Source organism: Cocleimonas flava (assembly GCF_004339015.1).
Taxonomy (GTDB): domain Bacteria; phylum Pseudomonadota; class Gammaproteobacteria; order Thiotrichales; family Thiotrichaceae; genus Cocleimonas; species Cocleimonas flava.
Genome location: NZ_SMFQ01000005.1, coordinates 57,672 through 794,999, shown reverse-complemented (window position 1 = coordinate 794,999; position 737,328 = coordinate 57,672). Strand labels below are relative to the sequence as shown.

669 protein-coding genes and 5 tRNA genes (1 of these 674 cut by a window edge) are annotated in these 737,328 nt (G+C 40.8%); 391 read left to right on the top strand and 283 right to left on the bottom strand.

Annotated features, from left to right (window positions below; translation table 11 throughout):
* Positions 1-386: 386 nt before the first annotated feature.
* The 4 genes from EV695_RS20050 (at position 387) to EV695_RS20035 (ending at position 5,291) form a co-directional block, all read left to right on the top strand.
* Positions 387-1,235, top strand: coding sequence for a hypothetical protein (locus EV695_RS20050; protein WP_131907783.1), 849 nt, complete (start codon positions 387-389; stop codon positions 1,233-1,235).
* A 122-nt stretch (positions 1,236-1,357) separates the two neighbouring features.
* Positions 1,358-2,788, top strand: a complete 1,431-nt coding sequence (gene mltB / locus EV695_RS20045) for a lytic murein transglycosylase B (RefSeq protein ID WP_131907782.1) — start codon at positions 1,358-1,360, stop codon at positions 2,786-2,788.
* A gap of 141 nt (positions 2,789-2,929) precedes the next feature.
* Positions 2,930-4,522, top strand: coding sequence for an ABC-F family ATPase (locus EV695_RS20040; RefSeq protein ID WP_131907781.1), 1,593 nt, complete (start codon positions 2,930-2,932; stop codon positions 4,520-4,522).
* A 19-nt stretch (positions 4,523-4,541) separates the two neighbouring features.
* On the top strand, positions 4,542-5,291 hold the full coding sequence (locus EV695_RS20035) for a 5'-methylthioadenosine/adenosylhomocysteine nucleosidase (protein ID WP_131907780.1): 750 nt from the start codon (positions 4,542-4,544) through the stop codon (positions 5,289-5,291).
* Between the two features lie 69 nt (positions 5,292-5,360).
* Here EV695_RS20035 and EV695_RS20030 read toward each other — a convergent pair whose 3' ends face one another.
* The 4 genes from EV695_RS20030 to mutS form a co-directional block, all read right to left on the bottom strand.
* Positions 5,361-6,158 (bottom strand): undecaprenyl-diphosphate phosphatase, encoded by a 798-nt coding sequence (locus tag EV695_RS20030; RefSeq protein ID WP_131907779.1) that lies wholly within the window; start codon positions 6,156-6,158, stop codon positions 5,361-5,363.
* Between the two features lie 136 nt (positions 6,159-6,294).
* Entirely contained in the window at positions 6,295-7,899 is a 1,605-nt protein-coding gene (gene pckA / locus EV695_RS20025; protein ID WP_131907778.1) for a phosphoenolpyruvate carboxykinase (ATP), read from the bottom strand.
* A gap of 145 nt (positions 7,900-8,044) precedes the next feature.
* Positions 8,045-8,121, bottom strand: a tRNA-Arg gene (locus tag EV695_RS20020).
* Between the two features lie 206 nt (positions 8,122-8,327).
* Positions 8,328-10,961: a DNA mismatch repair protein MutS gene (gene mutS / locus EV695_RS20015; RefSeq protein ID WP_243651731.1), complete on the bottom strand. Its 2,634-nt coding sequence runs from the start codon at positions 10,959-10,961 to the stop codon at positions 8,328-8,330.
* A 191-nt stretch (positions 10,962-11,152) separates the two neighbouring features.
* On the opposite strand from mutS, the gene EV695_RS20010 reads away from it, so the two are divergent.
* Positions 11,153-12,307: a hypothetical protein gene (locus tag EV695_RS20010; RefSeq protein WP_131907777.1), complete on the top strand. Its 1,155-nt coding sequence runs from the start codon at positions 11,153-11,155 to the stop codon at positions 12,305-12,307.
* Positions 12,308-12,457: 150 nt separating this feature from the next.
* On the opposite strand, the gene mscL is transcribed toward EV695_RS20010, so the two are convergent.
* Both mscL and EV695_RS20000 read right to left on the bottom strand, forming a co-directional pair.
* Complete coding sequence (gene mscL, locus EV695_RS20005) at positions 12,458-12,850, bottom strand: large-conductance mechanosensitive channel protein MscL (protein WP_131907776.1); 393 nt, start codon at positions 12,848-12,850, stop codon at positions 12,458-12,460.
* Between the two features lie 384 nt (positions 12,851-13,234).
* Entirely contained in the window at positions 13,235-14,080 is an 846-nt protein-coding gene (locus EV695_RS20000; RefSeq protein WP_131907775.1) for an esterase/lipase family protein, read from the bottom strand.
* Between EV695_RS20000 and EV695_RS19995 the strand changes: the two genes are divergently transcribed.
* The 3 genes from EV695_RS19995 (at position 14,079) to EV695_RS19985 (ending at position 18,563) form a co-directional block, all read left to right on the top strand.
* Positions 14,079-14,762 (top strand): HAD family hydrolase, encoded by a 684-nt coding sequence (locus tag EV695_RS19995; protein WP_131907774.1) that lies wholly within the window; start codon positions 14,079-14,081, stop codon positions 14,760-14,762. The genes EV695_RS20000 and EV695_RS19995 overlap by 2 nt on opposite strands.
* A gap of 123 nt (positions 14,763-14,885) precedes the next feature.
* Entirely contained in the window at positions 14,886-17,039 is a 2,154-nt protein-coding gene (locus EV695_RS19990) for a RelA/SpoT family protein (RefSeq protein ID WP_131907773.1), read from the top strand.
* Positions 17,040-17,279: 240 nt separating this feature from the next.
* A complete protein-coding gene (locus EV695_RS19985; RefSeq protein WP_131907772.1) occupies positions 17,280-18,563 on the top strand; it encodes an MFS transporter in 1,284 nt (427 codons plus the stop codon).
* Between the two features lie 99 nt (positions 18,564-18,662).
* Here EV695_RS19985 and EV695_RS19980 read toward each other — a convergent pair whose 3' ends face one another.
* The 5 genes from EV695_RS19980 to EV695_RS19960 all read right to left on the bottom strand — a co-directional run bounded on the left by EV695_RS19980 (position 18,663) and on the right by EV695_RS19960 (position 22,692).
* On the bottom strand, positions 18,663-19,889 hold the full coding sequence (locus tag EV695_RS19980; protein ID WP_131907771.1) for a malic enzyme-like NAD(P)-binding protein: 1,227 nt from the start codon (positions 19,887-19,889) through the stop codon (positions 18,663-18,665).
* Positions 19,890-19,974: 85 nt separating this feature from the next.
* Positions 19,975-20,985 carry a M48 family metalloprotease gene (locus EV695_RS19975; RefSeq protein ID WP_165874770.1) on the bottom strand — a complete coding sequence of 337 codons (1,011 nt, stop codon included), beginning with the start codon at positions 20,983-20,985 and terminating at the stop codon, positions 19,975-19,977.
* Positions 20,985-21,812, bottom strand: coding sequence for a thermonuclease family protein (locus EV695_RS19970; RefSeq protein ID WP_165874769.1), 828 nt, complete (start codon positions 21,810-21,812; stop codon positions 20,985-20,987). Before EV695_RS19970 ends, EV695_RS19975 begins: the two co-directional genes overlap by 1 nt.
* 100 nt (positions 21,813-21,912) lie before the next feature.
* The gene (locus tag EV695_RS19965) at positions 21,913-22,158 is read right to left on the bottom strand and encodes a type B 50S ribosomal protein L31 (protein ID WP_131907768.1); all 246 of its coding nucleotides are present in this window, start codon (positions 22,156-22,158) and stop codon (positions 21,913-21,915) included.
* 87 nt (positions 22,159-22,245) lie between these two features.
* The gene (locus tag EV695_RS19960; RefSeq protein ID WP_131907767.1) at positions 22,246-22,692 is read right to left on the bottom strand and encodes a DUF1801 domain-containing protein; all 447 of its coding nucleotides are present in this window, start codon (positions 22,690-22,692) and stop codon (positions 22,246-22,248) included.
* Positions 22,693-22,905: 213 nt separating this feature from the next.
* Here EV695_RS19960 and EV695_RS19955 point away from each other — a divergent pair, with 213 nt between their 5' ends.
* From EV695_RS19955 to EV695_RS19945, 3 genes are read left to right on the top strand one after another with little or no spacing between them, the layout of a single operon-like run.
* Entirely contained in the window at positions 22,906-23,517 is a 612-nt protein-coding gene (locus EV695_RS19955) for a LemA family protein (RefSeq protein ID WP_131907766.1), read from the top strand.
* Between the two features lie 20 nt (positions 23,518-23,537).
* A complete protein-coding gene (locus tag EV695_RS19950) occupies positions 23,538-24,437 on the top strand; it encodes a TPM domain-containing protein (RefSeq protein WP_207907170.1) in 900 nt (299 codons plus the stop codon).
* 2 nt (positions 24,438-24,439) lie between these two features.
* Positions 24,440-24,937, top strand: coding sequence for a TPM domain-containing protein (locus EV695_RS19945; RefSeq protein WP_131907765.1), 498 nt, complete (start codon positions 24,440-24,442; stop codon positions 24,935-24,937).
* A gap of 52 nt (positions 24,938-24,989) precedes the next feature.
* Here EV695_RS19945 and xerC read toward each other — a convergent pair whose 3' ends face one another.
* The 3 genes from xerC to dapF all read right to left on the bottom strand — a co-directional run bounded on the left by xerC (position 24,990) and on the right by dapF (position 27,601).
* Entirely contained in the window at positions 24,990-25,886 is an 897-nt protein-coding gene (xerC, locus tag EV695_RS19940; protein ID WP_279388072.1) for a tyrosine recombinase XerC, read from the bottom strand.
* 13 nt (positions 25,887-25,899) lie between these two features.
* A complete protein-coding gene (locus tag EV695_RS19935) occupies positions 25,900-26,646 on the bottom strand; it encodes a DUF484 family protein (RefSeq protein WP_131907763.1) in 747 nt (248 codons plus the stop codon).
* Between the two features lie 97 nt (positions 26,647-26,743).
* Positions 26,744-27,601 (bottom strand): diaminopimelate epimerase, encoded by an 858-nt coding sequence (gene dapF / locus EV695_RS19930; protein WP_131907762.1) that lies wholly within the window; start codon positions 27,599-27,601, stop codon positions 26,744-26,746.
* A 155-nt stretch (positions 27,602-27,756) separates the two neighbouring features.
* Here dapF and EV695_RS19925 point away from each other — a divergent pair, with 155 nt between their 5' ends.
* The 5 genes from EV695_RS19925 to dacB (EV695_RS19905) all read left to right on the top strand — a co-directional run bounded on the left by EV695_RS19925 (position 27,757) and on the right by dacB (EV695_RS19905) (position 34,841).
* Positions 27,757-27,990, top strand: a complete 234-nt coding sequence (locus EV695_RS19925; RefSeq protein WP_131907761.1) for a sulfurtransferase TusA family protein — start codon at positions 27,757-27,759, stop codon at positions 27,988-27,990.
* 88 nt (positions 27,991-28,078) lie between these two features.
* Positions 28,079-29,275 (top strand): 8-amino-7-oxononanoate synthase, encoded by a 1,197-nt coding sequence (gene bioF, locus EV695_RS19920; RefSeq protein WP_131907760.1) that lies wholly within the window; start codon positions 28,079-28,081, stop codon positions 29,273-29,275.
* A gap of 21 nt (positions 29,276-29,296) precedes the next feature.
* A complete protein-coding gene (locus EV695_RS19915) occupies positions 29,297-31,129 on the top strand; it encodes a mechanosensitive ion channel family protein (protein ID WP_131907759.1) in 1,833 nt (610 codons plus the stop codon).
* Positions 31,130-31,200: 71 nt separating this feature from the next.
* Entirely contained in the window at positions 31,201-32,667 is a 1,467-nt protein-coding gene (ubiD, locus tag EV695_RS19910; protein ID WP_131907758.1) for a 4-hydroxy-3-polyprenylbenzoate decarboxylase, read from the top strand.
* A gap of 176 nt (positions 32,668-32,843) precedes the next feature.
* Positions 32,844-34,841: a D-alanyl-D-alanine carboxypeptidase/D-alanyl-D-alanine endopeptidase gene (gene dacB, locus EV695_RS19905; RefSeq protein WP_131907757.1), complete on the top strand. Its 1,998-nt coding sequence runs from the start codon at positions 32,844-32,846 to the stop codon at positions 34,839-34,841.
* A 113-nt stretch (positions 34,842-34,954) separates the two neighbouring features.
* On the opposite strand, the gene ppk2 (EV695_RS19900) is transcribed toward dacB (EV695_RS19905), so the two are convergent.
* Positions 34,955-35,947 (bottom strand): polyphosphate kinase 2, encoded by a 993-nt coding sequence (gene ppk2 / locus EV695_RS19900; RefSeq protein WP_131907756.1) that lies wholly within the window; start codon positions 35,945-35,947, stop codon positions 34,955-34,957.
* A gap of 86 nt (positions 35,948-36,033) precedes the next feature.
* Between ppk2 (EV695_RS19900) and EV695_RS19895 the strand changes: the two genes are divergently transcribed.
* On the top strand, positions 36,034-36,936 hold the full coding sequence (locus EV695_RS19895) for a DNA ligase (RefSeq protein WP_131907755.1): 903 nt from the start codon (positions 36,034-36,036) through the stop codon (positions 36,934-36,936).
* 64 nt (positions 36,937-37,000) lie between these two features.
* Complete coding sequence (locus tag EV695_RS19890) at positions 37,001-37,750, top strand: hypothetical protein (RefSeq protein WP_131907754.1); 750 nt, start codon at positions 37,001-37,003, stop codon at positions 37,748-37,750.
* A gap of 86 nt (positions 37,751-37,836) precedes the next feature.
* Here the strand turns inward: EV695_RS19890 and EV695_RS19885 are convergent, their stop codons facing one another.
* Both EV695_RS19885 and EV695_RS19880 read right to left on the bottom strand, forming a co-directional pair.
* Positions 37,837-38,295: a hypothetical protein gene (locus EV695_RS19885; protein ID WP_131907753.1), complete on the bottom strand. Its 459-nt coding sequence runs from the start codon at positions 38,293-38,295 to the stop codon at positions 37,837-37,839.
* Between the two features lie 236 nt (positions 38,296-38,531).
* Complete coding sequence (locus EV695_RS19880; protein ID WP_131907752.1) at positions 38,532-39,218, bottom strand: DUF533 domain-containing protein; 687 nt, start codon at positions 39,216-39,218, stop codon at positions 38,532-38,534.
* Between the two features lie 309 nt (positions 39,219-39,527).
* Here EV695_RS19880 and EV695_RS19875 point away from each other — a divergent pair, with 309 nt between their 5' ends.
* The 3 genes from EV695_RS19875 (at position 39,528) to bufA2 (ending at position 41,756) form a co-directional block, all read left to right on the top strand.
* Positions 39,528-40,253, top strand: coding sequence for a 2OG-Fe dioxygenase family protein (locus tag EV695_RS19875; protein WP_131907751.1), 726 nt, complete (start codon positions 39,528-39,530; stop codon positions 40,251-40,253).
* A 184-nt stretch (positions 40,254-40,437) separates the two neighbouring features.
* Entirely contained in the window at positions 40,438-41,241 is an 804-nt protein-coding gene (locus EV695_RS19870; RefSeq protein WP_131907750.1) for a hypothetical protein, read from the top strand.
* Between the two features lie 248 nt (positions 41,242-41,489).
* Positions 41,490-41,756 (top strand): BufA2 family periplasmic bufferin-type metallophore, encoded by a 267-nt coding sequence (gene bufA2 / locus EV695_RS19865; RefSeq protein ID WP_131907749.1) that lies wholly within the window; start codon positions 41,490-41,492, stop codon positions 41,754-41,756.
* Between the two features lie 118 nt (positions 41,757-41,874).
* Here the strand turns inward: bufA2 and EV695_RS19860 are convergent, their stop codons facing one another.
* From EV695_RS19860 to ppa, 11 genes are all read right to left on the bottom strand, one after another.
* Positions 41,875-43,053, bottom strand: coding sequence for a hypothetical protein (locus tag EV695_RS19860; protein ID WP_131907748.1), 1,179 nt, complete (start codon positions 43,051-43,053; stop codon positions 41,875-41,877).
* A 90-nt stretch (positions 43,054-43,143) separates the two neighbouring features.
* A complete protein-coding gene (locus EV695_RS19855; protein ID WP_131907747.1) occupies positions 43,144-43,566 on the bottom strand; it encodes a GlcG/HbpS family heme-binding protein in 423 nt (140 codons plus the stop codon).
* Between the two features lie 213 nt (positions 43,567-43,779).
* Entirely contained in the window at positions 43,780-46,245 is a 2,466-nt protein-coding gene (gene plsB, locus EV695_RS19850; protein ID WP_131907746.1) for a glycerol-3-phosphate 1-O-acyltransferase PlsB, read from the bottom strand.
* A 104-nt stretch (positions 46,246-46,349) separates the two neighbouring features.
* Entirely contained in the window at positions 46,350-47,000 is a 651-nt protein-coding gene (gene lipB, locus EV695_RS19845) for a lipoyl(octanoyl) transferase LipB (RefSeq protein WP_131907745.1), read from the bottom strand.
* Complete coding sequence (locus EV695_RS19840) at positions 46,988-47,260, bottom strand: HP0495 family protein (RefSeq protein ID WP_131907744.1); 273 nt, start codon at positions 47,258-47,260, stop codon at positions 46,988-46,990. The genes lipB and EV695_RS19840 overlap by 13 nt, the downstream gene beginning before the upstream one ends.
* A gap of 80 nt (positions 47,261-47,340) precedes the next feature.
* Complete coding sequence (locus EV695_RS19835; RefSeq protein ID WP_131907743.1) at positions 47,341-48,468, bottom strand: D-alanyl-D-alanine carboxypeptidase family protein; 1,128 nt, start codon at positions 48,466-48,468, stop codon at positions 47,341-47,343.
* Between the two features lie 108 nt (positions 48,469-48,576).
* Entirely contained in the window at positions 48,577-49,092 is a 516-nt protein-coding gene (locus EV695_RS19830; protein WP_131907742.1) for an SPOR domain-containing protein, read from the bottom strand.
* Positions 49,093-49,167: 75 nt separating this feature from the next.
* Positions 49,168-50,190 (bottom strand): lytic murein transglycosylase B, encoded by a 1,023-nt coding sequence (gene mltB / locus EV695_RS19825; RefSeq protein WP_131907741.1) that lies wholly within the window; start codon positions 50,188-50,190, stop codon positions 49,168-49,170.
* Positions 50,191-51,306 (bottom strand): rod shape-determining protein RodA, encoded by a 1,116-nt coding sequence (rodA, locus tag EV695_RS19820; RefSeq protein WP_131907740.1) that lies wholly within the window; start codon positions 51,304-51,306, stop codon positions 50,191-50,193. It lies immediately after the preceding gene.
* A gap of 1 nt (position 51,307) precedes the next feature.
* Positions 51,308-53,311, bottom strand: coding sequence for a penicillin-binding protein 2 (mrdA, locus tag EV695_RS19815; RefSeq protein ID WP_131907739.1), 2,004 nt, complete (start codon positions 53,309-53,311; stop codon positions 51,308-51,310).
* 256 nt (positions 53,312-53,567) lie between these two features.
* Complete coding sequence (ppa, locus tag EV695_RS19810) at positions 53,568-54,104, bottom strand: inorganic diphosphatase (RefSeq protein ID WP_131907738.1); 537 nt, start codon at positions 54,102-54,104, stop codon at positions 53,568-53,570.
* A 129-nt stretch (positions 54,105-54,233) separates the two neighbouring features.
* On the opposite strand from ppa, the gene EV695_RS19805 reads away from it, so the two are divergent.
* From EV695_RS19805 to EV695_RS19770, 8 genes are all read left to right on the top strand, one after another.
* Positions 54,234-54,854 (top strand): DUF2058 family protein, encoded by a 621-nt coding sequence (locus EV695_RS19805; protein ID WP_131907737.1) that lies wholly within the window; start codon positions 54,234-54,236, stop codon positions 54,852-54,854.
* A 162-nt stretch (positions 54,855-55,016) separates the two neighbouring features.
* Positions 55,017-55,898 (top strand): energy transducer TonB, encoded by an 882-nt coding sequence (locus EV695_RS19800; RefSeq protein ID WP_131907736.1) that lies wholly within the window; start codon positions 55,017-55,019, stop codon positions 55,896-55,898.
* An 18-nt stretch (positions 55,899-55,916) separates the two neighbouring features.
* Complete coding sequence (locus EV695_RS19795; RefSeq protein WP_131907735.1) at positions 55,917-56,531, top strand: YqgE/AlgH family protein; 615 nt, start codon at positions 55,917-55,919, stop codon at positions 56,529-56,531.
* Positions 56,532-56,543: 12 nt separating this feature from the next.
* Positions 56,544-56,972 carry a Holliday junction resolvase RuvX gene (gene ruvX, locus EV695_RS19790; RefSeq protein WP_131907734.1) on the top strand — a complete coding sequence of 143 codons (429 nt, stop codon included), beginning with the start codon at positions 56,544-56,546 and terminating at the stop codon, positions 56,970-56,972.
* Between the two features lie 35 nt (positions 56,973-57,007).
* On the top strand, positions 57,008-57,535 hold the full coding sequence (gene pyrR, locus EV695_RS19785) for a bifunctional pyr operon transcriptional regulator/uracil phosphoribosyltransferase PyrR (protein ID WP_131907733.1): 528 nt from the start codon (positions 57,008-57,010) through the stop codon (positions 57,533-57,535).
* A gap of 106 nt (positions 57,536-57,641) precedes the next feature.
* Positions 57,642-58,601 (top strand): aspartate carbamoyltransferase catalytic subunit, encoded by a 960-nt coding sequence (locus EV695_RS19780; protein WP_131907732.1) that lies wholly within the window; start codon positions 57,642-57,644, stop codon positions 58,599-58,601.
* Between the two features lie 2 nt (positions 58,602-58,603).
* Positions 58,604-59,887, top strand: coding sequence for a dihydroorotase (locus EV695_RS19775; RefSeq protein ID WP_131907731.1), 1,284 nt, complete (start codon positions 58,604-58,606; stop codon positions 59,885-59,887).
* Positions 59,884-60,978 (top strand): phosphatidate phosphatase App1 family protein, encoded by a 1,095-nt coding sequence (locus EV695_RS19770; protein WP_131907730.1) that lies wholly within the window; start codon positions 59,884-59,886, stop codon positions 60,976-60,978. The genes EV695_RS19775 and EV695_RS19770 overlap by 4 nt, the downstream gene beginning before the upstream one ends.
* Here the strand turns inward: EV695_RS19770 and EV695_RS19765 are convergent.
* The 3 genes from EV695_RS19765 to EV695_RS19755 form a co-directional block, all read right to left on the bottom strand.
* Positions 60,975-61,244: a hypothetical protein gene (locus EV695_RS19765; RefSeq protein WP_131907729.1), complete on the bottom strand. Its 270-nt coding sequence runs from the start codon at positions 61,242-61,244 to the stop codon at positions 60,975-60,977. The genes EV695_RS19770 and EV695_RS19765 overlap by 4 nt on opposite strands.
* 270 nt (positions 61,245-61,514) lie before the next feature.
* Positions 61,515-62,225 carry a hypothetical protein gene (locus EV695_RS19760; RefSeq protein WP_131907728.1) on the bottom strand — a complete coding sequence of 237 codons (711 nt, stop codon included), beginning with the start codon at positions 62,223-62,225 and terminating at the stop codon, positions 61,515-61,517.
* A gap of 154 nt (positions 62,226-62,379) precedes the next feature.
* Positions 62,380-62,907, bottom strand: a complete 528-nt coding sequence (locus EV695_RS19755) for an anti-sigma factor (RefSeq protein ID WP_131907727.1) — start codon at positions 62,905-62,907, stop codon at positions 62,380-62,382.
* 158 nt (positions 62,908-63,065) lie between these two features.
* On the opposite strand from EV695_RS19755, the gene ycaO reads away from it, so the two are divergent.
* The 4 genes from ycaO (at position 63,066) to EV695_RS19735 (ending at position 67,572) form a co-directional block, all read left to right on the top strand.
* On the top strand, positions 63,066-64,751 hold the full coding sequence (ycaO, locus tag EV695_RS19750) for a 30S ribosomal protein S12 methylthiotransferase accessory factor YcaO (RefSeq protein WP_131907726.1): 1,686 nt from the start codon (positions 63,066-63,068) through the stop codon (positions 64,749-64,751).
* A 274-nt stretch (positions 64,752-65,025) separates the two neighbouring features.
* On the top strand, positions 65,026-65,679 hold the full coding sequence (locus EV695_RS19745) for a glutathione S-transferase (protein ID WP_165874768.1): 654 nt from the start codon (positions 65,026-65,028) through the stop codon (positions 65,677-65,679).
* Between the two features lie 70 nt (positions 65,680-65,749).
* On the top strand, positions 65,750-66,700 hold the full coding sequence (gcvA, locus tag EV695_RS19740) for a transcriptional regulator GcvA (protein WP_131907724.1): 951 nt from the start codon (positions 65,750-65,752) through the stop codon (positions 66,698-66,700).
* Positions 66,701-67,290: 590 nt separating this feature from the next.
* Positions 67,291-67,572 carry a DUF1127 domain-containing protein gene (locus tag EV695_RS19735; protein ID WP_131907723.1) on the top strand — a complete coding sequence of 94 codons (282 nt, stop codon included), beginning with the start codon at positions 67,291-67,293 and terminating at the stop codon, positions 67,570-67,572.
* Between the two features lie 136 nt (positions 67,573-67,708).
* On the opposite strand, the gene EV695_RS20300 is transcribed toward EV695_RS19735, so the two are convergent.
* Positions 67,709-68,728, bottom strand: a complete 1,020-nt coding sequence (locus tag EV695_RS20300) for a peptidoglycan-binding domain-containing protein (RefSeq protein WP_207907169.1) — start codon at positions 68,726-68,728, stop codon at positions 67,709-67,711.
* A gap of 184 nt (positions 68,729-68,912) precedes the next feature.
* Between EV695_RS20300 and EV695_RS19725 the strand changes: the two genes are divergently transcribed.
* Entirely contained in the window at positions 68,913-69,938 is a 1,026-nt protein-coding gene (locus EV695_RS19725) for a D-cysteine desulfhydrase family protein (RefSeq protein WP_131907722.1), read from the top strand.
* Positions 69,939-69,984: 46 nt separating this feature from the next.
* Here the strand turns inward: EV695_RS19725 and pyrC are convergent, their stop codons facing one another.
* Positions 69,985-71,007, bottom strand: a complete 1,023-nt coding sequence (gene pyrC, locus EV695_RS19720) for a dihydroorotase (protein WP_207907168.1) — start codon at positions 71,005-71,007, stop codon at positions 69,985-69,987.
* Between the two features lie 226 nt (positions 71,008-71,233).
* Positions 71,234-72,973 carry a gamma-glutamyltransferase gene (gene ggt / locus EV695_RS19715; protein WP_131907720.1) on the bottom strand — a complete coding sequence of 580 codons (1,740 nt, stop codon included), beginning with the start codon at positions 72,971-72,973 and terminating at the stop codon, positions 71,234-71,236.
* A 149-nt stretch (positions 72,974-73,122) separates the two neighbouring features.
* Here ggt and EV695_RS19710 point away from each other — a divergent pair, with 149 nt between their 5' ends.
* Positions 73,123-73,677: a rhomboid family intramembrane serine protease gene (locus EV695_RS19710; RefSeq protein ID WP_165874767.1), complete on the top strand. Its 555-nt coding sequence runs from the start codon at positions 73,123-73,125 to the stop codon at positions 73,675-73,677.
* 3 nt (positions 73,678-73,680) lie between these two features.
* Here EV695_RS19710 and EV695_RS19705 read toward each other — a convergent pair whose 3' ends face one another.
* Both EV695_RS19705 and EV695_RS19700 read right to left on the bottom strand, forming a co-directional pair.
* Positions 73,681-74,190, bottom strand: coding sequence for a DUF2799 domain-containing protein (locus EV695_RS19705; protein WP_131907718.1), 510 nt, complete (start codon positions 74,188-74,190; stop codon positions 73,681-73,683).
* Positions 74,191-74,214: 24 nt separating this feature from the next.
* Entirely contained in the window at positions 74,215-74,484 is a 270-nt protein-coding gene (locus tag EV695_RS19700) for a hypothetical protein (protein ID WP_131907717.1), read from the bottom strand.
* Positions 74,485-74,889: 405 nt separating this feature from the next.
* Here EV695_RS19700 and EV695_RS19695 point away from each other — a divergent pair, with 405 nt between their 5' ends.
* The 4 genes from EV695_RS19695 (at position 74,890) to EV695_RS19685 (ending at position 76,703) form a co-directional block, all read left to right on the top strand.
* Positions 74,890-75,204: a hypothetical protein gene (locus EV695_RS19695; RefSeq protein WP_131907716.1), complete on the top strand. Its 315-nt coding sequence runs from the start codon at positions 74,890-74,892 to the stop codon at positions 75,202-75,204.
* A 140-nt stretch (positions 75,205-75,344) separates the two neighbouring features.
* The gene (locus EV695_RS19690) at positions 75,345-75,716 is read left to right on the top strand and encodes a TusE/DsrC/DsvC family sulfur relay protein (protein WP_131907715.1); all 372 of its coding nucleotides are present in this window, start codon (positions 75,345-75,347) and stop codon (positions 75,714-75,716) included.
* A gap of 37 nt (positions 75,717-75,753) precedes the next feature.
* A complete protein-coding gene (locus tag EV695_RS20530) occupies positions 75,754-75,879 on the top strand; it encodes a hypothetical protein (RefSeq protein ID WP_279388070.1) in 126 nt (41 codons plus the stop codon).
* Positions 75,880-76,010: 131 nt separating this feature from the next.
* Positions 76,011-76,703: a DUF4124 domain-containing protein gene (locus tag EV695_RS19685; RefSeq protein ID WP_131907714.1), complete on the top strand. Its 693-nt coding sequence runs from the start codon at positions 76,011-76,013 to the stop codon at positions 76,701-76,703.
* 14 nt (positions 76,704-76,717) lie between these two features.
* Here EV695_RS19685 and EV695_RS19680 read toward each other — a convergent pair whose 3' ends face one another.
* Positions 76,718-77,431 carry a DUF4124 domain-containing protein gene (locus EV695_RS19680; RefSeq protein ID WP_243651729.1) on the bottom strand — a complete coding sequence of 238 codons (714 nt, stop codon included), beginning with the start codon at positions 77,429-77,431 and terminating at the stop codon, positions 76,718-76,720.
* Between the two features lie 185 nt (positions 77,432-77,616).
* Between EV695_RS19680 and EV695_RS19675 the strand changes: the two genes are divergently transcribed.
* Entirely contained in the window at positions 77,617-78,444 is an 828-nt protein-coding gene (locus EV695_RS19675) for a hypothetical protein (protein WP_131907713.1), read from the top strand.
* 113 nt (positions 78,445-78,557) lie between these two features.
* On the opposite strand, the gene EV695_RS19670 is transcribed toward EV695_RS19675, so the two are convergent.
* Both EV695_RS19670 and EV695_RS19665 read right to left on the bottom strand, forming a co-directional pair.
* Complete coding sequence (locus EV695_RS19670; RefSeq protein ID WP_131907712.1) at positions 78,558-79,748, bottom strand: cystathionine gamma-synthase family protein; 1,191 nt, start codon at positions 79,746-79,748, stop codon at positions 78,558-78,560.
* A gap of 524 nt (positions 79,749-80,272) precedes the next feature.
* Entirely contained in the window at positions 80,273-81,274 is a 1,002-nt protein-coding gene (locus EV695_RS19665) for an ankyrin repeat domain-containing protein (RefSeq protein WP_131907711.1), read from the bottom strand.
* A 309-nt stretch (positions 81,275-81,583) separates the two neighbouring features.
* Here EV695_RS19665 and EV695_RS19660 point away from each other — a divergent pair, with 309 nt between their 5' ends.
* The gene (locus tag EV695_RS19660) at positions 81,584-82,600 is read left to right on the top strand and encodes an asparaginase (protein WP_131907710.1); all 1,017 of its coding nucleotides are present in this window, start codon (positions 81,584-81,586) and stop codon (positions 82,598-82,600) included.
* Between the two features lie 103 nt (positions 82,601-82,703).
* On the opposite strand, the gene EV695_RS19655 is transcribed toward EV695_RS19660, so the two are convergent.
* The 7 genes from EV695_RS19655 to EV695_RS19625 form a co-directional block, all read right to left on the bottom strand.
* Positions 82,704-84,317, bottom strand: coding sequence for a glutamate synthase-related protein (locus EV695_RS19655; protein ID WP_131907709.1), 1,614 nt, complete (start codon positions 84,315-84,317; stop codon positions 82,704-82,706).
* A 189-nt stretch (positions 84,318-84,506) separates the two neighbouring features.
* A complete protein-coding gene (locus EV695_RS19650) occupies positions 84,507-84,866 on the bottom strand; it encodes a VOC family protein (protein WP_131907708.1) in 360 nt (119 codons plus the stop codon).
* Positions 84,867-84,878: 12 nt separating this feature from the next.
* Complete coding sequence (doeB, locus tag EV695_RS19645; RefSeq protein WP_131907707.1) at positions 84,879-85,874, bottom strand: N(2)-acetyl-L-2,4-diaminobutanoate deacetylase DoeB; 996 nt, start codon at positions 85,872-85,874, stop codon at positions 84,879-84,881.
* 18 nt (positions 85,875-85,892) lie between these two features.
* A complete protein-coding gene (locus tag EV695_RS19640) occupies positions 85,893-87,074 on the bottom strand; it encodes a M24 family metallopeptidase (protein ID WP_131907706.1) in 1,182 nt (393 codons plus the stop codon).
* Between the two features lie 131 nt (positions 87,075-87,205).
* On the bottom strand, positions 87,206-88,285 hold the full coding sequence (locus EV695_RS19635; protein WP_131907705.1) for a threonine aldolase family protein: 1,080 nt from the start codon (positions 88,283-88,285) through the stop codon (positions 87,206-87,208).
* A 224-nt stretch (positions 88,286-88,509) separates the two neighbouring features.
* Positions 88,510-88,887: a hypothetical protein gene (locus EV695_RS19630; RefSeq protein ID WP_131907704.1), complete on the bottom strand. Its 378-nt coding sequence runs from the start codon at positions 88,885-88,887 to the stop codon at positions 88,510-88,512.
* A gap of 77 nt (positions 88,888-88,964) precedes the next feature.
* The gene (locus tag EV695_RS19625) at positions 88,965-89,480 is read right to left on the bottom strand and encodes a GNAT family N-acetyltransferase (protein WP_131907703.1); all 516 of its coding nucleotides are present in this window, start codon (positions 89,478-89,480) and stop codon (positions 88,965-88,967) included.
* 193 nt (positions 89,481-89,673) lie between these two features.
* Between EV695_RS19625 and adhP the strand changes: the two genes are divergently transcribed.
* The gene (adhP, locus tag EV695_RS19620) at positions 89,674-90,690 is read left to right on the top strand and encodes an alcohol dehydrogenase AdhP (protein WP_131907702.1); all 1,017 of its coding nucleotides are present in this window, start codon (positions 89,674-89,676) and stop codon (positions 90,688-90,690) included.
* A gap of 133 nt (positions 90,691-90,823) precedes the next feature.
* Here the strand turns inward: adhP and EV695_RS19615 are convergent, their stop codons facing one another.
* From EV695_RS19615 to kefC, 3 genes are all read right to left on the bottom strand, one after another.
* Positions 90,824-92,008 (bottom strand): hypothetical protein, encoded by a 1,185-nt coding sequence (locus tag EV695_RS19615; RefSeq protein WP_207907167.1) that lies wholly within the window; start codon positions 92,006-92,008, stop codon positions 90,824-90,826.
* 3 nt (positions 92,009-92,011) lie between these two features.
* Positions 92,012-92,677, bottom strand: coding sequence for an SOS response-associated peptidase (locus EV695_RS19610; protein ID WP_131907700.1), 666 nt, complete (start codon positions 92,675-92,677; stop codon positions 92,012-92,014).
* Between the two features lie 100 nt (positions 92,678-92,777).
* Positions 92,778-94,643 carry a glutathione-regulated potassium-efflux system protein KefC gene (gene kefC / locus EV695_RS19605; protein WP_131907699.1) on the bottom strand — a complete coding sequence of 622 codons (1,866 nt, stop codon included), beginning with the start codon at positions 94,641-94,643 and terminating at the stop codon, positions 92,778-92,780.
* Positions 94,644-94,807: 164 nt separating this feature from the next.
* On the opposite strand from kefC, the gene EV695_RS19600 reads away from it, so the two are divergent.
* From EV695_RS19600 to EV695_RS19555, 10 genes are all read left to right on the top strand, one after another.
* On the top strand, positions 94,808-95,206 hold the full coding sequence (locus EV695_RS19600) for a hypothetical protein (RefSeq protein WP_131907698.1): 399 nt from the start codon (positions 94,808-94,810) through the stop codon (positions 95,204-95,206).
* Between the two features lie 308 nt (positions 95,207-95,514).
* Entirely contained in the window at positions 95,515-96,240 is a 726-nt protein-coding gene (locus EV695_RS19595) for a hypothetical protein (RefSeq protein WP_131907697.1), read from the top strand.
* A gap of 67 nt (positions 96,241-96,307) precedes the next feature.
* Complete coding sequence (locus EV695_RS19590) at positions 96,308-96,751, top strand: YtoQ family protein (protein WP_131907696.1); 444 nt, start codon at positions 96,308-96,310, stop codon at positions 96,749-96,751.
* A gap of 217 nt (positions 96,752-96,968) precedes the next feature.
* Positions 96,969-97,352: a hypothetical protein gene (locus EV695_RS19585; protein ID WP_131907695.1), complete on the top strand. Its 384-nt coding sequence runs from the start codon at positions 96,969-96,971 to the stop codon at positions 97,350-97,352.
* Positions 97,353-97,512: 160 nt separating this feature from the next.
* Positions 97,513-99,408: an efflux RND transporter periplasmic adaptor subunit gene (locus EV695_RS19580; protein WP_131907694.1), complete on the top strand. Its 1,896-nt coding sequence runs from the start codon at positions 97,513-97,515 to the stop codon at positions 99,406-99,408.
* A gap of 3 nt (positions 99,409-99,411) precedes the next feature.
* Positions 99,412-102,606, top strand: coding sequence for an efflux RND transporter permease subunit (locus EV695_RS19575; protein ID WP_131907693.1), 3,195 nt, complete (start codon positions 99,412-99,414; stop codon positions 102,604-102,606).
* A complete protein-coding gene (locus EV695_RS19570; protein ID WP_131907692.1) occupies positions 102,603-103,895 on the top strand; it encodes a TolC family protein in 1,293 nt (430 codons plus the stop codon). Before EV695_RS19575 ends, EV695_RS19570 begins: the two co-directional genes overlap by 4 nt.
* Entirely contained in the window at positions 103,892-105,391 is a 1,500-nt protein-coding gene (locus EV695_RS19565; RefSeq protein WP_131907691.1) for a TolC family protein, read from the top strand. The genes EV695_RS19570 and EV695_RS19565 overlap by 4 nt, the downstream gene beginning before the upstream one ends.
* Positions 105,392-105,501: 110 nt before the next feature.
* Entirely contained in the window at positions 105,502-105,720 is a 219-nt protein-coding gene (locus EV695_RS19560) for a GDCCVxC domain-containing (seleno)protein (protein ID WP_131907690.1), read from the top strand.
* Positions 105,721-105,732: 12 nt separating this feature from the next.
* A complete protein-coding gene (locus EV695_RS19555) occupies positions 105,733-105,990 on the top strand; it encodes a glutaredoxin domain-containing protein (protein WP_131907689.1) in 258 nt (85 codons plus the stop codon).
* A 278-nt stretch (positions 105,991-106,268) separates the two neighbouring features.
* On the opposite strand, the gene EV695_RS19550 is transcribed toward EV695_RS19555, so the two are convergent.
* A complete protein-coding gene (locus EV695_RS19550; RefSeq protein ID WP_207907166.1) occupies positions 106,269-107,156 on the bottom strand; it encodes a LysR family transcriptional regulator in 888 nt (295 codons plus the stop codon).
* A 159-nt stretch (positions 107,157-107,315) separates the two neighbouring features.
* Here EV695_RS19550 and EV695_RS19545 point away from each other — a divergent pair, with 159 nt between their 5' ends.
* On the top strand, positions 107,316-108,293 hold the full coding sequence (locus tag EV695_RS19545) for an NAD(P)-dependent alcohol dehydrogenase (RefSeq protein ID WP_131907687.1): 978 nt from the start codon (positions 107,316-107,318) through the stop codon (positions 108,291-108,293).
* Between the two features lie 61 nt (positions 108,294-108,354).
* Here EV695_RS19545 and EV695_RS19540 read toward each other — a convergent pair whose 3' ends face one another.
* The 5 genes from EV695_RS19540 to EV695_RS19520 form a co-directional block, all read right to left on the bottom strand.
* The gene (locus EV695_RS19540; protein WP_131907686.1) at positions 108,355-109,161 is read right to left on the bottom strand and encodes an amino acid ABC transporter ATP-binding protein; all 807 of its coding nucleotides are present in this window, start codon (positions 109,159-109,161) and stop codon (positions 108,355-108,357) included.
* Between the two features lie 13 nt (positions 109,162-109,174).
* Positions 109,175-110,272, bottom strand: a complete 1,098-nt coding sequence (locus EV695_RS19535; protein WP_131907685.1) for an amino acid ABC transporter permease — start codon at positions 110,270-110,272, stop codon at positions 109,175-109,177.
* Positions 110,273-110,277: 5 nt separating this feature from the next.
* Positions 110,278-111,450 (bottom strand): amino acid ABC transporter permease, encoded by a 1,173-nt coding sequence (locus EV695_RS19530; RefSeq protein ID WP_207907165.1) that lies wholly within the window; start codon positions 111,448-111,450, stop codon positions 110,278-110,280.
* A gap of 200 nt (positions 111,451-111,650) precedes the next feature.
* On the bottom strand, positions 111,651-112,673 hold the full coding sequence (locus EV695_RS19525) for an amino acid ABC transporter substrate-binding protein (protein WP_131907684.1): 1,023 nt from the start codon (positions 112,671-112,673) through the stop codon (positions 111,651-111,653).
* A gap of 506 nt (positions 112,674-113,179) precedes the next feature.
* Positions 113,180-113,458 (bottom strand): peptidylprolyl isomerase, encoded by a 279-nt coding sequence (locus EV695_RS19520; protein ID WP_131907683.1) that lies wholly within the window; start codon positions 113,456-113,458, stop codon positions 113,180-113,182.
* A 174-nt stretch (positions 113,459-113,632) separates the two neighbouring features.
* Here EV695_RS19520 and EV695_RS19515 point away from each other — a divergent pair, with 174 nt between their 5' ends.
* From EV695_RS19515 to pgi, 7 genes are all read left to right on the top strand, one after another.
* Entirely contained in the window at positions 113,633-114,202 is a 570-nt protein-coding gene (locus EV695_RS19515; RefSeq protein ID WP_131907682.1) for a cysteine dioxygenase family protein, read from the top strand.
* A gap of 12 nt (positions 114,203-114,214) precedes the next feature.
* On the top strand, positions 114,215-115,804 hold the full coding sequence (locus EV695_RS19510; RefSeq protein ID WP_131907681.1) for a rhodanese-like domain-containing protein: 1,590 nt from the start codon (positions 114,215-114,217) through the stop codon (positions 115,802-115,804).
* A gap of 488 nt (positions 115,805-116,292) precedes the next feature.
* Positions 116,293-117,771: a glucose-6-phosphate dehydrogenase gene (zwf, locus tag EV695_RS19505; RefSeq protein ID WP_131907680.1), complete on the top strand. Its 1,479-nt coding sequence runs from the start codon at positions 116,293-116,295 to the stop codon at positions 117,769-117,771.
* A gap of 69 nt (positions 117,772-117,840) precedes the next feature.
* On the top strand, positions 117,841-119,682 hold the full coding sequence (edd, locus tag EV695_RS19500) for a phosphogluconate dehydratase (RefSeq protein ID WP_131907679.1): 1,842 nt from the start codon (positions 117,841-117,843) through the stop codon (positions 119,680-119,682).
* A gap of 191 nt (positions 119,683-119,873) precedes the next feature.
* Positions 119,874-120,512: a bifunctional 4-hydroxy-2-oxoglutarate aldolase/2-dehydro-3-deoxy-phosphogluconate aldolase gene (locus tag EV695_RS19495; RefSeq protein WP_131907678.1), complete on the top strand. Its 639-nt coding sequence runs from the start codon at positions 119,874-119,876 to the stop codon at positions 120,510-120,512.
* 7 nt (positions 120,513-120,519) lie between these two features.
* Positions 120,520-121,212, top strand: coding sequence for a 6-phosphogluconolactonase (gene pgl / locus EV695_RS19490; RefSeq protein ID WP_131907677.1), 693 nt, complete (start codon positions 120,520-120,522; stop codon positions 121,210-121,212).
* A gap of 93 nt (positions 121,213-121,305) precedes the next feature.
* Positions 121,306-122,979 carry a glucose-6-phosphate isomerase gene (gene pgi / locus EV695_RS19485; RefSeq protein WP_131907676.1) on the top strand — a complete coding sequence of 558 codons (1,674 nt, stop codon included), beginning with the start codon at positions 121,306-121,308 and terminating at the stop codon, positions 122,977-122,979.
* Positions 122,980-123,072: 93 nt separating this feature from the next.
* Here the strand turns inward: pgi and EV695_RS19480 are convergent, their stop codons facing one another.
* From EV695_RS19480 to EV695_RS19465, 4 genes are all read right to left on the bottom strand, one after another.
* Positions 123,073-123,990, bottom strand: a complete 918-nt coding sequence (locus EV695_RS19480; RefSeq protein WP_131907675.1) for an AraC family transcriptional regulator — start codon at positions 123,988-123,990, stop codon at positions 123,073-123,075.
* Positions 123,991-124,040: 50 nt separating this feature from the next.
* A complete protein-coding gene (locus tag EV695_RS19475; RefSeq protein WP_131907674.1) occupies positions 124,041-124,811 on the bottom strand; it encodes an ATP-binding cassette domain-containing protein in 771 nt (256 codons plus the stop codon).
* Positions 124,808-125,869 carry an ABC transporter permease gene (locus EV695_RS19470; protein WP_131907673.1) on the bottom strand — a complete coding sequence of 354 codons (1,062 nt, stop codon included), beginning with the start codon at positions 125,867-125,869 and terminating at the stop codon, positions 124,808-124,810. Before EV695_RS19470 ends, EV695_RS19475 begins: the two co-directional genes overlap by 4 nt.
* Before the next feature lie 108 nt (positions 125,870-125,977).
* Positions 125,978-127,003, bottom strand: a complete 1,026-nt coding sequence (locus EV695_RS19465) for a sugar ABC transporter substrate-binding protein (RefSeq protein WP_131907672.1) — start codon at positions 127,001-127,003, stop codon at positions 125,978-125,980.
* Between the two features lie 255 nt (positions 127,004-127,258).
* Between EV695_RS19465 and EV695_RS19460 the strand changes: the two genes are divergently transcribed.
* Complete coding sequence (locus EV695_RS19460) at positions 127,259-128,482, top strand: ROK family transcriptional regulator (protein ID WP_207907164.1); 1,224 nt, start codon at positions 127,259-127,261, stop codon at positions 128,480-128,482.
* Between the two features lie 126 nt (positions 128,483-128,608).
* Entirely contained in the window at positions 128,609-129,295 is a 687-nt protein-coding gene (locus EV695_RS19455; protein ID WP_131907670.1) for a D-lyxose/D-mannose family sugar isomerase, read from the top strand.
* Between the two features lie 399 nt (positions 129,296-129,694).
* On the opposite strand, the gene EV695_RS19450 is transcribed toward EV695_RS19455, so the two are convergent.
* The 10 genes from EV695_RS19450 to EV695_RS19405 all read right to left on the bottom strand — a co-directional run bounded on the left by EV695_RS19450 (position 129,695) and on the right by EV695_RS19405 (position 140,564).
* Entirely contained in the window at positions 129,695-129,874 is a 180-nt protein-coding gene (locus EV695_RS19450) for a hypothetical protein (RefSeq protein ID WP_131907669.1), read from the bottom strand.
* 38 nt (positions 129,875-129,912) lie between these two features.
* Positions 129,913-130,830, bottom strand: coding sequence for an AraC family transcriptional regulator (locus tag EV695_RS19445; RefSeq protein WP_131907668.1), 918 nt, complete (start codon positions 130,828-130,830; stop codon positions 129,913-129,915).
* 183 nt (positions 130,831-131,013) lie between these two features.
* Positions 131,014-132,420 (bottom strand): D-arabinitol 4-dehydrogenase, encoded by a 1,407-nt coding sequence (gene dalD / locus EV695_RS19440; protein WP_131907667.1) that lies wholly within the window; start codon positions 132,418-132,420, stop codon positions 131,014-131,016.
* 12 nt (positions 132,421-132,432) lie between these two features.
* Positions 132,433-133,449 (bottom strand): ABC transporter ATP-binding protein, encoded by a 1,017-nt coding sequence (locus EV695_RS19435; protein ID WP_131907666.1) that lies wholly within the window; start codon positions 133,447-133,449, stop codon positions 132,433-132,435.
* 65 nt (positions 133,450-133,514) lie between these two features.
* Entirely contained in the window at positions 133,515-134,348 is an 834-nt protein-coding gene (locus tag EV695_RS19430) for a carbohydrate ABC transporter permease (protein WP_131907665.1), read from the bottom strand.
* A gap of 12 nt (positions 134,349-134,360) precedes the next feature.
* Positions 134,361-135,239 carry a carbohydrate ABC transporter permease gene (locus EV695_RS19425; protein WP_131907664.1) on the bottom strand — a complete coding sequence of 293 codons (879 nt, stop codon included), beginning with the start codon at positions 135,237-135,239 and terminating at the stop codon, positions 134,361-134,363.
* A gap of 211 nt (positions 135,240-135,450) precedes the next feature.
* The gene (locus EV695_RS19420) at positions 135,451-136,764 is read right to left on the bottom strand and encodes an ABC transporter substrate-binding protein (RefSeq protein ID WP_131907663.1); all 1,314 of its coding nucleotides are present in this window, start codon (positions 136,762-136,764) and stop codon (positions 135,451-135,453) included.
* A 457-nt stretch (positions 136,765-137,221) separates the two neighbouring features.
* Positions 137,222-138,559, bottom strand: coding sequence for an NAD(P)/FAD-dependent oxidoreductase (locus tag EV695_RS19415; protein ID WP_131907662.1), 1,338 nt, complete (start codon positions 138,557-138,559; stop codon positions 137,222-137,224).
* Positions 138,560-138,770: 211 nt separating this feature from the next.
* Positions 138,771-139,550 carry an L-iditol 2-dehydrogenase gene (locus tag EV695_RS19410; RefSeq protein ID WP_131907661.1) on the bottom strand — a complete coding sequence of 260 codons (780 nt, stop codon included), beginning with the start codon at positions 139,548-139,550 and terminating at the stop codon, positions 138,771-138,773.
* Between the two features lie 66 nt (positions 139,551-139,616).
* On the bottom strand, positions 139,617-140,564 hold the full coding sequence (locus EV695_RS19405) for a carbohydrate kinase family protein (RefSeq protein WP_131907660.1): 948 nt from the start codon (positions 140,562-140,564) through the stop codon (positions 139,617-139,619).
* Positions 140,565-141,122: 558 nt separating this feature from the next.
* Here EV695_RS19405 and EV695_RS19400 point away from each other — a divergent pair.
* Entirely contained in the window at positions 141,123-142,115 is a 993-nt protein-coding gene (locus tag EV695_RS19400) for a carbohydrate porin (protein WP_131907659.1), read from the top strand.
* Positions 142,116-142,881: 766 nt separating this feature from the next.
* Here EV695_RS19400 and EV695_RS19395 read toward each other — a convergent pair.
* Positions 142,882-143,358, bottom strand: coding sequence for an Lrp/AsnC ligand binding domain-containing protein (locus EV695_RS19395; RefSeq protein ID WP_131907658.1), 477 nt, complete (start codon positions 143,356-143,358; stop codon positions 142,882-142,884).
* 158 nt (positions 143,359-143,516) lie between these two features.
* On the opposite strand from EV695_RS19395, the gene putA reads away from it, so the two are divergent.
* The gene (gene putA, locus EV695_RS19390; RefSeq protein ID WP_131907657.1) at positions 143,517-147,182 is read left to right on the top strand and encodes a bifunctional proline dehydrogenase/L-glutamate gamma-semialdehyde dehydrogenase PutA; all 3,666 of its coding nucleotides are present in this window, start codon (positions 143,517-143,519) and stop codon (positions 147,180-147,182) included.
* 170 nt (positions 147,183-147,352) lie between these two features.
* Here putA and EV695_RS19385 read toward each other — a convergent pair whose 3' ends face one another.
* The 17 genes from EV695_RS19385 to EV695_RS19305 all read right to left on the bottom strand — a co-directional run bounded on the left by EV695_RS19385 (position 147,353) and on the right by EV695_RS19305 (position 165,411).
* Positions 147,353-147,613, bottom strand: a complete 261-nt coding sequence (locus tag EV695_RS19385; protein WP_131907656.1) for a hypothetical protein — start codon at positions 147,611-147,613, stop codon at positions 147,353-147,355.
* Positions 147,614-147,945: 332 nt separating this feature from the next.
* The gene (locus EV695_RS19380) at positions 147,946-148,452 is read right to left on the bottom strand and encodes an FKBP-type peptidyl-prolyl cis-trans isomerase (RefSeq protein WP_131907655.1); all 507 of its coding nucleotides are present in this window, start codon (positions 148,450-148,452) and stop codon (positions 147,946-147,948) included.
* Between the two features lie 93 nt (positions 148,453-148,545).
* Positions 148,546-148,896, bottom strand: coding sequence for a hypothetical protein (locus EV695_RS19375; protein WP_131907654.1), 351 nt, complete (start codon positions 148,894-148,896; stop codon positions 148,546-148,548).
* A gap of 183 nt (positions 148,897-149,079) precedes the next feature.
* Entirely contained in the window at positions 149,080-150,990 is a 1,911-nt protein-coding gene (aprA, locus tag EV695_RS19370; protein WP_131907653.1) for an adenylyl-sulfate reductase subunit alpha, read from the bottom strand.
* Positions 150,990-151,472: an adenylyl-sulfate reductase subunit beta gene (gene aprB, locus EV695_RS19365; protein ID WP_131907652.1), complete on the bottom strand. Its 483-nt coding sequence runs from the start codon at positions 151,470-151,472 to the stop codon at positions 150,990-150,992. The genes aprA and aprB overlap by 1 nt, the downstream gene beginning before the upstream one ends.
* A 66-nt stretch (positions 151,473-151,538) precedes the next feature.
* Entirely contained in the window at positions 151,539-152,390 is an 852-nt protein-coding gene (locus EV695_RS19360; protein WP_207907163.1) for a hypothetical protein, read from the bottom strand.
* 419 nt (positions 152,391-152,809) lie between these two features.
* Positions 152,810-156,010, bottom strand: coding sequence for a hypothetical protein (locus EV695_RS19355; protein ID WP_131907651.1), 3,201 nt, complete (start codon positions 156,008-156,010; stop codon positions 152,810-152,812).
* A gap of 161 nt (positions 156,011-156,171) precedes the next feature.
* Complete coding sequence (locus tag EV695_RS19350; RefSeq protein WP_165874764.1) at positions 156,172-156,678, bottom strand: cupin domain-containing protein; 507 nt, start codon at positions 156,676-156,678, stop codon at positions 156,172-156,174.
* Complete coding sequence (locus tag EV695_RS19345; RefSeq protein ID WP_165874763.1) at positions 156,665-157,312, bottom strand: sigma-70 family RNA polymerase sigma factor; 648 nt, start codon at positions 157,310-157,312, stop codon at positions 156,665-156,667. The genes EV695_RS19350 and EV695_RS19345 overlap by 14 nt, the downstream gene beginning before the upstream one ends.
* Positions 157,313-157,617: 305 nt before the next feature.
* Positions 157,618-158,496 (bottom strand): D-hexose-6-phosphate mutarotase, encoded by an 879-nt coding sequence (locus tag EV695_RS19340; RefSeq protein WP_131907648.1) that lies wholly within the window; start codon positions 158,494-158,496, stop codon positions 157,618-157,620.
* A 258-nt stretch (positions 158,497-158,754) separates the two neighbouring features.
* On the bottom strand, positions 158,755-159,633 hold the full coding sequence (locus EV695_RS19335; protein ID WP_131907647.1) for an LbtU family siderophore porin: 879 nt from the start codon (positions 159,631-159,633) through the stop codon (positions 158,755-158,757).
* A 44-nt stretch (positions 159,634-159,677) separates the two neighbouring features.
* Positions 159,678-160,850: a DUF1513 domain-containing protein gene (locus tag EV695_RS19330; protein WP_131907646.1), complete on the bottom strand. Its 1,173-nt coding sequence runs from the start codon at positions 160,848-160,850 to the stop codon at positions 159,678-159,680.
* A 27-nt stretch (positions 160,851-160,877) separates the two neighbouring features.
* A complete protein-coding gene (locus EV695_RS19325) occupies positions 160,878-161,954 on the bottom strand; it encodes an imelysin family protein (protein ID WP_165874762.1) in 1,077 nt (358 codons plus the stop codon).
* A 102-nt stretch (positions 161,955-162,056) separates the two neighbouring features.
* A complete protein-coding gene (locus tag EV695_RS19320; RefSeq protein ID WP_131907644.1) occupies positions 162,057-163,466 on the bottom strand; it encodes a di-heme oxidoreductase family protein in 1,410 nt (469 codons plus the stop codon).
* Between the two features lie 134 nt (positions 163,467-163,600).
* A complete protein-coding gene (locus EV695_RS19315) occupies positions 163,601-164,839 on the bottom strand; it encodes an imelysin family protein (protein ID WP_131907643.1) in 1,239 nt (412 codons plus the stop codon).
* Between the two features lie 111 nt (positions 164,840-164,950).
* Positions 164,951-165,142 carry a hemin uptake protein HemP gene (hemP, locus tag EV695_RS20565; RefSeq protein ID WP_131907642.1) on the bottom strand — a complete coding sequence of 64 codons (192 nt, stop codon included), beginning with the start codon at positions 165,140-165,142 and terminating at the stop codon, positions 164,951-164,953.
* Between the two features lie 29 nt (positions 165,143-165,171).
* The gene (locus EV695_RS19305) at positions 165,172-165,411 is read right to left on the bottom strand and encodes a (2Fe-2S)-binding protein (protein WP_131907641.1); all 240 of its coding nucleotides are present in this window, start codon (positions 165,409-165,411) and stop codon (positions 165,172-165,174) included.
* A gap of 139 nt (positions 165,412-165,550) precedes the next feature.
* Between EV695_RS19305 and bfr (EV695_RS19300) the strand changes: the two genes are divergently transcribed.
* The 3 genes from bfr (EV695_RS19300) (at position 165,551) to EV695_RS19290 (ending at position 178,087) form a co-directional block, all read left to right on the top strand.
* Entirely contained in the window at positions 165,551-166,027 is a 477-nt protein-coding gene (gene bfr, locus EV695_RS19300; protein ID WP_131907640.1) for a bacterioferritin, read from the top strand.
* Positions 166,024-166,491: a bacterioferritin gene (bfr, locus tag EV695_RS19295; protein ID WP_131907639.1), complete on the top strand. Its 468-nt coding sequence runs from the start codon at positions 166,024-166,026 to the stop codon at positions 166,489-166,491. Before bfr (EV695_RS19300) ends, bfr (EV695_RS19295) begins: the two co-directional genes overlap by 4 nt.
* A gap of 535 nt (positions 166,492-167,026) precedes the next feature.
* On the top strand, positions 167,027-178,087 hold the full coding sequence (locus EV695_RS19290; RefSeq protein ID WP_131907638.1) for an isopeptide-forming domain-containing fimbrial protein: 11,061 nt from the start codon (positions 167,027-167,029) through the stop codon (positions 178,085-178,087).
* Positions 178,088-178,260: 173 nt separating this feature from the next.
* On the opposite strand, the gene EV695_RS19285 is transcribed toward EV695_RS19290, so the two are convergent.
* The 6 genes from EV695_RS19285 to EV695_RS19260 form a co-directional block, all read right to left on the bottom strand.
* A complete protein-coding gene (locus tag EV695_RS19285; RefSeq protein ID WP_131907637.1) occupies positions 178,261-178,752 on the bottom strand; it encodes a glutathione peroxidase in 492 nt (163 codons plus the stop codon).
* A 51-nt stretch (positions 178,753-178,803) separates the two neighbouring features.
* Positions 178,804-179,622 carry an SHOCT domain-containing protein gene (locus EV695_RS19280; RefSeq protein ID WP_131907636.1) on the bottom strand — a complete coding sequence of 273 codons (819 nt, stop codon included), beginning with the start codon at positions 179,620-179,622 and terminating at the stop codon, positions 178,804-178,806.
* Positions 179,623-179,892: 270 nt separating this feature from the next.
* The gene (locus tag EV695_RS19275) at positions 179,893-180,423 is read right to left on the bottom strand and encodes a phospholipase D-like domain-containing protein (protein WP_131907635.1); all 531 of its coding nucleotides are present in this window, start codon (positions 180,421-180,423) and stop codon (positions 179,893-179,895) included.
* A 94-nt stretch (positions 180,424-180,517) separates the two neighbouring features.
* Complete coding sequence (locus tag EV695_RS19270; protein WP_131907634.1) at positions 180,518-181,795, bottom strand: glycerophosphodiester phosphodiesterase family protein; 1,278 nt, start codon at positions 181,793-181,795, stop codon at positions 180,518-180,520.
* 242 nt (positions 181,796-182,037) lie between these two features.
* Complete coding sequence (locus EV695_RS19265) at positions 182,038-182,679, bottom strand: bifunctional 4-hydroxy-2-oxoglutarate aldolase/2-dehydro-3-deoxy-phosphogluconate aldolase (protein WP_131907633.1); 642 nt, start codon at positions 182,677-182,679, stop codon at positions 182,038-182,040.
* A 179-nt stretch (positions 182,680-182,858) separates the two neighbouring features.
* On the bottom strand, positions 182,859-183,605 hold the full coding sequence (locus tag EV695_RS19260; protein WP_131907632.1) for an SDR family NAD(P)-dependent oxidoreductase: 747 nt from the start codon (positions 183,603-183,605) through the stop codon (positions 182,859-182,861).
* A 349-nt stretch (positions 183,606-183,954) separates the two neighbouring features.
* Here EV695_RS19260 and EV695_RS19255 point away from each other — a divergent pair, with 349 nt between their 5' ends.
* Positions 183,955-184,857, top strand: coding sequence for an SMP-30/gluconolactonase/LRE family protein (locus tag EV695_RS19255; RefSeq protein WP_207907162.1), 903 nt, complete (start codon positions 183,955-183,957; stop codon positions 184,855-184,857).
* A 43-nt stretch (positions 184,858-184,900) separates the two neighbouring features.
* Here the strand turns inward: EV695_RS19255 and uxuA are convergent, their stop codons facing one another.
* The 3 genes from uxuA to EV695_RS19240 are packed head-to-tail and all read right to left on the bottom strand — an operon-like array spanning position 184,901 to position 187,821.
* Positions 184,901-186,070, bottom strand: coding sequence for a mannonate dehydratase (uxuA, locus tag EV695_RS19250; RefSeq protein WP_131907631.1), 1,170 nt, complete (start codon positions 186,068-186,070; stop codon positions 184,901-184,903).
* Positions 186,071-186,129: 59 nt separating this feature from the next.
* Entirely contained in the window at positions 186,130-187,044 is a 915-nt protein-coding gene (locus EV695_RS19245; protein WP_131907630.1) for a sugar kinase, read from the bottom strand.
* Between the two features lie 42 nt (positions 187,045-187,086).
* Entirely contained in the window at positions 187,087-187,821 is a 735-nt protein-coding gene (locus EV695_RS19240; RefSeq protein WP_131907629.1) for a FadR/GntR family transcriptional regulator, read from the bottom strand.
* 382 nt (positions 187,822-188,203) lie between these two features.
* On the opposite strand from EV695_RS19240, the gene EV695_RS19235 reads away from it, so the two are divergent.
* The 5 genes from EV695_RS19235 to EV695_RS19215 all read left to right on the top strand — a co-directional run bounded on the left by EV695_RS19235 (position 188,204) and on the right by EV695_RS19215 (position 193,495).
* Positions 188,204-189,202: a TRAP transporter substrate-binding protein gene (locus tag EV695_RS19235; protein ID WP_131907628.1), complete on the top strand. Its 999-nt coding sequence runs from the start codon at positions 188,204-188,206 to the stop codon at positions 189,200-189,202.
* Between the two features lie 124 nt (positions 189,203-189,326).
* Positions 189,327-189,821, top strand: a complete 495-nt coding sequence (locus EV695_RS19230) for a TRAP transporter small permease (RefSeq protein ID WP_131907627.1) — start codon at positions 189,327-189,329, stop codon at positions 189,819-189,821.
* Positions 189,818-191,128, top strand: coding sequence for a TRAP transporter large permease (locus EV695_RS19225; protein WP_131907626.1), 1,311 nt, complete (start codon positions 189,818-189,820; stop codon positions 191,126-191,128). Before EV695_RS19230 ends, EV695_RS19225 begins: the two co-directional genes overlap by 4 nt.
* A gap of 538 nt (positions 191,129-191,666) precedes the next feature.
* Positions 191,667-192,584 carry an NAD(P)-dependent oxidoreductase gene (locus EV695_RS19220; RefSeq protein ID WP_279388077.1) on the top strand — a complete coding sequence of 306 codons (918 nt, stop codon included), beginning with the start codon at positions 191,667-191,669 and terminating at the stop codon, positions 192,582-192,584.
* The gene (locus tag EV695_RS19215; protein WP_131907624.1) at positions 192,584-193,495 is read left to right on the top strand and encodes a DMT family transporter; all 912 of its coding nucleotides are present in this window, start codon (positions 192,584-192,586) and stop codon (positions 193,493-193,495) included. Before EV695_RS19220 ends, EV695_RS19215 begins: the two co-directional genes overlap by 1 nt.
* Before the next feature lie 44 nt (positions 193,496-193,539).
* Here EV695_RS19215 and EV695_RS19210 read toward each other — a convergent pair whose 3' ends face one another.
* The gene (locus EV695_RS19210; RefSeq protein WP_131907623.1) at positions 193,540-194,304 is read right to left on the bottom strand and encodes an SDR family oxidoreductase; all 765 of its coding nucleotides are present in this window, start codon (positions 194,302-194,304) and stop codon (positions 193,540-193,542) included.
* A gap of 204 nt (positions 194,305-194,508) precedes the next feature.
* Between EV695_RS19210 and EV695_RS19205 the strand changes: the two genes are divergently transcribed.
* The 3 genes from EV695_RS19205 to EV695_RS19195 all read left to right on the top strand — a co-directional run bounded on the left by EV695_RS19205 (position 194,509) and on the right by EV695_RS19195 (position 197,595).
* Positions 194,509-195,495 (top strand): Bug family tripartite tricarboxylate transporter substrate binding protein, encoded by a 987-nt coding sequence (locus EV695_RS19205; protein WP_131907622.1) that lies wholly within the window; start codon positions 194,509-194,511, stop codon positions 195,493-195,495.
* Between the two features lie 92 nt (positions 195,496-195,587).
* Positions 195,588-196,085 carry a tripartite tricarboxylate transporter TctB family protein gene (locus tag EV695_RS19200; protein ID WP_131907621.1) on the top strand — a complete coding sequence of 166 codons (498 nt, stop codon included), beginning with the start codon at positions 195,588-195,590 and terminating at the stop codon, positions 196,083-196,085.
* 10 nt (positions 196,086-196,095) lie between these two features.
* Complete coding sequence (locus tag EV695_RS19195; protein WP_131907620.1) at positions 196,096-197,595, top strand: tripartite tricarboxylate transporter permease; 1,500 nt, start codon at positions 196,096-196,098, stop codon at positions 197,593-197,595.
* Positions 197,596-197,721: 126 nt separating this feature from the next.
* On the opposite strand, the gene pyk is transcribed toward EV695_RS19195, so the two are convergent.
* The 8 genes from pyk to xylB form a co-directional block, all read right to left on the bottom strand.
* The gene (pyk, locus tag EV695_RS19190) at positions 197,722-199,173 is read right to left on the bottom strand and encodes a pyruvate kinase (protein ID WP_131907619.1); all 1,452 of its coding nucleotides are present in this window, start codon (positions 199,171-199,173) and stop codon (positions 197,722-197,724) included.
* A gap of 453 nt (positions 199,174-199,626) precedes the next feature.
* Positions 199,627-200,589: a substrate-binding domain-containing protein gene (locus tag EV695_RS19185; protein WP_131907618.1), complete on the bottom strand. Its 963-nt coding sequence runs from the start codon at positions 200,587-200,589 to the stop codon at positions 199,627-199,629.
* A 127-nt stretch (positions 200,590-200,716) separates the two neighbouring features.
* Positions 200,717-201,655, bottom strand: coding sequence for an ABC transporter permease (locus tag EV695_RS19180; protein WP_207907161.1), 939 nt, complete (start codon positions 201,653-201,655; stop codon positions 200,717-200,719).
* Positions 201,656-201,744: 89 nt separating this feature from the next.
* Entirely contained in the window at positions 201,745-203,241 is a 1,497-nt protein-coding gene (locus EV695_RS19175) for a sugar ABC transporter ATP-binding protein (protein WP_131907617.1), read from the bottom strand.
* A 24-nt stretch (positions 203,242-203,265) separates the two neighbouring features.
* Positions 203,266-204,417 carry a Gfo/Idh/MocA family protein gene (locus EV695_RS19170; RefSeq protein WP_207907160.1) on the bottom strand — a complete coding sequence of 384 codons (1,152 nt, stop codon included), beginning with the start codon at positions 204,415-204,417 and terminating at the stop codon, positions 203,266-203,268.
* A 13-nt stretch (positions 204,418-204,430) separates the two neighbouring features.
* Complete coding sequence (locus EV695_RS19165; RefSeq protein ID WP_131907616.1) at positions 204,431-205,486, bottom strand: sugar phosphate isomerase/epimerase family protein; 1,056 nt, start codon at positions 205,484-205,486, stop codon at positions 204,431-204,433.
* Between the two features lie 48 nt (positions 205,487-205,534).
* Positions 205,535-206,848, bottom strand: a complete 1,314-nt coding sequence (gene xylA / locus EV695_RS19160) for a xylose isomerase (protein WP_131907615.1) — start codon at positions 206,846-206,848, stop codon at positions 205,535-205,537.
* Positions 206,849-206,853: 5 nt separating this feature from the next.
* On the bottom strand, positions 206,854-208,320 hold the full coding sequence (gene xylB, locus EV695_RS19155; protein WP_131907614.1) for a xylulokinase: 1,467 nt from the start codon (positions 208,318-208,320) through the stop codon (positions 206,854-206,856).
* Between the two features lie 203 nt (positions 208,321-208,523).
* Here xylB and EV695_RS19150 point away from each other — a divergent pair, with 203 nt between their 5' ends.
* The gene (locus tag EV695_RS19150; protein WP_207907159.1) at positions 208,524-209,552 is read left to right on the top strand and encodes a LacI family DNA-binding transcriptional regulator; all 1,029 of its coding nucleotides are present in this window, start codon (positions 208,524-208,526) and stop codon (positions 209,550-209,552) included.
* Between the two features lie 430 nt (positions 209,553-209,982).
* Here EV695_RS19150 and comE read toward each other — a convergent pair whose 3' ends face one another.
* Together comE and comD are read right to left on the bottom strand one after the other, a co-directional pair.
* Positions 209,983-210,546 (bottom strand): sulfopyruvate decarboxylase subunit beta, encoded by a 564-nt coding sequence (gene comE, locus EV695_RS19145; RefSeq protein ID WP_131907612.1) that lies wholly within the window; start codon positions 210,544-210,546, stop codon positions 209,983-209,985.
* 2 nt (positions 210,547-210,548) lie between these two features.
* Positions 210,549-211,052, bottom strand: a complete 504-nt coding sequence (comD, locus tag EV695_RS19140) for a sulfopyruvate decarboxylase subunit alpha (RefSeq protein ID WP_131907611.1) — start codon at positions 211,050-211,052, stop codon at positions 210,549-210,551.
* 166 nt (positions 211,053-211,218) lie between these two features.
* Between comD and EV695_RS19135 the strand changes: the two genes are divergently transcribed.
* The 14 genes from EV695_RS19135 to EV695_RS19070 all read left to right on the top strand — a co-directional run bounded on the left by EV695_RS19135 (position 211,219) and on the right by EV695_RS19070 (position 224,527).
* Complete coding sequence (locus EV695_RS19135; RefSeq protein ID WP_131907610.1) at positions 211,219-212,097, top strand: LysR family transcriptional regulator; 879 nt, start codon at positions 211,219-211,221, stop codon at positions 212,095-212,097.
* 351 nt (positions 212,098-212,448) lie between these two features.
* Positions 212,449-213,459, top strand: coding sequence for a Bug family tripartite tricarboxylate transporter substrate binding protein (locus tag EV695_RS19130; RefSeq protein WP_207907158.1), 1,011 nt, complete (start codon positions 212,449-212,451; stop codon positions 213,457-213,459).
* 76 nt (positions 213,460-213,535) lie between these two features.
* A complete protein-coding gene (locus EV695_RS19125) occupies positions 213,536-214,015 on the top strand; it encodes a tripartite tricarboxylate transporter TctB family protein (RefSeq protein ID WP_131907609.1) in 480 nt (159 codons plus the stop codon).
* Positions 214,012-215,523, top strand: a complete 1,512-nt coding sequence (locus EV695_RS19120) for a tripartite tricarboxylate transporter permease (RefSeq protein ID WP_131907608.1) — start codon at positions 214,012-214,014, stop codon at positions 215,521-215,523. Before EV695_RS19125 ends, EV695_RS19120 begins: the two co-directional genes overlap by 4 nt.
* A gap of 55 nt (positions 215,524-215,578) precedes the next feature.
* Positions 215,579-217,204 (top strand): thiamine pyrophosphate-binding protein, encoded by a 1,626-nt coding sequence (locus EV695_RS19115; protein ID WP_131907607.1) that lies wholly within the window; start codon positions 215,579-215,581, stop codon positions 217,202-217,204.
* Between the two features lie 122 nt (positions 217,205-217,326).
* Complete coding sequence (locus EV695_RS19110) at positions 217,327-218,247, top strand: LysR family transcriptional regulator (RefSeq protein ID WP_131907606.1); 921 nt, start codon at positions 217,327-217,329, stop codon at positions 218,245-218,247.
* A 260-nt stretch (positions 218,248-218,507) separates the two neighbouring features.
* Positions 218,508-219,236, top strand: a complete 729-nt coding sequence (locus tag EV695_RS19105) for a succinate dehydrogenase/fumarate reductase iron-sulfur subunit (protein ID WP_131907605.1) — start codon at positions 218,508-218,510, stop codon at positions 219,234-219,236.
* Positions 219,237-219,238: 2 nt separating this feature from the next.
* Positions 219,239-219,571: a succinate dehydrogenase gene (locus EV695_RS19100; protein WP_131907604.1), complete on the top strand. Its 333-nt coding sequence runs from the start codon at positions 219,239-219,241 to the stop codon at positions 219,569-219,571.
* Complete coding sequence (gene sdhC, locus EV695_RS19095; RefSeq protein ID WP_131907603.1) at positions 219,568-219,909, top strand: succinate dehydrogenase, cytochrome b556 subunit; 342 nt, start codon at positions 219,568-219,570, stop codon at positions 219,907-219,909. The genes EV695_RS19100 and sdhC overlap by 4 nt, the downstream gene beginning before the upstream one ends.
* Positions 219,910-219,911: 2 nt before the next feature.
* Positions 219,912-221,663: an L-aspartate oxidase gene (locus tag EV695_RS19090; RefSeq protein WP_131907602.1), complete on the top strand. Its 1,752-nt coding sequence runs from the start codon at positions 219,912-219,914 to the stop codon at positions 221,661-221,663.
* Positions 221,664-221,703: 40 nt separating this feature from the next.
* Positions 221,704-222,639: a fumarate hydratase gene (locus EV695_RS19085; protein ID WP_131907601.1), complete on the top strand. Its 936-nt coding sequence runs from the start codon at positions 221,704-221,706 to the stop codon at positions 222,637-222,639.
* Between the two features lie 2 nt (positions 222,640-222,641).
* Positions 222,642-223,322: a fumarate hydratase C-terminal domain-containing protein gene (locus tag EV695_RS19080; protein WP_131907600.1), complete on the top strand. Its 681-nt coding sequence runs from the start codon at positions 222,642-222,644 to the stop codon at positions 223,320-223,322.
* A 52-nt stretch (positions 223,323-223,374) separates the two neighbouring features.
* The gene (locus EV695_RS19075; RefSeq protein WP_131907599.1) at positions 223,375-223,710 is read left to right on the top strand and encodes an NIPSNAP family protein; all 336 of its coding nucleotides are present in this window, start codon (positions 223,375-223,377) and stop codon (positions 223,708-223,710) included.
* A gap of 43 nt (positions 223,711-223,753) precedes the next feature.
* Entirely contained in the window at positions 223,754-224,527 is a 774-nt protein-coding gene (locus EV695_RS19070) for a sulfite exporter TauE/SafE family protein (protein ID WP_131907598.1), read from the top strand.
* 91 nt (positions 224,528-224,618) lie between these two features.
* On the opposite strand, the gene lhgO is transcribed toward EV695_RS19070, so the two are convergent.
* Together lhgO and glaH are read right to left on the bottom strand one after the other, a co-directional pair.
* Complete coding sequence (gene lhgO, locus EV695_RS19065; RefSeq protein ID WP_131907597.1) at positions 224,619-225,833, bottom strand: L-2-hydroxyglutarate oxidase; 1,215 nt, start codon at positions 225,831-225,833, stop codon at positions 224,619-224,621.
* 80 nt (positions 225,834-225,913) lie between these two features.
* Positions 225,914-226,879 (bottom strand): glutarate dioxygenase GlaH, encoded by a 966-nt coding sequence (gene glaH / locus EV695_RS19060; RefSeq protein WP_131907596.1) that lies wholly within the window; start codon positions 226,877-226,879, stop codon positions 225,914-225,916.
* Positions 226,880-227,044: 165 nt separating this feature from the next.
* Here glaH and csiR point away from each other — a divergent pair, with 165 nt between their 5' ends.
* Positions 227,045-227,770 carry a DNA-binding transcriptional regulator CsiR gene (gene csiR / locus EV695_RS19055; protein WP_131907595.1) on the top strand — a complete coding sequence of 242 codons (726 nt, stop codon included), beginning with the start codon at positions 227,045-227,047 and terminating at the stop codon, positions 227,768-227,770.
* A 119-nt stretch (positions 227,771-227,889) separates the two neighbouring features.
* Here the strand turns inward: csiR and EV695_RS19050 are convergent, their stop codons facing one another.
* Together EV695_RS19050 and EV695_RS19045 are read right to left on the bottom strand one after the other, a co-directional pair.
* The gene (locus EV695_RS19050; protein ID WP_131907594.1) at positions 227,890-228,837 is read right to left on the bottom strand and encodes a 2-hydroxyacid dehydrogenase; all 948 of its coding nucleotides are present in this window, start codon (positions 228,835-228,837) and stop codon (positions 227,890-227,892) included.
* Positions 228,838-228,917: 80 nt separating this feature from the next.
* Positions 228,918-230,069, bottom strand: coding sequence for a mandelate racemase/muconate lactonizing enzyme family protein (locus EV695_RS19045; protein ID WP_131907593.1), 1,152 nt, complete (start codon positions 230,067-230,069; stop codon positions 228,918-228,920).
* Positions 230,070-230,483: 414 nt separating this feature from the next.
* Here EV695_RS19045 and EV695_RS19040 point away from each other — a divergent pair, with 414 nt between their 5' ends.
* From EV695_RS19040 to EV695_RS18990, 11 genes are all read left to right on the top strand, one after another.
* Positions 230,484-231,758 carry a hypothetical protein gene (locus EV695_RS19040; protein WP_131907592.1) on the top strand — a complete coding sequence of 425 codons (1,275 nt, stop codon included), beginning with the start codon at positions 230,484-230,486 and terminating at the stop codon, positions 231,756-231,758.
* A gap of 238 nt (positions 231,759-231,996) precedes the next feature.
* Positions 231,997-233,628, top strand: a complete 1,632-nt coding sequence (locus EV695_RS19035; protein WP_131907591.1) for an ATP-binding protein — start codon at positions 231,997-231,999, stop codon at positions 233,626-233,628.
* On the top strand, positions 233,621-234,949 hold the full coding sequence (locus tag EV695_RS19030) for a sigma-54-dependent transcriptional regulator (protein ID WP_131907590.1): 1,329 nt from the start codon (positions 233,621-233,623) through the stop codon (positions 234,947-234,949). Before EV695_RS19035 ends, EV695_RS19030 begins: the two co-directional genes overlap by 8 nt.
* Position 234,950: 1 nt before the next feature.
* The gene (locus EV695_RS19025) at positions 234,951-236,180 is read left to right on the top strand and encodes an ABC transporter substrate-binding protein (RefSeq protein ID WP_131907589.1); all 1,230 of its coding nucleotides are present in this window, start codon (positions 234,951-234,953) and stop codon (positions 236,178-236,180) included.
* Between the two features lie 429 nt (positions 236,181-236,609).
* Complete coding sequence (locus EV695_RS19020; RefSeq protein WP_131907588.1) at positions 236,610-237,911, top strand: ABC transporter substrate-binding protein; 1,302 nt, start codon at positions 236,610-236,612, stop codon at positions 237,909-237,911.
* Between the two features lie 108 nt (positions 237,912-238,019).
* Positions 238,020-238,916, top strand: coding sequence for a branched-chain amino acid ABC transporter permease (locus EV695_RS19015; RefSeq protein ID WP_131907587.1), 897 nt, complete (start codon positions 238,020-238,022; stop codon positions 238,914-238,916).
* Positions 238,916-239,875 (top strand): branched-chain amino acid ABC transporter permease, encoded by a 960-nt coding sequence (locus tag EV695_RS19010; RefSeq protein WP_207907157.1) that lies wholly within the window; start codon positions 238,916-238,918, stop codon positions 239,873-239,875. The genes EV695_RS19015 and EV695_RS19010 overlap by 1 nt, the downstream gene beginning before the upstream one ends.
* Positions 239,872-240,660 (top strand): ABC transporter ATP-binding protein, encoded by a 789-nt coding sequence (locus EV695_RS19005; RefSeq protein ID WP_131907586.1) that lies wholly within the window; start codon positions 239,872-239,874, stop codon positions 240,658-240,660. The genes EV695_RS19010 and EV695_RS19005 overlap by 4 nt, the downstream gene beginning before the upstream one ends.
* Positions 240,660-241,319 carry an ABC transporter ATP-binding protein gene (locus EV695_RS19000; protein ID WP_131907585.1) on the top strand — a complete coding sequence of 220 codons (660 nt, stop codon included), beginning with the start codon at positions 240,660-240,662 and terminating at the stop codon, positions 241,317-241,319. Before EV695_RS19005 ends, EV695_RS19000 begins: the two co-directional genes overlap by 1 nt.
* Positions 241,312-242,484, top strand: a complete 1,173-nt coding sequence (locus EV695_RS18995; protein WP_131907584.1) for an iron-containing alcohol dehydrogenase — start codon at positions 241,312-241,314, stop codon at positions 242,482-242,484. The genes EV695_RS19000 and EV695_RS18995 overlap by 8 nt, the downstream gene beginning before the upstream one ends.
* 45 nt (positions 242,485-242,529) lie before the next feature.
* Positions 242,530-244,002: an NAD-dependent succinate-semialdehyde dehydrogenase gene (locus EV695_RS18990; RefSeq protein WP_131907583.1), complete on the top strand. Its 1,473-nt coding sequence runs from the start codon at positions 242,530-242,532 to the stop codon at positions 244,000-244,002.
* A gap of 157 nt (positions 244,003-244,159) precedes the next feature.
* Here EV695_RS18990 and EV695_RS18985 read toward each other — a convergent pair whose 3' ends face one another.
* Both EV695_RS18985 and EV695_RS18980 read right to left on the bottom strand, forming a co-directional pair.
* Entirely contained in the window at positions 244,160-245,776 is a 1,617-nt protein-coding gene (locus EV695_RS18985; protein WP_131907582.1) for a GMC family oxidoreductase, read from the bottom strand.
* Positions 245,777-245,795: 19 nt separating this feature from the next.
* The gene (locus EV695_RS18980) at positions 245,796-246,668 is read right to left on the bottom strand and encodes a MurR/RpiR family transcriptional regulator (protein ID WP_131907581.1); all 873 of its coding nucleotides are present in this window, start codon (positions 246,666-246,668) and stop codon (positions 245,796-245,798) included.
* A gap of 97 nt (positions 246,669-246,765) precedes the next feature.
* Between EV695_RS18980 and EV695_RS18975 the strand changes: the two genes are divergently transcribed.
* The 8 genes from EV695_RS18975 to EV695_RS18940 all read left to right on the top strand — a co-directional run bounded on the left by EV695_RS18975 (position 246,766) and on the right by EV695_RS18940 (position 256,599).
* A complete protein-coding gene (locus EV695_RS18975; RefSeq protein ID WP_131907580.1) occupies positions 246,766-247,560 on the top strand; it encodes an N-formylglutamate amidohydrolase in 795 nt (264 codons plus the stop codon).
* Positions 247,561-247,611: 51 nt separating this feature from the next.
* Positions 247,612-248,982, top strand: a complete 1,371-nt coding sequence (locus EV695_RS18970; protein WP_131907579.1) for a glutamine synthetase family protein — start codon at positions 247,612-247,614, stop codon at positions 248,980-248,982.
* A 5-nt stretch (positions 248,983-248,987) separates the two neighbouring features.
* Positions 248,988-250,367 carry an aldehyde dehydrogenase family protein gene (locus EV695_RS18965; protein ID WP_131907578.1) on the top strand — a complete coding sequence of 460 codons (1,380 nt, stop codon included), beginning with the start codon at positions 248,988-248,990 and terminating at the stop codon, positions 250,365-250,367.
* Positions 250,368-250,409: 42 nt separating this feature from the next.
* Positions 250,410-250,928, top strand: a complete 519-nt coding sequence (locus EV695_RS18960; RefSeq protein WP_131907577.1) for a TRAP transporter small permease subunit — start codon at positions 250,410-250,412, stop codon at positions 250,926-250,928.
* Positions 250,918-252,243: a TRAP transporter large permease gene (locus EV695_RS18955; RefSeq protein ID WP_131907576.1), complete on the top strand. Its 1,326-nt coding sequence runs from the start codon at positions 250,918-250,920 to the stop codon at positions 252,241-252,243. The genes EV695_RS18960 and EV695_RS18955 overlap by 11 nt, the downstream gene beginning before the upstream one ends.
* A gap of 117 nt (positions 252,244-252,360) precedes the next feature.
* On the top strand, positions 252,361-253,401 hold the full coding sequence (gene dctP / locus EV695_RS18950; RefSeq protein WP_131907575.1) for a TRAP transporter substrate-binding protein DctP: 1,041 nt from the start codon (positions 252,361-252,363) through the stop codon (positions 253,399-253,401).
* Positions 253,402-253,832: 431 nt separating this feature from the next.
* The gene (locus EV695_RS18945) at positions 253,833-255,032 is read left to right on the top strand and encodes a DegT/DnrJ/EryC1/StrS family aminotransferase (protein WP_131907574.1); all 1,200 of its coding nucleotides are present in this window, start codon (positions 253,833-253,835) and stop codon (positions 255,030-255,032) included.
* Positions 255,033-255,324: 292 nt separating this feature from the next.
* A complete protein-coding gene (locus EV695_RS18940; protein WP_131907573.1) occupies positions 255,325-256,599 on the top strand; it encodes an NRAMP family divalent metal transporter in 1,275 nt (424 codons plus the stop codon).
* A gap of 161 nt (positions 256,600-256,760) precedes the next feature.
* Here EV695_RS18940 and EV695_RS18935 read toward each other — a convergent pair whose 3' ends face one another.
* Positions 256,761-258,611: a monovalent cation:proton antiporter-2 (CPA2) family protein gene (locus tag EV695_RS18935; protein WP_131907572.1), complete on the bottom strand. Its 1,851-nt coding sequence runs from the start codon at positions 258,609-258,611 to the stop codon at positions 256,761-256,763.
* Positions 258,611-259,222: an NAD(P)H-dependent oxidoreductase gene (locus EV695_RS18930; protein ID WP_131907571.1), complete on the bottom strand. Its 612-nt coding sequence runs from the start codon at positions 259,220-259,222 to the stop codon at positions 258,611-258,613. The genes EV695_RS18935 and EV695_RS18930 overlap by 1 nt, the downstream gene beginning before the upstream one ends.
* Before the next feature lie 343 nt (positions 259,223-259,565).
* Here EV695_RS18930 and EV695_RS18925 point away from each other — a divergent pair, with 343 nt between their 5' ends.
* The 11 genes from EV695_RS18925 to EV695_RS18875 all read left to right on the top strand — a co-directional run bounded on the left by EV695_RS18925 (position 259,566) and on the right by EV695_RS18875 (position 270,142).
* Entirely contained in the window at positions 259,566-260,552 is a 987-nt protein-coding gene (locus EV695_RS18925; RefSeq protein ID WP_131907570.1) for a thiamine pyrophosphate-dependent dehydrogenase E1 component subunit alpha, read from the top strand.
* 41 nt (positions 260,553-260,593) lie between these two features.
* Positions 260,594-261,610, top strand: coding sequence for an alpha-ketoacid dehydrogenase subunit beta (locus EV695_RS18920; RefSeq protein ID WP_131907569.1), 1,017 nt, complete (start codon positions 260,594-260,596; stop codon positions 261,608-261,610).
* 53 nt (positions 261,611-261,663) lie between these two features.
* Complete coding sequence (locus tag EV695_RS18915; protein WP_131907568.1) at positions 261,664-261,900, top strand: biotin/lipoyl-containing protein; 237 nt, start codon at positions 261,664-261,666, stop codon at positions 261,898-261,900.
* 31 nt (positions 261,901-261,931) lie between these two features.
* Complete coding sequence (locus EV695_RS18910; protein ID WP_131907567.1) at positions 261,932-262,606, top strand: 2-oxo acid dehydrogenase subunit E2; 675 nt, start codon at positions 261,932-261,934, stop codon at positions 262,604-262,606.
* Positions 262,606-263,328 carry a lipoate--protein ligase family protein gene (locus EV695_RS18905; RefSeq protein ID WP_131907566.1) on the top strand — a complete coding sequence of 241 codons (723 nt, stop codon included), beginning with the start codon at positions 262,606-262,608 and terminating at the stop codon, positions 263,326-263,328. The genes EV695_RS18910 and EV695_RS18905 overlap by 1 nt, the downstream gene beginning before the upstream one ends.
* Before the next feature lie 87 nt (positions 263,329-263,415).
* Positions 263,416-265,278 (top strand): sigma-54-dependent Fis family transcriptional regulator, encoded by a 1,863-nt coding sequence (locus EV695_RS18900; protein WP_165874759.1) that lies wholly within the window; start codon positions 263,416-263,418, stop codon positions 265,276-265,278.
* A gap of 269 nt (positions 265,279-265,547) precedes the next feature.
* Positions 265,548-265,901, top strand: coding sequence for a putative quinol monooxygenase (locus EV695_RS18895; RefSeq protein ID WP_131907564.1), 354 nt, complete (start codon positions 265,548-265,550; stop codon positions 265,899-265,901).
* Positions 265,902-265,992: 91 nt separating this feature from the next.
* Positions 265,993-266,757: an alpha/beta fold hydrolase gene (locus tag EV695_RS18890; RefSeq protein WP_131907563.1), complete on the top strand. Its 765-nt coding sequence runs from the start codon at positions 265,993-265,995 to the stop codon at positions 266,755-266,757.
* 450 nt (positions 266,758-267,207) lie between these two features.
* Positions 267,208-267,786: a hypothetical protein gene (locus EV695_RS18885; protein WP_207907156.1), complete on the top strand. Its 579-nt coding sequence runs from the start codon at positions 267,208-267,210 to the stop codon at positions 267,784-267,786.
* 9 nt (positions 267,787-267,795) lie between these two features.
* A complete protein-coding gene (locus EV695_RS18880) occupies positions 267,796-269,370 on the top strand; it encodes a GMC family oxidoreductase (RefSeq protein ID WP_131907562.1) in 1,575 nt (524 codons plus the stop codon).
* A 190-nt stretch (positions 269,371-269,560) separates the two neighbouring features.
* Positions 269,561-270,142: a VOC family protein gene (locus EV695_RS18875; RefSeq protein ID WP_131907561.1), complete on the top strand. Its 582-nt coding sequence runs from the start codon at positions 269,561-269,563 to the stop codon at positions 270,140-270,142.
* A 19-nt stretch (positions 270,143-270,161) separates the two neighbouring features.
* Here the strand turns inward: EV695_RS18875 and EV695_RS20525 are convergent, their stop codons facing one another.
* Positions 270,162-270,287, bottom strand: a complete 126-nt coding sequence (locus EV695_RS20525; protein WP_279388069.1) for a hypothetical protein — start codon at positions 270,285-270,287, stop codon at positions 270,162-270,164.
* Here EV695_RS20525 and EV695_RS18870 point away from each other — a divergent pair.
* On the top strand, positions 270,286-271,482 hold the full coding sequence (locus EV695_RS18870; protein ID WP_131907560.1) for a HupE/UreJ family protein: 1,197 nt from the start codon (positions 270,286-270,288) through the stop codon (positions 271,480-271,482). The genes EV695_RS20525 and EV695_RS18870 overlap by 2 nt on opposite strands.
* Positions 271,483-271,607: 125 nt before the next feature.
* On the opposite strand, the gene EV695_RS18865 is transcribed toward EV695_RS18870, so the two are convergent.
* Together EV695_RS18865 and EV695_RS18860 are read right to left on the bottom strand one after the other, a co-directional pair.
* Positions 271,608-272,387, bottom strand: coding sequence for a CmcJ/NvfI family oxidoreductase (locus tag EV695_RS18865; protein WP_131907559.1), 780 nt, complete (start codon positions 272,385-272,387; stop codon positions 271,608-271,610).
* A gap of 231 nt (positions 272,388-272,618) precedes the next feature.
* Positions 272,619-273,464: an enoyl-CoA hydratase/isomerase family protein gene (locus EV695_RS18860; RefSeq protein ID WP_131907558.1), complete on the bottom strand. Its 846-nt coding sequence runs from the start codon at positions 273,462-273,464 to the stop codon at positions 272,619-272,621.
* Between the two features lie 302 nt (positions 273,465-273,766).
* Between EV695_RS18860 and EV695_RS18855 the strand changes: the two genes are divergently transcribed.
* The 7 genes from EV695_RS18855 to EV695_RS18825 all read left to right on the top strand — a co-directional run bounded on the left by EV695_RS18855 (position 273,767) and on the right by EV695_RS18825 (position 279,533).
* Positions 273,767-274,687 (top strand): LysR family transcriptional regulator, encoded by a 921-nt coding sequence (locus tag EV695_RS18855; protein ID WP_131907557.1) that lies wholly within the window; start codon positions 273,767-273,769, stop codon positions 274,685-274,687.
* Positions 274,688-274,924: 237 nt separating this feature from the next.
* Positions 274,925-275,920, top strand: a complete 996-nt coding sequence (locus tag EV695_RS18850; RefSeq protein WP_243651726.1) for a zinc-dependent alcohol dehydrogenase family protein — start codon at positions 274,925-274,927, stop codon at positions 275,918-275,920.
* Positions 275,921-276,008: 88 nt separating this feature from the next.
* Positions 276,009-276,248 carry an HP1242/YdcH family protein gene (locus EV695_RS18845; RefSeq protein WP_131907556.1) on the top strand — a complete coding sequence of 80 codons (240 nt, stop codon included), beginning with the start codon at positions 276,009-276,011 and terminating at the stop codon, positions 276,246-276,248.
* A 540-nt stretch (positions 276,249-276,788) separates the two neighbouring features.
* Positions 276,789-277,658 carry an MYG1 family protein gene (locus EV695_RS18840; protein ID WP_131907555.1) on the top strand — a complete coding sequence of 290 codons (870 nt, stop codon included), beginning with the start codon at positions 276,789-276,791 and terminating at the stop codon, positions 277,656-277,658.
* A 55-nt stretch (positions 277,659-277,713) separates the two neighbouring features.
* The gene (locus tag EV695_RS18835; protein ID WP_207907155.1) at positions 277,714-277,971 is read left to right on the top strand and encodes an RND transporter; all 258 of its coding nucleotides are present in this window, start codon (positions 277,714-277,716) and stop codon (positions 277,969-277,971) included.
* A 94-nt stretch (positions 277,972-278,065) separates the two neighbouring features.
* Positions 278,066-278,530: a DUF1499 domain-containing protein gene (locus EV695_RS18830; protein WP_131907554.1), complete on the top strand. Its 465-nt coding sequence runs from the start codon at positions 278,066-278,068 to the stop codon at positions 278,528-278,530.
* 193 nt (positions 278,531-278,723) lie between these two features.
* Entirely contained in the window at positions 278,724-279,533 is an 810-nt protein-coding gene (locus tag EV695_RS18825) for an FG-GAP repeat domain-containing protein (RefSeq protein WP_131907553.1), read from the top strand.
* Positions 279,534-279,677: 144 nt separating this feature from the next.
* Here EV695_RS18825 and msrA read toward each other — a convergent pair whose 3' ends face one another.
* The 8 genes from msrA to EV695_RS18785 form a co-directional block, all read right to left on the bottom strand.
* Positions 279,678-280,304: a peptide-methionine (S)-S-oxide reductase MsrA gene (gene msrA / locus EV695_RS18820; RefSeq protein ID WP_131907552.1), complete on the bottom strand. Its 627-nt coding sequence runs from the start codon at positions 280,302-280,304 to the stop codon at positions 279,678-279,680.
* A 283-nt stretch (positions 280,305-280,587) separates the two neighbouring features.
* Positions 280,588-281,991: an NAD(P)/FAD-dependent oxidoreductase gene (locus EV695_RS18815; protein WP_131907551.1), complete on the bottom strand. Its 1,404-nt coding sequence runs from the start codon at positions 281,989-281,991 to the stop codon at positions 280,588-280,590.
* 84 nt (positions 281,992-282,075) lie between these two features.
* The gene (locus tag EV695_RS18810; RefSeq protein WP_131907550.1) at positions 282,076-283,530 is read right to left on the bottom strand and encodes an aldehyde dehydrogenase family protein; all 1,455 of its coding nucleotides are present in this window, start codon (positions 283,528-283,530) and stop codon (positions 282,076-282,078) included.
* 60 nt (positions 283,531-283,590) lie between these two features.
* Positions 283,591-284,538: an agmatinase gene (speB, locus tag EV695_RS18805; protein ID WP_131907549.1), complete on the bottom strand. Its 948-nt coding sequence runs from the start codon at positions 284,536-284,538 to the stop codon at positions 283,591-283,593.
* Between the two features lie 40 nt (positions 284,539-284,578).
* Positions 284,579-285,376: an ABC transporter permease subunit gene (locus EV695_RS18800; RefSeq protein ID WP_131907548.1), complete on the bottom strand. Its 798-nt coding sequence runs from the start codon at positions 285,374-285,376 to the stop codon at positions 284,579-284,581.
* Between the two features lie 2 nt (positions 285,377-285,378).
* Complete coding sequence (locus EV695_RS18795) at positions 285,379-286,290, bottom strand: ABC transporter permease subunit (protein ID WP_131907547.1); 912 nt, start codon at positions 286,288-286,290, stop codon at positions 285,379-285,381.
* 9 nt (positions 286,291-286,299) lie between these two features.
* Entirely contained in the window at positions 286,300-287,418 is a 1,119-nt protein-coding gene (locus EV695_RS18790) for an ABC transporter ATP-binding protein (protein WP_207907154.1), read from the bottom strand.
* 78 nt (positions 287,419-287,496) lie between these two features.
* Positions 287,497-288,585, bottom strand: coding sequence for a polyamine ABC transporter substrate-binding protein (locus EV695_RS18785; protein WP_131907545.1), 1,089 nt, complete (start codon positions 288,583-288,585; stop codon positions 287,497-287,499).
* 363 nt (positions 288,586-288,948) lie between these two features.
* On the opposite strand from EV695_RS18785, the gene EV695_RS18780 reads away from it, so the two are divergent.
* Positions 288,949-289,872: a LysR family transcriptional regulator gene (locus tag EV695_RS18780; RefSeq protein ID WP_131907544.1), complete on the top strand. Its 924-nt coding sequence runs from the start codon at positions 288,949-288,951 to the stop codon at positions 289,870-289,872.
* 34 nt (positions 289,873-289,906) lie between these two features.
* Here the strand turns inward: EV695_RS18780 and EV695_RS18775 are convergent, their stop codons facing one another.
* Complete coding sequence (locus EV695_RS18775) at positions 289,907-290,788, bottom strand: LysR substrate-binding domain-containing protein (RefSeq protein WP_131907543.1); 882 nt, start codon at positions 290,786-290,788, stop codon at positions 289,907-289,909.
* 184 nt (positions 290,789-290,972) lie between these two features.
* Between EV695_RS18775 and EV695_RS18770 the strand changes: the two genes are divergently transcribed.
* From EV695_RS18770 to modC, 20 genes are all read left to right on the top strand, one after another.
* Complete coding sequence (locus EV695_RS18770) at positions 290,973-292,436, top strand: NAD-dependent succinate-semialdehyde dehydrogenase (protein WP_131907542.1); 1,464 nt, start codon at positions 290,973-290,975, stop codon at positions 292,434-292,436.
* Between the two features lie 51 nt (positions 292,437-292,487).
* Positions 292,488-293,786, top strand: a complete 1,299-nt coding sequence (gabT, locus tag EV695_RS18765; RefSeq protein ID WP_131907541.1) for a 4-aminobutyrate--2-oxoglutarate transaminase — start codon at positions 292,488-292,490, stop codon at positions 293,784-293,786.
* A 253-nt stretch (positions 293,787-294,039) separates the two neighbouring features.
* A complete protein-coding gene (locus tag EV695_RS18760; RefSeq protein WP_243651724.1) occupies positions 294,040-296,463 on the top strand; it encodes a Tex family protein in 2,424 nt (807 codons plus the stop codon).
* 332 nt (positions 296,464-296,795) lie between these two features.
* A complete protein-coding gene (locus EV695_RS18755) occupies positions 296,796-297,491 on the top strand; it encodes a putative 2OG-Fe(II) oxygenase (protein ID WP_131907540.1) in 696 nt (231 codons plus the stop codon).
* A gap of 361 nt (positions 297,492-297,852) precedes the next feature.
* Entirely contained in the window at positions 297,853-298,575 is a 723-nt protein-coding gene (locus tag EV695_RS18750) for a LytTR family DNA-binding domain-containing protein (RefSeq protein WP_131907539.1), read from the top strand.
* A gap of 377 nt (positions 298,576-298,952) precedes the next feature.
* Complete coding sequence (locus EV695_RS18745; protein ID WP_131907538.1) at positions 298,953-299,822, top strand: FAD binding domain-containing protein; 870 nt, start codon at positions 298,953-298,955, stop codon at positions 299,820-299,822.
* Entirely contained in the window at positions 299,819-300,304 is a 486-nt protein-coding gene (locus tag EV695_RS18740) for a (2Fe-2S)-binding protein (RefSeq protein WP_131907537.1), read from the top strand. The genes EV695_RS18745 and EV695_RS18740 overlap by 4 nt, the downstream gene beginning before the upstream one ends.
* Positions 300,305-300,306: 2 nt before the next feature.
* A complete protein-coding gene (locus EV695_RS18735; protein WP_131907536.1) occupies positions 300,307-302,712 on the top strand; it encodes an aerobic carbon-monoxide dehydrogenase large subunit in 2,406 nt (801 codons plus the stop codon).
* Between the two features lie 61 nt (positions 302,713-302,773).
* Entirely contained in the window at positions 302,774-303,352 is a 579-nt protein-coding gene (locus EV695_RS18730; RefSeq protein WP_131907535.1) for an SRPBCC family protein, read from the top strand.
* A 48-nt stretch (positions 303,353-303,400) separates the two neighbouring features.
* Positions 303,401-304,288, top strand: coding sequence for an AAA family ATPase (locus tag EV695_RS18725; protein WP_131907534.1), 888 nt, complete (start codon positions 303,401-303,403; stop codon positions 304,286-304,288).
* Positions 304,285-305,472 carry a vWA domain-containing protein gene (locus EV695_RS18720; protein WP_131907533.1) on the top strand — a complete coding sequence of 396 codons (1,188 nt, stop codon included), beginning with the start codon at positions 304,285-304,287 and terminating at the stop codon, positions 305,470-305,472. Before EV695_RS18725 ends, EV695_RS18720 begins: the two co-directional genes overlap by 4 nt.
* A gap of 15 nt (positions 305,473-305,487) precedes the next feature.
* Positions 305,488-306,405 carry an XdhC family protein gene (locus tag EV695_RS18715; RefSeq protein ID WP_131907532.1) on the top strand — a complete coding sequence of 306 codons (918 nt, stop codon included), beginning with the start codon at positions 305,488-305,490 and terminating at the stop codon, positions 306,403-306,405.
* Entirely contained in the window at positions 306,402-307,037 is a 636-nt protein-coding gene (locus EV695_RS18710; protein WP_131907531.1) for a nucleotidyltransferase family protein, read from the top strand. The genes EV695_RS18715 and EV695_RS18710 overlap by 4 nt, the downstream gene beginning before the upstream one ends.
* Positions 307,038-307,062: 25 nt before the next feature.
* Positions 307,063-307,881 (top strand): XdhC family protein, encoded by an 819-nt coding sequence (locus EV695_RS18705; protein WP_131907530.1) that lies wholly within the window; start codon positions 307,063-307,065, stop codon positions 307,879-307,881.
* Positions 307,882-307,884: 3 nt separating this feature from the next.
* Positions 307,885-309,153: an aminotransferase class V-fold PLP-dependent enzyme gene (locus EV695_RS18700; RefSeq protein WP_131907529.1), complete on the top strand. Its 1,269-nt coding sequence runs from the start codon at positions 307,885-307,887 to the stop codon at positions 309,151-309,153.
* Positions 309,154-309,163: 10 nt separating this feature from the next.
* Complete coding sequence (gene sufU / locus EV695_RS18695) at positions 309,164-309,586, top strand: Fe-S cluster assembly sulfur transfer protein SufU (RefSeq protein ID WP_165874758.1); 423 nt, start codon at positions 309,164-309,166, stop codon at positions 309,584-309,586.
* A gap of 6 nt (positions 309,587-309,592) precedes the next feature.
* Positions 309,593-310,261 (top strand): hypothetical protein, encoded by a 669-nt coding sequence (locus EV695_RS18690; RefSeq protein ID WP_131907527.1) that lies wholly within the window; start codon positions 309,593-309,595, stop codon positions 310,259-310,261.
* Between the two features lie 18 nt (positions 310,262-310,279).
* On the top strand, positions 310,280-311,062 hold the full coding sequence (modA, locus tag EV695_RS18685; RefSeq protein ID WP_243651721.1) for a molybdate ABC transporter substrate-binding protein: 783 nt from the start codon (positions 310,280-310,282) through the stop codon (positions 311,060-311,062).
* Entirely contained in the window at positions 311,059-311,742 is a 684-nt protein-coding gene (modB, locus tag EV695_RS18680) for a molybdate ABC transporter permease subunit (RefSeq protein WP_131907526.1), read from the top strand. Before modA ends, modB begins: the two co-directional genes overlap by 4 nt.
* A gap of 16 nt (positions 311,743-311,758) precedes the next feature.
* Complete coding sequence (gene modC / locus EV695_RS18675; protein ID WP_131907525.1) at positions 311,759-312,826, top strand: molybdenum ABC transporter ATP-binding protein; 1,068 nt, start codon at positions 311,759-311,761, stop codon at positions 312,824-312,826.
* A gap of 227 nt (positions 312,827-313,053) precedes the next feature.
* Here the strand turns inward: modC and EV695_RS18670 are convergent, their stop codons facing one another.
* On the bottom strand, positions 313,054-314,052 hold the full coding sequence (locus tag EV695_RS18670) for a LacI family DNA-binding transcriptional regulator (RefSeq protein ID WP_279388068.1): 999 nt from the start codon (positions 314,050-314,052) through the stop codon (positions 313,054-313,056).
* Between the two features lie 130 nt (positions 314,053-314,182).
* Between EV695_RS18670 and EV695_RS18665 the strand changes: the two genes are divergently transcribed.
* Together EV695_RS18665 and eno are read left to right on the top strand one after the other, a co-directional pair.
* A complete protein-coding gene (locus tag EV695_RS18665) occupies positions 314,183-315,190 on the top strand; it encodes a phosphotransferase family protein (protein WP_131907524.1) in 1,008 nt (335 codons plus the stop codon).
* Positions 315,187-316,482: a phosphopyruvate hydratase gene (eno, locus tag EV695_RS18660; RefSeq protein WP_131907523.1), complete on the top strand. Its 1,296-nt coding sequence runs from the start codon at positions 315,187-315,189 to the stop codon at positions 316,480-316,482. The genes EV695_RS18665 and eno overlap by 4 nt, the downstream gene beginning before the upstream one ends.
* A 134-nt stretch (positions 316,483-316,616) precedes the next feature.
* Here eno and EV695_RS18655 read toward each other — a convergent pair whose 3' ends face one another.
* Positions 316,617-317,501: a DMT family transporter gene (locus EV695_RS18655; RefSeq protein WP_131907522.1), complete on the bottom strand. Its 885-nt coding sequence runs from the start codon at positions 317,499-317,501 to the stop codon at positions 316,617-316,619.
* 286 nt (positions 317,502-317,787) lie between these two features.
* Here EV695_RS18655 and EV695_RS18650 point away from each other — a divergent pair, with 286 nt between their 5' ends.
* Complete coding sequence (locus EV695_RS18650) at positions 317,788-318,273, top strand: Rrf2 family transcriptional regulator (protein ID WP_131907521.1); 486 nt, start codon at positions 317,788-317,790, stop codon at positions 318,271-318,273.
* A gap of 403 nt (positions 318,274-318,676) precedes the next feature.
* On the opposite strand, the gene EV695_RS18645 is transcribed toward EV695_RS18650, so the two are convergent.
* From EV695_RS18645 to EV695_RS18620, 6 genes are all read right to left on the bottom strand, one after another.
* Positions 318,677-319,975: a DASH family cryptochrome gene (locus EV695_RS18645; RefSeq protein ID WP_131907520.1), complete on the bottom strand. Its 1,299-nt coding sequence runs from the start codon at positions 319,973-319,975 to the stop codon at positions 318,677-318,679.
* 102 nt (positions 319,976-320,077) lie between these two features.
* Complete coding sequence (locus EV695_RS18640; protein WP_131907519.1) at positions 320,078-320,698, bottom strand: SGNH/GDSL hydrolase family protein; 621 nt, start codon at positions 320,696-320,698, stop codon at positions 320,078-320,080.
* Positions 320,699-320,875: 177 nt separating this feature from the next.
* Positions 320,876-323,722: a PKD domain-containing protein gene (locus EV695_RS18635; RefSeq protein WP_131907518.1), complete on the bottom strand. Its 2,847-nt coding sequence runs from the start codon at positions 323,720-323,722 to the stop codon at positions 320,876-320,878.
* Positions 323,719-324,651 carry a hypothetical protein gene (locus EV695_RS18630; protein WP_131907517.1) on the bottom strand — a complete coding sequence of 311 codons (933 nt, stop codon included), beginning with the start codon at positions 324,649-324,651 and terminating at the stop codon, positions 323,719-323,721. The genes EV695_RS18635 and EV695_RS18630 overlap by 4 nt, the downstream gene beginning before the upstream one ends.
* A gap of 155 nt (positions 324,652-324,806) precedes the next feature.
* A complete protein-coding gene (locus EV695_RS18625) occupies positions 324,807-325,421 on the bottom strand; it encodes a nuclease-related domain-containing protein (RefSeq protein ID WP_131907516.1) in 615 nt (204 codons plus the stop codon).
* Positions 325,422-326,178: 757 nt separating this feature from the next.
* Positions 326,179-326,892, bottom strand: coding sequence for a GntR family transcriptional regulator (locus tag EV695_RS18620; protein ID WP_131907515.1), 714 nt, complete (start codon positions 326,890-326,892; stop codon positions 326,179-326,181).
* Positions 326,893-327,078: 186 nt separating this feature from the next.
* On the opposite strand from EV695_RS18620, the gene EV695_RS18615 reads away from it, so the two are divergent.
* From EV695_RS18615 to EV695_RS18590, 6 genes are all read left to right on the top strand, one after another.
* The gene (locus tag EV695_RS18615; protein ID WP_131907514.1) at positions 327,079-328,047 is read left to right on the top strand and encodes an ABC transporter substrate-binding protein; all 969 of its coding nucleotides are present in this window, start codon (positions 327,079-327,081) and stop codon (positions 328,045-328,047) included.
* Between the two features lie 111 nt (positions 328,048-328,158).
* Entirely contained in the window at positions 328,159-329,238 is a 1,080-nt protein-coding gene (locus EV695_RS18610) for a quaternary amine ABC transporter ATP-binding protein (RefSeq protein ID WP_207907153.1), read from the top strand.
* On the top strand, positions 329,238-330,752 hold the full coding sequence (locus EV695_RS18605; RefSeq protein ID WP_207907152.1) for an ABC transporter permease: 1,515 nt from the start codon (positions 329,238-329,240) through the stop codon (positions 330,750-330,752). Before EV695_RS18610 ends, EV695_RS18605 begins: the two co-directional genes overlap by 1 nt.
* Before the next feature lie 3 nt (positions 330,753-330,755).
* Positions 330,756-331,112, top strand: coding sequence for a GYD domain-containing protein (locus EV695_RS18600; protein WP_131907513.1), 357 nt, complete (start codon positions 330,756-330,758; stop codon positions 331,110-331,112).
* Positions 331,109-332,731, top strand: a complete 1,623-nt coding sequence (locus EV695_RS18595) for an amidohydrolase (RefSeq protein WP_131907512.1) — start codon at positions 331,109-331,111, stop codon at positions 332,729-332,731. Before EV695_RS18600 ends, EV695_RS18595 begins: the two co-directional genes overlap by 4 nt.
* A complete protein-coding gene (locus EV695_RS18590; RefSeq protein WP_131907511.1) occupies positions 332,724-333,674 on the top strand; it encodes a CobW family GTP-binding protein in 951 nt (316 codons plus the stop codon). Before EV695_RS18595 ends, EV695_RS18590 begins: the two co-directional genes overlap by 8 nt.
* 277 nt (positions 333,675-333,951) lie before the next feature.
* Here EV695_RS18590 and EV695_RS18585 read toward each other — a convergent pair whose 3' ends face one another.
* Positions 333,952-335,265, bottom strand: coding sequence for a ribonucleotide-diphosphate reductase subunit beta (locus tag EV695_RS18585; RefSeq protein WP_243651719.1), 1,314 nt, complete (start codon positions 335,263-335,265; stop codon positions 333,952-333,954).
* Between the two features lie 514 nt (positions 335,266-335,779).
* Entirely contained in the window at positions 335,780-338,698 is a 2,919-nt protein-coding gene (locus EV695_RS18580; protein ID WP_131907510.1) for a ribonucleoside-diphosphate reductase subunit alpha, read from the bottom strand.
* Positions 338,699-339,436: 738 nt separating this feature from the next.
* Here EV695_RS18580 and EV695_RS18575 point away from each other — a divergent pair.
* Positions 339,437-340,459, top strand: a complete 1,023-nt coding sequence (locus EV695_RS18575; RefSeq protein ID WP_131907509.1) for a CDP-6-deoxy-delta-3,4-glucoseen reductase — start codon at positions 339,437-339,439, stop codon at positions 340,457-340,459.
* A gap of 211 nt (positions 340,460-340,670) precedes the next feature.
* Here the strand turns inward: EV695_RS18575 and EV695_RS18570 are convergent, their stop codons facing one another.
* Positions 340,671-341,573 carry a phosphoribulokinase gene (locus tag EV695_RS18570; protein ID WP_131907508.1) on the bottom strand — a complete coding sequence of 301 codons (903 nt, stop codon included), beginning with the start codon at positions 341,571-341,573 and terminating at the stop codon, positions 340,671-340,673.
* Between the two features lie 1,034 nt (positions 341,574-342,607).
* On the opposite strand from EV695_RS18570, the gene rimO reads away from it, so the two are divergent.
* Positions 342,608-343,954 (top strand): 30S ribosomal protein S12 methylthiotransferase RimO, encoded by a 1,347-nt coding sequence (gene rimO, locus EV695_RS18565; RefSeq protein WP_131907507.1) that lies wholly within the window; start codon positions 342,608-342,610, stop codon positions 343,952-343,954.
* A 163-nt stretch (positions 343,955-344,117) separates the two neighbouring features.
* On the opposite strand, the gene sat is transcribed toward rimO, so the two are convergent.
* A complete protein-coding gene (gene sat / locus EV695_RS18560) occupies positions 344,118-345,311 on the bottom strand; it encodes a sulfate adenylyltransferase (RefSeq protein ID WP_131907506.1) in 1,194 nt (397 codons plus the stop codon).
* 259 nt (positions 345,312-345,570) lie between these two features.
* Here sat and EV695_RS18555 point away from each other — a divergent pair, with 259 nt between their 5' ends.
* The 4 genes from EV695_RS18555 to EV695_RS18540 all read left to right on the top strand — a co-directional run bounded on the left by EV695_RS18555 (position 345,571) and on the right by EV695_RS18540 (position 351,329).
* Positions 345,571-346,083, top strand: coding sequence for a metallophosphoesterase family protein (locus EV695_RS18555; RefSeq protein WP_131907505.1), 513 nt, complete (start codon positions 345,571-345,573; stop codon positions 346,081-346,083).
* A 342-nt stretch (positions 346,084-346,425) separates the two neighbouring features.
* A complete protein-coding gene (locus EV695_RS18550) occupies positions 346,426-349,344 on the top strand; it encodes a molybdopterin oxidoreductase family protein (protein ID WP_131907504.1) in 2,919 nt (972 codons plus the stop codon).
* Entirely contained in the window at positions 349,344-350,078 is a 735-nt protein-coding gene (locus EV695_RS18545; protein WP_131907503.1) for a 4Fe-4S dicluster domain-containing protein, read from the top strand. Before EV695_RS18550 ends, EV695_RS18545 begins: the two co-directional genes overlap by 1 nt.
* A gap of 270 nt (positions 350,079-350,348) precedes the next feature.
* Positions 350,349-351,329, top strand: coding sequence for a dimethyl sulfoxide reductase anchor subunit family protein (locus EV695_RS18540; RefSeq protein ID WP_131907502.1), 981 nt, complete (start codon positions 350,349-350,351; stop codon positions 351,327-351,329).
* Positions 351,330-351,410: 81 nt separating this feature from the next.
* On the opposite strand, the gene pabB is transcribed toward EV695_RS18540, so the two are convergent.
* The 9 genes from pabB to EV695_RS18495 form a co-directional block, all read right to left on the bottom strand.
* Positions 351,411-353,612: an aminodeoxychorismate synthase component I gene (gene pabB / locus EV695_RS18535; RefSeq protein WP_131907501.1), complete on the bottom strand. Its 2,202-nt coding sequence runs from the start codon at positions 353,610-353,612 to the stop codon at positions 351,411-351,413.
* A gap of 48 nt (positions 353,613-353,660) precedes the next feature.
* On the bottom strand, positions 353,661-356,072 hold the full coding sequence (locus tag EV695_RS18530) for a sugar-binding protein (protein ID WP_165874757.1): 2,412 nt from the start codon (positions 356,070-356,072) through the stop codon (positions 353,661-353,663).
* 260 nt (positions 356,073-356,332) lie between these two features.
* Entirely contained in the window at positions 356,333-356,977 is a 645-nt protein-coding gene (gene pdxH, locus EV695_RS18525; protein WP_131907500.1) for a pyridoxamine 5'-phosphate oxidase, read from the bottom strand.
* Positions 356,978-357,024: 47 nt separating this feature from the next.
* A complete protein-coding gene (gene uup / locus EV695_RS18520) occupies positions 357,025-358,932 on the bottom strand; it encodes an ATP-binding cassette ATPase Uup (RefSeq protein ID WP_131907499.1) in 1,908 nt (635 codons plus the stop codon).
* Positions 358,933-359,023: 91 nt separating this feature from the next.
* Positions 359,024-359,572: an L-threonylcarbamoyladenylate synthase type 1 TsaC gene (gene tsaC / locus EV695_RS18515; protein ID WP_131907498.1), complete on the bottom strand. Its 549-nt coding sequence runs from the start codon at positions 359,570-359,572 to the stop codon at positions 359,024-359,026.
* A 78-nt stretch (positions 359,573-359,650) separates the two neighbouring features.
* Positions 359,651-362,365 (bottom strand): type I DNA topoisomerase, encoded by a 2,715-nt coding sequence (gene topA, locus EV695_RS18510; protein WP_131907497.1) that lies wholly within the window; start codon positions 362,363-362,365, stop codon positions 359,651-359,653.
* Between the two features lie 405 nt (positions 362,366-362,770).
* Entirely contained in the window at positions 362,771-363,397 is a 627-nt protein-coding gene (locus EV695_RS18505; RefSeq protein ID WP_131907496.1) for a Smg family protein, read from the bottom strand.
* Positions 363,398-363,458: 61 nt separating this feature from the next.
* Positions 363,459-364,670, bottom strand: a complete 1,212-nt coding sequence (gene dprA, locus EV695_RS18500; RefSeq protein WP_131907495.1) for a DNA-processing protein DprA — start codon at positions 364,668-364,670, stop codon at positions 363,459-363,461.
* Between the two features lie 97 nt (positions 364,671-364,767).
* Positions 364,768-365,991 (bottom strand): LysM peptidoglycan-binding domain-containing protein, encoded by a 1,224-nt coding sequence (locus EV695_RS18495; protein WP_131907494.1) that lies wholly within the window; start codon positions 365,989-365,991, stop codon positions 364,768-364,770.
* Positions 365,992-366,138: 147 nt separating this feature from the next.
* Here EV695_RS18495 and def point away from each other — a divergent pair, with 147 nt between their 5' ends.
* The 10 genes from def to EV695_RS18445 all read left to right on the top strand — a co-directional run bounded on the left by def (position 366,139) and on the right by EV695_RS18445 (position 378,136).
* Positions 366,139-366,648: a peptide deformylase gene (gene def / locus EV695_RS18490; RefSeq protein WP_131907493.1), complete on the top strand. Its 510-nt coding sequence runs from the start codon at positions 366,139-366,141 to the stop codon at positions 366,646-366,648.
* Positions 366,649-366,684: 36 nt separating this feature from the next.
* Positions 366,685-367,614 (top strand): methionyl-tRNA formyltransferase, encoded by a 930-nt coding sequence (gene fmt / locus EV695_RS18485; RefSeq protein ID WP_131907492.1) that lies wholly within the window; start codon positions 366,685-366,687, stop codon positions 367,612-367,614.
* Positions 367,615-367,780: 166 nt separating this feature from the next.
* Positions 367,781-369,079: a 16S rRNA (cytosine(967)-C(5))-methyltransferase RsmB gene (gene rsmB / locus EV695_RS18480; protein WP_131907491.1), complete on the top strand. Its 1,299-nt coding sequence runs from the start codon at positions 367,781-367,783 to the stop codon at positions 369,077-369,079.
* 370 nt (positions 369,080-369,449) lie between these two features.
* A complete protein-coding gene (locus EV695_RS18475; protein ID WP_131907490.1) occupies positions 369,450-370,343 on the top strand; it encodes a hypothetical protein in 894 nt (297 codons plus the stop codon).
* 197 nt (positions 370,344-370,540) lie between these two features.
* The gene (locus tag EV695_RS18470) at positions 370,541-371,113 is read left to right on the top strand and encodes a DUF4390 domain-containing protein (protein ID WP_131907489.1); all 573 of its coding nucleotides are present in this window, start codon (positions 370,541-370,543) and stop codon (positions 371,111-371,113) included.
* A complete protein-coding gene (locus tag EV695_RS18465) occupies positions 371,098-373,299 on the top strand; it encodes a sensor histidine kinase (RefSeq protein WP_131907488.1) in 2,202 nt (733 codons plus the stop codon). The genes EV695_RS18470 and EV695_RS18465 overlap by 16 nt, the downstream gene beginning before the upstream one ends.
* Positions 373,299-374,675 carry a sigma-54-dependent transcriptional regulator gene (locus EV695_RS18460; protein WP_131907487.1) on the top strand — a complete coding sequence of 459 codons (1,377 nt, stop codon included), beginning with the start codon at positions 373,299-373,301 and terminating at the stop codon, positions 374,673-374,675. Before EV695_RS18465 ends, EV695_RS18460 begins: the two co-directional genes overlap by 1 nt.
* A 42-nt stretch (positions 374,676-374,717) precedes the next feature.
* Entirely contained in the window at positions 374,718-376,094 is a 1,377-nt protein-coding gene (trkA, locus tag EV695_RS18455) for a Trk system potassium transporter TrkA (RefSeq protein WP_131907486.1), read from the top strand.
* Positions 376,095-376,105: 11 nt separating this feature from the next.
* The gene (locus EV695_RS18450) at positions 376,106-377,557 is read left to right on the top strand and encodes a TrkH family potassium uptake protein (RefSeq protein WP_131907485.1); all 1,452 of its coding nucleotides are present in this window, start codon (positions 376,106-376,108) and stop codon (positions 377,555-377,557) included.
* Positions 377,558-378,136, top strand: a complete 579-nt coding sequence (locus tag EV695_RS18445; RefSeq protein ID WP_131907484.1) for a methyltransferase domain-containing protein — start codon at positions 377,558-377,560, stop codon at positions 378,134-378,136.
* 74 nt (positions 378,137-378,210) lie between these two features.
* Here the strand turns inward: EV695_RS18445 and EV695_RS18440 are convergent, their stop codons facing one another.
* On the bottom strand, positions 378,211-378,822 hold the full coding sequence (locus tag EV695_RS18440) for an NADPH-dependent FMN reductase (RefSeq protein ID WP_131907483.1): 612 nt from the start codon (positions 378,820-378,822) through the stop codon (positions 378,211-378,213).
* Between the two features lie 106 nt (positions 378,823-378,928).
* Here EV695_RS18440 and EV695_RS18435 point away from each other — a divergent pair, with 106 nt between their 5' ends.
* Genes EV695_RS18435 through EV695_RS18420 form a run of 4 tightly spaced genes read left to right on the top strand, consistent with a single transcriptional unit; the run spans position 378,929 to position 383,116 of the window.
* Entirely contained in the window at positions 378,929-380,200 is a 1,272-nt protein-coding gene (locus EV695_RS18435) for a nucleotide sugar dehydrogenase (protein WP_131907482.1), read from the top strand.
* A 39-nt stretch (positions 380,201-380,239) separates the two neighbouring features.
* Positions 380,240-381,160: a mitochondrial fission ELM1 family protein gene (locus EV695_RS18430; protein WP_131907481.1), complete on the top strand. Its 921-nt coding sequence runs from the start codon at positions 380,240-380,242 to the stop codon at positions 381,158-381,160.
* The gene (locus EV695_RS18425) at positions 381,161-382,285 is read left to right on the top strand and encodes a glycosyltransferase family 4 protein (RefSeq protein ID WP_131907480.1); all 1,125 of its coding nucleotides are present in this window, start codon (positions 381,161-381,163) and stop codon (positions 382,283-382,285) included.
* A 3-nt stretch (positions 382,286-382,288) separates the two neighbouring features.
* Complete coding sequence (locus EV695_RS18420; RefSeq protein WP_131907479.1) at positions 382,289-383,116, top strand: polysaccharide deacetylase family protein; 828 nt, start codon at positions 382,289-382,291, stop codon at positions 383,114-383,116.
* An 84-nt stretch (positions 383,117-383,200) separates the two neighbouring features.
* On the opposite strand, the gene EV695_RS18415 is transcribed toward EV695_RS18420, so the two are convergent.
* The 11 genes from EV695_RS18415 to apaG form a co-directional block, all read right to left on the bottom strand.
* Positions 383,201-384,028: a phosphotransferase gene (locus tag EV695_RS18415; RefSeq protein WP_131907478.1), complete on the bottom strand. Its 828-nt coding sequence runs from the start codon at positions 384,026-384,028 to the stop codon at positions 383,201-383,203.
* Between the two features lie 21 nt (positions 384,029-384,049).
* The gene (locus EV695_RS18410; protein WP_131907477.1) at positions 384,050-384,823 is read right to left on the bottom strand and encodes a class I SAM-dependent methyltransferase; all 774 of its coding nucleotides are present in this window, start codon (positions 384,821-384,823) and stop codon (positions 384,050-384,052) included.
* Positions 384,824-384,887: 64 nt separating this feature from the next.
* On the bottom strand, positions 384,888-385,589 hold the full coding sequence (locus EV695_RS18405) for a YrbL family protein (RefSeq protein ID WP_131907476.1): 702 nt from the start codon (positions 385,587-385,589) through the stop codon (positions 384,888-384,890).
* A 93-nt stretch (positions 385,590-385,682) separates the two neighbouring features.
* On the bottom strand, positions 385,683-386,951 hold the full coding sequence (locus tag EV695_RS18400) for a nucleoside/nucleotide kinase family protein (protein WP_131907475.1): 1,269 nt from the start codon (positions 386,949-386,951) through the stop codon (positions 385,683-385,685).
* 162 nt (positions 386,952-387,113) lie between these two features.
* A complete protein-coding gene (gene lptG, locus EV695_RS18395; RefSeq protein ID WP_131907474.1) occupies positions 387,114-388,178 on the bottom strand; it encodes an LPS export ABC transporter permease LptG in 1,065 nt (354 codons plus the stop codon).
* Positions 388,175-389,311: an LPS export ABC transporter permease LptF gene (gene lptF / locus EV695_RS18390; protein ID WP_131907473.1), complete on the bottom strand. Its 1,137-nt coding sequence runs from the start codon at positions 389,309-389,311 to the stop codon at positions 388,175-388,177. The genes lptG and lptF overlap by 4 nt, the downstream gene beginning before the upstream one ends.
* Positions 389,308-390,255 carry an LpxL/LpxP family Kdo(2)-lipid IV(A) lauroyl/palmitoleoyl acyltransferase gene (lpxL, locus tag EV695_RS18385; RefSeq protein ID WP_131907472.1) on the bottom strand — a complete coding sequence of 316 codons (948 nt, stop codon included), beginning with the start codon at positions 390,253-390,255 and terminating at the stop codon, positions 389,308-389,310. The genes lptF and lpxL overlap by 4 nt, the downstream gene beginning before the upstream one ends.
* Before the next feature lie 15 nt (positions 390,256-390,270).
* The gene (locus tag EV695_RS18380; protein WP_131907471.1) at positions 390,271-390,489 is read right to left on the bottom strand and encodes a zinc-finger domain-containing protein; all 219 of its coding nucleotides are present in this window, start codon (positions 390,487-390,489) and stop codon (positions 390,271-390,273) included.
* 27 nt (positions 390,490-390,516) lie between these two features.
* Positions 390,517-391,437: a branched-chain amino acid transaminase gene (locus EV695_RS18375; RefSeq protein ID WP_131907470.1), complete on the bottom strand. Its 921-nt coding sequence runs from the start codon at positions 391,435-391,437 to the stop codon at positions 390,517-390,519.
* Positions 391,438-391,654: 217 nt separating this feature from the next.
* A complete protein-coding gene (locus EV695_RS18370; protein WP_207907151.1) occupies positions 391,655-392,476 on the bottom strand; it encodes a lytic transglycosylase domain-containing protein in 822 nt (273 codons plus the stop codon).
* A 141-nt stretch (positions 392,477-392,617) separates the two neighbouring features.
* Positions 392,618-393,022 (bottom strand): Co2+/Mg2+ efflux protein ApaG, encoded by a 405-nt coding sequence (gene apaG, locus EV695_RS18365; RefSeq protein WP_131907469.1) that lies wholly within the window; start codon positions 393,020-393,022, stop codon positions 392,618-392,620.
* A 182-nt stretch (positions 393,023-393,204) separates the two neighbouring features.
* On the opposite strand from apaG, the gene tsaA reads away from it, so the two are divergent.
* From tsaA to EV695_RS18335, 6 genes are all read left to right on the top strand, one after another.
* Positions 393,205-393,912 carry a tRNA (N6-threonylcarbamoyladenosine(37)-N6)-methyltransferase TrmO gene (gene tsaA, locus EV695_RS18360; protein ID WP_131907468.1) on the top strand — a complete coding sequence of 236 codons (708 nt, stop codon included), beginning with the start codon at positions 393,205-393,207 and terminating at the stop codon, positions 393,910-393,912.
* Between the two features lie 83 nt (positions 393,913-393,995).
* Complete coding sequence (gene dacB / locus EV695_RS18355) at positions 393,996-395,573, top strand: D-alanyl-D-alanine carboxypeptidase/D-alanyl-D-alanine endopeptidase (RefSeq protein WP_131907467.1); 1,578 nt, start codon at positions 393,996-393,998, stop codon at positions 395,571-395,573.
* Positions 395,574-397,418, top strand: coding sequence for an autotransporter assembly complex protein TamA (locus EV695_RS18350; protein WP_131907466.1), 1,845 nt, complete (start codon positions 395,574-395,576; stop codon positions 397,416-397,418).
* Positions 397,415-401,581: a translocation/assembly module TamB domain-containing protein gene (locus EV695_RS18345; protein WP_131907465.1), complete on the top strand. Its 4,167-nt coding sequence runs from the start codon at positions 397,415-397,417 to the stop codon at positions 401,579-401,581. The genes EV695_RS18350 and EV695_RS18345 overlap by 4 nt, the downstream gene beginning before the upstream one ends.
* 1 nt (position 401,582) lies before the next feature.
* A complete protein-coding gene (locus tag EV695_RS18340) occupies positions 401,583-401,963 on the top strand; it encodes a hypothetical protein (protein WP_131907464.1) in 381 nt (126 codons plus the stop codon).
* A gap of 19 nt (positions 401,964-401,982) precedes the next feature.
* Positions 401,983-402,456, top strand: a complete 474-nt coding sequence (locus EV695_RS18335; RefSeq protein ID WP_131907463.1) for a GNAT family N-acetyltransferase — start codon at positions 401,983-401,985, stop codon at positions 402,454-402,456.
* A 24-nt stretch (positions 402,457-402,480) separates the two neighbouring features.
* Here EV695_RS18335 and argS read toward each other — a convergent pair whose 3' ends face one another.
* The 3 genes from argS to EV695_RS18320 all read right to left on the bottom strand — a co-directional run bounded on the left by argS (position 402,481) and on the right by EV695_RS18320 (position 407,070).
* Entirely contained in the window at positions 402,481-404,208 is a 1,728-nt protein-coding gene (gene argS / locus EV695_RS18330) for an arginine--tRNA ligase (RefSeq protein WP_131907462.1), read from the bottom strand.
* Positions 404,209-404,379: 171 nt separating this feature from the next.
* Complete coding sequence (locus EV695_RS18325) at positions 404,380-405,726, bottom strand: S41 family peptidase (RefSeq protein ID WP_131907461.1); 1,347 nt, start codon at positions 405,724-405,726, stop codon at positions 404,380-404,382.
* Between the two features lie 99 nt (positions 405,727-405,825).
* Positions 405,826-407,070: a murein hydrolase activator EnvC family protein gene (locus EV695_RS18320; protein ID WP_165874756.1), complete on the bottom strand. Its 1,245-nt coding sequence runs from the start codon at positions 407,068-407,070 to the stop codon at positions 405,826-405,828.
* Between the two features lie 196 nt (positions 407,071-407,266).
* On the opposite strand from EV695_RS18320, the gene EV695_RS18315 reads away from it, so the two are divergent.
* From EV695_RS18315 to EV695_RS18280, 8 genes are all read left to right on the top strand, one after another.
* Positions 407,267-407,617, top strand: coding sequence for an ArsR/SmtB family transcription factor (locus EV695_RS18315; RefSeq protein WP_131907459.1), 351 nt, complete (start codon positions 407,267-407,269; stop codon positions 407,615-407,617).
* A 155-nt stretch (positions 407,618-407,772) separates the two neighbouring features.
* The gene (locus EV695_RS18310) at positions 407,773-408,198 is read left to right on the top strand and encodes a rhodanese-like domain-containing protein (protein WP_131907458.1); all 426 of its coding nucleotides are present in this window, start codon (positions 407,773-407,775) and stop codon (positions 408,196-408,198) included.
* Between the two features lie 10 nt (positions 408,199-408,208).
* Positions 408,209-408,478, top strand: a complete 270-nt coding sequence (gene grxC, locus EV695_RS18305; protein WP_131907457.1) for a glutaredoxin 3 — start codon at positions 408,209-408,211, stop codon at positions 408,476-408,478.
* Positions 408,471-409,007 carry a protein-export chaperone SecB gene (secB, locus tag EV695_RS18300; protein ID WP_131907456.1) on the top strand — a complete coding sequence of 179 codons (537 nt, stop codon included), beginning with the start codon at positions 408,471-408,473 and terminating at the stop codon, positions 409,005-409,007. The genes grxC and secB overlap by 8 nt, the downstream gene beginning before the upstream one ends.
* 73 nt (positions 409,008-409,080) lie before the next feature.
* Positions 409,081-410,094: an NAD(P)H-dependent glycerol-3-phosphate dehydrogenase gene (locus tag EV695_RS18295; RefSeq protein ID WP_131907455.1), complete on the top strand. Its 1,014-nt coding sequence runs from the start codon at positions 409,081-409,083 to the stop codon at positions 410,092-410,094.
* 171 nt (positions 410,095-410,265) lie between these two features.
* Entirely contained in the window at positions 410,266-411,240 is a 975-nt protein-coding gene (gene lhpI, locus EV695_RS18290) for a bifunctional Delta(1)-pyrroline-2-carboxylate/Delta(1)-piperideine-2-carboxylate reductase (RefSeq protein ID WP_131907454.1), read from the top strand.
* A 1-nt stretch (position 411,241) separates the two neighbouring features.
* Positions 411,242-412,519: an NAD(P)/FAD-dependent oxidoreductase gene (locus EV695_RS18285; protein WP_131907453.1), complete on the top strand. Its 1,278-nt coding sequence runs from the start codon at positions 411,242-411,244 to the stop codon at positions 412,517-412,519.
* Between the two features lie 198 nt (positions 412,520-412,717).
* Positions 412,718-413,338 carry a hypothetical protein gene (locus EV695_RS18280; protein ID WP_131907452.1) on the top strand — a complete coding sequence of 207 codons (621 nt, stop codon included), beginning with the start codon at positions 412,718-412,720 and terminating at the stop codon, positions 413,336-413,338.
* Between the two features lie 101 nt (positions 413,339-413,439).
* Here EV695_RS18280 and ilvD read toward each other — a convergent pair whose 3' ends face one another.
* Both ilvD and EV695_RS18270 read right to left on the bottom strand, forming a co-directional pair.
* A complete protein-coding gene (ilvD, locus tag EV695_RS18275; RefSeq protein WP_131907451.1) occupies positions 413,440-415,290 on the bottom strand; it encodes a dihydroxy-acid dehydratase in 1,851 nt (616 codons plus the stop codon).
* A gap of 407 nt (positions 415,291-415,697) precedes the next feature.
* A complete protein-coding gene (locus tag EV695_RS18270; RefSeq protein ID WP_131907450.1) occupies positions 415,698-417,113 on the bottom strand; it encodes a patatin-like phospholipase family protein in 1,416 nt (471 codons plus the stop codon).
* 55 nt (positions 417,114-417,168) lie between these two features.
* Here EV695_RS18270 and EV695_RS18265 point away from each other — a divergent pair, with 55 nt between their 5' ends.
* The 4 genes from EV695_RS18265 (at position 417,169) to EV695_RS18250 (ending at position 420,017) form a co-directional block, all read left to right on the top strand.
* The gene (locus EV695_RS18265; RefSeq protein ID WP_131907449.1) at positions 417,169-417,714 is read left to right on the top strand and encodes a pseudouridine synthase; all 546 of its coding nucleotides are present in this window, start codon (positions 417,169-417,171) and stop codon (positions 417,712-417,714) included.
* 229 nt (positions 417,715-417,943) lie between these two features.
* Positions 417,944-418,711, top strand: coding sequence for a substrate-binding periplasmic protein (locus EV695_RS18260; protein ID WP_165874754.1), 768 nt, complete (start codon positions 417,944-417,946; stop codon positions 418,709-418,711).
* A gap of 88 nt (positions 418,712-418,799) precedes the next feature.
* A complete protein-coding gene (locus tag EV695_RS18255; protein ID WP_131907447.1) occupies positions 418,800-419,534 on the top strand; it encodes a spermine/spermidine synthase domain-containing protein in 735 nt (244 codons plus the stop codon).
* A gap of 48 nt (positions 419,535-419,582) precedes the next feature.
* Positions 419,583-420,017 (top strand): (4Fe-4S)-binding protein, encoded by a 435-nt coding sequence (locus EV695_RS18250; RefSeq protein WP_131907446.1) that lies wholly within the window; start codon positions 419,583-419,585, stop codon positions 420,015-420,017.
* A gap of 142 nt (positions 420,018-420,159) precedes the next feature.
* Here EV695_RS18250 and gloB read toward each other — a convergent pair whose 3' ends face one another.
* Complete coding sequence (gloB, locus tag EV695_RS18245; RefSeq protein ID WP_131907445.1) at positions 420,160-420,975, bottom strand: hydroxyacylglutathione hydrolase; 816 nt, start codon at positions 420,973-420,975, stop codon at positions 420,160-420,162.
* Positions 420,976-420,999: 24 nt separating this feature from the next.
* Here gloB and gmk point away from each other — a divergent pair, with 24 nt between their 5' ends.
* The gene (gmk, locus tag EV695_RS18240) at positions 421,000-421,617 is read left to right on the top strand and encodes a guanylate kinase (protein ID WP_131907444.1); all 618 of its coding nucleotides are present in this window, start codon (positions 421,000-421,002) and stop codon (positions 421,615-421,617) included.
* Positions 421,618-421,686: 69 nt separating this feature from the next.
* Positions 421,687-422,700: a hypothetical protein gene (locus EV695_RS18235; RefSeq protein WP_131907443.1), complete on the top strand. Its 1,014-nt coding sequence runs from the start codon at positions 421,687-421,689 to the stop codon at positions 422,698-422,700.
* 32 nt (positions 422,701-422,732) lie between these two features.
* Here the strand turns inward: EV695_RS18235 and EV695_RS18230 are convergent, their stop codons facing one another.
* Together EV695_RS18230 and EV695_RS18225 are read right to left on the bottom strand one after the other, a co-directional pair.
* Positions 422,733-423,083 (bottom strand): nucleotide pyrophosphohydrolase, encoded by a 351-nt coding sequence (locus EV695_RS18230; RefSeq protein ID WP_131907442.1) that lies wholly within the window; start codon positions 423,081-423,083, stop codon positions 422,733-422,735.
* 123 nt (positions 423,084-423,206) lie between these two features.
* Entirely contained in the window at positions 423,207-423,548 is a 342-nt protein-coding gene (locus tag EV695_RS18225) for a TusE/DsrC/DsvC family sulfur relay protein (protein ID WP_131907441.1), read from the bottom strand.
* A gap of 119 nt (positions 423,549-423,667) precedes the next feature.
* Between EV695_RS18225 and EV695_RS18220 the strand changes: the two genes are divergently transcribed.
* Entirely contained in the window at positions 423,668-424,525 is an 858-nt protein-coding gene (locus tag EV695_RS18220) for a CPBP family intramembrane glutamic endopeptidase (RefSeq protein ID WP_207907150.1), read from the top strand.
* On the opposite strand, the gene EV695_RS18215 is transcribed toward EV695_RS18220, so the two are convergent.
* Genes EV695_RS18215 through EV695_RS18205 form a run of 3 tightly spaced genes read right to left on the bottom strand, consistent with a single transcriptional unit; the run spans position 424,522 to position 427,104 of the window.
* A complete protein-coding gene (locus EV695_RS18215; RefSeq protein ID WP_131907440.1) occupies positions 424,522-425,184 on the bottom strand; it encodes an ABC transporter ATP-binding protein in 663 nt (220 codons plus the stop codon). The genes EV695_RS18220 and EV695_RS18215 overlap by 4 nt on opposite strands.
* Positions 425,181-425,960 carry an ABC transporter permease gene (locus EV695_RS18210; RefSeq protein WP_165874753.1) on the bottom strand — a complete coding sequence of 260 codons (780 nt, stop codon included), beginning with the start codon at positions 425,958-425,960 and terminating at the stop codon, positions 425,181-425,183. The genes EV695_RS18215 and EV695_RS18210 overlap by 4 nt, the downstream gene beginning before the upstream one ends.
* Positions 425,961-426,000: 40 nt before the next feature.
* Complete coding sequence (locus tag EV695_RS18205; protein ID WP_131907438.1) at positions 426,001-427,104, bottom strand: KpsE/RkpR family capsule polysaccharide export protein; 1,104 nt, start codon at positions 427,102-427,104, stop codon at positions 426,001-426,003.
* 291 nt (positions 427,105-427,395) lie between these two features.
* On the opposite strand from EV695_RS18205, the gene EV695_RS18200 reads away from it, so the two are divergent.
* Positions 427,396-428,292 (top strand): methylated-DNA--[protein]-cysteine S-methyltransferase, encoded by an 897-nt coding sequence (locus EV695_RS18200; RefSeq protein WP_131907437.1) that lies wholly within the window; start codon positions 427,396-427,398, stop codon positions 428,290-428,292.
* Positions 428,293-428,294: 2 nt separating this feature from the next.
* Positions 428,295-428,894 carry an alpha-ketoglutarate-dependent dioxygenase AlkB family protein gene (locus tag EV695_RS18195; protein WP_131907436.1) on the top strand — a complete coding sequence of 200 codons (600 nt, stop codon included), beginning with the start codon at positions 428,295-428,297 and terminating at the stop codon, positions 428,892-428,894.
* Here EV695_RS18195 and EV695_RS18190 read toward each other — a convergent pair.
* From EV695_RS18190 to EV695_RS18180, 3 genes are all read right to left on the bottom strand, one after another.
* Positions 428,889-429,248 (bottom strand): GFA family protein, encoded by a 360-nt coding sequence (locus tag EV695_RS18190; protein WP_131907435.1) that lies wholly within the window; start codon positions 429,246-429,248, stop codon positions 428,889-428,891. The two genes, EV695_RS18195 and EV695_RS18190, sit on opposite strands and share 6 nt — an antisense overlap.
* Before the next feature lie 9 nt (positions 429,249-429,257).
* Positions 429,258-430,145, bottom strand: coding sequence for an NAD(P)-dependent oxidoreductase (locus EV695_RS18185; protein ID WP_131907434.1), 888 nt, complete (start codon positions 430,143-430,145; stop codon positions 429,258-429,260).
* A gap of 110 nt (positions 430,146-430,255) precedes the next feature.
* Positions 430,256-431,179, bottom strand: coding sequence for a LysR family transcriptional regulator (locus EV695_RS18180; RefSeq protein ID WP_131907433.1), 924 nt, complete (start codon positions 431,177-431,179; stop codon positions 430,256-430,258).
* A gap of 295 nt (positions 431,180-431,474) precedes the next feature.
* Between EV695_RS18180 and EV695_RS18175 the strand changes: the two genes are divergently transcribed.
* Together EV695_RS18175 and EV695_RS18170 are read left to right on the top strand one after the other, a co-directional pair.
* Positions 431,475-431,705 (top strand): DUF1127 domain-containing protein, encoded by a 231-nt coding sequence (locus tag EV695_RS18175; protein WP_131907432.1) that lies wholly within the window; start codon positions 431,475-431,477, stop codon positions 431,703-431,705.
* Positions 431,706-431,826: 121 nt separating this feature from the next.
* A complete protein-coding gene (locus EV695_RS18170) occupies positions 431,827-432,486 on the top strand; it encodes a DoxX family protein (protein ID WP_131907431.1) in 660 nt (219 codons plus the stop codon).
* Between the two features lie 153 nt (positions 432,487-432,639).
* Here the strand turns inward: EV695_RS18170 and EV695_RS18165 are convergent, their stop codons facing one another.
* Positions 432,640-433,269, bottom strand: coding sequence for a Smr/MutS family protein (locus tag EV695_RS18165; RefSeq protein WP_131907430.1), 630 nt, complete (start codon positions 433,267-433,269; stop codon positions 432,640-432,642).
* Positions 433,270-433,345: 76 nt separating this feature from the next.
* Between EV695_RS18165 and surE the strand changes: the two genes are divergently transcribed.
* From surE to EV695_RS18145, 4 genes are all read left to right on the top strand, one after another.
* Positions 433,346-434,128: a 5'/3'-nucleotidase SurE gene (surE, locus tag EV695_RS18160; protein WP_131907429.1), complete on the top strand. Its 783-nt coding sequence runs from the start codon at positions 433,346-433,348 to the stop codon at positions 434,126-434,128.
* Entirely contained in the window at positions 434,089-434,778 is a 690-nt protein-coding gene (locus EV695_RS18155; RefSeq protein WP_131907428.1) for a protein-L-isoaspartate(D-aspartate) O-methyltransferase, read from the top strand. Before surE ends, EV695_RS18155 begins: the two co-directional genes overlap by 40 nt.
* Positions 434,779-435,003: 225 nt before the next feature.
* Positions 435,004-435,450, top strand: a complete 447-nt coding sequence (locus EV695_RS18150; protein WP_243651715.1) for a YqaA family protein — start codon at positions 435,004-435,006, stop codon at positions 435,448-435,450.
* A 19-nt stretch (positions 435,451-435,469) separates the two neighbouring features.
* The gene (locus tag EV695_RS18145) at positions 435,470-436,300 is read left to right on the top strand and encodes a LysM peptidoglycan-binding domain-containing protein (protein ID WP_131907426.1); all 831 of its coding nucleotides are present in this window, start codon (positions 435,470-435,472) and stop codon (positions 436,298-436,300) included.
* A gap of 95 nt (positions 436,301-436,395) precedes the next feature.
* On the opposite strand, the gene EV695_RS18140 is transcribed toward EV695_RS18145, so the two are convergent.
* Positions 436,396-436,932 (bottom strand): TlpA disulfide reductase family protein, encoded by a 537-nt coding sequence (locus tag EV695_RS18140; protein WP_131907425.1) that lies wholly within the window; start codon positions 436,930-436,932, stop codon positions 436,396-436,398.
* Positions 436,933-437,186: 254 nt separating this feature from the next.
* Between EV695_RS18140 and arsC the strand changes: the two genes are divergently transcribed.
* From arsC to EV695_RS18125, 3 genes are all read left to right on the top strand, one after another.
* Positions 437,187-437,540, top strand: coding sequence for an arsenate reductase (glutaredoxin) (gene arsC, locus EV695_RS18135; protein WP_131907424.1), 354 nt, complete (start codon positions 437,187-437,189; stop codon positions 437,538-437,540).
* Between the two features lie 66 nt (positions 437,541-437,606).
* Positions 437,607-438,194 carry an NAD(P)H:quinone oxidoreductase gene (wrbA, locus tag EV695_RS18130; RefSeq protein ID WP_131907423.1) on the top strand — a complete coding sequence of 196 codons (588 nt, stop codon included), beginning with the start codon at positions 437,607-437,609 and terminating at the stop codon, positions 438,192-438,194.
* Between the two features lie 41 nt (positions 438,195-438,235).
* Positions 438,236-438,601 (top strand): DUF2069 domain-containing protein, encoded by a 366-nt coding sequence (locus EV695_RS18125; RefSeq protein ID WP_131907422.1) that lies wholly within the window; start codon positions 438,236-438,238, stop codon positions 438,599-438,601.
* Between the two features lie 79 nt (positions 438,602-438,680).
* Here EV695_RS18125 and rluB read toward each other — a convergent pair whose 3' ends face one another.
* On the bottom strand, positions 438,681-439,508 hold the full coding sequence (gene rluB / locus EV695_RS18120) for a 23S rRNA pseudouridine(2605) synthase RluB (RefSeq protein ID WP_131907421.1): 828 nt from the start codon (positions 439,506-439,508) through the stop codon (positions 438,681-438,683).
* Positions 439,509-439,820: 312 nt separating this feature from the next.
* Between rluB and ppk2 (EV695_RS18115) the strand changes: the two genes are divergently transcribed.
* The 3 genes from ppk2 (EV695_RS18115) to lpxC all read left to right on the top strand — a co-directional run bounded on the left by ppk2 (EV695_RS18115) (position 439,821) and on the right by lpxC (position 443,533).
* The gene (gene ppk2 / locus EV695_RS18115; RefSeq protein ID WP_243651742.1) at positions 439,821-440,576 is read left to right on the top strand and encodes a polyphosphate kinase 2; all 756 of its coding nucleotides are present in this window, start codon (positions 439,821-439,823) and stop codon (positions 440,574-440,576) included.
* Between the two features lie 212 nt (positions 440,577-440,788).
* On the top strand, positions 440,789-442,594 hold the full coding sequence (locus EV695_RS18110; protein WP_131907420.1) for an ABCB family ABC transporter ATP-binding protein/permease: 1,806 nt from the start codon (positions 440,789-440,791) through the stop codon (positions 442,592-442,594).
* Between the two features lie 6 nt (positions 442,595-442,600).
* Positions 442,601-443,533, top strand: a complete 933-nt coding sequence (gene lpxC, locus EV695_RS18105) for a UDP-3-O-acyl-N-acetylglucosamine deacetylase (protein WP_131907419.1) — start codon at positions 442,601-442,603, stop codon at positions 443,531-443,533.
* 258 nt (positions 443,534-443,791) lie between these two features.
* Here the strand turns inward: lpxC and EV695_RS18100 are convergent, their stop codons facing one another.
* The 3 genes from EV695_RS18100 to EV695_RS18090 form a co-directional block, all read right to left on the bottom strand.
* Complete coding sequence (locus tag EV695_RS18100; RefSeq protein WP_131907418.1) at positions 443,792-445,240, bottom strand: hypothetical protein; 1,449 nt, start codon at positions 445,238-445,240, stop codon at positions 443,792-443,794.
* Positions 445,241-445,402: 162 nt separating this feature from the next.
* A complete protein-coding gene (locus EV695_RS18095; RefSeq protein WP_131907417.1) occupies positions 445,403-446,191 on the bottom strand; it encodes a TerC family protein in 789 nt (262 codons plus the stop codon).
* A gap of 30 nt (positions 446,192-446,221) precedes the next feature.
* Complete coding sequence (locus EV695_RS18090) at positions 446,222-446,899, bottom strand: arginine N-succinyltransferase (RefSeq protein ID WP_131907416.1); 678 nt, start codon at positions 446,897-446,899, stop codon at positions 446,222-446,224.
* A 132-nt stretch (positions 446,900-447,031) separates the two neighbouring features.
* Between EV695_RS18090 and ccmA the strand changes: the two genes are divergently transcribed.
* The 9 genes from ccmA to ccmI all read left to right on the top strand — a co-directional run bounded on the left by ccmA (position 447,032) and on the right by ccmI (position 454,404).
* The gene (ccmA, locus tag EV695_RS18085) at positions 447,032-447,670 is read left to right on the top strand and encodes a cytochrome c biogenesis heme-transporting ATPase CcmA (protein ID WP_131907415.1); all 639 of its coding nucleotides are present in this window, start codon (positions 447,032-447,034) and stop codon (positions 447,668-447,670) included.
* Positions 447,663-448,334, top strand: a complete 672-nt coding sequence (gene ccmB / locus EV695_RS18080) for a heme exporter protein CcmB (RefSeq protein ID WP_131907414.1) — start codon at positions 447,663-447,665, stop codon at positions 448,332-448,334. The genes ccmA and ccmB overlap by 8 nt, the downstream gene beginning before the upstream one ends.
* 275 nt (positions 448,335-448,609) lie before the next feature.
* On the top strand, positions 448,610-449,353 hold the full coding sequence (gene ccsA / locus EV695_RS18075; RefSeq protein ID WP_131907413.1) for a cytochrome c biogenesis protein CcsA: 744 nt from the start codon (positions 448,610-448,612) through the stop codon (positions 449,351-449,353).
* A 52-nt stretch (positions 449,354-449,405) separates the two neighbouring features.
* Complete coding sequence (ccmD, locus tag EV695_RS18070; protein WP_131907412.1) at positions 449,406-449,585, top strand: heme exporter protein CcmD; 180 nt, start codon at positions 449,406-449,408, stop codon at positions 449,583-449,585.
* Positions 449,586-449,593: 8 nt separating this feature from the next.
* Complete coding sequence (locus EV695_RS18065; protein ID WP_131907411.1) at positions 449,594-450,046, top strand: cytochrome c maturation protein CcmE; 453 nt, start codon at positions 449,594-449,596, stop codon at positions 450,044-450,046.
* A complete protein-coding gene (locus tag EV695_RS18060) occupies positions 450,046-452,043 on the top strand; it encodes a heme lyase CcmF/NrfE family subunit (RefSeq protein ID WP_131907410.1) in 1,998 nt (665 codons plus the stop codon). Before EV695_RS18065 ends, EV695_RS18060 begins: the two co-directional genes overlap by 1 nt.
* Positions 452,040-452,591: a DsbE family thiol:disulfide interchange protein gene (locus EV695_RS18055; protein ID WP_131907409.1), complete on the top strand. Its 552-nt coding sequence runs from the start codon at positions 452,040-452,042 to the stop codon at positions 452,589-452,591. The genes EV695_RS18060 and EV695_RS18055 overlap by 4 nt, the downstream gene beginning before the upstream one ends.
* Entirely contained in the window at positions 452,588-453,070 is a 483-nt protein-coding gene (locus EV695_RS18050) for a cytochrome c-type biogenesis protein (RefSeq protein ID WP_131907408.1), read from the top strand. The genes EV695_RS18055 and EV695_RS18050 overlap by 4 nt, the downstream gene beginning before the upstream one ends.
* A 26-nt stretch (positions 453,071-453,096) precedes the next feature.
* Positions 453,097-454,404: a c-type cytochrome biogenesis protein CcmI gene (gene ccmI, locus EV695_RS18045; RefSeq protein WP_131907407.1), complete on the top strand. Its 1,308-nt coding sequence runs from the start codon at positions 453,097-453,099 to the stop codon at positions 454,402-454,404.
* Positions 454,405-454,414: 10 nt separating this feature from the next.
* Here ccmI and EV695_RS18040 read toward each other — a convergent pair whose 3' ends face one another.
* From EV695_RS18040 to EV695_RS18010, 7 genes are all read right to left on the bottom strand, one after another.
* The gene (locus EV695_RS18040; RefSeq protein ID WP_131907406.1) at positions 454,415-455,674 is read right to left on the bottom strand and encodes a hypothetical protein; all 1,260 of its coding nucleotides are present in this window, start codon (positions 455,672-455,674) and stop codon (positions 454,415-454,417) included.
* 1 nt (position 455,675) lies between these two features.
* On the bottom strand, positions 455,676-456,311 hold the full coding sequence (locus EV695_RS18035) for a rhodanese-like domain-containing protein (protein WP_131907405.1): 636 nt from the start codon (positions 456,309-456,311) through the stop codon (positions 455,676-455,678).
* A 101-nt stretch (positions 456,312-456,412) separates the two neighbouring features.
* Positions 456,413-458,242: a hypothetical protein gene (locus tag EV695_RS18030; protein ID WP_131907404.1), complete on the bottom strand. Its 1,830-nt coding sequence runs from the start codon at positions 458,240-458,242 to the stop codon at positions 456,413-456,415.
* Between the two features lie 113 nt (positions 458,243-458,355).
* A complete protein-coding gene (locus tag EV695_RS18025; protein WP_207907149.1) occupies positions 458,356-459,960 on the bottom strand; it encodes a hypothetical protein in 1,605 nt (534 codons plus the stop codon).
* Position 459,961: 1 nt separating this feature from the next.
* The gene (locus EV695_RS18020) at positions 459,962-460,591 is read right to left on the bottom strand and encodes a hypothetical protein (RefSeq protein WP_131907402.1); all 630 of its coding nucleotides are present in this window, start codon (positions 460,589-460,591) and stop codon (positions 459,962-459,964) included.
* Between the two features lie 21 nt (positions 460,592-460,612).
* Positions 460,613-461,227 carry a hypothetical protein gene (locus EV695_RS18015; protein WP_131907401.1) on the bottom strand — a complete coding sequence of 205 codons (615 nt, stop codon included), beginning with the start codon at positions 461,225-461,227 and terminating at the stop codon, positions 460,613-460,615.
* 64 nt (positions 461,228-461,291) lie between these two features.
* Positions 461,292-462,305, bottom strand: coding sequence for a MotA/TolQ/ExbB proton channel family protein (locus EV695_RS18010; protein ID WP_131907400.1), 1,014 nt, complete (start codon positions 462,303-462,305; stop codon positions 461,292-461,294).
* A gap of 339 nt (positions 462,306-462,644) precedes the next feature.
* Here EV695_RS18010 and EV695_RS18005 point away from each other — a divergent pair, with 339 nt between their 5' ends.
* The 3 genes from EV695_RS18005 to lspA all read left to right on the top strand — a co-directional run bounded on the left by EV695_RS18005 (position 462,645) and on the right by lspA (position 467,152).
* Entirely contained in the window at positions 462,645-463,652 is a 1,008-nt protein-coding gene (locus tag EV695_RS18005; protein ID WP_131907399.1) for a phytanoyl-CoA dioxygenase family protein, read from the top strand.
* A gap of 154 nt (positions 463,653-463,806) precedes the next feature.
* Positions 463,807-466,596: an isoleucine--tRNA ligase gene (gene ileS / locus EV695_RS18000; RefSeq protein WP_243651740.1), complete on the top strand. Its 2,790-nt coding sequence runs from the start codon at positions 463,807-463,809 to the stop codon at positions 466,594-466,596.
* On the top strand, positions 466,589-467,152 hold the full coding sequence (gene lspA / locus EV695_RS17995) for a signal peptidase II (RefSeq protein WP_131907397.1): 564 nt from the start codon (positions 466,589-466,591) through the stop codon (positions 467,150-467,152). The genes ileS and lspA overlap by 8 nt, the downstream gene beginning before the upstream one ends.
* Before the next feature lie 99 nt (positions 467,153-467,251).
* Here lspA and EV695_RS17990 read toward each other — a convergent pair whose 3' ends face one another.
* Positions 467,252-469,894 (bottom strand): penicillin-binding protein 1A, encoded by a 2,643-nt coding sequence (locus EV695_RS17990; protein WP_131907396.1) that lies wholly within the window; start codon positions 469,892-469,894, stop codon positions 467,252-467,254.
* Between the two features lie 248 nt (positions 469,895-470,142).
* On the opposite strand from EV695_RS17990, the gene EV695_RS17985 reads away from it, so the two are divergent.
* The 9 genes from EV695_RS17985 (at position 470,143) to EV695_RS17945 (ending at position 480,086) form a co-directional block, all read left to right on the top strand.
* A complete protein-coding gene (locus EV695_RS17985) occupies positions 470,143-471,195 on the top strand; it encodes a pilus assembly protein PilM (protein ID WP_131907395.1) in 1,053 nt (350 codons plus the stop codon).
* Entirely contained in the window at positions 471,195-471,773 is a 579-nt protein-coding gene (locus tag EV695_RS17980) for a PilN domain-containing protein (protein ID WP_131907394.1), read from the top strand. The genes EV695_RS17985 and EV695_RS17980 overlap by 1 nt, the downstream gene beginning before the upstream one ends.
* The gene (locus EV695_RS17975) at positions 471,763-472,413 is read left to right on the top strand and encodes a type IV pilus inner membrane component PilO (protein ID WP_243651714.1); all 651 of its coding nucleotides are present in this window, start codon (positions 471,763-471,765) and stop codon (positions 472,411-472,413) included. Before EV695_RS17980 ends, EV695_RS17975 begins: the two co-directional genes overlap by 11 nt.
* A 4-nt stretch (positions 472,414-472,417) precedes the next feature.
* Positions 472,418-472,978 carry a pilus assembly protein PilP gene (locus EV695_RS17970; protein WP_131907393.1) on the top strand — a complete coding sequence of 187 codons (561 nt, stop codon included), beginning with the start codon at positions 472,418-472,420 and terminating at the stop codon, positions 472,976-472,978.
* Positions 472,979-473,037: 59 nt separating this feature from the next.
* A complete protein-coding gene (locus EV695_RS17965) occupies positions 473,038-475,338 on the top strand; it encodes a type IV pilus secretin PilQ (protein ID WP_131907392.1) in 2,301 nt (766 codons plus the stop codon).
* Between the two features lie 119 nt (positions 475,339-475,457).
* The gene (gene aroK / locus EV695_RS17960) at positions 475,458-475,979 is read left to right on the top strand and encodes a shikimate kinase AroK (RefSeq protein ID WP_131907391.1); all 522 of its coding nucleotides are present in this window, start codon (positions 475,458-475,460) and stop codon (positions 475,977-475,979) included.
* A complete protein-coding gene (gene aroB / locus EV695_RS17955) occupies positions 475,976-477,046 on the top strand; it encodes a 3-dehydroquinate synthase (protein WP_131907390.1) in 1,071 nt (356 codons plus the stop codon). The genes aroK and aroB overlap by 4 nt, the downstream gene beginning before the upstream one ends.
* Positions 477,047-477,061: 15 nt before the next feature.
* Positions 477,062-478,210, top strand: coding sequence for a deoxyguanosinetriphosphate triphosphohydrolase (locus tag EV695_RS17950; protein WP_131907389.1), 1,149 nt, complete (start codon positions 477,062-477,064; stop codon positions 478,208-478,210).
* Between the two features lie 247 nt (positions 478,211-478,457).
* Entirely contained in the window at positions 478,458-480,086 is a 1,629-nt protein-coding gene (locus tag EV695_RS17945; protein ID WP_131907388.1) for a hypothetical protein, read from the top strand.
* On the opposite strand, the gene recN is transcribed toward EV695_RS17945, so the two are convergent.
* The 3 genes from recN to EV695_RS17930 all read right to left on the bottom strand — a co-directional run bounded on the left by recN (position 480,052) and on the right by EV695_RS17930 (position 483,564).
* A complete protein-coding gene (gene recN, locus EV695_RS17940) occupies positions 480,052-481,725 on the bottom strand; it encodes a DNA repair protein RecN (RefSeq protein ID WP_131907387.1) in 1,674 nt (557 codons plus the stop codon). The two genes, EV695_RS17945 and recN, sit on opposite strands and share 35 nt — an antisense overlap.
* A 171-nt stretch (positions 481,726-481,896) precedes the next feature.
* A complete protein-coding gene (locus EV695_RS17935) occupies positions 481,897-483,267 on the bottom strand; it encodes an AMP-binding protein (protein ID WP_131907386.1) in 1,371 nt (456 codons plus the stop codon).
* 30 nt (positions 483,268-483,297) lie between these two features.
* Positions 483,298-483,564 carry a phosphopantetheine-binding protein gene (locus tag EV695_RS17930; protein WP_131907385.1) on the bottom strand — a complete coding sequence of 89 codons (267 nt, stop codon included), beginning with the start codon at positions 483,562-483,564 and terminating at the stop codon, positions 483,298-483,300.
* A gap of 254 nt (positions 483,565-483,818) precedes the next feature.
* Between EV695_RS17930 and EV695_RS17925 the strand changes: the two genes are divergently transcribed.
* The 9 genes from EV695_RS17925 (at position 483,819) to EV695_RS17885 (ending at position 492,700) form a co-directional block, all read left to right on the top strand.
* Complete coding sequence (locus EV695_RS17925) at positions 483,819-484,769, top strand: chorismate transformation FkbO/Hyg5 family protein (protein WP_131907384.1); 951 nt, start codon at positions 483,819-483,821, stop codon at positions 484,767-484,769.
* Between the two features lie 43 nt (positions 484,770-484,812).
* Positions 484,813-485,622 (top strand): lysophospholipid acyltransferase family protein, encoded by an 810-nt coding sequence (locus tag EV695_RS17920; protein WP_131907383.1) that lies wholly within the window; start codon positions 484,813-484,815, stop codon positions 485,620-485,622.
* A 147-nt stretch (positions 485,623-485,769) separates the two neighbouring features.
* Positions 485,770-486,021 (top strand): acyl carrier protein, encoded by a 252-nt coding sequence (locus tag EV695_RS17915; protein WP_131907382.1) that lies wholly within the window; start codon positions 485,770-485,772, stop codon positions 486,019-486,021.
* Between the two features lie 16 nt (positions 486,022-486,037).
* Positions 486,038-486,517, top strand: coding sequence for an acyl-CoA thioesterase (locus EV695_RS17910; protein WP_131907381.1), 480 nt, complete (start codon positions 486,038-486,040; stop codon positions 486,515-486,517).
* Entirely contained in the window at positions 486,514-487,218 is a 705-nt protein-coding gene (locus EV695_RS17905) for an outer membrane lipoprotein carrier protein LolA (protein WP_131907380.1), read from the top strand. The genes EV695_RS17910 and EV695_RS17905 overlap by 4 nt, the downstream gene beginning before the upstream one ends.
* A gap of 10 nt (positions 487,219-487,228) precedes the next feature.
* Entirely contained in the window at positions 487,229-489,658 is a 2,430-nt protein-coding gene (locus EV695_RS17900; protein ID WP_131907379.1) for an MMPL family transporter, read from the top strand.
* Positions 489,659-489,695: 37 nt separating this feature from the next.
* Positions 489,696-490,439, top strand: a complete 744-nt coding sequence (fabG, locus tag EV695_RS17895; protein WP_131907378.1) for a 3-oxoacyl-ACP reductase FabG — start codon at positions 489,696-489,698, stop codon at positions 490,437-490,439.
* Between the two features lie 70 nt (positions 490,440-490,509).
* Positions 490,510-491,823, top strand: a complete 1,314-nt coding sequence (locus EV695_RS17890; RefSeq protein ID WP_131907377.1) for an NAD(P)/FAD-dependent oxidoreductase — start codon at positions 490,510-490,512, stop codon at positions 491,821-491,823.
* A gap of 1 nt (position 491,824) precedes the next feature.
* Complete coding sequence (locus EV695_RS17885) at positions 491,825-492,700, top strand: cupin-like domain-containing protein (RefSeq protein ID WP_131907376.1); 876 nt, start codon at positions 491,825-491,827, stop codon at positions 492,698-492,700.
* A gap of 42 nt (positions 492,701-492,742) precedes the next feature.
* Here the strand turns inward: EV695_RS17885 and EV695_RS17880 are convergent, their stop codons facing one another.
* The 9 genes from EV695_RS17880 to EV695_RS17840 form a co-directional block, all read right to left on the bottom strand.
* Positions 492,743-493,990 (bottom strand): beta-ketoacyl-ACP synthase, encoded by a 1,248-nt coding sequence (locus tag EV695_RS17880; RefSeq protein ID WP_131907375.1) that lies wholly within the window; start codon positions 493,988-493,990, stop codon positions 492,743-492,745.
* A 2-nt stretch (positions 493,991-493,992) separates the two neighbouring features.
* A complete protein-coding gene (locus EV695_RS17875) occupies positions 493,993-494,466 on the bottom strand; it encodes a hotdog family protein (protein WP_131907374.1) in 474 nt (157 codons plus the stop codon).
* Positions 494,463-495,494, bottom strand: a complete 1,032-nt coding sequence (locus EV695_RS17870; protein ID WP_131907373.1) for an LpxL/LpxP family acyltransferase — start codon at positions 495,492-495,494, stop codon at positions 494,463-494,465. Before EV695_RS17870 ends, EV695_RS17875 begins: the two co-directional genes overlap by 4 nt.
* 2 nt (positions 495,495-495,496) lie before the next feature.
* A complete protein-coding gene (locus EV695_RS17865; protein WP_131907372.1) occupies positions 495,497-496,228 on the bottom strand; it encodes a glycosyltransferase family 2 protein in 732 nt (243 codons plus the stop codon).
* Positions 496,229-496,236: 8 nt separating this feature from the next.
* Positions 496,237-496,680 (bottom strand): ApeI family dehydratase, encoded by a 444-nt coding sequence (locus EV695_RS17860; RefSeq protein WP_165874751.1) that lies wholly within the window; start codon positions 496,678-496,680, stop codon positions 496,237-496,239.
* A gap of 5 nt (positions 496,681-496,685) precedes the next feature.
* Positions 496,686-497,213, bottom strand: a complete 528-nt coding sequence (locus EV695_RS17855; RefSeq protein WP_165874750.1) for a COG4648 family protein — start codon at positions 497,211-497,213, stop codon at positions 496,686-496,688.
* Between the two features lie 109 nt (positions 497,214-497,322).
* Positions 497,323-498,900, bottom strand: a complete 1,578-nt coding sequence (locus EV695_RS17850; protein ID WP_131907369.1) for an NAD(P)/FAD-dependent oxidoreductase — start codon at positions 498,898-498,900, stop codon at positions 497,323-497,325.
* 1 nt (position 498,901) lies between these two features.
* Positions 498,902-499,729, bottom strand: a complete 828-nt coding sequence (locus tag EV695_RS17845; RefSeq protein ID WP_131907368.1) for a beta-ketoacyl synthase chain length factor — start codon at positions 499,727-499,729, stop codon at positions 498,902-498,904.
* The gene (locus tag EV695_RS17840) at positions 499,729-500,931 is read right to left on the bottom strand and encodes a beta-ketoacyl-ACP synthase (RefSeq protein WP_131907367.1); all 1,203 of its coding nucleotides are present in this window, start codon (positions 500,929-500,931) and stop codon (positions 499,729-499,731) included. Before EV695_RS17840 ends, EV695_RS17845 begins: the two co-directional genes overlap by 1 nt.
* 196 nt (positions 500,932-501,127) lie before the next feature.
* Between EV695_RS17840 and EV695_RS17835 the strand changes: the two genes are divergently transcribed.
* From EV695_RS17835 to EV695_RS17825, 3 genes are all read left to right on the top strand, one after another.
* Positions 501,128-501,979 carry a MipA/OmpV family protein gene (locus tag EV695_RS17835; RefSeq protein ID WP_131907366.1) on the top strand — a complete coding sequence of 284 codons (852 nt, stop codon included), beginning with the start codon at positions 501,128-501,130 and terminating at the stop codon, positions 501,977-501,979.
* A 106-nt stretch (positions 501,980-502,085) separates the two neighbouring features.
* Positions 502,086-502,394, top strand: coding sequence for a DUF1244 domain-containing protein (locus EV695_RS17830; RefSeq protein ID WP_131907365.1), 309 nt, complete (start codon positions 502,086-502,088; stop codon positions 502,392-502,394).
* Positions 502,395-502,554: 160 nt separating this feature from the next.
* Complete coding sequence (locus tag EV695_RS17825) at positions 502,555-503,097, top strand: redoxin family protein (protein WP_131907364.1); 543 nt, start codon at positions 502,555-502,557, stop codon at positions 503,095-503,097.
* Positions 503,098-503,165: 68 nt separating this feature from the next.
* Here EV695_RS17825 and EV695_RS17820 read toward each other — a convergent pair whose 3' ends face one another.
* The gene (locus tag EV695_RS17820; RefSeq protein ID WP_131907363.1) at positions 503,166-504,041 is read right to left on the bottom strand and encodes an NAD(+) kinase; all 876 of its coding nucleotides are present in this window, start codon (positions 504,039-504,041) and stop codon (positions 503,166-503,168) included.
* 148 nt (positions 504,042-504,189) lie between these two features.
* Between EV695_RS17820 and EV695_RS17815 the strand changes: the two genes are divergently transcribed.
* Positions 504,190-505,110 carry a DMT family transporter gene (locus tag EV695_RS17815; RefSeq protein ID WP_131907362.1) on the top strand — a complete coding sequence of 307 codons (921 nt, stop codon included), beginning with the start codon at positions 504,190-504,192 and terminating at the stop codon, positions 505,108-505,110.
* Positions 505,111-505,182: 72 nt separating this feature from the next.
* On the opposite strand, the gene EV695_RS17810 is transcribed toward EV695_RS17815, so the two are convergent.
* Both EV695_RS17810 and EV695_RS17805 read right to left on the bottom strand, forming a co-directional pair.
* Positions 505,183-506,376 carry a glucosamine inositolphosphorylceramide transferase family protein gene (locus EV695_RS17810; protein ID WP_131907361.1) on the bottom strand — a complete coding sequence of 398 codons (1,194 nt, stop codon included), beginning with the start codon at positions 506,374-506,376 and terminating at the stop codon, positions 505,183-505,185.
* Between the two features lie 21 nt (positions 506,377-506,397).
* A complete protein-coding gene (locus tag EV695_RS17805; protein ID WP_131907360.1) occupies positions 506,398-507,606 on the bottom strand; it encodes a glycosyltransferase in 1,209 nt (402 codons plus the stop codon).
* 200 nt (positions 507,607-507,806) lie between these two features.
* Here EV695_RS17805 and hrcA point away from each other — a divergent pair, with 200 nt between their 5' ends.
* The 7 genes from hrcA to hda all read left to right on the top strand — a co-directional run bounded on the left by hrcA (position 507,807) and on the right by hda (position 516,064).
* Positions 507,807-508,850: a heat-inducible transcriptional repressor HrcA gene (gene hrcA, locus EV695_RS17800; RefSeq protein WP_131907359.1), complete on the top strand. Its 1,044-nt coding sequence runs from the start codon at positions 507,807-507,809 to the stop codon at positions 508,848-508,850.
* 149 nt (positions 508,851-508,999) lie between these two features.
* Complete coding sequence (gene grpE, locus EV695_RS17795) at positions 509,000-509,599, top strand: nucleotide exchange factor GrpE (protein ID WP_131907358.1); 600 nt, start codon at positions 509,000-509,002, stop codon at positions 509,597-509,599.
* Between the two features lie 223 nt (positions 509,600-509,822).
* Entirely contained in the window at positions 509,823-511,751 is a 1,929-nt protein-coding gene (gene dnaK / locus EV695_RS17790) for a molecular chaperone DnaK (protein WP_131907357.1), read from the top strand.
* Positions 511,752-511,952: 201 nt separating this feature from the next.
* Complete coding sequence (dnaJ, locus tag EV695_RS17785) at positions 511,953-513,110, top strand: molecular chaperone DnaJ (RefSeq protein WP_131907356.1); 1,158 nt, start codon at positions 511,953-511,955, stop codon at positions 513,108-513,110.
* A gap of 111 nt (positions 513,111-513,221) precedes the next feature.
* Positions 513,222-514,022, top strand: coding sequence for a 4-hydroxy-tetrahydrodipicolinate reductase (gene dapB / locus EV695_RS17780; protein ID WP_131907355.1), 801 nt, complete (start codon positions 513,222-513,224; stop codon positions 514,020-514,022).
* Positions 514,023-514,229: 207 nt separating this feature from the next.
* A complete protein-coding gene (locus tag EV695_RS17775; RefSeq protein ID WP_131907354.1) occupies positions 514,230-515,336 on the top strand; it encodes an AI-2E family transporter in 1,107 nt (368 codons plus the stop codon).
* A gap of 23 nt (positions 515,337-515,359) precedes the next feature.
* The gene (hda, locus tag EV695_RS17770) at positions 515,360-516,064 is read left to right on the top strand and encodes a DnaA regulatory inactivator Hda (protein WP_131907353.1); all 705 of its coding nucleotides are present in this window, start codon (positions 515,360-515,362) and stop codon (positions 516,062-516,064) included.
* Positions 516,065-516,090: 26 nt separating this feature from the next.
* Here the strand turns inward: hda and EV695_RS17765 are convergent, their stop codons facing one another.
* Positions 516,091-516,603 carry a hypothetical protein gene (locus EV695_RS17765; protein ID WP_131907352.1) on the bottom strand — a complete coding sequence of 171 codons (513 nt, stop codon included), beginning with the start codon at positions 516,601-516,603 and terminating at the stop codon, positions 516,091-516,093.
* Between the two features lie 302 nt (positions 516,604-516,905).
* On the opposite strand from EV695_RS17765, the gene EV695_RS17760 reads away from it, so the two are divergent.
* Positions 516,906-517,112 carry a cold-shock protein gene (locus EV695_RS17760; protein WP_131907351.1) on the top strand — a complete coding sequence of 69 codons (207 nt, stop codon included), beginning with the start codon at positions 516,906-516,908 and terminating at the stop codon, positions 517,110-517,112.
* Between the two features lie 220 nt (positions 517,113-517,332).
* Positions 517,333-518,076 carry a tellurite resistance TerB family protein gene (locus tag EV695_RS17755; RefSeq protein WP_131907350.1) on the top strand — a complete coding sequence of 248 codons (744 nt, stop codon included), beginning with the start codon at positions 517,333-517,335 and terminating at the stop codon, positions 518,074-518,076.
* Positions 518,077-518,208: 132 nt separating this feature from the next.
* Here the strand turns inward: EV695_RS17755 and EV695_RS17750 are convergent, their stop codons facing one another.
* The 3 genes from EV695_RS17750 to soxR form a co-directional block, all read right to left on the bottom strand.
* Positions 518,209-518,673, bottom strand: a complete 465-nt coding sequence (locus tag EV695_RS17750) for an outer membrane lipoprotein (RefSeq protein WP_131907349.1) — start codon at positions 518,671-518,673, stop codon at positions 518,209-518,211.
* 119 nt (positions 518,674-518,792) lie between these two features.
* On the bottom strand, positions 518,793-519,395 hold the full coding sequence (locus EV695_RS17745; protein ID WP_131907348.1) for a carboxymuconolactone decarboxylase family protein: 603 nt from the start codon (positions 519,393-519,395) through the stop codon (positions 518,793-518,795).
* Between the two features lie 251 nt (positions 519,396-519,646).
* Positions 519,647-520,123 (bottom strand): redox-sensitive transcriptional activator SoxR, encoded by a 477-nt coding sequence (gene soxR / locus EV695_RS17740; RefSeq protein ID WP_207907148.1) that lies wholly within the window; start codon positions 520,121-520,123, stop codon positions 519,647-519,649.
* A 122-nt stretch (positions 520,124-520,245) separates the two neighbouring features.
* Between soxR and EV695_RS17735 the strand changes: the two genes are divergently transcribed.
* The gene (locus EV695_RS17735; protein ID WP_131907347.1) at positions 520,246-520,626 is read left to right on the top strand and encodes a VOC family protein; all 381 of its coding nucleotides are present in this window, start codon (positions 520,246-520,248) and stop codon (positions 520,624-520,626) included.
* A gap of 455 nt (positions 520,627-521,081) precedes the next feature.
* Here EV695_RS17735 and uvrD read toward each other — a convergent pair whose 3' ends face one another.
* Entirely contained in the window at positions 521,082-523,274 is a 2,193-nt protein-coding gene (gene uvrD / locus EV695_RS17730) for a DNA helicase II (RefSeq protein ID WP_131907346.1), read from the bottom strand.
* Between the two features lie 144 nt (positions 523,275-523,418).
* Between uvrD and EV695_RS17725 the strand changes: the two genes are divergently transcribed.
* The 14 genes from EV695_RS17725 (at position 523,419) to glmS (ending at position 536,671) form a co-directional block, all read left to right on the top strand.
* Positions 523,419-523,823 carry a VanZ family protein gene (locus EV695_RS17725; protein WP_131907345.1) on the top strand — a complete coding sequence of 135 codons (405 nt, stop codon included), beginning with the start codon at positions 523,419-523,421 and terminating at the stop codon, positions 523,821-523,823.
* Positions 523,824-524,004: 181 nt separating this feature from the next.
* Positions 524,005-524,415, top strand: a complete 411-nt coding sequence (locus EV695_RS17720) for an ATP synthase subunit I (RefSeq protein WP_131907344.1) — start codon at positions 524,005-524,007, stop codon at positions 524,413-524,415.
* 33 nt (positions 524,416-524,448) lie between these two features.
* Complete coding sequence (gene atpB / locus EV695_RS17715) at positions 524,449-525,318, top strand: F0F1 ATP synthase subunit A (RefSeq protein WP_131907343.1); 870 nt, start codon at positions 524,449-524,451, stop codon at positions 525,316-525,318.
* Between the two features lie 71 nt (positions 525,319-525,389).
* A complete protein-coding gene (atpE, locus tag EV695_RS17710; protein ID WP_131907342.1) occupies positions 525,390-525,674 on the top strand; it encodes a F0F1 ATP synthase subunit C in 285 nt (94 codons plus the stop codon).
* 51 nt (positions 525,675-525,725) lie between these two features.
* Complete coding sequence (locus tag EV695_RS17705) at positions 525,726-526,196, top strand: F0F1 ATP synthase subunit B (protein WP_131907341.1); 471 nt, start codon at positions 525,726-525,728, stop codon at positions 526,194-526,196.
* A gap of 11 nt (positions 526,197-526,207) precedes the next feature.
* Entirely contained in the window at positions 526,208-526,744 is a 537-nt protein-coding gene (locus tag EV695_RS17700) for a F0F1 ATP synthase subunit delta (protein ID WP_131907340.1), read from the top strand.
* A gap of 30 nt (positions 526,745-526,774) precedes the next feature.
* The gene (gene atpA, locus EV695_RS17695; protein ID WP_131907339.1) at positions 526,775-528,316 is read left to right on the top strand and encodes a F0F1 ATP synthase subunit alpha; all 1,542 of its coding nucleotides are present in this window, start codon (positions 526,775-526,777) and stop codon (positions 528,314-528,316) included.
* Between the two features lie 45 nt (positions 528,317-528,361).
* Entirely contained in the window at positions 528,362-529,222 is an 861-nt protein-coding gene (gene atpG, locus EV695_RS17690) for a F0F1 ATP synthase subunit gamma (RefSeq protein ID WP_131907338.1), read from the top strand.
* A gap of 73 nt (positions 529,223-529,295) precedes the next feature.
* Positions 529,296-530,678 carry a F0F1 ATP synthase subunit beta gene (gene atpD / locus EV695_RS17685; protein WP_131907337.1) on the top strand — a complete coding sequence of 461 codons (1,383 nt, stop codon included), beginning with the start codon at positions 529,296-529,298 and terminating at the stop codon, positions 530,676-530,678.
* A gap of 47 nt (positions 530,679-530,725) precedes the next feature.
* Positions 530,726-531,148 (top strand): F0F1 ATP synthase subunit epsilon, encoded by a 423-nt coding sequence (locus EV695_RS17680; RefSeq protein WP_131907336.1) that lies wholly within the window; start codon positions 530,726-530,728, stop codon positions 531,146-531,148.
* 243 nt (positions 531,149-531,391) lie between these two features.
* On the top strand, positions 531,392-531,901 hold the full coding sequence (locus tag EV695_RS20295) for a peptidoglycan-binding domain-containing protein (protein WP_207907147.1): 510 nt from the start codon (positions 531,392-531,394) through the stop codon (positions 531,899-531,901).
* Positions 531,902-532,090: 189 nt separating this feature from the next.
* Positions 532,091-533,332, top strand: coding sequence for a hypothetical protein (locus EV695_RS17670; RefSeq protein WP_243651710.1), 1,242 nt, complete (start codon positions 532,091-532,093; stop codon positions 533,330-533,332).
* A gap of 131 nt (positions 533,333-533,463) precedes the next feature.
* Positions 533,464-534,828: a bifunctional UDP-N-acetylglucosamine diphosphorylase/glucosamine-1-phosphate N-acetyltransferase GlmU gene (glmU, locus tag EV695_RS17665; RefSeq protein ID WP_131907335.1), complete on the top strand. Its 1,365-nt coding sequence runs from the start codon at positions 533,464-533,466 to the stop codon at positions 534,826-534,828.
* A gap of 10 nt (positions 534,829-534,838) precedes the next feature.
* The gene (gene glmS, locus EV695_RS17660) at positions 534,839-536,671 is read left to right on the top strand and encodes a glutamine--fructose-6-phosphate transaminase (isomerizing) (RefSeq protein ID WP_131907334.1); all 1,833 of its coding nucleotides are present in this window, start codon (positions 534,839-534,841) and stop codon (positions 536,669-536,671) included.
* A gap of 144 nt (positions 536,672-536,815) precedes the next feature.
* Here glmS and nhaB read toward each other — a convergent pair whose 3' ends face one another.
* Positions 536,816-538,288, bottom strand: a complete 1,473-nt coding sequence (gene nhaB, locus EV695_RS17655) for a sodium/proton antiporter NhaB (protein WP_207907146.1) — start codon at positions 538,286-538,288, stop codon at positions 536,816-536,818.
* Between the two features lie 404 nt (positions 538,289-538,692).
* On the opposite strand from nhaB, the gene EV695_RS17650 reads away from it, so the two are divergent.
* The 3 genes from EV695_RS17650 (at position 538,693) to EV695_RS17640 (ending at position 541,221) form a co-directional block, all read left to right on the top strand.
* Positions 538,693-540,450 carry a SulP family inorganic anion transporter gene (locus EV695_RS17650; protein ID WP_131907333.1) on the top strand — a complete coding sequence of 586 codons (1,758 nt, stop codon included), beginning with the start codon at positions 538,693-538,695 and terminating at the stop codon, positions 540,448-540,450.
* A 74-nt stretch (positions 540,451-540,524) separates the two neighbouring features.
* Positions 540,525-540,773, top strand: a complete 249-nt coding sequence (gene moaD / locus EV695_RS17645; RefSeq protein WP_131907332.1) for a molybdopterin converting factor subunit 1 — start codon at positions 540,525-540,527, stop codon at positions 540,771-540,773.
* The gene (locus EV695_RS17640; RefSeq protein ID WP_243651708.1) at positions 540,766-541,221 is read left to right on the top strand and encodes a molybdenum cofactor biosynthesis protein MoaE; all 456 of its coding nucleotides are present in this window, start codon (positions 540,766-540,768) and stop codon (positions 541,219-541,221) included. Before moaD ends, EV695_RS17640 begins: the two co-directional genes overlap by 8 nt.
* A 110-nt stretch (positions 541,222-541,331) precedes the next feature.
* Here EV695_RS17640 and moaC read toward each other — a convergent pair whose 3' ends face one another.
* A complete protein-coding gene (gene moaC, locus EV695_RS17635; protein WP_131907331.1) occupies positions 541,332-541,835 on the bottom strand; it encodes a cyclic pyranopterin monophosphate synthase MoaC in 504 nt (167 codons plus the stop codon).
* A 177-nt stretch (positions 541,836-542,012) separates the two neighbouring features.
* Between moaC and EV695_RS17630 the strand changes: the two genes are divergently transcribed.
* Entirely contained in the window at positions 542,013-542,714 is a 702-nt protein-coding gene (locus EV695_RS17630) for a ComF family protein (RefSeq protein ID WP_279388075.1), read from the top strand.
* 34 nt (positions 542,715-542,748) lie between these two features.
* Complete coding sequence (locus EV695_RS17625) at positions 542,749-543,618, top strand: YicC/YloC family endoribonuclease (protein WP_131907329.1); 870 nt, start codon at positions 542,749-542,751, stop codon at positions 543,616-543,618.
* Between the two features lie 9 nt (positions 543,619-543,627).
* On the opposite strand, the gene EV695_RS17620 is transcribed toward EV695_RS17625, so the two are convergent.
* Positions 543,628-544,011 (bottom strand): DUF423 domain-containing protein, encoded by a 384-nt coding sequence (locus tag EV695_RS17620; RefSeq protein ID WP_131907328.1) that lies wholly within the window; start codon positions 544,009-544,011, stop codon positions 543,628-543,630.
* An 81-nt stretch (positions 544,012-544,092) separates the two neighbouring features.
* Here EV695_RS17620 and EV695_RS17615 point away from each other — a divergent pair, with 81 nt between their 5' ends.
* Positions 544,093-544,989: a DnaJ C-terminal domain-containing protein gene (locus EV695_RS17615; RefSeq protein WP_131907327.1), complete on the top strand. Its 897-nt coding sequence runs from the start codon at positions 544,093-544,095 to the stop codon at positions 544,987-544,989.
* Positions 544,990-545,043: 54 nt separating this feature from the next.
* A complete protein-coding gene (locus tag EV695_RS17610) occupies positions 545,044-546,219 on the top strand; it encodes a trypsin-like peptidase domain-containing protein (protein ID WP_207907145.1) in 1,176 nt (391 codons plus the stop codon).
* Positions 546,220-546,584: 365 nt separating this feature from the next.
* Here EV695_RS17610 and yihA read toward each other — a convergent pair whose 3' ends face one another.
* Positions 546,585-547,196: a ribosome biogenesis GTP-binding protein YihA/YsxC gene (yihA, locus tag EV695_RS17605; protein ID WP_131907325.1), complete on the bottom strand. Its 612-nt coding sequence runs from the start codon at positions 547,194-547,196 to the stop codon at positions 546,585-546,587.
* A gap of 106 nt (positions 547,197-547,302) precedes the next feature.
* Between yihA and EV695_RS17600 the strand changes: the two genes are divergently transcribed.
* From EV695_RS17600 to coq7, 3 genes are all read left to right on the top strand, one after another.
* Entirely contained in the window at positions 547,303-547,929 is a 627-nt protein-coding gene (locus EV695_RS17600; RefSeq protein ID WP_131907324.1) for a c-type cytochrome, read from the top strand.
* A gap of 178 nt (positions 547,930-548,107) precedes the next feature.
* On the top strand, positions 548,108-548,839 hold the full coding sequence (locus EV695_RS17595) for a thiol:disulfide interchange protein DsbA/DsbL (protein ID WP_131907323.1): 732 nt from the start codon (positions 548,108-548,110) through the stop codon (positions 548,837-548,839).
* Between the two features lie 50 nt (positions 548,840-548,889).
* Complete coding sequence (gene coq7 / locus EV695_RS17590; protein WP_131907322.1) at positions 548,890-549,534, top strand: 2-polyprenyl-3-methyl-6-methoxy-1,4-benzoquinone monooxygenase; 645 nt, start codon at positions 548,890-548,892, stop codon at positions 549,532-549,534.
* Positions 549,535-549,887: 353 nt separating this feature from the next.
* Here coq7 and EV695_RS17585 read toward each other — a convergent pair whose 3' ends face one another.
* The 10 genes from EV695_RS17585 to EV695_RS17540 all read right to left on the bottom strand — a co-directional run bounded on the left by EV695_RS17585 (position 549,888) and on the right by EV695_RS17540 (position 559,999).
* A complete protein-coding gene (locus EV695_RS17585) occupies positions 549,888-551,267 on the bottom strand; it encodes an SEL1-like repeat protein (RefSeq protein WP_131907321.1) in 1,380 nt (459 codons plus the stop codon).
* Positions 551,264-551,536, bottom strand: coding sequence for a ubiquinone biosynthesis accessory factor UbiK (ubiK, locus tag EV695_RS17580; RefSeq protein ID WP_131907320.1), 273 nt, complete (start codon positions 551,534-551,536; stop codon positions 551,264-551,266). Before ubiK ends, EV695_RS17585 begins: the two co-directional genes overlap by 4 nt.
* A gap of 43 nt (positions 551,537-551,579) precedes the next feature.
* Entirely contained in the window at positions 551,580-552,326 is a 747-nt protein-coding gene (locus tag EV695_RS17575; protein ID WP_131907319.1) for a type II secretion system protein N, read from the bottom strand.
* Entirely contained in the window at positions 552,323-552,820 is a 498-nt protein-coding gene (gspM, locus tag EV695_RS17570; RefSeq protein WP_131907318.1) for a type II secretion system protein GspM, read from the bottom strand. Before gspM ends, EV695_RS17575 begins: the two co-directional genes overlap by 4 nt.
* Entirely contained in the window at positions 552,817-554,058 is a 1,242-nt protein-coding gene (gspL, locus tag EV695_RS17565; protein ID WP_131907317.1) for a type II secretion system protein GspL, read from the bottom strand. Before gspL ends, gspM begins: the two co-directional genes overlap by 4 nt.
* Positions 554,059-555,243 carry a type II secretion system minor pseudopilin GspK gene (gene gspK / locus EV695_RS17560; RefSeq protein WP_131907316.1) on the bottom strand — a complete coding sequence of 395 codons (1,185 nt, stop codon included), beginning with the start codon at positions 555,241-555,243 and terminating at the stop codon, positions 554,059-554,061.
* Positions 555,243-557,165, bottom strand: coding sequence for a transglycosylase SLT domain-containing protein (locus tag EV695_RS17555; RefSeq protein ID WP_131907315.1), 1,923 nt, complete (start codon positions 557,163-557,165; stop codon positions 555,243-555,245). Before EV695_RS17555 ends, gspK begins: the two co-directional genes overlap by 1 nt.
* Positions 557,166-557,468: 303 nt before the next feature.
* Positions 557,469-558,383, bottom strand: coding sequence for a ribosome small subunit-dependent GTPase A (gene rsgA / locus EV695_RS17550; RefSeq protein WP_243651707.1), 915 nt, complete (start codon positions 558,381-558,383; stop codon positions 557,469-557,471).
* Positions 558,384-558,399: 16 nt separating this feature from the next.
* The gene (locus tag EV695_RS17545) at positions 558,400-558,720 is read right to left on the bottom strand and encodes a hypothetical protein (RefSeq protein ID WP_131907313.1); all 321 of its coding nucleotides are present in this window, start codon (positions 558,718-558,720) and stop codon (positions 558,400-558,402) included.
* Positions 558,721-558,757: 37 nt separating this feature from the next.
* Positions 558,758-559,999, bottom strand: coding sequence for a M48 family metallopeptidase (locus EV695_RS17540; RefSeq protein WP_131907312.1), 1,242 nt, complete (start codon positions 559,997-559,999; stop codon positions 558,758-558,760).
* Between the two features lie 113 nt (positions 560,000-560,112).
* On the opposite strand from EV695_RS17540, the gene orn reads away from it, so the two are divergent.
* Entirely contained in the window at positions 560,113-560,658 is a 546-nt protein-coding gene (orn, locus tag EV695_RS17535; protein ID WP_131907311.1) for an oligoribonuclease, read from the top strand.
* 56 nt (positions 560,659-560,714) lie between these two features.
* On the opposite strand, the gene EV695_RS17530 is transcribed toward orn, so the two are convergent.
* Positions 560,715-561,449 (bottom strand): LrgB family protein, encoded by a 735-nt coding sequence (locus EV695_RS17530; RefSeq protein WP_131907310.1) that lies wholly within the window; start codon positions 561,447-561,449, stop codon positions 560,715-560,717.
* Between the two features lie 67 nt (positions 561,450-561,516).
* Complete coding sequence (locus tag EV695_RS17525) at positions 561,517-561,921, bottom strand: CidA/LrgA family protein (protein WP_243651705.1); 405 nt, start codon at positions 561,919-561,921, stop codon at positions 561,517-561,519.
* Positions 561,922-562,096: 175 nt separating this feature from the next.
* Here EV695_RS17525 and EV695_RS17520 point away from each other — a divergent pair, with 175 nt between their 5' ends.
* The gene (locus EV695_RS17520; RefSeq protein ID WP_131907309.1) at positions 562,097-564,052 is read left to right on the top strand and encodes an ATP-binding cassette domain-containing protein; all 1,956 of its coding nucleotides are present in this window, start codon (positions 562,097-562,099) and stop codon (positions 564,050-564,052) included.
* A 224-nt stretch (positions 564,053-564,276) separates the two neighbouring features.
* A complete protein-coding gene (locus EV695_RS17515; RefSeq protein WP_131907308.1) occupies positions 564,277-564,990 on the top strand; it encodes a Bax inhibitor-1/YccA family protein in 714 nt (237 codons plus the stop codon).
* Between the two features lie 109 nt (positions 564,991-565,099).
* Here the strand turns inward: EV695_RS17515 and fabA are convergent, their stop codons facing one another.
* The 3 genes from fabA to EV695_RS17500 form a co-directional block, all read right to left on the bottom strand.
* Positions 565,100-565,621, bottom strand: a complete 522-nt coding sequence (fabA, locus tag EV695_RS17510) for a 3-hydroxyacyl-[acyl-carrier-protein] dehydratase FabA (protein ID WP_131907307.1) — start codon at positions 565,619-565,621, stop codon at positions 565,100-565,102.
* Between the two features lie 161 nt (positions 565,622-565,782).
* Positions 565,783-566,640 (bottom strand): 4-hydroxybenzoate octaprenyltransferase, encoded by an 858-nt coding sequence (gene ubiA / locus EV695_RS17505; RefSeq protein ID WP_131907306.1) that lies wholly within the window; start codon positions 566,638-566,640, stop codon positions 565,783-565,785.
* A 57-nt stretch (positions 566,641-566,697) separates the two neighbouring features.
* Positions 566,698-567,024, bottom strand: coding sequence for a (2Fe-2S) ferredoxin domain-containing protein (locus tag EV695_RS17500; protein ID WP_131907305.1), 327 nt, complete (start codon positions 567,022-567,024; stop codon positions 566,698-566,700).
* 107 nt (positions 567,025-567,131) lie between these two features.
* On the opposite strand from EV695_RS17500, the gene EV695_RS17495 reads away from it, so the two are divergent.
* Positions 567,132-568,196 (top strand): DUF3549 family protein, encoded by a 1,065-nt coding sequence (locus EV695_RS17495; protein WP_131907304.1) that lies wholly within the window; start codon positions 567,132-567,134, stop codon positions 568,194-568,196.
* Positions 568,197-568,321: 125 nt separating this feature from the next.
* A complete protein-coding gene (trmB, locus tag EV695_RS17490; RefSeq protein WP_243651703.1) occupies positions 568,322-569,005 on the top strand; it encodes a tRNA (guanosine(46)-N7)-methyltransferase TrmB in 684 nt (227 codons plus the stop codon).
* Between the two features lie 136 nt (positions 569,006-569,141).
* On the opposite strand, the gene EV695_RS17485 is transcribed toward trmB, so the two are convergent.
* Positions 569,142-570,467 (bottom strand): UDP-glucose dehydrogenase family protein, encoded by a 1,326-nt coding sequence (locus EV695_RS17485; protein ID WP_131907303.1) that lies wholly within the window; start codon positions 570,465-570,467, stop codon positions 569,142-569,144.
* A gap of 336 nt (positions 570,468-570,803) precedes the next feature.
* On the opposite strand from EV695_RS17485, the gene EV695_RS17480 reads away from it, so the two are divergent.
* From EV695_RS17480 to EV695_RS17240, 49 genes are all read left to right on the top strand, one after another.
* Positions 570,804-570,887: transfer RNA gene (locus EV695_RS17480), tRNA-Tyr, on the top strand.
* A gap of 69 nt (positions 570,888-570,956) precedes the next feature.
* A tRNA-Gly gene (locus EV695_RS17475) sits at positions 570,957-571,030 on the top strand.
* Between the two features lie 66 nt (positions 571,031-571,096).
* Positions 571,097-571,172, top strand: a tRNA-Thr gene (locus EV695_RS17470).
* A gap of 80 nt (positions 571,173-571,252) precedes the next feature.
* Complete coding sequence (gene tuf, locus EV695_RS17465; RefSeq protein WP_131907292.1) at positions 571,253-572,437, top strand: elongation factor Tu; 1,185 nt, start codon at positions 571,253-571,255, stop codon at positions 572,435-572,437.
* A 145-nt stretch (positions 572,438-572,582) separates the two neighbouring features.
* Positions 572,583-572,659 (top strand) — tRNA-Trp (locus EV695_RS17460).
* A gap of 79 nt (positions 572,660-572,738) precedes the next feature.
* Positions 572,739-573,116, top strand: coding sequence for a preprotein translocase subunit SecE (gene secE, locus EV695_RS17455; protein WP_131907302.1), 378 nt, complete (start codon positions 572,739-572,741; stop codon positions 573,114-573,116).
* Between the two features lies 1 nt (position 573,117).
* Positions 573,118-573,651: a transcription termination/antitermination protein NusG gene (nusG, locus tag EV695_RS17450; protein WP_131907301.1), complete on the top strand. Its 534-nt coding sequence runs from the start codon at positions 573,118-573,120 to the stop codon at positions 573,649-573,651.
* An 81-nt stretch (positions 573,652-573,732) separates the two neighbouring features.
* Positions 573,733-574,167 carry a 50S ribosomal protein L11 gene (rplK, locus tag EV695_RS17445; RefSeq protein ID WP_131907300.1) on the top strand — a complete coding sequence of 145 codons (435 nt, stop codon included), beginning with the start codon at positions 573,733-573,735 and terminating at the stop codon, positions 574,165-574,167.
* The gene (gene rplA, locus EV695_RS17440) at positions 574,167-574,862 is read left to right on the top strand and encodes a 50S ribosomal protein L1 (RefSeq protein WP_131907299.1); all 696 of its coding nucleotides are present in this window, start codon (positions 574,167-574,169) and stop codon (positions 574,860-574,862) included. Before rplK ends, rplA begins: the two co-directional genes overlap by 1 nt.
* Positions 574,863-575,143: 281 nt before the next feature.
* On the top strand, positions 575,144-575,668 hold the full coding sequence (gene rplJ / locus EV695_RS17435) for a 50S ribosomal protein L10 (RefSeq protein WP_131907298.1): 525 nt from the start codon (positions 575,144-575,146) through the stop codon (positions 575,666-575,668).
* 89 nt (positions 575,669-575,757) lie between these two features.
* The gene (gene rplL, locus EV695_RS17430) at positions 575,758-576,138 is read left to right on the top strand and encodes a 50S ribosomal protein L7/L12 (RefSeq protein ID WP_131907297.1); all 381 of its coding nucleotides are present in this window, start codon (positions 575,758-575,760) and stop codon (positions 576,136-576,138) included.
* A 259-nt stretch (positions 576,139-576,397) separates the two neighbouring features.
* Positions 576,398-580,576: a DNA-directed RNA polymerase subunit beta gene (rpoB, locus tag EV695_RS17425; RefSeq protein WP_131907296.1), complete on the top strand. Its 4,179-nt coding sequence runs from the start codon at positions 576,398-576,400 to the stop codon at positions 580,574-580,576.
* A gap of 26 nt (positions 580,577-580,602) precedes the next feature.
* Complete coding sequence (gene rpoC, locus EV695_RS17420; RefSeq protein WP_131907791.1) at positions 580,603-584,817, top strand: DNA-directed RNA polymerase subunit beta'; 4,215 nt, start codon at positions 580,603-580,605, stop codon at positions 584,815-584,817.
* 249 nt (positions 584,818-585,066) lie between these two features.
* Positions 585,067-585,441 carry a 30S ribosomal protein S12 gene (gene rpsL, locus EV695_RS17415; protein WP_131907295.1) on the top strand — a complete coding sequence of 125 codons (375 nt, stop codon included), beginning with the start codon at positions 585,067-585,069 and terminating at the stop codon, positions 585,439-585,441.
* 96 nt (positions 585,442-585,537) lie between these two features.
* A complete protein-coding gene (gene rpsG, locus EV695_RS17410; protein WP_131907294.1) occupies positions 585,538-586,008 on the top strand; it encodes a 30S ribosomal protein S7 in 471 nt (156 codons plus the stop codon).
* A gap of 58 nt (positions 586,009-586,066) precedes the next feature.
* A complete protein-coding gene (fusA, locus tag EV695_RS17405) occupies positions 586,067-588,169 on the top strand; it encodes an elongation factor G (protein ID WP_131907293.1) in 2,103 nt (700 codons plus the stop codon).
* Between the two features lie 6 nt (positions 588,170-588,175).
* Positions 588,176-589,360, top strand: a complete 1,185-nt coding sequence (gene tuf / locus EV695_RS17400; RefSeq protein ID WP_131907292.1) for an elongation factor Tu — start codon at positions 588,176-588,178, stop codon at positions 589,358-589,360.
* 21 nt (positions 589,361-589,381) lie between these two features.
* Positions 589,382-589,693, top strand: a complete 312-nt coding sequence (gene rpsJ, locus EV695_RS17395; protein ID WP_131907291.1) for a 30S ribosomal protein S10 — start codon at positions 589,382-589,384, stop codon at positions 589,691-589,693.
* 222 nt (positions 589,694-589,915) lie between these two features.
* Positions 589,916-590,548: a 50S ribosomal protein L3 gene (rplC, locus tag EV695_RS17390; protein ID WP_131907290.1), complete on the top strand. Its 633-nt coding sequence runs from the start codon at positions 589,916-589,918 to the stop codon at positions 590,546-590,548.
* Positions 590,549-590,553: 5 nt separating this feature from the next.
* Positions 590,554-591,159 (top strand): 50S ribosomal protein L4, encoded by a 606-nt coding sequence (rplD, locus tag EV695_RS17385; RefSeq protein ID WP_131907289.1) that lies wholly within the window; start codon positions 590,554-590,556, stop codon positions 591,157-591,159.
* Positions 591,156-591,458: a 50S ribosomal protein L23 gene (rplW, locus tag EV695_RS17380; protein WP_131907288.1), complete on the top strand. Its 303-nt coding sequence runs from the start codon at positions 591,156-591,158 to the stop codon at positions 591,456-591,458. The genes rplD and rplW overlap by 4 nt, the downstream gene beginning before the upstream one ends.
* Positions 591,459-591,461: 3 nt before the next feature.
* Positions 591,462-592,289, top strand: a complete 828-nt coding sequence (gene rplB, locus EV695_RS17375) for a 50S ribosomal protein L2 (protein WP_131907287.1) — start codon at positions 591,462-591,464, stop codon at positions 592,287-592,289.
* 5 nt (positions 592,290-592,294) lie between these two features.
* Positions 592,295-592,567 carry a 30S ribosomal protein S19 gene (rpsS, locus tag EV695_RS17370; protein WP_131907286.1) on the top strand — a complete coding sequence of 91 codons (273 nt, stop codon included), beginning with the start codon at positions 592,295-592,297 and terminating at the stop codon, positions 592,565-592,567.
* 19 nt (positions 592,568-592,586) lie between these two features.
* Positions 592,587-592,928 carry a 50S ribosomal protein L22 gene (gene rplV, locus EV695_RS17365; protein WP_131907285.1) on the top strand — a complete coding sequence of 114 codons (342 nt, stop codon included), beginning with the start codon at positions 592,587-592,589 and terminating at the stop codon, positions 592,926-592,928.
* The gene (gene rpsC / locus EV695_RS17360) at positions 592,928-593,617 is read left to right on the top strand and encodes a 30S ribosomal protein S3 (protein WP_131907284.1); all 690 of its coding nucleotides are present in this window, start codon (positions 592,928-592,930) and stop codon (positions 593,615-593,617) included. The genes rplV and rpsC overlap by 1 nt, the downstream gene beginning before the upstream one ends.
* 9 nt (positions 593,618-593,626) lie before the next feature.
* A complete protein-coding gene (gene rplP / locus EV695_RS17355) occupies positions 593,627-594,040 on the top strand; it encodes a 50S ribosomal protein L16 (RefSeq protein ID WP_131907283.1) in 414 nt (137 codons plus the stop codon).
* Positions 594,040-594,243, top strand: a complete 204-nt coding sequence (rpmC, locus tag EV695_RS17350) for a 50S ribosomal protein L29 (protein WP_131907282.1) — start codon at positions 594,040-594,042, stop codon at positions 594,241-594,243. The genes rplP and rpmC overlap by 1 nt, the downstream gene beginning before the upstream one ends.
* A 1-nt stretch (position 594,244) precedes the next feature.
* Positions 594,245-594,508: a 30S ribosomal protein S17 gene (rpsQ, locus tag EV695_RS17345; RefSeq protein ID WP_131907281.1), complete on the top strand. Its 264-nt coding sequence runs from the start codon at positions 594,245-594,247 to the stop codon at positions 594,506-594,508.
* Between the two features lie 24 nt (positions 594,509-594,532).
* Positions 594,533-594,901 (top strand): 50S ribosomal protein L14, encoded by a 369-nt coding sequence (rplN, locus tag EV695_RS17340; protein ID WP_131907280.1) that lies wholly within the window; start codon positions 594,533-594,535, stop codon positions 594,899-594,901.
* Between the two features lie 10 nt (positions 594,902-594,911).
* Positions 594,912-595,226, top strand: a complete 315-nt coding sequence (rplX, locus tag EV695_RS17335) for a 50S ribosomal protein L24 (protein ID WP_131907279.1) — start codon at positions 594,912-594,914, stop codon at positions 595,224-595,226.
* Between the two features lie 41 nt (positions 595,227-595,267).
* Positions 595,268-595,810: a 50S ribosomal protein L5 gene (rplE, locus tag EV695_RS17330; protein WP_131907278.1), complete on the top strand. Its 543-nt coding sequence runs from the start codon at positions 595,268-595,270 to the stop codon at positions 595,808-595,810.
* A 19-nt stretch (positions 595,811-595,829) separates the two neighbouring features.
* A complete protein-coding gene (gene rpsN / locus EV695_RS17325; protein WP_131907277.1) occupies positions 595,830-596,135 on the top strand; it encodes a 30S ribosomal protein S14 in 306 nt (101 codons plus the stop codon).
* A gap of 12 nt (positions 596,136-596,147) precedes the next feature.
* Complete coding sequence (rpsH, locus tag EV695_RS17320) at positions 596,148-596,543, top strand: 30S ribosomal protein S8 (protein WP_131907276.1); 396 nt, start codon at positions 596,148-596,150, stop codon at positions 596,541-596,543.
* Positions 596,544-596,556: 13 nt separating this feature from the next.
* Positions 596,557-597,093, top strand: coding sequence for a 50S ribosomal protein L6 (gene rplF / locus EV695_RS17315; protein ID WP_131907275.1), 537 nt, complete (start codon positions 596,557-596,559; stop codon positions 597,091-597,093).
* A 12-nt stretch (positions 597,094-597,105) separates the two neighbouring features.
* Complete coding sequence (gene rplR / locus EV695_RS17310) at positions 597,106-597,459, top strand: 50S ribosomal protein L18 (RefSeq protein ID WP_131907274.1); 354 nt, start codon at positions 597,106-597,108, stop codon at positions 597,457-597,459.
* Between the two features lie 11 nt (positions 597,460-597,470).
* The gene (rpsE, locus tag EV695_RS17305; protein WP_131907273.1) at positions 597,471-597,980 is read left to right on the top strand and encodes a 30S ribosomal protein S5; all 510 of its coding nucleotides are present in this window, start codon (positions 597,471-597,473) and stop codon (positions 597,978-597,980) included.
* Position 597,981: 1 nt separating this feature from the next.
* Entirely contained in the window at positions 597,982-598,170 is a 189-nt protein-coding gene (gene rpmD, locus EV695_RS17300; RefSeq protein WP_131907272.1) for a 50S ribosomal protein L30, read from the top strand.
* A complete protein-coding gene (gene rplO / locus EV695_RS17295; RefSeq protein ID WP_131907271.1) occupies positions 598,171-598,605 on the top strand; it encodes a 50S ribosomal protein L15 in 435 nt (144 codons plus the stop codon).
* 38 nt (positions 598,606-598,643) lie between these two features.
* Positions 598,644-599,975, top strand: coding sequence for a preprotein translocase subunit SecY (gene secY, locus EV695_RS17290; RefSeq protein ID WP_131907790.1), 1,332 nt, complete (start codon positions 598,644-598,646; stop codon positions 599,973-599,975).
* Between the two features lie 38 nt (positions 599,976-600,013).
* A complete protein-coding gene (rpmJ, locus tag EV695_RS17285; protein ID WP_131907270.1) occupies positions 600,014-600,127 on the top strand; it encodes a 50S ribosomal protein L36 in 114 nt (37 codons plus the stop codon).
* Positions 600,128-600,202: 75 nt separating this feature from the next.
* Positions 600,203-600,559, top strand: coding sequence for a 30S ribosomal protein S13 (gene rpsM / locus EV695_RS17280; RefSeq protein WP_131907269.1), 357 nt, complete (start codon positions 600,203-600,205; stop codon positions 600,557-600,559).
* Between the two features lie 57 nt (positions 600,560-600,616).
* Positions 600,617-601,003, top strand: coding sequence for a 30S ribosomal protein S11 (gene rpsK / locus EV695_RS17275; protein WP_131907268.1), 387 nt, complete (start codon positions 600,617-600,619; stop codon positions 601,001-601,003).
* A 13-nt stretch (positions 601,004-601,016) separates the two neighbouring features.
* Complete coding sequence (gene rpsD / locus EV695_RS17270) at positions 601,017-601,637, top strand: 30S ribosomal protein S4 (protein WP_131907267.1); 621 nt, start codon at positions 601,017-601,019, stop codon at positions 601,635-601,637.
* A gap of 36 nt (positions 601,638-601,673) precedes the next feature.
* Positions 601,674-602,675: a DNA-directed RNA polymerase subunit alpha gene (locus EV695_RS17265; RefSeq protein WP_131907266.1), complete on the top strand. Its 1,002-nt coding sequence runs from the start codon at positions 601,674-601,676 to the stop codon at positions 602,673-602,675.
* A gap of 54 nt (positions 602,676-602,729) precedes the next feature.
* Complete coding sequence (gene rplQ / locus EV695_RS17260; RefSeq protein ID WP_131907265.1) at positions 602,730-603,101, top strand: 50S ribosomal protein L17; 372 nt, start codon at positions 602,730-602,732, stop codon at positions 603,099-603,101.
* Positions 603,102-603,500: 399 nt separating this feature from the next.
* Positions 603,501-603,911, top strand: coding sequence for a hypothetical protein (locus EV695_RS17255; RefSeq protein WP_131907264.1), 411 nt, complete (start codon positions 603,501-603,503; stop codon positions 603,909-603,911).
* On the top strand, positions 603,911-604,903 hold the full coding sequence (gene bioB / locus EV695_RS17250; protein ID WP_131907789.1) for a biotin synthase BioB: 993 nt from the start codon (positions 603,911-603,913) through the stop codon (positions 604,901-604,903). Before EV695_RS17255 ends, bioB begins: the two co-directional genes overlap by 1 nt.
* A 128-nt stretch (positions 604,904-605,031) precedes the next feature.
* A complete protein-coding gene (rpsT, locus tag EV695_RS17245) occupies positions 605,032-605,292 on the top strand; it encodes a 30S ribosomal protein S20 (RefSeq protein ID WP_131907263.1) in 261 nt (86 codons plus the stop codon).
* A gap of 180 nt (positions 605,293-605,472) precedes the next feature.
* Positions 605,473-606,468, top strand: a complete 996-nt coding sequence (locus EV695_RS17240) for an aldo/keto reductase (protein WP_131907262.1) — start codon at positions 605,473-605,475, stop codon at positions 606,466-606,468.
* A 27-nt stretch (positions 606,469-606,495) separates the two neighbouring features.
* Here EV695_RS17240 and EV695_RS17235 read toward each other — a convergent pair whose 3' ends face one another.
* A complete protein-coding gene (locus EV695_RS17235; RefSeq protein WP_131907261.1) occupies positions 606,496-607,293 on the bottom strand; it encodes a helix-turn-helix domain-containing protein in 798 nt (265 codons plus the stop codon).
* A 144-nt stretch (positions 607,294-607,437) separates the two neighbouring features.
* Here EV695_RS17235 and EV695_RS17230 point away from each other — a divergent pair, with 144 nt between their 5' ends.
* The gene (locus tag EV695_RS17230) at positions 607,438-607,782 is read left to right on the top strand and encodes a hypothetical protein (RefSeq protein ID WP_131907260.1); all 345 of its coding nucleotides are present in this window, start codon (positions 607,438-607,440) and stop codon (positions 607,780-607,782) included.
* A gap of 204 nt (positions 607,783-607,986) precedes the next feature.
* On the opposite strand, the gene EV695_RS17225 is transcribed toward EV695_RS17230, so the two are convergent.
* The 4 genes from EV695_RS17225 to EV695_RS17210 form a co-directional block, all read right to left on the bottom strand.
* Positions 607,987-609,033: an NAD(P)H-dependent flavin oxidoreductase gene (locus EV695_RS17225; RefSeq protein WP_131907259.1), complete on the bottom strand. Its 1,047-nt coding sequence runs from the start codon at positions 609,031-609,033 to the stop codon at positions 607,987-607,989.
* Between the two features lie 849 nt (positions 609,034-609,882).
* Complete coding sequence (locus EV695_RS17220; protein ID WP_131907258.1) at positions 609,883-610,653, bottom strand: sulfite exporter TauE/SafE family protein; 771 nt, start codon at positions 610,651-610,653, stop codon at positions 609,883-609,885.
* Between the two features lie 10 nt (positions 610,654-610,663).
* Complete coding sequence (locus EV695_RS17215) at positions 610,664-611,533, bottom strand: DMT family transporter (protein ID WP_131907257.1); 870 nt, start codon at positions 611,531-611,533, stop codon at positions 610,664-610,666.
* Positions 611,534-611,631: 98 nt separating this feature from the next.
* Positions 611,632-612,489 carry a hypothetical protein gene (locus EV695_RS17210; protein WP_131907256.1) on the bottom strand — a complete coding sequence of 286 codons (858 nt, stop codon included), beginning with the start codon at positions 612,487-612,489 and terminating at the stop codon, positions 611,632-611,634.
* Between the two features lie 184 nt (positions 612,490-612,673).
* Here EV695_RS17210 and EV695_RS17205 point away from each other — a divergent pair, with 184 nt between their 5' ends.
* On the top strand, positions 612,674-614,854 hold the full coding sequence (locus EV695_RS17205) for a YgiQ family radical SAM protein (protein ID WP_424273803.1): 2,181 nt from the start codon (positions 612,674-612,676) through the stop codon (positions 614,852-614,854).
* Positions 614,855-614,923: 69 nt separating this feature from the next.
* Here the strand turns inward: EV695_RS17205 and EV695_RS17200 are convergent, their stop codons facing one another.
* The gene (locus EV695_RS17200) at positions 614,924-615,715 is read right to left on the bottom strand and encodes an Ntn hydrolase family protein (RefSeq protein WP_131907254.1); all 792 of its coding nucleotides are present in this window, start codon (positions 615,713-615,715) and stop codon (positions 614,924-614,926) included.
* Positions 615,716-616,105: 390 nt separating this feature from the next.
* Between EV695_RS17200 and EV695_RS17195 the strand changes: the two genes are divergently transcribed.
* From EV695_RS17195 to EV695_RS17185, 3 genes are read left to right on the top strand one after another with little or no spacing between them, the layout of a single operon-like run.
* A complete protein-coding gene (locus tag EV695_RS17195; protein WP_131907253.1) occupies positions 616,106-617,551 on the top strand; it encodes a circularly permuted type 2 ATP-grasp protein in 1,446 nt (481 codons plus the stop codon).
* A gap of 2 nt (positions 617,552-617,553) precedes the next feature.
* A complete protein-coding gene (locus EV695_RS17190; protein ID WP_131907252.1) occupies positions 617,554-618,579 on the top strand; it encodes an alpha-E domain-containing protein in 1,026 nt (341 codons plus the stop codon).
* Positions 618,580-618,596: 17 nt separating this feature from the next.
* Positions 618,597-622,094: a transglutaminase family protein gene (locus EV695_RS17185; protein ID WP_131907251.1), complete on the top strand. Its 3,498-nt coding sequence runs from the start codon at positions 618,597-618,599 to the stop codon at positions 622,092-622,094.
* Positions 622,095-622,250: 156 nt separating this feature from the next.
* Here the strand turns inward: EV695_RS17185 and EV695_RS17180 are convergent, their stop codons facing one another.
* Positions 622,251-622,748 carry a P-loop nucleotide/nucleoside kinase family protein gene (locus EV695_RS17180; protein ID WP_131907250.1) on the bottom strand — a complete coding sequence of 166 codons (498 nt, stop codon included), beginning with the start codon at positions 622,746-622,748 and terminating at the stop codon, positions 622,251-622,253.
* 290 nt (positions 622,749-623,038) lie between these two features.
* Here EV695_RS17180 and EV695_RS17175 point away from each other — a divergent pair, with 290 nt between their 5' ends.
* Both EV695_RS17175 and EV695_RS17170 read left to right on the top strand, forming a co-directional pair.
* On the top strand, positions 623,039-626,065 hold the full coding sequence (locus tag EV695_RS17175; RefSeq protein WP_131907249.1) for a DUF2339 domain-containing protein: 3,027 nt from the start codon (positions 623,039-623,041) through the stop codon (positions 626,063-626,065).
* Positions 626,062-627,477, top strand: coding sequence for a DUF3999 family protein (locus EV695_RS17170; RefSeq protein ID WP_131907248.1), 1,416 nt, complete (start codon positions 626,062-626,064; stop codon positions 627,475-627,477). The genes EV695_RS17175 and EV695_RS17170 overlap by 4 nt, the downstream gene beginning before the upstream one ends.
* Before the next feature lie 7 nt (positions 627,478-627,484).
* On the opposite strand, the gene EV695_RS17165 is transcribed toward EV695_RS17170, so the two are convergent.
* The 3 genes from EV695_RS17165 to EV695_RS17155 form a co-directional block, all read right to left on the bottom strand.
* Positions 627,485-628,390 (bottom strand): DMT family transporter, encoded by a 906-nt coding sequence (locus EV695_RS17165; RefSeq protein ID WP_131907247.1) that lies wholly within the window; start codon positions 628,388-628,390, stop codon positions 627,485-627,487.
* Between the two features lie 123 nt (positions 628,391-628,513).
* Complete coding sequence (locus EV695_RS17160) at positions 628,514-629,911, bottom strand: DUF1501 domain-containing protein (protein WP_131907246.1); 1,398 nt, start codon at positions 629,909-629,911, stop codon at positions 628,514-628,516.
* 11 nt (positions 629,912-629,922) lie between these two features.
* On the bottom strand, positions 629,923-631,803 hold the full coding sequence (locus tag EV695_RS17155; protein ID WP_131907245.1) for a DUF1800 domain-containing protein: 1,881 nt from the start codon (positions 631,801-631,803) through the stop codon (positions 629,923-629,925).
* A gap of 648 nt (positions 631,804-632,451) precedes the next feature.
* Here EV695_RS17155 and EV695_RS17150 point away from each other — a divergent pair.
* The 3 genes from EV695_RS17150 (at position 632,452) to EV695_RS17140 (ending at position 636,923) form a co-directional block, all read left to right on the top strand.
* Positions 632,452-633,735, top strand: a complete 1,284-nt coding sequence (locus EV695_RS17150) for a glycoside hydrolase family 16 protein (RefSeq protein ID WP_131907244.1) — start codon at positions 632,452-632,454, stop codon at positions 633,733-633,735.
* Between the two features lie 331 nt (positions 633,736-634,066).
* The gene (locus EV695_RS17145; RefSeq protein WP_165874748.1) at positions 634,067-636,313 is read left to right on the top strand and encodes a VIT and vWA domain-containing protein; all 2,247 of its coding nucleotides are present in this window, start codon (positions 634,067-634,069) and stop codon (positions 636,311-636,313) included.
* Positions 636,314-636,485: 172 nt separating this feature from the next.
* Positions 636,486-636,923 carry a hypothetical protein gene (locus EV695_RS17140; protein ID WP_131907243.1) on the top strand — a complete coding sequence of 146 codons (438 nt, stop codon included), beginning with the start codon at positions 636,486-636,488 and terminating at the stop codon, positions 636,921-636,923.
* A 63-nt stretch (positions 636,924-636,986) separates the two neighbouring features.
* Here EV695_RS17140 and EV695_RS17135 read toward each other — a convergent pair whose 3' ends face one another.
* Positions 636,987-638,195 carry a PDDEXK-like family protein gene (locus EV695_RS17135; RefSeq protein WP_131907242.1) on the bottom strand — a complete coding sequence of 403 codons (1,209 nt, stop codon included), beginning with the start codon at positions 638,193-638,195 and terminating at the stop codon, positions 636,987-636,989.
* Positions 638,196-638,977: 782 nt separating this feature from the next.
* Here EV695_RS17135 and EV695_RS17130 point away from each other — a divergent pair.
* The 4 genes from EV695_RS17130 (at position 638,978) to EV695_RS17115 (ending at position 645,490) form a co-directional block, all read left to right on the top strand.
* Entirely contained in the window at positions 638,978-641,446 is a 2,469-nt protein-coding gene (locus EV695_RS17130) for a cation:proton antiporter (RefSeq protein ID WP_131907241.1), read from the top strand.
* A gap of 214 nt (positions 641,447-641,660) precedes the next feature.
* Entirely contained in the window at positions 641,661-642,407 is a 747-nt protein-coding gene (locus EV695_RS17125) for an ABC transporter ATP-binding protein (protein ID WP_131907240.1), read from the top strand.
* On the top strand, positions 642,391-644,955 hold the full coding sequence (locus EV695_RS17120; RefSeq protein ID WP_131907239.1) for an ABC transporter permease: 2,565 nt from the start codon (positions 642,391-642,393) through the stop codon (positions 644,953-644,955). The genes EV695_RS17125 and EV695_RS17120 overlap by 17 nt, the downstream gene beginning before the upstream one ends.
* A gap of 301 nt (positions 644,956-645,256) precedes the next feature.
* The gene (locus tag EV695_RS17115; RefSeq protein ID WP_207907144.1) at positions 645,257-645,490 is read left to right on the top strand and encodes a CsbD family protein; all 234 of its coding nucleotides are present in this window, start codon (positions 645,257-645,259) and stop codon (positions 645,488-645,490) included.
* Positions 645,491-645,854: 364 nt separating this feature from the next.
* On the opposite strand, the gene EV695_RS17110 is transcribed toward EV695_RS17115, so the two are convergent.
* Positions 645,855-646,343, bottom strand: coding sequence for an OsmC family protein (locus EV695_RS17110; RefSeq protein ID WP_207907143.1), 489 nt, complete (start codon positions 646,341-646,343; stop codon positions 645,855-645,857).
* Positions 646,344-646,605: 262 nt separating this feature from the next.
* On the opposite strand from EV695_RS17110, the gene EV695_RS17105 reads away from it, so the two are divergent.
* Together EV695_RS17105 and EV695_RS17100 are read left to right on the top strand one after the other, a co-directional pair.
* Complete coding sequence (locus tag EV695_RS17105; protein ID WP_131907237.1) at positions 646,606-647,313, top strand: winged helix-turn-helix transcriptional regulator; 708 nt, start codon at positions 646,606-646,608, stop codon at positions 647,311-647,313.
* A gap of 581 nt (positions 647,314-647,894) precedes the next feature.
* Entirely contained in the window at positions 647,895-649,259 is a 1,365-nt protein-coding gene (locus EV695_RS17100) for a hypothetical protein (protein ID WP_131907236.1), read from the top strand.
* Positions 649,260-649,387: 128 nt separating this feature from the next.
* On the opposite strand, the gene EV695_RS17095 is transcribed toward EV695_RS17100, so the two are convergent.
* The 12 genes from EV695_RS17095 to EV695_RS17040 form a co-directional block, all read right to left on the bottom strand.
* Positions 649,388-650,257 carry a DUF4010 domain-containing protein gene (locus EV695_RS17095; RefSeq protein WP_131907235.1) on the bottom strand — a complete coding sequence of 290 codons (870 nt, stop codon included), beginning with the start codon at positions 650,255-650,257 and terminating at the stop codon, positions 649,388-649,390.
* Positions 650,258-650,436: 179 nt separating this feature from the next.
* Positions 650,437-650,718, bottom strand: a complete 282-nt coding sequence (locus EV695_RS17090) for a DUF4389 domain-containing protein (protein WP_131907234.1) — start codon at positions 650,716-650,718, stop codon at positions 650,437-650,439.
* 167 nt (positions 650,719-650,885) lie between these two features.
* Positions 650,886-651,434, bottom strand: coding sequence for a peroxiredoxin-like family protein (locus EV695_RS17085; RefSeq protein WP_131907233.1), 549 nt, complete (start codon positions 651,432-651,434; stop codon positions 650,886-650,888).
* Between the two features lie 278 nt (positions 651,435-651,712).
* Entirely contained in the window at positions 651,713-652,738 is a 1,026-nt protein-coding gene (locus EV695_RS17080) for a histone deacetylase family protein (protein WP_131907232.1), read from the bottom strand.
* Between the two features lie 30 nt (positions 652,739-652,768).
* On the bottom strand, positions 652,769-654,025 hold the full coding sequence (locus EV695_RS17075; protein ID WP_131907231.1) for a M20 family metallo-hydrolase: 1,257 nt from the start codon (positions 654,023-654,025) through the stop codon (positions 652,769-652,771).
* Positions 654,026-654,038: 13 nt separating this feature from the next.
* Positions 654,039-654,977, bottom strand: coding sequence for a 2-hydroxyacid dehydrogenase (locus tag EV695_RS17070; protein ID WP_131907230.1), 939 nt, complete (start codon positions 654,975-654,977; stop codon positions 654,039-654,041).
* Positions 654,977-656,629 carry an ABC transporter ATP-binding protein gene (locus tag EV695_RS17065; protein WP_131907229.1) on the bottom strand — a complete coding sequence of 551 codons (1,653 nt, stop codon included), beginning with the start codon at positions 656,627-656,629 and terminating at the stop codon, positions 654,977-654,979. Before EV695_RS17065 ends, EV695_RS17070 begins: the two co-directional genes overlap by 1 nt.
* A gap of 1 nt (position 656,630) precedes the next feature.
* Complete coding sequence (locus EV695_RS17060; protein WP_131907228.1) at positions 656,631-657,470, bottom strand: ABC transporter permease; 840 nt, start codon at positions 657,468-657,470, stop codon at positions 656,631-656,633.
* Positions 657,467-658,450 carry an ABC transporter permease gene (locus EV695_RS17055; protein ID WP_131907227.1) on the bottom strand — a complete coding sequence of 328 codons (984 nt, stop codon included), beginning with the start codon at positions 658,448-658,450 and terminating at the stop codon, positions 657,467-657,469. The genes EV695_RS17060 and EV695_RS17055 overlap by 4 nt, the downstream gene beginning before the upstream one ends.
* 69 nt (positions 658,451-658,519) lie before the next feature.
* Entirely contained in the window at positions 658,520-660,073 is a 1,554-nt protein-coding gene (locus EV695_RS17050; protein WP_131907226.1) for an ABC transporter substrate-binding protein, read from the bottom strand.
* A 65-nt stretch (positions 660,074-660,138) separates the two neighbouring features.
* The gene (locus EV695_RS17045) at positions 660,139-660,930 is read right to left on the bottom strand and encodes a class II aldolase/adducin family protein (protein ID WP_131907225.1); all 792 of its coding nucleotides are present in this window, start codon (positions 660,928-660,930) and stop codon (positions 660,139-660,141) included.
* A gap of 404 nt (positions 660,931-661,334) precedes the next feature.
* Positions 661,335-662,243, bottom strand: coding sequence for a LysR substrate-binding domain-containing protein (locus EV695_RS17040; RefSeq protein ID WP_131907224.1), 909 nt, complete (start codon positions 662,241-662,243; stop codon positions 661,335-661,337).
* Between the two features lie 364 nt (positions 662,244-662,607).
* Between EV695_RS17040 and EV695_RS17035 the strand changes: the two genes are divergently transcribed.
* Positions 662,608-664,746: an acyltransferase family protein gene (locus EV695_RS17035; protein ID WP_131907223.1), complete on the top strand. Its 2,139-nt coding sequence runs from the start codon at positions 662,608-662,610 to the stop codon at positions 664,744-664,746.
* Between the two features lie 76 nt (positions 664,747-664,822).
* Here the strand turns inward: EV695_RS17035 and EV695_RS17030 are convergent, their stop codons facing one another.
* Positions 664,823-666,385 (bottom strand): choice-of-anchor Q domain-containing protein, encoded by a 1,563-nt coding sequence (locus tag EV695_RS17030; protein WP_131907222.1) that lies wholly within the window; start codon positions 666,383-666,385, stop codon positions 664,823-664,825.
* A gap of 690 nt (positions 666,386-667,075) precedes the next feature.
* Between EV695_RS17030 and EV695_RS17025 the strand changes: the two genes are divergently transcribed.
* Genes EV695_RS17025 through EV695_RS17015 form a run of 3 tightly spaced genes read left to right on the top strand, consistent with a single transcriptional unit; the run spans position 667,076 to position 669,163 of the window.
* The gene (locus EV695_RS17025; RefSeq protein WP_131907221.1) at positions 667,076-667,924 is read left to right on the top strand and encodes an MTAP family purine nucleoside phosphorylase; all 849 of its coding nucleotides are present in this window, start codon (positions 667,076-667,078) and stop codon (positions 667,922-667,924) included.
* Positions 667,917-668,531, top strand: coding sequence for a glycosyltransferase family protein (locus EV695_RS17020; RefSeq protein ID WP_131907220.1), 615 nt, complete (start codon positions 667,917-667,919; stop codon positions 668,529-668,531). The genes EV695_RS17025 and EV695_RS17020 overlap by 8 nt, the downstream gene beginning before the upstream one ends.
* A complete protein-coding gene (locus EV695_RS17015; RefSeq protein ID WP_131907219.1) occupies positions 668,528-669,163 on the top strand; it encodes a TIGR04282 family arsenosugar biosynthesis glycosyltransferase in 636 nt (211 codons plus the stop codon). Before EV695_RS17020 ends, EV695_RS17015 begins: the two co-directional genes overlap by 4 nt.
* Positions 669,164-669,231: 68 nt before the next feature.
* Here EV695_RS17015 and EV695_RS17010 read toward each other — a convergent pair whose 3' ends face one another.
* On the bottom strand, positions 669,232-670,158 hold the full coding sequence (locus EV695_RS17010) for a radical SAM protein (protein ID WP_131907218.1): 927 nt from the start codon (positions 670,156-670,158) through the stop codon (positions 669,232-669,234).
* Positions 670,159-670,525: 367 nt separating this feature from the next.
* On the opposite strand from EV695_RS17010, the gene EV695_RS17005 reads away from it, so the two are divergent.
* From EV695_RS17005 to EV695_RS16995, 3 genes are all read left to right on the top strand, one after another.
* Positions 670,526-671,917, top strand: a complete 1,392-nt coding sequence (locus EV695_RS17005; RefSeq protein WP_131907217.1) for an SLC5/6 family protein — start codon at positions 670,526-670,528, stop codon at positions 671,915-671,917.
* Between the two features lie 221 nt (positions 671,918-672,138).
* Positions 672,139-672,696: a YitT family protein gene (locus EV695_RS17000; RefSeq protein ID WP_207907142.1), complete on the top strand. Its 558-nt coding sequence runs from the start codon at positions 672,139-672,141 to the stop codon at positions 672,694-672,696.
* Positions 672,697-672,968: 272 nt separating this feature from the next.
* Positions 672,969-673,295, top strand: coding sequence for a NifB/NifX family molybdenum-iron cluster-binding protein (locus tag EV695_RS16995; protein ID WP_131907215.1), 327 nt, complete (start codon positions 672,969-672,971; stop codon positions 673,293-673,295).
* 135 nt (positions 673,296-673,430) lie between these two features.
* Here EV695_RS16995 and EV695_RS16990 read toward each other — a convergent pair whose 3' ends face one another.
* Positions 673,431-674,609 carry an MFS transporter gene (locus tag EV695_RS16990; RefSeq protein WP_131907214.1) on the bottom strand — a complete coding sequence of 393 codons (1,179 nt, stop codon included), beginning with the start codon at positions 674,607-674,609 and terminating at the stop codon, positions 673,431-673,433.
* A 172-nt stretch (positions 674,610-674,781) separates the two neighbouring features.
* Between EV695_RS16990 and EV695_RS16985 the strand changes: the two genes are divergently transcribed.
* The 3 genes from EV695_RS16985 to EV695_RS16975 all read left to right on the top strand — a co-directional run bounded on the left by EV695_RS16985 (position 674,782) and on the right by EV695_RS16975 (position 678,220).
* Positions 674,782-675,672 (top strand): LysR family transcriptional regulator, encoded by an 891-nt coding sequence (locus EV695_RS16985; protein ID WP_207907141.1) that lies wholly within the window; start codon positions 674,782-674,784, stop codon positions 675,670-675,672.
* Between the two features lie 331 nt (positions 675,673-676,003).
* Positions 676,004-677,113, top strand: coding sequence for an extracellular catalytic domain type 1 short-chain-length polyhydroxyalkanoate depolymerase (locus EV695_RS16980; RefSeq protein ID WP_131907212.1), 1,110 nt, complete (start codon positions 676,004-676,006; stop codon positions 677,111-677,113).
* Positions 677,114-677,326: 213 nt separating this feature from the next.
* Positions 677,327-678,220 carry a sensor domain-containing diguanylate cyclase gene (locus EV695_RS16975; protein WP_131907211.1) on the top strand — a complete coding sequence of 298 codons (894 nt, stop codon included), beginning with the start codon at positions 677,327-677,329 and terminating at the stop codon, positions 678,218-678,220.
* Between the two features lie 73 nt (positions 678,221-678,293).
* On the opposite strand, the gene ygiD is transcribed toward EV695_RS16975, so the two are convergent.
* The 5 genes from ygiD to EV695_RS16950 all read right to left on the bottom strand — a co-directional run bounded on the left by ygiD (position 678,294) and on the right by EV695_RS16950 (position 680,579).
* Positions 678,294-679,097, bottom strand: a complete 804-nt coding sequence (gene ygiD / locus EV695_RS16970; RefSeq protein WP_131907210.1) for a 4,5-DOPA-extradiol-dioxygenase — start codon at positions 679,095-679,097, stop codon at positions 678,294-678,296.
* Between the two features lie 47 nt (positions 679,098-679,144).
* On the bottom strand, positions 679,145-679,522 hold the full coding sequence (locus tag EV695_RS16965) for a DoxX family protein (protein ID WP_131907209.1): 378 nt from the start codon (positions 679,520-679,522) through the stop codon (positions 679,145-679,147).
* 71 nt (positions 679,523-679,593) lie between these two features.
* On the bottom strand, positions 679,594-679,800 hold the full coding sequence (locus EV695_RS16960; protein ID WP_131907208.1) for a hypothetical protein: 207 nt from the start codon (positions 679,798-679,800) through the stop codon (positions 679,594-679,596).
* 293 nt (positions 679,801-680,093) lie between these two features.
* Positions 680,094-680,300, bottom strand: coding sequence for a hypothetical protein (locus EV695_RS16955; RefSeq protein WP_131907207.1), 207 nt, complete (start codon positions 680,298-680,300; stop codon positions 680,094-680,096).
* 75 nt (positions 680,301-680,375) lie between these two features.
* Positions 680,376-680,579, bottom strand: coding sequence for a hypothetical protein (locus EV695_RS16950; protein ID WP_131907206.1), 204 nt, complete (start codon positions 680,577-680,579; stop codon positions 680,376-680,378).
* A gap of 392 nt (positions 680,580-680,971) precedes the next feature.
* Between EV695_RS16950 and aspA the strand changes: the two genes are divergently transcribed.
* Positions 680,972-682,840: an aspartate ammonia-lyase gene (aspA, locus tag EV695_RS16945; protein WP_131907205.1), complete on the top strand. Its 1,869-nt coding sequence runs from the start codon at positions 680,972-680,974 to the stop codon at positions 682,838-682,840.
* Positions 682,841-682,931: 91 nt separating this feature from the next.
* On the opposite strand, the gene glgC is transcribed toward aspA, so the two are convergent.
* Positions 682,932-684,161 carry a glucose-1-phosphate adenylyltransferase gene (gene glgC, locus EV695_RS16940; protein WP_131907204.1) on the bottom strand — a complete coding sequence of 410 codons (1,230 nt, stop codon included), beginning with the start codon at positions 684,159-684,161 and terminating at the stop codon, positions 682,932-682,934.
* A gap of 550 nt (positions 684,162-684,711) precedes the next feature.
* Here glgC and EV695_RS16935 point away from each other — a divergent pair.
* Complete coding sequence (locus EV695_RS16935; protein WP_207907140.1) at positions 684,712-685,776, top strand: hypothetical protein; 1,065 nt, start codon at positions 684,712-684,714, stop codon at positions 685,774-685,776.
* A 15-nt stretch (positions 685,777-685,791) separates the two neighbouring features.
* Here EV695_RS16935 and EV695_RS16930 read toward each other — a convergent pair whose 3' ends face one another.
* On the bottom strand, positions 685,792-687,003 hold the full coding sequence (locus tag EV695_RS16930; protein WP_131907203.1) for an alpha/beta hydrolase: 1,212 nt from the start codon (positions 687,001-687,003) through the stop codon (positions 685,792-685,794).
* Positions 686,987-687,403 carry a hypothetical protein gene (locus EV695_RS16925; RefSeq protein ID WP_131907202.1) on the bottom strand — a complete coding sequence of 139 codons (417 nt, stop codon included), beginning with the start codon at positions 687,401-687,403 and terminating at the stop codon, positions 686,987-686,989. Before EV695_RS16925 ends, EV695_RS16930 begins: the two co-directional genes overlap by 17 nt.
* Positions 687,404-687,652: 249 nt before the next feature.
* Between EV695_RS16925 and EV695_RS16920 the strand changes: the two genes are divergently transcribed.
* The 5 genes from EV695_RS16920 to EV695_RS16900 all read left to right on the top strand — a co-directional run bounded on the left by EV695_RS16920 (position 687,653) and on the right by EV695_RS16900 (position 695,675).
* A complete protein-coding gene (locus EV695_RS16920) occupies positions 687,653-688,861 on the top strand; it encodes a DUF2201 family putative metallopeptidase (protein ID WP_131907201.1) in 1,209 nt (402 codons plus the stop codon).
* A gap of 9 nt (positions 688,862-688,870) precedes the next feature.
* Positions 688,871-689,974 (top strand): AAA family ATPase, encoded by a 1,104-nt coding sequence (locus tag EV695_RS16915; protein ID WP_131907200.1) that lies wholly within the window; start codon positions 688,871-688,873, stop codon positions 689,972-689,974.
* A 10-nt stretch (positions 689,975-689,984) separates the two neighbouring features.
* Entirely contained in the window at positions 689,985-693,167 is a 3,183-nt protein-coding gene (locus EV695_RS16910) for a hypothetical protein (protein WP_131907199.1), read from the top strand.
* Between the two features lie 264 nt (positions 693,168-693,431).
* On the top strand, positions 693,432-695,249 hold the full coding sequence (locus EV695_RS16905; RefSeq protein WP_131907198.1) for an ABC transporter ATP-binding protein: 1,818 nt from the start codon (positions 693,432-693,434) through the stop codon (positions 695,247-695,249).
* Positions 695,250-695,390: 141 nt separating this feature from the next.
* Positions 695,391-695,675: a hypothetical protein gene (locus EV695_RS16900; RefSeq protein ID WP_131907197.1), complete on the top strand. Its 285-nt coding sequence runs from the start codon at positions 695,391-695,393 to the stop codon at positions 695,673-695,675.
* A 179-nt stretch (positions 695,676-695,854) separates the two neighbouring features.
* On the opposite strand, the gene EV695_RS16895 is transcribed toward EV695_RS16900, so the two are convergent.
* The gene (locus EV695_RS16895) at positions 695,855-697,396 is read right to left on the bottom strand and encodes an FG-GAP repeat domain-containing protein (RefSeq protein ID WP_131907196.1); all 1,542 of its coding nucleotides are present in this window, start codon (positions 697,394-697,396) and stop codon (positions 695,855-695,857) included.
* 266 nt (positions 697,397-697,662) lie between these two features.
* Here EV695_RS16895 and EV695_RS16890 point away from each other — a divergent pair, with 266 nt between their 5' ends.
* From EV695_RS16890 to EV695_RS16875, 4 genes are all read left to right on the top strand, one after another.
* Complete coding sequence (locus EV695_RS16890; protein WP_131907195.1) at positions 697,663-699,132, top strand: right-handed parallel beta-helix repeat-containing protein; 1,470 nt, start codon at positions 697,663-697,665, stop codon at positions 699,130-699,132.
* A 302-nt stretch (positions 699,133-699,434) separates the two neighbouring features.
* Positions 699,435-702,281 carry a DUF349 domain-containing protein gene (locus EV695_RS16885; RefSeq protein WP_131907194.1) on the top strand — a complete coding sequence of 949 codons (2,847 nt, stop codon included), beginning with the start codon at positions 699,435-699,437 and terminating at the stop codon, positions 702,279-702,281.
* Between the two features lie 450 nt (positions 702,282-702,731).
* Positions 702,732-703,142, top strand: coding sequence for a MerC domain-containing protein (locus EV695_RS16880; protein ID WP_131907193.1), 411 nt, complete (start codon positions 702,732-702,734; stop codon positions 703,140-703,142).
* A gap of 177 nt (positions 703,143-703,319) precedes the next feature.
* Positions 703,320-704,357: a CobW family GTP-binding protein gene (locus EV695_RS16875; RefSeq protein WP_131907192.1), complete on the top strand. Its 1,038-nt coding sequence runs from the start codon at positions 703,320-703,322 to the stop codon at positions 704,355-704,357.
* 79 nt (positions 704,358-704,436) lie between these two features.
* Here EV695_RS16875 and EV695_RS16870 read toward each other — a convergent pair whose 3' ends face one another.
* Complete coding sequence (locus EV695_RS16870; protein ID WP_131907191.1) at positions 704,437-704,961, bottom strand: 2-thiouracil desulfurase family protein; 525 nt, start codon at positions 704,959-704,961, stop codon at positions 704,437-704,439.
* 206 nt (positions 704,962-705,167) lie between these two features.
* Between EV695_RS16870 and EV695_RS16865 the strand changes: the two genes are divergently transcribed.
* Positions 705,168-705,611 carry a DUF6508 domain-containing protein gene (locus EV695_RS16865; RefSeq protein WP_131907190.1) on the top strand — a complete coding sequence of 148 codons (444 nt, stop codon included), beginning with the start codon at positions 705,168-705,170 and terminating at the stop codon, positions 705,609-705,611.
* Positions 705,612-705,777: 166 nt separating this feature from the next.
* On the opposite strand, the gene EV695_RS16860 is transcribed toward EV695_RS16865, so the two are convergent.
* Positions 705,778-705,990, bottom strand: coding sequence for a hypothetical protein (locus tag EV695_RS16860; protein WP_131907189.1), 213 nt, complete (start codon positions 705,988-705,990; stop codon positions 705,778-705,780).
* A 63-nt stretch (positions 705,991-706,053) separates the two neighbouring features.
* Positions 706,054-706,266 (bottom strand): hypothetical protein, encoded by a 213-nt coding sequence (locus EV695_RS16855; protein ID WP_131907188.1) that lies wholly within the window; start codon positions 706,264-706,266, stop codon positions 706,054-706,056.
* A gap of 152 nt (positions 706,267-706,418) precedes the next feature.
* On the opposite strand from EV695_RS16855, the gene EV695_RS16850 reads away from it, so the two are divergent.
* From EV695_RS16850 to EV695_RS16840, 3 genes are all read left to right on the top strand, one after another.
* Positions 706,419-707,324, top strand: coding sequence for a LysR family transcriptional regulator (locus EV695_RS16850; protein WP_131907187.1), 906 nt, complete (start codon positions 706,419-706,421; stop codon positions 707,322-707,324).
* A 219-nt stretch (positions 707,325-707,543) separates the two neighbouring features.
* Entirely contained in the window at positions 707,544-709,136 is a 1,593-nt protein-coding gene (locus EV695_RS16845; protein WP_131907186.1) for an ABC-F family ATPase, read from the top strand.
* A complete protein-coding gene (locus tag EV695_RS16840; RefSeq protein WP_131907185.1) occupies positions 709,133-709,699 on the top strand; it encodes a VF530 family protein in 567 nt (188 codons plus the stop codon). Before EV695_RS16845 ends, EV695_RS16840 begins: the two co-directional genes overlap by 4 nt.
* Positions 709,700-709,751: 52 nt before the next feature.
* Here the strand turns inward: EV695_RS16840 and EV695_RS16835 are convergent, their stop codons facing one another.
* Together EV695_RS16835 and EV695_RS16830 are read right to left on the bottom strand one after the other, a co-directional pair.
* Positions 709,752-710,660, bottom strand: a complete 909-nt coding sequence (locus tag EV695_RS16835) for a GGDEF domain-containing protein (protein WP_131907184.1) — start codon at positions 710,658-710,660, stop codon at positions 709,752-709,754.
* 319 nt (positions 710,661-710,979) lie between these two features.
* On the bottom strand, positions 710,980-711,402 hold the full coding sequence (locus tag EV695_RS16830; protein ID WP_131907183.1) for a MerR family transcriptional regulator: 423 nt from the start codon (positions 711,400-711,402) through the stop codon (positions 710,980-710,982).
* 72 nt (positions 711,403-711,474) lie between these two features.
* Here EV695_RS16830 and EV695_RS16825 point away from each other — a divergent pair, with 72 nt between their 5' ends.
* Positions 711,475-712,113 (top strand): cation efflux transmembrane domain-containing protein, encoded by a 639-nt coding sequence (locus EV695_RS16825; RefSeq protein WP_131907182.1) that lies wholly within the window; start codon positions 711,475-711,477, stop codon positions 712,111-712,113.
* A 410-nt stretch (positions 712,114-712,523) separates the two neighbouring features.
* Positions 712,524-714,758, top strand: a complete 2,235-nt coding sequence (locus tag EV695_RS16820; RefSeq protein ID WP_131907181.1) for a GGDEF domain-containing phosphodiesterase — start codon at positions 712,524-712,526, stop codon at positions 714,756-714,758.
* Positions 714,759-714,917: 159 nt separating this feature from the next.
* On the opposite strand, the gene EV695_RS16815 is transcribed toward EV695_RS16820, so the two are convergent.
* The 3 genes from EV695_RS16815 to EV695_RS16805 form a co-directional block, all read right to left on the bottom strand.
* Entirely contained in the window at positions 714,918-715,142 is a 225-nt protein-coding gene (locus EV695_RS16815) for a hypothetical protein (protein WP_131907180.1), read from the bottom strand.
* Between the two features lie 14 nt (positions 715,143-715,156).
* The gene (locus EV695_RS16810; RefSeq protein ID WP_131907179.1) at positions 715,157-716,311 is read right to left on the bottom strand and encodes a Na/Pi symporter; all 1,155 of its coding nucleotides are present in this window, start codon (positions 716,309-716,311) and stop codon (positions 715,157-715,159) included.
* A 268-nt stretch (positions 716,312-716,579) separates the two neighbouring features.
* Positions 716,580-717,566, bottom strand: coding sequence for an MBL fold metallo-hydrolase (locus EV695_RS16805; RefSeq protein ID WP_131907178.1), 987 nt, complete (start codon positions 717,564-717,566; stop codon positions 716,580-716,582).
* Between the two features lie 287 nt (positions 717,567-717,853).
* Between EV695_RS16805 and EV695_RS16800 the strand changes: the two genes are divergently transcribed.
* Together EV695_RS16800 and mqo are read left to right on the top strand one after the other, a co-directional pair.
* Positions 717,854-719,314: a hypothetical protein gene (locus EV695_RS16800; RefSeq protein WP_131907177.1), complete on the top strand. Its 1,461-nt coding sequence runs from the start codon at positions 717,854-717,856 to the stop codon at positions 719,312-719,314.
* Positions 719,315-719,429: 115 nt separating this feature from the next.
* Positions 719,430-720,917 (top strand): malate dehydrogenase (quinone), encoded by a 1,488-nt coding sequence (mqo, locus tag EV695_RS16795; protein ID WP_131907176.1) that lies wholly within the window; start codon positions 719,430-719,432, stop codon positions 720,915-720,917.
* 181 nt (positions 720,918-721,098) lie between these two features.
* Here mqo and EV695_RS16790 read toward each other — a convergent pair whose 3' ends face one another.
* Both EV695_RS16790 and EV695_RS16785 read right to left on the bottom strand, forming a co-directional pair.
* Positions 721,099-721,707, bottom strand: coding sequence for a DUF1007 family protein (locus tag EV695_RS16790; protein ID WP_165874747.1), 609 nt, complete (start codon positions 721,705-721,707; stop codon positions 721,099-721,101).
* A gap of 14 nt (positions 721,708-721,721) precedes the next feature.
* Complete coding sequence (locus EV695_RS16785) at positions 721,722-722,279, bottom strand: hypothetical protein (RefSeq protein ID WP_131907174.1); 558 nt, start codon at positions 722,277-722,279, stop codon at positions 721,722-721,724.
* A 152-nt stretch (positions 722,280-722,431) separates the two neighbouring features.
* Between EV695_RS16785 and EV695_RS16780 the strand changes: the two genes are divergently transcribed.
* Positions 722,432-723,034 (top strand): HupE/UreJ family protein, encoded by a 603-nt coding sequence (locus tag EV695_RS16780; RefSeq protein ID WP_131907173.1) that lies wholly within the window; start codon positions 722,432-722,434, stop codon positions 723,032-723,034.
* Between the two features lie 121 nt (positions 723,035-723,155).
* Here the strand turns inward: EV695_RS16780 and EV695_RS16775 are convergent, their stop codons facing one another.
* From EV695_RS16775 to EV695_RS16750, 6 genes are all read right to left on the bottom strand, one after another.
* Positions 723,156-723,521, bottom strand: coding sequence for a SpoIIAA family protein (locus tag EV695_RS16775; RefSeq protein ID WP_131907172.1), 366 nt, complete (start codon positions 723,519-723,521; stop codon positions 723,156-723,158).
* Positions 723,522-723,705: 184 nt separating this feature from the next.
* The gene (locus tag EV695_RS16770; protein WP_131907171.1) at positions 723,706-725,019 is read right to left on the bottom strand and encodes an MFS transporter; all 1,314 of its coding nucleotides are present in this window, start codon (positions 725,017-725,019) and stop codon (positions 723,706-723,708) included.
* A 39-nt stretch (positions 725,020-725,058) separates the two neighbouring features.
* Complete coding sequence (locus tag EV695_RS16765; RefSeq protein WP_131907170.1) at positions 725,059-725,832, bottom strand: ZIP family metal transporter; 774 nt, start codon at positions 725,830-725,832, stop codon at positions 725,059-725,061.
* Between the two features lie 162 nt (positions 725,833-725,994).
* Complete coding sequence (locus EV695_RS16760) at positions 725,995-726,195, bottom strand: hypothetical protein (protein ID WP_131907169.1); 201 nt, start codon at positions 726,193-726,195, stop codon at positions 725,995-725,997.
* A 213-nt stretch (positions 726,196-726,408) separates the two neighbouring features.
* Positions 726,409-727,734 carry an MATE family efflux transporter gene (locus tag EV695_RS16755; RefSeq protein ID WP_131907168.1) on the bottom strand — a complete coding sequence of 442 codons (1,326 nt, stop codon included), beginning with the start codon at positions 727,732-727,734 and terminating at the stop codon, positions 726,409-726,411.
* 328 nt (positions 727,735-728,062) lie between these two features.
* Positions 728,063-728,305, bottom strand: a complete 243-nt coding sequence (locus EV695_RS16750) for a hypothetical protein (protein WP_131907167.1) — start codon at positions 728,303-728,305, stop codon at positions 728,063-728,065.
* Positions 728,306-728,402: 97 nt separating this feature from the next.
* Between EV695_RS16750 and EV695_RS16745 the strand changes: the two genes are divergently transcribed.
* A complete protein-coding gene (locus EV695_RS16745) occupies positions 728,403-729,326 on the top strand; it encodes a LysR substrate-binding domain-containing protein (RefSeq protein WP_131907166.1) in 924 nt (307 codons plus the stop codon).
* A 165-nt stretch (positions 729,327-729,491) separates the two neighbouring features.
* A complete protein-coding gene (locus EV695_RS16740) occupies positions 729,492-729,986 on the top strand; it encodes a TIGR00645 family protein (RefSeq protein ID WP_131907165.1) in 495 nt (164 codons plus the stop codon).
* A gap of 137 nt (positions 729,987-730,123) precedes the next feature.
* On the opposite strand, the gene EV695_RS16735 is transcribed toward EV695_RS16740, so the two are convergent.
* Positions 730,124-731,122, bottom strand: coding sequence for an NADP-dependent oxidoreductase (locus EV695_RS16735; protein WP_131907164.1), 999 nt, complete (start codon positions 731,120-731,122; stop codon positions 730,124-730,126).
* Between the two features lie 152 nt (positions 731,123-731,274).
* On the opposite strand from EV695_RS16735, the gene EV695_RS16730 reads away from it, so the two are divergent.
* From EV695_RS16730 to EV695_RS20560, 3 genes are read left to right on the top strand one after another with little or no spacing between them, the layout of a single operon-like run.
* The gene (locus EV695_RS16730) at positions 731,275-732,195 is read left to right on the top strand and encodes a LysR family transcriptional regulator (protein WP_131907163.1); all 921 of its coding nucleotides are present in this window, start codon (positions 731,275-731,277) and stop codon (positions 732,193-732,195) included.
* Between the two features lie 45 nt (positions 732,196-732,240).
* Entirely contained in the window at positions 732,241-732,441 is a 201-nt protein-coding gene (locus EV695_RS20440) for a hypothetical protein (protein ID WP_243651701.1), read from the top strand.
* A complete protein-coding gene (locus EV695_RS20560; protein ID WP_424273804.1) occupies positions 732,350-732,613 on the top strand; it encodes a DNA glycosylase AlkZ-like family protein in 264 nt (87 codons plus the stop codon). The genes EV695_RS20440 and EV695_RS20560 overlap by 92 nt, the downstream gene beginning before the upstream one ends.
* Here EV695_RS20560 and EV695_RS16720 read toward each other — a convergent pair.
* Positions 732,590-733,903 carry a DEAD/DEAH box helicase gene (locus EV695_RS16720; RefSeq protein WP_131907162.1) on the bottom strand — a complete coding sequence of 438 codons (1,314 nt, stop codon included), beginning with the start codon at positions 733,901-733,903 and terminating at the stop codon, positions 732,590-732,592. The two genes, EV695_RS20560 and EV695_RS16720, sit on opposite strands and share 24 nt — an antisense overlap.
* Positions 733,904-734,132: 229 nt before the next feature.
* On the opposite strand from EV695_RS16720, the gene EV695_RS16715 reads away from it, so the two are divergent.
* From EV695_RS16715 to EV695_RS16705, 3 genes are all read left to right on the top strand, one after another.
* On the top strand, positions 734,133-735,095 hold the full coding sequence (locus EV695_RS16715) for a hypothetical protein (protein WP_131907161.1): 963 nt from the start codon (positions 734,133-734,135) through the stop codon (positions 735,093-735,095).
* A 161-nt stretch (positions 735,096-735,256) separates the two neighbouring features.
* Positions 735,257-736,444 carry a multidrug effflux MFS transporter gene (locus EV695_RS16710; RefSeq protein WP_131907160.1) on the top strand — a complete coding sequence of 396 codons (1,188 nt, stop codon included), beginning with the start codon at positions 735,257-735,259 and terminating at the stop codon, positions 736,442-736,444.
* A gap of 28 nt (positions 736,445-736,472) precedes the next feature.
* Complete coding sequence (locus tag EV695_RS16705) at positions 736,473-736,856, top strand: nuclear transport factor 2 family protein (protein ID WP_131907159.1); 384 nt, start codon at positions 736,473-736,475, stop codon at positions 736,854-736,856.
* Positions 736,857-737,078: 222 nt separating this feature from the next.
* Here EV695_RS16705 and EV695_RS16700 read toward each other — a convergent pair whose 3' ends face one another.
* A protein-coding gene (locus EV695_RS16700) for a hypothetical protein (RefSeq protein WP_131907158.1) crosses the window boundary here: on the bottom strand, positions 737,079-737,328 show its 3' portion. It continues 242 nt past the right edge of the window; only the last 250 of its 492 coding nucleotides appear in the window; the start codon falls outside the window, past its right edge; the stop codon is at positions 737,079-737,081.

Genomic DNA, 737,328 nt, shown 5'->3' with positions numbered 1-737,328 from the left:
TAGTGTGGGGCTTCCCCATGTGAAAGTAGGTCATCACCAAGTTATTATCCTGAAAGCCCGTTCTAACGAACGGGCTTTTTTTATGCCTGCGATTTACATCAAACAGCCCCCTATATTATCTTAAAGCCAGATCGACCAACCTTGATTTGAGATATGTAATGTCTTTGGACTTAATGTAGATACATGCGTTGTTCATAGGCGACAGTACTTTGAGTGGCAGATCACAGATCTACTTGAAAGACGTCTTTATTACATGAAAAGGATAAATATAAAAGTGCCCATAAGTCTGGGGATGCCTATAGACTATAAATAGATGAAATAAATATTAGTATATGCTAATATACTTGCTCGCAATTCTATTTACTAGCTATTTTCTGGGTAAAAATATGATTAATAAGAACATTAAATTATTGTTAGCAGTAAGTATGTGTATATTTACTATTGGTGTATATGCTGAAAATAAGCTGATATATCCGCCAGCTGATAATTCAAAGATATACGAATATCCTCCAGTTAATTATGGAACAACACAGCAAGCTAATACTTTTGTTCCACGTAATCCAATGAACAACCCACCTTTTTATAACCAACCTCAGCAATATGCTGGCTATGAATCAATGGAGAATAATTATTATCAGAGTCAAATGCCTATGCAAAATGGGATGCCAATGAATACAGGTAATCCTTATCAGTATAGTAATGGTTTTCCATTCGCAAATAATATGCCATTTAGTAACGGTTCTAATAATAGCTTTAATCCGTTCTCTGGCGGTAATATCCCCTTTGCTAATACTTCTGGTAATAACTTTAATCCATTTGCTGGGAATAACATGCCGTTTGGTAATAACTCAGGTAATAGCTTCAATCCTTTTTCAAATGGGGCTATGCCATTTGCAAATAATTCGAATTACCCTATGAATAATATGTTCAGCAATAATAATAACGATATGCCATTTTTTGGTAATTCCAATAATTCAAATCGGAAAAAAGCATGGGGAGATAAAAGAAATATCTGGCCTGATTTTTATACTGATTTCACCGATGAAGCTTGGCATACAATGTCTAGCACACCCCGTGATTTAGGACGTATGCCTGGAGGGTGGCGCTTTCCTCATATAAGTACGCCAGATCCGGTGACTGTATCTGATGCTATTACAAATCAGTTTCCTCCAATAGCTGAAGAAGCTGGGAATATGATGGATTTTTCCGATTGGGGTGTCTTCGACGACAAGTAGAACTTTATTATAAAAACAGTAGCTTAAAAAATAATATTGTTTTTCATTCAGCTAGCATTTATTTAGATCATGTAGAATATTACCCACGATAGTCACGGATGAATTATCAAAGGGGATAAGATATGAGCATCGTCAGAATGCTAGCAGGTGTAAGTATTTGTATTGCAGTCGTCAATTTGACTTCATGTAGTAATACAAAAGAAAAAACTCAGCCTGCAGTAAAAGCTAAACCAGTTAAACATCATGTTAAAACTGATGCTAAACAAAAACAAGAATATGCAAAGCTATTAGAGATTTGGGATAAACAGGCATTAGAAAAGTCTAAAATTGCCAAAAAAATTCAACTAGCAAAAAATAAATCTAATACTAGTTATGCAGCTACGGCAGCCAAGAAATTAAGCAATGAAAAGGTGGTGTATGAAAAAAGACGACCGCCTTCTCAAAAACAAATAGTCCGTAAGCGTGCTGCAAAAAAACAAATAGCTAGTAGTTATCGAACTCCATCACATCGTGCGCCAAATAAAAACATTCAGTACGCATCTTTATCGGGAGATTACGTAAGTAATCAACAAACTCGTAGATTTATAGACAAGATGGTAAGTAAGCATGGTTTTGATCGTGGTTATTTAAACTACCTTTTCACTAATACTGAATCGACACCATTCCTTAAGCGTATGGCAGCATCTGATGCCAGAGGCCCTATAAAATCAAATAAGAAATCACGTTCTGGCCGATGGAATAGATATCGCGGTAATTTCCTGACAGAAAAAACTATTAGTAAGGGTGTGCAGTTTTGGCGTGAAAATCGTGTTGCGTTACAACAAGCCGAACAAAAATATGGCGTACCACAAGAATACATCCTTGGCATTATCGGGGTTGAAACTCGATATGGTGGAAATGTAGGTCAAAACAGAGCGATAGATGCCTTATCAGCAATGGGATTTAATAATGCACGACGTGGAAAGTATTTCCAAAGCGAGCTTGAAAGCTACTTATTGATGACGAGAAAAGAAGGTCTGGATCCACTTAAGCCAATGGCTTCATACGCAGGTGCTTTAGGTCTGTGTCAATTCATGCCAAGCAATATCAAACGCTATGCTGTAGATCATGATAGAAATGGCCATATCAATCTTTGGACACCCAAAGATGCAATTGGCAGTGTAGCTAATTACTTTAAAAAACACGGTTGGAAAACAGGTGGCACAGTTGCTGTGCGAGCATCATCTAAGAACAGCAGTTATAAATCATTACGCACTGGCTTCAAATCAAGCCATAGTTTAAATAGCCTTAAAAGTAGAGGTGTGTCTGCTGATTACTTAGGCGATATTTCAGGAAAAGCGAGTTTGATTAAACTGAATACCTATAGTGGTGATGAACTTTGGCTCGGTGGTCATAATTTCTATGTAATCACTCGCTATAATCACAGTAGTCACTATGCAATGGCAGTTCACCAGTTGGCTGAAGCAATTGATGCGAGAATCGGTGGTAAAAGTGTTATTAGACAAGCTTCTATTGATTCTGATCTAGATGCGTATAAGGCGCTACTGGACTAAGGCAGCCTAATAATGCTTGATTAGAGCTAGCATAAACCTATAATGCACAGTCTTCTAGATATTGAAGACTGTGCTTTTTTTTGCCCGTCTTTTTTACAATCAAATATTCAATTTACAACATAACTAATTTAGGTAACCGCTTTGATTTCAGCTTCTAATATCACAATGCAATTTGGCGAAAAGCCATTGTTTGAAAACGTATCAGTCAAGTTTGGTAATGGTAACCGTTATGGTTTAATTGGCGCTAATGGCTGTGGTAAATCTACATTCATGAAAATATTGAGTGGGCAACTTGCTCCAACTGCAGGTAACGTCACGCTAGATCCAGATGTACGTTATTCAGTACTTGGGCAGGATCAGTTCGCATTTGAAGAATTCAGCGTGCTTGATACTGTAATCATGGGTGACAAGAAGCTTTGGGCTGTTAAAGAAGAAAGAGATCGCATTTACTCTTTACCAGAAATGAGTGAAGAAGATGGCATCAAAGTAGCTGATCTTGAAATTGAATTTGGTGAAATGGATGGTTATACCGCTGAATCTCGTGCGGGTGAATTATTACTCGGTCTAGAAATTACTGAAGACCAGCATTGGGGGCCAATGAGCTCAATCGCTCCTGGATGGAAGTTACGAGTACTACTTGCTCAAGCGCTATTTTCTGATCCGGATTTATTATTACTCGATGAGCCAACAAATAACCTGGATATCAATACCATTCGCTGGTTGGAAAAGTTACTGAACAATCGTAAAAGTACTATGGTTATCATTTCTCATGACCGTCACTTCTTAAACAGCGTTTGTACCAATATGGCAGATCTGGATTACGGCGAATTACGCATGTTCCCGGGTAACTATGATGAGTACATGACTGCAGCAACTCAAGCCCGCGAACAGTTACAAAACGAAAATGCCAAGAAAAAAGCAAAGATTGCAGAACTACAGCAATTTGTTAGTCGCTTCTCTGCGAATGCATCAAAAGCAAAACAGGCTACATCACGTCAAAAACAATTAGATAAAATTGAATTAGCACACATAAAACCATCAAGCCGTGTTAATCCGTATATCGTTTTTGAACAGGAAAAGAAGTTATATAAAAACATATTAGAAGTAAAAGGTCTTAGCAAAAGCTACGATGAACCACTTTTCCGTGATATTGATCTGATGGTTGAAGTCGGTGAGCGTATCGCGATTATCGGACCAAACGGTATTGGTAAATCAACACTGTTACGTTGTTTAGAAGGTGCTATTCAACCTGATAGTGGCATGGTGAAATGGTCAGAAAATGCGACACTAGGCGTGTATGCACAGGATCATGCTTACGAATTTGAAAATGGTGAGTCACTATACGACTGGATGAATCAATGGCGTAGTGAAGAAGATGACGAGCAATCAGTACGCTCTGTATTAGGTCGTTTATTATTTTCAAAAGCACAAAGTGAAAAGTCGGTAAAAGTTATATCAGGTGGTGAGCAAGGTCGTATGATCTTCGGTAAATTAATGATGAAGAAAGACAATGTTCTTCTGATGGATGAGCCAACGAATCACCTGGATATGGAATCGATCGAGTCTTTAAACCTGGCGCTCGAAAATTATCCGGGAACTCTGTTCTTCGTCAGTCATGACCGTGAGTTTGTAAACTCTCTAGCGACTCGTATTATCGAGATGACGCCTACAGGTATTAATCAATACTCTGGTACTTATGACGAGTATCTTGCTAGTCAAAGCCTAGAAGGCTAACTGAGGCAGGTTACAAGAAATGATTGGCATAATGGCTGCAATGCATGAGGAGCTCAAACGCATTGTAACCATGTTAGAAGATGTTTCAGAAGAAAAAGTAGGTCATAAGACGGTTTATCTGGGCCTATTAAATCACATACAGGTTGTTGTGGTTTTCTCCGGCTGGGGAAAGGTAGCATCAGCTTCAACGACAACAATGCTTGTCGAAAGGTATCACATTTCAAAGCTTGTTTTCACGGGTGTTGCAGGAGCAATTCCACAGCACTTGGAAATAGGTGATATCGTTGTCGGGAGTTCATTCGTTCAACATGATATGGATTGTGCAGGTGTGTTGGGTATCAAGCGTTTTGAAATTCCTCTTTTATCTCTGACTGAAATTTCAGCGGCTTCTTCTGATGTGATTCTTGCCAAAACAGCTTCCGAAAAATACTTGGCTGATGATCTGACCAGTGATGTTGATGCAACTGAATTATCTAATTTAGGAGTAACAAAGCCTGTTGTATATACGGGTTTAATTGCCAGTGGTGATCAGTTCATCAGTTCGGTAGAGAAACAACGAGAGTTGCTTTCGACGTTACCCGATTTACTTGCAGTAGAAATGGAAGGTGCAGCAGTAGCACAGGTTGCTTATGAGTATTCTTTGCCATTTACTGTAATAAGAATCATATCTGACAAAGCCAATCATGATTCTATGATTGATTTTCCACGATTTATTGAGCAAGTCGCTTCGCATTTCACGGCGGGTATTATTAAACGATTGATTGTTTAACTGCCTGCTCGAAATAATAGTTAAAAAAGTGCCTCAAAGGTGGGGGGTGGCTTAAATTTTTATTCTGTATTAAGCATGAGCAGAAGAACTAATGACTCCTGTGTAAATAAGGTATAGCAATATAACGCCAAAAATAATGCGGTAGATGCCGAAACCGACAAAGGTGAATTTTTCCAGAAAGCGAAGAAATAATTTCATCGTGAAGTACGCGACGATAAAAGAAACCACGAACCCAACGGCTAATGTCATCAAATTAGAGTCACTAAAGTCTTTGTAGTTTTTCAGTAATTCATAGCCACTGGTAGCTGCCATTACTGGAAGCGCTAATAAAAATGAAAACTCAGCGCTGGCCTTACGACTTAGACCTACGAGTAAAGCCCCAACGATTGTAGAACCTGCGCGGCTTGTTCCCGGAACCAGTGCAAAGACTTGTGCAATGCCTATCCATGCCGCTTGTTTGTAACTGATATCTTCAACATCTAATGTTTTGGCTACAGCAGTTTTCTGGAAGTGTTCAATAATTAAAAAGATGATACCGCCGACAATAAACATGATCGCTACTACTTGTACTGAAAACAGCATCTTGATTTGGTCTTTAAAAATAAAGCCAATAATAGCGAGAGGTAAAAACGCAATAAGCAGCTTTACCCATAAATCAAAATGTTTAGGGTGAAACTTGTCTTTGTAATTAGCGATCACGGCAAGAATGGCAGAAAGCTGAATAATGATCTGAAAGGCAGTGTTTTCTTTTGTTTGAGGGAGTCCCATGAGCTCTGTGCCGACGATTAAGTGTCCGGTGGAGGAAATGGGTAAGAACTCTGTAATACCTTCTATAATGCCCAGAATGACGGCATGAATGATTTCCATTCAACTAATCCCAATTAAATATTAAAAAAAGTGGGATTGTACACGAATACAAGATGAAACTAACTATCATCTTGTATTCGTCAATCTAAGATTAATTGCTAATGCTTAGAGGCTTACCTAGAGAGTTAGCAGGTGCTTATTCGCCAAGTTTAGGAGATGCAACCAACAGTGATTTTCCTTCAGGAATATCGGTGTATTTCTCAAAGTTATCGATAAATAATTTTGCTAGATCTTTAGCTTTGGTATTCCACTCTTCAGCATCCGAGTACGTATCACGAGGATCCAGAATTTCTGGGTTTACGTTTTCTAGTTGCACTGGGACTTTTAGATCAAAGAAAGGAATTGTTTTTGTTTCCTGTTCGTCGATGCTGCCATCAAGGATAGCGCTGATTATTGCACGTGTATCTTTGATTGATATACGTTTGCCAGTGCCATTCCAACCAGTATTTACCATGTAAGCTGTCGCGCCAGATTGTTCCATGCGCTTAACTAGCGTAGCCGCATACTTGCTTGGGTGTAACGATAAGAAAGCAGCACCAAAACATGCAGAGAAGGTTGGTGTAGGCTCTGAAATACCACGCTCAGTTCCAGCTAGTTTTGCCGTAAAGCCAGATAAGAAATGATATTGCGTTTGCTCTGGTGTCAAAATCGACACAGGAGGTAAAACACCGAAAGCATCTGCCGATAAGAAAATAACTTTATTTGCAGCGCTACCTTTTGATTGAGGCTTTACGATGTTTTGTATGTGGTAGATTGGGTATGAAACTCGAGTGTTTTCCGTTTTTGATCCGTCATGAAAATCAATCGTATTATCTTCGCGAGTAACTACATTTTCGAGTAATGCGTCACGGCGAATTGCCTGATAAATTTCTGGCTCTTGCTCAGGGTCGAGGCTAATGGTTTTAGCGTAACAACCACCTTCGAAGTTGAAGATGCCGTCATCATCCCAGCCATGTTCATCATCGCCAATTAAAGCGCGTTCTGGATCTGTAGAAAGTGTTGTTTTACCTGTGCCAGATAAGCCAAAGAAGATTGCTGAATTACCATCTTTGCCGATATTTGCAGAGCAATGCATAGAAGCAATGCCTTTCAATGGAAGAAGGTAATTCATAATAGAGAACAAGCCTTTCTTCATTTCTCCGCCGTACCAGGTCCCACCAATTAGCTGAATGTTTTTGGTTAGGTTGAAAGCAACAAAGTTTTCAGAATTTAGTCCCTGTTCTTTCCAGTCAGGATTAGTGACGCTTGCGCCATTCATAACCGTGAAGTCTGGCTCGAATGTTTCTAGTTCTTCGTCAGTTGGACGGATAAACATGTTTTTAACAAAGTGAGCTTGCCATGCAACCATGGTGATAAAGCGTACGCTTAATCGAGAGCTTTCATTTGCGCCACAATATGCATCGACAACAAATAAACGTTTGTTTGATAACTCATCTACAACCAGTGATTCAAAGTGTTCCCAAAGCTCTGGCGTAATTGGGTTGTTATCATTTTTGCCCTGATCAGACCACCAGAAAGTATCTCTGGTGACATCATCACGAACGATGTATTTGTCTTTAGGAGAGCGTCCAGTAAATATACCCGTATCGACTGCGACAGCACCTGTGTCAGTCACAACCCCTTTTTCAAAGCCTACCAGATCGTCACGTGTTTCTTCGTTAAACAGCATCTCATAAGAAGGATTGTAGATAACTTCAGATGGATTTTTAATACCGTAACTACTTAGATCAATGGCTTTCATTCTTATAAGGCTTCCTTAAGTTTCTTGTACTCAGTTGTAATCAGTCGATACTTTAGTTCGGCTGGGGTGGGCGAGTGTATGGATTTAAAAGATTCTGTCAATAAGGATTGAAGATCTAAAGAGTAATTATATTCATGATAGATGATGGCGTCCCGAGGAGGATTCGAACCCCCGGCCTGCCCCTTAGGAGGGGGCCGCTCTATCCTACTGAGCTATCGGGACTAATCAAAACGATTTTGCATGTGTTTCTATTATTTAACGCACGGAATTGTATCGGACTTTCAGTAACCTTTCAGGATATTTATTTCTCACTTTTGGGGTATCTATTTACAGAGTGTTCCGCAGCTTTAGAGGCAAAACAAATTAGTGGGAAATGAAAGACTGATAGCTGATGGAGAATCTAACGAGCTCGAACAAGGACTATCACATTATTCATCCAATAACTTTTTCAGTTGATAAAGTTTTTCCAGAGCTTGTTTCGGTGTTAAATCATCTGGGTCTATATCCATCAGCGTATTCTTTATTTCTGTTGCCAACTCATCCTCAATGGCAAAGCTTTGGTCGTCTAATGGATCTTCATCTGCAAAGCCTAAATTAAGAGAGAGCGTTTGTCCTTGCTGTGGTTTCTGCCTCGCATCTTGTTCTAGTTGATGCAATTTCTTGCGCGCTTGAGCGATGACACCTTTCGGTACACCTGCAAGTTGAGCTACTTGTAGTCCATAACTTTGATTTGCTGGACCATCTTTTACGCTGTGTAAAAATACGATTTTATCGCCGTGCTCCACAGCGTTTATATGTACATTCGCTATCGTTGGTATTTTTTCTGGAAGCGCAGTTAACTCGAAGTAGTGTGTCGCGAATAAGGTAAATGCCTGTTTCTGCTTCGCTAAAAATTCAGCAAAAGACCATGCCAACGACAATCCATCAAAGGTGCTGGTGCCACGTCCAATTTCATCCATTAACACCAGTGAGTTAGCCGTTGCATTATTCAGGATATTGGCTGCTTCGGTCATTTCTACCATAAAGGTCGAACGTCCTGTGCTTAAATCATCATGTGCGCCGATTCTGGTAAATATCCTGTCGATTGGGCCTATTACTGCAGATTCTGCGGGTACAAAGCTGCCGATATGAGCCATTAGAACAATCAAAGTGATTTGGCGCATATAGGTCGATTTACCGCCCATATTAGGGCCGGTAATCATTAGCATTCGACGCTGGTCGTCCATATTCAAATCATTGGGTACAAACGGATCATCTAAGGTGCTTTCAACGACTGGGTGACGCCCTGCAACGATATTGATGCCAGGTGATTCACTGAGTTCTGGTTTAGCATAGTTTAGTAATACTGCGCGTTCTGCGAAGTTACTTAAAACATCGACTTCTGCAATGTTTTGAGCTGTTTCCCTCAGTGATAAGGTATAAATCGCCAGATCTTGTAATAGTTTTTCATAAAGGGCTTTTTCTCTTGATAGAGAGCGTTCTCTGGCTGAAAGTACTTTATCTTCAAACTCTTTCAGTTCTGGCAAAATGAAGCGTTCCGCCATCTTGAGGGTTTGACGACGGATATACTCAGGCGGAATTTCATCCGTATGTGAGCGTGGAATTTCAATGTAAAAACCATGTACGCGGTTATAGGCGACTTTTAAACTAGCGATGCCTGTTCGCGCTTTTTCACGCGTTTCTAAATCTAATAAGTACTGATCTGAATTTTTACTCAGGTTACGTAGCTCATCGAGTTCTTCATCAAAGCCTTCTGCAATAACACCACCATCGCGTATTAATACTGGTGGATTATCAATAATCGCGGAATCGAGAAGGGTGACTAATTCATGATGTTCATCGATGCCCGTTCTAAGTGATACAATCAGCGGGTTATCGAGTTGTTTTAGAATGCTGTTTAACTCTGGGGTAACTTTAAGAGAGTCTCTTAATGTTGATAAATCACGAGGTCTAGCAGTTGCGAGAGCAATTCTTGAAATAATTCGTTCTATATCACCGATGTGTCGCAATACGCCATGCAGCGTTTCATAATGATATTGTTGAATAAAGCTATCGATGGCCTGATGACGGTTTCTCAAGATGTTTTGATCACGTAATGGCTTATTCAACCAGCGACTTAATAAGCGCCCACCCATACTTGTAGCGGTTTTATCCAAAACAGAGATTAGGGTGTTCTTATGGTCGCCCATAAGGCTGTGTTCGAGCTCTAAATTACGGCGACTTGCAGCATCAAGGATAATGCCATCATCGCTGCTCTCAACTTGTAAACTATTAATGTGTGGAAGAGCTGTGCGCTGCGTTTCATTAACGTATTGGAGTAATACGCCTGCAGCGGTAATTGCGGCGGGGATATCATCGCAACCAAAACCCGATAGGTCTTTGGTGCCGAGTTGCTTTTGTATCAGATTACGCGCGTTTTCTTCGTCAAAGTGCCAGGGTGCTCTTTTGGTAATAGAGTACTGATCAGATAGTTTAATCTCAGTATTTTCGTTAACGAGTATTTCAGCTGGACGCATACGTTCAACTTCATTATGTAAAGCTTCGACACTATTGACTTGCTGTACGATGAAACGGCCATTGCTCAAGTCGATGCAGGCTAGCCCATAGTTGCTTTTGTGTTGATTCGTAAACTCTGAAATGGCTAGTAGTAAATTATCACGACGCTCTTCCAGTAAAAAATCATCAGTGACTGTTCCTGGAGTGAGAATACGGACTACTTTTCTTTCAACAGGGCCTTTGGATTTGGCTGGATCACCAATCTGTTCGCAAATGCCGACAGAAATTCCCTGCTTCAATAATCGTGGTAAATATTGTTCAGCGGCATGATAAGGAATCCCCGCCATAGGGATCGGTTCACCATCTGATTTTCCGCGAGCAGTGAGAGTAATGTTTAAAAGTTGTGCCGCTTTTTGTGCATCTTCAAAAAACAATTCGTAAAAATCACCCATCCGATAAAACAAAAGAAGATCTGGATTTTCGGATTTGATGCGTAAAAATTGTTGCATCATCGGTGTGTGTTTCTGCGCGCTTTTTGCTGCAGTTTTAGTAGCGGTTTGAGTCATCCGGCTAATTTAACAAATCAGTCTGACAGTGTCACAATAAACTTGGAATTCTCATCGACGAAATTCATTTCAACGAAACTATTTATCAAGCTTCTGTCTAAACGTTTGATGAGTGTAGTCTGCATTATGTGTAAGAGTTTGATTATGGTAGAATCAGCGCGGCTTTATTATAAAAATTTATGGGGATAAATATGTTAAAGATTAATGGCTTAATTGCATTGACCACGGTTTCATTATTTGGGCTTACAGCCTGTGGTGGCGGAGGAAGTTCTTCTTCTGTTGTTAAAAAGAATGGTGTTTTTAAAGACAGTAACGTGTCTGGTCTCTCTTATGTTTCTGGAGGTCAGGATGGCGTTACAGATGCATCTGGTGGTTTCATTTACGAAGATGGTGAAGATGTTGCCTTCTCAATAGGCGCAGTAGCGCTTGGGTCGGGTACTGGTAAAGCGGTAATGACACCAGTAGATCTTGTTGCTAATGGCACTTTGGCTTCTGCCGAAGTAATCAATAAAGTACGTTTTCTGATGATGCTGGATAAAGATAATACGCCGAGTAATGGCATTGAAATTTCTAAAAAAGTTCAGGCTAAAGCAGAAAGCTGGTCAGTAGTAGATTTTGCAGCGGCTGATTTCCCTACACAAAACGTGAATAACATCGTAACTTCAGCTTCTGTTGCAGATGGGATCGAGCATGAAATACCTGAAGCGACGGTAGCGGCAACTCACTTAAAGACGACCTTGCTTTGTGCAAATGCGGGTGCTTATGTAGGTTCTTACGAAGGTACAGAATCAGGTAATATTGCGTTAGTCGTAAACCCGGTTACGGGTGAAGTAGTAGGTTCTTCATATAATCCGGAGAATGAAGTATCGGTTGAGATTAGCAGTACTACCGCGCTTGATTATGATATGGGATTAGAGTTTGTGAGTGCTGAAGATTCTGCCAAAGAATTTACTGGAAAGCTCAATTCTACTGAAGACCTATCAGGTACCTGGGAAAATAGCGCGAATACATCCTTGAAAGGTACATTCTCTGCAGAGAGATTAGGTGGTGAAAGTGATGCAGTTTATCGTTACACCGTTCCGTTCACTGGGGGAGATCAAGGATTATTTACCTTTGATGTCGACAAGTCGAACAATGTAAAAGGAACCACTTATAGTGTTTCAACGAATGAAGAAAGTGAAATCACAGGTAAGTTAGTAGATAACAAACTGACTGCTAAATCAGCTGATGGTACTGAAATCGATGGTGTTTTAGATGAGGAGACGTTGACCTTGAGTGGAGTATGGTCGAATGTTACAGATCTGGAAGCAGGATCTTATGTTGGTGGTGGTTGCCGTTTAAACTAAGTTAGCTCAACAGATTTAACTCGAAACACCAAGATAGTCAAAAATAAGAGATAAAAAAAGGGGGGTGTATTTAAAAATACACCCCCCTACTTATAAGCACTTTTTTAAGAAGTAATAGTAATCACTATTTCCTAAAATCAGCTTAAAGAATTACTTCTTTTGTAACGCGTCACGAATCTCAGTAAGTAGGTCTTCTTGAGATGGTCCAGCTTCTGGCTCTGGCTCTTTGTTACGTGTAGCAATTTTAATAATAATAAATACAACTGCCATAATGATTAAGAAGTCAATGAAGCTCTGAATGAATGCGCCGTACTTAAGCATGATTGGCTCTAACCCTTTTTCTCCACCACCTGTTTCAGCAAGCTTGATGCCTAAGTCTGTAAAATTTACTCCACCTAGTGCAACTCCGATTGGTGGCATAATTACGTCACTTACAAGTGATGAGATTAATTTGCCAGATGCTACACCGATAATAATACCTGTAGCCATATCGATTAAATTACCGCTAAGAGCGAATTCCTTAAAGTCTTTGATCATTCCCATGTTTATCTTCCTTAATAGTTTGTTAAATTAATATAAAAAAAATTGATTGTTTTGTTGAATCGTACATTTAGTGCGAGCTGCACAAAATTAGTTCGAAAATCTGAATAAATATATTAAAAGGTTTGAAATTAATTTCGCCCATTAAAAACCCCGAGATAGACTCGGGGTTGAATGTGGTTACACCAGGAAATCATGAGATCTCTGGCAGCGTCATCCTCCAAGAAAACACTAAGTAACCATTCTCCTCGGGTGGTATTTGTGGAGAGCGCACAGTTTACTATAAAAAATACTATTGGTGAATTTAATTTCATTCATTAAAGACTGAGAAGTTACTATTAGTTATTTTAAATCAGCGGCTTAGGTTTTTTCTTTTTAAGGTTTTCTCTATTTTTGAGATGAACTTAGAGGAATGTGCTGTAGGATTTGTAGCAGGATTACTCCATCTTTCCCATTTAAAGAGTGATTTTCGGTACTGAGTGCGATGCCAGAACGCTCTCTTAATGCCCAGATATTATTCATGTCCTGACTGAAAGGGGGAACAACAAAGTCGAACCTTTCTGGTTGAGTAATGGAATCATTTTTACGAATAATAGAAGCATAATGAATGTTTGGATGGTGTTGGCGATTCATCCAGTACAGAAAGTTATAGGGAGCTTCCTCTTTTAGGTCAGAAAATAAACCGCGAGAATCTTGCAATTCGCTAATACCAGCCATGCTGGCCATCATCCCAATAGGAGAATTGCCTGCTAAATGAGCGATATTGGCGGCAGGTGTTCCTAGGTGTGGTGATGCAATTGTTATCAAACCATTCACTGCCTGCTCACGCTGAGGGTCGATGACATAAAGTCTGGCAATTAAACCACCTGCCGAATGGCCAACCAGAGTCATTGGTTCGAATCGATAGGCATATAAATGAGAAAGATACTGCATGAGGTAGCTTTCTTGAATTTGTAAGTTAGATTTCGATGGAAGGTTAACCGTATAAAAGACGTCGCCTTTAGTCATTAAATCACGAGGAAAAAGCATTCCTTGGGCGCCGTAACCATAGCCGCCCCCATCTTTCCAGCCAGCTTGTAAGAGCGGTTGGGTAAAGCCTGAGTAGCGCCACGACATGTCATCCGCCATAAAGCCATGCACCAGCACAATGGTTCTTGCCTGTAATGAATTGAAAGGCAGTATGCTTAATAGAAGTAATGCGAATGAAATAATGATGTGTTTAAATAGCTTCATGACAATTAAATGTATCGCTTTTGATTTAGATAATACCCTGTGGGCCGTCAATCCGGTGATTGCTAAGGCAGAGAGCAGCTTCTACGAATGGCTGAAATCATACTACCCAAAGATCACCCAAAAATATAGTGGTGAGGCATTGGTTCAGCATCGTATGGATTACATGTATGCCAAGCCTGAAATGCATCATAACTTAACCGATTTGCGCAAGAGCTGGATGAGAGCTCTGGCAGATGAGATTGGTTATGATCACGACTATGTAGAACCGGGCTTTGATGTATTTTGGTCAGCCAGAAATGACGTGACTTTTTATGATGGCGCTTTGGAAATGCTAGAGAAGCTCTCTAAAAAGTACTCATTAGGTGTTATCACCAATGGCAATGCTGATGTGAATAAAATAGGAGTAGGGCACTTATTCGACTTTTCTTTATCTTCAGAAGCTGCCGGCGTATCTAAACCACATAAAGATATTTTTCATAAAGCGATGGAACTATCAGACCATGATTTCCATCAAACGGTTTATGTTGGTGATGATCCAGAGCGCGATATCATTGGTGCTCAACAAGTTGGTATGAAAGCTATTTGGTACAACCCAACGTTAATGCCTTGGCCAGGCGGTCAAACACCCACGGCGGTGATCCAGCATCATCACCAATTAGAAGACAAAATAGTAAATTTGTGACATGATAAGGCGCAATATAAAATCTGGATTTTATCGCTAGAATAATAAGAATTAATTAAAAAAAGCCCTCAAAGTAGGGGGGTGCACTTCCAGTTCTATACCTACATAGAGGGGTTTGGGGTAATGCAGCATAGTCAGCTAAGAGATACCAGTTCGCGCACTCGCGAAGAATGGATACATCGACTCTCCATCAATGAAAGTGAAGAAGATCAGCAATTGCTAATCGATGCGATTGATCTGATGCTCACGGTTGCAGAGTTTGATGAAGATTCACAAGTCCCCTTAAGCCTGGATGTCGCGGATATTTTACGTAACTTACAAGTTGACCAGGTCACACTTATTGCTGCGGTCTTAAGCGATGTGCGCCTCTGCGACACTTATTCCATAGAAGAAATTGCTGAAAAATTTAGCAGCACAATTGCGTTGCTGGTTAAAAACATGCGGTGGTTGCATAATTTTAAACCCCAAAACGAAAACGAAGCGGTCATTCCCGAGCAAGCAGAACGCCTTAGACGCATGCTGTTAGCGATGGTCGATGATGTACGTGCGGTCTTAATCTATCTTGGCTGGCGCTTACAATATTTGCGTCTGCTCGCCGATGCGGAGCTTTATGATAAGCGCGCAGTCGCTCAAGAGACGATGGATATCTATGCGCCTTTGGCAAATCGTCTGGGTGTTAGCCAACTAAAATGGGAAATGGAAGATCTGGCTTTCCGTTATCTCGATCCCATGGGCTATAAGAAAATAGCCAAATCCTTAGATGCGAAACGCCTAGAGCGCGAAGCCTATGTTGAAGCATTTATCTTCAATCTGCGCCAATTCTTAAGCGATATGGACATAGAAGCCGAAGTTTACGGTCGACCCAAGCATATCTATAGCATCTGGAAAAAGATGCAGCGCAAAGAACTCTCTATCGATCAGCTTTATGATTTACGTGCTGTTCGCGTTATCGTCAGTGATGTTAAAGCCTGTTATACCGCGCTTGGTGTGGTCCATGAAAAATGGAAGCACGTTCCGGCAGAGCTCGATGATTATATCGCCAATAAAAAGCCGAATGGTTATCAGTCATTACATACCGTGGTTATCGGTCCTCAGGGAAGATACGTAGAAATCCAGATTCGGACGCAAGATATGCACGTGTTCGCCGAACTGGGTGTTGCTGCACATTGGCGCTATAAAGAAGGTGGCGCACAAGATGCGGCAATGGAAAGAGTCGTTAGTTCTTTAAGACGATTGCTCGATAGCGATGATACCGATGACGAGCTACTCGAAGACTTCAGGGCGGAAATTTTTCCGGACAGGGTATTTGTGCTTACGCCGCAAGGTGACATTGTCGAGCTTTCCAAAGGTTCTACGCCGTTAGATTTTGCCTATGCTATTCACACAAGTGTGGGTCATCGATGCAATGGCGCAAAAGTTAATGGGGTGATTGTTTCCTTAGATCATAAGCTGAACAATGGTGATCAGGTAGAAATCATCACCAAGAAGGAGGAACAACCCAGTAGAAAGTGGCTCAACCCTACCTTGGGTTATGTTGGGTCAGCAAGCTCTCGGAGCAAAATTAGACATTGGTTCAGACAGCAGGATCATGGGAAAAACTTGCAAGATGGCAAGGATGTGATCGAGCAGGAAAAACATCGTTTAAATCTTAAAAAGATAGATCTTGAGCCTTTAATTCAACGTTTTCGTTTTCAGTCTAAAAAAGAATTTCTGATTGCGCTGGGTCGGGGTGATATCAGTGTCGCTCAGTTAATCGATTCACTGGAAGTACCGAAGAAAGAAGAAGTTAAATTCCGTAAGGTTAATGTTAAAAATGAACATAACGATCGCGGTATTCAAATTCAGGGTGTTAGTAATCTTTTAGTTGAAATAGCAAACTGTTGTAAGCCTGTACCCGGCGACAATATTATTGGTTATATCACTGTCGGAAGAGGTATCACGATTCATCGCGAAGACTGTCCTAATATCGATGAGGACAATCTTGGTCCAGATAAATCATTGCGACTAGCCGAAGCTTCCTGGGGTACAGAAACCACGGCATACACCGTTGATATTCAAGTGACTGGTTTTAATAAGCCTGGTTTGATTAGTGATGTTGCTCAGGTGTTGGCTAAAGAGCAAATTAATGTAGTCAGTATGACAACGAAACGAGGCAATACAGAGCTTATCTCATTGTTGAGTATTTCCATTCAGATAGAAAATACGGGTCAGCTATTTGATGTGCTTGAAAAAATAGGCCAATTACGAAATGTGATGGACGCAAAGCGCCAAAAGTAGATTTATTTCTTTTGGTTCGTTGCAGCTAAGTCGTATAAGGTTTTGTAGTAAGTCAGGGTGAGAACATTAATGTTCTCATTGTTGATAATGCACCCCCCTACTTATAGCCTAAAATTGCTGATATTCTGAAATATAGCGCTGATGCGTTTCCTATTATATTTCTGTTGGTTTAAATCAGTTTCGGTGCGAGAATGCGCCATTTTTTGACCTAACGTTTTATTTCCTTCTGCAGTTCGTCTTATGATTAACAATATTTTAAAAACTACATGGCCTTTGTTTTTAGGTTTGGCATTTTTGATGCTTGGAAACGGCTTGCAGGGGACGCTTGTTAGTTGGCGAGCCAACTTCGAAGGGTTTAGCTCGAGTACCACGGGTTGGATCATGACAGCCTATTATTTAGGTTTTTTGGCGGGGTCGTTACTCACCAATAAACTCATAAGGCAGGTCGGACATATTAGAGTGTTTGCGGCGCTTGCATCCTTGGCCTCAACGGCTGTACTGGTGCAAATCCTGTTAATTGATCCCATTGCCTGGATATTTATGCGGCTGATTACCGGGTTTAGTTTTGCGGGTGTCTACGTGGTTGTAGAAAGCTGGTTAAACGCGCGTGCTGACAATGACAGTCGGGGAAGGATTTTATCGCTATATATGATTGTTTCATACGGTGGTCTAGCCGGCGGGCAATTGCTATTTAAGGTTGCTGATCCGACTACTTTCAATTTATTTTTACTTTCTTCGATTCTTTTATCAGTGGCTTTGATTCCTCTGTTGGTTACCCGGGTGGCAGCACCACTAGAAGAAGAAAGTGAAAGCATGAGTGTCTTAGAGTTGTTTAGAACGGCACATACAGGTGTAGTGAGTATTACATTAACCTCGATAGTTTCAGGTGTGGTTCTCGGTATGGGGGCGGTTTATGCCGCGAATGCGGGGATGAGTATTTCGCAAACCGCGGTCTTTATGAGTGTGTTCATTGCTATGGGTGCAGCGGCACAATGGCCGGTCGGCTGGATATCAGATAAATTTGATCGACGTTTAGTCATTGTTGTTTTGTGTGCGATTTCTGTCGCTTTAATTGCCGTGCTTTATAAAATTGATCCGCAGTCTAACGCTTTTATTGTGATATTCGGTTTGTTTGGCGCTGCCGCTCTGCCTGTGTATTCATTGAGTATTGCGCATACCAATGATCGTTTGAGACCAGAACAGATGACGAGCGCCAGTAGCACCATGGTACTTTTTTCCGGTATTGGTGCAGCTGCGGGCCCAATAACAGTAGGTTACCTAACAGCGGCTTTTGGCAATGTCTGGTTTCTTTTGTATTTAGGGGCTATACATGTGGTGTTAGGCTTGCTTGTTTTGTACTTTATCTTCCAGAGAGAGGCAGTACCAGACGACGAGCAGGTGGATCATCAGCTTATGGCGTCGAGGATTACTCCTGTAGGTTTAGAGGCTGTGGCATTAGATGCTGAGGACTCCGGCAATGATGAAGATAATGATGCGGATAAAACGACTGAAAAAGGAATGTAACTAAATAGCTGTATAACTAGATCATGAATTTTCATTGATTCAAAAACAAAAAAGGATGCCACATGGCATCCTTTTTTTATAGCTTTTTTAAAAACGCTATTATTTGATTTTAGCAACGCCAGAATCAATTGCAGCTTGTGAAATAGCTGCAGGTAAAATATCAGGCAAACGCGGATCTAATGGCGTAGGGATGATGTACTCCGGACCGAATTCCATTGAGTCTTTATTGTAAGCTTTAAGCACTGAATCAGGCACAGGCTCTTTCGCAATTGATGCTAGTGCGTGAACAGCTGCCATTTTCATCTCTGTATTGATGTTAGTTGCGCGAACATCTAAAGCACCACGGAAGATGTACGGGAAGCCCAAGACATTGTTGATCTGGTTAGGGTAATCGCTTCGGCCAGTCGCCATAATGATGTCTGGACGAGCTTCACGAGCTACTTCAGGATCAATTTCTGGATCTGGATTAGAAAGAGCAAAAACAATCGGATGATCAGCCATCGCTTTGAGTGCTTCGACACTTAATAAATTTGGACCAGAAAGACCGATAAATACATCAGCGCCGGTACATGCATCTAGCAATGTTCTGTCTTCAGTTTCTAGTGCCCATTCCTGTTTGTATTTGTTTAAGTCATCACGACCAGAGTGGATAACCCCGCCGCGATCAAGCATATAAAGTTTGTTTTTATCTGCACCCAGTGACGTCAGTACTTTCATTGAAGCTATGCCGGCTGCACCAGCACCTAGACAAACGATTCTAGCGTCTTTGAGCTCTTTGCCTTTTAGCTCAAGAGCGTTAATTAGGCCAGCTGCAATGATGATGGCTGTGCCGTGTTGATCATCGTGAAATACCGGAATATCCAGTTTTTCTTCCAGAATACGCTCAATCTCAAAACATTCAGGCGCTTTAATATCTTCTAAATTAATGCCACCAAAAGTAGGTGCGATATTTTCTACAGTTTTGCAGAAATCTTCAACTGAATCTGAATTTACTTCAATATCAAAAACATCAATGTCTGCAAAGCGTTTGAATAAAACACCTTTTCCTTCCATAACAGGTTTGCTTGCAAGAGCGCCAGTGTTACCTAGACCTAATACAGCTGTTCCATCTGTTATAACGCCAACCAGATTTCCTTTTGCTGTGTATTTATAAGCATTTTCAGGATCTCTTTCGATCTCTTTAACTGGTTCTGCTACACCCGGTGTGTAAGCAAGCGATAAGTCCTTCTGAGTTTCAGTAGGCTTTGTAATCTCAATTGCGATTTTTCCCGGCTTAGGATTTAAGTGGTACTCAAGGGCTTCTTTTTTTAGCGTTTCATTCGACATGAATTATTCCTTATACTATTTCTAAGTAATGTGTAATTAAGCTTAGACTATTACTGGTTGAGTGGTGAAAAATAACAGTGTTTGTTTATTGAATGACTTTTACCAGGCGTCCCGGAACAGGTTGTCCTTTAGGGAACATGCCATTGATAAGACGTAAACGTTGTTCATCTACCTTACTTTTTTGTGCCAAGGTAGCATAGGTCAAACCTGGCGTAGATGCACGGCCTACGACGATTCTTCCATTATTGTTTTTATCAATGCGAAATGGCATTCCATCAATTTGTTTTAAATACTTGTCGTGGCCAGCATCTCTGGTGGTCTGGGTTTTAAACTTATTGGCTTGTCTAATGACTTCTTTGAGACGCGTGTCATTGTCGGGGTGAGAAGAGAAAACGCCATGATAAGCTTGTACTTTACGGCCTTCTTTTTGCGCCTGATACTTTTCAAATTCTTCCTGTGACTTTAAGACGCTAACGACTTCAATCATATTTTCTGGATCGTAGCCAACACGCGCTAAATACTCTGCGCCTAATTTGTCAGCCTGAAGCTCGTGGTCTCTGCCGTAGCCGCTTAAAAGCGCTTGTCCTAGTTGGCCAAATCCCTTGCCCGCAGTTACGCCAGCCTGATCAGCCAAAATACTCTGTAATATGGCACCAACAGCGCCTGCGCTTTGTTGTTTTACACCATGTTTGGCTGTCACGTGACCAATCTCATGTCCCAGTACGCCGGCTAATTCACCTTCAGAATTAAGATAAGCCATGAGGCCTGTTGTTACATAAATGTAACCTCCAGGAAGCGCAAAGGCGTTAACGGTAGGGTCATCTAATACGGTAAAGGTATAACTTATATCACTTCTATGGCTCTGTCTTGCGAGTTGTTGCCCAATATTGTTGACGTAAGCCTGTAGTTGCGGATTGTTGTAGCGTTTTTTCTGCTTCATGATGCTTTTGTGGCCTTCAGCACCGATCGCTAATTCTTGCTTCTGGTTAATCAGGGTAAAGTCGTTTTTACCTGAAACCGGGTTGGTGGAACAGCCGCTAAGTGCTGCGAATAGGGTGGCTGCGATGAAACCGCTAACAGTGTTTTTGATAGTCATTATTTTGAGCTCCATTTAATCATCGATTCTATTTGCTCCTCAGCAAATACCTGAAGTTGTGATGGGTGATTAAGTTGAATAGTCCGTCTTTTTCTTTGGTTTTTGAGCATACCTGAAACGATTATGCTTTTGCCGATTAATTTATCAAAATCTATCGATTTAAAATAAACTAGATTTTTCTTTTTGATGATGATCTTTATCGGTTTCTTGTCAGAACTGCTAAGCGTCAGTGAGAGAGAGTTCTTGTATCTTTTCTTATTATTGATAATGCCTTTTAGGCGAACATAACCTTTGGTTTTTTTGCTAATTGAATGCGCACTATAGATCTGGTTTTTTTTGAGTTTCCAGATGTTAAGTGATTTTAGTTGTGCGCTTCTTTCTGCTTTTTCATAGCAATCAGCGAATGCAATATTAGGTGATATGGCGAGTGTTTTTGCATAGCCTTGCTGTAGTAGCCAGCTGGATATATTGGTGCCATCTTTTAAAAATACATGTGCCAGTACTCTGGAATACTTATCTTTCTTTTCTTTTCCGTAAAGTAGTCTGACTTTGTAATTGTGCTGTTTAAGTTTTTCTCTTAACGCTTCTTTCGCTTTTGCGCCGTAAGCCTGGCCTTTTTGTTTGTGGTGTTTTGTTTCTGGCGTGTTTACACCAATGATTCTGATTTTGCGTTTGTCGGTAAGTAACACCGTATCGCCATCATAGACCCATTTAACGGTTGCACTTTCTAATTGACTATTTTTAGGGGAAGGGCAAATTTCGGCCGCAAAGGTGGGGGGTGCCAAAACGATAAATGTGATTATGACAGACGCAAAAAAGGCACTCATAACTAGTGCCTTTTTTGAGGTATGCTTTAAAAGCATTAACGAATGTAAGTTTGCAGCAAGCCAGATCGAAACCCGGTTTAGCTCAGCAGACAAGGATTCGTTATTTTCTACCGTAACGATTGTTAAACTTGTCAATCGCACCAGCAGTTGTTTTAGTGTTTTGCTTGCCCGTGTAGAAAGGGTGAGATGCACTAGAGATATCCACTTTAATTAGTGGGTATTCATTACCATCTTCCCATTTTGCAGTCTCTTTTGAAGAAAGCGTTGAGCGAGTAAGAATTTTAAAGTCGCTCGCAAGGTCCTGAAAAATTACTTGATTGTAGTCTGGGTGTGTATCGGCCTTCATTAGAAGATCCTCTTAAAATCGTGTTCAAAAATCGAAGAGCGGGGATTCTAACAGATGCCCCCAATGCTTTGCAAGCGGAGTATGCCTTTATAATCCTAAAAGTGGAAGATGTTTTATCTTATGGTAAGTCAAAGAGAGCAATAAGCATTGTTTTAATGCATCTTCAGGAATTGTTTCATCGAGTGAAAAAATAATCGCTCTATTGCCATCATAGCGAAACGTATCTGGATAAATTTCTCTGAATGTCTCCACTAAGCTGGTGCTACAGATAAAGTAAATGGCGTAATTATTGGGTGTCGATGACTTCCACGTTAATCTTACGGTAGATCCAGACTTGGCTTTGTAAGAGGGTTCTCCCCATTTTAAGGTTTCTTCAATGTCACCCACGTTGTCATTTTGTTTAGCGAGATCAAATATCATTCGTCGAATAGTTAGCAGTCTTTTCTGAATCGCTTCGGGATACAAGCCATAGGTATGTTTGACATCTTCGGATTGAATTACGTCTTCTTGTGATTTTAGATCTGGATCAGGCATGGCTGTTAATTCCTTTGATTAATCATCCTTTTTCTTTTTCTATAATACACCCCCCTACTTATAGGCACTTTTTTTGCAGTTTTAACTTAGATGTTAGATGAGATGGCACAAAAGAAGCGAGCAGGCTAGACTAGTGACAAATTCATAAATATATGAATTAATAGGCTATTCAAAAGTGAAGTTCAGTTTACGCAAAACAGAAGGGGAGAGAGAATGTCTAAGTTTGGAATGGTAATTCTTGCAGCAATCACATTATTTATTATTTTTGGTGTGGGTGTTTATAACCGCATTGTAAGTGGTGATGAAGGTGTGACTGCCTCCTGGTCTGAAGTGGTTAACCAATATCAGCGCAGAGCAGACCTTATACCTAATCTGGTAAGCACGGTTAAAGGTTTTGCCGCACAGGAAAAAGACGTATTAACCAGTGTTGTTGAAGCGCGTGCGAAAGCTACGTCCGTTCAAATCACACCGGAAACGCTCAATGATCCTGCGGCATTCAGTCAATTCTCACAAGCGCAAAGTCAATTAACAGGAGCTTTGAGTCGTTTGCTGGTAACGGTTGAGCGCTACCCTGATCTGAAGTCAGATAAGAACTTCCTGGAATTACAGACCCAGTTAGAAGGAACGGAAAACCGCATTACAGTCGCACGTAAACGCTATATCGATGCTGTAAAAGATTACAATTTAACAGTTAGGAAATTCCCTGGCAATATGATCGCTAGCCTTATGGGGTATTCGACCAAGCAGAATTTCACCGTTGAAAATGAAGACGCGATTGCCGCACCACCAAAGGTTGATTTTAATACGGCGCCTGCTACAAATTAAACTAATCTACTAAAACCAGAATGTATACAAAGCACTCATTATCAGGGCTGTTCCTGAGTTTATTCATAGTGATTGGGACTATCAGTGGAATACTGGTCTCAAGTAGTGCGATGGCCGACTTGGTAAAAGTCCCTGAATTAAACAGTAGAGTGACAGACTTAACGGGGACATTATCTTCGGCTGAAATAGCCTCTCTCGAATCCACGCTTGAAAATCTTGAAAAAAACAAAGGTAGCCAGCTGGCTATCTTACTCGTAAACACGACTAGCCCAGAAGCCATTGAAGATTATTCCATGCGTGTTGTGGAGCAGTGGAAATTAGGTCGTAAAGATGTAGATGATGGCATATTACTTTTAATCGCAATGCAAGATCGAAAAATGCGGATTGAAGTAGGCTATGGGCTTGAAGGTGCAATACCCGATATTGCAGCAGGTCGTATTATCCGAGAATACATTTCGCCTGCCTTCCGCAGTGGAAACTATTATTCAGGCATCTCAGCCGGCACGAATAAAATAATTGGGCTTATCAATGGCGAAGTCTTGCCAGAACCATCCTCAAATCAAGGTGATAGTTTTGATGATACCAGCGCATTGTTGGCGATGATGATTATTGGGTCTTCTTTTGTAACCAACCTGCTAGTTCCTTTGTTGGGGCGTTTAGTGACTGTTTCTTTGATTACGGTTGGTGGCACCATAATAATATGGGTGTTATCGCAAAGCGCGGTGTTAACCATTATTGCCGCCTTCTTCCTGGCGGTTTTTACGCTTGGTTTTAGTGGTTCTCGAAGCAGTAGTTACCGCGATGGTGGTGGTTACGGCGGCGGTTTTGGCGGTGGTGGAGGAGGATTCAGCGGCGGAGGCGGCGGCTTTAGTGGCGGCGGTGGTGGATTCGGCGGAGGCGGCGCGTCCGGCGGGTGGTAATTATGAATTTTAAAAGAACAATTAAGCATCTGTTTTATCCCGGTTGGTGGTTGCGTCGTGATTTTCCGCCATCAGAAATGGCGAGAATCGAAGGGGCAATCAAACAATCGGAAAGCAAACATAGTGGCGAGATTCGTTTCGCCATTGAAAGCTCATTGCCGTTCAAAGCGCTCTGGCATGATGAGTCAATGAATGAACGCGCTATTGAGGTGTTCTCGCTCTTAAGAGTCTGGGATACCGAAGACAATAATGGCGTGCTGATCTATTTATTACTGGCTGATCATAAAGTTGAAATTACCGCTGATAGAAATATCAACAAGGTTGTTGGTGAACAAGAGTGGCAACGTATTTGTGGATTGATGCAGACAGAGTTTCGTGCTGGAAATTTTGGTAATGGCGTGGTGTTAGGAATTGATGAGATTGGGGCTTTGTTAGAAAAGCATTTCCCTATTTCTGCTGCTGATACGAATGAATTGTCGAATAAGCCGGTAGTTCTTTAGAAAGTTATTACGAAATAACGTTTTAGGCACCCCCCTACTTATGGGGACTTTTTTACTCGCTCTTTTTTTTCCGCGCTCTAGGGTGCGCCTTATCATACACTTTGGCTAAATGCTGAAAGTCTAAATGAGTGTAAATCTGCGTAGTGCCAATATCAGCATGCCCCAGTAATTCTTGGACCGCCCTCAAATCCCCTGATGATTCTAGAATATGACTGGCAAACGAATGTCTGAGTTTGTGTGGGTGCAGATGTTGTTCCAAACCTTGTTTCTTACGCCAGAAATTTAAACGCTGTTGGATCGAACGCTGACTGATTCGCTTGCCTCTATTGCTCACGAATAGTGCTTGCTCATCAATTTTGGCCAAGATATCTCGCTTACCTAACCACATTCGTATTGCGTCACTCGCTTTGCGCCCAATCGGAAGCACTCTGGTTTTATTGCCTTTACCCAAGGCTCTAAGAGAGTTTTCAGTGAGGTCGATACTGTCTAAATCAAGGTTCGTCAGTTCAGAGAGTCGCAAACCAGATGAATAAAAAAGCTCCATGATCGCTTTGTCACGAATCGCTAAGATGCTATCGGGTGGAATATCCAATAGCTGACTGAGCGAATCAACATCTAATGTATCTGGGAGTGTTCTGGCCGACTTTGGCGCACGAATGTCGACTGCAGGATTGTTTTTGAGTTGATGATTTCTAATCAGAAACTGATAGAAGCTACGCAATGACGATAGCTTCCGTTGTAATGTTTTTCCGCCGATTCCTTGTCGATGTAAACCGGCAACCCAGTTACGCACGTGCAAGCTGTCTGCTTTAACAATGTCATCGCAGTTATTTTTTTTCAGCCAAAGGCTGAATTGCTTGAGGTCTCTTTCGTAAGCGCCAAGCGTATGCGGCGAGTATTGTTTTTGGTATTTTAAGTGTTCAGCGAATTGTTTGGTGGCGTGCGACAAATCAGTAATCAGATTACTGATTTAGTTTCGGTAAATGGTAAGTGATGCTGGTAGAAATTAGCTCACCTAAATGACTGATAAATACAGTGCCCATTCCAGGGTGGAAACGGCTTTCATCTTCACTACCAAGCGCTAATATACCGATGTTTTCCGCGCCGAATAAAGGTACTAGCGCTGCAGAATTAACCTTGTCAGCCTGTTTTTCAAACAAGAAGGCTTGCTGCTCTTCTTTCATGTGACCACAAATAGGCTTTTTAGATTTGAAGAGGTTATCAAAGCTTTTCAGGTTTTCGTTGCTTGATGAGATAAAGTGCATGGTGTCATCACCACCAATGATTTTTAGTGTTACAAAATCGGCATTAAAATCTTCACGAAGAACATCCTGACAGGTACCAATAACATCGTCGATACCGTCGGCGCGCATTAATTCGAGTGTGAAACGTTGTAAGCGCGTAACAATCTGCTCATTACCACGAGCCGTTCTGATCAGACCATTCAGTTGCTCTTCAAGATCACGGCTTTTTTCACGTAGGATGGCAACTTGACGCTCAATAAGAGATGCTGTTCCCGCGCCATGAGGTACTTGAATCTGTGATAACACATCAGTGTGACGCTGGAAGAAATCAGGGTGTGAAGCTAAATACTTGGCAATAACGGACTCATCCATCATTGCATCGGCCATTATCGCGTCAGCGGATGAATTGTCTGTACTTTTTTCATCGTTGTCTTTCGCAGAATTAGATGTTTTGCCGGTACTCATTTGAATAAAGCTCCCTATGATTTCTTTATTAGGTTGTATGTAGATTCTGAATAAAATTCTGAATATGGTATATGGCGATTAACCGTGAGGCCAAAATTTACAGTGAAATCATTCCTTTGAACACTGTCGCTGTTGGTCCGCTCATCATAACTGGATTTGTATCTCCTGCCCAGCTAATTGATAAATTGCCACCGAGCAGATTTACATCAACCTTACTATCTAAAAGCCCCTGAACAATACCTGCAACCACTGCTGCACAAGCGCCTGTGCCACAAGCCTGGGTTTCACCAACGCCACGTTCATACACACGGAGTTTAATATTCTGTCGATCGATAACCTGCATAAAACCTACATTTACCGAGTTAGGGAAGTAACTGCTTTCCTGAATTGCTTTGCCTAATTTTTCAACATCAGCTGATTGAGTGTCATCAACAATAACAACAGCGTGCGGATTGCCCATTGATACAGCACCTATCTCAATATTCTGTTGATTGATTTGAATCGAATAGCTTTTTTGCTGGACGTTTTCTGCTTTATCTTCATTGCCTGCGTTAGCAATAAAAGGGATTTGCGCGGGCTCCAAAATAGGTGCGCCCATATCGACAGTCACGTTACCATTGTCTTCAACATTTAATATTAAGCGGCCATTTTTGGTTATGACTGCAATCTCTTTTTTATCGGTCAGGTTTTCATTACGAACAAAATGTGCAAAACAGCGTGCACCATTTCCACATTGTTCGACTTCACCACCATCGGAATTAAAAATACGATAACGAAAATCAGTGTCTTCAACATCAGACTTTTCAACTAACAGCAGTTGATCAAAACCAATGCCGAACTGACGATCCGACATGAAGCGAATTTGCTCTGGCGTTAAGTTTATCGTCTGGTCAATGCCATTGATAACAACAAAGTCATTTCCGAGACCATGCATTTTAGTAAAGATTATGTTCATTTAGCTATCTGTCTAATTGTGTTGAATAAAATTAATTGATCCCTATATTACATTTATGGTGTCTTGTTGGACATACAAAGTTGATGCAGAAATAGAAATTTAATGATAGAGTACGCGAGCATATCAGCTTTCACTAATATAGATAGGAGAATATCATGAGCGATTTCAACGAAGAATTAGATGCACGTGGACTTAACTGCCCTTTACCAATTTTACGTGCAAAAAAAGCGATTAATGGATTAGAGAATGGCGAAACCTTAAAAATCATTGCGACTGACCCTGGTTCGGTTAAAGATTTTGAAGCATTTTGTAAGCAGACTGGCAACGAATTAGTATCAACTGCTGAAGATGGGAGTGAATTCACTTTCTTCATCAAGAAAGCGAGCTAGTCAAAACTAATTTATATCCCGCTAGAAATGAGTTAGTAGAAAAGCACCTTCGGGTGCTTTTTTTTTATCTTACGTTTACACTAGCTCAATGAAAAATGATTCCAAACTGATACAGGCTTTTTTAAAACAAAAACAACAGCAGTCGTTGTACCGTAAGCCACGTATCAGTGAGTCTGCACAGCAGCCCTTGATGCAAATGGATGGTGGTAAATACTTGTCTTTTTGCAGTAATGATTATCTGGGTTTGGCCAATCATCCCGATTTAGTCAACGCCTTTAAACAAGCCGCAGATAAATATGGTGTAGGCAGTGGTTCCGCGCATTTAATCAGTGGTCATTCGATAGAGCATCAGAAATTAGAAGAAGCATTAGCTGAATTTACCGGTAGAGATCGGGTGCTACTTTTTTCAACCGGCTATATGGCAAATTTGGGAACGGTAAATGCACTATTAGAACGAGGTGATTATTTATTCGCAGATCGATTAAATCATGCCTCTCTGGTGGATGCTGGCCTGCTTTCAAAGGCTAAAATGAAACGCTATCCGCATGGGGATGTTGCTGCTCTTGAGAGGTTTTATAAAAACTTACCCAACTTACTCAATATAAACGACGACAAAGACAGTTTCGTCAATAGCATGATACTTACCGACGGTGTTTTCAGCATGGATGGCGACGAAGCACCATTGCGAGAACTGGTAAAAGTAGCTAAACAAAATCAGGCATGGCTGATGGTAGATGATGCGCATGGCTTTGGTGTCTTGGGTAAAACGGGTGCTGGTCAATTAGAACAAGACAGTCTGTCGCAAGAAGAAGTGCCCGTTCTGATGGCGACATTAGGAAAAGCAGCAGGAACCGCAGGTGCATTTGTCGCAGGTAGCGATGATTTGATAGAATATTTAATACAAACAGCACGTACCTTTATTTATACAACGGCGATGCCACCGAGTATTGCGGCTGCTACACGTGCCAGTTTAAAGGTGATTGCAGAAGAGAGCTGGCGTCGCGATAAACTCAAGGTTTTAATCAATCAATTTAAGCAAGGTGCAGCGCAACTAGGTATTGAGTTAATGCCATCTAACACTGCCATTCAACCTATTTTACTCGGTAGTACAGAACGCGCATCAAAACTGAGCAAAGCCTTATCTGATCAGGGTATACTCATATCAGCCATTAGGCCTCCCACAGTTCCGGAGGGCGAGGCAAGACTAAGGGTTACTTTTTCTGCAAATCACACCGAAGAACAGGTCGATCAACTTTTGAATACATTAGAAAAATCATTTAAATGACAATAACAGGAAAACTCGCGCATGATCGCAACTAGTTTATCTAGAACTAGCTCCGTAACTAGCAGGCAGGCTGGAAACGCAAGTCGTGTGGTTTCTAAGACACTCAGGTTTTTTGTTTGTTTGTTGATGATGTTTTTTGCATGCTTTTTTTCAGTCTCTGTATTCGCCGAAAGTCACACAAAAGCAGGTGAAAGTGTTGGAGAAGGTGCTGATGCAAGTGTTGATGAAAATATAGAGCTTAAAACAGAAGCGCAGTCTATTGAAGCTGGAAAAATCCTGCAAAAGCAAGATCTGACTAAACAAACCTTATCGACGATGCTGGATTTTGTCGAATTGCAGGAGCGTTTAAGAAATGATCTGAGTCTTTTGCAAAAGGACTTAAAAAGGTCCAGCTCTGAGTCTCAGACTGCAGAAATAAAGTTAGAAATAAAAACCATTGAAGAGAAACTAAAAGATACTCAAAGTAATATTGAAAATATAGCTGCGGATACCGATCTGGGCGTTTTGAATGCTACAGAGCAAAAACCATTCGACTTACAAAAAGAAATCTTGGCATTGCTCGAACCAGCCCTGAAGGAAATGAAGTACGCCACGAATGCGGTTAGAAAGAAATCTGAATTACGTGAAAAAATTGACTACTTCAACAAAAGGGAGCCCGTCGTTAAAGAAGCGTTAGCAAATATCGCGGAATTAAATAAAGAAAATAAAAACCCAAAAATTAAAAAAGTGTTAGAAGAAATGAATGACGACTGGTCTAAGCAGTTGGTGTTCATTCAAAGTGAGCTTAAGGCTAAACAACTGCAACTGGTAAAATTAGAATCCGAAGAAACTACGTTTTTAAATAAGTCTGAAAGCTTTTTTAAGAACTTTTTCCAAAGACGTGGCTGGGTACTGATTCAAGCACTGCTCTCTGTCATTGGGGTGCTAATACTTTCACGTCTGATTCATTCGGTACTGACCAAAACAGTGAAAGGGTACCGTGCGCAATATCGAAGTGTTCAGCTACGTGTAGTCGATTTGGCACATCGTATAGGTACTTTACTGTTCATTATTATTGGCCCGATGGTGGTGTTTTATTTAGCTGAAGATTGGGTCCTGTTTAGTTTGGGTGTTCTATTTCTCATCGCTTTTGCGTGGAAGTTAGGGCAAGCCATTCCGCGATACTGGTCTCAACTAGAGTTGTTTTTAAATGTCGGACCTGTACGAGAAGGTGAGCGATTATTATTGTATGAAATCCCCTGGCGAGTAAAAAACATTAATATGTATTCGGTGCTAGAAAACCCTGTCGCCGATCTTACTTTGCGTTTGGATATTAACGATCTGGTTGATTTGCGTTCGAGACAAATCGTACCCGGTGAGCCCTGGTTTCCGTGTAAAACGGGTGATTGGGTGATTTTGAAAGATGGTTTACGAGGAAAAGTTATCGGTATTTCGCTGGAGTTGGTGCAACTTGTACAACGCGGTGGTGCTGTATCTACCTACCAGATGGATAATTTTCTATCGTTATCGCCCTTAAATATGTCGAAGAGTTTTCGTGTTAAAGAAACCTTTGGTGTGTCTTACAAGCATCAAAAAGAAAGCACGACGGATATTGTTCAGAAACTCAAATTCATCATCAACAAGCGTGCAATCGATGAGGGTTACGAAGAGCATATTCAAAGTATCAATGTCGAATTCGAATCAGCCGCCGATTCTTCTTTAAATCTGGTTGTGATTGCTGACTTCAAAGGTGAAGTCGCGGATATATCTAATCGCTTACGCCGTTCTATACAGCGCTGGTGTGTTGATGCAGCTACCGAACACGGCTGGGAAATTCCATTCCCGCAACTTACTGTTCATAGAGAAGATAATTAATAGAGCTGCATTGTCTTATCCATAACTATTTGCAATTATTTACACCCCCCTACTTATAGGCACTTTTTTAAATGAAATATAAAGACCTGCGTGATTTTATTGAGCAACTTGAATCTCAAGGAGAATTAAAAAGAATCACCGCTGAGATTGATCCTAATCTGGAAATGACTGAAATTTGTGATCGTACATTGCGTGCGGGTGGGCCGGCGTTACTGTTTGAAAATCCTAAAGGCTTTGATGTACCAGTGTTAGGTAATCTGTTTGGTACGCCAGAGCGTGTGGCAATGGGGATGGGGGAAGATTCAGTATCGGCATTGCGTGACGTGGGTAAATTATTAGCGAGCCTGAAAGAGCCGTCTCCACCAAAGGGGATCAAAGACGCACTAAGCTCGATTCCCAAATACAAAAAAGTATTGGATATGGCGCCGAAAAAGGTGAAGAAAGCGGCCTGCCAAGCGCATGTAATTGAAGGCGATGATGTCGATTTATCCAAACTGCCGATCCAAACCTGTTGGCCGGGAGATGTAGCTCCGCTTATCACCTGGGGTTTAGTCATCACCAAAGGCCCTAATAAATCTCGTCAGAATTTAGGTATTTATCGACAACAGGTAATTGGTAAAAATCGGGTAATCATGCGTTGGTTATCGCATCGTGGTGGTGCTCTTGATTTTAGAGACTGGTTAGAAAGTCACCCGGGAGAACCTTTCCCGATTACTGTTGCACTAGGCGCTGATCCCGCAACTATTTTAGGTGCGGTGACACCGGTTCCAGATACCTTATCTGAATATGCATTTGCAGGTTTGTTACGAGGCTCTCGAACCGAAGTGACTAAATGTATAGGTAATGATTTACAAGTGCCAGCCTCGGCAGAATACGTGCTAGAAGGCTTTTTATATCCTGATGATATGGCGGACGAAGGTCCCTATGGCGATCACACTGGTTATTACAATGAAGTCGAACGTTTTCCTGTGTTCACCATAGAACGAATCACGCATCGCGAAGACCCTATTTATCACAGTACCTATACGGGTAGACCACCTGATGAGCCAGCTATGTTGGGCGTTGCGCTCAATGAAGTGTTTGTGCCTATCTTACAAAAGCAATTTCCCGAAATTGTTGATTTCTATTTACCGCCAGAAGGCTGTTCTTACCGCATGGCTGTGGTGAGCATGAAGAAACAGTACCCGGGCCATGCCAAGCGTGTGATGATGGGTGTCTGGTCATTCTTAAGACAGTTTATGTACACCAAGTTTGTGATCGTGGTAGATGATGATATCAACACACGTAGCTGGGATGATGTTATCTGGGCGATGACTACCCGCATGGATCCTGTGCGTGATACCACCATGATTGAAAACACACCGATTGATTATCTTGATTTTGCCTCACCGATATCTGGTTTAGGGTCAAAAATGGGCTTTGATGCGACCAATAAATGGCCGGGTGAAACCAGCCGTGAATGGGGTGAGCCTATTGTGATGGATCAGGCGGTAAAGGACAAAGTAGATCAGATTTGGGACGATTTAGGGATAGACTAATCACAAGATAAACTTTCTCCTTAAGCTTCCCTTAAGGCTTAATATGTAATACTCTTCGTAAGGCTTGGAATTCATTAATAATAATTAATTGAAAGCATTTGAAGAATCAAGCCATTTCAAGATAAAAATAATAAATCGAATAAATTTCGTCGGGAAAATAATATTAGGGTGTGAATATGAAATTTGAGAAACTCTTTCTCATTTTGCTTGGGTCTGTTTTTACTATTGTTTTGTCTACGTCTGTGCGTGCAGCAGAAAAGCTAAGTTCGATGGAGGCAGTTTGGAATTCAGTCGGTGTAACGCCAAATGCCGCACAGGTTAACAACAAACCCGTTGCAAAACAACCAGTTGCTAAAACCGCAGCTCAAAAAAAAGCGGATGAAAAATTAGCACGTCAACGTGCGATCTGGCGCGCAAAGTGGGAAGCTCAACAACTCGCTAAAAAGCAAAAAAATGCAGCCGTTGCCAGGGCGCCAGTTGCAAAGCCACAGGTCCAACGTGCTGTAAATGCTACAGCTCAACCTGCCTGGAAAAAACCACCAGTACCACAAGCTAAAGCTCCAGTTAGGCAAATAGCACAGCAACCAAGACAGCAGAATAAACAACAAGCGCCAAAGCCATTAACCCGAGAGCAATACATTTGGCGCTGGAAACAACAGCAGCTAAAAGAAAAACAACTGGCTGGTAATACTCAAGCTCCTGCTAAAAACGCTATTCCAACGTTTACTAATGCGGATATTAAAAGAGCGCCAAACAGAAGCACATTATTAACATCTAATCGCAAAGCGTTCCGTCAAAACAAGCAACCTGCGGCGATACGGTCATTACCGTACACGGTCAAAACGAAATTACAGGCCGCGAAATTAAGCACAAATGGAATGAGTGCCTATGTGCAGGATGTTAATTCTCCAAAGCCATTACTTGGACACCAGGAGACAACTTCACGAGTACCAGCATCAGTAATGAAACTGATTACTTCTTATGCTGCACTAGGAACACTAGGCCCTAAATATCGTTGGCCTTTAGATGTTTACACCAAAGGTCAGATCCGCGGTGGAACATTGCAGGGAGATCTCATTATCAAGGGCTATGGCTCTCCAGAGTTCAAACAAGTAGAATTGCGCAAAGTATTACAGGGTATTCGTAACAAAGGCATCAGAAATGTTTCTGGTCGTGTGGTCTTCGATAATACTTACTTCAATGTACCGAATCAGGGATCGTTTGATGGCAAATCGCAATCTGCCTATAACGCACAACCCGATGCATTGTTATACAACGAACGCCTAAGCAGTTTTCAAGTTCGATCAACGGGTAAACGCGTACATGTGAGTACGTCTACACCAACGCATAATTTGAAGATTGTGAATCGCATGCGTACCACTAAAAGAGGGTGTAGACCTCACATCAAAGTGTCTAAACACGGTGTACAAACCGTTGTAACTTTTAGCGGTCGATTCTCTAGACGTTGTGGTACTAGAAGCTACCATCGAGTAATTAGTCGTCCTGCAGAAATGATCTACGGTGCGATGCAAGCGATGTGGAAGCGTGATGTTGGTGGTAAATTAAATACTCGCTTTGCTATGGGTAAAGCGCCAGCAAACGCTAGACCTTTGCTTAGAACCTACTCTCGTACTTTGGCTGAAATTTTACCTACGATTGATAAAGACAGTAATAACGTAATGGCACGTCAAGTGATGCTAACGATAGGCGCAAAAGCTACAGGGCAGGGCACACAGCGTAATGGTGCAAATGCCATTGGTACGTGGCTGGCTTCTCGCGGATTAAACTTTCCGGAATTACGCATTGAAAATGGTTCTGGTTTAAGTCGCACAGCTCGCATAAGCGCGAAGCATGTGGGGGATTTACTGGTTGATGCATACCGTAGTCCGTATCGAAATATCTTAATGCAGTCGCTAGCCGTAGCGGGTGTTGATGGCACTATGAAAAGACGCCTGAAAGGGACCGGAGTGAGAGGTCGTGGCTTCTTCAAAACCGGCACATTGCGTGATGTACGAAGCATCGCAGGCTATGTCAAAGCAGCAGATGGTAAAACCTATGTGATGGCTATTCTGCATAATGATCCTCGTGCTAAACGAAGAGCTTTAGCGGCGCATGACAAATTAATCGAATGGGTATACTCAGGTGGACGTAGTAATCAGGTGGCAATGCGCTAAGCTACTGTAACGATAATATCTTAAAATATACAAAAAAGGCCTCAAAGTGGGGAGGTGGCTAAATCAATATAGTCACCCCCCACCTTTGAGGCCTTTTTTTATGTCGCATGTTTTTATGCTTTAAATTTACCTTTCTTCAATCTGTCAGCTTCCATTGTCTCAATCTCACGTGCGCCTGAAACAACAATATCCGGATCGGGGATATAATCTAAATCTGGATTAGAACGCTTATAAGGCACGCTGTTTAAAATCACTTTTAAAGTATTTAAGCGGGCTGCATTTTTGTCATTTGAACGCACGATAACCCAGGGAGCAGCCGATGTATGAGAGCGTTTCAGCATTTCATATTTTGCATTGGTAAACTCATCCCAATGTTCCTGCGCCTGAATATCAACTTCTGAAAGTTTCCATTGTCTGAGTGGGTCTGTTTTTCTGCGTTCAAAGCGTTTCGCCTGTTCGTCTTTGGTGACACTGAAATACAGCTTTACCAATATCGTGCCTTGACGGACTAAATCTTTTTCAAAGCCTACGACGCCTTTCATAAAGGTTTTGTGTTCCTCTGGCGTACAAAAGCCTAGTACAGGTTCTACCATTGAACGGTTGTACCAGCTGCGATCAAACAGTACAAGTTCACCACCATGCGGGAATTGTTCGACATAACGATGGAAGTACCATTGCGAACGTTGTTCTTTGGTGGGTTTGCCCAAGGCTACCAGACGATAATGCTTTTCGTTCATGTAACGTGTAACACGTCGGATAGTTCCGCCCTTTCCGGAGGCATCGCGACCTTCAAAAAGAATGATCATGCGTTTGTTGGTGTCTTCAAGGTACTTCTGCAAAGCAATTAACTCGGCCTGAAATGGCTTGAGTGTTTTTTCTATTTTGTATTTCTTTTCAGCTTTGCTGTGATCTTTTGTGAGCTCTTCAATCTGTTGCTGAAGGTCGATAATTTGCTGTTCCAGCTCGTTAGTTGTATCGAGACTATCAATGTCTGCACCTTCCGCGTTTCTATTCTCAATGGTGTTATCGTCGTGGTCATTGGCTTTCATGGAATCTCCCTTGAGGTCGACTATTTTTTCATTGTTAGAATCATTGTTTGTAGACATTATATTCTCCCTATACTCATGCTTTTTAAGGCTTAATGTTTCATTATAGAAGTACCCTAAAAAATAATCATAACGAATATCAAATTATGCTCCAAATTAAGTTTTTATTACTTGTAATCACCCTTTTGATGGGTGTTTCAGCTAATCCTGTATACGCTAAAAGCTCATCTAAGCCCGAATTGATGCTGGCAAACGTATATCACGAAGGGATTAACCTAGATCAGTATTGGGTTAGCGAAAAATATGACGGTGTGCGCGCCTTATGGGATGGTGAAAAGTTTATGTCTCGTGGAGGCAATATTTATCACGCGCCAGAATGGTTTGTTCGTGATTTCCCCAAGCAGGTTCTGGATGGCGAGCTCTGGATAGGCAGGCAACAATTTGAGCTGTTAGTGGGAACGGTCAGAGATCATCAGCCAGATGATGAAGCGTGGGAAAAAGTAACGTTCATGGTTTTTGATATGCCTAAACTATCGACAGACTTTGATTCTCGGCTTATAGAATTAAACTCGGTAATAAAACGCGCCGAGATTAAATGGCTAAAAGTCGTTAAACAATGGAAGGTGGCTAGTCATCAGCAACTTATGCAGGAATTGGCGGTGATTACAGAAGCAGGTGCAGAAGGGTTAATGCTTCACCGAGGATCATCGTTATATAAAGGTAAACGCAGCGGCGACTTATTAAAAGTAAAGCCTTATGAAGATGCTGAAGCGCTGGTGATCGGGCACATTCCGGGAAAAGGGAAATACACTGACAAGATGGGAGCATTGTTGGTAGAAACGTTTGCTACATCGGATTCAAAAAATAATGATGAGAAAGTACGTTTTAAACTGGGTACTGGTTTTACCGATGAAGAGAGAAGTAATCCGCCGAAAATAGGGGACATCGTTACGTTTCAATATAGAGGGAAAACTAAAAACAAGGTTCCACGATTCGCATCCTTTCTAAGAATTAGAGAAGTAGGAAAGAATAAAGAGTTTACAGATTAAGTATATTAGTATAAAGTAATATACTTATTTTATTAATCCCCTTAAAATTCCAGGAAGGTATTCAATGAAAACTCAACTACTTTTAGCTACTGCTTTGATGGCTTTCTCAGCAACGACAACGGTTTCTGCAAATTGGTTTGATGGTTTTAATAATGGTAACGGTAGCACAAATTCGAATGCTCAGGCGACAGGCAATACTAAAGCTGACGGCAAGTTAGAAGGTAATAGTGCGGCTAATGGAAATGGTTGGGGAACGGGTAAAGGCAATGCTGATGCAGAAATAGACTTTGCCATTAATTTTAAGGCCAAAGGCAATACAGATCTCAGCACTCAGGGAAATATACAAGGAGAAGGAAAAGCCAAGGGTAATGCGGATGGTCAACGACAGTTAAATGGAAATGCTGCCGCAAATACTTATTCAACTAGCAATGCAAATACGGCTTCTAACACGGGTGCTTATACAATGCCGTGGAACAATAATAATGGTAACGGATTTACCATGCCTTGGAATAACAACAATAATGGTTTCACGCAACCGTGGAATACTAGTAATGGATACAACGGCAATAATTTTACAATGCCGTGGAATAACAATAATGGCAATGGTTTTACAATGCCATGGGGTAATAACAACGGTAATGGATTCAATATGCCGTGGAACAATAATAATGGTAACGGATTTACTATGCCGTGGAATAACAACAGCAATAATGGTTTCACAATGCCATGGAATAATAACAATGCTAATTATTACTACGCACCACAAGCACAAGGATATAAGTTTTACCCAATACCAGCTGTTTCTGCAAACTAAACAAGCTCAATTTTAAGAGGAGCATCCAAAAAAATAGCCGCTAATGCGGCTATTTTTTTAATTATTCGAAGGCTAGAAGGGTAAGGCTATTCTGAGCTATTTGGTGAAGCGTTCTTTTGTTGTTCCGCAGGTTTTTGTGCGGCGTTCAAAGGCACCGCATCTTCGGGTATGTCTTCTTCGTGTGTTATTTTGAAAAAACGCTTTATTCGGTAAGAGAGTTTTTTCTCTTTTTCCATTTGTAAGACTTTTTCGTAGGCAATTTCGTTAACAGTTTTATCTAGTTCACGGTTATAAACTTTATTAAAGTGATCAAATTCGATATCGACTATTTTCTTATGTCGGTCACTGAATAGACTTTCTATCAGTGGGAGTTCACGTTTGCTTTCTGAAGAAATTCCTTGCGCCTGTCCATTCTCATCAAGAAAGGTCATACCGCAAACTCTTCGACAATCGCCATTTTCATCGACTAAATGAAAAGTCATCTTGCCTGTAGAATCAGAGCACACCTCTTCTTCTATCTTTTCGATCATAAATGTTTTTAACATATCTCTACTCTAAAATTGCGCTACGAATTTTTATTATTAGGCTTGTATTGTTGATTGTAAGTACTTGAGAATGAAATACAAATTTTACTGACGAATGGCGAATCTGATGGGTGAGAGTTAAAAATATCGAAATTTTTATCTAAGTATCAGTTATGAGTAGACAAAAAAATGCTCTGAGAAGTGCGATGACTTACTCAGAGCATAGTCTGTATCTATTTCAAGACACTCAATACAGATTAAGAATAAAGCGCTGGAGCACCTAATTTTTCATGTATTTGATTGCACGTCTGATTAGAGATATTCAAACCTTTTGCCAATTCATCGAGGAATTTCGCTTCGTGGTTTGAGTCCAGGTCAATTGCCAATAAAGCCATGAAATATACTTGCTCTTCCATTCCGCGAGGAACACTCTGGATTAAACCTTGTGTATCTAATGGCGATTCTAGTTCTTGACGAACGAATGCGATTTCTTCAGGTGTTGCGTCGCCGAGGTGCTCGGTGATTTTACGCTTTTCTTCATCATCTAATACGCCATCAGATTTAGCCGCGCTAATCATCGCACGTAACATCACTTCTGCCTGATTATCCTGTTCGCTTGTTGCTTCAGGGTCATTACCATTTAACGCGTTATTCAATAAATCTCCGAGACCACCGCCAGATTGTGAGTTATTGCTTCCGCCTAGAGAATCAAGAATGCCACCTAAACCTCCGCCACTGCCAGAATTTCCTGCAAGACCACCTAGTAAGCCACCAAGGCCGCCGCCGGTATTACCAGAATTAGAGTTGTTACCACCAGTAAGACTGCCAAGTAAACCACCTAAGCCACCACCGCTACTGCCGCTGCTTCCGCCCATCATTTTGCCAACGCCTTTAGCAACGATAACACCCATTGCCACTTTACCTAATGTACCCATTAAACTCATTTGATCATCTCCTTTATAATTATGAATAGTTGTTGTAAACACTACTTTCATTTAGATAGTAGCAGTGAGACTCAAAATGGATTGATATTATTTATTTTTTATTAGATTCAATAAAAAAAGGCCCCAAAGGTGGGGGGTGCCCATTGGATATTATGAGAAATAACATTCTGGATTAAAGGTATAAAAAGAGAATTAACGAGAATTCTCGTTAAAATATAGGTCAGATGGTGTAACAAATAGTCACAACTGTACCTATACTGTATCTGTTTACAGCGTTAAGATTCCTTATTGCTTAACAAGAATCATTCAATGAAACCCATAGACATTCAAAAAGATTTAAAGTCAGAAGGCTTTTGCTTGCTACAAGGCTTGAATATTACCAATTCTCAATGGAGTGATTGGCTAAAAAAACATGATAGCGATCTCACTACCTTCCAACAAAGCTGGAATGACTTGCCAGAAGATAACTTTTTAAGTGATGGTGGACATTACCGTTTTCGACGTTATTCGGTGTTTAACTGGTATGCCAGTGGCCAGTTAGAATTATTGCCCCACGAGCCGCATTACCAAAGTACCTATCGTAATAATATGAATGGTGGAATCTATCGTGAATTTGAACCGTTCAAGGAGGCTACGGTAAAAAGCCCTGTCTTAGAAAAGCTGATTCGATTAGTCACCAAAGAAATTAGTTTTAATAACGAAAAGCAATGGCGTGTTCAGGCTCACCAGTTCCGTATCGTCGCGAGTGCCGAAGAACCTGGTAACCCCACTCCTGAAGGGATTCATCGTGATGGTGCTGATTTTATTCTGATCATGGTGCTCGAACGTCAGAACATAACGGGTGGGGTAAATCACATCTATGATGATGATAAACGTCTGGTATTTGGCAGCGTACTCACCGAAAAAGGTGATGCGGTATTGATCGATGACAGAATGGTCTGGCACGGCGTGAGTGAAGTTTATCCCATCGATGAAACCAAACCCGCATATCGCGATGTATTGGTGCTGACTTTTCACAATCAAGTGAACGGTTGATACTTCTTATTCTGTTGCAAAACATTGATAAAAATCCAGGTACGTTTAAGTTTGTAAGAAAAAAATAAAAGAATACGGTAGACTAAAAATGTACATCGTCATAGTCAGAGCTTGGGAGTGACTATAATTTTTTTATACACTTTAACGGCATGTCATAAAAATATGCCCACAGGAGATTTCAACAATGTTCGGACTTTTTGACAAATTAAAAGAGATGTTTTCAGGCGCTGCAGAGAAGACCATAGATGCAGCTTCCGAAGCTGCAAATTCTGCCATAGATAACGCCGCAGAGGCAGCAAGTAGTGTTACTGACATCGCGAAAGACGCTGTTTCTAATGCAGTAGATACCGCTACTGAAGCCGCGTCCAATGCAACAGATATCGCTAGTGATGCTGCAAGTTCAGCTACAGATGCGGTAAGCAATGTAACCTCTGCCGCAACAGATGCTATGACAAACGTTACTGATAGTGTTGGTGATATGGCAAGTTCAGCGGTAGACGCCGCTACGGATGCAGTAACCGGTGCCGCAAGTGGTGCAGTTGATGCCGCGACTAATGCCGCGTCAGGTGCAATAGATGCAGCGGGAGACATGGCTAGCAGTGTAACGGACATGGCAACAGATGCGGTTAGTAACGCTACGGATTCAGTCACTGATGCTGTAAGTAACGTAACAGGTGCTGCGGAAGATGTTGTATCAAGTGTGACAGATACAGTCGCAGAATCTGTTAATTCTGCGACAAGTGCAGCAGGCGATATGGCATCCGCAGTAACCGATTCGGTCACAGATGCTGGTAAAGCAGCATTAGATTCAGCAGTAGATGCTGCAAGCTCGGTTTCAGAAACAGCTGGTGGCATAGCGGAAAATGTTGCTGAAGCGGGTAAGTCGGCAATGGACTCTGCTACCGATATGGCAAAAGATGCCGTTGATGGGTTAGCTGACACTGATCTGACAGATGCTGATCTGGCAGAGGCTGAGAAAGACGCTTAATCTTTCAGTAAGCTATTGAAATTCTCTGGTTGCAATGAATTTTGCTAGAAAAGAGTGATATTTTTCACTCTTTTTTGAATTTTTTTGTCGTTTATGAATCTATATGATGAGATCTGGCGTATACAGGGGTAGTTAGATGATCTACTTATCATTGCAAAACTTGATAAGGTAGCTTGGATTACCCCGAATAATCTTTTGTTAGACTCAAATAACTTAAATCAATAATTTATCACTAGAGGATCAATCAAATGTCACAAGTAAAGAAACTATCTGGCGTAGCATTAGCATCAGCCGCAGCAGCACTTATTTTAGGTGGTATGAGTACAGCATCAGCTGAGTCTCATGGCAAAACTGCAGAAGTTAAATGTTCTGGTATTAATTCATGTAAAGGAACTAGCGCGTGCGCGACAGCTACTTCTGCTTGTGCAGGCCAAAATAGCTGTAAAGGTCAAGGTTGGGTTAAAGCAACTGCTGAAGAATGCAGCACCAAAGGCGGTAAAGTTGTTGAAGGTTAATTAGCAATAATTAACTAAAAAAAAGCCCCGATAGGCAATACGCTTATCGGGGCTTTTTATTGTCTGAAATTAACTAAGTGTTAATCTCGATTCTCTAGGCTATTGATAATTCATTAGCTTATTGACAAACAGAATCAATATTTTGAACAAGGTACTTCATTGCTCTTTCTTGTTCAGAGCCCTGACTCGCGCCTTCTATATGGTATGAAGAGTAGAACACACAACCTGAGCTGTTATTTTCTCTCCAGCCGACGGTGATAGGATGAATGCCCGAATAAGTGCTACTCAGAGAAGTGATATCACCTTCAACAAACGTTGTAACATCTGGCTCAACAGTATCAATCGCTGACCATACTGAAAGATCAAATTCGATCTCCATGCTGCTTCCGACTACTGATTGTAATCCTGGTGTTGTTACATCCGCTTCTATGGTACCTGTTGACGTTGAATTCCCTGCGAAGTTTATTTTTCCCGGGAAAGCACTTGATAACCAACTGCTCGAAAGGTCAGAGAAATACACATGTCCGCCATCATCGACAAAGTCTTGAACAACCGAGTTTACTCCAGAAACATTGCCGTAATCAGCTGAGCAGTTAATAAAGAGCGAGTCATAATTAAATAAATCATTGGACGAAAAGAAAGCGGATGCTTCTTCTGCAGAATTAATTTCATCATCGAGTACAAGCAGCCCTTTGTTTTCACAATCTGCGCTACCTCTAGCACTTTCAGGTGATCCAGTTGCGTAGTTAAATGGGTTTCCTGAGCCATCCGATAAGGTACAGTCTTTTAATTGTGATAACAAAACCTGTACGCCATCAAAAGCGCCTGGTACGACAACCCATTTATTACTGTTGTCACTTTCTAGTGGCTGGCTACCCGCTTCTGTAACTGAGCCTGGTGAAACCGTTGTGTCTACGGTTGCGTCAACAAAACCAGGAAGACTAATGAGCAGGCTAACAGCTCCACTAACACCTTCAGGGAGTAAACAAACATAGTCTCCTGCAACATCGGTCAAACAAACATCAGGGTCTTCTACGCCTCTGGCAGATGCACCGCTAGGTTTAGCACCGTCATCAAGTAAGGTGACTTCTGCATTTATTAATGGGGTGACACCATCACTGGCTAAGGCTGTTCCACACACCACCGCTTGTGTTGAATTGATTGTGTCGCATTCAGAAAGACCTGATACGTCCCTTGATTCAGGTTCGTCGTTGCTGCTGCTGGAGCCTCCTCCTCCGCAAGCAGATAAACCGAGAGTTATTAAGCTAATTCCAAACAGTTGATTGATGCGTTTCATTTAAACTCCTTTTATATAAATGATTGTGATCGAAGTCATAGTACATTATTAATAGGCACGAATATGAAAAATAATTTAATAATGAAAGGCTTAGCGATTGCTAAGGAAATAATCTATTCCCGCTTGTGCGACTTCCATGTCTTGTTGAGGTGTTCCTGAACTCGCACCGATGCCGCCAACAAACTCCTCATTAACCACGACGGGAATACCTCCGCCGACTGAGCTTATGCGCCCACCACATTCTGTATCGATGCCAAAGGCAAGACTGCCTGGAACATTGGCTGCATTGTAGTCGTGGGTTGCTTTACGTGCGGCACCAGCAGTGAAAGCTTTATCCTGCGCGATACTGATGCTGTGGGTTTTACCACCATTCATTCGTTCGAAAGCAATTAGGTTTCCAGATTCATCGGTGATGGCTATACACATGGGTACGCCGATTTCATTGGCTTTGTTACGAGCCCCTTTGATGAGAAGGTGTGCATCATCAATATCCAGTCGTGTGATACTCAGCATTGTTGTTCTCCTTTAAAAGTTACCGCTATGATTATTTTGTTTTTAGAGGTTTAACTTGTTTTTTATTGTGGAAGTAATTGTTGTAGTGGTGGTTCTCGAAGCTGTTTAAATATTTAATCACACCCCCCTACTTATAGGCGTTTTTTAAAAAAGCCCCTCAAAGTAGGGGGGTGACCTAATTTAATTAGGCGTTATTCAGAGATTACTCGCCTATTATTCGCCAATCATTTGCAGGATGTTCGAACGCATTTGTTTGGGTAATAATAGTCGTATACGCTTATCTGTTTTATGGAAAACTTCGTTGTATTGCAGTTGCTCTGTTTCAAACTCACGTAAATAGTCGATATGAATGAGCGTCTCAATAAAATTAGCAATCAGGTGTTTATCCGAATAGTCGGGCGAGTTGATTTCATGAATCATCGCTACTCGCTGGGACATTAAAATACATTCGTCGACCAGTTTTTGTTTGCTGATCGTTGTGGATTGTTCCTGTTTCGAGTCCCGAGAGAGTAATGCAACGATAAGATAATAAACTTCGAGAACTGGAGAAATGACTTTCGCGAGCAACGTTAGCTGTGTGTATGCTTTGTCATTCGATGATGGTCGAGTATAACTCTGCTTGTCTTTATTCTGAATGAGTAAGCTTGATGCAACAAGCTGGTCAAGCACTTTGGTGATTACTGCTTCAAGTTGCGTCTTATCCCAGCTTAAGAATAATTCTTTCTGAATAAAAGGATACGCAAGTGATACCAGACTTATAATCTCTTCTTTGGTCATGGTGCGCACATTGAAAAAGCAGCAACTGATAATAGAAGGCAACGCCAATAAGTGCAGAATGTTATTGCGATAGTAGGTCATTGAAACGGCTTGTTTATTATTCAAATAGATAATGTCGCCGAGGTCGTGAGCCCGTCTTTTGACCATTTTGAGAGACTCAGCATGTTTGATTTGATCAATGCCGGATCTTGGTGTAACGATTATTTTTTCTGAATATTCAAGCGCGTTAATCAGGATTTTATAGGTTTCGAGTTGATGCTCTAAATCTTTTTCATCCATGCTTTGATTGGGCGCAGCAAGTAATACACTTGCGGTCAGGTTAATTGAATTAACCGTTGCGGCCTGATTTATGCGAGTCATTATCTGCTCGGATAAGTTAACCACAATATCTCTGGTCCAGGCGGGACGAGAATCATCATCATAACTTGTTGAAGCCCAATCAGGTTGTTGGTGATCCAGGATGTTGTTTAGAAAAACAGGTTTACCAAAATTGGTAGAAACCTTGCCGTATTCGCCACGTATCTTGAGGATTGACTTCACTGAATTAATAAAAGTTTCGCTCTTTTTATCTTCACCAGATAACTCTGCCTGATAGGCTTTGCTCTCTAGTAGTTTTTCATAACCAATATAAACAGGAATAAAAGCGACAGGACGTTTGCGGTATTTTAAAAAGCCCCGAACTGTCATCGATAGCATGCCGGGTTTTGCTTGTAGCAATCGACCCGTGCGGCTTCTGCCCCCTTCGACAAAATATTCAATCGCGATACCTTTGGCGATTAACTCAGCCACATATTCAAACATTACTGTGGAATAGAGTTCATTGCCTTTGAAACTGCGTCGAATAAAGAAAGCGCCACCACCGCGCAGTATCGAACCAATTACGGGCATATTCAGATTTTTACCTGCGGCGATATAAGGAATAGCCAAGCCTTCAAAGTAGATCACATAAGACAGTAACAGATAATCAATATGGCTTCGATGACAAGGCACATAGACCAATTCATGACTTAGTGCGAGGCTCTTAAGGTATTCACTATTATTGACTTCGATACCCGAATAAAAGCGGTTCCAGAATGATGATAGCGCGCGTTGCATGACCTGAATGGTGACATTGGTGCAGTTGGCGACAATTTCATTCAGATAACGTCGGGCTTGAAGTGCGGCTTTATATTCGCTGATATTGTCTTCAGTGCTTCTTCTGTTGATTGCTGTCTGTACTGCGGGTTTCATGATCAGGTCACGAACCAGCGTGCGTTTATGGGAGATATCAGGCCCAAGCGTGGCAGTACGAATCTTTTTTAAACGATCAGCTAAGGTGTGCTGTAAAGAATCTATGATTTCATCATCATTGCGTTTTTTCGACGGGTTACTTCGATAGCTGATGATTTCTGAATACTGAATAAAGGTATTGCGACCATGGAAGAGAACTCTGAAAAATGTTCGGGTTCTGCCGGCAAATTCCCAGGAATCAGAAAATAAAACCTGTAGCCAGTGTTTTTGTGTGGCGACTGGTCTTCCCCAGAAAATCTGCACAGGTATAAACTGTATTTCCTGTTCTGGGTAATCGTTGAGTGTTTCAATAATGCCGCGTAGCATTCGAGAGCGCTTAGGTTGATTTTGTAACCAGGCTTTGAATGGTTCGCGAGGAGCAATGGTATACACAGAATGCCACTCGTGTAATTCTGGTATGGCAATATTTGCAAGAGGTGCTTCCAGCCCCAATTGATGACATTGTTCTTCCAGAACGAGCAAATTGGTCCACGATCGCGTTTCTAAAACATAGATCACGGGTAAATCAGGATTGATGTCTAGTTGTTCAATCTTATTAGGGATGACTTCTGTTTTAAGCCAAAGATATAAAACTTTGCGGCCGATGTAATTGAAAGTTGTTCTTAGACTCATAATAGTGAGTATAGATAACCTGGCAACTGTTGTGCTGATTGTTTTAAATGCATCCTATACACCAGTATTAAAGAAAGTGATGAAGCGTGAGTTCTTGGTCGTTATTAATCCGTGGTTTTGGCAGTTTCGGCAGCTTTCATGATTTCTGCATGAATAATCGCAGTCAATTTTTCCGAGAGTACAGGCATTGAATCTGTAATCCCCAGATCTTTACATTGTATAATTTCAAGACCTTCGTATCCGCATGGATTGATGTATCCAAATGGCGTTAGGTCCATATCAACATTGAGGCTTAATCCGTGTGTTGTTCTACCTTTAGATACACGAAGTCCCAGAGCTGCAATCTTTTTCTTATCAACATATACGCCAGGTGCCTTTGCATCGCTGTAGGCGGTGACTTCATAAGCTGATAATAATTCTACGATGCAATTTTCGATTAACGTGACTAGTTGACGAATACCGATTCCTCTACGGTGTAAATCAAGCAGTAGATAAATAACTATTTGCCCAGGCCCGTGGTAAGTGACTTGACCACCACGATCTACTTTAACAATAGGTATAGAGGTCTCTTGAAGAATATGATGTTCTTTACCGTTTCTACCTAGCGTGAAAGTGGGGGGGTGCTCGACGACCCAGATTTCATCGGGTGTATCTTGATCGCGAGATTGGGTGAAGTTTTTCATCGACTCCCAAACGCTTTCGTAATCAGTTAAACCTAATTGTTTGGTGATTAATGTGTCGCCTAGAGTGCCCAAACTACCAGCTCGTGATTGGTAAGGTCTTGATAAAGCGCATCCAGTTGTGGTTTGTCTTTGGCGTGGATGGTTAAGGTTAAACTCACGTATTTACCTGTTTTACTGGTGTTTTGTTTTGTTTGGTCAGGATTGTATTCAGGGTCGTGGGTTTTGACTATTTTATCAACCGCAGAATGGAATTCTGGAATAGCAGCTCCCATAACTTTAACAGGGAATTCACAAGGGAATTCAATGAGTGTTTCTTCATCTTGCACGGTCATGTTTACTACTCGAAATTAAATTGCTCTTGAAGTTACTAACGTTGTTACAAAAGCTTTTTGCTTATATGTTGATCAGAAAATTAGTTAAATAATTTTTTAACGCTATCAGTCACTTTAGACCAGAATCCACCCGGATCTACTGCATCAAGTGCTAGCAGAGGAACTTGGTTAACAATGGTATCACCGTCTTTAATGATGGCTGTCCCAACTACATCGCCACGCTTAATTGGGGCATCAAGTGATCCATCTAATTCCATCAAGCCTTTAAGTTGATTATAGTGACCTTTTTCAACAGTGACGTAGAAGTCTTCCATGATACCAGCAGGAACAGTGCTCTTATTGCCTTTCCATACGCGCGCATCAGCAAGTACCGAACCTTTGTCATAGAGTTTATGTGTTTCGTATAATCTAAATCCAAACTCTAATAATTCCTGACTGTAATCAGCACGCGCTTTCTCATTTTCAGCGCCTAAGATGACAGAAATTAAACGCATATCATTACGCGCAGCTGATGCGACTAAACAATACCCCGCAGATTCTGTATGGCCTGTTTTTACACCATCAACTGTTGGGTCGCGCCACAATAGTTTGTTGCGGTTATATTGTTTGATACCGTTGTAACTGTATTCTTTTAAGGAATGCAGTTTGTATTGCTCAGGATACTCTCTGATGACATGACGGGTTAGGGTAACGATGTCTCTGGCAGTTGTGTAATGGTCTGGGTCTGGCCAACCAGTTGGATTGGAAAAGTGCGTTGAGTTCAATCCCATGTCTTTGGCTGTTTGATTCATCTTTGCAACAAACGCTGTTTCATTGCCTGAAATGTGTTCTGCCAGCGCAATTGCTGCGTCATTTCCAGACTGGACAATAAGGCCTTTAATCATGCGATTTAGCGGTACTTTTTTCCCCGCCTCTACAAACATTCTGGAGCCTTCCATTTTCCATGCTTTCTCACTAATAAGAACTTTGTCTTCGAGTGAGATGCTGCCTTTTTCCAGCTCTTGATAAATTACATAGGCCGTCATCAACTTGGTGATACTGGCTGGTTCTATGCGTTTATCAGGGTTCTTTTCAGCTAGTTGAACGCCGCTATGAAAGTCTACAAGTAGATAACTATCAGCTTTTATGTCAGGAGCGGCAGCAGCTGCCCAGCCCTGATGAGTAAAAGTGATAAAACAGAAAAAAATAACAGATAAAATTCGTTTCATGGTGTGTGATTATGGATTCCGAATATCGAAAGAGTAACTACTCAAGATGGGTAATTACTAAAGTCAGCAATTATAACTGAGTTAGAACTCAGTTATAACTAATGTTACCTAGCTTTCTACAATTTTAAACTGCGATAAACCGGTACTGGTTAAATTATCTTTCGCCTTATCAATATCTTCTTGTTTGGTGTAAGGGCCAAGACGAACCATGTGTAGCAAGTTGCCAGTTTTGGTCTTGCGAGATTCCATTGTTGCGCCTTTTAAACCAATTGATGAAAGACGGGTAAAAGTATCAAGTGCTTCCATTTGATCGGCATAAGTGCCAACGACAATGTAATAGTTCTTGTTTGCCTGATATGTCGCTTTACGCGCGGGCTTAGAAGCAGTAGATCTTTTTGTCGCTGCCTGTTGTGGTGCTACAGTTGTATTACGTGCGCCTGGCTCACGAAGACTTGGTGGAATGACTAATTTATCGTCTGTGCCTGCCGTGCTCTTGTCGCCACCAAACGTTGTCATATTTCTGGCAGACTTTCCAACTTTACTAAAAGTGCTACAGCCCGTTAAGCCAACGAGAGTCGTGATAAGTACTATATGAGTACCAATTTTAAGTGTACGGTTTATCATTATCGTCCCCTTTTTGGATAATGGTTTTTCGTTTAAATATATAAAATTCTATAATTATTACTTTAATTTTTTACGTTATTTAGCCGAGTTTAACTTCCTGCGTTTTATTTCCCAAGCTAGTTGAAATATTGCCATAGCGTATTTAGGGCTATGGTTGTATCTTGTTATTGCGTAGAAATTATCGCCCGTAATCCAGTATTCATAACCTTGCAATCCTTGTAACTGTAACAGTGATACCTTTTCGGAACTAAAGTTTCCAAGTGGTTCAACACCGTGTTGCTGCAATATTTGCATGGTATGTGCTGGTTTAATTGCTTTTGTATTTACAATTTTAGCATATAAATTGCCTAAAATTCGAGCAGGTACTGTAACATTACCATTTGACTTCCAACCGTGGCGCGAAAAATAGTTAGCTACGCTGCCAATAGCGTCTTCCGGATGCCATAAATCTGTGTGTCCATCTTGATTAAAATCGACGGCAAAATTTCGGTAACTACTGGAAATAAACTGGCCTAAGCCCATTGCTCCCGCATAAGAGCCGGTTAAAATATTCGGGTCTCTGATACCTTCTTCTTTCATTAGCTCAAGGTAGTGTTCGAGTTCGCTAGTGTAGAACTTTTCTCGTGGCGGAAAATCCATCGCCAGAGTAGTGAGACTTCTGAGTACTTTGTGTTTACCAGTGTTACGACCGTAAAAGGTTTCTACTCCGATAATCGCAACAATGTATTCAGGATCAACACCGTATTGCTTGCTGGCAGCCGTGATTGCTTTTTCATGGCGCTTCCAGAAATTCACGCCAGAATTAATACGATCTTCTGTAATAAATATTGGACGATATTTGTGCCAGGGTTTGCCTTCAGCTGGCGAGCTGACTAATTCAAGTATGCGTTCGTCACGTTGTACTCTGGAAAAAATCTGATGTAAATAATTACGATCAAAGCCTTTCTGCACCATACGTTCTATCAGCTGCTGCATCGCCGGGTAGCTAGTGTAATTAGCATTTCCTTTAATTTCCGCCGCAAAGTAGGGGGGTGCTAAAAGTGACGGTAATACTAACGCCGCACTAAACATTAAAGATTGCGTAAATTTTTTGAACATTTAGTCATATCCTCGTTTTCGTTTTCTAAGACCCATGAGGAGTCCAAATGCTGCCATCAACGTCACTAAGGAGGTGCCCCCGTAGCTGATGAGTGGTAATGGAACACCAACCACGGGAAGAATTCCGCTAACCATTCCTGTGTTTACCAATAGGTAAATAAAGAAGGTGAGACTAAGGCTTCCACCCAATAGGCGTGCAAAAGTATCGTGTCCTTTCATGGCGAGATATAAGCCGCGCCAGATAATAAACAGATACAGTGTGAATAAAATTAAATTACCGAGTAAGCCGAATTCTTCTCCAAAAACGGCAAAGATAAAATCGGTGTGACGTTCGGGTAAAAAATCTAAACGAGACTGATCGCCATTTAGCCAGCCCTTTCCATAAAAGCCGCCAGAACCAATAGCAATTGTAGATTGATAAATATGATACCCGGAACCTAATCGATCAGCGCTCGGATCAAGTAAGGTTAAAACGCGTTGTCTTTGGTAATCATGCATCCCAAAATAGAATACCAGGGGCGCAGCTATGATCAGTGCAACCACGGTTGCGCCGAGCCATTTCCAGGGGAGTCCTGCAAAGTAGATAACGAAGAATCCGGCGCTACCAACCAGTAACGCAGTTCCTAAATCAGGCTGTTTTATAATTAATAGCATGGGAATTGCTACTAATAACGTTGCTATAAAAATCTCTTTAAATCTGGGTGGGAGACTTTTTTTAGACAGGTAACTCGCTACCATCATTGGCACAGCCAGTTTCATGATTTCGGAAGGCTGGAAACGTAAAGCACCGATTTCTAACCATCTTTGAGCCCCTTTACCCATCGAGCCCTGGATGAGTACCAGTATCAGTACTATGATTCCAAAAATATAAATCCAGAAGGACCAACGCTTGAGCAGGTCGCTGGATAGCTGTGTGGCAACTAGCATCACGATGGTTGCTAGAATCAAATGAATCGTATGATTATTCATCATCCGCGCATTTTCGCCAGAGGCACTAAATAAAATAATGCTTCCTAGTGCAATCAGCAGCGCTAATGAAACGAGCATGACCAAGTCTAGAGAGCTAAGCCAGCGCAGTACGTATGCGCCAAAACCTGAACCGCTTTTTGTGTTCATATTATGTTCTCGGTGCTGTTGTTAGCGGGCTATTGATTTGAATTTCCCGTTTAAGTTTTCTTTCCAGCTCTTTTTTCTTTTTCAATTTGTTTATATTCATCAATGATGGTGATTCATCAGACTCTTTTGGTTTGTTTTGTTCACTTATTTCTTCTTTTTGTTGTGGTGTCAGTAAATAAGTGTCTAACAGTTGTCTGGCAATGGGGGCTGCTACCTTACTACCGCCACCTGCATTTTCTGCAATAACGGCCAATGCAATGCGAGGGTTATTGACCGGTGCAAATGCTACAAATAAAGCATGGTCATGCAGTTTTTTCTTGAGTTTTGCCGCGTCATATTCTTTGTTTTGAGCAATGCCAAAGACTTGTGCTGTACCTGTTTTACCTGCAAATCGGTACTTCGCACCTGCGCCTGATCTTCTTGCGGTGCCGTGTTCCCCGTGCACTACATTTACCATGCCTCGTATGACATCATCCCAGTAACGAAGTTTTGTTACGCCCACCGAAGGTAGTTTTTCAGGTGTGACAATTTTTGGCGGCAGATTTCTTGATACACGCGTTGCCCTTAAAACATGAGGTTTAAATTTACGACCATGCGTTGCCATGGTGGCTGTCGCAAACGCTAATTGTAAAGGCGTTGCCGTAAAATACCCTTGGCCGATACCCGTGTTAACCGTATCTCCCGGGTACCAAAATTTGTCGTAGCGTTTTCTCTTCCATTCAGCAGAAGGCATGATGCCAGTGCCTTCATGAGGTAGATCGATTCCTAATCGACTGCCGAAGCCAAAGCGCTTCATTGCATCAGAATAACGTTTAATGCCCATTCGGAATGCAAGATCGTAGAAGTAAACATCACAGGATTGATAAATAGCGCGATTCAGGCTGATGTTGCCATGTCCTGCTTTTTTCCAACACCTGAACCTGTGTTTATTGCCTGGGATTTGATAGAAGCCTCTGCCGTAAACCGAGCTGGTAGGTGTAACTACGCCTGCACTTAGCCCGACTAAACCTGCCATAGGTTTGATGGTCGAGCCAGGAGGGTAGGAGCCTTGTAGTGCTCGATTGTATAGCGGACGATCAATATCGTCTCTTAAGGCATTATAGTTGGCATAGCTTATCCCATTCACGAATAGGTTGGGATCGAATGCTGGCATACTTGCCATCGCCAATATTTCGCCATTTCTTGGGTCGATCGCGACAGCAGCACCATTGTGCTCAGCTAATAATTCTTCAGCTTTTAATTGCAGCTCAAGGTCGATACTAAGAAACAAATCTTCACCCGTGATCGGGGCTTTCTCATCTAGTTTGAGCTGAGGTTTTCCGTGCGCATCGACTTCTGTTAATTCGTATCCAGCCTTGCCGTGCAATCGATCTTCGTATTGTTTTTCAATGCCGAGCTTGCCAATATGCGTCGTGCCTTTGTAATTTTTCTTGTCTAACTTCTCTAAGTCTTTTTTATCGATGCGACCGACATAGCCAATCAAGTGACCTGCTGTTGAGCCAAGCGGGTAATTACGTCTCATACGAACGCTGACATTAAAACCCTGAAAGCGAAATCTATTTGCCGAAAATATAGCGGTTTCTTTTTCTGTTAAGTTTTTGCGTAACACAACGGGTTGAAAGCGAGAGTTAACACGCAACTTTTGTTTGAATTTTTTTATTTCTTGCGGAGTGATTGGAAGCAACTGCATCAGGCGTTTTAGCTTCCTGTCCATGTCTTTTACATCATCTTCTGCTGCTTCAAGGACATATTCAATATGGTTATCGGCAAGTAATACGCCGTTTCGGTCGTAAATAAGGCCTCTAACTGGGGGGGTGGGTATGCGTTTTTGGTAATTTTCTTTAGAGAGGATTGTGTAGTGTTCGTAACTATTTACTTGCAGGAAGATCAGTCTAATGAAGACTAAACTAAGCCCAATAAAGACCAAAGCTGCCGCTACAATAGCGCGTGAGCGAAAGAGGCGATACTCTTCACGTTCACTTTTGACTGTTACACGCTTTTCCATTAATACTCTTTGAACCCGACAGCAGAGCTGCTTTTATCTATTTTGGTGTGATCTAATCACACCCCCCGGCTTATATGAGTTTTTTCATTATCAAAGCGTTAATTGAAGCAGAACTTATGAAAATCAAAACCCAATAGCAAACGGTGAATCACATAGATGATTCACCGAGCATAATTGCTACGCATGCTTTTTAGTGTATTTATACCCGCGTGTTGGTATTTTATACAAAAAAGCCAAGTATTGTAATTAACCTTTGTTAACCTTTATCGTCGTTGAACATTTTAATGCTGTCCAGGATTGCTTGTTTAGCTGCATCTGCATCATTCCAACCATCAAGCTTAACCCACTTGTCTTTATCCATAACTTTGTAGTACTCAAAGAAATGCTCGATTTGCTCTAGTAATAATGGTGGTAGGTCTGTGTAGCTTTGTAAATGATCTGATGCAGAGTGTAAGCCTCTAGCAGGAACGGCAAGAACTTTAGAGTCTTTACCCGCTTCGTCAGTCATTTCAAGAATTCCAACAGGACGTGCAGCGATAACACAGTTGTGAATTAATGGAGTAGGTGTCACAACAAGTACATCCATAGCATCGCCATCTTCAGCTAATGTATGCGGAATAAATCCGTAATTGGCAGGGTAAAAAATAGGTGCCTGCATGAAACGGTCAACAAATAGTGCGCCACTATCCTTTTCAATTTCGTATTTTACAGGTGAAGATTCTGCAGGTATTTCAATAATTACATTAACTTCTTCAGGGTAGTTACTGCCTATTTCAATATTATCAATGTTCATAGAGGTATTCCGTATCGCGATTTAAATTACGGCGCATTATAACGGCCCCAGAGAGTTTGACAAACAGTATAGGAATTAAATAGAACCTATATTATGATTCTCAATAATATAAAAACCTAAAGATAGATTATGAGTTCACTTAGCGACCAATTATTGAAAGCCGGCCTTGTTACTGAAGATCAAGTAAAGAAGGCAGCAGAAAAGCCGAAACCAAAAAAGAAATTTACTGGAAATAGGAATAATCATAAGGCGAAACAGAAGCCTGTTTCAAATAGAAAGTCTGCATCATCACAAAAGCAGAAGAGAGAAGTGTCTGATTTAGAACAGTTTTATAAAGAGCGTTCAGCGCTTGAAAGAAATGAAAAACAAGCTGCGCTAAAAAAGAAGCAAGAAGCAGAGAGAATCAAAAAAGAAACAAACGGCAAAATCAATAAGCTGATTACTGAGAACCTTAAAAACGATGAAGCAGCAGATATTCGTTACAATTTTGTCGTAGGAACCACAATAAAATATTTGTTTGTCACAGAAAAGCAGCAGCAAGAACTCGCTGATGGTAGCTTGGCTATTACTTTTCTAGGTGGTAAACGCAGTCTAATTCCTATTGAAATAGCAAAAGAGATTACCGCATTAAACCCGAATAAAATTGTGATAGTTGCCACTGACGATGATTCGGCCGATAACGCAGAAACTCAGACTGAGGAAACCAAGACCGTGGAAACTAGAGCTGTGGAAACAAAGCCAGAAGAGTAATGCAGGAAAGTATGAGTCATACACAGAAATGCTCATTAGTCGTTGTATGGTTGTCGGTTAGTTGTCATCGCAATTAAAATTTTTTTATGTTATAGTTATTATTCGGTTTCATACCGTGGGGCAAGTTGTTTAAAATAAATACAATAATAATTACTAATACTTATGTCTTCTATAAAAATTTTTGGTAAAGATCCTCTGCTTTTTACAATACCGGTTTCCTTGTTATTACATGCCGGATTATACGCTATGGGTTTCAAACCTCCGCAGTTTCCAGAGTCTCCACCTTCGCCTACATTTGATGTAACCATGGTTATGCCGCAGGATGTGAAAGCACCTGATAAAGCTGACTTCATGGCGAACAGTAATCAACAAGGTAGCGGTAGTGAGGACGAAAAGAGTCGATTGAAAAGTCCGCTGGCCGCACAAGAGGAAAACCTTGAGAATGGGGATGAGATTGTCACTTCAGAAAAAAATATCGCCGAAGTTACACCCAAGCCTGAGCCGCAAATCCTAACGACCAAGGGTCAGACGAATAAATTTATTCAAAAGCTTCCAGAAGAGCAACCACAAGAAGAACCCGTTAAGACCATTGTTGATAATTCGGAGCAAACACTAGCCATTGCTAAATTGATGGCTGAAATGAGTCAACAGGAAGAACGTTTTGCGAAGCGTCCAAGAATCCACTTTATCGATTCATTAAGTGCCAAAGGAACGGTTGAAGCAGAATATATTTATACCTGGTCTAAAAAGCTGGAACGTATAGGTAATATCAACTTCCCACAAAAAGCACTGGATCTAAGTCTGAGTGGTACCTTGATTTTAAATACCACACTTGATCGTGCTGGCAGAGTGGTAGAAATTCAGATATCCGTTTCTTCTGGCTCAAAAGTCCTTGACGATGCAGCGTTGAAGATTGTGAAACTAGCTGCTCCTTATGAACCGTTGCCGAAAGAAATTCGCAAAAAGTATGATCGATTGAATATAACTAGAACTATCGTTTTTCATAAAAAAGGCGGCAGTAAAGGCGTATTCTCATCTAATTAAATCAGGTATGATTAATTGATGGATGATAACGAGACCAAGGATACAGTCGCTACAAAAGACACTAGCAGCAATCAAAGTGATAGCTTTCTTCAAAGCCAGTTACTTATTGCCATGCCTGCATTGGCTGACCCTTACTTTGAGCATTCAGTCACGCTGATATGCCAGCACAACGATGAAGGCTGTCTTGGGCTAACTATTAATCGGCCCATTGAAATAACCGTTGATGAGCTTTTCGGTCAACTTGATATCTCTACTGAAAACTTTCCTGATAAAAACATGCTGGCACTTCGTGGTGGTCCTGTACAAGTCGAGCAAGGTTTCGTCATTCACGATACTCAGCGTAAGTGGGAAAACACCCTGGAAATCGGTAACGATTTAGCGGTGACCGCTTCCAGAGATATACTTGAAGATATCGCAAAAGGTGATGGCCCTGAAAACTACCTGTTAGCACTGGGTTGCGCAAGCTGGGCTCCCGGGCAAGTAGAAGCTGAAATCAAAGAAAACTCCTGGCTAAATTGCCCCGCCGATAAAAAAATCATCTTCGATATGCCTTATGCAGACCGTTGGCAAGGTGCTGCGGATACACTCGGCTTTGATGTAAATCTCATTAGCGATGTCGCAGGACATGATTAAGGACTATTTCTATTGTCTGTAATACTTGCATTTGATTTTGGTTTGAAAAGAACTGGGGTTGCGGTAGGCAATACACTCACCGGCTCAGCTACGCCAGAATGTACGCTAATCAGCAAAGATGAGCGCCCCGATTGGGAAGGCATTACTCATTTAATTCAAGAATGGAAACCAGAACATTTAGTCGTTGGGCTTCCAATGACGTTAGATGAAACTGAAAATCCTATAAAAAAGCGAATTGAGCGTTTTTGTAATCAACTTCAAGGACGTTATAATCTCAAAGTAGATCAGGAAAATGAGCAATTCACTTCAATTGAAGCAGCAGCGAGATTAAAACAACTTAGACAAAGTGGCAGAAAGAAAAAAGTCACTAAAGACGAGGTTGATAAAATTGCAGCGGCAATAATTTTAGAAAACTGGATGCAGAAAAACGCTTACAGGTAAGCCAATAAAACCACTATTGTAGATAATAAAACACGATGATAGATAAAGATCAGAAGAACTATAACGTTGATGAATTGTTAACAAAGATGTCACAGGAATTGCGTGAAACTGCGTTAAAAAATAGCCCAGAGGCTCCTGTAATGGTAGGCATTCATTCTGCGGGTGTTTGGGTTGCAGAAAAACTTCATGAGTTACTAGAGATTGAAGAACCACTGGGAAAATTAAACATCAGCTTTTATCGTGATGACTTCAGTAGAATTGGTTTGCACCCTCAAATCAAGCCTTCAAAATTACCCTTCAGTTTGGAAAATAAACATATCATTCTAGTGGATGATGTACTATATACAGGTCGAACAATACGAGCTGCAATGAATGAACTCTTCGATTTTGGTCGACCCGCTAGCATTACTTTAGCCGTACTGATTGATAGAGGACATCGAGAATTACCTATTGAAGCTCAAGTTGTCGGTTTTAAACAGGAAATGACGCCAGAAAGTTATTTTAAGCTAAGTAAAGCTGATGATAAATTAGAGCTTAGCGTTATAAATCGAGAAATTAGCTAGTTCGCTTTTAGTTAACATTGTTTGGAGCTAGTAAATATTTTGGTAGTTCCTCTAACTAACATAAGAGAATAGAGATATCATTACCCCCGGTCCATTACCATCATCAATGCAACTCACTGCAGATGGCAAACTTAAACACTTTCTAACTGTAGAAGGGCTTCCTCCTTTATTACTCGAAGAAATTCTAGATCGTGCAGAGCAATTCGTTTCACTACCAGGAAAAAAACAAGTTCAGGCACCCTTGTTAAGGGGCAAAACGGTAATGAATCTTTTCTTTGAAAATTCCACGCGTACCAGAACAACTTTTGAGCTCGCCGCAAAAAGGCTATCTGCAGATCTGATCAATTTAGATATAAGAAACTCTGCTACCGCGAAAGGTGAAAGCTTACTGGATACCATTAGAAATCTTGAAGCAATGAACTGCGATATGTTTGTAGTCAGGCATCAAAGCAGTAGTGCACCACATTTTATAGCTAAATACTGTGCGCCCCATATCGGGGTGATAAATGCCGGTGATGGCAGACATGCTCATCCGACTCAAGCGATGCTTGATATGTTGACCATCAGGCAGCATAAAGGCGAATTTACTCCGCTAAAAGTCGCTATTGTCGGAGACATAAAACATTCCAGAGTCGCTCGTTCACAAATACATGCGCTTACTACCTTATGTGCGGGTGAAATCAGGCTGATCGCTCCTAAAACCTTGATGCCAGATAGGATAGAAGAAATGGGTGTAAGCACCTTCACCAATATCGAAAAAGGTATTAAAGGTGTTGATGTAGTTATCATGTTACGCCTTCAGCATGAACGAATGAATACCGCGCTACTCCCATCGGTCAGAGAATTTTATGCTCGTTATGGCTTGACTGAAGAGCGCTTAAATCTGGCCAAGCCAGATGCGATTGTGATGCATCCCGGACCTGTTAATCGTGGCGTCGAAATCGATTCTCGCGTTGCCGATGGGCCTCAATCGGTGATACTCCAGCAAGTCACTAATGGGGTTGCTGTTCGAATGGCAGTTATGTCGATGGTGCTCGGCTCACGTGCTGAAAGTGGGGGGGTGTAAAAATGAGTAAATTCACGCTTATTAAAAACGGCAGAATTATAGACCCTGCAAACGATATCGATGAGATTGCAGATATAGCAATTTCTAGAGGAAAAATTACCGGCATCGGCACAGATATTGATCAAGATTTCGATGCTGATCATGTGATTGATGCAGAAGGTCAGTGGATATTGCCAGGAATTGTTGATCTAAGTGCTTATTTACGTGAGCCCGGTCAAGAGAATAAAACGCGTATTGCCTTTGAGACTTATAGCGCTGTCAGCGCGGGAATTACTCGCATCTGTTGTATGCCAGAAACGAATTCACCGATTGATAGTGGTGCCACCGTAAAATTAATTAAAAGTAAGGCGAAGCAAGCGGGTTTTGCTCGTGTCAGTGTTATTGGTTCTTTAACACAAGGCTTAAAAGGCGAACAGCTTAGTCACATGGGAAGCCTAAAATATGTTGGCTGTGTCGGTTTGAGTCAAGGTCACCAGCCTATTCAAAACTTGGCAACACTGCGAAAAGCGATGGAATATGCGGCTACCTACGAGTTACCTTTATTCTTACACCCCATTGAACATTCATTAATGATGAATGGCGGCATGCACGAAGGTGCGCTTTCTACACGATTAGGCATTCATCCAATTCCTGTCGCCACCGAAACGGTTGGTATGGCACAGATTCTGATTTTAATTAAACAGACGAATTGCCCCGTACATTTTTGCAGACTTTCAAGTGCAGATAGTATTGAAATGCTTACCAAGGCCAAACAGGATGGTTTGCCTGTAACAGCCGATGTTGCAGCTCACCAGTTATTTTTGACTGAAATGGATGTGGCAGACTACAACCCACTGTGTCATACGATACCGCCTTTAAGATCTGAACGAGATCGTGATGCCTTGCGAGGTGCGGTTTCAGCAGGCGTGATTGATGCAATATGTTCAGACCATCAGCCGCATGAAATTGATGCTAAATTAGCTCCTTTTGAAGAAACCGATCCAGGAATTTCAGCTTTCGAAACATTGTTACCACTAGTGATGCGTCTCGTAGAAGAAAAAGTGTTAACCCTTTCTCAGGCGATCTCTTATATAACGCATAATCCAGCAGAGCTTGCAGGTATTAAGGCAGGAACATTGTCGGCGGGCCAACCTGCTGACCTCAGCATATTCGATCCAGAATATTTCTGGCAATTGGATCCTACGGATATGATAAGTGAAGGTAAGAATTCACCCTTTACTGGCTGGGGTTTTAATGGAAAAACCACACAGACTTTTGTTAAAGGTAAAACTGTCTTCTCTTTATGATAAGTGCAGTTATTAAAAAGGCTATTTCTGGCCTTTTTATTCTGGGTTCAACGGTTGCTAACGGTAGCCCTTTAAAGTCAGATGAAACCGTCATTTTCTTTCCAACGTCTGCGCACCTTAATAGTGATCTGCAGTGGGAAGTGCCGATACATCAATGGGTCTTTGAAAAAGAAGAACAATCGATTCTTCGTAAACTCACGCATAAACTATTGACTGAATTTGCAGAATCCTTAGATATTTCTGAGGAGCAGGCTAATTCAGAGATTTTTAAGAAAAGAGTCATGTGGTTTATTGTTGATAACGAAAGAAACAAGAAACTCGATATTGTTGTTGAAGGCTTGTCCGATAATGATTCACCACAAGACAGCATTCATACTTTAAACACAAGTGCTGCTAATGGGCATGGGAAAACCACGATATATATCCCCAAATCCTCTACTCAGAAAAAGTGGCTCAAGTATAAAGCCTTGTCTGAGCATGAATCGACTCAGGAGTTTATGGGGGTAACTCAGTTAATACCAGAAACTGGCTTAAGTGTTATTTCTGATATAGACGATACTATTAAAATCAGTGAGGTTCTGGATAAGAGGGCGTTGATACGCAATACGTTTTTAGAAGAATATCAAACCACGCCCAATATGCCCGAATTCTATCAAGACTTGGCAAATCAGGGTGCGTACTTCCATTATGTTTCAGCGTCTCCTTGGCAAATATATCCCAGTTTAAAACCCTTTATGGAACAGCATTATCCTTCCGGAAGTTTTTCGCTGAGAGATTTTCGATTAAAAGATTCAAGCATTATAAAATTTTTGCAGTCTTCCAAAGAATACAAACTTGAAAAGATTCGCACTATTCTACAAAAGTACCCAGCACATCAATTTATTTTGATTGGGGATAGTGGTGAGCATGATCCTGAAATATATGCTGAAATCTATAATGAGTTTGAGGGCAATATAAAGCGGATTATGATTAGAGCCGTACCTGGCTCAGACTTAGATGATACTCGTTTTCAAACAACGTTTGCTGAAGTACCAGGAACCATCTGGCGAATAGTGAATGACGAAGAGAGTAACATGCAGGCGCTCAACTAGATTCGGTTTGGTTTCTCATCCAGATCACTGCCAAATAGCATAAAGTGAATGTGTACATATAATGCGTAAGCACGGCGTTGTCTATTCTTGGAATAAGCATGTCGCTCCGCTTTAGTGGCTTCAGCTCTGCGAATTTGATTTTCAACATAACGCTTGGTTTCAGCTAAATAAGCGCTCTCACAGGCTTTATCGTCACAAGCTGAGGCATTAAAAGAAGCGATGAAAAGGGTCAAAACAGATAATATAAGCGCATATTTTTTAAACATAAATTTAACCAAAGTAATTTTTGATTAAATATAATCTTGCACATAAGCTATTCATAGAGAAAGCAGATTTGAGGTATATATCATCTGATAGTGGTTTAGATGCTGATAACTAACGGTAATATATGGCAGATTAGTGATTCTTATTGCTTGGCCAACAAATAACTATCTATAAGTTTCAACGGTTTATAAAAATTTAAAGCCACCCCCCTACTTACCATGAGCTTAGGACTCGTCCGCTTGCAAGGCGATTCTAGATCTTAGCGTGATAGATTAATTAACCGGAAGTTTTGCACGAAGCTCGTCTCTATCAAACCACCAATCCCCAGCAACGATTGCATCAATCACTTGAGCCAGCTTTGGCAAAAACAGATTAGGATCATTCAATTCAAGCTTATCCATCCAGAAGTTTAACTGACCTTGATCCGTGACATTGCTGTGTCTTTCAGCAACCTTGGCAATCATATTGGTGGTTAAAAACATCACACTATCGCGCTTCTCTCCCTCTAGTCGAAGGTCAGCAATATAATGCGCTGTTGCTGCTGCAACTGCCGCGCCATCAGACTTATCAGGCGTATCATCGACCAGATTCTTCATCATCACAATGCTTAGTTCAGGGTCAATGGGGTAGGTGACAGATAGCCACATTGCATGTCCTAAGGCGATAACAGAGCCAGGTAAATCTGTACGATAAAGTGCATCGAGCGCATGGACGGCGTCTTCAAATTGATCGTGTTTCATGTAGATCAAAAAAGATTCTTTTGCCAGACCCCATGCTGCTTCAGGCATTCCGTTACCACCAGAATCTAGCATGATTTCTGCTATTTCATGTTGTAAATGTGCGCGTTCCAATGGATCACAATCAGGCTTTAATTGAAGCAGTTGCGCTTGTTTCTGATCCAGCTGTTGCTTAAGAAAATCGCGGGATTCAGAAGCTTCCGTAAATTCCAGGCCAGAGGTTTTAGATTCGGTGTTATCAGTCATGATTGTGTTTAGTCGTCGACTTCAGAGAATATTCGCAATCAATTATAAAGCTTGTTTCGCCCAAAGGAATATATACAAGGAAATATAGCGTTTACAGGAAAGTGTTTAAAAGTGAAAGAATGGAAAACGTATGGAGAAAGAACTTCAGTAAAAATTAAGGCTGGGCTAGTAGCAAGGGTTGGTTGGTCGTTTCCCCTTCCGTGTGTAACACCAATTCAAATTTATAGGGAGATTTAATCTTAATGGTGTCAAATGACATCAACAACTCTTTGTCATTTGGGCTTTTAAATACCGAGACCAAACTTGCCTGATTGCTCGCCTCTGCCAAGTCATGAACCCATAACTGATAATATTGGTTGTCTTTAATTTTAGGTAAATTGATAAATTCAACGACACCTTGTTGTAACGCGCCACTCCACACAATACTTCCTTCGACATTTTTCATCAAAGGGTTGAGTGTTCTTAACCAGTTGGTATTTACGACATTAGGCTGCAACAGCAGTAATTCTTTTCTGGATTGAATCTGGGATATCTCAGCTTTAACCTCTGGGTCTTTAATCTGCATTTTTTTATAGGCACTAACACCTATCTGGCTAATCGCAAAGATTAGCGCTGCAGTAAGCAATACTAGGAACCATAAGGGCAGACTGGTTCTGTTTGAGGTTTTAATTTGGGTGTTCAACTAAATTTCCTGCTAATTCCTGATGTCTATATTGTAAAATGCATGGTGGGATTATTTGTGATGCATCCCTGTCCTGTATTAATACTGATATTTTCCTGTAATAGATTCATTTATCGACGTGATAATTAATAATAGACCAAAAGTAGACTAAAAAAATTATGCCTTCCCAAACTCATGTTTTAAATAAAGACGCCGCACTAGAAGATTCTATTGTCTTTATGCAAAAAAAATTGGCAGCAATGGATTTTCATATTCAGCAGCAATCCTGGTCAAACCCTATTACTAATGTCTGGTCAGTAAACATTAAAGACCAAGACTGTCCGTTGTTGGTTAGCAATGGAAAGGGCGTATCGAAACAAGCGGCTTTAGCCAGTGCCTTGAAGGAATTCTTCGGACGACTTTCTACACATTACTTTTGGGCAGATTACTATCTTGGGGATGAAATCTCTAATAGCAAACACGTACATTATAAAAATGAACGCTGGTTCGAAACGAACACCAGTGGATCGTGGCCAGAGGGCGTCTTGAATGAAGAACTGCAAGACTTTTACAATGCTAATGGTGAGTTAGATGCGAATAAACTGATTGATGCTAATTCAGCTAATCGCAATAGAGGAATCTGTTGCCTGCCTTTTGTGTGTGAGAAAACGCAAGAGTCGATCTACTTTCCGATTAATATTATCGACAATCTCTATGCCAGCAATGGCATGTCAGTAGGAGATTCGCTTGCTGAAGCGAGAATTCAAGCGTTAACTAAAATTCTCGAAAATTTTGTGAAATTTAAAGTGGTCGCTGAAGGAGTCTCACTGCCCGATATTCCTGGCAGTGTGCTCGACAGATACCCGAATATCCAAACAAGTATCAAAGAGATAGAACACGCAGGTTTTTCTCTTTTGATTCAAGATGCATCGTTAGGAGGAAAATATCCCGTTGTCGCCCTCACTTTGCTAAACCCTGAAAATCAGGGTGTTTGCGCAAGTTTTGGCGCACATCCACAGTTTGGGCGTGCGCTAGAGCAGGCAATATTGCAATTATTGAAAAATCGGGAACTGGATAAATTAAAGAACTTTACCGAAGCCGGTTTCGATCTGGATGAAGTCGCTAGCCCCCAAAACCTTGAAGCGCACTTTACCGATGCGAGTGGCATGATGAGTTGGCAGTTTTTGCAGAATAAAGCAGATTATGAATTTGTGGATTGGGGTAACGATCAAACCGCTGACAAAACATTCGAAGATATCTGCGACCTGATTCATCAGCAAGGTAACGATATCTATGTCGCAGATTATCAAGAGCTGGGAGTGCCTTGCTGTCGAATTCTGGTGCCTGGTATGTCAGAGGTTTACCCCAGAGAAAACCTAGTTTGGGAAAATAATAATGCAGGAATTGATATTCGAAAAGCCATCTTGAAAAAGCACAAAACAGTGGCAGAATGCGAAGCATTGATTGAAGCGATTGAAGATTTAAATCTGGAAGACCAATATCTCGTAGCCACTCTCATTGGCTACCCTGCAGATGCTGATAGTATTTTCGCAGATTTGTGCGTAACCGAATTAATCACCTTGCTGGCACTTAAATGTCAGGACAACGAACGCATTCAAGAAGGCTGTGAGTGGCTGTTGCATTACAAACAGATTAACCCCGCGCGCTTAAAGGTCTACCAGTGTATCGACACTTTATTGCAACTAGATGGCATGGTTAATTATTCAAATTCATTGGCTAAGCTTTACAGCAAAAGCGTATTAAATGATGCATTGGCATTGATTGATGGTGAAGATATCTTTCCCTTAGAAAGTGACTGGGAAATGCATGAGTCATTAGTTGATGCATATCGTAAGGTTCTGTAGCGTTCTCTATATGTAGTTTTAGATGTTGTTGAGCTTATAAACATCAAAAGCCACCCCCCTACTTACAGGGCTTTTTTTGTGATGAGAGGAATGAAGTTTGGAATTAAGGAATTAAAGATGCAATCACCTATTGCGAATACTGCGATCAGAAAGAGTGAATATCCAATAGCACCTGTTATTGATAAAGTAGCTTTCAATGTTTCAAGCAACTAATTACATAACTATTTAAAAAACTATTTAATTAACTGCAGTGCAGTCACAAAAGGAAATGCAAATGAGTAATCTAGAACTAATTATCGGTAATAAAAACTATTCCACGTGGTCGTTGCGTCCATGGTTTTTTCTAAAGAACCTTGATGTGGAGTTTAAGGAAAAATTGGTATTCCTGTTTGAAGACGATACCAACGATATTTTAAGTCCCTATTTTTCCAATGACAAAGTGCCAGTGTTGCTTGATGATGATTTACAAATCTGGGATACCTTGGCGATTATTGAGTATGTCGCAGATAAATTCCCGGAAAAGCAAGGTTGGCCAATAGATGCGAAAGCCAGAGCAATCGCCAGATCAACCGCAGCAGAAATGCACTCGAGTTTCTTTGCGTTAAGAAATGCATTGCCAATGAATCTCAGAAAACACTTTCCCGATTACCCAATCAACGATGATGTTAAAGCCGATATTCAGCGTATTTATGCGTTGTGGGATTATTGTAGGCAAAATGCGACGGTAAAAGGCCCATGGTTAATGGGGGAATTTAGCGGCGTCGACGCCATGTATGCGCCGGTTGTTATGCGCTTGCAGGGTTATGATGTGAAGCTATCGGGCTTTGCCGCAGAGTACGCAGAGCACGTATCAAGCAACAAATTTATGCAGGAATGGGTCGCAGCTGGCAAACAGGAAACGCAAATCATAGCGTTAGATGAAGTTTAATTGTATAAAAAGTGGTTGAAAGTGGGGGGGTGTCCTATACTTCATTGAATTAATTCATTATTAGCAATTCATGCCGACATCGCACCTCCCACCTTTAACTGCTTTAAGAACTTTTGAAGCAGTCGCACGACTTAAGAGTTTCACTAAGGCAGCCAACGAGTTATACGTCACCAGAGCTGCGGTAAGTCATCAAATAAAAAACCTTGAAGATTATCTGGGGTTCCAGTTAATTCATCGTCAAACGCGTTCTATCGCTTTAACCCCAGCGGCTGAAGCAGCTTTGCCAAAGCTACGCGAAGGTTTTAATAATCTATCGGATGCAGTGCATTTGATGAGCTCTCACCAGACTAATGAAAACCTTACTGTCTGGATGGCACCCTCATTTGCATCAAAGTGGTTAGTGCCGCGCTTGCACAGCTTCTCGTTAAAATATCCAGAGATCGATATGCAGATCAGTGGCACAACCGGATTGGTTGACGCCGAAGATGGCAATGTCTCAATGGAAGAGATCTTTCGCGCGAATAATGTTGATGTGGCGATACGCTTTGGTTCTGGAAATTATCCCGGTTGTGCCGTTGATAAGTTATTCTCGGTGAAAGCTATACCCATGTGTAGCCCAGATTTACTCAATAATCCTGATAAGCCACTGAAAACACCAGAAGATCTTAAGTTTCATACCTTGCTTCACGATAATACTGACTATAAAGGTCGACCAGAATGGAAACCCTGGTTAAAACATGCCGGTGTCACAGGAGTTAAGGTAGATCGTGGCTTACGTTTTAATCATGTATCGCTAGCGATGGATGCCGCCATTGACGGACAAGGTGTGTTAATGGGCATTGAGATGCTGGCTAGAAGCGATATCGAAGCAGGCAGACTGTGTCAGCCTTTTGATTTAAGTCTCCCGTTAGAACGCTCGTATTATGTCATTCGACCAGAATCGATGGATTCTAACCGTCATGCGGTTGATGCTTTTATCGAATGGATACTTGAAGAAGCAAAGCTGGACCAAGATAACTAAGCTGAACAAACCTAAACAAACCTAAATCTGGGTAAATCAATATAAATCTCCTCCCAGTAGTGCTTAATATCAACGCAATAAACAAACGATAAAAATAATAACCACCAGAAGAAAAGACCGCTACAACGGCGGCTACAGACATATCCCTCATCACCATAAATCATCATTGGTTATCAAAACTAACCAGTGGGTTGATTTTTAGTCGCTTGTGAACAAACTCAGAGAACTCTAATATTCACTCATCGGACGACAAGACAGCTTGTTCGGAAGATTACACTGATAAGTGTTAATGAGGACTAAAACAAGTTTTCGAAGATTAACACAATTTCAGTAAACAAATTTCAATTATGCAGTAATTATTAAAACTGCGTGATTATTACCATCTCCTCCTTGGACCGTGAAACATTGTGTTGTTTCGCGGTTTTTTTTGCCTAAAATTTATGTAAATGACGTTTTTGGTTAGAAAAACTAACCATTGAGTTGATTTTAAGTCTCTTGTGAAGAGTATGGTAAAACTCTAATATTCAATTGTCGAAGGGCAAAAAGCCTTTCTTATTAAAAAACGCAATATACTCCAAGAGGTATAACAAATGAATATCAAGAATGTATTAAAAAATATAAACGAAGCATTCCTGTTATCTGGATATGCTCGCACAGCACAAGAATTATCATTGCTATCTGACAGACAACTAGCAGATCTAGGTGTTTCAAGAGAGCTTTTAAAGCTAGGTGCAAGCGGATACCCATGGCGTGAAGAAGCACAGTCACACATTATTCCTGACAATGTTTCACATTTCAAAGCAGCAACGAATGATACAGAAACAGCTGCAGACCAAACACCAATTATGCCGAGCCCATCTAAAGCTGCATAATTAAATACCGACTCCTCCTTGGACCGCGGGGCATTGTGTTGCTTCGCGGTTTTTTTTGGCCTGAAAAAAGTGAAACCTGAAGTCGGGCTCTTTTCTTAACCATCAAAGTAGTTCGTCGTAATAGACTCGCGGCAGTCTAATCGCAGTAGGCATTAATCGATGCTCTAGTATTTGCACCAACGATCCCATCAGGGCCTAGTCCCTTTATAATCTGATAACTTATCACTGCAAGTTTGGTATTTGATCCAAAAATACCGTCTGCGGTTCCAGCGCCCAAGCCTAATTCATTAAGAAAACGTTGTAGTTCTGCAACCTGAAAAACACCGTTTACACCATCACGCTTATTAACTCGTAAATATTGAGTAATCTTACTATTGGCAAAATGCCTTAATGGGCAAGGCGTACCTGGAGGAGGATCAATCGGTTGCGTAGGACCGGGAGTAGGGGGCGCCCCTGTATAATCAGTTTGCATTGCGGATAAATAAGACATCGCTTGAAGTCTTCGGCCAATTACATCTGCCACAATCGTATCAAACGTTAATTTTTTGACGGAGCCACTGGTTAATTCCACAGAATGTACAAATAAAGTCGCAGATAAATTAGCAGCATTACGTTGCTGGATGAAATCGTAGGCGGCATTCACAGAATTGATATTCATTACCGGCGTATTTAGCGGATTATCTGCTGACGCATCAGACCAAACGCTTGTAATACCTCTTGCATAGGTTATGCCCGCATAACTAATGCCATTTTCAGGACCCGCATTACTGCCATGATAAGACATTATTTGGGGCTCAGCTCCGGTGATATCCGCGATGACATCTTTAATCTTATCCAGATTATTACTTTGATTCGCCTGACTATTGCCCCGAGTAAGCGCATGCGCGCCAAGTGACACAAGATTATGATCAAGATCGTAAATACTTTGCGCAATTCTTTTTTCAGCAGGACAAAAATTGAGCGGGTCAGAACATTGGATAAAAATAGTAACCGGTATCTGTTTACTCACTAAATGTTTCACAACATCGAAGGTGCTGTAAATTCCAGGGCCACCTTCGTGTAAATGGTCGATGGTGAATACAACTTTGTCGAGAAAGGGTGAATTGGCAGTATGTAGATACTGTTGCGTAATAAAAGAAGGATTATACGTTGGCATGTTTCCTCGCTTTAGGTCTTGAGACCTGTATTTTTTAACAACTATGGCATAACAATTATTGGGGGATTGTTAGTGTTGATCGTAAAGTGTAAAACAAGTATTGAGAAAATCTTGTGACAAAAGTCACAAGCTCACTTTTCAATACTTTTTTCGATAATGTGTAGAAATCAAACTATCATTAGGCATGAATAACATATTAGACAAATTCCCTCGTACACAAATCGTACATGCACCGACTCCCTTGGAGCACATGCCTAATTTGAGTAAACACTTTGGAGATTACAATTTATACGTAAAACGTGATGACTGTACGGGTCTGGGAATGGGCGGAAATAAAGCCCGTCAGTTGGAATTTTATTTTGGTGAAGCGCTAGCACAAGGCTGCGATACTATCCTTATTACTGGTGCGGTGCAGTCTAACTATATGCGCATGGCCGCAGCGTTTGCGCGTAAATGTGGAATGGATTGTCATCTTCAACTAGAAGATAGAGTGCCTGATAAGCCTGCTGAGTATCACAATTCTGGCAATGTCACTTTATACAAAGTGTATGGCGCAACCCTACATCATTATCCAGACGGTGAAGACGAAGAGGGCGCAGATAAACAGCTAAAAGAAATTGCCGATTCTTTGGTCAACCAAGGCAAGAAGCCTTATATCATTCCACTGACTCTGTCAGAAACACCTAAAGGTGCATTGGGTTATGTTGCTGCTGCCTTTGAGCTAGACCAGCAATTTAAAGAGCAGAAGCTAAATCCCGCAGCAATCATTGTTGCATCCGGAAGTTCGTATACGCATACAGGTTTATTAACGGGTTTGAGATTGGTAGATAACCAAGTACCAGTGATTGGCGCCTGCGTGCGACGAGACGCGGTACAGCAGAAGGCGCGAGTCCATCAATGCGCGCAATACCTTTGCAATAATTTGTTAGACACTAGCGGCGATTTAAAAACCTTGATCGATGATGCCGATGTGCTTGTTGAGGATTTTTGCCTCGATGGAGGCTACGGCAAAATTACAGATCAAACCAAAAATGCGATTCAACTGTTGGCGCATAACGAAGGTTTATTGTCTGATCCAGTGTATTCCGGTAAAGCTTTCGCCTGCGCGTTTGGCTTAATTGAACAAGGTCGTTTTCAACAAGGCGATGATATTGTGATTATTCACACTGGCGGCACCCCCGCACTTTTCGCTTACAACTCTATATTTTAAAAAAGGCCTATAACTACGGGGGCAAACATTTATTACGTAATGGTTTTTATGAAATAAGCTTCCAGTGACAATGTTCACCTGCACGTAATGGTATGAGGTTTTCGTCTCCCATCGCTAGCGATTCAGGGACTTCCCAGGTTTCTTTACTCAGCTCTATGGTGCCTGTATTTCTTGGTAATCCATAAAAATCAGGGCCATAAAAACTCGCAAATGCTTCTAGTTTGTCCAGAGCATTTGCTTTATCAAACGCTTCTGTATAAAGCTCCATCGCGTGTAATGCGGTATACATTCCCGCACAGCCACAGGCGGTTTCTTTCGCAGATTGTGTGTGGGGCGCGCTGTCTGTGCCCAGGAAAAATTTTGGATTGCCGCTAGTGGCCGCTTTTACCAAGGCTTGTCGATGTGTTTCGCGTTTTAAAATGGGTAGGCAATAATGATGAGGACGAATCCCGCCTTTAAAAATATCATTACGATTCATCAATAGGTGATGCGCCGTAATCGTTGCACCTATATTATCCGGGGCATTACTCACAAACTCCACTGCGTTACTGGTGGTGATGTGCTCCAGTACTACTTTTAGCGTTGGGAATTTAGCTATTAATGGTTTCAAAATGGTGTCTATAAACACTTGTTCGCGATCGAATATATCAATCGCAGGGTCGGTCACTTCACCGTGTACCAGTAATAATATTCCGGCTTCCTGCATCGCTTCTAACGCAGGATAAATATTTTTTAGATCGCTGACGCCTTTGTCTGAATTGGTGGTAGCGCCTGCAGGATAAAGTTTCAGTGCATGGATAAAACCACTGTCTTTGGCTTCGCGAATCGTTTCGGCCGTTGTGTTATCCGTTAAATACAGAGTCATCAATGGTTCGAAATCAGAATCAGGCACCGCGGCTAAAATCTCTTCACGATATGCTTTGGCGTGCGCAACGGTTGTGACTGGGTTAGCCAGATTCGGCATGATAATCGCGCGTTTAAATTGTTTGGCGGTATCAGGAACAACGCTTTTTAATGCTGCACCTTCTCGAACGTGGAGGTGCCAATCGTCTGGTCGTGTAATGATCATGTTATTCCTGAATTTATCTAATTGAGGGATGGAGTTGGCTTCTGCCAGCTCCATTTAATTATTTGATTCTAGAGTATGCGAATCGGGAATAAAAGAGGGGAATTAAAGAGAGTGTTATGACACCCCCCTACTTATAGGCACTTTTTTATAGCCACGTTTAAAAATGTGGCTATAAGTAGGGGGGTGACAGTTAATGATTTACTTATTTGTTAAGTGGATATTGAGACTATTTACCCAGCGCTTTACCCACACGACGCGGATCAGCACCACCTTCTAAGCCAGCTTCTGTTCGCACGATACCGTGTAAGCCAGAATTTAAATCCCGTACCGATACTTTATGCCCAATCGCTTCAAGTCCTTCTTTCAGGCTTGCTGCATCGGTGTCCTGTTCCAAGTCGGTTGTCCCATTGCGGTTTACATAGTGAGGCATGCTAATCGCCTCCTGAATATCCATATTCCATTCGATTACGCCTAACATGGTTTTCGCGACATAATTGATGATGCGGCTGCCACCCGGAGAACCAATCAACATCACTAGCTGGTCATCTTTATCAAAAACCATAAACGGTGACATGGAGCTACGTGGACGTTTACCTGGCTGAACGCGATTCGCAATCTTATTACCGTCTTTTTCATTACTGAATGAGAAATCAGTGAGTTGGTTATTGAGTAGAAATCCGTCAACCATAACCGTAGAACCAAATGCCATTTCGATACTCGATGTCATCGAAAAGCCATTGCCTTGTTTATCGACAATACTGAAATGAGTGGTGCTGGGTTGCTCGGGTGATTTAGATTGCTTCCAGTTAGCGTCAGCATTCGGTGGTACACCTGCTTCAGCTTTGCCCATGTCTTTTTCGCCAATAAGTTTAGCGCGCTCTTTTAAATAGCTTTCATCGATTAAGCCTTCTACGGGCACATTAACAAAATCAGCATCTGCCATGTACTTGCCACGGTCAGCATAAGCAAGCTTGCCGGCTTGTGCGAATAAGTGCGCAGACTCAACCGACAATGGTTGATATTGCGCGAGGTCTTTGTCTTCCAGCAGTTTTAAAATCTGGATAACCGTCATGCCGCCAGAGGTTGGTGGGCCCATGCCGCAAACCTTGTATACTTTATAATTGGCGCAAACAGGTGGGCGTTCCACTGCTTCGTAATTCGCCATATCTGCAACCGTCATTAATCCCGGGTTATCGACGGCAGCGTTTACAGCAGTAACGATATCCATCGCTATTTGACCTTTATAAAAACCTTTCGCGCCCAATAATGCAATGCGTCGAAGTGTCATCGCAAACTGCGGATTTTTCTTAATAGTGCCTGCGGCAAGTGGTTTGCCATTGGGGAAGAAATAACGCCAAGATTCTTCATAACGACCCAATGCAGGATTGGTTTTATTAAGAATTGACTGACCTAATTTCGGCGAAATCTCGAAACCGTCTTCGGCAAGTTTTATAGCATCTTCAAATAAATCAGCCCACGGAAGTTTACCGTGTTGCTTATGCACCTTTTCCAGCATTGCAACGACGCCGGGAACTCCAACGGCTCTTCCACCTGCGAGTGCTTCCCACCAATTCATGTTTTTGCCATCTTCCTGAAAGAGTTTTTCAGTGGCTAGCATTGGTGCTTTTTCACGACCGTCATAACTGGATAGTTTTTTATTCTCATTGTCCCAATACAATGAAAATGCACCACCACCAATACCACTAGATTCTGGCTCAACCAGATTCAGCACCAGTTGCACCGTGATAGCTGCATCAATCGCGCTGCCGCCTTTTTCCAGAATACGTAAACCCGCTTCTGTCGCATAAGGATTCGCTGACGAGACCATGTATTCATTGGCTTTAGCCAATACCTGAGGAATTCGACCATTGCCAAATTCCGGGTAACGCGCTTCTTTAGCGCTGAGGTTGCTCGTTAAAAGTGAAAAACTAATGAGTGTGAAAAGCAGAATTCGTGTTTTTTTCATATCAGTCTTAGAGATAATTATTAGAACTTTAAGCTTAGTTCAAGATGATATTTTGGCAGACGTTTTTTTATACAAATGTCGTAAGATATTTGTATAAAGCCACCCCCCTACTTATAGGTACTTTTTCTGAATTTCCCTATAATGGCGTTATGGTATATAAACTAAAACAGTTCATAACAGAGCCTGCATTGCTCACAGGCGCAGTCATCATCGCTTATCTTATCGATTTTATTATCCCTATCGATTTCAATCGCTTTGGTATTCATCCTCGTTCATTACTGGGTTTGTTTGGTATTCCCTTGTCTCCTTTTTTACACGGTGGTTTTGGCCATCTATTCAGTAATATATTTCCATTGTTTGCATTAGGTGTGCTTTTACGAAGTTTTGGACGGCATTTATTTATTGGCTCAACCGTTGCTATGATATTGCTCAGTGGTTTATTAACGTGGCTATTAAGTTCCAGCATTGTGGTGGGCGCTTCGGGGTTAGTCTTCGCGTATTGGACGTATTTAATTACCACAGCGATTCGCCAGAAAACCACGCAGACCATCATCATTGCAGGAATTACATTGCTTCTTTATGGTGGGCTCATTTTAGGCTTAGCCAGTTTTCGGGAAGGCATCAGCTGGGCAGGGCATTTCAGTGGTGCGGTTGCAGGTATCGTTGTTGCAATATTAATGCCCGCTGATAAACAGACGAGATAGCGACTAGTTTTTAGTGTTATTACTTCTGGTTTTATTCGGAGAGTGATTATGTTCCCCGCGATGATCACCACGGTGATTGTTACGTCTATGGTGATGGTGACGAAGTCGATGGTTATCCAGCCACAACTGGCGATCAAACATTCTTTCTCTCAACATTTCTAATTCCAGATAAATATCTCGGCCTACTCGATAACCATTATAAAACGGTTGCTGTAATTCAGGAGCAGTACAAATACCTCTGGGAATGTCGCCACTTCTACCAAAATCAATACCATTTTCAAAGGTACAAAATACTCTGGAGCCTGCACGATGCCCAGCCAGATAGCCATTCTTATTCGGTACGACTCCCGCTTTAGCACACGCTTTGGTATGCCCAGTAAGCCATATTCCACGACCTTTTAAAGCATCGCTATATCCTTTATCGCGCCAGTTAGTGCCTTGGCACTCATTAGGGCTCATGGTGGCACAGGCGCTGAGTAAGCTGGAGATCAGAACGATGATGATTTTTTTCATGTCAAATCCTGTTAATTTCTTCTTTTAGCGGGACAACCAGGCGATGAGATTTATCAATACGGTTAAGATCAAAGAGCCTAGCAACATCGCTTTCCAGGGGAAGAAAATGTTGATCTTCGGTTTATTCTCATCGGGCTGATCTGGGTCGTATTTCTGCTCAGCATTACGCTGGCTGTATTCCTCAATTTTTTGCCTTAGTTTATCCGATGCCTTTGGAAACAATAAGGGCAGGGCGTTGAGCAATACTGTCAGTACGACAGAGCCAATAATCGAATAGAGAATAAAATCATTCATGAAATATTACTATGGTCTATTTATCTGATTAGTCGATAATTAATAAATGATTAATCATCGATGCTTGAGTAAATCATAATCATTCTTCCCATGTCATAGTAATGAAATGAAAAAAGAGTTGCAAACACAAATAAGAATCATTATTATTTAACTCGGTTGTAGGTAACAACTTAAGTATTTTTAGTCATGGAAATACTTACAAAGTAGCGCACAAGGGGTGTGGTTCCTGCCCCCTTGTTTTTATATCAAGCCAATACGATAACACCTCCTTCGTACTAGCCAGATCTTTTTAATTAGTCTTAATTAATCGTTTATGGCTCTCAATACCAATAACTATTTGCCGAGAACTATTTACCCAGATCCATAAACGCCAGTAATAGTGATCAACTAACAGAAGGTACGGTAATGAATTTCTTAACGATGAATATATATGTGAATGCCTGGCTGGATTGTCACAACCCTCACATCTCAATACACAATAAATTCGACGGTGATTTGATGGCTTTCTTCAATTCACAAAAAGTCAGCCAGCTAATCGAAAGCGGTGAAGTCTCTGTTTCCGATTTTGAATCGTCCGATGAAAATACCAGATCAGAGTTAATCTCAACCTTACTAAGTTTTAAGTTTAGCGATTCAATGAAAGACGAATTCGATAAAAAAATGGGCTCAAAAACATCCGAAAAAACATCTCAGTCAGGCAACGATCTGGTGTGGACCTAGGCTTTACTAACATCAGGTTTCAGCCTCATTACTTGACTCGCAAATTAAAAAGTATTACTTTTGGGATAGATGAGTAATATCTAACTACTCCAAAAGTAGTATCAAATGCGAATAAACAAGACTCTGAGGAGGGTTAATCTATGATGTTTACAGACGTAACAATGGATGAGATGTTTCCAAGAGCACTACCCGTATTCAAGCCAGCACTACCTATTCTTAAAACTGAACAAATCTATGCCAGTATCAATCTAAAAGCGGCAGAGCTAGGGCTAACGCTTAATGAACAGCAATGGGAAGTGATCAATTTTGTCATGGACTTTTATGAGGTTTGCGATGATTGCGAAAACGCCAGAAAGTTAGCCGACCTTATGCGAGATGAATTTATCATGCAGGGTGGGCGTCGATATTTGTATAAATTATTTCCCAACGGTCCGATCAACACCATTCATGAATTGGTGGATTTACCGAACCTGAGAAATGAAACAGATAAAAGTTTTGGAACGCGCTGGTAGACAATATGCGCTGGCAAATAAAGAATAAGAAACAAAAATGCTCAAAGAATGCTTTAATCAAAATGGTCAGGATATCCTGGCCATTTTTGTTGGTGAAGCATCACAATTCAACGATTTCGGTAAAGCTAAAGAGCAATATTTGCGGTATTCAATTCAACGCTAGCTACTCTTTATTTTCAAATTTCTTATTTTAACTCTTTTTTCTAGCTACTTTGTTTTTAGCTAAGAATCCTGTCTTAATTATTCTGCTTAACTTAGAATATTGAAATACAGTAAAAATAATCGGAAAGGCTTATGCATAAAATAACTATAAAATTCCTACTTACTTTATCCATAATCCTAATGGCTCAACATTCCCAGGCAGCTATTTATAAATGCAAGAATGCCAGTGGATCGATTGAGTATTTGGCCACTCCTTGTCCCAAAGGCACGGCAAAAAAAGATATCTCAACACTACCAAAAAGCAAACAGCAGCAAGGTACCAGCAAGGCGAAAGTCTCTATGTATGAGATTAAAACCGTCTCTGATGGCATGAGTAATATTCTTCGTAACGGTTTTGCCAATGAGAATCTTAAGACACTAAAAGAAGATTATCTGAATAGAAAAAAAAGAAGTAACGCGTATAGGCTTACCGAAAAGAGTGCAGTTTGGGAGCAATATTTATGGGTAACTATCAATCCAAACTCAACTCGCGGAATTGAAATTGAATACAATGCACGACGCAGCAAGCAAAAGGCAGCCAAGCTAAGCGAATTTGAATTAGCTCGTGCAGAAAAAGCGTTTGATCTGTCACTGATGGATGTAAATTTTCACGCAACTCGAATAGGTTTGAAAAATAAATCATCAAAAGTAAAAGCCTTAGGTGCCAAAAAAATAGAATGGAATTGGCTGGAAGATGGCTTCAAATGCAAAATGAACGCCACTATCGATAAAAAGAAGCGGTATAAAAACGCCTTAAACTACAAATGTAAATATCAAGGCGCATAAAGGCAACGGCTTGCTCAATCTTGTTCGGTATTGAGGATAGAAGCTTTGCTTTCCATTGCTTTTAATTCTCTGAGTTTTTTATTGTGCTTACTTATTCCTGAAGAGTTAGATTCACATTTCGCCCATTCGATTGCTTCTTTATCATTGGTCCAGCCTTGAATATCTGGCTTCTCGCCACAGCGGTTTTTAATCTCAGCGTATTCTTCACGTATTGCTTCTAGCTTTTCTTCAGTGTCTTTTCGCACAGTAAACAAGCGCGCCGTTTCACGTTTTGACCAGCTATGGGCGCATTCTAGATCTTCAAGGTTCTGCTCAGTTCGCTTTATAATGCCACTATTATCGCCACTCTTATTGGGGTTTCTATCGAATTCATATTGTTCGTCAAAGAATTTTCTCAAACGTTTCTGTTGTCGTTGAATATCTGCTAACCAGTGTTTTTGTCGGTATTCCACATTGGCTAACTGGATCACCGGATCATCGCTGACAGGCAAGCTAATCTCCCCGCAAAACGAACCATGTTTAGTTTTCTTTACGCCTCTATTGATCTTAAATTTTTCTTTTCTAATTTCCACCTTTGGCGCTTTTTTGCCCTGTACCTTGGGTGGTGGTGTCTGACTAAAGTGCTTTTGGCCGTTGCTATCAGTCCACTGATATATTTTAGCCTGGGCTGTAAACGCTATGCTCATTAAGGATAAAAAGAGCAGAAGGGTAAGTGATGGTTTCATCATGATTATTCATTCGTTTGATATTTTTTGATTAGAGATCATAGTTCAAAAAAACCAATCCCAGCGATAATTCCGATTAACGTAACCCCATGATTTTCCGTTTGTCTCTTGGTTCACCCTTCAGATTAAGCTTGCTATACAATAGAAACCAATCGCTATATAAAAAATTATAAAAACAAGGTTCGCCAATGAAAGCCATTCTAATCACTATTGCTCTCTCAGCAGTATTCTTATTTATCTTAAAAGCTAACGTGAGTGGCTCTGGTGATCAGGCCGAAAAAGAAAAAGCAGAAAGTCTTGTTAGAACGGTAGAGGTCAAATGTGCAGTTGCCGTTAATGGGATGATCCGTGGCGGACTGCCACCTTGTGATATGTTCCCTGATAAAAAGTCCAATAAAAAGAAATATAAGCCACCTTACGTTGTTGATGATATTGCCTACAAAAATTATAACGACTTTAGTAATAAAATGATGATGAAGCAAAATGCACAACGTGACGCCTACGTAGAATATAAAAATCAATATCAGCAAGGTTTGACTGAATATCATGAAACCCAGCGTGAAATTGCTTATGCAAGCACGCGTAAAAAAGTTGCTGAAAGAGATGCAAAAAACGCTGCTTATTTAGCTAAAAAAGAAGAAACTAAAATGCTGCGTAAGAAAGGGCAAAAAGCTAAAGCCCGTGTGATGAAGTGTAAACGCTCTTCTGGAGAAACGTATTACTCGAATGATTGTTCTGGCAATAAAGCAGAGAAAGAACTCAGAATAGTAAAACTCCCAAAGCAAGACTATCAACATAGATCAACCTATAGAGCTGATAAAGCCAATGAAGATAAACTAGCCAGTACGATTATCTATAAAGAACCTAAAGAAAAACAATACTCAAGTCTGGCAGAAAGAGAACGAGACACCAGAAAGTATTACGAAGAAATGTTTAATAATTCCGGCTTTTCTAAAGCAGAAGTAAAGAGAAAAGTAGATAAGTATGTGAATGAAACTATGTCTTTATATAGATAGTAAATCACACCCTCCTACTTATAGGCCTTTTTTACAGATCTTCTGTTAAGAACTCTAAAAAAGCCGCTATAAGTAGGGGGGTGGATAAGCGTTTCAACAATAAACGAAACGCGTTATAGGTAACTTAAAGCCTGTTCCAAGTCAGCAAGTAAATCTTCAACATCTTCAATACCCGTTGAATATCTAACCAAACCTTCAGGGATTCCAGCCTTCGCACGTTCTTCTGCAGTACATTCTACGTGACTGGTCGTTACTGGTGGGCCAACAACCGTTTCAACACAACCTAGATTCGCTGCCATGTGCGCGTATTTCAGTTTTGGTAAAAAGGTCTTGATTGCATCTAATCCGCCTTTAACAGAGAAGCTCAGCATGCCGCCGTAGCCCTTCATTTGTGCTTTTGCTACATCGTGATGCGGATGAGATTCAAGTCCCGGGTAGTTCACATGATCAACCGCAGGATGATTGTTTAACCAGGTTGCGATAGTCATTGCACTTTGGTTTTGACGCTGAACACGTAAGCTAAGCGTTTTCATACCACGAATAAAGCTATAAGCATCCATCGGCGAAAGCGTCGCACCATTGATTTCGCGGTAGTGGTAAACCATTTTGATCAAATCTTTATTGCCGCAAGCAACGCCACCTAAAGCATCTGCATGCCCACCCAGGTATTTAGACGCAGAGTGCAAGACTAAATCAGCACCGAGTAGTAACGGGTTCTGATTGATAGGAGTAGCAAAGGTATTATCAACAACAACCAAAGCGCCGACCTTTTTAGCCGCAGCCGCTAGTCGTTTGATATCGATGATTTTTACCGTCGGATTAGTTGGCGTTTCCAGATACAGCATGGTGCAGCCTTTAGCCACTTCTGCTTCAATCTCTTCGTATTCGATGGTATTACAAAGGGTTACATCGACATTCAGTGGCGGTAAAAACTCAGTGAATATTTTATTCGTTCCACCGTAACTGTCTTTGATAGAAACAACGCGATCGCCCGGGCGTAAGAAAGTCCCGAAGATATTACTAATAGCCGCCATGCCGCTAGAAAAGCTCGTCGCAGCTTCTGCGCTTTCAAGTTCTTTTACTTTGTCTTCAAACGCACGAACCGTAGGATTGGTATTGCGTGAATAGATATGCCCTGGCTCTTCTTCAAGAGCCACTTTGTGCCACGTATCGATATCTTTATAAGCGAAAGAAACACTGTGAACAACAGGGACCTGAGTAGAGCGTTCGTAAAGTTCGTGTTCTTGTTCGCCGCCCCAGATGCTAAGGGTAGATTTGCCAGGAATATGGGTATTGTCAGTCATTGATAGCTCCTTGTAACTGATATGAGAAAAAGACGAATTTGGTCTTCAACAGAAAGAATCTGAATTAGAGTAAATACGAGTTAATTTCAAGGCAGCGCTTCGAGAGCCTTTATCTTGATGGTGTCATCATACTCATGACAGGAGTTTTGTAAAGAGTAAAAGCGGTTTCGTAGCGGAGCTACGAGTTCATTTATTTTGCGCAGCCAAAATAAACCGAACCAAGCAAAAGGCTGCCTCAAGCAAGCCGCAAGCGGTTCCCTCACTACTCAAAAATTGACGCGGTTTTAGAACTCGTTCCTAAAGTCGCTCAAACAGCTAAAACCTTAATCGTCAATTTTCTGCGTGGCTCGGCTTGTTTGGAAGGAGATTTAATACTTCGCTAGAGCTGAAAAAGTGCCTAAAAGTATGGGGGTGACTTTGGTTGACTGTCCTATTTTCTTTTTAATCACCTCTCGGCTTTGAATGATATTACGTTTTTGTTTTTTAAAATGTAAATAGAATTTATGCAGAGCTGAGGCCTTTATTTACAGTGAATCCGCCGACTTAGCACCTTGCTTTACTAAGTAAGTAATCATTCTTTTTGTTCCAAACTTTCTTGCGCTATCTAGGGGCGTTTTTCCAGATCGGTCTATGGCATTAATATCAGCGCCTTTTTCAACGAGATATTTAACCGTAGGCACATACAAGCTTTGTACCGCCAGATGCAAAGGCATTTCTTTGTTGGCAGTCGCTTGATTGACATCAACACCTTTACTCAAAAGTACATCGAGTATTCCAATGTACCCAAGTCTTGCTGCGATATGTATGGCTTGTCTTTTGTTTCTTGGATCTGTTGTTGTTATGTCAGCACCTTTTTCGAGTAAATATTCAGCTATTTCAACGTGGTTTTCGTTGACTGCGATAATTAAGGCATCGAATCCTTTGTTATTTTTTAGCGTTAAGTCTGCGCCTTTTGAAACAAGATATTTAACAATGTCCAAATTCTTTTCTGTAACAGCAATCAGTAATGGCGTAAAACCTGAATCATTCTTTTGATTGATGTCGACTCCAGTCTCAATCAATTTTTTTACATCATCAACACCATAGCGTTCGGCGATATAAGATAGATCTTTTGTATGTGGTTTTAAACCAAAGTCTGTTCTGGATTTGTGCAGGGTGTGATTGCTCGTCAGGATTTCACAAGGCGCAGTAAATGGATTCTTTTTGGATTTCTTTCTTTTCTTCTCACATCGGTTAATGACCATTTTAATGGCATCATCAACAGATGTTTTAAGCGCAACATAGGTGCAGTAAGCGGTTTTTTCTTTGTTTCTAGGGGCATAAAGAAACGCTTTAGGATTCTTCTTTTTCAGATAGCGTTTAAATGATGTTCGGCAATAGGGCGTATCCAAAATATCCATTGTGTTATTTCTAAACTGTAATAAATCAGAGGCGTTTTCGTTATCAATGGATGTATCTGCTGCTACAAAGGTCACGGGTAAAAACAGCGACAGAAACAATGAAAAGAGTATAAAGAGCAATCTCATTACATATCCTCGATTAGTAGCTTAGGGGAAAGACCTATCGCGCCTTTCTATTGTTGGGTTCATATTTTGGGGATCATGTTGCTGGGTTCATCTTACAGGTAAACATTGCAAAGACAAAAAAAGGGGAGGGTAGCAAAGGAGTGTGCTGCTGATAATCTGTTCGGGTTACTGATTGATGCTTTCTTTACAACAATAAGCAATGCTTCTGAGTTAAGTGGTGTAAGATTCTATAAGAGACTTAATCTGTGTTCCCTTAAAGCTGTTACATAGTATTCATTTAATCAATCCGTATTTAGGAATATCCGTAGCATGCCTTATGAGTTGTTAGTAGAAGTTACACGAAATAATACCGTCGAAAGTCAGCACTTTGGTGCGGCCGTCGTCTGTGACATTAAGGGCGATGTTGTTGAAAGCTGGGGAGATGTCGATACACTGATTTTTCCGCGTTCTGCATTAAAGCCGATGCTGGCAATTCATCTGATAGAGAGCGGGGCGAGTGACCATTTTGGGCTCACTGATGCACAGTTATCATTAGCCTGTTCGTCTCATCAGGGTGAAGATATTCATCAAAATCTGGTGGAGTCCTGGCTCGATCACCTTGGCCTTAAAGAAGACGATTTGGCGTGTGGTCCCGTTCTACCTGAAGATACCGAACGTGCCCATCAGTTATTAAAGTCTGGGCAAACAGGTTGCCGAATCCATCACAATTGCTCGGGTAAACATACCGGGTTTTTAACCACGGCACTTCACCTTGGTATGCCACTGGAAAATTACCACCTGCTGGAACATCCATTGCAACAATTATCGTTCGATATATTGTCTGATCTCGCAGGGATCGATCTCCAACAGTACCCAATGGGAATCGACGGCTGTGGTTTACCCGCCCCGACAATGCCGTTACACAAACTTGGCTATGTCATGGCTCGCTTTGCCAACCCGATTGATCTATCAGAAAAGCGCGCTAAAGCGATTTATCGTCTGCATCAGGCGATTACTAATGAACCGCTTTATATCGCAGGGCATGGAACCTTGGTCAGTGAATTGAACGAAATCACCAAAGGTTCAGTGCTCGCTAAAACCGGTGCCGAAGGTGTTATCACCGCATGCCTGCCTGAACGAGGCTTGGGAGTTGCGGTTAAAATTGCAGATGGAAGTGCTCGGGCGCGCTCTGTCGCATTGTTGTCCATCCTCGATCATTTAGGCGCGTTGACTGATGAGCACAAAGATAAGCTCCACAAACACATCTCCCCAGTATTAATCAATTCAAGAGGAGAAACAGTGGGAGATATTCGTGTTGGCAAGTCCTGGCTGAATAGCCGTGACTGATCTATAGCTGAGTTGATTAGATATTCTCCCAAGGCATAAAAAAAGTTCCCCAAAGGTGGGGGGTGCATCAATTTATTAATCAATACACTCATAGAATGAAAGACTAAGAAACACCACCATATTCAATGCCTGTTAAATGCGCCATTTCCCGATTCCAGGTGGTTAAGTCATCGATACAGAATTTACTCACGTGATCATGCCCACAGGCTCTCGCCATTACTTGCATTAGCTCGGTAGAGGCTTGAAAGAAATTATTCAGTTGCTCTGCGCCCTTTTCAATTTTTAAACGCTGTCTCAAATGCGGTTTTTGCGTAGCGATGCCAACCGGGCAATTATTGGTGTGACAAGCGCGCATTCCTAAACAGCCAATGGCTTGAATCGCTGAATTTGAAACGGCTATGGCATCTGCGCCCAGCGCCATTGCTTTAATGAAATCAGCGGGTATTCGCAAACCACCTGTAGCAACCAAGGTAATATCTCTTCTTCCTTTTAAATCGAGATAACGTCGCGCGCGTGCCAATGCGGGAATGGTGGGCACGGATATATTGTCGCGGAATAATAAGGGGGCTGCACCCGTGCCGCCGCCGCGTCCGTCGAGAATGATATAGTCCACGCCGATTTGTAAGGCAGCTTCGATATCACGTTCGATATGCTGGGCTGAAAGTTTGACACCAATAGGAATGCCGCCAGTTGCTTCGCGAACGTCATCCGCAAAGCGACGGTAATCATCGACGTGCTCCCAATCAGGAAAGCGCGAGGGTGATATCGCATCTTCACCTTCTTCTAAGCCACGTACTTCGGCAATTTTACCTGTGACCTTACTGCCTGGTAAATGTCCACCTGTGCCGGTTTTAGCGCCCTGACCGCCTTTAAAATGGAAGGCTTGAGCCTGTTTCACCTTATCCATGCTAAAGCCAAAACGTGCCGAGGCCAATTCATAAAAATAACGTGAGTTAGCTTCTTGTTCGGCAGGTAGCATGCCGCCTTCTCCAGAACATATTCCGGTTCCTGCAAGTTCTGCACCCATAGCCAATGTCACTTTCGCTTCTTCGGAGAGTGAGCCAAAACTCATGTCAGATACGAACAGCGGACGATCCAGTTCCAGAGGTTTATCTGCATTAGGACCGATAATCACTTTTGTACCCACTTCCGCATCGTCTAGTAACGGCACTTTATGCAATTGTGCGGTAAGGATTTGTATGTCTTCCCATTTTGGTAAATGATCGCGTGGCACTCCCATTGCGCCAACGCGGCCATGGTGTCCGACTTTGGATAAACCATGTTGAGCGAGGTGTTGAATATAATCGTTATGCGGCTCGTCTGGTGTTCCATGCAAGTCCTGATATAAACCTTGATAGGCATCACGATTATAGGGTTGAGGATTATCCACCAGCCACTCTTCTATTTCATCTTGATCAACCCATACCTTGCCGTCTTTTATCCAGGATGAAAAGCGCTTCAATCGTTCTTCGGGGTTATACGAACTGACTCCGGTTTTATAACTGTAATCCCAGTTATGAAGGCCGCAGATGATATTATCGTTGTCGATATGACCATCACTCATTAATGCACCACGATGCAGGCAACGCCCATAAAGCACGGAAACTTCCTCCTCATCTGGCCAGCGAATAATGACCAAATCTACACTTGATACCAAGGCATAAGCGGGTTTTTGTGGTTCGAGATCGTCCCAATCAGAAATGGATGTCTTATTCATAGCGTCACCTGGTTAGTGTATTAAATTGGATGTCTTTTATTATTATGGGTGTTCTATAGCGCAGAGCAGAGCCGTGTGTGAAATCAATCTACCAGAGATTTGCCGTAACTACAAAATGAAGGAAAGAGCATTGAAATCCTCGTGGTCTTCTTCTGATAAGAATTAATTGTTGTTTCTTATGCAAGAGAATCAATCAGCAGCCCAGAATTCGAGCCTGTGACCTTCGGGGTCGAAAAGATAAAATACTTTGGCACCCCATGAGTGATTTTTTATGGCAGTGGGGCTTAGTTCTACATCGAGCAAGTTTTGGTGGGTTTCGTCTATATCATCAACCTCAAAGGTGATTGTAATACCTTGCCCATGATTGCTTTTAATGGAGGTTTTTTCTGCGTTCGCAACACTCAAACGTGATGATTCGGTCAGTTTAAATTCGACAAACCAATCGTTTTCAGTGGTGATGCTTAAGCCTAATTTGGTTTTGTAAAACTCGACGCATTCTCGCCATTTCTCACAGTATAAAATGGTGTTGCTGGTTTTTATCGGCAACATTATTCAAGCCTCTTAAACGACCTGCGCAATCACGTTGATACAATCTCCCATTTTAATCCGTGTGGGGAAATGTCGCGAAATCACGGTGCCATCGCTGGGCGCAAGATATTCATGTGTTGGTGCGGCTGTTCTTTCAATCTCATGCACTCGTGCCATCAGCTGGCCTTTTGTCACGTGATCGCCGAGATTGATAAAGGGTTCTAATACGCCATTGTGTTCGGAGAATAGGAAGCAATCATCGCCAGACATATCTAAGGAAAAAGCCCCTGAAAGTGGGGGGGTGACTTCGCCTTCTAAAATACCTGCATGTTTCAGGAAGTTATCGACGCCCCGTTTGGCTATGGCATTGGTTTCAGGCGATGTGGTGCCGCCACCGCCAAGTTCGGTAGTCACAAATACTTTACCCATCGATTCTACCTGTGTGTCGTACAAACCAGCGGCATCAATTTCTACCATTTTCAAATCATAGGGCGCGCCGAAGGCTTTCATCGCTGCGCTGCACTTGGCTTCTTGTTCTTTGTTCTCTAATTCATGGCTGGCGGCGAACGGGACGAAGTCGAGCGTTTTTCCACCTGAATGAATATCCAATACATAATCTGCCATGGGTACTAGCGTGCGCGAAAAATAATCTGCAATCACATTAGTAACGGTTGATTTTGCTTTGCCCGGATAAATACGATTCATGTTTAAGCCGTCGATAGGCGATACGCGCGTGCCTTGCACGAATGCAGGGTAATTCATCGCGGGTACGATAATGATACGTCCCTGAACATCGTCGAATTTATTTCTAGCCGCTAAGTTATAGAGTGCGATTGGACCTTCGTATTCATCGCCATGATTACCGCCATTGAGTAATGCGGTTGGGCCACTACCATTTTTGATCTGGGTGATGGGAATCATAATCGAGCCCCAAGCAGATTCATTGGTCGAATGTGGCAGGCGTAAAAAACCGTGCTGGATGCCGTCTTTTTCGAAGTCTATCGTTGCTGTAATTGGATTCTTATTCATATTTCACTGTTTTATTCGTTAATCTTTAACCAGCATTTCGCGAGGTACATGGGAAAGGCATTCGCCACCCGATTCCGTGACAACAATACTTTCAGTGGTTTCAAACCCCCAGCCTTCTAGCCATAGTGCAGGCATGAAGTGGAATGTCATATTGGGTTCTAACACGCTGGTATCGTTTGTGCGGATCGACATCGTGCGTTCGCCCCAATCAGGCGGGTAGGAAACACCAATCGGATAACCACTGCGATTGTCTTTTTCGTAGCCGTGTTTTTTTAAGGTGCTGAAAAATGCCGTAGCCACTTCACCACAGGTATTGCCGGGTTTGAATTTATCTAAAGCGACGTCGATACATTCATTAATGACTTTTTCGACCTCGCGGTATTTTTGCGTCGGTTTGCCCAGATAGAGTGTTCGAGAGCAGGGGCAGTGGTAACGCGCATGTGCTGCGGCAAGTTCTAAGAACATGCCAGAATCAGTGCCGAGTTTTTCATCGTCCCATGTCATGTGGCTGGTCGCGGCTTCTTCTCGCAAACCCATCAGTGGAACGATTGAGGTGTAATCACCATAGGCTTCGGGCGTTCCTGTAATTGCAGCATGTGATATTTCAGCGGCTAACTCATTCTTCTGCATATCAGGTGTGACGACTTGCATGATGTGCTCATAGACCTTAGTGATAATAGTACCGGCAGAGCGCATGTATTCGAGTTCTTGTGGTGATTTAACGGCGCGTTGCCAGTTAACTAATGCCGTTGCATCGACGAAACTTGCATCTGGCAGTTTTGTATAGAGTGATTCAGCGGCACGTGCTGAAAAGTAGTAATTGTCTTTTTCGATGCCTGTTTTTTTATTGTGTAACTGCTTTTGTTGCAGAATATCCGCGAGGTATTCCATCGGGTGAATCTCAGGTGATTGCACATAATGATCAGGGTAGGGGATGACATTGTCTTCACTGAGATCAGTAGTGAGTTGCGCACCAACCGCATCGATGCCACGACCGAACCAGAAGAGGGTGTCGTCACTGCCTATAACCACGCATTGATGGGTGTAGAAAGACCAACCGTCATACCCTGTCAGCCAGTTCATATTTGCAGGGTCGTAAACGATCAGCAGGTCGAGTTCGGCGTGCTGCATTGCCTCGCGCGTTTTACGTTGTCTTTGCGTGTATTCGCTGGCGCTAAATCGTCTTCGGCTTTCTTTCATGGTCTATCCTTTGTCTATACTTCTTCGTTTATCAATGAAGTATTCTTATCAATAAGGCTGTTAACACTTTAGAAGCGTAGACCATAAATTCGGATTAGACTTAATCAAAAACGATGATTTTTTTATCTTTTTTACGTTTGGTTTGAAGTTGCATTCACTGCTGTTTTAACCGCGTCGAGAAGTGCATCAACTTCGGTAGCTTCAGTGTTCCATGCAGTGACAAAACGCGGCGGAGCAGTTTCGTCTAACTCACCTTCAGTGACACTGAAACCAGCGGCATTCAAGGCTTCAATAACGTCACGAGGAATATGCGCAAAAATCTCATTAGATTCGGTCGGAAAAGCCAATTCAATGCCTTTTATTTCAGCTAAACCCTGGCTGAGTCTTGCCGCCATTTCATTGGCGTGTCGTGCATTTCGTAACCAGACATCGTCAGTTAAATAAGCATCGAGTTGCGCTGAGATAAAACGCATTTTCGACAACAGCTGACCAGAGCGTTTATGCAAAAAAGGAAAAGATTGCACGAGTTCAGGTTTAAAAAACACCACGGCTTCTGCTGCGATACAACCATTTTTAGTGCCACCAAAAGACAAAACATCAACGCCCGATTTCCACGTCATTTCGGCAGGGCTTACATCTAAAGCAACAAGTCCGTTGGCAAAGCGAGCACCATCCATGTGTACACTCAATCCATTCTCATGCGCAGTTTTGGCAATCGCTGAAATCTCATTAAGTTGATACAAAGCACCTACTTCACAAGACTGGGTGATGCTGACTGTCGCTGGCTGTGCAGAATGCACATTGCCCGCACCACGAATCTTATCGGCTAAGGCATCGGCTGTGATTTTTCCGTTGTCACTGGATATTGGAACTAGTTTTGCACCACCCGTAAAGAACTCAGGCGCGCCACATTCATCAGTATTAATGTGCGACATCTCATGGCAAAACACTTTGCCGTATGACGGTGCCAGTGTTGCAAGTGCGAGTGCATTGGCAGCCGTTCCGCTGACTACGGGGTAGGCAATGACTTCAGTTTCAAATACTTCACTAAGCTTTTCTTGCAGTCGTTTGGAGTAGTCATCCTCACCGTAAGATTTCGCGATACCTGAATTTGCTTCGATGATTGCATCCATGACTTCAGGACAAGCGCTGGAAATATTATCTGAGGCGAAGCTGTTTTTTATGTTGTTATTGGGTGAATCTGATGACATTTTATTAAACCTAAAATTAGATAGCTTAGATTCTAGATCAAATTTAAATCTTCAGGTGGTTTAAACTTTTATTCCTGATGTGAAAAAACCTTAGGTTACCATCTGACACTGTACATCGACGTTTCCTTGCGGAATCTACGATGGACTTTTCTGGCTCTTGGTGAGCCTGGAAAAGCCACCCCCCTACTTATAGGCACTTTTTATAGATACTTTAAATAAGCAGGCTAACGAACAGGCGTCGTATAAATCCCAAACTTGGTAATCGTTTCGCGGAAGAACCAGTGATCTTTGCTTTTGCCGCCACAGATTTCAGTTTTTTCGCCGTTGGCAAAATTAGCCGCAACGTTAAAACCCATGCCAGGTTTATGATTGAGCGCGACGATTCGGCTTTCGTGTGGCTTCAACTGAACCAATGAAATCTTCTCTTGCAGATTTGCACTGCCGTGTTCGATGATCACCGATGGAAGTGTGGTGTCGGTATTGTTCAGTATTTCAACATACAATGGTTTCATTGGGTTTTTCAGTGAAAACCAGAAGACGGTGAGTGCTATGCCGATAACCAAAAACAATAGTGCATACGAAAGAGGGATACGTTTATTCATGACTCATTATGTTCTGGGGATATTTCACCAGCATTGATAATTAGCAAAACGGTTTCGAATACAATGCCAGTTAGCTTTTATGAGTTTGCTTCAATAACATAAATATCTTTCGTTCCGCGGTCTTTTATTTCACATGTTGAATGTAACTGCATGCCTATTTTATTTAACACTGACGATGACGCTTTATTTTTCGGAGCGACCAATGCCAGTAACCGTTGACACCCTAACGACCTCAAACCATATTCGATTTGTGCATGTCCAATTTCTGAGGCATAGCCTTTTCCCCAATGTTCTTTTCCTAGTACAAACCCGATTTCAAAATCTTTTTGTCCCAAAGTTGAGCATGCTAAAAGTCCTGAAAACCCAATGACAGTATTGTCACTTTTAAGAGCAAGTATTCCTAATTGCCTACCATTTCCATTGTGATCAAAGTTAGCATCAACAAAGTGCTTCGTTTCTTCTGTAGTTAGGGTGTTGCCTGAAAAAGCTTGTGACATGACTTCGGGATTAGAAAAAATGAGGTCATGCAATACATCAATGTCTGTATCTAAAACGGTTCTCAGAATTAAGCGGTCGGTACTTATAATATCCATAATTACTCATATAAAATTTATAAAGGTTTGTTTGTCCCTGTGAGAAAAACCAGACCTCTGTTGAGGTAAGTTATTTATTGTTTGATTTAAATCAAACGGCATATTTTCCATCATTTTACAATCACTACAAGCTCTGGCAGTTAGCTAGAGTTGACCTAGAATTTAACTAAATGTAAAGGAATAAAACGCGGTTATGAAAGCAGCAATTGTTAGTCAGTTTAAAGAACAACTTGAGATCAAAGATATTCCTGTACCGAAAGTTGGGCCAAGAGATGTTCTCGTTAAGATTCATGCCTGCGGTGTTTGTCACACTGACTTGCATGCTTGCCATGGCGATTGGCCAGTAAAGCCAAAACTTCCTTTAGTGCCCGGACATGAAGGTGTAGGTGAAATTGTAGAAGTAGGCAGTGAAATTCACCATTTGAGCCTCGGTGATAGAGTGGGAGTACCCTGGTTGTATTCTGCATGTGGTCAGTGTGATTACTGTCTTGAAGGTAAAGAAACATTATGTATGAGCCAACAAAATGCCGGCTATTCTGTGGATGGATCTTATGCGGAATTCTGTCTTGCTGATGGTGAATATGTCGTGAAAATTCCTGATGAAGTTAGTTATGTACAAGCTGCCCCATTATTTTGTGCGGGAGTTACAACATATAAAGCACTTAAAGTTGCTGAGGTTAAACCTGGCCAATGGGTGGCAATTGTGGGAGCAGGTGGCTTGGGTCATTTAGCTATTCAGTATGCCGTAGCAATGGGAATGAATGTCATCGCAGTAGATACCGGTGAAGACAAAATGGCATTAGCCAAAAAGCTAGGTGCAGTACATTGCATCGACTTCAAGAAAGATAATCCATCGGAGAAAATACAAGAGTTAGTGGGTGGTGTTCATGGAGTTGTTTGTACAGCGGTATCTAAGGTTGCTTTTGAAGAGTCATATCGTTCACTACGTCGTGGCGGTACTTTTGTATTAGTAGGTCTACCACCAGAAGATATGCCATTACCGATTTTTGATACCGTGCTTAACGGTGTAAAAGTAGTTGGATCTATTGTTGGTACACGCAAAGATTTAAAAGAATGCTTACAGTTTGCCGCAGAAGGCAAAGTAAAAGCGATTATCGAAGTGAAACCGCTTGAGCAAATTAATGAGATATTTGCAGACATGATGGAAGGTGAAATCACAGGTAGAATCGTGATGGACATGAGTAGCTAAAAATCTTGGGATTTGAGCATAGAGCAAGGCATAAATGTTGCTTTAATTCTTGTTGAAATACTTATAACAATTGAATGGCTGTTTAAAGGCACCCCCCCGCCTTTGAACGGCTTTTTTACGATTTCGTATCAAACTATTTTAGAAATGGTTTTGTTTCAATCGATAAATCACCGATAAAATCATCTGTGTATGCCATCAAACCCTGCGGTTTAATTGAAAAGGCTCCATCACCAAACAGTGCTTTAATTTTCTTTTTCTCGATATGCACTTGTCTTGGTCTATATCCGCTGACCATTCTATTGGGTAGCGGCATTAAAGGTGGTAAGGTGACATAGTTAGCGCCTGGTGGGCCATCTCGACCTGGTAATTTACGGCCTTCGCCGAGCTTACCTTTAAAGGTATAAAACGCATCGGCTGAGGGTAAGAACTTCAACGCATACTGTTGTTCAATTTCACCGTGGGTAATATCCCAGCCTGCCATCATCGGCTTGTTTTCCCCTGTTTTTAAAAACTCAATCGAGTCTTCTTTTACAAATGAAAGACCGGGGTGCTTCTTGATTTGACTAGAATGTAAATAAAGCTCGTTAGATTGCATCGCAACATCTACCTCAACTCTTTGATCAGCGGGCAATCTAAGGCTATGTTCACTATTTTTGTCTGCGACTAACCAGGTCGTTTGATAATTATGCTGTTGTAGCATTATGGCGATAGGCTTTTCTTCAGACAGTACTACGGTAAGACCGACATAATGATCGAGTTGATGCCAGTCTTCATTATCGCCAACAATTCCCATCGCCACTCGTTGCCATCCGGCAAGTCCTTTTAGTAATCCGCTATTTGCAAACACTAAGTTGTAACTGAGAAAAGTCAGGGGCAAGCGCTTATCTTTATAAATGAGTTCACTTCTATCAATACGTGCATAAATTGTCGGAGATGTCGTTTGTTTGATGGCTGAATGACGAAATTCTGCCTGATTATTATCTTTGTATTCATTCAGTAGGGTTTGGCTAACGTTGTTACTTACAAGTTTATTGTCGACATACAAAGAACCATGGGCGATATAGTCAGCATAAAAGTCGATAAACTTCGTTTGACCTTTTGCCATATAAACACGGGGTTTAAATTGTGTTAAAAGTAATTGATCTGATTTACTGGGTAATTCATTTGAGGGTTTGTTTTTATCGAAGTAGGTTTTAAAACCCGGTAATTCACTAAAGCGAGAATCATTGTTACTACAGCTCATGATTGTAAAAATGGCCAGAGCTAAGCCAATGCCGATAGTGATTTTTTTAGTTAAAGACATAGAGCTGCGTTTCAAAAATTAATCACTTAATGGTTTAAATTCGTAATTATTCGATGGTGACCCAACCGCTTTTGAAACAGGATAATAGGTGAGGTCTTGCTCCTCAATCATCGGAAAATCATCAATCGCGCCTTTTAGCCATAATTGATAATACTCGCTGGGTAAAATCACTGGCATGCGTGAGTGAATATCATTAATTTCAGGGAAGGCATCACGAGTAATAATCGTGCACGATTCTATTTTTTCGCCAGACTCTGTGTCAGTCCAGTTCTCGAATAAACCAGCCATGGCAAATGGTTGATGGCCTTTAAACCCAATCCAGAAAGGTTGCTTGCCTGCTGGTTTTCCGTCGTTGAGTAATGTTTTCCATTCGTAATAGCCAGTCGCAGGAATCATGCAACGACGGCGTTTATAGGCTGAGCGAAAAGAGGGTTTCTCTGCGACCGTTTCGGAACGAGCATTAAAGGTATGGCTGGCAATGCTTCTATCTTTTGCCCATGAAGGAATCAATCCCCAGTGCGCTGCGGTCAATCTGCGGTGATCGCCAATCTGATAAATAATGGGGATGTCTGTGCCCGGTGGAATATTAAAATTAGGCTCATACATTGGTATTTGTGGATCGCTAATCACAAACGTTTTAATCAATTGCTCTTTACTGATGTTAAGTTCGAATCGTCCGCACATAGGCTCTAAAGTTAGTGATTAATGCTTTTATTTTAGCCTAATTAAGGCCTGTTGAGGGGAAAAGTCACCCCCCTACTTATAGGCAGTTTTTTGAAGGGGTCTAACAATATGTTTCGCCTTTATCTGGTTTGTCTGATTTCTCAGTATTGTCTGTCTCAACCTCAGGGTTTTCTGCCTTGAAGATTTCCATCATCTCATTTTGCGCTATGCGTGATTCCGAAATGAATCGCTTACGATCATCTCGATGTTCATGCAATCGATGAATCGTGTCTTCATCATGTTTGGCAAATAACGCGGCTTTGCGTTCTGCGCTATACGCTGGTACGCCTAATTCCTGTAGCGCCTTTTTACCCAGACTCAGTGATCCCTGGAAAACTTCGCGTTCTATATGGTCAGCCCCTAATTCTCGTAACTCGTGATAGTGAATGACGTCATAAGCGCGTGCTAGCACTTTTAAATGTGGGAAATGTTTTTTCGCCATAGCGACCGCTTCATTGGTCTTTTTTCTGCTATCGATGGCGATAATGAGCAGTTTTGCCTCTTTGGCTCCGGCGGTTTCCAGGAGATCTAAACGACTCGCATCACCGTAATAAAGCATGAAGCCATATTCTCTAACGCGCGCAATATTACTCGCACTGTGATCCAGAACAGTAACCGAGCACTGGTTAGCGATTAATAGTCGCCCCACGATTTGCCCAAAACGACCAAAGCCCGCAATGATTACGGGATTGTGTTGATGCTCCATGGTTTCTTCCATGCTGTCGTTATTGTCTTTGTCGTATAAGGGTTGGATATACTTTTCATTCAATAGAATAAGAATGGGGGTTAACACCATCGAGAGGGCAATCACCGCGGTCAAAATGCCAACGATGTCTTTTGGAATGACGTTTGATTCTGAGCTTAATGAAAGGAGTACAAAACCAAACTCTCCTCCCTGAGCCAGGGCAAAGATAAACCAGAATTTATCGCCACGGAGTAAGCCAAACACACGGGCTAAAACCCATAAAATAACAAACTTAACGAGGATTAAAGCGAGTACCAAGCCCATAATAATGAGTGGTTTTTCTGCAATTAATGAGAAATCGATACCCGCCCCAACAGAGATAAAGAACAAGCCCAATAGCAATGCTTTGAACGGATCGATATTCGCTTCTAGCTCATGTCGGTATTCGTTATTGGCTAATACCACGCCAGCGATAAAAGCCCCGAGGGCGGGAGACAAGCCCACCAGATTCATTAATAGCGCAATGCCGATAACCAGTAGCAAGGCAGCGGCGGTAAATATTTCACGCAGACCGCTTTCCGCAATAAAGCGAAACAAATGCCTGATCAGGTAACGGCCGATAAAGATAATAGATGCAATAACGGCCAAAACGATGAGTGCTTGTTGCCACGCAACCAGATGCGAAATAATGCTGGAAGAGGCATGGTCATCAACTTTGGTACTCGTTATATCACTAAGCGCAAGTAACGGTAACAGCGCGATAATAGGGATAACGGCAATGTCTTGAAACAGCAGTACGGCAAAACTAGATTTACCCGCTTCCGATTTCATGAGCCGCTTTTCTTCAAGAATTTGTAAGGCAATCGCGGTGGAAGAGAGCGCCAAAATCAAGCCAATCGCCATGGCGGTTTGCCAGGCTAATCCCAAAGCCATTGCACATCCCGTTATGGCGAGTGTTGTGATGATCACTTGCAGTCCGCCAAGACCTAAAATAGGTTTACGCATGCGCCATAAAACCTGTGGCTGTAATTCTAGCCCAACCAGAAACAGCATCATCACTACGCCAAATTCGGCAAAATGCATGACGTGTTCGGTTTCATTAATCAGCTTTAACGCAGAAGGCCCGATTAATGCGCCTGCGATTAAATAACCTAAGACAGACCCCAAACCAAGACGGCTCGCAATGGGCACAGCGATAACACCTGCGGCGAGAAAAACAAAAGCTTGGGTTAAAAGATCCATAGGGGTGATTAATCTAGGTATTAAGAATCAAATTAATATAACAAATACTCAATATTTTTATCCCATTCTTTACATATATCAAAGTAATAAACAGCGATTTCTCGTACCTTATAGTTAAAAACCGTTCACGGATAATCGTCGAATGAATATTGTGAGAGTTAACCATGAGAATCACAGCTCAATCAGCACGTAGAAGTGCCTATATGTTCAACTGGGGAAGTATCGCCGCAGTGCTTTTGCCGCTACCATTTTTACCGTTGTTTTTTGGTGCGTCGGTTTTTCTTTATACAATGAATCGAAACCATCCCGAGCCCAAGGTTGGTTATTATATGCAACGCTCTGCTAACCGCTTTTATTTGACAGCAGGCAGTGTGATTGTGCTGGGTAAATTCATTCCTGAATCTGCATCCACTTTAAAGTGGTACTTTGCCTTGTGGTTGCTGGCGGTGGTGGTGTTATTGCTTCCTTCTGTTAAAGATATTTACGCCATCTGGCACGATAGCTGGGTAGACATTGATACGGATGCACCAAAAACTGCCACGATAAATGCAGAAGAAGCCTGATTACTGTCATTTCAGTAATCAACAATAATTTCGTTAATCAACAATACTAAAAGCCCCCCCCCTACTTACGAGGCTTTTTTCTAATGGCATCATAAATTTGATGTACGTCAAACTTTGTTAAACGAAATAACAGAATCAGTCATTTTGTCCTAAATTCATTGAACTGTTAGCAGAAATTAAAAACTGAATAACGTTAACCCTAAAAACATAGTAATCAAAGAAATCAAAGTTATAGAAAAGCTTGGATAGTTGTTTCGTTGAAACGACAAAAGTAATTTAAAGGGCAAAAGTAATAGCGTGATAAAAAGATGAGTTTTGAAATAAGCGTAGAAATTGCAGAACAAATTGCCATGTTTGCTTTATATGCAGACATGAGTACCAATTTAGACCTGAAACGGCGCATCATAGATAGCAAAAAAGAATACATCGAAAGTTTTAATAAACGCTTCGCCGGGTTTATCGACGGCCCGTTATCATCGAGTCTCTCGGCAGAAAGAATGGTGATTCCGCATAATAAAAAGAAGAAAAGCGGCTGCGATACGACCATCATTATCTCTTCGAAAGGGGTTTCGAAAATTGCGATCTCCAAATACAAATACCCAAGCTTTCAAGACCCACAAATGTATTGGGATAGACACAAAAAACGCTCTGAAAAATCCCTGTTCAGTTCTCAGCTAGACAAGCAACAAAAATACAGTGATGAATACGCTGTGATGGAAAAATTCATTAACAATAAAATCATCAACCAGACTCAGGCGATGACTAAAGATACGGCAAATTGTATTTGGCATGCTGATGTTATGTCATTTAACCAAAGCTGCAGACAGCACCCCGAAAGTCTCTGGAATACGCAGCACTTATTAGACCTGTTTGATGAGAAAAACCCCTCCGATATTGGCTCAATGCTAAAAGCGGTATGTCTCGATCCGATTGCCGTGCCCGTAAGTATTCCTTCAGGAAAAATCGGGATAAAAAATTACATCAGAGAAAACAAACTACCATCACGTGTACTTTCAATAAATGTTATAGATTGATGCTGCGTATTTGGTAAAGATGGTAAGATGCTGGGCTGTCTAATTAACCTAAAATCTGGAGTACATAATGGAGTGGAATGTTTATCTATCGGGAGAAATTCACACCGATTGGAGAGAGAAAATAATCGCAGGTTGTGAAGAACATAATCTACCTATCAATTTCAGTTCCGCTGTAACCAATCACGAAGCCAGCGATGCTGCAGGCGATGTATTAGGCAAAGATGAAAACAACTTCTGGCGCGATCACAAATCAGCAAAAGTAAACGCGATTCGTATTAAGACTCTGTTAGAAAATAGTGATTTGGCAGTGGTACGTTTCGGTGACAAATACAAGCAATGGAACGCCGCATTTGATGCAGGTTTTTGTGCAGCTTTAGGCACGCCTTATATCACGCTACATGACGAAGATATCATCCACCCGTTGAAAGAAGTAGATGCAGCGGCAATGGCATGGGCACAGACGCCAGAGCAAGTCGTTGAAGTTTTGAAGTATACGATTGCTCAGAAATGACTTTTCGAGGCTCATCGTAGATTTCGCAAGGAATCGTCGATGTAAATTGATCAAGCTGCCTTATGTGGTAATACAATTTTAAGACACCCCCCTACTTCTAAGCACTTTTTTCTGCCTGGTTATAAAGCTGAAAGAAAATAGCCCAAAAGTAGGGGGGTGATAAAATTCGCATCCAAAATTATAATAGTTATCGTATAATAAAGTTATGCAGAAATTCGTGACTCTATTTATAGCCTTCATTCTATCGGTCTTTCCGATTGTGAATGCGTCTGCATCTCCTCACTCTTGTGGCAATATGATGCCTGCGACAATGGCAATGCCTGATCAAATGTCAGAGTCACAAAGCATCAACGAATCCACTACAGTTGATTCCGTAAACATGGCGTCCATGCATGATTGTTGTGAAAAACCAGATAAAATCTGTGATCATTCAAATGCCTGTGATTGTGAAAACACACAAGTAAATTACACTTCTGTAACTGCTTTCAACAGTCAATATTTGCAAATTGTTGATCGTTTAAAATTTCAATATTTAACCTCCTTGTTTACTTCAAAACACTCTGATTCCCTCTATCGGCCCCCGATAAACACCTTTATCTAAAACACTTCTTAGACTTACGCCAAGCGCGTCAAGTTTCTAATGTCATTTGGTTTTCCAAGCATTTTGTCGCTGTAACTGTTGTTTCTGTGATTAGGAATATAGATAGTATTTCTGTCGTTTCACACAGTAAACATAAGCAAGCAGCATTTAAAGGTTAGTTATGAAATTTATTATAAAAACACTGGGTTTGTTCGTGGTACTGGCGATTACCGCAACGGCATATTGGTTTTTACTCGAACCCGCAGATAGAGAAGAGCTGTTTGAAAGCACCGTTACAAAAGTGACGGGTAAAAGCTTTGATGAAACATTCAAACCTAACTCTAATTTAACCATGGATGATGTCAAAGATGACACGCTGATAGAGCATGCACGCCGCCATGCTGACCCTACTTACGTTTGCCCAATGCACCCTCAAATAGTTAAAGGTGAGCCAGGGAATTGTCCAATCTGTGGCATGAATTTAGTTAAGAAAGATGCACCAGCAGAGCAAAAAGAAGTAGAAGAAAAACCAACAATGACCATGGACGATGTCAAAGATGATTCGTTGATAGAACATGCTCGACGTCATGCAGACCCAACTTATGTTTGCCCTATGCACCCGCAAATAGTCAAAGGTGAGCCAGGGAACTGTCCGATCTGTGGCATGAATCTGGTTAAGAAAGAGCTTGAAGCTGAAGAAAAACCAGCAATGACTATGTCTGAATCAAAACCCATGTCAAAGCCGATGACTATGCCTAAACCAGTAACCATGGATGATGTTAAAGATGACACGCTGATAGAACATGCGCGTCGTCACGCAGACCCTACTTATGTTTGCCCGATGCATCCGCAAATAGTCAAAGGTGAGCCGGGTAACTGTCCGATCTGTGGCATGAACTTGGTTAAGAAAGAACCTGTCGCAGAAGAAAAACCAGTGATGACCATGAACAGCAAACCCAAAGAGAAAAAGATCAAATACTGGGTTGCGCCAATGGATGCTAACTATCGTCGAGATGAGCCGGGTAAGTCACCGATGGGCATGGATTTAGTCCCAGTTTATGAAGAGCAAAGTGACGATGGCGCTGATATGGCAATGAATCAGAAAGATGGAATGCCTGTCATTACCATCAATTCAAGCACTGCTCAAAACATGGGTGTGCGCATTGAAAAAGCTAAGCTAAATGAACTGTCACGTAATATAAAAACACTGGGTTCGATTACCTACAACGAAGACAGTGTGCATCATATCCATGCAAGGGCGAGTGGCTGGGTCGAGAAACTCTACACCAGCTCTCTTGGTGATCCTGTGGTTAAAGGTAATACGCTGCTTGAGTACTATTCGCCAGAAATTGTGGCGGCACAAAAAGACTTATTACTCGCCAAACGTGCAGGAGCAAATTTAACCCTCGCATCTAAGACGCGACTACGTGATTTAAACGTTTCAGATGAATTTATAGAGCAAATAAGTAAAAGCGGGAAATCACAGAATCGTGTTCCCATCATCGCTAATCATTCTGGTGTAGTTACCAGCATCGGCATCAAAAACGGTATGTATGTTACCCCGGGTACTCAAATTTATTCGATTGCCGATTTGTCGTCGGTATGGGTGATTGTTGATGTGTTCGAACATCAATTAATCTGGGTAAAAGTGGGTAACAAAGCGCTTGTTAAAGTCCAAAGTATGTCAGATAAAGAATGGCAGGGAGAAGTCGAATATATCTATCCTGAACTGAATCCTAAAACGCGTACATTGAAAGTACGTCTAAAAATCCCTACACCAGATCAACTGCTAAAACCCAATATGTTTGCTGATGTGACATTGCTAACCAACAATAAAAAGGTGGTGAGTGTCCCTACCGAATCGATTATCTATTACGAGCAAAGCCCGCGAGTTGTAAAAGTAATTTCTGAAAATAAATATCAGCCAGTCGATGTCACCATCGGAATGAAATCTAACGGTCAGGTCGAGATTATAGATGGCATTAAAGAGGGTGACGATATTCTGGTTTCGGGCCAGTTTATGATTGATTCTGAAAGTAATCTACAAGCGAGTTTCCGTCGCCTGATGGGCAAATAAGTCATGTTAGCTCACATAATAAAAGCATCCATCAATAATCGTTTTCTAGTGATTATGTTTACGGTGTTAATAACAGCTTGGGGTTTAGTCTCACTGTCCAAGACGCCACTAGATGCGATTCCTGACTTATCGGATGTTCAGGTCATCGTCAAAACCAGTTTTCCGGGGCAAGCGCCACAAGTGGTGGAAGACCAGGTCACTTATCCAATCACAACCACCATGTTGAGTGTGCCGAAAGCAACGGCTGTTCGCGGTTACTCATTCTTCGGTGATTCTTATGTGTATGTGATTTTTGAAGAAGGCACTGATATCTACTGGGCACGCGCCAGAGTACAGGAATACATCAGTCAGGCAGCCAGTCAATTGCCAGAAGGTGTAGAGCCTCGTTTGGGCCCTGACGCCACAGGTGTCGGCTGGGTTTACGAATACGCGTTAGTTGATAGAAGCAATAATCATGACCTCTCTCAGCTAAGATCGCTTCAAGACTGGTTCGTTAAATTCGAATTACAAACTGTTCCCGGTGTATCTGAAATCGCCACTATCGGCGGCATGGTAAAGCAATATCAAATCACGGCTGATCCCAACAATCTTCGTGCTTATGGCATATCACTCAGCCAGCTGAAAACAGCGATACAAAAAGGCAATAGAGAAACCAGTGGTTCGGTCATGGAGCTTGGCGAAGCCGAATACATGATTAGCTCCAAAGGTTATCTAAAGAACATAGAAGATATCGAAACGATTCCGGTCAGCCTGAATAAAGAAACAGGTTCGCCGATATTGTTACGTGATGTCGCGCAGGTAAATATTGGCCCACAAATGCGTCGCGGTATTGCAGAACTGGATGGCGAAGGTGAAGTAGTTGGCGGAATTGTAGTGATGCGTTATGGCGAAAATGCACTGCAAGTCATCGAAGATACCAAAAAGAAACTGGAAGATATTAGGCAGGGCTTACCTAAAGGTGTCGAAATTGTAACGACTTACGATCGTTCAAAACTTATTTTGAATGCGGTTGATAACCTAAAAATCAAACTACTCGAAGAGTTCGCTGTAGTCGCCGTGGTTTGTTTGATATTCCTGTTACATCTGCGTTCAGCACTGGTCGCTATTATTAGCTTGCCTATTGGAATTTTAATGGCATTTACCGTGATGCAATACCAAGGCATCAATGCCAACATCATGTCATTAGGAGGTATCGCAATAGCCATTGGCGCGATGATTGATGCCGCGATTGTGATGATCGAAAACGTGCATAAGCACCTAGAGCATTACAAAGAAGATCATGGAGTGATGCCTAAAGGCAATGAACACTGGAAAGTCGTTACCGAAGCATCAATCGAAGTTGGTCCTGCGTTATTCTTCTCGCTGTTAATCATTACCCTAAGCTTCGTTCCTATTTTTGCCTTAGAAGCACAAGAAGGTCGATTATTTTCTCCGTTGGCATTTACCAAAACCTATGCAATGGCTGCGGCTGCGGGCTTATCTGTGACCTTAGTTCCGGTATTAATGGGCTACTTTATTCGTGGAAAACTACCCAAAGAAAGCAGTAACCCACTGTCGGTTATTCTAATTTTTATCTATCGACCATTGCTCAAGATGTGTCTGGCAGCACCGTTTCTGACGATTTTAGTATCGTTGCTGGTAATCCTTTCAGCAATAGTACCGTTGAATAAAATTGGCAGTGAATTCATGCCAGAACTGGAAGAAGGTGACCTATTGTATATGCCGACCACGCTTCCGGGCGTGTCCATTGGTAAAGCGCAAGAATTGCTGATGCAAACCGACAAGCTGATTAAAACCGTGCCAGAAGTTGAGCGTGTCTTCGGTAAAATAGGGCGTGCGGAAACAGCAACCGACCCGGCACCACTCACGATGATTGAAACCACCATTCAATTTAAAGATAAGAGCGAATGGCGTGAGGGATTGACCACGAAAAAACTCATAGAAGAACTCGATAAACTGGTGAAATTCCCGGGCCTAACTAATGCGTGGGTACAGCCAATCAAAACCCGAATCGATATGCTCGCTACAGGTATTAAAACACCGGTTGGAATCAAAGTTGCGGGGCAAGACTTAAAGGTCATCGAAGAGATTGGAAAGGATATCGAGGGCATTCTGAATGAAGTCGAAGGAACCGCATCGGTATTCTCAGAGCGTGTTTCGGGTGGTCGTTATATCGAGATCGTTCCTGACCGTATTACTGCTGCGCGTTTTGGCTTAAATATTGATGATATTCAGACCATCATAAGTTCTGCCGTAGGTGGTGCGAACATAACGCAAACGGTCGAAGGGCTGGAGCGCTATCCGGTTAATTTACGTTATCCGCGTCACACCAGAGATGATATCGATAAGCTCATGGAGTTGCCTCTGGTAACACCGTCAGGCGCACATATACCTTTATCTCGCGTGGCAGACATTCGTTTCAGTGAAGGGCCTCCGATGATAAAAACGGAGAATGCACGCCTGAATGGCTGGACTTTCGTCGATATTAAAGATGTCGATTTGGGTGGCTATGTCAAAAATGCACAACAGATATTACGGGATAAATTAGAACTTCCTCCGGGTTATTCCGTCACCTGGACAGGTCAATACGAATATCTATTGCGAGTGCAAGAAAAGCTCAGTGTCGTGATTCCGATGATGTTACTGATTATTCTATTGTTGCTCTACATCACCTTCCGCAGCATGACAGCCGCGTTAATCATTATGCTATCGCTACCTTTCGCATTGGCAGGTGGCATCTGGTATTTGTATATATTGCAATACAACTTCTCGGTTGCAGTCGCCGTAGGCTTCATCGCCTTGGCAGGTGTGGCGGCTGAATTTGGGGTGATAATGTTGATCTATCTAGACAACGCGATAGAAAAAAGGAAACGACAGGGTAACTACCATACAGTCGATGATTTAAAAGCCTGCATTATGGAAGGTGCAGTAATGCGAGTTCGTCCCAAAGCGATGACAGTGGCAATTATTATTGCGGGCTTAATCCCGATTATGTTGGGTAGTGGAACCGGGTCGGACGTTATGCAACGCATCGCAGCGCCAATGATTGGCGGCATGATTACGGCGCCGTTTTTATCTTTATTAGTGATTCCTGCAATTTATTTGCTGTGGAAAACACACGAGCTAAAAAAGCTAGCGCTCAAAAAGCCAGAACAACAAAACCCAGAATCAAAACTAGCTATGGAGAACAACTCATGAAACTTTTAAAACTTCAAAGCCTTGTTTTAATCGGTCTTATTGTTGCGACAGGTAACCTGATTCCATCCCAAGCGTTCGCAGCAGCTACACCTCCACCTCCACCTCCAACACCTCTAAACCAATTGATAAAAATCGCGGTGGATAATAACCCTCAGCTGAAATCCAAACGACTCGCCTGGCAAAGTCTGATTCATCAATACAAACAAGCAACCTCTCTGGATGATCCTAAGCTGGTTTATACCGAAGCGATTAACCCTGTGGAAACGCGTTTAGGTCCTCAGGATAGAGTGCTCGCGTTAAATCAGAAAATCCCTTATCGCGGAAAGTTAGCCTTGAAAGGCAAGCTGATACAAAAGGATATCGAAACAGCAAAAGTCTCGTTTGATAGAGCCAGTCGCGACTTGATTGTAGATCTGAAGCAATCCTATTATGAATTGGTCTATCTCGAAAATGCGATTCAACTCAGCCAGCAAAATAAGCAGTTGCTGGATAAAGTCACTAACCTTGCAAGTACCGACTATGCAGCAAATACTAGTACCTTAAACGATGTGGCTAAGGCGCAGAGTCAAACGGCTCAGGTCGCTTATGATGTGCAATTACTACAAGAGTTAGCATCGACCGAAAAGACACGCATCAATACACTGCTAAACCGCAATCCAGAATTTGCCTTTGAAGTGTCACGCCATACGCGTATGCCACCTAAATTTCCTCATCCTATTACGCGCCTTTATCAATGGGCCGAATCCAATGAAGAAATCACATTGAGTGATATCGCAATCCAGAAAAGTCAGTTGCAACAGCAGCTAGCGGGTTATGCAAGCAAGCCAGATTTTACGGTGGGCGCACTTTATACCCAGATTGGAGAACGTAATATCGACGGTTTAAAAAGAAACGGACGAGATGGTTTTGCGGTCAATATCGGTATGAATATTCCCCTTAATCGATCAAAAAACAGAGCGATAAAAGAGCAGGCGAGACTCCAGCATCTACAGAAAATAGAAGATAAGAAAGCCATGCAGAATGCATTAAGAAACAGTGTGAAAAAGCTCCACTTCAAACTAAATAATGCCTATCGACAAACCGTGTTGTATCAGAAGAATTTGATACCACAAGCGAATCGAGCGATGCAGATGGCACAATCACAGTATCGTGAAAACAAGGGTTCGATAGGACAATATCTAGAAACTCAATCAACTGGCTTAAACTTTCAATTAGCCTATCAACGTGCGCTAGCAGATTACTGGCAAAGCCTCATCCAGTTAGAAAAGCTGACAGGTAAAAAGCTATGAGACTCTTACTTAAAAACGTAACTAGGCCATTACCAAAAACAGCGCTAACAAGTCTAACAATGTGTTCTATATTATTACTCACAGCGTGTAGTCAAAGCCGTGTCGTTAACACATTACAGAAAGACTTTGACCAGCATAAATACTCGGAATACGTAAAAGCCAATCTACAAACTAAAACACCGGTCACGACTGCAAGTAACATACCTCAAATGCCGACGCTAGCCTTGGCAAAACGCCAATCGAATGGATCAAGAAAAGCCAGAGCAAACTTAAATGGCGTGATAGCCAATAATGGCTTATTCAAACCCATTGCCGACAATACTTCAGTGGAAACGCTAGCTAAAAAAGCATCACTCAATACCGTATTAAACATGGCGTTAACACGTAATCTGGATATCAAAAGCGCGCAACAACAAGCTCAGGCAAGCTTATCTAAATACAATCAGGTGGAATACTTATCAGATATGCTGGCGCAGTATGAAGCTTTCACCAATGAGTTAGCGTTAACGGGTAGCGCAAAGGCGAGTTTGTCGAAAAACAAAAGCGCAGCCTATCCATCCCCGGGTTTGAATGCGATTAAGTCATCCATTATTGATGAGTCGGTAAAATACTCGCGCTTAAAGCTCAAGCAAACGACACAAGATACCATTACCAACGCACGGATTGCCTATACAGAAATGCAAACCGCACAACGAGAAATGGTGTTGCAGTCCAGGCTAACCAGCCAATACAAATCACTCAAAGAAGAATTGCAAAATAACTACGCCACCAATACCGGCGGGCTGGATGATATTTTACAAGCAGATATTGAAATCGCCGCCAGCCAAAATAAACGCAGAGTTGCAAAAGACAAGCGCGATGCACAGCAAGCACGATTAAACGCACTATTGAATATCCCGACGACGACTCGTTTTGGTGGCTTGGATAAATTGGGTAAGGCGAGTCTAATTGCTAATCGAAATGAGATAACGCAACAAGCACATAAACATCGCGTAGAAATTGCCTTATTAGAATCAGAACTGGCTAAAATGCAGCGCGTTATTCAACTATCTGAAAGACAACTATACCCAGATTTAGACGCAGGTTTCAGCCGTACCCAAAACGGAAAATTCACCACCAAACCAAAGATCAAGACCAATAACTTCTTTGCAAGAAATGATGCCTATCTGGAGGAAACCAAACAAAAAGCCAAAGCCTTAACATCGAAAATAGCCGCATTAAAAAATACTACTAGTGACGAGTTACAACAGACCTTATCTAATTACCAGTCACACCAATCAACGTATACGCTCTATCGAAACAATGTCATCCCCAAAGCGAAAGCCTCACTGGATATTGCCAGAAACGCATTCGAGACAGGCGAAAGCGATAATGTAAAAGTGATAAAGGCGCAGATAGCGATTACAAAATACCGTCTGCTTTTATTGAATGCGCAGAGTGGGATGGAGGTTAGTCGATATAAGGCTGAGCGGTTGATTGGTTTTAGACTTAAGTAATATTTTTAAAGCCACCCCCCACCTTTGAGGCTCTTTTTTGGGTAGTTAAATTTAACATTTTTCCTTAAACGAACCTTGGTAAGTTACTATGCCAAAGTAAGGAGTAATTAATGGCTAAAGAGATACTTTTAGAATCTACTATTACGTGCCCAGTCTGTGAGCATGCAGAAACAGAAACTATGCCAACGGATGCGTGTCAATGGTATTACGAGTGCACAGAATGTAAAACCCTGCTTAAGCCGTTAAAGGGTGATTGCTGTGTTTTTTGTTCTTATGGGACTGTTGCCTGCCCACCTATCCAGGCAGGGACAGATTGTTGTTCAACATAAAAAATATAACTTATGACAGTCAAGGTTGAAATATACGGTACCAGTTTTTGCAGACACTGCGTAGATGCCAAGGCGTTTCTGAAAGCGAAGGGTGTTGACTATGAGGAGTATCTGCTAGATTTAATGCCACTCGAAAAAGATGCGATGATTGAGCGTTGTGGGCAGAAGTCCATACCGCAAATATTCATCAATGATCAGCACATTGGTGACTTTGCTGATCTAAAAGCGTTGGATAGCAATGGCAAGCTGGATGAGTTACTCGGCGGTTAAATAGGATTTAGCTCAACTAAGTCGAACGTAGGTCGCAAGACAATAATCTAACAATAAACTTAAGTGCGATTAAAAAGTGCCCAAAAGTAGGGGGGTGACTTAGCAATCGTAATAACATCTATTCCAGCTTGAACATCGACGATTCCTTGTGGAATCTACGATGGACTTTAGTGAGCTTATCGTTTTGTTTTTTAAACGAATAACTCAATTATTTGACTTGTCATTCTTGGCTTTTGGTAAGCCTAAGAAAGCCACCCCCCACCTTATAGGCACTTTTTTTATTCAGCCAACTCCTTAGCCAATAAATCAAATACCATTCTGATTCTTCTACTTGTATTTAGCTCTCGATGGGCTGTAAGCCAGATGGGGAATTCTATCGGTGCGAGTGTTGGTAAAGCCTGAACTATTGCGGTTTCTTTTTCGCCTAATTCTTCGGGCATGATACCGATGCCTAACCCCTGTTTTGCTAATTCCCAATGAGTGATGAAATGTTCTGTTTGTAATGGGAAGTTTTTCTTGGTGAGTGTTAAACCCATTGCATTGAGACCCGTGATTAATCCGTCGATTTCATCAAAACTTATAAAGTCCGCACGACTTAGGTCTTCAGGTTTTTTGAGTTCACCAATTTCATTTAGGTACTCGGGTGTTGCGTAGAGCCTCGCATAAACGTCTTTGATTTTTTTCGCAATCAGCTCGGGTTGTGTCGGTCGAAAGTTACGAATTGCGATATCTGCTTCGCGTCTTCTCAAGTCGCTGGTGGTGCTGGTAGCGATTATTTCGATGGTGATTTTTGGTTCTAATTTTCGTAGTTTTTTGACAATTGCTGGTAGTTTGTAGACGGCATAGTATTCGCTACAACTTATACATACATTGCCTTCGATACTTTGTGATTGTCCGCTTGCTGTTAGTGATACGCGACTTGCGGCATCTCCCATTGCTCTGACGTGTTCCACCAGATCTAAACCACTTGGTGTAAGAATTAGCCCCAGTCCTACGCGTTCGAATAGGGCGACTCCCAACTCTTTTTCAAGTGCTGATACTTGGCGGCCAAGTGTCGGCTGCGTCATGCCTAAGGCGCGTGCGGCTGCTGACAGTGAGCCTTCTTCTGCGGTGACTAAAAATGCGCGGGCGCGATTCCAGTCAAACTTTATTGATCTCCAGTCCATTAGTCTCATCTCCTATCTATGCATAATTGTATGTCTTTAATGCGAATTTAGGTAATTACTATTCTTAAGTGTATGGATTACGATGTTTTCTATGAGTTAAACAACCGTTAAACAACAACAGTTAAACACCATTATTAATTTTTTATTGAAAGGCACATTATGAAAGCAGTTACCTATTCAGGCTATGGCTCACCCGCGGTGATTCGGGTATCAGAGGTTGAGAAGCCGACACCGAAAGCAAACGAAGTTTTGGTTAAAGTGTGGGCGACCAGCATTACCACGGCAGACAGCATGATAAGAGAGGGCAAGCCTTGTTATGGTCGCTTATTTCTCGGCCTTGCAAAACATAAGCACCCTATCTCTGGCACAGGCTTTTCAGGAGAAGTAGAAGAGATAGGAAGAAGTGTCACGCAATTTAAAATGGGCGATAAAGTTTTTGGTGAAACAGGTGTTAATTTTAGCGCAAATGCTGAATACATTTGCATTGCTGAAGACGCAGTGATTTCAATTTTACCGGATAATCTCAGCCACGAAGAAGCGGCCCCAATTTGCGATGGTGCTTTAACGTCTTATGCGTTTTTAAAAGATATTGGTCAGTTGAAAAGAGGTCAGAGTATTCTTATCAATGGAGCTTCGGGTAGCCTGGGAAGTGCCGCTGTGCAAATAGCAAAAGCGTTGGGTGCAGAAGTAACAGGTGTTTGTAGTCGTGCAAATGTGGAGTTAGTGCAATCACTCGGTGCTGATAAAGTGATTGATTATCATGAGGAGGACTTTACTAAAATGGGGAACAGTTACGACCTTGTTTATGATGCCGTTGGCAAAAGTTCGTTTTGTGAATGCCGGAAAAATCTAAAAGAGCAGGGTGCTTATCTTTCACCTGTTTTGAGTTTTCCACTCTTGATACAGATGATGTGGACTTCAACATTCATGTCTAAAAAAGCCAGATTCTCTGCGACTGGTTTACGACCTGCAAAAGAGCTTCGAGTAATGATTGATGAATTAATACCATTGTATAAATCAGGCGAAATTAAATCGGTAATAGATAGAACTTACTCATTGGCAGAAACAGCGGATGCACACCGCTACATTGAAACAGGGCGGAAGAAGGGTAATGTGGTTGTGAGTCTTATTATTTGAAAGCGTACCTAAATAATGATTCTATAAAAAAGTGCCCCAAAGTAGGGGGGTGACTATAAATTTAATTCGACAGAATTTGCTCCAGGAATTTTTGGGTTCTATCCATTTCTGGATTGTTGAAAAACTCGTATGGGGCTTTTTCTTCGATTATTTCGCCGACATCCATAAAGATCACTCGGTCGGCGACAGATTGTGCGAATCCCATTTCGTGGGTGACGCAAATCATGGTTATGCCGCTTTCTGCCAGTTCGACCATGACGTCTAACACTTCTTTGATCATCTCTGGATCGAGGGCGGATGTTGGCTCATCGAAGAGTAGAATTTTGGGACTCATACACAGTGCGCGGGCTATCGCGACACGCTGTTGTTGCCCACCGGATAGTTGTCCCGGGTATTTATCTGCCTGATCCCCGATTCCGACACGGTGCAGGTGTTTTAAGGCTATTTTTTCTGCTTCTATTTGTGGCAGTTTATTCGCCCAAACTGGCGCTAAGCAGAGGTTTTCAAGAATCGTCATGTGAGGAAACAGATTGAACTGCTGAAAAACCATCCCCACTTCACGACAGACATTATCGATTTGTTTTTCACTACCCGCCAGTTCTTGCTGATCAATGTAAATTCGACCTTCTTGAATTTCTTCCAGGTGATTAATGCAGCGAATCAGGGTGGATTTCCCGGAGCCCGAAGGACCGCAAATAACGATGCGCTCGCCTTTGTGGACTTTCAGGTTGATGTCTTTTAGTGCATGAAAATCGCCATACCATTTATTCACGTTTTTGAATTCGATGGTTATTTCTTTGTTGTTTGTGGCGTCGTTGTCTATGGTGTCGCTGTTTTTGACTTCGCTGTTTAGTGTATTTTCTGTCATCTCAGGCTCTTAATTATTTTTGTAAAACAGGGTCAGATTTTTCTAAATGAGCACCATAACGGCTTAGGGAATAGCAAATTGAAAAATAAACCACGGCACCAAATACATAGGCTTCGGTTTCAAAACCTAGCCATTCAGAATCGAGAGAGGCTGACTTAATCATACCCAAGAAATCCAGTAGCCCCACAATGATAACCAGTGACGTGTTTTTAAACATGGAGATACAACGCCCTATCAGCGGCGGTAATACATGGCGCAGCGCTTGTGGCAATACAATCAAATAGAGTGTTTTAGGGTAGTTAATTCCCAATGAAGATGCGGCTTCAAATTGCCCTTTAGGCAGTGCTTGCAGTCCACCACGGACGACTTCTGCGACATAAGCGGCAGAGAAAAAGATCATTCCGGTTTGAATTCGCAACATATTATCGATTATGAAACCGGGCGGTAAAAACAATGGCATCATCACCGATGACATAAACAATATCGTAATAAGGGGCACGCCACGGACGGTTTCGATGAAGCCAATGCACAGTGATTTAGTGATGGGTGAGCCTGAAAAACGCCCTAAGGCTAAGACGATACCTAGTGGAATTGAAACGATAATACCGACGAGTGCCAGTAATACACTCAGCATTAATCCGCCCCACGATGACTGATCGACTTCGTTTAAGCCAAAGCCACCACCTATAATCCAGTAACCAAAAACGGGTAGCAGCAACCACGCCACTATCAAGACTTTTCCTTTCAAGTGATTGGTAATGGTCGTGATGATCAAAATAGCCAATACCAATGCACCAACAATTCCACGCCAACTTTCTGCTGCGGGGTAAACGCCAACCATTAACACACGAAATTTGGCCGCGATAAATGACCAGCAAGCGCCATCGGGACTAGTTTTGCAGTTTGCAGAATCACCCACCCAGGTGGCTTTTATAAACGCCCATTGGATAACTTGCGGAACAGTTAATACTATTATCGCGATCAGGCTCAACGCTAATGCAGAATTAAACCAGCCGTTAAAGACATGATGTTTTAGCCAGTGCAGAAAACCTTTTGCTTGGGCAGGTGCCTCACGATCAGGCTTGGGAACAAAAATAGTTGGATTAGTCATCTGTCTTACCTTTCAACTATTTGAACGCGGCTGTTTAGCCAGTTCATGAGAGCGGAGATGATGAGGTTGATGGTCATGTAAACTGCCATCCACATTGCAATGATTTCTATCGCTTGGCCATTTTGACCAATAATCGTGCCACCTATGGATACCATATCGGGATAACCAATAGCCACCGCTAACGAACTGTTTTTCACCAGACTCGTATAGTCATTGGTGGTTGCCGGAATAGTCACACGCAGAGCCTGAGGTAATAATACTTTACGAATAATTACGCTTTTGGGTACACGTAATGCTCTCGCTGCCTCGATTTGACCCGCAGGAACGGACTGGAGTCCACTGCGTACATTTTCTCCAATATAGGCTGCGGTATAAAGTATTAAGCCTAAGAGTAGGGCGGAGAATTCAGGTTTTAAGACAATGCCGCCAACAAAATTGAAGCCTTTCAATTCGGCGTATTCCAAACTCATCGGTTTACCCAGGATGAAAAATACCAATAACGGTAATACTATAATCACTAACAGTGAAATCAGCGTTTTCGGTAACGCCCGACCGGTACGAATCTGTAATTTTTTCGCCCACTTTGTGAAGAAGTAAGCAATAGCAATGGCCGCAAAGAATGCCGCCACCACAAGCCCAAAACCATCATGTGCAATCGGGTCTGGAAGGTATAAGCCACGCCGGCTTAGAAACACTCCTTCAATAGGGTTGAAGGGTGTTTTTGCGCGTGGCAAAGTGCCTAGCGCCACCGTGTAAATAAATAAAAGAGTAAGTAATAGCGGAATATTTCGTAAGGTTTCAACAAAAAATGCGGATACCTTGGAGATTACCCAGTTTTTTGAGGTACGACCGACACCTACGATTACGCCTAAAATGGTTGCAAATATAATCGCAATAAAGGATACAAATAGAGTATTTAAAATACCGACTAAAAAAGCAGTGCCGTAGCTTTTGGCTGGGCTGTATTCGATGAGGCTATCACTGATTGGCAGGCCAGCTTCGCTATTTAAAAACTTAAAGCCAGAATCAATTCCGCGTGCCGTCAAATTCTCCTGGGTTGTTAATAACAGGAAATACGAACCGTAAAAAATCAGCCCAAGCACAAACATTTGACCGACTAGGCCGCTGACACTGATATTGTTAAAGCTTTGTTTAATCTGACTGACGAGGATTTTCAAGCAAACTACCTAAGTGTGGGAAATAATGGACGTTCTAGCCCACTTTAATTATTTTTAAATTATCTAGACTCACCTAAAACTGTCACAAGTTCATCTTAATAAACAATGATCCATTCAAAACCATCTGCGTAGGTACCTTAGAGTAGGTACTTAGAGTAGTTATGCAGAATAGATACGCAGATGGTTTTAAATCGGAATATTTATCTTAAAGGTGAAGCGTAAAGAATACCGCCTTTACTCCAGAGCTGATTAACGCCGCGCTCAAGACCTAAGGTTTTGGTTAAATTGCGCTCATATATTTCGCCGTAATTACCCACACTTGTGATTGCACGAAGTAGCCAGTCGTTATCCAGACCAATAAAAGTACCGAGGTCTCCTGTTTTACCTAGCATGCGTTGCACAGTAGGGTCTGTAGATTTGGCTTTCATCTCTGCTGCATTAGCCGCAGTCACACCTTTTTCTTCAGCATTAATTAAGCCGAAAATTACCCAGGTGATGATATCTTTCCATTGATTGTCACCGTGACGAACTAACGGTGATAGTGGTTCTTTTGAGATAATTTCTGGAAGAATGATATGATTTTCTGGGTCTTTTAACGTCGTTCTTAAAGAGGCTAATTGGCTTGTATCGGTTGTAAATACATCACAGCGACCTGAGGCATAAGCATTTAGGGCTTCTTTTTTACCGTCAAAAACAACGGCTTCTAATTTCAAATTATTGGCTCTTGAATAATCGGCAATATTTAGTTCGGTAGTTGTACCTGTGGTTACACAAACACTTGCTCCACTCATTTCTTTGGCACTTTTGATACCGTCTTCTTTACGTACCATAAAACCTTGACCATCATAGTAAACAACCGCAGTAAAATCGGCGCCTTCTTTGGTGTCTCGTTTCATCGTCCAGGTGGTAGTACGTGAGGTTAAATCAACTTGTCCGCTGGTTACGGCTATTATTTTCTGCTTTGATGCCAATGGCACAAACTTTATTTTAGTCGGATCACCAAGCACTGCCGCGGCAACAGCACGACACATATCCACATCTAAACCAACCCACTTACCGGAAGAGTCAGGATTAGAAAAGCCTGGAACACCTTCACTAACGCCACAGCTTAAAACGCCTTTCTTTTTTACATCTTCCAATGTACTTGCACTGGCGGTAGTCGTGATCATTGCTAAGCCTAAAATGAGGGCTGAAACTTTTGTAAACTGAAATAGTTCTTTCATCTAATTGTCCTTGGTTTTTGCTGGAATAGTGGTCTGGGATACTAATAGAGTAGTAAACAAATTTGATAAAGCAAATTAAGTGCGCTTAATAGTTAAAACTCGGGCGATTAAATCAATGGTTGCACTTGATGTTCTCAACGACTGTTTGACCTATTAGGTAAAAGCTCGATAAAAAATGCCTAGCTCTGCATAAATTCCAATGTCGTTTTTATAAAACAAAAACGAGCTGTTATTTAAGTAGGGGAGTGACGTTGTTTTCCAGATGCTGGCGTGGCCCATTCTGAAGATGTATTTATCGTTTATTTACTAAAAATAAAGGGAGTAAAAGCTAACGTACAAATCCTATGCAATGGCATGCAAGAACGATGTAAACGGAAAAGCTTGTGTAATCCTTAGAAAAGTATTGGGCGAGTGATTGGAAATAACACGTTTGGGAGCTTAAGACTATAAAAGCCACCCCCCTACTTATAAGGACTTTTTTGTTGTTATGTTATTTGAGTAGTCATTTAACTGCGATATATTGTTTCGATTAGGTGATAGCCAAACTTGGTTTTAACAGGGCCGTGTACTTTAAGTACGGGCTTTTTGAATACCACATTATCAAATGCTTTCACCATTTTTCCGGGACCGAATTCTCCTAGGTCACCGCCTTTTTTTGCAGAGTTGCAGATTGAATGTTTCTTCGCCAGCATTCCAAAATCTTTACCACTGGCGAGTTGCTTTTTAAGCGACTCAGCTTCTTCTTTGGTTTTCACTAAAATATGTCTTGCACATGCCTTTGCCATGGTGGAACTCGTTGCTGTTTGATAGGAACTGAGTTTACTTTAAATCAGGCTCTATTTGGTAAATCTTAAAGCGTGTTAATCATGGCTTATGCTTATATTAAAAAAAACTACAGGTAGTAAGTGGTGCATTTAACTATTATGTATTGATTAATAGGGAAATTAGAGGAGTCACCAATGAACAGTCAAAGCATTGCACCTAAGCTACAAACCTTTGTGGATGGTGTTTCAGATTTACTGGATCAGAAGCAAGTTGAGGCTGAATTTCACCCTGAGGTTGGTGAGTTATTAAGGGAGTTGGTGAAAGAAGATGATTGGTTAGACCCTAAATATGCTGTGCCTCATCCTGAGTATTATCAGCAATTTTTACTCTATGTTGATCCGCAAGAACGATTTTCTGTGGTGAGTTTTGTCTGGGGACCCGGTCAGCAAACACCGGTGCATAATCATACAGTTTGGGGTGTGATTGGCATGCTTCGTGGGAAAGAACGTGAGCAACACTATGAAGCAGGGAGTGATCATTCACTAACAGCGAAAGGTGATGAAGTGACTTTGTCGCCCGGTGATATTGGTTTTGTTTCTCCGACGATTGGCGATGTGCATCGTGTGAGCAATGTGTATGACGATCAGGTATCTATCAGCATACATATTTACGGTGGTGATATTGGCAAAATCGAAAGGCATGTTTTCCCTACTGATGGCAGTCCGAAAAAAGATTTTATTTCTGGTTACACGACACCGGCTTAAGCAGATAAAAAGATGAATTACAAAGATTACGATTACGTCAGACAGCGTTTATTAAATCGAGAAGAAATCTGCTTGCTGGATGTTAGAGAAGAAGCCCCGCATGCCGAAGGCCATCCCTTATTCGCGGCAAATTTCCCTTTTTCTTCGATTGAATTGAATGCGTATACCAAACTGCCGCGATTAGAGGTACCCATCGTGACTATTGATTCTGGAGAAGGGCTTGCAGAAGCGTCGGCAACACGATTAATAGAGCTAGGTTATACCAATGTGTCCGTTTTTGAAGGCGGGATTGAAGCCTGGTCAGCTGCAGGTGGTGAGTTATTTATAGATGTAAATGTGCCCAGTAAATCCTTCGGGGAATTGTTAGAAGCTACTTGCGATACGCCATCAATGCCCGCGGAAGATGTTAAGAAAATGATGGATAACAATGCGGATATGGTTGTTGTCGATGTACGCCGTTTTGATGAATATAACACCATGTGTATTCCTACCGGAATTAGCGTTCCCGGGGCAGAATTAGTGTTGCGGGTACCTGATATCGCAACGAATCCAGAAACCACCGTCATCGTCAATTGTGCGGGCCGAACCAGAAGTCTGGTAGGTGCTCAATCGCTGGTAAATTCAGGATTACCAAACCCTATTTATGCCTTACGTAATGGGACGATTGGTTGGACCTTGGCTAAGCAAGAGTTGGTAACAGGGCAATCCCGAACCTACAGTCAAACAGGTGATGACACCCGGCAAATCGCCAGTGAAAGAGCAAGAGGTGTGGCGGATAGGGCGGGTGTTAAACGTGCGACGAAAGACGATCTGGAAAGCTGGTCTAAACAAGTAGATCGGACCACCTATTTTTTTGATGTGCGCAGTTTTGATGAGTATGAAATTGGACATCTATCTGGTTTCTATCCCATCCCCGGTGGACAATTAGTGCAAGAGCTAGAAATGTATGCACCAGTTAGAGGTGCGAGAATTGTGCTAGCCGATGACGATGGTGCGCGTGCCAATATGTCAGCATCGTGGTTGGCGCAAATGACATGGGATGTGTATGTGCTGGATGGTTTGCAAGCAGCAGACTTCTCGGTAACAGGTAAATGGCAATCTCGCCTGCCAGAAAAACCACAGGCTGAAACACTATCACCTGAAACGTTATCGAGTTGGATTCAGGATAATAGCGATGTCACTATTCTGGATTTCGCCAAATACGTTACTTATGTAAGAGGGCATATTCCTGGTGCTAACTACTTAATTCGATCGCAGTTAGAGCAACAGAATGTCGAATTACCAAACACATCAAAATTAGTCCTTACCAGCGATGATGGTGAATTAGCTGCCTATGCCGTGGCGAATATTCAAGCACAAACGGATGCTGATATTTTTGTCTTATTAGGTGGTACGCAAGCTTGGGTAAAAGCAGGATACAAATTAGAAGAAGGCGAGACACATTTGCTTTCAACACCAATAGATCGTTATAAAAGACCTTATGAAGGAACCGCAATCACCGATGATGTGATGCAGGCTTATTTGGATTGGGAATACGGTTTAGTGGATCAATTGGGTAAAGATGGTACGCATCATTTCAGACCATTACAGACTGAGAATTAAGATTTTCTCCTACAAATAAAAATAATTATCTGAATTTTATTTATGAGATTAGTAAATACACCCCCCTACTTATAGGCGTTTTTTTGTCTATTCCTTATTGGTTTTTTATAAAACTGTAATGCTTATATGTAATACTAAATTTCCCGTTTTTTTTGCATTTATGGCTCTTTAATTCGCAATTTTATTACCGTGTTTTTTCTATCGAATTTAAGTTATGTCAGAAAGGGGGAAAAGCACTGATGCCGTTTAACTTAATTATTTTATAAATTTCAAATAGATAAGTTTCTCAAAATTTTAAGAGTCTGATTTTTAGTGGCTTGATTAAGATTTTCATTCATAAGATTTCATTCTAGGTAAGTAAAATTAACCCTTATGGTAAATAAATTTAATGCATCTGGGTATATTAGTGTTTTATCAGAATTTGTACTATTGTTGACATAAGTTACACATTTTAAATGTTTTTTTGTTAAATAAAGGTGTTTTTTAGGATGGCTTTGAAAGAGTTACCACTTGTTGATATTGTTATCTTTGGTGGCCATGGAGATCTCGCATTACGCAAGATAATGCCTGCGCTTTATTATTTGTTTTGGCAGAATCATATAGATCCTAGAAGCCGGATCTTCTCAACGATTCGTACCGATGATACTGATGAGCAACATCGCGAATTAGTGTTTAACAAATTTCGTGAATTTCATCCTGATAACTTTTATTCAGAAGAAACCTGGTCGGTTTTCTCGTCACAGCTTTTCTGTACCAAAATGGATATTAGCAATGCCGATGATTATCAAGAGTTGGCAATCGCATTAAATGAATTCCCTGAGCGCGATAGAATCAATTATCTATCGACGCCCTCGTCGTTATTCGGTGATATTTGTACGGCACTCAATCAAACGGGATTAGTCACTCAAAAAAGCCGTGTCGTGCTGGAAAAACCAATTGGGCATAACCTACAATCCTTCAAAGAGATTGATGATACGGTTGCCGCTGTTTTTCTTGAGAGCAGTATCTTCCGTATTGACCATTATCTAGGTAAAGATACGGTACAGAACATCCTCGCATTACGTTTTTCCAATACTTTGTTTATGCCTCTATGGGATAACAAGAGTATCGATCATGTGCAGATAACGGTTGCTGAAACCGTTGGTGTAGAAGGACGCTGGGGCTATTACGATAAATACGGTGCAATGCGCGATATGGTTCAGAACCATCTCATGCAGTTACTATGTCTTGTCGCGATGGAGCCACCACGCAGCCTGCAAAAAGACAGCGATAGCGTGCGTAACGAGAAAGTAAAAGTACTCAAATCTTTACGTAAATTAAATAATCGTGAAGTGGCTGAAAAAACGGTTCGTGGTCAATACAAACACGGAGTAAGTAATAAACAATCAGTCCCGGGTTATCTGGAAGATGACGATAAAATCCACGAAAGTGATACTGAAACGTTTGTTGCCGTTAAAGCCGAGATAGAAAACTGGACCTGGAACGGTGTGCCTTTTTACTTACGAACAGGTAAGCGAATGTCTGGACGTTTCTCAGAAATCGTAATCCAGTTTAAAGATGTTCCTCATTCTATCTTTCCGAATGATGGCAAGCCGCTTGAACCTAATAAGCTGATTATTCATATTCAACCAGAAGAAAGCATCCGCTTATTGCTAATGAATAAAGTACCTGGTTTAAGTCAGGGCATGAGATTGAGACCTGTTGAGCTAGAGCTGAATGTGCTTCATGACGATCCTCGCTCTCCAACGGCTTATGAGCGTTTATTACTAGACGTAATTAAGAATGACGCGACGTTGTTTATGCGCCGTGATGAAGTTGAAGCCGCGTGGGAATGGGCAGACAATATTTTAGACACCTGGAAAGAAGATAATATTATGGTGAAAAAATATTCAGCGGGTACCGATGGCCCAAGTTCGGCAGTTGCATTAATCGAGCGTGATGGCAGAAGCTGGCATGAAGATTCCTAATTCTTCTAACGCTTGGTTTTTCTTTATTTTTTAACAACTAATTCGCTACAAAACAAATAGGTATCGACAATGAATACCCTCATCCAGAAAGTTACGAATAATATTATTGAACGCAGTAAGCCTTATCGAGAGGTTTATCTGGGGCGCATTGCTGATGCCGACTCAAGAGGTGTTCATCGATCGGCATTAGGCTGTAGTAATCTGGCACATGGTTTTGCTGCCTGTTCCGCTGGTGATAAAGCATTGCTCTCTGAGGATGTGGTGCCGAATATAGCCATTGTTTCTGCGTATAACGATATGCTTTCTGCACATCAACCCTTTGAAGCATTTCCCAAGATTATTAAACAAGCTCTGCATGAAGCTGGCGCGACAGGGCAGTTTGCTGGCGGTGTTCCTGCGATGTGTGATGGTGTAACACAATCACAGCCGGGTATGGAGCTGAGTCTCTTTAGTCGTGACGTCATTGCACAGGCTACTGCCATAGCGTTATCACATAATATGTTCGACGGTGCGCTGTATTTGGGCGTGTGCGACAAGATTGTGCCTGGCCTAATGATTGGCGCATTAACCTTTGGTCACTTGCCGGCTGTATTTGTACCCGGTGGACCAATGCCTTCTGGCATTAGTAACGAGGTGAAGGTAAAAGTTCGTCAGGACTTTGCGCAGGGTAAGGTGGATGAAAAAACACTGCTGCTCTCAGAGTCTGGCTCTTACCATAGTCCTGGCACCTGTACTTTTTATGGTACTGCCAATAGTAATCAGATGATGATGGAAATCATGGGGTTACACCTTCCTGGGTCATCATTTGTAATTGCTAATACACCATTGCGAGATGAGTTGACTAAAGCCGCATCGAAGCAGGTTTTATCGTTGATTGATACCGAAACAAGCTCAATGGGCATTGGTAAAATGCTTGATGAAAAGAGCTTTGTGAACGCTATTATTGGCTTGCTGACAACGGGTGGCTCGAGTAATCATACCTTGCATTTGGTCGCTATGGCGCGTGCTGCAGGTATCGTCATTAATTGGCAGGATTTTCATGATCTTTCGCAAGTCATTCCATTACTTACCAAGCTTTACCCTAATGGTAGTGCCGACGTAAATCACTTCCATAATGCAGGCGGAATGCCAGTTGTCATTGATCAGTTATTAGAAAATGGACTGATACATGATGATGTGAAAACCATTATGGGTGAAGGTTTGAGCGCATATACCAGCATGCCTAAATTAAAAGGTGATGCCGGTACAGAAAAGCTTAAATGGAAAAAGAAAAAGTACAAGGAAGAAAACAAAAACATCGTTAGTACGGTAGCAGAGCCCTTTAGCCACCATGGTGGGTTAACTATTCTGGATGGTAATATTGGTCGCAGTGTGATCAAGACATCTGCGCTAAAACCAGAACACCATCTAATTGAAGCGCCAGCTGAGGTTTTTAACTCGCAAGAGGCGTTACAAGAGGCTTATCAACGCGGTGAGCTGAATAAAGATTTTGTTGCTGTGGTTCGTTATCAGGGACCAAAATCCAACGGTATGCCTGAATTGCATGGCTTACTTCCAGCACTTGGGTCATTACAAGACGAAGGTTTTAAGATCGCTATTATTACCGATGGTCGTATGTCAGGCGCATCGGGTAAGGTTGCTTCTGCAATTCACATGACACCAGAAGCGAGTGAAGGTGGCGTTATTGCTGAAATAGAGCAAGGCGACATGATTCGATTAGATGTTGAAAATTCAACGGTGGAGCTACTTGTTCACCCAACAGAATTAGCAAAACGAAAAATTGTACCGCCTGATTTAAGTGGAAATCGTTTTGCCATGGGACGTGAATTATTTTCGTCGCTACGTGGCAATGTTTCTGGTGCAGAAGAGGGGGCGTCTATCTTTAATTTACCCGGGGAAGAAAGCGCTTAAAACGGTTTGCTAACTTCAAGAATATTGAAAGTGTTTTTAATAGTGGGCTTTGGGATTCGGCGGTTAGTTAGCCTTTTGGCTGATCAAAAAGCCACCCCCCACCTTTGAGGCACTTTTTTAATTCTGTCTTTTAATCTTTTATCTATACCTAATAAATAGGTATAGATTATTTTAGCGTAAGGTCACTCATTATGAATAAAACGAGTTTAACTCCGCAGGAGATAATGACTGTTTCTCCAGTTATCCCTGTTATTGAAATTGCTGATATTTCACAGTCAATTGATCTTGCTAATGCGCTTATTGCAGGCGGTATCAAAGTCCTGGAAATCACGCTACGAACCGAAGCCGCACTTGGTGCTATTGAGCTCTTAGCTAAAGAAGTTCCTGAGGCTGTTCTTGGCGCAGGTACAGTTTTAAATCCTGACGATCTTGCTAAGGTGAGAGATGCAGGGGCGAGCTTTGCAATTAGCCCAGGTTGCACCAATACACTGTTAAAAAGTGCTAAAGATATGCAGTTTCCATTGATTCCTGGTGTTTCAACGGGCTCTGAAGTTATGAATGGACTTGAGTTGGGCTATACGCATTTCAAGTTGTTTCCTGCAACCAGTGTTGGCGGTATTCCCCTTTTAAAATCATTTTCTGGGCCTTTTCAGAATGCAAAATTTTGCCCAACGGGTGGTATCAGTGAATCCAACTACCTTGATTTTCTGGCGCTGAAAAATGTACTTTGTGTTGGCGGCAGTTGGGTAGCGCCTAGTGATTTGACGCGTTCTGGTGACTTTGAAAAAATCACTGAATTATCGGCTTCAGCTCTCGCAAATATAAAATAGTATAACTATGAATAACTCTTCACCAAAAAAACAATGGTTAGTAGAAACAGATTCCTCTGTCGTGGCGCAAAAGTCGTTTCAGATGATTTTGGATGCGGCGAAAAAAGCATTACAAGAGAAAGGAATATTCCGCATCGTTTTGGCAGGCGGAACAACTCCAGAGCGTATTTATAGAATGTTGGCAGAAGCACGATGTGATTGGCAGAACTGGGAAATTTTTCTGGGTGATGAACGCTGTTTGCCAGAAACGTCAGCTGAAAGAAACAGTCAGATGGCAATGCAGACCTGGTTGGATCATATTGATATTCCTGCCACCAATATTCATTTTATGCCTTCAGAATTAGGTGCCGAAACCGCTGCGACAAGCTACGCAGAAACCATTAAAAACAAAATGCCTTTTGATATGGTGTTGTTAGGCATGGGTGAAGATGGGCACACAGCAAGTCTTTTTCCCGGGCATGAGCACGACGAAACAGAGTTGGTTCACGCTGTGCATAATGCGCCGAAGCCTCCAGCGGATAGAGTCAGTTTGAGCGCATCAAGTTTAAGTAATTCAGAACAAGTACTCATTATTATTACGGGTGCGGGAAAACGCGAGAGCGTTAAAGCATGGAATCAAGGGGAGTCGTTGCCGATTGCAAGTATCTCTGCAATAGATACGTTGACCGTCATGCTTGATAGTGACGCTTCGCCTGAGTAATAAAAATTCATTGTTTCTGTAGCTTCGTTGGTTCGCTGTTTTATGTATGCCAAAGATTTACAGACATCATAACCAGATAAAGAAATAAAAAAGATGCCTTCAAAGAATAATTCAAAACCTTCGCTAACAGATCTACCTGCTTTTGAAGCGTTGGAAGATCATTATAATTTGATCAATCAACTGAATATGCGCCACTTATTCGCGACGGATGAAAAGCGCGGCGAGAAGTACTCGATCAAGCATAAAAGCTTACTGTTAGATTACTCAAAAAATCGCATTGTTGATGAAACAATCCCGTTGCTTTGTGATCTTGCAAGAGAAGTGAATTTAGAAAGCTGGCGTGACCGCATGTTTGCCGGCGATAAAATAAATAACACTGAAAATAGAGCGGTGTTACATACCGCTTTGCGCAATGAAACCAATCAACCTATTTATGTTGATGGCGAAGATATCATGCCTAAAATAAATGCCACTATTGATAAAATGGAGGTGTTTGCGAACAAGATAAGAAAAGGAACCTGGAAAGGCTTTAGTAATAGAACCATTACAGATATCGTTAATATAGGTATTGGAGGTTCTGATTTAGGGCCGAAGATGGTTTATAACGCCTTAAAGCCTTATCACCATAAAAACCTGACGGTGCATTTTGTTTCTAATGTAGATGGTGCGCATATTGATGACATCCTTGAAGATATCGACCCTGAGACAACGCTCTTTATTGTATCTTCGAAGACATTTACTACTCAGGAAACGATTACAAATGCGCATATAGCCCGTAAATGGTTATTGAAAAGTGACGCTAAAGAACAAGATGTGAGTAAGCATTTTGTTGCAGTTTCTACCAATATTGAAGAAGCCACGAAGTTTGGTATCGATGCCGATAATATGTTCGAGTTCTGGGACTGGGTTGGCGGGCGTTATTCACTATGGTCAGCCATCGGTCTTTCAATTGTTCTGTCGGTAGGGATGGAGAACTTTAAGAAAATGTTGAGTGGTGCGCACTCGATGGATGAGCATTTCAAAGAAACGCCATTAGAAGAGAATATGCCCGTGATTATGGGTTTACTGGGTGTTTGGTATAACAATTTCTTTGGCGCTGAGTCTCACGGTATTTTTCCGTATGACCACTATTTGAGAGACCTTACTTTTTATCTTGAACAAGCAGATATGGAAAGTAATGGTAAATCGGTGGATAGAAATGGCAAGAAAGTAGACTACGCTACGGGTCCTATTATTTGGGGTACTTCAGGTATTAATGGTCAGCACGCGTTTTATCAGGCGATCCATCAAGGGACGCAAATGATTCCTTCTGATTTCATTGTATCGATACTCACGCACAGTAGTCATCAAGATCAACACGATATTATGATGGCGAATGCACTGGCGCAGACTGAAGCGTTGATGAAAGGCAGAACCTTGGATGAAACGTATTCTGACTTTGTTGAAAGTAAAGTTAAATTAGAAAACGTAGAAGATCGTATTCATCACATGGTTTTCGAGGGTAATAACCCGACGAATACCTTGTTACTTACTAAGCTGACGCCTCGTTCTCTGGGTATGCTGATCGCGCTTTACGAACATAAAATATTCGTGCAGGGCATAATCTGGAATTTGAATTCGTTTGATCAGTGGGGTGTTGAGTTAGGGAAAAAACTAACTAAGAATATATTAGCCGAATTTGGACAGCCTGATCCTGTAACGAATCATGATAGCTCGACGAACTCTTTGATCAACTATTATAAAAGTGTTGTTTACGGTCAGGATTAAAGCTTAACGGAGCACTCTGGATGTGTTTCAGAGACTTAGGCTGTTTTTATTTTGTATGGGCTAAATATACAAACGTGATAAAGCAAAGAGAGATTATTGTTTGAATCTGTTTTTGCTTTGTTTTCTGTAATCGCTTGGGGTCATGTTTTTGATTTCTATGAAGCGGCGATTGAAGTTTGCAACATTGTTATAACCTACGTGATAACAAATAGTGCTGATGTATTGATCTGTTTCCATCAATAACTGACAGGCTTTGTTTATCCTTAATCGATTAACAAACCCGGTGAAGGTATTTCCAGACGCTTTACTGAAATAGCGGGAAAATTGGCTGCTATCCATTCCGGTTCTTTTGGCGATGTCTGCCATCGAGAACTGACTGGCATAGTTCTCTGTGATGAAATCAACGACTTCACTGATGCGCTTCATCGAGGCATCATTATCAGAGCTTTGAATTTGTGTGGTTGAAAGTAGTTGGTAATCCGAGTGTTCAGACAGGACTAGAACTAACTCCAGAAAGTGATTAAAGCGACGTAAGCCTGTCGTTTCTTTGATGCACTTTAATTTATGCTCAGCTATGTCACTGATGCCAAAAAATTCAATACCATTTTTGGCGCGACTTAAAAGCGGCAATGCCTGCTTTAATTCGGGCAGGTGTTCACAGGATTTACGAAATGGTTCACCTAAAAACTGTAAAACAAAATCTCTTCTAAACACCCCCTCTTTGGGCATGTCTGTAGAAATCCAGTTATGGGGTAAGTGCGGCCCAGTAAGAACCAGATTGCCGGGTTTGAAGGTGCCTATATAATCGCCCACAAATATCTTGCCAGTAGTTGCAGTTATTAGGTGTAATTCATATTCTTCGTGGTGGTGCCAGCGAATCAGGTCATTCGGTGCACCGTGTTCCAAGCAACGAAGATAACCATAAGAACCTTCCGGCTCATAGCCCTGAGTTGAGTTTCTTTGAAAAGCTTGCTCAAGTGATGGTGTATATTTTGAGGTTCTGTTTTTCATGGTGTGGTCTTATCTTCATCTTGCAGTAAGATGTATTCAAATTCCTTTATTCAAGTTGGTTCTTTTGCTCCAGTCATGAAAGCAACAGCATCTGACATAGAATAATCTTTTGGGTTGATAACACATAATCGTTTGCCAAGTCTGTGAATATGGATTCGATCAGCAACTTCAAAAACATGTGGCATATTATGTGAAATCAAAACGATTGGGATACCACGTGAACGTACATCGCTGATTAATTCTAAAACTTTACGTGATTCTTTTACACCTAGTGCTGCTGTTGGCTCGTCAAGTATAATTACCTTAGAACCGAAAGCAGCAGCTCTAGCGACGGCTACACCTTGGCGCTGACCACCAGATAATGTTTCAACAGTCTGATTGATATTCTGTATTGTCAATAAACCTAGTTCAGACAATTTATCGCGAGCGATTTGTTCCATTTTAGGCCGATCCAGCATACGCATATATTTCCCAAGGAAACCTTTTTTACGTACTTCACGTCCCATAAACATATTATCTGCTATTGATAGAGCAGGGGAGAGCGCAAGATTCTGGTATACCGTTTCTATACCGGCTTCACGAGCGTCAATGGGTGAGGTGAAATGCACTGGCTTACCTTCAAGCATAACTTCGCCTTCATCAGGAATTGTAGCTCCGGACACAGCTTTAATCATACTGGATTTTCCTGCACCATTATCTCCGATAACAGCTAGGATTTCTCCTGGGTATAAATCGAAATCAGCATGATCTAGGGCGGTGACTCGACCATAGCGTTTTACCAGACCGCGACCCGTTAATATAGGTTCTATGTTGTTGTTCATGCTGACACCCTCCTAATCCATTGATCTATCGCAACGGCAGATATGATTAAAATCCCGATTAACATATAAGTCCATTGTGGATCAGTGCCGATGAGCCTTAACCCTAATGAGAAGACGCCTACTATGAGAGCGCCGAACAACATCCCCATTATCGAACCACGGCCACCAAATAGAGATATACCACCGATTACTACTGCAGTGATTGATTCTATATTCGCAAATTGACCAGCTGTGGGCGAAACTGAGCCGATTCTCCCAATAAGTACCCACCCCGCTAAAGCGCAAATTAAACCAGCTATTACGTACACTGAAATCAAAGTCTTTTTTACTTGTACCCCTGAAAGTTCTGCTGCATCGGAGTCATCACCAATAGCATAAACATGACGACCCCAGGCGGTATGATTAAGTATGTAATTTAACACCAGAACAAGTACCACCATGAAAATAACACCATAGGTAAAAACCGCACCACCAATCTTTACCTTTTCTCCAAAAAAGTGCAAAGCAGCAGCTTTTTCTGCTATATCCTGGCTTCGGATGGTCTCGTTTGCTGAATAAAGAAAATTAGAAGCAAGAACGATTTGCCACATGCCTAAGGTAACAATGAAAGGGGGAAGCTTTACCACCGCGACTAAAAATCCATTGATAAACCCGCAAATTGCTCCAACCCCTAATCCGCATAAAATTGCGAACTCAACTGGTAAACCATAGCGAAAAGTAAACTGACCCATGACCACCGACGAAAGTACCATGATGGCACCGACAGACAGATCAATACCAGCAGTAATTATAATCAGCGTTTGCGCGGCCCCAACGAAACCTACAATGGCAACTTGTTGCAATATAAGAGTGAGTGAAAAAGGTGAGAAGAATTTTTCACCTAATATCAAGCCAAAAACTAGAAGAGATAGCATCAGTACAATTAATGGAACTAATGCCGGATTTGCATGTAGAAGACTTTGTATTTTATCAAGTAACGTTTTTTTCTGAGAAAAAGAAGCAACGTCAGTCGCACTATCACTGAGTACAGATTCAAAATCTTGTTGCGATTTGGACATGGTTTTACCTTAAAATTTAACAGTAATCTGAGGAATAAAAACTTTAAATTTAAAACCTATCGACTGCATATACAGACGATAGGCTTTTTGACTTTAATTAGCTTTGGTTTAACCCCAACAGCGTTCTGTTCCTTCTTTGACATTTATTGACTCTACGCCAGCAACAGGTTTGTCTGTTACTAGTGATACACCCGTATCAAAAAAGTCTTTTCCTTCGGTATTTTTAGGTTTAGTTTTGTCTTTAGCCCAAGCAGCAATTGCTTCAATCCCCTTAGATGCCATTAGTAAAGGATATTGTTGTGATGTAGCACCGATTACTCCGTCCTTCACATTCGCAATACCCGGGCAACCGCCATCCACAGAAACTATTAGTACATCATCTTGACGGTCTAAAGCTTTTAAAGCTTCATACGCACCAGCAGCAGCAGGTTCGTTAATTGTATATACAACATTGATCATTGGGTCTTTAGCAAGTAAATTTTCCATTGCTTTGCGCCCGCCTTCTTCATTACCAGCGGTAACTTCGTTGCCAACAATGCGCTTGTCAGACTCATCACCCCATTTATTAGGGTCACCAAGATCAATACCAAAACCTTTTAAGAAACCCTGATCACGAAGCACTCCCACTGATGGTTGGCTTACTGCTAAGTCGAGCATTGCAATTTTGGCGTCTTTTGCTTTATCACCAAGAGTAGCCGCAGCCCATTGTCCGATTAATTCACCAGCGCGGAAGTTATCTGTGGCAAACGTAGCGTCCGCTGCATCAATTGGCTCGAGTGGAGTATCAAGTGCAATTACTAACAGACCTGCATCACGCGCTTGTTTAACCGCGGGTACAATTCCTTTTGTATCAGAAGGTGTTAGCAGAATACCTTTCGCTCCATCGGCAATACAGGTTTCAATTGCTGCAACCTGACTTTCAGAATCACCATCTATTTTTCCAGCGTAAGATTTGAGTGTCATTCCCATTTCTTTTGCTTTTGCTTCTGCACCTTCTTTCATCTTTACGAAGAAAGGGTTGGTATCAGTTTTTGTTATCAGACAAGCTGATAAGCCTTCTGCGTTAGCTGAAGACAAAGTTGTGGTTCCAAGAACCAGTGCTGCTAATGCACTTGAAATTGCTGTTTTTCTCATTGGGATCTCCTCCAAAAAATTAAATTGGTAGATTAAGTGGTTTTCTAATTTTTTTTTTAGATCTAAGCTTTTCTCCTAATCTTGATAAAGTTTTGCATTCTTTTATTTTGCTGTCAATAAATAAATCATAGTGATTTATTATTTGTTAAAATAGTTTTTTCATGAAAGAATGTACCAACAATTGTTAATAAGGTATCAACTGTGTAGTTTTACATTGGTATATTTTTATTAATTGATTAGATGAGGCAGATACAATTGTTAGAGATAAATGATCGTTCAGAAAAAGTTATTGATCCAAGTGGTGGATCAAACCAAACGAGAGTACGCGCTTATAATGAAAGGTTACTTTTATCCCTAGTGCGAAGACATGGCAGTCAGCCAAAATCAGAAATTGCACGTCGAACAGGTTTGTCTGCACAAACAGTATCTGTGATTATGCGTGCCCTTGAAAAAGATGGATTATTGCTACGTGGAGACCCAAAAAGAGGTCAGGTAGGGCAGCCTTCAATTCCAATGTTTCTAAACCCTGAAGGTGCTTTTTCAATAGGTCTTAAGATCGGACGACGCAGTGCAGATCTATTGATGGTAGATTTCTTGGGAAACCCTCGCCAAAGTTTGCACTTTAACTATTCATATCCAGTTCAAGAGGAGATATTTCAATTTGCACAGTCTGGAATTAAAGAGCTTACATCCAAATTGACTGAAGATCAGCGCAGTCGTATAGCGGGTATCGGGGTGGCATTGCCTTTTGAATTATGGAACTGGGCAGAGAAGATTGGCGCACCACCTGAGCTAATGCAGGATTGGCAAAATAAAGATTTTGCAGAACGTCTGGAACGTCGCTGTCTGTACCCAGTGTTTGAACAAAATGATGCCACAGCTGCTTGTGGTGCTGAACTGATTTTTGGTCAAGGTAGTGAACTGGCTGATTTTGTTTATTTCTTTATTGGTACTTTTATTGGAGGAGGGATCGTACTTAATCAGGCTGTTTATTCTGGGCATACTGGGAATGCCGGTGCTCTGGGTTCTATGCCTGTAGTCAATGAAAAAGGTGTGGCTACACAATTAATTGATCACGCCTCTATGCTTGAACTGGAAAATCAGATAAAAAAGGATGGTCTGGATATTCCTTTTGAGATACTGAAGGAAGAAGACTGGGGAGTCCTGGGTAAATCTCTGGAACACTGGATCAATGAAACCGCACATCATTTGGCAATTGCAGTTGCTTCATCACATTCCGTGATTGATTTTGAGGCTGCGATAATTGACGGAGATTTTCCATCGGATGTCCGATTACGTATAGTTGAAGCAACCATAAATAGAATTGCGGAATTGGATTTACAAGGCATTAGCTGTCCTAAAGTATATTCTGGACTGGTTGGGCGAAACGCTAGAGCTGTTGGAGCAGCTAGCTTACCTTTGTTTTCACGATATTTATTGGATCAGAGTGTATTGTTTAAAAGTTTGTCCGCTGGTTAAATGCCAATTTATTAAGATGATTTATGTAAAAAAGCGCCTAAAAGTAGGGGGGTGACATTAAAACAGATCATATCAATAGATATATTTGGAATATATATTTTAAATGCTAACTAAAGAGAATTATTGATGAAACGCTCTAAAGTAAATGAAATAATGTCTGAGGCTGACAAATATATACAGTCTTTTGGATTTAAATTACCGCCTTTTGCCTATTGGTCACCACAGCAGATGATCAATCGTAAAGGTGATATTCACGGAATTATTGATGCCGGCCTTGGTTGGGATATCACCGATTATGGACAGGGAGATTTTGACAATCTAGGTTTGTTTCTTTTCACGATTCGCAATGGTAAACGTGAAGATTTAAAACAGGGTGGTGGTATGTGTTACGCCGAAAAAATAATGATCTCTCGCGAAAATCAGATATCGCCTATGCATCATCATCTGCATAAAGCTGAAGATATTATTAATCGTGGTGGCGCGACTTTAATGCTGAAAATTTATAACTCCGATAAAAAAGGGAATATTGATAAAAAATCTGATGTAAAGGTTGCAACTGATGGTTTATTAAGAACTCTTCACGCTGAAGATGTACTTGAACTCGATCCGGGAGAGAGTGTTACTCTAATGCCGGGTATGTGGCACTCATTTTCTGGTAAAGGTGGTGATGTGCTTATCGGCGAGGTTTCTACAGTTAATGATGATACTACCGATAATTATTTTAAAGACCCAATTGGACGTTTCTCTGATATTGAAGAAGATGAAGAACCCTTGCATTTATTGGTATCTGATTATCAGAAATGGTTAAAATAGTCTGTTAAAATTGAAATAGGTTTACTCTTTTTAATGATCACTCTATCAAATGACTAAATCTGCTTCCACTGAATGCACAACAGAAAATTCCGCATTGGGAATATCATTAGACAAAGCTAGTTGCTTTGCACCCTCCAAGTCATAACCATAATCTAGCCAGAGATCGATTAATTTTGTTTTGATTGTGTCAATATCAGGTTTGAGGAATATCTTTAAGTCATAAATCTCATGTAGATGTGGCTAATACTCTGATTTCAACAGTAGGTAATTTCCCCCCCCCCCCTAAAATCAGGATACGACGATCTACATGAATCGTTTAGGCGTCTGGAATAGTTGCATCGCTTTACCGATCGAGAGAAGGGATGTTGATTGATTTATTCGCACTGCTTTAAGATTTGATCAGCTTCGCAAAGCCTTGGCTGTCAAAGGCATTATCTGCACCTTTTCTGTGTTGCAGCTGAAGTTTTTCAGGGGTGTCATTCCAGAGAGCATGCATGGGCACAGAATCTCATTGTCTTTGCTTAGTATTGTTGCTCCGTGCATTTGACCTGTTAGTCCGATGCCTATATCCGAAGACATTTTTTTTGCATGGGATTGTTTGATGCTATTTAACATAATTACTGCTTGAATCTGTTTTTGCTTTGTTTTCTAAAGTCGCTTGGTGTCATGTTTTTGATTTCTATGAAGCGGCGATTGAAGTTTGCAACATTGTTATAACCTACGTGGTAACAAATAGTGCTGATGTATTGATCTGTTTCCATCAATAGCTGACAGGCTTTGTTGATTCGTAGTCTGTTGACAAAACCGGTAAAGGTATTTCCAGAAGCTTTGCTGAAATAGCGTGAGAATTGGCTGCTATCCATTCCTGTTCTTTTAGCGATGTCTGCCATTGAAAACTGGCTAGAATAATTTTCGGTGATGTAATCCACAACTTCACTAATACGTCTCATCGACGCGTCATTATCAAAGCTTTGAATTTGTGTATTAGACAGTAATTGATAATCGTTATGTTCAGACAAGGTTAACATCAATTCTAAAAATGCATTAAAGCGTCGTAAACCTGAAGAATTTTTAATTAAACTTAATTGTCTCTCGGTAAAGTCACTTATGCCAAAGAACTCAATCCCATTTTTTGCACGGGTTAACAGCGGCATTGCTTGTTGTAATTCAGGGATTAGATCAGATGCCTTGCGTAATGGCTCTCCTAAAAATTGCAAAACAAAATCTCTTCTTGCTACGCCTTCTTTAGGTATTTCTGTAGAAATCCAGTTATGGGGTAAACGTGGACCAGTCAGTACAAGATTGCCTGGCTTAAAGGTACCGATGTAGTCTCCAACAAACATCTTTCCTTTTGTTGAGGTAATTAAATGTAATTCATATTCTTCGTGGTGATGCCATCGAATGAGGTCATTTGGAGCACCGTGTTCTAAACATCTCAAAAAACCATAAGACCCTTCTGGTTCATAACCTAATGTCGAATTTCTCTGAAAGTCTTGTTCGAGTGATGGGGTATATTTAGAAGCGTTATTTCTCATGGTAAAGTCCAAAGTTAAGTTTTTAAGTCGTTAGAATAAAACTACCTTTTTATTAAGTGGTTCAGCCCCCAAAAAACAATATAAGATATAACAATTGACTCAAATCATATCATTTTTTGACACCCCCCACCTTTTGAGGGGTTTTTACATCATTTTCTCAACTAATATCTGCCTGGTACTGGTTTATGCCGTTTTTTCAATAAACGCATTTACGCGGTCATAGGCCTTTCTTAGTGTTTCTCTTAAGGTCTGATTTCCTGCCAGATCTCCAAACAATATTTTGTCATTTGAAAATGCATGAATAATGTCATCAGAAGAAACAATTTTTTGTGCATTTTCTGTACTCATCATGGCATCTTCATATTCAAATTTGATTTCACCTTTTTGCTCTCTCACTAAAAACGCAAGGAATAGGGCAGGCAACATCGCCACACTGTCGATAGAACGACCTGTTTTTATGGCATCCTGTATGGTCGGTAAAATGAAGCTTGGAATCTTGGAATATGCATCCATAACCACTCGTTGATTGGTATCTAGAATATTAGGGTTACTAAATCTTTCAAGAACAGTATCCCGGTATTTTTCTAAATCTATAGGGCTTGGTGATTCAGCGCTTGTTAGACAAGGAATAACATCATTAGTCACATAATCAAAAGCTAGTTGACGGACTTCTGGGTCGTTTGTTCCCTGGTGAATGTATTGATATCCACGCAGTGTTCCTGCCCAGGCAATGCAAGAGTGAGTCGCATTCAAAACCCTGATCTTTGCTTCTTCATAAGGTTCTACATCTTCAACCATTTCAACATCGACAAGCTCCCATGGTGGGCGACCAGCAATAAAATTATCTTCGATAACCCACTGGGTGAAGCTCTCTCCCATCAATGCTGCTTCATCCCTTCTGCCAGTTGCTGCAAAAACACGTTCGATAATATCTGCTGTCGGTCTAGGGGTGATGCGATCAACCATAGAGTTTGGAGAGCTGGTGTGGGTTTTAACCCATTCCAATAAGTCTGTATCGCCAATGCGTTCTATATATTCAAGCAGTGCGTTTTTGAATTTTTCCCCATTGCTGCGTACATTGTCACAGTTGAGTAAGGTGACAGGCTCACCATGGCTAGCCATTCGTGCACGTAATAATTGCGTCATGGTTCCATAAATCGTGCAAGGCGCGTTACCCGCTAAATCGCTCTGTAAATCCTTATAGTTATCATCTAGTTTAAAGTTACCGTCCAGATAATATCCTGCTTCCGTTACGGTAAAAGAGATGATTTTAGTATTTTCATTAGCAGCAATTTCTGTGATGCCTTTCATATCTTTTTCCCAATCCACAATATGTTTGATGGATCGAATCAATTGATATTTATGTTCACCAGCAGGGCTAACCGTTTCTAGCATGTACTCGTTGTTTTGAGATTTTAGAATTTCAACAACTGACTGCATGTCAGATCTTATATTACCCGCAGCAATCTCCCATTGTGTCTCACCGATATCATGTAAGTTTTGCATATACATGGCTTGATGCGCACGGTGAAATGAGCCTAGGCCCAAATGTAATTGAATCGACGTGTCAGAATTTCCAGAATTTTTCATATTTAATTAAGCCTATGCTAGGTGTAAAACTTTTCCATCGTTATCAAAGTAATGAACAATGTCATCGGACCAATTAACACCTACTGTGTCACCTAGCTTTAATGTAGTTCTTTGATATGAACGGATAATGAGAGGCTCTGCGCTTTGATCCCCAAGACTTAGGTGGACGAGTGTTTCGTTACCTAAAGATTCAACCAATACAACCTTGCCTGTTAAGCGTGAATCATCTGAAATGCTTAAATGCTCTGGACGTATACCAGCAAATGAACTACCAGCTGGAACATTTTGCAGTAATGAAGATGGGATGATATTCATCTGAGGCATACCGATAAATTGCGCAACAAAACGGTTTGCTGGTTTGTCGTATAACTCTAAAGGTGTTCCTACTTGTTCGATGATTCCGTCACGTAAAACAACCACTCGATCAGCCAATGTCATTGCTTCAACCTGGTCATGAGTTACGTAAATCGTGGTAGCACCTAAATCACGATGTAATTGAGCAATTTCAACACGTGTCTGTCCACGTAGGGCAGCATCGAGATTTGATAATGGCTCATCGAATAAGAATATTTTTGGATGACGAACAATGGCGCGACCAATGGCTACACGCTGACGTTGTCCACCTGAAAGAGCTCCTGGTTTACGCTTCAGGTATTGGGTTAAATCAAGCTTCTCTGCTGCTTCTTTTACAAGTTTGTCGATTTTACCCTGATCTACTTTTGCCAATCTCAATGCAAACGACATATTGTCTTCCACGGTCATATGCGGATATAAGGCATATGACTGAAATACCATCGCTAAGTCACGTTTTGATGAAGGAGTCTCCGTGATATCAACGCCATCCAGGATTAACTTTCCTTTATTGATAACTTCCAAACCAGCAATCATGCGAAGTAGCGTTGATTTACCACAACCAGACGGGCCAACAAAAACGATGAATTCACCAGGCTCGATATTTAAATCAATTCCCTTAATCGCATGGTGCTCACCGTAATATTTTTCTACTTTTTGAAGCTCTAAAAATGACATTTTCTATTACCTTAAATTTTTAATAACAGCGATATTTCGCAAATATATTTATTAATTGATTTATATTATTTAACAGCACCAAAGGTGAGTCCCTGAACTAACTGCTTCTGACTAAACCAACCGAATACGATGATTGGTCCGATCGCCATCAAGGAAGCTGCAGAAAGTTTTGCCCAGAACAAGCCTTCAGGACTTGAATAAGAGGCAACCAGAACCGCTAACGTACCTGCATTGGCAGAAGTAAGATTCAACGCCCAAAAGGCTTCATTCCATGAAAGAACCAAACAGAGTAAACCTGTAGAGGCCATTCCGCCCATCGCCAGAGGCAATAGAACATGGCGGAATTCTTCCCATAAACTAGCGCCATCCATTCTTGAAGCTTCAAGAATTTCATGTGGTATATCTTTAAAATTTGAGTACAACATCCAAACCATTATCGGTAGATTGGACATGGTAAAAACAATGATGAGAGCTATTTGGCTATCCAGTAAGCCCGCCCATTGGAAAAGCAAATAAACCGGAAGCAATGCACCAACAGCAGGCATGAACTTGGTTGAAAGCATCCACACCATAATGTTTTTAGTTTGTATCGTCGGTGAAAACGCAAAACTATAAGCTGAAGGTACGGCAATGATTAATCCTAGAATTGTTGATACAAGACTCGTGATTAAAGAATTCATGGCAAATCGCATATAGTCACTTCGTTCTTGTACTTCAGTGAAGTTTTCTAAAGTCGGTTCGAATACCCATAACGAAGGCACGGCAATTGCTTGCAACTCCGTTTTAAAGGCAGTCACCATCAAAAAAAGTAGTGGGAAAAACACAATAAATGCAACAAGCCATGAGGCTACTGTTCTTGTGACAAATAATGCGTTCCAATCGTATTTAGAGATTTTCATAGTAGTTATCCATTAATTATCAAGGTTTTTTCCGATCATACGGATCAGAATGATTGCAACGATATTGGCCAAGATAATGGCGAAAATTGCACCGGCAGAGGCTGCGCCCACATCAAAGTTCATAAGTGCTTCCTGGAATATCAAGAATGCCAAGTTGGTACTTTCTGTTCCGGGTCCACCCGAAGTGGTGGTAAATATTTCAGCGAATACACTCAACAAGAAAATAACTTCGATCATGATCACGACTGCGATAGAGCGTGCCATGTGAGGTAAGTATAAAAATCTCAGTTGTTGGAAATAGGTCGCTCCATCCATGCGAGAGGCTTCTAACTGCTCCCTATCCATAGATTGTAAAGCGGTGATGAAAATCAGGCAGGCAAATGGCATCCATTGCCAGCTAAGCATGATGATAATGGAACCGAGTGGTATCTCTGTTAACCAATCAATTGGCTCAAGTCCAAAGAAGCCTGATATCTGTGCGAATACACCATAGATGGGATTCATCATCATGTGCTTCCAAAGTAATGCATTTACTGTAGGCATTACAAAGAAAGGCGAAATTAATAAAATTCTAACAAACGATTGCCCGGGAAAAGGGCTGTTGATGAGGAGTGCAATGGCAAGTCCGAAACCAACAGTAATTATTACAACGCTACCTAATAAAATAAGCGTGTTGAACACTGAATCCATAAACGCTGGATTGGTAATGAAGAAATCATAATTCTCCCAGCCTGCAAAGCCAGAAATATCGGGAGACATTAGATTGTAACGAATTAATGAAAAATAGATCGTCATCCCTAAAGGAACTAGCATCCAGATTAATAAGGTCACCACAGCAGGGCTCATTAATAGACGAGGTAGAAATCTACTTTCGGTTGCGTTTGAAGACATAGTAATAATTCCGTTTACAGAATTGGGGGTTTAAAAAGTACTAGCACATCGATATGCACCAGTACTGCTTTTTTACATAAAACTAGTTAGATAAAACTAGAGCCTAGCTAGATCAAATTACTCTAACTAGGTTTCTAACTGGGTTCTGTTGAGTTGAATAACTCTGATTGCAGAACCCAGTGTAGAAACATTAAGTACAATGGCTTTTAGCTTAGTAGTATTTAGCCTTTTTCATTGTACGATCGGCAGCAGTTTGAGATTTAGCTAGTGCTTCTTTAACTGTTACTTTTCCTGCTAAAGCTGAACTCATTTGCTGGCCAACAGCGACACCAATAGATTGGAACTCTGGGATTGCAGCAAACTGAACACCAACATAAGGAGACTTATTGAATGTACTGTCTTCAGGGTTGGCACTTTGGATAGCTTCTAATTCAGCAGAAGCAAATTTAGCTGCTTCAAGGAACTTAGGATTTTCATAAGTAGAAGCGCGAGTTCCTGTAGGAACTTTACCCCAACCAACGTTCTCACCAATGTAGTTGACATAATCTTTAGATGTTGCCCACTCAAGGAACTTCATTGCTTCAGCTGTTTTCTTAGAAGAAGCAGGAACAGCTAGAGACCAAGCCCATAACCAGTTCTTACCTTTAGCAGTCTTCTTAGAAGGCGCTTGAGCAAATTTAATCACATCAGCAACTTTAGATTGATCAGGGTCTGATACGAATGATGCTGCGATTGTCGCATCAATCCACATACCACATTTACCTTCATTGATTAGCGCAAGAATCTCGTTGAAGCTATTGTTAGCAGAACCTGGAGGTCCGTATTTAGTAAGTAGGTCAACATAGAACGTTACAGCTGCTTCCCACTCAGGAGAGTCTAACTGTGGTTTCCAATCTTCACCAAACCACTGTGCGCCGTAACTATTTGCAAGTGTAGTGATGAATGCCATGTTATCGCCCCAACCTGGCTTACCACGTAAACAAATACCGTAAACGCCTTCATCTGGGTTGTGAATACCTTTTACAATCTTCTCAACATCATCCCATGTAGGAGTGTTTGGCATGTTTAATCCTGCTTTTTCAACAAGATCTCCACGGTACATAATCATTGAACTTTCACCGTAGAAAGGTGCAGCGTATAGCTTACCTTCTGCAGAAAGGCCTTTTCTTACTGCTGGGAAAATATCATCAACAGCGTAATCATCGCTGAAATTTAGCTCAGTTAACCAACCTTTCTTACCCCAGATTGGAGCTTCGTACATACCAATAGTCATGATGTCGAACTGACCACCTTTGGTAGCTATATCAGTTGTTACACGAGAACGAAGTACGCCTTCTTCTAATGTAACCCATTTCAGTTTAATATCTGGATTTGCTTTTTCGAATGCATCTGTGTGTTTCTGCATTTCAACCATATGACCGTTGTTTACTGTCGCAATTACAAGCTCAGTTTCAGCGTGTGCAATTGATGCGGCGGTCATAAATAAAGTGCCTGCGAACGCGGCAGCTATTTTTCCTAGTTTCATACTAACTCTCTCCTTTAAGTTTTTTAGTATCACATAGACAAGATTTTCGGAATAAAGACTTGAATCTCTAATATATCATTACCTAAGTGCAGCAAGATTAGCATCAAGATTTAATTTGGATTGATACTAAAATACTTAGATGTGATACTTTTTTGTAGGAAGTTAGGCTGTTTAAGCAAAAATAGTGCAGAAAAAGCTTAACTTTTATGAGTTTACGTTGAAAATCCAATAAAGAGTATAAATTAAAGAGTTTTAAAATAAAGGCAATTGGATTGAGGTATTAGTCAGGATTTTCTCGAATCTGAAGCTAGGTAGCTTCAGATTCGAGTCTGAACCGATAGTTATGTACACTTTCGGTCTATTTAAAGGATATTTATTCTGTCTGACGTGATGCGGTAGCTACTGCATTTGATGAATACTGGTACTCATTTGCAGAAGCTACCCGCTAAAATAAATCCTAATGAAGTTTTAGGCGAGGTTTTAAGCCACGGTTTGTTATCCAGTTAGCGATCGTCATTAAAATTTCACGGGTGTAGCCGTGCAAAGCGATTAAATGCATTCTATAAAGTGATTTATAAACCATTCTTGCTACAAAGCCTTCAACACTCATGCTTCCTGACCAACGACCCATGAGGTTCCCCATTAAATTACCGACCGTGCTGTAATGCCCTAGATTTACTAATGAGCCGTAATCAACATAGCGATACTCAGGTAAGTTATCTTTACCCGCTAAACGATATTTCATGGTTTTTACAAGTAATGAAGCCTGTTGGTGAGCAGCCTGTGCTCTGGGTGGAACAAAACCTTCTTCTCCTATCAAGGGGCAACTGGCGCAATCTCCGAAAGCAAAAATATTTTCATCGTTAGTGGTTTGTAAGGTGGTTTTCACCAATAACTGATTAATCGCATTCGTTTCCAGACCATCAATCGTAGTCAGGAAGTTTGGTGCTTTAATGCCCGCTGCCCAGACCATGGTTTCTGCGGGAATAAATTTCCCAGTGTGCGTAATCAAGCCTTCTTTTTTCGCTTCAACCACGCGTTCATCCGTCATCACTTCGATATTTAGTTTTCGAAGTTCTTCTAGTGCGGCATCTGATAATCGTTTTGGTAAAGCGGGTAAAATGCTGGGTGAAGCTTCGATAATGGTTATTTTGATATCCCGGCTTGCTTCGAGTTTATCAAAACCAAAAGCAATTAATTTCTTGGTCGCGCCGTGTAATTCTGCCGCTAACTCTATGCCTGTTGCGCCTGCGCCGACAATAGCTACATGTAACTGGCCCGGTCTTAGTTCTTGAGTGCGGTTTTGCGCTCTAAGCATTTTTCGCATCAGGTAGCTTTGGAAGTTATTGGCTTCTTCCAGGGTGTCCAGGAATTTACAGTATTCAACCACACCTTTGGTATTGAAGTGTTTGGTTAAACTGCCGACGGCTAAAATTAACGTATCGTACTTTAGTGATCGGCGTGGAATGGTTTCTTCTTCGTCATCATCCAGCGTAGGGGCAATCGAAATTTCTTTTGCTTGTGGATCGACATGGTCCACATAGCCCAGTTGAAAGTTATAGTGATGACGATGCGCGTGATCAATGTATTCCATGGCTTCAATCGATGAGTTCAGCGTTCCTGCTGCAATCTCATGGAGTAATGGTTTCCAGATATGTGTCAGCTTCGCATCGACTAGAGTCACTATGGCTTGCTTATTTTTGCCGACAGAATCACCTAATTTTTTAGCTAGTTCTGCGCCGCCAGCTCCTCCACCAACAATGACAATGTGATGCGGATTGTTTTTCGTATTCATGATTGTTTATTCAATATCTTTACTGGGAAATAGGGCGAGGAGTATATCAATACTAACCGCCTGACACTCAATATATGCCAGGTACTTAATATAAACACACCCCCCTACTTTGAGCGGTTTTTTTACAGATGAATTGTAAAAGCAATAGATTCAGACATTAAGCAGAATCATTAAAGTCGTGCAAACGTAAAATCGCGATAACAAATACAGGCTAACTCATCCACTGTCCACCATCAACATTGTAGGTTTGCGCGACAATATAATCTGCGTCACTGCTGGCTAGGAAAACAGCCATGCCTGTCAAATCATCAGCAACGCCCATTCTTCCATAAGGCACGTTCTTACCAACCTGTTGTTTCTTTTCGCCTGGCTTAAGGTTTTCATGTTTGGCAAAAAAAGAATCAACGATATCCCAATGCTCACCATCCACCACGCCGGGTGAAATAGCATTGACATTGATGCGGTGTTTTATCAAATCAAGTCCTGTTGATTGGGTCAGGCTGATAATAGCTGCTTTGGTCGAACAGTAAACAGCAACCAAAGGTTCACCGCGTCGACCTGCCTGACTCGCCATATTAATGATTTTACCTCCTTCGCCACGTTCAATCATGTGCTTTGCAACAGCTTGTAACATGAAGAGGGTCCCTGATACATTGACCGCATAGAGTTTTTCGTAGTCTTTGCGCTCAATTTCTATCGTAGGTGCAGCGCTAAAAAGTGCCGCATTATTAATCAAAATATCTATTTTTCCGAAGTGCTGAATAGTTTCGGCAACACAAGTGTCGATACTCTCTTGCTGGGTAACATCAAGACCAATAGAAATGCTATTTTCACCGAGCTCTTTAGCCGTTGCCTGAGCCTGTTCGATATTTATGTCGGCTATCACTACCTTGGCACCCTCATCGATATAGCGTTTAGCAAAGCTACGCCCGATGCCTCTTGCAGACCCTGTGATCAAGGCGACGCGACCCTCTAGGCGTTTAGCGCTCATTCAACTTTCCCTTTTTGGTGTTAGTAATGAAATTAATGAGATATAAGTGACAAAATTTACCTGTCACTACATGAAATCCAATACTTCTGTCTTTGTCGGTAAATCAGCACCTTGTCGAGAGCAGGTGATTGCTGCAGCAGCAGCTGAGAAGTTACCAATCTCTTTGAGTTTGTTTTCGTCGAGTTGTTCGAACCAATTATTACCATATTGCGAGAATAAGCCTCCGACTGAATCCAGTAATGCTGCTTGATAAGTATCACCCGCACCAACAGTATCTATAACCTTGATTTTAGGCGTTTCAAGATTCGTGTGGGCTTGGGCACTCCATAGCGAGCTTCCTTCTCCGCCTCTTGTTAGTACGATTAGTTTTAATCCTGTTGCTAACCATTTCTGGATGATTTCTTCGGGCGCAATGTCCGGGTACATTAATGCTAAATCTTCATCGCTGACTTTCACGATATCCGCAAGACTAACTAACTCATCAACCCTGTTTTGCCAGACTTTCATGTCAGGTTCGACAATTGCCCTGATATTAGGATCGAGTGAGATCAAACATTTGCCAGAATACTTTTTCACAAGTGAAAGCAATGAATCGGCGGTGGGTTGAGAAACAATACTGTAAGAGCCTAGGTGTATTGCGATAGGGTCTTCAATATCAAAATTAATATCTTCTGCTGTTATCGAGCGGTCAGCCGTTCCTTCTCCATAGAAAGAATAAGTAGGAACACCATTTTTATCTTTTTCAACGAAGGCAACGGTTGTTGGTAACTGCTTTTTTACTATCAATTCTTGCGAAACATTTTCCTCAGAAAGCACAGCACTCAAGCGTTTGCCGAACATGTCGTTAGATATTCCTGTGAATAAGGCTGAAGATTGTCCAAGCCTGGATAGCCCAATGGCAACATTGAATGGTGAGCCGCCGACGCAGGCCTGCATTGGGAAAACTTCAGCAGGGGCTTGCTGATTATCTTCAAGAAAAATATCAATTAGTGCTTCACCGCAAATGACAAACATAACAACCTCTGGCTAAAAAATACGTAATTTGGAGTGAGATTATCATCATTTTTTAAATTCAGTGAATACTCTAATGACGGTTAAATTCTTCGAGAATGAAAATTTTATTTTCGGGTGAATATTTAAGCTGACGATACTTTGGAAATCATGAGAATGAGAAAAATTCAAAAAAATCTTTATATAACAAATGTTTGTAAGAGTATTTGCGAGGTTTGATGGTTTAAGAGCTCATCAGAATTAGTATTACTTTCATCTATTTAGCCACAATAAAAATTAAATTTAGTAGCTCAATATTTCAGAAATATGACAAATCAAGTGAAGCATTGTGCAACAGAGTATCACTTCTCTTAAAACTTAATGTTTAGAATTGCTTTATCTATTAGTAAACACTTCTAAGAAATTTAAGTTTTTATGTATTTGGCCTCTTTTAACCGCATTTGAACGGCATTAGAAAAAGAATATTCCCGCTAATTTTAGACGTTTTTACCAATCAGAACTCTTACTTTCCATATTCGGGGTAAGTAATTTTAAAATGAAAAACTAACAAGGAAGAGAGAAATGAAAAACAAATTAAGCCTGGCAATCGCATGTGGCCTGACCACAATGTGTGTAGCAACAACTGGATTTGCAGCCGACAAAACATTTAGCATCGGTGGTGATGTTGAATTAGATATCATTGCATCTGAAGATGAAAACGATAGCAATTTTGATCATGGTGGTAGAATCAAACTAAACGCAGTTGGCATGGTAACAAATGACAACGGTTTCTTCGGTAAAGGTGTTGCTCAGCCGCTTGTACTTTTTAATCCTGGTGATACAAACCAACTAATTGAGCAAGAAACGACAACTTTTCCTGGTAATGATGCCCTAGAAGTTGACGACCTTTATTTCCAGTTTGGTAAAACTAACGCATGGGATGTTCAGATCGGTCGTTTTGAAGCAATCAACTTGGTTCCGTTAGGAAAAGATACCTTAGTTGCAAACGTTGGTGGCGTTCAGGTATACGAGGCGAATATCGCTCGTGGTAGAAAAGACGATGTTTTACACACAGCAATCCACGTTGGTAACTCAGACAAGTTCCTATTTGAATTAGGTGTAATGGCTAACAAAAGTGGCGATGATGAGTTTACAGCGATTCGTCCTGCGATGACTTACAACTTCGGTAAAGTTAAATTACATGCCGGTTTCGAAAGCATCAGCGATAATGATGTAGATTTCGACGGTTTTGGTATCGGTGCTGGATTTAAGGTTGGTAGTGGCGATTTAAATGTCAGTTATGCACATGGTGAGCATGAAAATGACAATAAAGTTGATACTTTAGCGGTGAACTACACAGTAGGTCCATTTGGTGCGGGTTACCTTCATTCAGAAGTTGATTCCGGTAGTGATGCAGATCCATCTGTAGACACATTATACGCAGCTTACACTATGCCTTTGCTTAACCTAAAAGATGCTAGTGTAACTTTCGCATTGAATACTTCTAAAGCTGACAATGTTGGTGACAACGACACATTGAACGCTGCAAAAGTTCGTTTTAACTACACATTCTAATCGTAGTTAACTACAAAATTTATCGCCACGTTAAGTGAACCCTACCCTGAGTTCATTAGTGGCATAAATTACAGTCTTTTTCATCGAATACTGGGGCATTGTTTCTCTTCTCCTTTTGGGGCCATTAGGAGAAGAGAACACGCTTTACCATCCAATTTTTATTTCTGCTATTGATTGGTTTTTCCTGCCTTAAGCTATTAAATTCACCTTTCTAATTCTACCCCTTTCCTATCTAGCTCTTCCGCTTCTTGCACTAAGCTTTGATGACACTAGAGAGCCTCTATTACTACTTGTCGATAACACTTCTGGGGATCTAAAACTTTCAGAGTTGACTGAGCCATAGTTAACAGTCGTCGGGCTTGAATAGTTTACTTTATTTGCAGGAATAGAGCCTGATGAACAAGCGCTAAGAATAAATGGAACTGAAAGAGCTAATAATAATGTTTTCATTTTGTTTGCCTCGAATTTTGTAATGTAAATAAATTGTTTATGTTTCGTTTATCAATGTAGATTGACTAGTCATTAGCATAAACGACTCAATAATTAAATTAGATGCAAGCGTTGAAAAATTGATTATTGGTATCTCTTATTAATCCTCGTATGTGCATTTACTAGGCACACTGAAAAACCGAAAACGGTAACATTTTGAATTCGCTGAAGATATGGTGTGATTGACTGACCCATGCTCATAATTGCTAAGCAGTATAAAAAAAGGCCTCAAAGTAGGGGGGTGGCTTTGGAATAATCTAGCAATTTATTTAGTTTTTTATAAATTCACTTTTTGTCTGTCGCAGACTGTTTCCATCGAAACAAACGTTGAAGTGTGAGACACGAATGGTAATGCTGCAATCTTCTCACCTAAAAGCGTTCGGTATTCTTGTATATCAGTAGTTCTTACTTTTAAAAGATAATCAAAATTTCCCGCAATCATATTGCATTGTTCAACGGCGACTAGCTCTTTAACAGCAGTATTGAATTTCTTCAAGGATGCCGCAGTCGTATCGCTGAGCGTGACGTTAATAAAGGCAACGTGCGTTTCATCTAGCAAATCATAATCAAGCTGAGCCTGATACCCCGTTATGTAACCGGTTTGCTCTAACTTTCTTAATCGCTTCAGTGTGGGGGTTTTACTGAGCCCAATCTGGTTAGCTAGTTCAGCAACACTAATACGTCCATCAACAGCCATAATAGATAGTATTTTTTTGTCGTAGAAGTCTAAAAGACTATCAATGGTTTTTTTCATGGTTAAAAATACTCGTTAAATGTAGTTATGCTTTCCCATAGATTAGTTTATTGCTCTATATAAGTCTATTGGACTATTTAAAGTATAGTATCTTAGGAATCTGAGATTGTAGATGAACCCAATCACCATTTTCGCCATCTTTAAAACAGGAAACTACTATGAGTAAACTTTCAGATATTCGAGAAACATTACGTGCTGCAACACTCGGTGATGAAGCCGTTGTCGTTAAACAGATGCTAGATGATCTTGATATTGATGAGGCTTTACGCCAATCAACAGTAGATATGGCGGCATCCTGGGTGCGTGATTTGCGTGCATCAGGTGACCCGGGCTTGATGGAAAGTTTCCTCGCAGAATATGGTTTGTCGACACAGGAAGGCGTAGCGTTAATGTGTATGGCAGAAGCGTATTTGCGTGTACCAGACAACAAAACGCTGGACGATCTCATTCAAGATAAAATTGCACCGCAAAATTTCGGTGATCACCTCGGGCACTCAAGTTCAATGATGGTGAATGCATCGACTTGGGGATTGATGTTAACTGGAAGCGTATTGTCTGATTCAGATCAGCGCGGATTAATGCCAGCACTACAAAAAGTCGTTAAGCGTGCGGGTGAGCCGATCATTCGCGTTGCCGTAAAGCGCATGATGAAAATGATGGGTGGACAGTTTGTACTGGGTGAAAGTATCGAGTCTGCTATTGATAACGGTACTGATTACACCAAGAAAGGCTATCGTTACTCGTTCGATATGCTGGGTGAAGCGGCTTACACATTACAAGATGCGGATAAGTATTACCTTGCCTATGCAGATGCGATTACAGAGTTAGTAGAACATTGTAATGGTAAGGATGTTCGTTTGAATCCCGGTATCTCAGTCAAGCTTTCTGCGTTATATCCTCGCTATGAAACTCTGCACAAAGAAGATGTGATGAAAACGCTTTATCCATCGCTAAGATCATTGTGTTTATTAGCTAAAAAAGCAGGTATTGGTCTCAATATCGATGCGGAAGAAGCAGAGCGTCTGGACATCTCTCTGGATATCATCGAAGCATTGCTTGAAGACGGAAGTCTGCAAGGCTGGGAAGGTCTGGGTATTGTCGTTCAAGCTTATGGCTATCGCGCTCCACACGTGCTTGATTGGTTATACGAACTTGCCGAAAAATACGACACTAAATTAATGGTGCGTTTGGTGAAAGGCGCTTATTGGGATCGTGAAGTGAAGCGTTCTCAAGAGCTAGGTTTACCGGGGTATCCTGTATATACGCGTAAGAATAATAGTGACCTTTCTTACTGGTATTGCGCGAAGAAATTACTGGGTCAACGCGATAGAATTTTCCCTCAGTTTGCAACGCATAATGCGCATACGATTGCTTCAATTATCAAGTTAACTGAGCAGGAAGAAGATGCAGCGAGCACCTTCGAATTCCAGCGCCTCCACGGCATGGGCGAATCTTTACACGAGTTGGTTCGCAACAAACACAACTTCGCTTGTAGAATCTATGCGCCGGTTGGTGTTCACCAAGATTTACTCGCTTATCTGGTTAGACGCTTATTAGAAAACGGCGCAAATGCATCGTTTGTTAGTCAGGTGTTGGATAACCAGATTCCACCAAGTGAAGTAACAGCAGACCCTGTCAAAAAAGCTGAAGCATGGTTGGCTCAAGCGGTACCGGGTGTTGCGGAACCTGATTTGTTGTTTATGCCTGAGCGTGTGAATTCAAAAGGGTTTGATTGGCTGGATGTCGCTGATATTCAGAAAATGGAGTCGATGAGAACACCGTTTAAAACAGTGCAGTGGACTGCAGAACCAATGGTTGTAGGTGCCGCTAATTCAACGCACATTAAACACGACGTGTTTAACCCGGCTACTGGCGAAGTGGTTGGCTGGATTACCGATGCAAATGCAGAGCAATTGGATGCCGCTGTTGAAAGCGCACATAAAGCACAGCCAGCTTGGCAGCAGTTAGATGTTATCGAGCGTGGCCGAATTTTGAATAAAGCCGCTGATTTATATGAAGAAAATGCAGGCGAGTTTTTCGCTTTATTATCACGCGAAGCGGGTAAATCGATTGTTGATTGTATTGCCGAGTTACGCGAAGCCGTAGACTTCCTTCGTTATTATGCTGCACAAGCCGAACATATCGCGCCTAATAAACAAGCGTGTGGTGTGATGGCGTGTATTTCGCCGTGGAACTTTCCTCTAGCCATTTTTTCTGGGCAACTTAGTGCAGGGCTTGCGGTGGGTAATGCAGTTTTGGTAAAGCCAGCAGAATCAACCTCGTTAATTGCCTATAAGGCGGTGCAACTATTGCACGAAGCGGGTGTGCCTGAAGCGATACTTCAATATTTACCGGGTCAAGGTAATGTCATCGGTGCGGGTTTAAGTAGTCATCCAGATATTAATGGCATGATCTTCACTGGCTCTACAGCAACGGCAAAACACATTGAACGCAGTATGAGTCAATCGAGCGATGTTCGTGCGCCATTGATTGCTGAAACGGGCGGTTTGAATGCGATGATCGTCGATTCTTCAGCGCTTCCAGAGCAAGCAATTACAGATATCGTCGCTTCTGCATTCCAGTCTGCAGGTCAGCGTTGTTCGGCATTGCGCGTATTGTATTTACAGGAAGACATTGCGGAACACACGTTGGAAATGCTCTACGGTTCAATGGATTTATTGCGCATGGGCAATCCATGGAATTTAAATGTGGATGTGGGGCCTGTGATCGATGAAACGGCTGCCAAAGGCATTACTGATTATATCGAAGAAAACAAAGCTTCGATCTTAAAGCAAACGCCAATGTCGAATGTCGAAAAAGATGTCGCCTCAACTGGATTCTTTGTGCCGCCAACCGTGATCAAAGTAAACGGTATTCAAGACCTTTCTCGTGAAATATTTGGTCCTGTGCTACACGTAGCAACTTTTTCTGCTGATGAGATAGATGAGGTTGTAGACGCTGTAAATAATGCAGGCTTTGGTCTGACATTTGGTTTACACACGCGTATTGACTCTCGTGTTCAGCAGATTGTTGATAACCTCAAAGCCGGTAATATGTATGTGAATCGTAACCAAATCGGTGCGATCGTAGGTTCTCAACCATTTGGCGGAGAAGGCCTATCAGGTACAGGTCCTAAAGCAGGTGGACCTTTCTATTTGAAAAGACTGGTGCATGAAATCGATACTGCTGAAAACGCTGAGCAATCTGTGGCTGCGGAAATTATTGATACGGCTGAGTTGAATAACAGTGTTCAACTATTATTGAAGAGCTCGTTTGAAGAGTTTGGCCATCTATTACCGTTAGATGCTGAAATTTCGCAGGACTACCTAGGATTGATTAATCGCTGTAGACAAGACCTTCATGAGTCGCGTTCGTTGCCAGGGCCGACAGGCGAAGACAATCTACTCAGTTTGAATCCTCGTGGTTTAACCATCATAGCGACACCAAATGCCGATGTGGCTTTCCAGCAAGCAATTCAGGCCTTGTATTGCGGTAATCCAATATTGGTATGTAATGAAAACTTCAATAAAGCACAACAGGATTGGTTAACGCAGCATCCAAACGTTATTTTAAATGCAAAAGGTATCAGCCCTAAGCAATTGGAAGAAATTTCAGATTTGACTAACTTTGCTTTCACAGCAGCGAATGATGATCAGATTGCAATGGCTCGTGAATACAGGATTGCATTAGCCAATCGCGATGGTGCGATTGTGCGCTTTATCAATGAAGCTGAATCACCTTATCTATATGCGCAAGAGCGTCATCTTTGTATCAACACGACTGCTGCGGGCGGAAATGTTCAGTTGATTGCGAATTCTGAGTAATTCATAACACGATGTAATGTTAATAGTCATTTCAATAAAATTGTGATGACTAACGAGCAACGAAAGCCACCCCCCTACTTATAGGCACTTTTTCTAAAAAAAGTGCCTATAAGTAGGGGGGTGGGGCTTAAAAACTAAATCAGCGCTTTCTCGATTATTGCAATATACCGTTATGTGAACTTATGGGTGGCTGCAAAGTTATTAATTGCCAGGTGTATTTCTTTAGAGCGAAGCCCATCTGCATTTTTTTCCACACGTTCTAAATGTTGCTGCATCATTTTTAGAACTGCACGGCTGCTTTCAGGATTGTCTTCGGCTTCGTGGGCTAAAGCACAAGCTTCTATGTAGGGAACGTTTGCTCCGCTGGATATGGATTGAATTTCTCCGTCAGTTAAATCACAAAAATCTGAAAAATCAGTAAATCTTAGCATTGTAACCTCCTTTTACGACGACCAGTGTCGACTATGAAATTGCACATCCTAAGTGCGTATTTTGGGGCGTTGCACTAAAAAAGATATGCAGTACGAACAGCAGATACTTATAACTTATTGAATTGATATAACTTTAGTATTTTTAGAAAGTTTTATTTTTTGTGGTCTATTTAATATATGCAAAAAACATACCAATTAGATCAAGTGGGAATGCTTGTTTTAAAGTATTCAACGATTAAAGGCTAGGGATTAGCAACAAGCTCTGTGTGCAGAAGGCATTAAAAACCCCCTAGAGTAGGGGGGGGCTGACTTATTCAGAATAATGAAACTAATTAACTGTTTTTTAGCAGTTCATCGACATCAGGATCGGCATCCACTTTGCCGCCCACATCAATTTCTTCTGGAGTGGCTTCGCGGATAGAAAGAACTTTGAGTTTGAACACGACATCTCTGCCACAAAGCGGGTTGTTGCCGTCTACTGTTAGTGTTTTATCATCCATGCGCGTCACGATGAAGCTCTTGGCTTCGCCTTTTTCATTTTCCATCGTGATAGTCATGCCAATTTCACGATATTCCTCTGGCACATTTTCGATAAGATCAGTGAAAACCAATGATTCGTCTCTGTCGCCATAGAGTTTTTTGGTGTCTATTGGTACTTCGATAACGTCGCCAACCGAATGTCCCGCTAGAATAGACGTAACATCAGAAGATAAAACTGAATTGGTCCCATGAACATAACCAATAGGGTACTCAATGTGAACCAGAGGCTCTTTAGACTTCGTATCCACTACTTCGTAGTTGAGTTCCACGAGTTTATTTTCTTCAATAATATGTTTCATAGGATTTTAATCGTACTTTAATAATATGTTTAAGCAGGTTTGAGGGGTGTTCTAGCGTGTTTGAAACCAGATTTATTGTTAATGTCTTCCGAATTAGAAAATTGAAACACTGAATATACGAATCTCGTCATCTTCATAACCCAGTACCATTCTGCCAAGCCATTCTCCTTCCATTTTTTTGTGTCTTTGTTTGAATAATACCGTGATGTGTTCGCCTCGACGAATCGTTCCTAAGATATCAAATTCCGGACTCAGATTTTGTGCCAGATCACTGCGAGCAAATTGCTTTCCAAGCTCCATTTCATTGGCGCTGGGGCGAAGTACTTTGGCAAAGTGTTCGATGAACATCAGGTAGTTTTTATTATTCGAATATTTAATCAGATTTGCCCACCAAGGGCCGGCTATTGCAATTATTTCTTCATCAGTTTTGTCTAGGATGTTCACATTACTCTCCGTAAAAAGGGGACTTATATTAGCGCTATTTTATATAAAGTGGGGTTACTCTAAGATAAAAAAAGACCAAAAGATATTCTTTGTGGTCTCTCTGTGGTTTTGCTGTTTTGCTTTCGCAAAAATGCCTTACGTAGGTAAGGCATTTTTGTTTACTGGAAGTTTTCCTAAATTGAATTAAGCAGCTGCTTTCTTCTTTTTAGTTGGCTTCTTTTCGTCTGCTTCATCGATTAGATGATAAAGCGGCGCTTTTTCCAGTGTGTACTCGCCAGTTTCAGGATCACGACGTGAAACAGTTAGTACATGCCAGTTTTTATCATCTAGCTTCATCTTGTCACCACGGTAGTAGTAACCAGGCCAGCGAGTCTCTTCGCGGAAGAGAGTGTGCTGTATAACTGCTTCAGATGTCAGGATGCGGTGCTTAAGTTCCCATGCGCGCAGTAGCTCATGGATATCTTTTGCAGCAATTCCGCCGTCCCAATCTTCAGCAAGAAGACCAAGCTTCTTAAGGCCGATGTTGAGTAGATTATCGTTAGTCATATAGCTAACAGTTACGCCACCGCAGTACTCATCCATCAACTTTTGTAGACGGTCAAGGCCTTGTCTAGGGTTGATGTAGTGAGGGTTTACCGTACCAGCAGTAATGTGGTTGCGATAAATCTTGTAGGTTTCTAGTGGCTGGTAAATCTGCTCTTTGCGTTTCTCGATTTGAGAATCGTTGATAGAGATACCATCGCCTTTTCCATCATTGATGTACTTAACAGCGGCTTTAGCAGCCAAACGACCTTCAGTGAAAGAACCTGATGAGAATGCATGAGGCGTTCCACCAACAGCATCACCTGCACCGAATAGTCCTTGTACCGTAGTCATACGGTTATAACCCCAGAAGTACTCATCCGGAGAAATATCTTCAGGGCCTGAACACCATGCGCCACAACCCGTTGCGTGAGAACCCATTACGTAAGGCTCAGACGTTGTTAGCTCTGGGTTTTCGTATTTAGGATCAACATCAGTTGCCGCCCAAAGAACCGCTTGACCAACCGTCATGCCGAGGAAGTTATGCCAGCCGATTTCTTCTAAATGCGGATCCTGGAATGCTTCTGTTGTAACCATGTAAATCGGGCCACGACCTGCATTAACTTCATTAATGAATGCGTGGTTACGTAAACAGGTTGGGATTGGCTTATGAGATAAATGCTGTCCTTCAGTATCCAGATATTCTTTACCAACCATCTTGGATAGTGCAGGGAACCACTTTGATTCATATTCTTCGCCGTTACCGTTTTGCGTATACGTCTTAAGGTGCAAGAAGTAAGCGCCAACCGGACCGTAGCCATCTTTAAAACGAGCCAGAACGATTTTGTTTTCCATCTGCGTCATCTTTGCGCCGGCTTCGATCAATAGACCGTAAGCAGAACCTGATGACCATGGTGCGTACCATACACGACCAGCACCTTCACCAACTGAACGAGGCTTGTAGATATTTGACGCGCCACCCGCACCAACAATAACCGTTTTAGATTTGAATACGTGGTAGTTACCAGTACGAACGTTAAAACCAACAGCGCCACCAACACGGTTTTCAGTGTTGTCATCCATAAGTAGATGAGTCACACAGACACGGTTGTAAACCTTGTCGGCTGATTTCTTTGCAGCTTCAGCAACGATTGGCTTGTATGACTCGCCGTGAATCATAATCTGCCAACGACCTTCACGCTGATAGGTACCAGACTTTTCGTTACGCATAATGGGTAGGCCCCATTCTTCGAACTGATGAACAGCCGAGTCAACGTGACGCGCCATATCAAATAGCAAGTCTTCACGAACCATACCCATTAAATCCATACGTGCATAGCGTACGTGATCTTCCGGGTTGTTCTCGCCAAAACGCGTTCCCATGTAACAGTTAATCGCGTAAAGACCCTGTGCTACAGCACCAGAACGGTCAATATTTGCTTTTTCAGCAATAATAATTTTTTTGTCCTTGCCCCAGTATCTCGCTTCAAAAGCAGCACCTGTGCCACCTAAACCAGCACCTACAACAAGAACATCAATATTGTCTTCAACAATTGTTTTATACGAAGCCATTAGTAATACACTCCTTCTTTCATAACCAATTTATTGGTGTTTAGGTCGTGTAATCCACCTTCATCAAAGCGAACATACTTAGGTTCTTTATATAGCAATTCACTATTACGCATGCTGTCTTCAGGAGCTGGTACCGCTCTAAGATCGTCATATCCAGAGCCCCAGGGCTTGGTTGTAATTGGCGCAATAAGATCCCAGTCTTTTTGACCGTTACGGAAGATGATTCTCCAGGCAATAACACCTTTCTCTTCGTCACGACGTACGCGCACAGAACTTCCTAGCGGGGTAAAGTCTGCATAGCCACGAACATCAATTGCATTATGTGGACAAGCTTTAACACAGGAGTAACACTCCCAACACATATCAGGCTCTATGTTATAAGCGCGTCTAATATCTGTGTCGATATGCATGATATCTGATGGACAAATATCAACACACTCACCACAACCATCACAGCGGGTCATATGTACATAAGTTGGCATAATAAATCCTCTTTAAATTGTTATTAACTAATTATTGAACGTTATAGAACGATTAATGAATCAGTATTAATAGTGACGAGCAGGTTCGCGTCTGATTCCAGCACCCATATTAGGTGGGTTTTTACCCATATATGTTGGGATATCAGGGAATTTCTCGTGAACAGCAGGATCAGAAAGGTCAGGCATATCCGGTAAACCTTCACGGCTTCCATCAGCCCAAACTTGTTTCTTTTGATAAGCAGCAGCTGGCTTGAAGAACATGTGTGCGAATTTAGACCAGATTACACCAGCGAATAAAATCGTTGTCGCAAGAATGAATAATACAAAGAAAATACCAAGACCATTAGTGATAGACCAAAGTAGTGCGAAAGTACTCATCGCAAGCAATGACAGGATGAACATATCAGCTCGTGGTGCAATTTTATTCCATGGCTTGCCTTCTGCAGCAACATCAACACGAATCGCAAACCAGAACCAGTAACCGCCGGCTGCTAAACTAAGTGCGCCAAGGTGCCACAGTAATGGCCAGATTGCCGGAGTGTCATTACCTGCATCTGCATAGCCAAAAATCATGATTGCTGTTGTTACAACAAAAACAATGAAGCCATACATTGACATCAAGTGTGAAAGTCTACGTTTTTGATTAGAAAATTCTGAAGAAGTAAGTACTTCATTTTTAATTGTTTTTACTAGAAGTTCACGTCTTTCTGCTTTATCTAATTGGCGTGTTGCTTTCTTTTTTGCTCTCTCCGCATTTTCAAAAAAGTACTTTGCGCTTTTCTTATGCCAAACATCAAATAAAGTCCCACCGATAACAAAAAGAATCATCAGAATGACGTAACCTTGCATAAGGCCGGGGGTAAATATTTCAGGGGATTCCGCATTCAACTGTGCGAATGGATTGGTCGTTATAAACATTATTCTAGCTCCTAAAGAACAGTAGTTAATTCAACGCATTGATAAAAATCAATGGCGTATTGTAGCAAAATAGAGGCCTTCACAGTTGACTTTATAGGAGAATCCTTATGTGTATTTTATCTACCTACATAAATAATTCTAATTAACTATTGCAAACGATTGAAAATTCAATTGAATTCTTGTTCAATAGCTGTGAAATTTTGAATGTTAAATATAGATTTTTAACCAAAAATTAATATGTTTTGATGTATTAAGAGGTCAAATATAAGCAAAACGACTTTCTTGGTGTATCGCGAAGAGAATGGGCGCGATGTGTTTGATTGCAAAAAAAGCGCCTATAAGTAGGGGGGGGCTTACTAAAAATTTAACGATAAATTAATAGCTTAACTACCTTTTAACTTCCTATAGGCGTTTTTTTATTATTGTGGTTTCTTAGGTTTTTCTGTTTGTTTTAATTCTACTTTTTCATAAATACCAGCATATTCATCTGCTGCCAAATATCTTGGGGTTTTCATGTCTGAAAGGCTAAGGCTAAGGCCTAAACTTCCCCACTCATGAAACGATTGCGGCATATAAAAGTTATTGAATTGTTTGCCATCTTCTTCTAACCAGACTTTATACAAGTCTTTGGTGATTTCTCCCATCCCTATGCTTTCTATCGCGTCTTTAAATAAGGCTAATTTTTCGACCTTCAGCTCTGGGTGGCTATCAAAATACTTTCGTTGGTTTCTGCCAAGGTTGGCAATAGCCAGATGATGGCCACCTTCGTAGGCTACAAGCTGGATTCTTTTGTCAGATTTATTGATGACAGCTTTGTGAGCAATCATCTCTGCTCTTATGGCCTCAACCCCTTTTGGGTTTTTAGGGTCTTTTAATATATCAATAATCTCTTCTGGGGTTTCGGCATTGAGCACGCCTTTTGAAATACCCTTGCATGGGCCAAATTTATACGGCTTTATGATTTCGTCTTTTACTTTCAGGTCACCAAAGCATCCAAAAAAGTAAGCAGGGGTAGCAATGGCATCAACCCGTTGGATGGATTTTTTCTTGACCGCGTACTCCAGCATTGATTGCGTTAAGTTTGGGTTATTTTGTTTGGTTGCTAAAGTGAATATCAGTTTCTTTTCATCGATTCCAGAATCAATCCAGATTTTTGCTATCTGGTCTAATCTATCCACATACGCCATTTGTGCCATCGTTTGATAGGCTCTATCCAGATTTTTCAAAACGTAGACTTTAGCGTTCATATTGAAATCAAATGGTTTTCTGCTCAAGGCTCTTTTATTCCAGCCTTCTTTAAAGTCTATGAACAGCTTCTCTTGCAGGTCTCGAATTTCGTTACCAGAATAGTGATACACCAAATCCGGGCTATGCAATTCGTTCTTGTTTTCTTTTGTGTATTTGAATCTATCCACTAAAGTGTCTTTGTAGTTGCCTTCTTTATCTTCAACCTGAATTTTCAATTTACCCTTGGCTGCACCGGTATAACCTAGCCAGTAAGCACTCATTTCCGGGATTTGACGGGCGAGTTTTTCAAAGAAGTTACCCTTTTTATATTTGATTGTCTGGATAAATTCATCGTTACCCAGATAGTCATTTTCTACATAAGTTTCACAGTCTGAGGCTTTAGCGTTGTGAGATAAAGCTTGTGTAATCTTATCGACATTCAAACCGGTATCTTTGAGCTTATAATCAATTTTCTCATTCAGAATTGACGTTTTACTGTCGTATGCTTTTGATATGAATGTTTCGATTTCGCTTATGGATTTACCATCGCTGATAAATCTAAGGCCATTGACCAAGGTTGATAATTCGTCCTGTTTTTTGCAGGATTTGAAAGTGTCCAGCTCTTGAGTAATCTCTTTTTTATAGCGATTAAAGTGGGTCAAATAGCTCTTTCTCAGATTTCTATAAGTCACTACTTTGTCATCAGAGGTTTTCAAATAGTGTTCAAACTGATCCAGAAATTCAGTGACATAATATTCATAGCGGTATTTAGCCAGACCAGTGAAGTATTTTTGGCTGGCGAAGCCTCCGTTCCATACTTCATTGCTTAACTCTATAAAGATCTGAGAGTCTTTGTTTAGATTATCGTTAAAGTATGTGGACATCTCTGTCACATAATCAATAGAAGCGTTGTGCGGTATGTTTACCCAAACATTCGCTTTGGTTTCATTGATTAATGCCACAATGACTTCGTAAGGTAAGCCTCTCCATCTTTCTTCAGGGGTTATATAAGAATTCCCCCAAAACTGGTCGTTTAATTGCGCTCTGTTTTCTGGGGTTCGTGCAAATTTCATCAAGCAGTTGCCATAGTCTTCATTAGGTGAGACATAGTTCCAGTTGTATTCGAGTGACTTCTGTCTTAATACGGCGAGTTTCTCTTTGAGTGGCTCCAAAGCATCTTTATTCTGTTGAATTCTGTATTCAAGCGTCATGATGTTGAGGAAATCATCCTGAGCGAGTAATTCACCCAGTATTGGTTCTGTCAAGTCTATTTCATCTTCGGTATAGAAGATCTCATTGTCTTCATTTCTGAACTCTTTAAAGTTTTTAAGCAGTGCTTCGATTTTCAAGGACTCGTTATCGGCAAGCGGTAAATCAGCTTGGTTGATTATTTCCAATAGTCTGATTTTTACCTGATGTCTTAAGTACTCAGCTTCTAATGCCTGTTTAGGTAATGAATAAACATCGGTAGTTTTTACATACGTGGTCACACATTCAAAAGGTGCTTTGGGTGATGAGATCATCATATTCATCACTCTGAATGTAGAGAAAGGCTTAATGTATTTTAAGTAATCAGGATTAAATACAATCTTGCCATTGAGCACATCTTCATGATTAACCGTCGGCAGGATTAAGTGAAAATCTCGTAAATAGGTATCACTGTTTGCAGTAAAGGTAAGCTTGATGCCGTCTACTGAAGGAGTTTCAGGGATTTGAATATCCAAACACTTGTTCGCAGTTGTGTATTTTTCAGGGCAGTCTACAACAGTCGCAAAGCCTTCGACATCTACTTCAACATCACCTTTAAAATATAGGGGGTAAACTCCATTAGGGACATCGCCTACAATCGCAGATTCCAATCCTCGGGTATAAACGTAACTACCTTTTTTCAAGATAACCGTTTTGTCTTTATTGACGGTTATTCCGAACTCACTAAATCTACGATACCTTTTTTGAGCGAAGCGATTAACCAAGCCTCGAATCTTGAAATCACTCAGTTCTTTGTAAGGGCTCAGAGAAAAAGCCTCTTTTTCTTTTTGGTCATCTGAGAGGTCGCGACTAATGGTGTATAGCTGCCCATTCTCATGATCAATGTATTCATCAACAAAGATGTTTTTTACTTCAGGGTCCTGAGAAACGAAGTCGACAGCATCAACGCCTTTGGTTTCCAGACGTTCTTTTACGCGGTTAAAAATACTTTCATCAAAAGGGCGGAATGTCTTTGCCAAATCGGCCATGATTTGTGCGGTCGTGACTGTATTTACCTGACTTTGTGGCTCATTGAGATTAATTCCCATCGAAATCGGAATATGTTTTTTGGTGCCACTCTCAAGTGTGTTGGCATGTAACGTAGATGCTAAGACCAAACATAAGCTAAAAATGATTAAACGCATTAAATGACCCTAAGAATTACAGTAATATAATACTGATTTTAATAGTGAAATTAGAGTATGTCAGATTAATAACGCGTATACCTGACAAAAGTCAGGCAGCTTGCAAAAGCTTGGTGTCAGGTTTGTGTGAAGTTATGTGAAAAGGACATCACATAACTGGTTTAGATAGGCAGTGCGCCTCGCATAAACGCGGTACAACCATTTTTGGTATAGACCTTTCCGTGTGTTGCACCAGCCGCAGCAAAGTGGAAATCACCGGCTTTGAGATGAATATCTCCCAGACTTAAATCACCTTCAAGCATAAGCGTTTCTTCATCAAACGGGTGGCCGTGGCCATCCATATTAAAGCCAGGCTCTAATTTGATAAGGTAAGACAATACCGATGCGGGCTTGCTAACATCTCCATGAAGTACTTTAAAACTACCACCGGGGAAAGCTTCGATCCATCCTTCTGTATCAGAACCGGGGACTACATCAAAACTAGCGTCTGCTTTATTATCAGACACAGTTTCAGCTACGGCTGATTTATCGCCAGTGATATTTGCCATAAGGTTATTACGCATGCGCAATACAACGCTATCATCTATTTCGACAGGTTCATGTGCCTCAGCCAACATCTCTAGAACGTCGTCATCAAGGACATTGTTTTTAGTGTCATGCTTTGCCATAAATCCCTCCTGTTGCAAAATCATCGCGGGATAAGGTTTCTCTTAGAATCAGCTGGGCCCGGCGAATATTCGACTTTACGGTGCCGATCGGTTCGCCCGTGTATTCACTGATTTCTGTTTGGGTCATATCTTCATAAAAAGCCAGAGTAATCACCAGTCGCTGTTTTTCATTCAAGAGCTGCAAGGCTTCATGAATACGGCTGGATATATCGATACCTTGTAGCTCTGTGTAAGGTGTCACGGTATCGGAATCTGGCGTCAGGTTTTGATCTAACTCGTATGTATTGTTGTTCAGTTGTGGTCGTTCACGACGTAATTTGTCTAAGGCGCGACTGCGACACATCATCAGTATCCATGCGATTGGTGTAGACTTTTTACCATCAAAGTTCTTGGTCTTATTCCATACTTGCATGAATACATCGCCAACTACTTCTTCGGCTAGCTCGGGTTTAATCACGATTTTGATCGCTAAACCATAAACGCGCTTAACCGTAGAATCGTATAACTCTCCCATAGCGGCTTCGTCGCGCTTTTTTATGCGGTTAAGTAATGCAGATAAGGGATCTTGCTCTTGTCCCATTACAACCTCCTGAGAATCATATAAGTCTTCATAACGATACAGTATAGAAGACATTATGCTTCGTCCACTATCTTTTTTGCTCGTTGAAGAGATTGTATTTGTCATAAGTGCGTTATTCAAAATAATGCCTTTTATTAAAGAGTTAACATATATTTCACATTACGCAAGTTGATGATCAATCGGATTCAATTGCTAGATTAAAAAGTCATTCAAGGGAGAATGAAAAAGAATAACTAGGCCATCCCTTTGAATAAAGCGATAGAAAAAAGCCTTATAAGTAGGGGGGGGCCTTTAAAGCCTTTAAAACAGTAATCATGCACCCTTTGGCTCGATAGTCTGGGTGCTATTGATTTGATGGTCTAATTTATTTGTTCTACGGTGTATTCAACCCCAATTTCAAATGATTCATTTGGTGCAATCTCGATAGTGTCGGATGCTGCATTGGCGGTCTCAACACAAATAAAGTATTGATAGCCATCATCGTTAAGATCTGCCATTTTGGCCGCTCCGTTCGCCCAGGGGTTCCAAACGACCGTGGTATTGCTAGCGCTGGATTGAATGCTTATTTGCTGTTTGTTTTTCTCATCAACCAAGGTTGTGGTGGAAGGTGAACTGGTATAAATACGATCTACTTCCTGGTCGACGATGATATCTCCAATCTGTTTTATGGGTATGTCAGATTCAATCGTTTTATCAATATAGTGAATATTATCCAGACCGGTAACACGAGTGTGTTTGATATCACCAATGGCGAAGTATGTATGCAGTGCCTGGGTAATAGTAAACGTCTCGTTATCCATGTTAATTGTTTGCAACGATAAGTGCAGTGTTTTGCCGATGGTAACTATCAGTGTGAGTTTGAAAGCGTGTGGCCAGAGTGTTTGAGTTGTTGCAGTATCATTTAAGCTTAAAGTAACTTGAGTTTCACCCTGTTTTGTTGCCGTTGTGCTTTCGTGTTGCCAAAGCGTGTTTCGGGCAAAACCATGAGCAGGTCGACCTGAGTTGAGTGGGTCATCTCCAAACCACGGCCAACAGATAGGAATGCCACCTTTGATGGCTTTACCTTGTTCAAAATAAGCATTATCACTGACAAATAACAGCTCTTTGGCGTCTTGCGTTTTGGGTTTGTATGAAAGTACTTGAGCGCCATACAGAGAGATTACTGCGGTGGCGAATTTGTTATCGATTTGTAACATGGAAAAGCCATTTTTACCTTCAGCTAAAACTGATTTATTCATCGCTTTATCACCCCTTTATCACCTCATTTCTTTTCGGCGGTTATTCAATGTTATATCGAATATCTTGAAAGCTTAATTCCAAATTGTTTGAAAAGCGACTTATGTGTTTCCCCCATAATTTTTATTTAAAAAAGCCACTTAAAGTAGGGGGGTGACATATAAGTTAAATAAGAGTTACAAATGCCCACAGCATATGCCATGGGCGAAAGTTTTTTATCTTCTTATCACTGTTATTTTGTCACTGATATTGTTTGTTTATTAAAACTCATAGGTAAGTTTTAAATTAATGACATCAGAATCTTCATCATCATAATCAGTACTGTTCAGGTATTCTGCAGCCACGCTGGTGTTTTTATAAACAGGCATGCTGTAGCTGATACCGACCACTTCTTTAGGAAGATCTAATACTGATGCATCTGATGATTCCTGATAAGTCGCTGCAATTACTTTGTCATTACCTAGGTCAAAGGCAAATTCCAGGTGGCTCGCATTTGGGTTTACACCAGCGATATCATCAAGACGCATATGTTCTGCAATGATGCTAGCTTTACCTAGTGATAGTTTTGCATGAACATTTATACCTTCAACAGTAGTGTCTGCGACATCAGATATGTAACCGACACCTGCTGAAAATTGCTCATTTTCATAGGCGAAATCAACACCGTAATTGTCAATTTTATCGTTAGCGCCATCTGCTTTGTCTTTAAATACATAGGCTGATGCACCAAAACCACCAAATTTCTGAGTGATAAGTGCTGCTTCTTCGCGTGTTTCGCCTAAATCTAAAGTGATAGGGTCAGAGATCATATTGGTATCGAAACGACCAAACGGAACGTATTGACGACCTACCACGATGTCCATTGAATCTGTTGGGTGTAAATTGATTACGGCTTCATCGACGTATACATCATCATCTTCGTCATCCTGCTCGTATTTTAATAACAGGTGACCATCCACTTTATCACTGACTTTATGGTCGAGGCCTACTTCTACAGTAACGCCAGTATCATCTTCATCTTCGGTGAAATTAGCTTCTGCTTCAATCGATCCGCTGATTGTGGTTTCTGCATAAAGTGTATGTGAATAACTTACTGGTAATAGCCCCGCTATCACTAAAGATAGTATTTTCTTTTTCATTTATAACTCCGCTTTTGTTTAAAATTATAATTATTGGCTATCAGTTACACGCTTATGTACATGTGGTTATCCCATTTGACCGGGAATGTCTGTAACTGAGTGGCTATAAATTGGTTTGAATTGAGTGGTATTTTAAAAACAACACCCTTGTCGTTAGAAACCAGAAATTCCTGGTCTTTTGAATTGAAACAAAGGCCACTGGGGCCTGATATTTCGATTGTTTTCAGTAGCGTCCGATTTGGAATGCTCCAAAAGCTCACATTGTTACCACGAGGGGATGTTGCTGCCATGATTTGTGCATGTGTATCAACGGCGACATCAGCAATATACCCTCTGCAATCTTTGGTGAACTGCCTGTTATTATCGAATGTTTGCAAGCCGTCAGTGTTTTTATCTATCCATGCGAGCAGATAGTCTGGCGTGCCATCAATTGGTTGCCCTTGATATTGTGTTCCCACGGCAACACCGCCATCTGCGGTAACCATTAAATGGCGAATACTCAGTTTATGATTTGAAAGGCGGTACTCATCAATCTTTTTACCCGAGTCAATATCAATAAAGGTCAGCGAAGGCTGCATCGTTTTAATATTTAATTTGCGGCGACCAAAGTCTGGATGCGTCTCGATTCCACCATTGGCAACGACCAGTGTTTTGTTATCTGGCATTAAGTGAATATCGTGAGGGCCTATGCCACAACTTTCGTATTCGCCTAACTGTTTGAAATTGTGAGCATCGCGAAGACTGATTACACCTCTGGCATTGTCATAATCATTTTCAGTGGCAAACAATGTGTTTCTGGAAATATCAATGCAGCCATGACCATAGAAATGTCGGCCTTCGTTAGCATTAATAATACGTTGTTCTTTTGTCGCGAAGTCGCTGATAATCATTTGATTATGAGGTCTGCGAGCAAAAGATAGCGACCTACCTTTTGATAATGGGATGGTGTCGTGCGCGCGAAAAGGAATCTGCAATGAATCGAGTTTTTCGCCGCTGAGTTTGTTATCAATGAGGTTTAAACAAGTGACAAAGTGCTGACCATTCTCATCATCATAAGCACCAAATACATCCGTAGACTGGCTTTTCGAATGATTTTTTAGGTCAGTATTATCCTCCGACTCAATAATGTTCTTAAGAGCTTTTCCGCCACTGGATGCTGATGCAGCCCCTGTGAACGCAGAGGCAAGCGCGAATAATGTAAATTGACGACGATTCATCTTTTTCTATAGTCAAATATTGTTGTATTAGTCGCCATCATTGTCATTAAATCCGAGCTCTACACCCAATGAAGGCGCAAGTTGGGCTTTAATCAACTCAGTGAGTTTTTTACTGTTTGACACTAAGGGTTGTAAGCTTTCGGGAGAGGTTTTTATGGCATCAAAAAGGTCTTTCTCTTTCAGTTTTTGTTGCACGATACTATCCATCAACTGCTCGAGATCTGTAGCCAGTTGCTGCTTGTTTTGCTGGTTTAGCCACTGCAATACTTCACCGTTTTTTAAAATCCGCTTTATTCCGATGATATTAGCTTTAACCTGATCGAGGCTGTCGCCACTTCGCCATGCATGGAGTTTGTAAGGTGTGGAGTTTTTGATTTCGTTTTTGCTATCCAGCAGTCCTAGTTTCTTATTTGAAACTTTCTGTGCCGATTGATAGAGCTTGTTGACTAAAATGGTCATCGCTTCTGATGACTCTAAAAAATACAGGCTATTATTTCCTGCTAAACCAAACTGGACGCCGTAATGCTCCCACTGGTTGCTGATAGTGTTGATATTGTCATTTAATAATTCAGTGGTCAGTTGTAAGTATTCGCAACGTTGTGGCTGATCGGTAAAACTTTGTAGTATTTGGGCTGTGCTTTGTTCTCTGGAAAATAAGATGTATTCCAAAGCACCTAAGCCTTGAGCACCAACTCCAGCGGCATCAATATCTTTTTTGCTTAGTGTGTCGCGTTGTAATAATTCTTTGATGATGCCTTTTTTGATAGGTAGGAAGTACACGCCAAAATCGATGTTTTCGTCAGTCGTTGGTCCAAATGCGAGACTGTCAACTTGTTGCCAGGCATTGGCGGTTGTATTCCATGATTGTCGTAATTTTGATAAAGAGTCCTCAGTCTTTGCGCCACAAAATTGTTGTGTCTGTTGATACAGAGTATTGCTGGCTAGTTTCAATTCTTTAAAAATTGGTAGCATCGCATTTTTGCTGATCGAGCTGAGCAGCATTTGTCGATCAGCTTTTGTTATCTCTATATTTGCCGTATGTTGTGGCGTGTTTGCATTGCTTTTATCTGCCCAGGCGTTCTTAAATAAAGAAAGTATTAACAAGCAGCATATTGTGAAAAGTACACTAAGAATTATTATTTTTATTGGTTCAAGTTTATTCAGTTTCATGAGATTAGATCTTCGATATGAAAAGTAAGTAAAAAATTAGAGTGATTTGAGAAAAGCGATGACAGCTTCTCGTTCCTGTTTCGCCAGTGCCGCAAATTTTTCTTTGCTCTGCTTTGCTTCGCCGCCGTGCCATAAGATCGCTTCAGTCAGGTTTCTGGCACGTCCATCATGTAAAAATCGAGTGTGTTTGTTTACTTTCTCAACCAAACCAATGCCCCAAAGTGGGGGGGTGCGCCATTCGTTTCCTGCTGCGTCAAAATCGGGGCGGTTATCGCTTAAACCTTCTCCCATATCGTGCAATAATAGATCGGTATAAGGGTGAATTTTTTGCCCAGATAACTCTGGAAATTTTTCAGAATTGCCGGTTGTAAACTGGCTCGTATGACAACTAGCACAACCCGTATCAGTAAATAACTTTTGTCCCAGCTTAACCTTGATATTGTCGACATCTCTGCGTGCGGGAACGCCTAACATAGACGCGTAAAAAACAACTTTAGATAAGATTTCGTCGGTAACTTCTGGCTTGCCACCATCTGGGGCTTGTTGACATTTTTGCTGAACACCAGAACAGTTTTGATTTGGAAATAAAGAACTTGTTAAGCCCATATCTCCTAGAAAAGCGCCAGCAGATTGTTGTTCAACGGTTGGTTGGTTGGACTTCCAGCCAAAGCGTCCGAGTGCTTTTTTCTTTTGTTTTACATCCCAGACCCAGTTAGGTCGACCTGATATACCATCCGAATTAGTATCATCCTTATCGGCTAAAGCGAGTATATCTTCTTCTTTGATTGCCTCTAATAAGCCCAGACCTACCATTGCAGGTGCTGTGCGTATCGAGAATAAGCTGTCAGGGTGTAATTCACCGTAATTTAATTCGCTCAATGTAAGCGTTGGTTTGATCAAAATGTAGGATTCACCATCACTGTACTGGCCTTTAATTTCGACATACTTTATGTCTGCATCGCCTTCCTTTTTGATTCCGTGAATGGCATTGGTTTGTAACTGGTCTCCGTAGTTGGGCTCAGTTGCTACGCCTTTTTTTGCGGCTTCTTTTTTTTGCTCATCAGTTTTAGCAGGAACACTGATTCGAACAAGTGCTGATATGAGAGACTCACCATCACTAATTGGTGGTCTGCCTCGACCGTCTTTTACATGACAGCCCTGACAGGTATTGATGTTAAATAAAGGACCTAAACCGTCGCGTGCGGAAGTTGAAGCGGGTGCGCTTACCCAAGGTTGTTTGAAAAAAGCATTACCTATGAAAAAGTTATCACGCCTTAATATGCCCAGATTGCGCGCAGGTAATGAAAAAGCATTATGACTGGTGTCAAAAACGCTTGTTTCTCCGCCAGATAACCTATTTCCGCCATTAAATAACAATGCTGGGTCGGTTTCCGCCAGGTTTGGTAGCATCAAAAACAGCGATGCAACTAGAATAACTTTTTTCATTTATAAGTACTTTTACAAGGTCTAACAGTAACGCCAAAGTGCCTGAGTTTCCTCAAGCACTTTAACAAGATCAAAATTGACCATTAAAACCAGAATGTATTTCAATCGGTATTTTCTGGTTTCTTTTTAATGGTTTAGTTTTGAGAAAACGATTCGCTGGTTTCAGAATTCAGATTGCTGATGCCAAGAACCTTAGCCGTTGCTTCAATATCAACAGTCTGATTACGTAAAGATTCAATCACCGCTTGAATGCGTGCGTTGCCCACTTTGTTTTCGCTTTTGATTTGTTGATCAAAATGCTCGCCGTAATTTGCAGCTTTTACAATGGCGTTAATCTTATTTTCGGTTGTTGTCAGCTTGGTTTTAAGTGAGTCACTTAGCTTCTTATCTTTCGCTTCAACCAGTTGAGCAAGACTTGCACCTTTAATGGTGGTGCCATCAATTCGTGAGTAACGTCCATTAAATACATTGTTAATACCGCGTGCGTTTTCGGCAATATCAGTATGGGTATTGTCACTAAAACATGAGTGTTCATCTTCTTGAGAGTGAGCGAGCAATGCTACATTGATACGTTCACCGGCTAATTCACCCAGGCTTAAACTACCCATGCCGAACAACATTCTGCGTAATGCTTCTTTTTCAGAGAGTTTCATGAATGTTGCGCGGTAGTTGTCTTTATCTGCTTGCCAGTCAGCGACCATGTCTTGTAAATCAGTAACCAGTAATTGGGCGGTAGCCGTTAAATATTCAGCGCGACGATCACAGTTGCCGTTGGTGCAATCTTTGCCTTTCGCGTAATCGGTGTAGCTTCGTGTACCTGCTGATTTAGGGTCTTTATTGAGATCTTGTCCCCATAATAAAAATTCTATTGCGTGGTATCCGGTTGCAACATTCGCTTCAGAGCCGCCTTTTTCATGAAAAGATTTAAGCAACGCAGCATCTATTTTTTCTTTTCCCGATACGATGTTTGCAGCGGCAAATTGATTGCCATCTTCGTGTTCATAGTTACTTGCAACGTAATCAATTAAGCCTTCGTCTAATGGCCATGCATTGACTTGTCCTTCCCACTCATCAACATTCGGATTACCAAATCTGAAAACTTCTGTTTGGCCGTAAGGTACACGTGCCGCTAACCAGGCTTGTTTAGCTGCTTTGAAACCTGCTTCTGAAGGGTTGGCAACAAAAGCATCTATTTCTAATTTAAGTTTTTTAGCGCTGTTTAAAGAATCGCTGAATCCTGCTAAAGCAATGGTTGCATAATTCTCTATAACCTCTTTATTGCTTACTTCTTTTGCGTAAGCAGGCAAGGTCGATAAAGACGCGAGGGAAAGTAACGATGCTGAGATCGCTACAAGTAAAGTTTTTTTGAACATGATTATTGTATTCTCCAGTGTAAATGAAAAAACGTATGGCTGGTGTCGATGTCGATGTTATTCACTGGCTGACGTTTAAAAGGTGAAAATACTCCTGCTTGAGGAATATTTTTAAAGGTCTTTATTAGAATGTGTCGGGGGAGGTTGATGTGCAGTGAGTATAAGTTTCCCTCTACGGGTGATACTTAATAAATAGGGTTTTTCCTTATGCTCTAAAATCATTTTATTTTGTCCATTCATTAGCTGCGATACATCAACAGTGTTAGATGGATTGGATATTATTTTTTTATTGTTACTTTCCATAAAATTATTGTATTAAATTTAAATCGATATCAAACTGCAGCTAAAATATTAGGGCTAGCTGCAAGAGAAGTGTTTTGGGTGGTTAACGTTTTAAGCGATGACATCTCAACAATGTGTTCGTCTATTACTTCACACGCATGCTCACGACATTTACCGCAACAAGAACCTACTCCAAGCTTATTGCAGATACCTTCATACCCATTACAACCCTCTGACAATGCGCGTTTTATCTGTTTTACTGTCACTGCGTTACAATTGCATACATACATGGCATATCCTCGTTGATAGGTTATAGTAAACGAATAATAATCATTCTCATTTGTATTTGCAAGTGAGAATGGATATTATTTGTATCTTAGAATTTATAAAGCAATAAGCCATTAAAAGGACACAAGAAAAGGAACCGACATGAAATTTAACGGAAACCAGAAAAGCATTCTAAATGCTGCACTTAAAAATCAATTAACCGCAATTAATCAATATTTTCTTCATGCAAGGATGTTGAATCACTGGGGCTTGAAAAGCCTTAATTCCGATGAATACAAACGTTCGATTAAAGCGATGAAATACGCTGACAGCCTAATTGAAAGAATTCTATTCATGGAAGGTTTGCCAAACCTGCAGGACTTAGGAAAATTATTTATAGGTGAAGATACTGAAGAGATTATCGAAAATGATATCAAGATGGTTGAAGCAACCATTGAGCAGTTAAGAGAGGCAATAAAATCCTGCGAAGATCAGCAAGATTATGTGTCTCGTGAACTGTTAGAAAGCATACTGACTTATGAAGAAGACTCTCTAGATTGGCTCGAAACCCAGCAATGGCAAATAGAAAATACAGGGATTGAGAATTATACGCAAAGCAAAATGGGAGAGCAGGAATGAAAGGCAGTAACAAAGTAATTGCTATATTAAAAGAGTTACTGGCGGGTGAACTTGCAGCGAGAGATCAATACTTCATACATTCAAGAATGTATGAAGATTGGGGGCTATCAAAACTATATGAACGCATTCATCACGAAATGCAGGAAGAGACTGATCACGCTGATGCGATGATTAAAAGAATCCTCTTTTTTGAAGAAACTCCAGACCTCAATAAACAAGAACAAATCAACATCGGTAGCGATGTAGTAAGCATGTTAAAAAGCGATTTGGCTTTAGAGTATAAAGTTGCCGATGATCTGAAAGCCGCAATCAAAATATGCGAAGAAGAAAAAGACTTTGTATCCAGAGATATGTTGCTTCTACAATTAAAAGATACTGAAGAAGATCATGCTTACTGGTTAGAACAGCAACTAGGTTTAATCGATAAAATCGGCCTGCAGAATTATTTGCAATCTCAAAGCTAATCAATCAGATAACTTAATAGTAAGGTTCTATGAGAGCGGTTGCTTGGGATTTCTTCTCAAGCAGCTGCGTTTAGTAAAACATTAATGAGAAAGGGTTTGCCCTTTATCTCGTTTGATTTTTGTGAATGACTTCAGCACGTTTTAATATGGTTTGATAATCATGTTGGTTATAAATGAGATTGCGTTTAAAAAAGCCCTATAAGTAGGGGGGGTGCCTTTGAAATAGATTAAGGGTTATGTAGAGTATGGAAAGATTTCATTTTGTTTAATAAATTTATCCCTGACGAAATTTTAATAACATAAGCATAGCTGTGTGATCGACGAAGCACTGTTTTACAGTTAGTTTCGAGTATGGCTTTTTTTATCTAGTCAGACTAAGGTATTATGAAAAAATGCTCGCAGTGAGATGTTTTGTCGGTTTAACAAAAAATATAATCTGAACATTCACACATAGAGACGACACAAATTGCATAGCTATATAAGAATTATAAAAACAAGGCTATTTATTATAAGGATATATAAAAAAGGGTAAAAAATGGGCTTGTTAAAAGTTGTCTCGATGATGCTTGTTGTATTTGCATTTCAAAGTATCGTTCATGCAGCACCGGAACCTACGGCTGATCTTTCAGATGTTCCCGCAGTCTCATTCGCAGGTGAAGAGTTTTGTTTTGATGTCTCTCTCGCTAATACTGGTGATGTTGGGTATGGCCCTTATTTACAATTACAGCTACCTGCTGGCATTTCATTTTCTTCATCGACTTTTCTCGATAACCCAGTTTCTACTCAAAATGTAGGTACTTTCCCTCCTGATCTTATCGATCCATTAACCAATGAAACTGTCACAGGGACGAATGGAAATAGCTTAATAATTATTCAACCTCCTATAGGTTCAATAGTTACAGGTGGGCCAGATTTATATATAAACGTTTGTGCAGATATCGCTGATGATGTGGTTATAGGCGATCAACTCACAATTACTTCCACACCTGTTTTTCAGTTTGGGGATACGGCTACGGGTGATAATGGCCCAATTTCTGGTTCTACAGAAACTACTTCAGTTACACCTTCTTTGGTGGACTTTGAAAAGGTTATGAGCGCAGACGAAGGAGAAAGTACTCCAGGCTCTAGTTGGCCGGTGTCGTATCAGTTAGTGGCAGATATCGCTAATGGTAATACTATTTCAAACCTTGAGTTTAATGATGTTTTGCCAAGTCAATTACAGTATGTTGCAGGATCGTTAAGTGTTACAGGTGGAAATGGGTGTGTACCTTCGGTAAACGGCCAAACTATCAAGGTCGATTGTGTCAATGCCACCGGCACGGCGGTTGATAACGATGTTGTCGTTTCTTATCAGGCTTTTGTAACAGACGTACTTGAAGAGTCTGCTTGTAGTAGTGATGTAATCACGAATACGTCCAGTTTTGATGCCCAAAGGTATGATTCTGTAACCAGCACTAACACTGCGATTACAACGATCACTTCAGAAGAAACGCTTACAACATCACACGTTGTAATGCAGAAATCTGTGACCCCGGGAGTCGCACCAAGTTATGTTTCGCCCGGTGATTCTTTAACTTACACAGTTAATTTGCAAACCTCAGATTTTGGTACCGTAAATAGTTTGGTTTTTAATGATTTGTTGCCAGATGGTTTGGAAAACTTCAATGCCGTTTCAGTGACAGGTCCAACTGGTCCGCTTACGATTGTACCAGTAGTGACCAATAACACAGATGGAACAATTGGGGTTGTTTACGATATTCATGCAGTTTCAGGTGATTTGCCGCCAGCTTCAGAAATCACAATAGTTTACACGGCTGATATCGCTCAATTCTATACAAACCCTAATACACCCGTTAAAGCTAATGATTTTTTAACCAATAGTGCATTAATAAATTATGGATTAGTTGAAGGCGCAAGTAATTGTTCGGATGTTAGTAGTGCTACCGTTTCAATACGCCCGTTAGCTTTAACTAAAGAGATTTTGAATGCTCAAACAGAATACCAACCCGGAGATGTAGTTACTTTTAGACTAACGATGAGTATTCCATCTGGGGATACATCAAATATTGTTTTTGATGATTTTTTTCCTTTACCAGTTTTCGATGTAAGTACTTTAAATTTGGCTTTTGGTAGTGATATTCGACTAGCAGCCTCAGATACTTTGGGTATTGTTCCCACAAATATATCAATAGACTCTGTGGCGAATAAATTATCAATAAATTGGCCAGACGTTAGTACTATTAGTCCTCAAGTTTTAGCTGTTGATATAGATATCAAGGTTGGGACGCAACCTTTTGCTGATAATCTCAGTCTTTCTAATTTATTTCAGGCATCCACCAGCAATACGCCAACACCTGCGGCAATTGTGAATTTGGGTTTAGCAGGTATTAAAGTTGGTGCTCCCGTTCTTGAAATAACAAAGGGTGTAGTAAGTTCGACAAATTCGAATAGCGTTATCGATGCGGCAACTGTGCCTGTTGATTCAAATCTGATAGCTGCTGATGCAAGTGACACTATTACTTATGAGATTACTGTAGAGAATATTGGTGGTGCCCCAGCGAGGAGTATTCAGGTTGCTGATGATCTTGGCCTGCCAGCAAATTTGTTAGAAAATTGTAGTGTAGTCTCTGTTGTAAATGGAAATGGGACAAGCTTAGCTTACTCAGTATCACCAACTTTTAATGGGGTCATAAACCTTACAGACCAACTTGAACAAAATGATGGAGATCCAATAGATGGTGGGGCTCCTTATAGTACTGATACTGCACTCATAAGGATCGCTTGTAATGTTTCTCAGGCTGTTGTCGCTAATCAAATAATTACAAATACAAGTTCTGCGGTTTGGACCTCTGATATAGGTGAAGCATTATTTCCTGCTGTCACAGATGATGCAACGATAACTATAAGTGCACCAGAAATAGAAAAAACGATTTTAACTTCTGGAACTACTTTTACTATCGGCGACATCATTAGGTATGAGATTACTTATACCGTTCCTGAGTTAACATTAAACGATGTTTTGCTGCATGATCAGCTCGACCCTGGTTTAGCATTTGTAAATGTAAATACTCACACCATTGATCGTAGCGCTGATGTAACTTCTAACACGAGTGTTTTTAATATTAGCAACAATGGTAGGACCTTAGATTTAAATTTAGGTACTGTTGTTAACAGTAATAATGATAACTCTCAAATAGAAACTATAAAAATTGCATATGATGTTGTTGTTGTTAATGACACAAATGCCAATGCTGGTGATACTTTAAATAATACCGCAATAATAACGAGCACTAACTCGAGCAGTGGTAATACTTCCGCAGACGATATAACAATTTTAGAGCCTAATATTGTTGTCGATAAAACTGTCGCATCCGGAGTGGGTCCTTACGATGCAGGAGATACCGTTACTTATGACTGGCATATTCGTCAAGAAGGTACAAACTTAACTACTGCTTATGATGTGATATTAATCGACACGCTGCCATCAAATGTCACTTATGTGGCTAATTCACTTCAGCAAGTATCAGGTAGCTGTAGTCTGATTGTAACTGACGATACAACCCTAGGTGTCTTAACTGCTACGGCTTTAAGTTTTACGGCTACAGATGATTGTCACTATCAATATCAAGTGGTTTTAGATGTGGCAGTTACAGCTGGGGTAAGCTTGAATAATACCGTAGATATTGACTGGACTAGTCAGGCAGGCACTGTGGCTGGTCCCATTTCTATTTATAATGCAGATAGCTGCGAAAGAACTTCTGCAACTAACCCTGAATGTGGTAGTGGAAATGATTACGATGTAGAGGATAGTGCCACGATTGATATTCGTGAAGTTGTTATAAAAAAATTATCAGAAAGCACTTCCGAAACGACAACGACCAAAGCTGAAGATAGAACAGGAACAATAGACCTGTCCATTGGTGAAACTGCTACTTATAGCTTGACGATAACTGTTCCTGAGGGCACCAGTGAAGAAATTGTCGTCACAGATAATTTTCCTGCAAATGCAGCCGTTGTTATGGAATTCGTATCTGTAGATAGCGTGTCAATAGGAAGCAGTCTAACAACCGCGAATACACCTGTTGGAGTAGTAAGTGATGCTCGTCTCGGTGATGGGATACTTGATAGGGTAGTTTGGGATTTTGGCAAAGTAGTAAACAGCTCGATAGATGGTATAGATAACAATGACGATAATGACGAAAGAATAATTATTGTGGTTACTGGTAGGATTGTTGATAACGTTAAAAATACAAGTGGTGACCGTGCAAGAAACATTTCTTCTATTAGCTTTGGTCCAGGTTTAACAGATACCTCTTTAGTCGCTCTTGATGTTGTTGAACCACTGCTTGAAATTAATAAGAGTAGTACTACAACAACAGCCGATGCTGCTGATGATGTTACTTTTACTCTACGTGTTAACCATAGTTCCGCTTCTACTCAGGAAGCGTTCGACCTTATCGTTACGGATCTGATACCAGCTGGTTTGGTTTATGTTGATGGTTCCTTACAACAGTCGACTTTAGCTAGTTGTTCAGTAATGGCTACTCTGGATGATAGCGATCCCACTGTAGTGGGAATTAATGCACGCTTTGATAACCTCCCTAAAACAGATGTTTGCGAACTCACTTTTGATGCAAAACTTGATAATTCAGTTAATCCTAATCAAATAATTACGAATACTGCTAATCTGCAATGGGATAGCTTGGTTGCAGATGATGATGCCAATGAACGAAATTATTCTATAAATGATGATCACCAGATTACTGTATCAAGCCCAGGTGTTTCTAAAGTGGTTTTTGAAACTTCAGAAGTAACTTCTGATGCGAGTGTTAATGGTCTTGAAGAGGATGTAACGATTGGTGAAAGAGTTACTTATAGATTTACGGCGACCATACCAGAAGGAGAATCAAACTCAGTCATAATCACTGATCAGTTGCCAAACACAGGAGTGGTGTTAAGAAAGATTAGCTCCAGAATTGTTAGTATTGGTAGCAATCTTGGATTAACTGCTTCAGCTGGTGATGTTGGGGATGATTGTTCACTCGCTAACGCCTGCGATAGTAATAATGATGGTGAGCCAGACCTTGCTGAGTGGAATCTAGGAACCATTGTGAATACACCAGACGGATCAAATGATACGAATGATGAAATAGTGTTTGGAGTCGTTGCTGTTGTGACGGATGCAACAGTTAACACAGGAACTGACGATGATGTTGTAAACACAGCTGTAATTTCCTTTGGTTCTGGCCAGATGGTAAGCGGTTCTGTAGCTATTGATATTGTTGAACCAAAATTAAGTATTTCTAAACAAGCAACTCCTGCGGCTTCGCCATTTATAGTTGATGCAGGCGATGTGGTTACTTTTGAGATTGAAGTCAGTCATGACGCAGATTCAAACGCAGATGCTTTCAACATTCAATTGATTGATACCCTGGCGAACGACGGTTCGACAACAGTAATGCAATGGAATGGTGATGGAAATATTGGTGGCACCTGCATAGGTACAGTTGTAGATTCGAGCGCTAGTGGGGCATTCCCATTTAATGTGATTTTTGATGTGCCCACATTGGATACTGCCACTGGAAGTTGTACGATTACTTATGAAGTGCTTGTCGATACTTTAGCGACTCCTGGGCAGACTTTACAGAATTCAGTGGCTTTAGAATATGATTCCACACCGGTATTTGTTGCCACTGAAACCCGAAGTTCAACTGACAATGCTACAGCAGATGTCATTGTTTCTGCGCCAAGTATGATGGTGAAAGAAGTTACTGCAAGTAGTTTATCTGATACGGGTCAAAGTCAACATGGTGCTAACTTACAGGATTTAGCAATAGGTGAAGAGGTTACTTATACTATTTCCCTGAAATTCCCTGAGGGCACCACTAAGAATGTAATTCTGACCGATGTAATGCCGTCGGGCACTGATGGTGTTATTGAAATGGCAGGGCCTCCAATTGTTACCCTTGGCAATAAGGTTTCTACTAGTTTGTCTGATGTAAGTGTCAATCCAGCTAATGATGGTTTTACTATTGATTTTGGTACGGTAACAAATCTACCAGATAACGTTGATACATCTGATGACTTAATCTCGGTTACAGTAACGGGCGTAGTGACCGACAACGTATCGAATGTCGATGGGGCACAGCCCGTTAATTCAGCTACTTTTAGCTATACTGATGCTGCATCAACTGTACAGAATCTAACTGATACTGCGATTGTCGATATTGTTGAGCCTAAAATGCTTATTAATAAAACGATGACTGTTGATAATGGATTGGCAACAATCACAATTGACTTAGAGAATACCGGAACAGCTAGCGCTTATGATATTCAGATTGAAGATGTTCTAGATTTAGCAAATTGGGATACTAGCCAAATTATTCCAACAACAGTTCCAGCTGGATTCACTTTGACCACAGTTTCCGGACCTAATCCAACTGAAACTACAGTTTTAATGACAACGGATGATAGTGCAACGGCCCCCACGAATTCTATAGAACCTAGTGAAACAATCTCCTTCGTGTTCACAGTCCCCGTTCAACCAGGTATTTCCACTATTGATAATACGGCAACCAATACAATTTCAACGACAGTTCCGGGTAGCAGTCCAAATGAGAGGAATGAGCCTGAAGTGGCTGAAACTGAGACCTTATTAATTCCTTTAATCGAATTAGAGAAAACTGCTGCCGCATTTTCCGATACTAACAGTGATGGAGAAGTGGGTGGAGTTGGCGATGAGATTACTTATATCTTTAATGTTAAAAATACTGGTGGCGTTGATTTAACTAATATAGTGGTTGTAGATACAAACTCTGCTGTTTCAATCTCTGGTAACCCTATTAGTATAGCTGTTGGCGGGTCAGATAATTCAATAACTGGTACTTATGAAATAACTCAAGAAGATATGGATTTAGGGACCATTACGAATACAGCAACAGTTACTGCAGATGGGCCTACTGGGACAGGTTCCACAAGTGATGTATCCGATGATCCTACAGATGCAGATAATGTCGATATTAATGGAGATGGTGAACCCGACGACCCCACCATAGTGACCTTACCGAGAAATCCATCGTTCAACATGGAAAAAACGACAGTACCTTCCTCGATAACAGTTCCCGGTATTATTACTTATGTTTTTACTTTTACGAATATAGGTAATATTGACCTGACAAATTTAGCGGTAAATGACCCTGATATAGATGTAAATTCATTGGTCTGTAATGGCGACTCTGACTCAGATGGGGCTATTGATAATCTTGCAATTGATGGTGTTCAAACGTGTACTGCTGAGAGAACAATTTCACAGGCACAAATAAATGCAGGTACGGCAATAACTAATTCTGCTACAGCGTCAGCCACAGATTTAGATGGAATTTCTCCGGTTTCTGAATCTGATACTTCAGATAACAGCACCAGCACACCAATAGCACAATCGCCAAGATACAATATGGTGAAGACGGCGAGTCCTGCGAGTATCAGTGAGCCAGGCAGTATCACCTATACCTTTACGTTTACTAATACGGGTAATGTAGCGTTAACGAATTTGACCGTTGCTGATGATGATATTGACTCGGCACTGGTTTGCCCGAATGGAACCCAGATAGATTTATTACCCGTAGGCACAGCAACGAAGTCGTGTACCGCAACTCGTGTTGTTACTCAAGAACAGATCAACACGGGAACTCCGTTATTAAATACAGCTATGCCAAGTGCAAACGGCCCGAATGGAATAGGTCTTGCAGCAGAAGACTCCACCACGGATAACACCACTGAAACTACTATTGCTCAAAGTCCAAGTTACAATATGGTGAAGACAGCAAGCCCCGCGAGTATCAGTACACCGGGTAACATCACCTATACGTTTACGTTTACCAATACGGGTAATGTGGCGTTAACGAATTTGACTGTTGCTGATAATGATATTGATTCAGTTCTTGATTGCCCGAATGGTACTCAAATAGATCTATTACCCGTAGGCACGACGACGAAATCGTGTACCTCTACTCGCGCAGTCAGTCAGGAACAGATCAATGCCGGAACGACCTTAACCAACACAGCAACCCCGACAGCTTATGGTCCAAATGGCACAGGTGTTGTCACAGAAGATTCCACCGCAGATAACACGGCTGAAACATCAATCACTCAATCACCCAGTTACAATATGGTGAAGACAGCAAGCCCTGCGAGTATCAGTTCTCCGGGTAACATTACTTATACGTTTACGTTTACCAATACGGGTAATGTGGCGTTAACGAATTTGACCGTTGCTGATGATGATATTGACTCGGCACTGGTTTGCCCGAATGGAACCCAGATAGATTCATTGGCAGTAGGCACAGCGACGAAATCGTGTACCGCTACTCGTGCAGTCAGTCAGGAACAGATCAATGCAGGAACCACGTTAACCAACACAGCGACACCGATTGCTTATGGTCCAAATGGCTCAGGTGTTGTTACCGAAGATTCCACCGCAGATAACACGGCTGAAACAACAGTTAGTCAATCACCGAGTTACAATATGGTGAAGACGGCAAGCCCCGCGAGTATCAGTACTCCGGGTGACATCACCTATACGTTTACATTTACCAATACGGGTAATGTGGCGTTAACGAATTTGACCGTTGCTGATGATGATATTGACTCGGCTCTGGTTTGTCCGAATGGAACCCAGATAGATTCATTGCCAGTAGGCACAGCGACGCAATCGTGTACCGCTACTCGTGCAGTCAGTCAGGAACAGATCAATGCAGGAACGACCTTAACCAACACAGCGACACCGATTGCTTATGGTCCAAATGGCACAGGTGTTGTTACCGAAGATTCCACCGCAGATAACACGGCTGAAACATCAGTCACTCAATCACCGAGTTACAATATGGTGAAGACGGCAAGCCCCGCGAGCATCAGTTCTCCGGGTGACATCACCTATACGTTTACGTTTACCAATACGGGCAATGTGGCGTTAACGAATTTGACCGTTGCTGATAATGATATTGATTCAGTTCTTGATTGCCCGAATGGAACCCAGATAGATTCATTACCGGTAGGCACGGCGACGCAATCGTGTACCGCTACTCGGGCAGTCAGTCAGGAACAGATCAATGCAGGAACGACCTTAACCAACACGGCGACACCGACAGCTTATGGTCCAAATGGCACAGGTGTTGTCACAGAAGATTCCACCGCAGATAACACGGCTGAAACAACAGTTAGTCAATCACCGAGTTACAATATGGTGAAGACGGCGAGTCCTGCGAGCATCAGTACACCGGGTAACATCACCTATACGTTTACATTTACCAATACGGGTAATGTGGAGTTAACGAATTTGACTGTTGCTGATGATGATATTGACTCAGCTCTGGTTTGTCCGAATGGAACCCAGATAGATTCATTGCCGGTAGGCACGGCGACGAAATCGTGTACAGCTACTCGCGCAGTCAGTCAGGAACAGATCAATGCAGGAACGACGCTAACCAACACGGCGACACCGACAGCTTATGGTCCAAATGGCACAGATGTTGCCACAGAAAACTCAACGACAGATAACACTGCTGAAACTCCTGTCACTCAATCGCCGAGTTACAATATGGTGAAGACAGCAAATGTAAGTGAAATATCAGAACCCGGAATAATTACTTATACCTTTGAATTTACAAATACCGGTAATATCGATTTATTGGATCTCAGTATTAGCGACCTTGATATAGACGCAGGTTCTTTAGTTTGTGAAGACGATGATGATTCCAATGATGATGAAACAGATACTGATGAAAGTATTCCATTGCTTATCGTGGGCACAGACACTAAAAGCTGTACTGCTGAAAGAATAATTTCTCAAGACCAGATTAACTCTGGCATCGATTTGGTGAACACAGCAGTACCTACCGCCAATGTAGGATATACGCTTCCGAACGGTGATCCGGTTGTTGTAGAGGAAGATGATGACTTAGATAACACTGCAACGACGACAGTTGATCAAAATGCTGGGTTTAATATGGTTAAAACGGTGAGTGCACAAAATATCAGTGCGCCAGGGAGCTTAATCTATACCTTTACTTTTACGAATACGGGCAATGTTGATTTAACCAATCTGACAGTCATGGATGCTGACATTAATCCGGGTAGCCTGGTTTGTGAGGGAGATCTGGATGGCGATACGGCTGTAAATATTGATGTTCTAGAAGTAGGTGCTACTACAAAAGCATGTACTGCAACGAGAACAGTTACTCAAGATCAGATAAATGCTGGAATAGCCTTAACCAATACCGCCACTCCTGACGTCAAAGGTCCTGACGGTATTACAGATGTCAATGAAACCAATATCGCTGATAACTCAGTAACAACTAGCATCGTTCAGCAACCAGCTTTTGATATGGTAAAGACTGCTGAGCCTGCTGAAATAACAGCACCGGGTAATATTACCTATACATTTACTTTTACCAATTCAGGTAATGTTTTGTTAACTAATTTGACGGTAAATGATCTTAATATTGATGCTGCTACTTTGGCGTGTACCGATGATAGTGACGGTATTGCGGGTATAGATTCATTGGGTCTTGGTGCAACTAAAGTATGTACTGCAACAAGAGAAGTGACTCAAGAACAGATTAACGCAGGTAGTGATTTAACCAATACCGCAACAGCAAATGTGAAAGGCCCTAATGGAACTATAGACGTTGTTGAATCTGATCTGGAAAATAACAGTACAGTGACACCAATAACGCAGACACCAGCATTTAATATGGTCAAGACTGCAAGCCCTGAGGATATATCTGAGCCAGGTGTCATCACGTATGAGTTTATTTTTACAAATAATGGTAATGTAGATTTAACGGATTTAGTGATTACTGACATCAATATCGACACTGGAACACTTACTTGTAGCAACGATGCTAATTCTGATGCGATTATTGATACTTTGCCTGTTGGCACAGAAACAGTATCTTGTACCGCTTTGAGAACAGTGACCCAAGATCAGATTAATGCGGGAGATGCATTAGAGAATACTGCAACATCAGTAGCGACAGCTCCTGATGGAAATGGAGGCATCATTTCACTTGCAGAAACAGATGAGTCTGATAACAGCACCATTACGCCCGTTATACAAAATCCTTCATATAATATGATCAAAACTGCTGAGCCAGAAGTAATCACAGAAGCGGGTGAAATTACTTATACCTTTACATTTACCAATACCGGAAATGTGGATTTGGCGAATCTAAAAGTGATCGATGAAAATATTGATGCAGACACTATGATTTGTATGGGAGATAGTGATTTTGATCTGGATATTGATGAACTCGCTCCAAATTCATCTGTCACTTGTACTGCTTTAAGGACGATCACGCAGGCACAACTTGCCACACGTGAGCCTATTATCAACGAAGCCACATCAGCAGCTGAGACTTTAAATGGTTCTGAAGTTGTTGAGGAATTCAACTTACTTGATAATAGAGTGAGTACCCCAGTTATTTATACCCCAACATCAATTCCTACATTGTCCGAATGGATGTTGGTATTGTTATCAATGATATTATTGTTAATTGGATACAATCAGCAGCAGGCTAGAGTATCTAGAAGACTCTAATGAGCATGAGGAAGCTTGGTTTTTTTCTATCAAATTGGAAGAAGGCTCGGCGATAGCTCTATAAATTTCATATCAAACAGTCAAACTCTAAGAAAAGTTGGGGTTTGACTGTGTTATAGCTACGTAACTTTCTTTCGTTACTAAATTAATTGTTTGGGATTAGGTGCTATAAATTAAGCATTGTGAATGCTTTTTAACACTTCAATAATATCCGCTTCCAGATCTTCCGGTTCTGTCTTGGGACTAAAACGTTTGTATGGCTTTCCATCAGGTGCAATAAGGAATTTTGTGAAATTCCATTTTATAGTGCTACCAAGCATGCCGCCGAGTTTTTTCTTCAAATAAACAAAGATAGGATGAGTGTCTGCACCGTTAACATCAATTTTTTCAGTGAGCGGAAAAGTGACGCCGTGATTTATTCTGCACACTTCAACAACTGTTTCGTTGCTTTCAGGTGATTGACTTAAAAACTGATTACATGGAAAACCTAAGACTATCAGGCCTTGGTCTTTGTACTTTTGATACAAAGACTCAAGCCCATCAAACTGGGGTGTTAGCCCGCATTTAGTCGCGGTATTTACAATAAGCACTGCTTTGCCGTTGAAGTCCGACATATTTATCGGGTTTCCAGCAGGATCATAAATGCTTAAATCATAAAAACTCATGGTAGTACCTTAGAGAAATCTTGTTCTATTCTGAATATATTTAAATTTCTGTTAAATACGCGAAAGCAGTTCAGTTTTTTTCGTGTTGAATTCGTCATCAGTCAAAGCACCAGATTCATGTAATTTTGCTATCTTTTCAATTAGCGCAATAATTCCATCTGTTGAAGAATCATCTACTGACAAATTGTTCATGTTGTTAGGCATTGGCTCTGGTATTTGCTCTGGCATAGTGTTGTTTGTATTCGCAGGGCTAAAGTTGTCATTGCTATTTTGGTTGGTAACATCAGAAGCTTGAGCAAAGTTAGTTTGCTTTTGTGGGGCAATTCCCGCGCCTGATATTATCGGTAAAGTATCAACTGCGATGGTGCCGTACTGACTACTAAACGTAAGCGATGTATCGCCGCCTTGCTGTTGGCTAACACCACCAATATTGTTGTCGAGCGTGTCATACACTGTCACTTGTCCATTAAGTTCAATAGCAAGTCGATTTGGAAAAACGGCATAACGAATATTATTTTGAGCGCCACTACTAGATGGAGAGCCAAGATCACCCGGCCACCATTGATTGCTTGCTCTTGAGCCTACGGGTGCTGGTGGAAACATTTGTGTATTAGCCAGAGCATTTGATAGTTCGTTGCAAAGGTTATCAACGGTTGCTTTCAAACCATTGTTGAACATGTCGCCAACCATGGTCATGCCGCCTCGCATCCATTGTCCTGATCCACCGAGTTCTGGGCAATTAAATTGAGCCATACTGCCACCGCCTTGATTGACGGCTCCTAGCATATAAATAACGGCTTCTTGACTAAGGTTATAACGTTGCGCCAAATCGTTAACGATATTTTGACCAGCGGAAGTGAGTTGTTGCATTGAGTGAATTCCTTAAAGAATATAGTTGTTAAGTTATTGGGTAATAACTTGGGGGAGGGTATTTTTGTGCAGTATATACCTCTAAGTAATTTCTGGAGTGTTTATTTAGGCCGTTTGTCTCTATTTTCAGGTCTATTGTGTTTATTTCCGATTTAATTTTGAAAATCTGGCAAATATTGGTATTTAATTATATTGAAAGGCACCTCCCCACTTATAGGCGTTTTTTTCTTCCATTTTTAAAAACGAAGATAAAGTCTTTTGTTGAAGGGTTTAATTCATCTCATCAATAGGATCTGGGCAGTAATCTCGCCTGCGGCAATTGCCACATTGTTCGCCAAGGTAGAGTGAATCTACCCATGCCATCAACTCAGTCAGTTGTTCGCGATCTTCAAACCAAAATCCTGCTTCAAAATTACGACTGTCTTTATGTTTAGCGCCAAGTCCTGCGCCGGTTAGATTTGCACTACCGACAAATGCACCTATACCGTCAATAATAATGGCTTTGGTATGAACACGCGGGCAGAGAATACGATCAAATAACTCGCTTTCAAATAATTCGGGGTAATCATCGAAGTGTTTTCTGAAGCGTGGTCCGGGTTCCTTGGCATGTATTAAGCGAACACCAACGCCGCTCTCTACTAAACGAGATAAGAGTGCCAGTAAGGGCTCGAATCCATGCCCTGTATCTAAATGTAAATCTTTAATGTCTGCAGTCACAATCCAGGCAAAGCGTCGTGCCTCTGGCAGGCGCTTTTCCATGACTTCGTCATAAATATCGCGGTTGAGTAGTAGTTGATGCATATGGTGATCATAGCACTTCTAATCTCTAAAAAAGTGCCTCAAAGTAGGGTAGTAAACATACACACCTCCCTACTTATAGGCATTTTTTTATTGATTACATAGCCGAGCAGTTTGCGTAAAAGGTCGTTGTTGCAGGCCAATCACTGAATACGCCAATTGCCCCCACATCTTTGGCTAAGACATCCAGTACAGTCAATACGTCACCTTCGTTCTTAATTACACCTGGTTTGTCGCTTTTTGTGCCGTTAATTGATTGGTAATACCAACCACCTGCTGTTCCATCATCGCTGCTTAGATTGCCAGAACGTTCTAATGACCAGGCGATAATTTTCAGACCTGCAGTTTTTGCCTCTTTTGCATATACAGATGGAATTATCTTGCCACTGTCGTCAGTGTCGAGCAAAACCCATAATGGTGGTGCGATAATTTTCACTCCGTCAGCGACTAATTTATCCATGCTAGGACTCCAGGTAGCTGGTGAGCGGTGATCAAATGATTTCCCGTCATATCGATCATCTAAATACACGGCTTGTTTGGCAAAATCAGGTTCTTTCTCAATCCAGTACTTAACATCCTCAAGATTAAAGGATTGTGGAAAGACATTGTCTGGCGATACATTGGCTTCTTTGTATTCATTGATCATTTGTTGAGCGTAGTCTTGTTGAGAATACTTGCCCATGTAAGGCATTTTTACATCTGCTGATTTAAGTTCGGGTGTCATTTTTACACCAAGTTTTTTAAATAACGAGATACTCTCTTTGTGGGTCATTAATGTACCGCGTGTAGCATATAAATCGGTACGCCACTTAGGTGTGCCATTCAAATACTCCGCAACTGTAGTCGCTTTTTTATTTGACGCATCCATTTTGCCTTTCAGTGTTTTGAATTCTGCTAATGTGATATCACTGGCGCAACATTTTGCAGTAGCATTTGCGCCAGTTTCAGCATTATAAGGAGTGAAAGGCACAGAGCATTTGCTTGCTAGTGGTGTTTCCAGAATATTGGTTGTCGTATGTAAATCACATTGTGAGTGGCGACAAACCAATTCTTTGTCTTTAGTGAATGTAACGTCACACTCTACAATTCCTGCTCCCATTGTCGCAGCGGCTTTATAAGATTCGAGTGTGTGCTCAGGAAATTGCATCGGAGCACCGCGGTGCCCAATTGAAAAATCAGAACGGATAAAGTCTGATTTACTCTGACAGTTTGCTAAGCGTTTCTTAAGGTCTCCATCCTTCATATTATCGACTAAGAAAAAAGGACGAGGTCCCAATTGTGCTTTTTTAGTATCGTCTGCATGACTTAGGCTAGTTGTAGCAAGCATAAGAGTTGAAGTTAGAATCAATAACAATTTTATGTTTTTTATGTTCATGAACGTTCCCTGATTGATGTGGTGAGTTAATCCTCGGCGATAATAGGTATGGAATGTTTCACTTATATTAACAAATTGTTAAGGAATGATGACAAGCGTGTATTTGTGGAGTCACAAGGTACATAAATATCCACCGGTGAAATGCTGAACATTACCGATGGATAAGTATTAGGGATGTCTAAAGCTAAAGTTTCATCAGTTTGATTCTGAAAAAAAGCCCATGAAAGTAGGGGGGTGATTTTCTAGTTTTTGAATTTTGCTAATGCCGATGCGGTTATTTCAGTGATTTTATTAAAGTCGCCAGATTTGACTAATTTCGTAGGCGCAACCCAGCTGCCGCCTGCACACAATACATTTTCTAAAGCTAGAAAATCCAGGTAATTGTTTTCATTGATTCCACCAGTAGGGCAGAACTTTGCTTGTTGGAATGGGCCAGAAAATGATTTCAATAAAGGTATTCCACCAACGCTAGTTGCTGGGAATAGCTTGAAGTGAGTGTAACCTAAATCAAGTCCATTCATTATTTCTGAGCCTGTTGAAACGCCCGGTATAAGTGGGAAGTTAATGTCTTTTGCACTTTGTAATAATGAGTCAGTACAGCCTGGGCTAATAGCGAATGACGCGCCAGCATCCCGGACTTTTGCTAAATCATTAGGGTTTAAAACCGTCCCTGCGCCGACCACTGCTGAGGGAACTTCCTTCGCGAGCAGGCTTATTGCGTCCATTGCTGCGGGTGTTCTCAGTGTAATTTCTAACACATTTATTCCACCTGCTATCAAGGCATTTGCCAAATCAATTGATTGCGAGACATCTTCAATTTCTATGACAGGAATGATAGGAGAGAGAGTCATTATCTCTTGTGGTGATAATACGTTATTGCTCATTAGGTTCTGCCTTTTGCTGAATGAATGCTTCTATTGATTTTAATTTAACGACTCATTTAACAATCACTTGGCAAGTAATGGGTCGAAGGGTATGGATTTGTAAATGCGAAAAAAAGTGCCTCAAAGTAGGGGGGTGTGATTGTATTAATCACGCCCCCTCAACTTGATCTTTTCTGGTATTAAGAGAAAGAAATGCCGCCATTGATATCAACGTTATTTCCAGTCATGAAAGATGCTTCATCTGAGGCTAAGAATACCGTTAGGTTGGCTACTTCTTCAGAAGTACCTTCACGTTTTAATGGTGTGATATTAGCAACATGTTGGCGTACTTCATCTTTGGTAAAGATGTTGTGGAAATCTGTATCGATCATGCCTGGGCATAATGAATTTACGCGAATTTTTGGTCCTAATTCTTTTGCCAGGCCACGTGTGTAAGTCATTACTGCGCCTTTAGATGCAGCATAAGCTGTAGCGCCAGGGCCACCACCATCACGGCCTGCTTGAGAAGCAAACGTAACGATTGAACTGCCTTCACCCATGTGAGGAGTACACGCTTTAACGGTCATGAATAATGACGTTAAGTTCAAAGACATTACTGTGTTCCAATGTTCAAGTGTTGATTCTTCGGTTGTCTTACGAGCTACTAAACCACCTGTTACGTGGATTAATGAATCAATGCTGCCGAATGTTTCAACGGTTTTAGCAACCAATGCGTCAACATCTGCCTGATTTGTCATGTCGCCCTGCATGGCAATTGCTTTTCCGCCGGCAGCTTCAATTTCTGATACGGCAGAGTCAGCGCCTTCGCTACTACTGTGGTAGTTGATTACTACATTTGCTCCGGCTTCTGCTAAACGCATCACACATGCGCGTCCGATGTCACGTCCGCCGCCTGTTACGATTGCTGTTTTTCCTTTCATATTCATTTCTGACTCCTATTCGTCTTGTTCGTATGACTATTTAAATTAACTAAGCTCGGGATTTATATTTGATAAAGCTAGTTATAGTGTTTTGATTCAGGTCCTTCTTTTGAAGCAAGCAACTGCACCGATTGTATTGACTTATTATTTTCAATTTTGTTGATCATTATATTCTAGTGCGGTTTGAGTATAATGCAAATATTTACAACAACATTTACAAATTAATTACAAAATAGTGACAGCTTTATAAAAAGGCGGTATAAAAGATTTGTCGACTAAATTAACTTTGAAGAAAGGTTTGTGAGCATTAATTTATAACGTTGACTTATTTTTCAGATATTAAGAGACGAGACCTATGAAGATGTCATTGCCGATTGATTGTGTTTTAGATGCTAAGGCTCAGATTGGCGAAGGTGCTATCTGGTGTTCACAGCAACAAGTTCTATATTGGGTTGATATCTCTGCAGGTGTTCTACATTGTTTTGATCCCGCTAAAAATACAAATAAAAGCTGGGATATGGGTGAAGCCTTAGGTTGTTTTGCCCTGACAAATCGAGCGTCTCTGGTATTAGCTCTGACTTCCGGATTCTATGAGTTTTTCCCCGATACTGAACATAAATTACTATTGAGTGGTCCAGATGTTGCATCGATTAATCAACGATTTAATGATGGTAGTGTTGATTTAATAGGGCGCTTTTATGCAGGAACGATGCGCACCAATGGTGATCATGTCAATGACCCCTCCGGCACCATGTATTCATTAAGTAGCGAGCTTGAAGTGAATGCGGTTATGAGTGGTTTTCATATTATCAATGGTATGGCATTTTCACCAAATGGAGATACTGCTTATGTTTCAGATTCGTTTGCTGCTGTTCAAACTATCTGGGCATACGATTATGATTTGGATGACGGCGTTTGGTCTAACAAGCGAGTATTTCTTGATACCAAAGAATTAGATGGAAGACCGGATGGGGCCGCTATCGATGCAGATGGGTGCTACTGGATGGCAGGAATAAGTGGCTGGGAATTGGTGCGTATTACACCTGAAGGAAAAGTCGATATGAAGATTGAGTTCCCTGTTGAAAAGCCGACTCGCATTGCTTTTGGTGGCTCAAATATGGATACATTGTATGTGACATCATTGGGGGAGGATATTACGGAAGGTACGCACCAGCCCAATGCTGGTGGTTTATTTGCGTTAAAAGTGCCGGGTGTTACGGGTATAGAATTGCCAAGAATGAATTTCTCAGCAAACTAAACGAAAAACCAGGCACTATTTTTCAGTGATCTGAATAAGGGTTTTATGCGGCAGTAAAATGCTCTACGGTTTGCATTACGCCACGAAGCTCCGACATGCCTTTTAAGCGGCCTAAGTACGAATAACCCGGATTAACTTTAGAATCTTTTTCAAATTCCAGTAAATGGCCGTGATCAGGTCGCATAAATATTTCAGACGTTCTGGACTCGTGCGACTCGGCAGTTAGCAAAGCTCTGATAATAGCGATCATGTCCAGATCACCTTCTAAATGTTCTGCCTCATAGAACGAGCCGTCCTTATTGCGAATCACATTTCTAAGATGGGTGAAATGAATGCGGTCTGCGTATTTGCCTGCCATTTTAACCAAGTCATTGTCGGGTCGAGAACCAAAGGAGCCAACACAAAACGTAAGTCCGTTCGCGGGGCTTGGCACTGTCTCGAATAGGTAATCCAGATCATTTTCTGTAGAGACAATTCGCGGTAAACCAAACAGTGGAAACGGTGGATCATCAGGGTGAATCGCCAATGTTATTCCATATTTTTCGGCAGTTGGAATAACAGCTTCAAGAAACGAGACTAAATTATCACGCATATCGTTGTCACTTAAGCTGTCAAAATTTGCGATGCGTTTTGAGAATTCACCGCCACCATGACTTTCTGCACCACCCGGTAAACCTGCGATGATATTTTTTTCGAGTTGCGCTATTTCTTCGGCAGACTTTTCGGCGAGTCTTTGTTTCGCTAGAGATACTGTTGATTCTTCATAGTCCTGATCAGCATTAGGGCGTTTTAACACAAAAACATCGTATGCGACGAAATCGATCATATCAAAGCGTAACGCGATGCCTTTGCCGGTAAGCGAATGCTCCAGGTCTGTACGAGTCCAATCAACGACTGGCATAAAGTTGTAACAGACCGTTTTCACTCCTGCTTCACCGAGGTTTTTGAGCGTTTCTTTCCAGGCAGTTACTTCTTCTGTTGCTGATGCACCTTTGAGTTTTATCTCGTCGCTCATCCAGATCGATTCACAGACATCCCAGGTTAAACCTGCTGATTCAATTTGTTGTTTGTGCTCTAGAATATCTTCTTTAAGCCAGGTTTTTCCGGCGGGATAATCATGAAGCGCACTGACAATACCCTGAGTTCCCGCTTGTTTAATATTTTCAAGAGAGATAGGATCATTTTTACCAAACCAACGCCATGTTCGTTTCATGTTTTTGCCTTGTCTTAAGTTGTGTAGGGAGTCTTATAAATAGTAATGTAGAGTGTAATTTAAACGCTAGCCTGAACAGTCTCAAAAGGAATCAAAGCACCCTTTTCACAGATGACAGTGCCGGCGCATTTTTGCGCAAGTGATATGGATTTTGCAATATCACCTGAACGCATATATTCAGCAAAATAAGCACCATTAAAGGAGTCGCCGGCGGCGGTGGTATCAGTAACACCCTCGATTTCTTTTACAGGAAAGTATTCAACTTTCTCGCCTTCGACAAATAAGGTTTCACTTTCTGCATTCTTAACAACAATCTGTTTAACGCCAAGCGCTCGATAGCGTTCTGCTGTTTCCATTGGGGTTTTATCACCAAAGGTGACTTGCTCATCTTCAAAACTCGGAAGGATAAGATCCGAGATAGCAGCCGTTCTTGTAATGATATCTTTCATCCTTTCTTCGCTTGCCCATAAACGAGGACGAATATTGGGGTCGAAGGCAATAATTGCATTAGGTTTAAGCGCAGAACGTAAACCAGCGATGAGCGTTTCAGCGTCTTCATCTGGCAAGATAGCCATAGTGATCCCTGATAAATATACGATATCAGCATCGGCTACTTGCGCCCAAAGAAGTTCAGCTTGCTTCATCATCTGCTTTGCTGCTGAGGTGTCGCGCCAGTAACTAAACGATCGTTCTGCACCATCTAGATGTATACGGTACAAGCCCGGAACACCATTTTTAATTCTAGGGATGTTGTCACATAAAACTCCGGAGCCTTTAATAAATGCAACCATTTCTTCCGAGCTGTGATCGTCACCAATCGCAGTAAAGAAGCGGATGGAAATATCTTCTGATGCGAGTGCTTTCGCATACCAAAGCGTATTGAATACGTCTCCGGCAAAGTTTTGCTGCCAAAGATTGTCGTGAACTGATGATAGTTCCAGCATGCATTCGCCGATACCTAGTAGTGACTTCATATAAAGCAATCTCTTAAATTGTTGTGTATTAATTATTGCGCATTAATTTTCGTCTAATACACTTTTGTTAGATGGGTTTCCTTCGAATACTCGCATGCGAGCATTGTCTATATGCGCTCGCATGGCTTCGCGAGCAGCTGGTCCATCCTTGCGTTCGATAGCATCAACAATATGATAATGCTCTTGTTGCACTAGCTCTAACCGCGTTTTTGGTTTTAGTAGCGACAAATTCCGGGTTAAATTTATTCCGGTTAAAATATTGGGTTTCATTGAGTTACGTGCAGCAGTGAAGTAGTGGTTGTGCGAAGCTCTACAAATGGCTTCGTGAAAGACTACGTCCGCATCCGAACCTAATTCATTATTCTTAATGCAGTCGTCAAGCATTTGTATTGCTGTTTGAATTTGCAAAAGTTCTTCTTCCGTTCTTCGGATCGCGCAGTGATATGCAGCTTCTCCTTCTACTGCAGCTCTAAATTCAAATGTTCGTTGAATATCAGCGATAGAACCGATGGGAGCAAAATCAAGAACGGCTAATTCTGGGCGTCGTTTAACAAACGATCCCGAGCCCTGACGTGAAACGATAACATCGTCATTACGTAGTTGCTTGAGTGCTCGTCTGAGTATAGGGCGAGAAACGTTTAATCTTTCGCTAAGGACATGTTCAGTGGGAAGCTTTTTCCCAATACCAAACTCACCTTGTACGATCAGCTGTATTAATTCTTCATAAACACTATCAGACAAAGAACTGTCTTTAAAAGTTAATGATTGCTCACTCATACTTTCGCCTTTAAATGAGGTTGTAAAGCAAAGAGTATAGTTATTTGTAAAATATTTGTAAATAAAAGTGTGTAAATTAGGGATTTATTGGTTCTAAATGCAGGTTTTGATTGCGTTTAATCGTGCCTCTTAGAACTTAATGCTATACGTACATTGTATTGAAAATGCGATAAAAATTATATTTTTGTCATTAATATCATTAGCTTAGGTTTTTGTCGCGTTAAAAATATTTAGTCGTGATAATTTGCAAACACAACTGTTTACAATTAATTACAAATTATTTATTTACATTTTACAAATTCTTACTATAGTTACGCTGAGACATCAATGGCGTTGAGTATTTTTAACTGTTGATTTAGTCCAAATTATCCAAGGAGAAATTATGATTTTTAAAAAACAAGTAAAAACAATTCTTAAAACTGCACTAGTCGGCGTAGTACTTTCAACTTTCGTTACATCTGTTTCTGCAGAGACTTTACGTGGCGCGAGTATGTTCGATGACAAGCATACCTTCACTAAAACTATGGTTAAGTTTGCTGATCTGGTTAATGAGTATTACGACGGAGATGTGAAGTTTGACTTACGTTTAAATGGTGAGTTGGGTGTTGAAAAGGACTATGTCACTTTCCTAAATCAAGGTGTTGCAATTGACTACACCATTCTAGCGCCTTCCAATATGGCAAGATTTGCACCATCTATTCCGTTAATGGATATGCCTTTTTTGTTTCGTGACTTAGATCACTGGAATACTGTTTTATCTAGCGACATTCTTGCTCCTCTTGAGAAAGAGTTATCTGAAAAAGCAGATATCGTTATTGTTGGTTATGCTGGCGGTGGAACACGTAACCTATTGTCAAGCAAGCCAATTATGAATATGAAGGAGTTGGAAGGCCATAAGATGCGTGTGATGGGTGCTCCAATACAGGCTCAGATTTTTGATGCTATCGGTGCTTCACCTTCTGCTATCGCATATAACGAAGTTTACAATGCAATTCAAACAGGTGTTATTAACGGCTTTGAGAACGAAGCAGCAAGTATCCAGAACTTAAAGTTTTACGAAGTTGCGCCAAACGTTACTCTAACCTCTCATACAATTACTGTACGTCCTATCGTATTTAGCGGTAAGAGCTTCCGTAAACTTCCAGAGAAACTACAAGCTGCAATCAAGAAAGCAGGTAAAGAAGCTGGTGCATATGGTCGTGAGCTAGAGTCACGTGAAGATGGTATCAAGCTGAAAGAAATGGTTGATGCTGGTCAGATCAAAGTATCTGAGTTTGAAGGTCGTGAGAAGCTTCTAGACATGGTTAAGCCAGTGCAGGATAAATTTGCAGCGGGTATCAATGCAACTGAATTACTAGGTGCAATTCGCGCAACTAAGTAATTGACCGTTATTAAAAAATTAGTAATAAGTAATTTTAGATACATCAGTTAGAACATCTCTGAGGTTTTATCGACCTTAGAGATGCTTCTATTTTTCATTCTCATCTGCCCTTTGAGGGTCAATCATGATCAAACGCAGTTTAGAAGCTTTCTGTACCGGACTAAGAATCATTTTAGCGGTATTGGTAGGGTCACTTGTGATTCCTGTGGCAATGCAGGTAATTGCTCGTTACACCGGCATTATCCCTGTTTTTCTTTGGACTGAAGAGCTGGCCACTTTTATCTTTGTCTGGGTGGTCATGATCGGTTCGGTATTGGCCGTATGGGAAGGTACACATTTCGACGTTCAGGTGTTGCCAGATAGCCCTAATCCTCTGATATTGTTAATACAAAAATCCATTGTTCTATTGCTGGTTGGCGGTTTTGGTTTTCTGTTTGCCTGGTATGGGATTGAATATGCAAAATTCGGCGGCATTCAGCATTCTGTAATGATGAATGCAAATCTCATGGTTACACACATTACAGTCCCACTCGCAGGATTATTCTGGGGCATTTTTTCTTTATTCCGTTTTGTTGAAGCCTTTCAGCAATACAAAGCTAACAAAAGAGCAGTATTATGATTCTTACTACAGGAGTAGCATGTGCCTTATTAGTTGGCAGTTTTTTATTATTGGTCATTCTACGAGTACCCGTTGCCTTTGCTTTAGGTATCGCAACCATTCCGGTAGTGCTGCTTGATATCAGGCTGACACCATTCATCATTATCGACCGTATGTTTCAGTCGTATAATTCATTTATTCTTTTGGCTGTTCCCTTCTTTTTACTCGCCGCTAACTTAATGAATTCGGGGAAAATCACCGACAAATTAATCGATTTGGCCAGAGTGTTAACAGGGTGGATGCCCGGTGGTTTGGGGCACGTGAATGTGGCGGTTTCCATGTTGTTCGCAGGTATATCTGGCTCATCAACAGCCGATGCTGCGGGTTGCGGAAAAATCCTCATTCCTTCAATGATCAAAGAGGGTTACGACACCCGTTTTGCGATTGCGATTACTGCCTGTTCATCGGTGATGGGTGTAATCATTCCACCTAGTATTCTGATGATTGTTTGGGGTGGCGTGATGCAGGTTTCTGTCGGCGCTCTGTTTTTGGCAGGTGCTATTCCCGGGTTAATGATCGGTTTCGCTTTGATGGCGACGGTTTATGGCTACGCCAAAGTTTACAATTACCCTATCGCGATGAAGCCGACTTTTGGTACAGCCTTCAAAGCGTTTAAAGGCGCTGCGTTAGCCATGTTAACGCCGGTCTTTGTTATTTATGGAATCGTTGCAGGTATCGTTACACCGACCGAAAGTGCCATTATCGCAGCCTTCTACTCTCTATTTTTAGGCATGGTGGTATACAGAACGGTTACCCCACGTGAAGTAGGCACAATCCTTTATGATACTGGACGTTTCGCATCTATTTCTTTATTTGCGATAGGTACGGCATCCGTTTTCGGTTGGTTGCTCGCTTATTATAATGTGCCACGTCTTATTATTTCTGTGATGACAAATATGGAACTTGGGACAATCGGCACATCCTTGGTTATTGCATTCCTATTTTTGTTCTTTGGTTTGTTTATCGATGCCATTCCAACTATTATCATTCTCGGTACTGTTCTTTTGCCTGTTGCTCTTCAGGCCGATATATCGCCGATTGTCTTTGCAATTATCGGTATCATCTCGCTTGCATTCGGTTTGGTGACTCCGCCTTATGGACTCTGTCTGCTGATCTCCGCCTCCATTGGTGGGATGAATGTTGTGAAGGTCCTTAAGGAAGTGGTTATCATTTTAATTCCAATGTTGCTTATCTTATTGTTGATCATCTTATTTCCAGAGATAGCACTGTGGTTGCCGAATCAACTGATGCCTGGCTCAGTTAAATAGCCGTGTAACCATTGAAGTAAGTTAAGTGAAAATGATCCAGATACATATTTAAAAAAACGCCCTATAAGTAGGGGGGTGTATTTGGATTATTTCTTAAGCACAGATTCAATATTTGTGTGTGCAGTTCGAGCGGTTTAATAATAGAGTTATATGAAAAGGAATTAAGCGACCCTCTCGCTTAATTCTAAATTTTGATTGTTATTCAGATAATAGTTTTTGCTGATTAATTCACACGTGCACTATCATTGAAGGATCAACTCTATTGCTTCTAGGTTGTTGCACTATTGTTATTGCATGTACCTTGTTGTAGCTGGACCCAAATGAGTTAGACCCTAATAAGTACGAGCCGAATTATTAATGAATTTGGTTGCTTGTTAGTCATGGTGATTGTTGGCTAAGTACAAAAAAAACGCTTGAAAGTAGGGGGGGGGCATTTAAACCTTATCTATAGATTAGTTATGAATTTTTCATAAAACATTCACTATTAAACGTTCATCATAAAAAACTATCATGAAACGCAAATTTTTTTCAAAGGCAAATAGAGGTAAATAATATGACAAAACCAAAAATAGGATTTATCGGCTTAGGCTTGATGGGATCAGCGATGGTAGAGCGATTTCAGGAAAAAGGTTATGCGCTCGTTGTTATGGCAAATCACTCGCGTACCAATGTTGATGCAGCAGTATCTCGTGGTGCAACTGAAGTATTCAGTGCGCGTGAAGTAGCAGAAAACTCTGATGTGGTGATGCTATGTATGGGAACCAGTGAACAAGTCGAAAGTCGTATGCGAGGGGATGAAGGTGTCATAGCTGGGTTGAAATCAGGCGCTATCGTCATAGATTTTGGCACCTCTTTGCCTGAGAGTACTCGAACGTTAGCCGCAGAGGTTGCAGTAGCTGGCGGAGACTATCTGGATGCTCCACTAGGGCGTACCCCTGCTCATGCTAAACAGGGTTTGCTGAATATCATGACAGCAGGCAATGAAGATGCTTTTAAGCGTGTTAAACCAGTGTTGCAGGAAGTGGGAGAAAACGTCTTCTATTTAGGTGGATCTGGCGCAGGGCACACCATAAAGCTGTTTAATAATTTTATCGCTATGACTACTGCAAATATGGTCTCAGAAGTATTTGCCTTATCTGATGTCGCTAAAATTCCGCGGCAGACAGTCTATGATGTATTGTCAGTTGGGCCTGCAAATTCTGGCATCATGGATTTCATCAAAGCCTATGCTGTGGATGGAAATCCAGATGTATTAGAGTTCTCAATAAAAAATGCGGCAAAAGATGTCGGTTATTATAAAAAAATGGCAGAAGATGCAGGTGTCACTCCGGCAATTGCACCTTCATCTTTGGCTGCTTTGCAAGCAGCGATAGATAATGGTCAGGGAGAAGATCTGGTGCCAAAGATGGTCGATTTTTATCAGACCTCATTTGCTAATTCGAGTGATAAAAAGTAATGAAAGTTGTTTCAGCGCCGCAAATACCGGATAGAGTTAATTTCGGTATTTTATTAATACTGATTGCTTATTTGTTCTTCTCTTTGACGGATGGAACAACCAAGTGGTTGGTGTTATTAGGGTATCCCGCTTTTCAGTTAGCGTTTATTCGCTATAGTTTTCAATTGGCGATTGGTACCACTGAAATTTCGTTTCGAGGCTTTGATAAAAACGAGATTAAAGATCACTTTTGGCTGCTAGTTATTCGTGGCGCAATGCTGGCTAGTGTTACAGCCTGTGTTTTTTACTCGTTGAAGTATTTAACCTTGAGTATGTATTCAGCGATTCTGTTTACGGTTCCTATTTTTGTTAGTTTGATCTCAGGACCTATTTTAGGTGAGCGTGTTGGACCTTGGCGTTGGTTCGCTATTTTTATGGGATTTGTTGGCGTTGTTATTATTGTCTCTCCTTTCAATGAGAGCTTTCATTGGGCGTCTTTTCTGGTTCTGTTTGCTGCAATAGCAATGGCTATCTATTCGATCATCACTCGAAAGCTTGCCGCTAAAGTTCGTCCTCATGTGTTGCAGTTTTTTACCGGCTTGGTCGGTGCGCTTGTCTTTCTGCCCTTTGCTGTATGGTTATGGCAGCCGGTGACCCTGAAAGCGTTGATGTTGATGACATGGGTGGGTTTCGCTTCATGGGCTGGGCACGAGCTACTGACCCGGGCGCATAAGCATGCAGAAGCTTCAGTTTTGATGCCATATTCTTATAGTTTTATTATCTATATGACCATTTTAGGCTTCATATTTTATGATGAGGTGCCTGATGAATTTACCATTCTGGGTGCGCTCGTTATCATTATTTCAGGACTTATTATCTGGTATCGTGAAAGACGTTTAAAATTCAAAGCAAAAAAGGATGGGGCAACTTAGGTTGATAGGTTTGGTTCCTGTTTGCCTCCAACTTTAATTGTGGGTTAACGCCCCATCCAGCCGCCGTCTACTGTCAAAATAGTTCCGTGCACATAATTTGAGGCTGACGAAGCAAGGAAAACAACAGGCCCTGCGAAATCTTCAGGTTTTCCCCAGCGGCCTGCAGGAATACGTTCGAGTATAGATTGGGAACGTTCAGGATTATCTTGTAATGCCTGAGTATTGTCAGTAGCGATATAACCCGGAGCGATTGCATTTACGTTAATGCCTTTTGATGCCCACTCATTCGCCAAAGCTTTGGTTAATTGGCCAATTCCTCCTTTTGATGCCGCATAGCCTGGGACAGTAATGCCACCCTGGAAAGTCAGTAAAGAAGCGGTGAAAATGATCTTGCCACTACCTCGCTTGATCATGTCTCGGCCAATCTCACGGCTTACTACAAACTGCGCGCTTAGGTTAACTTCTAAGACCTCATCCCATAAGTCATCTTCATGCTCAGCAGCTGGCGCTCTTTTTATGGTACCCGCATTGTTGACTAAAATATCTGGTTTATGACCATCCACTTTAATTTGATTGGCGAACGATTTAAGTGCATCACGATCAGAGAAGTCGCATGCATAGGATGAAAATTTTCTACCTAATGCTGTCACTGCTCGTTCGATATCGCTCCCTTCTGCTTCGAGACTTGCACTCACACCAATAATATCTGCACCTGCTTCAGCCAAAGCTATTGCCATACTTTTGCCAATGCCGCGTTTGCACCCAGTGACCAAGGCTGTTTGTCCACTTAAATCAAATACGTTTTTCATGATGTGTCCTTATCGTGTTTGTAGAGTCTTAAGTCCTGTGTATCATTTTTATTTTTAATAGAAAAACGTTAAACCATTAATTATTAGTTGCTTATGAATAGGAATAATTAGTGTATAACTGCTATAAATAGTATATTGTAATTATTTGTAAATAAGTTGTAAATTGTTTGTAATTATAAGAGAAAGTTTAACGGAGGAATAACTATGAAATCATTTAAAAAAATCATTCGCACAACAGCAGGTATAGTTGCTGCAACAACACTTTTGGCGGCAGTAACTGCGCCTGCTATGGCAGAATATCCTGAGCGTCCAATTACGTTAATCGTTCCTTGGGGAGCGGGTGGTGGAACTGATGCCACAGGTCGTATTATTGGTAGTTTGTTACAAAAAGAATTAGGCAAGCCTGTTAATGTAGTTAACCGCACTGGCGGAGGCGGAGTCGTAGGTCACTCTGCAATTGCAAACGCAAAACCTGACGGATATACCATCGGCGTAGCAACAGTAGAAACAGGCATGATGCATTGGGCTGGTTTAACCGATCTAACGTATGAAAAGTACACGCCTATTGCACTTTACAATACTGACCCAGCTGGCGTTATCGTACGTGCAGATTCAGAGTGGAAAGATGCAGGCGAAGTAATTAATGCGGCTAAAGCTAGCCCTGGCAAGCATAAAGCTTCTGGTACAGGTCAAGGTGGTATTTGGCATCTTGCTCTGGCAGGTATGCTAAACAAGTCTGGTTTAGAGCAGTCTGCAGTACCATGGGTTCCTTCGAAAGGTTCAGCAGGTGGTCTTCAAGAGTTGGTTGCAGAAGGTGTTGATGTTGTTACTTGTTCAATCGTAGAAGCGTCTGGTTTGTTATCTGCAGGTAAAGTGAAAGCAATCGGTGTTATGTCTTCAGAGCGTCTAGCTGCTTTCCCTGATGTTCCTACTTTGCAAGAAGTGGGTGGCCCTGAGTGGGAAATGGCATCATGGCGCGGTATTGTTGCTCCAGCTGGTTTACCTAAAGCTGAAACAGATGTGTTAAGCGCAGCAATGAACAAAGTTTGGCATTCAGATGATTTCAAAAAGTTTATGGATGGTCGCGGCTTTGGAATGACATATAAAGCGGGCGATGACTTTAAAAGCTGGATGAAGAAAAGCGATGAGTCACTTGGTGTTGTGATGAAAGCTGTTGGTCTTGCTAAGTAAGTTTTTTGTTCAAAGGTACCTCTATTGCTAGATAACAATCAGTAATAGAGGTACTTTCATTATTCTCACCATATTCAGGAGCCAAGCATTCAATGAAATTTAATGATGCAGTATTTGGCATTTTCTTGATTGTTTTTGCTATCGCAGAAATCATCTACACTCGAACATTTCCTGCTTTGCACGGACAACGTTTCGGCGCCTCAGATTTTCCCGTATTAATTGGTGTTGGTTTAATTATTTGTGGCTGCCTTCTCGTCGTTAGTGGATATAAACAACGTACAGCTTCTAGCCCAATAGAAGAAGCTATAAGCAAAGAGTCCAACTTACTAACGATTGCTGGATGGCGCGAAAAGCCTCGTTCGGTTATCAATTTTTTCGTCGTAATTTTAAGCATACTTTTTTACATCTTCTTTGTGGATACATTAGGGTTTGTAATAACGGCGTTTTCGATTTTACTTGTATTGTTTCTACGACTTCAAAATGGTGTTGTCGCCTCTTTTATTGCCGCACTGTTTATGACAGGTGTGAGTAAATTATTATTTGGTGTATGGCTTTTAGTGCCATTACCTATCGGCCCACTCGGTTTTTAGAGAATTATTTATGGATGCGTTTATTGGTGGACTCTCATTAATTTTTGACCCTTACGTATTAATGGTAATGGTCGGTGCCGCTGCTTTTGGATTAGTTGTTGGGTCAATTCCGGGTCTAACTGCCACCATGGCAACCGCACTTCTTATTCCTGTAACCTTCTTTATGGATCCAGTGCCTGCGATTGCAGCCATTGTAACGACTGTTGCCACAGCAATTTTTGCCGGCGATATTCCTGGCGCGTTGCTCCGTATTCCCGGTACACCTGCCTCCGCCGCCTATTGCGATGAAGCATTCGCCATGACCCGAAAAGGAAAGGCACAGTTAGCATTGGGTGTTGGTTTAACCACTTCTATTATCGGTGGTCTCATCGGTGCAGTAGTACTGATGATGGCGACTTCTGCATTGGCCGAATTTGCTTTCAAATTTTCTTCTTATGAATATTTTTGGTTAGCATGTTTAGGGCTTTCTAGTGCAGTTGTTGTCTCTAGTGGTTCAACGTTAAAAGGTTTTGTATCTTTATTGATTGGCCTGTTCATTGCCACTATTGGTATTGATCTTATCTCTGGACATCCTCGTTTCACTTTCGGTAGTACAGAGATGTTGTCAGGAGTGAGCTTTATTCCTGCCATGATTGGTATGTTTGCCATTTCAGAAGTGCTTCGTTTTGTGGCAGCTAAAAATAATTCGCGCCCTAAAGTGCCAGTACAATCGCTTACTAATTTGTTCAAAGGGGTTGGTGGTGTTTTATTTAAATACAAATTTAATGTTTTTAGAGGCAGCTCAATTGGAGCTGTGACCGGCGTTCTACCAGGTGCAGGTGCAGACATTGCAGCCTGGGTTTCTTATGGTGTTTCAAAACGCACATCGAAAGAGAAAGAAAAATACGGAACGGGTCATGTAGAAGGCTTGGTTGATGCGGGTTCGGCAAACAATGCAGGTTTAGCAGGTGCCTGGGTTCCTGCACTGGTATTTGGTATACCGGGTGATTCTGTTACGGCGATTGCGATAGGTGTGCTTTATATGAAGGGCATGAATCCTGGGCCAATGATTTTTCAGGAAAATCCACAGTTACTGAATGCTGTTTTTATCGCATTTTTTGTGGCTAATCTATTGCTTTTACCTCTAGGCTACCTCGCTATAAGGCTTTCATCGCAGTTGCTTAAAATTCCTTCTCGGATGCTGATGCCCGCTATTTTGATTTTCTGTTTAGTCGGTTCTTTTGCGATAACAAACTCAGTATTTGGAGTTGTTATCATGTTAGCAATGGGTGTTTTAGCTTACATTATGGAAGAGAATGGTTTTCCGATTGCGCCAACAATATTAGGTATCGTATTAGGTGCAATGCTCGAAGAGATGTTCTTATCATCGATGATAAAAGCAGACGGCGAATTGTTAGCGTTTTTCTCTAGACCGATTTCAGCTACGCTTGGTGTACTCACTATCCTGATTTGGTTAATTCCACTAATCAAGATGCTTAGGAAAAAGGTTGCTAAGCCGCAGCTTCAATAGAAATTTGATGTGAAGTAGGGGGCGTTTTTTCCCTTACTTACCATTCTTTCCTTTTTCTCATTAAAAGAGCCGAATAATATTCGGCTCTTTTAATATAATATTTACGTTTCAGTGATGTAATCTACATTATTCTTCTTTTTCGTAGTTTTCCGAAACCTTGGTTAAACGAATCGTGTTGGTAGAGCCTGGTGTTCCGAATGGTACGCCTGCTGTAACGACTATTCTATCTCCCGATTTTGCTATGCCTTTTCTCATAGCCATACGTACCGACTTGCCAACCATTTCAGAGAAGGAAGCAACATCTTTGGTTTGAATGGAATACACACCCCAAACCAGCGATAACTTTCGTGCGACATGATCCGATGGTGTTAATCCGAGTATTGGAACAACACCACGATTACGAGCAGCACGTAAGGCTGTTGAGCCTGTGCTGGTAAAAGTAACTACAGCAACACATTCTCTATCTTTGGCAATTTGAGATGCTGCAATTGCAATCGCATCCGCATCAGAGATTTCACCAATGAGTGGGTATATTTGTAGCATCTGACGATAATTCTTATCGCTTTCAGTTTCGCTGATAATTCGCCCCATTACTGAAACGGCTTCTTCAGGGTAACTTCCGGCTGCAGTTTCAGCAGATAACATCACAGCATCAACACCATCGTAAATCGCTGTGGCAACATCCGACGCTTCTGCTCGGGTAGGAATAGGGTGATGAATCATAGACTCGAGCATTTGAGTCGCAACGATAACTGGCTTGCCTTGAGATCTAGCGACCTGGACAATTCGTTTTTGAATAGATGGAACACGTTCTGGAGGTAGCTCAACGCCCAAATCGCCTCTTGCTACCATTATGGCATCAGAGTGTTTAACGATATTTTCTAGATCATCTAGTACAGAAGGTTTTTCCAATTTCGCCAGTAAACCTGCTTTTCCACCGATTAACTCACGGGCTTCAATCAGATCTTCGACACGTTGAACAAATGATAAAGCAACCCATTCAACCCCAATCTCTAATGCATACTTAAGATCAATACGATCCTTTTTCGTCAGCGGGCTGATCGGTAGAGAAACGCCGGGGACGTTCACTCCTTTACGTTCCGAGATTATTCCGCCAACCATGACTTCTGTAACCATTTTGTTGGAAGTGAGTTCAGTAATGCGCAAGCGAATTTTACCATCATCAACCAATAGTTCTTCGCCTACTTTCTGAGCTGCGAAGACTTCAGGGTGAGGTAGTTTGACGCCTGTACTATCTCCTCGGTGCTCATCCAGATAAAGCGTGAAGGTTTGGCCAACGTCTAGGTGGACGTTGTCTTCTGAAAACGTGCCAATTCTTAGTTTTGGGCCTTGAAGATCTGCCAAAATACCTACGGGGCGACCCACTTCTTTTTCTAACTTGCGAATACAGTCTAGTCTGGCTTTTTGTTCTTCGTGGGTTCCATGACTAAAATTCAGTCTGAATACACTCACCCCTGCATCTAATAAGCTTCTAATAGAGGCTTCATCGCTTGAAGATGGTCCCAAAGTGGCGACAATCTTGGTGCGACGATCGAGTTTAAATGGAGATTCAGTCATGACTTGTTTTCCCTATAAATTTTATTTAACCGGCCTAGCCCAGTAGAGATATTGCTACTGAGTATTTTTGCGGTTCCAAGGGGCTAATAATAACTTAAATGAATTTATAGATCGAATTTCTGAATAGAAACTTATGGTCTTTTATTTACTTATTCTTGTTTGGTTTTGTCTCTTTTAGATGGTTAAGGTATTAGGGATAAAACTTAAGGTGGAAATGAAATATGACTAGTTACAATAATGGATGTTGCTTGGGGTGCTTAGCTTAAAAAACAGATAATAAATGAGATGAAAAAGTGCCTCAAAGGTGGGGGGTGACATGGAAAGCCACCCCCCACCTTTGAGGCACTTTTTTACTGTGAATTAATGATTATTTGAATGTTTTAAGTTGTGAATGTAAAGCTGTTAAACAGGCACTTAAAGAAGTAAGTGCCTGTTATTTTTCATCAAAAAGATCTAGTAAGCCGAATCAGGGTAGTAGTAATCTTTAGCGTTTTCTTTGGTCACTAACTCTGCGCCGAGAATAAGTCGGGTTGGTTTATGATAAAGATTGCCAAGAGTTTCGTCTTTGACGCCAGCTACTGCAAGTGCAATTCCTGATGCGATCATTGATGGGCTGTAAGTCACTGTTGCGCGGACAACCGGGTCTCCGTCTATAACCATTTTAATGATGTCTTTTGAACCAGCTCCACCTAGTACCGTTTTTATATCAGTGCGACCAGACTCTTTAATTGCCTGCATTACACCTTTAAGCATATCGTCGTCTTGACACCAAACAGCATCTATCTTTTTGTGTTTTTGTAAGAAGTTTTCCATGACTGAAAGTGCTTTTTGAGTTGACCAGTCAGCAGGTTGTGAATCAAGAATATTAATCCCTGAATGCTTTGAAATTACTTCGTTAAAGGCATCCACACGTTGCTTGTTGATAGGTATCTGCATTCCTTCTAACACTACTATATTTCCTTTGTCGCCCATTTCTTTCGCTAACCATTCTGCGCCAACACGGCCTAAACCTGGGTTATCTCCAGCAATAAAGACATCTTGAGCTGGGTTTGCTAATTCGCGATCAACCACAACCGTATAGATACCTTCAGCATAAGCTTCTTCGATTACTTTTTGTAAAGTAGCAGGGTTGTGCGGCAAGATAACTAGTGCATTTATTCCTTTGATCATAAGATCTTCAACATCACCTACCTGCTTAGTACCTGAGCTTGCTGCTACTACAAAAAACTCAAGTTGACTGTCTTTAGCCGCCAGTTCATCAGTCGCCTTTTTTGCCCACCATAGTAAACCAGCTGTCCAGCCGTGATCAGCAGATGGAACGCTGACACCGATTTTATATTTATCTGCTGCCATACCAGTTAAAGGCACCATCATTAATATGATGCTCATTGTTATTACTTTTAAAACACCTTTCATTTCTACTCTCCTATAGTGTTAACACAAAATTGTTTATTTAAAACAATGACTACTTTTCACTTAAGTATTATTTGATGTGTTGAATGCCACACCACTTCCTACTCAAGTTTTCATGTGACAGTGTTGGCTAGCGGGTTTGTTTGTACTGTGCTAACACTGCGACTAAAATCACAAGACCTTTTACCGTGCCTTGTAGATATGCTGATACACCTAACAAATTCAGCATGTTGTTTATGATTCCTAAAATGATGACACCAATCACCGTTCCCCAGATTGTTCCCTTGCCACCTGCTAGAGATGTACCGCCAATAACGACCGCTGCAATAACGTCTAATTCGTAAAATAAACCAGCGTCGCCGGGGCTTACAGAATTAAGTCGGGATGACAGCATCACGGCAGAAATACCTACGGTAGCGCCAGTAATTACAAAGGTGATTAAATAGATTGTTTTAACTTTAATCGCAGAATAAGCAGAAACGGTCGCATTAGAACCAATTGCGCAAACATGACGTCCAAAAGCGGTGTGGTTGAGTAATATGTGGAAAATTATAGCGAGTGATAAAAACACCCAGACTGGGTTTGGTACCGAAAGAAAGTAGCCTCCACCGACATCTGGATACTTTTGATTAGTAGAAACAATCTCGCCAGCATCGCTGATATATAACGTCAATGATCGGAAAATTGACATGGTTGCAAGTGTGGCAATAAAGGCTGCGACTCGGCCTTTGGTAACTATGGCGCCATTAATTAAACCAAATAAAGCACCCAATGCAATCGCCGCACCGATGGCTAACACCACGGCAAACCAGCCTTCACCCACAGCATTGAGAATCATCACAGTTAGCACGCCGACTAACGCCAGCATTGAACCGACTGATAAATCTATACCGCCAGCGATAATCACAAAAGTCATGCCTAAAGCGATAATGCCTGTATAAGATACCTGTCTTAAGACATTGGAGATGTTTCGTGCTGCTAAAAAGTGCTCACTAGCCATAGCTGAAATTGCAACGAGCACAATTAGGGCAATCAAAGGTGCGTATTTTGACCAATCAATCTTACTCATTTTAGAGTCACTCTATTTATTTGATTCGTATGTCTTATTGATTTTTTGCTGATCATTTGTTGTTCCTGAGTAAATATTTATTCAATGTTTTAAGCAGTTTGCCTTGTCAAACCAGCGGCGTGATACATAATTTCTTCTTCGTTGATATCTTCCCCGGTGAGCTCGCCCATAATTTCACCAGAGCGCATCACAATCACGCGATTAGATAAGCCAATAATTTCCTCTAACTCGGATGAAATAAAAATAACGGATAAGCCATCATCGATTAGCTGTCTTATGAAATGGTAGATATCCTTTTTCGTGTTTACATCAATGCCGCGAGTTGGCTCATCGAGAATCAGAATTTCAGGGTATGTGTCCATCCATTTAGATAGGTATACTTTTTGCTGGTTGCCACCACTCAAATTGATGAGTTTTGTGTCTAGTGAAGCCGCTTTGATGTCAAATAGTGAAACGAATTCCTTCACTTTCTTGCGTTCTAAAGATTTGTTTATTAAGCCCTTTACATAGGCTTTCAAAGAAATCAGAGTGATGTTTTTGGGTATGTCAAAATTAAGAATTAGGCCCTTACCTTGTCGGTCTTCCGACAGGTACGCCAATCTGAGGTTTACTGCTTCAACAGGGCTGTTTACCTCGACCCTTTTGCCATTGACTTCAAGTGCTCCTGAGTCTTTATGACGTAGACCCATAATGGCTTCAGCAGTTTCCGTGCGACCTGCGCCAACTAAACCAGAAAACCCCAGAACTTCGCCTTTTTTTAACTCAAAATTGATGTTCTTTAATACGCCATCAATGGATAAGTTGCTTACCTTCAGTACAGTTTCTTCCTGCGGGGCAGATTTTTCAGGATAAATCTGGTTGAGTTCTCGGCCAACCATTTTACGTGCCATGTCTTTTTCATTTAGGCCGGTGACTTCATCCAGGCTGATTAAGTGACCATCGCGTAAAATTGCCAATCGGTCGCAGAGCTGTTTAACTTCTTTTAATTTGTGAGAGATAAATAATATTGTTACACCGCGGGCTTTGAGTCTTTCAACTAACTCAAATAAAATACGTACTTCGTGTTCGGTGAGCACTGTTGTCGGCTCATCCATAATCAGGATGTTTGCATTGCTCACTAATGCTTTGGCAATTTCAACCATTTGTTTTTGCGCAACGGTTAAATCTTCTATTAATGCATTTGGATCAAGGTCTGTTTTCAGTTCTTTTAAAAGCTCATGGGTTTGTTCCCGCATGGTTTTTTTGTTGAGGAAAAGACCTGACTTAATTTCGCTACCAAGAAATATATTCTCAAAAACGTTTAGTGAACTAATTAAGTTAAACTCTTGCGGGATCATTGCGATGCCAAGCTTTTTAGCATCAACAGGCGTTTTCAGGTTTACTACTTTTCCATTGACGGAAACAGTGCCGCTGGTTTTTGTGTAAATGCCGCTAATGATTTTTAATAACGTCGACTTACCGGCGCCATTTTCACCCAATATTCCGAGTACTTCGCCAGGAAGAACATCTAAGGTAATTTCGTGCAAAACACGGACGCCCGAAAACTCCTTAACTATATTGCTTAATTGAAGAACGGGAGAGCTCATAAAGTAGCGACCTGTGATTTACAGTTATGCATCAAGTTTTACCCATTTGCCATTTTCTTGTGACGAGCTAATTACCGAGTTGATGAATTTCATGCCTGAAATACCGGCTTCGATATCAGGAATGAGCTTCATCACTGATTCTGGTGACGCACCTGCTTGGCATTCAAGTAAGGCATCAGCAATGTCGGTATAAATATTTGCGAAACCTTCGAGATAGCCTTCTGGGTGACCCGCCGGGGTTCGAATAAGACGGTTGGCTTCATCAGATAAGCCATGACCAGCTCGTGTTAATGTACGACTTGGTTCTCCAAATGGTGAAAAAATTAATTTATTGGGGTTTTCCTGATGCCATTCTAATCCGCCTTTATCTCCATAAATTCGAATTTTAAGGTTGTTCTCATTACCAGGTGCAACCTGACTAGACCACAGCATGCCTTTAGCTTGTCCTTCAAGTCTCATCATTACATGGACATTGTCGTCGACCTGTCGGCCTGGCAGAAAACTGGTCAAATCTGCTGATACTTCCTCTACTTTTAGTCCGGAAATAAAACGCGCTAAATTGAATGCATGTGTTCCAATGTCGCCTAAGCAACCACCTGGGCCTGAGCGAGTAGGATCTGTACGCCATTCTGCTTGCTTGTTGCCGCCATCTTCTTCTTTAACGGTTAGCCAGTCTTGCACGTACTCAACTTGCACTAAACGGATATTGCCTAGTTCGCCAGTTTCAACCATGTGCTTTGCCTGACGCACTAATGGGTAGCCTGTGTAGTTATGAGTTACCGCAAAAAAGCATCCACTTTCTTTGACGATTTCTTCAAGTTCTAAAGCTTCTTCCAGTGAAACCGTTAAAGGCTTATCGGAAATCACAGCGATTCCTTGTTCTAAAAACGCTTTAGCAACCGGGAAGTGCATGTGATTGGGAGTAACAATAGAAACGGCGTCTATGCCATCTTCGCGTTGTTTCTCTGCAATAGCCATTTCTGTAAAGGTCGAATATGAGCGGGAGCTATGAATGCCCAGATTTTCTGCCGAGCGTGCGGCTCTTTCTGGATCAGATGATAAAGCGCCAGCAATGAGTTCATAACGATCATCAATACGGGAAGCAATGCGATGAACAGCGCCAATAAAAGCGCCTTCGCCACCTCCTACCATACCCAAGCGAATTTTTTTCGACATGATTATTATCTCCTTACTTCAGTCCAAGAATCTGTCGGTTAGCTTCATCATCCGTTCCGGCGTCAGCAAAATCATCGAAGGCCTTGTCCGTAACCTGGATGATGTGGTCATTAACGAATTTAACGCCTTCTCGTGCACCTGCTTCGGGGTGCTTTAAGCAGCATTCCCATTCAATCACGGCCCAACCATCAAAGTTATATTGGCTGAGTTTTGAAAAGATTCCCTTAAAATCTACCTGACCATCGCCTAAAGAGCGGAAGCGGGCAGCACGATCAGTCCAGCCTTGATAGCCGCCATAAACGCCTTGTCGACCTGTAGGGTTAAATTCTGCATCTTTCACATGGAACATTTTGATTCGATCGTGATAAATGTCGATGAACTCTAGGTAATCTAATTGCTGTAATAAAAAGTGTGATGGATCAAACAGAATATTTGCGCGAGGGTGGTTGTTACACGCTTCCAGGAACATCTCAAAAGTAACGCCATCGTGTAAGTCTTCGCCCGGGTGAATTTCGTAGCAGACATTCACGCCACAGCGGTCAAATTCATCAAGAATAGGTAACCAGCGTTCTGCTAATTCTTTGAACCCCATTTCTACTAAACCAGCAGGGCGTTGAGGCCAGGGGTACATATAAGGCCACAATAAAGCGCCAGAAAAAGTGACATGATCAGTAAGTCCGAAATTAGCTGAAGCCTGTGCGGCTTTCATCATTTGATCTATTGCCCAGGCCTGTCGTGCTACGGGATCATTGTGTACATGCTCAGGTGCGAAGCCATCAAACATTTTATCGTAAGCGGGGTGAACTGCTACCAACTGCCCTTGTAAGTGAGTTGATAATTCTGTGATTTCTAAACCGTGCTTAGCTAAAGTCTCCACAATTTCATCGCAATATGACTTATCAGAGGCTGCTTTATCTAAATCGATTAAACGAGCATCCCATGATGGAATTTGCACTCCTTTAAAGCCTAAGTCACCGGCCCATTTGGCGATATTTTCTAGTGTGTTGAATGGTGCTTCATCACCGGCAAATTGCGCTAAAAATAACGCGGGGCCTTTAAGTGTTCGCATAAGTATTTACCTCTATAACGTAAAATGAGCTTAGTTGTTTTTATAGGTTTAGCAGAATCTATTCACTAAATTCTCTAATAATTCCTGTTTGCCTGACACTGGCTGAGGGTCTAGATTTTGCTGGACAGCTTTGTCTGCTAACTGATCCAGACTTAAGTTTCCGGCAAGTATGTCTTTGCCTAACTCTTCGTTCCAGCCTGCATATCTAGAGTCTTTAGCTTTATCCAGTCCACCATCTTCGATCATGTTTGCGGCGTTTAATAGACCTCTTGCACAAACATCCATGGCTCCTATATGTCCGTGGAATAAATCGTTTGAATCTATTGATTGGCGACGAACTTTCGCATCAAAATTTATCCCGCCTTTACCAAACCCCCCACCTTTGAGAATGATGTACATAGCGAGGCTAATTTCAGGAACGCTATTTGGGAATTGATCGGTATCCCAGCCATTTTGCATGTCGCCTCTATTCATATCGACAGAGCCAAAAATACCGTTTTCAGTTGCATATGCGAGTTCATGCTCAAAGCTGTGACCCGCTAGAGTCGCGTGATTCGCTTCAATATTGACCTTTATTTCATCTTGTAAACCATGTTGGAGTAATAGGGCGTGAACGGATTGGCTGTCATAATCGTATTGATGTTTAGTGGGTTCCTGTGGTTTTGGTTCGACCAGAATGTTGCCCTTAAATCCAATTTTATGTTTGTGCTCAACAACCATGTTGAGGAAGCGCCCCATTTGATTGGTCTCGTGCTGGAATTTAGTGTTTAAAAGCGTATCGTAGCCTTCGCGACCACCCCAGAGTACATAGTTTTCACCACCAAGTTGATGGGTAACATTCATTGCTTGCCTAACTTGTGCCGCTGCAAATGCCATAACTTCTGGATTTGGGTTTGTAGCAGCTCCTGACATGAATCTGCGATGAGAAAAAAGATTTGCAGTTCCCCAAAGGAGCTTCAGACCTGTCTCTTCCTGCTTTTGCTGTAATCGTTCTGCTAATTTGTCGAAGTTGCTGACCGTTTCTGCCAATGTCGAGCCTTCAGGTGATACATCTCGGTCATGAAAGCAGTAATAAGGTACGCTGAGTTTCTCAAAAAATTCAAAGGCAACATCCATTTTAAGTTCGGCTTGTTGCATTTCGTCACCCGGTTCAAACCACGGCCTCATCAGTGTTTGTCCGCCAAAAGCATCATCGCCTGACCAACAAAATGTATGCCAATAGCATGCGGCAAAGCGCAAATGTTCTTTCATGCTTTTACCAAGAACTACTTGATTGGCATCGTAATGTCTAAAAGCAAGGTCTTCTTTATGATCAGTGCCTTGGTAAGTGATCGTTTCTACATCAGGGAAAAATTTATTCATAATTTTTACAGACTGCTAAATTCAGGTTTTAAGGAGGTATACAAACGTCTAAAGCGTTCCAGCCTAGGTTTGTAATACTGTTGTTTTGTTGGATTTGGTTTGATAGTGTTTTTAACAGGTGGTGTTGTACAGATTTTAGAAACGTCTTCACCTGTGAAGGCTAGTCTTGCTAATCGAGCAGCGCCAAAAGCCGGGCCGCTTTCTGCATCTTCGTGATAAGTAAGTTCCTGCCCTAAAACATCAGAGAGTATTTGCCCCCATAATTCGCTTCGAGCTCCGCCACCAATCACTGAAATTTGATTGATTGTTGCACCTGATTCCAGAAGTGGGTCAAGTCCATCTGCGAACGCATAGGCAACCCCTTCTAGTACTGCTAATCCCAGATTTGCTCGTTTGGTGGTGGCCGTCATGCCAAAGAAAACACCTTTTGCATCAGCATCGTTATGTGGGGTTCTTTCGCCAGTCAGATAAGGGAGGAATATAATGTCTGATGGTTCGTCAGCTATCTGTTCTACTTCGTTTAATAGTGTTAAAACATCTTTAGTATTCGTTAATTCTGCTAGCCAATCTAAACAAGATGAGGCGTTAAGCATCACGCTCATTTGATGCCAAGTGTTTGGCAGTGCGTGGCAGAAAGTATGTATGGCAGCTTCAGGTTTTGGTAAATAACTTTCGTTGCAGACAAATATCACGCCTGAAGTACCTAGCGATAAAAATGCCTGACCTGGAGATACTGCTCCGATTCCTACTGCGCCGCCGGCATTATCGCCAGCTCCGCCGGCAATAATTACGTTTTGTTGAAGGCCAAATTTTTGAGAAAGTTCATCAGTTACTTTGCCGCCTTCAGCAGAGCCTTCTACTAATTTTGGCATATGGGATAAATTTAAATTCGTAGCAGCAAGTAATCTTTCTGACCATTTTCGATTCTTAACATCTAGCCATAAGGTTCCTGCAGAATCTGACATTTCCGAGATATATTCACCACTTAAGCGGAAGCGAATATAGTCCTTGGGCAGCAATACTTTTGCTACCTTGGCAAAAACCTCTGGCTCATGTTTCGCTACCCACATTAATTTGGGTGATGTAAATCCTGGGAACGCAGGGTTGCCTGAAAGTGCCTTGAAGTTAGGCTCTGACTTTTCGAGCTCTTCACATTCTGTGGCCGATCGAACATCGTTCCAAAGTATTGCAGGCCGTAAAACATTGCCTTCATCGTCAAGCAGAACCGCTCCGTGCATTTGTCCTGCTAAACCTATTGCTTTAACTTGCATCATTTCATCTGGGTTTGATGCTTTTAATTGAGTTAGTGAAGAAACTACCGCGTTCCACCAATCCTCTGGATTTTGCTCAGACCATTTTGGGTGAGGTCTGCTGACAGATAAAGGCACATTATTCTGGGCAATAATCTGTTGGTCCTCGTTGCAGAGAACAGTTTTTAAACCAGAAGTGCCTAGATCTAAACCCAAATACATAATAAACCTTGATGTTTAAATGACGTTAAAATGACGTGATTAAGATGTGATACTGATGTATTATAGATGTGTTGTCAATAATTATAGAAAAAACACCTCTAAAATACTTCATTTTGACGTTGGCTGATCATGGCTAAAGAAAGTTATTATTTTATAGATATAAAAAAGTAATAATGTCATTATGATATTAAGAGATGATTCTAATGGATGTTAATGTGTCTAAAGTATGGGCTAAACAATCAGATATCGCCGAAAAAGCAGGTGTCAGTATTGCCACGGTAGATAGAGTAATCAATGGCCGCTCAGGAGTATCTGTCACTACAGCTAAGCGTATCTGGGATGCAGTTGATGAGATTCAAGGTGGCTCGAACCCTCATAAACCCCTCAAGTTTGATGTGATTTTGCCTGATGGCTCTGGAAGTTTCTTAAATCACCTTGCTGATAATGTTATGAGCCTAAGTGATGGTTATAAAAGAGACGGTATTACCATCAAGTGTCATAGAGTAAGAAGCTTTGATCCAAAATCTCTGGCTGAATTATTGGATAAGGTGTCAAAAAAGACAGATGGCATAGCAGTGATGCCAATGGAAGATCCTTTTGTGCGAGAGTCCATTAATAATATTTGTAATCAAAAAATTCCAGTAGTCACGATGGTTTCTAGCTTTAATAGTCAACGCACTATTGGGCATGTCGGGCCGAATAATCGTGCTGCAGGTCGTACCTCAGCTCATTTGATTTCCATGATGGCGAATAACAAGTCAGGAAGCGTGGCTGTATTCAAAGGCAGTCAAAGTTTCATCTATTCTGATCATCAAGAGCGAGAGCTCGGATTCATTAGTGCCTTGCGGGATTATAGTCCGCAACTAGAAGTGATACATAACCTAGAAACTCTGGATAGATACGAAGAGGCTTACAAAAAAGCCATTGAAATTATCGAGGAGTATAAAGATCTTGTGGCTATCTATAGTGTGGGTAGTGGAACGAGGGGAATAGGTCGTGCTTTACGAGACTCCAAAAAGGAAAAAGAAATAATCTGGGTCGGGCATGAATTAACCTCTTATTCTCGTGAATACCTTTTAGATGGCACTATGAATGCAGTGATTAATCAGGAAGCTGCAAAAGAAGCACAAGATGCTTTGAAAATATTAACTAACCACTACCGTGGTAACGAAAGCGCTCCATACCCAGAAGAAGTGAAAGTCGATATATTCTTACGGGATAATTTACCTTAAAAAAATATTGATCTTAAAAGCGATAAATTATTGCCACTCGTTGAATTTCTACTCTGACTATTGAACGACACTTCATTTTATTATTAACGCGGTAGAGTGGTTCTATACTAGGTACGGTAAAAAACGAAAAAAATGTCATCCAAAGTAGGGGGGTGGCATTTTTGCCTATTCTTAACTGTAAATTTAATTATTTTTAGAGCGTATATTTACTGATTTAAAAATCTAACTAATTTCTTAATAGTTTAGCTTATCAGTAAAGTTGTTTGTCATTATTTATAAGACTAACCCAGATTTACGAGAGTTTGTGATATTCGTGAAAGGCCGCGTAGATTTAGATTTATTGCGAAAATTCTAGTTAAAAAGCTCGTCACAATAACTTAATTTTTAGTTATCGTGACGAGCTTTTATTTTAAGTCAATTGATTGTTTGATTAAGTATTCCGCTTCGTTAATTCAGTCATAAAGCGATGACGAATTATGACAGGGTCCATAGTAATAACGGGCACAGGAATATTTCCTGATTCGCTTTTACACACGATTATTGTCATTTTTTTACTATCGATGGCTTTCTGCATAACTTCAGCGGCTTCTTCTGCTTGGCATTCAATAACATTCTCGCAACCACAGGCTAAAGCTACTGCTGTTAATGACGTTTTTTGGCCGGCATATGTCGGCTGATCACCCGTTGAACCGTAGCTCCCGTTATCAATTATCAGCAATATGAAGTTATCAGTTACGTTGTTCGCAATAGTCGGCAACGTACCTAAGTTAGTTAACACCGAGCCATCGCCATCAATTGATATAACTGTTTGTTTTTGTGCTAAGGCAACACCTAAGCCAATCGATGAAGATAATCCCATAGTTCCTAACATATAAAAGTTAGTCGACTGGTCATCCATCATATGTAGTTCTTGACTGGGTAAACCAATATTGCATACGACAAAATGATCTGAAATTACTGGAATTAAGCTTTTTATTATTTCTGAACGAATCATGATTAGTACCCCTTCCAAAAAGTCGCGTCAGTTAATATCGCAACGGGTTTATTGCACATAAATGTATACTGTAAAATTTTATCTAACTCTTCCACATCGCTCTCGTTATGAAAGTGGTATGTGGGTATATTCATTTGTTTCAACAATGCTTTTGTATGAAGGGCCATCTCAACCTGGCAAGCAACTGGTTCACCTAGTTCACCGCGGTAACTAATCAACATCGGAAGTGGTATACGATAATATTGTGTCAATGTGGCCAAGGTGTTTATAGTGACGCCAATAGCGGTGTTTTGCATAATAATTGCAGAACGTTTACCGCCCATAAATGCACCAGCGCAAATGCCCATCCCTTCGTCTTCTTTGTTTGAGGGAATATGGTATATGTCTTTATTTTCGTCTATTTTTTCAATTGTTGTGGCCAATTGTTTACAGGGCACTGTTGTCACTAATTCGATTTTGTTCTTTACAAAATCACTGACAATTCTTTCGTTTACGTCTATGGACATTGCTACTCCTTACTCATTAATTGCGAAAAACTCTTGTTAATAATTTATTAAAAATTAATTTAATTCAATTCAAATATATTTAAGGACAAGTAAAATATAATTTTACTTTGGTGAGCTATTCTATATATGCTAATACGTTGTTTAAGAGTTTGAATTGAGGTAAATAATGTCGATTAAATTACTCAAAACCCTTGTGGCTATATCTGAATATGGAAGTTTTAGTGCTGCCGCTGAAAATGTCTGTATCTCGCATGCCGCTGTCGGTCAACAGATGAAACGCCTTGAAGAAATCTATGATGTAAGATTGTTCGATCGTAACGAAAAAAGTCCAAGATTGAATCAGCTTGGCTTGGCATTAATCCCTAAAGCTAAATCAGTTATTCACGATTATGAAACAATATTTGAGGGATTGGTGGGTGATGCTCAGTTTATTGGTGAATTAACGCTTGGTGCAATTCCATCAACTATTCGAGAGCTTATACCGCGTTCTGTAAAGGGTTTAATGAAGAATTATCCCGATTTATTTGTTCGAATTGTACCTGGTACGACATATAACTTATTTGATCAAATTAGTTATGGAACTATAGATGCGGCACTTATCAGTAAGCCCGAACGATTTGATGAAAATTTAAACTGGCAGGCTATTGTTGAAGAGGAGTTAGTGTTATTAACCTCACCAGAAGTTAAAGGTAATGATCCATCAAAGATACTAAGTGAGAATCCATTCATTCAACAAAATAGACATACTGCTGCAGGCGTAGTTATCGAGCAGTGGTTATCACAGAATAAACTTCAAATGCATGGAGTTATGATGATTGATTCGATAGAAACGCTGACATACATGGTTACGCACAATCTTGGAGTAGCTATTGTCCCTAATCTTTGTGCTCCAGATCCGATTTTTGCGAAACTCAGAAAAATACCATTAGGGACTGCTTACATTGCTCGCGAATTAGGTATTCTTACTCGTAAGGATTGCTCTAAAAGCAGGATAGTTGATCGTTTGCAAAAGGAAATCGAAAAAATATTACAAAGCTACGATTAGGAAAATGGGCAAATCTTTATCTCTCAATCAATTTATGCAAAGTAATTGATGTTACAGCGTTTTTTAGTTTTTAATGTTTTCAATTTTTTAGATAAAGCAAATTTATCAGGAAAATTATTCATAGCTTATTTTAGCTTTCTAAAATTTTTCTTTATTTAATGTAAAGAAACTATTTGAGTTAAACCTTTTAAAAAAGCCTATATTAAAACGGCTCTTATATCTCTATTCAATAAATTCTAAAAAGTTATATAAGTTTGAAACCCTTTTTTAAAAGGAGGACGCTAAGTAAAAATGCTAGCAGGTTTTTTAGTATTCATTGCTTGGTATTCATAAAAAAATCAAGGAGACAGAATGTATTTACTAAAAAAAATAAAAATGAACAAATCGAAACTATTAATTTCAGCAGCGATGAGTGTCGTTTTTTTAAGCAATAGTGCTTTTGCGGCCGATTATCCCTCTCGCCCCATCAGTATGATAATTCCATACGGCCCTGGTGGAGCGACTGATATCTCAGCGCGAACTATTTCTGAACCATTGAGTAAAGAAGTTGGAAAGCCATTGGTAATGGTTAATAAGGCTGGCGCTGGTGGGGCGATTGGTTCAGTAGCGGTACAGAATGCTAAAGCAGACGGATATACCATGTTGTTTGCTCGAGTAGGTACTCACACAGTAAACCCTGCGATAAAAGCCACGCTTCCTTATAAATTGGAAGATTTTCGATTTGTTGGAATTTATGAAATAAACCCTGTTGCCTGTGCTGTAAAAGCGGATAGCGATATAAATTCGATGGAAGATTTGGTAGCTAGAGCAAAGGCTAAGCCAGGCAGCGTAAGTTATAGCTCTTCTGGTGTAGGTAGTTTGTTGCAATTAGCAGCGGCGATGGTGCTCAAAGAGTTTGGTTTGGAAAATCCAGTGAAACAGGCAACACATCTTCCGATGAAAGGTGGCGGAGGTGCTGCAACGGCTGTTTTAACCGGTACTGCTACATTTGTTTGTACTAATTCATCAGCCTTAGCTAGTTTTGTAAAGAATAAGCAGCTTAAGCCTCTGTTAGTAACAACAGCAGAGCCTGTAGCAGGTTTTGATGCGCCTACTTCAAAAGATCTTGGTAAGCCAAATTTAGAGCAGTTAGTTGGTTGGACGGGTGTCGCTGGTCCTGATGACTTGCCTGATGATATAGCAGCATCCTGGGGTAAATGGTTAGGAACAGCCACTTCTAATAAAGAATTTAAAGAGAAGATGGAAGCGCGCGGTTCAGTTATCCGTTTAATGAGTCCTGAAGAATCAAAGGAGTTTATTAATAAACAGTACAATCAGTTCAAAGCATTAGTCGATGAGCTAGGCATGAGGGTAGAGGGCTAATAAGCCTCCTCTCCATCTACAGCCTTGAAATTCCTCAAGGCTGTTCTTTTGCATATTTTTTACAAAGGGTTTTGTAATGTTAAACAACTCTTATTTTAGTACGGGTTTGGCCTCATTAATTCTATCTTTATTTCTGCTTTTTGTAGCAATTCCTTATGGTGTTACTGCGCCCTCTAATGTGACGAATATAGTGTTATCTCCCGTATTTTGGCCGGAGGTTTTAAGCGTTCTTTTGGGAATCACCGGTATTGCTCTGATGATCTCGGGAAGAAGTGCCGTTAAGGATAGTGTTGCAGAACTATTGCCGACTAAAGGATGTTATAAGCGAATTGCATTCTTAGCTGTCTTGATGGCTGCTTATGTTGCTGCAATTCCTGTATTAGGGCTTGTGTGGACGTCAATGATTTCGTTTGTCGCTTTGGCGGTATTGATCAAAACATCTCATCCACGAACAGCCCTCATTTCAGCGGTAGTTATTCCGCTCGTTTTATATATGTTTTTTGCTCATGTTGCAGGAATGGCTATTCCTCAAGGTGAGTTTTTGAGGTTGCCATGACATTGTTAGAAAACCTTGCAGCGGGTTTTGAGTTAGTTGCGAATTTTGAGAGTGTGTTTGCGTTGGCAGGCGGCGTTTTAATTGGTGTTATAGCGGGTGCTATTCCAGGTTTGTCGGCAACAATGGCAGTGGCATTAACGCTTCCTTTTACTTTTGCAATGCAGCCAATTACAGGTATTTTATTGTTATTGGGTGTTTATAAAGGGGGGATTTTTGGCGGTAGTATTCCGGCTATTCTTATTAAAACACCGGGTACGCCAGCCTCTAGTGCGACCATTCTTGATGGCCATCCGATGGTTAAAAATGGGCAAGCGGGCAAAGCTTTGGGGATGGCGTTATGGGCTTCTTGTACTGCAGATCTAATCTCTAATCTGGCGCTAATACTGTGTGCGGGTTGGTTAGCTGCGTTTGCATTAAAGTTCGGACCACCAGAGTTTTTTACCCTGATTTTATTCTCGCTAACAATTATTGCGGGTGTTTCAGGTGATAGTTTGCTGAAAGGTATTGTCAGCGCTTTGTTTGGGTTGATACTCGCCACCATAGGGCTCGATCTAGTCTACGGCACTAATCGATTTACACTGAATGATCCAAACCTAATGGGTGGATTGAACTTCATCGCTGTGTTGATTGGTTTATTTGCAATACCTGAAATATTAGCAATGGTTTGGAATCCCAAATCGAATGAAGGTGAAACGCAAAGTCTCGGTAAAGAATGGGTGACATTTGCAGAATATAAACGTTGTTTTAAATCTATCGTAAGAGGTAGCTTTATCGGTGTTTTCCTCGGGAGTATCCCGGGTATTGGAGCAGCCCCTTCAGCGTTTCTCTCGTATAGCGAGGCTCGACGAAAATCACCGAACAAAGAAAACTTTGGTAAAGGTGAAATCGAAGGCGTTGCCGCATCTGAATCTGGAAACAATGGTGTAGCAGGGGCTACGTTGATACCGCTTCTAGCACTGGGTATTCCAGGGGATGTCATCACTGCGGTAATCATTGGTGCTTTCATGGTGCATAACTTACAGCCTGGACCCATGATGTTTTTGAATAGTCCGGATATCATCTATGGATTGTTCATGGGCTTGATCATCAGTTCGGTCTTTTTGTTTTTAATAGGTTCGGTAGCTATTCGTGCATTCAGGTATGTTGCTGATATTCCACGAGGTATTTTATTCCCCGCCGTAATGGTGCTTTGTGTATACGGTTGTTACGCGGTTAATAACAATATCTTCGATGTAGGTGTAATGTTTGCGATGGGTTGGTTGGGATATGTCATGCTGTGTAAAGGCATACCTGCAGCACCGTTTCTTATTGCTTTTATCCTTGGGCCGCTACTGGAAGATAACTTTAGGCAGTCGATGCTAATGTCTGGTGGTTCTGGGGAAATACTCGTTAGAGGCCCAATTACCTGGTTCTTCTGGACACTCACGATCATAACCATAGTTGCAATTATCCGTTCCGGTTTAGGCAAGAAAAAGGCTGAAGCGGTAGAGCACGGAAATCAAGAATAAGAGTTTCAAAAACTCATACAACTATCTGTTTTAAATACATCTGAGACAAAACAAAATGACGAAAAGTAAACGTGGAGCAAATCTTGTTGCTGAAGGTTTAGCTGAGGCCGGAGTAAAGACAATCTTTACTTTATCTGGCAATCAAATCATGCCTATTTTTGATGCAATCATTGATGTAGGCATTCGTTTAATACATGTAAGGCACGAAGCTGCTGCAGTTTTTATGGCAGATGCCTGGTCACAATTGAATGATGAAATAGGGGTGGCTCTATTGCCAGCAGCCCCAGGTTTTGCCAATGGCCTGGCGCCATTGTATTCGGCGACTTGTGCTGAGAGCTCGGTGATATTGATCAGTGGTGATTCACCTATTTCCAAAGATGGTATGGGTGCCTTTCAAGAGCTTGATCAGGTAGCAATTGCTACTCCGTTAACCAAGCTATCTAAACGTTCTGTTTCTGTTGAAACGATTCCAGATGATCTTAGTGCTTTGATTAAAACAGCGCGTTCAGGTCGTCCGGGTCCTGTACATTTAGCTCTGCCTCAGGATCTTCTTGAACAGGAAGTGGATACATCGAAGTTAAGCGGTGTGAGCGATTACTCTCCTGATAGAGAAGCATCATCAGATGCAGTTGTTGAGCAGATTAAAAATGAGTTACAAAACGCACAACGTCCACTGATTATTACAGGTCCTGCATTAACTGAAACAAGAATCGGCGAATTACATTCTAAACTGACATCGGCCTTATCGGTGCCCGTTGTAAGTATGGAAAGTCCGCGCGGACTTAAGGATCCTTCCTTGGGCGATTTTAGTAATGTATTGCTTGAATCAGACGTTGTAGTGATTTTGGGTAAGTCTGTTGATTTTACCTTGAGTTTTGCTAATGCTAATTCATTCGGCGCAGATTGCAGGGTCTTGGTTGTTGATCCTGATAAGCAAATGCTTGAGCGCGCGCGACAGGCTCTTGGTGAGCGAATTGTTCTGACTGAAATTGCTAGTGTTAAAAGTCTTGCTGAATCACTGAGTGCTTGTCAGGTCGCGCCGACATCTGACAGACAAAGATGGATGGATAGGGTAACAAATGTCATTACAGAGCGTGGGGAAGATGCTGACGATATCGTATCTGATTTAATTCATCCTGCCTCTTTGTGTACCTCTGTACAACGAGCAATGTCAGGCATAGAAAATGCAATATTAGTGTGTGATGGTGGTGAATTTGGTCAGTGGTCACAGGCATTCTTGTCCGCTCCTAAGCGAATCATTAATGGCATTTCCGGTGCTATTGGTGGCGGTATTTGCTATGCGATTGGCGCGAAAGCGAGTCATCCTGATTCTACTGTTTTTATATTGATGGGCGATGGTACTGCGGGTTTTCATTTCAGCGAATTTGAAACAGCCGTGCGCAATAAGCTTCCACTGGTAGCGGTGATAGGACACGATGCCAAATGGAATGCTGAGGTGCAACTTCAGCTCAGGGAATATGGTGAAGATCGCCTGATTGGCTGTGAGCTTGATGAAACACGTTACGACTTAGCTGTAGAAGGTTTAGGTGGTCACGGTGAATATGTGACAGACCCATTTGACCTGGATGCAGCGTTAAAACGAGCGATTGATAGCGGACTGCCCGCCTGTGTTAATGTGCGAATTGAAGGATTACCAGCGCCTTCTGGAAGTGGTCACTAATTAAAAAAGTGCCTGTAAGTAGGGGGGTGACCTTTATATATTGATTAATATTTAATTGATATAAAGTGGTTATTTATGTCCTATGATAAAGGTCCTCTTAACTATAATTCTGGTATACATTGATGGGTGTTCGTCGTTTTAAAACCCTTATAGCAATTGCTGAACTTGGAACTTTTGCTAAAGCAGCCGAAGCTGTTTACTTAACACCTGCCGCCGTGAGCCAACAAATGAAGGCATTAGAGGACGAGCTTGATATGCCTCTATTTGATCGTACCAAGCGTCCTCCGGTATTGAATCCTGCCGGATATGCCTTAATCCCCAAGGCGTTGAAGCTGATCAAACATTACGAAGAATTAAAACCATCCTTAGAAGGTGAGCTTGATACGTTAGAAAACCTCACAGTGGGAACGGTTCCAACCACTACCACTGGGATAATGCCAAGGGCGATTAAAACCTTACAGGATGATCACGATAATTTGCACATCCGCATCTATCCCGGCTTATCTGACGATTTATATGCACAAGTCGATAGAGGCTTTCTTGATGTTGCAGTAATGACAGAGCCACCCACTATCTATGAGCATTTGATCTGGCGTCCGTTTACCGAAGAACCCTTTGTGGTTTTAACCTCCAAAGAAGTTGAGATGACTGATCCCATGGAAATCCTTCGGACTCAATCGTTTATCCGCTATGCGAGAAAAGCCTGGGTAGGAAAGGATATTGATCATTGGTTAATCGAAAATAATATTCATGTTCATGAAACCATGGAGCTCGATACTTTAGAGGCCACTGCGGCAATGGTTATGAATAACCTTGGTGTATCTATCGTTCCGTTGAATTGCTGTTCAAAACCGGAACATGAACATCTGAATATCATTCCACTTGAGGATACGTCTTTTAAACGCGTGCTGGGCGTGCTTTATCGTCGAGATACCAGCAAGCATTTGCTTATAGAGCTTTTGTGGGAAAAACTTATTCAGATTGTTGAGGAGTCTGGGGTCACCAAAGCCATGTTAGACCCTTCTCAAACCACAAAAAGCTGACCGCTATTTTAAAAAATTCTTTAACTGTATTTTTCATATTATTTAGTCATGACTTTAGAATTTTAAGTCATTCTGTATGTTGATAAATGCGTTATTTTAAATAAACCATTACTTAATAAAATCTACAATTTTATTCGTTTGATCAAGACTTTCTTTTGTTATTAAATCTTATCCAACATCAGCAACGACAAGTATTGCTTGTCTGTTGTTGAGCAAGAATAAGCTTGAGTGATCACTCAAGGGACTAATGGAGAGATTAAGTGGCAAATAAAGGTAAAACGATAAAGGTATTGCTTAGTCGTGGTGATAACTCGAATAGCGCTCTGAAAGAATACGAAGTACCCGCCAAAGAAAGCCAAACAGTATTAGATGTGGTGACCTGGATTCAGCGTAATCTAGAGCCTGATTTATCCTACCGTTTTGCATGTCGTGTGGGTATGTGTGGCTCCTGTGCGATGACAGTTAACGGCAAACCGCGCTGGACCTGTCGTACGCATGTTTCAAAGGTTATGGATGGCGATACCATCACTATCGAACCCTTAAGAAACATGCCGATCATTAAAGACCTTGCCTGTGACTTGAATGAGTTTTTTGAAAAATGGACCAAGGCGAAAGGCCATTTTGTTCCAACTAAAACGCGTGACGATTCAGTCCAGATTATCTCACCCAAGGAAAAATCCCGTCGCGAAGCCAATGCAGGTATTGAATGCATTAACTGTGGCGTGTGTTACGCATCCTGTGATGTTGTAGAAAATGATGCTAGTTATTTAGGCCCTGCAGCGCTTAACAGAGCCTGGACCTTAGTCAATGATGTTCGAGATGGTGGCAGAATAGAGCGTCTTAAGGCTGTTACTGGAGACGGTGGCTGTCAATCTTGTCATTCCCAACAAGGTTGTACTACCTATTGTCCTAATACCCTCAATCCTACTCGTTCTATTGCTGGCCTGAAAAAAGCGGCAGCAATAGCAACACTAAAAGGGGAGATGTAATAGTGCTCAGTATCAAATTATATATTGCACAACGTTTGACTGCGATGCTGATGGCGCCATTGGTGTTACTTCATCTGGGCGTCATGATTTACGCTATTCAGGGCGGTCTATCTTCCGGTGAAATACTGGGTCGCACTCAAGGTAGTTTTTTCTGGGGCTTGATCTACGGCTTATTTGTCGTGGCCTTATCAATCCATGCGGCGATAGGTTTAAGAGTGGTCATTTATGAATGGCTGGGGGTAACAGGCGCGCGCCTTAACTGGATTACTACGGCGATTGTTATTTTGTTATTGGGTCTTGGTAGTAAAGCAGTTTACGCGGTGGTGATGTCATGATTAAAACACATAGAAATCAACCCCTCTGGTACGCCTATATTCTTCATCGCGTTTCGGGTATAGCGCTTGCGTTATTTCTTCCTGCGCATTTTTACATTCTTAGTCTGGCACTGAATGAGCCTGAATCGCTAGATAGCATGTTGCACTGGGCGGAGCAGCCAATCGTTAAGTTTGCTGAGTTCGGATTAGTGTTTTTATTGGCGGTGCATTTATTTGGCGGCCTGAGATTACTTGCACTTGAATTCTTGCCCTGGAAACCCGGACAGAAAACATTTGCCGCAGTGGCAGTTGCAATAGCATTTTTTGTGGCTTTAGCCTTCTTATTGAGAGCGATTTGATCATGATAGAAAGAAACGATACCGATATTTTAATTATTGGCTCTGGTGGAGCTGGCTTATTAGCAGCATTACACGCCTATAAAGCTAATCCAGATCTAAAAATCAGCATCGCTGTGAAAGGCTTGATGGGTAAATGCGGTTGTACTCGAATGGTACAGGGCGGCTACAACGTTGCAATGAGTGATGATGATTCTGTTGAACGCCATTTCATGGACACCATTGCTGGCGGTAAATGGTTGCCTGATCAGGATTTGGCATGGAAACTTTGTGAGACTGCAGTAACCCGAGTGCAAGAGCTTGAAAATGAGATAGGCTGCTTCTTCGATAGAGAAGACGATGGCTCATTGCATCATAAAGCATTTGCAGGACAAACAGCGGATCGCACAGTGCATAAAGGCGACCTTACCGGAATAGAGATTATCAGCCGTCTGATGGAACAAGTACTCGCGCTGCCGATAGATCGTCTTGAAGAGCATAGAGCACTGGCGTTAATACCGAATAAAAAAGGTGATGCGCTGGCTGGTGTGCTGATGGTCAATATGCGCGACGGTTCAATGCGTCTGGTTCGAGCAAAAGCTGTATTGCTGGCAACCGGTGGTGGTCCAACCATGTATCGCTATTACACACCATCGGGTGAGAAGAGCATGGATGGCTTAGCGATGGCTTTACGCCTTGGTTTGCCGCTGCGTGACATGGAAATGGTGCAATTTCACCCGACCGGATTGTTGGCGGGTAAAGATACCCGCATGACAGGCACAGTGCTGGAAGAAGGGTTGCGTGGTGCTGGCGGGCATTTGCTAAATGGCAATAAAGAACGCTTCATGTTTGACTACGATGAACGTGGTGAACGTGCCACTAGAGACATCGTAAGTCGTGGTATTTATGCCGAAATGCGAAAAGGAAACACCACGCCAAATGGCGGTGTTTATATCGCCATGAGTCATCTTGGTGTTGAGGATGTTAAGAAAAAATTCAAAGGCATGGTAAAGCGTTGTGCTGACTGTGGCTTTGATCTGGCAGGAGGATTGGTAGAGGTCGTACCAACGGCACATTATTTCATGGGTGGTTTGATCTGTGATACCGATACTAAAACAGAATTACCAGGTTTGTTCGTAGCTGGTGAAGATGCTGGCGGAATTCACGGAGCAAATAGACTGGGCGGAAACGGCGTTGCCAACTCTACCGTTTACGGTGGTGTTTCTGGTGAAGCGATGGCTGAGTATGTTGCCGATATTGATGAGCTTCAGGAAGCCGATGAAGACATTATCAAAGCAGAAATCGATCGGGCACTGCTGCCATTCACATCACCACAAGGTGGCGTAAATGTGAATGATCTACGCGAAAAGCTCATGGATATTATGTGGGAAGATGTTGGCGTTATGCGAACCGCAGAAGGTATCCAGAGAGGTATTTCAAGAGTTGAGGAATTACGTGAGGAATTGCTCGAAAATGGTATCGGTGCAGAAAATACCGTATTTAATCCAACCTGGCATGACTGGTTGAATTTATATAATTTGATCGAAATCTCGCTAGTAATAGCGGCTGCTGCCTTATCCCGCGAGAACTCCCGAGGCGCACATTGTCGTGAAGATTTCCCCGAGCCGGGAAAGATGGAAGACTCCTACTTTACCGTTGCCCGGAATCAATCTGGCAACTTCGGCGTTACTCATACACCGGTTAACTTTTCGATTATCAAACCAGGTGAATCATTAATTGATGATTACTCGGAAACCGCTCCCGAAGTTAAGCGCTAAGCATACAAATACATAACAGAATATTAAGAGAGACCACACGATGATTTCTAATAAAGTAATTAAAGATACCGCTTACCAGATTATGGGTAAAGCGGCGATCGATATCCCACAAGATTATCGAAAGGGTATCGAGTTCATGGTTCAAAAAGAGGATGGTTTATCCAAATTTGTTCTAAAGACAATGATGGAAAACTGGGATGCGGCTACCGAAGATCGTCGCCCGATGTGTGCCGATTCTGGCCTGCCTCGTTATTACGTAAAAGTTGGAAATGAAGCTAAATTTGAAGGCGGTCCAATCGCAATAGAAAGAGCATTGCGTGAAGCAACTGCACAAGCAACGCACGATATCCCGTTACGTCCTAATCGCGTTCATCCACTATGGAGAACAGATCACAATAATAACGTGGGTATTAACTCACCAGAAATCGACTGGAGTTTTGAGCCAGGAGTAGATTGGATCGACATTACCACCGTGCATAAGGGTGGACTCTTCGGTACAGACTACAGAATGTTGTTTCCTGGTGATGGTATTGACGGCATTAAGCGATTTTTCCTCGATACGTTAGTTTCATTTGGTAAACGTGGTTTAGCGTGTCAGCCGGCAGTTGTTGGTATTGGTCTTGGCGGTTCAAAAGATACGACGATGGTTCTGGGTAAGCAGGCAGCTTGTTTGCGCACTGTGGGGGAGGCTAATCCTGATCCTGAGATTGCCAAACTTGAACAAGAACTCAAAGAAATGGGTAATGACATTGGTATGGGTGCGATGGGCTTTGTCGGCGCCTCGATGGTTGCGGATTGCCATATCGAAGTGGGTTACACCCACACCGGTGGTATGCCAATGAGCGTGCACATGTTCTGTCTTTCTTCAAGGCGTGCAACGGCTCGCATACATGCCGATGGCACAGTAACTTATCGTACAGATCCAAACTGGTTTACGCCTTATATGAGACGTGAGACAACAGGATGGGAGGAATAGACATGGCTGATACAAATAAAGAATTCAAAGAAGTTAGGCTTCAGGTTCCTGTGCAACAGGAAGATTTGGAAAAACTGGAAATAGGCACCATCGTTTATCTGGACGGCGTTATTTATACCGGCAGAGAAGGCGTTTACAAACGTGTTTTAGAAGATGGTTTTGATATTCCCCTAGACTTACCTGCGCTTAGTAATGTGAATTTCCATTGTTCGCCTGCTGCAGCGATTGAGCCTGACGGAACCTTTAATGTCGGTGGTGTAACGGCGACAGCCAGTTTCCGTTTTGCCAAATGGATGACTGATTGGTTTAAGAAATCCGGTGCAAAAATCATTATCGGCAAAGGCGGAATGACCAGCGAACAATATAAAGAACTCTATGTTCCGGCAGGTGCTGTTTACTTGACAACCGTAGGTTACGGAACAGGCGCTTTATTGGGTAGAGGTATTAAAAAAGTTAGACAGGTCGAGTGGTACGAAGAGCTTGGTAATGCACAGGCGATGTGGGTTTTCGATGTAGAAAACTTCGGTCCTTTTATCGTAGATAGTGATCTTAAAGGCAATAGCTTGTTCGAACAGGAAGGCAAAAAGATCAATCAAAAACTGGATAAGCTTTATGAAGGTTTAAAGAAGCCTGCACTGAGCCGTTATGGTGAAACAGACGATCGTAGCGACGAGCTTATCTAAATAACTTCTCTAATTAAATTACCTGAATACTAATACTTTGCGAGACTCTGAAATGTTTATCGATGAAAGAATATACACACTAAAAAATGGCAATGTAAAACCCTTCCTGAAACTCTACGAAGAATTAGGTAAAGATGTGCAAATCCGTATATTGGGCAATATGGTTGGTTATTTTTATACGGATATTGGCCCTTTAAACCAGATCGTACACATGTGGGGTTACGATTCAATGGATGATCGCTATAGCCGCAGAGCAGAACTACAAGCAAGCGAAGAATGGCTAAACTACGCTGTTCAGATGAGACCTTTGGTAAGTCATATCGAGAATAAAATTTTAATCCCTGCGGACTTTAGTCCTATTGGTGGCAAAAATAGCAATGCCGAATAAATGCGTTTGATGGTTTAGCTACCTACGGGGCTTTAATAAAAATATGGATTATATTCTCTCTTCAATTAACCTCGTTATCGCTGACCCAAATGTTTTCTGGATTGCTTTAATCGTATTGCTGGCTTTGTTTACCAGAGCCGCAATAGGTTTTGGGGATGGCGTCATTGCTGTCCCACTGTTATCACTGATGATTGATATCAGTGAAGCGGTTCCCTTTATACTTTTTATTTCCACGTTGATGTCATTTGTGGCGTTGTGGAAAGATAGGGCGCACGTTCAATTTGGCTCATTAAAGCGAACAGCCAGTATGGCTCTATTGGGATTTCCATTTGGCATATTGCTACTTGGAGTTACCGATAATGAGCTGGTGAAAAGCCTTCTGGGTTGCGTGCTTATTATCATGGCAATCTGGTTTTTATCTCCGGCAAAAAAGATTCAGTTGAAAGCAAATGGCTGGAGTTATTTCTTCGGGCTTTTGGCAGGTGTGCTCGGTGGAGCATACGCGTTTCGTGGGATTGTGTTTGGTATATACGGTAGCTTACGTGGATGGTCGCCAGCACAGTTTAAGGGCACGATTCATAGCTTCTTTTTGTTAAGTGGAATTTTCATTCCATTTGGCTACTTTGGCGCTGGGCTTGTTACACCGAGAGTTATTGGGCTTTTCTTTGTGATGATGCCGGTGGCTTTATTCGCTACGTTGGTTGGCACCTGGTTCTCAGGAAAATTGAATGCAAATACTTTTCAGAAGGTCATCTGGTCGGTTCTATTACTTTTAGGCATTGTTTTTATCGTGCAATTTTTATCAAAGAATATGTAGTGATACTTACAACCGAATAAGAAAAAAGGCCCCAAAGGTGGGGGGTGCCTTTGATATATTTAAGCTATTGTACTGATTGTCTTATGCTGTATTAATCACTGACTGGCAGTCTATTAATAATATATTCCCCAATCGGAATTGCAGATGTCGCTGCGGGTGAAGGCGCATTGCATACATGTAAGCTTCTAGGGCTCTCTGCAAACAAGAAATCATGTACTAAGGTGCCATCACTCATCACAGCCTGGGCACGAATCCCTGCGGGATAAGGTGTTAAATCGTTGACGGTTAATTGGGGGCAATACTTTTGAACCAGCTTTAGATAGCCGGGTTTCCACCATGAGTTCCAGGTTTCAACAAGGCCAGTCTTATAGTTAGCTTGTAGCACTTTCCAAAAACCTTTAAACCGAATCATGTCTAATACATCGTGTAGGCTGATGTTAATTTTTCCGTAACCTTCACGCTTCCAGCCTTGTACGGCATTGGGTCCTACAGTGACTGTTCCATCAATCATGCGTGTAAGATGTACCCCTAAAAAAGGTAATTCTGGATCAGGAATAGGGTAAATCAGGTGCTTAACAATATTGTTGTATTTTGCGGGTAGTTGGTAGTATTCACCACGAAATGGGATGATCTGGAAGTCCGTTTTTATCCCTAGCATTCGGGTGGTTCTATCGGCCATTAATCCCGAACAAGTGATTAAAAAATCTGTTTTAAATTCCTCGCTCTTGCCATCATGGTTTGCGAACACTGTCACATGGTCTGTAGATTCATTAAGATCAGTGACTTCATGATTTAAGCGCGCTTCACCTCCCAGTTTTTCAAACTGTTTGGCCATTGCCATGCTGACCTGTTGGTAGTTAACAATGCCGGTGTCCTTGGCAAAAATTGCACCGAGGCCGATGATATTTGGTTCGCGTTCTTTCAGCTGTGCTTGGGTTAATAGCTCAACATCAAGACCATTCTCTAGGCAGCGTTCAAACAATGAATCCATACGTTCTAATTCGAGTTCATTGGTCGCTACTAAAAGCTTGCCGCATTGTTCGACTTTAATATCATGTTCGGCACAAAATGACAGAGTTGCTGCAACGCCGCGTTTGCAAAAATCCGCCTTCAGACTTCCGGGAGCGTAATAGACGCCAGCATGAATAACTCCGCTGTTATGGCCGGTTTGGTGTTTGGCGAATTGGTTTTCTTTTTCTAATAAGAGTATTTTTTTCTCAGGAAAAGATTGCTGTAACTGCATGGCAGTAGATAAACCGACAATACCTCCGCCAACAATTACATAGTCATATTTTGTAGCACTCACAATCTACCTCTTTGAGAAACACTAGGCTTCAGGCTATTTTTATCGATCATTATTTTCGTGGAATAAGCGCTAAAAGGCTATCAGTTTGTGAAGTGACCACGCTGTCTAAGCAACTCACGACGCAAGCCTTCGTTTGCGACAAACTTATCGCGTCCGTGGAGCCAAATGTTGTTTTGTAACACCAGCATTGATCCGACATCCACTCGAACACTAATGCAGTTTGTATCTGCTTCTAAGGATTTGCCCATTTCATACAGGTATAGACCTTGTTCACGATTTTGTGGTTCGACAAATTGATCAATAAAGGACAAACGTGGCCCACCCTTATCACCATCGATATCCTCATCAAGAAAAACGGGGTGATAGACTTTAGTCGGTGTGTTTTTACTCGGAGGTGAGCCCCATTGCATATCTTGTTTCGCTAGAGGGTGATTGTAAAATTTGTCTAACTCTTCCCAGTCATCCAGATGCAAGATGAGTGAGTCACCACCTTCCATATTTTCTTCAGCCATTTTCGTCATTAATACGAAATCTGTTTTCTCATTAACATAGGTGCCATCGTTGTGTAGCTCCATACGACGATGTGCCTGGCGTAAGTAGCTATCGCTGTTGTCTTTGTTTTCCACCGTGAAGCGCGCATAATATTTATTCATCATCGCGTCATGATTGGGTAAGCCAACGATATGAGAGATTGCGGTTGATAGCTGAACATGAAAATCACCTGTTTCATACGCTTCCTCAGGCGTTGTTGGTTGGCCTTCATACTCAAGTAAAAAGGCACCTGTCTCGCGACTTTTTACTATGCTGTTTAAGGTCTCTCCCAAAGTAAATTTAGTCAGTTCATTGAGCGTTTCTGCAATTGCAAACCGTAGAAAGGGTTTGTATTCGAGCGCTTGAACTGGAAAGTCTTCACATTTTTTTTTGAAAGCAGCAATGGTTTCTTGAGACAAAGTAACAACCTGAAGACGTGCACTGGCTGAAGAAGGCTTAACGCTGAACCCCTCTGGTTTAGCATTATTAATAAGGTGTAGGTCTGGCGAATTCATGGCGATCTCATTTGTGGTGAAAAGTGATAGCGAATAATGTCGACATTTTATATTAATGTCAATATTTTGGTTTATTTAAGTCATTTAACTTTTATGTCAATAAAGAATAGAATACGTCTATTCTAATCACTTTAATTGACTTTAATGGGTTCTGTAATTTCATCAATGACTAAAAATATCGATAAATCCACAGCTAAGCCCATAGTAAATCCCTCTGAAACGACTGATAGTTTTTCCTCTCAGGTGCTTCAGCAGTTAAAGGGCGATATCCTCAGTGGTTATTTTGCGCCTGGCGAAAAACTTAAAATGGCTATTCTAAAAGAACGCTATGCCGTCGGAATAAGCCCTTTGCGTGAAGCATTATCTCAGCTTTTGGTGGAACAGCTGGTGGTTGTAGAAAATCAACGAGGTTTTAAAGTACATCCTATTTCCTTGGCAGAGATGATAGACATCTATCAAACCAGATCACATATTGAGGCGCTTTGCGTTGAGCTAGCCATTGCCAATGGGAATGATGAGTGGGAGGCTTCGATTGTTGCGGCTAATCACCTTCTGAAGAAATCAGGAGATTTATTAGAAAAAACAGACGATGACGTACAACAGTGGGAAGCAATACATCAAAAATTTCATACTGCGATTGCCAGTGGCTGTGGTTCTGCAACGTTATTACAGGTGAGGCGGTCTCTTTATGAAAAAGCCTCCCGGTATCGAAATCTATGGCTGAAAAAGAATATGTCTGATCACGGAGTTTATGATGCCAATAGACAAGAGCATGACGATCTGGTTGAGGCTTTACTCGATCGCAATCAAGAAAAGGCAATCGAAATCATCAAACAACATTTGTTGATTCCGAGTCTTTTATTGCAAGAAAGTAAACCTTCATTGTTTTAAGCCAACCTGACTGTTTTAGCTAAAAGCTGTTCTAACCCAAAATAGGTCTAACAAAAAAAACGCCCCAAAGTAGGGAGGTGGCTATCTTCTTTATTATTTATCCATTATTCAATCAGTCATTAGCTCTCAACACATTCGGGAATTGGAGTAAGCACCGTTCCTTCGCGCAAATGCTGCAATAAATTCTCGACCGCAAGATTTCCCATTGCGGTGCGTGTTTCCTGAGTGGCGCTGCCGATATGTGGTGTCAGTACCGTATTTTTTAAGTCTCGTAATCTTTTGGGGATTACCGGCTCGTTTTCAAAAACGTCTAAACCCGCCCAGCCCAGTTTGCCATTTTCTAAACAATCGATCATTGCTGATTCGTCAACCACACTACCACGGGATACGTTGACGAGCACACCCTCGGGACCTAATGCTTCCATGACTTCTCGGTTAACTAGATGTTTGGTTTCTGGGCCGCCGGTGGTGATACAAATCATTGCATCGGCTTCCTGTGCCATATCAATGAGCTTGGGGAAGTATTCGTAAGGGACGTCTTTCTTGCTGCGTCCGTGGTAAAGAATACGTGTATTGAATGGCGTTAGTTTGTCAGCGATAGCTTGTCCGATACGACCTAATCCTAGAATGCCGATAGTGCGATTATCTGCTGAGCGCGATAGGGGCGCTTTGCCTTGTTCCCATCGTCCCGAGCGTGCGTGCGCTTCATTGAAGTTAAAGTCGCGATAACATGCGAGTAACAGTAATAGTGCAGTAGTAGAGGTTTCGGCATTCAACACATTAGGGGTATGTGTGACTAGAATACCTTTCTCTTTTATTAGCGGAATATTAATCGAATCGTAACCAACGCTGTAATTACTGATTAATTCAAGATTAGGAAGTGCATCCATAAATTCTGGTTTGATACCTTCGTGCCCGCTAGTGAGGACGTATTTGAAGCTTTCACCGTGTGTTTGTAACCAGCTTGCCGGATCATCTAAATCATAAGCAAATTGAAGCGAAAACGCTGTGCTAAGTTGCTCTTCCATTGCGGGCGTTATTTTTCCGGTGACGAATAGATTTTGCATAGTTTTTCCTGCTACTGTTTTTGTCGTTTATGGATGTCTTATAGATGATTAATAGAAGTTTTGCTTCCTGCTTTTAGGTTTTAATCTGGGTTTTTAAAGTAATGATCGAGAACATCAGTCTCTACGCCTAAACCAGGTAAATCAGCGAGCGATATTTGACCATCGACTGGAGTGATAGGGAAGACATCTTCACGCAATGGATTGTGATTGTTGTCTACTTCTAAAACGCCCGGAACCCCAGAGCCGCTGGCGGCTAAAATATGAGCTGATGCCGCAAGGGCAATACCGCCTCCTAGTGAATGCGGGCAATAGACTTTGCCTGATTGGTTGGCTTTGACAGCAACCTCATGGCCTTTGGTGATGCCACCCCATTTGCAAACATCGGGTTGAAAGATATCCATCCAGTTGCCATCGATTGCCTGATCAAACTCAAGCATGTCATCAAAGTTTTCTCCGCCTGCAACGTTAGTGGTGCAGGACTCTTTGAAAGCCATCCAGTCGTTTATCGGTGCGTCTTTTCTTAAAGGTTCTTCAATCCAGCGAGGATTAAACGCTTGAACATCAGGTAATTCGTTTAAGGCTGTCTCGATATCCCACGCTTGATTGACATCGACCATCAGCTCCTGACCGTCAGACATGGTGTCTCTTGCATCCTGAAGGTTGTTGAGATCAGTTTCTTTGCCAAACCCAATTTTCAGTTTGAAACGGCTGTGTCCCATCGTTTGCAGCTTGGCAACTGTTTCACCAGTATTTTTGGGATTAATACCACTGGCATAAACATCAATGTCATTTGTCGATTCATTAAGTAGATTATGTAAAGCGATGTTGTGGCGTTTTGCAACAAGGTCCCAAATTGCGATATCCAGACCGCAAATTGCTTGCGCTATCGGACCAAACTCGCCTGTTTGCAGTGCCAGTATATGCATTGAATTTGTTATCTGTTCGAATGCCGCTCGGGGTGAATCGAAATGTTTATCTTGAACCCGCGGTATGATTTCTGAGGCAAATAACTTGGCGCGATGATCGGCTCCGCATGCGGGAAAATTACACCAAATCTCCCCATAGCCAAAAGCACCCTGATCATCTTGAATGCGCACAAAAACGGCAGGCCTTTCCGTCATCGTTCCAAAAGAGGTTTTAACCGGAGTTTCGATCTTGAATCGTTTGATCACAACATCTAATTGCTTAATCGTGATCGATAAATCGAGGTCTTTATGGTGTGGGTTTATCATGTTAAATACCTGCTTATGTGTAAGAAAATCTGGTGGTAGCGAGCTACCGATCTTTAGATAAAAAATCTAGTACTGTTAGATTCTAGTTCGTAATGTTTGAGTATGACGGCAGTTTTGCTTAATTCTTTATAGAATTATTGAATCCCTCCATTTATCGTGTTTTTACTGTTAGTCGTTTATAAAAAAAGTGCTCCAAAGTAGGGGGGTGCCTTAATGAAAATTGCTAAAGGTAACAGACTGATGTTTATATTATTTTGTAGATATTTTCATCTAACTATAGTCTGTTGAGAGGCTGTCCTGTTACAAATGCATGCACTCTTAAATCCTCTGCTTCTAGTACAAATCTACTATTTTTAAAATTGTGATTTTGCTATATGGTGAAAACTGGAACGTGGTCTCTTGAGGTATATAAGTATGAAAAAGTTTGATTCTATCTCAGTCAGTTCAAAAGCTGAGCTTCCGCATGCACGTTCTTATCTTTTGTTGCCGGGTATTGTTTTATTTGCAAGTGTGCTGACAATCAGTAATGCGCAAGCCAGAGATATGTACAGGGTTGCTCCTATTGAAGTTGTTGTTTATGAAGGTGCGCCTATCGATTATTCAAACCAGCGTGACGTTATCGTTATTGATGAGTCGTCTTCTCGAAGCAGTTATTCTAATGTGATTCTGGTTCAAGATTACACGGATGAATCAATAGAGCAGTCGCAGGCAGTTGCCTATCAAAAACCGACTCCGGCCAGAACTCATCCGCAAGCAGTGAACAAGCCGCAGAGTAAACCTCTGGTGAAGCCATTCAGTAAACCAAGAGCGACACAAGCTGTTGTGGCAAAAGCAAAACCTGTTGCAGTTAACAATAAGCGTTTAATTGCTAAACATGAACAAAAACCAGTCACTAAGACTGTAGCACCTAAAGCAAATGCAAATGATGCTGCGTTGATGGCCTTTTATGCAAATGTCATGAAAAGCCAAAAGAAAAAACTATCTTCACGACCTACACCATTGGCAACAATGGCATTGAAAAAAACATCAACAAAGAACGTCGTGCAGAAGAGTCCCACGCCTAGCAATGCTCAATTAACTAAGCTGGCTTCAAAGTCTAAGGTCAAGCAATACACGCCTACCCAGGTAGTGGCAATAAAGGGATTAAATAAAGCGCCAAATCCTAAGTTGAAAGGAAAAGATCCTCAATTGGTTGCGTTTTATATGGATGTTTTTGGAAAGCAGAAAAAGAGCCTATCTAAACAAACGACAAGACAGGCTGTAAAACAAATAGTCGCTAAAAAAAGAATTAAAAATAAATCTAAGATAAATTACCAGTCTAAAAAAGTTCAACTAGCGAAGGTAACGTCAACATCTAAAGACCCAGAGTTAGTTGCATTTTATAAGCAGGTGTTCGGTAATGAAGTAAATAGCTCATCGAAACACGCTCCTACTGTTGTGAACTCAAATACTAAAGATCCAGAGTTAGTAGCGTTTTATGAGCGGGAGTTTGGTAAAAGTATGAGTAAGGCAAAGGTGGTGGCCAAAACAACACACAAGAATCCTAAAATTAAAATTGTTTCGAACTCAAAACCAGAAAAGAAGCGAAGTGTTAAGAAGGTAAAAAGTAAAAGCAAAAACGCTACTAGTACCGCTGCTGTCGAACTACAAAAATTAATTGATGATTTAACGAATAAAAATATCATCTAAAAGTGTGGTTTTAATAGGCTTTTTATCAATTCAGTTTTCTCTTGGTTAGGAGCGATAATCGCTCAAAACATTGAAATTCTCTATCTAAAATAATAAATACTCTAAATAATTAAAGATTTGAGCGGTATACGCTCTTATCTGTTAGTCTGTGCAATATTTAGAATAATAATTAGAGGGATTACATTTGGTTTCTTATTGGGGGCGACTCACGTTAGTTAAAAGATATTTATGGGGTTCCTTGATAGCTTCAATTTTACCTTTAATCGTTATCGCATATTTGTACGACAGTCACAATTCATCGCTTAATAATCGATTAATCGATGAAAAAATCGAAGGTGAAATTCAGGCGACAGTAGTTAAGATCAATAGCTTTATTGCAACTCAGATCAAACATTTAAATGATCTTGATGATTTACAAGGAATAGATAAGTTATTTTCAGGGACTGAAATAGAGAAAATACCTGAACAACTTTTAGACTTTTTGTACTTTCAAACCAGTGATACTGATATCTATAGCGTTGAGTTTTATGATTTAGCAGGCAATTACAAATGGTCCTTGCCGAAATCAATGGAGAAAAAAGCCCAACTTTTATTTGAAGATGCTTCAATTAATGGGGTAAATATTTCCAAGCCTATTCCACCTTCCTCAGGCAAGCCAGGATGGTTTTATATCTATAAGACAATGGTTCGAAAAGGTAGGTCTATTGGAGTTATTGCGCTAAGAATACGGTTAACGTCATTAACCGAATTAACAACATCTTTATACCGAACAGGTTTGTATGAACCCGTCATTATTACTTCAAACGGCGATAGATTAAATGTGGTTGGCGTTAAGGTAGACAAAAGTAAGCTATTTACCAAACCTTATTCATTTTTGCCCGGTTGGTCGATTGGGCTCAAACAAAACGGTCCGCAAATTTCAAATCCGGGAATCCGCTATTGGTTGCTTTTTCTGGTTATCCTATCTGGTCTTTTTGTGATGTGGCTGTTTTATAACATGTCGCAACGATTGACTCGCATCATAGCACCACTCATTAAAGGTGCAAGAGCCATAGCCAGAGGTGATTTTGGTGTTCGTGTCGATGGTAATATCCCCGGAGAATTAGGCATCTTGGCTCGTTCTTTTAACAATATGAGCGAGCAACTAAGTGCAATGGTAACGTCAAGAGTCGATGTTGAAAGGCGCGCGGCTTTGGGAAACCTTGCTACTGGTATTGCCCATGAAATTCGTAACCCACTGGCAACTATTAGCACAACCGTTCATGGTTTGATTTGTTCTGAAAAAGACCCTGAACGCAAAAATATGCTGGAAGCGATCGATAATGAAATAAATCGTACCGATGCAATTGTTGAAGAGTTCATGAATTATGCGCGGCCTAGAGAGCCAAAGAAAGAGCATGTCGTCATTCGAGATATTTTTAAACATGTTCAGGTTCTGGTTTCTGCAACTGCTTTAGAGGCGGGTGTTGAAATTAGTCTGCTCGGTCAGCGATCCCTTGAGATTCATGTAGATCCTGGGCAAATTCGTCAAATTCTAATGAATATTATTTTGAATGCTTTGAAATCAATGCCTGACGGCGGTCATTTAAGGTTGAAGGCCGTACAAAATAATCGCGTCGCTGAGATTACCGTGACTGATACGGGGCACGGTATAAAAGCGGAAGATCTGGATAAAGTGAAACAACCTTTCTTTACGACCAAGGCAGGTGGTACTGGGCTGGGGTTGGCTATATGTGTTCAGCTCGTTAAAACTAACGATGGTGTGCTTGATATTGACAGTACTGTCGGTGAAGGTACGTCAGTTAAAATCAAATTTCCCGTGACAGAAAATACAGAAAGAAATATAGAAGAGAGTGTCAATTATGATTAGATGTTTGATCATCGATGATGAAGTGCAGCTTGCCAAATCATTGTCATTCACACTGAGGCAATCAAATATAGATTGTGTCGAAGCCTATGATGGTGAATCAGGGCTATCAATGGTCCAATCCGAAAAACCAGATATCATTTTATTAGACCTTAAATTACCTGATATGTCTGGTTTAGAAGTTTTGGAGCAGATGCTAAAAATCAATCCTGATGTTTCTGTCATCATGATTTCAGCGCATGGTCAGACAAAAGATGCAGTAAGTGCAATGAAGCTGGGTGCGGTTGACTACCTATCTAAACCTTTTGATGTGGAAGAGTTGGTTTTATTAATCAACAACACGTTGACGCAAAAGAGATTAAAAAAAGAAGTTTTATATCATCGGAAAAAGTCTACTACTTCGGCTAGTTTAATCGGTGAAAGTCCTATCATGCTTGACCTACTCACGAATCTGGAAATAGTGGCCAAGAGTAAAGCGAAAACAGTGTTGCTGTTTGGAGAAACAGGTGTAGGCAAAACATTAGTCGCTAAAGAAATTCATAATAAGTCAGGCAATAAGGATGCTCCATTTGTTGAAATTAATTGCTCATCTTTACCTGAGCATCTGATTGAAGCAGAGCTATTTGGTGTTGAAAAAGGGGCGTATACAGGTGCCGATTCGAATCGAGCGGGATTAGTTGAAGTTGCTGAAAATGGCACTTTATTCCTGGATGAAATAGGCGAAATGCCGCTATTGTTACAGGCAAAATTATTGACCTTTCTGGAGTCTTGGAAATACCGCTCAGTTGGATCCACTAGGGAAAAAGAAGCGAATATACGAGTGATTGCTGCCACTAACCGGAATTTGCAAGAAAATGTAGATAACGGAACGTTCAGGAAAGATTTGTATTTTCGCTTAAATGTCATCCCTATTGAGATTCCTGCATTACGTCAAAAAAGGGACGATATTTGGCTGTTAACGAGCTTTTTTAATCAAAGCTTATCGAGTCGCGAAGGCTGTAATCCTCTGGTTATGTCCGATGATATTAAAAAGATATTCGAAGAATATGATTGGCCGGGGAATATTAGAGAGTTAAAAAATATTATCGAACGTTTAACAATTTTATACCCCGGCGAAAAAATATTACCCGAGTGGCTGCCGATAGACCGCCAAGATATCAAAAAAACATCACCAGACTCTATTAAAGAAGCGATGGATGATGCTGAGCGTGATTTGGTAAGACGTGCCTTGATAGAGTGTGACGGCAAGAAGGGGCTGGCTGCAGAAAAGCTTGGAGTATCAAGGCATGCTTTAAAACGACGTATACAGAGATTAGGTTTGTAGAATGAAAAGAAAAGTAGCGCATATTTTTTTACTTATCATCTCAGTAACAATACTTGGGATATTCAACCCCGTTTATTCAGCAGAAGCTTCCCCTTTGGATAAAGAGACTGTAAAGGTTGGGTGTATGTTTCCTTTGGCTGGTCCCGGTGGGTTGTATGGCCGAGATAGTCTTATTGCAATTAAAATGGCATTGGCTGACCTTAAAAGCTCTAAAAAATATGACTACCCTGATATCGATGTTTTATTTGGTGATACACGATCAAAGTCACATCGAGCAGTACAGATTGCACGTAACTTTATTAATAAGGACAAGGTTGATTTCCTCTGTGGGGTAGTTAGTTCGCAAATAGCATTGGCTGTGACAGATATTTCACGAGAAAATAAGGTGTTCTTTATCGGTACTGATCATGCTTCTCCTAGTTTGATTAATGAATCGTTACATCCTTATTATTTTAGGGTGAATAACGGCACACGGCAGTCTATGCGAGCCGGTGCTAAATACATTCAAAGCAACTTCAAGACCAAAAAGAAGCTGAAAATAGCATTCATTGGCCCTGATTATGAATATGGCTATCAGGCGTGGGATGATTTGCGCTTTTTTCTAAAAGAGCAGAGGTTTAATTTTGAAGTGGTGGGTGAGTTCTGGCCGAAATTATTTGAAACCGACTATTCTATTTATATCCATGAAATCAATAGAAGTAAGCCCGATATCGTTATCAATGGGCATTGGGGGCAAGACTTTGTTACGTTTATCAAGCAAGCAAAACCATTGGGTTTATTTGATCAATCTCAGGTGATGAACTTTGATACTGGTGGCAATTATGAAACGTTGGCTGAGATGGGAGATGAGATGCCTCTTGGTATCATCTTATCTGCAAGGCATCACGTTAACTGGCCAGAAACAAAAGCAAATCGTGATTTTGTTAATGGTTTTTATGAAAGGGCTGGTCGATTTCCTAGCTACGCTGCGGAAGGTGCTTATGCCGGAATTATTGCTATTGGTGAAGCGTTACGCATTGCTAAAGGCGTTAAAGATAAAAAAGCACTGCAACTTGCGTTGGAAAATTTAGTAGTGAATTTGCCAGAAGACCCAAAGGGGTTCTCTTCAAAAATGGATCCCAAAACTCACCAAATGATGCAAGCGCAAGCTATTGGAAAAACCATTCTGAATAATGATTACGCACCAGCGAAAGTTCTATTAGGGGACTGGTTTGTATTTATGCCCGAATAATTTTGTCCAATATATTTCTTATTTGGAGAGTTTTCTTATATTTCTTTTTACATTTCCTTTTATTTTTTAACTCAATATTTATTTCTCTGGATGACTCAATACATCTAACTACATTGCTGTCTCAAAAAATTGCTTAAAAGACCTATTTTCTTTCGAAGAAAAATAACAAAAAAGGCTGCTCAGATCACGTTTTTCTGAGCGGCCTTTTTTGATTCTAATTTTATTTATTAAATAATCTAAATGAGCGGTATCCGCCAAGTGATCGTTTTTGATCGAGCGCTATCCGATCAAAATAACACGCCATAAAAAACAATATCTATATTAATCAACGACTTATTCTTTTGGCACACTTGTTGCAATCCTAGTTGGCAGCAATAACAGAATATTTTCTTGTTGCTTGGAAATTAAATGATTTTTTTAGGAGGAGTTATGTTTCAAGATAGATTGTTAAAAAAAGGATTGCTTGCCTCAGTGATGGCGTCGGCTTTTGTAGTATCTGCATTCTCATCTTCGGCTGTGGCGGAAGATAAAAAAGAAGTAAAGCTGGGCGTAGTTACATTTTTATCTGGGGGTGCTGCGGGACCTTTTGGTATTCCAGCTCGTAATGCGGCAGAGCTTTTGATTGATGCGATTAATAAAGGGCAATTACCTGGTGCGTATTCATCTGTTGGATTAGCCGGCGCGCAAATAGCTCCGATTTTTGTTGATGAGAACAGTAAACAGAAAGTAGCTGATTATAAAAAATTGGTTCAAAAAGACGAAGTAGATGCAGTTATTGGTTACATCTCTTCTGGTAGTTGTAAAGCTATTGCTCCAGTAGCAGAAGAAGAGAAAAAATTAACAGTGTTCTTCGATTGTGGAACATCGCAAGTTTTCGAAGATATCATCACATCGCCTAAGTATGTTTTTAGAACTTCAGCTCATGCCACTATGGATAATGTTGCTGCGGCAAGATACGTAGTCGATACAGTGAAAGATGTTTCTACCTATTCTGGTATCAATCAAAACTATGCTTTTGGTCAAGATTCATGGAGAGACTTTTCTGGTTCAATGAAGGTCCTTAAAGAGTCAGCTAAATCAGTGAGCGAGCAATTCCCTAAGGTGTTTGCTGGACAATACGGGGCTGAGATTTCAGCATTGTTGACCAAGAAGCCAGATATAGTTCACTCGAGTTTCTGGGGTGGCGATATGGAAGCTCTTGTTATTCAGGGTGGCGGACGTCAGTTGTTTTCACGAAGCAAAGTGGTTTTAACAGGTGGCGAAACCGGTATAGAACGTTTAGGTTCACAAATACCTGATGGCACTATTATTGGAGCACGTGGCCCGAATGGTCCTTTAGCGGAAGATAGCGCATTAAATGATTGGTTTGTAAAAGCATACGTAGATCGTTTTAAATCACTTCCTACTTACCCTTCTTATCACATGGCTCAAGCTATCTTGGGTGTTAAGTCTGCTGCTGATAAAGCAAATTCAACAGATCAAGCAGCTACAATTGAAGCGTTTAAAGGCTTGGAGTTTGAAGTTCCTAGCGGAAAAATTTCTATGAATCTCGCAGGAGGCCATCAGGCAACACAGGGAACAGCGTTTGGTACCTATAAGTTTGATAAAGCATCCGGTAAAGGCACATTAGTTAATATTAAGCGTTATAACGCGGCATGTGTTAATCCTCCAGAAGGTATGAAAAGTCTGGAATGGATTGAATCAGGGTTCAAAGGTGCTGTTTGTAAATAGCATAACTTCCAATAGCTAGTGAGTTTGCCATGAGGCGATCTCACTAGATTTTAATCTGGAGGTTTTGATAAATCTCCTCCAGATTTTTCCTAAATTTGAGGAGGCTATATGTTAACTGCAGTAGCAATATTAATAGATGGGTTAGGCTTCGCCGCATGGTTATTCCTGTCTTCAGTAGGATTAACCCTGATCTACGGTGTGATGCGAATTTTAAATATCGCGCATGGAGGGTTTTATGCGTTAGGTGCTTATTCTTCTGCATGGGCAATTGGCCTGTATATGCAAACAGGGTCGTCCGTAGCATTCACTTACCTGTTGATTCCATTAATGGCGATAGTGGTCGGATTAGTCGCGGGGCTGATAATCGAAAGAGGAATCTTACGGTTTATGTATGGCCGAGATGAAGTGCTCATGGTCTTGGTGACTTATGCCATTTTTTTAATTTTGGAAGATGCAACAAAGTTGATCTGGGGAACTGAATCACTGGTGGCGTATCAGCCGGCATATTATTTAGGGAATATCGAAATTTTTGGTATCCCATACACAGTATACAAATTTGCATTGATTGGATTGGCTGTCTTATGCGGTGCTGTCCTTTGGTGGGGATTAAATAGAACGACAACAGGCAAGTTGTTATTAGTGGTTATTGAAGATAGAGAGGTTAGTAGTGCTTTAGGTATTAACGTTACTTTATTCTTCTCAGCAACATTCGTTATAGGAACAACTTTGGGTGCATTAGGCGGTGCTGTAACTGCTCCGCAGATTTCTGTGGTTCCAGGTATCGGTGCTGAAGTTATTGTAATGGCGTTCGCCGTTATCGTGATTGGCGGTATGGGTAGTATTGGCGGAGCCATTATCGGTGCGATATTTGTTGGTTTTGCTAGAGCAGTATCGGTACATCTATATCCACCAGCAGAACTCTTTTCGATATATCTAGTTATGGCAGCTGTACTGGCAATAAAACCTTATGGTTTATTTTCCTTGGCTCAAGGGAGGAAGATTTAATGATGAATTTAGATAGAACAGAGAAGCTGTTACTTGCAGGAATACCTATTTTAATTTTATTAGGTTTCGTTTTACCTGAATGGGTCGTTAATTATATTCAAGTATCACTAGGTACTGGTCTTGTTGCGTTGGCTGTAATGATTCAAATGCGTGCTGGTCTGGTTAGCTTTGGTCAAGGCCTGTATTTTTGCATTGGTGGTTACGCAGCGGGAATGGCTGGGAAATTCATGGGTGTTTCAGATATTTTCATACTGTTAATTATCGGCATGCTTGTTAGTTTGTTTATGGCTTTTATCGCAGGTTTTTTATTGCGTCGATATAGAGAAATATTTTTTGCAATGCTATCCCTAGCATTATCCATGATCCTCTACGGACTACTTAGTAAGTTGGAAGTCTTAGGTAGTACAGATGGTTTCAATATACCAAGTCCTACTTATTTGGGTTGGGCACCTGAAGGGGATACTGCTAAGCATGCTTTATATATTGCTACTTGTATTCCAGCGCTACTTTGTGCGGCGTTATTGAATCGCTATTTAAGAAGTCCAATGGGTTTTATTGGTGAAGCACTCAGAGAAAATGAAATTCGTCTTGAGTATCTAGGTACATCAGCACATAGAGCAGTTCATATCAAATACATGATTGCTGCCACGGTATCTGGTCTTGGTGGTGTTTTATGGGCTTTAGCTTTGGGTCACGTTGATCCGGAAATGACAAATTGGACGACGTCTGGACAATTTGTATTCATTTCAATTCTAAGTGGTGTAGGCAATATCGTAGCTCCATTATTCGGCACTTTTATTCTTGAAATTGTTCGAGTATATGCGGTCGAAGCATCTCCCAATACCTGGCAGATGATTTTAGGAGTCATCATGTTGTTAACCATTATCTTTTTACCAAAAGGTCTTTGGTCTTTGATACAACGAAAGAAGGCATCAGCAGAGGAGACGACTCAAAAATGAATACTATTCTTGAAACGGTAGATTTAAAGCGAACCTTTGGTGCTGTGGTTGCCGCATCCAATATAAATATTAAAATTGGTGCTGGAGAAGTATTGGGTGTCATTGGCTCAAATGGTGCGGGTAAAACGACCTTTGTCAATATGGTTACGGGGTATCTGGAACCAAGCTCAGGACAAATCCTTTTTCACGGTGAAAGTATTACGGGGAAAAAGACGCGTGATATTACACGCTTAGGTATTTGCAGATCTTTTCAAATACCGCAATTGTTCATGGAATTGACTGTTATCGATAACATTATTATTGCGTTAACAGTGGCTAGAGAAGTAAAGCCTTCAATGTTGAAACCGACTATCAATAAAGAAATTTTTGATGAGGCAATGGATATTCTGCGCAGATTCCAGATTGATCAATATGCAGAAAGCGAGGTAGGAGTTCTTGCGCAAGGTATACGTAAATTGATTGATATTGCTATGGCAACCGTGGGTGACCCTGAGTTGTTATTTTTGGATGAGCCAACCAGTGGTGTCAGTGCCGACGAAAAAATGCAAATTATGGATGTTCTAATCAGCGCACTTAAAAGTACGAAAACAGCAGTATTGTTTATTGAACATGATATGGAAATCATTGAGAAGTTTGCGCCAAGGGTTATCGCTTTTTATGAAGGCACAGTCCTCGCAGATGGTGATGCTGCAGATGTGCTTGAAAACGAAAAAGTACGTGAATTTGTTATCGGAAAAGAATTCCATCGACAAGCTGAAACGGAACAACAGGGAGGGATTGCCTAATGCTTACCGTTAATGATTTAAGTTTATCAATTCAAAAAGTACCGATTCTCGATGGCGTTGCTTTATCGATCGCAGAAGGTGAAACCGTTGGGTTAATTGGACGTAATGGTGCCGGTAAGACGACTTTGATGCGAGCCATTATGGGGTTAATTGATAGAGAGTCAGGCGAATTAATCTTCAAAGGTAGAAAATTACACGCTGAAAAAGCACATGCAAGAGCTGGATTAGGTATCGGTTACTTGCCGGAAGATAGACGACTGGTTCCACATTTTACAGTAGAAGAAAATATTTTAGTGCCATTGTGGGCTTCAAAAAAGACTGCGGACTTATCAAGACTAAAGTGGGTCTATGATCTCATGCCTGAGATTGGGCGCTTTGCTGATCGCAAGGCACTTACATTAAGTGGAGGTCAGCAAAAGTTAGTGGCGCTAGCGAGAGCATTGGTCGTAGGAACAGATCTACTTTTATTAGATGAGCCTTTTGAAGGAGTTGCTCCAGCGTTGGCGCAACACTTAATGGAAGTGATATCGAGCCTTAAAGATGAAAATTTGTCTGTGTTGATCTCAGAATCTGATTACACACATTCTAAAGAAGTCGTCGATAAAGTGTATGTAATTGAACGTGGCTCAATAAATCAGATGGAGAATATCAATGAATAGTTTTACTTTTAATACAACACCTTCAATTCATAATGAGCTAGGAAGCTCTAATAAGATTGGAGAGTTAGTTGGCAAGATGTCCTCGGTTGAAAAAGATGCAGTTATTATGTTTGTAACTGATCCGGGAATAATGGCACTTGGCTTGGCTTCTACAGCATTAGAAAGCTTTGATAAAGCAGGTTTTAAGACCATTCTTTTTGATCAAGTGGAAGCTGATCCAAAAGAAGAAACAGTCTTGAATGCTGTTGATACTGCTAAATCAAATAATGTCTCAGTAGTGATAGGTTTTGGTGGTGGTAGTTCAATGGATGTTGCTAAATTGATTGCGCTATTGGCATGTTCTGAAGAAGAAATTTCTAGTATCTACGGTGTCAATCAGGCTAAAGGATCAAGATTGCCACTAGTGCTAGTGCCGACTACTGCAGGTACAGGCTCAGAAGTAACTGCAGTGTCGATAGTAACTACAGGTGTAGATGAAAAGAAAGGGGTGGTTTCTCCCATTATATTGCCTGACTTAGCATTACTAGATGCTGAGCTCACTATAGGTCTGCCATCTCATATCACAGCAGCAACTGGCATTGATGCAATGGTTCATGCTATTGAAGCTTATATCTCTATGAGTGTGAACAATAACCCTATCTCAAAGATACTTGCGACTAAAGCGCTTGCATTACTATCTTCGAATATCAAAGAAGCTGTTTTCAACGGTACAAATTTAGATGCACGATCAAACATGATGATTGGATCTATGTTAGCTGGCCAAGCATTTGCTAATTCTCCAGTGGCTGCTGTACATGCCCTGGCTTACCCAATCGGTAGCTTGTTTCATGTTCCTCATGGTTTATCAAATGCACTAGTTCTCTGCCAAGTCATGGAATTTAATATCCCTGAATGTGCCGATAAGTATGCTGAGTTAGCACCTTACATATTTCCTGGTATCGATTTGAGTCAATCAGCTGAAGCAATTACTTCAGAACTGATTCAAGGAATACAGGATTTGATTAAAGACCTGGGTCTTGAAACTACGTTAAAAGAAGTAGGTATCAGTGAGAGTGATATTGATAGATTGGCTGAGGATGCATTAAAGCAACAACGCCTATTGGTAAATAATCCACGTGAAGTATTACTACAAGATGCCAAAGATATTTATAAAAAAGCACTATAGCGCTGGTTGATAGTTACTTTTTATTATTCAAAGAGAAGAATTTAGATGATTTCAGAACAATTGATGAACAAGCTAACAGATAAAGATCTGTTAAAACCCGCAGCCTATATCAACGGAGGTTGGGTTTATTCAGATAAAACATTTAATGTAACAAATCCATCTACTATGGAGGTTATTGCAACTTTACCTGAGTTAGATCGTGAAGCAACGCAGAATGCTATTCAAGTAGCTGAGAGCGCACAACGCGCATGGGCTATTAAAACAGGAAAAGAGCGTGCGTTAGTTTTGCGTAAGCTATTTGATCTAATGGTTGCCAATGCTGATGATCTAGCAACGATTTTAACGATGGAGATGGGAAAGCCCCACGCTGAAGCAAGAGGTGAAATCTTATACGGAGCTTCATTTGTTGAGTGGTTTAGTGAAGAAGCCAAACGAATATACGGCGATACAATCCCTGGTCATCAGCAAGATATCAGGATTATTGTAATGAAACAGCCAATTGGGGTTGTTGCGGCAATTACACCTTGGAACTTTCCTAATGCAATGATTGCGCGAAAGATTGCTCCTGCTCTGGCAGTTGGTTGTGCTGTGGTAAGTAAACCGGCTGCTGAAACACCACTGTCTGCTCTTGCTTTGGCTGAATTAGCCGACCGTGCTGGATTACCAGCAGGTGTTTTAAATGTTATCACTAGTACTCAGAGCGCAGAAATCGGAAAAGAGTTTTGTGAAAATGACACTGTACGGAAATTAACATTTACCGGTTCGACTGAAGTAGGTCGAATACTAATGCGTCAATGCTCAGATCAGATTAAAAAAGTAAGCTTAGAGTTAGGAGGTAATGCACCTTTTATTGTCTTTGATGATGCTGATATAGATGCTGCCGTTGATGGCGCAATGATTTCTAAATATAGAAACGCTGGGCAAACCTGCGTATGTGCAAACCGTTTATATGTTCAATCTGGCGTTTATGAAGAGTTTGCTGAAAAACTCGCTAAAAAAGTGGCGGAATTAAAAGTTGGCGATGGCTTTTCTGAAGGGGTTACAACTGGACCTCTAATTGATGAATCTGCATTAACTAAAGTTCAACAGCATATTGATGATGCGGTGAATCAAGGTGCAAAGGTTTTAATTGGTGGAGATCGACCAGAAGGTGAAGGTGCATATTTTAATCCCACTATTCTAACAAACGTCAATAAAACGATGCTCATCGCTAAGGAAGAAACATTTGGCCCAGTTGCTCCATTATTTATTTTTGAGACAGTTGAAGATGTGATTGAGCAAGCGAATGATACAGAATATGGTTTGGCATCTTATTTCTATGCTAACGACTTGAAAAAAGTATGGCGAGTTGTAGAAGCTTTGGAATATGGAATGGTCGGCGTTAACTCTGGATTAATTTCTACTGAAGTAGCTCCTTTCGGAGGTATAAAACAATCAGGTCTTGGTCGTGAAGGATCAAAATACGGAGCTGACGACTACTTAGAGATGAAGTATGTCTGTTTAGGTCAAATGCAATAAATCTTGGTTGTTGATTTCTCTCCCCTTAATGGGATTTTATTTAGCAGTTTCTGTAGGGGATTCTGCTAAATATTTTTAACATTAGATGCCGATATTAAAATGTGAGTCTATATGAGACTCACATTATCAACGTAACATTAAATTATAAAAACAGTATTTACTTTGTATCTCTCAATATCATCATTGAGCCCATCTCACCTATCATCATTGATGGTGCTGATGTATTGCCACTAATTAATTTGGGCATTATCGAGGCATCAATCACGCGTAAATTGTTCATCCCGATGACTTTTAAGGTCTTTGGGTCAACAACTGCCAGCTCGTCAATTCCCATTTTACAAGTACCGACAGGATGATAAACCGTGGTGGTAGTTTGCTTAAGATATTCTAAAATTTCTTCATCGGTTTGTACGTCTTTTCCTGGTGCCATTTCTTTGCCGCGTATTTCATCAAATACAGGTGACGCAAGAACGTCGCGCGCTTTTTTGACTCCTTCTATGAGTACTTTCTGGTCCTGTTCTTTAGCAAAAAAGTTGTAGTCGATAATGACGTTGCGATGAGTACCATCATTGGCTAATTTCACGGTACCTTTGCTTTGCGGTCTCAATACACAAGTGAAGATGGAATAACCATGGCCAAATTCAAAACTTTTGCCTCGGTGACTTCTGTACAGGGGGGTAAAGTGAAATTGTATGTCAGGGTCATCATTGGCTTGCTCGGCGAACTTGGTTTTGGCAAATCCTCCTACCTCCGTGTAATTCGTTGTCCACCAACCCATGCGTTTTAATATGTATTTAAAGGGCGCTGGAATTACATGTGGTAGTAAAGTTCTTAATGAAACACCTATTGAACTGGCGCTGTTTGAGCGAACAGTCACCATGCTATCTATATGATCTTGAAGGTTTTCCCCAACTCCTTTCAAATCTTTTTTACATTCAATACCTAATTCTTTTAATTCATCGGCATTTCCTATACCTGATGCCATTAGTATACGTGGAGAAGAAATAACGCCTGAACTCAAGATTACTTCTTTATTGCATTGAAGAACTTTTGCTTCACCATTTTGTTCGATATTGATACTGGTGACGTTGTCACCCTCAATATTTAAAGATAAAACTTCAGTGTTTGTCATAACCGTTAGGTTTGATCGAGAATCAAGTACTGGTTTTACAAATGCGGTGTAACTGCTGACTCGCTCACCATTTTTTTGCTTTAAATTGAACGTGCCTAAGCCTAATTGAGTTTTCCCGTTAAAGTCAGTATTTTCAGGAAGCCCAATGTGCTCTCCTGCAGATACAAATAGTTGTCCTACTTTGTTGGTATCTTGCGGTTTTACAACAGTAACTTCACCGTCAAAACCATGAAACTCAGGGCTTTGACCGACTTCATTCTTTTCCAGTTTTTTAAAAACAGGAAGAACATCATCATAAGACCAACCTTCGCAGCCAAGTTGCTCCCAGGTGTCATAGTCTTTGCGATTCCCTCGAATATAAACCATATTGTTTATCGAAGTTGAGCCACCCAAACCTTTACCACGATTGACTGTAATCACACGATTATTCAGGTGTTTTTGTGGTGCGCCTTCGTACTTAAAGTCATGGTTTTTATTGTTATAGCTAATAAAAACGCCGGCAGGAATTGATACCCAAGGTTGTTTATTGCTACCGCCTGCTTCTATTAAACAGACTGTAACGTTAGGATTAGCACTCAAACGATTGGCTACTACGCATCCCGATGCTCCGGCGCCAACAATTATGTAATCAAATGACTTCATTATCTTTTCTCTTGAAAATTTACTTTAAATTTCTAAACAGTTTAGTGACACCAAACATTGCTTCTAGACTTTCAATACGATCACGACTGCTATCCCAGCTTTGGTTTTGAATCTGCGCCAATAACGATTCGACGATGAAGGTAATAGCTATCGTGGAATCTAAACTGGATGGCACTTCAACGAGGGACTTGAAACAATATTCTGCATGCTTCTCAATGGGTGAGCCCCATTGATCAGTAAATAAAATTATCGTACATCCTCTCTCTTTGACTAAATGAGCAAGTTTTTGCAGGTCTTTTTCGTATCGTCTTATGTCGAAAATAATCAGTATGGAACTCTCGTCCATATCTAGAATATATTGTGGCCAAACATTAGATGACTCGCTTAACAGCGTAACTTTAGGTCTAATTATCTGTAAATGATTATAAAAATAATCTGCGTTCGAACGCGTTATTCTACCTCCGACTAAAAATATTCTTCTTGAGGAATCTCCTAAAATCTCTGCAACGGAATCAAATGCATTTTGGTCTAATCGATCTAATGTATGGCGTAAATTAGCGGCAACAGCATCTGCAAATTGATGTGAAATATGCTTATTTGAAGATTCAGTAATCCACGAATCATGCTTTGAAACAGGTTTTTTTATTTGTGCCGCTACTTCCTCTCTCAGTGCCTCCTGCATTTTAGAAAAACCATCAAACCCCAGTTTTTTCGCCAGTCTTACTACCGTAGGTGTGGAAACTTTGGCTATTGATGCCAAGGAAGTAATCGATTGCATTCCAGCTACCGGGTAATCAGTGAGTAAAATACTGGCTACTTGACGTTCTGAATGCGTTAATTCATCCATGCAATCACTCAAAATGTCTTTAACAATACCTGTGCCTGATTTCATAAATACCTTCCTCAAAGAATGTGTATATTTCTTATGGAAGAGACTTTATCAGAAATAATATTGACAGTGTTAAAATAAATGTACAGAATTGTACATAATGGAAAATCATAATACATCGATTAATTTATTTGCTGATCAAGGCGTTGAAGCGGCTAAATTAATTAACCCTGATGGCAAAGCTCCGATCGTTTTGATCTGTGAGCACGCTTCTAATTTTATCCCACCGTTTTTAAATGACCTGGGTTTAAATCAAGAGGGTCTGGTGTCACATGCAGCATGGGATATTGGTGCTTATGAAATGGCCTGTGAAGTTAGTGAACTGCTTGATGCGCCCTTGATAGCAGCGAATGTATCAAGACTTGTTTATGATTGTAATCGAGCACCTGAGTCAGGCATTGGTATACCTAGTAAAAGCGAAGTTATCGACGTTCCCGGTAATAAAAACTTAAGTGAAGCCGAAATAGATGATCGGGTTAAGCATGTTTACGAACCCTTTCATAAGTTGATAAATCAGACAATTAACAATCCTGATCGCTTGTCACTTTCAGCGCAGCATGCTTCTCCAGCAATCATCACATTACATAGTTTCACACCGGTTTTTTTTGGTGAGGTGCGTTCTGTAGAGTTAGGAATACTGCATGATAAAGATGATCGCCTAGCGAAGCTGATGATGCGAGAAGTGAAGAATAGAACTCAATTAAAGGCAGAATTTAACGCTCCTTATGATGTTAGTGACAATGTCATGCATACAATAAATAAACATGCTCAAGATAAAAACTTCATGAATGTGATGATAGAAATCAAGAATGATTTGCTTTCCAATTCATCAGATATTAACGCTATTGCTGTAGATTTAAGCACTTCCATTTACGAAGCTTTAGCAAATGCATAGACGTCTAGCGCTAATTTTTAGGGCTAATATACAAAAGGTGAAAAGATAAAAATGACTGAAACCAAACAACTTACCTTTGAGACTTTAAAGTCTGACGTAAATGATGGAAGTATCGATACTGTTCTGGTTTGCCTTGTTGATATGCAAGGACGCCTGATGGGAAAAAGATTCCATGCTCAAAGTTTTGTTGAGAGTGCCTACCAGGAAACTCACTGTTGTACTTATCTGCTGGCAACAGATTTAGAAATGGAAACTCCTGATGGTTATGCCTCTACAAGTTGGGAAGCAGGCTATGGGGATTATGTCATGAAGCCTGACTTATCTACTTTACGTTATGTGCCATGGCTTGAAGGGACTGCAATGGTTTTGTGTGATGTGATTGATCATAGTACCCATAAACCAGTGCCTCACTCACCAAGAGAAATGCTTAAAGGTCAAATAGCAAAATTAGCAAGTCTTGGTTATACGGCATATATGGCAACAGAATTAGAGTTCTTTTTATTCAAAGAAAGCTTTGAAGAACTAGCGAATAGCAACTACAAGCAAATGACGCCTATTGGTGCTTATAACGAAGATTACCATATCTTTCAAACCACCAAAGAAGAAGGCGTCATGCGCCCGCTGAGAAACCATTTATACGAAATGGGTATTCCGGTAGAAGGGTCAAAAGGTGAAGCTGAAGCGGGTCAGGAAGAATTAAATATAAAATATGATGAAGCTCTCGCATGCGCTGATCACCATACCATCGCAAAACATGCGACTAAAGAAATTGCCTGGCAACAAGGGCATGCAGTGACCTTTTTACCAAAATGGGACCATACACGTATTGGCAGTTCGTCGCATGTGCATCAATCTTTGTGGAAGGATGGAAACTCGGTTTTCTTTGATGAAAAATGCGAATTAGGTAAATCCGAAATTATGGATAGTTACATTGCAGGTTTGATAGCCTACGCAATGGATTACACCTATTTTATGGCGCCTTATGTCAATAGTTATAAACGATTTGCCAAAGGTAGCTTTGCTCCTACAAAAATTGTTTGGTCTGTAGATAACCGAACAGCAGCCTTCAGGTTATGTGGGGCAGGAAGTTCAGCAATTAGAGTTGAGTGTAGAGTGCCCGGGTCTGATATGAACCCTTATTTAGCGCAATCAGCAATGTTAGCTGCGGGTATAAAAGGCATTGAGGAAAAGATGAAACTTCCACCAGAATTCACTGGCAATGTTTATAAGGATTCAGAAGCTGAGTCAATCCCAGGCAATTTATATAAAGCCATAGAGACCTTGAGGGCATCGAATATGCTTAAAGAAGCCTTTGGTGAGGAAGTCGTTAAACATTACGTAAGATGTGGCGAAGTAGAAATAGAAGAATTTGAAAAAGTTGTCACTGACTGGGAAGTTAAACGTGGCTTTGAGAGAGTATAAAAATAATGGCTAACACTAAGATATTAAAATGCATATCTCCCATTGATGGAAGTTTATATGCGGAGCGTGAAACCTTTACGAGCACTGAAGCTCATGAAGCAGCAAGTCGAGCCAAAGTGGCGCAGGTTGAATGGGCAAAAAAGTCTATTAAAGAAAGATCTGAATTGGTCAATCTGGGTGTTTTAAAATTAGGTGAAATTCAGGAAGAAACAACCATCGAATTAGCCCATCAAATGGGACGTCCCATTCGATATGGTGGTGAATATTCGGGTTTTCAATTTCGCGCAGATACCATGGCCGATCTTGCCGAAAAAGCATTAGCTCCAATTATTGTTGAAGATAGCGATGCCTTTGTGCGAAGGATTGACCGTATTCCTCTAGGTGTAGTGCTGGTAATCGCACCATGGAATTATCCCTATATGTCGGCGGTAAATACAGTGGTTCCAGCACTCATAGCCGGCAACTCTGTTTTGTTAAAACATTCTGAGCAGACTTTGTTAGTGGGTGAGCGTATAGAAAAAGCGTTTCATGAAGCGGGAATTCCGAAAGATGTTTTTCAAAATGTCTTACTCAGTCATGAAACAACAGGGGAGCTGATTAGTTCTAGTGCTTTTGATTTTGTTAACTTCACCGGCTCCGTAGGTGGTGGCAAGGCGATGGAAATTGCAGCAGCCGGAACTTTTACAGGTGTCGGTACAGAATTAGGCGGTAAAGACCCTGGCTATGTTCGGGAAGATGCAGACCTGGATGCGGCAGTCGATACCTTAATTGATGGTGCCATGTATAACGCAGGCCAATGTTGTTGTGGCATTGAACGCATCTACGTTCATGAGAGTTTATTTGATGCGTTTATAGAGAAAGCCACAGCTATCGTTAAAGGCTATAAATTAGGCAACCCTTTAGACCCAGAAACAACGATTGGCCCAATGGCGACAGTGCGTTTTGCCAATGAAGTGCGTGCGCAGATTGATGAGGCGATAGAGCAGGGCGCAAGGCGTTGTGTTGATGTGTTTGCTGAAGATGGTGGTGCTTATCTGAGCCCTACAATTTTAATCAATGTTAATCATGATATGAGAGTGATGCGCGAAGAATCATTCGGTCCCGTCGTTGGAATCATGTCAGTGAAAGATGATGCTGAAGCTATTGCTTTAATGAACGATAGCGAGTTTGGTTTAACCGCTTCTATCTGGACTAAAGATGCGGATAAAGCGTATGAGATAGGCTCACAGATTGAAACGGGCACTGTGTATATGAATCGCTGTGATTTTGTAGACCCTGAGTTGTGTTGGACGGGTTGTAAAGATACAGGACGAGGTGGAGGTCTATCCGTTATCGGGTATCACAATTTAACCCGACCTAAATCATTCCATTTGAAGAAACAATAAGTAGAGTTTTATTCGCCCTATATCTAACCAGAGTCTATAAAAATGCCAACTATTGCCATACTTTTCGTTAAGTACGTAGATAAGTTCAACTATCGGGTTGGGCGTATTGTGATGTATGGAATATTTCTTATGATTGGTATTTTGATGTGGTCGAGTATCTCGAAAGCCGCCTTCACCATCCCTGCATTTTGGACCTTGGAAGTCGCGCAATTTGTACTTGTTGGCTATTATTTACTGGGTGGGGCTTATTCTATACAGCTTGGGTCAAATGTCAGGATGGACTTATTCTATTCCAAATGGTCAGACCGACGCAGAGCGTGGACAGATAGTTTCACCGTACTTCTACTTATTTTTTATCTTGGTGTGCTGTTATATGGAGGAATTGATTCGACCCTCTACGCTATAAAGTATCAAGAACTTAGTCCTAGCCTCTGGCGCCCTCTTATGTGGCCTATAAAAGTCATCATGTGTACTGGAATCTTTTTAATGTTACTTCAAGCTATTTCTGAATTGCTCAAAGACATTGCCAAACTTCGTGGAGCGCCAATCAATGTCGTATGAATTAATCGCCTTTTTTATGTTTGCCACCATGATGTTCATGTTGTTTACAGGACAGCGTGTATTTGGTGCAATTGGAGGTGTAGCAGCAATAGCAGCAATCACTTTGTGGGGTACAGGTGGTTCTGATATCCCCTTCGCGGCAGCCATGAAAGTAATGAAATGGTACCCGATGTTGACCTTACCCCTTTTTATATTCATGGGTTATATCCTCTCCGAAAGTAAGATAGCAGAAGACTTATATAAAATGTTCCATGTGTGGATGGGGCCAATCAATGGTGGCCTTGCAATAGGAACCATAGGTTTGATGGTATTGATATCAGCCATGAATGGTTTATCAGTTGCAGGCATGGCAATAGGTGCAACTATCGCCCTGCCAGAATTATTAAGGCGAGGCTATGATAAACGCATGGTCACGGGAGTAGTGCAAGCCGGGTCCTCATTGGGAATACTGGTGCCTCCATCGGTCGTTTTAGTTTTATACGCGATGATTGCTCGTCAACCGGTTGGTCAATTGTGGTTGGCTGGTGTAGTGCCCGGTTTAATGATGGCAACCATGTTTGTTATTTATATTTATATACGCTGTCGTATGCAGCCTGAACTTGGCCCAGCTTTACCCAAAGAAGAAATGGAGAAATACACCAAAGCGGAAAAGCGTAAGCTACTACTAGCGGGTATTTTGCCATTAGTTATTTTCTTCACCATGATGATTCCCTTTGTAAAAGGCTGGACCAGCCTGGTAGAAAGTTCTGCGATTGGTGCGACCACTGCATTTTTGGCCGCTGTTTTAAAAGGCCGAATGACGCGTAAAGTGTTTGAAAACTCCGTTAGAAACACGTTAGCTATTTCTTGTATGTTTATGTGGATCGTTCTTGCAGCCCTGGGTTTTGGCGCTGTATTTGATGGATTAGGTGCAGTAAAAGCGATTGAAGGTTTATTCACCGAGGAACTTGGTTTAAGCCCCTGGACGATTTTAATCCTTATGCAATTGTCATTTATCTTGATGGGAACATTTTTAGACGATACGGCAATGTTAGTCATCGTTGCGCCACTTTATGTGCCTTTAGTACATGGCCTTGGGTTCGATCTCATCTGGTACGGAGTTCTGTATACCATTACTACTCAAATCGCGTATATGACCCCACCATTTGGCTACAACTTATTCTTAATGCGGGCCATGGCACCCAAAGAAATCACCATGCCCGATATTTATGCGTCAATTATTCCGTTCGTGTTAGTCATGACACTCGCTTTAGCGTTGATTATGATCTTCCCTAATATTGCCATGTGGTTACCTAACTATGTATATGGCAAATAAGGTTTAGCGAAAGAAACGGAAATTAATTACAGCCCTTCAATATTTGAAGGGATAACACGGAGGTAAGGTTTACCTATTTTATTGTTTATTTAATTCACAACACCAGAGGAAAATACGATGACAAGCAGACGTTCATTCATAAAAGCAGCAGGTATAGGCGCTGCTGCGGCGACAGTAGCAGCGCCAGCGATAATTAAAGCCGCGAAACCCATAAAGTGGCGTCTCCAAACTTATTCAGGTGCTCCACTTGGTGCGCATGTAATTAAGCCTCAAATCGAAGCATTTAACAAAGCTGCGAATGGAGAGATGGAGATAGAACTGTTTTACGCTGATCAGTTAGTGCCAACCAATGAGCTCTTTCGTGCACTACAAAAAGGCACATTAGATGCGGTTCAATCGGATGATGCGACCATGGCATCCCCAGCAGATGTGGCTGATTTCGGTGGATATTTCCCGTTTTCAACGCGTTACAGTCTTGATCTTCCCGTATTATTCGAACGTTATGGATTAAATGAAATTTGGCAAGCATCCTATGATGAAATCGAAGGTGTTGAATGGTTAGGTGCAGGTGCTTGGGATCCATGTCATATCTTCACTAAAGACCCAATTCGTTCATTGAAAGATCTCAAAGGAAAGAAAGTATTCGGTGTACCTACTGCTGGAAGATTCTTGGCGCGTTACGGCTTAATACCGGTTACTGTGCCTTGGGAAGATGTTGAAGTTGCGCTACAAACGGGTGAGTTAGACGGTGTTGCATGGTGTGGATTTACCGAAGCTTATGAAGTTGGCTGGGCAGATATCTGTAATTATGCATTGACCAATAACGTAACTGGCGCATGGTGTGGTTCATACTTCGCAAATTCTAAGAGTTGGGAAAAAGTGCCACCGCATTTACAAGAGCTATTCAAAATTACCATGGATCAATCGCATTACTACCGTCAGGTTTGGTACTGGGGTGGAGAAGCTGATCTTCGTGTGAATGGTGATAAAATGGAACTTACTACCATCCCTAAAGAAGAGTGGGATACAGTTGTAGCTGACGCAGATGGTTTCTGGGATGAAATAGCCTCTAAAAACAAACGTGCTGCTGAAGTGGTTAAAGCATTCAAAAAATACAACGAAGTCATGGCAAAAGCGGGCGTTCCTTACCGTTACTAAGTCTTTATTCGTTTAACGCAAAAATGATTATGTAAATACACTCTTGGTCTTTGGGATAATTTCAGATTATCTCCAAAGACTAAGATGTCTTTATAAATGATGACCTTAAGCTAAATTCAAGCAAGTCCTGCTTTTTAATAGTTTAACTATCCTTATTAAAAAAAGTGCCCATAAGTAGGGGGGTGGCTTCGCTAAATTTACCTACTGTTAAAAACCTTTCTTATCGCTATCAATCAGCCATAAATCAATTACTTTTCTGTTTTTGCACAATTCCCATCTACTTTTTTCAAAGTGAAATTGATAAACAGATCAATGTATTTTTCGATAGATTGATTAAGTTTACGAAATATTAACAACTAGGCTATATTTTGAGTAATACTCGGCTAAAAGCTTTAGATACTCATTATCAAAAATGTTACGAAAGAAATATTATGAATAAGACCTTCAATAAATCATTTACACAACAAGAAACTATCCCTGAGGCAGGCATCGAGCGTGCAGTAGAAATACTAAGAGGTGGTCGATTGCATCGTTATAATGTGATTGAAGGTGAGACTTCAGAGACAGCATTGCTAGAGCAGGAGTATGCTGAATATCAAGGGTCTAAATATTGTTTGGCATGCGCTTCAGGTGGTTATGCTTTACACATTGCTCTAAAAGCTGCCGGAATGCAGCCGGGTGAGCCTGTTATTACAAATGCATTTACGTTAGCGCCTGTTCCGGGTGCCATTGATAATGCTGGTGGTAAAGTCGTACTAGCCGAGATTGATGAAAACTACTGTGTTGATCTGAAGCACCTTGAAGAGGTTATGCAATCCAGTAAAAGTCGCTTTTTTATGATGTCACATATGCGTGGTCATTTAGCTGATATGGATGCAGTAACAGCCCTATGCGATAAATATAATGTGATGCTAATAGAAGACTGCGCACATACCATGGGTGCAAGCTGGAACGGCAAAAAGTCAGGGTCATTCGGAAAGGTTGCATGTTTTAGCACGCAAACCTATAAACACATGAATTCGGGTGAGGGTGGATTGCTCATAAGTGATGACCCGGAAATTATGGCTCGTGCCATCATGCATTCAGGTTCTTATATGCTTTATGAACGTCATTTAGCCGCACCTGATCCATCAGTGTTTAAAGATATTAAATTTGATACACCTAATTACAGCGGTCGCATGGATAACCTTCGCGCTTCAATTTTACGCGTGCAATTACCAACGCTGGATGAGAACTGTAAACGCTGGAATGATCGTTATTATGCCGCGGAACAAGCGCTAGCAGTATCTCCTATGATTGAATTAGCGAATCGCCCAGAACAGGAGTATTTCGTAGGAAGCTCGATTCAGTTCAGAGTGAAAGACATCGATGAAAAACGTATTCCTGATTTTATTCAGCAATGTGCTGAGCGTGGGGTAGAACTAAAATGGTTCGGTGGTGGAGAACCTCAAGGCTTTACGAGTCGTTTCGATAGCTGGCGTTATATTGAGGAAACCGCAGAATTACCACAGACGTTGAAGATATTATCAAACACCTTTGATTTACGAATTCCGTTAACGTTTGACCTAGATGATATGACATTGATTGCCAGCATAATTATTGAAGTGCTGGATACGTTGCCCCGAATCTAATCCTCGTAGCGGCAATCAAAGCCAGTATTCAATGATTAAACTCAGGCGAGTATTGAATACTGGGTACTTCTAAAAGTGTTTCTTGATATTTGTCTGTATTAATTCAATAAATCGTATAAATGGCATTTACAGCTGTTAAGTCCCCTTACTATAATTGCCTCCCGATTTTGAATCGCCTGGATCAATATTCTTTGAAAAAGGTTGTTTGAAAAATCTGAAATTCTCAAAGTAGTTTCACGATCCTTGTCTTGAGAGAAGTAAACTACTTTCATAAATCGAAGTAGAGCCAAAGATGGAAAATGTAACAACAGCCAACCCAGCAACCAATACAAACCGGTTGAAAGATATATTAAATAGTTTTGGTCCAGGAATCATGATGGCCACAGCTGCTGTTGGTGGCTCACACCTTGTCGCATCGACTAAGGCAGGCGCAATTTATGGCTGGCAACTGGCGATCATTATTCTCTTGGTAAACCTGTTCAAATACCCATTCTTTAGGGCTGGTATTCAATACACCATGGGAACGGGTAAAAGCCTGATTGAAGGCTACAGCATAATGGGGCGTGGATATCTCTGGGTATACACCATCCTTATGGTTATTGCTTCCATTGTTAGTACCGCTGCTTTATTGATGTTTAGTGCCAGTTTATTTGGCTACTTTTCTCCCTTTGATCTTTCGATTACTGCGAATGCTGGGATTATTTTAACTGTTTGTCTGGCAATCTTGTTTGGCGGGCATTACTCCGCGTTAAGTTCACTGTCTAAAGTAATTATGCTGGTGTTGGTTGTTGCAACGGTGTCTGCCGCTATTATCGCATTCAGTAAAGGGGCTGTTGCTCCAGCAGATTTCCAGTCACCATCAATCTGGGATATTTCTGCAATCGGATTTATCGTAATCATGATGGGGTGGATGCCGGGCCCAATAGAGGTTTCCAGTCTCACTTCTATGTGGTTAAAGAAGCAAAGAGAAGAGCAGGATGTTTCAGAAAAACAAGCACTGTTTGATTTCAACGTAGGTTATATCGGCACAGCGCTTCTTGCCATTGTATTCCTGGCTCTAGGCGCGTTAGTACTCAATGGAAGTGGCGAAACCTTAAAATCCTCAGGCATTGGGTTTTCCCATCAACTGGTTAGTATGTATGCATCAACGATAGGCGAATGGTCACGATACCTGATTGCTGTTGTTGCTTTCTTTTGTATTTTCGGAAGCACCATTACGGTTATCGATGGATATTGCCGATCATTGTCTGAAGCGCATTTGTTGATTCAAAGGAAGCCACTGGATCAAAGGAAAAACCACATAATTTGGATGTCAGTGGTTAGTGCTATTGCCATGATCGTATTGCTGTTTTTCACCGCGAAGTTAATGACCATGTTAGATTTTGCGATGGTGCTCGCATTTATTACAACTCCCGTATTTGCCTTGTTAAATTACCGCTTGTTAGTAACCTCTAATTTAAAAGGTAAACTCGCGTTAAGCCCATTTATGAAAATACTTAGTTGGGCGGGGCTCGCTTACTTATTTATCTTCCTAGCGGTATTTATCTGGTGGAAATGGTTGATGTAGTATTTCTTTCGTTTTATCGTTTTATAAAAGCGTTATCAAACACCAGTGAATCCCAAAAAAGTGACCCAAAGTGAGGAGGTGGCTTTTTAATGCTTTAGTTTTACTGTTAACCCAATAAAGCCATTAAACCTAATTACTTATACAATAACGTTTTGAAGTATCTATAAGGTAGGATCTTTTGCGTTCCAGGCCTTATCGACTTCATTTAGTTTCTCTTCATTATCAAGCTGCATCAGTTGTTCTAGCTGCTTATGCTGTTGTTGGTAATAAAATATGTAACTCTCTTCTTGATTTCGAAGTTTGTATAATTCGTTAGTCATTTCTAGATCTTTCTTACGGAATATACGCATCAAACGATAGGCTTCATAAGGATCTATATCTAGTAGCTGCATAGCCTCTTGACCTAATGATAACGCAGTACCAAAGGTTTCTCTGTGAATTGCTTTTACGCCTAAATCCATCATTTCAAATTCACTTTCACGGTCTGAAGCACTGGTTACTATTTTTAGGTTTGGATAATGCTTTCGAGATAATTCAACAAGTCGTATCGCACGTTCCTTATCACCGATGGCGATGATTAATAAATCAGCTTTTGCGGCACCGGCAGATTCTAAAAGGTCTAATCTGGTAGCATCCCCATAATAAACTTCAAAGCCAAATTTTCTTAAAACACTGACATTGCCAGCATTATGATCAAGAATAATTGGCTTTATTCCAGCAGATAACATGAAGCGTCCAACATCAGTGCCTAAGCGGCCGAATCCAGCAAGAATGACTTTTTGATCGCTCTTTTTGATTACGTCATCTGCTTCATTTTGTGTATTGTTCGTCTCTTTAGTGATTAATTTTTCATGAAGTAAGAACAGTAGTGGCGTTAAGAACATGGAGATAGCAACTGCCGATATCAGCGGTTCAATAACATCATTCGGTAACACACCGTGTGTGCGGGAAAATTGAAACAGAACGAAAGCAAATTCTCCACCTTGAGCCAATGCAATAGCGAACAAAGAACGTTCTTTAGAATCAATCTTAAACACTCGACTGATAGCGACTAAAACCAGCCACTTAATAATCATGAGTCCAGCTGTTAGACCCAGGATGAGTGCGATATTATTTCCAATTAATGTGAAATTTAAGCTGGCACCGATAGAGATAAAGAAGATGCCGAGTAACAATCCTTTAAACGGTTCTATATCACTTTCGAGTTCATGGCGAAACTCACTATCAGATAACATTACTCCTGCTAAGAACGCTCCCAATGCTGGAGATAAACCTACTGTCATCATAAGCAATGAAGTACCAATAACTAACGCGAGTGCGGCAGCAACAAATATTTCACGGACACCAATTGAAGCAATAGTTCTGAATATTGGACCAGTAGCAAACTTTCCGAGCACTAATACCAGTAAAATTGCAGAGAGAGTAATGATGACACGTTGATAATCAGGTAGCGTGCTGATATCAAAAAAAGCTGCACCATGACCACCATCACCTGCTATAGCTAATGTAGTTAACAATGGGAGACCCGCTAACATCGGTATTACAGCAAGGTCTTGAAATAACAAAACAGAAAACACAGAGCGACCTGCGCCCGTTTCCATCAATCCTTTTTCCTGAAGAGTCTGTAACACAATCGCAGTCGATGATAGTGATAGAATGAGTCCAACAGCGATCGCTTGTTCCCAGGGTATAAAAAATAATGCAATAGCTGTTATCAATAAACTGGAGATTACAACTTGAGAGCCTCCCATACCAATAATAGGAAGGCGCATCTTCCATAATAGCGATGGTTTAAGCTCCATTCCTACAAGAAATAACATCATTACCACACCAAACTCGGTGAAATGCATGACATCTTCCGTATCATGGATTAAAGAAATACCAAATGGGCCAATGATGATTCCCGCAACGAGATAGCCTAAAACAGACCCTAGACCAAGTTTTTTTGCTACAGGAACTGCAATTGCAGCTGAAGCCAGGAAGATAAAAAGTAACAGTAGAAATGCTTCCATTACATACCAGCCTTGATGACGCTATTCAAGTCACTGTTTAGAGTTTCTTGTTGTCCTGCGAGCACAAGGTCTATTTGATCATCGCGTAAAGCTGTCAGGGTTTTAAGGTAATCGTCAGTGTGTTTTTGTAATTCATCCTGAGCTAAACCTCTGTGTACACCTGACACAACAAAAGGCGGTAACCATGTCATATTACATAATTTGGCGGTTGCACGATAAGGTGTCGTTAGCTCCGCGTAGGTAAATTCGTTATATCCACTCGGCTGATAAGTTTCAGCATCTGCACCAGACGAAATAGCCTGTAAAAATATTTTACCTTCCAGCTGATGCCCTTTTGATCCATATGCCCAGCCATGCTCTAGTACAAGATCAAGCCATTCTTTCATAATGGCGGGAGTTGAGTACCAATAAAAAGGGTGTTGAAAGATGATTATGTCATGTGCTTCACATAATGCTTGCTCTCGTTCTACATCTATCAAGAAATCTGGGTAATTGGCATATAAATCGTTAACTGTTAGGCCTTCTAAGCTGTTAGTTGTTTTTATCAAGGAACGATTTACGGTTGAACGTGACTTTGCTGGATGAGCATAATTAATAAGTATCTTTTTCATAGTGGAACGCCTGACTTCATATTAAACAGCAGTCTAATAGAGAACATCTGTTTAGAGAATGACACGTAATTTGAAACAGAATTCGGTTTTTGAAGTTAATCTGGATACTCATCGTTTGAAGAAATAGAGATGTTGTTTCATCAGAGTAAAAAGTGTCTCAAAAGTGTCTCATCATGAGAAATATGAGTCATATTTAGCTTTGCCAAACCTTGAGTAAAGTTGTCTCCTACTTCTTCTTATTGGCTTCTGCCAAAATAATTCTCAGATCGCTAAATGACACTAATAAAGTCAGAGCGGTGAAATACAAGTCAAAATTTGTAACACCGAATCGAGAGGATAAATTATGCAACCGACGCTAGAACAAAAAATGTGGATGTACGAAAAAATGGTGGTTAGTAGACGCTACGAAGAGGCTATTGCCGCAGCCTATATGGAAGGCAAGTCACCAGTCTTTAATATGGCAAATGGACCTGTACCAGGAGAGATGCATCTTTCTAACGGTCAAGAGCCTTGTGCAGTGGGGGTATGTGCTCACTTGAAAGATGAAGATACAGTGACTGCAACACATAGACCTCATCATCAAGCGATTGCTAAAGGAGTCGATCTTAAACGTATGACGTCTGAGATCTTTGGTAAAGCGAATGGATTAGGAGGCGGACGTGGAGGTCACATGCATCTTTTTGATGATGATGTGAACTTTGCCTGCTCTGGCATCATTGGGCAAGGTTTAGGTCCTGCTGTAGGTGCAGCCTTATCGCAAACAATGCAGAAAAAATCAGGTATTGCTGTTGCTTATATTGGAGAGGGAGCGGCTAATCAAGGTGCATTTCATGAAAGTCTGAATTTAGCGGCAGTTTGGAATTTACCTGTTGTGTTTATTATTGAGGATAATTCCTGGGGTATTTCGGTTTCCAAACAAAAATCTACAGCAGTCGAAAAAAATAGTGTCAGAGCTGCCGGTTACGGTATGCCTGGTGAATATGTGGCTGGTAATGATCCATTAGAAATATTTAAAGTAGCTGGTGAAGCGATTGAGCGTGCTCGCGCGGGTAAAGGTCCAACATTACTTGAACTTCAAACGTCACGTCTAGCGGGGCATTTTATTGGTGATGCGGAAGGGTACCGACCTGAAGGTGAAAAGGATGCTTTAGAAGCTGATGATCCAATTACAAAATTCAGAAGTCATCTTATAGAGCAAGGTGATGCTACAGAACAAGAGATTGAAAACATAGAGACTGCCGCACAAGCGCAGGTCGATGAAGCTATCGCTCATGCAAGAGCAAGTGAAGACCCAGCACCCGAAGACGCGCTTACCAGCGTGTTTGCCTAATGTGTAGATAACAAAATACCTGATCAAGAGGAGAAAAAATTGTGAGTGATACAAAAGAAAGAAAGCTAACTATTGCCAGAGCAATGGCTGAATCAGTAGCGCAGTATATGCGTAAAGATGAAAAAGTATTTGTAATGGGCGAGGATATTGGTGTCCTTGGTGGTGTTTATGGAAATACTCGAGGTTTAATTGAAGAATTTGGTGAAGAACGTATTCGTGATACACCCATTTCAGAAACAGCCTTTATGGGAGCGGCAGTGGGTGCAGCTCAAAATGGTATGCGCCCTATCGTAGAGTTGATGTTCGTAGATTTCTTTGGAGTGTGTTTCGACCAGATCTATAACAATATGGCGAAGAATATTTATTTTTCTGGAGGCAACGTTAAAGTTCCGATGGTTTTAATGACTTCCACGGGTGGCGGTTACTCAGATGGGGGACAGCATTCACAATGTGTATATGGCACTTTTGCCCACTTGCCAGGCATGAAAGTTGTTGCTCCTTCTAATGCTTACGATGCGAAGGGTTTAATGAATGCCGCTATTAGAGAAGATAGCCCAGTCGTGTATATGTACCACAAAGGTCTACAAGGCATGGGTTGGTTAGGTACAGAGAGAGGAGCTACGGTAAATACGCCAGAAGAATACTATGAAGTTGAAATTGGTAAAGCATCAGTAGTTCGTGAGGGGACAGATGTCAGTATCGTTAGTTTAGGTATGGGAGTTCACCATGCATTGAAAGCGGCAGCAGAGCTTGAAGAAAGTGGAGTCAGTGCAGAAGTTGTTGATTTGAGATCATTGGTACCGCTGGATAGAGATACGATTAGAGCATCGGTCGCTAAAACTGGGCGCTTAATAGTAGTAGATGAAGATTATCATAGCTTCGGAGTATCTGGGGAAGTTATTGCTTCTGTGGTCGAGCACGATATATCTGTACTTAAGGCTGCTCCTCAGCGAGTTGCTTTTCCTGATGTACCTATTCCATACGCTAAAATTATGGAGCAATTCTGCCTGCCTAATGCCGATAAAATTGTCGCTACTTATAAGAAGATGGCAGCTTAGTAATATAAATAGCTGCACGATGCAGCTTAAAGATTAAATATTTAAGGTGATGTATGAGTATAGACGTAATTATTCCTGATGATCTTTGGGAAGAAGATAATGAAGGTGTTATAACCAGTTGGTTGGTATCTGATGGTGCTACGGTAGAAGTGGGAACTTTAGTAGCTGAAGTGATGGTAGAAAAAATTCAATGTGAAGTTGAGTCGCCTGCTGCAGGAACCATAAAAATCACAAAAGAAGAAGATGATGTTGTCAATAAGGGTGATGTGATAGCCCATATTGAAGCTTAATTGTGTTTGTTTTGAGATTATGGACTGAATTATGAGTAACACTTCAAACGTAGTAAAGTTGCGAGGCGCTCGCGCCATGATTGCCGATAAAATGGCAAAGAGCTTACAGGAATCAGCGCAACTTACCCATCATGCTAGTTGTGATGTCTCTTCTCTTCTTGCAGAAAAGAACAAGTTGGCAGACACTGGAAACAAAGTATCAGTAGAGGATTTACTGATGCTTTCTGTAGTCGAGGTATTACAGCGACATGCTGATATTAATGGTACTGTCGTTGAGAAAGAAATCCACTTACCTGATGAAGTAGATTTATGTGTGGCAATAGCGCTTCCCGGAAATTTATTAGCAGCACCTGCAATTTTTGGTGCTAATAAAATGGATGTCTTTGAGCTTAGAGCGGCACGTCAGGATTTATCTGATCGAGCAAGAAATAATAAACTCAGTGTGACAGAGATGACAGGAGGTACTTTCACGATTAGTAATTTGGGTTTAACCCGTGTCGAGCATTTTACTCCTATTCTGAATACACCACAGATCGGTATTTTGGGCGTCGGGTGTATAACAGAAACAGCGGTGCGTGAAGGTGATAGTTTGGTTTGGAAACCCATTATGGGATTGTCGTTAACGTTTGATCACCGGGCGATAGACGGAGGTCCCGCGGCAAATTTCTTAACTGATTTATGTAATACGATAGAAGGCACAACTTAGTGATCAGACACAGAAATTCTCTGGTCGTATATAACACCATTGATGAGGCGCTTGCAGATGAACAGCAGCTATTAGAGGATATTGTTGCTGGCACAGATGAAAGCGCCTGTTTTATTTGGTCAGCCAACCAATGTCTTGTTGTGCCTTATAAGCTCACACATAATAAATATTTTGAGGAAGCTGTAAAGGCATCAGAATCCTTGGGTTGGCCAGTATATGTCCGCCAAACAGGAGGAGGAATAACTCCACAAGGGCCAGGTATACTCAATATTTCTTTGGGTTTGGCAAATACTACAGGCAGACCTTTCAGTATTGCTGAAAGTTACGGAATAATTTGTGATCCGATTATAGATGAGCTCGCATCACAAGACATCAAAGGTTATTGCTCATCTGTTCCGGGTGCATTTTGTGACGGCGACTATAATGTAGTTGTAGATGGGAGGAAATTGGTAGGAACAGCTCAAAGAAGATCCCGGGTAAAAGGTCAAAATGGTCAACAAGCCCTATTTGCTCACGCATTGCTAATCTACGAAGCTAATATAAAAGAAATAACAAAAGCAGTTAATCAACTAAATAGCCTATTGAAACTTGAGCAGCGTGTAGATAGCGATGCTCATTGCAACTTTGAAACATTAGACTTGAAAGTAAATCAGAATTCTACTGCCGAGAAACTGACGAGAAACTTAATAAAAAGATATAGAAAAATAAAAAATTTTAGTTAATTACGTAATACCGATGACTGTTTGATGGAATTTGACGAGTTTTGGTTATCAGAGTATTTTGTAAATGAATATTGGAGGAGGACCAATATGAAACATATCTACAATCCAAATAGTAGTGTAAATAAGCTAGCTATCGCATCATCGTGGCAACGCTGTAGAAATGATTATCAGCTTTCTCAATATACCCCGCGTCCGATTCAACGTCTTCAAGATACCGAACTAACTAGAAGACAAGATCAGTTAGTTGATTTTTTACTAGGCGATACCAAAGAAATACAGTGTTTGGCAGAGTTAATGCAGAAATCTCAAAAAGGTTTGTTTGTCGCTGGCACTGATAGCACATTATTGATGGGTTATCAGGAGCATGTAAGTACTGCATTTCTTAAGCCAGCTAGCATATCACCTGGTTTCTGTTGGAGTGAACCGGCAGCATCAACTAATGCGGTCTCACTTGCATTACAGGAAAAAAAGTCGATTACCGTTGAGGGTAAAAGTCACTACTATAAATCCTTTAGACAATTCAGTTGTACAGGAACCCCTCTTTTCGATTCACAAAATGAACTTATAGGTGCTTTGGCTATTGCGGGGCGTGATGATGATCAATCACAAAATTATATTTTTTATCAGTATATCTTGTCGTTAGCAGCAGCCAGAATTCAGGCTCGTCTATTCAAAAAACATTATTCTGATATAGATACTATGCACCTATCTTTTGCGGGCGTAGGTTCCAGTGCTGATGAATCTATCAATGCACTATGCGCAGTCAATGCAACAGGAGATATTGTCGGGCTTACTAATTACGCGGCTAAACTTCTTGGTTATAAGCAACATGAAGAGCTAATTAATCAAAAAGTAGAGGATGTATTTGGTCTTGATGTAGACAAGCTGGCATCTTTAGCAGGTACTAAAATTAATGTAGATATCGACCAAGGTTCTACGGTTATAGCTACTCCTTTTTTACCCAATTTGAATCGCAGTAAAGTAAAGGCTAGTAGTGTCAAAACGCCTAAGAAAAAACTTTTACGTGATATCGTTGGTAAAGACAAGAGTATGCTTGCAACGGTAGATCGAGCTAAAGAATTATACAAGCATGGCGTTCCATTGTTACTTCAAGGTGAAACTGGATGTGGTAAAAAAACCTTTGCCGAATTATTACATGATGAATCGTCATTCTTGAATGTTCCATTCGTCTCTATTGATTGTACGATTGTGGATGTAACTAAGGAGGGAGTTGATAAATTTTTATCTGAACTTGATAGCCTACGCAGCCTTAATCAAACAGCAAAACAAGAATTTGCTGGAACGATTTATTTAAAATCTATAGACAGCCTTCCGAATAATTTACAAATGTCAGTTGTCTCTCTTTTGAAAGAAATTGATGTCGCAGTACAAAATGATGATCTGGAGTCAGGAAATAAACTGCGGGTCATTTCTTCTATACATGACGAGCCAAATGAACTGGTAAAACAAGGAAAACTTAGTCTTGAATTACTCCATCATACGAATGGGGCTTCGATTGTTCTCAAACCTTTGAGAAAACGTAATGATTTGAAATTTTTAATTTCTCAAATTGCTATTGAGTTGGCAAAAGGTCCCGTAGATATTAGTGATGCAGCCTATTCGTTGTTGTTAGACCATCAGTGGCTGGGGAATTTCTGGGAATTACGTAATGTCATGCGTTATTCCTTACTTGGTGGAAACGGTAAGACTATTCATGAAGTAAATCTGCCTGAAAATCTTCGAACACAAGTAACAGAAAAAAACACTGAAAACCCTACGCCTATTAAAATATCCTCTAATTCTAACCTTGATGAGAATGACCCAAGACATTTACGTTCAACATTGAATAGTACAGACTGGAATGTGAGTAAAGCTGCTCGTCGATTAGGTATAAGCAGGGCAACTATGTATCGCAAAATGAAAACATATCAGTTGAGTCGGACTAACTAGATATTTCCATATGAGGCTATTCTGTTTAATCTAGTACTTTCATTATGTCTCATCCTTAGGTAATACGTTTCAAGAGTGTCTCATCCTGTATATTATGAGACACAATTGTCTCCTCTCTATGATCTTTAAAAGAGATCTACTATTACCCCAGTCTCGCGTTTGCCAAACTGTATTTCTACGAGCAAAAAGATACCTCCCAATGTATCCAGTTCACAGCTGTGAATCTTTCTCATAGAAAATATAGTTTTAAAAAAACAGAGGAGAATATAATGAGTAATAATATTATTTGGACAGTAGACGGCAAGATTAAAGACGGACAAAAAGAAGCGTTTGATGCTGTTATGAAAGATCTGATAGATGCTTCACGTCAAGAACAAGGTACCATGAACTATGAATGGACTATTGCAGAAGATCAGACTTCATTTCATGTTCATGAGCGTTATCGAGATGTTGAATCTGCGATGATTCATTTAGGCAGTTTTGGGAAGCTTGCAGAGCGCTTTTTAGAAGCCTCTGAAATTACCCGTTTTGTCGTTTACAGTAACATAACTGATGATTTACAAGAGGCAATTACAGGTCTTAACCCAGAGTATATGAAGCCATTCGGCGGTTTTACGATTTAAACCTAATTAAAAAAAGTGCCTATAAGTAGGGGGGTGACCTTTTTGTTATCCCTCTATTAATATCCAGTCGCATCCTACACAAAAACTAACTATGAATCTTAACGCTAATGTTCAAGGAATAGGGGAATCTGTGATTTTAATTCATGGATTATTTGGTTCTTTGAGCAATTTGAATATGCTCACTAAGTCTCTATCTGAATATTTTACTGTGCATAGGTTAGATGTACGTAATCACGGTGAATCACCTCATTTACACGCTATGGACTACCCGACTATGGCAAATGACATACTGAGTTATATGGATAGTCAGGGTATTGTCTCGACTAACCTGATTGGGCATTCCATGGGCGGTAAAATAGCCATGCAACTAGCGATGAACCATTCGCAGCGTATAAATAGTTTAGTGGTCGTTGATATAGCGCCAGTCACCTATAAAAATCGGCATGACGATATAATTAAGGCTTTATCTTCTATTAATCTAGAAAAAATAAAAACAATTAAAGATGCAGATGATTTGTTGTCATCTGATATTCCAGAGAAAAATATTAGATCATTTCTATTACAAAATTTAGTTAAAAGATCTGCTGGTTTTAAGTGGCGAATTAACTTAAAAGCAATTGAATCTGAATATCCAAACATTGTTTTAGCGCCAACCGGAAGTACATTTGATGGGCCAACTCTTTTTTTGAAAGGTAATGAATCGGATTATATTCAAGCAAAACATAAAAATGCCATCGATGCATTTTTTCCTAATTGTCATTTAAAAATAATAGAAGATACAAGTCATTGGCTTCATGCTGAAAAGCCCGGTTTATTTAAACGTATAGTTATGAATTTTTTATTAGAGAATAGGTAGCAATTACCTACATAAACTAAGTACAGAAACTAATTGATTCAGAAAAATTAGTAAAAAAATCATAGCAGTAATTAAAATATCTCTTTCCTTTAACGTTTATTCATCCAAATAACTTTCAAAGAAAAACAGTCTTTTTTATTTTATGAGCCTGGTTTTCTACTGAGAGCAAAACGACCCTTTGTCTCAATTTTAAATAACATGTGTCAATAGTGTTTCTTTGTCACAAATATGAAACACAATTCCTCCTCTTTATATTTTGTCTAAGAGATCTTCTGTTACTCAAAAGCTACGTTTGCCAAACTCAATCAGAGGTTAGTTTTGCTTGATACATAAGCAGTAGACAAAACCTTTTAGAGTGTATTACCCCAAAGCAAAACAACAACTTATCTCTCTTCACTCGGAGGTATCTGTGAATAATTATATTAAAAAGGAATTTAGAGGAGCAAACGAATGAAACGTGTTTCACTCGGCGATGATGCCGATAACAAAACAACAGACGAGCAACAAGATGTTCAATTAAGCAGGCGTAAATTCTTATCTTCTGCCGGAGCTGCTGTAGTTAGTGTCAGTTTACTTGGTGGTGGCATATTAGCTTCTGCAGACGCATGGGCTAAAGGAGCATTGGATAAACATGCAAGTTCAACGCTTTTGCTGATGGCGAGAGATCTTTTCCCTAACGATGATCTGGAAGATATTCATTACGCGAAAATCATCTTACCTATGGGCGAAAAAGCCACTGAAGATTCATCGCTTAAAAAACAGCTTAATGATGGAGCTTCTGAGTTAGATAAACGTTCAATGAAGCATTTTGGTAAAAAATATATAGAGGTTAAAAAAGAAAAAGATCGAGTTGTTGTACTTGAAGAAATCGAGTCTACGGAGTTTTTTGGCACACTAAGAAATGCAGTAATGATGGGAATCTATAACAACGAAGAACTGTGGCCAAGATTCGGATATGGAGGGTCATCCTGGGAAAAGGGTGGATACCTCCACAGAGGTTTTGATGAGATTGACTGGCTTAAAGGGTAGGAGAATAAAATGAATACAAAATTTGACCTTAATGATGATAGCTTGGTAGTAATAGTTGGATCAGGAGCTGGAGGAGGAACATTATCTGAAGAGCTAGGAAAGAAAGGCATTCGTTGTGTAGTGCTAGAAGCAGGAAAACGTTTTACTAGTGAAGATATAGAAAACGACGAATGGAAGATGTTTGGAAAAATCACCTGGTTAGACAAAAGGGTAACAGCTGGCCCAACAGCTTTAACGAAGAACTTCCCTAACTTACCTACCTGGTTAGTAAAAGGTGTCGGCGGTTCCACTATGCATTGGGCAGGCGTAGCTTTACGTTTCCAGGAGCATGAATTCAAAATGCGTACCACCAATGGTGATATAGCCGGTGCTAATGTATTGGATTGGCCAATATCTTTAGAGGAACTTGCTCCTTATTACGAAAGAGCAGAGAGTAAATTGGGTGTAACTGGAACTAAAGCCTCTGGACTTCCATATCATAAGCCCAGTGCTCACTATAAAGTTATAGCAGAAGGTGCCAAACGTATAGGGGCGCATTGTCACCCAGCTCCATTAGCAATTAACACTAAGCCTCGAGATGGTCGTGCTGCGTGTCAAGTAACTGGATTCTGTATGCAGGGTTGTCGTTTCGGAGCAAAGTGGTCAAGTATGGATGCGGCAATTCCTAAAGCAGAAGCTACAGGTAATATCGAAGTCCGACCTAATTCTATGGTGTTACGTATCGAGCACAATAAAGAAGGTAAGGTGACAGGGGTTCTATACGCTGATAAAGATGGAAATCAGCATTTTCAAAAAGCACGGATAGTTGCTGTTGCTGGAAATTCTATCGAGTCTCCAAGACTTTTACTCAATTCAGCATCCAGCTTATTTCCAGACGGTCTTGCAAATTCTTCCGGACAAGTCGGAAAAAACTACATGACACATACGAGTACAGCCGTTTATGGAGAAATGCCAGGGCCTGTCAATATGCATAAAAGTACGGTTGTTCCAGGACTAGTATCAGAGTGGGCCGACAATGATCCAACACGTGGGCATGTGGCTGGTTATGAGTTAGAAATATTGCATATCGGTCTGCCATTTATGTCTGCTTTTCTTAAGCCTGGTGGTTGGGGACGTGAGATGGCTAATTCATTAGCAAACTTTAGAAATATGGCAGGTTTCTGGATCTGTGGTGAAGATATGCCAATGGAATCAAATGGCGTAACGCTTCATCCAACAGAAAAAGATCAGAATGGTTTGCCTATCCCCGTGGTTTACAAAGGTAATCATGATAATGATACGGCAATGATAAAACATTCAAATGTTAAGTCGACTGCTTTGCTTGAGGCTGTGGGTGCAACTAAAGTGAATATTATGGGTAGATACCCTGCCAGTCATAATATGGGTACCAATAGAATGAGTGCGAAAGCTCAGGATGGCGTGGTAAATAAATGGGGACAAACTCATGATGTGAAAAATCTATTTGTTTCTGACGGTAGTCAATTCACAACCAGTGGTGCAGAGAATCCTACCTTGACCATAGCCGCGTTAGCAATTCGTCAGGCTGAGTATATTGCTCAGGAGATGAATGCCAAGAATATCTAACGAGTAACCTCCTTCCAACAATGTATTTGTAGTTAATTTCTACGTGATGTTAGTGATGCATATGTTGTTAAAGAAGGGTTTTAGATTAAGACATTAGAGCAAGACCTTTATAGAAGGTTAAGTAATTCTGAAAGTCATAGAAATCAAATAGTTTGAGGAGTAAATAATGAGTAAAAAATTAAGTGAAATAATGAGTAAGTGTGTCGGCGTTTTTTTATTAGCTTTTGGCATGAATACGGTAACTTTAGCAGAACTACCAGGTATGCGTGGTACACAGCATATCGGGATCACCGTGCCAAATGTGGACAAGGCTACGGAATTCTTTGTGGATGTAATGGGTTGTAAATCGTTCTTCTCATTTGGTCCTTTTGGTCCATTTGATGATGATTGGATGACCAAGAACCTAAACGTCAATCCTCGTGCAGTAATCGACACTATTACAATGGTGCGTTGCGCCAACGGTCCTGCATTCGAGATTTTCAAGTACTCGTCGCCTGATCAAAACCAGAAACCGCCTAAGAACAGTGATATCGGCGGTTTTCACGTTGGCTTTTATGTCGATGATATGGAAAAAGCGGTTAAGTATTTACGAGACAATGATGTAAAAGTCTTGGAAAATCCGCATCCACTGACCGGTACTCCTCTTGAAGGAGAGGAATGGGTTTACTTTTTGTCACCTTGGGGAATGCAGATGGAGCTTGTCAGTTTTCCTGAAGGTATCGCTCATGAAAAGAAAACTGGTGAAGCTTTATGGGATCCTCGATCCAAATAACAATAAAGTCTTGTCGAAACTAATCCGGTGGAGTACGTCCACCGGGTTTCATTTTATAGGGTGTAAAGGTGATAAAAGTCAGTCCATATAAGAACAATCGAAATAAAATTTTCTCAGGGTTAATTACTTTTGTAGTTTTTGTCATGAGTAGCATTCCTACAATAGCTTTCGCACATTTTAGCTATTCAGACCCGCGAATTGTTCATGTAGCACAGCAAACTAATGATTCATCGGTTGTCCTGATTCGTATGCCAGCACCACTTGTACTTCTTCCAGATGATTGGAAAGTCGGAGAGGAATCAACGACTCCTCCATACAGTTTAGAATCGGAAGGTAAAACGATTCTAGACTTATCTACTGTGACAAAAAGCGATGCAATATTACGAAAGCAACTAAACCACGCTGTAGAATTATGGGTTGGAAACAAGCGTGCAGATACAAACGTTGAGGGCTTTCGTTTCTGGAACGATGACGAGCGACCGCAATTTGGTACTTTGAAATCAGCGCTCAAAACATTCGAATTACCCATAGATCAAGCCCAAATAACAAGTGCTTCTTATTTCGATCTCACCCTCGATGTGATGATTTCTGTACCCGTTAATGGGTTAAATAAAGAGTTGCACATAAGATCAAATCTTGGACATAACTTTCCGGTGATGGATAAACTCGGTACAGTTGTGAAACTTCATCGTAATAATAATACAGAAACAAAAGCAGTTTTAGGCGTTGTAGATGTGACTTTTCCAAGCACTCAGACTAAATGGGAAATGCTTTATGAGTCAGCACTGATTGGTGCGGAACATATATATAGAGGCTTAGATCACTTAGCGATGATTATATTGATCGCTATCGTCGCATCAACATGGCGCAAAGCACTTGTCTTGGCATCTGCTTTTACTCTGGGTCACATGATAACCTTGGTAGCAGGGCTTTATGGTTTCGCGCCTTCCGTTTCCTGGTTTATTCCATTGGTAGAATTATCCATAGCTTTATCTATTGTGGTAGCGGGACTCTTTATAATCTTTCGTCGTCAAAGTATTCTAAGCTGGAGAGGATTGTTGATTATAGGAATGATTCATGGCTTTGGTTTTGCAGCTTCTGCCTCTGAAGTATTATTTGCGGGGCAAGTTGATGTAATGGCTTTAGCTGCTTTTGCTATCGGTCTGGAGCTTTGTCAATTTGCAATCTATGCAATAGCTTTACCACTAATCATGTTACTTGATTATTCATTGGTAAAGTTCCGCACAAACTGGCGCCAGATCTGTGCATTAAGCATAGTCGTATTGGCTAGCAGTAGTGTTCTAACGCGACTAATTTTAGTCTCTAATGCCTTCAGTTAAATAAAGGAAAAAACCTTATCACTTATTCATAAAAAAGCCCTATAAGTAGGGGGGTGTCGTACTCTTCTATAATTTGTTAAAAAGTCTGATTTTGATTAAGTAGTAAAACATCGCATCGTTCGCTTTTAATAACGAACGATAGTACGGCTTTCTAGGCTTTTTCTTGGGCTTAGAACTTTCTCCGGGATTTCCATATCAAGCGCACTGTGTCCGAGGTATGGAAGTCCTTTATTATCAAATACATTGAAAATAGCGACTTCCTCAGGTGTCATGTGTGATTGATAAAACCATTCATGATTTGAGTTAGCCGCAACACCCAAAATCTCTCTAACCTCATCGGGGTAAATTAAATCGATATTCATCCAGTCTTCTGCTTCAATTGAACTAGGACGAATAAACCCCAGTGGTGATGAGCGTATGATGTCTTCGATAGGCCGCCAAACGTTAACAAATCCGTAGTGACCTTCGCTAAACTGACTGGCTTTCTGTTTGCCTAGGATATCAATAAGTCGTTCTTCAGCGCCCATCTTACTGTAGTCATTATGTACGTTTCGAGCGGGTGTGCGAGGTGAATCTGGATCATCTATACGAATTGTATGATCAAAAACAATCACGTCTTTAGCACCAATTTTATCTATAAGAAGATTTCTTATTTCAGCATTATAGGTGTCTTCCCAGTCTGTTGAATGAATGAAATCTTTTATTTTGGTCGCACTTTTTTCGAAAGTGATGCCATCTACATCGAAATTTACTGTAGATGAATTGTCTCTTAAATCCTCGGCCTGAATAGATGTTTTGACAAGTTCAGGAGGGATAATATTTCCAGTAATTCCATCAACATCAAACTGAAAGCATTGACGTTCAGCCGATTGAATATGATAGTTCACTGTTGCGGGGTGTCGCATTGTTTTACTCCAAAATTGGGTGAGAAAAATCTATTTCGTTAATAATAGGTAATATATAACAACCCAATATGCTTATAAATCACGTGTTAATGACTACAGAATTCGGTTTCTGAATATAATTTTCAAGGTTAAGCACAAACAATCAATGCTTGAGTTTTTGGTTTTAACTCACTATCAGATAGCCTATTGATAGTGAGTCAAATTTTTAGCCATTGATATGTAATTATAAAATCAATTCACGTCCTGGATATTAACCAGCATTTCTGGCCAGATTCGCTGATTCTCCATGTCAAACTGTGCACCTTGATCGTCAGCCCATTTGAAGCGTTTTAAAGCCGGAGTTTGGCTAGTTGCCTGATATAACCAGTAAGCTTCTGCTTTAAGCGCATCTTCAATCGGCAGATCGATAGATTCATAAACAGCTTGTTTTGTTGCATTGATAGAGGCAGAAGGCCATAACGCGATACGTTTTGCTAATGCATCTACAAAAGGGCCAATTTCATCAGCATCAAGTGCGCGGTTTATTGTGCCTACTCTTTCTGCTTCATCAGCATCAAAGTCATTTGCGCCTAATACTATTTCGAGTGCACGGCCAAGACCTACCTGACGTGCCATACGAGCTGATCCACCACCACATGGTAAAATACCCATGCCTACTTCCATTTGCATAAATTTAGCTTTGCCACGAGCCGCAAATCGCATATCACAAGCAAGCATAAATTCGTGACCACCACCTCGGGCAAATCCTTCTACTTTTGCAATAGTTGCCTGGGGTAATTTACTGATTCGATCTAACACGACTTGTAGGTCTAATAGTTTCACCTCATCACGCGATACTGCTTTACCCGACATATCTTTGAGGAAATTTGTATCCGCATGAGCAACAAATATTTCTGGGTGAGCAGACTGAAAAACAACTACTTTTACTGTGCTGTCAACTTCGAGTTTTTGTGCAAGGTTGTTCAAATCAGAAATCATGGGTAAACCCTGAACATTAACAGTTCCGTAATCAAAAGTGACTGTTGCTACGCCATTATTAACATCGATCTTAAACGTTTCAAAATTTGTATATTCCATTGTATTTTTCTCATAGTTTGGTTTAGTGAAGCAGATTTTCTGCGTGTATTTTTCTAATGTTTCTAACACTCGTTAGATGAGTTTTAAGTTTCTAACGAGTGAGTGATTTGAAGTATATTGAATTGAAAAAATATCAAAATGACCAAAATAAACAATCATAATTCGGCTTTTCTATATAATTAGGAGTTGTATAGTTAATGCGAGTGCTAGTTAGGTGATTCGTCTTGTACTGATTTTTATCTTGCAAAGGTATTAAATAATAGCGTTATAATGTTTATTTTCATGTTTTCGGAGATAATGGTATGGATACAAAAGGCGTTAAGCTGTTTACGATAGCCGCTGAAATGCTCAATATCAGCGCTGCCGGTCGCCAACTTGGTTTAGCTCCTGCTGTTGCTAGTGCAAGACTTGCGAAATTGGAAAACCAGCTCGGTGCGGATTTGTTTCATCGTTCAACCAGAAAGGTTTCTTTGTCTTTAGAAGGGATGGAGTTTTTACCTTTTGCTAAAGAAATATTAGCGCAGGAAGATGCAGCTCGTGCTGCACTGGGCCATAGCAGCAAAGAAATTTCAGGTACATTGCGCTTCGCCGCCTCCAGTACATTTAGTCAGCTTTATATTGCCCCGATCCTGCCGGAATTTTTAGAGCGTTACCCAGGCATTAATTTACAACTAAAATTATCCGACACCACAATGAATCTAATCGAAGGGGGGTTCGATCTAGCGTTACGTAACAGTGCTATTGAAGAAAGTGGGCTTAGAGCTAGAAAACTGGCCAGTGATAAGCGAGTTCTGTGTGCTTCCCCAGACTATTTGAATCGCTATGGGACTCCACAAAACCCAGATGATTTAAGTGAACACCAATTGCTAACATTTATGGACGGTGCAACATTGAAGTTGGTGGCAAAGGATAAACCAGACGCAAAATTCCCACCGCAAGGAACCATTAATAGAGTTATTTGCGATGACGGAGCCAGCACTAGAATTGCAACGCTCTCAGGCGTCGGTATTTCAATGAGTTCTTATTGGAGTATCTATAAAGAAATTAATGAAGGAACTCTGGTGAGAGTGTTACCAGATTATGAGATTGATGATCAATCGGCAATCTGGTTGGTTTATCCGAAATCTAATGTTCTAACTGCAAAAGTGAGAGTGTTTATTGATTTTCTTCTTGAAAAAATAGGTGATCCGCCTATTTGGGAAAACCAAGATACTGAGTCGTAGGTCAAAACACTAAATACTTTCTTGTACTCTGAGTTTTGTACGTTTGGTAATTTAACCCATGATTTTCTATTATTCTATTATATAGAAAAGCTAAATACTGAATTCTATTTCGTCTAGTTTTTATTTTTTTTAAAGTGATTAATATGTCTTCCACTTAACCAACGACGTGGATTTTTATATCTAACCAATTATCCATGTTTTAAGTGTTAAAACTCATAATAACTTAAGGAAATACCCATGAATTCAATGAAAGTAATGTCTCTAAACGAATACGGCGAAAACGCTGAATTTCAATTAACTGAAGTCTCTAAGCCTGCTGTAAAATCAGGTCATTTGGTGATTAAAGTAGCTGCAACCAGTGTGAATACTGTCGATACCATGATCCGTAACATGGGTGAAGATTTACCGTTATCGCCAGCATTACCAGCCATTTTAGGCATGGATTTCGCTGGTACTGTCGAAGCGGTAGGCGATGATGTTAAGGGTTTCGCAGTGGGTGATGAAGTTTATGGTTGTGCTGGCGGACTTGCAGATTTACAAGGTTCGCTCGCAGAATACATGCTTGCTGATGCTAAATTAGTGGCACATAAACCAAAATCTATTTCGATGCGTGAAGCAGCTGCAATACCGCTAGTGGGCATTACCGCTTACGAAGGATTAACCAGAGCCGGAACTGCACAAGGTCAAAAAGTACTTGTCCATGGTGGTGCTGGTGGGGTTGGTCATATCGCTGTGCAGTTGGCAAATTACTTTGGCGGAGATGTTTACTCTACAGGTGGTGATGACACGCAACTCGCTGTAATCGAAAAGCTTGGCGCTACAAAAATTAACTTCATGAACGAAACTGTTGCAGACTATGTTGAAAAACACACTGATGGTTCTGGTTTCGATGTTGTTTTTGACTCAGTAGGTGGCGCAAACTTAACCAACTCTTTTGAAGCTGCTGTATTAAACGGCAATGTTGCTACAACCGTTTCGATGTTAGAACTTGATTTAAATCCTATGCACTTTAAAGGATTATCTCTACACGTAGTATTTATGCTTATCCCGATGTTGTACGACCATAAGCGCGAACTACACGGTGAGATTTTAACCAAGCTTGCAGAAATTGTTGATGCGGGTAAATTGACTCCAATCGTTGATGAGCAGCAATTCACAATGGAGCAAGTAGGTAATGCTTATGCCCGTCTAGCAAGCGGTAAGGCAATTGGTAAAGTTGTCGTAGAAATCTAATAAAGAAAAATGATAGACGTATTCGGGCAGCTATTTTTAACTAGCTGCCCGTTATAACTACTTTACAAAATTATTAAGGAGAAAGAGCATGCAAGGTGAACATCACGAGATAGAAGTTGAATTTCCTGAGTTTAGACAGCGCATAAAAGAATTATCTGCTACAGATGCAGATTTTGCTGCCAACGTTAAACGCCATAACGAACTCGATAACGAGATTAGAAAGTTCGAAGAATTAGGTCAGCCGATTGCAGATGAAGCTTTAGAGAAAATGAAGCATGAACGCTCGTTTCTTAAAGATGGGATTTATCGTCAAATTCGATCAACCTAGAGTTCGTTGATGAAAATACACAAGGATAAAAATCCCTAAATACACCAGGGTGTCGATACTTAGATTATTTAGCCACCCCCCACCTTTGGGGCACTTTTTTACATATTGTTTACATACACATATAAAAATAAATAAATCAAAACTGTCCCTGTGAAGCATAAATTCTATTTTCGTTTTCACTATACTAAAACGTAATTTCATTCAAAGAAGAGAGGCTTTTAAAAATTAAAGCGACTTAGACGCTTTAATAGATGTTCGTCTTTTAGTCTCTATAGACTTTTTACCACCGCTCATGTCGATTATAAACAAACTAACTCCCTTTCTTGGTGGGTTAAGAAAACTCAACTGCCACTGATACAGCTCATTTCATGTTTAAATATTTGTTATAAGGTAATAGGGTTAACCCTATACTTGGTTAACAGCTATTTTTGTTGGCGGTCTTACTATAAAATCTGCACTCGATAATTGTTAGTTAGATGCTTTTAAGTCTAAGTTATTAATTAACAATATATTTTCTCTATCTGGCGGCACGCAATAAAAATGACGAATAAAATAATAGCAACACACAATGGCAATTTTCATGCAGATGATGTTTTTAGTGTTGCGGCATTAAAAAGTATTTTTCCTCCCTTCACACTGATTCGCACCCGTAATTTAGATAAAATCGCCAAGGCAGATATCGTAATTGATGTCGGTGGCGAATACGATGCAGATGCTGGTCGTTTTGACCACCATCAACGGGGTGGCGCTGGCGAACGCGAGAACGGTATTCCTTATTCTTCATTTGGTTTAATCTGGCAAAAATATGGCGTAGAGATTTGTGGCGGTAGTAAAGATATCGCACATGCAGTTGATACAGGCCTTGTATCAACCATTGATGCTATCGATTGTGGGCATGTCACTGGTGTTTCTGAAGGTGTTAGTCTGAGCCAAACGATTTCAATGTTTAACCCAACGTGGCAAGAAGATGCACACTTTGATGATTGTTTTGACGAAGCGGTTGAGTTTGCATCACACGTGTTAAGCCGTTTTATTGCATCCGCAAACGGTGGCATTAGTGCCAGAGAAATCGTGGCTAAAGCGATTGAAAATGCCGAAGACCCACGGGTTATCGTGCTAGAAAAATATACCCCATGGAAAAGAACGGTTCACGATTTATCTGAACGAGCCTTGTATATGATTTACCCTTCGCAGACAGGCCAGTGGAGAATACAAACCGTGCCAGTTGAGCCAGGATCATTCGAAGATAGAAAGCCGTTGCCTTCAACGTGGGCGGGTTTATCCGATGGCGAGCTTCAACAAGTAACGGGTATAAAGGATGCGATGTTCTGTCACAATGGTCTGTTTATCGCAGGTGCGGAATCATTTGAAAGCACAATGAGAATGGCGACAATTGCGCTGAGTGATTAATACGCGCTATTGTCAAAAAAATCGCTAATCAGAGAACAATTTAAGGAACAACGGTTTGATAAATACAATTAGAAACTTACCATGGATAGTGTTGATCATCGGCTCATTAACGCTCGGTCTAGCTCCATTTACACCGCAACCTCATCTGTTTGAAAAAATCCAGATGCTGGTGAATGGACAGTTATCCAATGGTGTTGATATTTTTGATCTTTTTCTACACGGCATGTTTCCATTATTGTTAATTGCGAAAGCATTATTTACGTTTATATTCGTTGATAAAAGTAGTGATAAAAGCAGTGATAAAAAACAGTAAAGATAATTAAATAATATCTGGGTTAGGGCTAATTTCTGTAAAGACAGCTCTTAAGTAAAAACTACTCTCAAGCAAAAACAGGGAATAATAAAACATGAAAACTGCGCTCATCATTATCGCAATATTGGTCATTTTAGGACTTGCCTCTTTCTTCGTGCTTGGGAAAATGTCGCAAAAAGGAATAGCGCCTGGTTTAGTGGATGGCAAGCTATCAAAGTGTTCTGAAAAGCCTAACTGTGTGAGTAGTGAATATCAGGATGATGCAGAGCATTTCATTCAACCTATCATCCAGCAGGATATAGATACGATTAAAACAATGTCCACAATAGTGTCCACCATTCAAAGTATGGACGGCATCGTATATATCGAAAAAAATAATTACATTGCTGCAATTTTTTCTTCATCGTTATTTGGTTTTGTGGATGATTTTGAAGTCAGAATCGACCCTGATCAAGGAGCGATACATTTTCGCTCGGCATCAAGAGTTGGCTACAGCGATGCTGGTGTGAATAAAAAGAGAGTTGAAACGTTTAAGGAATTATATAAACAGGCGTTGTAAATATTAGTCTTATAGGCTGGCGGAGATAGGTCTTATAAGCTATGAGGATGCGTCGAGAACATATTTTAACTTGGTCACGACTTTTCGCGAATGCATCCTAATTCACTGGTACAACGTAATTTAAGAGAACTCTCAATACAGTTTTCATTGCACTTTTATTGCATTTTCATTACAACTTTCAAGAAAAATACCTATGACTTATAAAAGCACTATTTTCCATAACCCTATCGCCTTCACACTTTTAACACTCAGTACAGTAGTTCTGAGTGTGACAAATTCAGCTGAAGCTCTGCCCAAAACGGACTTTCCAGAGTCATTGGTGGTATCTGATGCTGCTAAAAGTGTCATTCAATCGGCCTGGTATGATGAGGCGACCACGCGCTATGCACACGGCGTATTGGGAGATGCAATAGAAGCGGCAGCGCTTCATGCCAAAACAGTAGATGGTAAGACGTTTTCAATCTCTCTAGAAACTGCGCAAGTTTTTGAAGATATAAATCCACGCTTAGCGGATATCGATGGTGATGGACGCAACGAAATCATAACCATTCGCAGTCACAAACAAAAAGGTGCGCAAATAGCGGTTTATGGTATTCGTGAAGCGTCATCAAACACGCTTTCAGTTATTGCCAGCACGCCTTATATTGGGCAATCTCATCGTTGGTTGGCACCAGTTGGAATCGCTGACTTTGATAATGATGGTGCTATGGATATCGCTTATATAGATCGTCCACATTTAGCCAGAATTTTGCGAGTCTGGAGTTATCGTAATGGAAGTCTGAAACAAACCGCGCAAAAATCAGGCTTAACCAATCACAAGATAGGTAATGCTTATATTACGGGTGGCGTACAACGCTGTGGAAATCAATCATCAATGATTACCGTCGATTCAAGTTGGGAGAGAATCATCAAAACCACACTTAAAAATGGCGAATTAACAAGTGAAGACATTGGACCTTACACCGGAAGAGCAAGCGCTACTGCTGCACTGACTTGTCGTTAATTAGAAAAAGGTAGATTGGTGCTAGGTTAATTGGAGATCGGTTAACTAAAGGCTAAAGAGTAAAACTCCAATATCAGGAGTTTTACTCTTTTAAGATATTTAAAAAAAAGTGCCCCAAAGTAGGGGGGTGCCATACAGGTTAGTTTATTGCGTAGCTTTATCGCCCCAGATGGATTTCAGGCGTTTATCTCGACCACAACTGTATCTGTAGTATTTATATTTCACTGGGCTTTTCTTGTAGTAATCCTGATGGTAACTTTCTTTACCTTTGATCGGCCAGAACGTTGAAGCGTTTAAAATCGGTGTAACAATTTTCTGTGATGCAAACTGAGCCTGAATATTCTTTTTAGACTCTTCGGCTATTTTCTTTTCAGCCTCGTTAGCGACAAAAATAGCGCTGAGGTATTCAGATCCTTTGTCACAAAACTGTCCTCGAGCATCGAATGGATCGATATTCACCCAGTAGTAATCTAAAATTTCTTTGTAACTCACAATCTTAGGGTCATACGTGATTTCGACCACTTCGTAATGACCTGCATGATCGCCATTATAAGTTGGGTTCTGTGATGTGCCGCCGCTAAAACCAGAAACAACATCAGTCACGCCTTTTAATTTTTCAAAGTCTGATTCCATACACCAGAAACAGCCACCAGCCAATACGGTTTTATCGGCAAAGGCGCTGGAGGTACCAAAGATAGAAAGAGCTAGAGTAGCCGCTAAAGTCGTAGACAGTGCAAGTCGAGGTATTAAAGCACCCAGTGTTTTCTTCATAGTGTAAACCTATAGATTAGTTATGAACTGTATACGCTATGTTAATAAATATAGATGCATGCAGTGGCTAAATTCGACAACAGACGCTTAGAATAAGTTTCTCACAAATCATATACGTAATAGTTAACTAAGCGTCTGTTAGGCTAATCTCAAAGGCACCCCCCTACTTACAGGCATTTTTTTATGGCAGGTTTAAATTAATAAAGCGTGATTTCACTGTCTATACCCGTTGTTATTTCTTCAGGGAGTACTTTCCTTCACAAAGGTCATATTGCAAGAGGCATTATTGCATAACAGGGAAGCCCATTTTTTCGACCATTTTTAACCACGTTTTTCTCCATCCACCTTTTTGATCTACAGTGTCTAAAGCGTACATTGTCACTTTTGCTCCGATCCATCGGAAAGGTTCAGGCGGGATGTAACTTGGTAGAGTATTTGCGAAGGTTAGTTTACTCGCCTTGGTTTCTTTGCCGTCCAGGATATCTAAGCCAACTTTGGCGCCAAATCGTGTTGCTGTTACCCCAAAGCCCGAATAACCTCCTGCGTATATCATGTCGCCATTATGGTATCGCTGATAATGGACTGCCATTCTTGTGGTTAAGGCTATAGGACCACTCCATGCGTGCGAGATTTGTACCGTCTCTAAGGATGGGAATGTCTTGTGGAAATTTTCCACAAGCATAATGAACGGGTCTATCGAGTTATCTAGTTTCTGGTCTGTATTATTGTTAAAGAAGTAATTTAATCTGCCACCGAATAGCACTCGATTATCGGCAGTTAAGCGCATGTAATTAAGTTGTGTGCGGGTATCATAAATACCTTGTCTATTCTCCCAGCCGATAGATTTCATCTGTTCTGCGGAGAGGGGTTCAGTCATAACGATGCGATCACGAATGGCAGAAACACGTTTGTGTATCTTTTTATTGCATGATTTAAACGCATTGGTCGCCAAAAGTACTTTGGGTGCTGTGACTGTTCCATTTGGAGTCGTAACAACGATACCTTCCTGCGTTTTTGTGTTGCTTTGCATTGGGGTATTTTCGAATATCTTTACGCCTAAATTGAGCGCTGTGCGTTTAAGCCCCCATGCTAATTTTGCAGGATGTACTGTCCCAGATCGTTTTTTAGACCAGAGTCCACCATGGAATAATGGCGAATGAATTTCTTTTTGAATTTCATCTTTATTTAATAGGTGTGCGTCATGTCCGTACTTTTTGTAAAGCTGATATTCTGACTCGATATCAGGTATTCCTTGTTCGCCTACAGCAACGGTTAATTCTCCGCCCCATTCCAGATCGCAATCGATCTTATAACGTTCGATAGCATCTTTGAACCCATCCAGATTTTCTTTGCCTAGTTCTTCTAAAACGTCCATATCATTAGGAAAAAGGCGTTGGGCATTTTCCATTCCGTGCATGACAGATGTCGATAAAATGGCTGCAGGTCTGCCCGATGCACCTATGGCTATAGAGTCTGCTTCAATAATCACGACATTTCTATCAGGTTGTGCCTCTTTAGCGTGAATAGCAGCCCACAGGCCTGTAAAACCTGCGCCCACTATTAATAGGTCTGTTCTGAGTTCTTCGGTCAAAGCTGGTAACTCAGGAGGTTTTCCCTCAGCATCAAGCCAGAATGATCCAAATTTGGCAGTGGAAAGTGCTTGGCGTGCTTTCTGTTGGCTGTTCATGGTGAAACTCCGCGTATATGTACTTCTTGTTTATTTAAAACAAGTAAGAAAGTGTTTTGGTTTAACTTTTAGGTTGGTGTTTTATCAGTTGGCGATCGTAATATTTTTAACGCCTAAGTAGGCATTCAGCCCCCATGGGCCTAATTCTCTTCCGATGCCACTTTGTTTGAAGCCACCCCAGGTGGTTTGTGGATAGATGACTTGAGGTGCGTTAATCCAGATATGCCCAGCCTCTATTTGAGAAGCAAAATATTCAGCTTTCTCGGCATCTTTACTGACAATGGTGGCGACTAATCCGTAGTGAGTGTCATTGCTCAGTGCGATGGCTTCTTCTTCAGTGGTGAAAGTTCGTGTAGCTAACACCGGGCCAAATATCTCTTCGCGCCAAATAGGGTGATCTTGAGGAACATCTTTGTAAACGGTAGGTTCGACGAAATACCCTTTTTGTTGTTTAGTATCGCCGCCCACTAGGCATTCGATTTGATCGTCTTTAGCCATCTGAAAGTATTTTTGTACCTGTTTAAGTTGGGCTTCGCTTGTTAGAGGCCCCATTTCTATATCTGCTTCATTAGGGGAGCCGATATTCATCTCCTTTGATTTCTCAACGACGCCGTTGATGACTTGCTCGGCAATACTTTTATGCACAATAAGGCGCGAAGTTGCAGAGCACATTTGGCCGCAGTTGAAGAAAATTCCAGCGCATACAACCTCAACAGCCAAATCTATATCGGCGTCTTTGAGGATAACTATGGGTGATTTTCCGCCAAGTTCTAAGGAGATGGGTAAAGTGCGAGTGGACACATCAGACATGATCATTGCGCCTACATGATTGGAGCCTGTAAATGATATTTTTTGTAAACGTTGATCTTTAACTAGAGCAATTCCTGTCTCAGCTGCACCGACAACCAGGTTTAATACCCCAGCTGGGAGATTGGCTTCAATAGCGATATCGCCATACACCAATTCGATTAATGGTGTGACTTCTGAATTTTTCATCACCACTGTACAACCCGCCGCTAAAGCGGGGGCTATCTTCCAGGCACTGGTAACAAGGGGGAAATTCCAGGGAACGATCAACCCCACAGGGCCGACTGGTTCTAGTCGGGTCTTTGCAGAGAAGTCATTATCAGGTAACTCAACAGCGGTATTTTGCTGTTGATCCAGATTTTCAGCCAATGTGGCGTAATATTTAAAACAGCTTATTGCATCTTCTACGTCGATTTCTGCTTCAAACGCTGGTTTTCCGTTATTTTTCATCTGCAGTTGCATTAACTCATCCTTACGACTTGTTAATCCTTCTGCGAATTTATTTAGATAGAAAGCGCGTTGTTTTCCACCCAGATCTCTCCAGCTTTTCCATGCGGTGGTTGCAGATTCTACAGCGCTGGATACATCTTCAGCACTGGCAGAATTCAATGTCGAGAAAATTTCTGCTGTCGATGGGTCAATCACATTTATTGTTTTATCAGAAGAGGCTGAATGCCATTCTCCTGAATAAAATAAAGGCTGCTCGCGCTGGGTTAATGCGTCTAAATTCATTACGGTACCATTTATTTGCTGTATCAATTTTTAGGTATGATGTTTTAAAACATCTACATACTATTTTTTGCCACTTGCTCCTGGCAAAGCGCAAAGCATTTCATAGAGTAGGTTTGCGCCAAGCATCGCAGTAATGCCTGAATTATCATAAGCTGGAGCGACTTCAACGAGGTCTCCTCCAATAATATTCATACCATGGCATCCTCGAATGATTTCAAAGGCTTGAATCGACGTCAGTCCGCCGGGTTCCATAGTGCCTGTGCCGGGTGCAAATGTAGGATCAAGACCATCTATGTCGAATGAAATATACACAGGGCCATCGCCCATCTGATCACGTACTTCTGCCATTAAAGGCTCTAAAGATTTATGCCAACAATCTTCAGCTTGCACTACTCTAAAACCCTGATCTCGAGACCAATCGAAATCATCAGCGGAATAACCTGTTGTTCGTAAACCTATTTGTACAACGCGTTTAGCATCAAGAATGCCTTCCTCCATCATGCGGCGGAAGGGAGTGCCGTGTGCAATTTTTTCACCAAACATGGTGTCATTAATATCGGCATGCGCATCAACATGCACCACACCAATTGGGCCGTGTTTCTTGCTTAAGGCACGAAGGATTGGAAGTACAATCGTGTGATCACCTCCCATTGTTAATGGTGCGGTGTCATGAGACGCAACCTCATCATAGAACTTTTCGATAATATCTACGGACTTTAGTAGATTGAATGTATTGATTGGCACGTCGCCAATATCAGCAACCTGTAATGAATCAAAAGGGGAGTAGCCTAGCCTCATGCTGTAAGGCCTGATCATCGATGATTCTGCACGAATCCCTTTAGGACCAAACCTTGCGCCTGCTCTATTTGAAGCGCCAATATCTAACGGAACCCCTATGAAACAAGCATCAAGCCCTTTTGCGGAATCTTGAGAAGGTAGGCGCATCATTGTGCCTGGTCCTGCAAAACGTGGCATGTCATTGCCACCTAAAGGTTGGTTGTATTTCATAATTATTTCCTGCTAAAAATTAGTGTTTTATTGTTGGAGATTAATGTTCTTGTTTCTGGTTTTTGAAAGCGAATATGGCCAGCGCTGCAATGACAAGCGAGATAGATACAACAATGATTGTTGCTAGTGCATTTACATCGGGCGATACAGCAATTTTAACTTTCGAGTAAATAAGCATAGGCAAGGTTGTTGATCCCGGTCCTGAAGTGAAGCTAGCAATAACCAAATCATCGAACGATAGGATAAAGGCGAGCATCCAACCCGCGGCCAATGAGGGTGCAATTATTGGCACAGTCACATAGAAAAAAGTTTCAAAAGGCGTTGCTCCTAAATCTGCAGAAGCTTCTTCTAGGCTTTTATCGAGAGCGTATAAACGAGACTGCACGACTAGAACAACAAATGCCGCAGTGAAGGTAGTATGAGCAATAACGATAGTAGCTATCCCTCTTTGTTGCGGCCATCCTAAGAACTCCTTAAAGGAGATGAAAAGTAGTAACAACGAGATACCGGTAATGACTTCAGGCATAACAAGCGGCGCTGAAACTAAGCCGGAAAACATTGATCGTCCTCTAAATTTTCCCATTCTGACTAATACAACAGCTGCTAGGGTGCCAATAATTACGGCTCCTGAAGCGCTGAGAAAAGCGACTTTAAAACTGATCCAGGCAGCATCTAATATCTGTTGATCTTGTAATAATTTTCCATACCATTCTGTTGAAAAACCACCCCAGACAGCGCCTCGCTTTGATGCATTGAAGCTGTAAAAAATTAAAATGAATATCGGGATATAGAGAAAACTAAATCCAGCGAATAATGATATTTTTAGAAATCTAGACATGATTATTCTCCTGAGGACTTAGCTTGCTGGTTTTGGAATAACATGATGGGTATGATCAGTATCGCTAGCATTACAATGGCAACAGCACTAGCAACAGGCCAATCACGGTTGGCAAAGAATTCATCCCAAAGCACACGTCCGATCATTAATGTCGATTCGCCTCCGAGTAACGAGGGGATCACGAACTCACCCACAGCGGGGATAAATACCAACATGCACCCTGCTACAATCCCTGAAACTGAGGCTGGTAAAGTAACCGTTAAAAACGCTATTGCAGGGCTTGCACCCAAGTCTCTTGCGGCTTCTAGCAAGCTTTTATCTTGTTTTTCTAAAGCAGCATAAAGTGGCAGTATCATGAAAGGTAGGTATGCATAAACAATACCTAAATACATCGCGAACTCGGTTTGAAGCAATACAATGGGTTCATCAATCACACCAATGAACATAAGTATCGTGTTAATTGTTCCATCCGTTCTGAGAATACCAATCCAGGCATACACTCTAATCAATAAGCTGGTGAAAAAAGGAAGCATTACTAACAGTAATAATGCTAGCTGTAAGCGCTTGTTAGCTCGAGTAATTGCGAGCGCCATTGGGTAGCCAATGAGCAAAGTTATCAATGTTGAAAAGAAGGCGATTTTTATGGAACTAAGGTACGCAAGTAGATATAAATTATCTTCAATAAGGTAACCATAGTTAGAGAGCCTTAAAGTAGAAATCAGAGTCTGTTCATCGCCGTCATATTCAAACAATGGAGCGATAGGAGGACTGGCAATAATAGATTCTGAAAAACTAATTTTAAGGACATAGAAAAGAGGGAGCAGGAAGAAAATCAGGAACCAGATATATGGAATACCGATAATGGTTTTCTTACCTAAACTATCTTTACTAAATAGAGATAAAAATCGTTTCATGGGTTACTCCTAGCGAGTGAATATATTGCTTGAACGAGCAGGCCATTCTACGCGCACGGTATCATTCTCTGAGATGTCTGCTTTGGCCGAGAGGTGCGTATTGGATTCCGTTATGGTTACTTCGATACCTGCTTCTAGTTTGACCACATACACCGTTAGATGTCCCATATAAGCAATGCTAGTCACAACGCCAATAAAAGGGTTTTGCATTCCTGGTTTACCTTGTGGATCGGAGAATATTTCCATCTTCTCAGGTCGTACGGTAACAACCACAGGCTGGTCGTCTTCGAAAGGTAGTTCAGTACTCACTTTGACATGCATATCGATATCTTTGAGTTTTATGTCGCAAAGACCGTCATCAGAAGTTGAAACGATACGTCCTTTGAAATGATTGAGAACACCTAGAAAGTTAGCAATGAAAAGATCATTAGGTTGTTCGTATAATTCTCTAGGAGGACCAACTTGTATAATTCGACCTCTATCCATAACACCAATACGATCTCCGAGGGTCATCGCTTCTTCCTGGTCATGGGTTACAACAATAAAAGTGATACCTAGTTCTTTTTGAATTTTCATTAATTCAAATTGAGTTTCTTCGCGAAGGTTCTTATCTAAAGCACCGAGGGGTTCGTCTAACAAAAGTACTTTTGGGCGTTTAACTAATGCACGTGCAAGCGCTACACGTTGACGTTGGCCACCTGATAGTTGATCGGGCTTACGCTTAGCAAATTCTGATAATTTCACCAAACTTAGCATCTCTGCGACACGTGTTTTGATTTCCTGTTTAGCAGTGCCTTCACGTTTAAGGCCATACGCAACATTGGCTTCAATAGTTAAGTGTGGAAACAAAGCATAAGATTGGAACATCATGTTCACGGGTAAGTGATTTGGTGGCACCCCATTTACACTGTCACTGTCTATTAATATATCTCCAGAAGTGATTTCTTCAAATCCAGCAATCATACGTAGTAGTGTTGATTTGCCGCTTCCCGACCCACCTAGTAAGCAAAAGATTTCTCCCTTGCCAATCTCAAGTGAAACGGAATCAACTGCAGTGTAATCACCATATTTCTTGGTTACGTTGTTGATTGATATAAAATCTTCTTGATAACTTTGTGGCGTTTTCAAAACGGTATTTCCTCTATCTATTCTTGGTGTTTAGAGTCCTAAACTGAATGTTTTGGACTCTAAAAATAAAGCTGCAAATTATCTTCCTGTTTTAACTTTTGTCCACGCTCGAGTACGAAGACGAGTAGATTTTTTAGCTAAAGCCACATCAGGAAATAATTTTGCACGGACGTCTTCAGGAGGGAAAATATTAGGGTCAGAGGTTATGTCTTTGTCTACAAATTCTAGAGACGCAGTGTTGGCGTTTGCATAAAAGATGCCATTTGAGATCTCTGCAATGACCTTAGGGCGCATCATGTAATCAATAAATTGGTGTGCTTCCTTAGTGTTAACAGCGTCTGTAGGAATCACCATGGAATCAAACCACATCATTGTTCCTTCTTTAGGGATGCTGTAACTAATCTCTATACCTTTTCCACCATTGCTTGCGGCATCAGCGGCGATACCTGCATCTCCGCTATACATCAGAGCCATACAGATCTCACCTGTAGCAAGATCGTCAATAGGCTTAACTGAGTTGAAGTAACGGATATTGGGACGAATCGAGGTCACGAGCTCTTGAGCTTTCTTGATATCTCCTTTTTTAGAAGAGGTTGGATCAAGTCCCAAGTAGTTCAAAGCTACGTTTAAAACTTCACCAGGGGAATCAAGAATAGCGATACCGCAGTCTGCAAATTTAGCTGAGATTTCTGGTTTGAAAATAATATCCAGGCTATTCAAGGGAGCATCTTTCATTCGCTTTTCGATTAAAGCTTTGTTGTAAGCAATACCTACTGTTCCCCACATATAAGGAATAGCATGAGCATTGTCTGGGTCATGACCTGCAAGTACTTTCATTAACGAAGCGTCAAGGTTTCCCTTGTTCGTTAGTGACTCCTGATCTAATTTCTGGAGTAATTTAGCCCCAACAAATCTTTCTACAACTGGTCCAGCGGCAAAAACCACATCGTAGCCTGCACCTCCCGTTAGTATTTTGGTTTCCATAGATTCAAGAGAATCGTAAGTGTCGTAAACGACTTCTATGCCTGTTTCTTTAGTGAAATTAGCAAGCGTATCTTCACCCATATATTCAGCCCAGTTAAATACCTTGAGCTCTGAGGCAAATGCAGGAAAAACCATACATGACGTTAATGCTATTGCTGTTGTGATTTTATTCCAGTGTTTCATTTAATAAATCTCCTGAGATTGATGTGATTTAGAGAGGTTAAAAGTGTCCTCAAAGCCTAGTTCATGATATTTATTTTGTATTTTTTAACGGTGTTTAAAATATACAGCATAGAAAATTATTCAAACGTTCTCTATTAATGACAAAATACATCAGTTTTAAAAAGTGACTCGTCTATAAAACTAATACTTTACTAAACATGTACAGAAGCATAGATAAAGATTTATGATCTTTAAATTAGAAAATTAGGTTGGTATACATCGAAAATTATCGATGTATAATGCCAACGTTGGTATAGACTTTTTTTGTTAAAATATTTGAGTATCTATAATTACAGTTAGTTAACTAAAGACTAAGCGGGTTATATGTTTACACGGTTACATCCATCAGAAATTAATCTATTACGTATATTTATCACCGTCACAGAATGCAAGGGTGTTGCGCTCGCTTCTCAAAGATTAGGCGTTGCTCCTTCGACCATTAGTACACAATTGTTGCAACTTGAAAGCCGCCTGGGAATGAAACTATGCAACCGAGGCAGGAGTGGGTTCTCAATGACCCCAGAGGGGGAGCATGTTCAGGTTGAAGCCACTAAGATATTCGAGCAAATGCAGCGTTTTAATCAACACATTGGTAACCTCAGCGGATCACTGGTTGGGGAGTTGACGCTAGGTATTGTAGATAATTCGATCACAAACAAGCATCTTGATGTTGCAACAATTTTGCGGCTGTTTCAGGAGCGCTACCCAAATGTCAAAGTAACCGTCAAGATTAGTTCTCCTGAAGATCTTGAGCAATCAGTACTAGATCGGAGGTTTGATATCGGAATTGGAATCCGTGAGCAGAGTCTTTCCGAGCTTCAATATGTGAAGCTATTCGATGAGCAAGAAGTGATTTGCTGCAGCAAGTATCACCCCCTGTTTAATTTAGATGATAAGCAGATGGAGTATCATGATCTAACTCAATCCCACTGGGTATCTGATTATTACAGGCTGCCTAAAAATATTCCTCAAGCAATGCACCCATTCACAACCTCTTACACTTACAACATAGAAGCCAGTTTACACCTTATCTTTGCAGGGAAGCATTTAGGTACTTTACCTAAGCATTATATCCAGCGCTGGGTTGATGAAGGGACATTAAAGATATTAAGAGAAGATATCTTTTCACATTACCTTCAATTCTCACTGATCACACATGATAAACGTAAAAATAATGCAATCATTAAAAGTTTCACCTCGGTAGTTAAGAAAGTGCAAGAAAATATAAAAAATAACACTGAGCACTAGTCGGTGTCTTTGCAAGGCAAGCTGAGCCAGTTAACTAATTAAATATATTCTTAATCCATTCTTCAAAAAGCTTGGCGCGCAACGACCGTTTTTCGGGTTTATCTGATAATAAATAGTAGCTATCGAGTTCGGGGATGGTTTTATCCAGTAGCTGTATGAGTCGTCCTTCGAGTAAATCTTGTTGAACTTCCAGACGATTGCAAAGCGCAATGCCATATCCGTCTCGGGCTGCACTGAGTGTAAGATTGGTGTTAAAAAAATGTATGTTTTTAGTGTTTTCTGGTGGCGTAATATTCATGCTGGAAAACCAGCGAGACCAGTTTTGTAAACCTTCATGAAGTAAAGGGAAGTTCGTTAAATGTTTCGGTTTACTAACGGTGTTTTTTTTGTGCACCAGTCGAGGGCTGCACACGGGAAAAATATCGAGAGAGGTTAGTTCTTCCACCAGACGATTGTCTTCGATAGGTTTGCCATAACAAATTGCAATATCGATTTCTCTGGGGATTTCTTTTTGCTGTGGCTTTATCTCAACCGTATGAATATCAATCAGTGGGTAGCTTTGATGAAATTCGCTGATTATGGGTGCAGCCCAGTTAGCTCCTGCGGTTTGAGTGCATCCTATGACAAGTCTTCCAGATAAACTATCAGAATCCAGATGTTGCGCACCATCCAGAATACGATCAAACCCTTCTGTGACAGCTTTGAGTAATCGTTCTCCTGAGTCAGTCAACTGTAGGCGATTATTCGAACGCGTGAATAGCTTTACACCTAACTCTTTTTCTAATGCACGAATATGATGGCTGATGGCTCCTTGAGTAACGCCAAGGTCTTCACCTGCCTGCCCCATGTGTAAGCGGTGGCCTGTACTTTCGAAAGCTCTGAGCGCCGAAAGTGGCATTGTTCGTTTATCTAACAAGGGGTTCTCCTTATGAGAAATATTAGTAGGAAAAAGTTAAAATAACTCGTTTGCTACTAAAAATATTGATCACTATACTCGATTTGTCAAGTGCAGATGCGCCAGTCCTAACTTTATTGAATTGGTTCACTGCACATTTGTCATCAGTTATTCAATTTATTGTGTGTTACGGAAAGGAAAAGATATGTCGATACAATTACAAGACCCGTCATTGTTAAAAACCCAAGCCTATATTAATGGTCAATGGGTTGAATCTGATGATAATGAAACGATTCAAATTACAAATCCCTCTACAGGCGAGATGATTGCTGAAGTAGCTAGTTGTGGTGAAACGGAAACCAATCGCGCGATAGAGTTTGCAGAAGAAGCCATGCAAAGCTGGAAACAAAAGCCAGCAAAAGAGAGAGCAAATATCTTACGCAAATGGTTTGAGCTAGTGATGGAGAATCAGGAAGATCTGGCTCAGATTTTAACCGTAGAGCAAGGGAAACCGATCGCAGAAGCACGTGGTGAAATAGCTTATGGCGCTAATTATATTGAATGGTTTGCCGAGGAAGCAAAGCGTGTTTACGGCGATACTATTCCTGCGCCAGCAGGCGACAAACGCATTGTTTGTATCAAACAGCCCATAGGTGTGGTTGCCTGTATTACACCGTGGAATTTTCCTAATGCGATGTTAGCGAGAAAGATTGCACCTGCACTGGCAGCTGGTTGTAGCGTTGTTTGTAAACCTGCGAATGAAACGCCACTTTCTGCCTTAGCGTTAGCTGTGCTTGCTGAAAGAGCAGGCATTCCGGCAGGTGTTATCAATATCCTTTGCGGAAAAACCATCGAGATAGGAAAAGCACTGACACAGAGCCCAATTATTCGTAAATTAACATTTACTGGTTCAACAGCAGTAGGAAAACTACTTATTCAGCAATGCGCGAGTACCGTGAAAAAGACCACTATGGAACTTGGCGGTAATGCACCGTTTATTGTATTTGATGACGCCGATATCGATCAGGCTGTTCAAGGCGCTATCGTTTCTAAATACCGTAATGCAGGGCAGACCTGTGTATGTGCGAATCGTATTCTTGTCCAGGAAGGCGTTTACGATCAGTTTGTTGCAGCATTAGCGAAAGCGGTTGAAACATTATCTGTGGGTGACGGTTTGAAAGAGGGTGTATCTATCGGTCCATTAATCACCAAAACAGCTATCGATAATGTCCACAGCCTGGTAAAAGATGCTGTGGAAAAAGGCGCAAATCTAGTGGCTGGCAGTGATATTGAAACAGCTCCTGAAGATTGTTTTTACCAACCTGCTATATTGACGGATGTCTCTGAAGATATGCGCGTATTCAGGGAAGAAATATTTGGTCCTGTTGCTCCGATCTTCAAATTCTCTACCGAAGACGAAGCGGTTGCGATGGCAAATGACACTGAGTTTGGTCTTGCCTGTTACTTCTATACACAAAACCTAGGTCGCATCTGGCGTGTGTCAGAAGCTTTGGAATATGGCATGGTTGGCGTAAACGAAGGTATTATCTCTAATGAAATGGCACCATTTGGCGGTGTTAAAGAATCTGGCAATGGTCGAGAAGGTTCGAAATACGGACTTGATGATTATCTGGAAATTAAGTACATCTGTATGGGCGGTTTAGCTTAAACAAAACTGGTTAACAATTAGCATTGAGCATCTTAAAGAGTGAGAAAAATTATGACTACAAATAGTGAATGGCAAGCGCGTAAAGAAAAAGCGATGGCAAGAGGACAAGGTAACCTTGCACCTGTATACATAGAGCGAGCAGAGAATGCTGAATTATGGGATGTAGAAGGCAATCGCTATATTGATTTTGGTTCTGGTATTGCAGTAACCAATACGGGACATTCAAACCCTAAAGTTAAAGCGGCAGCTATCGAACAAATTGAAAAATTCAGCCACACTTGTGTGATGGTTACACCGTATGATTCGGCAGTCCAACTGGCTGAACAATTAAACGAATTAGCGCCTGGCAATACTCCTAAGAAAACAATCTTTGTGACAACAGGTGCAGAAGCGGTAGAAAATTGTGTGAAGATTGCGCGTGCGCACACGGGACGTCGTGGACTTATCGCATTTAACGGTGGCTTCCATGGCAGAACCAATATGACCATGGCATTGACGGGTAAAGTAGCCCCTTACAAAAGTAAATTTGGTCCGTTTCCTGCCGAGATTTATCATGCTCCGTTCCCAAATGAGTATCACGGTATATCAGTAGAAGACTCATTAAAGGCACTTGAATTACTGTTTAAAGTTGAGATCGAAGCATCAGATGTCGCGGCAATTATCGTAGAGCCAATTCAGGGTGAAGGCGGATTTTATGTTGCTCCTCCAGAATTTATGCAAGCCATAAGAGCACTATGCGACAAGCATGGCATCGTTATGATTGCTGATGAAATCCAAACAGGTTTTGGTCGTACAGGTAAATTCTTCTGCAGTGAATACTCGGATGTTGAGCCAGACCTTATGACCACAGCAAAAGGTATTGCGGGTGGTTTTCCATTAGCAGCAGTTGTTGGTAAAGCAGAAATCATGGATGCACCGTTACCAGGCGGTCTTGGTGGTACTTATGGTGGTTCACCAGTCGGTTGTGCCGCAGCCCTAGCAGTTATTGAGGTGATGAAAGAAGAAAACCTTGTACAACGTGCGAATCAAATAGGTGATCAATTCATCGAGAACATGAAAAACCTTCAGCAACAGTATCCAGATAGAATCGGAGATGTACGTAACAGGGGCGCAATGATCGCGATTGAGCTTGTGCAAAACGGAAATGCTGACGAGCCAGATGCTGACTTATGTAAAGCGCTTGTTGGTGCTGCAATGGAAAGAGGCTTGGTGTTACTTTCTTGTGGATTGTACGGTAACGTTATTCGTTTCTTACCGCCATTAACAATCTCAGATGAAATCATTGAGGAAGGCTTGGGAATCATTGCTGAGTGTTTTGAAGAATTGGTTGCAATGCATCAAGCGGCTTAGTTTTATTGTTTTTTATAAGATGTTTAAACAAGGTGTTTAAATAAGATACCTAAATTAAGCACACAAAAAAGCCCGACTTAGATTCGGGCTTTTTTGTGTCTGTTTTGTTGCTAAGTTTACGCATAAAAAAACGCCTTAAAGTGGGGGGGTGGGTTTTTTATGTTACTCTCCCCAAATTACTATAATTCCAGTTATATTCTTAATTATAATACGCACAATTTTTGTCTATTTTCATTCATTAAAATAAAACTCTATGTCTACTACTCTGCCACGTATCATCTCCACTATTGCCAAAGAACTTTCTACGGTAAAACCAACGAAAGAAAGCCAGGTACAAGCCGCTATCGAGCTGCTTGATGATGGCGCAACCGTTCCGTTTATTTCTCGTTATCGAAAAGAAGTCACAGGTGCGTTGGATGACACCCAACTGCGTCAATTAGAAGAGCGTTTAAAGTATCTGCGAGAGTTGGAGCAACGTCGGGAAACTATTCTTAAAAGTATTGACGATCAAGGTAAGCTCACAGATGCGTTAACACTCTCGATACAAGCAGCTGATACTAAAACTACTCTGGAAGATTTGTATTTACCTTACAAGCCTAAGCGTCGTACCAAGGCCACAATAGCTATAGAGTCAGGCTTGTTGCCGCTGGCTGATGCGCTTTATGAAAACCCAAACCTTGACCCAGAAGTTGAAGCTGAAAAATACCTCTCAAGTAGCGAAGAAAATCCAGTTGCTGACGTAAAAGCTGCTTTAGAAGGGGCGCGTTATATCTTAATGGATCGCTTCAGTGAAGATGCTGCCTTACTTGCCAGAACGCGTGAGTACATGGAAAACAATGCCTTGGTGATTGCCAAAGTCGCCAAAGGAAAAGAGCAAGAAGGCATCAAGTTTAAAGATTATTTTGATTACCAGGAGCCCTTCAAAAAAGTACCTTCGCACCGCGCACTCGCTATTTTTAGAGGCAGAAACGAAGGCATTCTTTTTGTCACACTAGACGTTGAAGCACCGGGCGAATTTGGTTTTACCAAACCGATGGATCACCCTTGCGAAAGAATGATCGCAGGTCACTGGAATATTGCAGATAATGGTCGTCCTGCCGATGCATGGTTATTACAAGTGGTAAGCTGGACGTGGAAAATCAAAATGCACATGCACATCAGTGGCGATTTGATGAGTCAACTGCGCGAACAGGCTGAAACCGAAGCAATTCGTGTTTTCTCTTTAAACTTGAAAGACTTACTACTCGCTGCTCCTGCTGGTCAGAAAGCAACTATCGGCTTAGACCCTGGTCTTCGTACCGGCGTAAAAGTAGCGGTGGTCGATTCAACCGGTCAATACCTGGACCAAGGTACCATCTACCCACACGCACCTAAAAACCAATGGAATGAGTCAATCGCGACCATTGGCGCATTAGCTAAAAAGTATAAAGCAGAATTGATTGCAGTAGGTAATGGCACCGCCTCACGTGAAACCGATAAGTTAGCGGGCGATATCATCAAGCAATACCCTGATCTACGACTCACCAAAGTGATGGTCAATGAAGCAGGTGCTTCGGTATATTCTGCGTCTGAGTTTGCCGCCAAAGAATTCCCGGATTTGGACGTAACCATTCGTGGCGCAGTATCGATCGCCAGACGTCTGCAAGACCCATTGGCGGAGTTAGTTAAGATCGAGCCAAAATCAATCGGGGTCGGACAATATCAGCACGATGTGAATCAATACCAGCTCACAGACTCATTAGAAGCCGTCATAGAAGATTGTGTAAATGATGTCGGTGTTGACCTGAATACTGCATCTATGCCGTTGCTGAAGCAAGTGTCTGGCCTAAATGAAACTCTGGCGAATAATATTGTCGATTTTAGAAATGAGCATGGCAGCTTTACCAGCCGAAAAATGCTAAAAGAAGTGCCTCGTATGGGTGCTAAATCGTTTGAGCAATCAGCAGGATTTTTGCGCATCATTTCGGGTAGTGAAAACCCATTAGATGCCTCTGGTGTTCATCCTGAAGCCTATTCTGTGGTAAAAGCAATCGCCACAAAAACAGGCAAAAAAATCAACGATATTATCGGCGATACTCAACTGTTGAAATCACTAAACCCAGCTGACTATGTAACCGAGAAATTCGGTTTGCCAACCGTCACAGACATCATTGCAGAGCTTGATAAACCAGGGCGTGATCCACGACCAGAGTTCAAAACAGCAAGCTTGAAAGACGGCATCGAAAAAATCAGCGACCTAAAAGAAGACATGATTTTGGAAGGCACCGTAACCAATGTGACTAACTTCGGCGCATTTGTCGATGTCGGTGTCCATCAAGACGGACTGGTGCACATCTCATGTCTGGCAGATAAGTTTGTCGATGATCCGCACAAAGTCGTTAAAGCAGGGCAGATCGTTAAAGTAAAAGTGCAAGAAATTGACCTTCAACGCAAACGTATCGCCTTAACCATGCGACTCACTGACAGCGCTAAAGACAAGCAAGAGTCAGGTCACAATGCTGGAGATAAGAAACCACAAAATGCGCGTAAGCCGAGCAACCAAAAACCAGGCGCAAATAAAAATGCTAATCAAAAGTCTGGTCAAAATCAGCGTGGCTCAAAACAAGCGCAAACCCCAAATAATGCTATGGCAGATCAGCTAAGTGCGGCTTTGAAAGGTGGGAACTTTAAAAAGTAACTTTCGTAGATTCTCGAAGTGCCAATAATCTACATCGATGATTCAGAAGGGATCGTCGATGTAGAGCTTTCTCATCTAGTATGTCATTTACAACGGCAAATATTTTATTTAGCTTATTTAAAAAAAGTGCCCGAAAGTAGGGGGGTGCCATTTAAATAATTAAAGATAGGTATATCTGGCTGCGTTATGGCGTGTTTTGCCAACTTTTAGTGAAAGTTCTCAGTTTTTTAAATGTGAACAAAAAAGCGATTTAGATAATATCTTCCTGCTATTTCCTGTTTAGTGTTGTGCTAGAGTGATAAGTGATTTGTATAAATATGAGAGGAAATTGAATGAAGCATGATGAAAACGCAGATATACAGCTGTTATGGCCAACACCAATGCTTCGTAAAAAGTTTAAACAGCATGAGCTTATCAACTCCAAATTAGCCGAATTATTTTATCAGCACATGCGTGAAGATAATCAACAGAGTACACCTGTTTACGCGAGTTCTGACGATTTATTGATGCGTTACAACAATGATGCATTGAATCAATTATTTTCTTTTATATCAGAATCTGTCTTTCAAGTAGCGAGCACTTTGAATGGGGATGTGTGGAAGCATTGCGTTTCCAAAAAGATGAATATGAATGTCGTAGGAGCCTGGTTTCAAATACAGAATGGTTACGGATTTCATGAAACTCATAATCATGGTAATTGCAGCTGGTCAGGTGTTTATTATGTGCAAGTGGACGATGATGAAACACGCATGAAAAATAAAGAATTGGGTGAATTGAATGGTGTCACTCGTTTTTACGGTCATCACATGGATTTGATTGGTGGTGGCTATATGGACTCAGGGAATCATTATATGCAATCCACTAGTTTTGATTCAAAACCTGAGGAGGGAGTGCTGTGTATTTTTCCTTCTCATCTCAAGCATACCGCTCTGCCTTATATCGGCGAAAAAGATCGTATTATTATTTCATTCAATGCCCAGATTCATGGTGAGCAAGGTGATGAATTGTATGATTATAGTTTTACTTGAGCGTTTTTCTTATATTAGGTCTATCCTTCTTCCAAGTGTTGGATAGACTACAATTCTAAACATTGCGCTAAAAATATTGCGGCGTATTGACCTTAATATCTAAGTTGATTGTTTTATATGTTTGATATTAAAAGGTATCTCTCTCTCATTATTTTAATGAAAGCATAATTTAAATCGATAGATCTATTTTTTTTTGCTATTTTCGATCAATGAAATAGGAGATGGCTTGTTTTGTCTTATGCTCAAACTAGCGTGAAGAAATATTCGTCGTTGTTATTTGTCTGGGTATTTTAATTATCAGGTATTGAATGACTTCAAAATTAATTATTTGTGTCATCGAAAAATATATATAGGAAATAGGATGGAGACGTTTCAACACAAATTACAAAAGTTTGAGCCTGGCATTATTTGGTTAGATGGGAAAAACAAGGTTCTTGCAATGAATGACATTGCGACTGAAATTTTAGATATCGAAGGTGATGATGTTCTTGGTAAACAGATTCTCCAATTTCACCCGGAAAAGAGCCGAGATAAGGTGTCTTGGTTGCTAGAGTCTTCTCGCTGTCCAGTTGAGTCTCCTCCTCCTATGACGATGATGATTAACATCCCAGATAAGGTGTTACTGATTAAAGTTAGCAAAATGACTGGTGCTGGTGATTATACGGCTACCTGTATGGTTTTTTATGATCTTACAGATATTACAACGTTACCCATAAATGATAATAAAGGGGCCAATGCTGAGCTTCGCTTATTGTTTAAACTACCTATTTATTCGAACAAACAAGTCACCTTAATAGATTTGGATCAAGTGGTTTATTTAAAGGCAGATGGTCATTACACCGATGTTTCAAGTATAGATAATAGCTACTTGTGTAATTTGTCGCTTGCTGATTTAGAAGGGCGGCTTGATACCGACTGTTTCATTCGTATTCATCGCAGCTTTATCGTAAATATTCGTTATGCCAAAGCCTTCAAAAAAGTGAATGATCAGTGCATGATTTTATTAGACGATAATGACGAAACAGAGATACCCGTAAGTCGAGGTAATGTACAAATGATAAAAGAATTACTTGGCCTAAAATAATTCAGGTACTTAACTGCCTTTAATAGTATTGATTATATTGTGTGTAATTAATACTAACTTAATCTTTTTGTTAGTCTTTTTTTCGTCACTCCTACAAGATAATTTCACTCGTCTTTTCTCATGAAATTTAATGTATTCACATTAAAAAAATGACACTTTCATTTCTTTTTTACATCCTAAATCACATCTAAAAATAATATTTATTCATCAAATCATAACCATTCATTTCTTATAACGGTTATTCAAGTGGTTATTCTAACCATTGATTAATCTCACCTTGTTTTGTTTTCTAGTTGTTCCTAGGCTTATTGAGAAAGCAATTGAAAATTCTATAAAAATAATAATTGATAAAAAATAAGTTAATTTAAGGAGGTTCCATGATTCCAGAGCAGTTTGAATACTTTGCTCCATCTACCATAGATGAGGTGCTGAAGTTGATGGTGGAAAATGACGAGGCGAAAATTCTCGCTGGTGGTCATAGTCTATTACCAATGATGAAACTTCGGTTTGCCGAAGCGACACATCTAATCGATATCAACGGCGTTGAAGCACTAAAGGGGATTAGTGACAAAGGCGATCATATTCTCATAGGGGCAATGACCACTGAAAGCGAGTTGATCGTATCAGAGTTGTTGCAACAAAAATGCCCGTTGATTCCAGAGGCGGCAAAACTAATTGCAGACCCACAGGTACGAAACCGCGGCACCATTGGTGGAGATATTGCCCATGGTGATCCGGGTAATGATCATCCCAGTATCATGATGGCATTGGACGCGATCTTTGTTCTTCAAAGTCCTGATGGTGAACGCACTGTTCCTGCCAATAGTTTCTTTTTAGGAACCTATTGGACCGAACTTGGCGAGAATGAAATTCTTAAAGAAATTCAGGTTCCTGTGGCAAAACCTAATTCGGGTTATGCCTATACCAAACTAAAACGTAAGACAGGTGATTTTGCTACTGCGGCTACTGCAGTGATTTTAACTCTGGATGGGGATACTTGTTCAAGCATCAGTATCGTTATGACCAATGTCGGGCCGACGGCTCTTAAAGCTGAAGAGGCTGAGAACTTATTAGCCGGAAAAGTCATTGATGAAAGTTTAATCGAAGAGGCTGCTGAAAAAGCGATGTCAATATGTGATCCCGCTGAAGACCTGAGAGGTGATGTTGAATACAAAACTCATATGGCCGGTGAAATGACTCGACGTGCCATTCGGATAGCATTGCAAAGAGCAAAGGGGGAAATATGAAAAAGACAGCAGTTTCATTTACGTTAAATAACGAACAAGTCGATGTATTAGTTGAGCCTCGTGAATTGTTGATTCATACCTTGCGAGAAAAATTATCGTTAACAGGTAGTCATATAGGTTGCGAAACTTCTCACTGCGGTGCTTGTACTGTCGATATGGATGGAATCTCAGTTAAGTCTTGTACCATTTTAGCCGTTCAGGCTAATGGCTCAGAGCTAATGACCGTAGAAGGTTTGGCGAGCGATGATGGTTTACACGCTGTTCAAGAAGGTTTTATGCAAGAGCATGGTTTGCAGTGTGGATTTTGTACGCCGGGCATGTTGATGAGATCTTATCGATTCCTTCAAGAAAACCCTAATCCTACAGAAGAGGAAATCCGTGTTGGTTTGTCTGGCAATTTATGCCGATGTACCGGATACCAGAATATTGTTAAGTCAGTTCAATATGCCGCTGAAAAATTACAAGCAAAAGAGGAGGGCTAAACATGAGTACTTCAGCTGAAAGTATTGAAAGAGAAGAAAAACTTCAGGGAGTCGGTTGCTCACGAAAGCGTAAGGAAGACCCTCGCTTTATTCAAGGCAAAGGTAACTATGTCGACGACATTAAAATGCCTGGTATGTTATGTGCCGAAATTGTAAGAAGTCCTTATGCGCATGCACGTATTATTTCTATCGATAAAACAGAAGCGTTAGCACTACCAGGTGTTCATGCCGTACTGACAGCAGATGATTTAAAGCCGCTTGACCTTCATTGGATGCCGACACTCGCGGGAGATGTTCAGGCAGTATTGGCAGATGAAAAAGTGGTTTTTCAAATGCAGGAAGTGGCAGTTGTCATTGCAAATGATCGTTATATCGCAGCAGATGCTGTGCAGTTGGTTAAGGTTGAATATGAACCATTGCCAGCGTTAGTTGATCCGCATAAATCTATGGACTCAGATGCGCCTGTTATACGTGAAGATCTCATCGGTAAGATGGACGGTGCGCATAGTAAACGTCTACATGATAATCATATTTTCACATGGGATGTTGGTGATAAAGAAAGTACGGATCAAGCATTTGAAGATGCTGAAGTAACCGTTAAAGAAAACATGTTTTACCATCGTGTTCATCCTTGCCCATTAGAAACCTGTGGCTGTTTAGCTTCCTTTGACAAAATTGAAGGCAAACTAACAGCTTATGTAACATCTCAGGCACCTCATGTCGTTCGCACCGTAGTTTCTATGCTGTCAGGTATTCCTGAGAGTAAAGTCAGGATCATTTCTCCTGATATCGGTGGTGGCTTTGGTAATAAGGTGCCGATATATCCCGGTTATGTTACTGCAATGGTGGCATCTATCGTTTTAGGTCGTCCTGTTAAATGGGTCGAGAGTCGTATTGAAAACCTAACCACAACAGGTTTCGCCCGTGATTGGCATATGGAAGGTGAGCTTGCTGCGGATAACGAAGGAAGAATAAAAGCACTAAGAGTTAATGTGTTAGCCGATCATGGTGCCTTTGATGCTTGTGCTGATCCTTCAAAATTCCCCGCAGGCATGTTCCATATTTGTACAGGCTCGTATGATATTCCTAATGCTTACGCGAGAGTTGATGGTGTTTACACCAATAAAGCGCCAGGTGGCGTAGCCTACCGTTGTTCTTTCCGTGTGACAGAAGCGGTCTATGTGGTTGAAAGAATGGTGGATGTGCTGGCTCAAAAATTAGGAATGGATAAAGCCGAAATAAGATTGAAGAATTTTGTTAAGCCAGAACAATTCCCATATCCAACGGCTTTAGGTGCAAATCTTGATAGTGGTGATTATCACACCGCGTTAAATAAGGTTCTTGATGCTGTTGACTACAAAGAGTTAAGAAAAGAGCAGGAAGAAAAACGCGCTAATGGCGAACTAATGGGTATCGGTATTGTGACCTTTACTGAAATCGTTGGGGCTGGTCCTAGTAAGTCTTGTGACATTCTGGGTGTTGGCATGTTTGATAGTGCTGAGATTCGAGTTCATCCAACCGGCAGCGCATTGGCTCGTATGGGTACCATTACTCAAGGTCAGGCGCATCAAACCACATACGCTCAGATTATAGCTACTGAACTTGGAATTCCTTCTGAAGAAATTCAAATAGAAGAGGGTGATACAGATACAGCTCCTTATGGTTTAGGTACTTATGGTTCAAGAACTACACCAGTAGGTGCTGCAGCTACCGCAGTTGCTGCCCGAAAGATAAAGGCAAAGGCAGCAAAAATCGCCGCACATCTACTTGAAGTCAGTGATGACGATCTCGAATGGGATGTTGATCGCTTCAAAGTTAAAGGCGTTCCCGGTCAAGAGAAGACCATGAAAGATATCGCCTGGGCTGCTTACAATAACTTGCCTGAAGGTATGGAACCTGGTTTAGAAGCGGTTGATTACTATGATCCACCGGAATATACCTACCCATTTGGTGCTTATCTTTGTGTTGTAGATATTGATAAGTACACGGGAGTAACAAAAGTACGTCGGTTCTACGCTTTGGATGACTGTGGTACTCGTATTAATCCAATGGTTATCGAAGGGCAAATACACGGTGGTTTAACAGAGGGATACGCGGTTGCGATGGGTCAGGAACTGTCCTTTGATCCTGAAGGTAATATTGAAGGTAATAGCTTAATGGATTACTTCCTACCTACCGCAGTAGAGACACCTCATTGGGAGACTGATTACACCGTCACGCCTTCGCCTCATCATCCATTAGGAGCCAAAGGTGTCGCTGAATCACCTCATGTGGGTAGTATTCCGACCTTCACCGCGGCAGTAGTTGATGCATTTGCCCACTTAGATGTAACTCATATGAATATGCCTCATTCCGCATATAGAGTATGGCAAAAATGTCATGAACTAGGTCTTGATAAGGCTAAGTGATAAGTAACGCCTCGTCTAAGGCGAGGCGTTTTAAATTAAGGTTGATTAGAGAAGGTTATTAATGAAAGTTGACTTAGACAAAGTTTTTGAAATAGATGGTTCTGAAAAAAATACGTGGACCTTTTTACAGGATATTCCTGGCGTTGCTAGCTGTATGCCGGGAGCAGAAATCACCGAGCAAGTGGATGCCAATAATTATAAGGGCAAGGTAAGGGCGAAAGTAGGTCCAGCGACGATGTCTTTTGAAGGCGATATCGAAATACAAGAAATAAACGAGGAGAATAAATCCTTACACTTTATAGGCAAGGGGCAAGATACAAAGGGTACATCGGCAGCAGAAATGGACCTGACAGCTTCGGTAAGAAAAGGAGAGAGTGGAGCCACGGAATTAGTTGGTGTGGCGACAGTTACGGTCACAGGTAAAGTTGCTAACTTCGGCGGTCGTATGATGACGCAGGTGGCAGATCAAATTCTCAATCAATTTGGTAAGAACTTTGCGAATAATGTAGTCGCTATGGGGGAAGGTGAAAGTGCTGAGGAAGCCGCAAAAGTAGTCGCGGAACAGCCTAAAGAACTCAATGGTTTAGCATTTGCATGGTCGATTTTTGTTGGCTATTTAAAATCTCTTTTCGGCAAATAAGCGGAAATGGATTTAATTATTATTCTGAGTTGGCGGTAGAAGTAATTCATGAGTAAGACAAATAAAATTAATGAATTTCAGAGTCAGTTAACTGATGTCGGATACATTTGTGAGCGCAGCCTGGCGTCATCTCTGGTACTAATGAAAAGCCTGCAACGTCCTATCCTCTTAGAAGGAGAGGCGGGTGTAGGTAAAACAGAGATTAGTCGAGCTTTATCAGAAGTGTTTGATTGCAAATTGATTCGACTTCAATGCTACGAAGGTTTAGATGTTAATACTGCTGTGTATGAGTGGAATTATCAGCGCCAGATGTTAGCTGTTAAGCTATTAGAGCAGTCAGAAGAACAGATTGATAAAACCGAACAGGAAATTTTCAGTAAAAAATATTTGCTAGAAAGGCCATTATTAAAAGCAATTACCCAGCAAAAACCTCCCGTGCTGTTGATAGATGAAATCGACCGTGCAGATGAAGAGTTTGAAGCCTATTTACTGGAAGTGCTTTCAGATTTTCAAATTTCCATTCCTGAATTAGGGACTATTGAAGCTACAAGTAAACCCTATGTGATTTTGACGTCAAATGGAACACGTGAGCTAAGCGATGCGCTTAGAAGACGATGTTTGTATCACTATGTCGATTATCCGGATTTTGCAAGAGAGTTACGCATTGTCAATACTCGGGTGCCGGATATTGGTTTGCAACTATCTCGCCAAGTAGTGGGTTTTGTGCAGAATTTACGACGAATAGATCTGCAAAAAAATCCCGGTGTTGCAGAAACACTGGATTGGGCCGCGTCTTTATTGAGCTTAGATGTCAGCTCACTGGATGATGATATTGAAGCGATAAAAGATTCTTTGGTTTGTTTGTTGAAAACAAGAGAAGACAGCGAAGCGTTAGGATCTATGGAAATTGAACGTTTAGTCGCAAAAGTGATATGAGTCGAGACTTTTTAAGTGAAATAGAGCATTCATCAACTGCTGAAATTTTACAGGGAAGACTCATCGAGTTTATACAAATAGCTCGAAATAATGGATATCAGGCTGGAATTTCTGAGGTTATTGATGCTCAGGAAGTCGCGCATAGTCTTAACATTACACATCCACAATATCTGCGTTGGGGTTTGCGCAGCTTACTTTGCAGTAATCAGAATGACTGGCAACGCTTTGATGATTTGTTTGACGCATACTGGCTTCCATCTGCAAAGCAAAATTACCGGACTGAGTCAGTCGCAGGAGCACCTGTTGGTAAACGTGAATCAGTTGCCCGCGAAGCTGAGGTGAATGACGGAGAAGCCACTGATGTTGATCAAGCAGGACAGGGAGAAGGTGATGATGCCTTTGATGGTGGGGCGCTAGAAGGAGCAAGCGGTCAGGAGTCTTTATTCAATGCTGATTTTCAGTTTATTACTGATGCTAAGCAAATGAGTGAGGTAGATGATTTAGTCGAGCGTTTAGCCAAGAAAATGCGTCGACGTATTATTAGACGACAGAAAATTCAGGCAAAAGGACGAAGAATAGACATCCGTAAAACGGTACGGAAAAGTTTACGTTATGGCGGTATGCCAATGGATTTAGCGTTTAGAAATAATCGCAAGAATCAGCCTCGATTAATTATTATTATCGATGTAAGCCGTTCCATGTCGCTATACAGTTATGTGTTTTTGCGTTTCGCAAGAGGCATAGTAAGTTCTATGCGTGATGCCGATGCTTTTGCCTTTCATACACGTATGGTGCACATCACCGGAGCTTTACATCAACCTAACCTGACAAAGGTTAAGACGAAACTATCATTAATTTCTGCAGGGTGGTCTGGCGGAACAAGGATAGGAGAATGCCTGGACAGTTTCCTCAATAATTATAGGCATCGTCTTAACTCGCATACTGTGGTGATGGTCGTTAGTGATGGTTTGGATACAGGTAAACCAGAGTTCCTTGCAAATAAGCTAGCTACAATCAAAAGCCAATGTCGAAAGGTAATCTGGTTGAATCCTTTACTTGGTCGTCCAGGTTATGAGCCAAAAACAGGAAGTATGTTAGCGGCTTTACCTTTTATAGACTTATTCGCCTCAGCACATAATGTCGAGAGCTTAAGCGCTTTAGAACCAGAGCTGATGAGAATTTAATATGAAGTTATTAAAATGATAGAAACAGACTCAATATTACTAAAAGCAAGCGAACTTAAAATTAAACGACAGCCCTTTGCATTAGCGACTGTTGTTCGCTGTGAATCTCCTACCTCTGCAAAACCTGGCGCTAAAGCTTTGGTTTTTGAAAGTGGTGAAATTCAAGGCTGGATTGGTGGAGGCTGTGCGCAGCCGGCCGTAATTGCTACGGTAAAAAAATCATTGAAAGACGGGCAGGGAAGACTCATTCGAGTTAGTCCAGACAAAGGCACGTTAGTCGATGACGGTATTATAAGTTTTGGTATGAATTGTCTTAGTGGAGGCACTTTGGATATTTTTATTGACCCCGTTATTCCAAAACCAACATTGTTGATTATAGGAGCAGCACCCAGTGCGCAAGCACTCTCAATACTCGCACATCGAACAGGTTTTGAAGTCACAGCGATGTTTCCCGGTGCGAATAAAGAACTTTATCCCGATGCGATCGAGGTAATTGACGGATTGGACGCTTCTGCATTGAAATATAGTAATCCACCTTTTGTTGTTGTCGCAACTCAAGGCAAAGGAGATGAGGACGGTTTAAAGCAGGCGCTAGCAACCAACTCAGAATTCATTGGGTTTATTGCCAGTGAACGTAAAGCAAAGAAAGTAAAGGTCTCCCTTATCGAAAGCGGAAATGATAAAAACAAAGTGGATGCAATCTTATCCCCGATTGGAATTGAAATAGGGGCAATAACGCCGGAAGAAATTGCATTGTCGGTAGTCGCAGAGTTAGTCAAAGCGAATCGAGGACTTGCGGCTAGTGCTTCATCAGTAGCAGAGGTTACAGCAGAGGAAAAGGCAACAGTAGAGGAAAAGGCAACAGCAGAGGAAAAAACAGCCGAAGAAGCACCAAGCTGTTGTGGAAGTATGGGAAAAGATACCGTCTCATGAAATCTGTTTCTGCAATTTTGCTCGCTGCAGGTGAGTCTCGACGGATGGGTAAACCAAACAAATTAGAGTTGGATGCGAATGGCATCTCACTATTACGCCGAACAGCAAAAATTCTACTCGAATCTGAATTACAGGAGGTAGTCGTGGTAGTCGGTCATGAAGCCGATAAGACAAAATCACTGATATCCGGTCTGCCGCTAAAAATTGTGATGAATGATGACTATCAAAAAGGACAAATGAGTTCAGTGCATAAAGGCTTAGAGTCCTTAACTCAGGAAAGTGATGGTGTCATGATTTGTCTTTCAGATCAGCCGTTATTAGAATCATCAGACATAAACATCATTATAGAAGCATTTGAAAATCGCAGCAGTGGCTCAGTGCTTGTACCGACTTATCAAGGTCAACGAGGAAACCCGATAATTCTTGCACAAGAGCAAAGATCAGCGATCTTAAATGGTCAAAAAAACCTTGGCTGCAGACGGCTTATAGAAAAAAATCCAGAACTCGTGACATCCTTTGAGATGGATAACAATCACGTCGTTTTTGATCTGGATACCCCCGAAGATTACGCCGCTTTTCAACAAAACTCGAACCAGAAAAGCGATCAAAATAAACAGGCTAATAATAAATAATAACGCGCGATAGAGGATTAACGAAATGGCAAAAGAGATACTAGACGTATTAATAGAAATGAAAGCAAAAGGTGAACCTTATGCGGTTGCCACGGTAGTAGAAACCATAGGTTCAGTCTCCGCCAAGACAGGTTCAAAAGCAGTCATTGATCATGAAGGCGTTGTTGTGGGTGGATGGGTTGGCGGAGGTTGTGCCGAATCCACAAGCTGTGAAGCTGCTTTAGAAAGCATAAAAACCGGTCAAACAGCGGTTATTGATATTGATCTGGATGATGAAATCCTCGGTGCAGGAATGCCATGCGGCGGACACATGAGAGTTTATGTAGAACCTGTGATGTTAAAGCCTACGTTATGGATTATGGGTCATGGTCGGGTTGCCGAATGCTTATGTCATCTGGGAGATTTGGTAGGACTGAATGTTGTCGTCAATGACCCAATCGCGGATGAAGAACATTTCCCCGATGCAACCCAATTAATTACCGATGACATTATGTATGATCAATTGGCTCCTTTGCCAGATGACTATGTTGTTATAGCCACGCAGCATAAGGGTGATCACGAATCGATGACTCGGGCATTACAATCACAAGCTGAATATATCGCACTCATCGCGAGTCGCAAACGGTCTCGATTAGTGTTGGACTATATCCGTAAGGAAGGCTTCTCTGAACACGATATAGGGCGCGTAATGGCACCTTCAGGATTAGATTTAGGCGCAAAAACACCAGAGGAAATCGCCTTATGTGTCATCTCTGAGTTAGTCATGGTACGTCGTCAGGGAACGGGTATGCGTATGCGCGATAAACTGGCAATGGAATCTCAAGAGCTGGCGGTAGCAGGATAAAGGATGAGCACTAATCCTTACATCAAACAAACGTTCAACATTCAAAAGCAGAGCCAGCTTATTCGTAAGGATTTTCCGTTATTGAATTTATACTCTGGAGATAATCAACTTCACTATTTGGATAACGCCGCTACTAGCCAAAAACCACAGCAGGTAATCGATGCTATTAGTGATTGCTATCAACGAGTCAATGCACCTGTGCATAGAGGGCTGTATGCGCTGGCTGACGAATCCACTACGACTTATGAAAAATCACGAAAGAAAGTAGCGCAATTCATCGGTGCGCCACAATCAGAACAACTGATTTTTACGCTTTCCGCAACCGAATCAATAAACATGGTCGCTCAAGGGTGGTTAAAACATCATTTGAATGCTGGCGATAAAGTATGGGTGACAGGCATGGAACACCATGCCAACTTAGTACCCTGGCAAAGAGTCTGTAAAGAAACAGGGGCTGAATTGTGCTTCATCGAGCTAACAGAAGATGGCAGTCTCGATTTAGACAATGCGACAGAGTTGTACAGCGAAAAAACTCGTTTCATTGCAATGTCTCACGTGTCAAATGTACTCGGTGTGATAAACCCAGTTAAAGAAGTAACCCAACGTGCTGCTCAAGCTGGTATTCCGGTACTGATCGATGCGACTCAGTCAGTCGGGCATATCCCTGTTGATGTGGTCGAACTAGATTGTGACTTTCTCGCATTTTCCGCACATAAAATGTACGGCCCTACAGGCATAGGAGCGCTTTACGGAAAGGCAGATAAACTAGCAACAATGGAACCCATGTTGCTAGGTGGCGGTATGGTCGATGAAGTGGGTGACTATGAAAGTAGCTGGGCTTCGCTTCCATCAAAACTTGAAGCTGGGTCTCCAAACCTTGCCGGTGCAATTGGTTTTGCGAGCGCCGTGGATTATATAGAAAGTATAGGTTTACAAACCATAGAATCCATTGTTTCTGAGCTCACCGAAAAAGCACTATTTGCATTATCAAATATCAATGGAATTAAAATATACGGTCCATTAGATTCTGAGCGACGAGAAGGAATCATTTCATTCAATCTCGATGGCATTCACCCTCACGATATAGCCCAGATTGCGGGTGAGAGTAATGTCGCAATCCGTTCAGGGCATCATTGTTGTCAGCCGTTGATGAGACGTCTGGGTGAAGTTGCAACGGTGCGTGCCAGTTTCGCACCCTATAATATTGAAGAAGAAATCAATGCTTTGCTCGAAGTTATCGAGACCGCTCAAAGCATTTTCATGCCGCGTTGATGGAGGTCCTATGACTACAAATACAGTTTATAAAGAAGTATTGATGGATCATTATCGAAACCCTCGAAATTTTTCTGACGTGAGTCAATCAGAGGCGGTTCATCGCGGTAGTAACCCTCGTTGCGGTGATGATATAAAAATCGGCGTAGATTTTGATGGTGATAACATTGGTAAAATTGTCTTTCAAGGCCGAGGTTGTTCTGTTTGTATGGCGTCAGCGTCAATGATGACGGAGTCGGTGACAGGCGCTTCAAAAAATGAGGTGCTAGAACTTACCGAACAATTACGAGAGTGGTTTGATGAAAAACAAGGCGATACGCCAGCACCGCTAGAGACACTTTTTGCACTCGATGCTTTACGACAATATCCTGCACGCCGACGTTGCGTGTTACTCGCATGGGATGCACTTGAAAGTATTATTCAGGTGGAATGAGAAGTTATGGATAAGCACTTCAAAGTAGGAATAGTGATGCTGCTGGTACTATTGCAAGTTTTTATGTTTTGCAAAGTACTGATGCTTAATACAAGCGCAAGCGTATCTGTTTATACCTTCTTTGGAATACCATTGGCTTTGGCTTGTGCAGCATTGCTTATTTATAAACCACATTTAAAATACCTGGATATGACTATGTCTATGTTTGCAGCAGGTGGTTTGGGAATGTTTATTGGCTACGCGATCGATATTGATAATCTCGGCCTGAATGGTCCATTCGGCCTAATGTCGATATGTCGTTCTGCCCCTGAAGCACCTCTAAGCGTTGAGTCTTTATGGTTTATGCTTGAATCAACACCCTGGATGTATTTAGGGATGTTTGCGGGAGGAAATGCAGGAATGCTTTTATTTCTAAGACTGCGACAGGGCTGGAAGTTTAGCCAAAAACAATGCGTTGAATTTGCACTTTGCAATATAGGAATGCTGCTGGGAATGTTATCTGCGCATATACTCTCGATGACCTTAACGAAAAAGCTAGAACTGTTTTGGGGTAATGCGATCATGATATCGTTTATGCTTATAGGCATGATAATAGGTATGCTATCGCTTTTGTATTTATCAACATACGTAAAGAAAGTATTTCAGTTGGCTTATGGCAAACAACAAATAGCTTAAAACGACTTTAAAAGGTAAATGAGACGGATTGAACTAACGATGATGCAGCTGAATATAAAAAACTTACTTTTCACCGTGCTGATAGTATTAATAACAAGCTCGGCATCAGCCAAAGCAGATGAAATTCTTATTGCGGTAGCTAGTAATTTTAAAAGTCCTATCGCAGAAATTGCCAGAAAATTTGAAGAAGAAACCAATCACAAAGTCACGCTCATTTATGGCTCGACAGGAAGGCATTATGCGCAAATAAAAAATGGCGCCCCTTTTGATGCATTTTTCTCTGCCGACAGTCACCGCCCAGAATTGTTAGAAAAAGAAGGTTTAATCGTCCCCGGTAGCCGCTTCACCTATGCTTTGGGAAAAGTCGTTTTATGGAGCCCACAAGATGACCTGATAGATCAAAACGGAAGTGTATTGAGCCATGGCAGATTTAAACGTATAGCAATGGCTCATCCTAAGCTTGCCCCTTATGGCAAAGCCGCTTATGAAGTATTGTCAAACAAAGGTGTCTGGGATGCGGTAAAAACAAAAGTGGTGCGCGGTGAGAACATCGGGCAAACCTTCCAGTTCGTTAAAAGTGCCAATGCACAACTAGGTTTTGTGGCGTACTCTCAATTAAAACAAATGAATGACACCATCACAGGTACCTACTGGGATATCCCACAGTCACTGTATTCTCAAATTACACAGCAAGCTGTGATCCTAAAAAATAATCAGGCGACACGAGATTTCATCAGCATGATGAAGTCAGCATCATCGCATTCCATCATTCACCGCTTTGGCTATGGTACCGAACCATGACATTGAGTGACGCTGATTTAACCGCACTCATAATCACACTTAAACTCGCTTGCACCACTACCGCCATCTTATTACTGTTAGGTACACCGCTTGCATGGTGGCTGGCACGTACGCGCTGGCGATTTAAATTTTTAATCGAGGCGATGGTGGCACTGCCTTTAGTGTTACCGCCTACCGTACTCGGCTTTTATTTACTCATAACACTAGGGCCGCATGGTGCTATTGGTGGGTTAATGGATTGGCTGGGTATGAAACCATTAGCATTTACCTTTAGCGGTCTGGTGATTGGCTCCGTTATTTACAGCCTGCCTTTTGTGGTGCAGCCCTTGCAAGGTACTTTTGCCTCAATCGGAACTCGCTCATTAGAAGTCGCATCTACCCTCAGGGCATCACCTATCGATCGTTTTTTTACGGTTGAAATACCACTCGCACGATCTGGCTTTCTTACCGCGGCGGTACTCGGTTTTGCCCACACGGTAGGAGAGTTTGGCGTAGTCTTAATGATTGGTGGAAACATTCCCGGTCAGACTCAGGTTGTTTCAATCGCTATTTATGATCATGTCGAAGTACTCGAATACAGCCAGGCGCATTGGCTATCAGGCGGACTATTACTGGCTTCTTTTCTGATGCTAATGATAGTTTATGCGCTCAATCGACGTTTTCTGGTCGCGCAACCGTAATGAAAGTTAACTGCAAATGAGTATAGAAGCGCGTTTTCGAATTGATCGTAAGGACTTCGTTCTGGATGTTGACCTGACCTTGCCCGATAAAGGTGTGAGTGTCATTTTCGGTCCATCGGGTTGCGGTAAAACGACCTTGTTGAGATCAATCAGCGGTCTGGAACATAGCCCGGAAGGATACTTACGTGTCGGAGATTCAGTATGGCAAGACAGTCAGCAATTTGTCCCAACCCATAAACGCCCGCTTGCTTATGTGTTTCAGGAAGCCAGCTTATTTGCCCACCTCGACGTTCAAGCCAATCTTGAATATGGTATGAAGCGCGTTCCGAAAGCGGACCGCAAAGTATCCCTGGAGACCGCGGTAGAATTACTCGGCATTGGTGCATTATTAAAGCGTAAGGCAAATCAACTCTCAGGCGGAGAACGCCAGCGGGTCTCAATCGCCAGAGCCTTGGCAGTAAGCCCCCAGCTTTTACTGATGGATGAGCCACTAGCATCGCTTAATCTAGAACGTAAGCAGGAAATTATGCAATACCTTCAATCCCTGCATAATGAGCTCGATATCCCTATCATTTACGTCAGTCATTCTTTGGGTGAAGTCGCAAGGCTGGCTGATCACATGGTGCTATTGGATGACGGTCGCGTAACCGCTTCAGGCAATGTCACCGAGTTATTTTCGCGGCTTGATTTACCGATAGCGCAAAGTCATAAAGCCGCCGCTTTTATACAGGCAACGGTTGCCGAACACGATGAAGCGTTTGGATTAACCTACCTTGATTTTGCAGGGGGGCGTTTATCCGTATTGCAAAGTAATCTGGCAATCGGGAGTACGGTAAAATTAAGGATAGTGGCGCGTGATGTAAGTTTAACGCTCAAGCATCAAACCGAAACCAGCATCTTGAATATATTCCCTGTCATTGTTGACGAAATCATATCCGAAAACCATTCGCAGGTGATGGTGAAGTTAATGGCAAACGGCGTCCCCATTTTATCGAGGCTTAGTTTGAAGTCAGCAACAGTGATGGATTTAAAGCCTGGCAAACAGGTTTATGCACAAGTTAAAACGGTTGCTTTACTGTCTTGAATATATGTCTGGTTTTGCTTAATCATGAATAAATCGAATAAAGCTAACAAATAAGTTAAGCTTAAAAAACCGCCTCAAAGTAAGGGGGTGATTGTTTAGAATATAGCTTTTTCTACTTTAGTTAGAAATTGAGAGATAAAATTTTGTATACCCGGTATGTCCTCTCGATTTAAGCCTTAGAAACACCCAGTGTGGTAAAACTAAGTAAATGATCAACTGGACTTGAACTATTTAGTTAGTGGACCACGGTTTTGAAAATGAGCATCGAATAGGTAAGGCTTGTCGTTATGGCTGGAATTAGTTTCGTCGTGCAATATATCTACGACCTTATGAGCCAGTCTTTTGACTGGAACATGTACGGTTGAAATGCCTCCATTGACCCAAGCGTAGAAAGAAGGATCGCCGTATCCTATAAAATCACAGTCTATATCCAGCCGTACATGCTGCTGCATAAAAGCATTGAGAATTCCATTCGAAATTTCTACACCACCACTGATAATAGCCCCTGCATCACCACGTTCGAATATCTTGTGTGCATAGTGAGAACCCATGTCAAAAGAAGGTGTGTCAGTGAAATATAGTTCAGGTCGAATTTCCAGTCCTGCTTCAGCTAATCCCTGTTTAAATGCTTTGAGGCGGGAACGTCCTGTGGATAGTACTTCGTCAGCACCGATATACACGATACGTTTATGTCCTTTTTCTGCAAGATGCGCTACAGCCTTAATAATGGCGTCAGAGTCGGCTACACCCACTGAGGCAAACGGGACTTGCATCGGTTGTTGACGAATTAGCTGAATCACTTTCATATCTTGCAAATGCGTGGAGTTCAAATGAGAGTTTTCTGGCGTGGGAACCATAACGACAGACATGGCTTGTACTTCTCTCAGTCGTTGGATAGCTTTGTGTTCCAGTAGTGAGTCGTCATTGGTGAGATGAATGATTAAGTTATACGAATGTTCTTCACAGGTCAATGCCATTTCATTGGCGAAGAGTGCGTAAAACTCATTAACTATATTTGGCAGTAAAAGGCCAACAATTTTTGTGCTATCACCACGCATGGCAGTGGCAGCAGCACTTTTCACATAGCCAAGTTCTTCGGCTCTTTTAATGATTTTTTCACGGGTTTTATTGCTGACATTGGGGTGCTTTGATAAAGCACGAGAAACCGTCATATGGGAAATCCCCAGGTCCTGCGCAATAGATTTTATGGTTACAGATTTTGCCAAAATATAGTGTTGTCATGATGAGTCAAGGTGCAGTTATAACACAATGAACAGAGTTTCGTCTTGACATCTTTAGGCTGAAACTAATAATATGTTCACGTGAACATTTATGATAAATAATGAGTAGCCACAGATGGAATTATCAACAAATTGCAAAAAACTGATGTACGAATTGGGTTTGGCTAAGGAAAATAGTCCATTGGATGTGAGCCCATTAACAGGAGGCGTTTCCTCAGATATAGCTCGTGTCGAAGTGGATGGTCGTGTCTATTGCGCTAAATTCGCGTTATCAAAATTAAAGGTTAAAGAAGACTGGAATGCCCCCGTTCACAGGAACAAAGCGGAGTATGAATGGTTGAAGATTGCCGCTGCGATAGCACCTGAATCCACAATGAAATTATTTGGTCGCTCTGAAACCTTACATGGCTTTGCTATGGAATTTTTATCAGGGGATGACATCTATCTTTGGAAAACAGCCTTGCTTGAAGAAACATCAAATTGGGATGAATCTGCCAAAGTAGGTGAGTTGATCGGCCGCATTCATTCAGAGTCAGCTCTTAAGGGTTTTGATAAGAGTCAGTTTTATCATCGTGATGATTTTTATGCATTGCGTATTGAGCCTTATTTAGTCTTTACATCAGAGAGCCATCCAGAAGTTTCTGTGATCTTAAAACGTCTGGCAGATCAGCTCTATGAGGCTGAGAATGTATTGGTACATGGTGATGTGAGCCCAAAAAATATTCTATTTCGCGATGGCAAGGCGATCATTCTCGATGCAGAGTGCGCTACGATGGGAGACCCTGCATTTGATGTTGCCTTCGCTTTGAATCACTTATTACTCAAAGCTATTCACATTCCAACATCCACATCGCGATTGTTGGAATCAGTACTCGATTTCTGGTCTGCATATCACCCTTCCATCCATTGGGAGACCAGCGCAGATCTAGAAGAAAGAATCTGCCAGTTACTACCCGCTTTGATGCTGGCACGTGTCGATGGTAAATCGCCAGTGGAGTATCTCTCAGAACACAATAGAAAACAGGTCAGAATGATGTCCCTTGATTTGATTCAACAACCCGTACAAACATTGAAACAGTTTGTAAGCACAATAGCGCAACAACTTGAGGAAAAACAAACGTGAGTTCTATAAAAACCATAAAAAGTCGCCGAGTCTGGGACTCAAGAGGAAATCCTACAGTTGAGGTCGATATCATACTGGATTCAGGTGAAATGGGCCGAGCAATTGCACCCGCTGGAGCTTCGCGTGGAATGCGAGAAGCTATCGATTTACGAGATGGTGGCGATCACTTGCGTGGTATGGATGTTTCCAAAGCGCTAGATAATATTAATCGCATAATAGCGCCCGCGTTAATAGGTCAAAATGTGGAAGACCAGGAAGCGGTAGACAATATCATACTTTCTCTCGATGATTCAAAATTGAAGTCAACCCTAGGCGGTAATGCCACCGTGGCGACTTCACTCGCGGTATTGCACGCGGCAGCTGCAGCTGCGAAAAAACCACTGTGGCGTCATATTGCTGATCACTACGGTTGTACTCCTTCGATTCCTTTGCCAGAAATTCAAATTTTTGGTGGTGGAGCCCATGCTTCTGGCAGAGTCGATATTCAGGACTTCATGATCATGGTACCGGGGGCGGATTCATTTGACGAAGTCATGGAAGTCACCAGCGCAGTCTATTTTGCAGCAGGCGAAATCATGGAGTCACGTGGCAAACTTGCGGGTATCGCGGATGAAGGTGGCTGGTGGCCGTTGTTTGATAGTAACGAGGAAGCTTTGGAAACTTTAGTGCAAGCAATTGAAAAAGCGGGTGAAAAACCAGGCGATCGTGTGGTGATCTCACTTGATATTGCGGCCTCGGAATTCGGCACAAACGATAACTACCGACTTGCTCTAGATGAGCATCAAATGAATAGTGAAGAGCTGGTCGATATGCTCGGTGGATGGATAGATAAATACCCGATTGCATCCATTGAGGATCCGGTAGGAGAAGATGATACGGAGGCCATGCAGGAATTCACGCGTCGTTTTGGTGATCGTGTACAAATAATAGGCGATGACTATTTAGTCACTAATGCAGATTTGGTCGAACAAGCGGTTAAAGATAAAGCTTGTAACTCGGTTTTGGTAAAGGTTAATCAAGCAGGAACTGTCAGCGAATCGATACAGACTTTTCGTACTGCCCAAAAAGCAGGTTGGGGAGCTGTGGTATCTGCGCGTTCTGGTGAAACAGAAGATATTACAATCAGCCATCTGGCCATCGGTTTAGGTTCTGAACAGCTCAAAGTGGGTTCATTCAATCGCTCAGATCGTATGGCAAAATGGAATGAATGTTTACGTATTCAGGATGAATTAGGTGCAGATACCTTTGTCGGTGGCAGGCCAATGCAATCTACGTGGTGGGGTAAAAGCTAAGTTATTCTAAGGCAAGCACGCCCTTACTTTTAAGTGACTAGAAAAACTACCTAAAAGTAGGGGGGTGATTGTTATAATGATCAGAGAATTAATCTTACTCTGACAACTATTCTATTTATTGACCCATATTCCTATCAGCCTCGACGGATAATAAACAAACCCGCAACGATCAATGCCAGTGAGACCAATACATTCAGCGATAAGTGTTCTCCTAAAAATATGACGCCTAGCACAACACCAAACACCGGAATCAAATTCAATCCGGTCGCAAAAGCAGACATCCCGATTGTTTGAATCAAGTGATAGCGCAAGATATAACCTAATGCAGTAGGGAAAATACCGAGGTAAAGTAAACCTATCCACGTATCTCGTGCAAAAGAAACGACTGGCATACCGACCATTAAACCGGTAACAAACAATAAGCTGACTGAGGCTAAACCCAGTATAAAAGCGGAAAGTTGAATCGGCGGGAAACGATTTAATCGGCGGATAAGTAAGCCCGAAGTCACATAACAGGCAGCTCCGAGAATCGCAGCACCCTGTCCCAGTAAATTATCACCCAACCCCTTCACAGAACTCCAGCCCACCAGAACCAAAATGCCAGAAAATCCCAGTATCGCGCCTATCAGCTTATTACGGGAAAGCCGATCATCTTGCGTTGTAAGGTGACTACCTAACAACGCCATAAAGGGCCCGACACCCATTAACATCGAAGCCATGCCCGCATCAATTTTAGTCTCAGCCCAGGAGATCAGGAAAAAAGGGATCACCACATTTAACGCTGCTACTAACAGCACCAGACGCCATTCACGCAGAGTGTTCGGCCAGATAAAGCCTTTGTACATGGCAAAGGGAAGTAATACCATAAACGCCACCACAACCCGAATGGTAGCCAGCCACAACGGCCCCGTATCAACAACCGCAATCTTGATAACAAGAAATGAAGACGCCCACATCATGGCTAATAAAATTAATAAACCAAGGTCTGCGCTTGTGGGTTTTCGGATAGTGGCTTGCATAAAAGTACCAATGTAATGTGTGCGCAGCTGAGTGTCATCTGCTACTTCAACGAGTGTAGTTAATCACTAAAAAAAGTGCTCAAAAGTAGGGGGGTGCCATAGTAACAAGTAAACAGTGGGAATGTATTTAACCGCATACTCAAATCATCGAAAAAACAGCAAAAATCTGTCGTATTATATTTGTACAGTTTTAATAGAGTTTTTGTATGATTTTCACAAATATTTTACATATACCCTTGTATCCTAGTTAAAAAATGACGAGATGAATTAAAACGAGGATATAAAAATGAAGATATCAACAAAAGGACAATACGCTGTAAAAGCCATGATTAACTTGGCAATAAACTTCAACAACCCAGTATCGTTAGTCGAGCTTTCTAATTCTCAAGCTATTTCAGTATCCTATTTAGAACAGCTCTTCTCAGTACTCAGACGAGCAGAACTAGTGCAAGGTGTTCGTGGCCCGGGTGGCGGATATCGATTAGGCAGAGCGCCGGATCAAATCAGTGTTGCAGATATCATTACCGCGATTGAAGAGTCGGCGAATAATGCCAATCTTAAAAAGCATTTGAATGCCAGACAAGGCCAAAATATTCTAGCGAATAACCTATGGAATGGCTTTAGTGCGCAGTTGACAGACTATTTGGGTTCGATTTCGTTAGCGGATATTCTTAAAGATGAAATCGTTGTGAAAGGCCAATATCAGCTGGATGAAACGACACGTCGGATTTCAACGATGTTTCCCGTGAGTGCAAAAATGATAGCGGCGTGATAGTTGGCTTATGGCTGTTAATTAAAAAAGTGCCTATAAGTGGGGAGGTGGCTTTTCTAGGCTTACTAAGAGTCAGAAATGACACGTCAAATAATCGAATTATCCGTTTAAAAAACTAAACGGTAAGTTCGCTAAAGTCCGTCGTAGTTTCCGAAAGGAAACGTCGACGTACAGTGTTCGAACTTGGGATGATATTAACTATTAGACCTGAGAAGGTTTTCGAACTCGCTTGGCGCAAACAACGAAAACCTTAATCGATAATTTTCTACGTGGCTCGGCATATCTGAATGGGGTTTAACAACAGTGCCAGATTCAAGTATGAGTGAAAGAAATCGTAAGCACTTTATATAGGTCTAAACACGAGATAGACCAAAACACGAGACAGGCCAAAACACGAGTCAGTTCAAAATTCATTCATATAGTGATTTATAAAATCTCTATCAGGGTCGTAAGTCTTTCTTTGTTTGTCGATATTAAATGCACGTCGTCCTCTAGGATCAACCCCCACACCTGCCAAGTATTGCCAATTGCCCCAGTTATTAGCGGGATCATAATCAATTAATTGCTGCTCAAACCATGCGGCACCATAACGCCAATCTAGTCCCAGTTGATTGATAAAATAACTGGCAACGATTTGACGCCCGCGATTCGACATCCAGCCTGTATGTTTGAGCTGAAGCATAAAAGCATTGACGAAATCATTGTTAGTAGAACCATCTTTCCATTGGTCGAAGGCTTTTTGATCAAACTTAAGTTGGGGGTCTATATCTTGAATGCCTCTTTCTAAATAAAGACCAGCGCCGTATTTTTCTTGATGCCATTGATAAAACTCACGCCAAAGCAATTCAAAATATAACCAGTAAGTCGATTGATTAGCACCAAATTGATTTTCATACTCAACAACCGTTTGCATTACTTGTCTGGGTGATAAACACCCCTGTGCGAGATACGCTGACAATTTACTGGAAAAGTCCCAGCCATCTAGCCCGTTTCGTGTTTCTTTGTAATGACTCAAGTGTTGTGTTTGCTGGCAGTAGTAAGCTAATTGCTGTGTGGCAGCTTTTTCACCACCCTGGTGTTTCATCGCTGGAATAGGATGAATGAAGTCATCAATAATCGGTAAAGTATCCGATGCAATTGCATGGATCGCAGCCGGAAATTTATTCGGTTTAGACGTCGTTTTCTCTGTGATTTTTTCTACCTTAATCGCTTTCTCAATACGCTTGCGAAAGGGGGTAAAACCATCGGGCATTTCGTCCAAAGTAAAAGGTAACTCAGCTTGATTAAACAAGGTGAATGATTCATCACGATGCCAATTCAACCGACATTTGAAAGCCTCATCTAATGATTGAATGTCTCGTTTTTCATAAACACCCGTTAAAGGCGTTACCCCAAATTCTGTAATATCATGCTGATTGATGAGAGTTGTTAATACCTCAGTAGGCTTTCCCACTTTGATAATTAGCGTTTGCTGGTGCCTTTCTAACTGTTTGTCTAAATCGAGCAAACTTTCATGAATAAACTGCCAACGTGGCGAACCGAGTCGTGCTTGATCAAAGTGATTTTGCTCCAGTAAATCAGGGTCAAGAATATAAACAAACATGAGCTGATCGCATGCATCAACAAGCGAGTTAAGTGCAGGGTTATCTTCTAATCTAAGATCATTTCTAAACCAGAAAAGACCTTTAACGTTATTTTTCATAAGTAAAATAGTCGGATAGGGTTTGTGTGATTGTTTAAGTATGAAGCGCTAATGAGCTTCTAAAGTGGGAGCTATTTTGTAAATAGAAAAGAGATGAGTTAACTAACGCTTTAATAATACCTTTGCCATCTCCCGACCTAATATACGGTGTGACTGTGCACTAAAGTGAACACCATCGACTGGGCTCGATTCAATAACACTGCCAACATCGAAAAACTCACAACCTAGTTCATCTGCTATTTGTGAATAAGAGGCTGCGAAAGCACGCGATTTTTCAAAACCATTTTGACGCAACCCCAGTCCATCTATTCCTTTCTCAGTTGGTGGTGGAGCCATCAAGATAACCTCAGGTGCTTTGCCCTCTATTCCAGCATCACTTGCCTGAATCATCTGTACTAAGCGCCCCGCTGATTTGGCAATTTCCGCTGCTGAAACACAAAATCGATCTTTTAGATCATTTGTTCCCAACATCAGCAGCACTATATTCAAAGGCTTTTGTGAAAGTAGGCATGGCTTTAAATACGAAAGACCACTCATTAATCCATCGACGGGATCATCCCAAACGGTCGTGCGACCATTCATTCCCTCTTCAACGATTTCATAATCTGCACCTAGTTCACTTAACATCACTTGCGTCCAGCGCGTTTTGTTATCAAACCGTTGAGACGTTTCGGGATCATATCCCCAGGTATTAGAATCGCCAAAACAGAGTATTCTGATCATTGTTGTTCCTCAAATGTGTTAGAAAGAAGGGGGAGGCTTTTTAATTAGATTTTAAACGGATTTAGTTGTTTTGTGGTTGTTTGTTTTCTTTCTTGGGGGAGGGAAAGGGATTAAAAAAGTGCCTCAAAGTAGGGGGGTGTCTTTATAATAGTAAAATTCATCACTAACTAGCAGTTGTTAATAATATTTTTCTAAAAAATATTGCGCTTTTCTATAATGATGATGTGAAATAAAAGCATCCTCAGGTTGTAAGGTTCCGGGAAACATGAGAGGAGCTATGTGTATAGATTCATCATTGCCAATTCTAGATGATTTATGCCACCAGGTCTTTCCATCCGCAGAGATTCGCATAGCATCGATACCTTCATACCATTGTCTGGTTCCAAAATCCCTTTTTGCCAAGAGCTTACTTCTTGAACAAGCATCAACAAATGGCTTGTGTTGAAGAGATAACACGTGACCGAATTCATGAACCAAACCATTTACATATCTTTTAAAAGCTTTTGCATCATCTGCAACCGACATTGTAATCAGTCCTTGTTTTGAACTTAAGTCTGCCACTGTTCCCCCACCACCACCTAAGAGAACAGGAGGACCTAGTAATACAATGATATGTGCATTACTCTCTAGGTTGTTAATAACGTCTAAAATCTTTTTCCTTTCACCTATCTCAGCTTCAATTATTTTTACAGTTATATCTGAGATTGTTGGAGGTTTGCATCCTTTTGTATACCAATTCATCAAACTTAAATTTATATCAGGTGGGTCGATAAAAACAGGTGGATATATATCAATTGTCTTAACTGGAAGTATCTGCTCTGCATAAATTTTAACTTCATGGGCATATTGATCGATTAGTTGTTTAACATGCTGTTTGCTCAACTGTGTTGGTATATCGCTTTTAGTATTAGGGCCGTAGCGACCATCATCAATAACGAAGAAAGCTACGTTTAAAGTTGGTACTAAGTCCCATTTTGGTGTACTACAATAAGTATTATAACTTGATTGGCCGCCGACTTTATCATCAACGATTAGGCTGATATTTTCGACTTTGTAATCGTTAGGTAAATAGGGAAGCTCAGCGGCTTCTTCATTGCGTAATCTTGGTTTTCCCCAGCCACTACGTCTATCAGTTCTTGTGTATTTATGCAAAATGGTTTTGATTGCCTTTCCTTTTTTATATAAAGATACTTTTGCTTTAAAGTCTTTGTATTGAGCATCTTTATGTACATCATCATATACAGGCCAATCAGCATAGATTTTCATCAATGCAGGTTTGCCTTCGATAAGAGGTGCGTTTTTCACGCTTTGATACACGTCACAACTTAAATTACTGGGGTTGCCGGAATCACTCGAAAAATCTATCTTTGTCCAAAATGACGACTCTTGCCAACCTGTACCTTGTTCATCTATAAGAAGGCTTCCTGATGCTGAACGTACTCCATTTTCTCCAGTTTTGACTCTGACTGTATACCTGATACCAGGACGTAGTCTTTTGTTTGGTACAAATTCTATTTTCTTCTTATTTAATATTATCTTACCTGGTGCTTTGATAAAGTCACCATTGGCATTGGGGTAACCTACTTGAAATGTTTGATCGTTAACGCTATCTATTTGAAGATTATCATTAAAGTTGTTTCTTATTATAGGCCGAGGCATTACTAAATGTTTTTGTCCTGATTTAGGGTGACGTTTTATAATTTCTAAGCCCTTCTCTTTACAAGTTATTGGGCTAAAAATTGTATCTACAATACCACGATCTCCAAGAGTTACACTGAGATCACCTTTCACGTTGATAGATATTTTTTTTCTATTTTCAATTGGAAAAGGCCCAATATATCCAGTAAGTTTGCTATTGATCTTTCCTAATATATAGTTACCATTTTTTACGGTTAAATCTATAGTGCCACTGTTCATAGAAAGCTCTGCGATTTCACCAAAACTGTGTAGTGGTTTGTTAAAACCTGCAGAACTACTTAAGGGATGGAGGTTTGTTTTAGCATATAAATAAGTCTTAATATCAGGGTAAGCCGCTAAACTAAATCTTTGCTTTCCTTTAAATTTATAGTTTGCACCATTTTTTGGGAGATAGCCTAAATTAACTAATAACAAACCGCCTACTAAGTTGGTATCATCCCAATAGTTAATCCACACTTGGCAAGTACCATTTCTTACTGGTGCCATAAAAACGCTTGATGCTGTGCGTTCGGCTGTCGCGCTAATCTTTGCAGATATACTTCCAGATACTTTCAAATTAACTTTATTGCTAATAATATCTGGGGCTTTTAACTCATCTTGTGTTTGTTCAACCTTTGCAGGTTTTTTTGCAATTACCCTTACTGTTTTTTTGCTGGTATGCGTTAATCCAAATTTATTCGTTACTTTTAGTTTAGTTTTATAAGTTCCTGTTGTTGCATATGTGTAAATTAAAGAGTCTAAGTTTTCTCCTTTTTTTTTGTTCCCATCGCCAAAATCCCATTCATATGTCAACATTTGATCATCTGTTGGTTCTTTGAGAAATGTAGCCGAATCGAATTTAAGTCGAGTGGGTTCATCTTCATTAACAGGTACTACACCAAAAAAGGAATGTGGTTCTGTTGGTTTAACAGTTACAGTTTTAGAAGTACTGGCAAATACTTGATCGTTTTCATCTGTAATAACAACCTTGATGTTATAAGTGCCAGCTTTTTTATAAATGTGTGATGCATTGATTCGATCTTTCGAATTGAACTTGGAGCTACCATCACCAAAATCCCAAAAGATTTTAACCTCCTGATCTCGCTCGTACATTCCATTCATTACATTAGGAAATTCAGCTGGAATGTTGGGGATGTAACCTGATTTATTGGCTTTATTTGGCAAGTCGAAAGAAGTCAGAGTATAAGGCCATGACCAACCGAGGGTAGGAGAGTCAGTACCAATAATGTGTAATTTATCTTCAGCAATTGCAGTTGATGCATATACACAGATAACTAAACAATAAAATAACGCCTTTAAACGCTTTGATAGGCTTTTATGAATCATTGTGAACAAGAAAAGCCACCGGTAAATGTTTTTGGCTGAGTGGCTTTACTTCCTGTTGAAGGTTTTAAACTTAAATGGAATGTATGTTCGTCGTTCTTACTTTGCAGAAACTTACCTTTTCCACTAAAAACCTTACCCTCGCCGAGACTGATATCAAAATTGGGTGATTCTAGTGTGCCAGTAATTTTCATAGAGGTTTCATCATACTTAGCAGAGACATCTATTGAGATTGTATTGTCATCAGCACTTGGATTTCTACATTCATTGAATGTATCAAGATGATATGACTTCATTTTAAGTGGAGGGTAAGTATTACGTGCCATAAATGTGGCATAGGCTTTGGGTTTCACTGTGTTTTTCTTTGACTTTGCCTCATTAAGTTTTTTGCGAATCATCGTATGAGCACCGGACTCAGCCTCTTTTAATTTTTCTGCACTGACCTGACCTGAACTATCTACTCCATCATTTTTTAGTGTTTTCTCAGATACGGATTTTTTATCATAAAAACAATTCAAAGAAACCACGGAAGGTGTTTTACCAATCAAACTCCCATTTTCCCAATGTTCAAATGAATTTCGGTAATAAAAACCCTGGTTTTCAAACCATTTAATTTTGCCTTGGCTTTTATAGCTAACCGTATCACTGATATCAATTACCACATTGGCGCTTTTTAATCTGCCAGATATGCTCATTTTAGGAAATGGGTTACTCGCATCTATAACAAGCGCAGCATCAAACTCTCCCGTTTTTTCTTTTGGTGCAGAGCAGTTAACCAGCTTATTAAAAACGAACATTTTTTTATTATCACCATCACCTAGCATGACTGCTGCAGGGTATTTTGGTTGTTGAGCGTAGCAACTGTTGGCTATCATTATTGAAATAATTATCAATAAAGTTACTTTAATAAAGCTATTTTGTGCATACAACATTATTTACGCTCCTCACAAATAATCCTATATCTATAGTAAATATAGAACATTTCATTAACTGTGATTGAGATAATGACACTTTAATAAAAGCTTAATATACCTGAACTAAAACAATTCTAGAGGAAATGCATATAAAGGTGGGGGAAGCTCACAATTCAAGTCTTATGATGCATTTTTAAATAAGCGATATGATTTTTATTCGTTTCTCTTGAGCGTTCTAATTCTAGTAGCTCTATTTTCTCAATAAATTCATATACTTCAGATATTGAAAAAATTACTTCTTTTTTAGACTTAATGTAATCGATGTAGCCTTTATCTAAGACATTCTCAGGCATTTGGGTTTTGAATGTACTCTCACCAGTAAAGACAATTACTGAGTGGAATTTATCATCTGTTAGTTCGAGCATATGCGCTAATGCTTTTATGTGTTTATAGTTTTGATGTAATGAGTTCTGAAACTTAAATTTCTTTCCAAGTAAAGATTGTGTCCAAATTTTCTGTCGTTCGCCACCAAATATCCAGCCTTTCATATTCTTGGTTTCAATCACGAAAATTCCATATCGAGAAACGATGACATGATCTATCTGGGTGGTGTGATCTAACACCGGTATGGTTATATCTTTGATGAGATGATATTGAGCTTTGTTGAGTTTTTTGTTGATCGCACGGTTTACGATTGATTCACCAATCTTACCTTTGAGGGTGGGTGATTGAAGTTGTATAACGACAATTAAAAGTATGACTATGATTAGAAATACAAAGATAAACATTATGTTATTTTTATAAATTGTTTGATTTTTATTTTATGCCACCCCCCTACTTATGGGCGTTTTTTCTGATAATTGGTTTGTATGGAAAAAGGGGCTGTAAGTGGGGAGGTGGCTTTTCTAGGCTCCTTAGGAGCTAGAAATGACACGTCAAATAATCGAATTATCCGTTTAAAAAAACTAAACGGTAAGTTCGCTAAAGTTCGTCGTAGATTCCGAAAGGAATCGTCGACGTACAGTGTTTGCACTTGTAATAATATTTGCTACTAGAACGGATTAAGTTTTCGCTGCCTTGTGGCTGTTTGTTTTTCTCTAATTAACGAGAAGGGCAACGAGATACCTTTTTATCTACAGCAATAAAAACGTATCCCAGCCGAGCATCGCGAGACAACGTTGGAGCGTAGAGACGACGACCCTTTAGGGAGAGACGCAGTCGAATAAAAAGTGCCGCCAACTAAAGGCGCCCCTTTAATAACAAAAGGGGCATTGCGTTTCTCAGAAATAATGGGGATAAAGGGAATTCGCTACGCTCAATTAACCTTCAATTTGATCCATTATTTCGTGTGATACCCATAATTTTTTGATGAAAGGATTAACATAGAATTGGTGCAAAGAAAGTGTTCATAAGTAGGGAGGTGTCATTTATTACAATGGCCTTACATTATCTACTGATGAATGGTTATTCTTCAGGTTTTTACATGTCCTCGCTTTGTTCTATAAGCTTTTTTATTGTTTTTTATCTCATCTAGAAATTTTAAGCTTAATTAGTTTCTCCCTCCTTCCTATTAAAACCCACTACCTCAAGTGTAAATTTCTCAACATAATCAATAAGCTTACCAACTGCAGCTTCTGCTAAGTCCTGATCTGATTTAGATATCGCATCTGCAATATCAGCGAGAGTATTTGCCATTTGACCAAAATCACCATATTGCTCTTGATGTAATACCCAAAAACGACGAGTTAGACCTTTTACTGATGTCAAAGCTCTTGCCGCGAATGAATTGTCAGCTGCTCTCAGCATTAACGCAAAAAACTCTGAATCTAATTCGGTCATTACTTGTTGCTGCTTGGTTTGTGAGGCTAGTCTAAAACCATTGGCAATTTCAGAAAATTTTTCGCGTTGTTTTGCAGATGCGCGTTTTGCAGCTGATTTGGCAACCAAAGTTTCTACTGCTCGCCTTAGTTCTAAAGATCTAAACTGCTGGGTATAATCTATAGGGCATACTTGGGCTCCTCTTCGAGGTATTATATTTAAAAGCCCTTGATCTGATAATCTTTGGATGGCTGATCTAACTGAGGCACGCGAATGACCTGATACCTCAATAAGATAAGTTTCAGAAACCCACTGCCCTGGTTCTAGCAAGCCATTAACTATCATTCTTTCTAAATCAACTAGAGCTTCGTCTCTCATCTTGGGTGACTTCTGAATATTTTCATCCAAATTGTTATTGTCAGGTATTGATTCTTTCACCATTTTAAATCTCCTCTAAAAGCTTCTTATGGTGTAAACATTATTTAATTACTAACATGTTAACAATATTTTATGACATTTCAAACTTGACTTGTGAAATATTACAACCTATCATCAAATCACTAACATGTTAAAGCAATATGTTAACATGTTATGTAGCCCTAAAGTGAAAACCAAAGGAAAGAAAGCATGAAAAGTCTAAAAAAGCTGACCTTGTCAGCAATCCTGATCGCGACAACTACTGTCGGCGTATTTGCACAAGAAGTTGTAAAAGTTGCTGAACCTAACTGGGCATCTGGTAGGGCTATGGCTGGCTTAATTAAGGTAGTCATTGAAGACAAGCTTGGAGGTAAGGTAGAACTTGTTCCTGGTACTAACGCCGTAATATTCAAGGCTATGGATCGTGGTAAAGGCGAAATAGATGTGCATCCAGATGTATGGCTCCCAAATCAAGCTAATTTCACTGATGAATATGTGGATCAGAATAAAACAGTTGTATTGAGCGAAAATGGCTATGAAGGCTTTTCTGCATTCTGTGCTCCAAGAGAATTTGCCACTAAAAATAAAATCAAAACTGTATTCGATCTTGCTACTCCAGAAATAGCAAAATTGATGGATCGTGATGGTGATGGTATGGGAGATATTTGGATTGGTGCCCCTGGTTGGGCTTCTACTAAAATTAATGCGGTTAAAGTCAGGGATTATGGAATTACTAACTTTTACAAACCTAGTGAAGTTGAAGAAGAAGTGGCTACAGCTTCTATAGCAAATGCGTTGAAGAAAGGTGAAGGTTACGTTTTCTACTGTTATGCGCCTCACTATAACTGGTTTGTATTCGATATGGTTCGACTTGAAGAGCCTGCATATGACCCCGAAAAATACGATATGAAACAGCCTGCAGAAGATCCTAAGTGGTTTGAAAACTCTAAGGTTGAAACGGGAGATAAGCCAAAAGATATTCATGTTGCTTACTCAAAAACACTTGAATCTCGTACACCTTCTATAGCCAGATTTCTTAAAAAGATTAAAGTTGATACTGATCTCGTAAATAGATTTACCAATGAAATCGTAGTCAAGAAACGCCCTAGTGAAGAGGTCGCACGTGAATGGATAGCTGCAAATTCTGACCGAGTAGATGGATGGTTAGGATTGAAATAAGTAGCGTCACTCATGAATCCTGGTCTTTCCTATACGAGGTGGGACTTGGATTCATGACATAAATACTGAAGTGTCAATTACCGTATATTTATAAACGGGAGAGAGGATTTTTTGTCTATTAATCAACAAAAACAAGAGTTTCAAGACGAAGTAATCAGATTGAATAATGTCTGGAAAATTTTCGGGGCACAACAAGAAAAAGCAATGTCTGCTGTTAAAAAGCATGGCTTGTCAAAAGCTGAGGTCCTCGAAGAATTTGACTGTGTAGTTGGTGTAGCAAATGCATCATTCTCGGTAAAACGTGGTGAAATATTTTGCATCATGGGATTATCAGGTAGTGGGAAATCAACACTAGTTAGGCATGTAAATCGATTATTAACACCAACATCAGGTGAAGTAGTTGTAAGTGGTCTAGATATTCTGTCGTTAAATGACAGGGAGTTGTTAAAGGTTCGAAACGAAAAAATTGCTATGGTTTTTCAAAACTTTGGCCTACTTCCTCATCGATCGGTCAGAGACAACGTAGCAATGCCGTTGGAAATCCGAGGACTTTCACAGAATGCTCGTTGGAAAGCTGCTGAAGAAGCACTTGCATTGGTTGAACTCTCAGAGTGGAAAGACAAGTTTGCTCATGAATTATCTGGTGGTATGCAACAACGCGTAGGTCTAGCTCGTGCTCTCGCCGCTGATGCTGATGTTCTGCTTATGGATGAGCCATTCAGCGCATTAGACCCACTTATTCGGCGACAACTGCAAGATGAATTTATGCGACTTGCACATAAAATGCGAAAGACAACTCTCTTTATTACGCATGACTTGGAAGAAGCTGTCCGTATTGGAGATCGTATTGCGATTATGAAGGACGGTGTCATTGTGCAAACTGGAACACCCGAAGAAATCATTATGAATCCTTCTGATGAGTATGTGATGGAGTTCGTCGCGGGTATTTCACGCATCAATCTTATACGTGCTCATTCCCTGGCAAAATCTCGCAAGGAGTATGAAGCTAAACACGGTGTTTTACCTGAAGACGTTTTAACAGTGTCTGGTGATGAGACATTGAAACAAATCATTGTAAAAGCGACAGGAACTGAAGGTCCAATTCTAGTTCAAGACGAAGATATAGGCACTTCAGGTGTAATTACCAAAAATGACATCTTGAACGGCGTGATTATGGGGACTGAAGATTGATGAAAAATAAATTAGATGATGTGATCTCGGAAGATATGGATCATCAAACTCAAATTAAGGAATTCGTGACAGTTCGTAGCGACTATTATGAGGGACAATTTAAGTTTATTGGTGACAAACGTGGTTTCGCATATACATGGAACTGGATGGCATTTGTTCTTGGCTCTATTTGGTTCGGAATGCGAAGCCTCTGGGCTTATTACCTGCCGTTCGTAGCATTGGAAACATTAGCGGTAGTCCAGTTAGCAAGAGGGATATGGGGAGACCTTGGAGCCCCCATTCTCGCTCGTCTCCCAGGTATTGAGAGTACCCTTCAGAATCGTTATCAACAACTCGCTGAAGCAAAGTTAAGTGCTCCAGACAATGTTGCTAGTTTTGAGAGTTCGATTGCTTCGCTTGAGCGTGCTGTGAATGGTATCAAAGCAGATGCTGTAGCTGCGAATGCTACTTCTCTTCAATTAATTATATTGGGTTTTATTGGTCTTTTTACCATCAAAACTGTTCAAGCAATTCTTGCAAATCCCGCTCTGCAATCACGTTTTTCTAAGTGGTTGTCGGATCAATCTCTTGGGAATGGATTGAATACCCAAAAAATTGTTTTAGCATCGACATTAACTGCAGTTACTTATATTACTTGCTCGCTTAAGTTTGGTTTTCCTGAAGTATTTCCGTCTCTTTTAACATTCCCAGCAGACCCGCAAGTCCAATCAAGTGTTGCCGAGGCCATCAAAACATGGATGAACAAAGCGGCTATTAGTACAGAATGGTTTTTCGATGGATTGACATTTGGGATCCGAAATGTTCTCGATGCACTCGAAACTATTTTTGTTGAAACTCCATGGCCTGTTATGTGCGGCTTTATTTTATTGCTGACGGGATTGTCGGCTGGATGGAGAGCGGCAATCTTTACCGCAGCTGCACTTGCTTATTTAGGATATCTCGGTTTTTGGGATAAGAGCATGATGACACTTGCTCTTCTTGGTACAGCTGCTTGCATTTCAATATCACTTGGCATTCCCTTAGGTATAGCGTGTGCAAGGAACCAACATCTTTATTCAATCGTACGACCAATTCTGGATTTCATGCAGACAATGCCTGCCTTCGTATACCTCATACCTATCATAGCATTCTTCGGAACAGGTAAACCGGCTGCAATAGTTGCAACCATGATTTTTGGTGGGTCACCAGTAGTTCGACTTACCGTTTTAGGTATTAGAGGTGTTCCTAAAACGGTTCGTGAAGCCGCTATGGCATACGGAGCCAGTAAAAGGTATTTACTCTGGAAAGTGGACTTACCCTTAGCGATGCCGTCGATTATGGCGGGTATAAACCAAACAATATTACTTAGCCTCGCAATGGTTGTGATCGCTTCGCTTATAGGTGCAAAAGGCTTGGGAGAAGATGTTCTTGAAGCCCTTCAATATGCATCAGAAGGTCAAGGCATTCTTGCTGGCCTCGCAATATTATTCTGCGCGATGATTTTAGATCGCATTATTCAAGGTAAAAGGAGATAAAAAATGTCTGTAACCGTAGCAATGTTTATTAAGTATGAGAATGATAAAAAATTAGAAATGCTGTCGACTCCTAATGATAGAGCCGCAGTTTCTGAAAAAGCTGTTGGAGCAATGGGAGGTAAACTCCTTCACGCTTATGGTACATGTGGAGAATACGACATGATGTTTATTTATGAGATGCCTGATATGGCATCGGTGGCAGCTAATATGATGTTAGCTGATGCTAGTGGAATGTCTAAAACTCACAGAATCATTCCACTATTTAGTAATGAGGAATTTTTAGCCGCTCAAGAGAAAGCTGGAAACATGAGAGATAGCTACGCTACTGTTACTGTCGACCATGTAGCGGAGAAAAAATGACAGAAATACTATTTTATGGTGGGCCGATTATAACAGTTGATTCTACACATATTGATCCAGAGGCCGTAGCTGTTGCAGATGGAAAAATTGTATGTGTGGGGTCCAGACTGGATGCTGAAAAATCGCTCTCAAGTAAAGCCCATTGCATAGACCTTGAAGGGAAGTCTTTACTCCCTGGGTTTATAGATGCGCATTCTCATCCACTATGGGCGGCAAAAACACGAGGTGCACCCGTTGTTGATGTGAGAGCAGAAACTGTACCAACCTATGCCGCTCTAATGGGGAAGATTAAGCGTAGAGTGGCGGTAGCAGAGCCCGGAGAATATCTATTATTTTTTGGCCTTGATGCACAATTGCATCCTGATATGGAATCACCGAGTAGAGAAACATTGGACGAAATTGCACCAAATAATCCAATCGGTATCCAGACCTCAAATTGTCATGCACTTTATTTAAACTCAGCAGGTTTACAAGCATGCGGAATAGATGAAAACTTTGAAACCCCTACAGGCAGTATTATTGAGCGTGATGAAAATAAACGTCCAACAGGTAAAATTGCAGAAGCAATCACCTGGAGCACCTTAGAGTATTTTTATGAAGCATGGGGAGATATTCGTTTATCCGAGGGTTTTGCTACCACGGTGCAAGAGTTTGTTGAAAACGGTATTACCACCACAACAGAACACCTTTACATGCCATTCTATAAGGTTTATTTTCAAAATGCCTTAAAACACGGTTGGGCCATGCCTCGCATTGCTGCATACCAACAGGCAACTACATCTGATATGGCTGTTGAAAGCTTATCAGAGGGGGATGACCGTTTATGGATGGCAGGTGTTAAAATACATGCTGATGGTTCTCCCTTTATAGGTAATATCTGGTTGACTCAACCATATCTTGAAAATGAAATTACGCTTCATCGAATGGATTTAAAACCTGGGCATACAGGCTCCCTTAATTATCCCCAAGACTATTTCGAGGAAATGGTTCGTACCTATTTTTCGCAAGGGTGGCAAATGACCGTTCACACTCAAGGCGACCGAACCATTGATATGGTTTTGGATTTAGTTGAGGTGCTACTTAAAGAGACACCGCGTCCCGATCACAGATTCCGTTTAGAACATTGTGCATTAATGCGTGAGGATCAAATCGAGCGAGCAAAAGAATTAGGCGTGATTTGTAGTTTCTTCATCAATCATATTACTCATTGGGGTGGGCCGATTGAAGATGCGTTATTCGGTCCAGAAAGAGCAGCACACTACATGCCTGCAGGTACAGCAGTAAAGAAAGGCATGCGGATTAGTCTTCATGCAGATACACCAATGACAGATCCTTCAGCACTTGAGTTGATGAAAGCAAGTATGACAAGAACAGCAAAGGATGGACGCTGCCTTGGTCAAGATGAATGTCTTGATGTTATGACAGCACTAAAATCAGTCACTATAGATGCCGCTTTTCAAATTGGAATGGAAGATAAATTAGGATCAATTTCAGTAGAAAAACATGCTGATTTTGTAATTCTTGAAAGTAATCCATTAGAAACAGATGCCGCAAATATCGCAGATATAAAAGTAGTCTCAACATATCTTGCAGGTGAACGGATTTGGCATAATGATTAAGAGCAATTCTATTCGTTTACCTATTATAACAATCGGAGGGTTTCTCGGGGCTGGTAAAACGACGCTTGTGAACTCTCTTCTGTCGAAATCAGAAGGAAAAAGGTTTGTCGTATTCGTCAATGATTTTGGTGCAATAAATATTGATCATGCTCTAATTAAAACAGTAGAACAAGATCGTATCTCTTTAAAGAATGGATGTGTATGTTGCTCTCTTAATGAAGACCTAGTGAAATCCATTAGTAATTTTTCTAGTTCAAAAAAACCACCTGATGCAGTCGTTATTGAAGCGAGTGGTGTCTCTGATCCTAGGGCACTAGATAGTTCCTTCAATATGCTTGAAGCATCGGGGGCAGCATTCTTAGATACGCGTGTTTATGTATTAGATGCAGAAGGGTTTGGAGGTCTAAATTACGAGGACTCTGAGCTTATCGTTGATCATGCCGTTGCAGCAGATTTAGTATTATTAAATAAGTGTGACCTTATAACACTAGAAAAACTCAATTTACTAAAAAGTCTTATAAGTGAATCTGCCCCTTATTCCAATGTACAAGAAACAACACATTGTGAACTGCCGATAAAGATAATTCTAAGTGATAATCACTTTTTGGGAAGAAAGCGTAATGTTCATTTCTCTGAAGTTATTAATCATGAAGAAAAATATACGCAATGGAGTTGTGAAACAGATTCTTTAATAGATAGGGATAGTTTTTTGCAGTTTGTTAATGAGTTCTCTCAATATTGCTTTCGTTCAAAGGGTTTTTTACGATTTTCAGATGAGCCTGATGAATTGATTAGCTTTAACCTTGTAGGTCTCAGAGCAAGTTATGAAAAATTAGGAAAGCGCCCTTCATTGTCGTCACAATTAGTGATGATTGGCCGTCGTGAAATAATGAATGTCGAAGTCTTCAAAACTGGCTTCAATGATATACAGGTTATTTGCTAACAGCAAAATATCAGCGATAAGTGTTATCAATTCTCAATAAATTGATGTTTAGCTTTATGAAAAAAATCATTTCATCTTTAGATTTGATGTATTCAATATGACCTGTGTCCAATACATACTCAAACATTTTGATTTTATCGTTTATCGTCTAAATTTTAATTTTTCTGTTATATGTATTATTAGTTAGAATAATTATTAAGTATAAAAAAAGCTGGCGATGCCAGCTTTTTTTATACTTAGAAAGTTAATTTTTTATTATTGTGGTTTATAAATAAAATCAACCCCAATCAAGCGCCCCACCAGTCTGATACTCAGTCACACGCGTTTCAAAGAAGTTCTTTTCCTTCTTCATATTTGCTTGTTCGTCTAACCATGCTGAGCGGTTTTGTGCGCCTGGGAAAGGCTCTTCCATGCCTAACTGGCGTGCGCGGCGGTTGGCGATAAAGCGGAATTGCTCGATGTGGTCTTCGGCTGTGTAGCCTAAGATTGGGTTCTTTAAGATGTAGTGCGAGTAGGCTTGTTCTGCCGCTTCTGATTCATCCCACATTTCACGAATGGCTTTTGGGTCTAGCGTTACGTTGTTTTCTAGCATGATCTGCTTTACTACGCGGATACCGAATGACGCATGCATTACTTCGTCACGCATGATGTATTGCAACTGCTCTGATGTACCTTTCATTAAGCCACGACGTTGTAGCGAGAAGATTGGTGTAAAGCCGTTGTAGAACCATGTGCCTTCGAAGATACCTGCGAAGAAGGTGTACGCCATAACAAATTCATTAAGGTCGTCAGGATTCTTTAGGTTCATGTCTGAACGCATCACTGAATCTAAACGACGGTTAGCGAGTTGGATTTTGCCATTGATCGCTGGTACGACTCTGTAGCGATTGTAGATTTCGCTTTGGTCAAGACCGATGGTTTCGATACAGTGCTGGTATGTCCATGTGTGTAGTGCTTCTTCGTATACCTGACGTGCCTGATAAATCTGTAGCTCTGGCGCTGTCATTTTTTCCATCACGGCTAGGCCGATGTTACGCATGGCGAGAATATCTGAAGTCGTTAGGTAGGCTAGTACGTTTTCGTAGACGTGTTTTTCAGCATCGTTTAGTTTGTGCTGGTAGTCTTGTACATCTTGCGCCATGTTGATGTCTAATGGCGTCCAGTGGTTTTTGTTTGCGTTTAGGAAGTATTCCCACGCCCACGGGTATTTGAACGGTGCTAGCTGGTTTACGTCAGCTTCGCCATTGATTACGCGCTTGTCGCTCGCTTTAACGGGTGCAAGTGAGTCTGCAATTTCTACCTGATCGCGCTCGATGCCTTCAATCGCTTGTTCTGCTAATTTAGCATCTGCTGGCGATGGTGTAGCCGCTTCTGGCGTTGAACCAGGAAGTACCACACCTTTTTCTTCTAGTGAAGAACCGTCAAAGTCCATACCGCCTAGTACACTGCTAGTTGCATAAGATGCCGCTAGTGATTGTGGCTCGGCCTGTACTTCTGTTGTCTGAGCATCAGCTGTTAATGTATCAGCTGAAGGTGGTACCGCTGCCGTTGTTGGTGTCGACGTGCTTAGTGGATCGTCCCAATTGAGCATTATATGTTCTCCGTTTCTGACGTGCGTTGTTAGCTCGCGCTTTGTTAGCCCGTAATGTTGTTGTTTTTGTAGGGCGGTGTGATTTTGACTTAGTCATAAAAAGTTACCGCTTCCTTCGTTGTTATTGCAGCTAACTAATGCGCCTTTCACCCATCTGTTGCGTTGTCCTGCGACTTCCGTTGCTCACGTACTCAATGTACGCTGCGCTCCGGTTTCTCAGACGCCTTGCTTATGGGCGAAAATCACATCATTTAGATGCAATAAAGTTAAAATGTCGCTTCTCGATTAAAGGGGAGAAGCATTCCCTTCGATGTTCTATTTGTTTCTAATTTGTTTCTTTTCAAAAAACAGCCCCAAAGTAGGGGGGTGCCTTTTGATACGTACTGCTTGTGGCGCCTGAATTTGTATTGGTAGCTAGGCGCAAGGTTCTCGAAAGCTGGGAGCATACAATGTGTATGTGACCAGTTTGAGAGGTCCTTGCAACAACGCTAACGATGCAAAGGCAGGTGCCAGATCACTGGCATGCGTCGCAGTCTGGGTCTAGTATCGAACAAGCCGCTGGCGCTGCAGACCCTACCGACTCAGGCGCTTCTGGTGCAACATTCTCACGAACATTACTGCTGCTTTCCTGTGTCTTTTCCATTGCTGTGGCACCCATCGAACGTAAGTAGTAAGTGGTTTTAAGACCACGTACCCATGCTAATTTGTAGAGGTTGTCGAGTTTAGCGCCCGATGGCTCTTGCATGTATAGGTTCAATGACTGACCCTGATCGATCCATTTCTGGCGACGACTTCCTGCTTCAATCAACCAGCGTGAATCAACTTCAAACGCGGTTGCGTATTTCGCTTTTAGGTTCTCTGGAATACGGTCAATCTGTTGTACGCTGCCGTCGAAGTATTTAAGATCGTTGATCATTACTTCGTCCCAAAGACCCAGGTCTTTAAGCTCGTTAACCATGTATGGGTTAATCACGGTGAACTCGCCAGAGAGGTTCGATTTAACAAACATGTTCTGGTAAGTCGGCTCGATTGACTGGCTGACGCCACAAATATTCGAGATAGTCGCTGTCGGTGCAATCGCCATGGTGTTTGAGTTACGCATGCCGTGCTCTTTTACATGCTCGCGTAGTGTGCTCCAATCCAGGCTGGTTGATTTGTCGACCTGGTAGTATTCACCACGTTGCTCTTCCATTAGCTCGATTGAGTCAATCGGTAAGATGCCCTGGCTCCATAAAGAACCGTCGTAGCTTGGGTAAGTACCACGCTCTTTTGCAAGCTCAGATGAGGTTTGGATAGCGTAGTAAGAAACCGCTTCCATACTGCGATCAGCAAACTCTACCGCTTGTTGTGATGCGTAAGGAATGTCTTGCTTGTATAGCGCATCCTGGAATCCCATCAAACCTAAACCAACTGGACGATGCTGCATATTAGAGTTACGCGCTTGCGGTACACTGTAGTAGTTGTACTCGATAACGTTATCTAGCATGCGCATTGCAGTAGTAATAGTCTTCTCAAGCATTGGCATGTCGATGCCATTCTCGGTTGTGTGAGCTGCAATGTTGACTGAGCCCAGATTACATACCGCGATTTCGTCATCGTTGGTGTGTAGCATGATTTCAGTACAAAGGTTTGAGCTGTGTACTACGCCAACATGCTGGTTGCTGTAACGGATGTTACAAGGATCTTTAAAGGTGATCCAAGGGTGTCCTGTTTCGAACAACATGCCTAGCATTTTGCGCCATAGGTCGACTGCTTTGATTTTCTTGAATAGGCTCATGTCACCGCGAGCGGCTTTTTCTTCATAAGCTTCGTACGCTTCTTTGAAAGCTTTACCTGAGAGGTCGTGTAGGTCTGGCACTTCTTCTGGTGAGAACAGTGTCCATTCGCCTTCTTCTGCGACACGTTGCATAAATAGATCAGGGATCCAGTTTGCTGAGTTCATGTCGTGGGTACGACGACGCTCATCACCGGTGTTTTTACGTAGCTCGATAAACTCTTCGATGTCTACGTGCCATGTTTCTAGGTATGCACAGATTGCGCCTTTGCGCTTGCCACCCTGATTAACTGCAACCGCAGTATCATTGGTAACTTTCAAGAAAGGTACAACCCCCTGTGATTTCCCGTTTGTGCCTTTGATATGAGACCCTAGACCACGCACACGCGTCCAGTCATTCCCTAAACCACCGGCGTACTTGGAGAGCAATGCATCATCTTTAATAGAACTATAAATTCCATCGAGACTATCAGGCACGGTAGTAAGGTAACAGGAGGAGAGCTGAGGACGACGCGTTCCTGAATTAAACAGGGTCGGCGTGCTACTCATAAAGTTAAAACTGGAAAGGAGGTTGTAAAACTCGATTGCACGTTCTTCGCGGTTGACTTCATTGATCGCCAAGCCCATTGAAACGCGCATAAAAAATATTTGAGGTAATTCAAAACGCACGTCGTTATCGGTGTGAATAAAGTAACGATCGTAAAGTGTTTGAAGGCCTAGGTAAGTGAACTGATGATCACGTTCTGGTTTAAGCGCAGCACCAAGCTTCGTTAAGTCGTAACGTGTTAGTTCTTCGTCGAGTAGTTCTAATTCAACCGCTTGTTTAATGTATTTTTTCAAGGTTGCAGGGTAGCGTTTAGCCATCTCTGCCTGTGTTGCTTCTGTATGACGACCGTTTAGGTAGGTCAGTGCTTCAGTACGCAAATTGTCTAGTAACAAGCGCGCAGCCACCATCGAATAATTTGAATCTTTATCGATGTTGACGCGCGTTGCCATTACTAACGCAGAACCGACATCCTCTTCCGGGATGCCATCAAATAAATTCCGCAATGCCTCTTTTTCGACAGTTTCCTGATCAACGCCGTGTAAGCCCGAAACGGCTTCTGCGATTACTTTGCGCAGACGGTTTCTATCGAGTGGCTTGGTGTCCCCATTTGATGTGGTGATGTTTATAGACTCTTTCTTAGAGGTCTTTTTCGGTGCAGTTTGTTCTGCTTTTTCGGCACGCGCGTGGGCGCGATCTTCGCGGTAGATAACGTATGCACGTGCTACTTTACGTTCACCAGAACGCATCAGTGCAAGTTCTACCTGGTCTTGAATATCTTCGATATGGACAACACCGCCATCAGGCATGCGACGGAATAGGTTGTCGTTAACTTGTTGTGCCATCACTCTAACGGTGTCGTGAATACGCGATGATGCGGCTGCTACGCCACCTTCGACACCAAGGAATGCTTTAGTCAGTGCAACTTCGATTTTGCTGCGATCGAAAGGCGTTACCTTGCCATTACGACGGACTACTTTGTAAACGGCGTCTTCCTGTGCAGAGGTTCTTTGCATCGTTTCGTCGATAGCATCAGTTAAGACAGATTTGTTTTGTGGGTCTTGAGAATCATCGATGACGGTATTCGCGAAATTATCGTTAGAGCCTGATTGCATGCTTTATCCTTTATTTGTGCTTTGGTGTCTTATGAGGACACTAGTAATGACGAGGTTAAAAAATTCTGTTATTGCAGATGCTGTTGCAGAGTTTTTGTCCTTGTTAATAAATGTTTCTGTCTATTTTTTGGGTAATACTTTTTGCGCTCAAAATTCACGCCCTGTTAAGGTCGTGCAATCAGTCTTTTAGTTCATCTTTAAAGCGTCTATTTGTGAGTAATTTTTTAGCAAAAATATTTCCTTATTTTTATTGAGGCAACGGTTTAATGTGTGATCATTTTATTTAAAAAATTACTGATCAGGAAATTTACTAACAGTCTGTAAATTAGAACTTCAATAAAAAGTAGCAATACTATAGAGTGTGGTATGGGTTATCGTCAAGCACAACATATTGTGTTTAAGCTTGTGGAAAGGTGTATATAATCTGTGGATAAGTTGGGTAAAAGTCCGTATCGTCAGCACAGACGCCTAGTGCTGGCGGAGTAGTCCTTTAAATAAAAATAAAATTTATTTTTTTTGCGTTAGAATTCATTCTTTATATCGTCAAATAACGCGATTTAACGGCGTAAAAATATCGAAATAAAAGTCAGTGAAATTATACGCTTTTTCTATAAAAATGAGAGGAATAGCTTAGCTTATTCATCGAGTTTTTAGTTAAAAACTGACGGATTTAAGGTTTTCTTGAAAGCCGAAATTATTTTTCGACGTTAAGTCTAAAACACAGGAATAATGGTAATTATGTCATATAAGGTTACTTTGCAACCGAGCGAACACACGTTTGAAGTTGAAGAAAATGAATTGATTTTAGATGCGGCTTTACGTCAGGGAGTTGGTTTTCCTTATGGTTGTCGAAGTGGCTCATGCGGTACCTGTTTAGGCAAAGTTGTTTCGGGTGAAATTGAATATCCACAAGGTTTGCCATTAACCGTTATGGAGCATGAACACGAGCAGGGCAAAGCGGTATTTTGTGTGTCTATCGCCAAATCTGATCTGGTACTTGAAGTTAAAGAAGTGACCAGTTCGAGCGATATAGAAATCAAATTGTTGCCGGCACGCGTTATTTCATTAAGAAAATTAGCAGACGATGTGATGGAAATGCAATTGAAACTGCCAGAGTCGGAGCGTTTGCCTTTCCGTGCCGGTCAGTACATCGAATTCATTATGCGTGATAAATCACGACGTGCTTTTTCTATCGCCAATTCTCCATCTAATGATGAATACCTCGAATTACATTTGCGCCATGTGCCAGATGGTAAATTTACCGATCACGTATTCAGTGAGATGAAAGAGAAAGCATTGGTAAGAATAGAAGGCCCATACGGAAGCTTCCATGTGCGTGAAAATTCTAACAGACCGTTGATTCTGGTTGCAGGTGGTACTGGTTTCGCTCCGATAAAAGCAATGATCGAACAATTGATCGAGCAAGCCGATACGCGCCCGATACATTTATATTGGGGCGCAAGAGCCAAAGCCGATCTATATCGCGCTGATCTGGCCGAGAAATGGGCGTTTCAATACCCACACATTGAATATATTCCGGTGTTATCTGATCTTGAGGAAGGCAGTGACTGGGAAGGTAAAACAGGCTACGTGCATGATACTGTCGCGGAAGACTTTGCCGATTTATCGGGCCATGATGTGTATTTAGCTGGACCGCCAATAATGATTGATGCGGCTAAGGCAGCATTCGCAAAGCAAGGATTGCCTGAAGATCAAATATTCTCGGATGCGTTTGAATACGCGGCTGAGAAAGAAGCTTAAGCAAGAACAAGTATCTTGGAGCTAATAGCTTGGAACTTTTATCTAATAGCTTTGCACTGAAAACAGATCGCTAAAAAAAGCCCTCAAAGTAGGGGGGTGGCTTTAGTTTAAATGAATATTAGTTTTCATCTATTGATAGCTATCAATAGAGCCAAAAAAGCCTCGGCAATAGATAACTATGCCGGGGCTTTTTTATATCTTGGATTTTCTGTCAGGAGCATCTGGCGTTGTTAATTAAACGATGAATAATCGGTGCCAGAATAATTTCCATCGCCATCCCCATTTTTCCACCGGGAATTACAATGGTATTTCGACGCGTCATGAATGAGTCGTGCAACATATTCAGTAGGTATGGGAAGTCGATCATAAATTTATTCGGGTCTTTAAATCGAATCACAACAAAGCTTTCATCGGCAGTTGGGATATCACGCGCAATAAATGGGTTTGAGGTATCAACCGTCGGCACACGCTGGAAGTTGATATCCGTTTGCGAGAATTGTGGTGCGATGTAATTTACATAGTCGGGCATACGACGCAGAATGGTATCTACTATGACTTCCTCGTCATAACCACGTTCTGCATGATCACGATGAATTTTTTGTATCCACTCCAGATTCACGCTAGGTACAACACCGACCCCTAAATCTACATACCTGGGTGCATTAATGTCGGTTGCCTTGTCGACCACAAGTCCGTGTAAACCTTCGTAGAAGAGCAGATCAGTTCCCGGTTTAATATCTTCCCATGGGGTGAATTCTCCGGATTCTTTGTAGCAACCTAATCGTTTATTTTGCATTTCAGCTTCGCTGGGGCTGTGTAAGTAATAGCGTTTTTTTCCTGTGCCCGTCGCACCGTATGATCTAAACGTTTCTTCTATTGCTGCAAAATCATTCGCTTCCGGACCAAAATGGCTGAAGTGATTGTTACCATTTTCGGAAGCTATTTTGAGGTGACTGCCAAAATCCTTTCGACTTAAACTATGTAGACTATCGCCTTCGACAATTTCCGGGTTTATTCCTTCACGTAAAAAGATATTTTCGAAAGCGCGTTTAACGAAGGTAGTCCCTGCGCCAGATGATCCGGTTACAGCAACTACAGGATGTTTTTGTGACATATAGCTCTTCTCGGTTCTGTTTTCTGGTTTAGCTATCTGATTCAACAAACTGACTTGGTAATTAAGTCATATTAAATAAACAGACTGCTTAGTCATTTGGATAATTAATGTTTCTCTTACTTGGTATGCGGAAGCGATTCTAGCGGTAATCTTTATTCACAATGGCTAGTCAGGCAGAACCCGGTCAGGTTTTGTGAATATGAACTTCTTTAAGGTGAAGAGTATTTTGTAATAATTGACTCATAAACGAAACTAAGTATTAAGTGGTGCTAATATAAGGAATGCTTATGTTTTGTAATGAGCAGGCAAAATATTACTATTCAAATTTTAAGCAGGCTTGTAAAAATCAACCATAGATATGAAGTGATATATATATATGGTTATAAATGTCTATTTGCACTGTCTATTTTTGGATAAGTGGCTTACGACAAAATTTGCTCAACTTTTTCAGAATGGTTGTTAACACTTAATTTGCTTAAAAAATATCTATAAATAAAAGTAACTATCTTTAAGGTAAAAATACATTTGAGGATGCTTTTTAGTAGGTAGTTTCCGATGTGTTTATAGATATGCGCTTAAAGAAAAACGCGCAAATGACTGATACTAAAGATTAAAAATTTAGAAAAGAAAATGACATTTTTATGTGTTTTTTAGACCAAACTGCTTGACATATTTATTTAATAAACTTGTCCACATTATCTGTGGATAACTCTGTTGATATGTTACGTATTTCCTCTGTGAGGCTATATTTTTAATGGTTTATTAACAGATTGCTTAATTTTTAACCACTTTTTATATTATGATATATATCAATAACTTAGAGTTTCATTTTGGCCGTGTTGGATAAAATAGCAGATCAAGTGACAAGTTTTGTCTACCAAATCCCAATGAACTAATCGATTGTGCATAAGCACAAACAGAATTATCATATAATAAATCGACTTAAGCCCTTGTTAAGTCGTCGTTAAGCCTTTGTTCAGTTAAGGTTCAGCAAAAACAGCAGTAATTTTCTATAGTAAAAACAGGTATAAAAAATGGATATTAATCAGCCTAAAGTTGGTTTTGTAAGTTTGGGCTGTCCAAAAGCTCTCGTCGATTCTGAAAGAATCTTAACCCAGCTAAAAACGGAGGGTTATGGAATCGTACCGGATTATGATGGTGCTGATGTTGTCGTCATTAATACCTGTGGTTTTATTGATAGTGCGGTAAAAGAATCACTGGATACAATTGGCGAAGCATTACAAGAAAATGGAAAAGTTATCGTAACTGGTTGTCTTGGTGCTGATGCCGACAAGGTTTTAGAAGCGCATCCCGGAGTTTTGGCCGTTACAGGTCCTCATGCCTATGAAGCGGTAATGGGTGCTGTTCACGAGCAGCTGAAACCGCCACATGATCCTTATCTTGATCTTGTACCACCGCAGGGGATTAAACTTACCCCTAAGCATTATGCTTATCTAAAAATATCCGAAGGCTGTAATCATCGTTGTACCTTCTGCATCATCCCTTCATTGCGTGGTGACTTGGTGAGTCGTCCTATCGGTGATGTCATGCAGGAAGCTGAGAACCTTGTGAATTCAGGCGTGAAAGAACTGTTAGTGGTATCACAAGACACCAGTGCTTACGGTATCGATACGAAATACCAGACTGGCTTCTGGAATGGTAGACCGGTTAAATCTCATATTCAGCAATTATCAGAATCATTAGGTGAGTTGGATGCATGGGTACGTTTACACTATGTTTACCCCTATCCGCATGTAGATAAGCTAATACCTTTGATGGCAGAAAATGCAGAGAACAAAGGAATCCTTCCTTATCTGGATATTCCGTTTCAGCATGCAAGTCATCGTATTTTAAAAGATATGCGACGCCCTGCGCATGCAGAAAAAGTATTAACTAGAATTGCCGCTTGGCGCGCGATGTGTCCGGATATTACGATTCGTAGTACCTTTATTGCAGGTTTCCCAGGAGAGACAGAAGAAGATTTTGAGACTCTGTTGTCTTTCTTAAGAGAAGCGCAATTAGACCGTGTCGGTTGTTTTGCATACTCTGAAGTGGAAGGTGCGGTTTCTAATGATTTGCCTAATCACGTACCAGAAGATGAAAAGCAGTATCGTCTAGAACGTTTCATGGAAGTACAGGCGGAAATCAGTGCGAATAAATTGGCGGCGAAAGTGGGCAAGCGTATGAGAGTACTCACCGATGATACGCAACAGGGCGATACCGAAGCAGAAGATATCACGATTGCAAGAAGCAGTGCTGATGCACCTGAAATAGATGGCGCAGTATATATTGAAGGTGAGTTATTAGAACCTGGGCAATTTGCCGAAGTAGAAATCACACATTCTGACGAGCATGATTTATGGGCTAAGCTGGTCGATTGATCAGTGTAAAAAATGCCCTAAAGTAGGGGGGTGGCTTAGGTTGTTGAAATCAACAGTTGGATTAGCCGTTTTTATTAAAAACGTTTATTAATAATCCTCTACTAAATAAAAAAAGCCGGGGAATTCCCGGCTTTTTTGTGTCACAGATATCTCTTAGACAGAATTAGCCATTCTGGCTTTGATAGTAGTCAATCAGGATCTGAGCGACTTCAGGGCGTGAAAACTCCTTAGGTGGTGCAATGCCCTGTCCCAGCATTTCGCGAACCTTGGTACCAGACAGCAGCACGAAATCATCTTTTTCGTGGTCAGGCGCTTCAGACATCATCACAACCTTATCCAGTTTCTTGGAGTAAGCCGTGTGATCAGCACGGAAGATTTCAATCTCCAGCGCACCTTCAGGGACTTCATCGTCGAAAATGGTTTGTGCATCGAAAGCACCGTAGTGATCGCCAACACCTGCGTGATCACGGCCAATAATAAAGTGGGTAGCTCCCATGTTCTGGCGGAATAATGCGTGCAGTACGCCTTCTTTCGGTCCCGCGTATAACATATCGAAACCATAACCGGTAACCATCGCACTGTTTTCAGGGAAGTACAGCTCAACCATTTTGCGGATTGCGGCATCACGAACATCAGCAGGAATATCACCTTTTTTCAGCTTACCAAGCAACATGTGAATAACCAGACCATCACAGCCAAGTCTATCCATCGCCATGTGGCACAGCTCTTCGTGTGCTAGATGCATCGGGTTACGTGTCTGGAAGGCGACTACTTTTCTCCAGCCGCGATCTGCAATTTCCTGACGAATTTCAACAGCCGTCTTGAACGTGCCTTCAAATTCTTTTTCGAAGTACGAGTAGTTCAGTACCTTGATTGGTCCTGATAGACAAACTTTGCCTTGGGAGTTAAAGGTGTCCACACCAATATGCTCTTCACCTTCCGCAGGTCGGTAGATTGACTGGGTCATGGTCGCCATTTCTTCATCGGTGAATTCTTCAACCGCTTCCACATCCATTACCGCTAGAACAGGGTTGCCATCTACATTAGGATCTTTCAGCGCTATGCGATCACCTGCTTTGATATCACCCGCGTCTTCAACAAGGTTGAGAACAGGCGTCGGCCAGAAAAGGCCTGAAGTCGTGTGCATATTATCTGCTACGGACAGTGCGTCTGCCTTATTCATGTAGCCTGTGAGTGGGTTAAAGTAACCGCCGGCCAACATAACAGCATTCGCTGCAGTGGCAGAGCTTACGACAATAGAAGGTAAACCTTGTGCTTCTTTTTGTAATGCATCTCGCTCCGCAGCGTCAGATACGTACAGTGGATTCAGTTCATCGGAACCATGTGGTTTTATCATACTTATCTCCCGAAAATATCTATGGCAATTTGCCACATTAATACAAGATACCCCCAATACCTGCTTAAGTACAAATAGAAAAATTTGCCTCTCAATAAGTTATTTTTATGCATATAAAAAAATAAATATAATTTGGCCATTAGCTAAAAAATCAAAGAGTAAAGGACTGATAAAAATTTGGTAGAGGTTTGAATTCACACCAGCAATAGTGCTAGTCTATTTACTTGTACTTTTTTTGTACTTTGAAAAAATCAAATCAATGATTAGCCAGAACATTACTAAAGTAGCCGTAGTTTCGGATACACATTCCCACCTAGATCCTCGAATTGCTGATATTGTCCGCGAATGCGATATCGCTGTGCATGCTGGAGATATTTGTGGTGCTGAAGTCTTAGAAGCGATGCAGCCTAAATCCGGTAAGGTGGTCGCTGTTACGGGTAATAACGATCCATATTGTCATCCCAATGGTTCGGATTTGCCTGCCATTTTAAGTTTTACGGTGGCGGGTGAGACTATTACTGTAGAACACGGCCATAAACACGGTGCGCATAAGCCATCTCACGATTCTCTGCGTTATATGCATTCAGACGCAAAAGTAATTATCTATGGCCATACGCATAAACAAGTGATCGATAAGGATGCAACACCCTGGGTTATTAATCCTGGTGCTGCAGGTCAAACCAGAACTCATGGTGGTCCTTCTTGTTTGGTACTTGAGTGTGAAACAGGCAAAGAATGGCAAATAAAAACCTATCGCTTTTCTGAAGTATAAAAAGGCTTATAATTAAACACACCCCCCTACTTACAGGGCTTTTTTTTAATTCGTCCTGCTGGTATCTAAAGTCTATCATTCCATAAATTAATTTAATTTGTTATATAAAATTAAATTGTGCATCATGGGTAAAATCTTAATTAGAATTTTATTACATTCTAACGTTTCTAAAATAAAACGGTTTCTATCGCATTTATGTTCTAGAATAAATGAGATAAATTGTCTCATTTATACGCTAATAGAAATATTGAATTTGATATATAAAATACTGTTGTGCATTATCCGATCCTCTAAATTAGAACCTAGTTACATTCTAATGGTTTACCCAAAAGAAGGTTATTGATGAAAAATATCCCCGTTGTTGTAGAAACTGAAGGCGTAGAAGTAAAAACGACCACGTGCTACATGTGTGCCTGTCGTTGTGGCATCAAAGTTACCGTTAAAGACGGTGAGGTGCGTTATATACAGGGTAATCCAAACCACCCGTTAAATAAGGGTGTGCTATGTGCGAAAGGTGCATCAGGCATCATGAAGCAATACTCGCCTGCGCGTTTAACCAAGCCTTTATTACGTAAGCCAGGTACTGAACGTGGTGCCGGAGAATTTGAAGAAATCTCCTGGGATAAGGCCTACGGCATCATGGAAGAGCGTTTAGGAAAACTTCGTGAAGAAGATCCTAAAAAGTTTGCTTTGTTTACAGGCCGTGACCAAATGCAGGCATTAACGGGTATGTTTGCCAAGCAATTTGGTACACCAAACTATGCCGCCCACGGTGGTTTCTGTTCAGTGAATATGGCTGCAGGAATGATCTACACCATTGGTGGCTCATTCTGGGAATTTGGCGGACCGGATTTAGAGCGTTCTAAATTATTCTTCATGATTGGTACTGCGGAAGACCATCACTCCAATCCGATGAAGGTTGAGTTATCAAAATTCAAACGTAATGGTGGTCGTTTTATCGCGATAAACCCAGTACGCACAGGTTATGCCGCGATAGCGGATGAGTGGGTTCCAATAAAGCCTGGTACAGATGGTGCATTATTACTCGCGATTATTCGTGAGATTATCAAACTCGGTATGTACGATCGTGATTTCCTCGTCAACTATACCAATTCTGCGGAATTGATCGACATCACCACGGATAGTCATAACGAAGGTATGTTTATTCGCAATGACGAGCCAGTCGAAGAAGGCTGTTTCGATCCGCAAAACAAATACTGGTGGGATCGCGTCAAAGACGAAGCCGTTGCAATGCGCAAAGAAGGCGTCGATCCATTTCTTACGGGCGAGTTTGAGCTAGAAGATGGCACGCCTTGTAAGCCAGCTTTCCAACTATTAAAAGAAAGAGTAGAAGCGTATACGCCAGAATGGGCTGAAGGTATTACAGGGATTGATGCTGATACGATTCGACGTCTGGCGCATGAAATGGGTATCGTAGCGCGTGACCAAAAGATTGAATTACCGATTCAATGGACCGATGCATGGGGTAAAGATCACGATAAAGTTATTGGAAACCCGGTTTCATTCCACTCGATGCGTGGTTTGGCTGCACACTCCAATGGATTCCAGACTATTCGTGCGCTCAGCATCCTAATGACATTATTGGGAACCATTGATCGTCCGGGTGGATTCCGTCATAAAGCGCCATTCCCGCGTCCTATTCCACCATGCCCTAAACCACCAACAGGTTGGGGTGATGTTAAACCGAATACGCCATTAAACGGCATGCCTTTGGGTTGGCCAGCTGGTCCTGATGATTTATTTGTCGATGATGATGGTGAAGCGATACGTCTAGATAAAGGCTTCTCGTGGGAGTATCCATTATCCGTTCATGGTTTGATGCACAACGCGATTACCAATGCGTGGCGTGGCGATCCATACCCAATTGATACCTTGATGTTATTCATGGCGAATATGGCATGGAATTCATCGATGAACACTACTGAAGTAAGAAAGATGTTGGTGGATAAGGATGAAGAGGGTGAATACAAAATCCCATTCATCATCGTTGCCGATGCTTATCATTCTGAAACAGTCGATTTTGGTGATTTGATTCTGCCTGATACGTCATACCTTGAACGTCACGATGCGATGTCGATGCTGGATCGTCCAATTTCTGAATATGATGGTCCGGTAGACGCGGTCCGTATTCCCGTATTGCCACCAAAGGGTGAGTGTAAGCCATTCCAGGATGTCATCGTTGAGCTAGGTTCACGTCTGAAATTACCCACATTTACCGATGAAAACGGCAAGCGTAAATTCAAAGATTACCGCGATTTAGTGATCAACTTTGAAACAGCTCCTGGCTCAGGAATTGGTTTCCTTGCTGGCTGGCGTGGTAAGAGTGGTGAGAAATCCATGAAAGGCGAGCCGAATCCGAACCAGTGGGAAATGTATAAAAAGAATGACTGTGTGTTCCATTATGAAATGCCAAAGTCATTCCAGTACATGCGTAACTGGAACAGAGGTTATTTACACTGGGCGCAAGAGCACAATATGATTCGTTACGACGAGCCAATCAATATTCATGTGTATTCGGAGATTCTGCAGAAATTCCGTTTGGCCGCTCAAGGTAAAACAGAAGGTAGACAACCACCAGATCGTTTGCGTAAGCGCGTGGAGACCTATTTTGATCCATTGCCGTTCCATTACGAACCACTTGAGTCGCAATTAACGGATACCCAAAAGTACCCACTAAATGCACTGACGCAGCGCCCAATGGCGATGTATCACTCATGGGATTCACAGAATGCCTGGTTAAGACAAATCCATACGCATAACTATTTATTCGTAAGCCCGATTCTTGGTCGTAACAATGGCTTTGAAGATGGTGACTGGGTCTGGGTTGAATCCATGCATGGAAAAGTCCGTTGTATGTGTCGATTCTCCGAATCACTTGAGCCCGGTACAGTTTGGACTTGGAATGCGATTGGTAAAGCCTCTGGTTCCTGGGGGCTTGATGCGAAAGCCAATGAATCGAATAAAGGCTTTTTGCTGAACCATGTGATTTCAGAAGAGTTGCCACCGCACGATGCGGGAGATCATGTTTCTAACTCTGACCCTGTAACAGGACAGGCGGGTTGGTATGACGTTCGTGTTCGCGTGTATAAAGCGGGTGATAATGAAGCCAGCCATACTTTACCAAGATTCGATACAGTTAAACCGTTGCCGGGAATGGAAAAGAAACGTAGAAATAAATGGCAAGGGTATGTCGCAGGTAAATTTAGAAAAACTCTTGGTAGATCAGGAGGGTTAAAGTAATGACTCAGTTAGCCTTAGTAATAGATTTAAATGTGTGTGTGGGCTGTCATGCCTGCGTGACCTCTTGTAAAGAGTGGAATACCTCGGGCGAAGCAGGTCCAATGGTTGATAAATACGCTTATGGAGAAAACCCTACAGGGACGTTCTTCAATCGTGTTCAGTCGTTTGAAATAGGTACCTACCCACAAACCGAAACGGTACATTTTCCGAAAAGTTGTTTGCATTGCGAAGAGCCTCCATGTGTTCCGGTTTGTCCAACAGGTGCGAGTTACAAACGCGAAGAAGATGGAATCGTACTGGTAGATTATGATAAGTGTATCGGTTGTAAATATTGTTCTTGGGCGTGTCCTTATGGCGCGCGTGAGATAGACGAAAAACAACGCGTAATGAAGAAGTGTACGCTGTGTGTTGATCGTATCTACGACGAGGCATTGCCCGTCAGTGAGCGCAAGCCTGCTTGTGTAATGTCTTGCCCAACCAGCGCGCGTTTGTTTGGTGATGTTCACGATGAAAACTCGGAAGTATCAAAGGCAATCCGCGAGCGTGCGGGTTATCAGCTAATGCCAGAGTGGGGCACCAAGCCTGCGAATCATTATTTGCCACGTCGTAAAACTGAAATCAAGATTCATAAAGATGAGCTTGAGCGTGTGGATAATCCATTGAGTAAAGAAGAGCGTCTAAGACACAATGAGCCAGGTAAGGGTCCATCGCTCGATGATATGAGTAATTGGTAATAGAGGGCTGAGAATTCAATGATAGCTAAACACTAACTTGTCTTTTTGCTCCAGATTCATTTCTTTCAATCGTTGTATAGATCAACTATACGCCTCTTGAAATAAATAAATCTGAAACAAAAATTCTGCGTTATTGACTTAGCTATCATCAAACACTCAACCCTAGTTGTTTTAAAAACCCCCCTGTAAGTAGGGGGGTGTGTTTTAAAGTTTTTATGTGTCTGTTGTTACAGATCTGATTAACAGAACAAAAATTATTAGGTAAAAATTATGCATCCAGCATTTTCGGTAATATTTTTAACCACATTGATTGGCGCAGGTCAGGGTTTGTTTCTGGCTTTGTTTACCGGTCAGATATTTTCTCAATTTAAATTGATGCCTGAACAGCACGAAGTTAATTTCTTTATTTGGGGCAGTGCGCTGGCAACCTTGCTGTTGTGTGTGGGTTTGTTTGCTTCGTTCTTTCATTTGGGACATCCGGAAAGAGCATGGAGAACGGCAACTAAATGGCGTACCTCGTGGTTGTCGCGAGAAGTTATTGCTTTACCTGCTGCGATTGTAACCATAGCGGCTTATGGATTGGCTCATTATCTGGGTTGGAATACGCCATTATTAACAATGCCAGGTGGCACCGGAGTTGATGCAACTCTATTACTGGGTTTGATTGCCACAGTTGCCACCTATGCTTTGTTTATATGTACGGGCATGATTTATGGTTGTATCAAGTTTTTACAAGAGTGGCATACACCTTTGACCGTGATTAATTTTATCCTGTTAGGAACAGCGTCTGGCTTTACCATCGCAACGGCGTTATCTGCTTATCTGCATATTGGCCTCGTATATTTTTATGCTAACTGGGCGATTTTCTTCACCGTTGTCGCGCTTATTTTCCGTGTGGCTACAATGTTGCGTAATCGTAATATTAATCCAAAATCTGACCTAAGATCTGCGATTGGTATTAACCACAATAACATTAGACAAATGGCTCAGGGGTCTATGGGTGGATCATTCAATACGCGTGAATACTTTCATGGTAAATCAGCGGCATTTGTGAAAAGCATTAAGTATATATTTGTGGTTTTAGCTTTCTTAGTGCCTTTATTCTTTTTGGTTCTGAGCTTGAATAATTCTGCTTACTTTATTCCGCTAATAGCTGTTTTGGTGCAGTATGTAGGCTTGTTAGCCGAGCGCTGGTATTTCTTTGCGGATGCTAATCATCCACAGAATCTGTATTACCAGCAGATCTCTTAGTTTTTGGAATCGGTATTACTGTCATAAAAAAAGCCTCCAGTTGGAGGCTTTTTTTATGATTATTAACAAGCGGAGCAGAGGCTAGAACCAGGCATTACTTCTATCAACCTCGACCCCTAATTCTCGTATTCCTTCTATGCCGCTTTCTATAAAACATGCATCGATTCCCTCAGATAAAAGCCGTTCAGTGATGCTTTCACTAATGCTTCTACCATGTACGCAGTACACGATTGTTTTCTGATTCTTTGAGATGGAATCTACCCATTTATCCACTAGAAGTGGGTCCTTCCACGTTGAGTTAGGTAAAGTGTACTCAGAGTCCTCGTAGTCACGTTGTAAGCGTACATCCAGAATAACGACGCCTTCTTTTTTAGACAGTGCAACATACTCGTCTAGATTAATTGAGTGCGCAGATTCTCCGAGTCCTTTTGTAACCGGTTTATCTTTTTCAAGAATGACTCTAACTTCACCTCTGACAGAGTTAGTGAGTACGATTTCTTCGCAGTGTTGTAACTGATCCAGGGTTAGGAATTTTTCGACGGCTTCTGTCTTTTGTTTAAAATTCTGACGTTCGATGCCGTCTAAAATACCGGCTGAAAGTGGGGGGGTGTACCATTTGCCTTGTCTTTTTACGAAGATATTGTGGCGGCAGGCTTCTGCTATTTCATTGTGTTCATTGAAGATAATCGCTTCGTAATGACCCTCTTTAATGGCTTTATCATATTCTTCGTTGTAAACCTCACGGCGTGATGTTTTGTGGTATTGAAAGATTGATTTACTATTTATCTTGCGGTTACTGATCATGATGGTTTTAATTTTTCCATCATCTTCAGGGAGCAATTCGTGGGTGAGTTCAATATCACCACTGTGAAAGGCTGTGAGTCTTACTTTGTATGATTTATTTTCAGATGACAAAGTCGCTTTTAAATCAGATAGCTTTTCCTGCATCGGGCGCTGTTTCAGTACAAAGCCAAAATAACTTGCTGAATAATTGAGTCGCTCAAGGTGCTTCCTCAAATTTTTATAATCTTGTTTTTCCCCGTCAAACTTCATAGTTTCGATGAGATAGAATTTATTATTTATACCGGTTAAGAAATTCGCTTTTAATAAACACTCTTCGTACTCTGCTTGTGGATTACTTTCATAAATAATGCCGCTGCCAATACCCATTTCGCAGCGGTTATCTTTGCCTATATCTATCGTTCTAATAGGTACATTGAAGTAGAAATCATCATTGGGAAGCAGGTAACCAATTGCTCCTGTGTATACGCCGCGTGGTTCGGCTTCTAATTCATTAATGATTTCCATGGTTCGAACTTTGGGTGCACCAGTAATCGAGCCACAAGGGAACAGTCCATGGAGTAATTCTGATAAATGAATTTCCGGTTTCAGTTTGCCTTTAATGGTGGAGATCATCTGGTGAATGGTCTTAAAGGTTTGTATTTCAAACAGGTTTTTTACGGTTACGCTTCCTGTTTCGCAGATACGTCCGAAATCGTTGCGGATCAAATCAACAATCATCACATTCTCGGATAATGTTTTAGGGTCATTCTGCAAAAAATCCAGGATGAATTCGTCTTCTTTGGTATTTCGACCGCGCTTCGCTGTACCTTTCATGGGTTTAGCGTAAAGCATGCCATCTTTTTTCTTAACGAAAAGCTCGGGAGATAAAGAAACGATATTGGAATTTGGGAAGTTTAGAACCGCGCCAAACTCTACCGGCTGGGTTTTTCGCAGTGCCTTATAAAGTGATATCGCATTACCCAATAAATCAAATTTGTATTTGATCGTGTAATTAATCTGATAGGTGTCGCCGGCGATAATGTAACGTCTAATTTTTCGAATGGCTTCTAAGTAAGTGTCTTTAGCGACACTCATTGAAAAGTTATGAGGACAAAGTTCCGCTTTAGGATAGGTGTCAATTTCGGCAAAGCTTTTGTCTAAATTCTCTCTGCTAATGCTTTCCAGTTTTTTAAACGCAACAAAATAGAGCAGGGGTTGCGTAGGATGATCTGGTAGACGTTTCTTGATGGCCTTATCGATAAAATGAAAGCCAGCCTCATAAGACAAATAGCCACAAAGGTATAACCCTTCGCTTTTTAATTCTTCAATTTTTTCAATAGAGTCAGAGAGTTCTTCTTCACTCCAGGCGATAATTAGTTCTTGAGCATCGGTAAACAGCAGGTTTCTAGAGTCTTTGTCATCAGACTTAGAATCTTCTAATAAGGCGTAAATTTCATCGTCGCCTGAACCGCCGCATAGTATGTTTGATAGCTCTTCCATGAGCGCATTGTATCAATAAAGCACAACGTTGTAGTAATAGAAGCGACCTTATTGTGGATACTGAAACGCTTTCTTATCCATCGGCGAATCATCATCTGTTTTGGCAAAGCGTTGATTTTTATCTTGTAAAATCAGCTGACCAAATACGCGTGGGTTTTTCCATGCCTGATCGATAGTGGCGTTCCATGAGATTTTCGCATCGCGTGCATCACCATTGTCATCGTCATTGATTTGAATATCAAAACCGATAGCGTGCTCAGCACTTGGTTGTATATTTAATGTGCTCCACGGGATAGCCGCCTCTAGTTGGTAACCGGTTGGTAATTGTCTAGTGGTGTATTTAATATCTTTTAGTCTATCCAGAGGTGTTGTGCTACCCGCTGTGATTTCAGACTTGCCTAAACTAAAGCTTAAGTGGAAATCATTGAACTGGTCATAGGTTTCGCCACGACTAGCATCTGCATCGATATAGATTTCGATGGAATCATCAGCCCATGATTCTTTAGAGTCACTCACATGCACTTCGTCAATAATGCCAACCCAAACGTAGAGATTGTTATCATCCCAGTTTGCGCGCCATCTTGCGGTTAAATCACGAGGGTTCTCGATAGTGCCTTGAATAACCGTACCAATGAATTCCGCTTTCGCTTGATGTAACGTACGTTGTCCCGGTGGTTGTTTTTGTATTGCAACGTATTTAGCTGAGCTCTCGTCCTGTTTTCCAGACACTAAATGTTTGGCAATAATCGTTGGTTTTTGATGACGCACAATTTTTCCGCCACGACAGCTTTCCCACCAGCATGGATTACCATGGCTGAAGCCCAGTAATGATCTGTACTTTGGTGCCTGTGCGGGAGTTTCTGCGATGTGTTCTTTGATTCCCCAGCTACCGTGCCATGTTGAAGGGCGTGGTGCAGAGAATGGAATAAACAGCTTTCCACCGAGTTTTTTCCAGCCTGCAAGAAGCTGGTAGTACGCTGCAGCCATGCGCTTGTCTTTATTTGCTTTATATAGGTGCGGAGTTGCGCCCTGAGTCATTGAATGTGTTTTATGGTGTACGAGGTGCTGGCCGCCTTCATAAGCGATTAAATCGACGCCAAAGCCTTTGGTAACCTGCATTTGTTTTTTCACAAAATCAAGCGTGTTGCGAATCGAGTAGCGATTGTCCCGCGCATTTAATGTGGTAAACACATCGTTCACACTTTTGATGCCTGCCATTTTGTCCTGTGAAAAATGAAAGTAAGGCGCTACTGCAATAGCATCGACGTGTTTATAAGCATTCTGAAAACCCAATAAAGTTTCGGTAAGCTTGGTGTTTGTGGTCATGCCACCCATTACTCGAACCAGTCTATCGGTTCCACCAAAAACGCGTTCCCACATTTTGAAAATGTTAACGCTTTGCATTGAGTAGTACTTAGAACCCGCGATATTACGATCTTTATCCAGTTTAAGTTTATAACCCGTTTGCTTCATGTGCTCAGCTTGTGGCACGAAGATATTGTTCCAGGCTTCGTTGGTGTACTCAAGATAGACTCTTAAATTTGGTTTGAGTTGTTGCTTAACAGTCTGTGCAAAACGATTAATAAAAACGTTATCTGCGTTGTGCGGAATATTAAACCAGGGGTCAACATCAAGTATATTGGCTAGCTGAATCATCACTTCTATCGGTACACCGCGCACACCTTCTTTACCACCCCAGGTTGCTTTTTGCAGCGTTGGACGGTCATTCCATGAGCGAATGTTATTGCGCGTAACGCCTGACATATTCATGAAACGCACAACTTTAAAGTCTTTCATGAAGTTCAGAAAGTCTGGGTTGAACATCACCTGATTATGATTATCGGCAAATGATTGATAGCTATTGTTGGCACATTGTCTCGCTGCAGTGACACGTTTGAATGGGTCATTTCTACAGATTCCGCCTGGCATCATAATGCGAATATTGCGGATATAATTTTTAGGATTACTCTCTTTGATGAATAGCGTTGCAGTAGCCGTGGGATACATCTCATTTGGCTGTTTCATTGGAACCAATTTAATAATATCTTTACCCGGAGAGCGTTTTACAACTTTGGCGCTAGCACCATAATTGATTTTACCTTCGCCTTGATAGAGAACCGTGTATTCGCCTTTCGGTAAAGCTTCGATGGGAATATGGCTGAGGAAACGTGTTCCAGCTTGTCCGCCATTGAGATTTTTTGGCCAGCCATCTTTATCGAAAGAGACATTGCCTTTGGTAAACCAGGGACGAGCTTCATTAAATGGAAGCGCCAAACGGAAAATATCTGCGAACGGCAAACTGGCATCTACTTCGAGTGCCTCATTGGTATTCATTCCAAGCGGAGAATTTTGATTAAACGGAGATGCTTGAGCATCGTTACTTATGCCACTACTCAATAACAATGCCATTAAACTGCTCGCAAGCACTTGCAAGATTGTTACTTGTTGGAATTTTTTCATGATTATTCTTAATTCAGCCGCCGTATTAATATGACAAATCCAATATCAATTGGTTCTATCCATCGCGAATGAAGTAATTAAGCCCCTGTTTTTTCTATTTATTATTAACCGCCTACTAATTAGTTTCTTTAGCATAGCCCGAAAAAGACGCTACAAGTAGGGGGGTGTATTATTTATGTTTATCTTAACATATTAGGGGCTGTTTTTCGATTTGGGTTCACTAATTCCGATAAAGTGTAGAAACCTTAATGTCATATTTATCAAGGTTGTAGGCGTTCGATTTTCCACTCGTTTAACGCTGTATTTTCCCGAGTATATTCAAAGCGATCGTGCAAACGGCTTTCGCCTCCTTGCCAGAACTCTATCGTTTCAGGAATGACACGGTAACCACCCCAAAAATCCGGGAGCGGAATTTCACCATGAGTAAACTTATCTTTGATTTTTTTCAGTTGTCCATCGAGAATTTCACGTGAACTGATAGGGGAGCTCTGTGCAGATGCCCACGCGCCTAACTGGCTGCCGCGAGGTCGAGAGAGAAAGTATTTGAGTGATTCTGTGGTCGGTATCTTTTCTGCACGACCATTAATTTCTACTTGTCTTTCTAGCATTGTCCACGGGAATAGCAATGACACATTTGCATTCTCCTGGATCTCTCTGGATTTTTGACTGGAATAATTAGTAAAGAAGACGAAACCTTTCTCGTCGAATATCTTTAGTAATACGGTTCGTTGTGAAGGTTTGCCTGCAGCAGATACAGTGGCTATGGTCATGGCGCTTGGGTCTGATAACTCAGCATCACTGGCCTGGATAAACCACTTTTCAAACTGTTTAAAGGGAGACTCGCTTAAGTCTTGTCTTTTTAAGCCGCCTTTAGTGTATTCGCGGCGGTAATCACCGATATCCATGTTGTTTTAACCTTCCTGTTAACTTAGGTTTTTAACTACTAAAATCGCTAGGCTTCTAGTTCTTCCCAGCGATCGTATTTCTCTTTAAGTATAGTCTGAGACTGCTGTAATTCGTCAGTAATTGCGGAGACTTTTTTATGTTCTTGAGAAAAGAAATCCGGCTCACTCATCAGGACTTCTAATTCTGCGATACGATCTTCTAACTTTTCAATTTCAAGGGGCAGGTTTTTAAGTTCATGCTGCTCATTAAAGCTAAGCTTTTTAGTTTCACTGGCCTCAGATTGTGTCTCTTTAGCAGGTGCTTCAGCGGGTGTTTCTTTCTTTTTCGCTGATTTTTGTGCTTTAGTAGGTGCTTTTACTGCGGGCTTTTGACGCAACCAATCATCGTAACTGCCGACGTATTCGCTAATTTGTCCTTCGCCTTCAAACACATAACAACTCGTTACCAGATTGTTAATAAATGCACGATCATGACTGACGATAAGCACTGTGCCAGTATAATTTAATAGCAATTCTTCCAGTAATTCGAGCGTATCAACATCCAGGTCATTGGTAGGCTCATCGAGCACTAATACATTGGCTGGTTTGATGAAAAGTTTCGCCAGTAATAGTCTGTTTCGCTCACCACCTGAAAGTGCGTTTACGGGTGAATTTGCACGTTCTGGAGAAAATAGGAAATCCTGTAAGTAGCTGATGACGTGTTTTTCTTTGCCATTCACCATGACTTTATCGGCGCCACGATCAAGATTGTCTTTAACCGAACGATTCTCATCAAGCTGGCTTCGAAGTTGATCGAAGTAGGCTACTTGAAGGTTTGTACCTTCGATAAGTTTTCCAGAATCGGGTTTTAATTCACCCAATAACACTTTAAGTAAGGTTGTCTTACCCACACCGTTTGGACCGATTAAGCCGATCTTGTCGCCTCGCTGAACTAATGCAGAAAAGTCATCAATCAACACACGTCCATTCGGTAGGGTGTAATTGATATGTTCAACCTCAACCACACGCTTACCTGTTTTCTGTCCCGCATCAACCTGGATATTGACTTGTCCCTGTTGTTCTCTGCGCTGACTGCGTTCGTTACGCATTTTTTCTAATGAACGCACACGTCCTTCGTTTCTGGTACGTCGGGCTTTGATTCCCTGACGAATCCAGACTTCTTCCTGTGCCAGTTTCTTATCGAAACGCGCATTTTCTAATTCTTCAGCGTGTAAAGTTTCTTCTTTGCGACGTAAGAAGTTTTCATAATCACCCGGCCAGCTTGTTGCTTGACCACGGTCGATTTCAATAATACGTGTCGCTAAGCGTCGCAAGAAAGAGCGATCATGGGTGATGAAAACTAATGAACCATTAAAGCTGAGTAGGAACTCTTCCAGCCAGATAATCGCCTCAATATCCAAATGGTTGGTCGGCTCATCAAGGAGTAATACATCTGGTTCCTGAACTAACGCGCGTGCGAGTAATACACGACGTTTGATACCACCAGATAATTGACCAAAATCAACATCCGCATTTAACTCTAGCTTGGAAATAACGGTATCGATGGTATTTTGGAAATGCCAGCCATTGCAGGATTCTAATTTATGCTGGATGCGCTCAAAGCGCTTCATCCAGTCTTCAGAGCCGATATCGTCCTCTTCATTCATCGCATGAAAAGCACTTAATAGTTCGCCCGTTTCAGCGAGCCCTGATGCGACGACTTCATAAACACTGCCGCTCATATCCTGAGGGACTTCTTGCTCTAACTGAGCAATGACAGCGCCTTTCTCAACGATGATTTCGCCCGAATCTGCTTTTATTTCGCGATTCAGAACTTTCATTAAGGTTGACTTGCCTGCGCCGTTTCGGCCAATCAAACAAATGCGTTCACCAGCATCGATCGTTAAGCTGAGTTGATCAAGCAGGGCAGGGCCGCCGAAGCTGACTTGGATATTTTTGAGTTGGATCAATGACATTTGAATATGATTTCTTGAGTGGTTTTTCTTGTTAAGCGAATTTTTGAAAGGCTTCAGTAAATTCGTTAGTTAAGATTTTGGTCAATAAAAGCTAAGCTCTTATTATTTCGCCGGTGATACTATCACGTATCTCGGTCGGGGTGAGCAAATCTCCTGTTTCTCCATCAAGAATTGCGTCGATTTTATTGTGAAACACGGAATCTACTTCCGCACAACTTCGGGCAGGTTCCTGGCCGCTGAGGTTTGCGCTAGTTGAAACCAGTGCAGAATCAAGCGTTGAGCATAGCTCTTGAATGATTGCCAATTTGCTAATTCTAACGGCAAGTGAGTTGAAATTACCCGTTAGCCATTTTGGCGCAGTATCTCTTGCAGGATAAATGTAAGTGGTCTGGCTAGGTTTAATGAGTGCTAATTGGTCTTGGTTGAGTGGTTTCAAATACTTTTCAACTTGTGAAAAATCCGAAGCAATAAGAATAAGTCCTTTGTCGACAGAACGTTGCTTCAATTCAAGAATCTTATTTACGGCTTGTTCATTATCCGGATCACAACCTAGTCCATAAACGGCTTCAGTCGGATAGGCAAATACTCCGCCGTTACGTAATATATTGATTAATTCTTGTGGTTTCTTGGTAATTAACATGTGCAATGCATTGGCTATGCACCCCCCCACTTATAAGCCTTTTTTAAAAAAATGGCCTGTAAGTGGGGGGGTGTGTTATTACTTCTTAGCTGCAGCCTTTTTCTTCGGTGCAGCTTTCTTTTTGGCAGGTTTCTTTTTCGCAGCGGCTTTTTTAACAGGTACTTTTTCTACCCATTTGCCGTCTTCAAAACGCGCTGACCATCCTGTTGCTTTACCGTCTTTATCGGTTCTAACATAATGTTCTTTGGTCTTGCGATCAAAGCGCACTGCTGCTTTATTGCCGTCAGGGTCAGTTGCTGGTGCATCCGCGAGATAGTAAAACTTTTCAGAAATGCGATCTTTAAAACGATTTAATTCTTCAACCAAAGGTGCGCGGGTTTCACGTGATTTCGGGTAGGTGCTTGCTGCAAGGAATAAGCCTGCGGCACCGTCGCGTAAAATGAAGTAAGCATCCGATTTTTCACATTCTAATTCAGGAATATGAACCGGGTCTTCGCGTGGAGGTGCAACTTCACCATTGCGCAGAATTTTACGGGTATTTTTACACTCGTCTTCATTACTACACTTCATGTACGGGCCGAATCGACCTGTAGTGAGGTGCATATCGTGACCACACTTTTCACATTCAACCACAGGGCCTTCATAGCCTTTTAGTTTGAATGTGCCTTTTTCGATTTCGTAACCATCACATTCCGGGTTTTCACCACAGACATGTAATTTGGTGGTTTCGTCGATGAAGTAGCTATCCATTGCTGAATCACATTTTTTACAGCGATGCTTTGCCATCAATGCTTCTGTTTCAGCATCTTCGTTATTCACGTCGATAGATTCTTCAGCAGGAACCAGGTTAATGGTTGTTTTACAGCGTTCTTTTGGCGGTAGGTTGTAACCATCACAGCCTAAGAATACACCCGTGCCAGCAGTACGAATGCCCATATTGCGTCCACAGGTAGGACATTCAATATCAGTCATGACCATTTCATTGGTCTTCATGCCACCATCTTCGGGTGGCGCTCCGGCATCTTCCAGTTTTACTTTAAAGTTTTTGTAGAAATCATCGAGTACGTCTTTCCACTTTAATTTGCCGTCTGCAATTTCATCCAGCTCTTTTTCCATCTCGGCGGTGAAGTCGAAATTCATTAGCTCTTCGAAACTACCCACGAGACGTTTTGTCACAATCTCGCCCATTTTCTCCGCAAAGAAACGGCGCGAATCTACTTTTACATAACCGCGATCCTGAATCGTGGAAATGATTGACGCATAGGTAGATGGGCGACCGATACCACGTTTTTCGAGTTCTTTAACCAGCGATGCTTCCGTGTAACGTGGAGGCGGTTTGGTAAAGTGTTGTTGTGGGTCGAGCTCGACCAAGTTGAGCACATCACCCTGACTTAGATCAGGTAGATCAGGCGTATCTTTTTTGCTCAATGGAGGCAGAGCTTTTGTCCAACCCGGGAAGCGTAAGGTACGACCTGAAGCATTCAAATAGTATTGGCCAGCTTGTACGGTCAAACGCGTTGAATCGTATTTTGCAGGTACCATCTGACAGGCAACAAACTGACGCCAGATAAGTTCGTAAAGCTTTTTCGCATCATCACCCATGTCTTTTAAGTCACTCATCATGACTTTGACATCAGAAGGGCGAATCGCCTCATGGGCCTCTTGCGCGCCACTCTTGGCACCGTAATGATTTGGTGCTTCAGGTAGGTATTCTTTACCGTATTTTTTGCCGATATATTCGCGCACACTTTCCAGTGCATCTTTACTCAAATTGGTTGAGTCGGTACGCATATAGGTGATGTAACCAGCTTCGTAAAGACGCTGCGCCAAGCCCATTGTACGTTTTACGCCATAGCCGAATCGCGTACTCGCGGCTTGTTGTAAAGTCGATGTAATAAAAGGTGCTTTGGGTTTGCTGCTAGTTGCTTTGTCTTCACGCTTGAGTAATGAATACTCGGCGTCTTTGAGTTTTGCAACGGCATCCATTGCCTGCTTTTCATTAACAGGTTTAAACGCTTCGCCGCTACTGTTATTGCTAAAGTCTTTGGTAACTTCCATGCGCAAAGCTTCACCGGCTTTGGTCGCAAGATCAGCATGGATATCCCAGAATTCAACAGGGTTGAATGCATTGATTTCGTGTTCTCTGTCGACGATTAAACGTACCGCTACAGATTGCACACGACCCGCAGAAAGACCGCGTCCGATTTTTGCCCATAATAAGGGAGAGACCATAAATCCCACGACACGGTCTAGAAAACGTCTAGCTTGCTGTGCATTAACGCGGTCAACATCCAGTTTTGAAGGTTCTTTAAACGCTTCCTGAATAGCTGTTTTGGTGATTTCATTAAACGTTACGCGCTCAAAGCGATCATCATCTCCGCCGATAACTTCTTTTAAATGCCAGGCAATGGCTTCACCCTCTCTATCCAAATCGGTTGCGAGATAGACTTTATCGCCCTTGGCTGCGAGTTTTTGTAATTCGGCAACGACTTTTTCTTTGCCTGGCAAAATTTCGTATTGCGCTTGCCAGTCATTATCTGGGTTAATTCCCATACGACGTACAAGGTTATCGTTGTCACGTTTCTTTTTAAAAGCGGCTTTTTTGGCTTCGCTCATACCTTTCGTCAGTTGAGCAAGAGTGGGTGCTTTTTTCTTTCCAGTTTGGCTGCCGCCACCTTTTGGCAAGTCACGAATATGACCTACACTGGATTTGACAATGTATTCTTTGCCTAAGTATTTGTTGATGGTTTTCGCCTTTGCTGGCGACTCCACAATAACGAGTGATCTGCCCATAATGCCTTATAGTGTGCCTTATAAAATGTCTGTGAGGTGATTAAGTTACGATACTTTCATCGGGTTTTAATCTGGTTTTTGATAGGAAATTGGTGGCAACAATACACTGGAATGTTCATTTTAGTAAAGGATGAAATTTTTCTAACTAGCGATTTAGTGGGAAATATAGGCATTTTTGAGAGCCTTAGATGTAATCTAAATTAAATATTATAAAGCTAAATTTAATGACAAATAAAAATCACTGAGGTTCACGATTTTTCAAAAAAGTGCTCAAAAGTAGGGGGGTGACTTTTCGTTTAAAGAGCAAAGAATTGATAGAATTTCGTTTACGTCAAAAATGAGAAATGGCCCTAAAAAGGACCATTTTTAAATCTGTTTGTATTGTTAGCAGTGTTAAATCATAAATTAATGATAAACGGGAGATTCTTCTCCAAGTGCCACGTCATCCATCCAGATATATTCAGCTTCAGTGTCTGGTTGGTTGAGTAATAACATTAAAATCACCCACTTAAGGCGATTAATATCAAATTCCTTATCGCCTAACGTTAAAATGCGGTCAACCGTGCGTTCAAACATCTCAGAACTTAGAACACCTGTTTGACGAAGAGAGAACATATAGTTCTGACATTCCTGGTCTAGCCATCGCGCTTCATACTTTGAAAATTGACGGATTGATTGTGACTTTGGTTCTGAGATATAAATTTTGTCGTCATCTGCAAGGCTTTCTAGCCAATCAAATGCTTTAGTGATTCTGGTTTTGGGGAAACCAGCATCTTTTAATTCACCATGAAGTACTTCTCTATTTTGTGCGACATCTTCAGCCTCAGCAAAGTTATCAAAAAGGTAAAAAAGTACATCCAATGTATTTTCTTTCATGTGTTTCGGGGTCTCTAATTTGCTGTGAGTAAACACTTCTTTACGGGGCGAGAAGTCGTTTTCTACATTATCTTGTTGATTGTTACAAGATCTTAATATGCGAGGAATTTTATAGTAAATGAATGTGAATGTCACCTGAACATGTCTGATTGACATGGTTAAACTGACAGCTGGTTGTTGTTATAGCTTGATCTAAGCTTCTAAGACGATTCATCCATTATTTAAGGCGGGTGTAGGTTCCGCCGCCATTTGATGCAATCTGGTTTTGTAATTCCAGCATTAATAGAGATGCTGATAGTGAGGCCGTATCGATTCCTGTTCTGACCACTAATTGGTCAATCGAGATAGGGTCGAAGCCCATTTCTTTCAAAATGATTTGTTGGTCATCGTCAGTATGAGTATTTTGATTCGAATCAATGGCTTGGTTTTCTTTGTTGGGTTTACTACTTGCTGAATCTGCTTCGAACGCTTCTTTATTATTGGTAGATTTTTCATTAGCACTACTGCTTGAAATCTGTTGATCGCTTAACAGTGAGTTGAGGTCAATGGCACTCGCCATTTCTTCCATAATATCTTGAGCAGTTTCTACTAGTTTTGCACCTTGTCTGATAAGTTTATGGCAGCCGCGTGCAAGGGGGTTGTGAATGGATCCGGGAATGGCAAATACTTCCCGATTTTGCTCCATTGCCAGGCGGGCAGTAATCAATGAACCACTTTGTTGGGCTGCTTCAACCACAAGCGTGCCATAACTTAACCCGCTTATAATACGGTTTCGACGTGGGAAGTTGCTGGATTTAGGTTGTGTGCCGATAGGGAATTCGGTCACGATTGCTCCGTGATCCGCAATTTTGTGTGCCATTTCTCGATGTTTGGCTGGGTAGACTCTATCAATGCCGGTAGCGATAACGGCTATGGTGGGTGCTTCTACTTCTAACGCACCAGTATGCGCAGAGCCATCAACGCCCATTGCTAATCCGCTTGTAATACAAAAGCCGGTTTGACCGAGGTGTTTAGCGAACTCATAAGCGTTGTTTGTCCCGCCTTGAGTAGGGTTACGGCTTCCTACGATAGCTATTTGTGGGTCTTTTAGTAATGACAGTTGTCCATGAACGTATAACAACGGCGGTGGGTCACTAATGCGTTTTAATAACTCGGGGTATTCTTCGCATTGAATGGTAATGATGTGGTGATCATCAGCTTCATTTAACCACTCGATATCTGGAGCAACCGTTTCTTGGTCTTTTTTAGCATCAAGAATGGCATGCGCTAACTTTTCTGAGATGCCAGCCTGAGTAAGAGTGGACATATTAGATGAAAACACAGAATCGGGATCGACAATATTGCTTAAAAGCTTTTGGAAGCTTTTAGAGCCGACTCCAGATACGCGCCATAACGCTATCCAGGATTGTAATTCATCTTCTGTTTTCATCAGTTTTCGAGAGTGACCAAGATTGTTGAGGCATTAAAAAGGGCCCAGTATAAATCATACATGGGCCCAAATAATGTTTAAATTTAAGAGCTAAGAATTATGGGTTACCCACTTTGTATCCATTCTTAATCTCATGCGTTCCCTGAGTGATTACAGCGTAGCTAATATCATTGAGCACATTATACACAATAGCTGTTGCAGATCGCGATGGTGGTATTCCGACTTTCGCGGCTTTTACAGGCTCGTAAAATTTCTTGTCTGATTTAAACGCGATAGGATCATCAACCATTTTGCCTGGCGAATAAATCCCAAGTGTATAACCTTCTTTAATGCCGTTTCTGGCACCTTTGTTGATGGTGATAACTTGTGTTTGACCCGTAATCATTTCTGCATCGAATAAAGAAATAATGCTTCCGCGAACCTTGTGCGTAGGAATAATGATCGGTTTGTTCAGTGTATGTGTATGATCTTCTATGTACATAAGACGGTCACCACGTCTGATTTCACGTGTTGATTGTACGACTTCTGCGGTTGCTACTTCGGTGTTCATGGCGAGTTTTCCAACGTTTAGGAAGCCTGTGTAAACCACTTCACGTCCATACTCTCTGTTGGTTTCAGGGTCAGAAATTATGTTGCCAACATTGAAAATTGCATACTCACCGCCAGCTTTTCTGTCTCTCAGGTTCTTAACGTAAACCGTTTGGCCTTCTTCGATTAACAAGTTCGCATCACGCGCGTCAACAATATAAGGCGCATTTTTAATAGTGTCTTCATCAACGACTTTCGGCCACACTAAAAATGGCGCCAGTGTTGATATTGGCTCGCCTCCACCTTTACGTTCTATACGCATTTGTGGAATGAGTTTTTCGACGACAGAACCGTCGGACATTTTTACATTTCTATTGCCTTGGTAAATGAATAGAACATCACCAGGGTAGATTAGATGAGGGTTTCGAACCTTTTGGTTTTTATCCCAAACCTCAGGCCAATAAGCCGGGTTTTGTAGGAATTTATTTGAAATTCCCCATAAAGTGTCACCTTTTTTAACCACGTAACGCTTTGGCGCATTGTGTTTAAACTTGGCTTTGGTGATTACTCGTGCGATTTTAGGGCTATAAGCCGAGCTGTTCGACTTAGCGATCGGCATTCCATAATAATTATCGTAAGGATCATGTGCATGTGAAGATGTCACAGGTTTTGCCTGAGATGCACCTTGGTAGCCATCTAAACCACTACAACCACTTAGTAAAGATAGAGAGAGTGCAGATACCGATAACGTTAACACTGGAAGACGCGTTAAATTTAGGAAATTAAAAGACATGAAAACCCTCTTATTTTTATTGTTTATTATTTTGGTGTCTATATGTTGTTATAAAACTATGAATTAATAATATCGTACCTCATGTATCTCATGCACTGTTTTCAGACTTACGGTATTATTAGAAAATAATTGAGATTGGACTATTTTATGGCTATTTTAGATATTTTGCGTTTTCCGGATAAGCGTTTACGCACCAAAGCAGTACCAGTGACAGAAGTGACTGATGGAATTCGAGCGTTTGTTGATGATATGTTTGAAACTATGTATGAAGCACCTGGTATCGGTCTGGCTGCAACACAGGTTAATGTACATCAACAAATTGTAGTAGTGGATGTTTCGGAAGAGAAGAACGAGCCACTTTGTCTGATAAACCCGGAAATTCTGCATGGCGAAGGCGAAGAGATTTGTGAAGAAGGTTGTCTATCTGTGCCTGAATACTACGCGGAAGTGAAACGATCAGAATCTATCACGGTTAAAGCATTAGATAGAGACGGTAAGGAGTTTGAATTAAACGCTGATGGTTTATTGGCAGTTTGCATTCAACATGAATTAGATCATCTAAAAGGTAAGTTATTTGTTGATTACTTGTCTCCTTTAAAGCAGCAACGATTACGTAAGAAATTCGAAAAGCTCGCTAAGCAAGCTGCCAGCGCTTAACAAATACCCCAAAAGAACGTTAAAGAGTAATAAACATTGAAAATCGTCTATGCAGGTACGCCTGATTTTGCAGTTCCTGCGCTTCAGTCTTTAATAAACTCTGGGCATAAGGTCGTTGCTGTCTATACTCAGCCAGATCGTCCCGCTGGTAGAGGCAGAAAAGTTCAATTCGGCCCTGTAAAGCAAGTGGCGGTTGATGCTGGAATACCTGTGGAGCAACCATTGTCTCTAAAGGATGAAGATGCGCAGCAAATACTCAGTGCTTATGATGCAGATGTAATGATCGTAGCAGCTTATGGTTTGATTTTGCCGCAGGCAGTATTAGATATGCCGCGCTATGGTTGTTTGAATATCCATGGTTCACTGTTGCCAAGATGGCGCGGTGCCGCGCCTATTCACCGCGCAATTGAAACCGGTGATACGGAAACGGGCGTCACTATCATGCAGATGGCTTTGGGGCTGGATACGGGCGATATGTTACTTAAGCGTACTTGTCCAATTACCGCAGAAGATACGAGCCAAACGATTCATGATCGCCTTTCCAGTGATGGTGCCGAAGCCTTACTAGAAGTTTTGGATCTGATCGAAAAAGATGAACTAGAACCTGTGATTCAAGATGATGCTTTAACGACTTATGCTGAAAAACTCAATAAAGCGGAAGCCGAGATAGATTGGAGTCAGTCAGCGAAAGATATTGACTTAAAGATACGGGCATTTAATCCATGGCCAGTAGCTTTTACTCTATTGAATGGTAAGCCTCTTCGTATCTATATGTCGAAAGTAGTGGATGAAAATAGCGACCAGAAGCCAGGCACAGTAATCTCTGAATCTTCAGAGGGCATTGTCATTGCAACAGGAGCTGGTGTTTTGTCATTCTCGCGTTTGCAGTTGCCAGGAAAAAAAGCGATGGATGTTAAGGATTTTATCAATGGCCAATCGCTAATGGGAAATGTATTTCCCTCATAATGCGCGCCACTATAAACAGATTAATAGATTCATCAGAGCATTCATCAAAAGATTCAATATTAAAAAAGTGCCTGAAAGTAGGGGGGTGTCATTACTTAATGATGAGTGCTCTAATGCTTGAAAAGCGTTTAATTCACGATAGTCACTCAATAAAAACACTCTAACTATGCAAAAAAATAACAATAAGCAGGCTGTTAACCCAAGAGTTGCTGCAGCCCGAATCCTTCAATCTGTTATTTATAACGGAGAATCCTTAAGCACTGCTCTGTCTGATAATGATAGCCCAATGGTTAGCGATCTTTGTTATGGAAGTCTGCGTTGGCACGAACCATTGTCTGCGCTTATCAGCATTCTTATGAGTAAATCCTTAAAGAAGAAAGATAAGGATGTAGAGTGTTTGATCCGTGTTGGTTTGTATCAAATTATTTATCAGAAAACTCCCGACCATGCGGCTGTTGGTGAAACCGTTAGTGCGCTCAAAGGTCTGAAGAAGCCTTGGGCTAAAAATTTGGTAAATGCCGTTTTAAGGAATTTCTTACGGGGGCAAGTGAAACTTCAAAAGGAAATGCTAGCTGAAGAACCAGCCAGGTATGCTTTTCCGCAATGGTTAATAGATCGTATTAGAAAAGCATGGCCAGATAATTGGGAAGAAATCTTAGAGCAGTCTAATTTACGTTCTCCAATGACGCTTAGGGTTAATCTGAATCATCAAACCCGAGATGCGTATTTGCAACAACTTAATGATGCTGAGATAGCTGCTGGGCCTTTGGAAGGCGTATCCACTGCAGTAAAGCTGACTAAGCCTCAAAATGTAAAAGACCTTCCCGGCTTCTCTGAAGGATCTTCATCAGTACAGGATGGCGCAGCGCAACTCGCAGGAATTTTGTTAGATTGCAAAGAAGGCATGCAAGTGCTTGATGCGTGCGCAGCACCCGGTGGCAAAACCGGTCATATTCTGGAATCTGCTGAAAATCTTAAAGTGATCGCTATTGATAATAGTGAAACACGCATGAAACGGGTCAGTGAAAACCTTGAGCGATTGAACCTAAAAGCTAATTTAGTCGTAGCAGATGCATTGGATACTGAGGCGTATGCCAAAGATATTCTGTTTGACCGGATTTTATTGGACGCGCCTTGTTCTGCCACAGGCGTTATTAGAAGGCACCCTGATATCAAGGTGTTACGTAGAAACAGCGATATTGCCGAGTTGCAAAAACTTCAGGCGGCAATGCTTCAAGCACTCTGGGAAAAACTAAAACCAGGTGGGCTATTTCTTTATGCGACTTGCTCAATTTTACCTGAAGAGAACGAAGATCAAATCCGCTCATTTTTAGACAATAATGCTAATGCCGAAATAGTTGCGATAGATTCTTCTGAGTCCTTGGGTAAGCAGATTTTCCCCGGGGATAATTCAATGGATGGCTTTTATTACGCCAAAATCCAGAAAACAAATAACAGCAATTAATTTAACGACCTCTCAGCCTTTCACCGTATAGCTTTACACCTATAATTTATATTTCTAGCTAACATTCATCGCTCAAATCACTTGTGCGCAATACATATATTATTTAGTATGAAATCATAATAATCAGTATTTTTTGCTGATTATTATGATTACCAAAAAAGGAATATGAACCATAAATGGCTCAAAGGATTGACCTTTTATGTGTCTTCTTAATCACTTTCTGAAGATTTTGGTGATGATAATTCTTCGGGAAAATATACATATTTCATGCCCTAAGGATAAATTTCCAAACCCCCAATTCAGTTATTGATTGAGCATATTTCTTTGCAAAACGTTTGCTCTTACTAACTTAATATTAAGGAGATTAATCATGGATCAGATTAGACAAAACGCAGTAAAAGAAATGATAGCAAGTGTCGGTGAAACTAAGTGGAACGAAAATATGGAGTTCCTTCAGGTTCTGATTTCATCTGTCAAAAATCATAAAATAAATCAACATCCAATTGTTTCTGCAATGAATGCTTGTGAATATTCATTGCAGGAAATGCAGACCATGCACATGGAATACCGTGCAATTGTGCATATATTTACCGATGCTTTGTTGATGGCTCAGTACCAATCTAAAAAAGTAGAAAATGTAATGAAGCCGGGTAGTAAAGCTTATGCGCGCTTTTTATTAACGCTAAATACTTTGGATGAATTTGGTTTTCATTACAAAATTGGCGAGCCTTGTTATTTTCAGGGTACACCTCAACGATCTCATTTGATTCTATTTGAAGAGTTGATGACAGATATGAGCATTAGCGATGAAGATAGACAGGAGTTTGTGCCTTCGCCAGTTACTCAAAAGTTAAAAGAATGCTTCCTGGCTGCGTATGATGATTATCCACTACTACTAACACTGCTAGCCATCGCAGAAGAAATTGTCATGATATTCAGTCCCGTAATGCGTTTGAACACTGGCGCATTAGGAATTCCTGTTCAGGAAGGCTATTACCAGGTGCATGGAGTTTCTGAAGATGAAGAAAATGATGCCTGTGATGATTTTCATCAAAATGATCTTTGGTTGATTTTGGCGCAAGGTGCTGGCGGTTATGATCAGTCTGATTTATTGCAGAACTCCCTAAATTTCATTGATCTATGGGAAGACTTCTGGTCTCAGGATTTTTCTAAAAATAAAATCAAGTCTATGCAAAAAATTGCGCCTCAAGAAAATCAGGTGGATCAGTCTTCGGATGTAGAAAGAGAGCTTGCTGTTGGTTGATAACTTTTATCATCATCGACTCATTCTCGCTTTTTAGCAGAGTATAGTCTCAAGGAGGGTGGGCTTAGGCTCGCCTTCTTTAATTAACGTCTATTTTAGGAGTACAGAAAAAGCCCTCAAAGTAGGGGGGTGCATTTATCTTTGATTTATAGCAGCAAGCTGATTACAACCAATATCTTTAGTGGTAAAATAGCAACATGTCTGGTTTTTCTAAAATATTCTTCCCCCTAATGATGGTTTTCTTGATGGCCTTCCCATCTCTAAATCTATCAGCTGGAGATATTGATTTTAAAGATTTTAGTATCAAAGGTACGCCAGAAAGATTCGAAGTTTCTACTCGCATTGAGTACAAATTAACCGACTATCTAAGCGAAGCCTTAAAAAATGGTGTGACATTAAATTCTCGTGTTCAATTCCTTTTGGGAGAACACAGTAGTTGGTGGTTTAACAAAGACGTGCCAATTTTAACTGTTAATTATCAGCTTAAATACCATGCCTTAAGCCGGCATTATGTATTATCAAGAAGTGATACCAATGAGCACTGGAATTTTTCGAGCCTTTCTGCCTCTCTTCGAAAATTAGGTGAATTAAAACACTTTGTTTTGCCTGATATCTCCGAGTCTTTAAATGATAAAGATGATGGAGAATTTTATATCTTTGCCATAGCTGATATGGTTCCTGCTACTTTACGCTTGCCGTTGCGTATCCAGTCACTATTTAGCGATCAATATAGTTTGACTAGCGAGGGCGTGTTATGGCCCCTTCCTTAAGAACATTCTTTTTTCAGATTTTTCCTGTTTTAGTTACGTTTTTATTATTAGTAACTTCATTTATCTTATTAAGTGTATCGACAAAGAATCCTGATCAATCCAGTGCAATTAATACCTGGTTAATACCGTTAAATATTGCTGTTCTGGTTATTTTATTGAGCCTGATTCTTTATAACGTTGTTAAAGCGTTGGTACATTTGCGCTCGAAGAAAGCAGGCTCTCGTTTTACGCTGCGTTTAATGTACGCTTTCTCGTTATTAACTATTTTGCCGGTATTGGTTGTTTCTTACTTCTCGATGAATTTTATCGGGGACAGGGTCGATAACTGGTTTAATGTTAAAATTGAAGGCGCCTTAGATGATTCACTGGAGCTTGCCCGAAGCTCGCTTGATGTCCGTATGAGGCAACACCTTTTTAATCTGGAAAGGGCAGCTACAGCACTTGCGAGAGTGGATAGATTGGATTATGGGTCATTCATAGACAGGCAGTTGATTGCCATGGGTGCCTACGAGATTGTTCTCTTTGGTAGCAATAAACGGGTGCTCGTTTACAGTGGTGACGAGATGAACTCCATACTGCCACATTTTCCAACTGACGATATCATCCGTAAACTGTCTAGCCGTGGTTATATGTATCAGTTAGAGCCAGTAGGCGAGGGCGGGCTTTTCTCGCGTGTTGCCTTAAGTATCTCACTCGGTGTTGGCAGAGAAACGTTTATTCTGACTGCTTTGTTTCCTTTTTCAGAAAAAGAAAGAATCTTGGCGGATAGTGTTCAAGATGCGTATAAGCAATATCAGGAAATCAGTTACCAGAAAGAGCTGATCAAGAAAGGCTTTAGAATAACGCTCTTGTTGATCATGTTATTGTCTGTTCTATTCTCAGTTTGGGCGGCATTTATTTATTCAATTCGGTTAACAAAACCCGTCAGAAACTTGCTGGAAGCAACCAATGCTGTAGCCTCCGGAGACTTGCAAAAAAAGCTGGATGTGGATGAGAAAGACGATTTCAATCTGCTGGCCAGATCATTTAACGTGATGACTACAAAACTATCCAGAGCACAACAGGAAAGTGCTGATAGTCAGCAGGAAGTTCAAAGGCAACATGATTATCTAAATGTTGTCTTAGGCAGCTTAACCTCGGGTGTTATTACACTTGATGAAGAGTTTATCATCAGAAGAATAAATCACACGGCGGAAGAGTTGTTGGATGCGCCTCTGGATAAATTTAAAGGTAAAAGCTTTAAAGCCTTGTGTAGCGTGGCAGAAGGATTATTACCCTTTTACGGCGCGATAATGCCTAAGTTAATGGAATCAGCCTCTAGTGATAATTCCAAAGATAAGGATTGGCAAACAGAAGTCACCTTAATGCTTGGAAACACTAAGCATACATTGGTTTGTAGAGGGGTGGTTTTACCCGAATTGATTGATGGCGCGCAAGGCTATGTTCTGGTGATTGATGACATCAGTGAAGTTGTACAGGCTGAGCATGATGCTGCCTGGGGTGAGGTTGCAAGAAGACTTGCTCATGAGATTAAAAACCCATTAACCCCAATCCGCCTCTCGGCAGAAAGGTTGCAACGTAGGCTTAAGCCATTGCTGGATGAGGAGTCTGCTGAATTACTTCAAAGAATGAGTAATACTATTGTGCATCAGGTTGATAGCATGAAGACAATGGTTGATGCATTTAGTGAATACGCAAGAATACCTGAGCTAAAATTAAAAGAGATCAATATCAATGGTTTGATACGAGAGGTTGTTGAACTTTACCGAATCAATCAATCAGATGCTGAAATCATACTAAATCTAGATGGCTCTCCTATACTTAATGTCGATGGTGATCGGATCAGGCAGCTTTTGGTGAATTTGATCAAAAACTCCTTGGATGCAATGCATGATTTCAGTGGGAATGGTGATTCCAAACTGATCATTACAAGTAAAGTAAAAGAATCAAAAGAAGGAAAAAAAGAGTTTATCCTTCAGATCGAAGATAATGGCCCCGGAATTACCAGTGAGTTACTGCCGCATTTGTTCGAACCATACAAAACTACGAAAACCAAAGGTGGCGGTTTAGGTTTAGCCATTGTAAAGCGTATAATAGAAGAGCATGAAGGCAGTGTATTAGCCAAAAATAATGAAAATGGAGGTGCGAGTTTTATAATGCACCTACCGTACCAAAAGGATAATTGATGACAGCACAATATATTCTAGTAGTGGATGATGAGCCAGATATCCGCCAGTTAGTAAGCGAAATACTGGAAGATGAAGGCTACGAAGTTGCAACAGCAGAAAATGCTGAAGAAGCAAAAGAACTAAGAAGAAAACGCAAGCCAGACTTGGTATTGCTTGATATCTGGATGCCGGGTCAAGATGGTATTTCTTTGCTCAAAGACTGGCAAAACAGTAGCACTCTTTCTTGCCCTGTCATTATGATGTCAGGTCATGGAACCATAGAAACTGCCGTTGAGGCAACGCGTTTGGGTGCGCATGACTTTATCGAAAAGCCATTATCTATCGCAAAGATGTTGTTGTGTATAGAAAATGCCTTGCGTTCAGATCAACTGGTACAAGAGAATAAAGAACTTAGAGATCAGATTAGTGCGCCTCAGTACCCGGTAGGCAGTAGCCCGCTAATGGTGAAACTAAGGGAGCAGGCAGACCGAATATCCAAGCATAATAGTCTCGTGCTGATATACGGTGAAGGTGGCGTCGGTAAAGAAGTATTCGCACGGTATATCCATTCTCAAAGTGAGAACAGTGGTCGACTCTTTCTGAAATCTACCGTATCTCTTATTCCGAAAGAAAATATGAGTGTCGAAATTTTCGGTTCTGAAATTGATGAAAAGATTAGTTATGGCTTACTTGATCAAGCTCAGGGCGGCACGCTATATCTTTCGGATATTGGTGGGCTGACAAAAGACGCTCAAAAGCGCTTATTAATTGCATTACGCCAAGGTTATTACACACGAGTAGGTGGTGATTCGCATATCCCGCTGAGTGTGAAACTTATATTCTCTTCCCAGCATGATTTGAGAGACGATGTAGAAGCAGAGAGTTTTGATAAAGAACTTTATCTTGAGATTAGTGTTGTTCCATTAATGATTCCGGAGCTTCGTGAGCATCCGGAAGATGTACCAGAGCTGTTAAATTACTATGTAGATCAGCAGATTGAACACGATGGATTACCTTATCGTCATTTTTCTGTTCCAGCACAAAACTTTTTAAGAAATTATAAATGGCTTGGAAATATTCGGGAATTAAGTAACCTGGTACAGCGATTGTTGATTTTAGGAACTGATTCTGAAATTACTCAGGAAGAAGTCGAAGAAGCCATTGGGACAGAAATTCCTGTATTTTCACAAGAGCTGAGTCAAAGTTCGGATAGTTTGTTTGAGTTGCCATTAAGGCAGGCAAGAGAGCAATTCGAACATGATTACCTGGATCACCAGTTAAAATTGGTCGAAGGGAATGTGAGTAAACTTGCTGAACTCGTGCAAATGGAACGCACTCATCTCTATCGTAAAATGCGTTCGCTGAAAATTGATCCCAAGAAGTATGGTAAATAACTTGAGTATCAAGGTGAGTCATCCATTGCAGGACATTAAACAATGAATATTGTTATCCTTGGTGCGGGTCAGGTTGGTAGTTCATTAGCGAGAAATCTGGCCAATGAAGATAATGATATTACTATTATCGATACCAATATTGCTGCATTACGTGAACTCAGAGAAAAACTTGATGTTCATACGCGTCATGGTCCAGCATCGCATCCTGATGTTCTAGAGCAAGCTAATGTTAACGATGCTGATATGTTAATTGCAGTCACGAATAGTGATGAAGTTAATATGATGGCTTGCCAGATTGCATACAGCTTATTCAGGACACCTACGCGTATTGCCCGAGTCAGAGCTTCCGGGTATTTGCAGCACCCAGAATTATTTACGCCAGAATTAATTCCTGTGGATGTTTTGATTAGTCCGGAGCAGTTAATTACTAACTATATCTTTCGTCTTATCTCTAATCCGGGCACTACTCAGGTTTTAGATTTTGCAGGTGGTCGAGTAAGGTTAGTGGCGGTAAAAGCCTACCATGAAGGCCCTATGGTGGGTCATGAAATCAATAAGTTGAGTGAACACCTTCCTGAAGTAAAGGTGAGAATCACCGCGATATTCCGAAATGGTAAAGCAATTAGTCCAACAGGAAATACCATCATCGAAGCGAATGATGAAATATTTGTTATAGCGAGTGCTCAGCATATTAGAGCTGTCGTCAGCGAATTGAGAAGTGTAGATAGACCTTATAAACGCATTATGATTGCTGGAGGCGGTAATGTTGGTAGAAGATTAGCTAACGCGCTGGAAGAAGGCAGATACAAAGTTAAAATTATTGAGAAAAACCCTGATAGTGCTAAAAAATTGGCAGAGACCTTGAATAAAACAATCGTACTTGAAGGCGATGCGGCGGACGAGTCTTTGCTCTTGGAAGAGAATATAGAAGATACCGATATTTTCTGCGCACTGACTAATGATGATGAGGCGAATATTTTGTCGGCAATGCTGGCTAAACGTCTGGGCGCGCGAAAAGTAATGTCTTTAGTGAATCGTACAGGATATGTCGATTTAGTTGAAAATGCGAATATCGATCATGCTGTTTCACCACAGCAGATCACCATTGGTGCATTGCTGACGCATATTCGAAGTGGTGATATTGTTTCTGTTCACTCATTAAGAAAAGGTGATGCGGAAGTGATCGAGGTAGTTGCTCACGGTGATGCTAAAAACTCCCGTGTTGTTGGTAGAAAACGCGCCGATCTAAAGTTGCCGCCTGGCACAACGGTAGGTGCCATTGTGCGTAAAGATGAAGTTATCATGCCGCACCATGACACCGTTATTGAAGAAGAAGACCATGTTATTTTATTCCTGGCTGATAAACGCTACATCAATGCCGTTGAAAAAATGTTTCAGGTTGGTTTAGGCCATATCTAGGCCCTAGTCTTATGCAACTGTTTATTATTCAGCGTATTTTAGGTTTGCTCATGGTGTTATTTAGTTTCACCATGCTTCCACCCGTTTTAGTTGGCTGGATATACAATGACCTATCAATAGCTCCCTTTATCAAAGGTTTTTTACTGGTTTTAATTGTAGGCGCAGTCCTTTGGTTTCCCGTTCGCCATAGAAAAAGAGAGCTGCGGCTACGTGAAGGGTTTCTAGTCGTCGTCTTGTTTTGGAGTGTTCTGGGTATTGCGGGTTCCGCCCCCTTAATATTCTCTCATGAATTACAGATTTCATTTGTCGATGCCGTCTTTGAATCCGTGTCAGCCTTAACGACGACGGGAGCTACCGTTATTGTTGGGCTTGATGATTTACCGAAATCGATATTATTCTACCGGCAACAGCTTCAATGGCTGGGTGGTATGGGTATCATCGTACTTGCTGTTGCCATACTTCCTATCCTCGGTATTGGTGGAATTCAGCTTTACCGTGCCGAGGCTCCTGGCCCAGTTAAAGATTCGAAGTTAACGCCAAGAATTAAGGGCACTGCAAAGCTTCTCTGGATCATTTACCTGACGTTTACGGTTACTTGTGCAGTGGCCTATTATATCGCGGGTATGGATGTCTTTGATGCGATCAGTCATAGCTTCTCTACCGTAGCAATTGGCGGTTTTTCTACTCATGACGCGAGTATGGGCTATTTTAATAGTCATGCGATAGAGCTTGTGGCAGTGGTGTTTATGTTGCTATCTGGCGCCAATTTCAGTTTGCACTTTATTGCATGGCGTTCACTCAGTCTTAAAGCCTATCAAAGGGATTCTGAATTTCGATTATATGGTTTACTGATTGTAATGCTTACCATTGTGTCCCTTGCGTATCTGTATTTCATGCATGTTTATGGCACTTTTTCGGAATCTTATTATCATGCAATGTTTCAGGTTGTTTCGATAGCCACGACAACAGGGTTTACCACGACAGATTATAGTCACTGGCCAGGGTTCCTACCTGTACTGTTAGTCTTGGCGAGTTTTGTTGGCGGTTGCGCTGGCTCAACCGGTGGTGGAATGAAAGTTATACGCGTGTTGCTATTGTTTAAACAAGGCTGGCGTGAAGTACTTCGACTGATTCATCCGAATGCACGAATAGCGATTAAGCTAAACAAAAAACCCGTAGATAGAACAGTTATTCAGGCTGTATGGGGGTTCTTCTCCGTTTACGTTGGTATTTTTCTTTTATTTATGATGATACTGATGGCTGCAGGGATGGATCAAGTCACTGCTTTTTCAGCTGTTGCCGCCACTTTAAATAACCTGGGTCCCGGGCTTGGAGAGGTGGCACAAAATTATCAAGAGGTGGGTGATTTCTCAAAGTGGTTATTGTGTTTATCGATGCTTATGGGGCGTTTAGAAATATTTACATTGCTTGTCGTCCTTACGCCCGCGTTCTGGAGGAAATAAATGTCAGTTAAGAAAGATAAATGGGATCAAGCATATCAACAGGCTGATTTTTCTTCGGCAAAAGTAGCAACCGTGCTTAGTGATAATGCCTATTTACTGCCGCTTTCTGGCGGAGATGCCTTGGATTTGGCGTGCGGTAGAGCAGGTAATGCACAATTTTTAGAGAAGATAGGTTTTGCTGTTGATGCTATCGATATTTCATCCGTGGTACTCGAGGGTTTAGCGCGTTATTCCTTAGATAATGATCTTAAGATAAAGACTATTCTTTGTGATGTAGAAACTAATGGGATGTCTGAAAAAAAGTACGATGTTATCGTGGTCAGTTATTTCCTGAATCGTGAGCTTTTCCCGCAGATAATAGATTCGTTAAAACCTGGTGGATTGTTATTCTATCAAACCTGGTCTCAACTAAAGGTGACTGATGCCGGTCCGGGAAATCCTGATTTTCGTTTGAAAGCAGGGGAGCTTTTAGCGCTTTGTGATTCTCTAAAAATCGTTTTATATAGAGAAAATGGAGTGTTAGGCAAAGCGGATGCTGGTTTAAGAAACGAAGCTTTGATTATTGCTCAAAAGCCTTAATGAATATCTCAATAATAGTTTAAGGCACCCCCCTACTTACGAGGTTTTTTTTATAATCGGCTTAATTTACTGGTTTACATACCATTCGTAAACTTGTCTGTTTCAGTTACGCCGCTGTCTCTCACTGTCTTTAATGCTTTGGAATACTCGTTTAGAATTCCTAAACTCCATTGAATTCTTTCGCGAAAATAGGCATCAGATTCAGAGTTATTTTTCTCTTCGTCATCATTAAGTACCGATTCAACGTTCCGAATAATCAGATGTTCCGGTAAATAGCAGATACGGTTATTTTTGTAGCTACTCATGCGTAACTCAGCAACTGGGTAAGAACCACCATCAACAGAAGACACAGCAACGATAAGTGCGGGTTTATGTGCTAACTGTTTTTTCCACATCAAAAAGAAGTTTTTCAGGGCGGCAGGAACTTGCCCATGATACTCGGGAGTAACAATGACAAAGCCATCGCTGTTTTCTAGCTCATCAGAGATTGGGTTTAGAATACGCTTCCATTCTTCATCTCCTTCCCAGATAGATTCATCCCATAGGGGAATGGGGTTTCCAGCGAGACTAAGTAAATAAGTCTCATCAGATAATGTAGACTCCAATAAAGTCTTTTCTATATGTTTACTCACTTTAATACTTTGTGAATTTTGACGATGGCTGCCACTGATAATAGATATTTTCATAGTTTAATTGGCTAAAATGGAAGTTTTAAAATGCGATAAGGATTAGAATCCTATAGGATGACAAAGTTAGTAATTTTAGGCAATGTTTCGGTGAAATATGAGCGTAATGAGTAAAGATAGAATCTGTATTATCGGTTTAGGTTATGTTGGTTTACCTCTTGGGGTTGCTTTCGCAGAAAAGTACGACGTTGTTGGGTTTGATATTATTCAGGAACGTATCGATGAATTAGCATTGAACCATGACAGAACTCTGGAAGTAGAAGATGAGTTGCTGGAAAGTGTAAAAGATAATATTCATTACACGACTGATATCGAAGAAATTAGAGAATGTAATATTTTCATTATTACCGTTCCCACACCAATCGATAAATCGAGTCGCCCAGATCTGTCGCCTTTAATAAAGTCATCAGAGACGGTGTCTAAAGTTTTAAAGAAAGATGATCTGGTTATCTACGAGTCTACGGTTTACCCGGGTGTCACAGAAGATGTTTGTGTGCCTGTGTTAGAAGAAGGGTCTGGATTGCGATTTAATCAAGACTTTTTCGTTGGTTATTCTCCCGAAAGAATTAACCCTGGTGATAAACATCACACCGTAAAAAATATTCTGAAAGTCACATCAGGTTCTACTCCGGAAATCGCAACAAAAGTTGATGAACTATATAAAACGATAATAACTGCAGGCACACATTTAGCATCTAGTATCAAAGTAGCAGAAGCCTCGAAAGTGATTGAAAATACACAACGAGATGTCAATATCGCATTGATTAACGAACTTGCATTAATTTTTGATCAAATGGGAATTGATACTAATGAAGTTATTGAGGCTGCAGCAACAAAATGGAATTTCATCAAACTCAGTCCGGGTTTGGTAGGGGGGCATTGTATTGGCGTCGACCCGTATTATTTAACCTTTAAAGCAGAAGAGTTAGGTTACAAGCCAAATTTGATTCTCTCTTCCAGGCAGATCAATAATGGAATGTCGAAATACATCGCTGAGAAAACTATTAAAAAAATGATCATGGCGGGCAAGACGATTAAGGGCTCAAAAGTGTTGATCATGGGCGTTACCTTTAAAGAAGATTGCCCGGATATGCGTAATTCTAAAGTTCTGGATATTTATAAAGAGCTTAAAGATTTTGGTGCCGATATAGATGTCTATGACCCATGGCCTGAAGAAAATGAAGCTAGGGATTATTACCTTGAGAGCGTGGTTGAAGATCCATTAGCATCCTCACAAAAGTACGATGCCATTATTGTGGCGGTAGGGCACTCACAATTTAAAGAATGGACTATGGAAGATTATGAGAAGGTTTCATCAGGAGCTCCTATCACCATCGATGTTAAAAATGTTATCCCGCAACCAACGTGGAGACTTTAGGTAAAAAGTCTCCACTCTGAATAAAACATATCCAGAAAAATGAATAACTTAGATGCAAAAAAAGACAGAGTCTTAAATGTCTGGATATTAACAGACGGCAGACCGGGTCACGCCAACCAATCAGAAGGGTTGGTGGAAGCTATATCAAAATACCGAGAAGTTTCAATAAGTAGACCTCCTTTACTGACTACCTTTCAAGCGCTGAAAATGTGGCTGTTCAACTGGTGTTTTAAAAATAAAAAAGAGGATGCTCCAGAGTTAATTGTTGGAGCAGGACATCAAACGCATTTGAGCTTGCTTGCTTATAGAAGGTGTTTTGGTGGAAAGGTCGTGGTGATGATGAGCCCAAGTCTGCCTTCTTTCTTTTTTGATTTATGTTTTATCCCAAGACACGATAACCCAGGCAACAGAAGTAATATCATTGAAACAGTAGGTGCGATTAATCGTGTCGTGCCAAATACAACGTCATCAGTGAAGAATACTGGTTTGATAATGCTTGGAGGGCCTTCTAAACATTATCAATGGAGCTCGAAAAAGCTTATAAAACAGATCCAGAATGTACTTACGAAACAGCCAGAAATTCAATGGGTGATTGCTGGTTCACGTAGAACGCCACAAGATACCTACGATGAAGTTAAAACAAATTTCCCTGAGTTGGTATTAATTGTTCCTGAAAATGTCTCTTCGGATTGGCTCCCACAAAAAATGCATGAAAGTGAACAGGTTTGGGTGACGGCTGACAGTATTTCAATGATATATGAAGCGCTCACATCAGGAGCTAAAGCAGGCGTAATTGAACTTGATTATGATAAGCCTTCCCGGATAACTAAAGAAATTGACCGATTGATCAGCGAAGGCGCGGTTGATTCTTTAAACACTCTAGATCGACCCCATACAGTAACTGAACTTTACGAGGCAGATCGCTGTGCAAAACTTTTATTAGAGAAGTTTGAGTTATAAATGACTAAACAATTAACGATATTGCAATTACTCCCTGACCTTGAAAGTGGGGGGGTGGAAAAGGGAACCCTAGAGGTTGCTAAAGCAATCGTTGATGCCGGACATAGGTCAATTGTAATGTCTGCAGGTGGTCGTTTAGTAAAAAGACTTGAGGAGGAGGGCAGCGAACACATATTTTGGGATTTAGGTAAAAAGTCACCTTTGACTTTTTTGCAGGGCACTAAGCTCCGAGCTTGGTTGCAGCAGAATAAAATCGATATTATTCATGCACGATCTAGAATGCCTGCTTGGGTTGCATGGTTAGCCTGGCGCAAAATGCCATCAAATAATCGACCGCACTTTATCACCACAATGCATGGTTTAAATTCAGTGAGTCGTTACAGTAAGATAATGACTTATGGTGAGAAAGTCATTGCCGTTTCAGATACGGTGAAATCTTATATTCTCGATAAATACCCTGAAACCAATGAAGATAAAATCATTACCATTGCACGCGGTATCGATATAAAAGAATTTCCATTTCACTATCAACCTGAAGCTGAATGGCTTGCTGCCTGGTATCAAGAGTATCCACAAACTCAGGGGAAATGGGTAATCACGCTGCCGGGTCGTTTGACGCGCTTGAAAGGTCACAATGACTTTCTGGATGTTCTGAATACATTGAAATCAGAAAATCTCAATGTGCATGGCTTGATCGTTGGTGGAGAAGATCCCAAAAGAAAGCAATATGCGCAAGAGCTGTATGCAAGAGTAAAGTCCGATGGGCTTGACGACTACGTTACCTTTGCCGGCTATCGATCAGACATGAAGGAAATATATGCTATCTCAAATGCTGTTTTGTCACTCTCAACGCAACCAGAGTCTTTTGGTCGCACAGCCGTTGAGGCGATTAGTTTGGGAACGCCAGTCATTGCCTATAATCATGGTGGTGTTGGTGAAACTATGGGGCAAGTTTATCCGGCTGGTCTGGTAGGTTTGAACGATACTGAAGAAACCGCAATACGATGTAAGCAATTATATAATGGTAACATTCAAGCTCCGCAAGGTGAGCTCGCTGTTTACAGTAAACAGGAAATGTTAGACAAGACTTTGGCTTTATATGACGCATTGAGTGAGAAAAATTAGTTTATGTCTATTTATATAGGACTGATTTTATTTCTCGTGTTATTAGGCGCATATTATTCGCATCGATATGCCTGGTGGAAAAAGGCAGTTCCATTTCAGTATCCCAGAATACTGATGTATCACATGATTAGTGATCCAATAACAGGGGCAAAATTCAATTCTTTACGAGTTTCACCTGAAATGTTTGAAAAGCAGCTTCGATACCTGGCTGATAATGATTGGCAGTTTTTTACGATGTCTGAGTTATTATCAAATAAGGATCAGTTGCCTGAAAAAAGTATCGCTATAACCTTCGATGATGGTTATCAAGATAACATTAGCAATGCTCTGCCATTGCTAAAGAAATATAAAGCGAAAGCGACCATTTATTTAGTTATCGATAGGCACAATAGAGAGTGGTCAAGCAAACGTAAAAAAAAGAATAATTCAGGAGAGTTAATGGCTGAGCCTAAGCTTTCAGACGAACAGGTAAAAGAGTTATTAGAATCTGGCTTGGTTGAAATAGGTTCGCATACTGTTACTCATGATAATTTGCCGACGCTTTCAGAAGAACAGAAGCATGATGAAATAGTAGGTTCTAAGAAAAAAATAGAAGATCTTTTCGATATTAAGTGCCATTCATTTTGCTACCCTTTTGGCTTGTTTGATCAAGCTGATTTAGCCTTAGTCGAATCAGCAGGGTATACAAATGCGACGACTGTTGAAACGGGGATTTCTAATTTTAAAGAAACGAATCCCTATCTTTTAAAACGAGTAACGGTAAGTGGAAAAGATAACTTTTATGCATTCAAGCTAAAGATAAAAACAGGTCGACGCGGCATTAAGAAATAAAAAAACTGTCGAATCTTTTAGAAAAAATGTAAATCTAGAACGTTTAAAAGACTTTTTGAGATAATGTTCGATTGATAGTTTAGGTTATTCTTCAGTGCGAGGGTCTGGCAAATTGATGAAAATCGTTTGTAACAGCACACAAAGTTCAGGTTGTTGCTGTAGGCGTTGCAGCTTTGAGTAAACGAAGTGAAGATCGGCGTTTCTTGTCGCTTCCGGTACATGCTCCCCGAGCAGTTCTATTAATTTATTCGGATCTTCAAGTAATACTTTTCCTCCACGTCTAGGCTTCAGGCAATCGTCAATCAGCCGCAAATAGTCAAACGCCATTTGTTGCTCCTGATTAACCCATTCCACGGGGCCAAATTCAAAATCAATGACTGCCAGTTTCTCACTATTTGGGTCTATGAGTATGTTGCCAAGGTTAAGATCCAGATGAATCACTCCTAGACTATGCATTGTTGAAATAAGAGGAAAAACGTTACTTAGCACCTTCCATAATTCCGCTCGGTTTTTTGTTAAATATCCGGAAAGTCTTTCCCAGGGTAACCAACTACACGCAATCGCGTGTTCAGATCGCCAAAGCGGTTCAGGAGAAAGTCCACCAGGTGCAAGTTGTACGTAGGCATCCCATTCTCTGTTTAAACGGTCAACGGGACCAAGCGGGATACCAGGGTCAAGAGAGCCAATTGGGTCATTTATTATTTTGTGCTCGCTATTTATTCTAACTACTGCAAATCTGCTTCCATTTTTGGATGCATAGTAAATCTCATCGTAACCTCCCTTTGCTGCAGCTGGGCTTAACTTTATTTTTTGCCCTTCGCGTCGTTCAAGTGCGGCTTCAACTTCAATGCGTCGGCTGGCATTTTTCTTTAGTTCTTTGTGACGCTTTAGCCAGCGCATTGGTGATTTCATGACAAATTTGCTCTCAATTAATTAGGTCTTATTCGCGACTTTGCCAATGACAACCAGCTCGCTAAAACCCACATTGTTGATTTTAACTTTGTCTGGGAAATTATCAGTGGGTTGCCCGTCGAGTACCATCTTGTTCGCAAGTTGGTACTGATCGTCATATCGATCTGATGAAAAGCATTCAGTCTTACCAAATACATTGTCAATTTTGTCTATTAGATCAATGCCTATTTCGCGGGAACGCTCGTTAATCATTTTGCCAAATTCTACGGTCTCGTCATGCTTGTATATTTCTGCTATGACAGCCAAACCTCCTGGTTTTAGGACGCGATGAATCTCAGAAAGGCTGGCATCCAGATCGGGGGGGACAGTGAGTACTCTGGAAATTACTACGCAGTCGTAGGAGTTGTCACTAAAGGACATGTCCTGGACGTCTTCATTAAAATCTACGTCCTTTTTTAACAAGTCGGCTGTGTGATACGTCTCAAATTTTTCTGCGACCATATCTTTTAAACATTCTTCAGGGGCGATATGCAATACGCTTTTACCCTGTTTTTCAGTCGTATTAAATACTTCATTGAGTACAAGGAACATCATACGGTGACGTTCGTTGGAGGCACATTTAGGGCATTTACTATCGGTTCGAATCAGATCGGGTGTTTTGCTAATGCGTTTATCTTTAAAGGGCCCTTGGTATCCACAGATCGGGCAAAGATAAGTCTTTCCTGTTTGTTTAAATAGTTTGAAAAAAAAGGGTCTGATGATTCCTTTTAGCTTTTCTGTGCGGGCATTTCTCATTAAGCGTGCCTGTATCTCGAAATATAGTTGATGATTTGTTAGAGCCTGTTTTTTCTGCTCTGTATTAATCTCGGTGTCTAAGTATACCTTGATCCCAGGTGCTGTTTTTCCGCATTTCTTCGGTAACGCCACCTTGCTTTGCGAATTTCTCAAATCTCGGCCATGCTTCTTCGATACGTCGCTTTACTTTGGCTCTTCCCAGAGTTTTTGACCAGCGCGCAAGAGGTATAAATGCGGGGTCTCCCAAACCGTCTATGATATACATGGTTGGGACACCATCTTTATCAAAGCTTACGACGATGTTATGGTCAAGGAGTTTTCTGGAAAGTACGATATGCTCATGCAGGAAATCACCAAGCTTATCGTATGCAGTTCGTAAATCTGCAAGGTCAAAACCATCGGTAATTAGCTGACGAATGCTTCTTGCAATTTGACCGTCTTCATCTCGGATTAGGTCTAAAACAAGACCAGGTCCCAAGTCAGTTTCATGCATGCCATAACATCTCGGTAAGTGGTCGGTCATCTCCTCTCCGATTTGATCGTATAGCTCATTCAAAACTTCCATTTCATGGCGATTATTGTCGTATTCGCGGTGAAAGCTGGCAGGAATGATTCTTTTCTTTTTTAAGCGCACCGTTCTATCATCGTCTTGTCTGAGTATCTTGACGCACTTACTGGGATCATTGGGATGGGTAAAACAAAGTCGCCTGCCGCCTGCGCCAAATGCCGACTTATCTTTAAGTTGTAGGACTTCGCTGGAGCTCATAGGGTGGCAATCCTGTAAATGTGAATACGGTGATTAATGTGATGTGGAATTATAACTCACTCTGCAGTCTTGTTATAACCGATTTAACTGGAATCACAGCTTGTTCAGTATGGTTGTGAGCGCTTCCACAGAATCTTCAAGTGAACAATCATTGTTAAATGCCAGGTAGTCTGTGGGTGATCGCAGGGAATGGCAGTTAAACATGTCCTGATTGTAGTGCAGGATTCCTTGTTCTGTCATTTCAGGTTTTCTGTCTGATATATTTTGAGGATTAACAATACAATGAATGATAGGGATTCTTTTGCCAAAGACATTGGATAAAAATCTGAATCTGGAAAATCGTGGTGTATCTGTTTTTCTGTCTAGATACAAAAAATCCATAATTGTTCTATCTACTAGCATTAGGCCTTTATTTTTCTGTCTCCAGTATTTTATGCGGATACCTAGACTGGCTCTTAGATAAACCCATGGCGCTAGTTTTTCATCGAAAGTCTCTCTCGATTGAAACAGTAAAGGTCTAATTAAAATGACCATCAGTTTATGGATATAAGATTTTCTATACAGATGTTTACCAGTAAATACACGAGATACATTATCTACTGATTCTAGTAAATGGTTCGCCAGCGTTGTTTTACCTGCACCATCACTGCCCATGATAGATATCATTCGGGTTTGTCTGGGAGCTGCCAGCCAGCTTTCTTTGATTACAGAACCTAATCGCTTGGCTGTGTGTGTAAAAGTGCTGGGGGTTTGCAGTTGACATCGTTGATTAATGTATTTCAGCGTCAGTTCTTCGAGCGTTTGTGAAATTGCCTGGGAATTTAATATTTCCGAGATTATATCTGCGATTTCTTTGTCACAGTTCTGGCTGTATTCGTTCAACCTGCTTATGGTTGATTGATTGTCGATACTGCGTTTTTTACATAGCAGATGTTGAATGTAAATACATGCTTCAAGATTAGCAGGAAATCTGGCAATGGCAGATTGTGGCGTTTCGGTTGCATCTTTTGCACCGAGATAAGTGAGACAGCTTCGCTTGTTATCAAATTGCCAAAGCTCTAACCAAAGATCGAATATGACGCAATCCTCACCATCTGTTGAATACAGTATGAGTTGTACTTTTCGATTTTTCCGAGACATAACCCGGGCGTGGCATTTGCGCTCACGTACCCATTTATAAACAGCGTTTAGTAAAAGCTCAACAGACTCGTTGGAAATAAGAAGGTCAATATCACCCTGATTGAATTCAGTGTCAGATAGTTGCTCACCTCGTAATTGGATGAGGTTCCATGGACCATTTTCTATCTGTTTAAGGCACCACCTCAAATTGTCACTTGGTATATTGTTGGTGATATCTTTCATGGATTGTCTGTTCACTTCCTGTGTCGGTGGTTAAGATGAGTGCTTAGTTTTGGAGAAAGCAATCATCTTGAGTCTATTCTAATTTATTTTAGTAGTCAGACCAAAGAGTTGATGGTGTGGAGTGAATACTTAGATGCAGTAATAGACTAAGTGCTAAAAAAGCTATGTTTTCCTACTGATTGCGAAAAGCCCAATAAAGAGAAAAATAACAGAGGGGAGGAAGGCGCTAACAAGTGGAGAAAACCCATAAACAGCGCCTAGTTCATTGGCTGTTCTGTTGGCAAGATAAAAAACAATACCAACTAAAATGCCGACAAAGATTCGTTGCCCCATGCCACCCCCCCGGTTTGAGCCAAATAAAAATGGCATTGCGAGTATAAGCATGACTAAAGTGGATAAGGGAATTGAAAACCTTTTCCAATAGATTAGCTCGTATTTGTCAGTCTTAATTGCATTTTCTTTTTGGTATTCTATGATTTTTGAGAGTGCGCTACTCGATAATTGGCTGGGGTCAGTATTTGCCACATTCAAAACATTTGGGTTTATGAATGCCACATGTTGTTTTAATTCGTTAGACGTCTTGAGGACATGATTATCCTTAAAGGTTGTTGTATTAACACCATGAAAGTTCCAGTCATCCTCGTTAGCTTTTGCATTTTTTACTGTCGTTAAAGTCTCCAGCCCAGAGTGGTCCTCTTTAAACGAATAAATAGAGACATCTGAAACTTGAGTGCTCGATAGCACTTTACCTATTTTGATAATGCTTTGTTTCTCTTTTACCCAAAGCCCAGAATCATCCACAAGCACAATATTTTTGTTTTTTAACTGGGCTTTAAAATTACGAGCGTGTAAGTCACTGGCAGGGACGACCCATTCTCCAACGATGAATATTCCTATCGCTAATATGGTGCCGAGTTTGATAACTGAAAATACTATATTTCCGATAGATACCCCAGCAGCTCGCATTGCGATAAATTCAGAGTTTGCAGCAAGGTTGCCGAGCCCTAGTAATGTTCCAATTAAAACGGCTGTGGGAAAAAACTCATAGAAACTGGCAGGAAGCGTGTAAATTAAATATATAATTGCCTGCAACGTCGTGTAAAGCGCATTGGTTTTTCCTGCTTCATTAATAAAAGCAAAAAAAGTATCCAGAATAACAAGGGCTAACCAGGCAATGAGAATGCCCTGTATGGTTGATGTCCATAAATAACGATCTAAAATCTTCATTTAAGGTTTCCATATTGTTTGCGGAGTAACCACAGTGACAATGCTATGAAAATAAGATGGGTCCACCAAAGCCCTAACCAGTTCGGGATTCGTCCATCTTCTATCATTGATTTTCCCGTAATAATCAAATTTGCATAGACGGCATAAAGTAAAATACCAAATGCAAGCTTACCGAAGCGTCCTTGTCTGGGTGTTGTATGACTGAGTGGAAATGCTAAAAGAGCCATTACCGGCGCTTGCAGGATTAAAGCTAAACGCCAATGAATTTCTGCATTGCTCTCATTGCTTTGTAGTTTTAATAATTCAAGGGTAGGTTCTGTTTCCAAGTCTGTCGAAATGTTTACTTCGAGCGCAGGGATATGAATGCCGTGCTCGGCAAAATTAAAAATACTGAATTCACCAGTACTTTTATTATTATCATAACGGCTTCCATTTTCTATTTTAACAATTCTATTGCCACTTTTAGGGTCAACATACAGCAGGGCTTGTTCTGCAGAAACTATAATTTCAATATTATCTTCTGTTTTCTTGTCTTGAGTATTTTTAGAGGGCTCAATCGAGTCAGTTTTTTTAGCTGTTTCTTCTTTATCATTGAGATGCATAAAAAAGCGTTTCATCACTACGTTTTCTTCATCCATTTCTTCAACAAACAGGGTGATGCTTTTTCCGCCTGTTTTGCTGTGCATAAACTCTCCAATAGGAATACCAGAGGCTTCAGGTCGTTGCTTAATCTCTTGTTTGATGTTGTAGCTAGTCTTTTCCAGATCGGGAATGACAAACAGTGTTAGCCCCGCAATTATAAGTGTCAATGGCGCAACAAATAAGAAGATACCTTTATAAAATTGCTTTGGGCCAATGCCTGAAGAGTGCATGGCAGACATTTCATGATCTCTATAAAGGCGTCCAAAAGCTAACATCATGCCTATCAATAAAGCGATAGGTACAAGTTTAATTAAGCCATTAATAGATCCTAAAAAAACAAGTTTACTCAATGCGTCGATAGGTAAATTGCCACCGCTAACTTTGCCTAATAAGCGTACAAAAGTATTGCCTACGATAATTAACATCAATACCAGTAACGTGGCTGAAAATGTAGATATGATTTCGCGCACTAGATAGCGCTGGATAATCATGGTTTGTGACCTGATTGATGGCTTTTAGCGTATTCTTTATAGAAGTCTTTATTCGTCGTTTTGTAATTCTTATATCGCTTATGTGTCCATAAGTATTGATCGGGGTATTCTTTTATCAACTCTTCCAGAATTTGATTTAATCGTGTGGTATCTCGAAGCGCATCATCGCTTGGAAAATTATCCAGAGGAGGGTAGGTTTTTATTAAATACCCTTGTCGGTCGTCTTTTTTCCCTGTTAGGCGAACCGTGATACAAGGAATAACTTTGGCATTTGTCATTTTGGCAAGCCTAGCTGTGCCTGTATTTGTTGGTGCGTCGACACCAAAAAACGGCACGGGTAAGCTACCTTTTCCCCGGTAGTTTTGATCTGTTGCATACCAAACGGGTGCGCCATTTTTGATGCTTTTTATCATGTCGCGAATATTACTTTTTGGTATGGCTTTGCCGTATTTTGTGTCCCTTTGTACAGCGACCAAGTGTTCTATCAATGCATTTTGGTGAGGTCGATAAGTGACGTGAAGTGGCATTTCTAGCGCCATAATTCTTCCACCTACTTCAAGGCTGGAAAAATGTGCCCCCAGCATAATGACATTGCCATCTTTTAACGCCTCTCTTAGATGGTGAAAATCTTCAACGTGAGCGAGCTTTTTGATTTTTTCATCAGACCCCCACCAGCCTAAAGCTGCTTCTATAAGACCTTGACCCATAGAAATAAAGTGATCACGATTTAGTGCTTCTAATTCTGTTTTAGAGAGCTCAGGAAAAGCAATTTCCAGATTGATGTGGCTAATTTCTCTTCGCGTTTTAGCTGCATGATAAATCAATACGCCCAACCATTTTCCTAGCGCCATTTGCCAGCGCCAAGGGAGATGAACGATAAGTTTGAGAATTCCTACCCCTAGCCAGGTCGGCCAATAACGTGGGTGGAAAAATTTTGAAGGCATTATGATTTTTACTACTTAGTCTTGAAGATGGTACAACGTTCCACAATAAGGACATCGCGCAGTGCCATCTTTCGACTTTTCAATGGGAAGATATACTTTGGGATGTGCGCACCACAGAGCAGAAACATTTGTCGGGCAATGCAAAGGTAAATCATTGCGTGTGATTGTTACATCATTCGTAATGTTTAACTTTTTATAATCCGCTTCTTTGTCTGAACTGCCCTGAGATGCCATTCGATATCCTATTGTTTTGATTACTCCTTATACGAGAGTTAACCATTCTTTATACTTATCAACCTTCCCATGAACGCTGTCAAAATACAATGATTGTAATTTTTCTGTAATAGGACCACGTGTTCCGTTACCAATCGTTCTATTGTCTAACTCACGAATGGGAGTTACTTCTGCAGCTGTTCCAGTAAAGAAGGCTTCATCAGCAATATAGACTTCATCACGTGTAATGCGCTTTTCAACGATTTCATAGTTTAGATCATTAGCAAAAGCGGTAATGGTATTGCGGGTGATTCCATTGAGTGCAGATGTTAAGTCTGGGGTATAGATGACGCCGTTTTTGATGATAAAGATATTTTCACCACTACCTTCTGCAACAAAACCTTCTACATCAAGGAGTAATGCTTCATCATAACCATCCGTTAGTGCTTCTTGAAGCGCAAGCATAGAGTTGATGTAATGACCGTTTGCTTTCGCTTTACACATGCTGATATTGACGTGATGACGTGTGAAAGAGGATGTCTTAATGCGTAAGCCTTTTTCCATATTCTCGGCACCAAGGTAAGAACCCCATTCCCAGGCAGCAACAATAGTATGCGTCTTAAGGTTATCAGCTCGAAGTCCCATGCCTTCCGAACCATAAAAACACATAGGTCTTAGGTAAGCAGAATCCAGATTGTTGTCTTTAACGGCAGCAATTTGAGCAGCGGTAATTTCTTCTTTTGAAAATGGAATATCCATATTCATGATCTTGGCGGAGTCAAACAAACGATCTGTGTGCTCTTTTAAGCGAAAAATCGCGGGTCCTTGATCGGTTTTATAAGCGCGGACGCCTTCAAAAACACCCATTCCGTAATGTAATGTGTGTGTAAGTACATGCACATTAGCATCGCGCCAAGGTACCATTTTTCCATCAAACCAGATTAGACCATCGCGGTCAGACATTGACATCGTTTAACTCCTATTCAAACGCAATATTTTAGGGCGTAAGGATACTACAGCTTGTGATACATCAACAATTGCAGAAGGGTAAAAAGATGGAAAATAACGGCTTAAATCGGCGTTATTATTAAAGGCACAGCGAATGCGCTGCAAATTATTAAAAAAAGTGCCTATAAGTAGGGGGGTGGCTTTATTTTAGAATGATTACGAAAGTGCTTCAGGTGTCTTATTTAGAGGCCAGTTGTATTTTTTTCTTATAGCCAATGCCTACTTTTTTCAGGCGTTTATATTCGGCGTAAACCTTCTTTACGTAATTTCGGGTTTCGTTAAATGGTGGAATCCCATTGTATTTATTTACATTACCAGGACCTGCGTTATAAGCAGCAATCGCTAGTTTGTAATTGCCGTCAAATCTTTCCAGCATCTTTGCAATATATTTAACGCCACCCTGTATATTGTGTTCTGGATTCCAGGGGTCGTTAATTCTTAAACCGAGGGCAGTTTGTGGCATTAATTGCATTAAGCCGATCGCTCCAACACGCGAATGTGCGCCTTCATTAAAACAGGATTCCTGTTTTACAATTGCATGAATCAGCTCTTCATCTACATCGTAAATACGTGAATAGATTTGAATCGGCTTTTGGTAAACGCGTGCTTGTTTGTTTAAATGCCGATCATTTCCGCAGCCAACAATAATCCCATTATCGCGACCATTAGGATCGACTAGGTTGGCATATTTGATGCCCTTGTTGTTGCTGAGTCTTGTGTTCTTACGTTTTTTATAAGTAGATTTACGTTTTGATTTTTTAGCGGTCGATGTTTTTGTCGTTTTGGGTGTTTCTCGAATGCTGGATTTGTACGCACCCTTTTTCTTGATCTGGTAGATTTTTACTAATTTAAATCCAGAGCCTTTGAGTTTTTCGCCTGAAAGCAGAGTGGAGCCATCTTTCTTGACGTATTTATACATAGCCGCATTTGCCTGACTACTAAAGGCCAGAACAAAAGTGCATAAAACAATGCTGGAGAAATAGTGAGTTGCTATCTTCATCAATTATTAGTCTTTGTTGTAATTATTAGGTGACTATTATCTTTGGGGTTAAGCAAAGATTATGTCTATAAGCAAATTTTGTCTACTGACTTAAGATGAATGGAGCACCTAATTTGATGATGGGTTTTCGTACTGTGAGTACTAGTTCAACATTCTCGGTAGTGCCAGCGTAAATGGATCAATAATGGCATCGAAGTGATGTTCATCGTCGGCAACCATTTGATAGGTGCCTTGCATTGATCCAACAGGTGTTTCCATCATTGTGCCGCTGGTGTATTCAAAGGATTCGCCAGGTCTTAAATAGGGTTGTTCGCCGATAACGCCTTTGCCTTTCACTTCTTGTATGCGGTTATTTGCATCCGTAATAATCCAGTGGCGGCTGATTAGTTTGGCGGCGATATCACCTTTGTTCTCAATTTTGATGGTATAAGCAAAAACAAATCGACTCGCTTCGGGGTTAGATTCAGCTTCTATGTACTGGGTAGAAACGGTTACTTGGATATTATAATTATTCAACACGGCATCCTCATCGCTATCTTGACTCATAAAATTTCAGGCCTTTGCTATTTTACAGCTCTGTTGTATGACATCGGTTAATTAAAATAATTTTGTAAAATATGAATGTAGCTAAGTAATGTAGTTAAGTTTAGCTCTAATTCTAGTCTCATTTGATTATTTTTGTAGGAAGCATTTAATAATGGGGTGGAGCATCAGTATAATCCGGCAGGATGAAAAGCCTAAATTTTACACCGATTGGATTAATATCCTCCTGTTTCAAGGAGAAGTTTGGGATACCAAGACAACCCGGATTAGTAACGGCTGCAAAAGCTCAGCTTAAACTGGATAAGATATTTACAGAGGAGAGTGTCCGAGAATTAGAGGGTTTTTCACATATCTGGCTGCAATTTATTTTTCATCAAACAGAATCACAAGGTTGGAAGCCTATGATCCGACCGCCACGACTGGGTGGAAATAAGAAAGTAGGCGTGTTTGCATCGCGTTCCACGTTTCGTCCTAATCCAATTGGTTTGTCTGTCGTTGAGTTGGAAGGTATTGAAATGAAATCTTCAGGAGTTGTATTGCATCTTAAAGGCTGCGATCTTGTCGATGGGACGCCCATTTTGGATATAAAGCCTTATCTGCCTTATGTAGATGCGATACCTGAAGTAGAAGCAGGCTATGCGAAAGAAAAACCCTCAAGCAATATGACAGTGCTTATGAGTGACGAAATAATTCAGGCGTGTCATGATGCAAGTCATCGTTTAGGGGAAGATGTTGAGGTTTTAGTAAGGCAATTATTGGAACTCGACCCAAGACCTTCTTATCATGAAAATAACACGAACGACCAACGAATCTACTCAATGAAATTACTTGATTTTGACCTAAGGTGGCAATACTGCGAAAATAACACTATCAAGGTCTTAAGTATCGATTGAGATTGATGCGGTAGCGATATATATAACAATATAATATAACGATATTCTAAATAAAGATCAGTGATTTGTAGATTGGGGATTTCATGAAAATAACAGGCAATAAAGAGCGTTTCTTATCTTGCGCGAAGATGATGATTGCCTGTGGGGTTTTTATGTCCGCATCCGTGGGCGCAAAAGAATCCAGTCAACTCAAGGCATCTTCAGAGAGTAATGATCCACAACCTGCTAAAACCTTCTATATCAATCAACAACAGCCTCAAGAACTGCCAGAGTCAGTCAATAAGCTGTTGAAAAAATATAAAATCCCAACGAAAAATATAAGCGTTTATGTGAGAGATTTAAACGCTGATGCGCCAATGCTGGAACTAAATGCGAATAAATTACGCACACCTGCATCAACCATGAAGTTGCTGACGACTTATGCCACTTTAAAAGAATTAGGGCCAAATTATTCCTGGCGAACAGAGGTTTGGACAAAAGGGCCTATAAGTGGGGGGGTGTTAAACGGTGATTTGGTTTTAAAGGGATATGGTGATCCGTTTCTTGTTTATGAAAATTTCTGGAAATTGGTTAAAACCTTACGTGATAAGGGCTTAAAGCAGATTAACGGCGATATTATTATCGATAATAGTTTTTTTCAGCTAGACGATTATGATCCTGGGGCTTTCGACGGTAAGGCATTTAGAATCTATAATGCGGAATCATCCGCGCTTATGTTTAATTTTCAAGCAACCCGTTTTTTATTTACACCTGAGGTTAATGAGCAGGCGTCGAAACAGAAGAAATCGAAAGGAAAGAAAAATAAATCTAAGACACTGGGTAAAGTAAAGATAACGCCTTATCCTGAAATACCGGATTTTAACGTCGATAATCAGATAAAATTAGTCAAGGGACGTTGTAGAAATTCGCATTTACGCCCGAAGTTTAAAAGAGATAAAAAGGGTAAGTTAGTAATTAGCGGTAACTATGCCGCAAAATGTAAGCAACGTTTTATCTTGCGTGCTGTTTCAAAACCTGAAGAGCATGTTTTCAATGCCTTTCGAGATTTCTGGTTAGACCTTAACGGCACTCTTAAAGGCGGCATGAAGATAGGTAGAGTATCGTCAAATGATGAACTATTTCATGTGCATAGCTCTCCAACACTAGGAGAACAAATTCGGCTAATCAATAAGTGGAGCAATAATGTGATGACAAAACAATTATTGCTGACCTTGGGTGCGAAAAAATATGGATCACCGGGAACCCTGCAAAAAGGGCGACAAGCGATTTTAGATACTTTAAATGCTAATCATATCGATACTACTGGCATTCAGTTAGAAAATGGTTCTGGCTTATCGAGATCTGCGCTAATTACTGCGCGTCAAATGGGCAGTTTATTAGAAACTGCTTTTCGAGATCCGTTTATGCCTGAGTTTATGGCATCGCTATCTCTCCCCGGTGTTGATGGAACATTGGTTAATCGTTTTAGAAAAGATGAATTACGTGGAAGAAGTCATTTGAAAACAGGTACTTTAGACTTTGTGACGGCTATCTCTGGGTATATGTTAAATAGAAAAGGTAAAAGGCTTGTTATTGCGATTCAACACAATGGAAAAAGAACAGGGGCTGGGCGTGGCGCAAAAATACAAGATGCCATTCTTCGTTGGAGCTTTGAGCAATAAATGTTGAAAAGCTTATCCTTCATTCTATGTGGTTTACTTCTTACGTCTTCTGTTTTTGCAGGAGATGCAAACGATGATGCCGATAGTGAATCGGTAAATGTAGCTGAAGAGACAGAAACAAAGCGCGCTGAAAATGAGTCTGATAAAAAATCGGATAAAGACGAAGAGCTTTCAAAAGCAAACTTGGCCACTATTGATGTCACTGGTGTAGATGATGGCTTAAAGAAAAACATCGAACTCCATATGCCCGTTACGGTACCAGAATGTAAGGCTGATCGTGCAGAAGTGAAACAATTTTTCACTACGGTAAAAAAGAATCTGAGAAAGGCTACCAGAGCTTTAGGGTACTACGATGCTGAGTTGGTTTCTGGTGGTTCAATCGTCGATAATTGCTGGAAATTACGCTTAAGAATTACACCGGGAGAACCAACAAAAGTAACGTCCATTTTAACTCAGGTTGTTGGTGAAGGTAAAAACGAAAAACTTTTTACCGATATTTTAAAGAAGCAACCCTATGCCAAGGGAGATGTTTTTAATCACCAGAAATATACTGATTTCAAAACTCAGCTTTCTGAGGCTGCGCAAACGCTTGGTTATTACGATGCTGAATTTGAGCAACACAGCATAAAAGTTGACCCTGTTTCTTATCGAGCAAGTGTTGTACTTATTCTAAATACGGGAAAGCGCTACCGATATGGTGAAATAACGGTAGATCAAAATCTTTTGTCTGAAAAAGCGATGTCAAAATATATACTGCTTAAAACAGGCAGCCCTTTCTATGCAGAAGACCTCATTAATCAACAACAACTTCTACAACGTAGTGGTTATTTTAATCTGATTAAAGTCGAAGTACTCAATGAGCAGGCTAAAAATTTCCGCTTACCCGTTGTCATTACGTTAACTCCTAAAAAACGAAACGCTTACAAGTTTAAAGTGGGTTACGGCTCTGATACAGGTGCCCGTGTTGCCGTAGAAATGAATAGGCGTTACTTAGGCAAAAGTGGAAAACAGTTAAAGGTTAAAGCGCAATATGCCGAGAAACTTCCAGAGTTTTCAATACAGCTATTAAACCCAAGAAATAATCCTGATGATAATAGCCTGATCTATAGCATTGATTTAAAGAAAGACTCTAACGATGATATAGAAAGTCATACGCTGTCTGTCGGAGCGACATTGGTTCGTAAGTTTGACAATGGCTGGGTTAGGACAGCCTCAATAAAAGCGATAAGAGATAAAACACAGGTTGATGATGAGGATGAAACCGATGCCGAACTATTGATGTTTGGTGTTGGTTTAGAAAAAGTAGTCGCAGATAGCTTACTCAATCCTAAGGATGGGTGGCGGTTGAAACTATCTTTGGACTCAGCTCTGGAAGCAGTCCTGAGCGATCAAGATGTTACTCGACTTAAAGTGCAAGCAAAAGGTATCAAGCAAGTAGGTCCTGGACGTGTTTTAGCCCGCATGAATCTAGGTTCTTCAATAGTTTCAGATTTTGATAGCCTGCCTAAAAGTTTAAGGTTCTTCGCTGGTGGTAGTAATAGTGTCAGAGGTTATACCTACGAAAGTCTGGGTGAAGAAAATGATAATGGAAAAGTTATTGGTGGTAAGCATCTGTTGGATTTGAGTCTTGAATATCAGTATCCCATTAGTGATTCCTGGGGGGCGGCTGTTTTCGTCGATGCAGGTAATGCTTTTAGTGATTGGAGTGACCCAGGACTAAAAGTTGGCGTAGGTTTTGGTGCGCGTTGGAGTTCTCCTGTAGGGCCTGTGCGTATTGATATAGGCTTTCCTAAAGATGACTTTGGTGATCCTCATTTACATTTAAGCGTAGGATCAGATTTGTGAGAAAACATTTAAATCAATATGTGTTCTCACCATTATTCTGGGTGATGTCGCTATTACTGATTCTATTATTTGCCTTGGTGATTACACTATTTACGCCGATAGGGCCTAAAGCTATCGCGTATGTTGCGGACTCTTCTTTAAAGCAGTTAACACTTAAGGGGGTATCTGGCAGTGTTTTGTCTGGGCTTCATGTTGATCAATTTGTTTGGGAAGATGGTGTCGCTGTTGTACTTGAAGATATTGATGTAAAACTGAATAAGTTTGATATCAAAAATGAAAAGATCTATGCCAAAAATGTAACTGTCGGAAAGCTTTCTATAGACTTGCTAGGCAAAGCAAAAAATACAGATGAAGTGAGTAAAGATGTCACTTCATTGCCTAACTTTGGTTTACCCATCAATATCGATGCAGACATATTAAAACTAGAATCATTACAAATTACTAAAAGTATACCGGGTGATAGTCAGAGCCAGACTTTACTCTTCCAGATTCAAGATATTCAATTAAATAAAGCGACGATAAAACACAATATACTTAATTTTGAGGAATTAAGAGGTGCTCCAATTATTTTGGGCAAACCTTTAAGAATAGATGTGGTCGATGGGCAGCTGAACATGAATCAGCCGCATGAGATTACAACCAAAGGCACAGCATCATTTGAGCACGATGTTATCGGAAATATTAATGGTAACGTTGATCTGAAAGGTACCCTAACTAATTACATTTTTGATGGCGATCTAGTGTTAGAGCAAGAACAATTAGGCAAAGGGAATATTCAGGTAAAAGGTGAGGGTGATTATAAGCAGGTTACTATCGAAGATGTGATCTTAAGCAGCCTTTATGGTAATGCAGAAGCAATAGGTAAAGTTGAATGGGATCCTGAAATCCGTTGGAACTTTGATGTTGATGCGAAAAATCTAACATCGAGTAATTTGCTGCCAGAATGGCCAGTTAGTGCCGATACCAAATTAAAATATACAGGTACTTTTTTAGATTCTCGATTGGAAAACCAGCTACAAATTTTAGAGCTGGATGGATTGTTTAGAGAGCAAAAGTTAACTGCAAAAGGCCAGATTACCGAAAGAGAAAGTCTAGTTCGTGTAAACAAGCTACAGCTTACATTAGGCGATAACAATATTCTGGTAGATGGAGCTGTAACAGAGCCATTAAACCTGGATATTAAATTAGACGCAAAATCACTGAAACAAATATTACCAGATGTTGCAGGCAGGGTTGAAGGTGAAGTTTCGATTAAAGGTGAGTATAAAAAGCCAGAAATACAGGCGAAAGTTACTGCTAATAATCTTGAATATGCAGGCTTTAAGCAATCTTCAGTACCTATACTGATAGAAACCAATGTTGTTGCTGATAATGAGGTGTTAACACTGAAAAGTGCATTAATTAAAAGCGGCAAGAATACTGTCGGTTTGACGGGTAATGCAACTGAACCATTTGATTTAAAATGGAAAATAGAGGCTAAAGATTTAAAGCAAGTATCACCTCAGTTAGCAGGTAGTATTAATGGAATTGCTTCTTTAAAAGGAGATATTGATAAGCCTGTCGCGACATTGGATATTACTGCTAAAAAACTTGAATTTAATGGCATCCGCCAAGGTGAAGAAGCTCTTACCTTAAAAGGCGAGGTAAGCTTAGATAATAAAAATATTCTTCTAAAGGATCTTAAGCTAGCGAGCGGTAAAAATGTTCTGCAAATAAATGGTAATGCCGGTGAGCCACTAGATTTAAACGTAAATATTAATGCGCCTGAATTAACACAGGTATCCCCTGATCTGGCAGGGCGTATACAGGGCGATACCAAGATAACTGGATTGTATAAATCGCCCACTATCACAACAAAATTAGTTGCCTCAAATTTGCAATATCAGGACTTTAAATTGGGTCAATCTGCGATGAATCTTCAAGGCGAAGTTCAGCTCGTTGATGGTATTCCAATGGTTAAATCGTTAAATACTCAAATAGGGGATAATCGTTTTGAGGTCTCTGGTCGAGCGAGTAGCCCTTTTGATTTAAGCTGGAATATTGACAGTAAAAATCTTAAAGAAATTACGCCCGAATTATCAGGTAGATTAATCGTTAAAGGACAGTTACAGGGAACTATAGATAAGCCTATTATCAATGCAACTGTAGATGCAAAGAAATTAAGTTATAAAGCTTTCAAGCTGGATTCTGCAGATTTTACGGCGAGTACTACAAACAATATTTATAAAATAAATGGAAAGCTGAAAAGTCTTGAAAGTGATGGTCAAAAAATAGATAACGCAAGTCTAGAGTTAAATGGGTCTATTGAAAACCATACCCTTGCTGCCTTTGTTGATCACCAAGAGGCTAAGGTACAACTTAAAGCAAATGGTGGCTGGGAAAATGAACAGTGGAGTGGAATCCTTCAACAATTAAAGCTTGATGATACGCAAGCAGGCGATTGGGCGCTGCAAAAGCCTGCACGAATCAGTCTTTCTAAAAGTGGGTTTAGTGCAGAGCAGTTTTGTTTATCAAGTAAAAAAACGAATGCTTGTTCAACAGCAAGTTGGTCAGAAAGTATAGGGCTTAACGCAAAAGGTACGTTAAAAGAGATACCTTTAGATCTAGCTAAACCATGGTTGCCAGAGGGAATGACGGTTAATGGGGTAATTAATGGCTCCTACGATATTAACCAAAATAACGGTAAACCAAAGGGTAAAATTCAATTTAAACTGCCAAGTAATAGTTTTTCGTTTAAAACTGATGATGAAGAACGAGACTTCTTTTATGAAGATGCGGAAGTTAATGCAACCATAGATAATCGAACCATCAATGCTGATGCTTCGATGAAAATTGTCAATCGTGGTCAGTTTTCAGCGAATGCCAAGGTAAAACTATCACCAGAAAATGGAAAACATACAATCGATGGCAAGGCTAGTTTTGATATACCAAATATAAACTTCGCGCAGGAACTTATCCCACATAGTCGAGGTTTGCGAGGCGCTCTTAGCAGCAAAATTAGCTTTAGTGGTTTATTAAGTAAGCCCCAGATAAAAGGCCAGGCAGATATTAAAAATGCCTACCTGAGATTACCGGAAGCAGGTACGGAATTAACCGATATCAATATCAATGTCACTGCGGATCAGCCGGGTAAAGCTAGAATCAACGGAAAAATGTTGATGGGTAAAGGAGCTTTAAATGTCACTGGTGATATGGACATTAATGATGTGGCAAAGTGGAAAGCTAATATAAAAATTAGTGGTAATGATATCCGCTTCATGAACACCAATGAGATTAAAGCAAATATGTCGCCAGACATCGTATTAGGCTTATCTCCTGAAGTAGTAAGTATCAAAGGCAAGGTGACTATTCCTTATGCTGATATTCGTTTAAATGATATCCCGGAAAGTAGTATCGATGAGTCGGGAGATGCTTTTGTTATTGGTGAAAACAAGCCTGGTGAGCAGGTTTCGGCGGTTAAATTACAACCTAATGTAGTCATCGTGATAGGCGATAGAGTGCGACTAGATGCATTTGGTTTAAAGGCAAAACTTTCTGGCGACGTTAATGTGACTCATAACAGACGTGATGTCTTGGCCAATGGTTCTCTTCGAGTGACTGATGGAAAATTTCAAGCTTATGGTCAGGACCTGGAAATCAATAATGGTCGTCTGATATTTAATGGTTCACCCAAGCTTGTGGGTATGGATATTCGAGCTACTAGAACAGTTGATAATCAAGTGGTTGGTGTTCACCTTGGAGGAAATGTACTCAATCCAAAATCTACTATTTTCTCTAACCCTGCAATGCAAGAAAGTGAGGCATTAAGCTTCTTGCTAACAGGGCATAGCCTATCGTCAGCATCAGGTCAGGAAAGTGCGTTATTGATGTCAGCGGTAAGAGGCTTGGGAATAACCGGTAGTGGAAGTTTGGCGCAAAATATAGGTGCATCATTTGGTCTGGACGACGTTAATATCGTAACTAAAGAAGACTTGCGAGAAAGTGAGTTGGCTTTAGGTAAGAGATTAGGTTCGCGATTATATGTGCGCTATCTCTTTGGTTTGTTTGACCAAACCCAAAAGATTGCGATTAAGTATAAAATTAATAAAGTGCTGTCGCTCGAAGCTGAAACATCCGTTGATGAATATGGTCTTGATTTAATTTACGAGTTTGAAAGAGATTAGGGTGAGAGAATCTCCATTGTTGTTAGCAGTCAGTGAAATAGGGGGATACCCAAATTTCACTGAATTGTATCAAGGCTTAGGTTTTGAAGTCATTACCGAAACCAGTATGCGAAAAGTGCTAAAGCTGCTTAAGAAAAAAGTCCCTACTGTAATCGTCGCCGAATTTAATTATCAATCAGACTTTCGTGATCGAACCAGCTCATTAGAATCCATGATGTCTGTTGTTCAAAGACATAATGGTATTAGAGTGGTCATTTTCTATGATAAAGAACACGAAAGCCAATTAGCTAAATTGCAGGCTCGCTATGATATTAGTGAAGCACTGAGTTTCCCTATTTCAGAAGAAAAGCTATCCGCTGCGGTTAAACTTAAATCCTGCTAAAGCCAAAATAGAGCCGAAAATGAATTTAATTTATAGAAATGCAGAAGAAGGAGATCTGAGTAAGCTAATAGAAATGCTGGCTGATGATCAGCTTGGTGCAGATCGAGAGGATTCATCTACACCAGTTAATCAAGCTTACATCGATGCGTTAAAAGTCATTAGCGATGATCCTAATAATGAGCTGATAGTGGCGGAAAGGTCGGAAAATTCTGAAACTTATATTATAGGCATGCTACAACTAACTTACATTCCTTATCTCACTTATAAAGGCTCATGGCGTTGCTTGATCGAAGGTGTGCGAGTGCATAAGGATCATCGAAGCAAAGGTTATGGTAAGCAGCTTTTCGAATGGTCAATAAAACGCGCCAAAGTACGGGGGTGTAATATTGTTCAGTTAACCTCAAACAAACAGCGTTCTGATGCTATCCGGTTTTATAATGATCTTGGATTTAAAGCCTCGCACGAAGGCTTTAAATTAATGATTGAGGATTAATGCTTCAGTCAATCTACGAATACGTTACATTCGTTCCATTACATCAATACCCAGCAAGTCCAATCCAGTTTTCAGTGTATTAGCGGTAAGTTGAGATAACTTTAAGCGGCTTTGTTTGATGTTTTCATCGGCTTTCATAATTGGGCAAGCTTCATAAAAAGTCATGAAGTTTCCAGATAACTCATAAAGATAATTACACAGAATATTAGGCGTGCCATCTTTGGCTACTGCTTCAATAGCTTCTGAAAGTTGTAATAGCTTGCTTGCCAACTGACGTTCTGCAGGCTCTTCAATAATGATTTTTGCAGATGTATCAATTGCACCAGCTTTACGGAATATGCTTTGAATTCGCGCATAGGCGTACTGTAAATAGGGGGCTGTATTTCCTTCAAAACTGAGCATGGTATCCCAGTTGAAAATATAGTCAGACGTCCGGTTCTTGCTCAAGTCTGCGTATTTTACTGCGCCAATGCCAACAGTCTTGGCGATGCTTTCACGACTTTCCTGCTCTAAGTCAGGGTTCTTTTTCGTAACAAGATCAAGCGCGCGCTGCTGGGCTTCATTGAGTAAGTCAATAAGCTTCACGGTGCCACCAGTTCTAGTTTTAAATGGTGTGCCGTCTTTACCCATCATGGTGCCGAATGCCATGTGTTCGAGGCTAGTTTCTTCTTTTACAAATCCAGCTTTTTTACCGACAGCAAATACTTGTCTGAGATGCAGACTTTGGCGTGCGTCGACAAGATACAGACCACGTGTCATCTTCAACGTATCATTACGATAGCGAAGTGCAGCTAAATCTGTGGTTGCGTATAAATAACCACCATCAGATTTTTGCACAATCATCGGGATGATAGAGTCATCTTTACCTTTAAATTCTTCGAGAAAAACGCATTGCGCGCCTTGGTCTTCAGTTAATAGCCCTTTTGTTTTCAGGTCGCTAATAACATTGGCCAAGTCGTCGTTGTAGGCACTTTCTGGCATTACATCTTCACGTGTTAGTAACACGTTCAGAATTTTATAGATTTCATCACAATGAGTGAGGGAGGTATCAATGAACTGTTTCCATAAAGCTAGAAACTCTGGGTCACCTGCTTGCAGTTTAACTACGTTATCCCTTGCTTGTTTAGCGAAATCAGGATCTTCATCAAAGCGCACTTTTGCAGCTTGATAAAACTTTTCTAAATCGGCTAATTGCAAGGTGATTTCTTTGTCTTGTTGTTTTAACTCGCCCATGTATGTGAGCAACATGCCAAATTGAGTGCCCCAGTCGCCGACATGATTTTGGCGAATGACTTTGTGCCCAGTAAACTCTAAAACGCGCGCGATAGCATCACCAATGATTGTAGAGCGCAAATGGCCCACATGCATTTCTTTGGCTAGATTCGGCGCAGAGTAATCGATGACTACGGTTTCAGGGTGTTCTGCTTTCTCAATATTTAATCTATCTGACTCGAGCGTTTTTTCTACTTGTTGTTGCAGCCACTCGTTCTTTAAATGAATATTGATAAATCCAGGACCAGCTATTTCCAGCTTATCCGCATAGGTCGATAGATCAAGGTTTTCTAAAACTCTGGCGGCAAATTCTCTGGGATTCATTTTGAGTGCTTTTGCTGCGCCCATTATGCCATTTGCCTGGTAGTCACCAAACTCTGGTCGAGAGGAAGTTTTTACAACGGCAGGAGCATCGTTAAGCGCGCCAGCATCGGCCAATGCCTGAGTGATTATTGTTTCAAGTTGTGTGCGAATATTCATGGGCGGGGATTCTACCGCAAAAAATGATAGATGCCTTACTCTTTAGCGAAAACTTTAAGTGTAAGACTAATTAATATTTGGTCTTCCCTAAAAAAGTGCCTCAAAGTAGGGGGGTGACTATGCGTTTAGTCACCCTTTACTCCGTAAAGAGTTTGCTAATGCCAGATGCAATTACCCTTTCTTTAAATTCATTTCCTGAATCAGATTCATACTTTTCAGTAAATTAAGGGCTTCATAGAGTTGAAAATCAGTTTCAACTAATTTCTTCTCTGATTTTTTGTCTGTTTCGGTTATATCTTCTTTAGTCGTTTCTGGTTTCTTTTCTCCATTCGGATTGGAGATGTGACCACTTAAATCAGCCTCTGAAAGAGGGGAAATCTCATCATCAGTATTTTCATCTTTATTCTTGAATTCAAGCTCTTCGACGGTAATGTCTGGCTCAATGCCTTTTGCTTGTATTGATCTTCCTGATGGTGTGAAATAACGTGCTGTGGTGAGCTTTACGCCGGTCTTTTCATCCAGAGGGAGTACTGTTTGAACAGATCCTTTACCAAATGTTTTGGTGCCAATGATCAATGCTCGCTTATGATCTTGTAAGGCGCCAGCAACAATTTCAGAGGCGGAGGCTGATCCCTGATTAACAAGTACAACAAGAGGCGCGCCTTCGAGTAAATCATCAGGTGTTGCGTTATAGCGCATCAGGGCGTCATCAACACGGCCTTCGGTGTAGACAATGTTGCCTTCGCTCAAGAAAACGTCAGATACGCCAACAGCTCCATTTAAAACACCGCCAGGGTTATCTCTTAGGTCTAGAACAAGTCCTTTAAGTGATGCTTTATTTTCTTTCAGTAGGTCTTCAACAGCCTTTTTAGTGTTATCTGTGGTTTTAGATTGGAAGCTGGAAATACGAAGATATCCGTAGTCTTTTTCCAGAATTCTCTTTTTAACACTTTTTACTTTAATCACATCACGAACGATGGTGATTTTAAAGGGTTTGGATTTACCTTCTCGGGTAATCAATAGATCAATAGGTTCCCCGGGTTTGCCGCGCATTATTTTAACGGCATCGTTAAGTGTTAATCCTTTAACCGATGTGTCGCCTAAACGAATAATCAAATCACCCGATTTTAAACCTGCTTTCTTGGCAGGTGTGTCGTCGATCGGAGCGATGACTTTAACGAAGCCATTCTCCATGCCAACTTCAATGCCTAAGCCTCCAAATTCACCCGAAGTACCCACACGCAATTCTGTAAAAGCTTCCTCATCAAGGTAAGCAGAGTGGGGGTCAAGCCCTGATAGCATGCCACTGATCGCATCAGTGATGAGTTTCTTGTCGTCCACCTCTTCAACATAATCGTTTTTGATTCGGGCATAGACTTCCGAAAACTTTTTTAGTTGCGCAAGGGGGAGCGTTTGTGAGCTTGGTTTTAAAGCAAACGCGTTGATGCTAAAAGAGACAGCGAGCCCAATTGCAACGCCAGAAATGACGCCGGTTGTTAGTGATTTTTTCAAGGGCATACTACTCTCTAATATACAGGTAAGATGACCCGATATTACCCTAATAGTAGCGATATTGTCACTAAATAAGCAGTTACCTAAATGCTTATTTTTTAATGCTTATCTGCACCATTGTGCTGGATTATGATGGGTTGTGCCACGGCGTATCTCAAAATAAAGACCAGAATTAGTTTGGCTGCCAGAATTTCCTACAGCGGCGATAACTTCTCCGGCTTTAACAATTTGCCCTTCTTTCTTATAAACACTTCGGTTGTAGGCATATAAGCTTCGATAATTTTTGTCATGACGAATAATAACAAGGTAGCCATATCCTTTGAGTCTGCCGCTGTATTCTACTTTGCCGCGTGCAATAGCATATACATTCGACCCAGCAGGAGCAGAAATGACGACACCTTTCCATTTTTGTTTGGTGTTTCTATTGCTGCCGTATTTTTGTGTGAGCCGCCCTTTGACAGGCCATGAAAGTCTTCCTTTCAAAGAAGAAAACGGTTTATTAGGTACATAACGTCTGCTGACTGCAGTACCTGTGTTCTTAGGTTGTGTTGCTTTGGGAGTAGCCTTGGGCGTTTTTTTCTGGCTAGCTAACTTTTTCTGTTGTTCCTGTCTTTTTTGTTCTGCTTCTTCTTTTTTTCTTTTTTGAGCGAGTCTTTCTATCACTCCTTTCAGGCGTGATTCTTCTTTTCGCAGCTTTGATAATTTTTGTTCTTGCGAGTAGACAACTCTCTTTTGCTTCTTAAGAGCCGACTCATGTTCTGCCACTGTCTTTTTCAATAGCGTTTTTCTAGAGCTTTGTTTGGCTAGCAATTCATTTAAGGTCTTAGTATCAGTATTTATCTGATCTTGAATTAGTTTTACTTCATCAAGCTGTTTCTGAATGCCTGTTATTTTCTTTAAGCGGTGTTTGTTCATATATTCGTAGTACTTTATCGTCCTACTAATATCTGAAGGGTTATCCTGTTTTAGCAATAAGCGCAAATGTGACTGCTTGCCCGATGTATACAAAGCCTGCATTTGCTGTGCGAGGGCATCTTTTTGTTGATTGGTCTGTATCAATAATTTCCGTTTCTTTTCATTAGACTTATTTAGATTGGTCGTTAATGTATTAATTTTAGTCTCGGTATTGTGGAGTCTTTTGGAAATCTCATTGAGCTTGTCTTCGGTAATAGTCACTTTTTGAGCGAGTTTTTGAGATTTACTACGCTCCTTCTTTAGTGATTTGTTTGCGCTCGATATTTTATTCTGGATATTACTGCGTTTTTGCCCAGATGTTTCTGCAAAGCTTTTAGTTAAAGGCGTTATAAGTAACAGGCCACACACAAGTGTTGTGAAAACATTTAATTTCACGGACACGGTTTTAGATTTGATTGTTGTAATTTTTAGCCCCATTTGTCGAGATTTTATCAGTTCATAAACGAACTTTTAAGCTTTAACGTAAATTATAATCGGCTTGATATAAATGCAGTCGGAGTATATTATAGTATCGTTGTTTTATAATATATTGAATAACGAATATAACCCATCTACCGAGTTAATATAATATATGAATAGTCCTAAAATTGCTCAAGGCGCAGATGAAAATTGCACACTTGTCAGTGACCTTTTAGTCAGAGAAGAGGACGTTGAAACAGCATCGCGTTCACTTAAAGCTATTTCACACCCTTTACGTTTGAAAATTTTGTGTGTACTTGGTGAAAATGAAGTCAGTGTTCAGGATATTGTCGAAAGTGTCGGCACTTCACAAAGCAATATTTCACAGCATTTAGCTATTTTACGTGACAAAGGAATACTTGCTTCAAGAAAAGAAGCGAATCGAGTATTTTATCGTGTAGGCGATGCTCGTACGCTGAAGCTTATCGGCATGATGCAAGAAGTTTTTTGTAGTACGCATTAAACGCAATATGCGTATTTTACGTCCTAAAATTAGGACGTGTTGCCCTGTATAATTCTACTAGACTGACTCTTCAGTCTGAAAAAACAGTATTAGAGCTTTACGCAAAGCTCTAGTGCGGTTATCTTACCCTTTTTATTCATTTCTAAAGAAAATTCATGCAAGAATATATTGATTTCGCTAGCAATAACCCGTTGCCTATATTGGGTTTTATTGCCGTATTGTTTTTTATCATCAAAATTGAAATATCACGTGCTACAAGAAAATATAAGCAAGTTAACGTGAATGAAGCCGTAATGTTATTAAATAAAGATGACGCTGTGGTTGTTGATGTTCGTGAAGATAAAGAAATAACGTCAGGAATGATTAAAGGCGCCAGACATATTACTTTATCTCAATTACCTCAAAAAATTGGTGAGTTAAACAAGAGTAAACAATCACCGGTATTGGTTTATTGCCGTAGTGGTAGTCGTTCTGGTAATGCATGCAACCAATTAACCAAAGCTGGCTTTGAAAACGTTTCGAATCTTGCTGGTGGTATCATGGCGTGGGAATCAGCCAACTTACCGTTAACTAAGCGATAATTACTATTTTATGCCTGCTGAAGTAATCATGTATGCCACACGGTTTTGTCCATATTGTATGCGGGCAAGGTCGCTACTGAAGAAAAAAGGCGTAGAATATACCGAAATAAGCGTAGGTCGTGACCGCGATCTATGGGATGAAATGGAACAACGTAGCGGGCGAAATACCGTTCCGCAGATTTTTATAAATGATGAATCCGTAGGTGGTTATGATGACATTGCCGCTCTCGACCGACAAGGCGAACTGGATCAGAAATTAGGGATAGAACAAGATGGCTGAAGATACAAATTCACAAAACGGCGCAAACGGACAGGAAGCTGTTCAAAATACTGAAGCTCAAGAGCAACAGTTTATTATCGAGCGTGTATACGTTAAAGATATTTCATTTGAGTCTCCAAATAGCCCAGCTATTTTTACGCAGGATTGGGAGCCAGATACAAACCTAAATCTAAATACTCAGGTTAATCCTTTAGGTGACGACCACTATGAAGTTGAGCTTCATTTAACAGTATCAGTAAAAGGTAAAGACGGTAAAACTGCATTTCTTGTAGAAGTGGTTCAAGCAGGTGCTTTCCTTATTAAAGGTTACCCAGCTGAGCAGTTAAACCATTTATTGGCTAGTTACTGTCCAAGTAATTTATTCCCTTATGCACGTGAAGTGATTTCAAACTTGGTATCAAAAGGTAGCTTCCCTGAAATGCATCTTTCACCAATTAACTTTGATGCACTTTATGCTCAAAATATTGCTAAACAGCAAGAAGAAGCTCAAGCAAACGGTGGAGCACCAGCAGAGACGACTGAAGTATAAATAGTCGATCTGTCTAAGCATATATCGTTTAAGAGTAAGTATTAGAAGAGTAAATTTAAGAAGAGTAAAAAACATGACAACATCAGAGCGTCCCCAGAAAATATCGGTTTACGGTGCAGGTTCATGGGGAACAGCTCTGGCGTTGCAACTCGCGAGAAATGGCCTGGATGTGCTTCTTTGGGGTTTTGACCCCAAGCATATCGAAGCCTGCGACAAAGCTCGCGAAAATACAGCATACCTTCCAGGAATTCCTTTCCCGGATAACCTCAGATGCACTGATTCTATCGATGACCTTGTGCAACATTCAGATGATCAACTAATAGTTATACCCAGCCATGGTTTCCGCGATCTACTCAAGCAACTCAAACCAAAACTCAATAAATCTCATACTATTGTTTGGGCAACTAAAGGCTTGGAAGTGGGTAGCGGTAAATTGCTTCATGAAGTGTTGATTGAAGAATTGGGTGATGAAATAGATTATGGGCTGGTTTCTGGTCCAACATTCGCGACGGAAGTAGCAAAAGGCTTACCTTCAGCAATGACTGCTGCTGCCTCTACAGTAGCTCTGGCAGAACGTACTGCGGCGGCTTTTCAAGGTGGTAATTATCGTGTTTACACCAGCGATGATGTACTGGGTGTAGAGCTCGGTGGCGCTGTAAAGAATGTATTAGCGATAGCTGCTGGTATTTCAGATGGTTTGGGCTTTGGGGCGAATGCCCGAGCGGCAATTATCACCCGAGGTCTCGCAGAAATTATGCGTCTCGCGGATAAGATGGGTGCGCAAAACGAAACTATTATGGGTTTATCTGGCGTGGGTGATCTGGTTTTGACCTGTACAGATAATCAATCGCGTAATCGTCGTTTGGGTTTGGCGCTGGGTGAAGGCAAGAATATTGATGTGGCAATCGCTGAAATTGGTCAAGCGGTAGAAGGTGCCAAGACATCTCATAGTATTCATTTGTTGGCTGATCGAGCTGGAGTTGAAATGCCGATTAGCGCGTGCGTTCACAAAGTCATTTACGAAAATATGGCGCCAGAAGATGCTGTTAAAGAATTGCTTGCGCGCGAATTGAAGCCTGAATTCTAATTTTTAACCGTACTTCTAATTCTTTATCTTTGATGCCCTATTTGAATCCCCTATTTAAATCCTGGGTGTATGCTGTTGTCTGATTCATCCTCATAAAAAAATGCCTTCAAAGTAGGGGGGGGGGTATTTAATAAACTATAATATCCTGTATCAAATTTTGTGAGCATTTAAATGAATTCCATACCTTATCTTGGCAGTGAGCAACTTAAAGCAAAACTTCCGTGGCTAGACTTGATTGACGCCATCGATACCGTTTTCACCTCTGAAGTGATTGAGCCCTTGCGTCATCAGCATGACTTGAACGTACTCAATGAGCCAACCGCTTCGCTGTTATTAAAACCAGCCTGGATCGAAGGCGAGTATCTTGGGGTGAAACAAGTTACTATTTTTCCCGGGAATAGCGCTCGAGGACTTCCAGGGTTGAATGGCAGTTATCTACTCAGTAGTGCAAAAACAGGCGAACCATTACTGCAAGTTGATGCGGATGAGCTAACTGCCAGACGCACTGCTGCAGCTTCAGCGCTGGCCAGTCGATATTTATCTCGTGCAGATTCGCATAAATTATTGCTCATTGGTTCTGGTCGATTAGCCCGTGAATTAGTGTATGCGCACAGTGCTGTCCGACCAATAGATCAGATCGAAGTATGGAGCCGAAATCAACAATCTGCAGAAAAGCTGGTTGCCACATTTGTTGCAGAAGGATTACCCGCAACCGTATGTACGGATGTAGATTTAGCTAATTCCGCAGCTTCGGCAGATATCATCAGTTGTGCAACTATGTCGACTCAAGCCATTATTTTAGGTGAATGGCTAACGCCTGGTACGCACCTCGATTTAGTAGGCGGATTTAAACCAGATATGCGTGAAACCGATGATGCTGCGGTCCAGAAATCAGCCGTTTTTGTCGACACAAGACTGGCAGCCATCGTTGAAGCGGGTGATTTAACTCAACCCATAGAAAATGGTGCGTTTGATAAAAATGATGTCGTTGCCGAATTATCTGAATTGAGTGGAAAGCAGCACGAGGGGCGCAGTCAGCTTAAAGACAGCGATCAACAAATCACTCTCTTTAAATCGGTGGGTGCAGCAAGAGAAGATTTAGCGGCAGCTATTTTGGCTTATGAAGGTTTAGTAGACGAAACTTAAGATGAATCAAGACCAACCGAAAGGCACTGTTGCGATTGTCGGTAGTGGTATTATTGGTATTACTACAGCGCTCGAATTACAGGAAGCTGGTTATCAGGTTACGTTATTTGATAAAACCGAGCCAGCAACTGAGACTTCCTATGGTAATGCCAGCTTCCTTGCCATAGAGCTCATCGATCCTCAGGCTACAGTGGGGAATATCGTCTCTGCGGTGAAGCAACTTTTTAGTGAAAATGCGGCATTAAAAGTTACCCCCGATCACTTGTTGTCCTTTATCCCGTGGAGCATTAAGTTTCTAAAAGAGGTGGCTAGTTCACGACAAGATAAAAGCCGAAAAGCCATCGTCGCTTTAAATAAACATTCCATAAATGCCTGGAAATCGTTATTAAATAGATCTAACTGCGAAGAAATGGTGCGTAAAAGTGGTTATCTTCAGGTTTGGGAAAAGTCTTCAAGTATCAAGCAAGCAGAAAACTGCCAGAAAGCACTACAAGCACAGGGTATTGAGTGTGAAATCTTAAAAGACGCAGCTGTATTTGAGAAAGAGCCCGCGTTATCGCGTGATATTAAACATGCGCTTTATTGCCCAGAATCCGTGCAATTATTAGACCCCTACGAAACGGCAGTCGCTCTATTTGATCGCTTTGTACAGCAAGGTGGGAATTTTAAACAATCAGAAGTGAAGCAAATCTCTACGCCTAATCAACGCGTTGGTTTATCTACCTCCAGTGGTGATTTTGACTTTGATAAATTAGTGGTTTGCGCGGGAGTCTGGAGTAAAAAACTACTTGAACAGCTGGGGCTGGATATTCCGCTGGTAGCCGAACGAGGTTATCACTTAACGTTTCCAGAAAGTCCGGTTAAATTTAAGCGATTGATTATGTCGGCTGATAGGCATGTGATGTTAACGCCACTCAAAACCGGAATGCGAATCACCGGTTTTGCCGAGTTTGCCAATGTAGATTCAAAACCCGTTGCAAAGCGTTATGACACCTTAAGTAAGCATATCAATGCAATAATCCCAAATTTTGATGCTGATAAACAACAGCCCAGTAAATGGATGGGTAATCGCTCAACATTGCCAGATTCTTTGCCAGTTATCGACTTACACCCGGAACACCCTCAAATTGGCATGGTCTTTGGTCATCAACATTTGGGATTAACGCAAGCACCCATATCAGCAAAAATTATTACGGCGTTGATTGATGGTGATAAAAGCAATCAAACACTGGCTGATTTTAAAGATGTATTGAGTAGTTTTTCAGTGAATAGGTTTTGACTATATCGTTCTTTGTTGAAGAGATTTAATTTAACAGGTCTTTGATCATAATAAACATTCACTATAGTAAGAAAATGAAGAATTCTAAATTTATGGTGTACTGGTTTGCTATTGCTAAATGATTCTTCTATATTCGTATCAAAATAAAAATAAAAAATAACGGAGTTTTAATAGCAAGTATAAAAAAGGGAAATAAATATGAGAAGATTTTCAGCATTACTGTATAAGTTACATTTGATTTTTTTAATTTCAACAATAACCACGTCCTCAGTTTTAGCCGGTACTACTGGAGGTGGCAGTATCACATTTAGTCTTGCATCTCCTACAGCAGTTCCTAGTTTAAGTGGTACGATGTTAATTGTATTAAGTCTTTTGCTTTTTGTTGTCGCTTTTAAAGTTACTCGACAAAAAGGCTCAAATGCTAATAAGTTTTTTGTTATGTTAATAGGAGTCAGCGCTTTTGGCTTTGGTGGTAGTGGAATTAAGCTTGTAAGTGATGCAAAGGCAGGGTTCGCAAATACTCCTATTATTACTTTTAATACCCCAATAGCTTTGGAGAATTATCAGGCATACCACTTTGAAAATAGCCTTACTCCAACACAAACGATTAATATTTTAAGTGCTGGTCCTTATGAAGGCTCTATTTGTGATTACTATTCTACTATAGAGCCAGTTGGTGTTCTTGATTGTATGTCTACTCCAAGTTTATCTCCGGGGGAGATATGTGGGATAGGCTGTAGGTCATTGGATGATGGAGGAGAAGATCTAGGTCCAGTTCTAGAATTAGAAGGTAAACCTTCAACGAATATATGGAAATAAGTTTATCTAGCGAGAATTTCCTTGAGGATAGATTCGCAAGAATTCAAGATGCCACCATTTTAGTGGCATCTTGAGCAATGGGATAATGGATTTAGAAGCTGTTACTTCTCAACTTGAGAAACATCTCTAACTGCCCCTTTTGCTGCAGATGTCGCCATCGCCGCATAAGCTCTTAGTGCCTGGGTAACGTTTCTAGGACGAGGACCTGCTTTCCAGCCTGCGCTGCCTTTGGCATCCATTGCGTCACGGCGCTGTTGCAGCTCATCGTCAGAAATACGAAGTGAAATTTTACGGTTCGGAATGTCGATATCAATCGTATCTCCTTCTTCGACTAATCCAATCGCTCCGCCTTCAGCTGCTTCTGGTGACGCGTGTCCAATAGATAAACCCGATGTACCGCCTGAGAAACGACCGTCAGTGATCAACGCACAAGCTTTGCCAAGACCTTTTGATTTTAGGTAACTGGTTGGATACAGCATTTCCTGCATGCCCGGTCCACCTTTTGGTCCTTCATAAAGAATAACAACGATATCGCCTTCAACGATTTCATCTGCAAGGATTGCCGTTACTGCATCGTCTTGAGATTCATAAACACGTGCGCGCCCTTTAAAAGTCAAGATATGCTCATCAACACCTGCAGTCTTTACGATACAACCGTCTTCTGCGATATTGCCGTAGAGTACGGCTAAACCGCCATCTTTTGAGTAAGCGTGCTCAACATCACGAATACATCCACCGACTTTGTCGATATCAAGATCATCCCAGCGTTTGCTTTGACTAAACGCATGCACAGTACGCACATTTCCCGGAGCCGCTTTATAGAAAGTTTGTACTTCTTCAGATGGGTTACGTGCGATGTCCCACTTTTCCAGTGCTTCGCCCATAGTACGAGCGTGAACAGTATTACATTCAGTGTGTAGCATGCCGCCTCGGTCTAGCTCCCCCAGAATTCTGAAAACACCGCCAGCGCGATGCACATCTTCCATGTGGTATAGCTGAGTTGCGGGTGCTACTTTGCTCAAATTAGGCACTGAGCGAGATAAACGATCCATATCGTCCATGGTGAAATCAACTTTAGCTTCATGAGCTGCAGCAAGTAAATGCAGAACAGTATTGGTCGAACCACCCATGGTGATATCGAGGCTCATTGCATTTTCAAACGCTTTGAAGTTAGCAATGTTGCGTGGTAGTGCGGTCTCGTCATCTTCTTCGTAATAACGCTTTGTAAGCACCATGATCTGGCGAGCTGCTTCCAAGAATAACTGCTCACGATCTGAATGCGTTGCCAGCATTGATCCATTACCTGGCAATGATAAGCCTAAGGCTTCGGTCAAACAGTTCATTGAGTTTGCGGTAAACATACCTGAACAAGATCCGCAGGTAGGACAGGCTGAAACTTCTGTTTTAAACACGTCATCATCAGAGACATTGTCATCGGCTGCTGAAACCATGGCATCAACCAGATCAAGCTTTACAACTTGCTCCTGAATAACGGCCTTGCCAGATTCCATTGGTCCACCAGATACAAATATTACGGGGATATTCAAGCGTAAGGCAGCGTTTAACATGCCTGGTGTGATTTTGTCACAGTTAGAAATACAGACTAAAGCATCCGCACAATGTGCGTTTACCATGTACTCTACTGAATCGGAAATAATCTCGCGTGAAGGAAGGCTGTAAAGCATGCCATCGTGACCCATCGCTATACCATCATCAACAGCAATGGTATTGAATTCTTTTGCGACGCCGCCCGCTTTTTCTATTTCGCGTGCAACAAGTTGACCCATGTCTTTCAGATGAACATGACCAGGCACAAACTGTGTGAATGAATTTGCAATAGCGATGATGGGCTTGCTGAAATCGCCATCTTGCATACCAGTAGCACGCCATAGGGCTCTGGCTCCAGCCATATTACGGCCGTGGGTGGATGTACGTGAACGATACTCTGGCATGGGGATTCTTCTCTCGATTAAATGATAGAGAGCTATTTTAACGCTGAATTAGGGTCTTTGGAAATAGTCTTTAAAAAAGCCGTTGAAAGTAGGGGGGTGACCTTTTGAATTATTCGCGAATCTGTTGTGAAAATGTGATGAATTTCACGGAATCGGCGTAGAGAATCCAATATATTATTCAGACAGCAATAGCCACGGTAACGAATGACAAAGGAGCTAATCATGAAACTTTCAATCTTACCTATATTGATCATAAGCGTGATGCTTGCAGCGACCATTATTATATCGGCAGAAGCGTTGATGTCTCCTTTCTAGCTGGCTTTGAAGCAGCTGTTTGGTAATGCTTTTAAAAAAGTGCCCCAAAGTAGGGGGGTGACTTTTAGTATTGAATGTCTTACTTAAACCCGTTACTTAAACCCATTGATAAATGTTTGAAAGCTCTTCGAACGTTGCATTAATTTCATGCCAGCATCTTCTAGTTGGTCTACGGTTTTATTCGGTAACTCGAGAGCAGTGGGAACGATTCCTAATGCTTTGAGTTCCGAGGGTCGCAGGTCTTCAAGGTTAATTTCAATCAATTGGAACTCTATATTGGCGCAGTCTTTACTGGGCTTTTCTCGACAGCGCGCTGTTTGTACCTGTTTTTTCCAGACAGGGAATTTGCTCGTTAATAAGTCAATAGTCTCCGTGTTGTACTTATTGGATTGGATTGTGGTGGTGGTATCAATCACATCAACCGTTGAAGGCGCTCGCTTTCGGGTCGCAATAATGGGGTTTTGAAAGCTGGCGGCATTTACGCTGATAAAAACCATCTTCTTGGTATTCTGCATGCCGTAGGTTTTCATCGCACTCCACATGCTGTCGTTATGGAACGAAATGATATCCAGAATAGAGCGTATGCCCAGGTTATCAGCGACTCCACCATCCACTAAATGCAGGTATTTTAACTTTTTATTATCGCGGTAGTTTTTAACCCTAAGTGCATCTTTATAACGCTTTTGCTTATTTTTCACTTTGTTTCTATTGCGCTTTTGAACATCCCAGACGATAGGTGAAAACTTGCAACTACCCGCGTGATTCTCCAGAGTGATAGGAGAGAAAACCACGGGTACAGCTGAGGACGCTGCAACGGCACGAGATATCGGATAGCTATTTAAATCTGAGCAGATCCAGCTGAAATGATAGCCAGTAAAAGAAAAGCCTTGGCCCAATGACAAGTCTGTCGCATTGATAACAATAAAAGGAGCATCGGGGCGCATATCGCCAAAATGTTTCTTTTTGAAAATTGTCTGGTGATAATATTCTGCGGCTAGATCGCTACGTTCAAACAGCGCCGGCGCTAAACGAATCCAGGACTTTGGGCTAAATAATGAAAGATTGAGTAATTCGGTCTGGATTTTTCTCTTAAGGACTTTCTTCTCAAAATCTTTAAAAATACCATCACCAAATAAGCCATAATACGCTGAGGTGAAACTTCCTCCAGATACCGATGAAATCATGTCGACTTCATCCAGTAAGCGGCGTTGTTTGTTGCCGATGTTGATTTTAGTGTCACGTAATTTTTTTAGAACGCCGTATGACAATGCTGCAGAACGGGTTCCGCCACCTGAAAATGCCATAAACAAAGAAAGCTCATCAGATCGTTGGTTTTTTGATTCTGAACCTAATGCTGATAATTCTGAACTTGATTTAGCCTTCAGGGGCTCGTTCATTTTTGGGGAAGTAACGCTACAAGCACTAAGAAATAGTCCGCTGAAAATTATGTATAGCGGCTTAGCTGTGAATATTTTTCTTATGCGGCTTAGTGTTGTTATTTGTGACATAGTGGTTAAAGTAGTCTCTTAAATATTTTTTAGCTTTGTGTGTTAGTTTATCTTTATGTCAAAAATAATTCTATTCAATAAACCCTTCGGTGTTTTAACCCAATTTACTGATAGTGAAGGGCGTGCGACTCTGGCTGATTACATCAAAGAAAAAGGTGTTTATGCCGCAGGACGTCTTGATCGTGATAGTGAAGGTTTATTGGTGTTAACCAATGATGGAAAACTTCAAAACCGAATCGCCAGCCCAAAACATAAAATGTCTAAAACCTATTGGGTTCAGGTGGAAGGAGAGCCGGAGCAGTCTGACCTGGATAAGCTACGAGAAGGCGTAGATCTCAAAGATGGCATGACCATGCCAGCAAAAATCAAAATTATTCCAGAGCCTTATTTATTGTGGGAGCGGGATCCGCCAGTACGTGTTCGTAAGACTATTCCGGATAGCTGGTTGGAAATTACCATTAGTGAAGGTAGAAACCGACAGGTTAGACGGATGACAGCAGCAATAGGTTATCCAACATTACGTTTAATTCGGTATCGGGTGGGTTCCTGGACGATAGATGGGCTTGATAATGGTAAATGTAAAACGTTTGAAATAGCTTAATACTGAGAAGACTTTGTTAAACACTAATATAACTATTAGGCTGATTTAAATCTTGCTAAATTTGTATGTTACTAGGTATTTGATAAATAGATGTAAATTCAGGTCAGCGTTATGATTTCCGCTTTCGATTTGTGTGCTGTATCATCTAATAAATAAAAAGAAACGAATAAACAAGCCATTTAAGGGACGCTAATAAGTAATGCAAATATCGATGATGAAACTAGTTTTTATGACATCGCTTTTTTTATCAAGTTCTATTACCCCTGCCGCTGCTGAAACTATCAGAGTCAATTTTGATGATTGGTGTCCTTACTCTTGTATGGAAGACGACCATTCTGAAATACCTCACTCGAAAAGACCTGGCTATGAACTCGACATAATCAATCTGATTTTCAATAAACAGGGCATTAAGTTTGACTACCTTTTTATGCCTTGGGCTAGAGCTATTACCGAAGCAACCGCGGGAAGGCTTGATGCTCTTTTATCTCCGGGAAAGAAAGAAGCCCCAGGTTTGATGTTTCCCGAGGAGAGTATCGGTGAGCTCAAGTGGTGTTTTTATACTTTAGCAGGGAGTAAATGGAATTATTCAGGGGTGGATTCTTTAGAGAAAGTGACTCTGGGTTATCTTGAAGGTAATGTCGTGAGTGCTGAAGTTCAGGACTATATTGATAAACATAAAGATAATAGCTTATTAGTTCAGCCATCCTATCAAACTAACTGGATTGATATGAATTTCAATAAACTTGCTATGGGTCGTATTACTGCGATTTTAGATGAGCAGTACACATTGGATTATCACATTAAAGAAACGGGAAAGACTTCTAATTTCAGAAAAGCGGGCTGTTTGAATAGTGAATCAATGTATATTGCTTTTTCCCCTGAAAACCCTCGAGCAAAAGAATACACAGAGATATTTGATGCAGGTTTAAGAAGGCTAAGAGCGTCAGGAGAGCTTAAAACAATTCTAGAAAATTATGGATTGGATGACTGGAATTAACATAGGTTTTTTTTATTCATACGTATTTACTTGCGATAAGTGCATAGAGCGCAAATAATGAAAGCCTATTAAGCATTAGGATTTAACTTTGTCTCTTATCTTTGAAGAACTCGATTTTCAACATACGCCGCTTGGCGAAATTAGCTTAAGAAAGCGTTCAGAGCCTCGTCTGGAAAATAAACTCATTTACGAAGTTAAGATGAATGAAGAGTTTTTGATGTCGAGTCTGTTTGTCGAAGCAGAAGTACAACTCTCTCACCTTGGTTTAGCCGCGCTTGGCGATACGTTTGATGATAAGTCACTAGATGTCATCGTCGGCGGTTTGGGGCTCGGTTATACGGCAGCAGCGGCGCTAGAGCATAGTTCTGTTGCAACCTTGAAAGTAATCGACGTGATGCCGCCAGTGATTGAATGGCATGAAAAAGGCTTGGTGCCTTTAGGTGAGGAGCTCATGGCTGATTCTCGTTGTGAGTTGGTGTTGGGAGATTTCTTCGCTATTGCGAGTGCAGATACTCGGGGCTTTGGTAAAGCTAATCAGGATCAAAAAGTAGATGCTGTATTATTGGATATCGATCATTCGCCCAGCTTTTTGTTATCCCCGGGGAATGCTTCCTTTTATACCAGCAAGGGTTTGTCTTCTTTAGCCAATAAAATAAATCAGGGTGGTGTATTTGCACTTTGGTCGGACGTTAAAGCGAGTGACAACTTTATCCAGTTTCTTGAAAGTGTTTTTGCTGATGTTAGGTCTCATTTGGTTTCGTTTCCTAACCCTTATACGCAAGAAACGTCCAGTAATTATGTGTATACAGCAATCGTTCGGTAGTTGTTTTGATATTTTGTGATTTACTCACCATGTCTTGAGGAGAAATTTATGTCAGAAGTTATTAAACATTATTCTACGGATAATATTACTGTGGTCTGGCAACCAGCTAAATGTTCGCATTCTAAAATATGTTTTCATCAATTACCTCAGGTCTTTAACCCCAATAATAGACCATGGGTAACCTTGGATGGCAGTTCAGAAGATGAGGTTGTCGCACAGGTAGGGAAGTGTCCATCTGGGGCACTATCGATACAACAAAAAAAGGAGATCTCCACGCAAATGAACACGCAAGATAAAGATACTGCTACGAAAGTGAAAGTAACCAAAGGTGGCCCATTACTAGTGGAAGGAAATTTAACAATAACCATGCCCGATGGGGAAGAGGTTACGAAAGAAGGTATGACTGCCTTATGTCGTTGTGGTGCTTCTGCTAACAAACCTTATTGTGATGGTAGCCATAATAAAATTGAGTTTGATACTTAATTTTAAGGTCTTGGTTGTGCTTATCAGTTGATGGGTAAAAACAATACTGAGTATCTGGTTAGTCCTGACAAAGGGATTATGCTTAGTGGCTTAATGAAATAACCCCCTATAAGTAGGGGGGTGACCAATCGTTAAAAGGTTATTAATCGTATTCTGTATCTTTCCAGGTACGCATTGCGGTAAATACTTCTGTAGAGTTTTCTAAGGGTTTTCCGGCAAATTCAGAAACTCTTTTAACGACTTTGGGTAAATGTGTTCGAAGAAACGGATTTGTTTCTAATTCTAACGAGAGTCGCGACGGAACAGTCGTCTCGCCGTTTTCTCTTAAGGCTATTGCATCACTTTCTCGTGAAATAAGTTTTTCGTTATCTGGTTCTACCCACTTGGCAAAACCGATGTTATCTAACGTATATTCATGAGCACAGTAAATCAGGGTGTTTTCAGGTAGTTTTGATATTTTTTCTAAAGAATCATGAAGGTCTTTTTTGGTTCCGTTGAATACTCGCCCACAGCCTGCGGCAAATAAAGTGTCTCCACAAAAGAGACGTCCTTCACCAGTTTTATCTGCGCTATCTTCATGGGTGTAATAAGCGATATGTCCAGCAGTATGGCCGTGTACATTCATCACCTGAAAATCGGTGTTAATTTGGTTTATGTGTATTGTTTCACCACCTTGAAGTGGGTGAGTAATATGCGGGATGCGTTCGCTTGCGGGGCCATATACCGACAGATTTGGGTATTTTTCCAGTAGTTTGCCGATACCACCAACATGATCTGCATGAAAGTGAGTAATGAGAATAGCGACGGGTTGAATTTTGTCTTTTTCCAAGGCTTTAATGACAGGAGTTGCATCTCCTGGATCGACGATCGCGGCGTATTGTTGGTTTTCATCACAAATAAGCCAGATATAGTTGTCAGAAAAAGCTGGGACAGTGATAATACGATTCTTAGACGACATAATAATTAATTTTGAGAGTGGTAAATGAGTACGGGAACACTATACATTATTTCTGCACCTTCGGGAGCAGGGAAAACCAGTTTGATAACTAAGTTATTGGAAACATTGGAAGGTGCTGAAATGGCCGTTTCTCATACAACTCGTAAAGCCCGTGAAGGCGAGATTGATGGCAAACATTATCATTTTATCGATGCTGATACCTTCCTCAATGGTGTACATAATGGTGATTTCTTGGAGCACGCAAATGTGTTTGGTAATCACTACGGAACGGCTAAAAAATCAGTAGATGAAATTCTCAATAAAGGTGTTGATGTCATTCTGGAAATTGATTGGCAGGGAGCACAACAAGTCAGAGACTTAATGCCCGGTTGTTTGTCTATTTTTATTTTACCTCCATCCAAAGAAGAGCTAGAAAAGCGTTTACGAGGAAGAGGAACAGATAGCGACGATGTGATTGCTAAACGATTGGGGCAATCCGTTGATGACATACAGCATTATTCGGAATTTGATTATGTTGTGATCAATGATGATTTTGATGAATCAGTAGAAACACTTAAGAGTATATTTATTGCTAATCGAACTACTTTAGAAAGACAGAAGTTAAGAAATAAATCATTGCTTGAAGGCTTGGCTAATAAATAAAGTTTATCAATTCTATTTGTTGAAGCCTAATTAAGATATCCTGAGTTATTATTTGTCTGTAACTAAAATATGATAACTGAAACATTAAAAAATAAAATAATTAGTTATCTTAGAGAAAAAACCAAGGCACAGGATTGGGAAATAAATCACCCTGAAATTAATTCTACTGAAGCAATTGTCTATAGATTTTCCAGTAAAGATTTTCCAAAAGACGTCGCTTTAAAAGTATATCGTAACGATCAAAGCCCAAGAAGCAGGCACCATTTCGCTGCTATTGAGCGTTTCTCTTTGGCTATTAACATAGACAACGGAAAATATCGTGTACCTGAACCTTATGGTTTTTTTCAGGATGATAACTGTTTTCTGATGGAATGGATTTCAGGTAAGAATTTAAGAGAAATTCTCTGGGAAAATTGTTTAAGAAAGGGCCCAATACAAAATAACATTAAAGTCGGCTTCCAATGGCTTCGATATTATCACGAGAATGCTAATCTAAAGCTCAGCATTGTTGATAACTTGCGTTACTCAACTAATATCGAATCACACTGTGAAAAACTACACACGGAAGAGTTATGCAAAAAGAATCCGATATTCATAGCTGGGTTTAAAGCTTTAAACCGCTATGCGAATTGCTTTTATGACTATAAAGTTTTACATGCGGATTTACATGGGGATTTGAATCTCAGTAATATAATAATTAATGAAAACCATGTGGTTGGTATTGATATTGGGGGAGCGAATTCGGCCCCAATTGCAGATGATATGGCTCAAATGTTAAATTATATATGCATAAACTACTTCAACATGCTTACCAAAGCGGATATGCGTAAGTCGCCAGATTTATGGGAAATATTTAACCTCGTTCTTGATGCGTATAAGTATCCTAAAGAGCAAAAAGCAAGGGACTTTTTTCTTTTTGTGTTTCTTTATCAGATGCTACATCGATGGATTTCCGTCTACGATTTTCATAAATCAGGATCAAACTATTCCAATTTGGTTAAGTTGCTAGGTAAATGGCGCTTGCGTAACTCTGCAGTTATTGTAGAAGGGTTGACTAAGGTGGTGAATAATAAGGTATCCTGAAACTTTGTGGCTATGTAGTGAAGGAAATATTTTTATAATTTGTTATATTTAGTTGCTAAGCCTTTAGACTTTTCAATAGGGTACTTTTCAGCATTTAGAATCATTTTTCGTTTTGCTGTTTTTACAAGATCCACATCTAATTTATCTGCCAGTCGAATCAGATAAATAAAAATATCAGCCATTTCCAGACTTACTTCATCCAGGGTTTCGGTAGAAAGATTTTTGCTTTGTTCGTCCGTCAGCCATTGAAAATGTTCAACTAATTCGGCGCATTCTACAATCATTGCCATAGAAAAATTCTTCGGTGAGTGGAATTGATCCCAGTCACGCTCTTCGGCAAACTCGCGTAATTTAAGTTTTAGAGATTCTATTTCTGCTGACATGCTTAACTTCTATAAAATAAAAGTATCATAGCAAATTAACACCACTAAAAAAGCCAGTGGTTTTTCAACGACTGGCTATTTGAATCTTTTTTTAACTCTAAGGGTTAAATATAACAGTTAAAATCAACTGCAACCTTTAGGTCTTGGTAGCCCAGCTACTTTATTGGCTGATTTAATCAATCCACCTTTAGGGAAGAAGCTAAAGATATACTTATTTGATGAGCGATCTTTACCAAACTCTTCTTTCATCATTTTCATAAATTTACGTGGTTCAGCAACCTGACCGTTATCGTAAAATGCTTTACGAGTGAGGTTAATGATGTCCCAGTGTTCGGGAGTAAGCTCGTCGATACCTTCCACTTCTGTTGCAATCTTTTCTGCAATGGCTTCGGACCACTCGCTAAGGTCTTCTAACCAGCCTGCTTCGCTAAGTTGTATTGTTTTGCCTTCTACTTCGATTTCCATAATGTGCCCTTTGAAAGTTAAATATAATTTGTATTGTAGTATATCATTAAATACTAATAGATAACAAAATTGATACTTATGATTAATTTTATACGGGTATTTTCGGATACAATGACAAAATGAAGTTAATTGAAAATTTCCTAAATCTTTTACTGTCTATTCATAAGCAATCCTTTTCAAAAGAGGGGGGTAAAGGATCAACTGAAAAGATTGCCCCTGTTAATTCTGTCGCCTGGGATAAAAGACCTGCAATCGTTCTAGTGGTCGTTGCGTTTTGTGTTTTGTTATTACATTACCTTAAATTTAATACGGCTTTCTATGCGACATTGAATTTATGGTTTGATCAGTTTTCAGATAATCCAGCAGCAAAAGTGCTGGAGTTGCGTCGACAAACATTCTTTCCGTTGGTGACACAAGCGTGGTGGGCTATATGGCATTTAGTTGCTTTTGTATTGATACCTGTTGTGACGATTAAATATTTATTAAAAGAGCCCTTGACGAATTATGGGCTTGGAGTGGGACGATTAAGACGGGATATTAAATGGTATGTATTGCTTGCAGCCCCGATCCTTTCCTTTGTTGTAATCGTAAGCTTTCGGGATGATTTTACTAATCATTACCCTTTTTATAAGCTTGCTCATAGAAGCTGGTTTGATTTGGTCGCATGGGAAATCTTGTATTTACTTCAGTTTGTCTGTGTAGAATTTTTCTTTCGTGGTTTTATCATACAAGCCTGCCGCCCAACGTTTGGCGTGAACGCTATTTTCGTGATGATTGTGCCTTATATGATGATACATCTCTCAAAACCTTGGTTGGAAGCGAGTGGTGCAATATTCTTTGGATTGTTTTTGGGTGTTTTAGCGCTGCATACACGATCCATCTGGGGAGGTGTCGCAGTACATGTGTCGATTGCTCTGAGTATGGATATAGCTGCGTTGTTGCAGACTAAAGGACTGCCTCAGCAGTTGCTTCCTTAGGTAGAAGCGGTTGTTAAAACATTATAGAGTTCAATAGCGTGATCTACATCGTCATGAATTTCTAAATTATCGCCAGTCAGTAGAAGTGCGACATCGCTGTATTCTTTGATGGTTGCCATGCTATGCGAAACCATAATGATGCTTGAGTTTTCTCTTTTAGCGGCAAAAGCTTCTTTACATTTTTGCTGGAAGCCCTGATCTCCAACCCCCATGATTTCATCAACCAAATACACTTCAAAGTCTATTGCCATACTCAAAGCAAATGCCAGGCGAGAACGCATGCCCGATGAATACGTTTTAATCGGTTCATGGATATAATCGCCAATCTCAGAAAAATCCTTCACATACTCAGTGACGTACTTTATATCTGCGTTATAGATTCTGCATGCGAAGCGCAGGTTTTCAATACCAGTAAGAGAGGGGTGAAATGAGCCTGTAAACCCCAAAGGCCATGAATATCTTCCTTTTCGAATTATTCTACCGCTATCTGGGTATTCACTTCCTGCAATTAATCTTAGGAGAGTGGATTTACCAGCCCCATTAACCCCTAATACACCAATGTTTTTTCTTTCAGGAAACTTGAAGTTAACATTTTTAAGAACGATATTCTGGCCATTAGCCATATCGTAAGCTTTATTTACATTTCGAAACTCAATCATACTTGTCGAGCCTTTTTACTACTTAATCTTTCGACGAGTAAGCCAAGGGTGAATATTCCTACACAGATAAAAACTGCATATTCTGGATCATACAAATCACTTTCAAAGCTAGGGTAGAAGCCTGACCTGAACCACTCTATTAAATGAATCAGTGGGTTGAAATCTACAAAATCGAATACTTCTGGTGAAAGAAAATTAGCTGTAAAAAATATTCCTGAAATAAAGTATAAAGGTCGGGAAAAGGCATTGAATATACTTGAGTAAGAGGGGTAGTGAGGGATAATAGCTGCATTAATCAAACCAATACCAGTACCAAAGAGAATGATTAATCCTGTTGGTTTCATCATCTCTAGAAAACTGTCTATCCTTATTCTTATGCCCATATAGTGTGCGATAGCTAAAAAGAATAGCATTACTAAAAATAATGTCGAAAATTCTAGAGCTACTCGAGAAATGGTGATGTCTATAGGCATCACTTGCGGATATCCAAGCAATGCTTTGTTTGTGCTTAAACCTGACATGACATTGCTAACTATATTGCTATAGAGTAACCAGGGAATAATGCCGGTAAGAATAAATAATCCCATGCTATCTCCTAACGGAGTTGCTCTATCAAGGGCTGAGAAAATACCGATAAATACGACAACATGTGCAAAAGGCTCAAATAACGCCCAAAAGAAACCAAGTTTGCTATTGCCGTATCTAGCTCGTGTTTCACGCAAAGTGAGTGCAGAAATTACTCTACCTTGTACGTTTAATGCGTTTAAAAATTCCATAGCAATGTTTAGATTAAAATGTGTGTAATCTTGTCTTTCATTACATCCACCCAGCATGATCTCTAATGGAGGATATGATTAATCCTGATAATCCCCAGAACAAAAGGCAGGCCAAAAAGAGGATAATAAAATCATCCGGTGCTTTTGGTTTCGAGGGCTCCTCAGGTAGTTTAGGTTGTACAATAACAATTAAATAACGATGTTGTTGTGTAGCATCAATGCGAGATTGTTCAAGATTTAACAGAGCGGCCTCATAAGATTTTTCTGCGAAGCCTTGTTCTGTTAATAATTCTTCATGCTTTGAAATTATCGAGCTCATGGTCTTTGCATCGTTGCTATCAGTGATTCTTGTACTTCTGATGCGTTCAATATTTACCTGTTTTTTCAGGGAGAAAACTTTGTTTTTGGCTTCGATGATCTTTCTGGATGTGTCAGGAAATTCGAGTCTGAGGCTGCGTAAATCCGCTTCTGCACGAGCACGCTCGGCTTCTAATTCTTCTACCAATTTGAGTTTCGATTCCGCAGATTGTTCTGGGCTAAGTGCTTGTTCTTTCTCACGAAATGTTCTGACATCTGTACGCGCGTTTTTTAGTTTTGTTTCAGCTTTCTTTAATTCTTGTCGTGCGAATTTTAAACTATCCTGACGGGATTTTTCAGATAAGGTATTAACCAGATCCTCACTGGCCGTTAAAATAGCCTTGATCACTTTTACTGCAGACTCAGGCTCAAATGCAGTGACCTTTAAATCCACTATTCCAGAAGTGGTATCAAATTCTACATTTACCTTTTTTTGCCAGTATTCAACAATATCCTCTATGCTGGAGTCTTGTTCTAATCGGGACAGGAAGTCTTTATCTTCACGTGCATAGAGCTTATTAATGTCAAAATATTGCTTGGTACGTTCGATGACTTCTCTGGATTCTATAAAGTCTTTGACGATCAAAGCATCTCTTGTCGATGATACGCTTCCAGGAAGTCCTGTTAGAGCACCTAAAGGATCTGATTGACCCTGGCCTTGTTTTTCAATGGTGAAGTGCGCATTCGCTTCATACTGAGGGCTTGCTATTTTGAGGTAGTAAAGTGTTCCCAAAGTCATCGGGGTAACAAAAAATAACCAGAACAGAAGTGATTTAAAAATTTTCATAAAGGATTAGGCGATAGAAGCAAATGATCTGTGAGGTAGAATACTGATTTGACTGTTATTCTAGTATGAAGTTAGTGGTCATATTTTTCAGAATATATGTTTTAACAATCTAGGTGTATAAGATCGTGGAGTATATAGGAATAATCAAGAACTGGAAAACTATCTAAAAAAACCGCTCAAAGTAGGGGGGTGTATTCATTCTAAAATTCACTGATGGATTAGCAAGTTTCGGGTTTTGTTTCTTTGCTATAAAACCTATGATGTCCTTAATCAGACAGGATTGTAGTCATCATGAGTAACATTCAACAAAATACAGATAGTCGAGATTACGAGCGCATCGAAGCTGCTATTTTATTTATCAAAGAAAACTTTCAGCAACAGCCTAGTTTGGATGAAATCGCTGCACACGTTCACTTGAGTCCTTTCCACTTCCAGCGCTTATTTACCGATTGGGCGGGTATTAGTCCTAAGCAATTTCTTCAGTACACTAGTATTAATTATGCCAAACAGATTCTCAAAGAGAGCCAATCTACTTTATTAGAAGTGTCAGAAAAAACTGGCTTGTCTGGTACAGGACGATTGCATGATTTATTTATAAAAATTGAAGGTATGACACCCGGCGAATACAAAAAGGGAGGCGAGTCACTCACAATCTATTATCAATATGTGCAAAGTATTTTTGGGTTGGTGTTGGTTGCTTCAACAGAAAAAGGAATTTGTTATATGGGGTTTGTTGCTGAGGAAAAAAGAAAGACGTTTGAGGAATTGCTCCAGCGATTTCCTCAAGCTACTTTCAAAGAGGCCGAAAAAGAACTCCATTCACACATTGTCAATTTTGGTAAGTTCGATTCTTATAATAGCGGGTCTGACTCATTCAATGACGGGATGATAAATCTGCATATTAAAGGGTCCGAGTTCCAGTTAAATGTATGGGAAGCGCTATTAAAAATTCCTTTAGGCCAACTAAATACCTACGGTAATATTGCCGACATTATTAAACGTCCTAAAGCATCCAGAGCAGTGGGCACTGCCATCGGGGGTAATCCTGTTGCTTTTTTGATTCCTTGTCATCGTGTTATCAGAGCGAGTGGGGTATCTGGTGGTTACATGTGGGGGCAGGAGAGAAAATCAGCCATGCTTGGATGGGAAGCTGCCCAGATTGCAAATAGCAAAAACGACAAGACGTAAGAATGGATTTATTTGGTTTTGATGCTGATCTGAATATCCTGCCTTATGATGGGGATGTTTATTATTATGGCGGTATTTTAGAGTACGATTTCGCCAAACAAATCCGCTTGGATTTACTGCAAAATATCGCCTGGAAAAATGATGAAGTGGTTATTCATGGTAAACATATAATCACTGATAGAAAAATCGCGTGGTATGGCGATAATCCTTACAGCTATACTTATTCAAATACTACCAAGCAAGCACATGTGTGGACTGCTGAGTTATTACAATTGAAGCAGATCGTTGAAAAACACAGTAATGCCGTTTTTAATTCCTGCCTGCTCAATCTCTACCATACTGGCGCTGAAGGACTATCCTGGCATAGCGATAATGAAAAAGAATTGGGTAAAAATTCGGTAATTGCTTCTTTAAGTTTAGGTGCAAAACGAAAGTTTTCTTTCAAGCACAAGCAAAGCAGAGAAACTGTTTCACTTGAGCTTGAAGAAGGAAGTCTTTTGCTGATGAAAGGTGAGACTCAGCAGCACTGGTTGCATTCTCTACCCAAAACGACAAAAGTTCACGAGCCAAGAATTAACCTCACTTTCAGGCAGATGCTATAGGTCTTTTCCATCAAATACTGCGGCATCGATATTGTCAGTATCAATCTCATCAATACACCCCAGATTGGCACGATAATGGTCAGGCATTCTCACTGTTTGATGGAATGGGTAAATGCCGCACTCTTTGCAGAAGAAATGATGACCTACTTTGTCATCAAACTCGTATAGTCCAAGATTCTCCGGGTTTTTTAACTCGATATGAAATGCATCTGGTGGAATGACAAAATTTGTCATTATTGCCCCCCTGCGTTTGCAGAAGGAGCAGTTGCAACGTAAACCCGCTGTGATCTCTTCTGTATGTTCAAAAGAAAAGCTCACATTGCCGCAATGGCAGTTACCTGAATAAGTTTTCATCGCTTTTCGTCATCTTTTTTCGTTATCAAATTGCTTAACAAGCACAGAAGTGTCGGATCGAGAATAGCCTCGTTCCTGTAGTTCTGCGTATTTTTCATCCACCTGTTTTGCAAGGGGTAATTCGACGCCGAGTTTTTCGGCTTCATCAAAGCAAATGGCTAAGTCTTTACGCATCCAGTCAATAGCAAAACCAAAATCGAATTCGTTGTTCATAGCTGTCTCTGTTCTATTCACCATTTGCCAGGAACCGGCTGCGCCATGTTGTAGTACATCAACCATCATTTTAGCATCGATATCAACCGCTTTAGCCATGCTCCAGGCTTCACTTAATCCTTGTAAAATACCGGTTATGCAGAGCTGATTTACCATTTTTAGGGCTTGCCCTTTACCTGAAGAACCGATCAGAGTGGTCGCTTTGGCATAACTATTCATTGCATCTAAAGCGTTATCAAAGCTTGTTTGATCGCCACCAACCATAATTGTAAGAATCCCTTGTTCTGCACCTGCCTGGCCGCCAGATACGGGTGCATCAAGGAATTCCATATTGTGTTTTTGGGCTTCAGCATATAATTCTTGAGCGAGGCTTGGGGAAGTTGTTGTATGGTCAACTAACAGTGCTCCGGTTTTAGCGCTAGCGAATATTTTGGTGAAAACTTCTCTGACGTCATTATCGTTGCCCAGGCAAGTGAAAACGATATCGGCATCTGCAACAGCTTCTTCTGGTGTGGTAGCAAATTTTGCTGGGTTTTCATTAGACGAGTATTCATCAGCCCATTTTTCGGCTTTCGCTGTAGTACGATTAAAAACAGTCACCTCATAACCCTTTTTAACGAGAAATCCCGCCATTGGGTAACCCATAGCTCCTAAACCTAGAAAGGATACTTTTTGCTTCGACATATTTATCTCCTCAAAATGAAATGATCTAATTTAACTTGTTTAATTGTAGTTGAACTCAACTGTTTGTGTGGGTTCAAAAGTAGATTTTAGAAATTAATGAACGAGATCATTTATTTCTTATGTTTTTCGAATTTTTTAACAATGATTTCTAGTAGCGCTTTGATCACGGGGTCTTCTTTACGAGATTCTAAATAGGCCATTCTCAATGGCAGTGTGAATGATTCGCCCGGCCACACAACAATTTCACCTTTTTTCAATAGAGCATCGGCTTCATCATTGCGAATAAAGGCTAGACCAATCCCTGAGCGTAATAATGCGATTGTGGAATCTTCAGTCGCACTAGACGTTGCCCATGCAGGCTGTACTTTAGTATCAGAAAAAATAAGATTGAGAAATCTGTGATAAATGCATAGAGGCTCGGGGTAAATCCACGGCAGCTGAGCCAGCTCTTCTCGTCCAGCACGTTTTAGTTTGTCTTTCCACTTAGGTGCGGCGGCTATTACGGCGTGCGTATCACATAGCTCAACATAACTGACTTTGTCGTAAGGGATATCTCCCGAAAAAAAGCTGACATCAAGTTGTCCTTTGCCCACCTTTTGAACCAGATCTATTGATGTGCCTTGGGTTAGCTGAATTTTAAGATTTGGGTATTCAGACATCAACGCGTTGTGCCATTTTGCAAGAAGCAGATATTCGGCATCCGTGTTTAATCCGACCTTGGCTTGCCCCGTAATTTCTCCCTGAAGTGTTTTTGCTGCCAGCTTTAATTCGTTGCCTGCATTAATCACTAATTGTGCTTTATCTCGTAGCGACGTCCCGCTCTCTGTAAGTCGCATACCTTTCGGAGTTCGATCAAAGAGTTTGACTTCCAGCTCTTCTTCCAGCGCTTTTATATGCGCACTGACAGCAGGCTGACTAGTAAACAGGCGTTCGGCTGCCTGTGTGAGATTGCCAGTATCTGCAACGGTGACAAAAGTTCTGAGTTGATAGAGTTCCATGTGAAAGATGATGTCATCATTTTGAGCGATGAACAATTCTAATGATGAGCAATTCTAATAATGATTAAAAATACCTAATGATAAATGCACAATCTGAAATCCTGATAGCAGGGTTTTGATTAAACGATTGGATAGTTTTTTCGCTGAAGCGTTAAATACATTCATGGTCTTACCTGTAGGGGGTAAATCATAAAGGAAGCACTGAATATCCTAGATTCTTACAGAATTCAACTAGGTTAATCAGAGTTTCCTTAAGGAGACCTTGCTTGCAGGGTCTCCATTTATAAACAAGATTGCTTAAAAATGCATTACAAATATAAGGAGACATGTCATGACTGTATACACACAGGCAAATCATAATAATCATCTATCGCAGTGTCTACCCAGCTGTGAAGAAGCTGTAATTCAACCTTCAAAGAATTTATTTAAGACGCTTACTATCTGGAATCAGCGTATTCAACAACGCAAACATCTAGCAAAGCTTGATGACAGAATGCTGGAAGATATAGGTTTAAATCGTGCCGATGTTGATTGCGAAATTAACAAGCCTTTCTGGAAATAAATCAATGTGTTATTGCTTGAATTCCTAGGTGTTGGCTTGAAAAACATCAGAGATTTAGCTTGCAATACCGAGTAGAAAACAGTCAAATAGACATTATTACCTTATAAGGAGAGTGTCTTCTATGACTAAGTTTTTACTCGGTTTTTTCAGCTTTGGATGGCTGCGAGGCTTAGATTTCTTACCCCCATTACTACTTCGATTATTCTTGGCGCCACTGCTATGGGTATCGGGTAGCAGAAAGTTGGGTTTGTTTACCGCAGACGATACTGTTTGGTATAACCCGTTAACCTGGTTCAATACAGATAACCCTATTCATCAGGCGACGACTGCCGGTTTGGCTAAAGTTCCATTTATTGGTGATGCTTTGTCAGGTGTTTTAACTAGCTCAATTGGTTGGTTGGAAATTATCGGTGCATTCTTATTACTGATTGGTTTTGCTGTTCGCTGGGTATCAATTCCGTTATTGGCCTTAATTGTATTGACTGCACTCATGGCACTCAATGGTCAAGACATTATAGCAACGTTGAAAGAAATGCTAATGACTCATGGTTATACTGATATGAGCAGTTCGGATTTCAGCAAGACAGTTGTTTACTTCTTGATGCTACTCACTTTGTTCTTCATGGGAGCAGGACGCTTCTTAAGTGTTGACTGGTTCTTATATCGCAGACTGAATAAGAAAGTTATTGCAGGACAGCAAGCTAAAAATATGGCTCATCCGCATGACAACATCAAAGCAGATCCATTTGATTTGGATAACACGACTGATGAAGTTAAATGATAATCTGAAATAATTTTTATTATTTGATAGAAAAAGGACGCTACGGCGTCCTTTTTTTATTGCTTTTTTGTGGTGATTATTCGTTATGAAAAAAAGGCCCCAAAGTAGGGGGGGGGGGACCTTAAGGTTATTTAAGCATGATTGTTTTGACTGTTATCGTTTTAACAAGACGTAAACAGCGCCGGTCCCACCATCTTTAGGTTTGCAGGAATGAAATGCGAGTACTCTCTCATGCTCACTCAGCCAATGATTTACCTGAGTTTTTAAAACAGGTTTTTTATCGCCCGATCGATTACCTTTGCCGTGTACAATTCGTATGCAGCAACCTTCAAACTGAACGGCTTCTTGCAGATAATAAACCAGGATCATTTTTGCTTGTTTAATGCTAGATCCATGTAAATCGAGTTCATCAGAAATACGGTAATTTCCACTGCGCAGTTTTTTGAATACGTTATTCTGTATGCCTTCTCTACAGAAGCTTAAAACGCCTTCCATTTGAACATCTTCCACTTCAAGTTCGTCTGAAAGAGGGTCGTGGATAAAAAGTTCTTCGAAGTCTTCATCCGCTGGGCGGACTTTTGCTTTTGGTCTTTCAACTTCATGATAAGCTTTGTCATCTTTAAGTGGTGTTACGCCTTGCATTGCGTCTGAAAAGAAATTTTGATCATATTGATCTTCTACTTGTTGTTTAAGGCGCTTTTGTGTAGCCTCCTTTTCGTCTCGGTTCTTTTCAGCTAGCTGCTTTTTAAGGTCTTTTAGTGTTTTCTTATCAAAATTAGACACGGTGAGTAGTGATGACTATAAATGGTTAATATCAATAGTTGAGATTATCATTTTATGAGTGTTTTATGGAAATTTTATGGAAATACTATTAAGTAATGATGACGGCTTTATCGCGCCTGGGATAAATTTGTTGCGTGATAAGTTATCAGAAATTGCTGATGTGCTGACAATTGCACCCGACAGAGACCGAAGTGGTGCAAGTAATTCACTCTCGTTAGAATCACCGCTTCGCCTTACAGAGCGCGGCAAAAATTTTTATAGCATCAACGGTACACCTACTGATTGTGTCCATTTGGCATTAACGGGCCTATACCCGGATAAAGAGCCTGATATTGTGATATCAGGAATAAATTCTGGCCCCAATATGGGAGATGATGTTATTTATTCAGGAACAGTAGCAGCCGCAATGGAAGGAAGAAATTTAGGATTACCATCCATAGCAGTGTCGATGGGTAATTACAAAGCACTGCATTACGATTCTGCGATACAAGCGGTGCTTCAATTGCTAAAGGATATGCCAGCGCTGAAATTAAGTGATTCAGATAATGCGGCGAGCATACTCAATGTTAATGTTCCCGACTTGCCGTGGAATGAAATCAAAGGATTCAAAGCTACAAGACTTGGAAAGCGCCATAAAGCCGAGCCTGTAGTCAAAGAAAAAGACCCGCGTGGTCGAGAAATTTTCTGGATAGGACCTGTCGGTACTGAAGCAGATGCGGGTGATGGAACAGATTTTTACGCGGTACAGCAGGGTTATGTTTCTGTAACACCTATACATATAGATCTAACACGTTATTCTGCTATAGATGATATGCAAAAATGGCTCCAAAGTGGGGGGGTGACAAAATCAATGAGCTAGATATCCAGGGCGTTGGTATGACATCCCAACGTACTCGTGACCGATTAATAGATCGCTTGCAAGATAAAGGCATCGTGAATTCTGATGTATTGCGCGTGATGCGTCTTGTACCGCGTCATTTATTTGTGGATGAGGCGATGGCGAGTCGTTCATACGAGGATGCGTCATTTCCCATCGGCCATGGACAAACGATTTCACAGCCTTTTATTGTTGCGCGCATGACAGAATTAATCATGCAATCTGAATCATTAGAGAATGTGTTAGAAGTGGGGACAGGTTCGGGTTATCAAGCCGCTGTATTGGGTGGTTTAGTAAAAAATTTACACACAGTTGAAGTTGTGACTGAACTTCATCGCAATGCAAGAGACTTACTATACAAGTTAGGTTATCGAAATATCCGTACACACCTCGGTGATGGAAGTTGGGGATGGGAAGAAGCGGCGCCTTATGATGCGATTATGGTTACAGCAGCGCCAGATGAGATTCCTTCTGCATTAATTCAGCAGTTGAAAATAGGGGGCCGCATGATAATTCCCGTCGGGGCACAAAATAGTGAACAAAAATTGCAGGTAGTGACCCGTAACAATGAAACGAATTATTCCGTCGAAAATCATGAGTCGGTGATCTTTGTTCCATTGGTAGGTGGTTAACTGTTTACAGGTTAACAACGGGCGGTTAGCACAGTTTTTAAGGCTAATTTCAAGAAATATTACAAAAAACCAAAAAAATCCTTTAAAATGAACCTGTTTTCGAATATATATAACAAAGTAATTGAATATTCGCAGCATAAATATGCGAAAAATTATTTGGGGGTTGTAAGCTTTTTAGAATCGGCGTTACTGCCGTTACCTCCTCCGGATATAATGTTGATCCCCATGACGCTTTCAAAACCTGCGGAATGGTGGCGTTTAGCATTATGGACGACATTTACATCAGTGCTCGGTGGAATAGCTGGCTATTTACTGGGTACATGGGCTTATGAGTGGTTGGGACCGCTCATAGAAAATTGGGGTTATGGGCATAAGTTCGAGCAGGTTAAATCCTTGTTCGACCGTTGGGGCATCTGGGCAATTCTTGTCGCTGGCTTCTCGCCAATACCTTATAAACTTTTCACAATTAGTGCAGGACTTTTGTCGATGGCATTTTTACCTTTTGTGATTGCATCTGTAATCGGAAGAGGGGCACGCTTCTTTTTAGTCGCGTTGTTAGTTGCCAAAGCAGGACCTCGCATGGAACCACTCATTGTTAAATACATCGAGTGGCTGGGCTGGTTAACAGTAGGGCTGTTAGCGATCGTTGTGGGAATCTATCAATTAAAATAGAAATCGAAGGTATTTTATTATGGACAGTAAAATCAAACTAGTTGCAGTTGCTTCACTAGTTGCTGTAATGGCATCAGGTTGTAGTAGCTACAGGGGTGCATCTCAAGCTGGGTATGACACAGGAGCTACAAGCAGTGGCGGATACTCAACATCCGGCGAAACTCGCGGTTACGGACAACGTACACGTGCCAATCAGGTAGCTGGTGGCGGACAAGTACGTGGTGGCGGTCAGCAACGTGCTAATACATCTGCTACGTGTGCACCATGCGGTGCAACGGCAACACAGCCTAAGGCGCCAGCAACTTATACCTATAAGCCTGCAAAGCCTGCTGCACCAGTTGCTCAGCCAAGAACTCAGACTTCAACACATAACCAGCAGTATTACATCGACAAGTGGAACCGTGAGCAAGCAGCAGCGCGTAACAAAGTACAGCAGCCAGCGGCTCAGCCACAGCAAAACACTAACTATGCAGGTTACGGAACTAACTCTAATACACAGTATTACGATTACAGTTCTGCATCTGGCGGACAAACTACAGCGCCAGCAGCGAATACAAACGTAACGGCTAGTAACAAGAGTATTTACACAGGAAGCTACCAGCAAAAAACGTATAAGCCATACGCGCCAACAACGTATTCTGGTGGTAGTGCAGCAACAACGAATACTGCAACTTACGCAAATACTGCAGGTACATCTAGTTCAGGTGGAAGCAGCTACGTAGTTAAGAAGGGTGACACGGTATTTGAAATCATGCGTCAAACAGGTGTGTACTGGAAAGATATTATCAGCATCAATAATTTACAACCTCCTTACAATATTAGCCCGGGCCAAACTATCCGTTTGAAGTAATAACGGAAGCTTAGCTAAACGCTAATAAGTGTTTATAGATAATAAAAAAGCCCTCTTCTGAGGGCTTTTTTATTATTAGTCATATTGTTTTGGTTTTATTGATTTGGCGTACTTGAATCAAAACTTTGTTCAATTATCTTTTTGTCCGCGCTCGCACTTTTATAAATCGGCGGATTAATGTGAAAATCAAGGTCGTCATAAGTGATGATCCCCACATACTTATCAACGATTTCGCCTTTGGGGTTAACGATATAGCTTGTTGGAATACCAATTATGGTACCAAATGAGAGCATGGTGCTTTGCTGCATTGGGATCAAATCGTAGCTAATTTTGAGTTGTTCTTTAAAGGAAAGAATCTCATTAATCTGGCTGCCACCAGCATCCATGCCTAGAACGATAAAATCATCTTTGTTATCTTGAGCGAAACGTTCAATGTCTGGAATTTCAGCATGACAAGGGGGGCAATACGTTGCCCAATAATTCACCAGTACCCATTTGCCTTGATAATCACTGAAATTATGACTTTTACCTTCGATATCATTAAAAGAGAAGTCTTTGACTTTTTCTAATGACTGGCCGGAAAAGAAAGGAAGAATACTGAGTGCAGCCCATAATATTATTGGTTTTTTCATAGTGTAGAATCCTCACTTATTTTTCTTTTGAATTCAAGTAATAAGCTAATTATAAAAGAGAAAGTCACCCCCCTACTTATAGGCACTTTTTATTGCTCTTAAGTATGCTCATGTTCTATTGTGGAGAAGAACTTCGATTTTAGAGATATAGAAAAGGAATGCGTGCAAACAGACTAAAAACAATTTGTGTTTAGGTTTCGCTTGGATACACTAGTCACGGAAATCTTATTGAATAAATTTTTAAAAAGGATGCTATGACAGACTCAACTACAATTTATCACAATCCACGATGTTCTAAATCTCGTGCGGCAATGGAACTACTTAGCGATAAAGGCATTGAAGCAAATGTCGTTAAGTATTTAGATACGCCGCCGGATAGTGATGCAATATCTGAGATTTTAGATATGTTGGGTCTTGAGCCTCGCGAGTTGATGCGTAAAGGCGAACTGGCTTATAAAGATAATAATCTCGCTGATGAAAGACTAACGAGAGAGCAATTGATAGACGCGATGGTAAATAACCCGATTTTGATTGAGCGTCCGATTGTGATTAAGGATGGAAAGGCGGCGATTGGCCGTCCTATAGAAAATATCATTGATATTTTGTAATCGTATATTTATCTCAATTTTTAAATATACACCTAGCTCTATTATTAATCTCAATCAAAGGCAGCAATGAAACAGGTTCTCGTTCTATATTACTCACGTAGCGGTGCAACCGCTGAAATGGCAAGGTTGATAGCGCGCGGAGCAGAAGGCGTTGAAGGTGTTGAATCTATACTTCGAACCGTTCCAGAGGTTTCTGAAGTCACCGAAGCGACAGAGCCAGCCGTTCCTGAAGTGGGTGCGCCTTATGTATCACTGGATGAATTAAAAACCTGTGATGCCTTAGCGCTCGGCAGCCCCACGCGTTTTGGCAATATGGCTGCGCCACTCAAATACTTTCTGGAAAAAACCAGTGGTCACTGGCTGTCTGGTTCATTGGTTGGAAAACCTGCAGGCGTTTTTACCTCGACATCCAGTATTCATGGGGGTCAGGAATCAACTTTACTAAGTATGATGATCCCTTTATTGCACCATGGCATGTTAATCAGCGGTTTGCCTTATACAGAATCCGAACTGTTGACGACTCAAACCGGTGGAACACCATATGGGCCATCGCATCTTGCTGGTGCAAACAGTGATTTACCTTTAAGCGAAGAAGAGAAAGCATTGTGTCTGGCTCTTGGTAAACGTCTGGCAAAGTTAGCCGTGGCGTTATAGATGCTTAACCCTTTAATCATGACTAAAGCAGAATAAGTATTATGGATATCACCGTTTTTTACAGAGCTTTAGCCGGTATCGGAATCACGGGTTTAGTGATTCTGATTGTGCTTTGGAACGGCTGGTTGTCGCCGGTGCAAGAGTTTCCTAGGTCGATTGAAATAATTGTTTTCGTTGCCCCCTTGCTATTTTTTGTGCGCGGGGTACTGCGAGGTAATCGAGATACCTTCATTATTGTAATGCTGGTTTCTTTTATTTATATCTTGATTGGTATTTGGTTTATGTATTCTGCCGATGAGAAAGCTTACGGCTACTGGATGCTGGGATTAAGCTTGTGCCTATTTTTTGGCAGCTTGTTGAATGTCTGGGTAATGGATAAACGCGATAAGCTATTACACAATAAATAAAGCCACCCCCCCACCTTTGGGGCACTTTTTTAAAAAAGTGCCCCAAAGGTGGGGGGGTGGCTTAAATGCTTATAAAGTACTATCTTTTCTTAGTTTTGCCGTATTTAAATGCCTTATTTCTATCGGCTCTGCTTTTGTATTCGCTTTTAGAGAGGAAATTTTCCTCATCCAGTTCCATATTTACTTTTTCGTAAAGGCTGCGCATGGATTTTACATCCATCTCTTCGAAAGCTCCCGGGCGTAACGATCTATGGAGTTCTACATTGCCGTAACGAATACGTCTTAGTCGGCTAACGACAAGTTCTTGAGATTCCCATAAACGGCGAACTTCACGGTTTCGTCCTTCGTTCAGAGTCACGTGATACCACTTATTAACGCCTTCGCCACCGGCAAATTTGATGGTATTAAATTTGCCTTTGCCGTCCTCTAGTTCAACACCTTTGAGTAAATTGTCGATATGCTCATCAGTCACTTCGCCCAAAATGCGCGCCGCGTACTCACGTTCTATTTCATACGAAGGGTGCATTAAACGATTCGCCAACTCGCCATCGGTGGTAAAAAGCAATAAGCCATCGGTATTGATGTCGAGGCGTCCTACCTGAATCCAGCGACCGCTACTTAACGGAGGCAAATTATCAAAAACAGTAGGTCTGCCTTCTGGATCTTTACGAGAACTTATCTCACCGTTTTTCTTGTGATATAGCAATACTTGAGGCTTGGCATTGAGCTTACTGGAAAGCTTTAATACTTGTCCGCGCAAAACGACTTTATCGGTTTCGCTAATCGCTTGACCAACCTCTGCCTTAACGCCATTTACCATTACTTCACCGGCTTTTACCCAGCGTTCTATTTCTCTGCGTGAGCCGTAGCCAGCACGTGAGAGTATCTTTTGTATTCTTTCAGTCATATTGATATGGATCATACAGAATAGGGATTCTCTGGTATACACTTAGAATCAACAGTTAGAATCAATTAATAAGCAGAATAGCATTAGTCGCATTAAGGAGAGTATATGACAACAGCAAAAAAGCCTGTAAAAGAGCCAAGCCAGAAGGCTCCTGTAAAAGCAGCAGATAAGCCAATGACAAAGGAACAAGCTACCCAGGCTTTGGTAGGGTTGACTGATTCCGATAAGGTAATGAATTCCAAAACATTTACCAAAGGCGGTGATTTGTTGAAAATTAGTTGTGCTGCTGGCGACTATCCGTATTCGGAAAAGATGAAAACCAAAGATTACGAAAAAGAAAAGCGTCTGTTGCAAGTTGAATTATTAAAGGTTCAGAAGTGGCTCAAAGAAGCGAATAAGAAGATTGTTACGATTTTTGAAGGTCGTGATGCCGCCGGTAAAGGTGGAACGATTAAACGTTTTACTGAGCATTTGAATCCTCGTATTGCGCGAGTGGTTGCTTTGGAAAAACCTACTGAGCGTGAGTTAGGCGAATGGTATTTTCAGCGTTATGTGAATCATCTGCCAACCAAAGGTGAGATGATTTTATTTGACCGATCATGGTACAACCGTGCTGGTGTTGAGATAGTGATGAATTTTTGCTCACGCCACGATCACCTTGAGTTTATGCGTCAATGTCCAATGTTTGAGCGTATGTTGGTAAATTCGGACACCATCATGTTTAAGTACTGGTTCTCGGTAACTCGTCAAGAGCAGTTAAGACGCTTCCATTCGCGCAAACATGATCCGGTTAAACAGTGGAAATTAAGCCCTGTAGATGTTGAGTCACTGGATAAATGGGATGCGTATACCGAAGCCAAGAAATCGATGTTCTTTAATACGGATACGGCAGATGCCCCTTGGATAGTGGTTAAATCAGACGATAAAAAGCGTGCCCGTCTCTCGTGTATTCGTCATTTCTTACATAATTTAGATTACGATAATAAAGATACATCGGTAGTTTATGCGCCAGATCCATTGATTGTTGGTTCTGTTGATAAAATGTACCCCGAAGATGCAGTGCTATAGATCAGTTGTCATAATAAATACCCCCTGAAAGTAGGGGGGTGGCTTAGGTTTGTTGCATAATCTACCGGTTTTAAGTCAAGGGGTTCTTTTGAACCCCTTTTTTTATTTGAGGCGTTTAAGGCTGCTCGTGTTTACTCAAACTATCTTCTAAAGAAATATTAGTTTGATGTGATTTAAGGCATAATTTTACTTTTGAAACTTCTGGTCTGATTTTGCATTTCACCCCTACCGGTAACGAAATTCATGGCAACCGCCGTGACCTTCAAAATTTACGTCATCTTTTACCTTATCTCAGTGCCTATAAGGGCAGAGCGCTTTTGGCGTTACTATGCCTGGTGATCTCTAAGGTTTCTACCGTCTCTGTGCCACTGGTACTGAAAGATATTATTGATAAATTTGACGGAAAAGAAACTCAGGTATTAGTACTTCCGGTTGCCTTACTTATTGCTTACGGTGTTTTCAGGTTGCTGACCTCATTGTTCAATGAGCTTCGTGATACGGTGTTTGCCCGAGTTCGCTATCATGCGATGCGCGAATTATCGAAACGCGTCATGCAACACCTGCATAAATTATCCTTACGTTTTCATCTACAGCGTAAAACAGGTGCTATCAGTAGAGATCTAGAGCGAGGAACTCGTTCTGTTTCTACGCTTATGAACTTTTTAGTGTTCAGTACAATTCCCATCTTTGTTGAGTTTTCACTTGTCGCTTTTATTCTTTTATCCAACTACGCAGTCATATTTGCTTTGGTAACCTTTGGTACCGTTCTTTTCTATGTGGCTTTTACCTTAATGGTGACAGAATGGCGAATGCATTATCGACATGATATGAATCGACTGGATTCACAAGCCAATACGCATGCTTTTGATAGCCTTATTAATTATGAAACGGTTAAATACTTTAATAACGAACGGTTGGAGCAGAACCGTTACGATGAAATCCTTGAGAAATGGGAAAACGTTGCGGTAAAAAGCCAATCGACCATGTCGATGCTTAATTTTGGTCAGGGCGCGATTATCGCTGTCGGTGTGACGATTATTATGTTCCTGGCTGCCAATGGTGTTGTGGAAGGTACAATGAGCATTGGTGACCTGGTAATGGTCAATGCCTTTATGTTGCAGTTGTTTATTCCTTTAAATGCCTTGGGCATTATTTATCGACAAATCAAATATACCTTAGCCGATATGGATTTGGTGTTTAAGTTACTAAAGCAAAAGCCCGAAATACAAGATGTCGAAAACGCGACTGATATCAATGTAAGCAAAGGCGAAGTCAAATTTGAAGATGTGTCTTTTGCTTATGATAAAAAAAGAGAAATTCTTCATGGTGTGAATTTCACTATTCCAGCGGGTAAGACCGTTGCAGTAGTTGGTTTTAGCGGTGGAGGTAAGTCAACTTTAGTAAGACTGTTATTTCGTTTTTACGATGTGAGTCAAGGTCGAATCCTGATAGATGGACAGGATATAAAAGAATGTACACAGGACAGTTTGCGCGAAACCATTGGTATCGTGCCTCAGGATACAGTGCTGTTTAATGAAAGTATTTTTTACAATATCCAGTATGGAAATCTAGATGCAAGCAGAGAAGAAGTCGAGAATGCGGCAAAGATGGCGCACATCTACGACTTTATAGAAGGATTACCAGATGGCTGGGATAGTGTTGTAGGGGAGAGAGGACTTAAGCTTTCTGGTGGAGAAAAACAACGTGTGGCGATTGCCAGAACCATTCTTAAGAAACCGCCTATTTTGATCTTTGATGAGGCAACCTCGTCTCTGGATTCGGCGACAGAACAGGCTATACAGAAAACCTTGGGTAAAATTTCTTCAAAGACTTCTACGCTGATTATCGCCCATCGATTATCCACTATTGTAGATGCTGATATGATACTGGTTATGGAAGCAGGGAAAATTATCGAACGTGGTTCACATCTGGTGTTGCTAGAGCAACAAGGCCGTTATTCTGAAATGTGGAATCTGCAACGAGATACTCAAGGTGAAGATAGTGACAATAATGGGTAATTTAAAATGACTGGCTATTCTCAAGCTACAATTGCTGCACCTTTGAGTTTCAAAGGCGCAGGCTTACATACGGCTAAGCGTCATAAAATCACTTTACGTCCAGCTCCAGTGAATGCGGGTATTATTTTCCGTGTTATCAAAAAGAAAGGGGCTGATATAGATATTCCCGCACATTGGCAGAATACAAAGAATCTACCATTGTGTACCTGTCTGGTTTCAGAAACAGGCGAGCAGGTTAGAACTGTAGAGCATCTAATGGCTGCGCTCTATGCCTGCGGTATTAGCAATGTCATCGTCGAGGTAGAGGGGAAGGAAATTCCCATTATGGACGGCAGTGCCAGGCCCTTCACTGAAGCTATTGATGAAGTGGGTATTGCTCAACAACATGCTCAGCAGAAAGTGTATCGGGTTACTGAAAAAGTAGAATACACTGAAGATAAACGCTATGTCAGAATCGAACCGGCAGATTCCTTACATCTGGATCTTGCTATTTCGTTGACAAATTTTGGACGACTGCATTGGAGTGGCGAAGTAACGCCAGAAACCTTCAAGCAGGAAATTGCTTCTGCAAGGACTTTTGGCCGGCTCAAAAATGGTCTGTTGGCGCAACTAACCCGTTTTCAAAAAGACCCTGTATGTCTTGGTGCAAATACTAAGACTGCTGTGGTGATTGTGAAAGATAAAGCGATCAATAAAGGTGGGCTGCGTATGGAAAATGAGTTGATCTTCCATAGAGCGCTGGATATGGTCGGAGACCTGATGCTTTCAGGTGGAATTATACAAGGTAAAATCACTGCTAATAGCCCGGCACATCGATTGAATCACGGTTTGCTTCAGGCTATTTTTGAGCAGGGGAGTTACATAGAAGTGGGTGCTGAAACAGCGCCTGAATCAAGTCTTGCAAATGCTGACGAGAATAATTTAAAGTCTTCGGGCTGATTTTCTTTCCATCCCACTAAACTTGCCGTTCATTCCTCTATCGTGTTGGATTAACCGTTAGTGATTTGAGGTGTTTTAGTTTCAAAAATTGGCTGGTATATTTCTTTCAAGTTACAGCGATGTGACTATTTTCATACACTCCATTTGAAAAAAGAATTAGGATATACCAGTTGTGGGCTAAGGGATGGCTCTAAATATTGGAAGATCAGAGATCAACCAATATCGTAAGGATTACAACAGCTGGGAGCCAAGGATGGCTCATTTTTCTTGTTGTTTTATATTTCTAAAGAAAGAGAGTGGAGTCGGCTGATCATCTTCGCTAGCCATTTTGTACTTTGCTATTTCAATAGTCGTGTTATCTTTGGTTTCTTTAAGCGGAGATTGAGGAGCTTCTACAGACAGTAACTCTTCAGATATAAATTCTCCAGCATCTTCACTGATGTCACTATCGACTTTGCTTTCTAAGCTTTCTAGCTCTACATCTTGTGGTAGGCTCTGCTGTTCTTTGATGGCAATCGCATGTTCAACTTTGTTGGCCGTCTTTTTAATGTCGCTCTCGATTTCTTTGAGCTCGTCTAGCATGTAACGCGTTTCTTCCACTTTGTTGTGGATATCATCAAACATATTTTGTGTAGAATCTAAGGTGTTTGAGATTTTAACAATTTTAGAATAATCGAGGCTTTCAAGATGTTTCATGGTTTGAGCGCTGATTCCATGGCTTTGCTGCTCATGTCTTCTCATTGTCTCTACGTGCTTACGACTTTCATCTATATTCGCATTAAGCTCTTGTCGAGCTAAATCGGCTACCTGGAAGCTCGTATCAAATTGCTCGTAAGCTTGCTCTTCGAAAGTGTTTAATTTGTCATTGTAATTTTTAAGCGACTTCTCAGCTTCTTTTTGATATTTCAAAAGCGTATCAATTAATTTTTGAGATTCTTTCAGGGTCTGTTTTAAATTAGAGTTAACCTGATCAGAGATTTCAGAATTACTATCTAAAGCAGTGCTTTGTTCATTGTGCTTGTTTAGGAAGTCCTGCAATAATTCTTGAGAAAGTTTCTTCTGGTGATGGATCTTACCTAAATCATTATCGACAGTAATCAGGTTCTTATCCAACCTTTCCTGCACTTGTCCAATGATCTCTACGGTGCTTTTCAGTTGGTCATCCCAGTACGATTGAATATCGTCCATGCGATTACTCACATGATCGGTAACTTCAAGAAGTTCTTTTTCCTGAGCTTTAACTTTCTCAGACGTTGAAGCAATACTTTGGGTGTATTGCAGATTTTCTTCGCGCTGTGTACTTATTTCTGTGGCTTGAGACCGTATTTCATGAACTAGTTTGGTTGATTCTTTTTCTTGTTCTCTGATGGTTGTGGCAGCGGAGGTGATATTTTCCTTGTCCTGTTCTGCTTCAATTCTTATTTCTTTGATGATTTTCTTTTCTTTTTTGGCTAACCATCTGCCCAAAAAGAGTACTAATACTGAAATGATCAGCGCTGCAGCAACTATGCCCGCGACAACGAGTTCGATGATGTGAGTTAGTTGAGTGGTTGCTTCATTGACAGAGGCGAGAGATGGAGATTGCGTTACTGCTTCGGTGGTTGCTTCTGTATTTTGTAGGTATTCCTGTAAACCAACGGCGCTCGCATTGAAAACCATAAAAATAATAGCCAGACAAGCCAAGCTCTGGATAGCGCTCTTCTTCATACTCACTTCCCTTGTGTTTTTAGCCTCAGAGGAATGCTTTTGACGTATTATGAAATTCTTGGGTTTGTGTAGTCAGCATTCATCGGTGCAACTGTTTCAACCATACTACAACAAAAATGCCTAATTATTAATCTTAAATTAAGCATTTTTGTGTAGTTACGCTCAGGAATGCTTGGATGGATCTACTTTTAGGGAAAGCAGGCGCTTCTGATAACGAGATTGTACGATTTCTACAATCACCATAACAAAAATTATGAGATAGAAAGTCGCTTTACTCATTGGTGTGATTTCGGTATCAAATAGCTTAAGGTGGGCATCGTGTGCCCCTTCTGATAGCAACATTGCTCCGACTAAAAACAGTATGAATAAACCTACAACTTCGTACATTCTGTTCTTCTTCAAAAATTCGGTTACTTTATCAGCGAGTACAATCATCATAATTCCACCGATTACAATAGCAGTTGCCATGATGACGAAGTTTTTTGTGAGTGCCATAGCGCTCAATATAGAATCGAAAGAGAAAATTGCATTCATAATAACAATTGAAAACAGAACCATTGCTACAGATGCAGGCTTACGTTCTTTATTGGCATCTTCTTCAAGCATCATCATGTGAGTAATTTCTTTAAGCGCGGTGTAGATTAAGAATACGCCACCTATCAAAACGACAATGCTTTTGAGATTGAATGTTCCTTGAATAACCCCTTTGATATCCAAAGAAAATAATTCATTAGTAAATAGGCTGAGGACTTTTAATAACGCAAACAGTAGGACAATACGTAGTAAAACGGCGAGTCCGATACCCCATTTACGTACTTTTGACTGTTTAGATTTTTCTACTCGTTGTGACTCTAGTGAAATATACAAAAGGTTGTCGAAACCCAGAACAGCTTGGAGCATGACAAGCATGCCTAGCGTAAATAAGTTTTCTAGTGTGAAAAGCCCTTCCATTTTAAATCTCCGTATTTTGTGTAAAGGTTTTTATTCCTTTAACTTTATTTTTAATTGACCCTCGGCAACCGATATATTTTCAACGCCATCTGCAAAAGACTTCCAGAAACCTTCATCGCCACCAAATTCTTTGACGAGGTCAACATTCTTTAAATTTCCTAACCAGGCGTTAGGTACGGGGACTCCCCAAACACTTACGCCTTTTAAGATGACAATTGGTCGTCCATTAGCGTAAGCAAGTTCAGCGCCAGCCTTTAATTTTAGTGTTTTTCCGCCCAAAAAAGGAAAATCAGGGTCTAATGGGATAAGCATTTTAGCGCTGGCAAGGTTGTCGGCTAGGTCGATAGCTATTTTTTCAGCCAGATCTGTATTCTTTGCCAGCATGGCGTTGAGTTCTTTTTCCGTAAAGAAAATCTCTCGTTTGCTCGGGTCTTCAGAATAAGGTTCTGGTGTTAAATCATCAGCGCTGTCTTGGGTAGTATCCGAAGGAAGCGTTGGTAAGCCAAATTGCTTGAGTTTTTGATTTAATGTAGATTCTTCTTTTTTGCTTAGTTCTACGGGTTCTAGCTTCTTTTGGGTTAAATAGTTGATCACAAAAATCGTAGCTACGATAGAGATGATGATGGTGACAAGCATGATGCCAATAGTTTTGAGACAGCCGCCATTTTTCCTCTCTGGCTGTTGAAGTGAGGATTCGTTAATACTCATAAGTTTGATTTTTATCTAGGAAAGAGAGTTCGTAAAGAATTAGCATGCATAATACAGGTATAATGCAGTTTCTGACAAGATCAACACAAAGCAACTCGACCACGACTCCTAATTTCACTAAACTCCCCCGCTATGACGCTTGAAGTTAAAAAATTAACCTGCACCCGAGGTGATCGAGAGTTGTTCTGCAACCTGTCGTTTACTTTAAAAGCTAAGCAATTGATGTACTTAGAGGGTGCTAATGGTAGTGGTAAAACCACCTTGTTAAGAACGCTTTGCGGTTTGTATCTGGCAGATGAAGGCGAGATATTGTGGGATGGTATTGCTATTAAAAAGCAAGATGAGGCGTATCGTAAGGACTTGCTTTATCTAGGTCATCAGAATGGCATTAAAGCAGATTTAACTGCTTATGAAAATTTGAAACTCAACTGTCGAATGGCTGGGATTAGTGCGTCTAAAGATCAGTTAATAGAAGCGCTTGATACTATTGGCTTGTTCGCCTTTGAAGATTTTCCTGTAAGAACGCTTTCTCAGGGGCAAAAGCGCAGAGTAGCGCTAGCAAAGCTTTTGCTGAGTAATGCAAAATTATGGATTTTAGATGAGCCTTTTGTCGCATTAGACACTGCGGCGGTTGAACAGTTACAAAGTATTATAGGAAAACACGTTGAAAGTGGGGGGGTGGTAATATTAACTACGCATCAGGAAGTGCCACTGACTTCAGGTGAGCTAGTGAGAGTGTCTTTGAATAGGAGCAGAGCTGACTATGTTTAGCGCTTTCTTGCTCATCTTAAAGCGTGATTTACTGTTGGCAATGCGTCGTCGCAGCGAAATTTTCACTGTGCTGTTTTTTTTCATAGTAGTGATAAGTTTATTCCCATTAGGAATCAGTACCGAAGATCAGCTGTTAAAGCAGATTGCGCCAGGCGTGGTGTGGGTTGCTGCTCTTTTAGCATCGACATTAGCGCTTGATAGATTGTTTTCTGATGATTACGAAGATGGGACATTAGAGCAAATGACTCTAGCCCCGGTTTCATTGCCGATTGTTGTATTGGCAAAAATTATTGCTCATTGGCTTTTGACTGGTCTTCCTCTGGTACTTATTTCACCGTTAGTAGGCTTGTTTTACCATTTGCCCTTTGAATCCATAAAAGTGATGATGCTTGTTTTATTATTAGGTACACCAGTATTAAGCATGCTGGGAGCAATTGCAGCTGCGCTTACGTTAGGTTTGCGCGGTGGCGGTGTGTTGGTCTCGTTACTGGTATTGCCTTTATATATACCTGTATTGGTATATGGTGCTGGTGCTATTTCAACTAGTATGGTTGAAGGTTTAAGTATCCAACCCTATGTTTTATTACTATCTGCTTTTATGTTACTGGCGATTATTTTCTCGCCATGGGCTACAGCAGCAGCAATAAAGATATCAATAGAGTGATCTAGTCATATTATTGCACAGGATACTATTGCTAGAGATAGTACTGGAAAAGATAGTACTGGAAAAGATAGTACTGGAAAAGATAGTACTGCTAGATTGCTAAGTAGATTATCAAATCCAACTGCTTGTTAGTTTCATTGACCCTAGTCAAAAACAGGCTAAAAGGTGGGGGGTGTATATAGCCAACTACAGCTATGATGTAATGAGTATATGGGTGTTTAATAAATTTGTGTGTAACTACATGAAATGTATCAAGGTAGAAGTTACGATTTAATATGAAAATAAACTGGTTTAAATATTCTGCACCTATGAATTTTTACCCTCTGGCGGGTAAGTTAATTCCTATATTCTGGATTGCGGCAATCCTTTTTATAACGCTTGGCTTGTACTGGGGCTTTTTTAAAACAGCAGATGTGCTGAGCGACCAGAAACAATATTACCGGATTATTTATGTGCACGTTGCCTCTGCGTGGATGGCTATGTGGCTGTATGCGGTTATGGTGGCGTGGGCGATGATTGGTTTAGTCTTCAATACGCGTTTATCTTTTATGATGGCCTCCGCTACTGCAATAACTGGGACAGTTATGACCGTTATCGCATTAGCTACCGGCGCCATCTGGGGCAAAACAAGTTGGGGGACATGGTGGGATTGGGATCCTAAATTAACCAGCTTTTTGATACTGTTATTTGTTTACATCGGCTATATCGCATTACAGTCTGCTATTGATGATGTTCGCCGATCAGATAAGGCATCTGCTCTTCTGGCTTTGGTTGGTTTAGCATTGGTTCCTATTATTTATTATGCGGTGAATTGTCCAGACCCTAATGAGTGCGCATCACTGCATCAAGAATCTTCATTGGAGCGAGTTGAGTCGAATATTTTGATCGCGATGTTCGTAACGACGTTTGGTTTTTGGATGTATAGTTTCGCGACTATTTTGATGAGAGTAAGAATAATTATACTTGAGCGGGAACGAAAAACGTCTTGGGTGTCAAAGCTTAAAGAATTTAACGGTTAAAAATGTACTGCTTTAGGAAGCTGTTAGATCAAAGCGCTGCGAGGAGTTGTAAATGAATGAGTTTTTTCACATGGGTGGATTTGGTGCTTACATCTGGAGCGCCATGGGTGTTGCGGCACTTTTGATGGTGCTAGAACCAATGACACTAATGTACAGAAGACGTGCAGTAATTGCCCAAATAAAACGAACTAAACGTCTAGAAGAAAGACGAACAAATAACCAAAAGAATTAGAGATTGATATGAAACCAAGACATAAACGACTTGCATTTGTACTGCTGGCTTTGATCAGTGTTGGTGCCGCTTCTGCATTAATCAGTAAAGCTATGAAAGGTAATCTGGCTTACCTGCATAGCCCGGAAGAAGTATTAAATGGCGTTGTACCAACCGGTCAGGTTTTTCGTTTGGGAGGCTTGGTAAAAGAAGGTAGTTTAGAAAGAAGTGACTCTAAGTTAGAAGCACGCTTTATCGTAAGGGATAACCGTGATCATGAGATTACCGTTGTAACCAACAAAATACTCCCTGACTTGTTTAAAGAAGGTAAAAGCCAGGTATCCAGGGGCAAGATGGGTGAAGATGGTTTGTTCTATGCGGATGAAGTACTCGCCAAACATGACTCTGAATATATGCCTCAGGAACTTAAAGATACCTTAGAAAAAGAGCATACCGTTAATGCATCAGAAGGAACCAAGTAATGATTCCTGAAATTGGACACTTTGCACTTATATTGGCGCTGTCTGTTGCTGTAGTTCAAGGCATATTCCCCATGTGGGGGTCTTTAACAGGCAAGTCACAATGGGTGGCGTTAGCAAAACCAGCGGCATTCGCTCAATTGTTTTTTATGTTGATATCATTCTTCTGTCTGCTTTATGCCTTTTTGACGAATGATTTTTCAGTAAAGTACGTTGCTACCAATTCAAATTCGCAAATGCCGACGATATTCAGGGTATCGGCGTTATGGGGAGCACACGAAGGTTCGTTATTACTTTGGGCATTAGTGCTTTCTGCTTGGGGCGCAGCAGTTGCTTACTTTAGTAAAGGCATCCCTGCGATCATGCTGTCTCGTGTGTTAAGTGTAATGGGCTTAATAGGCGTAGGTTTCATGCTATTTGTGATCATTACTTCAAACCCTTTCGAACGTTTATTACAAATTCCGGCAGAAGGACGACAGCTAAATCCATTACTTCAGGATATTGGATTGGCGATTCATCCGCCTATGCTTTACATGGGTTATGTTGGGCTTTCCGTAGCATTTTCCTTTGCTATGGCGGCAATGATTGGTGGGAAACTGGATGCAGCATGGGCTCGCTGGGCAAGACCATGGACAAACATCGCATGGATGTTTTTAACTTTTGGTATCACATTAGGTAGTTGGTGGGCGTATTACGAACTCGGCTGGGGCGGCTGGTGGTTTTGGGATCCGGTAGAAAACGCTTCTTTAATGCCATGGATTATTGCGACAGCCTTGATTCACTCATTGGCTGTAACTGAGAAAAGAGCAAGTTTCAAAGCGTGGACAGTTCTACTTTGTATCATGGGCTTTTCATTAAGTTTATTAGGTACTTTCCTGGTCCGTTCAGGAGTCCTCACATCTGTTCATTCGTTCGCAAGTGACCCAGAGCGTGGCTTGTTTATATTGATTTTCTTGTTGGTGGTTATTGGATCTTCTTTACTACTTTTCGCATTCCGCGCGCACAAACTGAAATCAATGGGAACCTTCTCTGTTATCTCGCGTGAAGCGGGGTTGTTGGTTAACAATGTGATCCTTGTTGTAATGACTGCAACCGTGCTACTAGGAACATTATATCCGTTAATTATTGATGCTTTAGGATCAGGGAAAATCTCTGTAGGACCCCCATACTTTAACAGCGTCATGGTCCCACTCTCTATTATATTGTTCCTTGTAATGGGTACGGGTTTTTACCTTCGCTGGAAGAAAGATGACCCTGTTCGCATTCTTAAAAAAGTAATGGTTCCTTTGCTTATAAGCCTAGTGGCAGCTTTTGTTTTGCCATTGGTTACGGTGTCTGACTTTAATTTCAAAACTTCGCTTGGTTTGTTTGTAGGAAGTTGGATTTCTCTAGCGGCGATTATGTGGGTCATTGGTTTAGGGCGTTCGCCATTTAAACTACCTTTATCTAGCTGGGGTTCAGTGATTGCGCACATTGGTATGGCGATGACTGTTATTGGCGTTACGCTAGTGTCAATTTATGATACTGAAAAAGATGTGCGTCTTGAAGTAGGACAAAGTTATGAGCTCGCTGGTTACCAATTTATATTTAATGGTGTCGAATCGGTTCAGGTAGATAATTACCGCGCTAATAGAGCGAGTATGGATGTGATGAAAGACGGCAAGCTCGTTACTCATGTTAACCCGGAGAAACGAGACTACGGGCGAGATCAAATGCCAATGACAGAAGCAGGAATCGATGCAGGGTTTACGCGCGATTTATTTGTCGCATTGGGAGAACCTTTAGGTAACAACGCATGGAGCTTCCGTATATATCATAAACCCTTTGTTAGATGGATTTGGATGGGGGGCGTTTTGATGGGTATTGGTGGATTGTTAGCGGCTTTCGATAAGCGTTACCGCCGTGTAAGAAAAGTAAAAATAGTCGACGAATATGATGCTGATATGGAAGGTTCTGCGTTATCGACAGCATCTTCTAAAACGACAGGTGTTACTGCATGAATAAGAAGTTTTTCATTCCACTGATTGCGTTTTTTGCATTAGTGGGTTTATTGCTTTTTGGTTTAAATAATGACCCTAAGTTAATTCCTTCACCATTTATAGGGCAGCCAGCGCCTGATTTTAAATTACCTAAACTTTACAAGCCTGATGAAACTGTATCAGCAAAAGATATGGAAGGAGAAGTTTGGATATTGAATATCTGGGCATCATGGTGTGCTCCATGCAGGGCAGAGCATAAGGTTTTGACAAGCTTGATCGCGAAAGAAAAAGTCCCAACCATAGGCATGAACTATAAGGATTACGGGACTGAAGATTACGGTGATGAAGCTGTGAAGTGGCTTGCTACGCTGGGTAATCCGTATACCGCGGTTGCCGTTGATGCCGAAGGCAAGGCAGGCATTGATTGGGGGGTTGTAGGGGTTCCAGAGACATTCGTTATGGATAAAAAAGGAATTGTTCGTTATAAATTTACCGGTCCAATTTATCCAGAAGCTGTGGACGACATAATAATTCCATTAATTGATAAATTAAGGAAGGAAGCAGGATGAGGCACTTTTTCAATTCATTAGCTTTTTCTTTTTTGTTTATAGGTTTCTCAGCATTTGCTGTTCAGATTGAATTTCATCAATTTGAAAATAAAGCTCAAGAGCAACTCTATCTAAACCTTATTGCGGAGTTACGTTGTGTTAAATGTCAGAATCAGAATCTAGCAGAATCAAATGCGGAACTTGCTAAGGATATGAGAGATAAAACCTATGAGATGATCAAACAAGGTAAAACCCGCGAAGATGTGGTTAATTATATGACAGCTCGTTATGGTGATTTTGTTTTATACAAACCTCCTTTTAAAAGTAAAACATTATTACTTTGGATAGGTCCGCCAGTGTTTTTAATTCTAAGTTTGTTTCTATTATTAAAACTCATACGTAAACAAGGTCATGAGAAATCTGAACCATTAACTGAAGCACAGCGTGAATCAGTTCGTGCAGCATTGGATTCTAAGCGACTTAAAACTAAGTCAAACTAACCACACAACCAAGGTAATAAAGTTTAATGTTCTGGATAATCTGTGCGATTTTAGTGTTAATCGCTATCGCTTTTATTTTTCCTGCATTGCGTAAGCGCAATATTGATCAGGACGAAAGTAGTCAACAAAATATTTTAATTGCTCAAGAGCAATTAGCTGATTTAGAAACCCGTTTTGAAAATAGTGAGATAGATGAAGAAAGCTATCAGTCATCAAGAGACGAGTTAGAGCAATCTCTCTATTCGGACTTAAATGTAAGCGGCGTTATAAAAACTAACAACAATCAAAAAGCATCATCCAAATTCGGTATGGCGCTTATTCTATTGTTAATCCCAGTGATCTCCTTTCCTATCTACTACAAGACTGGAAATATGGTTTTTACCAAAAATGTGGATGCGATAGAGGCGGCTAAAATTGAAAGAAACAAAGCTGTTCCTAAAAAGCCAGACGGAACTCCTGATATCGAAGCGATGGTAGCGGGTCTTCAGCAGAAGATGGATAACAATCCAGATAATGCCGAAGGCTGGTATATGTTAGGTCGCTCCTATATGGTTCTTGAGAAATACCCTGAAGCAGCAAAGTCTTTTGAACGAGCCAACAAGCTGATTCCGGACTCTGCTAATGTCATGTTGTCGCTTGCTGATTCCTTATCTATGGCGCAACAAGGTAGTTTACTGGGAAGACCAGGTGCATTGATCAATGAAGCGCTTAAATTAGAACCAGAAAATGTTACGGCTTTATGGCTTTCAGGTATGGCTGCTCGACAAAGCGGTGATTATCAAGGTGCGATCTCTATTTGGAATAGAGTATTGCCTTTAATTCAGAATGTTCCACAGCAGGTTTCACAACTTGAAGGATTAATTTCAGAAGCGCGCAGTAAGTTACCCGCAGAAATGCAAAATACTCAAGCACAACCTGTAACTCCTTCTGCAACTGAAGCAGCAAATGAGGCAATAGATGAGACAGCGAAATCTGATACTGTTAAGCCTGAGGCAGAAATAAAGGTGATGGTTTCGCTCTCTGAAGATCTCAAGTCTAAGGCAGCTCCTGATGATTTGGTGTTTATTTACGCTAAAGCCATGAGTGGTCCGCCTATGCCTTTAGCTGCTGTGCGTAAACAAGTTAAGGACTTACCTTTAGAGGTTGTTTTGAATGATGAAATGGCGATGATGCCTAGTTTGAAAATGTCTTCGTTTGATAAAGTAATCGTTGGTGCCAGAGTGTCAAAAACAGGCCAGCCTATTTCTCAAAATGGCGATTTATATGCCGAGAAGCGCTCTATCAAGAATGGAGAAAATATTTCTATTGAGATTAACGAGGTCTTGGTTAAATAAACGTAATGGTTTAATTAGCCTGAAGATTTAGCTGGCTTGCGCTCTGTATCTTTTCGTTGTTCTTGAGTAATTCATTAACTTCAGATTGTGTTTTTTCCTGAGAGCTGAGAACAGGTTTTTCTTTTGCTGCTTTATCTGCGTTCATGGCAGCAATAATGGCATCTACGGCTGAAGTATTAGCTTTTTCAGGTTCTTTGTTGCTATTTGTTTCTTCTTCATTAGCTGGTTTGCTATCTTGAGCTTTAACGCTTTGCAGAAAGTCTTTGCTGGCTATTTTATTTTGCTCATAGTTGTTTGCTGCATTTAAATAAGCCTGGTCAGTCTTATTGGGTGTAGTAGTACTTTTGACTAAAGCTGATAAGGAGTCTTTGACGCTCTTCTTTTCAATAATTACGTCGGCAATTGTTTCTTCTATTTTTGCTTTTTTTACTTCTTGCTCTTTTTTCTGTTCTTTTATAGCCGCGGTAATGGCATCTATCTGGACTTCTTGTGATTTTGCAATAGTGCTGTTTTCAGTCTCATTTTCCTTAGTTGACTGTTGAATTTCACTGCTTTCTTCTCTGGTCGTTTTGCTGTCTATTTTTAGAGCTACGACTTCTTTTGTAATAACTTGAGGCGTTGAAATCACTTCTTGAGTGGCTGTTTCTGTGTTTTTTATTTCGTTTTCAATAGCAGCGATAGCGTTATTAACGGAATCCGATGACTCTGGGTTATTTGCAGTTTCGCTGAGTGTTTCCTGGTTATTTTGCACTTTACTGAGTTCATTGATTATTGACTCAGTGCTTTGACGCTGGGTCTGGCTGCTTATTGGTTCAACTGTTTCAGATTCAAATACAACATCTTCAGGTAGTTCGTTATCTGTATTGTCTGCCGTATCCTGAATTTCTTCAATAATTTCACTGACTAGTTTTTGAGAGCTCTTTGTATCTTCGGTATTTAAATCGTTACTGACAGTTGTTGAGTTATTTGTAGCGCTATTTGCAGATTCAAGTTCTGACGCAGGGGCGTTTTCAGAAGCAGTGATATTGATTTCATTTGGACTAGTCTGCTCTGTCAAACTGACGATATTAGTATTCACAACCTCTGATTTGAAGTTTTGAAAATAAGCAATAACATCACTGGTGGAGATATGTTTGTACACAAAACCATAGGTAAAAACAGAGGCCAATAAAGCTACCCACAGATATCCCAAAACCCCCAGAAACCTGAAGTTTTTCTTTTTAACAGGTTCAGGTTGAACATATTCAATTTTATAGCGGCTTTCAGTCATTCTAGTTAGCTTGGGTAGTGGTGGTTTTACTTTCAGGAGTTATTGTCGTCAAGTTAAGTGCTTTCCATGCCTCAATACCCCCTCGATAATATTTAAGTTTATTTGCGGGATAACCGAGGTCTAATAAGGCTGAAATCGCTCTATTGGATTCATCACATAAAGCATCATCACAAAAGAAGCACATGGCTTTTGCCTGAGAAAAATCTTTAGTGGAGTTCTCTTCTGTAACTCCCAGTAATGTTAATACTTCATTAGATTTACTGCCATTAAATAAAATAAATGGAATGTTGATAGAGCCAGGAATTGTTTCTTTTTCAAAATTTTCCATCATTCTGGAATCAACTAAAAAACCTGACTCGTTTTTTACCTCATTATTTAAAAAAGAGAGGAGTTCTAGTTCGGCGAATGTTTCAACATTAGGCGCAAGTCTCATCGGGTTTATACAAAAAGGAGGGCAAGGCTTTGTCTTGATGTTTTCACTGTGAATCGGACTACGCTTTATTTTGATAATGTTTCCATTATGATTAACGTCAAAGAAAGCTATTTCTGGAGTAAGGTTGATTGTATCAATGTCATCCGCCGAAGCATTACTAAATGAAAGTAATTGAATAATGAGGAAGGTAATTAAATACTTCATAATTTTGCTGGGTGATTGTAATCAGGAATAACAGAAAATTTAACTGCGGCTAACTTACCATACAAAATCATGTGAGTTAATTTATAGCTAATACTAAATGGTTATTTAAACGCTTGTTTTCTCAGTGAAGGAACAGGCCTTTTAAATAACTCTTCATAAGCGGCTTTGGCTAATGCTTTTATTTCACTGTTACTTTTAGACGAGAGTACTTTGAAAATTGCTGTTTTTTCGTCAACTGTTGCAATGTAGTTAGGTTTTACTTCATCTCCAAGGTACAAGGACTCTATAGTGGTGAAGATTAAACTTGATGCATAATACTCTGCCTGTCCCTTAGTCATCGGGTTGAGCGAGAATATTAATAATTTGCTTAACCAGATTTGTTGTCCCTGATCAGTGTTGGCTAGCTGAGCTAAATACGCGCCAAGTTCTTCAAGGGTATGATCTATGGCATTTTCATTGAGTTTATCTTTAAACGTATCCCTCAACCAGGTAGGAGCAGCCCAGGTTTTTTTATCAATCTGGTGATAGGCTTCGTGGTATTCGATGCTCGGTAAAAGTACCTCATCTAATTTATCGAGAATCTCAGGCTCAAATTCTTCATTAGTGGTTTTCGACTTCTTGTTTTTTTCTGTTCCAGCACTTTTTCCAAGCATGACACTGATGGCGTCAAAGCCATTGCCAAAGATACTTTTTTCGCTATTGCTGTTTTCTCTTTGCAGTGTTTGTTGCATCTTTGCATTGGACATTCGAAATTTATCATTGATCAGACTTTTAACCGCTGTCTTGATTTTTCTCTGATCTTTTACGTCAGGATAAATTTCCGCAAGATCTTTTTTATATGCTTTGGTTACCGCTTCTTCTATCTCGTAGTAGCCTTGCATCCAGTATGGAATGATATAATTTCTTCCCTGAAAGGTTAGCGCAGGTAAAACAGATTCTTTGGCAAAATTCGCGATACGTTCTAATAAAATGATAGAACCGATACCACGATCTTTAAAGGTTAGTCCGAGTGCGCTATCTACAGCGGGTACTTTATCAATTCGTCTAACACGGAATAAAGGGAGTTCGACAGTGTCGTTATCAGTATCATAAAAAAGCTGCTTTCTATCATCAACCTTATATGCCGTCATCATCGTGGTACGACACAACTCGGGGTTGTTATTGCTCATTAATGATTCGAGCTCCTTAAGCATCATCATCTGTTCTACAGGTGCATCAATCAGTGACGAACAGGGCATGGAGAACGATTTAGGGGATAAATAAAAAGGTAAGTTATGTTTATCAAAAACTGTGTTTACGTCTTTAAAACCGAGCATGACTTCCTCGCTAGTACTTGCCGGGTCTTTAAGTCTGGTTAATTGTTTTTCAACTATTGCTCTAATGCCATCTCTTTCAGGGAGATCATTAAGTATTTTTTCTTCAGTTTGTTTTATAGATGCTTCAACTTCGGCCAATGCCTTATTCTGATCATTGTGTTTCAGTATCAGTTTTCTATGTAGCAAATCTGAAAAGTAGGGCAGGTGATTGGCAAATATGCTTTCTATTTTTCTATGTTGGTGCCATTGATTTAGTCCAATCGCGCCGATTACTAAACCAATCAACGCTAATGGGTAAATGACTTTTGATTTAAAACCTATTGCTGATAGTGGGTTTTTTGATGAACTATCAGTTGCTGTTTTTTTGATCTTGCCAGATAAATGATCTAGTAGGGCTATTTTGAATTCGTTATTGTGAATCGGATAAATCTTTTGTGAGCGAAAGCTTTTTAACACCTGTTGTTTTATTTTTAGATAACGTAATGCCAGCAGGTAGCGGAATGGGTAAATCCATCCTTTATACGTTGCCGGGTTTTCAAAAGCATCTGTACTCATTGCCTGTAATGGAGTGTCAGACTGCGCTTTTATTAACGTTAATAGAATTCTATTGAGCATTTATATTCGCTCCTGCTGATAGGTCGAAATGTAACTATTTAAAGTCACCCCCCCACTTATACGGCTTTTTTTTATAAGATTATACTTATTTTGAATGTTTCGTCTGACTAAAATCATTGTCTTTTTAACCAACCGGACACATCGTTAATCACCTGAATGCGTTCAGGCATGCTTTGTTTTACATAACAATTTGCGGCATCCACCAAATTTCTGGCGCGATCACGAATATCATTATCAGCAATCGAATCCTCAAGGCCTCTTCTAAAACCGCTCCAATCCCAGCCACAGATAAATTCAGGCATCAGCTTGAATCGACTCGATAGGTTGTTTAGGGCGATGATGGCGTTTTCATTGTCCTTGTTTTGCATGTAATAAATAGATGCCAGCGTATCTTTGATTTGTTTGTAACCATCCGTCAATAAGCCGCTGGAATTGATTTCTTCCATTAAGTCATTAAAGGAGTCGAGGTCAATATTAGCGGTGACATAGGTTTCAAGTAAATCCAGATCAATCTCGGCTATTACTTCACGGGTAGCTGCCGTTTGTTTGGGCGCGTTCTTTAGAATAGTGCGGCCTCTTTCTAACTCCGCCGTTGCCGTTTCAAGGTCATCAAAATATAACCACGCTAATGCACCAGATTCACGGTGTCTCGATGCCACATAAGCAGCGCTGAAATCCTGTTTTCCTACGTAATCAGTTGCTTCCTGAAAGCATTGATAAGAGGATAAGGAGCTCGCTTTATCACCAGCATGATGAGTAATTGCGGTTAAAAACCAATAGACGCTGTTGATATAACCTTCATCACCCGTACATTGTAATTTGCGCGAATGTTCGATGGTTTTTTCTACGTTCTTTTGTTTGTAGAAACATTCTACCGCTAAATCTTCAAGATTCGCTTTAATACGTCTTTCCGATTTTCTCCACTGGAGTTGTTGACCAATGGTGTCGATGGATTTTTCAATTTTTTCGCAATCCAGCTCTGAATCGAGAATGGTATTATAGGCTTCCATTAATTGAACGACTTCTTCGCGCCTTTCTCCAGGTGCACTAGGAATATCTTTAGCTGCACAACTCACCGCAGGTTCTTTGCTGCATTGAAAAGCGGGTCGTCCAGGACCAGTATTGTTTTGTTGGTTTGCGGCTCTTTCTCGATCTCGACGTAATTTCTCTAATGCATCTGGTTGCATCAAAGACTGCATGAATTCCATTGGCGTTTGCGACCCAGCGGAGCGGTTGAAATCAAAGGTTAATTCAGGGTTTTCCTGTTGCAACGTAGTCATAATTTCAACCATTTGCTGTTTGGCTAGCCATTCTGTGAACGCAAACTTTTCCGGATTGCTGTCAGCAGGTAATACTTCTGGTTTGTTAAGCTGCTTCCAGAATAATGTGCCACCAATGATAAGGGCGAAAAGTGGAGCAAATGTCAGAAAAATGAATTTCGCTCTGGTGTGATCGCGCTTTTTTTCGATGCGGCTTTCTAGTGCTTCACCACGCTGTGATGTACGTTTATCGGTACTTTTTATGCTTTCTTGATAATACGTTTTTGCTTCTTCGGTATGCTCTGTGTGACGCATCAGCTCTGCTATGTTAAATAACAGCTCTGGGTTTTCCGGATCATTTTTTAATTTATTTTGTGCGTAGCTCAGCAGGTCTTCTAAAGAAGTATCTTCGGCTAATCCCCAGCTCTTTTTTAATTGTGAAAAATGACGCTGTTTCATCTTAGCCATCTCCCAGGTAAGAGGGTAGGTATTGGCAACCACCTCTATAACGTTTGTCACAAATATTCGCAGGTGCTTCGCTGTTGACAGGTTGCCAGCCTGATTTCACACTTTTACCTTTGAGGAACTCTCTTGCTTCTCTAAAAGCTTCGAAGCCACTCCCTGATATATTGCCGTCTTCACTGCTGTCGTAAACAAAGAAATAGGCAAACTGTTTTTGTCCGTCGATGTTATTCATCGTCTCTCTGAGTTCTGAGCTACGTTTTTGTAATTGATTAAATCTGGGCCAGTCTTGTGTGTCTCTGGCGTAAAACGAGATGCCATTTTCGTCGTCTATTTTCCCTAATAATCCATGAAAATCCAATGAGAATAGTCGTTTGCTACCCGCAGCTCCGCTGGTGGCTTGTAAGGTTGCATTGGAAAAAATGGTATCAGTATCTAAAGCGAGAATACGGTCGTCTTTGGCGATAAAGAATACTGGACTAAGCTGAGTGTTGTGCTCTAAAGGAATCTCTAATTGAAAGGTTTTGTTGTTGTCGTGAATGAGGTTGATCACCGCGAATATAATCAGAATACCCACCGAATTGGATACGATATCTGTAAGTGAATCTAGGCTGATCAGGTTTCGCATGTTTCAAAGACTTTTATAAGGTTAGTTAGTGTTCTTGTTAAGGTTAAGAGTCCAGTTCGCATCCAGAGGTTCCAAACCAATACTGATTGATGCCGCATCCTGGGTGAAGCTCATTACATCGCGAATTTTTTGATAGGCTTGGCTACCATTAGGGTAGATGCCAAATAATAAAAATTCTTCGTAGAGATAATTTGCTTTTAAAGCGATCTCGTTCAGCGTTCTTATATCTTGCATCGCTTGCAGAATATCGTCTACATCAGGTTCGGTTGCTAATCTCATCACCGGTCCATTGTGGTTTTCCAAACGGAACATAGCATTTTGCCTGCGCTGTAAAATATCGGTTATCGCGACTTGATCAATCCCTTCTACTGCATCTCTTAATTTGTCGAGATACTTAACCGGCGGGACGCTAATGATGCCATCGGGTAAGCTAAATATTTGATAGGCAACTTTATAGCCTTGTTCTAATTGTGCGGTAAGTTCGATTTTTTGTGGCGCACTAAAGCTATTGAGTACATTGATAAATGATAGAACCCCCATCACGCACAGGAATATGCTCAAAAACGGAAATAAACTAACTTCCAGTTTTTCTTCTTTAGGGTAGCGTGCAAGACGTGTAGCGCGAGACATTGCCATTGTTATTTACAGCATCTCATTAGAGTTTCTTAAATTTTTCATGCTATACATGGCTGCTAAGTAGTTACTTGGTTTCATCTTTTTGACTGGCTGAAATTTTAGAGGTAAAGATGGTTTCGTATAAGTCTTCCATGGTTTCCTGCAGCGCTTTAATTTGTGTACTCAGTAGTTTGATTTCTCCGGCAACTTTATTGTTGCTGTCGTTGCTAGCTTGTGCAGTAGAACTTACGGTAGTTGTAGTTCCCGTGCTTGCAGCAGTGTTGCCATTAACATCTGCTAGCAAGGGTTTAATGTCGTGATACCAGCGTTCATCAAGTTCAATGAGGTACGCTTCTTCCGTTTTTTCCAGCGTTAGCATCAACATCATTAATGGAATGCTCAAGAGTAGTGCCAGTAACGTCGTATCAAAGGCTGTCGCTAAAGAGCTGGTTACCAATGGCAAGTTCTCTTTCAGCATTGCTGATACATCTGTCACAGAATTGGTGCTGGTCATGGCATCTGAGAAGTGTGAAATACCGTTACTGATTCCCCAGACTGTGCCGATGAAACCCATGATCGGAATTGCCCACACCATAAAGCGAGAGAGAGAGAAAGATCCCTTCATATACTCCCGTTCTTTAATGGCAAAAGTGTCGTCAACACTCTCGTCGTTGTGATTAAGGAATAACGATAAACGTGTATTCATTAAGTTGTTGGCTGGGATATTGTTTTGCTCACTGATTTTCAGTGTTTTCAAATGCAGGCTGTGTGCATCATTATCAATGATAGTTTGATCTTCGTTGATACTAGAGATGAATGTGTTTGCAAGTAGCACGCTTTGGTCGTTTTCTTTTTTTAGTTTTGCTTTCTTGAGCCAGAGATGTAGAAAGCTGGCGCAAAAGAACCACAAAATAATCGGAGATATCCAATTGCCAAAGAATATTTTAAATGCACGCGGCATACTTTGTGTATCGCCCAAAAACCAGTACAACGCTAGCGCTGGTATCAATACCAGAATAGCGGTGAGTGTCAGTGGTGATTTAAAAGGTTGTTCTACAGGGTATTGATTTAGCGTGTTATTTGAATTTTCTACGGTCACGCGTGGTGCTCCAATTTTATATGATTAAACGACAATTTATCACAGTGTTAGACAGGAACACAGAAGAAGAGTTCTATTATCTTAAGATAAATAAACTATCAAGGTTTAATGATTAAAACTGTGAGTGTTTTTAGATGAAATTACAGTTCCTTCTGGTGATTTAGGCACCCCCCTACTTACAGGCAGTTTTTTTGGAAACACCTTCATTAAAAAAAACGCCTGTAAGTAGGGGGGTGTATTTAAAGAGTGGTTAATTTGACTGCTTGTCCTTAAAATGAGACTTTCAACTACAAGAGGTCATGGGTAGTTGTATCTGCTGTTATAGGTTCTAAGGTTTACATGAAAAATGCATTAAACATACCAATTTGGTTTTTCGAAATATTCACCACAGCCAAATCTTTTAAGGGAAACCCAATAATCGGATCGCCCATTTTGAATCGTTTAGGTCTTCATGTATTTCGCTTGATTCTCTCTCATGTGGTGATGCGTGGCAGAATGCTGTTGTTGTCTCCCATGATTTCTGCAGAAGACAGAAAGTCATATTTTGAAAAGGGTTATATCGTTAAAGAAGACTTTTTAAGTGACGAAGAATTTCAACGTTTAGAAGAAGCTGCAAGATCATTCGATGGAGAAATCAGAGAGGCGCGTCAGGGTAATACCTTAACCCACAGAGCAGTATTGTCTCCCGACGTTTTAGAAAATAGACAGGTTTTGGCGCAGGTTGTCGATAATCAGAAACTCAATCGGTTGACTCAATTCGCCTCTGGGCATTTAAGAAAACCTTTTTATTATCTGGAAGAGGTAAAAAATCAGTTCTGTTCTGGAAATGAAGACCCACAGAAAACCTTTCATAACGATACCTTTCATCCTTCTATGAAATGCTGGTTGTTCATTGATGATGTGACGCCTGAGACAGGGCCTTTCACGTTTGTTCCTGAGTCTCATAAATTAAGCTGGAAACGAATTAAGTGGCAATACCAAATGAGTTTGGTCGCCAGTAACGATAAGAATGGCTATCACGCCAAGGGTTCTACGAGATATTTAGAAGAAGATTTAAAGGAGCTCGGCTTGCCCGAACCGAAGCCATTTACGGTAAAAAAGAACACGCTGGTTATCGTCAATGTGTTTGGTATTCACCGCCGTGGAAACAGCGAAAAAAGTACGCGTTTAGCACTTTGGGGAGATAGTCGAACCAACCCATTTATACCTTTTCCCGGTATCGGTGGTAAATTTGCGAATCAAATACAATATTACTTCTTGGGTTTGTATCGGAAAAAAATGGATGATGCCGCTGCAGCGCGCGGTCACAGGTCTCCTTGGCACATAATCGAAACAGATGAAAAATAACATTTAAACTATCGGTTTTCGCCCCATTTATTGCTATTCTTACGTGCTTTAAAGTTTCTTAACCTCAGGAAGTAACGTGAGCGACAATTCAAACGACACAAATAATTCGATCGATTATAAAAAGACACTAAATCTACCGAAAACGAATTTCCCTATGAAGGGTAATCTGGCAAATCGTGAACCTGCGATGTTGAAAGGATGGATTGAGTCAGATCTATATTCGCAGCTTCGTAAACACGCTGAGGGAAGACCTACCTATATTTTGCATGATGGTCCTCCGTATGCGAATGGTGATCTGCATATTGGTCACGCCGTCAATAAAATCCTTAAAGACATGATCTTGAAAAGCAAGACCTTGGCTGGCTTCGATGCACCTTATGTGCCGGGCTGGGATTGTCATGGACTTCCGATTGAAGCTCAGGTTGAGAAAAAGGTTGGCAAAGTTGGTCAAAAGGTCGATGCAACAGAATTTAGAAAGCTATGCCGTGAATACGCAACCAAGCAGATAGAAGGTCAGAAAGCTGACTTTGTTCGTATGGGAGTCTTAGGTGACTGGGACAAGCCTTATCTGACGATGAATTTCCAGACGGAAGCCGATATCGTTCGCTCATTGGCGATGATCATCGACAAGGGCCATTTAGAAAAAGGACAGAAGCCGGTTAACTGGTGTCTGGATTGTGGTTCTTCGCTGGCTGAAGCGGAAGTTGAATATGAGGATAAGACCTCTGATTCAATTGATGTTAAATATCAGGCTGTTGATCAAGCCGCTTTCGCAGAAAAGTTTGGTGCTCCAGGCACAACGGATATCAATGTCGTAATCTGGACCACAACGCCATGGACGCTGCCAGCGAGTATGGCGGTTACGTTGAATGCTGATTTTGAATATATTCTTGTTGCTACAGATAAAGGTAATCTTGTATTAGAAGAAACCTTGTATGAAGCTGCTTTAGCCCGCTACGAGCTCGAAAACAAAGGTATTCTGGGTCGATGCAAAGGTGCTGATCTTGAAGGCTTAATTCTCAAGCATCCTTTCTACGACAGAGAACTTCCTGTTATTTTGGGTGAGCATGTTACTGCTGAAGGTGGTACTGGTGCTGTACATACTGCCGCCGCTCATGGTGCGGATGACTATGTGGTTGCTAAAAAATATAACCTTGAAATCATCAATCCATTGGGTAATGACGGTCACTTCCTGGCGGATACTGAGTTAGTTGGTGGTCAATTTGTATACACTGGAAATAAAACGGTTCTTGAGAAGATTGAAGAGAACGGCAGTTTATTGCACAAAGAAAAAATTCGTCATAGTTACCCACATTGTTGGAGACATAAAACCCCTATTATTTTCCGTGCAACACCACAGTGGTTTATCAGCATGGAGAAACAGAATTTACGTCAAGATGCCTTAAAGGGTATCGATGAAGTGAAATGGATTCCTGATTGGGGTAAGAGCCGAATCTATAAAATGATTGAAGGCCGTCCAGATTGGTGTATATCACGCCAGCGTTTCTGGGGTGTGCCAATTACTTTGTTTGTGCATAAAGATACCCAGGAACTGCATCCGAATACACTTGAGATCATGGAAAAAGTGGCTCTAGGTATGGAGAAAGAAGGCATTGAGTATTGGCATAAAACTTCATCTGAAGAGCTTATCGGCAGTGACGCCAGTGACTACGACAAAACCACTGATACCCTAGATGTTTGGTTTGATTCTGGAACAACTCATTTTTCTGTGCTCGACAGAGATGACCGTTTAAGAAATTCTCCTGCAGATATGTATTTGGAAGGGTCGGATCAGCATCGTGGTTGGTTCCATTCGTCATTATTAACATCTGTGGCAATGCGTGGCAGACCTCCGTATAAAAATGTTCTGACACATGGCTTTGTGACGGATGCCGAAGGCAAGAAAATGTCTAAGTCGGTAGGTAATGTTATCTACCCGGATAAAGTGATGAAAAACCTTGGGGCAGATATTTTGCGTCTTTGGGTATCATCATCTGATTATTCTCGTGAAATTACGGTGTCTGATGAAATCCTGAAACGTTCTGCAGATGCTTATCGCCGTATACGTAATACCGCGAGATATCTTTTGTCGAATACCAATGATTTCAACCCTGCGACAGACACTGTAGCACCTGAGGACATGTTGGCGCTGGATCGCTGGGCAATGGCGAAGGCGCATAAGTCACAGGCTATTATTGTTGATGCTTACGAGAAGATGCAATTCCATTTGGTCTATCAGGAAATTCTTAAGTTCTGTTCGGTTGAAATGGGAAGTTTGTATTTAGATATAACTAAAGATAGGCAGTACACCATGCCTGCTAATTCATTGGCACGTCGCTCTGCGCAGACTGCCTCTTATCATATTTTACAAGCTCTGGTTCGCTGGATGTACCCAATCCTCAGTTTTACTTCGGAAGAAATCTGGGATTCGATGTATCAAGATGAAGCTATGCAAGGTAAGAAGCCAGTAGACTATGTTTTGTTAACTCAATGGTACGAAGAACTCTTTGAACTAGGAAGTAACGAAGCATTAACAGAGCAAGAATGGGATAAAGTTTTTGCTGTACGTGTCGCTGTCAGTAAACAACTAGAGCAGCTACGTAAAGATGGCTCGATTGGTTCTTCTTTAAATGCGGAAGTAACAGTGTATGCATCCGGTGATACCTATGCGGCTTTAAGCAAACTAAAAGATGAGTTACGTTTTGTCTTGATAACTTCAGATGCGAAAGTTGAAGAGACTGCACAACAACCTGAAAATAGTGTTGCTGCCGAAGGTGACAATGTTGATGGTGTATGGCTTTCAGTGAATGCTTCGACGCTTGAAAAGTGCGTTCGTTGTTGGCATCACAGAGCAGATGTTGGTGTAGATCCTGAGCACCCTGAACTTTGTGGACGTTGTGTAGAAAATGTCGCTGGTGACGGTGAGGCTCGTTCATATGCCTAATAAAAAGGCTGCGGACTTAACTGAAGAAAGCTCTATTCTGTCCAATACCTCATTGAAGTGGTTATGGGTTAGCTTTGTTGTTATTTTTATTGATCAGATAACGAAATGGACTGCTGAAAGCAGTCTTGAGCTAGGTGGTGCGAGCTACCCTGTTATACCTCATTTAAACTTCACACTTGCTTATAATTATGGCGCTGCGTTTAGCTTTCTTGGTGATCAGGGCGGCTGGCAGCGCTGGTTTTTTGTAGGGCTAACCATCGTTGTCAGTATTGTTATTCTGGTCTGGCTAAAGAAGTTAAAGGAAGATCAGAAATGGACGGCCATTGGGCTCTCACTTGTTTTGGGTGGAGCCGTTGGGAATAACCTGATTGATCGTGTGTTGCATGGTCGCGTTATCGATTTTATCGATGTCTATGCTGATTGGGAGGTGTTTTTTCTTTCTAAGTGGGCTGATGGTTTTTCTCATTTTGCTACGTTTAACGTCGCTGATATCGCAATAAATATCGGTGCAGTTATTCTTGTTATTGGTAGTTTCTTTTATTCTGAAGAAGAATAATCTTAAGATAAATTAAACCCAGACATAAAGCCTGGGTTTAATTTGTTATGAAAAAACGCCCCAAAGTAGGGGGGTGTAAATTAAATGTCTATTGAAACGCTAGAATAACTGTTCTGGCATTTCTACGCCTTCTCTATTTGCCCTTTGTGTTCTATCTATGGGCTGTTGATCATTCATATTGGCTTGAGGCTGTTGTTGCGTTAAAGATGCTGGTGGCTCAATGCCTAAGCTGCGTAATCTATCTATTTCTCTTTGACGGGCTTGTTCGCGTCTTCTTTGGTTTTCCTGTCTTTGTGCGGCTTCTCTTCTAATGCGTTCCATGTGTCTAGCTCTGGTCACTTCATCTAAGTTTTCCATGTTTTCCAGAACTTGCATTTCACGTTGCTCAAGCATGTCTTCACGATGAGCTGCCATATAGGCTAAGATTTCTTCTTCAGTTGGAATCTGCTCAGGAGTTAATGCCTCATTGATCGTTTCCATTGTATATTCATTAGGTGGCATGCCGGTTTCAGCATCCAGTTGAACGTTGATCAGTCCTCTTGGGACTTTCCAGCCAACGTCCTTTTCTCCTTTAAGCGCAGTGCCCATGAAATCTATCCAGATCGGTAATGCAGCGCCTGCAGCAGTCTCTTTTCTTCCGAGTGGAGCAATGCGATCAAACCCAACCCAGACAGTGGTTACTTTGGTGGGTGAAAATCCACAGAACCAGGCATCTTTCTGGTCATCGGTTGTGCCAGTCTTACCTGCTAAGTCTCTTCGCTTGAGTCTATTTGTCCGAGAACCAGTGCCTGATTGGGCTACACTCTGAAGCATACTGGTTATCTGATAATGCACCGTCGGTTTCATAATTCGTTTCGCAGGATTGATCTTGGAAGAATTAGGGTTGTTTGTAGAGCAATCCTCACACGCTGTATATGGGTTTGCTTCGTATATAGTGGTGTTGGTGCGATCCACGATTTTGCGGATGAAGTGACTTTCTACTTTAAATCCGCCATTGGCAAAACTTGAGTATGCCGTCGCCATTTCTAACGGAGTCGCAGATCCTGTTCCTAACGCCAGTGTTAAGTCTTCTGGTAAGGCTCGTTTCTTAAAGCCAAAACGTTTTGCATATTCAATCGCGTATCCAAGGCCTATTTGTTGTAAAAGTCTGATAGAAACCAGATTCTTTGATTTGGCTAATGCAACACGCAATCGGGTAGGTCCACCAAATTCATGGCCGTAGTTTTGTGGGTCCCACGTGCTGTTTGCTAAATCAAGAGGCTCATCTTCGACAGTTGTTGCAGGAGAATATCCCTTTTCCAGCGCTGCCGCGTATATAAACGGTTTAAAGCTGGAGCCTGGTTGACGTTTTGCCTGAATTGCCCGGTTGAATTTACTGTAAGTAAAATCAAAACCGCCTGCTATGGCTTCAATAGCGCCATTTTTTGGGTTCATTGCAACAAGTGCGCCGGTTACTTTTGGTACTTGAGAAAGATTCCAGATACCTTTGTCATCTTTCATGACTCTAATAACATCGCCTGCAACTATGACAGAATCTACAGCCTTGGGTTTCTTCCCTCTTTTATTTTCATTGATGTATTTTCTTGCCCAGGACATTTGCTTTAGGGTGATTTTTACCGGCTTACTTTCTTTATAAACCTCTAATACAGCTTCTTTCGCGTTACTGCTGATAACCAGAGCAGGATAGAGTTCGGCAAATACTTTATATGTTTTTAGTTTTTCCTGTTTTTCTTTCGTGGTTTTTAAAGACTCCAGTTCTACTTTGTCTTCAGCACCTCTATAACCATGTCGCTTGGTATAACTCAAAAGATTGTTACGAAGTGTTTGAATGGCGTTGTCTTGCTCTGCGCTATCAAGGGTCGTGTAAATCTTTAAGCCCAGCTTATAGATGTTTTCTTCACCATAGCGTCTGATCGCATCCGTTCTTGCCATCTCTGCCATGTAAGGGGCATAGGTTTCATTTTCTACATTATGAATTTCTGCGGTGATTTCTTCTGCTAAAGCGGTTTGATAATCAGTGTCACCAATATAGCCAAGCTCAAGCATACGCTTAAGAATGTAATCTCTTCTGACTTTGGCTCTTTTGGGGTTTCTTACAGGGTTGTATTTTGAGGGTGCTTTAGGCAATCCTGCAATCATCGCACTTTGAGCCAGCGTAAGATCTTCTACTTTTTTACCATAATAAATTTCAGCGGCTGATCCAACGCCATATGAACGTTTTCCTAAAAATATTTTATTCAGGTACAGTTCTAAAATTTCTTGTTTGGTAAGCTCATCTTCTATTTTTAAGGCAAGAAGTGCTTCACGTAATTTTCTATCAACCGTTCTTTCATTGGTTAAAAAGAAGTTTCTAGCGACTTGCATGGTAATAGTACTAGCCCCTTGGCTAACGCGACCACTTTTTACGGCAGATACAATCGCACGGGCAATACCTTTAAAGTCCACACCTTTATGTTGGTAGAAGCGAGAGTCTTCAATTGAAATAAAAGCGTTTTTTAAATTATCTGGAACCTGGTTATATTTAACCGGACGTCTACGATGCTCTCCAAACTCAGCGATAAGTTGATCATCACTACTGTATACCCTTAGCGGTAAGTTGAGCTGGGTGTTTTTTAATTCACTTACTGATGGTATTTGCGATGAATAATAAAAATAGATCGCAGTGATACCTACAATTCCTAATATGCTGACAAAGAAAATAGGAGCAATGATGTAACGAATGAGTATTTTAAATAGAGGCATTTGAATTGATAAAATTTGTTTTTCTAGGTGTTTGTTATATATTAATTTTTAATATGCTTGATAGGTATTACTAAGCAGTAGTTCCTTATAATTAAAAATTATAACATTCTACCGTCCGTCCAAAGTATGTGCCATAGAGGGGTAAGAGGGTAGACTATTTTATTAATCGACGCTAGTATTGTCACAGAACTAATAAGAAATACCCCTCAAGGGTTTCTATAAATAATAACAATAAAAGGATCTAATCTGTGTTTTCCTTCTCAAAGAAAAGCGGCAATCTCTTAGGCATTGATATAAGTTCATCAGCTGTAAAGCTGTTAGAGCTCTCTCGAAAAGGGTCTGATTATCGTGTGGATAGTTACGCTGTATCGGGCTTACCTGATGGTGTAACAAGTGAAAGAGATATCAACGAAGCCGAGAAAGTAGGCGAAGCTATCAAGCAAGCTGTGAAAAACAGCCGTACCAAAAGCAGACGATGTGCTTTAGGTATTCCTTCTTCGATGGCTATCAATAAAATTATCACTATCCCAGCATCCATTCCAGCGGGTGAATTAGAAGCTCAAATTTCCTTAGAAGCCGAACAGTACATTCCTTATCCCATGGATGAGGTTAATTTCGATTTTGAAGTTCTGGGTCCATCAGAAACTTCATCAGAAATGATGGATGTTTTGATTGCCGGAACACGAACAGAAAATGTTGAAGTTAGGCTGGCAGCTGCCGAAATGGCAGGTCTGCATGTAGAAATAGTCGACCTTGAATCCAACGCAGTTGAGTTATTGTTTAAAACAATGATCAACGAGCTAGATAAGCATGATGTTGTCGCAGCAGTTGACTTCGGTGCATCTATGACGGGTATCAATGTATTTGAACAAGGTAAAGTTGTTTTCTCTAGAGAGCAAGTTTTCGGTGGTAGACAACTTACAGAAGAAATATCTCAACGCTATGGTCTTTCTTACGCTGAATCTGGTCTAGCCAAGAAAAACGGAAATTTACCTGAAGGTTATGTTTCTGAAGTACTTGATCCATTCAGAGAAAACATGGTGAGACAGGTACAACGATTTCTTCAGTTCTATTACGCCTCTACTCAAAATGAGAAAGTAGACAAAGTTCTTTTATCAGGAGGCTGTGCAAGTATTCCTGGTATCGATGAGCAAATTCAAGAGCTAATAGGAATACCTACTGCTTTAGCAAATCCATTTGCAAATGTCGTGTTGCATTCAAAAGTAAATCCAGCACGTTTCACCAGTGACATTCCTGCGATGTTAGTTCCTGCGGGATTAGCTTTAAGGGGGTTTGAATAATGGCTGGAATAAATTTATTACCATGGCGTGAGGCTGCGAGGAAGAAAAGCCAGCAGCAATTCGTTATGTCCATCGTGGGCGCGGTTGCAGTCGGTGTACTTGCAGTCGGTGCTGGATATACCTATATGGAAGGTAGAATTTCTTATCAAGAAAGTAGAAATGCTTATATACAGGCAGAAATTAAAAGACTTGATAAGACTTTAGAGGAAATCAAAACCCTGGATGCGAATAAAAAAGCATTGTTAGATCGTATTGCTGTCATTGAAAAATTACAGTCAACACGACCTGGTATTGTGCATCTGTTCGACGAAATGGTTAATGCTTTACCTAAAGGGCTCTACTTAACTCATCTCGTTCAAGAAGAAAACAAAATCAAACTAGAGGGTAAAGCGGAGTCTAGTGCTCGAGTATCTAGTTATATGAATAGATTGAATGCTTCACCTTGGTTGAGTTCTTCAGATTTGAATACGATTAAGGTCGATCCTAAAGATGATAAGAGTCGTTTAAGATCTTTCAAGCTAAATGTAAATCAATTACTCACGCAGGCTGGGGATAAGGAGAGCGAAAATGGCAATTGATACTCAAGAAATTAATAATCTATTAAGCGATCCGGCTAACGTTTCATTGCCGATAAAGATTGGTGCGGTTGTTATCGTATTTAGTTTGGCTTTATTCATCGGTTATAAATTAGTTATTGTTGATCAGCTGGCCACTCTTAAAACAGTGCAGTCTCAAGAGCAAGATAAGCGTAAAGTTTATGAAAAGAAGCAGGCTCGCGCTAATCAATTGCCAGCATATAAGGCACAATTAGAAGAGATGCAGATTTCATTTGGAGCACTAAAAGATCAGTTGCCAAGTGATACTGAAATCCCAGGTTTAATACTCGATATCTCTGAAAAAGGCTTAAGTAATGGTTTAGAAATTGAACTGTTTAAACCTGAAGATGAAATACATAAAGAGTTTTTTGCTGAAAAGCCGATAAAAATCGAAGCAAAAGGTACTTACGCAGAATTAGCTGGTTTTGTGAGCGATCTTTCAGCCTTACCTAGAATTGTTACGATTAATAATATCCAATTGCAACAAGCTGAAGAAAAGAAAGAAAAAGACGCCGCAAAAAAGAATAAGAATAAACCGACAATTTCACGCCTTTCTCTAAAAGCGACGATTAAAACGTATCGTTACTTAAGTGAAGAAGAAGTGGAAGGGACTGAGGGCTAGGATAATGATTAATAAGCTAAATAAATCAAAGAATTATCATTTCAAAAAGGCAGCGATAATCTTACCTTTGTGTGTATCTTCTCTTATGCTAACTGGGTGTAATGTCAGTAAAGCTGATTTGGATACGTACTTTGCAGAGCAGCGTGGTAAGCCGGCTGCACCAATTGTACCGATCCCAGAGGTTAAGCCTTATTTAAGGTATATCTATCCAGAACATGAAAAAGATCCCTTTGATGCTGCGATGCTAGCGCCAAATACAGTAAGGGAAGAAATTATTGATAATGGTATTAATATTGATACTACTCGCGTACCAGAATTCCTGGAAGGTTTTCCACTGGATAGTTTGAGAATGGTTGGCACAGTAAAAAAAGATAATACCTTATGGGCTTTAGTGAAAATTCCTGAAGGAGCAGTGCAAACTGTTAAAGCGGGAAATTATCTTGGCCAAAATTATGGAAAAATCATGAATATTTCAGAAGTGAAAATGGACATGGTTGAGACCGTATCGAACGGTTTAGGCGGTTATAAGGAAAGAGATATATCCATTGCTCTTAATCAAGAATAACTTGAAGATCAATTGGAACTGAAAAATAAAAATAAAATTAAACGAGTGGGTTATTTAACATGAAAATTATTACACGTACCTTATTGGGCTTGAGCTTGCCGGCACTGTTACTTGCAACTGGTAGTAGTTACGCTACAGCTCGTTTGCAAAGTGTGGATTCTGCAATTCAATCATCTGGTAAATCGAGTTTACGTCTGCATTTTGACAGTAAAGTAGGAATACCAAAAAGCTTTTTAATGAAGCAGCCAGCAGGCATAGTTTTAGACTTTGAGAATGCTGAAAGAGGAATGGGTAAGAGAAGCCATCAAGTTAACTCGAAGTCTGTGAAAGGAGTCAAGCTGGCTGGAGCAGGCGATAAGTTAAGAGTTATGGTTTCTTTAAACAAACTCACAAAATACACCACTAGTTTACAAGGTAATGATGTTGTTCTGACGTTCGATGATCAACAGGCAGCCCCGAATAATGCACAAGCTCAAGCCAAAGCGCGTCAGGTCGCTGCTCAAAAGAGAGCAGCAGAGCAAAAACGAGCAGCTGTTCAAAGAAACCAGGCAAGAAAAGCAGCAGAAGCTAAAAGGCTCGCGGCATACAAGCCGGCGGATCTAAATAAAAGACCAGGTCCGGTTGTGAAAGCTAAGAGCGTGAAACAACAAGCTGTTGCAAGTAACTATGTCGCGCGTCCTAAAACGACTCAGGCAAAATATAAACCAACACAGCGTGCTGTAACACATAGATCTCCTCAACATAGAGCTAATCATGTTTTAGGTCAGATAGATTTTCATAGAACAGAAAATGCAGGTGGACGTGCGCTAATTAAGCTTCCAAGTGCAGCTACCGTTGTAGAATCTCGTAAGTTTGGTAATACCGTTGTTTTAACGATTAAAAATACTGCAGCGAAGCAAGCGAAGAAGCGGATCGATGTTTTGGATTTTGCAACACCTGCATCTTATATAGATATAATCAGAAGTGGTCGAGATGTCCAAGTCAAGATAATGGCGAATTCAGCATTTGAATTTGATACATCAAAAAATGGCGCAAACTACATTGTTAATCTGAAGAAAGTTAAGCCTAAAGCTAAAACTAACCCATTAGTGCAAAAGAAGAAGCACTATAAGGGGAAAAAGCTTTCATTAAATTTCCAGGATATTGAAGTACGTTCAGTTCTACAGTTATTAGCTGACTTTACGGATAAGAATATCGTTGTTAGTGATAGCGTAAAAGGTAATATCACACTTAGACTGAAAGATGTTCCATGGGATCAGGCGTTAGATATCGTGTTGGAGTCTAAGGGCTTGGCAATGCGAAGTAATGGAAATGTAATCTGGGTTGCACAAGCAACTGAGTTAGAAGCTAAAGAGCAACGTGAATTACAGGCGCATAAACGCAAACAGGCACTTGAGCCATTAATTACAGAATACATTCCTGTGAATTATGCAAAAGCTGCAGATATGCTCGCTATGATTCAAAGTGATACTGGTACAGAGCACTCAGCGATTTCAGCTCGAGGTTATGCATCTGGTGATGAAAGAACCAATACAATTATTGTAAGAGAAACAGCGTCTCGTGTTGCTGATATTAAGAATCTTATTAAAAGCTTAGATGTACCAGTTCAACAAGTTTCGGTTGAGTCAAGAATAGTGATTGCTACTGATGAGTTCAGTAAAGAATTAGGAGCAAGATTCGGTGCTACAGCATTCGGTAAAAACCTAAGTACATCAGGTAGTTCGGAAAGTACTAGTTCGATGGTTAACGATCTTGTAGGAGGAGGCTCATCAGTAGCTGTTCCTGGTCTGAGCGATAGATTGAATGTGAATATGCCAGTTACAGCAGCAGCAGGACAAATTGCATTTTCATTATTAAGCGGAGATTACTTACTAGATTTAGAGTTATCAGCGCTTCAGGCTGAGAATAAAGGTGAAGTAATATCAACTCCACGTGTTGTTACCGCTGATAAGAAGAAGGCATTAATCGAACAAGGTGTTGAAATTCCATATACCGAGGCAAGTTCGAGTGGTGCGGCTACGGTTGCATTTAAGAAGGCAGTACTAAGTTTGGAAGTGACACCGCAAATCACTCCTGATGAACATGTCATTATGGACCTAAAGGTAAACCAGGATACAGTCGGCGAAATATACGCAGATGTTCCTAGTATCAATACTAGAGAGATAAACACTCAGGTACTTGTAGGAAATGGTCAGACCGTCGTATTAGGTGGTGTTCATGAAGAGGTGAAGTCATCGAAAGTTGATAAAGTACCGGTGCTAGGTGATGTGCCAGTGTTAGGTCGTCTATTCAGAACTGATACTGATAATGATGAAAAACGTGAGTTGCTTATCTTTGTTACACCAAAAATCATGAAGTAATTGATTGTTTTTTAAATCATTAAATAAAATTAAAACGCCTGGTTAACCAGGCGTTTTTTTTGGGTGCAGAAAAGAGTTATCACTTGATTCCTGTTTAAGCAACTGGCATAAAACATTCCATGGATAAAAATATAATTTTAGTAGGGTTAATGGGAGCAGGGAAGTCGACCATAGGTAGGTATTTAGCGAAACAGTTAAATAAAGAATTTCTTGATACAGATAGAGTAATAGAAGAAAGAACGGGCGTAGACATAGCGACCATTTTCGAGATTGAAGGAGAACAAGGGTTTAGAGATAGGGAAGAGCAAATAATAAAAGAATTATGCCAACTAGAGAATATAGTTTTGGCTACGGGCGGTGGAAGCATATTGCGAGAAGAAAACCGGAAAAATATGAAAGAGCACGGTCATGTTGTTTATCTATGCACTACGGCAGAGCTTTTATATTCGAGAATTCGTTTCGATAAATCTCGTCCATTAATGCAGACCAAAAGTCCCCTTACTACTTTAAGAAACTTATTAAATGATCGAGAGCCTTTCTATAAAGAAGTTGCAGATACCGTTATAATGACAGGAAAGCAAAAAGCAGCTGTAATAGTAAAACGTGTTGAGCAAGCGATAGAGAGTCATATCAGAAAATGAAAACATTAAATGTTGATCTTGGAGATCGTAGTTATCCCATTTTTATTGGATCAGGTTTATTAAACAAACCAGAATTAATCATGCCCTATATAAAAGGGCAGTCTATCGCCATAGTTTCTAATACAACGGTAGCTCCGTTGTATCTGGATAAAATCCACAATATGACAGAAGGTTTTGCAACAACAGATATTACTCTGCCTGATGGAGAAAAATATAAAACAACGGAAACTCTTGGGCAAATTCATACGGAAATGCTGCAGGCACGTTGTGATCGTAAAACCACATTAGTGGCCCTAGGTGGGGGGGTGGTAGGAGATATTTCTGGTTTTGCCGCCGCAACCTATCAGCGTGGAATTAACTTCATTCAAGTTCCTACTACCTTATTATCGATGGTCGACTCATCTGTAGGTGGTAAAACAGGGGTGAATCATCCTCTGGGTAAGAACATGATTGGCGCTTTTCATCAGCCCCAATGCGTCATCATAGATACAGATACCTTAAATACCTTGGACGATAGAGAGCTAAGTGCCGGGATTGCAGAAATTATTAAATATGGCTACATCAACGATTTAGACTTTATTGATTGGCTAGATCAAAATATGGAAAAGCTCTTAAGTCGAGATCAGGAGGCATTAGCTTATGCCATTTTTAAATCCTGTGAACACAAAGCAAAAATCGTAGCTGCAGATGAAAAAGAAACAGGTCAAAGAGCGCTACTGAATCTTGGGCATACTTTTGGTCATGCCATTGAAACAGGTATGGGTTATGGTAATTGGCTTCATGGTGAGGCAATTTCTGCTGGCATGGTAATGGCAGCTGAACTTTCAAAAGAACATGGGTGGCTTTCAGAAAGCGATATTACAAGCATGAAAACTCTGCTTAAAAAAGCAAATTTGCCTATAGCCCCTCCTGCCGAGATATCACCTGAGCGTTTCAGTGAGCTAATGTCTATTGATAAAAAAGTACAGGATGGTGTATTGCACTTAGTCTTAATGAAATCGCTAGGTGAAAGTATTATATCCAGTGATTTTGATAAGCAGGCTTTGTTACGCGTGCTTGGCGCATAGACCTAAAAGGTATTAATGAAAGCTCCTTACGCAGCCAGTCCAGAATTTAGTAAAGGCAGGAAATTTTCCGAACCTGCTCCAACTTATCGTTCTGAATTTCAACGAGATCGCGATCGAATCATTCATTCGACAGGGTTCAGAAGACTTGAGTATAAAACTCAGGTGTTCGTTAATCACGAAGGTGACTTGTATCGGACAAGGTTGACGCACTCATTAGAAGTCGCTCAAATTGCTCGTTCTATTGCTCGTACATTAAGTTTGGATGAAGACCTGACAGAAGCTATTTCATTAGCTCATGATATCGGTCACACTCCTTTTGGACATGCTGGCCAAGATGCGCTGAATGCCTGTATGAAGGATTACGGTGGATTTGAACATAACCTACAGTCTTTGCGTATCATTGATGAACTGGAAAAGAATTACGCTGATTTTAATGGATTAAATCTTTGCTATGAAACACGCGAAGGGGTTTTAAAGCATTGCTCATTAAAGAATGCCGCTAATTTAGGTGATGTTGGTGAACGCTTTCTTAAGAAGGAGCAGCCTTCCTTAGAAGCTCAGTTAACCAATATTGCTGATCAAATTGCCTATAATAATCATGATATAGATGATGGTATTCGCTCCGGGTTAATCAATATTGAGCAGATGAGACAAATGCAGCTATTCAGTACTCAATATGACAAAGTCATGTGGAAATACCCAGAATTAAAGGGGAATCGAAGAGTTCACGAAACCATTCGACGCATGATCGGTGAGCAGGTTGTCGATCTTGTTGAAACCAGTAGAGCAAAGATAGCTGAAGTAAATCCGGAATCTATAGAAGATGTTAGAAAGCATTCTGAGCAACTCATTAGTTTTAGTGATGAAATGAGGGTGCATAATCAGGAGCTAAAAAAATACTTACGCGAGAACCTGTATTTTCACCATAAGGTTTATCGGATGACTCGAAAAGCGCATCAGGTAATAGAAGCACTTTTTGATATTTTTATGCATGACTTGAGACTGCTTCCCCCGGGGCATTTGAAACTAGCGCGGAATGCACTAGTAGACGAAGGATTATCAGGTCAGGCGCGTGTCATTGCTGATTATGTTGCAGGAATGACTGATCGATATGCCACTAAAGAGTATGCCCGTCTGTTTGGTGTAGACGGCAATGTTTTTTAATCTATTTTAGAATGTTTAACTACATTTCAGCTCTGCATTAGTTTCGTTTACATTTTTAAACAGTAGATCACAAAATGTCACTCAAAGTTAGGACCTCTTTATCTATTTGTTATCAGCTTTTTTTTGGCAAATAATAGAGCTGCCGTTGCTCCGAAATAGTTTGAATCTCCCGGTGTTCCATGTAACATTATCCTCATAATTATAATAATTTAGCTCGGCTATAAGCATGAGTTGCTAGGGGATATCTGTGAAATTATCATTCGCACAATTGCATTGTTTTTTCTTCAAGAAAAGATACTTACTGCCATATTTAAATAAAATAACGTTATTTGCTCTGCTCTCGATTGCTGCTCCTCAAGTATTGAGTGCTGCCAATATCGATAAAGATAGTGATGGTGATGGACTAACCGATCTACAGGAAGAAAAACTGGGTACTGAAGCATATCTTGCAGATACAGATGGTGATGGTATTAATGATGGTATCGAAGTCGGTGATAATGTAAACAAGCCACTCGACAGTGATAATGATAATCGCATAGATGCCTTAGATTATGACGATGACAACGATGGTTTGCCGACATTTCTTGAGAGCAAAAACGATACTGATAAAGATGGTATTGTCGATTATTTAGACCCTGACTCAGACAACGATGGCCTAGCTGATGGTGTTGAGGCAGGCTTCTTAAATCAAGATAAAAATCTCGATGGTATTGACGATGCCTTTGATGCATCACGTCCAGGGGCTGTGGACAAAAATGGAGATGGGATTAACGATAACCTTAAACTTCCAGATTATAATAATGATGGTATTGCTGATTATCTAGACCCGAACTATAAAAAACAAAATGCAGTGGTTTCTAATGCTACAAAGCCTGCCGGTACCTCAAAGCCAACTAATAAAACAATTGTAGAATCAACGTCCAAAGCATTAAGTGAAAGCTCTGAGAAAAATAATAAGGAACTCGTTGCAGCGTCACCAAAAACTGAAGCTTCCGAAGTAGTGCCAAATAACAAAAAAACTTTGAGTGAAAGCACTGGTACTAAGGAAAAATCAAAAGTCGTTGTTCTTCCTAAAAAAATACAGAAACAGAAAGTAGAAGTGAATCGTTATACCGATACTGATAATGATGGGCTATTAGATTCTCAAGAGCTGATTTTGGGTACTGATATCATGAAACGTGATACAGATGGAGACAAAGTTTCTGATGCGATAGAAGTCGGAATGGATATAAATTCACCACAAGACTCGGACCGAGACGGCATTATTGATGCTTTAGACGAAGATGATGACAATGATGGCATTTTGACAAAGTTTGAAGATATCAATAACGATGGGACTGCGATCAACGATGATACCGATCAAGATGGTGTGCCAAACTACCTGGATGGCAATGATGATGGAGACAGTCGCTTAACCAAAGAAGAGGGTGGAACAAAAGACAGCGACGGTGATGGAATACTTGATTATTTAGATAAAAATGATGGGGTTAAAGATAAAACACCTAAGCTAGCAGCGAAAGATGAACTGCCTGATGAGCCTGAAGTAGTGGTTCTTTTTGATGGTGATCTTTCATCGTTACCTCCCGAGAAAAATGAAGATACAGATACTGTTGCACAGGAAATAGATGAGGTAATAGAAAACTCGATAGAAAATGCAGTGGCAAATGGCAGTTTAGATAAAATAGATGAAGATGCTGCTGACAAACAAGCTGAAGATAAGCAAGTAGCAAAAATAGCGACTGATACTAACCAGCAAAAGAACAAACCTAAGAAGATCGTGCTTCCTGAAAACACGACTAAAGCTACCAAGACATCATCGGCAGAAAAAGAAAAAGGTGGTGTTATGCAGTGGTTAACATCTCTTTTGCCAGATTGAGTGTGGATTCGGTAATTTCTATTCCACCCATCATGCGCGCAACTTCCTTAACGCGTTGCTCGCCATTCAAAACCAACATCCCTGTGGATGTTTTGTCATTGCCTTTTATCTTGGTGACTTGATAGTGGTTGTGCGCCTGCGAGGCTACTTGAGGTAAGTGAGTAACACATAATACTTGTCTGTTGTGGCCCAGATTTCTGAGTTGTTGTCCAACAACCTCTGCAATACCACCCCCAATACCACTATCTACCTCATCAAATATGAGTGCAGGAAGCGTAATTCGCTGAGCTGCTATCATTTGAATAGCCAATGAAATTCTAGACAGTTCTCCTCCAGAAGCTACTTTAATAAGAGATTTTAGAGGTTGGCCTGGATTACCGCTCACTTGAAATTCAACATGATCATTACCATGTGCATTGAAACTTTCGGTTTTTTCAATAGCAATGGCAAATATGCCACCTTCCATGCCTAATTCTTGCATAGCGCTAGTGACGCCCTTGGCTAGTTTTTTGCCAGACTTGTTTCTGCTGTCACTTAATTTTGAAGCAGCTTCTAAATAAGCTGTTTCAGCTAGATTGAGCTTTTCTTGTAATGCATCAAGATCATATTCGTCACTGTCTAAAGATTGTAATTCTTCATGCAGAATTTGCCATTTAGCGAATAACTCTTCGGGGACAGTTTGGTGTTTACGTGCTAAATCGTGCAATGTCGATAGGCGTTGATTTACCCAATGTAAACGCTCTGGATCTAGTCCAACGCTTTCGTTGTAGCGACGCAATAAGTCAGTGGCTTCCTGAATTTGTATTTGCGCATTTTGTAGCATCTCTAAAGGTTCAGATAACGCGCTATCCAGTTGATTTAAAGACTCTAATTGATGGGTTACTCCACTGATGGCCGAATAGATTGATTTATCGTCGTCATCGTAAAGTTGCATAATGCTTTGCGAACTTGCATCGAGTAGTTGACCAGCATTGGAGAGTTTAGAGTGCTCTTCGTCTAACTGTTGTGCTTCATTTTCTGTGAGTTGTAAATCATCCAGCTCCTGAGTTTGAAAACGCAGTAAATCCAGTTTTGCCTGATGATCACTATTTGCACCTTGAAGGTTTTCCAGTTTAGTTTTAAGAGATTTCCACTCTTGAAATTTTTTCTTTACGCTTTTTCTAAGAGATTCATTGCTGGCGTAATCATCTAACATGGTTCGCTGCATATCTTTTTTCATCAACGATTGATGTTCATGTTGACCATGTATATCGACGAGTTGTTCACCCAGTTGTCTTAATAGAGTTAGATTGCAGGGCGATCCATTAATCCAGGCTCGTGATTTACCGTTAGATGAAATAACCCGGCGCAATATGCATTGATTCTCTTCATCGTTTTCATTTGCTAGTTCTTGTTCTTGCAACCAAAGTAGGGCAGATGGAGTGTCTTCAATATCCACACTTAATGTGATTTCGGCTTTATCAGCGCCATGACGAACAACGCCACTATCTGCACGATCGCCTAACACAAGTCCAATCGCATCAATCAGAATCGATTTACCAGCGCCCGTTTCACCGGTGAGCGCAGTCATGCCTGACTTTAGCTCTAAATCGAGTTTTTCAATAATGGCAAAATCTTTTAAATAGATATGTGAAAGCATGACTGTTCGACAATGAGTTTCTGATTGGGATGACTTTATTATTACAGATATTATTCAAAAAGAGAACAAAAATGAAACAAAATAATTAGTCAGAGTAAACGATAAAAAAACTGCCTTAAAGTAGGGGGGTGACTTTGAGCTCTAAAAAGACACTCTTCCTAAGTGTCTTTTCTAGTTTTTAATAAGTTCCTGATAAAAACGAAGCAATGCTTGTTTGGGTAGTTTGCCGTTTTCTTCTCTCGGTAGTTTCTCAACTTGAATAATGGGACGAGGAATAAAAGCAGGGTCTAAATATTCACGAAAATGGTCAGCAAGTTGTTTCTTTGATATCCCATCTTTAATTGCAACAATTGCTACTAATCGCGGAATAGGGCGATCCTGTGGTGGAAAGAAAACGATGCCATCAATCAGTTCAGGAAAAGAAAGCAGTACTTTGTTAATTTCATTTAAAGAGCCACGCTTGCCAGCAATATCAATCATATCGTCAGTACGACCCTTTAGACGAAATTGCTGCTCGTTCAATAGTTCTATAAAGTCGCCTAATGTTGCAGATTCTTTAACATGTTCGGTATGCGCAAGTATTTGATTTGATGTTTGTTGATCAAAATGAATTCCATCAAATTTATCCCAGATATCCGTGTGGGCTGTTTCTCTGATAGCCATTGAGCCGATCTCGCTACAACCATACACCTCGCGCATTTGTGTACTAAATAACGCTTCAACTTGAGTCGCGAGTTCCTGAGTCAACGGTGAGGTCGCACATAGCACAGTTTCAAGTTTTGGGAATTTCAGATTGCTGCCTACTACCGCACGTAAATGCACGGGAGTAGAAACCATCATGCGAGGTGCAGGTAGCGTCTCAATTAAGGTCTGGATATCTTGTGGAAATAAGGGTTTTGAATCGACCACGCAGATGTTTGCAAACAACGCCATCAACACCGATGTCTCAAGGCCCCACATGTGTTGAGCGGGAACTGTTGCCAGAAGTTGAATGGTTTCAGTTGATTTTGGCAACATGTAATGACTGTTAATTATGGTGCTGTCGACAAAGGTTCTCCAGATTTTCTCATTGGGTTTTGCATCCCCTGTGGAGCCCGATGTAAAGCTAATGGCAGCGAGTTGATCAACATCAATTTCAGGTATTTCGTTGACTGTTTGAATGTCAGAAATACCTTCTTTATCGAGATCAATCGCTAATAAATCAGGATCAGTTTCTGAGCCATCATGAATAACATAAGTATTGTTATAGCGTTCTGAGAGTCGTTTTTGTGTGGCTATATTTCTGTTAGACGGTAATAAATTGACTTGGTTTTTTAAAACGCTTGCGCAAAGCACCACAGTAAATAAATAGCGATTGCCGCATAAATTAATGATGTGTTGTTTGTCGCTGGGTAATTGTTTTGATAATGCGACAACAGTATCGATAAAGCGTTGCGCGCTAACAAATCCCTTAGTGTCTCCAGTGGTTTTGTTATCTTGAGTTAGATAGGCAAAATTATCACGTAGATTACGGTTCGTTAGCGGGAATGTTTTTCTAGTCATAACATGAAGCTATTATGTCTGATTTGCTAGTTAAGCTTTATTTTTCCCGACAAAATCAGTAAGGCTTTTCAAGGTCGCAAATGCTTCACGAGTGCTTTCATCTTCTGCTTTCATTTGAACGCCAAAATCTTGAGAAATTGCCAGTGCAATTTCCAATGCATCGATAGAATCCAGGCCCAGACCATCACCAAATAACTGATCGTTTGGATCGATTTCTTCAGCGCTGATATCTTCAAGATTCAGAACTTCAACCAGCAATGTTGCCATTTTATTTTCGGCTTCAGTTTGTACGCTCACTATTTACCTCACTCACAGTCATCTTTATTTTTTTGAGGGTATAGTTTAAACTATATTCTATTGATAAATCATCTAAATTCACGTTTCGCTAGGGTGTGAGTTTTAAATATTTACTATGATTTTTTGATTATTATTTTCGACTGCTTATTAATTAAGCTATTTGTTAGTGGCAGCTAATTTCCATTTAAAACCTTTTTCATGTTTTAGTCCTCGTTCGGCTGAATATGAACATTCTTCGCTAGAGAATACAGAAAATGCTTATTAATTCTTATTCGAGTGCATCGGCAGAACAACTCAATGCAGAATCCCAGAATTTGGCTGTTATTGGTTTCGATTGCCCGATCACTCGTCAAAGTCAAAATCAAAATCACATACCTTCAGGTCTCGGTAGAACCGATGCCAGCGATTTTGTTCATGAATTATGGAAGATTAAAGATGAGCCTGTAATAAGCGGAATATCTGGCTTATGCAAGTGGTCTGAATCTGGAGGTTTTTTGTTTACCTCTATTAGCTTAACAGCAGAAGAATGTGAAGACTTAGAGGCAGCAACCGAGTCTGTTTATGCAGAGTTATTAGCATTTATTAATCAAACCGAACAACGTAATCTGTTACGTTTCTGGAACTATGTGCCTGCGATCAATAAAGGGTTGGGCGATAACGAAAACTATAAATTATTTTGTAATGGTCGCCTCAAAGCATTTAAACAGGCGGGCATAAACGATGCTGATTTCCCAGCAGCTACTGCCGTTGGAAATGTCACTGGCGGCATGACGATATACGCAATATCCAGCGTTTACAAGGGCATTCACCATACCAATAATAAACAGCAGAACGCTTATCAGTATCCGCGTCAATATGGTATCAGTAGTCCGTCTTTTGCACGTGCAACCAGCCTCGAACATCCTAAAGGCAATCTGTTATTTATCTCTGGTACGGCTAGTATCATTGGACATGAGACGTTGCATGAGGGTGATTTAGCCGCCCAACTACAAATCACAAAAGATAATATTTTCCACTTGCTGGAAAAAACCGGCTACGAAGTTGATTCGATTCAAACCATGAAAGTGTATCTGCGAAATAAATCTTGCCTGGAAGAATCAAAAAAATCATTAGATAAAGATTTTCCCGATGCGGCGAAAATCTACACGATTGCCGATATTTGCCGTTCTAACTTGCTTGTCGAAGTTGAATGCTATTGCGCTTAGTGTTTGACTTTAAACGTCCTTCTATTTATTCCCAGATAAATCCTTGAAGATTCTATCTCTCAACCATTACTGGCGGATTATCGCTGCAGGCATTAGTTATATTGTATTTACTGTGGGCGCATTCTTTCCCGTCATTCATGCTGTTTTGATTGTTGTTTTTGTTAAGGATCAGGAAGGGAAACAGAAAAAAATCCGTAAAACCATACAAAGACTGTGTAAGTTCTATGTCGATTTTATGCAATTTCTGGGCTTGATGTCTTATGATTTAGAACGACTTAATAGCGATGAAATCAAAGGCAAAGTTGTCATTTCCAATCATTCTATGTTGATTGATGCGTTATTTATTTTAGCCTATGTAGATGATGTATGTTGCGTGGTGAAAGAAGCACTTTTTCGTAATCCTGTAACACGCCTAACCGTGAGTCTGGCCGGTTATATTCCTAATGATGAAGAAGATCTGATAGGCATGGCTGCGGAGAAACTTGCCGCTGGTGAAAATATTCTAATATTTCCTGAAGGTACGCGTAACCAATACGACACTCAATTGGAATTCAAGCGTGGTGCCGCGAATATAGCGATTCATGCAAATAGCGATATTGTTCCTTTTCTTATAACGTGTTCGCCGCGTGCATTGCAAAAGTATGAAAGCTGGTATCAGCTTCCTGATATCAAATCAAAAATTTTAGTGCGGATAAATCCTACGTTAACCATTGAGGAATGCATTGATACAAGCTTGGCAAGAACCATTCAATACCGTCGTTTAACTGATTTTTTAAGGGATTATTATCTAACGGCAATTATGCAATTAGATAACTATACAACCAAAACTGATAAGCCACCCCCCCACTTATAGGCGTTTTTTTGGAAAGATTCATAATGCGTTTAATAGTACAATTGCGCATATCGTTATTCGCATATAATTAGACACTAAATTAGAAAACTAATTAGCAGCTAAATAAGAATATATACAGTGAGTTAGAATAAATATGAGCGTTACAGTATGAACAGTTATGAACAAAGCTATCAACAAACTCTTCAACAGTTGAAAGAAAAATTAATCGAGTTATTTGAATTAGAAGAAGCAGAACTGGTCGCAGATGCGCGCCTCTATCAAGACCTTGATATTGACAGTATTGATACGGTAGATCTGATGGTAGAGCTAAAAAAGCATATCGGCAAAGATTTATCACCGAAGCTATTTAAAGATGCGAGAACTATCGATGATGTGGTTAAAATCATCGTAGAAATCTAATAGAAATATCAGTTTAATGAAAACCAATTCAAAAAAAGCAGGTCCGACACTGAGTGTCACACTTCCCATGGAAGTGTGTTTTTATGATGTCGATTCATATCGCATCGTATGGCATGGCAACTACCCGAAATATTTTGAAATAGCGCGCTGTAAATTGCTGTCTAAAATAGGCTTCACCTATGCAGATATGGAAGAAACTGGCTATTTTTATCCAGTGGTTGATCTGCACACCAAGTACATCAGGCCTTTGCGGTTTGAACAGCAGTTTGAAATTACTGCAGAACTGAAAGAGTGGGAGCATAAGCTCGTTATCGATTATCTAATTGTTGATGTCGCAACGCGAGATGTGGTTACCAAGGGGCAGACGACGCAATTTGCTGTAAAGATGCCAGAAGAAATCACCCAGTTTGATGCGCCTAAACAACTCCTGGATAGCGTCGATGCTGCATTTAAGGCCCTAGCTGATGAAAAACCAGAAGAACAAGGTGATGCATGATTAGACCTTTTTTGTTAATGCTTTGTTTGATGGCCAGTGTAGTTAGTAGTGTTTCACTAAGCGCCAATACGCCAGAAAACATAAAAGCATTAAAGTCTATGATGCCAGAAGCGTGTAACTTCTCCGGTGAGTTCACTCAAACCAAGCAAATAAAAAGTCTACCAGTTCCATTGGTTTCAATGGGCGAATTCATTTATTCCTGTGATTTAGGTTTAATCTGGAAAACGCAAAAGCCGATTGTCGAGTCGCTGGTTTTTACTAATCAAAAACTCAATTTTTTAGTGCCAGAAAAGCTTTCAGTCGAAAATCTGGATGGCGTTCAGCATGACTTCTTGGCGAATCTGTTATTGGGCTTAATGGCTGGCAATACTGAGTTCATAACAAAAGAATTCGATATCCAGATTTCAAAGAATGATGCGACAGGCGTTGAGTTAAGTTTAGTACCGAAAAACAAAATGGTGAAACAGGCTATTGATTCTGTTGCGTTAGCAAAGCCAAGCGCTAAAAATGAATTACAGATTTCAATCACCGATAAAAATCAGCAAGTAACCAGAATAGTGAGTAGCGAAACACAGCAATATGCGATGAACGATAAACTCTCTAAAGATGCTGCATTTTCAGAGAGCTGTGCATCGCTTTCTGCTGATGGCTGTAAATTATTATTGAATCCGGTTCGAATCACTACCAGCGGTCAAAACTGAGTAATCATTCATGATTGTTTGGCGATCACTATTTGTAATCTGCATTGTTTTTACGCTTGCCTTCTTTTTTCAAAGCAGCGGCAAACTCGTTGTCGATACCAGCCTTGGTGATCTTTCACCAGACCTGGAATTAGATCAATCAACACAAGATGCGATGGATGGACTGACTGAAAATATCAGTCGTAATATTTTGTTCGTCGTAGGTGCTGATGATAAGCAACAACTTGATGCAGCAAAGGCAGATTTGAGCAAACGCTTATCCGAACTTAAGCCATTAACTGTCTTATCGAGTGATGCTTTATCGCTGACTGATATCATTGATTCACTGGCAAAATACCGGTTTCACTTACTCACTGTAGCAGCGCAGAAAAATATTAAACAAGAAAGTGCAGAGGAGCTTGCAAAACAAGCTCAGGCGAAGCTGTTTCGACTCACAAATGCACCACTCATGTCTTTTGAAAAAGACCCTCTAGGCGTTCATAGCGAATATTTTAATGAGTTTCTGCAGAAGATAAGCGCAGATTTGGAGCAGGCGCAAACCCATGGTTCTGAAGCTAGCAGTAGCGATGATGCCGGGCAAAATAAAAAGAACAAAAAACAATACGCAGTTATCCAAACTAAATTGCAAAAAGGTGGGTTGGGATTAGACGGGCAGAATCAACTGCTTGCTGATATCAACACGATTAGTAAAGACCTTAAAGACAAATACAAGATTGAAATACTGCGCTCAGGTGTGTTTTTCTTTGCCGTGGATGCGGCGAGTAAATCTAAAAAAGATATCAGTTTTATATCCACTATTTCGATGGTTGGCGTGCTGCTGGTATTGCTCTTAACGTTTCGTAGTGTGGTGCCGTTGATTCTGCCGTTTTTATCGATCGCTTTTGGGGTTGCTTTTGCCTTTGCCGTTTCGCATTTTATTTACGGGAAAATTCACATATTAACCATCGTGTTCGGCGCAAGTTTGATCGGAATTGTAATCGACTATTCGATTCATTATTTCTTCCATCAATCTCAGGCATTATCAAATGGCCCAAGCTCTGTCGCTGAGGATAGTGTTGAGCATTCGCAATCCAGATTACATAGCGCACTATTGTTAAGTTTGGTGACGTCATTATTAGGATATTTAGCCTTATATTTTTCTCAACTCGATGCCTTGAAAAAGGTGGCTGTGTTTTCTTGCTGTGGTCTAACGATGGCGTGGTTGAGCGTTATTTGTTTAGGGCAATATTCGAGTAAAAGAATTAAGGCGAATAATACCGTCGTCAATACTATATTGGATATTTTCAAGCGACCTCTAGCGGTTTTTAGTCCCAGAGTCGTCGTTATAACGATTGTGCTATTAATGCTGAGTTTGGCGCTCAATATATTTGCTGTTAAAACCAGCGATGATCCACGTTTTTTCTTCACGCCTGATCCTGAAATATTAGCGAGTGAGGTTGCTGTATCCCAAATAGCTTCGGACTATGAACCAGGTAGATTCGTGGTAATCAGTGGTCAGAGCTCTGAAGAGCTTATTGGCCTAACAGAGTCGTTTTACGATAAAGTAAAAGCCACCCCCCCACTTATAGCCGATAATTTTAAAAGTATTACGCAATGGTTGCCAACGCCTCAACAGCAGCGTGAGAACTATCAGATACAGGGAAAGCTATACGGAGACAATCAAGCCGTTGATGCCTTGTATTCCTTATTGGGTGTGGAGAAAAATAAGGCAGAAGCAATCAAAACTGAATATGCAAACTCAGAAAAGCTGATCTTAGAGCCGCAACAACTGAACGAGCTTTTTAACGAGATACTGCCACCGCTTTGGTATACAAAAAAACAGCAGGTCGAACAAAGGCTAGTAGAGCAAGGGCATAAAAATAGCAAAGCTGAAGCTGGCGACAATTTCCGAAACTTTATCTTAATCGCCAAAGGAACAGACTTTGAAGCCTTAGAAAAGCTTAGCAACACGATGCCTTTTGTAAACTATGTGAATACGGTCGAAAGCGCGAAAAAATCATTGGCAGATCAACGCGTTTCAGCCACTCAATTGTTACTTGTGGCTTATGCTTTAATTGCACTTTTAATTTTGAGTCGATATCGTAAGTTATCTGCTTTAAACATTGTTTTGGTTCCATTGTGTGCCACCGCAGCGTTAATTGTGCTTTTGAATGTATTGGGTGTGTCCTTCAATCTATTTCATGTAATGGCGTTGTTTCTGGTGCTGGGCCTGGGGATGGATTACGGTATTTTTGCCTATGAACTTCAAGACGGAAATGTCACACAGCAGGCTATTTTTATTTCCGCAATCACAAGTCTGTTGTCTTTCGGGTTATTAGGTTTAAGCGCTATTCCGGTTGCACAAAGTTTTGGTATGATTTTATTTATTGGGAATAGTTTTAATTTAATTGCTTCGTTGATCTATGCCGAGTTTTTGGCAAACAAAGCAATAACGCATTAAAAATAGCGATAGAGTTCGCTGTTATGGAAAACAAATCATGAGTAAAAAAAGAGTATTGGTCACTGGCGCAAGTCGGGGTATCGGCAAGGCAACCGCTATCGAACTGGCCGCTGATGGCTTTGATGTCACTGTGCATTACAATAGTAATCAAAAAGCTGCGGATGAAGTGCTTGAGCTTATCGATAAAGCAGGTGGCTCAGGTCAGATCATGCAATTTGATATTGGTGATAGAGAACAAACCAAAGCGTTGTTAGAGGCAGATTTAGAGAAAAACGGGGCTTTCTATGGTGTTGTTTGTAATGCTGGTATCGCTGATGATGCGGCATTCCCTGCGATGGAAGCCGAGCAGTGGGATAGTGTGATCCACACTAATCTTGATGGCTTTTATAACGTTTTATATCCGTTGATTATGCCTATGATTCGTTTAAGACAGGGCGGTAGAATTGTGACCTTGACCTCTGTTTCTGGCTTAATCGGAAACCGTGGTCAGGTCAATTACAGTGCTGCCAAAGCAGGTATTATAGGCGCCAGTAAATCGCTCGCGATCGAATTGGCGAAACGTAAAATCACTGTCAATTCGGTTGCTCCCGGAGTTATCGAAACAGATATGACTGAGGGTCTTTTTAAGGAAGAAGCCTATGTCAAAGAAGCTAAGAAGATGATCCCGATGGGCACTTTTGGTCAAGCCAGTGATATATCATCAACCATTAGTTTTCTGTTTTCTGATAAAGCGGCTTATATCACGCGCCAAACGATTAGCGTCAATGGTGGCATGTGTTAGCTTGCGATGAACAAATAGTTTTAGCATTTAATGAAAATCAATACTTAAGCAAACCAACAATCAAAAAGTGATGGATAAACAAGTTAAAAGTGTTGCGATTATAGGTGCGGGGCCATCAGGCTGCGCGCTAGGGTGCTTTCTCATCGAGAGAGGTATCGCGGTCACTATTTATGATAATTTGAGCAAACCAGAATTAATCGTAGGCGAATCAAATTTGCCCGCAGTCGTGCCCATTTTCCGTCGCTTAGGAATTGAAGAAAAAGTCGCCGCTATTTCACAAATTAAACGGGGTGCATCCTTTAGGCATGGCAGTGGCATACGCATGGATATCCCGTTTCAAACGCCCGGTAAACGTTATCCTAACTTTTCTTACAATACGCCTCGCCCACAACTAGATTCACTGATACGCCAACGCGCTGAAGAGGTTGGTGTTCGTTTTGTGAATAAAAAAGCGACATTAGAATTAACACCTGAGAATTCAGACCGAGATTTAATGTTGTCTGAAGCGTCTTTGAATGATGCTGGGTTGTGTACAGAAACACATCCAGATATTTTGATTGATGCGTCAGGTAGAAGTCGTCTTTTTAGCCGCTTGCTTGATATTCCGGCAAAACGTGGTGGTCGCGATGATGTTGCGTATTTTGCTCATTTTGAGAACTTCGAATACAAAGAAGTGATTGAAGGCCAAATTGTTGTTTCCATCTTAGATCACGGCTGGTCATGGCAAATTCCTTTAAAAGGAAAATTATCTGTCGGTGTGGTGCTCAATAAACAGGCCGCCAAGAGTTACGGAGATACCCCGGAAGAGCGTTTAGATAATGTGATTAAACACAATTCCTTGCTAAAAGATGAAGGAAAGAATGCCAAACGTATTAGCAAAGTCATGCGTTATTCCAATTACCAATTACTTTCTGAGAAAGGCTATGGAAAGGGCTGGGTTATGCTGGGTGATGCTTTTGGTTTTGTCGACCCAATGCTTTCCCCAGGTGTTTTTATGGCATTAAATGCGGCACAAAGCATTGATGAAATCGTATTCAGTAGTCCTAAAATTACCACGGCGAATCTAGAAAAATACTCACAACAGGTAAATAGCTGGCATCAGTCGTGGACGACACTCATTGACTATTTTTACGATGGTCGATTGATGAGTTTGTCCGAACAGGGCAAGTCCATACTGGAAAATCCCAAGTCGTCGGTTGTGGGTAAAATGGCTGAGAAGTTATACAGCAGAATAATTTCATCGATGGTCACTGGTATCAAAACCCGTTCTAAGGTAAATCAATCCCTGTTGTATCATGGCTGCCGTCAGCTATTGAAGGATCAGGAAGTCTTGAACGGCTATGCGGTAAAACCCTTTACAAAAAAAGAACAGAATAGTCACTGATATGTTTGAAAAAATTGCCCCCAATAAAGTAAAGCGTGTTTCGGAAATTACCAAGGAGCAATTTTTCAAAAATCATAAAGATACTGGCATTCCGGTAATCTTACCCACTCTTATGGAAGACTGGCCTGCCAAAGAAAAATGGGATGTCGATTATTTAATTGAAACCCTGGGTGATGAGGTTGTACCTGTGTACAGCAGTAAACCAGCCGTAGGCAAATCACATCAACATGCTGCTGCGAGGGAAATGCCGTTGCGTGATTACTTGAATTTACTGAAAAACGGCGAAAACGATTTACGCATGTTTTTTTATAATATCCTGAATAATGCACCTCAGATGATTAAGGATTTTTCCTATCCTGATATCGGTCTTAAGTTCTTTAAGAAACTACCAGTTTTATTCGTTGGTGGGCGTGGCGCCAAAGTCCAGATGCATTACGATATTGATCTGGCGAACCTGATTCTTTGTCATTTTGGTGGTGTTAAAAAAGTATTACTTATTCCGCCAGAACAAACCCAATTTATGTATAAAGTGCCGTTCTCTTTCAGTGCTTTATACGATGTGGATTTTTTAAATCCTGATTTTGAAAAATACCCTGCGTTAAAGTACGTAAAAGGTTACGAAGCAGAATTAAAGCACGGCGATGCTTTATTCATCCCCTCTGGTTATTGGCATTATATTGTCTATGAAGACATTGGCTTTTCCATGACCTTGCGTGCATTTCCTACCAAGTTTAGTCAGCGTTTAAGTCTATTAAAAAATATTTTCGTGACCAGAACGGTAGAAGGGTTGATGCGTAAAACTCGCGGACAAGCCTGGAATGATAGAAACGAGAGAAAAGCGGTTGAGATAACAAACAGGAACATCCCTAGCGCTTAGTGTGGAAAAAGTGCCTCAAAGTAGGGGGGTGACTTTGTCTAATTAATCTTTAAACTTTTTTACAATTAAAGATGTATTTATCCCGCCAAATGCAAAGTTATTGCTCATAACCATATCAGTATCAATCGCTCTCAGATCACCCTGGATATAATCTAAATCAGCACACCTTGGATCAACTTCAGTTAGGTTTAGTGTGGGCGCGAACCAGCCTTCATTCATCATCTGGATAGTGGAGTACAATTCAAATGCACCACAGGCACCAAGACTATGCGCAGTATAGCTTTTAATCGAGCTGGTTGGCTTTTTGCCGAGTACATTTAACGTCGCTTGTGATTCTGCGATATCGCCGTATTCGGTCGCTGTGGCGTGCGCGCTAACATAACCAATTTGATCTGCTGTAACTCCGGCATCATCAAGGCTCATTTGCATCACGCTTTGCATGGTCTCCTGATTTGGTCGCATGATATGCGAGCCGTCTGAGTTTGTACCGTATCCTATGATTTCAGCAAGAATAGTAGCGCCGCGTTCTTTAGCGTGATCGTAAGACTCTAATATCAATGAGCTAGCGCCTTCGCCTAATACAAGACCATCACGATCTTTATCAAAAGGACGGGGCGAAAGGTGGGGGGTGTCATTGGTGATACTGGCAGCAAAGATGGTATCGAACACCGCTGCCTGAGTTGGGCAAAGTTCTTCTGCGCCACCAGCAATCATGACTTTTTGTTTGCCCGACTGAATCGCTTCATAGGCATAACCAATGCCCTGGCTCCCTGCGACACAAGCGCTTGAGGTTGTGTATACGCGTCCTTTGGTGCCAAAATATATGCCTATATTCACCGCTGCTGTGTGGCTCATCATGCGAATATAGGTGGTGGTATTGATGCGTTCCATCGACTGTTCTTCGAGCATGCTGAAGAATTCTACAGCACCCGCGCTGCTGCCCGTTGCAGAGCCAAAGCTCACGCCTGTCTGACCGTTAGTAATTACATCTTCACCATACAAACCTGATTCTTTAAGCGCTAATTCAGTGGCACGTACAGCCATCTGTGCCACTCTACCCATGCTTCTTTTCTTTTTTAGGCGATAGGTGTCTGGTAGCTCAAAGTCTTTGATGGGTGCAGCCAGACGCGTTTTAAGCTCGGGGTATTGATCCCATTCTTCCATGTAACACACTTTTGATTGTTTGCTTTCAAAAGATGTTTTTATTTCTTCCCAGGTTGAGCCCATTGACGAGATATTGCCAGCGCCAGTGATAACGACTCGATTGGGTAATTTTGATGAAGCTGGCATTATTAATGATTCTCTACAGGTGATTTATTTATTGGCTGACGAAGTACAGATAAGTTGGCAGTGGCAATGATTTCTGCTTCGTCTTTATAACGAATTGTACAACTAAAACTTGCCAGAGTTTCTCCTACCATAGCGCTTTCGCTGCATTCGACGACCAGTACACTGTTTTCTTTAAAATAAGATAGTTTGGATTGGTATTTTCGAGTTCCCAGTAAAAAACCAAGCTTGGCATCTGCCGGATTTTTTATCGCTTGATTGCCTGCGATTAACGCAGCAGTTTGTCCCATGAATTCCAAACCAATGGTTGCTGGTACGCCAAAATCTTTTTCATAAAAAGGGGTTTCCATGTCGATAAACACCTCAGCACTCGATTGTTTTTCGCCAACTTCCAATATCCTGTTAATCAACAGCATAGGTGGGCGGTGTGGAATTAATGTTAATATTTCTGGGTCAAAGCGTGTTGCTAAATCGCTCATGCTACTTCCTTGTTAGCGATAGTGTTAATTTGTTCCTGAGTGTTTTCTTCAGGTAGCCAGAAATCATAAAAATTAAACCATTGAAAAGGCGCTTTAGCGCACTGCTTTTCTAATTCTGTGGCAAACCTTTGTGCGTAGTTCTCAATATCGCTTTGTCGTTGTTTGCGGCTTAGTACAATCTTTTCAGCGAAGTCGACCACTTCAAATTGTATCTGCCCAGATTTATCTGCAAAGTCTTGGTAAGAAAACATTAGTTTTACTGGGCAATCTAATGCCTTCGCCAGTAAATAAGGGCCAATCGGTAATGCCGCTTTTTTATTAAAGAAATCTACAGTGACCGTACGCTCCACGCCTGTTAGTGGAATTCTGTCTCCTGCTATAAAGAGCCATTCTCCTGCATCTAACTTTTCCTTAAAAGACAGGATCGTATTGATATTGAACTCATCAACCTGATACACATTGAGTCTCGAATCTGGGTTCAATTGAGCCATGATGTTGGTGTAGTTCTGTGAATGCTTATCATGAAGTAATACGTTGATTGATTTGTCTTTATAGCGATGCATAAAGCCACGGCAGAATTCCAGATTGCCAAAATGAGAACCAATAATCAGTTGTCCGCGAGTATCGTTTAGTAAGGTTTCGACGACTTCTGGTGAGTGAATTTTAAATAGGTCGCTATCAAGCTCCACATACCAGGATGAGAGTTTATCGACAACAGTTTCGGCGAATTGACGGAAGTGACGAATAGTGTCGGAAAACTTAGGTTTGCGCTTCCAGAAGTCAGGGTATTGCTGGTAATGGTTTTTCAGGAATTCTTGCGATGCTTTACGTGAATCAGCACGAAAAATCACAAAGTAAGCAACCGTGGGTAATAACAATATAGACACAGCTTTGCGTCCAAGCGTTTTATGGATCAGCCAGAGAAAACGTAACCCAAACAACGTCCCAGCTTCCTGAGCGGAAGACCAGTGAGAATCGTCACTTGCGGCTGTTTGCTCGTTGTTCTTAGTGTTACTGGAATTACTCATGTTTAGCTAAATTTTAGAAGTATAATTTTAGGAATGCGAATCAGCATACCTAGCATTAACTTGGTGTGGAGTTTGATTAAGAGTAAATTATCTCTCATATAATGAAAATGAGACACATTGTTTTCGATGTAAATGACTTTTGTGTCGATAAAGTCGGTTTTGATGCCTTCCCAATGTGATTTGACTAAAATATCCGTATCAAATGTCATGCGTTTGCCGACATTGTAATTATCAAAAACAATTTCAAACTCTTTAAGTGGGTAGACTCTAAAACCGCACAAGCTATCTTTGATATCAAACGACAGAGTTTCCAGCGCAACCCAGAAGCTCGTTACCTTTCTGCCGTACACTCTTGCTTTGGGGGCGCTCTCATCGAAATAGGGCGCACCGGAAACTATTTTGTGTGGGTTGTTTTCGCTATGTGATATGAGTTCTTGTACATCATCGATATTGTGCTGGCCATCGGCATCAATTTGAATGATGTGAGTATGTCCAGCCTGTCTTGCTGCATGGGCTGCAGTCAAAATTGCTGCGCCTTTGCCCCGATTGTATCCGTGTTTTAGTAGTGTTATTTCAGGGTAGTTACTGAGCAATTCCTCAAGCTTTTTGCGTTGTTCTTGATCGCTGCCATCATCAACAACAATGCAAGCTAGGCCTAATGATTCAAGCTTAGGCAAGAATGCTTCAAAAGACTGGAAGTGATTATAATGAGGGACGACAAGACAATAAGACATGATATAAATTATTTAGCCTCTGAAAATACGAATATGCCAGATGAAAAAAGTATTTCATCCTTTTCTTCCGTCATTGAATCGTCTTCTGTGATCGAGGTGTATCGAAATTTCACGGTGTGTTTTTTAGGGCTTAAGGTGAGCGATAAGATTACCTTGGTTTCAGGCAAAATCATGGTGTTAAATTTTAAAGAATTAACGCCTCTGAATTCTTCGTATTTGAATATCCGTTTCGCTAAATCATTCGCCCAGTTAATCTGAACCACGCCTGGTAATACAGCCTGATCTGGGAAGTGTCCTTTAAAATAGGATAAGTTCGCAGGAATGTCACAAATGACATCGTAAGAGTTATCTGTAGGTAAAATGCTGGGTGTTTCATACGCAGAGAATGTTGGCCATTTATCCTTCTCAGGATATTGCTGATTTAACTCTTCTGCACTGATTATTTGATTCATTCCTGTCATTTTTCTTCGTGTCTTTTAATGTGAATTTGACGGTAACCGTATTCAAGGGCCATAAAACCACCGAGGAAAATATACGCTAAAAAGCCATTATAGAAAGTCCAGGCTTGAAGTGAAAGACAGCATGCGGTGTAGAAGGCTATGGCTGCGTTAACAATAAGAATAACGGCCCAGACCATCGAAAGGTTTCTCATATACTGCCGACCTTCATCGGGAATTTCTTTCATAAACATCTGGGCAAAGCGTTCAACCAGGGATGTTTCAGTGGTGAGTGACAACGCAAAAAATCCTGCAAAAGCAAGATTCATCATGACGGGATAATAACGAAGTAATTCTTCACTATTAAACCATGCCGCAATTACACACAATCCACCTACTAAAATCAGTTGGGCATATTGTTCCGGTCTTTGAAATTCGCCTCTTAGAATGACTCGTGCTAGTAAAATAATAAAAAGCGCCAAAGAAAGCAGAGAAGGTCCAAATTTATCGAGACTGAAATAGACGATAAAGGGATAGGCCACAGTCACAATGGCTATCAGGGCATATAGTATTTTTTTTGAATTCACAGCGTCTGGTCTTTGATGGCGTATTTAATAGCTTAGTTTAAGGGCTTAGTTTAATAGCTTAGTAAGCACTTTACGCTAAAACACTGTGTCGATAATCACCCAGCAGGTCTCTTTCATCATCGCTGATAGATTGGCTAGGGTTGTCAGACAAGAACTCAAGTGAGTATTTCGCAATGCGCTCGAGCATCTCTGTATTGGTGGCTACAGCCTCTCTAATATCCACAGTTTCATAGTCTTTTAAGACATCATTGAAATGGCGTAAACAAGGAATCAGGTACTGATCAAGGAAAATGCCTTGTGCAGGTTGAATAATGCGTTTGCTGGCTCTTTCTCTTAATTTCTCCTGAACTTGCTGATGGAGCATCTTCGCTTTTGCTAGGAGAGGGTTTAGCTCGCGTATCGTATCGATATCAACAAAGGTATTTTTGAAAAACAATAAACTCAATATGCCCCAGTAATACGAATAATCCCAAAGTAGTTTGGTGCCCATCATTCTGCGGTCTCCAAAACCACCATACTGCTGGGTGTATAGAGAAAGTGTATTTTCGTAATAGTTATTTTGCAGGCTGTTGAAAACAACACTTTCGAGGCTGATATTGTTCTTTTCTTTTTGAGTGCTTATCAAGCTGCTAATAAACGTGTTGCTCATAGCGATTGCATCACTACCTGGGGAATAGAAAGGGTCAGCAAATACGCCTGCTTCACCAGTCAAACCCCAGCCATCTTCTGAGAAGTACTTTTTACAATCATAAGAGTAATCTCTTATAGCGACATAATCTAAAACCTCGGCACCTTCAATCGCATTGGCACAATGTGGTTGGTTTTTGGCTAGCCAGGCGAATGCATCATCGTAATCGTTAAAGTCACTTTCTTCAAAAATCTGATCATCCATAACGATGCCGATACTGGTTGTGCCAGTACCAAGAGGGATTACCCAAACCCAATAGCCGGGACCCATCAAATGATTGGTACTTAACCATCGTTTGCCTGATTCAACAAGGCGGTTTTGCCAGTCACTATTTGAAGTCCAGTCATCTAATGTGACTTGTCGATCAATGCGAAACCAGACTGCATTGGCTTTATGGTCATTCTCTTTGGCTAGATTGAGTTCTTTTTTAACCAGCATTTGACGTCCGGCAGCATCCACAAACCACTTGGAGTTAAGGGTTTTGATGTCGCCGTTATTCGTAATATCGATTTGTTGATGGTGTTTATCAAGTCTGATATTGCTGGTTGAAATACCATCTATGACATTTACGCCTAGCTTGCTTGCTTCCCTGTGGAGTTTGTTTTCTAACACGCCTCGGTCTATCTGGTAGGTAGGAATGCCGAATAGATCACTTATACCTAACTCATCTTGACCTGAAAAGTCTGATTGCTGCTCACCGAAAAAACAACGCAGCCCATACTTACGTAAATGATCTTTCTCAAAATGGTCTTTTAGTCCCAATACTTCACTAAAATAATGAGAGCCAATTTCTACCGTAGATTCGCCCACCTTGGCAATCGTCTCGGGAACAGGAAATGTTCTCTGCTCTAACACAGCAACATCTAAATCAGGGGATTGTTGTTTGAGTTGCATGGAAAGCGTAAGGCCTGCAAGTCCGCCTCCCGCTATCACGACATCATGGTTTTGCGTATTGGACATATTAATTAACTAACTTAGGATTATGTAAGGTTAACTGAAGCGATGTTTCAGCGCTGAGTGGAAGTAAAACAGTATCTGCAGAGTCTTTTGTCAGCATGTTTAATACTGCCAGAATTCTAGCGGATGGATTCTGTTTGTAGCTCGTATCAAGGTGAGTTTCCAAATCGAGTTCTGGCCATTCTGTTGCTTGTGACACTACTTGCATTTCCAGTAGGTTTGAATCGGTTTGATTTGATTCTAAAACAGGCTCAATAATGAGTGAGGCGGAGAACGACTGATCATTTTTTAATAGCGGTTTGAGAATTTCAGAAGAGGGCGCGTCATAAAACGTAATCTGCACAGGAGCTTGTTCTTGAACGCACTGGGTAACCGCTTCGAGTATTGCTAGCGATACAGATTCATTAAAACCTGCGACAGAGTTTGCTGCTTTCATGCAACCCGTACTAATCGTCCAGTAGCCTGCGGCGGCGTTGTGTACCGAATTATGAAATTTGGTTGGCGATAATTGCATGTTTTCGGTAGCCAGCACTTTACACATATAGTCTGTGAGTTGGGTGTCGCCTAAACCAGAAACAAAAACGCATGCCAAATCTTTCGGGTCTAAACCCGCCGATTGTGTCGCCTGCCATGAGGATTCAACTGCAAGCTTTACAGGCAGAGGTGCGCGTCGTCTTTCGTTGGCAGGGATAATTTCTGGCTTAGGACTGCTTGCTGTATTTTCAGCGGTAGCGCCAGTGGTCAGTAGTTCAGAAAGTTCTTGCCAGTTTGTATAATTTTGTCCCCAGCCGCCAACGGCTTTAATGGAGCATCGTAAAATATTATCACTCATCAAGCGCTACCCTTATTGTTATCAGTCTTGCTGAAAACCAGACAGCAATTATTGCCACCAAAACCAAATGAGTTGGACATTACATGAGTCAATGAGCGCTCGATATTTTCAGGTGTAATAGAAAAATCCAGCTCGCTATCCAGATTGCTTAAATTCAAAGAGCCAGGGATTAAATCAGTTCTCGCAGCATCTATAGCGATTAATGCTTCAGTGATGCCCGCAGCACCTAATGTATGTGCCATCCAGCCTTTTGTAGAAGAGCATTGTGTGGATGATGGAAACATAGAGCCTATTAACTTTCCTTCGATAGAGTCATTTGCCTGACTCGATGTGCCGTGTAGATTGATGTAATCAATCTCTTCGGCAGGGAGATTTGCCATTCTCAACGCACTTTCTATCGCCTGTTTAGCGCCCAATCCTTCGGGATGTGGGTGTGACATGTGGTGTGCATCCGAGCTTTCACCATAACCCGCTAACTCGATGCCTGTATCTGTTTCACAATCTTCTGCGCGCATTAAAATGGCATAGCCAGATGCTTCGCCCAGATTGATGCCATCTCTGTCATTATCAAACGGCTTACAAGGATTTTGAGAGAGTAACTGCAGGGAATCAAAACCGTGCAAAACGCTATAGCACAAGGTATCAACGCCACCCACTAAAACAGCATCAACCACATGGCTTTGGAGCCATCTTGCGCCTGTGGCAAAAACTTTTGCAGATGAGGAACATGCGGTATTGATGGTAATGGCAGGGCCCGTCACGCCTGTTTTATGAGCGACAAATAACCCCGGTCCATGTGGGTTGTGTACGGTTGCTTGTTGATACTCTGGTGTCAGCGCGCCATTTTCATCCAGATGACGATAAGCCGTCTCAGTGCGGTCGATACTTGATGTGCTGGATCCCATAATGATTCCGACTCGACTAGGACGAAAACGCGTTTTCAGAGTTTCAAGTTGCGCTAAAATTGTTCCTTGTTGCAAGCCGTATGCCGCCATCGCATTGTTGCGACTTTGCCATTCGCCCAAATCAATATCATCAATAGCGCTTACCCGCCCAATCCATGTGTCTAAATCAGAAAAAGGGAAGTCATTTTTACGCAGTCCACTGGTTTGGTTTTTAATAGCAATGCGAAGTTGCTCTATGTTATCAGCGGCAGCGGTTGTGGATTCGTAGTCGACAATGCGTATATTGCGTATATTCATGTATTAAGCAGTCAATAAAAACTAATAGATTAGGGGGTTATAGAGGAATGGATTCTATCAAATTAGCTTATACATTAACTAACTTTTTCATATTTTATTGGTTTGTCAGAACTTCTTGAAATATCAGCCTATTTTTATTGCAATAAATGGGAATTACTTCCATGCTAATCCTTTTTGTATTGGTTATAGGCAAACGATGAAGTTTTTCACAATATTTCAGATGTTTACACTCACGGTAATTCTCGTAGTTGGCGCTACAGCAAGCGCAGAGACGGATAAAGACGAAGAAGGATTGCCACTTTGGGAGTTAGGTTTAGGCTTGGGTGCAGTGCATCAGTCGTACTACACGGGTACTAAACAATCGCGTGTTATTCTGCTGCCAATCCCGGTGCCTGTTTATCGTGGTGATATCTTAAAGTCAGATGACGATGGCGTGCGTGCTCAACTTTTTAAAAATAAACGCGCAAAATTAGATATCAGTATGGATTTCAATGCTCAGATTGAGAGCGATGATGTTGATTTGCGCGAAGGTATGGATGATATCGGAAATATTGTCGAGTTCGGCCCGTCTTTTGAAGTGCTATTAGGCGAAACGGATAACAGTCGATTGCACTTGAATTTACCCCTTCGAGCGATTGTTGAAATTGGAGAAAATGGTCTCGATAGTCGCGGTTTCAATTTCTCTCCACATTTGACCTACCATCGCGACTTGGCATTTGCCGACAATTCATGGGTTGCAGGCGTGTCTTTAGGGCCGCAATTTGGTAATTCTGATTATCATGATATTTATTACGGCGTGGGTGCGGCTGATGCGACGCCAAACAGAGCCGCTTATTCAACCGACAGCGGTTATTCAGGGTCGCGTTTACAATTGACGCTGAAGTCTAATAACCGTAAGCGTTTACTCCTTGGTTTTTTACGTTATGAGAATATTGACGGAGCAACGTTTGATGATTCGCCAATGGTTGAAACGAATGAGAACCTGGTTGTCGGATTTCTGTATAGCCATTACTTCTTTAAATCGAAACAACGGGTTCATAGAAAATAAAAGGCACCCCCCTACTTACAGGGGGATTTTTCAATATCATAGGTTGAAGTGTGTTTTTAACTTATGCTATTAATCTTCATTACTATTTAACAAGAGAGACTTTTCCGTGGATAAACAAACGCAATTAGAAATCGAAGCAGCAGCCTGGCGCAAAACCCTGGAGCATTTTCAAAAACGTACCGATGTGCAGAATATTGATTTGATGAATATGGCGGGTTTTTGCCGTAACTGCCTATCTAAATGGTATATGGGCGAAGCAAAAGAACGCGGTGAAGATATCGATTATGATCAGGCGCGTGAAGTGGTTTACGGCATGCCGTATGACGAATTTAAAGATAAATTTCAGGAAAAAGCATCTGAAGAGCAGATGGCCGCGTTTAATAGTATTGAGTGGGGTAAAGACACCACCGAATGATTTAATAGTTCAGTGTATTCATCTTTTGCCCCAGCACAGTGTTACTTTCGTACTCGAATGATCACATATTAATATATGCTCACATTCTCCGTGCGAAAGTGCCTTGTTCTGAACCTAAATCTAAACACACTGAATCATTAAATACGTGGGAGTTTTATAGATGCAACTTTTTAAAGACCTAAGAAATCGTTTTTTATTTGCAGTATTTGTAATGTTTTTTGCTCTCCCTGTTCAGGCTAAAGATGCTTATGCACTGCCTGAATTTACACAAAAATCTGCGCAAGAGTGGTTGAATTCGAAACCACTCACAAAAAAGGATCTGCTAGGTAAGGTTACTCTGGTTGATTTTTGGACATTCGATTGCTGGAATTGCTATCGTTCTTTTCCCTGGTTGCACGGCGTAGAAAACAAATATAAAAGCAAAGGCTTTCAAATCATCGGTATTCACTCGCCAGAGTTTGACCATGAAAAAATTCACGCCAATATTAAAGCAAAAATAAAACAGTTTAAAATTACCAATCCAGTAATGGTTGATAATGATATGGGCTACTGGCGTGCGATGAATAACCGTTACTGGCCAGCCTATTATATCGTTGATAAAAAAGGCCGAGTGCGTGCCAATTATATTGGCGAAACGCATAAAAATACTGCACAAGCGAATCAGATTGAAGCGACTATAGAGAAGCTTCTAGCCGAAAAATAAGATAGATAGAATTAGTATGAGTCGCTAAAAAAAACGCCTCAAAGTAGGGGGGGGGCTTTATTTTTTAACTAGTATTTGTCTGGTCTAACACTCCAACCTAATTTTGTTCTAAGAATATGATAATAGTCATAATTTTTAGGGTGCATCAATTGAAGTTGATGAGATTTGTGACGAATCACCACATTATCACCAGCTTTTAATTCGATATTGGATTGACCATCAAAAGATACGCGCGCATCAACATCACGGCTTTCTTCCATACTGATATTGATCAGGCTGTCATTGCTTATCACAATGGGGCGGTTACTCAGTGTGTGCGGGCATATCGGGACTAGTACTACGGCGTTTAAACTCGGATGAAGGATTGGTCCACCACTTGATAATGAGTAGGCAGTAGAACCTGTTGGTGTGGCTACCACGATTCCATCAGCGCGTTGGGTATTAACAAATTTATCATCGATATGCGTTGTGAATTCAATCATGCGGATGTCATTTCTCACATGAAGTACAACATCATTGAAGGCAATGCTGCCACCCAGACTTTTATCGCCTCTAAAGGCTTCTGCATACAGTAAAGATCGTGTTTCTAAGGTGTATTCGCCTTTCAGCATCTGGCTTAATTGTTTGGTGATTTCATTCGGGGAAATGTCAACCAGGAAACCTAATCGCCCCAGGTTAATGCCGATCACGGGTACATTTTTATCTGCCAGCAAGCGTCCTGCTTTCAGTAATGTGCCATCACCGCCAACCACAATAGCGAGATCAATGCAGCCGCAAAATTTTTCAGTATCAATAGCATCAATGTCTAGGTATTCGGCCGCATTTTTTTCCGCGACAACCGTAAACTTTTCTTTAATCAGAAAATTATGAAGGGTTGTAAGCGTCGCTTTTACGCGGTCATCACTGTCTTTGGAAAAAATACCAATCGTTGAGAAGTTTTTCATGCAGGTCTCTTTTTAAATCACTAAACTACGATACATTAAAAATGTCGCGTAAATATGTATCTTAAACATATAACTTAAATATGCTGGCTTCAGTAGAAGTTGGCCTATATTAACGTAAAAGCGCAAAAGAAGAGAGAATAAGAGAGTAATGACACAGAATCGATCAGCCCTTACCGGTAATTTCTTGATGATAATTACCGCAGCTCTATGGGGCTTTGCCTTTGTTGCACAAAAAACCGGGATGGATCATCTCAGCCCGTATATGTTTAGTGCAATTCGATTTGTTCTAGGTGCTACCTGTTTGGTGTTTTTGCTTAGATGGTTTGGTGGTGCTCGTCTGGATCGACGTGGTTATATCATGGGAATAGCCATGGGCGTAGTTCTTACCTTTGGTGCCCTGATGCAACAAGTTGGCATTGTTGAAACAACGGCGGGTAAGGGTGGCTTTTTAACGGCTATTTATATTCTGTTAGTGCCTATTTTCTTATCTTTTTCAGGGCATAAGCTTGCCCTTCAGATATGGCCTGCCGCCATTTTAGCGATTGCAGGATTGTATTTATTATCGATTAAAGGGGGCGAGTTTAACTCGATTAATGTCGGTGATTACTGGGTGTTAGCCTCTGCCATTTTTTGGGCGGTACACATTATTCTTATTGAAAAAGCCGTGAAATATTACGATCCGCTACGTTTATCTATTGTGCAGTTTTATACCTGTGGTGTGTTGTCACTGTTTGCGGTCTTTCTGTTTGATGAGACGGTTTGGTCTGAAGTGCTTGTCGGTGTAAAAGGTGGGTGGTTAGAATTACTTTATGGCGGCGTAGCATCCGTGGCGGTTGCCTATACGCTTCAGGTATTTGCACAACGATCTGTACCTTCGCATCACGCTGCTTTGATTCTATCGCTAGAGGCTGTGTTCGCCGTTATAGGTGGGGTGTGGCTATTAGATGAAGAGCTAACCATGCGCATGGTAATGGGCTTTGGATTAATCTTCTCGGGCATTATTCTTGCGCAGATACCGTTGTCCGGAACTAAGGCGAAACTAAAAATTAGAGAAAATATTGCTGATTGAGGCGGGAAGTCCAGTATACAGTCATTCTATTGACAAACTTTCCAAGGAAAAGCAGGGGTATTTTAGCTATTTTTATGAGCCTTTGTTTCGTATAACGGTATCTTTAATGATTTCAAAAATACGCCTAAGGTTGCCACCAACGAAACGCTTTAAAGAATAGATGTCAAATCGCGCTATTTCCATATCGGCAATAATCAGGTCATGATCTTGGTTATAAGTGTGGATACCTATCGCACCTTGAGTCGGAGTTATTGTTTCTAGCGGTTCTTCAATGTACCCATTTTCAATCTGGATGACTTTGTTGAGTTGGACTTGATGTCCGTATCGTTTAGCGCAATCTTGAGAAACTCGAATCAACTCACCATTTTTCTGGATAAAATTCCCAGCCATTCGGGCTTTTGTTACATCCGTAATGACAGGTTCGTCATAGAGCTTTTGAAAAGGGCTGTTTAATAAATCTGCCGATTTATAAATAGTTAATTCATCGTTGTAGTCAGCTGCAGTTTGTCCTTCTGAGGTAAACAAATACCAGATATCGTTAATTTTTAAGGGCGTGGTATCTACTGCTCCAACCTTCTCGATTAAGGTTTTTTTCTTTTTCCATTTGTATGGGAATGAAGTGCACTCAAATAAATCGACGCTATTGTTCTCTTCACTTTCCGGGATCATGTAGTACGTGCCGTTTTCCAGGAATACGTTAGGAAAAGACAAATGATAGTCAAAGTCTAGAATGACTTTGTCATTGATTAAGCGATTGTTTTCAATATCAAGTTCAGCCGCGCAAAGGTAGCCGCGATAATCCTCAAACTTTAGTTCTTCATAAAATACGTAGTATTTATCGTCTTTGAAAACCACAAAAGGATCGGCTTGAAACAGCGTTGAATCAGGAATGATTTTGTGCCATTTGATTTCATGAGCTTTCTTGTAAACGATCACCCATTGCGTTGGGATAAACGTTTCGAATAGCATTTTCTTCAAAAATAGCAGCTTATAAATCAACTTATCAGCTTTAGATAAGGGGCTGCGATCGTATTCCAGATCTGATTCTTTGATGCCAAGTCTTGAACAAATACGTTCTATTTTCTCATGCGTCATTTGTAGCGAACGACTTAGTGATCTTCTGTCTGCCGCTAAACTCGCTTTACGAATCGTTTCGCCATCTTTGGTGAATATTAATTCGACACAGCCATCGCTTACCGATGCTTTGTGGATACCTTCGAGTAGTGAGTTACAACCTGTAACCGTAAGCGTGTAATTTGCAAGCATCTAAAAGGGAGTAATGGCCAATTAAGACTCAGCAATCAGATCAGATTCTGAAGCATTATTGTTGTTATATAAATTACGATAAAGATCTTCGTGTTGCTTCACTTGTTGTTCCAGTGTGAAATTGTCTAAGGTTCTCTGTCTAGCTGCCTGTCCCATTTGTGCATAGGTGTCAGGTGTGTCTTTTTTGGTTTCTACCATTTTTTGCCACGCTTCAGCCATTGCTTGATCATCTCCGATAGGAGTAATCAGGCCAGTATCACCAATTATATAGTCATTATCACCCACTGCAGTCGCTACGCACGGTATGCCAGATACCATCGCTTCACCTAATGTAAGTGGGAAGGCTTCACCGAAAGAGGTAAGCGTTGCAAGGTCAAATGCATTCACTACATCAGGAATATCTTCGCGATTTCCTAGCATATGTACTTTGCCTTCAAGCCCAAGTTCTTTTCGTAAGTTGACTAATTCTTCGTTGTTTTCATCGACATTGGTGCCTACCAGCATAAAATGAACATGCGGCTGAGTCTTTGCCAGCATAGCTGCAGAATGCATAAAACCAATATGATTTTTCTGACGATGGAAGCGTGCAATTTTACCGATCACGAATGCATCATCAGGAATCATAAGGCTATGACGAACTTTAAGTCCGGCAGGGCGGTTAGGAAAACATTTGCTGGTGTCGACGCCATTCGGAATAACAATTGATTTTTCGTTATTAAAGCCCCAGGCAACATGTTGCTCTTTATTCAGGTTTGAAACATACATCATGCACGCAGGTAATTTGGAGATGAGCCCCCAGGTTCGCAGTTGTAAACGTTTGCGAATTGGCTCTTTGTCGTAATGCTCTAAAGGCTCATGAACAGTCCAGATAACCGGTGGTTTTTTCGGCAAAAACTTGTTGAATAGTGTGCCAACAACGCCGCCTTCATACATGGTTCCATGAATCACGTCGGGATTGAATTCTTTTAGGATTGAATACGCCTTGCGTACATTTAATGGGTTCTTTTTGAGCTGTAATGAATGAACAGGTAAACCAAGTTCGCGAATTCTATCTGCAAGATAGGTTTCGTTATGTAAGGAAATGACGATCATTTCAAACTTGCTTTTATCGATATCAGTCAATAAACGTAGCAGCTGAACTTCTGCGCCACCCGTTTCTAGACCTGTAGATATATGAGCTACTTTAATCACTTTGGTTACCTTGTTTTTTGCCTTATTGTTATCATTCATTTAGTTTTTTGATTTTCTCATAAGGGTTTTATTTATCAATATTGAATAAGATGAAAGGGCTGGAACTCAGATTCAAGTGTACAATTTTTATCCAGCTGTTTGGTTGGATTAATAAAAAAAGCCGTATAAGTAGGGGGGTGACTAAATAAAACGGTTCATTTGGTCTTGAAAACTCATAAAAAATCATCATTATTAGGGCTATGTCAAAAGATACCTGTGATTTAAACGAAAGAGCCAAACATCTGCTAAAAGTCTTAATAGAAGGCTATATTTCAGATGGTCAGCCTATAGGCTCTACCTTACTTGCTAAACGTAGCGGTCTGGATTTAAGTCCGGCTACTATTCGTAATGTCATGGCGTCTCTGGAAGATGCAGGTTACATTCATGCACCTCATACTTCAGCAGGTCGAGTACCAACCTCTCAGGGTTATCGTTTGTTTGTTGATTCTTTATTGAATGTCACTCCTCTGGCGGAACAGGAATGTCAGACGCTGCAAATTCAATTAGATAATCGATCTTCGGCCAATTTAATTCAGTCAGCATCAACCATGTTGTCTGGATTAACCCAGTTGACCGGTATTGTAATGGCGCCACAAATGGAAGCGCGTGCGATTCGTAAAATAGAATTCCTGAAACTCTCTGATTCTCAGGTGCTAGTGGTATTGGTGATGTCGAATAACGATATCGAAAATCGTATGATCACGATGGATCGCGAAATAACCAGTTCTGAATTACAGCAAAGCAGTAATTATCTAAATGAGATTTTAGTGGGCAAAGATTTGGCTCAGGCGCGTGTGGCTCTGTTAAATGAAATGAAACAAGTACGAGCCGATATGAACGCGATGATGCTTTCTGCGATTGATCTTGGTGAGCAGGCTGTTTCAGGTATGGCAGATAATGTGGAAGATGATTACGTTGTTGCTGGCCAAACGAACCTGATGGATTACGATGATTTATCAGATGTGACTAAGTTGCGTCAGTTATTTAATGCCTTCAACGAGAAAAGAGATATTCTGAATTTACTGGATCGCTGTATGACAGCGGATGGTGTTCAGATATTCATTGGTCGAGAATCCGGTCATGAAGTATTTGGCGATTGCAGCGTAGTTACCGCACCTTATCAAATTGATGATACTCATATTGGTGTTCTGGGAGTTATAGGCCCTAAACGCATGCATTATGATCGTGTGATTCCAGTCGTGGATATCACCGCTAAGCTTCTTTCTGCTGCTCTGAATAAATAAAAATATTCGAGAAAGGCAAAAAACAATAAAATTTTCTTGAATTATTACTTAGAATCCCCACTTTTTACCGCAAATTAAGTGAAATAAAGAAGTGTTTTAAAGCTTTATTAAAATTTATTAAACATAAACAAATATTAGGTCGATAGCTCATGAGCGAATCTGAAAATAATAGTAATCCAGATAATATGGAAAATAACGTTGAGAACAATGTTGATAACAGCGTAAATAACGACGTTAACAATCAGCCGGAAGAAGCATCTGCCGAGATGCCAAATGGCACTGAAGAAGTCACCATAGAATCTTTACAACAGAAGCTGGAAGAAGCAGAAGCCAAAGCCAATGAAAACTGGGACAAGGCACTGCGAATTCAAGCCGAGATGGATAATTTGCGCAAACGTTCTGAGAAGCAGGTTGAAGATGCGCACAAGTACGCCGTAAAGAAGTTTGTCGAAGAAATACTCCCTGTGGCAGATAGTCTGGAAATGGGATATGCCGTAGAAGGTGAAGTTGAGCAGATTCGCGAAGGTATTGGTTTGACCATGAACGTCTTAAAAGCAGCTATGGAAAAGTTTAACGTTGTTGCAATTGATCCTTTGGGAGAAAAGTTCAACCCTGATTTACACCAGGCGATGGCAATGCAGCCGAGTGAAGAATATGAGAATGATCATGTGAGCGCGGTGATGCAAAAAGGCTATACCTTAAACGGTCGTCTGGTTCGTCCGGCAATGGTAATGGTTGCTAAAAACTAAATAATTTTTGACTACCTTTTTCAGTAGCACAAATAGCGTCTCTGACCGGGTAACAAATAAAGAAATTAAATAAATGTGGATTTTTTATTGATTTTAACCTTGATAAATAAACAAATAACCACACATTTATTACAACATTTTTTGATATTAACGTAACTCTAGATTGAGCTTAAAACAATCCAAAGTTATTGACAGTAATAAACACATTTAAGAGAGAATTAACATGGGAAAAATAATCGGAATTGACTTAGGAACCACAAACTCCTGTGTCGCAGTTATGGAAGGCGATAAGCCTAAAGTTATTGAGAACGCTGAAGGCGATCGCACAACCCCTTCGATCGTTGCATTTGCAAACGACGAAGTATTAGTAGGTCAGCCTGCTAAGCGTCAATCAGTAACGAATCCTGAAAACACACTTTACGCAATCAAGCGTTTGATCGGTCGTACTTTTGAAGAAGAAGCCGTACAAAAAGATATTAAGTTAGTACCTTATAAAATCACTAAGGCAGATAACGGTGATGCATGGGTAGAAGCTAACGGTAAGAAGATGTCACCTCCTGAGGTATCAGCACGTATTCTTCAAAAGCTTAAGAAAGACGCTGAAGACTACCTGGGTGAGTCAGTAACAGAAGCAGTTATTACGGTTCCTGCATACTTCAACGATTCACAGCGTCAAGCGACTAAAGATGCGGGTAAAATCGCGGGATTAGATGTTAAGCGTATTATCAACGAGCCAACAGCCGCAGCACTTGCTTACGGTATGGATAAAATGGCAAAAGGCGATAGCACGATTGCTGTATACGACTTGGGTGGTGGTACATTCGACGTATCAATCATCGAAATCGCAGAAATCGACGGCGAATACCAGTTTGAAGTACTAGCAACCAATGGTGATACATTCCTTGGTGGTGAAGACTTTGATATGCGTCTTATCGACTACTTGGCAGATGAGTTCAAGAAAGATAATAGTGTAGATCTACACAACGATCCTCTTGCGCTACAACGTCTAAAAGAAGCAGCAGAAAAAGCGAAAATTGAGCTTTCATCTGCAACGCAGACAGACGTAAATCTACCTTACATTACAGCTGACGCTTCTGGTCCTAAGCACTTAAACGTTAAAGTAACACGTGCTAAGTTAGAATCACTGGTTGAAGATTTAGTTAAGCGTACGATTGAGCCTTGTAAAGTTGCACTGAAAGATGCTGGTCTTAAAGGATCTGAAATCAATGATGTAATCCTGGTTGGTGGTCAAACACGTATGCCAATGGTTCAACAAGCAGTAACAGATTTCTTCGGCAAAGAGCCACGTAGAGATGTAAACCCTGATGAAGCAGTTGCAGTCGGTGCAGCGATTCAAGGTGGTGTTTTAGGTGGAGATGTTAAAGACGTATTACTACTTGACGTAACGCCTTTATCATTAGGTATCGAAACAATGGGCGCGGTAATGACCAAGCTTATTGATAAAAACACAACGATTCCTACTAAAGCACAACAAGTATTCTCAACAGCTGAAGATAATCAGAATGCTGTAACAGTACATGTGCTTCAAGGTGAACGTGAAATGGCATCGGGTAACAAATCACTAGGTCGTTTCGACTTAACTGATATACCACCTGCGCCACGTGGTCAGCCACAAATCGAAGTTACTTTAGACATCGATGCAAACGGTATCTTGAACGTATCGGCAAAAGATAAAGCGACGGGTAAAGAGCAATCTATCCAGATCAAAGCTTCATCTGGTTTGACTGATGAAGAAGTAGAAGCAATGGTTAAAGATGCTGAAGCACACGCTGAAGAAGATAAGAAGGCGCGTGAGTTAGTTGATGCACGTAATCAGGCTGATGGTCTTGTACATGCTACTGAAAAGTCACTTGCTGAATACGGCGACAAAGTTGACGAAGCAGAAAAGACTAAAGTAACTGCGTTAGTTGACGAGCTTAAAGAAGCACTTAAAGGCGATGACAAAGACTTAATTGAGAAAAAAGCTCAAGAGTTAATGGAAGCGTCTGGTACTCTAGCTCAAGCTGCAGCAGGCGGCGAAGCAGGTGCAGCACCAGAAGGTGAGCAAGCTTCTGCGGAAGATGACGATGTTGTCGATGCTGAATTTGAAGAAGTTGATGCAGAAGACAGTAACGCAGACGATAAGAAGTAAAACGCAAAAAATGCCTTTTGACAGATTACGTTAAAAGTCAGGTAAGCAGATAAGGTGCATAGGTTTTTAACCTTTGCGCCTTATTTTGTTTTAGAGTTCTACTGGTTTTACCAAGCTGTTTTATACGGTTCTAATAAAGTGGTTCTAGTTTAAGTACGGCACATTTATTGTTTATATAGTTTAAAGAAAATAGGTTTCATCATGTCCAAACAATGTTATTACGAAATTTTGAGTGTTTCAAAAAGTTGCAGCGAAGCTGATTTGAAAAAAGCATATCGCCGCATGGCTATGAAATTTCACCCTGATAGAAACCCAGATAATCATGAAGCAGAAGTAAAATTTAAAGAAGTCAAAGAGGCGTATGAAATACTCTCTGACTCACAAAAACGCGCAGCTTACGACCAATTTGGTCATGCTGGTGTTGATGGTTCTCAAGGTGGTGGCTTCGGTGGTGGAAGCTCCGGTTTTGGTGGATTTGGCGATATCTTTGAAGATATCTTTGGTGGATCACGCGGTGGCGGAGGCGGAACTGCTGCTTATCGAGGCAGTGATTTACAATACAATCTAGAGCTAACCCTGGAAGAGGCAGTCTTCGGCACAAGCGTAGATATTCGTGTTCCAAGTAAACAAACCTGTGAAACCTGTGATGGTAGTGGCGCTAAAGAAGGCAGTCACCCAGAAACTTGTGGTACTTGTCATGGACAGGGCCAGGTCAGAATTCAACAAGGCTTTTTCTCGGTTCAGCAAACCTGTCCTCACTGTCATGGCGCGGGAACTGTTATTTCAGATCCATGTGATGATTGTCATGGAGAAGGTCGTGTAGAGCAGAAGAAGACACTCGAAGTTAAAATTCCGGAAGGCGTTGATACGGGCGATCGTATTCGTTTAAGTGGTGAAGGTGAAGCCGGTATAAACGGTGGTCCATCAGGCGATCTTTATGTGCAAATGCACCTTAAAGAGCATGAAATTTTCACCCGTGATGGAAATGATTTACACTGTGTGATGCCAATTCCATTTGTACAAGCCGCACTAGGTGGAAATATTAACGTACCTACGTTAAGTGGTGAAGTGAGTTTAAAAATACCCGCTGAAACACAGTCAGGCAAAGTGTTCCGCTTGCGTGGTAAGGGCGTTAAGTCGGTGCGCAGTAGTATGACAGGTGATTTGTTATGCCGTATCGATGTAGAAACACCGATCAACCTAACCTCAAAACAAAAGAAGCTGCTTGAACAATTCCAGGCTGCACTTGATAAAGGTGGCGAAAAGCATAGCCCTCAGCAACATGGCTGGGGAAATAAAGCGAAATCATTCTTTGAAGAAGTGAAAGGCTGGTTCGAGAACGAAGCGGATACCAAATAAAACGCCCCAAAGTAGGGGGGTGGCTTACAGCTGAATTCGTTTATTAAGCGTTTGATTTGTAAGTTGAGTTTAAGAAAGAAGCAGTAATCTAGGCAGATTAAGAGAAATAATATGGTAAATATAGCAGTAGTTGGCGCAGCGGGTCGTATGGGCAAGATACTAATTGAAGCGTGCGCTGAATCTGATGATGCGCAATTATCTGTTGCGACAGAGCATCCAGAAAGTTCTCTACTAGGCGCAGATGCTGGTGAAGTTGCTGGTATCGGTAAAAATGGCGTTATCATTGCTGCAAGTCTTGATGAGGCTGAAAATGACTTTGATGTGCTGATTGATTTTACTCGCCCAGAGCCAACGCTAAACCATCTTGATTGGTGCGTAAAAAACAATAAATCCATCGTCATTGGTACAACGGGTTTTTCTGATGAAGAAAAAGCAAAAATCGATGCCGCCGGAGAAAAAATATCAATCGTATTCGCTGCAAACTTCAGTGTAGGCGTTACGCTCAGTCTTAAATTACTAGAAATCGCAGCAAAAACATTAGGCGATAGTGTTGATATCGAAATTATCGAAGCACATCATCGTCATAAAGTTGATGCGCCATCGGGCACTGCATTAAAAATGGGTGAGGTTATCGCAGATACTCTAGATCGTGATCTTGCTGAGCACGGTGTTTACTGCCGTGAAGGCGTTACTGGCGAAAGAAATCGTAAAGATATTGGTTTCCAGACGATTCGTGCAGGCGATATTGTCGGTGAACACACAGTAATGTTTGCAGATATCGGTGAGCGTATTGAAATCACGCATAAAGCGTCTAGCAGAATGACATTTGCCAAAGGTGCTGTTCGCTCTGCTGCCTGGGTAACCAGTAAATCAGCAAAAGTTTATGATATGCAGGATGTTTTAGAATTCTAGATAGTTCTACAATTTCGTTTAAAACAGTACAAATACACAGCGTAGATCTAAAGTTCTATGGCTGCTAATAAAACACTGTTTAGCGGAATTATGTATGTGATACAAAGGAGTCGATATACAATGAAGTATCACTTCAGAATAACAACATAAAAATGGAGTAATCTGACACTTGTTAGTTGATAGGGTTAATTACAGGGCTATTAAACGATGACTCAAAGTACACGCTGGTTTTGGTTAACGGTCGGTTTGATCAGTGCCGGTTTATTATACTTTTTAGCACCTATTTTATTGCCCTTTGTGGCGGGTGCTTTGTTAGCTTATCTTGGTGACCCTTTAGTAGATCGCTTAGAGAAGTTTAATATTTCCCGGACTTTGTCCGTCGTTGTTGTGTTTTTCGTCGCATTTTTGATCATATTGCCGATTTTACTCTTTTTAATTCCCCTACTGGAATCACAGATTCGTTTACTATTCGCTAAAGCGCCCAGTTATATCGATTGGTTGATGGTTAATCTGGAGCCCAAGCTTCAAGAGACTTTTGGTGTCAATATTCCAGCGTTAGAAGTTGAACAATTAAAGTCCACATTCACCGATTACTTCTCACATGCCGGAAGCTTCTTTAAAAGCTTGTTACGCACCGTTACTCATTCTGGATTTGTTGTCGTCGGTTGGGCGGCTAACCTCTTCTTAATTCCAGTTATTAGTTTCTATCTTTTAAGAGATTGGGATCGTCTAGTTGCCTATATTCATGACTTGCTACCACGTGATGTAGAGCCAACAATCAGCCAACTTGCTAAAGAATCAGATGATGTGCTGGGTGCTTTCCTGCGTGGTCAGATGATGGTGATGCTGGCGCTAGGTACAATCTATTCAATTGGCTTGAAATTGGTCGGTTTAGAGTTTTCATTATTGATTGGTATGCTGGCAGGTCTACTTAGTTTTATTCCTTATATGGGCTTAATCGTAGGTATTATCGTTGCGGGAGCTGCGGTGTTATTGCAAACACATGATCCCATGAATTTACTCTGGGTAGGCGCTGTGTTTGTTATCGCACAGATGATTGAAGGCACAGTCCTCACGCCGTTGTTAGTGGGTGATCGTATCGGTTTACATCCTGTGGCAGTTATCTTTGCTGTTCTTGCAGGTGGTCAATTGTTTGGTTTCTTTGGTATTTTATTGGCATTGCCAGTTTTTGCAGTCATCGCTGTTGTGATGCGTCATTTAAACAAATCCTATAAGGGCAGTCACCTCTATGGTTCGCCACCCGAAAGTTATATCGCGACTGATGATGACGAAGCCTCCAGCAAAGCTTCTTAAGCTGATTAGTAGATAATAGAACCGTGTCAAATCAGCAGCTTACACTGAATGTACAAATCCGCGATGGTTATCGCTTTGCATCCTATTATGTGGATGCAACTGGCGACAATCATGAGTTAGTTGGTGCTTTGAAATTATTCACACAGTCTACCGAGGCTCAGCAAAATATAATTTGGGGTGAGTCGAAATCTGGCAAGTCACATTTATTGCAAGCTTGCTGTGCTGAAGTAGCAAATCATAAATATCCTGTTTCTTACATTCCCCTTAAGCAGCTGAAAGTCTACGGTACTGAGATTTTTTCTGGTATTACCAGTCATTCAAATTTCATTGCGATCGATGATGTCGACGAAATCGTCGGTGATAAAGAATGGGAAACGGCTTTATTTAACTTGATAAATAACACGCGGCAGCGTGGTCAGCGATTGATCATGAGCTCTCAGGAGAACCCCAGATACATTAAATGTATTTTGCCAGATTTGGCCTCGAGGTTAATCTGGGGAGGGAGTTATCAAGTTCATGCATTAAGTGATGAAGATAAGCTCAAAGCCCTTCAGGCAAGGGCGGAACAACGCGGTTTTGAATTAAGTGATCGCGTCCTGGAATATTTATTCCGTCGCTATCCGCGCGATATAGAATCTTTAATGGAAATACTAAACACGCTCGACGAGCAAAGTTTAATACAGAAAACGGTGATCACGGTGCCCTTTATAAAGCAGGTTTTAGACTAAAATCCTAGCTGTCTATTTTTACCTTTTTAGTTTCCATTATAAGCTTTGTTAAATTTACGGTAAGTATCATTGGTTATGCTAAAAACATAGCTTTGATTATATTCCGTATGATTTATTTCGTAGTGGAATTCATTTTTCCCTATCCAGCGTTTAATCATTGAGTCAGCAATCTTTATCTGATGATCTTCTCCAATCGATTGAGTCAGAAGAGCAATCAGTCGTTTATTATTTTCTTCGCCTTTAAATTGGCAGGTAATGTGCCCAAGCGCCTTTTCAAAAAGAGTGAATGTGCAACTTTTAAGCGGAAAGTCTAATAAGGTGAATGGAGGGCTCTCAAAGCTATAATAAGTATCAACCTGTGTATCACCGTATTTTGCGTCAGAATGCTTCAGCATTTTAGCCAAGGTGAGTGCGCTTGCAGGGTTGTCTTCTTTTATGCTGCTAGAAAGATCAGGTTTCGTTTCAGTAGCCTGTGCTAGTGAGAAATAAAAGCATAGAAAAGCGGTGGACATCGATAAGATATAGTTACGAATAGTCATAGAATGATGGTACGTGTATTTCTAGTTGTCTAAAAGATTAAGATAAAAATAAATCAAGAAAAGCATAGGAACTAATTCTAATAAGGTTTGACTAATGTGGTGTGTGCTATATAATCACACACAGCTTGAACGTAAGTTACAATTTTTATGCAACACCATCTCGAAGTTCCATCTGTTTAGATCCTCGTCCTGATATTCATAAAGTCATAGCAACACCACTTCAGCAAAACCCGCCTGAGTATTTCCGTTTTGGAAGCACTTTTAAGGCACATTTAAAAAACTTTGAATAATAGGAAAATATTATGTCTACTACTACTGGAACTGTTAAATGGTTCAACGAATCTAAAGGCTTTGGTTTTATCGAGCAAGAGTCTGGCCCAGACGTTTTCGCACACTTCTCTGCGATCCAGGGTGACGGCTTCAAAACTCTTCAAGAAGGTCAAAAAGTTGAGTTTACAGTTACTGAAGGCCAGAAAGGTCCTCAAGCTGAGAACATCACAGCTCTATAATTTTTAATAAATTATAGGTCTCATCTCACTATTTATAGTGTAGATGAGGTCAAAAAAAGCGAGCCGAAAGGTCTCGCTTTTTTTATGTCTGAAATAAACCAAAATCATAAAAGTGATGAGTGTTAGAAGTAGATTTTGATGAGTGATACTTTAGCTAATGACTTGAAAATACATCATTTAGCCCCTATAAACTAGTGTAATACTAACAAGGAGAAACACCATGGATACCAAATCATTTCTCGATGAATTACTCAGAACGGGCAAAGACCTTGCGAGTAAAGGACAAACCATCGCAGAAGAAAAATTACAAATACCCGAAGCAGGTGAAGAGCGCGATGCCAAACTGGATGGCATGAAGAAAGGCGCCATGGCGGCGGGTGTTTTAGCGTTGCTATTAGGAACAGGAGCAGGGCGAAGAGTAACAGGTTCGGCGTTGAAAATAGGCAGTCTTGCTGCCATTGGTGGCATTGGTTATAAAGCCTATCAAAACTGGATGTCAGAAAGAAATGCTACTGAACAAGAATATGAGGACATTGCCAGAGAAGCGGCTGGTCAAGGCAAGAGTGAAGGCCGTTTAATCAACTTTGATAAACTAGAACCAGAGCAAGCCAATGACCGCAGTCAAACCTTGTTAAGAGCGATGGTAGCTGCGGCGAAAGCTGATGGTCATGTAAATAGTAAAGAAGAAGCTGCGATTAAAGAGCAGATAGTAAAACTAGAGCTTGGCGATGAAGTGGAAGGCATTCTGCAGGCAGAAATCGCTCGACCGCTTGATGTGAAAGAAATCGCGGCAATGGCTAAGAGCCAGGCAATGGCGTCAGAAATTTACTTGGTCTCGGCAGTGGTAGTGGATCGAGAGAACTCGATGGAACGCGATTATTTAGATTCACTCGCCAAAGAAATGGGGCTGCCAGATGATCTAGTAGCACAGTTACAAAAAGTGAAAGAAGAAGAATTAGCCTAAGTTGGCTTAAGTCATTTCATTCAAAAATAAGCCTTAAAGTAGGGGGGGGGGGCATTTTCAATGACTCCCCTTTTTTTGCTAAAAAAAGCATTTTATTAGATATTCGAAGGTAATTAAAACGGTTAAAACGCATTACAAATGCTCAACTTGTGCATAGCTTTCATTTTTAACCAGCTTAACTTTATCGCCTCTTTTAAAGGTTTGTGTTTCGTTCTCGAATTGTGTCACAACAACGTTCTCGCCATTATCAAGCAATAAAGAAATTTCTAATCCTGGTTTCTTGCTTAAGTCTCTGTCTGCACTGCTTCCTGCCGCGCTACCAATCATACTGCCAATAATCGAGCCAGCGATACTTGCAGAGCCAAGAATAGAGCCGGCTATAGATCCTGTTGTGCGCAGTACGCTACTGTTAGAGCTCGGGTCAGCGACAGATACTTTTTTAACGTCAGATATCGTTGCTTTTTGCACCTGAAGCACAGGCTGTTTTTTAATGGTATTCGCTTTGTTGTTGGTCGTAGGTGCCGTAGAACACGCGCTTAAAAAAGTACACAATACAATGATAGTTGAAAGTAAGATTGTAGAATTAAGTTTTTTCATGTGGGTCTCTTTTTCTCAAATGATATAAGGTAAGAGGCATTTTTTAACTTTTTGGTTCATCTAATCTACTTTTACTGCGTTGTGGTATTTGTATTTTTTGGTTGATAACTACTTATAAACTAAGACTCTTTTTTACTATCGCCAAAGATTGTATCCAGCTTTTCAGCAACTCGATTTTTTGATGCGGCGGCCTTCATGAAAATGACGATAGACTCCAATTCTCCAATGGCAGGGCGAATCTCGATATTTTGTTCCTGAAGAATCTGCTTCATATCGTTGCCGCAAAAATCGATTAAAAACTCATCATTACGCGCAATGCCTATTGCTAGACCAATTAAGTAAGGCGTAGCAGTATCACCACTGGTGACTGTGATTTTGTGAGCAAAACGTTGCCACGCTTTAATCCAGTGTTCTTTTTCTGACTGGCTGATGGTTCGGGTATCGATACGTAAGAATAAAATTATTCGGCTAATGTTTTCTTGAAGTGTCGTGGTCTCCATTTTTCCGAGCTTTTTAGCCGCTTTCAAGTGGTGGCTAATGCAATGATCGCATTGGTAATATTGCGCTAGCGCTAGAGCAACGCACTCTTTTTGGCGTAAATCGAGATACGTATCCCACTTCTCTTCGCCATCCGTACCGTTGAAAACCATCATGTGCATCAGATTCATCAAATCAGAAATGTGGCGTGGGAAAATATTATCTTGAAATAGAGTAATGCTCATAATTGCCCTTATTGTTCGTTAAATGAGTGTTGATAGTTAACGTTGATATTACTTTGGCAGGAGTTTAATGAAAGTAATATTAGATCTTCGGGAATGTTTATTAGGATTTGCTTAATCTAGGTCAAGTAATTGAATGCCTTTAGTTATTTGGAATTGTTTTAAATATAAAGGCACCCCCCTACTTACAGGCTTTTTTTTAAGAGTGTCTCAAAAAAATATGGTCGTTACACACATGAAAGAAAACAGTGATGCTAACTTTCGTCTGGTTTATCACCCAATAGAAAGCGTGCTCCAGAACCATTTTTTGAAATATAGTCACCGGCGTTGTAAAGCTCGCATTTCTTCAGCGATAAACAACCGCAACCGATGCATCCTGATAGTTTTGATTGTAACTCTTTAAGTTGCTTAATTCTCGATTCGATATCTTGACTGAATTTTTTGCTCAAGCGCTCCCAGTCTGCCTTGGTGGGTGTGCGATTCTCGGGCAGCGAATCCAATGCGCCTTTGATTTCCTGTAAGGAATAACCCAGATTTTGAGAAATCAAAATAAAAGAAATACGACGAATCACCGAACGGTGGAAAAGCCTATGACCGCTAGGACTTCTGGTAAACGGAATCAAATTTTCAGTCGCATAAAATCGAATCGCCGAAACGTTACTGCCAGTACGTTTCGCAATCTGTCCAATACTCATAAACGGGTCATTTTTCATGACATAAAATATAGTCAAATTAGCTCTTGATCTCAAGTTAACTTGAGATATTAATATATATTTATCGAAGCAAAGCTACTTGTCGAATCAGTTAAATAGATTTGTACGTTTAAAAATATGAATCAAAAAGGAGTTAACACATGAAACCAGCCACTTTAGAACACATAAATGTAACCGTAAAAGACCCTGACGAACTCGCCTCATTATTTTGCCGTTTGTTCGATTGGAAAATAAGATGGTCAGGAGCAGCGCTGAATAATGGCAGAACCGTTCACGTAGGAAGTGATGATTCGTACTTGGCTTTATATACGCACAAACAAGCAATAGAAACTCGATCACGAAATCCAGAGAAAATTAACAACCTGAATCATGTGGGGATTGTCGTTTCAGGTATCGATGAGGTTGAATCAAAAGTGAAAGAAGAAGGTTATAAGCCCTTTAATCATGGCGAATATGAGCCCGGAAGACGCTTTTATTTCATGGTGGATGAATTGGAAATTGAGGTAGTAGATTATAGTTAGGGGTTATCTTTTATTGAGATTGTTTAGCCACCTCCCCACTTACAGGTACTTTTAAAAAAAGGCCTGTAAGTGGGGAGGTGGCTTTTAAACTTGAGTGGGTGTTTTCGTAGTTGGGGTGATTGCTCTTTTATTTCTGAGGTTGTATTTTTATTTTTTTATTCTTAATTTTAAATAATTGATAAATTTCAGGAATAATGGATAAGAATGAAGGTTGTTTGAGTGGCTTTAGGAGCGAGTCCCCTTCATTCCCATTATTTCCCTCGATGAATTCAGCTTGGCAACGGTTTAGAATCACGGCAATTCTTTGGTTGCTTTCTTTTTGCTGTTTTGAAAAGAAAGTCACTCGGTGCTGTGAATAGATATTCGAGGGAAGTCCAATAGTCCATAAAGCAACGAAACAATTTAGCGCAATCTAAAAAAGTGCCCCAAAGTAGGGGGGTGACAAGATAACTCCCCTAAAGCGACGTCAAGTTCGCATAACTAAGAACCAACCACTTGGATCCCTCGTAATCAAAATTCACCTGCACCCTGGCATGACTGCCAGCCCCTTCCACATCAGTAATAATCCCCTCGCCAAATTTCGCATGCGAAACTCGCTGCCCAATCGACATGCCTGTTTCATTGGTGCGTGTAGCTAGACGCGGTTTGGTTTCGCGCTCGTAATCTGATTGCCAATTACTATTGCTGTAGGTATTTACCTTGGGGCGAATCTCTTCGATGAGTGTTTCCGGGATTTCTTTTAAGAAGCGCGAAGGTACGCCATATAGTGTATTGCCATAAAGTCTGCGTTGTTCTGCGTAACTCATCACCAATTGGGTTTCGGCGCGGGTGATGCCTACATAGCAAAGGCGGCGTTCTTCTTCCAGTCTGCCTTCTTCTTCGACCGACATTTGATGCGGGAACAGTCCTTCTTCGAGTCCAACGAGAAATACTAGCGGGAATTCTAAGCCTTTGGCGGAATGGAGTGTCATTAATTGAACGCAGTCATCGCCAGCTTGACCCTGTCCTTCACCTGCTTCTAATGAAGCGTGTGAAAGAAACGCGGTGAGGAAGTCCATGTCGGCGTGTTCGTCATCGGGTTTATAAGTAAAGCCTTGAGCGGCAGAGATTAATTCGTTGAGGTTTTCTATGCGAGCCTGGCCAGCATCGCCTTTTTCTTTCTTAAGGTAATGATCTTTAAGTTTCGAGGTTTCGATGACGTGTTCGACTTGCTCATCTAATGGTAGTCCATTGATGTCGCTTGCCATTTGTTCTATGAGTTGCACAAAAAGCTGTAATGCGCCCGCTGCACGCGCAGTAAAGGTTGCTGTTTCTAACAGTGCTATCGATGATTGCCAAAGTGTACTGCTGGTGTTACGTGCATGTTCGCGAATGACACTGACTGTTTTATCGCCAATACCGCGAGTAGGCTGGTTGATGACTCGCTCGAACGAAGGGTCGTCTTGTCGATTGGCGCAGAGTTTTAGGTAGGCAAGTGCGTCTTTAACTTCGGCACGCTCGAAGAATCGCTGGCCACCATACACACGATAAGCAATGGAGTTTTCATTAAGTATGCTTTCAAAAACACGGGATTGCGCATTAGAGCGGTAGAGTATGGCGATGTCACTGTGTGAGTTACCGTGGCTGACCCATTGTTGAATGCGTGAGGCTACGTAAGTGCCTTCTTCAATTTCATTGTAGGCGGCGTATAAATGAATAGGTTCGCCATCACCGCCATCGGTCCAGAGGTTTTTGCCGAGTCGTCCTTCGTTGTTATCGATAACTGCATTGGCTGCATTCAGGATGTTGCCACTGGAGCGGTAGTTTTGTTCAAGCTTTATGGTTTGCGTTTGTGAAAAGTCGCGTGAGAAATTTTGAATGTGTTCTATTTTTGCACCACGCCAGCCATAGATTGATTGGTCGTCATCGCCAACAACAAACGGTGGAATATTCTCACCTGCGAGTAGACGTATCCATGCATATTGTAAAGTATTGGTGTCTTGGAACTCGTCTACCAGAATGTGTTGAAAGCGTTTTTGGTAGTGGCTGAGAATTTCCGGGTTGTCGCGTAATAATTCTAATGAACGCAGGAGTAATTCGGCGAAGTCTACAACACCAGCGCGTTGGCAGGCATCTTCGTACTGTTTATACACGTCTACAAGCTGTCGAGTTGTAGGGTCGCCACGATCCTCAATATGCATCGAGCGAATGCCTTCGTCTTTGCGTTTATTGATGTACCACATGGATTGTTTGGCTGGCCAGAGCTTTTCATCCAGCTGGAGTCCGCGATGGACGCGTTTGATTAGTCGTAATTGGTCGTCTGAATCCAGTATCTGGAAGTTTTGCGGTAATTTGGCTTCTTCCCAGTGTCTTCTGAGTAATCGATGAGATAAACCGTGGAAGGTACCTACCCACATGCCACCAGCAGGTGTGCCGAGTAATCCTTCTATGCGTCCGCGCATTTCAGCGGCGGCTTTGTTGGTGAAGGTAACGGATAGTATGGCAAACGGTGAAACTTGTTCTACTTGTATGAGCCATGCAATGCGGTGGACTAAAACTCGTGTCTTGCCACTGCCTGCGCCAGCTAATATCAACAATGGGTTTTTACCAGCGGATACCGCTTCGCGTTGTGGTTTGTTTAAGTCATCGAGTATGTGGGATACGTCCATTAGGGGCTCTGTAATTAAGTTCTTAATATATAAATAGGGGGTATGTATTTTATGAATTGTAACGGATTAAGAGTATGAATTTGTAGTTAATGTGGATACTATTCACGCACTTTTCAATATCACAGGTTAGAAGTCAAATACGGAATGCATAATCTAATTATTCTGGTGCGCCATTTAAGGCGAATTGCTGCATTTAAAGTGAGTACTAGAGCGTTGGTTATTACCTTGATGGTATTGGGTGCCTGGGTGGCGACTATTCATTTGGAGTTTCCTCCCGATATATCAATAAACGATAAATTGATACATGTGATCGTGTTTTTTGGTTTTGCGCTGCTGATGGATTTAGCAATCTCGCGCAGTCCATTTTGGTTATGGAAGGGATTACCACTTTTAATTTATGGTGGTGGTATAGAGGTTGCACAGTACTTTACCGAGTTTCGTTCTTTTTCATTGGCAGATTGGTTTGCCGATTTTGCGGGTATCTTGTTGTATTACATCGCTAAATCAATAATTGTTTATTGGGATAAAAAAAGATCTACTCATAATTAGTATTAAAAGATGAATAAATATTGATTAATTAAGTAAGTTTAGTTGAGTGAAAGAAAGCCTGATGCTAGTATTCTCGCGTCTTGATTCAATGACTTAGCAAGATTAAATTTGTTGATAGAGTCATAGACTATACGAATGGCATTTGGTTCATTCGCAAAAGAACGAAATAGTGAATAGATAAATGAGAAATTTATTAGTTATACAGGCCATTTTGGTATTGCTTGGAGTCGCTGTTTCATTCTTCTATTTAGGTGATAATGGTATATTGCCGGCTGCTTATGGTGGCGCTGTTGCAATAGCTAATACGATTTTATTGTCACGTCGTCTGGATTCTGCAGGCGAAATGGCTAAGGAAAACCCTGAGGGTGGAGTGCTGACACTTTATCTCGGTGTTATTCAAAGATTTGTTTTTGTACTTGTTATGTTTGGTGTCGGTATGGGAGTTTTGAAGTTATTACCTCCTCCTATGCTAGGAACCTTTGCTGTTGCTCAGCTGGCCTTTATGTTATTTGGCTCTAAGCAAACGAAGTTGGCTTCCGAGGAGGTTGCTAATGCTGCAAAAGACGCCTCCGATAGCAACGACAATAAGTAATTATAATTATTTTTATTTTGGAGACTGAGAATCGTGAGCGAGTCTAACGCGCCAGCTATATCGAATCCCGTTGAGTATATTCAGCATCACCTGGGCAATATGACCCATAATGGTGAGCGTCCTGCTAGTCTAGTTGATTTCAGTGTATTTTTTGTTGATACATTTGTAATGAGCTTGATTCTGGCTTTGGCGTTTGCATTTGCCGCTTGGAAGGTCGGGAAGAATCTTGATCCTGATAAGCCAACTGGAATGCAGAATATTCTTGAGACGGTAGTAGAATTTGTTAATCAGCAAGTGAAAGATATTTTCCCTACGGCTGATAAATGGGTAGGTCCTCTAGCAATCACTATTTTTGTATGGGTTGCTTTGATGAATACCATGGATATCATTCCTGTGGATTTAATTCCATCATTAGTGGCTGGTGTTGCAGGTGTGTTTGGATATGATCCGCATCACGTTTACTGGAAAGCAGTGCCTACAACTAACCTTGATACTACCTTTGCGTTGGCGTTGTTGGTGTTCGGTTTAATAATCTTCTATAACATTAAGCACAAAGGTTTGTTTGGTTATATGAAGGTGTTTGCTACGCATCCATTCAGTGCAAGCAATCCTATCGTTAAAGTATTGTTATTCCCGATTAATGTTGTAATGACAGCGATTGAGGAAGTGGCTAAGCCAGTGAGTCTTGGTCTAAGATTGTTCGGTAATATGTTCGCAGGTGAGTTGTTATTCTTATTGATTGCTTTGCTTGCATTCTCATACTGGGCAATGCCTGGTCAGGTAGTGTTGGGAGTTTTATGGTCAATCTTCCATATCCTGGTTATTTTGTTACAAGCGTTTATTTTTATGCTGTTGACTATCGTTTACTTAGGTTTGGCGAGTCAGGGCACAGACGAACACTAAATTTTAGTGTTCGTTATATTTGAGTTTACTTTTTTTAATTTTTAACATTTTTTATATTTAGGAGATTTACTATGGATGCTGCAATTGTATCTGAAATCATGTCTGCCACTGCAATCGGTGTTGGTATCATTCTAGCGGCTGCTGGTTTAGGTTCGGCTTTAGGTTGGGGTTTGATTTGTTCGAAGTTTATTGAAGGTATCGCTCGTCAGCCTGAGATGCGTGCCCAATTAACTGGTCAAATGTTATTTACTGGTGGTTTGATGGAAGCATTCCCAATGATCGTTTTGGGTATCTCAATGTGGTTCATCTTTGCGAACCCGTTCATCGGTGCTGCTGCTGCTGCGATTGGTGGTTAATTTTTTCGAACTCTAATTCGACTTAACTGAAATAGTATTCGGAGAAAAATCATGAATGTAACAGCAACATTAATTGGTCAGCTGATTGTTTTTTCAATTCTGATCTGGTTTATCAAAGCAGTGCTTTGGGAGCCAGTTATTAATACATTGGAAGATCGAAAAAAACGTATTGCTGACGGTTTAGCTGCATCTGAAAAAGGCATGAAGGATCAAGAGCTAGCGGCAGAAAATGCTAAGCAGGCGATCAAAGAAGCCAAGCAGGAAGCGGCAGAAATCATTGCTCAAGCGAAAGCTCGTGACACGCAAATGATCGAAGAAGCAAAAAACAAGGCAGTTGAAGAAGCTGACCGCGTTATTGCTGGTGCTCAGGCAGAAATCGATCAGGAAGTTAACCGCGCTAAAGATTCTTTACGTACTCAGGTGTCAAGTTTGGCAGTTGCAGGTGCTAGTAAGATTCTTGGTAAAGAGGTTGATGCCAATGCGCACAAAGCTGCATTGAAAGAGCTGATTGAGCAGATATAGGAAATACGATTATGTCTGAATTGACTACAGCAGCTCGTCCCTACGCTCGTGCCGTTTTTGAAATGGCCGAGTCAGCAGGTAGCTTAGGTGAGTGGTCTGATATGCTTGGTTTTATGGGTGCTATAGCAAGTGATGAGAAAGTTAGTGCATTACTTGCAACTCCCAAAATGGCTAAGCAAGCAGGCGCTGATGCTTTCGTTCAACTTTGCGATGGCAAGTTGAACGAGCAAGCGAAAAACCTTGTTAGTATGCTAGCTGAAAACGACCGTCTTTCACTTCTCCCTGAAATGAGTGCAATTTATGAAGTACTTAAAGATGAGGCAGAAGGTTCTGTTGAGGCAATCGTTACATCAGCTAAAGCGTTAACTGAGACAGAAGAGAAGTCTATTTCTGATGCTCTCAAAAAACGTTTGGGGCGTGACGTAAAAATAAAGGTTAGCGTTGATGAAACACTGCTCGGTGGTGCGATCATTCAGGCTGGCGATTTGGTAATAGATGGTTCTTTAAAAGGGCGTTTGAGCAAAATGACGTCTGTAATGGCTAACTAAACCACAAAATTAAGAGAAAGGTATAGGTAAATGCAACTTAACCCGACAGAAATTAGTGATCTGATAAAAAAGCGTATCGAAGGCTTTGAAACAGATGCTGAAGCACGTACTGAAGGTACAATCGTATCTATCATGGATGGTATCGTGCGTATACACGGTTTATCAGATGTAATGTCTGGTGAAATGATTGAGTTCTCTAACGGAACATACGGTCTAGCTTTAAACTTGGAACGTGATTCAGTAGGTGCGGTAGTACTTGGTGATTACAAAGATATGACAGAAGGTGATACTGCAAAGTGTACTGGTCGTATCCTAGATGTTCCAGTTGGTCCTGAATTGATGGGACGCGTAGTTAACTCATTAGGCGCTCCGATTGATGGTAAAGGCCCGGTTAATGCTTCTTCAATGAATCCAATTGAGCGTCAGGCTCCTGGTGTTATCGAGCGTAAATCGGTTGATGAGCCAATGGAAACTGGTATCAAGGCACTTGACTCAATGGTTCCTGTTGGACGTGGTCAGCGTGAATTGATTATAGGAGATCGTCAGACTGGTAAGACAGCTGTTGCGATTGATGCGATTATTAACCAAAAAGGCAAAAACGTTAAATGTATTTACGTTGCTGTCGGTCAAAAAGCTTCTTCTGTTGCTGGTGTTGTACGTAAACTAGAAGAGTTTGGTGCAATGGAGTACACAATTGTTGTTGCTGCAAATGCTTCAGACCCTGCATCTATGCAATATCTTGCTCCTTACGCTGGTTGTGCAATGGGTGAGTATTTCCGTGATAACGGAGAAGACGCACTAATTATTTATGATGATTTAACTAAGCAGGCTTGGGCATATCGTCAAGTTTCATTACTTCTTCGTCGTCCTCCGGGTCGTGAAGCATATCCTGGTGATGTTTTCTTCCTACATTCACGTCTACTTGAGCGTGCAGCTCGTGTTAACGCTGAATATGTAGAAAGATATACTGAAGGCAGAGTAAAAGGTAAAACAGGTTCTTTAACTGCTTACCCAATTATCGAAACCCAAGAGGGTGACGTATCTGCATTCGTACCTACAAATGTAATCTCTATTACAGACGGTCAGATCTTTCTCGATACTGATTTATTCAACTCTGGTAATCGTCCTGCGATTGATGCTGGTTTATCAGTATCTCGTGTTGGTGGTGCGGCTCAGACTAAAATCATCAAGAAGCTTGGTGGTGGTATTCGTCTTGATTTGGCTCAGTATCGTGAATTGGCTGCTTTCTCTCAGTTTGCATCCGATTTGGATGAAGGAACTAGAAAGCAACTTGAACGTGGAGCTCGTGTTACTGCATTAATGACTCAGGCCCAATACTCTCCTTTGAAAACAGGTGAGTTAGCTTTCTCATTATTCGCAGCTAACGAAGGTTTCCTGGACGATATCGATGTGAATAAAGTCAACGACTTTGAATCTGCGATGTTGTCATACATGAGAACTGAAAAAACTGATTTCCTTGAAGGCTTAAATGAGTCTGGCGATTACAACGATGACATTGCTTCTGAAATGAAGAGTGCGCTAGAGAACTTTAAATCTAAAGGTGCCTGGTAGAAAGATGCTTGGTAAACAAGTACCAGAAAATCAAGGAGCTTAGTAATGGCAGGTCTTAAAGAAATACGCTCGCAGATTGGTAGTATTCAAAATACTAAGAAGATTACCAAAGCCATGGAAATGGTAGCTGCATCAAAAATGCGTAAAGCTAGAGAACGTATGGACGCATCACGTCCATACGCAGAAAAAATGCGACAAGTTGTTAGTCATATGGCATTAGGTCAGCTTGAATATCAACATACTTTTGTTAAAGAGCGCGAAACTGTAAAACGTGTCGGTTACATCATTATTTCTTCTGATCGTGGTCTTTGTGGTGGTTTAAACACAAACCTTTTCAAGAAGGCATTTCAAGATATTGCGGAATGGAAAGATAAAGATGTTGAAGTCGATATAGCAGTTTTTGGAAGCAAAGCACTATCTGTTTTCAGACGCTTTGGTGTTGTAGCAGAGTCTACAGGTTTGGGTGATAAGCCAACTACAAATGATTTATTAGGTACGACAAAAGTTATGCTTGATGCATACGAAGAAGGTCGTATTGATCGTTTGTTTCTTGTAGAGAATGAGTTTGTTAATAGCATGACTCAAACGCCTCGAGTTACTCAAATGATTCCTATAGTTGCTGCTGATATGGATGAAATCAAATATCAGTGGGATTACTTGTATGAGCCAGAGTCTAAGGAAGTAGTAGATGCTCTTATGACTCGTTATATTGAATCTCTGGTTTATCAGGGTGTTGTAGAAAATATTGCCTGTGAGATGTCAGCGAGAATGATCGCTATGAAAAGTGCATCTGATAATGCTGGTGATATGATCGATAAACTTAAATTGGTTTATAACAAGGCTAGACAAGCGTCGATTACACAAGAAATTTCAGAAATTGTTTCGGGTGCTGCAGCGGTAGAATAATCCGTTATAGCTAAAAGTAATATCCGAGCAGTTTATTAAAAAATTTAACATTTAAGGTAGAGGTACTAACACAATGAGTACTGGAAGTATTGTTCAAGTTATCGGTCCTGTTGTTGATGTGGAATTTCCACGTGACGCAGTTCCATCGGTTTATAGTGCATTAACCGTTCCAGATCACAACGGATTGACTCTAGAAGTTCAGGGTCAACTAGGTGATGGTGTTGTTCGCACAATCGCAATGGGTGAGGCTGAAGGTCTTAAACGTGGCATGGAGACAGTCAACACTGGTGAGCCAATTATGGTACCAGTTGGTGAAGGAACTTTAGGACGTATCATGAACGTTTTAGGTGATCCGGTTGATATGGCTGGTGAAGTGAAGGTTGATAAGCGTATGCCTATTCACCGCGATCCCCCAAGCTATGAAGAATTATCTTCTACACTTGATATTCTTGAGACTGGTGTAAAGGTTATCGATTTGGTTATGCCAATCGCTAAAGGTGGTAAAATCGGACTGTTCGGTGGAGCTGGTGTTGGTAAAACAGTTACATTGATGGAGTTAATCAACAATATCGCAAAGGCGCATAGTGGTTTATCTGTGTTTGCTGGTGTTGGTGAGCGTACTCGTGAAGGTAATGATTTCTACTACGAGATGGAAGAAGGTGGAGTACTTGATAAAGTAGCTCTAGTATACGGTCAGATGAATGAGCCTCCAGGAAGTAGACTACGTGTTGCTTTGACTGGTTTGACTATGGCTGAGCATTTCCGTGATGAAGGTCGTGACGTATTGATGTTTATCGATAATATCTATCGTTATACACTTGCGGGTACAGAAGTATCGGCACTTTTAGGTCGTATGCCTTCTGCGGTGGGTTATCAGCCAACACTTGCTGAAGAAATGGGTGCGCTTCAAGAGCGTATTACTTCTACAAAGAAAGGATCTATTACATCTTTCCAGGCGGTATATGTACCTGCTGATGACTTGACGGATCCATCTCCTGCTACAACTTTTGCTCACTTGGATGCTACGCTCGTACTATCACGTAATATCGCTGAGCTAGGTATATACCCAGCGGTTGATCCTTTGGATTCATCTTCTCGCCAACTTGATCCTTTAGTAATTGGTGAAGAGCATTATGGTGTTGCACGTAGTGTACAGGGTGTACTTCAGCGTTATAAAGAATTGCAAGATATTATCGCTATACTAGGTATGGACGAATTATCTGAAGAAGATAAGCAAACTGTTGCTCGCGCTCGTCGTATTCAACGTTTCCTATCTCAACCTTTCCATGTTGCTGAAGTATTTACTGGAGCGCCAGGAAAATACGTATCGCTAGCTGATACACTTGCTGGTTTTAAAGGTATTCTTGCTGGTGAATATGATCACTTACCTGAGCAAGCTTTCTACATGGTTGGCGGAATAGAAGAAGCTGTTGAGAAAGGAAATAAAGACGCTTAATCTTTATTTATCTCTTAACTTATTTCGTAATACAGGAAAGATAGAATATGGCTATGACAATGCATTTGGATGTTGTAAGTGCTGAGGAATCGATATTCTCAGGCGTAGTTCAAGAATTATTAGCGCCTGGTACTATGGGTGACTTGGGTATTTTACCTGGTCACTCTCAGCTTATATCAACACTAAAAGCTGGCGAGCTAAAGTATAAAACAGATGATGGCGAGTCTTTATTGTTTGTTGCTGGTGGTGTCATGGAAGTGCAGCCTTCAATCGTAACTATTTTGGCAGATACGATTGTTCGTGCTGAGGACCTAGACGAGAAAGCAGCTGAGGAAGCTAAGAAGAGAGCAGAAGATGCGCTTCAAGGTAAAGACCCTCAAGATTTAGATTATGAAGCTATTCAAGCAGAATTAGATGCTGCTAAAGCTCAAATTGAAATGATTCATCGTATTGGTAGAACATTAAGATAACAGGATTGATTTCTGCGCTTGCGGGCTATATGACTGATTAAATGACCGAATATCTTAATATTTGGTCACTTAGATTCAGTATTTTGTGGTAAATAAAAAAAAATGTTGTTTTTTTACCATTTTTTTTGAATGTGCCCTGAATAAAGTCTATACTCCGAGTGCGGATAAACAATGATTATGGATCGTTTGTTCTAAATGGTCGTTTCGAATTTTATAACTAACAAGTAGTAAGGATGTACAAATATGAAGATTAAACATCAGCTTTCATTAGCAACATTATTAATGGCAGGCGTTTTTGTAACTGGTTGTTCTCAGCAGGAAGTTTCTGGTGGTTCACAAGTTTCAGGTGGTTCACAGGCTCAAGTAGAAGGTGGTTCACAGGTTTCTGGTTCTCAACAGCAAGTTGAAGCAGCTCCAGTTGTAGCAGCTCCAATCGCAGCTGAGCCAGCTCCAATGGCAGCACCTAAGCCAGCTCCAATGGCTAAACCAGCTCCAAAACCAGCTAACCGTTGGTTCCATTACCACCCAGAAGCTCCAGCATGTGCAAAGACTAAGAGTCATTCACATAAATACACTAACCGTAACCACCGTCACCACTATGCTTGTCAGCAGAAGGCTAAGCCAGCTCAACCACAAGTTGACGTATACGCTCTACAACGTAAGTTGAAAGCAAAAGGTTACTACAAAGGACCTATCGACGGAATCGTTGGACCAGGTACTCGTAGCGCACTTCAGCAGTTCATGAAGCGCTAAACTATTGAATTAATAGTTTATCTCTGATTAGTCAGAGATTAAAATGGGACTAGGGAGTAATTCTTAGTCCCATTTTTTTTGAAACCAATTTTAAGTTATATTCGTATTAACTACTTGAGATAGGAATGGAACTTATTTGCAAATAAGTGATCATTAGAGTTTGGGGATGCTAAGGTGGTCTTAAAGGAATTGAATATCAAACATATAATTAAAGGGTTTACTCTATTTATCTTACTGTGTATCAGTCAATCATCATTCGCGATGGTTTGGAAGTCTGAAAATACTTGGGATGCAGTATGGGAAAAGAGATATCAGCATTGGGTAAAAAATAATTGGACTGAAGATTTCTTCATGAATGAAAAAAAGCCAATGTATTATAAATTTTCACATGATTGTGCAGATGCTGTATATGCGATGCGATTAGTTTTTGCTTATGAGTATAAACTTCCTTTTGTTGTAAATAATCCTAGTAAACGTGGTAGAACAATCAGCAATGGTATGACTCGATGGGATAAGCTGTCTGAAGAGAAGCGTGTCAGAAAGTTTATGGATTATGTGGCTAACTATACAAGTACTAGATCATTGGAAAATGATACTTATCCAATAGCCCTGGACGATATAAAACCAGGTGATGTTTATGTTGCCCCTGATGTGCATGCCTATCAAATAGTAAATATAACTGATGCAGGCATTGCTGAGGTTATGTCTTCTACTACCCCGCAAGCTCCTAGATTTATGGATCGTATTCCTTCCTTTCCATTTTATGTACCAGAAGATTATAAAAACAAGAAAGACGGGTATAGACGTTTTAAACAACCCCAAAATATTCGTAAGTCAGCAGAGAAACAGCCTGGCTACAACATTGAACAATTTGATATAGCACAATCTGTTAAACAAGATTATGTGAAATTTACCGATATTATTTCTAGTGCTTTAGGTTCAAGAGTAGAAAAGCCTGACGAGAAAACACTTCGTCTTTTGATCGCTATGTGTATGTATGCAAATGATCGAAGCATTTATGTCTACGATGCGTTATGGCACTTACAGAAGATTCGTAAGGGTGGTAGACAGTGTATGAATCGGACTGAATATAATAGTTACTCTACACCATCAAGAGACAGGCGTTTAAAAGCATTCTTTAACGCAGTTAAAAATCACTACGAGAAAAACAGCAAGTATAAGCAATGGACTCAACCACAGCGATGGGCTAAAGCATTGTTCTCAATAGAGCCACCAAAGCCTGCTGAACTAGCTGACTTAAATAAATTCTGTAAGGTGCAGATGAGCTTAGGTGAAAATTACTTCATACCACTGCGTGATTTACGTCAGAATCTATCCGCAGGAAAAGTTATATCCGATCCACATGCTCCGCTTGAGTATCGCTGGGGCGCTCAAACTAAGCCTTATGAGCCACGTTGCAAGACTTACTAATTTTTACAACAAAGTTATTTCGCGTTTAGAAGCAGTTGTCTATGCAACTGCTTCTTTTGTCATATAAAACTGCTCTATAACCATGTTCTTGGTTATAATTTAAGCATTCTCTATACACAATAATAGTCACTATGAAATTACTTCCCATTATTCTCGCTGCTGGACAAGGCTCAAGAATGAATTCTTCGCTACCTAAAGTTTTACACCCGATCGGTGGTAAAACGATGTTGCAACATGTCATTGATAGTTCCCGTAAACTTGATTATGAAAAGTTGGTGATAATTTATGGTCATGGTGGAGAGCTTGTAAAACAAGCAACAGACGCCTCAGATATTTCCTGGGTGTTGCAAGCTGAACAGAAAGGTACAGGTCACGCCGTTCTTCAAGCCGAAGATACTATTTCCGATGATAATATTGTGGTGATCGCTTATGGGGATGTTCCTTTAATAAAACCTGAGACGTTAAATAACCTGGTTTCTAAGCTTACTAATTCAGTATTAAGTGTATTAACGACTAAGTTGGATAATCCTGTTGGATACGGTCGAATAATCAGAGATGAAAACGGAGCAATAAAGGCAATAGTTGAGGAAAAAGACGCTAGCGAGAATGAAAAACGTGTTACCGAGGTAAACACTGGCTTTATCGCTGCCAGAGGTAAAGACCTTAAGCGTTGGTTAAATCAAATTAAGCCTAACAACAATCAAGCAGAGTACTATTTAACAGATTGTATTGCATTAGCGGTATCTGAAGGAGGATTGGTCGAAGCAGCAATCTGTGAAGATCCTTTTGAAGTGCAGGGCGTTAACAATAGAATTCAACAAGCACAGTTAGAAAGAGCATATCAAGAAGGTAAAGCCCAAGAGCTAATGCTTGAAGGTGTTACTTTAGCAGACCCATCTCGAATAGATGTTCGCGGTGAAATGAGTGTTGGCCAGGATGTCTTCATAGATGTGAATAATGTATTCATTGGAAATAATGTCATAGGTGACAATGTCACTATCCATGCTGGTTGCGTGATAGAAAACGCAACTATTGGAAGTAATACTGAAATCCACGCGAATACAGTTATTGAATCTGCAAATATAGGTAATGGTTGCTCTGTTGGACCATTTGCCCGTGTACGACCAAATACTGTTCTGTCAGACGAAGCAAAGATAGGCAATTTTGTGGAAATTAAAAAATCCAATATAGGCAAAGGCAGTAAAGTAAGCCACTTAAGTTATATTGGTGATACCGTAATGGGCGACAACGTTAATATTGGTGCCGGAACGATTACTTGTAATTATGATGGTGTGAATAAATTTCAAACAACTATAGGTGATGATGTCTTTATTGGTTCAGACTCGCAATTAGTAGCGCCTGTAACTGTCGCTAACGGCTCAACAATTGGTGCTGGTTCTACGATAACCAAAAATACTCCAGAAGGTGAATTAACATTGTCACGTTCTAAGCAGCTAACTTTAAAAGGCTGGCAACGGCCGACCAAGAATAAATAGGAAGAATACAATGTGTGGAATTGTCGGAGCAATCGCTCAACGCCCAGTAACTGAAATTCTAATTGAAGGTCTTAAACGTCTCGAATACCGAGGCTATGATTCGGCTGGTGTAGCATTATTAGATGCAGATAAAACAATTAAACGAGTCAGAGCATTAGGGAAAGTTGCCGAACTTGAAAAGAAACTTATTGAGTCTCCCCAGATAGGTAATATCGGTATCTCTCATACTCGTTGGGCTACACACGGAGAGCCTGCAGAACGTAATGCCCATCCGCACATGAGTAATGACAGAGTTGCTGTTGTTCATAATGGCATCATAGAAAACTACGAAGAGTTGCGTGCTGGTTTGATCGAAAATGGTTACACCTTTGAATCAGAAACCGATACGGAAGTTATCGTCCATTTAATTGAGTCTAACTTAGCGAATAGCAAGAATGTATTGGACGCTGTTAAGAAAACAACTCGCCAGCTTAAAGGTGCCTATGCACTGGGTGTGATCAGTACAGATAATCCGGATGAATTGATCTGTGCTCGTGAAGGGAGTCCTTTACTCGTTGGTGTAGGTTTTGGAGAGCACTTTATAAGTTCTGATGTGCAAGCTTTACTTCCAGTGACTAGTCGTTTCATCTATCTGGAAAATGGTGATATCGCAACGTTGACCTTAAAAGATGTCATTATCGAAGACGAAAATGGAAATATCGTTGAGAGGGAAGTACGTCAGTCAAATGCATGTTCATTAGAGTCTGAGCTAGGGGATTATCGTCATTACATGCTCAAAGAGATTTATGAGCAACCTCAAGCAGTGCAGAAGACATTAGAAGATCGTTTGGATATCAATAGCATTAAACAATGCATCATGGGCGACAATGTTGCTGAAATACTCAAGCAAGTCGAAGAAGTACAGATTATTGCATGTGGTACAAGCTATCACGCTGGCTTAATAGCTAGATACTGGATGGAAAGTCTTACTGATATTCCATGTCAGGTTGAAGTGGCAAGTGAATACCGCTATAGACGCCAAGTGCCGCGTAAAAATATGCTGTTTGTAACAATTTCACAATCTGGAGAAACGGCAGATACTCTGGCTGCTCTGGAAAAAGCCAAAAAAGATGGATGCCTTGCCAGTTTAAGTATTTGTAATGTGGCTGAAAGCTCTTTGCAAAGAGAGTCTGATTTCTCTCTGATGACCATAGCTGGCCCAGAGATTGGCGTTGCATCAACCAAAGCATTTACTACTCAATTAGTTACCTTAAAGCTTTTGATCGGTTTATTGATGCAAGCGAAAGGCGGCCAATCGGAAGCAGTTGCTTCATTGGTTGAAGATCTTAAAAAGCTACCTGTACTGATCGAGCAAGCGCTTGAGCATGATAAAGCGATAGAAGTCATGGCTGAGCATTTTATTGAGAAGCATAATGCTCTGTTTCTGGGGCGTGGAGATCAATACCCTGTGGCTATGGAAGGCGCACTTAAGCTCAAAGAGATTTCTTATATTCATGCCGAAGCATATCCCGCAGGAGAGCTTAAACACGGTCCGCTGGCATTGGTAGATAGTGAAATGCCAATTGTCGCTGTAGCGCCAAATACAAGCTTATTAGAGAAGTTAAAGTCAAACCTCGAGGAAGTTAGATCTCGTGGGGGATTTTTATACTTATTCGCAGATAAAACGTCGGGAATAGCGCCTCAGGATAATATTCAAGTTATCGAAATGGATGAGGTGCCAGAAAGTATTGCGCCAATTATTTATACCATTCCTTTGCAATTACTGTCATATCACGTAGCAGTGTTTAAAGGTACGGATGTTGATAAACCGCGTAACTTGGCTAAATCAGTAACGGTTGAATAAACTGCTTTAATATTCAATAGATATTGATTTAAATTCAGATTACAACTTTCCTAAGCCACCCCCCTACTTATAGCCACTTTTTTTAAAAAAGTGGCTATAAGTAGGGGGGTGGCTTAGCATTTTTTAGAGTGCCCCATTTAATTTTTATTGGGCAAATAATCCAACTAGCGTCAGTACTATCGTGTACGGCAACGCCATATAAACCATTCTCATATAACCCAATCGGATTGCCGGTGCGAGTGTCGACGTTAATAAGAATAAAAAGGCAGCCTGACCATTTGGTGTTGCCACGCTAGGTAAATTCGTTCCGGTATTAATCGCCACAGCTAAAGCATCAAAATGCTCACGAGATAAATTTCCCGCATCAAATGCAGCTTTTACTTCATTGATGTAAACAGTGGCAACGAAAACATTATCGCTAATGGCAGATAAAATACCATTAGCCAAAAAGAATGCTCTTGGTTGTTCTTCGGTAGGCAGTGTTAGCACCCAATTAACGATAGGCGTAAATAAGTGCTGATCGTGAATCATTCCTACAATCACGAAAAAAATCACAAGCAAAGAGACAAAAGGGAGTGATTCTTCAAAAGCGTGACCAATCTTCTTTTCTTCGGTAATACCTGTCATCGCAGTTAACAATACCATCAACATCAAGCCAATCAGACCGACTTCCATGACATGGAATGCCAATCCACAAATGAGTAATATCGCGCAGATTCCCTGAATGACTAATGCGTAAACTTCTTTCTGGGTTCTTTCTGTATTTTGTTGTTCGATGTAGGTTTTTAATATCTTTCTAATGTTAGGTTCAAGTTTGCCACCATAACCAAAGGTGCCGGTTAACTCAGTGCCAATAACGATAAGTAAACCAGCAATGAATGCAGGGATAGAAACGTGGCTAACTTCAGCGGCAAAGGTTAAGAAATCCCAGCCCATAATTTCGCCTATCAGGAGGTTTTGTGGTTCGCGAACAAGGGTAGCAACTCCACCAATTGCGGTTCCAATAGCGCCATGCATAACTAGTGAGCGAATAAATGCCCGAAAGTTGTCGAACGATTCGCCACCCATTTCTTTGTTATCGAAGACCTCATTTTCGTTAAAATCTGTATTTGCTGTTGAATGTACTTTTTCATAGACTCCGTACAACGCGACAAAAACACTGATTAAAACGGCAGTGACTGTTAATGCATCAAGAAATGCGGATAGTAATGCAGCTGAAATTGAGAACATCAGAGACAATATAATTTTATTCTCAACTTTTAATAAAATTTTACCGAAAATAAAAATGAGAAGTGGCTGCATAAAGTAAATAAAACTGACCATGAACATGAGCAGCATAATTACCCCAAGATTCTGTTGAATTTCGTGCCAGAGTGTTTCGGTTGTGGTTAAACCTAGCAGTATCGAGGTTATGGCAATTAATCCACCAGATTGTAATGGGTAACATTTCAGTGCCATGGCTAAAGAAAGAATAAACATGGCAATAAAAGCCCAGCCAGCAACCATTTTTCCCAATAGCAACGTTAAAGGAAAACTAATGATTAAAAAAGCGAGCAGAGTTATTTTAAACCAATTCGGACTGGTGCCTAAAAAGCTACTGAACATCGTTTTCAACATATTGTTGATTGCTCCTGAAATACGTGAACTGTTAAAAGCAGGCAATAAATAAAAGTAACTATATGCATTAATACTTTATAAGTATTTTAAAACCTGTTTTTAAAAAGGGTGCTCCGGTATTTACTATTTGTGAGGATTTGTTTGCTAAGGAATTTCTGATTTATATACCTATTGGGATGCATAGTGTAGAGAAATATATCAATGTATGGGTAGAACATCTGGGTATTTATTTTTGATCAATGAAAACAACTGAAAAAAATATGTCGATCAACTATAATCGCGCGAACTTGAATGGCTAGGAGAGTCATGCTGCTGCATTCTTTATCTGATAATTAACCATCTTTTTAGTGTTATTTATTATGACCGAATGACGCATTTCAAGAACAATAAGCATAGAGAAAACTATGGCAAATGCTTTCACATCAATCCTGCATAATTTAATTAACAGGCTCACTCCTTTTAAAGCATGGATTGGTGATTTAAAAGATCCAAAGACGTTTAAAGCAGATGCAATTGCAGGCTTAACTGTTGCTCTAGTACTTGTTCCTCAATCGATGGCTTATGCGCAGTTGGCTGGATTGCCGGCTTATGTGGGTTTATATGCCTCGTTCTTACCTGTGATTTTTGCTGCAGTATTTGGTTCATCAATGCAGCTAGCCACAGGGCCGGTGGCAATCGTGTCATTGATGACTGCTGCCGCACTCGAACCTCTTGCCATTTCAAGCCCAGATGGCTATTTAGCCTACGCCGCAGCGCTGGCATTCATGGTAGGTATCTTTCAAGCTTCACTGGGTTTTCTACGCTTAGGGATACTCGTTGATTTTCTCTCGCATCCTGTTGTCGTCGGATTTACTAACGCTGCTGCTATTATTATTGCTAGTTCGCAGCTCAGCAAAATTTTTGGTCTGGAGTCTGTCAAGGGAGAGCATCACTATGTGACTGTCTTTAACTTGTTTCAGGATATCCCCCAAACGCATTTTACAACCTTGCTCATGGGTGTATTTTCAATTTTTCTCCTTGTCTATATGAAGAAGGTTGCTCCTAAGCTACCTAATGTACTTATCACGGTGGTGATTTGTACGCTGCTCTCTTTCTTTCTCGGTTATGAATCTCGTGGAGGAGCGGTTATCGGTTTGGTGCCTAGTGGTTTGCCGGGCTTTAAAATTCCAGATGTCGAGTTTGGGCAGATGGTTGATCTGGTTGTGTCTGCGGCAGTGATAGGTTTATTGGGTTTTGTTGAAGCAATATCGGTTGCCAAGGCGATTGCATCAGAAACTCGTCAACGACTTTCAGCTAATCAGGAGTTGGTCGGGCAAGGCCTTTCAAATATTGTAGCTTCAATGTTTCAGGCATATCCAGTATCAGGCTCATTCTCAAGGTCAGCGGTGAATTTTGCAGCTAATGCAAAAACAGGGCTTTCTTCGATTGTTACGGGTGTTCTAGTTGCTGTTACCTTATTGTATTTAACGCCGTTGCTGTATCACTTGCCACAAGCAACCTTAGCCGCCGTCATCATGGTGGCAGTGTTTTATCTGATCAAGATCGAGCCTGTGGTACATGCGTGGAAAGTCCATCGGCATGATGGTTTTGTCGCGGTTGCAGTTTTCATGACCACTTTGTTTTTCGCACCACATCTAGAAAAAGGGATCATGGCGGGAGTGCTTTTGTCACTGGGTTTATTCTTATACCGAACAATGAGCCCAAGATTTGTAGAAGTAGGGCGACATGACGATGGCAGTTTGCGCTCTGCTGAGCTATTCGAACTAAAAACCAGCGATACTGTGTCAATCTTTCGTTATGATGGGGATTTGTACTTCGCCAACGCAGGGTATTTAGAGGGAAAGGTGCTGAATAGTATTGCCCAAAAGCCTAACTTAAAAGTCATGGTGTTGGATTTTGAATCGGTTGATTTGATTGATTCCACGGGTGAAGAAACGTTGGCAAGAATTGTTGAGCGATTAGAAGTCGCAGGAATCGAATTGTATATTGCCCGAGCAAAACGTACGATGCTTGATGCGTTTACACGTTCTGGCTTGATGGAAAAAATTGGTGAAGACCGTTTCTTTCGAGAAAGGACGTTGGCAGCTAAATTTGCCAAAGAAAAATTTGGCGACGAGATCGATATTGAGCCAATTATTACGGTCCAGCATATTACTCGTTAGTAGTCATTGATGCCTCCTAAGTGCTTTTCTAGAAAGACCTCTACGGAGGTCTTTTTTTATGCTACATTTTCAATATGAGTATTAAAGTATTATATTTCGCAAGTTTAAGAGAAGAGATTGGTCGCGGTGGAGATGTCGTCGATATCTCTACTGATCAGTCCTCACATTCATTAAGTGTTGAGCAGTTGTGGGTAAATTCAACGGGTCAAACGCATTTTCCTGATAATCTGCTGGTTGCTGTCAATCAGGAATATACAAACCCGCAAGCTTTATTGAATGATGGCGATGAGGTGGCGTTCTTTCCGCCAGTAACCGGTGGATAGTCAGCGCAAGATTATCATTGTAGATTCGCCATTCGATCCCTTGGTAATGCAAGCCGAGTATCAAACTCAAAGTATGCAAGGCCAGACAAAATATGGTGCGACAGCAAACTTTGTCGGTACCATGAGAGATTTCAATGAGGGCGATGATGTTCAAAGCATGACTCTGGAACATTATCCTGCCATGACAGAAAAACAACTCAATATCATCGTCGATGAAGCTAGCAAGAAATGGCCGCTACAAAATACGTTGATTATTCACAGAGTCGGTGAGATTTTCCCCGCAGAATCAATCGTGTTAGTGGCTGTTTGGTCGGCACATCGTGGAGCCGCTTTTGATGCGTGCAGATTTATCATGGAAGATCTAAAACATAAGGCTCCTTTCTGGAAAAAAGAAGCACTTACCACGGGTAATGATCGCTGGGTAGAGGAAAACACTAAAGGATATTAGTGTTATTTTTTATATATACAGCCCTTAAACTTCGAAACAGTTATAGCGAGTTTTTCTCAATGCCTTTTTGCGTGATATCTGTGCGATGTCCTGAATTTGGATTTCTTTGATTAAGCATCCGCTTCCCAGGTTCCAGATTTTCCGCCAGTTTTTTTAAGCAATCTGACTCCGTCAATTACCATGCCCTTATCTACTGCTTTGCACATATCGTAAATCGTTAACAGGGCAACCTGTGTTGCGTTTAACGCTTCCATTTCTACGCCGGTTTTTCCGCTTGTGGCAACTTCGGTTTTGCAATATACCGCTGGAGGTTCTTGCTGAGTTTCGAGGCTGATATCGACATGCGTTAAAGATAGAGGATGACACAGCGGGATTAGGTCGGGTGTTTTCTTTGCGCCCATGATGCCTGCAATGCGTGCAATGCCTAGCACGTCACCTTTCTTGTTATTGCCTTCTAAAATGTGTTGAAGTGTTTCTGCCTTCATGAAGATGCGGCCCTCTGTTACTGCAACACGTTTAGTTATGTCTTTATTGCCAATATCAACCATGTGGGCTTCACCTTGTTGGTTGAAATGCGTCAGTGTATTTTCTGATTTCTTCTCAGTTTTGCTCATTAAAATATCCTTATCTCTTGTGCTTTCTCGAAACTGCTGCCCGAGTCGTTGCTAGTGCCATTTTGTTATTTAGTTTGCGATTATAGTAGAAACTCGTTCTCAAATTATCGCTAAGATATATAATACGCATTTTTAATACACCCCCCTACTTATAGCGGTTTTTTTTGGTGAGTATTCATTAAACTATCTGTTTTAACATCAAACTGTTTGCTTTGTGGTGACTTTACTCAGCGGGATATATCATTGTGTAAAGCCTGCGAGGTTAGTCTTCCTCGAATTGAATCTGCGTGTGGGCAATGTGGTATTCCTTTGGAGAAAGCTGCCACAGCGAATGCTTTGTGTGGACAGTGTATCCAAACATCTCCAGCGGTTGATTACACGATAAGTCTATTTCACTATGAAAACCCGGTTAGTTATTTGATTGGGCAAATGAAATTTCAGCAGCAATTATCGTCTGCTGCTATTTTAGCGAATTTATTGTGTTCAGAAATATTGGATAAACATTCCGATGCTGGGATGTCTGCTAAGCCAGACGCTCTGTTACCTGTTCCTCTACATAAGGCAAGGCTGGCAAAGAGGGGGTTTAATCAATCTTTGGAAGTCTCTCGAGAGATAGCAAAGGCAATGGCTATTCCTTTGTTTGTCAATAAAGTTGAGAGGGTCAAAAATACAGATGCGCAAACTCATCTGAATAAACAGCAACGCCTGAAAAATGTAAAAGGCTGTTTTAATGTAATCAGCCCGTCTCTTGCCAGGCATATCGTTATTGTTGACGATGTTATAACAACTGGAGCAACAACGAATGAGCTGGCAAGGCTTTTAAAAACGAAAGGCGTTGAAAAAGTAGGTGTCTGGTCTATTGCTAGGGCAGATATTTGAGCATAAGCAACAACAAAAATGTCAGAGGTCGTAGATGTTAAAAAGCATGACAGCATTTTCTAACTGTGAAGTCACGGTAGATGATACCGTTTTAATATGGGAGATTCGGAGTGTCAATCATCGATTTTTAGATGCAAGTGTCTATCTTCCTGAAGGTTTTCACGCAGAAGAAAATAACTTTAAAGACGCGCTTAAAAAGAAGCTGGGGCGCGGCAAAGTCGATGCTAAATTGATTTGTAAAGTCGATGAAAATCAAGCTAAAGGTGCCGTTCAACTCAATGAGCAGGCGATTAAAGAGTTGCTTGATGCTAAACATAAATTAGAGTTTTTATCTAAAAAAGCGCTAGGGCTTTCGACGATGGATATCCTTAATTGGCCTGGTGTCATGGAAGAAAATCAACATGATCTTAGTGTTCATCTGGAGGCAGCGAAGACACTGTTTGCTAAAGCGTTAGATGGTTTAGTCAAATCCAGGGAAGAAGAGGGAGCGCGTTTGAAAACGCTAATTTTAACTCGAGCCAACTCGGTCTCTGAAATTGTTGTTGATGTAAAAAAAAGGCGAATTGAAGTCAATAATGCGGTTCGTGAGAAAGCATTGAAAAAGCTTTCTGAGATTGATGTCGCGGTAGATGAAAATCGGCTCGAGCAAGAGTTGGTTTATTTGTTACAGCGACTCGACGTGGATGAAGAGCTAGATCGCTTGGATTCACACGTAGAGGAATTGAAAGCTGTTTTGGAAAGAGATGAGCCAATTGGTCGGAGGCTAGACTTTCTCATGCAGGAGCTGAATCGAGAGGCGAATACGCTTGCTTCTAAGGCTAATGATGGCGAAACCACAAAAGGCGCTGTAGAGCTAAAGGTGTTAATTGAACAAATGCGCGAGCAGGTCATGAATATCGAGTAATTATTGGGTCTACTTGGTTAAGCCAAACAGCATCAAGAAAAACCATCCCAGGATGAATGACATCCCTCCGAAAGGTGTTGCTGTTCCATAAAGTGCGTTGTCTGTAATGGCGTAAGCATACAAGCTTCCTGAAAACAGCAAGATACCGAGTAAGAAGAATAATCCTGCAAGCTTGAGCAAAATGGACGATTGGTTCCTATGAAGTGACCCTAATATGCCCACACCAAATAACGCGGCAACATGATAAAACTGGTAATCCTGAGCAGTATGAATTCTTTCTAACGCCTCTGTTGTAAGCCCTTTGTCTATAGCATGTGCAGAAAGGGCGCCTATGACAACGGCAAGAAGACCTAAAAGTGCTGAGATTGAAATAAAGAGCTTGTGAGATTTCATGATTGTCCTGAGTAGAGGCTTGAATTTTTACTGGTTGATACCATCATATAAGCAATATAAACATAGGTAAATGACAATAAAATGCAGTACAAAGATTATTATAAAATTCTTGGGGTTGATCGTGATATAGATCACGCGGAATTAAAGAAAAGTTACCGTAAACTGGCGCGTAAATATCACCCTGATGTGAGTACGGAAGCCAATGCTGAAGAGCGCTTCAAAGAAGTAAATGAGGCTTATGAAGTGCTGGGCGATGAAACCAAGCGTGCCCAATATGATAATTTGGGTGCGGATTGGCAGAATGGTCAGAGTTTTAATCCACCTCCCGGTTGGGACGGCGGTTTTGATTTCAACCAGTTTACAGGTGGTGGCGGAGGTCATTCAACGGGTGGCTTTAGCGATTTTTTTGAATCGATGTTCGGCGGCGGTTTCCAGCAAGGGGCACATCAACAAAGATATCAGCAAAGAGCGAAACCCGCTAATGAAGTGATGAAACTATACGTTGACCTTGAGGATGTTTACGCAGGCAACAATAAGCGTGTTCGATTACCTAATGGTTCAAGTGTTGAGGTTAAAATTCCTAAAGGTATTGAAGAAGGTAAGAAAATACGCTTGTCAGGTAAGGCGTCGACAGGCGGAGATTTGCATTTGCAAATAGCATTCAATAAACACCCTGTCTTTAAGCGAGAAGATAAAGATATTTATTTAGATTTGCCAATAGCGCCTTGGGAAGCGGCTTTAGGAACCAGTGCGAATATCAAAACATTATCGGGAGAATTGAAGTTAAAAATTCCAGCAGGTTCTTCGTCGGGAAAGAAAATGCGCATAAAAGGCCGAGGATTACCGGGTAAAAGTAGTGGGAATCTGAGTGGCGATCAATTCGTTGTTATTCAAATTGTTACACCTCCTGCGGAAACGGATGAAGATAAAAAATTCTATGAAGAAATGGAGAAGAAATTTGACTGGAAGCCTCGATAAGCATATAAACAAGAGTATTTAAGTGTTAAACAATACTAATCTAACGGGTTTATGATGTTTTTGAACAAAGTTGCTTCACTATTTTTTACAACTACTTTAATACTTTTGGGATGCTTAAACACTGCTTCTGCCAAGTTACCTGTAGAAGTAAATGGTCAGGCGCTGCCTTCTTTAGCAGATATGTTAGAGAGGATTACCCCAGCAGTTGTAAATATATCTACAGAGAATGGCTCGTCAGGAACACCTGTAAAGGATCCTGTGTACCGTCATTTTTTCGGTAAAAATGTCCCCACTCAACCGGGTAAACCCATAGGAACAGGTTCAGGTATCATTATTGATGCGGACAATGGCTATGTGGTTACAAATGCACATGTTATTGAAAATGCAGATAAAATCATCGTTACACTTAAAGATAAGCGTCAGTTTTATGCTCAACTCATCGGTAAAGACCTGAAGGCTGATGTCGCTGTTATACAAATTCAACCTGATAGACTAACAGCGATGGTAGTGGCAACCGGCAAACCCTCGCGTGTTGGCGATTTTGTCGTTGCTATTGGAAACCCCTATGGATTGGGGCAGTCAGTTACGTCTGGTATCGTAAGTGCGCTAGGTAGAACAGGTTTAGGTATCGAAGATTATGAAGATTTTATTCAAACAGATGCGCCAATCAATCCTGGGAATTCGGGTGGTGCATTAGTTAATCTTCGTGGCGAGTTAATCGGCATAAATACCGCTATTCTTGGTGGTAAATCTGGTGGCAATGTCGGAATAGGTTTTGCCATCCCTGCAGATATGATCATTAATATTACTGACCAATTGGTTGAAAATGGTCGTGTGGAGAGAGGGCAGCTAGGTATTGAAATTCAGGATATAAGACCTGCGCTAGTAAAAGCCTTTAATTTACCTGATGGTCAGGGAGCATTAATTTCTGGCGTTGTTTCGCTTTCCCCAGCTGATAAAGCAGGAATACAGGAAGGGGATATAATTACTCGTATTAATGGCACCACTGTGACTAATAGTTCTAACTTGAAAAGTATTATTGGAAATTTGCGTATGGGTTCCAAGGTTCAAATGGAATATTTCCGTAATGGATTGATTAAGAAATGTGTTGCTGAAGTAGGGCAGGTAAGTGCCGGAAAATATCGTGAGATCGGCAGAAAGCCAGTGGTAGAAAGTAAGCCAGAGATCGAAAATGCTAGCCCTTGGGGCTCTTTTGAAGTTGATAATTAAATAAAAGATGGTAAATAGTATAACTAAATCTTAGTCAAAACTTGCAGATTATGCATTTGCCAGCTATCCTTGTAATTATAAGCTTCATCAGTTTGATGTTGAACGAAGTTTGAATTTGTAGTTTTATAGATACATGCAGTTAATTTGATACATATTCAGTTATCTGTGTTTATCCGCAAGCAAGGGAAAGTAAAAACAATGAACACTTAAGCCCGGTGTTCTTTATTTTCCTTGCGGACACAGGTTTGGTGTCCCCAATCCAGACCTGTTATTTTGACCCCGGCGGTAGCCCCCTACTGCACGGGGTTTTTTTATGGCTTTTTAACTGTCCGGTTTTTATTCTTAATTCTTTTTATATGTATCTGTTATTGGCAATCAGGTTCGTTCTCAAACCAGATATTTAATTTCTTTTTTAGCTCATCTACTCCTACCCCTTTTAGCGCAGAAAAAATTTGAACTGTATAGATAGGATTAATTTGTTTTAGTTGTTGCTGTGTCTTCAAAAGCGCACTTTTAGCTTGTCCATGTTTTAGCTTATCAGATTTGTTTAAGACAACATGGACGGGTAAATTTCTAGAATTCGCCCAATCCAACATATTCATGTCGTTTTCTAGCATGGGTCTTCTTATATCCATCATAATCACTAGACCCGCTAAAGGTGAGCGCTGGGTTAAGTATATTTCTATGAATTGCTGCCACTGTATTTTGACTTTTTCTGGCACTTTTGCATATCCATATCCTGGCAGGTCTACTAGAAATTTGTCTCCTGGTAATCCGAAAAAATTGATTAACTGAGTACGCCCTGGTGTTTTACTTGTACGTGCAAGACTTTTTTGTTGGCAAAGTTTGTTTAAAGTGCTCGACTTTCCGGAGTTTGAGCGTCCTGCAAAAGCAACTTCATTACCAAATTCAGGAGGTAGTGTATTTACGCTAGAAGCACTTTGTAAAAATTTAGCTTGTTGATAAAAAGCACTCATAATTGATCTCTGTCTTTGATGTATGATTAAGGATGTGATATAAATCGCGGCAGTTGAGCCAGCTATTCGTTGGCGAGAAGTATACAAGTATTTAGGAGTATGTTTGATGAAAATAGTAGTAATGTTAGGCTTGGTTGCAACTTTAAGTTTCAATCTAACTGCAAGTGCTAATGAAGCTGAAAGGAAAGCTGATGCAGCTAATGGTAAAGCGGTTAGTGGGACGTGCGCAGCTTGTCATGGAGCAGATGGGAATTCTGTTAATCCAGATTGGCCAAAAATAGCAGGCCAGGGTGAAGCTTATTTAGCCAAGCAATTGCATGATTTTCGTTCAGACAAACGTGTTGATCCTAGTATGACAGCTATGGCAAAAGCCATTAAGTCAGACGATGATGTAGCGGATTTAGCTGCTTATTTTTCTTCAGTAAAAGCTAAGCCTGGTGTTGCTAAACCAGACATGATTGCTAAAGGCGAAGCTATTTACAAAGGTGGCGTGGTTTCATCTGGTGTTGCTGCATGCGCCGCATGTCATGGGCCAACAGGTTCAGGAAATCCTGCTGCAAAGTTTCCAAAGATCTCTGGTCAGCACGCCAAATATACTGTTACACAGCTAATGAATTTTAAAACATCAAAACGTGCTAATGACACTGGAAAAATGATGCGTAATGTGGCGTTAAAAATGACTGATGCAGAAATGAATGCAGTTGCAGAATATATCTCTGGATTACGTGATTAAAATGTAATCAGTTTTTCACAGTGTAATACACGGAAAAAGAGGTGACGATTGTTGCCTTTTTTTTCGTCTATAATAAATTAATCATTACCAATAGTTAATCAAAACCTTATTTCTATGGGTTGAACTATGCGATATCATCATAGTCCTAAATAGATATATACCAACAGGACTGATATTAATGAAAACAATTTATAAAACTTCTCTTCTCGCTTCTTTGACGCTGATATTTATTACTGCTTGTGGCTCGGCTTCATCTGATGCAAAAAAAGTAGAGATTAAAAAAGTTTCTGCTCCTGCGGTAGAAGCAACTGCTACAACTCAGCCAGCAGCTAAAAAGGTTGAATCTCAGTTTGAGGAAGGAAAACATTATGTTGAAATCTTCCCGGAAATGCAGACAGATTCTGAGCCAGGAAAAGTAGAGGTTGTTGAATTAATGTGGCTAGGGTGCCCACATTGTTATTCTTTAGAGCCACAAATTTTAAAGTACAAGGAAAACCATCCAAAATACGTTGAGTTTAAACAAGTTCCTGCGATGCTTAATCCTAGCTGGTCAGCAGATGCAAATACTTTTTTTATCGCAGAGCTGTTAGATCCTAAAGGTGAAAAAGAATTAATACACCGTGCTTTTCAAGCTATTCATGATCAAAAGCGTCGTCTAAGAAACCCAGATGCCGTAACACGTTTCTTCGTTCAACAAGGTTTCACAGAAGAGCAAGTGAATAATGTTAGAAATTCGATGGCATTTCAGGCTAAATTGAAGCGTGCCCAAGAGATCTCTTCAACATCTCAGGCGCAGTCAGTGCCAACAATTATCATTAACGGAAAATATAGAACTAGTCCTTATATGGCTGGTGGTAATGATAAAGTAATGGAAGTACTTAGATTTCTTGCTAAACAAGAAAATAAATAATTATTGAAAGGCCTTTGTTTCACTGCAAGGGCCTTTTTGAGGGTATTGTTGTGAGGTCATTGAATTTAGTTGATAGAGTGTTACACGAAGTAGATCAGGCATTGAGAACTGTTCATACTCTTGCGCCCACGACTGATAGACCTAACCCCTCTGCTGAAATACATAATCCTGTTGATTTAACGGATGATGAGCGTAAAAAATCTATAAGCTTGATGCGTATCAATCATGCTGGTGAAGTCTCCGCACAGGGGCTTTATCGCGGTCAGGCGCTTATGTCCAAGTCTGAAGAGATTAAACAGCAGATGAATATATCTGCGATGGAAGAAAATGATCATCTAAATTGGTGTGAAAAACGTTTAGATGAACTAGGGTCTCATAAAAGCTATCTAAGTCCTGTTTGGTATTTAGGGTCTTTAGGTATAGGTGCTGCTGCGGGCCTAGCGGGCGATAAATGGAGCCTGGGTTTTGTTAAGGAGACTGAAGATCAGGTGGTTAGACATCTTGATAGCCATTTAGATAAACTCCCCGACAATGATCTTGCGAGTAGAGCAATTCTAGCGCAAATGAAGATTGACGAAGAACATCACGCTGATGTCGCTGTTGAAGCAGGAGCAGCAGATTTACCTTTCCCAATTAAGAAAATGTTAATGCCACTTTTATCTAAAGTGATGACAAAAACGTCTGCTCGTATATAGTTTTTTCTGTTAGGAATTTTTCTACCTGGCTTGGGATGAAGTAATCCTTAGAAGTTGTAGAGGGTGTTTTTTTTTACAGGTGTCGTTAAATATTCCAATCAATAGCTGATTTGTCTTTATGTCTTTTGAGAGGCTGGAGGCTGAGCTAAAGTTGCTGCGATCAATTTTTGAGTAACGGGTTAACAATTTGTAATTTTAATGCACTAATGATTATTTTATGATGTGTAAGTTGCTTTAACGCTTCTTAATTAAACTTCTCTAAAAATCATTCCCCCACTTACTTATTCCACAAAAAGTGCCTCAAAGTAGGGGGGTGACTTTTATTATAAATAATTGTGTTTATAGAATCCTTCTTATAACCCTCTTTGTTTAAGCATGGCTAATGCCTGTTTAGCTTTAGGGCTTCCGTGATTGGCGGCTTTTTGAAACCATTGTTTTGCTGTTGCAATATTCTTTTTTGTGCCGTAACCATTTGCATACATGGCGCCGACACTATATTCGGCAGCCGGAAGCCCTTGGGCGGCTGATTTTTTATACCAGTTTAATGCTTGGCCATGATTTTTTGCAACACCAACACCATCTACATAGAGGTCGCCCATAAAGTATTGTGAAATTGGTAGGCCTTTTTTTGCGGCTTTACTAAACCATGAGAAGGCTGCTTTTTCATTTTTGGCAGTGCCCATACCTTGTAAATAAATAAGTCCGAGGTTATGTGATGCGAGCGCTACACCTTTTGCAGATGCTTTTTTATACCAATTTATTGCCTGGCCCATATTTTTCTTTGTTCCAAGTCCCTGAGCGTACATTGATGCAAGATCGTACTGAGCATCACGATTTCCTTTTTTAGCAGCGATAGAGACATATTTAAAGGCTTGTGCAGGGTTCTTTTTTGTTCCTATTCCATTGGCATAGAGTACACCTAATAAATAAGTGGCTCCTGTTGCGCCTGAGCGTTGTGCCATTTTTACGTAATTGAAACCTTTAGTGGGGTTTTTCTTTACGCCTACGCCTTTAACATAACGTTCGCCAAGCATTAATTGAACGTTGGTAACGCCTTTATTTGCCGCTAGTTCATAGTACTTGATTGCTGTCGGTAGATGTTTCTTAACACCTTCTCCATTCTCATACATGATGCCTAAACTAGTATACGCATCAGGAATTCCAGCATTTGAAGCAAGCTTGTAGTATTTGAAGGCTTGCTGAAGATTTTTGCGCGTGCCTTGGCCTGTTGCGTATAGGGAGCCTAATAAATATTGGGATCCGGGGTGGCCTTTGTCAGCTGATTTTTTGAACCATCCGAAAGCGGTTTGAGGGTTCTTTTTTTGTCCTTGGCCTAATAAAAATAGCTGCCCTAACACGTATTGCCCAGCAGGGTCTCCACGTTTGGCATAGCCTGAAGCAATTTGATAAACCCTTGCGTAATTTTTAGCCTTATATGCCCTTTGTAATTCTGTATTCGCATTATTGGCGATACCAGGGTTGCGTCTTTGGTTATTGTTTGGTTGTTTTGGGCGTGCCGGTTGTTGTTGCACGCGTTTTGCTGGAGCCTTGCCGCCAGAGGCGATACCAGGGGCACCATTACCATGTCTATGTCCGACGCCTTGGGCAGGCAATGGGTGATCATGGGATCTTCCAGCATGTGTATGGGGTTGTGCATGCAGCATTGAAATAGGAACTGCTACAGGCGCTGTAAATAGTGACACAAGAAAAACAGACTTAAAGATTTTTCTCATTTTTCATTCTCCGTTTTAGATTCTTTGCTCAGGCTCGACTCTAGTTCTGCAACTACTTTTTCAAGTGCTTCCAGTTTTTCTCTTGTTCTTAAAAGTACTGCTCGTTGAATGTCGAACTCTTCTCTAGTGACTAGGTTCATTTTACGTAAACCACTTTCTAGCGTAGATTTCACATTTTCTTCAATATCTGATTGTAGGTTTTGTAAAGAGCCAGGCATAAGTCCTGATAACTTCTTTGCTAATTCATCTATTTGCTTTGGTTTGTCCATATCTGTTTCTCAGATTTAAATATCGCAGTTTAAATCAGTATTGTTAAGGTGTAATAAAGGGTGAAAGATCACCTTTGTTAACTATAGTCACACTTCCGTTGGCTTGTTTTTTACCCGCAAGGTTTAACATTGCGGCGATTCCGGGTTCGCTCGATTTAGCGCTGATATTTGTACTGTAAGTCCAGTCCTTGATCAGTTTTATATCGCCACTAAGGTCTATAGGGGCTTCATTAGAGCTTAATTTGATGTCTAAATCGCCAGATAAGGGGGATACGATGGCTTTGTAATTTCCAGGTCCTAATTTGATAGGTGAGCTCAAAGCACCGTCTTTCCAGTCGATAATACCTTTGATTTGAGGTACCTCTTTTTCACTAAGTGTAGCGTGTGAGATATCCCCAGTGATATTGCCGGATAGTTTTGCATTTTTTTGTAACTTGTTTATGTAGTCAGAGTTGATGTCGAAAGTAGTATCATCAAACGAAAGCTGTTTATTTATCCCAATACCTGCTACCCCTTCGGCATTGATGTCCTTTCCTTGAATTTTAAAGTATGACTTCAGCTTAAAAGAAGTGAGGCTTTTCAAAGGCTGAATTTTCCAGTTAACCTCACCTAAAGAATTATTATTTAGTGTGAATTCTTTTGCTTCACCGTTCCAGATTGTTCCGCTAGTTGGCCCTAGTGACAAACCTTTCACTGTTTTTTCTAAATATGGCTGTGCAATGCTTAAAGGTAGTTGCCAAACTGCAGCTAATAGAAATGCTATTAATCCAAAGAATATGATTTTTTTCATGATTTATCATTTCTTTTAATTGTTAGTCTAAAGTCAGCGAGTCCTGCTTCTTTTTTACTTTTGTCGATTAGCATATTGTCGATGACCAGCGTGTGTTTATTTTCAAGTTCATATAAGAATCGCATAACCCTGTCTGCATTTGCATCTTTTAATATGAGTCTTACGCCATTGCTACCTTGTGACTGCATGCGTTCCAGAGATTTTTTTAATCTCCATGTTTGTAATGAGCGTTCAATCAATTGTTGCGGGTTTTGAGTGCGACTGGATGAGGGTACTTTAATATTTTGCTGCTGTAATTGTTTAATCTCTATGCTTTGTCTTTGCATGGTCGCAAGTTTTATTTCTTGCTGTTCAATCAAGTTATTCAGACGAACATGTTTTGCATACATGGGTCTAACAGCTAGTAACCATAATAGTATCAATGTCACGGCAATTGAGCCGTAAGTAACGAGTAAGCGTTCTCTTTGAGAAAGTGAGTTGTACCAATTTTTCATGAGTTACCCCTGGGTAAATTATTTGGGGTAACATCTTTTGCCGATGAGGTCATTAATGGGGAAATGATTAAGGTTGCCTCAACTTTGTTGGACGTTGTCGTTGAAGACTTAATGTCAACCTTGAGTTTTACCTTCTCTGCAGCATCTCGCTTAAATGTTTCTAAGCGTGTCAAGGATGGAGATTGCATGACGAGTGTTAATTCATTTTCTTTGTAATTTATTTCGCTCAATGACATGTCTTTATATTCTTTTAATAAAGGGCTTAGATCTGAAATTAAGGGCAGCGGAGAATCTACCACTCTCCCGGCATTTTCCTTTAGTTTATCTAGCGCTGCTTTCATTTGCACAGAAGGGTCGACGATTCTTCCTTTTGGGAAAGATGATTTATAGACTTGTTCAATTTTTTGGTTTAATAGCTGACTTTGTTGTTGCAATAAATTATTTTGCCAAAAGAAAACACCTGCCCAGACACTCGCTAATAAACCCGCTAATATAATCGTAGGTCGCCATACACTCCAGTTGATGGTTGATTTGTTGGATTGACGAGAAAAATTTGTAATAAGATTTAAAGGTAATGCGTTATTAATACTTTCATAATCAATAGTATTGGCGCTTATTGGTTCAATATCTTGCTGCTGTAAGCTTTCAGGAAGATTGGACTTGTCTTTATTTGAAAATATCTTTTTGGGCTTGTTGTTTTCAAGTGGTTTTGCTAAAAAAATATCTAGCATACTGTCATCACAAGTAAAGCCTTCCAATTCACCAAGTCGAATAGTTGCACTTTCTTGGTCTGTATTGAAAATAATTGACCATTCATCTTTACGATAATATTGCCCTAACGTTTCAGGAAGCATGAAATGTGCAGTGATCCCGTGTTCCTGGAATGTATCAAGGTGTTTTTCAAGAGTGGACCGTTTAATAATCGCTACTTGAGAGTGATTGCTGGTGTCATCTTGTTTTACAGCGAAGTGTAAGTCTTCTATGTCGTCAGCAAGAGAATCTTCTAACGAAAATGGAATCGCTTGGAGGAGCTGCTTCTTGTTCTTGCTTGGAATATTCACAGATGTGATTACCACATCGTTAGCGGGAATCAATGCGACAACTCTTCTTCCGCGAGTGAGTGAACGAATCTGCTTCCAGTCACTAGCAATGAAATTACCAGAAGCTTGTTTCTTGCCTAAAAGTGAGTATTCAGGTGTTGATCCTGACGCTTTTAATTTTATAACCAGTAACTGCATTTAATTGATGACTTTCGTTATAGATTGAGGATTGCTAAAGTCGCGCATTATGACAGAAACCTTACCGTTTTTCCGTTCTAAAATAGAATTTATAAAAATTCTGGTATTGTTTATTTCTACTCTTCCTTCTAAATAGAAAAAATTAGTTTTAACATCTAATTGATCCGTATCAACAGCGCCATCTGGATTACTTTCTGTCTTTATATCATTGCTCACAATGCTGGACTCTAGGAAATCATTGATATTCTCAAAGGGGGTTTCTTTAACAAGCTCAATTAATTCATCTGCCTTATCAGGTGTGAGGCCTATGGCAAGTAGTACTGGTTTTTCTGCAGTATTTATATTGATTGGTGTACTGGTGGTTTTATTGGCGTTGTCAACGATTGGGAGTGTTGTTGTGTATCTTGCTAGTTTTTTATAAATGCCTTCTTTCATTTCTTTTAATAGTCTTAACTCAGTTAAGCTAATCATGGTGGTATCGGCACTGAAATAGGCAGGCTCTAGTGTTTGGTAATAAGGACTTTCTGCTCCATTACCACTACCATTTGCACCTTGTTCTTTATTGCCATTGTCCTGATCACTGTCGATCCAGTCTTTTAAGATATCTGTGAAGTTTTCTGGTGGACCAAGCTCCTGTTCAGGGTCAACTTCAATGGTCATAAGGTTGATTAGCCTTTGTCGTGCAGTTTCTGCAGGGTAATAATACTTCTCATTATTTTCGTCTTTATCTTCAGTATTTTCTTGTTCTTCATTGTTAGTATCGGTATTTTCATTCCCTGCTACTAAAGATGCATTTGTAGTTGTCGAAGAATTAGAAGAAGTTGATGATGTTTTATTTAATGATTTAGGCCTATTTAAAGAATTAAGGTTTATTCTAGCTTGTAAATCATATAATTTACCTTGCATTATGCCGCCAGTAATAGGAAGTACAATGCCTGTCTCGGTATACCAATCGTCCGTTAGAGAATCATAATCGGGATGATCTTCAAAACTTTGATCCAGTATCGTTCCTGCCCAGTCCTCCATGCCGTTTGCATACAGATAAGCTTGCTCAAAGTGACCAATATTACTCGATAATCGTATCTGGATTTGCTGGCGATACATAATCATCCCAGCTAGGGATACAGCAATGCTGGTAATAATCATCGCGGTAATAAGTGCGATACCTTTCTGCTGCTTAGGCATTAATTCGGTCCGACTGCCTGTAGTCGTTTTGATAGACGTTGATTAGCGTTATTTCTGGCATGTAATTTATAATCATAGATAGTTGTATACGACATCACTGCGCGCACATAATTCCGTGTTTCTTCAAACGGAATGCTTTCAATCCAGCGAGGTGCTGAAATGTGCTTGTCGGGGGTCCAGCGAGGGATTCTTCCGGGGCCAGCATTGTAGCTGGCGGTTGCTTTCACATAATTGCCTTTAAAGCGTTTTAGCATCTGACTCAAGTATGCTGCACCTAGGTTGGCATTCTTTTCAGGCACAAACAAATCAGAGGTTCGATGAGAACGAATGCCTAACTTTCTAGCAACGTTTTTTGCAGTTGCTGGTAAAATTTGCATTAAACCCTTGGCATTAGCGCTGGATACAATTTGCGGGTCAAAAGCGCTCTCTCTTCGCATAATGCCATATACCCAGGCAGGTATAATGCCATGTTTTCGGGCTGAATTAGAAACGAGCGACTGGTATTCCATGGGAAACCGTAACCCAGTTTGATTCCAGTCTTTTGTTTGAGAAACCGTAATAATTGCTAAGAATGGTTGATTGATTTCTAAGGCATACGCCGCAGCAGTTAATTTGTCTTGTTTATTTAATTTTTTCAAGGTCCAGAACCATTCTTTTTTTGCCAGTTTGGGTTTGCCGATTGCGTAGAGTTCGGTTGCTCTTTGCATAGATGGCATATTAGCAATTCGAGGCGTTAACTGAGACCAGTTTCTTGTTGGTTTTATCTGCGCTGAGTAAGGTCTTCTTAATTCATCAGCAGCTAAAAAACCATAGAATGATGCATTGTTTGCCACAGGTAATAACTGTTGATGTGTATTCTTCTCACCTAAACGCTTTCCTGTTTGTGCTCTCCAGTAGCGCCACCTGTCTTTGGTTTTAGTTTCAGCTGGCATGCTATCAATTGCGCTACGTAATTTTCTCCAGTCACCTTGACGTAATGCCATTCGTGCTGTCCAGATAGTTGCCTCTTCACTACGAAGAGTGGCAGGGATGGCAGCAAGCTTTTGTAATGCGTAAGGATTGTGATTCAATGCTTCGCGTACACCGATATAGCTCTCAACATCGGCTTTAAGTTTTGTCGAAAAAGTATGCGATCGTTGAAATTTATTCCATTGGCTTCTCGCGGTTTCTGTGTTTTTTCTAGCTAATCTCTTTATGCCATAAGCAATTAATTGAGTGCTTCGACCATCTTTGTTTTTTAGTCTTTTATTTTTGAGATTTTTAAGCGGGTGCTTGCGTAAATTAATCCATAGGTTTACGAGACTTGGTTCGTTTAAGTATTTACTTAACGCTCTGGCCAGGCCCGTTTTTCCTTTGTCCATTGCCAGCGTAATTCGTTGCCAGGCTCTACTGTCATTGACTAATCCTTTACGCACTAAAAGTGCAAACAAAGGGTCGCAAACTTTTGGGCGACTATTTGCCGAAAGCCATATTTTTAATGCTTCGTTATTAATAGCCGCAGATGGCCTAATATGCATCGAGGCTTCTGCATTAACGCACCTTGCTTTAATGCCTCCTTGGCCTTTTTTATAGAACTTAAGAATTTGTCCCCATTGTTGTTGCTGTGATAGTTTTATCAATAACTCTGTATTAATATCATCAGATAACCATGAAGGTGGATTTTGATGGATAAAATTGAGTAGAGACTGATTGTTACTGGTTTTTATATTTTGTTTTAGACGTTCATAATCAAGGTAAGGGTGAAGGATATAACCTTTTAAATGAGAGCTATCGTAAAGCTGACCTTTGTGTAATTTGTCATAAGCCTCATGAAAATCATTTACCTGTTTCTGGTTAGTATAAGCAAAAGAATTGTGCGATAAGAATAGCAAAAAAACTATTCCTAGTAATGACTTGTAAATAATCTTAAGTGCCGATTTCATAATCAGTATATTTTCCCCTGAACCCCATTGATCACAATCATCTGTTAAAAAAACAGGCTAAAAGTGGGGGGGTGACTTTTTTATAGATGTTGTTATATGTTTTAGGTAGCTAATTTTAAGTAACAAGTTTAAATAATTACATAAATATTTAACGGCATACAAAGAGCCCATTCTTTGCAAGCTTCATATATCATTATTCATGATATAACTAATAGATTCTTTTTAAAGGTTTTATTTGCGAATTACAATGTTTTTATCGCAAGTATGTTGCTGCGCCTTTGTCTTAAGATTAGTGCTTTATGTTTAACTATTGGAGTTCTCTTTCAAGGTATGTAACGCATCGAGATAACGAAGATACCTTTCTTTGCTGATCTCGTTGTTTTCTACAGCTGTCCTAACTGCGCAACGAGGCTCGTGATCATGAGTACAGTTATGAAAACGACAATTGTTCTGGTATTGCGCAAATTCAATATAGCCATCAGCGAGTTCTTGGGTGCTAATATCGCCTAATGCATAATCTCTAACACCCGGGGAATCAATTAAATACCCTTTGTTTTCAAGTCGATATAAGTCAGCTGTGGTGGTGGTGTGCTTGCCTTCTCCAGAATCGGAAATTATGCCAACCGCAATGTCTGATGTCGGCAGAATACGATTGGCTATGGAAGATTTACCTACGCCTGAGCGACCACTAAAAATACTGGTTTTGTCATCCATCATTTGCTTCAGTTGCTCAATCCCTTCACCGGTGTGAGCATTCAATTGAAGTACTGGATAACCAATTTCTTCGTAATTTTTCATCGCCTGCCAGTCTGCCTCAGTCGCATGTGCTTCAGCTAAATCGCTCTTGTTCATAACGATAATAGCTTCGGCATTGAGTTGATTTGCAGCAATCAGATAACGGTCTACCAAATCCCAGGAAGTTTCGGGTAACCATGAGTTAACGATTACAAGTTGATCAATATTTGCTGCAATAGTACGAGGGCGACCACGATAACCGGGCCTTGTCAGTGCATTGGTTCTGGGGAGTAAATCATCAACAGAGGCATTACCATGTTCGTTGTGATGCCAGGTAATGTAGTCACCACAAACGATAGTATCGAATTTACGTTTGGCGGTGCAGCGTACGTGAGGTATATCTGGATTATCTTCAGTATTTTCTACAAGAAGTTCAGCCCCGAAACGGGTGACTACCCGTCCGGTATTTACTTCTGTCTTCAAGATTTGAACATCCTGATTATAACTTGTAATACTGCTGGTTTAAATAAGCAGTAACGTCATGGATTTCATCATCAAACCAGTTAGTGTTCAAGTTAGAGTCACAGCGTCGTACCTGAGCTTCAAGCGCTTTTAAGCTGTTTACCTTTCTATCTTTCTTGGTAAAGATGCTGGTTGTATGACATTGGTTACACTTTGATTGGGTAAATAATTTTTTACCATTAGCAGCATTGCCTTGGGCCATCGCTGTGCTTGAAATTAGCAAACCTGCTAAAGACGCTAATACTGTTTTAGTTATTATCTTAGTTGTCTTTGAAAATGATGTTTTTGAAAATTTCATATCAATCTCCGTTTTCCTTATTGCCTTACTTTTCTATTTATCCTGCTTGTTTCAAGTGCGCAATGCGAATTGATGCAGGTGGGTGAGAATCATAAAATGCCGAATACAAAGGATCTGGCGTTAATGTTCCCGCGTTCTTTTTATATAGACCAACCAGTGCACTGATAAGTTCCGCAGAATCAGATTGTTGGGCGGCAAAGCTATCTGCTTCAAATTCATGTTTACGAGACCAGCGTGACATAATCGGCCCAATAAAGAAAGTGAAAGCAGGGCTAACCAGAATAAATAACAATAACGCCATATATGTAGAAGGTTGTGATACGCCCAGCGCATTGTAAAACCACTGTTGTTGCATTAGCCACGCTAGTACGGCGAAGCCTACCAGTGTCATCGTCATTGAAACGATCATGCCTTTCAGTACATGCTTATGTTTAAAGTGACCTAACTCATGTGCCAGAACAGCCTCTACTTGTGTCGGAGTCAGGTGTTTAAGCAGTGTGTCAAAGAAGACGATGCGCTTGGTTTTGCCAAAGCCTGTGAAATAGGCGTTACCATGGCTAGAGCGTTTAGAGCCATCCATTACAAATACACCGTCTGAATTAAAGCCAGTACGATCGAGCAACGTCGTGATGCGATTAAGCACTTCACCTTCTTCCAATGGTTTAAATTTATTGAAGATTGGCGCGATAAATTTTGGGTAGGCCCACATCATCAAAATTGAGAAAGCAGTTAGTGCCACCCAGGCATAAAGCCACCATAAGCTGCCCGCAGATTCCATTAGCCATAAAACTAACATGATCAGCGGAATACCTATCACAACCGATAGCGCCGCACCTTTAAACATATCGATGAAAAATACTTTAAGCGTTGATTTGTTGAAGCCAAATTTTTCTTCAATAACGAAAGTACTATATAACGAAGTTGGGATATCGATGATGCTTGAAATTAGCGAGAAACCGATGATAACCGCGACACCTGTGGTTAATGGGCCCCAGCTGAACGATCGCATTGCGTTATCCAGTAGCTCCAGTCCACCGCCTAAAGTCCAAAGCAGTAAAACAACAGCGCTTAGAATCAGGTTGAAACGTCCGAAGCTGCCCTTGGTGCGTGTGTAATCGGCAGCTTTTTGGTGTTCTTCAAGCGTGATTTTGTCGGCAAACTCTTCAGGAACTGCAGAACGATGTTGTGCAACGTGTTTGGCGTTTCGCAAAGAAAGCCATAATTGCACCCCTGTTGTAATGATCAGAAGTGCTAGAAAAATAAAAGTAAATGTATGCATAGTTCTATAAAATAAGGCTCAGTTTTATTAATTCAACATGAGTATTCACGTAAATTACGGTAAAAATACCAATATAATTAATATCAATTAAATTCAACCGAGCATTATACCCTATGAGCCAAGACAAGAATAATTTGATTTGGATTGACCTGGAAATGACAGGACTAGACACTATTAATGATGTCATTATCGAAATCGCTACCGTAGTGACAGATAAAGACCTGAATAAACTTGCCGAAGGCCCTGTGATTGCTATCCATCAACCTGATAGTGTTTTGGAGGGTATGGATGAATGGAATCAATCCCATCATGGCAGTTCTGGTTTGGTCAAACGGGTAAAAGAAAGTAGCTATTCTGCTGCTCAGGCAGAAGCTGAAACCATCAAGTTTCTAGAAGAGTACGTCCCCAAAGGTGCCTCACCTATGTGCGGTAACAGCATTTGTCAGGATAGACGTTTTATGGCGCGCGAGATGCCAATTCTTGAAGATTACTTTCATTATCGTAATCTTGATGTCAGTACTTTGAAAGAATTGGCGGCACGCTGGAAGCCAGAAGTATTGGAGCAGCACACAAAGAAAGGTGCTCATCTGGCGTTGGATGATATTTTGGATTCAATTGATGAATTGCAATTTTATCGTAAAGCGATTCTGTCCATTTAAAACGACTATAAAAAAAGGCCTATAAGTAGTGGGGTGTAAGAAGCTGATCAAAAAAATCACCCCGTTACTAATAAAAAACCTTTTACCAGCCAGGGCAACATTAATGCATTTAACAAAGCGGCTAAAGCCATAGATAAACCCGCAAAAGCACCCATGCTGGTATTTAAGGTGAATGCTCTGGCAGTTCCGATACCATGAGAGCTATTACCAATGGCGATACCTTTGACGCTATTGTCTTTGATTTTCAGTAAATTCAAATAGTGGGTTCCTAACACTGCGCCAATAATGCCGGTTAACACCGCAAGTACCGCAGTTAACGAAGGTATACCGCCAATTTTTTCTGCGATACCCATCGCCACAGGGGCGGTTACCGAACGTGCTGATAATGAAATCTGCGTGGCTAAATCTGCGCCTAATAATTTGGCAATAAACATAACCGCAATAGTGCCTACCGTAATACCAATGACCATCGATAAAATAATGGGAATAAAAAGCCGCTTTACTTGAGCAAATTGTTGAAATAAGGGAATCGCCAGAGCAACCGTTACAGGCCCCAATAAAAAGTGAATAAATTGCGCGCCTTCAAAGTAGGTTGCGTATTCAGTATCGGTAACTTCTAAGATCAAAATCAATAAAATTACCGAGATCAAAACGGTATTGGTTAAGGGGTGGGTGCCTGTTTTTCGATGCAGAGTATATGCGGTTAAATATGCCACTAACGTTATCGTTAATCCCGTTAATGGCGAAGTGGATAAATATACCCAGAGTGTTTGTAGGTCTGTGTTTTGCATAATTTGAGTTTGTTTGTCTTGCGATAATGGTTGCTGGTTTATTTTGTTCTTTAATATCCAGCTATTGTTAAGAGCTTTTTTTGGCTTTCTTATCAAAGAAACGCATAAGAAATTGCATACTCAAAGCGGTGGTACCCATCGTAATCAGCACACCTAAAAATAGTGCCACTGTAATTGGTAACCACTCTTCTTCCAAACGTTGAAAGTGAACCATGACGCCTACACCTGCAGGCACAAATAGCAGTGAAAGGTGATTCAATAACGCCAGCGATGATTGCTCCAGAGATTCAGGAGCAGGGCGTTTAAACTTTCCCATGGCCAGCAATAACACGAGAAGGTAAAGCAAGCCGGCAACTGGTCCCGGAACAGGTAGGTCGAGCAAACGAACGCTGACTTCGCCTAAAAGTTGGAATATCAGTAATGCGGTCATCCCAAATAAAAATTCTATACCGCTAGATTTATTGGCTTTCATGCTACTTCTCGTTTAATTAAAATATGTGGTTGTAATTAAAATATCTTTTTTAAGTGATATTTAATATATTTTTGTTTTAAAGATAATAATTCGACTGCCGTTACTGATAAAAACTCGCTATAAGTGGGGGGGTGTGTTTTCATATTCCACTTTTAGTAAAAACCATAGAAATTCAATGATTGTACTTTCTGATGTCACGCTCAGACGTGGCCCACAAAAGCTCTTATCCGATGTGTCGATTAGCGTACACCCGGGTTATAAAGTTGGCTTAACCGGCGCCAATGGCACTGGTAAATCGAGCCTTTTTGCCATGTTGCGTGGTGAGTTGGGTCAGGACGAAGGTACTGTCAGTATTCCGCCAAACTGGGTAGTCGCGCATGTGGCGCAGGAAACGCCTGCAACTACTATCTCTGCCTTGCAATATGCCTTGCAAGGCGATACCGAATACATCGATCTGCATAAACAATTAGAAGATGCAGAAGGCGCATTGCTCGGTGAATTGCATGGTCGTTTAGATGCAATAGATGGTTATACCACCGAAAGCCGCGCAGCGACTTTATTGCATGGTCTGGGTTTTTCTCAAGAGCAAATCAATAACCCTGTCGATAGTTTTTCCGGTGGTTGGCGAATGCGCTTGAATCTGGCGCAAGCATTGATGTGCCGTTCTGACTTGTTGTTACTCGATGAGCCAACTAACCATCTGGATTTAGATGCGGTTATCTGGCTTCAAAGCTGGTTAGTGCAATATGAAGGAACGTTGATATTAATATCGCACGATAGAGAATTTCTCGACGCGGTGGTTAAGCACGTCGCCCATATCGAACATGCAAAGGTAACCTTATACACCGGAAATTATACGGCGTTTGAGAAAATCAGGGCGGAGCGTCTGGCGCAACAGCAAAGTGCTTACGAAAAGCAACAGCGTGAAAAAGCACACATGCAAAAATATGTGGACCGCTTTCGCGCTCAGGCAACCAAGGCAAAGCAGGCGCAGAGTCGTTTGAAGGCTTTAGGTCGCATGGAAGAAATTTCTGCGGCGCAAGTGGATTCGCCGTTTCACTTTAAATTTTTTGATCCCGAGAAACTACCTGAGCGTTTGCTCAATGTGGTCAATGCATCTATTGGTTATGGTGACAAAATCATTGTCAAAAATGTGAAAATGCAGTTAATGCCGGGTCAACGTATAGGTTTGATTGGCCCAAACGGTGCAGGTAAATCAACCTTAATCAAATATTTGGCAGGAGAGCTGCAATCAATTGCGACCAATACTTGTGAAGATAAAGAGGGTGATAAAGAAAATAAAGAAGATGAGTCCTGGGAAGCTCAAGATCTGAAGATAGGCTATTTTGCCCAGCACCAATTAGAGCAATTAAGAGTCGATTTAACGGCGTTGCAGCAACTTCGTGCTTTAGATAAAGAGGCAAGAGAACAAGATTTGCGGAATTATCTGGGTGGGTTTGGTTTTAAAGGCGAAAGAGTCGATGAGCCTGTTGAGCCCTTTTCCGGAGGGGAAAAAGCACGTCTGGTTTTGGCTTTACTGGTATATCAAAAACCTAACTTATTATTGTTAGATGAGCCGACCAATCATCTGGATTTGCAAATGCGTCATGCCTTGAGTGTGGCATTGCAGGGTTTTGCAGGCGCAATGGTAATTGTTTCCCATGATCGTCATTTGCTAAAAACAGTTACGGATGAATTAGTGATTGTGCATGATGGCAAAGCAGAAGAGTTTGATGGTGATCTGGATGATTATGCAAAATTCATCAATGAGTCAAATAAGCAACTTGCCTCAGCCAGTAAGGAAGCCGCTTTAGGGGATAATCAGGATGATTCTGAAAAAGGTTTGTCGAAAAAAGAACAACGTCAGTTAGAAGCGCAGCGCCGCAAACAATTGCAACCCTTGTTGAATCAATTGAAAAAAGCGGAAAAAGAGCTCGATGATCTTTCTACCAAGCAAGCAGAACTTGAAAAACAACTTTCTGACCCCGATATTTATCAGGAAGAAAACAAACAAAAGCTGAAAAGTCTGGTGTTAGACAAAAGTGAACTGGATAAGAAGCTGGAAGCTGTAGAAATGCAGTGGATGGAAATCAGTGAAGAATATGAAAGCGCAGCGGCGCAAATCGTTTAGCCAGGCTTTTATAGCATTATAAAAAAAAGCCCCTCAAAGTAGGGGGGTGGCTTTGATAGTTGTGTTAACTAAGAATAGTGTTAAATAAAAATAACCTATCGTTTGTCTGTCTATTCATAGAACTTTTAAACTTTATGATAGACTAATATAGTGTTGATATTAAACATGATCTGCGTTTTTAAATATCAAACACGTAGATCTACTTTTATTTTACGGAGAAAAGAATGAGTCAGTTAGATATGAGTACGGGCCAGATTGTTGCAAATGCAGCAGAAAGCGAACGTGCTAATTTTATTAAACGTACATACGTACATTTGGCCGGCGCAATTGCTGCGTTTGCTGTAATAGAAACACTATTAATCAAGTCTGGTGTAGCGCTTTCTTTTATGGGCATGCTTTCAGGTAGTAAATGGAGCTGGTTAATCGTTTTAGGCGCATTTATGTTAGTGTCTACCGTTGCGAATAACTGGGCGCATTCTGGGATTTCTCGCGAAAAGCAATACATGGGCTTAGGGCTTTTCGTTATTGCTGAAGCGATTATCTTTATGCCGCTAATTTACATGGCATTAGTTAGAGCACCTGATGGGCATCTGTTGCAAAACGCTGCAATCGTTACTGCCGCACTTGTTGCTGGTTTAACATTCACTGCGTTTTCTACCAAAATTAACTTCTCATTTATGGGACGTTTCTTGATGATTGGTGGTTTTGTTGCAATGGGCTTAATCCTTGCGAGCATTATGTTCGGCTTCTCTCTAGGGCTTTGGTTCTCCGGTGGAATGATCCTATTTGCTGCGGCTTCTGTACTTTACAGCACATCAAATATCATACATGAGTACCACACTGAGCAGCATGTAGCGGCTTCCCTATCTCTATTCTCTAGTGTTGGATTATTGTTCTGGTACATCTTGCAATTCTTCATGAGCATGGGTGACGACTAAGCGATTGCTTAGAGCCTATATAACTTATTAAGAAATTTTAAGTATAAAAAAAGCCCGTGATTCGAAAGAATCACGGGCTTTTTAGTGTCTGAATTTTGTTGAACTTAACTTAGAAATTTTCTGTTGAAGTAAATAATCCAACCTTTAGGTCTTTCGCTGTGTAGATTTCTTTGCCATCTACTTCCATGCTTGCATTTGCAACACCCATAACCAACTTGCGTTGAATTAGGCGAGAGATATCAATTTTGTAAGTAACTTTCTTGGCATCAGGAAGAACCTGTCCTGTGAATTTAACTTCGCCAGCACCTAGCGCACGACCGCGTCCCGGACTTCCTGACCAACATAGGAAGAATCCGACTAATTGCCACATAGCATCTAGACCTAAACAACCAGGCATTACAGGGTCGCCTTTAAAGTGACAGTCGAAAAACCAAAGATCTGGGTTTATATCTAATTCAGCTATGATTTGACCTTTTTCAAATTCACCACCATCAGAATTGATTTCAACGATACGATCAATCATTAACATTTGTGGTGCAGGTAGGCGGGCATTTTCTGGGCCAAATAATTCGCCGTTTCCGCTTTTAATGAGGTCTTCGTAGCTGTATGAACTTTTTCTTTCTGTTTCCATCGTGTGTGAATCCTGATTTTGTAATGTGAGTCTATGTCTTTAAAATATAAAAGAATGGCGATATTACTTGATATTAGGGGGTTCGACCAGTGCAAATAGTTGGGACTTGGTGGTAATTGAGAGTCAATTTTGAATCTTAGTCTCAATATTGTCGGTGTTTCCTAAGCATAATCTATTGCTATACCAATGAAGATAATCATCCCCAGCCAGTTATTATTGAGAAATGCCGTTAAGCATTTTTGAGGCTCTCTGAATTGTGTTAGGGTCTGTTGGTATGCAATAAAGCCACAAGCAAGCAGAATGCTTGTATAAAAAGCAGGGCCACGCTGAGTCATTATTCCTACGACAGTAATTATAATTAAGGCCAATAACTGCAATGTAACAATAATAAAGTTGTCATATTTGCCAAATAAAATAGCGGTCGATTTGACGCCTATTAGTAAATCGTCTTCCTTATCGACCATGCCATACTGGGTGTCATAAGCAGTTGTCCAAAGTAAGGCCGCAACATATAAAAGCCAGGCTTCTATGGGGGGAAGTATGCCAGTCACGGCTGTATAAGCCATTGGGATAGACCACGAGAATGCAGCGCCAAGGTGTACTTGTGGAAAGTGGTGGTAGCGCTTCATAAAGGGATAGCTTGCTGCTAAAGCAACAGCAGCAAAAGAAAGCATGATAGTTAATGTGTTGAGTTGTAAGGCTATCAAAAAGGCCACAAGACAAAGCACAGCAAAAACACCCAGTGCTTCATTTGCACTAATTTTACCGCTCGTTAACGGACGGTTTTTGGTGCGTGCGACATGTAAATCAATATCACGATCCGCGTAATCATTAATCGCACAACCAGCAGAACGCATCAGAAACACGCCCAGGCTAAAAATGATTAATAGTTTGAAATCCGGGATGCCTTCAGAAGCTATCCATAAAGCCCATAAAGTTGGCCACAGTAATAAATACGTGCCAATCGGGCGATCGAAACGAATTAACTCTGCGTAGAGTCTTAATTTCTCGCTATTCATTGATTAATGAGTCTTTGGTAAATGATGATAGTAGAGTGAAAACGTGAAAAGCGTTGATCAGCACGGAGACTCGTTATCGAGTAATAAGCGTTCTACTTTGTTACCTTTCAATAGGTGTTCTTCAATTATTTCGTCGATATCATCTTTGTCGACAAAGGTGTACCAGGTTTCATCTGGGTAAACCACAATAACCGGTCCAAGTTCGCAACGGTTTAAACAGCCTGCTGAATTAACTCTTACTTCACCTCTGCTAACCAGGCCTAATTCTTTGCTGCGTTTTTTCATGTAATCACGCATCTCTTGTGCATTGTATTGCGCACAACATTGGCTACCGTCTTCGCGGTGATTGGTACAGAAAAAAACGTGATTTTTATAATATGACATAGTTAATTGATACGTTAAGTTAACACACTAGTTACAGTGTTAGTTGAAGAATGCTTGTAAGATGTGCGATTATGCCCGATTTTTCTGATCCTGAGAAATGCTAAACAATGGAAAAGTTCGACAGTATTACCGATTTCTTGAAAACTGAGGATTTTAATTATCGCGTGTACGACATGGGGCGTAAGGTTTGCCCGATTTCAAATGAAGATTTTGAACAGATAGAAAAGCAGAAACAACTTTTTCCTTACCCCTTTCAGCAGAAGGCATGGCTGGCTTTATTATTTTGGCCAAAAAACAAGGAAGATCAAGCTGTTATTTGGTTTCTTCAGTTTCCTATTGATGAGTTGGGTTATTTAAAGCAGCTTTCTCGTGATGCTTTCTTAATTGATCTGCTTGAGCAGACGGGTAAAAATATTCAGGCGAAACAGCAGGGTGATGCTGTAGAAGATGGTCTGGGTGAATCTCCATTTGCATTTAAGCCTCGTGAAGATCGACTTTCCATGTTTCATGCATTGGCAACTGTTGAGTTGAGTCAGGAGCCGTCGCAACATTATCAGTACGCACATGATTATTTGTTGCCAAAAGATCAGGGTGGCCCCGGATACGAACAATGGCAGTTTTTAGGTTTGCAGGGAATTGCGGATGTGATTGCCAGATTAGGTGAAGATAATAATGCATCTTTGCTGGCAAGTGCTATTGCTGACATGCCATCAACGCCTTTGCAGAGTTTTGCGCATGGTCTGGAAAATACCGTTTTTGATAAGCCTTTATTTGGTTCTATTTTGCTTAGATTAAGAGCAGAGCTGGTTAGTGGTGACGATGTTGTGCTGATTGCTGCGTTAATACGTGCTATTTCTTCACAGGATTTAGATGCTGAAAAAACTAAAATACTGTCAGAAATATTGCGGTCACCATTAGCAAAGGAAATAGAAGTTATCGCTGCTATTTCTGGACGATCGTGGGCGGATTTAGAAAATAAAGAGTTGATGGCGTTGTTTGTGGAAAAGTTAGCGACGCAAGAACAAATGGCATTCAATGCGATACTCGCTGATTTAATTATGATTCCGGGTATGCGTGAATTAATATTGGCGAGTATGAGAAGCGAGAATCGTTCGCCTGAACTGGCTCAGCGTTTTGGGGTGTTTATGCAAGCCATCAACGCGAAGGCTTAGTTTTTCAAGTTATTCCTTAATGCGAAATAACTAACACCAAAAAACACGCTAAAAGTAGGGGGGTGACCTCTATTTATTCAATATGTGGCGTGTAATCATAAGATATTGATAAAAGAGAGATTATAGTGACTGATAAGTTTATGCGCCCCGTGCGCAGTTTTGTTCTACGTCAAGGCCGATTAACCAGAGGGCAGGATGATGCTTTGCAGAATTTCTGGCCTGTTTTTGGAATCGATCGTGGTGATTCGGCGTTAGATGTCGATAATCTGTTTGAATCAAAAGCGCAAGTCACGTTGGAAATTGGATTTGGTGACGGCGTATCTTTGGCGACAATGGCAGAAAATGCGCCAGACAAAAACTTCATCGGCATTGAAGTGCACAAGCCTGGTGTGGGACGTTTATTGCATTTAATCGATGAAAAGAAACTCACCAATGTGCGTGTCATGGATGATGATGCGGTACAAATTATCAAAAATAGAATTCCTGAAGCCTCTTTAGATCGAGTGCAGTTATTCTTCCCAGATCCCTGGCATAAGAAACGTCACAACAAGCGACGTATTGTCCAAGACGATTTTGTTTCGTTAATAGCGAGTCGTTTAAAGCCAGGTGGTGTTTTTCATTTGGCTACAGATTGGGAGCCTTATGCTGAACACATGGCAGAGGTAATGGAAGCATCAGCTGATTTTAGCTCTATGGCGGATACGCCTTATTCGCCAAAACCAGAAGAGCGTCCAACGACAAAATTTGAAACACGCGGCATAAAATTAGGTCATGGTGTTTGGGATTTGCTTTATCAAAAGCAGGATTAAAATTCTCGTTGATCCTGTTAATTAGATCTGTTTGTTAATAAGCACTTTACTTTTTGTTAAAAAAAGTGCCCCAAAGTGGGGAGGTGCCTTAAAGATAATTGTTAGTAGCTTATTTTCAATGGGCGTCGATTAGCTACTATTCACCCCGTCCAATACCATAGTAAGTAATACCTAAATCTTTCATGTGATCTGGCTTGTAGAGATTTCTTCCATCAACAATGACAGGATCGTTAAGCGTGTTAATGATCTTGTTGAAATCAGGTGATCTAAATTCTTGCCATTCGGTAGGTATCACTAGGGCGTCTGCTCCCTCAAGTGCTTCATCAGCAGTATTGCATATCGTTAATGCTTCTTTGTCGCCGTAGAGTTTTTTGCATGCTTTGTTTGCGGCAGGATCGTAAGCTCTTACGGTTGCACCGATATTCCATAACTGTCTCATTAATACGCGACTTGCTGCACCTCTCATGTCGGCTGAATCAGGTTTAAATGATAAGCCCCATATTGCAATGGTCTTATCTTTTAATGATTCGCCGTAATATTTGGTAAGCTTTTCGAAGAGTTTTTCTTTTTGTCGATAATTGACAGCTTCTACGGCATTCAGTAATTCAGCGGTATAGCCTTGGTCTTCGGTACAATGCGCGAGCGCCCTAACATCTTTGGGGAAGCGTGAACCGCCATAGCCGCAGCCAGGGTAAATGAAATGATAGCCAATTCTTGGGTCTGATCCTATGCCAATTCGGACTTGTTCAATATCGGCGCCAAGAATTTCAGAGATGTTTGAAAGTTCGTTCATGAAACTGACTTTGGTGGCTAATAAAGCATTGGCTGCGTATTTGGTTAATTCTGCAGAGCGAATATCCATGGCAACAATACGATCACGATTATGGTTAAAAGGTGAGAATAGTTCGCGCATGAGTTCTATGGTGCGAGGGTTGTCTGAGCCAATGATAATTCTGTCTGGTTTCATAAAGTCATCTATCGCAACACCGGTCTTAAGGAACTCGGGGTTTGATATCATATCAAATTCATGTTTTTCACCTCTTTCACGAAGTGTGTTGCTGATAATTCCTTTAACCTTGTCTGAGGTCCCAACGGGAGCAGTAGATTTGCTTATAATGATGCGGTAGCCATTCATGTTATCTGCAATAGATTTTGCAACTGTTAGAATGTGCCGGGTATCGCAGTTGCCTGAATCGTCAGAAGGAACATTAACCGCTATGAAAAGGTATAAACCATGTTCGACGCCTTCAGCTGCAGATGTCGTAAATTTTAATCTTCCTGCCTTGATGTTTTCCTCAAGCAATTTCTTTAGACCAGGTTCGTGAATACTGGTTTTACCTTTGGAAAGTCTTTTTATTTTTTCTTCATCAATATCTACACACAAAACATCATTACCGACTTGGGCCATGCTGGCACCTGTAATTAAGCCGACATAACCAGCACCATAAATTGTTATTTTCATATTGGGTTTACTTAGCCTTGTAATAGTCTATTTGAATTAATTAGTTTAATAGTACCGTATTGTAAATATTTTTCTATATTTGGGCGATGTAAAGGTTGTTTGGGTTCATGGGTAAATTAATAGTTGTAGCTTATAGGTATGTGTTGAGATTACTGGGGTAAACTTAAATTATGTGGCATATAATATTGATATTTATATGTTGTTTTTCAGGGCTTTTTTAGTGGTTTATTTGGAAATCCAGTTTAGGTGTAAATTAAACATAAAAAACATTAAAATAAATGCATTTAGATGGTTGACACAACCTTAGCTTTGCCTCAGAATTGCCCGCTTGATTTTGGAGGGGTTCCCGAGCGGCCAAAGGGATCAGATTGTAAATCTGACGCGTAAGCTTCGGTGGTTCGAATCCACCCCCCTCCACCATTAGTTTTTTTATTCAAAGTTAGTTGAAAAGAGTAAGTGCTCTTTCGAGCTTTGAGTGAGTTAAAAGATGCGGATGTCGTATAGTGGTAATACCTCAGCCTTCCAAGCTGATGCTGCGGGTTCGATTCCCGCCATCCGCTCCACATTGAGTTAAATGATTTGCGGTTTTGTGGGCTATAATTGCACAAGTTCCTGTAGTTCGTTGATGTGCTCATATAGCTCAGTCGGTAGAGCGCGTCCTTGGTAAGGACGAGGTCACCGGTTCAATTCCGGTTATGAGCTCCAAGTTTATTGCTGTTGTTATGTTTTGTAATGATAGTGGAAGATTTTTAATATTATTAGATTTTAGAGAAGGGTGATTCACCATGTCCAAAGAAAAATTTGAACGTAATAAGCCCCATGTAAACGTGGGCACAATTGGTCACGTCGACCACGGTAAAACCACGCTAACTGCTGCGCTTACAAAAGTAATGGCAGAGAAGATGGGTGGTGAAGTTAAAGCATTCGATGAAATCGATAATGCGCCAGAAGAAAAAGCGCGTGGTATAACTATCGCGACTTCTCATGTTGAATATGAATCAGATACACGTCACTACGCACACGTAGATTGCCCTGGTCATGCTGATTATGTTAAAAACATGATTACTGGTGCAGCTCAAATGGATGGCGCTATTCTTGTTGTTTCTGCAGCAGACGGCCCAATGCCACAAACTCGTGAGCACATCTTGTTGTCACGTCAGGTTGGTGTTCCATACATCGTAGTATTCCTAAACAAAGCTGATATGGTAGATGATGAAGAACTGCTAGAGCTTGTTGAAATGGAAGTGCGAGAGCTTCTAGATATGTATGAGTTCCCTGGTGATGATACGCCAATCGTTACTGGTTCAGCGCTTAAAGCGTTAGAAGGTGATGAAGCTTACACAGCTAAGATTGTTGAGTTGGTTGAAGCGCTAGATACTTATATTCCTGAGCCAGAGCGTGCTATCGATGGTGACTACCTAATGCCAGTAGAAGATGTATTCTCAATCTCTGGTCGTGGTACAGTTGTTACTGGTCGTATCGAGCGCGGTATCGTTCACGTAGGTGATGAAATCGAAATCGTTGGAATCAAAGACACTACTACTACAACTTGTACGGGTGTTGAAATGTTCCGTAAGCTTCTTGATCAAGGTCAGGCTGGTGATAACGTAGGTGTATTGCTACGTGGTACTAAACGTGAAGATGTAGAGCGTGGTCAGGTTTTATGTAAGCCTAAGTCAATTACGCCGCATACAAAGTTTGAAGCAGAAGTATATGTTTTATCAAAAGATGAGGGTGGTCGTCATACACCATTCTTCGACGGTTATCGTCCACAGTTCTACTTCAGAACAACAGACGTAACAGGTGCATGTGATCTTCCTGATGGAACAGAAATGGTTATGCCAGGTGATAATGTCAAGATGACAGTAACCCTAATCAATCCGATAGCAATGAATGAAGGTCTGCGTTTCGCAATACGCGAAGGTGGTCGTACAGTTGGTGCCGGTGTTGTTGCAAAAATCATCGAATAATTAAGACTGCGGAATAGATTGAGTTAATAAATCTTTCTGTTATACTTCCGCGTCCTTTTAGAGAGCGAAGGGTAATTACTAAGTAATTGTTCTTCGTTCTTTTGTTGTTTCAGAAACTTGGTTTTTTGACTTTGTTTTAAAATCTAGGCCAGTAGCTCCAATTGGTAGAGCACCGGTTTCCAAAACCGATTGTTGGGGGTTCGAGTCCCTCCTGGCCTGCCATTTCTGATCAATGAAGAAAGGCTTATAAGTAAATGTTCTATATATATGGATAGGCTGAGAAAAGCTGGTAAATCAAATTATGGCAACTAATTCAGAAGCTCAGGGTTCGGCGTTCGATACTATTAAGTTATTGTTGGCTTTAGTGTTTTTAATCGCTGGGATAGTAGGGTTCTACTATTTTGCAGAGCAGCCACTTCTTTATAAGGTTCTTGGTATTCTTGCGGCGGTAGGTATCGCTGTTGGTATATCTGCAACTACTGTTAAAGGGAAGGGGTTGATAAGTTTTCTTGGTCTGGCTCGTTCAGAAGTCAGAAAAATGGTTTGGCCTACTCGTGCTGAAACCATGCAAACTACCTTGATGGTTTTCATTATGGTGGTTATTTTGGCTATTTTCCTTTGGTTTGTTGATATGTTGCTAGGAGCTGGTGTTAAGGCTCTGTTGTCGGTGGGTGGCTAAGATGTCAATGCAATGGTTTGTTGTGCATGCGTATTCAAATTACGAAATGCGTGTAAAAGAAGCGTTAAAAGAGCGTATTGAACGTTATGGTCTTCAGGATTCTTTTGGTGAGATATTGATTCCCACTGAAGAAGTTGTGGAGATGCGTGAAGGTCAAAAGAAAAAAAGTACCCGAAAGTTCTTTCCTGGGTATGTATTGGTTGAGATGGATCTCAATGATGATAGCTGGCACTTGGTTAAAGATACGCCGCGAGTATTAGGTTTTATTGGTGGTACAAGTGATAGGCCAGCGCCAATAACAGAGAAAGAAGCAAATGCGATCATGAATCGTATGGAAGAAGGGGTTGATGCTCCTCGTCCAAGAGTTTTATTTGAAGTTGGTGAAGTGGTTCGAGTTAATGATGGGCCTTTTAATGACTTTAATGGAGTAGTTGAAGAAGTCAATTACGAGAAAAGTACAATGCGTGTTGCAGTTCAGATTTTTGGGCGTTCGACACCTGTTGAGCTCGAGTTTTTTCAGGTAGAAAAAACTTAATTTTAATATTTATTCGAGGAGTTTGAAGGGGTTGACTTAGTTGGCTTGCTGATAACGTTTGAACTCGTGGAGAGTTAGATAATGGCTAAAAAAGTTGAGAGATATCTCAAATTGCAAGTGCCTGCTGGTCAGGCAAATCCAAGTCCACCTGTTGGTCCAGCTCTGGGTCAGGTTGGTTTGAATATCATGGAATTCTGTAAAGCGTTTAATGCTGCTACTCAAAGTGCTGAGCAAGGTATGCCTTTACCAGTAGTTATTACTGTTTACAGTGATAAGAGTTTCACGTTCGATGTGAAAACTCCGCCTGCTTCGATTTTGTTGAAGAAAGCGGCTGGTGTTCAAAAGGGAAGTGCTGTTCCTAATATTAATAAAGTTGGCAAAGTTTCTAGAGCTCAACTTGAAGAAATTGCAAAAGCTAAAGAGCCTGATTTGACTGCTTCTGATTTAGATGCGGCTGTTAGAACTATTGCGGGTAGTGCGCGTAGTATGGGTCTTGAAACAGAGGGTGTTAAGTAATGGCTAAGTTAACTAAGCGCCAAAAGCTGATCAATGAAAAAGTTGATGCAGATAAATTATATGATGTTGTTGAAGCTTTTAGTTTATTAAAAGAGCTTCCTCCAGTTAAGTTTACAGAGAGTGTTGATGTCAGTATTAATCTTGGTGTTGATGCTAAGAAATCTGATCAGGCTGTACGCGGTTCTACTGTACTTCCAAACGGAACGGGTAAAACAGTTCGAGTTGCTGTCTTCACTCAGGGTGATAATGTTGAGGCGGCTAAAGAGGCCGGCGCAGATGTTGTTGGTATGGAAGACTTGGCTGAAGAAGTCAAGAAAGGCAATATGGACTTTGATGTTGTAATTGCTAGTCCTGATGCGATGAGAGTTGTTGGTCAGTTAGGTCAGGTTTTAGGTCCTCGTGGTTTAATGCCTAATCCTAAGGTTGGTACTGTAAGTGCTGATGTTGCTACAGCGGTTAAGAATGCTAAAGGCGGTCAGGTTCGTTACAGAACTGATAAAGCCGGAATTATTCAATGTCGTATTGGTAATCTGGATTTTGATAGCAATGCTTTGTCTGAAAACCTGAATGCGTTGGTTGCTGATCTTGTTAAGGCTAAGCCTAGCTCTGCTAAAGGTGTTTACTTAAAGAAGATATCTGTTTCTAGTACCATGGGTGCTGGCTTAAGTGTGGATACTTCTTCAGTTAAGTATTAAGTTGTAAAGAATTTGCACGTTGTTTGTGCAAGCTCTTTGTGTTTGATTGGGTTTTACGATTCAAATAAATATTAAGAGTTATTGATGGATATACCTGGTGTATGTCGTCAAAGACCGTAGGTGTGTCAGATCCTTTTAAGGTTTTGATGCTTAATATCCTGCGTAGATGGCGTAACCTGAATCAGTCGATTCGGGGCACGTCGTTTAGGACTTTTGATTCGTAAGAGTCAATTGTTTTGATTAAACGGTGGTTATGCTGCCGAATTAAAGAGGTAGATGTTGTGGCATTAACTTTTGAAGACAAAAAGAAGATTGTCTCTGAGGTCGCTGCAGTTGCTACAGAAGCTCATTCCGCTGTTGCTGCAGAGTACCACGGATTAAGTGTAGGAGAGATGACTGAATTGCGTGTAAAAGCGCGTGAAGGTGGTGTTTATCTACGCGTAGTGAAGAATAATCTGGCAAAACTTGCCCTTGCTGATACAGAGTTTTCTTGTATGAGTGAAGGTTTTGTTGGTCCGTTAGTGTTGGCATTTTCGCAAGAAGATCCTGGTGCTGCGGCCCGTGTCCTGAAAGACTTCGCTAAAGAGCATGATAAGTTAGAAGTGAAAATGTTATCTGTTGGTGGGGAATTGCTTCCTGCTTCTGATATCGATCGTTTGGCTAAGTTGCCAACAAGAGATCAAGCGCTGGCTATTTTGGCTGGTACGTTTAGAGCTCCTGTTGAGAAACTTGCTCGTACGCTTAACGAAGTTCCTGGAAAACTTGTTCGTACTGTCGCTGCTGTTCGTGATTCAAAGCCTGCTTAGTAAAGCATTCTTTGTTCTCAGGCAATTTGATTTATTTTTATTTACTAGTCGCGTTTTGCGACGATTGATTTAGGTTTAGGAGAAATACAATGGCTGTTTCTAAAGATGATATTCTAGAAGCAATATCAAACATGAGTGTAATGGAGATCGTAGAATTGATCTCTGATATGGAAGAAAAATTTGGTGTGTCTGCTGCTGCTGCAGTTGCTGCTGCACCTGCTGCTGGCGGAGACGCTGGTGGAGCTGCTGCTGAAGCTCAGTCGGAGTTTGATGTTGTAATGACTAGCTTTGGCGATAACAAGATTGGTGCTATCAAAGCTGTTCGTGGTATTACAGGTCTTGGTCTGAAAGAAGCTAAAGAAATGGTAGAAGGCGTTCCTGCTACTGTTAAAGAAGGCGCTTCTAAAGAAGAAGCTGAAGATGTTAAGAAGCAACTTGAAGAAGCTGGTGCTTCAGTAGAGTTGAAATAATTTCTTCTTTGCATGAAAGGGCCTTGCGCTCCTTCATGATACATAAGGCTGACAGTGAATAATTGCTGTCGGCCTTTTGTCGCTTAAATAACTATAAGATCTTTCTGGTCTTGTGGTGATCAGAAGAATGTCTCTGATCTAAAATGTTTTAAAAATTTTTTTGTTGTAGCTGTTGTTGAAGCTGCAATAAGTATTCGGCAAAGGTGTGTTGTGACCTTTGCTATTAGGTTACTGAACTGGTTTCAGAAGAGGAATTAAGATGGCTCTGACTTTTACTGAGAAAAAACGTATCCGCAAGGATTTTGGTAAACGCCCACAGGTATTAGATATACCTTATCTTTTAGCTATTCAACTGGAGTCATATCGTCAATATTTGCAGACTGATGTTTCAGTAGAAGATCGTAAAGATGCAGGATTGCATGGTGCTTTTACATCTGTTTTTCCTATAGTTAGTTACTCTGGTTTTGTTATGCTGGAGTATGTAGATTACAATTTAGCTGAGCCGGTGTTTGATGTGCGTGAGTGTCAGCAGCGTGGTCTTACTTACGCTACTTCGTTGCGTGCAACTTTACGATTGGTTATTTACGATAAAGATGCACCAAAGAAAACAAAAGTTGTCAAAGATATAAAAGAACAAGATGTGTATCTTGGTGAAATGCCTTTAATGACGGAAAAAGGTACTTTTGTAATTAATGGTACTGAGCGTGTAATTGTTTCTCAGTTACATCGTTCTCCTGGTGTTTTCTTTGATCATGATAAAGGTAAAACCAATACTGCACGTAAGTTGTTGCATAATGCTCGCGTAATACCATATCGTGGTTCTTGGCTTGATTTTGAGTTTGACCCTAAGGATGCTGTTTTTGTTCGTATCGATCGTCGTAGAAAGCTTCCTGCTACTATTCTGCTCAGAGCTCTTGGTATGGAGACTGAAGAGATTATTGACTGTTTCTATGAAAAGCTTGAAGTAACTCTTCAGAAAACCAAAATTCAATTAGCTATAGATCCAGTTAGATTAAGAGGCGAATTAGCTTCTTTTGATATCGTAGTTGGTGGTGAAAAGATTGTTGAGTCTGGTCGGAGAATTACTGCAAAACACGTTCGTGAGTTAGAGAAGGCTAAAATTAGCAAGCTAGAAGTGCCTAATGAGTACATGTTCGGCAAAATGATAGCTCACAATATTGTGGATGAATCTACAGGTGAGTTTATTGCTGAAGCGAATAGTGAGTTAACTGAAGAGTTAATAGAGCTATTGCGTGAAAATGATATCAAAAAATTCGACGTAATTTATACGAATGAATTAGATCGTGGTCCATTTATTTCAAATACGCTAAAAGTTGATGCGACTCAAACACCGCTTGAGGCGATGATTGAAATTTACCGCATGATGCGTCCTGGTGAGCCACCAACAAAAGAAGCTGCTGAGAACCTTTTTCATAATTTATTCTTCTCGGAAGATCGTTATGATCTTTCAGCTGTTGGACGAATGAAGTTTAATCGTCGTCTTGAATATACAGTAGAAACTGGTCCCGCTATTCTTTTTGACCTTGGTTATTTATCGGGTCGAACTGATGCTGCTTCTAAGGCATTGGTGGAAGAATTTGGTCCTCAATATGAAGAGCTTAAGAATTCTGGAAAGACTGACTCTGATATCGTAAACGTTCTTAAAACCTTAATTGGTATCCGTGATGGTTTTGGTGTAATAGATGATATAGATCACCTTGGAAACAGACGTATTCGAAGTGTTGGTGAAATGGCCGAGAACGCATTCCGTATCGGTCTTGTCAGGGTAGAGCGAGCTGTTAAAGAACGCCTGACTGTAGCTGAAAGTGAAGGTTTAATGCCGCAAGACATGGTAAATGCAAAACCTGTATCTGCAGCAGTAAAAGAGTTCTTTGGTTCAAGTCAGTTGTCTCAATTCATGGATCAAAATAATCCATTGTCTGAGATTACTCACAAAAGAAGAATTTCTGCGTTAGGCCCAGGTGGACTCACTCGTGAAAGAGCAGGTTTTGAGGTTCGTGACGTTCATCCAACTCATTATGGTCGTGTTTGTCCTATCGAGACTCCAGAGGGTCCAAACATCGGTTTGATAAACTCTCTTGCTGTTTTTGCAAAGACTAATGATTATGGTTTCTTAGAGACTCCTTATCGTAAAGTTGAAAATGGTCAAGTGTTAGATGAAATCGATTATTTATCTGCAATCGAAGAGTCTCGCTTTGTCATAGCTCAGGCAAATGCTGTTCTGGATAAAGACAATAAATTTACAAATGACATGATTTCTTGTCGTTATCAAAATGAATTTGCGATGTCCGTTCCTGAAGATATTCAATATATGGATGTATCTCCAAAGCAGATCGTTTCGGTAGCTGCGTCATTGATTCCATTCTTGGAGCATGATGATGCTAACCGTGCTTTGATGGGGTCGAACATGCAACGTCAGGCTGTTCCTTGTTTACGTGCGGAAACGCCTGTAAGTGGAACGGGTATGGAGCGTGTTGTAGCGGTTGACTCTGGTACAACAGTCGTGTCTAAGCGTGGTGGCGAAGTTATAGCTGCTGATGCTGCTCGTATCGTTATTCGTGTGAATGATGACGAAGCTCAGGACGGTGGTGTAGATATTTACAATCTTATCAAGTACACCCGATCGAATCAGAATACCTGTGTGAATCAAAAGCCTATTGTAAAGATTGGTGACAAGGTTCAGCGTGGTGATGTGCTAGCTGATGGTTCGTCGACAGATCTTGGTGAGTTGGCTTTAGGTCAAAATATCAAAATAGCTTTCATGCCTTGGAATGGTTACAACTTTGAGGATTCAATACTTGTTTCTGAAAGAGTGGTAGAGGAAGATCGTTTTACTTCTATTCACATAGAAGAAGTTACTTGTCTTGCTCGTGATACTAAGTTGGGCGCAGAAGAGATTACTGCGGATATTCCAAATGTTAGTGAGCATCTACTTTCTAAATTGGATGAGTCAGGTATCGTACATGTTGGTGCTGAAGTTAAGCCTGGTGATATCCTGGTTGGTAAAGTTACACCTAAAGGTGAGACGCAACTAACTCCAGAAGAAAAATTGTTACGTGCTATCTTTGGTGAGAAAGCTTCTGATGTTAAAGATACATCTTCACGTGTTAAATCAAGCATGTTTGGTACTGTTATCGATGTAAGAGTATTTACACGCGATGGTGTTGAGAAAGATGCTCGTGCAATCGCTTTAGAAGAAGAAGCTCTATCCAAGGTTAGAAATGACTTACGTGATGAGTTATTTGTATTTGAAGAAGATATTTATGCACGTGTAGAGAAGTTAGTACTCAATAAAATTGTTGATGGTGGTCCGGCTGGTATTAAAGCTGGCGGAAAGGTTACTAAAGCTTATTTAACTGATCTCGATCAGAAAGAATGGTTCTCATTACGTATGCGTAATGAAGAAGCTAACGTTCAGCTTGAAAAGCTTTCGGTACTTTTAGATGAGCAAAAGAAACGTTATGAAGAGCGTTTGCAGAAGCAGAAAGATAAAATTACTGCTGGTGATGATCTGGCTCCTGGTGTACTTAAAGTCGTAAAAGTCTACGTGGCAGTTCGCCGTCGTATGCAGCCTGGTGATAAAATGGCTGGTCGTCATGGAAACAAAGGTGTTGTTTCACGTATCGTTCCTGTTGAAGATATGCCTTATGACGAGTCTGGAGTTCCCGTAGATATCGCTTTGAATCCTCTTGGTGTTCCTTCTCGAATGAACGTTGGACAGGTTCTTGAGATGCATCTTGGCTGGGCTGCTAAAGGCCTAGGTGAGAAAATCGGTAGAATGATTGATGCTAAAGCTAAAGTTGATGAGCTTCGTAAGTTTTTAACTGAGATCTATAGTCTTGATGGTAATCCAGATCAGGGTGATATCTCTGAGATGACGGATGATGAAGTTATAGAAATGGCTGGTAATCTGCGTCGCGGTGTTCCAATGGCTACTCAAGTATTCGATGGTGCTGCTGAGACAGAAATTAAGAATATGCTTAAGTTGGCAGATTTGCCTGAATCAGGTCAAACAACTTTATATGATGGCCGAACAGGTAAAGCGTTTGAAAGAAAGATTACTGTAGGTTATATGCATATGTTGAAATTGAATCACTTAGTTGACGATAAGATGCATGCACGTTCTACTGGGCCATACAGTCTAGTTACTCAGCAACCACTGGGTGGTAAAGCTATGTTTGGTGGTCAGCGTTTCGGAGAGATGGAAGTTTGGGCTCTTGAGGCGTATGGAGCAGCATATACATTGCAAGAAGTGCTAACGGTTAAGTCAGATGATGTTCAGGGTAGAAATAAGATGTACAAGAACATCGTAGATGGAAATCTTCATATGGAAGCTGGTATGCCAGAATCCTTTAATGTATTGATGAAAGAGATTCGATCTTTGGCTCTTAATATTGAACTTGAAAAAGATAGTTAATAGGTGACGTTATGATGAATAAAGGTATGGGAGACTTGCTGAATATTTTTAAGCAGCAAGCAGATACAGAAGAATTCGATGCAATACGTATTGGTTTAGCATCACCTGAAGTAATACGTTCATGGTCATATGGTGAAGTAAAGAAGCCAGAGACAATCAACTATCGAACTTTTAAGCCAGAGCGTGATGGTCTTTTTTGTGCCAAAATTTTTGGTCCAGTTAAAGATTATGAGTGTCTATGTGGTAAATATAAACGCTTAAAGCACCGTGGTGTTGTTTGTGAAAAATGTGGCGTTGAAGTAACTAATACTAAAGTGCGTCGTGACCGCATGGGTCATATAGATCTTGCGTGTCCAGTAGCGCATATCTGGTTCCTTAAGTCGTTGCCTTCAAGAATAGGATTATTCCTGGATATGACATTGCGTGATATTGAGCGTGTGTTGTATTTCGAAGCATTTGTGGTTGTAGAGCCTGGCATGACGACTCTTGAAAGAGGTCAATTGCTAAGTGATGAAGCTTACCTAGAAGCTGTTGAAGAGTTTGGAGACGAATTCGATGCGGGAATGGGTGCTGAGGCTGTTCTTAAGATGCTTAAGACAGTTGATATCAAAGAAGCAATTGAAGACTTAAACGAACAAGCTGATGCGACTAAGTCAGAAACTAAGCTTAAGCGTATTAGTAAGCGAATGAAGTTAATGGAGTCATTCCTAGGTTCAGGTAATAAGCCTGACTGGATGATAATGACAATACTTCCTGTATTGCCGCCTGATTTACGTCCGCTTGTTCCTCTTGAGGGTGGTCGATTTGCGACGTCAGATCTAAATGATTTGTACCGTCGTGTAATTAACCGTAATAACCGTCTAAGACGTTTGTTGGACTTAAATGCGCCAGATATCATCGTGCGTAATGAAAAGCGTATGCTTCAGGAATCTGTTGATGCGTTGCTTGATAATGGTCGTCGTGGTCGTGCTATAACTGGGTCTAACAGACGTCAGTTAAAATCTTTGGCTGATATGATCAAAGGTAAGCAAGGTCGTTTCCGTCAGAATCTATTAGGTAAGCGTGTCGATTACTCTGGTCGTTCTGTAATCGTTGTTGGTCCTTCATTAAGATTGCATCAATGTGGATTGCCTAAGAAAATGGCGCTTGAATTATTCAAGCCATTCATTTTCGGTAAATTACAAAGACGTGGCCTGGCTACTACAATTAAAGCAGCTAAAAAATTAGTAGAAAGAGAGACTCCAGAAGTTTGGGATATCCTGGCTGAAATCATTCGTCAGCATCCCATTCTATTGAATCGTGCTCCTACTCTTCATAGATTGGGTATCCAGGCGTTTGAGCCTGTACTAATCGAAGGTAAGGCGATCCAGTTGCATCCGCTTGTATGTTCTGCATTCAATGCTGACTTTGATGGTGACCAGATGGCTGTTCACGTTCCATTGTCTCTTGAAGCGCAAACTGAAGCTCGTGTGCTTATGATGGCGACTAATAATGTGCTATCGCCAGCTAATGGTGAGCCGATTATTGTTCCGTCTCAAGATATAGTTCTGGGTCTTTATTATATGACTCGCGAAAGCATTAATGCTAAAGGCGAAGGCATGATTTTTGCAGACGCTAAAGAAGCTAAGCGTGCTTATGAGACAGATCTTGTGTCACTTCATGCAAAGGTACAGGTTCGCATTACAGATAGTGAATACGATGATAATGGTGAGCTTATTGTTAAAACCCGTCGTGTTGATACAACCGTTGGACGTGCTATTTTATCTGATGTTTTGCCAGACGGTATTCCGTTTGAGAAAATTAACTGTGTAATGAAGAAGAAGAATATTTCTAACCTCATCAACGAGGGTTATAGAAGAATAGGTCTTAAAGACACTGTTATTCTTGCCGACCAATTGATGTATACCGGTTACAAATATGCGACATTATCAGGTGTTTCATTCTGTGCTAATGACATGATGATTCCTGATGAAAAAGCTACCATTATTGGTCGCTCTGAAGATGATGTTAAAGAAATTGAAGATCAATATTCATCAGGTCTTGTTACACAGGGTGAGCGCTATAACAAAGTTGTAGATATCTGGGCTCGTACTAACGAGCAAGTTGCTAAAGCCATGATGGATGGTATGGGTAAAGAAGATATTGAAGATGCAGATGGCAAAATTGTTTCTCAAGAGTCTTTCAACTCTATCTATATGATGGCTGATTCTGGAGCTCGTGGTTCTGCAGCTCAGATTAGACAATTAGCAGGTATGCGTGGTTTGATGGCTAAGCCGGATGGTTCTATCATCGAAACGCCAATTACATCAAACTTTCGTGAAGGGCTAAACGTACTTCAATACTTTATCTCAACTCATGGTGCTCGTAAGGGTCTTGCCGATACAGCATTGAAAACAGCTAACTCTGGTTATTTAACTAGACGTCTTGTGGATGTTTCTCAGGATATGGTTGTTACTTTAGATGATTGTGGCACTGAAAATGGTTTATCCATGAAGCCTATTATTGAAGGTGGTGATGTAGTTGAGCCATTAGGTGATCGAGTTCTAGGTCGTGTGGCTGCTGTTGATGTAATGAATCATAAAGGCGAGCTTGTAATTCCAGCAAAGACCTTATTAGATGAAGAGTGGGTATCAAAGCTTGATGAATTAGGTGTAGATGAGATTTTAGTTCGTTCTGCTATTACTTGTGCATCAAGAAAGGGTGTTTGCGCGCAATGTTATGGTCGCGATCTAGGTCGTGGTCATCTGGTTAATATGGGTGAGGCAGTGGGTGTAATCGCCGCTCAGTCAATTGGTGAGCCAGGTACTCAGTTAACGATGCGTACTTTCCACATCGGTGGTGCTGCTAGTCGTGCGGCTGCTGATAATAATATTCTTGTTAAGTCGGTAGGTACAGCGCGTCTATCTAATGTTAAGACTGTAATAAATAAGGACGGAAATCTGGTAACAGTATCTCGTTCTGGTGAAATCAGTGTTGTTGACGATCAAGGTCGTGAACGTGAGCGTTATAGATTGCCTTATGGTGCTGTTGTAACTATCAAAGACAATGATTCTGTAGAGATGGGTCAAGAGGTAGCAACATGGGATCCTCATACGCATCCTATCGTTACGGAAGTTGCAGGTACTGTTGATTTTGTTGATTTTGTTGATGGTTCAACTATCAATACACATATTGATGAAGTAACAGGCTTAAGTTCAACGATTGTTACTGATCCTGCATCTCGTGGTTCAGGTTCAAAAGATCTTAACCCAATGATTAGACTATTGGATGATAATGGCAATTCATTATTCTTCGAGAATTCTGAAATACCAGTTCAATATCCTTTGGCAGGTGGCGCAGTTGTTGGTTTGACTAACGGTGTAAAAGTTGAAGTTGGTGATGTACTTGCTCGTTTAACTCAGGAATCTTCTAAGACTCGTGATATTACCGGTGGTCTTCCTCGTGTAGCTGATATGTTCGAGGCTAGAAAGCCTAAGCAGCCTGCTATACTTGCAGAAATTTCTGGTACGTTCTCTTGGGGTAAAGAAACTAAAGGCAAGAAGCGTTTAGTTATTACTCCGGATAAAGGAGAGCACTACGAAGTACTAATACCTAAATGGCGTAACCTTGATGTATTTGAGGGTGAGAAGGTAGCTAAGGGTGAGATGATTGCTGATGGTGAGCCAAGTTCTCACGATATTCTACGTCTATTGGGTCCAGTTGCACTTGCAGAGCATTTGGTGAAAGAGGTTCAGGAAGTTTATCGTTTACAAGGTGTAAAAATTAATGATAAGCACGTTGAAATTATTTCGCGCCAGATGATGCGTAAAGCTGTAATAACTGAATCAGGTGATACTCGCATGTTGAAAGGTGAGCAGCTTGATTACTGGCAGATTGATGAAGAAAACGAGAAGTTTATTGCAGACGGTAAACTGCCGGCGAAATACGATCGTGTATTGCTAGGTATTACCAAAGCATCTCTTGTGACGGATTCGTTTATATCAGCGGCGTCATTCCAGGAGACTACAAGAGTATTAACAGAAGCTTCTGTGAAAGGTGCTCGTGATGATCTTCGTGGGCTTAAAGAGAATGTTATTGTGGGTCGCTTGATTCCAGCTGGTACTGGTTTGACTCATCATCTTGCTCGCCGTAAAAAACAGGAAGAGTTACAGCAACAGCTTTCGTCTTTAATGGCTGAGCTGCCAGACGGTGATTCAGAAGAGCCAATTGCAATAGAGATAGAAGAAGCTACAGAAGAGTAATTTTAACCTTAAGAAGACTCTAAAAGGCACCCCCCTACTTATAGCGGTTTTTATACCGTTAAAAGTAGGGGGGTGTTTGGTTACAGATTTAGACTCATCTTAAAAAATACATTTTTTAAATAGAATCCTGTCTTGACATAAGGGCGTAGGGGTAATAGAATTCCGCGCCTTTATCGTTAAGACGATTGTTGATTTTTCTTGTGTCAGATAATGCTGGTGCAGGGTAATAAAGTTGGAGAAATAGATTTAATGTCTACTGTTAATCAGTTAGTGCGCAAACCTCGAAAGCGCAAGATGGAAAAGAGCAATGTTCCAGCTTTGGAAGCTTGTCCTCAACGTCGTGGAGTATGTACAAGGGTATATACCACTACTCCTAAGAAGCCAAACTCAGCAATGAGAAAAGTAGCTCGTGTACGTTTGACAAATGGTTTCGAAGTTAGTAGTTACATTGGTGGTGAAGGTCATAACTTGCAAGAGCATTCGGTTGTATTAATCCGTGGTGGTCGTGTAAAAGATTTGCCTGGTGTACGTTATCACGTTGTTCGTGGTTCTCTTGATACGCAGGGCGTTCAAGAACGTAGACAAGGTCGTTCAAAGTATGGTGCTAAGCGTCCAAAGTCTTAATGTCAGAATAGTTTGGATTAAGTAGTAATTTTGCCTGTTGATAAGATGTCAGTAGGTTGTTGAATAATAGTAAACAAATAGAGTAGCGAGTTTTTTATGCCAAGAAGAAGAGAAGTCCCAAAACGCATTATCCTTCCAGATCCTAAGTTTGGTAGTGAGCTTTTGGCTAAATTTATAAATACCATTATGAAAGATGGTAAAAAGTCTATTGCTGAAAAAGTTGTGTATGTGGCATTAGATACTATCGCTGCTAAAAAAGGTAATGATGGAATGGAGGTGCTAGAAGCAGCTCTAGAGAATGTACGTCCTTCTGTCGAAGTTAAGTCTCGAAGAGTCGGTGGTGCAACTTATCAGGTGCCAGTAGAAGTTAGATCTTCTCGTCAGAATGCTTTAGCTATGCGTTGGTTGGTTGATGCGGCTCGTCGTCGCGGCGAAAAATCAATGGCATTAAAGTTAGCAGGTGAGCTTATGGATGCGGCTGAAAAGCGTGGTTCTGCTGTTAAGAAGCGTGAAGATACGCATAAGATGGCTGATGCAAATAAGGCTTTTGCTCACTTCCGTTGGTAGTTAGGATTTATGGTTTCTTGTCGGTTTTCCGGCAAGAAGTTTTAATAAGGTAAATAAAGTGGCTCGTGTAACACCTCTTAATCAATATCGCAATATAGGAATTATGGCGCATATTGATGCTGGAAAAACGACTACTACAGAAAGAATTTTGTTTTATACTGGTGTGTCTCACAAAATTGGTGAGGTTCACGACGGTGCTGCTACCATGGATTGGATGGAGCAGGAACAAGAGAGGGGTATTACTATTACCTCGGCTGCTACGACCTGTTTTTGGTCAGGCATGGAAAAGCAATTTAATAAGCATAGAATAAATATAATCGACACCCCCGGTCATGTTGATTTTACTATTGAGGTTGAGCGTTCGCTAAGAGTGCTTGATGGTGCTGTTGCTGTTTTTTGTGCTGTTGGTGGTGTTGAGCCGCAATCTGAAACTGTCTGGCGGCAAGCGAATAAATATCATGTTCCACGATTGGTCTTTGTTAATAAGATGGATCGGGTTGGGGCAAACTTTTTACGTGTAGTAAGCCAGATAGAAGAGCGTTTAGGTGCTGTTCCTGTTCCTCTTCAGATTTCAAATGGCGAAGAAGAAGGTTTTAAAGGTGTAATTGACCTAATAAAGATGAAGTCAATTAACTGGAATGATGAAGATATGGGGTTAACCTATGCCTTGGAAGATATTCCTGAGAGTCTTAAGGCTGATGCTGAAGAGTGGCGTGAAAAACTGATAGAAGCTGCTGCTGAAGCTAATGAAGAATTGATGGATGTGTATCTAAATGATGGTGATCTTACTGAAGATCAGATTCATCAGGGTTTACGTATCCGTACTTTAGCGGGTGAGATAGTTCCTGCTATGTGTGGCTCTTCATTTAAGAATAAAGGTGTCCAGGCGATGTTGGACGCGGTAGTTCGTTATATGCCATCGCCATTGGATGTTCCGTCAATTACGGGAGTTGTAGATGATGGGACAGAAGAAGGTAAAGAAGTAGAGCGAAAAGCATCTGATGAAGAGCCATTTGCTTCATTAGCATTTAAAATAGCAACTGATCCTTTTGTGGGTACGTTGACATTTTTCAGGGTATATTCTGGAAAGCTCAAAACTGGTGATATGGTTTTGAATCCCTTAAAGGGAAAGAAAGAAAGAATTGGGCGTATTTTGCAAATGCATTCTAATTCTAGAGAAGAAGTAAAAGAAGTTTTTGCTGGAGATATTGCTGCGGCTGTTGGTCTTAAAGATGTTACTACCGGAGATACGCTTTGTGATAAGTCTAATCCTGTAACATTAGAGAGGCTGGATTTTCCTGAGCCAGTTATTTCGGTTGCTGTTGAGCCGAAAACGACGGTTGATCAGGAGAAAATGGCACAAGCATTAGCTAAGCTGGCTCAAGAAGATCCTTCGTTCAGAGTTCATACTGAAGAAGAGACAGGGCAAACGATAATATCTGGTATGGGTGAATTACACCTTGATATTATCGTAGATAGAATGAAGCGTGAATTTAGTGTTGATGCTAATGTTGGTAATCCACAGGTGTCATACCGCGAAAAAATAAGTCAATCGGTAAATGCCGAAGGCAAGTTTGTTCGTCAATCTGGTGGTAAAGGTCATTATGGCCATGTATTGATAAAGCTAGAGCCTTTAGAAGAAGGTTCTGGTTATGAGTTTATAGATGAAGTTGTAGGTGGGTCAATTCCGCAGGAGTTTATACCTGCTGTGAATAATGGTATTCAAGAGCAGCTTCAAAATGGAGTGTTGGCTGGTTGTCCGGTCGTTGATATTAGAGTTACTTTGTATGATGGTTCATTTCATGATGTTGATTCTAGTGAGATGTCGTTCAAGGTTGCTGGATCGATGGCAATACGCGATGGCGTAATAGCTGCGGGCCCAAAGTTGCTAGAACCTGTTATGAAAGTAGAGGTTGTGGCTCCAGAAGAAAATATGGGTGATGTTATGGGTGACTTAAATCGTCGTCGTGGCATTGTTCAGGGCATGGATGAGGCACCTGCGGGTAAAATCATTCGTGCGGAAGTTCCATTGGCTGAAATGTTCGGTTATGCCACTGCTTTAAGATCAGTGTCGCAAGGTCGAGCTAACTATTCAATGGAGTTTGCGAAGTATGCAGAGGTCCCAAAATCGGTGGCTGATGCAATGATAATTGAAAGGTGAGTAATCATGTCCAAAGAAAAATTTGAACGTAATAAGCCCCATGTAAACGTGGGCACAATTGGTCACGTCGACCACGGTAAAACTACGCTAACTGCTGCGCTTACAAAAGTAATGGCAGAGAAGATGGGTGGTGAAGTTAAAGCATTCGATGAAATCGATAATGCGCCAGAAGAAAAAGCACGTGGTATAACTATCGCGACTTCTCATGTTGAATATGAATCAGATACACGTCACTACGCACACGTAGATTGCCCTGGTCATGCTGATTATGTGAAAAACATGATTACTGGTGCAGCTCAAATGGATGGCGCTATTCTTGTTGTATCTGCAGCAGACGGCCCAATGCCACAAACTCGTGAGCACATCTTGTTGTCACGTCAGGTTGGTGTTCCATACATCGTAGTATTCCTAAACAAAGCTGATATGGTAGATGATGAAGAGCTACTAGAGCTTGTTGAAATGGAAGTGCGTGAGCTTCTAGATATGTATGAGTTTCCTGGTGATGATACGCCAATCGTTACTGGTTCAGCGCTTAAAGCGTTAGAAGGTGATGAAGCTTACACAGCTAAGATTGTTGAGTTGGTTGAAGCGCTAGATACTTATATCCCTGAGCCAGAGCGTGCTATCGATGGTGATTACCTAATGCCAGTAGAAGATGTATTTTCAATCTCTGGTCGTGGTACAGTTGTTACTGGTCGTATCGAGCGCGGTATCGTTCACGTAGGTGATGAAATCGAAATCGTTGGAATCAAAGACACTACTACAACAACTTGTACGGGTGTTGAAATGTTCCGTAAGCTTCTTGATCAAGGTCAGGCTGGTGATAACGTAGGTGTATTGCTACGTGGTACTAAACGTGAAGATGTAGAGCGTGGTCAGGTTCTATGTAAGCCTAAGTCAATTACGCCTCATACAAAGTTTGAAGCAGAAGTATATGTTTTATCAAAAGATGAGGGTGGTCGTCATACGCCATTCTTCGATGGTTATCGTCCGCAGTTCTACTTCAGAACAACAGACGTAACAGGTGCATGTGATCTTCCTGATGGAACAGAAATGGTTATGCCAGGTGATAATGTCAAGATGACAGTAACCCTAATCAATCCGATAGCAATGAATGAAGGTCTACGTTTCGCAATACGCGAAGGTGGTCGTACAGTTGGTGCCGGTGTTGTTGCAAAAATTATCGAATAATACTTAATTGAGTATATAAATATGTCAGGTCAAAAAATCCGAATCCGTCTTAAGTCGTTCGATCATAAGTTAATTGATCGTTCAGCTGGAGAAATAGTAGAAACAGCAAAGCGAACTGGTGCTCGAGTTAAGGGTCCTATTCCGCTTCCGACAAGAAAAGAAAGATTTACTATTCTTGTTTCTCCTCATGTTAATAAAGATGCTAGAGATCAATATGAAATTAGAACGCACAAGCGCCTAATGGATATTGTAGAGCCAACAGATCGTACAGTTGATGCTCTAATGAAGCTAGATCTAGCAACTGGTGTGGATGTACAGATCAAACTTTTATAATGCGTGTGTGAGGGTTTCTCTAAGTTTTTTTGTATATATTTTTGTACTTTAAAAAATATAAATAAAAAATAATTTTAGAGTTCCCTATCTCAGATTTATCTGGCATAATGCGCGGCTTTCTTCGGCTCGACACTTATTGTTTCGGGCCGATTTTTTCCAAAAAATATCTTCTGATATGGTTTAGATACTTATATCGGTTTTAAGTTTTAATGAGGTGGCCAAATGGCAATCAGTCTACTGGGTTCTAAAGTAGGAATGACCCGGATATACAATGAAGATGGTAGTGCAACACCAGTAACGGTTTTGCAAATGACGCCAAACCGTATTTCTCAAATAAAGACAGTTGAGACTGATGGTTATAATGCTTTGCAATTAACCGCAGGCGTTAAAAAAGCTTCAAAGGTAAACAAGCCTGGTTCTGGGCATTTTGCAAAAGCGTCAATGGAATCTGGTTTGGTTACTCGTGAATCAAGAGTTGATTCGGTCGATGGATATGAAGTTGGCTCAGAATTGTCTTTGGATTTGTTTGAAGCAGGTCAGAAGGTAGATGTTACTGGTACAACTATAGGTAAAGGTTTTGCTGGTGTTTTGAAGCGATATAATTTCGCTGGTAAAGATGCTACTCACGGTAACTCTATAAATCATAGAACTCCTGGTTCTATTGGTCAGAATCAGACGCCTGGTCGAGTTTTTAAAGGCAAGAAAATGTCTGGTCACATGGGTGCTGTTAAGCAAACAACTCAAAATCTTACTGTGGTAAGTATTGATTTGGAAAGTAATTTGATGTTGGTTAAAGGTGCAGTCCCAGGTTCGCGTGGTGGAAATGTGCTCGTGAAGCCAGCTGTTAAGGTTTAATTCTTATGAAATTAAAGAGTGTAGAAGGCAAAGCGGTTGAGTTGGATGATGCTGTTTTTGCAAGTGAATATAATGAAACCTTGGTTCATCAGGCAGTTGTTGCATATATGAGTGCGGGTCGTGCTGGTACTAAAGCACAAAAAACTCGTTCTGATGTTAGTGGTGGTGGTGCTAAACCATGGAGACAAAAAGGAACTGGTCGTGCTAGAGCTGGTACTTCTAGAGGTCCAATTTGGCGCTCTGGTGGTGTTACGTTTGCTGCTAGACCTAGAGATTATTCTAAGAAGCTCAATAAGAAGATGTATAGAGCTGCAATGAGATCTATTTTTTCTGAGTTGGTGCGTTCAGAATCATTAATTATTATTGATGATTTTGCGATTTCTGATCCTAAGACTAAAAGCATGGTTAATGCGTTAGCAGATTGGAAGGTGTCTTCAGATTCTCTTTTGGTTGGTGTTGAAAAAGAAGATAATGTAAGTCTTTCTTCACGTAATATTCCAAACTGTGAATATGTTGAGCTTGCTCAGCTAAATCCTGTAAGTTTGGTTTCTCACGACAGTGTTGTTATGACTTCTTCGGCTGTGTCTAAGGTTCAGGAGTGGTTGTCATGATAAGTAAAGTAGAAGAAAGGTTGTATCAGGTTCTTTACGGACCTCATGTTACAGAAAAAGCAGTTTCAGGTAATGAGTCTAATACACATGTATTTAAAGTTGCTACTACTGCTACAAAAGGTGAGATTAAAACTGCTGTAGAGACTCTCTTTGAAGTCAAAGTTGCCGATGTTCGTTCAGTGAATGTTAAAGGAAAAAGCAAAAACTTCGGAAAAAGAAAAGGTTCTAGAAAAGACTGGAAAAAAGCCTATGTCAGATTGGCAGAAGGTTCTACTCTTAATGTTGAGGCAGAGGGTTAAGTCATGGCTATTTTAAAAATGAAACCAACTTCACCTGGTCGTCGTCATCAGGTAAGAGTTGTAAATAATGAATTGCATAAGGGGAGTCCTTGTAAGTCTCTTCTTGAAAAGAAAAGTAAGTCTGGTGGTCGTAATAATAATGGTCGAATCACTACTCGCCACATCGGCGGTGGTCATAAGCAGCATTATCGTGTTATTGATTTTAAGCGTACTAAAGATGGTATCTCTGCGGAAGTGGAAACTATCGAATACGATCCGAATAGAACGGCTAATATTGCTCTTCTTAAATATGCGGACGGTGAGAGAAGATATATCATTGCACCAAAAGGCTTAAAAGCTGGTGGTTCGGTAATGTCTGGTTCTGAGGCTACTATTGCTCCAGGGAATACTCTTGAGATTAAAGATATTCCAGTTGGTACCGTTATTCACTGTATCGAATTGAAGCCTGGTAAAGGTGCTCAGATTGCACGTAGTGCTGGTACTTCTGCTCAGTTAGTTGCTCGTGAAGGAAGATATTCAACTTTAAGATTACGTTCTGGTGAGATGAGAAAAGTTTTATCAGTGTGTCGTGCAACGATAGGTGAAGTAAGTAATTCTGAGCATAGCTTAGTTAAGCTTGGTAAAGCTGGTGCAAGTCGTCATCGTGGTGTTCGACCAACGGTTCGTGGTGTTGTAATGAATCCGGTTGATCATCCACATGGTGGTGGTGAAGGTAAAACATCTGGTGGTAGACATCCTGTGTCTCCATGGGGTACGCCAACTAAAGGCTTTAAAACACGTAAAAACAAACGTACAGATAATCTTATCGTACGTCGTAGAAACAAGAGGTAATTGAAGTGCCACGTTCATTAAAAAAAGGCCCATTTATAGATCATCATCTGATGACTAAAGTTCTGAAAGCTGTAGATGCTGGAGATCGTAAGCCAATTAAGACCTGGTCAAGACGTTCAATGATAGTGCCAGATATGGTTGGATTAACTATTGCTATCCATAATGGTCGTCAACATGTACCTGTATTGGTTAATGAGCATATGGTTGGGCATAAGCTAGGTGAGTTTTCACCTACTAGAATGTTTCGTGGTCATGTTGCTGATAAGTCGTCAAGATAATAGGCGTTAGGATTTTATAATGGAAGTTAAAGCAAAATTAAAGTTCGCACGAATCTCTCCTCAAAAGGCTAGATTGGTAGCAGACCAAGTTCGTGGTATGCCTGTAGAAAGTGCTCTTGAGGTTTTATCATTCAGTCAAAAGAAAGCGGCTGCAATGGTTAAAAAGATACTAGATTCGGCAATTGCTAATGCAGAACATAATGAAGGCGCTGATATTGATGATTTAACTATTACTCAGGTAATGGTAGATCAGGCACCTACAATGAAACGTATACGTCCTCGTGCTAAAGGTCGTGCAAATAGAATACTAAAGCGAACTAGTCATATTACTTTGTTTGTTGGCGATGGTGAGGTTAAATAATGGGACAGAAAATACATCCAATTGGGTTTCGTCTTGGTATCGCTGCAGATTGGCGTTCTAAGTGGTATGCAGAAGGCAAAGAATATGCTGAGTTTTTGCATAAAGACCTGGAGGTTAGAGCTTCTATCGAGAAAAGCCTCAAGCATGCATCTGTTAGCCGTATTCAAATCGAGCGTCCTGCTAAGTCAGCTTTCGTAACTATTCATACTGCAAGACCTGGTGTAGTTATCGGTAAGAAGGGTGAAGATATAGAGCGTCTTAGAACTGATACTGCGAAAATGATGGGTCTTCATCCTAATAACGTTAAAGTTAATATTGAAGAAATTCGCAAACCAGAATTAGATGCAAAATTAGTTGCGGAAAGTATTGCTAATCAGCTAGAAAGACGTATTATGTTCCGCCGCGCTATGAAGAGAGCGGTTGGTAATGCAATGCGACTTGGAGCGTTAGGAATTAAGATTAGTTGTGGTGGCCGTTTGAATGGTGCTGATATCGCTAGAACTGAGTGGTATCGAGAAGGTCGAGTACCTTTACATACAATGCGTGCAGATATCGACTATTCAACTGCTAAAGCTCATACGACGTATGGTGTTATTGGTATTAAGGTCTGGATCTATAAAGGCGATGTTTTCGATCTAGAGCAAAAACAATCAAATTCTGCTGCCCCTGCTGGCAAAAAGAAGAGATAGAGGTCTGAGATGTTACAGCCTAAGAGAACAAAATTTCGTAAACAGTTTAAAGGTAGAAATCGTGGCCTTGCAACTGTTGGAAGTAAAGTGAGTTTTGGAGAGTATGGTCTAAAAGCAGTTGGTCGTGGTCGTTTAACGGCAAGACAAATTGAAGCTGCTAGACGTGCCATGACTCGCCACATCAAACGTGGTGGTAAAATTTGGATACGTGTTTTTCCAGATAAGCCTATTACTAGTAAGCCATTAGAAGTACGTATGGGTAAAGGTAAGGGTAATGTAGAGTACTGGGTATGTTTGATACAGCCTGGAAGAGTGCTTTATGAAATGGAAGGTGTTTCCGAAGAGTTGGCAAGAGAGGCTTTTGCGTTAGCAGCTGCTAAATTACCAATCAAGACAGTGTTTGTCACTAGGACGGTGATGTGATGAAAGCGAATGAAATTCGTAAGAAGAATACAGAAGAACTTTCTACTGAGCTTTTGGAAAGTCTAAAAGAGCAATTTGTTTTAAGAATGCAAAGAGCAAGTGGTCAACTTAATCGTCCATCTGAGATGAAGAAAGTTCGTCGTAAAATTGCTCGAATTAAAACAATTATGAATGAGATGCAGTCAACAGGTGCAGGTGAGTAGTATGTCGGAAACAGCTAAAGTTGAGCATAGCGTAACTGGTAAAGTCGTTAGCAATAAAATGGACAAAAGTATTGTCGTAATGGGTGAAAGAAAAGTCAAACATCCTCTTTATGGTAAGTTCATACGTAGATCAACTAAATACCATGCGCATGATGAAAATAATGAGTGCAATATTGGTGACACTGTAGAAATTCAAGAGTGTCGTCCTTTATCTAAGACTAAGTCATGGACATTAGTTAAAGTGCTTCAAAAAACAGCTTCTTAAGAAAGCATAAATCGGTATATTACAATGATTCAAATGCAAACAAATTTAGATATCGCGGATAATAGTGGTGCTAGAAGAGTACAGTGTATAAAAGTACTTGGTGGCTCTCACCGTAGATACGCTGGTATCGGCGATATTATTAAAGTAAGTATTAAAGAAGCTATTCCACGTGGCAAAGTTAAAAAAGGTGATGTTTATACAGCTGTTGTTGTTAGAACGGCTAAGGGTGTTAGAAGGAAGGATGGTTCAACTATCCGTTTTGATAATAACTCTGCGGTATTACTTAATACAAAACTTGAGCCAATTGGTACTAGAATCTTTGGGCCTGTTACACGTGAGCTTCGTGATAAAAACTTCATGAAGATCATCTCTTTGGCTCCTGAAGTTTTATAAAGGTTATCTCATGAATAAGATAGTAAAAAATGACCAAATAGTAATTGTGTCAGGTAAAGATAAAGGGAGACGTGGTAACGTTACTCAGGTTCTTGATAATGGTAAATTACTTGTGCAAGGTCTAAACCTAGCTAAGAAGCATCAGAAAGGAAATCCACAAGCTGGTATTCCTGGTGGGATCATTGAAAAGGAAATGCCAGTTGATGCGTCTAACGTAATGTTGGTAAATCCTGCAACTGATAAAGCTGATCGTGTAGGTTTCAAAATACTTGAAGACGGAAAGAAAGTACGTTGTTTCAAGTCTAATGGTGAAGTCGTCAGTTAATTTTTTAATTGATAGATGAATAGAATTTAAAAGGTATTAAGATGTCTAGATTGCAGGATTTTTATCAGGAAACAGTAATACAAGAGCTTACTGAAAAGTTTTCTTATAAAAATGTAATGGAAGTTCCAAAGATTACTATGATCTCATTGAATATGGGTTTGGGTGATGCTGTTGGTGATAAGAAAATAGTTGAACATGCTGTTTCAGATATGACTAAAATTAGTGGTCAAAAACCAGTAGTTACTGTTTCTAGAAAATCTATTGCTGGATTTAAGATTCGTGATAATTGGCCAATAGGTTGTAAAGTAAACCTTCGTCGTCATCATATGTACGAATTTTTAGATCGTCTAATTAACATCTCTATTCCTCGCGTAAGAGACTTTCGTGGAATGAATCCGCGTTCATTTGATGGGCGAGGAAACTATAGTATGGGGTTCAATGAACAAATCATTTTCCCCGAAATAGATTATGATAAAATTGATAAGCTACGTGGTTTAGATATCGCTATCACAACTACAGCTAAAACCGATGAGGAAGGAAAAGCATTGTTAGAAGCTTTTAATTTCCCATTTAAGAAAAAGTAAATACAGGATAGTTTAAAAAATGGCTAAGAAATCAATGATAGCACGTGAAGATAAGCGTACTAAGTTAGTTGCTAAATATGCTAAGAAGAGAGCTCAGTTAAAAGAGATTATCCGTTCACCAAAGAGTAGCTTTGAAGAAGTAATGGCGGCAACAGATTCGCTTCAAAAGCTTCCTAGGAATAGTTCAAAAGTTAGACAACGTAACCGTTGTGTAATTACTGGTAGACCACATGGCGTGTATAGCAAGTTTGGTCTTTGTAGAAATAAATTAAGAGAGTCTGCTATGGAAGGTGATATTCCTGGTTTGACCAAAGCTAGTTGGTAAGGAGTACGTATCATGAGTATGAGTGATCCTATTGCGGATATGTTGACACGTATTAGAAATGGACAGCGCGCTAATAAAGTTGATGTTCAGTTTTCAGCTTCTAATAAAAAATCTGCAATCTTAGATGTCCTAAAAGATGAAGGTTACATAGTTGGTTATGAAACTGCAGAAGTAGAAGGTAAGCCTGTAACAACTGTTGCATTAAAATATTTTCAAGGTGAGCCAGTAATAAATACTTTGAAAAGAATTAGTCGTCCAGGACTTAGAATATTTAAAGGTAAGGAAGAGTTACCAAATGTTATGTCTGGATTGGGTGTTGCAATTGTATCTACGTCAAAAGGTGTTATGAGTGATCGTGCAGCAAGAGCTGTTGGTCATGGTGGCGAAGTTCTTTGTATAGTTGAATAAGCGGTACTAAATCATGTCTAGAATAGCAAAAATGCCGATTGATTTGCCTGCAGGTGTTGAGGCAAAAATTAACGGTCAAAATATAAATATCAAAGGTGGAAAGGGTGCCTTTGATTATACTTTAAACAATCACGTTGAAATTACTCAAGAGGGTAGTCAACTAGTTGTTAAGCCTAAGAACGAAAGCAATAAAAAGCATTGGGCAATGGCTGGAACCATGAGAGCAATTACTTTCAATATGGTTACAGGTGTTAGCGATGGTTTTGAAAAGAAGCTAGAGTTAGTGGGTGTTGGTTACAGAGCACAGGCACAAGGCAATAAATTAAACCTTACTTTAGGTTTTTCACATCCTGTTGTTCACGATATACCCGAAGGTGTTACTGTTGAGACTCCTAGTCAGACAGAAATTATACTACGTGGTATAGATAAACAAGTTATCGGTCAAACTGCGGCGGAAATTAGATCTTACCGTCCACCAGAGCCTTACAAAGGTAAAGGTGTTAAGTACGCTGATGAAAGAATTATTCGTAAAGAAGCTAAGAAAACCTAAGGTAATTGTAAGATGAATAAAAGAGAAGCCAGAATTCGTCGTGGCAAACGTTCTAGAATGAAAATGCGTGAGTTGGGTGTTACACGTCTTTCTATATATAGAAGTTCTCGTCATATCTACGCTCAAATTATTTCAGGTGATGAAAATAAAGTTATTGCATCTGCTTCAACAGTTGAAAAGTCAATGCGTGATGAGCTTTCTTATACAGGAAATTCAGATGCAGCAGCTGCTATCGGTAAGTTGGTTGCAGAACGTGCAAAAGAAAAGGGTGTAGAGTCTGTAGCGTTTGATCGTTCAGGTTTTAAATATCATGGTCGTGTTAAAGCGTTAGCAGAAGCAGCACGTGAAGCAGGATTACAGTTCTAAAGGTTAAGACAATGGCTAGATCAGATAATACAGAAAAGGCAACAGACGGCCTTCAGGAAAAACTAGTTCACGTTAATCGTGTTGCTAAAGTAGTTAAAGGTGGCCGTGTTTTTGGTTTCACAGCATTGGCAGTTGTCGGTGATGGAAACGGAAGAATTGGGTTTGGTTACGGCAAAGCTCGTGAAGTACCTGTAGCGATTCAAAAGGCTATGGAAAAAGCACGTAAAAACATCGTAAATGTAGCTTTGGTTGATGATACTCTGCAATATGAAGTGAATGCTAGACACGGTGCTGCACATGTATTCATGAAGCCTGCATCTGATGGTACTGGAATCATTGCTGGAGGAGCTATGCGTGCGGTATTTGAAGTTGTTGGTGTTAAAAACGTATTAGCGAAATGTGTAGGTTCTAGAAATCCTATTAATGTTGTTCGTGCAACAATTAAAGGTCTGGCTGATATGAATTCACCAGAGCTAGTTGCTGCTAAACGTGGAAAGACAGTAGAAGAGATTAGAGGTTAAAATGGCTGCTACTAAAGAATTAAAGCTTACTATGTACCGTAGCATGAATGGTAGATTAAAAGCTCATAAATCTTGTGCTCGAGGATTAGGTATCAGAAAAATGCATAACAGTGTTATTGTTACTGATACGCCAGAAAATCGCGGCATGATTAATAAAATTTCTTACATGTTACATGTAGAGGAAGTTTAAATGAAACTTAATACATTAAAGCCAGGCGAAGGCAGCGTTTCTAATCGTAAGCGAGTTGGTCGTGGTATTGGAAGTGGTTGGGGAAAAACTTGTGCTCGTGGGCATAAAGGACAAAAATCACGTTCTGGTGGATTTCATAAAGTAGGTTTTGAAGGTGGTCAGATGCCACTTCAAAGACGTCTACCTAAAGTTGGTTTTACTTCTCGTGTGGGTCGTGTTTCTGCTGAAATTCGTTTACATGAATTAGCTTCTGTAGAAGCTGATGTTATCGATCTTGATTCACTTAAAGAAGCTAACCTTATCAATAAGAGCATACTTAATGTAAAAGTAATGCTATCTGGTGAGCTTAATAAACCTGTTACTCTAAAGGGTATTAAAGTTAGTAAAGGTGCTTTAAAAGCTATTGAAGCTGCAGGCGGAAAAGTCGAAGACTAACAGGGGTTAATAAAGTGGCAACAAATAACGCTACAGGAATGCTTTCGGGTGTTGGCAATATTGCAGAAATCAAACAAAGGCTTGCCTTTGTTTTTTTCGCTTTGATTGTATATAGAATTGGTACTTTTATCCCGATCCCGGGTGTTAATCCAGCTGCGTTACAGTCATTCTTTGACCAAAACTCAGGAACCATATTAGGTGTTTTTAATATGTTTTCTGGTGGTGCATTGCAGCGATTGAGTATTTTCGCTCTTGGTATCATGCCGTACATATCAGCCTCTATTATTGTGCAGTTAATGACGCATGTAGTACCAACATTAAAGCAATTAAAAAATGAAGGTGAGTCTGGGAAACGTAAGATTACTCAGTACACAAGATACGGAACGGTTGCGTTAGCTCTTTTCCAAAGTATTGGTATATCTATGGCTCTGGGTGGTCAGGACTTGGGTGGTGGTCAAACTATCGCACTTAATCCTGGGCTAGGATTCACTATTACAACTGTAGTGTCTCTTGTTACAGGTACCTTGTTTTTAATGTGGTTAGGTGAACAGATTACAGAACGTGGTATTGGTAATGGTATATCACTTATAATATTTGCTGGTATTGTTGCAGGTCTACCTACTGCTATTGGCGGGACACTAGAACTTGCTCGTAACGGTGAGTTGTCTCCAGCTTTCGTTATTATATTATTAGCATTAGCAGTACTGGTTACAGCATTTATTGTTTTTGTTGAAAGAGGGCAAAGACGTATTACTGTTAACTATGCGAATAGGCAACAAGGTAGAAAGATGGCTATGGGTCAATCAAGTCATTTACCTCTTAAATTAAATATGGCAGGTGTTATACCTCCAATATTTGCATCAAGTATTATCTTGTTCCCTTCTAGTTTAGGGCGTTGGATATCTGATGCGAATGGTGCTGAATGGCTGCAGGATTTTGTAACTATGGTACAGCCAGGGCAACCTTTATATGTTCTGTTTTATGCCTTAGCCATCATATTCTTTACATTCTTCTATACAGCTCTAGTTTTTAATTCTAGAGAAACTGCTGATAATTTGAAGAAGGCAGGTGCTTTTATTCCGGGTATTAGACCAGGAAGAGAAACAGCAAAATATATTGACGGTGTGATGACTCGTCTTACTACTGTTGGAGCAATCTACATTACTTTAGTATGTTTGTTGCCAGAGTTTTTGATTTTAGGTTGGAATGTCCCATTTTACTTTGGTGGCACTTCACTATTAATTATTGTGGTTGTTGTTATGGACTTCATTGCCCAGGTTCAATCGCATATGATGTCTCATCAGTATGAAGGTTTGATGAAAAAAGCAAACTTTAAAGCTGGTGGTAAAAAGCCCAAGAAAACACGTTAATTGTTTCTTGGTATAAGATTTAATTAGAGGTTTAACTCATGAAGGTTCGTGCATCTGTTAAAAAAATGTGCCGTAATTGTCGTACTGTAAAGCGTAAAGGTATTGTGCGTGTTATATGTACTGATCCACGTCATAAACAACGTCAGGGTTAATATGTTTTTTTTATTGATTAACACTGTGAATTCGGGTATTGTTGCCCGCTTTTCCAAGCAGTCAGGAGAGTTTTGATGGCTCGTATCGCGGGTATTAATATCCCTGTTAATAAGCATACTGTAATAGCATTAACTTCTATTTACGGTATAGGTAGAACACGTGCAGCTAATATTTGTGTTGAAGCTAATGTAGCTCCAGCAACTAAGATTAGTGCACTTTCTGAAGATGAAATTGAACGCATTAGAAGCGCTGTCGGTAAATTCACTGTTGAAGGTGATTTGAGACGTGAAGTTTCTATGAATATCAAAAGTCTTATGGATCTAGGTTGTTTTAGAGGTGTTCGTCATCGTCGTGGATTACCACTACGTGGACAACGTACTAAAACAAATGCTAGAACACGAAAAGGTCCAAGAAAACCAATTCGTAAGTAATTAATCGATATAGATTATTAATCTATATAAAACATTTATTTTAGTGGGTAATTAAAGATGGCAACAGCCACCAAATCACGTAAAAAAGTTAAAAAGTCGGTTAGCGATGGAATTGCACATGTGCATGCTTCTTTCAATAACACGATCATTACTATAACCGATCGTCAAGGCAACGCTTTAGCATGGGCTACTGCTGGTGGTTCAGGATTCCGTGGGTCTCGTAAAAGTACACCTTTTGCGGCTCAGGTTGCTGCTGAAACAGCAGGTGAAACTGCTAAGCAATTTGGTTTGAAAAACTTAGATGTTCATGTGAAAGGACCAGGTCCAGGACGAGAGTCTGCTGTTCGTGCCCTTAATAACATCGGTTATAAAATTACAAATATTATTGATGTGACACCTATTCCACATAATGGTTGTCGTCCACCTAAAAAGCGTAGAGTGTAGTCGGAGAAAAGTAATGGCCAGATATATCGGACCTAAATGTAAGTTAATGCGTCGTGAAGGTACAGATCTTTACTTGAAAGGACGTGGACGTGCACTAGAGAACAAATGTAACTTAGAAAAAGTTCCAGGAGTTCACGGTGAAAGACGTACGCGTTTATCAGACTACGGATTACAGTTACGTGAAAAGCAAAAAGTACGTCGTATCTACGGTGTTCTTGAAAAGCAATTCAGAAACTATTTTAAAGAAGCAGTTCGCCTTAAAGGTTCTACAGGTGAAAATCTGCTTCAGCTTTTAGAAAGTAGATTAGATAACGTCACCTACAGAATGGGTTACGGATCAACTCGTGCAGAAGCTCGTCAATTAGTAAGTCATAAATCAATACTAGTTAACGGTAAAGCTGTAAACATACCATCTTACCAAGTTAAAGCTGGTGATGTTGTTTCTGTTAGAGAGAAATCTAAAAAGCAGACAAGAATACTTGATTCCGTATCAGTTGCTGATCAGATTGGAATTCCAGAGTGGCTTGAAGTTGATGTTAAAAAACTTGAAGGTACTTATAAGGCAAACCCAGAACGTGAAGAATTGCCCGCAGAGATTAATGAATCTCTAATTGTGGAACTTTACTCTAAGTAAACTTCTTAAGTTTGTCTCAGTAATATTGAGGTTTATATTTTGTCTAAAACAACAGATTTATTGAAGCCACGTAATATCCAGGTCAAAGATCTGGGTAATCATACGTCGAAGATTGTACTAGAACCACTTGAAAGAGGGTTTGGTCACACGTTAGGTAATGCCCTACGTAGAATTCTTCTGTCGTCTGTGCCTGGTTGTGCTGTAACAGAAGTTAAGATCACTGGTGTTGATCATGAATACACAGCTCTTGATGGTGTTCAGGAAGATGTAGTAGATATTCTTCTTAATATGAAGAAGCTTGCATTCCGTTTGAATACTAAAGAAGAAGTATCACTTGACCTTAGAAAACAAGGTCCGGGTGTTATTACTGCTGGTGATATTCAATTGGATCACGACGTTGAAATTGTTGATCCTGATGCTGTTATCGCTACTCTAACTACTGATAGAGAGTTAGAGATGACGATTAAGGTAGAAAAGGGAAGAGGGTATCAACCAGCTCCTGTTCGCCGTGGTCCTGATTCTCCAGAGCTTCCTTTGGGAACTTTGGTTTTGGATGCATCTTTTAGTCCAGTCGTGCGTGTGTCTTATGATGTTGATAGTGCTCGTGTAGAAAACAGAACTGATCTTGATAAATTAATTATTGAGCTTCAGTCTGATGGATCAATAGACGCAGAAGAAACGATCAGTGATGCTGCAACTATATTGCATGAGCAATTAGCTGTATTCTTCGATCTTACAATTATTGAGCCTGAGCCAGAAGTTGAGCCAGAGCCTGAAATAGATCCAGTTCTTCTTCGTCCAGTCGACGATTTAGAGCTAACTGTAAGATCAGCTAACTGTCTTAAAGCAGAGCAAGTTTACTACATTGGCGATCTAGTACAGAAAACTGAAGTAGAGCTACTTAAAACACCTAATTTAGGTAAGAAGTCTTTAACAGAAATCAAAGATATCCTTGCATCTCATGGTTTGACGCTTGGCGCTCGTTTAGAGAACTGGCCTCCTGCATCAATTGAGACTAAGGATGTAAGAGTTGGTTAATTCGATATAATCGAATAATTAACTAATTAGAAACAAAAATTTAAGGTTTACAACATGCGTCATCATAAAATAGGCAGACAACTTAGCCGTAACAGTAGTCACCGTAAAGCAACATTGCAGAGCTTATCTACAGCTTTAATTAAGCATGGAGCTATCAAAACAACTGTTGCTAAAGCAAAAGAATTGCGTCGTGTGGCTGAGCCATTAGTTACACGTGCTAAAGAAGATTCAGTTCATAACCGTCGTACTGCATTTGCAAGATTGCGTGACGATGAGTGTGTAGGCATCTTATTCAATGAATTAGGTCCTCGTTACAAAGAGCGTCCGGGTGGATACACAAGAATCATTAAGTGCGGTTATCGTGCTGGTGATAATGCTCCAATGGCTTACATTGAGTTTGTAGATCGTCCTGAAGCTGCAGAGTAATCTGTAACTAAGAAATAAAAAAAGCTGAGTTTATCTCGGCTTTTTTTATGAATTTTATAAAGATTATTCGTATCTAAAATTAGATAGATAATCGTTAACTTATTCTTGAAAGGAATTTGTAAGAGTTGAGTAGTTTATATTTTAGAATGTAACCTTGTGATAATTGCGAATATATTCGTATTACTTCAAAAGGTTATTTAATTATATCTATCTAACTCTTGTACTCACTACATAGTACATAAGAATAAGATATCTTTTGGTTAGTCTTGGTTATTCTCTTTGTTATTTGATGCGGTTTAAAGTTACTAATGATATTACTTCAGTGCGTTTGATTTTCGTCATTGACTGAAAATGATTTGGGGCTACACTGTTTGCCTCTTATTTAACAAGTACAAGATAATGGCACTAGGAAGCAATAAAACTGTTACCGCAGAACAGGCAAAGAAAAATGCGCGTTTATTTCATTATGGAAATATTCTATCAATAGCTATCCCTTTCCCGTTATTTATATTCTGGTTTGGCGCATCTATGTTTGTTTACGCATTATATCGTCATCATCCTAATCCTAGAGTCGGTTACTACACCCAGAAGGGTGCTTACTATTTTTATTCTCTAGCTGGTTTTTTGGTTGTTATTCTTACTTTTGCACCGAGAGTATTATTTGAAGATATTCGTTATGCGCTTTTATTGTGGGGATTATGTGCATTAGTTTTGATTCCTCTGTCTATTAAAGAGATAATGCAGATCAATCGTGAAGATTGGAAAGATACAGAGTACAAGGATAATACAAGGAATACAGGTAATACATGATGGTCGAAGTACGTAACAACTGGAACACTGAAGAAATTGAAGCATTATTCGATTTACCGTTTAATGACTTAATGTTTAAGTCACACTCGATACACAGAGAATGTTTCAATCCTAATGAGGTTCAGATTAGTACTTTGTTAAGTATTAAAACAGGCGCTTGTCCTGAAGATTGTTCTTATTGTTCACAATCTTCAAAAAATGATACTGGTCTAGAGCGAGAAAGATTATTACCTATATCTGAAGTTGTTGAAGCAGCTACTGAAGCTAAAAACAATGGTGCAACTCGTTTTTGTATGGGTGCAGCGTGGCGTAATCCTACAGACAAAAGTCTTGATCATGTCATTGAGATGATTAAGACAGTTAAAGACATGGGGATGGAAACTTGTGTAACGCTTGGAATGTTAAAAGAGCAGCAAGCACAAAAGTTAAAAGAGGTTGGTTTGGATTATTACAACCACAATCTTGATACTTCTCCTGAGTTCTACGGCACTGTTATTTCAACGCGTACATATCAGGATCGTTTAGATACGCTTGAGCATGTACGAAATGCAGGTATCAACGTATGTTCTGGTGGTATTTTAGGTATGGGCGAGACACGCAGAGATCGTGCAAGACTTTTGCAAGAACTTGCTAACCTACCTCAGCATCCTGAATCTGTACCTATCAATGATCTGGTTCAAGTAAAAGGTACTCCTTTAGATGGAATTGATAAGCTTGACCCGTTTGAATTTATACGTACCATCGCTGTAGCTCGTATTATTATGCCAAAATCATATGTTCGTTTATCTGCGGGCAGAACGGAGATGAATGACGAAATGCAGGCCTGGTGTTTCTTCGCTGGAGCTAACTCCATGTTCTATGGTGATAGGCTGTTAACCACTGATAATCCAGAAGAAAGTCATGATCAAAAATTGTTTACTCGCTTAGATATTAACCCTGAAAAAGGACTTAATGCAGAGCAAGAAAACATGCCAGAAAAACAATTAGCTTAGGGTACAGAATCACTAAGTAAATTTATTTTCATTTTTAATGTAATTATGCCGAAAAGACTGTTGAAGTTGTAAATAAAAATCGGCATAATGCGTCCCTTGTTTTTAAATGCCCATGTGGGAGAAGTACATTGCCAAATATTACATCAGCTAAGAAGCGCGCACGTCAATCTGAAAACAGACGTCAGCATAATAAACACATCCGTTCTGGTATGCGCACAACCGTTAAGAACGTTCTATACGCTATAGAAGCTGGTGATAAAGAAAAGGCTGTAGCAGCTTATAAAGAAGCTGTGCCTGCTATCGACTCTAGCGTAAACAAAGGCATTATTCATAAGAATAAAGCTGCAAGATCTAAAAGCCGTTTGAATGCAAAAGTTCAAGCAATGTAAGATCTGAAAGATTTAAAAAGAGCCAGCTTTATTAGCTGGCTTTTTTTTGCCTAAAATAAACAGGAAATGCCTCTAAAGTAGGGGGGTGGGGTATTTTAAAAACCATCTATTTCAGAGGGGATTTCATTATATAATGTGCCTCATAAACATCTAACAAATTAACATTAGAAGCTGACAACAATGCATACAAGAAAATTAGGTTTGTTCACAATATCTTCACTCGGTTTGGGGTGCATGAATTATTCTATGGGTTACGGCCCAAGACCGACTGAAGAATATTCTCACCAGCTGCTCAACGAAGCGCTCGATAGTGGCTATACATTCCTAGATACTGCCGCAATGTATGGAATGGGTCATAGTGAAGAACAAATTGGTAAAGGGCTCTCACATCGTCGTTCAGAATTCACGTTGGCAAGTAAATGTGGCATCTATAAGAATGCAGAAGGTCATACAGAAACAAATGGTCGGCCGGAAGTACTCTATAAAACCTGTGAAGACAGTCTTAAGCGATTAAACACCGATGTGATTGATCTTTATTACTTGCATCGTATAGATCCTAATATCCCCGTAGAAGAGAGTGTAGGCGCTTTAGCGCGTTTAGTTGAGCAAGGGAAGATTCGTAGTGTCGGGTTGTCAGAAGTCAGCTCTGATAGTCTCCAACGTGCGCATAATGAATACCCTATCACTGCATTGCAGTCTGAATATTCATTATGGTCACGAACCCCTGAAAGAAAAGTATTGGATACCTGTCGAGAGTTAGGAGTGACCTTTGTTGCGTTTTCTCCCTTAGGTCGTCAATTCTTGACGGGTAAGATTACTGATGTCTCCACACTGGGTGATGATAATTTTCGTGCGACTATTGCGCGTCCTCGTTTTGAACCTGAAAACTTTGCTGAAAACGCTAAATTACTTATTCCTTTCGCTGAAATTGCAGAACAAGTCGATTGTACTATGGCGCAATTATCACTTGCCTGGCTACTTGCTAAAGGTGAGGACATTATTCCAATTCCAGGAACCAGCAACATTGATCACATGTTAGAAAATGCGGGAGCCGGCGATATACAACTTTCTATAGAAATCGTTGAGCAGTTAGATCAATTGATTAATGATGAAACTGTCAAAGGTGAGCGTTATTCAAAAGCATTGATGGAAAGCATAGATTCAGAAAGAGATTGATTATTGTTAAGTATGAGCATCACTTAACTAATGACTGGTTGATTCTGTTGCTGCTTGTTCAAGATATGAGCGGGTATCATCATCTGCAGGGTAATACGATTCGATCATAATTTCCGCGGCTGTGATATCTATGGGGGTGCCAAACGAGGTTAATGTTGTGAGAAATTTCAATGTCTGTTCTCCCATACAAAAATCAACATAAATAAAAGGCTCGGATTTTCTTTCGAGTGTTGCAGATAATGCTAATTCTGCAACACCGGGATAATTCTTAAGGTTATTTAGTATTTTGTGATGACGTCCAGGAGACTCTTGTTGTTCTTGTTGTAATCGTCTTAATGTCGTGATGGCTACTTCTTCCCAATTTTGTAAGAAAGTTTTAAATCCATTGGGTGAGAGAACTAATTCAGCGATATTCATTGAAGAGGTAAATTCTGGGAACTCGGCTCTTATTGTTTGAGTGATATGATCGAATGCATTATTTTTTAAAATGATATTCCACTCCCAATCCAAAACTGTCAAAGGATATGGTTCTTGCTTCTCTAAAATAATTTCCAAAGTTTGTCTTAATCTCGACATTTCTGCATGATCAATAGGAGTCCGTGTGTAATGATCTGAAAAACCCGCGGCAGATAGCATTTCATTGCGATTCCTTATCGGTATATTGAGTACATCACAGAGGGTAAGGATCATCTGCTTACTCGGTTTACTACGTTCCGTTTCAATAAAACTAATGTGTTTGTTGCTTACGCCGGACTCTAAGGCTAAATCAAGTTGACTAAAGTTTTTGTGTTTACGCCAAAAACGTAATTGTTCGCCGATATTCATGGTTAGTTTGTACAAATAGAATGTTTCTAGTGATTCATATTATATGACGAAATGACTTTTATAAAATTACCTCTGAGGTAATTGTTTTGATTACCCGTCAATGAAAGAATGTATTCATCAATTTAAAAATTAAGGGAGTACGTAATGACAATTTTAAGAGGTTTCCTCATGCTATCCTGGCTGTTAATTATGGGTATCACTCTATATGCCGTAACTCAGCTTGGCTTCAATTGGCCTGCGGTTTTCTTTGGTGATCTGTTTGGTAATGAATGGCGTTCTCAGTTTAATACTGATTTCCTGATACATTTGTTGTTACTTTGTGCTTGGGTTTATTGGCGGGAAGAATCCAAACTGAAAGGTTCAATATACGGCTTTCTGAGTATTTTCATGGGGGGCATGTTTGGTTTTGCGTATTTGTTATTTCACTCATATAAATCTAAAGGAAATATGAAAGCTTTATTGTTGGGCTCACATTACGAAGGCGAGTAATTTAGAGTTTGGAAAATCCTTTGTAAGCAATATCTAATACTTCATGAATTTAATATGAGTCTTAAAAGCATTAAAATCTAAAAACTACCCAAAAGTAGGGGGGGACTTAGGTTTATTAAAAGAAACTTGTGTTTTTTATGATCTTGTATAGGCAATTCCATTCGATATAGCTAATTTGACACCCCCCTACTTATAAGCCTTTTTTTAAATTCTTTTAACGCCCGAGGCTAATTGCTTTGTCAATTCGGTGGCTGAGATTTCTTTACACCCGCTGATATTCTGGCCGCTCCATAAAGGGGAAAAATCTGAAGAACCTTGAGCTTCTGCTTTATTTCTCAGGGCCGAAATAGCTGTCAATGCTAATGGAAACTCTGGTGTTTGAGTGCTGATCGGTCCTAGTTCTGAAATTATCCGATTAATTATTCCTCTAGCTGGTCTGCCAGAAAATACATTGGTGATAGCTGTTTGATGAGCAGTGTCACTTTTAAGAGCCGTCCGATGTAGTGGAGTAACATTCGATTCATTGCAAAGTAGATATGCCGTACCAATTTGTACCGCTGATGCGCCCAGTTTTAATGCAGAGGCAACACCGTGTTCATCTGCAATGCCTCCAGCTGCTATCACGGGCACATTTACTCGTTTAACAATTTGAGGCAGCAACGCGAATGTTCCCATTTGGGTGTTCAGATCTTTTGATAAGAACATGCCTCTATGTCCGCCTGCTTCTAGCCCTTGAGCAATAATACCATCCGCCCCATTGGCCTCTAACCATAATGCTTCTTCAATTGTGGTGGCAGAGCTAATGATTTTTGTGCTCCAGCCTTTAACTCGTTGTAAAAGATCTTTTGCGGGTAAGCCAAAATGAAAGCTTATTATCGTGGGTTTAAAGGCTTCCAGAATATCAGCTATATCGTGGCTAAATGGTTCGCGACTTGGGCCGTCTGGAATGTCATTAGGGTCAATACCACATTCACTAAAGAAGGGCTGAAGTGCTTTGTGCCAATTATTTTCGGCATCTTTATTAGGTGTCGGTGGAGTGTGGCAGAAAAAGTTAATATTAATTGGGTTATCCGTATGAGATTTCAGGACATCTAATTCTTGTTTTAATGCATCATTGCTCAGCATTGCACAGGGAAGGGAGCCTAACGCACCAGCTGCTGAGACAGCCAATGCGAGCGTACTATCCTGAACTCCGGCCATCGGAGCCTGGATGATAGGGTATTCAACCTCTAGAAATGCATGCTTATTCATATTATCTCCTTTAGTAAATTGTTCCCTGGGTTATTCCAGTATGTGAAATGTTGATTTCTTAGGCAAAGCATAGATTGATTTTTAGTTAAAACGTTGGAAATATATTAATCCATTGTATAAATGTGGCAGAAGTAAAAAGAATTACATTTTTAAAATGAATTTTTAGTTTCACTTTCTGTTTTTTTGTGTAACTGCTTATGATTTTTTCTTCGTAAAATTAATTGAAATAATTATTGATATTCATGGTTTTTTTCGAATTTTATTTTGTTAATTTTCCTTAATCTAAGCTTAACAATGACTTAGCGTTTTTTGAAAATATGAACATCGATTTCCGTTTTATGCACAATTTAAAAAGCAAGCATTAATTCGGTCATAAAAGTGTAACATTCGCGCTTTTTCTATTTTAATCTATTAATATATCTCTATAACACATTGATATAAAAACGAAATATTTGTGTGATCAAAAATTGATCAATTAGTAAGGGAACTAAATAGAGTAAGGCTTTTAGGATTAATTCATAGGGATATGCACAGAGTTATCCACAGGTTTTGTGGACAAGTTAGTGTGAAAAAATAGTCAAGCTTTTTAATCGAAGAAATGCGGTTTTATTTTTTAAACTTTATGAACCAAGAGCATATAAAAAGTGCACCGAAAGGTGGGGGGTGCCAAAACAGATCTTCGATTATCTTTATTTAGATATAACTGCTGCCATATCTGCGAGTGATGCCTATGCAGTTGCCTTGATAAAACCAGGAATGTTGTTTTTAGTTTGATAAAGAAAAGAGGTGAGGGTCTTTCGTTCTAGCAATAAGCATGGCGAAAATATTGGTCTTTGAAAAATTAGATGTCTATCTCAGGAAAAACACCACAGACATAATCAAACCAATGGCAATTATGAAACCTCGCATAATATTCTGAGGGATACGATAGGCAAGTGCAGCACCTACATAACCACCGACGATAGCAGCTATCCCCATAATGACTAAAAAATTGTATTCAATAACGCCGCCAGAGGCATACACAAGGACAGCGATAGCGGTTAATAGCGCGGATACGAAATTCTTGATGCCATTCATGCTCAGAAGATTTGTTTGCCCTAAGAGCGCTAATGCAGCGAGCAAGATTATGCCAAGCCCGCCATTAAAATAACCGCCATAAGCACAAACGAAGAACATCACTAAAAAAACCGTTACTTTGCTTTTATTATGGTTCGTTTGTTTTGCTAGAGCGTCATTATCGGTTTCTTGTTTCTTTGGTAGTAAACGCGGCCCAATAATAAATAACAGCGTGGCAATAAGAATCAACCAGGGTATCAATGACGAAAATACCTGTTCGCTGGTAAATAATAAAATTGTGGCACCCAGAGAGCCACCGAGAATTGAAATGGTAGAAAGCGTTTTAAAGCTTAAGTTGGCAGGAAACTTGATATCTTTTCTAAAGCGCCATGCGCTTGCGATATACCCGGGAAGCAGGGCGGCGGTGCCAGTTGCATTAGCCATGACGGGTGGTACGCCAACAAATATTAGGGCAGGCAATGTAATGAAGCTTCCTCCACCTGCGACGGCATTTAACATTCCACCGAGTAAGCCAGCTGCGATAATTAAAAGATACTCTAACAAATTTGATAACTCACTTGTTTGTTTTGGCTTTTAAGGGTCTACCCATCATTAGCGCAAAAACGACGAGACCTCCTCCTACAAAGGTTAGCCAACTTAACTGTTCATCGAAGAAAAGCCAACCTTGTAAAACTGTAATGGGAGGTACTAAATAAAAATAACTCGCCACCTTGGTAGCCTCGCCATTCTGGATCATATACATCAAGAGTAAAACAGCGGCGAATGAGAGCACGATAACTAGCCATGCCAGTGTGGCGATAAAAGTCAGATTCCATTCTACTTCTCCCGTTTCTATGGTGAAAGAGAGAATGAGATAGAGTAATAAGGAGGAGGCATATTGATACATCGAACCTCTAATTAATCCTACATTTTGTGCATATTTTTTTTGTATTAAGGTGCCCGCGCAAATGCTTACTAATGCCACAGTTAGAAGGCCTATACCCTTTGCGCTAATGACACCCTCCCACTTTGAGGCGCCATAGATAACGATGGCTACGCCAAGGAAGCCCAGGAATAAACTCAACCATTCACGCTTGGTAATTATGGTGTGTAAAAATATCCCGGAAAATATCGCGATAAGAATAGGGTTTAAACTAACGTATAGAGAAGTGAGTCCGGTTGGCATCCCTACTGATATAGCTGCAAACACACCGCCAAGATAAAAGCCGTGAATCAGCAATCCGACCAGGCCTTGTATTGCGGCATCTTTGCCACTAATACTCGGACGCTTCATGATAAGTACCACGAGGAAGAATAGTGGTACGACGATTATCATGCGCCACATCAACATTGTGAAGGGTTCTGCGTACGGCAGGCCAAACTTGGCGCCGATAAAACCGGTGGACCAAAGTAGTACAAATATTATTGGGATGAAGCGAGTCATCGGTGGAGTATAGTCGTAAAGTTTAAAAACAGAATAGACAGATTGTTTTTAAAATTTGAATACAGTGTATGTTCTTAGTATTTTTAGAAAGAGTGAGACTAGTCGATTAACTTCCACTCTTTTGTTTTATGGTTATAAAACCCTGATTGTTCATAGGCTTTTTCAATTAGCCCCTCCTTGTGCATTAGTCGAATGCCTTTGTTCAATGCTTTTATCAGTGCTTCCCCGTTTCTTGATTTTTTAGAGATGATAAATACCCGTTTGCCCGGAAGGCTGGTTTTTACATTAGGGACGGGCACTAATTTTTCTCCAAATGCGATCAAGCTCATATCTTTGCTAGCCTGAAAGGGGGCAAGAACTATATCTGCATGTTTGTTTTTGAGTTTATCTACCGTCGCTTTCCAGGTGTTTGAAAACATGCAGTCGGCATTAAGATGCTTTAATAATTCGTTGTCTTTTTTCCAGTGTCGATTGCAACTAAACTTATAGTTGCTGAGGCTATCTTTGTCTTTGATGTTAATCTGGTTAACGCGGTCAGGCGTGGTGTAAAAACCTGCATAAAACTTATGTTCAGGTATGACAGCCTCAGTTATATAAAACAACTCTTTATAATTTTCATGACCTTCAATGTCATCTAGCCAGACTGAGTTGGCAAATGCCGCAATTGTTCCGTGTTTTATTTCAAGGATGACTCGTGAATACGTAATATCTAATGCCTCGATATTTATAGTCTTGTTATACCCGCCTTTTTTCAGTGCCTGTTGCCAGATAATAGCTTCAACGACATCTCTGTTGGTGTGTGAGCCAGAGTAATCTGTTATGTCCAGTGCTGACCTGTTTTTAAGGAGTTGGGTATATGCTTTATGGACATCATTTGGAACAACCGCATAATCACCATAAACAACGCTTATAGAAAGTGTGAGCAGGAGTGATATTATTGTTTTCCATATATTCATTGATAATATATTTTTCTTGGTTTTTGATGATACCTTTGCATTAAAAATTAAACAGAGTTAATAGGTTTATACCTACTTGTGATGATAGCGTATAATTGCCCGCACTATGGAAATTACAGCCCCCAAATTATTCTCGTACAGGAAGTTCTGGCCTCATAAGTTCGGAGCCGCCCCTGTATTGCCAATGTCACGTGATGAAATGGATGATCTCGGTTGGGACTCCTGCGACATCATTATTGTAACAGGCGATGCTTATGTCGATCACCCTAGCTTTGGTATGGCTATTATCGGCCGATTACTCGAATCTCAAGGCTTTCGTGTTGGGATTATTTCTCAGCCAGATTGGCGCTCAGCAGACGATTTTTGCAAATTAGGAAAGCCAAATCTTTTCTACGGAATTGCTGCAGGAAATATGGATTCGATGGTGAATCATTACACTGCAGATAGAAAACCACGTTCTGATGATGCTTATACTGCTGGCGCAAAAGCGGGTAAACGCCCAAATCGCGCAACCGTGGTTTATGCGCAGCGTGCCAGAGAAGCTTACAAAGGTGTGCCAGTAATTATTGGTGGTATCGAAGCGAGTTTACGACGTATTGCACAATACGATTACTGGACAGAAAAAGTAAGGCGTTCAATCTTGCCAGATTCAAAAGCGGATATGTTGCTTTTCGGTAATGCAGAAAGAGCGATTGTTGAAGTCGCGCATCGTTTAGCGGCAGGCGAAAAAATCGGCGAGATTACCGATATTCGCGGCACTGGGTTTATGCGTCAGGGAGTTCCGGAAGGCTGGACGGTGATCGATTCTACAGACCTCGATGAAGTCGGTTCTATCGAACACCCAGATTCAAATCCATACATCGATACTACGCAAACTGCTGATTGCGACAAGAATAGTCAGCAAGCGATTGATGATGAAACAGAAGCCAAATTAAACAGTGCGGCGGCTCAAGTGATTCATTTTCACGAACGCCCTAAAAAATTAGATCGCACTACTACGGTAATTCGATTGCCGTCTCACAATCAAGTGGTTGATAGTAAAGTATTATATGCGCATGCTTCACGTGTGTTTCATCTGGAAACAAATCCGGGTAATGCACGCTCGTTAGTGCAAATGCATGGCAAGCGCGATGTATGGTTAAACCCTCCGCCACAGCCGCTGAGTGCAGAAGAATTCGATGGCTTATTTGAATTTCCGTATACGCGTAGACCGCATCCTAGCTATGGTGATTTAAAAATTCCGGCTTACGATATGATTCGTTTTTCGGTGAATATCATGCGTGGTTGTTTTGGTGGCTGTACTTTCTGTTCAATTACAGAGCACGAAGGGCGTATTATCCAAAGCCGTTCGGAAGACTCGGTAATCAAGGAAATCGAAGCGATTCGCGATAATGTTCCCGGGTTTACTGGGAATATTTCCGACCTTGGTGGTCCAACAGCCAATATGTATCGCCTCTCTTGCAAGAGTAATAAAATCGAAGAATCTTGTCGTCGCTTATCTTGCGTGTATCCGGGGATTTGTGAAAACCTGAATACCAATCACAAGCCATTGACGAAACTGTATCGTCGTGCGCGTAAAATTGAAGGGGTAAAGCGCATCTTTATCGCTTCTGGTTTACGTTACGATCTGGCGGTTACAGATCCCGAATATGTAAAAGAATTAGTGACACATCATGTTGGTGGACGTTTAAAGATAGCGCCAGAGCATACAGAGCATAGTACGCTGTCTAAAATGATGAAGCCGGGCATTGGTAGCTATTACAAATTTAAAGAGTTGTTTGAGAAGTACTCGAAAGAGGCGGGTAAAGAACAATACTTAATCCCGTATTTTATCTCATCGCATCCGGGTACGACGGATGAAGATATGCTTAATTTAGCGCTTTGGTTAAAAGAAAATAACTTCAAGCCAGATCAGGTTCAAGGTTTTATTCCTACACCAATGGCACTTGCTTCGGCGATGTATCACAGTGAAATCAATCCGCTTAAAAAAGTGGGCGAAGCTTCCGAGCATATTGATTCGGCGCGCGATGCTAAATCACGACGTTTGCATAAAGCATTTTTGCGTTATCACGATCCGGATAACTGGCAAATGATACGTGTAGCTTTGAAACGCATGGGCCGTACTGAATTAATAGGAAATACCAAAGAACACCTGATTCCGGAGTTTAATGCTCGTCTCGAGAAAAGAGGTGGTAATGCAGGTGCTAAGAATGGCCAGGCTAAAAAAGGTAACGACTTCCATCATCGTATAAAAACAAAAGCGAATACGCAGAGTAAGGGTAAGCCTGGAGCTAAAGCAAAAACGGGCTTTGCCAAAGCAAAACCCGTTAAAAATTCAAGAAAGAAGCGTAGTTCAAATAGATAAAATACGTTTGGTATTTTATCTATTTAATCTGCTGAATAAAAAAGTGCCCCAAAGTAGGGGGGTGACTTTTTATTTAAAGTTGGATTGCGTTTGTGTTGAGGTAGCCACTGAGGTTAACTCAGGTTCGTCGCTAGGAAAATCTGGCAACTCGGGAAGTTTCAAGAATGCCTCCAGTAGCTTTTCAGCCCAGTTAGAGCTCAGCAATTGCCAGTAAGGGTCATTAGCACTAAAAATTTTGTACTTGCCAGGCTGCAAAGAATTAATGTGGTAACTCTGAATCTCTATCGGTGGTCCAACTGTAGAGTTACTTCGCATGGTTGAATCCATAGATACCATGGCTGCACGAACGGCATCACGCTCTGTGGTTTTGTCCGTGATTACTCTATCTAGTAGTGGTTTTCCGTATTTGATTTCACCAATCTGCAGAAACGGTGTGGTTTCTGGGCAGGTGATATGATTTCCCTGTGGGTAAATCATGAAGATGTTTGCAGGCTCTGTGCCAATTTGTCCGCCTAGAATGAATGTCGATTCAGCATTGAAGCCAGCCATCATTCCCAGATTGTTATTTTTGTTTTGTGCTTCTAGACTAATTCTGCCAATGTAGTCAGCAACTGCTGATATATACTTAATATTGAGAAGGTTTTCTGCAGCAGACTCCTTCATGTCTCGTTCAATTGTCTCAACCACTGCTTGTGTAGTCGCAAGGTTTCCAGCACTTACCAGTAAAAACTGTCGCTCTCCGGGCACACCCCACTTAAACATTTTGCTGTAGGTGGATACATGATCAGGACCAGCATTGGTTCTGGAATCAGAGGCGAAAACCAAGCGGTTGTTGGTTTTAATGGCAATACAATAAGTCATACTAAACGTGTTTTAACCTTGGTTATAACGAAATAAATTTGAGTGAACAGAGATTTTAGAGTTGTTATTCTTCTGAATGTGTAATGCGAATATTGAATTTTGCTGATGTATATGCGTTACACAGCCATACAGTATACGCCTGTTCGTACCTTTATATATAGCTATTTCTTCACATTTCAATCATAGAAGTATTTTATCAGTTTCATGTTAAATAAAAATGTACTGTGGCACACCTTTTGCACTATAACTTATAGAGACAAGGGTATAGAGGTACAACATGGGAACAGTGATATTCTTTGTTCTATATCAATCTTCAATTAGGTAAGAATAACTCTCAGCTATTTGTGATTTATAGTCTGAGCAATAATAAAGTCAATAAATAGGTATTTTATGGAATGGAATGATTACAATTCCGGGGTATTCTTTGATGAGATCATGGAAACGAGCTCACAACCTCGAACTGTCGCAAAAGAACTATATAACTACTTAAAATCTCTTGATAAAAATGAAGTTCTGGCACGTAAAATGGCTTCGGAACGCTGCATAGAAGAGATGGGGGTATCTTTTACCATATATTCGGAAGGTAATAATATCGACCGACACTGGCCATTTGATATCATACCCAGACCAATCCCATCGTCCGAATGGAAGATCGTTGAAAAAGGCCTGATACAACGTATCAAGGCGCTAAACATGTTTATCAATGACGTCTATAACGATCAAAAAATCTTAAAAGATAAACTAGTCCCGAGGCATCTGATTGAAGGCTCATCAAACTATTTAAAGGCATGTCAGGGCATAACGCCCCCTCATGGTGCATGGGCGAATATTTCTGGCACTGATTTGGTGCGAGATGGTGATGGTGTCCTAAGAGTGCTAGAAGATAACTTACGTGTTCCTTCTGGTGTTTCTTATATGATCGAGAATAGAGAAATCACCAAAAGAATATTCCCTGAAGTGTTTGATACCCAATGTATCTCGCCAATTACAGATTATCCAATCCGATTACATGAAATGCTGGCTTCATTATCTCCAAGAAAAGATGTAGCCCCAGTGATTGCTGTACTAACACCGGGTATCTACAACTCAGCTTATTACGAACATTCCTTTTTGGCGCAGGAAATGGGTGCAGAATTAGTCGAAGGGGCGGATTTATTCGTCGATAAAGATGACTGTGTTTATATGCGCACAATAAACGGCCCACAACGCGTTGATGTTATCTATCGCCGTGTCGATGATGTGTTTATCGACCCAGAAGTATTTAATAAGCATTCAATGTTGGGTGTGCCAGGAATCATGAGAGCCTGGAAGAAAGGCAATGTTGCCATATCTAATGCGCCCGGTAGTGGTGTTGCTGATGATAAAGCGGTATATGCCTACGTGCCCAAGATGATTAAGTATTATCTCGATGAAGAGGCAATTCTGCCTAACGTCAAAACCTACCTGTGTTACGAAGACGATGATTTTGCTTATGTGAATGAGCACCTTGAAGATTTGGTCATCAAACCGGTAAATGAGTCAGGTGGATACGGCATTCTGTTGGGTCCGAAAGCGACTAAAGAAGAGATCGAAGAATTTCGTGGTTTGATCGCGAAGAACCCTCGTAATTATGTTGCACAACCCATGCTAGATTTATCAACCGCTCCTGTCATAACCGATCAAGGGATTGCACCTAGGCATCTTGATTTACGTCCTTTTATTTTACAAGGTGAAAATTGTTGGGTGACTAAAGGAGGTTTAACACGAGTTGCAATGGTAGAAGGGTCACTTGTTGTGAATTCATCACAGGGTGGTGGTAGTAAAGACACCTGGATTGTTGAACAGGAGGATGAATAATTATGTTATCTACAAGTGCAGAACGTGTTTACTGGTTAGGCCGTTACATAGAAAGAACTGAAGATACCGCAAGAATGCTTAAGGCATTTTCGCAAGTCATGATGGATATTCCCAAGGCTCAGAAGCTGGATTGGAATATGTTATTGCGAATTCTGTCTTCTGAGCATGAATTTAATAAACTTTATGACGAAGCTACTGAGAAGAATGTAATCAAGTTTCTGTTAGCCGACATCAGAAACCCAAGTTCTATTCGCTCATCCATTAAAGCCGCTCGCGAAAACGCTAGAACATCCAGAGATGTTATACCTACGGCAGCGTGGGAAATGCTCAACGATTTGAATTTATTTATCAAAGAATCGGTGGATGATTCAACGCACAAAAGAGTGCGTTATAAATTCTTAACAGAAATCATCTCCAGATCATTACAATTTAATGGCATGATACAAAATTCATTAAGTCGAAATCAGGCTTACGATTTCTTACAGTTAGGCATCATGCTCGAGAGGGCTGATATGACATCCAGAATACTGGATGTGGCAGCGGGTATCCTCTTGCGTCGAGATAGTATAGAAATTAATTCTTTTGATATGCTGATCTGGCTTGAAATACTGAAAGCACAAAATGCCGTGCAGATGTATCGAAGTGCGAATGGTCCAAAGATTGAACCGACTAAAGTCCTTCACTTTATTTTATGCAGAGAAGAATTTCCTCGTTCGATTAAGTACTGCTTATCTGAAATTGAGAGAAGTGCTTCTAAATTACCGGATAATCAAGACGTTTTTGAAGGCTGGGATTTATTGCTAGGTCAGTTGAACAGTTTCGATGAAAACAAAGAAGTCTCTCCGGAATTCTTACATCGTTATTTCGATGATATTCAAAAAGGAATTATAAAAATTCACAACAGAATCAGTCTGACCTGGTTTCCAAAGTCGATAGAAGTAATAACCGAACAAACGTCAGATGAAGAGATTGATGAGTCGCCGCTTCAAAACGACGAAGATCTTTCTCAAAAACAAACCCAAGCCTGAATCAGGAATAATAAAATATGACAATAGATGTAGCTTTAAACCATAAAACGTCGTACACGTATGATCGCGCCGTCAATCTTTCCCCGCATGTTATTCGTTTGAGGCCGGCTCCACATTCACGTACTCCGATCAAATCCTATTCTTTGCGAATTGAACCAGCAGATCATTATATCAACTGGATGCAGGACCCTTTCGGAAACTATGAAGCACGATTGGTATTTCCTAACAAAACCACCAAGTTTTCTTTCGAAGTCGACTTAGTGGCAGAATTGACAGTCATTAACCCTTTTGACTTTTTCGTTGAAGAGTATGCTGAAAATTATCCTTTTGAATATAAAGCCGAACTAAAAAATGAGCTATCACCGTATTTACATGTCTCTGAAAATGGAGACAAGCTCAACGAGTGGCTGAAAGGTGTTGATAAGTCTGAAGTACGTGTACAGGATTTCCTCGTACAGTTGAATCAACGCTTAGAAAAAGAGATCGGCTATAACATCCGTATGGAGCCAGGTGTTCAGACCTGTGAAGAAACGCTCGAAACAGCAACCGGTTCTTGTCGTGACAGTGCCTGGTTGCTGGTACAAATTTTACGTCACCTCGGTTTAGCCAGTCGTTTCGTTTCAGGTTATTTAGTGCAGTTGACTTCGGATGAAAAATCACTGGATGGACCTTCAGGCCCTGAAGAAGATTTCACTGATTTACACGCGTGGTGTGAAGTATTTATCCCGGGTGCAGGCTGGATTGGTCTTGACCCAACATCAGGTTTATTTGCCAGTGAAGGCCACATTCCGCTGGCATGTACTGCTGACCCTGGAAGTGCTGCACCGGTAACAGGCGGCATGGATGAATGTGAAGTCATCGACTTCAATTTCAGCAATGTTGTAACACGTGTAAGGGAAGATCCTCGTGTAACCAAACCTTATACAGAAAAGCAGTGGCAAGCGATCAATGCTCTGGGTGAGAAGGTTGATGAAGTACTCATCGCTGAAGATGTGCGTCTTACCATGGGTGGAGAGCCAACCTTTGTCTCCATCGATGACATGGAAGCACCGCAATGGAACACCGATGCACTTGGAGAACATAAACGTATTCTGGCAGGGCAGTTACTGTTAAACCTCAAGGATCGTTTTTCTACAGGTAGTTTGCTACATTATGGCCAGGGTAAATGGTATCCAGGGGAAGAGATTCCACGCTGGGCGCTAGGTACTTATTGGCGCAATGATGGAAAAGCGATCTGGAAAAATCCTGATCTTATAGCGAAAGATTATGAAGATTACAAACAGACGCCTGAACATGCGAAAGAGTTTGCGCGTATTTTAACCAAGCATCTTGGGCTGTCTGATAAGTACATTATTCCGGCGTTTGAGGATCAGTTATATTTCCTTTGGAAAGAGGGTACGATCCCGATAAATCTCGACTCACAAAAAGCGAGTTTGAAAGACTCCTTAGAACGTCAGGCAATTGCAAAAGTGCTGATGCAAGGTTTGGACAGTGAAGTGGGTTATGTTCTGCCGATTAGCTGGGATTACAACGAACTAAAATGGCACAGTGCGCCTTGGCAGTTTAGAAATGATCGACTGCAATTAATACCAGGTGACTCACCGATGGGTCTCAGATTGCCACTCGACTCATTACCATGGCAAGCAGAAGATGAGCGCGAAATACAAACAGATCGCGACACCATGGAAGAGCTAGGCGAGCTAGATGATTATTATGGTGAAGTTGTTGATCGTTATGAAAATTCGGATGACGATGAAAATGAATCTAATGTAGGTATTCTTGAAAGTTACTTTGGCTGGTTGAAGCGTAAGTCGAAAAAGAGACAGCAGCCAACTGCCGACATGAAGCTGGAAAAAGACTCAGGTAAAGAAACCAGCAGTAAGAAAAAAGGCAAGAAAGGAAAGAAAAAGGAAACCGAAAAGTTTATTGTTGATGTGCCGCATACCGCGCTGTCTATCGAAGCACGAGATGGCTATTTGCACGTGTTTATGCCGCCATTGAGTTACCTTGAGCATTATCTGGAATTGATCAGTGCCATAGAGTTAACCGCAGAAAAACTGAAAACACCGGTGCGTATTGAAGGCTACCCGCCACCACGTGATCATCGTGTTACTTCATTCCAGATTACGCCTGATCCGGGCGTTATCGAAGTTAATATACACCCATCGAACAACTGGGCAGATCTGGTTAAACACACTGAAATTCTCTATGAAGAAGCACGTATTTGTCGCTTGGGCACAGAGAAATTCATGCAGGATGGCAGACACACCGGTACCGGTGGTGGTAACCACGTAACACTGGGCGCTGCGCAACCTACGGATAGCCCGTTCCTGAGACGACCTGAATTGTTACAGAGTTTTGTTACGTACTGGCAACATCATCCAGCCTTGTCTTATTTGTTCTCGGGATTATTTATTGGCCCAACCAGTCAGGCACCACGTGTCGATGAAGGTCGTGATGAAAAACTCTATGAGTTGGATATCGCATTCTCTCAAATGCCAAGTGGCGAGACTGATCAGCCTTGGTTAGTGGATCGTTTATTACGTCATTTATTGACGGATATCACGGGTAATACGCATCGTTCAGAGTTTTGTATCGATAAACTATTCTCTCCAGATTCGGCATCAGGACGTCAGGGGATTCTAGAGTTCCGTGGTTTTGAAATGCCACCACATCCTCACATGAGTTTGATGCAAGCCTTGTTGATTAGAACCTTGCTAGCTTGGTTCTGGAAGAATCCATACAAGAAGCCTTTGGTTCGTTGGGGTACAGAGCTCCACGATCGTTTCATGCTTGGTCATTATGTCGCATCGGATATGAAGGAAATTATCCGTGACATCAATGATGCTGGTTATGACTTCAAATTTGAATGGCTTGCGCCTTTCATTGAATTCAGATTCCCACGTTACGGAACGTTGCAGTTAGGTGATAAGCAAGTCGTATTGCACGGCGCAATTGAACCATGGCATGTGCTGGGTGAAGAATCTGGAAGTCAGGGTACAGCGCGTTACGTGGACTCTTCGGTAGAACGTGTTCAGATAACTGTTAACGGTTTCACTGATTCACGTTACATCATTGTGTGTAATGGTCATCGTGTGCCGTTAAAGAGTACGGGAACCCATGGCGAGTATGTTGCGGGTATCCGTTACAGAGCGTGGAATCCACCTTCGGCATTGCATCCAACGATTGGCATTCATGCGCCATTGGTTATCGATGTTGTTGATACCTGGAATGATCGCTCAATAGGTGGTTGTACTTACCATGTGGCACATCCGGGCGGATTAAACCCTGAGAACTCACCGATTAATGCGGTAGAAGCTGAATCACGTAGAGTCAGTCGTTTCTGGGACTTTGGTCATACACCTGCGAGTGCTCCGGTAGTTGCTCCACCATTACTGGGTGGTAAGCAGAGCTTTGTCACACATCAGAAGAGTAGTTCTGATTTCAGTGAATTGTCAGAAGAAATGACAGCTGAATATCCGTACACCTTAGATCTAAGATGTTTTAAATCGTAATGAGTTTGTGACATTGATTAGGTAAATACTGGACTAAGCTTATAATGTTTGATTGTTATAAGCTTAGTCTTTGTATTCAATATTCTATAAAAGCATCAATAAAAAAGTGCCCATAAGTAGGGGGGTGACTTAAGCAATAACCAATAACCAATAACCCTATGTATTATCTACAACGCATCCATTCTTAAGTTCGTCTTCATCAGGAATCTCAAATCGTGGTTCCATAAAATCAAACATCATCTCAGTAACTTCAAAAGCATAAACGTCGGGGTCTTTCTCCGCGTTGCGTTTCTCCACACGTTTCCTGCGAATATCTGTCGGTGCATCTAAATAATGCACTTCGGCATCTATGCCTAACTTAGCTGCTCGTTGAGAAAATAATTCTCTTTGTTCTTTGGTGGTAAAGCCCAGATCTAAAATGACATTTCCATCGATCGCCAGAATTTGTTCACTGACTTTCCAGATTTTCTCGTAACAGCGGTTCACTCTTTCAATCATCCAGGAATAATCTAACTCTGTCATATCATCTGCGAATAGTGTTTGCATCCATGGGTCTATGGAGAATCTGATAGCTTTAGCATCTTTAGCAAGTGCTACGGAATAAGTGGTTTTACCAACGCCTGTAGGACCGCAGACTAGAATTAATCGTGCCATTTTTTCTCCCTGATCATGATCGATAGTTTGTTATAGCAGGATAGCGCTTCATCTACCAAAATAAGTGCTGAAAGTAGGGGGGTGGGTTGTGATTAGTTAAGCGTCACAACAGCTTAAGCCTGATACAATTCACCGCAGACAGTATCGCTAAATTTTCTGATTTACAGATTTTTAGGCAATAAGATGTTCTGATGGAACTTAAGGGATAGTATTTTGATACTATTTCGGCATTGCTGTCTTGGGTTGAACATAAAAAGTATTATACAAAAAAATACAAATGGGTAGTTTTAATGAAGTTTCTTTTTGCTGGAATATTTCTGGTTGTTTCTGTGTTGTTATCTTTCTCATTGGGAAGCAGAGAGTGGCAATTAGCATTTATTGGACTTGCAACCATCGTCGGTTTTTTGCTGGGTCAGGTTTTAGGCTTATCTAAAGAGATAAAGTCACTGCGTGATGCGCTCGCTAAAGACTGGGAACAAAGGCAGGCTGAGACTCGGGCAAATCAAGCTGTAGCAAAGTTTTCCAATGCTAACAAATCGGAAGTGGAAGACGAAAAAAGCATCAGACAGCCATCTTCGCAGACGAATACCCCGCAAACTAATACCTATGGCGAAAGTGGTGATGATCAACAACAAGAATATCTAGATACAATTTCGCAAGCAGCTAATAACGTTGCCCCTACTGATGAAGCAAACCTTGAAACAGGTCTTGAGACAAATACAATAAATCAACAAGCAGTCCCAGAGTCTATTGATCAAGTCGCTTCAACGCCTTACATCCCGCCTGTTACAGAAGCGACTGACGCTATTGAATCAACGAATGCTTCGCGCGAAGACAATATTCTGGAAAAAGTCGGGGACAAAATTAAAGAATACTTTATGGGCGGAAACCTATTCGTTCGCATTGGTATCATTATTCTATTCTTTGGTGTTTCTTTCCTACTCAAATACGTGTCTGATCGAGGCTTTTTCCCGATCGAATACCGTTTGATTGGCGTCGTTGTTGGGACGATGTTCTTACTCGGTCTAGGGTGGCGATTACGTCACAAAAATGAAACCTACGCCTTATTATTACAAGGTGCAGGTATTGGTATCTTATATCTGGATATCTTCGCAGCCTTTAGTATGTTCAAGCTCATTGAGCCAGCATTAGCCTTTGGTTTATTGTTTGTCGTCAGCATGTTAAGTGCGGCATTAGCCGTATTACAAGACTCAAAATCACTCGCTGTTTTGGGCTTTAGTGGTGGTTTTCTCGCGCCGGTTTTAGCCTCAAGCGGGTCAAATAATCATGTGTATTTATTCAGTTACTATGCCGTTCTCAATATCGCGATTGTGGTGATTGCGTGGTTTAAAGCATGGCGCCCACTGAATTTATTAGGCTTTGCATTTACCTTTATTATCGGCACCGTTTGGGGTGTGTTGCGATATGACGATAGCAAGTTCGCAACCACCGAACCGTTCCTGATTATTTTCTTCCTGTTCTACGTATTAATCGCTGTTTTATTCGCATTACGTCAGCCACCAAAATTGCGAGGCTATGTTGATGGCACCTTATTATTCGGCGTACCGCTTGCTGCATCAGCGCTTCAATATTCGCTGGTAAAAGACTTTGAATACGGCGTGTCGATTTCTTCATTTGCGATGGGTTTATTCTACATCGTACTTTCATGGTTTGTATGGAAGCGTAAAGGAGATGGCTTAAAACTGTTATCCGAAGCCTTCCTTGCATTAGGTGCAATCTTCGCTTCAATGGCGATTCCATTTGCTTTGGCTCCAACGCAAACAGCAGCAGCCTGGGCATTAGAAGGCGCTGGATTACTCTGGTTAGGTTCTCGCCAAGATCGTATTTCAGTAAGAGCCTTTGGTTTAATCTTACAGGTGGGCGCTGGTTCCATTTTCCTCGCTCGATTCAGCCATATCGCCGACTTAAAACCTTTTGTAAATGGTCACTTTATCAGCAGTATGATGATGGCTGTTGCGGGCATAATTTCAGCCAGATTACTCTTTAAAGAATTCGAAGGTCGCAGAGTGTGGGAAAAAGGTATCAGCCCCTTCGCACTAGGCTGGGGTTTGATCTGGTTGTTCGGCGGCATTAGTTTCCAGCTCTTCACTTATTTCGACCTGAAATGGATGGCGAGTAATTTACTCATTCTAAGCGCGATTGTGAGCATTGGTTTCACCCTTGCTGCAACTCGGTTAAAACCAGAATGGAAGCACGCCTGGTATGTAGCCAGTGGTTTGTTTGTGTTGGTGATACTGCTTGGGCTTTCTCAAGTTGGGGCAACTGGTTTCCAAAGCGCTTACCATCCGTCACAATGGAATGGTTGGATAGCATGGCCGATTGTCTTTGCGGCGTTCTACTTCCATTTATATCAGCTAGAAAAGCACGCTGTGTTCCAGAAAATACAGCCGATATTCCACAGTTTATTACTGATTCTACTGGTGACATTAATTACGCTTGAAGGCACATGGTGGTTGAATAAACACTTGTCCAGTTCTTCAGCCTGGTTGAATATCTGGTATGTGATACCAGCGACACTGGCGCTCTGGATGATTATTAAAGCGAAGTTTTGGCCATTCAGTACGCATCAACTAACGTATCGACAGCAGACTGGTTTTGCGTTCGCTGCCTATTTAGCGCTGTGGTCATTGATGGCACTGGTATCGAAAGGGCAATCAGAACCATTGCCGTGGATTCCATTATTGAACCCTACGGATATCATGGTGGTGATCGTTTTCATCAGCTTGTTCAAATGGTGGCGTGCTAGTGGCATAGGGAACGTTGCCAGCGACATCGGTGACACGGCATCGATTGGCAATCACAATCCTGACAGAACGTTATTCAATCAGCGTGCGCTAATGATTGGTTTTGCCTCTTTAGTATTCTTATGGCTCAACTTCACTTTATTTAGAGTGGCACATCACTGGTTTGGCATTGCATACGATCCCGATGTCTTATTCTATTCAAACTGGGTACAAACCGCCGTTTCTATTTTATGGGCTTTGTCGGGTGTCATACTCACCTTGTATTCAAGCAAAAAACAGATTCGCCCATTGTGGGTTGCAGGTGCGGTAATACTGGGACTAGTGGTATTGAAATTGTTTGTGATTGATCTGGCTGCGTTAGGTAGTTTAGGTCGCGTTGTCTCATTCCTTGTAGTGGGTGTATTGCTAACCAGCATCGGTTATTTTGCGCCATTGCCCGATAAAAATGGAACTGGCAAGCAAGTAGAAGAACTAAACGAAGACAATGCCAGCAAAGAGAAAACTAGCAAAGAGAAAAACAAGGAAGAAAGTTCGATTGAGGATAAAAAATGAGGATGAAAGCAAAGCATCAATTACTTAAGGTATTCGGGGTATGTGCAATAACAGCGGCACTGCAATTTTCGCTAAACGCCGCGCCATTTACTCTCGAAGACTTTGCGCATTCGGCAGAATTAACCAATGCCACAACCTCATTAAGAGAGGTTGATTTACCGCTGATAGTCTATGAGAAAATGCAACGAAAAGACTATGGAGATATCCGTGTTTTCAGCGCAGATGGTCAACTGGTTCCCTATCAGCTGAGCCGGATTGAAAGAGTTAATTCGCAACAACAAAAGCCTTTGGTGTTTTATCCTTTTACCAAAGAGCAAGCGGAGGATACTGGCAATATAAAAGTAATCATTGAGCAGAATAAAAATACCAATCAGCAAAATGGACAACAGAGTATAAAAATCGTCCAAAAGTGGGGGGGTGACCCTGATAATCATCAGGATGATAAAGAATACCAGTACATTATAGAAAATCCTGAAAACACATCTGCAGGGCATAAATTGAATATGTGCGGGTTAAAACTCGATTGGGTTCAAGAAAAGCCGAGCATGGTGCTACCGCTAAAACTAGAGAGTAGTAATAACCTACAAAACTGGTCGACAGTAAGCCGAAAGCAGACGGTATCTAAACTCAATTACTCAGGTTCTAAACTGATACAGGATGAGATTGGCTTTTCTTGTACATCACAAAAATACCTGCGACTCACCTGGTTGAATCCAAATTCTCAAGTTCATATACAAAAAATTCAGGGCATTTACAACAGCACTGGCAAGCAGCAAACCCAATGGAAAAGCCTTGGAAAACCAGGTTATGACAAAGACGGAAATTGGCTTTTTGAAAGCGATGTGGTTGCCGCAATTACACAAATGGAATTTGTCGCACCGCAAGACGGCTTACTCTACAAGGGTAAATTGTATTCACGAAATCATGACAATGATGAGTGGAGATTTTCGCATAACATCAGCCAATATCGCTTAAACATTGGAGACACTCAATTACAAAGCAGTGCCTTTTCAATTAACCCTAATAAAAACCGTTACTGGAAAGTAACACTAGATTCAGAAGGGCAGTTTACCGATGAACAACTCCCTGAAATCAGAGCGGCATGGTCACCAAGAAAGCTGCTATTTTTAGCACAGGGAAAAGAGCCGTTTAAAATTGCCTTCGGTAATCCAAACATAAAACCCTCGCAGCAAAACGACCTGAATAACTTGATTACAACCATCCGGGATTCAGGTTCTATGGTGGATAATGTCAAACTTAGCGAAATAGAAAACAGTGGAAAAGTCTTCTCTCCAGATACCAACTGGAAACTGATTCTATTCTGGGTGATGCTGATCTTGGGAACGCTACTGATGGCTTATATGGCATTTAAATTATATAAGCAGATGGGTGAGGACAAAGCAGGTGATTAATTAGTTCTTACGGACTGAGAACTGACACTCTCCGTTTCTCTGCCTGCAACGATAACCAGGCGTGGATAAATAGCGTCAATAAGATCACAAACCCACCGATCAACGTCATATTGGAAGGTCTTTCACTTAAAAATGCCCAACCCAGATACGAACCCATAACCGTTTCTAGCGGCATGATCAGACTGACTTCAGGGGCTGAGATGTAACGCGGCCCCAGCGTAATTAACGCAAAGGCAATTGTAACGACGATTCCGCCGATAATTAAATAAGGAATTGATGCTTCAGGCAGTGCGTACGCTTTGGTTGTCTGGCTCAGCATTAATGCGCCGCCAGTTGCTGCCACAAGTCCACTAATGACCATGGCTGGGACCATATTAATATCTTTACGACGACGTGTCAGGGTAAAGCTAATCGCCATAAATATTGAAGTACCTAGGGCAAATAAATCACCAAGCAAACTACCCGAACCTAAACTTTTTGATACGATTAATATGATTGCGACAAAGATAACAGCCATCGCTATCCAGGTGCGCAGATGTACTTTTTCTTTTAAAAACAGCCAGCTAAATAAAGACGCAAAAGCAGGTGAGGTACTGATGATCACCAGTGTGTTTGAAATACTGGTATTTTGAATGGATGCCGTAAAAAAGAACGAGCTAACCCCAAAAATCAAACCAATCAAAAGTCCTGCACGACCAATATTCTTAAATTGTTTGAGGGTTTTTTCACGATACATCATCAACATCAGAATAGAAATGCCAGCGGCAAAGGCAATCCCACGCCAAAGCACTGCAGTCCAAGTCTCAACGTCTAAAAGACGAATTAAAAGCGCATCCGGGCTTAAAATAAGAACCCCAAGGGTGGTAATTAAAATACCTTTTAGATGATCAGATGTGGGATTAGCGTTTGGCACGATAGTGTTCTGCTTTGAGTTTACGTCATAAAAAATCAGATAAGGCGAGGATTCTCACCCATCTGATGCTAAAGCACAAAGCTTAAATAAAAAGAACCCTAGATAATACTTACAAGTCTGACTCTAAGATTTCATAAATCCTAAGTTTTTCTGACTGAAATTAGCCAGATTTGGCAGCATCGTTTGTTGCTCAGTAGCTGATACGCCCATCCAGTCAGCGAGTGTTGCCCCATATTGTGCGACTGACGTTGTCGGGATAATACGTCCTGCAAAGTTCTCATCATCGCCAGCATCATCGGGGTTATTCTGTGAAGCAAAACTAGGGAATGCGCCATAAATCTGACCACCCTTAACTTTGTTGCCCAAAACCAGCGAATGCCCACCCCAACCGTGGTCAGTTCCGTCACCATTGGTGGTGAGTGTTCGACCAAAATCAGAAGCCGTAAATGTGGTCACGCTATCTGCCTTTCCCATGTCATCAATGGCTGTTTGAAAGCTAGTAAGCGCTGCATTTAACTCCGTCATTAATGGAATCATTCTGACGTTTTGATTGCTGTGAGTATCCCAGCCACCGAGCCCAACAAAAAATACCTGTTTACCCATATTCAATTGTTCACGAGCCGAAATCATGCGAGCCACTAAATGCAGTTGTCTTTGTAAATCTCCTGCGGGTGAAAAGCTGCTCACTGGGTGATCATTAATCGCTTCGGATAAACTATTCGCCGTGTCATTCGCGCGTGTGATCGCATGCGCAACCTGCTGTTTAAACGGCGCTGCCTGATCAGCTTTACTGGCTGCTATCAACGCTTCTAATGTTGCCTGGGTGCTACTCGATGCGTTGTAACCGACCATGCGTTGGATGTTTGCGTTGGCATTTAGTTGAACGTAATTCTGTTGTAAATTATTTAACCACGAGTTCGATCCATTGATTGAAATGGACGTTGCCACATTAGACGTAGCGTTGCAGTTCGCAATTCGTTCTGCAATCGAACCACCCCAGCCGAAGGCGTCCGCTAAATTTCCACTGCCTGTTTGCCAGAGTTTTTGTTGTGCATCGTGGGCAAACAAACTTTGGGGCAGGGTGGTAGAGGCATTGAAATCTGCTTTTGTTGTAGGTTGTATCAAATTACCGACATTACTGACGACAGCAAGTCGGTCGTTTTCATAAAGATCGTGTAAACCAGCCAAACTGCTATTAAAGCCAAACTCACCCTGAGTCGCATCGGTGCTGGCTAACAAGTCTGATTTATTGACCGCCATCGCCCCGCGAGTTGCTGCGTATTGATCGTAAGCTGAATCGGTTGGCACCACAAAATTAAAACTATCTGCGCCGCCTAATAGAAACACACAAACCAGAGATTGTGGCAGATCGCAATCAGCCGCAGCCACCGATGAGGTTAAACCCGTTCCTAAAAAAGTGCCCGAAAGTAGGGGGGTGTACTTCAAACTACCCGTGGTTAATGCCGAGGCACCAGCACGTTTAAGGAATGATCGTCTTGAAATGTTATTACTGTTTTTCATATCTATTCCCCTTATCCCTGAACCTTAAAGCCAGCCGATGCAACAATCAGGAAGATTGCCTCTTGCGCGCGTTCACTGCTGTCTGAAATCGTAGCAAGATGGTTGGTAATGATGGATTTCTGGCTCGCACCTAAGCTACCAGCAAGTAGTAATTTATTCAGATACTCAACCAGTGCATCAACATCTGGTGCGAGTTGCACCGCTTTATCAATATTGATACGAGTCGCACCATCCCAACCGCCAGTATCCTGACTGTTGAAGGTATAGATTTGCTGGTGAAACGCGTTATGCATGGAAGCCACATTCGCCTCGGTCATAATCTGCATTTCAGGTGCATATAAACTGGAATCACTGGCTAAAAGATTATCCGGTAAGAAGAAATTAAATACCGAAGGTGATTTAAGCACCGCCTGACCAAAGACCTCTTCCAGGCGGTCACTAGACTTGGCGTATAAACGATAGCTGTTATTTGTTGCACCAGAACCCGGTTGCGCATCGAAGGCTCGCCATAGCTGGGCTAACTGCATTAATGGTTCTTTCACTTTACCAAAATCAGGGTTGACCGATTTACCGTTAACGGCTTCCTGATCTAATAAAATAGCTTTAACTACTGCACCAAGATCACCTTTTTCACCTTGTCCGTTATCGTTGAAAACGGCTGCAACGCGCTCTACATAATTAGGACTAGGGTTGCTGGTGGTGAAACGCTGGATTAGTAACTTACTAAAAAACGGTGCGACATTCGGGTGGCTCGCAATGTTATCTAATGCCGCTTCCATATCATCTTCAGCAGGCGTTGATGAACTCGCGCTACTCATTAACTGTGCACCATTCAGAAGTATCTTGGTGGTCGTATCGTGATAAGAATCAGACACCGGCGTATTGTAATCCGCTATCATTGCCAATCTTTTATCGTAAGGTGTAAGGTCGTTTGAAACCCATGTGCCGGATGAATCCGCAAAGTTCCAACCCGTAAACACCTTGGCAAAATCTTCTACGGTATTCTGGCTGTAAGTAGGAATTGGATTCGCCAAAGGTAAGGCTTCACCCCGATCATTCAATTTATACAAACCCACCGAAAATAACTGTAGTACTTCACGTGCATAGTTTTCATCAGGGCGTATTTGCAAAGCAGGGTTGGCTTTTTGATTGCGCACCATGCTGAGGTAAATCCCCATCGTAGGGTGCAACGTAACTTTTTCTAGAAGCTCTCGGTAATTACCAAACGCATTTTCAGCGAGCATATCGTAATAATGGCTGACACCGTATTGCGCATTACCCAAGGCATAATCAAGATCAGAAATAACAAAAATCTCGCTCAAAGCAAATGCCATGCGTTGCCTGAGCTGATCATCACCCTCTATCGCATTCTTCCACCAGATATCATGGCGCGTAGAACGCAGGCTTCCATTTGAATTTGCTTCAACATACGGAAGCGTGCGTGACATTGGTAAGGCAATTTGCTGATCAATCCAGGCTTCCAGATTGTTTTGTGAAACAAGGTTATCAATAGCCGCTTCCGAAGGCCCAAAAGTCGCTTGAGTCAGAAACTTGGCATCTTTTTCGGCAGTGACAGTAATTGCAGCTGCGGAATAATCTGGATCGTCGTTTGTTTCTGTAACTACAGAATTGTCAGTTGGATCCGAAGAGTCCGAAGAGTCCGAAGAGTCCGAAGAGTCCGAAGAGTCCGAAGAGTCCGAAGAGTCCGAAGAGTCCGAAGAGTCCGAAGAGTCCGAAGAATCAGTCGATTCGTTAGCATTATCCTCAGAGCTTGAATCTACAGGGCTACTTGTATCTGGTGGGCTAGAGCTTTCGCCATTGTTTGAAGAGCTACTTCCTCCACCACAAGCACTCAGTAATAGAGAAAATAGTAACAGCGATAGAATCCGCATAAGTAAGCCCTTTATCCTGAATTGATTATTTATTGACCAATTGAATGAATTTAAGTTCTTGAAAATTATTATTTATTAATAAAATCAATTGAGTGATTAGTCTATTTATTATAATCAATAAATTTGAAATTATTACGCAAAGAGTGTTGTACAAAAGGGTTTTCGTACAATCAAAACTCAATAAATAATAAAGAAAAAATACCTATGAAACATCGTATTTACGATGAATTAAAAATATATTTTGTTTGAAAGAAGTTTATAAACTGAATTTTTGTCATGATTGGCACTCTGTAAGGTAAATAGCAAAAAAATTAAATTATTTTTACGAAAAATTTAATTCAGCTAAGTTGTTATTTTATATCAAATTATTATAAGTAAAATCTATTATATCCATAAATAATTTCACTGCTTTTTTAAGGTTATTCTGAACTTAAATTATTTTTCATGTTCACAATTTGCGTCTCAAAGGATTGAGACAAACGTACATTTTTTTAAGTATTTATCAAAAGATACGATCATGAAAAATATACTTTTTAGCAAGGATGTTATTTAAGATTTTTAGATTAATTGTAATCTTAGATAAGAATATTGATTTTAAATCAATTGCTTAGAGAAATGTTTCTATAATTTCTACGGAAGGATAAAAACATGAAAAATATTCATTCACTTGCAATTTTAGGAACGGCTTTAGTTTTAAGTCAAACTGCTTTTGCCCAGCCCAGTGTTAATGGAAGTACAATATCTTGGCCCAGCAGTGGTTGGTATCAAGTACAACGACCGACCGCACAAGGCGGCAATCCTGTCGATTGGGATGTGTGTAACACCAATACTGATGGCACATCCTGTAGTGTTCCTGATGGAACTTACAGAGTTAAAAAGCAAGGTGGTAATCCTTGGAGAACGCTACAGACATGGAATAATGTTGTAGTGGAATCAAATACAAATACCTCTAACGGCCCGACAGTTTCTGGAAATACAATTTCGTGGCCAAACAGCGGATGGTATCAGGTACAAAGACCGACCGCTCAAGGTGGTAATCCTGTTGATTGGAATGTATGTAATACAAATTCAGATGGAACATCTTGTACTGTTCCTGATGGAACATACAGAGTTAAAAAGCAAGGTGGAAATCCTTGGGGAACCTTACAAACGTGGAATAACATAGTGGTAGGTAACCCAACTTCAAATTCTAGTTATACACAAATCTTTAGAGAAGATTTTAACGGTAGTTCTATTTCTTCAAAATTTAAACTGGCAAATTGGGCAATTCCAAATCGGGATACAACCAACAACATTAATTCTTGTTCGCAGTCCAATGGTAAGCTAAACCTTTCGATTAAAAATATCGGTAATCAACGCCAAACGTGTTATTTAATTTCTAAGAAGCAAGACTTTGGTCCCGGTGACAACTCTACTCTAAAATTCGAATATCGAGCAAATGTTTCTCAAGTTAAAGCCAGAGGCGCATGGTTTGCAGGTTGGTTATTTGCTCTGGGAGGTAATGCTTCTACAGACGGTAATAAGAATACAGGTGCTGAATATGATGTATTTGAATATATGCCAACGTGGAACACTGCTTACAATACAGCTGTTCATGATGGGGATATCGCCCTTAAAAAATGGATTGAACCTAAGAAGGATTACGGTATAGATCTAACACAAAATAAGTACCATACATTTAGTGTTGAATGGAATAAAAACTGTATGGCTTTCTTTATTGATGGACATAGAGTTAACACAAATACTTCCCATGTTTCTAAAGCAAAAAAGCATACTATTTTCTTGACTATGGAAGGGCAAACAGGAACTCAGTGGAATACCTGGAATGTTGGCAGTCTTCAGAACAATCTCAATAGTAATCCTGCTACAGGTAAGATAGATTGGGTGAAAGTTTCAGAAAAGAACTCTATTGATCCGGGTTTATGTTTTTAAGTTTATAATTCTTAATAACAAAACAGAGGAATATTTTATTCCTCTGTTTCTGGTCAAACAATTAATCTCATTGAGGAGGAAGAAACTGTTTATTAATTCGTTGAAGGGTTGTTTCATAATCCAGCCTTTATAATAAAAACAGCCCATAAGTAGGGGGGTGGTATTATCAATTCTCTAAACAGTAGTTATGTTAAGTATCAATAAACAATACTTAAAGTCTCCAATAAACTAACTATTGTTCTAATAGTTGCTCCTAAGTAGCTTTCATTTAATCTTCGCTTGTCCTTACGAATCTCGTCAGAGACATACTTAGACTTTCAGGAGAAAGAAAATGAAAGCCCAAACTACTAATAATTTTGCACAAAAACTTAAACTGAAATTTCAACAAACGTTTAAGAAAATACTTAAAAATACGCTAGCTGTTGCTACCTTAGGCATCGTCCTTTTAGGCGCAACCACATCTGTAATGGCGGCAGGTTTAATGACACCTGTCGATTCCAGCAAACCCGCATTATCGATCAAATCGCATCATGTGAATGTGACCATTGAAGATGGCTACGCGGTTACCGAGGTTGATCAAACCTTTAGCAATCCACATCAACAGGATTTGGAAGCTACCTATAGTTTCCCCGTTCCTGAAAAAGGTGTGGTTTCAGAATTTACCATCTGGATTGACGGTAAACCCGTGATTGGTGAAGTGTTGGAAAAACAAAAAGCCCAACAGCTTTATGAAGAAGAAAAAGCCGCAGGTCGAGATGCAGGTTTAACCACCAAGGTTAAGCATTACCGTTTTGAAGTAAAAGTCAGCCCAGTACGTGCGCAACAAGATGCACGAATTCGTTTGGTGTATATGCAGGCCGCTGATATTGATAACAGCATGGGCCGTTATGTGTATCCGTTAGAAGAGGGCGAAACTGATGATCAAGCCAATGCCTTTTGGTCTTATGATCCTGTGGTTAAAGAAGATTTTTCATTCAAAGTAGATTTACGTTCTGGCTATCCAGTGAATGGCGTACGTTTACCACAGCATTCGCAAGCGGTCGTGACACAATCTAATCCGCAAGAATGGTCAGTGAGCTTGGGTAGTAACAACTCTGTAGAAACATTAAAAAAGATTCAAGTTGAAGAAGTGGCTACGCCTACCCAGGAATCAACAGGCACATTAGCTGAAGATCTCATCAAGGCAATAAAAAATAAGCCAATCAGCAATAATGAAATCGCCGCGCTAGAAAGTGGAGAAACGACTACATCAAACACAAACACAGCTGCCGCGACGCTTGATAAAGACATCGTCATGTACTGGCGTTTAGCACCGAACCTACCGGGGTCGATTGATCTGGTTACACACCGTGAGCAAGGCGCAAAGCGTGGTACATTTATGATGACACTCACACCAGGTGACGACCTTGCGAAAATCGAAGAAGGTCGTGACTGGGCATTTGTACTCGATATGTCAGGCTCAATGAGTGGCAAATACCAAACAATGGTCGATGGTGTGCAGCGTGCAATCGGTGGTTTAAACGCACAAGACCGTTTTCAGATCATCCTGTTTGATAATGCGGTCGAAGATTTAACGCAATCAACATGGATAAACGCAACGGCAGAAAACGTGATTCATTGGAGCAACGCACTCGCAGCAACAGGCCCGCGTGGTGGCACCAATATCTATGCAGGTTTAAGTAAAGCACTGAACAATCTTGATGCTGATCGCACCGGCGCAATCGTACTTGTTACCGACGGTGAAGCGAATGTCGGCGTCACTGAAAAGAAGGAATTCCTCAAGCTAATGACAGGTCACGATGTGCGTTTATTTACCGCAGTTATGGGTAATGGCGCGAATCGTCCACTACTAAACGCGATGACAGAAGTCTCAAATGGTTTCGCCGTAAGCGTATCGAATAGCGATGATATCTCAGGCAAGATCAGAGAGTTCACCAGCAAAGTAACGCATCAGGCAATGCACGATGTAGAGCTAGATATAACTGGTATTAAAACAGGCGACATGACGCCAGAGAAAATCACCAGCCTATACCGAGGCGAGCAGTTAGTCGTATTCGGTCACTACTGGGGTTCTGGTGATGCAAATGTCGAGCTAAAAGCCAAAGTATCCGGTGAAAACAAATCGTACAAAACACGCTTTGCTTTCCCTGAAAACGAGACTAGTAATCCAGAAATCGAACGTCTTTGGGCCTACGCAAAAATCCAGGACCTAAAGAAGCAGATCGATTACCTGGGTTCAGATGCAGACTTTAAAAGCGCAGTCATCGACATCGCAGTAGAGAATAGCTTAGTCACCGATTACACCTCAATGATCGTAATGCGTGACGAGCAATTCGAAGCACACGGCATCGAGCGTAAAAACAAAGCACGCGTAGCAAAAGAGCAAACAGCGAAAACACAACGCAAAGCAGCGCCAGTGCAATCGCGCCGAGCAGATACCTCGCAACCAGTGTTTACATCAAATCGTTCTTCACACGGTGGTGGTGGAGGTGGAGCGTTTAATCCACTGATGTTATTACCGTTTGCAGTGTTTGCGGTTTATAGAAGGAAGAAAGGAGGTTTTATTGAGAAAAATTAGAGAGTAAATTCTATAAATTATCAGAGGTGAAAATGCAGACTTTGGTCTGCATTTTTTATGGGCAAAGTGAAAAGTACCTAAAAGTAGGGGGTATCTTTTCATTTTTAATTTTTCCATAGCAATTAAAATTTATTTTATGATTGTTGTAATAGTAGACAATAGGGAACTGACAATGAGTAATGAATTTAATAAATTTTGGAAAAAAATGAAATCTAGTAAAAACTATTTGAAGGTTGGGGAGTTAAAAGATTTTTATAGTTATACAATCTGGGCAAGAAATGCTTTTGTCGGTATATGGGTTAAAGATGAAAATGCTTTTCTAATATCCAGATATAAAGTAGGAGATGTGCCAATTTTACGTTGGGAATATCATTGGGATATTGGTGAGCCACTAGGGACAGCTAAGCCAATTCAGATAATAGAAAACTGCCCTTATGAGCTAAAAAATACGGATGATAAAGCTGAAGAAATTTGTAGATACCTCAATGATTTGGAAGAAAAAAATCCTGTAGTTGTGGGTTTTAATACGTTACAGGATAGAAGAATAGCTGCGATACGGTTTAAGCAAAGATTATCAGGAATGAAGAATTGGAAAGATGTTGAGGTCTAAATATATTTTGACTAAAAACCGAGTTTGGGAATTAGGCATGAAAAGATATAGCAAATATCATTATTAAAAATTTTTAATGAGAGTTAGAATTTCCTCTCTTAATCCACCTTCTTTTCTTAGTTTTAATAAATTATCAACGTCTTTGTCTTCTCGTATTGATCCACAATTTTTCGAATACCATTTAAAATTGAGTTCTCCTTTATCAAAGTCCCCCCAATTATTTAGCTCGTATGGGCTCTCCTTATATTTTTTAAATTCTAAACTCAATTCCGAATCTGTCTTTATTAAAAAACCATAATGAATATTTTGTGTAGCCGCCATGATGTGGATTAAGATATCTGGGCATCTGGTTTTTATAAATAATCCAAAGCCTTCTAATTTATTTTGTTTACTTATACCTTTCTGTTCAAACCATTTCTTACATTTATTATTACCGTAGAGCTTTTCCTCAGGGATTCTATCCCGATATATGTAATCAGCATTTTTCTCTTTTAAATCTTCGAAAAATTCAAACAAAATATCACCTTTTGAATTATTAATACTTTTTGATAGCTCAATTGCAGTCTTTAAATTATCGTCTTTACTCAACAATTTCACTAAATCTGATTTACGAACAGTTGTCATATCGTTTCCTGTTATTTTTCTAGTTAAATTTAAATACTGCAAAATTGCTTCTCTTACAATTGGAACTAATGCAACTTCCTTGATGCAAAGTTCTAGCCACGCGATTATATGATCACTATAAGAAAGCTTTGTATATTTAACTCCCCCTCCGCTTTGATCGCTAGCATCTGATCCCTCTTTAGTGAGGTAGATTAAGTCCCACTCTTTGCCTAAACTTTCAGCTACTGTTTTGTATTTTTTTAATTGATGTTTCCCATCAAAGGCATCAATTTTATTTTCTATCAGAAGCCAATAATTTGAAAATTTAATTATAATATCAATTCTACTGTTCGTATTTTCGCCATCTTCACTATTAAAAGACTCTTCAGATACAACTTCTACATTAAGGTAGTCGAGTGTGATTTCACTGTCGACTTTAGGCAAAGACATAACGTTCATAAATAGTTCTAAAAATATTACGCCTTGTCCGTGTAATCCTTTTGGATTCAACAACTCCGCGATTATTGCTGAGTGAGTGTTTACTTCGTATCGCTCTATTTTTGTTATTGTAAATAAGTTGAATTTATAACCTGTATCTTTCTCTAATTTGTCATGTCGTTTCCCGATTTCAGATGCTTTATCTAACAAATTATGTTCTTTTTTTGTCATTCTTTTAATAATACCTGTGACGAAATTTTAAACGAATCACAGACTAGACTATTCGTTAAATGCTGACAACTTAAAAAATTCTGATAACTCTGAATATTTTTTAAGAACAGGTACTTAAATTATCGAATTACTTATTCAATTGATTTCTTGGAAGCATTTTTGCTAACCTAAAAATGCAACTATTTATTATAAAGTGGCGAGGCATGAATCTCCCTTTTTACTAATTTTGCAATCTCATCCTCCGAAAGTCGTCGTTCAATCTAGACGCGCTAACACTGATAGATAGATTAGCTTGCTTCATCTGACGCATGATTATCTGCACATAATCAACTCCTCAACCATTGGTAGTAAATTTCGAAACCCAGATGACGCTTCCGCTTATCTAGGCTACATCTATGATTGTTCATATTAGGCATCCACAATATTCCTATTAATTAGCCGCATCTTGTAATTAGGCATTTCCACGGAAAGATGGTTATAGAAAATCATTTTAAATAAAGAATAATTTACTAAAAAAAGTAACCCAAAGTAGGGGGGTGCCATTTAAACTGATTGCAATCATTGGGAAGAAATCCTGACGCTTTTATGCATTGGAAATGATATTTTTTAAATTTTTTATGCTTTTACTGAATTTTATTTTAAAAACTAATCAGAGACTTATTAACAAATGAACCGTTGATGTGAATGTTCCTTTGTCTACTTTCAATAAGTGCCTTATGATCTAATCAACCCTGTAGGATTTGCCTTGTTTCTGTTATTTTCCGGATAGACTTTGATCGTTTATGGATATTGTTTTAATCACCACCATTATCAGCGCCTTGTTTCTGGTCATTGCAGCGGCAGAGCCTCTGGCGGCACGCTTAAATCTACCTTTTAGTGCGATATTGGCGATACTTGGCATCCTCATTGGTGGTGGTGCAACGTTCTTTCTAAATACTGAGCTTACTGATGCCCTCAATCCGGTTGCAGAGGCAATACTGAATTTCCCAATACGTTCAAACGTATTCCTCTATGTCTTCCTGCCGACATTGTTGTTTCAGGCAACATTAGGGATGAATTTGAGGCGAATGCTGGATGATTGGGTGCCGATTCTGGTGTTAGCTGTGGTGGCAGTAGTTGTGGCAACCTTCACAGTTGGCTATGCATTATCATGGGTTAGCACGTTACCATTGATGGCTTGCTTATTGATTGGTGCTATTGTTTCCACTACCGACCCTTCAGCGGTGGTCACTATTTTTCGTTCGATCGCTGCGCCAAAAAGATTGGCGCGTATCATCGAAGGTGAGAGTTTATTAAACGATGCTGCCGCAATCGCATTGACAGGTGTATTCCTCACCTTTGTGACGGTTAATCTTCCAAACCCCACCATGGTAAGTGCCTTTTCAAAGTTTCCCGTTCTGATCATAGGTGGTGTATTAACGGGTTTAGTCTCTACCTATGTCGCGCTTTGGATCATGACGTTATTCGCGCAATACGAGCGTGCGATTATCTCTGTATCAGTTGCTCTTCCCTATATGGCTTATATTGGCGCAGAACAAACCATCGGCGCATCGGGCGTCATTGCAGTGGTAACGGCTGGGCTTACTTTGAAGCTTGTCGGTCCTAGTCGGGTGTCACCTTTTTCATGGACAAATCTACGAGAAACCTGGGACCTGTTGGCACATTGGGCTGGCGCGTTGATATTTATACTCGCGGCGCTGCTGATTCCGCGAATGCTCGAAACTGTGCGCCTAGATGATGTCTATCTGGTACTGGTGGTTATCGTGGCGGCTATCGCGGCACGAGCCGTCATTCTGTTTGGTCTTATGCCTCTAATGTCTAGCCTGCGGCTTTCACCCAAAGTTGAAATGCCATACCGTGCTGCGATTTTATGGGGTGGTTTAAGAGGGGCTGTAACTTTGGCTCTTGCCTTGGCAGTCACAGAAAGTCAGGCAGTTCCGGTCGAAATTAAGCGAGTAGTTGGCATTCTGGCAACTGGTTTTACTTTGTTCACTTTGCTGGTTCAAGGTACAACGCTTCGCTGGGTGATTAGCCTACTGAAACTCGATCGGTTGTCGCCTGTTGATCAGGCATTATCCAATCAGGTAGTGGCAGTTGCATTACAAACGGTTCGCGAAGATATGGGCGAGCGCACCAAGGTGTTCGAACTACCGCACGAAATAGTACGTAGTGAAGCTAAGAAGTTTGCTTCAAGGGTGGATGATGCCGTTCATCTGGCTGAGGGAGACGAGGTTATTAGTGATCGTGACCGAATCACACTTGGCTTGGTCGCGTTAGCAGTAGCCGAGCGTAACGCCGTACTGGAGCGAATCAGAGAACGAACATTTCCGTTGCGTCTTGCTGAACGCGCCATCTCTGATGTAGATGGTTTAATTGATGGTGCTCGAACATCAGGTCGCACGGGTTATCAACGCGCTGCCAAGAAAAGTGTCGACTACCGTCGCGTTTATCGAGTGGCATTGTTTCTACACAACCGTCTGCGATGGTCAGCACCGCTAGCTCGCATCATCGAAGAGCGTTTTGAAGTGCTGTTATCACAAAGTGTTATCTTTGGTGATCTGGAAGGTTTTATCAATGCGCGCATCAAGCGTTTACATGGTCGTCGTGTGGCAGGGCTGCTTCAAGAGTTACTGAGTCGTCGCAAGACAATGGTGGAAACCGCCCTCGAAGGTTTGCGCCTGCAATTTCCCGGATACGCAGAGGAGCTTGGACGAAATATCATTCAGCGAACGGCGTTGCGTCTTGAAGAAAGAGAGTACGATTCGTTGCGGGAGCAAAGCCTGGTAGGTGAAGAGCTATATATTACTCTGGTACAAGACATCGCATCACGTCGCGAAATCGCAGAGCATCGACTGTCGATTGATCTATCCGTACAGCGTGCGGAACTGATTAAACAATACCCCTTGTTTACTGATCTTGATGAAGCAAGCTTGAAAAGGTTAGCGCGTAACCTGCAATCACGTTATGTCGGCGCTGATACAGTGATTATCAATAAAGACAGTGTGATGAAAAAGGTCTATTTCATAGCATCTGGTGCGGTCGAAATAGAATCTGCTGGTAGGCTATCCCGACTAGGGCGTGGTGAGATATTCGGCGTAATGACATTACTATCCGGCAAGCATCGCCGCATTAAGGCACGCACTATTGTTCCATCGACACTACTGGTTCTGGATGAAACCAAATTTCGGCGATTACTGGAACGTAGTCCGAAGTTGCAGCAGATCGTAAATGACACAAGTAATGTTCACTGATTAGAGTGAACAATTGCACCTCCAATATTCTCATGAATTTTTCCGATGCAAAAAAACCTCTTAAAGTAGGGGGGGGGGCATAAATACTCTCTACAATAGGATGTTATGTTGTTTCCCTTATAACTAAAGGCTTTTATTGTTGCCTCTGGCCTTTGATGTAACATTCTAAAATAAATCGATCCATTGTACAGACCACTGCCAGAGACATTAAAAGATGACTTCAAAACCTGCAAAAACCCCACATGACGTAACTTCAAAGACGGTTGTAGATTTAAGGCAGTTAAGTTTTTCCTATGACTTGCAAGAGACTAAGCTGGATGTGCTGGTTGACGTTGATCTGACACTTAATCAGGGTGAAACCGTCGCTATTTTAGGTCCGTCAGGTTCAGGCAAAACCTCTTTGTTATTATTGCTTGCTGGTCTGGAGCAACCCACTAGCGGTGCTATTCTGATTGATGATAAAGACTTAGCGAAACTTGACGCAGACGCTTTGGCTGATCTTCGTCGTGATAGTTTGGGTATTGTGTTTCAGTCATTCCACTTAGTGCCGAGCTTAACGGCGTTAGGGAATGTGATGCTGCCACTGGAAATCGCTGAGCGAGATAATGTCGAAGGAAAGAATGCCCGCGAAGTCGCGACGACTATGCTGGAACGAGTAGGCTTGGCAGAGCGTGGGGGACATTACCCGACACAATTATCCGGCGGTGAACAACAACGAGTTGCCATTGCTCGTGCTTTAGTTCACACGCCACGCTTGTTATTAGCGGATGAGCCAATGGGTAACCTGGATGCTAAAACAGGTGAGCGAATTATTGAATTACTGTTCGGTTTAAACCGCGAAAGTGGCTCGACGATGATCTTGGTGACGCATGATGAATCCATCGCGGCACAGTGTCAGCGCGTATTCCGCTTGCAGCAGGGTAAATTAGTGGAGGACGCGCCGCATGCGGTTTCTACTTAGTTTGGCGTGGCGAGATCTACGCGCCAGTGGTCGTTCACTATGGATTTTCTGTGCCTGTCTGGTACTGGGAGTCACCTTAGTTTCAGCCAGTGGCAGCATGTATCGTCTCGTCGGTGATGGTTTGTTAGCTGACACTCGCCAATTACTGGGGGGTGATCTGCAAGTGAGTTCTAACCGCCCACAGCCATTACCCGATGAAGCACTGGAATGGATATCGGGGCGTGGAAAAATTTCACAGATTATCGAATTGCGCACCATGCTCGGAACGCCAAAAGATGAGTTTGTTCTTGTCGAACTGCAAAGTGTTGACGATTTCTATCCGCTATACGGTAGTCTACAACTCGATCCTGAGAGGCCTTTGAGCGAGCTTATCAGCATACAGAATGAGCGCTGGGGTCTTGCCATTGATCACTCACTGGCAGTGCGTTATGACTTAAAGGTAGGCGATACCGTCAACATCGGAAGCTTGCAAATGGATGTACGTGCGTTGATTATGAAGCAGCCAGACCGCAATCTCACCGCTGATTGGCGTGGCTCACCCGTATTGATTTCTCCGCAAGCCATCAGCGATGCAAAGTTACTCAGACCCGGTTCACGTGTCGAGTACGATTACCGCGTGGCGACCGACATACCGACAGCCACCTGGAAAACACAATTCTATGAACAATTTCCTGATCGCGGTTGGGAAGTGCGTACTTTTGAAGACCGCAGCCAGCGCATATCTGAGCGAATCGGTCAGATAGCTTCTGGCCTGTTGATCATTGGTTTTAGCACGCTGTTTATTGGCGGCTTGGGGGTATTCAGTAGTATTCAATCTTATTTGCAGAGTAAGCTAAAAACTATTGCTACCTTTCGTTCCCTGGGACTGCGCAATAGGCGTATCGCAACCGTTTACTTGTTACAAGTTGGGATCATGGGTGGCGGTGCGAGCTTGTTAGGTGGATTGTTGGGCGTGTCACTAGCGCTAATGGGCAGCGCTGCGGTTGCCGCTGAGTTACCGATCAGTACCACCTTTGCGGCTTTACCTGCGCCATTTATTAGCGCCATACTCTTTGGTTTGTTAACCGCTTTCTGTTTTGCCTTACCCGCAATTGGGACGGCTTTATCAGTATCGCCAGCGAGTCTGTTTCGTGACGTCGGTAACAATGCTTTACGCGTCCCTCGCAGTTGGGCGATAGCAACGGCTGTTTGTGCGGCTGGGATTATTGCCTTGGTACTTATCAGCGTGCCTTCGTTGCTGTTTGGTGCTGGATTTATTCTGGTGGTTGCGCTGATGTTGGGGCTTTTAGAAGTCACACTCCGACTCATCAGACGAGGCGCACATCGACTTGAAAACACGCCAGGTTTACGGACAGGAATAGCATTTCGTTTAGCGTTGGCTAACCTGCATCGACCCACTGCACCGCTTCGCAGCTCTTTATTATCATTGGGGTCAGCGCTTACGCTGCTGGTGATTTGTACTTTGGTGGTGGTGTCGTTGCAACGCGCGATTCAGGCTACCATTCCTGAAGAATCCCCCGTCTTGGTGCTATACGACATTAGTCCTGATCAGGCCGAAGACGTTAAAAACGCCATACAAATAACCTCGCCACAAGCAAAAGCAGAACTCACGCCATTAGTCCAAGGCCGTATCGTCTCGGTCAATGGGGAAACCGTCGCCAGTTTGTTAGCGGATGCAGTAGCAGGTTCTGAACGAGAAGGAGACATACGCGACGCCTTAAACGATGATCACAAATTGAGTTATCGCGGCGGCAATATTGATGGCATTGAGCTAGTTGAAGGTAGCTGGTGGAGTGACGACCAAGCACAAGACCAAGACAAAATCCAAACTATTTCTAATATGTCATTAGAAGACCGAGAAGCACGTCGCATTGGCATCAATGTGGGCGATCGCATTAGCTATGCGGTCGCTGGCAAAAACTTGGAATTCTATATCGCTGCAATTCACCGACAGAAAGGGTTACAGACGCGCTTTTGGTTTGAAGGAATTGTAGCGGATGGTGTATTTGGCGACTCACCCGAGCGTTATGTCGGCGCGGCCTGGATGGATGATGACCAAGCCCTATTAGTGCAAAAAAACATTGCCGATGTTGCACCAAATGTCGTGACAGTGCGCACCGCTCGTATTCTGGCCAGTGCGCGTGACTTACTCGGCCAGGCCACAAATGGTTTGTTGGTGGTTGCGGTAATTAGCTTCCTTGCCAGCTTACTGGTGTTATTCAGCGTGATTGCGGCTAGTCGCGTGCGTCAGGTTTATGAGGCGTCAGTGTTAAATGCGCTGGGTGTGCGCCTATCGGAGATTCGTAAAAGCTTATATTTGGAATTTCTGTTAATCGCACTGGTGACTGCGTTATTTGCGGTGTTACTGGGATCGGCGATTGCCATACCGCTACTGGAATGGCGGATGAAACTACCTTCAACTGATTTGATCTGGGTGGGCTTGTTGACGGCATTGGTTGTAAGTGTCTCTACACTGGTGGTGGGGGCGCAATATTTGCATCGACAGATGAGTGTTAAGCCTGCACTGTTATTGAGGAATTTGGGGTGAGGGTTATGGAGTGAGGGTTATGGAGTGAGGGATATGGAGTGAGGGATATGGAGTGAGGGATATGGAGTGAGGGAAGTGAGGGATATGGAGTTATCCAATATGTTTTAATCAGTCTATAGTTTGACTTAAAGAAAAACCAACAAATCAGAAAGTCGTGACAAATAACAGCGACATTTCTTTGCAAAGTACATTATTTTTATGTTTTAGTGACTCTAACGTATGTTTAGATACAGATTTAATTAGAGATCAGAACCTAATTTATAAGCAATTCTTACATTAACTTTACTACAGGAGAACAAACATGCATATGAACGAACTCGCTGGTAAATGGCACGAGATTAAAGGCTCTATCAAAGAATATTTTGCAAACTTCACCGACGATGACATGCTAGAGATTGAAGCAGATCACGAAAAGCTACTCGGCAAGGTCCAGCAACGCTATAACTTGGACGAAGAAGGCGCTGAAGCACTCATTAGTAATATGAAAATTGCAGATGATGGCAAAATTATAGACTCATCAATACCACCAGAATGAGATTCATTGTCGGGTGGGAACGATAGTGAAACCGCAAGACGATTTTATAAAGAACAATATAGGTTCGTGTATTAGCAACAAAAATGAGCTGAATGCTATCGTTAAGTTATAGAAGAGGAAGAGGTCAGCACCATTTAGGGATAATTAGGATTTAAGTAAAATTAAATGATACAGGAAACCCTGGTTTCTCTAGTAAAAGCCTCATATTTAAATGAGGCTTTTTTCTGTCCAGAATTTTAAAATTCATTCTTTCCTATTCAAAAATTGAACAAAAAACTTCTAAAAGTGGCTCGTGGGAAAATTTGTTCAACGACATATTAGACAAGGATGCCACGAATCTCCTCAATAAGAATGCAGTTAGCCGTTAGTCGATGTTGATATTGAGCTCAACCGGAATAGCTTTTGCTACCATTTCGTATACTGGTGAGTAGCTTATGAGTTCTTTAAATTTTTCTTTTTTCACAGGCATCTTGGCGCTGATGTTTACCCTAATTTTGTTATATCCTCGATTAACATCTTCTGAAACACCAAAGAATCCTCGAGCATCCATCTCTCCTTCAGCGGAGACTTTTAGTGCTTCGATTGGAATATCTTGAACCGAACTATGAGCAACAACCGTTGTGTTAATGCAGCAAACCAGAGAGTTTAGATAATGTTCAACCGCGTTTGGTGCAGTGTTCTCTCCTGCTAAGAAAACAGGTTGATCTGCATTTACAATCAACGGTTGTCGACGTTCAGATTGTTCATGATTTCCAGCAAAAAAGGTTTTGATTGAGGTTTGGCTGCGACTACCATATACCCATTCATTATCTGCTTTAAAACGAAATTTACCGTATGTTTCGTCTTGGGACATATTAGTGGCTAATTCCACAATGCGGTTAGTCTCAACCCCGTTAATGTTACAACTTTTTTCTACTATACTCATGATGTGTCTCCTTTAAATTGATTGATTTTTAAATCGACGAATTTGGTCGATAGGAGAATCTTATGGTTACATCGAATACAACGATACATCTTCAAATGTAGTAATCAGCTTCTAAATCTGTAGTAATCCACTACTAAATCAATAGTAACTTTCTTGTTAATTAAGAGAAGTTGATTAAAAGGAGTAAATTATGAGCTACGGACAGTTTTGCCCTATCGCGAAGGCAACGGAAATCCTTGGTGAAAGATGGATGCTGCTTGTTGTACGAGAACTATTTCTCGGTTCACACCGTTACAGTGATCTTCAGCGTGGTTTATCAAGAATTTCTCCATCTGTATTGACAAAGCGCTTAAAGCAACTCGAACAGGCTGGCATCATCGTTCGTAAGGCTGAACATAGCCGTAAAGGACAGAGTTATTATTTAACTCCAGCTGGCAAAGAACTGAAACCATTAGTAGAGAATCTTGCTGTATGGGGTATGCGTTGGGCTCGCGGACAGTTGCTTGATGAGGAACTGGATGTTGAATTCCTGATGTGGGATATCCAGCGCAGAATACAACTGGATACCCTTCCTGATGGCGATACAATATTGTGTTTTATTTTTAATGATATTGAACGGTATAACAATTGGTGGCTAGTGATACGCGACAAAGATATTGACCTTTGTACAGAAAACCCAGGATCGAATGTTGATCTTTATGTTCGAAGCTCTCTTCGCACGATGGTTGAAGTGTGGGAAGGAGACTTGCCACTTCAATCTGCATTACGCAATCAATTAGTGGAAGTTCAAGGCAATAAATATTTAGCAAAAAGTATGCCGCAATGGTTGGGTATTAACCCTTATTCAGATGTTAGACCGGGTGATCCTAAGTTGACTAAAGTTGCTGCAATAGATTAACTTTTTTAAGAGAAAATATTAGCCGAGCAACATGAGATAACAACTTTTTTATATTATCGAACAAAAAATTAAAAACTATCTGAAAGTGAGGGGAAGCTCATTTTGTATTGTGAGTTAACACTCGATTTTTAAGTAGTGCTCCAGTCAAATTCGGGATAAATATCCAAACCTCCTGAAAGCGGTAAGCCACTCGTAACAACAAATGACGTTGAAACTTTGCCCGCTTGTAAGCATGGAGTTTTATTCACAAAGATACCTATGACTTATTTTTAGAATTATGATCTTAATATCAGAACTTAAGTCTTAATAAGCCTGTGTCATCCGACCTACGCGATGATTTCAAAACCATAGGTCGGATTTACCAAGCGAAAATTGCCAAAACGACCTAAAAGCTATTAAATAGTTAAGAAGATGAATTTATCTTATTAACTACACTCATCTACTATCACTTGTAAGGTTTACTTTAATTCGGTTTAAATTTGTCAAAAGACCCCTGTATCTAGGCAATACCCCATCTTATGAGTTGCTTGTTTATTATCCAATCGCCATATTTTTAACGTATAAAATCAGGACTTGAGATTATGAGTATGTTTATCAAACTATTAAAATTAGTTTTTATATTAGGTTTTAGTGGTTTCCTGATGGCTTGTGGGTCTAGTGATAGTACTGAAGATTTAGCTGAAGTTGAGCCTATAACTCCGGTAGTTGAAGACTCGGTTACAGATCCCGTTGAACCTACAGCGCCACCAGTAGCCGGTCAAATTTTATTTGAACAGGATATCGCGGAAGATATTACTCAATCGACTCCTACTGAAATCAATTTACCGCTCGGATTGCAAGCAACATTAGATATCGAGTATTTGGGTGCGTTCAGGGCATTAGCAGGCGGTGATTCTTCATCTGACTATGCTGTAGGTATTCTTGGGCATAACCCAGACAATAATAGTCTTTTTATGGTGGGCCATAGCCATCATAATTCGATAGCTGAATTCGCTATTCCTGATGAGTTTTCTTTAGCAGAAGAAGCATCAGACATCCTTAAAGCTGACGTCTTGCAAGAATACGTAAGTATTCTGGATAAGAGGGATATTGGGCAGCAAACAAATAGAATAGATGGAATTTTATTTTATAAGCAAAACTTACTGGTAACGTCGGAAATCTGGTACGACGCTTCTGGTACTAATAAAGATAATTTACAGGTTTTTTCAAACCCGAATGACTTAGCTTCATCCGCTTTTAAAGGTATGTTGCAAATCCAGGGTGGTGCTAGATCGGCTGGCTATATGTCAAAAATCCCTGCTAATTTGGTCTCAACTTTAGGCAGTGAATATCTGGTTGGCTGGGCATCTAATCACTCAATAACTTCCAGATATTCCCAAGGCCCAAGTCTGAATTTGTTTGATCCTCAAGATGCCGTTGATGCTGATATTGCTGTTGATAACACCGTAGCCGTCCAACCCAAAATGGTGTTTCCCTTTGAAGATGGTAAGCAAATTGTGGCTGACTCAAACGAATACAAATTAGATATCTCTCCCATTTGGGGCCCAGTTTCGAAAGCTAAATATGGATTTATAATCCCTGGAACATCGCTATTCATGGCAGTTGGTTCTCACGGCGGCATACATAGTGGTATTGGCTATAAAATAACTCAGGATAACGGGAATTTGTGTGGTGGACCCTGTACTTACGAAGCCGACGATAACTATAATTATTTTTGGCTATTCGATGTAAACGATATGCTTACAGCCGAAGACCCTTGGTTGGTTCAACCGATCAGTTATGGCAAATGGAGTCATCCATACGATAAAGCGGGAAAGCACAATATACTCGGTGCAAGCTATGATGATGCGACAAGTACGCTCTACATGACTCTCTCAAACGCAGGACAAGTAGGTACCTACGATAGACCTCCATTGATACTTGCCTATAAGGTAAAGGCAAATTAAACACTATTGTTTAAAAATAAACCAAACTGAGAATCCAGATTAGCTACAATCGTCCCGTTTATTAGAAACGGAAAACCCACTAGAGGTAGTGCAAATTTCTAATGACATTGGAGTTTTAAAGAAGAATCTTAATGGTAGGGGAATGTCTGAGACCAGATATACGTAACACCCATACTCGCTACTAAACTACCTGACATCACTGACACAAAAAACCATTTTTGAGTAAGGTTTGAGCCTTTAATGGAAAGGTATGATTTACTGATTGTGTTGCCAAGTAGAATTAAAAAGAACAACTTCATCAGGTCAAAACTTTGTGATTGTAAATTCCATTCCGTCATTACCGATGCAAGTATGGCGTGCGCTTCAAACAGTGAAATTAATAATGTGCTGATGCCACGCGAAAGACCAAACTCACTGCCAATAAAGTGCATGGCATAAACAAATATGAAAATTAGGCTGGATAATTTGGCAACATTTTTCCAGATTATCGGGTGATCATTCAGTAGCTCAATTTCAACTGTGGAATCAGTCGTACCTTTACTGCTAATGCGCGAACTGGAACTTACATTTAAATAGGTAATTGCTGCGAGAATAATAATTAACTGCGTAAGAAACGGCAGATAATAAATGAAAGCTACGTTTTCAGAGAGAAAAAATATAATAAACAGGCATTCCAGTAACATCGCACATAAGGCAAAAAATAGTGTGAGTAACATGTCACGCTCACTTATCGAAGCAAACTTATTCTCGAAAAGCATCTGTACAAATACTGCGGTACTGGAAATAAACCCACCCAGAAAACCCTGTACCTGAAAACGACTTCGTTTAGCCAGTAAGTGAAAACTAAAAAAACTGAATAATTCAAGGCTAGCTACTAATGGCACGATTTTCAGTATGGGAAAATATGCCGCCACAACATACAGTGCCGCCAGCAAGGTCATATCAAACCATATATGTTTATCTTTAAAATGATAGCTAAGGGGCGTTTTATGTTCCATCGGAAAGGTTAATGTTTCTGTAGTTATGCTTGCCTAAGCAAAAATGAGAAAATACCCTCCAAAGTAGGGGGGTGACCTAAAACTCAATGAGAACAGTTTACCTTATAAAATTAGTCAACTACGGTAAAAATGCATATCTAGGCCTGCATTTTTTACAACGGTATAAAGCGTAAAATCGACTATTTTTCGCCTGTTGGCCATTCATCAAATGGGAATGGTTTGTCTTCGGAATTGAAGGTTAAAAACTTCAATACGTCGAAGATATACAGCGAGATTTGATTCCCAAACGTTTTCAAGCGCTCGTTTAACTCGCCGGTTACCAGCTTGATGATTACCTGTATGACGACTGTGATTCCCAGTACGAATTCTGCGGCACTATAAGCGAGAACAAATAACAGCATATATAGCACTCGTACCCAGGTGCTTTTACTTTGTAGATTGGTTTTTGTTTCTGTGTTCATGATTTAAACCTGTTTAATAAATTACTTAGTATTAATTTACTTCTAATATTGTTGTTATTTGAATTTAAACAAGTCTGAATTACGCAGAAATAAAAAATGCAGACAACTGTCTGCATTTTTTTAGGAAAAAACTGCCCCAAGGTAGGGGGGTGACTTTTTTCTGATTCTTATACTTCGCCAGTGTATTCGCCACGCGCAGGGTAATCATTTGCTAGTGAAAAATCGATTGCGCCAAGTAGGTCTTTAAACGGAGGACGTGCAAAAGGCATCGTCTGTGTAGAACCGTAGAACAAAGTACCGTCTGGCTTTACCAGGAAAACACCTGGCTCGCTGAATAACGCCGGCTCTTCAATACCAATAGATGTTAAGCCGCGTGATGTACTGATATATAGACCCCACTCACGAGCATTTTTCAAACTGAGTCCGTAACCAACTTTTACGCCATTCGCTTTAATTTTTTCTGCCATATCGTTTGCACGCTCTTCTACATCACTACTTACAGCAATAATGTTTACGCCACGTTCCGCATAATCTGCCGCTAAACGCTCAAGCTCTGCGAGATATACCGCACAAATCGGGCAATGAAGTCCTCTGTAAAAAACAACAAGCGTAAAGTTTTCAGCATCAGATTTCGTAAGATCAAATTCTCCACCAGTGGTTAAAGCAACATTTAAAGCAGGTACAGCTTCGCGTGGCATTAATGCATTTACAGTCATATTGATATCCTCATTAGTTAGGTTTAGGTGATTGTGTGCTGATAGTAATCTGAAAAAATGGATACTACAATAATTATTGAATGATTATTCAAGAATAGAAGGGTTTAACACAAATTAGATAAATTATTGTGTGATGTTTTATTTTAAAAACTAAAAAGCCAGTGACTACTATTGCGCTTAAAACTCGCTAGTCACTGGCTTAATTTATTGATACGTGAGTAGGTGATTATTTAAAAATGCACACCTTTTTAACGGTTAACAGAAATAGAAACGCTACATTAAGACGAGGCAAACGGTTTTAATACGGCTGCCAGATTGTCTCCTAAGATAGGTGAGATATAACCACCTTCCTGAATGATGACGGTTGGTTTATTCAGCGCTTCTACTCGCTTACCGATTTCCCCAAAACCTTCAGTTGTTAGGTTTAGTACTGCAAATGGGTCTTCTTCAGAAGCATCTAACCCCAGTGCGAGAATGATAGCATCAGGCGCAAAGGCTTTTAGCTGATCAAGGGCTTGCTCTAGCACTTTCATGTATTCAGTGTCGCTAGTACCTTCGTCGATTGGGAAGTTTAGGTTATAGCCATAACCGTCGCCTTCACCTTTTTCGTGTGCGTATCCCCAAAAATGTGGATAGCAATAAGCAGGGTCTGCATGAATGGAAATCGTCATAACATCTCGACGGTTCCAGAATATCGCCTGAGTCCCATTACCATGGTGTAAATCCACATCCAGAATCGCAACGCGATCAAAATCTTTTAATAAACGTTGGGCGGCGATGCCTGAATTATTGAGAAAGCAGAAGCCAGCTCCTCCATCACTAAATGCGTGATGTCCGGGAGGGCGACATACGGCGTAAGTAGATTTGCATTCTTCTTTTGCGACGGCATCTGCAGCACTGATTGCCGTTTGTGCCGAGGCATAAACACCACTCCAGGTACCTTCTCCTAAGGGGCAAGATGTATCCATTATGTGCCAACCGACTTGACCAATAACGTCTTTGGGGTAAGTCGATGCATATCGTCCCGGATTACTTTTTGGAATAATCTCTTTACTCGCATCAGGCAGTGCTGCCCATTTAGGGTATACCGATTGTAGAAAATTAAGGTAATCTGGCGAGTGAATTTCGGCAATATGAGACATTCCAAAGTCACTGGATGGATCGAGTGTTATCTCTAAGTCATGAATCACATTGCGAAAAATATCTCCACGCTCCGGGGTTTCACGTGCCGGAGTGGGGTTACCATTTTTCATATAAAACTTAGGATCATGCTGACTTTGATCCTCATGGTAAAAAGCTTTCATTTGAATATTCTCCTTACTATGCAATAACAGTTATTCTGCGTTTGCAGCTAAAATAATGGTGTTGAGTAATACGTTGCAGCCTTTTTCTAATTGCTCTGGGCTCGTGTATTCGCGCTCGTTATGGCTTAAGCCATCCTCTGATGGGACGAAAATCATTGCGGTTGGAGCAACTCGGCTAATGTAAACGGCATCGTGTCCTGCTCCACTAATCAACGTATGTGGTTTGATTTCTGGGTATGTGGCTTCACACGCTTGCTGGATATTTGTTAAACAGCTTTCATCAAAAGGGCAGGGTGGTAGTGACCAGGTCTCTTTAATACTGAGTTCCAGATCGTGATGAAACGCAATACGATGCATGATTTCAAAAGCTTTGGTTTGAAGCTCATCTAACTCTTCTAATCGTCCTTCACGAAGGTCTAGTGAAAAATTGACCTTGCCCGGAGAGACATTCGTGGACGAGTTAGGAATGTTAAGTTCACCAAAAGTACAACGACTGTCTTTACTGAATGAAGAGGCTAGCTTGGTTAATTCGGTAATCATTTCAGCAACACCAACAAGGGCATCATTTCTTAGATTCATGGGGCTTGGACCAGCATGGCATGAGCGACCGGTGACCTCAACATCGTACCAACGCATTCCTAGTACGCCGGCAACAATGCCTAGATCAATCTCCAGTGCTTCTAATACAGGGCCTTGCTCAATGTGAATTTCGTAATACTGGTAACAACCGGGATCCTCATTGTTGATTAATTCCTGATAACCTAATCGGCTTAATTCGTCACCCAGAGTAATCCCTGACTCGTCTTTTGTTGTCAGTACATCATTGAGTTTGAACACGCCAGCGTAAACACCAGAGCCCAACATCGCAGGTTTGAAACGCGCACCTTCTTCGTTTGTCCAGACGACAACTTCAATAGGTCGTAATGTTTTGATGTTCTGTTCTTCTAAACAACGTAATGTTTCTAAACCGGCTAAACAGCCAAAGATGCCATCAAACTTTCCGCCTGTAGGTTGGGTATCAAGATGGCTACCAGTGATTACCGGTGGTAAATCATTGTCCGTTCCTGCACGACGCAAAAATATATTACCTACCGCATCCACGCGCAACGTACAGCCAATTTCTTTTGCCCAACCAATAAACAAATCTCTGGCTTGTTTGTCTTTATCGGTTAGAGCAAGTCGATGACAGCCTCCTACTTTGCTTCCTTCTACGTCGACATGACCAATTTGGCCAATTTCCATAATAGAGTTCCACAAGCGTTCTTGATTACATTTTTCTACATTCATAATAAATCTCTACTTAATAGCCAATTGAGGCTTCTACTTTATTTTTTGGTGTATCACCTGTTGAGTACCGTCTTACTTCTTCAATCAAATTGAGAACAGCGGCTTCAGGGCGTACATCACTTGCATCGTGCGGTGTTATAAGAATACTGGGGTGCTCCCAAAACGCGTGTTGTTGGGGTAATGGCTCCACCTCAAAGACATCGAGTGAAGCGCCTTGCAAGGTGTTGTCATCAAGGGCGTCTAAAAGATCTTGTTCTATGAGATGTCCGCCGCGACCTAAATGAATCAAATAGGCATTTGTCTTTAATTGATCAAACAAGGTTTTAGACAGAATTCCCTGAGTATCGCTGGTAAGGGGTAGAACGCAGATGAGGACTTCTGTGCGTTGTAAAAAATCCGACAACGCGGAATCGCCGCTAAAGACTTTAATCTCTGGATTGTTCAAGGGGGTATTGCTTTTACGCCAGCCCGCCACATCAAAACCTAAGGTATAAAGATCATTGACAATTTTTTCACCCAGAAAGCCTAAACCTAGTACACCCACGCTGACATCACTAGGGGCTCTCATGGGTAAACGATTCCAACATTTTTCTAGCTGCTGCTGTCGATATAAAGGAAAGTTACGTTGATGATTAATCACGTTCCAGATAGCGAAAGTACTCATAATAGAAGACTGTTCAGGGTCTCTATTGCGACAAACCAAAACATCGTCATGAATACTGGGGCAGGCAAAAATACTGTCAACGCCAGCAGCTATTGAAGCTACAACCCGAACGTTTGGATAGCGCTCAAAAAAGTCATCATCTGGAAACCAGAGTAAGGCAAATGTCACTAATAATGGATCATGCGCTATATCATCTGTTACTACAGTCACTTCATCCGCGTAGTTTTCAAAATGAGGCATATAAGGCGACATATCTAAAAAACTGCTGTGTGCAATTCCATACAACATTACGCCAAAGCCTCCGCTAGTTCTGTTGGCGTTGCCTCGACATTGCCAGATCGCCAGTTGGCCCCGGGAATTGATGCAATCAAACCTTTGGTATATTCATGCGCAGGTGCTTCAAACACTTGGCTTGTTTCACCTATTTCAACGATTTTTCCTGTTTGCATAACAATAACTCGGTCACACACTTGTGCTGCCACTCTAAGATCATGAACAACAAATAAAACAGCCAGGTTAAGACGTTTCTTTAATGTCTCAATCAGATCAAGAATCTGAGCTTGAACAGAGACATCTAATGCAGAGATAGCTTCATCAGCTACCAATATTTCCGGGTCATGTGCTAACGCACGTGCGATGCCTATACGCTGTCTTTGACCGCCAGAAAATTCATGTGGGTATCGATCGATTGCGGCTTTAGGTAACTCAACTAACTCTAATAATTCAGCGGCTTTTTCCAGCGCTGCTTTAGGCGACATACCTTGAGCAATGGGTCCATCAGCAATGATTTTACCTATGGTCTTTCTAGGGTTGAGTGACGCATAAGGGTCTTGGAAAACCATTTGAATACGCTTGCGAAAAGGGGAGAGTTCTTTCGCTCCGAGAGATTGGATTTCGCTGCCTCCCAATATTATCTGGCCACTATCTGATTCCAGTAAACGAACAACACAGCGGCTTACAGTAGATTTCCCTGATCCAGATTCTCCAACTAAACCCAGTGTTTCTCCACGATGAAGTTCAAAGCTAACATCATCAGCAGCTTTAACGATGCGTGCTTTACTGAACCAGCTACCACCTGTGCTGTAGGTTTTACAGAGGTTTTTGACGCTTAAAATTGGGGGCTCTAGATGTTCTTTTACTTCACGTAACGGGGCAGCTAATGGCGGAACAGCAGCAATCAGCTTTTTGGTGTAATCATGTTGAGGGTTATTAAGCACATCATCGCTTTTGCCTAACTCAACCATTTCACCTTTTTCCATCACAACAACTCTGTCTGCAATTTCTGCAACAACGCCAAAGTCATGTGTGATAAACATTACGGCAGTGTTGTGCTTTTTCTGTAATTCTTTGACCAGCTTGAGTATTTGAGCCTGTGTTGTTACATCTAACGCGGTTGTTGGTTCGTCCGCGATTAAAATAGAAGGCTCAAGGGCCAATGCCATCGCTATCATCACCCGTTGACGTTGACCGCCCGAAAGTTGGTGTGGATAGGCACGAAGCATTTTCTTCGGGTCAGGAAGACCGACATCTTCTAGCAACGCGAGTGTGCGCTTCTGACGTTCACTGGCAGGCATATCCGTATGTATTAAAAAGACTTCCGAAATCTGATCCTCGACTCTCATCAAAGGGTTCAGTGCGGTCATTGGTTCCTGAAATATCATGCTGATACGATTACCGCGTAAATCTCGTGCTCTATTTTCCTCTAGGGAGATAAGATCACAGTCATCAAAAATCACAGCACCTTGATCAACTTCAATGACTTTGGGTAATAAGCCCATAATGGCGTTTGCTGTCATCGACTTGCCCGAACCGGACTCACCAACAACACAGAGTAGTTCGCCCGGCATTAGGTTGTAATTTACATTTCTAATGGCGAATTCGCGATCACCACCTTTAGGTAAACGGATACTCAAGTTCTCAACTTTTAGTAAAGGTTTCATACTAGTTCTCCCGATTACCTGATAGTTTAGGATTGAGGGCTTCATTTAAGCCTTCGCCAAGTAGATTAAGAGAAAGCACGGTGACTGCTATCGCAACACCAGGAATGAAACTCAACCACCACGCCTGACGCAGCACAGTTTTTGCCGCTCCAATCATGTATCCCCATGACATTATTTCAGGGTCACCTAAGCCTAAAAAGGATAAAGAAGACTCCAGTAAAATTGCACTCGCTACCATTAGAGAGGCAAGTACGATTATTGGTGAAAGGCTATTGGGTAAGATTTCTTTAAGAATAATATTACGGTTAGTTTGACCATTCAGTTTTGCCGCCAGAACATATTCCTGACTGCGAAGCGACAAGAATTCGCCTCGTACTAATCGAGCAACAGGGGGCCAACTTACGATGGCAATTGCGCCTGTTATTGAATATACCGTTGGTTCAAAAATTGCGACTAATACTACTGCTAATGCGAAACTAGGTACGGTCTGAAATATTTCAGTGAAACGCATTAATACTTCATCAACCCAGCCACCGTAATAACCGGCGTAAGCACCTAAAGGAATGCCAATTAATAACGCGATTGCGGTAGATATGAGGCCCACCAATAACGAAATTCTTGCGCCATGTATTAATCCAGCTAAGACATCTCTTCCCAAGGTATCTGTACCAAGTGGGAATTTACTGTCCTGAAAAGGGGGTAAAAATGGTCTTTGCACCATTTTCCAGGGACTTCCGTCATAGAGATAAGGTCCAAAAATAGCGATAATAACGAGTAAAAAAAGTATGCCAAAACCAACCATGGCTACTTTGTTTCTTTTTAACGACTTGAAAATATTCATTTTGACAACTCGATTCGTGGATCAACGATAAGGTAAATAACATCAGTGATTAAATTGAATAAAACGACTAATGCAGATGAAATAAAGAACACGCCTAATAGTAAGTTATAGTCGCGTTGGAATAGGGCTTCGAACATCAATCTGCCAATACCTGGCCAGGCAAATACGGTCTCAGTCAGGACAGCACCACCTATTAATTGTCCTGCTTGCAACCCAGCTAAAGTAACTACTGGTAACAAAGCATTACGCAAAACATGATGCGTCGTAACTCGCGAAGGTTTCATGCCTTTCGCTTTTGCTGTTTTTACAAAATCTAAACGGCTTGTTTCAATCATGGACGTTCTTGTCATACGGGCATAAACAGCCGTAAAGAACAGTCCTAGTGTGGTTGCGGGTAAAATGAGGTGCATTGCTATATCTGTTATTTTTTGCCACCCAGTCAAATCCTCACCAACTGACTGCATACCAAAACTTGGTAGCCATTCCAGATAAACAGAAAAGAATAAAGATGCCATCATAGCCAGCCAAAATAGGGGAGTGGCATAAAAAATTAATGCAGCAACAGTAATCACTGAGTCCCATATTTTTCGATGATAAGCCGCAGCAATAACACCTGCTGCAACGCCTAGTAATATAGATAACAGGAATGCCGTTCCAGTAAGTAATAACGTAGCTGGCATGCGTTCCATAATAAGATCAAATACTGGCATTTGCTGGCGATAGCTCATGCCCATATCGAACTGCATTAGATTGCTAACATATACCCATAATTGATAATAAAGGGGTTCATCAAGACCGAATTGATCTCGTAACTGCTGCAGAAAAATCTCATCTGTCGCGCCTGCTTCACCGGCTAAAACTTTAGCTGGATCGCCCGGCGCAGCTCTAATTAGAAAGAAATTAAATACTGCAATAACCAGAAGGACAACGGCCCCTTTGACCAATCGACCACCGATATATAGTAAGGTTTGAACGCTCATAGTACTGACTGCTCTTTTGACTGACTGTTCTATTGATAGGAGCAAGCCGGGTGGCCTGCTCCAATTAGACTACTTTTTAATCCAGGCTGTTCCGAAGGCATCATTAATGCCGATGGCGGAATCAATCAGGTTTTGTACTTTACAGTTATAGATAGTTGGAAATTCCAGTTCCATTAACCAGGCGACAGGAACGTCTTCGACTATTTGTTTTTGTATTTTGTTATATAAATCAGCACGTTTCGTGTCTGGAAAAGCCGTTGCAGCTTCATTAAACCACTTGTCTACCTGCTCATTTTTATAGCCCTCTGCGTTATTCCACGGAGATCCTTTCGCAATATTGGTAGAAAGATATGTGCGTGATACACCCAAAGCTGGATCGCCATACTGGTATAAGTAAGTGAAAGAAATATCATAATCCCAATCTGAGATTTTCTGATTCCAACCCGCTACGTCAGTAGAGACAAGCTTCGTTTTAATGCCTACTTCTTCAAGGTTCTGTTTGATTACTTCTGTCCAACGCTGCCAAGTTTCGCCATAAGGCATCGCCATCAAACGTACTGGAGTTCCGTCATAGCCCATCTCTTTTAATAAGGCTTTCGCTTTTTCAGGGTTGTGTTCATAGTCAGGTAAAGAGCTATTAAAGAAAGCCGTTTTCGAACCAACAGGACCTTTTGCTATTTTTCCGAAATTATTCCAAAGCGCCGATTTAGCAAACTCTCTATCCATTGCGTACATAATCGCCTGGCGGAAACGCTTGTCAGCAGTTGGGCCTTGACGATTGTTTAACCACAACCATGCGTGAGGAGAGAAAAATTCCCAACCATCAGTAGTAACACATGCGTTATCAAGCTCTGTTAAGCGAGGTACATCAAAGTTTTCAACTGAGCCACCAGGAAGTACATCAATTTTTCCGGTTTCAAAAGCTACTGAACGCGATGCTGCATCAGGAATTACATGCCAATAAATATTATCAAGATGAGGTAAACCTTTAACATGGTATTTCTCATTTTTAGCTAAGTGAATGAAGGAGCCTTTTTTCCATTCTTTGAATACAAACGGACCTGTACCAATCGGATGATGGTTTGCAGGGTTAAGCTTAAAATCAGTCCCTTCATAAATATGCTTTGGCATCATTGGCGTAGTGCCAACTTCAAATAAACGAATAAAAGGGCCAAACGGTTCTTTGAGTTTAAAAACAACCGTGTAATCATCGGTTGCCGATATGCTCTCAACAAATGCTAATGAAGTTCTTAAACGAGCATTAACTTCACGCAACATCTTGTCGATCGAAAACACAACATCAGCAGACGTGAATGGTTTGCCATCATGCCAAACAACACCTTCTTTCAGTTTAAAGGTCCAGGTTTTGCCATCTTCAGAGTTTTCCCATGATGTAGCCAGTGCAGGATGAGGCTTAAGGTCTTTGTCATATCGCATCAGGCCTTCAAAGATATTGCCGCCAACCTGTTGCGTAGTCGCATTTGAATACATGCCAATCATCAAACTTGGTGGTTCTGGTTGTACGGCAACATTGATAGTTCCGCCATCAGTAGGGTCTTCTGCATAAACATTTGATGCGAATGGCAGGAAAGCCAATAACACACCCATAATAATTCTTTTCATATCTATCTCCTGTTTAAAAATTCGGTTTGAAGTACTACTTTTCTAACTTTGATATTTAATGCGCATTATTCCTTGTATGAAGGTGATACTTTTTCTAACAGTCGCAAATAAGCGAGCCATTCCACATGAAAGCCATCACGTTGACTTAATTCAGCAAATTGAAGATATTGTTCATAGGTCAAATCACATACCGATGAATCAATGGGGTTAACCGGTTGGCCGCTCGCCAGTACTGACATTTGAACCTTGCAAACACGTTCTAAATTGAACATTAGAGTAAAGGCTTCACCCACGTTTTTACCCATAGTCATGAGTCCGTGGTTGTCTAAAATTAGAATTTTGTTGCTCGGGCCAAGGTCTTTAACTAAGCGTTCTCGCTCTTCCAGGTTTAAGGCAATTCCTTCGTATTTATGGCGTGAAACTCCATGATAAAATTGCAGCGCCCATTGATTGATAGGCAAAATACCTGTTTGTAGGGAGGATACTGAAACACCAGCTACGGTATGCGTATGTAAAGCACACTTCAGATCAGTACGTGCCTGATGAATTGCAGAGTGAATGGTAAAACCGGCTGGATTTGCGCCCATATTGCATGGGTCATCAATGATTTTTCCGTCAACATCAATCATTACGAGCTGGCTGGCTTTCACTTCACCAAAGCGAGTTCCGTAAGGATTAATTAAAAAATACTCATTGTCTCCAGGAACGCTAGCGGAAATATGAGTATAGATACTGTCACTCATTTGAAAATGTTCAATTAAGTGATAAGCAGCGGCTAAATCTACTCTGACTCGCTCTTCTTCAGAGAGAGTTGGGTATACATCTGTAACAAAATCACCGTCTGTTTGATGGTTCATGGTAATGCCTTCTTTTGGATCTTAATGTTCAAAAAATGGAATTTAAACGAGTTAATAACTACTATTTAAAAACCGTGAGAAGAGTGTCGATTAAATTAAAAACAATAACAATCGAATATAATCGACATCATTGTTCAATATAATTTGACAATAGGTCTTTCTATTCATAAATATGATTAATAATATTCAACAGAAACACTGAAAGTGCACAATAAAAGTGCTTTCGAATATTTATAAGGAAATTCTAATGAGCTGATCTGATTGTTTTATATTCTTGTTTAGGGCTTCAATATTAACTAAACGGTAGGTGTGTAGAGGGGAAGAAATTTGTTTTGTGTGTTAACTAAACAATTCGGTGCATCAGGGAAATTTGATGCACAAAAAAAGAGCGAAAGAAAAAACACTTATTTTTTGCGTTCGTAACGGGATTGAGCATCTGAAATAAGGCTTTCTAACCATTCAATAAATGCTTGCACTTCTTTTCTTTCTGCTTTTTCTGGAGACGCTGCCAAATAATAAGCTCTGGGGGATACTATGCTTTTTTCAAACGGTCGGATTAAAAGGCCCTTTGCAAGTGCATCACCACTCACCATATTGTCTCCAATCGCTAAACCCTGACCAGCAATAACAGCAGACTGAACAAAGTTGGCATCAGAGAAAACAATACCAGACTCTAATTGCGTATTAGCTACGCCATTCGCAGCCAGCCAAACGCGCCAATCTGTATGATCCATAAGGTGAAACAGCCGCATTTTTACCAGATCAGCGGGTTTTCCCAAGCCCCCTTTTTGATGAAAATATTGCGGGCTACAAACCGGGAATAATCGAATCGTTATCAATTGCTTTACATATTTTTCAGGCCAGTTGCCATTGCCGTACGCAATAAATAAATCGACATCGTCATTTGAAATGTCGCCGGGGAAACTTGGTGATACTATCTTTAACGATAATTTGGGGAATTTTTTAATAAAGTCTGCCAGTTGATGGCATAACCAATAGTTCGCAAGCCCCGGGGCACAACTCACCGTCAACTTACCAATCATTTCCTCGCCATCGTTTCCTCTGGCTGCATCTAACAGAATAGATAGCGCTCTTTTGGTTTCCAGTGCGTAGCGTTCCCCTTTCAATGTAAGCACAAGGCCACGACCTTCTCGCTTAGTTAAGGCAAAACCGAGTAAATCTTCCAGCATATTCAATTGATGACTTACCGCACTTCGCGTCAAATTCAACTCAACAGCAGCAGCAGACACACTGCCCAAACGAGCAATAGCTTCAAATGCTCTTAAGGCAGTAGTAGAAGGATAACGTTGCATGAGACTCCAGAAGAACAGACTTCAAAAAAATAATTGTATATTGAAAGATTCGGGATTAGCAAACCTTGGCGTGGTGATTAATAACGAGAGGTTGGAAGATACCCTATAAAAAAGTCCCTGTAAGTAGGGGGTGGCTAAAACCTTTGAGAATAACGGATATATGACCTTTGAGTTACAAAACTATCACTCGTGAACGAAAGTAGTAGATTCAGCGAATATTCATTAGTAGCTACTTATAATCGAAGGTCCATCCATTACCCATCACTAGCATTTAAATAACCCTTTGAAAATACAGCATAAAAATAACGCAGAAATGCATCAGCAATTCGCTGATAAGGCATTAATTCCAACGAGTCTTTTTTAAATGAAATACCGTTCCGAAATTGATGGTTTAAGAGCTATCGCCGTTTTACCGGTGATATTTTTTCATGCAGGTATTGGTATTCTAAGCGGTGGTTATGTCGGCGTTGATGTCTTTTTTGTCATCAGTGGTTTTTTGATTACCACGATCATCCTGTCTGAAATTCAACAAGACTCATTCTCACTCGCAAACTTTTACGAGCGACGTGCGCGACGCATTCTGCCCGCGTTATTCTTTGTGATGCTGGTGTCCTTGCCGTTTGCCTGGATGTGGCTATTGCCGTCCGATATGAAGGATTTCGCGAAAAGCTTAATCGCAGTTTCCACGTTTTCATCCAATATATTATTCTGGACAGAAACCGGTTACTGGGAAGCCAGTAGCGAGCTAAAGCCGATGTTACACACATGGAGCTTAGCGGTTGAAGAGCAATACTACATCTTCTTCCCGCTGTTCTTATTGATCATGTGGAAGATACGCAAACGCTGGATTCTCAGTACCGTTTTGCTGCTCGCATTAATCAGTTTAGCGGCCTCACAGTGGGGCGCTTATAACAAGCCCACTGCCAACTTCTTTATGCTACCAACACGCTTATGGGAGTTAGCAATTGGCGCATTGATTGCGCTCTATTTACTGAAAGCGAATACCGCATTTCAACCGCAAAAATGGGTTAGGGAAACATTCGGCGCAATCGGTTTATTCATGATCGCCTACGCGGTATTCATGTTTGACGAAACCACGCCATTCCCCAGTGTCTATACCCTGGTGCCAACCGTAGGTGCAGGCCTCGTGATACTGTTTGCCACATCCACCACGGTAGTTGGCAGATTCCTCAGTACCAAGTTGTTTGTTGGGGTAGGGCTGATCAGTTACAGCATATACCTGTGGCATCAACCGCTACTAGCCTTTGCCCGTCACGGTAGCTTTGATAAACCCAGCACATTGGTATTGTTTGCATTGGTTACATTGTCTATTCCACTCGCCTACCTGAGCTGGCGATTTATCGAAAAGCCATTTAGAACCAAAGGCGTGTTTAATAGAAAACAAATATTTGGGTTATCTGCCACCGCATCAGCCGCATTTATTGCCATCGGTGTCTCTGGTGTAGCCAGTAATGGCTTTGAGCAACGCGCGATTCAGAGCAATCTCACTATGGATGCGATCGACAAACGCTGGCGCGTAAATGCGGGATTAGACCTGAAATGCACCGAGACATTTAACTTATCCGATGAATGCAATACCAGCGATAAACCCCAAATAATAATTTGGGGTGACTCCTACGCGATGCACTTAGTCAAAGGCATAATGGCATCAAAACCCGACGCCAAAATTATCCAGATGACGAAATATGTGTGTGGGCCGTTCACCAATATCGCACCAATTATAGAACCGCACTATCCGGTTGGTTGGGCCAAAGAATGTCTCGACTTCAATCAGCAAGTCCAACAATGGTTAGTCAAAAATGACAGCGTGAAATACGCAGTGCTCTCATCGCCATTTAGTCAATACCTAGCAGAAGGCTCAGAAGTATTACTCGCAAATGGTGAACGCGCACCCGCAAACAGAGCGTTGATTACTAAGGAGTTTGAAAACACTTTAGAAGCACTCGTCAATATAGGGATAAAACCCATCGTATTCTCACCACCGCCAGCCAACGGTATCAATCTGGGGCGCTGTTTAACGCGCGCAGACTGGAAAGGAAAGGCACTCGACGCTTGTAACTTTAACAAAGATAAAATGCTAGACATTAGACAAACTGTGTATGAGTTTTTAGATACGATTGAAGACAAATACCAAGTCGTTCGCCTCGACGATTATATGTGCGAAAGCCAGGAATGTAATACGCATATCGATTCAACCTACTTGTTTAGAGACGAAGGGCACCTGTCTCATGAAGGCACGGCTTTGTTGGGTAAGAAATATAATTTCTATGAGACTATTGTTGAGAAACAAATAGCTGAGCGACTCATAACAGAGCCTAAATTAACCGATGATACTGACGAAATTAATCGCGTGAAAAGGGTTGAAGTAGAAGCTCAGCTAAACAAAGAAGGTGTTGTGGTATTAGATGCGCTTAAAACTAAAAAGATAGAGCCTGAAAGCGAAGTGATTTCTAATAATAAAAAACAGTTTGAAAGAGAATAACGATTGTTTAAAAGATAAATAAATCATTACTATTATGAGAAAAAATGCAGGCTTTTGGCCTGCATTTTCTATTTATTTACTGATATTCAAATGAACCAATATCACAATATTTAACTCGTGGTGCGCCGCGTTGGTCATTAATGATGGGAGCGCCATTATTAGCAGGTGTTATACAATCCATAGTTCCAGAATCGAGTGCAGTACTAGATCTGCTAATTGCATGAGTCAATGTAAGGCCGCCGTTATTTGCTAAGTTAGGATCAACATCTGTCGCTGTGCCTAAGCTAAATGGGTAGCCGTTATAATCAGCAGCCAAGTTAGTATAGCCAGTAGGCTCGCAGCTTGAGGAATCGGTAAGGTTGTTCATACCTTGTATTAATGGCGGTGTACCATTCAAGTAACATTCGTGAGTATCATTTTTAAAAAACAATGAGTTAACAATTTCAGGGGTAAAACCGGTTCTATCTGATATCGCAATAACCCCCCCTTGAGTTTGATCATCGCTTGCGTTACCAACAAAAGTATTATTTTGTATCGTGAGTTGAGACCAGGGGTAATAGGGGGCATGAACGATAGCTGCGCCCTCAGTTAAAGCATAATTTCCACTGAATGTGTTGTTTTGAGCTAAGAGTATTCCTTGATTGTGTATAGCGCCGCCAGAGTTTGCTTTATTTTCATGAAATGTAGATCTTTTAACGATAATGTCTGAGAAAGAACTGATTGCACCGCCTACTTCGGAATAATTAGAACGAAAAGTGTCTTCAGTGAATTTTGCATCTGCTTGCACGTTTCTCCACCCCCATCCCGAATTAAAATATACTGCTCCGGAGTTACCCGAAGATTCATTTTTTTCATAATGATTTTGGGTACTAAAAAGATTTTTAGTGCTTGATACGAAAATAGCACCACCACTTGCAGCAGCAACAGAACCATTGCTTGCTTTATGATAAACGGAGTTTTTACTGAATACTGAATTACTAACCGAGACTAATTCTGAATAGAGTACATGAATAGCACCACCATAATTTTTTTGGTTAATTCCCATGTTTCCGTGTGCCCAATATACTGAGTTATTTAGAAATTGGCTTTTAGAAATTATTAATTTACCTGATGAAACACCATTTGAATCTCTACCTTGGTAAGATAAAGCCCCACCAGCATTACTTGCTTTATTATTCTCGAAGCTAACATGTCTCAATTCTAGGTTAACAGACTTTGAGCAAATCGATCCCCCTTGTGAATAACCCGAATAAATAGAGTTATGAGAGCAAAAGTAATCAACTGAAGAAGGTAAACTATTAGCTTTGGCATTACCATTCATGAGCCGCATATTTCCTATAAAAACGTTCACCGAAGACTCTGCAATAAAGAAGTGACGTCCTTGTTCCGTTGCATTCATAATCACGTTCTGTTGGCTTTCACCCACAATTTTTAGTTCTTTGTCGATAATGATATCTCGCTCAAAATATATACCATTACTAATTTCAATAGAGTCGCCTGCCGATGCAGCCGCAACACCATCAGCAATAGAAGTATAAGCACAACCTGACTGACAAACTTTGATAGTTGCAGCCCAGCCGGACTGGCAAGCTAACGTACTCAATAAGAGGCCAATCCAAATTAAATTTTGTTTTTTCATTTTATTCATCCTTGTATTTACTCGTTTATTTTTGTCATAAAAAGTGGCACTAGAGTGGAGTGATGAAAACGAATGTTCTTAATGAAGTTTTCATAATTCTTTCTTTTTTATAACTGCTGTTCTAACGGGTTTTTATACTAGTTCAGGATAATTGGAGTATCTGTGTGAAATTTCACAAAAAAAAAAGATACATGCGATTTACATATTATTGACTAATTTAAAATCAAACAGTCTATATGTGTTTTTCTATGCTCACTAAGCGTTAATAAGGTCCATAAAAGATTGCATAAGTAAAAGGTTAGAACCTGTAACACAATCAACGACTAGACCTGTTTTAGCTGTTGGCTACTAAAAAAATGCCTTAAAGTAGGGGGGTGTAAATTCTCTCTAAAAGGAATCAGCATCAATGTTCTTTGATTGGATTTTTGCAGCTGACGCAAAAAAGTGATTTGTCGCCGATAGCCTTTATTCGAGGAGAAGTAATAAACCTCTAAGCGACGAAAATCTCGCGCAAATTAAAACTCTTATTGCCACATACATATATGTACGAATAGTTAGCCGAAATATGATCTAACAGCGGATTAAATCCGTATTGAATCTATTGAAAGAGAATAACAAATGTAATTTTTTTGATTTCGTATTCAAATTTATTGCATAGTACTGTCATACAAAAATTAAGGGATAGGGTTTATGCTAGGTGTTATCGGAGGATCGGGTTTATACGATTTAAAAGGGCTAAATATAATTAATGAACATGAGGTTAAAACGCCCTTTGGTGCGCCGTCTGCGCCAATTCTTGAAGGCGAATTCTCTGATCAAAAGATTCTATTTTTATCCCGCCATGGTAAAGGACATCAGTTTTTACCGCATGAGGTTAATTATCGTGCCAATATTTTTGCATTAAAAAAATTAGGTGCAACCAAGGTATTTGGTGTTTCTGCTGCGGGTAGTTTACGCGAAGAAATTAAACCGGGTGATCTTGCTATGCCATCGCAATATTTTGATCATACCCGTGGTCAACGGGATTATACGTTTTTTGGTAATGGCATCGCGGGTCATGTTTCAACCGCTCATCCTGTTTGTCCTGCGTTAAGTGGCGATATTGAATCTGCTGCAAAACGACTAAAACTCGATATCCATACGGGTAAAAGTTATGGCTGTGTCGAAGGGCCAAGGCTTGGTACACAGAGTGAAAGTTTCTTCTTACGTGATCAAGCGAAATGCGATTTGGTCGGTATGACGAATGTACCCGAAGTGTTTTTGGCGCGCGAAGCACAAATGGCTTATTCGACGGTCTGTCTGGTTACAGATTATGACTGCTGGATGGAAGATCCTTCGCAACATGTGAGTGTCGAGAAGTTCTTTGAAGTGTATGGTGGCGCGTTGAATAAAGCCCAGGATTTACTCGCTGAACTCCTTAAATCTCCCCTTACGGAAACGCCTGACAGTATTCGCAATAGTTTAGCTGCTTCAATTTTGACGCCTGATGAAGCCATTAGTGAAGAGCAGATGCATTGGTTAAACGTTTTACGTGGCTAAACCTAATAAGCAAGATGAACAGTGCCTCGAAAATTTCAGCATTATCATTCCGAGCTGGAATCAGGAAACAGCGTTAAATGCTTTATTAGAAAAATTGGAAAATACGGGTGCCGAAATTATCGTTTCATCCGAAGGTTCACGTGCGAAAAGCCTTAATGCCGGGGCGAAAAAAGCCACTCGAAAAATACTGTGGTTTGTCCATGCGGATAGCCAAATCACTAAAGAGAATATTCAAAGCCTGATTGTTTCTTTGAATCAATTTCCTGATGCCTTACATTATTTTAAATTGCAATTTGCCGAAGGTGGGTTGAGTGCAATAAATGCTAAAGGGGCTAATCTACGCTCCTCTTTATTTGACTTACCGTATGGAGACCAGGCGTTGTGCCTGTCTAAACAGCAATTTGAATTGATAGGTGCTTATCCTGAAGACACGCCTTATGGAGAGGATTTACTTTTCGTTCGTTTAGCGAAAAAATGTCAGGTTAAATTGGTCGAAGTGCCTTCTTTTCTTATTAGTAGTGCGCGCAAATACAATTCACAAGGTTGGGTGAAAACCTCTATTACCCATTGGTATATCATGTTTAAACTTTTGCTTAAAAAATTATGAAAATAGCTATCGCAATCTTTGTTAAAACCCCGAATGTCTCTCCTTTAAAAACGCGTTTAGCGGCGTCTTTAGGAAAAGAGAAGGCGTTGCATTTCTATAATTTAAGCCTTAATAGTATTGTTAGTACACTTAAGCAAACAGAGACTAACCCTTATTGGGCAGTGGCTGAAAAAGAGTCTCTGGATAATCCGCTGTGGAGTGACTTTAATAGATTGCATACCGGAGAAGGGGATTTAGGGGATCGCCAAAGTCACGTTTACCACGAACTGTTAAAAACGCATGATGCCGTTATGTTAATCGGTGCAGATGCGCCGCAGTTATCTATTGAAAAAATAGAACAAGTGATCGACGCTCTAAAATCTCACGATTATGCGATTGGACCTGCAACTGATGGTGGTTACTATTTATTAGCGGGGAAGAGAAGTATTCCCGATCAGGTTTGGGCAACAACACCCTGGAGCGATGTTAAAACCAAAGAAATTTTAGTGGCTCAATTAGATTCAAAACCTTACGAGCTAGATGCACTGACCGATGTGGATACTGAATCTGATCTCAAGATTATGCTTTCTGAAATGCCACAGAGTTTAAATGAGAATCAGGTAAAACTTAAAGAGTGGATAGGGGAGCTGTGATTAAAACGAGCCTAGAATCTGATTGTTTCTAGGCTCGTAGAAGTAATATTTAGACGAATTCAGCGTCTTTAATCAGCGGTAGCGCTACAAGAACCTCCACCCAATACGCAAAATTTAGAACAGTATTGATGGTTTAAGTACACGCGTTTTGAGCTTTCTTTTAAGGTTGAATCAAATTCAAACTCTTCAGAATAAGGCAATAAGGTACAGGCGATAACAGCTGGTTTCTCTGCGCCTTTTCGTTTAACCACCATGCGAGAATTTGAACACATAATCTCATCGGGTTTTACGTTTAAAATATCCCAGCACTCTGTGGTGATTTCTGGAACAGATGCTGCTTCGTCCATTTCAGGGAATAGTACTAACTCCACAGGATCAGCAGCATTAATCTTGATATTTTGAGTTTCAAAAAGCCCTGCATAGCCGAGTCGTAAGTCTTCTATCTCTTCTCCCCAGCGTGTTCTGCCGGCGATATTGATGTTGAAGCCATTATCAGAAAGCCATTTTAGTCCGTTTAAGGCGATTTCCCATGTACCAAAGCCGCGTTCTTCATCATGCATTTTTCGCTTAAAGTGATCTATTGATACTCGTAAGAGAAGCTGGTCTTTGTATTGCTCATTGATCTTAATTAAAGCATCTTTATGTCGCATCATCGGGCGCATTGCGTTGGTTAAAACAACTAACTTAAACCCACGGCTTAGGCATTCTTCGATGATTGGGATAATGTCGGGATTCATAAATGGCTCGCCACCGGTGATTCCTATCTCCGTTGTTGCCATTTCTTCGTCACGAATTTCATCCAGATACGTTTTTACTTCCTGATAGGTCATATAAACCAGGGCATCGTTTTTGGGTGATGATTCGATATAACAATTTTCACAGGTAATATTACAAAGCGTACCGGTGTTTAACCAAAGTGTATCTAGTTTGTTTAAATCGACATAAGCGCGTGATTCATTGTTTGCTGTGGTGAGATAATTTTCAAATTTATTCATTTTTACTATTCTTAAACTCGGTCTTAAACCCGGTAGGCCTCAACGTAAATAACATAGAGTACTCTTACGGAGAAACATTTATTTTAGATGTTTTTTTGAGAAGTTAATTCAAAAAAATACAAAGAAATTCGCTCGCAGCTATTTTAACTGCTCTCTATTATGAAGTATTGAACACACTTGTGGTTCATTCAGGAGTACTTCTACTTCAGTAAAAAGTATTAACGTGTGAACTATATGAATCACAAGAAATACAAAGCTTTGTAATCTTTCGAGTTTTTTTAATAAAACTTCTATTTAACATCATCCAAGCAGTTCATTCATACGTATAACAACCACAACAATTTTTGACATGGGGATTAACCTTTAAATGACACCTTACTTAATTGGCATAACTGCCCTTGTCTTGATGGCAAGCATCGTTATTTCTCCACGTATTCGCACGATTGAAGGCTTCTATCGAGGCTACTCAGAAACAGGCATCGCGCCATCACTCTGGACCTTAGTCCTCTCCCAAGTCACCACCTGGATATTCGCTCGTTCATTGATGACGGCAGCCATTCTCGGTTTTTATTATGGTATTGCAGGCGCACTAGCCTATGCCGCGTATTATTTTAGCTTTGTCACTGGTGGCGCAATTATTAATCACCTGCGTTTTAAACACGGCTATGACAATGTACAAGGTTTCTTAAGCGCTAAATTCGGCGCAACAGGCGCAGGCATGTATAACTTTGTGGTGATCTTGCGATTACTCAGCGAAGTATTTGCCAACTTAATTGTCGTAGGCGAAATCTTTGGCTTAAAAGGCAGCCTCGAATATTTCTCTGCGATGCTGGCAATCGGTGTGATTACTGTTGGCTACTCATCTATGGGAGGCTTACGCGCCTCTTTACGTACGGATGTTTTACAGTCGGTATTGGTTATCGCACTTGTCGTTATCTTATTTATCGCTATGTTATTTAATCCTGCTTTTGACTTGGGTGCCGTATTTAACTCATCACCTGATATCAAATCGCCTGGTTGGGTGTTGTTAGTCGTCGCAGGTTTGCAGGTTTGGAGCTACCCATTACATGATCCGGTGATGATGGATCGCGGGTTTTTAGCCGATCAGGAAACGACAAAAAAATCATTCCTGCATGCCGCATGGATTTCGATAGTGTGTATTTTAATGTTTGCACTTTTAGGAGTGTTTGCCGGTTTAAATAACCTGGAAAGCGAAGGCATGATGGACGCACTCACTCGCTTATTCGGTCAACCTATCATGGCTGTATTTAGCGTTGCGCTCATAATCTCTGCCTTATCGACGCTTGATTCTACTTTTTCTAGCGCCTCAAAACTTGTCGTTAAAGACATGAAATTACTCCCCGAAACCATGATGTCGGGACGTATTGTGATGGTCGCCTTTTTGATAGTAGGTGGCTTGTTCTTACTCTGGGATAGTAAAGACCTTTACGCAGCAGTAGCAGTAAGCGGGACCTTATCCATGTTCTTATTACCGATTATTGTATTTTGTATCTGGGGTAATCGCGATGTTGCTTTATGGCCCGTGGTAGTGACTTTTGTGGTGACCGTGTTTGGTGGTATTACTTATATCACCGAAAGCTCAAATTACACCACCTGGATGTTTGATCTGTTCGGCTATGAACACAAATATTCAAAACTATTGATTATTTGCATCACCATTACGATCGTAGGTTTTGTCTCTTTTGCATTGGGGCTAAAAGAAAAAGAAAGAAATATTAAGCAGCGTAATCTCGGTTAAATAAAAAAACGCCCCGAAGTAGGGGGGTGGAAATTACTAATAAACAAACAAATCAACAAGGACATTAAATTAACTTTGGCATGTGTTGTGCATGTTTACTTTATATGGCCGACCATTAGAATGGCGGCTTTTTTGTAATCATGGCAAATAGGTAAAACATGTCAAAGCAAAATGAGATCCAGCCGAAGTCCTATCATTCTATCAGGGAAGACCTGTTAGCATTGACGATGGCATCTTTGTTTGTCTCCATGGGGATTTACTTTTTCAAGTATTGCGGTTTCCTTACTGGCGGAACAGCTGGCATTGCTCTGATGTTGCAACAGATTATGCCGTTATCATTTGGCCAGCTTTTCTTTGTTGTGAACTTACCGTTTTACTATCTCGCATGGACGCGCATGGGCAAGCGCTTCACGTTTAATACTTTTACCTCGGTCACCATCGTTTCGTTCTGTACCGATAATCTGCATTACGTTTTTTCATTAGAATCCATTAACCGTTACTTTGCGGCTGTTGCAGGTGGCTTGCTGATTGGTATGGGAATTTTAATTATGTTTAGGCACGTTTCCAGTCTTGGCGGTCTAGGGGTTCTGTCTAAATACATGCAGGACCGTTTTGGCATCAGTGCCGGTAAGTTTCAGATGTCAGTCGACGTTTGCATTGTGGCTTTAGGGTTTTTCATCGTGCCTTTAGACTTGTTATTACTGTCCATTGTTGGTGCAGTTTCCATGAATATTGTGGTCGCTTTTGGGCATAAACCCGGGCGTTATCATATTGGTTGAACCAGGAAAGCTTGGGCTTTTTAATATCTATCATTTCGAACCGAATGAACAAAAAATGCCCTATAAGTAGGGGGGTGACTAATTGGTAAAAAGTATTATCTTCAATACTTTTTCGACTAATAAAGTAGGTTATTTTCACTCAGTTGAGAATTCTCAAGGATATATTCAAGACCTATTAATATCATATTACTTCAAGATACTTTACATCTTGGTGAGACAAGTCCTTTCTAATCGTATCAGGCTTTCTTAACCCTTAAATTTTGGAGTTTAAAATGAAAATCGGCGTTACTTCACAGAATTTTCGCACCATTACTGGACACGCAGGAAAAGCTCGACGTTTTTTTGTGTATCAGTTAGATGACGATAAGCAACTTAAAGAGCTGGAGCGAATTGATTTACCCAAAGAAATGTCACTGCATGAGACCGGATCGGCAAGCCATCCTATTGATGAACTTGATGTTTTAATTACAGCAGGGTGTGGAAGTGGATTTGAACGTAAGATGGCAGAGCGTAATATTCGTTTGGTAAAAACCAGCGAAACAGATCCGCTGATTGCTGTTAATGCTGTTGTTGAAGAACTGATTTCAACTCATGTATAAATTATTAGTTGTAAGTTATAAGTTGATCTGGCTATGGGAACTCCGGTAAATCACGATAACTGTTTTGGTTTTATTTCCTCATTCTTATCTGAATATAAAAAAAGCCCGAATTATATCGGGCTTTTTTTATATTACTTAAATGGTTGATGTTCGCATTATTTTATTATCCAAAGATCCGCTGAATCGGGTAAGTCCAAGCGCAACCAATACTACGATTGCTCCCACCCAAGGGGTATTCATTAATCCAGATGCTTCAACGATTAAGCCACCACTCCATGCGCCTAATGCTATTCCAACATTGAATGCGGCTATATTTAAACCAGATGCTACATCGACGGCATCGGGTGTATATTGTTCGGCTAATTTTACAACGTATATTTGTAAACCGGGTACGTTACCGAAGGCAAATGCCCCCCAGATTAATATTGTGGCAACAGCTGCTATTGGGTTCGGTGCAGTAAAGTTAAACATTAACAGGATAGCTGCTAGCCCACCAAAAATGATAGTTAGCGCTTTAATTGGCCCCAATTTATCTGCCATTTTACCTCCTAGAATATTACCGACAGCAACGGATAATCCGTATACCAGTAGTATTAAACTAATCACGTTATCCTGAATATTGCTTACTTGACTAAGAATTGGCGCTAAGTAAGTAAAGGCGATGAAAGTTCCACCGTAGCCAATGGCGGTAATCGCGTACACCAATAATAATCTGGGATGCGTGAGTACTTTAAATTGTGCAGAAACTTTTGCGGGTTTGGATTGTTTCAAATTATTCGGTACTAAAATCGCGCTCCCAATCATCGCAAGTAAACCTAACGCCGAAACAGTTAAAAAGGTGGCTTCCCATCCATATATTTGACCGATATAAGTCCCTAAAGGAACGCCTGTGACTAATGCTACAGTTAAACCCGTAAACATAATTGCTATGGCGCTGGCGCCTTTTTCTTTTGGGACTAAACCTGCAGCGATGGTAGAACCGATTGAGAAAAACACTCCATGCGCTAACCCGGTTAAGACACGAGCAATGATCAAAGATTCGTAATTTGGTGCCTGCCAGGCAACCAAATTGCCGACCACGAATAGCGCCATGACTGATAATAAAACATGTTTTCTATTCCAGCGACTTGTTAGTGCAGTCAGAATAGGCGCACCTACTGCGACACCCATTGCATATAAGCTGACGAGCAAGCCCGCCGATGGAATTGAAACATTAAGATCTATTGCCATTGTTGGTAGCAAACCGACAATAACAAATTCTGTTGTTCCTATGGCAAAAGCACTCAATGCTAATGCGAGTAATGCTAACGGCATTTTAATCTCCTGATTTGTTGTAAAAAATATGTAAAGTTAAAAATATTTATTGTCAGCTCTTAAACAACACTAACAATCTTGTGAAAAGCTGAGAGGTACCTATTATTATCTGTTAGACTTTTTCAATAAATGTCACTATTGACAAATTACTTTTGTAGAAAATGGTATTAATGTGAATTTAAAAACACGATCAGATGATTTGGAACTTTTACTCGCGGTAAATGAATATGGTGGATTCTCTGTAGCTGCTGAAGCATTAAATATTCAAGTTGCACGCATTTCTCGCGCTGTTGCGAAGGTAGAAAATGCACTGGGTACAACGATTTTCACACGGACGACCCGAAGAGTGACGTTAACTGATGAAGGCAGACAATTTGTAAATGCGATAAGTCTTGGTTTAGAGCAAATTCATAATGCTGAAATTAATATCACCACACGTACTAATTTACCTGCAGGTAAGCTACGAATAGATGCCGCAAGCCCCTTTATTTATCATCAGCTAATACCTCACATGCGAGAGTTTACAGAGACCTATCCCGATATTGAGGTTGAGCTTAGCTCTAATGAAGAGTTTGTTGATTTGATAGAAAAACGCACCGATGTTGCCATTAGAATCGGTAAATTAGAAGATTCAACCTTACACGCCAGAGCTTTAGGAAGAAGCCCCTTGTACATTGTTGCAAGCCCAGAATATATCGATAAAAATGAGATCGTGGTGACCCCCCAAAATCTGTCTAATCATGAGATTATTGGCTTTTCAACTATCAAAGCGCTTAACAAATGGCCGATTAAGGGTATGCCTACTATTACACCTACTATTACAGCGAGTAGTGGAGAAACAATGCGCAAATTAGCATTGTCTGGGAATGGTATCGCTTGTTTATCTGGTTTTATGGTAAATGAAGATATTGCTTCAGGAAAGTTGCTGACGCTGTTAGATTCTTATCGCATACCTGATACGGATAGAGAATTAATCAACGCTGTCTATTATCGATCTTCAAACGTGGCTAAAAGAGTATCTGCCTTTATAGATTTCATTAAACCTAAATTGAATTTAGGATGATCGTTTAAATTAATGACGAGAAACCAACAACCAGAAACTAACAATGCAGGATATGATGTGTATCGAAGACGAAATTGCTAAACAATCACAATCACAATGCGAACAGAGACACGAAGAGCGTACTATTCATAATATTTTAAAAAATACGAGCATTGTATAGGTTAACAAGTCGTAGCTTATTAAAAATAAAAAAGCGTTTTAAATTACATCGTAGAGAGAGGTACATATTTTATACGTATGGTGTTTTTCTTTAATCAATAGACATAATTTGAACTCTTTACAATGACTCAGTACACCAATAACTAAAAGGGCTTAATAAAAAGGATTTTGTATGTTTCTCTCAATGCGTGACAAGTTACGCGGTGCTTTTCAGCGGGCTGGCAGTTATCTGAAAAGCCGATGGCAAAAGTTGCGCGATCAGCCAGATTTGTCTATTCCAGCTGTTGATACAGCAATCAAAGTTGATACTCTTGAGCTTAAACCGCCGCGTAAGTTTGATGCGCAATTGCGAGAAGTAGCTGCATTAGAACATTCTGCCGAGCCGTTATCAGGACAGACTCATTCGCGTAGTTGCCTGCCGATGATTGGTTCCTGGTTTTCCCGTCGTCGAGATTATCTGGTTTATACGCCTGCAGACTATGTTGAAGGTGAACCCTTGCCAGTCGTCGTTGTGTTGCATGGTTGTCGTCAGACTGATGATGATATTCGTGCAATTAGTGGTTTCGATGCAATTGCCGAACGCGAACGCTTTATTGTGGTTTATCCATTCGTGACGGGCTATTTGAGCCTGCGCAATAAGAATTGCTGGGCGTGGTGGATGAAGCAACACATACAGGCCGGATCGGGGGAAGTGGAGGATATCGGTCGTATTATAAAACAGGTGCAGGAAGAATTTAGTGTTGATCCAAAACGGATTCACATTACCGGATTGTCGTCGGGCGCAGGTATGACGGTAGCGGCATTGGTCGCGCACGGTAGTTTATTTGCTTCGGGTGCGAGTGTGGCGGGGGTGGCTTACGACGAGACGGCTAGAGCGGTGAAGACGGTTTCATTTTTATCGGTACACTATCGTTCCTTAGGCCTTATTGTGAAACGCATGCGTGATCAAATCGCGCTAAATGGTCACGGTCGATTGGCGCCATTACTGGTGATTCAGTCAGAAGCGGATGAAACAGTTCCTTTGCAAGCAGGGCTGAATTTGCGCGATAGTTGGTTAGCCTTCAAGGAGATAAATCCTGCAGAAGTCACGATGCTAGCCGATACAACCAGAGGAATTAACTGGCAATACCAGCACTATGGTCAGTTTGGTACCGATAAGTCAGTGGATTTTCTCACTGTCGACCAGTTATCTCATGGCTGGATAGGTGGCTTGCCCGGGTCTTACAGTGATACACGCGGGCCGAATATTTCTGAAGTGATCTGGTTGTATTTTAATCGTTAATTAAAAGCAATTAAGGACATTAGTTTAGCGGCTAGCCTTAAACGCTAACGTTAGATATTCGCTAACATATATAAAAAAACGCCCCAAAGTAGGGGGGTGGCTAATTGCAGCCCTTTGGTCGTTTATTTTGAAAAAAAGCGATGGGTATTATATATTTATTTTGTTAACAAAATAAATTTCTAAATTTTAGATTCAATTATAATAAAAACAGTCATGAAAGAATTCGATTTCAATTTTCGAGATATCGTGGAATTTGCTAATGATGTCATCATCGTTACCAAGTCAGATGATATTGATAATCCGGGGCCTGAGATTGTCTATGTCAATGAAGCCTTCACCAAGCTTTCCGGATATACCGCCGAAGAAGTATTAGGTAAAAACCCCAGAATTTTACAATCTGAAGAAACAGATGGTGAGACTAAGAAAATCATCAGAAAAGGATTAGAGCAAAAAGTCCCTGTTAGAGTAACCATCAAAAATCAAAGTAAATCCGGAAGAGGGTATTGGCTGGATTTAAGTATTCATCCCTTAAAGAATCCGCAAGGCGTTATCACTCATTTTGTGGCAATTGAGCGTGATGTGACAGAGCAGAAAGACGTGGAGGAAAAACTCGAGGTTCTATCAAGAACCGACCCTTTAACCGGCTTGATTAACAGAAGAACCTTTGACGAAATTCTGGATAACGAACTGCCTCATTATCATCGAAGTGGTGAAGTGTTCTCATTGCTGATGCTCGATATCGATCACTTCAAAAAGATCAATGATGATTTTGGTCATTTAGTTGGTGATACCGCTATTCAGACTATTTCTCTGGCGTGCGAATCAAACTTAAGAATGTACGATCGCATGGCAAGAGTCGGTGGGGAAGAATTCTGCGTATTGTTACCCGCAACCAATAAAGAATCTGCTTTAGTTATCGCCGAAAAGATAAGAGAAATTGTTTCTAACACACCGATCAAGACGTGTAATGGGGATATTTTGGCAACCATGAGTATCGGTATATCTGAAGTTGAAAATTCAGACACGGACCATACGAAAATTATAAAAAGAGCCGACGATAATTTATATAAAGCCAAAAAAACAGGGCGCAATAAAGTGTGCGCCTAGTTAAAAGTATTACGAGTGACAACCGAGTAACAACCGTGTAACAACGATCTATCACGCTTTCCAGCAGGATAATCTAATCCCCCATTTCAACCGCTAACATCGAGATAGAACCACTTTCAACACCATCAATAGGAATGCTTATCGACTCATCTGGCAGACTCGCGCCGAGTACATAAAGCAGAGGCAGATAGTGTTCTGGTGTTGGGATTGATAATGCCGCATCAGGTCCCAGGTTTTTATATTCAATCAGGCTTTTATGATCTTTTGACACTAATAGATCTTTGACTTTATCCTCAAATCGAATCGCCCAGTCATGCTGAGTTTGGGTGGCGTTATCACCCGTATAATGCCTTAGGTTATGCACAATATTACCGCTACCGATAATCATCACATTTTCATGTCGAAGCTGTTGAAGCTTTCGCCCAAGTTCATAGTGAAATTGCGCAGGTTGATTGGAATTAATACTGATCTGCACCACGGGAATATCTGCATTTGGGTACATGTGTTTTAGTACCGACCATGCGCCATGATCTAATCCCCAGTTGTCGTCTTGATGGACAGAAATGGGCGATAATAATTCTTTCACACGTTCAGCAAGTGCTTGATCGCCCGGTGCGGGGTATTGAATCTGGTATAACTCATCGGGAAAACCATAAAAATCATGAATTGTTTTTGGTGAAGTACTCACTGTTACGGCCGTTTTGGGCTCGTACCAGTGAGCAGATACCATCAAGATAGCACTCGGTTTAGGCAAACGATCACCGATATCTTTCCACGCTTTGGTGTAGCGATTATCCTGTATCGAAATCATTGGACTGCCATGCCCGACAAATAAGGTAGGGAATGGCTTGTTTTTGTTGAGTGCTGTTTGGTTCATATTCTTCATTTCCCAATTAAAATTTTGCGATGCTAACGTTTTCTGTCTTATGACTCTTTATCAACACTCCAGATACCCGCGCCTTTCGTTGCAATAAACAAAAAGATGAAACAGTAAAGTGCAATGATCTCTCCGCCATTGGCGATAGGAAGGAATGATTGAGTGCCATGAGACATCCAATATCCAATCGCTGACATGCCGCTAGCAATGAATGCTGCTGGTCTTGTAAACAAGCCGATCATAATCAACAACCCTGCAACCAGTTCAATAGCGCCGGCAGCTGTAGTCAATGGTGATAGAGGCCATGGAAAATCGACTGGAAAGTTGAAGAACTTTTGAACGCCATGAGAAAGAAACATAAAGCCTGCAGTGATTCTTAATAGTGCGTAGCTCTGTGGTTGATAATTATCTAGAAATTTTAACATTGGGTTTACCTTGTCTTTAATGGTGTGATTGGTTTTAAGCTAATCATTAATTATTAGTGATTTAAAAAAAATTATTTGCGACCGCTAACAAAAACTTTATTAGTCACTGATGGTGCGTCGTAGTTAACTTTGTCAGCCGAAACTGTTTGAGTTGCTTCAGTGTTAGTTGCGAAAACGCCCTGATCATTATCTTGTCCAGCGAAAGCAGTTTGACCTGCGACTAGAGCTGTAAATAGCGCTGAAAAAAGTGTGCCTGCGATGATTGCTTTAGTGTTCATAGTTTTATTTCCTTTAGGTTAATTTGGTTTGGTAGGAGTTATTTCCTGCCGATAAAAGAATATTAACTGTTGTCGTAAGAAGGATAAATATCGAATTTAGCAAATGATTGTTCACATATTAAGAATTATTGCTGTCGCGTCTGTATCTGTGTGGGTAATGGTGCTTACATTTTTATTCAGTACTATTTTTCTTAGGCAAAAAAATAGCCTGATCAAACGATCAGGCTATTTCTTTTTCGGGTGTTGCATGTACATTCTTTGCTTCAATGTACATGCTTCTTTCAAGTAAGCGATTATTTTCTACCGCTTACTACAGACTCAGAACTGTCAACCGTTGGTGCATCGTAATTAACTTTGTCAGTTGATGCTGATTGAGTCACTGCAGTGTTTGCAGTTAATTCTGCGAAAACAGTTTCGTCTGTATCTTGTCCAGCGAATGCAGACTGGCCTGCGAAAAGTGCTGTTAAAAGTGTGCCTGCGATAATTGCTTTAGTGTTCATGATTAATTTCCTTTAAATTTATTTGTTTAATATGTTTGTATAATTTGGTTTTGATTCAGTGTTAATCGTTAGTGATTACTTACGACCGCTAACAAAAACTTCATTAGTCACTGATGGTGCATCGTAATTAACTTTGTCAGTTGATGCTGATTGAGTCACTGTAGTGTTTGCAGTTAATTCTGCGTAAACAGTTTCGTCTGTATCTTGTCCAGCAAAAGCAGATTGACCTGCGAAAAGTGCTGTTAAAAGTGTGCCTGCGATGATTGCTTTAGTGTTCATGTTTAAATTCCTTTGTATTAATTAAGTTTGGTAGGAGTTATTTCCTGCCGATGAGAGAATATTAACTGTTGTAGAAAAAAGGATAAATATCGAAAATAGCAAAAGTTTGTTCTTGTATTTGGAACAATCAGTCAAAGGTGTGGATATGGCGTTTGAATAATGGATCGAATAAAAAAGTGCCTTAAAGTAGGGGGGTGACATTAAAAGCACACCTTTTTGGTGCGCCGCTTAAGTTGTTTATATCGAAACCCCTCATAACTCTTCGTATTAATTTTTATTGTTTTTGGCATGTTGTTTGCTGTGTTTTGTATCAAAGGAATAGTCGTATTTTTAGTCCCTGGTGTTAAAAAATATGATGACCTATTCGTAACCTTAAAAGGCAAATACACACAATGAGCAAAAAGTCCGTCACAGAACAATCTGTAATTTCACTGTTAAATAAAGTCGAATTATTTCAAGGTATTAGCGATGAGGATTTAGCGCTTTTTGCAGAACATGCTCAATCTCAGGATTTTAAAACAGGTGATGTTCTGTTTAGGACAAATGACTATACCGACGCACTGTATGTTGTTGCATCTGGTAGTGTTCAGTTATTTGATGATCAAGGTGATCGAGAGAGAAGCCTGACTGTATTTTCGACCTATGAGTTTATCTGCGAAACCATTCTGATTGCACCACCTCATAAACAAGGGGTTTGTGCACGGTTGTTATCGGAAGGAACGTTGTACCGATTCGAGCGCGAAGCATTACATCATTTACTCAGTCAACGTGGTGATTTGGCGTTGACAATTTCTGCTACTATTGCGCAAATTATTATTCGCCGGATGGAGCACGCAAACAGTCGTTATAAAAATATATCCGCGCTTTACCGTGCTCGAGGTCGACGTGTTGAGCATGATTTGCTGGGCGAAAAAGAAGTACCAGCAACGGCTTATTATGGTATTCAAACGCTTCGAGCGTTGGAAAACTTTGACATCAGTGGCATCACCTTAAACTTTTATCCTGACTTTATTAAAGGACTCGCCAAAGTAAAGAAAGCTGCGGCGATGGCAAACCACGATTTAGGTCATATCCCGGATAATATTATCGGCGCGATCTGTCAGGCCTGCGATGAGATTGGGATGGGCATGTTACATAACCATTTTATTGTAGATATGTTGCAGGGCGGAGCAGGAACGTCGACCAATATGAATGCTAACGAAGTGATTGCCAATCGTTCTTTAGAGATTCTGGGACATCAGCGCGGTGAATATAAATATTGTCACCCGAATAATCATATCAATTATTCTCAATCAACCAACGATGCTTATCCAACCGCAATGAAAGTTGCACTCATGGACACCAACGATAAGTTACTGGTTGAAGTGCATAAGCTGATCGCGATTATTGATGATAAGAGTTTTGAGTTTTCCGATATCCTGAAAATGGGCCGTACCCAATTACAAGATGCAGTACCAATGACCTTAGGTCAAAGCTTTAATGCGTATGCCACCAGTTTACGAAATGAGATTAAACGCCTGAAAACCTGTAGTCATTCTTTTCTAACGGTGAATATGGGTGGAACAGCGATTGGTACAGGACTCAATGCAGATCCTCGCTATAGAGAGCGAGTCGTACAACACTTATGTAAAGTGACAGGACGGGATATCGTATTGGCTGATGACTTGATTGAAGCCACGCATGATACGGGTTCGTTGGTGATGTACTCATCAGCGCTTAAACAACTCGCGGTAAAACTGTCTAAAATCTGTAATGATCTTCGTTTACTTTCATCTGGACCACGCGCCGGACTCAACGAAATCAACTTACCGCCAATGCAACCCGGTTCTTCGATCATGCCAGGTAAAGTTAATCCAGTTATTCCCGAAGTGGTTAATCAAATTGCCTTTAAAGTAATTGGTAATGATTTGACGACAACCTTAGGGGCAGAAGCAGGGCAACTTGAACTCAATGTGATGGAACCTGTGATGGTTGAAAGCCTGTTTGAATCCGTCGAAATTCTTAAACGCGGTATGGATATTCTGGGTAGTCGTTGTATTGCTGGAATAACAGCGAATGAAGCAACCTGTTCAGATAATGTAAAGAACTCCATCGGGATTGTTACAGCACTTAATCCACATCTGGGTTATGAAGTTTGTACGGCTTTGGCTAAAGAAGCGCTGGATGATCATCGCAGTGTTTATGATTTAGTTCTGGAACAACAGTTACTCTCTAAAGAACAATTAGATGATGTGCTAGCACCGGAAAATATGGTGCGTTAATCGAGCGGGCATCTTTTAATCCACTGAAAAAAAGGCGCCAAAGTAGGGGGGTGACCACAGTAAACGGTGTTAATTGATAGGTGTTTACTGATTATTGGCCAAAGCCTTTTGGTACAACCACTATTCCGTTTTTCGAGAGGGTAAAGCGTTTGGCATCTTCCTCTTTGTCATAGCCGATTATCATTCTTTCTGGTATTTGCACATGTTTGTCGACGATACAGTCGCGTAATTTAGCACCAGCACCTATCTGTACATGATCAAAAATAATACTGGATTCGATGTGGGCGTTTTCATTGACTCGGACATTCGCGGACAGGATAGATTTAATTATCGTCGCATCTATAACCATTGAACCGCTGCCGATAATGGCGTTTTTAATTTTACCCTGTTCGTTATCGTGAGCCGTGATTATTCTGGCGGGTGGATGTTGACCGTGATAGGTGCGTATCGGCCATGATTTTTGATACAGATTTAGTGGCGGTTGAGGCGAAAGCAAATCCATATTGGCATCGAAATATGAATCTATCGTGCCTACATCACGCCAGTAGCGATCTGGTGTTACCCGTCCTTCACTGCCGCCGAATTCATAGCCAACCACATTATGTGATTTGATTAATAAGGGCAGAATGTCTTTGCCAAAATCATGTGATGATAAAGGGTTAAGGTTATCTTTGCTTAAAGCATCAACCAGGGTATCAATATTGAAAATGTAAATCCCCATCGAGGCCAATGCAAACTCTGTTTGATTAGGCATGCAGGCGGGGTTCTCGGGTTTTTCTTCAAACTGAATGACCTGACTTTGTTCATTAATGGTCATAATGCCAAACGCGCTTGCCTCATCAATAGGGACTTGCATGCAGGCGACTGAAAGGTCAGCCTCAAATTCATTATGGTGTTCTAGCATAGCGCCATAATCCATGCGATATATGTGATCACCTGACAGAATCACAACTTTTTTAGCGCCACTGCTTTCTAGTAAGCAGATGTTTTGATAAATCGCATCAGCCGTACCTTTATACCAGGAATCTCCTGTGCGCATCTGCGGCGGAACTGCGGTTATATATTCCCCAAGTCCAGGATTGAAGATCGACCAGGCATCACAAAGGTGTAATTGCAGTGAATGAGATTTGTATTGAGTGAGCACCAGAACGCGTCGAATACCCGAGTGTAAACAGTTGCTCAGGGTGAAATCAATGATGCGGTATTTACCGCCAAATGGGACACCTGGTTTAGCTCGATCTGTGGTTAAAGGTTGTAGGCGAGAACCTTTTCCACCTGCTAATAAAATGCAAACAGCATCTTCGAATAAGTTGCCTGACATACGTTTACCCTCAATGAATATGATTACGCATAAACTAACGAAGTGTTAATTTATTCGTCTATATCCTCCTCAAAAGTACAGCAAATAATTGCTTAAATGGCACTTTTAAATTTCTTATTCTTCTTCTTTGTTCGTATTGTTTTTATTCAGTTCTTATTTATAGGTGATTGTTATTATTAATAAATAGTAAAGTGATATCTTACGAACCCGCCTAAAAAAATTTTACTATGAGAGGCAGAGCTATTAGTAAATTGATTACCGCTTTCGCATTTAGTTTACCCTACGAAGCCTATATGGCGCTATCGCTTATCAATCTTACTTTCTTTTTTGTAGTTACGTTTGCCATATCATTAATGATTGAAGCTACAATAAAAAAGCCCTTAAAGTAGGGGGGTGACTTATATCTTTTCTAATTCCTGTCGATTTCTATAAATGTGAAATACATCACAGCTCCCAAAAATCATTTGTTATATAAATAATCATTAACTCAACAAGTGTTGCAGAACCGAGAGTTTTGTAACGTGCTTTGATAGATTATGGGAGTGATGAAATGTTGGACTTCAAAATAAAAGACGTTTTTTCCGCGCTGTGGAAAACTAAATCATTCATGTTATTTAGGTTTCTGATTTATTTTGGCATTACTATCGCGTATGTGATCGCCACCGGCGCGGGTGCTGGGGTAGGTTCCCTTATCGGTAAAGTCGCTGGCGAGTCTGAGGCGGGCGCCTTCTATGGAATTATCGGTGGCTTTGGACTGGTTACGGGCATATTGTTTTATGTGCGTGAGTACTTGCTCTATATGGTGAAAGCAGGCCATATTGCCGTCATCCTGAAATATCTGGATAAGGAAGAAATCCCATCAGGTAAAGGCCAAATCAGTTATGCGCAGGCCATCGTTAAAGACCGGTTTAAAGAAGCATCGGTTTTGTTTGCGGTGGATCAAGTGATCAAGAAAGTCGTTAAGTTTATTACCAGCCTGTTTGAAGGCATATTAAGTTTTCTGCCGTTTATTCCCCAGCCGATAGTTAAATTCGTCAATGCTATCGTTAAAAATTCAACGACCTATGTTGATGAAATTATCCTCGCCTATAACATCAAAAATGAAATAGATAATCCATGGGAAGGCTCTAAACAGGCTGTTGTGCTGTACGCCCAAAACTATAAAGTCTTTCTAAAAAATGCGGTATTTGTAACAGTTATCAGCTGGATTTTAACCGCATTGGTGATGTTATTAACCTTCGGACCAATTGCTCTTTTGTTACAACTAACCGGACAAGTCGGTGGAATGTGGCCACTGATGATCGCGATAGTCGCTTCGATAAGTATTAAAGCGGCGTTAATAGATCCGTTTGCAATGACAGCCTTGATGCAGGTGTTCTTTAAAGTAACACAAGATCAACAACCCAACCCTGAATGGGAAGGCAAGTTAGAACAAGGCTCGAAAAAATTCCGCGAAATGAAAGAAAAAGCCATGAGCTGGGTAAGCACTAATACTGGTGCTGGTAGCGCTGATGTTGGTAATACTGGTTCTGGTAACACTAGTTTTGATAACAACGGCGTCGTTGACGACGATAGCCCAACAGTCAGGTTTAAAACGACAACAGGTCAGGGCTAGCTTAGCTATATGTCATTAACCCTTGGCCCATGCCTCTGCATGCAGTTGTAATTCACCCAGACCATTTGGTAAGCCCGTTCTTTGTCTGGTATTCCAGATATTGACGAACCCATGATCAACGCCCGGGAAAACTTCGTAGTCGTGTAGGATATTTAAATTATTCAGGTATTGATGAATCACAGGTGATGCTTTTCGCCCCATGTTTAAGGCGAACTCATCTCTATCACCAATTGAAATACGCAGTGGAATGCCTCGGTTTCTTATCTGCTGTTGGTTTTGCAGGGCAATTCTTTTGGTTTCATCCAGCGCGTAGTCACTCACAAACGCATTAGCGACTGCAGATGAAAAGCTGTTTGGGTACTTTAAAGCGTAATGAATTGCACCGCGAGAACCCCGAGAGTGGCCATGTATTGCCGTGGTTCTAGCAGACATACCCGCTCTGAATTGCTGACGAATGTATTGACGTAATTCATTGCTATTTTCACTGGTCAATAACGTTTCATTGCGTGCAGAAGACCATTGTTCTTCCACCCTCCCATTTAATCGACCTGTACGTAATGACACAATCACCATCGGTGGAATTGAGCCTTGGGCTATCCATTGATTTAATTGCGATGCCGGCACACTATCGGGGAAGCTATGCTCCCAACCTAACTGACCGTGTAGAAAAAACACCAAAGGATACGTTTTGTTGCTATTGCGTTTCCATTCTGGCGGAAGGTAAACGGAATAATCAACAAGTCCGCGAGAAGGGCTTATGAATCGTGAAAAGGTATAATCACCGGGTTTTAAGTTTTTGGCTAGTCGTTGCGTATAAACAGCTTGATTGGTGACACTGGCTCGATTGCGTTGCAGTGAATCTTCTCGAATAAACCATCGAGGCCTGCCTTCATTGACCGTGGCGAATCGGTCATAAATACCTTCTCGATTATAATCGAATTTAAGCTCGTTACCGTCGTCGAATCTGTAGCGTATTGGAGTGATTTTTTGTAGTTTTGATTTAACACCAAACATAGAAACCAATAGATTTCCGTTTTGCTCACTGACATCAAAACTCACTTCCGAACCAGCAAACAAACTGTATTTACCCGCGAGCTCTGTAGTAGTGGGTAAGCTGGAAGGTTTAACGGAAGTGGTTCTTTGCGGGCTAACAGAGCAGGCTGTGAGCATCATCATTAATGAGAGAAGTAAAAAATTGGACGTCAAAAAATCATGCAAACGTTTCATAGCTATTATCACCGGGTTTTAAGTTTTTGGCTAGTCGTTGCGTATAAACAGCTTGATTAGTGACACTGGCTCGATTGCGTTGCAGTGAATCTTCTCGAATAAACCATCGAGGCCTGCCTTCATTGACCGTGGCGAATCGGTAGCGTATTGGAGTGATTTTTTGTAGTTTTGATTTAACACCAAACATAGAAACCAATAGATTTCCGTTTTGCTCACTGACATCAAAACTCACTTCCGAACCAGCAAACAGACTGTATTTACCCGCAAGCTCTGTAGTAGTGGGTAAGCTGGAAGGTTTAACGGAAGTGGTTCTTTGCGGGCTAACAGAGCAGGCTGTGAGCATCATCATTAATGAGAGAAGTAAAAAATTGGACGTCAAAAAATCATGCAAACGTTTCATAGCTATTGTTTCCCAGATGCCATTCTGAACTTAGTAAGCTGCAAGCTTATCATCTATCCATTAATACTTGTGTCTAAATGAATGTTATTAGAAATCTCTGGATCCAAAATACATAGGCTGAATAAGAAGATTAATTATTATCGCTGTTAAAAGGATTGGATAAAAAGTATGGGGCGGCTTAGAAACTATTCAGCTTAAAGTGGAAATGGTGAGTATAATCAATCTATGTACATTAAAAATAAAAGATAAGTGGATAATTTATTACAAGACATCAATAGAATCTCGTATCAATTACTCATTGAAGAGCCTTTTTATGGTCATCTTTTTGTAGGGTTTGTTAAAAAAAAAATTACGTCTCAACATAAACTTTCTTTCGTTCCTTCACGTGAGTTTATAGAGTTTATTTTTGAGCCAGAGTATTGGTTTGCACAAACTGAAAAGGTTAAAAAAGGGTTGATAAAACATGAGCTTTTGCACTTAGTTTACAAACACCCTCTTAGAGCACGTGAGTATAAAATGAAAAATATATTCTATTTGGCTTCTGATTTAGTGGTGAATCAAAACTTACAAACTGAAGAATTGCCGCATGATGCATTCACTTTGTTATTTTTAGAAACCCAAGGCGTGCATCTTGAAACTAACAAGAATTTAAATTATTACTATGATGCTTTATTAAAAGTATATGAAAAATCGAATGATTGTAATTCTGAGCAAAATGATGACGCAGTTTGTCCAATAAATTTACTTTCAAAATTAGAGAAAAGAACGTGTTTTTCTTCTCATGAAAGCTGGCGAAGTTTTGATGATAATATTGAAGCTAAAAATGGAATAATAGAAAATAATTTAAACCATTTGTTTGTGAGTATAAATAATAAAATGACTCTCAATAACTCGTGGGGAAGTGTCAGCGAATCGTTGCGTAGTTATCTAGACACAATTGTCATTTATAAAACACAGAAGGTCGACTGGAAAAGAGCACTAAAGGTTTTTGTGACATCAAGTAAAAAAACCTATTTAAAAAATACCCTATCTAGACCTTCAAGGCGTTATGGAACCATCCCAGGCACAAAGATAAAAAGGCGAAACATACTTTGTATCGTGTTAGACACTTCAGGTAGTTTAAGAGATAGAGATCTACAAGAATATTTCCATGAGATTTTTCATATATGGAAACAGAATGTAGAAATCATAATCGTAGAATGTGATGTTGATATTCAACGTAGCTATGCCTACAAGGGAAAAATACCAAGTTTCACTCAAGGGCGCGGTGGTACTAGTTTTGATGCCCCCATAGCATATAACAATGATGTTATTAAAGGTGATGCAATCATTTACTTTACTGATGGGATGGCTGAGAGTCCCAAAATCAAAAGTAGAGTACCGATTCTTTGGTTAATTTATAACAAAAAAGAACTAACCAACGACCTTGATGGTCGTGTAGTTTTCATGAATACGTAAAGGAAATCTATGTCTGATAGCCAGTATACCTATAAGTATTATGGTGCATTTTGTAATACAGATGCCATAAGCTCATTTGTAAATCATCAACTCAATATTCATTTCAACGAAGATTTAAATGTAAAAACACCTTTATGTATCTGGGGAAGACATGGTATTGGAAAAACGCAATTAGTTGAGCAAATTGCAGAAGAAAATGGCTATGATTTTGCCTATGTTGCACCTGCTCAATTCGAAGAGATGGGGGATTTATTAGGAATGCCTTACTTAGACAAAGAAACTAATAGCACCAAGTTTGCTCCCCCAGAGTGGGTTCCGACTACTGAAGGTCCGGGTATATTGCTTATAGATGATGTTAATCGTGCAGATGACAGAATCTTACGAGGTATTATGCAATTGCTTCAAAACTATGAACTTTCTGCATGGAAGCTACCCAGTAAATGGCATATTATTTTAACGGCTAACCCAGAAGGGGGAGACTACTCCATTACCACTATGGATGATGCAATGCTTACCAGAATGATGCATGTATCTATGGAGTTTGATGTTAAAAATTGGGCGTCCTGGGCACTAAAAAATGGCGTAGATGAGCGCGGCGTCAATTTTGTTTTAACTTATCCTGAGCTAGTTACAGGTGAATTGACTACTCCTCGCTCACTAGTTCAATTTTTTGAAAGTATAAAAAACATAGATGATTTAAAAGAAAACTTACTGCTGGTCAATACTTTAGCTCTCTCATCACTCGATAAAAATACAGCTTCTGCTTTTACTGCTTTTGTATCTAATAACCTTGATAAACTTATAGCACCAAAAGAAATTTTAGAATCGAGGAAGTTTGAACAAACTATCGCCCCGAAAATTGAAACATTAGTAAATCAGCAGGTAAAACGTATAGATATTTTATCGACTATAGGCATACGATTAGTCAATTATGTCGCTCAGAATGAATTAAATACTTCAGAAGTGGAAAATTTAAAAAAGTTTCTTAAGCTCTCACTCATACCTGAAGATTTACGTTTAATTTTGGTGCAAGAAATAGCAAAAGACAAACGAAGCGAAATCAAGAAGTTGTTTTCTGATCCAGTATTAGCAATGTTGATTTTAACCGTTTAAGGATATGCAGATGTCTAATAAAGAATTAAATGTAGAAGTAAATTGTTGGGTCGATGAATGGTTTGATCAAGTTGAAGAGTTAATAAAAAAAGATCATGACATTAGTATAATTAAAGTAAAAAGTCTTCATAACCATGATAACTATTCAGACGATAATGACTTTTTTTATGTATCGTTTGGAGTAGATTATTTTCCTAAAGGTGTTTATGAAAGACTTTCTAAAAGTAAAGATGTTGTTGAGCAGAAACTGTTTAAAGATTTTTGGGTTTGGTCAGCTCTTTTTGCATTTGACCAACTTTTAAGTCGATATGAGCAGTTAGAAGAGGTGATTTTTGAATATAGTTATTCTTCTAGAAATAGACTATCAATTAAAAGACGAAAAGGGGATGAGCCATGGTTAAACTTACAATCTTTTATCTGTGGTAGCATTACAATAAATGATGCTAAAAAATATATACCTTTTTTCTTAGAAGATATAACTACATTAACTGAATATCAGTTTCCACAACTTAAAAATCAAGATATTACAAAAGTTATAGTAGCAAATAATCCTAATATAAATACTTTCTCTTGTCGTTGGGATAATGTAACAAAAGAAATTCTTTCAATGCCTTTTAAAGACTTTTTAGTAGATAAAAAATATCGCAAGAAGTATGAAAAACTTGAAGATGAATTAAAGCATTTAGAAGATGATGAGAAATACATCTTATTGCGGCTTTTCCTAACAGAGCAAAACCCTTCATTTAAGCCAAAAGCAGAGACTCTTTTAGCATTCTTAAACGCTAGTCTTTTAAATGTAAGAAAAAGAGCACTGGAAACATTTCATACTTATTACTCAAAAGATATCGATAATTTTGACAGACTCACCTTCTGTGTGACAGGTACGTTACAAGCCTACAAGCTTATGCAAGTTAAAGAGTTAATGGTGGAAAGTAACGCTAAAATAGTGACTAAACTTACCAGTGATACAGATGTATTGGTTTTAGGGTTCAAGCCAAAGATCAAAGAGATGCCTAAAAGTATAACAGTAATATCTGCCATAACTTTTGAGAAACTTTTAAGCAGTTTAGAAAACCGTACATTATCTGAAAATAGCAATGAAAATATAGCAGGAAAGTTACAAGACTTACTCTTCAGTGATGATGATAGTAATGTAAATATTGCTTTTAGTCTCATGAAAGATGGTGGTATTCCCACTGACGTATTTGCTTTAGTTTGTGGGCTATTTAAAGTGCACCCCACAAAAAAAATCAGAGATGAAGCAAAAGAGCTTATTGCTCGTCACGGTGGAAAAATAGGAAAAGCATTTTTAGAGCTTTGTGCTAAGCGTAATTACATTTCAATGGGTAATGACGAAAAACCTAAAAGAGATTTATTAGCACTGGAAAAGTTAGAGGGTTTTGATGTTGAGCTTTTCGCTTATGTGCTCGTTGCAAAAAAGGATATAGCTAAATTCTATTTATTAACAAAAGAAAGTATTTGGGCAGAAAAATGCATTGTAGATTTTGTAAATACAAAATCGAGAGGCTGGATCAGAGTTGATGGTATGGCCTCTTCGTACTTTAGACTTGCAACAAATATCGATAATATTTATGTCAAATATTACTCTGATGTTTTTGAAAAAATGCCTTGGTTAAAAAGCCTATCGATTGAAAATACAAAAGAAACCATCATTATTCCAAAAAAATCTACATCAGAGTTAAGTCATTTAGAAAGTTTGAGCATAACTGCAAAAGAAATTCACATAGAGGGGGCGCTTTCTCTTGATGAAATATCTCTAATAGCTCAGGTGGTAAAAGTTGATGGGAAGATTGAAGCGGCTAAATTCTTAGACATAACATCAAAAGAATTAGTCACAGAAGAGCTTAATAATAACGGTGAAATACATTTAACGAATATTAAAAAAATTAACGATGAACTCTTCATAAGTGGCTCACCTAAAAAACTTGAAATTAATAATTGTACTTTTGATAGCGAAACGTATTCAAAGTTCTTTACTTCATCCTTAGAAGAAATACATATAGAAGATAAACGAAAGTTTACACTGAACGAGTGTGTTCAGAAGCTTGATGCTAAGTCTATAATTATAGAAGCAAAATCAATTAATATTGAAGGGACTACTGGTAGTTTAAAAAGTGAATATTTAAAGTTAATTACATCAGCTCTGACTTGTAAAAAACAATGGGTACATGAAGTTCAGTCCTTAGAAGTAGTCTATAATGCTCCACTAGATATGATGTTAAACAACATCGTCGAAAAGCTTACTTTGCGTTATGACTTTGTTGATGAGTTCAAGAATGATGCATCAATAGACCGTTTAATTTTAGATAGTTTAGAAAAGCATCCGAATATACAGTCTTTATCATTAATAGGTGATGGTGCTTCATATAGTGATATTTACTTTAAAACTTCAATTGAAATTCCTTCTATTAAGAAACTAGTATTGAAGGATTTAACTTATCATTGTGAAGATGTGATGCCATTTTCCAATATCGAATCTCTTGATTTGGTTGATGTAGAAATGGATACAAACACACAGAAAAAGATCATGGTTGATTCACTTCAAAGAATTTATCAAGATAAATATGAGGGTGTTTTTGACTTTGATGTTACAAATCTACCAAAGTTGTATGAACTAAAACTGTGCATGAGTCGTGTAAAGCATGCTATTTATCCTATAAAGAAATTAAACATCAGTCACATTAAAATCGAGAACTTTAAATCAGAAAATTTCCCCAATGTTGAAGTTTTTAAACAAGCTTATAAAACTGATGATTTTTCTGACTTGGAGGGATTTAAACAACTTCGTGTTTTAGAGGTTATGGCGGACTACAATCCTAAATTGATAGGCATTGAAAAGCTTGAGGGTTTAGAGACACTTAAACTGTACGAAGATTATATTTCGTACGGTAAACATAAAACATCTTGGTTTCCTCCGTTTGAAAAACCTCTTAAAATCGCAAAACTGATACTGCAAAAGACAAATCTCATTATAGATAATAGTAGCCATAACTATTTTTCAAACTTAGAAGAGTTAGTACTTGATGATGCACTAGTCAGAGACTTTTCTGTGTTTAAAATGCCAAGTCTAAAAAGAATTACTATTTTAAATCTACCTTCTGTAAATCGCCCTAAAAACTGGTTAGAGGATTTAGAAGCGATGTTTGATGGGGTCATAATGGAAAAAAATTAAGACATCCAAAATTGGTTTTACAAAATCTATTAATTGAGTAAGAGCCCATGTCACGAATTCAGAGATGTCTTCATCTCAGCTTTCCAGTTCAATAAAGTTTAGTGCTTATATTACCCTCGATTTATGATTAATTGATAGAAAAGTGCCTGTAAGTAGGGGGGTGACTAAAATTATAATTTATTCGTATTCTTTAACGTCTTTTAATCGTAAAACATAGTCCCCATAATGTTTGGTTTATAGTGTTTTCTATAGGACACTCATCACATGGATTCTACCTTCACCATTGCCGATAAAGCACCGAAACTTCCACGCACACCGTGGCGTTTTGCGTTGTATTTTTATCGTAAAATGTCATTGGCGATTGTTGCCATCCTCAGTTTTGAAGCGGCTCAGGCGAGTTGCACCATCATGCTGCCGTATGCGGTGAAACAGATCATCGATGCGGTAACAATGGCGAATGAAACCGGTGCTGATGTGTTTGATGCGGCTTATGATTCTCTGGTGTTTTTTGCCCTGCTAAATTTAGGCATCGTGCTGTTTAGCCGAGCCAGTGGCGCGATTCTGGTGAGTAATGGGCCACGTCTACGATCTATTATCAGGCGCTCTTTGTTTCGTTATTTACAGTTTCATTCACACCGTTATTTTGTCTCGCATTTTGCAGGCTCACTGGCAAATCGGATTACTGAAATTGCGACCAGTTGCATGCATTCTTTATGGACGATTTGCTTTACGTTCTATCCATTAATCATTCAATCAACCGTAGCTCTGATTATTCTATTTAACACAACGCCAAAGCTCGCCTTGGTATTGATGGTTTGGTTGATTGTGTATGTGTCGATTTCAATTCTGTTGGCCAGAAAATGCCAAACCTATTCTAAAACCTTTGCTGCTGCACGCTCTAAGGTAACCGGTAAAGTGGTCGATTCTGTGACTAATATGATGAACACCAAAATGTTCGCTCGCGGTGAATTTGAAGAGGACTACTTGGGCGAATTCATAGATGAGGAAATCGTCGCGGCTAAACGCAACTTCTGGTTTATGGAAAAGATGCGTTGGTTCCAATTTGTCTCTGCAATGGTGTTGATGGTTTCGATGGTCAGCTATGCCTTAAAAATCTGGTCTGAAGGTGGCATGACCGTAGGTGAGTTTTCGATGGTGGCAGGTATTTCGATTATGTTGATCGAAGCCGCTCGTGGTCTAAGCCGAAGCTTTCTCGAATTCTTTGAATACATTGGCAATATTTCGGATGGCGTTTCGATATTCATTCAACCGCACGATATTGTCGATCAGCCCGGTGCAAAGGATATTAACGTTACCAAGGGTCACATTAAGTTCTCAAAAGTAGACTTTACCTATCCAGAAGGTTTGGCGGTATTCAAGCAGATGGATGTGGATATCAAACCGTATCAAAAAGTCGGTTTAGTAGGTTTTTCTGGCTCAGGTAAGTCGACCTTTGTTAATTTGATGTTACGTTTATTTGAGCCAAGCGGTGGCGTGATTTCTATCGATGGCCAAGACATTCAGAAAGTGACTCAGGATAGCTTGCGCGAGAGTATCTCGCTGATTCCGCAAGACCCGATGTTATTCCATCGCTCCTTAATGGAAAACATTCGTTACGGCAAACTGGACGCCAGCGATGAAGAAGTCATCGAAGCTGCAAAGAAAGCCAATGCGCATGAATTTATTCTGCAAACCGAAGAGGGCTACGATTCATTAGTGGGCGAACGCGGTGTAAAACTCTCCGGCGGACAACGCCAACGAATCGCGATTGCGCGTGCGATTTTAAAAGATTCACCTATTTTGATTTTAGATGAAGCGACTTCTGCATTGGATTCAATTACCGAAAGAAAAATTCAGCTTGGGCTGGAACGATTGATGGAGAAGAAAACGGTGATCGTGGTTGCGCACAGGCTTTCAACCATATCGGATATGGACCGTATTTTGGTGTTTGATAATGGTGAAATCATTGAAGATGGGACGCATCAAGAGTTACTCGATAAGTCCCATAGTAACGACGCTGAAGGTGTTGGGCATTATGCAAAATTATGGAATATGCAAGCGGGTGGTTTCTTGCCTGAATAGCTTTAACGACTCATATTGAAGATGGGTCTTAATTCCATTTTTTTATGATAGTTTTGTAATAATCGTAAAAAAAGTGCCCCAAAGTAGGGGGGTGACTTATACTCCTACTCCCTCAGGATTTAACAACAATTGGAGTATAAAATGGCAGTTTACACAATCACACGTTTTGCATCGTCAGACATGGATAAAGCAGGCCAGATAGCGGAAGGTTTACGCGGTGACTTAGAAGGTGCGGGTGCAGATTTTATCGATTTCGTTTCATACGGAAATGGTAAAGGCGTCGTTCTAGCAAAATATCCTGATCAAGCAACAGCGGATGCAGCCAGCGACACGGCTAAAATGATGTTTGATAAGATGGTTGAAGCAGGCGTTGTGGACGGCGATGCGATTCATCCTCATGCGGGCGAAGTGTTTCATTCGATTTAAGGTTAAGTATCGTCGTGCGTCTCATATAGTAAGATATTCGTCACATACAACTTAAAAAAAAGCCCTTTTCGATTGATAAGGGCTTTTTTTACGTTTGAATTGTATGTGATTTACAGCAGACTTAGCCATTGTGTTTCAATAATAACTAAGTCTACTTGATATTCGCAAGTTAAAGAACTTTACTTAAATACACCAGTACCACTTCCATCATTCCAATAAATAATAGAATTAGTTTCATGGGATGAATAACCTAAGATAATATCATTATTACCATCGTTATCCATGTCTGCGATTTTAGTTGAAGTCCAGGCATTTAAACTTCCTTCAAGCCCAAATTCCCCTCCACTTGTTCCATAGAGTTGAGCATTGGGAAATGGATTGATAACTTCAGTGAAATTACCAGCACCATCGTTAATGAGCACTTTTCCTAGTTGCCAAGATGAACCATTCGCTACATCGGAAAAAACAATATCTAAACTCCCATCATTATTTAAATCCCCTGCTGCTAATGAATGGGTGAAACGTGGGGTAGCAAAAAGAGGGTCGTCGGTTTTTGCATCAGAATATAAACCGTTTGATTGAGAAAGTAACAGTACGTTGCGTTCTCCATTAAATGGAAAAGCATCATAACCACCGCCAGCTATTAGAATATCGTCATCAGCATCACCATTAAAATCACCGGATATTAATGAACCTCCATGTATTAATGCAGGTACTTCTCCATCTATAACGCTCGCAGTTCCATCTGAAAAACCATAGGTGCCATTATTTAAAAGAATCTTTATAGTATTAGTTTCATTTACAAAGCCCCCTTTCCATTTAGGTCCTGCATATACAAAATCCATGAATCCATCATGATTTACATCAACAACTACAGGGTCATCAATAAATGCTATTTGATCTGTTCCATTAAATGATGGCAACGGAATATCGCTTGAGACGAAAGATAAAACACCGTTTGTTGAATTATTGATGAGTAAACGCCAAAATAACGTTTCTTCATGGAAATCAGCCACCAACAAATCAAAGTCGCCATCATTATCCGCATCTATCGGGTAGAACGAGTTTCCTTGTCTGACAGAAACTCCTGTTGATGAACTGAAATCTTCGTACTCTCTTCCAGGGAATGTTGCTAATGGCTCCTCAGAAAAAGTGCCATTTTCTTGCTGAATAAAAATTCTGTCAACAACTCCTATTCCTGGATTTGAAGTATTAGCTACAATATCAACACGTCCATCTCCATTCATATCAAGAGTATAAAATTTTGAAATCCAAAATGGTAACTGTGCTTGTGACTGATTTTGACTTGAAGGAAATAGGGTATCTGTTTGATCAGTAAAAGATCGGTTTCCTTCATTAATTAACACCTTAAACGTTGCAACAGCGGCATAGTCAGTTACAGACACCAGCACATCAAGTAAACCATCTTTATTTAGATCAGCTACAGCGATCTCAGGAATAAGTTCCCTGTCTGAATTACTGAAGGGGCCAGGAAGAATAGTTGCATTTTTAGTGCTTATATCTGCTGGGTTACATTGATAGGATCCTGATTCCCAGTCACTAGGAGTGCAGCCATCAGGATAAGAACCGCCGGCACTAGCTTCTATACTATTTTCTGAATTATCTTCTGAACTATCTGCTGTCCCTCCACTACCGCCTCCACCACAAGCAGTTAGAAATGCAACTGTAAAAAAAAGAGGGCTTAAATTTAATTTTATCATTCCGCATGTTCTCCATTTTTAAGTTCATACCGAGTATAATATAATTATAGGAGGGTTATGCAGTATCTTTGGGTCATAAATTGATCATACAGCCGAAGATAATAATGTTTCCATGCTTTTCTCAACTTAGGGTTGAAAGGGGCAATGTCTCATTGATTTTCACGTTGTCGTGTCTCTAACTTGATTGATGCTTTATCAAGAAGCATCATATTGGTATTGACGACCAAGATCCCCTTTGTCTCCTAATCTAATTAAACGAGTTCTTTATGAAAAGTGCACCTTATTTTCTGTTAGTTTTTATGTCGGTTTTTCTCGTTGCCTGCGGTGGAGGTTCTGGATCATCTGACACGCTTGATGAAAATCCATCAGAGTCTGTTGAATCGGTCGATATAGATAGTGGTGAGGATGGTGACGAAGCTGAGGATGACGTTGAAAATTCAAGCTATGGAGCAGATCCAGAAGACCTTGATGCAAATGGCTTACCTAAAATGCTGTTTAAGGCTCAACTGCCAGTACTAACTAATAATTTAGAATATGTGATTGATGTCAGTACCTGGGATATTCCGAATAACGGAACAGCAGCGGCTAAAACAACAGCTAATCTGCAAGCAGCGATAGATTGGGCGCATGATGAAGGTTATGGCCGAGTTATTTTGCCTGCGGGCGAATATTTAGTGGGTGATTTTGGTAATACAATCTACCAAAAGGGGATTGATATTTTTGCTGATACGGAATTTGTCTTTAGTGAAGGAGCGGTTTTATCTATTGATACGAATGACAAATGGAATTACTGCGTATTACGTTTGAACGGTGACAATATAAACGTTAGAGATGGTGTGATTAAGGGTGATAGAGATACCCATGTTTTCACACCAAGAAGTAGCGATGGAAAAACAGCACACGATGAAGGTCATGGTATTTGCGTGTGGAGCAATAACAATGTGTTAATTCAAAATATGCAGATCAGTGATGTCACAGGAGATGGTTCGCTAGTGCTGGATTCGAGTAATGTGACGTTCATCGATAACAATATTTATAACAACAGACGTCAGGGAATTTCAATTGTTGGGGGAACTAACATTGAGATCAAAGACAATGAAATACATCATATCAATGGTACAAGCCCGCAATTTGGTATTGATATTGAAGGTCCGGGTCGAGTCGATGAAGATATCCTGATTCAGAATAATTATTTTCATCACAATACAGGTGGCGATATTGTGAATGCCAGTGGTGAGAACGTATATATTTTAGATAATGTGATGGAGCAGGGCGCGGGTAGTAAATACATCGATGGTCCAATCGTTAGCTGGCATAAAACGCATAATATTATCGCAAGGAATACGATCACAATGGTTGATGGATCTGTCAACGGAAGGCTGGGTTATATTCAATATTCCAGTGGTGGCGATAAAGGTCATAATCGCGCAACGTATGTTCACGACAATGTGTGTAACAGTTGCGGAATGTATATGTATAAAAGCTCGGATGCAGATGTAAGACGTAATCAGTTTTTGGGTTATTTTATGGCATTCTCGGATTTTGAGAATGTAATACTGGTTGATAATCTGGTGACCTATTCCGAAGCCCACCCAAATCTTAGGTATTGCTGGTCCTATCGATTTAAGAACGCAACAGGCTTTGCCAGTGGCAATTACCTCGGTGACACTCTGCAAGACATACCGCTATCAGAAACTAATCCGCATACCTTGCAATGTGTACTTGATGGTTGGTAAATCTATCTAGCTCTCTGATAAAAGTACCCCCTAAAAATTAAGTAACTTTTAAGCTACTTTGTTGTCTTATCAAAACATGCTTGTGCAAATGTTTTGATTTAGAATCGCTTTGCTGGCGAACGAATCTTTAGTTCTGCGTAAGTTGGGGTATGGGGCACTATATTCACTTTTAAAAAAACACCTACGGATGACTTAGCTCACCTATTCAAGGTTAAATTGATTTACAATTCGCTATTCACAATAGAAAAATCTCTTATGCCTTATGAGAATAATCTTCAATCAAACAAATCACATGGAAAACTATGTTAGCTGACCTTTTTAGACCGGCCTGGAAAAGTAAATCTGTTGAAAAACGCCTGAAAGCAATTGCTGCTTTTGATAGCAACAATAAAGAGCATCAGGAAAAGCTCGTGCAAATGGCGACTAACGATGAGGATGTTAACGTCTGCATTGCAGCCATCCAGCAACTAAAGTCAGCACCAGCATTGCATGAAATATCCTTGCAGCATGGCAATGACAAAAAAACGCAAACGGTGTGTTCTGTGGCAGCAAAAAGGTTAGACGATTTAATGGGCGAGAGTGCCAGCCTAAACCCACAAGAATTCGATGATATGTTGAAAAGCTATCCTGAATTGAGTGTACGTGTTGCGGCGCATGCAGAAACGCCTGCAGTGCGAGAACAGGCGATACAGGGGCTTCCTTCTCAACAACTAATTGAGGTGCTTTCAGCGACAGCATTTACCGATTCACGCCAGCAAATTGCGAAAATGCTGACCGGCATTGAGGCGCTTGAATCTGCGCGCAAGATTATTAGGGGTAAAGACAAGAATGCAGAACGCATTATCAAAACCAAAATTGAAGAGTGCAGAGAGCTTGAGCACCAGCAGGCAGAAAAACTAGAGACAGTTAATGAGCTGATTGAAGAAGTGGAATACCTCTCTAGTCGGGATGACTGGTTACCAGAGTTTATGCCAAGGTGTGTCGCGCATTGTAAACGTTGGGATAATCTCGATTTTGAAATCTCGAGTGAGTCTAAACAGCGTTATCAAGCCGCTAGAAATATTCTCGATGCACAATATAAGGATCGGTTGACGGTTAAAGTCACGCAAGAATCACAACAAGAAATCGTGGATGAACTTAAAAGCCTGCTCGAGAATGTCGCTGATCGAGACCTTGAAACATCGATTGAATTATTAGCTGAGACCAAAGAAAAGCATGAGGACATGCGTTTTAATTGGGATTCTTTAGCACTGATATCTTCACCTGATTTTGGATTGTTAAATGATTATCAACAGATGATCGCTGTTTTAAAAAGCGCGATTCAACTGGTGGAGCAGGTTGTTCCTTTATTTTCTCAAGTTTCTACTCAGGAAAATGCAGATTCTGAAAAGGATGAGACTCAAGTTAAGCATGCACAACTACAAAAACCTGTGCGCGCCTTAAGTTCGGCATTAAATAAATTAAACTGGCCGTCTACATACGGCGTGTTGCAGTTAGAAACTGAATTGCAGGAGCAACTGGCAGAATGGACTGCGGCTAAAAAAGATGCCGCCGAAAGCTATGAGCGTCAACTAACACTGGTGCACAAAAATATAAGCTCCATCTTTCATTTTGCCAAAATAGGCAATCTGACAAGGGCGAAACAGATGTGTGTCAGGGTAGAAAAAGCGCTCGATAATTTTACGGGAAAGGATGCAGCAGCACTGAAAACGCGCTATGAAGAAGCCTTCGAAACACTCGGCGATATGGGCGATTGGAAGAGCTTTGCCACCGAACCCAAGTATGTCGAACTGTGTGAAAAAATGGAGCAGTTGATCGGCTCTAAAACACATCCTGATAAGCAGTTTAACGAGATGAAAGCACTGCAACAGCAATGGAAAGAACTGGGTAATTCTGACATTTCAGAGCAATACTGGCCGCGTTTTAAAGAAGCTTCTGATAAGGTCTATCAACCGTGCGAAGTATTCTTTAATGAGCGTCGAGAGTTGCGCAAAAACAATCTGGCGCAACGAGAAAAACATGTTGAAGAAATGCGCGAATTGGCTGAACAAAGCAAGCCAGAGAATAATCCCGATTATAAGGCTGTAGAAGCCAGTGTGCGCAGTATTAGCAGCCACTTCACTAATATCAAAGATGTCGAACATAAAGCCGGTCAAAAACAATGGGAGCAATTTTCAACGTTTAAGGATCAGGTCTATGACAATTTGAATATTGAATACGAAGCCAATATTGCACTGAAGCAAGAGCTTATAAAACAAGCCGCGGCACTCGTAGAAGAAGATGCCAAAGAAGAAAATTTAACTGCATTAAAAACACTGCAACATCGATGGAAACAGATCGGTGTCACCAAGCGCAAGGATGATCAAAAAGCCTGGAAAGAATTCAAGAAGCAAGGGGACCAGGTTTTTGGCAAGATTCAGGAAGTGCGCCAAGGACAAAGAGCAGAAACTGATGAGCAATTGAATGCTTACAGAGATATCATCAAATCTATTCAGACACTGGCCAAAACAGCGACAGAGTTAAGCGAGGCTGATCATCAGTTTACTGAGTTGCAGGCGAGTTATGCTGAATTGCCTGATTTACCAGAGCAATTACCTGAAAAATTAACAGAGGGCATTCAACGTGATTACCGAAATGCCTGTTCGCAATTTGATGAATGCCATGATCGGATTATCAATAATATTCGAAAAGGGCAACTGGACGCACTGCGACAAAAAGCAGAACTTTGTACTCAACTGGAAGCATTGTATGCGTCTGCTGAGGAAAAGACTCCTGATGCGAAGCAGTTAAAAGACATTGAAAACCAATGGGATTCGATTACCTTAGATGATTCAGATTTTAACAAGCGAATCGAGGCACGTCGTAAATCTGCTGCAACGCTAACGGATCGTAGCGAAGTCACAGCAGAGCGTCGATTGATGTGTATTAAACTGGAAATTGCCAAGGGTGCTGAAACCCCAGTCGAAGATAAATCGGAACGAATGAAATTCCAGTTAGAGCAGATGAATGAATCTGGTTTAGGTCTGCAAGCCTTGAACAATGCCGAACAATTGAAAAGTATGGAATTGGATTGGTTGTGTATGCCCGGTGCAGAGCCGCAACAGCAACTAGCACTGGATAAACGCTTTTGGCGAGCATTCGAATCGTAATAGTGTTTCTATGCTTTTAGCATGACTGTATAAGCAGTCTTACATCTGCTACACGCAATAAAAGAAAAGAATTTAATTGATCTATGGATGATCTTAACGAGTCCTTATTAGTTTTCTTTTATTGCGTTACGTTACTCCTGCGCGCGGGCAAATATTCTCTGACTTTCTCTCGTAGTTTCTTTTTACTTCCTTTTTGCCATTTGGCACCCCCGTACTTTTATGAGGTTTTTGCAAAACCTCACTCTTTGAGCAGTCATCGTTACACTCCAATATTCTCTCGGCTGCGCCTCGGCTAACTACTTTTTTTAAGTAAGTGTTTATTTATGTAATGTTATAATATAACATTTGTGGCTTTTAATATTGCTGAGTTACTACTAAGTAATTGCTCTGACATTAAATTAGAGCAACCAGCAATACTCAGATTTATAAAGCTTATAACGGTAAAATCTTATGATACAAACACTTACAGATAAATTCGCAATTGGTTTGTCACTACTTTGTGCGGCGCATTGTTTAGCATTTCCATTGGCAATGATCTGGCTGCCCAGTCTTGCTGCGTTACAACTTGATGGAGAATCTTTTCATCTATGGATGTTACTGGCTGTAATACCGACCAGTGTCTATGCATTGACCATGGGGTGTATGAAACACAAACGTTTCCAATTACTTGTTCTTGGTTTTATAGGTTTGGCACTGATGATTTCTGCTGTGTTATTCGAAGAGAGTGTAGGGGAATCAGGTGAAAAATGGCTGACAGTGATTGGTGCAACATTTATGGCGGTTGGACACTTCCTCAACTATCGATTGTGTCGGTCTCATCAGGGCGCTTGTGATTGCCCAGAGCATCAGTCAAAAGCATGAGGATAGATTAGATTAGATGTGTGATTTTGCTACGGTCGTTTTATAGCTTATTCACTATTTTTTTATATTAGGTCATCTATGGGTCTACTAATAGTAACGAGTGAATTACAATTCCCTTTTTGAAATTTTCTCGAACTATCGGCTTTTTAAAGCACCGATCACCTTAAAAGATAATCTATGACTTCTAAAAATACCAATCACACTGAAATACGAGCAGTCCCTACCAATATAATCACGGGTTTTTTAGGCGTCGGTAAAACATCAACGATTTTACATTTGCTTAAGAATAAGCCCGCTGACGAACGTTGGGCCATTCTGGTCAATGAATTTGGCGAGATTGGTGTTGATGGCAGTTTACTTGAAGGTCAACAGCCTCAAGAAAGTGGCGTATACATTCGCGAAGTGCCAGGTGGTTGTATGTGCTGTGCCGCGGGTGTGCCCATGCAAATTGCTTTGAATCAATTATTGAAAAGTGCCACGCCTGATCGTTTGTTAATAGAGCCCACTGGGCTGGGACACCCGAAAGAAATTCTGGAGGTGCTTTCATCCGAACACTATCAACAAGTGTTGTCATTACAGAAGACCATCACGCTGGTTGATGCTAGAAAATTATCGGATCAGCGTTACACAAGTCACGATATCTTTAATCAACAAATCGCCATAGCTGATACAGTTGTTGGTAACAAGTCGGATTTATACAGCGAAGGCGAGGATTGCGATAATGGCGACAAACAAAGGTTGATAGATTACGTCAAGCAGAAGGGTACAGAACAGGCGCAGGTGATATTTGCGCAACACGGGGATATCGGACTAGATGCGTTAGCAGGACCCTCTTTAAGCAAGTTGAAAATAGATGAAGATCATCATCACCATCAAGGTCATAACGATAGGCCATTGCTTCCTGAAACGGCCATTCCCGAGTGCGGGATTATCAAAGCGGTCAATCAAGGTGAAGGTTTTCACAGTATCGGTTGGCGTTTCTCAGGAGAGACGATCTTCGATCACGACAAGCTAGTTGAGTTTGTCTGGAGTTGTTCCGCCGAAAGAGTAAAGGCTGTGTTTATTACCGATAAAGGTTTTTATAGCTTCAATCTTGATACCGATGCTTTGACCGAAGTTGAGCTGCCTGCGTGTGATGAAAGCCGTATCGAAATTATTTCTGAACGCTTGAATGATAACCTTGAAGAAGCGTTGATGAGCTGTATTCTGACGTAATCTCGTGTTTAAAACATCTGCCTAAAAGCGATGAATAAAAATAGTGAATAAAAAAAGCCCCCAAAGTAGGGGGGTGACCTTAATCTTGCCAATCCCCGCTTTCTAAATATACCTGCAAGTCTTCTAACTGTTCCTGATTGAAAACAGGGATATGATTCTGCTCAAGCATAGACGTTGTCACGCCGACACCATCGCGTTTGGTTTTGGTAAAACTCCCATCGTAAATTCTGTTACTGCCGCAAGAGGGGCTGTGCTCGGTCAGAATTGCAGCAACGCAGTCATTATCGAGTGCCATTTTTAAACTTTTTAATGCGCCTCTGATAAATGAATTGGTGACATCTTCGCCTTCTACATCAACTACACAAGACTTTCCGCTCAGTACCAGCTTGCCGTCGCCGGTTTGAATTTCTGCCGGAGCACGTGGCACAGGCATTCCGCCTTCAACCTCGGGGCATACGGCGATTAAACGATCCTGATCTAACCACTTCTTGATTAAAGGGTGATCAATGAATAAGTCAGTACCATCGTAGCGAACAGGGTTGCCCAAAAGGCAAGCGCTAATAAGTATGTTGGGGAGTTCGTCATGTTCTTCTGTATTTGTCATGGCGCTATTTTAACGTGCTTTTAGATTAAGAGTGCTGTTAAAAACAAATAAAAAGTACCCTAATACACGCTAGGCTCTAGAGTCGTCTTTCAGACGAACTAGTCCTAAACTCATGGTAAGAAGGGGTGGCTTTAGATTCAATTAGAGAACGATCTGGATGTCTTATGATTCACAATCACGTATTTTTCAACAGGGTATTTTTTATAATGGCAAATAGCTTATATTCTGATTCGATGGAAACAGTTAACCCTACACGTGAAGATTACGAAGAAATTATCGCTTTCTATTCCACGCTCAACCGCAGAGATTTCGACCCGATTATCGAATGGAAAGGCGGCGAAACCATAGAAGACAATGTCAATTTCATGCGTTGGCCCATTTATGATCCATTGGTTAAAGACTTTTTGCGCGTTGCTGCAAAAGAATGTTGGCGTGATGATAGCTTTAATCAATTAATCATCAGCAGAATGATTAGCAGTGATGTGGTTGTTCAATGTGCTGACCTTACACAAGTTAAACAAATGCTGAGTTTCTGTGTGCGAGGGGATAAATTCATGAGTGAAGGTTATCTGGGAACCATGATCAAGGAAGGTCATATATCGCGGCTATTACAACGGCTGGATAAACTCAAAAATAATGAAGGTTTTTAAGTCCATATTCTTTATTGCCAATGACGTCTTTATTTTCCTTTAAATACTATTCGTCTGATTTTTCAAGGCAAAAAAATAGCCTAGTCACATGGAGTAGGCTACTTTCTTTTCGGGGATTTTATGTACAGTGCTGATTCAAATACACATATCCCTTCGAGGGAAGCGATTATTTTCTACCGCTAACAGTCACTTCGTTATCAAACTTTTGTGTACGCTCGAACTTAGGCGTGTCGTAGTTCACTTTGTCAGTTGATGCAGATTCCGTAACAGCAGTGTCAGTAGCGAAAACGCCCTGATCATTATCTTGTCCTGCGAATGCAGATTGACCTGCTAATAATGCAGTAAAAAGTGTGCTTGCGATGATTGCTTTAGTGTTCATGTTTAAATTCCTTTAATTTTTGTATGGAGTATTTGTTTAAATAATTGTGTTATTTGTTAGGGCTTATTTTCTGCCGCTAACAGTTACTTCGTTATCAAGATTTTGTGCGCCATTAAATTTTGGAGCGTCGTAGTTCACTTTGTCAGCTGATGTTGATTGTGTAACAGCAGTGTCAGTAGCGAAAACGCCTTGGTCATTATCTTGTCCTGCGAATGCAGATTGGCCAGCTATTAGTGCAGTAAAAAGTGTGCTTGCGATGATTGCTTTAGTGTTCATTTTTAATTTCCTTTAATTCAGTTTTATTTGGTTTTATTTAAATTGGTAGGAGTCATTTCCTGCCGATGAGAGAATATTAACTGTTGAATAAAAAAGGATAAATACGGATAATCGCAAATAATTATTCTTGTATTTAGAACAATAGGTGATGCATGGGTCAATTAGAAGATATGGAAGCTTTTGTGCGAGTTGTCGAGGCGGGTGGTATTGGTACAGCCGCAGAACAAATGGGCATCGCAAAGTCAGCCGTTAGCCGAAGATTGTCAGAATTAGAGGCGCGTTTGGGCGTCACGCTGATTAATCGTACAACGCGCACTCAAAAACTGAGTGATACCGGAGAACACTATTACTCACGCGCTTTGCAAATTATCAATGAGATGAGCGAGCTCAATAATATTACGTCAAACCCGGAATGTGATTTAAAAGGGACGATACGTATATCAGCGCCATTGTCATTTGGCTTAACCCACTTATCTCCAGCGCTGGATACCTTTTTTAAAGAACACCCACAGTTAACGCTGGATATAGATTTTACTGACAATCAAATCGATCTGATTGGTGGAGGATATGATCTGGCATTTCGCATCGGTGATCTGGATGATTCGAGTTTAAAAGCAAGACGTTTGTTTCCCGTTAGCTTCGCATTGTGCGCAAGCCCAAAATACCTGGAAGAACACGGCACACCGAAAGACCATGAAGCATTAAAAACTCATCAAGTGCTCAGATATTCATTAGCGAGCAACACCACGTTGACACTGGTCGATAAAGATCAGCAGAAGCATCATGTCGCCACCAAGGGCAATATAATTGCAAATAATGGGGATTTTCTCTCCTTTATGGCAGCCGCTGGTCACGGGATTCTTTTTACCCCGACCTTTATTTCATGGGAATCATTAGCCATTGGCGACTTAGTGCCGATTTTGCAAGACTATCAATTACCAAAGATGAATGCCTATGCAGTCTACCCACAATCTCGAACCCTTTCTCGTCGTACTCGTTTATTAATCGACTTTTTGGTTGAACGCTTTGGTGATAATCCTTATTGGGACCAGAACTAGAATACGCATGGCAACAAATAAACAGTAAAAAAACGCCTCAAAGTAGGGGGGTGCCAAAGTTTTACAGACATACTCTTAGTTCTCTAGTTTGTTATCTAGTATGTTATATAGCTTGTCATCTGGTGTTAATTACAGCTTGATAAGTAGCTACGCTATACTCAAAAACAATTAGCCTGTAGACTGCGCACCCTCAATTCTTATACCCCTCCGGACATTCCTTTGATTTCCACAGCAAACATCACCATGCAATTTGGCTCTGAGCCTTTGTTTGAAAACATTTCAGCTAAATTTGATAACGGCAACCGCTACGGTTTAATCGGAGCCAATGGCTGCGGTAAATCAACTTTGATGAAAATCATGAGCGGTGAACTCGAGCCAACTTCAGGTAATGTTTCGATCACACCGGGCGAAAAGATGGGAACCCTGAGTCAGGATCAATTCGCCTTTGAAAAATACAGCGTGATTGATGCCGTAATTATGGGTGACAAAGCGCTGTGGGACATTAAATGCGAACGCGAACGCATCTACGGTTTACCTGAAATGTCTGATGCCGATGGTATGAAAGTCGGAGAACTCGAGTCAGAATTTGCCGAGATGGATGGTTACACTGCAGAAAGTCGCGCGGGCGATATTCTACTGAATGCGGGTATTGAAGAAGAACTGCATTTTGGTCTGATGAGTGAAGTCGCTCCGGGTCGAAAGTTACGTGTGCTGTTGGCACAGGCGTTATTTGCCAATCCTGATATTTTGTTACTGGATGAGCCAACCAACAATCTGGATATCGATACAATCAACTGGTTGAGCATCGAACTAAATAAGCGTACCTGTACCATGGTGATCATCTCTCATGATAGGCACTTCTTGAATTCAGTATGCACTCACATGGCGGATATTGATTATGGTGAGCTTCGTATCTATCCGGGTAATTACGAATACTTCCTCGCGGCTTCAAGCCTCATTCGCGAACAATTACTCGCAGGTAACAGCAAGAAAAGCGCTGAGATTGAAGAGTTACAAGACTTCGTGAATCGCTTTGGCGCGAATGCATCTAAAGCGAAGCAGGCAAGTTCTCGCGCGAAAAAACTGGATAAAATTAAGCTCGATGAAGTGAAATCATCCAGCAGAATGACGCCTATACTCAATTTTACCCAACATAAAAAATTACACCGTAATGCTTTGTTGTTAGAAGATTTATCACATGGTTTTAACGAAGAAACTTTGTTTGCGAGTGACGACTTTATTCTCGAAGCAGGTTCACGCTTGGCGGTTCTCGGAGAAAACGGTACGGGTAAAACCACCTTTCTGCGTTGTCTAATGGAGCAACTCACCCCCAAAAGCGGCAGCTTTAAATGGTCCGAAAACGCTGTGGTTGGTTACTGTCCACAAGATAATACTCTGGATTTTGATAACGACTTAACGCTGTTTGACTGGATGATGCAATGGCGAACACCTAAGCATGATGATCTCAAAGTGCGCGGTTTATTAGGTCGTTTGCTGTTTACTGAAGATGACTTTTTAAAGAAAGCCCGCGTCTGTTCAGGTGGTGAGAAAAATCGTTTGTTATTTGGTAAACTCATGATGCAGGACACCAACGTTTTGATTATGGATGAGCCCACTAACCACATGGATATGGAAGCCATCGAAGCATTAAATAATGCGTTGAAAGTGTATGAAGGCACCTTGATTTTTGTAAGTCATGACCGCGAATTCGTATCCACACTGGCCAACCGCGTACTGGAAATCAAAGATAGAAAGATGATTGCTTTTGAAGGCACTTATGACGAATACAGGCAAAGTAGAGGTCAAGTATGAGTGAGAAAAGTAGCGACAAAGAAAACCCATACATAAACAACCCATTACATGGCGTTGGTTTAAAAACAGTATTAGAAGAACTGGTCAGTCATTATGGCTTCGATATTCTTTATGCTTACCTAAACATCAAATGTTTTAAGATAAACCCAAGCATTGCCGCCAGTGCCAAGTTTTTAAAGAAGACAGATTGGGCACGCGAAAAAGTTGAAGTGTTTTACTTGTATCAATATAAAAATTTGCCGGGTGTCTCTTCTGAGCAATTCAAGTTGCCACCAAGAGAACGCATTGTGCCGGAGCATCATAAACCAGGTGAGCCAGCCAAATTAAGCATTGAAGACGGTGAAAAATTACAGCAGAAACGCGCTAACAATGCAGCAAGCAGAAATAGCTATACAGGTGAGCGCAAAGGGTCGAGCAAGGCATATAACGAGCGACGTAGCGCAGGGCATTATAAATCTCGGGATAATCGTTTCGATGGCGCTAATGATGTTAATGATGATTCGGATAATGTGAATCCGGCACCACCCAAAGATCCCTGGGGTAATTTCAAGCCGAAAAAATAGTTTCTGATGATTACTGAAAACCCACCAGGCATCTTGCTTGGATCAGCAGATATCAGGCGATTCTGAGGCTGTTTGAGCTATAACTTGAGCTGTAAAAAGTATAAGAACTCTCATCCATTTTCTTCGACTCATACATCGCCGCATCTGCATGGCTTAATAAATCCTTTTGTGTGACGCCGTCATACGGATAAATCGCCACACCAATGCTTACATGCTGGTAGATCTCATTGTCATTGATCATGAACGGAATATTTAATTCGCAAACTAACTCGTTCAATAGGGCTCGAACTTCTTGATGATTCTTAACATCCGCTAAAACAATAACAAATTCATCACCACCCAAACGACCCACAAGATCAACTTTGCGCACTGAATGTTGCAGTCGTTCAGCCACCGACTTTAAGAGTGAATCGCCAACACTATGGCCGAATGTGTCGTTGATTGATTTGAAATCATTAAAGTCGATAAATAAAACGGCAGCACTCTGGTCATTGCTTTTGCTCTCGGTCAGAATTTCTGGAAGGCGCTCAAAGACTAAATTACGATTGGGTAAACCCGTTAAAGGATCGTATAAGGCCAATTGCATGAGTTTTTCTTCGGTGAGTTTGCGCAACTCTATTTCACGTTTTAATTCCCAATTCAGCTCTTTAAGTTTTGATACATTCGGTAACCAGCGTTTAAACCCAATGAAGAGAAAGAATAAGCCTAAAAGTACCCCGATAAATTTTTCCAAAAAGGCTTGAGCAGGGGTGTCACCTATCACAACTAAATGATTTAACTGCGGAAAATTATCAGTAATATCAATTAGCAAACCGAATAACATGAGAGTGAAACCGATAAGGATATAATTACCCGCAGCATCGGAATTCGACTTGTTTTTGACACGCAGGTTGAAGACAAACATCCAGAGGATGATTCCAACAATAACGGCATTTAATGTTTCTAGAAATATATCAGTCATTTGTTCGCTTATTTTACTTATTATGAATAGGCTTTTTTAGATGTTATGCATTGCATGCAAAATAGATTTTCCTCAATATAAAGTAAAGTTGAAGAAACTTCAAAAATTAATAGATGAACGCGGCAATTATTCGACAATAACTCGACAATAAAACTAATTTATTTCAGTGAGATAGAGGATTTTGACTGAATGTTATGGCGACTTAAGTGAGCTTGCTGAAGTAAGTTGTTATTGAAATTGGAGTTATTTCCTTCAGTATCATTTTTTCAGTGCTGGTTATTGTTTCCGAAACTGATCTGCTACAAGTTATAAGTTATTGCTACTGACTATGCTCAGAAACACACTTTCCATGATCACTTAGCGAGCTTAAAACATAGCAATGGCCTATTTGACCATCTCCCTGACAATGGTTGGTGATTCTGAGTAGTTCGGTTTCCAGTCGTTGCAGACTGGCAATTTTAGCTTGAGTATCAGCGAGTTGCTTGCGGGCAATGCTATTCGCTTCAGCGCATATTTTATCTGGGTGCTGGTTTAGCTTAATCAGGGTTCCAATCGCTTCTATCGAAAAGCCCAGGTCGCGTGCATGACGGATAAAGCCAAGACGTTCCAGTTCTGATTCACCATAACGTCTTTGATTCCCTTCCGTACGCACTGCCGGATCAATCAAGCCAATTTGTTCATAGTAGCGAATGGTGGGTACTTTAACGCCCGTTTTTTTCGAAAGTGTACCGATAGAAAACATAAATACTCCTTGAACCTCTAGTGACTAGAGAGAATATACTATTGCCTCACATGAGTAAAAAGAGGTTTAAAAATGTCTGGATGTTGTGGGCACGATGCCAAGTTTGATGGCGTTTCTGACGACTATAAACGTCGGCTCTGGATTGTCATTGCAATTAATGCGGTGATGTTTTTTGTCGAAATGGGTGCAGGTCGTTTGGCACAATCGCAGGCATTGCAGGCTGATGCGTTGGATTTTCTGGGAGATGCGCTCACTTACGGCATTTCACTGGCAGTCATAGGAGCGTCAATTCAGGCGCGCACCAATGCGGCTATGTTTAAAGGCATCAGCCTTCTATTGGTCGGGTTGTGGGTTTTTGGATCGACCGTGTACCGCATCTTTTATACTGAGGTTCCAACCGCTGAAATCATGGGTGTTATCGGCTTTTTGGCCTTAGTTGCCAACCTTGCGAGTGTACTAATTCTGATGAAATACAAAGATGGAGATGCCAATGTACGATCGGTATGGCTGTGCTCTCGTAATGATGCAATAGGTAATGTGGCTGTCATGTTTGCGGCACTGGGAGTATGGGGTACCACGACAGCATGGCCTGATCTTGTTGTGGCAAGTCTTATGGCGGGATTATTTTTATCATCAGCGTATCAGATTTTGACTCAGGCACTCGATGAGCGTCGCGCAGCAGAAACAAGCCAGTGCGAACTTGATAATTAGAATGACTTTGAACATTTTAGAAAAAAACATAAGGTTCGAGCAAAGACCATCATGCCGAGGAAACACTTATCTAAAAAAGTGCCCCAAAGTAGGGGGGTGGCTTTTTAACGTGTAAGGACTGCCTGGAAATCTCGCTAAATTCGATTTAATTGATCGTGATTAGCTTTCAATCCGTTGTAAAAAACTATTGTTTTCATTGGTGCTGGAAAGGATAAGGCATTGATCTAGATAGGTTTATATTCTACGAATTCATAGTGACTATTCTATGGGATCAAAAAACTAGTAAATAGTGCAACTGTTCATCTGAATTAGATCGACTCACGACTAAATATTAGTAACAATAGTTTACAAGCAAAATACCAAAATAGATTTGCTTCATAATATTAAAAATAATCGGCTATTTGTATTTAATGAACGCTATCATTCAGCACATAGAAAAAGAAGGCATGCCTGTTTTCTGGCAGTTCGTGTCTGCGTGTCTGGTTTTAAATACATTCATTATGCCCTTCTTATTCAGTAACCAGGACTTGGTTTATAGTCTACTGGTGATAGCTTCCCCGCCTTTCATTATTGGATTATATGTAGGCTTTAATAAACATAAAGAAAAAAGCATACCGCGTCTCGTGTTGGTTGGAGGCGTAGCAATTGTTGGTATTGGGGCAAGCTTACATAATTTAATCTATTTCAAGTTTCCTATTTCTACTCACTTTGCTCTCATGTTTGAAGAAGTAGGTATGATATTGATCGCAATATTTGCTTACATTCACATGTTGATGTTTGAAAAGAAATTCAATATCAAGGGTTTAGCTATTGATTTTAGTTTGCTCGTAATTTCGGGTTTATTTGTATTTTTACTTGTTTCACCCAATGCACTGCACACACTGTTTTATATATTCGATTTTGATCAACAAATACTGGTGTTCAACTTATTCATAGGTAGCACAATATTATGTATGTCTTTTATACATTACTTGCTTACCAAGAGTATTGGTTTAACAGATGGTATTAGAACTCTGTTAACCATACTTCTGGTTATTCATTTTAGTCTTGAAATGTTACTAAGCTTTGAGAAAGGCAATAATCCACTCTTGATGAATACCTTGTCTCGAAGCACACTTTATCTGGCTGGCGCACTTGCTATTGCCTTTGTGTTCTTAGAGAAAATGTCATTAGATTACCCAGCTATAGCGCCAACCCGATTAGGTAATTTATTCATGTGGGTGTCGAGTATTTTTGCGATTATCGCTATTCCGCTTGGCCTTGTTATCCGGTCTGCACTAGATGCGCCGCCGCTTGATCTTTTTATCGTTGGAATGACCAGTATTCTAATTAGTAGTATCGTGATTTGGCGTATCATTATTTTAATTAAAAATTCAAATCAACAGAAAAAACGTTTGAATTCTCTGATGCAAACAAGTTCTTTAACTGGCCTTCCAAATTATCAAGGCTATCTCGAACAACTGACCTTTTCAGAGTTAGAAAATATATTAGTCATCCATATCAATATCGAAGATTTTAAATCGATCAACGATTTATATGGCAGAGACGCGGGTGACGAAGTCCTGAAAAGCCTTGGGCAAAGATTAAAACAATTACCCAAAAGTCTGTTAGCTGCTCATATTCAGTCTGACCAGTTTCTAGTTGCCTTTCATTGTAAAAAAATAGACGTCAAAGCATTGATAGAAACGATCCAGGAAGATCTGGGTATCTGGGATACTCTGCAAGGTAAGTGGATTGCTGTACCACTAACGATTGGCGCCAGTCATAGTGAAGTACTGAATCCTGAAAAGCTTGCGAAACAGGCTGAAATTGCGCTGAAAAAAGCAAGAAAAGAACATTCGTCGTTTGCACTTTATAGTGAAGAGAAAACACGCTATCAAATCCCGCGTCATGAGCTTCGGCAGATTCTCCAGCAATCAGTAGATGATGATTATCTACCGGTACACTTTCAGCCTATATACGACCTGAAAGACGGCACCTTAAAATCGCTAGAACTACTCATTAGAGTCGATTCAAAAGAGCATGGTTTATTACTGCCAGGGCAATTTCTGGAGCAAGCAAAGTCTTATGCACTGTTAACCTCCTTAACTCAAATTTGTATCAAGATGATAGCAAAGCATAGCCATGAGTTAGGTGATATTACTATCAATGTTAACCTTCCTCCTTACATGCTAAAAAGCGCCAAGTTGCTTAAAAACTTCATACAACTATTTGAAGATGAGAAATTAGATCCTAAAAGATTTTGCATTGAAATCACCGAAGATGAAGAGATTTCTGCGCATGAATTAATTCCGGCGATTAAAACATTGAGGGAGCAAGGCTTCTCGATTGCGATGGATGATTTCGGAACAGGCTACTCTTCTTTAGACAGGCTCTCTGTACTAGAAGTTGATACCGTGAAAATTGATAGAAGCATATTGTTAACCGCTGAAACAGGAAATACGACTATTCTGGAATGGGCTATTTCTTTAACCAAGCGACTAGGTGTATCTGTTGTGGTGGAGGGCGTTGAGACCTTAGAGCAATTATCGCTGATAAAGCTACTAGGTGCAGATTCTGTTCAAGGTTTCCTTTATTCAAAACCTGTTCCCGCGTTTCAAATAAAAGATATCGCCCTTAATTCGAATGATATTAAAGTCACTTAGTATCTAAGCGAATAAAATCATTACTCAAAAAAATCCCCCCTATTTAAAGCGCTTTATAAAAAAAGGGTTCCGCAAAGCATAAATTCTATTTACGATTTCAAACAACAAAAACGTAATATCATTCAAAGTAGGGGGGGGGGGGGCTTTTGTAATTAATGATTATTTTTTATTCTTAAAATCTTGCGATAAAAAGCTCAAGAAATCACGAATCGTTTTTAAACTGAGCTCAGCACTTTTCATGTGGTTTTCTAAATGAGCCACCTCATGTTCCTGCTGTACTTGTTCACGACGATCAAGTTCTAGTTTTAGCTCGTCCAATGTTTCTTCCGTTTCTACAACAAGTGCTCGTAAGCGGTCATTGGTTAAGATGTGAATGTTTTCCATAATATTTTCCTCGCTTAAATTATGCTGCTAATACCGAGACATGCACCCGGGATGACAAAGAACACGCCTAGTATATAACCTAAAGCAACCATTTTATTCTCGGCAGCTGTAGCACCTAACCATTCAGCAGCTCTGACAGGAAGATATCGTAAGAAGGGGAGCCCATAAATGATAACTACACCAAGAATATTGTAAGTAAGATGAATAAATGCAATTTGCAAAGCTGCTTCTGCATTACCCGTTACGGCGGTTGCTGCCAATACTGCGGTGACGCAGGTTCCGATATTCGCACCCAAGGTAAATGGATAGATCTGGCGTAAATTAAATGCGCCTGAACCAGCTAAAGGTACCATTAGAGAGGTCGTGGTAGATGACGACTGCACCAATACAGTGACTAATGTACCAGAGAAAATTCCAGAGATAGGTCCACGGCCGATTGCTGTATGCATAATATCTTTAGCTTTACCTACCATAAGTTTTTTCAGTAATCTACCCACTAGGGTGATAGATAAGAAGATTAATGCGATACCGAAAACAATTAATGCAATCCCCCCTATTTGATCGCCAAATCCTTCAACGGCGCCTTTTGCTGTTTTAACGACCGGGGCAGTTGCAGCTTTAACAAAATTGAATCCACCCATTGAAGTATCTCCAGCGCCATAGAAGAAACTAGATAACCAAGAACCTATTTTCTCTAAAAAGCCGAACATGATTTCAAGCGGAAGAAAGATAACAACAGAGAACAAGTTGAAAAAGTCATGCACGGTCGCTGCTGCAAAAGCGCGTTTGAATTCTTCTTTTGCACGAACGTGTCCCAAAGAGACAATCGTATTGGTAATAGACGTACCAATGTTCGCACCCATCACCATCGGTACAGCAACCGCAACCGGCAAACCGCCTGCAACTAAACCAACGATGATTGCGGTAACAGTAGAAGAGGACTGGATTAACGCAGTTGCTACAGTGCCAATCACTAATCCTGCAAATGGATTGCTAGCAAAAGCAAAAAGCTCTTTGGCGTGATCACCTGTCGCTAGTTTAAACCCTCCACCAATCATGCCTACAGCACAGATTAATAAGTAAACGAGAAAAGCCACCATCGCCCATTGCAACAGATGACTTTTCGTTTCTTCTGAGGTGCTTAGCTCTGAAGTATTTAGATTAGACATAATTGCCTCCTTAAAAAGTAGAAGCAAGAATTCTAAAGAGCCATTATTAAGGATTAATGACAGGTAGGAAATTAATAAAAATCATTCTCATTTGATAAAAAAATATCCATGACTACACCAGTTAGGGATGAATGATGAATAGTCGAAGGATGTTTATTTTTGGTAAGGAGGAAAAGAGCAAAACAAGGTTAGAGATTTTAAAGCAATTTGATCGACCCATTTAAAAGATAGAAATGGGTCGATCCGTGTAGTTACTGTTTAATGTGATTTAACAGCCGCTACTACATATTCCCTTGCTATCGAAAGACATCGTACGGCCACTCAATGGAACATGAACTGCAGCCTCAGACTGCTCTTTAAATAATGCCAGACGGGTACCTTCGATGATTTTTCCGCCAGCGGTTGAAGGCTGGTTGGCGTGCGAAGGAATGATTGATTCAGGCTTGATGAGTTTGTTGACTACCCATGCTGCTTCTTTAGGGCCAGTGGTAAAGGTATCGCCAATATTGATCACGACTAATTTGGCTTTGTAATGATCACCCACTACTGTCTCTTGTTCAGCAGTGATTCCAGTATCACCCGAAAGGTATGTAACCAAACCGTTGGAAAAGGTGATGACATAACCAGTGGGTGGACCTGCATAAGCGGTTAACCCCGATGCTTCAAGCATTTTACCGAGTTTACCACCAATAAATTGTCCCGATACACCATTGGAATGCGCCGCAGGAACTGTGGTAATAGTGACACCATTAACCATGGTTGATGCGCCAAAACGCACAAGTTGTGAATTCTTGGGATCACCCCCCAGTTTTTTGAGCTTATTGGCGAAGAACTTTGGCATTTCGCTGCCGGTGATTATTTTTGCGCCTTTAGCGTGCGCTATTTTAGCCGCACTTGTACTGGGAAGGGCATTCACCGGAAATTGAGTATCTTTGCATTCACCTTTACCGGGGCTACCGATGTGCTTGTCTCCGACATGATCACCGTGCATGTGGCTAATGAGTACCACATCGATTTTACCCAATCTTTTATCATCCACTCCCGCTACTGTTCTGCCAGGATCATACAATAAACGTGTGCCATCTGGATCTTCCAGAATCATGGCTCGGTCTAACTGGCAGAATTCACCTTCCATACTGCCTAAAGGCGTCACTTTAACATCAGCAGCCATTGCTGATTGGGCGGATATGCTGACAGCTAAGGTGAAAGTCGAAAGCGATAGGGCTGAAAATAGCGGGCGTAAGTTTAATTTCATGCAGGTGACCTCTGTTTGATTAGATTAAGACGAGTCTATGCTTTAGCAATTGGCCATTCAAATAACCATAGTAAAAGGAACGATTGCCTTTTTTCAATGAAGAATAATGACGCCTGTTCAAATAATTGTAATGACACCCCCCTACTTATAGCCTGTTTTTTATAGGGAGCGTTTCATGGTTTTTACATTTTTTTTACAAAAAACGCACAATTAATTTTTATTATTCGCATAAACTTGAATTTGAATAGGTTGCGAACTGACATTTATACTTTGTGGGAGAAGTAGTGATGATAAAAATATTCTGTGTAAAGCAATTGCGGTATCTGGTTTTATTTGTGCCCTTTTTACTAAGCGCTTGTTGGGTGTCGGAAAGGCAGCTGTTCGATGAGTCTTTGATGGTAGACCCGTTTGGTCGGGCAAAGGCTTATGAAGTTAAAGGAAAAGACGGTAAAAGTTCGGTGTTTATCAAAATAGGCAGGTATTTTGAAAATCCAAATAATGGCAAACGCTATAGCTTTATTCCTTCTCATGTGAAAGGCAAAAATCACCTTAATCGTTATTACATCGCATCGGTACAAACCAAAGGAAAGCCTAAAACAGAATACGGCTATGGCTATGTAGATAATAAAAATGCCTGGCACAGTTGCGTTCTTGCTAGAGAAGGTAAGGTAAATTCAATTCATCAATTAAGGCAGAGGATTAAGGCAATCTCTACTCAGGGACGCCTAGAAACAGTGTGCAATAATTATGGTGTCGCAAAAACACTATCGGTGAAGAGGGCGCATCAAAAGGCAGGTTTAATTGCGATGCGTAAAGACTACCAAAAAAGTCAAAAGGCTCAGCAACAATTACGTCAGCAGGCAATCAAACCAAAAGTTGTAACAAGAACGGTTCAGCAAACTAACTCTCATTCACATGCAGGCAGAGTGCATAGTCATCCTTTGCCGCACCAAGGTGTTCATCATAGGCATGGTAATGGTGCTTATGGTGTCAGCAATAATAAGGGTCAGGTTGTTACCTATACTGAGACGACAACGAAGCACTCTGCTAAAGCCCATGCTAAAAAACCACCACGAGGCAAAATTGGTGTTGCAAAGCCACCAAGAGCACCTTCGAATTTGAATGGGTTTTATTTGGTTTATGAGAGTGGTGCAGTAGACAGAATTTCACAAAGGGGATCAGATATTCGTATTTATTCTGAATTAGCTAATGAATTAGGGCGTGGATTTGGAACTAGAAAAGGTGATCTGGAAAGTCGGGGTACCTATAGTGCAAAACATTCGAGTTTATCTATTCAAAATGTTCTTCCTATCACACAAAACAAGCGTGCTTTCCGTCACTGCGGTAAGATTTTTAGTAAAATGTCTCGTGCGAACATTCTTCCTATCAAGCTTAAGGATGGAAGTTACTCACCTAATGTGTGGGTTTCTAAGTCTCGCTCTAAAACATACTGTTCCATAGCTCAAGTGAGTGCAACCTCATGCAGAGTAGTTAGGTGTTCTAAGTATGAAAAAAGAAAGCCAGGCAATTTACTGATGAAAGATCGTTTGCGTGCGATAAGAATAGGTAGTCAAAGGCAACGTACTTATCGTGGAAAAACCTATGCTGAAAAAAAAGCAGAGCTTCGCCGTTATAACCGTAAGCAAAGTAAGTCTAAAGGCTCAAATAGCGGCGGCTGGAGCGCATCACAAGACGCATACCAGTCTACTTACGACGCTGCAACGGACTGGTGGGGCTCGCAGCTCTAATCTTGCAACTCTAATAATGAATATGAGAATTAACCTTAGTTCCTAGTTAGAAATAACAAAGTGAAAAATTACGATATATAATGACGCCATTATAATTTTTTAAGCGGGAATTATTATGGACAAGAAAGATATTGATGTTGTTCTGATTGGTGCTGGAGCAATGAGTACCTGTCTGGGCATGTTGTTAAAGCAACTCGATCCGACTTTAAAAATCATTATGGTGGAGAGACTCGATGGCGTAGGCAAGGAGAGTACGGCTAGCCATAATAATGCGGGTACGGGGCATGCCGCTTATTGTGAGCTGAACTATACTCCGCTTCAAGAAGACGGTTCAATCGATATCAGTAAGGCGCTTAGCATTAATGAAGCGTTTGAGCTTAGCCTTCAATTCTGGTCGTACTGCGTTGAAAACGGTTCGCTGCCAGACCCATCAAGGTTTATCAACTCTGTGCCGCACCAAAGTTTTGTTTGGGGCGAAGATAATGTCGAATATTTGCGTAAACGTTATGAAGTGATGCGCGAGCATCCAATGTTTGCAGAGATGGAGTTCAGTGATGACCCGGCTGTAATCAGTGAATGGTTGCCGTTAGTGATGGAAAATCGCGACCCCAATGAAAAAGTAGCGGCAACAAAAATCGCACATGGTTCGGATGTTAACTTTGGTCGTATAGCACGTGCATTTGCGCGTCATTTGCGCGAACAGGATGACTTTGACCTTAGATTAAATGTCAATGTTACCGATCTTGAAAAGCAGGACGACGGCCGCTGGAAGGTCAAGATAGAAGACTTAAATCTTGAGCAAAGAGAGCCTATTTACACTAAATTCGTATTCCTCGGTCTAGGTGGTGGAGCACTGCCTTTACTACAGAAATCAGATATCCCGGAAGCGGATGGTTATGGTGGATTTCCCGTTAGTGGTCAGTGGCTAATCTGTCGTCGCCCAGATATTGTAGCGAAACATAATGCCAAGGTTTATGGTAAAGCTGCTGTTGGCTCGCCGCCAATGTCTGTGCCGCATTTAGACAAGCGCGTTTTAGAAGATGGCAATGCCTTACTGTTTGGTCCTTTCGCTGGTTTTACCACGAAGTTTCTGGTGCACGGTTCTAAGTTTGACCTGATCAAATCCACCACTTTCGACAATATCTTGCCATTGACGATTGCCGGTTTCCGCAATTTCGACCTAACCAAATATCTGGTTAAAGAATCTAGAAAAACGCATGCCGAGAGAATGGAATCATTACGCCATTACTTCCCCGATGCTAAAGCCGATGACTGGGTGTTTGCAGAAGCAGGGCAACGCGTACAGATTATCAAAAAAGATAAAGACAAAGGCGGAAAGCTGGAGTTTGGTACTGAAGTAGTAAGCTCTGCCGATGGCAGTATCTCGGCGCTTCTGGGTGCATCTCCGGGCGCTTCTGTAACGGTTAAAGCAATGTTGGAAGTACTGGAAAGTTGCTTTAGTGAGCGAATGGCATCGGATGAGTGGCAGGCAAAGCTACAAGAAATGATTCCTTCGTATAAAAAATCGTTAATCGACGATCCTGAATTATTAAAATCAGTCCGTAGCAGAACGCTGAAAACGCTTAAACTTGGTGATAGTTAAGGGTTAAAAGATATCTAATAAACAGTTTGCCACCCCCCTACTTATAGGCACTTTTTTAAATTATAGGCACTTTTTTAAATGGTGGTATAAGTAGGGGGAGTAATCGGTTTGAAACTAAATGAATATGTACACAAAGCATCTGTATACGAGGTACTGGCATTTTTTGTTAGTATCTCAGTAATTATGCGAGACAGATGACTTTAACTATTTGGGGTGGTTCCCCCTCTTCATATTTCTCTTTGTTTTTAATATCAACACGACAGTTTTTATTTAAACGATCATCAATACTTAATGCTGCTGGTGTCTCATAGAACATAATTGCTGATGCAGATATGTCTTCATGTTCAATTTCCAGCGTATTATTCCCTTCTAAACTTACTGGTTCTTTTAAGGTTAATGTCATCGTAAGTTGAAGCCTGGTTTTATTTTGCTGTTGTATTTCCTGCAATTCATACGTGGTAACTTGTTTTGTTTCAAGATATAGATCATTCAGCGTTAAACTGGTGAAATATAAAAAATTTCCAAGTTCTTTAATTAACCGTTCTCTTAAATCGCTTATGTCTTCGTCATCCTGTAGCATTAATTTACTGACGTTATCATCATAGGTCCATGTCATTTTAATGGAGTCTAACTGCTTTTGTGCGTTTGCCTGCAAGTGAGATGTGAGGCTTATCTCGTAATGGAAATGAGCGAATGCCGTTTGCGGTATTGTGAATAAAAAAAGTATTAACAAATGTATTAACAAACATTGACTGCTGTAAAAAGTTTTCACCGTGTCTTTATTTTTCATCAAACTGTTAAATCCTAAATTTTTGCATATTGTAATGTTAATGTGATCAAGGCACTGGTTGCGACCCATGACCCGAGTACACGCAAAACAATACCGTCTCCAAAACGGCGTAATAGTTGTGCTATCAACGACAGTATTAAGGTGCTCAAGGTAATCGTTATGACTGCACCCAAGTGCCAGTTAATAACACTATTGGTGCGTAAACCGGGAATACTGATTGGTTGTGAATCAATGCCAATAAACAAACCAGTGAGAGTTGCTAATAACAGGCTAATGATTAGAATCAGTGGTGGTAGTTGTTTTATTCTTATGACTACCAGCAAACCAATGATTAACGCCATGCCCAGCAATAACAGTTCTAATCTGGTCCCTGGAAATACAAAATAGTTGAGTAACATTCCAGCTATCGATGAAATAAACAGTAAAAAAATATGAATGGGAAGCTTACTTTGTTGTCCTATCAAAAATGCCAGACTGCAGATTAAAATAGCATGCGAAGGTGTCAGAACAGGGTGTTGTAACCCTTGCGTGAGCCAACTTGGCGAAAAAGAAAATAATAGTGGTAAATTCATTAATATCATCTATAAATTGTATTAGAAAAAGGTAAGTGATGCTTGACTGATACAAGTAAAATTATTACCCTTAAATGTTTTGTACTGATTATCATTCGCAATAAGAAATAGTCGGTTAATATTAACGTGTTAAATAAATAAGGTCACCTAAAATGAATCCTAAAACCTCTGTGTTCGTTAAATGTTTGTTGCTAATCGCCGGCATTTTTTCATCCTCTCTAGTATTTGCTCATAGCGATGCGGGAAGTATTGGCGGTGGTTTCATGAGTGGCTTTTTACACCCAATGCTAGGGCTGGATCATGTTGTGGCGATGGTGGCTGTAGGCTTATGGGGTGTGTTTTTAGGGCGTCCTGCAATCTGGATTCTACCGGTTGTATTTCCGCTGGTAATGGCATTTGGTGGTGCTTTAGGTGTCGTTGGCGTTCCTATTCCTTATATTGAAACAGGTATTGCATTATCTGGTTTGGTATTAGGTCTTGCGGTGGCTTTCGCGGTTCGTCCTCCTATCTGGGTTGCAGCGGTATTGGTTGGTGCGTTTGCGATATTCCACGGACATGCGCACGGTACAGAATTACCTAATGCGGCTAACCCACTAATTTACAGCATTGGTTTTGTTATCGGAACGGGTTTATTGCATCTTGCGGGTATCGCTTTCGGCGAACTGACTCGTTGGTCTTGGGGTAAATACGTTGTACGTTCTGGCGGTGTGGTTATTGCCCTTGTCGGACTTGGTTTTTTGAGTGGCGCGCTATAATCGTATATAGATACTTTTAAACAAAACTATATAAATCTGCACCCCTCTACTTGGGCTGACTAGTAAGACTGGTCGAAAAAAAGCCTTATAAGTAGGGGGGTGACTTAAGAATTCAACGCTATTACTTCTCCAATATCCATTCCTGTGCTTTTGTAAACTCATCGTAATCGAAGTGTTTAACATCTGCAGAGACAAAGAATTTCGCTAATATTCCCATTAAGTCGCCAATGGGGGAATCTGTTACCAGCGCAACATGCGTCAGTTTTTTCTCATGACTCTTTACGAACTTAAAATGTTCGACCATCGCCCCGAGAGAATTCCAGCCGGGAAAATCCTTGGTGTTGATAATCAATCCATTAAGTTTTCCATGTTCGATAATATAAGGGTCGATGACTTTGGTAATTAAATCGAAATCTTTCTCTCTTAATTCACCTTGTAACTGCAACACCGCGATTGCGGCTTCTCTATCCAGCTCTATAGATATCATTTCTCATCACCTCTTATTCGTTGTATTTTTTCTAGTGCTTGTTTATTTTACTATTGATATTTTAGTCTTTTCTCGATTTACGTAAATGAAAAATACCTTAACTTTCGTTCACATTGTTGTGTCACTGTCGTTAGCTGTCGAGTCTGGTTTTAATCTGGTTGTAATCCAGGGTTCAGCGATTTACTTATTCAGGGTCACTCACATCTTTCAACGTTAAAATATAAAATGCCGCTAATAAAGACAATAATCCCAATATCAACAATGTTGAAGCAGCGCCGAATTTATCACCAACCAGCCCGATTAAGCCTCCTGCCAACATCATCACGCCAATGATAGTGTTGGATACCGCGACGTAGGCAGCTCGGTTTTCACCCGTTGCCATATCCATCAAATAGACCTTACGACCCAGACGAACGCCGCCATGCATCACATTGAGCAGTAAAAAGATAATGGCAAAGCCGATTTCATGCGTTACTAAATCCCATTCTAGCCAGATTGCCGAACAGGTAAAAATGGCTAAAATTCCAGCGCCTATTGCAGCAATAGCCATAACCCGCTTACTGGATGTATCGCTCATATAACCCCAGATGGGTGCAGATATGCTCGATGCAATGCCATTAGCAATAATCAATGCGCCTAAACCCATTAAACCCGAGTCGGTATTGCCTTGTGCCACCAACACGTAAAAGGGAGGTGCCAGTGCAACCGACAATAACAAGGTGCGCACCAGTACATATCGACGAAATTCAGCATCATCAACGATTAAACGCAATTGCTGGATCGCGACTTGAAGGGCGTTTCCTCCGCCTTCTGTAGCGCCTGGTTGTTCATCGATGCGAGAGAAGATCAAAGCGGCCACTATCCATAAAACAGCGCCAGCAATTAATAAACCTGAAAATACTTGAACGCTAGAGTCGCCGAGATCAAAACTACTCATCCAGATACCCACGATAAGAATAGCAATGCCAGAAAGGCTGGCACTCCAACCCATCAATACGCCACGGCGACTTTTGGAGACGGTTTTACCCAACACATCTTTGGCAGAAACCGAACAGATGCCGCGCGATAAACTAAAAATGACCAGCATCAATATAAACGTCCAGCCCGCGTTTTTGCCTTCAAGAGTTGCTGCCGCCCATGCCATGCCCAGTAAGCTCAATGCAGAAAGCACTGCACCTAGAACCCAGACATATTTGCGAATTTTGAGATTACGCACGGCAGCTGCGACAGCTAATTGAGGCAGTAAAACACCCGCCTCTCGAATCGGCACAATAAAGCCGGTGAATGTAGCAGGTACGCCCAATAAACCGAATAACCACGGAATCACCAGTTTGGCACTGGTGATTTCATCGGCAATTTTTCCTAATAAATTGGACCACAAATAGGCGAAAAAATTATGAGGCTGATCGTTACACGCGGCTTCTGGGATATCCTTACAAACACGTGCATCTTCATCACCTGTAATCCGATTGTAAAGTTCTTCTGTATTGAATTTCATGCTTGGTTCTTAGTAAGAATTAAATAAAAGTAACCGGTATCAGCCTAACGTCGCATCAAGATACATCATGCAGACAAATCCAATCAATAAACTGAATGTTGCCAGATTCTGAAAGCCACTTCTGTGAGTTTCCGGAATAATTTCATCGCTGATTATAAATAACATCGCACCTGCCGCAAACGCTAGCGCCCAAGGCATAATAGGGCCAGCGAAAGATACAGCAACACTGCCAAACAATCCCCCAATGGGTTCTGCAAGCCCAGTTAAAAATCCGATGAAAAATGATTTCATCTTTGAATAACCGATTGAAAGTAAAGAGACCGAAACGGCCAATCCTTCGGGGATATTCTGTAACCCTATGCCTGTTGCGAGGCTCATGCCATTACTGATGTCGCCACCAGCAAAGCCTACGCCAACCGCCATTCCTTCTGGAAAGTTGTGCAGTGTAATTGCAAACACGAACAGCCAGATACGCGTAATTTTTTGTGTATCAGGACCTTCCTGACCAGAAAGAAAATGCTCATGGGGTAAATAGCGGTGCATTAAAGACAAACTAACGGCCCCCGACATAATGCCAATAATCGTAATGATTACCGCCATATTTTTGCTGTCGAAAATTTGCTCGCCGTATTCAATGGATGGCAAGATTAATGAGAAGAACGAAGCTGCCAGCATAATTCCAGCGGCAAAACTGAGTAAACTGTTTTCAAGTTTTGCGGATAATTGTTGAAAAAAGAAAACGCCCAAAGCGCCTACGCCTGTCAACATACCTGCAACAAGACTCCCCACAACACCCATCATAATGACATTCATAGCAATCCAATATTGTCGTTTAATTTAGAAGAAGATTATTGTGCTATTTTCTATGACGAAAAAGCCCTAAATGTTAATTGTGTGCAGAGAAATATATCAATAAGCCCAGCGATCTTTTTATCGACTGAGCCAAAGACACTAATATGATCTCCAAAAAATAAATCAGAGTTTAAGCAGTTTCAAAAAGATAAAATTAAAGATGGAAAGCAGACTTAAACCAATACCCACGTATAAATCGCTGCCACTACTCGCGCCTTGCGACCAAAGCCATATCTTACCCACGCCGAGGAAAGCGAAAACCATAGCGAGTGCTAATAATAGGGGTTTGAGAACGATTAGTTTTTTGTTCGGATCATTCTTCATTGTATTGACCACGGGTTGATAGTTTTACTGTTAACGCTGACTATAATAACAGCAAAAAACAGCCAATTTATATCTTAGAAAGGGATGAATTAACAATTATCCGTAATTAATTGGAGTGACTGTCCTGAAGGAAGACTCACGTTATATTTCGACTAATACTGGCTCCAACTCGAGGCGTTGTAAGAAAAAGTGCCTCAAAGGTGGGGGGTGACTTTATTCTTTAAGCGCTTTGAGAATCCTGGGATAAAAGAAACCCAGCGTCAGGGCTCTGATTAGCATAAATAAACTCAAGCCTAAAAATAGGCCATGATTGCCCCATTGTGGAACGAGAAATTGTAATAGCACAAGGAAGATGAGCGTCGATACCAACATCGCATTACGCATTTCTTTGGTATAGCTGGCACCGATGAAAATGCCATCGATTTGAAAACTCCAGATAGATACCAGCGGCGCGATGATCATCCATGGTAGGTAGGTTGTTGCGGTTGCGAGTACCTCATCGATATTCGTGAAAAAGCCTAGAATCATTTCGCCGAAAATTAAATAGATGGCGCTGATTAAGACGGAAAAGCCGAATGCCCAAATACTGGTCATTTTTACCGAGCGAACATAGGCTTTTTTGTTACGTGCTCCATAGGCACTTCCGGTTAACGCCTCTGCTGCGTGCGCAAAACCGTCCAGGGCATACGCCATAATGCTTTGTAAGTGGAGTAATATCGCATTAGCGGCTAATACAACTTCACCCATGCCGGTACTAATCGCGGTGAAATAGCTAAGTGAGAACACAAGGCATAATGTGCGAATAAATATATCGCTATTCGCGCTGAGTAAACGTGTGATTGCCTGTCGTTCGAGAATGGCTTTCCAGCTAAAACGTGCTAACGCTTTTTTGATTGGTTCGCGCAGCATAAAGAAGCCACAAGCTGCCGCAAGGTATTCCGCGATTAAGGTTGCATAGGCAACGCCTTCGACACCCATGTTAAAACCAACCACAAATACCAGATCTAACAGAATATTAGTAAAATTGAGCACTAATAATAGAATCAAAACCCGCTTGGTATTGTGCATACCGATGAAAACACCGGTAAATACATAGGTCGATAAGGTCGCAGGAGCGCTCCAGATACGAATATGGGCGTAATTAGCTGTAAGTGCCTCGACCGCAGGTGTGCCATCAAGTAGGTATAAAGCAAATTGAATGATGGGGTAACTGATCAAAATGCTGAAAAGCCCCAGCCCCAGCGCGAGTATGATCACGCGAGACAATGTATCTAGCAGTAATGGCTCGTTATCAGCACCATAAGCCTGGGCGATAAAACCCGTAGTGCCCATTTTGAGAAAACCAAATCCCCAAAATAGAAAGCTGAAAATCAATGCGCCTAATGCTACGGCACCGATAGATTCTGGTCCTGGTAGGTGTCCAACAACGGCAGTATCGACTGCCCCAACCAATGGAATCGAAAGATTCGAAACGATAATTGGCCCTGCGAGTGCCCAGACTTGTTTATGACTAGGTGATAATTTGTTGGAGTTAGTCATTAGGTGTCGCTGAATTCAAAAGACATTATTGTGTTTTATTTGTTATGAAATAGATAGGGAATAGATAAGGAAAAGCCGCGAGAAACAATAGTGAGAATATACTGCGAAAAAAATAGCGAGAAGGAAAACAGATAGGTAGCAATATACAAAAAAGTGCCCCAAAGGTGGGGGGTGACTTTATGATAAATAAACAATGCGGAGAGTTAAAAAATACAGATATCGCGACGTATTATTTGAAAAGGTTCGGCTTTAAGTATGTTCAATGAGCTTTGCTCATCAATTTGCATATTGGTATATACAGCGTTTTACAAACGATGCAGCAGCTTGATTAAGCTGCATGCTTCATTGTATTTACATCTTCGTTAGATGTTTTTGCAACATTGTAATTAACCACTTCGCAATCTTGGGTCGCTTCTACTGGTGAGTTTTCCTTATCTGAGAAAACACCTTTGAAGAGACTCCAGATAGACTCAGAGCGTATACTTCTAGCTCGTTGGTCGTAAAAATTATAATCAATAGAACCAGTCTTGGTTTGGTTGTATCCTGATTTAATAGCTTGTATGTTTGTCATTATTGAGTCCTCTGTTCTCTTAATGTTGAGGTAATAATAAGGCGCTAAGATTTTTTGCACAAAGGACTTAATCTCGTGGCACAGATGAGGTATTCTCATGTGTATGCAAAATCGCCTCCCTCTTAACAATCTCAATACCTTTGCCGCAGCTGCAGAACACCTTAGTTTTCAAAAGGCGGCAGAGTCGTTATATGTCACACCTTCAGCGGTGAGCCATCAGGTGCGTAATCTGGAGCAGATTCTGGGTCATAAATTATTTGATCGTCTAGATAAAAGGGTCAAGCTAACGGCACAGGGTGAAAGGCTTTTTAATGATATAAGAGCGCCAATCAAACAATTGAATGAAGCGAGCAGAAGAGCATTTCGCGGGCTGGAAGACAGCGCCTTGGCATTATCCGTTGCGCCGGTATTTGTAACAGGCTGGTTGTTGCCAAGATTGAAAGACTTTTACAGTGCTCATCCCGATATTAATTTATCTGTAATCGCTACCACAGACATGATTAATTTTGAGTCAGACCCCTTTGATGCGGCGATTCGAATGGGTAAAGGTGACTGGAATGATTTACTCTCATACCGTTTATTTAACCGGGAAATAGTCGCGGTTTGTCATCCGTCGTTATTGGAAAATAATGAAAAGCTACAGGCTAATAAAAAACAGTTCACACCATTAGAAATCAGCAATCAGTCGCTTGTTTCAAACTCATCGATGCCAGGCTTATGGAAAGAATGGTTTCAATCTGCCCACATTGATATACGCGATGGAACCAGAGGCAATTTACAACTGCAAAACTCGGCTCAGGTTGTGGAAGTGTTGCAAACAGCAGATTCAATCGGGCTGATCGACAGAAACTTTATCAAAAGTGATATTAAATCAGGGCGCTTGGCGATTGCCTGTGAGCATGTTTTGCAGGGAGATAATGGGTATTATCTAACGGCTCCTAAATCTGCTGAATCCCTACCTTCTTTTTGGGCGTTCAAAGACTGGTTAGGCACACATAGTGACATCAGTTTTGAGACTTGATAGTGGCTTTAAAATGATTCAAGCCCACGATCTTAATGCTTGAATGATGTGGAAAATCATCTGCAAAGCTCACTAGAATAAACCTTAAAAATAAGTGATACTCACGCGCACAAAACTGTTGTATTACAGTTGTCATCGTTATTAGACAGGTAAGTCAGGAATAGTATGGAAAAGTTTATCGAATCCGTTTTTTACGCCAGCCGTTGGTTGTTAGCACCGATTTATATGGGACTTTCTTTGGCGTTGATTTTATTAGCTATTAAGTTTTTTCAGGAATTGATTCATGTTTTTCCAATCATATTGGGTGCGACTGAGTCAGATTTGGTATTAGTCGTTTTGTCCTTGATTGACTTAGCCTTGGTCGGTGGTTTGCTTGTGATGGTGATGTTTAGCGGCTATGAAAACTTTATCTCACGCATCGATTTAGATGAGAAAACGGATAAGCTCGCCTGGTTAGGAAAGCTTGATTCAGGAAGCTTAAAACAAAAAGTAGCGGCATCTATTGTGGCTATCTCATCCATTCACTTACTCAAAGTGTTCATGAATCTTCAAGATACCGATAATGAAAAAGTGATGTGGTACGTTATTATGCATTTGACCTTTGTGCTTTCAGGAATTGGCATGGCGTTTATTGATAAGTTGAATTCAAAACGTAGCTGAGTTGTGGGTGGCTAATTAGCTAATAACAAAGATGTATAAAAACAGCTTAAAAGGTGGGGGGTGGCCTTTTGAATTGATTAAGCACAACAAAAGGCACCCCCCCACTTATAGCTAGTTTTTTAGTAGGTAATTACAAATTATAGTTTCACTATCAACTTGCCTTTATTTTCTCCGCTAAAGAACAAATTCAATCCCGTCATAGCGCTTTCTAATCCCTCAAGGATATGCGCGCGGTATTTGATTTTTCCTGCCTTTACGTGCGGTGTTAAAATCTCTAGAAGCTCAACTGTCTCATGAAAGTGGTCCGGCATGGTGAAGCCTTGTACAGTCAGGCGCTTTCTTAGTAGATTCATCCAGTTAGGGCCGGGCGCTGGTGTTTCAGCTAAATAATCAGCAATCATTCCACACACTGCAATTCTACCGTGGGCATTCATGCGTTCAAATACATGGTGTTGAATAGGTCCGCCAGTGTTCTCGAAATACACATCGATACCATCGGGAGTCAGTGCTTCAAGATTTTCTTTGATGCCATCTGCTTTGTAATCAATTGCGCCATCAAAGCCAAGTTCGTTAACAATCCAGTCACACTTTTCTTGTCCGCCTGCAACTCCGATAACACGTAAACCTTCGGCTTTTGCAAGCTGCCCTACGATAGAACCAACTGAACCTGCAGCGCCAGTCACAACCAGTGTTTCACCTGCTTTTGGTTTTCCTACTCGATACAAACCTTGTGTTGCTGTTAGGCCAGGTAAAGCAAAGATGGATAACACCATTTCTGCGGGTAAATTTGCATCTACCTTATTGACGCCTTGGCCTTTGCTGATTGCATATTCTGTCAAACCGAACATGCCAGTGACTTTGTCGCCAACAGCAAAATCAGGGTGCTGTGATTCGACGACTTCAGCATAGCCGAATGAACGCATCACTTCTCCTATCTCAACACGGGGGATGTAACTCTCGGTGTCAGCACTCATCCAGCCAAGCATTGCTGGGTCGAGTGACATATACGATTGTTTAATTAAAAATTCTCCCGCTGCTGGTGACGGTTTTTCTAATTGCGCTACTTCAAAAAGATTGGGTCCGATGTCTTTAGCAGAAGGACGTTTTGCTAATTTTATTGCGGTATATGTTGTCATTTCGTTGCTCTCTTCATTTCATGTTCATTGTATAGCGCTTACGTTAGTTGCCTATAAGCACGGTATGAATGAATTATTACTTATCTATTCGTTATGAAAAACCCTCAAAAATGTTAATATTTATTGTCTTTAAAACAATAATAGAGCTTCTTATGGATCAATTACGTGCTATTAATTACTTTATCGCGGTAGCAGAAACGAGTAGTTTCACCGAAGCAGCAAAACGATTTAATGTACCAGCATCGTCATTGTCACGCAGAATTGTTGATTTAGAGAAGAGCTTATCCGCTACGTTACTGCAACGAACGACTCGTGTAGTAAAGCTGACTGAGGTAGGTAGGGATTATTACAAACAGGTAAAACAGCTTGTTGAAGAATTAGAGTTAACCAACGAGTCGGTAAAAAGCTATCACAGCGAACCCATGGGAAAACTTCGAGTGAGTGCAGCCGTAGACTTTGGTCAAAGAATATTGTTGCCACTATTAAATGAGTTCTCTGAAAAATATCCAAAAGTGATTCTGGATGTAAGTTTGAGTGATGAAGTCACTACCTTAAATCGTGATGAAATCGATATCGCCATACGTAGCGGTTATGCACCTAATGAACGGGTAGTGGCGATCAAATTAATGGATAATAATTTTTACCCAGTGGCATCACCTGAATATTTAAAAAAAGCTGGGATGCCCAAACACCCTCAGGAATTGAGAGCGCATTCGGGTTTGTATTATAGAACACCCAATGGCCCTGTACCGTGGTTGAGTTATTTCGATAAACAATGGCAGGATGTCAGCGCCCAAGTGGTTGCAATCAGTAACAGCGGTCAATGGTTATTAGATAAAGCGCTTAATGGAGAGGGGATAATTATGCTGCCAAAATGGTCGACACAAGAGTTGTTAGATTCCAATGATCTGGTCGAGTTAACCTTTAAACAACCGATTAATATTACCCAACAAATGGATTTGGGTGTATTTTTGCTGTATCAGAAGCAGCGTTATACTGTGCCCAAAGTGAAGGTGGCGGTGGATTTTTTGGTTGAGAGAATAACAAAAAACACGGTAAAAGTAGGGGGGTGACCTTTACATAATATTGTTTGTATAAATAAGGGTATTTTAGCTTAAATGACAAAGTCACTTTCAATTCAACAAGCTAGAAAACTGGTTTTATTGTCTCAAAGGTTACCGCCTTCAAAGCAATCAGGAAGTGCAATGGCGGCTACGCTATCTGCTATTGAACATATTGGTTATAATCCAGATCGATACTATCTCTGTTATCCAGCGGGCGCACCACCATACCTTGTGGAATCGCAATCCGCGTTATAAGCCTGAGCAATTAGATCAACTGATTGCTGATAAGAAGGTCTTTGAATACTGGTCACACGCAGCAGCGTATATGCCCATGTGTAACTACCGTTATTTATCAAGGCGCATAATGGGAAATCAGCATTGTTCTTTCTTATTTTCTAGGTTGCTATCTAGGCTTTCGCGGAGATGAGTTGCTGCCACGACCTCTACGCCCTTTTGGTTTTCCTTGACCTTTACCTTTACGCCTACCTTTACGAGATGGCACAGGGTCTGGCTCGAAATTACCATATTCCTCATCAGCGGATGGATGTGCTAGTGCCGCCACACTTGGCTCAAATCCTGGGATAACTTCACGTTCAAACTTACGACCTATGATGCGTTCAATAGAATGTAATTGCTTATATTCATCCTCACTGAATAGTGAAATCGCGACACCGGAAGAGCCAGCGCGTCCGGTACGACCGATGCGATGCACATAGTCTTCAGGCACAAAAGGGAGGTCAACGTTAACGACACAAGGCAGTTGGTTAACATCAATGCCTCGAGAGGCAATATCAGTGGCTACCAATACAATAATACTTCCGTCTTTAAAACCTTCCAAGGCACGCGTGCGTGCGTGTTGGGTTCTGTTCGCGTGAATAGAATCGGCATTAATCTCTGCATTTTGCAGCTCAACGACCAAACTATCCGCCTCTCTCTTAGTACGAACAAAGACCAATACTTGCGGCCATTTATTCTTTTGAAGCAGGTGAATCAACACCTCAGTCTTACGCTCTTTATCTACAGGATGTATTTTCTGTTTAATCGTATCGACTGTGCTGTTATTGATATCCACTTCAATTAACTGGGGATCATTTAACAAGCCTTGAGCAAACGACTTGATGCCTTTAGAAAATGTCGCTGAAAACATCAACGTTTGACGTTTCATAGGCAGCAGCGTTTGGATGTGACGGATATCGTCGATAAACCCTAAATCCAACATACGATCAGCCTCATCCAGGACCAGAATTTCAAGCTGATCAAAGTCAATCGCCTGTTGACTATAAAGATCAATCAGACGACCAGGTGTAGCAACAAGTATATCCAAACCACCTGCTAGCTCGGCTATCTGCGGCTCAATCCTCATGCCACCAAACACAGCCGCAGAGCGAATATTCATGTCGTGGCTGTAAGTTTTAACGCTCTCAACAACCTGAGCAGCAAGCTCACGAGTCGGCGCAATGATTAATGCTCGTACCGTTTTAGCTTCAGGGCTATTTTCAGGACTACTTTCAGGACTAAGGCCACCAGACAATAACTGCACCATAGGTAGCGTAAAGCCAGCCGTCTTACCCGTGCCAGTATGCGCCACCGCCATAACATCACGCTGACTAAGCACCGCTGGAATAGCTTCAATTTGTATTGGTGATGGCGTTGTATAACCTTGCTCTGCAACGGTTTTCAACAGCTCATCACACAAGCCTAAAGAGCCAAATGACATAGATACGCATTCCTCGGGTTGATTGGTACTTGATTATATTTAGTCTATGATGCCTGTTAGTGACTGAGAAGTAGAGGCAATTTATTGTTCCTCTGCTTTGTTTCTCATACGTTTCTCATTCCAATTGTTTTCAAAAAAAGTGCCTTAAAGTAGGGGGGTGACCTTTGTCTGTTCTATAATCTAATCACTCAGTTTTTTATTCTTCCACTACCAAATAAAACAGTACCAAATGAAAAATATATTAAATATCACCAATGGCGATTCCGCTGTAGATATTATGCAGAAAGCAGGAATCGTCGGTGTTTTTTTACCGTGGCGAGATGTGTTGCATGATGGTCCTGTGCCCGAGGGGCTTTCTTTGGAAGAGCTTTCAGAAGTCCGCACACAATTCATTGTTGATTGTGCTTGGGGTACTTTTGATAATATCAGCGCCTCTTTTATCGAAAGAGATGACACACTTAAGTCATTTGAAAGCTATGACAAAGTGATCTTGTGGTTTGAGCATGACCTTTATGATCAATTACAGATCATTCAAATTCTTGATTGGTTCGCGCAAAACCCAGCAGATAATACCGAGCTTTCTATTATTTGTGTGGACCAATATCTGGGAATGCTTTCGCCTGATGAAATGGCTGATCTGCCAAAATATGAGGAGCCAATCACTGAAGATCATTTGGCTCTATCGAGTAAGGCATGGGCAGCATTTCGATCTACTAATCCTGAAGATTGGTTTGCATTGCTTTCTACAGATACATCAGCGTTACCATTTCTAGAAGGTGCGATTATCAGGCAATTGGAAGAATACCCCAGTTGTCGAAATGGTTTGTCGCGCACTGCTGAACAAGCATTGAAAATTATCGCCGATGGCGAAACTAAGCTCTGGAAAGTTTTCGCGGATTCTCAGGCAGCAGAAGATCGAATGTTTATGGGAGACTCCAGTTTCTGGATAATCATTGAAGAATTGCTAGTGGCCAAAACTCCTTTATTAAAACTAGCTGCCGGAATGGCGTGGGAAAGACCACCATCTCCCGATCATGAATTAACCATTACGTCCATGGGCGAAGCCGTTTTGGCAGGTGAGAAACATTGGCTGGAATTAGCAGAAATAAATCGCTGGATCGGTGGAACACATTTAATCCCTAACAATCAGTGGTGCTGGGATTCGGTGAATAGGTCCCTGATTAAAAAGTAGCTATTTTTATTAGAAAATAATTATTAGGCACTGTAGTAAAAACGGTCAGACACCCCCATACTCTCAGCTCATTTTTGTCGCTTATTGTGTAATGAGTGGCCTACCTTTATTAAAAATTCATTGAGTGTTAGTCACTTAATCGAACGGGAAATCAGTGTTAAATGAAAGCCAGAGCTAACGCGCTTTCGCGTATTGAATACATCATATTGATGAGTGTTGTTGTCGCCGTCGATGCACTAGCGATTGATGCAATATTGCCTGCCTTATCATTTATCAGTAATGAGTTTGGTGTTCAGGACGGTAATAGTCGGCAATATATAGTGACCACAATCTTGATGGGTTACGGTTTTGGTGTGCTCATTTTTGGAATCGCATCCGACAGTTTCGGGCGAAAACGACCTGTCTATATTGGCTTTGCCATTTTTCTGATTGGGACATTAGTCACAATTTTTGCCAGTAGTTTTAGTATGTTGCTGGTTGGTCGAGCCTTGCAGGGCTTCGGTGCTGCAGGTCCACAAATTATTCCAACAGCGATAACCAGAGATTTATACAAAGGCCGTGGCATGGCGCAAATCATGTCACTGATAATGATGGTTTTCATGCTGGTACCTGCGATAGCGCCGCTAATAGGTCAAGGTATTTTGATGCTGACTAATTGGCAAGGTGTATTTGCCATGTTGGGTATTTATGCGGTGTTTGCCTGGATCTGGTTCTCGATCCGTTTGCCAGAGACGTTATCGGTCGAAAGTCGTGTGCCATTTTCTTTTAGTCAGGCTTGGTCATCGGTAAAAGAAGTATTGCGCAATAAACAAGCCGTGAAATTCACGATTGCTGAAGGTCTCGCATTTGGCGCTATTCTAGCCTATCTGAGTACGGCACAGCAGATTTTTCAGGAGCACTTTGAGTTGGGTGATCGCTTCGCCTTATATTTTGGAAGTCTGGCATTAGTAATGATGTTCGCATCATTTGTGAATTCGCGTCTGGTTGAAAAATTGGGTATGCACAAGATGGTGTTGCGTGCGGCGATGTTCTTATTTTTTGTGTCAATTATCTATGTGGTTTACATCTGGCTCAACGACACGTCTGTGCCTTTGTGGAGCTTTTTGATATACGCCAGTATTTCCTACTTTTGTCTCGGTATTCTGTTTGGCAATATGCACAGTTTAGCGATGGAAGAAGTGGGCCATGTCGCTGGTGCAGCAGCATCGGTGATCGGCTCTTGCAGTACCCTCATGTCTGTCATTATTGCCGCATTTATTGGTAGCTTTTATAACGACTCCGTCACTCCTATTGTGATAGGTTTTGGTGTGTTAATGCTGCCTATTATTTATATCACCTGGAAAGATTAATCTGTCCTTTAAGTCATTGGAGTTGCTGATGAGCCACAATCTGGAGAAAAATAAGGAAAATGCAATTGCGTTCTATCTCACCGCTTACCTTGGAGAGCCGGCTAAAGCCGTTGAAGATTATGTGGGGAATGATTATATTCAACATAATCCAGTCGTTAAAAATGGAAAATCGGGATTTATCGAGTACTTTGAAGAAATGCAAAGAGACTATCCCGAGAAGCATATCGAGTTTTTAAGAGCGATAGCAGAAGGTGATTTAGTCGCGTTACACACCATTCAAACATGGCCAGAAAATGCGCAATACGTAACGATGGATTTCTTTCGTTTTGATGACAACGGTAAGATCGTTGAGCATTGGGATTCTATTCAGGATGTGCCAAAAGAAACTAAGAATGGCAATAAAATGTATTAAACAGATATTAGATAAAAAAGCCCTGAAAGTAGGGGGGGTGACTAATTCATGTATTGTATGGTTATATTTTTTGCCCAGTTGTTAGTTTTATCGAGAGGAAAAAAATAAAAAAGCCTCACTGAAAAGTGGGGCTTTTTTCGTTTTACGATTAAGGCTTTTCGCAGAAATTATCCGCTAATTATCCAGAAATCTTCGTTTCGTCTTAATCGCTCTATGTCTTGTTTATTCTGTCGTTACTGTAACCGTTAATATGTCAGAGTAAGTACCAGCCTGAACTTGGCTAGAGGCAAAACCAGGTGTGGCAATTTGCATCGGTGATGCCGCATTGTTACATGAAGCGAGGTTTAATGTTGGTGCTGATCCAGATGTGAACGACTCACCAGAATAATTGATAGAGTAATGATTTGTCTGGTGTAGATACAAGCTGCTATCTACATTGTGTTGTAATCTAAAGTCATTTTTTGATGAGATG

Bases quoted from the DNA above. Each gene is read 5' to 3' on its own strand.
- rplD (WP_131907289.1), top strand. From the start codon at position 590,554: ATGAAATTAAAGAGTGTAGAAGGCAAAGCGGTTGAGTTGGATGATGCT.
- EV695_RS17150 (WP_131907244.1), top strand. From the start codon at position 632,452: ATGAAAAATATTCATTCACTTGCAATTTTAGGAACGGCTTTAGTTTTA.
- EV695_RS19010 (WP_207907157.1), top strand. From the start codon at position 238,916: ATGATGAATTTAGATAGAACAGAGAAGCTGTTACTTGCAGGAATACCT.
- gabT (WP_131907541.1), top strand. From the start codon at position 292,488: ATGACTACAAATAGTGAATGGCAAGCGCGTAAAGAAAAAGCGATGGCA.
- rodA (WP_131907740.1), bottom strand. From the start codon at position 51,306: ATGAACACAAAAAGCGGTTCAGGTTTTGGCGCATACGTACTGCGCTGG.
- EV695_RS19470 (WP_131907673.1), bottom strand. From the start codon at position 125,869: ATGTCCAAATCGCAACAAGATTTTGAATCTGTACTCAGTGATAGTGCG.
- EV695_RS19975 (WP_165874770.1), bottom strand. From the start codon at position 20,985: ATGACTATCAAAAACACTGTTAGCGGTTTCATCGCAGCCACCCTATTC.
- EV695_RS19775 (WP_131907731.1), top strand. From the start codon at position 58,604: ATGAGTAAATTCACGCTTATTAAAAACGGCAGAATTATAGACCCTGCA.
- EV695_RS19355 (WP_131907651.1), bottom strand. From the start codon at position 156,010: ATGCGTTTAATCATTTTTAGCTTATGTTTGGTCTTAGCATCTACGTTA.
- EV695_RS18250 (WP_131907446.1), top strand. From the start codon at position 419,583: ATGTCAGAAGTTATTAAACATTATTCTACGGATAATATTACTGTGGTC.
- rpsN (WP_131907277.1), top strand. From the start codon at position 595,830: ATGGCTAAGAAATCAATGATAGCACGTGAAGATAAGCGTACTAAGTTA.
- EV695_RS19215 (WP_131907624.1), top strand. From the start codon at position 192,584: ATGAAAGTTGTTTCAGCGCCGCAAATACCGGATAGAGTTAATTTCGGT.
- rpsM (WP_131907269.1), top strand. From the start codon at position 600,203: ATGGCTCGTATCGCGGGTATTAATATCCCTGTTAATAAGCATACTGTA.
- EV695_RS19780 (WP_131907732.1), top strand. From the start codon at position 57,642: ATGCAACTCACTGCAGATGGCAAACTTAAACACTTTCTAACTGTAGAA.
- comE (WP_131907612.1), bottom strand. From the start codon at position 210,546: ATGATTCGTTCAGAAATAATAAAAAGCTTAATTCCAGTAATTTCAGAT.
- rplA (WP_131907299.1), top strand. From the start codon at position 574,167: ATGGCTAAGTTAACTAAGCGCCAAAAGCTGATCAATGAAAAAGTTGAT.
- EV695_RS18005 (WP_131907399.1), top strand. From the start codon at position 462,645: ATGAAAAATGCATTAAACATACCAATTTGGTTTTTCGAAATATTCACC.
- ycaO (WP_131907726.1), top strand. From the start codon at position 63,066: ATGCCTTCCCAAACTCATGTTTTAAATAAAGACGCCGCACTAGAAGAT.
- EV695_RS18230 (WP_131907442.1), bottom strand. From the start codon at position 423,083: ATGTCAGCAGAAATAGAATCTCTAAAACTTAAATTACGCGAGTTTGCC.
- EV695_RS19945 (WP_131907765.1), top strand. From the start codon at position 24,440: ATGAATTTTAAAAGAACAATTAAGCATCTGTTTTATCCCGGTTGGTGG.
- sufU (WP_165874758.1), top strand. From the start codon at position 309,164: ATGACTACAAATACAGTTTATAAAGAAGTATTGATGGATCATTATCGA.
- uvrD (WP_131907346.1), bottom strand. From the start codon at position 523,274: ATGGACGTATCCCACATACTCGATGACTTAAACAAACCACAACGCGAA.
- EV695_RS16965 (WP_131907209.1), bottom strand. From the start codon at position 679,522: ATGTTAAAATTTCTAGATAATTATCAACCACAGAGCTACGCACTATTA.
- EV695_RS20440 (WP_243651701.1), top strand. From the start codon at position 732,241: ATGACAAAGTCACTTTCAATTCAACAAGCTAGAAAACTGGTTTTATTG.
- plsB (WP_131907746.1), bottom strand. From the start codon at position 46,245: ATGAGTCTAAGAACAACTTTCAATTACATCGGCCGCAAAGTTTTATAT.
- EV695_RS16705 (WP_131907159.1), top strand. From the start codon at position 736,473: ATGAGCCACAATCTGGAGAAAAATAAGGAAAATGCAATTGCGTTCTAT.
- EV695_RS19405 (WP_131907660.1), bottom strand. From the start codon at position 140,564: ATGTTTGTCATTTGCGGTGAAGCACTAATTGATATTTTTCTTGAAGAT.
- ubiK (WP_131907320.1), bottom strand. From the start codon at position 551,536: ATGGACAAACCAAAGCAAATAGATGAATTAGCAAAGAAGTTATCAGGA.
- edd (WP_131907679.1), top strand. From the start codon at position 117,841: ATGAATACCCTCATCCAGAAAGTTACGAATAATATTATTGAACGCAGT.
- EV695_RS16715 (WP_131907161.1), top strand. From the start codon at position 734,133: ATGAAAAATATATTAAATATCACCAATGGCGATTCCGCTGTAGATATT.
- EV695_RS17210 (WP_131907256.1), bottom strand. From the start codon at position 612,489: ATGAATATATGGAAAACAATAATATCACTCCTGCTCACACTTTCTATA.
- apaG (WP_131907469.1), bottom strand. From the start codon at position 393,022: ATGAGTCAAGATAGCGATGAGGATGCCGTGTTGAATAATTATAATATC.
- EV695_RS16975 (WP_131907211.1), top strand. From the start codon at position 677,327: ATGAAAGAATTCGATTTCAATTTTCGAGATATCGTGGAATTTGCTAAT.
- EV695_RS18700 (WP_131907529.1), top strand. From the start codon at position 307,885: ATGAGCACTAATCCTTACATCAAACAAACGTTCAACATTCAAAAGCAG.
- EV695_RS17185 (WP_131907251.1), top strand. From the start codon at position 618,597: ATGACAATAGATGTAGCTTTAAACCATAAAACGTCGTACACGTATGAT.
- EV695_RS19435 (WP_131907666.1), bottom strand. From the start codon at position 133,449: ATGTCATTTTTAGAGCTTCAAAAAGTAGAAAAATATTACGGTGAGCAC.
- EV695_RS18935 (WP_131907572.1), bottom strand. From the start codon at position 258,611: ATGGAAGCATTTCTACTGTTACTTTTTATCTTCCTGGCTTCAGCTGCA.
- EV695_RS17055 (WP_131907227.1), bottom strand. From the start codon at position 658,450: ATGAGCGTTCAAACCTTACTATATATCGGTGGTCGATTGGTCAAAGGG.
- dctP (WP_131907575.1), top strand. From the start codon at position 252,361: ATGACAAGCAGACGTTCATTCATAAAAGCAGCAGGTATAGGCGCTGCT.
- gcvA (WP_131907724.1), top strand. From the start codon at position 65,750: ATGCCGACATCGCACCTCCCACCTTTAACTGCTTTAAGAACTTTTGAA.
- EV695_RS17865 (WP_131907372.1), bottom strand. From the start codon at position 496,228: ATGTCTTATTGTCTTGTCGTCCCTCATTATAATCACTTCCAGTCTTTT.
- modA (WP_243651721.1), top strand. From the start codon at position 310,280: ATGAGACGGATTGAACTAACGATGATGCAGCTGAATATAAAAAACTTA.
- EV695_RS19660 (WP_131907710.1), top strand. From the start codon at position 81,584: ATGCCTTATGAGTTGTTAGTAGAAGTTACACGAAATAATACCGTCGAA.
- EV695_RS18890 (WP_131907563.1), top strand. From the start codon at position 265,993: ATGAATCTTAACGCTAATGTTCAAGGAATAGGGGAATCTGTGATTTTA.
- EV695_RS16995 (WP_131907215.1), top strand. From the start codon at position 672,969: ATGAAAATCGGCGTTACTTCACAGAATTTTCGCACCATTACTGGACAC.
- EV695_RS16835 (WP_131907184.1), bottom strand. From the start codon at position 710,660: ATGACTGATATATTTCTAGAAACATTAAATGCCGTTATTGTTGGAATC.
- EV695_RS19070 (WP_131907598.1), top strand. From the start codon at position 223,754: ATGGATTATATTCTCTCTTCAATTAACCTCGTTATCGCTGACCCAAAT.
- rplO (WP_131907271.1), top strand. From the start codon at position 598,171: ATGAAACTTAATACATTAAAGCCAGGCGAAGGCAGCGTTTCTAATCGT.
- EV695_RS18065 (WP_131907411.1), top strand. From the start codon at position 449,594: ATGAAACCAAGACATAAACGACTTGCATTTGTACTGCTGGCTTTGATC.
- EV695_RS19385 (WP_131907656.1), bottom strand. From the start codon at position 147,613: ATGCTAAGATTTACTGATTTTTCAGATTTTTGTGATTTAACTGACGGA.
- EV695_RS17755 (WP_131907350.1), top strand. From the start codon at position 517,333: ATGGATACCAAATCATTTCTCGATGAATTACTCAGAACGGGCAAAGAC.
- EV695_RS18785 (WP_131907545.1), bottom strand. From the start codon at position 288,585: ATGAAACACTGGAATAAAATCACAACAGCAATAGCATTAACGTCATGT.
- EV695_RS17555 (WP_131907315.1), bottom strand. From the start codon at position 557,165: ATGAAATCGGCACTTAAGATTATTTACAAGTCATTACTAGGAATAGTT.
- EV695_RS16810 (WP_131907179.1), bottom strand. From the start codon at position 716,311: ATGTCTAATCTAAATACTTCAGAGCTAAGCACCTCAGAAGAAACGAAA.
- EV695_RS19885 (WP_131907753.1), bottom strand. From the start codon at position 38,295: ATGTTAAAAACATTTATGATCGAAAAGATAGAAGAAGAGGTGTGCTCT.
- EV695_RS19925 (WP_131907761.1), top strand. From the start codon at position 27,757: ATGAGCGATTTCAACGAAGAATTAGATGCACGTGGACTTAACTGCCCT.
- EV695_RS19150 (WP_207907159.1), top strand. From the start codon at position 208,524: ATGGATGTTAATGTGTCTAAAGTATGGGCTAAACAATCAGATATCGCC.
- EV695_RS20010 (WP_131907777.1), top strand. From the start codon at position 11,153: ATGTTAAAGATTAATGGCTTAATTGCATTGACCACGGTTTCATTATTT.
- EV695_RS19550 (WP_207907166.1), bottom strand. From the start codon at position 107,156: ATGGACTGGAGATCAATAAAGTTTGACTGGAATCGCGCCCGCGCATTT.
- sdhC (WP_131907603.1), top strand. From the start codon at position 219,568: ATGATTAAAACACATAGAAATCAACCCCTCTGGTACGCCTATATTCTT.
- EV695_RS19565 (WP_131907691.1), top strand. From the start codon at position 103,892: ATGAGACTCTTACTTAAAAACGTAACTAGGCCATTACCAAAAACAGCG.
- ppa (WP_131907738.1), bottom strand. From the start codon at position 54,104: ATGAACATTGATAATATTGAAATAGGCAGTAACTACCCTGAAGAAGTT.
- EV695_RS18800 (WP_131907548.1), bottom strand. From the start codon at position 285,376: ATGTCTAGATTTCTAAAAATATCATTATTCGCTGGATTTAGTTTTCTC.
- mutS (WP_243651731.1), bottom strand. From the start codon at position 10,961: ATGACTCAAACCGCTACTAAAACTGCAGCAAAAAGCGCGCAGAAACAC.
- EV695_RS19595 (WP_131907697.1), top strand. From the start codon at position 95,515: ATGAGTTTTGAAATAAGCGTAGAAATTGCAGAACAAATTGCCATGTTT.
- EV695_RS18865 (WP_131907559.1), bottom strand. From the start codon at position 272,387: ATGCGACACCCCGCAACAGTGAACTATCATATTCAATCGGCTGAACGT.
- EV695_RS18415 (WP_131907478.1), bottom strand. From the start codon at position 384,028: ATGAAATCACCAATGCGCTGGCTAAAGCGTCACAAAGAACTAAAGAAA.
- EV695_RS19970 (WP_165874769.1), bottom strand. From the start codon at position 21,812: ATGAGTGCCTTTTTTGCGTCTGTCATAATCACATTTATCGTTTTGGCA.
- EV695_RS17600 (WP_131907324.1), top strand. From the start codon at position 547,303: ATGAAAATAGTAGTAATGTTAGGCTTGGTTGCAACTTTAAGTTTCAAT.
- EV695_RS16710 (WP_131907160.1), top strand. From the start codon at position 735,257: ATGAAAGCCAGAGCTAACGCGCTTTCGCGTATTGAATACATCATATTG.
- EV695_RS19280 (WP_131907636.1), bottom strand. From the start codon at position 179,622: ATGCAACAACTCACTTCCGCTGGTCAAAATATCGTTAACGATTTGGCG.
- EV695_RS17180 (WP_131907250.1), bottom strand. From the start codon at position 622,748: ATGGCACGATTAATTCTAGTCTGCGGTCCTACAGGCGTTGGTAAAACC.
- EV695_RS18830 (WP_131907554.1), top strand. From the start codon at position 278,066: ATGAAAACTGCGCTCATCATTATCGCAATATTGGTCATTTTAGGACTT.
- comD (WP_131907611.1), bottom strand. From the start codon at position 211,052: ATGTCCATAGACGTAAACGAAAGAATTGTCAGTGATTTTGTAAAGAAC.
- rimO (WP_131907507.1), top strand. From the start codon at position 342,608: ATGGATATTAATCAGCCTAAAGTTGGTTTTGTAAGTTTGGGCTGTCCA.
- EV695_RS18425 (WP_131907480.1), top strand. From the start codon at position 381,161: ATGACTAAACAATTAACGATATTGCAATTACTCCCTGACCTTGAAAGT.
- dapF (WP_131907762.1), bottom strand. From the start codon at position 27,601: ATGAACATAATCTTTACTAAAATGCATGGTCTCGGAAATGACTTTGTT.
- EV695_RS18195 (WP_131907436.1), top strand. From the start codon at position 428,295: ATGGATTTATTTGGTTTTGATGCTGATCTGAATATCCTGCCTTATGAT.
- kefC (WP_131907699.1), bottom strand. From the start codon at position 94,643: ATGGATCTTTTAACCCAAGCTTTTGTTTTTCTCGCCGCAGGTGTTATC.
- EV695_RS18210 (WP_165874753.1), bottom strand. From the start codon at position 425,960: ATGGAATTTTTAAACGCATTAAACGTACAAGGTAGAGTAATTTCTGCA.
- EV695_RS16895 (WP_131907196.1), bottom strand. From the start codon at position 697,396: ATGATAAAATTAAATTTAAGCCCTCTTTTTTTTACAGTTGCATTTCTA.
- EV695_RS18155 (WP_131907428.1), top strand. From the start codon at position 434,089: ATGGCTCCAAAGTGGGGGGGTGACAAAATCAATGAGCTAGATATCCAG.
- EV695_RS17900 (WP_131907379.1), top strand. From the start codon at position 487,229: ATGATTGTTTGGCGATCACTATTTGTAATCTGCATTGTTTTTACGCTT.
- EV695_RS18220 (WP_207907150.1), top strand. From the start codon at position 423,668: ATGAAGTTAATTGAAAATTTCCTAAATCTTTTACTGTCTATTCATAAG.
- EV695_RS17230 (WP_131907260.1), top strand. From the start codon at position 607,438: ATGACAATTTTAAGAGGTTTCCTCATGCTATCCTGGCTGTTAATTATG.
- ubiD (WP_131907758.1), top strand. From the start codon at position 31,201: ATGAAATATAAAGACCTGCGTGATTTTATTGAGCAACTTGAATCTCAA.
- fabG (WP_131907378.1), top strand. From the start codon at position 489,696: ATGAGTAAAAAAAGAGTATTGGTCACTGGCGCAAGTCGGGGTATCGGC.
- EV695_RS18150 (WP_243651715.1), top strand. From the start codon at position 435,004: ATGACGCTTTCAAAACCTGCGGAATGGTGGCGTTTAGCATTATGGACG.
- EV695_RS17880 (WP_131907375.1), bottom strand. From the start codon at position 493,990: ATGCCAGCTTCATCAAAATTACCCAATCGAGTCGTTATCACTGGCGCT.
- EV695_RS18625 (WP_131907516.1), bottom strand. From the start codon at position 325,421: ATGTTTATCTTTGTATTTCTAATCATAGTCATACTTTTAATTGTCGTT.
- EV695_RS17200 (WP_131907254.1), bottom strand. From the start codon at position 615,715: ATGACTTATTGTATTGCCATTAAAACCAACAACCGCTTGGTTTTCGCC.
- EV695_RS18595 (WP_131907512.1), top strand. From the start codon at position 331,109: ATGACAGAAATACTATTTTATGGTGGGCCGATTATAACAGTTGATTCT.
- EV695_RS18900 (WP_165874759.1), top strand. From the start codon at position 263,416: ATGAAACATATCTACAATCCAAATAGTAGTGTAAATAAGCTAGCTATC.
- EV695_RS17100 (WP_131907236.1), top strand. From the start codon at position 647,895: ATGAGTATGTTTATCAAACTATTAAAATTAGTTTTTATATTAGGTTTT.
- EV695_RS18055 (WP_131907409.1), top strand. From the start codon at position 452,040: ATGAATAAGAAGTTTTTCATTCCACTGATTGCGTTTTTTGCATTAGTG.
- EV695_RS17225 (WP_131907259.1), bottom strand. From the start codon at position 609,033: ATGAATAAGCATGCATTTCTAGAGGTTGAATACCCTATCATCCAGGCT.
- EV695_RS19050 (WP_131907594.1), bottom strand. From the start codon at position 228,837: ATGCAAAATCTATTCGTCACCGGAAAAATAACGCCCGCAATGGAAGAG.
- EV695_RS18280 (WP_131907452.1), top strand. From the start codon at position 412,718: ATGAGAAGATTTTCAGCATTACTGTATAAGTTACATTTGATTTTTTTA.
- EV695_RS19210 (WP_131907623.1), bottom strand. From the start codon at position 194,304: ATGAAAAACGTATTTGATTTAAGTGGACAAACAGCCTTGGTCACTGGG.
- zwf (WP_131907680.1), top strand. From the start codon at position 116,293: ATGGCTTTGAAAGAGTTACCACTTGTTGATATTGTTATCTTTGGTGGC.
- EV695_RS18380 (WP_131907471.1), bottom strand. From the start codon at position 390,489: ATGGCATCTCAGGGCAGTTCAGACAAAGAAGCGGATTATAAAAAGTTA.
- EV695_RS17735 (WP_131907347.1), top strand. From the start codon at position 520,246: ATGAAACCAGCCACTTTAGAACACATAAATGTAACCGTAAAAGACCCT.
- hemP (WP_131907642.1), bottom strand. From the start codon at position 165,142: ATGGAAAGTAACAATAAAAAAATAATATCCAATCCATCTAACACTGTT.
- EV695_RS17575 (WP_131907319.1), bottom strand. From the start codon at position 552,326: ATGAAAAAAATCATATTCTTTGGATTAATAGCATTTCTATTAGCTGCA.
- hrcA (WP_131907359.1), top strand. From the start codon at position 507,807: ATGTCAAAAGATACCTGTGATTTAAACGAAAGAGCCAAACATCTGCTA.
- gspK (WP_131907316.1), bottom strand. From the start codon at position 555,243: ATGCCTAAGCAGCAGAAAGGTATCGCACTTATTACCGCGATGATTATT.
- bfr (WP_131907640.1), top strand. From the start codon at position 165,551: ATGAAATTTAACGGAAACCAGAAAAGCATTCTAAATGCTGCACTTAAA.
- EV695_RS16790 (WP_165874747.1), bottom strand. From the start codon at position 721,707: ATGAAAAATAAAGACACGGTGAAAACTTTTTACAGCAGTCAATGTTTG.
- EV695_RS18780 (WP_131907544.1), top strand. From the start codon at position 288,949: ATGTTTACACGGTTACATCCATCAGAAATTAATCTATTACGTATATTT.
- fabA (WP_131907307.1), bottom strand. From the start codon at position 565,621: ATGGAAACAGAAAGAAAAAGTTCATACAGCTACGAAGACCTCATTAAA.
- mqo (WP_131907176.1), top strand. From the start codon at position 719,430: ATGGACAAGAAAGATATTGATGTTGTTCTGATTGGTGCTGGAGCAATG.
- EV695_RS18555 (WP_131907505.1), top strand. From the start codon at position 345,571: ATGATTAGCCAGAACATTACTAAAGTAGCCGTAGTTTCGGATACACAT.
- EV695_RS17070 (WP_131907230.1), bottom strand. From the start codon at position 654,977: ATGTTGTATGGAATTGCACACAGCAGTTTTTTAGATATGTCGCCTTAT.
- EV695_RS19085 (WP_131907601.1), top strand. From the start codon at position 221,704: ATGATTTCTAATAAAGTAATTAAAGATACCGCTTACCAGATTATGGGT.
- rplR (WP_131907274.1), top strand. From the start codon at position 597,106: ATGAATAAAAGAGAAGCCAGAATTCGTCGTGGCAAACGTTCTAGAATG.
- EV695_RS19205 (WP_131907622.1), top strand. From the start codon at position 194,509: ATGAAATCATTTAAAAAAATCATTCGCACAACAGCAGGTATAGTTGCT.
- EV695_RS19640 (WP_131907706.1), bottom strand. From the start codon at position 87,074: ATGAAAGAAAGCCGAAGACGATTTAGCGCCAGCGAATACACGCAAAGA.
- EV695_RS18530 (WP_165874757.1), bottom strand. From the start codon at position 356,072: ATGAAAAAATTCCAACAAGTAACAATCTTGCAAGTGCTTGCGAGCAGT.
- modC (WP_131907525.1), top strand. From the start codon at position 311,759: ATGAGTATAGAAGCGCGTTTTCGAATTGATCGTAAGGACTTCGTTCTG.
- EV695_RS18965 (WP_131907578.1), top strand. From the start codon at position 248,988: ATGGCTAACACTAAGATATTAAAATGCATATCTCCCATTGATGGAAGT.
- EV695_RS18465 (WP_131907488.1), top strand. From the start codon at position 371,098: ATGGCCCCTTCCTTAAGAACATTCTTTTTTCAGATTTTTCCTGTTTTA.
- EV695_RS17525 (WP_243651705.1), bottom strand. From the start codon at position 561,921: ATGAAAGCCAATAAATCTAGCGGTATAGAATTTTTATTTGGGATGACC.
- EV695_RS19630 (WP_131907704.1), bottom strand. From the start codon at position 88,887: ATGAATAAACGTATCCCTCTTTCGTATGCACTATTGTTTTTGGTTATC.
- EV695_RS19735 (WP_131907723.1), top strand. From the start codon at position 67,291: ATGAATATCAAGAATGTATTAAAAAATATAAACGAAGCATTCCTGTTA.
- EV695_RS19955 (WP_131907766.1), top strand. From the start codon at position 22,906: ATGTCTAAGTTTGGAATGGTAATTCTTGCAGCAATCACATTATTTATT.
- EV695_RS18945 (WP_131907574.1), top strand. From the start codon at position 253,833: ATGAATAAGACCTTCAATAAATCATTTACACAACAAGAAACTATCCCT.
- rpsH (WP_131907276.1), top strand. From the start codon at position 596,148: ATGAGTATGAGTGATCCTATTGCGGATATGTTGACACGTATTAGAAAT.
- EV695_RS19350 (WP_165874764.1), bottom strand. From the start codon at position 156,678: ATGGCAAAGCATGACACTAAAAACAATGTCCTTGATGACGACGTTCTA.
- EV695_RS18325 (WP_131907461.1), bottom strand. From the start codon at position 405,726: ATGCCCTTGAAAAAATCACTAACAACCGGCGTCATTTCTGGCGTTGCA.
- EV695_RS16910 (WP_131907199.1), top strand. From the start codon at position 689,985: ATGTCTAATAAAGAATTAAATGTAGAAGTAAATTGTTGGGTCGATGAA.
- EV695_RS16890 (WP_131907195.1), top strand. From the start codon at position 697,663: ATGAAAAGTGCACCTTATTTTCTGTTAGTTTTTATGTCGGTTTTTCTC.
- EV695_RS18090 (WP_131907416.1), bottom strand. From the start codon at position 446,899: ATGAGTATTAACGAATCCTCACTTCAACAGCCAGAGAGGAAAAATGGC.
- EV695_RS19130 (WP_207907158.1), top strand. From the start codon at position 212,449: ATGTATTTACTAAAAAAAATAAAAATGAACAAATCGAAACTATTAATT.
- EV695_RS17540 (WP_131907312.1), bottom strand. From the start codon at position 559,999: ATGCATACATTTACTTTTATTTTTCTAGCACTTCTGATCATTACAACA.
- EV695_RS18405 (WP_131907476.1), bottom strand. From the start codon at position 385,589: ATGAGCTCCAGCGAAGTCCTACAACTTAAAGATAAGTCGGCATTTGGC.
- lhpI (WP_131907454.1), top strand. From the start codon at position 410,266: ATGAATTCCATACCTTATCTTGGCAGTGAGCAACTTAAAGCAAAACTT.
- EV695_RS18960 (WP_131907577.1), top strand. From the start codon at position 250,410: ATGCCAACTATTGCCATACTTTTCGTTAAGTACGTAGATAAGTTCAAC.
- EV695_RS17045 (WP_131907225.1), bottom strand. From the start codon at position 660,930: ATGAACCATCAAACAGACGGTGATTTTGTTACAGATGTATACCCAACT.
- EV695_RS17075 (WP_131907231.1), bottom strand. From the start codon at position 654,025: ATGAATGTAGAAAAATGTAATCAAGAACGCTTGTGGAACTCTATTATG.
- EV695_RS16720 (WP_131907162.1), bottom strand. From the start codon at position 733,903: ATGTCATTTGGCTCTTTAGGCTTGTGTGATGAGCTGTTGAAAACCGTT.
- EV695_RS17965 (WP_131907392.1), top strand. From the start codon at position 473,038: ATGAAAATTATTACACGTACCTTATTGGGCTTGAGCTTGCCGGCACTG.
- EV695_RS19320 (WP_131907644.1), bottom strand. From the start codon at position 163,466: ATGAAAAAAGTTATTCTAGTTGCATCGCTGTTTTTGATGCTACCAAAC.
- EV695_RS17595 (WP_131907323.1), top strand. From the start codon at position 548,108: ATGAAAACAATTTATAAAACTTCTCTTCTCGCTTCTTTGACGCTGATA.
- rplE (WP_131907278.1), top strand. From the start codon at position 595,268: ATGTCTAGATTGCAGGATTTTTATCAGGAAACAGTAATACAAGAGCTT.
- EV695_RS17860 (WP_165874751.1), bottom strand. From the start codon at position 496,680: ATGAATCAAATAATCAGTGCAGAAGAGTTAAATCAGCAATATCCTGAG.
- EV695_RS19830 (WP_131907742.1), bottom strand. From the start codon at position 49,092: ATGATAAACCGTACACTTAAAATTGGTACTCATATAGTACTTATCACG.
- EV695_RS19675 (WP_131907713.1), top strand. From the start codon at position 77,617: ATGAAAGCCATTCTAATCACTATTGCTCTCTCAGCAGTATTCTTATTT.
- EV695_RS17875 (WP_131907374.1), bottom strand. From the start codon at position 494,466: ATGAGCGATTTAGCAACACGCTTTGACCCAGAAATATTAACATTAATT.
- EV695_RS18540 (WP_131907502.1), top strand. From the start codon at position 350,349: ATGCATCCAGCATTTTCGGTAATATTTTTAACCACATTGATTGGCGCA.
- rpsE (WP_131907273.1), top strand. From the start codon at position 597,471: ATGGCTAGATCAGATAATACAGAAAAGGCAACAGACGGCCTTCAGGAA.
- dnaK (WP_131907357.1), top strand. From the start codon at position 509,823: ATGGGAAAAATAATCGGAATTGACTTAGGAACCACAAACTCCTGTGTC.
- xylB (WP_131907614.1), bottom strand. From the start codon at position 208,320: ATGTATTTGGGTTTAGATCTAGGCACTTCTGGTTTAAAAACTGTTCTC.
- rplC (WP_131907290.1), top strand. From the start codon at position 589,916: ATGGCAATCAGTCTACTGGGTTCTAAAGTAGGAATGACCCGGATATAC.
- EV695_RS19450 (WP_131907669.1), bottom strand. From the start codon at position 129,874: ATGTCTTCGGATATAGGCATCGGACTAACAGGTCAAATGCACGGAGCA.
- EV695_RS18915 (WP_131907568.1), top strand. From the start codon at position 261,664: ATGAGTATAGACGTAATTATTCCTGATGATCTTTGGGAAGAAGATAAT.
- ppk2 (WP_131907756.1), bottom strand. From the start codon at position 35,947: ATGTCTACAAACAATGATTCTAACAATGAAAAAATAGTCGACCTCAAG.
- EV695_RS17870 (WP_131907373.1), bottom strand. From the start codon at position 495,494: ATGAGTAATTCCAGTAACACTAAGAACAACGAGCAAACAGCCGCAAGT.
- EV695_RS16955 (WP_131907207.1), bottom strand. From the start codon at position 680,300: ATGAACACTAAAGCAATTATCGCAGGCACACTTTTAACAGCACTTTTC.
- mscL (WP_131907776.1), bottom strand. From the start codon at position 12,850: ATGGGAATGATCAAAGACTTTAAGGAATTCGCTCTTAGCGGTAATTTA.
- EV695_RS16905 (WP_131907198.1), top strand. From the start codon at position 693,432: ATGGATTCTACCTTCACCATTGCCGATAAAGCACCGAAACTTCCACGC.
- EV695_RS18440 (WP_131907483.1), bottom strand. From the start codon at position 378,822: ATGAAAATATCTATTATCAGTGGCAGCCATCGTCAAAATTCACAAAGT.
- EV695_RS19875 (WP_131907751.1), top strand. From the start codon at position 39,528: ATGAAACCCATAGACATTCAAAAAGATTTAAAGTCAGAAGGCTTTTGC.
- recN (WP_131907387.1), bottom strand. From the start codon at position 481,725: ATGCTTTCACATATCTATTTAAAAGATTTTGCCATTATTGAAAAACTC.
- EV695_RS18645 (WP_131907520.1), bottom strand. From the start codon at position 319,975: ATGAAAAATAACGTTAAAGGTCTTTTCTGGTTTAGAAATGATCTTAGA.
- EV695_RS18550 (WP_131907504.1), top strand. From the start codon at position 346,426: ATGAAAAATATCCCCGTTGTTGTAGAAACTGAAGGCGTAGAAGTAAAA.
- EV695_RS18430 (WP_131907481.1), top strand. From the start codon at position 380,240: ATGAATAACTTAGATGCAAAAAAAGACAGAGTCTTAAATGTCTGGATA.
- EV695_RS18750 (WP_131907539.1), top strand. From the start codon at position 297,853: ATGGAGACGTTTCAACACAAATTACAAAAGTTTGAGCCTGGCATTATT.
- EV695_RS18460 (WP_131907487.1), top strand. From the start codon at position 373,299: ATGACAGCACAATATATTCTAGTAGTGGATGATGAGCCAGATATCCGC.
- EV695_RS18910 (WP_131907567.1), top strand. From the start codon at position 261,932: ATGAGTAACACTTCAAACGTAGTAAAGTTGCGAGGCGCTCGCGCCATG.
- atpA (WP_131907339.1), top strand. From the start codon at position 526,775: ATGCAACTTAACCCGACAGAAATTAGTGATCTGATAAAAAAGCGTATC.
- EV695_RS19475 (WP_131907674.1), bottom strand. From the start codon at position 124,811: ATGAACAACAACATAGAACCTATATTAACGGGTCGCGGTCTGGTAAAA.
- EV695_RS19030 (WP_131907590.1), top strand. From the start codon at position 233,621: ATGATTAGATGTTTGATCATCGATGATGAAGTGCAGCTTGCCAAATCA.
- EV695_RS19705 (WP_131907718.1), bottom strand. From the start codon at position 74,190: ATGAAAAAAATCATCATCGTTCTGATCTCCAGCTTACTCAGCGCCTGT.
- EV695_RS19520 (WP_131907683.1), bottom strand. From the start codon at position 113,458: ATGGCAAAGGCATGTGCAAGACATATTTTAGTGAAAACCAAAGAAGAA.
- EV695_RS19200 (WP_131907621.1), top strand. From the start codon at position 195,588: ATGAAATTTAATGATGCAGTATTTGGCATTTTCTTGATTGTTTTTGCT.
- EV695_RS19045 (WP_131907593.1), bottom strand. From the start codon at position 230,069: ATGATAAACCCACACCATAAAGACCTCGATTTATCGATCACGATTAAG.
- EV695_RS19240 (WP_131907629.1), bottom strand. From the start codon at position 187,821: ATGAGTGAGCAATCATTAACTTTTAAAGACAGTTCTTTGTCTGATAGT.
- EV695_RS19870 (WP_131907750.1), top strand. From the start codon at position 40,438: ATGTTCGGACTTTTTGACAAATTAAAAGAGATGTTTTCAGGCGCTGCA.
- EV695_RS18445 (WP_131907484.1), top strand. From the start codon at position 377,558: ATGTCAGTTAAGAAAGATAAATGGGATCAAGCATATCAACAGGCTGAT.
- EV695_RS18995 (WP_131907584.1), top strand. From the start codon at position 241,312: ATGAATAGTTTTACTTTTAATACAACACCTTCAATTCATAATGAGCTA.
- EV695_RS19690 (WP_131907715.1), top strand. From the start codon at position 75,345: ATGATGTTTACAGACGTAACAATGGATGAGATGTTTCCAAGAGCACTA.
- EV695_RS19285 (WP_131907637.1), bottom strand. From the start codon at position 178,752: ATGAGTTTTTATGATTTAAGCATTTATGATCCTGCTGGAAACCCGATA.
- EV695_RS19965 (WP_131907768.1), bottom strand. From the start codon at position 22,158: ATGAAGGCCGATACACACCCAGACTACAATCAAGTAATTTTTCAGGAC.
- EV695_RS17850 (WP_131907369.1), bottom strand. From the start codon at position 498,900: ATGTCCAATACGCAAAACCATGATGTCGTGATAGCGGGAGGCGGACTT.
- tuf (WP_131907292.1), top strand. From the start codon at position 571,253: ATGTCCAAAGAAAAATTTGAACGTAATAAGCCCCATGTAAACGTGGGC.
- EV695_RS19400 (WP_131907659.1), top strand. From the start codon at position 141,123: ATGAAAAACAAATTAAGCCTGGCAATCGCATGTGGCCTGACCACAATG.
- EV695_RS18825 (WP_131907553.1), top strand. From the start codon at position 278,724: ATGACTTATAAAAGCACTATTTTCCATAACCCTATCGCCTTCACACTT.
- csiR (WP_131907595.1), top strand. From the start codon at position 227,045: ATGACTAAAAATATCGATAAATCCACAGCTAAGCCCATAGTAAATCCC.
- EV695_RS19235 (WP_131907628.1), top strand. From the start codon at position 188,204: ATGATTTTTAAAAAACAAGTAAAAACAATTCTTAAAACTGCACTAGTC.
- rluB (WP_131907421.1), bottom strand. From the start codon at position 439,508: ATGACTGAAAGAATACAAAAGATACTCTCACGTGCTGGCTACGGCTCA.
- EV695_RS18145 (WP_131907426.1), top strand. From the start codon at position 435,470: ATGGACAGTAAAATCAAACTAGTTGCAGTTGCTTCACTAGTTGCTGTA.
- EV695_RS17620 (WP_131907328.1), bottom strand. From the start codon at position 544,011: ATGAAATCTCACAAGCTCTTTATTTCAATCTCAGCACTTTTAGGTCTT.
- aroB (WP_131907390.1), top strand. From the start codon at position 475,976: ATGAAAACATTAAATGTTGATCTTGGAGATCGTAGTTATCCCATTTTT.
- EV695_RS19990 (WP_131907773.1), top strand. From the start codon at position 14,886: ATGCAGCATAGTCAGCTAAGAGATACCAGTTCGCGCACTCGCGAAGAA.
- EV695_RS18575 (WP_131907509.1), top strand. From the start codon at position 339,437: ATGTCATATAAGGTTACTTTGCAACCGAGCGAACACACGTTTGAAGTT.
- aprB (WP_131907652.1), bottom strand. From the start codon at position 151,472: ATGCCAACTTATGTACATATGACCCGCTGTGATGGTTGTGGTGAGTGT.
- EV695_RS19040 (WP_131907592.1), top strand. From the start codon at position 230,484: ATGAAAAAGTTTGATTCTATCTCAGTCAGTTCAAAAGCTGAGCTTCCG.
- EV695_RS19570 (WP_131907692.1), top strand. From the start codon at position 102,603: ATGAAACTTTTAAAACTTCAAAGCCTTGTTTTAATCGGTCTTATTGTT.
- EV695_RS19425 (WP_131907664.1), bottom strand. From the start codon at position 135,239: ATGTCTTCAAACGCAACCGAAAGTAGATTTCTACCTCGTCTATTAATG.
- EV695_RS16930 (WP_131907203.1), bottom strand. From the start codon at position 687,003: ATGAAACGTTTGCATGATTTTTTGACGTCCAATTTTTTACTTCTCTCA.
- EV695_RS18980 (WP_131907581.1), bottom strand. From the start codon at position 246,668: ATGAAATCAGGCACAGGTATTGTTAAAGACATTTTGAGTGATTGCATG.
- EV695_RS18850 (WP_243651726.1), top strand. From the start codon at position 274,925: ATGAATTCAATGAAAGTAATGTCTCTAAACGAATACGGCGAAAACGCT.
- EV695_RS18200 (WP_131907437.1), top strand. From the start codon at position 427,396: ATGAGTAACATTCAACAAAATACAGATAGTCGAGATTACGAGCGCATC.
- EV695_RS19890 (WP_131907754.1), top strand. From the start codon at position 37,001: ATGAAAACTCAACTACTTTTAGCTACTGCTTTGATGGCTTTCTCAGCA.
- gspL (WP_131907317.1), bottom strand. From the start codon at position 554,058: ATGCAGTTACTGGTTATAAAATTAAAAGCGTCAGGATCAACACCTGAA.
- EV695_RS17760 (WP_131907351.1), top strand. From the start codon at position 516,906: ATGTCTACTACTACTGGAACTGTTAAATGGTTCAACGAATCTAAAGGC.
- ccmB (WP_131907414.1), top strand. From the start codon at position 447,663: ATGTTTAGCGCTTTCTTGCTCATCTTAAAGCGTGATTTACTGTTGGCA.
- EV695_RS17625 (WP_131907329.1), top strand. From the start codon at position 542,749: ATGTTAAAAAGCATGACAGCATTTTCTAACTGTGAAGTCACGGTAGAT.
- EV695_RS16770 (WP_131907171.1), bottom strand. From the start codon at position 725,019: ATGAAATTCAATACAGAAGAACTTTACAATCGGATTACAGGTGATGAA.
- EV695_RS19345 (WP_165874763.1), bottom strand. From the start codon at position 157,312: ATGTCTTCTATACTGTATCGTTATGAAGACTTATATGATTCTCAGGAG.
- EV695_RS19225 (WP_131907626.1), top strand. From the start codon at position 189,818: ATGATTCTTACTACAGGAGTAGCATGTGCCTTATTAGTTGGCAGTTTT.
- EV695_RS20300 (WP_207907169.1), bottom strand. From the start codon at position 68,728: ATGCCAACGTATAATCCTTCTTTTATTACGCAACAGTATCTACATACT.
- EV695_RS18940 (WP_131907573.1), top strand. From the start codon at position 255,325: ATGGAAAATGTAACAACAGCCAACCCAGCAACCAATACAAACCGGTTG.
- EV695_RS17095 (WP_131907235.1), bottom strand. From the start codon at position 650,257: ATGGAACATAAAACGCCCCTTAGCTATCATTTTAAAGATAAACATATA.
- EV695_RS17745 (WP_131907348.1), bottom strand. From the start codon at position 519,395: ATGAGCATTACTCTATTTCAAGATAATATTTTCCCACGCCACATTTCT.
- EV695_RS16780 (WP_131907173.1), top strand. From the start codon at position 722,432: ATGAATCCTAAAACCTCTGTGTTCGTTAAATGTTTGTTGCTAATCGCC.
- mltB (WP_131907741.1), bottom strand. From the start codon at position 50,190: ATGTTCAAAAAATTTACGCAATCTTTAATGTTTAGTGCGGCGTTAGTA.
- EV695_RS17140 (WP_131907243.1), top strand. From the start codon at position 636,486: ATGAGTAATGAATTTAATAAATTTTGGAAAAAAATGAAATCTAGTAAA.
- EV695_RS17905 (WP_131907380.1), top strand. From the start codon at position 486,514: ATGATTAGACCTTTTTTGTTAATGCTTTGTTTGATGGCCAGTGTAGTT.
- EV695_RS19125 (WP_131907609.1), top strand. From the start codon at position 213,536: ATGTTAAACAACTCTTATTTTAGTACGGGTTTGGCCTCATTAATTCTA.
- EV695_RS18570 (WP_131907508.1), bottom strand. From the start codon at position 341,573: ATGTCACAAAAACATCCTGTAGTTGCTGTAACCGGATCATCTGGCGCA.
- EV695_RS19950 (WP_207907170.1), top strand. From the start codon at position 23,538: ATGTATACAAAGCACTCATTATCAGGGCTGTTCCTGAGTTTATTCATA.
- rpmJ (WP_131907270.1), top strand. From the start codon at position 600,014: ATGAAGGTTCGTGCATCTGTTAAAAAAATGTGCCGTAATTGTCGTACT.
- orn (WP_131907311.1), top strand. From the start codon at position 560,113: ATGAGCCAAGACAAGAATAATTTGATTTGGATTGACCTGGAAATGACA.
- EV695_RS19765 (WP_131907729.1), bottom strand. From the start codon at position 61,244: ATGTTTAAAAAATATGCGCTTATATTATCTGTTTTGACCCTTTTCATC.
- EV695_RS16745 (WP_131907166.1), top strand. From the start codon at position 728,403: ATGTGTATGCAAAATCGCCTCCCTCTTAACAATCTCAATACCTTTGCC.
- EV695_RS17240 (WP_131907262.1), top strand. From the start codon at position 605,473: ATGCATACAAGAAAATTAGGTTTGTTCACAATATCTTCACTCGGTTTG.
- EV695_RS17010 (WP_131907218.1), bottom strand. From the start codon at position 670,158: ATGAATAAATTTGAAAATTATCTCACCACAGCAAACAATGAATCACGC.
- EV695_RS19915 (WP_131907759.1), top strand. From the start codon at position 29,297: ATGATCGCAACTAGTTTATCTAGAACTAGCTCCGTAACTAGCAGGCAG.
- EV695_RS19025 (WP_131907589.1), top strand. From the start codon at position 234,951: ATGAAAAGAAAAGTAGCGCATATTTTTTTACTTATCATCTCAGTAACA.
- uup (WP_131907499.1), bottom strand. From the start codon at position 358,932: ATGTCATTGATCCAACTCAAAAATATCCAAGTCAGCTTCGGCGGCCCT.
- lpxC (WP_131907419.1), top strand. From the start codon at position 442,601: ATGACTGGCTATTCTCAAGCTACAATTGCTGCACCTTTGAGTTTCAAA.
- EV695_RS16860 (WP_131907189.1), bottom strand. From the start codon at position 705,990: ATGAACACTAAAGCAATCATCGCAAGCACACTTTTTACTGCATTATTA.
- EV695_RS16935 (WP_207907140.1), top strand. From the start codon at position 684,712: ATGTTGGACTTCAAAATAAAAGACGTTTTTTCCGCGCTGTGGAAAACT.
- EV695_RS18545 (WP_131907503.1), top strand. From the start codon at position 349,344: ATGACTCAGTTAGCCTTAGTAATAGATTTAAATGTGTGTGTGGGCTGT.
- EV695_RS19380 (WP_131907655.1), bottom strand. From the start codon at position 148,452: ATGAAACATATTATTGAAGAAAATAAACTCGTGGAACTCAACTACGAA.
- EV695_RS19305 (WP_131907641.1), bottom strand. From the start codon at position 165,411: ATGTATGTATGCAATTGTAACGCAGTGACAGTAAAACAGATAAAACGC.
- secB (WP_131907456.1), top strand. From the start codon at position 408,471: ATGGCTGAAGATACAAATTCACAAAACGGCGCAAACGGACAGGAAGCT.
- EV695_RS19745 (WP_165874768.1), top strand. From the start codon at position 65,026: ATGAGTAATCTAGAACTAATTATCGGTAATAAAAACTATTCCACGTGG.
- rplV (WP_131907285.1), top strand. From the start codon at position 592,587: ATGGAAGTTAAAGCAAAATTAAAGTTCGCACGAATCTCTCCTCAAAAG.
- EV695_RS17205 (WP_424273803.1), top strand. From the start codon at position 612,674: ATGTCACGTGATGAAATGGATGATCTCGGTTGGGACTCCTGCGACATC.
- EV695_RS17705 (WP_131907341.1), top strand. From the start codon at position 525,726: ATGAATGTAACAGCAACATTAATTGGTCAGCTGATTGTTTTTTCAATT.
- ccsA (WP_131907413.1), top strand. From the start codon at position 448,610: ATGAAAATAAACTGGTTTAAATATTCTGCACCTATGAATTTTTACCCT.
- EV695_RS19625 (WP_131907703.1), bottom strand. From the start codon at position 89,480: ATGGATATTATAAGTACCGACCGCTTAATTCTGAGAACCGTTTTAGAT.
- EV695_RS16820 (WP_131907181.1), top strand. From the start codon at position 712,524: ATGAACGCTATCATTCAGCACATAGAAAAAGAAGGCATGCCTGTTTTC.
- EV695_RS17485 (WP_131907303.1), bottom strand. From the start codon at position 570,467: ATGAAAATAACAATTTATGGTGCTGGTTATGTCGGCTTAATTACAGGT.
- trkA (WP_131907486.1), top strand. From the start codon at position 374,718: ATGAATATTGTTATCCTTGGTGCGGGTCAGGTTGGTAGTTCATTAGCG.
- EV695_RS16825 (WP_131907182.1), top strand. From the start codon at position 711,475: ATGTCTGGATGTTGTGGGCACGATGCCAAGTTTGATGGCGTTTCTGAC.
- EV695_RS19685 (WP_131907714.1), top strand. From the start codon at position 76,011: ATGCATAAAATAACTATAAAATTCCTACTTACTTTATCCATAATCCTA.
- EV695_RS19110 (WP_131907606.1), top strand. From the start codon at position 217,327: ATGGGTGTTCGTCGTTTTAAAACCCTTATAGCAATTGCTGAACTTGGA.
- EV695_RS18975 (WP_131907580.1), top strand. From the start codon at position 246,766: ATGGAAAATCATAATACATCGATTAATTTATTTGCTGATCAAGGCGTT.
- EV695_RS18020 (WP_131907402.1), bottom strand. From the start codon at position 460,591: ATGCGAAACCTGATCAGCCTAGATTCACTTACAGATATCGTATCCAAT.
- EV695_RS18840 (WP_131907555.1), top strand. From the start codon at position 276,789: ATGACGAATAAAATAATAGCAACACACAATGGCAATTTTCATGCAGAT.
- EV695_RS17950 (WP_131907389.1), top strand. From the start codon at position 477,062: ATGAAAGCTCCTTACGCAGCCAGTCCAGAATTTAGTAAAGGCAGGAAA.
- EV695_RS18760 (WP_243651724.1), top strand. From the start codon at position 294,040: ATGTCTACTACTCTGCCACGTATCATCTCCACTATTGCCAAAGAACTT.
- EV695_RS16765 (WP_131907170.1), bottom strand. From the start codon at position 725,832: ATGAATGTCATTATGATGGGTGTTGTGGGGAGTCTTGTTGCAGGTATG.
- EV695_RS19330 (WP_131907646.1), bottom strand. From the start codon at position 160,850: ATGAATCGTCGTCAATTTACATTATTCGCGCTTGCCTCTGCGTTCACA.
- ilvD (WP_131907451.1), bottom strand. From the start codon at position 415,290: ATGCCAGAGTATCGTTCACGTACATCCACCCACGGCCGTAATATGGCT.
- EV695_RS19275 (WP_131907635.1), bottom strand. From the start codon at position 180,423: ATGCATCAACTACTACTCAACCGCGATATTTATGACGAAGTCATGGAA.
- EV695_RS19575 (WP_131907693.1), top strand. From the start codon at position 99,412: ATGTTAGCTCACATAATAAAAGCATCCATCAATAATCGTTTTCTAGTG.
- pyk (WP_131907619.1), bottom strand. From the start codon at position 199,173: ATGACTGAATCTCCATTTAAACTCGATCGTCGCACCAAGATTGTCGCC.
- EV695_RS18140 (WP_131907425.1), bottom strand. From the start codon at position 436,932: ATGAAAAAACCAATAATATTATGGGCTGCACTCAGTATTCTTCCTTTC.
- EV695_RS17520 (WP_131907309.1), top strand. From the start codon at position 562,097: ATGATTGTACTTTCTGATGTCACGCTCAGACGTGGCCCACAAAAGCTC.
- EV695_RS17190 (WP_131907252.1), top strand. From the start codon at position 617,554: ATGTTATCTACAAGTGCAGAACGTGTTTACTGGTTAGGCCGTTACATA.
- rplB (WP_131907287.1), top strand. From the start codon at position 591,462: ATGGCTATTTTAAAAATGAAACCAACTTCACCTGGTCGTCGTCATCAG.
- gmk (WP_131907444.1), top strand. From the start codon at position 421,000: ATGAGTACGGGAACACTATACATTATTTCTGCACCTTCGGGAGCAGGG.
- EV695_RS19710 (WP_165874767.1), top strand. From the start codon at position 73,123: ATGGTATATAAACTAAAACAGTTCATAACAGAGCCTGCATTGCTCACA.
- EV695_RS18720 (WP_131907533.1), top strand. From the start codon at position 304,285: ATGAGTCGAGACTTTTTAAGTGAAATAGAGCATTCATCAACTGCTGAA.
- EV695_RS18505 (WP_131907496.1), bottom strand. From the start codon at position 363,397: ATGTCAATCAGACATGTTCAGGTGACATTCACATTCATTTACTATAAA.
- aspA (WP_131907205.1), top strand. From the start codon at position 680,972: ATGAGCAAAAAGTCCGTCACAGAACAATCTGTAATTTCACTGTTAAAT.
- rpmC (WP_131907282.1), top strand. From the start codon at position 594,040: ATGAAAGCGAATGAAATTCGTAAGAAGAATACAGAAGAACTTTCTACT.
- EV695_RS18205 (WP_131907438.1), bottom strand. From the start codon at position 427,104: ATGAAAATTTTTAAATCACTTCTGTTCTGGTTATTTTTTGTTACCCCG.
- glgC (WP_131907204.1), bottom strand. From the start codon at position 684,161: ATGTCAGGCAACTTATTCGAAGATGCTGTTTGCATTTTATTAGCAGGT.
- EV695_RS16750 (WP_131907167.1), bottom strand. From the start codon at position 728,305: ATGACAAACATACAAGCTATTAAATCAGGATACAACCAAACCAAGACT.
- EV695_RS18655 (WP_131907522.1), bottom strand. From the start codon at position 317,501: ATGCAAGCCACTATCCGAAAACCCACAAGCGCAGACCTTGGTTTATTA.
- atpE (WP_131907342.1), top strand. From the start codon at position 525,390: ATGGATGCTGCAATTGTATCTGAAATCATGTCTGCCACTGCAATCGGT.
- EV695_RS19760 (WP_131907728.1), bottom strand. From the start codon at position 62,225: ATGACTGATAACACCGAATCTAAAACCTCTGGCCTGGAATTTACGGAA.
- moaC (WP_131907331.1), bottom strand. From the start codon at position 541,835: ATGAGCAAAACTGAGAAGAAATCAGAAAATACACTGACGCATTTCAAC.
- EV695_RS19800 (WP_131907736.1), top strand. From the start codon at position 55,017: ATGTCTTCTATAAAAATTTTTGGTAAAGATCCTCTGCTTTTTACAATA.
- EV695_RS18810 (WP_131907550.1), bottom strand. From the start codon at position 283,530: ATGAATTTAGACGCATTAACCCAGCGCGAGCAGCCTTTATTTTATTCA.
- speB (WP_131907549.1), bottom strand. From the start codon at position 284,538: ATGAAATACAACCAACCTTTAGGTGGCAATGACATGCCACGTTTTGCA.
- EV695_RS17175 (WP_131907249.1), top strand. From the start codon at position 623,039: ATGAAGTTTCTTTTTGCTGGAATATTTCTGGTTGTTTCTGTGTTGTTA.
- putA (WP_131907657.1), top strand. From the start codon at position 143,517: ATGAGTAAACTTTCAGATATTCGAGAAACATTACGTGCTGCAACACTC.
- EV695_RS16960 (WP_131907208.1), bottom strand. From the start codon at position 679,800: ATGAACACTAAAGCAATCATCGCAGGCACACTTTTTTCAGCGCTATTT.
- EV695_RS19600 (WP_131907698.1), top strand. From the start codon at position 94,808: ATGAGAATCACAGCTCAATCAGCACGTAGAAGTGCCTATATGTTCAAC.
- EV695_RS19080 (WP_131907600.1), top strand. From the start codon at position 222,642: ATGGCTGATACAAATAAAGAATTCAAAGAAGTTAGGCTTCAGGTTCCT.
- argS (WP_131907462.1), bottom strand. From the start codon at position 404,208: ATGAATATTCGCACACAACTTGAAACAATAATCACTCAGGCATTGGCC.
- EV695_RS17155 (WP_131907245.1), bottom strand. From the start codon at position 631,803: ATGCGGATTCTATCGCTGTTACTATTTTCTCTATTACTGAGTGCTTGT.
- EV695_RS16980 (WP_131907212.1), top strand. From the start codon at position 676,004: ATGTTTCTCTCAATGCGTGACAAGTTACGCGGTGCTTTTCAGCGGGCT.
- EV695_RS17650 (WP_131907333.1), top strand. From the start codon at position 538,693: ATGGCAAATGCTTTCACATCAATCCTGCATAATTTAATTAACAGGCTC.
- EV695_RS19000 (WP_131907585.1), top strand. From the start codon at position 240,660: ATGCTTACCGTTAATGATTTAAGTTTATCAATTCAAAAAGTACCGATT.
- EV695_RS18715 (WP_131907532.1), top strand. From the start codon at position 305,488: ATGATAGAAACAGACTCAATATTACTAAAAGCAAGCGAACTTAAAATT.
- EV695_RS19495 (WP_131907678.1), top strand. From the start codon at position 119,874: ATGAATAAAACGAGTTTAACTCCGCAGGAGATAATGACTGTTTCTCCA.
- EV695_RS16805 (WP_131907178.1), bottom strand. From the start codon at position 717,566: ATGAAATTAAACTTACGCCCGCTATTTTCAGCCCTATCGCTTTCGACT.
- EV695_RS18705 (WP_131907530.1), top strand. From the start codon at position 307,063: ATGGCAAAAGAGATACTAGACGTATTAATAGAAATGAAAGCAAAAGGT.
- EV695_RS18710 (WP_131907531.1), top strand. From the start codon at position 306,402: ATGAAATCTGTTTCTGCAATTTTGCTCGCTGCAGGTGAGTCTCGACGG.
- EV695_RS16755 (WP_131907168.1), bottom strand. From the start codon at position 727,734: ATGACTAACTCCAACAAATTATCACCTAGTCATAAACAAGTCTGGGCA.
- pgi (WP_131907676.1), top strand. From the start codon at position 121,306: ATGCCTTCAAAGAATAATTCAAAACCTTCGCTAACAGATCTACCTGCT.
- EV695_RS18040 (WP_131907406.1), bottom strand. From the start codon at position 455,674: ATGACTGAAAGCCGCTATAAAATTGAATATGTTCAACCTGAACCTGTT.
- EV695_RS19895 (WP_131907755.1), top strand. From the start codon at position 36,034: ATGCTCCAAATTAAGTTTTTATTACTTGTAATCACCCTTTTGATGGGT.
- EV695_RS18270 (WP_131907450.1), bottom strand. From the start codon at position 417,113: ATGTCACAAATAACAACACTAAGCCGCATAAGAAAAATATTCACAGCT.
- EV695_RS16870 (WP_131907191.1), bottom strand. From the start codon at position 704,961: ATGACAAATACAGAAGAACATGACGAACTCCCCAACATACTTATTAGC.
- EV695_RS17775 (WP_131907354.1), top strand. From the start codon at position 514,230: ATGACTCAAAGTACACGCTGGTTTTGGTTAACGGTCGGTTTGATCAGT.
- EV695_RS17845 (WP_131907368.1), bottom strand. From the start codon at position 499,729: ATGAGTGATAATATTTTACGATGCTCCATTAAAGCCGTTGGCGGCTGG.
- EV695_RS19115 (WP_131907607.1), top strand. From the start codon at position 215,579: ATGACGAAAAGTAAACGTGGAGCAAATCTTGTTGCTGAAGGTTTAGCT.
- EV695_RS20000 (WP_131907775.1), bottom strand. From the start codon at position 14,080: ATGAAGCTATTTAAACACATCATTATTTCATTCGCATTACTTCTATTA.
- pgl (WP_131907677.1), top strand. From the start codon at position 120,520: ATGAATAACTCTTCACCAAAAAAACAATGGTTAGTAGAAACAGATTCC.
- EV695_RS17885 (WP_131907376.1), top strand. From the start codon at position 491,825: ATGTTTGAAAAAATTGCCCCCAATAAAGTAAAGCGTGTTTCGGAAATT.
- EV695_RS18025 (WP_207907149.1), bottom strand. From the start codon at position 459,960: ATGAAACAGCGTCATTTTTCACAATTAAAAAAGAGCTGGGGATTAGCC.
- EV695_RS18730 (WP_131907535.1), top strand. From the start codon at position 302,774: ATGAAAGTTGACTTAGACAAAGTTTTTGAAATAGATGGTTCTGAAAAA.
- EV695_RS18420 (WP_131907479.1), top strand. From the start codon at position 382,289: ATGTCTATTTATATAGGACTGATTTTATTTCTCGTGTTATTAGGCGCA.
- EV695_RS18495 (WP_131907494.1), bottom strand. From the start codon at position 365,991: ATGTCTTTTAATTTCCTAAATTTAACGCGTCTTCCAGTGTTAACGTTA.
- tsaC (WP_131907498.1), bottom strand. From the start codon at position 359,572: ATGTTAATTACCAAGAAACCACAAGAATTAATCAATATATTACGTAAC.
- EV695_RS17170 (WP_131907248.1), top strand. From the start codon at position 626,062: ATGAGGATGAAAGCAAAGCATCAATTACTTAAGGTATTCGGGGTATGT.
- EV695_RS19090 (WP_131907602.1), top strand. From the start codon at position 219,912: ATGATAGAAAGAAACGATACCGATATTTTAATTATTGGCTCTGGTGGA.
- EV695_RS18310 (WP_131907458.1), top strand. From the start codon at position 407,773: ATGCAAGAATATATTGATTTCGCTAGCAATAACCCGTTGCCTATATTG.
- EV695_RS18855 (WP_131907557.1), top strand. From the start codon at position 273,767: ATGGATACAAAAGGCGTTAAGCTGTTTACGATAGCCGCTGAAATGCTC.
- rpsD (WP_131907267.1), top strand. From the start codon at position 601,017: ATGGCCAGATATATCGGACCTAAATGTAAGTTAATGCGTCGTGAAGGT.
- rpsC (WP_131907284.1), top strand. From the start codon at position 592,928: ATGGGACAGAAAATACATCCAATTGGGTTTCGTCTTGGTATCGCTGCA.
- rpsJ (WP_131907291.1), top strand. From the start codon at position 589,382: ATGTCAGGTCAAAAAATCCGAATCCGTCTTAAGTCGTTCGATCATAAG.
- EV695_RS18735 (WP_131907536.1), top strand. From the start codon at position 300,307: ATGAGTACTTCAGCTGAAAGTATTGAAAGAGAAGAAAAACTTCAGGGA.
- EV695_RS17915 (WP_131907382.1), top strand. From the start codon at position 485,770: ATGAACAGTTATGAACAAAGCTATCAACAAACTCTTCAACAGTTGAAA.
- EV695_RS17125 (WP_131907240.1), top strand. From the start codon at position 641,661: ATGACTTCAAAACCTGCAAAAACCCCACATGACGTAACTTCAAAGACG.
- EV695_RS16880 (WP_131907193.1), top strand. From the start codon at position 702,732: ATGATACAAACACTTACAGATAAATTCGCAATTGGTTTGTCACTACTT.
- EV695_RS17080 (WP_131907232.1), bottom strand. From the start codon at position 652,738: ATGAAAGCTTTTTACCATGAGGATCAAAGTCAGCATGATCCTAAGTTT.
- EV695_RS19255 (WP_207907162.1), top strand. From the start codon at position 183,955: ATGAAGATGTCATTGCCGATTGATTGTGTTTTAGATGCTAAGGCTCAG.
- sat (WP_131907506.1), bottom strand. From the start codon at position 345,311: ATGATAAAACCACATGGTTCCGATGAACTGAATCCACTGTACGTATCT.
- EV695_RS19510 (WP_131907681.1), top strand. From the start codon at position 114,215: ATGAATTACAAAGATTACGATTACGTCAGACAGCGTTTATTAAATCGA.
- EV695_RS19650 (WP_131907708.1), bottom strand. From the start codon at position 84,866: ATGTTGCCGATAAAAACCAGCAACACCATTTTATACTGTGAGAAATGG.
- aroK (WP_131907391.1), top strand. From the start codon at position 475,458: ATGGATAAAAATATAATTTTAGTAGGGTTAATGGGAGCAGGGAAGTCG.
- EV695_RS19420 (WP_131907663.1), bottom strand. From the start codon at position 136,764: ATGAAACTAGGAAAAATAGCTGCCGCGTTCGCAGGCACTTTATTTATG.
- adhP (WP_131907702.1), top strand. From the start codon at position 89,674: ATGAAAGCAGCAATTGTTAGTCAGTTTAAAGAACAACTTGAGATCAAA.
- EV695_RS19135 (WP_131907610.1), top strand. From the start codon at position 211,219: ATGTCGATTAAATTACTCAAAACCCTTGTGGCTATATCTGAATATGGA.
- EV695_RS19635 (WP_131907705.1), bottom strand. From the start codon at position 88,285: ATGTCATCAGATTCACCCAATAACAACATAAAAAACAGCTTCGCCTCA.
- pyrR (WP_131907733.1), top strand. From the start codon at position 57,008: ATGATAGATAAAGATCAGAAGAACTATAACGTTGATGAATTGTTAACA.
- ileS (WP_243651740.1), top strand. From the start codon at position 463,807: ATGAAGGGTAATCTGGCAAATCGTGAACCTGCGATGTTGAAAGGATGG.
- rpsG (WP_131907294.1), top strand. From the start codon at position 585,538: ATGCCAAGAAGAAGAGAAGTCCCAAAACGCATTATCCTTCCAGATCCT.
- EV695_RS16915 (WP_131907200.1), top strand. From the start codon at position 688,871: ATGTCTGATAGCCAGTATACCTATAAGTATTATGGTGCATTTTGTAAT.
- EV695_RS18370 (WP_207907151.1), bottom strand. From the start codon at position 392,476: ATGAAGATAGCAACTCACTATTTCTCCAGCATTGTTTTATGCACTTTT.
- EV695_RS18605 (WP_207907152.1), top strand. From the start codon at position 329,238: ATGAAAAATAAATTAGATGATGTGATCTCGGAAGATATGGATCATCAA.
- ubiA (WP_131907306.1), bottom strand. From the start codon at position 566,640: ATGAATAGCGAGAAATTAAGACTCTACGCAGAGTTAATTCGTTTCGAT.
- EV695_RS17035 (WP_131907223.1), top strand. From the start codon at position 662,608: ATGAAATACCGTTCCGAAATTGATGGTTTAAGAGCTATCGCCGTTTTA.
- EV695_RS19700 (WP_131907717.1), bottom strand. From the start codon at position 74,484: ATGAATGATTTTATTCTCTATTCGATTATTGGCTCTGTCGTACTGACA.
- EV695_RS17160 (WP_131907246.1), bottom strand. From the start codon at position 629,911: ATGAAAAACAGTAATAACATTTCAAGACGATCATTCCTTAAACGTGCT.
- ccmI (WP_131907407.1), top strand. From the start codon at position 453,097: ATGTTCTGGATAATCTGTGCGATTTTAGTGTTAATCGCTATCGCTTTT.
- rplP (WP_131907283.1), top strand. From the start codon at position 593,627: ATGTTACAGCCTAAGAGAACAAAATTTCGTAAACAGTTTAAAGGTAGA.
- EV695_RS17750 (WP_131907349.1), bottom strand. From the start codon at position 518,673: ATGAAAAAACTTAATTCTACAATCTTACTTTCAACTATCATTGTATTG.
- EV695_RS17005 (WP_131907217.1), top strand. From the start codon at position 670,526: ATGACACCTTACTTAATTGGCATAACTGCCCTTGTCTTGATGGCAAGC.
- rpmD (WP_131907272.1), top strand. From the start codon at position 597,982: ATGGCTGCTACTAAAGAATTAAAGCTTACTATGTACCGTAGCATGAAT.
- EV695_RS17105 (WP_131907237.1), top strand. From the start codon at position 646,606: ATGAGCTACGGACAGTTTTGCCCTATCGCGAAGGCAACGGAAATCCTT.
- EV695_RS18815 (WP_131907551.1), bottom strand. From the start codon at position 281,991: ATGAACAGCCAACAGAAAGCACGCCAAGCACTTTCCACTGCCAAATTT.
- EV695_RS18050 (WP_131907408.1), top strand. From the start codon at position 452,588: ATGAGGCACTTTTTCAATTCATTAGCTTTTTCTTTTTTGTTTATAGGT.
- EV695_RS19555 (WP_131907689.1), top strand. From the start codon at position 105,733: ATGACAGTCAAGGTTGAAATATACGGTACCAGTTTTTGCAGACACTGC.
- EV695_RS19315 (WP_131907643.1), bottom strand. From the start codon at position 164,839: ATGTTCAAAAAAACTTTACTTGTAGCGATCTCAGCATCGTTACTTTCC.
- EV695_RS19880 (WP_131907752.1), bottom strand. From the start codon at position 39,218: ATGAGTTTAATGGGTACATTAGGTAAAGTGGCAATGGGTGTTATCGTT.
- EV695_RS19985 (WP_131907772.1), top strand. From the start codon at position 17,280: ATGATTAACAATATTTTAAAAACTACATGGCCTTTGTTTTTAGGTTTG.
- EV695_RS16850 (WP_131907187.1), top strand. From the start codon at position 706,419: ATGGGTCAATTAGAAGATATGGAAGCTTTTGTGCGAGTTGTCGAGGCG.
- EV695_RS19935 (WP_131907763.1), bottom strand. From the start codon at position 26,646: ATGAGTACCGGCAAAACATCTAATTCTGCGAAAGACAACGATGAAAAA.
- ygiD (WP_131907210.1), bottom strand. From the start codon at position 679,097: ATGAACCAAACAGCACTCAACAAAAACAAGCCATTCCCTACCTTATTT.
- EV695_RS17015 (WP_131907219.1), top strand. From the start codon at position 668,528: ATGAAAATAGCTATCGCAATCTTTGTTAAAACCCCGAATGTCTCTCCT.
- EV695_RS20295 (WP_207907147.1), top strand. From the start codon at position 531,392: ATGAAGATTAAACATCAGCTTTCATTAGCAACATTATTAATGGCAGGC.
- EV695_RS17130 (WP_131907241.1), top strand. From the start codon at position 638,978: ATGGATATTGTTTTAATCACCACCATTATCAGCGCCTTGTTTCTGGTC.
- EV695_RS19680 (WP_243651729.1), bottom strand. From the start codon at position 77,431: ATGATGAAACCATCACTTACCCTTCTGCTCTTTTTATCCTTAATGAGC.
- EV695_RS17040 (WP_131907224.1), bottom strand. From the start codon at position 662,243: ATGCAACGTTATCCTTCTACTACTGCCTTAAGAGCATTTGAAGCTATT.
- gspM (WP_131907318.1), bottom strand. From the start codon at position 552,820: ATGAAAAATTGGTACAACTCACTTTCTCAAAGAGAACGCTTACTCGTT.
- EV695_RS18640 (WP_131907519.1), bottom strand. From the start codon at position 320,698: ATGATCAGAATACTCTGTTTTGGCGATTCTAATACCTGGGGATATGAT.
- atpG (WP_131907338.1), top strand. From the start codon at position 528,362: ATGGCAGGTCTTAAAGAAATACGCTCGCAGATTGGTAGTATTCAAAAT.
- EV695_RS19360 (WP_207907163.1), bottom strand. From the start codon at position 152,390: ATGTTTATAACGACCAATCCATTCGCACAGTTGAATGCGGAATCCCCT.
- rpsK (WP_131907268.1), top strand. From the start codon at position 600,617: ATGGCAACAGCCACCAAATCACGTAAAAAAGTTAAAAAGTCGGTTAGC.
- EV695_RS20050 (WP_131907783.1), top strand. From the start codon at position 387: ATGATTAATAAGAACATTAAATTATTGTTAGCAGTAAGTATGTGTATA.
- EV695_RS19560 (WP_131907690.1), top strand. From the start codon at position 105,502: ATGGCTAAAGAGATACTTTTAGAATCTACTATTACGTGCCCAGTCTGT.
- EV695_RS18615 (WP_131907514.1), top strand. From the start codon at position 327,079: ATGAAAAGTCTAAAAAAGCTGACCTTGTCAGCAATCCTGATCGCGACA.
- EV695_RS19230 (WP_131907627.1), top strand. From the start codon at position 189,327: ATGATCAAACGCAGTTTAGAAGCTTTCTGTACCGGACTAAGAATCATT.
- lpxL (WP_131907472.1), bottom strand. From the start codon at position 390,255: ATGCCTTCAAAATTTTTCCACCCACGTTATTGGCCGACCTGGCTAGGG.
- EV695_RS18795 (WP_131907547.1), bottom strand. From the start codon at position 286,290: ATGAAACGATTTTTATCTCTATTTAGTAAAGATAGTTTAGGTAAGAAA.
- EV695_RS18880 (WP_131907562.1), top strand. From the start codon at position 267,796: ATGAATACAAAATTTGACCTTAATGATGATAGCTTGGTAGTAATAGTT.
- EV695_RS19430 (WP_131907665.1), bottom strand. From the start codon at position 134,348: ATGAAAATCTCTAAATACGATTGGAACGCATTATTTGTCACAAGAACA.
- EV695_RS18060 (WP_131907410.1), top strand. From the start codon at position 450,046: ATGATTCCTGAAATTGGACACTTTGCACTTATATTGGCGCTGTCTGTT.
- EV695_RS18985 (WP_131907582.1), bottom strand. From the start codon at position 245,776: ATGAAGTCATTTGATTACATAATTGTTGGCGCCGGAGCATCGGGATGC.
- EV695_RS17085 (WP_131907233.1), bottom strand. From the start codon at position 651,434: ATGACTGTAAATGCATTAATGCCACGCGAAGCTGTACCTGCTTTAAAT.
- EV695_RS18755 (WP_131907540.1), top strand. From the start codon at position 296,796: ATGAAGCATGATGAAAACGCAGATATACAGCTGTTATGGCCAACACCA.
- EV695_RS19415 (WP_131907662.1), bottom strand. From the start codon at position 138,559: ATGAATACGAAAAACAATCCGCATCACATTGTCATTGTTGGTGGAGGA.
- ggt (WP_131907720.1), bottom strand. From the start codon at position 72,973: ATGAAAAAAACACGAATTCTGCTTTTCACACTCATTAGTTTTTCACTT.
- EV695_RS19340 (WP_131907648.1), bottom strand. From the start codon at position 158,496: ATGAATAAATCAGTTTTAGCTGAAGGTAAAAATGGCTTTTCCATGTTA.
- EV695_RS18035 (WP_131907405.1), bottom strand. From the start codon at position 456,311: ATGAAGTATTTAATTACCTTCCTCATTATTCAATTACTTTCATTTAGT.
- EV695_RS17050 (WP_131907226.1), bottom strand. From the start codon at position 660,073: ATGAAAAGAATTATTATGGGTGTGTTATTGGCTTTCCTGCCATTCGCA.
- EV695_RS18585 (WP_243651719.1), bottom strand. From the start codon at position 335,265: ATGCTCAATTGGGACGATCCACTAAGCACGTCGACACCAACAACGGCA.
- EV695_RS18970 (WP_131907579.1), top strand. From the start codon at position 247,612: ATGACTGAAACCAAACAACTTACCTTTGAGACTTTAAAGTCTGACGTA.
- secY (WP_131907790.1), top strand. From the start codon at position 598,644: ATGCTTTCGGGTGTTGGCAATATTGCAGAAATCAAACAAAGGCTTGCC.
- EV695_RS18650 (WP_131907521.1), top strand. From the start codon at position 317,788: ATGAAGATATCAACAAAAGGACAATACGCTGTAAAAGCCATGATTAAC.
- pckA (WP_131907778.1), bottom strand. From the start codon at position 7,899: ATGAAAGCCATTGATCTAAGTAGTTACGGTATTAAAAATCCATCTGAA.
- wrbA (WP_131907423.1), top strand. From the start codon at position 437,607: ATGAAACAGGTTCTCGTTCTATATTACTCACGTAGCGGTGCAACCGCT.
- EV695_RS19855 (WP_131907747.1), bottom strand. From the start codon at position 43,566: ATGCTGAGTATCACACGACTGGATATTGATGATGCACACCTTCTCATC.
- rpsQ (WP_131907281.1), top strand. From the start codon at position 594,245: ATGTCGGAAACAGCTAAAGTTGAGCATAGCGTAACTGGTAAAGTCGTT.
- EV695_RS18100 (WP_131907418.1), bottom strand. From the start codon at position 445,240: ATGAAGAAGAGCGCTATCCAGAGCTTGGCTTGTCTGGCTATTATTTTT.
- EV695_RS17935 (WP_131907386.1), bottom strand. From the start codon at position 483,267: ATGACTAGAAAAACATTCCCGCTAACGAACCGTAATCTACGTGATAAT.
- glmS (WP_131907334.1), top strand. From the start codon at position 534,839: ATGTGTGGAATTGTCGGAGCAATCGCTCAACGCCCAGTAACTGAAATT.
- xylA (WP_131907615.1), bottom strand. From the start codon at position 206,848: ATGAATAAATTTTTCCCTGATGTAGAAACGATCACTTACCAAGGCACT.
- EV695_RS17090 (WP_131907234.1), bottom strand. From the start codon at position 650,718: ATGAACACAGAAACAAAAACCAATCTACAAAGTAAAAGCACCTGGGTA.
- EV695_RS18770 (WP_131907542.1), top strand. From the start codon at position 290,973: ATGTCGATACAATTACAAGACCCGTCATTGTTAAAAACCCAAGCCTAT.
- uxuA (WP_131907631.1), bottom strand. From the start codon at position 186,070: ATGAAACGAACATGGCGTTGGTTTGGTAAAAATGATCCTATCTCTCTT.
- bufA2 (WP_131907749.1), top strand. From the start codon at position 41,490: ATGTCACAAGTAAAGAAACTATCTGGCGTAGCATTAGCATCAGCCGCA.
- EV695_RS17815 (WP_131907362.1), top strand. From the start codon at position 504,190: ATGACACAGAATCGATCAGCCCTTACCGGTAATTTCTTGATGATAATT.
- tuf (WP_131907292.1), top strand. From the start codon at position 588,176: ATGTCCAAAGAAAAATTTGAACGTAATAAGCCCCATGTAAACGTGGGC.
- tsaA (WP_131907468.1), top strand. From the start codon at position 393,205: ATGAAAAGCCTAAATTTTACACCGATTGGATTAATATCCTCCTGTTTC.
- EV695_RS18295 (WP_131907455.1), top strand. From the start codon at position 409,081: ATGACAACATCAGAGCGTCCCCAGAAAATATCGGTTTACGGTGCAGGT.
- EV695_RS19185 (WP_131907618.1), bottom strand. From the start codon at position 200,589: ATGAAAGGTGTTTTAAAAGTAATAACAATGAGCATCATATTAATGATG.
- EV695_RS19165 (WP_131907616.1), bottom strand. From the start codon at position 205,486: ATGCGAACACTTAAAGGCCCCGCGTTATTTTTAGCGCAATTTGCCGGT.
- EV695_RS19835 (WP_131907743.1), bottom strand. From the start codon at position 48,468: ATGAAACGAATTTTATCTGTTATTTTTTTCTGTTTTATCACTTTTACT.
- secE (WP_131907302.1), top strand. From the start codon at position 572,739: ATGGCAACTAATTCAGAAGCTCAGGGTTCGGCGTTCGATACTATTAAG.
- EV695_RS18400 (WP_131907475.1), bottom strand. From the start codon at position 386,951: ATGAAAGATATCACCAACAATATACCAAGTGACAATTTGAGGTGGTGC.
- EV695_RS16875 (WP_131907192.1), top strand. From the start codon at position 703,320: ATGACTTCTAAAAATACCAATCACACTGAAATACGAGCAGTCCCTACC.
- EV695_RS19015 (WP_131907587.1), top strand. From the start codon at position 238,020: ATGTTAACTGCAGTAGCAATATTAATAGATGGGTTAGGCTTCGCCGCA.
- EV695_RS18870 (WP_131907560.1), top strand. From the start codon at position 270,286: ATGAGTAGCATTCCTACAATAGCTTTCGCACATTTTAGCTATTCAGAC.
- aprA (WP_131907653.1), bottom strand. From the start codon at position 150,990: ATGGCTTCGTATAAAACAATTGTTGAAGACAATATTGATGTTCTTGTT.
- rpoB (WP_131907296.1), top strand. From the start codon at position 576,398: ATGGCTCTGACTTTTACTGAGAAAAAACGTATCCGCAAGGATTTTGGT.
- EV695_RS19525 (WP_131907684.1), bottom strand. From the start codon at position 112,673: ATGAAAGAACTATTTCAGTTTACAAAAGTTTCAGCCCTCATTTTAGGC.
- EV695_RS19580 (WP_131907694.1), top strand. From the start codon at position 97,513: ATGAAATTTATTATAAAAACACTGGGTTTGTTCGTGGTACTGGCGATT.
- EV695_RS18235 (WP_131907443.1), top strand. From the start codon at position 421,687: ATGATAACTGAAACATTAAAAAATAAAATAATTAGTTATCTTAGAGAA.
- EV695_RS17585 (WP_131907321.1), bottom strand. From the start codon at position 551,267: ATGAGAAAAATCTTTAAGTCTGTTTTTCTTGTGTCACTATTTACAGCG.
- EV695_RS17195 (WP_131907253.1), top strand. From the start codon at position 616,106: ATGGAATGGAATGATTACAATTCCGGGGTATTCTTTGATGAGATCATG.
- EV695_RS16815 (WP_131907180.1), bottom strand. From the start codon at position 715,142: ATGGAAAACATTCACATCTTAACCAATGACCGCTTACGAGCACTTGTT.
- EV695_RS19395 (WP_131907658.1), bottom strand. From the start codon at position 143,358: ATGAAAAAAACCATTGATAGTCTTTTAGACTTCTACGACAAAAAAATA.
- EV695_RS18260 (WP_165874754.1), top strand. From the start codon at position 417,944: ATGACATCGCTTTTTTTATCAAGTTCTATTACCCCTGCCGCTGCTGAA.
- EV695_RS17615 (WP_131907327.1), top strand. From the start codon at position 544,093: ATGCAGTACAAAGATTATTATAAAATTCTTGGGGTTGATCGTGATATA.
- EV695_RS19180 (WP_207907161.1), bottom strand. From the start codon at position 201,655: ATGAGTAAGATTGATTGGTCAAAATACGCACCTTTGATTGCCCTAATT.
- EV695_RS18990 (WP_131907583.1), top strand. From the start codon at position 242,530: ATGATTTCAGAACAATTGATGAACAAGCTAACAGATAAAGATCTGTTA.
- EV695_RS16900 (WP_131907197.1), top strand. From the start codon at position 695,391: ATGGCAGTTTACACAATCACACGTTTTGCATCGTCAGACATGGATAAA.
- EV695_RS17925 (WP_131907384.1), top strand. From the start codon at position 483,819: ATGCTTATTAATTCTTATTCGAGTGCATCGGCAGAACAACTCAATGCA.
- EV695_RS17145 (WP_165874748.1), top strand. From the start codon at position 634,067: ATGAAAGCCCAAACTACTAATAATTTTGCACAAAAACTTAAACTGAAA.
- mltB (WP_131907782.1), top strand. From the start codon at position 1,358: ATGAGCATCGTCAGAATGCTAGCAGGTGTAAGTATTTGTATTGCAGTC.
- bfr (WP_131907639.1), top strand. From the start codon at position 166,024: ATGAAAGGCAGTAACAAAGTAATTGCTATATTAAAAGAGTTACTGGCG.
- EV695_RS18930 (WP_131907571.1), bottom strand. From the start codon at position 259,222: ATGAAAAAGATACTTATTAATTATGCTCATCCAGCAAAGTCACGTTCA.
- EV695_RS19840 (WP_131907744.1), bottom strand. From the start codon at position 47,260: ATGACCGTGCAAGATGAAGAAACACTCATTGAATTCCCTTGTGAATTC.
- EV695_RS16775 (WP_131907172.1), bottom strand. From the start codon at position 723,521: ATGATATCTATAGAGCTGGATAGAGAAGCCGCAATCGCGGTGTTGCAG.
- EV695_RS17110 (WP_207907143.1), bottom strand. From the start codon at position 646,343: ATGTCCCAAGACGAAACATACGGTAAATTTCGTTTTAAAGCAGATAAT.
- EV695_RS18885 (WP_207907156.1), top strand. From the start codon at position 267,208: ATGAAACGTGTTTCACTCGGCGATGATGCCGATAACAAAACAACAGAC.
- EV695_RS18095 (WP_131907417.1), bottom strand. From the start codon at position 446,191: ATGGAAGGGCTTTTCACACTAGAAAACTTATTTACGCTAGGCATGCTT.
- EV695_RS17765 (WP_131907352.1), bottom strand. From the start codon at position 516,603: ATGACTATTCGTAACTATATCTTATCGATGTCCACCGCTTTTCTATGC.
- EV695_RS19610 (WP_131907700.1), bottom strand. From the start codon at position 92,677: ATGTGCGGACGATTCGAACTTAACATCAGTAAAGAGCAATTGATTAAA.
- EV695_RS18030 (WP_131907404.1), bottom strand. From the start codon at position 458,242: ATGCTCAATAGAATTCTATTAACGTTAATAAAAGCGCAGTCTGACACT.
- EV695_RS19445 (WP_131907668.1), bottom strand. From the start codon at position 130,830: ATGAGAAATAACGCTTCTAAATATACCCCATCACTCGAACAAGACTTT.
- EV695_RS19245 (WP_131907630.1), bottom strand. From the start codon at position 187,044: ATGAAGTCACTACTAGGTATCGGCGAATGCATGCTGGAACTATCATCA.
- EV695_RS16760 (WP_131907169.1), bottom strand. From the start codon at position 726,195: ATGAAGAATGATCCGAACAAAAAACTAATCGTTCTCAAACCCCTATTA.
- EV695_RS18690 (WP_131907527.1), top strand. From the start codon at position 309,593: ATGGATAAGCACTTCAAAGTAGGAATAGTGATGCTGCTGGTACTATTG.
- EV695_RS17115 (WP_207907144.1), top strand. From the start codon at position 645,257: ATGCATATGAACGAACTCGCTGGTAAATGGCACGAGATTAAAGGCTCT.
- EV695_RS18175 (WP_131907432.1), top strand. From the start codon at position 431,475: ATGACTGTATACACACAGGCAAATCATAATAATCATCTATCGCAGTGT.
- atpD (WP_131907337.1), top strand. From the start codon at position 529,296: ATGAGTACTGGAAGTATTGTTCAAGTTATCGGTCCTGTTGTTGATGTG.
- EV695_RS19795 (WP_131907735.1), top strand. From the start codon at position 55,917: ATGGATGATAACGAGACCAAGGATACAGTCGCTACAAAAGACACTAGC.
- EV695_RS18740 (WP_131907537.1), top strand. From the start codon at position 299,819: ATGAAAAAGACAGCAGTTTCATTTACGTTAAATAACGAACAAGTCGAT.
- EV695_RS18860 (WP_131907558.1), bottom strand. From the start codon at position 273,464: ATGGAATATACAAATTTTGAAACGTTTAAGATCGATGTTAATAATGGC.
- EV695_RS18845 (WP_131907556.1), top strand. From the start codon at position 276,009: ATGCAAGGTGAACATCACGAGATAGAAGTTGAATTTCCTGAGTTTAGA.
- EV695_RS17025 (WP_131907221.1), top strand. From the start codon at position 667,076: ATGCTAGGTGTTATCGGAGGATCGGGTTTATACGATTTAAAAGGGCTA.
- EV695_RS19290 (WP_131907638.1), top strand. From the start codon at position 167,027: ATGGGCTTGTTAAAAGTTGTCTCGATGATGCTTGTTGTATTTGCATTT.
- EV695_RS16865 (WP_131907190.1), top strand. From the start codon at position 705,168: ATGGCAAATAGCTTATATTCTGATTCGATGGAAACAGTTAACCCTACA.
- EV695_RS18745 (WP_131907538.1), top strand. From the start codon at position 298,953: ATGATTCCAGAGCAGTTTGAATACTTTGCTCCATCTACCATAGATGAG.
- EV695_RS19770 (WP_131907730.1), top strand. From the start codon at position 59,884: ATGATAAGTGCAGTTATTAAAAAGGCTATTTCTGGCCTTTTTATTCTG.
- lptG (WP_131907474.1), bottom strand. From the start codon at position 388,178: ATGAAGATTTTAGATCGTTATTTATGGACATCAACCATACAGGGCATT.
- EV695_RS16840 (WP_131907185.1), top strand. From the start codon at position 709,133: ATGAGTGAGAAAAGTAGCGACAAAGAAAACCCATACATAAACAACCCA.
- msrA (WP_131907552.1), bottom strand. From the start codon at position 280,304: ATGAAGAAAACACTGGGTGCTTTAATACCTCGACTTGCACTGTCTACG.
- EV695_RS19410 (WP_131907661.1), bottom strand. From the start codon at position 139,550: ATGAGCGCTAAACGCCTAGAGGGTCGCGTCGCCTTGATCACAGGGTCT.
- EV695_RS18875 (WP_131907561.1), top strand. From the start codon at position 269,561: ATGAGTAAGTGTGTCGGCGTTTTTTTATTAGCTTTTGGCATGAATACG.
- EV695_RS18125 (WP_131907422.1), top strand. From the start codon at position 438,236: ATGGATATCACCGTTTTTTACAGAGCTTTAGCCGGTATCGGAATCACG.
- EV695_RS18315 (WP_131907459.1), top strand. From the start codon at position 407,267: ATGAATAGTCCTAAAATTGCTCAAGGCGCAGATGAAAATTGCACACTT.
- EV695_RS17255 (WP_131907264.1), top strand. From the start codon at position 603,501: ATGGCACTAGGAAGCAATAAAACTGTTACCGCAGAACAGGCAAAGAAA.
- EV695_RS18450 (WP_131907485.1), top strand. From the start codon at position 376,106: ATGCAACTGTTTATTATTCAGCGTATTTTAGGTTTGCTCATGGTGTTA.
- pyrC (WP_207907168.1), bottom strand. From the start codon at position 71,007: ATGATCATTACACGACCAGACGATTGGCACCTCCACGTTCGAGAAGGT.
- EV695_RS18600 (WP_131907513.1), top strand. From the start codon at position 330,756: ATGTCTGTAACCGTAGCAATGTTTATTAAGTATGAGAATGATAAAAAA.
- EV695_RS18225 (WP_131907441.1), bottom strand. From the start codon at position 423,548: ATGGAAATCGAAGTAGAAGGCAAAACAATACAACTTAGCGAAGCAGGC.
- dacB (WP_131907757.1), top strand. From the start codon at position 32,844: ATGAAATTTGAGAAACTCTTTCTCATTTTGCTTGGGTCTGTTTTTACT.
- lspA (WP_131907397.1), top strand. From the start codon at position 466,589: ATGCCTAATAAAAAGGCTGCGGACTTAACTGAAGAAAGCTCTATTCTG.
- moaD (WP_131907332.1), top strand. From the start codon at position 540,525: ATGAGTATTAAAGTATTATATTTCGCAAGTTTAAGAGAAGAGATTGGT.
- EV695_RS17810 (WP_131907361.1), bottom strand. From the start codon at position 506,376: ATGCTTGCAAATTACACGCTTACGGTTACAGGTTGTAACTCACTACTC.
- EV695_RS18265 (WP_131907449.1), top strand. From the start codon at position 417,169: ATGTCAAAAATAATTCTATTCAATAAACCCTTCGGTGTTTTAACCCAA.
- EV695_RS19860 (WP_131907748.1), bottom strand. From the start codon at position 43,053: ATGAAACGCATCAATCAACTGTTTGGAATTAGCTTAATAACTCTCGGT.
- dnaJ (WP_131907356.1), top strand. From the start codon at position 511,953: ATGTCCAAACAATGTTATTACGAAATTTTGAGTGTTTCAAAAAGTTGC.
- EV695_RS18470 (WP_131907489.1), top strand. From the start codon at position 370,541: ATGTCTGGTTTTTCTAAAATATTCTTCCCCCTAATGATGGTTTTCTTG.
- EV695_RS17700 (WP_131907340.1), top strand. From the start codon at position 526,208: ATGTCTGAATTGACTACAGCAGCTCGTCCCTACGCTCGTGCCGTTTTT.
- EV695_RS18350 (WP_131907466.1), top strand. From the start codon at position 395,574: ATGTTGAAAAGCTTATCCTTCATTCTATGTGGTTTACTTCTTACGTCT.
- EV695_RS19695 (WP_131907716.1), top strand. From the start codon at position 74,890: ATGAATTTCTTAACGATGAATATATATGTGAATGCCTGGCTGGATTGT.
- EV695_RS19545 (WP_131907687.1), top strand. From the start codon at position 107,316: ATGAAAGCAGTTACCTATTCAGGCTATGGCTCACCCGCGGTGATTCGG.
- EV695_RS19980 (WP_131907771.1), bottom strand. From the start codon at position 19,889: ATGTCGAATGAAACGCTAAAAAAAGAAGCCCTTGAGTACCACTTAAAT.
- EV695_RS17680 (WP_131907336.1), top strand. From the start codon at position 530,726: ATGGCTATGACAATGCATTTGGATGTTGTAAGTGCTGAGGAATCGATA.
- EV695_RS18410 (WP_131907477.1), bottom strand. From the start codon at position 384,823: ATGAGAAATGCCCGCACAGAAAAGCTAAAAGGAATCATCAGACCCTTT.
- EV695_RS18620 (WP_131907515.1), bottom strand. From the start codon at position 326,892: ATGGTGAAAGAATCAATACCTGACAATAACAATTTGGATGAAAATATT.
- EV695_RS18725 (WP_131907534.1), top strand. From the start codon at position 303,401: ATGAGTAAGACAAATAAAATTAATGAATTTCAGAGTCAGTTAACTGAT.
- EV695_RS17500 (WP_131907305.1), bottom strand. From the start codon at position 567,024: ATGTCATATTATAAAAATCACGTTTTTTTCTGTACCAATCACCGCGAA.
- nhaB (WP_207907146.1), bottom strand. From the start codon at position 538,288: ATGTTGAAAACGATGTTCAGTAGCTTTTTAGGCACCAGTCCGAATTGG.
- EV695_RS16990 (WP_131907214.1), bottom strand. From the start codon at position 674,609: ATGCCGTTAGCATTACTCGCATTAGCATTGAGTGCTTTTGCCATAGGA.
- EV695_RS16855 (WP_131907188.1), bottom strand. From the start codon at position 706,266: ATGAACACTAAAGCAATCATCGCAAGCACACTTTTTACTGCACTAATA.
- EV695_RS18190 (WP_131907435.1), bottom strand. From the start codon at position 429,248: ATGAAAACTTATTCAGGTAACTGCCATTGCGGCAATGTGAGCTTTTCT.
- gloB (WP_131907445.1), bottom strand. From the start codon at position 420,975: ATGTCGTCTAAGAATCGTATTATCACTGTCCCAGCTTTTTCTGACAAC.
- EV695_RS19665 (WP_131907711.1), bottom strand. From the start codon at position 81,274: ATGAGATTGCTCTTTATACTCTTTTCATTGTTTCTGTCGCTGTTTTTA.
- EV695_RS17975 (WP_243651714.1), top strand. From the start codon at position 471,763: ATGGCAATTGATACTCAAGAAATTAATAATCTATTAAGCGATCCGGCT.
- surE (WP_131907429.1), top strand. From the start codon at position 433,346: ATGGAAATACTATTAAGTAATGATGACGGCTTTATCGCGCCTGGGATA.
- EV695_RS17725 (WP_131907345.1), top strand. From the start codon at position 523,419: ATGCATAATCTAATTATTCTGGTGCGCCATTTAAGGCGAATTGCTGCA.
- mrdA (WP_131907739.1), bottom strand. From the start codon at position 53,311: ATGGAAAAGCGTGTAACAGTCAAAAGTGAACGTGAAGAGTATCGCCTC.
- EV695_RS17720 (WP_131907344.1), top strand. From the start codon at position 524,005: ATGAGAAATTTATTAGTTATACAGGCCATTTTGGTATTGCTTGGAGTC.
- EV695_RS17980 (WP_131907394.1), top strand. From the start codon at position 471,195: ATGGCTGGAATAAATTTATTACCATGGCGTGAGGCTGCGAGGAAGAAA.
- rplL (WP_131907297.1), top strand. From the start codon at position 575,758: ATGGCTGTTTCTAAAGATGATATTCTAGAAGCAATATCAAACATGAGT.
- glmU (WP_131907335.1), top strand. From the start codon at position 533,464: ATGAAATTACTTCCCATTATTCTCGCTGCTGGACAAGGCTCAAGAATG.
- EV695_RS17495 (WP_131907304.1), top strand. From the start codon at position 567,132: ATGGAAAAGTTCGACAGTATTACCGATTTCTTGAAAACTGAGGATTTT.
- EV695_RS19455 (WP_131907670.1), top strand. From the start codon at position 128,609: ATGAAACGCTCTAAAGTAAATGAAATAATGTCTGAGGCTGACAAATAT.
- EV695_RS19670 (WP_131907712.1), bottom strand. From the start codon at position 79,748: ATGACTGACAATACCCATATTCCTGGCAAATCTACCCTTAGCATCTGG.
- arsC (WP_131907424.1), top strand. From the start codon at position 437,187: ATGACAGACTCAACTACAATTTATCACAATCCACGATGTTCTAAATCT.
- dalD (WP_131907667.1), bottom strand. From the start codon at position 132,420: ATGAAAAATTCTGGAAATTCTGACACGTCGATTCAATTACATTTGGGC.
- EV695_RS19270 (WP_131907634.1), bottom strand. From the start codon at position 181,795: ATGAACATAAAAAACATAAAATTGTTATTGATTCTAACTTCAACTCTT.
- EV695_RS18580 (WP_131907510.1), bottom strand. From the start codon at position 338,698: ATGCAATCAGGCTCTAACGATAATTTCGCGAATACCGTCATCGATGAT.
- bioB (WP_131907789.1), top strand. From the start codon at position 603,911: ATGGTCGAAGTACGTAACAACTGGAACACTGAAGAAATTGAAGCATTA.
- def (WP_131907493.1), top strand. From the start codon at position 366,139: ATGGCTATTTTAGATATTTTGCGTTTTCCGGATAAGCGTTTACGCACC.
- EV695_RS17215 (WP_131907257.1), bottom strand. From the start codon at position 611,533: ATGACTCGCTTCATCCCAATAATATTTGTACTACTTTGGTCCACCGGT.
- EV695_RS16785 (WP_131907174.1), bottom strand. From the start codon at position 722,279: ATGAATTTACCACTATTATTTTCTTTTTCGCCAAGTTGGCTCACGCAA.
- EV695_RS17065 (WP_131907229.1), bottom strand. From the start codon at position 656,629: ATGAAACCTTTACTAAAAGTTGAGAACTTGAGTATCCGTTTACCTAAA.
- bioF (WP_131907760.1), top strand. From the start codon at position 28,079: ATGAAAAATGATTCCAAACTGATACAGGCTTTTTTAAAACAAAAACAA.
- EV695_RS17910 (WP_131907381.1), top strand. From the start codon at position 486,038: ATGAAAACCAATTCAAAAAAAGCAGGTCCGACACTGAGTGTCACACTT.
- rplN (WP_131907280.1), top strand. From the start codon at position 594,533: ATGATTCAAATGCAAACAAATTTAGATATCGCGGATAATAGTGGTGCT.
- EV695_RS18955 (WP_131907576.1), top strand. From the start codon at position 250,918: ATGTCGTATGAATTAATCGCCTTTTTTATGTTTGCCACCATGATGTTC.
- EV695_RS16830 (WP_131907183.1), bottom strand. From the start codon at position 711,402: ATGTTTTCTATCGGTACACTTTCGAAAAAAACGGGCGTTAAAGTACCC.
- EV695_RS19805 (WP_131907737.1), top strand. From the start codon at position 54,234: ATGAGTTCACTTAGCGACCAATTATTGAAAGCCGGCCTTGTTACTGAA.
- EV695_RS19590 (WP_131907696.1), top strand. From the start codon at position 96,308: ATGGAGTGGAATGTTTATCTATCGGGAGAAATTCACACCGATTGGAGA.
- rsmB (WP_131907491.1), top strand. From the start codon at position 367,781: ATGCAAAAAAATAACAATAAGCAGGCTGTTAACCCAAGAGTTGCTGCA.
- EV695_RS19535 (WP_131907685.1), bottom strand. From the start codon at position 110,272: ATGACTAATCCAACTATTTTTGTTCCCAAGCCTGATCGTGAGGCACCT.
- EV695_RS17610 (WP_207907145.1), top strand. From the start codon at position 545,044: ATGTTTTTGAACAAAGTTGCTTCACTATTTTTTACAACTACTTTAATA.
- EV695_RS19540 (WP_131907686.1), bottom strand. From the start codon at position 109,161: ATGACAGAAAATACACTAAACAGCGAAGTCAAAAACAGCGACACCATA.
- EV695_RS20525 (WP_279388069.1), bottom strand. From the start codon at position 270,287: ATGACAAAAACTACAAAAGTAATTAACCCTGAGAAAATTTTATTTCGA.
- EV695_RS18665 (WP_131907524.1), top strand. From the start codon at position 314,183: ATGGAATTATCAACAAATTGCAAAAAACTGATGTACGAATTGGGTTTG.
- grpE (WP_131907358.1), top strand. From the start codon at position 509,000: ATGAGCGAATCTGAAAATAATAGTAATCCAGATAATATGGAAAATAAC.
- ccmA (WP_131907415.1), top strand. From the start codon at position 447,032: ATGACGCTTGAAGTTAAAAAATTAACCTGCACCCGAGGTGATCGAGAG.
- dprA (WP_131907495.1), bottom strand. From the start codon at position 364,670: ATGAAAACAGAAGATGAATTACAATCCTGGATAGCGTTATGGCGCGTA.
- EV695_RS17235 (WP_131907261.1), bottom strand. From the start codon at position 607,293: ATGAATATCGGCGAACAATTACGTTTTTGGCGTAAACACAAAAACTTT.
- dapB (WP_131907355.1), top strand. From the start codon at position 513,222: ATGGTAAATATAGCAGTAGTTGGCGCAGCGGGTCGTATGGGCAAGATA.
- pdxH (WP_131907500.1), bottom strand. From the start codon at position 356,977: ATGGATATCGGTGATTACCGCCGCGAATACACTAAAGGCGGCTTAAAA.
- EV695_RS17060 (WP_131907228.1), bottom strand. From the start codon at position 657,470: ATGAATATTTTCAAGTCGTTAAAAAGAAACAAAGTAGCCATGGTTGGT.
- rplF (WP_131907275.1), top strand. From the start codon at position 596,557: ATGTCTAGAATAGCAAAAATGCCGATTGATTTGCCTGCAGGTGTTGAG.
- EV695_RS19170 (WP_207907160.1), bottom strand. From the start codon at position 204,417: ATGTCGAAAAAAATTCGCTTGGGTATGGTAGGAGGTGGCGAAGGCGCT.
- EV695_RS17805 (WP_131907360.1), bottom strand. From the start codon at position 507,606: ATGAATGATAACAATAAGGCAAAAAACAAGGTAACCAAAGTGATTAAA.
- EV695_RS16885 (WP_131907194.1), top strand. From the start codon at position 699,435: ATGTTAGCTGACCTTTTTAGACCGGCCTGGAAAAGTAAATCTGTTGAA.
- rpsL (WP_131907295.1), top strand. From the start codon at position 585,067: ATGTCTACTGTTAATCAGTTAGTGCGCAAACCTCGAAAGCGCAAGATG.
- pabB (WP_131907501.1), bottom strand. From the start codon at position 353,612: ATGGAAGAGCTATCAAACATACTATGCGGCGGTTCAGGCGACGATGAA.
- EV695_RS19260 (WP_131907632.1), bottom strand. From the start codon at position 183,605: ATGAATATGAAAGGAAAAACAGCAATCGTAACAGGCGGCGGACGTGAC.
- EV695_RS18375 (WP_131907470.1), bottom strand. From the start codon at position 391,437: ATGTCAATGTCTGACCGCGATGGTCTAATCTGGTTTGATGGAAAAATG.
- EV695_RS19075 (WP_131907599.1), top strand. From the start codon at position 223,375: ATGTTTATCGATGAAAGAATATACACACTAAAAAATGGCAATGTAAAA.
- EV695_RS19175 (WP_131907617.1), bottom strand. From the start codon at position 203,241: ATGAGCTCTCCCGTTCTTCAATTAAGCAATATAGTTAAGGAGTTTTCG.
- EV695_RS17120 (WP_131907239.1), top strand. From the start codon at position 642,391: ATGCGGTTTCTACTTAGTTTGGCGTGGCGAGATCTACGCGCCAGTGGT.
- rplK (WP_131907300.1), top strand. From the start codon at position 573,733: ATGGCTAAAAAAGTTGAGAGATATCTCAAATTGCAAGTGCCTGCTGGT.
- rplX (WP_131907279.1), top strand. From the start codon at position 594,912: ATGAATAAGATAGTAAAAAATGACCAAATAGTAATTGTGTCAGGTAAA.
- EV695_RS19120 (WP_131907608.1), top strand. From the start codon at position 214,012: ATGACATTGTTAGAAAACCTTGCAGCGGGTTTTGAGTTAGTTGCGAAT.
- yihA (WP_131907325.1), bottom strand. From the start codon at position 547,196: ATGAGTGCTTTTTATCAACAAGCTAAATTTTTACAAAGTGCTTCTAGC.
- EV695_RS19995 (WP_131907774.1), top strand. From the start codon at position 14,079: ATGACAATTAAATGTATCGCTTTTGATTTAGATAATACCCTGTGGGCC.
- EV695_RS17970 (WP_131907393.1), top strand. From the start codon at position 472,418: ATGATTAATAAGCTAAATAAATCAAAGAATTATCATTTCAAAAAGGCA.
- EV695_RS17545 (WP_131907313.1), bottom strand. From the start codon at position 558,720: ATGAAATTTTCAAAAACATCATTTTCAAAGACAACTAAGATAATAACT.
- EV695_RS18285 (WP_131907453.1), top strand. From the start codon at position 411,242: ATGAATCAAGACCAACCGAAAGGCACTGTTGCGATTGTCGGTAGTGGT.
- EV695_RS16735 (WP_131907164.1), bottom strand. From the start codon at position 731,122: ATGACAACATATACCGCAATAAAATTAGCAAAACGTCCTTCTGCTAAA.
- EV695_RS20030 (WP_131907779.1), bottom strand. From the start codon at position 6,158: ATGGAAATCATTCATGCCGTCATTCTGGGCATTATAGAAGGTATTACA.
- EV695_RS18630 (WP_131907517.1), bottom strand. From the start codon at position 324,651: ATGTTGTATGCACAAAATAGCTTTATTAAAGTAACTTTATTGATAATT.
- EV695_RS19515 (WP_131907682.1), top strand. From the start codon at position 113,633: ATGAACAGTCAAAGCATTGCACCTAAGCTACAAACCTTTGTGGATGGT.
- EV695_RS18335 (WP_131907463.1), top strand. From the start codon at position 401,983: ATGAATTTAATTTATAGAAATGCAGAAGAAGGAGATCTGAGTAAGCTA.
- EV695_RS16730 (WP_131907163.1), top strand. From the start codon at position 731,275: ATGGATCAATTACGTGCTATTAATTACTTTATCGCGGTAGCAGAAACG.
- EV695_RS17990 (WP_131907396.1), bottom strand. From the start codon at position 469,894: ATGCCTCTATTTAAAATACTCATTCGTTACATCATTGCTCCTATTTTC.
- rpoC (WP_131907791.1), top strand. From the start codon at position 580,603: ATGGGAGACTTGCTGAATATTTTTAAGCAGCAAGCAGATACAGAAGAA.
- topA (WP_131907497.1), bottom strand. From the start codon at position 362,365: ATGGGCAGATCACTCGTTATTGTGGAGTCGCCAGCAAAGGCGAAAACC.
- EV695_RS17820 (WP_131907363.1), bottom strand. From the start codon at position 504,041: ATGAAAAACTTCTCAACGATTGGTATTTTTTCCAAAGACAGTGATGAC.
- modB (WP_131907526.1), top strand. From the start codon at position 311,059: ATGACATTGAGTGACGCTGATTTAACCGCACTCATAATCACACTTAAA.
- EV695_RS19725 (WP_131907722.1), top strand. From the start codon at position 68,913: ATGAATAACATATTAGACAAATTCCCTCGTACACAAATCGTACATGCA.
- EV695_RS19960 (WP_131907767.1), bottom strand. From the start codon at position 22,692: ATGCCTGATCCAGATCTAAAATCACAAGAAGACGTAATTCAATCCGAA.
- nusG (WP_131907301.1), top strand. From the start codon at position 573,118: ATGTCAATGCAATGGTTTGTTGTGCATGCGTATTCAAATTACGAAATG.
- EV695_RS16740 (WP_131907165.1), top strand. From the start codon at position 729,492: ATGGAAAAGTTTATCGAATCCGTTTTTTACGCCAGCCGTTGGTTGTTA.
- EV695_RS19465 (WP_131907672.1), bottom strand. From the start codon at position 127,003: ATGAGAAAAACAGCAATTTCAAGTGCATTAGCAGCACTGGTTCTTGGA.
- EV695_RS17515 (WP_131907308.1), top strand. From the start codon at position 564,277: ATGAGTCAGTTAGATATGAGTACGGGCCAGATTGTTGCAAATGCAGCA.
- EV695_RS17840 (WP_131907367.1), bottom strand. From the start codon at position 500,931: ATGAATATACGCAATATACGCATTGTCGACTACGAATCCACAACCGCT.
- EV695_RS18895 (WP_131907564.1), top strand. From the start codon at position 265,548: ATGAGTAATAATATTATTTGGACAGTAGACGGCAAGATTAAAGACGGA.
- doeB (WP_131907707.1), bottom strand. From the start codon at position 85,874: ATGAATAAGAATCCAATTACAGCAACGATAGACTTCGAAAAAGACGGC.
- rplW (WP_131907288.1), top strand. From the start codon at position 591,156: ATGATAAGTAAAGTAGAAGAAAGGTTGTATCAGGTTCTTTACGGACCT.
- EV695_RS19335 (WP_131907647.1), bottom strand. From the start codon at position 159,633: ATGAAAAAGAAAATACTATCTTTAGTGATAGCGGGGCTATTACCAGTA.
- EV695_RS18925 (WP_131907570.1), top strand. From the start codon at position 259,566: ATGCAACCGACGCTAGAACAAAAAATGTGGATGTACGAAAAAATGGTG.
- EV695_RS18590 (WP_131907511.1), top strand. From the start codon at position 332,724: ATGATTAAGAGCAATTCTATTCGTTTACCTATTATAACAATCGGAGGG.
- EV695_RS19020 (WP_131907588.1), top strand. From the start codon at position 236,610: ATGTTTCAAGATAGATTGTTAAAAAAAGGATTGCTTGCCTCAGTGATG.
- EV695_RS20035 (WP_131907780.1), top strand. From the start codon at position 4,542: ATGATTGGCATAATGGCTGCAATGCATGAGGAGCTCAAACGCATTGTA.
- EV695_RS16950 (WP_131907206.1), bottom strand. From the start codon at position 680,579: ATGAACACTAAAGCAATCATCGCAGGCACACTTTTAACAGCACTTTTC.
- EV695_RS18635 (WP_131907518.1), bottom strand. From the start codon at position 323,722: ATGATTCATAAAAGCCTATCAAAGCGTTTAAAGGCGTTATTTTATTGT.
- EV695_RS18475 (WP_131907490.1), top strand. From the start codon at position 369,450: ATGGATCAGATTAGACAAAACGCAGTAAAAGAAATGATAGCAAGTGTC.
- EV695_RS16800 (WP_131907177.1), top strand. From the start codon at position 717,854: ATGATAAAAATATTCTGTGTAAAGCAATTGCGGTATCTGGTTTTATTT.
- EV695_RS19195 (WP_131907620.1), top strand. From the start codon at position 196,096: ATGGATGCGTTTATTGGTGGACTCTCATTAATTTTTGACCCTTACGTA.
- EV695_RS17135 (WP_131907242.1), bottom strand. From the start codon at position 638,195: ATGACAAAAAAAGAACATAATTTGTTAGATAAAGCATCTGAAATCGGG.
- dacB (WP_131907467.1), top strand. From the start codon at position 393,996: ATGAAAATAACAGGCAATAAAGAGCGTTTCTTATCTTGCGCGAAGATG.
- ccmD (WP_131907412.1), top strand. From the start codon at position 449,406: ATGAATGAGTTTTTTCACATGGGTGGATTTGGTGCTTACATCTGGAGC.
- EV695_RS17835 (WP_131907366.1), top strand. From the start codon at position 501,128: ATGAAGTTTTTCACAATATTTCAGATGTTTACACTCACGGTAATTCTC.
- EV695_RS19265 (WP_131907633.1), bottom strand. From the start codon at position 182,679: ATGAGCAATAACGTATTATCACCACAAGAGATAATGACTCTCTCTCCT.
- lptF (WP_131907473.1), bottom strand. From the start codon at position 389,311: ATGATTATCCAGCGCTATCTAGTGCGCGAAATCATATCTACATTTTCA.
- glaH (WP_131907596.1), bottom strand. From the start codon at position 226,879: ATGAATTCGCCAGACCTACACCTTATTAATAATGCTAAACCAGAGGGG.
- EV695_RS20530 (WP_279388070.1), top strand. From the start codon at position 75,754: ATGCTCAAAGAATGCTTTAATCAAAATGGTCAGGATATCCTGGCCATT.
- EV695_RS19480 (WP_131907675.1), bottom strand. From the start codon at position 123,990: ATGAAAAACAGAACCTCAAAATATACACCATCACTTGAGCAAGCTTTT.
- EV695_RS17530 (WP_131907310.1), bottom strand. From the start codon at position 561,449: ATGCAAAACACAGACCTACAAACACTCTGGGTATATTTATCCACTTCG.
- grxC (WP_131907457.1), top strand. From the start codon at position 408,209: ATGCCTGCTGAAGTAATCATGTATGCCACACGGTTTTGTCCATATTGT.
- EV695_RS17825 (WP_131907364.1), top strand. From the start codon at position 502,555: ATGCAACTTTTTAAAGACCTAAGAAATCGTTTTTTATTTGCAGTATTT.
- ppk2 (WP_243651742.1), top strand. From the start codon at position 439,821: ATGAAAACCAAAGATTACGAAAAAGAAAAGCGTCTGTTGCAAGTTGAA.
- EV695_RS19005 (WP_131907586.1), top strand. From the start codon at position 239,872: ATGAATACTATTCTTGAAACGGTAGATTTAAAGCGAACCTTTGGTGCT.
- EV695_RS19655 (WP_131907709.1), bottom strand. From the start codon at position 84,317: ATGAATAAGACATCCATTTCTGATTGGGACGATCTCGAACCACAAAAA.
- EV695_RS17030 (WP_131907222.1), bottom strand. From the start codon at position 666,385: ATGAAAAAACAAAATTTAATTTGGATTGGCCTCTTATTGAGTACGTTA.
- EV695_RS17890 (WP_131907377.1), top strand. From the start codon at position 490,510: ATGGATAAACAAGTTAAAAGTGTTGCGATTATAGGTGCGGGGCCATCA.
- EV695_RS18185 (WP_131907434.1), bottom strand. From the start codon at position 430,145: ATGTCGAAGCAAAAAGTATCCTTTCTAGGTTTAGGAGCTATGGGTTAC.
- EV695_RS18435 (WP_131907482.1), top strand. From the start codon at position 378,929: ATGAGTAAAGATAGAATCTGTATTATCGGTTTAGGTTATGTTGGTTTA.
- EV695_RS18170 (WP_131907431.1), top strand. From the start codon at position 431,827: ATGACTAAGTTTTTACTCGGTTTTTTCAGCTTTGGATGGCTGCGAGGC.
- rplQ (WP_131907265.1), top strand. From the start codon at position 602,730: ATGCGTCATCATAAAATAGGCAGACAACTTAGCCGTAACAGTAGTCAC.
- EV695_RS18215 (WP_131907440.1), bottom strand. From the start codon at position 425,184: ATGATTGAGTTTCGAAATGTAAATAAAGCTTACGATATGGCTAATGGC.
- EV695_RS16925 (WP_131907202.1), bottom strand. From the start codon at position 687,403: ATGAAACGTTTGCATGATTTTTTGACGTCCAATTTTTTACTTCTCTCA.
- EV695_RS18015 (WP_131907401.1), bottom strand. From the start codon at position 461,227: ATGGCAATGTCTCGCGCTACACGTCTTGCACGCTACCCTAAAGAAGAA.